Genomic DNA, 736,212 nt, shown 5'->3' on the forward strand with positions numbered 1-736,212 from the left:
GGCGACCGTGGCGGCCAGGTGGTGCTGCAGGCGATTGCGGCCCCCGACCACGAATTCGCCTCCCCACTGGCGGTCTTCCAATCGGCGCTTCATCATGAGCAGGTGGTCACCCGCTCGATCAACGCCCTCTACGCCCTGGCCGTCGTGGAGAATGACTACCCGGCCCAGGTGATGCTGCAGTGGTTCATCAATGAGCAGGTCGAGGAAGAGAAGAACGCGATGACCGCGATCGATCAGCTCAAGATGGCAGCCGGCAATCCGTCGGCGATTCTGATGCTGGACCAACTCTTTGGCGCGCGGACGGCGGAGCCGGCCGGCGGGGAGACGACCTGATGATCAAGTGGATTCTGGGCATTCTGGCGTTGATCATTCTCGCGGTGGCCGGCACCTGCTTCTACGGCTACAAGCAACTCACCGGCGGCGGGAACAGTGCCACGGTCACGATGGCGGGGACGCCGGAGCGGATCTTCGCCGCGCTGGCAACCGCCGATTCGATGGCGCTCTGGATGAGCGACTCGAAGATCGAAGGTCCCTTCGGCAAGGGGCTGCTCGCCGTCGGTGACACGTTGCGGAGCCGCAGCGCCGCCAAGCCGGACAGTGCCACCGCGGTCAGCAGTTCGTTCGATGGCGACTGGATTGTCCGCGAGGTGAATGCCCCCACCCTCCTGGTCATGGAGATGGTCTCCGACTCGGCCGGCGTCCGAAAGGTCGTTCTCGTCCGGCGCGATTCGCTCGCCGCGATGGGCGACTCGACCACCGTCGTCACGACCTTCTCATCGCCGTTGTTCGACTCGCTCGCCACCACCGTGCGCGACAGCAGCAAGGCCGGGTCGTCCATGCTCTCCGGCGCCAACAAGATCATGCTCGGCGCCATGCGGATGGGGACGCAGGGAGAGTTGGAAGTGTTGAAGAAGCGGGTGGAGGGGAAGTAGGGGCTAGGTCGTAGGTCGTAAGTCGTAGGTCATAGGTCGTAAGTCGTATACGGCCGTCATCCCGAGCAGCGCGAGGGATCTGCGTGACAGCGTGCACGCAGGTCCCTCACTCCGTTCGGGATGACGTATGACCTACGACTTACGACCTATGACCTTTGACCTATGACCTATGACTTACTGCACCGCCACCACCGAAAACGGCATATCCGCCGCCACCCCGGCGACGGTCGAGCATCCCACGCGCACCGTGCCGGTGCCGCCGGCGGTCGACGAGTAATCCCAATACTCGATCCAGCAACGGCCGGCAGTCGTCCCGACCGGCGACACGATGAAGCTCTCCTTCAGCGTCCCGCTCCGGGCGAAGCCGGTGAAGGCGACGTCCCAGACACCGACGGAGGCGCGAGTGATCAGGACGGAGCCAGTGCCGCGCACCGCGGAGTTGGCCGGGGTATAGGTTGCGGCGGTTGGCTGGTCGGCCAGCGCGAAGCCGAGGGACGCACCAACCCGCGCGCGGTCGGCCAGGAGGATGGTGTACCGGCTGTCGACCGGAGCACCGGTGGCATCAAAGCACCGGACGGCCACTTCCAGCGCGGTGGTGGTGCTGGTCGGTGCGCTCGACTGGCAGACGGCTGCGGTCGGTCCGTACGCCGTGACCACGACGCCTTCACGATCACTCGCGCTGGCGCGCTGCAGCCCGGCGAAGCGGACAACATAGCTGCCGGTGGCCAGATGTTCGGAGAAGATCGAGCGGCCGAGCGGGTGATGGCGCCAGGTACCGGAGGCTTCGGCGCTGGTCGTCGGCGAGTCGACCCAGGCGAACGCTGAGCGTCCGGCGAGCGTCCCCGAGCCGATGACCACGGTCGTGGAGGACTGGTCGGCGAGGACGCCGGCGCTGTCATAGCAGCGGAAGATCAACTGCGAGCCACCCCAGTTGTCATCCATGCAGAAGCCGCCATTGCTCGGGCTGTAGGCGGTCACGAACTGCGCGTTGATCGCCCCGCTGGGCACCGTCAACCCGGTCCAGCCGACCGTATAGAGGCCGGGCCCGGTGCGATTCATCGTGTTTGCGGCGCCGGTCGGGTTGTAGCTGTACTCGGGCTCTGGCGTCGAGGCACCGGCCGTCGACGCGTTGTCGTTCCAGGCAAAGGCGATCTGGCCATCGACGACGGTGACCTCGCTGCTGTCCTTGATCGTTTCCGACTCCGCGACGACCCAGCTGGTCCCCGGCGCGCCCGCGGTGACGACGCCACTCGCCGAGACGGTCGCGGTCGCTGGCGTGCGCGACGTCCAGGTGATCGTGCGCCCGGTCAGCACGTTGCCCCCGGCGTCCTTCGGCGTCGCCGCGAGGGTGGTGGTGAGGCCGGTGCCGACGACGACGGCGGGCGTCGACATCGCCAGGGTGGCAACGGGCCCGGACGGAATGGGGTCGGGGCCGGTCGTATCGGCGCCGCAGGCGGTCAGCGTGGCCAGCAAGATGATGGGGAGCGCCGCAGGGGACGTTTGCATGGTGATTGCCTCGGGGGGATGAAGATCCCGGGAGGTATCGACCGATGCGGTACCGGAGTGAAGGGCGGTGGGCGGCCTAGAACATCCTCCCCCCGAGCGGCACCCCGTGCGTCGGTTCGAGCAGCACGACCGCGCCCTCGGCGTCCGGAACACCGAGCACCAGCACCTCGCTCTTGACGCCGGCGATGCGTTTCGGCGCGAAGTTCACGACCGCCACGACGAGTCGCCCCACCAGTTGCTCCGGCGTGTAGTGCACGGTGAGCTGGGCGCTGGAGCTCTTGATGCCGAGCTCGGCACCGAAGTCGATGGTGAGGACGTACGCCGGCTTCAGCGCCTTGGCATTCAGTGCGGCGGTGAGGATGCGGCCGACCCGGATGTCGACCGCGAGGAAGTCGTCGAAGGAGAGCGCATCTGCCATACGAGGTTATCTCTGGTATCGATCATCGATCATCGATGATCGATGGTCGATGATCGATTCAGCCCGCCACCACAAACGACAGCATCCGCCCCGGCACCCAGATCACCTTCTTGATTTCGCCGGCGAGGTACTTCGCCACCGCCGGATCGGCCTCGGCGGCCGCGCGCACCGCCGCCTCGTCGGCACCGCGCGCGATCGTCACGCTGCCGCGCGTCTTGCCGTTCACCTGCACGGCGACGGTGATGGTGTCTTCAATCGTCAGCGCCGGGTCGTAGTTCGGCCAGGTCGAGTCGAAGATCGTGGTCTTGTGGCCGAGGCGTTCCCAGCACTCTTCGGCGAAGTGCGGCGCGAACGGCGCGGTCATCTGCACCAATTCGCTCACCAGGGTGCGCTCGGCGCAGTTCTGGTCGCGAAGGACGTTCACCAGTTCCATCAGCGCCGCGATCGCGGTGTTGTAGCGAAGCTGCTCGATCTCCTCGGCCACGCGCTGCTTGACCTGGTGCCACTTGATCAGGACCTCGCGGCGAATCTCGGCGTCCTTGCAGTCCGGATCGGTCGCCAGCGTGACCAGGTCCCAGACCTTGTCGAGGAAACGGCGCGGCCCCGAGATGCCGGCGTCGCGGAAGTCGCCGCCTTCCTGGAAGGGGCCGAGGAACATCAGGTAGGTACGGAAGGTGTCCGCACCCCACTTGTCGATGTACTGGTCGGGGACGACGACGTTGCCCCGTGACTTCGACATCTTGGCGCCGTCCTTCACGATCAGGCCGTGCGCGCGGAACTTCCGGAACGGCTCCTCGAAGTCGAGCATTCCGGCGTCGTGCAGCACCATGGTGATGAAGCGCGAGTAGAGCAGGTGGAGCACGGCATGCTCGTTCCCGCCGATGTAGCTCGCGACCGGCAACCACTTCTTCGTGCGCTCCAGGTCGAACGGCCGATCGGTCAGCTCGCTGCTCGGGTAGCGCAGGAAATACCACGCCGAGTCGAGGAAGGTGTCGGAGACGTCCGTCTCCCGTCGCCCCTGCTTGCCGCAGGTGGGGCAGGGGACGAAGTACCACTCGGCATGGCGCGCCAGCGGCGACACCCCCGAGTCATCGGGACGGAAGTCGTCGATCGCCGGCAACACCACCGGCAGGTCGGCCTCGGGCACCGGCACCGGGCCGCAGTCGTCGCAGTAGATGATCGGGATCGGCGGGCCCCAATACCGCTGGCGCGAGATGCACCAATCGTAGAGGCGATACTGCACCGTCTCCTTCCCACTGCCGCGCGACGCGAGCCACGAGGTGATCGCCGCCTTGGTGTCCATCGGCGTGCGCCCGTCGAACTCGCGCGAATTCACCATCCGGCTGTCGGCATCAACGCCGGTATACGCGGCCTCGAGCGGCGTCCCGGCATCGTCGCCAGGGCCGGCGATGACGCGGACAATCGGCAGCGCGAACTTGGTGGCGAACGCAAAGTCGCGCTCGTCGTGCCCGGGGACCGCCATGATGGCGCCCGTGCCGTAGTCCATCAACACGTAGTCGGCGATCCACACCTGGACCTGCGCGCCGGTCGCCGGGTTCAGCGCAGTGCTGCCGGTGAAGACCCCGGTCTTCTCCTTGTCGCCGACCTTCCGCGTCACCACATCCTGCGCCGCCGCCTGGGCCCGATACGCCTCGACCGCGCCGCGCTGCGCGTCGGTGGTGAGTGCGTCGACCAACGGATGCTCGGGAGCGAGCACGAGGAAGGTCGCACCGAAGAGCGTGTCGGGGCGCGTGGTGTAGACGGTGATCCCCGAGCTCGACGGATCGCTGGCGCGGAAGGTGACCTCGGCGCCGTGCGAGCGGCCGAGCCAGTTCTTCTGCGCCATGACCGTGGTGTCCGACCAATCCATCTTGGTCGGATCATCGAGGTTGTTCAGCAACCGCTCGGCGTAGTCGGTGATCCGGAAGTACCACTGTTCCAGGACGCGCTGTTCCACGATGGTGCCGCAACGCTCGCAGGCCCCGGCAATCACCTGCTCGTTGGAGAGCACCGTCTTGCAGCTCGGGCACCAGTTGACCGCGCCGTTCTTCTTGTAGGCGAGCCCCTGCTTGTAGAGCTGCAGGAAGACCCACTGGGTCCACTTGTAGTAGGACGGCTCGGTGGTCGACAGGACGTTCCGCCACGGGAACATCCCCCCCATCCGCGTCAGCTGGCGGGTGAAGTTGGCGATGTTGCGCGGAATCAACTCGGCCGGGTGCACCCCAACCTTGATGGCGAAGTTCTCGGAATGGATCCCGAAGGCGTCGAAGCCGATCGGCTCGAACACCTGGTAGCCCTGCATCCGCTTGAACCGGCCGAAGACATCGGCGCCCGTGAACGCGAAGAGATTCCCCACGTGCAGCCCTTCGGCCGACGGATAGGGGAACATCATCAGATTGTAGAAGGGCCGCTCGGCGCGGTCGAGATCCGGCTCATTGGTGCGCTCAGCCGCCCACCGCTCACGCCACTTGGTCTCGATCGCTTCGGGCAGGTACTTGTCGGGCTCGGACATCCTGGGACTTTCCGGGGTTCAGGTAGAGCCCGGAAAGCTAATGGTGGGGGGGGGAGGGGGGTAAACGGTGGACGGGGCCGGTGAGGGGTGAGGGGGCGTTGTCATCCTGAGCGAAGTCCGCGAAGCGGACGAAGTCGAAGGACCTCTCCCCGCGCGCACCGGAAAGAGGTCCTTCGACTCCGCGACGGGTTCCCCGTCGCTTCGCTCAGGATGACAACGTCCAGCCACCCCTCACCGCTCACCCAGCGCGGCTGGAGGCCGCGCCCCGTTCACCGTTCACCGTTCACCCGCTGTTTTCAGCCGTTCGGCCGCCGCTGCGCCGTCCGGTTGCCGAGGTTCAGTGTGAACGCCTCGCCATTGACCGTGGCCGTCGGCGTCGCGGTGCCGTTGAAGGTGATGATCACGGTGCGAGTGACCGGCGTGCCGCCCTCGGGGGTCACGGTGATCACCCGCGTCACGGTGCCCGACGTCGGCCACGGGGCAACGCCCTCGGCGCGCACCGGCACGACGACGTCGACGAAGGTCGCCGTCTCCGCCATGTCGTACGAGCGGTTGTTGCCGGCCTCATTGATCCGCGACCGCGAGGCGGCGCCCGTCGCCGTGCCGTTGGTGGTGCGGCTGGTCTCGGTGCCGAGGAGGCCGGTGTGGACGAAGTTGCGGGTGCGGCTGATGGTCGCGGTCCAGGGGCCGCGGGTCACGTCACCCTGCAGCGTGGCGGCGACTTCGATCTTGGCCGTGAGCAGCGCGTCGTAGGCCTGCTGCACCGCATTCTGGCCGTCGTAGAAGGCCACCGTCCGCGTGATGGTCAGGCCGTTGGCGCTGTTCGGGGGGCAGGAGAAGCGCCCGCCGCCGAAGCCGCAGCCCGTGACGTTGCCCGGACCGATCGGCGGAGTCATCCCGTCCAACAGGTTCACGGTGAAGTTGCCATTCAAGCCGTTGAGCCCGGCCATGACGTCGACGTCCTCCGCCGTCGCGTCGGCCGAGACCGTGGCGACGTCACTGGAGATGCGCGAGGCGAGGATCCCGGTGTCGTCCGTGCCGGTCGGGGAATCACTGCAGGCGGCCAGGGCCAGGAGGGCGGTGCAGGCAAAGAGCGTGGAGCGCATGGCGGTCATCCTTGTTGAGGCTGTGAAAGCTGTGACGTTCCAAGTATCGGGGGTCACACCGGATGACGGAGGGGAACGTGGGGTGTTAACTGCCTCATCGCAGCGGGACTCGGACGACCCGGATCGGGTCGAGTATCTCCCCAGGACGGACGGTCCCGTCCGGCAGAAAGCGCCGGGACTGGGTGTTCACGATGTACAGGAGCGACATGCCATCCAGGGCCGCAGTGGTCATCCCCGCAAACTGCGGATGATAGCGTTCTATCAACTCGGCGCTGGTGATCTTCGCCCCGCTCTGGTCGAGCCTCAGCCGGACCACTCTCCCTGGGTGGAGGCCATTCTGGATCCCCACCAATCCCCCGTCATACCAATACAATCCATCGAAGGAGGCGGTGACGACTGGCACGGCGCTGGTGAGCGGCCGGACCCGACCGTCGCCTGTGCTCACGACCTGGATGTCGTGCCAGCTCCCGACGTACAGCTGGCGCCCGGTCGGGTCGACCGCGATCCCATTTGCCTCTGGCACGGACCCTGGTGCCGTGAACCGGCGCAGCGATCGGTCGCTGGAGGGGATCACCCACACGGCTCCCTCGGTCGTGTTGGTGGCGAACACATCGCCGTTCGGGGCAACGACCAGATCATTGAACGCCCCCGTCACCGGGCCGTGGACTGCCAGAAGGCGTCCGGACACGATGTCATACTGATGAATCGAGCCGCCATGAACGGTGGGGTCACCAAGGGCTTTGGGGTCGTCTACGGTGGCCCAGAGATGCCGGCGGCCCGAATCCACGCGAATCCCGACCACGACTCGCGCCGAAGCATCTGGCGGAATCCGCATGAAATCGCTCGCCGCGCCGAGCGAGTCGACGCGCACGATCTTGCCCTTGAAGGAGCCGACGAAGGTGGCACGGCTTATCGGGTCGAAGGCGATCCCTTCGGGGTGCAGGTCGCGTTCAGGGATTTCGAACGCGAGGGCGCTCCGTACCAGCGGTGGCTGCGCCGCGCGAATGCGCGTCACAATCTCCTCGTACCGCGCGTCGCCGTGCAGTGACCAGAAGCCGCGATAGAAGCTCGGATCGAGATCGCCCGGAGCACGACTCACGGCGTCGAGGTAGCGCAAGGCGCCGTCTGCCCGTCCCTCACTCGCCTCAAGCGCTGCAAGCCGGAAGAGAACAACCGCATCATTGGGGCGCTCGCGCAGCCTCGCTTCCAAGTCGCCACGCGACGGCGACTGCGCGGCAACCCGCTGTGCTGGGCAGCACAGCGACACGAGCAATGCGATGGGGAGGAGGGAGCGCACGACGACTCCTGGACAGAAGAATCCTACCGACGGAGTCAAGGTACCAGTGCGCGCGCGTGCCGACTCCACTCGCGTGGCATCCTTACGACGCCCTGACGTCTCCGGGCGCGTCTGCCTCAGCGGACCAATGTTGCCGGGTGCGCGTCGGTCTGGGATCCGCCACCAGTGACGCCGCCGGACACGATGAAGCTCATCACGTCGGAGGAGTCGCCTTCGATCGTCACGACCCGATCGGCAGGGACGAGGACGAGGTTGCCCGCGATGTTATAGGACTGCGGGAGGTAAACGGCCACGTGGCCGGGCAAGCCCAGCCGCGCCACGTCGTCGGCGGTGACGAAGCCGAGGAACCAGAGGTCGAGCTTCGGGTCGGGTTGGACCCGCACCGCCTTGTTGAAGCGACGCTTGTTGCCGACAAAGGCGCCCATCAGGTCCTTCGCCGCGGAGTAGAGCAGGCGGAAGAGCGGTAGCCGCTCGAAAAGCTGGTCGAGGGTCGCGAGCGCGGCGCGGGTGACGACGTTGGTCGCCAGAGCACCGATGATGGTGATCATCGCCATCACCACCAGCAGCCCGACACCAGGAATGGCGAGGCCGAGCCAGCCATCGACCCACGATACCGCCTGCCAGGCCACATAGACCGTCAGCACCACCGGCAGGGTGATCGCCACGCCGCGCACAAAGTTGCGCGCGACAAAGCGAAGCATGGGCTTGATACCTTCACTGTCCATGGGTCAGAGCCTCGGCTCGAGAACGGCAAGGAGGGCGTCAAGCTCCGCGAGGGTGCGGTCGCCCATGTGTCCGATGCGGATGACGGTGTCGCGCTCCTCGCCCTTCCCGGTGGCGATTTGCCAGCCCAGCCCATCCAGGGTGCGGACCAGGTCGTCGGCGCTCCTTCCCTGGCGGAGGCGGAGCGCGGAGACGGTGTCGGCGCGTCGTCCGGGTGGGGCCATGAAGTGGCAGCGACCATGGCCGGCCACCCACTCCTCGACGCGCGCACGCATCGCCTGATGGCGCCCGTATCGTGCCGCGAGACCTTCGACGGCGATACGCGCCAGCTGCGCATCCAGTGCGTGGACGACCGGCAGCGACGGCGTCTGGGGAAAGCGCCCGGCCACCGCGTCCGCATGCAACGACACCGGATCAAGATAGAGGCCGCGTCCCTCCACGGCGTCGGCGCGTCGCAGGAAGCGCTCCGAGGCCACCGCGAAGGCCACACCGGTCGGGACGCCGAGGGCCTTCTGGGTGGTGCCGAGGAAGAAGTCGGCGCCCCAGCGGTCGGGATCGACCACCATGCCGCCCACCGACGAGACGCCGTCGACGATGGTGACGATGTTGCCGAGCGTCCGCAACAGTCGCAGCAGCTCGCTGACCGGCTGCACCACACCGGTCGACGTCTCCACGTGGACGAGCGACACGGCGTCGACCGGCGGCCCGTCGAGTGCGAGGGCAAGGAGTTCCGGCTCGAGCGCCTCGCCATGGGGCACATGCAGCCTGATCACCTCTTTGTCACAGCGCTCCGCGATCCGCGCGAAGCGCTCCGAGAAGTGGCCGGTGATGACGCAGAGGATCCGCTCCTCGACTCCGGCGCGGATGGCGGCTTCCATCATCGCGGTCGCCGAGCCGGTCACCGTCATCACCGGCCGCCGGCTCTGCAGGATGTCGCCAAGCCCGTGCTGCACGCGCGCCAGCATCGCCTCGGCGGCCGCCGAACGGTGCCCGATCGCGGGGTGCACCATCGCCTGCGCGACGTCCGGATGGACCTCGACCGGTCCGGGTAGGAAGAAGCGCCCGGTGGTGGTCACGCCAGCAGTTGCTCGCAGGTCATGACCTGGATGCCGCGGGTCGCCCATTCCGACAGCAACGCGCGACCGTGCCCCGCATCCAGCGCCGCGACGGCGTCCCTCACCACGATCAGGTCGGCATCGGGGGCGAGTCGTCGGAGTCCATCGACGGCCGCGACGACGCAGACGTCCGTCGCCACGCCGTACACCACGATGCGAGTCGGCGCCAACGCGGCGAGCACCGTCGCGGCGTTCGGATTCCAGCGGAAGACATCGGTGCCCGGCTTGAGGATCAGGATGTCGCCCTCGTGCGCGCGGACTGCCGCCGCCAGCGCGTCGGCGTCATGCGGCACGGCATGCACGCTGAGCGGCGCGCGGAGCGTGGTCTCCACCACCTTCAATTGCCCGGCGGTGCCGCGCATGCAGTGCGGTGGGTAGGTCGTCTTCCAGTCCGGGACGCGGCTGATCTCGGCATGCCCCAGGTCGTGGTCATCGGCGGTGGCCACGATGCGGATCCCGTGGGCGTGCGCGTGCTGCGTCAGCCGCGCGAGGACCGGCAACACCGACTCCGCTCCGGGGACGGCGAGGAGACCGTCGGCGGCAATGAAGTCGTGTTGGGTGTCGACGTCCCAGTAGATCTCGGTCATGTCGGGGTCCTGGGGGCTAGAGGTCGTAGGTCATAGGTCGTAGGTCATAGGTCGACCGAGTCCGGATTCCTTACACGACTTACGACTTACGACCTACGACTTACGACTTTCACTCCACCACCGACAACCGCGGATTCTCCCGCCACTCCCGCCCCACCTTCGCGCACGGCGTGCCATCCACTCGCACCACATCGGCGGTGAAGTCGAAGCGCCCCTGGAAGAGCGACGAGCCGACGCCGTAGCTGTCGACGGGGACGCCGAGCTGCTCGAACTCACGGATCTTCTCGACCGTGAAGCCGCCGGAGACGATGATGCGCACGTGCTGGTGGCCGGCCGCATCGAGGGCATCCCGGACGTTGTGCACCAGCTGCGGGGTGACTCCGGTCGGCTTGACGCGTCCCATCTGCGGAATCATGGAGCGATCGACCAGCATCTCGCTGGTGTCGAGCCGGACGCCGAAGAGGCTGGAGCCGAGGGCGTTGGCGAGGGCGAGCGAGGTACCGACGCAGTCGTTCTCGAAATCGACCAGGGAGACGAGGCGGATGTCGTCACTCATGTGCTCGAGGAACTTCCGCGCGGCGAGGACCGTGTCGCCGCCGTACGCCGCGATCAATCCGTGCGGGACGGTGCCGACTCCCTCGCTGCCCCACCACGACGCCTGGGCATCGGTCGAGACCCCGATGGCGCCGGCGATATGCGCCGCGTAGCCGTCACCGGTCTGCACCAGCCAGTGGTCGTGGCGCGCCGGGAAGAACATCACGTCCTTGGGGTGGGCGGCCTCGACCACCCGGCGCGTGTTGGTGCCGACGCGGGTGCGTCGTGCGAGCACGCCGAGGTAGAGCGTCTCAAGGTGAGCGAAGTCGGCGTACGCGCCCTCGATCTCGAGCACCACTTCCCAGGGGACGATGGCATCGCCGTCATGCAGGGCGCGCACCGTCATCCCCTGCCAGTTGTCGCTGCAGAGCTTGAGGATGGCGATCGCCTCGTCGATCCCGCCGAGAAACGCTTCGCTCTTGCCGAAGACCTGGACGGTCACGCGGGGGGAGTAGTCGTCGTTCAGCAGGATGTCGCGCGCGCGAACGAAGTATTTGTCGGAGTAGTAGCCGGCCCGCATCTTCTCGACCGGGAGATTGAAGATCGCCGGGTCGAGGCGGGGGCGGTGAGGAGGGGTCATGGTTGAAATCTGGCGGCAGGGGGGGGAACGTGAAAGGTGAACGGGGCGGAGTAACCCGTGACCCGTGACCCGTGACCCGTGGTCACAGGTGACGGGTCACTGGTCGCCCAGTCTGCCGTTCACCCCTCCCCCTCTTATCATTGAAGTCTCACCTCCACTGGAGCTCCCCGCATGTCCGATACCCCGCTCTCCCGCCGCACCTTCCTCGGCACCGCTGGCGCCGTGGTCGCCGGGACGGCCCTGACGCCGAAGCAGGTCGTGGCCGCGCCGGCGATTCTGCGGAGCCGCTTCGCTGCTCCGGTCGCGATTGCGTCGTCCAACGGATTGCGCGGGGTGGCGCGTGCGGTCGAATTGGTGCTGAAGGGGACCGACACGCTTGATGCCGGCATCGAAGGGGTGAAGATCCAGGAGCTCGATCCTTCGGACCAGTCGGTGGGCTACGGCGGATTGCCCAACGAGGAGGGCGTGGTGCAGCTCGATGCCTCGTGCATGCATGGCCCCACCAAGCGTGCGGGGGCCGTGGGCGCGCTCGAGGGGATCAAGACGCCGAGCGAGATCGCGCGACTGGTGATGAAGTACACGCCGCACATCCTGCTCGTCGGCAAGGACGCGCAGCGCTTTGCCCAGTCGTTCGGCTATCAGATCGAGGATCTCCTCACGCCGCAATCGCGTGAGGCGTGGTTGCGGTGGCGCGCCTCGCGCGGGACGAGCGACAACTGGCTCGACCCGAAGCCCGGCGAGAAGATGGCGCACACCACCGGGACGATCAACATGAATGTCGTGAATGCCGCGGGAGACATCTCGTCGGTCACCACCACGAGCGGCCTGTCGTGGAAGGTGCCGGGTCGCTGTGGCGACTCGCCGATCGTCGGTGCCGGGCAGTACACCGACAACGCCATCGGCGCCGCCGGCAGCACCGGCCTCGGCGAGATGAACATCATGACCTGCGGCGGTTTCCTGACGGTCGAGTTCATGCGTCAGGGGATGAGCCCGACCGATGCGGCGCTCGCCACCCTCAAGCGCGTCGTCGCGATGACGCCGCCGAGCCTCCTCGACGAGCGCGGCCGCCCGAAGTACCAGATCCAGTTCTACGCCGTGAACAAGAAGGGGCAGTACGGCGCCGCCGCGATGACGGCGTCGCCGTTTGCGGTCTGTGACGAGAAGGGGGCGCGGATCGAGCAGTGCGCCACGCTCTACTCATGAGTCGCGGTGCGCTGCTCGCCCTCGGGTTGCTCGTCGGCCCGCTCGCCGCGCAGGAACCGGAGCCGGAGCCGGAGGCGATGCCGCCCCGCGTCTCCTATTTCCCGTACCTGACCTCGACGCCGAACGACGGCGTCTTCGGCGTGGCGCGGATCATCCGCTTTCGCCAGGCGCCTTGGGATGCACGCGTCACCAACCTGCGCGAGCACAGCCTCGACCTCGGCTTCTCGACGCGGTCCTCCTACCTGGTGCGCGGCGACTACAAGCGGCTCTGGCTCGACGAGGGGTGGCGGGCCCGGCTCCGCGTCGAGGCGACGCGGGAGTCGCATTTCGGGGCCGGCAGTGACGATGGCTTTCCCGATAGCGACGTGAACCCGATGCGTCGCACCCGACAGGATGGCTGGCTCGACGTCACCCGCCGGTTGCGCGGGCCGCTGCAGCTGGCGCTCCGTGGCGCGATCGACCGCCAGGAACTCTCCGGGCCCCCGACCGCGTTGATTGTCCGCTACCCGTCGGCGTCGCTCGACGACGGCCGGATCCCGTGCGTTACCGGGCCGTGCCCGGCCGTGTATATCCCTGCCACCATCACGCAGACCGACGCGCAACTGCGCGCCGCGCTGGTGCTCGACACGCGGGACAACGAGTACAATCCGAATCGCGGGCTGTTGCTCGAGGCCGGCGCCTTCACCGGCAGCGCTGGCGATGGCTACACCGGCGGCTACGGCATCGCGCGCGGCTGGATCTCGCCGCACCGCGGCACCCGCCTCACGGCACGCTACGCCTTCCGTGCCGTCTCGCGCACCACCGGCGTCGGCATCCAGCACGAGATCCCGGGATGGGAATCGCCGGTGACCACCTTCGGTGGCGGCACCTCGCACCGTGCGTTGCCCGTCGGCGTGCTGGTCGGCCGCGGCCTCCTCCTCGGCGGCGTCGAACTGCGCCACGAGCTGCTCGACTTCGGCGGTCTCGGCGCCATCACCATCCTCGGCTTCGTCGATGGTGGCCGCGCCTTCCAGGACCCATCGCCACTGGCCATTCCGGCGCCCGGGTCGCCCGTGCCGAGCGGCAAGCTCTCCTTCACGTTCAAGGACTGGACCTGGGGCGCCGGTGGCGGCATCGGCATCCGTGTCCTCCGGGCCGCGCAGCTGAACATCACCGCCGCCAAGGCGAATGGCGAGACGCGGTGGTATGTCGGGAGTGGGTGGAGCTGGTAACAGCGATGATCGATGGTCGATGATCGATGGTCGATGACTCCCCGCAGCGTCGCCTGCCTTTGCGTCGTCGGGAGCCAATCGATCATCGATGATCGATCATCGATCATCCGGCAATTTCACGACTCCGTAATCACCACCCCACGCGCCGCCAGTCCGCTGACGTAGCGATCATACGGCATCCCTTCATCCGGCGTCGTCACGCCCGCGCGGATCACCTGGTGGCGCACCTGGGTGAGCCCGGTGAGTGAGAGCGAGTAGCCGGTGCAGCGCATCATCGCCGAGATATGGTGGACTTCGTCGAAGTAATCGATGAGGTCGAACGTGGTGCTGTGCGGTGCGCCATTCTTCTCGCCCGAGACCACGACGCGGAGTGCCACGAGGTCGCGGCCGTTCGGCTTGGTCAGCTTCGGCGTGACGGCGGCGATGAAGGCATCGCGGGGGACGACGTCCTTCCCCTTGACCTTGATCGGCGTGAGGTCGAGGAGGCCGAGCTCGCGGATCGCCTTCATCAGGGTCGCGTGGCCGGGGTACCGGAGGGTCTTGTACTCCATCTCCTGGACCTTTCCCTCGAAGGAGAAGGCCATGGTGGAGAGGCCACCCGCGGTGTGGAACGCCTCGAGCGTCCCGATCGGCTCGGCGAAGGGGACCGGCTCGATCTCGCTCAGCGCCTCGATCGTGGTGCTCTTCCCGTCGCGGAGGATCCAGGAGGGGGTGGTGTAGTAGTCGAGCGCCCCCTCCAGCGAGTAGACGATCTGGTAGTTGAGCGGCGGTTCCGGGTGCTGCGGGAGTCCGCCGACGTAGATTCGTACCCGGTCGGTGCGATCGAGGCGCCGGATCCCCTCGGCGGCGAGGATGTTGACCATCCCCGGCGCGAGGCCGCAATCGGGCATGATCGACAGCCCCTTGGCATGGGCCTCGGCTTCGAGCTTCTTCTGCTCCATGACGATCTCGGTGTTTCCGCCGAGATCGGCGAAATGGCAGCCGCACTCGACCGCGAGCGACGCCATCGGACCGTTGAAGTAGTAGGGGATCGCGCTGAGGACGGCGTCCTGGCCCTGCATCACCGCCCGGACGGCGGCGTGGTCGGTGACGTCGAGCGTGACCAGATGGAGCCGACGATCGTCCAGCTTCGTGAGGAAGCGGGCAGCCCGCTCCGGCTGGAGGTCCGCCAGGGTCACCGCGGTGACGTCGGGGTCCTGAAGCAGATCGAAGGCGCAGGCACAGCCCTGCAGGCCGGCGCCGAGAACGAGCATCTTCATTGGGTAGTCCTCTGATTCGGGTCGAGCATTTGCCGAGCCCGAAGATAATCCGCCCCGGCACGGGGCGTTCGTCCAGCCGAGGAGCATGATGGCCGACAATGCGCCGACCACCCGCGATCGCCTGCTCGAGGCGGCTCGGGAGCTCTTCACGACCCTGGGCTACCACGCCACGACCACCCCGATCCTTGCCAAGCGGGCCGGGGTGGCCGAGGGGACCATTTACCGGCATTTCCCGTCGAAGCAGGCCCTCCTGAATGCCGCATACCAGGAGAGCCAGCGCTGGGGTGTCGCGGCCATCCGTGACGCCGTCCAGGCCGGGGGGAAGACGGCTGGCGAGCGGCTCGGGACGCTGGGCCGGACCTGGCTGGCCAACGCCGAGAGCGATCCGGCGCGGGTCCGTCTGCTGCTGAATTGGCGGCTGACCGGTGAACTCGACGACGCCTCGCGCCTGGCCGCCAACGACTTGCGGCTCGGCCTCGAGCAACTGGTGGCCGCCGGCAAGCAGGAGGGGAGCGTCCGGGCGGGGGTGGTCGAATTGTGGACCTCGGTCTGGCTCGCCCTGGTCGGCTTTGCGGCCGAGAAGATCGCGACCAAGGAGTGGTCGGCGACCCATCCGCACGCCCTCGCCACGCTCGATGCCGCCTGGGAAGCGATCGCCTGGCGTCCCATCACCACAGCGCCGCCCTCGGCCGAGAGCTGATGCATGGGTGATGGGCACGTCTTCTTGCCGACCTTCGCGCTGGTGCTCTGCACCGCCGCGATCACCACCGTCGTCTTTCAGCGGCTGAAGCAGCCAGTCATTCTCGGCTATCTGCTCGCCGGCGTGATGGTGGGACCGTACGTCACGCTGGTGCCGGTCACCGCCGATCGGGTGACCACCGAGACCCTCGCCGAGCTCGGCGTCATCCTGCTGCTCTTCTCGATCGGCCTCGAGTTCTCGATCCGCCGCCTGCTGCGCGTCGGGCCCAGCGTCGCCGTCACGGCGCTCTTCGACGTGACGATGATGGCCTTCCTCGGCCTCACGGCGGCGTATCTCCTCGGCTGGACCCCGCGCGAGGCGCTCTATACCGGCGCCCTGGTGGCGATCTCCAGCACCACGATCATCGCGAAGACCTTCGAGGATCACGGCGTCGGCCGGAAGTTGCGCGACCTCGTCTTCGGCGTGCTCATCGTCGAGGACCTCGCCGCCGTCCTCTTCATGGCCGGTCTCGCGACGCTCGGCGCGAGTGGCGGCACTAGTGGGGCAGGGCTGCTGGGCACCGCCATGCGGCTCTTCATCCTGCTGATGGTGTGGGTGGTTGGCGGGCTGCTCGTCGTGCCGAGGCTGATGCGCTTCATCGTCCGCCTCAAGCGGCCGGAGACGACCTTGGTCGCTTCCCTGGGCATCTGCTTCGCCTTCGCGCTGCTGGCCCAGTATCTGGGCTACTCCGTGGCCCTCGGCGCCTTCATCGCCGGGTCGCTGATCAGCGAATCCGGGAAGGGCCACGCCGTGATGGAACTGGTGCGCCCGGTCCGCGATGTCTTCGCCGCGGTGTTCTTCGTCTCGGTCGGCATGCTGATCCAGCCGGCACTGCTCATGGAGTATCGTGTCGCGATCCTCCTCCTCGTGGTGGTCGTCGTCGTCGGCAAGTTGGTCTCGGTGTCACTGGGCGCCTTCCTCGCGGGGCAGGGGACGCAGGGCGCGATTCAGGCCGGGATGAGCATGGCGCAGATCGGCGAATTCTCCTTCATCATCGCCTCGCTCGGTCTCGCGACCGGCGCCGTTGGGGATTTTCTCTATCCGGTGGCCGTGGCGGTCTCGGCCATCACCACGCTGCTCACCCCGTTCATGGTGCGCCAGGCACCGGCGGCGGCGAGCTATGTCGATCGGAAGCTGCCGAGGGCGCTGCAGACCTACGCCGCGCTCTACGCCACGTGGGTCGAGGAGATGCGGCGCGCCCCGGCCCGCCGCACCGCAGGCGATCGGGTCAAGGCGATGATCCGCTGGCTGCTGGTGGACACCGCCTGCGTGATCGCGGTGATCGTCGGCATGGCGATCTTCGGTGTCCGGCTCGAGGAGGAGTTCATCGCCCGGCTTGGCATCTCGGCGTCGCTGGCCCGGATCGGACTCTACGTGACTGCCGCTGCGGGATGCGCACCGTTCCTGCTTGGCATCTTCCGGATGGCCCGCGGGCTTGCGCAGCTGCTGGCCAATCTTGCCCTCCCGCGGACCACCGGCTTTGATCGAGCGGCTGCACCCAGGCGGTCGATGGTCGCGACACTCGAGATCACCATCGTCTTCCTGCTCGGCCTGCCGGTCCTGCTGGCCACCCAGCCCTTCATCTCCTCGTTCCGGGGCGTGGTTGTCTTCGGCGTGATCCTGCTGCTGATGGGGTTCGGCGCCTGGCGGAGTGCCACCAATCTGCAGGGGCATGTCGCGGCCGGTGCAGAGGTCCTGATCGAGGCGCTCCGCTCCTCGTTGCCGCCGGAGCAGGCCACGGTCGAGATGCCGACGACCGGATTGACCGGGCTCTATCCGGTCGATCCGGGTGCCGTGGATCGTCTCACGACCGCGACGCACATGCTCCCGGGAATCGGCGCGCCGACGCCGTTCCGGATGGAGCCGCACTACGCGGCGGCGGGGAAGACGCTGGCCGAAGTCGGACTGCGAGGACGGACCGGAGCGACGGTCCTGGCGATCAGTCGCGGCGGCGTCGGGATCCCGGCGCCGAGCAAGATCGAGCGCCTCGAGCCGGGGGACACGCTGGTGCTGGTCGGCACCAAAGAGGCGCTCAGGGACGCCCGGCGCATCCTGATCGGTTCGGCCTCGCAACCCGCGGTGGGGTGACAAGCCCCCACCCACCCCTCTAACATTCTTTACATGCGAAGCTTAGTGCTCGGCTCGGGTGTTCCCCTGATGATGGCCTCGGTCTGCTTCTTCACGCTGGGTTACCTGGCGTGGCTCAGGCGCGAGCGCTTCCTCATCTGGTGGCTCTTTGCGTGGGGCTTCCTCCTCACCCGACTGTCGTGGCACTTCCTCCTCCCGGCATCGGCCCCGACCGAAGGCACGGTCTTTTTCGCCGGCATGCTCCGGGTCGCCTTTGCAGGGTCCTTGCTGTCGGGCGCCCTCGAACTCCGCGGACGCCACGCGACCTGGTGGTACGTGCCGATCGCCGCGCTCTCAGTCCCCACGCTGATTCTCGGGATCACTCGCCTCGGCCTCTTGCCCGGTGTGCCGTTCAGCCTCGTGGTCATGACCAGTATCGTGCTCGCGGCCGCCTGGCAGGTGGCGAACGCGGTCCGGTTGCCGAGCCAGGAGCGATATGTCACCGCGGCGGCGATCGCCATCCATGGACTCGCCGCGGGATTGTCGCCGCGCCTCGACGACGCCGGCGTCCTCTTTTCGACGGTTACGCTGGTGGGCTGGACGGCGCAGCTGATGGTCGGATTCGGGATGCTCGCCGCCTTCTTCCGCATCGGCAACGAGCGGGACATCGCCGAGGCACGCGCGATCGGTGCCTCGCTCACGGCAGCACTTGGCAGCTTCGTCGCGGTCTGCATGCACTGCAAGTCGGTGCGGGATGATTCGCACGCGTGGCAGCAGCTGGAGTACTTTGCCGCGAAGAAGTCGGGGACCGCGATCTCGCACGGACTCTGCCCGCGCTGTGAGGAGCAGCACTACCCGGAATATCGATGATCGATGGTCGATGATCGATCATCCATCATCGTCTCCCTCCTCGCACCGCCTCCGCCGCTGCCGTTCGCATCACCGCCATCTCGTCATCCTTGATCGTCCCCTTGAAAAGATTCGGCATCGTCGCCGGATCGACGTCGAAGATCACGCCGGTGAGGACCATCGCCGCGAGCATGGCGCCGTGTTCTGAAGGGTGGAAACCATCCGGTCCGTACAGCGGCAGGGCAGGCCTGCTCGCCCACGCCGCCTGCCATGCCGCCGAGACGGGATAGAACGCCGTGCCCGCGGCGTCGGCCGCCGTCTTGTAGTTGGCCAGCGAGGCCCCCATGCCACCGCTCGCCGGCGCCCACACGGCGTAGAGTCCGGGGCGCGTGCCGTGCTTCACCGCCTCCGCAGCGAGCACGGCGCTCCAGCGGCCGAGATCGGCGCCGCTCGCCGCCATCGTCGAGGGCCCCTGCTGCATGATCAGCACGTCGTAGTGCCCCTGCTTGAGCGCCTTGGCGACCCACCCATCCTTCCAGTGATCCTCAAGCCCGACGTTGGGGAAGGCGCGCATCTCCACGCTCGGCGTTGGCCGTCCGGCGGCCTTGGCGAGTCGCTTCACGAGGTCGGGGACGTTGTGGGTGTAGGTCAGTGAATTGCCGACGAAGAGGAGCTTGAGCCCCTCCGCTGCCGGCGCCCTGGGCGTCGCGGTGCCGATCGGACCCACCAAGGCGACCAGGGCGAGCAGCCACGGTGCATGCATCAGCGCCGTCCGTAGGCGCGAACGGCCTGATCGGCGGCCTGACGCAGCTGCACGAGCTGGAGCTCGGTGATAATCGTCGGAAAGAGGTTCGGCATGGTCGATGGATCGATGTCGAAGACGAGGGCGGCAATCACCATGGCGTTGAGGGTCGCACCGTGTCGCGAGGGATGGAAGCCATCCCCGCCATACAGCGGCATCGCCTCGTCGAGACTCCATGCTTCGAGCCACGCCTGCGACGTCGGATAGAAGGCGGTCGACGACACATCGGCGGCCGTCCGGTAATGCTCGACTCCCGCCTCGTAGTTTGCTCCGACGGGTGCCGAGATGGCATAGACCCCGACACGCGTGTTGACGGCGGCCGCGGCGGTGGCGAAGGTCCGCACCCACTGGGTGAGGTGCTCGCCGCTGGCGGTCAACGTGGATGGTCCCTGTTGCAGGATCATCACGTTGTATTGGCCATCGCGCAGGTCGCGCTGTACCTGACCCTCATTCCAGTGGTCCTCCAGGGCATAGTCCCCGGCCGTCCGCGAGGTGATGATCGGGGTCGGCTTGCCCGCGGCCACGGCCAATTGCCGGACCAGCTGTGGCACGTTGTAGGTGTAGGTGAGCGAGTTGCCGACGAAGAGGACGCGCATCCCTCCGCCGACGACAGGCGGTGGCGGCGGGATCGTGGGGTTGGGCACATCGACGATGACGGGGGACGTGCACGCGAGGCTGAGCAGGGCAAGCATGTACCAAGGGGATCGCATGAGCAGCTCCACAAGAGGTTCGTGGAGCGAAATCTCTGCGGCGGGACGGCCGCGGACGAGGCGACCTGGTCAGCGTCCGGTAAGTGGGCGCTGCTCCTCGGGTTCAGGGTTCGGGGCTGCGCGCCTCCACGACCCGCAATCCACCATGCTGCCCGCGCAGCAACAGGTACTCGCCGTCGCGATCGAGCAGGACCTCGGCTTCAGGCAGGGCAATCGTGAATCGCAGTTGGCCATCGCGATCGAAGGCACGCCAGGTCGTGGCATCGCCGACCCAGGAAAAGCCGCGGGCGTCGTGCGCTGCGGCGATCGGGGCCACGAGCACGGCTCCCTCCCATCGTGCGGTCAGTACCGGCCCGCTGCCTGCACGCCGTTCCAATTGCCGGCCTCCGGCCGGAGCACGCAGCAGTGAACCGTCGCGTCCGATGGCGATCGCGCCATCCCATCCGGCTGCGGCGCGCACCGTGTCGGTCACGCTCCCGTCGCGGGCATGGTGCAACCAGGCCGCAGTTCCTGCTCCCTGCGCGAACCAGCCACCACTACGGTCGGCCGTAGCAGTCGTCGCGCCGGCGAGCCACGGCATCATGAGGGTGTCGACGACGGCGCCGAGCGAGTCGTAGCGCATGCCGCGCCCGGTGGTCTGTTCGATGGCCACCAGACCGCCATCGGCGAGTGCCGCCAGCAGCAACGGCCCGGTGAACTCGTTGGCCGCCGCTCCCTGCAAGGCGATGGCCCGGTGCTCGCCGTTCTTGTGGTCGCGGTACAGCGCGGCGTGGTCGGTCCCGCCCGAGGCGGCATACCAGACCGCGCCATCAGCGCCCAGGGCCGCTGCCCCGATGGTGCCGATCCGTGCGGTGTCGGGCGTCAACAGCCAGCGCTCGGTCAGCGCCACGGCGCCGTCGAGTCCGGGTTCGGCCGTCGTCACGAAGGTCGTGTCCGCGACGCGCGTGATGATCGGCGCCGCCGACGGTGCCGCGGAGCGTTCGCCGCAGGCCGTGAGGAGGAGCAGCGAGACAAGACGGTGGTGGCGAGAGGGCATGGCGAAGTGTAAGGGGTGAACGGTGGTACGAGTAACCAGTAACCAGTGACCAGTGACCGGTGACCAGTGACCAGCGAGGCTGATCCCCGAAGCCGGATCACTGGTTACTGGTTACTGGTCACTTCTCATTTCTCACAAACCCCACCCCCAACGCTCGATCAATGGACACTCGCGCCACGACAGGCTTCGCCCTGCCGCGCCGGACGAAGGCGATGCTGACCGGGCCGACGGTGAACGAGTCGGCGGCGACGGCACGGAGGGCGAAGCGATCCCCCGCAGTGCGCCGGAGGATGAGCGAGTCGTGCTCAACGGTGATACGCCAGCGTGCGTCGGCATCGGCGGAGGTCCAGGTGCCGACATAGTCGGTGAGCGGCCCGCGCGGCACCGGCCGGCTGGTTGCCGGCGCAGCCACCTGGCGGGTCGTGGCCGGCGGCAGCGGGGCGAGTGGCAGCAGCGTCGTGACGCTTTGGCGGACCAGCGCGGTGGCGTCAGCGTCCCCGGCGTTGCAGAGCAGTACCGCCGAAAGCTGCTGCTCCGGCCAGCGCGCCAGATAGGCGCGGTAGCCGGCCGTCGCGCCGGAATGTGCGATCTGGGTCACACCGCGCCAACGATCCATCACCAGGCCACCGCCGTAGGTGATCGGCGTGCCATCACGCAAGACACCCGGCACCTCCATCGCGGCGCTGACATCGGGCGACCCGAGACGGCGCGCCGTGAGCGCCGCATTCCACCGGAGCAGGTCATCCACGGTGGTGAGCAACCCGCCGTGCCCATGCGGATTCTCGAACGGCATGTCGAGCCGCCACTGCCCGCCGACCTTGGCGTACGCCTGCGCCCGATCCATCACGATGCGGGCATAGTCATCGCGCCAACTGGTGCGCGTCATCCCCAACGGACGGAAGAACTCGCGCGCCGAGAATTCGGCGAGTGGCGTCCCGCTGATACGCTCCACCAGCATTGCCAGCAGGGAATAGCCACTGTTGGTGTAGGAGTACTTGGCGTCCACCGGATGATTGAGCCCGTGCTGCCGTGCCAGGATGGCGAGCACATGGCCGTGATTGATGGTCCGCGTGCCACGCGGCCACCCCTCGAGCTCGGCGATCGCGCCCCAGTCGCGCAGCCCGCTGGTGTGCTGCAGCAGGTCGGTGATGGTGATGGGGGTGCCGAGGTCGGGGAGCTCCGGGAAGTACCGGCGGATGTCGTCGGAGAGGGCGAGCTGTCCGCGGGCGGCGAGCAGGTGGATCGAGGCCGCGGTGACCTGCTTCGAGACCGACCCGGCCTCGAAGATGGTCTCAACGCGGTTCGGCACGCGCTGCTCGATGGTCGCCTGCCCCCAGGCGCGACGCACCAGCGCGGCGCCACCCTGGTCGATGCCAAGGACGCAGCCGGGGGCGTCGCCCTGGTACCTGACGAAGATCGAGTCGAGGCGGGGCGCGAGGGATTGGGCGGGGAGGAAGATCGGAAATAGCAGGGCCCAGAGGGCGACGTGACCCGTGACTCGTGACCGGTGACGTGTGCGTGTCTTGCGCGATCGCTTCATCTGTGCCTCCGCTGGAGCTCGCGGCTAAAGCCGCGGCTCGGCTGATGTCGCTGAAGCGACTTGATCTCCGTGCCCGCGTGGGATTGGGTGTCGCTTCAGCGACATCAGCCGAGCCGTCGCTTTAGCGACGAGCTCCTACGTGTCGCGCGACCACACCCCGCGGCGATCATCGCGTGTCGTGCTACCTCAACTCCCCGACCGCCTTCTCCACCGCCGCCCGCAGCTTCCCGCTCGTGATGAGCAGCCGCACCGCCGCGAGGTCGCCGGTCATGATCCGATCGGCGTCGAGCGGCGGGACCACCGAGCGGATCAGCGCGACGGCGGCGCCGACACCTGGCCCGGGGACGAGTGGTGCGTGAAAGTCGAGCGCCTGCGTGGCGTTGAGCAGTTCGACGGCGATCACCCAGCGACTGTTCTCGAGAATCATTGCGCACTGCCGGGCCGCCGTGGTCCCCATCGAGACGTGGTCTTCCTGGTTGGCCGATGTCGGGATCGAGTCCACGGACGCCGGGTGTGCCAGGACCTTGTTCTCGCTGACCAGTGACGCTGCGGTGTACTGCGAGATCATCAACCCTGAATGCAGCCCGCCCTGCCGCGCCAGGAACGCCGGCAACCCGCTGACGGCCGGATCGAGCATGTGTTCCACTCGCCGCTCGGCGATGTTGGCGAGCTCGGCGATCGCGATCTTGGCGTAGTCCATCACCAATGCCACCGGCTGGCCGTGGAAGTTGCCGGCCGAGATCACCAGGTCATCCTTGGCGAAGACCAGCGGATTGTCGGTGACCGCGTTCACCTCGCGCGTGACCACCTCGGCGGCGTGTCGCAGGCCATCGCGCGAGGCACCGTGCACCTGGGGGATGCAGCGCAGTGAATAGGCGTCCTGGATCTTGTCGCAGTCGGCATGCGAGGCGTGCACCGGGGAGTTCGCGGAGATGGCGAGCACGTTCGCGGCCGTCTCGGCGGCGCCCGGATGCGGGCGCACCGCGGTGACCCGGAGGTCGAATGGCGCGCGTGATCCCTTCAGCGCCTCGAGCGACATCGCCGCCGCAATGTCGCAGGCGGTGGCGAGTTGCTGACCGTCGTACACCGTCAACGCGCCGATCGCGGTCATCGCCTGGGTGCCGTTGATGAGCGCGAGTCCTTCCTTGGCCTGGAGCGTCACCGGCGCGAGGCCGGCGGCAGCGAGTGCCTCGGCGGCCGGTCGGCGCGTGCCCTGATACTCCGCCTCACCCTCGCCGATCAGCGTCAGCGCCATGTGGGCCAGCGGGGCCAGGTCGCCACTCGCACCGACCGACCCCTGCGACGGGATCACCGGATGCACGCCGCGGTTGAGCAGCGCCAGCAGCAACTCGACGACCTCGATCCGGATTCCGCTGAATCCCTGTGCCAGCGATTGGGCGCGCAGCAGGAGCATCGCGCGGACTACTTCGGTCGAGAGCGGATCGCCCACGCCCATGGCGTGCGAGACGATCAGGTTGCGCTGCAGCTGCTGCACGTCTTCCGGTGCGATGCGCACATTGGCGAGCTTGCCGAAGCCGGTCGTGACGCCATAGACGACGCGTCCCTCGGCCACGATCCGTTCGATGAAGGCGCGGCTGGTCGCCATGCGGGCACGGGCATCGTCACAGAGCGTCACCGGCGTGCCGTGGCGCGCCACGGCGACGACATCGCTGATGGCGAGTGGCCGGCCGACGAAGAGGGGAGCAGTGGTCACGCGTGGAACTCCCGGCCGCCGAGAATCATCCGTTCGATGGGCGAACCGCCGAGGGTGTAGGGAAGGTCGCGCCAATCGGCGGAGCCGACGACGAGGAAGTCGGCGCACATTCCGACCCGGAGCCGGCCGACGCCCTCACGCTGCAACGCGGCCGCGCCGTTGGCGGTGCAGGCCGTCAGTGCCTCGGCGGGAGTCAGACCGTTGAGCCGCACGGCCAGCGCCATCGCCAGCTGCGGCGAGAAGAGCGGCGACGACCCCGGATTGCAGTCGGTCCCGACGGCGACGGCGGCACCGGCATCGATCAGTGCGCGGCCCGGCGCGGCGGGAATCCCGAGGTGCAGCGTCACCCCCGGGAGGAGGACGCCGATGGTCGGGGCGAGACCGAGGGCCATGATCTGGGGCTTGCCCGATGCTTCCAGGTGATCGACCGAGATGGCGCCATGCTCGATCGCGAGCTCGACGCCGCCGATGGCATGGAACTGGTCGACATGCGCCTTCACGGCGAGGCCGTGATCGCGGGCGCAGGAAAAGACGCGGCGCGCGTCCTCGAGCGTGAACGCCTCGCGCTCGATGAAGATGTCGACGGCCCGCGCAAGGCGCCGCTTGATCGCTTCGGGGATCAGCGTCTGCGTCACCATCTCGAGGTAGCCCGGCCGCTCCGATTCGTCGCGCGGCGGGATGTGGATCAGCAGCGTGGGGACGATGTGGGCTGGGCAATGATCATGGAGGAGGCGGATCGCCTCGAGCGAGGTGAGTTCCGCCTCGAGCGTGTAGCCGTAGCCACTCTTCACCTCGATGGTACCCGCGCCACCGTGGATCAGCGCCGCCGCGCGGGGCGCGGCGAGTGCCTCCAGGTGCGCGACCGAGGCCTCGGCTGTCCGCTGCACCGTGTGACGAATGCCACCCCCCGCTGCGAGGATCTGCTCATAGGGGATCTTCGCCGCTCGCGCCTCGAAGTCGGCGAGGCGGTCACCGGCCCAGACGATGTGCGTGTGCGAGTCGACCAGGGCGGGGACGACGGCGCGCCCACCAAGATCGGTCGTCGGCGTGGTGGCATCGTCCCATGCGCTCGCCGGGCCGATCCAGGAGATCTTCCCGTCGGTCGCCGCGATCGCCACATCGCGCTGAATCTCGAGGTCGGACATCGCGGGGCCGCGCAGCGCACCACGCCCGCCGGCCGAGACAAGCTGGGAAATGCCCGTGAAGAGATGGTCAGCGGTCATCGCTGGAATCTACCCGGCTGTTCGCTCACCGGTCGAGCGACGGCATGTCGACGCCCCGCGTGCGCGCCACGCCCTTGGCGAGCTCATAGCCGGCATCGGCGTGCCGGATCACGCCCATCGCCGGGTCGTTGGTGAGGCAGAGCCGGAGCCGCTGCTCGGCCTCGTCGCTGCCGTCGGCCACGGCCACCAACCCGCTGTGCTGCGAATAGCCCATCCCGACTCCGCCGCCGTGGTGGAACGACATCCAGCCGGCCCCGGAGGCGATCCCGGTCGCGAAGTTCAACAGCGGCCAGTCGCTGACGGCATCGGAGCCATCGAGCATCGCCTCGGTTTCGCGATAGGGTGAGGCCACGGAACCGGCGTCGAGGTGGTCGCGACCGATGACGATCGGCGCACTCACGCGGCCATCGCGCACCATCTGATTGAAGAGCAGCCCGGCCTTGTCGCGCTCGCGGTAGCCGAGCCAGCAGATGCGAGCCGGGAGCCCCTGGAAGGCGATCTTCTCGCCGGCCCAGCCGAGCCACTTCTGCAGCCGCTCGTCGTCGGGAAAGAGTTCGAGCAGCGCCTGGTCGGTTGCGGCGATGTCGGCAGGGTCGCCCGAGAGCGCGACCCAGCGGAAGGGCCCGCGCCCCTCGCAGAAGGAATCGCGGATGAACGCCGGCACGAAGCCCGGATACGCCGTCGTCGCGCCGGCGAGTCCGCCGAGCTCGGCCTGCGCGCGGAGGTTGTTGCCGTAGTCGAAGGCGATCGCGCCGCGTTCCTGCATGGTGATGATCGCCTGGACGTGCGCCACCATCGCCGCCCGCGCCCGCGCGAGGTACTCGGCCGGTTGCTTGCTGCGGAGCTCCGTCAGGTCCTCATCGGCACGCACCGGGGGCAAGTAGCCCCACATCGGATCGTGCGCCGAGGTCTGGTCAGTGACGAGGTCGGGAGTGAACCCCATCCGCACCATCTCCGGCACCACCTCCGCAGCGTTCCCCAGCAGCCCGATGGAGAGCGCTCGCTTCTCGCTTCTCGCTTCTCGCGCCATGCGCAACGCTTCGTCGAGCGATGCGGCGGTAACGTCGAGGTACCTCGTCTCCAACCGCCGCTCAATCCGGCTCTGGTCCACCTCGATGCAGATCGCCACGCCGCCCGCCAGCGTCACCGCGAGCGGCTGCGCGCCGCCCATCCCGCCGAGGCCGGCGGTGACGGTAATGGTGCCGGCGAGCGAACCGCCGAAGTGCTTGGCACCCGCCGAAGCGAAGGTCTCGTAGGTCCCCTGCAGGATGCCCTGGGTGCCGATGTAGATCCACGAACCGGCCGTCATCTGGCCGTACATCATCAGGCCGAGCTGATCGAGTCGGTCGAACTCCTCCCAGGTGGCCCACTTCGGCACGAGGTTCGAATTGGCGAGCAGGACGCGCGGCGCCATCGCGTGGGTCTTGAGCACCGCCACGGGCTTGCCGCTCTGGATCAGCAGCGTCTCGTCGTTCTCGAGCCGATCGAGCGTCGCGATGATGTCGTGGTACGCCTGCCAGTTGCGCGCCGCCTTGCCGCGGCCGCCGTAGACCACCAGCGACTCGGGATGCTCCGCCACCTCGGGATCGAGGTTGTTCATCAGCATCCGCTTGGCGGCTTCCTGGATCCAGCCTTTGGCGGTGCGATGGGGGCCGCGGGGGGCACGGAGTGGGGTGTAGGTCATCTCAGTAGCCGTAACGGAGTGAGGGGGGGGGCCCCGGGGAGTGCTCGGACCACCTGGGCTGAGTCCCCGCCGGGGGGAGGGCGTGCTCGGTACCGCTTTCTGAGCCAGAGGATCCGGCTCTCGCCCACGGACCCCGCCGTCTGGCATACCGCATTTCGCTAACCCGACGAGCGGGCGGCTGCTGCGCCGGCGGCGCCGCGGGGGGGCGCGGGGGGGCGTTAGGAGCGAGTTCAGAAACATTCCACGTCACCCGGGCGGGTAGCCCGCCATCGCGGGGGGGGACCGAGACACCGGCCTGCCGGGGCGGGGAAAACATCACATCTTCCCCCGAACCACCGCCAGCGTCTCATCCTCCAGCTGCTGCGCGCGCTGCGCCATCCCGGCGCCCTTCGCCACCAGCTCGGCGGCCTCGGCGTTGCCCTTGAGTGACGCCGCGTTGATCTGGACGTTGAGGTAGGCACCCATCACGGCGGCACGGGCACAGAGCGCGCCGACGCCGGCATCCGACACTGAACTCGGCTGTCCCTGCTCGGCCATCAGCTTGATGAGCGGCATCACGCCGAGGACGGTCTCCATCACGCGGAAGGGGATGCGCGTCGCTTCCAGCGTGGCAGTGTCGATCGCGAGGCGGCGGGCGGCCTTCTCCTCGTCGGTGCCGCGAGGCATGCCGAATCCGGCCATCACGCGGTCAAACGCGCGGGTGTCCTCGTCGACCAGGAAGAGCAGTTCCTGCACGGCACGTTGCCCCTGCTCGGCGTGATCGGAGAACTCCTGCCAGCGATGATCCCAGCCGCGCTTGTGCGACGACAGATTGGCGACCATGGTGCCGAGCGCCGCGCCAAAGGCGCCGACCGCAGCCGACACCGAACCGCCGCCCGGGGCCGCGCTCTCCGCCGCCGTCTCCGAGGCGAACTGCGCGACCGTCATCGCCACAAGGCGCGTGGCGGAAGGATCGCGGAGCAGGTACTCGATCACCCGCTCTTCGGGGTGGAACGGCGTGAGTTCGTCGAGGCCGAGGGAGCGGACGGCGATCTTCACCAGCTCCGCTTCCGAGACACCGACGGAGCGCTGCTGCTTGGCGAGGAAGTGGCGGCCCGCGTCGAGCAGACACTGTAGCGGCACCAGCCCCACCAGCTCCGAGCCGGTCACGCGCACCCCGCGTTCGGCTGCGGCGCGGCACACCTCATCAAAGGCGACGTGCACCGGGGTCACGGCGATGTCGGTGAGATTCATCGACACCTGCGCCACGCCATACTCGGCGATGTACCAGCCGATCGCCTTCACTGCCTTGAGCGTTCCGGGCTGCTGCAGCTCGCTGCCGTCGGGCTGCTTCACCGTGCGGCCGGCCTCGCGGACGTCGAACGCGACGGCATAGGCGCGGCGCGTCGAGGTGGTGTTCAGGTTCACGTTGTAGGCGACGAGGAAGTCGCGCGCGCCGATCACGGTGGCGCCGCGCTGGGCATCGAATGCCGCCGGGCCGAAGTCGGGCTTCCACTCCGGCTGGAGGATCTTCCGGGCCATCCCCTCGTACTCGCCCGCGCGGATCACGGCGAGGTTCTTCCGCTCCGGATTCGGCTGGGCTGCCTCATAGAGATAGACCGGGAGATTGAGCTCACGGCCGACGCGTTCGCCGAGCTTTCTGGCGTACTCCGCTGCTTCCGCCATCGTGATGCCACTGATCGGGACCAGCGGGCAGACATCGGTCGCGCCCATCCGCGGATGCTCGCCATGATGCTGCCGCATGTCGATCAGCTCACCGGCGATCTTGATGGCCTGGAAGGCGGCCTCAGCCACCGCGTCGGGCTCCCCGACAAAGGTCACCACGGTCCGGTTGGTCGCCTTGCCGGGGTCGACATTGAGGAGGCGGACCCCCTCGACCGCGGCGATCCGATCGGTGATCTGCTGGATGACGCGAGGGTCGCGTCCTTCGGAGAAGTTCGGAACGCACTCGAGGAGGCGGGTCATGGCCTGGGCGGGTCGGGGGAGTGCCTCAGCGGCCACCCGGGCCGCGCGAACGGGGTCAAATCTAGTCGCTGGTGAGGGGCGGGAGCGGGGACCCTCTGGCACCTTCGGCCGGATCGGGGTACTATGGAATTCTCCCTTCCAACCGGACCCAGACCATGATCACCGTACGCGAGATGCTCGCCGCCAAGCGGAACAACCTCACTCAGCGGGTGTCCCCGACCACCACGGTCCGTGACGCCGCGCAGATCATGAACGAGGCTGGGACGGGCAGCGTGCTGGTGGAAGTCGGGGGGAAGGTGGTGGGGATCTTCACCGAGCGTGACTTGATGCGTCGCGTCGTCGCCGCCGACAAGCTCCCGGGTGCCACGACGGTAGGCGATGTGATGACGACGGCGCTGGTGACCGCACGGCCCGATGCGACGCTTGCCGACTGTGGCCAGCTGATGAGCGAGCGCCGGATCCGCCACCTGCCGGTCTTCGACGGCGAAGAAGTGATCGGGATCGTGACCACCGGCGACCTGCTCGCCCACGAACTCGCCGAGAAGAGCGCCAAGATCCAGCACCTCGAGGACTTCGTCTTCTACACCCGCAGCTAGGGCGTCGTCGCCGGCTTCACGCCCTTGGCGTAGGCACCGTCCCGCGGGTGTTTCGGCGGTTGCGACCAGGTCATCCGCCTCGGGCTGCCGGGCCCGAGCGAGCGGATCATCAGCACGTCACCATCAAACCATGCCACCGAATCGGTGCCCCAGCGGAGCGGATCGTGCCCCGTCGGGGTCAGTCGCGCCGTATCGCCTCGTGCCGTGATGGCACAGATCGCGGAATCGCAGCGAACCGCGCGGGCAAAGCGTGGCGTGCCGAGCCACAGGGTGAGGGCGGTGTCGGCCGCGGCATCGCCAACCGCGACGGCGCGGGCGTCGGGCGCGGCCGGAGGCGCGGGCACAGCCCAGACGCCGCGGTCGGTCCGCACATAGAGCGTGGTCTCGTCGTCGCTCCACCCCACCTGCGCGGCCTGGCCAGCATCGGCAGGGAGCGGCAGCGAGCGTTCGCCGCCGCTCACGAGATTCATCACCACCACCTCGTGCGGGGTGGTGGCGAGGGTATCGCGCATGCGAATGAAGGCGAGCACGCCGCCATCCCTCGTGAGCCGAGGGCCGATCTCGATCGGCACGGTGAAGGTCAGCTGGGTCACCAGTCCCCCGCCGGCCGACACTGCGAAGAGATCGGTCCGGCCATCAGGTCCCTCGCCGACCACGACCGCGAACGGCTCCTCGCCCACGGTGATCCGATTCATCAGCGGGGAAAACTTGCATCCGCCGACGAGCACCAGGGCGAGCAGGGCCGCGTGCTTCACTTCCCCTCGAGCCGCTTCATGAAGAAGGCGTCGATGTCGGCCTGCGCCTTGGCGGCGGCGGGCGTCCCGCTGCCGGTACGGCCCGGCTTCATGAAGCCGTGGCCGGTGCCGGGGTAGGAATCGGCAACGAACGACTTGCCGAGCGCCTGCATCGTGGTGGCGATCGTCGGCAACGAGTTGTTGACGCGACCGTCCTTCTCGCCATACACGCCGAGGACCGGCGCCTTCACCGTGCGCAACATCATCGTGTCGGCGAGCGGGCCGTAGCAGACCACCGCCGCCTTCAGGTTGGGGTTGCTCGAGGCGTAGCTCCACACGGTGCCGCCGCCCCAGCAGAAGCCGATCACGCCGACCCGGTCCTTGTTGGTGGCGGCCTGCGCGGTGATCCACTTGTACGTGGCATCGAGGTCGGCGATGACATCCTCACGCTTGAGGGTCCCGATCATCCGGGTCACCGAGTCGCCGAGCGACTTGGCCGAGCCGTAGCGCGACGAGAGCAGGTCCGGCGCGATCGCGACGTAGCCCTTCTTGGCGTAGTCGTCGGCAACGGTCGGCTCCCAGTCGGTGAGGCCGCGATTTTCATGGATCACGATGATGGCCGGGGCCCTTCCCTGTCGCTCGGGGTACGCGACGTAGGCGCGCACCGAGTCGCCCTTGGCATTCGCGAACGCGACAAATTCGCCATGGGTAGTGACGCCGGTCGGCGCCGGGGAGGGCGCATCGCGGCGGGCGACCAGGACGCCGGTCCCGAGACCGGTGAGGAGCATGAGGGCAGGGAGGATGCGCATGGGGGGCCTCGTCAATCTTTGGGGGGTGAACTCGGGCGCGGCAGGCCGCGCCCGTACACAGGTGGTAGGGGCGCAGCATGCTGCGCCCCTACGTTAGTCGCGATATCGGTTCCGCCCCGCCTGCTTCGCCTTGTAGAGATTTTCGTCGGCGAGCTTGAGCAGGCCACCGGCATCCGCGGCGCGTTCGTCCGGGAAGGTCGCGAGGCCGGCGCTGACCGTGACGGCGATCGGCGCGGCGGTGGTGCCGAACTGGTGATTCGCCACCCGGCGGAGAATCCGGTCGACGAAGATCCGCGCACCCGTGGTGCCGGTCTCCGGCAGCAGGATGACGAACTCCTCGCCGCCGTAGCGCGCCAGGAAGTCCATGGTGCGCAGCTCCCGGCGCAGCAGCGAGACGAGGTCGACCAGCACCCGATCGCCGACGGGGTGACCACGCGAGTCGTTGATGCGCTTGAAGTCGTCGACGTCGAGGACCACGGCCGTGACCACCTGGTCGTAGCGTCGCGCGCGTTCGAGTTCGTCGCCGAGGCGCTCCTCGAGGACGCGGCGGTTGCCGCAGCCGGTGAGCGGGTCGGTGTCGGCGAGCTCGCGCAGCTGGGCCGCCCCGTCATGCGCCTGCTCGAGGTCGTACGCCTTCTCGAGCGCCGTCACTGCCGCCTCGATCACCTGCTCGGCGAAGCCGAGGTCGAGGCGATTGAGCGGCGGGTCATCGGCGGTGGTGCGGAGAAAGAAGACGCCGGCGGTCCGTCCCTTGAGCGAGAAGGGGAGGGCGATCACCGAACGCGTCCGCGCATCGGGGGCGGCGACGCCCCAGGTCGAGCGGACTTCCTGATAGAGCGGATCGGCCTCGACGTCGGCGACCAGCACCGTTTCGCCAGTCTGCAGCGCACGGCGGATCTCCGGGTACTTGTCGAGGCGGACGCGGAGGTCGCGCAGCGTCGGATTCTCGAAGGCGGCGACGACGGTGCCTTCGACCAGATCGGCGTCGGAGAGCACCACCGAGCAGCGGGCAATCCGGAGGCCGGTGGCCACGCGGCGCACGAGGATCTGGTAGATCTCCTCCGGATTGAGCGAGGCAGTGACTTCGCGCAGGATCGCGACCAACTCGTTCCGCGACCGCGCCTCGGCACGCGCCTTGTTCAACTCGCGACCAACACGCAGGTGCGCCTTGATCCGCGCCAGCAATTCGCGCACGCGGTAGGGGCGCTGCACCACGTCGGCGGCACCGAGCGTCTGCGACACCAGGCGCGCCGGGTCGAAGGTCGGGTCGGTCAGGACGAGCATCGGCACGTCGCGGTGCCGGAGATCCTCGCGCACGCGGCTCAGACGGTCGAGTGTGCCCCCGTCGGCGCCGGCGATGTCGAGGATCATCAGGTCGTACTCTTCCTGCTCCAGTCGCTCCAGCAGCTGCGGCCCGCCGAGGGCGGTCACCACGTCGTAGCCGTTCTCCTTCAGCACCCACGAGAGCGTCCGCGCGAGGGCGTTGTCCTCGGTCGCGAGCAGCACGCGCGGGTTGAGCGAGAGCATCAGCCCACCAACGCCTGGTACCGGGCGGGATCGACATTGCCGCCGGTGGCGACGAGGGCGACGGCATCGGTTCCCGAGACGCGCCCGGCGAGCCAGGCCGCCGTCGTGACGGCGCCCGACGGTTCCACCTTGAATCCTTGGCCCGCCAGGTAGCGCATGGCGGTCTGGATTTCATCGTCGGTCACGGCGGCCACCTCACGAACGGTCTGGGCGATGATCGGCCAGGTGAGCGTGCCCACCGAGCGAGTCAACAATCCGTCGGCCAGACTCGTGCCACCGGCGAGGTCGACGGGGTGCCCGGCCATCCTTGCGGCGGAGAGCTTCGGAACCCCGTGCGGTTCGACGGCGATGACGCGGACGTCCGGGCGGAATGCCTGCACCGCGGCGCAGATTCCGGCGAGCAAGCCGCCGCCGCCGACCGGGACCACGAGGGTGCCCACCTCGGGCCAATCCTCGAGGATCTCCAGGCCACACGTGCCTTGTCCGGTGATGACGTCCAGGTGGTCGTAGGGCGGAATGAAGGTGAGCCCGCGCTCGACGACCAGTTGCTCCGCACGTGAAGTTTGTTCCGGGCCGCGGGTTGCCCCGACCAGCATCACCTCGCCCCCGAGCTCGCGCACCCCGGCGACCTTCACCGCGGGCGCCGACTCCGGCATCACCACGACACAGGGGATGCCATGGCGTTGTGCGGCATAGGCCACGCCGAGCCCGTGGTTGCCACTCGACGAGGTGACGACGCCACGGGCCCGATCAGCGTCCGGGAGCCGGGACACTGCGGTCCAGGCGCCACGGATCTTGAAGGCGCCGATCGGCTGGCGCCACTCGGCCTTGAGCCGCACCGCGCGCTCCCCCGGGAGGGGGAGGAGCGGTGTGCGGTCGGCCACGCCCACCAGTCCGGCGTGGGCTTCCCGCAGCGACGTCAGCGTCGGTCCGCTCACGCCTCGGTCGTGTCCTCGGTGCCCTCGTCGGCCAACGGCTCCGCCCCTTCGACGTCGTCCTCGTCCTCCTTCTGGACGCGGGCCACGTCGACGATGCGGTCGTCGGTGTCGAGGTTCATGAGCTTGACGCCCTGGGTGTTGCGGCCGCTGACGCGGATCCCCTGCACCGGGCAGCGGATGATGATGCCGCCCTTGGTGATCATCATCAGCTCGTCCTCGGGGAGGACGTCCTTCAGTGCGATCAACCGGCCGGTCTTCGGCGTCTGCTGCATCGTGATGATGCCCTTGCCGCCGCGCTTCTGCACGCGGTAGTCGCCGATCAGCGACCGCTTGCCGATGCCCTTCTCGGACACGACCAGCAGTTCGGCGCGCTCGCGCACCACGACCATGCCGATCACGCGGTCCTCGGCGCCGAGCTCGATGCCCTTCACGCCGCCGGTGGCGCGTCCCATCTCGCGCACGTCGCTCTCGTGGAAGCGGATCGACATGCCGGACGAAGTCGCAAGGACGATGTCGTCGTTGCCGCGGGTCTTCTGCACGTCGATGAGTTCATCGCCGGGCTCGATGTTGATCGCGTTGATGCCGACCGTGCGGACATTCCCGTACGCCGACATCACCGTCTTCTTCACGGTGCCGTTGCGGGTGGCGAACATCAGCCACTCGTCGTCGCCGAAGGTGCGCACCGGCACCAGGGCCGCGATCCGTTCGCCCTCGCGGATGTTGATGCAGTTGACCACCGGCTTGCCGCGCGCCGCGCGACCGCCCTGCGGGATCTCGTGCACCTTGAGCCAGTAGACCGTGCCGGCGTCGGAGAAGAACATCAGGTAGTCGTGGGTGGACGCGATGAAGAGCGTCTCGACCCAGTCGAGTTCCTTGGTCTCCATCCCTGTCAGCCCGCGGCCGCCGCGGCGCTGCTTCCGGTAGGTGCTCACCGGAATGCGCTTGATGTAGCCGGTGTGGGAGATGGTGATGACCATGTCCTCTTCGGCGATCAGGTCCTCGACCGAGAATTCGCCCTGGTCGCGGAGGATCTCGGTGCGGCGGGCATCACCGTAGGTGGTCGCGACCTCCTCGACCTCCGCCAGCAGGATCCCCATCCGCTTCTCGCGGCTCGCCAGGATGCTCTCCAGTTCGGCGATCGTCGCGCGCACTTCGGCCAGTTCCGCCTCGAGCTTGTCGATCTCGAGCCCGGTGAGCTTGGCGAGGCGCATGTTGAGGATCGCGTCGGCCTGCGGCTCGGAGAGCCCGAAGCGCTCGCGCAGCCGGCGATCGGCCGTCGGCGTGTCGGACGAGCCGCGGATGATCGCGATCACTTCGTCGATGTTGTCGACGGCGATCTTGAGCCCTTCGAGGATATGGGCCCGCTTGGTCGCCTCGGCGAGGTCGAACTCGGTCCGCCGGACGATCACCGAATGGCGGTGCTCGACGAAGTGGCCGAGAATTTCCTTGAGCGACATCACCTTCGGCGCGCCGTTGACCAGCGCGAGGTTGATGACGCCGAAGGTCGACTGCATCGCGGTGTGCTTGTAGAGCTGGTTCAGCACCACCTGGGCGATCGCGTCGCGCTTGAGCTCGACGACGAGGCGCATGCCCTCGCGGTCGGATTCGTCGCGCACGCCGCTGATCCCCTCGATCTTCTTCTCGGAGGCGAGTTCGGCGATGGCCATCGTGAGGTTGGCCTTGTTCACCTGGTACGGCAGCTCGGTGATGATCAGCGCGTTGCGGCCGGTGCGCTCGTTCTCCTCGATCTGCACCCGGGCGCGCATGATCACGCGGCCACGGCCGGTCTCGTACGCCTCGCGGATCCCGGCTTCGCCGTAGATGTAGCCGCCGGTCGGGAAGTCGGGCCCCTTCACATGCCTGAGGAGGTCGTCGACCGTGCACTCCGGATTCTTCAGCAGCTCGCCGATCGCCTTGGCGACCTCGCGCAGGTTGTGCGGCGGCATGTTCGTCGCCATGCCGACGGCGATGCCGCTCGAGCCGTTGATGAGCAGGCTGGGGATCTTCGACGGCAGGACCGTCGGCTCCTCGCGCTGGTCGTCGAAGTTCGGCTGGAAGTCGACGGTGTTCTTGTCGATGTCCTCGAGCATCTCGAGGGCGATCCGGGTCATCCGCGCTTCGGTGTACCGATAGGCGGCGGCCGGGTCGCCGTCGACCGAGCCGAAGTTGCCCTGGCCGTCGACCATCGGATAGCGGAGCGAGAACTCCTGCACCATGCGCACCATCGCCTCGTACACCGACGAGTCGCCGTGCGGGTGGTACTTGCCGAGCACGTCGCCCACCACCGTCGCCGACTTCTTGTAGGCGCGGGTGGGGATCAGGCCGAGCTCGTTCATCGCGTAGAGAATGCGGCGGTGGACCGGCTTGAGCCCGTCGCGCACGTCGGGCAGCGCTCGGGAAACGATGACGCTCATCGAGTAGTTGATGAACGACTGTTGGAGCTCATCCTCGATCAGGCGCGGCAGGATGCGTTCGCGCGAATTCGGTGCGGTCATGGGTCCAGGAGACGGAGGGGAGGCCAACGCCCGACGCGGTCGGACGGAAACAGCGAAATATACCCTCCCCGGGCCTCGGAACCAAGCGTGGCGGTCATTCCTAAGTGGTTGTGGGAGATAGGTTTAGTGAACGGTGACCAGTAACCAGTAACCGGTGACCAGGAATTCGCTCCCGGTCACCGGTCACTGGTCACTTCGGTTCCCCCACCAGCCGCTTCAGCCAGAGATAGTGGATCGCCATATCCACCGACGCCGTCGGCGCCACCGCCCCCGGCGGGAAGGGGACCGGCGCGCCGGCATCGGGCATCCGCCAGCTCAGCGGCAACTGGAAGGCGACCCCCGGCGCCATCTCCGTGGCGGGTCGATCGGCGACCACAACGACCCGAAGGCCGGCGGCGTTGAAGGTGCTAGCCACCTCGATGTTGGGGCAGTCGTACCCCCCATAACCAAACCAGAGCATCCCATCACCAGCGCCACCGCCTCGGGCGCGCAGCTTTCCCGCCACATCCCAGCGCCAGTCGAGGGGTCGGAACGGCGAGCCGAGGGTATCGCCCTGCATCGACTCCTGGAGATAGTGCCCGCAGCTCGCGACGAAGAGGGTGCCGCCCTCGCGGCGACGGGCGCGCAACGAATCGGCCGCCTGGGCAACCAGCTTCTGGTGGGCCGCTGCGCCGGCCCTGGCCAGGAGTGAGTCCACCGCATCGAGGTAGGCTGCCCCGAGGGTACCCGCTGCCACCACCGTCGGCGGCGGCGTGGGCATCCGGAACTTCACCATGGCGTTGTGTTGGGTGGCCCCCGGTTGCAGCACCGTGAAGTAGGTCCCGGTCCACCAGCCGTCGCGCGTCGCCGCCGACACCACCTCGGCGTACCACGTCCACGCCACGATCATGTTGGCGATGCCGTTGATCCCCTCGTGCGCGCGATCACCGGTCGGCGCCCCGTTGTCGAGGAAGCGGCGACCCACCGGGATGGACGGTCGGTCCGCGACCGAGCCGATGGCGATCGCCGGACGCCCCTGTTCCTGGTACTGTTGCGCCAACATCGCGATGCCCAGCCCGGATCCCTCCCAGTGCCGGATCGGGAGGAGCACGACCCCGCGGAGCGATGCGTTGTCGGCGTTGCCGCTCTCTGGTGGCCCCCCGGCCCGGAAATAGAACTCGAGGCCGAGGCCGGGGTCGAGCTTCCTGGAGACGAGAATCCGCTTGGCCGAGTCGCCCTTGAAGTGGCCGGCCGCGTATTCCGCGGCTTCGGTGATCGCGGGCAGCTGGGCGCGGATGACGCCGATCCGCCGTCGCAACTCGGCGACTTCACGTGCGTCGTCCTGGGCGGCGAGCGCCATCGGAAGCACGACGAGGCCGGCCAAGGTGAGCGCCAGACCGTGGAAACGGCAGGGCATGCGGCGGTCCTGGATGGTGGGGATGCGGGGAAGCTAACGGCGGGGAGGGGTGGAGGGGTGAGGGGGAACGGTTAACGGTGAACGGGTCATGTCATCCCGAGCGAAGCGAGGGACCTGCGTGGTGGCAGCTACGCAGATCCCTCACGTTGTTCGGGATGACGGCTCCCGTTCACCGTTCACCGTTTACCGCGGCTGAAGGCCGCGGCTCGGCTTCCGCTTCCGCGCCTTCCATCCCACCAGGAACGCCGGCATCAGGAGCATTGCGCCGATGGTGCCGGCCACGGTGCCACCGGCGGTCGCCAGTGCGATCGCGCCGAAGAGCGTCGTGGAGGCCGCGCCCCACGCCATCGGGATCAGCGAGGCGAGTGTGGTGAACGTCACGAGGATGATCATCCCGGCGCGGTCGAGCGCGGCGCGCATCACGTCCGCACCGGTGGCCGGCGTCTCGCCGTGGCGTCGCTTGGCGGCCAGCACCGCGTCGATCAGGAGGATCGACTGGTTAACCGCGAGGCCGACCACCAGAATGACGCCGACCGCCGCCTCGCGGGTGAAGGCCGAGTTGGTGGCCCAGAACGCTGCCACCACCCCACCCAGCGCGATCGGCAGCGAGAGGAAGACCATCCACGCCGCCCAGACCGAGTCGAAGACCAGCGCCACCGACAAGAGCACCAGCACCACGCCGATGCCGAAGACGTACCAGAGCCCCTTGGCGCTCTCGTCCTCGCCCCAGTTGCCGGTCTCGTCCTCGACCACGTAGCCCGGCGGGACCGAGATGGTGCTCATGAAGACCTTGTGGGTCCGGTCGGCGAGCTTCTGCGGGCCGCGGAAGTCGTACGACAGGATCCGGATGTACTGCTGGTCCTCGCGACGGATCTCAGCGAGCCCCTCCATCTCGGAGACCGTCGAGACGTCGTTGATGCGGACCGGCGCGCCGTTCTTGTTGGAGACCAGCCCCTCGCCAAGTTGCGTCATGGTGCGCTCCTGCGTCCCGACCGAGCGCACCGCCACGTCGACCGTTTCGTCGCCGATCTCGAGCGAGGTGTTGCCACTGGCACCGCGCACCTGCCGCGCCACCGAGCCGGCGTAGTCCTGCGCCGTCGCCCCGATCCGTCCGAGCGCCCCGCGATCCGGTGCCATCGCGATCGCGATCGACTTGTCGCCGCCCCAACCGAGGGCCGCGTTGACGTTGATCTCGTCCTTCCGGACCCGCGGGAAGTTCATCAGGTTGCGCTTCAGGTTGAGCGCCAACTGCAGCACACCATCGAACGAATAGCCGAGGAGGCGAACGCGCCGCGTCGCGCTCATGCTACCCGACGAGTTGTAATACCCTTGCATCCCCTTCGGCGCGTCGACGCTGACGGATTTTGTTCCACCGATCATGACCGCCCGCTGTGTGAGCTCCTCATAGACGACGTACGGCGCGTCGGTGAGCGACCCCTTCGGCGAGAACTCGACCACGACCTGCCCGCCGCTGGGACTGACATTCGCGGTCACCAGCGCGACACCCTCATGGCCAAGCGCCACGCGCTCCAGTTCACCCACGAGCCGCGCCACTTCGGCCGGGTCGGAGCCGCCGGGAAAGGAGACCCCCGCCGAGATCGAGGTGCGCTCGCTGCCGCCCCAGCCGCCCCAGCTGTTGCGCGGCACCTTGGTGATGAAGCCCCAGGTGAGCACGCCGACCATCACCACCGTGAAGGCGATCGTTGCCCAACGCCAGCGCAGCAACCGGTTGACGACGCGCTCATAGATCCGCATCACCCGCGGCCACCCGTGCGCCCGCCGGTCGCCACCCTGACCAACCGCTGGCACGAGCACCAGCGCCGTCCCGACGGACCAGAACAGCGCCAAGAGGAACGCCGCCGCAAACGGCACGAATGCCGCCCGCGTGTTCCCTTGCAGGTAGAGGAAGGGGAAGAGCACCACCGCCGTGGTCAGCGTCGAGCCGAGCACCGACGGCGCGATCGCCTTCCCCGCCTCGGCGCGCGCATCGGCCGTGTTCGGCACGTGGCGCAGTCGCTCCACCACCACGAGGCCGTTCTGCACCAGAATGCCGATTCCCATCGCCAATCCGGCGAGGGTCAGCATGTTCGCTGGAATCTTGAAGAGGTAGAGCCCCAACGCCGTGCCGGCGATTGCCACCGCCGCGCTCCCCAGGACGAGCGAGGCGCCAGGCAGCGAGCGCATCGTCACGATCAGCACGAGGAAGACCGCCCCGAAGGCGATCGCCCCGCGCAGCAACAAGTCGTTGAGCTGCTTGGCGAGGTCCTCGCTTTCGTCACGCGCAATCGTAAGGCGGACGCCCGGGGGAAGTGTCGGTGCCAGCGAGGAGATGACGGCGCGTGCCGCGGCCGCGGTCTTGATGGCATCAGCACCGGCTTCGCGCTGCAGCGAGATGCCCACCGCCGTCTTGCCATTCAACCGGAAGGCGCGTCCCTCGTTGTCCTCTTCCGGCGTGATGAACGCCAGCTGGCCGAGCGGGTAGACGATGCCGCCGCGGCCGCGAATCGGCAGCCGGCCGAGATCCTCGATCGCCTTCGGCTGATCGCGGACCGAGACGCTCAGCACCGACGGCCCGCTGGTGATCTCGCCCACCGCCTGCGAAATGCGGGCGTTGCTGACCGCCGAGGTGAGCAGCGCGGGGTCGATGCCCAGCTGCTGCAATCGGTCGGCGTCGTAGGCGACCACGACGCCGTTGCGCGCGCCACCATTGACGGAGACCGAGGAAATTCCCGCAAGCGAGCCGAGGTAGGGGACCACACGATCCCGCGCGATCTTCTCCAAGGCCCCCGGCGTGTAGTTGCCGACGACATTGAGGAGAATCAGCGGCTGTTCGCTCAGGTCTTCGGGGACCCAGTTCCCGACACTCACCGAATTCCGGGCATTGGACGGCAGCTCGTTCCGAAGCGTCTCCATCCGCTCGAGGATCGCGAGCCGCGCAATGGCGACGTCGGTGTTCGGGTCGAGCTCCACGGTGATGCTGGCGCTTCCTTCGCGGGAGCTCGACTCGGTGCGCCGCACGCCGCGCACGCCCTGGATTGCGGACTCGATCGGCGAGGTGAGGTACATCTCGACCAGTTCCGGTGAAGCACCACCCCAGCGTGCACCAACGGAGAGTCGTGGCAGCTCCACCGTGGTCTTGGTGGCGAGCGGCAGCTTGGTGAACGCCACGCCGCCGGAAATCAGCAGTCCGGCGGCGAAGGCCCACACGACCGAGGGGCGGGTGGCAGCCCAGCGAATCATGCGATCGCCTCGCGCGCGGCCCGCGCCGCCGCCTTCCGCTCGGCGCGCCGTTCCACGAGCGCGTAGCAGGAGGGCAACAGGAAGAAGGTCACCAGCAGCGCCGACACCGAGCCGCCGATGATGCCGGAGGCGAGCGGCTGATACAGCGCGCCGCCGCTGCCCCAGTTGAAGACCAGCGGCAGGACGCCGGTGATCGTGGTGAGCAGCGTCATCGCGATGGCGCGGAGCCGCTGCAGACCACCCTTGATCACCGCGTCGTTGATCGAATACCCCTGCTCGCGGAAGCGGCGAATGGCATCGAGCTTGACCACCGCTTCGTTGTCGGCCATGCCGATCATCACCACGATGCCGATCAGCGACACCGCGTTGATCGACTGCCCCATGATCCAGAGCGCGATGATGCCGCCGGCGCCGGCGAGCGGCACCGTGGTGAGCACCAGCAGCGGCGTCGTGAAGGAGGCGAACTCACCGGCCAGTACCAGGAACATCAGCGCCACGGCGAGCACGGCGACCAGTCCGAGCTCGCGCGAGGTCCGCTGCTGCTCCTCGTCCGCGCCGGTGATCTGCCAGCTGGCCCCCGGCGTGAGCGTCAGCGCAGAGACCGCTTCGCGAACGTCTTCCGTTGCCCGGGCGGTGCCGCCCTTCTCCACGACCGCCTCGACCACCGAGACCGGACGCTGGTTGGCGCGCACCACCTCGACCGGCGCGCGCACCTCGTTGACGGTGACGAATTGCGAGACCGGGTAGCCGCCGATCGTCGAGGCGAGTGCCGTCTCGAGGTTCTCGTTGGCGATTCCGGCGTAACGGACCTGAATCGGGGTGCGGCGGTCCGTCTCCCGCAGGTCGCTGGCCTCGACGCCGCCGAGCGCGCCGCGGAGAGCGTTGATCACCGGCTGGATCTGCAGGCCGCGCTGCGCGATCTGGTCGCGCCGCAGCGTGATCTCGACCACCGGCTGCGTCCCGGAGAAGCCATCGCGCACGTCGGCGAGTGTGGTCAGGCCGGTAAGCGCCGCGCGCACCTGATCCGCCGAACGCGCCGCATCACTCGGACGTGGTGCCGAGACCTCGACCCGCACGGTCCGGCCCTCGCGGCCGATCAGCGAGCCGAACTCCGATTGCCCGGCGAGGTCGATCGCCAGCGAGCCCGCCGCGAGGTCCGGCACGGCCTTGCGCAGTGAGTCGGCAAAGACGGCGGCAGCCATCTTCGGCGGCACCGGAATCACGAAGACGGCCGTGCCGGGTGTGCCCGGCTCCGAGCCCGAGAGGATCTCCTCGTCGGTCGCCACGCCGATCCGTTCATAGACGCCGACGCTGCCGAGGCGCTTGGCAGCGTCCTCGATGCGTGCCGCCTGACGGACCGTCTCCTCGATCGCGGTCCCCGGCGGGAGCCGAAGCTCGGCGACCGCGGTCCCTTCGTCGACCTGCGGCAGGACTTCTCGCGGAAGCGTCGAGGCCAGCCAGATGGTGAAGACGGTGATCACCGCCGCGATGCCGATGACCTTGCCGGAGTTCGCGAGCGACCAGAGCATCCCGTGCTCGTACCAGGCGGTGAACTTCCCGCCCCACTGGGCGAGCCGGTCATTCGCCGCGCGCGGCACCACGGCGACGACGCCCTTCTTCTTCCCCCAGGTGAGCATCACCGGCATCAGCGTGAGCGCCATCACCAGCGAGGCGAGCAGCGAGGTCACGACCGAGAGGGAGAGGTCACGGAAGAGGGCCGCCGAGAGGCCCTGCACGAAGACAATCGGCCCGAAGACCAGCACCGTCGTGAGCGTCCCGGCCACCAGCGGCGCCGAGACTTCCTCGGCCGCCTGCTTCGCCGAGTCCCAGCCGTCGAGCCCTTCTTCGCGGAGTCGTCCCGTCGCCTCGGCAACGACGATCGCGTTGTCGACGAGAAGGCCGACCGCCAGCGCCAGGCCGCCGAGCGAGAGGATGTTGATGGTGACGTCGAGCAACTGCAGCAGCGTCAGCGAGACCAGCACCGAGAGCGGCACCATCACGCCGATCGCCACCGACATCCGCCAGTCGCGGAGGAAGACCAGGATCAGCAGGATCGAGAGGAGGCCACCGGCAATGATCTCCTGCGTGAGGTTCGAGAGCGCGTCCTCGACGAACTGGGCCTGCGCCGCCACGAGGTGAATCCGCACCGTCGGGAAGTCGGCGCGCAACCGGTCGAGCGTCTTCATGAGCTCGCGAGTCACCGAGACGGTGTTCGATCCGCCGTCCTTGTAAACCACCAGGCCAACGGCCGCGCCACCATCGAGCCGCACCAGCGTGCGCGGATCGGCCGAGGCCGGGGTGACGGTCGCGATCTGGCCGAGGGTGATGCCGGCGCCGGCCGGGCCGACCGGGATGGAGCGGATCTGGTCGGGGTCCTTGAGCTCCGTCAGTGTGCGGACCGAGAAGCGGAACTGACCGCGCTTGATGGTGCCACCGGTCGCGGCCGGGTTGGCCGTCTTGATGGCGGAGGCAACGTCATCCGGCGTGATGCCGAGGGCGCGGACGCGCTCGGGGTCGATATCGACGCGGATCTCGTCGTCGGGGTCGCCAACGACGGCCACGGAGGCCACGCCGGCAATCTGCTCGAGCTGCCGCGAGTGCACGTCGTTGGCGGTCCGCGCAATCGCGCGCAGGTCGCCCGGACCGGTCAGGCCGAGGATGGCGATCGGCCGTTCGCCCGGGTCCGAGGTCAGCAGGGTGGGGCGCGCCGCCGTGCTCGGTAGCGCGCCTCGCATGTTGTCGAGCTTCTCGCGCACCGCCAGCACCGTCTTCTGCATGTCGGTGCCCCACGCGAATCGCAGCGTGGTGCTTCCCTCACCGTTGCGGCTGACCGACCGCATGTCGACGAGGCCGGGGGTATTGCCGACTCCTTCCTCGATCTTCTCGGCCACGAAGCGCGAGACTTCCTCGGCGGCCGCGCCTGGGAACGCCGTGCGCACCGTGAGGACCGGCAAGGTCACATCCGGGAGCAGCGACACCGGCATCTGCTTCAGCGAGACCGCGCCCAGGAGGACAAGCGCGAGGATCGCCGAGAAGGTGGAGACTGGGCGGCGCAGGGCCGCAGCGCTCAACGACACGACGGCCGCCCGTTCAGTTCTGGTCGCCGTCACGCTTCGCCACGAGGCGCACGCGCGCCTGGTGGGTCAGCGTGAGGTGGCCTTCGACGAGGACCACGTCGCCCTTCTTGACCGGAATGAGTCCACTTGTCGTGTCGGGCAGCACTTCCATCTCGCGGCCGTTGCTCTCGCCCCGCTGGATGTACTCCCACATCGCGACGCCGTCGCGGACCACGAAGACGAGCGGGCGGCCTTCGCGCTCGATCACGGCCCGCTGCGGCACGATGGTGCGGTTGGTCAGGCGGTTCGCCTCGAGCCGCAGCGAGGCGTACATCCCCGGCCGCAGCATTCCGTCGCCGCGGACGCGGATGACCGCCTTGCCGGCGCGCGTCACGCTGTCGACCATCGGCAGGATCGCGGCGATGGTGCCGCGGATCGGCTTGTCACTGGTGGCGGCCACCGTGATGAAGGCATCGCCACCGACACGCAGCTTGGAGAGGTCCTGTTCCTGCACCTGCGCTTCGACGCGGAGGTTCATCAGGTCCACCACGACGGCGACTTCGGCGCCGGCACCGATCCGCTCACCGAGCGAGATCGAGACCCGCTCGACCATGCCGTCGAACGGTGCGAGGACCACCGCGCGCTCACGCTCGAGCTTGGCCTTCTCGAGGCCGACCAGCGCGCCGTCGATGCCGGCCTTGGAGCGCATGTACGCACGGCGTTCGGGACGAACCGATCCCTCGACCGTCGAGTCCGCGATGATCTCGGACCGATAGGTGATCTCCGCCTGCCCGAGCCGCGCCTCCGCTTCCTGCACCGCGAGGTCGAGCGGCTTCGGGTCGAGGCGAGCCAGCACCTGGCCCTTCTTGACCCGATCGCCCGCGCGCACCGTCACCGCCTCGACCGTGCCACCCGTCTCCGCCTTGATCGTCGCCGACGCATCGGTGCGCACCAGCCCGGTGGCGCTCACGGTAAGGATCAGGTCGCCGACCCGCACTTCCTCGCCGACCACCGGCAGTGTCAGCGTCGAGGCCGACTGCTCGGGGTCCTGCGGAATCGAATCGGTCGACTTGACGTCACCGTCTTTCTTCCCGCACGCACCGAGGACGAGGGCGGCGAGGAGGAAGCGGGCGGGACGGGCATGGCGCATGACGAGCCTCAGGGTGCTGGTTCGGTGGCGTGAAGGTGCCGGCGCTGGGATGATGCATGGGGGAACGGAAGGGACGCAGTCCTAACGGTAACGTCGGAAGGGAAGATTCGGTGGGTGGCGGCAGGTATCGATGATCGATCATCGATGATCGATCATCGATTAAGAGGTCAGCGGCCGGCGGTACCCGTCGTGTCAATTCGAAACACGCGGATCCTCGGCAGCCCCTCGGCGTTCTCGTCCTTCAGGTAGACGCGGCTCGAAGTCCAGAATCCCTCCAGGATCTTCGGGTCCGGGGCGGGGACGCTGCCGAGGAGGATGCCGTCGGAGGTGAAGACGTCGAGCACCGAGGCGGCGCCCTTGGCGCCGGGCCGGGCGACCCAGATCCGCGAGGCGCGATCGACCGCGATCCCGCTCCACTTCGGCCAGGTGGTCGGCAGCTGGCTCGGCTTGGCGATCTCGCGCACCGACTTCTCCCACTGCTCGCCGACCCCAGCCACCTCCGCCTCGAAGATCGAGTCGCGCTGCGCCTCGGTGATCGAGACCGTCGGGGCCGGCGCGGAGAAGCGGCGGACGGTGTCGTCCTTGGTGGTGAGGACCGAGAGGGTGTAGTCGGCAGTGCTGCCGGTCACCTTGTGGCGGTCCGGGAGCCAGGCGCTCTCGTGAGCGGGACGGAGCGGGATGCCCATGCTCATCATCGAGGTGTTGTCGCCCTGCTTCCGGGTGATGACCCAGTTGTCGTTCGGATCGGGCGGGGTGCTCTTGAGTCGGATGGTGTCGATGACGCTGCCGTCCATGCGGGTGATGTAGTACGCGCCGCCACCGCCGTCGCTCCCCTTGGTGGTGTCCGGAAGCTGGCCGATGATGCCGACGGTGCCGTCGCCGAAGACCGGGAAGCGCGACGTCCACCAGCAGCACTGCGACCCCTTCGTGGTGATGAAGGTGCCGTTGGTCGTGAAGGTGGTGAAGCGGGCGTTGTTGGGGTCCTGAACAAACAGCGTGTCGCGCGCGATGCCGAACATCCCGTCGCGGAATTCGCCCGGTCCGTTGCCTTCGCGACCGATGTTGCGCAGCCACTGCCCGTCAGCACCGTACACCTTGATCATCGTCGGCGCCTGCTGGAGCAGGTAGATGGTGCCGTCCTCACCGGCCACGACCGTGCGCGGATTGCCGATTTCGCCCGGCGACCCTTCCTCGGGGACGATCTCGCGCTCGAGCACCAGCCGCCACCCTGACGTGTCGGCCCACTTGGTTGGGCCGCTGTTGGTGACCTGGATGATGCCACCCGGCAGCGTGTCGATCTTCGCGGTGGCGAGGGCGGCGTCCTTGGCCGAGAGGGAGCAGCCGGCGAGCAGGACGGCGAGGGCGAGGGCAGGGGCGTGTGTGGTCATGAGGGGGTAGATGCCCTAAGCTGGAGGAACGTTGCCCGACGGAACGGTGATCACCGTTGAATGATACGATACACCTTGATCGCCGGCCGCCCCTCCTCGTCCATGATCAGCACCGCGACCCGCTCCTTCGCCCAGAAGACCGGCTGCCACCACTGCCGGTTCCACCCCGATTGTGGCACGCTGACCACGTCGAGCCAGCGGCCATCCTTGTCGAAGAGGTCGAACCGGACGGTGGTGGTGTCGCTGCTCGAGAGCCGAACCCAACGCCGCCCGCTGCGGTCCACCGCGATCTGTTCGAAGGCCGGCCGCTCATCGGGAATCGCGGAGGCGAGTAGCGAGGCGCGCAGCACCGCTTCCGGCGTGTACTGCTTGTTGCTGGTGATACGGTCCTCGACGATCGCCTGCTTCTCGGCGGCCGAAATGGCGCCGCTGGGCCTGGGGCGCGAGAAGAGCAGGGTCGTGTCCTGGCCGTTTCGCGTGGCGCGCAGCAGGTACTCGCCGCTCCATCCAAGCACGAAACCGCCGATGGGGTCGGCCACACTCAGGTCCTGCGGCTGCATCGGCACCTGCATCTCCATCCGCACCACGCTTCCCTCGCGCACCAGCCAGCGCTTGTCGCTCTTCGGGTGTTCGGGAAGGAAGGCGGTGTCGAGCGTGGCGCCGTCGAGCGAAAAACGAATGAAGCCGCGCCGCGGGGGCTTGGTGGAGTCTGGCGGCAGCATCACCGGTACGACGGCGCGTCCGCTCCCGTCGAGTCCGATTCGCGAGAAGTAGCGCGGCGTCGTGGGGCGCTGGAGGAGCGGTGCGCTGGTAGAGATCAGGAAGGTGCCGGCGCGAGCTGCTGCGGGGTCGTGGACCACGAGCGTGTCGCCGCGGTAGGCGAGCCAGGCCGAGCGGAACTCCCCCGGCCCCCCGCCTTCGCGGCCGACGGTCCCGACGTAGCGGCCGGTCGGGTCGAAGCGCATCACCTCGACCGGCTTCTCATCGGCGACGAAGAGGGTGCCATCGTCGAGGAGGATCAGGTCGGCGGGGTCGCGGAGGGCGCCGGCGCTGTCGTCGGCGGGCTGGACGGTCCGTTCCAGGACCAACGACCACTTGCCGCTGTCAGCGGGGGAGTGGTTGGTGACCCGGACGATCCCTCCGGCGAGGGTATCGATCGTCGCACCGGCCTGCTCGGCGTCCCGGGTCGAGGCGCCACAGGCGGCGGTCAGCATGAGCAAGGCGGCGAGGGGTCGCGGGAGAGTCGGCATGGGTGGGTAGATGTCCGCCACCCCGGAATGGTTGTGGGCCGACCGCTCTCCGCTCGCTGTTCGCCACTCGCCGCGCCCCCTTGCGCGCTCCGGTTCCGCGCCTTAACCTACAACCATATGGTTGCATGTCTCCCCAGCCGCACTCGGCTCGCCGATGACCACCTCGATCGCCTTTTCCGGGCGCTCGCCGACCGCACCCGGCGCGACATCGTCGCCCGCGTGCTCAGTGGCGAAGAGGCGTCCGTGTCGAACCTCGCCGCGCGCTATGCGATGTCGTTCGCGGCGGTGCAGAAGCACGTCGCCGTCCTCGCCGGTGCGGGATTGGTGACCAAGCGCACCCAGGGCCGCGAGCGGCTGGTGCGCGGCAACCCGAAGGAGCTCGCCCGCGCGCGGGCACTGCTCACCCAGCTCGAACAGCTCTGGACGTCCCGTTTCAGTCAGCTCGACGCGATCCTCGCCGAGCCCTTCCCCCCGACGGAGTAGCCATGCCGATCACGTCTGTTACCTCTGATGCCGCCGCCCTGACCCTCACCGTCGTGGCCGATTATCCCGTTCCGGTCGGGCGCCTCTGGGCGGCGTATGTCGATCCGCGGCAGCTTGAGCGCTTCTGGGGGCCGGTCGAGTGGCCGGCGACCTTCACGCGGCACGACATGGCCGTCGGCGGCCGGTCGCACTACTACATGACCGGTCCCGACGGCACCAAGGCGCATGGCTGGTTCCGCTACCTCGCCATCGAGCCGCTGTCGCGGATCGAGGTGGAAGACGGTTTCGCGGACGAGCACGATGTCCCGAATCCTGACATGCCCACCATGCGCATGGTCTTCTCCTTCCACGAAACGCCGAACGGATCACGCTTCCAGTGCGTGACGACCTTCACCAGCACCGAGGCGATGGAATCACTCGTGGCGATGGGGATGGTCGAAGGGATGAGCTCGGCGATGGGCCAGATCGATGCGGTGCTGCAGGACCTCGCCTCGTTCGCGGCCACGCGAGGCACCGAGGCGCAGCTCCTCTCGGACACCACGGTGCGGATCTCGCGCGTCATCCGCGGCTCGGTCGAGCAGGTCTGGCGCGCCCATCACGACCCCGCCCTGATGCAGCGCTGGCTCCTCGGCCCCGACGGCTGGACGATGCCCGTGTGCCAGGTCGCCACGCAGGTCGGCGAACGCTACCGCTACGAATGGGAATCGGTGGACGGGGCGCAGCGCTTCGGCTTCGAGGGCGAGCTGCTCGAGTCCGCGCCGCCGTACCGCGCCGTCACCACTGAACAGATGATCGGCATGGACGGCCCGGGGACGCGCAACGAGCTGACGCTGGTGCAGACACCCGCGGGGACGCTGCTCTCGATCGTGATCACCTATCCGAGCCAGGAGTTGCGCGACATGATCCTCGGCAGCGGGATGACCACGGGGATGGAGACGAGCTACGCCCGCCTCGAGCGCGAGGTGCTCGCCGGCTAGCGCCAAATCCGCCACCCCTCCCGATCCGCACCACGCATGGTTTCCTTCCGGGGCCCCTCCTCATCCGACGGAGTCCCGGAATCATGCTTGCTGATCGCCACAGCATCGACCTTGCCACCGCCATCGACCTCACCACCCGCTGGCGCAAGCACCACCCGGAGGCCCTCAAGGGGGTGATGTTTCCGCGCGCCTCCTTCGAACGACTCCTCCGCGACCCCGAAACCGCAGGCATCCGGCTCTACCAGGCCGAGAAGGCAGATGGCAGCTGGACCATCGTGATGGTCGCGACGTCCAAGGACGGCAAGGACATCGTCCGGAAGGAAGGGGCTCGGAGCGCTGAGGAGAATGGTACTGGGTACGAGGAGGAAGGATGGCCGTGCCCCTCCAGTTGTGACTGCGAGAGCCCACTCAACGGGGAGTGTCCACCCCCGTGACGCTTTCCCATACTCTGATCAGTTTCGGGGTGGGCGTGACCATCGCCACAGCCGGCATCAGCGTCGGCTATCGCCGCGTCCTCGATCGCCCCGGTCGCTGGCTGGTCGCCTGGCTGGTCGTCGACGCGATCGCGAGCGTGGCGAGCACGATCGGTACGATCGAGTTTCGGAACGCCCAGTACGCCGCGCAGGTGTGGTATCCGATCAGCTCGGCGTTGGCGCTCTGCCTGCTCGCGAGCACCCTTGCCGCTGCCAAGGCGCGGCGAGCAGTCTTTGGTGCCGCGGGCGTGGTCGCGCTCACCATCATCGGGCTGACGATCTGGTACGAGAAGTTCGGCAGTTTCGCCAAGGTCACTGGTGTTATTCACGGTATGACCTTGCTGCTGGTCGGGTCGGCCCTCGTGCTCCAACGTGCCCGAAAGGCGCGTGGCGACATGTTTGCCGACCGGAACTTTCTTCTCGGGGCCGCCTTCGTCATCATGGGGGCACCGAGTCCGTTACTCGCCCTGGCTGTGCGCTATTTCGGACCCACGGGACAGGATCGGTATACCTTAGTCTTCACGCTCAAGAATCTTCTCGCGATCGGTTCCTACGTCTTTATGGTGATGGCCATTCATCGGGCGGCGGAGCAGGCCCGTCTGCGCCCGACGAGGCCCGCGGCGTGAGTGTCATCGTCACCCTCGCGCTGGTCCTCACTATCCTGATCGGGACTATCATCAGTGCTGTCGTCATCCAGCAGCGCCGGTTGCTGCGCGCCCACTCCTCCTTCGCCGGGCGGCTGATCGCGGCACAGGATCGGGATCGTGCACGGATCGCCCGCGAGCTGCACGACGAGCTCGTGATGCGGCTCAACACCGCGACGCACACGTTGCGGCTGCAGAACGGCCGGATCACCGAGACGCAGGCGCTCGAGATGGATCAGATCGCCGAGGACATTCGCCTGGTGGCCCGCGACCTGCACCCGACCGCAGTGGATTATCAGGGGCTGGAGCCGGCGATGCGCACCATGATCGAGACGAAGGCGCGTACCCACGCCGTCACGATCGATGCCAGCTTCAGTGGGTCGTTCGCCGACCTCGATGGTCGGCGTCGGCTGACGATCTACCGTGTCGCCCAGGAGGCGCTCGCCAACGCGATTCACCATTCCGGTGGAACGGAATTCTCGCTGACACTGACGGCACATCCTGGTGGCGTGCGCCTGGTCGTGCGCGACACCGGGAAGGGGTTCGACCTCGGCACCGTCACCACGCGCCACGGGCTGGGGCTCACGTCGATGGAAGAGCGGGTGAAGTTGCTCGACGGGCAGATCGAGATCGTCTCGAGTCGCGGTCACGGTACCGAGGTACGGGTGGAGATTCCTGTCCCATCGACAGTATCGTCGTGACGCTTCCCCGGGTCCTGATCGCCGAGGACTTCGAGCCGATGGCGGATGCGCTCGCCAGCTGGCTCTCGCCGTGGTTCGAGATCGTCGGCAAGGTGTCGCGGCTGGAGATGCTGGCCGGCGCCATCCGGCAGACCGGCCCGGACGCGGTGTTGCTCGACCTCGCCTTCAAGGAACGCAGCGCGCTGCACGAACTGCCGACGCTGCGACAACTACCGCATGCGCCACGCGTCGTGATCCTCACCGCGTATCGCGACTATGGCCTGATGATGGGCGCGATTGACGCGGGTGCCTCAGGGTACGTCGTGAAGACGTCCGACTTCACCGAGGTGAAGATCGCACTGGACGAGGTCCTTGCCGGGCGCCTCTATCTCTCGCCCAACGTTCGCCCCGAGGGGCCACCACGACGCAAGATCGTGCCACGCGTCGATGATGGCACCTGGCACCCGATGGCCTTCGAGATCGACTTGACGGCGCGCCAACTCGGCATCCTTACGCAGTTGTACGCCGGCCGTTCCGCGCGGCAGGTCGCGACGGTCCTCGAGATCCATCACTCTACCGTGGGAAAGGAACTGCAGCGCCTCGGCGAACGCATCGAGTGGGCAGGGGACACGGACTATCTGCTGCGGTGGTTTCAGGCGTATCGAAGGCGGTGCGATGGCTGATGGGTACCGCCGCGTTCGGTTCCCCCTACCGTTCCCCACGCACGATCACGAGCCGTCGACGATCCGCATTGAAGGTGATGAGGACCACCCGAGCTCGGGCGAAACTGACGACGGTGTCAAGCGCCAGGCTGGGCGGTATGGCCGCCAGCGTTCGGCGGCTTCGCTCGGCTGCTTCGCGCGTGGCTCGGCCCGCGTAGAGACCCGTGTCGGGCTCGGCGCCCACTGCCAGGGAGGTGTCCATCGCCGTCGGGGTCTCACGCCGCCGCAGCGTCACGTGAATGCGATGCGCTCCCTGACGCACCGGGAATTCGCGGAACAGCGAAAGCGGCCTATCGTGCCGCAGGCCACCGCCGCGGACGATCTCCTCGGTGAGCACGCTGTCGTCGACCGCCACACGCAGGGTGTAACTCGCTTCCACCCCAGTACAGATGACGCGTTGCCGCATGTGTTCCGCGACCTCGGCGAGCTCCGCGGCAGACGGTCGACGGCATTGTTCGATCCGCTCCGGGCGCGCACGCCAGGAGAGCCGCAACTGGGCATCGCCCATCCGAGCGTGAGGGACGGCAGGTCCCGACGTCGCAACCAGCAGCGCCAGCGGGATGATGGTTCCCGCGATCGCACCAAGCCGACGCGACGCGGTCACGCTGCATCCTCGTCAAGTGGCACCGACTCACAGAGGAGCTCGAGGGACAGGTCGTCCACCGCCTCGGCCGGTGGCGGCGCCAACGTGGCGAGATGCTGCGTGAACGCATCGTAGGCCGCGAGCGTTTCCGCCAGGGCACCCGGCGCCAGTGTCGTGACGCGCAGGCGTCGCCGATCAACCCGTGGCTGCAACTCGGCCTCGCGGTCGTTGAAGAGCCTTTCGTTGAGCCACTTCGGCCCCTCGCGCCCGCTACAATCGCGCGGGGGCAGCCGGCGACCAGGACCCCTGATGCCCCGCCGCGAATCAGGATTTCCACCACGGACGAGTGGAGATTGCCCACGCAGGGGACAAGGTGCAGCGTAGCGCCGCGCGACTCCAGGGCCGCGCGGTGGGCTAGCGGTGACTGAGCGCAGCAGATGGCGATCGTGCCAGCGCCACCCGGCGTCGCCGAGGCCATGCGCGGCAGGAGCCCGCTCCTGAGCGCGACGAGCTGATCGCGACCGGTGTGGCCCGGCGGGCCGACGCCCATCGGGGCACACGAGCCGGCGCAGATGCCACAGCTCACACACCGGGACGGGTCCACCTGCGCCACGAGGGTCGGCCGATCGTCGGTGCGCGCAACCATGGTGATCGCTTCCCAGGGGCAATCCTGCGGACACTGATTGCACCCAGTGCAATGCCGGGGGTCAACATGGCTCGGTGCCCACGCCCCCTCGCGCGGTTGCCGCGTGAAGCGCGGAATCAGGACGGCAATCCCCACCATCACGAGTGCGCCAAGCCACGGCACCAGGGGCGGAAGTTGTTCCGAGAATGGCAGCCACCACGCCGTGACGAGGTTGAGGGGCGTCGTCGCCGGCAGGGCGAGCGGATCCGCGGCGGGGCCAAGCGGTGCGGGCCAGACGATCGCGGCAAGGAGCAACGCCGCGATCAAGCCCCACAGGAGAGGGCGCGGTGGCAACAGGGTGGGGCGGGCGAGACGTGAGATGTGCAGCCAGAGGCCTGCGCCCATCGCGAGCGGAATGGCGATGTGGAGGAAGAGGTTGACGAAGAAGAAGGCGCTCGGAACCGGGCCCTCGCCCGCGAAGATCCTGCCGACGGGTTCCGAGAGGATGGGGAGGGCGTCGAGCAGGCGGGCCCCCTCCAGCGCCAGCCTCTGCCCGAACGAGTCCCATGCCATCACGAATCCTGTCCAGGCGCAGAGCAGGCCGATGCCGAGCAGGAAGACGCCGGAGAGCCACGCCGCCGTGCGGGGTCCCCAACTGCGTAGCTGAAGCATCATGCGGAACGCGTGGATCACCGCCGCGATGACGAAGAGGTCCGAGGCGTAGCGATGGAGCGACCGAATCCATGAGCCGAGCAACGGGTCGGCGGCGAGGCGCGCGACCGATGCGGCGGGTGCGCCCACCCGATAGAGGAAGACGAGGTAGAGGCCCGTGGTCAACATCACCAGGAGCATGGCCACCGCGACGGTCCCCGGCTGGTGCAGGGGATTCCACACCACGCCGTAGAGCCGGGTGAAGCCGGCGTCCAGGGTAGCGACCAGTCGGCGGAGGGGTCGATGCAGTCTGGGCATGTTGACGTTCCCGGTAATTAATCATATCATCATGATGTTAGCAATTATCTCCCATTCCGGTCCGTATCATGTGGCTCAGTGGCACCGCACAGAATGCGCTGCAGGCCGTGCTCTATCTGGCAGAGCATGGCGACCCCCTCCCGGTCAGGGTGGGTGACGTCGCGGCCGCCCTCGGCGTGCCCAAGAACTATCTCTCGAAGACGATGCACATTCTCGCGCGGGAGGGCATCCTCGTCTCCACCCGCGGTCCACGCGGCGGTTTCGCCCTCGCCTACCCGCCCGAACTGCTTGTCCTGGCGCATGTGGTCCGACCCTTCGTTGCCACCGGCGCACGGCGCTGCCTGGTCGGTCGGGCCACGTGCAATGATGCCACCCCGTGCGCGGCGCACCACCAGTGGTCCCGGGTGGCGGCATCGGTCGAGACCTTTTTCGGACAGACCACGATTGCGGACCTGTTGCGGTCCGCCCCCAGCCCCCAACCCGCCTGAGTTCCACCGCCACCACCCGAGGAGCGCCCACCATGACCTCACCGCCAGACCTCGCCGCGCAGGACACGGAGCCGATCCCACTCGGCCAACGGCTCTACGACAATGTCTTCCTGCTGCTCGCCGTCGGCTTGGTCGTGATGTTCGTGCTGTTCACCGGCTGGGGGATGTGGGAGATCCTCACGTTGCCGGCGGGCACCCTTCCTTAGTTCTGAGAGGTCTCGATGCTGACCAAGGTACATACCGGGCTTGAACCGGTGCCGGGCATCTGGTGGCGACCAGCCCACAAGGCGGAGAAGGTCTGGGTGGGAATCGCCTTTGCCTGGTGCATGGTGCTCTTCGCCATGATGCCGTTGTGGCACTACCGCGGCGGGCAGAACCCGGCAGGTGTCCGCACGCGGGTCGATCCCAAAGCCTTCTACGCCCGGACGGTGGAGTTCGCGAATCAGTACAAGGTCGGGGAGGATCGCGGCTTTCCGATCGTCCAGCCGCCCCCGGGCGCCGACGTCTATCTCGTAGGCACGACCTTCTCATGGTACCCGATCCTGCAGCTCCAGGCCGGCAAGGAGTACGTGCTGCACCTCTCCTCGGCCGACGTGAATCACGGCTTCTCGCTGTTCCCCATCAACATCAACTTCCAGGTCGTGCCGGGCTATGACTACGCCCTGCGGGTCACGCCGACCACGGCGGGAGATTTCCGCATCGTGTGCAATGAATTCTGTGGCATCGGGCATCACACCATGGTCGGTCGTGTGATCGTGGTGGATGCGTCCGGGTCGACCGTGGCCGACAATGCGAAGGCGACGTTGCAGAACGGCGGTGCCCCATGAGCACCCCGACCATGCCCGCGGTTCGAATCTGTCCCGCGACCGGCCGCACGATCCACCGTCAGGCCGAGCTGCTGGTGCGCTTCAACGCCGTGGTGGCGGTCGTTGCCCTCCTGATCGGCGCCATCGCCGCGCTGTTGCTCGTGCTGACGAGATGGCAGGCCGTGCACCTGCTGCCGGCGGTCTGGTACTACCGCCTGCTCGGCGTGCATGGCATGAACATGCTGATCTTCTTCATTATCTTCTTCGAAATGGCGGTGCTCTGGTTCGCCGCCACGGTGCTCCTCAACGCGCGACCGGCCGCGCCGCGCTTCGGTTGGGTCAATTTCGGCCTGATGGTCGTCGGCGCACTGATCGTCGAATGGGCCCAATGGACCGGCCGAGCGGACGTCCTCTTCACTTCCTATCCGCCCCTCAAGGCCCACCCGCTGTACTACCTGGGCATCATCCTCTTCGCCGTGGGCGCACTGCTGGTCACGGCGCAATTCTTCGCCACGCTGGTGATTGCCAAGCGGGAAAAGACCTATGAGGGATCGATGCCGCTGGTGGTCTACGGCGCGGTGACTGCGGCGATCATTGCCGTCATCACGTTGGTCCACGGTGCGATGGTCTACATCCCCACCTTCCTCTGGTCGATCGGTGTGATCAAGTCGGTGGACCCTGAGATCTACCGGATGCTCTGGTGGGCACTCGGACACTCGTCGCAGCAGATCAACGTGGCCGCGATGGTCGCGATCTGGTACATGCTCGGCGCGCTCACCGTCGGGTCCGTCGTGTTGAACGAGAAGGTGAGCCGCTCGGCCTTTGTGCTCTATATCATGTTCATTTCGATGGCCTCGGCGCACCACCTGCTGGTGGACCCGGGCTTCAGCCCGGCGTGGAAGATCGTCAACACGTCCTACTTCATGTACATGGCGGTGTTGGCGTCCATGGTCCACGGCTTCACGGTGCCCGCCGGCATGGAACTCGGCATGCGCTTGCGCGGCTTCAACGACGGTCTCTTCGGATGGCTGCGCCGCGCGCCATGGGGTGATCCCGGTTTCTCCTCGCTGGTGTTCTCCGTCGTGGTCTTCGGTTTCGTGGGCGGCATCACTGGCGTGACGCTCGGCACCGAGCAGATCAACATCATCGCGCACAACACCATGCGGATCCCCGGCCACTTCCACTCCACGGTCGTCAGCGGCACGGCGCTCGCCTTCATGGGCGCGACGTACTACCTGCTTCCGCTGATCTTTCGCCGGAAGGTGGCCTTCTGGAAGCTGGCCAAGGTGCAACCCTACCTCTTCGCGGGCGGACTGTTGCTGCTGGTCATGGGGATGACGTTCGCAGGGAGCTTTGGCGTGCCGCGTCGTCACTGGGACATCTCGTTCTCCCAGGCGCCATTCGACGTGCCCTTCAATCCGGCAGTGGACATCTTCCTCGCGATCATGGGGATCGGCGGCATCATCGCGGTGACCGGGGCACTGACATTCATTCTGATCGCGGTCACGTCGGTCTTCTTCGGCGAGACGGTGACCGAGATCCCGCGCGGCGCCGAGATTCGCGGGATTCCGCAGGGCCTCACCAATCCGCCGGTTCATCCGGCGAATGTCGATGAGCTGAACGCCGCACTGCATGCGCCCGAACGGGGATTCGCTGGGGCAACTCCGGGCACCCTGGTGCTGGTGGGCGTCTTTCTCCTCGCCTTCATTCTCTACTACTTCACCAATTGGAAGCTGCTGTCGTTCCTCTGGAAGATCGGATGACCTCGTCGCGGGTCGTCCGGCCGGGCACGGCCTTCACTGCGCTGCTGCTGATCCTGCTGATCACGGCCGCATGGTGGGCGCTGGCGCTCTGGCCGGTCGGCTCAGTCGAGCCGGAGTGGTTGCTGCGCACCCGCGCCGCCTGCTTCGGCTCGGCGCCCGGTGGCCTGCCCGATGCGGGGGGATGGATCCTCCTCGTCGGGCAACCGCTTGGGATGCTCGGGGTGCTGCTCGCCGTATGGGGCACGGCACTCCGCGCCGACCTCCGCCGGTTGCGGAGCAATCCTTGGTGGCAGGGGGCGTTGATTGTGGGCCCTGCCGTGCTGTTGATGGCCGTCAGCTTGACCGGCCGCCGAGTCGCGGTGGCTGCTGGCGCTGGGGCGGCGCCGTCGATCGCCCCGGCCGGGGCGCTGACGCGCACGGATCTCAACGTGGCCGCACTTGAGTTGCAGGACCAGCATGGCCGCCGCCGTTCGCTTGCCGAGGTGGGCGATGGCCCGACGCTGCTCACCTTTGCATTCGGTCACTGCACGACCGTCTGTCCGACGATCGTACAGGACTTGCGGCGGGCGAGAGCCACCGCAGCTCGGCCTGATGTCCCGGTGGTGGTCATCACGCTCGATCCGTGGCGTGACACGCCGGGTCGGCTGGCGACCCTCGCCGCCCAGTGGCAGTTGCCACCGACCGATCTGGTACTGTCGGGGAGCGTGGCTGAGGTGGAGCATGCCCTCGATGTGTTGGGCGTGTCTCGACGCCGGGACGAGGCGACGGGTGACATCGCTCATGTCGGCATGGTGGCCGTGTTACATGGTGGCCGTGTGCGCGCGCGCGTGGAAGGCGGTTGGGGGCAGGCCGCGCAGCTGCTGGCGGCCCTTCCCCCGCGGCGGCGCTAGAACCGAATCGCCAATCCCAGCGAAATCACCGGATACACCTTCAGGTACTTGTCGACGTCGGCCTGGATCTTGAGCCGCTCATCCTCGATGTCTTGCGCCAGCGCCGAGCCCGGCGTCGCGGCCGACGCGCTGAGGCCGACCGTCGGCTTGCCGATCCCGACGCCGAGGTCCAGCAGCATGGTGATCCCGCCCTTCTTCGACGCCGGCGTTCCCCAGCCAAGGCCGGCGTAGGGCATCGTCTTCGGCCAGCGGCCGGTTCCCGTCACCGTCCCGACCTGCGCCGCGGTGTAGTCGGTGCCGTCGAAGGTGTAGGTGCCGCCGGTCGGCTTGCCGGTGGCGTCGATTTCCGCGGGCGTGCTCATGATCCCACCGGTGAAGTGGAATGACCCCCGCGGTGAGAGGTAGAGGTCCACCAGGCCGGTCATCCCCTTGAACTTGAGGTCGGCGTCAAAGTCGACATCGGACTGGCTGCGGCTGATCGTGTGCGAGAAGCGATACGCCCCGCCACGAATCCCGATGTTCGGGGTGATCAGCTTGGCCACCTCGATCCCGAGGCCGAGCGAGCCGGCCCGGCCCGCGATGAAGAAGTCCGCTTGGGCGGTGAGCGGCAGGGCCAGCAGGGTCATTCCGAGCAACGGCAGCAGGATGGGACGACGCATAGGACGATAGCTCCGATGGGGAGGGGGTGGCTCCCAGTAATATCGACGGGGGGACGGAACTATGGAGGGTTTTGGAGTCTGAGATCGATGGTCGATGATCGATCATCGATGGACGATCATCGATCATCGGGAGTTCGATTATCTTAGAGTTCTGACCCATTCCCGGACCGTTTCCGTGCTCAAGACTGCGCTCCTCGACCGTCATATCGCCCTCGGTGCCCGGATGGTCCCCTTTGCTGGCTGGGAGATGCCCGTCCAGTACCAGGGGCTGGTCGAAGAGCACAAGGCGGTCCGCAGCGCGGCTGGCCTCTTCGACCTCTCCCACATGGGCGAGCTCTGGATCAAGGGGCCCGAGGCCGATCGGGCCCTCGACTATGCCCTGGTCACGCAGCCCTCGAAGCTCGCCGTCGGCAAGGCCCACTACTCGATGATCTGCGCCGCCGACGGCTCGGTGATGGACGACCTGATCGTCTACCGCCTCGGCGAGACGCGCTACCTGGTGGTCGCCAACGGCGCCAACGCCGATGTGGTCTCGGCGGCGCTCCGCGAGCGGCTCGATGGCTTCGATGCCTCGCTCGACGACGCCTCGATGCGCACCTCGCTGGTAGCGATCCAGGGGCCGAAGGCCGCCGAGATCCTTCAGCCGTTCATCGATGTCGACCTGAGCACGGTCAAGTATTACAGCGGTCGTGAGGCCACGGCGTTCGGTCTGCCGGTGCTGCTGGCCCGCACCGGCTATACCGGCGAGGATGGCTTCGAGCTCTTCACGCTGTGGGACGATGCCATCGCCGTCTGGGACGGCCTCCTCGCGGCCGGGAAGGATGCCGGCTTGGTGCCGGTGGGCCTCGGCGCCCGCGACACCCTCCGCCTCGAGGCGGGGATGCCGCTCTACGGCCAGGAGCTCGACCGCGCCACCACGCCGTTCGAGGCCAACCTCGGCCGGGTGGTCAAGTTCGAGAAGGAGGGGGACTTCGTCGGCCGCGCCGCACTGGCCGCCGCCAAGGATCACCCCACCAAGACGCTGGTCGCCCTCAAGCTGACCGGACGCGGCATCGCCCGGACGGGGTACCCCGTCTATCTTCCCGCCGCGGCAGAACCGGTGGGGATTGTTACCAGCGGGACCGCCTCACCCACCCTCGGCTACGCGATCGCCATGGCCTACCTCCCCGTCGCCAACGCGGCACTCGGGACGACGGTCGAGATCGGGGTTCGCAGCCAGCGGGTGACTGCCGAAGTGATCGCCCTGCCGTTCTATCGTCGTTCGACCTGAGCCCTGGAGTCAGCCGTGGAGTATCCGGACAACCTCAAGTATTCGGTTGAGCACGAGTGGCTCGCCGCTGATGGCACCGTCGGCATCACTGCCTTTGCCGTCGAGCAGATCGGCGACATCGTCTTCGTCGAGCTCCCGGCGGTCGGGACGGTGGTGAGCGCCGGCAAGCCGTTCGGCGTGATCGAGTCGGTCAAGGCGGTGAGCGAGCTCTTCGCCCCCGCATCGGGCAAGATCGTTGCGATCAACGACTCGCTCGGCGATGCGCCCGAGACGGTGGCGAGCGACTGCTACGGCGCCGGTTGGCTGGTGAAGATCGAGCCGAGCAATCCCGACGAGGTGCTCGGACTCCGCAACTCCGCGGACTATCAGACGATGATCGCCGCGAGCTGACACCTGAATGCATCCGACAGGGCCCGACCGGGCCCTGTCGCTTTTTCAACACGAGAGCATGCCTCTGATGACGACCGCATCCGCACCCCGTGAAGTCCGCAGCGCCCGTGGTGGCGAGTCTGCGCCGCATTCGTCGTGCCTCGCCCCGAACGAGTTCTCGACCCGGCACGTCGGCCCTCGCCCCGATGAAATCCAGGCAATGCTCGGCGTGCTCGGCTACGACTCCCTCGACGCCTTCATCGACGACGTCGTCCCGGAGACGATTCGCCTCCGCCGCCCGTTGGCGCTGGCGCCGGGGCTCGACGAGCGCGCGGTGCTCACCACCGCCCAGCAGCTCGCCGAACGGAACCAGGTGTTCCGCTCCTACCTCGGCATGGGCTACCACGGCACCTTCACGCCGCCGGTGATTCAGCGGAACATCCTCGAGAATCCGGGCTGGTACACGGCCTACACGCCGTACCAGGCCGAGATTGCCCAGGGCCGCCTCGAGGCGCTGTTGAACTTCCAGACGGTGGTGAGCGACCTCACCGGCCTCGAGATCGCCAACGCGTCGCTGCTCGACGAAGGCACCGCGGCCGCCGAGGCGATGGCCATGACGATCGCGGTCGTCAAGCACGAGGGGACGCCGGTCTTCCTGGTTGACGCAGCCTGCCATCCGCAGACGATCGCGGTGGTGGAGACGCGGGCCGAAGCGCGCGGAGTGAAGGTGATCGTGGCTGAGCCGAGCGCCTTCGTGTTTGGGGTGAGGAGTGAGGGGGCCGTCGTGGGGTGCCTGCTCCAGTACCCCGCCACCGACGGTGTCATCCGCGACTTCCGCTCGGTCGCCGACGCGGCGCATGCCGCTGGCGCCTTGGTGACGGTCGCGACCGACTTGCTCGCGCTGGCGCTGTTGGCGCCGCCGGGGGAGTGGGGCGCCGACGTGGCAGTCGGCAACACGCAGCGCTTCGGGGTGCCGATGGGCTACGGCGGCCCGCACGCGGCCTTCTACGCCACGCGCGACGCCTACAAGCGCCACATCCCGGGGCGGATCATCGGGCTCTCGAAGGACAGCCGCGGTGAACCGGCGCTCCGCATGGCGCTGCAGACGCGCGAGCAGCACATCCGCCGCGACAAGGCGACGAGCAACGTCTGCACGGCGCAGGTGCTGTTGGCGGTGATGGCGTCGATGTACGCGGTCTATCATGGTCCCGAGGGGATTCGCCGGATCGCGACGCAGGTGCACAGCCGCGCGCTGCTGCTGGCGCACGCGCTGCATCGCCTGGGCTATGCCGTCGAGCACCAGCACTTCTTCGACACCGTCTCGGTCAAGGTCGAAAGCTGGAAGCAGGATCGGATCATCGAGGCCGCCGCGGCTCGCCGCATCAACTTGCGCCGGATCGGGACGCATCGCGTGGTGGTCTCGCTCGATGAGACGGTGACGCTCGCCGACTTGGGCGACCTGATCTCCTGCTTCGCGCTCGACGGCGCGCTGCCGTTCATGCTCGACGCGGCGATGGTCTCCGATGAGGCGATCCCGGCCACGCTCAAGCGGAGCAGCGGCTACCTGACGCATCCGGTCTTCCATCGGCATCGCTCGGAGACGGAGATGCTGCGCTACATGCGTGGCCTCGAGGCGAAGGACCTGTCGCTCACCGCGGCGATGATCCCGCTCGGCTCGTGCACGATGAAGCTCAACGCCACCAGCGAGATGATGCCGGTGTCGTTTCCGGGCTTCGGCGCACTGCACCCGTTCGCCCCGCGCGAGCAGGCGCAGGGGTATACGGAGATGTTCCGGCAGCTTGAGGCGCAGCTCGCCGAGATCACCGGATTCGCGCGTGTCTCGCTGCAGCCGAATGCCGGATCGCAGGGCGAGTTCGCCGGCTTGATGGTCATCCGCGCCTACCACCATGCGCGCGGCGATCACCACCGCGACGTCTGCCTCATTCCGACCTCGGCGCACGGCACCAATCCGGCGAGTGCGGTGATGGCGGGGATGAAGGTCGTGGTGGTCGCGGCCGACAGTCACGGCAACATCGACGTCGCCGACCTCAAGGCGAAGGCCGCCGAGCATGCCGCCAACCTCGCGGCACTGATGGTGACCTATCCGTCGACGCACGGCGTGTTTGAATCGTCGATCAAGGAAATCTGCGAGGTCATCCACTCGCACGGTGGCCAGGTCTACATGGACGGCGCCAACATGAATGCGCAGGTCGGCCTCTGCCGCCCGGGCGACATCGGTGCCGACGTCTGCCACCTGAACCTGCACAAGACCTTCTGCATCCCGCACGGCGGGGGCGGCCCCCGGCATGGGCCCGATCGGCGTGGCGCCGCAACTGGCGCCGTTCCTTCCGGGGCACCCGGTGATCGATCTGGGGCACGCGCATCCGGCCGGTACGATCTCGGCCGGGCCGTGGGGCTCCCCGAGCATCCTGCCGATCTCCTGGACCTACATCCAGTTGATGGGGTCGGAAGGCCTTGCCTACGCGACCAAGGTGGCGATCCTCTCGGCCAACTACATCGCCAAGCGGCTCGAGGGGGCGTTCGACCTGCTGTACGCGGCGAAGAATGGCCTGGTCGCGCACGAGTGCATCATCGACATGCGCCCGTTCAAGGCGACGGCGGCGATCGAGGTCGAGGACATCGCCAAGCGGATCATCGACTTCGGCTTCCACCCGCCGACGGTCTCCTTCCCGGTGGCCGGCACGCTGATGATCGAGCCGACCGAGTCGGAACCGAAGAGCGAACTCGACCGATTTGTCGACGCTTTGCTTGCCATCCGCGAGGAGATCCGCGAGATCGAGCAGGGCACCGCGAGCCGCGAGGTGAACGTGCTCAAGGGGTCGCCGCACACCCTGAGCGAAGTCACGGCGAACGAGTGGAACCGGCCCTACAGCCGCGAGCAGGCCGCCTTCCCGGTGGCGGCGCTTCGCGAGCGGAAGTTGTGGCCGACGGTCGGGCGGATCGACTCGGCGTATGGCGACCGGAACCTGGTGTGCACCTGCCCGCCTGTTGAGGACTACGTGTAGCGGGCATACGTAGGGGCGACGCATGCGTCGCCCTTACACACGGGGAGATGGGTGCGCGGCGTGGTGGTTCCGGAGGTGGTAGGGGCGACGGCAACGTCGCCCCTTTCGCGTTTCGGGACCGGCCGTAGGTTATCGGGACGGGGTTCCCCCGAGTTCCCTTTGCCCTGTATCTGGAGGTTCCCATGGACCATGGGTTCACGCCCGGGACGCCACGTCGTGGTTTCCTGGGCCAAGTCGCGGCCGCCGCCGTTGGCGTCGGCGCCGCCTCGCTGTTGCCGATGACCGCGCACGCCGCCGCCATGACCCCGACCGCCGTCGATCCGAAGTTGGAAGCGTGGTTCGGCAAGCTCACCGGCAAGCACAAGACCGTCTTCGACGCGACCGAGCCGAACGACGGGATGCCGGCGATCTGGCCGCGGATCTATCTGAACACCACCGAGGCCACATACCCGGGAGAAAAGGCGTCGGCGATGGTGATCCTCCGCCACGGCGGCCTCGGCATGGGATTCAATGATGCCGTGTGGGCCAAGTACGACATGGGCGAGATGTTCAAGGTGATGGTCGACGGCAAGCCGGCCACCAAGAACCCGTATGCCACCATCACCGGCCTGCCGATCCCGGGCCTCGGCATCGCCGAGCTGCTCAAGGGCGGCGTGCTGGTTGGGGCATGCGACGTGGCGCTCACGGTGTACAGCAGCAAGGCGGCGACCAAGATGAAGCTCGACCCCGCCACGGTCAGGAAGGAGTGGGTCGCGGGGCTCTTCCCCGGGATCCAGATCGTGCCGTCGGGCGTCTTTGCGGTGGCACGGGCGCAGGAGTTCGGGGCGAATTACATCTTCGCCGGGTGAGGTCTCCGAGCGAGCACGGCGGGACCGACGGGCGCAGCATGCTGCGCCCGTACCGGCGGCTCCGGCGCTATCCTTGAGGATGCATCCCATCCGCCTGCTCCCGCTCCTGCTCCTCCCCGCCGCGCTCCCGGCGCAGCGCCCCGTCCCGTTCACGCCCGGGATGACGATTACCGCCTCGACGCGCATCGCGCCGGGGCGGTATCGCATTCCAGCCACCGATTCGGTCGGCATCATCGTCCGGGGCCGCGGCATCACGCTCGATCTCCGCGGCGTGGAGCTGGTGGGCGACACGATGCGGAGCCAACCCGACCGCTTCACCGGCGACGGCATCATCATCGACGGCGGCGCCGACATCACGGTGCGCGGGGTGACGGTGCGTGGCGTGAAGCATGGCCTCGTCGCACTCGGCACGCGCGGGCTCCGGCTCTTCGACAGCGACTTCTCCCACAACCAGAAGCCGCAGCTCTATTCCGGTATCGAGAAGGAGTCGCTGGTCGACTGGCTCTCGTTCCACCAGAACGAGAAGCGGGAGTGGCTACGCCACGGCGCCGGCGTCTATCTCGAGGGCGTGGTCGGCGGCGAGATCCGCAACGTGACGGTGCGGCAGGGGATGAACGGGCTGATGCTGACCCGCACCGACTCGCTGCTGATCTGGAACAACGACTTCTCCTACAACTCCGGCCTCGGCATCGGGATGTATCGCTCGTCGTACAACCGGATCCTCCACAACCGGATTGACTACGACGTGCGCGGCTACTCCCACCGCTTCTACAATCGCGGCCAGGACTCGGCTGGCCTCCTGATGTACGAGCAGAGCTGCTTCAACGTGGTGGCCCACAATTCGGTCACGCACGGTGGCGACGGCCTCTTCCTCTGGGCCGGGCAGTCCACCATGGACACGGGGAAGGGCGGGGCCAACGACAATCTCTTCTATGCCAATGACTTCTCGCACGCGCCGACCAACGGCATCGAGGCGACCTTCTCGCGCAACGCCTTCGTGGCCAACCGCGTCGAGGAGAACTGGCATGGTGTCTGGGGCGGCTACTCGTATCAGTCGGTGATCCTTGGCAACACCTTCCGCCGCAACGTCGAGGCGATCGCGATCGAGCACGGCCAGGACATCCGGATCGTCGGCAATCGCTTCGAGGGCGACACCGCCGCGATCCGTCTCTGGTGGAACAAGATCGAGCCGAGCGACTGGGGTTACCCGAAGTACCGCGATACGCGGTCGCAGGACTACACCGTGCTGGGCAACACCTTCGACGGCACGCGGTTGGCGATGCGCGTCGAGAACACCCAGCGCTTCCGGGCCGACGGCAACAGCTTCATCAAGGTCGATTCCCTCCTGCGCGTGAGTGGCGACACCACCGGATGGTCGATGGTGCAGCGCCCGGGCGAGGCGACGGCGGTGCCGATTCCGGCGCGGTATGTCGTGCCGAAGCTGCCGGGCGGGCGCGATGCCTTGATTCCGGCCGGTGGCCGTCGTGGCCGCGCGACGATCATCGTCGATGAATGGGGCCCGTACGACTACCTGAGCCCGAAGCTCTGGCCGGTCGGTCGTAGCGATGCCACGCCGCAGAAGCTCCGCGTGCTCGGACCGGCCGGCAGCTGGCGCGTGGTGGCAAAGGAAGGCGTCGCGACCCTCTCTGCCGAAGCAGGGCGCGTCGGCGACACGCTGATCGTGACGCCAGCGGCCGGCCGCGAAGGCGACTACCGCGTCGAGTTGGAGTATCGCGGCGCCGCGGTGACCTCACCGTTCGGCGTGCGGACCGCAGCCGGCGTGCCGGTTCGCTTTGCGTGGGTGCGCTACCTCCTCCCGGTGAAGTGGGCGGTCACCTTTGCCCTTACCGATTCGACAGGGAACGCGCCGGCGACCACGTCCGCCGCCTCGCTGCAGGGAGTGATTGCGCAGCGCGACACCACGCGCCTCGACTTCACCTGGTACGGCCCGCCGAAGGGGATTCCGTCGAAGTGGCTGCTGACCCGGGCCGAGGCGTCGACCACCCTCACCCCGGGGCGGTACCGTATCCGCACCATCGCCGACGATGCCGTCCGCATCTATCTCGACGGCAAGCTCCTCCTCGACGACTGGGTGCCGGGCGAGTCGCACGTGAAGGAAGCGGAGTTCACGGCGACCGGCACGCATCAGCTGGTGGTGCTGCATTGGCAGAAGGATGGCTGGTATGAGTTGCGGGTGGATGTGGAACGGGTACTTCGGGGGGGGGGGGGGGGGGGGGGGGGGGGGGGGGGGGGGGGGGGGGGGGGGGGGGGGGGGGGGGGGGGGGGGGGGGGGGGGGGGGGGGGGGGGGGGGGGGGGGGGGGGGGGGGGGGGGGGGGGGGGGGGGGGGGGGGGGGGGGGGGGGGGGGGGGGGGGGGGGGGGGGGGGGGGGGGGGGGGGGGGGGTAGACCTCACGGCCACGTCGGCATCGCGTAGCGACGGATGCGCACGATGTCGTCACGGTCCGTTTCGCTGACGTAGACACCGCCCGCGCCGAAGCCCACGACCGCGCTTCCCTTCGGCAGCGTGACTTGCCCTCGCACCCGCGTCAGGTCGACGATGTCGTAGTGCTGGGCCGAGCTGCTCGGGTCGAGGCGGGGAATCCAGAAGGTGCCGTCGGGTGCTGCCCGGATCGGGGTATCGCTGAACGCCTCGAAGGCCGGCAGCTTGGAGGGAAACGCCCGCTCCGGTCGCTTCGGCGCGGCCCCGCCGCCGGTTCCCATCCCGCGGACCGGCTGCGCCTCCAGCTCGGCCCGTTTCGCGGCGATCTCCACGTTGCTCGGTGCCCGATTCGGCCACGGAAAGGCCACCGGCGCACTCCACCGGCCCGACTGCCAGCTCCGCACCTGATAGGGCGCGCTGCCGATGACGACGAGACGACCGTCGCCAAGGACGAACCAACGGGCGGTTGGTCCCCACACTCGCATCGGACCACCCGCAGAGACCATGTCCGAGCGGTTGGCATCGAAGGTCAATAGCGTGTCGATCCGCTCCGCCTTCGGGTCCCATCGCACCACGGAAATGGAGTCGCTGAGTTCCCGGGCGGCGCTGAACCGCATGACCTCGCCGTACAGGCGGCCACTCGAGTCGCGTTGCTGCAGCATCAACCTCGCCGGGTAGCCGACGGCATCGCCGACACTGCCGTCCGCATGCACGGGGAGCAATCGGCGCTGGGCAAAATCAATGACGAAGGCGCCCCCCTCGTGGCGCGGCAACACATACTCGCTGACGGTTCGATACTCCCGCGGCCCGGCGCCGGTCCGGGCGATGGGCCGCGATGTGCCGGTGGCAAGGTCGAGCGTGGCGATCTGCTGATTCTCCGCGTCGCCGACCAGCAACTGTCCGGGTCGCAGTTCGACCACCCACGAAACGACCGAGAACTCCGCGCCTGGGGTGTGGGTCGGGCGGCCGAGGGCCCGCGGAACCACGGCTTGCCCGGAGAGACCGGACGTCGAGAGCACCAGGGCAGCAACCACGGAACAGGTCGCGAATCGGGATTTCAAGGGAATCACCTGGGAGGGATGTGGGATCTAGCCTAGACGCTCGAGCCCCCCTCGGCGTCGCGCCTAGCTACGCCCCTTACCCGAGGCTGACATCCATCGGAGGAGATATCTTTGACTGGTCACTGGTCACTGGTCACTGGTCACCGTTCACTGGTCACCGTTCACCCCACCTCCGGAGCCCCTCGTGCCTGACGCAGCCGCCTCGCCCCCGCCCCCTGATCATCGGCGTCGTCGGCGGCTCCGGCTCCGGGAAGACCACCGTGGCACGGGCGATCCACGAGGCGACCGGGATCGATGCCGCGTTCGTCGACCAGGACGCCTACTACAAGGACCTCGGCCATCTCTCGATGGACGATCGGCGACGGGTCAACTTCGACCACCCCGACGCGCTCGACAACGACCTGATGGTCGAGCAACTCGAGGCGCTCGCCGCATGGCGACCGATCCAGAAGCCGACCTACGACTACGCCGCCCACACCCGCGCGGCCGCTGTCGTCACGGTGCAGCCGAGTCCGATCGTGATCGTCGATGGCATCCTGCTCTTCACCGACGCGCGGCTGCGGAAGCACTTCGACATCAAGCTCTACGTCGACGTGGCAGACGATATCCGCTTCATCCGCCGGTTGCAGCGTGATGTCGAGGAACGCGGCCGCACCATGGGCGACGTGATCCGCCAGTACCTCACCACCGTGCGGCCGATGCACATGGAGTTCGTCGAGCCATCCAAGCGGTATGCCGACGTGATCCTCCCCGAGGGTGGCCACAACAAGATCGGCGTCGAGATGGTGATTGCGCGGGTGATCCTCGAGCTGCAGCGCCGCGTCGCGTGAGGCTCGCGCTCGTCGCAGTCTTGCTCGGCGCCGCGCCGTTGCAGGGGCAGGGGACCTTCACGCTCGACCGCTTCCTCGAGCTCGAGCGGGTCGCCTCGCCGGCCATCAGCCCCGACGGCAAGTCGATCGTCTACACCCGCATCCAGGTCAACCGGATCGCCGACCGCTACGAGTCGATGCTCTGGCAGGTCGACGACAACGGTACGAACCCGAGGCAGGTCGCCCCCGGGCACCACGCCGCATGGTCACCTGACGGGAAGCGGCTCGCGTGGTTGGCCGACGTGGATGGCACCACACAGCTCATCGTCCGTACCATTGGCGATGGTGATGTGACGCTCACGACCGGCCCCACGCCACCGCTCGCCTTCCGCTGGTCGCCGGATGGCCAGCAGATCGCGTTCACCCGGCTGGTGCCGTTCGCCCCACCCATTCGTGTCACCTCGCCGATCCCCGCCGAGGGCGGCAACTGGGCCGCAGACCCCAGCATCACGACGCGGCTGCGGTCGGCCGAGGGGTGGGTGCAGCTCTTCGTCGTGAGCGCCACCGGCGGCGAGGCTCGGCAGGTGACCGCCGGCGGCTTCGACGTCGGCGCGCGCGACACCGGCGTGCACGGGGCCATCCCCTTCGACTGGTTGCTCGACGGGACGGCGATCGTCTTCGACGGCCTGATCGAGCCCGACGCCGAGCGGCGCTATCAGCAGTCGCAGCTGTACGTGGTGCAGGTGGCGAGTGGCGAACTGCGCCGCCTGACCGGTACCGACGGCTTCTGGCACACGCCGGTCGTCTCCCCAGACGGGAAGTGGATCGCCTTCAGCGGCTTCGGCGAAGGTGGGGCGAGCTACCGCACGCAGCCGCTGCACGTCATCCGCCCCGATGGCGGCGCGTTCCGCACCCTGACCGCCGGCCTCGACCGCGACGCGGTAGGTGCCGCGTGGGACTCGGACGGCCAGACGCTCTGGTTCGGCGCCGAAGATCGTGGCGCGATCAACAGCTACTCGGTGTCGCTCAAGGACGGCAAGGTGAAGCCGGGGTCGAACGGGCTGCACCGGATGGAACTCGCGGCGATCGCCCGGAAGGGCGGCTACGGCCTCGCCATCCGGAGCACCGCCTCGCTCCCGTGGGAGCTGGTGCGCTTCCCGCTCAAGAAGCCGTGGGAGATCCAGCCGGTCACCCACCTCAACGAGGCCATCGCCAAGTCAATGCGCTTCGGCGAAATCGAGGAAGTCGAGTATCACTCCGGTGACGCGCTGGTGCAGGGATGGCTGGTGAAGCCGCCCGACTTCACCGTCGGCAGCAAGCGGCCGTTGCACGTGGAGCTCCACGGCGGTCCCCACGCCATGCACCACCTCGGCTTCTCGCCGACGGCGCAGCAGATGGCCGCGGCCGGCTACCTGGTGCTGTTGCTCAATCCGCGCGGCTCCACTGGCTACGGCAGCGACTTCGGTGCGGCCCTGGGAACGCGCTACCCTGGTGTCGATCTCGACGACGTGATCGCTGGCGTGGACGAGGTGATCGGTCGGGGATGGGTCGACACCACCAAGGTCTTCGTGGGTGGCTGCGGTGGTGGCGGAATGCTCGCCTCCTGGGTCGTCGGGCGGAGTACGCGCTTCGCCGCCGCGTCGGTGCGCTGCCCGGGCAACGACTGGCTCGCCGGGCTCCCTGGCCCGCTCGGTGCCGAGGAGGAGCCGTTCTTCTCACGGCCGTGGCGACAGGACAAACTCGACTGGAGCGAGCGGTCGCCACTGCACGTCGTCGGCGCGGTCCGCGCCCCCGTGCTCGTCGTGGCGGGCGACTGCCGCCGCGCCGTGCCGATCGACGAGGGCGGCGAGTGGTTCACGGCGCTGCAACTCCGGGGCGTGCCATCGGCGCTCGTCCGACTCAATGATGAGTGCGGTGCCGCCACGCGCCATCCCTCGAACTGGCTGCGCACCCGGCAGCTCATCCTCGACTGGTATACCCACGCAATCTCAGGAACTCGATGACGCTCAGGACCGCCATTCTCGGCGCTGCCACGCCGCTCGGTGCCACGCTCGTCCGGATCGCGGCCGATCGCGGCGATCGCCTCGCGGTGGTCGCCGCACAGCCCGGTCGCATTCCGCTCTTCGCCGATCTCGCACGCGAGCATCCCGACCAGGTCGTGCTGGTGGGCGATTCGCGCCGCACGCCGGAGGAGGTCGCGCAGGCGGTGACCGAGGCGCTCGGCGGGGCGGTAGATCGATTGATCCTGGCCGGGTGGCAGGAGCACGCCGGGCCGACCCTTCCCGATCAGCAGGCCAACATCACGCTGCCGAAACTCGACCCGGCACTCGTGCTGGCGCACGTCGACCAGAATGCCGTGCTGCCGTTGGCGCTCGCGCGCGCCTTCCGGCTGCCGCTGCGGAGCGGCGTGGCACCGGCGATCCTCGCGATCACATCGTGGCTTGGCTCGTTCACCGATCGGACGGATGGCGGGCATTACGGCCAGGCGGTCAGCGCCGCCGCGCTGCAAATGGCGATGCGTACCCTCGCGCTCGACCTCGAGCCCGACTCGATTCGCGTCATCATTGGCAACCCGGGCCTCTACCGCACCGCGCTTCACGGACCGGCGGTGCAGCCCTCCGCCGACGAGGTCGCCGCGGGATTGCTCGCGACGCTCGAAGCGGCCGATGAGAGTGTGAATGGAAGGATGGTGGATTGGCGGGGGAGGGCGCTGGCGTGGTGAGGTAATACGATGATGGATGATGGATGATGGATGATGGATTGTGTCATCCTGAGCGGAGCCCGCGTAGCGGGCGGCGAAGTCGAAGGACCTCTTCCCGATGCGCTGGGATAGAGGTCCTTCGACTACGCAGCCCCTTGGGCTGCTCCGCTCAGGATGACACGATCGATCATCGATCATCATCATCATCCATCATCCTACCTGAATCTCACCCCCACCCGATGCGTCGCCCCCGCCCCTTTCAGCTGCTGGAACGCATAGTCCAGGCTCAACCGATCGGCATTGATGCTGCCGCCGAGCGTCAGCGCTGACGCACCGTCGTGTTCGGGCTGGATCGCGGCCTGTGCACCGACGCGGCCGGTGAAGCTCCAGCCGCTGACCGGGACGTAGCTGAGCTCGATGCCACCATTCGGCACGAGCCGACCGCGCTTGTCCGTCATCACCGACGCCGCGATCCCACCATCGAACCAGGTCCCGACCGGGAGCCCGGTCGCCATGGCGCCCAGCGTCACCTTGGTGGGGAGGCGGAGTGCCGGGGTGGAATTGTTGTCGAAGACGCCCTCAGGGTCGGCCAGGACGAGGCCGATCGTGACGAACGAGACGTCCTTGGCGAAGCCGATGTCGAACGACGGCGTGCTCTGCCGGCCGAGGGCGACCTGCTGCGCGAGGTACTTCGCCGTGACGCCCACGCGGAAGCCATTCTGCTGCTTCGAGAAGCTCATCAGGCCGAGGACGCTCGACGCGGCAAAGTCGCCGCCCTGCGCCAGCTTGCCGATGGTCGTGGCGCCGTCCTCACGCTCGGCGCCGTACTCGATGTACTGCACCCCGAAGCCCACGGTCCAGCCGAGCGCCGTGGTGTTGGTGGCGAGTGACGCCAACGAGGCATGCGAGCCGAAGCGCTGGTGCGAGACCACCGTACCGCGGGAATCGCCGACCTGGGCGGGGTTGTAGAAGATCACGTCGGGGGTGTCGCCCGCGACGTAGGCGTTGCCGAGCGCCATGCCGCGGGTCGAGCCGGGGAGGAGGAGGAGCGGCGGCGGCTGCGTCGGCGACTGGGCCGCAGCGGTGCCGGCGAGCAGCGTGATCAGCGCGAGGGGGAGCAGCGGCTTCATGGAGCCCGTCCAACGAAGAAGGTCGGGGAGATGTTGGAGAGTCCGATGTCCGTGAGGATCACCGTCCCGGCCGTGGTCTTGTCGAACACCCAGCGGAGCGACGTGAGCTGCGACGGGTCGAAGCGCGGGTCCTTGTCACGGAAGTCGGTCAGTCGGATCACGTACGTTTGCGGCACCAGCTCGGCGAGCGAGCCGAAGCTGGTCTTGTCGGAGCCGGCACGTCGATAGACCGTCACCTCGAGCGGTCGCCGCGCCACACCGTACTTCGAGAGCGGCAGGGAGACCCGATTGCCGGCGGCATCCATCGCCTCGATCGAGAGCTCGATCGGCGTGGAGTCCTTCACCTCCTTCTTCGGCTTCTCCTTCTTCTCCTTCTCCTTCTCGGCCTTGGCCTTGGCCTTCTCTTCCTTCGCCTTGGCCGCCTTCTCGGCCTTCTCCTTGGCGAGTTGCTCCTTGCTCTTCGGCGGCGCCTTCGCGGTCGAGTCGGCCTTTCCCTTGGTCGAATCGGCCTTCGCCTTGGTGCTGTCCTTCGCGAGGGCGCGCGGCCCCGGCTTCTCGTCGGTCACCGCCAGCGAGAATTCGAGCGCGCTCGCGCTGCCCACCGACCATGCCTTCCGGATCGAGTCGGTGACCGTCACGGTGTAGGCCGCCGGCGGCCCCATCTTGGTGGTGTCCTTCCCGGCGAGGCGGTTGTTCCAGCCAAGCCAGACGGCGAAGCGGCCGACCTGGCCGCCGCGCGAACGGAGCGGCATGACCGATTCCTTCCACGTCGCGAGCGAGTCGCCGGTGATCGTTACGCCCGGCGCGCTGCCGGTGGTCACATCGACGTCCTCGTCGAAGTTGGCGAGCGCGCGGTAGCCGGCGTCCTGGAAGCGGGTCGCGTACATCGTCTTCGGCAGCCACGTCCCCATCACGCGGTGGTCGCGGAAGATCGGGAGGTACTCGCTCTTGCCCCGCAGCGACGCGTCGAGGAAGGCCGAGAGATACAGCTGCGCCATCGCCCGCTGCTCCTCGGGCGGCAGCAGGCCGCGGAGGTCGAGGAAGCGCTCGCCGCGCGGGCCGGCGTCGCTGCTCCCCCACTCGGTGTTCCACTGGCCGTGGTTGGCGCGGTACATCCACACCGCGGCCTTGAAGTGCGGCTGGCCGTCGGTGAAGCGGATGCGCGAGTACTGGCGCAGCCCCATGAACGACGAGACGTCGCCGTCATGCGAGCCGTGGATGACCAGGTAGTTGATGTTGTCGAGGGGAGTGGGCTTGCTGGAGGGTTGGTACTGGCCATCCACCGGGGCAATCGCGGCGATGGCCTTGATATTGAAGTTGAAGTCGAACGTCAGCGCCGCGTTGTCGGGGTAGCGCTTCAGCGTGTTGAAGGCGGCGGCAATCGCGACCGCCTCGCCGCCGCGGGAGTGCCCCATCAGCGCGATGTTGTTCATGTCGACCCGGCGGTGGAACGGGCTGCCGACCGAGTCGTTGAAGGTCTTCCACGCCTTCAGGTGCTGCAGCAGCATCCAGCCGCGCGCGTCGTTCTCGCCACCGATCCCGCCATTCAGGAAGTTCTCGTCGACCGAGACCAGGATGTAGCCTCGGCTCGCGAGCAGCTGGCCCAGATAGGCATAGCCCGGGTCGGAATAGTCTTCCATGCTGTGATTGCCGTGGACGATCAATACCAGCGGAAACGGCCCCGCCCCTTCCGGATACCAGATGCGGCCGTTGACCGGCATCGAGTCGAAGCCGAAGCCCCAATACTTCTTTCGTTCCGGCGTGGCGGTGGCCAGCTTGGTCCCGTCGACCGGCTTCGTCTTGAAGGTCACCGAGTCGCGGTACTCGGCGCGGTGCTTGTCGGTGCCGCTGCCGTAGTACATCGTGTGGACCGGATAGCTGCCTGGGAGCGCGGGGCTTGGCGCCATCACCTCCTGATGCGCGAGGACTGTCGGCGCATCATTGCGCGCCAGGCGCAGAGGCTGGACGCAGGCAGTGCCGAGCAGGGGCACGAGCAGGAGCAATCGACGCATGGTCGCTCTTCAAGATGGGGGAAGGACGGCGTGATCCGGGATGGTGCAGCGGACAAATAAAACACGATGCCCCACCTCCGGGGGGGAAGGCGGGGCATCGTCCCACGCGTGCAACGTCGGCCGCTGCTAGCGCGCGTACTTCTCGAGGTAACGGAGGTCGTCTTCCGGATCCTGCCGCGCCACATACACCACACCGGCGCCGAAGCCGACCACCGCGGAATTCGGCTTCAACGTCGCCTTCCCGGTGAGCTGGCCGGCGCTGTTGAAAATGTCGTACGTCGGCACCTTGTCACTCGCCGGCCGGGTGCGGAGCACCCAGATCTCGCCGTCGGGAGAGATGAGCACCGCGCCCTGCCCCGAGAAGGGCGGCATCACGGCGGGGAATTCCTCGTCGGGGATTTCCCGCTGCGGCGGCCCCTGGGAGGTGGTCGAGACGTTGGTGCCGGCCGTCCCACTGCCGCTGGTCCGCGTGATGCCAATCGGAGAAGAACTCTTCAGGGCGGCGCGATAGGCGTTCCGCTCGGCGGCGGTCATCTTGATCGGCGTGTAGGCCTGCGTCGGGCCGTGCGTGACCGACTTGTTGAGGCCCAGCACATCAACCCGGTACGGTGATGGCTGGACGATGACGACGCGGCCGTCCGGAAGGGCGGTCCAGACTGGCACCGCCGCGAGCGGCTTGCTCGAGATCATCACGCGCATGTTGTTGCCCGACGAACCGCTGGTGTTGACGCTCATCCCCGACGGGACCTTGCCGAGGGTGTCAATCCTCTTGGCGATCCGGTCCCACCGCACGATCGCCATCGAATCGACATTCGGGGTCTTGCCCGGCTCGGCTCGGGGGAAGGCCTGGTAGTAGAGCCGTCCGGTCGCATCGACGGCGCGCGGCACGAGGAGGGACATCCCGCCCTCTCCTTCGGGCGGGAGGATCCCATCCACGACCTTCCCGTCGGCCTTCACGACGTGGATCTTCCCTGCCTGCGGGTCGCCAACCCAGGTGTCGGTTCCCGGGCCGGCGAAGAGGCTCACCGGATAGGTGTACTCGCCCGGCCCACTGCCGTTGCGACCGATCGGGGTGACGGCACCAGTGACGAAATTGGCCATCATCACCTTCTTCTCCTGACGATCGACGACGACGGCCTTGTTCCCCGGCAGTTCGCGGACGCCACCGATCACCGTGAACGGCTCGGTGATCGCCTTGATCGGTGCGCCGGTCAGGTTGATGTTCCGCATCTGCGCCGGCGCGGGCAGTGCGAGCGTGATCGCCATTCCAGCCACCATCCAGGACGCATGCGACACGGACCTACCCCCGGTGAGTTGAGTTCACTCCTGCGACGCCTCAAAGATGCCCGGGCGGGGGGAAGCGTCGCGGCCGGACTTCCCGACGGGGAGCTGGTGACCCGATTCGCGCCCTCCCCGACCGGGGAGCTGCATCTGGGCCATGTGCTGCACGCGGCCTGGGTCTGGGGCATTGCTGAGGCCACCGGGGCCAGGGTTGTGGTGAGAATGGAGGATCACGACCGCAGCCGCTGCACGCCGGGTTTCGAACGCAGCATCCTCGAGGATCTCGCCTGGCTCGGCTATACCACCGCCGACCCGTCACTCGGCTCGCTGGCCTGCGGCCCTCGCCGTATCGCCAAAGCGATGTCCCCCACCGCTATCAGGCCGCCTTCGACCAGCTCGCCGCGCGCGGCCTCCTCTACGGCTGCACCTGCACCCGCGCCGACCTCGGCGCGCCGGGGCCCGACGGTGAACGCCACTATCCCGGCACCTGCCGCGGCCAGCCGATCGATCGCCCCGGGCGCACCGCCGTCCGCGTCGTCCTTCCCGACGAGGAGACCACCGTCACCGATCTTCGCCTCGGCGTCATCCAGCAGCATCCTGCACGCGAGCACGGCGATCCCGTTCTCCGCGATGCGCAGGGCCAGTGGACCTACCAGTTCTGCGTGGTGGTGGACGACCTGCGTCACGGCGTGAACCTGATCGTGCGCGGCGAAGATCTCATCACTTCGACAGGCCGCCAGCTGTTGCTTGGTCAGCTGCTCGGCCGCACCGCACCTTTCGTCACCCTGCATCACCCGCTGCTCTATGCCGCCGACGGCAAGAAGCTCAGCAAGCGCGACCGGAGCGAGACGGTGCGCGCGATGCGCGCTGAGGGCCGGACACAGGAGGACGTGCTCGAGCGTGCCCTGCGGGGAGTTTGATGCAGTGGTGCGAGACGAGATTGCGCGCTGCCACGAGGTCAGCGACGAAACCTTGCGTCGTGATCAGGCGTCGTGGCCGCGGTCACGACGTTGCGCTCCCCCTTCTCGCTGGCGGTCCTCGATGATGTCGCGCTCCACATCGCTTCTTGCTTCGGGCGTGCTCTGGCTGCTTGCCTGCGGCGGCGAGGCGCCGCGCGACGGCGAGCCTGACGCCGCGGCGGCCCAGTCATCGACGCCAACATCGGCCATGGGTCCGCAGGTGGACACGCTTCCCGGCGGTGTCATCCGAGTGACCAACCGCTCCCCGGTCGACAGTGGCAAGTGGTCGCTCGTGCTCGATCGCACCATCCAGCCGCCCGACGACGACCCGGGCGAGTTGCGGACGCCGACGGGGATGGTCCTGCTCGACGATGGCTCGCTGATCGTCGCCGACCAGAACCCCGCCCAGATCCGCCGCTATGACAGCCAAGGCCGCTTTGCCGGGGCGATCGGGCGGGACGGCGAGGGCCCGGGCGAGTATCGGTCGCCCATGCTGGGGATGCGCGGTGACACGCTCGTCGTGCACGATCCGTCCCTGTCGCGGACCAACCTCTTCTCGCTGTCGACGGGAAAGCTCCTCGCGATCTATCGCGGCACGCCGCGGAGCTCATCGCCGATCGGAATCGATGGCAGCGGCCGCATCGTGATGCCGATTCCGCTCAGCTGGCCTACCGCCCCGGGCGCCACGATGCAGAACGGCTTCGTCCGCCTGACGCTGGATGGTCGCCGCACCGACACGCTCAAGTTGCCGGCGTACCTCGCGCGCAACCGCATGTGGCACGTCGATGTGGGGGGACGGACTCGTGTCGGGTTGCATGTGCCGCTGCAGCCAGATCAACTGGACATCGCCGACTTGGCGGGTGGCTTCCTCATCGGGTCGACCGCCAGCGCGACCGTGGTGGCGAGTCGAAACGGCCGCGACACCACGATGCTCTTCTCGCGTCCGCAGGATGCCCGACCGGTCACACGCGCCGAGAAGGAGCGGATCCTCGATCGGATCGTCGAGCAGTTTGCACGGCATACCGAGCGAAACCCGGGGTCCCCGCTGGACGTCCCGGAGTCCGCGCTTCGCAGCGCGTTCCGGCTCTCCGACATGCCCGACGCACGCCCGGTCTACGATGAGCTGTCGGTCGACGGCCGCGGACGACGCTGGCTTCGTCGCGACGAGATGGACCCCACGACCATCCGGTTCGACCTCTTCGACCGCGACGGCCGCTGGCTCGACATCGTCAGCATTCCTGCCGAGCGATGGATCCCCCGCGAGCGGGCGATGAACGACCCCTACGTGCGGCTGCCGGCCTGGGCGTCCGACAGAGTCGCCATTCCGGTGGAAGACGCCGAGGGCGCGATGGCGATCCAGATCTACCGGATTGTGCGCGCGGGGGGAAGACGGCGGAAGAAGTGCGGGGGGAACAACGGTGACGAGTGACCTGTAACCCGGTCACTGGTCACTGGTCACTGGTCACTGGTTACCGTTCACCCCTCACCTCCCATAAATCATCCGATACATCGCCAGATTCCTCACCACCGCCCGCACATACCCGCGCGTCTCGTCGTAGGGAATCCGTTCGACAAAGATCTCGGCGTCGGCAATCGGTGCGCGAAGCTGGTCTCTCGCGATCATGCCGCGCAGGGTCGCCTGGCTCCAACGATCGACGCGCGTGCCACCCGCGTTGTAGGCGGCGAGCGCGCGCTCCGGTTCGGGGTAGCGGCCGAGTGCCCCGGCAAAGTGGCGCATCCCGAAGGCGAGATTCACGTCGGGCACCCAGAGCAGGGCGGCATCGAACTCCGGAAAGCCGAGCGCGCGGCCAAGGGACGGCCCATTGGCGGGCATCATCTGCATCAGGCCGCGCGCGCCCGCGCCAGAGGTGGCGCGGGGCTCGAAGCCGCTCTCCTGCCTGATCACCGACGCCGCCAGCAGCGGGTCGACCCGCTCGCTCATCGCGGTTTCGCGGAGCCGTGTCTCGTACGGGAGCGGATAGATGAGTTGCCAGAGCGTGCCGTCACGCGGGGCACCGGCGGCGAGTGCACGCGAGGCGAGCTGCGCGGCGCGCTGCGCATAGCCATACTCGGCAAATGCTTCGGCCGCGCGCAGCAGCCCGTCCGCGCCGCTCGCGTTCGCGGCGAGCCGATCGAGTTCGAAGCCCGCCTCGGCACCCATGGCGAGGGTGTCCAGCAGCGCCGCGCGTTCGAAGGCGGCGCGCATCGCCGAGTCCACCGGTGCCGGGTCGTGCGTTGGCGCCTCCCAGGGGAGCGTGTCGAGCCGGGCCGCCGCACGAACCGCGTAGTAACTCTCTGGGCCGCGATCGAGCAGCTCGCGCAGGGCCGCCTTGCCGCCATTCGCATCACCCGCCAGCAGCAGCGCGCGGCCGCGCCAGTACCGCAGCGCGTCGCCGTTGACGCCGGTCGGGTTCCGCTCGGCGAGGCCGATCTCGAGATCGTGCACGGCGGTGGCCGGATCGCCGGCTTCGATCGCGATCAGCGAGGCCAGGATGAGTGAGCGGGTGTACTGCGCACTCGATGGATAGCGCGTGACCAACCGCCGGAAGAGGGTCCGGGCCGAGTCGATCGCACCGCGATCAAGTGCGAGGTCGCCGAGCAGGTAGAGGGCGTTGCTTGCCGCGAGGGTGTCGCGCGGAAAGTTGCGAATGGTACGCTCGAGCGCCGGTGTGGCATTGCGGTCGTTGCTGCGAAGCAGCGCACGGGCGCCGTAGTAGGCGGCGTGGCCCGCCAGCGCCGGATCGGTGACGCCTCGAAACTGCGCGGCGGCCTCGGGCCAGCGTCCGATGTCGCCCAGGGCGGTACCGAAACGGAGGCGATCTGACGAGGCGAGCGCACCTTCCTTGGCCGCCGCCGCATAATGCGTCACCGCCTGTGCGGCCCGGCCGAGCGACGCCGCGCGCCGGGCGGCAAGCAGTCGCTGACCGCGATCGAGCGGTGGCTTCAGGAGATCGAGGAGATCGAGCGCCTCTCGGCTGGTCGCCGTGGTGGCATCGCCGGCCAACATCGCGAGCAGTTCGTCGCGCACGGCGAGCTTCGCGGACATATCGCGGGCGCTCTGCCAGCGAAGTCGCAGTGCGGTGCCGCGCGCGCCGAGCCTGGTGTAGGCCGTGATCGCCGCCGCGGTGTCGCCGCTGCGTTCCCGTGCCGTGGCCTCGACGCGTGGCACCCGTCCAGTGGCGCCTGGCAATGTGACCGAGGCGTAGAGCCGCTTGCGATCGGTCGAGTCGGCCGTCGTCGCCGCGGCACGCAACGCCAGCCACTCGCGCAGCGTGGGGAACCGTTGCGCCGCCTCGAGGTAGCTCGCCGCGGCCGAATCGAGGACGTTCAATCGATCATAGCCGCGCGCAAGGAGGAGGAGTCGTCGCCCCTGCTCGTCGCTGGATCGCTGGTTGGAGTTGCCGGCGGCTGCGACGGTCGCGTGGTTCACCGCGTCGCGCGCCCGACCCTCGCCAACTGCGGCCTCGGCCAACAATCGTCGACCGAGTCGATCATACCGGGCATCGAGCCATGGCTCACGCCCCAGCAGTTTGGTGACGGTGCCCCAGCCCTGCCACGCGGCCGCCGCCCGGGCGGCGAGAATCACCGCATCGGGCGTTCGCGTCGTTGAATTGGCCAGCAGCGGAGCGAGCAGCTGCGTTGTCCGCCAGGGCCGGCCCGCGCGCAACGCCGCCTCCGCATCACTCAGTGGTGACTGCGCGGAGGCGGAGGTTGCGAGCAGAAACGTCAGCAGGAAGCGATGCATCCTCTAAGATACGATGATCGATGATCGTCCATCGATGATCGATCATCGACCATCGATCATCGCTCCTTCTCGGCCATCCCCTTCAAGGCCTCGCGAATCCGCGGCTCATCGAGCCGCCCCAGCATCGAGATCACGCGGCGTCGCCGCGCCACCGGTTCGGTCTGCGATTCGGCGACGCTGAGCAGCCAGCTGACATTCTCGCGCCCGCCCGCGTTGCCGAGGGCGTTGATGAGCGCATCGCGTTCGCGGTCGCTGCTGAGCGACGGATAGAGTTCGCGGAGCAGCCGGTAATCGGCGCCCGTCGCGTAATCCCCGCCGAGGCCCTGGATCGCGAGGACGCGAAGTTCGTCGGTGAGCTCCGCTCGCCGCACGGCCTCGCGGGTGAACTGCCGGGCACGGGGGTCGCCCGACCGCGTCAACGACGCAAACGACTGCCGGGCGAGCCAGGGATCGCTCTCACGCGAGAAGGCGATCAGCGTCGTGACCCCTTCGCCCCGGTCCATCGCGGAGAGTGAGGAGAGCGCCGAGGTGCGCAGCGATTCATTCTCGCTTCGGTTGCGCACGACCTCCTCGAGGAGCCGCGTCGTCGCCGCCGCACCGATGCCGCCCGCCTCGTCGCGCCGGCGACTCAGCCAGGAGAGGGCGCTGCGGCGCAGATCACGAGACCGCTCGGTGTCGCGCACGATGGCCGCGAGGGCGGGGGTGACGACGCTGCTGTCGGCGATCATCGCCGGGAGGAGGGCGTCGCGTGCCGGCCGGCCCTCGAGTGACGTGGCCAACGACAGGAGCCACTTGCTGGCCTCTCCGCTGCCGACCGCGCCAAGGTTGGTGCCGTCCCCGGCCTCGGGCGTCAACGGCCCGGCGTGGGTCTCGATCTTGACGATCTCCTTGCCGATGCGTGCAACCACGACACGCACCGGGCCGGCCGCGCACTGGTCGCGGTTCATGTCATTGCCGGAGGAGTAGAAGTAGCCGCCGCCATCGTCGACCCGCAGCAGGGTGGTGCCGTTGCCGCAGACGCCCGGCCGAGCGGCGAAATGGAACTGCACGTTGCCGTCCGGGGCGCCCGCGACACGGCGGTCGAGCGCCTGCCCCGCCAGCGGGGTCGCCGCGGCCGTCAGTGCCAGGATAAGTCCCTCGACGCGGCGGCTCACTTGTCCACCAACTCGAGCAGCAGCTTGGTGGCGCGCGGATCCTTGCTGCTCGACAGCTCGGAGATGGCCTGGCGGCGGGCACTCGGGTCCGTGCCGGTCCGGGCAATGTCGATCAGTTTGTCGAGCGCCGCCGATTCCTTCCGGTCGCCAAGGGCGCTGATCAACGTACCGCGGATGCGCTGATGGGTGGCGGCATCGTAGAGGCGGATCAGCGTGGCCACGTCGGCCGTGCTGCTGATGCTGCGCATGGCGGCGAGCCGCGAATCGAGCGGCTCGTCCTCGTTGCGGGCCAGGGCGGTGAGCCACTGGACATTCGCCTCGCCGCCGACGCGGGCGATTGCCGAGGCAATGCGCGATTGCACCCGTGCCGAGGTGGTCTTGGCATAGACGGCGCGCAACCAGGCGGCGTCATCGGCGCTCGTCCGCTCGCCGGAGAGCGCCTCGACCAGCGAGACGCGCAGCGACTCATCGGCGTCATTCCGTTCGATCACGGCACGCACGGCAGTTCTGGCACGCGGCGACGGGTTGGCCGCGAGCGCGCGGGCCGCGGCGCGCTGCACCGAGGCGTCGCTGCTGCGGGTCAGCTCCTCGAGCGTCGCAACGGCGTCGTCGCCGGGCATCGAGCCGAGCCAGTCAATCGCCTGCAGCCGCATCGAAGTCGACGGATCATTCCGGGCCACGCTGATGAGCGTGCTGGTGGCGGCCGGGTCCTTCTTGCCGGCCAGCACGAAGAGCGCCGTCCGTCGGAGCGGCACCGAGCAGTCGTCCTTCCGCGCCAGGGTCCGCGTGGCCACGCTGCGCGCCGTTTCCGGGTCGCTCTGGAGGAGCGCGTTCAGCGCCTCGCTGCGCACGGCCTGCTCTTCCTGATCGCAGGCGTCGGCGCCGCGGGCCGTGAGCGCGCGCTTCACCAGCGGGTCGTTGGACATGCCACGCGACGAGAGGACGCCGGCAATCCGGGCGGCCAGCGCGTCCCCATCGGGACGGTTGCCACTGCTGGCCCAGGTGATGCCGTTGCCGCTGGTGGTGAAGAGCTTGGTGGCTTCGGCATCACGGGGCGTCAGGACCGTGGTGCCATTGCGGAAAGTCGCACCCGGCGAGCTCGCGGCCGCGCCGCCCTTCGGCGCCTCCGGGGCGGGCTGGGCCGCGCGCCACCGTTCGAGAATGCCGAGCGCTTCCTGCAGTTCCGTTGTGCCGCCGATGCGGTAGAGCGCGAACGATTGCCAGTAGGGGACGTCGCGCGAATAGACCGAGGTCGGGAAGCGCTTGGTGATGTCACCAAAGAGCGACGCGGCCCGGCGATAGTCGCCGCGGTTCAGCGTCTCGCGCGCCAAGCGGTACAGCGAGTCGGCCGGGTCGTCGTGGGCCCACGCCGACGGCGGCTGGTGGCCGAACACCGAGCCATTGATCGCCGTGAACCCGTCGAACGCCGAGCTGAACCGATCGACGCTGAGGGCATACCGATCCAGCGCGTCGGTGTAGTGGAGTTGCGCGTCGCCGAAGTGATCGAGGCTGTAGACCGAGCTGATCGGGTCGAGGCTGATGCTCGGCGCAAGCCGGGAGTACGATCCGAAGGGCGCGGACGGCACAGTCGTCATGATCGGCGCGGGAGTCCGCGGGGTGACCGGTGCGGTGGCCACCTGGGCCGCCGCCGCCACCGGGACGACGAGCAGCGCGAAGAGGGTACGAAGGCGCATGGAGTCTCTCAATTCAGCTGGAGGGAATGGGCCACGACGGCCGACCGGAGGCGCGGCAACAGGTCGCGCTGGTGGACGGCATCGCGGATCAAGGTCAGTTCATCGGCTCGGCGCGGCTCAAGCCCAGCCACCTGCACCAGCACGAGTTCAAGGTCTTCGAGGAGGGCGCGCATCCGCGCATCGCTCGCCACGGGGGAGTCGAGCAGGAGCCTCGTGCTCCGGAGCAACTCGACCCCCTGCGTCACCAGTTGGGCATTCGTCGCGGCCGGCGCGCCCTGTTCCGGCAACGCGACCAGCAGCACTGCGGTCTGGCCCAGGAGTTCTTCCGTGGCGCGCTGATACGGATCGTGGGTCGCACCGGCAACCGTGGCTGGTGCCGGGGGGACCGTCGACGGCTGCGTGCCGAGCCGGCCCAAGGCCACTCCGAGCAACAGCGCCGCGGCCACCGCTCCCGACAGCAGCCCCCATCCCGGCGCGCGGCGAGGCCGCACCGAGATGGTCGGGGCGTCGAGCTCGGCGGTCACTGCCGCCCAGATCGCGTCACGCGGCGCCTCACCCGGTGCCCGCCACTGGCTGGCGGCATCGCGCAACAGGGTGTCGAGCGGATCGTGTTGATTCATCGTCGGTCCTCCAAATGCGGGGCCAGCATCGCCCGCAGTCGTGCCCGGGCCTCTGAGACCCTGGCCTTGCTGGTGCCTTCCGCAATCCCCAGCGCCGAGCCGATCTCGGCGTGGGTGTAGCCTTCCATCGTGTACATGATCAGTGCGATCCGCAGGTTCGGCGGCAGCGCATCGATGGCACTCGTCAGCGCATCGTGCAGGTCCGGACTGAGGCCGCCGTCCATCGCCGGTAGCTGGTGGTACTCCTCGAGGTCGTACTCCCGCTGCCGGAACCGCTTCACCCGCCGCATCGCATTCAGGCAGGTCGTGGTGGCCACCTTGTGCAGCCAGGTGGCAAACGATGACTCACCGCGGAACTGCCCGATCACCCGGAAGAGCTGGACGAAGACATCCTGGGTGAGCTCGCTGGCCAGATGCCGGTCGCCGGCAATCCGGTACGCGAGACGATAGACCCGGTTCACGTGCGCCTCGTACAGGCGACGCGCCGCCTCCCGGTCGCCCGAAACTGCCTGGGCCACCAGCCACCGCTCCTCCTCGCCGGTCCCCGGCGCCGGGGCGGCATGCAGTGCGTCAGTCATCGTCAGGGGGTTGGACACCGGGTGGCGGGAAAGCGTTGGGGGCAACCATCCTTGGTGTCGGGACATCCATTGCTCGTCCCCCCACCAGTGCCGGAGTGCCCATGCTCATCCTCGTCTGTTCGCTTGGCGCCTTGATGATGCCGCCTCGGCTGCCCCCCGTCGATACGGTGCGGGCCCGGGTGGTGGCGACGATCGGCGAGGATGCCCCGCGGACGCCCTTCATGTTGGGAGAGGTCAGCGGTCTTGCCTTTGATGCCTCGGCACGGCTCTACGTCGCGGACTTTCAGGATCCGCGCGTGGTCATCTTCGACTCGACCGGGCGCCATCTGGGCACGATCGGACGGAAGGGAGAGGGGCCGGGCGAGTTCACCGCGCCGACCGGGCCGGTCATCGCCGCGGATGGCAGCCTGTACGTGCGGAACATGAGCCGTGTGCAGCACTTCGTGAAAGATCCCAGGAGTGGGCTTCCCACCAAGTACGATCGTCAATTCGACGGGCCGCTCTACGCGCCGTGGCGCTCGAAGCTCCCCTCGCAGGTCGATGCGCAGGGGCGATTCCACTTTCCGCTCGAGGCGACCCCATCGGCCGACATGCGGACACGATACGCCTATCAGCGCTACCGGCTCGACGGCTCGGCCCTCGATTCGCTCGGGGTGCCGGTGCATCCCACGCTTCGGGCGAGCTGGGCCTCCGTGCAGACGGCGCCCGGTTCCGGGCGGATGGTGCCCGGCCTCAATGTCGTCCCCTTCCATCCGAGTCCGGTCTGGGCCGTCTCGACCACCGGCACCATCCTGAGCAGTCCCGGGGATCGCTACCTGATCGCCGAGACCGACGTCGCGGGGCGCGTGGTGCGGCAGATCACCCGTCCGGACACGCCGCACGCGATTCCGGCTGCGGAGCGGGCCGAGAGCACGCGAGCCCTCTCCCGGCGGATCGACACGTTGAAGGTGCCGCTCAGTCAGGTGAACGGGGCCAGCGAGGAAGTGCGCGCGCGCCGCCTGCCGCTGGTCTATCCGACGATCGTCGGGCTGGTGGCGGCGCCGGACGGCGCGCTCTGGGTGCGGCGGTGGGCGGCGCCGACCAGTGTGGCAGCGACGGTGTTCGATGTCTTCGGGGCCGACGGCCGCTACCGCGAGACGGTGCGGCTCCCGATGCGATGCGCCCCGCAGCCGAGTGTGATCGTCCGCGGGGCGCTGGTCGCGTGCGTGGTGCTCGACCCCGCGAGCGGGGCCGAGCAGGTGGTGGTCTTCAGCTCTCGGCGGGCTTGAACTCCCCTTCCCAGCGCGCCATGACCACCGACGCGAGGCAGTTGCCGAGCAGGTTCACCGACGTCCGCATCATGTCCATGATCGCATCGACGCCGAGGATCACCGCGACGCCCTCGAGCGGGAGGCCGAAGGACGTCAGCGTGCCCGAGAGGATCACCAGCGAGGCGCGCGGCACCGCGGCCACGCCCTTCGACGTGAGCATCAGCGTCAGCATCATCAGCAGCTGGGTGCCGAGCGTGAGCTCGATGCCGGCGGCCTGGGACACGAACACCGACGCGACCGCGAGGTAGAGCGTCGACCCGTCGAGGTTGAACGAGTAGCCGGTGGGCAGCACGAAGGCGACGATCCGCTTCGGCACGCCCATCTTCTCGAGATTCTCCATCGCCAGCGGCAGCGCCGCTTCCGAGGAGGCGGTGGAGAAGGCGATCAGGTACGGCTGCTTGACGTACTTCCAGAAGAGACGCAGCGGCACCTTCGCGATCAGCGCGATCGGCAGCAGGATCACCAGCACGAAGACGATCAGGGCACCGGCCAGCGTGAGCACCAGCGCCGCGAGGTTGCCGAGGACGCCGAGGCCGCTGTTGCCGATGGTGACGGCAATCGCCGCGGCGATGCCGATCGGCGCGAAGAGCATCACGATGCCGGTGAACTTGAACATCACCTCGGTGAGCGACTCGCAGAACGCCAGCATCGTCTCCTTGGCCTTCCCCTTGACCTGCGCCAGCCCGATCCCGAAGAGCAACGAGAAGAAGACGATCTGCAGCACCTCGTTGTCGGCGGCGGCCTTGAAGAAGGAGGCCGGGACGGTGTGGTCGAGGACGCCGGCGAAGGTGGTCTTCGTCTCCGCGAGCTTGGCGCCCTGCTCCGCGCTGGCCGTCAGCTGCACGCCGTCGCCGGGCCGAATGAGGTTGACGGCGCCGAGGCCGATGAAGAGCGCCGCGGTCGTGGCGATCTCGAAGTAGATGATGCTGCGGAGCGCCAGGCGGCCGACCTGCTTCAGGTCATCGCCGTGGCCCGCGATCCCCACGACCAGCGAGCCGAAGATCAGCGGCACGACGATCGACTTGATCATCTTGATGAAGATCGACGAGAACGGCTGCAGGTAGGGCGTCAACGACACGCTCGTCCACACCGCATTGTCGAGGTAGCCGATCAGGATTCCGACGACCATCGAGATGCCGATCCACCAGGTGAGGGGGATCTTGCGCAGGGCAGCGAACATCGGGACTCCGGGGGAGGAGAAGGGTCAGCCGGCCACAGGTCGGTCGGAGAGCGTACCGGCCTTCTGTTCGACGCGGTCCAGCAACTGCTGCCAACTCTCGGCAAACTTCGCCACACCATCGGCTTCGAGGAACGCGGTGCGCTCCGCGAGCGATCCGACACCGAGCGCATCATACGCGATCAGCGTGCGGGCCGCCTCCGCCTCGGCCGCCGGCGTGATCCGCACGTGCGGATCGCCGTGGTCGGCGTAGGCGCGGAACGTCTCTGGCGGCAGCGTGTTCACGGTGTCCGGGGCGATCAGCGCCTCGACATAGAGGACGTCCGACAACGACGGATCCTTGGTGCTGGTCGAGGCCCACAGGGTCCGCTGCGCCTTGGCGCCCTTGGCGGCGAGCGCCTGCCAGCGCGGGGTGAGCAGCGTCTCGCCGAAGGCCGCATAGGCGGCGACGGCGTTGGCGATCGCGACCTGGTCCTTGAGCCCGGCGCCGGCAGCGCCGGCCTTGGCGATCGCGGCGTTGGCCTGGCCGTCGACGCGGCTGACGAAGAACGACGCCACCGAGTGGATGGTGTCGATCGGCAATCCGGCCGCCGCGCGCTGCTCGAGGCCGCGGCAGAAGGCATCGACGACCTCGCGGTAGCGCACCACCGAGAAGAGCAGCGTCACGTTGATGTTGATCCCCTTGGCGAGGCAGTGCGTGATCGCCGGCAAGCCCTCGCGCGTGCCGGGGATCTTGATCATCGCATTCGGTCGATCGACGCGCGCCCAGAGGCGCTCCGCCTGCACGATCGTCCCTTCGGTGTCGTGCGCGAGCGTCGGCGCCACCTCGAGCGAGACGGTGCCGTCGCCGTGGCCGCTGGCATCGTAGACCGGCCGGAAGACGTCGCACGCCGCCTGCACGTCGGCGACCATCAGCGACTCGACGATCTCCGCCGCGGTCGCGCCGCGCGCCGCGAGCACGCTGATGTCGGCGTCGTAGTCACTGCTCCCCGTGATCGCCTTCTCGAAGATCGTCGGGTTGGAGGTCATGCCGAGGAGTCCGTCCTCGCGAATCAACCGGGCAAGTTCACCGGAGCGGACGAGGTCGCGCGTGATGAAGTCGTACCACGGACTCTGCCCGAGGGCGCCGAGCCGAACGAGGGGATGGGTCACGACGTGCTCGCGGTGAGAATGGAACGGACGGCGGCGACGACATGCGCCGGCGTGAAGCCGAATTCCTGGAAGAGGCGTTCGCCCGGGGCGGACGCGCCGAAGTGATCGAGCCCGAGGGAGCGACCGCGGTCGCCGACCCAGCGGGACCAGCCGAAGGTGAGTCCCGCCTCGATCGACACCCGTGCCGTGATCGCCCTCGGCAGCACGCGCTCCTTCCACGCCGGGTCCTGCGCCGCGAAGAGTTCCCACGACGGCATCGACACGACCCGCGTCGGCGTCCCCTCGGCCTCGAGGGTCGCGGCCGCCGCCATCGCGACGTTCACCTCGGACCCCGTCGACAGAATGATCGCCACGGGGGCGGTCGCCGGTTCATGCAGGATGTACCCGCCGCGCGCCGTGTCGGCCGACATGTCGGCGCGCCGCACGAGCGCCGGGAGCTTCTGTCGGGTGAGGATCAGCGCCGTCGGGCCGGTGCTGCGGCCGATCGCCGTCCGCCACGCCGCCACCGTCTCGGCGGCGTCGGCGGGGCGCAGCGTCACCAGGTTCGGGATGCCGCGAAGCATCGCAAGGTGCTCGATCGGCTGGTGCGTCGGACCATCTTCCCCGACGCCGATCGAATCGTGCGTGAAGATGTAGATCACCGGCAGACCCATCAGGCCGGCGAGTCGGATCGATGGCTTGCAGTAGTCGGCGAAGACCAGGAAGGTCGCGCCGTAGGGCCGCACGCCACCGTGGCATGCCATCCCGTTCAGCGTGGCCGCCATCCCGTGCTCGCGGATGCCCCAGTGGAAGCGCGGGCCGGTGCTCGTGGCGGAGAAGACATCGCCGAACGTGATGTTGGTGCCGTTGCTGCCACCGAGGTCGGCCGAGCCGCCGGCCAAACCGGGAATCACGGGTGCCAGTGCCGCGAGGGCCTTCTGCGAGGCCTGCCGCGAGGCGACCGACTCGTCGCTCAGGTCGGGAAGGTGGCTCGCCCAATCATCGGGGAGCGTGCCGGCGAGCTGTGCGCGGTAGGCGGCGGCCTTCGGGCTCGCTGCCATGCGCCCTTCCCACGCCTGCACCAGCTCGCGGCCGCGCTCGGCGAGCGGTGCCATCTCCGCGTACGCCTCGGGCGCGACATGGAAGGGCTCGGTCGGCCAATCGAGGAGCGCCTTGGTGCGGGTGATCTCGTCGGCGCCGAGCGGCTCGCCGTGGGCCTTGGACGAATCGCGCTTGGTCGGGGCCGGGTCGCCGATGATCGTGCGCAACACGATCAGCGTCGGCGCATCGGCATGGGCGGCGGCCTGGGTCAGGGCCGTGTCGATGTCGTCGAGGTCGTTGCCATCGCGGACGTGGAGCACGTGCCAGCCATAGGCAGCGAAACGGGCGCCGACATCTTCCGAGAAGCAGAGGTCCGTGCGCCCGTCGATGGTGATCTTGTTGTCGTCCCAGATGACCGTGAGGCGGTCGAGCTTGAGGTGGCCCGCCAGCGACGCTGCCTCGCTCGCCACGCCTTCCATCAGGTCGCCGTCGGAGCAGAGCACCCAGGTGCGGTGATCGCAGAGTTCCGCGCCGTACTGCTCGCGCAGCATCCGCTCCGCAATCGCCATCCCGACGCCGTTGCCGATCCCCTGGCCCAGCGGGCCGGTGGTGGTCTCGACCCCGACGGTGTGCCCGCGCTCCGGGTGACCCGGCGTCTTCGAGCCCCACTGCCGGAAGCGCTTGATCTCCTCCAGCGGCAGGTCGTAGCCGCTGAGGTGCAGCGCGCCGTAGAGCAACATCGACGCGTGCCCGCAGGAGAGGACGAAGCGATCGCGGTCGGCCCACTCCGGGGCGTGCGGGGCGTGCTTCAGGTGACGGCGGTACAGGACGTACGCCACCGGGGCGAGCGCCATCGGCGTCCCGGGGTGCCCCGAGTTGGCCTGCTGTACGGCATCCATGGCCAGGACGCGGAGTGAATTGATGGTCTTCCAGGCGGCGTCAGTGGCCAAGGTTGCGTCGGTCACGGCGTGTCGAGCTCACAGGTCTGGGGAACGGGGGGGGACAACAGCAAAGATAACGTCCCCACGCCCGTGGCTGAGCCTCCCCGACCGCGACTACTTCTTCCGGCGTGCCCGGGCCACCCCGACCCCGGCCGCGACCACCGCGGCCGCGCCCAGCACTGCGGCCGCGACCTTCTTCCGCTTGGCCACCTTTGCCTCCTTGCCGGAGACCTTGTCGGCCAGCTTCTGGACCGCCGCCTTCGCCGCCGCCCCCGACTTCGCGACGTCCTTCTTCGCCTCGGCCACCGCGTTCTTCACAGCCTTGGATGCCGCCTTCTTGGTCGCCTTCGAGATCGCCATGGTCCACTCCGATGGATGAGATGTACAGGGGGAACGCATCAGTGAAGGGGACGACTAAGCCGCACCCCCTGACACTACGACCATCGATCATCGATCATCGATGATCGATGATCGATAACGGCTCCATCGCGGTTCGGCATGCCGGCAATTCCCGACCAAGGATCTCCCCAAGGCGATCGACCGCTTCCTCGGCCATCGCCCGATGCGTCGTCAGCTTGCCGCCGGCGATCGTCAGGATCTGGTCCTCGCGCAGGATCAGGTGTTCCCGGCTGCGCGCGCTCGCCGCGCCCTGTTGCCGGAGCAGCGGCCGGACCCCGGCCCAGCGGTCCTGAATGTCGGCCGCCGTCAGCTGCAGGGTGGGGAAGAGGTGCTGCACCGCGCGCAGCAGGTAGGCCACGTCGTCGTCGCCCACGGTCAGCGCGTCGGGCGATTCGGTCGTCTCGGTATCGGTCGTCCCGACCACCACGCGACGATGCTCCGGCTCCGGAATGCAGAACATCACCCGCTGGTCATCGGGGTGTCGCAGCGCCAGCGCCTGCGTCAGCGGCAGGCGCGCCGTGGGGAACGTGACATGAATGCCCTTTGTCCCGCCGACCAGACCGCGTTCAGGCAGGCCGATGCTCGCTCGGACTGCGTCAGTCCACGGCCCTGCCGCGATCACCAGCGTGCGCGCCGCGACGCGCTCGCCACCGGGGAGCGTGGCGACGATGCCCTGCGCACCGACGCGGATGGCGGCCTCGCATTCCTCGACGATCCGCGCCCCACGAGACTGGGCGTCGGAAATCGTTGCCCAGACCAAGCCGATGTCGTCGCACCGCGCGTCTTGATAGACCGCGCCGCCGAGGAGCGGGGCGTTGGCCAGCAGTGGTTCGTGGCGGAGGAGGGCCGCCCGGGAGAGCGGATGATGCGGCCCCAAGGCGTGCTTCGCCGCCAACAACCGGTACAGCACGACCCCAACGCCGATGCGGCACCATTCCCACCAGGCCCCCCGCTCCAACACGAAATAGAAGGGGATCGGGTGGACCAGCGTCGGGGCGATCGCCAGCAGCGTGGCCCGCTCCGCCAGCGCCTCGTGGACGAGGTGAATGTCGCCCATCTCGAGGTAGCGGATGCCACCGTGGATCAGCCGGCTGGAGCGGGACGAGGTCCCCCAGCCGACGGTCCGCCGCTCCAGCAGGGTCACGGAGAGCCCGCGCATCACCGCGTCGCGGGCCACTGCCGCGCCCACGATGCCACCGCCAATGATGAGCAGGTCCTGCATTCGGGAGCCTCCCAGGATCGATGATCGATGGTCGATCATCGATGGTCGATCATCGATCATCGGCACTCGGGGACCCCTCCCCGCGCTTCGGGGTAACTTATCCCAACACCGTCCGCCCCGGGGTCCCGTGAATCCAGAGTTCCGCACCTATGAAATCCAGGAAGTGTCCGGGCTGACCGGGCTCTCTCGGGATCGACTGCGGGCCTGGGAGCGGCGCTACGAGGCGGTCCGGCCGGTCCGACAGGCCAACGGGTACCGCGCCTACACCGCCGATCAGGTCGCCCTCCTTCGCGCCTACGGCCGATTGGTGACCCAGGGGGCCAGGATCGGGTCGCTGGTCGGGCTTCCCGCGGCCGAGGTGATTGAGACTGCCTGGCGGGAGTCGCCGGACGGCACCCCCCTTGGGGCGCTGTTGGGCGCCATTCGCCGACTCGATCGCGAAGGGCTGGAGCGCGAGGTGGCCGAGCAGCTGGCCATTCGCGGCCTGACCCGTTTTGCCGACGAGATCGCCATGCCGCTGGCGACGCTGATCGGTGACCTCTGGTCCGTCGGCGACCTTCCGATCGCGGCGGAGCATCTCGCCAGCGAAGTGGTGATCCATGCCCTCAAGGAGGGCCTCCGCACCCAGCAGCTTCCGGGGCCGTTGGCGCTGGCCGCCTGCCTGCCCGGCGAACGGCATGAGTGGGGGTTCCTCACCACGCTCTGCCATCTGCAGGAGTGGGGCTGGGAGATCCGCTACCTCGGCGCCGACCTTCCGCTGGACGAGGTGGTCGAATCGGCGTGGCAGGTGAACCCCGCCGCGGTCGCACTGTCGGTGAGTGACCCCGAAACCTGTGCCTACGTGCTGGATGAGCTGCTCGCGCTGCCGGCACGCCTCCCGAGTCGATGCTTCGTCTCGATCGGTGGGGCGGGGATCGAGGGTCGGCAGGCCACCTTGGCCGGGGCAGGATTCCAGATCGGTGCGGAGCCCTTTGCCCTCGCGCCGCGTTAAATTTCCGCGCCCCCATTTTGCCCCAGACACGACACTCATGACTCTCGATCCGGCCACCCTCACCGCGCCGCCGTCCAGCACCGACGACCTCGCGGCTGTTGTCACCGCCCCAGTGGGACCTGCCGTCACGGGCACGAGTGCCGTGATTGTGGGTGCGGGTATCGGCGGCCTGGCCAGCGCCATCCATCTGGCGCACGCCGGCTATCGCGTCACGGTGCTCGAGCGGCACGCCGGCCCGGGCGGCCGCAACGGACGCTGGGAGTCCGAGGGATTCACCTTCGACACCGGGCCGTCGTTGCTGTTGATGCTGGAGTACTGGCACAAGCTGTTCGCGATGGTCGGCCGGAAGGTCGAGGACTACCTGGACGTCGTGCAGGTGCTCCCGAACTACAACGTGCACTTCGCCGACGGCACCGTGCTGGAGATGACGCCCCAGCTCAACGTCCTCCTCGAGGGGATGGAGAAGATCGAGCCGGGGTGCGGACCGCGGGTGCTCGAGTATCTCGCCCGCACCAAGCGGATGTATGACTCGGGGCTCGAGTTCATCTCGAAGAACATGACATCGCCGCTCGACATGATCTCGCCCAGTCGCCTCGGCTCGCTCGCCAACCTCGGTGCACTCGGTGACCTGCAGAAGCTGATCGCCAAGTACGTCAAGGACGAGCGGCTGCAGCAGGCGCTCTCGTTCCAGGCGCTGTACCTCGGCCTCTCGCCGTACGATGCGCTGGCGATTTATGCGCTGCTGCCCTACACCGAGATCGGCGGCGGAGTGCACTACCCCATGGGCGGGATGTACGAGTTGCCGCTCGCCCTCGAGAAGCTCGGTCGCGAGCTGGGCGTGCAGTACCGCTACGGCGCCAAGGTCACCGAACTCGAGAAGCGCGGCGACACGGTGACGGCGGTGCAGCTCGAGGACGGCTCGCGGGTGGCCGGCGACGTCGTGCTCGTGAATGCCGACCTGCCCTACGCCTATCAGTCGCTGCTCAAGGAGCCGTATCCGAAGATCGAGCAGAAGCGCTTCTCCTGCTCCGTGGTGCTGATGTACCTCGGCGTGAAGAAGGAGTACGCCAACCTCGAGCATCACAACTTCATCGTCGCCAAGGACATGCGCGAGGCGTGCCGCCAGCTCTTCGAGGAGCACGCGATGCCGGAGGATCCGCCGTATTACGTCGTGGCGAGCACGCGCACCGACAAGGGCAGCGCCCCCGACGGCTGCGAGAACATCTTCGTGCTGGTGCTCGCGCCGTCGCAGCACCCCGATCCCGCGCGCCGCATCGACTGGGCGGTCGAGGGGCCGAAGGTCGAGGCGCGCATGCTCGAGAAGCTCGAGCAGTGGGCGATGCCCGGCCTGCGCGAGAACCTCGTCACCAAGCGGCTGGTCACCCCGACCGACTTCACGATCGACTACGGCAATCTGCGCGGCGAGGCGTTCGGCCTGTCGCACAACCTGATGCAGATCGGCGCATTCCGGCCGCAGAATCGTCATCCGAAGTACGGCAACCTCTTCTTCGTCGGCCAGAGCACGCACCCCGGGTGCGGCCTGCCGATGGCGCTGATCTCGGCGGAGTGCGTCACGGAGCGAATCGTCGCGGAGCGACCGGTCACCGGATGACGCGCCTCGTCGAGCAGGGCTACGCGCGCGCCGAGGGCATCACGGCGGATTGGGCGAAGTCGTTCTACTTCGCCTCGCGCTTCCTGCCGCTCGCGAAGAAGCGGGCGATCTTCGCGCTCTACGAGTACTGCCGTCACGCCGACAACCTCGTCGACGATCGGGGGGATCGGCCGATCGCCGAGGTGCGCGCCGAGATCGCCGCCCTGGACGCCGACCTCCGTCGCATCCATGCGGGCGAGGATCCGGTCGACCCGCGCTGGCTGGCGCTGCGCGACACGATGCGGCGCTTCCCGATTCCGCTCGAACCGCTCACCGATCTGCTGGTCGGCGTCGCGATCGATCTGGAGCCGGTGGAATTCGAGGACTTCGCCACCTTGCACCGCTACTGCTATCTGGTGGCCGGCGGCGTCGGGCTGATGCTCGGTCCGGTGCTCGGGGCGCCACCGCAGGCGTTTCGCGAGCCCGGCGTCGGACTCGGCGTCGCGATGCAGCTGACCAACGTCCTGCGCGACATCGGCGAGGATCTCGATCGCGGCCGAGTCTATCTCCCCCGCGAAGAGCTCGAGCGATTCGGACTGACCCGCGCCGATCTCGAGGCCCGCAAGGTCACGCCCGATTTCGTGCGGATGATGCAGTGGCAGGTGGCACGCGCGCGCCGCTACTTCGAGGATGCCGACGTCGTGATCGGTCTCTTCCCCCGTGATGGCTCGCGCCTCACGGTGCGGTTGCTGCAGCAGACCTACGCCGGCATTCTCGACGTGATCGAGGCGAATCAGTACAACGTCTTCACCCGGCGCGCCTTCACGACGATGCCGAAGAAGCTCTCGATCCTCGCCCGCGCGCTGTGGGATGAACGTTTCCTCCCCGGCGCCGTCCCGGGCGAACAGTCCGCATGACCGATCGCGGCGCCCTGCCCGCACCGCTTCCCCCGCCCGGGCCGTTCGCGGTCCGGGCGTTTCAGCGCTATGTGGCGCGCCTCGCGCGCAAGAGCCTTGCGTCGGTGCGCTGGCACGCGCTCGACGACTGGCAGGCGTGGCCGCCGTTGCCCACCCTCGTGGTGGCGAATCACACGAACTGGTGGGACGGCTTCCTGTCGAGTCCGCTCTCCACCGCGATGGGCCATCATTTCCGGATCTTGATGGAGGCGCGCAACCTCGCCCGCTACAAGATCTTTCTGCGGGTCGGTGCGCTCCCCATCGAACGACGGTCACCCACGCAGGCGATGCGCGATCTCGCGCGGGCGACCGCCTGCCTGGCGCCGGGGACGATGGTGTGGATCTATCCGCAGGGGCAGCGCAGTCCGGCCGCGGCGCCGATTGCCGACCTCGAACGAGGCGCTGCCTGGATGATCGAGCGGCACGGCGGACCGATCCGCGTCCTCCCGGTCGCCTTCCGCTACCCCTTCCTCGGGGAGCAACAGCCGGAGTGCTTCATCCTGGCTGGTCAGTCGTGGGTGGAGTCCCCGGGTGCGAGCATGCAGCGCGCGGCCGTGCACGGACGCCTGACCGAGGGCTTGCGGGCGACCATCGCCACGCTCGATGCGCGGCTCGTGTCGGAGTCCCTCGACGATTTCGCCATGCTCATCGCCGGGCGTCCGTCGATCAACACCCGACTGGACGCGGTCCGACATCGCCTCGGCCTGCTCGATGACTACGATCGTCGGAACGGCTGACCGGAAATGCAATGCGCGGGTGCGGCCAGAGGCCGCACCCGCGCATTGCGTCAGGCTGGTGAACGCCTAGAGCTTGGTCGCCTGCTGCTTCCGCCGACGGCGGCTGGCGGCCGCCATGCCGGCAAGGCCAGTGGCGAGCAGCGTCATGGTGGCCGGCTCGGGCACGACTTCCTGCGGCGGCGACGGCTGGCGATACAGGAATTCCTGTGCGCCGCAATTCGGGTTCCGCGCCAGGTCGCAGGTGATCAGCGCCCAGTCGGAGTACGTCGTCAGCGCCGGCGACGAGTTGTAGAAGCCGGTGGTCAGGCCGAGAAACGCGCCGTAGTTGGTCACGAGGTTGTTGAGTCGGGTGGTGGTGTTGTTCCCGTACCCGAGCAGCGCCCACATCGCATCCTGGATCGCGCCATCGCGCGCCTTGGTCGCGTTGGTCGGCGCGACCTGATCCTGCCAGAGCATCTGGTCGGCGAGGTATGCCGCCCAGCGATAGGCATCCGGGGACGAGCCGCCGGTCGCCCCGTTCCGGGCGTGCGAGAAGTCGCTCCCATCCAGCGGGGTGATCCACGCGTTGTACGTCTGCCCGCCACTGATCCAGTGGTTGTAGTCGACGCACCAGACATAGAAGGGGGAGCCGTAGACGCTCGGTGCCGTGTCGAACTGGCCGAGGTACGGACCACCGACCACATTGCCGATCACGGGAGCGCCGGCGATCGAGCCGGCAAACCGGAATCCATCCTGATATGGGGTCTGAGCCTGCAACGGCGCGGCGATCAGCGCGGTGGCCGACAGGATCTGGAGGAGGCGAGCGTTCATGGTGATTCTCGGCAACGGGGAATCGGAGCAACCAGGGTACGGCCTCCTTCTATGGCAACGGTGGGGCCACGAGCGATCCACCGGGTCGTGGCAATCCGGTTGCGTCTCGCTAAGTGATTGATGGTATTGAAGTTGCAGTGATTTCACCCGGCAACGTCAGCGTGTCGCCGGTCCGGCAGGTGCCGCGGAGGCACTACGGCTGCGCCTCGTTTTGTGGCGGCGGTCCATCAAGAACGACGAAAGGTGTGGTATCAGGCCCACGGGGCTGGGGGGCGTTCTGCAGTACTTGACGTGGAAGGCGCTGCACGTGATTGGCGCCGTGCTCATGGTGGGGAATGTGACCGTCACCGGCGTCTGGACGATCCTGCTCTGGCGGGATCGTGCCGAGCGGACGCCCAGGCACATCGCCAGGGGCATCCTCTGGACCGACCTGCTCTTTACCTTCCTCGGCGGTGCCCTGATGACGATCGCCGGCATCATGATGGTCCGTCAGGGCTATCCCACCGGGGCGTGGCGGCAGGTCCCCTGGCTCGTGCAGGGGATCGAGATGCTCGGCATCTCCACCGCGATCTGGCTGGCCCTGCTGATTCCCGATCAAGTCCGGATGGAGCGCTGCCCCGACAATCAACTCCCGCGCTTCCGCAAACTTTACCTGCGCTGGAGTCTCATTGGCTGGGTCGCCACGGCGTTCCTCTTTCGGGGCATTTGGGTGATGACCACCAAGCCGACATGACCGACTCGCTGACTCTTCGCCTTCGGCTCGCCGTCGCCTCCGCGGCGGAGTTGGGCGAGGAAGAAGCCGCGACTGGTGGTCGCCGAGTCTTCCTGGCACGGGCGCGTACTGATACCCCGGAGGCTGCTCCCTCCCGCCGCGTGGTGCTGCATCCGGCGGCGCCGGACGGCCCGACCCGCGAGGCGCTCGTCCGCCGCACCGATCAACTGCTGGTGCTCACCCATCCAGCCATCGCGGCCCCGATCGCAACCGGGGAACTCGAGGGGCGGGCCTGGATCATCGATCCCATCCCACCCGGCATTCCGGTGCTGCAGCGGCTCGCCGATCGCGGCACCCTGCCCCTGCGCGAGGCGATCACCATCCTCCGCGATGTCGCCCGAGCCCTCGCCGCGCTTCACCGGCGGGAGCTGACCCACGGCCGGCTCTGGGCCGGCACGGTGATGCTCGATCGCCGCGGGACCGTGCTCACCTCGTTCGGGCTCGTGGCCGACGCCACCCCAAAGGACGACCTCCATGCCCTCGGGGCGCTCGCCTGGGAGATGCTGGTCGGCTTGCCGCCCCAGGCGGCCGGGAGCTGGCCGCTCCGCACGTATCGCCCTTCCGCCCCGGCGGACCTCGAGCGGCTGGTCGGCGGGCTGCTCTCGCGGGATGGGGAGCCGCGTCCGGGTCGGGCGGAGGAAGTGCTCGATGTCCTCGACCACTTCCCCCCGCTCACCCCGGAACCGATCGCCGATTTCCTCGATGGCGTCGCCGCAGGCGGGGGACGTCGGAGCCGCCGCCGCCGCGGACTCATGGTGACCCTCGGGTCACTCCTGGGGCGACTTCGGGGCAGCTGAGGGCCGGCTCACTTTCCCGTCCATCCACACTCGGCTATTTTACGGGGATGTTCATAAACGATTCTCAGAAGGAAGCAGATTAGTGGCACGCACCAGACGTCGCGGTGGCACCAACGTCGCACCACCGTCCGAAGCAGCGGTTCTCCCAGGTCCCGCCGGCACCACCGTTTCTCGCCCCGCTGGACGCACGTACGGCTCCCATCGTGAATGGCTCCTGGCCAGGCACGGTTCGGTCTGCGCGTACTGTGGCGCCAAGGTTCCGCCCGAAACCATCACGCTCGACCACGTCCGGCCGCGTCGCGGCCAGTCGGCCTACGACCGGCCCGACAACCTGGTCCTCGCCTGCCGCCCCTGCAACGCCGCCAAAGCCGACATGCCGCTGCTGGCGTTCCTGATGGCGCGCCGCGCGCGTGGCGTCTTCCTGCTGCACTACGGCGATCACCTCTCCGATCCGCTGAAGGAATTGGTGCGGAAGTCGAGTGAGCGGCCGTTGTTGCCGCCGGAGAGTCGGTGAGGGGAAGGTCGTAAGTCGTAGGTCGTAGGTCGTAGGTCCAACGAAGGCCGGCTTCCCATGAGGAGGCCGGCCTTCATCACTTACGACTTACGACTTACGACTTACGACCCATACACCCTTACGACTTCCCAACCACCACACCCTTCCCCCCCAACGCCTCTCCCACAATCCGCGCCTGTTCCGCCTTGTGCGCCGAGAGATAGCCTTCGGCCGGCGAGGCACGCTCCGGGCGGCCGATGTAGCGCATCGTCACCCCGGCCGGGAGGATGGTGCGCATCCGCGGCTCGATGAACGACCAGGCGCCCATGTTGCGCGGCTCTTCCTGGACCCACGCCACGTCGGTCAGCGACGGATAGCGCGACAGCAGTTCCTTCACCTCACGCTCGGGGAAGGGATAGAGCTGCTCGATCCGGGCGATCGGCGGGCGATCATCGCCGAGCTTGGCCGCCTCTTCGACGAGGTCGTAGTAGACCTTGCCGGTGCAGAGCAGCAGCGTGCGCGCCGCGGCGCGGCGACCGTTGGTGGCCGGATCGTCGAGCACCGTCTCGAAGCGGCCCGCGGAGAGATCGGCCAGCGAACAGCTCGCGGCCGTCGCGCGGAGCAGCGACTTCGGCGTCATCACGACCAACGGACGGCGGATAGCCCACTTCGCCTGACGGCGCAGGACGTGGAAGTACTGCCCCGACGTGGAGCAGTTGACCACGCGGATGTTGCCTTCGGCCGCCGACTGCAGGAATCGCTCGACGCGACCGCTGGAATGCTCCGGCCCCTGACCCTCGTACCCGTGTGGCAGCAGCAGCGTGAGCCGCGACGTGACGCCCCACTTCGAGAGACTCGACGCGAGGAACTGGTCGAGCATCACCTGTGCGCCGTTGACGAAGTCGCCGAACTGCGCCTCCCACACCACCAGCGCCTCGGGCGCCGCCGTGGCATAGCCGTACTCGAACCCGATCGTCGCCAATTCCGAAAGCGGCGAGTTGTGCACTTCGAGCGGCGCCGAGGCGCCTGGCAGCGCCTGCACCGGCGCGAAGACGTCGCCATTCACGGCGTCGTGCAGCACCAGGTGACGATGCGAGAAGGTGCCGCGCCCCACATCCTGCCCCGTGAGCCGGATCGGCGTTCCCTCGACGAGCAGCGAGGCAAACGCCAGCGCTTCGGCGTGCCCCCAGTCGATGCCGTGCGGTTCGATCAGCGCGCTGCGACGCTTCTCGAGCTGCTTGACCAGCTTCGGGTGCACGGTGAAGCCGGCCGGCCACGAGAGCAGCTGCTCGTTGAGCGACGAGATCATCTCGGCCGGAAGCGCCGTCTCGAGTTCGCCGGCCACGCCCGCATCGCGCACCGGCTCCGCCGACGGCGCCGGGCGGCCGAGCGACGACTTGAAGGACGTCTGGATTTCGACGAAGCGGTCGTACGTCCTGGTGACCAGCGCCTCGGCATCGGCGGCCGAGAGCACGCCGGCACTCGCCAACTGCTCGGCGTAGCGCGCACGCACCGTCGGCATCTCCTTGATCCGCGCGTACATCACCGGCTGCGTGTAGCCCGGCTCGTCCGTCTCGTTGTGCCCGTGGCGGCGATATCCCACCAGATCGATGAGCACGTCGTCTTCGAACTTGACCCGGTACGCCATCGCCAGACGGACGGCCGCGAGGCAGGCCTCCGGATCGTCGGCGTTGACGTGGATGATCGGGATGTCGAAGCCCTTGGCGAGGTCCGACGCCCAGCGGGTCGAGCGACCATCGCGCGGGTCGGTGGTGAAGCCGACCTGGTTGTTCGCGATCAGGTGGACCGAGCCGCCGGTGTGATAGCCCGCGAGGTCGCCGAGATTCAACGTCTCGGCCACGACGCCCTGCCCCGGGAAGGCGGCGTCACCATGGATGATCACGGGCAGGGCGGCCGTGGTGTCGACCACGGCCTCGCGGCCGCGTCGATTGGTCTGCGCGGCACGCGCCCGGCCATCGACGACCGGCCCGATGAACTCGAGGTGACTCGGGTTCGAGAGCAGCGCCACCGTGATGGCCTTGCCACCCTTGGTGACAAAGGCCCCCTCGGCCCCGTGATGGTATTTCACGTCGCCGGTGCCACCATCGGGCGTCATCCCGCCGGTCAACTGCTTGGCGCCCTCGAATTCCGCGAAGAGTGCCTCATACGGGCGGCCGACGGTGTGCACCAGCACATTCAGGCGGCCGCGGTGCGCCATGCCCAGCACCACGTCGCGCGCACCGGCCTCGGCCGCGAGCTCGATGGTGAGGTCGAGCATCGGGACCATGATGTCGAGCCCCTCGATCGAGAAGCGCTTGGCACCGAGATACGCCTTGCCGAGGAAACGCTCGAGCCCCTCGACCTGCGTGAGCCGCTCGAGGAGGGCATGCTGCGCCTCCGCCGTGATCGGCTGGCGATGGGCGCCCGATTCGATCTGCTGCCGCAGCCAGACGCGCTGCTCGTGCGAGGCGATGTGCTCGACTTCGTAGGCGATCGTGCCGCAATAGGTGGCCTGCAGGTGCGGCAGTGCCTCGGCGAGCGTCTTCCCCGGGACGGCGATGCGCAGCACGTCGGTCGGGATGGTCGCCATGGTGGCCTCGTCGAGGCCGACCGTCGCCGGGACGAGCGCCGGGTCGCCGACCGGCGGCGTCCCGAGCGGATCGAGCTGTGCCGCCAGGTGGCCATGGGTGCGGAACGCCTTGATCAGCGCCATCCCGGCCGCGACGTGTTGCAGCTGGGCTGGCGACGTGGTCGTGGCGGCACTGGCGATCGGCATCATGCCGGTCCAGCCGGCGGACGCCGGGGTCGCGGTGACCGGCGCCGCGGGTGCGGAGGCGGAGGCGGTGAGCGGCGCCGGGTGCGGCCAGCGCAAAGGCCGCGAAGATCCCTTCGTAGAAGCCGTGCTCGCCCTGGAGGAACTGGTCCACCAGCTTGAGGAAATTCCCCGACTCCGCGCCCTGGATCACGCGGTGGTCATACGTCGAGGTGATCATCATCACCTTGGCGATGCCGAGTGTGGCGATCTGCTCCTTCGACATCCCGCTGAATTCCGGCGGATAGGCGATCGCGCCGGTGGCGAAGATCGTCCCCTGGCCGGGCATCAGGCGCGGCACCGACGCCACCGTCCCGATGCCGCCCGGGTTGGTGAGCGTCATGGTGGCGCCAGCGAAATCGTCGGGCATCAGCTTGTTGGTGCGCGCCTTCTCGACCAGCCCCTCGTAGGTCGTCAGGAACTCGGCGAAGCTCATCGTATCGGCACGCTTGAGCACCGGCACCATCAGGCCGCGACTGCCGTCCTTCCGCTCCACGTCGACGGCGAGGCCGAGCTGGACGTGCTCCGGCACCAGCTTGTAGGCGTCGGCGCCGCTCTTGAGGACGCCGGTCCCCATCACCGGGAACTGCTTGGCCCCCTGCACCAACGCCCAGGCGATCAGGTGCGTGAACGAGAGCTTCTCGTTGCGCCCGGCCGCCTTGAGCTGGCTGTTGAGCTCGGCACGCCGCGCCTCGAGGACCCGAACCGGGAGCTCGCGGAAGGTCGTCGCGGTCGGAATCGCGAGGGAGGCGTCCATGTTGCGGGCCAACGCCGCCGCCGGCCCCTTCAACTGGACGGCATGGGCGGGCACGGGGACGTCAGGGGCCGCGGCGGGGGTCGCCGCTGGGGCCGTCGCGCTCGGGGCGACCAGGGGCCGCTCGAACGGGACGGGGGTCTGTTCCTCGAGCAGGGCCTCGAAAATGGCCTCGGCCGGAAGGCCGACTTCGGGCTGCTCGGAATCGTTCGGATGCACGGCATCTCCGGCTTGGAGTCAACCTGACAAGATAATCGAGGAAAGCGGGTGAACGGTGACCAGTGACCCGTAACCAGTAACCAGTAACCTGTAACCCGGGTCACAGGTCACAGGTCACTGGTCACTGGTCACCGTTCACCCCAACCACCCTCCGGCTAGATTTCAATTCATGCTCCCCCCCTCTCCAGGCCGCCGAGCCGTCGTCATCGCCGGACTCCGGACCCCGTTCGCCAAGTCGGGGACCGTGTTGCAGGACGTGACCGCCGCCGACCTCGCCCGCCATTGCACCCGTGAACTGCTCTACCGCACCGAACTCCCCGGCGACGAGGTCGACGAGGTGATCTACGGGCAGGTGGTGCCGTCGCCGTTGCTGCCGAATGTCGGGCGCGAGGTGTCGTTGCTGCCGCAGCTGCCGAGGACGGTGCCGGCATACACGCTGAACCGCGCCTGTGCGTCTGGCGCGCAGGCGATCTGCAACGCCACCGATCAGATCATGGCGGGGCATGCCGACGTCATCCTCGCGGGCGGGGTCGAAACGCTCTCCGACGTGCCCATCCTGCACACCCGCAAATTCTCCCAGATCCTCGTCTCCGCCTCCAAGGCGCGGTCGCTGGGCGATCGGCTCGGCCTCTTCGCGCAGGTGCGCGGACGCGATCTGGTGCCGGTATCCCCGGCGATCGCCGAGCCGAGCACCGGGCAGAGCATGGGGCAGTCGGCCGAGAAGATGGCGAAGGAGAATCGGATCTCCCGCGAGGCGCAGGACGAACTCGCGGTGATGAGCCATCAGCGGGCGGCGGCGGCCACGGCCGATGGACGCCTCGCAATGGAAATTGCGCCGTGGTTCGGTGGGCGCGGGATGGACCAGGTCATCGACAGCGACAACCTGATTCGCCCCGAGACCTCGCTCGACGCGCTCGCCAAGCTCAAGCCGGTCTTCGACCGCACCTACGGCTCCGTCACTGCGGGGAATGCCTCGGCGCTCACCGATGGTGCGGCCACCACGCTGCTCATGAGCGAAGAGAAGGCGCACGCGCTCGGCTATCGGCCGCTCACCGCAATCCGCGCCTACGCCGTCGCGGCGGTCGATCCGGGATGGCAGTTGCTGATGGGCCCTGCCTACGCGGTGCCGATCGCCCTCAAGCGCGCCGGGATTTCGTGGAACGATCTCGGATTGGTCGAGATCCACGAGGCATTCGCCTCGCAGGTGCTTTCCAACGTGCAGGCGTGGGGCTCCGCCGATTGGGCGCGTCGTCTCGGCCTCCCCGGTGTCGTTGGCGAGGTCGACTGGAGTCGCACCAACGTGATGGGTGGGTCGCTCGCGATCGGCCATCCGTTCGCTGCGACTGGCGCACGACTGGTGACCTCGCTCTCGAACGAGATGGCGCGACGCGATGTGCAGTTCGGTCTCATCTCCATCTGCGCGCAGGGCGGGATGGGCTTTGCCATGGTCCTGGAGCGGGTCGGATGAGCGCCTTTTCCGTGGAACGGCGCGGCGGGGTGGCGATCGTCACCTTCGACACGCCCAACGAGACCGTCAACAAGATCAGCAAGGCGGTGGGCTGGGAATTCGAGGATCTGCTCGGTCGGCTCGCGACGGATGAACCGGTCAAGGCGATCGTGCTCCGCTCGGGCAAACCCGACACCTTCATTGCCGGCGCCGACATCGAGGAATTCGTTGCGCTGCGCAGCGTCGAGGAGGCGCAGCGACTCTCGCGCGATGGCCAGTTGTTGATGCAGAAGGTCGCCGAGTCACCGAAGCCGATCGTCGCGGCAATCCACGGCGCCTGCGTCGGTGGCGGGATGGAGCTGGTGCTGGCGTGCCGCTATCGCGTGGCGTCCGACCATCCCAAGACGATGCTCGGCCTCCCAGAAGTGCAGCTCGGCCTGCTGCCGGGCGCGGGCGGCTCGAACCGGTTGCCGCGCCTGATCGGTGTGCGCGCCGCGCTCGACATCATTCTCGCCGGCAAGAACGAACGCGCCAAGAAGGCGTTCACCCTCGGCATCGTCGACGAGCTCGTGCCCGAGTCGATCCTCCTCGACACCGCGATCGCGGCGGCGGAACGGCTCGCGCGCGGGTGGAAGCCATCGCGGAAGGGGCGCGGCCTCGGCGGCGCGCTGCTCGATGGCACGCCGATCGGTCGGCTCGTGGTGTATGGCAAGGCGAAGGAAGCGGTCACCAAGAAGACCGGCGGCAACTACCCGGCGCCACTGCGTGCGCTGGAGGTGGTGCGGACCTCGATGGAGCAGGGGATGACGCGCGGTCTCGAGGCCGAGGCGCAGGCGTTCGGCGAACTGGCGATGTCCGATGTGTCGCGACGCCTGGTCGAGATCTTCTTCGCGACCACCGCCATCAAGAAGGATGATGGTGTCCCGGCCGGTGCGGGACGAGCCACGAAGGTGCGCCGCATCGGCGTCGTCGGCAGCGGCTTCATGGGCGCGGGGATCGCCGGCACGGCCGCGCTCGCGGCCAATGTCGAGGCGCGGATGACCGACGCCGAATTGTCGCGCGTGGGGAAGGGCATCAAGGCCGCGACGGACTTGATGACGGCGCGGCTCAAGAAGCGGCGGATGACGCCGCACGAGTATCAGCGGACGCGCGCGCTCCTCAGCGGCACCGGTGACTTCTCCGGTTTCGGTGGCGCGCAGATCGTGATCGAGGCGGTCTACGAAGACCTCGGCGTCAAGCGCCAGGTGATCGCCGACGTCGAGGCGGCGGTGCCCCCACACGTGATCATCGCGACCAACACGTCGACCATTCCGATCCAGGATATCGCCGCGGGCGCGCAGTATCCGGAGCGGATCCTTGGCATGCACTTCTTCTCGCCGGTCGAGAAGATGCCGCTGCTCGAGGTCATCCCCACCGCGGTGACTTCGGCGGATGCCATCGTCACGGCGGTGCAGTTCGGCCGGGCGATGGGGAAGACGGTGATCGTCGTCGCGGATTCGCCCGGCTTCTGGGTCAACCGCATTCTCTCGCCGTATCTCAACGAGGCCGGCTTCCTGCTCGAGGAAGGGGTCCCCATCGAGACCATCGACGCGGCAATGACGTCGTGGGGTTTCCCGGTCGGACCGGTCGCGTTGCTCGACGAAGTCGGCCTCGATGTCGGCGAGAAGGCGGGGAAGGTGATGTACCAGGCGTTCGGCGAGCGACTCACGCCATCGAAGGTGATCGCGGCGATGCGCGGCGATGATCGGCTCGGTCGCAAGAATGGCCGCGGTTTCTACTTCTACAAGGATGGGCACAAGACCGGCGCCGACGGCTCGGTCTTCCAGTTGCTTGGCGTGCGCCCGGCGAGTGAAGTCGACATCGAGCGCGTGCAGGAACGGCTGGTGTACGCCATGCTCAACGAAGCCGCGATGGCGATGAGCGAGGGCGTGGTGCGCGTCCCGCGCGACGCCGACATCGGGGCCATCTTCGGTATCGGCTTCCCGCCGTTCCGGGGTGGGCCGTTGCGCACGCTTGACGCGATTGGCGCCGCCGAGGTGGTGGCCAAGCTCGAACGGTTGGAAGCCACGCACGGTCCGCGCTTTCGCGCGGCACCCGTGCTCGAGGAGATGGCCCGCATCGGCGGCCGCTGGTATCCGGCCGACGGCCGCTGACCCCGCTCCGCCGCCGCGCCGTGCTCGCCCTGGTCGCGGCGGGTGCCATCGTCTGGCTGCTCGCACGCCAGGAGAGTCAGTTCTCGATTGTCGGCATGGACGGGCCGGCCTCCTCGGCCCTGGGGTCGTTGCTCCCGGCCGTCTCGGCCGGCCTCACGATCGCGATGTCCCTCGTCATCGTTGATGTCGTCGGCGGTCCGGTCGTCGCCGTCCTCGCGGCCATCTGCGTCCTCCTCCTCCCCGATTTTCTGCCGCTCCACCGCAGCTCGCTGATCGGTCCGCCGCTCCTCGCCACGACGATCGGGATGCTCGCGGTCATGCTCGCGGCACCGCGCTTTTCGCTGGCCTACGGTGCCGTGGCTGCAGTCGGGGTAGTCTGGGTGTCGCCACAGGCGATCGGATTGGTCCCGGCCGCGGTGGCGTGGGCCCTCCTGCAACCCAACGGACAGCGCGGGCGCGTGCCGCGCGCCGCGCTCTCCCTGCTGCCGCTCGGCATCGCCGTGCTCCTCACCACCCTGGTCGGCAGTGCCTGGCCCGCGCCGGTGCATTTCGGCTGGCGCGGCGGCCTCGACGCGGCGCTTGGCGCCATCGGCCACGTCCTCGCCGCCCAACAGGTGCCCGCCATCACGTCGCCGTCGCTGCGCTGGGTGATGGTCGCCGACACCACGCTGATCCTCCTGGCCCTCACCGTGATGGCCTGGCGAGGTGCGAGCGCGGCGTCCACGCCTGATCGTCCCCGTCGCTTCTATCCGGCAGTCTGCGTCCTCGCGACCAGTGTCTCGGTGGGACTCCTCGCGCATGCCATGCTGCTCCCAGCCGCGCCGCTGCCCAGCATCGAAACGGCGATGTCGCTTGCGGTGCTGGCCACACTCACGATTGCTGTCTCCGTCTCGGTGCTCTGGCCCCGCTGGCGCTGGTGGGGGAAGGGAATCGCGGTCGTGCTGCTCGCCGGATGGCTCGGCGCGGCTGTCATCGGCTAGAATCCAGCATGACTCCAGCTACGCTTCGCCCCGCGACCGCCGCCGATGTGCCGCTGATCCTCGACCTGATCCGCGGGCTGGCCGAGTATGAACGGCTGCCCCACGCGGTCGTCGCCACCGAGGAGGGGCTGCGGGCGTCGCTCTTCGGCCCGATCGCCGCCGCCGAGGTGGTGATTGCCGAGGTTGACGGCGCGTCGGCCGGCTTCGCGCTCTTCTGCCACAACTACTCGACCTTCCTCGGTCGGCGCGGGCTCTGGCTCGAGGATCTCTTCGTGCGCCCGGCGTTCCGCGGTCAGGGGATCGGCCGCGCGCTGCTGGTCCACCTCGCCGAAGTGGCGGTGGCACGTGGCTGCGGACGGCTCGAGTGGTCGGTGCTCGACTGGAATGAATCGGCGATCGGCTTCTATCGGTCGCTGGGTGCGGTGCCGATGGATGAATGGACCACCTTCCGCGTCACGGTGACGGTGAAGCGCTGAGCAACCTCCCGCGGTGGGACGATGGCACCTGGCCCGGACTGCCACGACTCGACGGCCCAGTCGCCGCCGACGTCTGCGTAATCGGCCTCGGGGGCAGCGGCCTCACGGCGGTGCACGAGCTCCTCGACCTCGGCCAGCGCGTCGTCGCGGTGGACGCCGGCATCGTGGCCGGCGGCGCGGCCGGACGCAACGGCGGCTTCCTCCTCGCCGGTCCGGCCGACTTTCACCACGATGCGGTCGCGACGCACGGGCGCGAGCGGGCCACGGCACTCTATCGGCGCACCCTCACCGAGATGGACCGCATGACAGCCGAGACGCCCGGGGCGATTCGGCGCGAGGGGTCGCTGCGGATCGCCGAGAGCCCCGAGGAGCTGGATGACTGCCGCGCCCAGCTCGCCGCGATGCACGCGGACGGTCTCCCGGCAGCGTGGCATCGTGGTCCGGACGGCGAGGGACTGTTGATCCCGACGGACGGCGTCTTCCACCCGCTCCAGCGCTGCCGTGCCCTCGCGGAAGGGGCCGTGGCGCGGGGCGCGCGGCTCTATGAACAGTCGGCGGCCATCGAGATCACCGGACAGGGTGTGCTCACGGTCGAGGGCAGCGTGCTTTGCAATGCGGTGATCGTCGCCGTGGACGGCCGCCTCGAGTCGGTGCTCCCCGAATTGGCCGGACGCGTGCGCACCGCCCGGCTCCAGATGATCGCCACGACACCCACTGACGAGATTCGTACCCGGTTCGCCGTCTATTCGCGCTACGGTTACGAGTATTGGCAGCAGCTGGATGACGGATCCGTGCTCCTCGGCGGCATGCGCGATCGCGGTGGGGAGGGCGAATGGACGGACATCGCCGAGCCGGCCGAACCGGTGCAATCGCTGCTGGACACGCACCTCCGCGAACGGTTGCGGGTGACCGCCTCGATCACCCATCGCTGGGCCGGGGCGGTCGGCTACACGCCGGACGGCCTGCCGATCTTCGAGGAAGTGCGGCCTCGCGTCTGGGCCATCGGTGGCTACTCGGGCACGGGCAATGTGGTCGGTGCCATCTGCGGGCGGGCCGTGGCACAGATGGTCGTGCAGGGGAGTGCGCCTGATGCGGCGCTCTTCCGCGCATGAGGAAGCGCACCGGCGGACTCGTCTACTCCACGGATACCGGCCGCACCTGCCCGACCTGTCGGCGCGGGGTCGGCGACTGCCGCTGCCGCGAAAGTGGCCCGCCGCCGAAGCGCGATGGCGTGGTGCGCGTCGGCCGCGAGACCAAGGGACGCAAGGGCGCCGGCGTGACGCTGGTGACCGGCGTGCCCTTGGAGGGCGAGGCCCTCGATGCCCTCGCCAAGGCCCTGAAACAACGGGTCGGCTCCGGCGGTACGGTCAAGGATGGCGTGATCGAGCTGCAGGGTGACCATCGGGACGTGGTCGTCGCGGAACTCGCCAAGAAGGGTTGGACCGTCAAACGCGTCGGTGGCTGACGCTTGTCCCCCGAGCAATCCGGCATCATTCTCTCGCATCCCCCACTCAGGAGTATCCCCATGTTGAAGCGTCTGATCGCACCCCTCGCCTTGCTGGCGATGCTGGCGACGCCCGTCGTCGCGCAGGACAAGATGAACCACACCGAGCCGCCCAGTGACCTGATGCCGTTGCTCCATCAGTATCTCGATTGGTTCGTGAAGGGCGCCGAGCAGATGCCGGAAGCGAACTACAGCTTCAAGCCGACGCCGGAAATCCGCTCCTTCGGCGAGTTGGTCGGGCACATGGCCAACAGCAACTTCATGATCTGCGCCGGCATTCGCGGCGAAAAGAGCCCCAGCACGACCGACTTCGAGAAGGTGACCGGCAAGGCGGCCCTGGTGAAGGGTGTGAAGGATGCGCTGACCTACTGCCACACGGTCCAGGTCTGGGCCAATGCGCACGGGCACGATCAGGTCGACCTCTTCGGGATGAAGGGGAGCGTGACGTGGGCGCTCGCGTTCAACATCGCCCACAACGCCGAACACTACGGCAACATGGTGACGTACATGCGAATGAAGGGGATGACCCCGCCGTCAAGCCAGGGGAACTGAGCTGGCTTCGCTGCGACTGCCCCATCCGCTGGTGCTGATGCTGGGGGGCGTGGCCATCGCGGCCGCGCTCACCTGGCTGGTGCCGGCCGGCGAGTATGAACGGGTGGTGGACGCTGCCACCGGGCGCACCATCGCCGTCGCCGGCACCTACCACGCGGTGCCTGACGCGCCAGTCGGGCCCTTCGCCGCCGTGATGGCGGTGCCTCGCGGCATCGCCGAGGGGATCGAGGTGATCCTCACCATCTTCCTCGTCGGCGGGGCCTGGTACCTGGTCGACAAGATCGGGACCCTCGGGCGCGCGGTGAACGCCCTCGCCTCGCGCTTTCGTGAAGGAAGCCTCCTCGCCCTCCCCCTCCTGATTCTCTTCTTCTCGATGATGGGTGCCGCCGAGAACATGCAGGAGGAGATCATCGCGCTGATCCCGGTGCTGCTCGTGCTCGGGAGTCGACTCGGCGTCGACGCCGTCACGACGGTCGCGGCGAGTGCCGGTGCGGCGATGATCGGCAGTGCCTTCGGCCCGACCAATCCGTTCCAGGCGGGCATCGCGATGAAGCTCGCCGAGCTGCCGACCCTCTCCGGCGGCGCACTGCGCACGGCGATGTGGCTCGCGGGGACGGCGCTCTGGGCCGCCTGGACGCTGCGGTGGGCCTCGCAGCACCGCGTGCCGGTGGCGAGCGAGCAGGTCAGCCACGCGCCGCTGAGCGCGCGCGACGGGCTGATTCTCGCCTGCGTCACGGTGCCGCTCGCGATCTACATCTACGGCGCCCTCAAGCTCGACTGGGGCTTCAACGAGCTTTCCGCGGCGTACTTCATCGGCGCCATCCTCGCCGGGGTGATCGCCCGCCTCAAGCTCGATGACACCATCATCAGCTACCTCGAGGGGATGCAGTTGCTGCTCCCCGCCGCCCTCCTCGTCGGCGTCGCCCGAAGCATCACCCTCGTGCTGCAGGATGGGCACATCATCGACACCATCCTCTACAGCATGGCCACGCCGCTCGCCAATGTCTCGACGACGGCCGCCGCCCTGCTGATGGTGCCGCTCCACGCGCTGCTGCACGTTCCCGTCTCGAGCGTGAGCGGGCAGGCCGCGCTGACGATGCCGATCATGGTGCCGCTCTCGGACCTGCTCGGCGTCTCGCGTCAGGCCACGGTCCTCGCCTATCAGGTCGGCGCCGGCCTTTGCGAGCTCCTGACGCCGACCAACGGGGCACTCATGGCCATCCTCCTCGCCGCCAAGGTCCCCTTCGGCGAGTGGCTCCGCTTCGCGACCCGGGGCTACGCGCTGATGCTGGTGATCGGCGTCGTCGGAATATTGGTGGCAGTGGGATGATCGATGATCGATGGTCGATGATCGATTTACCCGCGATGCAGTATCGATCATCGATGGTCGATCATCGATCATCGACTACTCCGAGTTCAACGCCATGACCTTCTCTTTCAATCGCGACATCCGCTTCGCCCAGACCCTCCCCTCCCGCCTCTACGTCGACCCGACGTATCTGGCGCTCGAGGAGGAGAAGATCTTCGGGCGCACCTGGCAGCTGGTCGGGCGGGTGGCCGACCTGGCCGAATCGGGGAGCTTCATCACCGCCCAGATCGGTGACGAGGCGATCGTCATCGTGCAGGACCGGGGCACGCTGCGCGGCTTCCACAACATCTGCCTGCATCGGGCGGGCCCGGTGGCGTCGGGGTGCGGCACACGGCAGACGCTGCAGTGCCGCTATCACGGCTGGACCTACCGGCTCGATGGGACGCTGCTGCGCGCCCCCGAGATGGAGGGCACCGAGGGCTTCGACCCGGAGTCGATGCGGCTGCTGCCGGTGCAGGTGGCCACGTGGGGACCACTGGTCTTCGCGAACCTCGATCTCAAGGCGCCGCCGCTCGAGCATTTCCTGGAGGGGATCGGCGAGCGGACGGCGCGCTTCCATCCCGAGGCGATGCGCTTCGTGATGCAGAAGCGCTGGACCGTCGAGTGCAACTGGAAGGTGTACGTCGACAACTACCTCGAGGGATACCACCTCCCGGCGGTGCATCCCGGGCTCTACAAGGAGCTCGACTACGATGCCTATCGGGTCGAGCCGCACCGTTACTGGTCGCTGCAGCACGCGCCGCTCCGGGCCGGACATGGTCCGGAGCGCATCTACGTGCCCAATGGCGAGGGCGACGACGCCCAGTACTACTGGTGCTTCCCCAACGTGATGCTCAACATCTACCAGGGGCAGATGCAGACGAACGTGGTGCTCCCCTGTGGGCCCGACCGCTGCGAGGTCGTCTTCGAGTGGTATGCCGTCGATCCGCCGGCCGATGCGGCCACCGACCCGAAATGGACCTCGCTGATCGCCTTCAGCGACGAGATCCAGGACGAAGACATTGAAATTTGCGAACGGGTCCAGCAAAATCTCCGCTCGCGCGTGTATGACCGCGGCCGCTATTCCGCCCTGCGCGAGAACGGCGTCCACCACTTCCATGCCTTGCTGCACGAGTTCCTGACATGAGCCGACTGACCCGCTCGACCGTTGCCCTCGCCGCCCTCGTTGTCGCCTCGACCGGCTGCGCCCGGCAGGGCGCCATCAGTCCCGATCCGGCCGCCCCCGATTCCTTCGACGTGGCGATGGAGACGAGTGTCGGCACGATCACGCTGCGTAGCCGCCGTGCCTGGGCGCCGCACGGCGTCGACCGCTTCCATCGGTTGGTGAGCGAGGGCTTCTACAACGACGTCCGATTCTTCCGGGTGGTACCCGGCTTCATCATCCAGTTCGGCCTCTCGGGCGACCCGAAGGCCACTGCCAAGTGGGAAGCCGCTCCGATCGTCGACGACACCGTCAAGGTCACCAACAAGCGCGGCACGGTGGTCTTTGCCCGCGCCGGCCAGAACAGCCGGACCTCGCAGCTCTTCTTCAACACCGTCGACAACGGCCTGATGCTCGATGCGGCCGACGGCTTCGGCTTCCCGCCGTTCGCCGAGATCACCAGTGGCGTCGAGGTGCTGGACAAGATCTTCCAGGGGTACGGCGAGGCCCCTGACCAGGGGAGGATCATGAGTGCGGGGAATGCCTACCTGCAGGAGAACTTTCCGAAGCTCGACTACATCAAGTCGGCCAAGGTCACCAGCCACTGGCCGTAGGGGAGGGAGGGGTGTCGGGATGGCCTGGTTCGGCGAAGAGTGCTAAGCACTCGCCCGGTACTTGCGGTTTTTTTTTCTCGCAGGTAACTCTTTAGAGGCGTTGTGACGGGCTAGTCGCGTGCGGGCGTCGATGATCGCTCCGATCCGCTCCCGTTTCAGTGTCGTCCTTTCTCTCCCCATCCTGCGAGGCACCAGATGCTGTCCCAACTTCTTCGGGTTACCCGCGTGGTTTCCGTGGTCGCGATACTGGTGGTCGCCGCTAACCGTCAGGTCGTCGGAGCGCTGTCTGCGACCGAGTCGGAGTCCAAGTGTGTCAGTGGCGGAACGGATTCTTGCATGGAGAATTCAAGCCCGATCCTTGTCAACCCCAATAGCCACTGTACTGTCAAGGACGCCTGCGCAACCTGCCACTCTTCCACCGGAACTTGCTGGAGCAAGTCCAACTACGTTGAGATTCCGGTCGGCCAGTGAGCGAAGGCCGACGAACCCCGAAGAGTGGGGCTCTCGCCGTGGAACCAGTGCCTCGCCTCCACCCAGTGATTGCGGTGGTATTTGCGGCGCTGTCCATCGCCTGTGGAACGCCCCCGGCTGATTCGAGCCAACTCGCTTATCTCCGCGAGGGTGTTCCCGCTGAGGACAGTCTCCGAAGTGAGCAAATAGGTCCCACCGATCTCATCGCCAGCGCGTGGATGATCGGGGGAAACGAACGCATCATTGTCATCTCGGACCTCAAGCCGCCCTATCTGCACGTGCTTGATGCAAGCACAGGACGGCACATCAAGTCCCTCGGAGCCCATGGCGAGGGTCCGGGGGACTTTTCTGATGCGCCGTCCTTGATGCGGGCCAGCTTCGCCGGCGATACCCTATGGATGCTGGACGGGCCCCGGAGGCGAGTTACTGGATTTGCACTCGCAGCGCTTGCTTCGGACACTATCGCTCCACGTGCTGCCACTGTCCAGATCGACAGTGTACTCCCGTACACCGCTGACGGACCAAGTAGTACAGGGTTGATTGTGGCGATGGCGCAAGATCGCAAGGACGGACTGTTCCCGCTACGAATCCATAGGGGTGGGCAGAAGACTGATGTAGGGCGCCCCAGAGAATTCGCAGACAGTCGTTTGACGCCGCGATACATGGGAAACGCCTACCTAGGTCGTCTGTGCTACTCCCCCGATCGTCGCGTGACCGTGCAGACATTCACTTTCGCAGGAAGGATCGATCTTCTCGATTCGATCGGTACGATGGTGGGCAGTATGGAGGTGCCGTATCCGTTTCGTCCGGACCCGTACATGGATACGACGAGTGGGAAGCAGATTGATTTCAACCCAATCCTTCCGCGGGTCCGTTGGGGATACTATGACTGTGCGGTAACGGACGGATTTCTGTACGCGCTCTATGACGGGCGACTGAACGGTGCGAATCCACCCAACCCGGTGCCCCGATCCGAAGTCCACATCTTCGACTGGACTGGTCGTCGAGTCCGCACAGTGGTACTGGACCATTCGACCACCGGGATCAGCGTGCCTCCGGGCGACAGCGTGCTTTACTCGTTTGCGGAGGACTCGGGTCGCTTTGCGGTCCGCCGAACTCGCCTCCGACAAAGGTAGCCCCCCCAAGGCCTGGTGGGGCGATCGCCTATCACCCTCTCGGAGGTATTGATTGGAGCACCGAACTGAGCTTGCCGTTACGGTGGGACTGGCCGTGGTGGCCCTGGCTGTCGTTTTCCGCGGCTCCGGCGACACCCAACCGCCAGTCGTTCGACCTACCTCGAACGCAGACGATGCGAGGTTGTCCGAGGGTGGGCGGAACAGCGACCTCCCGGATGAAGCGACCTTGGCGGAATGGTACTCGATCGGTCATTTGATCGGCCCGGAGAGCGCGCCGATTCGGATTGTCGAGTTTGGGACCTTCACCTGCACGTTTTGCCGCACATTCGCTGCATCGATTGACACTATCCAACGCCGATACCCCGGCCTCGTGTCGGTCAGGTGGTTGCACTATTCGCTTCCAGATTCAGTTAAGTCGGGGAGCACAGACTTCCTGGCGGAGGCCTCCGAGTGCATGCCTGGAAGTTTGGAATTTGAGCAATTCTACCGCATCGTTCTCCTTGAGGGTCGACCCCTGGACTCCCGTGGCGCGCTCTTGGTCGCTGCGCCCAAACTCGGGGTGCGGGATCCGCTTCGCCTCATGGCCTGCCTTGATTCGGAGTCGAGCCGGGCCCGGCTCGACCAGCACACCCGCGCAACGGCGTGGATCGGCCCCGTCGGCACTCCCGCCTGGTACCTCAACGGACGCCTTTTCGTCGGTGCCGTTTCGACGTTCCAGCTTGACAGCCTCGTTCGCCGCGAGCTGCGGAGGGAGTAGGAATAATCGGGGAGGGGGGGCGGCGGGCGGGAGATATCGCCACCGCCACCGTTGCGCCCCCCGGCCCCACCCCGCTAGACCTTCAGTGCCGCCCAGTGGCTGGGCGGCACCACCACCGCGAGGGAACGATGAAGGACAAGCAGCTCGACAAGCTCGTCAAGAAGGTGACCGGCGTGGCGCGGACCGAGAAGGACAAGAACAAGCGCTTCGTGGACCCCACCCTGGAGGCCACGAAGCGCCCGGAAGAAGCGGCCGATTCCGACCGCCAGTTCCTCTTCAAGGAAATGAAGAAGCGGGAGTTCTAGATCCCCCGCTGCAACAGCTCGCGGACCACCTCGATCTGCTTGTTCGTCGGGAGGTCGGCGGTCGCCTGACGCAGCGCGTGGGCGCGCTCCAGTGACTTCGGATCGAGCAGCAGCTCTTCGCGGCGCGTCCCGCTCGCGGCCACATCGATCGCCGGAAAGATCCGCCGTTCCGCCAGTTCGCGGCTGAGCACGATCTCGGCGTTGCCCGTCCCCTTGAACTCCTCGAAGATCACTTCATCGGCCTTCGACCCGGTGTCGATCAGCGCCGTGGCGATGATCGTCAGCGATCCCTTGCCCACGCGCGGGTCCACCGCGCGCGCACTGCCGAAGAAGCGCTTCGGGCGCTCCATCGCCTCGGCCCCGATGCCACCCGACAACGTCCGACCCGACCCACGGTCGATGTTGTTGTACGCGCGCGCGAGCCGCGTGAGCGAATCGAGGATGATCACCACGTCCTCGCCCAGTTCCACCCGCCGCCGCGCCCGCTCCAGCGTCATCTCGGCGACCGCGACGTGGCGCGCGGCACCGTGGTCGAACGACGAGGCGATCACCTCGCCGGCGTTCGCCATCTCCATCTCGGTCACTTCCTCCGGCCGTTCGTCGGCCAGGAGGATGTACACGGTGGCGTCCGGCTGATTGGTGATGATGCCGCGCGCGATCGCGGTCAGCAGCGTCGTCTTGCCGGCCTTCGCCGGCGCGACCACCAGGGCGCGCTGGCCCTTGCCGAGCGGGCACAGGAGGTCGACCATCGCGGCGGTGATGTCGGCACCGCGGCCGACAGGGCCGAGCGCGGAAAGGCGGAGCCGCTCCTTCGGATGCGAGGCGGTCAGCCGGTTGAAATCGGGCCGGCTCAGGCACTCCGCCGGGTCGCGGCCGAAGAGCGAGGCGACCTTCTCGAGGGCTGGTCCCTTCCCGTTCCGCTGGGCGATTGCATCGCCGGCGATTTCATCGCCCGGCCGCAGCTTGTGCTTGGCGATCAGCGATTGCGGGACAAAGACATCCTGCCCGGTCGGGAGGTAGCTCGATGCCCGCGAGCGGAGGAAGCCGCCACCCCGCTCGGTCAGTTCGAGGACACCCTCGACCTGCCGCGTCCCGCTCCCGCCGACGGGTGCTTCCTCGAGCGCCGTACCGCCCTCGCCCTCACCCGGTCCCTCAAGCCGCGGCGCGCCGCCCCCGCTGCCACCTGGCCGACGCCCCCGCCCACGTCCACCCCGTCGCCGCGGCTTGCCACCCTGCCCACCCCCATTGCCCCCGCGCGGATCGCTCACGAGGCACTCCGGCCGAGGGCTGCGCGCACCAGCGCGGCTCCGTCATCAAAGCCGTTCCCCTCGGCAATCGCCAGCGGGGTGTAGCCGGCGCACTCGAGCGTCGGGTCGGCGCCGGCGTCGAGCAGGAGCGCAACGAGGGGAAGTCGCTTGGCAGCGAGCGCAGCGTGGAGCGGGGTGTTGGTCATCGCATTCTGGGAAAGGGGGTGAAGACTGGCGCCGTGCGCCAGCAGGATCGTCGCGGCGCGCGGGGCACCGAAGAAGGCAGCAAGGTGTAGCGGGGTCCAGCCATCGACCGAGTAGGTATCGGCCAGCGTTGCGTCGTCGTCCAGCAGCGCCTCGAGCCGTGCCACATCGTCAACAGCCGCCGCCTCGTGGATGCTGCGTGGCCAGGATTGACCCGTCAGCCAGCACGCCACCTCGCCCGCGCGATGGTACAGCGCAGCCAGGAGGGGCGTTTCACCAGTGGGGGCCCGCTGCGAGAGCAGGGCGGGGTCGGCCTGAACGAGCGAGCGAACCTGCTCGAGGTCGTTCCGCCGACAGGCATCGAACAACGTGTCGGTCACGTACCCTGGGGGTGTGGGCGGCGGGAGGCGCGCCCTCGGGCGCAGCCAGCCCGACAAATCACGCACCAGCGCCGCGATTTCGCCAGTCCCCGCCAGCTACTCCGCGAAGATGCTCCCGTGGGCCGGGGCCAACCGGGCCGAGAAATGCCGCAGGGCGGGCGGTTGGGAAGTGATGCGCATCCCCCGGATCCGGTCCCGGCGCTCCCCGACGTAGCTCAGCACCTCGGCCAGGTAGTCCACGTGGCTCTGGGTGTAGACGCGCCGTGGGAAGGCCAGCCGCACAAGCTCCATCGCCGACGGCTGCTCGGTCCCGTCCGGTTGCTGGCCGAACATCACCGAGCCGATCTCGACGGACCGGATACCGCCGACCAGATAGAGCACGCAGGAGAGCGCCCACGCCGGGTACTCGGTTTGCGGAATGTGCGGCAGCATCGCCTTGGCATCGATGTAGAGCGCGTGGCCGCCCGGCGGCGTCACCATCGGGATCCCCGCCGCCGTCATCCGATCGGCGAGGTACGCCACCGACCGCACGCGATAGCGGAGATAGTCCTCGTTGAGCGCCTCGTCGAGGCCGATCGCGATCGCCTCGAGGTCGTACCCCGCGAGCCCGCCATAGGTGGGGAACCCCTCGGTCAGGATCAGGTTGTCCCGGCAGCGGCGCGCGAGGTCGTCGTCGTTCACGGCCAGGAAGCCGCCGATGTTCGCCATGCCATCCTTCTTGGCACTCATCGTCGCGCCGTCGACCTCGGCGAACATCGCCTGCGCAATCTGCGTCGGCGTCTCGTGCTCGTGGCCCGGCTCACGCTCCTTGATGAACCAGGCGTTCTCGGCGAAGCGACAGGCGTCGAGGAAGAGCGGCACGCCATGGCGATTGCAGGTGGCGCGCACGGCGCGGAGGTTCTCGAGCGACGCGGGCTGGCCACCGCCGGAATTGTTCGTGACCGTGTACATCACCAGCGGGACCTTCCCCGCCTGCTCCGTCAGCACCCGGTCGAGCGCCTCGACATCCATGTTCCCCTTGAAGGGGTGCCACACCGACGGCTGTCGTCCCTCGGCGATCGGCAGGTCGAGTGCCGTGGCACCGCGCGCCTCGATGTTGGCGCGCGTCGTGTCGAAGTGGGTGTTGTTCGGCACGATCTGCCCGGCGTGCACCACCGTGCCGAAGAGGATCCGCTCGGCGGCGCGCCCCTGGTGGGTCGGGATCACATGTCGCAATCCGGTGATCCGCTGCACCGCGGCCTCGAAGCGATAGAACGAGTCGGCGCCCGCGTACGACTCGTCGCCGATCATCATCCCGGCCCACTGCCGCGACGACATCGCGCCGGTGCCGGAATCGGTGAGCAGGTCGATCAGCACGTCGCGCGCGCGCAGCAGGAAGAGATTGTGGTGCGCGGCATCCAGCGCCACGCGCCGTTCCTCCGCCGTGGTCTGGCGAATCGGTTCGACGCTCTTGATGCGGAACGGTTCGATGATGGTGCGGGGTGCGAAGGTCATGTGGTGGCGGCGCGCTGGCGCCAGTAGAGGAAGACGGGGATGCCGAGCAGCAGCAAACCGCCGCCGCGGAGGGCATTGCCCGGATTGGAGGCCAGGGAACCGAGCACCACATACGCCGCGGCGGCGACGAAGGCCAACGTGGTCCACGGATGCAGCGGCACGAGGAATGGCACGACCCGATCGCCGTCGGCGCGGCGCAGCGCAAAGAGCGTCGCCGCGGTCAGACCGAAGAAGATCCAGTCGGCGAAGACGACATAGTCGAGCAGTGCGCCGTACGTTCCCGAGAAGAGCAGGAGGATTGCCCAGGCGCCCTGCACCACGATCGCGGCCACCGGCGTGCGCCAGGTCGGATGCAGCGTCGCGAACGACTTGAAGAAGAGCCCATCGCGCGCCATCGCCTGGTAGACCCGCGGCGAGACGAGAATCACCAGATTCAGGAAGCCGAACGTCGACGCCACGATCCCTGCGGCGATCAGCCGACGTCCGCTCTCGCCCGCGATCCCCGCCATCGTTTCGGCCGCGGGCGCGTGGCTCGCGGCCAATCCGGCCGGCCCCAGCACGCGCAGGTACGCCACGTTCACCAGCAGATATGCCACCACCACGCCGATCACGCCGAGGATCAGCGCACGCGGGAGATCGCGCTCCGGATCGCGCAGCTCCTCGGCGATGAAGTTGGTCTGCTGCCATCCGCCAAAGGCGAAGAGCACCGGCACCAGTGCCGCACCGACCTTGAGCAGCGTCGACCCCGCCTCGATCGGCGCCTCGGCCTGGTTCACCGCGGCCGGGGCCGAGAACGCCGCGATCACCAGCACCGCAATGGCCAGGAGCTTGAGCAGCGTGAAGACGTTCTGGGTCCACGCCGCCGGCTTGACGCCGATCACGTTGATGCCGGTCAGCAGGAGGATCGCCCCGGCCGCCAGCATCGGCTGCTGCCCGGCGGGGAGGCCAAAGAGATCGGTGGCGTACCCGGCGAATGTCATCGCCACCGCCGCGATCGCCCCGGTCGCCATGATGAGCAGCAGGGCCCAGCCGTAGAGGAAGCCGGCGAGCGGCCCGAACGCCTCCCGCAGGTAGGCGTAGCCGCCGCCGGCGAGCGGTCGGCGTCGCCCCAGCTCGGCGAAGACAAAGGCCCCCAGCAGCGCGATCACCGCGCCCAGCACCCAGACCAGGAGGGTGCCGTTGCGGCTGCCCATCCGGGAGGCGACCACCGACGGATTGAGGAAGATCCCCGAGCCGATGATGCCGCCGATGACCATCATGGTGGCGGAGAACAGCCCCAGGGTGCGGGCGTAGCCGACGGGTGGCGGGGTCGTCACGGTCGAGGGGGGCTCCCGGCGCGCAGGTGAATGTGAGGCGTGAGGGGTGAGGTGGGAGAGCATAGGAGCATCGCGGATTGGCGCCCCCGGCACAAGGCGACCCCCTCCGGCTACTTTTCCGCCGCTCGCGGTCGCTTCCGACCCCCCTGTACCCGATTCGAGGCCCGCCCCTGCAATGATGCGTTCCGGCCTGCTCTGGCTCTCCGAGCGGAAGTCCATCTTCAACTTCGTCCGCAGCAACGGGCTGGCGAAGAAGTTTGCCTCGCGATTCGTCGCCGGCGAGACCCTCGCCACCGGCGAAGCTGCCGCCAAGGAGCTCCAGGCCAAGGGGATCACCTCATCCCTCGATCTCCTCGGCGAGAGTGTCCATGCCGAGGCCGAGGCCAACGCTGCGCGCGACGCCTACATCGCCATTCTCCGCGGGATGAAGGCGGCCGGTCTCGAGGTGAATGCCTCGCTCAAGCCAACCCAGATGGGGCTCGACATCGACGAGGGCCTCGCGGTACGCAACATCACCGCCATCCTCGAGGTCGCCAAGGAGACCGGCGCCTTCGTCCGGATGGACATGGAAGGGTCGGCCTACACCCAGCGCACCATCGACTTCTACGAGAAGCAGGTCCCCGAGGCGCTCCGCAGCCACACCGGCCTGGTGATCCAGGCGGCGCTGCGTCGTTCCACCGAGGACATCGAGCACCTGATTCGCATCGGCGCGCGCGTCCGCCTCTGCAAGGGCGCCTACATGGAGCCGGCCGAGGTGGCCTACCCGGTCAAGGCCGACGTCGACGCGCATTATGTGCGGCTGATGCATCGCCTGCTGACGGACGGCAACTACCCCGGGATCGCCACGCATGACGAGGCGATGCTGACCGAGGCGAAGCGCTTCGTCGCCGAGAAGGGTATCGCCCGCGACCGCTTCGAGTTCCAGATGCTCTACGGCGTGCGGCGCGACCTGCAGGAACAGTTGGTGCGCGAGGGCTACCGGATCCGCGTCTACATCCCGTTCGGCACGCAGTGGTATCCGTACCTGATGCGCCGGCTCGCCGAGCGCCCCGCCAACATCGCGTTCATTCTCGGCAACGTCGTCAAGGAGGGGTTGGGGCGCTCGTGACGGAGTTCACCCTCTGGGGCTACATGGCCGCGCACGATCGCGCGGCGGCGTTCACCGGCAGCGACGAACGCGCCTATTCGGTGGCCCTCTGGGTGGACGATGATCCCGACGCACGCGGCCGCTTTGGCGGCGCCCTGCTCTTTGTCCGCTGGGCACCCGGTGGCGACGCGCCCGACGGCCACCTGGAGTCCGACTACCTCGTCTGGGGCGACACCCCCGACGACGCCCGCACCCGCCTTGGTGCCCTCTCCCTGTACGATGTGAAGGCCACCCTGGACGAACTCATCGCCGCCGGCCGGCCGGAAGAATTTTGACTGCGCCGGTCGGGACCGTCCTCGCCCGGGAAGGTGGCAGCTATCGTCTCCTCCTCGATGGCCGCGAATACGTCGCCATCCTCCGCGGCAAGGCGAAGCGCGCCGAGGATCGGGCCATCGCCGGTGACATCGTCACGATCGACCCGGCCACGCTCACCGAAGAGACGCTCGCGATCACTGGCGTCGAGCCGCGGCGCTCGTTGCTTGCGCGTCGCGTGCCGGATGGACGCGGGACGCGGCCGGTCGCGGCGAACGTCGATCAAGTGGTCGTGGTCATCGCCGCCGCCGACCCCGATCCGATTCCGCAGTTGATGGATCGCCTGCTGGTGGTGGCCGAGGCCAATGAGATCCCCTGCTGGGTCGTCGTCAACAAGACCGATCTCGGATCGGCTGCCCCGATCGAGGCGCACCTGCGGGCGTCGGGCTATCGTGTGCTGCCCACGGCGGCGCGCGCCGGCGAAGGGGTGGAAGCACTGCGCACGGCGCTCTTCGGCGCGACCTCGGTGCTTACCGGGCCCAGTGGTGCAGGGAAGTCGTCGTTGCTGAATGCCCTTGAGCCGGGGCTCGGCCTGCGCGTCGGGGCCGTCTCGGCCAAGGTCGGTCGCGGGACCCACACCACCGTCACGGCAACGATGATCCCGATGGCCGGGGGCGGCTTCGTGGTCGACACGCCGGGCTTCAGTGAAGTGGGAGTGTGGGACCTGGCGCGCGGGGAACTCGATTCCTGCTTTCCGGAGTTCCGCGAGTTCGTTGGCAGCTGCAAGTACGGCGATTGCCTCCATCGCATCGAACCCGGCTGCGCCATCCGTGCCGCCGTGGCGCGCGGCGACATTCCTGCCGCCCGCCACGATTCCTACCTCGCCATCCTTGCCGAACTCGAGGGACTCCCCGAGTCCTGGGAGTAGCAGCTACTTCGGCGGGAGCGCCGCGCCGCGGCGGCAGTTGTCGACGCCATCCAGCCCCGCCTCCGAACAGAGTACCTCGCGCCGCGGCACATCAGTCGGATACAGCACGACGATCTGCTCCCCCACCGCGACGAAGCACTGCTCCCGGTTCTTCCCCGGGGGCACATCCTGGCAGAAGGCGATGCCATCCGCCGGCTTCGCCGTGACGTCGATGTAATTCTTGACCACGCCGACGAAGCAATACGGCTGGTAGGCCGGGTCGCCATTGGTGCAGTATTCGATCGCCTTGTCGTTGTTCTGCACGGACATGCCGCTCGCATTGGTGCCGAGGCTCTGATAGCAGAGCGGACGCCACTGCGTGCCAACCTTGTCGCACGCGGCGGTCGCGAGCCCGAAGCGCCCGCCGGTGCTGGCCAGGATGATGCCGCCCTGCAGCTGATAGCAGGCGCTGCGGTACTTCGGCTCGGTCGCCGAGCAGGGATAGAGCGCGTCGGTGGAATCGCGCATCTTGAAGGTGATCGCGCCAAGCGCCGGGGCGTGGTTCATCCCCGCCATCCCGCCATGGGCCGAGTGGTCCGCCGCGGCGTTCGCTGCACTCGACTTCTCCAGCGCACGCACCGAGACGTGGTGGCCACCGGCCATCGACGCGATGGCGTTCTCCATGAAGGCTCCGCCGTAGCACGCCTCGCGGTCCCAGCCATTCGCCAACCAGTCGCAGCGGGTCAGCGCCGCCGGCAAGTCCCAGTTGAGCGCCATCTCGAAGCCGTGCCCGAGGCCGTGGACGCACTGGAAGCGAAGCCAGAGCTCCTTCACGTCCGACGCCACGGCGTCACACAACGTCACCGCGCGCGTCGAGTCGAGTGTCCCCTCGGCCGTCAGGTAGGACTGGATGACGCCGTGATAGCAGCCGGATTGATAGAGGCCGTTGCAGCCGCGGAAGACGGTCGACACGTCGTCGCCCGGCTTCCACGCGCGAATGCCGATCACGTGCGTGTAGCCGTGTCCCTCGCGTTCGACATCCTCATGCGCCTTCCCGAGTTGCGCGAGCGCGCCCAGCGCCATGCCGGTGCGGCCATTGGCCGCCAGCCCGACGAAGAAGTCTTCCAGGCAGGTGCGGCGCACTTCCGTCGAATCCGATCGGCACTGCCGATGGGCGAGCGTTGCGAGGCCGGCACTGTCGCCGCGGGTCGCAAGGGTGTCGATGGTGGCGCTGAGCGCCGTCGGCGTCAACGGCGTCTGGGCGGCACAGGCCGCGCCCACGAGGCAGGTGACGACCGCGACCCCTACCGTCCACGCCGCTCGCTTCTCGCTTCTCGCTTCTCGCTTCACGCCGTCTGCTCCCCGTTGGTCTTCTTTGTCCACCGATCCGCATCCCGCGTCTCCACCTTCGCCATCATCGCGTCGAACGCCACCTGCAGATCGATCCCCTCGCGGTTCGCCATGCAGATCAGCACGAAGAGGATGTCGGCCATCTCCATGCCCATACTGCCCTCCGCCTCATCCCGCTTCTTGGTCTTCTGGCCGAAGCGGTGATTCACCTCGCGCGCCAGCTCACCCACCTCTTCGCTGAGGCGCGTCATGTTGGTCAGCGGATGGAAGTAGCCTTCCTCGAATTGGGCGATCCAGGCGTCAACCCGGCGCTGGGAATCGGTCAGGGACATGGATGGAGGGGGGTGAGGGAGGACGGCGAACAGCGAACGGCGGGAACGGAACGGTGAACGTGAACGGAACGGGAAACGTACCCGTGAGGATGCGAAACGCGTTGCGTCCCATCCCCCGTTCACCGTTCACCGTTCACCGGTCACTGGTCACTGGTCCCTCACCCCCACCTATACTTCCTCCCCAAACCAACCTGCCGCCCCAAACGGAGACCCTTGATGCGCTCTCGGGACCGAATTCTCAATAACCTCGATCAGATCTACCGCGAATCGTACGACCTCGCCAAGGGCGCCGAGGCGACCACCCGGATGGCCGACCTGGACAACGCCTACATGCGCGACCAGCTGATGCTCGAGATCCTCCTCGACATCCGTGACCTCTTCGCCGTGACCCCCGCCGCCCCGGCCTCCTCTGGGCAGACGGCGCTGGAGAAGCTGGCGGCGTTGAAGCGGCTGGCGGGGAGGTAGGCGGCGGGGCGATCTTTCCCCCCCATGGCTACTCGAACCCCTGCGCGCTCGCGGTCCGCCACCAAGCTCGACAAGGCCGACCTGCTTGAGTTCTACCGGTTGATGCTCCTCTCCCGGCGCCTCGACGACAAGGAAATCCAGCTCAAGCGCCAGAATCGGATCTTCTTCCAGATCTCCGGCGCCGGGCACGAAGCGGTCCTGGTGGCTGCGGCGAAGGTGTTCCGCGCCGCCCACGACTGGTTCTACCTCTACTACCGCGACCGCGCCTTCTGCCTCGGCCTCGGCATGACCGCCACCGAGCAGCTCCTCTCGGCCGTGGCGGCCGCGGAGGATCCGAACTCCGGTGGGCGCCAGATGCCGTCGCACTGGGGGCACAAGGAGCTCAACATCGTCTCGACCTCCTCGCCGACCGGGACCCAGTTCCTGCAGGCGGTGGGCGCGGCCGAGACGTGGCTGCGCGCGTCCGCCGATGAGCGGCTGAGCGAGCTGACCCGCGGCGACGAAGTGATCCTCTGCACCACCGGCGACGGCACCACCAGCGAGGGCGAGTTCTGGGAGGCGATGAACTCCGCCTGCAATCTCAAGCTGCCGGTGGTCTTCCTGGTCGAGGACAACGGCTATGCGATCTCCGTCCCGGTGCAGGTGCAGACCGCCGGCGGCTCGATCTCGAAGTTGCTGGGTTCCTTCCCGAACCTGCTGATCATTGAAGTCGATGGCTGCGATCCGGTGGCCTCCCACGAGGCGATGCAGCGGGCGCACGACTACTGCCGCCAGCGGAAGGGGCCGGCGCTTGTCCATGCCCACGTCATCCGCCCCTACTCGCACTCGCTCTCGGACGACGAGGTCCACTACCGGACCACCGCCGAGCGCGAGGCCGACGCCCTCCGCGATCCGGTGACGGTCTTCCCGCGGCAGTTGGTCGAGCAGGGCGTGGCGACGGAAGCGGAGTTGGCGCTGATTCAGCAGCAAATCGAGGAAGAGGTCACCATCGCGACCGACATCGCGCTGGCCGCGCCGCAGCCGGCGTTGAACACCATCTATGACTACGTCTATTCGCCCGACGTCGATCCGACCGCGGAGCAGTTCGACACCGAGGACGATCCGCAGACCAGCGGCGACCCGACCACGATGGTGGACCTGCTCAACAGCTGCCTCAAGGACGAGATGACCCGCGATCCGCGGATCGTCATCTTCGGTGAGGATGTCGCCGATGCCTCGAAGCCCGAGGCCTTGGGCGACGTGAAGGGGAAGGGCGGCGTCTTCAAGGTGACGTGGGGGCTGCAGAAGCTCTTCGGCTCGGACCGGGTCTACAACTCACCACTCGCCGAGGCCAACATCGTCGGCCGCGCGATCGGCCTGGCCACGCGCGGGATGAAGCCGGTGGTCGAGATCCAGTTCTTCGACTACATCTGGCCCGCCTACATGCAGATCCGCGACGAACTCGCGCTGATGCGCTGGCGCTCCAACAACGCCTTCGCGTCGCCCGTGGTCATCCGCGTGACGTATGGCGGCTATCTGAAGGGCGGGGCGGTGTACCACTCGCAGACCGGCGCGGCGATCTTCACCGGCGTCCCCGGCCTCCGCGTGATCTGCCCGAGCACCGCACTCGATGCCAATGGCCTCCTCCGGACGGCGATCCGTTGCGAAGATCCGGTGATCTTCCTCGAGCACAAGCACCTCTACCGCCAGGCCTACAACAAGGGCGCCTACCCGGGCCCGAACTTCATGATTCCGTTCGGCAAGGCGAACGTGGTCAAGGAAGGCAGCGACGCCACGCTGATCACCTACGGCGCCGTGGTCCAGCGCGCGGTGCAGGCCGCCAAGGACCTCGAGGAGGCCACCGGGCAGCGCGTCGAGGTGATCGACCTCCGCTCGCTCAATCCGGTCGACTGGGACACCATCGCCGCCTCGGTCAAGAAGACCTCGCGCGTGATCGTCGCCTACGAGGACTCGCTCTCGTGGGGCTATGGCTCGGAGATCGCCGCGAAGATCGCCGACGAGATGTTCGAGTGGCTCGATGCCCCGGTGCGCCGCATTGCCGCCACCGACACCTTCGTGGCCTACGCGCCGGAGCTCGAGGACGTGATTCTGCCACAGGTGGAGAGTCTGGGGAAGGCGATGCGGGAGATTCTGGCCTACTGAACAACGTCGTAGGTCGTAAGTCCTAAGTCGTAGGTCAAGAACGGTGAAGGCCGGCCTCCTCGTTGGGATGCCGGCCTTCATGACTTACGACCTACGACCTACGACCTACGACCCCCTACAGCCCCTTCACCTCTGCCGCCGCGCTGATCGCATTGTCGATATCCCGCGTGATCGCGCGGGCCTGCTGCGTCGCCAGGGCGAGGTTGTCGCTCATGGCGCCGACGCCGCGTTCCTTGATGCGCAGCAATTCCAGCCGAAGCCCCTGCATCATCAGCACGCTGCTCTCCAGCTTGTCGGTGATCTCGGTGCGTCGGTTCTGCAGGTCGAGACACGCCTTGAGCTGACGGTCGAGCATCGCCTGCTGGCGGTCGCGCTCCTCGCTCTCCGGCCGCGACTTGAGCTCGGCCAGCCGCGCCTCGATCGTCACGACGTCCTGCACCCCGACCCGATCCATGTCGTTGAGGGTGCGCGCCAGCTGCCCGGCGCGATCGTGGAGACCATCGATGGTCTGGATCATCTCGGGGAACATCGAGCGGTCGGTGTCGGTCAGCGAGCCCCAGAGCGAGATGATCGCGCTGCGGTCGCCATAGACCTGCTGCATCTTCGGCAGCCACGGCCCATACTCCTCGGGCTTCGGCGCGGCGACCTGCCTGATGCCCTTGAGCGCCTTCGTCTGGCTCGCCGGAATGGCGTCGGGGGCATCGGGGCGATTGAGCACGTCGCGCCACGAGTACCCCGCCTGCCACAGCTCGGAGTAACGCTTGAAGAGGCCGATCGACATGCCGCCGGCCACAAAGAGGAACCACGGCCCGTCGAGGCCGGTGGCCACGTTGATCATGAAGCAGCCACCGACCACCGCGGCGAACTTGGCGAACTCCGCCCGCGCCTGGCGCACCAACTTCGGCTCGCCCGTTTCGGGAAGCGCCGGCTCGTTGTTCTTGAGGCCGCGGCGCACCGCGCGCCCCTGCTCACGCGCCACCCGCCCGGCGTCGCGGAGACCACCGACGTCCCGCGCGGCCGGACGGCCGGGGAGGTTGTTCCGATTGCCGGCGGCGTCGCCCAGCGGGGCACGGGTCGGGCGCGCCGTCCCGCGATCACCCAGCGGCGGACGCGCCAGCGGGCGCGGCGAGGGGCGGGTCGGATTGCCTGCGCGGTTGGGTGAGGCAGTCCGATTCGGCGCCGCGGCACGCTCGGCGGCGCGCATGCCCAGCCCGGTCGGGCGATAGCCAGCCACCGACCGGCTCTCGAGGGCCCGGCGAAGCGCCTCGGCCGACGCCCAGCGGTTCTCGGGGTCCTTCTCGAGGCAACGCGCCACCGCCAACGAGAGGTCCTCCGGGATGTCCGGATACTTCTCGTGCAGCAGCGGTGCGACCTCCGTGATGTGCTTCATCAGGATACCAGCCACCGTCGGGGCGTTGAACGGCAGCTCCCCCGACAACATCTGATAGGCAACGACGCCGACCGAATAGAGGTCGCTGCGGCCGTCGATCTCGCGCTCGCCGGCGGCCTGCTCCGGGCTCATGTACGACGGCGTACCGATCGCCATCCCCGCGGAGGTCAGCGTGGCGCTGCTGGTCGACGACATCGCCTTGGCGATGCCGAAGTCCGTCACCATCACGCGGCCGCGAGTCCCCTCGAGGAGGATGTTGTCCGGCTTGATGTCCCGATGGATGATCGACAGCGCGTGTGCGGCCGAGAGTGCGTCGGCCGTCTCACGCATGATCCTGCGCGTCTCCTCGGCCGGGACGCGGCCACGGCGACGAATGCGCGCGGCGAGCGACTCGCCCTCGATCAGCCCCATCACGAAATAGACGATGCCTTTCCCCTGGCCGACGTCGTGAATGGGCACGATGTGCGGATGGGCCAGCTTGGCGGCCGTCTGCGCCTCGCGCGTGAACCGCTCGCGGATCTCGCTCGAGAACGCCAGCTCCGGCGGGAGCGCCTTGATCGCCACCCGTCGTTGCAGTCGCTCGTCCCGCGCGCGGTACACCACCCCCATGCCGCCGCGACCGATCTCTCCCTCGATCGTATAAGCATCGCCAAGCGCCTCTTTGAGGAGGGCCGGCAGAGGATGCGGTGTGGGATCGGTCATTCAGGATCCGGGCGGCGGGACAATGACAGTCGCGATACGGGACGCTAACCCCGGAATTTGTACCGAGATGCACCTGCGAGCAACGTGCCGAGCCGCACCTGCCGTCGCGACAGGAAGTGAAGTTTCCTCCCTGAAACGTTTGTGCCCCTCTGGCGGACCCTCCGCGGACCTATCGGCCACCCCGGCAGGTATCTTGGGAGCAGGGCTGGCACGGCGGATGCCCCTTGCCTCCCCATCGCGCCGTGGACCGGTGCACCGCCCCCCTGCGGTCCCCGTCCAGGCGCTGTGTCTCAAGGAGAACCTCGTGACTGAACGTCTGACCCTTCCCGTCCTCCCCCTGCGCGACGTGGTGCTCTTCCCGGGCGTCACGGCTCCGATCGGGGCAGGCCGTCCCATGACCCTCAAGGCGATCGAAGCTGCCCTCGCCTCGCCCGACAAGCTCGTCTTCGCGGTGGCCCAGAAGGAAAACATCGAAGCCGTCTCCGCGGACGGGCTCCACCTTATCGGCACCATCGCCAAGATCGGCCAGCTGCAGCGCGGCATGTCGGGGATGCAGTTGCTCCTGCACGGCGAGCGCCGCGCGATGGCGTTGCAGGTGATCGAGGAGAACGGCCATCTCGTCGCCGTGGTGCGCGACATGGACGACCTCCCGCCGGTGGATGATTCGGATCCGGGCTTCGTTGCCCTGCATCGCGAACTGCGCGCCCGCGCCGCCGAGTTGGGCCAGAAGTCCGGACTCCCCGACGAAGTGGTGCAGCAGGTGCTCAACGGCGTCGACGAGCCGGGGCGCTTCGCCGACCTCGTCGCCGGCTATCTCGATCTCGACGCTGCCGGCCGCCAGGGCCTGCTCGAGACGCTCGCCGTCGACGAGCGGCTCCGCCGCGTCCTCGTGCACGTGCAGCGGCAGATTGCCGTGCTCGATGCCCAGGAGGACATCAAGTCGCAGGTGCAGGAAGAGCTCGGCGACCGGCAGCGCGAGATCTATCTCCGCGAACAGTTGAAGACCATTCGGCGCGAGCTCGGCGACGAAGACGATGGCACCGAGGTCGATGAGCTCGAGCTGCGCCTCGAAGGGCTCGATCTGCCCGAGGAGGCACGCAAGGAAGTCGATCGCGAGCTCGGCCGGTTGCGCCGGATCGGCCGCGAGACGATGGAGTCCCAGGTCATCCGGACCTTTCTCGAGCATGTCGCCGAGCTGCCGTGGAACGAGACCACTGAGGAACACCTGGAGATCGCCGAGGCCTCGAAGATCCTCGACGCCGACCACTATGCCCTGGGCGACGTGAAGGACCGCGTGCTGGAGTTCCTCGCCGTGCGCGCCATGCGCGCCAAGCGCGATGCTGCGCCCGCCACGCCCTCGGACGACGCGGAGCCCACCGAGGCGTCGACGCCTGTCGATGCGGTGCGTCCGTCACCCTCGGGCGACGGCGCCAAGGATGACGAGACCACCAAGCGGTCGCCGATCCTCCTCTTCGTCGGCCCTCCGGGCGTCGGCAAGACCTCGGTGGCCAAGAGCATCGCCCGCGCGATGGGGCGGAAGTACGTCCGCATCTCGCTCGGCGGCGCGCGGGACGAAGCGGACATCCGCGGTCACCGCCGCACCTATGTGGGCGCCATGCCGGGCCGCATCATCCAGGGGATGAAGCAGGCCGGCACCCGCAACCCGGTCTTCCTGCTCGACGAGATCGACAAGCTGGGCGTCTCCTTCCAGGGCGACCCGGCCTCGGCGCTGCTCGAAGTGCTCGACCCGGCGCAGAATGACTCCTTCACCGATCACTACCTCGGGATGCCGTTCGACCTGAGCGAAGTGATGTTCATCGCGACCGCCAACGTCCTCCAGAACATTCCTGGGCCGTTGCTCGACCGGATGGAAATCGTGGAGTTCTCGGGGTACATCGAGGCGGAGAAGGTTGCCATCGCCGAGCAGTACCTGGTGCCGCGGCAGATCGAGGCCAACGGCCTCACCGCTGAGCAGATCACCTTCGCCGGTCCGGCGTTGCTGGAACTGGTGCAGCGCTACACTCGCGAGTCGGGCGTCCGGCAGCTGGAGCGCGAGGTCGGCCGCGTGGCGCGGAAGGCCGCGCGGAAGATCGCCGCAAGTGAGGTGGACCGGATGGACGTCACCGCCGCGGTGGTGCGCGATCTGCTCGGCCGGCCCAAGCTGCATCCCGAGGAGAAGGCCGCCGTCGACCAGGTTGGCACGGCGACCGGGATGTACTACACGCCGCAGGGTGGCGACATCATGTTTGTCGAGGCGTCGACCATGCGCGGCAAGGGCGAACTCGTCCTGACCGGCCAGCTGGGCGATGTGATGAAGGAGTCGGCACGTGCCGCGTGGACCTACGCGCGCTCGCATGCCGCGGGGCTGCACATCAAGGAAGAGATGTTCGACCGCGACGTGCACATCCACGTCCCGGCCGGCGCCGTCCCCAAGGACGGTCCCTCGGCGGGCATCACCATGGCCACGGCGCTGGTCTCCGCGCTGTCCGGGCGCGAAGTGCGCCACGACATCGCCATGACCGGCGAAGTCACCCTGCGCGGCCGAGTCCTCCCGATCGGTGGCGTCAAGGAGAAGCTGCTCGGGGCGCTGCGCGCGGGGATCACCACGATCATCATCCCGAAGGCGAACGAGCCCGACCTCGACGACCTCCCCGAGGAGGCACGCAAGCGGATGGACATCCACCCGGTCGAGGAACTCGGCGAGGTCCTCGCCATCGCCCTCCGCGATGTCCGCTACACCGAAGGGAAGCTGCTCTTCGGCGACGAGAATCCGCGGGATGTGGTGGCGTTGCAGAGTCCGTTCCGGCACTAGGCGATGATCGATGATCGATGATCGATGATCGAGAGGGTATGAATGCGAGAGGGCCGGTCCTCACACCGAGGCGCCGGCCCTCCTGCTGTATCGATCATCGATCATCGAGCATCGATCATCCTGCTGTTCACCCCATCTCCACCCTGTTCCGCCCCGAACTCTTCGCCCGATACAGCGCCTGATCGGCGGCTTCGGCGACCTGGGTGGCCGTCGTGCCCGAGCCGGGAAAGGCGCCGACCCCGGCGGAGACGTGCAGCGGGATCGGGTCGCAGCCGGGGAGGATGATCGGCGTCTCGGCGAGCGCCTGCCGCAGCTTCTCGGCAGCGGCACGGCCATTCGCGGGCGGGCACTTGCGGAGGATGATGCCGAATTCTTCGCCACCATAGCGGCCGAGGAGGTCGGAGCCTCGGATTGCCTTCCGGAAGACCCGGGCGACGTGCACCAGCACCTGGTCGCCGACGAGGTGGCCGTAGGTGTCGTTGATCCGCTTGAAGTGGTCGAGGTCGAGCATCAGGAAGCAGAGCGGCTCGCCGTGACGCTGCGCAAAGGCCACCGCATACTCGAGCTCCGCCATCAACGTCGCGTGGTTCAGGATCCCGGTGAGGCCGTCGCGGTGCACCAGTTCGCGGATCCGCCGGCCACGCTCCGTGCGCGTGAGGACCAGCTGCAGCAGGTGGCTCCGCTCGACCGGCTTCGCGAGGAAGTCGTCACCACCGGCCCGCAACCCTTCCATCTGATCGGCGAGTGAATCGCGCGCGGTCAGAAAGACGATCGGCACCAGCGCGAGTCGCGGATCCTGCCGCATCAGTCGCGAGAGCGCGTAGCCGTCGACATCGGGCAAGTCGACATCAAGCAGCACGAGGTCCGGGGTCTCATGGGCCAATGCGTCGCGGGCCACCTGGGCCGATGCCGCCGTCGTGACGCGCGCGTTCATCTGGCCGAGCCAGGTGGCGACGAGCTGGGATTGCGCCGGATCGTCTTCGACCACGAGAATGTTGGCCGGCGGCGCGCCGATCTGGGCCAGGGCCCGCGCGTACTGCGCCAACCCCCTCGGCAAGGCATTGGAGCCGAAGACGGCGTCGAGCCCGGCCGCCGCCGTGCGCAGGCGGTCGAACTGATCAGTCGGGTCGGCAAGGACCACCGCGCGCGGACGATCGTTGGTCGCAGCGGACCAGTAGCGGGCCAGCGAGAGCGGGTCGGTCTCGGCGTCGGTGCCGATGACCACCAGGTCAGGCCGCTCCGCCGGCGGCACGTCGAACGGATCGACTTCGCCGGTCCGGACCGTGACCATGAAGCCCACCTCTTCGAGCGATCGCACCAGGGCATCGCGAGCGGTCGAGGGATTCATCATCAACAGCGTGCGCCACCCGAACCCGGGAATCTTGCCGAGCACGGCAGGCAGCCCGACGTCGGTCGCCGCGTTGTTGAAGGCGTCCTCGAGATCGCGGATCGCGTGCGAAAAAATGTCGGCTTCGCGGATCGTCGGCGCCGGCGGGGTGAGGATGCGATGCTCCATGGCGCGTGACACGTCGGTCACCCGCTGGAAGCCATACGATCCGCCCGAACCGGCCAGGCGATGAAAGCGTTGCCGAAGCGATTCCAATGCGTCAGGCTCGCCGGCCCGAAAGGCGGCCACATCCTTGCGGAGCTCCGCCAGTCGCGCCGGAGCCTCGCGGATGTACTCGTGCTGCAGTTCGAGCATCGGGTCGTCAGCGTCCAGCGGCAGTTCGTCGGTCATCGGCCCTCCCGCAATGCGGCGAGGGTGGTGCGCGCCGCCGCGACAAATGCCGCGCCGCTGCCCCAATGCCCCGAGAAGCGCTCGCCATCGCGAGCTCCGACCAGGGCCGCACGATCATCGACGACGAGGAGCACCGGTTCGCCGGGCCACGCCGCAGGGGGAATCACTGTCATCGGAATGGCGCCGAGCGGCACCTCGGTGGTCGAGGCCACGTCGAGGGTGACCCCGGACGCGGCGGCCCGACGGAGATGCGGCGCCAAGGTGAGGCAGCCATCGGGGGGCGCCAACAGCTCCACCGAGCGCTCCGCCCTGGCGATCTCATGCCCCATCAGCTGCACCGCGCCGCGCGACGAGGCGAGTTCAACCAACGTCGGCGTCGCCGGCACGGCGAGCGCCGCGAGTGCCTCACCCAGCCGATCCATCGCCTCGCCCTGCCGGTCACTCAACCGCGCCAGCAGGGTACTGGGAGGCTCCGGACGGAACTGCCGAGGCCGTCCCTCTTCCACGCGCGCCGCCCCCTTGGCCACCAACCCCTCCAGCGCGGCGTAGACGTTGGCGCGCGCCAACCCCGCAGCGCGGGCAATGGTGTAGCCCGTGCCGGGGCCGCCGGTCAGCAGGACCTCGTAGATGAGGCCCTCCGTCGGGGTGAAGCCAAACGGTGTCAGGTCGAGCCGACCCGCCATCTCAGGAATACTCGAGGTGCCAGCCCAACCGCTTCGCGATCTTCGCCAAGCGGAAGGTGATGTCGGCCTGACGCGAGGTCATCCCGCCATCGTCCGGCGAAAGCGGCCAGCAATGGTAGGTCACCGGTGTGCCCGCCTTCGGCTGCGATCGCAGATTCTTCGGATGCCACACGCCATCGGCGTCGACATCCTCGAGCAAGCGGACAAAGACGGTGGTGGCGCTGGCCGATGACGCCAGCTGCCCCATCCCGGCCAGCAGTTCGATGTAGTGAAGGGCCAGCGGCACGTCCTTCACCAATCCCTTTGGATCCATCTCGATCGGATCGCCGAGCAGGACATGCAACGGCTTCATCGTCCGACTGCCGATCGGGATCATGTAGGACTTGTCCGGCGTCGGCTGGGCAAGGTATTGGCCGAGTCGGTCAAGGAAGCCGCCGCGCTCACGCTGCAGCGAGGGCATCGAGGAGATCATCGCCAGCGACCACCAACTCGGCGGGGTGGCCTCGGGATGCAACTGCCATCCGCCGCCGCGCTTGATGAACGGATCCTCGGACATCGGCGAGCGGAGGAAGGCCGAGACCGACGACACGACCTTGTGGGCCGCGCCGCGAAGCCGCGGGTCATCCTCGCGACCCGCCTCGGCCAGCGCCGCGCACACGCCATCGCGGATCAGGTTGCGGTACGTCTCGGCCGTGGCCGGCTCGTCCTCGGACGGGTCGGCAAACTCCCCGTAGAGCAGCAGGTCGTCGTCGCGCGACAGCGTCCGGTAGAGCAACCGATCTGCCAGGCGGAACGGGCGCGTCGTCGTCGGGACTCCCAACTGGAGGAGTCGGCGATACTGCGCCACCGTCCCAACCTCGAGCGTCCCTTCCTTCTCGGACGGGGTATACGCGAGGTAATTGGCGCCCCAGAGGCCGGTCTCCTGCTGACGGGTCGTGACCGCCGAGACCTGCTCGGACAGCACCACCACGCGCAACGATTCCTGCAAGGTGGCCGGGGCAATGCTCCCGGCCGGGGCCAGTTCGGACTGGGTCCGGAACCGGATGGAAGGCCCGCCGTGCTCAGCCAGCCACGTCAGCGGGATTCGATGGGTCGTAGGCAGATCCAGGGGACGACTCCTCGCGGGGGACCTGATCGGAGGGCGGAAAGACGGGGCGGAATATAGTAGTAGTGGGGAGTGAATGCTAGCTTGACGATAGGGTGTAGCTCATGAGACTACTATCGGATCAATCGGAGGGATGGTCGATGATCGATGATCGATGATCGATTGTGAGGGACGGTGATCGCAGCAAGGCACTCTTGTCATTCCGGATGGCAATCGATCATCGACCATCGACCATCGATCATCGTAGTTCTATACGCTACAACGCACCACAAACACCGTCCCACTCTTCATCAACCCGCGTTCACTGGTCAGCACCAGGGTCGTGGGGCTGAGCCAGCTGATTCCTTCGCCGAGCGGCTCTTTGCCGAGGATGTCGCAGGCGGTGGGCTTCCCCTTGGGGGTCACCTTGCCGGTGGGGAGGACGCGGAAGGGGAAGAGATCGCGGTAGGTCCGGACCATCAGCTCGTTGCCATCGGCGGAGAGGGCGGCGCCGGTCACCAAGCGTCCCATGCCGGCGTTCGGGGTGATCGCCAGCGAGTCGACCCGCTCGGCGGTCGCGACGCGCTTCCCCCAGGCCCCCGACGCGACCCGGAAGAGGAGCACGCCGTCGCTGCGACCCTTGGTGACCAGGAGGACATCGCCGGCGGCGTTGACGACCATCGCCTCGACGTCGTGGGCACCGTCCGGGTACCGGAAAGTCAGCATCTCGGCGGGGCGGGGTGGTCGGTCCCCTTGGAAGGCGGCGTCGAGGGTCGGCTCGGTCAGCCGGATCATGGTGACGGCGTCCCGCCGTTCGAGGTTGTCCCCGGTGTCGGCGATGTAGACGCAGCGGCCGGTTGGGCAAGGCCCGAGGGCAACGTCCTCCCAGTCGGTGTTGCTGACACCGGTCAGCGGGAGGGTGGCGAGGAGGGTCCCGCTGGTATCGATCAGCAGGAGGTCGGGCGGATTCCCCGAGTCGTTGATTGTCCAGAGAAGCCCGGCGCGCTGGCTGGTGACGGCCGCGCCGCTCGCTTCTGCCAACCGCGGGTGGGCGAGGGTGCCGCTCTGGCGGATGGTTGTCGGGGGGACCATGACCCAGCCGGCGTCGACCCGCGGGACTTCGGCGGCGGGCGCGGGCTCGGGTCGGCAGCCAGTCGTCGGGCCGAGGAGTGCGCCGAGGGCGAGCAGTCCCCGCCAACTCGGCGTCACTTGACTGGCTTCTTCCGCGCCAGCTCCACGACGTAGGCGGCGACGGCCTCGACCTCGCGATCGGTGATCCGCGAGCCGCCGCGTGCCGGCATGACGACGCCGCTCTTCGAGGTCTTCGCGTCGAAGCCGGTCTTGATGATGGTCACCAGCTCAGGCTGAGTCCCCTTGCTGTGCAGCCACTTCCCGTCGGCCAGCACCGTGTTCTTGCTGACGGCTGGCATCCCCTCACCGGCCTTGCCGTGGCAACTGAAGCAGAGGCCTCGGCCCTCGAAGGTCCGCTTGCCGAGAGCGAGCATCGCGGCCGTCGAATCGGTCGCCTGCGCCGTCAGGGCGGTCGGGGAGGCCAGGCAGAGGGAGAGCAGCAGAGCGGGCAAGCGCATCGCGAGCGACTTCCTATTGGTACTGGATGTAGAGTGGAATGGGCTGCATCGCCAGCACCTGGGCCAGCGTCAGCATCGGCTTGTCGTTCTTGTAGAACAGCTTCAGGCCGGCGAACTGTACCGGTCGCCGGGTCACGACGAGCCCAAAAATATTCTGTTTCAGGGCCGGGGCGCCAAAGCCGTCGGCATCGATCACCACCTGGACCCTCGGGTCGAGCGTGACGTCGCGCTCCCGGGTCAGCATCCCCTCGGTGAAGCGGTGGACGACCAGGATCTTGGGCGGGATCCCGGCCTCGTCGACCAGCTTCGCGAGCAAGGCCTGCACCTGGTTGACGTCGCTGGCGTCGAGCGTGCCGATCCGCTTCCCCGGCACCTTTCCCGGTTGCATCGCAAACTCCGGATCGATGCCGAGGTGCACATTGGGGCGGCGGAGCCACGGGAGCAGCCTGGGAATTTCGGCGGCGATCGGGCTGCGGCCTGCCTGCACGTCGAGGAAGAGCAACCAGCCTCGGGAGTCCGCCCAGGCCGCCACCTTCCCGATCAGGGCATCGCCATGCTGCAACCGATAGAGCCCACGCTCCCCCGGGTGCGCCTGCGCCACGGTGACGATCAGGTGCAGTGCCCGGAGCACGGGGCGGGAGGTGTCGGCCGCTTCCCAGCGCTTGGCGGTCTCCTCGAGGCGGGCCATCATCTGCTCGGGGGGGATCTCGCCCAGGATCCCCATCCGCGTCGAGAGCGGGTTCCCGTAAAAGGCGATGATCCGGTGCTTCGGGAGGAGGGCGTCCCGCCTGGCGACGATCTGGCGGGAGGCCAGCGGGGGGCGCACCGTGTCGACGGCCACTTCCGGGCGCCGGATCGGGGGGCCGGGGAGCTGGGCGGTGAGGGGCAAGGCAACGGCGAATAGGACGGCAGCGATCAAGGGGGGTCGCATCATGGGGAAGGATACACTCCCCGATGCTCCCCTTGGACCACCTCGCGCGGACCACTACGATTCAATGCGCACCAACGACCTGAAGGATCGCACATTCCGGAGCAGTGACCCCCTGTGAAGATTGCCATCTCGACCGGCGGCGGCGACGCTCCCGGCCTCAATGCCGTCATTCGTGCCGCCGTGCTCACCGCCCATGATCGCGGCTGGGAAACCGTCGGCATCCGCCGTGGCTTCCACGGCCTCCTCGACGGCAGCGGTGTGGTCCCCCTCGGCGCCGCGGAAGTCAGCGGCATCACGCACCTGGGCGGCACCATTCTCGGCAGCACCAACCGCGGCAACCCGCTGCGCTGGCCGAAGCTGCAACCCGATGGCCGGGTGGTGGAGATCGATCGCGGCGACGAACTCGTCGACGCCTTCCGCCGCGAGGGGATCGACGCCCTGATCTCGATTGGTGGCGACGGCTCGCTGGCCATTGCGGGGGTCTTGTGGGAGCGTGGCCTCAAGGTGGTCGGCGTGCCGAAGACGATCGACAACGATGTCGTCGGGACCGACACAACCTTCGGCTTCGACACCGCCGTCTCCACGGCGACCGATGCGCTCGACAAGCTGCACACCACCGCCGAGTCGCATGACCGCGTGATGGTGGTCGAGTTGATGGGGCGCGAGGCAGGGTGGATCGCGTTGCACAGCGGCATCTCCGGGACGGCCGACGTCATCCTGATTCCGGAAATTCCCTTCTCGCTCGAGAAGGTCTGCGAGAAGATTCGCGAGCGCGAACGGCACGGGCGACACTTCTCGATCGTCGTCGTTGCTGAAGGAGCGCAGACCGTCGATGGCGGCCCCGTCTTCCGCGAGCGGCGGAGCGCCGGCACAGTGGATCGACTCGGCGGCATCGGCGAACAGGTGGCCCACGGCATCGCGCAGGTCACCGGGAAGGAGACGCGATCGCTGGTCCTTGGCCACCTGCAGCGCGGCGGCTCGCCGACCACGTTCGACCGGTTGCTGGCGCTGCGCTTCGGTTCCGCCGCCGTCCGCGCCATTGCCGATGAAGACTTTGGCACCATGGTGGCCTACACGCCGCCGGTGATCTCGCGCGTGCCGATCGCCGACGTGGTGGGCCGGATGAAGACGGTGCCGCTCGATTCAGGGATCATCCTGACCGCGCGGCACCTGGGGATTTCGTTCGGCGACTGAATCGAGAGTAACCTGTGACCTGTGACCTGTAACCCGGTTGATCCATCCTGGTCACTGGTCACTGGTCACTGGTCACTGCGTTACGCCGGCATCTCATACGTGATGACGTAAAACATCACGCCCTGTGGCGACGCGATCCCTGCCATCCGGCCCACCGTCTGGATATCGACCGGCGGCATGAAGACGCTGCCGCCGTTCGCGGTGACCTTCGCCGCGGCGGCGTCGACATCGTCGACCGTCATGTAGACCGCCCAGTGCGACGGGAAGCTGCCCATCTCGGGCGTGATCGCCATCATCCCGCCCACCATCCGGTCGCCGGCATGGAAGACCGAGTAGTCCATCCCCGGCATGCTCATCTTCTCGATTCGCCAGCCGAAGAGCGCGCTCCAGAAGGCGCCGGCCTTCTCGGTCTCGTAGGTCGCGAGCTCGATCCAGCTCGGCGTGCCGTGATGCATCGAATCGGCCGTCATCCCCGGTGATGCCCCGGCCTGCCAGACATCCATCTCCGCCTTGAACGGATCGAAGGTCTCCGCCATCCGCCCCGTCGGTCCGACGTCGAACGCCGGCTTCCCCAGCCCGCCCAGTTCGTTGGCCTTGGCAGACACCGCGTCGGCGCTCTCGACCCGGATCATCAGGCCGATGCCGGGTGGCGTGCTCGGGGGCATGTTGGGACCGGTGGTATCCCACATTCCGCCGACTTCCTCGCCGCCGACCTTGATCAGGTGGCCGCCCATCTCGGGGGGCAGCGCCGTGTACTCCCACCCGAGGACGGCGGTGAAGAAGGCCTGCGCATCCGACGCGGCAGGCGTAAGCACGTTGATCCAGCAGAATTCGCCAATCCGACGCGGACCTGAGAGCATGAGGGGACTCGGAGAAGAGGGTTGTTCAGTCGCGCATGTCAATGCGCGGCGCCGGCAAGTCCGGCGTGTGATGCACGGCGGTGAACGGTGAACGGTGAACGGTTAAAAGTGATCTGTGACCGGTGACCAGTGATCAGGAACTGGTAAGGGGTGAGGGGGCGCCCATTCGGACGGATGTTCGCGTCCTCCCGTTTCACCTGCCAGCCGTAACACGTTGGTCACAGGTCACAGGTCACTGGTCACCGTTCACCCAAGAAGCTCCGCACCATCTCGAGTCCCTCCGTCGTCAGCACCGACTCCGGATGGAACTGCACCCCCTCGACCGGGTGCAGACGATGACGAACTCCCATGATCTCGCCGTCGTCGTCGGCGCGCGCGGTGAGCAGCAGCTCCGGCGGCAACGTCGCCTCGACCACCGCGAGGGAGTGGTACCGGGTCGCCTCGAGTGGCGACGGCAGGCCAGCGAAGACACCGAGGCCGTCGTGGCTGATCGGCGAGGTGCGGCCGTGCCGCGGATGCGCCGCACGCGCGACGGTCGCACCGTAGGCGGTGGCAATCACCTGATGGCCGAGGCAGACGCCGAGGATCGGCGTGATGGGCCCGAGCGTGCGCACGACGTCGAGCGCGAGTGCGCATTCCTCCGGCCGCCCCGGCCCCGGCGAGAGGATGATGTGCGTCGGCGCCAGCGCGCGAACCTCCTCCAGGGTGAGCGCGTCGTCGCGGCAGACCATCGGCGCCTCGCCGAGTTCCTCGACGTAGCGCGCGAGCGTGAAGACGAACGAATCCTCATGATCGAGCAGGAGAATCATCCGCCCTCCGCGAGCGCCGCCATCAGTGCCGCCGCCTTGTCGAGCGTCTCCTGGTATTCGGCCTCGGGGTCCGATAGTGCCGTGATGCCGCCGCCCGCGTGCAGCGAGGCGATCCCCCGCGCGACGGTGACGGTGCGAATGGCGATGGAGAAGGAGCAGCCGCCATCGAGCCCCAACCAGCCGATCGCCCCGCAGTAGGCGCCGCGCGTCACCGGCTCGAGCGCAGCAATCACGGCCATCGCGCGCAGCTTCGGGGCACCGGTGACCGAGCCGCCGGGGAAGGTCGCGGCAAGCAGGTCGAGCACGTCGCGCCCCTCGCGCAGCGTGCCGGTCACCGTCGAGACGAGGTGATGCACCGTCGGATGCGACTCCAGCGCACAGAGCGTCGGCACGTCGACGCTCCCTGGCGCACAGACCCGCGCGAGGTCGTTCCGCAACAAGTCGACGATCATCACGTTCTCGGCGCGGTCCTTCTCGCTCGACACGAGATCGGCAGCGAAGGCGGCATCACTGGTCAGCTCCTGCCCCCGCGGCCGTGTCCCCTTGATGGGGCGCGCCTCGACCGCGCCGGTCGCGGCGTCGAGGCGCACGAAGCGCTCCGGCGACGCGCTGAGCAATTGCACGTCGCCATGGTCAAGGTAGGCAGCGAGCGGCGCAGCACTGCGCGCGCGAATCCGCCGGTAGAGGGCCAGCGCGCTCCCGTCGAACGGCGCGCTGAATCGCTGGGCAAGGTTGGCCTGGAAGATGTCGCCGGCGAGCACATGCTCGATCACCGTCGCGACCGCGTGCCGGTATGCATCGGCCGAAAAATCGGCGGTCGCGGTCGTCGGGGAGAACGTCCCGCGCGCCGGGTTCGGGCGGTTCGCCAACTGCGCCAGCACGGCGTCGGCTCGATGCTGCGCTCGCGCCGGGTCGGGCACGCCGTCCGCATCGATGCCGCTGCTCACGAGCCACGCGGCGCCGCTGGCATGATCCCACGCGATGACCCAGTCATACAGCGCCAGCGACAGGTCGGGGAGGTCGAGTGGATCGTGCGCGGCGCGCGGCATCCGGTCGAAGGCGGCGCCGAGCTCGTAGCCGAGCCAACCGATCCAGCCTCCCTGGAAGGGCGGCAAGGCGGCGTCAATCGGCGCATCGGACCGAAGGGTGCCTCGGAGCCGGTCGCGCAGTGCGGGCCAGTCCGCGGCCCAGCCGCGGAGCGTCGCGATCGGATCGGCGGTGAAGTAGCTGTAGCGGCCGAGGTCGTGGTGGTCCGCGGCGCCGTCGAGCAACACGGGAAAGGGGAGATGCGCAAACCGCTCGAGGAGCTCGAGCGGTTCGGGGGGCGGATCGAGCGGGATGATGACCGGCCTCATCACCGGAGCGGCGGTCACCCCGTGATCCACCCGTCGGATTGGCCTTCGAGACCCGGGAAGCCGCCCTTCGGTTGCCACTGGACGGTGGCCTCGATGCGCTCCGCCATCTGGAGGTCCTTCTCCGTGATGCCGCCCGCGGAGTGCGTCTGCATCATCACCACGACCCGTCCCCAGTGGACTTCCAGGTCGGGGTGGTGATTGCCGGCCTCGGCCACGAAGGCGATCGCATTGACCGCGAGCATGGTGCTGCGCCAGCCGTCGGTCGTGTACTCGCGCCGGAGCCAACCGTTGGACGCCCTCCATCCGGGCAGCACGGCGAGGCGTGCAGCGAGCTCGGGGCCGTCGAACAGCGGTTCGTTGCTCTTCATGGCGTCAATCCAGTCGTTGCGAGTAGGTGGCCGACTGTCCGACCGACTCCTCGACCTCGATTTCGAGGAAGGTGAGGTTCGCCCCTTCGGCCGCGAGATCCTCACGCACCTTCACCGCGACCCATTCCGCGATCATCTCGGCGGTGGTGTTGGCGATCGGCAGCATGGCGCAGTCCTTGGTGGGGAACTGGTAGGTCTGCTCGCCGAAGTACTCGACGAAGGTCATCGCGCCGTCGGTACGGAACGCGAGCTTCGGATTGTTGGTCGGGAGCAGGACCCGGTGGTCCATGATGTCGACGTAGCGCCGGACGATCCGCTTGAGGATCGCGAAGTCGACCACGAAGAGACACTCGCTGTCGATCGGCCCTTCGACGGCCACGCTGATCCGGTAGTTGTGACCGTGCAGCGACTCGCAGGTGTGCCCGCGGAAGGTGATGAAGTGCGCCGACGAGAAGACCAGGTAGTCCTTGCTGACCGTAACGCGAAATGTGCCCACAGCATGCTCCAGAATCGTTGCCGCGCGGACGAGAGGTGCCGCCGCGGCACCAAGTTACCACGACATGCGCCGACTCACCATCGGACAGGTGTCCACGAATCAGGACACTCCTCCGCTCTGGGCAGCGACGTAACTCCTTGTGGGGCATGGGATTTCGGTGTGGCACGGCGCTGGCACCTCCAGGAATCGCCGAGGCCCCCGACGGGCCTTCGATCGATCATCGATCATCGATCATCGATCCACACGATTTCAGACTCTGCTGGAGGCTCTCATGCGCACCGCATCGTTCGTCTTCACCCCGATGGCCGCCCTGGCCCTTGCCATCACTCCGCTCTCGGCCCAGGTCCGCGCCAACGTGCACATCGACATTCCGATTCTTGGCACGCACCGCCCCGTCATCGTGGACCGCGATGACCGCTACGACGACCGCCGCTACATCGTCGAGGTGCGCGACTACTCGTCGCGCAACTACGGCCAGTGGAAGAAGGAGTACCGGAACTGGCGCCCCGTGACCCTCTACGTGGTCAATGGCCGCTACTACGAGCGTCCGGTCCGCGGTGCCCGCCCGGTCTCGGTCTACTACTACCGGAACCAGTACTTCTTCGAGCCGCGCGATCGCGACTTCTACCGGTACCGCGACGATCACCGCAACGATCGCTACGACAACCGCGATGACCGGCGCGATGACCGCCGCGATGACCGATACGACAATCGCGACGATCGGAACGACCGTCGCGATCCCCCGCGCCCGAACACCCGGTACGAAGACCGGTCCCGGCCCCGCCAGTAACCGGCGGGGCAGTTCCCGAGGCTAGTGGGCGATGTGCTCGCCGGTGATCTCCACGGCGGGCAGTTGCCCGGTCAGCCGCAGCGAGACGTTCCAGAGCCGCGCCCCGACCACCGCGTCATGCGAAAGCAGCGATGAGGTGGCGGGGCGCGAACGCTTGAAGTACTTCCCCGAAACCCCCTCGACATCCCGCGATGCCGCCAGGTACAGCAGGGAGGTCGCCGCGTCTTCCGGCGAGATCGTGAAGCGCTTGGCGAACGGCCAGAGCCAGTGCGACCACCAGCGACGGTATCCGGACTCGAGCAATTCCGTCCCCACCACGCCGGGGTGGCAGGCATTGATCGTCACGCCACTGCCTTCGAGACGGTGCGCGAGGTCGTAGCAGAACATCACGTTCGCCAGCTTCGAGCGGCCATAAGCGGTGATGCCGTTGTAGCGCTTGGTGCTCTCCCAGTCTTCGGGGTCGGTCGCCCGCTGGTGGGCCTCCGAAGCGACCATGATCACCCGCGCCGGGGCACTGGCCTCGAGCAGCTCAAGGAGGCCGGTCGTGAGGAGGAACGGTGCGAGGTGGTTCGTGGCGAAGGTCGCCTCGACCCGATCCACCGTCTCCCGGCGCTGCATCTCAAACGTCCCGGCATTGTTGATCAGGACATCCAGCCGAGGCGTCGCGGCCTTGACCTCCTGCACCAGGCGGCGAACTTCGGCCTGGCTCGAGAGATCGGCCACCAGCAGCGTGATCCGCGCATTACCGGTGGCGGCGATGATCTCGCGCCGTGCCGCCTCACCGGCTTCGCGGTTGCGACAGGACATCAGGATCGTCGCGCCGAGGCGCGCGAGCCCCTCGACCGTGGCGCGGCCAATGCCGCGACTCGCTCCCGTGACCAGGCAAACCTTCCCGTCCATCACTCCTCCCGCCGGTGTTCCCGGCACAATCCCGAACCTGCCAGCCCCAATTATAGCCGCGGGGGATGTACTTTTCCCCTGTGGACCTCAAGCGCGACCATTTTCTCCCGCCCGACCCAGATGCCTACCACCGGGCCGACCATCCCCGCGGTCGGGTCATCGTCATCGCGCCCACCCGGGCGTCATGCGAGACCATCGAGCTTGCCCTCCATGCGCGGGTCGAGACGCTGCTGCAGCGGAAGCATGGCGCCGAGCTGATCGAGTGGGCGGGGGCCGGCAAGGGCTTCGGCATTGTCGCCGGGACCGGGACCGGGAAGACGCTGGGCACCCGGTTGATTGCGGAAGCGATCCTGCGCGAGCCTCTGCGCATCGGCGTCGTCAACCGCGAGCGCGAGGCAACACCGGACACGCCTTCGTGGAATGTCATCGTGGTCACCACGGGCATCGCCCGCCGCTGGCTGACCGACGGCTTCGTGACCCCCCGCGACACGCTGATCGTCGACGAGATCCACCAGACCTCCGCCGAGCTCGAACTCTGCCTCGCCCTCGGGAAACGAACCGGGTGCCGGTTCATCTGGCTCTCCGCCACCGTCGATCCGACCTTCTATCGCGAGTACCTCAGCAGCGACGAGATGCTGGAGACCTCGGCGTTCGACCCGGCGCTCCGTGCGCACGTCACGGTCGAACCGAAGCAGCCGGAAGCGTATCTCGACGATGCCACCATCCGGCGCTTCGTGCGTGAGAACCGAGGCGTCGCGGTCTTCCTCCCAACGCGCGCCGAAGTGGAGCGGCTGGGCGAGGGACTCGCGGCGCGCTTCCCCAAGCTCAACGCCGCCTTCTACCACGGGGGCGAGCCAATCAGGATCATTCGCCCCTTCCTCGAGGGCGAGGTCAAGAAGCCGTATCTGCTGGCGATGACGGCGGCCGGACAGTCGGCGCTCAACCTCCCCGGCCTCGACACCGTGATCATTTACGACGCCCGCTACGGCAACGTCGTCGATCGCGGCAAGAACGTCCTGCATCGCCTCTATCTCGGTGCCAACGAGATTCTCCAGATGGCTGGCCGCGTGCATGGGCGCGTCGCCAATGGTCAGGTGGTGATCCTCTCCGATCGGCCGCTCGACTTCGCCACGCTCAAGCCCGCGCCGCCGGAGTTCCAGCTGGCCGGCGATGCGGAGCGTGTCGCGCTGACCTGTGCGGCGATCGGCGTCGACGCCAGCGGCCTCGAGTTGCCGGTGCCGCTCGATCGCACGGCGTACCGCGAGGCGATGGCGCGGCTCACCTCGCGCGGATTGATCGAGAACGGCCGACTCACCCGGTACGGCCGCGATGTCGAGGCACTACCGGTCGAGCGGCCGTGGGCGGAACTGCTGGTCCATGCCGACGAGACGCTGTTGCCGCTGGTCGCCGGCGCGAGCGGCATCGACTCGCTGCACCGGATGACCCGCGAGGAGCGCGATCTCCACGGGGCCCTCGTCCCGGGCAGCGATCACCTGACCGCCTACAACCTGCTGGTCGAAGCGGTGAACCAGTGCAGCACGCTGGGCGAGGTGCACGGACTGCGTCGCCACGTCTTCGACGAGAAGGCCCTCGGCCTCTGGGCCGAGAAGCGGGGCGTGCTGCAGAAGGCAATCGAAGACGGAGCGCTGGCGATGGCCTCCGTCTATCGCGCGCTCGATCTCGAGTTGCCGGCGACGATCCCGTACGCCGATCGCGATCGGCGCGCCGCATTCATCGACCTGCTGGCGCGGATCGCGCCGTTCGAGCTCGTGCTCGACGAGCGGACCGTGGACGGACAGGACGCCCGCATCTCGAAGACCTCGGTGGCCGGGAGCTGGGGCGCGGTCGCCGGCAACCTGCGGTACTTCGCCGACCGCTTCGGCACCGCGCGCGCGAGCATCGAGGGGACGACGATCCCCTTCGACCTGGTGCGCCGCTATGCCAGCTATGGCGCACCGCAGGTGGTGCTCGCCGGGCACAAGCATCGGCAGGGGCTCGGCATCTCGCGCCGGCTCGCCTACTTCGGCTTCGAGCTCGAACACGATCTCAGTCACATCGAGGGCGAGATCCCCGACGCGCTGCAGGCCGAGGCTCGGGAGCTGCTCACGGAAGGGTTGCTCGATGGCTCGGTCGAGCATCCCGACCGCGGCCGCATCGTGCGCATCGTGCGCGACCTCGACGAATACTGGCGGCGTAGCGGCGGCGCCTTGCAGGGGGTCGATCCCGCCACCATCCGTGCGCTGATCCGGGCGCAGCTCGAGGATGTCACCAGCTGGGCCGGCTTCCAGAAGACGCCGATCACGCTCGATGCCGAGGCGATGATTCCGCTCGACGCGCGGCGCCATCTCGACGCCTTGCCCACCTCGGTGCGCATCCATGGCGACGCGTCGCCGATCGGCTACGAGGTGCGCAACAACCTGCCGATCGCACGGCTCTATCTGCGCGAAGGGCAGGCCCGACGGTTCGTGGCGGAGGACATTCCGGTGCTCGACCGGCCGGTCGTCTTTGCCGTGAAGCGCGCGGATGACCTCCTGCAGGCCGAGGATCTGGCCGGGCTGCAGGCGATTCTCGCGCGCCCGCTGCCGCGACGCATGGATCCCCCGGGTCGGCGTGGCGCCGGCCACGGACCACAGGATCGCGAGCGCAATGCCCGGGGCCGGGGTGGTCAGGGTGGTGGTCGCGGTCGAGGCCGTGACGACCGTCGCGGTGGTGGTGGAGGAGGCGGTGGTGGAGGGCGTGGCGGCAAGGGCGGCGGCAAAGGCGGACGCGGCGGAGGAAAGCGGCGGTGAGCCTCGGCGTCATCCTGGCGCTGGTGATGGTGCAGGTGCTGTTCGCGTCGCTCGCCATCACCGGCAAGTTCGTGCTGCCGTTCGTTCCTGCGTTTGCGCTGGTCGCCTTCCGGCTCGCCGGTGGCGCCATCGTCTTCGATCTCGTGCGTCGTCGCCAGACGGCCGTGGTCATTCCGTCGGGCGATCGCTGGCGACTCATCGGGCTCGGGCTGCTCGGCCTCGCGCTCAACCAGACGCTCTTCCTCTTCGGACTGCGCCACAGCACCGCGATCAATGCGACGATTCTCGTCGCCACCATTCCGGTGCTCACGGCCATCATCGGCGTCGTCACCGGGCGCGAACGTCCCGCGCCCCTCAAACTTGCCGGGATGGCGATTGCGATCGCCGGCACCGTCTGGCTGATCGGCCCCGATCGCATCGCCTTTGATCATGACACGGCGCTCGGCAACCTGGCGATCGAAGTCGGCATGGTGGCCTACGCGCTCTACCTGGTCTACTCACGGGCACTGGTGCGTCGGCACGGCTCGATTCCCTCGGTCGCCCTGATCTTCACCTCCGCCGCGATCGGCTACTTCCCGATCGGCGCGTGGGCGCTCTGGCATCTTGATTGGACCACGGTCCCGGTCTCGGCGTGGTGGTGGACGCTCTGGATCGTGTTGGGGCCGACGGTGGGGACCTACTTCCTCAATCTCTGGGCGCTCAAACGCACGTCGTCGAACGTCGTGGCCGGCTTCGTCTACCTGCAACCGATGCTGACGGCGGTGGTCGCACCGCTGGTGCTCGCGGGCGAGCAATTGACGCCGCGGGCGATCGGCGCCGGGCTCGCGATCTTCGTGGGGTTGGGGTGCATCCTCCGCGCCGAGCAGGTGGCGCTCGAGGCCTCGGCGGCGGGCGCGGAGAGCTAGCGGGCCGCGGGTCGGGCCCGGCCACGTCCCGCGCGCACCAACCGTTCGAGCCGTTCGCCGAGGCGGTCCACCGCGTCGCGGTGCGCGGCGAGCGCCGTGGCCAACTGCGCACGTTCTGCCATGAACGACTCCATCGTGGCGGTCAGGTGAGCATCGCGCGCGCTGCGTCGCGCCGCCACCATGTTCGCCTCCTCAATCGCGGGCCAGAGCGCACGGGCCGAACTCTCGAGGCCGCCGGCGAGCTCGGTGATGCGGCGGGCCGTCACCTCGCTCGCCTCCGCCTCCCGAATCGCTTCGGTCAACGCATGACGGAGCGTCTCGAGCTCCGATTGCAGCGCGGTCCCGTCGCTGGCGAGGGTCGCCGTCTGCGCCGCGATCGCGCTCGACGCCTCGGTCGTGGCATCCGCCAGGCGCCGGATCTCCTCGGCGAGGACGGTGAAGGTCCGCCCCGCGGCGCCGGCGCGGCTCGCCTCGAGCGCTGCCGTGTTCGCCAGCAAATTGGTGCGGAAGGCGACGCCGCTCACGGTGTCGTTGCTCGCCGCGATCGCTTCGCTGTGCCGATCAATCGCGGACAAGTCCACGCTCAGCGCGGCAAGCCCGTCAACGGCGCGCGCGATGGCATCGGTGGCGGCGCGGGTGTGCGCGCGCGCCTCCACGACCGCCGTCTCGAGGCCGTCACTCCGCGCGCCGATCGCCTTGCTGCCATCACTCAACTGGGTGAGCACCTCGCTGGCATCGACGGGCAACGGCAGCCCGCGGCCGTCGTCGGTCACCAACTCCGGCAACAATCCGGTGGCATGCGCCAACCCGCGACTCACTTCGCCGGCATCGTGGGCAAAGCCGCTGAGTTGCATCTCACGCTCGGCTTCGCGTCGCCGAACCCGAATCGTCGAGGAGATCGGCCCGAGGAAGGCGAGCAGCCATTCCCGCTCGCGGCGCCCGAATGCCCCCGGAAAGCGCCCCTCGAGGTACACCTCGCCGAGCGGATCACCGCTGCGTCCAATGGGCGCCACGACCGATCGCCGCTCCTCGAACGTCTCGGCGTCCGGCACGAACGTCCCCTCGGGGCGTGCGCGCCGGGGCGTACCGACCGTGACTTCGAGCTCCGGCGTCCCGATGCGGATCACGACCGCTTCGGCCTCGAAGAGCTTCCGCAACTCTTCGGCGCTCTCGCGAATGCCGGCCTGGAGGTCGGCGTCGTCCAGGAGGCGCTGGGCCAGCCGATAGGCCGCCAGGTCACGCTTCCGAGGATTGACCATCGGCAGGGCGAGAATCCCGCCCAAGCCGAAGAGGGCCAATAGCGGAAGCGTCGTGAAGACAGGGAGGAGGGGCAACCCCACCGAACCCAGTAGTTCGGGCACCAGCGAGCTCACCACCGCTGGGACCAGTCCGAAGAGGACCGCTGCCAGGGTCCAGCTCACGGCCTGGCGCTGGGAGGCCCGGCGATTGGACGAGGCCAACGAGAGGAGGAGCGCGCCGACCGCCAGGGTGGCCCCGACCGGTTCGAAGGTCTGCCGCAGGAAGAAACCGTCGACCACCCGAAGGAGTGGGGCCTCCCCAAAGGCGATCCCCCCGGCGGTGGCCACAAAAAGGGCGCCGTGGAGGGCGTACCAGCCGGTCACGATCCCGAACCAGAAGCGCTGCTGATGGTTCCAGGCGACCGCGAGTGCGAAGTGGACCACGACGGGCGTCAACAGGTAACGCCACGGGCCGATGATCAGGAAGAGCCCGAGCGGGGTCGTCTTGCTGACCGGCGCGTCAATGCTCAGCAGGGCGGTCAGGACGGCCGCAGCCGAGACGAGCCCGAGGAACGGGGCGGTCGGGGGGGCATCCGGCGTCTGGATGAGCGCCAGGACGCCCAGTCCGAGCAGGAGCAGGGCAACCAGGCCGGAGACGGCGACCACGGTCGAGTCCGGCGCTGGTGAGATGAGGAGGGGGCCGACGACCAGCCCCGCACTGATGCAGGCGACCGCCGCAATGAGCGGCCAGCTCCCGAGAGGGCGGCGGAGTGACACGGAGGCGGTCGTTTGGGCATCAGTCATGGATGAGGGAAGAATATGGCCCGTCGGAGCGGGGAGAGGAAACCGCCCCACGTCACCAACTGAAACCAAGAGGCCCCCTTGGGCGTATCACCTGACATGACCCAGCCGATGATGACCCCGACCCTTCCGTCGGTCTTCTCGCCGCTCGCGAAGGCGCTCCTCGATTCGTTCAACGAGGGCGTCATTGTGTTCGACAAGGACGGGCGGATTCTGTACCTCAACGCCTCCGGGCGTGATTCCCTCGCCGAGGCCGGGCTTGACCCCGCCGGTGAGAAGGACGACCTCCTCCCTGAGCTCGCTGGGATGGGTGGTCGGCTTGCCCCGATCCGGGTTGGTTCGCTTGAGCTCGGTGAGGCGATCTTCCTCCCCCGTCGGGAGGGTCCGACCACCTTGGCGGAGCGGGAAAAGGACGCCATCGTCCGCTCGCTTGAGGCCCACAACTGGCGCCTCGCGGAAACGGCGAAGACCCTCGGCATCTCGCGCACCACGCTCTGGCGTCGCCTGCGTGCCTATGGCCTCCACCGGGACGGGCGCACCAAGTGGGATCAGGCGTCGTAGCGCTGTTGGCCTTTGCCCTGATCGGGCAACAGGCCGCCGACACCACCACGTACGCCGACCGAGCCACCAGAGACCTGGTGGCTCGTGCGGTTGCGCGTCATGCCTCCGCCGATACCACCGTCCGCGATTACCAAGCCCACCTCCGCTATCGCGTGTCGTTCGGGATCGGCCAACGGCGCTGGGCAAATGTGCCGACCGCGGCCGTCGAAGAGCAGGACGGCACCGTCCACTGGTCGCTGCCGAACGATCTGCGCGTCGACATCCTCGGCCGTCGCGAGGCGTCCCGTCTCGATGGCGTGAACCTGATATCGTCGTTCGACCGGCCCTGGTTCGTCCCGCGCACCCTCGGCGACTCGATCCGCGTGCTGGGTGGCGATGCCTCGTCGCGCGCCGCGCCGCATCCGCTCTCGAAGGGCGCCGAGGCGATCTACCGCTACGCCGCGGGCGACTCGCTGGTGATCGGCATGCAGGGCCGCCGCTTCGCCATCCGCTCGATCACGATCACGCCGCGGGAGAACGCGGCGATCGCCGTGGCGGGCCGGCTCTGGGTCGACACCGAGAGCGGCGATGTGGTGCGCTTCACCTTCCGCTTTGTCGGACGGGAACTCTGGACCGATCTCGATGACGAGATGTCGGGCGATTCGGTCGGCGCCCGGCGTGCAGGTCGCATTGTGCAGCAGCTCATCCAGCTCGATGCCGACCTGGAATATTCGCTGCAAGAGAACAAGTACTGGTTGCCGGCACGGCAGGTCCTCTCGGGGCGTGTGACGGTGCCGCTCGGCGGCGGCCTGACCGTGCCCTTTGAGGCGACGACGACCTTCGATGACTACGAGGTCAACACCGGCAAGGGCGTCGTCTTCACGGCGCCATTCCGCGATTCGACGTCCCGGCTCAGTCGTGAGGAGCGCGTGGCCCAGCGCGATTCGCTGCGGGCGGCCCGGCGTGACAACGTCATTCCCGATTCCCTCCGCGCCCGCGACAACACCGGCTACCTCGCCCGGGGTGGTCGGTATCAGGTCCATCGTCCGCCGGTTGATTCGCTGCGGCAGTACGCGGCGTGGAGCGATTCCCTTGTTCTCGAACAGGATCCGGTCGAGCGGGCCCGCCTGCGCGAGGCGATGGCCGACGTCGCCGGCATCGTCGAGGACTTGCCGCCGGGGTTGAGCGGCAAGCCGGGATTCGGCTTCGCCTGGGAAAAGCTCCCGGAGTTGATTCGCTTCAACCGGGTGCAGGGGACGACCTTCTCGTACGGCCAGCGCTTCGGGACACCGTGGGGATTCACGACGGCGTTCGCCACGGCGCGCTATGGCCTCGCCGATCATCGGGTCATGGCAAGCGGCATGATCGTGCGCGACGCGCCGAGCGGGCGCTTCACGATCGCCGGTGGGCGCGACCTGGCCGACATCGATCCCTGGGCACGCGGCCTGACCTTCGGCAATTCGCTCCGCGGCATGCTGGTCGGCCGCGACGAGGGAGCCTATCTCCTCTCGCAGGGCGTGCGCCTGCAGCTCGAGCGGAGCACGGGATTGGGTCGGGAACTGCTCCTCGCCGGCTATGTCGCCGACCAGCAGAGCGTGGTGACTGAGTCGAACGGTGGCCTGCCGCACACGTTCGACAAGTCGTGGTCCTTCCCCGGCAATCCCTCGGTCCGCGAAGGTCTCGCGACCGGTGGGCAGCTGCGCTACACCGCGCAGCAGTATGGGCACGCGTTCGGGCTGTCGGTGGAAGGTGTCGCGGTGGATGGGGAGGTCGCGGGGCGGCTGACTGCCGATTGGCGGCAGACGTGGTGGCGCGGCGCGGTAACGTTGCGGCTCAAGGGTGGACTCGCCCAGGGCAGCGACATGGTGCCGCAGATGGCGCTGCGTGCCGGCGGATTGAACACCGTGCGCGGCTACGACTTCGGCGTGGCCAGCGGCGACGCCCTCTGGTCGGCCCAGCTCGACCTGATGCGTGCCGGTCGAGGCGCCGTGAAGACGGTGCTCTTCGCCGATGCCGGCCAGGCCGGGCGTCGAGACGCCTTCGGCGACGCCCCGTTCCTCTCTGGCGCCGGCGTTGGGGTCACCGTGCTCGGCGGAATCATCCGCGCCGAACTGAGCCATCCGATCACCGAGCGCGCGGGCCGCGGACTCCGCTTCGACCTGATCTTCGGCGGCACGCGGTGACCCGAGGCCGACTGATGGTCGGGGTGGGCCTGCTGCTGGTGGCCGCCGGGGCGGGGTTCTGGTGGTGGCGTGGGCGCGACGGCGCGCTGCCGCTGGGCGGCGTGCCGGCGAATGCCATCGCCCTCAGTTGGAAGGGGAAGTTCAAGGGCAGTGCCACGCTCCCGGCGACGGTGAATTGGTGCCCCGGGAGTCGCGTTGCCATCGTCGAAGGGCTCTCCAACGACACCGGTTTCGTCATGGTCGTCCATGCGGCCGACACCCTCGCCAAGGGGACGATGTCGGTGCTGCCCGCCGAGTTCATCGCGGCGGCAGGCGGCCCGCGCCCAGCGGCCTCGAGTGCCCTGCGGTGGCCTGCCGACACCGCGATCCTCGCGGGGTATCGCGGTCAGAATGGGCTGGTGGAGCTGGTGCCCCAGGGTGGCCTCCTCTCCGCCACCTTCACCATCCGGATGCAGCCGCCGATGTCCTCCGACACGATCAGTGTCACCGGGGCATTCCGGAACCTGAAGGTGGAGTCGCGGGCGGTGGGCTGCCCCTGACGGCCGATGATCGATGATCGATCATCGATGATCGATCATCCTCCTCTCCGAACCCCGCCTTGACGAGTATCTTCCCCTCATGGAATCCACCTACTTCCGCCGCGGCTTCGGCCTCAAGGGCGAGATCGAGGCGCAGCGTTCGGCGGACTACGCCAGCGGGATCGTCGAGACCGTCCGCGCCAACGGGAATCGGCTGCAGGTCGGCCCGCTGACCTTCCGGCTCGCCAAGGAATTCGGCTTCTGCTACGGCGTTGATCGCGCCGTCGACTATGCCTACGAGACCCGCCGCAAGTTCCCCGATCGTCGGTTGCTGCTGGTCGGCGAGATCATTCACAATCCGCACGTGAATGAGAAGCTCGCGGCGATGGGGATCATCTTCCTCGAGCACAACCCCGGCGCGGACTTCGACTTCACCGACATCACTCCCGAGGACGTGGTCATCATCCCGGCCTTCGGCGTGACGATGAAGGACTTCCAGCGGCTGCGCGCCATTGGCTGCGTCCTGGTCGACACCACCTGCGGCTCGGTGCTCAACGTCTGGAAGCGGGTCGACAGCTACGCCCGCGATGGCTACACGGCGGTGATTCACGGCAAGCACTACCACGAGGAGACGCAGGCCACGGCGTCGCAAGCGACCAAGCACGAGGGCGGGAAGTACCTGGTCGTCTTCGACATGGCCGAGGCGCGGATGGTCTGCGACGTGATCGAGGGGAAGGGCGATACGACGGCGCTGGCGGCGCGATTCGCCAAGGCGTGTTCGCCCGGCTTCGACTTCACGGCCGACCTGCGGCGGATCGGGGTCGCCAACCAGACCACGATGCTCTCGGGCGAGTCGCTGGCGATTGCCGCCGAGCTCCGGAAGTCGCTGATCGTTGCCTATGGCGAGGCGACGATCGCGGACCACTTCCGGTCGTTCGACACCATCTGTTCGGCCACCCAGGAGCGCCAGGATGCCGTCGTCGAGTTGCTCGAGGATCCGCTCGACCTGATGCTGGTGGTGGGGGGGTACAACTCGTCCAACACCTGCGCCCTCGCCGCCTTGGCCGAGAGCAAGGGCGTCCGGACGTACCATATCGAGGATGCGGAAGGGGTGGATCCGGAGGCCGGGACGCTGCGGCACCAGCCGGTTCGCACCAAGCGGGAAGAGATCCTCGCCGACTGGTTGGGTGACGCGAAGATCATCGGCATCACAGCCGGCGCCTCGACGCCCAACAACAAGATCGGCGAGACCATCGCGCGGGTGGGGTCGATGATTGGGGTCGAGGTCGGGTAAAGGCGAGAAGCGAGAGGCGAGAAGCGAGAAGCGTGGCTTGGCGGGAGGATCTCTCCGCTGGGCCACGCTTCTCGCTTCTCTCGCTTCTCGCTTCTCGCTTCTCGCTTCTCGCTTCTCGCCTTGACAATAAACCAGTCATACGACTGCTTTATGTATGCCAAAGTCGCCAGTAACGGCCGCCATCCACGACCCGATCTCCGCCATTCTGGGGACCCGCGGAAAAGTGGCGGTGATGCGAGTGCTCGCTTCGGCCGCAAACCCGCTCCAGCAGCGAGAAGTTGCTCGGCGGACCGGCATGGCGCTCCGGACCGTCGAGCTGGCGCTCGACGACCTGCTCGCCTCCGGGATCGTCGAACGGGTGGTGGGAGGACGCGAGCGCCTGGTGCAGGTGCGCTCAGCCCACCGGCTCACCCCCTCGATCCTCGCCGTCCTCCGCGCCGGCGCCGACCACTGGCCAGCCCTCCGCTCCGAGCTCCGGGCCGCCGCCACGACCCCGAATGACCCCACCCTCCTCGCCGTCGCCGTCGTCGGACGGGTCGCCACCCGCTCCGAACGGATCGGCGACCCCCTCGACCTGCTCCTGCTCACCGCCGACGACGCCACCGCAGCCCGCTGGGTCGAACGCTTCGCGTCCCTGGGCGACGGCGTGGCCGCCAGATTCGGTGTCACGCTCCGCCCGATCGGCTACGGGCTGGACGCCGCTCGAGAAATGTGGGCAGCGCGTACATCAGCGGCAGAGCAGACCGTCCGCCAGGCGGAGCGGGTTCACGGGGCAGAGCTCCTGGTGCTGCTCAGCGGCGGCTAAGGGTCGATACTCGCCGGGCCGAAAACCACGGTTCCGACTTCACACCAAAGAACCGTTCGACCAACCGCGCCCCTGCTCACACTGCGTCTCTGCGGGATACAGCCAGTGCCATCGGAAATCTTCACCACATGTACGCAATGCACACATTTGCGATTCCAAGGCCGAAGTGTACATTGATCACATATGCCTAACTCGTTGCACGACAACGCCAAGCCGAAGTCGGGCTATCATCACGGCGATCTCCGCGCCGAGTTGATTCGCGAGGGAATCCGTCAGCTGGAGCGGGGTGGGATCGCCGACCTCTCGTTGCGGCAACTCGCCAAGAGCGTCGGCGTGACGGGGTCAGCCCCGTACCGGCACTTCCCTGACCGCCGGGCGTTGCTGGAGGCGATCGCGGCCGAGGGGTACCGGAGGGTAGCGGCGACGCTGGCGCCGAGCGGGGTCAGGGCGGCGGAAGGGGCAAGGCGGATGGTGCTCTTTGCCGATGAGCACCCGGCCTGGTGGGAGCTGATGGCGGGGTGCGGAGGGGCAATCGGCCCCGATCTCGAGGAGGCCCGAGGGACCTTTCTGGCGGAACTGGTCGGCGTGGTGGAACGGTCGATCGGTGGCGGGGCGCCCGAGGAGGCGATTCGTCTCGCCGTCGCGGTCTGGTCCGCACTCCTCGGCCTGGTACAGTTGCGGGCCGGCGGCGGGGTGGCGCTGCTCGACGCCACCATGGTGCCGGAACCGGCGGCGTTGGCCGAGTCGATCGTTACCGGCCGACCGATGCCACCAGCTGGCGGGCGACCGCGGTGATCGTGAGCGGCGCCGATCCCTCGGCGCGATTGTTCACGATCAGGTAGGCCGGGACCCGGAGCTCGAGGGCCGCCTTGGCGAGCGCGGCCAGGTCACCCCGCAGCTCGCTGTTCTCATCCTGGACCCGATCGTACGGCGAGAAGGCATCCACCGCCGTCGAATAGGTGCGTCCGGGCCGGAGCAGTGCGCGGGCGATCAGGAAGTCGGCCGTGATGGCATCGTGGAGCAGGAACTGCTCGCCGATCGATGGCATGCGCGTCCAGCTGTTGAAGAGGTGCGCCACGCCGTGGGTCCGCAGCACCGCAAAGTACTCCGGGCTCAGGTACTCCTGGTTGCGGAGCTCGACGGCGTAGGGGATGCCGCGCGGGAGCTTCCCGAAGAAGGCATCGAGCCGCGTCGCGAAGTCGGCAGCGCTGATCTTGGCGGTACGCGCAATCGTCTGGAACTCGAAGACGAACGGCCCGATATGCTCGGCAAAATGCGCCTGCATCGGCCCGAGGACTTCGCTGGTGAAGAGGTCGGCGTTGAGCCAGTCAGGGTTCAGTTGCCCGAAGTGGGCCCGCTCCTTCGGATTCGCAAAGGTGTGCGCGGTGATCCGATCCCAGACCTTGCTGACACAGCGGAAGTCGGCGGGGAGCGCCGCAGCATAGCTCGCCAGCGTCCGCTCGGAGGGCGGCGTGTAGAAGAAGGAGTCGATCCCCACCGTGCGGAAGAGCGGCCAGCGCGCATACTCCGCCAGCATCTTCGCACCAGCCCCGGTTGCCGGATACGGCTTCTCGTAGATCAGCCCCGTCCACCCCGGATACGTCCAGGAGGAACAGCCAAAGCGGATCAGCGGGGAGAGCTGATCCGCGAGGGCGGCGACTTCGGCGGGGAGGGGCCAGGAGGGATGCACCCCGAAACTATACTACCAAATCGATCATCGATCATCGATCATCGATGATCGATTACTTCCCGTCCTTCACGAAGTTGAAATCCAGCTCCAGCTGAATCGGATCGTCCACGCGCGCCACCACCGGCACGCGGGGCACCGCGATGCCGAACTCGGAGAAGGTGAACTTCGTCTTGGCAGTCCCGGTGAGGCCGGTCGGGCTGGCGGTGGCGGTGACCGTCCAAGTCGTCGGCTTGGTGACCCCCTTGAGGGTCAGGTCGCCCACCAAGGTGAAGCTCAGCGCGCCGGTGGTCGGCATCTTCGCCGGGAGGCCGGTGATCTCCTTGACGACGAGCACGGCGTTCGGGTGGGTCGCCGTCTCGAGGGTATTGCGCTGCACGTAGCCGTCGCGGCGATCGCGATCGGTCTTCAGCAGGGTGAGGTCGATGGTGATCTTGGAGCCGGAGGAGACCACCTTGCCCGCCTTGTCGAGGGCGATCCCGCCGGTCACGCCGGCCGTCTTGCCGACGACGTCGTTCTCGATGGTGTTGGCGGCGAGCAGCTCCCGCACCTGATAGCGCGCCTCGGTGCCGGTCGGATTCAGCGTGTAGTGGCTCTGGGCAGCCAACGGGGCGGCGGTCAGGCTCAGAACTGCAAGGGTCGTGGCAATGCGGGTCATCGGGTCTGGGACTCCAGTTTGGGTGCTTCGCAGGTGACGAATCAATACGGGGCGGGGGCACGGGGGGTTGGACCGCGATCGATGATCGATCATCGATGATCGATCATCGATGCCTCCGAACTGCCCGGTGGGCGGGGTCCCATTCTGGCCAGCATCCGCTCCAACCGCTCCAGATGGCTGATCGTCACGGTCAGCGCCCCGAACGATTCCTCCACCACGCCGCGGAAAATAAAGGGCCCCTGGTCGAAGAGGACGTGGGCGCGTTCCCGGTAGACGGCGGGGAAGAGGACGCACTCGATCAATCCGTCGCCGTCGTCGAAGGTGACGAACTGCATCGGTTCGTGGGTGGCCGTGTGCACCGGCTTGCCGGTGGTGTACATCCCCGCCATCAGCACCCGCTTGCCGACGTGCCGGTGCAGGTCGCTGCTCTTCACCAGGCGGAAGCGGGTGAGTTCCTCGGCGTGCAACGCCATCGGATGCGCGTCGAGGCAGAAGCCGAGCAGGGCCCAGGCATCGCGTCGTTTGCGTTCGGTGTCGTAATCGCGGAGCGCGGGGACGGGTGGTGGCGTCGTGAGGAGCCCCCCCGCTCCAGGTGCCAGCTCGCGGTCGGTCGTATCGCCCACCCACAACAGTTGCGGCCGAGTCATCCCACCCGCGATCCCATCGAGCGCACCCACCTTCACGAGGAGGCGGAGGTCATCGGGCGGCAGGGCGGTGCGGGCGCGCAGCTCCGCCAGCGAGGTGAAGGGACCGCAGGCGTCGCGTGCCGCGAGCAGCTGGTCGGCGCCATCCCGCGACAATCCCTTCACGAACATCAGTCCGACGCGCATCCCGTCGGGGTGGCCGGTGCAGCGCCAGGCGCTGGCGTTCACGCAGGGGGGCAGAATGGCGACGCCCATCCGCCGCGCCTCGGCGACATAGGCAAAGCTGCGGTAGAAGCCGCCCTCGTTGGAGAGCACCGCGGCGATGAATTCCGCCGGATGATTGGCGCGCAGGTAGGCGCTCTGCTGCGCCACCTGGATGTAGGAGCAGGAGTGGCCCTTGCAGAAGGAGTAGCCGGAGAAGGAGAGCACCATCTCCCAGACGGTGATGATGCTGGCCTCGTCCCGCCCGCGCGTCCGCGCGCCGCGCACGAACTCCTCGAAGTAGGCGGCAAGCTGTTTCCCCGGGCGCTTCTTCGCGAGCGCCTTGCGCAGGCCGTCCGCCGCGGACCAGTCGAGTCCGGCGAAGGCATGCGCGACGTTGACCACGTCCTCCTGGTAGACCATCACGCCGAACGTCTCGGCGAGGGTGTCGCGCAGCGAGGGATGCAGCGGCTCGTACTCCATTCCGTGCAACCGTTCGAGGTACTGCTGGATGAAGCGATTGGCGGCGGGGCGGATGATGCTGGTGTTGAGCACCAGCAGTTCGAACGATTCGGCCTGGCTCTTCAGGTTGAGCATGCGGCTCGCGGGCGACTCGGTGTAGAAGACGCCGAGCGTGTCGCCGGTGCGGAAGAGGGCGCGCGTTGCGGGGTCGTTGCCGGCCTGCTGCGAGGTGTAGTCGAGTTGCACGCCGGTGTTGACGTGGACCATGGCGATCGCATCGCGGATCACCGCGAGCGAGCGGTTGCCGAGGAGGTCGATCTTCACGAGCCCGGCGTCTTCGGCGCCGTCCTTCTCGAACTGGATCACCGGCACGGTCAGGTCCGGCGCATCGGCGAGCCGCTTCGCGGCGGGCTCGAGCGGCACCACGTCGGTGAGCGCGCCGGGGACGATCACCACGCCGCCCGGATGCAGCGAGAGATGCCGCGGCGTGCCGACCAGGCTGTCCGCCAGCGTGGTGATCCGGTCCCATCCCTGCGGCAGTCGCATGCCACGGAAGTTGGGATGCGAGGCGAGCAGCTCCTCGACCGGTTCACCGCTGCCGAAATGGGGGATGCGCCGGGTGATGTCGCGGATCTCGGCGGCCGGACGGCCGAACACCTTGGCGACTTCGCGCAGTGCGCCGGCGAGGCGGAGGCAGTTGTGGTTGGCGACCATCGCCGCGCGCGGCCGCGGATGCTTGCGGAAGACCCACGCGAGGATCCGGTCGCGCTCGTCCCAGGGGAAGTCGAGGTCGATGTCGGGCGGATCGCGCCGCGCCGGATTGAGAAAGCGCTCGAACAACAGCCCCGCGCCGAGCGGCTCGACGTGGGTGATGCCGAGGCAGTAGGAGACGATCGAGTTCGCGACCGAGCCGCGGCCGCAGTGGGTCGGGCCGTGGAGGACGATGTCGCGCACCACCAGGAAATAGTCGGCGAAGCCCTTCATCCCGATGATCGCGAGCTCGTGCTCGAGTCGATCGCGTGTCACCGGCGCGATGGTGCCGTAGCGACGCAGGGCGCCCTCGTAGGCCAGTGACCGCAGCTGCTGCAGCGCATCGCTCGCCTCGGCGTGGCGCGGTGCAATCGTGCGACCGATCGGGATGCGATACTGGCAGCGCTCGGCGATCACGGCCGCCGCGGCGAAGGCGTCGGGGACGTCGGGAAAGTGGCGTTCGAGATCGGCGGCGGGGCGGAGCCCAGGCGTCGCGAGGGCGGGCGACCGCGAGAGGCGCGCCGTGCATTCCTGGGCCCGGCGGCTGCTGCGCCCGTCGCTGTTCGCCATCACCCGAGAGCGTGCCGTTGCCGTGGATGGCGTGGATCAGCCGGTGCCGGTTCCAGTCCTCCGCGTGTGCCATCACCACGCCCCCGGTGACGACGGCGGGGATGCCGAGGCGGCGGGCGGCGGCGAGCACGGCGTGGCGATCGGGGCCCGGACGCAGCTCGGCGCAGAGGCCGGCGGGACCAGAGAGCTTTACCAGTCGTTCGAGCAGGGCCACGTCCTGCGTGATGACGGTGAGGCCTTCGCGATCGACGGCGAGCTGGGCCGAGAGCGCAAGGTCGGGCTCCCAGTGCACCGCGCTCACGGCGCGGCCCAGCGTGCCCCAGCCGCGGGCGTCTTCGGCGAGGATCACCGCGTCCTGGCCGTTGGCCACGAGGTGGGCGCCGAGAATCGGGCGGATGCCGGCGGCCTCGCACGCCTTCTGGAACTCCACGGCGCCGTAGACGCCGTTGGTGTCGGTCAGCGCGAGGGTGCGGTACCCTCGGCGTGCGGCGGCCTCGACCAGGACCTCCGGCGAAGAGACGCCGAGGCCGAAGGAGAACCAGGAGTGGACGTGCAGGTGGGTGAACATCGTCGATGATCGTAAGTCGATGGTCGATGATCTATGACTTATGATCGACTACCCAGCTCTCCTCCCCCCGATGGGACACTCCTCCACGTGCGCCCCCGGCAGTCGCCCGATGCTCATCAGGAACTCGCCGACGATCTCGCCGCCCATGAACTTGAACTCGCGCTTCATGAGCTTGACCCACTGCGGCTTGTCGAGAGGACCCTGCGCGTCGAGCCACGCCGCGAAGGAACCATGCTCGGCGATGAGGGCCACCACGCGCTGCGCGTTGTGGATGGCGGCGTCGACCTTGAGGCGATTGCGGATGATGCCGGCGTCGGCGAGGAGACGGTTGCGATCGACCTCGCCGTAGCCGGCGACGACGTGCGGGTCGAAACCGTCGTAGGCGCGCCGGAAACCCTCGCGCTTCTTCAGGATGGTCTCCCACGACAGCCCGGCCTGATTGATTTCGAGGATGAGGCGCTCGAAGAGCCCGGCGTCGTCGCGGAGTGGGAAGCCATATTCGGTGTCGTGGTACGAGCCGTGGACCGGGTGGCCTGGCGCGATGGTGCAGTAGGACATGGGGCCTTCCGGAGCGCGTCGATCGATCATCGATGATCGATCATCGATGATCGATGATCGATGGGGTTGACCCGAATATACACCGAAGCTAGGATTCAGCCAGATGCCCTCCGTCGCCTTCCTCCGCGCCATCAACGTCGGCGGCCGCCAGGTCGCCATGGCCCCGCTGCGTGCCCTCTTCGAGTCCCTCGGCTTCAGCGAGGTCTCGACCTACATCGCCAGCGGCAACGTCCGCTTTGGTGGGCGGGGGCGCGGAGCGGCGCTCGAAGCGAGGATCGAGGCGGCCCTCGAGGAGGAATTCGGGTTCGTGGTGGAGACCTTCGTCCGAAGCGAAGCGGAACTGCAGGCAGTCCTCGACAGCGTGCCGTTCTCGGAAGCCGAGGTGGCCGAAGCCCATGCGCTGATGGTGGCCTTCCTGAAGGGGCCGGTGAGTCCGGAGGTCGCCCAGGCGGTGGCAGCGCTGAGCACACCGGTCCAGCGCTTCCGCGTGATCGGACGAGAGTTGTACTGGTTGCGGGTCACCCGCGAGAGCGAGCCGAAGGTCGAGCGGGCGGTGGACAAGCTCCTCAAGCCGATGACCGGGCGCAACGTGCGGACCATCGCGGCGCTGGCCACTTAACGAAGCGCCGCGGCTGCCGTCCTTGCGGCATGCCCACCACATCCATCGTTCGAGCGGCGCGCGGCGCCTCGTGCTGGTCGTTGCTCCTCGTCATCCTGACGGGATGCGGCAGCGACGGCACCCCCACCATCCCCGAATCGCCGGTCGTGGTCGTCACTCCACCGCCAGCTCCGACGCCGGTCACGTTCGCGGGGGTGACCGCCGCATTGACGATCAATCCGGCACAACTCCCCAACTACGCGGCGCCGGCACTCCCGCCACACTATGCCGGGCTGATCGGGAGCAACACGGACAATGGCCGCAACGCGCCGGTGACCGATGCGGGCGCCACGCTCGGCCGGGTGCTGTTCTATGACCGGCAACTGAGCCTCAACAACACCAAGTCGTGCGCGTCGTGCCATGCGCAAGCGAGCGGCTTCAGCGACGAGGCCCAATTGTCGGTGGGCTTCGAGGGCGGACTCACCGGTGCCCATTCAATGCGGCTGGTGAATGCCCGCTTCTACGGCCCGGGCAACTTCTTCTGGGATCGTCGCGCGGCGACCCTCGAGGCACAGACGATCGAGCCGATCCAGAACGCCGTCGAGATGGGCTTCGATGCCGCCCATGGCGGCCTCGCCGCAGTGAACGTGCGGCTGCAGGGACTCGCGTACTATCGCGAGCTGTTCGCCCTCGTCTACGGCGACTCCACCGTGACCACCGATCGGATGCAGCGGGCGATGGCGCAGTACGTGCGCAGCATCCTCTCGACGTCGAGCCGGTGGGACACGGGATACGCGCAGGTCTTCAATCCCGGCCTGCCGGATCGCGGCGTCAACACGCCGATCCCGACCTTCACGGCGCAGGAGAACCGCGGGCGCGAGCTCTTCTTCACCGCACCGCCCCAGGGCGGCGCCGGGTGCGCCGCCTGCCATGTCGCGCCGACCTTCGCGCTCGCCGGCAACTCGTTGAGCAACGGCCTCGACGCCGGCGAAACCCGGATCTTCAAGTCGCCATCGCTCAAGAGCAGTGGCGTGCCGGGCCGCTTCATGCACGACGGACGCTTCAGCACGCTCGATCAGGTGGTGGCGCACTACAACAACGGGGTGCAGGACGGACCGGCGCTCGACCAGCGCCTCCGTGGCCCCGGCGGAACGCCGCTGCGGCTCAACCTGAATGCCGGCGATCGCGCCGCGCTGGTCGCCTTCCTGCAGACGCTGACGGATACGCAGCTGGCGGGTGATGCGAAGTTTGGGGATCCATTCAAGCGGTAGGGCGAGAAGCGAGAAGCGAGAAGCGAGAAGCGTGGTGTCGCGGAGAGATCTTCCCGCAGCACCACGCTTCTCGCTTCTCCCTTCTCGCTTCTCGATTACGGCTTCGCCACCTCGTTCTGCTTCTGCAGCCCCGCGTCGATCGCCTGATTCGGCGTGCGCAGGCCGCGATGGCACGTCATGCAGGTCACCTGCGCCGCGCCCGACATCTGCATCTTCGGGATGTGGTCGGCGTTGATGGCGTTCACCATCGTCTGCATGATCCGCGCACGCGACTTGTTCTGGCGCGACTCGTCGGCCCAGCTGCCGGCGACATGACAGGTGGTGCATTGCGCCGTCAGGGCGTTGGAGTAGCTCTCCATCGTGGTGAGCACCTCGGCCGCGGTCTTCCCCTTCAGTACCTGAATGTTCTTGAAGACCACCTCGGCGGGCTCGTTCTCGCGGCCGGCGATCGACGCGGCGACCGTCTTCAGCACGCCCGCGCGGAGCTTGATCAGCGAGTCAGGTGAGGGGCGCGGACCGCCGCGACCGCCGCCGGGCTGACCAGGCTGGCCGGGAGTGTTCGGGGCACCTGCTGCTGGCGGCGCCGGGCGCGCGGGAGCCGGCGCTGCAGGTGCCGGCGTCGCGGCCGGGGTCTGGTGGCAGGCCACGAGGAGTGCGGCGGAGGCGAGTCCGAGGAGCGTCGTGCGCGAAGAGACCATGGAATGGCTCCGAGAGGGGTGAGCAGGGGTTTCGAGGGAGAGACGACCGAAAATGTACCGTGTCGATCGAGGGAGGTACGCCGGGAGCGGCCCCGCCGTTGTGTCGTGGCCGACTTCCGAAGCCCCCCGGCGTCGCACTAGCCTTGAGGATGACCAGTACCCCGATCGCACGTCGAGCTACCCCGGCGGACCTGCCCGAGATCCGCCGCGTCGTGAACCTCGCCTATCAGGTCGAGGCCTTCTTCATCGAGGGCGACCGCATCACGCCAGCGGAACTGCTGGAGCGCTTCTCGCGCACCGGGGCCGAATTCCTGGTCGTGGACCGGGCCGACGCCGACGGCCTCGTTGCGGTGGTGCACTTCGAGAACCGCGGCGATCATGGCTGGTTCGGGCTCCTCGCCGTCGACCCCGCCGGCCAAGGGGCGGGCCATGCGCGCACCCTGATCGACGCCATGGAGGCCCGCTGCCTCCAGCTCGGCCTCCCCAGGCTCCAGCTCGAGATGGTCGACCTGCGCCTGGAATTGCCGGCCTTCTATGCGAAGTTCGGCTTCGCCGAGGTGGCGCGGAAGCCGTTCCCGAACGGCGAGAAGCTGAAGATGGCTGCGGAGATGATTGTGTTGGGGAAGTTCGTGAGTCGTAACCAGTAACCTGTAACCCGTGACCTGTAACCAGATGAGGTACCATCACTGGTCACTGGTCACTGGTCACTGGTCACTGGTCACTCGTCACTCGTCACTTTTCTGTTACACCCTGAAACCCACCCCCCGTCCCCTCCGTACTTCCCCGCATGACTCGGTTGCCCCTGAACGTCCGTTACCTGCTGCAGTTCGCCGCCCTCTCCTTTCTCTGTCTGGGGGCGCATGAACTCATCCACCACCTCACGGTGCGGCTGACGTGCGGCACGTGGGGAACGATGAGCTTCTGGCAGTTCCAACGGCCGACCGGGTGCAGCGCCGATGGACTCTCCGTCGTGGCGACGCTCGCCGGGCCGCTGCTGACCTGGCTGCTGATCTGGGGCGGCCGCGCGATGATCCATCATGGCGAGGCGCGCGCGGGTGTCACGCTGATCCTGGCCAACCTGCCGCTGGCGCGTGTCGTGACGGTGCTGATTCGCGGCGGCGATGAAATGGTGGTCGCTCGCGCCTTTGCCCCCGGCAATGTCCTCTGGTTGCCGATGCTGGCGTTGACCCTGCTGCTCTTCTGGTCGCCCGTCCTCACGGCCTATCGTGCGCTGCAACACAGCAACCGACTGCAGCTGCTCGCGGCGTTTCTGGTGCTGCCCCTGTTCTGGGACATGCTGCTCAAGCGCGTCTGGTTGAGCGCGGTCTTCGCGAGTCACCCCGACACCATTGCCGGGATCCCCGAGGTCTTCCTTGCCGCCACGGGGGTGGCGATGCTGCTCCTGGTGCTGCTTCGGCGACCGGCGCCCGCACCGCAACTCGCCCGCGCCATGATTTCGCAGGAGACCTTCGCCATCTCGGGGGCGTGGAAGGTGAAGTAGCTTCCCTCCATGCGCGTTCTCCTGCTTCCCGACCTTGCCCTCGTCGAGCGCCCCGCACCGCGCCCCGGCGAGGGCGAGTTGCTGGTGTCCGTGCGCGCGGTCGGGCTCAATCGTGCCGACCTGTTGCAACGCCTCGGCCGCTATCCGGCACCGCCGGGGTGGCCGACGGACGTGCCCGGGCTCGAATACGCCGGCGTCGTCACGGCGATCGGCGAGGGTGTCACCCGCTTTGCCATTGGTGATCGGGTGATGGGGCTCGTCGGTGGCGGCGCGATGGTGGAGCAACTCGTCATCCACGAAGCGGAGGCGATCCGGGTCCCCGATCGACTCGGCGACATCGAGGCGGCCGCCGTCCCCGAGGCCTTCCTCACGGCGTGGGATGCGTTGGTGATTCGTGGCCGCGCGGTGGCCGGTGACCGCGTGCTCTTCCATGCCATCGGCAGCGGCGTCGGCACCGCCGCCCTGCAGTTCGCGCCACTGCTCGGCGTGACGATGATCGGCACGTCGCGCACCGCCGGCAAACTCGAACGCTGTCGCGCGCTCGGGTTGCACCACGGCGTGCTCACCACCGACGATGACTGGCCCACGGCTGTCGACGCGCCGGTGCAGCTGATCATCGACACCCTTGGCGCGAAGGCCCTCACCGCCAACCTCGGCCTGCTCGCCCCACTCGGCCGGTTGGTGGTGCTCGGCACGATGACGGGAAGCGAGACGACCATCGACCTCGGTGTCGTGTTGCGGAAACGCCTCTCGATCATCGGGACGGCAATGCGCAATCGCGGAGCAGCGGAACGGCGGGCCCTCATGGCGCGCTTCGACGCCGAGGTGTTGCCGCACTTCGCCAGCGGCGCACTGACGCCCCTGGTCGAGGCCGTGGTGCCGATGACCGAGGCCGTTCGCGGCTACGATCTGTTGGCTGGGAACACGACGTTCGGCAAGGTGGTGTTGGCCTGGTGACCAGTGACCAGTGACCAGTGACCAGTGGCCGGGGCGCGGCCGCTGGCCGCGCGGGTGAGGAGTGAGGGGGGACCTACGACCTACGACTACGACCTACCCCCCGTTGACACCCTCCGTCCCACCCGCCAAATTTCCCGAAGAAACACCGAATCTCCACCTCCCTATTCCGCTCCGGAGTCTGCCATGCTCGCCCCAGGTCTCGTTGCCCAGCTGGAGTCCACCCGCAAGTTCTTCGGCACCACCACCTCGATCTTCGAGGAAGCCGATGCCGGCTATTCGCCGACCGCCGAGATGTACACGGTGGCCGGGCAGGTGGCGCACGCCGCCGACACGCTGGACTGGTTCGTCGACGGGGCGTTGGGGAAGGGATGGGACATGGACTTCGAGGCGTCGATCGCCCGCGCCAAGACGCCGCGCACGCTGGCCGAGGCGCGGGAGATGCTCGACCGCGCCTTCTCGCGTGCCATTTCCGTCGTCGGTGCGGCCTCCGACGAGACGCTGCTCGAGCCGATCCCCAACGACATGATTCTCGACGGCGCACCACGGATGGCGGTGATCAGCGCGATCGTCGATCACACGGCGCATCATCGTGGCTCGTTGGCGGTGTATGCGCGGTTGCTGGGGAAGGTGCCGCCGATGCCGTACGCCTGACAGCGAACGGCGAACGGCGAACGGGGCGGGCGTAACCAGTAACCAGTGACCCGTCACCAGGGCCCACTGGTCACTGGTCACTGGTCACTCGTTTCATTCGGTCCAGCGCCCGCTGCAACGCCACCGCCTTCGGCGCGGCACAGAGTTCCTCGCTCGGCCACAGTTCGAATTGTCCGCCGCCGTCGTGCAGGCTGGTCGCCGTGAGGACCAGGCTGCGCACGGCGATGCGCCGGGTGAGGGCGGCATCGAGGGCGCGGCAGGCGGCGCGCCAGAGGTCGCTGTCGAGCGGTGAGGCACCGACACCGATGGCACGTTCGGCGATGGTGTCGTCGGCGTGACGGACCGTGACCACCAGGCGTCCGGCCATCAACCGGCGGGTGCGCAACCGCCGACCGATCTCCTCGGCGAGTGGCCGGAGGATGGCCGCGAGTGCCTGGCGGTCGTTGGTGTCGGTGGCGAGTTCGTGGGTGAGTCGGAGCTCGGCCTGCACCTCGGGTGAGAGCACCGGGCGCGGGTCGATGCCGTGCGCGTGCCGATGCAGTGTCCCGCCCGCCGCCCCGAAGGCCACGCGCAGTGGCGTCTCGCCGAGCGCCGCGACCTCACCGATCCGCTCGAGGTGATAGTCGTCGAGCCGACGACGCACCAGCTCCGGCACGTCCGGCAGCAGCTGGACAGCCTCCGGGGCGAGGAAGGCGGCCTCATAGCCCGCGGCCACGGCCCAGATGTCGGCACCGGCCTCGCGCTTCACCACCGTCGCCGCACTCTCGCTCACCAACTTGTTGATCGCCACGCCCACGGCCAGCGGCAGTGAGAGGCGCTCGCGCACCGTCCGCTCGAGCCGACGCGCCACCTCGACGGCCGGACCGAAGAGCCGCTCGGTGCCGGTGAGGTCGAGGTAGGCATGCCCCCATCCGCGCGGCTCGATCACCGGCGCCACTTCGGCCAGGATGGTGTGCAGTGCGGCGTGCGCCTTGGCATAGCGGCCCGGGCTGGGCGGCCGGACGATCAGGTCGGGGCAGATGCGCCTGGCCAGCGCCACCGCCATTCCCCGCGCCACCCCCGCCAGCCGCGCCTCCGCGCTCACCGCCAGCACCACCGCCCGATCGGCCGCCAGCGGGGCGATGGCCATGGGCCGCCGCCGCAACTGCGGGTCGCGGAGCACCTCGAGGGTGGTGCAGAAGGCGGGCGGATCGACGAAGAGGATGGTGCGCATGGCGGATACCCGAATATACACCGAAAGTCGATGATCGATGGTCGATGAGCGATGGTCGATGCCTCCAATGTCGGGGATGTAGCTTGACCGTGCGCCAAGGATCGATCGAGTCATGGACCATCGATCATCGATCTCACGACTTACGACTTACGACCGGACTCCGCATCCCAATCCTCGCCCCCCTCCTCGTCACCACCTTCTACCGCCTGCAGATCGCCGGCGGCACGGTCCCTCGCCAGGGGCCGGTGCTGCTGGTGGCCAATCACCCCAATTCGCTGCTCGATCCGATGGTGGTGCTGACGGCGGCGCGGCGGCCGGTGCGCTTCCTCGCGAAGGCACCGCTGTGGGATGACCCGAAGACGTCGTGGCTGGTGAAGCTCGGGCGGGCCATTCCGGTCTACCGCGCCAGCGATGATCCGAGCAAGCTGGCGCGCAACGCGACGATGTTCGACGCGGTGCACGCGGCACTCGCGGCGGGCGATGCGGTCGGGCTCTTTCCCGAGGGGATCTCGCACAGCGAGCCGTCGATCACGCCGCTCAAGACCGGTGCGGCGCGCATTGCGCTCGGCGCGGCCCCGCTGGTTGGCGGTGCCTTCCCGATCATCGCAGTCGGCCTGGTCTTCCGCGAGAAGGAGATCTTCCGCTCCGAGGGGTTCGCGCTGGTCGGGGAGCCGATTGCGTGGGACGACCTCGCGGCACGCGGCGCACGCGACGGCGACGCCGTCCGCGAGCTGACCGATCGCATCGACGCAGCGATCCGGCAGCAGACGCTCAACCTGGCGCAGTGGGAGGACGCGCCGCTGGTCGACGGCGCGATGGAGATCTGGGAGGCGGAGCAGCGTGCGGCGCCGGAACCGGCGGAGCGCATCGCCCGACTCGCCGCGACGACGCGGATCCTCGCGGAGGTGCGCGCCGAGCCGGATGCGACGACCGAGGCACTCGCGCGCGAGGTGACCGCGCACGTGCGCCGGCTCACGCGCCTCGGATTGCGGCCGGCCGATCTCGGGCTCGACACGACGGGGCGGACGGCGGTGGGATGGGCCACGCTGCGCATTCCGCTGCTGTTGCCGCCGTGGATCGCGGTGGCCGTCGTCGGCTGGCTGCTCTTCGTGGTGCCGTACCAGCTCACCGGCGTGGTGGTCGATCGCTTCACGCTGGAGCGCGACACCCGCTCGAGTTGGAAGTTGTTGATCGGCGCGGCGCTCTATGCCGTGTGGGTGGTGGCGCTGGCGATCGCGGCGGGGCTCTGGCTCGGCTGGTGGTTCGCTGCCGTGACAATCCTGCTGGTGCCGGTGATCGGCCTGGCCGGGCTGCTGGTGCGGGAGCGGTGGCACGGCGCCTGGGCCGATGTCCGCCGGTGGGCGTTGCTCCGGTCCCGCCGTAGATTGGTGGAGACGCTCCGCCAGACGCAGCACGATCTCGGTCGCCGCCTCGACCAACTCTTCACGCAACATCCCCCGCGAGGTTCCCGATGACCGCAGCCACGGTGGCCACGCCGGACGGCCAGGATTCGCCCAAGGTCATCTGGTCGTGGGCGCTCTATGACTGGGCCAACTCGGCGTTCACCACACTGGTGGTGACCTTCATCTACGCCACGTATTTCACCAAGGCGATGGCGCCCGACGAGGTCACCGGCACGGCGTGGTGGTCGCGCGGCGTGGCGATCAGTGCGTTGCTGACGGCGTTGATCTCGCCGCTGCTCGGGGCCGCCGCCGATCGGAGCGGGGCACGCAAGCGCTTTCTCGCGCTCGCCACGGCCATCTGCATCGCCGCGACGGTGGCACTCGCCTTCGTTGCACCGGGGATGACGAACGCCGGGATGATCGCGCTGACGCTGTTCATCATCGCGGAAGTGGCCTTCGAGTCGGGCAATGTCTTCTACAACGCCTTCCTGCCGACGATCGCCTCGTCGGAGCGGATCGGTCGCGTCTCCGGCTACGGCTGGGGCCTCGGCTATGTCGGCGGGCTGGTCTGTCTCGCCATCGCGCTCGTCGGCTTCGTGCAGCCCGAGGTGCCGTGGTTCGGGATGAGCAAGGAGGCCGGGTGGAATATCCGCGCCACCTGCCTCCTCGCCGCCGGCTGGTTCCTCGTCTTCTCCATTCCGATCTTCCTCAATGTGCCCGAGAAGCGGATTCCCAACGCGACGATCTCGCTGCGCGCGGCGATCGCCGAGCTCGGGCGGACGGCCCGCGACATCGCACGGTACCGGGAGATCCTCCGCTTCCTCGTGGCGCGGCTGATCTTCAACGACGGCCTGGTGACGGTGTTCGCCTTCGGGGGCATCTACGCGGCCGGCACGTTCGGGATGACCTTCGCCGACGTGATCCTCTTCGGCGTGGCGCTCAATGTTGCCTCCGGGCTGGGCGCCTTCCTCTTCGGCTTCGTCGACGACAAGATCGGTGGCAAGAAGACGGTGCTCTGGTCGCTGGCGGCGCTCACGCTGGCGACGGCGATGGCGGTGTGGGCGCCGACGCGGAATTGGTTCTGGGTTGCCGGCATCCTGATCGGGATCTTCGTGGGACCGAACCAGTCGGCGTCGCGGTCGCTGATGGCGCGATTCGTCCCCAGCAAGCATCAGTCGGAGTTCTTCGGCTTCTTCGCCTTCTCGGGAAAGGCGACGGCGTTCATGGGGCCGCTCCTGCTCGGCCTGGCCACCACCCAGTTCGGTTCACAGCGGGCCGGCGTGGCGACGGTCATCCTCTTCTTCGTGATCGGCGGGGTGATCCTCGCCTCGGTCAACGAGGCGAAGGGGATCGCGGCGGCGCGGGAGAGCGACGCGGTCAACGCCGGTTGATTCTCCGCCGTATCATTAGGTAGTACCCCTGCAGATGATTCCCCGTTCTCACTGGAGCACTCGCGTGTCCATTACACGTTGGTCGGCGCCTTCGTTGGCGCTCCTGCTCGTTCCCGCTGCGCTTTCCGCGCAAGCCAAAGTCAACCAGTATGGCTACCCTGAGAAGCACGCTCCGCAGCCGACGGCTGCGGCGATCTCGGTCGCCGACCTGATGACCCGCCTCTACATCTTCGCCGACGACTCGATGATGGGTCGCCAGGTCGGACGCCCGGGCAACATGCAGGGCACCAACTACATCGCGGGCGAGCTGCAGCGTCTCGGCATCAAGGCCGCGGGCGAGAACGGCAGCTACTTCCAGGTGCTGCCCTACATGCAGCGGAAGTTCACCGCGCAGTCGGCGATGACGGTCGGCGGCCAGATGCTGCGCTTCGGCGTCGACTTCGCCCCGGTCCCGGGGGCGCGCGCGCCGAAGGCGATCGACAACGCGGCGGTGATCTACGGCGGCGTCGCCGGCGACACCACGCAGCAGATCAGCGCGGCACAGGCGGCCGGCAAGGTGGTCGTCCTGGCAGCGGCGCGTCCACTCGCGGCGTCGCCGATTGGCGGCGGCCCCGGTGGTGGTGGCGCCGGCGGGCGCGGTGGCTTCGGCGGCGGTGCGGCGGGCGGGAACGCGCGCTTCGCTGGTGCCGTGGCGGTGATCACGGCCGACCTCGATCCGCTCTCCCCGGCTGCGCGCGCCATGATCAACGAGCCCCCCGCCGCGTATTCGGCGGCTGATGCCAAGACCACCGTCGTGGCGGGCGATGTGATCGTCAACACCAAGGGCCAGCTCGGCGTGGTGCGTGGCGACAAGGTGATCGGCGGCACGCTGCCGGCCGGGATGACCCCGGCGACGATCCGCGCCTGGAATGACTCGGTTGCGCGCGCGGACTCGATCGCACGTGCCGGTCGCGCGGGCGCCGGTGGGGCGGCGGGTGGCCGTGGCGCGGCGGGTGGCCGTGGTGGTGCGGGTGGTGCGCCGGCTGCCAGCACGGAAGCTCCGGCCGCCAACATTCGCGTCACGATCGCCACCGCCGAGAAGTTGCTCGGTGGCAAGGTGCTCGCGGGCCTGCCGCTCGGCAGCGCCGGCGCGACCGTGTCGGCCAAGCTCGACTTCTCCGAGAAGTGGACCGACTACGGCCGCAATGTCGTCGCCATCGTCCCGGGCTCCGACCCGAAGCTCAAGAACCAGTATGTCGTGATCGGCGCGCACAACGACCATGTCGGCTATCGCCAGGGTGGCGTGGACCATGACTCGTTGCGTGTCGCGGCCCAGATCCGTCTGCGCGCCTCGATGGCGAGCGGCGACCTGCTGCCGTTGACGCCTGATCAGGCGTCGTCGCTTCCGAAGGTCAACGTCGATTCGCTCCGGAAGGTTCGCCCGGCGCGCCCCGACTCGATCAACAACGGCGCCGATGACGACGGCTCGGGCTCGATGGCCCTGCTCGAGATCGCCGAGAATATCCAGGCGATGAAGGTGAAGCCGAAGCGGTCGATGGTCTTCGTCTGGCACGCCGCGGAAGAAGCGGGGATGTTCGGCTCGCGCGCGTTCTCGTCGAATCCGACGGTGCCGGTCGACTCGATTGCCGCGCACATCAACATCGACATGATCGGTCGCGGTCGGGCCGAAGACGTGATCGGTGGTGGCGATGCCTACACCGGCATCCTCGGGGCCTACCGCCTCTCGAAGGAGTTCGGTGACCTGGTCTACAGCACCAACAAGACCAGCACCAGCAAGCTGACCCTCGACGACCGCTTCGACGACCCGACCCTCGGCACGCTGGTCAACGGCGTCACCAAGTGGCCCGGGTACAACAACCTCTACGGCCGCAGCGACCATGCGCGCTACGCCGAGAAGTGCATCCCGATCGTCTTCTTCTTCACGGGCCTGCACGGCGACTACCACCAGGTCACCGATGAACCGCAGTACATCGACTATCCGCACTATTCGCGGATTGCCAACCTGATCCGCGATGTCGCGGTGGCGGCGGGCAATGTGAGCAAGCGGCCGTCGTTGGATGGGATCTGCGTACGGAGATAGTGGATGATGGATGATGGATGATGGATGATCGATGATCGATGATGGAAACGTGAGAGGTGAAACGTGCCCCGAGGTGGGGAACCGTTTCACCTTTCACGTTTCTACTGGTCACTGGTCACTGGTCACTGGTTACCCCTCACCCCTCACCCCTCACCCCTCAAACAGCGCGAGCTGTCCCGCTCCGGGGCTTGGCGTCCGCAACTCCTCCTCGCGCCGCATTCCTTCGCGCGGGTCGAATCCGAGCCGGTCCATCAGCGTGCGCAAGCGGTCGTCGAGTGCATCGGCATACGCCTTGGTGACACCGCGGCGGTCGCCATAGTGCTCGCGATAGCGGCGTGCCAGGAGGGGCCGGTGCTGCAGCAACCAGGGAAAGAGCGTGTGGCGGGTGGCGGGCCCGAGCCGCAGGGGGCCACCACCCGCCCACCGCGCACCGGCGTGGCGGGCGGCCGCGAGCAGGGTCTCGAGCGTGACGGTGTCGTCGGTGAGTCCCGGCAGGATGGGCGCGATCAGCAACCCGACCGGCACGCCAGCCTCGGCAAGCCGTTGCATGGCGGCAAGCCGCGCCTTCGGGGTGGGTGTCCGCGGTTCGAGTTGCCGGAGCAGCGCGGCGTCGAGGGCGGCCAGCGAGATGTGCACCGAGACCCGGTGCTGCGTGGCCAGCTCGGCGAGGAGGGTCGCATCGCGCGCCACCAGCGCCGACTTGGTGATGATGGCGAGATGCAGGCCGCGGTGTTCGGTGAAGACTTCCAGCAGCGCGCGCGTCAGCTTGAAGCGGCGCTCGGCAGGCTGGTAGGGATCGGTCGCGGAGCCAATCACGATCGGGAGGCTGTCGACTCGTGCGGGGTCGAGGTCGCGCCGGAGCAATGCGGCGGCGTCCTCCTTGACCAGGATCCGTCGCTCAAAGGCCTGCGCCGAGGGGAGCATGGCGGCCTCACGCGCGGTCGGCAGTGGTGGGCGCTGGTTCGCGGCGCGGTCGATGGTCCAGCGGTGCGTCTCGCGGGCGTAGCAGTAGGCACAGCCGAACTCACAGCCGACATAGGGGTTCAATGACCAGAACCGCATCCCGGTGGCGGCAGGGGGATTGAGGATGCCGCGCGCGTCGAGCGAGAGGAAGCGGGTGGAGGGACCGCGAGTGCCGAGAGGGGTGAAGTGAGTGGGCATGGGGAGAAGTCGTAAGTCGTAGGTCGTAGGTCGTAAGTCGGCAGTTTCTTGGCGTGATGGACGCACCCCGCCGAGCGTGACCTACGACTTACGACCTACGACCTACGACCCCAATTCAGACGCACCGACTCCAGCCGCAGGCCACGCAGGTCTGACACCGGGCGCTTCGGGCGATCGGTCCCTGACATTCTGGGCAGCGGGCTGGAAGCGTCGAGTCGGCCCGCGTCGTCTCGGCGGCGGGGAGCGGCTGGAAGGTGGTGGGCGCGAGGGCGCCTCGAGCGACGGTGGCGAGGGGAACGGCGGAATTCATGGCGACCTCAGCTTCGGCGTTTATTCGGCTTGGTGTACCGAATATACGCCGAAGAGAGAATTCGTCAAATGGGGAGCTAATATGTCGGTTTAAAGGCGCGAATGGGGAGCTTTTAATTCCCAGTTCTCATCATCAATCATCCAACCGTACATTGGAAAACGACCTGTCTCCAACCGACCCACCCTCTCGCGATGCTCGGGGGGCGAGGTCTGGTGTTTCCATCTTCTCGTTGAGGTGTCCGGATGGACCAGTCCAGTCGATATGCCGATCTCAGCCTTCGCGAGGCCGACCTTGTCGCCGGCGGGCAGCACATCCTCGTGGCGTACAAGATGAAGCCGAAGGCAGGGCACCCCTATCTCGCCGCGGCCGCCCACTTTGCCGCGGAGTCGTCGACCGGCACCAACGTCGACGTGGCCACCACCGATGACTTCACCCGCGGCGTCGACGCGCTGGTGTACTACATCGATGAAGCGACCGAGGAGATGCGGATCGCCTATCCGCTGGCGCTCTTCGACCGCAACATCACCGACGGCCGGATGATGCTGGTCTCGTTCCTGACCCTGGCGATCGGCAACAACCAGGGGATGGGCGACATCGAGTACGGCAAGATTTACGACTTCTACGTGCCCGAACGCGCGATCCAGCTCTTCGACGGTCCCTCGAAGGACATCTCCGACCTCTGGCGCATTCTCGGGCGGCCGATCAAGGACGGCGGCTTCATCGTCGGCACGATCATCAAGCCGAAACTCGGCCTCCGGCCGCAGCCGTTCGCGACAGCGGCCTACGAGTTCTGGCTCGGTGGCGACTTCATCAAGAACGACGAGCCGCAGGGGAACCAGGTCTTCTCGCCGATCCGGCAGACGATCCCGCTGGTGGCCGACGCGATGCGCCGGGCGATGGACGAGACCGGTCAGCCGAAGATCTTCTCCGCCAACATCACCGCCGACGATCACTACGAGATGTGCGCGCGGGCCGACTTCATTCTTGAGACCTTCGGGCCCGACGCCGACAAGGTGGCCTTCCTGGTCGACGGGTTCGTCGGCGGCCCCGGGATGATCACCACGGCTCGTCGCCAGTATCCGAATCAGTATCTGCATTACCACCGCGCCGGACATGGCATGGTGACCTCGCCGCAGTCGAAGCGCGGGTACGACTCCTACGTCCTGGCCAAGATGAGCCGGCTTCAGGGGGCGTCGGGCGTGCACGTCGGCACGATGTCCTTCGGCAAGATGGAAGGCACCGCGGACGATCGGGACATCGCCTACATCATCGAGCGCGACGAATTTCAGGGGCCGGCCTATCACCAGCGCTGGTACGGCATGAAGCCCACGACGCCGATCATCTCAGGCGGCATGAACGCGGTGCGCATGGCCGGCTTCTTCGAGAACCTCGGCCACGGCAACGTGATCACGACGGCGGGTGGCGGCTCATACGGACACATCGACTCGCCGGCGGCCGGGGCACGCTCGATGCGCCAGGCGTATGACGCCTGGAAGGCAGGCGTCTCGCTGCTCGAGTACGCCAAGTCGCATCACGAACTCGCCCGCGCCTTCGCGTCGTTCCCCGGCGACGCCGACCGGCTCTTTCCGACCTGGCGCCAGACGCTCGGCGTGGGGCGCTGAGCCGTGCCGACCGGCGGCAAGTCGACGCTCACCAAGTTCCTCATCGAGGCACGCCGTCGCGTGCCCGGCGCCACCGGTGAGCTGAATGCCCTGATTACCGACGTCTCGCTGGCCTGCAAGGCCATCGCCAAGAAGGTGGCGTACGGTTCGTTGGGGGAGTTGCTCGCCACGCCGGCACCAAGCGGCGCCCCGCTGCAGACCGCCTGCCACGAACTCTTCGTCCGGGCCACGAACTGGGGCGGCCAGTCCGCAGGGATCGTGAGCGGCGCGGAGGACGGTGTGTACCTCCTCCCCACCGGCACCCCGCGCGGGAAGTACCTGCTGCTGTTCAATCCGCTTGAAGGGGCAGCGAACGCGCGGGTCAACGTGCCGGTCGGATCCATCTTCTCGATTCTGCGCGCGCCGCGACCGAAGGAGGATCCGGTCGCGGAGGACTTCCTGCAGCCGGGCGAACGCCAGGTCTGTTCGGGGTATGCGATTTACGGCCCGGCCACGATGCTGGTGCTGACGCTCGGCCATGGCACGCACGGCTTCACGCTTGACCCGCAGCTTGGGGAGTGGGTGCTGTCGCACCCCGAGATCACGATCCCGGACGTGACCAGCGACTTCGCGATCGATCCGGGGCAGAGTCGGCACTGGGGTGTCCCGGTCAAGCGCTATGTCGATGAGTGCCTCGCCGGCCACGCCGGCCCACGTGGCGCAGACTTTCGGGTGCGCTGGATCGCCTCGCTCGTCACCGAGGCGCACCGGATCCTGATGCGCGGCGGTGTCTTCCTCTCGCCCGGGGGGAATGGTGATTCCACCACGGCAACCTCACCACGACTGCTCGACGAGGCCAATCCGATTGCGTACCTGATTGAGCAGGCGGGTGGGTGCGCCAATACCGGCCATGGCCGGGTGGCCGATGTGGTGCCCGCCGCCTTGCGGCAGACGACGCCGCTCTATTGCGGGTCGCGCCTCGAGGTCGAGCGCATCGCCCGCTACCACGCTGTTCCCGCGGGGGACTCGTACAACTCGTCGCTCTTCGCCCACCGCGGCCTCTTCTCCTCTCCAGGCTGAGATTCCATGTCTGCCAGGCACCCGATCATCGCCATCACCGGCAGCAGCGGCGCCGGCACCACCTCCGTCACGCGCACCTTCGAGAACATCTTCCGGCGTGAGAAGGTGCACGCCGCGGTCGTCGAAGGCGACGCGTTCCATCGCTATGACCGCATCGAGATGAAGGCGAAGATGGCCGAGGCGGAGGCGCAGGGGATCCGCCACTTCTCGCACTTCGGCGAGGAGGCCAACCTCTTTGCCGAACTCGAGCGGCTCTTTCACGATTATGCCAACACGGGAACGGGAACCGCGCGGAAGTACCTGCACTCACCGGAGGAGGCCGCGCCGTATCAGCAGGCACCGGGCACCTTCACCGCCTGGGAGCCGCTGCCGGAGAGCGAGCTGCTCTTCTACGAGGGGCTGCATGGGGCGGTGGTCACGCCGACCGTCAATATCGCCCGCCACGCCGACCTGCTGATCGGGGTCGTGCCGGTCGTCAATCTCGAGTGGATCCAGAAGATTCACCGCGACAAGAACACCCGCGGCTACTCGACCGAGGCCGTGACCGACGTGATCTTGCGCCGGATGCATGACTACGTGCACTACATCGTGCCCCAGTTCACCCATACGCACATCAACTTCCAGCGCGTGCCGGTGGTGGATACCTCGAATCCGTTCATCGCCCGGACGATCCCGACGGCAGACGAGTCGCTGGTGGTGATCCGGTTCGCGAACCCGCGGGGCATCGACTTCCCCTACCTCCTCAGCATGCTGCACGATTCCTTCATGTCGCGCGCCAACACGCTGGTGGTGCCGGGCGGCAAGATGGAGCTGGCAATGCAATTGATCTTCACCCCGATGGTGATGCGGTTTGTGGAGCGGCGGCGGACGTTGCAGGGAGGGTGAACGGCGAAGGGTGACCTGTGACCGGTGACCAGTGACCAGTGACCCGTGAGACGTAAGAGGTGAAACGTGCCCGTGTGTACGGTTCACGTCTTACGTCTCACGTCTCACGTCTTACGACCTACGACCTACGACCTACGACTCACGACTCAGGACGCTCCCATGCCCCCAATCGCGTACCTCGGCACCGGTCTCCTCGGCAGTGGCTTCGTCGAGGCGGCCTTGGCGCGTGGCGACCAGGTGACCGTCTGGAACCGGACCGTGGCAAAGGCCGAGGCGCTGGTGGCCTTCGGCGCGGTGGTCGCAGCGACGCCCGCCGAGGCAGTGCGTGGTGTCGAGCGGGTGCATCTCGTGTTGCCGGATGATGCGGTGGTCGAGTCCGTAATCGCCGCCTTGCGGCCCGGCCTTTCACCAACGGCCATCATCATCGACCACTCGACGACACTCCCGGTCAAGACGGCCGAGCGCTCGGGGCGGCTGAACGCGGAGGGGGTGCACTACCTCCACTGTCCGGTCTTCATCGGACCGGCCGCGGCGCGGCAAGGCACCGGCACCATCATGGTGTCGGGGCCGCAGGCGCTCTACGAGACGGTGGCCCCGGCGCTCGCTGTGCAGGCGACGAAGGTGGATTACTTCGGTGAACGGCCCGACCTCGCGGCGGTCTACAAGCTCTGCGGCAATGCCCTCATCCTCGGGATCACCGCGTTGATGGCCGACACCTACACGGTGGCGCGCGGTGGTGACGTGGCGCCGACCGATGTGCTCGCGAAGCTGCAGGAGTATTTCAACGCCGCCAACATCGTGGCGGGCCGGGGCAAGTCGATGGCCGAGGCGAAATACGCACCGGGCTTCGAGTTGACGATGGCGCGGAAGGACATGCAGCTGATGCTGGAGACGGCAGGCGACGCGCCGCTCACCTCGTTGCCGGGGATCGCGGCGCGCATGGATGTCCTGATTGCCCAGGGATACGGGCACGAAGATCTCGCGGCACTTGGCCGCGACGCGATCATCCCCCGGACATCGCCCCCACGATGAGGAAGGGCTCGCTTCCCGACGCGACGGCGTCGGGGAGCGGGGTGTCGGGGAGCTCGTTCGAGAGGTCCCGTTCGCAGGCATGGAAGCGGATGAACGGCCGGCGACGCTGCGTCGCATGGTCGCGCATCGTGCCGCGCAACATCGGATAGCGCGCCTCCACGGCGTCGAGCACCCGGCGCTGCGTGACGGGCGCCTCGATCGGAAAGGCGAGCTCTCCGTCGATGCGCGCCAGCGCCAGCAGCGGGGCGGGAAGAATCACGCGAATCATGGCAGCGTCTGCACCTCGACCGAGAGCACGGCCGGGAGGTCACGCACGATCGCCTCCCAGCTGTCGCCACCGTTGGTCGAGGCATAGACCTGGCCACCGGTGGTGCCGAAGTACACTCCGCAATCGTCCAGCGTGTCCACCGCCATCGCATCGCGGAGGACGTTGACGTAGCAATCCTGCTGCGGCAGCCCCTTGGTGAGCGCTTCCCATTCGTTGCCACCGGTGCGGCTGCGATAGACGCGGAGCTTACCTTCGAGCGGGTAGTGCTCGCCATCGCTCTTGATCGGGACGACGTAGATCGTCTCGGGCTCGTGGGCGTGCACGTCGATCGGGAAGCCGAAGTCGGTGGGGAGGTTGCCGCTGATCTTGTGCCAGTTCTCGCCGGCGTCATCGCTGCGCATCACATCCCAGTGCTTCTGCATGAAGAGCGTGTCGGGGCGCGACGGGTGCAGGGCGATCCGGTGTACGCAGTGGCCGACTTCGGCCGTTGGATCGGGGATGTACTTCGAACTCAATCCGCGATTGATCGGCTTCCAGGTCGTCCCGCCGTCGTCGGTCCGAAAGGCGCCTGCCGCGGAGATCGCCACGAAGATCCGCTTGGGGTCGGTCGGGTGGATCAGGATCGTGTGCAGCCCCATCCCGCCGGCGCCCGGAGCCCACTGCTCTCCCGAGCCGCAGCCACGCAGCCCCGCCAACTCATGCCACGTCGTGCCGCCATCGGTCGAGCGGAACATCGCGGCATCCTCGGCCCCGGCATAGACGGTGTCGGCCTCGGTGAGCGACGGCTCGAGGTGCCAGATCCGCTTGAACTCCCACGGATGCGGCGTGCCGTCGTACCACTGGTGCGTCCCCGTCACCCCGGCGTAGGCGAACTCATTGCCCACCGGATTCCACGTCACGCCGCCGTCGTCCGACCGCTGAATCAGTTGACCGAACCAGCCACTGCTCTGCGAGGCGTAGATGCGGTCGGGATTCAGCGGTGACCCCTTCAAGTGGTAGAGCTCCCAACCCGGGAAGTGCGGTTGCGAGACCTCCCAGCGCTTGCGCGCGCCATCGGAGTTGAGGATGAAGGCACCCTTCTTGGTGCCGACCAGCACGCGCACGCGGCTCATGGGGAGTTGTCCGGGAGGGGGGGTCAGCCGCGGCCGTCAGGCCGCGGCGGTGAACGGTGGTGAACGGTGAACGGTTTCGTAATGGGTGAAACGTGAGACGTGATTCGGGAATCTGGAAGGGGTGCCGGGGTCACGTCTCCCGTCTGACGTCTCACGTCTCACGCCTGTCCTACGTTTCAAATGTTTCAACCCGAAACTTCCAGCCTATCGCTCGCGTCGGGCCATTGTCGTTTTCCCCCGAGTCCTCAAATGACCAGGCAGGAGTTCGTCCAGCGGCTCCGTGATCGCGCCCTCGCCCTTCGTCCGTACCTCACGGTCCGACGAATCGGGGCGACGGTGGCGGTCGGCATGGCGGTTGGCACCCTCTTTCTCGGCACCGAGGCGATGGTGCGAGCGCGTCTCGGCCGCCCGGAGAGTCGGTTGCCGACGGCGCTCTACTCCCGTCCAGTCCCGTGGGGCGTCGAGGAGGCGTCGGAGTCCTCGCCGTCGCCGATCGCGCCGCTGGAAGGCACCGCCCTCGAGGCCCGGCTTCCGGTGCGTCTTGCCTCGGTCCCCCCGGCACTGGTCCAGGCGGTGCTCGCCGTCGAGGATCAGCGCTTCTACGATCACGACGGGGTCGACCTGCGGCGCATCGGTGGCGCCTTCCTCGCCAACGTGAAGGCGGGCGGGATCGCGCAGGGCGGCAGCACCATCACCCAGCAGCTGGCCAAGAATCTCTTCCTCTCGGCCAATCGCACCCCTGGGCGCAAGCTGCGCGAGCTGGCGTTCGCGACCGTGCTGGAGTTCCGCTACGACAAGGCGACCATCCTCGAGGCGTACCTCAACGAGATCTACCTCGGGCAGGATGGCAGCCGGGCGATCCATGGCGTCGGCGCCGCGGCGCGCGCCTACTTCGGCAAGGACGTTCGGAAGCTCTCGCTCGCGGAATCGGCGCTGCTGGCCGGGATGATCCACGCCCCGAATCGCCATACGCCGACGCGGCACGCCGACGCGGCGCGCGATCGGCGCAATCTCGTGCTCGGATTGATGGCGGAGCAGGGACGCATCTCGGAGGCTGCCAAGGAGCGGGCACAGGGGAGCCGCATCATCACCCGGCCATCCTCGGTGAGCCAGATGGTCGATGGTCGCTACTTCCGCGACGCGGCGATCGCCTCGTTGCCGACGTCGCTGCCGCCACGTGGCGGGGCGGTCTACACCACCCTCGACGCCCGACTGCAACAGGCGGCGCAACGGGCCGTGCGGCGCGGCGTGTCGCGGCTCCCGCTGCCCGGGGTCGAGGCGGCGCTGGTGGCGATCGATCCGCGGAGCGGTGAAGTGCTCGCACTGGTCGGCGGCCGAGACTACGCGTTGTCGCAGTACAATCGGGCCACGGACGCGCGCCGCCAGCCAGGGAGCGCCTTCAAGCCGATCGTGGCGCTGGCCGCCCTGGGGCGGCGCGGCGACGACGCGCCGGCCTTCACCCTCGCCTCGCTCGTCGACGACACTCCGCTCTCGCTGAAGACGCCGCGCGGCATGTGGCAGCCCAGCAACTACGACGGCGACTTTCGCGGCCCGGTGACGGTGCGCACGGCGATGGAGCAGTCACTGAATGTCCCGTTCGTGCGCATCGGGCTGGAAGTGGGACCGGCGAAGATTGCCGCGACGGCGAAGCAACTCGGCATCACCTCGCCAATGCCGTTGGTGCCGAGTCTCGCGCTCGGCAGTGCGGAGGTGTCACTGCTGGAATTGGTTCGTGCGTATGGCGTCCTTGCCAACAGCGGTTCGCTGGCCGCGACGCGGATGGTGCTGAGTACGACGAAGCGTGGCGATGCACCGCCGTCGGCGAATGCCGCGTCCGTGACGAACGTGGCCGATCCGGCCACGGCATGGCTGGTGACGTCCGCATTGCAGGGCGTGGTGGATCACGGGACCGGCGCGGGTTTGCAGGAGCGGATCAACACCAGCGGGCTCGCCGGCAAGACCGGCACCTCGAGCGATTGGAAGGACGCCTGGTTTGTCGCCTACGCGCCGAATCTCGTCGTCGGCGTCTGGGTCGGCTACGACGACGGTCGGTCGCTGCACACGACCGGCGCTGGCGCCGCGCTGCCGATTGCGGGCGACTTTCTCGAGGCGGCCTTCTCGGAGAGCGACCCCGACGAGTTCGAGCGGCCGGAGGGAATCACTGAAGGGCATGCAGGCGCGGCCCCCGGCGAATGGAGCGACGGCTGCGGCACCACCGAGTATTTCCTCGAAGGGACGGAGCCGAGCGAGCACGACTGCCTCTACATCGACGTCCCGGAGATGCCGGGGCTGGACGAGGTGCGCGGCGCCTTGCAACGCCGCGCCGAACGGTTGCTCGGAGCGTTGATCGCACGGGGCTTCGAGCAGCGGCGCGGTCGGCGGTGAACGCGGCCGCGCTGCGGTCGGTCTATTTCGCCTTGAAGGCCCGTTCCAGTGCCTTCTTGCCGCCGACCACCGGAATCGTCACGCTGGTGTGATCGAGGTCGACGGTGAGCTCGGTGCCCGCCGCCGGCCAGAGCGTGAAGTCGCGGTCGCTAGACATGATCATCACCGCGATCCGCTTGCCGGCCGGGATGATCTGGTCGTCCGGTTCGAGGTCGAAGGTCAGGTCGACGAACTGACCGGGCACCGGCGGAGTGCCGCGGTCGAGCGAGTGATAGTCGCCGCCCGTCGTCAACTGCTTCCAATTCTGCGGATCGGCCCAGCCGCGCGTGATCAGGGACGTGAGAGCGTTCGGCGCCTCCGTCCACGGCAACGACACCATCCACACCGAGAGATTGCCGGCGGGCTTGTTCAGCGCCATCCGAATGCGCACCTGCGTCGTCCCCGAGAGGTGCACCGCTTCGCTCAGGATCGGCGTGGCATAGATCAACCGATTGGGCGAATCTGCCGCCTTGGCCAACACCCCACCACTGAACTCCACGTTGTCGACCAGCGTCTCGCGGCCTTGCCCGCCGCCGGGCTGCAGGGCGAGCGTGCCGGCCGTCTTGCCGCCCCGCCCGAGCCCCAGCGTCACCGCCTTGGCGTCGGGATTCGGGAAGTCGCGGTACGGTGTCGGCGCCTGCATCGACGCGCCTTCGCGCACGATGAACGCCTTCGGGTCGCGCTCCACGCCGTTCTCGATGCCGAAGAGATAGCGCGTGAACCAGCGGTTCATCAGCACCATCGGCGGTTCGCCGCCGTGGCCGCCCTGATGGTAGTACTGCTGCACCGGCACCTTGTTCTGCTTGAGCACCTCGACGATGCGCTGGCTGTGCTCCGGCACGACGTTCCAGTCGTTGAAGGCGTGCGCCATCAGCGTCGCCGCGCGGATCTTGCCGGCCTTGGTCCGCAGGTCGCGATTGGCCCAGAAGGCGTTGTAGTCGCCCGTGGTGCGATCACGGCCGGTGGCCATCATGCCGTCACGGTAGGTGGCGTTGCAGTACGCGCGCGTCGCCGGGTTGCCGCTGTTGACGAAGTCGTAGAGGAAGTCGATGTCCTCGCCGAGCCAGCCGCCGGGATGGCGCACCAGGCCGTGCGAGCGGTAGTAGTGCCAATAGGAGGTGTTCGGCGCAACCGGGATGATCGCCTCGAGTCCCTCGACACCGGTCGTCGCCGCCGCCACGGGGATGGTGCCGTTGTACGACGTGCCGGTCATCCCGACCTTGCCGGTGGTCCAGGTGGCGCGGACCTCCTCGGTGCCGGTTGGCGTGGTGTAGCCCTTGGCGCGGCCGTTGAGCCAATCGATCACCGCCTTCGGTGCCAGTTCCTCAGGCGGCCCGCCGACGGTGACGCACCCTTGCGAGAGGCCGGTCCCCGGCGCCTCGGAGTGGACCACCGCGAAGCCGCGTGGGACCCACGTGCGCACGAACGACGGCGAGATCATCGCCTTGCTCGGCACGTACTCGATCTGGGGCTGCGAGGTCCGCCTCGGCGGCGTCGCACCGACTTCCTGCTTCACGTCCCAGAGAAACTGCCGCGCTCCCGACGTGCGCGAGTAGTAGGGCGACGACTCGTAGATCACCGGGACCTTGAGCCCTTCCGTCTCGGTCTGCCGCTGGCGCGTCACGTCGACGAACATCCGGTCGCGCTTGCCGTCGCCGTCCGAGTCGAACTCGGTCTCGACCCAGAGGGTCTGGCGAATCCACTGCGTGGTGTCAGCAAAGCCGGGGACAATCTGCGCCTGCCCCCCGATGAAGACCGGGACGGTCTTTGCCTGCTGGGCAGGGAGGCTTGATGCGAGGGCGAGCGTCGCGGCGAGGAGCGCGGCGGCGCGGCAGCGTGCGGGGCGAGGGGACATGGGCGTCACCGGGCGAAACGTGGGCCGAACGGGATTCTTACGGCGAGAGGTCCGACGGAGATAAGATAGGGGAGATTTTGCTGATGTCACCCGGAGCCTGGGAGGGTCGCTGATGCTGCAGTTGTTGATCTGGGCCGGTCTCAGCGGGCTGATCACCGTGGGCGTCGGCGCGGCCATCGTCGTGGTGAACCGCCGTCGCGAGCGCGAGGCGCTGGAACTCGCGATCCTGGAGGATGTGGCCGATCGGGTGGATGCGCTCGATGGCGTCGAGGATCGGCTGGCGCGCCTGAGCGATCGGCTGGATGCGGCCGAGCAGACGATGTTGCCCCCACCGGAGCGCTGATGCCTCGCCCTCGCACTGCCATGCTCGCCGCGTTGCTCCTGGTGACCGCCTGCAGCGACACCGGCACCAGTGCCACCTACCAGGTCGCCGACAGCTACGAATCGGTGCAGGTCGGCCCGGTGCGCCGCTGGTATCGGCTGCACATCCCCGACCATCCGGCGAAGGGGCCGAAGGCGCCGCTGATCCTCGCCTTCCACGGCTACGGCCAGACCGCCGAGGCGTTGGAGCGGGTCACCGGCCTCAGCACCGCCGCCGATGCGGCCGGCGCGATCGTGGTGTACCCGGAGTCCTACTACAGCAGCTGGGACGTGACCGGCGAGGCCGAGGAGCTCTTTCAGGTGCGCGATCTCGACTACGTCCGCGCCGTCATTGCGCAGGTGACGGCCGATCACGTCGTCGATCGAACCAAGATCGTCGCGGTCGGCATGTCGAACGGCGCGATGTTCGTGCAGCGACTCGCCTGCGAGGCCTCCGACGCAATCGTCGGCTTCGTCGCCGTGGCGGGGATGTTGCTCCGCCCCATGGCCGCGACCTGCGATCCGCCGAGTCGCGTGTCGGCGATGTACATCCTCGGTGGCGACGACGCGGACTTCCCTTCGGCCGGAAACGCGGCGCTGCTGTCGCTCGACAGCGGACTGGCGTTCTGGGCAGGGCGGAATGGGTGCGGCGGCGTGCAGACGTCCGTCCTCCCGGACACCGCCCAGGACAGCACGCGCGCCACGCGGCGCAGCTACTCGGGCTGCGACGCGGGCACGTCGGTGTCACGGGTGTTGATCAGCGGGGCGGGCCATTCATGGCCGGGGCAGAGCAGCCCGCCGAATCCGGATGGGTGGGGGCGCACGTCGCGCAACTTCAATGCGACGCGCGCCGTGCTCGACTTCGCGAAGAGCGTGCGTCGCTAGCGTCCGCCGGCCAGGTCGCGGCGCACCGTCAGCTTCTTCCCCTTGATGGTGCTGGCGCGGAGCGCGGCAATCACGTCGATGATGCGCTCCTCCGGCACCTCCACCAGCGAGAAGCGATCGGTGATTTCGATCGCACCGATCTCGGCAGCCGGCATCTTCGCCTCGTTCACGATCGCGCCGACCAGGTCGGCGGGGCGCAGGTTCTGCTTCCGTCCGGCGCCGATGTAGATCCGCGACATCCCGGCCGCCTTCGCGCGCTTCTCGCGCGGCATCCCCTTCGGCGCCGGCGGCGGCGTGAGGTCCATCGCCTGGTCTTCCTTCGACCCCGCGCCGGGTCCGCGCTCGTGCGCCAGTTGGATCGCCGCCATCGCGATCTCCATCAGGTCGTGATTTTCGCTCAGGCTCTCCACCACCACGCGATACGGCTCGCTCTCGCCGGCAACGATCGCCTCGCTGATCGAGGTGGCCGTCAGCCCGATCCGCTTCGCCTGCACATCGAGGAAGGTCGGCAGCTGCGCCATCGTGACGCGCTGCCGCGTCGATGCTTCGATGTTGCGGAGGAGACGATGCTCGCGCGGCTCGACCAGCGTGATCGCCACGCCCTCGCGACCGGCGCGACCGGTCCGGCCGATCCGGTGCACGTACGCCGCCGGCGACTCGGGGACATTGAAGTTGACGACGTGCGAGAGCTGGTCGATGTCGAGGCCGCGTGCGGCGACGTCGGTCGCGACGAGCAGGTCCACCGCGCCGCTGCGCGTCCGCTTCATCACGCGGTCGCGCGCTTCCTGCGTCATGCCGCCGTGCAGCGCCTCGGCGCGGTAGCCGTGGCCGCCGAGCGTTTCGTGCAGCGAGTCGACCTCGGTGCGCGTGCGGCAGAACACCAGCGCGAGCGTCGGCGCCTCGAGGTCGAGGATGCGCCCCAGCGCGGCGATCTTCTGCGGCCGTGCCACCAGGTACGCGGTCTGCCGGACCTTCGGAGCTTCACCGGCCAACGGCTCGGTGCGGGCGACGTTCACCCGCAGCGGATTGTTGAGATGGCGCTCGGCGATCTTTGCGATGCGCGGCGGCAGCGTGGCCGAGAAGAGTGCGGTCTGCCGCACCGAGGGTGCGGCGTCGAGGATCGCCTCGAGTTCGTCGGCGAAACCCATGTCGAGCATCTCGTCCGCTTCGTCGAGCACCACGGCCGTCAACCCGCCCAGGTCGAGGGTGCCGCGACGGATATGGTCGAGTGCGCGGCCAGGCGTCGCAGCGACGACGTGCACGCCGCGGCGGAGGATGCGGATCTGCTGGTCGAAGGCTTGACCGCCATAGATCGGCACCACCGACGTACCGAGCGCCTTGCCGTAGCGGTGGAACGCTTCGGCGACCTGCATGGCCAGCTCGCGCGTCGGCACCAGCACCAGCAGCGCCGGACGGTTGGCGACCGGCGGGGTGCTGGCGAGCCGCTGCAGCAGCGGGAGGGCGAAGGCGGCGGTCTTGCCGGTGCCCGTCGCCGCCTGGCCGAGGAGGTCGCGGCCCTCAAGCAGGGCGGGGATCGATTCTGCCTGAATCGGCGTCGGCTCTTCGTAGCCGAGGGTGGTCAGTGCCTCGACCAGCGAAGCGGAGAGGCCGAGGTCCTTGAAAGTCGTCATCGCCAAAGATAGTCCCCGGGACCGTGGGCGCCGTGGGTGGACCTGCGCCGGCCGATCCGGCATTCTTCGGCGTCTGTCATCCCGCCTCGTGGAGTCCCGTATGACGCGATCCATCCGACTGGCAGTGCTGGTTGTGCTCCTGGCGCAGCCACTCACCGCCCAGACCCTGCCGAAGCCGGCCGCCGTGCGCCGGATTGCCGATTCGCTGGCGGCGGCGTTCGTGACGTCGGGCGGGGCGCCGAGCGTCGCCGTCGCGATGGTGCGCGGCACCGATACCCTCGCCTTCGGGGCCTGGGGGAAGGCCGATCTGGAGAACAGCGTCGCGGCGACGACACGATCGGTCTACCGGATTGGTTCGGTCACCAAGCAATTCACCGCCGCGGCCGTGATGCAGCTGGTGGAACAGGGGAGGATCGCCGTCGATGACTCGATCGGGGCGCAGCTGCCGACGCTCCCGGCGGCGTGGCGCGGCGTCACGATTCGACAGCTTCTCAACCACACGTCCGGCATCCCGTCCTACACCGATCTCGGGCAGCCGTGGTTCCGGCGCTTCGCGGAGGAGATGACTCCCGACACGCTGGTGGCGCTCACGGCGGCCAAGCCGCTCGACTTTGCGCCGGGCACCAAGTGGAAATACAACAACACCGGCTACGTCGTCCTCGGGATGCTGATCGAGAAGCTCACCGGGCATGCATGGGCCGCAGACATGCGTGAGCGCTTCGCCGTGCCGTACGGGCTCGACGACACGCAGGCCTGCCTCACCGCGCCGGTCATCTTCCGCCGTGTGCATGGCTACGAGCGCGAGAAGACCGCGTGGATCAACACCGTCTTCCTGCACATGTCGCAGCCATACGCGGCCGGCTCGATGTGCTCGACGATCGGCGACCTGACCAAGTGGAATGCGGCATTGCATGGTGGCAAGGTCGTGTCGGCGGCGTCGTATGAGATGATGACGACACCGAGCGGCGCCGCCGCGACCGGTGCGCTCCCCTACGGCTTCGGGCTGGGCCGAGCGATGATGGGGGAACGGGTGGTGATCACGCACGGGGGCGGCATTCCGGGCTTCATCACCTCCAATGCCTGGATCCCGTCGCTGCAGCTCTCGATCACGGTGCTCACGAATTCCGGGTCGGCGAAGCCGGACGACTTGATGCGCATGCTGGCCCGCGCCGCCGTGGGGGCGCCGTTGGTGATGACGCCGCCCGCGCCGGCCCCGAAGAAGCCATGAGGCGGTGGTGCCTGCTGGCGCTGGTCTGTCCCGTTGCGGCTGTCGGGGCGCAGGGTGCAGCGCCGGCGCTGGCCCCCGAGATGCGCCTGCCGCCTCGCATCGAGGCGCGACTGCCGTTGCGGATGGCGGGTGCCGGCTTGCCGGAAGAATTGGCGCCGATCCTCGGCGTGCGCGAGGACTCGCTGCGACGCACGCCGCGCGGGGTGTTCTATGACGAAGTGGTGGTCGGGGGTGGCGAGGAAGTGCGTCGGGGCGACAGCGTGGCGGTCCACTTCGTCGGCTATCTGGCGAATGGGACACCCGTGACGCAGTCGCCGAAGGAGCCGTTCCGCTTTCGGTTGGGCACCGGGCGGGTGGTCGACGGTTGGGAGGACGGGCTGGTGGGAATGCGGGTCGGCGGGCGACGGATGCTGGTGATCCCTGCCGCCCTTGGCTATGGGGCCAAGGGGAGTGGGCCGATCCCGCCCAATGCGACGCTGGTGTTTGACGTGATGGTGGTGGAACGGAAGTGATCGCGCCAGGCCACGCCGGAGTTACTCCGGCGTGACCATCGCGTGAATCGTCACCAGTTCGAGGACGCGGAGCGACCGGCGCATGGTGGGCAGCTGCAGGGTCACTTCCTCGCCGACTTCACGGTCCTTGAGGGCCCGGCCGAGGGGTGAGGCCAGCGAGATATGCCCGGCGTCGATGTCCATCATCTCGGCGAGGACCAGGGTGTATTCCTCGATCTCACCGCTGCCGACGTCCTCGACCTTCACCTTGGAGCCAAGGCCGACCTTGTTCAGCGGGGCTTCGGTGTCGGCCAGCTGGGACAGCTGGTTGAGGCGCTGGTGGAGCTGGCCGAGCCGCGCCTGCACGAACTGCTGCCGTTCGAGAGCCGACTTGTACTCGGAGTTCTCGCGGAGATCGCCCATTTCGACGGCCGTGGCGATGGCCTGCGGCAGGGTCACGGCGAGCTCATGGCTCAGTTCCGTGATCTCCTTGCCGAGCTTCTCCCGCATTTCACGAATCATTCGGACGTCCGGGCAGCAGTAGAACAGGCGGCCCACCCAGCGCGGAGCGCCAGGTGGACCGGAAAGACATCCCGAAATGTAGCCCCCTCCTCACCAAAGGGTAAGAACGGAGGAGCGCTCCCACCGACCGAGGTCACTGATGCGTGTTGTGGCACTTTTGCTGGCGCTCGCGGCGTGCGCCCATGCGGCTCCTCAGGCCACCCAGCCCAATACGGCAGCCCAGGTGATCGCGGCCGACTCGGTGGCGCGGCGCCAGCTGGCGGCCGTCGCCCAGGTGGCCCCCAGCATCCGCCAGGAGGTGCGCTACGCGACCCGAAACAACTTCACCGGTGAAGTATTGCCGGGATATGGCGTCGCGGTGGTCCTGCTCCGGCGAGAGGCCGCCGAGGCGCTCGGCCGGGTGCAGGCCCGGCTCGCCGCGAAAGGGATGGGGCTCAAGATCTGGGACGGCTACCGACCGGTCCGGGCGACCTTGGCCATGGTGGCGTGGTGTGAACGGACCGGGCAGACGAAGCTGCTGGACGATGGTTACATCGCGAGACGTTCCCGGCACAATCAGGGGGTCGCCGTGGACCTGACCCTCGTGGAACTGGGCTCGGGGCGCGAATTCGATATGGGAACACCATTTGATGAGTTCTCTGCCCGATCGCACACCGCCAACGCGACGGGCGTGGTGGCGGCCAACCGGCAGTTGCTGGTGCAGGCGATGGCGGCCGAAGGATTCACGAATTACGTCGACGAATGGTGGCATTTCTCGTTCGCCGTGCCCGACGCGGTCCCCTACGACCTGCCACTGGAGCGGTGGTAGCGGTCGGAATTCCTTGATTCCGACCTACCCCGTAGGTATTCTGTCCCCGCTCAGAATGCCATCGTGCCCGTGTTCATTTGCTGGTTGGACCCGTAGCCAGGATGCACCCTTGATCCGACACCTGCGCATTTCGTCGCGGCGTCACCTCCCCCTGCTCCTCCTCGGCCTCGTCGCCGTCACCCTGACTGGGTGCCTCGACGCCAGCCAATATCCCCAGTCGACGCTGACGCCGAAGGGCGACTACGCGGAGATGGTGGACAAACTCTTCCGAACAACGCTCTGGCTTGCGACGCTGGTTTTCATCGTCGTCGAGGCGGGATTGCTGTGGGCGATCTTCAAGTTTCGCGGCAAGCCCGATGACGCCGAGCCGAAGCAGGTGCACGGCAGCACGACGGTGGAGATCATCTGGACGGTGATCCCGGCGCTGGTGCTGGCGGTGGTCGCCGTGCCGACGGTGCAGACGATCTTCGAGACGGCGAAGGTGCCGGCCGCTTCGCCGGACGGGCAGGCGCCGCTCCGGGTTGACGTGGTGGGCCACCAGTGGTGGTGGGAGTTCCGCTACCCGGAGCTCGGCATCACCACGGCCAACCAGCTGCATGTGCCGGTGGGGCGTACGGTGGATCTCCGGATGAAGACGGTGGACGTGCTGCACTCCTTCTGGATTCCGCAGTTCGCCGGCAAGCGCGACGTCTTCCCGAATCGCGAGACGCGGCTCTGGTTCACGGCGAAGGAGACGGGGGCATTCCCCGGCGCCTGCGCCGAGTTCTGCGGCATCCAACACGGCCGGATGGACTTCTACGTGATGGTCAACACGCCCGAGGAATTCGCCGGGTGGGTTGCCACGCGCCAGACCGACTCGTTGCTCGGGCCGACCGGGTTGCCGAAGCCGCCCGCTGCGCCGGTCGTCGACACGACCGCGAAGGCCGGCAAGGGTGACGTGGTGGTGGCTACCGCGCCGGCGATGCCGGTGGCGCCCGCCGCGATGGCGGATCCGAAGGTCGCCGAGGGCGAGAAGTACTTCGCCTCAAAGGGTTGCATCGGCTGTCACTCGCTCAATTCCGTCGGCGCGCCGAAGGGGATGATCGGCCCGAATCTGGGCGGGATCGGCGTCCGGAAGATGATCGCCGGCGGTTGGCTGCCGAACACTGACGAGAACTTGCATCGCTGGATCAAGACCCCGCAGCTGGTGAAGACCGGGGTGCTGATGCAGGTGCCCGAGATGACCGACGCCGAGGTGGACGCGCTCGTCGCGTACCTCCGCACCAAGCAGTAGGAGGAGACCATCATGGCCACATCCGTTCTCGAGCAGACCCACGTCGCCAAGCGCAGCACGCTGGTCGAGTGGCTCACGACCGTCGACCACAAGAAGATCGGCATCCTCTACGGGGCGTCGGCGTTCCTCTTCTTCCTGATCGGCGGTATCGAAGCGCTGATCATCCGCGCCCAGCTGGCCCGGCCGGACGCGACGCTCGTCTCGCCGGAGTTCTACAACCAGCTGTTCACGATGCACGGCACCACGATGATCTTCCTCGGGGTGATGCCGCTCAGCGCGATGTTCTTCAACTTCTTCATCCCGCTGCTGATCGGCGCGCGGGACGTCGCCTTCCCGCGCCTCAACGCGATGTCGCTCTGGGTCTTCATCCTGGGCGGCCTCTTCATGAACTTCTCGTTCCTGATGAACGCGGCGCCGAACGGCGGCTGGTTCGGCTACGCGCCACTCTCGTCCCGGCAGTACTCGCCGGGATTGAACATGGACTTCTGGGTCATCGGCCTGCAGATCCTCGGCATCGCCTCGCTGGCGGCCGGCGTGAACTTCTTCACGACCATCCTGAACATGCGCGCGCGCGGCATGACGCTGATGCGGATGCCGATGTTCGTGTGGACGACGCTGATCACCCAGATCCTGGTGCTGCTGTCGTTCCCGGTGATCACGGTGGCGCTGATCCTGTTGATGGTCGACCGCACCTTCGGCGCCTCGTTCTTCTCGGTGGGCGGCGGCGGCGACCCGATGCTCTGGCAGCACCTCTTCTGGGTGTTCGGCCATCCCGAGGTCTACATCCTGATCCTGCCGGCGTTCGGCATCATCTCCGAGATCCTGCCGGTCTTCTCGCGCAAGCCGCTCTTCGGCTACAGCGCGATGGTCTTCTCGAGCGCGTTCATCGCCTTCCTCGGCTTCGGGGTGTGGTCGCACCACATGTTCTCCACCGGGATGGGGCCGCTCGCGGACACCTTCTTCTCGCTGGCGACGATGCTGATCGCGATCCCGACCGGCGTGAAGATCTTCAACTGGATCGGCACGCTCTGGGGCGGCTCGCTCCAGTTCAAGACGCCGATGCTGTTCGCCCTCGGCTTCATCGCGATGTTCATCACCGGCGGGCTGTCCGGCGTGATGCACTCGGTGGCGCCGGCCGACTTGCAGCAGACCGACACCTACTTCGTCGTGGCCCACTTCCACTACGTGCTCTTCGGCGGCTCGATCTTCGCGCTGACGGCCGGGGCGTACTACTGGTGGCCGAAGATGTTCGGCACGATGCTGAACGAGACGATCGGCAAGTGGCATTTCTGGCTGATGCTGGCCGGCTTCAACCTGACGTTCTTCCCGATGCACTTCGCCGGGCTCCTGGGGATGCCGCGCCGGATCTACACCTACCCGGCCGGGCTCGGCTTCGAGCTCTTCAACATGATGGCGACCGTCGGCGCGTTCCTGCTGGCGTTCTCGATCCTGGTCTTCATGTACAACATGTGGGTCACCGTTCGCCGCAACGTGCCGGCGCCGGCCGATCCGTGGGGCGGCGCCACCCTCGAGTGGACCATCCCGTCGCCGCCGCAGGAATGGAACTTCACGGTGGAGCCGGTGGTCGCCGAGCGCGACCCCGTCTGGGCGATGAAGCGCGCGGCTGGCGTGCGGACCTTGCCGGAGCCGACCCTCGACAGCGGCAAGGGGATCCACCTGCCGGGGCCGTCGTGGTGGCCGCTGGTGGTGGCCGTCGGCATCCTGGTCTTCTTCATCGGCTTCATGGTCAAGCACAGCTACGCGTTCCCGTTCGGGCCGATCACGATCGTCGGCTTCCTGCTCACCGCCGTCGGCATCTTCAAGTGGGCGTACGAAGCCCCTGATGCCAACGCCCCCAAGCACTGAGGACGTGTCCACGATGAGCAGCGCGACGCTTGCCCACGACGAGACGCACGACGCCCATGAGGCGCACCACACGTCGTTTCCGATCGACAATCGGAAGCTGGCGATCTGGAGCTTCATCGGGTCGGAATGCCTCTTCTTCGCGACCCTGATCTCGACGTTCCTGATCTACAAGGACAACCACCCGAAGGGGCCGGGGCCGAAGGACATCTTCGAGGTGGGCCTGGTCACCGGCGGCACCGCGGTCCTCCTCTTCTCGTCGTTCTTCGTCGTGATGGCGCTGAACGGCGCGCAGGAAGGGAACCGGAAGAAGATGCTCGGCTGGCTGGCGGCCACGATCGGCTGCGGGCTCTTCTTCATGGGGATGCAGGTCTACGAGTTCTCGCACTTCTACCATCAGGGGCTGGGGTACACCACCAACCTCTTCGGCACCTCGTTCTACACGCTGACCGGCTTCCACGGCACCCACGTCGCGATCGGCACGTTGTGGCTGATCACGGTCTTCAAGGACGCGGTGAAGGGGAACCTCCCGCCGGCGAAGGCGCTCAACCTCGAGTTGGCCGCCCTCTACTGGCACTTCGTCGACGTCGTCTGGATCATCATCTTCCCGGTGGTCTACCTCATGAACATGCGGGGTTGAGCGATGGCTTCCCACGCCACTGCAGCCCATGACGGGCACACGCCGACCAGCTCGGCCAAGTACGTCCAGATCGCCGTGGTCCTGTTCGCCCTGACCGCGCTCGAGGTGCTGTTGTTCGAGGTCTCGGACGGGCACCTCAAGGAGTCGATGCCGGGGATCTCCGCGATGGTCTCGCCGCTCTTCGTCGAGATCCTCCTTGGCCTCTCGGCGCTGAAGTTCTGGTTCGTCGCGATGTTCTACATGCACCTGAAGCAGGACACCAAGGTGCTCCAGGTGGTCTTCGGCTTCTCGCTGGTGATCGCCGTCGTGGTGATCGGGGCGATGATCGTGCTCTTCGGCTACAACCGCGGCCTCTGGTGGTTCAATACGCCGTGGTAACGTGACGGCGAACGGCGAACGGCGAACGGCGAACGGTCGGCTCCTTGATGGGGCCGACCGTTCTTTTTGTGCTACAGTGTCGTGGAAATCCCACAACACATTGCACTGCGTTTTGAACTGTTGCATCGGCGATGCAAACCGTTGGAGCGAGTCCCCATCTTTGGGAGGATGTCGCCGAGGGCGAAAATTCTATCTTGTTCACTGGTAATAAGTTATGGCGTGATCATTTCTTGGCATCAGTCCTGCTTCCGTGGGCGGCACGAAGCACCATCCTCCCCCCCTCTGCTGCGGCAGGAGAATCCGACATGCGCTTGAACTCTTTGTATGCCCTCGCGGCCACCGCGGCGTTGGTTTCGCCGTTGTCGGCCCAGACGATCATCAAGGACAATTCGTCGCCGGTGTCCGTGACGTCCATCTCGGACTACACGACCGAGTTCGACAAGATCGGCGGGATGAAGGTGTCGTGGACGCTCAGCCCGAGCGGCGGGTCGTCGGCGATCTGGGGCGATATCTCCGCTGCGTCCGGCATCGGCGGCGCCTGGGGCATCTGGACCAACAACCTCAAGATCTGGGGCGACGCCTCCACCGATACCTTCGGCGACAACGTCTGGAACTTCTGGGGCAACGGCATCACCTCGGTGACGATGGAAGCGCTCCTCGGCAACGGCGTCTTCGACGTGCTGACCTGCAGCAACTCGCCGTGCAGCACCGAGAACAGCGCCTCGGGGAAGGAGTTCAACTGGAACGGCAGCGGACCGTCGTCGCGGGTGACCTTCTCGAATCCGATCGCGGTCTCCCCGAACGCGTACGTCGGCGATCTCTACGGCACGCTGAAGATCGAGTTCGGTTCGACCTCGAGCTGTCCCGCCGGCTACTCGTCATCGAACAACCAGTGCAAGATGCGGACTGGCTATTCGTGCAGCGTTGGCTATGGACTCTTCAACACCGATCAGTGCAAGGAGCTCATCCCGACGCAGTGCAACAGCTATGGGTACAACTACCATGCGGCGAGCGGCAAGTGCAAGCGACAGGGTCGTTCGGACCAGAATCCGACCTATGACATCACCTCTGCCACCAGTGTGTACGACTACCAGCCCAAGGGCCAGTACTGGATCCCGGCGACCTTCGGCGATGGCAAGTGCGACGGGAGCAAGAATCCCCTCGTCAACCAGTCGGGCAGCGGCGACAACACCAAGTGTCTCGAGCAGTTCTCGCAGGACATGGACAACCTCAGCATTGATCAGCCGGGCGGCCCGCAGGATGTCGTGCCGGAGCCGGCCACGATGACGCTCCTCGCCACCGGCCTGGTCGGCATGGCGGCGGCCCGTCGTCGGAAGCAGGCCGCGAAGTAACCCTTCGCCGTCGCTGGACAACAGAAGAGGCCGACTCCCGCAGGAGTCGGCCTCTTCTGTGCATGGCCCAGGTGCCGCGGCTGGACTACATCCGCCCCGCTACCCCTGCCACCGTCGTCGCGACCCACCCGGCCTCAGCGGCCGTGAGGTCGAACTCCTCGACCATCTCCTCGAAGCGGCGCAGGTCGAATGGCACGGGCGGCAGCGTGGCGTACACCGGAAAGTCGCCCTGGATCGGACAGACGTTCTCCAGCACTTCGTCGTCACGCGTCAGGATCGCAAGGCCCGTCATCCGGCAGGTCGCGGGGCGGTGCGCGTAGATGAGGCAGCCGCCCTCCGGCCCGAGCGCGGGACAGGGGAGGTTGCGGAGCGACTCACAGAGGGCATCGAACGACACCTCGTCCACTCCGTCGACGTCCCACGGCGGCCCCCACCCCTCGATCAGCTCGCGGTACCTCGACAGCTGCGCCGCGGCACGCTCCGCGACCTCTGCCTGAGTTTCGGGCGGCAGCGCCGCGAGCCCTTCCGCCACGAGCGCCGCATCGGCGGGCGAGATGTCGAAGGGCCCATGGCAGCAAGCGGTGCAGCCGCTGCGGCAGGGGACCACGCTGGGCCCTGCGGCGGCGACGCCGCGTGCAAACCATTGATCGAGGACGGGGAGGAGCGCGCGGTACTGGGACGGGATCATCGTCGCGCTCCGTCGGGCGAGGGGGTGGTGCCTAGCTGCGCGAGGCGGCCCGGGTGAGGAGAAGCCAGCCCGCCAGAAAGGCGACGCCGCCGAGCGGCGTGACCGCGCCGAGCCAGCGCTGGCCGGTGGCGACCATCACGTAGAGTGACCCGGAGAACAGCGCCACCCCAACCAGGAAGCTCCACGCCGCCGCGCCGGCGCCGGGCGCCGATCGGGAGATCAGCCACGCCACCGCGAGAAGGGCGAGGCCGTGATACATCTGGTAGCGGACGGCCGTCTCGAAGATCTCGAGGTCGCGAGGTTCGAGCCGCGATCGGAGCGCATGCGCCCCGAAGGCACCGAGGGCCACCGCCACTCCGGCCAGGATGGCGCCGAGCGTGGCCGCGAGTCGGGAGGTCAACCCGGGTCGTCCGCGTCGGGGGTCAGCTGCGGCATTCCCATCGCGTGGTAGCCGTTGTCGACGTAGATCACCGTGCCGGTGATCCCCGTCCCCAGCGACGACGCCAGGAAGGCGGCGACGTGCCCCACGTCCTCGGCGTCGAGGTCGCGCACGATCGCCGAGTTCTCCCGGTAGTAGCGGAGCATGGTGCGGATGTAGCCGATCGCGGTGGCGGCGCGCGAGGCGTACGGTCCAGCCGAGATGGTGTTGACCCGCACCCCATGACGCCGCCCTGCCTCGAACGCGAGCGTCCGCGTGTCGGACTCGAGTGCCGCCTTGGCCGTGGACATCCCGCCGCCATACCCTGGCACCACGCGCTGGCCCGCGAGGTAGCTGAGCGAGACGAACGACCCACCGGGCCGCATCAGCGGGCCGAGCTCGCGCACGAAGGCGACGTGGCTGTACGCCGAGATCGAGATGGCATCGAGGTAGCCGCGACGCGACGTGTCCATCAGCTGCTTCCGGACCTCGGGGCCGTTGGCGAGCGAGTGCACGACGATGTCGAGGGGCTGCTCGCCAAAATCCTTGCGGAGCGACGCGACCACCCCGGCGATGGTGAAGTCCCCGCGGTCGCGGTAGCGCTTGCTCTCCTTCACCTCGGCGGGGACGTCGTCCATCGTGTCGTAGGCGGCATCGAGCGGGTAGATCTTCTCGAAGACCATCGGACTGCCATCACGAAGCGTCAGCGACTCCGCGATCTTGCCGCGCTCGATCAGCGCCTCGAAGATCCCCAGTGCGGGGGGCCAGGTGCCGATGCAGACGGTGGCACCCGCCTCGGCCAGGGCCTTGGCAATGGCAAAGCCGAAGCCGCCATCATCGGCGACGCCGGCAACAAAGGCGCGTTTGCCACGGAGATCGATCGGAAGCATCTGGCGGAGGACTCCAGTTGAGTTGGGGCAAAGATAATGGCCCAAGAGGGGTGGGTGAACCGGAGCCGCCACCACGTGAAAAGTGACCAGTAACCTGTGACCAGGGGAGCAGGCTGGTGCCCGTCCGCAAGGTCGCTGGTTACTGGTCACTCGTCACTGGTCACTGCTGTCCGGCGGCCAGGCCGCCGGTCAGCTACTTCCGCGGTTCGAGAATCTCCTTGATCCGCGCTGCCGCATCGGCGTAGTGCGCCCGCGTGATGGCGTCACCCTTGCCAGCCGCCGCCGCGAGCTGGCCACGGACCGTGGCGAGTTCGACCCGAGCCAGCGCCTGGAGGTCGGACTGGGAGACATTCGGGCCAGCCGCAGCGGCCGGAAGCCCGGCCGGCGGGGCCGGTGGGGCCATCAGCGCCCCGAGACGGTCGATCCAGGCCCGCTGGAGGGTGCGGCGATAGGCATCCGGCGCCTTGCCGCTGCTCAGCTCCGTCCAGACGCCGGTCCGCACGTCGGCCATGAGCTCCGCCGGCGTGTAGGTGCCGGTGCCGAGCGTCTGCAACTCGGCCAGGCGGTTCAGGCGGCCGGCCTGGAGCAGCTGGCCCATGACACCAGTCATGTACCCCTTGATCCGGTCGGTCGCGCCGAGGACACCGACGCGATCGAAGATCGCCTCGTCAATCATCCACGTCGGCGTCTGCAGCGCCTCGGCCGTCAGGAAGCGGACGGCCTCCCGCTGGCGCGCCTCGGTGATCGCCGTGTACTGCCCGCCGACCTGGTCCATGTTCTTGCGGGTGTAGTCCACGCCGCCGACGATGGTGAGGACGTGGCCCATGTAGCGCTGCCACTGGGCGCCGACCTGACCGTACATCTCGTTCAGCTGGGTGTAGTCGGCGCCCTTCTCGTAGCTCCACTCCATCAGCTTCGGCATGATGCGCTTCAGGTTCATGATGCCGTAGCGGCCGGCCTTCACGCCGTCGTCGCCGAGGTCTTCGGTCTGCGAGCCCGGGTCGGTGCCCGACGGGTCGCCGAAGCGGTACATCGGGTCGTTCTCGTGGAGCTTGATCCACTGGTCGAGCGTCGCCTTTTCCTCATCGGGGCTCTTGGCGCCGATGATCGGGCGATAGCCCCACGAGATCGAATACTTGTCGTAGACGCCGATCCGCGGATTCATCGCGACCGCGCCGTCGCCCGGCTGGGCCACGTAGTTGAAGCGGGCATAGTCCATGATCGACGGGGCGGTCGCGTACTTCGCCGTGAACGTCGGCGAGCGGAGCGAGTCCACCGGGTACGACGACGACGCCTTCATGTTGTGCGGCAGGCCGAGGGTGTGGCCGACCTCGTGCGAGGAGACGAAGCGGATCAGCTCGCCCATCACCTTGTCGTCGAAGTCCACCATCCGCGCGTTCGGGTTGATCGCCGCGGTCTGGATGAGGTACCAGTTCCGCAGGAGATTCATGACGTTGTGGTACCACTGGATGTGCGACTCCAGGATCTCGCCGCTGCGCGGATCCGGGACATGCGGCCCGCTCGCGTTCTCGATGTCGGAGGCGAGGTAACGGATCACGGCGTAGCGCGCGTCGTCGACCGAGAACTCCGGATCTTCGGCCGGCGTCGGGGCGCGCTTGGCGACGATGGCGTTCTTGAAGCCGGCGGCTTCGAAGGCGGCCTGCCAGTCGTTGACGCCCTGGATCAGGTACGGGACCCACTTCTCGGGGGTCGCCGGGTCGATGTAGTAGACAATCTGCTTGACCGGCTCGACCAGCTCGCCACGCAGGAAGGCGGCGGTGTCCTTCGGCTCGAGGCGCCAGCGCGAGATGAAGCGGCGGCGGATCACCCGATCCTCCTCGCGGCCGTAGTCGGTCTGCTGCACGCCGAAGTAGCCGACCCTGCTGTCCATGAGCCGCGCCATCATCGGCTTCTCGGGCAGCAGCAGCATCGAGTGGTTCATCACGATGGTGATGGACCCGGCCGACGGATTCGACGGCGCCGCGCCCGCATCATACGTCATCACGACGCGCGTCTCGATGTTCTTCGGGAAGGAGCGCATCGACTCCAGATAGGTCCGCGCCGGGTCGAGGCGACGGATCTGGTACTGGGTCTTCATGAACGACGGCAGGCCCAGCATCGCCACGTCGGTGGTGTAGAGCGGCGTCACGTCGACGACGAGGGTCGAGTCGGCGCCGTAGGAGGCGACATCGAAGCCGGCGATGATCGGCTCGACATTGGAATTGCGGACCGCCATGGCGATCGGCTTCGTGCTGTCGGCCACCGTGCTGAAGGAGACCTGGCGGAGGTAGACCTTGTCGCCGTTCCGGACCCAACGCACGACGTTGCTGCCGTTCATCGTGCCGCCGTAGCCGATCCCGGATGCCGTCTCCGCGATGCGGGAGACGACGATGAACTCCCGGCCGAGCATGGCGCGCGGGATCTCGTAGTACCACTTGTCAGCGACCTGATGGACCGTGAAGGCGCCAGGGTCGCTCTTCGCCTTGGCGGTGATCACATCCTTGTACGGCTTCGGGCCGGTGCGGGCGGCGGCCGGTCCGGCACCGGGTGCGCCGCCCGGACGCGCGCCGGAATCAGCGGGGGTGGTCGGCGCGCCGGCCGGCCGGGCCGCCGGCGTGGGCGCGGCCTTCGGCGCCGACTTGGCGCAGCCCGTCACGAGGACGAGCAGGGCACCGAGAGTGGCAACGGATGAACGATGATGCATCAGTGGAGATCCTCTGCTGCAGGGGTGGCACGCGCCCTATTCGGCACGCAAGACCTCGAGCGGCGGGCGCTCGAGTACATCGAGGGAATTCCAGAGCCCGACCAGCGTGGTCAGGCCGACCAATCCTGCCGCGAGGCCGAGCATCGGCCAGAGCGGCAGCGTGAAGCGTGACTCGAACACGAAGCGGGAGAGTGCCCAGCCGGCGCCTCCTGCCAATACCGCAGCGACGATCGCCGCCCCGAGCCCGAGTGCCGCATACTCGACGCTCAGGATCCGGAGCACCTGCCCGCGCGTGGCGCCGAGCGTCCGGAGCAGCGTCCCCTCGCGCACGCGCTGCCAGCGCGACGTGGCGATGGCGCCGACGAGCACCACGGTGCCGGTGGCCAGCGAGAAGAGCGCCATGAAGCGAATTGCCAGAATGATCCGGTCCACCACCGACTCCAGGGCGCGTTGCACTTCGCCCAGGTCCACCGTCGTCACATTCGGCGCGCCCTCGGCCAGTCGCCGCTGAATGCGGCCGCGAGCCGCGGCATCGGGGACGCGCGCCAGCGTCACCAGCGAATGGGGAGCGCGCTCAAGCGCGCCCGGGGCGAAGACGACGAAGAAGTTGGGTTCGAATCGGGCCCAGTTCACCGCACGGAGCGAGGTGATCACGCTGTAGACCGGCACCCCCTGCACGTCCCAGGTGATCCGGTCGCCGAGCGTCACCCCCATCTCTTCGGCGAGATCCTCTTCCATCGAGATCGCGACGGCGTTGCTGTCGGCCGTGCCGCGCTTGGTGGAATCGGTGCCGAACCAGTTGCCGGAGGTGACCCGCTCTGCCGGACCCAAGACCGAACGATACGTCGAGCGGTACTCCCGGCGAAATGCCCACGCCCCGCCGCCGGCCCCCCCGCGCCGTCCCCCCGGTCCCCGGCGACCCTGTTCGCGGCTCTGGGCCGCGCTGTCCGGGCCGCTGGTGTCGGCCGCGACGCCCTCGGCACCACCCAGGAGGGCGGTGACCGGTTTCCCCTTGACCGAGGTGATCCGCATCGGGACGATCGGCTCGAAACGGTCGCCCGGCAGCCCCTCCGAGGCCAGCGCCGCATTGACCGCCGCTCGCTGGTCGGGCTGGATGTCGAAGAGGACCAGATTGGGCCGCCCCGACTTGCCCCCACCGTCGAGCTTCAGGTCCTGCAGGAGGTTGTGCTGCGCGGTGAACAGCGTCGTCAGGAGAAAGGCCCCGAAACCGAGTGCCAGCACGACTGTGACGGTCTGATTGGCCGGACGATGCAGATTGGCCAACCCCTGGCGCCAGAGGTAGGGCCAGCTGGCCGGCGTGAATCGACGCGCGGCCCACATCAGTGCCAACGAGGCCAGCCAGAGCACCAGGAGGGCGCCGCCGACGGCGGCGGCGAACCAGGCACCCTGCACCAGGGAGCCGACCTGCACGGCGGCGAGGCCCACGACGCTCGCGACCAGCGCCACCACGGCCAGCGCGCGGTAGAGGTCCCAGCGAATGCGGAGCGGCGTCACGCTGCGCCGGAGTGTCGCCAGCGGCGAGATCTCGCGGATTCCGAGGAGCGGCAGCAAGGCAAACACCGCCGATGTCCAGATCCCGAGGCTCATGCCGATGGCAATGGCACGCGGCGAGGGGAGGACGCGGACGTCGACCGGGATGAAGTCGGCGAGCACCATGGGCATGACCTGCTGCAGCCCCACGCCGAAGAGCGCACCCAGCGCGGAGCCGAGCAGCCCCATCCCGACGGCCTGCATCAGGTACACGGCAAAGATCTGGCCCGAGGTGGCACCGAGGCAGCGGAGCACCGCGATGCTGTCGAGGCGTTGCCGGATGAAGACGTGCACCGCGCTGGCGACGCCGAGTCCGCCGAGCAACAACGCGGCAAGCGCGACGAGCCCGAGGTAGTTGCCGAGCCTGGTGAGGGCGTTGGTGAGGTTGTCGCGATCATCCGCAACGGTGCGCACCCCGACGCGGTCCCCGCGGAGTTGTGGGCGGGCCGCCTTGGCAATCGCCTGGGCGTCGCGGCCCGGCGCGAGCTGCACGAAGTCTTCGTGCTGCACCCGCGCACCGAAGCCGAGCAGCTTGGTCGAGGCGAGTTGCGACGTGGCAATGAAGACGCGGGCGCCGAACGCCATCTGGAGTCCCACGTCGCCGGGGACGTTTACGACCGTGCCGATGATGTGGAAGCGTCCCTCACCCACCGAGAGCGTATCGCCCACCTTGGCGCCCAACGCCGGCAGCAGCGAGGGATCGACCAGCGCGTCGCCAGCCTGCAGTCGCGGCCAACTCCCCGCGGGCGCGGTCTCGACGGCGCCGTAGAACGGCCAGCCGGGATCGACGGTGCGCAACTGCACCAGGCGGGCATTGCCGCTGGTCTGCAAATAGGCCATCGCGGCGAGCGAGACCGACCGCGCGACCTTGGTGCCCGGCAGTTTCGCGAGGGAATCGATCCACTTCGTCGCCGCAGGAATCTCGGCGAGCGGCTTGCGGCCCGTGAAGGCGAGGTCCGCACCGAGCAGTGCCTGTGCCTGCTCGGCCACCGACACAGTGAGATTGTCGGTGAAGGAGTTGACCGCGACGAGGGCGCCGACGCCGGCCGTGACGGAGGCCGTGAGGAGGAGCAGGCGCTTGCGCGCCGCCCGCGCCTCGCGCGAGGCGAGGCGCAGCACGAAGCCGAGCGAGGTCATCGGGTGGTGTCCGAGACGATCGCGCCGTCGGCGAGTCGGATGGTCCGTCGCGCGAGGGCGGCCAATTCGAGATCGTGCGTCACCAGCACCAGCGTCGTGCCGAATTCGGCGTTGAGCGCCGTCATCAACTCGACCACGGTCGCCCCGTTCGCGGCGTCGAGATTGCCGGTCGGCTCATCGGCGAAGAGAATCTTCGGGCGGGTCGAGAAGGCCCGCGCCACCGCGACGCGCTGTTGCTCGCCGCCGGAGAGTTGTCCGGGGTAGTGATGCGCGCGCGCGCCAAGGCCGACGCGCGCCAGCAGCGCATCGGCGCGGGCGACGGCATCGTCGGCACCGGCCAGCTCGAGTGGCACCTGCACATTCTCGCGGGCGGTGAGCGTCGGAATCAATTGGAACGACTGGAAGATGAAGCCGACCTTCTCGCGGCGAAGTCGTGCGCGGGCATCCTCGTCGAGCGTCCCCAGATCCACGCCGTCGAGCAGGACGCGTCCACGTGACGGACGGTCGAGCCCGGCGAGCAGGCCAAGCAGCGTGGTCTTGCCGCTGCCCGAGGGACCGACGATGGCGAGGAAGTCGCCGGCATCGAGGTGGAAGTTGATATCCTTCAGGACATCGAGCGACTCGCCACCCGAGGGGTACTCGTGGCCGAGGGCTTCACAGGTCAGCATGAACGAACTCCGAAGGGGGCAAGGCCGGGTGCGGACAACGTCGACGTCTCTGGGCTGGTACCGGCTCTGGTGGCTGGCAGGTTCCCTGGCCGCATGCAGCGGGAGCGCCGCTGAACGCCCGGACTCCACAACCCCGAAGGATAGTGGCGTCGTCGCGGCCCCGGTGGCCCCGCCGCGGGCCACGGTGCTGCTGGTGGGCACCTCGCTGACGGCCGGCTACGGGCTGGACCCGTCGCAGGCATGGGCCACGCTGCTGCAGGCCAGGGTGGATTCGGCCGGGCTCCCCTTTCTGGTGGTCAACGCCGGCGTGAGCGGCGAAACGTCGGCGGGGGCGCTCCGTCGCACCGATTGGCTCTTCGGCCAGGGGCCGATCCGTGTCCTGGTCGTGGAGACCGGCGCGAACGACGGGCTCCGGGGGCAGCCGGTTGACTCGCTGCGCGCCAACCTCGACCTGATCCTCACCAAGGCCGCCGCCCTGACGCCGAAGCCGATCCTCGTGGTGGCCGGGATGGAGGCGCCACCGAATCTTGGCCGTCGCTACGCTGAGGAGTTTCGCGCGGTCTTCCCCGCCGCGGCCAGGACCCATGGCGCGGTCTTTCTCCCCTTCCTGCTCGACGGCGTCGCCGGGGTGGAGGCGCTCAACCAGCCCGACGGCATCCACCCCAACCCGCAGGGCGCCCGGCGGGTGCTGGACAACGTCTGGAAGACACTGCGCCCCATCCTCGACAGCCTGAGCCGCCAACCGTAGCTGCGGTCGTTCGGCGATCGAGGCTACTCGTGCCGAATGGCGTCGATGGGGGAGAGGCGAGCGGCCCGGAGCGCGGGATAGAGTCCGAAGACGAGGCCGACGAGGATCGCCGAGCCGGCCGCGACGGCCAAGGTGTCGCCGGTCACGGCCGCATACACTTCCGCCTGCGTTCGAGCGCGCATGAAGGAGGCCACGCCGAAGGCCGTCGCGAGTCCGAGCGCCACACCGACCGCCGACCCGCTCGCGGTAATCGCAACCGACTCCGCAAGGAACTGCACCACGATGTCCCGCCGCCTTGCCCCGGTCGCTCGTCGGACACCGATCTCGCGGGTGCGCTCAAAGACCGAGGCCAGCAGGACGTTCATGATGCCGATGCCGCCGACCAAGAGGGAGATGCCGGTGATCGATCCCATCAGGAGTTTGAACACCAGCATGCTCTGCTGCGCCTGCCGCAGTCGGTCGCTGCGGTTGGCCAGCGCCAGCCGGTCCGCATCTCCGGGAGGGAGGGCGCGCATCCAGGCGGTTGCCCGCGAGACGACCTCGGCGGTGGATTCAAGGGTGGATCCCCCGAGCAGGAGCGAGGGGAGGGCACCGCGAAAGGGCGGTGCCACCAGTCCAGCGAAGCGTGTCTGCGGAACCCACGCGATCATCTGGGAGTTGTCCGGCTTGGCCGTCACGCCGACGATCTCCACCGACGTGCCTTCCAACGTGATCCGACGGCCCAGCGCACGCGTGTAGTCCGTGCTGCGGGTCAGTCGGCCAGCCAGGGCCATGCTGATCACGCCGACGGCACTGCTATCCCGGACCTCCTCAATCGAGAGCCATCGTCCCGCGAGGAGCGCGTTCTCCTCCACGATTGGCGGTCCGGCCTCGAGTGAGATCACTTCTGTCCCACGCGCGGAGTCGTCGGGAAAGCCTCCCAGCGTCGCACCGCCGGAGAACCGGAGGGTGGCCGAGCCGATGCCACCCAGCGCGGCGCGGAGCGTCGCCAAGTGGGTTTCGGTGAGCCGAAGGGTGTCCGGACGGGGCAGCGTGAGTCCGTCGAGGGTACGGTTGGTTCGCGAGGAAATATGAACCAGCTGCAGGTCGGTCGTCGCCGCAATCTGCTGCCGAGCATAGGCTTCCACGCCATCCGCAACGGCAAGGACAGCGACCAGCGCCCCGGTGCCGACGATGACGCCCAAGGCCGCGAGGGCGGTCCGAAGGGGGTTGGCGGATAACGCACGGGCGCCGATGAGAAGGGAGTGCCATGACATGGCCCCTTGAACGGGAGTAAGCTCCGTTTGGTTTCATTTTGAACCGACCGCCGAGGACGGGACGGGAGATGCCGTCCGGCGGATCCGCCGCGTCGCTGGAGGAATCGACCCACACCCGATAGCCTTCGTCCCATGAGCGTCTTCGATACCAATCATCAGCGTGCCGCCTGGCTGGTCGCCCTGCTCGGCGTCGGCATCTTCATCGCCCTGGTCCCCTATGCCTCGGGATTGCTGGGCGCCCCGATCCTGTTCGTGGTCTTCGGCGGAGTCCACGAGTGGTTGGTGCCGCGGGTGCGGAGCCGAGCGTTGGCGAGTTCGCTGGTGATCGTGCTGGCGATCGTGCTGATCGTGGTGCCGCTGGTATGGATGGTGTCGCTTCTGGTCGGGCAAGCGCAGAGCGCCGTCCAAGGCGTCATCAATTCGCCCGTCCTCGATCGGATCTCGACCTTCGAGATCGCGGGTTATCCGATCGGCCCCGACCTGAAGGCCGCTGGCGCCAAGGCCGCGACGTTCGTCGGTGGCGGCGCCATCTCGTTCCTCGGCACGGCGACGCGGCTGACGCTGAACCTGCTCTTCACCTTCTTCGGACTCTACTACCTGTTGCAGGATCCGAAGGGGGCGTGGCGCGGGCTCCGCCCGTACATCCCGTTCTCCGACGAGAACGTCGCGATCCTGCAGGATCGTTTTGTCGCGGTGACCAAGAGCACGATCGTCGGCACTGGCGTCTCCTCGGTCGCGCAGGGGATCCTGATCGCAGCCGCCTTCACCGTCAGCGGGCTGGGCAACGGTGTCTTCTGGGGCGTCGTGACCGTGGTCTTCTCGATTCTCCCCGTCGTCGGTGGCGGGCTGATCTGGGGGCCGGGCGCGCTCTACCTCTACACCACCGGGCGACCCGGCGCGGCGATCGGCCTCGTCCTCTTTGGCGGCATCGTGGTCGGCAACATCGACAACCTGATCCGCCCGATGATCTCGAATCGCTATGCGCAGATCCACCCGCTGATCACGCTGGTCGGCGCGATCGCCGGGGTGAGCTACATCGGGCTGCTCGGTTTGCTGGTCGGTCCGTTGGCGTTGTCGTATTTCTTCGAGCTGCTGACGATGTATCGGCGGGAGTATTTGAGGCCGGTGGTGAGTGCGTCGTAGGTCGTAGTCGTAGGTCGTAGGTCATCCCGAGCAACGCGAGGGATCTGCGTGATGGCGAATACGCAGGTCCCTCACTGCGTTCGGGATGACCTACGACCTACGACTTACGACCTACGACAGCAAAGCAAACGGGCCCGGGGAGAATCCCCGGGCCCGTTTGCTTTGCCTGCGTCGTGCTTAGTTGCCGCCCTTGATCTCGACTCGGCGGTTCTTCGCACGTCCGGCCGCGTCCTTGTTGTCCGCGATCGGCTCCTCCTCGCCACGCCACTTGACCGCGATCCGGTCGGCAGCGACACCCTGCGAGATGAGGTACTTCTTGACGGTCTCGGCACGCGCCTGCGACAGCTTCATGTTGTAGGCGTTGGTGCTGATCCAGTCGGTGTGGCCGACCACGTCGACGTTGACCTCAGCATGCTCCTTGAGGGTGGTCGCGACGGTGTTCAGCGTGTCCATGCCGCCCTTCGTCAGGTCCGAGCGATCGAACTTGAAGTGGACCGACTGCAGCGCGAACGCGTACGCCGGCTTGGCCGGCGGGGCCGGCGGCGGCGGGGTCGGACGAACGACCGGGGCCGGCGGCGGCGGAGCCGGCGCGCGGACGGTGACGTTCGCGGTCGACATCAGCTTGCCCTTCTTGCTGTACGCCATGACCTGCGCGGTGCCCTCGCCAGCGGCGGTGTACATGCCGGTGAGCGAGTCGACCTTGCCCGGGCCGCTGAGGCGATAGACCACGGCGTCCGGCTTGCCGCAGTAGGTCGCGTCGGCGGTGAACTGCTGGGTGCCGTTCGGCAGCAGCGTGGCGCTCATCGGCGTGATGCCGATCATGTCCTTGGCGTGATCGCAGCCACCGTTGCCGAACAACAGCGAGACGCCGGCCTGGTGACCCAGGTAGGTGTTCGAGTTGTCACCGAAGCCGCTCGGGATGTAATCCGCGAGGGTCTCGAGGCGCAGGTTCAGCCAGCTGGTCGGCTTGACGCGGAGGCCGACCATGCCGCCGACGCCCATGTAGCCTTCGTCGATGCCCTTGGTGAGCTTGGTGTAGCTCGGGCCCGCGCCGACCATCAGCGAGAACAAGCCGCTGAGGGGGGCGTTGTAGACGAGGTGGGCGCTGATCGGCGTCGCGCGCAACGGACGCGAGATCGCGCCGATGGTCGACGGCACATTGGCCTGGTTGCCGCGGAGGTCGGTCGGGTTCAGTGACCCGGTCAGCTCCAGCGCGAGGTTGTTGCCGACGAAGTAACCGATCCGCCCGCCGCCGCCGATCCGATTGTCGTCCGGACCACGGATGAGGTAGGCGTTGGTGTAATCGGTGTACCGACCGAAACCGCCGATTTCAAAGGTTCCCTTCGATTGGGCGGCCAGCGGAGCCACCGCGAGCAGCGCGATGGCCGCAACGTACCCTGTGAGACGCATTTCCTTCCTCCTGGTTGACAACCTGCCACGGGGTGGACCCCACCCGGAAAACTTCGTAACTACTGACTCACCAACGGTGTAGCACCTGCAATGTCCTGTACACTAACGAAACATCGGGTCCGGACTGGCGCAAGAGTGGCGCCACCGCTCGACACCCCCGCGAAGGGTGGAGAAATCGGGCTGAGCCACCCTTTCCCGTGCCATGTGACCCCGGCCAATCATTAGGGATCCGGCCCCATTCGCCACGAGTCCTGCAAGCTCCCCCGCCACGGGACTATTTTCCGGCTGCCCCTTTCTCTGACCCACCGGTTTCCCGTCGATGCCTGCTTGCTCCCTGATCCGCCGCTGCCTGCTGCTCCTCGCCATCCTCGCACTGCGCACCGCGCCGGCGGCAGCCCAATGGCGCGTCGAGGCCTGGTTTGGTGACGCCTGGAATGCCCGGGCCCCAATCACCTTTACCCAAGACGGCCAACCCGACATCAAGCTCACACCCAACTGGAGCACCCGGCCTTGGCGACCGACCTGGTACTACTCCGGCCGGGTTGCCAAATGGTCAGACGATCGAGGGTGGGCCTTCCACTACATGCACCACAAGATCTACCTCGACAACCCGCCGGCGGAGATCACGGCGTTTCGGATCACCAACGGTATTAACATGTTGCTGGTAGAGAAGTTATGGCGCACCAAGGGGTGGGAACTCGCCCTCGGCGCCGGCCCCACGCTCATCGTGCCGTTCAGCACGATTCGCGGGAAGACCTATGGCCGGACGGAGGGGATCTTCGGGTCGCGGTACGATCTGGGGGCCGCCTCCCTCGAGGCCGGGGTGGCAAGGCGGCTGAAGCTCCTGCCGTACACCTACGGCTCGCTGACCGCCGCGGTCACCGCAACGACCATCAGCGCCAAGATCGCGGACGGTCGAGCGAAGACGATGAACTACGCCCTGCATTTGCAGTACGGCCTCTCGCTGCAGAGCAAGCCGTGAGGATTCCGGACGCGGTGTCCTGATCCGAGGACACCGTCACGGGGCCCCGGGTCTGGGCAAGTTGTACAAGTCTTTGTGGGAAAATGATTTGGCCGCTCATCGTCGAGCGGCCTTTCCTTTGCCCCGGTGAGGGTGTCCCCTTCCGGAGCCGAGTCGATGCTGTTGCTGCCAGCCCTTCTGGGGATCGCGTTCGCGGTCCCAACGACCGTAGTCCACCTGTCCCATCCGAAGCCGACCACCTCCGCCGCAGCCGCGGACAGCAGTGCGGTGCTCTTTTCGAGGGCGCGCGAGCTGGCCCGTGCTGGCCACCCCAGCGAGGCGCTCGCCGCGTACCACGCCGCCGCGGTGCGCGCCGACAGCCCCGATGACTGGGCCCGCTTCCGTCGCGACATCGCCTGGATCGCCACGCCGAAGGAACTGACGGTCTGGGATGCGACCGCCACGACGGACCGTCCGGCCCAGCTCCTGGCCTTCTGGAACGAGCGTGACGTTCGGGATGGCCTCGCGACGGGCGGCCGCCTCGCCGAGCATGTCCGCCGGCTCGATGTGGCGCTGGCGGAGTATCGCATCCGGCCGAAGCGTGGTCGGTCACCGATCATCCGGACGGCATCGACTGCCCCCTCCGACATGTATGAGCGCGAGGTCGGCATCGGCTCTCCGCTGCGCGACTACCTCCCGGGTCAGGGAGAACTGGATGACCGCGGCGTCATCTTCGTTCGGCAGGGCGAGCCGGTCGCGCGCCGGTACACCTCCGACTCGCGCGTCGAGGGGTGGGTCTACGCCCGCGAGGGGAAGACCGTGGCGGTCTTCTTTACCGAGGCACTCTTTGACGGGTCGTCGGGGAACACGATGCTCGTCGCGTCGCCACCGTCCAGCGCGTTCTTCGTGGTGTGCGACTTTGATCGCACCTTCTGCGGGAACTCGGGGGCGATCGAGCAGCGTGAAAAGCTTCGCCAGCGAACCATTGGCGCCATTCGCGCGCTGACCACGACCGATACGGCGAAGCCAGCGGAGCCGTGAGCTGATTGCAACCTGGAGCACGACGGTGACGTACCTTTCGGTACGTTGCCGTCGTGTCGCGTTTCCGCTGATCGTCCATCGTTCCGTCGAGGCTCCCATCCGTCACTTTCCGTTCGGTCGTGTCGCCTGCGCGCTCCTGCTGGTTGCCTCTCCGCTGCGCGCGCAGGAGGCGAAGGACCGCCCGCTGATCGATTCGCTGTTCGCCGCGATGGCGCAAGCCGATGCCGCCAAGGACCTCCCCGACCTCTCTCGCTGCAGCGTGACGCCGGGGTCCTTCGCGCGGATGTGCGAGGGATTGCTGCTGACGCGCCGGGCGGAGTTGGCCGGCCAGTCCGATGATGCCAATCGCGCGGAGGCGCTGCTCCGGCGCACCGTCGAAGAGAAGCCCGAGTGGGCGGTGGCGTGGTACGGACTGGGCGTGGCGCGCTTTGAGTTGGCGCGCTTCAAGGTGTTGGCTCGCGAAGGTCCGCGGCAGGGCGCTGGCGTGAGTTGGGTGGCCGGTGGCACGGCGGCGTTGGTGCGCGCCCTCGAACTCGAACCCACCCTGCTCGGTGCCGGCGAGGCCCTCGCTCGCGCGCCGATGCCGCGCGAAGGGGTGTCGCGCGTCGCCGAGCGGTTGGCGATCCTCAAGCGGTTGCGTGGCTCGCTGACGATGACGCCGGCCTCACGCCTGGCGCTCGGCCAGCTGGAACGCGAGGCCGGCAACGCCGACACCGCGACCGTCCTGCTCGGCGAGGCGATGGCCGCTGGCGCCGACAGCGGCGTCGCGATGCTGGAGATGGCGCGCGCGCTGCACAAGGCGGGGCGTCCGGTCGAGGGGCGCGGGCTGCTCTTCGCCGGCGCCGAACGCACCACGACACCGGAGTCGAAGCGTCGTTACCGGGAAGAGCTGAGCTGGGTCGCCACGCCCCAGGAGATGGCGTCGTGGGACTCGGCGGCCGCGCCGCAGCGCAAGGCATGGCTCGAGAACTTCTGGGGCGGGCGCGATGTCCGCGAAGGGCGCGCCGAGGGTGAGCGGTTGATCGAGCACTACGTGCGCATGGACTACGCCTCCAAGAATTTCAAGATCACCATCCCGCAAGTTGGCCGGCAGAAGACGCGGAGCGTCGCCGTGGCGACGGATGTGGATTGGATTCCGACCACCACGGTGGTGAGCAGCGACGCCCCCACGCCCACCGCCGAGCAGGTCGATGCCGAAGCCGATCTGGCGTCGGACAACAACTACTCCGCCCTGGTCGGCGTCAAGGTGCCGTTCCGCGTCTTCAGCGTCACGCAGGACCTGATCGATGACCGCGGCATCGTCTGGATCCGGCACGGCAAGCCGGACCTCAAGACGGTGACCGTGGGGGGCACCGCCGGGGAAGCGTGGCTCTACCGACGCTCGGGCGAGCCGGCGCTGGTGCTCTTCTTTGCGGAGGCGGACTTCGATGGCAGCACCGGCGCGAGCGTGCTCGTTCCGACGCCCGCCGGAGGCCTCCCGGAAGCGATCAACCAGCTCTGCGGTGGCGGGATGGGGATGTGCGATGGGCTGCAGGGCAACGCCGTCAGCGCCGGCCGTGGTAGCAACACGGACGGCTCCCCGCGCCGGATCGGTGCGTCCGAAGTTCGCGCCTCGCCGGACCAGATTCGCAACCAGCGCAATGCCGGCATCGCGCAGATCAAGCGTGCGGTGACCAGTGACGCCTTTCCGCGCACCTTCGAGGCACCGCTCGACCCGATCGCCCAGATCTACGGGCTCGATCGCGCGTCGGGCGGCTCGCCGCGGTTGGTCGTGGCCTTCGCGCTCCCGGGTGAGAAGCTCACCTACACGACACCGCCGGAGGCGGGCGGCCGCGCGATTTACCCGGTGCGGGTGCGCCTCCTCTCGATCGATCAGGCGACGGGTGCGCGCTACGAGCTCGACTCGTTGCGTCAGTTCGCGGCCGCCACGCCACTCAAGGAAGGGCAGTACCTGACGGGCGTTGCCGAGATGAAGGTGCCCGCCGGGCGGTACACCACGACGCTGGTGCTGACGCAGGATGGCGGGAAGGGGGCGTTGGCGCGGCTTGCGGCCGTCGAGGCACCGACCAACACGGGGCTCCGAGTGAGCGACGTGGTGTTGGGCCGCGAGGGGAGTGGGGTGACGTGGAATTCCGGCAGCACGCGCGTGGCGATGAACCCGCTCAACGCCTACGCCAAGGGGGCGACGGCCGAGCTCTACTATCAGCTCAGCGGATTGAAGGTCGGGCAGAGCTACGCGACCAAGCTCGAGTTCCTCCCCTCCTCGGAGAAAGAGACCAAGCCGAAGCTGTCGCTGAGCTTCTCCGCCAGCGCCGACGCCGACCGCGTCGAGGTGGCGCGGTCAATCGGCCTCGAGAATCTCGAGCCCGGGAGCTACCGCCTCCGGGTGACGGTGTCCGGGGCGGGGGCCACCTCGACGGCGACGGCCTGGCTGGTGATCGCGAAGAAGTAGCTGCGCCCCTTGCGGGCGCCGGGCCGTGGCTGCATACTTATGCACTATGCAGAAACCGACCCTGGCGCTCGCCTTCTCCGGCGGCCTCGATACATCCTACTGCGTCCCCCGGCTGACAGAGCGGGGGTTCTCAGTCCATACGGTCTTCGTCAACACCGGCGGCACCACCCCCGAGCAGTGCGCGGCGATCCGCGCGCAGGCGATGGCGGTGGGTGCGGTGGACCACCACGAGGTGGACGCCCGTGACCTGGTGTTCAACCGCTTCGTCCGCTTCCTGATCCAGGCCAATGTCCTCCGCGGCGAGGTGTATCCGCTCTCCGTGGCGGCCGAGCGCACCCAGCAGGCGATCTCGGTCGTGGCCGTGGCGCGGGAGATCGGGGCGGTCGCGGTGGCGCACGGCTCGACCGGCGCCGGCAACGACCAGATCCGCTTCGACATCGCGCTCCGCGTGCTCGCGCCCGAGCTCGAGATCGTCACGCCGATCCGCGAGGAGAATCTCTCGCGCGAGGCATCGATCGCCTACCTCGAGGCGCGCGGCTTGCCCGTGCCGCCCAAGTCGGGCGCCTTCTCGATCAATCGCGGCCTCTGGGGCACCACCTGGGGCGGCGGCTGGACGCATGACACTTGGGCCTCGCCGCCGGAGGAGCTGCTCGCCCCGCCGGCCGATGCGCCGGCGCCGCGCGACATCGTCATCTCCTGGGTGAACGGTGTGCCGGTGCTGGTCGACGGCAAATCGGGACCCGGGCACGTCCTGGTCGACATGCTGAGCGAGCTTGCCGCGAGCTACGGCATTGGCCATGGCATTCACGTTGGCGAGACCGCCCTTGGCATCAAGGGGCGGATCGGCTTCGAGGCCGGCAGCGCGCTGATCCTCATCAACGCGCACCGCGAGCTCGAGAAGCTGGTGCTGACCAAGTGGCAGTCGTTCTGGAAGGATCAGCTCGGCAAGTTCTACGGCGACCGCCTGCACGAAGGCCACTACTTCGATCCCGCCCTCCGCGACATCGAGGCGATGGTCGAGTCGTCGCAGCAGAAGGTGACCGGCGAGACCCGCGTCCGGCTCTCGCCGGGACGCTTCCTCGTCACCGGCGCGCGCTCGCCGTGGTCGATGATGGACCGTGCCGTGGCGACCTACGGCGAAGAAAACGTCCTGTGGACCGGCGACGAGGCCAAGGCCTTTGCCCGCGTCGGTGCCATTCCCGAGTTGCTGGCCATGCGGGCCGATGCACGTGCCCGCGGAGAGGAGTGAGATGGTGGTGACCACACGGGTCCGGCTCGACCGGATTGCCTCGTCGACGCGCAATGCGGCGTTGACGACTGAAGTGATCCTGGGCGACGAGATTGTCGCGGCCGAGGGCTACGTGCTCGCGGTGCGCATCCTCACCGACAAGAGCAGCTACAACACGGTCGAGGATCTCGGCGGCCGGATGGTGTCGCTCCGCTCCGGTGACGTCCTCGCCGGCACGCTCGGCGTGCGGCGTGCGCTGCGTGGCTACGCGGGCGAAGTGCCCAAGACGATCGCGGTGGGCGACACGATCGAGGTGCTCAATCTCGGCGGCATCCTGGGGCGCTGCACCTCGGCGAATCCGGATATCGGCCCGCCGTTCATGGCCGAGGTGCTTGGCGCGGTCCTGTCATTCCCCGAGCTGGGCGACCGGATCGGTCGTCCGGCGCACATCCGTGACCGCGCGGTGCCACCCGCCGAGACGCTCTCCTGCGACATCCCGGTGGTCTTCATCGCGGGCACCTGCATGAACGCGGGGAAGACGGTGGCCGCGACCGAGCTGGTGCGCGGCCTGGCGCGTGGCGGGCTGCGGGTCGCCGCGACCAAGCTCACCGGCGTGTCGCTGATGCGCGATGCCCTCTCGATGCAGGACGCGGGCGCCGTGGCGGCGCTGACGTTCAACGATGCCGGCGCGGCGAGCACACACGCCGGGATGACGGTGCCGATCGCGCGAGGGATCTTCAACCGCCTGGCCGATCCGCGCGGGCCGCGGCCCGACGTGATCGTCGCCGAATTGGGCGACGGCATCCTCGGCGAGTACGGCGTGCAGGACATCCTGCGCGCCAAGGACTTGATGGCGCTCGGCGCCGCCTACGTGATGGCCGCGCCCGATCCGGTCGGCTGCTGGGGCGCGCGCGAGATCATGCGCGACGAGTTCAACCTGCCGATCACCGCCATCACCGGTCCGGCGACCGACAACGCCGTCGGCCGCGACTACATCACCGCGTCGCTCGGCTTGCCGGCGTTCAATTCACGCCGCGATCCCGAGGGACTGGTGGCCGCCGTGCGCGTCGCGTTGGAGCAGTGGCACGCCGCGAACGGAGTCCGCGCGTGAAGGTGGCCGTGCTCGGTGCTGCCGGATATGTCGGCGGGGAACTGCTGCGGCTGGTGCTGCAGCACCCCGACATCACCGAGGTCGTCGCCACGTCACGGTCGCAGGCCGGCAAGCCGATCGCCGATCTGCATCCGGCGTTGGCGCTGCTGACCGACGCGCGCTTCGCGGCGCACGCGCCGGGCGAGGTCGCGCGCGGCAAGGACGTGGTCTTTCTGGCGCTGGAGCACGGCGACTCGACCAAGTTCATGGGCGAGATCATCGATGCGGGGCCGGGATTGATCGTCGACCTCGCCGCCGATTTCCGGATTCAGGATGGGTCGCTGCACGCGCGGCACTACGGTGCACACGCAGCGCCGGCGCTGGTCCACCACTTTCGCTACGGCCTCGCCGACGTGCTGGGGACATCGCTGCGTGGTGCCCGCGCGATCGCGGCGCCCGGTTGTTTCGCGACGGCGGCGCAGTTGGCGCTGTATGCCATCGCGGACCTGCCATTGGCCGCGCCGCCGGTGATCTTCGCCGTGACCGGGTCGAGTGGTGGCGGGCAGTCGCTCAAGGCCACTGCCCATCATCCGACCCGTGCGCACAACCTCTTCGCGTATGGCGCGATGTCGCACCGGCACGAGGGGGAGATCCTCGAGCAGTGGCGTGGCTGGCGCGGCGACGCGGCAGCGCATGCTCGGCTGGTGCCGCACTCGGGGCCGTTCGTGCGGGGGATTTATGCGACGCTGCATGCGACGATCGACGTGGGCGCGGCGGGGACCGCGGCGGGTCCGGCACGGGCGCGGCAGGCCGCGCCCCTACACGTCCCGACGGATATCACGAGCCACGTCCGCACACGATACGCGGGCCGCCCGTTTGTGCGGGTGGGCGATGCCCCGCCCGAACTCACCCATGCGGTGGGCACCAACCTCGCGTTGCTGCACGCGGTCGTGTCTCCCGACGGGCGGGAGGTGCAGGTGGAGTGCGCGATCGACAATCTGATCAAGGGCGCCGGTGGCCAGGCGATCCAGGCGATGAACCTTGCCCTCGGGCTTGATGAACGGGCCGGCCTGCTGGCCCCGGGACCCTTTCCATGCTGAATCGCGACGATGGGCCGGCGCTGCTGCCGGTGTACGCCACCTTCCCGCTGCGTGCCGTCTCCGGCCATGGTTCCTGGCTGGTCGACGAACAGGGCGAGGAATGGCTCGATGCCTATGGCGGCCATGCCGTGGCCACCTGCGGTCACTCGCACCCCGACGTGGTCGCCGCGATTGCCGATCAGGCGGCGCGGCTGATCTTCTATTCGACCGCCGTGCCGCACGCCGGCCGTGAGCACCTCGCCGAGATCCTCGCGCGACTCGCCCCCGGCGGACTCGGCAAGGTGTTCTTCTGCAACTCGGGCGCCGAGGCGAACGAGAACCTGCTCGGGATGGCACGACGCAAGACGGGCCGCACGACGATCGTCACCATGCTCGGTGGATGGCATGGGCGGACGGCGGCGACGCTCGCCTGCACCGATGGCGCGCGGTACGAGGCGGGGGCGCGCCGGGCCGGCGTGCCGCTCTCGCGGAAGGTGCCGTTCAACGATCTCGCGGCGCTGACGGCGGCGATGGACGAGACGGTGGCCGCCGTGCTGCTCGAACCGGTGCAGGGATTCAGCGGCGCGCGGACCGCGACGGTCGAGTTCCTCGAGGGAGCCCGGGCCCTGTGCGACAAGTTTGGCGCGAAGCTGCTCTTCGATGAGGTGCAGTGCGGCACCGGGCGGCTGGGAACGTTCACGGCAGCCGAGAGCTTCGGCGTGATGCCCGACGCGCTCTCGCTTGCCAAGGGTCTGGCCGCGGGCCTCCCCATTGGGGCAGTCGTGGCGCACCCGTCGCTGGTCGACGACATCGCCATCGGCGACCTCGGGTCGACGTTCGGCGGGGGGCCGGTGCCGTGCGCCGCGGCACTGGCCAACATCGCGGTGATCGAGCGCGAGGGGCTGCTCGAGAATGTGCGCCGGGTGAGCGCGCAGATCCGGAGCGTGGCCGAGTCGCTGCCGCATGTGCTGACCGTGCACGGGCGCGGCTTCCTGCTGGGTCTCGAGCTCGACATCCCGGCGGCCGATGTGCAGCGGGCGCTCTGGGCCAAGCGGATCCTCACGGGAACGTCCACCGATCCGAAGACGCTGCGGCTCTTGCCACCGCTCTCCTTCAGCAGTGATGAGGCCGCCCTGCTGCTGGCTGGGCTCCGCGAGGTGCTGGCGTGAGCGGACGCGACTTCCTTGCGATGGAAGAGTGGGAACCCGAGGCGATCGACGCGCTGCTCGACCTGGCGGGTCGCTGCAAGCGCGGCGAGATCACCGACGGGCTGACCCGCAAGGTGCTCGCGATGGTCTTCATGGACCCGTCGCTCCGGACGCGCTCCTCCATGGAGACGGCGATGTTCCTGCATGGCGGCCATGCGCTCGCACTGGAGCCGGGGAAGGGAAGCTGGGCGTTGGAGACCGAACTCGACGTGGTGATGGACGGCACGACGGTCGAGCACATCATCGAGGCGGCGCGGGTGTTGTCGCGGTATGCCGATGCGCTGGCGGTGCGGTCCTTTCCGAAAGGGAATGACTGGGCCACGGAACGGCTCGACCCGACGATCCGCAACTTCGCCCGCTTTGCGGAGAAGCCGGTGATCAACCTCGAGTCGGCGCGACGCCATCCCTGCCAGGGGCTCGCCGACGCCATGACGATGCGCGAGCATCTCGGCGAGACGGTCGGCAAGCGCTTCGTGCTGATGTGGGCATGGCACCCCAAGGCGCTGCCGACCGCGGTGCCCGCCAGCGCGGCGATCGCGGCCGCGCACCTCGGCATGGAGGTGACGATCGTGCGCCCTGCCGGCTACGACCTCGACCCCGACGATTACGTGGCGATCGAGACGCTGGCCGGGAAGCGCGGCGGCTCGCTGAAGCTCACGGAGGAACTCGACGGCGCGATCGAGGGGGCGCACGTGGTCTACCCCAAGTCGTGGGGCTCGCTGGCCCACTTCGGGAATCCCGAGGCGGAGCGTGCCGGCCGCGAAGGGAAGCGCGATTGGCGCCTCACCCAGGCGCGGATGCGCGCGACCGCGGCCGGGAAGGGAATCGCGATGCACTGCCTGCCGGTGCGCCGCAACGTCGAGATGGACGGCGACGTCCTCGACGGGCCGAACAGCGCCGTGATCGACCAGGCGGAGAACCGGCTGCATGCGCAGCGGGCGCTTCTCCTCGAAGTTATCGGGACAGCACGATGATCGATGATCGATCATCGACCATCGATCATCGAATTCAGATCTTGACCACTAAGTGGAGCTCCTGCGCATGACCATTGATCCATCCCAGGGCATCGTCGGCCTCAAGGGCGCCCTGCGCTATGTCCGCGCCTACCGCGATCACGTCTTCGTCGTGAAGCTTGGCGGGGATGTGCTGTCGGACAAGCACAACCTCGACACCGTGGCGGGGCAGCTGGCGCTCTTGTCCTCGCTTTCGATTCGTCTGGTCGTGGTGCACGGCGGCGGCACGCAGGCGAGTGCCCTGGCGCGCCGGCTCGGCCAGGAACCCGAGATGGTCGCCGGGCGGCGCGTGACCGACGATGGCGCGCTCGAGGTGACCAAGATGGTCTACCGCGGCCTGCTGAACACCGATCTGGTGGCGGCGTTGCGGCGCCATGGGGTCCAGGCGACCGGCCTCTCCGGCGTTGATGCCGACCTGATCACCGCGCATCGTCGGCTGCCGCTGCGGGTGGTGGACGACGCCGGCGTCGAGCGGACGGTGGACTACGGCCATGTCGGCGACATCGACAAGGTCGACCCGCGGGTGCTCGAGACGCTGATGAACGCGCGCTTTGTGCCCGTGGTGTCGTCGCTGGCGGGTGACGCCGAGGGCAATGTCTACAACGTCAACGCCGACACGGTGGCGGAGTCGCTGGCGATCGCGCTCAAGGCACAGAAGCTGATCTTCATGACCGGCGCGCCCGGCGTGCTGCGCGACCGGAACGATCCGTCGACGCTGGTCACCTTCGCCGACCCGGATGATCTCGCCGAGTTGATGGCGAGCGGCGCGCTCGCCGGCGGGATGCGCCCGAAGGTCGAGGCGTGCATTCGCGCGGCGACCGGGGGCGTCGAGCGGACGCACATCATCGATGGGCGTGCACCGGATGCCCTCCTGCTCGAGGCGTTCACCGGCTCGGGCTGCGGCACCATGATCGTGGGTCGAAAGGAGAAGGCTACCTATCTTGGCGTCGACCTGGCCGACTGAAGTCACCACGCTCCGCGAGCTGGTGGCCATTCCCTCGATCAGCGGGAATGAGCTGCCGGCCGCGGAGTATGTGGAGCATGTGGCCCGAGGCCTCGGCCTCGACGTGGTGCGCGACGACACCTCCGTCCGCGTCAGCGTCGGCGACGAATCTGCCGGGCCGACGCTCGCGCTGGCCTCGCATCTCGACGTCGTCCCGCCGGGCGAGGGATGGAGCCGCGATCCGTTCACGCCGGTGATCGAGGGCGACCTCCTCTACGGTCGTGGCTCGGGCGATGCCAAGGCATCGGTCGTGTCGATGCTGCATGCCCTCGGCGATGTGGCGGCCTCGGGGCGTGCGCTGCGCGGCCGCGCCCTCGGGATCTTCTCGTACGGCGAGGAGACCCGCAACGCGACGATGCCGATGGCGGTCGAGCGCGCCGGGCGGCTCGATGCTGCGCTCGTGGGCGAGCCGACCAACCTCGAGTTCTCGGTGGCGCAGCGCGGGCTGATGATGGTGGATCTGGTGGCACACGGCGACCAGCGCCACGCCGGGTACGCGGCCACCGAGGGATTCACCAATGCCATCACGGTGCTGGCCCGCAATCTGGCGCGGCTCGACGGCATCGCCAGCGCGAGGGTGCATCCCGTGCTCGGCGTCACCACCGTGACGCCGACGATGCTCGAGGCTGGCGTCTCACGGAACGTCACGCCCCCCACCGCGCGCGCGGTCCTCGATATCCGCTCCACGCCGGACTGGACACACGACGAGCTCGCGGTTCTCCTTCGGGAGCAGCTCGACTGCGAAGTGGTGGTCACTTCGACGCGGCTGGTGCCGTGCGAGACGCCGGCGGGGTCCGCCCTCCTGGCGGCAGCGCGGCGCGCCCGCCCCGAGTCGACGTCCTATGGGTCGCCGACCTGCTCCGACTGGTGCTTCCTGCGGCATCTCGATGCCATCAAGGTCGGTCCAGGCACGTCGCGCCGCTCGCACACCCCGGATGAATCGGTCAACCTCTCCGAAGTGATCGCCGCGCGGGCCTTCTACGCCCGGGTGATCGAGGAGTACCTGGCATGAGTCGCAGTGAAACGCTCTGGTCACCAGGCGCTGCCCCCGATGCCCAGATGCTGGCCTACACGGTCGCCGACGATCGCACGGTCGACGCCCGGTTGCTGCGCTGGGATGTCCTCGGCTCGCTCGGCCATGCGGCCTCGCTCAAGGCCGGGAAGGTCATCTCCCCGCGCGAGTATGCCACGATGCGCCGGGCCTTGCTCGCCGCGCTCCGGGCCATCGATGCGGGTGAACTGCAGATCGGGCCCGAGCATGAGGATGGCCACAGCGCGGTGGAGCTCTGGCTCACCAAGCGCTTCGGCGATATCGGTGAGCGGCTCCACACCGGCCGCTCGCGCAACGATCAGGTCGCCACCGACCTGCGCCTCTTCCTGAAGGACGAGGTGCTGGCGCTCCACGGGCAGATGACCGATCTCGCGGAAGCGCTCCTCGCCTTCGCGACGACGCACCGGCGCGTGCTGTGGCCGGGCTACACGCACCAGCGGATCGCGATGCCGTCGTCGGCCGGACTCTGGGCCGCCGCGTATGCCGAGGGACTTCTCGACGCCGCAGACGCGGTGCACGGCTTCTGGCAACGCCTCGATCGCTCCCCGCTCGGCAGCGCCGCAGGCTATGGTGTGCCCCTGCCATTGGTGCGCGAAGCCTCCGCCAAGGCGCTCGGCTTCGGCGGCATCGATCAGGTGGTCACCTCGGTCCAGGGCAGCCGCGGGATGCTCGAGGCAGCGGCGCTCTTCTGGTGTGGCGAGGCGGCGCATCACCTGGCGAAGCTGTCGGCCGACGTGATCCTCTTCTCGGCCGACGAGTTCGGCTGGCTGACGCTGCCGACGGAGCTGTCGACGGGGTCGTCGATCATGCCGCAGAAGCGCAACCCCGATCTCTTCGAGTTGACCCGTGCACGTGCGGCATCGCTTGAGGGCGACTTGGCCACGGTGCTGGCGCTCAAGGGGCGGTTGGCGGGCGGGTATCATCGCGACTTCCAATTCCTGAAGGCGCCGCTGTTCCGCGGGCTGGACCGGATGCGCGAGATGCTGGCGATGCTGACCACTGCGATCCCTCGACTCGGGGTGAATGCCGATCGTGGACGGGCGGCACTCTCGGGCGAGGTGCTCGCGACCGATGAAGTGATGCGGCGAGTGCGCGAGGGTCAGACGTTTCGGAAGGCGTATCGCGAGGTGGCCGCCGAGGTCAAGCGAGGGATCGCAATGCCGGCGATCAGCAGTGCGTCGCTGATTGCGGCGCGGCAGAGCACCGGTGGCATCGGCAACCTGCCGATTGTCGCATTGCGGAAGCGCCTCCGGACGTCGCGGCGGTGGCAGGTGGCCGAGCGTCGCCGCTTTGCACGCGCACTCGCAGCGCTGACGGCGCGGAGGGGACGATGAGCCTGGAGCGCCGCAAGCGACACCTGAAGATTCTCGAGCTGGTGGCCACGCGCCCGATGCGGACGCAAGACGAGCTCGCCGAAGCGCTCTCGCAGGAGGGATGGGAGGTCACGCAGAGCTCCGTCTCGCGCGACATCTCGACGCTCGGCCTGATCAAGGTGGAGGGGATCTACCAGCGAGCGGCCGCGTCGCGGCTGCGCGAGATTGCCGACCCGAATGAACGGCGGCTGGCGGAATCCCTGTTGGCGGTCGATCCGGCGGGCGATGCCCTGCTGGTGCTCCACACGCCGCCCGGCGAGGCGCAGCGCGTCGGCAGTGCGCTCGACCTGCTCGGCTGGCCCGAGGTGGTCGGGACGCTTGCGGGCGACGACACGATCTTCGTGGCCACACGCAACGCGGCCTCGCAGGGGACGATCCAGCGTCGCCTGAACGCCTTGATGGACGGACGCAGCTGAGCGCCCCGCGCGCGGTTCGCGGGGCGTTCGCGGCGCTCGCCCTCCTCGGCGCCGGGTGCCGTACCCAGGCGACCCAGGAACGCGAGCGAATCGCCGACTCGGTCGTCGCGGCGGAGCAGGCGGCGGCTCCGAGCGCCGCCGCCGCCATCCAGTGGGCGCGCGTCGACGAGGTGCCGCACCTCCGGCTCGAAGGTGCCACCGCGGTGGTGCGCGACACGGTCTATCTCATCGGTGGCGTCGGTGCCGACGACACCCTCTCGGCCATTCGCACGGTCGATCGCCTCGATCAGGTTGGCCGAAACTGGTCCCTTGGTCCCGAGCTGCCGAGTGCCGTGTCGCACGTCCAGGCGGCGGTGATTGGCGACAGCACGATCTGGATTGCCGGCGGCTTTCTCGGTCGGCACGGCGGGCCGCCCACCGCCGAGGTCTGGCGGCTCGATCGACGACTCGGACGCTGGGTGCCAGGTCCGTCGCTTCCCGAGGCGCGCGGCGGCGGGGCGCTGGTCGCGCTCGGCGATACCCTCTACTACGCTGGTGGCTGGGGAACCGATCGGGTCATCGATCGGGGCGAGGTGTGGCAGCTGTTGCCGCGGGCAACGGCGTGGCGGTCCCGTACTGCGATGCCGATTCCTCGTGGCGATGCGGCCGCAGTGGCGCATGACGGTCGACTGATCCTCCTCGGTGGGCAGCAGAGCCACGACCGCACGCCAGTCGATCTGGCCGACACGTGGGCCTACGACCCGCGCACCGATCGGTGGAGCGAACTCGCCGCGATGCCCACGACGAGATCGCACATGACCTCGGCCACCGTCCGGTGGGGCGGCTGGGTGCTCCTCCCCGGCGGCGGCGACATCGGCGCGGGGCGGCGCTTCTCCGACGACCTCCTCGGCTATGACACGCAGCGCAACGTCTGGCGGCGCCTGCCGGCGCTGCCGGTGCGTCTGCGCGGCGCCAACGGCTGGTTACGCGGGGACACGCTGCAGCTGGCGGGCGGCGCCGAAGTGAACAACGCGCCGTCGAATCGGCATCGCTGGATGCGGTCCCTGCGCGGTGTCTGGATGCAGCTGCCGGGGCAGGGACCTTCCGCCATTGATGAACGCCTCACCGTGGCCGGCGATGAGCTCGTGGTCTTCGGCAACAAGAGCCGATCGACCTGGCACTACCACTTGCCGAGCGGGCGTTGGGCCGCGGAAGATGACTGGCCCTACCGACCGCGGCAGGGCGAAGTCGTCGCGGCCGTCTCCGATGGCCACGGCGTCGACCTGCTTGGCGGCACCGCATTGGGCGACTCGACCCTCATCCTGCAGTCGTTCGAGGTGGCACGTCGACGGTGGTCGGTCGGGCGCGCGATCCCGGACAGCGTGCGCAATCCAATGCTCGTCAGCGCGGCGGGCGCAACTTGGCTGATCGGGACTCCGAGGTGGCGCCGCCGGCCGGAGCCCCGGCAGGTTGCTGCCGGTGTGGTCTACCGCCTCGGGTTCGGCGGTGTGTGGGACTCGGTCTCCGTTGTGCCCGAACCGCGGTTCAATCCTGATGCGGCGGGGGATGCGCAGCACATCTGCGTGTTGGGTGGTGACAACGCCACGGGGAATTGGTCACGCGGCATCCAGTGCATGGACCTCGCCACCTCGAGATGGCGCTCGACTGACGCGGGTGACTTCGACTCGGTCCCGGGCTACGTCGGCCGGCTGCGCAACGCCGTTGCGGTGAACGGCCAATTCTTCATTTTCGGGTGGTCGGGCTACGCCTTCGACCCGGCACGCAACGTCTGGGACTCGGTGCCGCGGTTGCCGATGGAGGCTCGCGTCGGCACGATCGTCGCCGACGGCGATCGCCTGCTGCACTACTCGCCGAAAACCGGCGGTCTGTGGATGATGTGGCCGTGACCTTTCATTGGCCGTCGCCGTTGGGATTCCTCTTCCTCGGCTACGTCCTCTTCGGGTTGCCGTGGCTGGCGCATCGCAGCGGACAGCGCATGGCCGGCCAGAGCCCGGGGCAGTCGGTGCCGACCCGACAGCAGGTCTGGCAGTCGGTCGTGGTGATGCAGTTGATCATGCTTGCGTTCGCCTGGCTGACGGGCCGCGAGTTCGGCTATCCCTTCCTGGCATGGGAGGGCGTCTCGATCCGCGCCGTGCTCGTGACGATCGCGGCGCTCGCCGGATTGCTCGTGCTCCGGGTGGTGGTGCGGCGCACCCGTACCGATGCGGAGCGGCGCGAACTCGCCGTCTTCAAGTTTGCGCCGCGGACGCCCCCGGAGTGGCGGGCCACGGTGCTGATGATCGGGGTGACGGCGGTGAGCGAGGAGGTCGCGTATCGTGGCGTGGGCCACGCGCTGCTCTGGTGGATGTTCGGGAATGGCTACCTGGCGGCAGGCCTGGCAGCGGCCGCTTTTGCCGGCGCCCACGCGGTCCAGGGGCGCAAGAGCATGGCGATGATCTTCGTCACGGCGCTGGTGATGCATGCGCTCGTCGCAGTGACGGGGACCCTCCTCCTCGCGATCGTGGTGCACGCCGCCTTCGACCTCTACGCCGGGTGGCGGATCGCGGTCGAGGCGCGGACCCTGCTGCCGCAGGAGAGCTGAGGGCCCCTACAGCCCCAGCAATGCGAGGAGATCGGCAGGGGCGCTGCAATAGAAATCGGGTGCCGATTCCTCGAGATGCGTACGGTCGAACGGCCCCCACGTCACGCCGACAGTCTCGACACCGGCCGCGCGCCCGCTGTAGACGTCGTGGTGCGAATCCCCCACAAAGAGGCACCCCGCCGTCGGCATGCCCAGCCGCGCCAGCGCCTGCTCCACCGGCTCGGCGTGCGGCTTGGGGTGGGTCACGTCATCGGCCCCGACGATCAACTCGATTGCCTCCATCAGGCCGACCAACGACAGCCCCCGCTCGGCACCGTAGCGGTTCTTGCTGGTCACCAGCGCCGTGCGATACCCCGCCGCCCGAATCTGTCGAACCATGTCGACCACGCCGGGATACGCCGTCACCCGGCTGTCGTGGTTGTCGAGGTTGTACTCGCGATAGGTGGCGATCCAACGCTCCATCGTCGCGGGGTCGCTGGTCCACGCCCCGAAGATGCTGCGGAGCGGCCGCCCCATCCCCGCAAGAATCTCCTGACGGGTGACCGCCGGCAGGTCGTGCACCGCAATGGTGTGCAGGTAGCTGTCGACGATCAGGTCGACGGAATCAATCAACGTCCCGTCGAGGTCGAATAGAATGGTCTGGTAGGTCCGCATCCGGGCAACGTAGTGGCCGACCGCCGGAACGGAAGAGGACGACGCCGACCGCGCGCGCCACATAGGGACCGACCGGTGTCGCGGGGGGTGCCTCGTGATGGATGAGCACGGTGTCATCGGCCGTGGCGAGCGCTTCGATCCGCAGTCGGTCTCCCAGCGTTGGCGCTGCCGTGCACCACCGGAGGGTCGCCTCGAGACGGGCGATCGTGGCGGCATCGCGATGCCAGGCCGCGATCCGCGCGAGGCGATGGATGCGGGCCACCAATCGCGGGGGCCCCCAGCTGGCCCGACGATGCGCCTCCCGCACGGCCCAGCGCATCGCCGAGTCGACGATCTCGTGCACCATGACGTCGGTCATCGCAGCTGCGCCATCCTCCGTGCATCGCCCGGTGTCCGGCATCCCCTCCGGGTGCGCCGTCCAGTGGCCGTGTCCCGAGCGCAACAACGTCAACACGCCGCGTCGCCCATTGCCGAGGTCGTTAACCTCGACGACCACCAGGTCCGACGCGAGCGCGGCGGCCGGAGGATGGACGATGGCGCAGGGGATGCCGGGCGCCGATTGCCCTCGAGAGGGTGCCGCCACCGTGAGCGAGTCCAGCCAGCGTGCCGCCAGCGCGCCCTTGCGAGCGACCCGAACGAGATTCGCCAGCTCCGCCTCGATGGGAGGCGTCGGCAGGCGGAGCACCAGGGCCACCTCGGCGTGCTGCTGCCCGAGCCGCAGCAGCCGCCCCTCGCGTTGGGCCATCCGAGTCGCCGTCCAGGGGAGGTCGACATGCACCAGCCGACCGGCAGCCTGCAGGTCGAGCCCCTCGGCCGCGACATCGGTGGTGACCAACTGGGTGGGCGTGGTTCGAAGGAGCTGCCAACTGTTCCGCTCCGGTCCAAACGCTGCCAACACGGTGTCGCGCCGCATCCGATGCGGACCGATCCCGGCTGCATCACCCGTCACCCAGGCGGTGCCCTCTCCCCATGCCGTTCTGAGCAGTGCCGCCGTGGCCCGATGGCGCGTGAACCAGACCGTGGGGACGCCGGTGGCGTGGAGGCGAAGTGGCTCCAGCCACGCTGCGTCGGCCGGGGCGAAGGCCGCGAGGATCGCGTCGAGTCGCGGAAGGTCCTCCACCGGGAGCGGGACGGGATCACTCGGCGCACCAACCAGGTCCCACCAGACAAGCTGGTCGAGGGCCTCGCCTGCAAAGCGGCGCAGCGTTACCCGATCGCCACCCCCGGCATCGCGTGCCTGCGCCAGCAAGGCACGGTATCGGCGCAATGCTTCGCGGAAGGCCAGGTCACTCGACGCCGCGGCATCGAGCAACACGACGGCCAGCAGTCGGCTCCACGCCGACCGATGGCGCTGGGTGAGGCGGCGGACGATCGCGACTGCACGCTCGCCGCGCGCCACCTCCGCGGCGCTGGCCTCGGTCTGCTCGGCACGCGCCGGGTGTGCCACGCTGGCACTCGCCTCGGTGCGAATGACAACGCGCTGCAGGGCCACGGGCGCATCGACCAATGTGCAGAGCGCGCCGAGGGACGGGATGCCGTCGAGTCGTAGCCCGTCCTCGGCGAGGAAGAGGCGCAGCAAGGTCACCAGATCGTCGAGCCGGTTGACGATCGGTGTGGCGGTGAGCAGCAGCAGCCGACGACCGCGAAGCCAGGGCGCCAGCGTCGTGACGCGACGGGTGGCGGGTTCGCGCAGACGATGCGCCTCGTCGACGATCACCAGCTTCGCGTCGACCGAAGGCAATCGACCGCGCGAGAGTCGTTCATGCGACCACCAGTTGATCGCGACCCCGCTGCGGGCAGCCGCCGTGCGCCATTGTCCTTCGAGGATGGCCGGGCCGATCACGACGGTCGGCCGTCGCTCCATTTGCGCGACCGCGAGCGCGATCCACGTCTTGCCGGCACCGACCGGCTCCGCCAGGACGGCGCCGTGCCACTCTGCCAACGCGGTGTGGGTGCGCTGAAAGGCCGCATGCTGTTGCGGCAGCAGAAACGCCGGCACGGCCGCGCCCGCCGCGGTCGGGCGCGAGGCCTCGCGCCACGCGCGTTCGACCTCGCCGCAAGCCGCTGTGCGCGTCGTGATCGGCGCCATCGCCAGCGGCCGGGAGAGCTCCGCGAGCGCCTCAGCGACGACGCGTGGCCAGCGGGGCGAGTGCGGTGCGGTCATGGTGATTGAGTCCCAGCAGATCGGCGACGACGTCATCGATCGCGGCGAATGCGCCGGCATCGGTGAGTGGGTGCCGCAGCAGCGGATGGTGTGCGGCCGCCGCGACCCAGGGCACCTGGCCGACGGTGCGGGCGCCGAACCGTGCGGCGCCACCGGCGGCCGGCTCGGCGGACAACCTGGCCATCGCGCGAATGGGTGCGCTGTTGAGCCAGGCCGCGACGGCGTGGGAGGTGGCGGCATCGGGCAAGGCCAGGACATAGCAACTGTTGAGTGGAATGGCGGCGGGGTCGAGGAGCGTGGCCGCCTCGAGGCATGGCGCGAGATCTCCCCAGACGACTCGGTGCGCCGCCGTCGCAGCGCGTACGCGGAAGAGGCGCCACCAGGGGCCGTCACGAAAGTCACTGCGGCGCCTGAGTCGGTCGCTGAACGGGTGCAGGTGTTCGGCGACAGGGAGTGGCAGCCGCGCCCACGGCTCGCCGCGGGCATCGGCCGGCCAGAGCAGCCGTTGGGTCGGACGCGCAGCGAAGGCCCGGACATCACGCCCACGAACCGCAGCACGACACCACTCGGCGAGCGCGATCGGCGGATCGACGAAGGCGGCGTTGACGCCCGTCTTGACGCCGAGCTGCGGGGGAAACACCGAGGCCAGGACGTCGTGACGCTGGGCCAGTTGGCGCGCCACCGCGTGCGCATCGGGCGTGGTCAGCAGCCAGGGGCCGTCGGTGGCCCACGATGCCTGCGCGTGTTGGTCGGCGGCCACATCGAGACCGAGCCGCACCTGCTGGGTCGGAGGCGCGACGGCCTTCGATGCGATCAACGCCAGCGGATAGGTGGTGGCATCGAAGCCGGCGCGCGGGTCGTCGCCGAGGTCCGCCACGACGTGCAGCGTGTGACGCTGGCCAAGCGCCGCGCGCGCTGCGGTCGCGTAGGTTGCCGTCGAGAGTTTCGCCGGCACGAGCAGCGCCAGAGTCCCCTCCGGGGCGAGCAGCGACATTGCCCGTTCGACGAAGGCAACCGAGAGATCCGGTGCGTGCGCGTACCCCGCGGTGCGCGTCGTCCGCCACCAGCGATAGCGCGCGGCGAGCGCTCGCCGCGTGTCGGCCGGGATCCGTTCGGCCCGCACCCACGGCGGGTTGCCGACGACCAGGTCGAAGCCGCCGCGCACCGAAAGCACCGGCGCGAAGGCGGTCGTCAGCGCGAAGGGGAGCGCGGCCGTGCCCGAGGCGACCCGCCGAAGTTCCCGCCGGACGGCGCGGTGCGCGTCATGCAATGCCGTGAGTTGCCGTCGGTCGGCGGCGCGCACCGGCGTGACATCGCCGAAGAGGCTCGGTGCGCGTTGCGCAAAGACGAGATCACGAATCGCGCGATCAAGCGACGCTTCCCGTTCTCCCAACGCCTCCACCAAGGCGGCGGCCTCGGCGCGCTGCAGTGCCCGCAGCCGCGCGCGCTTCTCGTTGCCATGCGCACCCGCCACGCGGAGCTGCGCCACTCGGAGTCGCTGCACCAGCCTGGTGCCGAGCGGCGGCAACTCGGGGTCAAGCAGCGCATCGCCGGCACGAATAGCGGCGTCGAGGTTCGGAAGGGGCCGCACCCGGTCGGTCGCCGAGCCTCGCGTGGCCCGCAGCACCTCGAGCCAGAGGCGCATCTCGGTCAGCCGGACGGCGGCAGGATTCCGGTCGACGCCGAAGAGTCGACGGGTGACCAGGCGATGCACGAGGCGACGGTCCCGTGGCCCCGGACCATGCAGGAGATCGAGAGCCCCCACGAGGAAAGCGCCGGAGCCGACGGCGGGGTCGAGGACCGTGGTGTTGTGCAGGGCGGATTGGAGGGCCGGGTCGGGCGCGTCGAGGGCGTCGCCGATGTCCGATTCGCGGCGGGCCAGGCGGTTGGCGAGGTGCGGGATCAACGCCTCGCGCAGCAGGGCACGCACCAGGGTCGGCGGCGTGAAGAACGTCCCGTCGCGCTTGCGCTCCTCCGGGGCCATGACGCCTTCGAAGACGCGGCCGAGCATCTCCGGCGTGATGCGCCCATCGAGCTCGTCGTGGTCGAGGGTGACTTCGGTCCGGAGCACCAGCTGCTCCACGGCACGCCGCCAGAACTCGACGGGAAGGTGCATTGCCAGGCGCTTCTCGAGTGGATGCGGTTCGAACAGTCCGCCATTCAGGAACGGAATGCGGCCGAAGCTCCGTGCGAGGCGGGAGCGCGCGGCGACCGGCCGGTTCAGCGTCCCGAAGAAGAGCGGCGCCAGCAACTGGCGCTGGGGATCGCGACTGTGCGCCAGGCAGTCCTCGAAACGATGCGCGAGGAAATCGAGATCGCCGTCGAGCCATCCCTCGCTCTCGACGAAGCGCAGGAAGAGAAGTCGGGTGAGCTGGAGGAGCGCCCAGGCGTGGCGCGACTCTGCCGCGACCCGCGCCGGAAGCCGTGCGATGGCATCGTCGAGCAGGTCGCGCATCGCGGCGAAGGTCCGTCGCCCGGCGGCATCGACGTCGAGCGCCTCGGCACAGCGGAGCGCCGTGTCGAGCGCCCCTCCCTCACCACGCGCCACCAACCTCGCGAGGCGGCGCAGCGGCAGCGGATCGTCGTCGCGTGGTGCAATCGCGATGACGCGCACCGGCTCGATGGTGACCGTGATGAAGCTGGCGCTGCTGGCCGGATGGTCGGTGAAGAGGAGGCCGAGCGCGCCGCGTCGGGCGAGCAGTCGCGCCAGTCGCCGGCTCTCGGCGCCATCGGCGGTGCCACTCCAGCAGGGCAGGCCGGCGAACGCGCCGACTTCGAGCAACGCCTCGTGGGAGGCGGGAACCGGGAGGACGCAGGCCGCGCCACCAAGTCGGTGGACGAGCGCCGTGTGTCGGGCAGTGGGGGAGAAGGCGGACATGCGGCGATGATGGCGGCTGCCTACCTCGCCACGCGGCATGCCTGAGCGCAGCGCCGACCCCGGAAACGCAAACCGCCGCCAAGCAGGGCTCGGCGGCGGTCGGTGGGGCGTGTCGTTGGTTCAGGGGATCGGATTGATTGAGATCTTTGTCGTGCCCTTGATCGTCATCTGCATTGTCCCCATCGCCATGACCATGTCCGTGATGGTGTCGGAGTTCATCCGAACGAGCGGGCCCCGCGACCGGGTGACCAGATGCTGCGTGCCGCTCGTGGTGCCGGACATCTTCCCCATCGGGGTCTCGACCTCCATGAGGCCGGTTTGGTCGGCGTCGAGGACTCGGCCGCCGGCCTCCATGCTGCTCACCTTCCATTTGGAAATCGTCGTGACCTTGCTGCTGCCCGCCGCCAACGCGGTGTCGACCACCGTCGTGTCCGTCCAGCTGTCGCCGACCTTCGCGGTCGGCTTCGGCACGGTGAAGAGCGCCGCGATCGCGCCGGCGAGGCTGAGGACGGGAACCGAGCTGGCCGACGGGGTCATGTCGCTCGCCGGCTTGCCGTCCTTCACGAAGAAGTGAAAGAAGACGCCAGCCGGGACTTCGGTCATCTCGGGGCCAAGCATCGCCATCGCCTCGCCGCCATCCATGCCGGCCGAGTCAACGGTGATGTGGGCCACCTGGCCACCGGCACTGTCGGTGAGCCGGAGGGTGATCAGCGCGGTAGTGGTGATCGTCACCGTCTGACTCGGCTGGCCCAGGGCGGAGGCGTCCACTTCCTGATTGGAGATGGACACGATCCGGTAGCGGAACGAGTCTGCCGGGGCGATCGTCGCCGGTGGGGCAGTGAACAGCGTGAACAGCATCGGGAGCAGCATCGGCATCCTCGGAGCAGGGCGGATCTGGGACAGGGTCACCGGAAGGGTACCCCGGCGCGGGTCCGGGGGCCACTTGGTGGCGGCTACAGCGGCTCGCCCACCTGATAGGTCCGCCCGCGCCATTCCACCCGTCTTGCGCCACGTCCGATCGAACGCAGGGTGATTCCAATCGCCATGAGCGCGCCCAGCGGGTAGCCGAGCGCGTAGCGGATGGGGATCTGCATGCCGAAGGCGATCATCGCCCAGAACAGCAGCGAGATGCCGATCGCCACCTTGGCCGCCTCGGGCGCCACGCCGGTGGCCAGGGCGAGGAATGGCAGCAACCAGAAGAGCAGTGCAAGCACCAGTGACCACGGCGCGAAGGCGCGCAGCAGCGGTCGGTTGCCCGCCGATTGTCTGGTGCCGAGGTAGAGGTTCTTCGACCATCCCTCGACCAGCTCGCCGAGGGTGCGGTACATCCGCGTCGCGATGAGGGTGTCGCCGAACATCAATCGGAGCCGCTTGCCGGCGCGGAGGAAGGTCTGCGCCAACGCGAGGTCCTCGACCACCTCGCCCTGCACCGCGGCGTGGCCACCGATCTCGTCGTACGCGGTCCGGCGCACCAGAATGAACTGGCCGTTCGCGACCAGCTGATGCGGCTTGGTGGCGCGGTTGACGCGCGACGGCGGATAGCGGAAGCCGAGCGGCACCCAGATCTGGGGCATGATGATCCGCTCCCAGAAGGTGACGCAGCGCTGGTGTGTGATCAGTGTGAGCAGGTCGGGCGCGTCCCGCTCCATCGCCCCGATGGCGTGACCGAGCAGCGCCGGAGCATGTTCGGTGTCGGCATCGGTGAAGAGGAGATACTGGCCGGTGGCGGCGGCCGCCCCCTGATGACACGCCCACGGTTTGCCCAGCCATCCGGCGGGCAACTCGGCGCCATCGATCAGGCGGAGTCGCGGCTCGGTGGCCGCGATCGCCGCGACCTTCGCCGCGGTGTCATCGGTCGAGCGATCGTCGACGACCAGCAATTCGAAGGAGGTGTACTGGCTCGCGAGGATCGAGCGCACCACCGTTTCGATGATGGCCGATTCGTTGCGCGCGGGGATGATGATCGACACCGGGATGCCGTCGACCGACGGGGCGAGTGCCAGGTCGGGCGATCGCTTGGCAAGCGGCACGACCCCGGCGAAGGGAAGGGCCCAGGCCAGGCCGGGCCACCACTCGGCGATCATCGCGATCGCCTAGCGGCGCGTGGTGATGCCGGCCAGTTCGAGTTCGAGGGCCTCGAGCTGCCGTGCGCTGTCGTCACCGTTGGTCTCGGTGAGCGGTTGGGTGTTGCGATCGGTCATGAGGAGCGATGCGACGAGGGCGTCGGTGTAGCCGACGACGGCCTGCGCGATCCCGCGATCGATGATGGCGCTGAGTCGCAGGAAGACGGCCACGGCCCGCCGCGGGCGCAACGCCGCGACCAGGGCGCCGATGTGCTTGATCAGGAGGAGTCGCAGCTGCTGCAGTTCCTCCACGACTTCGCCAGCCGCCAACCCGCGCGCCGCCGCGATCCGGCCGTAGTGCTCGGTCACATGCTGCCACACCGGCTTGGCTTCCCGGCGCAGGGGGCCTAGCATTGCAATCAGGGTGTCGAGGATCAGACGCGCCTGCCGTTCGACCACGGGACGCGGAATGTTCGTGGAACCGGGGCGCTCGGTGAGCCAGTCGGCCCACTCGGGGATCATCGCATCCCGGGCGTCAAGAATCGCTTTTGCAGCGGCCAGCTGGGTCGGGTGGGACGAACGCAGGCGTCGTCTCCTCTAAAGGGTGCCCCAATCGTAATCGGAGCAGCAATGCAACAACAGCCGATCCTCCCGCCGCGCCTCGGTCCCGGGGCCCGCATTGCCCTGGTGGCGCCTTCGGGTCCGTTACTGGAGCGTGACGACCGCACCCGTGCCGAGTCGCTCTGCCACGCGCTCGGCTTCGAGCCCGTCGTGCTGCCGCATGCGGAACGCGCCTACGGCTACCTCGCCGGGACGGACGAGGAGCGATTGGCCGACCTGAACGCCGCACTGACGAGTCCGCAGTACGATGCCGTCTGGTGCCTTCGGGGCGGCGACGGGATGAATCGCATCGTGGCGGGCGTCGACTTCGCCGGCTTCGCGCGCGCGCCAAAGCCGGTGATCGGATTCTCGGACATCACGGTGTTGCTGTTGGCCCTCTGGCGCGAGACCGGCGTCGTCTCCTTCCATGGTCCCGTGGCGCGGGAGCCGATGCCGGGACTTGCGCGGCGCAGCTTTGAGGCCGTGCTCACGCGGGCCACGCCCGCTGGTGCCCTCGAATTGCCCGCGCCGCCCGCCGATGTGTTGCTCCCGCAGGAAGGGCGCGTGGTCACACTCGCGTCAGGCCGCGCAGAGGGCCGCCTGGTTGGCGGCAACCTCACACTGCTGCAGTCGCTCATTGGCACGCGCTTCGCAGCCGATCTCCGCGGCGCCATTCTCTTCCTCGAGGATGTCAACGAGGATCTCTATCGCATCGACCGGATGTTGGCGCATCTCCGTCTCGCCGGAGTGTTCGACGGCGTCGCCGGAGTGGCCATCGGCCAGTTCACTGATTGTCGCCGGGCAACGCCCGATGGCGGGCTCGGGCTCGATGCCGTCCTCAGCACCTACTTCGCGTCTCTCGGTGTGCCGGTCGTCATGGGGCTGCCGATCGGCCACATCGCCGCGCAGTGGACCATTCCGGTCGGCGTGCGCGCGTCACTCGATGCGGACAGCGGCGCACTCGCGCTGCTCGAGGCCGCGGTTCGTTGATGGCGACTCCGACCCTGACACGGCATCAGCTGGACGGCGCGCTCGGCGAGATCCTCGTTGACGTACGCGCCGCTTCACGCACCACGGCACAACCGGCGGTGCTGCTGTTGCACGGCTTCAAGGGGTTCAAGGACTACGCCTTTCTCCCGGTCTTCGCCGAGCGACTGGCGCGGGCGGGATTCGTGGCCATCACCGCCTCGGTGAGCGGGGCGGGCGTCGATGCGGCGGGTGACTTTACGCGGCTCGAGCGGTTCGCCTCCAACACCTATTCGAAGGAACTCGACGACCTCGAACGCGTCGTCGGCGCGCTGCACCGCGGCGAGCTGCAGGTCGCGCCACCGACATCGATTGGTGTCGTGGGCCACTCGCGCGGTGGCGGGATGGCATTGCTGCTGGCCCGCGAGACACCGGCGGTGGCTGCGGTCGTCACCTGGGCCGGAATCGGCAAGGTCCGCCGCCACACCGACGCCGAGCTGGAGGCATGGCAACGCCTCGGCACCATCACCATCCTGCATCAACGGCTTCGCATTCGCTTGCCGCTGCACTACGACGTGGTGGCCGATTGCCTGGCGCACGAGGATGGCCGACTGAGCATTCCCGAGGCGGCGCGCACGCTCGGTCGGCCCTGGCTGCAGGTGCACGGCACCGCCGACACGACGGTGACGCTGGCCGAGGCGAATGCGCTGGCGGAACATGCCGGCGACGCGTTGACGGAGCGGCTCATCCTCGAGGATGCCGATCACACCTTCGGCACCAAACATCCGTGGGGCGGTGCGTCGCCGGCGATGGACGAGGTGTTTGACGCGACCACCCGTTTCCTTGCGCGGCACCTCCGCTAGTGTCGGCGTTGCTCGATCGCCTCTTCGCCGAGTTGTCGCAGCAGGCACCGGTCCGGGTCGATCTCCCCGATCATCCGCACGCGGCGGTCGCACTGCTGCTGGCGCCGGATCCTGATCGGCTGCTGCTGATTCGCCGCGCGGACCGCGCCGGTGATCCGTGGTCGGGGCAACTCGCATTGCCGGGTGGACGGCGCGAGCCGCACGACGTCGACTTGCTGCACACGGCGATTCGAGAGACTGCAGAAGAGACCGGATTGCACCTCGATCGGCAGTGGCATCGCGCCGATCTCGACGACCTCGCCCCGATGACACCGGTGCTTCCGCCGATCGTGGTGCGCCCCTTCGCATTTCAGCTCGCAGAGGCCCTCGCGGCGGGGCTCAGCGCAGAGGTCGCGGGCGTGGCCTGGGTACCGCTGGCGACGCTGGCGGCCCCTGAGGTCTATCGCGAGGCCGAGATCGAGGTACGCGGCGTGCCGCGAACGGTCCGAGGCTATCACCTCGAGGGCGGGTTGCTCTGGGGGATGACCGAGCGGATCGTGACCCCGATCGTTGCGCGCTGGCGGGCCATCAGCGGACGGTAAGGATCGGTCACGGCAGCAACCCTTCCCCAGTCATGCGCATCCAACGTCAGATCCCCCTCTCACGTGGAGTGCGCCGTGTCGCTTCGTCCTGCCCTGATGGCTGCCGTTGTGCTCCTTGCTGCGTGTGGGGGAGATGGGGCAAAGGGATCGGTTGATCCCGCCGGCCTCGTCACCGTCATCGACTCGACCGCCGACACCGTCTCCGCCAGCACGGCGGGTGATGTGCCGGTCGCCGCTGTTCGCACGCTCGTCCAGGAGATGGCGATCGCACCGGGGCTCGACGATACCACACTCTTCACCGACGTCCGTGAACTGAAGGTTGATGGCCAGGGGCGGATGTGGGTCTACGACCCCGGGCCCAAGCAGATCCTGCTCTTCGGTTCGACGGGGTCGCTGCTTAAGCGGATCGGCCGGAGCGGTGCCGGCCCCGGCGAGTTCGCGAGCGATGGCGGGATGGCGGTCCTTGGCGACAGCGGACTGGCGATCTGGGATTCCCAGAATGCGCGGATCACCTTCATCGACAGCAGCGGCAGCTACACCCATTCCTGGCCGACCCCCGGCGGCTTCAACACCTTCGCCGGGTTGATCACCGACCGCACCGGTGCCCTCTTCATGAAGCGGCCGGTGACGCCACCGCGCGAGGGGGAGATCCTCGGGCGGATGGGGCTGGTGCGCCTCAAGGACGGTGGTGCGTTCGCCGACTCGAGCGCCGCCCCCGACCTGATCGTGCCGCGCGAGAGCTACGTCGCGAGCAGCAAGGGCAACACGTCATCGACCTCATCCAATTACGCGCCGCAGTACTACTGGGCGTGGCACCCGCAGGGCTACTTCCTCGCGGCCGACGGCGGGAAGTACGAGATCATCGTTGCGCGCAACAACGCGAAGCCACTGGTGATCCGCCGCAGCCCCGGCCCTGTGCCGGTGGCGGAGGAGGAGCGCGACATCGAGAAGGCCGGGATCACCCACAACATGCGCAATGTCGAGCCGGGGTGGAGCTGGCGCGGGCCGGCCCTGCCGAGCAACAAGGCGCCGATGATGGGGCTCAGCGTCGCGCGCGATGGCCGGATCTGGGTCAAGGTGGCGGTCGCCTCGGAGGAGATCCCCGAGGCGGAGCGGTCCACGCCCGATGATTCGCTGGCACCGGTGACCAAGCACCGAACCCCGTCGGTTTACGAGGTCTTCGAACCCACCGGTCGCTTCCTCGGCCGCGTCGCCTTCCCGCCGAGGGCCCGCTTCGCCGAGGCCGAGGGGGACCTGGTCTGGGCGATCGTCCGGGATGCGGATGATGTGCCGGCGGTGGTGCGGTTCAAGGTGGGGCCGGGGTTCAAGTGACGTGACCAGTGACCAGTGACCAGTGACCAGTGACCAGTGACCAGTGACCAGTGACCAGTGACACCCTGGTGACTGGTTACAGGTTACGGGTTACTCCGGCAGGCCTCGCCCCTACTTGACATTCGTCTGCCCAATACCGAAAGTTAGGCATGACGAAATTCAATCCTCGGGACCTCACAATTTCTGGTGAGGACTACCTCAAGGCCATTTACCAGCTCTCCGAGGCCGGTTCCCCGGCCACCACGACCGGCATCGCCGAGGCGTTGGCGCTGACGGCACCCTCGGTGAGCGGGATGGTCAAGCGGTTGGCCGACGCCGGGTTGTTGGAGCACCTCCCCTACAAGGGCGTGACCCTGACGGCGGCCGGGCGGCAGGCCGCCCTCCGGATGTTGCGCCGGCACCGGTTGATCGAGGCCTATCTGGTCTCCTTCCTCGGCTACGGCTGGGACACCGTCCACGACGAGGCGGAACGGCTTGAGCATGCCGTCTCCGATGATCTCGTGAACCGGATGGCCGAAGCACTCGGGCACCCCACCGTCGATCCGCATGGCGATCCGATCCCCTCGGCGGACGGCCTGGTCGTCGAAGTCTCGTCGATGCCACTCCCCGAGGTGCCCGTCGGCGCGACCGTGGTGATTGCCCGGGTCGATTCCGGATCGGCCGAGCGACTCCGCTGGTTGGCGGAGGCCGGGCTGGTCCCTGGGGCGACGATCACCGTGATGGCACAGCAGCCTTTCAGCGGCCCGATCACGCTGCAACTCGGTGATGCCGACCGGATCGTCGGGCACGACCTCGCGGGGCACCTGCTCTGCACCGCGGCGGAGGACGCCCGATGAGCAGCATTCCTGCACCCTCGGCGCCCACCATGCCCGGGCCCGATGATGGCTGGCGCCTCACGCGCACCACGCGCTCGCTCCCGGAGTCGCACCACACCGTCACCGTCCCCGAGGGCGCCCCGTGGTGGCGCAAGGCACTGGCCTTCGCGGGGCCGGGGTACATGGTGGCCGTTGGCTACATGGACCCGGGCAACTGGGCCACCGACCTCGCCGGTGGCGCGCGCTTCGGCTACACGCTGCTCAGCGTCATCCTGATGTCGAACCTGATGGCGATGCTGCTGCAGACCTTCGCGGTCAAGCTCGGGATCGTGACCGGACGCGACCTGGCGCAGGCGTGTCGCGATCACTTCTCGCGCCCCGTCTCCTTCATGCTCTGGGTCCTTTGCGAGATCGCAATTGCCGCTTGCGACCTTGCCGAGGTGATCGGTTCCGCGATCGCGCTGAACCTGCTCTTTGGAATTCCGCTCGTGTACGGCGTGGTTCTCACCGCGCTCGATGTCCTCCTGATCCTGATGCTGCAGCAGAAGGGCTTCCGCTGGCTGGAGGCCTTCGTGATCGCGATGGTCGCCACGGTCGGCATCTGCTTCGCCGCCGAGATGTGGTTCTCGCGGCCGGAAATGGCGGGCATCCTGAAGGGGCTCGTCCCGACCACGCAGATCGTCACCAACCCGGCGATGCTCTACATCGCGATGGGGATCCTCGGCGCGACGGTGATGCCGCACAACCTCTACCTGCACTCCGCCATCGTCCAGACGCGGAAGGTGGCGAACAGCCCGGAGGCGAAGCGCGAGGCGATCAAGTGGGGCACCATCGACTCGACCGTCGCGCTCTTCCTGGCCTTCCTGATCAACGCGGCAATCCTGATCCTCTCGGCGGCCACATTCCACGGCACCCCCCACGAGGGGGTCGCCGACATCGGTGACGCCCACGCGCTGCTGTCGCCACTGCTCGGCACCACGCTCGCCTCGACGCTCTTTGCCGTGGCACTGCTGGCGTCGGGCCAGAACTCCACCGTGACCGGGACGCTCGCCGGGCAGATCGTGATGGAAGGCTTCCTCGACATCCGCCTCCCGGCGTGGTTGCGCCGACTGATCACCCGCCTGATCGCCATCGTGCCGGCCGTGATCGTCACGGCGATGTACGGCGAGCACGGCGCGGGGAGCCTGTTGATCCTGTCGCAGGTGATTCTCTCGCTGCAGCTCTCTTTTGCGGTGATCCCGCTGGTCTGGTTCACCTCGTCAAAGGCCAAGATGGGCGGCTTCGTGAATCGACCGCTCACGATCGCGGTGGGTTGGACGGTGGCGATCGTGATTGCCGTGCTCAACGTCTGGCTCCTGATCGGAACGGTGCGCGAATGGGCGGCGTAACCCGTCGGGTGCTCGGTGCACTGTTGCTCGGTGCGGCCCCGCTCACCGCGCAGGCGCGCGCGCCGATCGAAACCGACCGGCCGGACTTTACCGAGTCGAGTGCCACGATTCCGAAGGGGCGCTGGCAGCTCGAGACCGGCTACACGGTCCAGCGTGCGCAGGGAACGAGTCATTCGCTGCCCGAGTCGCTGCTGCGTGCCGGAATCAGTTCGCGTGTGGAGCTCCGCCTCTCGCAGAATCTCTCGGCGACCGGCGGGGCGCTCTCCTTCGAGGATCTCACGGTTGGCGCCAAGCTCTCGCTCGGGGGCCAGCAGGGCGCGCGCCCCGAACTCGCCCTGCTGGTCCAGACCACCGTCCCCACGGGCGGCTCGCGGGTGACCGCCACCACGATGCTGCCCAGCGCCGTGCTCCTCGCAGGGTGGGAACTGGGTGGCCGATGGTCGGTGGGCGGGAGTGCGATCGCCGGTCGCGAGGTCGACAATCACCTTGAGTTGGCGGGGTCGGCGGTCGTGGGCTACACCCTGACTGATCGGTGGCGCAGCTACGCCGAGGTCTTCACGATCCAGCCCGTGTCGGGCAATGGCGGCGAGCGGGGCGAGTCGTACCTGAATGGCGGTCTGGCGCACCTCGTCACGCCGATGGTGCAGGTGGACGTACGCTTCGGGGCAGGAATCGGAGGTGGAGCCGCGCGCTATTTTGGCGGGGTGGGGCTCTCGCTCGGCTGGTAACGGTCTGAACTCTGCCGCGCCGAGCGGGTACCTTGCCATCATGCTCCGCCGCGCTGCCTCCTGCCTCATCCTGCTGACGGTCCTCTGGACCGGTCGTGCCACGGCGCAACGGATCGGGATCGCCATCGAACAGCGCCTGGCTGAGGCGAGTGGTCTCTCGGTGGGCGACACCCTCTCGGTCTCGAGTCCGAACGGCGGCGCGCGCCGTCCTGCCGTGGTCGCCGCGATTGTCGAGCCGCGCGCCGATCCGGCCACGATCCTTCGCAAAGAGTATCGCGTCCGTTTCCATCTGGCCGACCTCGCCGAGCTGCTCGGTCAGCCGGACCGGATCGACCGCGCCGCCATCCTGCTGCAACCGGGCGTCGATCCGAATAGCGCCCGCGCATTGCTGGGTCGGACCGCCTTCGGCTACGAGCTGCACGGGACCGCCGCTCTCGCGTCGAGTTCCTCGACGACCTTCCTCGTCGTCTCGCGCTTTCACCGTGCCATCGCGATCATCTCGGTGCTCGCGTCGGCGATCTTCCTCCTCTGCCTGATGTTGCTCAAGGTCGATGCGCGCCGGCAGGATGTGGCGATGCTCCGCTTCATCGGCATCTCGCGCCGCACGGTGTTCATCGCCCTGCTCCTCGAGGCGGGGGTCATCGCCGCCGTCGGCGGCGTACTTGGCATCGGCATCGCGGCCATCGCGAGCGCGGCGGTGAACGCCTTCTACCAGCAGACCTTTGCCACCACGCTGATCTTCTCGCTGCTCACCTGGCGGACGATCCTCGAGGCCGCGTCGCTCGGGTTGGTGCTCGGCCTCGGTGCCGGTGCACTCGCCGCGTGGCGTCTGGTGCGCCTCCCGCCGCTGGTGTTGTGGGGGCGCGCCGGATGATGACCTGGCGGTGGGCCATCCGTGATCTGCTGCGCCATCCGACCCGCAGTGCCCTCTCGCTGCTCGGCGTGGCGGTGGCGGCCGCATTGCTGCTCGACATGGTGATGCTCAGTGGCGGGATCGAACGGTCCTTCGGCGAATTGCTGCGGAGCCGGGGCTACCAGCTGCGGATCTCGCCGCTCGGCACGCTGCCGTTCGACACCGAGGCGACCCTTGGTGACGTCACCACCCTCACGGCCGCACTGCGCCGCGACACCACCGTCCGGGAAGTCGCGCCGGTCCTGGGCACGACGATGCAGGGGAGTCATGATGAATCCTCGGCATCGCTGGTGACCTACGGCATCACGCCGACGTCGCAAGGCATCTACGCGCTCGAGTCCGGCGAGGACCTCGGGGTCGATGATTCCCTCGGCATCCTCCTGGGCGCACCTGCCGCGGCACGCCTTGGCGCGATCGTCGGCGATACCATCGTCATGCGCGGGCGCCTCGACCCGCAGATGGCGAATGCCGGCGCCGAGCGTCGGTTCGTGGTCCGAGGGATGGTGCGCTTTCTCTACGACGCGCGCGATCAGCCGTCGGTGGCCGTTGCGCTGGCCGCGGCGCAACGCCTGGGCGGTCCCGAGATCACCGATCGTGCCTCGGTGTTGATGGTGCGTGTCGATGAGGCGAGTGACCTCACCCTCGTCACCGCACGGCTCCGCGTGGCGCACGTCGAAGTCGCGGTCAACAGCATCGATGACCTCGTGGCGCAGTTCCGCCTGCGGCTGACCTACTTCCGGCAGCTGTCCTTGATCCTCGGCTCGATCTCGCTGGTGGTGACCGTGCTGCTGGTGGGGACGCTGCTGGCGATCACGGTGAACGAGCGCAGCGGCGAGATCGCCACCCTCCGTGCCATCGGCGTGGCGCGCGAGCATGTCGCGTTGCAGGTGGTGGTGCAGGGGTTGCTGCTGACCGTGCTCGGCGGTGCCGCAGGGATGGTGCTCGGCCTCGGCACCGCCCGCTGGCTCGATGCCATCCTGACCTCGTTCCCCGGCCTCCCCGCGGCGATCTCCTTCTTCGTGGCCGAGCCCGCACCGCTGGCGATTGCGGCGGCCACCCTCCTGGTGACCGGTGTGCTGGCCGGATTGCCCTCGGCGTGGCGCGCCGCGTCGACCCCGATCGCCGCCGCCCTTCGGAGTGACGCTCCATGACCACCGTGCTGGATGCTCGCGACCTTGTACGCCGTCACGCGCTGGAGGGTGGCGAGGTCACCGCCCTCCGCGGCGTCTCGCTGCAGGTGCAGGCGGGTGAGTACGTCGCCATCGTCGGTCCCTCCGGGAGCGGCAAGTCGACGCTGCTCACGCTCCTGGGTGGGCTGGATCTCCCCACCAGCGGCACGGTGGCAATTCTCGGCACTTCGCTCAGCGCCTTGCCAGACCGGGCGCTCACCCGGCTGCGGCTGGAACGGATCGGCTTCGTCTTCCAGCGATTCCATCTGCTGCCGGTACTGACCGCCCGCGAGAACGTCGAACTCCCGATGGCCGAGATGGGCGTGACGCCTGCCTCGCGACGGGCACGTGCCGAGGAATTGCTGGCGTATGTCGGACTGGCCGAGCGAGCGAGGCATCGACCGACGCAACTCTCCGGCGGCGAGATGCAGCGCGTCGCGATCGCGCGGGCCCTCGCGAACCGACCGGCGATCCTCCTCGCCGACGAGCCCACCGGGGAGCTTGATGCCGCCACGGGTCGCGAGATTCTGGCGCTCTTTCGCCGCCTGCACGCCGACGGGACCACGTTGGTGGTGGTGACCCACGACGAGCGGGTGACCAGCGAAGCGAGTCGAGTGGTGCGGATGCTCGACGGGCGGATCGTCGACTGATGCGCTGGACGCTGGCCCTCCGCCACCTGCTGGTGCGCCCCGGCCGTGCCGTGGTGCTGCTCGGCGGCTACGCCATTGGCGTGGCGGTGATGATCGTGCTGCTGTCGGTCGGGACGGCGATGCTGGAGCAGTCGCGCGACGTCGCACTGGTCGGTGGTGGCGACCTGACGGTGCTGCCGGAGGGGCTCGACCTCGAGGCGATGCGGACCGGCGGGATGACGGGGCTCTTCTTCGGCATCGACCGGGCCCGCTTCGTCACGCGCGAATTGCTCGGTGGCGAGCGCCATCGGGCGACCGTCGCCGCCGTGGCCCCGGTGCTCGAGCGGAAGTGGGTCCTACTGCATATCGGCGACTCGACCTGGACGGTGCGGGCGGGCGGCGAGCTGCCGGAGGCGATGCGAAAGGTCGGTGGTGCCGACGCGGTCGTGGCCGGGGCATGGCAGGATGCGCCGCGGGACTCGGCGTGGCTGCGCCCGACGGCGCAGGGCTACTTCGATGAGCTCGACCACTTTCATCGACCCATCGAGCGCGATTCGACCTGGGCCGAGTGGCATTACGTGAATCTGGTGGTGAGTCCCGAGGAGTGGTGGTACATCACCTTTCTCGTCGGCGGCGACGTGAACGGTACGCGCTGGGGCGGGCAGTTGCTCGTGACGAGGCGCCGCCCCGATGGCGTGCACGAGCGTTTCGTGAGCGAAGTGCCGGGGAGCGCGGTCCGCTTCGACACGACGCGCGCCGATGTGACGATCGGGGCGAATACCATCACGCAACGTGACGGCGTCTACGAACTGCGCGGGAGCGCCGGGGCCACGCGCTTTCGGATCGTGCTGCGACCCGACCGGCACCGGCAGTTCCCCGCCGTCGAGCTGAGCGGTGGTGAGTTCCGCTCTGGCTACGTGGTGCCGGCGGTGACCGCGCGCGCCGACGGCGAGCTCTGCACGTCGGCGGGCTGCCGAGTGGTGCGCGACATCGCGGCCTACCATGATCACAATTGGGGCAGCTGGCGCGAGGTCACCTGGGAATGGGGCACTGCGCGTGGGGCGACCCACGCGCTCCTCTACGGCGGGGTGCGGCAGGGCGCCGCGCCGGCGGCTCGCGGCAGTGCTCCGTACTTCCTGGCACTGCTCGACACGCTCGGCGTGGCGCAGGTCTACCGCTTTCGCGACGTCCGCGGCTTCGGTGCCCGGCCGGTCGCGACGTATCCCGGGGTGACGTCGCCGGACTCGCTGCTGATCGTCGCCACGCGGCGCGACGACACCCTGCAGGTGCGCGTGCGCATTCTCGACGTGCACGCCACGCGGCCCCCGAATGGCGGGGGCCGCGTCTTCCTGCAGATGCGTGGTGCGTGGTCGGTGGTGGGGCGGGCGGCCGGCGTCGTCGTGGCCGACAGCGGCCTGGGCTTCTTCGAGCGGTGGGTGGCGGCGCCCTAGACCTCGATCTGCGGCAGGTGGCGATCAACATGTGTCGCCGCGAGCAGGAACCACTGGCCGATGTCGAGCGGGCCGAGGATCGGGTGTGTCATGTGATGGGCGTCCCATGGCACGTCGAGCGTGCGCGCCAGGTTGATCGTCGTGATGCGGCGCTCGCGAAAGAGCACCAGCGCCTCGTGGACCGAGTGGAAGCGACCAGTGGGTGCGACGACATCCGGTGCAACCAGGGCGCGTGTCACGGTACCGGCACCGGCGATGACGCTGTCCATCTGACGGGTGCGCAGGTCGGTCGCCGCCGCGCCGCTGGCGGCCGTCACCGACTTGTGGATCCCGCGCTCGACCACGACGAGATGCTCCAAGGTATCCATCGGCGACCACCGCTCCGGCGTCGGGCGAACGGTTGCCTTGGCCTCGTCGAGCCGGGACACCACCCGCTCCAGGTGACGGAGGCTGGCCTCCAGGGCGGCCACCACGGCGGTGCGATCCATCGGGTCCACGGCACGACTCCTTGATTCTGGTCTGACGGAATCTAGTTGCTGACGACGGGTGTAGCTTTCCGAGATGTCCGACATCACACCGAACGAGCCGGCCGATTTCCGCGCGATTGGCCGCAGCCTGACCGACACGCTTGCGAAGGGATGGGAGAAGGGTCGGATCGACCTGATCATGACCGTCTTCAACGACGAGGCGGTCTTCGTCGAAACCCCCTTTTCCCAACCGCTCAGGGGTGTGGTCGCCATTCGGCAGTGGATGAGCGACATCCCCTACGCCCAATCCGAGACCACCTTTCAGACCGGCGAGATCTATACCGCCGGACCGTGGTTTTCGACCGAGTTCACCCTGCGCTTCCGCCGTCGCAAGACCGGCCAGTGGGTCGAGGCGCGCGGCGCCTTCTTCGCCGAGACGGACGGGGAATTGATCACCGAGCTGCGGATGTTCTGGCACCGGTGGAATGGTGGGCAGGAGACGTCGCTGCCGTAGCAGGCGTCCCGAGTTCCGGCGAGCTGTCCCGGGAAACGGACACTCGCCCCAGTCCAATTCTCCTAAGTTGTTGTCTCACAACGAGCTGGCTGTGGCACGGATCTGGTAAGGTATGGGCAGGGTCCAGTTGGTTACTGCTCGCCGTTTGTCAGGAGGTCCCATGCTTGCGCTCTTCGCTGTCGCCGCCCTCATCGCTCCTCCGGGAAGTCTCCCGGTCGTGGCCGCGCCGACGGTTTCCGTTGCCCCCTCACTCCAGGCACCACTTCGCATCACGCTCAACAACGGCGGGGATTTCACCCCCGGCGATCGCGTGCGGGTGCAGGTCGAGTCCGCCGAAGACGGCTACCTGATCGTCTTCCGAGTGGACGGCGACGGCCGGGTGCGGGTCCTCTTCCCGATCGATCCCGATCTTGATCCCTTCATCCGCGGTGGCCGGCGCTACGAGCTCCGCGGCCGCGCCGAGCGGGAGACCTTCCTCGCCGATGATCGCACCGGCAACGGTTTGGTCTATGCGGCGCTGGCGCAGGAGCCGTTCGACTTCCGCCGCTACGCCAGCGACGATCACTGGGACTACAACGCCATTCGCCTGAGCGCCTGGGATGCCGATGCCGAGCCTGAGCTGACCGACCTGGTCAAGCGGATGGCGGGCAGCGGTCGCTTCACCTACGACGTGCTCGGCTATCGTGTCCACGGCGGGGCCTACATCTCTGGCGGCGGCGGCATCGTCTCGCCGGCCGGCTACGGTAGCCCGTTCTACGATCCCTACTGGTCCTGCCTCGCCTGCGGCTACGGCGTCCGGCAGAGTGGCGTGAACATCCGGGTCGGGATCGGCGGCGGCTGGGACCTCTACGATCCTTGGGGCCGGTACGACCCCTGGTACTACGATCCCTATCGGTACAGCCGCTACGGATACGGCTATGGCTACGGCTATGGCGGTTACTACGATCCGTGGGATTGGCGCTACCCGGGGCAGTATCGGCCGATCACGGTGATCAACTTGCCGCGGCCGCAGATCCCGAACACGGCCTACGGCTACCGGGCGCGCCCGCGTGGAACGGAGGCTGGTGGATTGGCGCCGGACCTGACGCGGGTCGTCCGCGGCAACACTCGCCCCGACGCAACGCCGCCCTCGAACGGGGGTCGGGCCCGGGGCCGCGACGACCAGCCGACGCGCGTGACTCCGCGGCCGAACGAGCCGCAGCGCCAGGATCGGACTCAGGGGAGCACGGGGTCGCAGCCGGATCGCGGCACCTCGCGCCCGCCGGCAAGCAGTCCTCCGGCGAGCAGCCCTCCGCCGGCCTCGTCTGGCGGGACTCGGGCTCGCCCCCGCCCAGGTGGCGGGGATGAGCTGGTCACGGCGCCGACGCAGTCGATGGCGCCGCAGATGGATCGTCGTGGCGACGTGCGGCCGGTCGTGGCGCCGGTGGTTGAACAGAGCCGCCGCGCCTCGGAGGAGCCGACGCCGGTCTTCCGCGAGCCGTTCCGCGCGCGACCCGATGTGAATGCGAGCCGGGGCGAGGCGTCCCGCGCCGAGCCGCAGCGGACTGAGCCGAGCCGCAGTCAGCCGGTGTATCGTGAGCCGCCCCGCGCCGAGCCTTCTCGCTCGGAGCCGGCGCGGGCAGAGCGGTCTCGCGCGGAGCCTTCTCGCGCAGAGCCGCAGCGGGTGGAGCGTCAGGCGCCGCCCCAGCGCGCCGAGCCGCAGCGGGTGGAGCGGCAGGCGCCCCCGCGGAGTGAACCAGTGAGTCGCGCGGCACCGCCGTCGTCACCCCCGCCGGCGGCTCCGCCGGCCTCGACCTCGGGTCGGTCTCGCCCCAGGCCGTAGCGAGTTGCCGCTCGTGAAAACAATCAACCTCGGGTCGCCGTGCTGGCTGCCCGAGGTTGCTTCGTTCTGTCCGTCGCCCGCTTCAGCTCAACTGTGCGCGCGGGCGTAGGCGAGGCCCCACTCCATCAGCTCGGCGCTGCGCAGCCCGACGGCCATCGCCGCATCGATGGCTGCCTGCTCGTCCATCCCCTTGTCGATGATGAAGTAGGGAATCAGCGCGCCACCGACGCGGTTGGCCGAGGCGCAGTGGAGGATCGTCGGCGTGTCGGCATGGGCACGGACGGCGGCCAGGATGCGCTCGAGGAGTTCCGTGCTCAGCGCCCCGGAGTTGACCGGGATGTTGATGTACTCGATCCCCAGGTCGGCGAGGGTCGCGGCTTCATCGAAGGGACGCGGCTCCATCGGATCGCGCAGGTCGATGACGGCGGTGACACCGGAGGCCTTGGCGGCGGCGAAGTGTTCGGCGGAGGGCTGACCGGCCGTCGCCAACCAGGGGAGGGGCAGGGCGGCGTTGGTGGCACCCTGGATTGATTCCAGCATCGACATCGGTCTCGCTCCATCTTCAGGGGAGTCGAAGGTGCCCGGGAATATACCAAGCCGTCGGGGCGCCCCCGGGCTCGGTGGCGCTAGATTTCGGCATGTCCGCGATCACCGTCGCCCTGGCTCAGTTTCGCCCCACGAAGGGCGCCCCCGGTCCCAACCTCGACCGGATCGAGGCGCTCTTTCGCACGCTGGCGACCTCCCCGGAGCCGCCCAGCGTCCTGATCCTCCCCGAGGGGACGCTCACCGGGTACTTCCTTGAGGGGGGCGTCCACGAGCACGCCCTGACGGCCGACGTCCTGTTCACGATGCTGCAGGAACGGCACGCACGCTCCGGCGCCCCCCCGATGGAGGTCTGCCTCGGCTTCTACGAGCGCGGCATTGATCGGCTCTACAACTCGGCGATCTGGGCCGCCCTCGGTGGTGACGACGCCGGCATTCGTCACGTCCATCGCAAGATCTTCCTCCCGACGTACGGCGTGTTCGACGAGGAGCGCTTCCTCGACGCGGGGCGCGATGTGCAGGCATTCGAGGCGCGCATCGGCCGGGTGGCGATGCTGGTCTGCGAGGATGCCTGGCACTCCATCACGCCGACCATCGCGGCAGTCGATGGCGCGCAGTTCCTCGCCATCGTGGCGGCGAGCCCGGCGCGCGGCCTCGAACCCGATCCGGTGCACCCGGGCACGCCCAGTTCGATGGGGCGGTGGGAGCGGCTGGCGCGCGACATCGCCGGCGAGCACGGGATCTACGTGGCGCTGGCGCAGCTGGTCGGCTTCGAGGGCGGGAAGGCGTTTCCGGGCGGATCGCTGCTGACGGCGCCAAGCGGCGACGTGCTGGTGCGCGCGCCGCTCTTCGAGGATGCCACGATCCAGGTGACGCTTCCGCTCGACGAGATTGCGCGGGTGCGTTCCGGCGCACCGCTCCTGGCTGACCTGGAAGCACGTTTGCCGCACCTGATCGAGTCGCTGCAGCGGGCACGTGGTCGCGGCGGCGAGGGCTTCGTCCGCACGGCACCCTCGAGATCGACCCGGTCCTGACCACCACGTGGCTGGTCGAGTTCCTTCGGGATGAAGTCCAGCGGCGGCGAGGCTTTGCCAAGGTGGTGCTCGGCCTCTCGGGTGGCGTCGATTCGGCGGTGGTGGCATACCTCGCCGCCGCGGCCTTCGGGCCGGAACAGGTCACGGCCGTCCGGATGCCGTATCGGACCTCGAGCAGCGAATCGCTCGACCATGCGCGTCTGGTGGTCGACGCCCTCGGCATCCGCGAGCAGACCATCGACATCTCCGCGGCCGTGGATGGCTACGCCGCCGCGAGCGGCGACACGCCGACCGCCGCGCGCCTCGGCAACGTGATGGCGCGGACGCGAATGCTGGCGCTGTTCGATCGCTCGGCCGCGCTGAACGCGTTGCCGCTGGGCACCGGCAACAAGAGCGAACGCCTGCTCGGCTACTTCACCTGGCATGCCGACGACGCGCCACCGGTGAACCCCATCGGCGACCTCTTCAAGTCGCAGGTCTGGGCGCTCGCTCGTCACCTTGGCGTGCCCGACGCGATCGTGAACAAGCCGGCCTCGGCGGACTTGATTGTCGGGCAGACCGACGAGGCCGACTTCGGCATCCGCTACGATCGCGCGGATGGCATCCTCGACCTGCTCCTGCATGGCCACCTCGATGCCACGGTCGCCGCCGCCGGATATTCCCTCGAGGAGATCGCGCTGGTGCGCAAGCGGCTCGACGCGACCCACTGGAAGCGCAAGCTGCCGAGCGTGGCGATGCTGAGCCAGACGGCGATTGGGGAGTACTACCTGCGTCCTGTAGACTACTGACATCGATCATCGATGATCGATGATCGATCATCGATTGCCACGAGGACCAGACCCGTGAGTATTCCTGACTTTCGACCCATGTCCCACTCCCGCGGCGAGATCTCGACGCTGGTGATGCCGCACATGGCCAACATCCTCGGCGATCTCTTCGGCGGGAACCTGATGGCGATGGTCGATCAGGCGGCGGCGATTGCCGCGATCCGGCATGCGGGTGGTGCGGCGGTGACGGCGTCGATCCACCGTGTCGACTTCCGCGAACGGATCCCGATGGGGTCACTGGTGACCTGCCATGCCACGGTGGATTTCGTCGGCAACTCGTCGATGGACATCACGGTCGAGGTGTTTTCAGAGAAGCCGAGCACCGGCGAGAAGCGCAACACGCACACGGCGCACGTGGTCTTTGTGGCGATCGATGATTACGGCCGGCCGAAGCGGGTGCCGCGGCTCGTCGCCGAAAGCCCGGAAGAGCAGGCGCGCTACGCGGCGGCCGACGCGTACCGCCGGGAACACGGCACCAAGTGAGTCGGCGCCGTGCAGTGGTGGTGCTGAGCGGCGGCGGCGCCAAGGGCGCGGCGCACATCGGCGCGGCTCGTGCCCTGGCGGAGCACGACATCGAGGTGGTGCACTGGATCGGGACCTCGATGGGCGCCGTGATCGCGGCCGCGCTCGCGTCGGGGACACCGCACCAGGTGATCCTCGAGCGCTTCCTGGCCGTCAAGCGCGAGGACGTCCTCGCCCCGGACCGTGTGGCGCTCTTCCGCGGCATCTGGGCCAAGGCGCTGCTCAAGCCGGAGCCGTTCCGTCGGGCGATCGCCGAGTTCATGCCGGTGCAGACGTTCGCGGAGCTGGTGACGCCGTGCACGATCACCGCGGTCGACGTGGTCACCGGCAAGGAAGTGGCATTCGGCACCGGCGGGATCGACGCGCCGCTCGTCGATGCCGTGGTGGCGTCGTGTGCGCTGCCGCCGTGGTTTCCGCCCGCGATGGTGCACGGCCGCGGCTACTACGATGGCGGCCTGCGGGCGGTGATGCCGTTGCCGTTTGCCGCGGGGATCGAATGCGACCTCGTGGTGGCCATTCATACCGGTCCGGGCTTCGACGAACAGGGCGAGGTGGTCTCCGTGCCGCCGCCGTTCGTGGCGGCGACCGATACTGCCATTGGCTGGCTGATGGCGAGCAACACCGAGTTGATGCGCGACCAGTGGCTCGCGACCCCGGGCGCACCCCCGCTGGTCTGGGTGCGGCCGACGTCGGACCGGGGGGCCACCTTCGCGATGGAGCGAATCCCGAAGTACGCCGAGCTCGGGTATGTGACGACCACGCAGGCGCTCGACGCGCTGTGAGCAGGTACGAAGTTCACGCAGGCTCCCCCTACTGGCTGATGGAGTTGCAATGACCGGATTCTGGCGCCTGGCGCATTTCGTGTCGTTCGTGATGTGGATCGGCGGGGCGATGGGGGTAATGGTGGCCGGCGCCGTGATGAAGCGGCTCGAGCGGTCGCTCTGGGGCGGTGTGGCCGATGTGCAGGCGGGGATCTACCGCTACCTCATCGGCCCCGGCTCGATCATCGCCGTGGTGTCAGGGCTGATTCTCACGTTGCGGATGTACAACGGCATGTCGGTCCAGGTCGGTCCTTGGCTCGGGATGATGCAGGGCTTCGGGCTGCTCGGCGCGCTGGTGACCCTGCTCGGTGCGATGCCGGCGGCCGCCAAGCTCACGCGACTCGAGGCCGTCGGCGAGACGGCACCCGCGTTTGATGCCGCGCGGAAGCGGATGGTCCTCGCCGGCATGATCGGCGGTACGATGTCGGCGTTGGCGCTGATCGCGGGCGCGCTCTACAAGCTCGGATGACGATCACCCGGCGCGACCTGCTGGCGCTCGCCACGGCGATGCCCGCCTTTGGCGGGCTCGCGCAGGCGCGCCTGCCGCGCCGTTCACATCGCGCGTTGCCGCACGATGCCGCACCGGATGACGAGGCGGCGTGGGAGCGGATCGGCCAGGAGTTCGTGATCGAGGGGACGCACCTCAACACCGGCACGATCGGCTCGTCGCCGCTGCCGGTCATCGAGGCAACCATCCACCATCTCCGCGCCTTCGAGCGGATGATCGGGCAGGAGGCGGTCGATGGTGTCGCCCTGCACGCCGAGCTCGAGGCCTTTCTTGGGGCGTGGCCGGGGTCGGTGGCGATCGTGCGCAACACCACCGAGGCGATGAGCATCGTTGCGGCCGGCATCGACCTGCAGCCGGGCGACGAAGTCGTCTCGACGACGCACGAGCACATCGGCGGGCGCTGTTGCTGGGAACTGCTCGCGAAGCGACGGGGTGTGACCTACAAGACGTTCACGCCGCCACTCAATCCTATGAGCGAGGCGGAGCTGGCGGCGGCGTGGATGGCGCAGGTAACGCCGCGCACCAGAGTATTTTCCATCTCGCACGTGCTCTTCTCCACCGGCATGATCCAGCCGGTGCGGGCGCTGGTGCGGATGGCGCGTGACCGGGGCATCATCACGGTGATCGACGGGGCGCACCCGCCTGGCTTGCTCGAGCTCAACCTGCGCGACCTCGACGCGGACTTCTACGCGTCGTCGCCGCACAAGTGGCTGCTGGCGCCGAAGGGGACCGGGCTGCTGATTGTCCGTCCGGATCGGATGGAGTCGACGTGGCCGTTGGTCGGCTCCGGCGACTGGGCCGCCACCGACATCAAGCGCTTCGAGCATGTCGGGACGAGCAACGATTCGCTGCTGGCCGGACTTCGCGCCGCGGTGCAGTTTCAGCAGGCGATCGGCCGGCGGGCAGTCGAGCTCCGCGCGCGCGGGCTCGCGACGCAGTTGCACACGATGCTCGCCAAGCTGCCGCGGGTCGAGATCGTGTCACCGACGCGACCGGAGTTCCGGGCCGGGATGGTGGCGTTTCGGATGGCGGGGACGACCGCGCAGGCGTTGCAGGGGTATCTGGGCGCGCAGCGGATCAGGACACGACGGATCGCCGAGGCGAACCTCGAGTATCTCCGGTTGAGCACCCACATCTACACCTTCCCGCGCGACCTCGAGCGGACGGTGGCCTTGCTCAAGGATGCGCCGCGCGGCTGAGCGGAGCCGGTGAGGCAGTTGCTGCGCACGGGGCAGATCTCGCAGCGGGCCACGCGGGCCGTGCAGATGAGCGCGCCGAGTTCCATCAGGGCCTGATTGGTGGCCCAGGCTGAGGGGCCGCGGCGCGGGACGAGTGCCTTGGCGGTGTCCCAGAGGATGTGCTCGCCGGCGGCGCCCTTCGGCAGCTCGGGATGGAAGACGCGGCGCAGCACCCGGGCCACGTTGGTGTCGACGGCCGGTTCGGCGGACTCCCAGGCGAATGACGCCACCGCACCGGCGGTGTAGCGACCGACACCTGGCAGGGCGCGCAACGCTTCGGCCTCCTGTGGCAAATTGCCGTCGTGATCCGTCACCACGGTGCGAGCAAGAGCGTGCAGGTTCGCCGCGCGCCGATAATAGCCGAGACCGGCCCACGCTTCGCGGACCCGTTTCGGGCGTGCAGCGGCCAGATGCTGGATGGTGGGGAAGCGGTCGAGGAAGCGGTGCCAGTAGCCTTCGACCCGTGAGACCTGGGTCTGTTGCAGCATCACTTCGGAGACGAGCACCTGGTACGGATCGCGGGTGCGGCGCCACGGCAGGTCCCGGCCATGCTGGCGGAACCACGCCACGAGACGGCGCTTGAAGCGGAGGCGGTGCGTCCGCGCATCGGGGATGGACTTGGGGCTCACCGTCGGACAAGATAAGGGGGACGATGTCGAGACAGCCTGAGGGGAGGAGCCGTTGAGCGGAGTCGTCGCGCAGGTCCAGCACCGCGCCGGGCGGATCGTGCTTGACACGCTCTCGGCGGTCGGTCGCTTTGCGCAACTCGTCGCCGAAATGGGGCGCGGGCTGGCCGAGTGGCGGATCTGGCTGCCCCGCACCCGGGACGAGTGCTGGAGCATCGGCGTCGGCTCGCTCTTCATCGTGCTGCTGATCTCTTCGTTCGCCGGCGCGGTGACCGCCCTGCAGGCCGGCTATCAGTTCACCGGCAACATCCCCATCTACGTGGTCGGGTCATTGGTCACGGAGTCGATTGTGCTGGAACTCGGGCCGGTGCTCGTGGGACTGGTCCTGGCCGGACGCATCGGCGCCCGGTATGCCGCCGAACTCGGGACGATGCGGGTGACCGAGCAGATCGACGCGCTCGAATCGCTCGGACGCGCACCCTCGTCGCACTTGCTCGTGCCGCGCGTGATGGCGTGCCTGATCATGATCCCGATGCTGGTCATCATCGCCGACGTGGTCGGTGTGGCAGCGGGGTGGCTCGCGGCGAAGCAGGCCCTGCCGATTTCCGATCAGGATTTCACCTACGGCGCGCGCGTCTACTGGCGGCCGTTCGATGCCTACTATTCGATCATCAAGGCCTTCTTCTTCGCGGGCGCCATCGGGCTGATCTCCTGCTACCGCGGCTTCACGACCCAGCAAGGGGCCGAGGGCGTCGGCCGCGCCACCACGGGCGCGGTCGTCACCATCTCGGTGGTGATCCTGTTGCTCGACACGCTCCTCGCCAAGCTGTTGCTGAACTAGATGATCGAGATCAAGAACCTCGCGAAGCGCTTCGGCGCCCAGGTGATCCTCGACGGCGTGAATCTCGTCGTGCAGGAAGGGGAGACCATGGCGCTGCTCGGTCCCTCCGGGACCGGCAAGAGCGTCCTGCTCAAGCACATCATCGGCCTGATCCGGCCCGACGACGGCGAAGTGATCGTCGATGGACAGAACGTGGCCCTGCTGGGGCGCAAGGAACTCTCGGCGCTGCGTGGCACCATCGGGTACGTCTTCCAGAACGGGGCACTGTTCGACTCGATGAACGTGTACGAGAACATCCGCCTCGGCCTCACCAAGCCGGAAGAGTTCGGCAACAAGGAAATTGCCGAGGCGCGGGTGGCCGAGTGCCTGCGGCTGGTGAACCTGGTGCCTGAGACGCTCAAGAAGATGCCGGCCGAATTGTCGGGCGGGATGAAGAAGCGGGTCGGCATTGCCCGGGCGATCGCCGGGCGGCCAAAGTACCTGCTGTACGACGAGCCGACGTCGGGGCTGGATCCGGTCAACTCCGACATCATCGACGCGCTGATCAAGCGCCTCGACACCGAGCTCGGCGTCACCTCGATCATGGTGACCCACGACGTGCGCGGCGCGTTCCGCACCGCCGACCGGATTGCCCTGCTCACGGCCGGGAAGGTCGTGGCGGTGGGCACGCCGGCCGAGTTCCGCGAATCGACCGTACCCGAGGTGCGCGCCTTCCTGGAGCGCGACTTCGACAACGAGCCTCTCTGACCATGAGCAACTGATGCACTCCTATCACAAGGAAGCCACCGTCGGCGCCGTCGTCATCGTGGCCATCGCTGCGTTCATTGGCGGAACCCTCTGGCTGCGCGGGAAGTCGATCGGCACGCCCGAGCTGAACGTGGTCTTCGCCGACATCGGCAACCTCAAGGAGGGGGCGCCGGTGCGCATCTCCGGGGCCCCGGTGGGCCGCGTCGAGGAGATCGTGTTCGAAGGCGTCGGCAAGGTGCGCGTCGGCGTGGTCTTCTCGGTCGACAACATCACGCCGGCCGCGACGGCGCGCGCCTCGATCGGCTCGATCGGGATGCTCGGCGACGCGGTGATCAACCTCGACCCGGGGCAGGGCGCCCCGCTGGCCCGTGGTGCCACGATTCAGGGGACGACCGAGGTGGGCCTGTTCGACAAGGGCGCCGTGCTGGCCGATCAGGCCACGATCGCCATGACGTCGCTGAACAAGATGCTCGACACTGCGCTGGTGGTGGAGCTGCGGCAGACGCTCGCCGCGAGCCAGCGCTTGCTGAGCTACTACGGCGACTCAAAGAACGGTCCGACCGCCGAAGTGAACGCCACGATGCGGGCGTTGCGGACGACCTCCGCCCGGCTCGACTCGACGCTCGCCGGCGTCGACGCCCCGGCGCTCCAGGCGCGGCTCGACACCACCATGCGGTCGGCGGGGAACCTCTCCGACCGGCTGGCGGCCACCAGTACCCGGGTCGATGCCATGCTGGCCCGGATCGAGCGCGGGGAAGGGACCCTCGGGAAGCTCGCCAGCGATACCCTGCTCTACAGCGACCTTCGGCGCACGATGAAGGCAACGGCCGACCTGATCGACGAGATCAAGAAGAACCCCGGCAAGCTGGGCATCACCATCCGGGTCTTCTAGGGAACCTGCCCCCGGTCGGTGGCGTATCCGAGGTTAGACTTTGGGGCGGCCCATCCGGTCGCCCCGTTCGTTGCGCGCCAATTCCCGGGAGTTCCCGTGTCCGACATGCAGCAGCACATCCGCGGCATCCTCCTCGCCCTGGGCGAGGACCCCGACCGTGACGGCCTTCAGAAGACGCCGGAGCGGGTCGAGAAGGCGATGCAGTTCCTCACCCAGGGGTACCAGCAGAGCGCCGAGAAGGTGATCGGCGACGCGCTGTTCGAGGAGACGCACCACAACATGGTGCTGGTCCGCGACATCGAGTTCTACTCGATGTGCGAGCACCACATGCTGCCGTTCTTCGGGAAGGCGCACGTCGCCTACATCCCGGGGGGGAAGATCGTCGGGCTGTCGAAGATGGCGCGGGTGGTGGACGTGTTCGCGCGTCGCCTGCAGGTGCAGGAGCGGATGACGGACCAGATCGCCGACGCACTCGGCCAGCAATTGCAGCCGCGGGGCGTCGGCGTGGTGATCGAGGCGCAGCACCTCTGCATGATGATGCGCGGCGTGCAGAAGCAGGACAGCAGCACGATCACCTCGGCGATGCGCGGCGCCTTCCTCGACGACGCCGCGACGCGTGAGGAATTCCTCCGACTGGTGCACAGCCGCTCGCGATGATCCAGATCACCTTCCTTGGCACCAGTGCCGCGGTCCCGACGGTGGATCGCAACGTCGCCGCCCTGATGATCCAGCGGGCCGGCGAGTCGCTGCTGTTCGATTGCGGCGAGGGAACGCAGCGGCAGATGATGCGCTACGGCACCGGCTTTCTGGTGAACGAGATCTTCCTCACGCACTACCACACCGACCATACCCTCGGCATCCCGGGCCTGCTGCGCGGGATGTCGATGCAGGCGCGCACCGCACCGCTCCGCTTCTACGGCCCGCGAGGCGCCGAACGGACGATCGGTCAGCTGGTGGCGCTCGGGATGGATCGGACGAAGTTCGAGGTCGAGATCACCGAACTGAAGCCGGGCGACGTGCTGTCGCGCGGCGACTACGACCTGGTGGTCGGCGAGGCGGCGCACCGTGGCGAATGCCTGGCGTATGCGCTGGCTGAGCATGAGCGGCTCGGGCGATTCGATCCCGACTTGGCGCGGTCGCTTGGCATCCCCGAGGGACCGCTCTGGGGGAAGCTGCATCGTGGCGAGGCGGTGCCGGATGGCACCGGCCGGATGGTGACGTCGGAGACGCTGGTCGGTCCGTCGCGCCGCGGTCGCAAGGTGGTGTACACGGGCGACACGGTGCCCTGCGAGAGCGTGCGCACCCTGGCTCAGGGCGCGGACCTGCTGATCCACGAAGCGACGTTCGGCGAGGACGAAAAGGAGCGCGCCCTCGAGACGCGGCACAGCCTGGCGCGCGAGGCGGCGATGGTGGCCCGCGACGCAGGCGTCCGCCAGCTCTACCTCACCCACATCTCGGCGCGGTACAGCCGCGAGGCTCCCGAGCTTGCGGCGCAGGCGCGCGCGGTGTTTCCCGATACCACGATTGCACGGGACGGGATGATCGTCGAGGTCGGGTTCGGGGACGACGCGAAGTTGTCCTGAGCGATGCGCGCCAGCCGCGCGCAGTCGGCCCTGGCGCCCGCAGGGCGGCGGGGCCTCCGAAGCCGCGGTACTCGGTACTCCCGGCGGGCGGGCCCGACCTGGGGGCTCCGGTCTCGCGTGTTCCAAGCGTCTTCGCCGCGGCGCCCTTTCGGGCGCGGCAGGCCGCGCCCCGGGGGCGCCGCAATCGGCACGTCCGGCGGAGGGGAGGGCTCGACGACACGGAACCCGCTCGTCCGGCCCCCCAGCGCCGGGCCCGCCGAGGATCTGTTGTGATGTTGGGGGGCGCGCGGAGTCGGGGTCGTTGACGCGAGGACCGTCCAGTCGCTCGCCGGGTGACCATCGGTCAATCGGGCCGGCGCCCGGCCGGCGTGCGACGTCGGACCGCAGCGTCAGCGAGCCCCGAGCCGTGCGCCCCGAACGGCGTGAAAGTCACCCCATGCTTCGGACATACCGCTCCACGTCGAACTTGCCGGACGCCGCCTTGAGGGACATGTAGCGCACGGTGCCGAAGACCGGCCGACGGTAGAATGGACGGTCGAACTTCCCGAAGCACCAGAGGATGCCACCGTAGCTGTTCGGGTCGCGGCCATCGAGTGAGTACTTGTTGTTGAGGTGTTCCAGGAGCCGCATCGCGCGCTCCGGGTTTTCGGTCCAGCCGATAATGCTCTTCCCCCACAACATCCGCATGTAGTTGTGCATCCAGCCGTCGCGCAGGTAGGAGCGCTGCGCGGCGTTCCAGAGATCGTTGTCGGTCCGCGCAAACTCCAGCTCGTCGTCGCGGTAGAGGGTTCGCGGGTCATCGCTGTGGTCCGACAGCTCCTTCTGGGCCCACTCCGGCACGGCGGCCATGGTGCGGTGCCTCGGCTCGAAGCGGCAGAGGTTGAACGCGAGCTCGCGCCAGGTGAGGGTCTCGTCGAGAAACTTGTCGTACTGCTCTGACGGCCCCTCCGCCTTGGCGGTGAGCAGCATCTCGTGCACCGAGACGTGCCCGAAGTGGAGCCACGGCGACAGCTTCGAGGTGGCATCGACATTCGGGTCGTTGCGCTCGAGGTAGCGCGGCAGGCCGTGTTCCGCGAACCAGTCGAGCCGAGTGCGCGCGGCCACGCTGCCACCGCGCCAACCGCGCGCCGGTGCCACCGAATGGTCAATCGGACAGCCCGCGACCAGCGCCGCGATCCGTTCCTCAGTCACGACCGTCGGCTCGAACGGCAGTGACACTGGGGTGGTGTGGCGCGGCGTGCTGTTCGGCACCGGCTGCAGCCAGCTGTCGAGGTCCTTCATCAGCACCGGGCGAATGTGCCGAGCACCACTGAACGCCTTCTCCAACGACTGGGCCGGCACCACGGTCGCGGAATCGACCGCCACCACCGGCGCATCGATCGCCTCGCGCAACTGCTTGAGCTGCCGCGGCATGATGAAGGTCGGGAACCAGTCGGTCACCACCAGCGAGGCACGGGCGGCCAATGCCTTCAGGTTGGCGTGATGATCGACGCCCTTGCCCTGCACCCGCTGGTCGAGGAAGTGGGCGAACTGGATCCCTTTCTTGGCGAACCCCGCCGCCATGTCGATCACCCCTTCGAGCATGAAGGTGTGGAATCGGTCACTCGCCCATGGGTAATCCGGCCGCAATGAGAAGTAGGCGAGCACCGGCACGCCGAGTTCATCCGCCTGCTCGATGGCATACTCGAGGGCGAAGTTGTCGTGCGCGCGCTGCGTGACCTGGATCCAGTACAGGACGAATTCGCCCCCCGCGCGGGGGCGGAGGTGGGAGGCGCCGGCGGGGAGCCAGAGACGGGAGTCGGCTAACGGTGCGGAGGTGGGCATTGTGAGTGTGACCAGTGACCTGTGACCTGTGACCTGTGACCTGTGATGCGGTGATTCGTGCCGCTGCGCGGCCAGGTGCGCCGCTGGCATGTGGGTACCCCGGAGAGCCTTCAGGGATGCGTGATCACCGATCCCTCAAGGCGTGGGAGCATGCTCGGGTGCTGAGCCAGGCAGCCCACCAGTTCTCGGTTCGGGTTTGGCACCCGACTCTCGGGCCGGCGTTGGATCAACTCCGGCGCTCTTCCCTGTCCGTTCGGTTGAATCTCGTGGAAGGGTACTCATGGCGGCCGAGCCCTCGCTGGCTACATCACCTGAGAATCGCGATGGGTTCGGCGGTCGAAACGACCGAGTGCCTCCGCTTCCTTGAGGAGGTTGGCGCTCTCTCGGCGCAGGAGGCGATGCTACTGCTCGGGGAGGCGCGCGTTGTGGAGCGGCTGATTTGGGGGCTCCTCCAGCGCGAGCGCGGCCCACAAGGACCCCGCTAGGACCCAAACCCTGGTCACAGGTCACTGGTTACAGGTCACCGGGCAAGGCGCCCAGACTTGCTCCAGCCCCCCTGCCTCTCATATCTTGTCGGCCCCAACAGGGGGCTGTAGCTCAGCTGGGAGAGCGCTGCATTCGCATTGCAGAGGTCAGGGGTTCGAACCCCCTCAGCTCCATCTGCCCGATCCGGTCCGCCGGTTCGGGCATTGTTTTTGCCCCCCAGCTGGGCATGTCGCCCAAGCTCCTCGCCCTGACCACAACTGCCTCCGCCCTGAATCGACCCGTCGAGCCCCGACCGGTCGAGCCGTCGGCGCCCGCTGTCTCCCGGATTGCCTCGTCTCTGGACGGGGTGGCCGGGGGGCAGGCGGGTGCCACCCCCCTTCAGGTCCTGCCCAATTCCCGGGCGACCAAGGGGACGTCCATTCGGGCGCTTCGCGAGGATCCGTCCCCCGAGGGGGTCCGGCTGTCAGAAGTTGTAGGGGCGCTCTCCTTTGCCCTGGACCTCACCGAGGGCCAGCCGTTGGGGCACGCGGTCCGTACCACCCTTATTGGGATGCGGATCGCGGACCACCTCGGCCTCGCCGATGAACAGCGTTCGGCCCTCTTCTATACCCTCCTCCTCAAGGACCTCGGCTGCTCGTCCAATGCCGCCCGGCTCTCCTCCCTCTTCGGGGCGGACGATCGCCTGGTCAAGCATGCCTACAAGCTGACCGACTGGACCTCGACCTCCGACACCGCCAAGTACGTCTTCAAGTACTCGATGCCGGGGAAGTCGAAGGTCGCAAAGGCGTGGCGCACGCTGATGATCGGGCTCCGGAAGGAAGAGACCGAGGCCGAGGTGATCCAGACGCGCTGCGAGCGCGGCGCCGAGATCGCGCGGATGCTGCACCTGCCGCGTGGGGTGGCCGAGGGGATTCATTCACTTGACGAACATTGGGACGGCAACGGCAAGCCGTTCGGGACGCGCGGCTCGGGGATCCCGATGCTGTCGCGGATCGCCTGCCTGGCGCAGACCATGGAAGTCTTCGTCTCCTCGTTCGATGTCCGCACCGCGTACGAGATGGCGCATGCACGGCGTGGTCGCTGGTTTGACCCGGTGCTCGTCGATTGCCTCGACGCCTTCCAGATGGACAGCGAGTTCTGGGGCGGCCTGCAGCATGCCGACTCGCTCGCGGCGTTGCACGCCAAGGAGCCCGAGGATCAGGTGATCCGGCTCGACGACGCACAGCTTGACACCGTGGCTGAGGCGTTCGCGCGGGTGATCGACGCGAAGTCGCCGTTCACCGCCACGCATTCGCAGAACGTCGCCATCCTCTCGGTGCGAACCGGTGAGGCGATGGGTCTCGACGCGCGCGAGCTGCGCACGCTCAAGCGCGCCGCGCTGCTGCACGACATCGGCAAGCTCGGCGTGAGCAACACGATCCTCGACAAGCCGGCCGCCCTCGACGACATCGAGTTCGAGTCGATGCGGCAGCACACCCGCTTCTCGCTCGAGATCCTCAAGCGCGTCTCCCGCTTCCGGCAGTTTGCCGCGACGGCGGCGGCGCACCACGAGCGGCTCGACGGCACCGGCTATCACCTGGGGCTGAAGGGCGACGAGATCGGCAAGCTGGCGCGGATTATCGCTGTCGCCGACGTGACCGAGGCGATCTCGGCTGACCGGCCGTATCGCTCGGGGATGCCGTTGCCGCAGGCGATCGGCGTGCTCGACGCGCTGGTGGCGAAGCAGCACCTCGACCCCGCCGCAACGGAAGCGCTCAAGGGGTGGTTCACCTGCCTCCCGGGGGCGCTCCCCCGGCAGGAGACCATGGCCGCCTAGGCCGTTCCGCCCCGACGCGCTGGCCTCCGGGCAGCGGGAGCCTTCCATCCCCTGATCGGTTCACCGTTGCGAGGGCCCCATGGCGGCGAATCGTGCTGGCTGTGCTCTTCGTGTCGATCGCTGCGTGCAGCAAGCCCGCCGACGACGCGAGCAAGGACGCCGCTGCCGTGCCACCTGCCGCGAACGCAGCGGCCGACCGCGTCGCGCCGGTCGACTTCGGGCACGAGGAGCTCGAGGCATACGAGAAGGGGATCATCGCCGAGACGGAGCTGGCGGTCGCCGCCGAAGCGAAGGCCGCGAGTGCCGCGACCCCGGAGGCCCGGGCGGACGCCGGGCAGGCGAAGTGGGAGTCGGCGACGATCCCCGAGGCGGCCAAGGTGGTCGGGTTGAGCGAGGGGCGCTACCGCGAGGTCCGCGGCGCGATCAACCGGGCGTTCGAGAACCTCGACTACCAGGGGAAGATCGACGGGCCGATGGCGATGGACACTATTCTGGCGTCGCCCCCGCTCAAGGCGCGGCTGACGGCCGATCCGTTTGGGCACCTCACGCCAACGGCGGCGGCGGGGCTCAAGGGGCGGCTGGACCGGCTGACGCCCCTCTGGATCAAGTACGTGCGGCTCACGGCGGCGTCGCAGTAGCGACTAGGGCTTGGCGCCCGCGCTCACGAGCGGGTAGGTGGTGAGATAGGTCGCCATGTCGTCGTCGAAGCGGCGCATGATGATCGAGTTGCTGCCGAAGGCGATCACTTCCATCGAGTACTTGCCGCGCGGCGGGAGCACGAGCCGGGCGACGACCTTGCCCGCGCCATCGAGCGCCGTCCATACCGAGGCCGCCTTGTAGTCGCGTTGGTGGTGCATGATCCAGAGCCGGCCGAGCGGGTCCACATGCATTCGCCCGAAGAGGGGCCACTGTGTCGGCGACTCCATGGCCCGCATCCGTTCCATACGCTGCGTGACCTCCGCCGACGGGGTGTTGCGCGGGATGGTGTTCTTCATCGCGGTCTCGGCTTCATCGTCGGTGATCGGCGTCCGCGCGTCGCTGAATCGGATTGACTGCAGCGGCTTCCCGTTCACGTCGATGGTGCTGATCTGCGCGGTGCTCGGATTCCCCACCACGAGGCGCGACCCCGTCGCGATCGAGGTGAGTTCGGTCTGGGTCACGAAGCTGAAGGGCGGCCCTGCCCACTCGCCGAGCAGATTCAGGACTGTCCCATCGGTGTTGAGCCGGGTCAGTTTCGACGACGATGGTTTGCCCTGGCCGCCGAAAGCCGTCGCGGTGAGGGTGAACGTGCCATCGGCGAAGCAGGCGTCGAAGGGGAGGCTGCCGTTCCGCTCCTTCGGGATCGTGCGCACGACCTTGCCGGTCGCGTCGAGAATCGCGATGCGCGCATTGTGGCTGTCATAGGCCACCACGGTGTCACCGCGGGTGGCGCACACCGACGTGAGGTAGCGGAACTCTTCCGGGCCTGCCCCTGATCGGCCCACGATCTTGATCAGCTTCCCCGCCTTGTCGAAGTAGTGGACCCGGACCACGTCGATCACGGCCATCCCGCCGGTCGAGAGGAGTGCGGCGCGGAGATAGCCCTGCTTGTGGTCGAACTCCTTTGCCGGGTCCTCGTTGAGGCCGCCGACTTCACTGAGTGGCTTGCCGAGGACGAGGTTGGCGGGGGCCGTGGCGAACAGCGGGGTGGTGATGATCCGGACGCCGGCGCTGTCACGGGTGGAGCGCGCCTGGCCGCTGGCGGAGGAGACGGCAAGCAGGGTGAGGCCGAGGAGGAGCGGGCGGGAGGAGTGCATGCCTGGGTCCGGAGTTGGGGGCGGGCCGCGGTGATGTGGGGAGACTCCTGAGATATCCGTCCCATCTGGCAGGAGGGCAAGGGGTGGCGGTTCCGGCCCTAGGTGCCCTCCGGGAATTGCGCCTCCGGGCCGGTTCCGCTAATTTCGCCGGTCCAGACCACTGCCCCTTGGTGTAACTGGCAACACGTCTGACTCTGGATCAGAAGAGTCCTGGTTCGATCCCAGGAGGGGCAATACCGAAGGCCGGTCTCCGCAGTGCGGGGGCCGGCTTTTTGGTCGTCTCCTCCCGAGTCGCCTCCTGAAGTTCCCCGATGAAACGCCGTATACGCCAGCCTACGCTTCGCCCATTCCAAGGGTAAAATCCGTTCGGGACCGTTGTCGCCCCAGCCCCTTCCTTGAGTTCCCCCCATGCTCCTGCGGCTCGCCCTCGCCATCGGATACCTCCTTCCTGCGTTGCTGCCAGCGCAGGCATCGACGGTCCGTGGGCGCGTGATCGATGGCAGCCGCAGCGCACCGCTCGATGGTGCGGTCGTCGAGCTGCAGGATGCCGGTGGCAAGCGGATCGGCAGGGTGGTCACGTCACCCTCCGGGCTCTTTCTCCTCACCGCGCCCGCTGCCGGGCGGTACCAGGTCAGGGCGCTGGCGATCGGCTACGCCGGTGGCCTCGCGCGCGCCGTGGAGGTGCCAACTAGTGGCGTCTCGCTGGGCGACCTGACACTGATGCCCGCGGTGCGGCTGCTCCCTGACGTCCACCTGGTGGGAAATCGGAAGCTGTGCGGCGCCGAAGTCGGAAAGGATCCGTTCGTGGCGAAGTTGCTCGAGGCGGCGAAGACGTCGTTCGAGGTCGCCGACGCCACGATCGCCTCGGGCCGTCGCTTTACCGTTGAACTCGTCTCGGTGCGTCAGGTGACCACCGGTCGACGGGTCGCGACGCGCACGGACACGACGCGCGAGTCGCTCGCGCGGTGGCCGGTCGAATCGGTCGAGCCGGATTCGCTCCGCATTCGCGGATTCGTGCGACCGCTCGCGCCAATCGAGGCAAGGCAAGGCCTCACCTACCACGGCCCCGATGCCGAGGTGCTTTTCTCGCCCTGGTTCCTGGAGAGTCACTGCTTTCAGTCCCTTGTGTTGACATCGCCGCCCTATCTGAATGCGATCGACTTTTTGCGCTGTAGCAAATTTTCGCTCGTCTGGATGGGGTATGATGTCGCCGCAGTGCGCAAGATCAGGGGAGTGAGTATCGACGCGGAGGCGGCATCTGAAGAGGCGACAAACTCGCCGGGTGTCAGGGCCACAATCGGACGGTTGCGACTGAGCCCGACCCTGTCAAATCGCAACCGCGAACTCTTGGCCCGCTAAGTATTGGACACGGGGAGAGCCTTGGCGCAGGTCTATCGGGTGTTGAGGCCAGGAGCCCGCGCTGTCTATGTCGTGGGCGACTCAGCGATCAGGGGAACGTTCATCCGCAACTCGTCTATCGTTGCGATGGTGGCTGAGCAGGGCGGACCTCCACTGGTATCGCGTCGTACACGGGCTCTCCCAGCCAATCGTCGATACCTCCCACCCCCCACAGACTCAGCCCGACCAGCGGGGTTGGACGCCCGAATGCGTTGTGAAGTTGTGCTCGCCTTCAAGAAGTAACGACCGCTTGTCAATATTTCGAAACGCCGACAGCCCGAGTTGTGTCGGAGGTGTGGGGCGGTCCAGCACGCGGCTGTTGCCTGGGGCCAGCACGTCAGATTGCGGCCGTGAGTTCGGGGTCCATTGAGTCGTCTAACACAGATCGGTCCGCTGGCAAGAGGACGGTCCCGCCACGCGTTCACGGTCAGGTATGGAGGCCTTCAGGCTCGCAGCCCAACCTCTTGGACTTGCGAAGATGGCGTCGCGTTGGCCTTTCGAGCATGGCCGACGCAGCTCCAAGGCTATTTAGGCTTCGATTTCTGAATCTGCGACACGTTTGGAAGGGGCCTTGAATTCCGAGTCTTGTCGCGTGTGGATGTCGATTGTGCCTACAATCGCGCCAAGAGGTTCCTGGGGGCTCGCCCGAAGCTGATGCCAAAGGATCCGATGCCCGTGCGATTGATCCGGAGCGTGTGCAGCAATCTCCCAGGACTGAATTGGCTACTTGTGACAAGTTGCCCTCACAATTGCCCGTCAACCACAAGCAGTCTTCCGGTGTCGTCTCGGCGGATGCCATCGCCAATAGCCGAGGCGGCTTTGCGCTTGGCGACCATGCCGGGGAACCCCCGAGTGGACCGGCGCCCCCGCCCGCTCTCGCGGCGACAAGGCATTTCGGCTTGCCTAGCTAATTCAATCGCTATGTCCGGCGGGAAAAGGCTGCTGTCGCTGATTGACCAGAGGATACCCCCGTATCCGATGCCAGCGGCAACTAGCGACTGCGATCGGCCTTTTCTGAATCCAATCTCGACTGGAGTCGGTGTGCTTGCTCAGGCGGGATGGGCTCGTTCAAGACCACTTGACCAGTCCGTAGGTCAACGACCTGTATTGCGCTCCGCTGAGCGTTAACTCGTACCTGAGAGTGCTCGCGAACCACCTTGAAGAGCGCACCGTCCGAGCCATCTTCGAGTGAGAGGGCCGCGGCTTCGACGTCAAGCTCAAGTGTTTCGTTATAGTATTGATGTGAGGCAGAATTGAGCCAATCCCAGCAGGTGTACGTGACGCAGGTATTCAAATGAGCAAAGCCCTTTAGGTCGCCGCCTGGCTGCGGTTGGATCTGGTCCCTGTGTTCGTCCTGGTAGCACCCCATGTCGCCGGTTTGCCCAGTGTAACAATGGAAACAACTGGCCTCAGTCCCGCCGCTTTCCGCGCCTTGGGTCTTCTGCGCTTGCACTGCTGTGCCCGGGACGACAATGACAAGTAGCACCAGGGCCAATCCCTTCCATAGGAATGCATTTGCTGTCGACACAGTACCTCCTCTAACTAGCGTTTGAGTGTGAGTTGCCAGATATCGACTACGGGGGTTCCATCCGAGGACTCTCGATAGCTCGCGAGATATCCATTTCGCAAGACCCAGAGCGTTGCAAACCGAACGCGGGTGGAGGTGATTACGGTTGCGGTAGCAGGGTCAATGACCTCAATCGCGGTTTGAAGGACCTCGTTTAGCGGAGTATCAAACGGTTGTCCGGGGCGCCCGTTCAAAGGCGTCGGCTTCCACTGCGGACTCTGGAGCGTGGCAACGACCCACACAAGCCCGTTAGCATCTTGCCAGATTCCCTTTATTTCTGGTGTGGGGGGTTGATCTAGTCGTCCGCCCTGCGGGAAGGCGTTCCTTGCCAGTGTCGGGAACCAATCGGCCCGTCGGATGAGATCAAGGCTCACCCTGCGTTGCGAGTCGTATAGCTGGAGCCGGTACTCGTAGAGTTTGGCACTCCAGAAGGAATTGTTCGGAGCAGCACCTAGACGCCGAATCGATTCGAATGGGCGATCCGCTCGATAGGAGCCGTCGCCCCCAAACTGGCGGAGCAGCTTGCCTGCCTGGTCGACCTCCTGAAAAAGGTATCCGACATCCGATTCGTGCGTGAGTGAACGGTTCGTGATAAAATGCCCATTCGGGAGCGCTACAGCCCCCCCGAGCGCACCTCCCACACCATAGAGCGGCACGCTCCGAATGAAGTGCCCGTCGGACTGTAGGATCGAGCGCCGATTGAGGGCTTGGTCCAGTACATGCATAAGGCTGTCTGGCCCGGGGACAATATTGCCAACCTGTTCGTACTCCCCCGGGCCGCCGCCGCTGCGCCCCACATCGCGCAAGAACCGTCCTCTGCTGTTGAAGACGGTAGGGGTCGCCTTTCCTTGCTCAAGCACCCAAACGGTGCCATCCATCGCACGGGTCACCCCAAATGGGCGAAGCGACAACTCGTAACCCCCGGCCTCTCCAATTGATGCCGTCTTAGTAGCCTGGATCGCGCAGGTGCGGCACTCGGCCACTTGGAGCAGTTGGGGTGACTGCGACTGTCCACTCATCGCCGAGCCAACGAGGAAAAGACAAGCGAGGTAACCGGAGCGCATCGCAAGGCTCTGCCGTAGGTCGCGGTGAGGCATGTGTCGAATCTCCTTGGGAGTAAGCATGAGCGCACGGAGGTCATGCCCTTGGGTGACTAGTGCTGTTTCGCCGGGCGGGCAGTCGGCAACAGCTGCTCACTCGAGAGAGTGTGCAAGAAGGCAACCAGGTCGCGCTGTTCCTCGGCTGACATTGTTCGCTGAACAATCGTGGCGTCCAGCATGGGATTGGCAGTGCCGCCACGAACGTAGAAGGCGACCACCTCTTCGAGTGAGGCTAGGCTGCCGTCATGCATATACGGCGCAGTCAAGCCAACATTTCTCAGGCTAGGCGTCTTGAAGGCCCCCCAATCGCGTCGCTGCCTCGAAACAGCATACCGCCCCTTGTCGGACATCCATCCGGACTGGAAGCCGATGCCCAGGTTGTGGAAGCCCTGATCTGAGAACAATGCGATCGGTGTGCCGTCCGACATGTATGCAAGTACATGGTGGCAGCCCGCGCAGTTGGCCCGTGTTCTGAAGAGTGCCCATCCCCGGAGCTCTGCCGCTGAGAGGGCAGCGGTGTCGCCGCCGAAGTAGAACCGATCAAAGCGTGAATCGTTGAATACCAGCGTGCGCTGATAGGCCGCAAGCGCCCTCCTCAAAGTTCCGGTGGTGGGGGTGTGGCCGTAGGCGAGTACGAAGGCTGCCCGGTATGTCGGCTCGCTGACAAGTGCCTTCAGTGCCGATCCGATTGAATGGCCCATGTCGCCGCCAGCTGAGAATACGCCGTCCAGTTGCTCCTCCAAGGAGCCCGCGCGGCCGTCCCAATCCATCGATCTTTGAAAGGTCACGCCAACCAGACTGGGCGCATTCCTTCGACGCGCGTAGTTGCCTAGGCCTTCACTTATGGCCCGGCCCTCAGTAAACGCGCGCCGCGGCGAATGACACGTCGCACAGCTCACCCTTCGGTTTCGTGACAAACGGGTCTCAGAGAATAGGCGGCGCCCTAGTTCAATCTGTGCGGTGGTGCTTCTGGTCGTGTCCCAACTGGACCGCGCAGGGGTGTCCGGCTTCTGCAAATGTTGGCGCCCGTTGCCGAAGTGCAGCACATACAGAACTCCAAGAGTCTGGACGAGACACCACTTAATCGATGGCCACCTCACTTTGCAAACCTCAGGCGCAGAAGCAGTCCATCTGGTGCGTCACTGGAGAAAACCGGTGGAAGCAGTTCAGTCCATGCTTGGCGATCCTTCACCCCAGCTGGTAGTCGGGAGAGCAGCCGCCCAGCCTCTGACGAAACGTGCCACGGCTCGCCACGGCCGCCTCGTTCTTGGCGGTCAAGCTCTAGGAACGACCAGATGAGGTAATCGCCATGTGGGCCCCGCGGGCTGCCGACGGCGAGCAAACGGGCAGCTTGGCGTGGGGTGGTATAAGCGCTAGTGGTGAGTGGTGGGGCGGTGGCGATGTTGCCTGCGAGGTCCTTAACCACCAGCCTGATAGATGTGCCGTCTTCATGCGCTGAAGTTGACAGGAGTAGCTCCACCAGTGTTGGCCTTCCAAGCATAAGTGAACGGCAGTGAGCCCTCCCCTCATGCACCACGTCACTGGCGGGGCGGACAAGAAATCCTCGCACAGACGCGCAATTGACGCTTGATGCCTCATCATCAACTGCCAGTTCGACTGCAACCTTACCGTCGGGAATCAGTAGGACACGGATCTCCGTTACAACAGGCGGGATGGTATCGAATATCGGATACCACTCACTCTGGTCTAGGACGGCACCAGTGTGCGCGTCGACAATGGAGATCAACAGCGCCCAAGATTCTCCTCGCGCGACGCGGCGTGGCAGCATTACTGTAACGCCCCCGCCAACGACTTCCCCCGGGCGCCAGATGAATGGTTGAGTGGTGTTGGGAAGCCCAGTAGCGGACCACCCGAAAGGAAGTGTGCTGCCGCTTATATGCCATCGAACTAGTAGAGGTCGAGTCGCTCGATTCTCAAAAGCATAGGGCAGCGTTGACGGTCCGCCAGGGTGAACCGCTGAGCCTCCAAGGGAATAGGTGCTCGATGTGTTGTTTGTTAGGTCGCTGTCGCGTGCGGTTGTAACCACTCGGCCCCGCAGCGTATATCCCCGACCAAGTGACGTAAGACTGTCGACCACTTGCTCCATTCGAGCGGAATAGGGCACGGTGAACTCCTCGCCCTCCGATCCTCCGTGTTCCGCCGCGGGGACAGATCGCGGACCACTCAGTCTCACCGACACGAGCGGTTGATGCGAGTCCGTCCCGAGCACATCCAAGATCACGGTTAACGGACCCGCTCGTCCGCCAACGTTCTGAACCAGGACTCGTTCTAGGTCAATGGCGGCTCGGCCATTTGGCAACCGGCCGATCCTCAAGTCGGCCAGCGCCGCACTGCTCATTGGCGTGCCATGACCTGTCCTGGCCCAACTCGAATTATTAAATGCAGTCCAGAGCGCCAACAGGAAAAGGGCGGGATACATCTGGCTCCTCCTAGACGCGATCCAGCCGGGTCACAGTTCAGTGGGGTGGAGGATGCCTGGTTGAGTTGACGCCCAAGAAATCGTTTGGGGGTCATGCCGCCGCCGGGCCCGCATCACACTGGAGGGAGTGCCCACGATCGTTTGCGGGCCTCCACGCGAAGGCGGAGGATGTTGGACTCGCAAAACGGGTATGGCTGAGGGCGATCCGGTCAGTTGGAATGGTAGAAGAGGCTGGCTCGATCGTTCGCACGGAACCGTGCGCAATCACGATGCCGATCCGCTTTCTCTAAATTGTGGACACCTTCGAATTTGTCAACTAGGAAGAATCCTATTTGTGAATGACGAAAGTCCGGGACGCGACATCTCTCCGGCGCTGTGGGCCACCTGGAAGTGGGGGATCCCTGCCTGCGCCGGCAGGGGGGACCGGTCAAGGGGGCGGGGCTCGCCGGTTGGCCAATTCGCCTCGAAGGTCGTTGTGCGAACCTTTGCCTCCGCCGCTACCTCCACCCAACCGTGCGGAGCCTAGGGCAACCCTCCGGGGCCGGACCGACTAGCGTTATATACAGCTTCGTCCTGGAATGGAGGGGCGTTTGGGTCGCATGGCACCTCGCGTCGGCTGTGCACCTCCATTCCTTTACCGCCCCGAAAAGCGATTCGAGCGTAGCATGGAGGGGGACTGGGTTGCAGCGGTGTGGACACCGTCTGGAGCTCCACACCAAGACGCGCCGGCGATGCCCCTCCCGCAGAGGTCTCACGGGTGTGTCCCCCGAGCGACCGATGTTGCTGAGAGCCCAATTGTATGGTCTGCCCTAGCAGATCGGCTAGAGGAGTTGCGTAGACGGTTGCCGATGCATCGGGCTGAACGGATAGAGGTGACGCAACGTGTCTGGCGACGCGGCCCCCGATGCACTCTCATGCTGCCTCGCCCCTGCTCCTGCCTCGCTTGGAAGTGCGGAAATGTCTGGCGGGGACCACACAATCCCCTCAGTGTCGCTTCGTGCTCAACCTGCAACCCTCCAGCTCGGAAAATCGGGTGTCTATCGTCCCAATCCCCATTTCAAGTGCGCCAGTCCGGGAAGTACCGAAAGCTTGCTCCCCCTGAGCGGGGAGCCCGCTTGGTGCTCACTCGCAGGCAATCGCTGCTGGGTCAACTCCGATCGATCCATGGTGCAATGTGCGACGTCGCATCTCCGCCCCGACTGGCCGCCACCCTCCCACTTCTGATAGCTCCCGGTACAATCCGCTCCGAGACATGCTGCATCCGAGGGTCTTCTGCTGCCGAGGGAGTGCAAGTGAATAGTCATCGGATGACCCAGGTCGTGCTGCTCGCCGCGCTAGCGCTCCCCGTCCGGGCGCGAGCCTTAATCGAGGCGTCGGCAGACACCACAACCCTCCGCGCGCGCCCGGGAGGCACCTGGCGCACCCCGCGCACGGCAGCTGAACTGCTGGTGGTCGAGGGGACAGCCCCTGGTCGCGAGTTCGGTGAGCTGATGGATGTACTGGCGCTCTCGGACGGGCGGGTCGCCGTCTTCGATGGTCGTGGGGTGAGCGGGCCTGAACTGCTGCTGCTCAACGCCGAGGGTGAGCGGATGCGCCAGCTCGGCCGTGTTGGGACGGGGCCCGGAGATTACGGCCCGTCCGTCACGCCAGGCTCGATCGCCGAGGGGCCAGACGGGGAGATCTGGGTGTGGGACCGTCGGAGCCAGCGCATTGTGCGCTGGGCGCGTGACGGGGGGGTCCTGCCAGCCGTGGCGTTGACGGTCTCGATCGAACCGAGCAATGACGCACCACTGCTTGCCGGTCCGTCGCAGTCGATCTTCGCGCCTGCCGCGGGTGGAGATGGCTCGTCGCAGTGGCAGGGCTACCTGCGCATCGCGCTGTCGGGGCAGCTGCTCGATTCGCTCGTGACGCCGATCATCAGCGGGAATCCTCAACTGCCATCGCCGTTCTGGCCGCAGTGGCTGATGCATCCGATGCGGGATGGTCGCGCGAGCCTCGCGCGGAGCGATGGGGCCGCGTTGCTGCTCTCCGATAGACGAACCGGACGCGTGGTTCGGATCGAGGTGCCGGTCCGCGGGACGCCGTTCCTGCCGCGCGAGCGAGCGGAGTGGCAGGCGCTGTTCGAGTTCGAGGCGACGAAGATGAGTCTGCCCGTGCCACGCCTTCCGGCGGCGAAGCCGATCTTCGCGCGCATCCAGGTCGACGCCAGCGGGGCGCTGCTCTGGCTCCAGCGACCGGTGCAGGGTCGGCCCGCGCCACCGGAGCAGCGACTCTCGCTCGGCGACGGCGCGCCGGTGCTCTCGTATGCTGAACCGTTGGCGTTCAGCGGGGTCGGCGTCGATGGCACCTACCTCGGCGAGCTCGCCTTCGAGCGCCTCGCCATCGGCCGCATCTCGTTCGCCGGCGACGCCGCGTGGGGAATTGCGCGCGGGAAAAGTGGCGCGAGCGTGCTGGTGAAGTGGGGATTGCCGGGGCAGTGACAGCAACGCATGTGATCAGCGAGGCCGGCCTGCCCGCGAAAAGTCGTCCCGCCACCGCCACGGACCTGCCTAGGATCGCTGTGATCTACAACGAGGGGATTGCTGAACGCTCGGCAACCTTCGAGACCACGCCGCGTGGCGTCGACGATATCGCTGATTGGCTCGATGGCCCGTTCCCCTGCATGGTGGCCGAGCAGGGAGGCTCAATTGTCGGATGGATCCACGCCTCGCGCTATCGGGCTCGCGAGTGTTACGCCGGCATCGGCGACTTTTCGATCTGTCTGACACGGCGGGCCAGAGGGCAGGGAATCGGCGATGCATTGATGGGAGCGTTTCTCCCGGCGTGCGCCGAAGCGGGCTCTTGGAAGCTTGTCGCGCGCATCTTTCCCGAGAATGCTGCCTCGCGAGCCCTTTGTGTCAGACACGGATTCCGTGAGGTAGGCACCTACGAACGTCACGGACAGCTCGATGGCCTGTGGCGTGATGTGGTGATCGTGGAGTGGCTGGTCTAAGGTGAGGCGCTCTCGTCCAATCGGAGTCCGAGCGCCCGAATGGGGGGTCCTCCTCCTCACAGCCTGCCACTCATCCCCGCCGCTCGCCCCGGCGCCGGCGCGCGCGCCTGCGCAGCTGATCGGCGCGTTCGTCGATGACTACGGCACCCGCCACCCCATCGGCGACACGCTTTGGCAGCACGGCAGTCGCAATCGCTATCACATCGTCCGCTGGGATGCTGTGGGGCAGTATCTGATCGCCCAGAACGACTCGTCCAATTCCGCCGAGAAGGGGCGCTGGAGCAGGATCGACTGGATGCCGCTCACGGGGATGCCGCCGTACGCCTGGGGGTGGTGCCTGACCGCCTACGACGCGCCGACCCGCGCCGCCGTCGAAGCGACGCCGCCCGCGAACCGCGCCACGCCGAAGATGGGGTGCGGGGGGTATCCGTTTACGAGGATGACGGGCATTACAGCCGCGCATGTCAGTGCCCTTCGGTCAACGAGGCGGGGCCGTTGGCCCCACAGGTTGAGGGGTGAGGGGTGAAACGAATAGTCTATCCGCAGCGAGGGCGCGAGTCTGATTCTCCGCAATAATCACCGGGCTCATCTTCCTCCGCACGCCAAAATCCGCCACCACTCCCGATTCGATCCTGCCCGTGGTACGCTCCAAGTGGCACCACCACCGCCACCCCCTGACGGAGTGTGACCACGATGCTTGCTACTCTTTTCCTTTCGACCCGACGCCCGACGCCCGACCCCCGACGAGTAGCGACCGCGCCGCGTTGGACCCCGCAGGTGTAGGCTCATGACGGTCCTGCTTCTCCGCCCGGGCGAACTGTCGCTCGTCCCGTTCGTTCCGAGCGTGGCAGCGGAGTATCCGCTCGACAGCATCCTCGTCGTACCGTACTGCCCTGACCAGCTACAGCACGTCGCGGTGGCGATCGATCATGCCATCCGGTTTCCCTGGCTCCCCGCGCTGATCGGCACCTCGACTGCGGGACTGCTCCCCGCTCGACTCGACGGCCTCGCGAACGGATTGCATCTGGCGACGCTGCCACTGAGCATGGGGGCAAGGATGGATGCAGGGGAGATCCGTGGGGCGATCCGGGCTCGGGGGGCGCCGGTCATCAGCCACTTCACAAATTGTTGTGGGCGCCGATGCGGTCGCGGGCTTGAACCTCTGTTCGTTAAGGTGCTTCGGCGTGCTCCACTTTCCCGGATAGAAAGCCGGGAACTTGGCAAGCTTGGGCGGTTGGGCACGGTCCAGTGGCGGAGGTTGTTTCTCCTTTGCCAGCTGCACGCAGATGTCTGGGCTAACCGCGTGACGTTGGGTCAGGCGGCGCACCTTCGTGGGACGACAAGAAAGTCTGCGTGGGAGTGGTCGACGAAATACCTGGGCATGTCCTGGGAGGAGCTCAAAGCGACTGCATCCTGGGAGGCTATTTCGGAACGGGCCATACGCTGGAACGGCTCGCAACATTCCCTTTCACCGTAGGACCGCGTCGAAGCTAAGGACAAGATTGGTAACATCGTTACGGATCTCGTTCGAAAGCGGCGAATTATCGGATGGCAAAAGCCAACGCGATTCTTCATCTTCGGTCATGTACCGTCGAACTGCTGCACAGGTCCCATCGCTGTTGCAGTCGCTTTCCTGCCAGAAACCTCCCATTGTCGGATCCTGTATGAAGCGACTTGAGTCAATCCTGACCATTGTGATGGTTTGCTGCGCGCTGGTTGCGGTCGGATTCTATGTTCGCCAGGAATTGGGATACGGCAGTCCGCAGGCGGGACAATCAAAGCCCCGTCGATTTGATGATTGGGAACGAGTGCAAGTCGGTGGGCTGACGCGGGGGCCTGTCGGAGCGAAGGTCATTGTCGTCGTATTCTCCGACTTTCAGTGCCCGTTTTGCCGCACCTTTGCCAAGGTCCTTACACAGCTTGAGGAGCGACATTCGGGTGATGTGAAATTGGTTTTCCACAACTTTCCCGTGAGTCAAACTCATCCGCATGCGTTTTCCGCTGCTTTGGGTGCTGTGTGCGCGTACAATGCAGGTCGTTTTTCCGGATACCACGATGCCGTGTTCGAGCGTCAGGATTCGATTGGAATACTCCCTTGGAGTGCGATCGCCAACCGCTCTGGTATCGCTGATTCACTCGCATTTCTTCGCTGTATGGACTCCGAGAGCCCCCGTCGGCGTGTAGTGGCTGATTCCACTCTCGGTGCCTCTATCGGGCTCAGCTGGACACCGACCGTAATCGTGAATGGTTGGGCCTTTTCGGGGACACCAACCGTTGAGCAGATCGAAAAGGTGCTGAAGTAGCACCCTGCAGCCACCGTGGATTCACCACGGCTGTTCCACTCCACGATACGGAGGTTGTATGTTCTCGAGTCGCAGGATCCTGCTTTGTGCGTCCGTTGTCCTGACCCTTAGCCTTGTCGGACTGAAGCCTGCACAGGCCGAATCGGGAGGCGAGAATGGTTGCGACGGCGGTGGACTGAACGCTGTGTGCTCCATCGGGCCGGACGGCTGCGACGTCACCTGGGAGGAACTCAACGAGTGCCCGACCCCCAAGACGTCATGCTGCAAGTGGACACCGAGGTACTGCGGGTGCTGGCCAGCCTGAGGTGGTAGCTACAGCGTGGCGTGCATCTGCCGCATCGGGTGTGCGCCGCGCCTACCCGCCCTTCATCGATTCGGACTTGGGCCAGATGATCCGTCAATGTGTCTATTCCCTGAGACTCCTCGCGCTACTGCCCGCTCCCGTGTTGGGACAAGCCGTGGGGTCGGGCAGCCTGCGGGGCAGCATCGAACTTTCCATTGGTGGTCCTGCTGAATCACGCCCAGACTACTTGTTTGAGGCCGTAAGCGGGTTGTACCTCGCTTCTGACGGAAGGCTGTTTGCCGCTGAGCCGAAGGCGGATCGTGTTCGCGTGTATGACGCTGCAGGCCGACTGCTGCAAGCATTTGGGAGGTCCGGCGAGGGCCCGGGTGATTTCCGATTCCCCTGTTGCCTGTCGCTTGATGCGGTCGGTCAACTGTGGGTTCGCGACGCCGGGCTTTCCCGCTATTCCGTGTACTCACTGACTGGGCCCGCCCAGCTATCGCGCACCATCAAGATGCCCGAGGTGTCTCAGACGCCGACGAGCCGCCCGCATTGGGGGCCGTCCGGCCAGTTGATCCACGTCTGGCAATCACGCTCGAGGCCCGGTTCAGTTGATCTCACCATCGCCGATATGGATGCCGATGGGAAGACCTCAAACGCGGTAGTCGTTCCTCCGGTGGCCCGTGTTCCAAAGACAGTGAGAGTGGCTTCGAAGGAGAAGGCCGGGGCATTCACCGAACTGGTTGAGCCGTTTTCCGGAGTGCCACTTCGCAAGGTGGGTCTGGGTGGTGAGTTCGTCGTTGCATACTCCGGTGAGTATCGCATCGATTGGTATGACCGGGGCGGCAAGCTCATGAGGACGATCCGGCGTGACGTCCGAGGGCCTGCGATTGGTCGCGTTGAGCGCGATTCCGCCGAGAATGCCATCGCCGATCAGGCACGGAGGCTTGGTGTCCGCCGATCGTCGATCGACCTCCGGGTACCGCAGGCGAAGCCTCCCATCATGGACATCGGCTTTGACTTGGAGGGCCGCCTCTGGGTCCAACTCGCGTCTACTCAGGCACAGGACAACGTCGCAGACTTGTATGATCGGACAGGCCGCCAGATAGCTGTGGTTCGCTGGCCGACCAATGTCCAGTTCTACCAATGGTCAATCCGTGGCAGCAGCGGCCTCGGGGTCGCCTTTGACGCAGACGGCACGCAAAGCATTGTGCGCGTTGCCTTCAAGCCCGATAGAGCCTCCGCATCGACTAAGTGACGGGGTGGAAGTCCGCCGCCTGGCCGTGAGCTCTCCGCGTCACTGGGCGCACCGCCTAGATTGCCGTGATGCCTGTTCAACGCGCGACACTCCTGCTGCTCCTCCTCACCGCCTGCCACTCATCCCCGCCACTCGCCCCGGCGCCGGCGCGCGTGCCCGCGCTGCTTGTCGGTGCCTTCGTCGACGACTACGGCACCCGCCACGTCATCGGCGACACGCTCTGGCAGCACGGCAGCCGCAATCGCTATCATATCGCGCGCTGGGATGCGGCCGGGCAGTACCTGATCGCCCAGAACGACTCGTCCAATTCCGCCGAGAAGGGGCGGTGGAGCCGGATCGACTGGATGCCGCTCACGGGGATGCCCCCCTACTTCTGGGCGTGGTGCCTGACCGCCTATGACGCGCCGACCCGCGCCGCCGCCGAGGCGACGCCGCCCGCGAACCGCGCCGCGCCGAGGACGGGGTGCGGGGGGTATCCGTTTACGAGGATGACGGGCCTTTCAGCCGCGCATGTCAATGCGCGGCCGTGAATGGGGTGATGTGGGGATTACCAGGCGCGCATGTCAATGCGCGGCCCGAATGAAACGAATTTCAACGATCAATCGTCACAATGCGGAATCGGCAACGTCGTTCATCGGAGATGCCGCGCATTGACCCTTCGCTCTGCTCAGGGCAGGCATGCGCGGCTGAAAAGACCCACCGCGACGGACGCTGGCCCATTCGCGCCGCGCATTGACATGCGCGGCTGAAAAGGACATCCCCGCCATCGGACCCCCCCCATGCGCCTCCCCCTCGCCCTCGCGCTCCTGATCGTCCCCGCCGTCGGGGCATCGGCCCAGTCTCTCGTCATCACCAACAAGAACGAGAGCACCGCCTCGATCATCACGCTGGCCGACGGGAAGACGGTGGCGACGCTGCCGACCGGCAACGCCCCCACGAGGTGGCAGTGTCGCGCGACGGGAAGTGGGCGGTGGCGACGGACTACGGCGCCGCGGGGCCTGGCGGCACGACGCTGACGGTGATCGACGTGGCCGCGCGGAAGGTGGCACGGACGATCACCTTCGGGACGCATGTGCGGCCGCATGGCGCGGCGTTCCTGCCGGACCATCGCACCCTGGTGGTGACGGCCGAGCGAAGTGGCGCGCTGGTGCTGGTCGACGTGGTGGCTGGCACCATCGTCCGCGAGGAGCCAACCGGGCAGACGATGGGGCACATGGTGGCGCTCTCGCCCGACAGCAAGACCGCCTATGTGGCCAACATCACGCCGGGGACGCTGTCGATCGTCGACCTCGCCGGGGACACGCCGCCCGCCGTGGTGAAGGTCGGCACGCAGACCGAGGCGATCGCCGCATCGCCCGACGGCAAGATGGTCTGGATGGGGAGCAACAACACCGGCAAGGTGTTCGTGGTGGACCTCGCCAAGCGCGCCGTGGTCGATTCGGTGCAGACCTCAGGCTTCCCGTACCGCATCGGCTTCACGCCCGATTCCCGGACCGCGATCGTCAACAACCCGATGAGCAACGAGATCTGGATCTTCGATGCCCAGACGCGGGCCGTGAAGGCCAAGATCGCGGTGACCGACCCCGACGGCGGCAACGCCGCACCCTTCGGCCTGATCGTCTCGCCCAAGGGGGGGAAGGCCTGGATCACCATGAACGGCGTCGCCAAGGTGGCCGAACTCGACATCGCGACCGCCACCCTGACCCGCTGGATGGCGACCGGGGCGGGCCCCGACGGGATCGGCCTGGTCCCCTGACCCCCGGGCGGTTGCCCCGGTACGGCGTTCGGCGCGACCTTTGGCGGTCCCGCTCGCCCTTCCGATGGAGCACCCGCATGGATCCCAAGGTTCTCGACGCCGCCCGGGCCGCCTTCCCGACGACCGGCCCGACCATCACCCTCGGCGCCGTCCTCCACGAAGGGGAATGCCACGCCGAACCGCTGGTGACCGTCCCGCTGCCGATGATGAATCGGCACGGGCTGATCGCCGGCGCCACCGGCACCGGCAAGACCAAGACCTTGCAGCTCATGGCCGAGCAGCTCAGCGGCCGGCGTCCCGGTCTTCCTCGCCGACATCAAGGGCGACGTCTCCGGCGTCGCGATGCCCGGCGAGGCGAGCTCTCGCGTCACCCAGCGCGCCACCGACACCGGCTTTGGCTGGAAGGCGAGCGGCTTCCCGGTCGAGTTTCTCTCGCTCACCGGCGCCCACGGCGCCCAGCTCCGCGCCACCGTCTCGTCGTTCGGCCCGCTGCTGCTCGCCAAGGTGCTCGGCCTCAACGAGACCCAGAGTTCGGTGCTCTCGCTGGTTTTCAAGTACTGCGACGACAAGCAGCTCCTGCTGCTCGACTTCACCGACCTCCGCGCGGTGCTGCAGTACCTGACCGGCGACGGCGCCAAGGAACTCGCCGATTACGGCGGGATGTCGAAGCAGACGGTCGGCGTGCTGCTCCGCGAGATGGTGGAGCTGGAGCAGCAGGGGGCCGAGGCGTTCTTTGGCGAGCCGGAGTTCGACCTGCAGGACCTGCTCTCGGTGGAATCGGATGGCCGCGGCCTGGTGAGCATCCTCGAGCTGCAGGACGTGCAGCAGAAGCCGGCGCTCTTCTCGACCTTCATGATGTGGATGCTGGCGCGCCTCTATGCCACGCTCCCCGAAGTGGGCGACATCGACAAGCCGAAGCTGGTCTTCTTCTTCGACGAAGCGCACCTGCTCTTCGATGGCGCGAGCAAGGCGTTCACCGACCAGGTGGAGCAGGTCGTGCGGCTGGTGCGCTCCAAGGGCGTCGGTGTCTTCTTCGTGACCCAGAGCCCGAAGGACGTCCCCGCCGACATCCTCGCCCAGCTCGGCAACCGGGTGCAGCACGCGCTGCGTGCCTTCACCCCCGACGACGAGAAGGCACTCCGCGCGGCGGCCCGCACCTTCCCGAAGACCGACTTCTACGACGTGCAGGCGACGCTCACCACGCTCGGCACCGGCGAGGCGCTGATCACCACGCTGACGACGCGCGGCGCCCCGACGCCGCCGTTCGCGACGCGGCTGATCCCGCCCGCCGCCCGGATGGCGCCGCTCACGCCGGACGAGATGGCCGCGCGTCTGGCCGGATCGAAGCAGGTGCGCCACTACGCCAAAGCGATTGACCGTGAGAGCGCTCGCGAACTGCTCGCGGAGCGGGCGGCCGATGTGGCGCGCGAGGCGGCCGAGGCGGCGGCGAATGCGCCGATCCCGGTGCCGACACGGAGCGGGCGCCCCCCGAAGGAGCCGCCGACGATGGCGGAGCAGGTGCTCAAGTCGCCGCTGACGAGGACCGTGGTCGGGACGATTACGCGGACGTTGATGGGGGCGTTGTTTGGAGCGCCGCGCAGGAGACGGTGACCAGTGACCAGTGACCAGTGAACGGTGAACGGTGAACGGTGAACGGTGAACGGGTGCTTTCGCACCACTCTCTCGTGAGGTTTGTCTTGCGCGCTGCCCAGGCAGGATCCCTGTTGTTGCTGTTGACTGTGTCCCTCCCACTCTCCGCCCAACGTCCCGCGACGCCGAAGGCGAAGGCCGAAAGCGTCAAGTCGGCCAAGCCCGACACCACCAAGGGGGCGAAGGCCGACACCGCCGCCACCAAGCCGCATCCGTTTGCGGCGGCGCTGGGGTCGATCCTCAAGCCGCGGCTGATCGGCCCGGCGTTCGTCGGCGGCCGCGTGAGCAGCATCGTGGTGCATCCGAAGAACCCGGCGATCTGGTACATCGGCGCCTCCTCGGGCAACGTCTGGAAGACCGAGAACGGCGGCGCGACCTTCTCGCCGATCTTCGATCGCTACGGCTCCTACTCGATCGGCACCGTGGTGCTCGACCCGCGCAACCCGGAAGTGGTCTGGGTCGGCACCGGCGAGAGCCAGTCGCAGCGCAGCGTGAGCTACGGCGACGGCGTCTACCGGTCGGAAGACGGCGGCAAGTCGTTCAAGCGGATGGGGCTCGAGAAGTCGGAGCACATCGGCAAGATCGTCGTGGACCCGCGCAACTCGGATGTGGTCTACGTCGCGGCGCAGGGGCCGCTCTGGGCCGATGGCGGCGACCGCGGCCTCTTCAAGACCACCGACGGCGGGAAGACGTGGGCGTCGATCATCACGGTGAGCCCGCAGACCGGCGTCACCGACGTGGTGTTCGACCCTCGCAACCCCGACGTCCTGATTGCCGCGACGTGGCAGCGGCGTCGGCACTACTGGACGCTGATCAACGGCGGCCCGGAGAGCTCGATCCAGCGCTCGACCGATGGCGGCAAGACGTGGCGCAAGATCTCCAGCGGCATCCCCGGTGGAAACCTGGGCAAGATCGGCCTCGCCGTCTCGCCGGTGAACCCCGACGTGGTCTATGCCACCGTCGAGGCCGGCGACAACGGCAATGGCATCTTCCGCTCGCAGGACGGCGGCCTCACCTGGGAACGCCGCAGCACCTACACGGCGCAGCCGATGTACTACGCCGTGCTGGTGGCCGATCCGCACAAGGTCGATCGCGTCTATTCGATGGACGTCGGCACGCAGGTGTCGGATGACGGCGGCGCCACCTGGCGCGGCGTCGGCGAGAAGTCGAAGCACGTCGACAACCACGCGCTCTGGATCGACCCGGCCAACGGCGAGCACCTGCTGAACGGCAACGATGGCGGGCTCTACGAGAGCCGCGACGGCGGCGAGAACTGGACCTTCTTCGGCAACCTGCCGATCGCGCAGATGTACGACATCGACGTCGACAACTCGACGCCGTTCCGCGTCTGCGGCGGGACGCAGGACAACGCCTCCTTCTGCGCGCCGACGTCGACGAAGAGCAACCACGGCATCATGCATTCGGACTGGTTCATCACCACCGGCGGCGACGGCTTCGTCTCGCGCATTGATCCGACCGATCCGAACATCATCTACTCCGAGTCGCAGAACGGCGGGATGGTGCGCTACGACCACCGCACCGGCGAGGCAGTCGGCATCCGCCCGCGCGAGCTGCGGGGCGAGGCGCCGTCGCGCTGGAACTGGGACACGCCGATCATCATCTCGCCGTTCAAGAGCAGCCGACTCTATACCGCGTCGCAGCGGCTCTACAAGAGCGACGACCGGGGCGACAGCTGGACGGCAGTCTCGGGCGACCTCACGCGCCAGGTCAACCGCGACGCCCTCCCGGTGATGGGGAAGGTCTGGGGACCGGAAGCGGTCGCGAAGCACCAGAGCACCGCCTTCTACAGCAACATCTCCCAGGTGGCCGAGTCGCCGAAGCAGGAAGGGCTCCTGTATGTCGGCAGCGACGATGGCTTGATCCAGGTCTCGGAGAACGGCGGGGCCGCATGGCGGAAGGTCGACTCGATTTCGGGCGTGCCGAGCAATGGGTACGTGCAGCGGCTCATTGCGTCGGTGCATGACGCCGGAACCGCCTTCGCCGCGATCGACAACCACCAGAACGGCGACTTTGCGCCGTACCTGGTGCGCACGACTGACGCCGGGAAGACGTGGACCTCGATCGCCGGCGACCTGCCGAAGCGCGGTGGGGTCTATGCCATCGCCGAGGATCACGTCAACCCGAAGATCCTCTTCGCGGGGACCGAGTTCGGCGCCTACGTCACCTTCGACGGCGGGCAGAAGTGGCTCAAGGTGCCCGGGCTGCCGACGATCATGGTGCGCGACATCGCGATCCAGCGGCGTGACAACGCCGTGGTGTTCGGGACGTTCGGCCGCTCCATCTACGTCGTCGATGACTACTCGCTGCTCCGGACGCTCGACCCGGCGTTGCTCGACAAGCCGGTGCATGTCTTCCCGGTGGCCGATGCCGCGGCGATCCAGCGGCGCGGCCAGTTTGGCGGTGGGGCCAAGGCGTCGATGGGCGAGTCCTTCTATGGTGCGGCCAATCCGGAGCTCGGCGCAACCGTGGTGTACACGTTGAAGGAGCAGGTCTGGAAGTCGCTTAAGGACAAGCGCATCGAGGCGCAGAAGGCGGCCGAGAAGGCCAACAAGCCGATCGTCTACCCGACGCCGGCCGACTTCCTCGCCGAGGCGGCGGAGGAGCCGATCACGATGGCGGCGCAGGTCACCGACGCGAAGGGCCGCGTCTGGCGCCTCGCGAACATCGGCGGTGCCAAGGGGATGCAGCGTTGGACGTGGGACCTGCGCGGCTCGCTCGAGACGCCGGCCGATCCGGCGCCGGCGCCGGCGGGAGCTGGTGGCGGCGCAGCGGCAGGCGGTGGTCGAGGTGGCGGTGGTGGTGCGGCGGGGCTCGCGGCCGTTCCGCCGGGGAGCTACACGGTGGTGATCGGCAAGCGCGAGCGCGGCGTCTTCGCGCCGAGCTCGACGCCGGTCACCTTCAATGTCGTCGCGGACCCGGCCTCGACGCTGACGCTGGCCGATCGTGATGCGAACCTCGCCTTCCGGACTAAGGCGTCACAGCTCTCGAGTGACATCGGCCAGGCGTCGGAGGCGGCCACGACGGCGCGCACCAAGCTCGCGGCGATCGTCCGCGTGCTCGACCAGATGCCCTCGGCGCCGGCCGCGCTGCGCACCCGGGTGCGCGCGCTCGACACGCAGCTGCTTGGCATCCTGCGCGAGATCAACGGCGACGACGTCAACTCGGCGCGCGGCGAGCAGGTGCCGGTCTCGATTCGCACCCACGCAGGTGGTGCCTTCCCCAGCGGGTCGCAGCGGCCGACGGGGAGCAACATCCAGCAGTACGACATTGCCTCGGCGGCGTTTGCGATCGAGTATGCCAAGCTGAAGCCGATACTGGTCACGGAACTGCCGGCGGTGGATGCGGAGCTGGACAGGATCGGCGCGCCGGCGACGCCTGGTAGGTTGCCGAAGTAGTCGTAGGTCGTAGGTCCCCAAGAGTTGTCATCCTGAGCGAAGTCCGCGCAGCGGACGAAGTCGAAGGACCTTTGGACGGAGAGAGGTCCTTCGACTGCGCGGCCCGATGGGCCGCTTCGCTCAGGATGACAGTCCGGGGAATCATCCAATCATTCTTCACCATCTCACGGAGCCCCCCATGCCCTTCTCCCGTCGCGACTTCCTCTCCAGCCTCGGCGTCGGCGCGGTCGCGGCGGCGAACGGCGTTCCACTCCATGGTGCGGTGACCCCGCCCGAGCATCTGGTCCCCATCGCCGGGGACTGGGATGTCTCCTGGGTGGACCGCGTGAAGGGAAAGGCAAAGGCCGTCTTCGATTCGCCGGACATTCATGACGGGGCGGGGATGTTCCGCGCCATCATCTGGCGCGAGAACTACAAGACCATCTACGGCACGCCGATCGACGAGTTGTCGTCGGTACTGGTCATCCGACACTCCGCGATCCCGATGGTCATGAGCGATGCCTTCTGGGCGGAGTACAAGCTCGGCAAGGTGGAGAAGATCAAGGACCAGCAGACCAAGAAGTGGACCGAGGTCAATCCGTTCCGCGTGGCGCCGGCCGGGACGCCGCCGCAGTGGGCGGGGTACACGCTCGAGGCCTTCCTCAAGAGCGGCGGGATCATCCTCGCCTGCAACATGGCGTTCGGGCAGATGGTCGGGATGGTGGCGGAGAAGCACAAGCTGAAGCAGGACGAGGCGCGCACCAAGGCGCTCGAGGGGCTGATCCCCGGCGTGATCCTGCAGCCGTCTGGCGTCTTCGGGGTGATGCGTGCGCAGCAGGCGGGATGCAGCTACATGGTCGCGAGCTGAATCGACCGTGGGTCGATGGATACAAGAAGGCCCCCAGCATCAGATGCTGGGGGCCTTCCGGTGTCGTGGCTCGAAAGCCCCGACGCTTGGCCTTAGCGGCCGAGCTTCACGACGTTCTCAGCCGCCGGGCCCTTCTGGCCCTGCACGATGTCGAACTCGACGCGCTCGCCTTCGGCGAGCGACTTGAAGCCCTGGGCCTGGATGGCCGAGTGATGGACGAAGCAATCCTTTTCGCCATTCTCGGGGGTGATGAACCCGAAGCCCTTCGCGTCGTTGAACCACTTCACGGTGCCGGTGACACGCATTGCCCTACTCCTGGATGGTGTAATCGGAGTCCGGGCTATGCCGTGCTGACCGACTACAGGTTCGCGATCATCCCCTCGCGGCGGGGTCGGTCTCCGGAAAGAGCGGCACTCGCCGTCCGATCCGTGTGGCCCGGAGCCATTTGGCCCCGCGAGACCTGTCCTTTCCCAGCGGGAACGGAGGCCAACGGAGGAAATGAACTGCCCGGGAGCCGTTTGCGCAATAGGGGGGCCTGAAGCCAGTCGGGGTAGGGGAATGGTTTACTGGTGAAGGATGTAGCTTTCCGGAGGTGAACGGTGACCAGTGACCAGTGACCTGTGACCTGTGACCAGGCCCTAGCGACCTACCCCTGGTTACTGGTCACTGGTCACTGGTCACTGGCTATTGGTTACCCGCGCGGAGGCTCGCATGGCAGTAGATCCCGGCTTCGGAGCATTCATTCTGGAACAGCTGGGCCGCGTGGCCCCGTCCGTCCGCTCGCGGGCGATGTTCGGGGGGCTCTCGTTCCGGACCGCCGAGGGGACCTTTGCCCTGCTCGACGACGAGCAACTCTACCTGAAGGGGGACAAGCTCTCGGTGGCCCGGTACGAGGCGGCCGGCTGGCCGCCGTTCCGCCCCTTCGGCGAGGACGGCGCGGCGATGAACTACTTTGCCGTCCCCGGGGAGTTGCTTGAGGATCTCGATGGGCTGCGGCCGTGGGTCGACCTCGCGCGCGAGGCGGCGGCACGGGCTCCGAAGAAAAAGAAGTAGCCACGGGGAACCTTCCCCCCGAGCGGCGGCGTACAGGATCGCAAGGAGGTAGTTCATGCGACTCGATGGCATCCATCACATCTCGTGCATCACCGGTGATGCACCGACCAATCTCGATTTCTACACGCGCGTGCTGGGGATGCGCCTGGTTGCCAAGTCGGTGAACCAGGACGACCCGTACGTCTATCACCTCTTCTACGCCGACCACGTCGGGTCGCCGGGCTCGGACCTGACCTTCTTCGAATACCCGGGTGCGCTGCCCGGCCGCGCCGGCGCGGGGATGGTGTACCTGATCGTTTTCCGCGTCGGCTCGGCCGCGGCGATCGACTTCTGGGCCGCACGACTCGGCGCCGAGGGGATCGCGATTGCCCGCGAGGGCGACGTGCTCGACTTCGCCGATCCGGAAGGGCTGCGCCTGCAGCTGGTGGTCACCAGCGTTCCCGATGCACCACTGGTCGCGAACCATCCCGAGATTCCGGCGGCAATGGCGCTGCAGGGCTTCGATGGCGTGCGGGCCTACGGCGGCCGCGTGGCGGGAAGCCGGCGCGTCCTCGAGGCGGTGATGGGAGCTGAGCCGGTCGGCGAGCAGGAGTGGCGCATCACGGGGCCGTCGCGCACCGGCTGGATCACCTTCGAGAATCCGCCGATGCAGGCGAGCCGCCCTGGTGCCGGCACCGTGCACCATGTGGCCTGGTCGACCGAACCGGCCGAGCATGAGCTCTGGGTCGAGCGGCTCGCCATGGGAGGGGTGTCCTCGACGCCGGTGATTGATCGTCATTACTTCCGGTCGATCTACTTCCGCGAGCCGAGTGGCGTGCTGTACGAGCTTGCGACGAAGGGACCCGGCTTCACGGTCGATGGCCCGCTCGAGGAGTTGGGGCACCACCTGATCCTGCCGCCGTTCTTCGAGTCGCGCCGTGCCGAGATCGAGTCGCGCCTCACGCCGTTGCCCGACATGGCCCGCTGACTGCGGGCCACTTCCTCACTTCACCGAGTTCCCCCATGGCTGATGCGCTGCACCTCGTGGCCCTCTGTGGCTCCCTTCGCAAAGGGTCCTTCAATCGCTCCCTCCTGTCCGCGCTGCCGCCGCTCGCACCGGAGGGGATGGTGATCGAGGTGCTGGAGTGGGGGCATCTCCCCGTGTTGAACACCGACCTCGAGGTCGACGGCGTGCCGCCGGCCGAGGTGCGGGCGCTGCAGCAGCGGATCCGCGCGGCTGACGGCCTGCTGATTTGCACGCCGGAATACAACCACTCGATTCCGGGCGGCCTCAAGAACGCGATCGACTGGCTCTCGCGCGGACCGATGCCGCACGGCCTCTTCGAGGTCCCCACCGCGATCCTCGGCGCCTCCGACGGCACCATCGGCACCACGCGCGCCCAGGCGATCCTGCGCCAGACGCTCGCGACGCTGAACGCGCCAACGATGCCGTTCCCGCAGGTGCTGGTGGCGACGGCGCAGAAGAAGTTCGACGCCGAGGGGAAGCTCACCGACGACAACACGCGCGAGTTCCTGCGCACCTACCTGGTGGCGGTGGCGCGCTGGATGCGGCGCTTTCCGAAGGCTGAACGTGGCTGAATCGCCTGAAATGGAAGTGCAGCGGCCCGCGCACACGCCGTCGGAGCCGTTCACGCGCGCCTCGCTCTACCTCGGTCCGCTCTTCGAGGCGCACGGCTTCCGCTGCATGGCGCGCGAATACTCCGAGGGGAGCGAGGCGAGCGCCTCGGCGGAGTACGGCCTCGGCGACGTGCGCCTGCGGCTGGTCTGGGAAGGCGAGGAGCGGGTGCTCTTCATCGAGTGCGCGCGGGCGTCGGGTGCCTCGCTGATCTCGCGGTGGACCGACATCGAATGGGCTGTCGCCGGTGAGCGGCTCGATGTCGATCGCGACCTGACCGATGCGCGGCTCGAGCGGCTCGCCGCGGCCCTTGTTGCATTCCTCGCGCGGGGCCGCCCCGACGAGGCGTAGCCGCAACCGTTCCGAGGTTCGGGGCATCCACTCGATGATCCCCCTATTCGGAGTCCTCGTGATCCATTCCCGCCCCGCGGCGCTTGCCGCGCTGGTCCTCCTTGCTGCCTGCGGTGGCACGGCGACTGCGCCCTCGCTCTCGACGACCACTGACTCCGCCGGCGTCGCGATCGTGACCGGTCCGGCGGTCGACAGCGCCCTCCCCTGGAGTTTCACCGAAGTCCATCGCATCGGCGGCGCCGACAGCGGCGTGGCGTCGTTCACGCGCGCCTCGAGCGGGGTGGTCGCGACCGATCGCCGCGCCACGATCGCGGTGCTCGATTGGGAGAGCACCAACCGGATCCAGCTCTTCGATTCGAGCGGCACCTGGCTGCGCTCGGTCGGGGCGAAGGGCGGTGGGCCTGGCGAGATCCAGGCGCCCTCGGGGATCACGATGGATGGCAGTGGCCGGTTGCTCGCCTTCGACTACGAAAAGATGGCGCTGGTGCATTGGGGACCCGACGGTGCGCCGCTGCCCGAGACGAAGTGGAGTGCCGAGCATGGCTTCCCATGGGGCGTGCCGCAGATGACAGGCGACACGACCATCGCGCTGGTGCAGGTGAGTGACTCGATCCATCGCACCACGCGCCTTGAGGTGCGGACGCCCCGGGGGACGGTGTCGATCGACTCGACCATCGGACCGGCGCCGAAGATGGTGATGCTCTCGTGCGTGGGGCTGTCGATCCCCCCGCTCTTCACGGGGCAACTGGCGTGGGGCATGGGAAATGGGCAGTTGGCCACGACGCCGCAGACGACTTACGTGGTGAACGTGCGTGAGGGGACGCGTCTCGTGCGCAGCGTGCGCCGCGCTATCACCCCGGCGCCGGCCACCGCGGCCGATGCCGCGCGTCTCTACCCTGAGGGCATGAAGGTGATGTTCGGCGGCGGACGGTCGTGCGTGACCCCGAGCACCGAGGTCGCCGAGAAGTTGGGGATTGCGCCGACGATTCCGCTGGTGAAATACGTCGTGGTAGCACCGGACGGCGGGCTCTGGGTGCAACGCTACACCTTCGAGGGGGAGACGCCGGCGGTCGACGTCTTCGATGCCGAGGGCCGTTACCTGGGCACGGTCACCGGACGGCCCGCGCCTCTCGGCTTTCTCGGCAACGAGCTGGTCCTCTTCCCGATTGACAATGCCGACGATGGCACCAGCATCGTCGGCATCTATCGCATCACGAGGCGCTGAACCCGCGAGCGCTCAGTGGGTGTGGGCGCCGCCCTCGCCCTTGGCAATCTGCAGGTGATGTTCGACGTGATGATTGCCGAGGGTGAGCAGGCCGGCGAAGCCGAGGCCGCGGATACGCGCTACGGTGCGGGCATCGTCGTTGCGCTCGGCCGTGACGACGAGCCGGACGCCGCCGGGGATCACCGTCGTGGTGGCGGCCAGGTCAGGCATCGCGTCGACCATCTTGCCGTGGTTCACGACCATCCGCTGGATCGACTGCGCCGTCGCGGCATCACCCGTCACGTCCATGCTCAACCCGCCCGCGACCTGGGTGCGCTGCACCGACGACTTGAGCGTCACCACATTCATGTCGATCAGGTGCCGGCGGAGCGCCTCGAGGTCGACCTTCGACCAATCGGTCATCGGGTCGGCATCGAGCAGCTTGACGACCTCGGCGATCGCGGCGAAGGCGTCCTGCCCGGCCTCGGTCGGCAGCACCGTGCCCGGGTGCGTCATCCCGGGGGTGTGCTGGTGCCCGGCCGGCATGCTGGTGGTCTGCGCGGCGAGCGGTGCGGCAAGGAGCGAGGCCACGAGGACGGCGGGGATGAGGAGGGCGGACATGGGAACGATCCTGGTGAACGGTGAACGGTGAACGGGAGAAGGGTGACCTGTGACCAGTGACCAGTGACCAGTGACCAGGGACCCGCACCACCCAGACCTACGACCTACGACGTACGACCTACGACCTACGACCTACGACTTACGACTTACGACTTCCGACCCCCTAAAGGTAGCATTCCTGCATGAATCCCATCGACCCACGCGTCTCAATTGGTCACGTCCACCTCAAGGTGGCGGATATCGAGCGCGCGCTTGGCTTCTGGCGCGACGTCCTCGGCTTCGAAGTCCAGCAGCGGATGGGGCAGTCGGCCGTCTTCCTCTCGGCCGGCGGCTACCACCATCACCTGGGCCTCAACACCTGGGAAAGCCGAGGCGGCTCGCCGCCGAGCCCGCGCAGCACCGGGCTCTATCACGTGGCGATCCTCTATCCCGATCGCGCCACCCTCGCCGATGCGCTCCGCCGCGTGATGGCGGCCGGGATCCCGCTCGAGGGGGCGTCGGATCATGGTGTGAGCGAGGCGATCTATCTCCGTGATCCGGATGGCAATGGCGTCGAACTCTATCGCGATCGGCCGATGGCGGAATGGCCGCGCGACGAGCAGGGCGAACTCGCGATGACACTCGACCCCTTTGACCTGCAGGCACTGCTGGCCGAGGCACCGTGACAGGGAACCGCCGGAGTCTTGCTGGCGTACTGTTCACGTTGCTGCTGGCGCCGATGGCGTTGGCGGCGCAGGGCATCCCGTCGCTGGTGCTCCATCACCTCCGGGTTGGTCTCGATTCGGCCACCTGGAAGGACGTGCATGGTTCGCCGTTCCTGCGCGAGCAGTTCTCCGCGTTCGACTCGGTCCGCGTCGACGGTGGTGGCACGACCACGCTGCGCCATCTCTTCACCGGCCGTCGCAACTGGCTCGAAGTGGTGCGCGGGGTCGGTCCGGCGTCGATCGAATTGGGGCTGACGAACGACGATGCGAGCAGTGTCGCACGGGTCGTCGCCGGGTGGCGGCGCGATGGGGTTGTGTTTGACAGCGGTGCGGTGGGGCGGCCCGATGGGCAGCACGCCGCGCCGTGGTACCTCCGTTGGGCGGTGCGTGGCGCCACGGATGCGATGTTCGGTGTGGAGCTCGATGCCTACCACCCGCTGCTCTACCGACGGCTGGCGGAATGGGATTCGTTGCCGGTCGACCATCAGGATCGTGTGCGCGCCTTGCGGCCACACTTCGCGACGGAGCGGCTCTTCTCCGAGATCACCGGCGCGACGCTGGCGATTCCGGTCGAGGAAATCCGGCGGCTGCGGAACGCGCTGCGTGGTGGTGGGCTGCAGGTCGTCGACGAGGGCGAGGGTTTGGTGGTGCTGCTGGCCGATGGGGTGCGGCTGCGATTCGTGCCGGCGTGGAATCAGCCGGGGCTGCGCCGGCTGGAGTTCTACCTGACGCGCGCGGTGCCGGCCAATCCGATCTATCGGTTGGGGCAGCATTCGCGGTTGCGGTTCGGACCGGGGCGCGTGGCGGCCTGGGATTTTGATTTGCCGTGATGCACGGCGAGGAGTGGCAGATGGCGTTGGCGACGTTGGGTGGCGGCTGCTTCTGGTGCCTGGAGGCGGTGTTTGAGCGGGTGGCGGGCGTGACGGCGGTGGTGTCGGGGTACGCGGGCGGGCATGTGCCGTCGCCGTCCTACGAGGCGGTGTGCGCTGGCATCACCGGACACGCAGAGGTCGTGCAAGTCGAGTTCGATCCGGCGGTGATCAGTTACCACGACCTGCTCGAGATCTTCTTCACGATCCATGACCCGACGATGCTGAACCGCCAGGGACACGATAGCGGGACGCAATACCGGTCGGCGATCTACACCCACGACGCGGGGCAAGCCGACGTGGCGCCAGCGCTGGTGGCCTCGTTGGAGGCGGACGCGGTCTTTCCGCGCCCGATCGTCACCGAGGTGACCCCGCTCGACACGTTCTGGCCGGCGGAGGCCCACCATCAGCAGTACTTCCGGCGGCACCCGGCGCAGCCCTACTGCGCCGCGGTGATCGCCCCGAAGGTGGCGAAGCTCCGGGCCAAGTGGGCGTCGCGGCTGCGAAACGCCTCGGGCGAGATGACCTCCGCCCCTTGAGCCTGACGCACGACCGGGGCATCCTCCACCATGGGTGGCGCGGATGCGCCGGGGCAGATCAGGCACGAGGGAGGGGTCGTGGCGAAAGGCGGGGCGGGGAAGTCACTGCTGGACTGGATCAAGGCGGCGGCATGGGCGTTCGGCATCTGGCTGGTGCTGAGCACCTTCGTCGTGCAGGCCTATTTCATCCCGTCGCCGAGCATGGAGACGACGCTGATGGTCGGCGACGTGCTCTTCGTCAACAAGTTCCTCTTCGGCGCCAAGATTCCGCTGATCGACGTCCGGACGCCGGCGGTGCGCGAACCGAAGGCCGGCAACATCGTCGTCTTCATGTCGCCGATCGAGGACTCGATCCTCGTGAAGCGACTGATCGGCGTTGGCGGCGACACGCTGCAGATGAAGCAGGGTGTCCTCTACCGCAACGGCCAGGCGCTGGAGGAGCCCTACATCCAGCAGACCAACCCGACGTGGACGCTCGACCCGCGCACGCGGCAGGAGATGCGCGACCTGCAGCTGTCGCACTACATCGGTGCCGAGCCGGACAAGTATCTCCCGGACATTCACGACTGGGGCCCGCTGCTGGTGCCGAAGGATTCGCTCTGGATGATGGGCGACAACCGCGACGGCTCGCGCGACTCGCGCTTCTGGGGCTTTGTCCCGCGCAAGAATGTGCGGGGCACGCCGGCGATCATCTACTACTCGTGGGATGGCACGAGCTACCGGCCGTTCCCGTTCTTCACGGCGACCAGGTGGAATCGGATCTTTCGGGTGCCGAGATAGTTATGAACGGTGAACGGTGAACAGTGAACGGTGAACGGTGAACGGTGGCGGTGGTGAGGGGTGAGGGGTGAGGGGGCCCGCGTCGTGTCATCCTGAGCGGAGCGACGGCGGAGCCGGCGCGCAGTCGAAGGACCTCTTTCCCGGCGCTCGGAGAGAGGTCCTTCGACTTCGTCCGCTTCGCGGACTTCGCTCAGGATGACAATCCCCGGAGCCACCCCGTTCACCGTTCACCTCCCTCACCCCCTCCCCATGTCGCCCCCCGCCCATGCCCTGCGCATCTCCTCCCAGACACCATCGGGGAGCAGCGCATGCAGTCCTTCGAATCCATCATCCGCGTGGCCCGGTCCTTTGACCACGCGGCCGATCCGCCGGGGCGGGCGGCCGTCGGGGGTGTCCCTTGATGGGCAGCCCGGGGGGGTCCGGCGTGAAGGGGGGGGCCGCGGGCGCGACGTGCTCTACGCCACTGCGCGGGTGCGGTAACCGATGTCCGTCGACGCAGGGTCATCGCTCGGGGCCGCCATCGCCCCGCTCACCTTGGTGACCGAGGACGGCTATCCGCTCGCGGCCACGCGGTATCGGGCGCGCGCCCCGCTGCGTGGGGTGGTGGTGATCGCACCGGCCACCGGGGTGCGGATGCGCTACTACGCAGCGTTCGCCGAGTTCCTGGCGGGCGCGGGATTCGAGGTGCTCACCTGGGATTGGCGCGGCATTGGCGATTCGCGCCACGAGGCACGCTGGCGCGACCGTCGTCTGACGATGCGTGCCTGGGGCGAGCGGGACCTCACCGCCGCGATCTGCTGGGCAGCGCGCCGCGACCACGGCGCCCCCGTATTCGTTGTCGGGCACTCGTTCGGTGGCCAGGCGCTCGGACTTGCCGCGAACACCGATCGGGTCTCCCGTGCCGTGCTGGTCGCGGCGCAGCACGGCTGGGCAGGCCACTGGTCCCTGCGCGGCCAACTGCTGTTGCGACCGCTCTGGCATCTGGCCATGCCCCTGCTCGCGACGGTGCTCGGGCGCTTCCCGTCATCGTGGTTCGGGCTTGGCGAGGACCTGCCGTGCGGCGTGGCACGCGACTGGGCCGCGTGGGGGCGTCGTCGTGCACGCTTCGGACCATGGGCGGGCCACGCCGCGGTTCGATCGCCGTTGCTGGTCTACTCGGTCAGCGACGACCGCTTCGCGCCACCACGCGCGGTCGAGGCCCTGATCGGGGCCTATGCCGGGGCGAAGGTCCGGCACCGGCGGCTGCGGCCCGAGGAGTTCGGGGTCGCCACCTTGGGCCACTGGGCCTTCTTTCGCGAGGGCGTGATGCCGTCGGTCTGGGCTGACGTGGCGGAGTTTCTTGGGGGGGGAGATGCAAGCTGACACCGCACCGAAGATCGGGCGGTATATTTCCGCGACTCGATTCTCTGGCGGAGCATCCGCGATGACCGGCCCCCCCACCGGCGACAGCGATCTTTTCATGCGCCTCTACGCGGAGCTCCGTGTGGTGGCAGATCGCTTGCTGCGACGCGAGGCACCTGGTCACACGCTCCAGCCCACCGCGCTGGTCCATGAAGCGTGGTTCAAGCTGGCCGGCACCGCCGCTCCGGTGGTTGTTGATCGTGCCCACTACCTCGCCCTCGCGGCCCGCGCAATGCGCCAGGTCCTCGTCGATCATGCCCGGCGTCGACGGGCCGCGAAGCGTGGCGTGGCGCCGGTCGACATCACGATCGCCGACGACCGTCTCGGCTTTGCCCTGCCCCTCGACGACTTGATCGCGGTCGACGAGGCGCTCACGCGACTGGCCGAGAAGGACGAGCGTCTCGCGCGGGTGGTGGAGTTGCGGTTCTTCGCCGGTCTTGGTGAGGCGGAGGTCGCCAGCGCGCTGGGGGTCACCACGCGGACCGTGCAGCGCGATTGGCTGAAGGCCCGCGCGTGGCTGCACCTGCAACTCGCCGATGGTGGTGCCACCGCGTGACCATTCCGAACGACCGCTGGCCGCGACTTTCGGCGTTGTTCGACGAAGCGCTGGACCTGCCCGAGTCGGCGCGTGCCGCCTGGCTCGCGGAGGCCGCGCCGGACGACCCGACGCTCCGCCAGGAGCTCGTGCGCATGCTGGCTGCGCACGCACGGACCGGCCCGCTTGATCGCAACCTGGCCCCGCTGGCCGAGGCCGATTTCCACGGCCGACTCGATGCGGCGCTCGGCGATCGATACGCGCTTGGCAAGACCCTGGGCGTCGGTGGCACCGCCGCCGTCTTTCTGGCCCACGAGAGCAAGCACGACCGCCACGTGGTGCTCAAGGTGCTGCAGCCAGGGCTGGCGGCGGCGATCGGACCGACGCGCTTCCTCGAGGAAGTGCGCATCACGGCGCGGCTCTCGCATCCGCACATCCTGCCGCTGCTCGATTCGGGGGAGGTCGACGGGCTCCTCTTTTACGTCATGCCGTACCTCGGTGGCGAGACGTTGCGTGAGCGGCTCGCGCGCGACGGCGCCTTGCCGCTCACCGAGGCGGTCGGGTTGTTGCGCGACATCGCCGGCGCGTTGGCGCATGCGCACGCCGCCGGGGTCATCCACCGTGACCTCAAGCCGGAGAATGTGCTCTCGGTGGGGGCGCACGCGTACCTGCTCGATTTCGGGATCGCCAAGCTCGAAGCCGATGTCGAGAGTGCCAGCGTGACGCATCCGGGCTTCGCGATCGGGACGCCCGGGTACATGGCGCCGGAGCAAGCGGCGGGGCAGGCGGTCGATCACCGCGCCGACCTCTACAGCTGGGGGTTGCTGGCGCGCGAGATCCTCACCGGCGCGCGGTCGGCACTGCCCCTTGGCGAGCAGCGCCCCGATCTGCCGCGCTCCCTGGTGGCGCTGGTCGAGGCGTGCCTCGCGATCGATCCGGCGGAACGTCCGGCGACGGCGAGTTCGCTGGTGGCGGCACTCGACGGATTGGTCGCGCCAGTGCAGGAGCGCCCATGGTCTCGCCTGCTCCTGCCAATCCTGGCCGTCGCGGCGGTGGTGGCCGCCATGTTGATGATGCGCGGTGAGGCGCCGGCCGCGGCACCCATCGCCGGACCGATTGCCGTAACGCCGCTTCGCAACGAGACGGGAGACAGCGCGCTGGCAGGTTGGGGACGGTTGGCAGGTGACTGGGTCACTCAGGGGCTGCACGAGGCCGGGCTCCTGACCGTGGTGCCGTGGCCCAGCATTCTGCTGGCCGCGGAACAGCACGCCAAGAGTGGTGCAGCCGATCTGGCGGCCACGGTTCGCGAGGAGACCGGCGCCGCGCTGGTCGTGAGCGGGGGCTATTACCGCACCGGCGATTCGTTGCGCTTTCAGGTCAGCATCACCGACATGCGCGATGGTCGGCTGGTGGCGGCGATTCCCCCGGTGGTCGTGGTCAAGGACTCCGCCGCCTCGGCGGTGCGTGAGTTGCGCGATCGGGTGATGGGCGCGTTGGCGGTGGCACTCGACGAGCGGATGCCGCCCGAAGTCGACCTGGCTGCGCATCCGCCGACGTGGGAGGCGTACCGCGCGTTCGATCGCGGGATGGCCGAGTTCAATCGCTACGACTATGCCAAGGCCGACACGTCGTTGCGCGAGGCGTGGGCACTCGATTCGACCTTCGTGCCGGCCCTCCTCTATGCCACCTTCGCGGTGGTGAACGATGGTGATGCCGTGCGCGGCGATTCCCTGTTGGCGCAAGTCATGCTGCGCCAGCGCCACTTGAGCGGCTACCACGCCGCGCTGGCGGGGTATCTCGAGGCGTATCTCGCCGGCGACCGGAGCCAGGCGCTGCCGAAGATTCTGCTGGCGGCCGGACTGGCGCCCTCCTCGCGCGCCGGGTACAACGCCGCGTTCGTCCTGCTGCAGTTGAACCGGCCGCGTGAAGCCGATTCGATTCTCGGCTCGCTCAATCCGGATCGTGGCCCGATGCGAGACTGGCCGACCTACTGGAGCCAGCGCGCGTACGCCGCTCACCTGCTCGGTGACCACGACCGTGAGCGCAGCTATGCGCGGACCATGCGCGCGCGCCACCCCGATCAGCGCGTGAGCTGGGTCATCGAGGCCCGCGCCCTCGCGGCGATGGGTCGCGAGCAGGCCCTCGATTCGCTCTTCGTGGCGGCGGCGACGCTTGACCCCGACGTCTATTGGTCCCAGGGCGCGATGTATGTCGTGGCGGGCGAGGAACTCGCGGCACATCAGCGCGGCGATTCGCTGGTGCGCTTCCGGCAGGCAGTGACGTGGTTCGAGGAACGACTGCGCAACGATCCGGCCAACCGTGCCCACCAGACCTGGCTGGCGCAAGCCTACCTCGGACTCGGCGACTGGAAGGCCGCCGAGCGATGGCTCTCGATCGTCGATGCCAAGGGCCCGCCGCGCCTCTTTATCCGCGGACTACTCGCGACCCTCGCCGCTCGGCGCGGCGACTCGGCCGGGGCCGTTCGCCTCCTCGGGCCCGGCCCGACGGCGGGACACGTCGACGGCGAGTTCCTGGTCTACGAGGCCAGGCTGGCCGCGCTCCGTGGTGACCGCGAGGAGGCGATCGCCAAGTTGAGCACCGCACTGCGTCTCGGCGTGAACAATTTTCATTGGGTGCAGCATGCGGTGCGGCAGGACTTCGCGGCGATGGCGGGGGATGCGAGGTATCGGAAGTTGATGGGATTGGAGGGGGGAAGGTGAACGGTGAACGGTGCGCCGGGATGAGGTCCGAGTGCGCCGGCTCGCGTCGCTTCGCTCAGGATGACAATTCCGGACGGCACCCCGTTCACCGTTCACCGTTCACCCCTTACCTTCCAACCATCCCCCAACCGAGATCCCAACCCATGCGCTGGTCCGCCTCCGGTCGTTCGCAGAACCTTGAAGATCGTCGCGGCGGTGGCGGCGGCGGGATGATTCCCGGTGGCATCGGCGGCCTGGGGATCGGCGGCGTGGTGCTCGTCGTCATCTTCTCGCTGATCACCAAGCAGAATCCGCTCGCCGTCATCGGAGCCCTCGACGGCGGCACCGCCGCGCCCGGCGTCGAGGCGCCGATCACCGACCCGGCCGAGGAAGAGAAGGTGCTCTTCATCGGTGCGGCGCTCGACAGCACGCAGGCGCTCTGGGCGCGGTTGCTGCCGACGATGGGCGCCGAGTATCGCGACGCGAAGCTGGTGCTTTTCCGCGACCGGACCACTTCCCCCTGCGGCGCGGCGCAGTCGGCCACGGGTCCCTTCTACTGCCCGGGCGACGAGAAGGTCTACATCGATCTCGGCTTCTATCAGGAACTGGCGACGCGCTTCGGCGCACCCGGCGACTTCGCCGAGGTGTATGTCCTCGCGCATGAGATCGGCCACCATGTGCAGAAGCTGCTCGGCACGGAGGAGGCGATGCGTCGCGCGCAGGAGCAGCGGCCGGACCAGGCGAACGCGCTCTCGGTGAAGCTGGAACTGCAGGCCGACTGCTACGCCGGTGTCTGGGCGCACACGGCGGCCCAGCAGGGGCGGCTCGAGCGCGGCGATGTCGAAGAAGGGCTCGGCGCGGCGTCAGCGGTCGGCGACGACCGGATCCAGCGGATGGGCGGCGGCAGCGTGAATCAGGAGAGCTGGACCCACGGATCGTCCGAGCAGCGGATGACGTGGTTCAAGCGTGGGTTCGAGAGTGGCGATCCGAAGATGTGCGAGACGTTTCGATAGACGGTGAACGGTGAACGGTGAACGGGGTGTGTTCCCGGACCTGTCATCCTGAGCGAAGTCCGCGAAGCGGACGGAGTCGAAGGACCTCTTTCCCAGCGCAGGGATAGAGGTCCTTCGACTACGCGCCGGCTGCGCCGTCGCTTCGCTCAGGATGACAACCTGTAGGGTCAGCCCGTTCACCGTTCACCGTTCACCTCAACCCCCACAATCCCCAATGGCACCATCCGCCAGTTGCTCCACTGGCGCAGCGTCGTGCTGCTCTCGCGGAGCGCGAGCTGGCTGGAGAGGCCACCGTCGAGGCCGACGGCGCGAGTGGCCCCGAGGCGGCGCATGAGGGTGGCCAACTCCGGGATGGTCGGGCCGAAGGGGAGGGTGGCGCCGGCGGAGCCCGCGCCACGGAACCGCGTCAACACCAGTAGAACGCGCCCCTCGGCGTCGGTGCCGATGGCGAGCCGCGTGTCGCGATGCTCCAGGTCGACGCCGCGCCCCGGGGCGCGCAGCGGTGGCGGCATTACGCCCTCGACCAGCAGCATCGGGTACGATTGAATCGCGGCGCGCACGGTGCCGCGCGCCGCCGGGATCTCCTCGGGCGTGAGCAACCGCACGGCGCCCGCATCGAACACCACCGCCATCGCCACGCTGCCGGTACCCGGCGCCTGCCGCTCTACACCATCCTGCACCAGCCATCCCCACGGTGTCCCCTCGCGGAATTGCCCCGCGTTGAGGGCGAGGACCGCCTCGGCCGGCATCGAGTCGACCGTCCAGGCGCCACGCAATCCGGCGTAACGCGTGCGTGCCATCAGGTCGAGGTGGATGCGCGCGGGGTCGATCCGCAACGCGATCACCTGCACCGCCTGCAACACGCCGCGTTCCGCCATTGCGAACTCGGTGCGCTCGATGCCGTCACGTGCGGCGGCCCAGGTGATGCCGGGCGACGCCGCGCGCGGGCCGAGCGGCAGCGCGAGCAGGGTGAGGGCGAGGCGCAGCGTGCCGGCGTGCATCAGGAAACGGCCTTCATCCCGGCGAGCAGCTGGCCGCACCGCGGCGTGAGCAGCGCCGCCTCGTTTGCCTCGTAGACGAAGTACACCCCGGTGCCGATCCCCGGCACGCGCACATCACCGTTCCCGCGCGCGGCCGCGTCGAAGTTGCAGAACGGCGTGATCCGCTCCTTCAGCAGCGCGTACCGCTTCTGGTCCATGCCCACCAGCTTCGCCGCCTCGTGCTCGGAGGGGTGATAGAGCGCCGACGGCCCCGGCTCGGGCGGATACAGGCTCGGATCGAAGCCGCACTTTCCCTGCACGATGCGGTCCTGCTGGGCCTTCATCGCCATGGCAATCTTCGTCATGTACTCGGCGCTGCCATCGTTGTCCTTCGAGGCCATCGCATCGAGGTAGTCCTGCATCATCTTCTTGGCCTCCGGCGTCGTCGGCGCCAGGGCCACCTCGGAACAACGACGATACTCCTCAGGGGACTTGAGCGTGGTCCGAATCCGGGCCCGCTCCTCCAGCCAGTTCTTCTCCGCCGTCAATGCCCTGGCGAAGAGGTCGAGTGACGGGCCATCGATCCGGTCGGCCGGCTTGACCTTCACGGGCCCCACCGGTGCCGACTCGACCTTGGCCACGGCAGCCGGCTTGTCGACGCCGGCAGCGGCCTTGGCCTTCTTCATGAGGCCACCCAGTTGGGCGTGGCCGGGGACGGCGAAGGTGGCGGCCATGGCCGCGGCGAGGGTCAGGGAGAGGGTCCGCATCGAAGGCTCCAGTTGGGGGTGGCAGTGATCCCTTTTGGAACGTTGACGGGGGGACGTTGCAGATTGTTTCAAGGGCCGGCCGATGATCGATGATCGATGATCGATGGAGCCTTGGCGAGCTCGGCCGCCCGGGGGGATATTGGGGGCCTTCCACGATACCGATCGATCATCGATCATCGATGATCGATCATCGTCCGCCTCCCGGAGCCCCCATGTCCACCTCCCCCCTCGTCGGGATGCTCTCGCCTGCGGAGGAGCGTTTCGAGGCGTGGCGGGGGCGGGTTGGATTCGTGTTGGCCCCGGCGGCGGCCCTCGGGATCGCCCTCCTTGAGCTGCCCTCGCTGACCCCGGAGGCGCATCGGCTTGCCTCGGTGATGGTCGCGGTCGTGGTGCTCTGGATCACCGAGTCGCTGCCGATGCCGGTGACGGCGTTGCTCGGCGCGTCCGCCTGCGTCATCCTCGGGGTGGCGCCGGCGAAGGTGGTGTTCGCCCCGTTTGCCGACCCGCTGATGTTCCTCTTCATCGGGTCGTTCATTCTCTCGCAGGGGATCTTCCATCACGGGCTCGATCGGCGCGTGGCGTTCACGGTGCTCTCGCGCCCCTGGGTCGGCGCGAGTCCGTCGCGCCTCCTGCTCTCGTTCGGCCTGATCACCGCGGTCATTTCGGGATGGATCTCGAACACCGCCACCACGGCGATGATGTTCGGCATCGGGATGTCGATCCTGCGCGTGCTCTACCTGCGGCAGCAATCCGGCGAACTCGCGCTCGATCCGCGCTGGGCCAGCGGCCTGATGTTGATGACCTCGTTCGCCGCGTCGATCGGCGGTCTGATGACGCCCGTCGGCACGCCACCGAACGTGATCGGGCTCGGCTTCATCCGCAGTGAATTGGGCGTGCAGATCCCGTTCTTCTCGTGGATGCTGCTTGGCGTGCCGACGGTGGCGATCCTCTTCGTGGTGCTGTTCTTCACGCTTCGCGCACTCTCGCCGGCCGGGGTGGCCGTCCTGCCCGGTGGCGCGAGCGTCGCGCGGGACGGACTCGCGGGACTCGGCGCGTGGCGTCGCGGCGAACGCTCCGTGCTCTGGGCCTTCCTCGTCACGGTGGTGCTCTGGATCACCCCTGGCGTCCTCGCCGTGGTGCTGGGAGAACGCGCACCGCTGACGCTCGCGGTGCAGACCGCGCTCCCCGAGGGGGTGGCCGCGCTGCTCGGCGCCACGCTGCTCTTCCTCCTCCCGGGCGAGCCGGGGCAGCGGGCACTCACCTGGCCCGAAGCAGCCAAGATCGACTGGGGTGTCGTGCTGCTGTACGGCGGTGGCTTCGCGCTGGGCACGCTCGCGTTCCAGTCGGGGCTCGCCGAGGCGGTCGGGCGCGGGGTCACCGGCTGGATCCCCAATTCGGGGGAATTGGGACTGCTGGTGATGGGGACGATCGTGGCGACGCTGCTCTCGGAGACGACCTCGAACACCGCCGCCGCGAACATGGTCGTGCCGGTCATCATCGCGATCGCGACGGCATCCGGCGTCGACCCGCTGCTCCCCGCACTCGGGGCGACGATGGGCTCGTCCCTCGGCTTCATGCTGCCAGTCTCGACCCCCTGCAACGCCATCGTGTACGGCAGCGGGATGATCCCCCTCTCGCGGATGATGCGGGCAGGGCTCATCCTCGATCTGGTCGGGATCGTGGTCGTGATCGGGGTGGTCTCGCTGCTTGGTCCGCTCCTCCGATAGGCGCCGGGACCTTCAGGCGGCAGGGACAACGGCCGATACCTCGGAGTCTCGCCTCTTTCGGAGTTCGCATGTCCCCCAAGTCCGGAAGCCCTGTGAGCGCGATCATCTGTTCCATCGTGGTCGCCGGCGCTATCGCGTATCTGGTTGAAACGCTCTCGCACCAAGTCATGCCTTACACCTCCGGGCTCGACGCCACCGATCCGGCGCAACTGAAGCTGGCGCTCGAGGCGGGGGAACTCCCGCTCCTCGGCATGGTGCTGGTGCTCGGTGGCTGGTTGCTGGGCGCCTATGCCGGCGGCCGAGTCGCCATCAGCATCGGCAAGCAGGAGTGGGTCGTGATGACCTTCGCGGTGCTCTTCACCGTCGGGATCGTGATGAACCTGCTGGTGGTGCCGAGCCCGACCTGGATGTGGATCGGGGGGGCCGGCGCCACGCCGCTCTTTGCGCTGGGAGCAGGCAGCGGGCGCAGCTGACCACGGGGTCGGGGAGATCAGGGGGCGGTCCTTCGCGGGGCCGCCCTCGTTTTACGTGCCGGCGGGGTGCATTTTTGTCGGCGACCCCTTCCTCCCGGTATCGACGGCTCGATGCGACATCTTCGTGTGATCTTCATCGCCTGGCTTATCACCTCCCTCGGCGCAGCGGCGGGGTGGTTTCTGGGTGGCCTCGCCGACCGCAAGGTGGCGTTCTTCGCGGCCACAGTGGTGGGCACGCTGTCGCTGCTCTACGCGATGTCGTTTCTGATTGATCGCCACTGGTTCATGGAGGAGCGTCGCCGCGGCGGCACGATCGGCGGGTTGGTCGGTCTCTGCATTGCTGCACCGCTCGTGTTGATGTCGACGGCCACGCCAATCCTGGGCGTCACCGCGCTCGTCAGCGTGGGGATCGGCGTGTTGGTCGGTGCCGGTGGCGGCGCGCTGGAATGAGGGCCCTGCTCCTGGTGGCGCTGCTCCCCGCGGTGCTCGTGGCGCAGGAGCCCGCGCGGCCGAGGGCCAGAGATCTGGGCATTGCCCCGGGGATCTTTCGACCCGGTCCGCTGAACGGGATCACCGACGTGGCCGGCGTGCTCGTCGGGCAGACCACGGTGCAGGAGGGTGATTCAGTCCGCACCGGCGTGACGGCGATTCTTCCGCATGGTGGCGATCTCTTCCGTGATCGCGTCCCCGCAGGGCTTCATGTTGGCAACGGCTTCGGCAAGATGCTGGGCGTGACCCAGCTGCGCGAACTTGGCGAACTGGAAACCCCCATCCTCCTCACCTGCACGCTCTGTGTCTGGCAGGCTGCCGACGCGATGGTGGCGTGGCAGCTCGCGCGGCCCGGGATGGCCTCGGTGCGCTCGATCAATCCGGTGGTGGCCGAGACCAATGATGGCGGCCTCAATGCGATCCGCAGTCGACCGATTCGTCCCTCCCATGTGGTGTCGGCGCTCGAGGGCGCCTCGGCCGGTGCGGTTGCCGAGGGCAGCGTCGGTGCGGGGACCGGGACGGTCGCCTTCGGCTGGAAGGGCGGCATCGGGACCTCGTCGCGCAAGCTGCCGGCGTCGCTCGGCGGCTTCACGGTCGGCGTGCTGGTGCAGACCAACTTCGGTGGCGTGTTGCAGATCCTTGGCGCGCCAGTCGGCAAGGCGCTCGGGCGCTATTCCTATCGGACGCAGACCATCTCCGAGCGCGGCGATGGCTCGATCATCATCGTGGTCGCGACCGACGCGCCGCTCTCGGAACGGCAGTTGGAGCGACTCGCGGCGCGGGCAATGTTCGGGCTGGCACGGACCGGCTCCGATGCCTCGAACGGCTCCGGTGACTACGCCATCGCCTTCTCGACCGCTGCCGAGGTGCGCCGTCGCCCCACCGAGTCGGCACCGCGGAGCCTGCGCGCCCTGCAGGATGATGCCGTCTCTCCGCTCTTCGAGGCGGTGATCGAGGCGACCGAAGAGGCGATCTACAATTCGCTGCTCCGCGCCACGTCGGTCACGTCGAAGGGGCGCACCATCGACGCGATTCCGATCGATTCCGTGCGAGCCATTCTGACGCGCTTCCGCGCGGCGGAGCGATGATGCAGCCGGTGGCGACCAGCGGCGCGCCGACTCCGGCCGGGCACTATGCGCAGGGCATGGTGCATGGTGGCGTGGTGTATGTCTCGGGACAGCTGCCGATCGATCCCGCGTCCGGTGCGGTGGTCGAGGGCGACACGACGGTGCAGGCGGAGCGGACGCTGCAGAATGTCGCCGCCGTGCTGGAGGCGGCGGGCAGCGGGCTGGACCGCGTGCTCATGCTGACGATCTTCGTCACCTCGCGCGAGGACTGGCCGGCCGTGAACGCGGTGTGCGCGAGGATGTTCGGTGCGCATCGTCCAGCTCGCGCGATCGTCGGTGGGGCGGATTTGAAGCCGGGGTGTCGGATCGAGATCACCGCCGTCGGGATGATCAGTGCACGATGATCGATGGTCGATGATCGATGGTGGATGTTCGATGCGAGAGAGTAGGTGGGGTGAGGGGTGGGAGGCGGCGGAGTTATCGATCATCGATCATCGATGATCGATCATCGAATTCTCGGAGAAGAGTCATGCGACGTATGATGTTGGCGGTGCTACTACTTCTTTCGGCGACCTCGCTCTCCGCGCAAGCGAAGGCAAGTCGCGCGGATCGGGTCAACGTCGAGCGCATCCTGCGCACGTTGGCGCACGACTCGATGGAAGGGCGCGGGACCGCGACGCCGGGGGAGGAACGTGCTGCCCGCTTCATTGCCTCGGAGATGAAGAAGATCGGCCTCAAGCCGATGGGCGATGACGGCTTCTTCCAGCGGGTGCCGATGGCGATGCTGGCCGCGAACCGCCCGGGTGGCGTCCGTCCGCCGACTGGCTGCCAGGCCGGGACGTTCAAGGTGAATGGCGATTCGGTCGCGACTCCGCTCTGGAAGTGCGTCGGCGCCGCGGCGCCTGCGCCCGGTGCGCCGGCACCTGCGGCGGGCACGCCCCCGACCCAGGTGACGACCTATCGCGTGCCGACCAATCCCGCTGCCGCGGTGCCGCGCCTGACCATGCTGCCCTCGATGGCGGTGTGGGACACGATGCCGGCCGCGACGCGGCGCACGGGGCGCAACGTCGTCGGGGTGATCCCGGGCAGCGATCCGAAGCTCAAGAACGAAGTGATCCTGGTGATGGCGCACTTCGACCACCTCGGTGTTCGCGGCCCCGGCGTCAATGGAGACTCGATCTACAATGGCGCGGATGATGACGCGTCGGGCACCACCGCCGTCCTCGAGATCGCCCGCGCCCTGAAGCAGGGGAAGGCGCCGAAGCGGACCGTCGTCTTCGCGACCATGACCGGCGAGGAGATGGGGCTGCTCGGGACCCGGTATTTCATCGCCAATCCGCCGTTCCCGCTGAAGACGATGGTGGCGGGATTCGAGATCGAGATGATCGGTCGCCCCGACTCGCTCGCGGGTGGGCCAGGGAAGGCGTGGCTCACCGGCTACGAGCGCTCGACGATGGGTGACATGCTCAAGGCGAACGGGATCGCGATCGTGCCGGACCCGCGGCCGAGCCAGAATTTCTTCCGGAGAAGCGACAACTACGCCTTTGCGGAAATGGGGATCGTCGCGCACACGCTCTCGACGTTCAATCTCCACACCGACTATCACCGGCCGTCGGACGACGCGGACAAGTTCGACTTTGACCACATGACCGCGGTCATCAAGGCCGGCGCGCAGGCGGTGCGGCATCTCGCCGATGGGGCGACGCCGGCGTGGCATGAGGGTGGCAAGCCGGCGGCGCCGGCGCCACGCCCGCCCGCGCCGTGATTGCTGCGCTCCTCCTTGCCCTGGCCGCGCTGGCCTACAGCGCGGTGGGGCATGCGGGCGCATCGGGATACCTCGCCGTCATGGCGCTGATGGGGACGCCGGCCGCAACGATGCGGCCGACGGCCCTGCTCCTCAACCTCGTCGTCGCCACGATCGGGACGATCCAGTTCACCCGCGCCGGCCACTTCCGCTGGTCGCTATTCTGGCCCTTCGCCATCACCTCAATTCCGATGGCCCTGATCGGTGGCCGATTGACGCTGCCCGAATCGGTGTATGGCCTGATCGTCGGTGGCGTGTTGCTGCTTTCGGCGCTTCGACTCGTGGTGACGCGCGCGGCCCCCGACCAGGTCACCTCGCCACCGCGGCCGTGGATCGCCATGCTCGCCGGCGCCGTGCTGGGGTTGCTCTCGGGCCTTACGGGCGTCGGCGGCGGGATCTTCCTGTCACCGCTGCTGCTCTTCTGTGGTTGGGCAGACATGCGGACGACCGCGGCCACTTCGGTCGCCTTCATCCTGGTCAACTCGGCGGCCGGATTGCTGGGGCAGTTGCCGCTCGGCGACGTGCTGCCAGCCGCGCTGCCGCTCTGGATCGTCGCGGTGGTGGTTGGAGGCGGGATCGGCGCCACGCTCGGCAGTCGAAAGCTGCCGATGCCGGTGCTGCGAGTCGTGCTCGCGCTCGTCCTGGTGGTCGCTGGGGGCAAGATGCTGGCAGGGGTCCTCGGCCGATGAGGGCCGGCACCGCCGCGGCGTCACCCCGGGGGCGTCAACTGGTCGGCGGGGCGCTCGCCATCGCCACGCTCTACATGGTCGCGACGGCCGAGCAGTGGCATTTCCTCGACAACGTGAACCTGCCGATCCACGAGACCGGGCATCTGGTCTTTGCCTGGGGTGGGGAGGTGCTGACGGCGCTCGGTGGAACGTTGTTCCAGCTGATCGTCCCGGCCCTCTTCGCCCTCTCGTTCCACCGCCGCGGCGATCCGATGGGAGTCGGCGCGGGAATTTGGTGGGTCGGCCAGAATTGCCTCTACATCGCGCGGTACCTCGCCGATGCGCCGGTCCAGGAGCTGCCGCTAGTGGGTGGTGGGGAGCACGATTGGGCTTTTCTGCTCGCCGAGTGGAATCTGCTGCACCGGGCCGACGCGATCGCGAGGGCGATCCGGCTCGCCGGCGTCGTCGGGATGGCGGTCGGGGCGGTGATCGCCTGGCAGGGGCGCCGCCCCGCAGGTGCCACCCCGCGACTGACGGGCGGGCAGACGGAGGATTAGACTTCATCGGCTTGCCAGCCCAACAGGAGCCAGCGATGGACGACCGCAGTGGAAGCCCGCGGGATGCCGGACGCGACCTCGAGATCGTGCGTGACCTGCTCGTCCAGGTGACGCCCGCACCCGGTGCCCTGCTCCCGCTTCTGCACGAGGTGCAAGGGTGCCTCGGCTACATCCCCAAGGATGCCATCCGCCTGATTGCGCACGCGCTCAATCTGTCGCGTGCCGAGGTGCAGGGCGTGGTCTCGTTCTATCATGACTTCCATGAGGAGCCGACCGCGGACCACGTGGTCCAGCTCTGCATGGCCGAGGCCTGTCAGGCGGTGGGATGCCGAGCGCTGGCGGACCATGCGAAGTCGCAGTGCGGTGTCGAATTTCATGACGCGACCCCTGATGGCCGGCTCCAGTTGGAGCCGGCCTATTGTTTTGGAAACTGTGCGGCCGGTCCGACCATCCGTGTCGATGACCGGGTGTATGGTCGGGTCACGGCGGCGCGATTCGATGCGCTGACCGCCGTCCTCCGGGCGGAGGCCATCTCGTGACGACACGCGTCTTCGTGCCGGGCGACACGACCGCGTGGTCGCTGGGTGCCGACGAAGTGGCTGATGCCATCGCGGCCGAGATCGCCACGCGCGGACTCGATGCCACGGTCGTGCGGACGGGCTCGCGCGGGCTGTACTGGCTCGAACCGTTGGTGGAGGTCGACACACCGACGGGTCGCCTGGGATTCGGACCGATCGCGGTCGATGACGTCGCCTCGCTCTTCGCGGGTGGCGGGCTCCCGACGGCCGCTCATCCCGCGTCCGTCGGCCTGGTGGAGGCGATTCCGTTCCTCGCCGATCAGCAGCGCATGACCTTCGCGCGGGCCGGCGTGATCGATCCTCGCTCCCTGGCCGAGTATCGCGCGCATGGCGGAGGCACTGGCCTCGCGAAGGCGCTGGTGATGACGCCGCGGCAGATCATCGAGGAGATCACGGCCTCGGGGCTGCGGGGCCGCGGTGGTGCCGCCTTCCCGGCAGGGATCAAGTGGCAGACGGTGCACGACAGCTCGGGCGAGCGGAAGCACATCGTCTGCAACGCGGACGAGGGCGACTCAGGCACCTTCGCCGACCGGCTGCTGATGGAGGCCGATCCCTTCCAGCTCATCGAGGGGATGGCGATCGCCGCGCTCGCGGTGGGTGCCTCCGACGGCGTGATCTACCTGCGGTCGGAATATCCGCGCACGCATGCCCTGCTGGACGAAGTGTTGCAGACGGCGCGCGAGGATGGCATGCTCGGCCCGAACGCCTTCGGCCCCGGGCGATCGTTCGACATCCAGCTCTTCCTCGGCGCCGGGGCCTACATCTGTGGCGAGGAGACGGCGCTGCTCGAGAGCCTCGAGGGAAAGCGCGGCACGGTCCGACCGAAGCCGCCGCTCCCCGCGATTCGCGGGCTCTTCGCCGACCCGACGCTGGTGCACAACGTGCTCACGCTCGCCGCCGCCACGACGATCCTCGCCGAGGGCGGCAATCGATACGCCGCCTTCGGGCGCGATCGCTCGACCGGGACGATGCCGTTCCAGTTGGGCGGCAACGTGGCACGCGGCGGGCTGGTGGAACTGCCCTTCGGCGTCTCGCTCGCGACGGTGCTTCACCAGTTCGGGGGCGGGTCGCTGAGCGGGCGGCCGCTGAAGGCGGTGCAGGTGGGCGGTCCGCTCGGCGCCTACCTCCCTGCCGCGCAGTGGGACGTGCCCCTGGCGTACGAGTCCTACGCCGCCGTTGGCGCGATGCTGGGCCATGGCGGGATCGTCGCCTTCGACGACACGGTGGACATGGCGGAACAGGCCGAGTTCGCGATGCAGTTCTGCGCCGATGAGTCGTGCGGCAAGTGCACGCCATGCCGGATCGGCTCAACCCGCGGCGTCGAAGTGATCCAGCGGCTGCGTCGCGGCGAACAGCCTGCGCGGCAGCTCGCCGTGCTGCATGACCTGTGCGAGGCGCTCGAACTCGGCTCGCTCTGTGCCCTTGGTGGTCTCACCCCCATGCCGGTTCGCAGTGCGCTCACGCACTTCGCCAGTGACTTCCCGCTCGCGGCCGAGGCGCTTCCCCGATGATCGCTTCCACTCCTGCTCGGCCAGATCTCGGGACGCCGCCCGCCGAAGGCACGGCGCGCGTCCGGCTCACCATCGACGGTATCGCGGTCGAGGCGGCGGTCGGGACGTCGATCATGCGGGCCGCCCGCGAAGCCGGGGTGGCAGTGCCCAAGCTCTGCGCCACCGACTCGCTGGAGGCGTTCGGTTCCTGCCGGCTCTGCCTGGTGCAGGTGGAGGGCCGACGCGGGCTCCCCGCCTCGTGCACCACGCCGGTGGCCGAGGGCATGGTGGTGCACACGCAAACGGAGCAGGTGGCCCGGGTCCGTCGCAGCGTGATGGAACTCTACATCTCCGATCACCCGCTGGACTGCCTGACGTGCGCGGCCAACGGCGATTGCGAACTGCAGGACATGGCGGGGGCGGTTGGTTTGCGTGAGGTGCGCTACGGAACAGCGGGCGCGAATCACCTCGGCGCGACCCCCGACAACTCCAATCCCTACTTCTCGTTCGATCCGGCCAAGTGCATCGTCTGCTCGCGCTGTGTCCGTGCGTGTGAGGAGATCCAGGGGACGTTCGCCCTGACGATCGACGGCCGCGGCTTCGGGTCGACGGTGAGCGCCGGCATGAACGAGTCATTCCTCGCTTCGGAGTGCGTGTCGTGCGGCGCCTGCGTGCAGGCCTGCCCGACGGCCACGCTGATCGAGAAGACGGTGATCGAGCATGGGCAGCCGGAGCGCACGGTGAAGACCACCTGCGCCTACTGCGGCGTCGGCTGCTCGTTCAACGCGGAGATGAAGGGGAACGACGTCGTGCGGATGGTGCCCGACATGGACGGTGGCGCCAACGAGGGGCACTCCTGCGTCAAGGGACGTTTTGCCTGGGGCTACGCCACGCACAGCGATCGCGTCACCACCCCGCTGATCCGCGAGCACACCAGCGACCCGTGGCGGGTTGCGTCGTTCGACGAGGCGATCGCCTTTGCGGCGTCGCGCTTCCGGGCGATCCAGGCCGAGCACGGACGCGGCGCCATTGGTGGCATCTCGTCGTCGCGCTGCACCAACGAGGAAGTCTACGTGGTGCAGAAGCTGGTGCGCGCCGCATTCGCCAACAACAACATCGATACCTGCGCGCGCGTCTGTCATTCGCCGACCGGCTACGGCCTGAAGCAGACCTTCGGCACGTCGGCGGGGACGCAGGATTTCCGCTCGGTCGAGTCGGCCGACGTGATCCTGGTGATCGGTGCCAACCCGACCGACGCCCACCCGGTCTTCGGTTCGCGGATGAAGAAGCGGTTGCGCGAGGGGGCGAAGCTGATCGTTGCCGATCCGCGGCGCATCGACCTGGTCCGGAGTCCGCACGTCGCGGCCACCCATCACCTCCAGTTGCGCCCCGGGACGAACGTCGCGCTCATCAATGCGCTGGCGCACGTGGTGGTGACGGAGGGACTCGTCAACGAGGCGTTCGTCGCTGAGCGGTGTGACCCGACGTCATTCGTGCAATGGCGGGGCTTCATCGCCGGGGATGCGCAGTCACCGGAAGCAACCGAGTCGATCACCGGCGTGCCGGCGGCCGAGGTGCGTGCCGCCGCCCGCCTCTACGCGACGGCGCCGAACGGCGCGATCTACTATGGGCTCGGCGTCACCGAGCACAGCCAGGGCAGCACGATGGTCATGGGGATCGCCAACCTCGCGATGGCGTGCGGACAGATCGGGCGCGAGGGCGTCGGGGTGAATCCGCTTCGGGGCCAGAACAACGTCCAGGGCGCCTGCGACATGGGGTCCTTCCCGCATGAGCTGCCCGGCTATCGCCACATTTCCGATTCGACGGTCCGGGGCAGTTTCGAGGCGGCGTGGGACGTGCCACTCGACCCCGAACCGGGATTCCGCATTCCGAACATGCTGGCGGCCGCGGTCAGCGGACAGTTCCGCGGTCTCTTCGTGCAAGGCGAAGACATTGCCCAGTCCGATCCCGACATCACCCATGTCACGGCGGCCCTCGGCTCGCTCGACTGCCTGGTCGTGCAGGATCTCTTCCTGAACGAGACGGCCAAGTTCGCGCACGTCTTCCTGCCGGGCACGGCGTTCCTCGAGAAGGACGGCACCTTCACGAATGCCGAACGTCGCATCAATCGCGTCCGACCGGCGATGCCGCCGAAGCCGGGGTTGTTCGAGTGGGAGGCGGTCTGCCGCCTCGCGACGGCGATGGGGTACCCGATGCACTACGACTCGGCGGCGCAGATCATGGATGAAATCGCCGCCCTGACGCCCGCCTTCGCCGGGGTGTCCTTTGCCTACCTCGACGAGGTCGGCAGCGTGCAGTGGCCCTGCACGGTGGCGACGCCGCTGGGGACGCCGGTCATGCACGCCGACCGATTTGTGCGCGGGAGTGGTCGATTCCTGATCACCCAGTTCGTGCCGACGGAAGAACGCACCACGCGACGCTTCCCGCTGCTGCTCACCACCGGCCGCGTCCTCTCGCAGTACAACGTGGGGACCGCGACCCGACGGACCAGCAACGTCGTGTGGCATCCGCGCGATGTCCTGGAGATTCATCCGGCCGATGCCGAGATGCGCGGCATCATGGATCACGACACGGTCGAATTGACGAGCCGGATGGGCGAGATCCTGCTGCAGGCGCACGTGACGGACCGCGTGCCACCGGGGGTGGTGTACACCACGTTCCACTACCCCGAGCTCGCGGCGAACGTCATCACGACCGAGTACTCCGATTGGGCGACCAACTGCCCGGAGTACAAGGTCACGGCGGTCGAGGTCCACCCGATCGGCGTGCAGTCGCTGGCACGGCCCGCCACCGAGGCGTTGACGTGACCGAGACGCTGGTGCCTGCCTTCGAACACTGGCCGATTCACGTGGCGGGTTCGCCGGCGGCGGAGCCCTGGGGGATCGCGGTCGAGACGCCGATCGAGCTGCGACTGAATGGCGCGCCGTGGACCGTGATGCTTGCCTCGCCAACCGACCTCGACGATTTCGCCGTCGGGCTCGCGCTGACGGAACGACTGGTGGCCGACGCGGCGGGGGTCGCCGGGTTGCGCATCGCGCAGCAGGAGGGCGACTGGACGGTGGACCTCGACGTGCCGGTGCCATTGCGCCCGACACGCGCCCGCAGCGTCGCGGGCGCCACCGGCTGCGGCATTTGCGGCCTGGAATCGCTGGGCGATTTTCGGAGCGGGCTCGCTGGTGTCGTGCCGGTCGTGGCCACGCAGGTGGTCACGGATGCGGCCGTCCTCGCGGCGTGGGCGGCGCTGCCCGACCTGCAGCCGGTGAACGCGGTCACCCGGTCGGTGCATGCCGCGGCGTGGTGCGGTCCGGATGGCGCGGTCCTCCTGGTGCGCGAGGATGTCGGTCGCCACAATGCGCTCGACAAACTGGTGGGCGCGCTGGCGCGACAGGGCCGTCTCGGTGAACCCGGATTCGTCGCGATGACGTCACGCTGCAGCGTGGAGCTGGTGGCGAAGGCGGCCGTTGCCCGGGCCTTGCTCCTGGCCACGATTTCCGCGCCGACGACGCTCGCCTTGGCGGCCTCCGCGGCGCTCGGCGTCCCGCTGGCCTGCGCCGGCCCCGGCCGGCAGGTGGTCCGCTTTCCGAGGGAGTTCCCCGATGCAGTCGGCTGACCTGGTCCGCATGTCCACGCAGATTGCCCAGTTCTTCGAACCGTATCCGGCCGAGGACGCGATCAACGGGGTGGCCGAGCACCTGCAAGGATTCTGGACGCCGTCGATGCGGATCGAATTGCTTGCGATCCTCGCCGCCGGGACGCCGCCGCTGCATCCGCTCGTGGCCGAAGCGGCCAAGCGACTGACGGCTGGTCGTGTGGCGTGATTCCCGTCGAGGAGATCACCGGAATCATCGTGGCCGGGGGCGATGGGCAGAGGATGGGGGGCGTCACCAAGTCGCTGTTGGTGGCTGCCGGCGCACCGCTGATTGCGCATGTTCGCGCCCGCCTCGCCCCGCAGGTCGGGGCCGTGCTGATCAGCGCCAACGACGACGTCGCCGCCCACGGTGCCTGGGGGGACGCGGTCATCGCCGATAACGTGCCCGGGATGGGACCACTTGGCGGGCTGCTCTCCGCGCTCGAACGTGTCTCGACCCCGTACACGTTCTGTTGCCCAGCAGATGCGCCGCTGCTGGACACGGGCCTCGTCGTGCGGCTTGGGCTCGCGTTGCAGCGGGCTTCGGCGGATATCGCGCTCCCGCACGACGGGCACCAACTGCAGCAGCTGTTTCTCCTCTTCCCCACGAACCTGCGCAGTGCACTGCGCCGCTACCTCGCCGACGGGGGTCGCTCGGTGCACGGCTGGACCGCCGCGCTGAACAGCGTGATCGTCGACTGCGCGCAGCAACCCGATGCCTTCCTCAACATCAACACCGCCGCCGACCTGCAGCGGGCCGACCAGGTGTTGAGCCCGATCACGGTGACGCCATGAAACTGCGCCTCCGCGATTCGTCGATCCGACTCCGGCTCACGCGCCCGGAAGTGCAGGCCATCGGGCAGGGCCAGCGGATCGAGGCGCGCGCCGAGCTCCCTGATGGCAGCGCCTTTCGCTATGCCCTCGTGGTGGCCATCGGTGGTCCCGTGACGGCGACGTTTGCCGAGGGCTGCCTGGAGGTCGTGGTGCCGAAGACCGAGGCGATGCAGTGGGCGGAGAGCGATGCGGTGTCGATCGAGTCGATCCAGCCCACTCCCGCCGGCACGTGCCACCTCTTGATCGAAAAGGACTTTGCCTGCCTCCATCCCCGCGCCGAGGATCACGGTGCGGAGACGTTTCCCAATCCCAATCCCACCTCACCGAGAGATCGCCCGTGACCGTCCAGGTCGTACCGTCGGACATCGAGATTGCCCAGAGCGCCACGCTCCGTCCCATCACCGCCATCGCGGCCGATCTCGGCCTCTCCCCAGACGACATCGATCAATACGGCAAGTACAAGGCGAAGCTCCCGCTCGAGCTCGCCAGCCGACCCGCCCGCGGGAAGTTGGTGCTCGTGACGGCCATTTCGCCGACGCCCAGCGGTGAAGGAAAGAGCACCGTGAGCGTTGGCCTGGCGCAGGCGTTCCGGCGCCTCGGGACCAACGCCGTCCTGGCCATCCGGGAGCCGAGCCTCGGTCCGGTATTCGGCGTGAAGGGCGGTGCGGCCGGCGGCGGCTACTCGCAGGTGTTGCCGATGGAAGACATCAACCTGCACTTCACCGGTGACTTCCACGCGATCTCGAGCGCGCATGCGCTGCTCTCGGCGATGATGGACAACTCGCTGCAGCAGGGCAATCCGACCGGACTCGATCCGCGCCGCATCACCTGGCCGCGCACCATCGACATGAATGACCGTGCCCTGCGCCGGGCCATCATCGGCCTCGGCGGGCCGGCCGAGGGCGTCGTGCGCGAGGAGCGCTGGGTCATCATTCCCGCCAGCGAGATCATGGCGATCGTCGCCCTCGCGAGCGGACTCGAGGATCTGCAGGAGCGGCTCGGGCGCATCATCGTGGGATCGACCGCCGGCACCGCACGCACCCCGGTGCGCGCGCGCGACCTCAAAGCCGTCGGCGCGATGACGCTGCTCCTCAAGGATGCCATGCGCCCCAACCTGGTCCAGACACTGGAGGGTGGCCCCGCACTGGTGCATGCCGGCCCGTTCGGCAACATCGCCCACGGCTGCAACAGTCTCGTGGCCACGCGCTCGGCGCTGGCGCTCGGCGACATCGTCGTCACCGAGGCCGGCTTCGGCTCGGACCTGGGGGCGGAGAAGTTCTTCGACATCAAGTGCCGCGCGGGTGGCCTGAAGCCGGAAGCGGCGGTGCTGGTGGCGACCATCCGCTCGCTGAAGATGCAGGGCGGCGTACCGAAGACGGCGCTCGGCGTCGAGAACCTCGAGGCCCTCGAGCGCGGGCTGCCGCATCTGGCCCACCACGTCGGCAACGTCCGCCAGTTCGGCGTGCCGGTCGTGGTCGCCATCAACCGCCATCTCAGCGACACGCCCGCCGAGATGGCCATGGTCACGAAGTACGCCGAAGGGCTTGGCGTGCCGGTGGCGCTCTGCGATGTCTGGGCGAGTGGCGGCGCGGGTGGCGAGGCGCTCGCACGCGAGGTGCAGAAGCTCCTCGATGGGGGCACGGCGAACTTCCAGCCGATCTACGACACCGCCCTGCCGATCCGCACCAAGGCCGAGACGATCGCGCAGAAGGTCTACGGCGCGGATGGCGTCGACTTCACCCCGGCTGCCTCGCGCCAGATCGACTATCTCGAATCGATCGGCATGGCCGACACGCCAGTGTGCATGGCGAAGACGCAGTACTCACTCACCGACGACGCCACCCGACTCGGCACGCCGAAGGGTTTCCGGATCACGGTCAACGAGGTCTGGGGATCGGCGGGCGCGGGCTTCGTGGTCTGCAAGACGGGCGACATCATGACGATGCCCGGGCTGTCGAAGGTGCCGGCCGCCGAGGGGATGCGGGTGGCGGCGGATGGCCGAATTGAAGGGCTTTCGTGACGGTTGTGACAGGATGATCGATCATCGATGATCGATCATCGATCATCGATCATCGATCATCCTGCTTCCAGCTCCAGCAACCGCTTCTTTCGCCACAGACCGCCGCCGTAGCCGCCGAGTTTGCCGTCGGCGTTCACCACGCGATGGCAGGGGATCACGATGGCGAGGCGGTTGCGTCCGTTGGCGCTGCCGACGGCGCGGCTGGCGTTGGGCGAGCCGATCCGCTCGGCGACATCGGCGTAGGAGCAGGTGCCGCCGTAGGGGATCTGCCGGAGCGCGGCCCAGACGCGTTCTTCGAAGGGCGTGCCGCGCACCACGAGCGGCACGGTGAAGTCGCGCCGCGTCCCGGCGAAGTACTCGGTGAGTTCCTCGCCGAGTTGGCTGAGGTGCGGGTGCTCACCGACGATCAGTGGCCCGACGAAGCGGCGCCGCAGCCGGGTGGCCTGCTCTTCGAGTCGGGCGAGGTCGCCGAATTCGAGCAGCATCACCCCGTCCTCAGTCGCTGCGGCGACCAGCGGTCCGACCGGCGAATCGAAGGTGGTGGCGACCATCGCTTCGCCACCTCGCGCCCGACCGGGCGGCATGCCGACGATGCGCGCGAAGGCGTCGCGGAAGCCGCTGTGCGAGGCGTAGCCTGAGGTCAGGATCACGTGATCGAGCATGTCGCCCTCGCGAAGTCGGTGTTGCGCCTTGGCGACGCGCTGTGCGCGGGCCCAGGCCTGGAAGGTCATGCCGTGGGTGCGCCGAAAATGGCGTCGAATCACGACGGGGTCGAGATCGAGTTGCTGCAGCGCCTGGTCGGAGAGTCGCTCCGCTCCTGCCGTGGCGAGTGCCGATTCGAGCCTTCCCCACCAGGTCGGGAGGGGCGCTGGCCGCCCGGGGTGGCAGCGACGGCAGGCGCGATAGCCAGCGGCTTCCGCGGCCGCGAGCGTCGGGAAGAACTCGCGGTTTTCGGGCAGCGCCGGACGCGACGGGCAGACCGGTCGGCAGGCGATCCGGGTGGTGCGCACCGCGACGATGAAGAGGCCGTCCCACGCCGGGTCGCGGCTGGTGACGGCGCGCATCATGGTGCGACGGGCAGGCAGTGGGGAGAGGCGCGTCATGGCTGCCAGTTTACCGCCATCCCCCGGCGGGCGCCACCGGAAATTGGACGGTCAATTTCGAGGGACCTTGCCTCTGGCGCGGCGTCGCGCGCTACATTCCATGGCATCCCCGACCCCCCGGAGGCGGTATGAGTCGTGACCGGCTGCAGGTGTACGAAAGCGGTGACGTCCGCGTGACGTTCAACCCCCAGGTCTGTCAGCACTCCGGGGTCTGTCTGCGCACCTTGCCGGCGGTGTTCGACGTCTCCCGCGCGCGCTGGGTTCAGCCCGATGCGGCCAGCGCCCAGCAGGTCATTGCAGCGGTGGCCAAGTGCCCATCGGGGGCCTTGCAGGCGCACCTGATCACCTCCGTGCATCCTGCCATGCCGCCGATCGCCCCGGACTGAGCTGCCAGCACGCTTCGGATGCACAACGGGCCGCCCCTTTTGGGGCGGCCCGTTGCGTTGCAGGATGCTGCGCGTGCAAGACTATTCGATCTCGAGGGGCTTCAGGCCCTGCGAGACGCCATCGAGCAGGATCTCGATCTGGTACGCTCCCTTCGGCCAAGGCTTGCTGTTCTGGAAGCGGATCGGCACCGTGGCAACGCCGGTGCTCGTGTCGGGGTCGCCGACGATGCCATTGTCGCTGGCCACCTTGGTCGTGCCCTGGAGCAGGACCGCCTCGAGCTTGGCGCCGGGGGCGACGTACTGCGTGCGCACCGAGACGAAGATGGTGTCGCCGCTGTTGAAGCGCGATGCGACGCCACCGACGATCGCGCCGGTCGAGTCGAGCGCGTGGCCCGCGTCGAACGCCATCACGTGCGGCATCTTGATTTCCGGTGCGGCGGCCGTGGTCGAGTCGTTCGTCTCGGACGACGGCTCCGGCGACTTGTCACCACAGGCCACCAGGGCCACGGCAAGGAGCGGAAGGGCAAGGATCGATCGCATGGTTCAGGCTCGGTCGAGAAGGTGATGGTCCCGCGCGCCCCAGATGAGCGGCGCCCACTGCAAACTAGTACCCGACGGCGACCGGGCCAATCGCCCGGCCGCCCGCGGGTCAGCCGGCGTCGCCGAAGATGCTCCGGATCCGGTCCACCCCGTCGATCCGGGTGGCGAGCTCCTTGAGCAGCCCGGTGCGGATGTCGTAGACCACCCCGTGGAGGATCGGGCGGCGCCCACGAGCCCAGGCGTCCCGGATCACCGGCGTCGCGGCGAGGTTGTGCACCTGCTCGAGCACGTTGAGTTCGGCCAGCCGGTCGAGGCGGGCCTCGCCCTCACCGCAGGCATCCAGCTCGTCCTTGTGCAGCCGCTTGATAGTCCGGAGCTGCGAGAGCCAGTGGTCGGTCAGGCCGTGGGTCGGCGACTCCGCCGCAGCGGCCGCGCGTACCCCGCCGCAACCGTAGTGACCGCAGACGATGATGTGCTTCACATCGAGGACGTCAACGGCGTAGTCCACCGCCGACAACACATTCAGGTCCGACCCGTAGACCTGATTGGCGATGTTGCGGTGGACGAACATCTCGCCATGCTCGGTGCCCGTCAGCGTGTTGGTCTGGACGCGCGAATCCGAGCAGCCGATGAAGAGGGTGTGTGGCGTCTGCCCCGCGGCGTGACGGGTGAAATAGCCACTGTCCTTGGCCACCATCTCCGCCGCCCAGTGACGGTTGAACTCCAGCATCTTGTCGAACGCTTCCATGGTCGCTGCTCCTGAGGTCAGTGCGAGTGGGCGGGTGTGCTGCGGACTTCCGGCAACCCGACCAGGCGATAGTCGATGCCCTGGGCCGCGGCCGTCGCGTGGAAGTCCTGCAACAGCTCGGCGATGTCGTAGTCCACGCGCTGCGCGCGACGGCCGTCGATTTCCAGACGACTCCCCGGCGGCACGCGCTGGAGGAATTCCGAGAGGCTGGCCTTGGCGAGGAAGGTCACCTGATCCGGGAGCACATACCGCGTCAGCACCGCGCCATCGATCGAGATCTGGCGAAGCGCCGGCGCCTTGGCATGCGCGCGCAGGATGAAGAAGGCACCCACCGCCAGGCCGATGGCGATCCCCACCAGCAAGTCGGTGAAGAGAATCGCGATCACCGTGACCGCCAGCGGAATGAAGTGCTCACGGCCCGTCGCCCACGCCGCGCGGAAGAGCCGCGGGTGCGCCAGCTTGTAGCCGGTGTAGACGAGAATGGTTGCGAGCGCCGCCAACGGAATGCGGCTCAGCAACCCCGGGATCGCCATCACGGCGATCAGCAGCAGCATCGAGTGCGCAATCGCCGAACGCTTTGTCTTGCCGCCGGCGTCGATGTTTGCCGAGGAGCGCACGATGACGCCGGTGACCGGCAGCCCACCGAGCAGCCCGCTGAGCGTATTGCCGACGCCCTGAGCAATGAGCTCCTTGTTCGGCGGGGACTGCCGCTTCAACGGGTCGATCTTGTCGGTTGCTTCCATCGAGAGCAGCGTCTCGAGCGACGCCACGATGGCGATGGTCACTGCCACCCGCCAGATCGCCGGATTGCTGATCGCGGCCCACTGCGGGAAGCTGAATTGTCCGGCGAGTTCACCGAACGACGGCAGCTGTACCAGGTGCGACGCCCCCAGCACGAGGGGCGAGCCGAGCATCCCGAGCAGGGTGTTGATGCCGAGGCCCGCGAGGACGACCGCCAACGGGCCGGGGAAGAAGGTCCACGCCTTCAGCGCGGGGCGCTCCCAGAGCAGCAGCAGGGCGAGCGAAACGACGGCGATGAGCACCGCCCCCCATTCCAGCAGCTGAGGAATTTCAAGCAGCGCACTCAGCGTCGTCTGGTTATTGGCCTGCCGGAAGCTCTCGTCACCCATGGCATCGGCATCGTAGCCGACGGCGTGCGGCACCTGCTTCAGGATCAGGATGATGCCGATCGCCGCCAGCATCCCCTTGATGACCGAGGAGGGGAAGTAGTAGGAGATCACTCCAGCCCCGATCAGGCCGAGTCCGACCTGAATGGCGCCGGCGATCACCACGGCGAGCAGGAAGGGCTCGAAGCCGCCGAGGGTGCCGATGGCCGAGAGGACGATCGCGGTGAGGCCGGCGGCTGGCCCGCTGACCATCAGCTGGGACCCGGAGAGCGGGGCCACCACCAGGCCGCCGAGGACACCGGCGATGATGCCGGCGAAGAGCGGGGCCCCGGATGCCAGGGCGACGCCGAGGCAGAGCGGGAGGGCCACCAGGAAGACGACGACGGCGGCGCCGAGGTCGTCCTTGAGCCAATTCGGATGGGGTGGGGGGGAGGCGACTGCATCGGAGGCAGTCGCGGCGGCGGTCGTGGCGTGAGGAGGCGTCATGATCGTCGTCCTGAAATGCGGGTCGGTCAGTGTCTGAGCGAACCCTCCATGCTAATCACGATTGTTTTCCTCGGAAATCGGGGAAACTACGGGGACGGGGCGCCCCGAAGTGGCGAGCGCCTGACGCAGGAGAAACTCGATCTGTCCATTGAGCGAGCGCAGGTCGTCCGCGGCCCACCGCTGGAGGGCGGCGTGCAGGCTCGGGTCGAGCCGGACGAGGAATGACTTGCGCTCGCTCATGGAGAGGCGGCCTAGTAGAGCGAGCCGGTGTTGACCACGGGGTGCATCGGCTGTTCGGCGCAGAGCGTCACCAGGAGGTTCGACACCATCGCCGCCTTCCGCTCCGGATCGAGCGTCACGACCGAGCGCTCCTCGAGGAGGCGAAGCGCCATGTCCACCATCGAGACGGCGCCTTCGACAATCTTCTCGCGCGCCGCGATGACGGCACTCGCCTGCTGGCGGCGCAGCATCGCGCCGGCAATCTCCGGGGCGTAGGCGAGGTGCGTCAGGCGTGCCTCGAGCACCTTCATCCCCGCCTTGGCGAGCCGATTCTGGACCTCCGCCGCCAGCTGCTCGGCGATGTCCGCCGCGTTGTGGCTCAGCGAGATCGTGTCGGGCTTGTGGGCATCGTACGGGTACTGCGTCGCCAGCGTTCGCACGGCCGACTCGCTTTGCACCCGGACATAGTCTTCGTAGTTCTCGACCTCAAAGAGCGCCTCGGCCGTGTCCACGACCTGCCAGACCACCACCGCGCCGATCTCGATCGGATTCGAGTCGAGGTCGTTCACCTTGAGCTTCGCCGTCTCGAAATTATGGATCCGCAGCGAGATCGCCTTCTTCCCCATGAAGGGGTTCACCCACCAGAGACCGGGCGCCTTGATGGTCCCCTTGTAGTCGCCGAAGAGGGTGAGGACGCGGCCCTGGTTGGGCTGGACCGAGAGGAGGCCGCACCAGAGGACCAGCATGACCACCAGCCCTGCGGCGCCGAGGAGCGCCAGCGGGGCGTCTTCCTGTCGGGCACCGGAGATCACGAGGGCGCCGGCGGCGAAGCTGCCGGCCGTCAGGAGGAGGAGAGCGAGGATGCCGTTCAGGGCCTTGCGCGGAATTTCACGAATCATGGAGCCATCCAGTTAGGGTGACACCAATATGATATCACATTGATTTCGCGTTCCGCAAGGGGGCGCGTTGCTCCCCCCTCCCGACCCGCCGATATTCCCGGCTTGTCGCACCCCTCCGTCGCCACCGGCCGCCGTCTTGGCGGGCTCTTCCTCGGTTACCTCGCCGTGGTGGTCGCCGTGATCACGCTGGCGCCGTTTCAGTTCGCCGTGCCGGCGCACTTCACCGCCGCGCTGATCGTGACCGATGGCGGGTGGGCCACGGACGTCATCCTGAACATCGTGCTCTTCGTCCCGCTCGGGGTGCTCTGGCACCGTTCCCGGGGCGGATCGGCGGGCGCGGCCCTGCTGTTCGGACTGGCGTTGGGCGCTGCCATCGAGACGGCCCAGCTCTTCCTCGCGCCCCGCTACACCACCCTGAGCGACCTGCTCGCGAACGGCGGCGGAGCCGGGATCGGCGCGGCGATTTCCGCCGCCCTGTCGCGCCGCGTCGCCAGCACCACGCTGGTGACCCGGCTCTGGCTGGATCAGCCGATGATGGGGCTGGTCTACCTGCTCTGGCCGCTGGCGTGGCTTATCGGCCTGAGCAGCGGCAGCGCCCCCGACCGACTCTGGATGCTGGCTCCGATCGGCGCGGCCGGTGCGCTCGCCATCACGGCCGTGGCCACCGTGGGCCGAGACGCCCGCGCCAACGCCGCGCTGCCGGTCCTCATGACGACCATCTGGATGATGGTTGCCGCCGTCCCCGCGGTCCGCGTTGCGCCACGGCTCGCCGGCCTCGGCATCGGGGTGGCACTCGCGGTCGCCCTGCTCGGTGGACCACTCTGGAATGCGGCACTCCGGCGGGAACGGCGCCTCGAGCCGCAGGTCGTGCGCGCGCTCCTGCCACTCCTCGCCGTGCTGCTCGTCGGGGTCTCGCTGCACGCCGGATCGGTCGCGGTCACTGGCGGCGGTGAAGCCGCCCGCGAGTCACTGCTGCGTGTCATTGCGCAGGCCGCGGCGTTCACGCTGCTCGGCTATCTCGTCGCGGAATCGCGTGGTCGTCGCCGGGAGCCGTTGCGGCGGTTGATCGCGTGGCCCCTCGTTGCCGCCATCATCATGGCGGTGGTGCTTGAGTTTGCCGTCACGCCCTGGCACTCGTTGGTCCGCGTCGGCGCCGTGATCCTCGCGACCGCCGTCGGGGCAACGCTCTACGACGCCCAACGCGCCCACATCCTCACGCTGCTCGGGCTCCGCTGAATGCGCGCTCCATCGGGGTTGGCGCTCGTCGCGCTGCTTCTCCTTGGTGGGTGCCTCGCTGAGCCGACCCTGCCGACGGGCGGTGCCGGACCGACTGTCGCCATCGATGTCGTGGCGCGCGGCGAGACCAACACGAGCTTCCTCTCCGCGTGGGCCGCGACACCAAGCCGGGCCTGGTTTGGCGGGCAGGGCGGGGTCGTCCTTGGGTGGGACGGCCAGCGCTATCAGGCGGAGACTGTCGGGGTCACCGAGACGATCGCCGGGCTGTGGGGGGCCGACGTCGATCACCTCCTTGCCGTCGGCGATGGTGGCTCGGTGCTTCGCCGGGAGAACGGTGCGTGGTCGGTCGACACGACCATCGCGGGCGTCCAGTTGTTGGGCCTGTGGGGCCTCGATCGCACTCGTTACTGGATCGTCGGGACTGGCGGCTACATCGCGCGGCACACCGCGACCGGGTGGCAGCAGATGGCGGCCCCCACGAGCACCGAACTCTGGAGCATCTGGGGGCGCACTGACGAGTCGTTGGTGGCGGTGGGCAACAACGGCACCATTGTCGAGTGCTGCATCAACGGCGCGTGGCAGCAGGTGGCGACCCCGACCTCGCAGCCGCTCTTCGGCGTCGCGGGGGATGGTGCGGGGCGAATGGTGGCGGTGGGCGCGTCGGGGACCATTCTCCTGCGCGATGGCACGGGTGTCTGGCGGCAGGTGGCGTCGCCGACGCCGGTGACCCTCTTCAGGGTGCAGGCGATCGGGAATGCCGATTTCACGATTGTCGGGGACGGCGGCCGCATCCTTCGCGGCAACGGGGAGCAGTGGTCGCTCGCGTCGGTGAGCGGGCCGGGAGAAAATTTGCGTGCGGTCGCGACGGCGGGCGGGCGGCAATTCGCGGCGGGCTGGTTTGGTGAGGTGCTGGATGACCGCGACGGGTGGCAGCTGCAACACACCGGCGCCGTGCTCTTCGGGGTCCATGTCGCGGCGGACGGCCGCGGCCTGGCGGTCGGCCTCGGTGGATTGGCCTACGCCCGCGAGGCCGGCGCGTGGCAGCGCATCACGCTGCCCACGGCGACGTCGCTCTACGGTGTCGACGGACCGAACGCGTCGCAGCTGCTGGTGGTCGGCGACAGTGGGACGATTCTCCGTCGAGACGGCGCGACGTGGCAGCGGGAGTCGTCACCGTTCGGCGGCCTGTTGCGGAGTGTCTGGTGGGGTCCGGGTGGGCGCGCGATGATCGTTGGTGCGCAGGGGACCGCGCTGGCGTCTGATGGCGCGGGATGGCGGTCCACCACGACCGGTACGTCGGGTTTCCTGCGCCACGTCTGGGGTCGCGAGTGGGTGGATCTCTGGGCCGTGGGTGACAGTGGCACGGTGTTGCGCTGGAATGGCTCCCAATGGCATCGCCTCGAGACGCCGGTGCGCAGCCTGTTGCGCGGCGTCTGGGGGCGCACGTCACGCGACGTCTGGGTGGCGGGTGAGGAAGGCGTGGTCCTTCATTGGAATGGATCGCGCTGGGCGCAGTTGCCAGCGCCGACGCCCGGTGCGTTGCGCGCCATCCGCGGTGATGATGCCGACATCTGGGTCGTCGGTGAGGCGGGCGGGGCGTGGCGTTGGGATGGGCAGCGGTGGAGCGCCTTCTCGGTTGGGATCCCGGGGCTGCTCATCGGTATCGGCGGGGGTGATGGCCGACCGTTGGTCGCCGTCGGGGAGCTTGCGGTGATCGCCGAAGGGCGACGTTAGCGACGCACCACCACGGTGCCGCCGAGTCGGCGGGCAAGCGCGCGGCCGTGGGTGGGGCCGAGCACGGTGATGGTGGTCGACAGGGCATCGGCGGTGGCGGGATCGGGGTGCAGCACGGTGGTCTCGAATGCTGTCGTGAGTGGTCGGCCACTGCGGGGGTCGATCACATGCGAATACGTCACGCCGTCGATCACCACGTGCTGTGCGGATGGTCCCGAGGTGGCAATGGCGACGTCGTGGAGGACGAGCGTCGAGTCGCCATGCGGCGTGGACACGGCAACCTCCCATCCCTCGCGGCCGGGCGGTGCCGCGCCGAGCAGCAGATCGCCGCCGGCCTCGAGGAGCATCGCGTGGACACCGTGCGCACGGAGAATGGTGCGCGCTTCGCCGAGGATCCACCCCTTGGCAATCCCGCCGAGATCGATGCGCATGCCGGGGCGACCGATGCGGACCCGGCGGTGCACTGAGTCGAGCGCGATCAGTCGCCAGCCAGTGGCGCGTCGGGCGCGGCGGACCGCGGAGTCGAGTGGCGCGACGCCGGTGCGACGGGCCTCGCGCCAGAGTGTCACCAGCGGCCCGACGGTTGGGTCGAAGGCGCCGCCGCTCGCGCGGCTCATGGCGATGGCCCGGGCCAGGACCTCGAGCAGCTCGGCCGACACTGGCCGCCACGCGCCCGGGTGGTCGGTCAGCTGGCGGACTTCGCTGGTCGGGCGCCAGTCGCTGAGGATCTGCTCCAGGGCCGCGATGCGGCCGAAGGCGGCGCGGGCTGCGGTATCGGCTGTGGCCTGGTCGGCATGGAGGACCAGGCGGACCTCCATCCCGAGATGCAATTGGCGATACTCGTGGCCTCCCCCCTGTGCAACGGCGGGCGCCCCGTGCAATTTCAAGATCGCGGTCAGGATGATCGCCATCCCGACTCTCCCTCGCATCCTCGCGTGCATATCTGATGAAGCTACCATCGTTCGTGGCATGCGGCGCGTGCGTCCTGCTGGCCGCACTGCCCGTGGCGGCACAGGCGCCACTCCGTCCGTACACCGATTCCATTCCCGGTTCGCTGGTCACTTTCGAGATGGTCCCGGTGAGTGGCGGTGAGGTGCTCGTGCCCGGCCCGAACGGTCCGCAGAAGGTGACGGTGCCCGCGTTCTGGATCGGGCGCACCGAAGTGACCTGGGATGCGTTCGACATCTTCGCCTTCCGCCTCGACATCGCGCGCGCCGAACGGAACAACATCGATGCCACTACGCGGCCGTCACGGCCCTACGGGGCGCCCGACCACGGCTTCGGCCATGCCGGGTACGCCGCGCTGTCGATGACCTATTTCACGGCGGTCCGTTACACCGAGTGGTTGAGCCAGAAGACCGGCCACCGCTACGCGCTGGCGACCGACGCCCAGTGGCTGCGTGCCGCGGAGCTCGCGCTCGGCAAGGGGCCACTGACCCCGGCCCGGGTGCAGCAACTCGCGTGGGTGGCCGAGAACGCCGATGCCGGGACGCATCCGGTGGCCACGCGTGCCGCCGATGCGCTCGGGCTCTATGACCTGCTCGGCAACGCCGGTGAATGGGTCACCGGCGCGGACGGCACCCCGGTCTTGCGCGGCGGCACCTGGCGCCAAGCCGCGAGCGTGGTGCTCGGTCGGCCGCGCGACCTGCAGGCCCCCAGCTGGAACTCGACCGATCCGCAGATTCCCAAGAGTCGTTGGTGGTTGTCCGATGGCACCTTTGTAGGCTTCCGCATCGTGAGGATCCCGTGAGCATTGACCGTCGTCATTTCGTTGCTTCTGCCGCCGCGGCTGCCGCGGGGGCGCTTGCGTTGCCGCGCCGCAGCTTCGCCATTGGCGTGCCCGACGCCGACCCCATTCGCATCGGCGTGATCGGCTGCGGCGGCCGGGGCACCGGCGCCGTCCGCGATGCCCTCACCGCGAGCGAGAACGTCACGCTCGTCGCGATGGGCGACATCTTCCCCGATCGCCTCGCCTCCGCGCGCGAGCAATTCGCGAAGGTGGCCGCAGAGAATCCCGGCTTCGCCGCGAAGTACAAGGTCACGCCGGAGAAGACCTTCACCGGCATCGATGCCTACCAGAAGGTGCTGGCGGCCGACGTCGACCTGGTGATTCTCGCGACGCCACCGGCGTTCCGTCCGATGCACCTCGAGGCGGCCATCAACGCCGGCAAGCATGTCTTCATGGAGAAGCCGGTCTGCGTTGACGTGACCGGCGCGCTGTCGGTCATCAAGTCGTCGGAGGCCGCGGCCTCGAAGCATCTGGCGATCGTCTGCGGGACGCAGCGTCGCCACGATCCGCGGTACATCGAGACGATCAAGCGCATTCACGACGGCGCCATCGGCGAAATCGTCGCGGCGCAGGTGTACTGGAACCAGGGGTCGCTCTGGAACTTCGCCCGCAAGCCGGAGTGGAGTGACACCGAGTGGCAGCTGCGCAACTGGCTCTACTTCACCTGGCTCTCGGGTGACCACATCGTCGAGCAGCACGTGCACAATCTCGACGTCGCCAACTGGGTCATCGGTGCGTTGCCGATCAAGGCCACGGCGATGGGCGGCCGGCAGGCGCGGACCGGGGCGGAGTATGGGCACATCTTCGACCACTTCGCGGTGGAGTACGAGTATCCGAATGGTGTCCGCCTGATGTCGATGTGTCGGCAGCAGGATGGGACCTCGTCGCAGGTTGGCGAGCGCATCCTCGGCACCAAGGGCAATTCCAACGCCTACAACAAGATCACCGCGGGTGGCAGCACCTGGTCGCATCCCGCTGTCGTCGAGGGGCTGAACCCGTACGTCGAGGAGCACCGCGACCTGGTGGCCTCGATTCGTGCCGGGACGCCGCTCAACGAGGGGCGCCGCATCGCCGAGAGCACGCTCACGGCCATCATGGGGCGCGAAGCGGCCTACACGGGCAAGGACGTCTCCTGGACGCAGCTCATGGCGGCCAAGCTCGACCTGATGCCGAAGCCGTTTGCGCTTGGCTCGCTGGTGGTGCCGCCCGTGCCGATGCCGGGGCAGACCGTGCTTTCGCGGACCTTCAACGAGGGGTGGTGAGATGGAACGTCGAAGCTTCGTCGCCGCCGGCGTCGCGGCAGGGGCCGCGGCGCTGACCGTGGGGCAGCCCCTCGCGGCGAGCATTCGGGGAGCCGATCCGGTGTTCTCGGTGAAGTTCGCGCCGCACTTCGGGATGTTCGCCGGCAATGCCGGCGACGACGTGGTCGCTCAGTTGCGCTGGATGCACGAGCGCGGCTTCCGGGCGCTGGAGGACAACGGGATGCGCGGCCGCCCCGTCGAGGAGCAGGAGCGGATCGGTCGCGAAATGGCGAAGCTCGGGATGACGATGGGGGTATTCGTCCTCAATCCGGGCACCGCCTTCGGCAAGATCACCTTCGCCGGCGGCGATGAGGGATTCACCGAATCCTTCCTCGCCGATGTGCGCGCCTCGATCGAGGTCGCGAAGCGCGTCAACGCCAAGTGGATCACGGTGGTGATGGGCGAGGTGGCCCCGCGGCTGGAGTTCGAATACCAGACGGCCAATGGCGTCGAGGTCCTCCGGAAGGCGGCGGCATTGCTTGAACCGCACGGCCTGATCATGGTGCTCGAGCCGCTCAACCGGCGCGACCATCCGTCGCTCTTCCTGACGCGGGTCCCGCAGGCGTACCAGATCTGCCGCGCGGTGAACTCGCCGTCCTGCAAGATCCTCTTCGACATCTACCATCAGCAGATCACCGAGGGAAACCTGATTCCCAACTTCGATCGCGCCTGGTCCGAGGTGGCCTACGTGCAAATCGGTGACAACCCCGGCCGGCGCGAACCCGGCACGGGAGAGATCAACTATGCGCGGATCTTTGCCCACCTGAAGGCCAAGGGCTACACCGGTGTGCTCGGCATGGAGCACGGGAATGCCAAGCCGGGGAAGGAAGGGGAGCTGGCGGTGGTTGAGGCGTACCGGAAGGTGGAGCCTAAGTAAGCGAGTAGCGAACGGCGATCGGCGAACAGCGATTGCCGTTCGCTGATCGCTGATCGCCGTTCGACCATCACCCCAGCAGCTTCCGCTTCGGACTCACGATCTGCGCGATCAAGATGCCGGAGACGAGTGACACGGCGATCAGGATCATTCGGAAGGCCCCTTCGACGCCGACAATCACGTCCTTGTCGAGCAGGGAGGTCAGCGACCGGAGGCCGATGCTCCCGGGCACCAGCATGAGCAGGCCGGGGACGAGGACGATCTGCGACGAGCGGTTCGTGATGCGGGCGTACCAGTTGGCGCCGATGCCGACCGCGAGGGCGCCGACGAAGGCCCCGAGCTCCGGGCCGAGGGTGTCGCCGCCGAAGCGTGACCCGATGATGGCAAGGGCGCCGGCGGGGATGATCCAGGGGGCGTCGCGTCCCTCGGCCTTGAGCAGGACGATGAAGGCGAGCGCGGAGACGAACACCGCAATGAAGAGGGTCCACTCGGGCAGCGGCGTGATTCGGGTCGAGACGATCTTGCCGAGCACCAGCACGCCGAGCTTGCTGCCGAGCGCGATCCCGAAGGTGATGCCGAGGAGCAGCACGATCGCACCCATCAGGCGGGCCGTGCCTGCCGCCAGGTGACGGGTGGAGATCTCGGTCATGGCGGTGGTGAGCGTGAGCCCCGGGATCAGGACGATCACGCCGGCCAGCGTGGCGATGAAGACCGAGATCGGGAAGCCGGCCCACGCCACGCCGGCCGCCAGGAGCGAGGCGGTCAGCGCGGCGACCGGTTCGAATACGCGATTGAGGCCGGCGATGCGCGTGGTGACGAGTGAGAGCAAGCCGATCGCGAGCCCGATCCCAAGGCCGGCGACCATCTCGTGCCAACCACCGCCGAGGAAGCGCGCCGAACTGCCCGACGCGATCGCGAAGGCGGCGGTCGTCAACCAGACGGGGTAGGGCGGTGGCGCGAGCTCGATGGCCTCGAGCCGACGCGATCCCTCGAGGGGCGTCAACTGCCCACTGAGGACCTCGCGGGTGACCTCATCCGTCTGGGCGAGCTTGCCGAGATTGGACTCTCCCGGCTCGACGCGGATCAGGAAGGTCCGTTGGTCGTCCTGCGGCCCGAAGGAGACCATGATCGAGGTCGGCATCGAGAAGATCTGCGCCTGCAGCCCGAGTCGATCGCAGGTCAGTTCGAGCGCCTCTTCGAGGCGGTGGGCCGCGTAGCCGGAGGTGTGCAACGACCGGCCGAGTCGCAGCACGAACGACACGCGATCATCGGGGCCGGGGCCACCGGGCAGGGGGAAGCCCTGCGCCGGGGTCCAGCCGGTCCAAGCGGTTCGTGTGATATCCTTGTTGGTCGTCGTCATCTGGCGTGAATGATACGTCCCCGACTCCCCGAGGAGCGAATGCCCCGGACACCCCTGATACTCGCCGTCCTGCTGCTTGCCGGATGCGCCACCAATCCCGTCACTGGCAAGCGCCAGCTCTCGCTCGTCTCCGAAGCGCAGGAGATCGAGATGGGGAAGGGCGAGGTTGCCCGGGCCCGCGCCGAGACCGGCTTCTACCCTGATACGGCGCTCGAGGCCTACGTTGCCCGGATCGGGAAGGCGATGGCCGCTGCCAGCGAGCGACCGGCACTCCCGTGGGAATTCCACCTCATCGACGATCCGATGGTGAACGCCTTCGCTGCGCCGGGCGGCTTCATCTTCATCACGCGCGGCATCCTCGCGTACCTCAACAGCGAGGCCGAACTGGCGGGGGTGGTCGGCCATGAGATCGGCCACGTCACCGCCAAGCACACCGTCGCGGCGATCTCGCGGCAACAGGTCGGCACCATCGGCATTCTCGGTGCCGCGATTCTCGCCAAGGACGAGCGGATCGCGCAGGCGGGCAGCACCGGACTCGGGATCCTCTTCCTGAAGTTCGGGCGTGATCAAGAGAGCCAGTCCGATGGGCTCGGACATCGGTACTCGCTCTCCCAGGGTTACGACGTGCGCGAAATGCCGAAGACCTTCATGACACTGCAGCGCGTCGGCGACGCCAGCGGCAACGCGGGCCGGATTCCCGGCTTCCTCTCGACACACCCGGACCCGGGCAATCGCGTGGCGGCGACGCAGGGGTGGGCCGACACCGTCAGCAACTACGCCAAGTTGGTGACCGGCCGCGACCGCTTCCTCGACCGCCTCGATCACCTCGTCTACGGGCAGGATCCGCGGCAGGGCTATTTCCAGGGCGTGCGCTTTCTGCATCCTGGCCTGCAGCTCCAGTTCGACTTGCCGGCGGGGTGGCAGGGGATCAATCAGGCCACGCAGGTGATCGGCGCCGAGCCGAACGGTGCCGGACAGCTGCAACTGAGTCAGGCGTCGCAGGCGACGATTGCCGCCGCGATGCAGGCGTGGCAGGCGCAGCAGGGCGTCACCACGACCGCGGTGCAGCAGGGGCAGATCGGCGGTTCGCCGGCACAGTGGGCCGACTTCTCGGCGGTGACCCAGGACGGCCAACAGCTGCTCGGCCGGGTCGCCTACATCAGCTACCGCAACGCCGTGTGGCAGTTCATCGGGATGTCGGTCGCGGCGTCGTGGCCGCAGCTGGGCGGCGCGATCAAGAATTCGATCGGCTCGTTTGCGGCGACGCCCGCCAACCAGGTCTTCACGCGGGTGCGCGAACTGCGCGTCATCACCCTGCCGCGGGCCATGACGATGTCGGCGCTGGCGGCAGAGAGTGGTGGGGCGACGACGGCGGCGGAGTTGGCGTTGCTCAACAGCGTCGAGGAAGGCGCGATGCAGCCGGCGGGGAAGAAGCTCAAGACGGTGCGCTTCCGCTGAGGCTCAGCCGACGCGGCGCGTCTTCCCCTTGAGGAAGTCCATCAGCAGAAACTGGCCCAGCGTCATCGGCGAGGCGAAGTAGGCCTTGCCTCGGCAGATCCGCGACACCTGCTTCACGAATTCGACCAGGTAGTGGTCGCGGGCGAGCATGAAGGTGTTGATCATGATGTTGCTGCGACGGCACGCGGAGACCTCCGCGTAGGTCGCCTTCAAGATGGACGGATCGAGGCCGCCGGAGTTGACGTAGACCCGTCCATCGGGCAGCGTCATCGCCGACGGCTTGCCGTCGGTGATCATCACGATCTGCTTCATCTCCTGACGCTGGCCAGCGAGAATGCGCCGTGCGAGCTGCAACCCGGCCGCCGTGTTGGTGTGATACGGCCCGACCTTCACGCTGGCGAGCGCGCCCGGCGGGATCTCCTCGGCCGTGTCATGAAAGAGCACCACCTTGATCACGTCGCCCGGAAACTGGTGACGAATCAGGTGGGTCAGTGCGAGCGCCACCTTCTTCGCCGGCGTGAAGCGATCCTCGCCGTAGAGCACCATCGAATGCGAACAGTCAAGCATCAGCACCGTGGCGGCCGATGAGCGGTACTCGGCCTGCGTCACGTGCAGGTCGGCGTAGTCGAGCTCGAGCGGCATGGTCAGGCCGTGGCGAGCGATCGCCGACGTCAGGGTTGCCGCGGCGTCGAGATTCATCACGTCGCCGAACTCGTAGACCTTGCTCGCCGATTCGCTCTCCACGGACGTGGCGAGGTGGGGCGTTTCGTGCGCACCGATCGCCGAGCGACCGAGGGCACCGAGCAGGGCGCGCAGGGTACGGTAGCCGAGAAAGTCGGCGCCCTTCTCCTTGAGGTCGAACTTGACGGTGCGCGCCGCGGCACGGGCCTCGCCGCCGGGGAGCTGATCAGGGGGGATGGCTTGGCCGGCCTGATTGGTCAGGTTGAGGTATCCCTCTTCGGCGAGACGCTGGACGATCCGATCGAGGAGGGTCGCCAACTCGGCCTGCACCTCCTGGTCCCGGGCCGCGTCGCCGGTGGTGCCATCCTTGAGCAGCTTCAGCATGTCGGGGGTGAGCTGGCCCGATTCGATCAACGCCTTCAGGATCGCGTTGCGGAGGTCGTCGAGGGTGCGCTCCCCCTCGTCGTCGCCCGGCTCCCCCCACCAGGGGGTGCCCGCGAAGCCGGACTCGAGGAGGAAATCCCCGAGTTGGTCCAGGAGCGCCTGCAGATTCACCTGCTCGGCGAGCCCGGCGACGTACTTGGTGTAGGTGGTGTAGCGCATCTCGGAGTATACCCGGAGATCGGTCGAGGGTGCCGGCTGGGTGCCGTCCCGCGGCCGGAGTGGCGAGCGCTACCTTTCAGCGGACACCGTCCCGGTCCGACACTTCCAAGAGGGCGTCCGTAGACGCCCAGCTTCCCTGACATCCCTCGCGCCGAGCATCATGCCCCGTTCGTGCCGTCTCCTGCTTGCTGCCGGCTTGCTGTCACTCGCGTGGCACGGGCCGGTCGCGGCCCAGAGCGCCACTGCGACCGGGACACTGATGGTGCAGTGGGGTGACGCGGACCGCGGGGCGCGGCCCCCCCGGATGGCCTGGACGCTGACCGGTGATCGCGGGGAGGTCTGGGACGTCGAGCTGACGGAGGCCCAGGTGCGCGTCGCGGGCGGAGTGCGCGCCCTGAACCGCAGCCGGGTGACGGTGGTCGGGACCGCCACCCCGGCCATATCCAGGGCCCGCGGCGCGCCACTCGCGCCCCGTCTGCGCGCCGGCTCGATTGCCTCCACCGACGGCGGCCGGACGGCCTCCCTGATGGCCCAACCTCCGCAGAGCGGTGCCAAGCCGTACGCGCTGCTGCTGTGCAAGTTCGCCGACGTGGCGAGCGAACCCCGGCCGCTCGCCGATTTCACCGCGCTCCTCTCCAACAGCTCCCCGAATCTTGACCACTACTATCGCGAACTCTCCGCGGGACAGATGAACCTCGGCGGCAGTCAGGCCGTTGGCTGGTTCACGCTGCCACAACCGAGAGCCGCCTATCTGCCCGGTGGGCAGCTGGCGTTCTCGGCGCTGGCTGCCGACTGCACGGCCGCGGCGGATGCGAGCGTGAATTTCGCCAACTTCTCCGGCATCCTGATTCAGGTCAACGCCGATCTCGATGGCTACGCATGGGGCGGTTCCAGCTTCCTGTCGCTCGACGGTGTGACGCGGTCGTGGCCGATGACCTGGATGCCGCTATGGGCGACCCAATCGTCGATGCATGGCGCCTATGCGCACGAGGTGGGTCACTCGCTCGGGTTGCCGCATTCCTCGGGGCCCTACTCGGCGACGTATGACTCGCGCTGGGATGTGATGAGCAATTCGTATCTCATCTTCAACGGCGCCACCAGCAGCTATCTCGCCGGGCACACGATCATCTACCACAAGGATCTGCTCGGCTGGATTCCCGCGGCGCGCAAGGTGACGCCGACCGCGGGAACGCAGACGATCCTGCTGGAACAGGCGGAATTTCCGACGGCGGGCACCACGCCCCTCGAGATCGTCATCCCCATCGAGGGGACGTCGCAATTCTACACCGTCGAGGCGCGCCGCTTCCTCGGCTACGATGCGCCGCTGCCTGGCGAGGCGGTGGTGATTCACCTGATCACCCCGGGCACGAGTGTTCCGGCCAAGGTCGTTGACCCGGACAACAACGGCAATCCCAACGATGCCGGAGCGATGTGGCTTCCGGGCGAGACCTTCCAAGGTGTCAACGGGATTCGCGTGCAGGTCAATGCGCGCACGGCCGAGGGATGGAGCGTCACGGTGACGATGCCATTGCCCGATGTGCAATTGAGCGTGGCCGGGGCGGGGAGTGGCAACGGCATGGTGACATCCTCGCCCGGCGGAATCGCCTGCACCAGTACCGCCGGCAGCAGCAGCGGCACTTGCAGCGCCCCCTTTCCCGGCGGGACCGTCGTCACGCTCACCCCGACGGTCACGTCCGGGAGTCTCGTCGGTTGGAGCGGGGCGTGCGTCGGTTCCGGAAACTGCCAGGTCACCCTGGACCAGGCACGCAGCGTGACGGCCACTTTTCAGCTCGGCAATCAGACCCTCGCCGTCACGGCCGATGGCAATGGCAGTGGCGTGGTGCGCTCGAGTCTCGAGGGGATCAATTGCGTGAGCACTGCCGGCACGTTGAGTGGCGCCTGCGTGGCAGCGTATCCGCAGGGCACGATGGTCACGTTGACGGCGGATGCGACGGTCGGAACGTTCATGGGATGGAGCGGGGCGTGCAGCGGGACGGCGACTTGTACGCTGGCCCTGACCCAGGTCCGCAATGTCGGCGCCACCTTCGTCGTGGCCAATCGACAACTGGCCACGGAGCTGACCGGGACCGGGAGCGGCAGCGTGACGAGTACGCCGGCGGGGATTGCTTGCGTGAGCACGCGCGGCGCCGTGGCTGGGGGCTGTGCCGCCGAATTTGCCGAGGGAACGGTGGTGACCCTCGAGGCCGTGGCGAGCGGCGGGAGTTTCGCAGGCTGGGGCGGCGCGTGCAGCGGGGTGGGGGCGTGCGTCGTGACGCTCTCCGAGGTCCGGACGGTCAGTGCACAGTTTGATCCGCCGACCTTCGCGGTGACGCTCACGGCCGCGGGTGGCGGGAGCGGCGCGATCACCAGTCAGGCCGGGCTCGCACCTGCGCTCGCGTGCCTCAGCACGGCGGGGAGCGTCACTGGGGCGTGCAGCGCCACGTATGTCGAGGGCGCGATCGTGACGCTGACACCGACGGCGACGGCGGGTGCGTTCGGTGGATGGAGCGGAGCGTGCACCGGCTTTGGCCCGTGCCAGGTCGAGGTCACGCAGGCGCGCGCGGTCACGGCGACTTTCCTTGCGCCGCAATTGCTGATCGACACCTTCGCACGGGCGCTGCTCGGCGAGGGATCGATCGCCCCCGAGATTGCGGCGCAGCTCGATGCGGCCGGCAATCGGAATGGCATCCGCGACCTCGGGGACCTGGTGGCGTTGATGGATCATTCGCCCGAAGCGCGGTTCTCCGCCGTGGTGATGCGGGTTCTGCAGCGTCGTGGAGGTGCCAATGCGATTCGTCCGTAGCGCGGCCCGCGCCTGGTTGGCGACGGCCACGGTGCTGCTGCTCTCGTCGTGCGGCGGCGAACCGACGACGCCGAAGCTCCCCTCCGAGCTCTACCGCATGCGGGTGCAGTCGACGGCAGGGGCCGTTGGTGCGCTGCTCGTGTCGGTCGAGGGTGGCAGCGGCACGCCGCTCCTCCTCGCTGCCGCGCCGGTGACCGCAAGCATGTCGGACGGCACCTCGCCGTCCCGTGTGCTGCTGGTGGGGCCGCTCGGTGGGGTCGACCTGCTCGAAGTGCGGGCCACGACCCCCGGCGTGCCCCCGACGGTGACGGTCCTGGAGGCATCGGCAGGGGCAAGCGGCGGATATGCGGCGATTTCCCCAGGCAGCGTCACGGTCACATGGACCGGCGTGGAGCGATAAGCACAAGCGTTACTTTCCCTCGCATGCCCCTCGCGCTTCGCAGCCGTCTCCGGGACCTCGGCGCCGTCCTCTTCATGGGGCCGTTCCGTGCGGTGCGACATCCGGATTTCCGCCGCTTCCTGACCGGCCAGGGGATCTCGTTGGTCGGCACCTGGATGCAGTCGATCGCCCAGGGGTGGCTGGTCCTCGAACTGACCCGCTCGGCGTTCGCTGTCGGACTGACCTCCACGCTCGCCACGCTGCCGATTCTCTTCTTCACGCTCTACGGCGGCGTCGTCGCCGACCGGGTCGACAAGCGGCGCTTCATCATGGCGTTGCAGGCGGTGATGCTGGTCGAGGCCGCCGTGCTGGCGGCGCTGACCCTCACCAACCAGGTCACGGTTGAATGGATCTGGGCGCTGGCGGTGCTCTTCGGGCTGGCCACCGCCTTTGAAGTGCCGGCGCGCCAGGCGTTCCTGGTGGAGCTCGTCCCCGCCGAGGACCTGGTCTCGGCGGCGGCCGTCAATTCCACGACGTACAACCTCGCGCGCGTCATCGGCCCCGCGATCGCGGGGATCGTCGTCGCGATCGCCGGGCCCGGGGCCGCGTTCGCACTCAACGCGTTGAGCTACGTCGCGGTGCTGGTCGGACTGTCTCGGATCCGCGCGCCACACATCCCCAAGCCGCCATCGGCTCGGCCCTCGGTCTTCACCGGGGTTCGGTTCATCCGGTCGCGTCCGGTGCTCGCGGCGCTTTCGTGGCAGATGGTGCTGCTGACGGTGCTGAGTGGGTCCTTCATTCCGATCCTCGCGGTGTATGCCCGAGAAGTCCTCCACGTCGGCGCGCGCGGCTACGGGGCGCTGACCGCGGCGGTCGGCGTCGGGGCGGTGGCGGGCGCGGTGCTGATCGGTGGCGTGGGGACCCGGCTTCCCCGACCGCGCGCGGCGGTGATCGGGGCCGCGACGCTCAGTGTGGCGGTGGTGTTGCTCGCGTTCAGCCGCGAGGCGTTCCTGTCGCTTGTCCTGCTCGCGCTGGCGGGGGCCGCGATGGCCACGCAGGGCATCGCGACGGCCACGTCGCTACAACTCGCCGCCCCGAACGAACTGCGCGGACGGGTGATGGCGGTGTATTCCTTCGTGGTGCTCGGGCTGGCTCCGCTCGGCGCCTTTCAGGCGGGGTGGGTCGCGGAGCACCTGGGCGCCGCGTGGAGCATTGGCTTGAGTGGAGGCGCGGCGCTGCTCGGCACCGCATGGCTGTCACGCCGTCTCTGGGACGGCACGGAGGAAACATGCTGATCACCATCTCGCGGGAGTACGGCGCGGGGGGATCGTCCGTGGCGCAACGCGTCGCGGTCGAGCTCGACTGGCGGCTGGTCGACAACCAACTCGTCGAGGAAGTGGCGGCGCGCGCCGGCATGAGTCCGGATGAGGTCAGCGAGAAGGAGGAGCGCGGCCCGACCTTCGTCGAGCGACTGGCGCGCGTCCTGACCGTCGCCACGCCGGAGGTGCTCGGGCCGTCGACTGCCGAGCTGCCCGAGCAGGAGGAGGCGCGGCTGATGCGCCTGACGGAACAGGTGGTGGCCGAAGCGGCCCAGGACCACGCCGTGCTGGTGGGACGTGCGGCGGGCGCGGTGATCGGCCAGAAGGAGAAGGCACTCCACGTCCGCCTGGTTGCCTCGGCCGGGTACCGCGCCGCGGTGATCGCGAAGCGGCTCGACGTTCCACTCGACGAGGCCCAGAAGCGCGTGCGCGACGTTGACGCGCATCGCGCACGCTATCACAAGCAGTACTACAACCGCGACTGGGCCGACCCGCACCACTACCATCTGACCATCAATACCGAATTGATCGGGATCGAGGGGAGTGCGGCGTTGATTGTGGCGGCGGTGAAGCGAGAAAGCCGATGATCGACCATCGATGATCGATCATCGATCATCGGTCACGCCAATCCATCCATCCCGTGCTGCCCGCCCTTCCGCCGGCTCGGCCGCACCCGCTGCCAGCCATGTTCCTCGCTCCGGGCGATGCGCTGGTGCGCGGCGAGCGCTTCCAGCACCAACTCGCAGGCGGCGACTGCGGTTTCCTGGTCGGCCGGGGAGGCGAATCCGGTCTCGTAGACCAGCGGGAGGAGCCCCTCGACCAGCCCGAAGGCGGCAAAGCAGGTTGCGGTGGGCTCGTCGACGCCGATCTTGAGCGCGCCACCCTGCTCGAACCAGGCGACGATGGGCTCGACATCGGCCTCGAAGGCATGTTCGGTGAAGACCAGGCCGGCGGCGCGCCGAATCAGCTCTCGTGCCACCGACTCCGCTCCCTGCATTTCCCCCTCGTACTCCAGCTCGACCTTCCCCGAAATCGCCGGAATGCCGGCATAGATGTCGCTCATCCGGGTCACGGCCCGTGCCGCGCCGGTGGCAATCGCGCGGCGCTCCGCGTTGCTGACCACCACTTCCAGCAAGGAGATCGGGAGCCGCTGCGACACGCCGGAGCGGCGGTCGACGCGCGGATCTTCGCGGGCGGCGAAGGCGACCTGTTCGACCGCTTCGGCGATGAACGACGGCACGGTCACGCGTCCGTCGGCGCGCGCGAGCCAGGCTTCCTGTGCGGTGATGGCCATCCCCTGCTCGACGGCGCGAGGATAGTGCGTACGGATCTCCGAGCCGATGCGGTCCTTGAGCGGCGTGATGATCTTGCCGCGCGCGGTGTAGTCCTCCGGATTGGCGGTGAACGCCATCACCACGTCGAGCGAGAGTCGCACCGGGTACCCTTTGATCTGGACGTCGCCTTCCTGCATGATGTTGAAGAGGCCGACCTGGATCTTGCCGGAGAGGTCGGGCAGCTCATTGATCGCGAAGAGTCCGCGATTGGCGCGGGGCAGCAAGCCGAAGTGCATGGTGATCTCGTCGCCCAGCAAGTGCCCGCCCCGCGCGGCTTTGATCGGATCAAGGTCGCCGATGATGTCGGCGATCGTCACGTCGGGGGTGGCCAGCTTCTCGACGTAGCGCTGGTCGCGCGGCAGCCACCCGATCGGGGTCGCGTCACCGCGCTCGGCGATGAGGTCGCGGGCGTACTTCGAGATCGGCGCAAACGGGTCGTCATTCACCTCACTGCCCGCCACGACCGGCACCACCTCGTCGAGGAACTGGACCAATGCGCGCAACAGCCGCGTCTTCGCCTGACCGCGCGTCCCGAGCAGGATGAAGTCGTGCCGCGCGAGGAGGGCATTCACCAACTGCGGCACGATGGTGTCGTCGTAGCCGACGATGCCCGGGAAGAGGGGGCCACCCCGCGCGAGGGCCGCGAGCAGATTGGTGCGCAGTTCGTCGCGCACCGAGCGGCCGCGGAGCGGCGCCTCGGCCCACGGGCTCGAGCGCAACTCGCCCAGGGTGGTCGGCAGCGGGGTCATCATGGCTCCAGGGGCGGGGAGGGAACGTCTCTGCGTAGTACGGCGGACAGGGCGGAAGGATCCCTGGTCCGGGGGGGAGGACCCCCCTCGGGGGGGCGGAATATCGGGAAGTTTCTACCCTGCCGGAAGTTAGGCTGTCTTGACACTTGACGGACGGCCCCTAACTTGTTGCACGGTGCATCGGGGGAAGCGGCCGATTCTCGGAACCGGCCTCGGTGACCACTTTCAACTCACAAGGAGAAGCAATGCGGAAGTTCGTGATGGCGGCTGCGGTGATCGCTTTGGTGGCGTGCGGCGACAAGGCGGCGGAGCAGGCGGCGGCGGATTCGGCGCGCGTGGCCGACAGCGTCCGCGTGGCGGACAGCACGGCGGCCGCGGCTGCGGCTGAGGCGGCTCGGGTTGCGGACAGCGTTCGTGTGGCCGACAGCGTTCGCGTTGCGGACAGCACGGCTGCTGCCATGAAGAAGGGCGGCAAGTAAGCTGGTCTCCGACCGATGCACCCACGACGCCCCGGGCTTCTGCCCGGGGCGTTGTGCTTTCTAGCCTGCTCGGAGCGCCAGCCCCCACTCCGGGAGCTCGATCACCGATGCCGGTAGGCCCCCGGCATTCACCACGCTGCCTGGTTCCACTTCCCGCCGAATGACCGCCAGGGCGAGCGCCCGCTGCCCAAACCGCCCCAATGTCCGGATCGTGCCGACCGAGCGCTCCGCGGTCGCGACCTCGGTCGTCTCGGGTTCTCCATCGCCCTCCCAGAGCAGCCCACGCAGGACGCGGTTCGCATGGCCACGAAAGTGGAGGCGGGCGACCGTTTCCTGACCGGTGTAACACCCCTTGTCGTACCGCACCCCGCCGAGTTCGTCGAAGCGGACCTCCTGCGGCAGCGTTTTGTCGTCGATCTCGCGGCCGAGGGCGGGCCAGCCGACGAGGAGCCTCGCGGCCGCGCTCCATGCCGGCGGGGCCGCGTGCCATCCCGCGGCCTCGAGCCGGCTGTCGATCATCGCTGCCGGTTCCGGGCTCATGACGAGCCCCCGAAACGGTGCGACGCCTGTGGGCCGAACCAGGCCAATTCCGTCTGGGATGGCTGACTCCGCGCCGACCAGCCACCGCAACGTCATGGCGTCGGTGACCTCGGTCACCTTCGCGAGCCGGGGCGGGATGGTCCGCGCCAAGAGGCCTCGCATCTCCTGCGCCGCCTGTGCCGGTACGATCAACCACGCCGCCGCGCCGTCACGCCGGATCCACGCGTCGGTGATGATCATCCCTTTCGGCGTGAGGAAGGCGCCCCAGATCAAGCCATCGGCCGGCATCTTGGCGACGTCGTTGGTCACCAGCCCCTGCAGGCAGCTGATGGCACCGAGGCCCTCCAGGCGGAACACGGCCTGGGCCACCGTGATGGCGTGATGCCCCTCGACCAGGGCGCGGGCCTCCTCGGTGCTCAGCTCGACGTCAAAGACCATGGCAACTCCATCGGGTGGTGCCCTACAAAATCCGTCCAGATACACGCCGGCTCTTCCGCCTCAAGCGCCTCGCGCGGATGCGACGTCGTCAGCATGGCGACGGGCATTCCGGCAGCGCGTCCGGCGCGGAGCCCGGGAATCGAATCCTCGATGACCACACAGGCTCTCGCCGGAAGCCCCAACAGCGCCAATCCCTTGCGATATCCCTCGGGATTCGGCTTGGTGGTGGCAACGTCTTCGGCGGCGACGATCCCGACGAAGCACTCGTCGAGGTCAGCCACCCGCAGCACGTGGGTGATTTCATCGCGGCGCGCAGCCGACACGACCACCAATCGGACGCCGGCCGCATGCAAGGCCCGCACAAAGGGGGCAGCGCCGGGCACAAGCGTGAGATCCGCGCTGATGAGGCGCTGGTAGATCACTCCCTTGGCGGCGACGAGGTGGTCGAGCATCCGGGTGTCGAGCGTCCGGTTGGCGGCGCTCCATGCGTGGACAAAGCAGCCACGGTCATCGTAGCCGAGGTACTCGCGATAGTACGTCGCCTCGTCGACGTCGAGCCCCCACTCGGCGAGCACTTCCAGCAGCGCGCTGCAATGATGCCGCTCGTCATCGACGATGACGCCATTGAAGTCGAAGCAGACGCCCTTCACGAGGCCGCCTCGCCGGTGATGCCGGTCACGAAGATGTGCCGCGGGTCGTGGCGCTCGCGCAGGCGATCGATCGGGCCACCGATGCCCTCGCGATACGCGCCGAAGTGTCCGACGGTGCGACGGAGCGCCCAGGACGCGCGCTCAAGCGTCAGCGGTACTTCGCGCGCCGCGAAGTGGCTCCGCACGGCGCGCAGCTGCTCCGCGGTGGTATGCCCACTCCAGCGGATGCTGCCGGCGAGCGCGCCGGCACTCAACATCCCCTCGCCCAACAGCGACACCACCGCGTCGATCGCCTCATCGATCCCCTCCGGGAGCACGCCGAGGCGGAAGGTGACCGGCACACTCGAGATCCCGCGTGAGGAACCGTTCCAGAGCAGCACGCGCCGCTCCGGTGGCAACTCGTGCCAGTGCAGGTGCGCCACCCGGCTCAGTCGCTGCCCCTCCGCGAGCACCTCGTCACGACTCCCCATCAGCCGCACCGCGAGCAGCCAATCCGGCTCGGACGCCAGGGCGGGGGAGATGAGCTCCGCCGCAGCGGCGGCGATTCGATGCTCGCCGAGTCCGCGGGCGGCGGCACTCAGCCGATCGCGGCTCCCGAGCGCGACCCAGGTCAGGTCCGCCTCGGCGAGGGGACGGACCCGAAGAGTGGCGTCGGTGATCACGCCGAAGCCGCCAAAGCCGCCGAGGTGGAGCCGCATGGCCGGCGTCACCGTGGTGCTTCCCTCGTCACGCGCGAGGCGGACCACGCGTCCGTCGCCGGTCGCGATGGTGAGTGCGAGCACCTGATCGCGGACCGGACCGAAGCCGGCACGAAGGGGTCCGGCGGTTGCGGTCGCCAGAATGGAGCCGATGGTCCGGTCGGTCCGGCCGGGGGGATCGAGCGCCACCCAGCCATGCTCGTCGCGCAGGGTATGTCGAAGGAGGTCGAGGGAGACGCCCGCCGGCGCGGTGACCGTCTCGTCAGTGTGCTCAATGCCGAGGCGGTCGTCGAGACCGCGGGTGGAGAGCGTCAAGTCGGCGGGAGGGGCATCGACGCGCCACGAGCCGCCACCCTCGATGGCGACCTGCCATCGCTCGTCGTGCGCCAGGCCGAGCACGCCGGCCATTGCCTCGGTCGAGGTGGGCGTGACGACGAGTCGGCCGTCGCCGGTGGCGCGCACGGCGTCGGCACCGATGGTGGCGGCGATTCGATCCAGTCGGGTGCTGCTCATGCGGACTCCCGGCGCGTATTGGCGGGAGGTTGGTCAGGGCGGGACGTCATCCCCGGAAGATAGACGGGGCGGGGCGCGGCTCAGGCGGCGCGAAATTCTCCCAGATGCCGCACCTCCGGACATTCCCGCAGCTTCGCGAAGGCGCGCTCACGCAATTGGCGGATCCGTTCCCGGGTCACGCCGAGGGCGGCGCCGATCTCTTCGAGGGTGCGGGCTTCTTCGGTGGGGTCGAGGCCGTAGTAGAGCGAGAGGATGCGGCGTTCGCGGGGGGTGAGGTAGCGGCGGAAGATCCGGTCGATGAAGTCGCGACGAAGGATCTCGTCCGTCCGCGTCTCGATCTCGCCGTTTTCTCCGAGCGGAAGTCGCTCGCCCAGGGTGGCCGCGCGGGAGTCGCCGCTCTCGACCGGCGCATCGAGCGACACCTCGGTCACAAAGAGACGGCGGGCATCGCGCACGTCATCGAGTGGCATCATGAGCGCGGTCGAGAGCTCCTCGTCGGTCGGTGTCCGCCCGAGCTCCTGCGCCAGCAGCCCCTGCGCCTTGGCGAAGCGCACCACGGCGGTGTTCTGGTTCAGCGGGAAGCGCACCGAGCGCGTCTGCTCCGCGAGCGCCTTGAGCACGGCCTGACGCACCCACCACACGGCGTACGAAATGAACTTGACGCCGCGATCCGGATCGAACTTGCGCACCGCGCGGAGCAACCCCTCGTTGCCGATCGCCACCAGGTCGCCGAGCTCGAGGCCGTGACCCTGATAGCGCTTCACGAAGGCGATCACGAAGCGAAGATTCGCCGTGACCAGTCGCTCGATCGCGATGTCGTCGCCCTCGCGTGCCTTCCTCGCCAACGCCCGCTCCTCCTGAATGTCGGTGATCATCGGGAGGTCCTTGATGTCCCGCAGATACTGCTCGAAGGACTCGGCCGCGCTGAGCGGAACGCGGGCACGGGATGGCGCAGGGGCGGCACGACGCGGCATGGGAGACCCAATCGGCGAGGGACGAACTGTCAAATTTTCTCGGGAGGTGTTCGAAAGGTACGCAGTCAAGATGGGGTGTTCCACAACCGTGTCAAGAGCCTGTAAATATAGACATTGCAACAACTTACAGAGATTGCAGTTGCGCGATTCGTGCACATTCTCCACAGCGCGGTCTTCCACACGCGTGTGCAGGAACGGGGGAAGTCGTTGGAATGAAAGGGGCTGCGGAGTGGGGTGGGGTGGGGGGATTGTGGGTAAACGGTGGACGGGCGGGCGAGGCAGGCCTCGCCCGTACATGAATGCGCGTTGGTGTAGGGGCGAGGCCTGCCTCGCCCCATGGATTCAATGCAGCAGATTCGCCAGCAGCGCCAAGTCCAGCGCCTGCGTCCATTCGCCGCCCACCACCGCCATGCGGCCCGGCTCGGCGAGCAGCGCGGCGTGCACGGCTCCGCGACGGTTCTTCTTGTCGCCCTGCATTGCCGTCATGATCGCCTCGCGGGAGAGCCCGGGCGGCGGGGCGACCGGCAATCCCACGGCGCGCAGCCAGGCGGCCGCACGGTCCGACGTCCCCGGCGCGGTGATGCCCATCGCCTCGCCGAGCCGGCTCTCGAGCACCAGGCCGATCGCGACGGCTTCGCCGTGGGGCAGGGCGTAGTGGCTCACCTGTTCCAGCGCATGCGCAATGGTGTGCCCGGCGTTGAGCGAGGCGCGGCGGCCCTGCTCGTGCTCGTCCTCCATCACGACTTCCGCCTTGATGGCGACGCTGCGGTCGATCAGCGTGGTCAGCGCCTCGAGGTCGCGACGCGCGATCGCGTCGCGGTGCGCCTCGATCCATTGGCCGTAGGACGCATCGGTGATCAACGCGTGCTTGACCGCTTCGGCGAGTCCCTCGCGGAACGGCCGGTCCGGCAGCGTGCGCAACAGGGTGGGGTCACAGCAGACGGCGAGCGGCGGATGGAAGGCGCCGACGAGGTTCTTCCCCGCCGATGTGTCGACGCCGGTCTTGCCGCCGACCGACGCATCGATCATCGCCAGTGTGCTGGTCGCCACGGCGAGCCACGGCACCCCGCGCAGATAGGTGGCCGCGACGAAGCCGACGAGGTCGGAGGTGACACCGCCACCGAAGGAGACCAGGACGGTGTCGCGGCCGAGGTGGCGCGACAGCAGTTCATCGGTGAGCCGCGCCCACTCTGTTCGGCTCTTCGAGGCTTCGCCGCTCGGGAAGGTGAGTTGCAGCGCCCCCGGAAGTGGCGACGGGAGCAGGCCGGCCACCGTGGCGTCGGCGATGACGACGGCGTGGTGCCCGGGATGGGTCGCGTCGAGCAGCGCACGGACCTGTCCGAAGGCGCCCGCGCCCACCAGCACGGGGTAACTCCCCGCGGCGTGCTCGACCGTGGTGACCTTTACCAGGTCACATCTCCGATGCCCGCCTGATGATTCGCCTGGCGCGCCATGGTGAAGAGGAGATCGGAGAGGCGATTGAGGTAGATCACGAAGAGTTCGGGGACGTCGGCGGTGGTGCCGAGGTGGACGACACTGCGCTCGGCGCGTCGGCAGATCGTCCGCGCCATGTGCAGCGTCGCGGCCTTCGGCGAGCCGGCGGGAAGCACGAAGGCGGTGAGCGCGGGGAGCTCCTGGTCGGCGGCATCCATCGCCTGCTCGAACAGGTCCACCCGGGACGGCGAGAGCTCCGCTTTCTCAAGCGCCTTCCGCACCCGCTCCGGATCGGGGGTGGCGAGATGGCCACCGATCGCGAAGAGGTCGCGCTGGACGGTCTCGAGCAGCGCATCGTGGAAGTCGAGCGGCGCGGTGCAGCGCACCATGCCGATCGCGGAGTTCAGTTCGTCGACATCGCCGTATGCGCAGACGCGAGGGTGGTCCTTGAGGACCCGACCGCCACCGAAGAGGCCCGTTTCGCCGGAGTCACCCGTGCGGGTGTAGATCTTGAGAGTCATGGCGGATTATACCCCGATGACGGCCAACATTTCCTCGACCGACACGAGCTTCTCTCGCGGGCGCCCGGCCGGCGCGCCGCGCGCCTGCTCTTCCGCGTCGAGCCGCTGCCAGTCCGCCCAGCTCGTGACGCGCACGCCGCGGCTGGCCAGTAGGGCGTCCACCTGCTCGGCATGGCCGCCCCGGCGCGCCACCGCCCCGGATTCCAGGTCCGCCAGAAGCTGGGCGACGGTCTCCGCGGCGCACGACTTGTTGGTGCCAATGACCCCCTGGGGCCCGCGCTTGATCCACCCCGCGACGTAGAGCCCGGGCACGACCTGGCTCGAGCCTGCCTCCCGTCGTGACGCGACCACCCTGGTTCGGGATGATCCCGCGGCGGTCGTCGAATGGGAAGCCCTCGAGGGCGACTCCGCGATAGCCGACCGAGCGAAAGACCAAGCCGATGTCGAGCGTCTGCTGCTCGCCGGTCGGCAAGGCGCGAACGCCGCCCTGCCCATCGGACTCGAGGCGATTCCGTTCAACCACCATTCCCCGGAGACGCTGTTCGCCCAGGAGGGCTACCGGCGAGGTCAGGAAATGGAAATGGATCTGGATCGGGGCGCCGGTCGGGGTACGCTCGGCCCACTCGCGCAGCACGGCCAGGTTCTTCTCGGCCGTGCGGTCTTCGGCGGCCGCGAGCACGGCCGCGCTCGCCTCGTCGAGCTGGAGATACTCGCGGGGACGAAGACATCGACTCCCTCGAGCTCGCCCAACTCACGCAGCTCCGGTGTGGTGCACGCGGCCTGGGCGGCACCGCGCCGCGCGATCACGTGAATGGTGCGAATGCTGGAGCCGCGGAGCGCCTGGAGGGCGTGCGCGGCGAGGTCCGTCGTGGCCAGCACATCCGGCGACTTGGCGAGGATGCGCGTCACGTCCATGGCGACGTTGCCGATGCCGATCACCGCGGCCGCCGACTGGCTGAGGTCGAACGGCAACTCCGCGTAGTCGGGGTGGCCGTTGTACCACCCCACCAGTTCGGTGGCTGCGTGCGACCCCGCGAGATGCTCGCCCGGGATCCCCAGCGGCCGATCGGTACGCGCCCCGAACGTGGCGATCACCGCGTCGTACTGTTCGCGAAGTTCGGCCACCGTCAGGTCGCTGCCAATCTCGACATGGCCGAGGAAACGGAAGCCAGGCTGGCTGGCGATCCGCTCGAACACCTTGGTGACCGACTTGATCTTGGGATGATCCGGCGCGACGCCTCCGCGCACCAACCCAAACGGCGTGGGGAGGCGGTCGAAGAGGTCGATGGCGATGCCGGGATGGGCCTTCTGGAGTGCCTCGGCGGCGTAGAAGCCTGACGGGCCGGCGCCGATGATGGCAACGCGGGGCAGCAAGGGTGTGGACATGCGCGAACGATAATCGGGTCGCTCGCGCCGTCCCTCCGGACCCCCTGGCCTACTTGCCGATCGGCTTGCCGAGCTCCACGACGATGCTGTCGATGGCGGCAATCATCCGGGTGCTTCCCAGCGTGTGATGATTGGCCTGGATCGAAAAGACCAGGACGCGGCCATCGCTCCGTTCGACGTACCCGCTCAGCGAATTGACCCGCGAGATGGTGCCGCTCTTGGCTCGAACCCGCCCCTCGATCGGTGTCCCGATGAAGCGGCGGCGCAGGGATCCGGTCGCCCCACTCTGCGGCAGCGCGGCCGCGATCACGTCGTAGCGCGGATGTTTCCTGATGTAGCTGAGCATGGTGGTGAAGGCCCGCGGCGCGATCAGGTTGTTGGCCGCGAGTCCCGAGCCATCCTCCACGGCGATCTCCGTCGAGTCGACCTTCATCGAGTCGATCAAGAAGCGTCGCGTGACACGGCGACCCTCCTGCCACGATCCGGCGTTGCCGAACTGTTTGCCCACCTGCTTGAGCAGCGTTTCGGCGAACCAGTTCTGCGACGAATTCAGGATCGGAAAGATCCAGTCGGCCACCGGCCGTGAGCGCACCTCGGCGAGTGCGGGCGCGCCGCGGGCGTGGCGATAGGCGAGCGAGTCCGTGGTGGACCGCGTGGCGCCGCGGACGACGATCCCCTCTGCGGCCAGTTCTCGGCGCAGGGCCAGCGCCGCATAGCGATTGGGGTCTTCCACGGCGGAGTTCTCGGTGCGGGCGGCGGTGCCGGCCGGGAGCGATCCGGAGGCCACCCAGCCGCTGCCGTCAGCGCTTCGGAGGATGTCGAACGTGCTCCGGCTCCCCTTGGGACCGGTCTCCGCGCGGAGCTCGAGGCGACCGGCCCCGACTTCCGGACTCATGGTGATCCGGGGCGGGATGCCGGCACTGTCGCCCGCCGTGATCCGGAAATCGACGCTGTTGTCGTTGAAGCCGAGTCCGGAGACCGGTGCGGCGTACCACCAATTCAGGTCGTACGCTTCCCACGACGGGTGGATCAGCGTCGGCTCGAAGTAGGATCCGTCACCGATGAGATCCCCTGCGATGCTGCGCACGCCGCGGGCGCGCAGCTGCCGCGCGAGCTCGACCAACCTGGCGGCGGGGTCGGTATCGCAGGCGCCGACAACGGTCTCGTCGACGTCGTAGCAGCGCCGCGAGAAGGTCGGATCGCCCCGACCGTAGAACACCAGGTCGCCCTGCAGCACGCCGTCGACGATCGGGCCGGTTCCGTAGAGCGAGGTCGTGACCGTGAACCCCGGATCGAAGAGTGCGGCCGCCACGGTTGCCACGACGAGCTTGGTGTTGCTCGCGGGGATGAAGAGGCGGTCAGCGTTGCGACCGTAGAGCAGGTGGCCGTCGAGGTCGGTCACCGCGACGCCCCAGAGGAGCCGGTCGAGTCCGGGTCCATCGAGTCGGGCATCGAGTCGCTTGGTCAGCGACTGCGCGGTGAGCGGGGATGCGGCCACGAACAACGCGGCGAGCAGGAGGCGACTACGAGCGATCATGGGCGACTCGGGGGTCGGCGGCGGCGTAGCAGAGGTCGGTGATCAGGTTGACCAGGACAAAGACCAGCGAAAGAAAAAGTATCCCACCCTGAATGGCCGGGAGGTCGCGCTTGTCGATGGCGGTGAGGATATACCGCCCCACACCGGGCCAGGAGAAGATCGTCTCCGTGAGGATCGACCCGGTGAGGTACGATCCGAAGTCGAGGCCCACGACCGTGATGATCGGCAGCAGGGCATTGCCGAGCGCGTGACGAAGGATCACGGTGCGCGCCGGCAGTCCCTTGGCGCGTGCGGTGCGGACCAGTTCGGAGGTCAGCACCTCCCGCATCGCCGAGCGCGTCATCCGGGCCAGGAAGGCGATCGACCGCATCCCGAGCGTGACGGCGGGGAGGACCAGGAAGAGCAGCCCGCCGTACCCCGATGGGGGAAACCAGCGCAGCGTCACGGCGAAGCCGAGGATCAGGAGCAGGCCAACCCAGTAGACCGGGAAGGAGATGCCGAGATAGGCGCCCAAGGTCGCGATGCGGTCGCCCCACGACCCTGGACGGACCGCCCCCCAGATGCCCACCGCGAGGCCGAGGGTGACGGCGATCAGCATCGCGGCGCAGGCGAGCTTCAGCGTGGCCGGGAAGCGCTGACGGAGTTCACGCACAATGGGACGCCGGGTGATGTAGCTGCGGCCGAGGTCGCCGCGGGCCACGCCGGCCACGTAGCGGCCGAAGCGGACCGCGATCGGGTCGTCGAGTCGGAGATCCGCGCGTGCGCGGGCCACGGCAGCCGCATCGGCGCGCTCGCCGACGATCGCCGCGACCGGGTCGCCCGGTGCGAGATAGAGCAGCGCGAACGTCACCGCCAGCACACCGAGGAGCGTCGGCACGAGCAGCGCCAGCCGGAGCAGGATGTAGCGGATCACCGAACTTCTCGGACGGTGGACCAGCGCTGGCCGGTGAAGACCACCGGATAGCTCCAACCGGTGATCGACGGCTGGCGGGCCCAGAGGTCGGTCGGGAACCAGCAGAAGATCCAGGGGGCGTCGTCGAAGACGGCCTGGTCGATCCGGCGGAGGAGTGCCGCCTTGGCAGTCGAGTCGGGCGTACCGCGCGCCGTCACGAGCATCGAGTCCAGACCCGGTCGCTTCAGGAAGGCGTAGTTCCCACCGGTACCGGCGTTGCTGGAGTGGAAGAGCGGAAAGGTGAAGTTCTCGCCGTCGGGGTAGTCCGCCCACCAATCGGAGAGAAAGAGATCGGCGTCGCCCTTGCGGGCCGCGGCGCGCGCGGTGGACGCGTCACGTTCGACGATCTCGACCTTCACGCCGACGCGACCGAGGTCGGCCTGCACGGCCTGGGCAATGCGCGCGAACTCGGCGCGCGGTGAGCGCCAGAGCTGCAGCGTCATTCCGGTGGCGAAGCCCGCCTCGGCCAGCAGCGCACGCGCCTTGGCCTGGTCGAACGCGTAGCGGGTTCGGGTGCTGTCGTAGCCGTCGAGCCCCGGCGGGATACTGCCTGCCGCGAGGACGCCGCGGTGGTGCATGACGCGGTCGAGGATCGCGGGGATGTTGACCGCGTGATTGAGGGCGCGGCGGACGCGAACGTCGGCGAGCGGGCCGCGAGTGGTGTTGATGGCGATATAGACGGCGCGCATGGCGGCGCGGCGTTGCAGCACCCGATCGGTGGCGGCCTCCCAGACTGCGGTCTCGCTGACGGGGATCTCGACGACCGAGAGTCGTTTCGATTCGAACTCGGCACCTTGGGTGAACGTCTCGGGAATGATCCGAACACGCAGCGTGTCGCTCGCGGCGGGGCCGCCCCACCATTCCTCATTGCGGGCAAAGACCAGGAGATCGTCGTGCGACCAGCTCACGAAGCGCCAGGGACCGCTACCGACCGGCGCCTCGCCGAACTCCTCGGGGGTCGGCGTCGGCACGATGGCGGCGACCGGCATCGCGAGCAGTTTGGGGAAGATGTTCAGCGGTTCGGCGAGCGTGAACGCGATCGTGGAATCGTCGATGGTGGTCAGGCCGACCAGTGTGGCCGCGCCCGAATCGGCCACGGCGGCGGCGCCGAGGATCGGCAGCAGCGGCCAGATGCGGCCGCCCTCCTTTCGCATCCGCAGGGCACGATGGAAGGAGGCGACGATGGCCGCCCGATCCACCGCCCGCCCGTCGTGGAAGCGCACGCCCGACCGGAGGCGGAAGGTCCAGGTCGTGCCATCGGGCGACGGCCACCAGGCCGTGGCCAGCCCGGGCACCAGCCGGCCATCGGGATCGAACTGGGTCAGGTTGTCGAACAGGAGCGCGACGGCTTCGCCGGTCGGCACGTCGGTCGAGAGCGCCGGGTCGAGCGAGCGCGGGTCGGCGGTCCAGTAGTAGGTCAGCCCGGGGGGGATGCCGCTGCCACAGGACGCCAGCAACAGGGCAAGGAGCGGGGCGATGGCGCGGGGCATCAGGCTCCGATCTGCGGCGGGGACGTTGGCGTAACCCCTTCAACTAACCAGATTTAGGAAATGCGGTCAATGCTGCGTTCTGATGGTCCTCGCACCCTCGCCTTCGGGCGGTGGGCGCTGGCGCTTGCGCTGGCCCTCCTGCCGGTCGCCGGCGGCCTCGCGGCGCAGGAAGAAGCGCTCATCGTCCGCCAACTGGACTTCTCGGGCAACAAGGCGCTCGACGACGTCACGCTGGCCGCGGCCATCAGCACCACGAACTCGTCGTTCTTCGCCACCAACTGGTCGGCGCGCTGGACTGGCCTGGGCACCAAGCGCACGTTCAACGAGCAGGAATTCCGTCGCGACGTCGAGCGGCTGCAGGCGCTCTACCGGCGCGCCGGCTATCGCGAGGTGGCGGTGGACACGGTGGTGCGGCGCACCGCGGTGGACGTGTACATCAGCATCACGATCAAGGAAGGCGAGCCACTCCGGCTGACGTCACTCGCCCTGCTTGGCCTCGACAGCGTCCCCGAGCGCGAACAGCTGGTGCGCGACCTGCCGATCGCGGTGGGCGACGTCTTCTCGCGATTCACCCTGGCCGCGGCACGCGACACGATTCTCGCGCGGCTCCAGGACCTCGGCTACCCAAGTTCGTCGGCACTCCCCGGCCGATTCGGCGAGGACGTGGACGGTCACGTGGCGCAGGCCACCCTCGAGTTTCACACCGGACCACCGGCGGTGTTCGGCCCGGTCACGGTGACGGGCCAGACGCGCGTCGATTCCGGCTTCATCGCCTCGCTCGTGTCGGCCCGCCCCGGCGCGCGCTACCGCTACAACGACCTCTTCCGTTCGCAGCGCGCGCTCTACGCCTCGGAGCTGTTCCGGGTGGCGGATGTCGTCATCGACACGGCGCAGTTCAGCATTGGCGACACGATCGTCCCGCTGCTGGTGACGGTCGCGGAGGGCCGCGCCCATCGGGCCCGCGCCGCCGTCGGCTTCGCCACCAACGACTGCTTCCGCGTCGGGCTCGGCTGGACGGCGCGGAATTTTCTGGGCGGCGGCAAGCTGCTCGACATCAGTACCCGGCTCTCCAAGATCGGCGTCGGCGATCCGCTCGACTTCGGGGCGCGCAACTCGATCTGTTCGCCCCTCCGCGACGACTCGGTCGGATCGCGGCTGGCGAATTACGGCCTCGACGTCTCGCTGCGACGGAACGGCTTCCTCTCACCCGACAACACGCTGACGACGTCGCTCTTTGCCGAGCGGCGCAGCGAGTACAAGGTCTTCCTGCGCGAGGAAGTCGGCGCGGGGGTGTCGATGACCCGGGAGACGGCGGCGCGCATTCCGATCACGCTCTCGTACCGCCTCTCCTACGGCTTCACCAACGCGAACCCTGCCTCCTTCTGCGCCTTCTTCAACGCGTGCGCGGCTGCTGACATCGCGCAGTTGCAGCAACGTCGCGTCCTCGCCACGGTCGGCCTCTCCGCCGAGCGGGTGCGGGTGAACAACCTCCTTGATCCGACGCGCGGCAGCATCCTGACGGCGGAGGCGACCGTCTCCTCCAAGCTGCTCGGCTCCTCTGCCCAGCAGCAATTCACCCGGGTCGTCGGCGACGCCTCGGGCTTCGTGCCGCTGACGCGGAGCGTCACACTGGCCGGACACCTGCGCGTCGGGGCGGTCTTCTCGCCCAAGTCTGATTTCAGCACGGGTAGCGGCAACTTCGTCCCCCCGGAGCAGCGGTTTTACGCCGGCGGGCCGAACGATGTGCGCGGCTATGATCGCAACGAGCTCGGGCCGGTGGTGTACGTCGTGCCTGCTGATTCGGTGCGGGCGGACGACACCTTTCCGGCCTCGGAGGCCAGGATCTCGGCGACCGGCGGCAGCCGCGTGGTCGTGGCGAACCTGGAGCTGCGGCTCCCCTCGCCGATCTTTTCCCCGCGGATGCGATTCGCCGTCTTCACGGACGTGGGCGCGCTCTGGGATCAGGGCGGCACCGCCCGCTGGCGGATGACGCCCGGCGTGGGACTTCGCTTCGCCTCGCCGCTCGGCCCGATCCGGCTCGACATGGGGTTCAACCGGTACGAGCTGGAATCGGGCACGGTGTACACCACGACCGCCGCGGGCGACCTTCGGGTGATCGACACGGGGTTCGTGCGGAAGCGCACGCGCGACTACACCATCCACTTCTCGGTGGGACAGGCGTTCTGATGCGTCGGGTGCGCCTCTTCCTGACCGCCGGTTTCGTCTGGCCCCTGCTGGTGCTGTTCGGCGGCCTGCTCGGAACGGCCGCGGCCGTGCTCTGGTCGCCGCCGGGGCAGCGGTTGCTGGCCCGGGTGGTGACCACGATGATCTCGGGACGGGTGGCGGGGCGCGTCGAGATTGGTGGCATCCGCGGGTCGTTGCTCGGACACGCGGTGCTGGAGCGGGTCGCCGTCCGCGATTCGCTCGGTGGTCTGGTGCTGACCGCCGAGCGGCTCGAGGTGCGCTACACGTTGCCCGAGCTGCTGGCGGGACGGCTGGTGTTTCACGAAGTCCGCGTCGAGCGTCCGGTGATCCACCTGATCCGGCTGCGGCGCTCGCGATGGAACTACGAGGAGGTCTTCCGCAGCAAGCCGGGTACTCCGGGTGGTTCATCGGCGCTGGTGGAGCTGCATGACCTGGTGATTCGCGGCGGCACCATTCGGGTCGACGTGGCGACGACGCCGCACGCGCCGAAGGTGCCGACATCACGCAACGGCGCGGCCCCGGCCCAGCCGCGCATCGAGGCGAGTCCGGATGGTCCGGTCCGTGTCTACGGCCTCAGCGAGTTGGATGCTCGCATCCCGCTGGTGCGCATCTCGACGCCGGCGCGCGATCCGATCCTGGTGCGCATCGCCGAACTGCGGGGCACGCTCGCCGATCCTGCCTTGACGATCACCGCGCTGCAGGCCGAGATCATCACGGCGGGTGATTCGTTGCGGTTCACGCTGGACCGCGCCGCGATGCCGGGGACCATCGTGCAGGGGGGCGGCGCGGTGCGCTGGCCGCAGGACACCGTCCTCTTCGATTGGGCGCTGAGCGCCGACACGGTCGATCTCGATGACCTCCGGTGGATCTCGCCCGACTTTCCGTCGTGGCAGGGCCGCGGCGAGGTGGTCGCCCGTTCCAACAGCAACACCCAGACCGAGTACCGACTGGAGAAGCTCACGCTCGGGCACGGCGTGACGCGCGCGGTGGGCCGCATGGTGGCGATCGTCGACACCAAGCGCGGGCTCGGCTTTCGCGACCTCGACCTGATGCTGACCCAGACACCGCTCGCCGTGATGCGCCCGTACCTGGACACGCTGCCGTTCGCGGGGATGCTTGAGGGGCGCCTCCGCCTCGATGGCTTCCTCGATGCCATGCGCGTCGCCGGCGACCTGCGGCTCGCCGATGCGCTGGTGCCTGGGCAGCCGATCTCGACCTTCCGCACCGACGGCGTGATTCATTTCGGCGGGGACGAGGGCGCCGTCTTCGATGGCTTCCAGCTGCTCGACGCGTCGGTCGCGCTCGGCACGGTGCGCCGGGTCGTGCCGGCGATGCTGCTCCCGGGGCAGTTGCATCTGGTCGGCCGCCTCAACGGCCCGTGGCAGAACGCGCGGTTCGACGGGTTGGCCGAGCACATGGCGCCGAACCAGGCGATGTCACGGCTGCTCGGGGCGGTGCGCCTCGACACCCGGCGCGAGGTGCTCGGCGTCGAGATGGATGCCACCTTCGACCGGCTGTCGTTCGATGCCTTGCGATCCGGCTATCCCTCGTTGACTCCCCACGGCGGGCTCACGGGACGGATCGTCACCCGCGGCTCGCTCGAGTCCCTTTGGCTCGACGCCGATGTGACCGGGGACCTCGGGACGATCCGCGCGTTGGGGACCATCACCGCCATGGATCCGCGCTGGGCGGCCGATTCGCTCGACCTGACCTTCAGTCGCGTCGACCTCGACGCCTTGCTTGGCAAGGGTGGTTCCACCGCGCTCAACGGCCGGATGCGGCTGCACGGTGCGATCGACTCGCTGGTACCGCCCGACGGGTCGGTCGTGATGGACCTCGATCGATCCCGCGTGGGCGGGCTCACGTTCGATCAGGCGACGCTGCGCCTCGGTGCCGCGGCGGGCATGCTGCAGGTGGATAGCGCCGAGGTTCGTTGGCCCGAGGGTCAGATCGTGGGCCGCGGCGCGATCGGCTGGGCCGTCCCCGATTCGGGCTCGCTGCACCTCGAGGCGTGGGCCGCCTCACTGCAGCCCTTCGACTCGCTGCTGCGCGCGGCGACCGGCATCGTGCGCGACACGCTGGCGCCACGGACGCTTGATGGTCTGGCACGGTTGGCGATCGACCTGCACGGCTCGCTCGACCGCGCGGCGGTCGTGGCGCGGCTCGATGCCGAAGATGTGGTGCTCGATCAGTGGCGGGTCGGCGTGCTCGGCGCGGATGTCACGGCCGATTCGCTCGGAGCCAAGGGGCTGACGCTGGCGCTGACGGCCGATTCGCTCGGCAACGCGACGCTCCTGGGTCGGGCCGTGGCCGTGCAGCTTCGCGGCCGCGCGGACTCGCTGGCGTTCACCGGCGAAGGGCAGCTCAACGGACTGCAACTCGCGACCGCCGGCACGTGGCAGGGAGACTCGACCAAGCAGCGGATCGCGCTCGACTCGCTGGCGCTGGCCTTCCCGCGGCAGCAATGGCGGCTCGAGCGGCCGACGCAGTTCCGGCTCGCCGATGGCCTGGCCACGCTCGACGACACCCTGGCACTCCGCACCCGTGACGGCAGCGGAGCGATCACCCTCTTCGGCAGTTTCCCTGGTGATGTCCCCGGCACGATGACCGCGAGTGCGGTGGGCCTCGACCTCGCCGACCTCGTGGGCCTGATGCAGGGCGACACCAGTGCCGTGGCGGGCCTCGCGGCGCTCGACCTGCGCCTGGGGGGCACCCGCGAGGCGCCGACGATCCGCGGGAGCGCGGCCGTGACCGGCCCGGTGCTCGGATCGGTGCGGGCCCCCATGGTGCGCGCGGCCTTCGACTACGAGTCGCGGATGCTCCGGTCGCACCTCACGTTCTGGCGAACGGGCGATGCGATGCTTGACGTCGATCTCGCGCTGCCGTTCGACCTCGCCCTGGCCGCCCGCAGCGACCGCAAGCTGCCGGGCCCGATCGCCATCACTGCGCGGGCAGACTCGGTCGACCTCGCCGTCTTCGAAGCCTTCACGCCCAACATCCGGAACGCCAGCGGGATCGTCCAGCTGGACCTGCATGGCAGCGGCTCCTGGGCGGCGCCGCGCCTCGGTGGGTCGCTCTCCGTTCGCAACGGCCGCATGCGGCTCCCGTCGCTCGGCGCGACCTACGACCAGGTGGACGGCTGGGCGCGCTTCAGCGGCGACTCGCTGCTGCTCGACTCGCTCTCGATGAATGGCGATGGCGGGACGCTGCGCACCACCGGCAGCGTCCGCTTCGACCAGCTGACGATGCCGGTGCTCGACCTCACCTTCGACGCGCGCGGCTTCCTGGCGATGAACGTGCCGAACTACCTGAAGCTGCGGGCCGAGCAACTGAACGTCACCTTGCGCGGTCCAGTGGCGCATCCGGTGCTGCGTGGCAGCGGCACCCTCTCCGGCAGCGTGCTCTACTTCGCCGACCTGGTGACCAAGGACATCATCGACCTCGAAGACCCGGCCTACCTCGACCTGGTCGACACCCTCGCACTCCGGCGCCGGCGGCTCGGCGCGGCGTTCCAGAACCGCTTCCTCGATTCGCTCCGGATCGAGGGGCTGCGCTTCCGCCTCGGCACCGAGGTCTGGCTCCGCTCGAGCGAGGCGAATGTGCAGCTCGAGGGCTCGGTCACGATCGACAAGGTGCGCAAGCAGTACCGGCTCGCCGGCACCTTCACCGCGCCGCGCGGCACCTACACGCTGAAGATTCCCTACCTGCCGGCGCGCGACTTCACGGTCGAGAGCGGAACGGTCAGTTACTTCGGATCGCCCGACCTCAACGCCGAACTCGACCTGCAGGCCCGACACATCGTGCACACCTCGGATGGCGAGGACGTGCCGATCGTGGCGCACATCGAGGGGAGCATCCAGGTGCCGCGACTGACGCTGTCGAGCCCTGGGCGCAACCTGCCCGATCGCGACCTGATTTCCTTCCTGATGTTCGGAATCCCGCAGGGGCAGCTCGGCGGGAGTCAGCGAGCCCAGGTCACCTCGACGGCGCAGTCACTCCTCGCCGGCGCCTTCACCGGCGAGCTGTCGCGACTGGCGACGGACGCCGGCTTCGACCTCTTCGAACTGCGCTCGGGGATCCTGGAGCAGCGGCAGCAGCAGGGGCCGAGCCTGACGCAATTGCTCGCCGGCTTCCAGCTCTCGCGCCGATTCTTCGCGACCTTCAATGCCGGCTTCTGCACGGGGGGCGGGTCGAACAGCCCGGTCTTCTCGCGCAACAACCTCGGGGCGTCGCTCGAGTATCGCCTCTCCCGCGAGTTCCGCCTGAAGGCCTCGGCCGAACCGGTCGGCACCTGCCAGGCCAACACCGCCAGCACGCTGCTACCACGGCGCTACCAGTTCGGTACCGACCTGCTCTGGGAACGGGAATACTGATCGTGACGACGTCCATCCTGATTGCCAATCCGAATGCAGCCCGCACGGCGGCGGCGACCGTGCGCCTGATCGAAAAGGTGATGACCGGTGCGGGGTGGTCGGTCGAGGTGCTGGCCACGGGCGGGCCGGGCGATGCGCGTCGGCTCGCCGAGTACGGCGTGGCGCAGGGTGTCGATGTCGTGGCCGTCTTCGGCGGCGACGGCACCACGATGCAGGCCGCGGCCGCCCTGGTGGGCACCGACGTGGCGCTCGGCCTGCTGCCGGGCGGCACCGGCAACCTGCTGGCGGGCAACCTGCGGCTGCCGAGCAACCCGGTGAAGGCCGCGGAGTTGATGGTGCGCGGCGTGCCGACGCGGCTCGACCTCGGGCGGATGGAGCGGCCCGATGGCGTGCACTATTTCGCGGTGGCGTGCGGGGCCGGCGTCGATGCGCGCGTGATGGTCGAGACCGAATCGGCGATGAAGCACAAGTGGGGGATGATGGCGTACGTCGCCACCACGTTGCGCATCATTCCGGAGATCCGGAGCGTCCCGTTCCTCGTCACCGTCGATGGGGTCGAGCAGCAACTCGACGCGGCGATGCTGATGGTGGCCAACTGCGGCGAAGTGATCCCCCCGCTCGTGAAGCTGGGCGCGGGGATCTCGCCCCACGACGGCTTGCTCGACCTGGTGGTCTTCCAGGCCAACAAGTTCGGGGGCTCGGTTCGGGCGGTGTGGGACCTCCTGCGCGACGCGGAGGGGACCTTCGGGAAGGATGTCTTCGTGGGGTATGCCCGCGGCAAGGAAATCTCGGTGCGGGCCCTGGATGGCGAGCAGCCGGTCCAGATGGATGGCGAGGGCGGCGGCGAGACCCCGTTCACGGCCACGGTGGTGCCGGGCGCGATCGCGGTCATGTTGCCAGCAGAATTGCGGGCGGGGTGATATTGTCAGTAGCAGGGCGGGGCCATCGATGATCGATCATCGATGATCGATCATCGGGTCCGCTCAGGTTCACCATGCCCGGAAGGCTCTGGATGCCCAACTCGATTCTGCTCATCGATGACGACCTCGCCATCCTCCGCTCGATCGGGGCCCTCTTCGAGCAGCGGGGATGGGACGTGTATCGTGAGCTGACCGGGGAGGCGGGGCTGGCGACATTTGCGCGCTCGCTCCCGGACGTCGTGCTCCTCGATCTGAACCTGCCGGGGATGGACGGGCTCGAGGTGCTGGAACAGTTGCGCGGGCGCGACACGGCGGTGGTGCTGCTCACCGGCGACAACGATGTGGCCGCCGCGGTGTCGGCGATGCGAAGCGGGGCCGAGAACTTTCTGGTGAAGCCGGCCGAGGCCGAGCACCTGCTCGCGACCTGCGAGCGGGCGGCCGAGAAGGGGCGACTGCGCCGGGTCAATCGGAGCCTGATCGGGCGCGGCGCGCCGGTCGAGGGCTTCGACGGACTCGGTGTGTCGCCGATGATGAAGGAGGTCGCACGGCAGCTCACGCTGCTCGCCCGGAGCGACGGCACGCCGGTGCTGATCCAGGGCGAACCCGGGACGGAGAAGGTGGAGATTGCCCGCCTGCTCCACGACGCGTCGCCTCGCGCCACGGCGCCCTTCATCGAACTCGCCGATGGTGCTGGTGATCCGGAGTGGCTCGAGACGCTGTTGGTGGGGCGGGAGGGCGGCGACCCGACGTCGGGCGCCGGCGAGCGGCGTCAGGGCATGCTCGAGATCGCTGATGGCGGCACGCTCTTCCTGACGGAAGTCGGTGACCTGCCGGGGCCGCTGCAGGCGACGCTGGTCGGGGTCCTCGAGCAGCACGCCTTCCGCCGGGTCGGGGGTTCCCGCGAAATTCCGGTGGACGTTCGGGTGGTGGCGGCCACCGCGCACTCCGCGTCGGCGCTCCTGAGCTCCGGCCGCCTGCGCGAAGATCTCTACTATCGGTTGAACGTGATGCCGTTGGTGGTGCCGCCGCTTCGCGAGCGCACCCGGGAGGATCTGCTCGGGTTGATTCGTCGGGATCTCCGCGACCTCAGTCGCGCCGCTCCCGGGTCGCCGACGCGGCTGACCGACGACGCGCTGGATCGGCTGCTGGGGTACGGCTGGCCGGGCAACGCGCAGGAGCTGCGCAACGTCATCGAGCGCGCGATGCTGCTCGCGCGCGGTGTCGAGGCCATAGGCGCCGAGCACCTGCCCGGGGAGTTCCGGGCCAAGGGAGGACCGTTCGATCGGCGGCACAATCCGCTGACGATGGAGGAGGTGGAACGGATGCACATCGATCGCACGCTCAAGCACCACGGCGGAAACCGCACGCGCGCGGCCGCCGAACTCGGCATCTCTCGCGCCACGCTGATCGCCAAGATCAAGCGGTACGCGATCCCGCATTGATGGCCACCACGCAGCCTCGGCCCGCCCTGCGCGAGCGGGATGCGATGCTCTGCCGCGCCTGCGGCCGCGAAGAGCGCGCCTCCGAAGGCTACCCGTGCGAGTCCTGCGGCACCTTCGTCTGCCTGGTCTGCACCATTCGCGGCGTAACGCTGTGTCGCGAGTGCGTGGCGAAGGCGAAGGCCTCGTGAACGCGCTGCTCGCCACGGCCGCGGTGGTGCCGGTGCTCGCAACCCACTCACTCGCCGCAGAACAGGTGACCCAGCTCGTCCTCGGTGAGGGCGCGGAAGTGGTCGACCATCATGGCGCGATGCTGCGCATCCGGACCATCCTCGACGATTACGCGGGATGGGTGCACGAGGGCTATGTCCGCCGGCTGCATCTCGGCGACGTCGAGGCATGGCTCTCCACAGCGGCATGGTCCGAGGGGGCACTGCTCCGCGACAGCACCGGGATGGCGATCCGGGCGCCGCATCGCGCCCGGCTGCTGCTGGAGGGGAGCTCGCGCACCCGGCTCCCCGACGGCGACGTGGCCGAGATCCTCGGTGGCTCGGTGCGCCCGTACGGTGACGTGATCCTCGGCAGCCTCGCGCAGGCGCCGTCGACCTGGGCGTGGCGCGAATTTGCCGGTGCGCCGTACCTCTGGGGCGGCGTGACCGCCTCGGGCATCGATTGCTCCGGCCTGGTGCAGACGACCTTTCTCGCGCGCGGCGTGCCGCTCCCGCGAGACGCCCGGCAACAGGTCGACATGGGGCAGCGGATCGAACTCGACGATCGCCGTCCCGACGACCTGCTCTTCTTTCGGGGGGCGGACAGCGATGGCATCACCCACGTCGCCATCCAGGCAGGCGACGACGGCATCGTGCACAGCACGGTGGCGACCGGTCGCGTCACACGCGAAGCGTGCACCGAGGGGAGCCGCGCGGCGCCGCTCCTGGAACGGCTCGTTGCCGTGCGTCGCCTGACCTGATGCGCCGCCTGGTCCTCTTCGACATCGACGGCACCTTGCTGTTGAGTGCCTCGGCCGGTCGGCATGCCATTCAGGCCGCCTTTGCCGAGGAATTCGCCGACCTCTCCTTTTTCGAGTCGGTTCGCTTCGACGGAAAGACCGATCCGCAGATCGTCGGGGAGCTGTACGCGGCCGCCGGCGCGCCGGAGCGGGCCACGCCCGAGCGCACGCTCGAGATCCTCGATCGCTACGTGAGCCACCTCGAGCGAGAGGTGTCGCTGCGCGCCGATCGGGTGCAGCCGCTTCCCGGGATCGTTCCGCTGCTCGATGCCTTGGCCGAGCGTCCGGCGGCCGTCGTCGGACTGCTGACGGGCAACATCGTGCGCGGCGCAGCGCTGAAGCTCGGCGCAGCGGGGCTGGCGCTCGAACGCTTCACGCTCGGCGCCTACGGCTCCGACAGCGGACATCGCCCCGACTTGCCACCGATCGCCGCAGAACGGGCGGCGGCCCACTTTGGCCGAGTGCCGTCCGGCGCCGAGGTCGTGATCCTCGGCGACACGCCGGCTGATGTCACCTGCGGCAATTCGATCGGGGCACGGGCCATCGGTGTCGCGACCGGAGCGTATTCGCGCGAGGAGTTGCTCGCGGCCGGGGCGTACGCCGCGTTCGACACCCTGGCCGACACCGAGGCGGTGTTGCAGGCCATCTTCTGACGGCGCCCCTTTCGGCGGACCTCGGTCGACTGGCACTTCCCGCCGCGGCGGCCCCTTTCGACGGCGTGCGGTTGGCTCTGCTCGATCGGCTGGTGAGCGTGGCCGCGGCCGAGCGCCTCGACCATGCGGCGTGGGAAGCGGCCTTCGCCGAGGCGGCCGGGGCCCTCCGCGATCGGGTGATGGCCCAGGCGGCGGAACTGGTTGAAGGCGCGGCGCGCGAGGCGCGCCTCCCTGCCGCTCGACTGCGCGCACAGTTGCCCGACGCGGAGCGTGGTGAGGCGCTCCTGAATCGGCTGCTGGCGTGCGCCATGCCGCTGGAGCGGCTCGCGGGCGAGGGCAGCGGCCTGCTGAGTCGTCGTGCCCGCGGGGCGGCCCTGGAGGCCGCCTGGGAGGCTGCGGTGGCGGTCGCCGTGAGTGAGCTCCGCAGCTGGCGCCAGCGGGCTGCCGTGGTCGCGGCATGGCGTCGCCCGCTCGCCCGGGTGGTGGCATCGGTCGGCGGGCTCGCGGTCGTGTTGACCGTCGTCTCTGCCTGGTTGGGCGGCCAGCTCACCCCCCCGGAATGGTTCAGGCCAGTCCATGCCGCCTTCTGGAGTCTGCCATGGCCGTGATCGGGCTGGGCCTCGACGTCGTCGAATTGCCCCGGGCCCGGGCGCTGCTCGCGCGGCACGGCGAACGCATTCTGGCGCGCACGTTGACCGCTGAGGAGCGTCGCTACCTCGACAGCCTCGGTGACCCCGCCCCCGCCTTCGCCGCCCGTCTGGCGGCCAAGGAGGCGGTCTACAAGGCGCTCCAGGTCCTCCCCGGCGCCCGCGCGGTGGGCTGGCGCGAAATCGGCGTGCGCCGCCTTCCCGACGGACGGCCCGAGGCCGTGCTGACCGGCCGCGCCGCGGACCTGATCGCCCCGCATCAGGTCACCGTGCACCTCTCCCTCAGTCATAGCCGCGACGTCGCGGCGGCGGTCGCGATCCTCGAGGGATGATCGATCGTCGATGATCGATCATCGATCATCGATGGTTGTCCCTTCCCATTCCGACTGCCGCACTCTACTTTCTTGCGTCTCCTTCAAAGCGTTTGAGAATGAATCTCATCTATGCGGTCCTCCTGTTGGCTTCTCCGACGGCTCCGGCCACCGACTCTGCGGTCGTCGCCCGGCGTGTGGCCGCGTCGGCCCAGTTGGCGGCCCAGGAGTACCGGATCGGGGTTGTGGGCGGGAAGATCGTGGCGGCGGCAGAGGTCGAGGAGGCTCGGCTCTTCCTGAACGAAGCGATCCGCTCCGCGAAGCTGCTCCCCGCCATCGCCGCCGGACCGACCGTCGCTGGCCTCGAGCGGGCCCTGGGCTTCGTCGAGCGGACCGGCGCACCGGACTCCGTCGACCTTGCCGTCCGGCAGCTGACCGACGCGCTTGCCAGCAGCCTGCAGGTGGTGCTGGTCGAGATGCCGGAACGGACACCGTCGTTGGCGCGAGGCCGCGAGTTGTTTCAGCGCGAGTGTACGGCGTGCCACGGCGAGTTGGGCAAGGGCGACGGGGCCGCGGGCCGGGCGCTCAAGCCGCCGCCGCCGAGTCTGGCGGACCCCGCGGGCCTGATGGCCGCCACACCACTGAGCTACTACCAGCGCATCACGATGGGCGTCAACGGCACGGCGATGCCGGCCTTCGAGAGCCGCCTCCCGCTCGAGGATCGCTGGGCGCTGGCCGCCTACGCGTCGACGCTCCGCCAGGCCGCGCCGAGCGGCGTCGTGCCGGAACGGATGCAGACGTTCGCCGCCGTTGCGAAGCTGACCGACAGCGAGATTCTCGCGGCGCTCGGCGCTGGCGCCACACGCGGGGAACTCGCGGCCGTCCGGACCTTCCAGACGACCGACGACGAGACGGCGGTGATCGCCGGCGTCTTCGCGACGGTGCGGGGCAAGGTGTCGGAGTCCACCACCCTCGCAGGTCAGGGTCGTCACACCGAGGCCGTGGCCGCGGCGTTCGATGCCTACCTCGCCTTCGAGAAGGTCGAGCGGGCGGTTCGCACTCGCGAGCCCGCACTCGCCACCCGGCTCGAGACGTCGTTCGCCACGTTGCGCGCCCGCGCCGGCGGCGGGGCCACCGTGGCGGAACTCGATGGTCTCGCACGCAGTCTCGCCGCCGAGCTGGAGCAGGCGGAACGCACCGTGAGCGACCAGGTCTCGCCGACCAACCTCTTTGTGCAGTCGTTGATGATCATGCTGCGCGAAGGGCTCGAGGCGATCCTGATCATCGGGGCGCTGATGGCCTTCCTGACACGCGTCGGGGCGGGGCATCGTCGCCGCGACATTCACATCGGCGTCGGCGCCGCGGTGGCCCTCTCGCTGCTCACGGCCGTGCTCCTCGAGACGGTGTTCGCACTTTCGCCGAGCAACCAGGAGACGATGGAAGGCTTCACGATGGTCGCGGCGGTCGGTGTGCTCTTCTACGTGAGCTACTGGCTGTTGTCGAAGATGGAACTGCAGAAGTGGAACGCCTTCGTCAAGGACAAGATGCAGGAGGCCGTCTCGGGCGGTTCCGTCTTCGCGCTCGCCTCGGCGGCGTTCCTGGCGGTCTATCGTGAAGGCTTCGAGACGGTGCTCTTCTACAAGGCGCTCTTCCTCTCCGGCGGGACCGGCTCGTTCGCGCCGGTGGTGCTGGGCATCGGTGTCGGCAGCGTCGTGCTGGCGATCGTGTACGTCGCGATCAATCGGTACGGCGTGCGGCTCCCGCTGAAGCCCTTCTTCGCGGTGACGTCGGCGTTCCTCTACTACACCGCGTTCGTCTTTGCCGGCAAGGCCGTTGCCGAGTTGCAGGCCGGCGACACGCTCCCGACCACCATGCTGATCGGCTGGCCGCGGTTGCCGGCGCTTGGGATCTACCCGACGGTGGAATCGATGCTGGCGCAGGGCGCGCTGGCACTGCTCGCCGTCGTCGCGCTCGGCTGGGTGTTCCTGGTACAGCGCCCGCGCGATGCCAGGCGCTACGCTGCGGCCGCCGAGGCACCGCCCGAGCCGCAGCCCGATCCGATGCGCGGCTCGGTGGCGGATGGGCCCGGTGTCGAGAAGGCCGTGCTGCGGTCGCTGGAGCGGATGGAAGGGGACCTGGCGGCGATTCGCGGCGAGGTGGAGCGGTTGAAGCAGACGGTGGTCGATGCGGCCGTTGAAAAGTCGTAGGTCGTAAGTCGTAGGTCGTAGGTCGCATTGATCTACGACCTATCACCTATGACGTCCAAACAAAATCGCCCGGCCAACTCGGCCGGGCGATTCTGTTTGGGAGGTCCTAGAGCGCCCCCTGAGTTTACGAAGACGAACAGATGTGTTCGCTTCACCCTTCTTCGCCCTAGGACTTTCTCGTTGTGACGTCACCAGCAACGCCATCGTGGACACACGTTACGCATCTTCGGGAAAGCTGTCAATAGTGCGGGAATCACGTGTTTTGAGATCCCTTTTCCAACCAAATTCCGGGTGAAATTGTCCCCTTTTTGCTCAACATCGCGATGAGTGCGCCACCACTGATGATCAGCACGATCGACGTCAACTGCGCGAGGGTGAAGACACCGAAGATGCGATCATCCTTCGCGCGAAGAATTTCGACGATGAAGCGCTCGACGCCCGCGAAGACGAGATACGCCCCGAAGAGCCACCCGGTCCCGCGCGGCGACAACCGCCACCGCCAGAGCACCGCGAAGGCGATCAACATCAACGTCACTTCGTAGAGCTGGGTGGGGTGGACGGCGAGGATCGCGTCCGGCGCGGTGCCTGCCGGGAGCGTCACGCCGAACTGCGCTGCGAGGGTCGAGGCGCGCGTGGCGGGCTCTCCGTCCGGGAAGGCGACCGCCCACGGCAGCGTCGTGGGGCGGCCGTAGTCATCGCCCACGACGTAGCAGCCGACGCGGCCGACGGCATAGCCCGCCGCCAAGGCGGGCGCGACGAGGTGCATCGTCCAGCGGATCGGCACCTTGCGCCACCATCCCATGAAGATCACGCCCAGGGTGCCGCCGACGAAGCCGCCATACCACACGAGCCCGCCACGCGAGAGGAGGGCGTCCGCCCCGAACAGTGCCACGTACCAGAGCTTCGCGCCGATGATCCCGCCGATCACGGCGCCCATGACGATGTCGCCGGCGTAGTCCGGCTTGAATCCGAGTCGCCGCCCCTCCTGGTCGGCGATCCACGCCGCGGTCAGGAAGGCAAGCATCATCAACAGGCCGAAGCCGGTGATCTCGAACGGCCCTCGGCCGAAGAGCGGACCGACAGAAAACTTGAGCGGATAGGCGTTGGTCATGGTGTGGTTCCGGCCGGGGGGATGAGTCCCGGGAGGGGGAAGGTGTCGCGTGCCTCAAGGTCGTAGAGGTGCCGTTCGCCGGCGACCAGGCGCCACGCACCGGCCGCTCCGATCATCGCGGCGTTGTCGGTGTTGAGCCGGGGCGAGGCCACCGACACATGGGCGATGCCTTCGGTCGCGCGGCGCAGGGCGTCGGCCAGCGTGCGATTGCAGGCCACGCCCCCACCGAGCACGATCAGCTCGCGCCCGAATTCCTTGGCGGCCGCGACCGTCTTGCTCACCATCACCTCGATGGCGGCGTCCTGGAAGCCGCGCGCGATGTGCGCGCGATCGGCCTCGAGGTCGGGGCTCTGCTGCACTGCGCGCAGCACGGCCGTCTTGAGGCCGCTGAAGGAAAAGGCAAAGCGATCGGCGTGGGCGACGCCCTTGAGGAGCGGGCGTGGGAAGCGGAAGCGCGTCGGATCGCCCGTGGCGGCGAGCTTCTCGATCGCGGCGCCCGCCGGGTAGTCCAGCCCGAGAAGGGCGCCCACCTTGTCGAACGCCTCGCCGGCCGCATCGTCGCGCGTCTCGCCGATCTGGTGATACTCGCCCCAGGCGGGCACATCGAGCAGCAGGGTGTGCCCGCCACTGACGAGGAGCGCCGTGAAGGGCGGTGCGGCCATCGGGTCCTCAAGCGTCGGCGCAAAGAGATGGCCCTCGAGGTGATGCACGCCGACGAGTGGCAGCTGTTCATGCCAGGCCACCGTCTTGGCCCACGTGACGCCGACGAGCAGCGCGCCGAGGAGTCCCGGCCCTGACGTGACGGCGATCCCGTCGATCTCCTGCAGCGTGATCCCCGCCTCGGCAAGCGCCTGCTCCACCACCGGGCCGAGCATCGAAAGGTGCGCGCGCGACGCGAGCTCCGGCACCACGCCGCCGAAGATGCGGTGGACATCCTGCGAGAGGATCGCCAGCCCGGCCAGCGTGGTCACTCCGCCTTCACGCTGCACGACGGCGGCGGAGGTTTCGTCACACGAGGTCTCCAGGGCCAGGACGCGCAACCTACTCCCCCTCGTCGAGGAGGGCCTCGATCCGCGCGCGATTCTCCGCGGACATCCACTCCTCCGCGCCGAGCGCCACCCACTTGACCCGGCCGTCACGGCCGATGAGGACGCTGTGCGGCAGCCCGATGGCCTGGAAGATCTCCTGACTCCGATTGCTACGGTCTTGCAGCAGATCAAAAGTGAGACCGAGCTCGGTGGCGAAGGTCCGGAGCGGTGCAGCATCGCCCTCGTCGAGGGAGACCGCGGCCACCCGAAATCCACGGGCCGCATAGGTGCTATACGCCGCCTGCATCGACGGCATCTCCTTGCGGCAGGGGCCGCACCATGTGGCCCAGAGATTCACCAGCACGACCTTGCCGGCGTACGCCGTGCGGAGGCCGATGGAATCGCCCTGCGTGACGCGCTCGACACGGAAGTCGGGCGCGCGGTCCCCAACGTGGGCACCTTCGGGTGGTGTGGCATAGCGCGTCAGGGCCCACGCGCCGAGTCCGAGGCCGCCGGCGACCAGCAGCACCGCGGCCCAGGTGGAGGACGGCGATCGGCTCACTCCGAGCCGCTCGTCGGCTCGCTGAGGAGCTGCTCGATGATCTTCCGGTTGCCCGGCGAGGCCCACGGGTGCGAACCGTACACGATGCGCACGAAGCGGCCGTCGCGCGCGATCAGGTAGCTCTGCGGCACCTTCGGCGACTGGTACAACTCCTGGATGGTGCCTTCGGGATCCTGCAGAATGTCGAACGTCACATGGAACTCATCCATGAACTTCATGACATCGGCTGCGGCGCCCTTGTCCACCGACACCGCCGCGATCCGGAGCCCCCTCGGCTGCAGCGCCCGGTAGAGCGAGTCGAGCGCGGGGATCTCCTCGCGACACGGGCCGCACCAGGTGGCCCAGATGTTCACCAGCGTGACCTTCCCGCGGTACTCGGCGTGGAGCGACACCGGCGTGTTGGTCGCCAGGTTCGTCACCGTGAAGTCCGGCGCGGTCGCGCCCACCTCGATGCGGGGCGGTGCGTTGCGCACCATGAGCGTGGTGCCGATGCCGATGGCGGCCACCACGCCGATCACCACGAACCATTGCCGATTCATGACCCCTCCGTGCCGTCGGCGGCTCGGTGCAGTGCCCGCACGGCCCCCGCAATGTCGGGTTGCCCGAAGACGGCCGTGCCGGCCACGAAGGTGTCGGCGCCCGCCTGGACGGCCGCGCGGATCGTCTTGGTCGTGATGCCGCCATCCACCTCGAGGATCACGTCCTGGCGGCCATGGCGATCGAGCAGTTCCCGCACGCGGCGGATCTTCCCTGTGGACGCCGGCAGGTAGCCCTGCCCGCCGAAGCCGGGGTTCACCGACATGATCAGCACGAGGTCGAGGTCGTCGATGACTTCCTCGAGGCACGACACGGAGGTCGACGGGTTGAGCACCAGCCCCGCCTTCATGCCGCGCTCGCGTGCCGCGGCCAGGTGACGCTGCACGTGGATCGTCGACTCCGGATGGAAGGCGAAGACCGCGGCGCCCAGCTCGGCGTACTCGGCGAGGTACTGTTCCGGCTTCTCGACCATGAGGTGCACGTCGATCGGCAGGGTGCTGAGCTTGCGCAGGGCGCGGATCATCGGCGCGCCGAAGGTCAGGTTCGGGACGAAGTGGCCGTCCATCACGTCGACGTGCAACCAGGCTGCGCCGCCCACCTCGGCCTCGGCGATCTGCTCGCGCAGGCGACCCAGGTCGCAGCTCAGCACACTCGGGGCAATTTGAATGTTCACTCCATCGCTCCACTCACGGACAGCGCGATCGGCTGTCCTTTGGTGACTAGTGTACCAACGGCTGGTGTCTGTGCGACCACCGTGCCCGGCGCTCCCTCGAACCGCTGCGTCAGGGTGCCAACCGTCAAGCCGACAGCGGCGAGCCGATCGCGTGCACCATCCAGCGTCAGCCCCACGACATTCGGCACGGCGATGATCGGGGCTCCGCGGCTCACGCTCAGCGTCACCGACTGGCCGAGTCGTGCGGCGACGCCGCTCCCCGGGGTGGTGCCGACGACGGTGCCCACCTCGGCGCTGCTCGGCACCGTGTCCAGCGCGCCGGGTGTCAATCCCGCTGCGCGCAGCACGGCGGTCGCGAGGGCGAGGTCATACCCTTCCAGGTCGGGAATCGCGATCGGCGGCGCGCCACCGCTCAGTGCCAATCGAACCAGCGCTCCTTGCGGCAGGATGGTGCCCGGCGCCGGCGACTGCCACGCGACGCTGCCGTTCGGCGCCTCACCATCAGCCACGGTATCCACCACTCGGCCGCGCAGCGATTGCGCCGTGAGTCTGGCCATCGCCTCGGCGAGCTCGAGGCCGCGCAGCGCGGGGACTTCCTCCCGCTCCGGCACCAGACGCGCAGGGTACAACACGCAGGTCGACCAATATCCCGCCACCGCGGCCACGAAGAGGATCAGGCCGAGGCCGAACGTGGGGCGTCGTCGCCAGCCGTCGTTCATGCCGTGCGCACCATCCTCGCGGCGAAGGCGCCGTCCATGCCGTGGCGCTGTGGCAGGAGCAGCAGGTCACCAGCCGGGGTGAGCAGGTCGGCCGCAAATCCCGGTGGTGGCTGCCGCCGGAACTCCGGGTGCCGCCCCAGGAAGGCGTCAATCTGCAGCTCGTCCTCCTCAGGCTCGAGCGAGCACGTAGCGTAAGCTAGCACCCCGCCAACGGCCACCCGATCGGCGGCGGCATCAAGCAGCTGCCGCTGTTCGGCGGCCAGGCGTTCCAGGGCGCCCTCGCGGACCCGGAGCCGGGCGTCGGGGTGCCGGGCAAAGGTCCCGGTCCCCAAACAGGGCGCGTCCAGCAGGTAGGCCATGACCGGTCGGATCGGCGGATGGAGGGCGTCTGCCATGATCACGTATTCGTGGCCAAGCCCGGCGCGGAGGAGGTTTTCCCGCAGGCGCGGGACCCGACGGCGCCCGAGATCGGCGGCGATCACCCGCGCCGCGTGCCGCGTGAGCCCGAGGGTCTTGCCGCCGGGGGCCGCACAGGCGTCGAAGATCGCCGCCCCCTCGCCGAAGGCGCAGAAGCGGACCACCAGTGCCTGAGCCGGGTCCTGGACGAAGAAATCGCCCGCGTCATAGCCCGGCAGCTGGGTTGGCCGCGTCTCGTCCACCACCAGGCCGGCTTCGAACGGCGCGGGGAAGGAGGCGATTCCGGCGTCGGCAAAGAGCCGCGCCAGGTCGCCCTGCGTCACGCGGGCGGCCTGGACCACCAGCGGCGGATGGCTGTTGTTCCACTCGAGGAGCCCCTCGGTGTCGTCCACCCCGAAGCGGGCAATCCACCGGGCCACCAACCACGCCGGATGCGACCACGCCTCGGAGAGCCGGCCGACGTCATCGCGAATCGGGTCGGCGGTGACCTCGCGCCCCACGGCGGCGACCTTCCGGAGAATCGCGTTGACGAAGCCGCGGAGTCGCTCGCCGGCGACTTCCCCCGCGAGGTCCACCGAGGTCGCGACCGCCGCGTGCGGCGGGACGCGGTCGAGGTGGCGCAGTTGATAGGCGCCGAGTCGCAGCACCTCGAGGCTGGGGCCGTCGACCGAGTTGAGGCCGCGCTTGATGAAGGTCGCGAGCAGCGCGTCGAGGGAGGCGGCCTGCCGGAGCACCCCGGCGGCGAGCTCGTGGGCGAGTCGGCGATCGACTTCGGGCAGGGTGCCGAGGCCGCGCGTGAGGGCGGTGTCGAATGGCACGCCGCGCCGCACCGCGGCGAGGATGCCGAGTGCAGCGCGACGAGGAGCGAGGCCGCGGTCGGTCAGTCGAGCATCCCGGTCGTCGGCGACGATGGAATGGCGACTTCACGGCGGGGCATCCGGCCCGAGAGATACGCCGCACGGCCGGCGTCGACCGCCAGCCGCATTGCGTGCGACATGCCGACCGGATCGGTGGCCTCGGCGAGGGCGGTGTTCATGAGGATGCCATCGACGCCCTGTTCCATCACCAGGCAGGCATCGGAGGCCGTGCCGACGCCGGCGTCAACGATGATCGGCACCGAGAGCCGCGACTTGATGGTGCGAATGAAGTAGGGATTGAGCAGGCCGAGCCCCGAGCCGATCGGCGAGGCGAGCGGCATCACGGCGACGGCGCCGGCTTCTTCGAGGCGCAACGCGGTGATCAGGTCGTCGTTGGTGTAGGCGAGAACCTTGAAGCCTTCCTTCGCGAGCACCTTGGTGGCCTCGAGCAGCCCGGCGGTATCGGGCAACAGCGTGGCCTGATCGCCGATCACTTCGAGCTTCACGAAGTCATTGAACCCGGCCTCGCGTCCGAGGCGCGCGTACCGGATGGCCTCGTCGGCGCTGTAGCAGCCTGCCGTGTTCGACAACAGGAAGAAGCGTTCGGGGGAGAGGTGATGCAGGATCCCCTCCTCGGCATTGCGATCGAGATTCACGCGACGCACGGCGACGGTGACCACCTCGGCCCCCGACGCGGTGATGGCGTCAATCATCTCCTGATTGGTGCGGTACTTCCCGGTGCCCACCATGAGACGGGACCGAAAGGTGACGCCGGCAATCTCCAGCATTCAACCACCTCCGACGAAATGAACGATCTCCACCACATCCCCGTCCGCGAGCGGCGTGCTCGCGAGCGCGGGACGGCGGATGATGACGCGATTGTGTTCGACGACCACCGCGCGCTGGTCAAGCCCCAGCTCGGCGAGGAGTTCCTCGACCGTGCGGGACTTCACGATGTCGCGGCGGTCGCCGTTGATGACTAGCTCCATGCGTGCTCCGGCATCCGTGTTGCACGGTGATCGGTGACCGGTGGCCGGTGACCAGTGGCGCTCAACGCCGCCTCATAGCTATCGTCCGCATCCCACACCGCCCCGATCGCGGCGACGCCCCAGGCGCCGGCGTCTCGCGCCTCGCGCGCGCGTGCGCTGGTGACGCCGCCGATCGCGTAAACCGGACATCCGAGCCGTGCGGTGGCCTCGATCAGGCCGAGGCCGACGCCCGGTCGCCCGGGATGCGACGCGCTTTCCCAGATGGTCCCGACGATCAGTGCGTCAGCCTCTTCGGCGACGGCGGCTTCGGCCTCGGCGAGGGAATGCACCGACCGCAGATGAAGGTAGTCCGGTCCACCGGTGATCCGGCGCAGGTCGGCCAGGGGGAGATCGCTCGCGCGGGCGATCACGCCGTGTGCGCCGCTCGCGCGGGCAATGTCCGCGCGCCCCGTGACGAGGACGCTGGCCATCGGGGGGAGGGCGAGAGCGACGAATCGGACGGCCAGCGCGGTCAGCGCCTCGCCCGACCCGCCGGGCAGTCTCGCGACGAGGGCGACCGTCGGCCCGACGGCCGCGATGGCGGCAGCCCGGATGCCCAGGTCGTCCCGAGCCGCGATGCGCGCGTCGGCCATGGCGAGGAGGCGCGGGAGCGGCCTCACTGGAAGTGCGCGCCCTCTCTCGTCTGGAGGCCGGTCGCCCACGCGGTGGCGGTCATTCGTCGGCGCCCGGCGGCCTGCACGTCGCCGAGGAGGAGCCACCCCTCGCCGCAGACGACGGCTGGCCCTTCCGGAAGGAAGTGCAGGGTGCCGGGCGTTTCGGGTGCCGTCGAGGGCGGCGCAGGCAACGGAGTGCCGCCGAAGAGCTTCACGTCGGCGCCGTGGAAGGTGGTCCAGGCACCGGGCGCCGGATCCATGGCGCGAATCTGATGCGAGACCGCGACGGCGTTCGCATCCCAGCGGAGCCGCGCGGTGGCGCGGTCAATCTTCGGCGCGTGGGTCACGCCGTCGGCAGCTTGCGGCGTTGGGGTCTCGCCGGCCGCGATCGGCGGCAACGCCTCCACGAGGGCCTTCGCGCCGAGATCGGCGAGGCGCTCGAAGAGGATGCCGGTCGTGTCGGTGGGAAGGATCGGTGTGCGGCGCTGCAACCAGACCGCGCCGGTGTCGAGCCCTTGCTCCATCCGCATGATCGCGACCCCCGTCTCGGGGTCGCCGCTCAGGACCGCCCAGTGGATCGGGGCCGCACCGCGCCAGCGCGGCAGCAGCGAGGCATGCACGTTGACGAAGCCGAGGGGGAGCAGTGCCAGCAGGTCGGGGCGCAGGAGGTGGCCATAGGCGACCACCACGCCGATGTCCGCCTTCAGGTCGCGCAGCTGCGCGAGGAACTCGTCGCCGCGCGGGCGCTCGGGCTGCAGGACGGGGATGCCGGCCGTGAGGGCGCGGGTCTTGATGGGGGGACGGATCGGCGGGCCAGGTTGGCGATCGGGGCCAACATCGCGGTACCGATCGGGTTGGGTCACGACCGCCACCACATCGTGGCCGGCGGCCATCAGCGCATCGAGGCTCGGGACGGCGAACTGCGGCGTCCCGAAGAAGATGATCCGCATCAACCCGCCTTTTCCGACTCCTCTTCCGGGCGCGGGGTGCGGGTGAGCTCGCCCCCATTCTCCTTCTTCCAGCGCTTCACGAGCATCTGCCGCTTGAGCGGCGAGAGATGGTCGATGAACAGGATCCCGTCGAGGTGGTCGATCTCATGTTGAATGGCGCGGGCCACCAGACCCGTCGCCTCGAGCCGGAACGGCTCGCCCTTCTCGTTGAGGGCTTCGAGGATCACGCTGTCCGGCCGAACGACCTCGGCGTACACCTCGGGGATCGAGAGGCAGCCTTCTTCCTTGCTCTCCTTGCCGGTGGCACTCACGATCCGCGGATTGATCATCGCAAAGGTCTGTCCTTCCGCATCGATGATCGCCACGCGCTGGGTGCTGCCGACCTGGTTGGCCGCGAGGCCCACGCCGCAGGCGATGTTCATCGTCTCGAACATGTCGTCGATGAAGGCGCGCAGGGCATCATCCACGACGGCAATCTCGACCGCGCGTTCGCGCAGGACCGGAGAGCCGAGCAGGTGGATGTCGAGAACCGCCATTACGCCACCGTGCCCGGGGCGGTCTGGTTGCCGACGCGGATCACGCGGGCGCGCTCGATCACCAGCGTCGAGGTGCCGCTCTCGATGGTCAGGAGCGTGTCCTTGACGTCCTTGACCTTGCCGACGATGCCGCCCGCCGTGGTGACCTCGTCGCCCTTCTTGATCTGTGCGAGCATGGCGGCCGCCTGCTTCCGCGCCTGGCTCTGCGGACGGAGGATCAGGAAGTAGAAGACCAGTCCGATCAGCGCGAACTGGAGCAGGAGCATGTTGATGCCACCGGTCATGACGTCTCGCCTTTCGCGAAGTACCGCGACCGCCATGCGGCGGCCCAGGAATCAAAGGTGCCGTCCAGGATCCGGGCGCGTGCCGTCTCGGCAAGGCGGATCAGGAATCGGATGTTGTGTATCGACACCAGCCGCTGCCCGAGTTGTTCCTCGGCGACGAAGAGGTGCCGCAGGTACGCCCGCGAAAAGCGGGTACACGCCGCGCAGTCGCACTCCGCATCGAGCGGTCCGGGATCGAGCCGCAGCGTCGCGCCTCGCACGCTGACCTTGCCGTCCGCGGTCCACGCCGACCCGTGGCGTCCGTTCCGCGTGGCGGCCACGCAATCGAAGAGGTCCACCCCGCGGGCGATCCCCTCGATCAGGTCGTCGGGAAAACCGACCCCCATAAGATAACGGGGGCGATCCACCGGCAGATGGGGGTTCAACCCCTCGAGCACCCGGTGCATCGCGGGCTTCGGCTCGCCCACGGAGAGGCCGCCGATGGCGACCCCGGTCCACGGCCCGCGCTCGAGGATTCCCATGAGCGACTCGTGCCGGAGCTCGGCGTGGGTGCCGCCCTGGACGATCGGCCAGAGGGTCTGTCGGGTCGGATCGTCGGCGGTCAGCTCGCCGTGCCGATGGCGACAGCGGTCGAGCCATCGCAGCGTGCGCTGCATGGCGTCGTGGGCATCGTCGGCACTCGACTGTCCCGGGAGGAGATGATCGAAGGCCATGATCACGTCGGCGCCGAGCGCCCACTGGATCTCCATTGACTTCTCGGGCGAGATGAAGCGCTTGGAGCCGTCGATGTGGGAGACGAACTCCACGCCCTGCTCGTCGAGCTTCCGCATGGCGCTGAGCGAGAAGACCTGGAAGCCGCCCGAGTCGGTGAGCATCGGCTTCGACCAGGTCGAGAAGCGATGCAGCCCACCCAAGCCGGCGACGACATCCTCACCTGGTCGAAGGTGCAGGTGATAGGTGTTCCCCAGGATGATCTGTGCACCCGCGGCCGCCACCTCCTCAGGGTGCAGCCCACGCACGGCACCGTGGGTCCCGACCGGCATGAAGCAGGGCGTCTGCACCACGCCATGCGGTAGCGCCAGGGTGCCGGCGCGCGCGGCGCCTGCCGTGCCATCCAACCGAAATTCGAACACTCAGCCCAGCCCGGCGAGGATGCGCTCGACCTGTCGGCGGTGCCGCAGGTCATGTCCGGCCGCCAACCGTCGCAGCGTGTCGAAGCTCTGCGGCCCGCGTTCGCTGTGCTGCCCCACCCGTGCCAGATCCTCCGAGGTCACGCGCTCCCACACGGGGAGGTTCCACGACCGAAGCGTGCCGAACGCGAGCATCGCCTCCATCGGGTCGGTGTTGGCGCCATCGAATCGCACCATCCACGCCGCCTCGTCGAAGCCGTGCAGCGGCGCGGCGTCCTGTGTGAGCAGGAGGCGCGCGCGCCATCCCATCGCGATCTCGGTGTCGGCGAGGTGCGCGAGCACCTGCGTCAACGACCACTGCCCCGGACCTTCCGGGGCACGGAGCACCTCGATATCGAGCGAGCCGAGGCGCTCAAGCAACCACGAGGGCGTTTCGGCGAGGATCTCGATCGGGTCGCGGTCGCCGAGGAGCGCCACCGTCTCGGCCACGTAGGCCTGGGAGGCTGCTGAGGGAATGATCGGGGTCGTCATCGGGAATCTCCCACGACGCACATCGCGTCGCCGTAGCTGTAGAAGCGATAGCCGGTGGCCACCGCGTGCCGATAGGCGGTCATGGTAGTGGGGTAGCCCGCGAACGCCGCCACGAGCATCAGCAGCGTCGAGCGCGGGAGATGGAAATTGGTGATCAGCCGATCCACCACCCGAAAGGTGAAGCCCGGCGTGATCATGATGGCAGTGTCGGCGGCACCGGCGCTCACGGTGCCATCGTCCTGCGCCGCACTCTCGAGGGCACGCACCACGGTGGTCCCGACGGCCCACACCTTGTTCCCGCGTGCGCGACACGACGCAATTGCCTCGGCGGTCGCGACCGGAATCTCGAAATGCTCGCTGTGCATGGTGTGCGCGCTGATGACCTCGGCCTCGACCGGCTTGAACGTCCCGGGGCCGACCTCGAGATCCAGGTCAGTGGTCAGGACGCCCTTGGCGTGGAGTGCGGCCAACAGCGACGGCGTGAAGTGGAGGCCGGCCGTCGGCGCCGCGACGCTCCCTTCCTTGGCCGCGTACACCGTCTGGTACCGATCCTCGTCGTCGGCGGTGGGGTCGCGACTGATGTAGGGCGGCAAGGGGAGGCGGCCGTACTTCGCGATCGCCTCCTCGGCGCGCAAGCCGATGAAGCGCACGCGTCGAAAGGCGTCGGGCGTTTCTTCCAGGGTTTCAATCGCGGCGTCGTCGCCGAGGCGGATCTGCTTTCCCGGCCGCATGGCGCTGCCGGGCTTTCCCATCGCGATCCAGCTGTCGTCCGGCGCGGGATGGATCAGCAACACCTCGGCGACGCCTTGGCCCGAGGGGCGCGTCCCGAGGAAGCGCGCGTGGCGGACCTTCGTGGAGTTCCGCACCAGCAGGTCGCCGGCGGGGATCAGCGCGAGGAGATCGGAAAACCGGGAATCGCGGATACCCGCGGGCGCGTCGGGGCGGGGATTTTGTAGGGGCGACGCATGCGTCGCCCCAACCCAATCGGCGGTTCGTGTCGCGTCGCCCGGTATCGCGTCGACGCCCGCCCCGCGATCCACCACCAACAACCGCGACGCCCCCCGCTCGGCGCTCGGGTGCTGGGCGATCTGCGCGTCGGGAAGGTCGAAGGCGAAGTCGGCGGTGGTCCAGCCCTGCTCAGCCATCGAGCAGCGAGGGCTGAGCGTCGCCCGGTCGGGTCGGGGGCGTGAGGCCGAGGCGACGGTAGGCGTGCGCGGTGGCGACGCGACCCCGTGGCGTGCGTTCGAGGAAGCCCTGTTGCAGCAGGTATGGCTCGTACACCTCTTCCACCGTGGCGGTGTCTTCACCAACGGAGGCGGCGATGGTCGCGAGCCCGACCGGGCCGCCGCCGAACTTCTCGATGATGGCGGCGAGGATGCGCGCGTCCATGTCGTCGAGGCCGAACTGGTCGACGTTCAACCGGGCGAGCGCTTCCGCCGCGATCTCCGCCGTGATGCGCCCGTCGGCGCGGACTTCGGCGTAGTCGCGCACGCGCCGGAGCAGGCGATTCGCCACGCGCGGGGTGCCACGGGAACGACGCGCAATTTCGGCGGCGCCGGTGGCGTCCATCGTCACGCCGAGCACGGTGGCCGAGCGCGCCACGATCGTGGTGAGGTCTTCGACGGCATAGAAGTGCAACCGTTCGACCAGGCCGAAGCGCGCGCGCATCGGTGGCGTGAGCAGACCGAAGCGGGTCGTCGCGCCGACCAACGTGAACTTCTCGATGCTCATCGGCAGTGTCTGGCCGTGCGGCCCATCGCTCAGGCGGACGTCGACATGAAAGTCCTCCATCGCCGGATAGAGAAACTCCTCGAGCTGCGGACGCAGTCGGTGGATCTCGTCGATGAAGAGGATGTCGCCGGGGCCGAGCCCCGTCAGCAGGCCGACGAGATCGCCCGGCTTCTCCAGCACCGGTCCGGAGGTCGTGCGGCACTGCACGCCCATCTCGCGCGCCATCAGCATCGCGAGGGTGGTCTTGCCGAGCCCCGGCGGGCCGAAGAAGAGGACGTGGTCGAGTGCCTCGCCGCGCTTGCGCGCCGCGTCGATGGCGATCTGCAACGAGGTCCGCACCTGCGGCTGCCCGACGAACTCGTCGAGCCGCGACGGTCGCAGGGCCTGCTCGGCGCTCCCCTCCTCGGGGAGTGCGGCGGGCGTGGTGACCTCCAGGCGATCGCTCATCGGCTCAGGCGGCCCGCGCTTGCCAACGTGTCGGCGTCTCGCCGGGCACCACGGTGTGCTTGAGGCCGCAGTGCATGCAGCGGTCCGTCGTCTCGCGTGTGGAGGGCGGCAGCAACTTGCGATTGGTGACGCCGCAACTGGTGCAGAGCCATTCGGCGGTGATGGCGGGGCGCGAGGTGGACCACATCAGGTCACTTCCGGGTCAGGTCGGTAAGGGCGCGGCGCACCAGCGCCGCCGTCTCGAGGGTGCCACTGCTGTCGGCGGCGGCGCGCACGGCGGCGTCCGCTTGCGCCGCCGGGTAGCCCAACGCCATCAGCGCCCGCACGGCATCGGCCGCCGGGGAGGCCACCGGCGCGGCGGCCGGCAGGTCGTCCATCCGGTCGCCGAGCTCCAGCACGATGCGCTCCGCCTTCTTGCGACCGATGCCCGAGACGGAGGCAAGCACGGCGAGGTCCTTGTCGCGGACCGCGCGGACGGTGCGTTCGGCGCCGAGGGTCGAGAGAATCGCCAACGCCAATCGTGCCCCCACGCCGGCGGCGCCCATGAGGCGGCGGAAGACGGCCCGCTCCACGGCGCCATCGAAGCCGAAGAGCATCCAGGCGTCCTCGCGCACGACGAGTTCGGTGAGCAGGCGCACCTCGCTCCCGACCGCGGGCAGTCGCTCGAAGGTGCCGAGCGGCACCTCGACCAGGTAGCCGACGCCCCCGGAGGTTTCGACCACGATCCCCGAGGGGTCTCGCACGGCCAGCGTCCCACGCAACGAGGCGATCATCGGGCTCCTCCGGCAAAGCGCGCCCGCGGCGCCAGTCGCATCAAGTGGGTCAGGGCGATCGCGACCCCGTCGGCGGCATCGGCTGGCTTTGGCGCCTCGACCAGGCGGAGGAGTCTCGTCACCATCGCCGCCACCTGCGGCTTCGTGGCCGCGCCAGTGCCGGTGGTGGCCCGCTTGACTTCGGCAGGAGAAATCTCGGCAACGGCGAGGCCCGCTTGGGCCGCGGCCAGCAGGACGACCCCGCGCGCATGACCAAGAATCAGTGCGCTGCGGGCGTTCTTCCCGTGGAAGATCCCCTCCACCGCGAGGGCGTCGGGCTGGTGTCGCGCGATCAAGCCGGTCACCGCGTCGAAGATGGTGGTCAGCCGGTCCGGCAGCGCATCGGCGGCCTTGGTCCGCACGACGCCACACTCGAGCAGGCGCGTGGTACCCAGACCGCCGGAGACCACACCATAACCGAGGGTCGCAGTACCCGGGTCGATGCCGAGCACGGTCAGCGACCGGGCCGGGGTCAGGCCCCGGCCTCCTCGAGGTCCAGTGCGTCGAGATCGAGCGTCGTGAACACCTTCGAGACGTCGTCGAGCTCCTCGAGCAACTCGACCAGCTTCAGCACCTTCTGGGCTTCGACCATCTCGAGCTTGACCAGGTTCTTCGGCACCATCGCGAGGTCGGAGGATTCCGCGACGTACTTCTTCGCGGCGAGCGCCTCGGTCACGGCGTGGAAGTCATGCGGGTCGGTGCTGATGACGTAGTACTCGCCGTCGGCCTCGAAATCGCTGGCCCCCGCGTCGAGGGCATCCTCCATCACCTTCTCTTCGGCGCCTGCGGTGATCGGGAGGAAGATCTGGCCCTTCTTCTCGAACATCCACGAGACCGAGTTGCTGGTGCCGAGGTTGCCGCTGTTGCGGGAAAAGGCATGGCGAATGTCGGCCACGGTGCGATTGGCGTTGTCGGTCGAGCCCTCGATCAGGATCGCGACGCCGCCGGCACCGTAGCCCTCGTAGGTGACTTCCTCGTAGGACACGCCCTCGAGCTCGCCGGTGCCCTTCTTGACGGCGCGCTCGATGTTGTCGCCCGGCATGTTGGCGGCCTTCGCGTCATCGATCGCCTTGCGCAGGCGGGCGTTGCTGCCCGGGTCGCCACCACCGGCCTTGGCGGCCACGGTGATTTCACGGATCAGCTTGGTCCAGGACGAGGCGCGCCGGGAATCGGTGATCGCCTTCTTCCGCTTGATCGTTTTCCATTTGCTGTGTCCAGCCATCGGGCATTCCTCCTGAGCGAACGGGAGAATAGCCGACGGCGCTGCGGGCGGCAACGCGGCACCCCGCTTGCCCTCGCCCGATGCCGGCGCTAGGGTTCCCGGATGCGCACACTTCCCGCCATCGCCCTGCTCCTGACCGTCGCCCAGTTGGGAGCCTGCCAGTCCGCCAAGCCCGTCGAGGAGGCCCCCAAGCAGGCCGGCCTCGAGGTACTCCCCAACCTCCCCTTGCCGCCGGACGGGACGCTCCTGACGACGCAGTCGAGCCCGGAAGCGATGTCGGTGGTGTCGGTGACCGAGGTCAGCGTCGACTCGGTGTTGGCGTACTACCGCGTGATACTGGGGAAGGAGCCGTTTCGGCTGATCAACGAGACGACGACGACGGACAGCATCACGTCGTTCTACGTCGAGCAGGCGGGGCCCTCGCTCTGGATCACCGTCCAGCGGAACGGCCCCAAGGGGTCGATGGTCGTGATTGCCGGGGCGGCCGCGGACACGTCGGCGGCGGGCAAGGCGAAGGCCGCGGCGGCGGCCAAGGAGCCTCTCCCCGACGCCGTCCCGACCGGCGGCACGAAGCCGCGCCCCTAGTCCTCGCCGAGGTCCTCGAATCGGAGCCACCGGGGGGTGAAGAAGAGGTCGATCGTCCCCCCGGCGCCGTGCCGGTCCTTGAGCACCCGGACCTCCGCCGCCCCGGCGATCCCCAGGTCTGCGTCGTACAACTCCTCCCGATACAACCCCAAGATCAGGTCGGCATGCTGGCGGAGCGCCGCCGAGGCCGTGAAGTCGCCAATCGCCGGACGTCGGTCCGCCCGCGATGCCGGTGAATCGCTGCTGTGCACCACCAGCAGGACGGCGGCCTCGCGACCGATGGCGAGCCGCTTCAGGGCGGCGACGCGGAGTGCGGCGGCGTCGCTCGGCGCCCGGCCGTCGACTTCCAGTCCTTCCAGGCAGTCCACGACCAGCAGGTCCCAGTGGTCGACGGCCGCGCGCAGGTCGATCGGCCATCCCTCGACCGGCTGTGATTGAAACGAGATCGGCAGCTCGCGCAGCCGCAGGGCGACGGTCGCAATCTCCGCCCGACGGTGGTCGAGGAGTGCGTCGCCGGCGAGCTCGTCGAGCGTCGCCTTGGCCGAGAGCGCCAGCGCCCGTTCTGCGATGCGGGTGGCGCTCATTTCGGTGCTGAGCACGGCCACCGTGTGACCAGCCGTCGCGGCTCGCACGGCGATTCCCAAGGCCAGCGCGCTGCAGCCGCTGCCGGAGTCGCCACCCAGGACGACGAGGTCCTCGCGTCGCACGCCGCCACCAAGGAGTTGGTCGAGGGCGGGGAAGCCGGTCGGAATACGGCGGCTCATCGGCCAGCCACTTCGTGGAGGATGGCGCGCAGTCGCGCGAAGTGGTGCTCGGCGTCGTGATTCCTCACGATGATCTCGCGGGCCCGGCCGCCCAATTCCGCACGGGCCTCGGGAGAGAGCGCCAGGAATCGTTCGATTCCCTCGACCAGGGCGGGAACGGAATCGGTCGCGCTCACCCGGATCCCGTTGACGCCGTCCTCGATCACGTTGGGGACCAGCCCGACCGGCGTGGCGATGACCGGGGTGCCACACGCCATCGCCTCGAGCATGGTGTAGGGTCCACCCTCGAAGCGGCTGGCGACGAGGAGGACGTCGAAGGACGCATACAGGGCGGGGAGGTCAGCCGGCGCGACCAGCTCGATCAGCGTGAGCCAGGGGGTGGTGCCCACGGAGTCTGCCAGCGCGGCGATTGTGGGGCGATTTGGCGGTGCAACCGGCATCACGAGCTCCAGCTTGGCTTGGAGCGCTGCGGGCAGTGCGCCGATGGCGGCGAACGCCAAGTCGAGGCCTTTCATCGGGACGTCGGCTCGACCGACGAGCCCGATGCGGCAGGCGCCCGATCGTCTCGGCAGGAGCGGTGCCGTCCGGCTGAAGCGCGTGAGGTCCACCCCGAGTGGCACGATTTCGTCGACTCTGCCGCCGTAGAACCGCCGCTGCTTCTCCCGGGTCGATTCGCTGTTCGTGACGACCCGGGCGGCGAGGCGATGCTGCCCCCGGAGGAGCATTCGGGCACCGCCGTCGTGCGCCCAGCGGGGCGGCCCCCAGCGGCGCCATCGCGGAGCGTACGGGTCTGGTGGTGCGTCGTGTTCGAAGATCACGAGCGGGGCAGCGACTGCACAGCCGAGTACCCCGAGCAGGGTGGCCTCGTGCGGGTTCCCCTTGCTCAAATAGGTCGCATCCGGTTGGGTGTGGCGAACCGCCCAGCCGACGCGTCGACTGCGCGCGATGGTGGTTCCCCCACCCACGCGGGGCAGCACACGAACTGCGGGGTGGCTCGGGAGATGGCACTCGTCACGACCAAGACCGCGTTCGCTGGCAGCGAAGACGAACTGGACCTCGTCGCCCCGATTGGCCAGGTAATCGGCCAAGGCTGCCGAGTGGACGCCGGCGCCGCCAAAGGGGTTCGCTGAGGCGATCGTCACCCGCAATGGATGGCGGCTCATGGAATCCCGGCGCCGAGTCGCGCCGGTTGCAGCTGGGAGAGCGCCAGTGCCACCGCCTCGGCCGCCTCGGTCCCCAGCGCGTCACGTGCAGGGGCAACCAATTGGGCCAGGGCGACCCGTGCGGCCGCCGGGGTGGCGTCCTCCAAGTGGCCCAGCGCGGCGGCAAGTCCGCGGGCCAGCGGCCTGGGAACGGTCAATGGTGCCAAGCGTTGCGCCAGGAGGACGACCCGCCGGCGGGCCCCCTTGTCGGGCATCGTCGCGCTGTGGCCGAGGTCCAGCGCCACCCTGGCGGTGAGCCAGAGCGCGAACGCTCCCTCCCGTTTTGGCCCGCGCTCGAGGCGTTGCTGCAGCTCGAGAAGGGCCAGCAGTGACGGCGTCCAGTCGCTCACTTGGGGAGCGCCACCAACGCCCGCTCCACCACCTCGGGCTGGATGTCGACCAGGCAGCGATGGTGGCCGAGCGGGCAGACCGGCCCGCCATGCGGGGTACAGGGTCGGCAGGGGAGGTCGCGCTGAAGCACCGTCGCCCGAGCGCGATACGGGAAGAAGCCGAAGGCTTCGACGCCGGGGCCGTAGAGGGCCACCACCGGAGTGCCGACCGCCGTCGCGAGATGGGTCACGCCGGTATCTCCCCCGACCATCGCTCGGGCCTGCTTGAGCAGCGCGGCCGTGCCGGAGAGGGAAAATCGGCCCGCCGCACTCACCGCCCCGGGGCCGCCAGCCTCGGCGATCGCGGCGGCCGCCTCGCGATCACCCGGACCACCCAGCACCACCAGGTCACACGTGGCCCGCAGCCGCCGCGCGAGTGCCTCCCAGTGCTCGACGGGCCACCGCTTCGTGGCGTGCGCCGCGCCAGGGGCGAGCGCGATCATGGTGCGCGCCCCTCCCACGCCGTTTTCGGTCAGGAATTCCGCGGCTTCCCGCTGGGCCTCCGCCGTGACGAAGAACTCGGCCGGCCCCCCATCCGGGACCACATCGAGCCCGACCGCTGCCTCGAAGTAGCGCTCCGCCACCGGGCCGAGCAGGCCGCCACGGGCCCCGCCGCTGCGAATCAGCAGGGTCCGGCGCACCCGATGCTTCGAATAGCCGCTCCAGCGGCCGCCCACCAGCTGCCGCAAGGCCAGTGTGCGCAGCGAGCCATGCAGGTCGAGCCGGTGGGTCCACTCCGTCCGGCGCAGGGTCGCAGCCAGGGCGCCAAGGGGGGAACCGCGCTTCCAGGTGATCACCTCGTTGAGCCGCGGATTGTGGCGCACCGTCTCCGCCATGTCCTCGCGGACCACCATGCTGATGCGAGCGGTCGGATGTCGGGTTCGCAACGCCCGAATCAGCGGGGTCGTCAGGAGCAGGTCGCCGATCGACGAGAAGCGCACCAGGAGGATCCGGGGGGCAGGCATGGGGGAATGGTAATTGCTATTTCCGTGCCTCGACCGCGTACCATCCCTCGCGCGGCCGGTTGCCGGGTTCGCAGCGCCCGGATCAGCGGGGTCGTCAGCAGCAGGTCGCCGATCGACGAGAGGCGCATCTGGAGGATCCGGGGGGCAGGCATCGAGGAATGGTAATAGTTTTCACCATGCCTCGACCCCGCACCATCCTTTGGATTGACGACGAGATCGAGACGCTCGACTCGCAGGTGTTGTTCCTCGAACAACAGGGCTTCACCGTCGAGCGGGCCGCCAATGGCGACGATGCGCTCGCGCTGCTTCGTCGGCAGCCCTACGGCGTGATTCTGCTCGACGAGCAGATGCCGGGGCTCCGCGGACTCGAGCTGGTGCCGTTGCTCCGGGCCATCGACGGCTCGATTCCGGTGGTGATGGTCACCAAGTCGGAGGAACCGGAAACGTTGCGCGATGCGATCGGTGCCGAGATCGCCGACTACCTCATCAAGCCGGTCTCGCCGCGTCAGGTGTTGTCGGTGATCACGCGCCTGCTCGAGGGAGATCGCATTCGGCAGCAGCGATTGTCCCGCGACTTCGTGACGCGCTTTCGCGAGCTCGAGGGTCGCCGCGGTGAGCATCTGGCCTGGCGGGAGTGGGTCGAGTTCGTCGCCGAACTCGCCGAGTGGGAGGTCAAGCTCGGGCAGGCGGATGAGCCGGGGCTGCAGGAGGCGCTGCGCAATCTGCAGGAGAGCGTGCGGATGGACTTCGCGCGGTTCATCGAGGCCAACTATCCGGGGTGGCTCGCCAAGCGCGGGACCGACCGGCCACCGCTGTCGGTCGACGTCGTCTCCGAGTTCCTCCGCCCGACGTTCGAGGTGCACGGGCGGGTGATGCTGGTGGTGGTCGACTGCCTCCGCCTCGATCAGTGGGCGATGATCCGCCCCATCGTCGAGCGGTACTTCGACGTCGAGGTCGATCACTATTTCTCGATCGTTCCGACGGCCACGCCCTACAGTCGCAACGCGATCTTCTCGGGACTCTATCCCTCGGAGTTCTTCGCGCGCCATCCGGCCTGGTGGGACGAGCGCGAGGAGACGTCGCTCAACGCCCACGAGTCGGAGCTGCTGGTCGAGCAGTTGCGCGAGCTGATGGGCCGCGACGTGCCGGTGCACTACGAGAAGATCTTTTCGACGCCCGACGGCGAGGCGATGCTGCGCCGCCTCTCGGGGCACCTCGCGCGCGATGGCGTCACGGCGCTGGTCTTCAACTTCATCGATCAGCTGACACACGGCCGCACCGAGAACGAGGCGCTGTTCGAGGTGGCACGCGACACCACCGCGCTCCGCGCCCTGACCCGCACCTGGTTCGAGCGCTCGCCGCTCGTCGAGGCGCTGAAGGAAGCGGAACGCCGCGGGGTGCCGGTGATCCTGACGACCGACCACGGTTCCATCCACTGCCACACCCCGGCCACCGTCTTCGCCCGGCGCGACGCCTCGGCGAACCTCCGCTTCAAGTTCGGCGAGGACATTCGCGTGGAAGATCCGTCGGCCGCCATTCTGGTCGAGGACCTCGCGGCGTGGGGGATTCCCGAGCGCCAGATCGGGGCGCGCCTGCTGCTTGCTACCGGCGACCGCTTCTTCGTCTATCCCACCAAGCTCCGTGAGTATCAGGCGCGCTATCGCGGCGCGTTCCTCCATGGCGGCGTCTCCCCCGAGGAAGTGATTCTCCCGGTGGCGTTGCTGTTGCCGAGGCGCACCTGAGCCGTCCGCGCGTGCGGGCCCGCCTCTTCGGGCTGCTCCGGCCGTTCCGGGGAACGCTCGCCGTGGGGTTCGGCGCGGCACTCTTCGGCGGCGTCTTCGATGCCATCGCGCTCGTCACCCTGCAGCCGCTCTTCGGAGCGCTCTTCCCGAGCGGCAGCGACGCTCTCCCGGTCGGCACCGCGCAGCTCCAGGTCTGGCTCACGCGCGTGCTCGCCCCCGTGGTCGACGGTCAGGCGGCGTCGGTGGTCGTGCAGCGGCTGGTCGTGATCTTCATCGGCGCGCTCGTCCTCAAGAACTTCTGCAACTACGTCTCGGCGTACCTCTCGGTGAAGGTGCAGGAAGGGATGGTGCGCGATCTGCGCGCGCGGCTCTTTGCACACCTCCTGCGCCTCGACCTCGGCGTCTTCCAGCGGACGCGCGGCGGGCAGCTCACCACCGGGCTGATCAACGACGCCGATCAGGTGAAGATGCTGGTCGTCGCCGTCCTCGCCGCGTTCTTCCAGAACCTCGTCAACATCGTCGCCATGCTCGTCTTGATGCTCGGCACCTCCGTGCGCCTGACGGCGATGGTGCTGGTCCTCGCGCCGATTCTGGTGATCGGAGTGCAGCTGCTGCTCGGCTCGCTCAAGCGGCACGCCCGCACCTTCGCGCATGAGCGGGGTGAACTCACCGCCACCATCAGCGAGCGGCTCGGCGCCATGAAGCTGATCCGCGCCTTCGCGGCGGAGTCGAGCGAGGCCGAGCTGTTTGCGCGGCAGGCGGACCGCTACCGGAAGGGTGCCATCCGCACCCAGCGGTTTGCGCTGCTCACCTCGCCGGTCAGCGAAGTCTTCGGCGGAGCCGTGGTGTTGTTGATCCTGTGGGCGGCGTCGAACCCGGCGATCTCCGGCGTCGAGCTCGCCGCGAAGGACGTGGTCCTCTTCCTCGGCGCGGCACTCCGGGTCCTCTCGCCGATCAAGGCGATCACCAACGTCCCCACGCAACTCGCCACCGCCGAGGCGAGCGGCGAGCGCGTCTTCGCGATCCTCGACCTCCCGGCCACCGAGCAGGATCCACCGGAGGCGGTCCCCGCCAGCTTCACCACCGATCTGGTCTTCGATGCCGTGACCTTCGGCTACGATCCCGCGCAGCCGGTGCTGCGGGACGTCTCGCTCCGCGTGGGGAAGGGCGAGGTGGTGGCGCTGGTGGGGCCGAGCGGGGCGGGGAAGACCACCTTGCTCGAACTGGTGCCGCGCTTCCATGATCCCCAGCAGGGTGAACTGCGGCTCGACGGCGTGCCCGTGCCCCGGTTGCAGCGCGCTTCGTTGCGGTCATTGATCGCCGTGGTGAGCCAGGATACCGTGCTGCTGCACGACACCGTCCGCGCCAACATTGCGTACGGCCAGCCCGGGGCGACGGACGAGGACGTCGAGGCGGCGGCGCGCGCGGCGAACGCCCACGAGTTCATTGCGGGGCTGCCCGACCGATACCAGACGGTGCTGGGCGAGCGCGGGACGCGACTCTCCGGCGGGCAGCGGCAGCGGATCGCGATCGCGCGGGCGCTGCTTCGCGATGCCCCGATCCTGATCCTCGATGAAGCCACCTCGGCGCTCGACACCGAATCCGAGCGGCTGGTGCAGGAGGCGATCGAGCGGTTGATGGGAGGGCGCACGGTGCTGGTCATTGCGCATCGCCTGGCGACTGTGCGCGGTGCCGACCGGATCGTCGTCCTCGATGGCGGTCGGGTGGTCGAATCGGGAACCCACGCCGAGCTCTTTGCGCAGTCCGGGCTCTATCGCCGGTTGCATGACCTCCAGTTCTCTGTGGCCGAGGTGACATCGTGAGCAACGAGCGCAGCGTCCTGCTGCTCGCCGATTTCGATGACGGTCCCAATGCCCACGCGGCCCAGCGCCGTCGTGCGCTCGAGCGGCTCGGGTTGCGCGTCACCACATTCGATCTCTCGGCCAAGCCGTCGATCTTCGAGCGGATGCGGGTGGGCGACCTGCCGCGCCGGCTCGAACGGGCGCTCGACGACTCGGCCCCCGATCTGGTGCTCACCTTTGGCTCGCCGCTCCTGGACGAGCCGTTGGTCGATCGCCTCCGCGGTCGGAGCCGTGCCCGGTGGGTCACCTGGATGCCGGATGACCTGCGCACCGCGTGGGAAGCCTCGGTGCTCGCGCGGCCCTACGACCAGATCTACGCCGTCGGCACCGACGTCGCCGCCGAGGTGGCCGATCGCCTTGGCCGCACCGTCGATGTCCTGTCGGTCGGCGCCGACCCGTCGGTCTACCGCCCGATCCGCACCAAGGACCAGTACCGCGCCAACGTGGTGTTCGCGGGGGCCGCCACGCCGCGGCGCGAACGACTCCTCGGCGAACTGGTGGAGTTTGGCCTGGCGTTGTGGGGACCGGGCTGGCGGCAGACCTCGCTGCGCGACTATTGCCGCGGCGAGGCCACCAGCACCGGCGAATACGTGCGGGCCTATGCCGGGGCCACGGTGGCCGTCAACATCCACCACGTGGCGGTCGAGGGTGACCCGCGCGAGGCGGCCTGCAACCAGCGGCTCTTCGAGTTGGCGGCGATGGGCGCCGCGCAGGTGGTCGACGAACGCGGCGACCTCGCGCGCTCCTTCGAGGCGGGCGAGGAAGTGCTGGCGTTCCGCGACGCCGCCGAATTGCGCAGTTACGTGCGTGAGCTGATCGAGAATCCGTCCGAAGCAGAACGGCTCGGCCAGGCGGCTCGCGCCCGGCTGCTGCGGGACCACACCTACATGCACCGGATGCGCCGACTGCTGCTCGATCAACCCCGCCCGATGCTGGCCGAGTAGATCGCTTCGTAGCGCGCGGCCATGGTGCGGTAGGTGAAGTGGTCGAGCACATGTTGGCGAATCGCCGCCGGGTCCAGCGCGTCGAGCGTTGAGCGGAGTGCCGCCAGTTCGTCCACGCTGCTGCCCATCGCGCCGCTCTCGGGGGAGATGACCTCCGGGAGCGCGCCGCGACGAGTCCCGAGCACCGGCGTTCCACTCACCATCGCCTCGATCGTCGTCAGCCCGAAGGGCTCGTCCCACTGTGCCGGCACCCAGAGACAGGCCGATTCCGCCAGCAACTGCATCTTCTCCTCCCCCCCGACTTGCCCGACGAAGCGAAGGCCGGGGCGGATGGATGGCCGCCACCCTCCCGCCACGACCAGCGGCCTGCCCGCCAGGCGCGCGCCGCGCACGGCCCAGTCCCATCCCTTCACGGTGTGGAGACGGCCGAGGAAGAGATCGCGCGGCAGCTTCGTCGCGCTGAAGCGGTATTCATCGGGATCGAGCCCGTTGTGGACCCACATCTTCAGGCCATGGCGAGCAGCGTGGTCCGCCGAGAGTCCGATGGTGTTCGGTGTGAAGACCCGCCCTGGCGCGCCATTCCCATGAAAGGTCCAGACGAACGGCACCCCCTCGGGTGGCCGCTTGAGCGGCGAATGGGCGTGGACGATGTCGGTGCCAGGGGGTAGCAGCGGCGTGAGGTCCGGACCGCCGTCTTGCAGGGCGAGCTTGTTGGGAATCGGGATCACGGTCGCCGACGGCAGCTTGGTGCCGGGGAGCGCAATCACGGTGACGCGGTGGCCTCGCTCGGCCAACCCGCGCGCAAGCCACACGACCACTCGCTCCGTCCCGCCGTACTCTCGGACCGGGAGTCGGGCGGGGCAGTAGAGCACGATGTTCATGGTGCTTGCCATACGACTCCGAAGTGGGGAACTTGGGACCTGTGGCTATCAGAATCGCGGGCTTCACGATCGTCCGGAATGCGACCCTTCTCGATTTCCCGCTCGAGGCGAGCATCCGTTCGCTGCTCCCGGTCGTAGACGAATTTGTCGTCAACGTCGGCACGTCGGATGATGACACCCTCGATCGCGTCCGCGCCATCGACAGTGCGAAGATCCGCATCATCGAGACCACCTGGGACCGGTCGCGCGGCCACGCCATGCTGGCCGACGAGACCGAGCGGGCCAAGCAGGCGTGCAACGCCGCCTGGGGACTGTACGTCCAGGCCGACGAGGTCTTCACCGAGGCCGGCGCCGAGCGCCTGGTCCACGAGGCGCGCCGGCACCATGCCGATCCGCGCATCGAAGGGCTCCTGGTGGACTACCGCCACTTCTACGGCGGCTTTGATCTGATCGCCACCAATCGTTCCTGGTATCGACGCGAGTGTCGCGCCGTCCGCCTCGATCCTGCCTGCGCCATCCACTCCTTTCGTGATGCGCAGGGTTTTCGTGTCGGCCCTGACGATCGCCGCATCCGCTGCGCCCGCACCGGCGCCGTGGTCCACCACTACGGCTGGGCCCGGCCGGCGTGGGCACTCGCCGCCAAGCGGGCGCAGGACCGCAGCATCTACGAATGGCGTCAGGGGCAGGATCCCGACCGGCCGCTGCTGCCGTGGATCCCCGGCATCACGCCGTTTCGCGGTGCGCATCCCGCCGTCGTGGCCGACTGGATCGCCCAGCGCCGCAGCGACGAGCAGCTGATCGCTCCGCGGCGCTGGGAGGGTCACCATCTCGGGCTGACGGCGTCGCTCCTGATCGAACGTGCCACCGGCTGGCGACCCTTCGAATACCGCAACTACGTGACGATCGGCGGGGCGAACGGCATTTCCTGATCGGCGAGCAGCAGTCGCAACCGGTCATCATAGGTATGATGCGCCAGTGCGTGTGCGCGTCCACGCGCCGCCATCGCCACCCGCTCCTCCGGATCGGCCAGCAGGGCCTGCACCTCCATCACACATTCCTCGATGGTCCGATACCAGCGGCAGTGCACGCGGTGCTCGGCCATCGTCTCGATCCCTGCCACCCACGGCCCGACGTACGCGCCGCCGCAACCGAAGATCTTCCACATTCGGTCCGAGGCGGAGGCGTATTCACTGTCCTGCGCCGGGACGGCGTTCGCGCCCAGCGACACCGCGGACGCGCCGACCACCTCGGCGAAGCGCGGTCCCACCACCGGTCCTCCGGCAATTCGCAGCGTGGCGGGAGCACCGTCCCAATGTGCCCCCCAGATGCGCAGGTCGCACATCTTCGCGACCGCCGTCAGCATCGGCCACCGATGCGGGTACTGCCCCGAGCCGATGAAGCTGGCATCACAGCGGTCCTCGGCGCGCAGCTGCGTCGCCGGTGTTTCGAGGTCGGGGTCGAGGGCCTGCGGCAGCCAGCGCACCAGCGGAACGCCCCTGGATTGCCAGAGCCCGCGCTGATTGGCGTAGGTGGTGTACATCACGTCGCACAGTTGCCCCAGCTCGAGGACGCCCTCATGCGAGATGGCATCGAAGAACCAGAAGGCCGAGCGGCGGCCGCGGAGCAGCTGCGCCAGTCGAGGGAGACCGAGGCGCCAGGCGTGCCGGGTGCAGAGGATAAAGTCGGGGGCGAAGCGCTCGATGCGGCGCTGGAGGAGGGGGCCGGCGAAGGGGCCGAGCCGCCGATGCGTGCGAAGCACGTCGAAGGTCGTGGCCTCGAGACCGAGCCGCCGGGCGGCCCTGGCGATGGCATCCTCGGAGCGATGCGGCGCGTGCGCGCCGAGGATCGCGAGCCGCTTGACGGAGAGGGCGGGAGGCAGCAGCTCAGGGATCGGCAGGGGCTGGGTGCTCCGCGGGAAGGGCCGTGGCGGCGCAGGCATATGCCGGCCGCCTCGTCGCGAAAGATAGCCGCCGACGGGGGATGCAGCGTCCCGTCGGGTCGTCCCCGTCGTGCCGACTATCTTTGGGCTCCCCAACCCACCGGCCTGTGCGACGTCCTTCCGCGACTCACGACCTCCTGCTGGCGTACGACTTCCCGCCCCTCGGCGGGGGCATCGCGCGCTGGATGGACGAACTGGCACGGGGCTATCCGGCGGGTGCCCTGACCGTGTCGACGGGCGTCGTCGCCGGCTCCGATACGATCGACGCGGCGCTGCCCAATCCGGTCGACCGCGTCGGCGTGCCGGTGCACCGGTTGCGCACGGCACCGGGGCTGATGCGCTGGGCGCACCGGGTCGCCCGACTTGGTCGTGCGCCCGCGACGCGTTTCGCATGGGTCGGCAACATTCGTCCGGCCGCCTTCCCGGCACGGTGGGCCTGGGAGCGCACCGGACTCCCGTACGGCATCCTCGTCTACGGCGGCGACCTGCTGTCGCTTGGACCGAAGTTGGCGCGCTCGCGCCTCAAGCGGCAGTTGTATCGCCCGATCCTGGCACAGGCCTCGGTGTACGTCGCCATCTCGGAGTGGACGGCCCAGCTCTGCCGCACGCTGCTGGAGAGTCTCGACCTGCCGACCGAAGGGCGGATTCGCGTCCTCCCGCTCGGCACCGACCCCGCGCGCTGGCGGCCGGACCCCGAAGCGGGGCGCGCCTTCCGGGCGCGTCGCGGTCTGCCGGAGGGCCGCTGGCTGGTGACGGTGGCCCGGCTGGTGCCGCACAAGGGCATCGACACCGCGATCGAATTGCTCGCTCGTCTGGCGCCGACACATCCTGATTTGCACTATCTGGTCGTCGGCCGTGGCGGGTACGAGGCGACGCTGCGCAAGTTCGCCGACACGCTCGGCGTCGCTGACCGCTTCCATCTCTGCACCGATGTCGACGACGAGGAACTGCCGGCGGCCTACGCGGCCGGCGAGATCTATCTGGGGCTGTCCCGGCAGGAAGGCCTCGACGTCGAGGGCTTCGGACTTTCGCTGCTCGAGGCGTCGGCCACCGAACTCCCCGTCATCGCGGGGCGGAGTGGCGGCATCGCGGATGCGGTGGCCGAAGGGGAGAGCGGCGTGCTCGTCGACCCCACCGATCCGGAGCAGGCGACCGACATGGTGGCGCACCTGCTGGGCGACCGCGCGCTCGGCGCCAAGCTCGGGCAGGCGGGACGGGCCCGAGTGATCCGCGGCTTCACCTGGCCGCGGGTGATCGGCGACATGCGCGCGATGTCCGCGGAGTTCGGGCGCCGATGAGCGCGCAACCGACGCAGGAGCTGCTCCTCGACCGGTGGCGGCGCGACCCGCTCTTCAAGCTCGGTGTCGTCCTCGTCGCCGCAGTGCTGGTGGCGGCCGCGGCCGCGCCGTGGCTCGCCCCGCATGATCCACTCCTCGGCGATCTGGCCAACGACTCGCTCGCGCCGCCGGGGGGGAAGTTCCTCTTTGGTGCCGATGCGCAGGGCCGGGACGTCTTTTCTCGCGTGCTCTACGGTGCACGCATCTCGCTCATGGTCGGTTTGATCTCGCAGGCGGTGGCGGTGGCGCTCGGCCTGACGCTCGGGCTGCTCGCGGGGTACTATCGTCGTTGGGTCGACCTGCTCATCATGCGCCTGGCCGACATCACGCTGGCGTTTCCGTCGTTGCTGCTGCTGATCGCGGTCGCGGCCGCGGTGAAGCCCTCGTTGCCGGTGATCTTCCTGGTGGTGGGCGCGGTGGGGTGGGCCGGGATGGCTCGGCTGGTTCGCGGGCAGGTGCTACTGCTGGCGCGGAGCGACTATGTGCTCGCGGCGAAGGCGCTCGGGGCCGGCGATCGGTGGATTCTCTGGCGCCACCTGGCGCCGAACGTCCGCGCGCCGGTGATCATCTCGGCGACGCTCGGCATCGCGGGGGCGATCATGGCGGAGGCGGCGCTCTCGTTCGTCGGACTCGGGGCACAGCCGCCGACACCCAGCTGGGGGGCGATGGTCTCTGAGGGGCGCGATCTCATCCGGGTGGCGCCGTGGGTTTCGGTGGTGCCGGGGTTGGCGGTGGGTGTGGCGGTGCTGGGTTTCAATCTCGTGGGCGATGGCCTGCGCGAGGCGCTGGATCCGACGATGCGGAGGGGGCGGTGAGTCGATTCGAGGAGTTGCGTCACGCGGAATTCGCGGCGCTGGATGGTCAGGGGATCTACCTCAACAGCGCCTCGATCGGCCCCATGCCGTCCCGCAGCGTGGCGGTGCTGGCGGCGTGCAACCGCGATCGCGCCAAACCCGGCCTCTGGTCCGTGGATCGACTGAACGCGGTCCTCTCGGAATCGCGGTGGCTCTCGGCGCGACTGATCAACGCGGCCGAGGATGAGATCGCGTTGATGCCGAACACCACCACCGGCCTGAATGTGGCGGCACGCGCCCTGCCCCTCGGTGCCGGTGATGTCGTGCTCACCTTCGATGGAGAATTCCCGTCGAACATCTATCCGTACCTGGTACGGGGAGGCGAGGGGATCGTGCTGGAGCGGATCCCGCGCACCGTCGAAGGATGGCCGGACGAAGCGCGCTTGCACGAGCGGCTCGCCGACCCGGCGGTGAAGGCGGTGGCGGTGTCGCTCACCCAGTTCAGCAATGGCTATACGCTCGACCTCGCGGCCCTCTCCCGTGCCACGCGCGCGCTGGGAAAGTGGTTGGTGGTCGATGCCATTCAGGCGGTCGGGCAGGTGCCGATTGATGTGCAGGCGACGCCGGTGGACTTCCTGGCGTGCGGGGCGCAGAAGTGGCTGCTCTCACCGTGGGGGACGGGGTTTCTCTACGTGCGCCGTGCACTGATCGGGACCATCACCCCGACCTTCGCCGGTTGGGCCGCGTTCCAGGGGACCGACGACTATTCGCAACTCACCGCCTACAACCCCGAGCCGTGGCCCGATGCGCGCCGATTCGAGCTGATCACGCTGCCGGTGCAGGACTTCGCGGCGATGAATGCGTCCGTCGGGTTGCTGCTCGAGGTGGGGGTCAGCGCGATCGCGGCACATCTCCGCAGCCTGCACGCCCCGATCATCGCGTGGGCGGAGGCGAACGGCGCGACCATCACGTCCGCCCCCGGAGCCCGTGGGTGCGGGATTCTCTGTCTACGGCCGCGCGGCGACGTCCCGGCCGCCTACCAGCGGCTGCAGGGTCACGGGGTGATGTGCTCGCTGCGCGAGGGATCCGTGCGCCTCAGCCCGCACCTCTTCACCCTGCCGCACGAAGCCAGCGCGGTGGTCGAGATGCTTGATCGTTGATCGCAGGCCGCGCGCGACCGGGAGAGGCCACGCCCGGTCCTGCGCGGCCTGCGATCAGTCGCGTCGGAAGGCGATCGCGTTATAGGCGGTCCCCACGACGCGCCCGATGGCATAGCCGAGGACAAACGCGTAGACGAAGCCGATGCAGGCCCCCAGCCACGTCACGCGATAGCCCGGGAAGTAGACGGCCAGGAGCCCGAGGTGCTCACCGACATTTACGCCGCCCCTCATGACGAGCACCGCAGTCGCGATAAAGAGCCCGACACCGAGGATCATGCCGAATGAGGTGCCCCATGCCTGGGCGTTCAGCTTGAGGATCACTCGGCGAACTTCGCGCGCTTCATCCGTGGTCAGCTGCTGCATGAACGTGGTCTCCGGGGGGCGGGCGGTCAGATGTGGTCCATGAAGTCGCGCGTCTGGGCAAACTCGGCTCGCGCCGTCAGCACCAAAAGCTTGAATGCCATCAGGGCGTTGTGAAGGAAGGCAAGAAACCACCCCATCACGAATCCGGTGAACGCGGCCCAGGCGGCTCCGATCACGGCTCCGCCCCACGTCACCTCATAGCCGGTGAAGTAGTTGGCGAGCAGCCCCAGCTGCAGCTCGGGCGGATGCCCGCGCAGCAGCGGGACAGCCGTCAGCAGGAAGCAGCAGGCCGCGGCGGCAAGGCCGACCGCCACGCCCATGGCGGACTTGTGGGCAGGCGCGAAGGCCAGCGCGATCGGGTCGTCGGGATAGGCCGAATGCGTGCTCATCGCGACGCTCCAGGGTGACGGGGGTCAACAGTTGCCGTCTGCGACCGCACAAGGCGAGAGCGAAAAGCGGCGACCAAGGCGGTGCTGTCGACGGGAATATTACACCCGGCACTGCAAGCGGGATACGCTTTCCACCGCGGGCGCGCGCCGCGAACCGCACCCGGTAGCCGCCTCGAGGCAGAGACCCAGCATCCGCTCACCCGCGCTGACCTGCTGTCGGCCGACTGGTGGCGAGGTGTTGCACGATCCCGGCGACTGCCGCCAGGGCATTGCTGGCGTAATACGCCAGGTGCAGCGGGACGACGCGGAAAGCGAAGGCGAGGCCGCGCTGGCTGGCGAACCACCGATAGGTGTCGGCATTGGCCACGGCCAGCACCAGCCACATGCACGCACTCGCCCAGGCGAGGGCCGGTTCCCTGAGCAGCAAACTTCCGACGAGGGTCACCATGCCCAACCCGGCGAGCCCAACCCGGAGCTGCTCCGCCCGTCCGGTGTTGAGCGTCGGCGCGGTCCGGCCCCGGCGCTCCAGCAGCAATCGCATCCAGGGAATGCCACGATCGCGGAAGTCCGTACGCACCATCGGCCAGAGGTGCCACCGCTTGAGGTGCGTCGCCTGAATCGTCGGGTCGAGGCGAATGCGCCCCCCGCGATCGCGCAGGCGATAGCCGAGCTCAATGTCCTCGATCTGGGGACGGGGGAAGCGCGCCGTGTCGAAGCCACCCACCGCTTCGAATGCATCCCGGCGGATGGCGCCGCATCCCGCCCAGAAGGTCTCCGCTTCGCCGGCGCCCCGCAGGTGGACGTACCGATGCAACAGGTTGCGGTACTCGCTCAGGAGCCCGCGCGCGGCCGGCGTATCGTCGTAGCTCCCGAAGACGCCTACCAACATCGGGTCGGCCGCCACCGTGTCGGCGAAACGCTGCAGGGTGGTCGGGTGCACCCGCACGTCGGCATCAATGAAGATCAACCAGGTGCCCTGGGCGCGTGCGGCGGCGGCGTTGCGCGCCCCGCCGGGGCCGCGTGGGGGGCCGTCGAGTTTGATCACGGCATCGGCCCATTGGGCGGCCACCTCGGCGGTCTCGTCGGTGCTCGCGTCGTCGACGACCAGCAGCTCCCACCGCTCGCGCGGAAGGGTACTCCGGCTCAGCGCGGCGAGCGTGTCCGGCAGCAATCGCGCGGCTTGGTGCGCCGGCATGATCACGGAGAAGTCCCGCGCGGAGCGGTCGGTGGTGGAGCTCATGCCCACATCCGTCGAGCCTGGCGCAGGGTGTGGCGCCACGCGACCGCTCGTCGGAAGCGGGGCGTGCCCCAGCCTCGGAAGGGCTCGCGGCCACGGAAATACCAGGCGTCGAGTCGCGGCACGTCCAGTGGATCCGTCGTGCTGGTGACGGGACGATAGCTTGTCGAGCAGGCCACGCTGTAGTGGCGGGCAACCGCGGCGCGCACGCGCGGCGACGTATCGCCATACGGGTAGGCGAATGTCCGGGGCCGGGTTCCCATGCGCTCGGCAATCGTGGCGGCAGAGCCGGCCAGTTCGTCCTCGAGCTCGGCCTCGGCGCATGTGGAGAGCCGGGGATGGTGCTCGGTGTGTGACCCGATGGTCCACCCCGACTCGGCCAGGGTGCCCAGCGCATCCCAGTCGAGAATCGGTGCGGTGGGGACCAGGTCGCTCGCCTTGCCGCCCCAGCGATTGTCGCCGCCGGCATGCTGACTCACCACGAAGACGGTGGCCGCCAAGCCGTGGTCGGCGAGGCGGGGTGCCGCTTCGGTGGCGACCGACGCCAAGGCGTCATCGAAGGTGATGGCGACCGCATTCGTGTCCTCGGGCAATGTCAGCAGTTCCTCCACCGAGGTCACCTGCACCGCGCCGGAGGCCGCCCACGCGACGTGCGTGGCGAAGTCCTCCGGGGTCACCGAGATGACTGAACCGGTGCGATCGATCGAGTGATAGGTGAGGATGGCACGCATCAGGCCGCCTCGGCCTCGGCCTCGGCGATCGGTGCCTCGAGACGCTGCTCTTCGTGGTACTCGAAGTCGGTGTTCACGGCCCAGATGTCGTGGGCAGCGCCCTGCATGTTCCACACGGCCATCATCGCCGTGAGCATCGAGTGGTCCTGATTGTTGTACTTGTGCATCCCGTTGCGGCCGACCGTGTGCAGGTTGGGGATCGGGTCGATCCAGTCCCGCACGTTGTCGAGGTGCTCCCGATACTCGGCGTCGTAGATCGGGTACGCCTTCGGCATCCGGATGACCGTGCCATCCCGCACCAGCCCGGCAGGGGAGAGCCCAAGCTGCTCGAACTCGCGGGTTGCCAGGGCAACCAGCTCGGCGTCGCTGGATTCCCAGAGGCCGTCACCCTGGAAGCAGAAGTATTCCATGCCGAGGCAGGTGCGCCCCGGCTCCGGCACCATCGCGGCGCTCCAGTTGTTGAAGTTCTGGATGCGCCCGACCTGCACGCCCGGCGTGTGGATGTAGATCCAGTTGTCGGGAAAGAGCTTCTCCGTCTCGAGAATCAGCGCCACCACCAGGAAGTCGCGGTACCGAAGCCCTTCGGCGGCTCGGCGCACGGGGGCGGGAACCGGCGGCTCCATCGCGCGCACGAGCGATCGGACATCGGTCGTCGAGATGACGTGGTCGGCTGGGAAGTGCCGTTCGCCCTCGGGGGTGTTGACCCGCACACCGGTCACCTTGCCGTGGGCGCAGTCGATCGTGGTGACGAAGTGCTCCATCAGCACGCGGCTTCCCATCTCGCGCAGCCGGTCGCGGCACGCCTCCCACATCTGGCCGGGGCCGAGGCGGGGATAGCGAAATTCGTTGATCAGGCTCTTGATCGCGGTGCTGCGACGCTGCAGCGAGGTGGCGTTGAGGATCGCGCGGGCGAGCGAGAGGCCCTGAATGCGTTGCGCGGCCCACTCGGCACGGATCTCGGTGCACGGGATGCCCCACACTTTTTCGGTGTAGGTCTTGAAGAAGATCTCATAGAGCCGCTTGCCGAAGCGGTTGCTGACCCACTGCTCGAAGTTTTCCTCGACGGGCGAGGGCCAGATGCGCGCGTGCAGGTAGCTCAGCATGATCCGAACGGCGTTGATCAGCCCCAGGCCACTGAGCGCATTGAAGGCCTTGAGCGGGTAGTCGAAGTACTTGCCGTCGTAGTGAATGCGCGACATCCGCGGCACGCTGATGAAGTCGTCGCCGAGGATCTCCTCCCAGAGCGCCTGCACCGGCTCGATCTTGGTGAAGAAGCGATGGCCGCCGATGTCGAAACGAAAGCCGCGATACTGAGCGGTTCGGGAGATGCCGCCGACCAGGGTGTCACCTTCCAGCACGGTGACCACATGGCCCGCTTTGGCGAGGAGGTAGGCCGCCGTCAGGCCGGCCGGACCCGCTCCGATGACGACGACACGGTCGCCCCGACGGATCGGGGTCACAGTACGCATGGTAGGTGCCGCAGCTTCCATCAGGGGGCCTGTCCTTGTGGGTCACCACCTTGGCCATGAACAACTCGGCCTTTCAGCCATTGGCGCCATCACACATCTGAGCAAGGCGCGTGCCCGGGGCCATAAGCCTCTGGAGCGAGTGCAGCGGGCAGAGGATCAGCCGAGGGAACTAGGATTGCGGTTCCCACTCGGTTGAACGAGGCTTACATGTGGCGTAGATGCAACATGTTGACGTCGAACTGTTGCGGCGCGTTCGGGGGAATTTGCGTTATCCCAATCCGCGCGGCCCTGCCTCGATCCCTACTGCCGCCAGTGTCTGTGTCCTTTTGACATGGTCTTTCAGGGGCTCGCAAGTGTTGCGTCCGGCGCCAACCTCGACTCCGCGTGCGCCGATCAGCTGGGCCCACGGGCAGATCCGCTGGCACCCTTTAGTGAGTCGGGGCAGCTTCCTCGGCCGGAACCCGAGCCACCAACTGTCCCAACGCGGCACACGCATTTCGAGTGGGTCTCTCCCCCGTCGCAATCGGCCGAACCAGCACAGCACCAACCGGGAACTGCTTCGTCAACTCGACTGTCCCGCACCGCGCGAGCAAGGCGCGTCCGTGTAGATCAGCTTCCCCCGCAAGGAGCCGAGTCAGCAGGACGTACGTTGCGATGGTGGTCGTCTGCCGTTCAGGGTTTGTGTTCCGTAGGGAGGTCTCGAGAAGCAGGCTTGGGTGCCCGCTGGCGAGGAAGATGTAGGCCGGTTTGGAGGTCGCGATGACGGCTTCACGTGGCAAGCTGTCGCGAATGAAAACAGCCGCAGCCCTGAATCCGTTGTGTCCCTCCACATCGCATCGAGGGTTGCCTGCAGGCGAGGAGACGCGGCAGTGCCAGGCCTCCTGGGCCGTTGTGGCGGTGGCAGAGAGCCCGACGCCCGCTAGAAAGAGACCCAAGGCACCCGCCACCAGGTCAGGACGGCCGATTCGGGCCCGTCTTGCAAACCAATGGACGCCCACAAGTATGAAAATTGTGATGACGGGCACGAGTGGAGTGAGGAAACGAGTCTGGTGCCAGGGATAGACCATCAGGATCGCCGCGGAGAATCCGATGTACGCAACCGCTGCTGGCCATTGCTTTCTCAGCGCCCACATCCCGAGTCCAGCGAAGACCAAAAAGAGGACGCCTGAAATGGCATTATCCACCGGCTGGTGGTTAATGTCGGGAATGCCAAACTGACCCGCTCCGACATTCGCAAGGTGCGCTTTTGCTTTCTCGACCGCTTCGCTCACGAAGTTGGTTGGATTCTTTGGTGACCCAATGAGGACAAGGTCGATAGCATAGGTCTGCCCTTGGGTGTGGAGCGCAACCCGACGGGCGTAGCCGAACCACCCCAGTACCACGAGCGTGCTCAGTGCCCCGCCGACCAAGAAGGTTTTCCAGCGGCGACCGAGTGCCAGCGGCACCAAGACCGCGGGGATCGTCGCGAGTCCGATACTGCGGGTCAGGAATGACAGCACGGCAACTGCCACAGCGAGCGTCGGGTGACCAACGCGCAGCGTCGACCCATTGGCAAGCGTGAGCCAGAGGGCCAGCATGGAAAGCGTTGCAAAGAGGGTCTCCGGCGCAACTGCCCCGGCGAGGTAATGCAGCGCGGGATTGACCAGTACAATCGACCCGGCCAGAACGCCGAGCCATGGCGCCCCAAGCCGGCGGAGAATGTCAGCCGTCAAGTAGGCCAAGAGCAGCAACAACAGGAAATTTGCCACCAGCGCCGCGTCGAGATGGCCGCCTGCCAGCGTCTGAGTGAGGAGTAGCCAGGCTGGGAGCCCAGGCGGGTACTTCGCGTGGGGCGGGGGCGTCGGCCGGAACTCATCGCGATAGTGCCCGGCGGCGAGCGAGTGCGAAAGGGTGAGGTAATCCGCGGAATCGGTCGGGGCGAGACTGGCGCGCCGTCCGATCCAACCGAGTGTGAGGCCGATGGCAGCAATCAGACAAAGCGAAATGAGCATTCTCCCAGACCAACGCGGCGTTGGCCGGGACAATGTCAGATCCGTCGCTTCACCTGAGACGCTTTGCATTGCTGGTCCTTCGTGGAATGGAGGCACAAGCTGTCACGAGCGACCCTGTGCCCGGCGCGGTGAGGTGGACGAAGTGGGACGGCGGCCATGCTGCGTGAAGTAACTGCGAGGAGACCAGGACGACCCTATGCCACTGCCGAATTCGATCGATCGCGACCGGGAGTTGGTCTCCCGACCACAGCACGATCTGTACCGAGAACAGGGTCCACGGGCAGGGCACTGAGTGCAAAGACACTCGCGGGCGACCACCCCGGCGTCGTGGCGCGGTCGGAGACGGAACCGTTGCGGTTGCAGTCGCCCCACGATCGGTCGTCCTGGAATGACGGTCAGGTCGAGGCGCTGGGGGGGGGCTCCTCCCGGACCTCGACCGTGTCGCGTTGGGGGCGGAGGAGTCGGAGCCAATTGTTGGCCACCGCCGTGGCGACCAGCCAGCAGAGGAAGCCGCCACCCGACACGAGGACGGTGACCACCGGGCCAAAATCGCCGAGCCAGAGGAGGAACGGCATCGGCGCCGCCCAAAGCACTGCGCGCAGGAGCTGGCGCAGGCGCTGCGGCTCCCAGACGACCGCGAAGGGACCGAGGCTGGCGCGGACACTGATGACATTCACCACCAGCGCGCCCAGCAGCCGGGCGAGCGGTGCCCCGGCGACGCCGACCAGCCAAGGGAGGACAGCCATCGACGCGGCGGTCACCATCTGGCCGCGCTGGGCCGTGGCGGCCACGAACTCAAGGCGGCGAAATGCGATGAACCCTTCGCTCAGCATCGCGTTGACGGCGTTCACCGGCAACGCAAAGAGCGCGACCGCCAGGGCGATGCCGCCCGGTTCATAGGCCCGGCCGAAGACCACCGTCACGGCGGCCGTCGACCCCATCATGGCCATGATGCTCCCCCACCAGCAGGGCCGTCAGGAGCGGGTGCATGATGCGAGCGACCACCTCGCCGATCCGGGTGGCGTCGCCGCGCAGCCGCATCAGTGTCGGGAGCGCCGCCGTGGTGACATTGTCGATCACTAAGCCAAGGCGCTCAGCCAGTGACATGCTGGCCGCGAAGATGCCGGCAATCTTTTCGCCGAAGAGCCACCCGATCAAGGGAGTCTCGATCCGATTGATTGCCTGCCCGGTCAGCGACACCTTGAAGAAGCCGAAGGAGCGCGCGGTGAGCACGCGCCACTGCTTCGGCCGCCAGCGCAACCGGATCGGGCCGTAGAATTCCCGCGCACGGTGCGACAGCATCATCACCTTGATGAACGGACCGACCAGATAGGACGCGGCCAGCATCTCGCCCGTCGGGCGCAGGGCCACCGCGACGACCGAGGCGATCGTGAGCAGCGCCCCGCTCCAGAACGTGGCCGCGCTAGTGGCTCGCGCCTGGTCGCGGGCCATCAACCCGTCGGTGAACACTCCGACCATCGCGGTCGGGACGATCCCCAGGGAGCTGACGAGCAGCACCGGCGGCAGCCTGGAACCGGTCGACAGTGCGGCGATCGTCGCCGCCATGACCCATGCCATGACCGTGGCGACGGCGGCGGTGATCAGCCGCACCGACATCAGGTCGTGGAGTCCGCGGCGTGCCCCGGGTCCGCTCCGGGCCAGATTGCGGACCGCGAGTGAACGGAGTCCGAGGTCGGTGATGGTGACGGTGAGGCCGGTGAGCGCGAGGGCAATGCTGAATTGACCGAAACCGGCCGGTCCCACCCGTCTGGTGATGTATCCGGTGCTGAAGAGGGCCACGATGTTCAACAGGACGGGGACCACGCCGAGCCAGCTGGCGTTTTTCCAGATCATCCCGACGTCGGCGCTATCCTGCTGTCGCGCTTGGCTCACACCACCCGCCCTGAGTGGCAGTGGAGCTGGGTCCGACGGCCTGCGAGGCGCCCAACGGAAGGCAGCATGGTACTCCCTGAGGGTGGTGATGGCCGGCGCAGGGGCCAACGACTGGGGCCTGACTCAGCCCCGCCGGGGGACGATATCATTGTTTAGGAAATCGGCCATCCTGCTTGTGATCCTCGACCATCAGGTCAATGCCGGGTTGCTAAAGCCACCAACGCGTCTCCGCCTGGGGGCGCAACTGCTCGTCGCGTCGTCTCGGCGGCTCGAGTCTGCGCGGCGCGCCTCGTGAGCCACTTGCCCCGGGTGTCCGTGGTGATCGCGGCCTACAACGCTGCGGCATTCATTGACGAAGCCTTGGCCGGCGTTGTTGCGCAGACGCGTCCGGCACATGAGGTCATCGTGGTGGACGACGGGTCGACCGACGACACCGGCGCGCGGGTGCGAGCGTGGGAAGGTCGGACGGGCACCACGCGGTTGATCCTGCTCGACGGCCCCAACCGCGGCCTGAGCGTCAGCCGGAATCGCGGCATTCTCAAGGCGTCTGGCGAAGCTCGTGGCCTTGCTCGATGGCGATGACTGCTTCCTGCCGCGGCACCTCGAGCTGCTCGTGCCGGCATTCGAGCGGGCGCCGGATGGTGCTCGCGTTCGGCGACATGATGCGGTTCGACCACGGCGGCGAGGATCGTGGCAGCGTGCTCGGCGCGCTCCGTGAGAGATCGCCCCCATCTCCACCCACTCGGTGATGGCGGGTTGTTCGTGGCGGCCCGGCGCTCCGCCGGTTCTATCTCCTGCGTTCAGCAATCGTACCAAGTGCGTGCCTCGTCTCCCGCGAGGCGATGGCGGTCTCCGGCCTCTTTGACAAGACGCTCGCCTATGGTGAGGATGTCGACTTCCTGTGGCGGTTGCTGGGAGTTGGACGCGCTGCATGGCTGAACCAGATGGTCGGGCGCAAGCGTGTCCACGGAGGAAACGCTTCGGGCCCGGCGCGCGCCGAGTGGTCGGAGCGTCAGTTGTTGCGCACGGTGGCGCAGTTGCTCCGTTTCGGGTCGGATCATGCGCCGGAGGAGGTTGCGGCGCTCAAGCGTCAGTTGGGCCTCACCCTGTGGGAAACGGGATGGCTCGCCTCTGGTCAGGGGTGGCGAGCGTATCACCAGTGGCGAAAGGAAGTGCGGCAGTGGACGGGAAGGCGTGCACCTGTTCAGGCGCGACACCTACTCCGTGTGCTGCGCTCGCACCTGCGTCGCTCGCTGACGGGGGGCTGACGAAGCAGGCCCTCACGGCGTGACCACCCCCACCATTCGAACCACCTCGAAATCCCCCACCCGGACGGCCTTGAGGGTGTTGTTGACCGCGTCGTTCCACCGGGCATCCGCCGTCCCGGAGAGGAAGAAGTCGCTGCCGTTGTCGGCCACGATCATTCCGTAGCGTTTGAGGGCGCGAAGGACGACCCTGGGCATGCGGCGGAAAGCCAGAGATGTCGTAGCTCGCCTTGAGGCGCACCCGCATGCCCATCGGCGCGCGCACCGAACTGGTGCTGCTCGAGGCCCAATGCCGGGCCGGGGCCACGTAGGCCCGCCGGGTCAGCGCCACCGTGAAGCGAAGGCGTGCTCGATGACGCCCTGCTCGACGACCTCGTCGTACCGGACCAGCCCGGGGAGGATCGGCAGCCCCGCCGCATCGGCCGAGGTCCACCCGGCCGGGCGCGTGGTGCCGTTGGTCAGGTCCCAGATCGCCCCCGATCCGGCGCTCCACGCCCCCGCGCTGCCGTTCATGGCGAAGAGCTCGTAGAGGCGGAATTCGTCCTGGGTGACCATGAGCAGGTGACGATCCCCACCAGGCTCGATCGGCGGATTCGCCGGAATCGGATACGGCCCGGTGTCGCTCTCACCGGCATACTCGAATCGGAGTGTGCTCCGAGGGGTCGCATCGGCCACCACGACATAGGGAATCCCGAACGGCCCCCCGTTGTAGCTCGCTCCGAAGTCCGGGTGCAGCCCCTTGGTGAGGCCGATGGCCCCGAGGATTGCTGCGGAGTTGGGGTCGACCTGGGCGGTGTCGACAGGTCGGTTCCAGAGATCATCGGCCGGAAGCAGTCGCCGTCCGTGGAATGAACCATTCAGTCCGAGATCCGGACGGACGCCAGCCGGTGCGGCGGCGGCGGCGGTGGCGGCGGCGGCGGTGGCGGTGGCGGCGGCGGTGGCGGTGGTGGTGGTGGTGGCGGTGGTGGCGGTGGCGGTGGCGGTACTGCCACGACGATAAGGCTGTCCAGGGAGCAACAGCGGCGACCCCGCGGTCGACGTGACCGTGATCGTGTCGACCCGGGTGCCGACCGCGGGCAACGGCGCGGTGCGCGTCCAGCGAATCACGGCGCTGCCAACCCCGCTGGTCGCCGCCACGTGGGTCCACGCACGACGCGAGGTGAGCTGCCACGCGACCGCTTCGGCGCCCGTTCCCGCGATCGCCAGGAGGGCGGAGTCACCGGGGGCGGCCTCGCCTTCGGTGATGGTGGCCCGGCGTGAGGTCGGAGTCAGCGTGATCGAGAGCGGCACCGGCGCGGCCGTCACCAGGACGGTGTCATGGACGAGCACGGTCCGACTGCCGTCGGCGGTCTGCACCTGGATCGTGTCGACCCAGAGCCCCGCGGTCAGCGCGGCGGTCTGTCGCTGCCACTGCAGCAGCCCGGAGCCGGCACCGCCGCTACCCTCCAGCACGGTGCGCGCAGCGCGCGCCACGGCGGTCCACTGCGCGGTGGCCGCACCGTCGCCGGCGAGGGTGATGCTGACGGCGCCCGGGGCCGCGGTCCCGCCGGCTTGCACGGTCGTGCGTTGCCCGATCGGCGACACGCTCATCGTCAACGGCACGGCGGGTGGCGGGGGCGTGACGATCGGCGTGCCGCCGTCGTCGGCGCCACCCCCGGCACAGGACGCGGCGATGAGACACCATCCCATCGCCGCGCCAGCCCACCGTCGTCCAGCCGTCATGGTCACCCCTCCAATCGCATTGCCGCCCAGCTGCGCTTCCCCTTGCGGAGGAAAATCACGCCGCCTGCCAGTGCATCGGCGTCGGTGACGACGCGGGTGTGATCGGTGACCACACCGTTGATCGAAAAGCCACCGGCTTCGAGTCCTCGTCGTGCCTCGCCCTTCGACGCGGCCAGTCCGCATCCCACCAGGGCGTCTGCCACCGGCACGCCTGCCGCGAGCGTCGCGTGCGTCACGGTCGTCCCGGGGACCGCACTGGCCACCATCGCCAGCGTCTCGGCATCGGCCGACGCAAGGTCGCCGCCGCCAAAGAGGATCGCGGCCGCCGCCGTCACCCGGGCGACACTCTCACTGCCATGGATCCTCGCCGTCACGTCGTCGGCGAGTCGGCGCTGCGCCACCCGTTTACCCGGCTCCGACAGCTGGTGCGCCGCTGAGCTCGGCGATCTCGTCGAGTGGCAGGAAGGTGAAGAACCGCAGCAATCGCTCGACGTCGGCGTCCTCGACCTGCAGCCAGAACTGATGGAAGGCGTACGGGGAGGTCTTTGCCGGGTCGAGCCAGACATTGCCCGCCTCGCTCTTCCCGAACTTGGCCCCGCTGGCGGTGGTCAGCAGCGGCAACGTCAACCCGTGCAGCTTCTGACCGTCGCGCCGTCCCCCCAGCTCGATCCCTGCCGTGATGTTGCCCCACTGGTCGCTGCCACCGAGTTGGAGCTCACACCCTTCGGTGCGCGCCAGGTGGGCGAAATCGTAGGCCTGCACCAGCATGTAAGTGAACTCGGTGAACGAGATCCCGCTCTCCATCCGGCTCTTCACGCTGTCCTTCTGCAGCATGTAGCTGACGGTGAAGTGCTTGCCGGCGTCGCGCAGGAACTCGAGCAGACCGAGGGGCCGAAGCCAGTCGGCGTTGTTGCGCATCCGAGCGTCGGTCGGGCCGTCGCCGAAGGCAAGGAACTGCGCCAGTTGCGTCCGAATCGCCGCGGCGTTGCTCGCCGTCTGCTCTTCACTGAGCATCGGCCGTTCGGCCCGCTTCCCGGAGGGGTCCCCGACCAGTCCCGTGCCGCCGCCGACCAGCACGACCGGGCGCCCGCCGAGCCGCTGCAGCCAGGCCAGGGCCATCACCGGGACCAGGTTGCCGACGTGCAGGGAGTCGGCGGTCGGATCGAAGCCGACGTAGCCGGCTATCGGACCCTGCGCGAGGCGATGGGCGAGGTCCGGCGTGGCGTCGTGCACCATGCCGCGGGCGGTGAGGGTCGTGAGGATGTCGGACATGGGCGCAAAATGGACCATTGCGTTGTGGGGGTCAAACCACGTCGTCCCGGAGATGCGGCCACCCTCCGACCCGGATACCTTCCACACCATGGCCAAATCTCCCGGACCCGTCCGCCGCTGGTGGCGACAGGCCTCGCTCAAGCGCCGCCTGCTGGCCATCGTCCTGGTCGGCGCCGTCTTCGGGATGGCCGCGCTGGTCGGTGCCTGGACCCGCGCCTGCGCCAACGACGCCTGCCCCGACATCAACACCCTCGAAGCGTACGACGCCGACCAGACCTCCAAGGTCTACGCCGCCGACGGCCGGCTGATCACGGAGCTCGGCACCCAGCGCCGCACGGTGGTCTCGCTCAAGCAGATGGCGCCGATCATTCCCGAGGCGTTCCTGGCCGTCGAGGACAAGCGCTTCTACCAGCACCACGGCATCGACTGGCTGCGCTTCTTCGGGGCCCTGAAGACCAACATCCTCCACGCCAAGGTGGCCGCGGGCTTCTCGACCATCACCATGCAGCTGGTCGGCAATCTCTGGCCGGAGGACGTCGATCGACGTCAGCGGCGCGGTGTGGCCGGCGTGGTGCGGAAGATCCGCGAGGCGAAGCTCGCCCTCGCGATCGAGTCGCGCTACTCGAAGGAGAAGATCCTCGAGCTGTACCTCAACCAGATCAATCTCGGGTCGCGCTCGGCCGGCGTGCAGGCCGCCTCGCAACGCTACTTCGGCAAGTCGGCGTCGGAGCTGAACGTGGCCGAGGCCGCCATGCTGGCCGCCTTGCCCAAGGCCCCGGATGGCTACAATCCGCGCAAGTATCCGAAGGCGGCGGTGGGGCGGCGCAATACCATCATCCAGCTGCTGCAGGACGAGGGGAAGCTCTCCGCCGAAGAGGCGGAGAGCTGGAAGTCGTATCCGCTCGCCCTTTCGGCGCGCCCCGACAATTCGATCTTTGCCGAGTACTTCGTCGACTACGTCCGGCAGCAGCTGCTCGCGAAGTTCGGTGAGGAGATCTACACGCGCGGATACGAGATCTACACGACGCTCGATCTGAACGCGCAGATGGCCGCCGAGCAGGCGCTCGAGACCCAGATGCAGCGGATCGAGGCCGAGCAGTTCGGCAAGTTCCCGCACAAGAGCTACCGCGAGTTCCATGACGCCCGTGCCGCCGACGCGCCGGAGCTCCGCAGCACGCCGTACCTGCAGGGCGGCGCGCTGGTGCTCGAGGCGCAGACCGGCAACATCCTGGCGATGGTCGGCGGCCGCGATTTCAATGACTCCAAGTTCAACCGGATGGTGCAGGCGGAACGGCAGCCAGGCTCGACCTTCAAGCCGATCGTCTACGCCGCGGCGCTCGAGGCCGGACTGACGCTCGAGGACAGCGAGCTCGATGCGCCGATCTCCGTGCCCATTCCGGACCAGCCGAACTGGGAGCCGAAGAACTACGACGGCAAGTTCAGCAACACCAACATGACGCTGCGCCAGGCGATCTGGCAGTCGACCAACAGCATCGCGGTGAAGGTCGGGCTGAAGGTCGGCGTGAATGCCATCTATGACGAGGCCCGCCGGTTCGGCATCACCGGCCGCGTGGCGCGCGTGCCGGCCATGGTGCTCGGCTCGGCCGACGTGCGCCCCATCGAGATGATCTCCGCGTACACCACCTTTGCCAATCTTGGCGACCGCGTCACGCCGATCGCGATCCTCCGCGTGGAGGACAAGCGCGGCAAGATTCTCTACCAGGAAAAGACCAAGCGGACCACCGTGCTCGACGAGGGCACGGCCTTCACCCTCGCCACCGCCCTGCGCGGTGTCGTGACCAACGGCACCGCGAACGCCTCGGTGTATCGCGCCGGATTCACGATCCCCTCGGGTGGCAAGACGGGCACCACGAACGACTATCGTGACGTCTGGTACATCGGCTTCACCAAGGATCTGGTGGCTGGTGTCTGGATGGGCTTCGACTCGCCGCAGTGGATCATGCCAGGTGCGCAGGGCGGCAAGCTCGCCGCGCCGGCGTGGACGCAGATGATGCTGGAGATCTATCAGCGCCGGAAGGCGCCGGGCGATTGGACTGCACCCGAGGTGCGCACGGTGACGATGGAGATCGACAAGACCAACGGACTCCGCGCCACGCCGTTCTGTCCGGACGACGTGCGCGAGGTGCGCACCTATCCGCAGGGCCAGGAACCGAAGGAGTTCTGTCCGCTTCATTCGCCATTCCGGCCGGGCGGCGGCGAGCACTGATGCTGCGGATTGCTGCACCGTGGCTGCTGCCGATCGACGGCCCTCCCGTGCCGGACGGCGCCGTGCTGGTGGACGAGGCGGGGAAGATCGTCGCCGTGGGCCCGGCAACAATGGTCCCTGTGCCGGAGCGCGCGCGGCAGCTGACGCTCTCCGACGCCGCGCTGATGCCGGGGCTGGTCAACACCCACACCCACCTTGAGCTCACCGGCTTTGCCGGGATGGTCGAGGAGGCGGACTTCTGGGAGTGGATCCTCCACGTCATCAAGATCAAGGCGGCCCGGCTGGAGGAGGAATTCTTCCTCCAGGCGCAAGCCGGAATCCGCGCGTCGTGGGCCGCGGGCGTCACCACGGTCTGTGACACCGGGTCGACGGGGCAGGTGATCGCCGCGCTGAAGGAGCTCGGCGCCAGCGGCATTGCGCACCACGAGGTCTTCGGCGCGCATCCCGACGAATGCGCCGGCGCGATGAAGGCCTTCTCCCGCGATCTTGATCGCCTGGCGCATCAGGCCACCGGCCGTGTCCACCTCGGCGTCTCACCGCACGCCCCCTACACCGTGAGCGGCCCGCTCTACCGCGCCTCCTGCGATCTGGCCCGTGCCCACGGCGTGCCGATCGCCGTGCATACCGCCGAGCCGCCGGGCGAGAGCAGTCTGCTCGGCGATTTCACCGGCATCTTTGCCGACGCCTTCGTGGCGCGTGGCGTGCCGCGCCCCACGCTCGAGGCGATCTCGCCGGTGGCGTGGATGGCGACCCATGGCGTCTGGTCCGACCGGACGCTGTGCATCCACGCCATCAACGTCGACGATGCCGACGCCGATATCCTCCAGCGCCATGGCAGCGCGGTGGCGACCTGCCCACGCTCGAACCGCCGCCACCATCACGCCGACCCGCCGCTTCGGCGCTACGCCGACCGCAAGCTGCGGATGGGGATCGGGACGGATTCGGAGGTGAGTGTGGCGCCGCTCGACCTGCTGGCCGAGGCGCGCGAGGCGGGCCGCCTGGCGGGGTGGACGGTGCGCGAGACGCTGCGCGCGGTGACGCTGGGCGGGGCGGACGCGATTGGTCTGGCGGCTGACACCGGTTCGCTCACGGTGGGGAAGTGGGCCGACGTGGTGGCGGTGCGGGTGCCTCCCGACGGAGACGTCGAGCACGCGGTGCTGCAGAGCGGACCGGCGGATGTCCTCGGCACCTGGCTCGGCGGCCGGGCCGTGCACGGGGTCGGCCGCGCCGCCCCTTGAACTCCATGCCGGAACCGGGTATCCGTACCTGTCGCCTTCAGCGGAGCCGGATCGGTGCGCTGTCTCGCCCTCAATGCCTCTTTTGAACCGCTCACGATGGTTCCCACCCGTCGGGCGCTTCGGCTTGTCATCGAGGGAAAGGCCGAGATCGTGGAGGCCGATGGCGACGAGCTGATACGAAGTGCGCGGCTCCAAATGCCGCGCCCGGCCATCATCCGCCTCGTCCGCTTCGTGCACGTCCCCCGCCGTTTCCGTCGCCAAGTCACCAACACCTTCCTCTTCGCCCGCGACCACTACACGTGCCAGTACTGCGCGCGCACGCAGCATCAGCTGCGCACCCGCGAGTGCCTGACGCGTGACCATGTGGTGCCGCAGTCGCGCGGCGGGACGAATGCCTGGGACAACGTGGTGACGGCCTGCAGCAGCTGCAACACCAAGAAGGGGAGCCATCTGCCGGCCGAGATCGGGATGGTGCCGCTCCACCCGCCGACCGAACCGCATTTCGTCCATCTCTCGTGGGCGATCCGTCGGCTCACCAGCAAGCAGATGAAGTACATCCGGCTCTTCTACGGTGATCAGGCGCTCGCCGCGATCCTGCCGCGTCCCTGATCGGTGAGCCGTGCGCGGGCTACCGCCCGCCGATCTGGAATCGCTGCGTCTCCGCCACCACTGACTCCTTCGGCAGCGCCCAGCGCAACAGGGTGGAGGCGATGCCGCCGCCGCCCCCCCCGCCCGAACTTCCCTGCAGGTAGTGCTGGAAATCGTTGAACTCGTTCGCGCTGAGCGTCGAGATGCCGAGCTTGATCGAGTACCAGAATGTCCCCGTGCGGGTCGGCCCGACGCCGGAGATCGGCACCGGGAGCTCGACCCGCATCCGCAAGTCATCGAGCGAGGCGAAGCGCTCGATGCGCGGCTCCTGGCCGGGCACGACGGTGGTCAGCGTGTAGACGTCGAGGACCGCCTGCCGTGAGATGACGAAGGCCCACTTCCTGGTGATCAGGTTCTCGGCGAACCACCCCTTTTGCGCCCGCCAGAGATCGAGCTGGAAGTTGAGTCGGATCGGGTAGGACGCAGCGATCGCCTCCTTCCACTGTTCGTCGTCGAAGAGGTTGAAGACGCGGACGCGGGGCTTGTTGGTCGACGCTTCGAGCGTGGCCTCCACGCGCACGCTCTGCGCCGGTGCCGCCGAAGCGGCACCGAGCAACAGCACGGCGAGCAGGAGGATCCGACGCACGGACACGCTCAGAAGCGGCGCGAGAATCGGATGCCGAAGCGAATCGGCTCGTTGTCCGGGAGCGCCCTGGCCAGGTAGAGCCCGAAGCTTCCGGCATCCATGCCGATCCCGACATCGGATCGCCACTCCGCGATCGACTGAATCCGCCCGCTCGGGACCCGGCCCGCCCCCGGGCCGGCCAACCAGGCCGATCCCGCGTCGCCGAAGATCACGAGGTCGGGGCGCTGGAGGCCGATGGTGGTGTTGCCGAGTCGAGTGCTGAGATCGATGTCGAGGGTGCGGCGGTACTCAACCTGAACGGCCAGTTGGCGGTCGCAGAGTGCCGGGAGCGCCGGGTCGGGGCGTCGGCGTCGGTCGCAGTTCACCGCCCGAAAGCCGTAGCCGGCGAGTGGGTCGGCGCCGTTCATGGCGCGCCGCCGTTGAATGGTGAGGCGGTTGCCGGCGAGCCAGCCGCCGCCGGTCAGCCGCATGTGCACGCTCTGCGTCGGCCCCAGGCGCTGGTATCGACGGACGTCCAGGTCCATCTCGAGGGCGTCGTAATTCGACGTCGGCATCGCGGTCCGGATCTCGACCGGGAGGGACACCGGCGTGAGCTCGCCACTGGTGACATAGCGGAGGTCGCTGCGGACGTACCACCCCGAGGTCGGGCGACGGCGATCGTCACGGGTGTCGTACGTCACGCCCCCGGCGAAGGTGCGGTACCTGCCATCGTCGATCAGCGGATTCGGTCGCCACTCCTCACCGCTGCGCAATATCGAGAACGCATCGACGGCCGACACACTCCGCTCGCGGCTGACATCAATGGAGGCGCTGGCGAGCACGGTCGGGCGCAGCTGCATCTCGGCGAAGACACCGATCGACCGCTGCGCATACCAGTCGCGGAAGTCGCGACGGAGGAAGAAGGCACCGAGCCCCGTCTCCAGCGTCTGGTATGGTCGGTCGGCGACCGGCGCGACCACGGCGCCACCGCGGAGTCCGAAGGTGAGTGGGTGGGCGCCGGCGCGCTTCACCGCCAGCGAACCGCGCCATCCCAGAGTGCTGCGGCTGTCGGTCGGATCCGAGGCGGTGCGAAGAATGCCGGTGAGGTCGAACTTCAGCTGCGTCAGATCATCGCGGTCCCAAATGACCGAGGGGCCGAATTCCACGGGGAATCCCTCGACGCGGTTATAGCTGCCGGGGTTCGCGCGGAGGGTCGTCTGGAAGTTGCGCCACGTAAAGGTGGTCGAGGCCGAGGTGTAGTCGCTCAGTGCGCGGCGACCGGCCTGACGCATCAATCGACCGTCGACGGTGAGCGTCAGCCGAGCGGTGGTCGGATACTCCAGCTGGGCCCCGCCCACCGAACCTCCGGCATCGACAAGGAGCCGGCCACCGAGCACGGTGACGCTGCCCGTGACGACACCGCTCGCCGTGATGCGCATGTCGCCATTCACGACCAGCACGTCACCCTCGACCCGGCCATCGATCCGGAACTGCCCGCGATAGAGCGCTTGCGGGCCACGCCAGACATTGCCGGCCGGCAGCTCGACCGTGCCGCTGATGCGCGTGGTCCCGGCCGCGTTGTACCACGCCACGGCGCGGTCCAGCACCGAATCAGGGATCTCGCGCACCTTGGCATCGCTGGCGGCGGGTCGGGAGAAGTCGATGCCGACCGGGTCCTGCGCGGCGAGGGGAGCGGCGAGCAGCAGCGCGCCCAGAGTCACCAGACGAGTGGGGGTCATCCGTCGTTCCCTCCGCGGATGCCCAGTCGGCGCATCCGGCGATACAGGTTGCCTCGGTCCGTCTTCAGCAGGCGGGCAGCTTCGGCGATGTTGCCGGTGCCACTCGTGAGCGCTGCGCTGATCAGGTCGCGTTCGAAATCGTCAAGTCGATCGGTGAGCCCGCGTCCGTCGTCCACCAGGCGCATCGCCGGTTCGCCGGGTGCAGGACTCGCGATCGGGGCGGTGACCCGGAGCGCGCGCGGCACCATCTCCGCGGTCACTTCGTCGCCACCGATGATCGTCAACCGCTCGACAATGTTCGCCAGTTCGCGGATGTTGCCGGGCCAGGCGTGGGCACCGAGCGCCGCGATCACCTCGGGCGAGAATCGCGGCGGGCGGCGCGGGCGGAGGCGGGCGGCGAGATGCTCCACGAGAGCGGCGAGGTCGCCGAGGCGTTCGCGCAGCGGGGGGAGCTCGATCGGGAAGACGTTCAGCCGAAAGTAGAGGTCCTCCCGGAACGTTCCGGCAGCCACCGACTCCTCCAGGTGACGATTGGTCGCGGCCACGACCCGGATGTCGACCTTCAACGTCTTCTCGCCGCCGATGCGCTGGATCTCGCCGCTCTCGAGGACGCGCAGGAGCTTGGCCTGCGCCTCGAGCTGGAGGTCGCCGACCTCGTCGAGGAAGAGCGTCCCGCCATCGGCCAGCTCGAAGCGGCCAATGCGCCGGTCGGTCGCGCCGGTGAAGGCGCCGCGCTCGTGCCCGAACATCTCGCTCTCGACCAGGTCGCGCGGGATCGCAGCACAGTTGACCGAGATGAACGGTCCGCGCGCGCGGGGCGAATGGCGATGAATGGCGTTGGCCACCAACTCCTTGCCGGTCCCCGATTCCCCGAGCACGAGCACGCGCGCCTCGGTGGGTGCGACCTGCATGATCAACTCGCGCACGTGCGCGATCTCGGGGGAGTCGCCCACCAGCGTCGGTTGCGGACCGAGCGCCGCACGCAGCGCGCGATTCTCGGCCTGCGTCCGCATCAGCGCCTCGGCGGAACGCACCGCGACCAGCAGCGACTCCGGGGCCAGCGGCTTCTCGAGGAACTGGAAGGCGCCCATCTGCACGGCGCGCACCGCGTCGGCGAGCTGCGCCTTGCCGCTCATCATGATCACCGGAATGTCGGCGTCGGTGGTGCGGATCTGCTCGAGGGTCGCCAGCCCATCGGGCCCCGGCGGCATCATGAGGTCGAGCAGGATCAGGTCCGGCTTCACCTCGGGCAACGCCAGCAGTCCGGCGTTCCCGTTGGGGGCGTCGGCGACCTCGAAGCCTTCGGACTTGAGCAGGGCACCAACCATCCGGCGGATGTTGGTCTCGTCATCGATGATCAGGACGCGTGTCGTCATGAGGCAAACCGGATGAGGAAGGTGGCGCCGCCGCCCGGCGTGTTGGCCACCGTGATGGTGCCGTGATGCTGTTCGATCGTCTGCCGCACGATGGCCAGGCCGAGACCGGTGCCATCACCCTTGTCGGTGTAGTAGGGCTGGAAGATCAGTTCGCGCTTCTCTTCCGGGACCCCCGGTCCGGTGTCGCGCAGCAACACCTCGAGCGCCCCATCGGCGGCACGTCGCAGGGAGACGGTGACCTTCCCGTGGCCACCACACGCCTCGACGGCGTTGCGCAACAGGTTGGCAAACGCCCGCCGCAACGGATCGTAGTAGCCCTCGATCGGGCGCAATTCGCCGGTGACATCGAGTTGCCGGTCCATCGCGATCGGCAGCGTGCTGCGCATCAGGTCGTCGAGCAACTCGTGGAGGTCCACCGGCGCCGAGACACCTTCCGGCAGTCGGCCGAGTTCGGCGAATTCTCTGGCCATTGCCTCGAGGCGCGCCGATTCGGCCGCGATCACCTCGAGTGACTCGTGCATTTCGGGCGGTGCGGTCCGACGCATCTGCGCGACGGCGAGGCGGATCGGCGTGAGCGGGTTCTTCATCTCATGCGCGACGCGACGCGCGACCTCGCCGAAGGCGCGCAGTCGCTCCGCCTCGAGTTCGGCGACGCGCGCCTGGTCCAGCCCTTGAGCCAGGTCGCGGAGCGCGCCGCGGAGCACGGCGAACTCGGGGATGCCGCTGTCGCTGCGATCGGCCGGCAGGGGCTGTCGGCGACGAATACGGCCGGTCCAGTCGACGATCTCGTCGAGCGGGCCGGCCAGCTGGCGGGAGAGGGTCCGCACGAAGCCGGCGGCCAGGGCGAGCAGGCCCAGTGCGCCCAGGATGAGTGCCCCGCGCAGCCAGGTCGGAAAGAGTCGACCGAGGCCTCCCATCTGCCGAGTCTTGGTGACGAGGGAATCGACGACCAGAAGGTGACTCTCGACGGCGGCGCGCGTCTCCGAAGGGACGCCGACGCCGCGCATGTTGTCGAAGGCCGTGTACATCGCCCGGGCAGAACGCCCGACCGACTCGACCGCCTCGCCGCCCACGGTGTTGGAGACCGCCTCCAACGCGACGACGACCCCGACGGTCATGACCGCGACGGGGAGAGCGCTCACCACCAACAGGGCGATGAAGAGGCGGGCACGGAAGGAGAGGCGGGACACGGTGTGTCATAATGTACACGGACGGCGAACGGCGAACAGCGAACGGCGAACGGCCGTGGGTGAAGGGCAAACGGGTCACGGAGCACCTTGGCACCGCTCCTGCACTCGCTGGGCGGGTTGGCTGGGCGCTCCTCGCCCCGCCGTTCCTCCTTCCCGCACCGGGATGACCATGACCCTGTCCCTCCGATGGATGCGCCGCGCCGGCCTTGGATCGGCCCTGACGGCCGTCTTTGCCCTATCCGCGCCGCTTCCCGCCGCCGCCCAATCGCTGACGGCGGGATCGTTGCGAGCCACCGTCCTCGACCCCCAGGGCGCCCCGATCCGCGAGACGTTGGTGACGCTGGAGCGGCTGGGTGTCGCGTTCCGCACCGCCGAGGCGAATCGTGCGGGGGGCGTCAGCTTCGAGGCCCTTCCTCCCGGGCAGTACACCCTCCTGGTCGAACAGCTCGGTTACCAGCCGGTGCGCCTTCGTGGCTTCTCGATCTTCGCCGGCAACGCCTCCGAGGTGACGGTCCGACTGGTCCGCCGTCCGCCGCCCATTGCCTCGGTCGATGAGCAAGTGGCCCAGGTGACCTTCCGCGGGGCGGCTCCCGGTCGGGTATTCGCTGGCGACCAGCTCACGCGCCTCGACCGTGAACGCTCGATCGTCGACCTCCGACGCGACCTCAGCCAGCTGCCGACCCGGCTCTTCGTCGACGGCCTCGAAGAGACGTTGCTCCGCCACCCTGGCCGCCCGAGTGAGCTGGCCTCTGCCCCGATCTTCACACGCGATGGCATCAGCAGCGTCACGATGGCAATGCTCGGCCGCGACGGCGAATGGCGTGGTGCGCCCGGGCCGTTCCTCTCGGCGCAGAGCATGCGCGGCGGCCGCCGTGTGCAGGTGACGCCATGGGCGACCTTCTCGGGGGCATCGCTTGGCGGCCGCGCGGTAGACAATCCCGCCGATTCGGCGGGCTCGTCACTTCAGGCCGGCGTCGCACTCGGTGGACCGATCAAGGGCGACACCTCGTCCTGGTTCCTCCGGGTCGACTATCAGCAGCTGCGCACGCCAAGCGCTGCGCCCTTCGAGAATGCCGATGCCACCTCCGCCTTCACCAGCGTTGCCGGGACTCGAGCGGGGGAGATCGCCCGCTGGCTCTCGCCGACCGTGCGGAGCTGGCAGGGCCTCACCGGACAGGGCCGCGTGGATTGGCAATTTGGCTCCAACACCGCACTGATGGTCCGCGCCGGAATGGCCTCGTGGAGCGAGGACAACCCGACCGCCGGGATCGAGATGACCAATGGTGCCGGCGATCGACTCGATGCGAGCGATCTCTCCCTCGCGGCCTCGCTGACGACGCAGCGCGATGGGTGGTTGAGTGAGACTCGCCTCGGCATGCGCAGCAGCAGTCGCGAGTGGACCGGGACGGGCGCCGCCCTGAGCACGCTACTCGCGAGCGGGAGCAGTGTCGGGACCCCGTTCGCCGGCGGCGGCGTCTTCGATGAAAGCGCGTTCGAGGTGGTGCAATCGGCGAGCTATCGCACTGGCCGCCACACCCTCAAGGCCGGCCTCTCCGCGCAACGTCGCACGGTGACCTACAGCTGGATCCCTGGCGCCTCCGGCCGCTACGCCTTCGGGACCGTCGACGCCGTCGGTGGCGGAACCGGGACGTACCAGCAGATGGTTGGGGGCTCGCCGGCGCCGGATATTGCTTCAACCGAGGCCGGCATCTTCCTGCAGGACGCCTACCAACTCTCGCCGGCCCTCGAGCTGTTCGGCGGGCTCCGGCTCGAGACGCAACGCCTCCCCACCGATCTCTATCAGGCCAATGTGGCGTGGGGGCTCGCCAGCGGGTTCACCACCGCGACGCCCCTCATGGAATCGGGTGGCGATCGCTTTGCGCCGCGCGTGGGCTTCACCTACAACGCGGCGGGGGAGGGACGCACGGTGCTGCGCGGCACCATCGGCCGCCTCGCGGGCCGCTACGACCTCGCCGCGGTGTCCGAGGTGGCGCAATTCAACGGCGACATCGCGGTGCACCGCGCCGAGGGGACGCTCGCGTTTCCGACGCCGGGGACGCTGAGTGGCGCGACGGTGGTCGGTCCGTCGCTCACCTTCTTCGGCCCCGAGGTCCGGAAGCCGCGCGCGTTCGAAGGCGAGCTCTCGTGGCAGCAGCAACTGGCGTCGGGCACCACGCTGACGATCACCGGGGGCTACCGGCACGCCGACTTCCTGCTTCGGCGCGACGACCTGAATCGTCCCGTGGCGCCACTCGCCACCGCAGTCGATGGCCGGGAGATCTGGGGCACGCTGGTCCAGTATGGCGAGCTGATCGCTCCCGCGATCGGGAGCAATCGACGCTTCAGCGGATTCGATGCCGCGTACGGGCTCACGTCGACGGGCTACAGCGACAGCTATGACGCCACCGTCCGCCTGGAACGTCCGATCGGTGCAGGAGCGACCTTCGCCGCGAGTTACACCTTCTCGCGCACGGAAGACAATCTCGTGGGCCAGTTGAGTGGCGATCCGGCAGATCGGCTCTCGCCGCTCTCGGCGGCCTCGACGTGGGATGTGGGTCGCTCCGACCTCGACATTCCGCATCGGCTCGCGGCCACCGTGACCCTGCGCCCAGGGGTCGATGGCCCACTCTCGCTGGCCGCGCGCGCGCGCTACCGTTCGGGGCTGCCGTTCACGCCGGGGTACCGACAGGGCGTGGACATCAACGGCGACGGCTCCGGCGGCAACGACCCGGTGGCGCTCACCGGCGCGCCGGCGGGACTGGCCGCCGTCCTTGCCAATGCCCATTGCAGCACGGGAGGGAGCGGGGTCGCCGAGCGCAACAGCTGCCGCGAGGATGCCGTGGCGTCGCTGGACCTCTCGCTGGCGCTCCGACTCGGCGCCGGCGGTCGGCGGATTGCCCTGACCCTCGATGCGTTCAACGTCGTCGGCTCGGCCACCGGAGTGGTGGATCGCGCGGCGCTGCTCGTCGATCCGACCGGCACGATCACCACCTCCGCTGCCGGACGCACGGTGGTGCCCATGGTCGTCAACGACAACTTCGGCACGCTGTTGAGTCGGCGGGGTGAACCCCGCACGCTTCGCATCGGCCTGCGCGTGGAGAACTGAGCATGCGGACGATGACGATGCTTCGACGCGCGACCTTCGCGCTCCTGCTCGCCGGCTGCGGCAACGCCGGCGAGTCCCTGACCTTCCCGACGCTTCCGGAGGGTGGCATTGCGGTCTCCTTCTATCTGGACCGCGATGCGACCGGGACCTACTCCACCAATGACACCACCATGGCCGGCGTGCGCGTGGCGCTCCTCGCGGCCAATGGCGTCGACACCATCCAGACCGTGTTGAGCAGCGCCACCGGCGTCGCGATCTTCGGCCCGGTCCCGATCGGTCGCTACCGCGTGGTGGTCGACCGCGCGGCGCTCGGCGATTCGATTGGCGTCGTCGTCGGCGACACGGGGACGATCACGATCCTCGCGCGGGCCGACTCCAACACCGCCAATCGCCTCGTCCGTCTCGGCTATAAGGAGGTCTCTGTCACGGGCGTCAAGGCGCTGCCGGCCGGGCGCCGCGTCATCGTGCGGGGCATCGTCGTCTCGCCGATGCAGGCCTTTTCGGATTCCTCGATGTTCCTCCAGGACGCGACCGGCGCCCTGCGGGTCACGTCGGCCCGGCATTGGCCGGGACGAAACGGGAACAACATCGGCGACTCGGTCGCGGTGCTCGGAACGACGGGGGCCTCGCTGGGTCGGCCGGTCCTGCTCGCGGGGCGGGTCAGTTCGTTGGGGCTTGGGTCCGCGCCGGCGCCGCAGTTGGTCACCGTGGCGGAAGTCCGGACGGCGAAAGGCGGGACGCTCGACGCCGCCCTGGTCCAGGTCACCAACGCAAAGGTGGTGGACACCGCCAAGGTTGCGCTCGACCTGCGCGTGACCTTCAGCGAGGCGGCGGACGACGCCGATCGCGCGACGGCGCTGTTCGATCAACTGCTCCAGGCACCGGCCACGATCTTCACCGCGGGCCGCACCATCACCGTGCGCGGCGTACTGGTGCCTCGCGGCGACGGGACCTGGTCGGTCAAGCCGAGGAATGCGACGGACTTGACGCTGGGGCCCTGAGCGAGGCGCGGGGGCATCCGGGCGGCGATTCGTGATCTACCGCCCGGTGGCCTCTCGCGTCTCGCGTGTCGCGCGTCGCGCCCACGCCGCCACCACCACCCCAACGCCAATCCACGACGCCAATAGCGCCAGCTCCCACGCGCGGATCGGCAGGCCGCTCACCAGGGACGCGCCCGCATAGCCCCCGAGCGCCGCAGCCGCCCACCAAGTCGCCTCGCGTCGCCCCAGCATGCCAAGGCACCATCCCGGCGGGAGCCCCCAGAGGGCCAGCCAGAGAACCGTCCACCGATAGTCCAGTGGTGGTCCGATCGGTGCGGCAAATGGATGGACAAACGCCCAACCGAGGCCGACCGACAGCGGAATGGTGCGCGTGGTCCGCGCATCGCTTCCCACCGGGCCGCTCATCAGCAGGATGCGGTCCGGCAACCAGTGCCACGCCAGCTGCCAAGGCACGTTCGTCGGGACTGCCATCGCGTCGTCGAATCGCCAGACCGGGGTGCGCACGCGCCACCGGGACGCACGCGCGCGGACGCTTACCAGCAACTCCTCGCCACGTTGCGTCACCGAGGCCTGTGCGTGGCGCGTGGCGTCGACGATCCGGAGTAGCGAGACGGGACGACGCGGCGTGGTCGCATCGTTCCGGGTGAGGGCGATCCTGAGCACGAGCGAGTCGCTCAGGTCGGGGGTGGAGGGGAGCGGCTCATTCGGGACGTCGATTCCGTTCAGCGTGACCCGTTGCAGGGTGCCGGGAAACGGGTCGTGTCCACGCCAGTGGTGCAGCGGCTGTCCCACCCACGGCGTGTCTGGCAATCCGTCGGGGTGGAGTCCCCAGCCCGTGACGAGCCACGTCAACGTCCCCAGCAGGATGAAGAGGGCCGCGCCGCGTCGCGCGTCGGCGACGGTGGGGCGCACCGATCGCGCCAGGCGTGGCCACGCCCACCAGCCGATTGCTCCGCCGAGGCTGTTGGCCAGCACGTCGCTGAGCGACGCATCGCGGCCGGCCAGCAGCACGGCTTGCGTCGCTTCGATGCCGAGGGTGAGGAGACACATCGCGAGGACGGCACGGCGCCCACTCCATCCCAGCCATCGCAGGCCCACGCCAAGTGGGGCAAAGAGCAGGAGATTGAGCAGGACGTCGGTGGTGCCGGCGTCGCCACAGACGAGACAGCTCCACGTGGTCTCTGCCACGCGGTCGAGTTGCGCGGGATTGGAACCGAGCGTGGTCAAGGCGATCACCGCGAGCGAGATGAGCGCCAGAACCCCGGCGCTGGCGCGACCGGCATGCCTCACGCGATGTCCCCAAGGCCACTGGACGCGATCGCGATGCGCGGCGGTGTCGTCACACGGATGGCCGCGGAGCGAGCGGGAGGAAGGACGCCAGTCGGCGCAACTGCCCCCCCAGTCCGATTGGACCGCGCCGTGCCGCCTCGCCGAGATAGTGGCGTGCGGCCGCCAGGTCGCGCACGTAAAACAGTTCCAATCCGTACTCAAGATAGAGCGTGTGTTCCTTTCGGCTGAGCTGTTCCGCCGTCAGGCTCAGTCGCTCGGCCGTGCGCCGCGCGTTGGTCAATTCGGCCGCGGCGAAGCGCCGTGTCTGCGCCGTGAGTGACGCCGGCGTGGGCCGGTAGTCGACCAGGACCTCGTCGACGCGCGCGAAGCCCCAGCCGGCATGCGCGAGCCGCAGCCAGAGGTTGTAATCCTCGACGCCGATCAGGTCCCTCGCCTCGTCGAAGCCGCCCATCCCATCCCACGCCGAGCGCCGGAGAAGCACGGTCGAGGTCGGAATCCAGTTCCGTGCCCAGAGGACGTCGAAGTCGATCCGGGCCGGCGGGGTTCGCGGCACCGTTCCCCCGACCTGGTGCGCCGCGAAGACCACGGCGACGGCCGGGTCGGCCAGGCGCTCGGCCTGCCTCGCGAGGCGCGTCGGCCGCGCGATGTCGTCGGCGTCGAGCAGCGCGACCCACTCGGTCGTCGCGGCCCGAATGCCGGTGTTGCGCGCGGCGGCCGGCCCGCCGTTCGCCTGGCGAATCACCCGGGCGCCAGCCTGCTCGGCGACCGCCGCCGTGTCGTCCGTCGAGCCGTCGTCGACGACAATGACCTCTACCGGCGGCGCCGTCTGGCCCAGGAGCGACCTCACGGCCTCCGCGACAAATGCCGCCGCGTGGTACGCCGGCATCACCGCCGTTATCGCAGGTCCCGACACGCTGCCTCCACGCCGTTGGCCAGCCCCGTGGTGCGGCGATCCTGCTCGGGGCGGGATTTCAATGTCAAATATTTAAACATTAATCGTCTGAATATTGGTCATGCCGTCATCGATTGAATTGGCTAAGTCGTTGTAAATCATCCAATTGCCGTACAACAACCGGGCCAGAAATTGTGGTCCACCTATTGCTAGGTATTTCAACAGCACATTCGATGTGCCGATACTGCTTGCCGACGCTGCTCAGAGCACACCCGGGGAAATCCGGGGTCGCAGAGCCAGGGAGCTACCGCACCACGATCCGTCGGTGCCATGCCCGCCCAGCCGCCAGCGAGACCGCTACCGCTCCCGGAATCGGGAGGACCCCCGTGAGGGGTGCACTTACCAGGGCTCTCGCCATGACGTACACGTTCAAGCTCGCTCGACGGATGGCCAGCAACCACGTACGCCCCCGGACGCTCGCCGCGGTCGCGGCGCTCCTCCTTGCGGCCTGTGGTGGTGCGAGCCCGACTGGGCCGACCACGCCGATCACGCCGCCCGCCCAGGCTGTCGCCGGGGTGTTGACCCTCGAATTGACGACTCCGAATGCCAACGATGGCGCCGTGCAGTTCGCCATCAGCGGCCCCGCCATCGACAGCGTGCAGGCGCTGGGCTATGACGGACTCACCAGCGCCCTCCCCGGTCAAGCCCAGGCCCAGGTCATCGTGACCGGCGCCGTGACCACCGGGACGGTCGCTCGAGTCTTCGTCCACGATATCGCCAAGGCCGCCGAGTATCGGGCCTGGGTGGTCGCCGCCGCCGCGCGCAGCAGCTACCAGCTCCTGGACGTCGCGAGCTACCGGGCCGCGCTGGTCCGCTGAGCCTTCGGCAGCGAGAGTTCGGCCGAGACGGGGCGGTGATCCGACCCGACGTCTCGGCCGATACGCGCGTGATGGGTCACGAATTCGTCGGTGGTGAGGATGTGATCGATCCGGATGCCCCAGCGCCGCGTGCGCTTGGTATTGCCAATGCCGACGCCGCCGCGAGAGAAGGCATTCCGCAGCCCTGACCAGTGCCGCCGATAGATCGCGCTTTCGATCGGCAGGTTGAAGTCCCCCGCCACGATCGTCGGCAACGCCTCCCCCCGAAAAATCCACTCGCGTGCGACGCGCGACTCGAGTTCGCGTTGCTCGGTATTCTGGCGCGTCAGCGGACCGAGCGTCGGGATCGTGGAGAGGTCGCCGAAGTTGTCGAGGGCATCGCGCGGCGTCTCGAGGTGGACCACCCCGACGCGCACCACTCCGGCTGGCGTCGCGAGCGTGGCTCGCGCGATTGCCCCTGAGCCGCTCTGCTTCCAGAAATCCATCGGGTCGCGCGCTTCCCAGCTGAGCACCGGGAAATGGCTCGCGATGCAGACCGAGCTCACGCCACGGCGAACGTCCCAGGCGGCGCTGGCCGCGATGCCATCGGACAGTGCCGCGCTGCACTCGGCCACGACCACGATGTCGGCCTCGACACGCGTGGCCTCGTCGAGGATCGATGTGGCGGTGGGATGGAGCGTGGGGCTGCCGGAGCCGGCATTGATCTCCAGGACACGAAGGACGACGGCTTCGGCTGGCTCGAGGCGTCCGAGGCCGAGGCGCACGTCGAGCAGGCCGAACGCGAAGATCACCGCCATGAGCAGCCCGGCGACCAGCGCGGTGCGCCGCGCCACGAGGAGCGCGGGCAGGAGACCGACGAAGAGGACCCCCGCCGCCCACCTCGGGCCGTACAGGAATGGCAGCGCCCACCAGACCCGATCGCCGAGCCCGCCCACCAGCAGCCACGCACCACACATCGCCGTCGCGCTGGCCCAGGCCAGCCCCTGTGCGATCCGCCGGCCGCCTGGCTCAGTCATGACGCCTGAAGGGCCAGACCAGGCAGCCGAACAGGAAGCCGCTCCCCCAGCTGCAGTGGATGGTGAGGAAGATCAGCGGGAGCACAGGGAAATACTGCCAGCCCGCCTGCGCGGCGGTCGCGGCGCTGGCGGCGAGGTTGGCCGCCAGATACAGCGCGAGATGGGCGGCGCCCAGCGGCCCGAAACGTCCCACCGTCAGCGGCGTGAGCAGCAATGAGATCACGAAGGCCGGCGCGACGAGTTGCCGCCAGCGCAGCGATCCGGGGTGCTTCACCAGCGTCCGGACCTTCCAGTACCCGTAGCGGAGATACTGCCGCACCAGCTTGGGAAGCGATGACCGCACGAAATAGGTCGAGCGGATCGTGGGCGAGAGATAGATCCGGGCGCCGGTGGCGCGCAGCCGGACATTCATCTCGTAGTCCTCGTTCACCGCCCAGTCCTCGCGCATCCCGCCCAGGGCACGCAGCGTCTCGGTGCGCCACGCGCCGAGGTACACCGTGTCGGTCCACTGCGCCGTGGTCGCGTTGCGATAGGCCGCGTCGCCGGCGGCGAACCGTGAGGAGACGGCCGCTGCGACGGCGCGCGCGAACCAGTTCGTACCGGTGGCGCGCTGCACGCCGCCGACATTCCCCGCGCCCGTCTCCTCCAACAACCGGACCGACTCGGCGAGGTAGTCCGGGTCGTAGACGGAGTGGGCGTCCAGGCGTACCAGATAGCGGCCCCGCGCGGCGGCGAGCCCGAGGTTGAACGCCGGGGCCTGCAGGCGTTTCGGGTTGGCGATTCGGCGGACCCGGGGGTCGCGCTCGGCCATCGCGTCGACGATGGCAGCCGAGCCGTCGCTGCTGTCCCCATCGAGCACCAGCAGCTCCCACGCCGCATCCCCAGGCAGGCGATTCGCGAGCACCGACTCCAGGCAGGCCGCGATGCCGCGGGCCTCGTTGCGCATGGGGATGACGACGGTCACCAGGGGGCTGTCGGGAAGGGGGGCGGCCACAGGCTCGGGGGCTGGAGGGTCAGGTCGCACAAGGGTTCGAGGGGCGCTCCCGGCAATCTACCCGGCGCACGCGCCCGGGTGTATGGCGGCCGCCTGCCGGGGGAGGGCGGCGCGGGCGACACCTGATGCCCTGAGTGCCGCGCCGGCCGGTCAAAAATTGTCAACTTTATGTACAGTACTGACTGACTTCTGACCTCCTAACCCTTGTCATTGCTGGATTTCAGTTGGCAGCAATCTTGCCCGATACTTGGTCACTGAGAAAGCGGTCCCCTTGTCGTCCCCAGGGCCCGTGCTGGGGGTTTCCCCCGTCGGATCCAGGCTGGAGTGAACTTGACCATGATTCGCCCAACACACGTCCTGCGCCTCGCGCCACTCTTGCTGGTTCTGGCCATCACGGCCTTGCCCGGACAGGGGACGCCGCGTCGCGTCATCATCACGCTGCGCCCCGCGTCGGGGGAGGCCGCGCTGCGGGCGCCGGGTTCGCCGCCAGTCAGCTCCACCGAACTCTCCCAGATTTCGGCGCGCCTCGACCGCGACCTGCCGAGCCTCCGGGAGACCGGGCGAGCGCCGTTTGCGGGGATGCTGTTTGCCGAGGTGAGCGCGGCCGAAGCGACCCGGCTCGCGAGCGATCCGAACGTGGCGATGGTCGAGGAGGACCGGCTCTGGAGCCCGGCCGACGCGGCCACCGCGCTCTCGTCGGGCGACCGGTGGGCCGCGCTCCGGGCGTCGCCGCGCCGGGGCGCCGATGCGATTCCGTGGGGCGTCTCGCGCGTGACGGGTCCGGAAGTCTGGGCCGCGGGGAACACCGGCGCCGGGGTGAAGGTCGCCGTGATGGACTCCGGCATCGACACCGGGCACTCCGACCTCACCGTGGTCGGCGGCTACAATGCGGTGACCCGCGTGGCAAGCGATTACAGCGACAATCTTGGCATCTGCAACGGCCACGGGACCCACATCGCCGGCACGATCGCGGCACGCAACAACGGCGCGGGCGTGGTGGGCGTGGCGCCGGATGCGCAGCTCTACGCGATCAAGGTGTTCCAGGATGTCAACGGGTCGTGTCTGGCCTACACGTCCAACCAGATCGCCGGGCTGAACTGGGCGGTGGCACAGGGCATCCGCCTCGTGAACGTCTCGATCGGCGGGTCGAGCTCGGGCTCGTACAACGCCGCCATCGCCGCGGCGGCCGACCAGGGGACATTCCTGATCGCGGCGGCGGGCAACAACGGTGGCGCGGTGCTCTATCCGGCCGCGGCTCCCAGCGCGATTGCGGTGGCGGCCCTCGATGCCCAAAACCTCCGCGCGTCGTGGTCGTCGTTCGGCCCCGAAGTCGGCTTCGCCGCACCGGGTGTGAGCATCAATTCGACGATGCCCGGCGGCGGCTATGGCACGAAGAGCGGCACGTCGATGGCCGCGCCGCATGTCGCCGGCGTCGCGGCCCTCCTCCTCGCCGCGCAGCCGGGATTGACGCTCGACGGGCTGCGGCAGAAGCTGCGGGACGGCACGCTCGATGTCGACGCAGGCGGGTTCGACAACAACACCGGCTACGGTCTGGTGCGGGCGCAGAATTCCCTCGGTGGCGGGTCGCCCCCACCGCCGGTGCCACTGAGCATGGCGGTGTCGCCGCTGTTCCGGAGCACGACGGCGACGGCGGGCGGCGCGGCGACGGGGAGCAGTGCCGCGATCACCCTGAGTGGTGACAACTCGTCGACCACCGGCTGGACCGCGACGAAGCGGAAGAGCTGGACGACGCTGACCACGGGCAGCGGCACCGGCAGCGGGACCGTGGCCTGGAATCGCAGCACCACCGGGCTCGCGGCCGGCACCTATGTCGACACCATCACGGTGGCGGCGGCCGGCGTGGCCTCGCAGAGCATCATCGACACCTTGCGGATCACGGCGGCGCCAGTCCCACTCACGATGACCGTGTCGCCGCTCTTCCGGAGCACGACCGCCACCGCCGGTACCGCCGCGACTGGAAGCAGCGCGACGATCACCCTGAGCGGTGACAACTCCTCCACCACGGCGTGGACGGCGACGAAGCGGAAGAGCTGGACGACGCTGACCACCGGCAGTGGCACCGGCAGCGGGACCGTGGCCTGGAATCGCAGCACCACCGGCCTCGCCGCCGGCACCTACGTCGACACCATCACGGTGGCCGCCACCGGCGTGGCCTCGCGGAGCATCATCGACACGCTGCGGATCACCGCGGCGCCGGTGCCGCTGGTGCTGTCGGTGAGCCCGGCCTCGCGCAATGTCACGGCCCAGGTCGGCACCGCCGCGCCCAACGGCAACGCCGCCGTCACCCTCACCGGTGACAACGCCGGCACCACCGGCTGGACCGCGACGAAGCGGAAAAGCTGGACGACACTGACCACGGGCAGCGGCACCGGCAGCGGGACGGTTGCCTGGAATCGCAGCACCACCGGCCTCGCCGCCGGCACCTACGTCGACACCATCACGGTGGCAGCTGCCGGGGCTGGCCTCGCGCAGCATCATCGACACCCTGCGGATCACCGCGGCGCCGGTGCCGCTGGCGCTGTCGGTCAGCCCGGCCTCGCGCAACGCGTCGGCCCAGGTCGGCACCGCGGCGCCCGGCGACAACGCCACCGTCACCCTCACCGGTGACAACGCCGGCACCACTCCGTGGAGCGCGACGAAGCGGAAGAGCTGGACGACGCTCACCACCATGAATGGGACCGGGAGCGGGACCGCCGCCTGGAGCCGCAGCACCACCGGCCTCGCCGCCGGCACCTACGTCGACACCATCACCGTCACGGTCGCGGGGCTCGCGCCGCAGAACATTATCGACACCCTGCGGATCACCGCAGCGCCGGTGCCGCTGGCGCTGTCGGTGAGCCCGGCCTCGCGCAACGCGTCGGCCCAGGTCGGCACCTCCGCGCCGAGTGACAACGCCACCGTCACCCTCACCGGTGACAACGCCGGCACCACGCCCTGGAGCGCGACGAAGCGGAAGAGCTGGACGACACTCACCACGGGCAGCGGCACCGGCAGCGGGACCGCCGCCTGGAGCCGCAGCACCAGCGGCCTCGCCGCCGGCACCTACGTCGACACCATCACCGTCACGGTCGCGGGGCTCGCGCCGCAGAGCGTGATCGACACGCTGCGCATCACGGCGGCGCCGGTCGCACTGGCGCTGTCGGTGAGCCCGGCCTCGCGCAATGCGGCGGCCCAGGTCGGCACCGCGGCGCCCGGCGACAACGCCACCGTCACCCTCACCGGTGACAACGCCGGCACCACGCCCTGGAGCGCGACGAAGCGGAAGAGCTGGACAACACTCACCACGGCCAGCGGCACCGGCAGCGGGACCGCCGCCTGGAGCCGCAGCACCAGCGGCCTCGCCGCCGGCACCTACGTCGACACCATCACCGTCACGGTCGCGGGGCTCGCGCCGCAGAGCGTGATCGACACGCTGCGCATCACCGCGGCGCCGGTGGCACTCGCGCTCACCGTGAGCCCGGCCTCGCGCCGGACGTCGGTGACCGCGGGGGCGTCGGCGGGCGGCGACAACGCGGCGGTGACGCTGAGCGGGGACAACGCCACTGCCACCACCTGGTCGGCGACGAAGCGGAAGAGCTGGACGACGCTCACCACCGCGGGCGGGACTGGCAGCGGGAGCGTGGCGTGGAGCCGGAACAGCGCCGGACTCGTCGCCGGTACCTACGTCGACACCATCACCGTCACGGTCGCGGGGCTCGCCCCGCAGCGCGTGATTGACACCCTCGAGATCGCGGCCGCCCCGGTGCCGGTGACCGTCGCGCTCTCGCCAGCCAGCCGCCGCGTCACGGTCACGCGCGGCAACACCGCCGCGAGCGGCACTGCCAGCGTCACGCTCAGCGGGACCAACGCCGCCTCGACGACCTGGGAGGCGACCAAGCGGCGGAGCTATACCGCGTTCACCACGAGGAGCGGCACGGGCAATGGCACGCTGGCGTGGAATCGCAACACCGGTTCCCTCGCCGCCGGCACCTACGTCGACACCATCACGGTGACGGCAGGTTCGGCCACGGCACGGCTGATCGACACCGTCGTCGTGACGGCGCCGACTGCCTCATCGATCGCGGTGCGGCCGCAGGGGAAGCGGTCGCGCTACCTCGCACAGGCCGGTCGCGCGAGCGCCTTCGCCTCGACGCGGGACTCGGCGCTGGTGGAGGGCGAGGTGGTCGAGGGGCAGAGCGATCAGTGGACCGCGGTGATCGGTGGCACCGGCCTCGCCGTGCTGTCGCCGGTCGGTCGACTCGGCGACTACGTCTACTGGGAACGCCGGAGTGCCGGCCCCGGTCCGGGCATCACCGTCGACTCCGTCCGGGTGCAACTGGTCGGTTCGCCTGGGCTGGAAGCCGTCTTCGTCGACTCGCTCGAAGTGGTCACGGTCGAACTGCCGGCCGTCGGACTCGCGGTGGATGAGCTGGTGCGCGGCGGGCAGATGCATGCCGACCAGCGGCAGCTGCTCGACGGGGAAGGGAACCGTAACGGCTACTTCGACCTCGGCGACTTCCTCGCGTGGGTCGATCGCGATCGCATCCGGCTCTCGCCCGCGATGGTGGCGAAGCTGCAGTCGGTGCCGGTTGTCCCGGTGCGACCAAGACCGTAGCACGGGGCGATACGCCGCGCAGTAGATCGGGCCGCCCCAGCTGCTGCTGGGGCGGCCCGATCGCATGCGTCGAGTGTTCGCGACCTGATTGGCGCTACCGAGACCCGGCCAAGGCGGGGAGCCACTCCGGCATGCCATCGGGAGCGCAGCGACCGGCGGAAAGATCTTCGATCAACCGGGTGACTTCCCATGCCGTGAGGTACCCGACACGGTAGCCACGCTCTTCGCACGCGGTTCTGGTCATCTCCAGGCATCGTTGGAGGCCGCCCCCCTCAAGGAGTGGGGCGCCATTGCGTTCCTGCGCTCCATGCCCGAACAGCTTGAGGAAGATGTGGTTGCCAATGCGTGGCGCCGCGCGCAACCAGGATCTTGCCCGCGCCATGGTAGGGAGGGCGTAGCCCGCAAGTTCACCGACCTCAAGGGTGGGGAGCACGCGATATCGCTCGTGCTGGCGGACCGTGAGCGGCCCCTGGACCATCAGGAGCGCATCCGGTGGCGGCGCAACCCCGGCACGAACGAGGGTTCCCCGGTCGTGGGACTTTGGCTTGGTCGGATCGTCTTCCGCCCAATAGATGGCGTTCACCAGCGACGTCTGGCAGCCACTCGGTGCGGATGGCAGGGTGAAGTCGGCACGACAGCCCAACTCCCGGAGCAGGGTGAGCTCATTGTTCAGCCCGCACCAGCGCCCCTCGGGATGGCTGTTGTCGAGTGCCCAGTTGCCATGGATGAAGCACCACTCGATCGCGCCGGCCTCGTTGACGCGAAGGAGCCCATGCTCCTCCCGGAGCCTGCGCACGAAGGTGCCCACGACCGTGCGGAAGTTCGCGTCAGTATCCTGATCGTGGTGGTAGTGCACCTCGATGTCGCCGACCCCTTGACGAACGATGGATGCAATGCGCTCGACAACCTCCGGCTCATCTTCTTCGGCAGGATAGAAGAAGGTGAACTGGGCGGATCGTCCAAACGAGTCAGGAACGGATTGCGCGATTCGGGGCCAGTGTCGCTCCCAGCGCGAGACGCGTTCAAGTGCCTGCGCCTGAGTCGCTCCGCCGCCGAGCGGTTCGAAATGGTCGGTGAAATGGAGCCACACGGTCGGCTGACTTCCGGGGGACGCGCGCCACCCGGAGTCTCGCAGCCAGCTCCCGACGAGCCCGGGGACCCAGCGGTCGGCGCCACGCGGAAGCCGGATCATTCGGGCGCCTCGAGTCGCAGGTGATGTGCGACATGCCGGGCCCCCGCCAGAATGTCGAACTGGCCGTTCGCGGGCAGGCGATGATCGGCGGCCGTAAGCACCGTCGTGATTGCTGCCGTCCTTGCCTCCAGGTCGCCTTCGGGCACCGCCGCGGAGCATCCGAAGGGAAGCAGATCCGGGATCCCGCCAACCCGGCTGGCGACGAACGGGAGCCCCGATGCCATCGCCTCGACCAGGACGTTGGGGATGCCTTCGGATCGTGAGGGAAGCACGAAGACGTTCGCTGCCCGATACCATCGTGCCAGCTCGCTCTCCCCGAGAGAGCCCGGGAAGAGGATGCGTTCTCCCAACGCCCCGGATTCGAGGGCCATCCGCTGCAGCGATTGCCGGAGCGGGCCACCGCCGATCATCGCCAAATGAATTCCAGGGAAGGATTGTTCCAATGCTCGCGTCACCCCAATCACTCTTTCCGGTGCCTTGACGTGCACCATGTTCCCCACCCAGAGGAGCAAGGGCGCATCGGTAGAGAGACCCAGGCTGCGTCGGGCTTCCGTCCGGTCACCTGGCGAAAAATGGCGGAGATCAACGCCCCGCAGGGCTATCGAAACCCGTGAGGGCGCTACCCCGAGATCCGTCACGCGCCGACCGATCTCGGAGCCGATGGCGAACACGTGAGCCGCATCGCGAAGCGTGGCACCAATAATCGGTCTGCGGGCAGGGTCGTTGGCCAGCAGCATCACGTCGGAGCCTCCCGCGATGATCCCCACCGGGATCCCGTGTCGCTTCCCGACGTCGATCGCTGTGGTCCCGTCAGGGTGCGTCCAGAACGCGAGGATTGCGGAGACGGGCGGTCCACTGGTGATCGCGCGCTCCACGGCCCTGCCGACCGACCAGCGCATCCAATCGTGATAGCGATGTCTCCAGATGCCAGGCGGATACCAGAACACCGGATACTCGGCACCGCGTTCTCTGGGCAAGCGGTTCCCGGGACGCCACTTGACCCATGGCACCGGGGCGATCACCGACACCGAATATCCCAGTCGACGCATGGCGCCGATCAGGCGAGCATTCGCCGGGCCCTTGTGTGGCTCCCACGGCGTCGGGTACACGGTCGACACGAAGAGCAGCCGCTTCGTCATGCCGGCACCGCGGCGGCGCGAGGCGCGGAGAGGCCGTAACACGCCGTATATGCCGCGACCGTGTTGTCGAGGGAAAAGGCCGCCGCGACCCTCGATCGGGCGGCGCGTCCCTCCCTGGCCAGCAGGTCGCGATCGGCGCTGAACGTCAGGATCGCCTCGGCAAGCGCGTCGGGGCGTTCCGGCTCGACGAGGAGGCCGCCACTCCCAGGGCCCATGACTTCGGGGGTTCCGCCAACCCGAGTGGCAACGACCGGAAGTCCTGCGGCCATCGCCTCGAGCAACGCGACCGAGATCCCCTCGGACCGCGACGGCAGGACGAACAGGTCCGCCGCTTCCAGAAAGGGGCGAACATCCTGTTGCGCGCCGGCGAACTGGATGCGACCGGCGATCCCCAGCGTGGCACACTGCGCCTCGAGGGCGGCCCGCGTGGGTCCCGCACCGACCAGGACCAAGGCAAGTGTCGGATCGGCCTTGAGGGCAGTGGCCATCGCGTCAACCAAAACGTCCTGCCCCTTGACGTGACTGAGTCGGCCGACCGACACGAGCCGGAGCGGGTCGCCCGGCGCGCGGGCGCTGCGTGGCGGAAAGCGCGCGGGATCCACGCCGTTCAGGACCACATGGTGACGGTCGGCACGCCCGATCCGGAGGAGCCTGAGCTGCGCGTCGACGTCCTTCGACACGCCGATGACCGCGTCGAACGCTCGACCCAGCCAGCGACGAAGCATCAGCAGCGACCGCCGAGCATCGGAGAGCTTGCCATGCTCGGTGTAGACCAACCGCACCCGGTTCGCGCTCCACGGCATCAATTTCCGGCTGAGGGCGACCGCGACCTGCGCGGAAACATTGTGCGCGTGCACGATCTGGGGCGCGAGCGATCGGAGTGCCTTGGCAAGCGCCCAGGCGGTGGGGAGCACGCCTCGGGGACTTCCGGCGAGGACCTCGACGGGGATGCCCTGTGCCGCGAAGAGGGGCGCGAGGGCTCCGGCGGTTCGGAGGCAGACGACGCTCGGCTGCATCCCGGCGCGTTGCTGCGCACCGGCCAAGTCAAGCACGACGCGCTCGGCTCCGCCGTGTTCGACGGAGATGACCACGTGGACAACGCGCGCCCCGGGGTAATCGGATGGGGAGCCGGCGGTTGACGGCGGATCGTGGGGACGGGGTGGCATCGGCACCTAATGGGTGTGTGGCGATGCCGCTGGGACGAAGACTCGCCGCCGGCGTCCCGTCCCGCCGGGTGGCGATGCTCGAGAGGCGTTCGAGTTCGCCGCAGACGGTGGCGCGACCGCGAATGGCGATCCGAGGAGCGTGGCCGCACACATCCCGAGCGCCATGTACATCAGCGGATTGTAGGCGTTTGAGAGAAAGGTGCCGGTCATGAGGACGCCGGCCAGCATCGCCAACATGTGACCGGCCTGAATCTCCAGCGACTCGGCCGCCGGATCGAGATCCCGCGCTGCCACCGCTGCTCGTCGCATGGCGCGGAGGCCAGTCACCAAGGTATGGCAGAGCAGTGCGAAGGTGGCAAGGCCGATCACGCCGAGCTCCATACCATACTGCACCCAGCTGGAGTGGGCGGCACGCTCGGGGCCATTCATGATCCCGAAGTAGGTCGGAAAATTGTCAATCCCGAATCCCCATGGCCGTTTGATCATCCAGACCATGCCCTGCTTCCAGAAGTAGATTCGTCCTTCGTTGGTGAGGTTGTAATCAGTACCGGAGAAATCGCCGAAACGATCACCGGCACCGCTCCTGATCGCCATATACAGGAACCCGGCGATACCCGTGCCGACCAGCAGCACGGTCAGGGCTCGTCGCCACCCACGCGCCCCCGTACCAATGACGACCGTCGCGCCAGCCAGCATGCCCAGCATCGAGCCTCGCGATTGCGTCGGGATGATGGCCATCACCATGATCCCGGCGGCACCGGTCCAGAGCAATCGACGGCCGACCGAGCCCACCGAGAGCCAGAGGGCAAGGGGGAAGGCGGTCGCGAGGATGGCTCCGAAGTCGTTGCTGTCGAGTCCCACACCCACCACGCGGAGTCGCCGGAGTTCGGGACGCATCGCCACGATGGCGGGATCGATCGGCTCGCCGTATTCGTCGAAGACCACCGCATTCGGATTGTAGGTGGCGAGGACCTCAGCCGAGACGGCGGTGACCGACAGCACGAAGACGACGGCAGCAATCCGCAACGCCCGTCGATCACGCAAGAAGACCAAACAGGTGAGGAAAATCACCACAGAGATGATGTAGCGGCCCTGCAGGAATGCCAGTGAGCCCGACGGCCAGATCCCCAGTGGAACCGTGACCATCACGATTCCCAGGATGAGCGTCACGAGGCGAATCGGTTTGGAGCGCTCCCAGATCAATCGCCACGCGTCGCTCGGAATGACCACGGCCAGCAGCACCACGAAGAGCAGCATGGCGATCATCGGCCCTCTGGGGACCGCGAGCTGCGCAAAGACCTCCGGAAGCCGAACCACGGCATAGCCGAGGTACAGTCCGATCAGCGGCGCCAGCACCAGTTCGCCGCGGGAGCCACTCGTGAGGGAAAAACCGGTCGGTCGCTGGCGGGTCGAGGGCGCCGTCATGGCTGCTCGGACGGCCTCGACTGCGCTGCGACCTTCGGCAGGGTTGGTCATGACGCCGAGCCCGATTCACGCCGTTGCCGATCGGCGCCGGCCGTGCGCCGAGGCCACGCCTGCAGGGCGAGACCCGGCGGGGTTGGTTCCATATTCACTTTGCTCCAATGGCGTAGCGCCGAGCCGAGGTTGCCGCACGGGACCGGTTCATTCCCAGCCCTTCCTGTGGGTTCCCGTATTCGGCGAAACATGTCCTGAAGATCGACCGGACTTCGGTGCGCCAATCGGCTCGTCTCGGCCTGCACAGGGAGCAAGTTGTGAGCCACCCATGCCTCCCCCAACGGCGGGCAGGCCCGGGGGGTCCGGCCCATGAATTGCGCTGACCCGCCCCACGGCCCGATCGACAGGCACAAACGTGGGGTCGGAATATATTCTGCTCCTTGAACCGCCGAGGATGTCGCATGATGCGTGTCCCTACGCCGCTCTCCGCTCGCTCCCAGTTCGTGGTCTCCGCGGCGCTCGCGGTATTGACGCTTGCCGCCTGCTCCCCGCTGGCCGATGTCATGGTCCAGGGGCTGCCACTGGCCACTGGTGAGGTGCGCTGGCGATTCCAGACCTTTGGGACGCTCCTCGCAGCGCTGCCGCAGCTTGCCCTGATTCTGGCAACGGTCGCCGGGATCGGGAGTTTGGCCGGCCATCGCGTCGCGGTTCGCGGCGCCTCGGTTGCCGCGTTGGTGCTCGCGACGGTGGCGATCGCCCTGCTCCCCTTCTTCGCGCTGGACTTCGTCGAGATGCGTCGGCTGGTACCGATGGATCGGAAGCCGACCTTCGATCGGGCGACGATGAAGACTGGGCTCTTCGGCGGGCTCTTCGTCCTGGTGCTGGCTTATCTGGGCTGGATGGGGTGGCAGGCGAGCACGAAGGAGAAGATCACGCAGCGGAAGGAAGGGCAGGGGTTGGTCGTCGGTCAGGGCTGACCGACCGGTGGGGCAGCGATTACGGGGCGGCGTCGATCGACGCCGCCCCGTCCTGTGTTCGGAGGATGCGGGCAGGCACGCCACCCACCGTGACCCCTGACGGGACATCTCGCACGACCACCGCGTTGGCGCCGACACGGACATCGCTGCCGATCGTGACCGCCCCGACGATTTTCGCGCCCGCCCCGAGGAAGATCCGGTCGCCAAGCACCGGCGACTGGTCCTTTTCCGCACCGATGGTGACTTGGTGTTCGACAAAGACCCGACTGCCACCCCGCACGGCGCCGTTGATCACGACGCCTTGGGAGTGAATGAGGACGAACCCCGGGCCGAACGTGGCGCCCCGCCCGATGATGCACTGGCCCAGCACCGCGTTGACCTTGTTGGCGATCATCGTCAATGGGACCAAGTGGTGGCGGTGCGACCATGCCATCAGCCGATAGCAGGCCATGGCGAAGGTCCCATCCGTAAGACACGCCTTGAGGAGGTTCGTCGGCCGAGCGTCGCCGTAGCACCACTCGGCTTTGCAGCGGAGATCCTCGAGGAAGATCACAGCGGCGGGAGGATCCGGTTGACGTCCGCGACCAACAGGAGCGCCGCGTCGCGCGCGACGGCGTCGGCGGCGTCCACATCCTTCCCATCGATCTGTACGAAGATGCGCACGAGGGCTTCTTCGGTTCGGCCATGGATGGCGGCGTCGCGGAGGAGGTCGAACTTCACGCGGAACTCGTCGTGCTCGACCCGCCCCCGGCCCTGGTACCAGTAGTAGACGATGGCCGTCTTCCCCTCGCGGACCAGACGCCACCGGTTGACGGTCACCGGCCCCGCGGTCGTCTCCAGGACCACCGGCTTCGAATCGACCGGCTCCCACCCTGCGCCGGGGAGGCAGTTCTTCGGGGAGTGGATGCTCTTGCCCTGGCGCTGTTCGTCATAATACGAGACGAAGATGGAATACGGCGGGCGACCGGGCGGCTCGTATCCCCGCAGGATGAAGGCGGTCATCCCGGCCACCCGCTGTTCTTCCGGGCTGATCGCGATGTCGGTGCCGGGGACGCCCAACGAGGTCACGGCCACCGACGCGATCGGCGCGATCAGCGGCGTCGACGTCGCCCGGCGGGCGAGCAGGGTCGCATTCAGCAGGCAGCCAGCGGCCAGCAGGCCACCGGGGAGCCAGCGATGCCATTCACGCATGACGCACCCCCATCCGGCCCTGGATGAACCGCTCCGCCACCCCGATCAGCGCGCCGAGTGTCCCGATCACCGCAAACGAGACGACAAAGAGCGCCCACCCCTGGCTCTCGTGCATGAAGCCTCGCCCCAGATCGGGGTCGACGAAGTACATCAGGAATGCCGTGAGGAAGATTCGCACCGCGTTGACGGCCACGGCGATCGGGACCGAGAGCAGCAGCAGGACGGCGCGTCCCGTGATCGAGCGGAGGTACATCCCGCCGATCATCACGCCAAGCGCCAGCAACGCCGTGAGCGAACGCAATCCGCTGCACGCCTCCGCCACGAAAAGCTGGAAGATCTGACCGGGCTCCTGGCCTGCGATGACGATGACGTTGCCTTGCTGGCGGACAGGAATGTGTCGCCACTCGATCAGGGCGTAGCCGTACTTCGACGCGCGGAACTGGAGCGGGATCGCGAGCTTGTTGGTGATCAGCGCCGGAAGCGGGATCGAGAGCAGGAGGAGGGAGAACGGCAACCACCAGTGCCGCACCTGACGCCACCCGAAGGCGAAGACGGTGATCCCCACCAGCGCGAGCCAAATTGAGAACCGCTGCGTGAAAAACTCGGCCGCGAGCGAGCCGAGTGCGCGGAGCAGGACGGCGCCAAGGATCAGGGTGCTGCCCCAGAGCGGCGACGGCGTCGCATCGCAGCGGAGTCCTGCCTTCCAGGCAAGCCAGAGGGCAACGGGGGCGAGCAGGAGGCCATGGCCGGCATCCGGGTCGTTCCACCAGTCACGCGCCAACCCCTTCGCGGGGTCGGCGAAGAGGACCACGAATGCCAGAATGGCGAGGCCCCACGGAAGGGCTCGCCGGACGGTCCATTCGCCACGCGCCACGTCGGCGAATGGCCGAACCGCGACGCTGAGGGCGGGTGCTACCATCCGCCCTTCCGGAACAGCATGACCGGGATCGTCTTGAGCATGATCATGAGGTCCTGCCAGACGCTCCGCGTCGCGATGTACTCGAGGTCGTGTTCGACCTTCCGCTTGACGTCCTCGACCGAGGTGTCGTACTGCAGGTGCACCTGGGCATGCCCGGTGATGCCTGGCCGGACGCGTTGGCGATGGTGATAGTTGGGGATCTGCTCCCGCAATTCGGAAAAGAGCTGCGGCCGCTCGGGACGCGGCCCGACCAGATTCATGTCGCCCTTGATGACGTTCAGCAACTGCGGCAATTCGTCGAGGCGGCAGGAACGCAGGAAGCCGCCGACGGCCGTCACCCGCTGGTCGTTGGCTTGGGCCCAGACGGCCCGGCCATGCTGCTCGGCATCCACGGTCATCGTGCGGAATTTCCAGATCGTGAACGGCCGCCCACCGATGTCTTCACGGCGGCGTGAGTCGTGGCGATGCGGGCGGAGGGCGCGGGCGTCGAGCCCGACCCGGGTCTGGCTGTAGAAGATCGGGCCGCGCGACGTGAGGCGGATGATCAGACCAATCAGCAGCCACAACGGCAACGTGACGATCAAGCCCACCGTCGCGACGACGACGTTGAGGGCGCGGATCAACCGCTCATCGCGCCAGAGCGACGCGTCCGCCAGCGCGGGGCTGGCGTCGACGTCGTCGCTGGTCTGGTCGAGGCGCGGGTCGTCCACGTGTGTCATCGAAGAAGAGAGGGCTGGAGACATGACGACTAGTTTGAGATCCGAGTGATGAGCCAGATGATGGAGGCTACCCCGCCAACGGCGCCGATCACTCGCGTCAGGGTGCCCCCTGCCGGCTTCGTGGCCACATCGATCACGTCGCCGGCCTGCAGGTTCAGCTGGTCGATGGTGGTGGCGGTGTTGACGGCGTCACGAAATTCCGGCCCGTCCACCACCACCTTGTCGCCGCGCATGATCTTCGACTTCTCCCAGCGCACGTTGTTGGACGGCCCGCCCGCGAACTGCTGAATGACGTCGCTCAACAGGGTCGTGGCCGGCGGCGTGACGAAGCCCGGCTTGCCCACCGCACCGAAGACCGAGATGCGAATGGTGGGGACGACGCGCACCGTCGGGTCGCGGACCAGCTTCTTCAGCTGGGTCGTCAGATAATCCTGGAGTTCGGAGCGCAGGAGGCCGGCGACGGAGATTTCGATCGCGCCCGGCAGGCTGATGGTGCGCGTGGACGAGACCTGGTAGAGGTTCGAGATCGAGGACACCTCCACCACGTCGAGGCGGATCAGGTCGCCGACCCGGAGGTCGCCCTGGGACAGCCGTTCACGAATGGCGTCGGCCTGCGCCTTCTTCGCGGTCCGGAGGGCGGCACTGTATCCGCTCCCCGCCAAGTTCTGCTCGATCTCCTTCAGTGCGCTCTCCAACTCGCTGCGCGTGACCATCGCTCGCTCGGCATTCACCATCACCGGCACGGTCGTCTGTTGGGCCCGAGCCGGGGAGGTGACGAGGGCTGCGATCAGCGCCGCGCCGAGAAGTTCACGAATTGTGGTCCACTTGCGCACAGTGCGCTCCGTTGGGTTGTGGTCGGGCGAGCCTGCCGAAGGCGGCAGCACAACAGACTGGTCCTAGCAGTCGGGGTGACGCCCCAACCGGTCGCAGAAGGACAGAGCAAGTTCCCGGCCAAGGCGTCGCCGCGCGTTCGACCTCCCCGATCCGCTGTGGGAAGCCCACCACGCCCCCAACTGCGCTCCAAAGGTACCCGAGGCCTTCGGCAAAGACATTGCAGAAGCAAGGCTGGGATTCTGCCCTCAGGCGGGGCATTGACGCTGTGCGATTATTCTAAGTTATTGAAAGACAATGAGTTATCCATGCGTTGCCGGCCGAGGCGGTTCGGCTGGTCGATCGTAGAATCGTGACGGATTGCCACGTATTGTTGCATGTTCGCAACAATCGGCCACTCCAATGGTCCTTACCACGGAAGCGCCCCTTGAGCCTTGATCGTGCGCCGATTGCGAAGCACTCGCCTGTTGTGCTGATCGCGAACGACCAGGAATGGACCGCCCGGGCCGTCGAGAGCATTCTGGTGGCCAACGGCTACCGGACCCATCGGGCCCACACCGCCGCCGAGACGCTGGCGATGGCCGATCGGCTCGATCCTGACCTCGTCATCCTCGACCAGCAGCTCCCCGACTTCCCCGGCACCGAGGTCTGCCGTCGGCTCCGCGCCGACCAGGCGTTCGGCCCGGCGCTCCCGATCATGATCACCACCGCCGGTCCGTCCGGCCGCCAACAGCGGATGGCGGCCTACGAGGCCGGGGCGTGGGAGTTCTACGGCCAGCCCCTCGACGCCGAGGCGCTGCTCCAGAAGCTCGCCGTCTATTGCGCGGCCTACGGCGAGGTGCGCCAGCTGCGGAGTGACGCGCTGATCGATGCGGAATCGGGGCTCTACACCCGTCCCGGGCTGACCCGTCGCGCCACCGAGTTGCTCGGCGAGGCGCGGCGGCACCAGCGCGACGTCAGCTGCGTCGTCTGGGAATTTCCCCGGCGTCTCGATCCCATCCAGGCCTCGAATCTCGGCTCCGGACTCCGTCGACAGGCACGCGCCGCCGATGCCTTTGGACGGATTGCCCACGATCGCTTTGCGGTGGTCGCGCCCGGTGCCTCGCAGCAGGGCGTCGAGCGGCTGGTCGAACGCTTCGCGGGCGTCTTCCGCGAATCACTCGCCGACGGCACCCTTGAGGTGCCGGCGACCGTCATCACGACCAGCCACGAATCGCTGCCGAGCGACGGCGTCGCCCTGCTCGAGCTGCTGAGTCCGGCGATGGCGGCGTAGAAGGGTCGTAAGTCCTAAGTCGTAAGTCGTAAGTCTTAGGTCGTAAGTCGCAAACAACGAAGGCCGGCTTCCCCACTGGGGTGCCGGCCTTCGTGACTTATGACATACGACTTACGACTTACGACTAGCTCGTCGTCGCCGGCAACTTCCCCACATCCTCGCCTTCGTCCGTCGCGCCGTAGCCGTAGCTGTACGAGTAGTACTTGTACTCCGAGGCGCTGGAGCGCACGTCATTCAGCACCGCGCCAATGAGGCGGATCGGCAGCTGATCGACGATCTGCAGCTTGGCCTCGGCGAGGTCGCGTTCCGTCGCGCCCGAGCGCATCACCAGGATCATGTTGCCGGTGAGCGTACCGAGGACGAAGGGATCGATACCGGCGCCGAGCGGCGGGGAGTCGACGACGACGACGTCATACGCCTCGCGCATCGAGCTGATCAGCTCGCGCATCAGGACGCCGCCGAGCAGTTCGGGGCCGTTGCGCTTCCGGCTGCCTGCAGTGATCAGCGTCAGCATCGGATGCGACGTCTTCCGGGGCAGTTGCGCCAGGTCGAGCTCGCCCGTCAGGTGGTCGAGCAACCCCGGGCGGCGTTCCTGCCCGAAGGTCCGGTGCAACTCGCCGCGACGGGTGTCGCCATCGATCAGCAGCGTGCGGTAGCCCGACTCGGCGAACGAGAGTGCCAGATTCGAGGCCACCAGCGACTTGCCGTCACCAGGCGACGGCGAGGAAATGGTGAGCACGCCGCGGCCCTCGCCCATGGTATGGGAGAGATTGAGGCGAATGGTGCGGAAGGCCTCGATGACCTGCGCCGCTTCCTCCGCCGACGGCGTCTCGCCCTTGGCCCGACGAATCTCCGGCACGACGCCGAGGATCGTGAGGCCGAGGCCTGAGGTGATCTGGTCGGCGTAGCGGACGCGCTTGTCGGTCAGGTCGAGCAGAAACGCCAGGCCGAGCCCGCCGACCAGGCCACCGAGGAGGCCCATCGCGATGATGACGGACTTCCGATTCTTCTTCGGCAGCAGCGGCGCGACCGCCGGGTCGTAGATGGACAAGTCGCTCAGGGCGCTGGCCTCGCGGAGCCGGGCATTTTCGGAGCGACCCGTGAGCGACTTGTACGTCTCGTCGGCGAGCGCGAGCTCGCGCTTCAGCCGGTTCTCCTCGATCGTCGTGCTGGGGATCGCCTGCAGCTGCTTGCCCGCGTTGGCCACTTCGCCGTCGAGCCGGGCGATTTCGTTATCGAGGCGGCGGAGGACGGCCTGGGCGTACGCCGGGAGCGTCTGGGAGCGGATCTCGCGAATCCGCAGGAGCAGCTCCGGGAGATTGTAGATGGTCCCGCCGGTGACACCGCAGGCGCGGCAGTCGTCGGAGTAGCCCTGTGCGCGGGCCGTGCGCAGCTGCGTCTCGGTGGAGACGAGGTCGCCGAGCACCTGCTTCAGCTCGGTGCTCGAGCCGACCGACGGAATGGTCAGGAAGAGGTCGACGGCAATCTCGCCGCTCTGGGCCTTGGCAAGCGCCTCCTGGAGATCGCGACGATCGCGGCGCAGCCCTTCGGCCGCCTCGCGCTTCGCGATGAAGGCGGAATAGCCCTGCGGCGAGGTGCTCTGCAGCCCCGGCGTCACCGGCAGCTCCATGCGCGGCTTGGTGATCGAGCCGGTCTGGAACGCCAGCAGCGCTTGTTCCGCGCCGACCAATCGATCATACGCGCCGCGCAGCTGCGTGTCGACCACACCCGCCTCGGCCGTCAGGTTGACCCGCTTCATGACGGCAGCCGTCGTCTCATACTCCTTGAGCAGGGCATTCAACGTCGCCGCCGTCTTCTCGGATTCCTGTCCGGCGAGGGTCAACTTCACGAATCGCGCGCCGCGGAAGTCGATGTCGACGCCAAGCCGACTGTTGATGTCTTCGGCCGCCTCGCGGAGGGTGATCGCATCAAAGTCGAACGTCTCTCCGAACCAGCGGGATTCGACCTTCGGGCTCCACGCGAATCCGAAATCCTTGCCGATCGAGTCCCCCACCGTGCCGCGGCTCTTCCGCGACGTCTTGAGTTGGGTCAACTCCCATGACTTGCCGTCGCTGCTGAACTTGATCGAGTACTCGCCGGGGGTGTAGGCCGGCCCGATTTCGAGCCCGTTCAGCAGGGCGGCATCAGGCCCACTCGGTCCGTGCGGAAGCGTCGGGCCACCGAGCCGCTTCGGCCCGATCAGGTAGAGGCGATGCGCCCGCGCCACCGGCTCGAGCGACTTGTAGGAGCGCATGAACTTCTGCCACTGATCACCGCCGAGGACCGCACCAGCCGCGATCGGCCCGTCGTCGCCCACCGGCATCGCCAGCAGCATCGAGGCCTGGACGACATAGGTTTCCGGCCGCATCCGGGAGACGAGAAAGCCGGCCCCGAGACCGATGAGCGTCATCAGGACAACCAGCCACTTGAAGCGGCGGATCGTCGAGAGGAACCGGGTGATCGGGGAGGTCCGGGGTCCGCCGCTGCTTCCCGTCAATGGCGAACCGGCGCCCAAGGCACCGCCGCCAGCAGGGAAGCTCGGCAAGTTGCCGGAGAGTGGGGTCAGCTGAGTGTTCATAACGCCCGCAGAAAAGAGGGTCCAGCCACGTCGTGCGCCTAGTCGGGACCGCTGCGTTGCAACTGCCATACCGCGCCGCGGGGTGGGGTGTGGGGTTGGTGACGCGACAATGTGTGGCGCCGACGCAACGGTATAGTGGTGCACTCGCGAAACAGGTGATACGTTCAAACCACGGAATTGCCCAATGGGTGCCTGCGACGATGTACCGGTCCAACAGTCACGGCACGCTTTCTGCCCGGGTGGTTGGGGAGTTCATCCTACGATTGCCTGAATGAGGAGTGTACCATGACTGCCGTCACCGGGGCCGGGTTCGGTCCCCCGGAAGGCACGGGAAGCCGCGATCTGCTTGCACTTCCTGCCGACGTGAAGGCCTCGATCCGGATCCTGATCGTCGACGACGAACGGACCCTCCGGGAGAGCTGCGCGTCGGTCCTGCGCGGCGAAGGCTACACCGTCACCCTCGCGGGACGCGGCGAGGAGGCGATGGAGTTCGTGCGCCGGCGGCAGTTCGATCTGGTGCTGGTGGACCTCTTCATGTCGCAGGTCTCGGGGTTGGAGATTCTCAACGCCGCCCTCGAGGCGCACCGGGACACCCTGGTGGTCGTGATGACCGGCAATCCCACGGTGTCGAGCAGCATCGAGGCGCTCCGGATGGGCGCCTGGGACTACCTCCCCAAGCCGTTCTCCGCCACCCACTTGCAGGTCCTGATCGGCCGCGCGTCGCACGCCATCCTGAAGGGGCGCGAGGCCAACGACCTTCGTCAGCAGGTGATGCGGCAGCACTCGCATTCCGACACGCAGGCGCTGATCGGCATCGCTCCCTCGTTCCGGAAGGCCGTCGAGCTGGCCCGCAAGGTCGCGCCCACCGACGCCTCGGTCTTCATCAGTGGTGAGAGCGGCACCGGCAAGGAAGTGATCGCCCAGTTCATTCACCAGCACTCGCGGCGCGCCAAGAAGACGTTGGTGCCGATCAACTGCGCTGCCTTGCCCGAGCCGTTGCTGGAGTCCGAGATGTTCGGCCACCGCAAGGGCGCCTTCACCGGCGCCGATCGCGACAAGCCGGGTCTGCTGGAGACCGCCGACGGCGGGACGCTCTTCCTCGACGAACTCACGGAGATGTCGCTGCCGCTGCAGGCCAAGCTGCTGCGCGTCATCCAGGATGGCATCGTGCGTCGCGTTGGCGCCGAGACCGCGGGTGATCCGGTGGACGTCCGTTTCATCTCGGCGACGAATCGCGATCCGCAGGACGCGGTCGAGCGCGGCGTGCTGCGCGGCGACCTCTTCTACCGTCTCCGCGTGGTGCCGATCGTCTTGCCGCCGCTGCGGTCGCGCCCGGAAGACATCCAGCTGCTGGCCAATCACTTCCTCGGCATCTTCTGGCATCGTCACCGCCAGATGACCGATCGGGCGCCGCGCCTCAGCGACTCGGCGATCGAGTTCCTGCGTACCCGCGCCTGGCGCGGCAACGTGCGTGAATTGCAGAACGTGATCGAGCACGTCGCGGTGCTGGTCGAGCCCGATCAGCTGATCGAGCCGACCGACATTCCGATGTACGAGGATTCCGAGGCGGCACCGGAGCGGATGCCCGCGGCCCAACTCGACGGGCCGTTCCACGACGTGAAGGATCGGGTGATTGCCCAGTTCGAGCGCGACTATCTCGCGCGGCTGGTTGGTCGCGCCGGTGGCAACATGTCGAAGGCGGCGCGGCAGGCCAACGTCGACCGCACGACGCTCTACCGCCTGATGGAGAAGCACGGATTGCAGCGTGACGATCGTGGCGAGTAGCCTGACCCCGTTGGCCCCCGATGCTTACCGCTGGCTGGACGAGGCGGCCGAGGCGCTGGTCGAGGAGTGGCGCGGCTTTGCCGTCGACGCGATTTCGCAGGGTGAAGTGGCCGCGGCCGTCGCCGGCGTCGTCGCGCAGATTGTCGAGGCCGCCGCCGGCCGACCGCGCGCCCCCGAGCCCTCATCGCCGCTCGATCGCCGCGTGGTGGCGCTGCTTCGGCGCTATCTGCTCGAACACGACGAAGCGGTGCCGCCCGGCGGACTCCGTCCCGTACTGCGGGCCCTGGAACAGGTCGCGGCGTCGATGGAGCCGCGCTGGACCGAGCGCTTTCAGGAACGGATGACCGGCCCCAGCGGCCTCGACCTGGTGGTCGAAGTGGCGCACGACCTGCGCTCCCCACTCACCTCGATTCTCTTCCTCGCCGAGATCATGCTCCGCGGCCGCAGCGGCCCGCTGACACCGCTGCAGGAACGTCAGCTCGGCCTGGTCTATTCGGCGGCATTCGGATTGAACGCGGTCGCCAGCGACGTGATCGAACTGGTGCGCGGCGGCGATCGCCTGGTCGGGCGGGAACCGCAGCCGTTCTCGGTCGCGGAAGTGCTCGAGTCGGTGCGCGACATCGTCCGTCCGATCGCCGAAGAGAAAGGGTTGGAATTGCACTTCGAAGGGCCGGGGCGCGACCGTCGGGTCGGGCACCCCGGCGCCTTGAACCGCGTCCTGCTCAATCTCACAACCAACGCGCTGAAGTTTTCTTCGGTCGGCCACGTCGAAGTGACGCTGACCGACGGCGCCGGGCTGGCGCTGGATTGCACCGTCCGCGACACCGGCCGGGGGATTCCCGAGGCCGCGATGGAAACACTCTTCGAACCGTTCCGTCGTCGGCAGCAGCCGGGTGACTATGCCTTCTCCGGTTCGGGGCTTGGCCTCTCGATCTGTCGCAAGCTGGTCGAGGCGATGGGGTCGACGCTTGAAGTCTCCGCCGTCGCGGGCGAAGGGACCTGCTTTCGCTTCACGCTCCAGCTGCCCGAGGCCGATCCCAACATGCTGATCGGCTGATCTAACGCCATGGGAGTCGCATGAGCAAGACCGTCGTGCTGGGTGCCGATTCAATTGTCGCGTTCGCGAACGATTGGGCCACGGATCCAACGAGCAAGCACCACCTGATGGGCCGCCTGAGCAAGGAAATCGACCTTCTCTGGGTGGAATCGAGCGGCATGAGAACCCCGTCGGCACGCAGCGGGCGAGACCTTCGGCGCATCGGTGCCAAGGTGCGACGGATCCTGGGTGGTGGCGGGTTGCGGCTGGAACGGCCCGGCCTCTCCGTCTTGAGTCCTCCCGCATTGCCGTTTCCCACGAATGCACTTGCCCGGGCGATCAACGCCAGGCTGTACGGCCGGGCCGTGCGTCGAGCGCTTCGTGCGTCTGGGCATTCGACTCCTCCGCTGCTTTGGGTGTACACACCGACCGTCGCTCGGTATCTCGACCACATTCCCCATTCAGGTCTCGTGTACCACTGCGTTGACCGGTGGTGGGCCTTCGATGACTATGATCCTGCCGAGATGCGGGCGTGTCACGAAATTCTCTGCCGGAGAGCCGACCACGTGTTCGCGTCGGCGCTTGAGCTTGAGGCCGACTGCCTGGCGTTCACGAACGCCGTCTCGTACGTACCGCATGGTGTGGACTGGGCGCATTTTCGAACGGCGGTCGAGGCGGATCTTCCGCGGCCCGCTGATCTCCCAACCGATGGACACCCGATCGTCGGCTTCATCGGACTGATCGACCACTGGATCGACCTGCCGCTGCTGCAGGCACTGGCCCGTCGCATCGCACCGGCGCACCTGGTCATGGTGGGGCAGACGAGAGTGGATGTGAGCGCGCTGGCCGCCGAGCCGAATGTCCACATGCTCGGCCGCAAGTCCTTTGCGGACCTGCCCGCCTACTGCCGCGCGTTCGACGTTGCCCTCGTGCCGTTTCTTGTCAACGACCTCACCAGGGCAGTCAACCCGATCAAGCTCCGGGAGTACCTGTCGGCCGGTCTGCCGGTGGTCAGCACCCCGCTCCCGGAAATCCTGCCGTTCGCCGATCGACCGGGAACCACGATCCATGAGGATCACGACCAGTTCATCGAGGCAGTACGACTGGAACTCCGCGCCGGCCGAGCCATCGAGCAACGGCGAGCGTTGAGCGACGCCATGCGGGAGGAGTCCTGGGAAGGACGGCTGGCAGCGATGCTCTCTGTCCTGAAGGCCACTCAATCTCCGGAGGCCGCGTGAAGGCCGTTGTCGTCGTGGGTGCCCGCCCCAATTTCATGAAGGTCGCCCCCATTCTTGACGCACTGGCGCGCCGTGGTCACGAGTCGATCCTGGTGCATACAGGCCAGCACTACGACGCCGCGATGTCGGACGCCTTCTTTGCTGATCTTGGGATGCGGGCGCCGGACCACCATCTCGGGGTTGGGGCGGGTTCCCATGCGGAGCAGACGGCCAGGGTCATGGAGCGCTTCGATCCGGTGCTTCTGGCGGAGCGCCCGGACTGGTTGATCGTCGTGGGGGACGTGAATTCCACGTTGGCGACATCGCTCGTGGCGGCGAAGCGGCGGCCGGAAATCGGGGTACGTATCGCGCACGTCGAGGCCGGGCTGCGCAGCGGGGATTGGTCGATGCCGGAAGAGGTCAACCGGGTCCTGACCGACCAACTTGCCGACCTGCTGCTGACGCATTCGCCCGAGGCCGAGGCGTATCTGCTCGGCGAGGGCATTGCGCCCGCTCGGATCGACTTCGTGGGCAACGTCATGATGGACGCCCTCTTTGCCATCCGCGAACGTGCGGCCGATGATGTACCCTGGCAACGGCATGGGCTGGAACGGGGCCGTTACGGCTTGGTGACGCTGCATCGCCCCTCCAATGTGGATGATCCGGTCCGGCTCCAGGCGCTCCTCGCGGGATTGCAGTTGGTCGCGCGCGACCTTCCACTGCTGTGGCCGGTGCACCCCCGCACGCGTCGGACGCTTGACCAGCTGAGTGATCAGGATCTCACGCGGATCATGCTGATCGAGCCGGCAGGATACCGTGACATGACCGGCCTCCTCGATGGGTGCGCGGTCGTGGTGACAGACAGCGGCGGGTTGCAGGAAGAGAGCACGGCGCTTGGCGTCCCGTGCGTGACGGTTCGGGAGAGCACCGAACGACCAGTCACCGTCACGGAGGGGACCAACCTCATGGTTCCTTGGCCGCCAACCGCGGCAGGCATCCACGACACCACGCTCGCGGCGTTGGCGCGAGGCAGGGGGGTGGGTAGCCGAGGAGGGGTCCCTCGTGGCTGGGATGGGCGGGCAGCAGAGCGGATTGTCATCGCGCTGGAAGCCGCACCACGCTCGGCGGCCCGCTCGCCTCTGCCAGACGCTCCCAAGATGTCGTAGCTTACGGGCCTTGTCCCGACACACCGAGACGGCCCGTGATCACCACGCACCTCGCCCATCAGTTCGGCGCTCGCGCCGCCAGCCATCCCACGCGACCCTTCCTCATCGAGGGGGAGGACCGTCACAGCTGGGGCGAGATCGCGCTCCGCAGTGATGCGCTCGCGCGCGCCTTTCGCGGGCAGGGGCTCGCCGCCGGCGATCGGATCGGGATCGACCTGCCCACCGGGACAGAGTGGGTGGTGGCGATGTTGGCCGCGGCCCAGGCCGGACTCACCATCGTGCCGCTCGATCCCGAGCTCGGCTATCACGAACTGAAGTACCAGTTGCGGCATGCGGAAGTCTCGGCCGTCGTGATCCCCGAGGCGCCGACCCCCGTCGACTATCTCGAGCTCTTCGACGAGATCCTCCCCGAGTTGCCGTCGCTGCACCTGATCGTCTATGCCGGGCCGGGGACACGCTGGTTCGACGATCGTGCCGTCCCCTTCGGCGAGATGCTGGCGCGCGGCGAACGACTGCCCGCGCTTGAGGCGGGTGACGACGCGGATGCCGCGTTGGCGCTGGTCTACACCTCCGGCACGATGGGGAAGCCGAAGGGCGTGCTGCTCTCGCATCGCGCGATGGTCGCCTCCGCCATGGGCACCGCGAGTGCGCTCGGCCTCGCCGACGATGATTGCATCCTGCAGGCGCTCCCGCTCTTCCACGTCTTCGGCCTGTCGGTGCTGCTCACCGCGATCAGTGCGGGCGCAACGGTCGTGCTGATGCCGCGCTTCGACGCCGCGGGCGCCCTCGCGCTGATTGCCAACGCCGGTGTCACCCACTTGCCCGGTGTGCCGACGATGTTCGAGTTGCTGATGCGCGACCCGGCGTTCGGTACCACGCCGCTTGGTCGGCTGCGCGGCGGCGTGGTCGCGGGGAGCATGGTGCTCCCGCCGCTGGTGGATCGGATTCGCCAATGGTGCGACGTGGAGATTGCGTACGGGCTCACCGAGGCGGGACCGACGGTCACCGCCACCCGGCGGAGCGATCCCCTCGAGAAGCGGCGCACGACGGTCGGGCGTCCGATCGACGGCGTCGAGGTGCGCGTGGTCGATGTGCGGAGTGGCGTGCTGCACGGGGCCGAGGCGGTGGGTGAACTGGTCGTGAAGGGCACCACGCTGATGGATGGCTACCACCGGATGCCGAACGAGACCGCGCGGACGCTCACCCCGGAAGGGTATCTGCTGACGGGGGACCTTGCCCTGCTCGATGAGGACGGCTTCGTCACCATCGTCGCGCGCCGCAAGGAAGTGATCGTGCGGGCGGGACAGACCGTGACGCCGCGGGAGTTGGAGGACGTGATCCGCACCCACCCGGGCGTCGAGGAGGTCTGTGTCGTCGGCATCCCCCACGACGTGCTGGGCGAGCTGATCTGCGCCTGCGTGGTGCTGCTGGAGGGCGCCGTGGTCACCGGCCCCGATCTGCGCCGCTTCTGCCAGGACCTCCTCTCCGCCACCAAGGTCCCCGACCTGGTCCGCTTCTTCGACGGCCTCCCGATGACGGCCAGCGGGAAGGTCAAGCGCCAGGAGTTGGCGCGGGTGGTCGCGCTCGGCTAGCTTTGAGGGTCCGACGCGCGGGCGCCATTGGGGCGCCGCACGGACCGCACGCCGTCTCGATCGTTGCCTGCCCCGACCCCACGATGTCCGCCACTCGGCGTGACGGGGTCGGGAGGACAAGACCGGGGACGGCCACACACACAGGACCGTCGTGACTTCGCTCCCCGCTTTTCGGGCCGGACGGCATATGGCCGTACCCGCCCTGCACGCGCCCAATGCGGCGCTGCTGATCGACTTCGACAATGTGACCCTTGGCGTTCGTTCCGACCTCACCAAGGAACTCCGCACCCTCCTCAACTCCGACATCATCAAGGGCAAGGTCGCCGTTCAGCGCGCCTATGCCGACTGGCGCCGCTACCCGCAGTACATCGTGCCGCTGTCGGAATCCTCGATCGACCTGATTTTCGCCCCCGCCTTCGGCACCAACAAGAAGAACGCCACCGACATCCGGCTCGCCGTCGATGCGGTGGAGCTCGTCTTCACGCGTCCCGAGATCGGCACCTTCATCCTGCTCTCGGGTGACAGCGATTTCTCGTCGCTCGTGCTCAAGCTGAAGGAGTACGGCAAGTACGTCATCGGGGTCGGTATCCGTGAGTCGGCGTCCGACATCCTGATCCAGAATTGCGACGAGTACTTCTCGTACTCCGACCTCGCGGGCCTGACCAAGGAGAGCGACGCCCCGTCGGCGCAGCGCGATCCGTGGGAGCTCGTGGTCGAGGCCGTGCAGAAGATGGCGGCGCAGGGCGACGTCATGCGTTCCGATCGCCTGAAGCAGGTCATGCAGCAGCTCGACCCGAACTTCGACGAGAGCAACGCCGGCTTCAATCGCTTCTCGAAGTTCGTCACCGAGGCGGGTGCGCGCGGCCTGATCCAGGTGATCAAGCAGGAGAACGGTCAGTACGACGTCGCGCCGGGCAAGGGTGTGCCGGGTCGCGCCGGTGAAGGAGAGCCGCCCGCCGCGCGGTCGCGGCGGACGTGGTCCGGCGACGGCAGCGGTCGTTACGCCGGCGCCTGCGGTACGCGCCGTCGAGGCCGCACCGGCCGATGGCAAGTCCGCCGAAGAGCGGGCTGGGCGTCGTCGCGGTCGGGGTCGTGGACGCGGGCGCGGGAAGGGTGAGGAGGGCGCCACTCCGTCGATCGCCGCGCCGAGTGCCGCGGCACCGTCGGCGCCGTATGTCGCCGAGCCGAGTGGGCTGACCCTTGCCGAGTCGTTCCATCTCCTCGGTCGTGCGCTTGGCGAATTGCCGACGCCGGCCGGTCACGAGGTGGTGCGGGCCCGCATGGCCGCCCTGCACGGCACCGAGGATGTGTTGCTCGAAGTGCCGCGCTTCTTCAAGCTGCTGCGCCAGGCCAACGACGCCGAAGTCGCCGATGTCCGCCTGCTCGGCGACGATCAGTACGAGGTGTCGCCGCACCGGATGGAGTTGGCGATGCAGCGTCGGTCGGCGCCCGAAGCGAACGCGGCCCCGGTGCTCGACGCCGATGGCAATGCGGCACCGCGTCCGGGGATCCGTTTCCGTGGCGGTGCGCGCACCCCGGCATCCTCCGGGATGCCGATGGTCGGTGTGATCAACCTCACGCCGGTTGGTGCAGTGACGCTCGAGGCGCCGGCGGCGAAGCCGGCGGCCGAGGCCGCCACCAAGGCGACCAAGCCGGCCAAGGGTCCCAAGCCCGAGGCGAAGCCCGCCGCGAAGGCCGCCAAGGCAGCTGCCCCGGCGAAGCAGGCCAAGACGGCGAAGGCCGCCGCCAAGCCCGCGCCGAAGGCCAAGGCGGCCGTGAAGAAGGCGGCGCCCAAAAAGAAGTCGTAAGTCGTAGGTCGTAGGTCGTAGGAAGTGATCAAACGCGAAACGTGGCCCGGCGGGAGGGATCTCCGCCGGGCCTCGCCGTTGCCGTTCGCCGTCTACTTACGGCCCAACACCGCCCGCCCCCTTCGACGTTAGTAGCCGCCCGCCTTCACCCCTTCCTTGGCACTCCCCAGCCCGATCCGGATGCCGCCGTGGAACGAGTAGCTCGCGCCGCGGATCAGCTTGTCATCGCCGGGGGCGGTGTGGATCTGCGCCTGGGCGAATGCGGTGAAGCGATTCCAGCGGCCCTGCACGCCGGCGAGGCCGGTCATGAAGGCGTACGCCGAGGCGTCCTGCGCAGAGCTGAGGAGATCGGCGCGGGTGAAGGGATCCTGCACGACGGGATCGACCCGCGGCGAGATCACCTGCATGATGCCGCCGCCGACGCCGAAGTACGGCTCGAGCGGGGCCTTCACCGGGAACGCCATCAAGACGGCCTGATAGCGACGGACGTCGTTGAAGAGGATCAGCCCCGACTGCTCGTCGGACCCGAGTCCCTCGTCGACGCCGACCATCAGCCCGCCGCGGCGGCCCATGATCAGGATGTGGGCACCGGCCGAGGGCAGGATCTTCGTGTCCTGGGTCCGGGTCTGGATCATCATGGAGCCGGCCTGCAACCCGAGCTTCCAGGTGTAGGAGTCGTCCCGCTGGGCGGTAGCGCGGCCCGGGGTGACCGCGGCCAGGGCCAGGGCGACGAGACAGGCGCCGAACGCCCGCTGGATCTGCGACATCAGAATGCCTCCGGTAGGGAATCGACGGTGCAATCAGCAAGGAACAGGCCGATGTGGCTCATACCAGCCCCAACTGCCGTCCCACCCGCTCGAACGCGGCCAGGGCAGCGTCCAGATCCTCCCGGGTGTGATCCGCCGACAGCTGGCAGCGCACCCGGGCGGCCCCCTGAGGCACCACCGGAAAACCGAAGCCGGTGACGAAGATGCCTTCATCCAGCAGGAGCTCGCTCATCCGGATGGCGGCGGCGGTTTCGCCGAGAATCACGGGGACAATGGGAGTATCGCCCGGAAGTGGCTGGAAGTGGAGGTCCTGCAGCCGCTGCCGGAAATAGCGGGCATTCTCCCGCAGCCGGGTGACCCGTTCGGGCTCCGCCTCGAGGACCTGGATGGCGGCCAGGGCCGACGCCGCCACGGTGGCCGGAAGGGCATTGGTGAAGAGCTGCGGCCGAGCGCGTTGCGTGAGGTAATCGCAGAGCGCGGCAGAGCCGGCGACGAAGCCGCCCGCCGCCCCGCCGAGCGCCTTGCCGAGGGTCGAGGTGATGATGTCGATCTCGCCGACGAGGCCGAAATGTTCGGCGGTCCCGCGGCCGGTGGCGCCCAGGACTCCGGTCGCGTGGGAGTCGTCGATCCAGAGCACCGCGCCATGCTTGCGGCAGACCGCGAGCAGGGCGGGGAGGTCGACGATCGACCCTTCCATGGAGAAGACGCCGTCGGAGACGACCATCTTGACCTGCTTGTCGGCCGCGGCCGTCAGCTTGGCGTCGAGGTCCGCGAAGTCGCCGTGCTTGTAGACGCCGGTCTCGCACTTGGTGATCGACTTCGCCAGCCGCAGCCCGTCGATGATCGAGGCGTGGTTGAGCTGGTCGGAGAGGATGATGTCGTCGGCGGTCAGCACCGTGGCCGGGAGCGCCTCGTTGGCATTCCAGCAGCTCACGAACGAAAGCGCGGCCTCGGTGCCGACCAGCCGGGCACAGGCGGCCTCGAGGTCACGGTGAATGGTGAAGGTGCCGCAGATGAAGCGCACCGAGCCGGTTCCCGCGCCGAAGTGGTCGATCCCGGCCTTGCCGGCGGCCATCACGGTGGGATGCGCGGCGAGGCCGAGATAGTTGTTGGACGAGAGGATCAGCACCTCGCCACGCCCCTCCATCTGTACCCGGGCAGCCTGCGGCGAGGCGATGTGATTGAGCGTCTTGTACACGCCGTCCCGGCGGAACTGTGCCAGCGCGGCGGTGAGGCGCGTGTCGAGCGCGGTCGGGGTACTCATGCGCCGATCTCCAGGATGACCTTCCCCGCCTGACCCGCCTTGATGACCGCGATGGCGTCGGCGATCTGCTCGAGCGGGAAGCGGTGGGTGATGACGGGGCGAGGGTCGAGTTGGCCGGCGCGGAGAAACCGGAACATCTCGATCCAGGTGCGATACATCCGTCGGCCGGTGACGCCGTAGAGGGTCAATCCCTTGAAGATGATGTCGCGGGCGAACTCCACTTCGGTCGTCTTGCTCGGTGTGCCGAGGAGGTTCACGCGGCCCCCGGGACGGGCCGCGGCGAACGCCTGCGCATGTCCCGCCGGATGCCCGCTCATCTCGCACACCAGGTCGACGCCGATCCCGCCGGTGAGCTCGCGACACCGCGCGACGACGTCGTCGCTGGCCGGGTCGAAGGTGTGGTGGGCCCCCATCTGCTCGGCGAGTTGCCGGCGGAAGGGGTTGAAGTCGGAGGCCAGGACCAGGGAGGCGCCGGCCGCCCGGAGGACCCCCACGGCGAAGCAGCCGATCGGGCCGCAACCCAGGACCAGCACGGTCGAGCCCGGGACCGCCCCCCCCTCAAGGGCGGTGTGGACCCCGTTCCCGATCGGGTCCATGATGGCGCCGATATCGGTCGGAATCCCGTCCAGCTTCATCACGTTGTCGGCGGGCATCGCGATGAAATCGGCGAAGGCGCCGTCGCGGTCGACGCCGATGATCCGGGTCCGCGCGCAGAGGTGTGCGTTGCCGGTGCGGCAGGGGATGCAGTGGCCACAGACGATGTGTCCCTCCGCGGTCACCAGGTCGCCGATGTGAAAAAGTCCCTCGCGTTCCGTCTCTGCTCCGAGCGCGACGATCTCGCCGGCGAACTCGTGGCCGATCACCACCGGTGGCTTCAGTCGGGCCGACGCCCACGCGTCCCACTCCCAGATGTGCAGGTCGGTGCCGCAGACGCCGGCGTGGTGCACCTTGATGAGGACGTCGCGTGAACCGACGTCGGGGACCGGTCGTTCGACGACGTCCATCCCGACGCCAGGAGCTGCCTTCACGACTGCACGCATGATGAATCCGGTGGTGAGGAAGCGCCAAATATGGGTGACCGACCGGAGCAACCCAAGGTCCCCCCGCCGATGCCGCCAGAAAGATTTTGACCGTTCGTGGCCATTTTCGGGGGAGCGGCGGACCGGGCGCGCGGAGGGGAAAAATCCCCCGCTCGTGGCCGGTTGGAGGATCTCGTCGCGTGCGCGGCGCGCACCGCGCGGCATCGGCGCGTTCGTGACGCGCTGCACGGGATGGTGCGTGTCGTGCGCTCACGCGTATCGTGGAAAGCCGCATTTCACAAGGCTTTGCGGCCGACGCGCGCACAGTGCGACATCGCGACGCGCCGGTGCGCGCGATGCAACACACGCCGCGCGCGCATCATGATGCCGCCCCGTGGCGCCGTATTCTCGGTGCCAAATTCATGTGGACGATCGGTGGAAGCCGATGCCCCGGTGAGGGTTCCGGGTTGCGGGGGGTATTGCGCCCGGAAGGAAAATTTTGATCTTGTATATGCCGACGCTACTCCGCCGACAGGAGCGGGTCGTCGCCGTGAGTACCGCACGTACGTCGAGTGCTCACGAATTTTTTAATCCTCAGGGAGGCTCCATGGCTACCAAGAAGGCTGCGAAGAAGGCCGCGAAGCGGCCGGCGAAGAAGGCCGCGAAGAAGGCTGCCAAGCGTCCGGCGAAGAAGGCCGCGAAGAAGGGCGCGAAGAAGGCTGCCAAGCGTCCGGCGAAGAAGGCTGCCAAGAAGGCCGCCAAGCGTCCGGCGAAGAAGGCCGCCAAGAAGGCCGCGAAGAAGGCTGCGTAAGCAGTCGCTCTCGCGGCCTTCGCCGTGAGAGGCAGCTAAGTAAAAAGGGCCGGCACGTTGCCGGCCCTATGCTTTTCCCCCCACCGCCAAATCAGGCTCGGGCGTTGTGTCGCCCGGTCACCGTCTGTTCGGCCGCCGGCTTGCAGAAGAGCGCGCCGCGCGACGCCATCCCGCGCGTCCGACGTCCGGTCGGCGGCAGGGTTTCCCGCAGCCAACTGGTGTAGTGTCCGGCAAAGCCCTCCGGCCCGGCCCCCTGGCCGTCCGGCACCAGGGCGTGCAGCCCGCCGGGGGCGGTCAATCCCTGGAGTTCGGTCAGCAGGACCTGGCGCTCACCCGGCGAGAGGGAGGAGAGGGTGCCCGCGTCGAGCACCACCAGCGCGAAGCCCCCCGGAATGCAGGGGAGCCACTGGCCGAACTGGACGCAGATCGCATCGAAGGTCGACGACAGCGATTCATCGGCGACCCGACCCTCGGCCCGCTCGACGACGGTGAAGTCCCGGTCGAGGAAGGTCACGTCGGCATCATGGGCAGCGAGGAGGTAGGCGCACTGCTCGGCGCCGACGCCGACCACGAGCGCCTGGTCGCCCGGCTCGATCCGCGGTGCCAGCCCCGCCACCAGATGGGTGTCGTCGAGGTTCCAGTGGATCGGTTCGCGCTGCGCCGCCCGACGCTTCGGGTAGGACTTCCGCCACGCCTCGAAGCCGCGGATCCCGAGCATCTGGATGATCAGCGCGTCGACCGCTTCCTGCGCGAGGACTTCGGTGAGGAGGAACTGGTCGGCGTCCGAGCGGCGCACTTCGCAAACGGCCTTGTCCGCGAGGCGCATCAGCTCCTCGCGGGAGATCCGGTTCTTGTACTGCTCGACCCGGTCCATGATGTAGAGATCGTATTGCTGGCGCAGCGAGCGGAGGGGACGCCGCCGGGGGGCGGTCGCGAGAAGCTGCTGCTGGGAAAGCATCCCACAACTTTGCGAAATTGCGCCCCCGCGTCAATCCGCTCGGAGGATGGCCCCCTTCAAATAGCCGGTTTCCGGGATGGTGATGACCTCCGGATGGTCGACGCCCTGGCCCAGCACACTGTGCAGCGTCAGCCGGCGGCCACTGTCGGCGGCGGCCCCGGCGAGCATCGCGAGGAATTCCGGTCGCCGCACGTGGAAGGAACAGGAGGCGCTGACGAGCCAGCCCCCCGGGGCCAGCAGGCGCATCGCCCGGCGATTGACCTCATGGTAGCCGCGGAGCGCGGCGGGGACGCTGGCCTTGCTCTTCGCGAAGGCCGGCGGGTCGACCACGACGACATCGAAGCGGCGGCCCTCGCGCCCCCAGGCCGGGAGGACGTCGAAGGCGTCGCCGGTCACGAACTCGATCTGGCCGAAGCCGTTGAGCGCCGCGTGCTCTGCCCCACGGGCGAGCGCGTCCGCCGAGACGTCGAGCGCCGTCACGGCGGAGGCGCGCTGCGCGAGGTGGAGCGCAAAGGAGCCATGGTAGGAGAAGCAGTCGAGCGCGGTGCCGCCCTCCGGGACGAGGGCGCCGGCGAGTTGGCGGTTCTCCCGCTGGTCGAGAAAGGCGCCGGTCTTCTGTCCGGTCCACGGCGCGGCGTACCAGCGCACCGACCCCTCGCGCACCTCGACCTGTTCCGGCACCGTCCCCATCGCGAGCTCGACGCGATCGTCGAGCCCCTCGAGCCGGCGGGTGGGGACGTCGTGTCGGAGGAGAATCCCCTCGGGCTGGAACACCTCGCGAAGCGCCTCGACAATCATCGCCCGCTGCGTCTCAAGACCGGCCGAGAGCAGCTGCACCACGAGCCATCGGTCGTAGCGGTCGACGATCAATGCCGGGAGCCCGTCGCCCTCGGCGTGCACCGCGCGCCACGCCGAGGCATCGAGACCGAGCCGCCGGTCGCGGCATTCAGTGAGCCGCTCGCGCCACCAGCCACCATCGATCGGGACGTCGCGCCGCTCGAGCAGGCGCAGGCGGATCTCCGAGCTCGGCGAGCAGAGTGCCCGCCCGAGAAAGCGGCCGCGTCCGTCGCGCACCGCGACCACGCCAGCTTCCGGCGGGTGCTCGCGCACGTCGCTTCGGTAAATCCACGGGTGGCCCGTGGTCCATCGCTTGGCCCCGCGATCGCTCACGATGGCGTCGGTCATCGGTCCCTCCGGCTGGCGTTGCCGGGGCGACCCCCGCTGATTTCGTTCCGCATGCGCGAGAATCTAGCCGCCACCCTCCGTCTCCTGCTCGTGACCGACGACGCCCTGCTGGGCGCGCGCGACCCGATCGCCGTGGCGCGCGCCGCCGTCGCGGGAGGCGTCACCGCCATTCAGCTCCGGCTCAAGCACGCCACCGATCGCGACCTTCTCGCGCTGGCCCGCCACCTCGTGGCGCTCCTGCCGGTCCCGATCTTCGTCAACGACCGGCTCGACATCGCCATCGCCGCCGGCGCGGCGGGCGTCCATCTCGGCGCCGACGACCTCCCGCCAGCCCGGGCCCGGCGAATCGTCCCCGCGGGATTCCTCCTGGGTGCGTCGGTGGGCAGTCACGCCGAAATCGAGCGCGGGCTCGCCGCCGACTATTGGGGCATCGGGCCGCTGCATGGCACCCGCACCAAGGATGATGCCGGCCTGGCCCTCGGACGCGATGGGGCCGCGATGCTGCTGGCGGCGGCGGGCACTCGTCCATGCGTGGTCATCGGTGGCGTACAGCCGGAGGATGTCGCGCCGGCGCTCGCCGCAGGCTTTGCGGGCGTCGCCGTGGCGAGCGGGATTCTGGGGGGGGAGGATGTGGAGGGGGGGGCGAGGAAGTACCGGATGATGGATGATGGATGATGGATAATTGCAGAATGCTGTCATCCTGAGCGGAGCAGCCCGCAGGGCTGCGCAGTCGAAGGACCTCTTCCCCGAAGCGCTCGGAGAGGGGTCCTTCGACTTCGCGACGGCTACGCCGCCGCTTCGCTCAGGATGACAATTCCATCACCCATCATCCATCATCCATCGTCCCTATCGGCCTCGCACCTGCTTGATATTCCGCAAATGCTGCGAGTACTCCACCGCAAAGAGATGCGTCCCGTCGCCCACGGCGACGAAGTAGAGCTCGCGCCCCGGGGCGGGGGAGAGCACCGCCTCGATCGCGGCATCGCTCGGGTTGCCGATCGGTGTCGGTGGCAGGCCGGTGTGGAGATAGCTGTTGTAGGGTGACGGGTAGGCGTAATCCTTGTTGTAGAGCCGCGGCTTCCGCGCGCCCGAATCGACCAGGTAGGCGTACTGGATTGTCGGGTCGGCCTGGAGGGGCATGCCCAGGCGGAGCCGGTTCCGATAGACGGCCGCGATCCGCGGCAGCTCGACGGCGCGCATCGCCTCGGCCTCGATGATCGAAGCGAGGGAGATCACGTCGGCCTGGTCGAGGTCGGCGGCGTCGGCACGTGCCTTCCAATCAGCCGGCCAATGCGAACGGCGGGCGTCGAGGAACGCCTCGAGCACCTCCTTCGCTCCGCCGAGACCGGTGAAGGTGAAGGTGACCGGACGGAGCCACCCTTCGACGGTGGCACCCGGGATCCCGAATTCCCGGCGCAGGGCGCTGTCGCGGGCCGCGCGGAGCAAGGTGTCGGCGGGAATCGCCAGCACACTCTCGGCCCGGCGGGCGAGGTCGAAGAGCGTGGCGCCTTCGGGGAGCGTGATCTTGAATCGGACGGCATCGCCGCTCGCCAGCCGGTCGAGCAGTGCGGCGGTCGAACTGCCGGGGACGAATTCGTAGACGCCGGGCTTGAGCCGCCGATCGACACCCTGCATCCGCCCACGCAGCCGGAACCAGCGCGCGTTGGCGATGATGCCACGCGCCACGAGCGAGTCGCCGATGCTGGCCAGCGTGCTCCCCTTGGGGACGCCCACGCGGACCGCCGGACCGTCGCCTCCGCCACACGCGGTGAGGAGAGCGAGCGCCACGAACGCCACGCGCCGGCGGCTCATTTCCGCCTCGCGTCGAGCCAACGCTCCAGCACGATCGCGGCGGCCATCGCATCGATGTCGGCCTTCCGCTGGCGCGGGGCGATGCCGCGCTCGGTCAGCCGCTCGAGCGTTTCGGCGGTCGTGAAGCTCTCATCGATCCACGCGATCGGCAGCGATGCGCGGGCTGCGAACTGCTCCCCCATGGCGCGTGCTGCCAGCGCGGACTCTCCTTCGGCCCCCTCGTCATCGAGGGGGAGCCCGACCACCAGGCCGACCGGATGCTCGCGCTCGACCAGATCGAGAAACTGCCCCAACGGCAAGCGTTTCCCCGCCCGGCGCGTGAGCGTGCCGAGCGGGGAGGCGAGAAGCTGCGTCTCATCGGTGATCGCGACGCCGATGCGGGCGTGGCCCCAGTCGAGGGCCAGGACGCGGCCAGTGTGGATGGTCGTGGAGGCGGTGTAGGTCGATGAGTCGTAGTCGATCGAGGGGGGGTCATCGATCATCGATTCCGAACCTCATTGGGCCATGGAGGCGAAGAACTCCTTGTTCGTCTTGGTCCGCTTCATCCGCTCGAGGAGGAACTCCATCGCCTCGACCACCGGCATGTCCGCCAGGAAGTTGCGGAGCAGGTAGACGCGGTTGAGCTCGTCCTTGTCGAGGAGGAGCTCCTCCTTCCGGGTGCCCGACTTGTTGATGTCGATGGCGGGGTAGATCCGGCGATCGGCGAGGCGGCGGTCGAGGACGAGCTCGGCGTTGCCGGTGCCCTTGAATTCCTCGAAGATCACTTCGTCCATCCGCGAGCCGGTGTCGATCAAGGCCGTGGCGATAATCGTGAGCGAGCCGCCGCCTTCGATGTTGCGCGCGGCGCCGAAGAACCGCTTCGGCTTCTGCAGCGCGTTCGCGTCGACACCACCGGAGAGGATCTTCCCCGAGTGCGGCACGACGACGTTGTGGGCGCGTGCCAGACGGGTGATCGAGTCGAGGAGGATGATCACGTCGCGGCCGTGCTCGACCAGGCGCTTCGCCTTTTCGATCACCATGTCGGCGACCTGCACGTGGCGGTCGGCCGGTTCGTCGAAGGTCGAGGCAATCACCTCGGCCTGGACGTTCTCCTGCATGTCCGTCACCTCCTCGGGGCGCTCGTCGATGAGCAGCACGATGAGGTAGCTCTCGGGGTGGTTCTCGGTGATCGCGTTGGCGAGCTTCTGGAGCAGGATCGTCTTGCCGGCCTTCGGCGGCGCCACGATCAGCCCGCGCTGGCCCTTGCCGATCGGCGACATCAGGTCGACGACGCGCATCGAGAGATCGTTCTTGCTCCCCTCGAGGCGGATCCGCTCGTCAGGATAGCGCGGCTTCAGGTTGTCGAACGCGATCCGCGTCTTGGTCTTGTCCGGCTCCTCGAAGTTGACGCTCTCGACCTTGAGCAGGGCGAGGTAGCGTTCCCCCTCCTTCGGGGGTCGGACCTGGCCCTGCACCGTGTCGCCGGTGCGCAGGTCAAAGCGCTTGATCTGGCTCGGGGAGACATAGATGTCGTCGGGCCCGTACAGGTAGTTCCAATCCTGCGACCGGAGGAAGCCATATCCTTCCGGCAGGATTTCGAGCACACCTTCGCCGCGGATGACCGTGTCCTTGTCGAGCAGCGACTGCTCGATGCGGAAGATCAGGTCCTGCTTGCGGAGGCCCGAATAGTTGGTGATGTTGAGTTCGGCGGCGAGCACATGGAGCTCGGCGACGGATTTCTGCTTCAGTTCTGCTATATCCACGGATATCTCCGGGTGGCGTCGCCAACCCCGCCGGCCAACGCGGCACGACAGGATGGAGCGGGCTTTGGGCGTTCGGTCTGGTTGCTGGGCGTATGGGGCTCGCGCGAAGGCGCGAAGATGACCATCGGAAGGGACGCGGGGGTTCCTGCAATTGCCCAATCATATGGGGCGTTTGGCGCCCCGTCAACACCAGCGATGACCGACCCGCGCGCGTTCTTCTCCGTCTGGCGGTCCCAGCCGCTGGCCGGGACCCGCGAGGTGCTGGATGGCGTGGTCGCCCCGGAACACCGGGGTCCCTCGCCTGCGCTCTCGGCGCTCCTGGCCTCGTGGCCGGGGGCGTGGTATTGGGCCGACGACGCGAAGTCCCGACTGGTCCTTATCCAAGGGACGGTCCCGGCCCGCCCCGAACGCTGGTTGTGGCACGGCGCGCTCTTGGCGCTGACGGTCCTCTGCACGCTCGGCGCGGGCGCCGTGCTGCAGAGCCGCTGGGTGCCGACCGTTCATCCCGGGTTCTGGGGCGCGGTGCGTTCCGTGGTCGAATTCGCGGAATTTGCGCTCCAGGGTGGCTGGCGGACCTTGCTGCCGGGGTGGGAGTTCGCCGCGCCGCTGCTCTCCATCCTCCTCGTCCACGAACTGGGCCATTACTGGACCGCGCGGCGCTATGCCATCGATGTCTCGCCGCCCTACTTCCTGCCGGTGCCCCCAAACCTCTCGCCGATCGGTGGACTCGGGGCGTACATCCGCCTCCGGTCACCGATCTATGATCGGCGGCAGCTGCTCGATGTCGGCGCCGCGGGGCCGCTGGCGGGGTTCGTGGTGGCTATTGGCGTGATGATCTGGGGCTACCAGCTCTCGCATCGCATGGAGCTCCCGCTGGCCGGATCTGCGTCCTTCGTGCTGTTTGCCGGGAAGCCGGCGTTCCTGGGTGACTCGTTTCTGACCCATCAGCTGAGGGAGTGGCTCCTGCCGGGCACTGGGGCAGTGCTCCTCTCGCCGCAGGCCTTTGCCGGTTGGGTCGGTCTCTTCATTACGGGGCTCAACCTGCTGCCCCTGTCGCAGTTGGACGGCGGGCATGTCCTCTACGGCTTGGTCGGCCGCCGGCAGAAGACGATCGGGCTGCTCTGTGTCGGCGCCTTGCTCCTCCTCGCGCCGCGGGCACCGATGTGGTATCTCTGGGTTGTCCTGACCTTCGCCATTGGTGGCGGACGCTGGACCCACCCGGAAGTGGTGTTGCCTGAACGTCCGGTGCTCGCGGCCGGACGCTGGACCGGCTTCTTCTGCATCGTCGTCTTCCTGCTGACCTTCGTGCCAGTCCCCTTCCTTCGCTGACGAGGTCCCGCATGGCCGAGCCCGATCCGATTGCCAAGTTGCGCCACGACCTCGCCAATCCGCTGGCCGCCATTCTCGCCGAGACGCAACTGCTGCTGATCGGCGACGAGGAGATGTCGGCCGATGTGAAGCAGGCGCTGAAGGAGATCGAGAAGCTGGCGATCCGGATGCGCGCGATCCTGCGCGGCACCCAGGAAGCCCCGGGCGCCTAGCCGACGCTACTCCTCGCGCCGTGCCCGGTCGCCGGCAACGAGGTCGTCGAGGCCGGGCTGGAAGTCAGGCGAAGCAGTCCGCGATCCGCGGCCGCCACCGCGACGAGAGAGCGCTGCGAGCCACGGCGGTGTCACGACCGTGGTGCCGATGACCATCAGCATCACCGCCCCGAAATGCTCGGACGTGAGCGCACCGGTCGCCAGCCCCATCTGGGCAAAGATCAATCCGACCTCGCCGCGCGGCACCATCGCGGCGCCGATCAGCGCGTGCCGAACCGGCAGCCAGAACGGGGCATAGCCCGCGACGAACTTCCCCACGATCCCGATCACCAGGAGCAGGCCGCCGAGCTGCAGCGCCGCCGGCTGCATCATCGCCGCGACGTCCACCGACGCGCCGACGGAGGCGAAGAAGATCGGCACGAAGAAGTGCCCCAGTCCGGTCGTGGCCTCTTCGATCGTGTGACGCTGCTTCGTCTCGTGCAGGATCAGCCCCGCGGCGAAGGCGCCGATGATCATCGCCGACCCGGCCAGGCCGGCGGCCGCCGCAAGGGCGAGCGCGAACGCGAGGGCGAGCGCGCCGGTGGCACCGCTGACGTGCAGGCGTGAGATCGTGGCGAAGAGTCGCGGCGCGACGAGTCGGCCGGCGAGCAACGCGACGACCAGGAAGCCGACGGCCACACCGCCGGTCTTCAGGGCGCTCGCGGTGGTGACCACGCCCCCCTCGGCGAGCGTGGCGACGATCGCAAGGATGACCAGCCCGACAACGTCATCAAGCACGGCGGCGCCGAGGACGGTCTTCCCCTCCGTGGTCTCGAGCTCGCCAAGGTCACCAAGAATGCGCGCCGAAATCCCGATCGAGGTGGCGGTGAGCGCTGCGGCACAGACGACCGAGGGCAGCATCGGCAGTCCGAGGGCCGTGGTCACGAGGTAGCCCGCAGCGAAGGGGAGCACGACGCCGATGGTCCCGACCGATGCTGCGGCCGGCCCCACCTTGAGCAGCGAGGCGAGATCGGTATGCAGCCCGATCTGGAAGAGGAGGATGACGACACCGAATTCGGCGATCATCGCCAGCATCGGATCGCCAGGGGTCACCAGGCCAAGCAGCGACGGCCCGACGAGGATGCCGGCCAGGAGTTCGCCGAGGACGGCTGGTTGGCCGACGCGCATCGCGACCCAGCCCCCGAGGCGCGCCACCGTGACCAGGGCGGCGAGGACCAGGAAGAGTCCGGTCACGGCATGTCCATCGGCGGATGGAGCCGTCGAGAAGAGTCCGAGTACGATCATACCCCCAAGGTACACTCCCGAATGGAACCCTTGCACCATGGCATTACACTTCGAAACGCGCCACGCGGTGCGTCGAGGAGATTGCGATGAGCAGGGATCAGAGTTGGTTGGAACGGACCTTGTACGGGACCGGCACGCCGTCGCCCTTGGCGCGGCTGCTCGCGAAGCACGAGGGGCTCGCCTGGGCCAGCGTCGCGGGGCTGCTGCTCTTCACCAGCTGGATCGTCGAGCGGACCGCGATCTTCGCGCCGTGGGTCGCCCTCGTCGGGTACGGCCTCGTCGGCGTGATTGGCGGCCGCCAGCCGGTGCTGCACTTGGTGCGCGCGCTGCGTCGCGGCGCCTTCCACCTCGACATCGACTTCCTGATGGTCGTCGCCGCGATCGGGGCGGCCAGCGTCGGCGCGTGGGCGGAAGGTGCCTTCCTGCTCTTTCTCTTTGCGCTGGCGAATGCGCTGGAGGAATACGCCCTCGACCGCGCACGGTCGGCGATCCGCAATCTGGCCGATCTGGCACCGGCGCAGGCGCGCCTGCTGCGCGACGGGGTCGAAGTGGAGATCCCGGTCGAGCAGGTGCGCATCGGCGATGTGCTGGTCGTTCGTCCCGCCGAGCGGCTCCCGGCGGACGGCACGGTACGGACCGGCCGATCGGCCATCAACCAGGCGCCGATCACCGGCGAATCGGTGCCGGTGGAGAAGGAGCCCGGCGATGAGGTGTTTGCCGGCACGGTGAATGGTGACGGTGCGCTCGAGATCACCGCGACGCGCGCGGTCGGTGACCGGACACTCGACCGCGTCATCCGACTGGTCGAGGAAGCGCAGGCGGCGAAGGCACCGGTCCAGCGGATCACCGAACGGTTCGAACGGATCTTCGTGCCTGGCGTCGTGGTCGCCGACATCCTGCTGATCGTGGTGCCCGGACTGATGGGGTGGATGCCGTGGGGCGAGAGCCTCTATCGCGGCATGACGGTGCTGGTCGCCGCCTCGCCCTGCGCGATCGCCCTCGGCGCGCCGGCGGCGATGCTCGCCGGCATCGCGCAGGCGGCAAAGCACGGCATCCTGCTGAAGGGCGGCGCCTCGCTTGAGGCACTCGCCACCGTCCGCGCCGTCGCCTTCGACAAGACGGGCACGCTCACCATCGGGCGCCCCGAGGTGACCGACGTGACCCCGATGCCCGGCGTCACCGTCCCGGAGCTCCTCGGCATTGCAGCGGCGGTCGAAGCGCGGTCACAGCATCCGCTGGCCCAGGCGGTGGTGCGACGTGCGGCGGCGGACGGCGTGACGCTGCCCGCCGCCGGCGAGTTGCAGAGCATGACGGCGCGGGGTGTGCGCGCCGACGTCGCCGGCCTGCCCGTGCTGATCGGCAGTGCGCGGCTCTGGACGGACGACGGCGTCGCCTTCCCGGCCGAGATCACGGCGGCGTTGGCGGAGATGAGTGCCCGCGGCCGCAGCATGATGATCGTCCGCCACGGCGACCGCTGGCTCGGCGTGCTGGGGCTCCTCGATCCGCCGCGGCCGTCGGTCCACGCCACGCTGGAGCGACTGCGGGCGTTGCACCTCAAGCCGTTGGTGATGCTTACCGGCGACCACCGGGGTGTCGGCGAGGCGATCGGGCGGGAAGTGGGCGTCGACGAGGTGCGCGCCGACCTCCTTCCCGAGGACAAGGTCACCGCCATCCACGAGCTGATGGCCGCGCATGGCACAATGGTGATGGTGGGCGACGGCGTGAATGACGCGCCGGCACTCGCTGCGTCGACGGTGGGGATCGCGATGGGCGGCGCCGGCACCGCGGCCGCGCTCGAGACTGCCGACGCCGCCCTCATGGGTGACGATCTGGCCCGCCTCCCCTGGGCAATCGGTTTGGCCAGGGCCACGCGACGGATCGTCTTCCAGAATCTGGCGATCGCCGGCGGCGTCATGCTCGTCCTGCTGATCCTCGCGGCCAGCGGCATCCTCACCATTGGCCCCGCCGTGATCGGCCATGAGGGGAGCACGTTGGTGGTGATCGCGAATGCGCTGCGGTTGCTGGCGCATAGAGTAGCGAAGGGAAGATCGAACAGGGGATCGATGATCCCATCGCGTCACCCCTACCCCAGCCGCCCGCCGTCGACTCCACGCCCTCGTCGCCGCCTGGAAATTCGCCGCAACTGCCATGGCCGGTCCGCCACACGGTCCCGGCACGGCGGGAGGACGAGCCCGTGACGCTTCGAGTCGGGCGGCCGCGCGCAGCACTGCGACGGCGGAATCGGGGAGGCCACTCCCCTGCAGGAAGAGGGCGCGCGCCTGCGGCTCGATCAACTGGAGTTCGACCGACTGCGGGTTGGCCTTTCGAAGGGCGGCGAGTGCTCGGCTTCCTTCCGGACTTCGACGGTGAAGCCATGATTCCACGCGTCGACCGCCCACGCCAGCAGGGTCAAGGGATGCGAGGTCATTTCCGCCGTGCGTTCGCCCCACGGGACTTGGTCGAAGAGCCCGACGGTGAACTGCCAGTCGAGTTCGATCTCCTTCTTCCGGCGCCGCTGCTCCAGCGATGCGTCGGCGGGCAGGAGTCGAGTCTGCTGCTGCAACCAGCGGATGGACTCCTTCCACTGGCCCTGCTGCACGCGGGCGTACTGCTCCGTGACCCCATCCTGGGCAGTCGCGGGAGCGGCGAGGAGCAGCAGGATACGGAAGTGCCCCGAGGAGGGGCCAGCGGGGTGATCGCATCCGGAATCCAGGGCAGGGGGTTCCGGAATATCGGCCTTGGTACCGATCGCCGCTACGCTTCCCCTCGCCCCCCTCCCCGGCGATCCTTCCTGCATCCCGTTCCGTGCGAGGCCCGCATGCCCCAGTTGGGCGAGACCATTCGTGCCGCAGTCATCGACTCCCCCAATGCGCCGGTCCGCGTCGTCAACTTCGGCGCGCCGACATTGGCACCGGGGTCGGCGCTCTTGCGCACCTCCTACTCGGAAGTGTGCGGCACCGATGTGCACATCTGGCGGGGCCGCATGCCGGGGGTGCCGTTCCCGATCATTCCCGGGCACGTCAGCGTCGGCGTCCTCGCCGCGGTGAGTGGCAAGCTGCTCGACATCCACGGCGCGCGCTTCAAGGAAGGCGACCTGGTCACCTTTCTCGACGTCCATGGGACCTGCGGCAACTGCTGGTATTGCCTCGTCGCGAAGCAGACCACGCGCTGCCCGCATCGGCGCGTCTACGGCATCACCTACGGCGTCGACGACGGCCTGCTCGGCGGATGGTCCGAGGCGATCTGGATGAAGCCCGGCCTCAAGATGATTCGCATCCCGACCGGCCTCCGGCCGGAGACCTTCATCGGGGGCGGCTGCGGCCTGGTGACCGCAGTGCACGTGATGGACCGCGCTGATGTGCAGCTCGGGCAGACGGTCGTGGTGCTTGGCGTCGGTCCGGTGGGGCAGTCGATCATCGCCCTGTCGGCACAGGCCGGCGCCGGGCAGGTGATCGGCATCGGTGAACCGGTCGATCGGCTGGCCTACGCCAAGCGGATGGGGGCGACGCATGTGATCGGACTCGACTTGCCGCCCGCCGATCGGGTGGCCGAAGTTCGCCGGATGACCCAAGGCCGCGGCGCGGACATCGTGATCGAGGCGACCGGTGCGCCGGCGGCAGTCACGCAGGCACTCGACCTGGTGCGCGATGGCGGCCGCGTGGTGGTCTGTGGCCAGTATTCCGACCACGGCGACACCCCGATCAATCCGCATCGGCAGATCAATCGCACCCACGTGGAGATCCGCGGGGTCTGGGGTTCCGACTACTCGCATTTCCATCGGGCCGTCGAATTCGCCACGCACTGGGGTGACCGCATCCCCTGGGCCGAACAGGTCTCGGGCCGCTATCCGCTCGAGCGGGTGCAGGAGGCACTCGAAGCGGTCGAACAGCGCCGCGTGCTCAAGGCACTGGTGGTGCCGGGCGCCTCGGCGTGACCTCAGCTGACCATTCCCGCCCTGCCACCGAAGCGCTCGCGGCATGGTTCCTCGGACCCGGCGGCGAGAACGCTGCGGAGCTCGAACAGCTGGCCGCCGAGGCCATCCGCGACCACGTCGACTGGCGGCGTGCGTTCCACCCGGAAGACGGTGCCGTCCTCTCGCCCGAGCGAATCGCCGCGCCAGGCGCTGAAGCCGCGCGCACCCTCTTGGCCCGTGAGTTCCGCTCGCTGCTGGTCGCACTCAAGCGCGATGTCCCCTTCTACAGCGGGCGCTACCTCGGGCACATGCTCGGTGAGCAGACGCTGGCCGCGCAGCTGGGCTATCTCGCGGCGATGCTCTACAACCCGAACAACGTCGCGGCCGAAGTGTCGCCAGTCACCACGCGGCTGGAAGTGGAGGTGGCCGAACAGCTCGCGGCGATGATTGGCTATCCCGCCGGCGCGTCGTGGGGCCACCTCACCTCCGGCGGGACGATCGCGAACTTCGAGGCGCTGTGGATCGCGCGGAGCATCCGCTATCACGGCGTGGCGCTGGCGCTGGCTGCGGCCGGCGCCGCCGTTTCGCTGATGGTTCGCCTGCCGGACGGCACGCGTCGCGACCTGCGGGACCTTTCGCTCTGGCAGCTGCTCAATCTCGAACCGACCGAAACGCTCGATGCCGACCGTGAACTGCATCGGCTGCTTCCACCGGCCGAGGCGCGTGCGGCGCTCGACGCGCATTCGCTCGCCACGATCGGCTATCAGGACTACGCGCGCCAGCTCTCGAGTGCGTACGGCGATGCCCTGGCGCCAGGTGTCGTGCTGGTGGCCTCGACGGCGCACTACTCCTGGGAGAAGATCACCCGGGCGCTTGGCATCGGCGGGCACTGCATGCTGGCGGTGCCGGTTGATGCGCACGCGCGGATGGACCCGGCCGCGCTTTGGAGCATCCTGCAGGAGTGCGCGGCCACGCGAACGCCGGTGCTGGCGCTCGTGAGTGTCTGCGGCAGCACGGAGGAAGGGGCGGTCGACCAGCTCGACCAGATCGCCGAGGTGCGTGCTCGCGCCGCCCACGACCTGGGCCTCACCTTTCACTGGCACGCCGACGCCTGCTTCGGAGGCTACGCCGCCTCGGTGACGCGCGCGGCCGATGGCACGCGGCGGAGCGGCACAACGATCCGCGCTGCGACCGGGATCTCATGGCCCTCGGATGCCTGGGTCGCCGCGATGACGGCGCTCGAACAGACCGACTCGGTCACCATCGATCCGCACAAGCTCGGCTACATCCCCTATCCGGCCGGGGCGTTCCTCCTCCGCGATCGACGCGCGCGCGCCCTCGTCGCGATCGACCCGCCCTACCTCTCCCAACCGACCCACGACGCGCGCGACGACGAGCGATTCCTCGGTCGCTGGATACTCGAGGGGTCAAAGCCGGGGGCGGCGGCGGCTGCGGTGTGGCTGTCCCATCGTGTGGTGCCACTCGACGAGCGGGGGTATGGCACCATCATCGCACGCGCCGTCGCCGGCGCACACCGATTGCACGAGGCGCTCGAGGTGCCCGGCGCCGTGCGACTGTCCGTGCCCGACCTTTCGGTGGTCAACTGGGTGATGACGAGCCCAGTGGTGCACGGCATCGAGGCGCTCAACGCGATGAACGAATCGGTCTACCGCCAGCTGTCGCCGGGTGACGAGACGCCGAACTACTACATCACGCGGACGCGGCTCGCCTCACCCTCGGCCGACGGGATTGTCCTGCCGTTGCTGGGGGCGCTGGGCGTGTCGGACGCCGAGTGGCGACGCCACGGCCTGGTCGTGCTGCGAGCGGTGGTGATGACGCCGTACCTCGTCGATCCGCCGGGAACGGCCGATCACTGCGCCGGGCTGGTCGCCGCGCTGCGGGCAGCCACCCTGCGCGCGGCGGCCGAAGTCAGCTGAAGAGCGGGCGCGGCTCGCTGGGCCCGACGCCGAGCCAGGCGCAGATGACCGGGTAAAGGTCAACGGTGCGGAGTGGACCGGACGGGAGCGGCCGGTTCGACCACGCCGGGGTCAGCATGTGGCCGGCGATCAACGAGCCGTGCCCGGATTTGTGCTCCGGATATTCCCATGCCTCGCGGAAGTCCCACCCCTCGGCGGCTGCGATCACGAGGTCGCCGGTGCGCGGCGCCTGGAATTGATCGAGCAGCGAGACCGGCCCATCGGGAAAGGGGCCGTCGATCGTGCGCGCCAACCACTCGCGATGATCATGCGTCGCATCGGCGCCGATCACCAGGGGATCACCGCTCTCGCGCGTGTAATGAATCGCCTCGCCGTCGCGGCGGAGCGTCGCCTCGCCAGCCGCCGAGGCCACCCGTACGCCACCGCCCGGTTCCGCACCCGCCACCAGTGCAATCCCCGCCTCGGCAGTGAGTGACGCGACCGCGTCGCCGGCGATGCCGAGGGCGCCCGGGGTGCGGAGCATCGAGAGTGGATGCCGTGCCGCGCGTGGGACGTTGGGTGTGGCGTAGACGGCGGCCTGCGCGTTGCCCGCCACCATCACCGCGACCTGCGGGTCCCGAGTCCAGAGGACCGGATGCGCCAGCGTCCGCGCGCCACGCTTCCGGAACCAGGTGGCAAGGTCGAGGTGGTGGTGCACCGGGGCCGCGCCGTGGTCGCTCACGATCATGATCAGCGTGTCGTCGAGCCGGCCGAGGGCACGCAGCCGCTCGGTGAGCGCGCCGATGGTGGCGTCGACCTTTCGGAGCGAGTCGAGCACGCGGGGCGCGTCGGGGGTGGCGGCGTGGGTGTGGCCATCGACGGCGGGGAACTGCGCAAAGCAGAACCGCCAATCGCCGCCCGCCTGTGCCAGCAATTCGGCGGCGACCGCGTCGTCGCCCGGCTGGTGGTTCTCGGTGTAGTGCGAGATGGTCCCCCAGAACTTCCGAGCGCCCTGGATCCTGTCGGCCTCCGTCGGGAGGCCGCGGGTGATCATCGAGAAGATCGCGATGCTCTCCGGCACCAGCTCGAAGATCGTGGCCACGTCGGGCGCGATGTCGCGATTCAGGTGCCCCGCCTGCCAGCCGCAGTAGCTGCGCACCGCGTCGCGGTCGGCCCACCAGCGGCCGGTATAGGCCTCGCGATCGAGCCAGCGAATGGACGGGACGTTGCAGCGCCCGGGCAACGCGCCGGTCAGGAAGGGGAGATAGGCCACGCTGGTCGTGGATGGGAAAGCCGTGGCCGCACGCGACCGCGTGCCACCCGCCGTCAGGGCGGCAAGGTGCGGCAGGTGGCCCGCGGCGAGTTCGCGCTCGGCGACATCGGCCCGGAGGCCATCGATCAGGAGGAGGAGGACGCGTTTCACGGCGGGCATTTTAACGCGAGAAGCGAGCAGCGAGAAGCGAGAGCGGAGTCGTAAGTCGGTCGTAGGTCGAGGGGCAGGGGCCGGGCCCGGGTATACTCCAGCACCCCCCTGACACAGGATGTTGCATGGCGCCTGACCCCCCGATCGTGGAACGTCCGACCGACTCGGCGCGATGGGTCCGTGGCGGCCCCCGCGCCGTGCGTCGGTTCTGGCACTCCCTCGGGCCGGGGCTGGTGACGGGCGCGGCCGACGACGATCCGTCGGGGATCGCCACCTACTCCATCGCCGGCGCCCGCTACGGCACCTCGCTGCTCTGGATGTCGCTGCTCACCTGGCCGCTGATGGCAGCCGTGCAGACGATGTGCGCGCGGATCGGCATGGTGACCGGGCACGGACTGGCGGCGGCCCTGCAGCAGAAGTTCTCCCGCTCGGTGCTGCTGGTGATGTGCGTCGGGTTGATGATCGCCAACACCATCAACATCGGCGCCGATCTCGCCGGGATGGCCGACGCCGCCGAGCTGATCACCGGGGTCAATTCCCACCTGATGGTGGTCGTCTTCGGCGGCCTGATTGCCTGGGCAACGGTGCAACTGCGGTACGCGGTCTTCGCGCGCGTGCTCAAGTGGCTCGCCCTGGTGCTCGGCGTCTACATCATCGCCGCGATCGATCTCAAGCCGGTCTGGAGCTCCGTGCTCCACGACACCTTCTTCCCCTCCGGCCTGCGCTCGCGCGAGGCCTGGTCGACGGTCGTCGCGATCCTCGGCACCACGATCTCCCCCTACCTCTTCTTCTGGCAGGCCAGTCAGGAGGTCGAGGAGGAAAAGGCCGCGGGCAAGGTGACGGAAGAAGCCCGGCGGGGCGCGACCGAGGCGCAACTCCACGCCCGGAAGCTCGACGTCGGCTTCGGCACCTTCTTCTCGAACCTCGCGATGTTCTTCATCATCCTGACGACGGCACTGACGCTGCACAAGGCGGGCATCACCGAACTGGCGACCGGTGCCGAAGTGGCGAAGGCGCTCGAGCCACTCGCCGGGCGCTTCTCGTCCTGGCTGTACGCCATCGGCGTGATCGGCACCGGCGCCTTGGCGATTCCCACACTGGCCGGCTCGGCGGCGTATGCCTTCGCCGAGACGCTTGGCTGGCAGCAGGGAATGGACGAACAGTTCAAACGCGCCAAGCCGTTCTACGCCGTGATCGTCGTCTCGCTCCTGATCGGGGTACTGCTCGACTTCGCCGACATCTCGCCCGTCAAGGCGCTGTACTGGACCGCCGTCCTCAACGGGGTGCTGGCGCCCTTTCTCCTCACGGCGATCCTCATGGTCGCGGGCAACAAGGCCATCATGCAGGGGCAGCCGTCGTCGCGGCTCGGGATGGTGACGGTGGGCGTGACGACGGTGGTGATGTTCGGGGCGGCGATTGCGATGTTTGCGACGGGATAGTCGATGATCGATGATCGATGATCGATGATCGATGGTCGAGTGGCGGGAACGGGGAGAGAGTGTTCGGTAACGAACCGTGGCTGATCGATCATCGATCATCGCCCATCGATCATCGAGAACCAGGAGAGTAGATTTCCGCATGCGCTCTCTTTGGTCCGACTCCGACGCCGCTCGCTGCCAGACGCCGCTCGATTTCCGGGTCCATTCCTCCCGATTGCTGGGGCAGGATCCCGCCCTGGTGCTGCACGGCGGCGGCAACACCTCCGTGAAGGACACGGTCCCCGATCTCTTCGGCGACGAGGTCCCGGTCCTCCATATCAAGGGGAGTGGCTGGGACCTCGCGACCATCGAGGCCGCCGGCTTCGCGCCGGTGCGTCTCGACGTGCTGCAGCGGATGGCGGACCTTCCCGTTCTCTCCGATACCGACATGGTGCGTGCGCAGCGCGCGGCGATGCTCGACCCGGGCGCACCGACGCCCTCGGTCGAGGCGATTCTCCACGCCATCATCCCCTTCACGTACGTCGACCACACCCACGCCGACGCGGTGGTGGCGGTGAGCAACTCACCGGGCGGCGAGGCCGCGATCCGCGCCATCTATGGTCCTCGCGTGCTGGTGGTGCCGTACGTGATGCCGGGCTTCGTGCTCGCGCGCGCCGTGCGGGAGATGACCAAGGTGACTGACTGGAGCGCGGTCGACGGGATCGTCCTCCTCAACCACGGCGTCTTCTCCTTCGGCGATGACGCCAAGAGCAGCTATGAGCGGATGATCGGGCTGGTCACCCGCGCGGAGGAGTACCTCGCGTCGAAGGGTGCGTCGCTGGCACCGCCGAGCACGGCGCAGGGGGCCGCGCCAGGTCACGACGAGATGCTGCGCCTTGCCGCGCTGCGGCGCGCGGTTGGCCTCGCCAAGGGCACGCCGGTGATCGCCGCGCTCGACCGCGCCGACGATTCCGTCGCCTTCGCGTCACGGCCGGACGCGGCCCAGGTCGCCACGCGCGGCCCGCTCACGCCGGACCACGTCATTCGCACCAAGCCGCTGGCGCTGGTGGCGAGTGGCGACTGGGAGACGGCACTCGCCGAATACGCCGAGTGGTACCGCGCCTACTTTGGCCGCCATGCGACGCCGGAGCTCACGTGCCTCGATCCGGCGCCGCGCTGGATCCTCTGGCCCGGCGTCGGTTTCGTGGCCATCGGCGCCTCGGTGAAGGACGCCGCGATCGTGACTGACCTCGCCAGGCACACCGCCCGCGCCATCACTTGGGGTGAGCAGCTGGGCGGCTGGACGCCACTCCCCGAGGCCGACCTCTTCGCCGTCGAGTACTGGGAGCTCGAACAGGCCAAGCTGCGGCAGGGTGGCGCGCCGCCGTCGATGCAGGGGAAGGTGGCGCTGGTGACCGGAGCGGCGAGCGGGATCGGGCGCGCCGTGGCGCTGGCGCTGCACGCGCAGGGGGCGGCGGTGCTGGCGACCGACATCAATCCCGAGGTGACGGCGCTCTCGCGCGGCGGATCACTGGTGGGGTGGGTGGCCGATGCGACCGACGCGGCCGCGATGGCAAGTGCGATCGCGGAATGTGTCCGCCGCTTCGGCGGCCTCGACCACGTGGTGAGCAACGCGGGGGTCTTTGCGGCGGGGGCGCGGATCGAGCAGCTCGACGACGCGCGCTGGGCCGAGAGTCTGCAGCTCAACCTGACCAGCCACATGACGCTGCTCCGGAGCGCCGTGCCGTTCCTGCGTCATGGCTTCGATCCGAGCGTGGTGATCGTCGGGTCGAAGAATGTCCCCGCGCCCGGCCCTGGCGCGGCGGCCTATTCCGTGGCCAAGGCCGGGCTCGCCCAGCTGGCGCGGGTTGCCGCCCTCGAGCTGGGCACGGACGGCATCCGCATCAACACCGTGCACCCGCATCTGGTGGTCGACACCGCGCTTTGGACCCCCGAGGTGCTGGCGGCGCGGGCAGAGTCCTACGGCCTCACCACCGAGGACTACATCCGCAACAACCTCCTCGGCGTCGAGATCACCACGCGCGACGTCTCGAACGCGGTGTTGGCGCTCCTCGGGCCGACCTTCGCGAAGACGACCGGCGCACAGATTCCGATTGACGGCGGCAGCGATCGCGTGGTGTAGTCAGGCGCGCTCTGGAAAGAGCCCCAGCAACCCGGCTTCCGACGCGGGGCAGACGCCGCGTTCGGTGATCAGCGCGGTGACGAGGCGGGCCGGCGTGACGTCGAAGCCGGGGTTGTGCGCCGCCACACCGGGGAGGGAATGCACCTCGCCCGGGTCGCGTTCCTCGATCACGATGCGCATCCCGTCCCGGGTCTCCCAATCGATGCTCGACGACGGTGCCGCCACGTAGAACGGGATGCCGTTGTCGTGTGCCGCGAGCGCCTTCAGGTAGGTCCCGATCTTGTTGGCGACGTCACCGGTGCGCGTGGTGCGGTCGGTCCCCACGATGCAGGCGTCGACCTTCCCCTTGCCGCATCAGCAATCCGCCGGCGTTGTCGACGATCACCGTGTGCGGCATGCCGTGCTGCCCCAGCTCCCACGCCGTCAGGTAGCCCTGATTGCGCGGGCGGGTCTCGTCGACCCAGACATGGAGCGGAATGCCGGCGTCGTGGGCGCGGTAGATCGGGCCGAGGGCGGTGCCCCAATCGATGGTGGCGAGCCAGCCGGCGTTGCAGTGGGTGAGGAGTTGCAGCGGCCGTTCGGGATGCTGCGCCCAGAGGGCACGGAGCAGCGGCTCGCCGTGCGCCGCCATCGCCGCACACGCCGCCACGTCGTCGTCCGCCATCTGGGCTGCCGCCTGATAGGCCGCCTCGACGCGCTCGGCAGGGGCGAGGGGGCGCAGCAGTGCCACCATCCGGTCGAGCGCCCAGCGGAGGTTCACCGCGGTGGGGCGGGTGGCGAGCAGCGTGGTGGCCGCGGCGTCGAGGGCAGCATCGGACGGATCGGCGTGCATCGCCAGCGCGATGCCGTACGCGCCGGCCACACCGATCAATGGCGCGCCGCGGAGCTGCATGCTCCGGATCGCGTGGGCCATTGCGTCCAGTGTGTCGAGGCGGAGCACGACGAAGTCGTGCGGGAGGCGCGTCTGGTCGATGATCTCGACCCCGCGTCCATCGGGGGCAATCCAGAGGGTGCGGGTCGGTTGGCCTGCGACGTTCACGGACGGCTCCGGGGCGGGGCGGGGTGCCGGAGAATAACCCCGGCATTCCGTGGCCGCCGTCGCGCGCTATACTCCACTCCATCCCCGCCTCGTGGAGCCTGCCATGTCACCACTCTCCTTCGCCGGTCGTTCAGCCGCCATACTGCTGATGGTCGGCTGTGCCTCGCCCGAAGCCGAAGCCGGCGTCGACAGCGCCGCCGCGGCCGCGGCGCATGCCGACTCCCTCGCAAAGGTCGCTGTGGTCGAGGCGGCGGCGCTGCGCGACTCCGCCCAGGCCACACTCGCCACGCTGCTGAAGAACCCGGCGACCGCCGTCTTCGACAGCGTAGTGGTGATGCAGCCGCCGGCCGTCGGCGACCGTCTCCCGCCGATGGTGGTCTGCGGTCAGATCAACGGGAAGCCCGGGATCGGCGGCCGTTCCACGCCGACCCGCTTCGTCTATCAGACCAAGTTCGCGCTCTTCGTGGAAGAGGCGGCGAACCGGCAGGCGTTCGCGGACCTCGTCGGGCGGACCTGCGGCGCAACCGGCGCGCGTGTCGTGGTGCCGTAACCGCTGTCATCTGGCACTCCCTACCTCGATCCCCGGGGCCGCAAAGGGTCGAGATGATAGTCTACGGCGGATCTGGCGGTGGTTGCTGCGTCCCTCGCCATCCCCGGGGCGCCGCTCGCGGCCCAGACCACCATGTCCGCGGGGGCGTTGCAGCTCTCCGTGAACCGCCAGGGAACCCTCACCGCGCTCCGCAACAACGCAACCAAGACCGACTACCTGGCGCCATCCCAGCCGGCGCCGTTGCTGACGCTGGTGAGCGGCGGCCGCCGCCTCCTCCCGACCGCGATGTCGGTGTCTCAGAGCCGCACCGGCAAGCTGCTCACCCTCCAGTACGCCACGACCGGCGTGCGGATCGTGGTACGCGCCAGGGAGACGCCGACCCACCTCGCGCTCGACATTGTCAGTGCGCTGCCCGCCGCAAAGGTGGACGCCGTCGTCTGGGGGCCGTACCCCACCACGATCACCAAGACTGTCGGCGAGGTGATCGGCGTGGTGCGCGACGGCTCGGTCGCCGTCGGCCTGCAGGTGCTGAACGCGAAGACCCTCGGCGGCGACCTCCCCAACAACGAAGGGAGCACCTGGGCGCGCGGCATTGCCGCGACTGCGTACCCGTGGGGGAGCACCATCCAGGCATACGCGATCAACCGCGCCCGCGAGCGCCGGGTCGATGCCTGGGGTGGCACGCGCAAGAACATGCCGGTCCCCCCGATTCCTGGCGAGACGGTGGTCGGCAGCAGCATCGCGCTCTTCACGGCGGCCGAGTCGGAGACGCTCGATCGGCTGGAGCGGATTGGAGTGGCGGAGGGGCTGCCGCATCCCACGATTGACGGCGTGTGGTTCCCGAAGTCGGCGCTGTTCGGGCGGTCGTACCTGATCTCGTCCTTCGGCGAGGGTGAGGTCGACGAAATGCTCGGCTACACCAAGCGCGCGGGGCTCTATTCGCTCTACCACGAGGGCCCCTTCAAGAGCTGGGGGCACTTCGTGTTGTCGGAGAGCCAGTTTCCGAATGGCCGAGCCGGGATGCGGGTCGCGGCCGAGAAGGCGCACGCGGCCGGACTGCACCTCGGGGTGCACACGCTGACCAACTTCATCAACACCAACGACCCGTACGTGACGCCGGTGCCTGACGACCGGCTCTCGCTCACCGGATCGTCGAAGCTCGTGCAGGCGGTGGATGCCGTGCAGCGCGAGATCGAGGTCGCCTCGCCGGAGTATTTCAACGAGGAGAAGGAGAATCATCTCCACACCGTCAAGATCGGGCACGAGCTGATCAGGTACCGCACCGTCACCGCCGCGGCACCGTACCGCCTGCTCGACGCCCAACGGGGTGCGTTCGGCACCACGGCCTCGGCGCACGCAGCGGGCGAGTCAGTCGGCAAGCTCTTCGATCACAGCTACAACGTCTTCTTCCCGAACTTCGCCATGCAGCGCGAGGTGGCCAGCAACCTCGCCGACTTCCTCAACGAGACCGGCGTCGATCACATTGACTTCGACGGACACGAGGGTGGCCTCGCCTCGGGGCAGGGGGACTACGCGGTCGGGCTCTTCGCCGAGGATGTTCTCAAGCAGGTCAAGCACGACCTGATCAACGGCACCAGCATCAGCAAGACCTTCTACTGGCGCATCGGGTCGTACTACAACTGGGGTGAGCCGTGGTACGGCGGGTTCAAGGAGAGCATGCAGCAGTACCGCATCGACAACCAGGGGTTGTTCGACCGGAACTACATGCCGCACATGCTCGGCTGGTACCTCCTGACCGACAAGACGACGTTGCCGGAGATGGAGTGGATGCTCGCTCGGGCGGCCGGGTACAGCGCGGGCTTCGCGATGGTGGCGCGGCCGCCGGCGTTGCGTGCCAACGCGCTCACGCCGGTCCTGCTCGACGCCATCCGCGAATGGGAGGCGGCCAGGACCAGCGGGGCGTTCGACAGCGCGCAGCGGGAGCGGCTCAAGGATCCGAAGAACGAGTTCCACCTGGAGCGGACCGCCCCGGGGGCATGGACCGTGGCGCAGTATCTCGTGTCGCCGCTCTTCGTGCGCACCAAGGTGGAGCGGCAGCCGGGCGAGCCGACGCAGACGACGTGGGACGTGTCGCAGCCGTGGGGGGAGCAGCGGTTGCAGTTCCGCCTCTCACTGGCAGGCAAGACGGCGACGGCGAAGAACTTCCGGTTGCAGATCGACCGCGCCGTCGAGGTGGTGATCCCGGTGGAGCTGCAGGGCGGCGAGAGCCTGGTCTGTGATGGCTCGACGACGATCCGGGTGTATGACGCTGGTGGCCGGCCGAAGACGACGTTCACGTTGGCGGCACTCCCACCGATGGTGGCTCAGGGGGCGCACACGGTGACGCTCGATTCGGACTTCGGTGGCGACGAGCCGCCGAGAATCGAGGTGCAGTTCAAGGGGCTGGGGAAGGAGGAGGCGATCCGGGCGAGACGGTAGTTGGGGACCGCCTGTCGATCGGGGCTCGGCGAGCGCCGGTCAGGGACCGGCCACGCCCGCCGTCGTGAGCGTCCACGCCTGCCCGCCCACGGTGATCGTGTCCCCACTCCGAGTCACGGGAAGCGGTGGCCCGATCTGGACCACCGACCACAGGACGGGTGCGGCGGTGTTGGCCCGGGTCTGCCACCCGACTTCACTTGCGCGGATGGCGGGGCAAGGGCTGCCCCAGAGCGTGGCCTCGTCATACGTCGCCGTCTGGATCGGTTGGTCTGGCAACAACTCCACCTGCACGGCCTGCCCTCCCACGGTCGCCCACGTCAGCAGGTTCCCGTGCACATTCGGCGGCACCGGCGAGTGCCAAATCGTCCACGGCAAGCCGTTGGCGTCGTTGATCCATGCCTGGTGCGGAGACGAGCTGTGCGTGGTCGGGCGGTAGCGATCAAAACGTGGAAGGGTTCTCGGATCATCCATGTCCACCGTGTCGCGGGTAATGACCACGGTCGTCGCGCCGACTGTCCCTGCCACAGAGGTGCGCCCCGCGTACCGAATGAACGGCGGTGGAGGCAGGTAGTAGTTGGACGCGTACGGTGACCCACCGGTCACGCCAGCGATGGCAATCCATCCGGAGCCACTCGTGGTCCACGTCATCCGGCGATTGAACATCGCCCCGAGCCCGGCCAGCGAGAGTCCATTTGATGTGGTGACGCGGGCGACTTCCACGCCGTAGCCGAGCGGGTGTGTCAGCGCCCACTCGCCATTCTTGTACACCTGCGCGTCAAAGAGATGGTCGTACTGGTGATCCTCAAACGTGTTGTTGAACGCGGCGAGCCAGAGTGTCTGCGTTGGCTGCCTGGAGTAGATCATCCCGTGCCCGTTCGCCACCCAATCCCCAAACAGCGGGGACGCCACCGGGGCGTAGGGATCGAAGAAAAGGAGCGCCCGCGCCCACGGTTCCGCCGACCCGTTGCCCGTCCAGCCGTATTTGGCGGCGAGGTCGCGGATCAGCGAGTGCAGGAAGGGATCTTTCGTGACCCCTTGCACACCGAGATACAGCGTCATGCGCTTGAACAGTCGCCCCGTTTGGTCGCGGGGGTCCTGTTCGTCGCCGTGCTGAACCCACTGTCTCAGGTCGCCGGTCGTGGACGCGATGTGGTAGCGCGCAAGGTCCGCCACGGGGAACTCGGGGAAGTGATTGACCCCGGTTGCGGACTTGACCACCTCGACGCCGATCAGCGCGAGCATCGCGGTCCCCATGTCGTAGGCGAAGGACTCCCCAAGCGCCCCGCCTTCCATGGCGTCGAAGTACCCGCCAATCGTGTTGCGGTAGGTGCTACGATCGAAACCCGTGCGGACCAGGCCACCCGCCACCATGACATCGGCACTGTCGCCCGTCGCATAGGCATAGGCCACGCGCCCGAAGTAGCACCCGATCGCCTGGTCGCCGTCCTCCATCCGGACTGTCCGGCAGACACTCTTCCACGAGTCAAGCCGGGATCGCATCGTGGCGCATTGACTGGGCGTCGCCACGCCACCCGCACAGAGCCAGTCGTACGTGACGGCTTTCTCGACGAAGTCCTCGCGGATCGCGTTGAGTGATACGCCTGATGTCGTCGCGAGCCATGTCCCCACGGCCTTCCTGCCCGCCACGCTATCGCGAGTGGCCATGAACCACCAGGCACACCAGAGGCCACCGTCCCCATAGCGATTTGCCTGGCAGTTGGCATCGGCAAGTCTCGCCAGTGGGTGGCCCTCCGCCACCATCCGTTGCCACGTCGCCAGACGCGCGGGGGTCACGAGCAGGCGCGCCGACATGACCGGCGGCGGCACAACGATCGTATCCATCGCGGGGACCACCACCGCCGTATCCACCACCGCCGAATCCACCGGAGGCTGGTCAACCAGGGTATCGATCGGTTGGGGTGGAATGACCGAATCCACCACCGCCGGCGCCGGGTTGGGTGTCATCGTTGGGGTCGCATCGCAACCGACCAGCCCGGTCGGGGTCGCGATGGCAACGATGAGGGCGAATCTGAGACAGGCCACACTCGGCAAGTGATGCTCCACAGGCAGCGGCGAGTTCAAGACGAAATCAAGCACCCGAAACCTAGTGCACGTCCGCCCCATTACAGCGAATCCCGCCAGATCAACGAGCAACGACGACCAGAGGGGCCTGCGTCCACTCAGTAGTATCGGTCGGGTTGCTCGGCGGCGGACCTGCCAGCGGGATGTCGGAGGCTTGCGTTCCAGAGTTGTACGCCGCTTCGGCGCACCTGATTCTGCACTCCTCAACGATTCCGAACGAAAACCAGAATCCCCGCCAGACGAAAGTCGTGGCGGGGATTCGTGTTATCTCATGGGCCCGGCGCGATTCGAACGCGCGACCTCTTGCTCCGGAGGCAAGCGCTCTATCCAGCTGAGCTACGGACCCCTTTGTTCTAGTCGGGGCGAGAGGATTTGAACCTCCGGCCTCCTGCTCCCGAAGCAGGCGCGCTAACCGGGCTGCGCTACGCCCCGAATACTCTGTTGGTGCCGACGGACGGCACCGCACTGCATGGGCCCAAAGGGAGTCGAACCCCTAACCTTCTGATCCGTAGTCAGATGCTCTATCCAGTTGAGCTATGGACCCCTACCCCTGCAACTGCAACTCGAATCCATGGGCGGTACAAGACTCGAACTTGTGACCTCCACGATGTCAACGTGGCGCTCTAACCAACTGAGCTAACCGCCCGATCACAACAACGGGCAGACGACCCTGGGGCCGACTGCCCGTCGCCGTCCTGCATGGCGGGGGTGGGATTTGAACCCACGACCTCCGGGTTATGAGCCCGGCGAGCTACCAGACTGCTCCACCCCGCGACGTTTTCTCTGCTCAGAGCGGGAAACGGGACTCGAACCCGCGACCCCAACCTTGGCAAGGTTGTGCTCTACCAACTGAGCTATTCCCGCAACTTCCCGATCAAGGGAGGCCCAACCTACCCGGCCCCTCGACTCTACGCAACCGGTCGACCTTCCAACCGGTCGTGGGAGTGGAGGCGAGGGGAATCGAACCCCTGACCTCTACAATGCCATTGTAGCGCTCTCCCAACTGAGCTACGCCCCCCATTACCTTTGCGCCCCGGTTCACCATCCCGACGGGCCCTCGGTAGCACGAGAAGCTATCCGGCGCCGACGGGAGTGTCAAGGAAACCCGGGGCGTTCATACAGTCCCGCCACAGCGAGTTATCGTTCCTGCGCCATGCTGAGCAGCCCCCTTCCCCCCGATCCCGACGACGCCCTCCCCGACGCCCCACTCGTCCCGCGCCCCGCGCTGGCCGAGCTGCCGTCGCTGTCGGAGATCCTGGCCACGGGTGCTCCGACCCTCCGCACCCGCCGCAAGCGCGAGACCGCCCGCTCCCTCGGCGTCTTCGACGGCGATCGTGACATTCTCGACCAGTACCTCCACGAGGTGTCGCGCACGCCCCTGTTGACGCAGGCGCAGGAGATCGCGATCGCGCGCCGCGTGCAGGCCGGCGACGAGGAGTCGATGCAGGAACTGGTGAAGCGCAATCTCCGCTTCGTCATCTCCGTCGCCAAGAAATATCAGAACCGCGGCCTCGCCCTCACCGACCTCATCGGCGAAGGCAACATCGGCCTGATGACCGCCGCCCGAAAGTTCGATCCCGATCAGGGCGTGAAGTTCATCTCGTACGCGGTGTGGTGGATCCGGCAGTCGATCCTCGCCGCGCTCGCGCGCCACGGCCGCACCGTGCGCGTCCCGCTCAATCGCACCGCCGATCTCTCGCGGATCATCAAGAGCACCGAGACCCTGCGCCAGGAACTGCGGCGCGAACCGACCCCCGAGGAAGTCGCCAAGGCGACCAACCTCACGGTCGAGGTGGTGCAGGCCCTCGCCGCGCTCAACACCGCCGAGGTCCGCCTCGATGCGCCACTCGACATGGACGGCGATCGCACGCTGATCGATCGCTTCCTCGCCGACGGCCCGGGCAACACCGAGCAGGAAGTGATGGACCGCTTCCTCACCGAGGAAGTCGAGCGCGCGCTCCGCTCCTTGCCGCCGCGCGACTCCAAGGTGCTCCGGCTCTACTTCGGTCTCGATGGCGGGCGCGAACACACCCTCGAAGAGATCGGCGGCATGCTCGGCGTCACCCGCGAACGGGTCCGCCAGCTCCGCGACCGCGCGCTCAAGCGGCTCAAGGAAGGTGACGTCGGCCGCGCCCTCGCGTCGTTCGCCGCATGATAGCTGCGCTCGGCGTCGCCACCCGACGCACCGCGCGTGCACTCAGTGAGCGCGACGTCTGGGGTCCGCTCCTCCTCCCGCAGATGCGCCGCCTCGGCGTCGATTCCATTCCGATCGCCCTCTTCATCGCCACCTTCACCGGCATCGTCCTCGCCCTCCTTGCCTCGTACATCTTCACCGGCACGGTGCCGGTGTATTTCGTCGGCGCACTGGTCGGCAAGACGATCATGATGGAGCTCGGGCCGGTGCTCACCGGGATGGCACTCGCCGGCCGCGTCGGCGCGTCGATCGCCGCCGAACTCGGCACCATGAAGGTGACCGAACAGGTCGACGCGTTGGAGACGTTGGCGTACAGTCCCGACAGCTACCTCGTCGTGCCGCGCGTCCTCGCCGCGACCCTGATGTTCCCCGTGGTCACCGCCTTCGCGATTGCGCTCGGCGTCATCGCGGGATGGGTCACCGCGATCAACCTCCTCGACCTCACCACGCTCGAGTTCACCAAGGGGCTGCGCGCGTTCTACGAGTTCAAGGATGTCTGGTTCGGGTTGCTGAAGGCGGCGTCGTTCGGCGGCGCGGTGGCGCTGATGGGCTGCCTCCGCGGATTGCGCGCCGGTGGCGGAGCGGAAGGCGTCGGTCGCGAGACGACGCGCGCCGTCGTGCTCGGCTGCGAGGCGATCCTGGTGCTCGACGCCTTCTGGGCGGTGGTGCTGCTGTGATCCGCTTCGTCGACGTCCACAAGCGTTTCGGCGACCGCGTGGTGCTCGACGGTTTTTCGCTCGACGTCCCCGATGGCCAGACCACCGTCCTCCTCGGCGCCTCGGGCGCCGGGAAGAGCGTGACGCTCAAGCACGTCGTCGGCCTGATCACCCCAGATGCCGGCCACGTGGAGGTCGACGGCCAGCGCGTCGACACGCTCGACCCGGCCGGGTTGGCCGCCCTGCGCCGGACGATCGGCTACGTCTTCCAGTTCGCCGCCCTCTTCGATTCGCTGACGATCGCCGACAACCTCCGCTTGGGGCTGGTCCGTCAGGCGCTGGGTGCGGACGAGATCGCCCATCGGGTGCAGGAGGCGCTGGCGCATGTCGGGCTCGCCGATTCGGCCGAGCGCTTTCCGGCGGAGCTGTCGGGGGGGATGCGGAAGCGGGCGGGGATCGCCCGCGCCATCGCGCTGCGCCCGCGTTACATTCTCTGGGATGAGCCGACCACCGGCCTCGACCCCGTGACAGCTGCCACCATGGATCGCCTGATGCGGCGCACGGCCGAGGAACTCGGGGTCACCAGCGTGGTCGTGACCCACGACATGCGCTCTGCCTTCACCGTCGGCGACCGGATCGCGATGCTACATCACGGCACGCTGCGCACTGTCGGGACCGTTGCCGAAATCAAGGCGACGACGGATCCGGTGGTCCGCCAATTCATCGAAGGGCTGCCCGAATGAGTCGCCGGAGCGACTTCTCGGTCGGCCTCGCCGTCGTCGGCGCCCTCGCGGTGGTGATCGTGGCGGCCCTTTGGCTCGGCGACCTCGGCCCGCGCGGTCCCAAGTCGCTGCACACGGCACGCTTCCGCACGGTCGGCGGCGTGAAGGTCGGCGACCCGGTCGTGCTGCGCGGCGTGAAGGTCGGTCGGGTCGAGGCGATTCGCCTGGCCGCCGATGACTGGGTCGAGACCGATCTCCGGATGAGCGCGCCAGAGGAAGTCCCCGAGCGCGCGGTGGCGATTGCGGTGTCGGCGTCGCTCTTCGGCGAGTGGCAGATCGCCGTGATGGACTCGGCGCGTGCCCCGGCCGACCCCGACGTGCAGAAGGCGCTCACCGAGGCGCGCAGCGGGCGGGGACGTCGTGGCCGGGCGCCACGCTGCCGGACATCGGCCAGCTCACCGCGCAGGCCTCGCGCATTGCCGGCGACATCGCCGCGGTGACGGCGCGCGTGCAGGACGCCGTCGACTCGCAGGCGATCGGTGACATCCGCGGGTCGGTGCGCGACCTCCGCCGAATGGCCGATCAGCTGCTCTCGTTCACGCAGCGCCAGACGGCCTCGATGGACAAGGTCGTCGGCAACGCTGCCAACTCGTCGGATGACATCGCCAAGGCGTCGAAGCATCTCGACGCGACCCTCTCGCGCATCGATTCGTCGACGTCCTCGGGCGAGCTCTCCGCCCTGGTGGCCGACGCGCGCAGCGCCACCGGTGAGCTGAAGGCCGCCAGCGGCGACCTGCGCCTCTTGACCACCGCCGCCGCCCAGCAGCGCGACAAGATGGTGCACATCCTCACCGCGACCGACGACGTGCTCACCCGGTTGCAGCAGGGCCAAGGCACCCTCGGCCTGCTCACCTCCGACTCGACGCTCTATCGCGAGACCACCAAGACCGTGGTGCAACTGCGCACGCTGCTGGCGGATATCCAGGCCAACCCGCGGCGGTATTTCAGGTTCTCCGTCTTCTAGGCAGTCGTTAGTCGTTGGTCGTTAGTCATAGGGGCTCCGGCCCGTGAGATCATCGATGGCGCGCCCCAACGACTAACGACTAACGACCAACGACTTCGAGCCCCATGGCCTCCAAAAAGCGCGCCGAACGTGAAGTCTCTGCCGGTGGCATCGTCTTTCGACGAGATGCCGACGGGACACCGCGCTTTCTCCTCATTCGCGACAGCTATCAGCACTGGGGCTTCCCGAAGGGCCACCTCGAGGACGAGGAGAGCCCGGCCTCGGCGGCGATGCGCGAGACGCGGGAAGAGACCGGCCTCGAGCAGCTGGTGATGGTCGGGCCGATTCGATTGATCGATTGGCACTTCCGCTTCCGTGGTCGCTACATCCACAAGTTCTGCCACTTCTTCCTCTTCGAGTCGGCAGCGGGCGAGGCCGTGCCCCAGGTCGAAGAGGGGATCACGGCGGTGCGCTGGGAGCTGCTCGACAAGGCGCTCGAGGTGCTCAGCTACGACAATGCGCGTGGCGTGTTGCGTCGTGGCGCCGAGATGGCGCGCGCGCTGGTCGCGGTCGGCGCCGGGCGTCCGCCGCGCCCTCGTCCCGCCCCGCTCCCGATCCCGCCGGCCGGGGAGTAGCGGCGATGGCACTCGCCGTCGCCGCGCTCCTCGAGCGACGGCCGGCGGCGCTGGCGGCGCGCCGAGCGCTCTCCGCCGCCGGGATCCACCTCACCGTCGCCCGATCACCTGCCCACCTCGCCACCCTGCTCGGCCGCGAACTCCTCGATGCCGTCCTGATCGGCCTGGACGCCGCCCGCGGCCCGGCCCTCGACGCGCTTCGCGCCGATTACCCCGCCATCCCGTTGCTGCTCTTCGCGCCCGTGCGTGCCGAGGACGCTGGCGTCCTGCTCCGGGCGGCGCGGGAGCGCGTGGCGGCGCTGGCGGTCGAGGGGCTCGACGAGCCGGTCCTGGCCCGACTGGTCCACCGGCATGGGGTGGCGGCCCGGCGCCGGGATGCCCTCCTGCCCCTCGCCCCGGCCCTCGGGCTCACCGACGACCTGCAACAGAAGGCGTGGGCGCTGGTGGTCAGCGAGGCCCCATTGGGGCTGACCACCGCCGCCTTGGCCAAGCGGCTCAGGGTGTCCCGCGAGACCCTCTCCCGGCGCTTCGCGGCCGGCGGGGCACCATCGCTCAAGCAGGCGATCGACGGCGTCCGCCTGGTGGCGGCCTCGCAGCTGTTGGGCAACCCCGCCTACCGGGTCGACGACGTCGCCCGGCTGCTCGGATTTACCTCCTCCTCGCTGCTCCACCGGACCGCGCGGCGGGCCTTCGGGGTCCCCCTCCGGGAGGTCGCCCATCTGGACGGGATGCCGCTGGCAGAGCGGCTCCGCGGGGCACCGGCCGGGTGGCGCTGAGTCCCGAGTGAGGTAGTCGGCTTCCCTTGTCCCGTTGGGCTTTGTGACTATTTTCACAAGCTGTCTTCGGGACCCTGTATTTCCACCTCTTTGCGACTGAGTGCCATGGCCACGGATTCGATGCTGCGCCCCGGCGAGCTGAAGGACATTCTCCTCAAGGAGATCGAGGCAGCTGACCTCGGCTCCATGGACGTGAACGATGTCGGTACCGTCCTCGAAGTGAAGGACGGGGTCGCGCTGATCTACGGGCTCCGCCGGGCAATCGCCGGCGAGATGCTCGAGTTCACGGCGCGCGAGACCGGCGAGACGATCACCGGCCTGGTGCTCAACCTGGAACAGGATTCGGTCGGCGCCGCGATCATGGGCGACTACCTGAAGCTCAAGGAAGGCGACGAGGTGCGCTGCACCGGCCGCCTCCTCGACGTGCAGGTCGGTCCGGCCATCCTCGGTCGCGTCGTGGACGGCCTCGGCCGCCCGGTCGACGGCCTCGGCGCGATCGAGACGATCAATGCCCGACCGGTCGAGATGATCGCCCCGGGCATCATCGTCCGGCAGCCGGTCACCGAGCCGATGCAGACGGGCATCAAGGCGATCGACGCCATGATCCCGATCGGCCGCGGCCAGCGCGAACTGATCATCGGCGACCGTGGCACCGGCAAGACCGCCATCGCGATCGACACGATCATCAACCAGAAGGGCACCGGCGTCGTCTGCGTCTACGTCGCCATCGGGCAGAAGCGCTCGACGGTCGCGACGGTCGTGGAGAAGCTCAAGGAAGCCGGCGCGATGGAGTACACCGTCGTCGTCGTCGCCTCGGCCTCGGACCCGGCGCCGCTGCAGTTCATCGCCCCGTACGTCGGTTGCGCCATCGCCGAGTATTTCATGTACGAAGAGGGGAAGGCGACCCTCTGCGTGTACGACGACCTCTCCAAGCAGGCCGCCGCGTACCGGCAGATGTCGCTGATTCTCCGCCGTCCCCCGGGCCGCGAAGCGTATCCGGGCGACATCTTCTATCTCCACTCGCGCCTCCTCGAGCGCGCCGCGAAGATCAGCACCGATCCGGAGCTGACCAAGAACGACCCGCGCATCAAGGTGCCGGGCGGTTCGCTCACGGCGCTGCCGATCATCGAGACGCAGGCCGGCGACGTCTCGGCCTACATCCCGACCAACGTGATCTCGATCACGGACGGGCAGATCTTCCTGCAGACCGACCTCTTCTACGCCAACGTCCGTCCGGCCGTCGACGTCGGCATCTCGGTGTCGCGCGTCGGTGGCAATGCGCAGATCAAGGCGATGAAGCAGGTCGCCGGTCCGCTCCGCCTCTCGCTGGCGCAGTACCGTGAGCTCGAGGCGTTCGCGCAGTTCGGCTCCGACCTCGACGCCGCCACGCAGCGTCAGCTGGCGCGTGGCGCCCGCATGGTCGAGATCCTCAAGCAGCCGCAGTACGCCCCGGTCCCGGTCGAAGAGCAGATCGTCGCGCTCTACGCGGTGACCAACGGCTTCCTCGACGGCGTCGATGTCAAGGCGATCCGGAAGTGGGAAGCGGACTTCCTCGCCTGGGCGCGCGTGTCGCGGCCGCAGGTGTTGCAGCTGGTGCGCGAGAAGAAGGCGCTCACCGACGAAGTCACCGGCGAGCTGCGGGCGGCGATCGACGCGTTCACCCCGATGTTCGCGCCGGCCTGAGATGGCGACCAATCGCGCGCTCAAGGGACGGATTCGTTCCGTCACCAACACGCGGAAGATCACGCGGACGATGGAGCTCGTCTCCACGTCCAAGCTGAAGCGCGCCCAGGACCGCGTGGTCGCCGCCCGGCCGTACGCCGAGGCGCTGCGCCAGGTCATTGCCGACCTGGTGACGCCGGAACTGGCGGAGCGCTTTCCGCTGCTGCGGAGTCCGCAGTCCCCGGCGAAGGGCGGGCCGTCGCGTGCGGTGATCATCCTCGTCACGTCGAATCGCGGGCTGGCGGGTGGCTTCAATGCCAACCTGATCAAGGAAGCCCGTCGTCGGATCGACGCGCTCGAGGCCGAGGGCTATCAGGTCGAGCTCGTCGGGGTCGGCAAGAAGGGTATCGGCTTCTTCAAGTATCTCGGCCGCGCCTTCCGGAGCGAGCGCCCCGACATCGGCGACCGCCCGACGGCGGAGCATGCCGTCTCGCTGGTGCAGGACCTGATGGATGGCTTCGCCGACGGCAGCATCGGCGTCGTCGAACTGGTGCAGTCGCGCTTCATCTCGGTGCTGAACTCGCCGCCGGCCACCATCCGCATCCTGCCGATCACGCCGCCCGAGCAGCAGGCCGGTGGCGTGCGTCCGGACTACATCCTGTCGCCCGATCCCGAGACGCTGCTGGAGCAGGTGCTCCCGCTCTACGTCCGGAACATGATGTACCGCGGCCTGGTCGAGACCGTGGCCGCAGAGCATGCGGCGCGCCGCACCGCGATGAAGAACGCCACCGACAACGCCGGCGACCTCATCGATGCGCTGAAGCGGACGTACAACCGCCAGCGTCAGGCGCAGATCACGCAGGAAATCGCCGAGCTGGTCGGCGGCGCTGCCGCACTTTAATCGATGATCGATCATCGATGATCGATCATCGATGACTGAACGCACAACGGAAGAGACGGAAATGACCGCTACCGCCACCACGCCGACCACCGGCACCATCGTCCAGATCATCGGACCGGTGCTCGACATCGAGTTTCCGCCGGAGCAGTTGCCGGAGATCTACAACGCGCTGACCGTCGAGGATTCGAGCGGGCCGGTGCCGGTGCGGCTGACCGCCGAGGTGCAGCAGCACATCGGTCGCAATCAGGTCCGCGCGGTCGCGATGAGCTCCACCGACGGCGTGACGCGCGGCATGATCGCCGTCGACACCGGCTCGGCCGTGACGGTGCCGATCGGTGACGCCGCGCTCGGCCGGATCCTCAACGTCCTCGGCGAGCCGGTGGACGGTGGCCCGGCGATCCCGGCCTCGGTCGAGCGGTGGGCGATCCACCGCCCGTCGCCGGCGTTCACGGCGCTGGAGCCGAAGACCGAGATCCTCGAGACCGGCATCAAGGTCATCGACCTGATCGCCCCGTTCGTGAAGGGCGGCAAGATCGGCCTCTTCGGCGGCGCCGGCGTCGGCAAGACGGTCGTCATTCAGGAGCTGATCAACAACGTCCAGAAGGGACACGGCGGCAAGTCGGTCTTCTGCGGCGTCGGTGAGCGCACCCGCGAAGGGAACGACCTCTACCTCGAGTTCAAGGAAGCCGGCATTCTCGGTTCCGTGGCGCTGATGTACGGCCAGATGAACGAGCCGCCGGGCGCGCGTCTCCGCGTCGGCCTCTCGGGCCTCACGATCGCCGAGTACTTCCGCGACGTCGAAGGCCAGGACGTGCTGCTCTTCGTCGACAACATCTTCCGCTTCACGCAGGCCGGCGCCGAAGTGTCGGCCTTGCTCGGCCGCATGCCGTCGGCCGCCGGCTATCAGCCGACGCTGGCCACCGAGATGGGCGACTTGCAGGAGCGGATCACCTCGACCCGCAACGGCTCGATCACCTCGGTGCAGGCCATCTACGTCCCGGCCGACGACCTCACGGACCCGGCGCCGGCGACGGCGTTCGCCCACCTCGACGCGACGACGGTGCTGTCGCGCGCCATCTCCGAGCTCGGAATTTACCCGGCCGTCGATCCGCTCGACTCGACGTCCCGCATCCTGGCGCCGCAGTTCATCGGCGAGCGCCACTACAACGTCGCGATCGGCCTGCAGCCCACCCTGCAGCGGTACAAGGCGCTCCAGGACATCATCGCGATTCTCGGCATGGACGAGCTCTCGGAAGAGGACAAGCTGATCGTCGGCCGTGCACGCCGGCTCCAGCGCTTCCTGTCGCAGCCGTTCGCCGTCGCCGAGCAGTTCACCGGCCTCCCGGGCAAGTACGTCAAGCTGGAGGAGACGGTCGCCTCGTTCGAGCGCGTCCTCTCCGGTGAGTTCGACCACCTTCCCGAGCAGGCGTTCTACATGCAGGGCGGCATTGACGACGTGATCGCCAAGGCCAAGGAGCTGCAGGGCTGATGCGCGTCACCGTCATCTCCCCCGAGCGCGCGGTCTTCGATGGCCAGGCCGAGGCGGTCAGCGCCACGGCCTTCGACGGCGAGATCGGCATCCTGCCGAATCACGCGCCGCTGATGACCGTGCTCGGGACCGGCCCCCTCCGCATCCGCACCGCGGGCGGGGCCAGGACCTTCCATGTGCAAGGCGGGTTCCTGCAGGTCGTCTCCAACACGGTCCGCATTCTCGCGGAACAGATTTCAGGAGATGCCGATGCGTAACACGACCCTGCTGGTCCTTGCCACGCTCGCCTCGGCGCCGCTTGCGGCGCCGTCACTGCTTTCAGCCCAGTCCACCGGGACGCCGGTCTATGCCGCGCCGTATCGCGCCTTCGGCCAGAACGAGATCGGCCTCTCGCTCTCCGATCCGGGCAACGGCTTCGCGCTCGAGGGCTCGTACCGCACCGCCTTCAACCGCACCGTCGACATCGGCTTCCGCGGTGGTCTCGCCGACGGCGGGCGCGGCAACAACAGCGCCCTCCTCCTCGGTTCCGATCTCCGCGCGCGTGTGCTCGACCACAACCAGTCCTTCCCGCTCGACGGCTCGTTCACGCTCGGCGTCGGCGTGGCCTCGGGCGACGGCTACACCGTCGGCTATCTGCCGCTCGGCTTCACGATGGGTCGGCGTGTCCTGATTGAGGGGTCGTCGGCGTCGTTGGTGCCGTACGTGCATCCGGTGCTGATGCCGAAGTTCGGCGACGGCAGCGGGACCGATTTCTCGATCGGCTTCGGGCTCGACGCCAAGCTGAACAACCGCCTCGACGTCCGCTTCTCGGCGGCGCTGGGTGATCGTGACGGCATCGCCTTCACGGTCGCATGGGTGCGCTGATCTCCCCCCTCGTCTCTTCGCGGAGTCGTCCGATGCGGTCCATCACCACGCTTGCCATCCTGGCCACCATGGCCGCAGCTCCCCTCGCGGCGCAGGTGCGCGGCCTGCCGGTCGTGAACAACGGCGTCCCGACCGGCATCGGGCTGGCGGCGGATGTCGGCTTTGCCAATCAGGACTTCGGCAAGGCGACGACGTTCGGCGTCTCGGCGGCGGTCGGGCTCGGTTTCGTCGGGATCGGTGGCGCCGTGTCGCGCACCGAGCCGGACAATGGGCCGTCCGGCTATTCGCAGGCGGTCTCGGCGTCGCTCAACATTCTGGGCGGTCCGCTGGTGCCGATTCGCGTCACGGTGCTGGCAGGCGTGGGGCAGTGGAAGGCCGGCTCGGAGACGGTGCGGCACATCCCGGTCTCGCTCGGCCTCTCGGCCACGATCCCGATCCCGGCGCTGTCGATCAAGCCGTGGATTGCGCCGCGCTTCGACCGGGTCAGCGTGTCGAACGGTGGCAGCGACAACCGCTTCGGCATTGCGGGGGGGATCGAGTTGGCGATGCTCAACGGGCTCTCGTTGCGGGCGTCGTACGATCGCCTCTTCGTCAGCAATCTCAAGCCGGGGATCTTCTCCATCGGCGTCGGATTCGCGCCGTGAGCTGAGGCGTCCTTCAGCCGAGCAGCCGCACCAACATCGACGCACTTCGTTCCGCCGCGCCGCGCTCTCCCTCGAGCGCGGCGCGATTGCGTTTCCCATCGGCGGCGGTCGCGTCGGGATGGTCGAGCATCGCCTCCCAGCGCTGGAGCAGGGCGTCGATGGCGGAGTCGCGCGGCAACACGTCGATCTGCCCGGCCGCACGCAGCAACTCCACATCACGCGAACCACGGTCGGCCGGGCCGATCACGATGGCCCGGCCCCACGCGGCGGGCTCGAGCACGGAGTGAATGCCTGACGTGCCGAAGCCGCCGCCGACGTAGGCGATGCGGCCATTGGCGTAGAGCCGCGCGAGGATGCCGACGCGATCGCCCACCACGATGGCCGGTGTGCTCCCCGGGGCGAGCTGGCCGAGCCGGACCGGGGCGGGCAGGCCGAGCCGTGCGGCATCGCCATCAATCCGGTCGAGGTGTTCCGCCGTGGGCTCGTGCGGAACCAGCACGAGGCGCGCGGCGGGATGCCGGGTGCGCAATTGCGCGAAGGCAGGCAACAGCACCGCCTCGTCGGCGGGCCAGGTACTGCCGGCGACCATGGTCTGCGCCGGGTCGGCGAGTCCGAGCAGCGGATCGTCGGGATCGACCGCGGCCACCACGGCGAGGACCGAATCGATGCGCGGGTCACCGGTCACCTCGATGCACTCGCGGCGCGCGCCGAGGGCGGCCATGCGGCCACCGTCGGCGGCGGTGATTGCCCCCACGGCATCGAGCACCTGGTAGCCACTCCGCGTCGCCTCGACGGCCGGCCACCGCAACCGACTGCTCACCGGGGACACCGTGGCGGCCACCATCGCGACCGGAATGCGCCGCGCCGCGGCCTGGGTCGCCAGCTCGGGCCAGAGGTCGAGCTTGGTGAAGACCAGCAGCGAGGGGCGGACGGCGTCGAGGGCAGCCCGCACGTCGCCGGCGAGGTCATAGGGGAGGTAGCTGGTGCCGTCGACCGCGAGCGAGGCCGCGAAGCGCTCCGCGGACGGTGAGAAGTGGGTGTACAGCAACTGCATGTCGGGGCGCCTCGCCCTCAGGGCCTCGAACACCGCCCTGGCCTGCAGCCCCTCGCCGACGGACGGGGCGTGGAACCAGGCGAGCGGGCGGGTGGCGTCGCGGTGGAGGCGTGCCCAGGCCGACAGCGCCGCGGGTGCCCCCCGGCGGCCTGCGTGGGCGCGCTGCTGGCGGTCATCCCGCAGGAGCATCGGGACGAGCGGGACGGCAGCGCGCACCAGGGCGCGGTAGAGCGGGGAGGTGGCCACGTCGGAACGATGCGGGGGAAGGGAAGGCGGGGCAAGCCGTCCTGGTTGTTTCGGGATTGAAACACCCCGGATGCCCCCCAGTGTAGCTTCAATCATGGCTGCCTCGCGCTACGTCACGGATAGTCGCGCCCCGCGCTACTCGCTCCTCTTCGCATTGCCACTCCTGCTGGCATATGAGGGGCTGGCCTGGTTTCTGAGTGACCCGACGGCCGGTGGCGTCCGCAACGGCGCCGACGTGATCCTCAAGGGGCTCTTCGCCGCTGCGGGTGGGGCGCGCGGCGTCCTCGCCTTCGAGGTGGGGCTGGGGCTCCTCGGCGTCTGGCTGATCGGGCGTGACTGGCGCCGCCATCCTGGGCCCCTCCGCGCGTCCTACTTCGGCGGGATGCTGCTGGAGTCCTCGGTGCTGGCGGTGCTGGTGGGGCTGATCGTGGGCCGGGCCACGAACTCGCTGCTGCACATTCTCGCGATCGGCCAGACCGGCGCGTCGATCGACCTGCCGACGCAGCTGATGATCTCCCTCGGCGCGGGGATCTACGAAGAACTCCTCTTTCGTGTGGTGCTGGTGGGGTCGCTGGCCTGGGCCGGGGCGCGCCTCTTCGGCTGGGCGCCGCGCACCGCGGGGATCGTCGCCGCGGTGGCGGGGGCCCTGCTCTTTTCGGCCTTTCACTACATCGGCGCCTACGGCGATCCGCTCGAACTGCCGTCGTTCCTGTTCCGCTTCCTCGCCGGGCTGGTCTTCAGCGGCATCTACCTGCTCCGCGGCTTCGGCATCGCCGCGTGGACGCACGCGCTCTACGACGTCTTCGTCACCCTCGGCTGACGCGCCATGCGCAGACTACTTGCCGGCCTTCGCCGGCTTGGCCGTCTTCACGGTCACGACGCTGTCGAGCACATGACGGAAGGCCTCGATCGGATAGGCGCCTTCCATGATGCCCCCTTCGATGAAGAAGGTCGGCGTGCTTTTCGCACCCGCGCGGATCGCACCGGCGGCGTCGCTGCGCACGATGCGCGCGGCATCGGGGCTCGCGAGGCAGGCGTTCAGGGCGGGCCGCTGCAGGCCGAGTCCGCCGGCCAGCGAGAGGAAGAAGGCCGCGGGATCGGCGAGCTTCTCCCACTTCTCCTGTTGCGCGTAGAGGGCGTCGTGGGTCGGCCAGAACTTCCCCTGCTTCATGGCGCAGGTGGCGAAGATCGCGGCGGCCGCGGCGTTCTGGTGGATCTGCGTGAGCGGAAAGTGCACATAGACCCAGCGCACCTTGCCGGTCTTGATGTACTCCTTCTCGATCGTCGGGAAGGTCTCGGTCGCGAAGCGCCGGCAGTACGGGCACTGCAGATCGGACATCTCGTAGACGGTCACCGGCGCCGTGGCGGACCCCTTGGCGCGGGGGGCAATCAGCGTGTCCTGCTGAGCGGCGGCGGCTGCCGGGGCGAGCAGAAGGAACAACGGGAGCAGGCGGCGCACCATGGCAGTTCCGGTCGGGTAGGTGAAGGCCGAGTATCTTTCGGCATGTGGCAGAAAGGTATCGGCGCGTTGATGGTGCTCCAACTGGGTCTCCTGAACGGGGTCGCGGCGCAGGGTGGGGTGGCAACACTCTTCCCGGCACAACCGACCGGGATGGTCACCGATGTCGCCAAGGTGCTGGACGCGGCCAGCCTGGCCCGCATTGAGTCGCGCCTCACGCTGCTGCGCCAGCAGACCGGTGCCGAGGTGGCGGTGGTCACCCTGCCGACGCTGGGGGGGCGGGAGCCGGCCGAAGTGGCGCTCGCCATCGGACGTGCCTGGGGCGTCGGGGCGAAGGCCGCGGTCGGCGATCAGACGCGCAACGCCGGCGCCGTCTTCCTGCTGGTGCCACGGTCCGGCGACCAGCGGGGCGAGATTCGGCTCGAGGTCGGCAACGGCCTCGAAGGGATCCTCACCGACGCGCGCACGGGGCAGCTCCTCGACGCGCTGATCCCCCAGCTCCGTGAGCAGCAGTACGGTGCGGCGCTCGATGCCGGGACCGTCGCCATCGCCGATCTGGTGGCGCGGACGATGGGCATCAGCGACACGTCGCTGGTGCAGCCCCGAGCGCCGCCGCGACGCGGCTTCCCCCGCGGCCTCCTGACGCTGCTCATCATCGTGTTGTGGCTGGTCATCAACACGCGAGGCGGCGGGCGCGGCGGCAGGTATCGCCGAGGCGGGATGGGGCCGTTCATCATCGGCGGTGGCGGCTTCGGCGGCGGTGGCTTCGGGGGTGGCGGCTTTGGTGGTGGTGGCTTTGGCGGCTTCGGTGGCGGCGGGGGTTTCAGCGGCGGCGGCGGCGGGAGGAGCTTCTGATGGATCGTGGCCAACTTGATGCGGATATTGCGCGCCTTGTGACGCGCCTGCAGGCGGACGATGCGCCGGCAGGCAGCGCGCTGCTCTACGGTTCGGTGGTGCGGGGCGACTGGATCGCCACGCGCTCCGACGTGAACCTCCTCTTGGTGATGGACGATGCGTCGCCGACTGGACTGCGCCGGCTCGCCGGGGCGGTGTCGGAGTGGCATCGGGCCGGTCACACGGCGCCGTTGATCATCGGTCGCGAGGAATGGCAGCGCTCCGTCGATGTCTTTCCGATCGAGATGACCGACATGCAGCTTGCCTACCGCGTGCTGCACGGCACCGACCCGCTCGCGGGCGTCCGCGTGGCACCGTCGGACCTGCGTCGTGCGCTGGAGTCGGAGCTGCGCGGCAAGCTGGTGCGCTTGCGCCAGGCCTATGTCCGCTTCGGCGAGTCGATGGTGACGCTGGGTGGTTTTGCCACCGCCTCCGTCGGCCAGCTGCTGGTGCTGTTTCGGTGCACCGGTGCACTGCTCGGGCGTCCCCTGAGCGCGACGGCCGCCGAAACCATCGCTGGTCTCTCCGACGTACTCGGCGAGGATGCGGCGGTGATCACCGAGATCGCGGGGCACCGGGCCGAACCCGAGTGGCACTGCCCCCCCGCCACGTTCGCCCGGTATCTTGAGGTGGTCCACCGGGCGGTTGAGTTCATTGACCACTACCCACAGGGAGATGCTTGATGCGCCGCATGCTTCGTAGTGCCTCGTTCCTCGTCGCCGTGACGGTCCTCGCCAGCGGCTGCGGGTACAACTCGCTGCAGGGGCTCGATGAGCAGGTGAACAAGGCCAAGGGACAGATCGAGGTGCAGTTGCAGCGCCGTGCCGACCTGATCCCGAACCTGGTGGCCACCGTGAAGGGGGTCGCCGCGCAGGAGACGACGGTGTTCATCGCCGTCGCCGAGGCGCGCGCCAAGCTCTCCGGCGCGGTGCAGGGCGGCAATCTCGGCGAGATGGCCAATGCCAACCAGGCACTGACCGCGCCGCTCGGGCGCTTGATTGCCATCTCGGAGGCGTATCCGGAACTCAAGAGCAACGCGAACTTCCTGCAGTTGCAGGATCAGCTCGAGGGGACGGAGAACCGGATCGCGGTCGCGCGGACGGACTACAACACCGCCGTGGAGCAGTTCAACACCACGACGCGGAAGTTTCCGACCAACCTGACGGCGAAGATGTTCGGCTTGGGGAAGGCGCGCGAGTACTTCGAGGTCACGACGCCGGGTGCGAAGGATGCGCCGGCGGTGAAGTTCTGAAGGGGTCGTAAGTCGTAGGTCGTAAGTCGTAGGTCAGTCGCCACAGGACCTACGACCTATGACATATGACTTACGACTTTCTCTGAAAGAGATTTTCCGGCTTCCGCACCGACGCCCCGCCCATCGCGGGGCGTTTGGCGTTTGCCCAGGCGGCGTCAGGCGTGCCGTCCTGGCCGAGTGCCGTCCAGAGGGCGGTGGCCTTCTCGGGCATGAAGGGGAACAGCATCACGGAGAGACGATAGAGACACGACACGAGCTCGCAGAGGGCCGTGTCGAGCTCGGCGTCCTTCCCCTCCTTGGCGAGCGTCCATGGTGCGTGGACCACGATGTACCGATTGCCCTCGCTCACGAGTTCGTTGATCGCCTCGGCCGCCCCCTTGAGTCCCTGCGCCTCCATTGCCGTCTCGTAGCGCGCGAGTGCCTCGCTGCCTGCCTCTGCGAGAGTTGCTGGCTCCGCCGACGGGACGACGCCATCCCGGTACTTCTCGACCATCGCGAGCACGCGTGAGGCCAGGTTGCCGAGGCCATTGGCGAGCTCGCTCTCGTAGACGGCGTCGAACCGCTCGAACGTGAAGTCGCCGTCGTGCTCGAAGCCGACCTCGCGCAGCAGGAACCAGCGGAGCGCGTCGGCGCCGTGCCGCTCGGCCGCTTCCGCGATCGTCACCGAACTCCCCTCCGACTTGCTCACCTTGGCGCCGCCCCACTGCACGTAGCCGTGGGCCCAGATCGCCGTCGGCAGCGGCAGGTCGGCGGCCAGCAGCATCGCCGGCCAGATGATGCAGTGGAAGCGGGTGATCCCCTTGCAGACGACGTGGAGATCGGCCGGCCAGATGGCGTCCCAGCCGTCGTTCGGATAGCCCGTCGCGCTCAGGTAGTTGATGAGCGCGTCGAACCAGACGTAGACGGTCTCGTCGTCGGTGCCGGGGAACGGAATGCCCCATGGCAACCGCGCGCGCGAGATCGAGATGTCCTGCAATCCCTCGCGCAGCGTGCTGAGGATTTCGTTGCGACGGATCTGCGGCTCGACCCGAAAGGCCTCGTTGGCCTCGACGAGCGCGAGGACGCGGTCGCGATACGCCGAGAGGCGGAAGAAGGTGTTCTTCTCCTTGGTGCGCACGAGGTCGCGCGACGGATGCTCGGGACACCGACCGTCGACGAGTTGCCCTTCCTGCTTGAACTCCTCGCAGCCGACGCAATACAGCCCCTCGTACTCACCGACGAAGAGATCCTCCGGGTGCCGCTCGCGGATCCGTTCGAGCAGTGCCTGCACCCCGGCGGCGTGGCGCGGCTCGGTGGTACGCATCCAGTCGTCGTGGGCGCAGTGGAGGCTGAGCCAGGTCTGCTCGAAGTGCCTCGAGATGCCGTCAACCCAGGCCTGTGGAGACATCCCCGCGGCCTGCGCCGACTGAAAGACTTTCTGGCCGTGCTCGTCCATCCCCATCAGGAAACGCACCGGCTGCCCCTGCAGGCGATGCCAGCGGGCAATGGCGTCGGCGCCGATCTTCTCGAGGGCGTGGCCCAGATGCGGGTCGCCGTTGGCGTAGTCGATGGCGGTGGTGATGTACCAGGGCTTCACGCCGAACTCCCGTCGGGGGGGCCGCCGCGTTGCGGGCGGCGGGGTGCGCCAGGCGGGCGGCGGGTCGGCGGTGCGGCGGCTTCGGGGGCCGGCGTCGGCGCGGTGGTTGCCGCCGGGGCCTGCTCGACCTCATCGCGCAACTCGAGCAGGCCGATCACGCGCGGGCCATGCTCGTCACTGCGCAGGAAGACCCGCTCACGGAGGATGTCGACCGCCACCACCTTTTCTGCCCCGCGCGATGTCTGAATCAGCTTCCCTTCCTTCGGGAAGCGCTTCCGCGCGGTCAGATAGAACTCATGCTCGTACTTGAGGCAGCAAAGCAGTCGCCCGCAACCACCGGAGATCTGCGCGGGGTTGAGCGAGAGTCGCTGATCCTTTGCCAGGGCGAGATTCACCGGGCCCGGCTCGGTCAACCAGGTGCTGCAGCAGAGCTCGCGTCCGCAGCGACCGACGCCGCCGAGGCGCGCCGCCTCCTCGCGCACGCCGATCTGTCGCAGGTCAATCCGGGTCCGGAAGCTGGTGGCGAGCTCGCGGACCAGGGTCCGGAAGTCCACCCGCTTGTCGGCCGTGAAGTAGATGGTGAGCCGATTCCGGTCCCACTGCCACTCGGTGTCGGAGATCCGCATCGGGAGGTCGTGAGCGGCGGCGCGCGCGATCACGGCACGCCGTGCCTCTTCCTCGCCTCGTCGCAACTCCTCGTGCTGCAGTACGTCGGCGGGGGACGCACGCCGCACGACCGCCGCACGGACGCCCGGCGCGGCCGCCACCGGCTCCGCAGCAGCATCGCTTGGTGCGGCGATCGCATCGGGGGCCGGGGCGTCGGTGCCGCAGCTGGTGCAACCGCCGCACTTGGCCAGCGCCGCCTCTCCGACGGTGTTGACGCGGCCCAGGTCGAAGCCGCGCTCCACCGCCACCACAACCGGTTCGTTGAGCCGCAGTGGCGCGGCGTCATCGGACCAGTCAAAGAAGTCGCGGCGGTTGCCCTTGAAGCGGACTTCGACAGTTTGCGGCATCAGGCGTCCGCGTACGCCCCCATCGCCGCGAACTTGTCGTGGCGACGCTTGATGAGCTTGTCGGCCTTCAGCTTGCGCAGCTCGGTCATCTGGCGGATCAACGCCGCGCGCAGCGATTCACCGGCCGCGTCGGGATCGAAGTGCGCCCCGCCCACCGGCTCGGGGATGATCTCGTCGACCAGGCCAAGGCGGAGCAAGTCGTCCGACGTGAGCTTGAGCGCCTCGGCGGCGCGCTCGCGCTGCGAGGCATCCTTCCAGAGGATCGCCGCGCAGCCCTCGGGAGAGATCACCGAGTAGACGGAGTTCTCGAACATCAGGATCCGATCGGCGACGCCCAGCGCCAGCGCACCACCCGACCCGCCCTCGCCGATGACCACCGTGATGATCGGCGTCGGCAGGATCGACATCTCGAGGATGTTGCGCGCAAGCGCCTCGGACTGGCCGCGCTCTTCCGCGCCCAGACCGGGGTAGGCCCCCGGCGTGTCGATCAGCGTGATGACCGGCGCATGGAAGCGTGCAGCGATCTGCATCAGCCGCAGCGCCTTCCGGTAGCCCTCGGGATGCGGCATCCCGAAGTTGCGCTTGATGTTCTCCTTGGTGTCGCGTCCCTTCTGGTGGCCGATCACCATCACCGACTGGCCGGCGAGCCGGGCCCAGCCGCCGACGATCGCAGGATCGTCGCGGAAGAGCCGGTCGCCGTGGAGCTCGATGAAGTCGGTGAAGATCGACGAGAGGTAGTCGAGGGTATACGGCCGCCGGGCATGCCGTGCCACCAGCACGCGCTGCATCGGCGTGAGGCCGGCATAGATCTCGGCGCGCTTCGCGTCGAGCTTCTCCTCGAGCGTCGTGAGCTCGCCGAGGACGTCGATTTCGCGCTCGCTGCCCACGCGCTTCAGCTCGTCGATCTGCTTCTCGAGCTCCGCGAGGGGCTTCTCGAATTCGAGGGTGTAGCTGGTCGCCATCCTGCCTTACCCCGCGCGGATGAAGGAAACGGCGTCGCCGCCAAAGAGGTCCCGCAGGTCGCGCAGAGTCTCCTCGCGCGGTTCCACCCGCAGGCGTCGGGAGCGGAGGCGCGCGGCCGTACCGTTCCCGTCGGACCATTGAATATAGAGCGGCGCCGGCCCAGGGTGGGCCATGCAGAGGCGGGCCAGGGTCCGGATCGTCTCGGGGGCGGGGGCATCCGGGGCGGCCCACTGGATCGCGATCCCGAGCAACCCGGCGCTCTCGAGTTCCGCCAGCGGCCGGGCCCCCTCCACGATGAAGGGGACCTGGTCCTCGCCTCGGTCACGGGCCGAATAGCCGCCGCTGAGCAGCATCGCCTCGTCGACCCGGATCACCTGGTTGAGCTTGGCCCAGGCATCGGGGAAGACGATCGCCTCGGCGGTGCCGTGGAAGTCCTCGACCGTCACCCGGGCGTACTCCTTCCCGGTCTTCTTGGAAATCTGCCGCTTGACCGCCGTGAGCACCCCCGCGACCGCGACCTGGTGCTCGCTCCAGCTCCCCATCGTGGCGGTCGTCCGCGTGCCGAACAGCTCCACCAACGGACGGTAGCGCTCGAGCGGATGCCCGGAGATGAAGAAGCCGAGGATCTCCTTCTCCTTCGCGAGGCGGTCCGCCTCGGTCCACAGCGGCACGTCGGGGAGCGTCGGCTCGACCGGGGTCGTCTTGACGACTTCGCCGAAGAGCGATTCCTGCCCCGCCTCGAGTTCCTGCGCGAGCAGCTGCGCCTCGCCGATCGCCTGGTCCACCGCTGCGACGAGTTGGGCGCGATGCCCACCGAGCGAGTCGCAGGCCCCGGCCGCGATCAGCGATTCGAAGACCCGCTTGTTGCAGAGTCGCGCGTCGATGCGTCGGGCAAAATTCGCGAGGGACGTGAAGCGGCCCTGCTGGCGCGCGGCGATGATCGACTCGATCGCCCCCGCGCCAACGTTGCGCACGGCCCCGAGCCCGAAGCGGATGCGACGATCGCCGATGACCGTGAACTTGAAGCCCGACTCGTGCACGTCGGGCGGCAGCACTTCGATGCCGAGCTCGCGGGCCTCGTTGATGTACTGGACGACCTTGTCGGTGCTGCCGATTTCACTCGAGAGCAGCGCCGCCATGAACTCGGCAGGATGGTGCGTCTTGAGCCAGGCGGTCTGGTAGGAGAGGACCGAGTAGGCGACCGAGTGCGACTTGTTGAAGCCGTACCGGCCGAAGGTCTCGATCTGCGCCGCGAGTTCGTCGAGCAGGCCGCGCTCGTGGCCGAGGGCCGTGCCGCGCGTGATGAACTTCCCCAGCTCCTTCTTGATCAGCTCCGCGTCCTTCTTGCCGACGGCCTTCCGGAGGACGTCGGCTTCGGCCAGCGTGAATCCGGCGATCACGTTGGCGATCCGCATCACCTGTTCCTGATAGGTGATGACGCCGTAGGTCGGCTCCAGCACCTCGACCAGCGAGGGATGCGGGTAGGTGACCGGCTCGTGGCCCAGCTTCCGCTTGATGAAGACGGTGTGCATGCCGGCGTCGAGCGGACCCGGGCGCAGCAAGGCGTTCGAGGCGACGAGGTCGTCGAAGCGGTCGCACTTCATGCTGCGCAGCGTGTCCGTCGCGAGGGCCGATTCGAACTGGAAGACGCCCGCCGTGCGTCCCCGACGCAGCAGCGCATAGACCTCGGGGTCGTCGTACGGGAGCGCGTCGATGTCGAGCGGCGTGCCGGTCTTCGCCACGATCATCTGCACTGCGTCGTGAATCACCGTCAGCGTCTTGAGGCCGAGGATGTCCATCTTGAGCATCCCGACCTTTTCGAGCGCGCCCATCTCGTACTGGCAGATGATCGAGTCTTCGCCGTTCGCGGCGGCACCGGCACCCTTGGTCGGCGCCGTGCAGACCGGCACATAGTCGGCGAGCGGCCCCGGGGCGATCACCACGCCGGCGGCGTGCACCGAGGCGTGGCGACTGAGCCCCTCGATCCGCGAGGCGTAGGTGAAGACGCGGCGGTAGGCCTCGCTCTCCTTCAGCATCGCCTTCAGCTCGTCGATCTTCTCGCCGGCTTCCGCCACCGTCATCGAGAAGGCCGGCCCCGAGGGGATCAGCTTGGTGAGCTTGTCGGCCTCGCCCGGCGGGATCTTCAGGGTCCGCGCGACGTCCTTCACCGCGGCCCGCGCCTTCATCGTCCCGAAGGTGATGATCTGCCCCACCGAATCGCGCCCATAGCGCTCGCGCACGTACTCGATCACCTCGCCACGCCGCTCGAAACAGAAGTCGACGTCGATGTCGGGCATCGACACGCGCTCCGGATTGAGGAAGCGCTCGAACAGCAGGTCGAAGCGGAGCGGGTCGACGTTGGTGATGCCGAGGCCATAGGCGACGATCGAGCCCGCGGCCGACCCGCGGCCGGGACCGACGGGAATGCCCCGCGCCCGCGCGGCGTTGATGAAGTCCTGCGTGATCAGGAAGTAGCCGGCGTAGCCCGCCGTGTTGATCACGCCGAGCTCGAAGTCGAGTCGCTGCTGCACCGCGTCAGGCAGCGGCTTGGCGTAGCGCGCTTCAAGGCCCGTGGTGGCGAGTGTGGCGAGCAGCGTCTCGTCGGAGGTGACGCCCTCGGGCAGCGGATACTTCGGCACGAAGTAGCGCTTCTCGAAGTCGAACTCGCAGAGGTTGGCGACGTCCTGCGTCCGCTCGATGGCGTCGATCTGGTCGGGGAAGAGCGTCCGCATCTCGGCTTCGCTCTTGACGTACGACTCGCTGCCGGTGAAGCGGAAGCGCTTCGGGTCGTCGAGATCGGCGCCGGTGCCGATGGCCAGCAGGACGTCGTGCGCCTCGGCATCGTCCCGCGTGAGATAGTGGGCGTCGTTGGTCGCCACGACCGGGAGGCCCAGCTCCTTGCCGAGGGCGATCATCCCCTTGGCGACCTCGAGTTCCTCCGGGATGCCGTGATCCTGGATCTCGAGATAGAAGCCATCCTTGCCGAAGGTCTCCGCCATCCAGACCGCCGACTCGCGCGCCTTGTCGAAGCGTCCCTGGCGCAGGTACAGCGCGACTTCACCCGAGAGGCACGCCGCGAGGCAGACGATTCCCTCGCTGTGTGACGCGAGGATCTCCTTGTCGATGCGGGGACGCCGATAGAAGCCCTCGGTGTAACCGATCGAGGAGAGCTTGATCAGGTTCTTGTAGCCGACGGCGTTGCGGGCGAGGAGGACGAGGTGCGAGTACTGCGCCGGGGCCCACGAGGGCTTCTCGCGCGCCTGTCGCGGACCGAAGGCGAGATAGGCCTCGAAGCCGAGAATTGGCCGGATCCCCTGCTTCTTCGCCTGGTCGTAGAAGCTCCACGCCGCGTGCAGGTTGCCGTGGTCGGTGACGGCGAGCGAGTCCATCCCCAACTTCTTGACGTGACTCACCAGCTCGGGGATGCGATTGGCACCGTCGAGCAGCGAGTATTCGCTGTGGGTATGGAGGTGGACGAAGGCCATCAGCGCACCCGCTGGCTGAGTTCGGCCAACACGGCCCCGAAGGGCACGCCACGCGCCTGCAGCAGGACCATGAGGTGGAAGAGCAGGTCAGCCGATTCACTGGCGAGCCGCTCATCGCTTTCGGACAACGCCGCAATGACCGTCTCGACCCCTTCCTCGCCGACCTTCTGGGCGATCTTGGGGAGCCCGCGTTCGAAGAGCGTGGCGGTGTACGATTCCGGTGGCCGGGTGGCGTGGCGATCGGCGATCATTCGCGCCAGGCGGGTCAACAAATGACCCCCCTGATCGTCCTCATCGACGAGCTGCCCGTCCGTCGTGATCCGCCGGAAGAAGCAAGTCGGACGCTCGGTATGGCAGGCGGGACCCTTTTGTGTGACGCGGTAGAGAATGGCGTCCGCGTCGCAGTCCAGACGCACCTCGACCACCTGCTGGGTGTGACCGGACTGTTCGCCCTTCTTCCAGAGCGCCTGACGCGAGCGGCTCCAGTAGTGGGCATGACCCGTCGACAGCGTCGCCTCGAGGGCGGCGCGATCGGCCCAGGCGAGCATCAGGAGGTTGCCGGAAAGGGCATCCTGCGCCACCACGGGCACCAAGCCGGCGGTATCAAACCGGACGGCATCGAGGGCCGGAGCGTCTGTCACCCGGGAATCGTATCCCGACACCGCCCGATTGTCAAAAGTCATTGTCCTGCTTACGCTTAGGTCAGTTTTCCTGCGCCCACGGAGCCAACCGCGCATGCCCGCTTCCCGCACGATGTGGCCGTCCACGCTCACCCTGCTCGCGCTGGCCGCGTGTGGTGGGTCCGGCACCGGCCCAGGCCCGGTAACGGTCACCTGCACCACCCCGACGCCGGTGGTCCTTGAGCCGGGCGCCCAGGTGCTCATCGATGCGGCACGGACCAGCAACTGCCTCTCCCTCCCCGGTGGCGGCGAGGCCCGCGAGTACCTCGTGGTGGCCTATTCTGGGGCCGGCACCGAAACCACCAGTGGCATCTCGACCAGTTATGCCCTCGCGTCAGGCGCCACCGGCGGCGGGAGCGCCCTGCTGGACGGCCTGCCCGCCCCGGTGGCCTCCTTCGGGCGCTCGGCCGAGGGAGCCGACGCCTTCCACCGGAACCTCCGCCGCGCAGAGGCCCGGATCGCGGCCGACCCGGCCACCCGGCTCGGGAATTCGTGGGGCGGGAGCCCCCCGATGGCCTCGATCCCGATCGTCGGGCAACGCGATTCGTTCTACGTCTGCCGGACCAGCAGCTGTGCCGCGTTCGATCGGGTCGGCGCCACGGTGCGCTTCGTGGGTCGTCAGGGCGCCATCTACACCGACGATGCCAATCCGGTCACGGCCGAGTCGCTGACCGAGTCGGACATCACCCAGCTCGGCACGCTCTTCGACGATTACCTCTTTCCGATTGATACCACCGCCTTCGGTCGCGAGTCGGACATCGATGGCGACCAGCGCGTGGCGATCCTGATCTCGGCCGCCGTCAACGACCTCACGAGCGACTGCGCGAATGGGCGGATCATCGGCTACTTCTATGGTGCCGACCTGATTGCGTCGCTCGCCGGCAGCAATCGCCGCGAGGTCTTTTACGCCTTCGCACCGAAGGCGGCGACGACGAGCTGTCCTGCCGTCACCCGCAGCATTGCGCTGCGCGCCTTGCCACCGGTGCTCATTCACGAACTGCAGCACATGATCTCGTTCAACCAGCGGGTCCTCGTGCGCGGCGCGGGCCAGGAGGATCTCTGGCTGAACGAGGGGCTCTCCCACTTCGCCGAGGAGCTCGGCTATCGTGGCGTGCCCGACGCGCGCTGCCCGAATTCGGCGAGCTGCTTTGCCCAGTTCTCCTCGGGCGACATCGACAACGCGTACAGCTATCTGTCGGACCCCGAGGCGACCGCGCTCGTGACCCCGGGCAACAACAGCGGCCCGCTGGCGTATCGCGGTGCCTCGTGGCTCTTCGTGCGCTGGTTGGCCGACCACTTCAGCAGCGACACGTTGCTCGGGACGCAGGTGACGCGGGGGCTGGTGCAGTCCACGCGAGATGGCGCCACCAACGTCAGCGCCGTGGCTGGCGTCGACTTTCCGACCCTGGTCGGCGAGTGGCAACTGGCCAACTATCTCGAGAATCTCCCGGGCTTCGCGCAGGTCGGGCGGCTACGCTACCGCACCTGGAATTTCCGGTCTCTCTATCAGGCCAATTTCCCGACGCTCTTCGCCAAGCCGTACCCGCTGACACCCGACTCCACGGCCGGGAGCTACAGCCGCACCGGGACACTGCGGGGCGGCAGCGGGCGTCACGTCCGGTACCGGTTGGCGGCGGGGGCGGCCGGTGTGACCGTGCAGCTCACCGGCAGCAACGGCAATGGCGCCCCGTCGAGTACGGCCGAACCGCGCTTCGCGGTGGTGCGCATCCGGTGAGGCGCACGGTGGGGCAGCTCGTGCTCGCGCTCGCGCCGACGCTGCTGGCAGCTCAGCTGCCGCCGCGTCCGGCGCTGCCCGATCTGGCCGCCTCCGTCCGGGTGGCCGGGCTCGCCGGGGCCGGGGTGGCGATGCCCGGCTACGCCGCCGGCGTCTTCGACAATCCGGCCAACATCGGACCGATCAAGGTGCTCTCGCTCGAGGCCGCCTACGCCAAGTTGCCCGATCAATCCACCTACACGACCGGTGCCGCGGCCGTTCGGGCGGGTGACTTCAACTTCGGCGGCGGACTCCGCTACCTGCGCTACCAGGGCGACCGTCCCGTGGTCGACAACCTCTCCTGGGTGGCGGCGGCGGTCTACCGCGTGAAGGGCATCGCGCTCGGTACGTCGGCGAAGTACGTCTCCGTCGAGGATTCCACTGGAACCATCTTCCGCACGCTGACGTCGGATGCCGGAGTGACGCTTGCCTTCTTCGACATCGCGGCGCTGGCCGTTTCGTTCCACAACCTCGGCCGCTACGCGCTGAGCGGTGAGCGGCTGGAACTTCCTGCGAGCACGCATCTTGGCTTTTCGATGAACTTGATCGACACCTACTCCAACGGCCGACTCCTGGCGACCATCGAGAGCGACTGGACGGCCGGGACCCCGCGTCGCACCGTGATCGGCCTCGAAGCGGGCGTGGTCGTTCGCGGCATCGGGCTGATCGGGCGAATCGGCAACGGCGGGCAGCCGACCGGCAGCGGCGTGGGCAAGACGTCCTACGGCGGGTCCGTTGTCCTCTCCCGCGCCAGACTCGACTATGCCTATCAGCGGCGCAGCGCCATCGGCCGCAGCGTGCACCTCGTCGGCGCGCGGTGGACCCCATGACGGGAAGGAGACGCTTCAGGATGGGATTGCTCATCACGGCGGCCGCACTGCTCTTCGGCTTCGGCACGGCCTATGTCGCGTCCGAGGAGGTGCGCTACCTCAGCCGCGCCGGGATCGAGGAGACCCGCATCCTGGTGTCGCGGGTGCCGATCATCAAACTGGCCAAGGACCCGCAGGTCCCCGATTCGCTGCGCGAGATGGCGGGCCTCGTCATCGAGGTGCGCAACTATGCCCGCGCGCTGGGGTTGGATGCGAAGGAGACCTACACGACCTACGCCGACGTCGGCCGCGACACGCTGTTGCTGGTGCTGACCGCGTCACCCAAGGACTGTCTCTGTCCGGTCACGTGGCGCTATCCGGTGGCGGGGCGGGTGCCGTACAAGGGCTTCTTCGATTTCGCGGCCGCGCGCAAGGCGGCCAAGGGCTTCGCGGATCAGGGACACGACGTCTACCTGCGCCCCTCCGCGGCCTTCTCGACACTCGGCTGGTTCAACGATCCGCTCCTGTCGACGGCGCTCAGCCGCGATTCCGTCGAACTGGCCTCGCTGGTCTTTCATGAGATCGCGCACAACTCGTTGTGGGTGAAGGGAAACACGGCCTTCAACGAGAGCTTCGCCCAGTGGGTCGGATACGCCGCCGCCCAGCGCTTCTTCCTGTCGCGGGCCGATACCCTGTCGGCGCTGCGCGCGGCGGATCGTTGGCACGACGAGAAGGCGCTGGGCGAGTACTACACCGTCCTGCTCGCCAAGCTCGATTCATTGTACGCCAAGAAGTTGCCGCGCGAGGCCAACGACAGTGGTCGCACCGCCGTGGCGCAGTGGGCACGCGACACGATGGCCGGCCCGTTCGGCAGTTCCTTCCGGACCTTCGCCGTCGATCGCCTCGCCGAGCGCCCGATCAACAATGCGGCCCTCCTCGGCACGCGCCTGTATCGCTCCGACCTGCACCTTTTCGACGATTGGCTGGAGTCCCAGGGCGGCGACCTGACGCGAGCCGTGCTGGGCCTCGAGCGGCTGCTTGAGGACTCCGAAGGTGATCAGGCCTTCCAGCGGCTCAAGCGCCTGATCCAGGCGCAACGCGGTGCGCGGGCACCCTTGCCGCCACTGGTGCCCGATTCGACCGCGAGCCAGCCGCCACCGTCGGCACCGTCTCGCTAACTTCACGAACCACCCTGCTGGAGCCGTCCCGATGGATCACGATTTCGTCCGCCGCGAAGAGCCTCGTCTGCTCGCCGAGCTCACCGAGTTCCTTGCCATTCCAAGTATCAGCACCGGGACGGCGCACGTTGCCGATTGTCGCCGCGCCGCCCAGTGGCTGGTGGACCAACTCTTCCGCCTCGGCTGTCCGACGGTGCAGTTGATCGAGGGCGACGGTCACCCGGTGGTCTGGGGTGAGAGCCCCAAGGTCGAGGGCGCGCCGACCCTGCTGATCTACGGCCACTATGACGTGCAGCCCCCCGATCCCCTCGACGAATGGCACACGCCGCCGTTCGTGCCGTCCATCCGGGATGGCCGGCTCTACGCGCGTGGCGCGATCGACGACAAGGGCCAGGTCTTCTGCCTGCTGAAGGCATACGAAGCGGTCCGCGATGCCGATGGCAATCCACCGCTCAATGTCCACTTCCTGTTCGAGGGCGAGGAGGAGTGCGGGGGACGAGTCGTCTTCGATCTCCTCAAGGCCGAGCCGGAGCGGACGAAGGTCGATGCGGTGCTGGTGTGCGACATGTCCTACTATGCCAAGGGCTGGCCGGCCGTCTACACCGCCTTGCGCGGCCTCTGCTACGCCGAGCTGGAGGTGCGCACGCTGCAGCGGGACCTGCACTCCGGCTCGTATGGCGGCGTGGCGCCCAATGCGATCGAGACGCTCTGCCGGATCCTCACCGACCTGAAGTCGGCCTCCGGGAAGATTCACATTCCCAAGCTCTACAAGCAGGTGATTCCACCAACCAAGGCGGAACGTCGTGGCTGGAATTCCCTGCCGTTCGACGAGGCGGCGTATCTCGCGGACGAGGTGACAGCGAAGTCCCTGACGGGGCTCGAGGACTGCTCGGTCTTCGAGCGGACCTGGGCACTGCCGACGTTCGAGATCCACGGCATTCGTGGCGGGTTTGTGGGCGAGGGGGCGAAGACGGTGATCCCCGCCGCTGCCACTGCAAAGATCTCGCTGCGCCTGGTGCCCGGGCTGTCGGTGGAGTGGGTGCAGCAGCAGTTGCAGAAGGCGATCGCGAAGGTGGCGCCCGACTACGCCGAATGGACCCTGCGACTTCACCACGGTGGCGACCCGGTGCAGGTGGACGTCTCCCACGCGGCGTTCCGGACGCTCGACCGCGCCTTCGAGGAAGTCGTCGGACGGCCGACCGTCGCGGTGCGGGCGGGCGGGTCGATTCCGATCGTGCCGGAGCTCGCGGCGGGGGGCGCCCCGGTGCTGCTCACCGGCATCGGTCTGCCCGACGACGGCCTGCACTCGCCGAACGAGAAGGTGGACCTGCAACAGCTGTGGGAGGGGATTCAGGTGTTCGGGCGCTTCTTCGAATTGATGGGGGCGGAACGCGGGTAAGCGTTCCGGCCTTCGTGGCTCCTCGGCGGTGAAATGGCGGGCGTCAGCGGGCTGAGATGGCCGCCCTGGGGGGGGGGGCGATCGCCGGACGGGCCCCGGTTCCGCGGAGTGCAGGTAGGGGCTACGGGGGGGGGGGGGGGGGGGGGGGGGGGGGGGGGGGGGGGGGGCCGGGGCGCGCCGCCCGCTGGGGCTGCGATCCGGCCGGATCAACGGCGACAGTCGTGTCGCGGGTGGGGCGCGCACGGGGGCGTGGCGGGCGCCGGGGGGGGGGGGGGGGGGGTTTTTGGCCGCGGGCGGGGCGCGCGGGATCTCCCACGACCCCGAGCGGGTCACGCACCCTCGGGAAAAGGGTCCCCTTCAGGGGCGGCGACCAGGGGGGGGGGGGGGGGGGGGGGGGGGGGGGGGGGGGGGGGGGGGGGGGGGGGGGGGGGGGGGGGGGGGCGCCGGCGGGCGGGGTGCCGGGGGCGACTCGCGCGGCCGCCGTGGCCGGTCCGATCATCCGGGGCAGCTGGGCTCGAGCGCGGGGGTGGCTCAGTCGTCGCGCTTCACCGGCGGCCGACCCTGGCCGGCGTACTGCGCCTCGATCCGCGCGTGCAAATCGTCGGCGCCGATGATCCCCTTCACGGATGCAATGATCCCGGCGACGACATCGTCGGCCCAATACTGGTCGGGGCGTTCCTCGGCCGGGATCGCACGACAGGCGCGATCGAGATACTCGATCGCCCGCTCGACCCATTCGGTCTGCGCGCTCGCCACCAGCGACCACGAGCCGGTGGCCCGCAGCTCCAGTTCAGCCAGTGCATCGAGGTGGGTCCGCAGCTCCTGGGCGACCGGCCCGCGACGGAGCTGCTCGGCGACCAGGGTCAGCACGGCGCGGCGCTCGGACTCCTGGGGTTCCGGCAACGGGGCGAGGTAGTGGCGCTGATCGGCCACCATCTCCGCTAGACGGATGCAGACGGCCTTGATCGCCGGGGTCAGCGCCGGGGGTGCCTCGGTCGCCCACGAGCTCGCGGCGCGAAGAATCGCGGCGATCCGTTCGTCGGCCGTGGCGGCAATGCGAGTCGAGTCCATCGGGTCAGCCATGGCTGAAGGGAAGCCCGTCGTGGCCCCGATTTCAACCCCGCACCTCAGGCTCGGACTACCCCGGCGGGAGCAAATCGGCAAGGGGCCGGGGCCTCGCGCGCAGGCCGAACGCCGTCGCCATGGAGGCCACGACCACCGCGCGGACCTCGGCCGCGAGCGTCGGCGATGCCCCGCCGATTTCCTTCGCCACGGAGGTCATGGTGACCCCCGGCAGGCCGCACGGGACGATCGCGTCGAACCACGCCAATTCGGGGTCGACGTTCAGCGCAAAGCCATGCAGCGTCACCCATTGCTTCACGTGAATCCCCAGGCTCGCGATCTTGCGACCGCGGGTCCAGACCCCGGTCTTCCCCGCGACTCGCTCGGCCGGAATCTCGAACTGCGCCAGCGCTTCGATCAGGGCGCCCTCGAGGGTCCGCAGGTACCAATGGAGGTCTTCGCGGTGGGCCGAGAGGTGGAGGATCGGGTAGCCGACGAGCTGGCCGGGGCCGTGCCAGGTGACGTCGCCGCCACGTTCGACCTCCACCACGGTGGCGCCCCGAGCCTCCAGCGCGGACAACGGGAGGGGGAGCGAGGTGGCCTCGGTGCCGCGGCCCAGCGTGTAGACCGGGTCGTGTTCCACGAGGAGCAGGATGTCGTGGGGAAGTGACCCGTCGACTCGGCGCAACCGGAGGGCGCGCTGGAGTTCGAGGGTGTCGAGGTAGGGACGGCGGCCGAGGTCGACGACCTCGAGCGGGGGCGTGCTCATGCCGCCCGGCGCGCACGGCCTCCGAGCCGGAGCGCCACCACCAGGGCCAGGACCGCCAGCGCTGCCAGCGCCCCGCTGCCGAGTGCGGCGTGGGCGGTGAAGGTCAGCATCATCGCGAGGCAGGTCCCCGCGAGGGCACCGACGATGGCGAGCCCACCCCGACGGAAGTTGGAATGGATGGGGGCCATCAACATCCATCCCACCAGGCCGGCGACCAGCAGGCCGATCGGAATCCCGACGAGAAAGAGGTTCACGTAGCCTGCGTTCGGGTCGACCGTGGCGGCACTGGTGACGGTCGGATCGCGCATCCGGGCGACGAGGAAGGTCAGGACGGCAAACCAGGCCACCGCCGCGGCCGCAGCCGCACCGACCGCCGCCATCGCGAGGCCGACACGATCCTCGGTCGGCGCGTCGGCGCCGAAGGGATTGGGAGAGGCGGGAGGAAGATTTCCCATACGGTCGCCCAGACGCGACCGATGATCGATCATCGATGATCGATCATCGATCATCGGGCCTAGATGTGCACCGCCCGACCCAGCGAGTCGAGCGCCGCTTCGGCGATCGCTTCGGAGAGCGTCGGATGCGCGTGGATGGCGAGGTCGACCTCTTCCACCGTGTACTCGTTGGTGCGGGCCAGGATCAGCTCGTGGATCATCTCCGAGGCGTGGCCACTGACGATGTGCGCGCCGATGATCTCGCCGTACTTCTTGCCGCGGATGATCTTGACGAAACCGTCCGTCTCGTTCGAGGCGCGGGCGCGGCCGTTGGCCGAGAACGGGAAGCGGCCGACCTGGTAGTCGAGCTTCTGTTCCTTGGCCTGCTCCTCGGTGAGCCCGATCGAGGCCACTTCCGGATGGCAGTAGGTCACGCTCGGCACGTTGCTGTAGTCGATCGCCTTCGGGTGGTGTCCGGCGATCACCTCGGCGACATGAATCCCCTCGCGCGTCCCCTTGTGGGCCAGCATCGGCGGGCCCGCCACGTCACCGATCGAGTAGACACCCTTCACGGTGGTCTCGAGGGTGGCCGGGTTCACCTGGATGAAGCCGCGGTCGGTCAGCTTCACGCCGACGGCCTCCAGTCCGATCGCCTCGGTGTTCACCGCGCGGCCGGCGGCCATCAGCACCTTGTCGGCGGTGATCGTCTCCTGCTTCCCGCCGACTTCGACGGTGATGCTCACCTCGGCGGCCTTCACGTCGGCCTTCACGACCTTCACGCCGGCGAGCACGTTGATGCCGCGCTTCTTGTACGCCTTGGCGATCACGTCCGAGCACTCGGCGTCCTCGATCGGGAGGATGCGCGGCAACGCTTCGATCAGCGTCACTTCCGATCCGAAGGCGTTGAAGATGTCGGCAAACTCGCAGCCGACGGCGCCGGCGCCGACGATCGCCAGTCGCTTGGGGGCGCTCTCGAGGAAGAGCGCCTCGTCCGAGGTGATCACCGTGGTCCCGTTGATGGCGAGGCCGACCGGCGGAATCCCCTTGGTGCGCGAGCCGGTCGCCAGCACGATCCCCTTCTTGGCGGTGAGCACGTCGTCGCCGACCTTCACCGTCGTCGCTGAGGCGAGCACGCCGGTCCCCTTGATGACCGTCACCTTGTTCTTCTTCATCAGGAACTCGGCGCCCTTCGAGTTCTGCTCGGCGACCTTTCGCGACCGCTTCATCGCCACGCCGTAGTCAGTCTTCACTTCGCCGACCTCGATGCCCAGCTCCTTCGCTTCCTTCCGGATGCTGTTCGCCATCGCGGCCGAGTGCAGCAGCGCCTTGGTCGGGATGCAGCCGATGTTCACGCAGACGCCACCGAGCTTGTCGCGCTCGACGACGCATGCCGTGAGCCCAAGCTGCGAGGCGCGAATGGCCGCCGGATACCCGGCAGGACCGCCGCCGATGATGATGACGTCAAAGGACTGATTGGCCACGGGAGTGGAGCTCCGCGTTAAGGTCGAAATTAGTGGTGGATGATCGATGATCGATGATCGATCATCGATGGACGATCATCGATCATCGAGTTACCAGACCATCGCCAGCGGATTCTCCAGCATCCCCACCAGCGTCTTCAGGAACGCCGCCCCGGTGGCGCCGTCGATCACGCGGTGGTCACAGGAGAGGGTGATCCGCATCCGGCGGCGCACCACCAGCTCGCCGTCGACGACGGCGGGCTTCTGTTCCAGGCGGCCCACGGCGAGGATCGCCGCTTCGGGCGGATTGATCACCGCGGTGAATTCGTCGATGCCGAACATGCCGAGGTTCGAGATCGAGAAGGTCGCGCCGGTGTACTCCTCGGGCTTCAGGCGCTTCTCGCGGGCGCGTCCGGCCATCTCGCGGACCTCGCCGCCGATCTCGCGCAGCGTCTTCCGGTCGGCATGGCGGACGATCGGCGTGATGAGTCCGTCCTCGACCGCGACGGCGACGCCGATGTGCACGTCGTGCCACTGCCGGATGTGATCGTCGGACCACCAGGCGTTCACCCACGGATGCTGCCGCAGGGCCGACGCGGTGGCGCGGATGATCAGGTCGTTGAAGGAGAACTTCCCGCCTTTCGGGTCGGCGGCGAGCAGCGCCTCGCGCATCTCGTGCGCCCGCTCCATGTCCACCTCGGCCGTGAGGTAGAAGGTCGGAATCGGGCCGATCGACTGCACCAGTCGCTTGGCGATCGCCTTGCGCATCTGCGTGAGCGGCACGTCCGTGTACACCGACGCCGCGAAGCCTGTCGCGGCAGCCGCCGGTGCGAGCGCCACGCCGTCGAGGTCGCGCACCACGATCCGTCCCTCGGGTCCGCTCCCGGCAATCGCGCCGAGGTCGAGCCCGCGCTCGGCAGCGACGCGCTTCGCCAACGGGGAGGCCTTCACGCGCCCACCGGCGGCCGGCGTGGGGGTGCCCGCGGCGGGCGCCGGCGCGGAGGGGGGTGCCGCGGGCGCCGCAGGCGGCGCCCCTGCGGCGGGGGTTCCGCCCGCGTCGCCGGGAATGGTTTCCCCCGCCGCCCCGATCCAGGCCACGACCGACGCCACCGGCGCCGTGGTGCCGACCGGGATGACCTGCTTGAGCAGGACCCCGGCACCGCGGGCGACCAGCTCCATCACCGCCTTGTCGGTTTCCACCTCGGCGAGCACGTCACCCACGGCGACCGCATCGCCCTCGTTCTTCTTCCACTCGACGAGGCGTCCCTCTTCCATCGTCGGCGACAGCGCTTCCATCACGACCTTGGTGGCCATTCGATCAATCCTTGTAGCAGACGCGGCGAACCGCCGCCGCGATCTTGGTCGCGTCGGCCTTGGCCGCCTTCTCGAGATACTTGTTGTACGGCATCGGGACGTCGGCCTGGTGCACCCGCAGCACCGGGGCGTCGAGGTCGTCGAACGCCTCGCGCTGGATCAGGTCGACGATCTGCGCCCCGACGCCGGCGAAGTACCACCCTTCTTCAGCCACGACGACGCGGTGGGTCTTGGCCACCGAGCGGAGGATCGCCTCCTCGTCGAGCGGCCGGATGCTGCGCAGGTCGAGCACCTCGGCGTCGATCCCCTCCTCGGAGAGCGCCTTGGCCGCGTTCAACGCCGGCGCGACGGTCTTCGAGTGACAGACGATCGTGACGTCGTTGCCGGCGCGCTTCACGTCGGCCACGCCGATCGGGACCAGGTGCTCGCCCTCGGGGACTTCGCCCTTGAGGTTGTAGAGCATCTCGCCCTCGATGAAGACCACCGGGTCGTTGTCGCGGATGGCGCTCTTGAGCAGCCCCTTCGCGTCGGCCGGCGTGGCGGGCATCACGACCTTGAGGCCGGGGATGTGCGCGTACCAGCTCTCGAAGGCCTGCGAGTGCTGCGCCCCGAGCTGGAGCGCCGCGCCGCCCGGGCCGCGGAAGACGATCGGACAGCCGATCTGGCCACCGCTCATGTAGCGGATCTTCGCGGCGACGTTGACGATCTGGTCGATCGCCAGCAGCGCGAAGTTCCAGGTCATCATCTCGATCACGGGGCGGAGGCCCGTCATCGCGGACCCGACGCCGATCCCGGCGAAGCCAAGCTCGGCGATCGGCGTGTCGACGACGCGCATCGGCCCGAACTCCTCGAGCAGGCCGCGGCTGACCTTGTAGGCGCCGTTGTACTCGGCCACTTCCTCACCCATGAGGTAGACGTCGCCATCGCGTTGCATCTCTTCGCGCAGCGCTTCGTTCAGGGCGTCGCGATAGGTCAGGACGGCCATCAGTTGTCCTCCCCGTGCGGCGCCAGCACTTCGGTGTACAGCTCGCCAGCGTCGGGCTCGGGGGATTCCTCGGCGAACGTCACCGAGTCGGCCACCTCTGCGGCGACCGAGGCCTCGATCGCCGCGAGTCCCGCGTCGTCGAGCATGCCGGCATCGCGCATCCGCGCCTCGAGCAACGCGATCGGGTCACGCTGCCGCGAGGCGTCGAGCTCTTCCTTGCTGCGATACGTGCCGCTCGCCGCGTCGGACATCGAGTGCCCGACGTAGCGGAAGGTGCGGATGTCGAGCAGCGTCGGGCCTTCGCCGGCGCGGGCGCGGGCATACGCGGTCTCGGCCGCCTCGCGCACCGCGATGATGTCCTGGCCGTCGACTTCGACCCCGGGCATCCCGTAGCTCGCCGCGCGGAGGTGCAGGTCGGTGATCGCCGCCGCACGCTTCACCGCCGTGCCCATCCCGTAGCCGTTGTTCTCGATCACGAAGATCGCCGGCAGCTTCCAGAGCCCCGCCATGTTCAACGCTTCGTGGAACGACCCGATGTTGGCCGCGGCCTCGCCGAAGAAGGTGAGCGAGACCTGCTCGGTCTTCCGGTACTTTGCCGCCCAGGCGAAACCGGCGCCGAGCGGGATCTGGCCGCCGACGATGCCGTGGCCGCCCATGAAGCCCTTCGCGAGATCGAAGAGGTGCATCGAGCCGCCCTTCCCCTTCGAGCAGCCGGTCGCCTTGCCGAAGAGCTCCGCCATGATCGAGCGCGAGGACATGCCGCGCGCCAGCGCCTGGCCATGCTCGCGGTAGGCGGAGATCACGTAGTCGTCCGGACGGAGCGCCGAGATCAGGCCCACGGCCACCGCTTCCTGGCCGATGTAGAGGTGGCAGAAGCCGCCGATCTGGCCGATCGAGTACGCCTCGCCGGCGCGCTCCTCGAAGCGGCGGATCAACAGCATCATGCGCAACCAGTCCTGATACTGGTCGGCGTAGGGGGCGTCGGTCCCGCGGCGGCGTGCCTTGGGGGCGTCGCTGGTGCTTACGGCCATTTAGAAACTCTCCGGGGCGGCGGTGGCCGCCATGCCGGTGGGGAGGGATCCCTCGCTGCGCGCGGGACCCGGTCGTGCCGACCGGGCCTGATCCCAGGCGTGATAGGACGAGCGCGTCAGCGGCGAGCTCTCGACGTGCGAGAAGCCCATCCGGAGCCCGATCTCGCGGAGCTCGGCGAATTCGTCCGGCGTGTAGTAGCGCACCACCGGGAGGTGACCATCCGATGGCCGGAGGTACTGCCCGAGGGTGACAATGTTGACGTCGCTGCGGCGCAGGTCGCGCAGGCAGGTGATCACCTCATCCCACTCCTCGCCCATGCCGAGGATGATCCCCGACTTGGTGAGGGCGGTGGCATCCATGGCGCGCGCGTTCGCCAGCACACGGAGGGCACGGTCATACCGGCCGCCCGGACGGGCCAGTCGATAGAGCCGCTCGGCCGTCTCAAGATTGTGATTGAGGATGTCCGGCTTCGCCTCCATCACGATCCGCAGCGCCTGCTCCGATCCCTTGAAGTCGGGGATCAGCACTTCGACCGATGTCTCCGGCAGGCGAGCCTTGATCTCCGTGATGCAACCCGCGAACGCCTCGGCACCGCCGTTCGGCAGGTCGTCGCGGTCCACCGAGGTGATCACGACGTGCTCCAGCCCCATCCGCGCCACGGCCTCGGCCAGTTTGACCGGCTCGGCGGCGTCGAACGCCTTCGGGGTGCCGTGCGACACCGCACAGTAGGTGCAGTTCCGCGTGCAGACGTCACCCAGGATCATGAAGGTGGCGGCCTTGTGTTCCCAGCATTCGCCGATGTTCGGGCAGCGGGCCTCTTCACACACCGTGTGAAGGCCCAGCTCGCGCATCATTGCCTGGATCTTGATATAGGATTGCCCACCGGGCGCCTTCACCTTCAGCCAACTCGGCTTTCGGGCGGGGGCGATGGGAACCATCCCCCCCGAGGCATCAGGGGTGGGCTGGCGGGTCAGTTGGACAAGCGGCACGGCCACGCGGACTCCTTCCGTCTCGCCGAGGTCGCGCGCCAGCCGGAACTGGCGCAGGAGCAACAAAATAGCCCACCCGGGGGGGTGGGCCAAGCCGAGCGAGCAGGGGGGGAGCGGGGGGCGCCGGCCGGCCGTGCCCACGTCCGGGACTGTGCCTGCGCCCGGGCTCCCCGCCGCGCACCTACCGCGTCATGGCAAGGGGAAGCGTTGCAGGTGGACGAGATCGTCCCCGTCCGTCCGCACCGCGTAGGCGCTGGTGCGATCGAAGCCGATCAGGCGGGAGCCCGCCGGAAGGGCGAAGCGACTGATCACCGCGCCCGTTCGATCGACGACATCGAGCAGTGATGTGGTCGCGCCGGCCGGTTGACTGCGCTCAACCCAGAGTCGACCCTGCTCGTCGATCAGCGCGACACGCCCGGTGACTGGCGGCTTCGTATCGGCAAAATCGGGCTCTGCCACCGGTGGGCGGACCGCCTTGCCGTTGATCATCGCCGCCGGACCGCCAGAAGACATCATCCGCGCCGTCTCCTCACGCACCGTCTTCTTGTCCTGCTCGGTGACGGGGAGCGGCTCGTACGCGAGCGCTGGGCCCTTCACGACCTGGCCAGTGGGGGGGTACCACTCGACGCGGTATGGCGACGCGCGAATGACTGCGACCCACCCGTCTGCGGCCACCGCCCAGTAGTCACGAGGCGAGAAGGAGACCGCACGGGTCATCGAAATTCCTTGCCCACCCTCGAATCGGCGACTCTCCGGGAGCCGCAGTTCCGTGAGTGTCGTCCGCCCACTCGCGCCTTCACGAATGATCGCGCGTGTTGCGCGCGGCGATGCCGGCGTGCCGCCTTCGGTCGTGAAGGTGTTGCCGATCGTGTCCATGGTGTACATGTCGGGACCATCGCCCATGACCAAGGTCATCGCCTTTGGCGCGTGAGGGATTGCCTTCACATCCTGCACTGCGCCGTTCGCCGTCACGGGAAGGAATCGCTTCTGCTGCGGGTCATAGACGACCACGCCGCCTCCCTTGTCGCGCTGCACCGTGCCAACTGCCTTGTACTCCTGGGGTCCCTCGCCGAGGCGCGCCAACGTCTTCGAGGTCCCTTTCGCGAAGTCGAGGAGCCGGATCTGCTTCTCCTTGTTGTCGGTGACGACCAGCCGACCGTCGGGGAGCGCGCGCAAACCTCGGATGCTCGAGAACTCACCGGCGAATTCGCTCGCCGCACTGAGGAGCCGTGCCTGCTGACCGGCGGCGGGCTGGGAGTCCACGGCTAGCGTGACGGCCAATGCTGCGAACCAGGGTCGCTTCATGGGGGTACTCTCCGAGTGCAGTGAGGGTGGGTGGGGAGGGGATACCAGCGTGGTGATGCGACGCGGCGTGCCGGGGTTGCGTCCGGCATTCAGGCCTAACCGGATTCGTACCGGCTCGGGAGTCCCCTTCCGTGCGCCGCCGGGGGGCGTCGCCCTTTCCCCGGTGGCCGGGCGCCATCACTTTCCACCACCTCCAACCCGGCCGGCCTTTTCTCGTGACAGCCATCCTCGAGACCCGCGAGCTCACCGTCCGGTACCCGACCTTCACCCTCGGCCCCTTGGGGTTCGCGATCGAGGGCGGGGAGACGGTCGCGCTGCTCGGGGCGAACGCCGCCGGGAAGACCACCCTCCTCCGGGCCGTGACCGGGCGGCTGCTGGACCGTCGCGGAGTGGTCGAGGTGGCGGGGCGGGACCCGCAGGCCGCCCCCGACGCCTGGCGCGCCAAGATCGGCTTTGCGGGCGAGAAGCCCCCGGCCGACGCCGCCTTGCGGGTGCGGGAATGGTACGCCTTCCTGCGCGACTGCTACCCCACCTGGGACGACGCCTACCAGCGCGACCTCTCCGCCCGACTCGGCCTCGACACCGGGGAGCGGATTGCGGCGCTGTCCCGCGGCACGGCCGTCAAGGCGGCCTACATTGGCGCCGAGGCGTATCGACCCGAGTTGCTCGTCCTCGACGAACCGACCAACGGCCTCGACCCGGTGGTGCGCCTCGAACTGCTGGCGCTGCTCCGCGAGTGCTTCGCCGCGTCGCCGGGGCGAGCGCTGCTCTTCTCGTCGCACCTCCTGGAGGACGTCGAGTCGCTCTGTGATCGCGCGCTGCTGCTCCGTCGCGGGCAGTTGGTGGGCGAACTCGCCGGTGACGCGCTCACGGAGGCCCGGGCCTCCGGTCAACTCACGGCGCTGGTGGCCGACGTGCTCCGCGACCGGCCGTGAGCCGTCGCGCCTTTGTCGCCGTGGTGCGACTCGAACTCTGGCGTGGTCGGTCGGCCATGCTGTGGATCGGCGGGCTCGCGGCGGCCGCGATCGTGGCGACGCTCGTGCTTCCGCCCACCGGTGCACTCGTGGTCGGGATGCTCGCCTTGCCGGTGGTGATGGTCGCGGGCCTCGGGCCGCTCGGCAGCCTCGCCACCGACAAGATGCACGGCCACCTCGAGTTCGATCGCACCCTTCCGATTCCTTTGCGCACCATCGCTGCCGGTCGCCTCCTCGGCGCAGCGATCCGTACGGCACCGATGCTGATCGCGTTGATCGCCGTCGGGATCGGTATCGCACGGGAAGCGGAGGCGCCGGCCCTCGTCGCGGCACCGGTGATCGTCATCGCCGCCGGCACGCTGCAAGTGCTCTGGTGGTGCTTCCTCTGGCTCATGCTCGGCCTGAACGCCCGCTTTTCGCTGCGTCGACTGTGGTGGTTGCCGATGACGATCTGGCTCCTGCCGTCGCTGTTGCCCGCGTCGGCGAAGTCGATGATCGAGACGACCGTGGAAGCGGCGGCCGCCGAGGTGATGACCTGGATGGATGCCCCATGGCGGGTCGGGCTCCTGCTGCTCGCCGGCTTGGCGCTGCCTGTCGTTACGGCCTTCGTCGGGGGCGTCGCGCTCTTCGCACAGGGGCTGGCACGCTTCCGCCCCGACCCGGCCGCGTTTGGCGTGCGACTCGGCGCCGCCCCGAAGCGGGAACTCGCCGCGCTCGGCCGCGGGCCGCTGCTCGCCGTCGCACGCCTCCGGCTGCGACTGGCGTTCGAGCAGTTCCGCCGCGAGCTCGTCATCGCGGCGGTGCTCGTGGCCGTGGTCGTGGCCGACATCGGTGAACTCGCCAACTTTGCGCGTGGCTATCTCCCGATCCTCGCCGCCCTCGTCCCTGGCGGGATTGCGCTGCAATTGCTCACCGCCCGGGGCACCGGTGCCCTCGAAGGGCTGCAACATCTGCCGCATCCGCGCCGCCTCGTCGCACTCGGCCACCTGCTGGCGGTGATGGTCCTCGCCGTCCCCGGGGCCGCGCTGATGGCACTTTCACGCGCGGCCAACGGCAACGCCGTGACGGCGACGATGGTCGGCATGAGCTGGCTCTGGTTTCTCGCCATGGGGGCAATCGGCGCGGCGCTGGCCGTCTGGAGTACCAAGCGGCGGCTCTTCCGGGTGGCGCTGGTCATCGGCGCGCTTCTAGTCGCGGTCTGGTTCCTGACGCCGGAGGAGGCCGCCGCCAGCGACATCGAGGATCTCTTCCTGCGCTGGCGGGCAATGCGCCTCGCGGCAGGTCCCGCACTGCCGCTTGGCGCGGCACTGCTGGCCCTGGTCGTCGGTACCGAACTGTTTGCGCGTGGGTTGGCGAGCTACGACGGGCGGAAAGCCTAGCTCGCGTCGACGGGTGGGGAGTCGCGACGCCTACCAGTTCCAGAAGCGATTGGCGCGCACCGCATGCATCTCGTCGCTCCACGGTTCGCCACGGATGGAAGCCGCGATCAATTCGCCGGTCACGCCCGCAAGCAGAATTCCGTTGCGGCCATGCCCCGCGGCATACCAGAGCCCGGGCAGCCGTGGCTCGGGGCCGATGATTGGCCGTCCGTCCGGCGTGCCGGGTCGGAGGCCGGCCCAGCTCCGGAGCGGCGCCATGGTCGCGAGGGGCGGATAGAGCGCGGATGCCCGTGCGAAGAGATCGGCGAGGCCGTCTGCCGTGGTGGTGACCTCGAATCCGGCGTGCTCCATCGTTGCGCCGACGAGCATCTCGTCGCCGCGGCGGAGCAAATAACAACGCGTCCCGTAGACCACCGCCTGTCCGATCCCCTCAGGCCACGGAAACGCCGCCATCTGGCCACGCACCGGTTCCACGGAGACGGGCCGTGGCAGGTGCTCGATCCGTCCGGCCCACGCCCCCCCAGCCAACACGACATGCCCAGCGGCGTAACGGCCGGCCTCGCCAATCACGCCGAGCAGGGTGTCCCCATTCCGGTCGAGCCCGGTCGCGGTGTCCTCGATGATGGAAGCGCCGAGCCGAACGGCGTCGGCGCGGAACGCCCGCACCGTCGCGGCCGGGTCGAGCGAGCCGTCCTCCGGCGACCAGAACGCGCCGAGCCCGGGCGCGAGCCAGGGCCACCCTTCCTCGACCTCCTGGGGGTCGAGCCAATCCGCACGGTGGGCCTGCTGCCGTTGCCAGGCGACCTTCGTCCGGTACGAGGCGGCATCCGCTTCGCTCCGGGCGACCTGCAGGATGCCCGTCAGCTGGAGGCCGATGTCGATCCCGGTCGTTTCGCGAAGGCTGTCGGCATGCCGCCGATAGAAGGCCCGGCCAGCCAGGGCCAGATTCAGCAGCGGGTCGTCGGTCGTCCCCTCGATCTGGGCCGCGAGCATCCCGGCCGCGGCACGCCACCCCTCACCCGGGGTTTCGGGCCGCTGCAACAGGATCACCTTGGCGCCGGCCACGGCGAGGGCACGGGCCGTGGCCGACCCGACCGCCCCGCCTCCGATCACCACCACGTCTGCCGTCTTGGTTGTCACGATGCGAGTTGAAACCTCAGCTAAAGACTTCGCGTAGATTCCACCGACGGGTTCGCATGGTGCGCCCGTACCCTCGCTGGGGAGTCTAACATGGTCCGGAACATCTCGGGGTTTGCCGTCTTCGCCTTTCTGGCCCTGATGGCGTTCAAGCTCCTTACCGCAGTCTTTGGGGCGCTGATCGGTCTCGTGCTGACGATTCTCTGGTGGGGTTTCGTCGGATTCGTGATCTACACGATTCTGAAGATGGTGTCGCCGAGCACGGCGCAGAAGGTCCGCGAAACGATTCGCGGCAATTCCGCCCCGACCGCCTGACCCTGCGGTATCGAAACGCCGGCGTCATCCCCATGGGATGGCGCCGGCGTTCTCGTATCTGGTGGCCTGGGTTGCCGCGCTACTCGGCGCGGCGTCCTGGCGCGAGCGTCATCCGGTCGAGGATCAGGGTGACGTCGCCGAAGTTGTAGGTCGAGCGAATCTGCACCGGAATCCGTCGGGCGTCATCCGTCAACCAGAGCCGGGCGTTCGAGGTCTTCGAGAACATGCCGTTCTTCTCGTCGACGATCGGATAGAGCACCAGGCAGTTCACCTTCGAGCCGTCGGGCAACTCCATGACCTCGCGCTTCAGCACCTGCACGCGCACCGGGTTCTGACTCTTCCGCCAATAGTTGTGGTACTCGTACGTCCGCCCCACCTCGAGCGGAACCCGCCGGATGTAGTAGAAGAACGCGACGTCGTCGAGGGGCACCGTCGAGGTGGCCTTCGTGGCGGTGTCGACGTTGCGGCGATAGAAGCCGGAGTCGGGATAGATCTTGAAGTCCTGCCGCGGCGGCCTGGTGTCCGACATCACCTTGAGGAAGCGGCGCGAGATGAAGTCGTCGACACCGGTCCACGACGTGAGCTGACTCTCGCTCGTGAAGATGCCGAGGATCGAGATCTTCGAGTTGAACGAGAAGCGGTAGCTCGGCACGCCGCGCACGGTGTCGATGGCCTCGACCGAGAGCGTGGCGCAGCAGGGGCGGAAGAGGTTGAACTTCCCCTTGAAGACCAGTGTCTCGCCTACGCCGAACGGCGCCGGTGCGAGGACGGGCGTTGCGGGGGGAGGTGTTGTCGTCTGCAACAGCAGCGACAGTCCGGCGAACAGCAAGCTCACGCGGTATCCCGGGTCGTGGTCGCGCGGGGCGACCGGTCCTTGCGCCCCGCCTCCGGGTTGGAGGGCGGAGCAACCAGCTGGCGACGGGCCGCCCACAATGCCTTGGCCCGATCCCACGCCGCATGACGTGATTCACGCTGCTGACGTTCCACGCGCTCGGTGATCGCCACCGATTCCACCTGTCGTGCGCCGGCGGCGGCCCAACTCAACAACTCCGCATTGGCGGCCCACCCTTCCGTCTCGAGCCAGCGGTCAGGTCGATCCTTGAAGGCCGCCCGCAGGGTGACCAGACGGAACGCGGCCACTCCGGAGACGATGTCCCGGACACCGGCCACACGCACATGCCGGCCGAGGAGCCGCGGCGCCCAGCGTCGGACCCGCCGCCGCCACTTGTCCGCTTCGTCAACCTGGGTGGCCTCGCCAATTACCAGGTCGGCACCGCTGTCGATCCGCTTGAGGAATTCGGAGAGTTCGGCAGGATCGAAGGTGAAGTCGGCCGGCAGGAGGATCGCGGCGTCGCGCTTGTGTCGATCGGAGCGGCGGAGCGCTTCCTTCAGCAGCCGCTCGACGGTGGCGGCGTAGCCGAGATGCTTCTCGGAGCGAAGCACCGAGAGCGGCAGCACCTTGGCGTAGGGCGCGAGGATCTCGGTGGTCGCATCGGTGGAGGCGTCGTCGCCGACCAGCAACTGATATTCCCGCGCCGATTCCTCGAGCACGCGTCGGATCTTCCACAGCAGCAGCCCGACGGTCGGGGCTTCGTCGTGGGTCGGAATACAGAAGTAGAGCATCAGTCGCCAGGGTGAAGGTCGAGCGAACGATACACGGCGAGCGTCCGCTCGACCAATCGGTCCACGCCGAAGCCCGCGGCGGCCGCACGCCCTGCGGCACCGAGCGCGGTGCGCCGCGGGGCATCGTCCAACAGGCTCGAGACCCCGTCCGCGAGGGCCACCGGATCCCCTGAGGCGACCAGGAGCCCGCCGCCGGCCGCCAACGCGTCGGGCAGTCCCCCGACGGCCGTCGCGACCACGGGGATCCCGAGGGCAAGGGCGTCGAGCACGCTGGAGCCAAACCCCTCACTGCGGGAGGGTTGCACGGCGAGCGTGGCACCGACCAGCGCGCCTTCGGGGCCGAGCAGATGGCCGGGCATCTGCACCACCTCGTCCAGGCCGAGGGCGTGCCGTCGGGCCTCCAGGGCAGCACGCTCGTCGCCCTCACCGAGGACGAGCCAGCGCAGCTCCGGGCGCGCTGGCGCGATGATCGCCGCGGCCTCGAGGAGGAGGTCGATCCCCTTCTCGGCGGTGAGGGCGGCGATCACCGTGATCCACGGCGTGGTGGCGCCGGGGTGGGGCACGCCAGCGGGCCAGGCCGGTGATTGCCCCAGCTGCGCGAGGTCGACGGCCGGCGGCACGTGATGAATGCGGTGGGGCGACACGCCGGCCAATGCCAGCTGCACCGCGATCGCCTCGGAGAGCGCGATGACGGCAGCCGCGCGCCGGTAGCGGCGCGGTGACGTGATGGCGGTGCTGATCCGCCGCGTGACCACGACGCGTGCCCCGGTGATCTGGGCGGCGGCATCGGCGAGCGCATGCGCGTGTCCGTCATGCGCGTGCAGCAGTGTGTCACGAGTGGTCAGTCGTACGACGCGGGCGAGGGCGCGCGGGTCGAGTCCCATGCGCCACGGCGTCTCGTGCAACGAGACCCCTGCGGCGGCGAGTTCCTCGGCGAGGCGGGTGCCGCGACCCGTCACCACCTGCGAGCTGACGGTGGCGACGGAGGCGAGTCCGCGTGCCAGCAGGAGGACCTGCCGCTGCCCCCCGCGCCACTCGCGGCCGCTGGCGACGTGCAGCACGCGAGCGGTGGTCATCGTGGCGCCGAGCTCAGTGGGTCGAGTCCGGGAAGAGTGGGCACTTCGGATCCTCGATCTGGCGCCGATCGACGCGCACCCCGAGGAGCGGGACGATGGTGTCACGGAGGGTGAGGTCGCCCAGGATCGGCGCGCCCGGAATCGAGACGCCTTCGTAGACCAGCGCCCCGAGTGTCACGCCCTGGCGATCGACGAGCAACACGCCGAAGCCGACCGGAGTTCCGTCGGCGATCGTGTCGGGGGAGGAGAGGTGCCAGCCCAGCGAATCGGCACTGGTCACGTGGCCGCGGAGCGCCTGACCTGCCACGATCCGGAGCGGCACCGATGCCGGGATGGAATCGGGCGGCGCCACCAGCGAATTCCCCTTCGCGAAGGCTTCCTTGGCCACGAGCGGTCCGGTCAGGGAGGCGATCCCGCAGGAGACGGAGCCGCCTCCGCCGCCACCGCTGCAGGCCGCAAGTGCGAGAACGAACGTGGTGGTGGCGACGGAACGGAGCGACATCGAAACCTCGTGGGGCCGGAGACGTCGGAATCTACATCCCCAGCGGTTGCTTGACCGCCGCGCGTCGCGGCGGGTACCATTCGCCCCGTTTCCCACACCCAGCAGGCCATGGACTTCGACGACCTCAAGGCTCATCTCGACCGCCTCTTTGCCCCGCGCGCGGGAGCCAGTGCCCGTGACCAGGCCGCCGGCCTCCGCGAGGCGCTGGTCGAATTCAAGATCGGCATCGGGCACCTCCGCGAGGCGCTCGGGCGCACCGAGGCGGAACTGACGCAGGCGCGCCGCGAGGCCGAAGACTATGCCCGCCGTGGTCGGATGGCGGCCGAGATCGGCGACACCGAAACCGCCACGCTGGCCGATGAGTTCACCGCGAAGGCCGCCGCTCGCGTGGACTTGCTCGAGCGCAAGGTGCTGGTGCAGCGCGACGAGCTCGGGTTGGCCGAAGAGGACTACGAGGGCACCAAGCGTCGCTATCAGGCCGCGTCACGCGGCATTCCCGGAGATGGCGCGGCCCCGCTCGGCGCGACCGCCGAACCGGGCAGCACGCTCGACGATTCGCCCTTCGAGAGCTACGCGCTGGAGCAGCGCGCCCGCGAGGCGGCGGTCGAGGCACAGTTGGCGCACCTGAAGAAGCAGCTCGGCGAACGGCCCCAGCCCGACGCCTGATCCATCCTGCAGGCCCTCCTCATCATGCGGGGATACACGTGAGCCAGGCACCCAGCACCGGCTTCTTCGGTCATCCGGTCGGACTCCGGACCCTCTTCCTCACCGAGATGTGGGAGCGCTTCAGCTACTACGGCCTGCGGCCGTTGCTGGTGCTCTTCATGTCGGCCGCGCTCCTCGACGGCGGATTCGGCCTCGATCGGGGACAGGCCTCCGCCATCGTCGGGATCTATGCGGCCTGCGTCTATCTCGCCTCCCTGCCGGGCGGGTGGATTGCCGACCGATGGCTCGGGCTGCGGCGGTCGATCTACTACGGGGCGATCCTGATTACTCTGGGCCACCTTTCGATCGGCCTCTCCGGCCTCGCAGGGCAGGGGACCACGGGGAAGCTCGCCTTCTTCGCCGGATTGGTCCTGATCGTGATGGGCACCGGGCTCCTCAAGCCGAACATCTCCGCCATCGTGGGCGATCTCTACCCCGAGGGTGGCGCGCGGCGGGACGCCGGCTTCTCGATCTTCTACATGGGCATCAACACCGGCGCCTTCGTCGGCCAGCTGGTCACCGGCTTCCTCGGTGAGAGCATCGGCTGGCACTGGGGCTTTGGTGCTGCCGGCGTCGGCATGTTCTTCGGCCTGGTCTCCTTCAAGCTCTTCGCACCGAGCACGCTCGGCGACCTTGGCACCGAGATCGTGCGGCATCCGGATGCGGCGGTGCAGGCCAGGCAGGAACGCTCGGTGAAGATGGTCGTCGGCGTCATCCTGGCGTCGATCGTGGCGCTCTTCGCCCTGGTCGCGAGTGGCGTGGTGACCCTCGATCCGCAAGCGATCGGCCTCAACATGGTGTACGTGCTCGTCGGGTTCGGCGCGCTCTTCTTCGGCTTCGTTTTCCTCGACAGTTCGCTCACGCGGCAGGAGAAGAAGCAGGCCGTCGTGATCCTCGTGCTCTTCATCTTCGCCGCCCTCTTCTGGGCAGCGTTCGAACAGGCCCCGACCTCGCTCAATCTCTTCGCGCGGGACTTCACCGACCGCGTCGTCGGCGGCTTCGAAATCCCGGCCACCTGGTTCCAGTCGGTCAACTCCGCCTGGATCATCATCTTCGCGCCCGTGGCGGCCGCGGTGTGGGTCGGACTCTCCAAGCGTGGCGGTGACCTGTCGGCGCCGGCGAAGTTCGCGCTCGGCCTGGCGTTCGCCGGCGTCGGCTTCGGCCTGATGGTGATCGTCGCGAAGGATGTCGTCGCCAGTGGCGGCACGCTCAAGGTGTCGCCGATGTGGTTGGTCTGGAGCTACCTCTTCCAGACGCTCGGCGAACTCTGCCTGTCGCCGGTGGGGCTGTCGTCGATGACGAAGCTGGCGCCACGGAAGTATGTCGGTCAGATGATGGGGATCTGGTTCCTCGCCGCGTCGGTGGGCAACCTGATCGCCGGGCTCGTCGGCGGTCGCGTCGATCCGGAGAAGCTCGAGCAGATGCCCGAGCTCTTCCTCTGGACCGCAGTGGCCCTCTTCATCACCGCCGCGATCCTCGGGCTGATGATCAAGCCGATCAAGCGGATGATCGAAGCCAACTAGCAACCACGATGATCGATGATCGATGATCGATCATCGATGGACGATCATCGGCTTTTCTCGGCTCTTCCGAAGATCGCGAAGAGGTAAGCCAGCGCCGGCAGCAGGATCACCGCCCCGGCTGCGAGCGCACCCACCAACAGGGTGAGCGTCGCAGTCGGGGCGGCGGCGTCGTAGACGCTCATCGTCGGCGGAAGGATGTAGGGCCATTGGGCCATCGCCCAGCCGACCACGATCAGCGCGGCTTGCACGGCCGCTGCCGTGCGAGCCACTCGGTAGTGCCTGCGCCAGAGTGCGCCGAGGGCGCAGACCGCGGCGCTGCCGGTGAGGAGGTGGAGGACCGGGGCCCACGAGGCACTGGTCAGTTCGTCGAACACCCACGGCGCCTCGGTGCGCGCGAGATAGAGCGCGACCCCCGCGCCGGGGAGGAGCAGGAGCCCCGCGACCAGTCCGCGCGCGCGGAAATCGCCGGTGAGCATCGGATCTTTGGCCTCGACCGTCAGGTAGACGGCCGCGAGGAAGGCGAACAGCAACAGCGTCAGGACGCCGATGGCGATCGGGAATGGTGCCAACCACGGTGCGACGTACGCCGCCGTGAAACTGCGCGCGCCTGGCGGGGTGACGCCGCCCGCGGCGACCGCACCGGCGGCGACGCCGAGGAGCAGCGGGGTGATCAGCGAGGCGACGGCGAAGACCAGTCCCCAGCGGCGTTGCACGTCGTCATCGCGACGGTCGTAGCTCCGGAAGGTGAAGGCGGAGCCGCGCAGCACCACACCGATCAGCATCAAGGTGAGCGGGATGTGGAGCGACACCGACAGGCGGGCGTAGGCGACGGGAAAGCCGGTGAAGAGGATCACCACCACCAGGATCAGCCAGACGTGGTTGGCCTCCCAGATCGGGCCGATCGTGTCGGCGATGAGCGCGCGCTGGCGCCGGGCACGTGGGCCGGTCGCGAAGAGATCCCACACTCCGCCACCGAAGTCGGCGCCTGCGAAGAGCACATACGCCGTGATCGCCGCGAGACAGGCGGCGGCCGTCAGTTCGACCAGTGGCCACTCAGCCATGGGTGGTGGGCTGGGTCGTGGGTTCGTGGCGTCGGCGCCATTCCGTGTCGTTCGGCGCCCCGAGAATCTGTCGACGGAGCAACCAGACCACGGCGACGGCGAGCAGCAGGTAGAGCACCGTGAAGCCAAGGAACGGGACGATCAATCCGGGCATTGGCGTCACGGCATCCGCGGTACGCAGGACCCCCTGGATCACCCACGGCTGACGGCCGACCTCGGTCACCACCCACCCTGCCTCGGTGGCGACGAAGCCCAGCGGTGCCGCGACCACCAACAGCCGCAGGAGCCGGCGATGTTCGGCGAGGTCATCGCGCTGGGCCAGGGCGCGCCAGCCGAGCAGGCCGGCGGCAAGCATCACCACGCCGCACGCCACCATCACCTGGAACGCGACGTGGGTGACGCGCACGTTGGGCCAATCCTCGCGCGGCACCTGGTCGAGGCCGGGGACCGTGGCTCCGAAGTCGTTGGTCGCGAGGAAGGAGAGCGCGCCAGGAATCTCCACGCCGTAGCGCACCTCGCGGCGTGTCGGATCGGGCCAGCCACCGATCAGCAGCGGGGCGGCGGCCTGCGTCTCGAACAGCGATTCCATCGCGGCGAACTTGGCAGGTTGGGTCGCGGCGACGAAGCCGGCGGAATGGTGGCCGGAGAGTGGCTGCAGCAAGGCGGCAGGGATGGCCATCAACAAGGCGATCCGCAGGCCACGCTGGTGGAAGGCGTTCGCCGGCTGTCGGAGCAGCATCGCCGCGTGGATGCCGGCGGCGCCGAAGCCGGTGGCGGCGTAGGCGGCGAGCGTCATGTGGAGCGCTTGCGGGAACGCCGCCGGGGTCTGGAGCGCCTGCAGCGGGTCGATGCCCGTGGCGACGCCGTTCACCACCGTGAAGCCGGTCGGCGCATTCATCCACGCATTGGCAATTACCACGAAGACGCCCGAGAGCGCACCGCTCACCGCGACCAATACCCCGGCCCAGAGGTGGGCGCGCTCGCTGATGCGATCCCAGCCGTAGAGGTAGATCCCGAGGAAGATCGCCTCCATGAAGAAGGCGAACCCTTCGAGAGAGAACGGCATCCCGATGATCGGGCCGGCGAACTCCATGAAGCCCGGCCAGAGGAGCCCCAACTCGAACGACAGTACCGTCCCCGACACCGCGCCCACGGCGAAGAGGATCGCCGTCCCCTTGGCCCATCGGCGCGCCAGTTCCAGATAGTGCGGGTCGCGCGTCACCAGCCACCGGCGCTCCGCGATGACCATCAGCACGGGCATGCCGATGCCGATCACCGCGAAGACGATGTGGAAGGCGAGGGAGACCGCCATCTGGGAGCGGGCGGCGAGGAGGTCGGACATGGCCATCCGGCGGTCGAGGGTCTTGTGAAAAATTTCACAAGGGTACCCAGATAGGCAAGGTGAGTTCCGATGTCGGGAATCAGTGGTGCAATGTGAAACCCGGGGAATCGACGTCCCGTATCGGAACGTGACCCTGAACGGAGACCCCTGCGATGCGATTCCTCAAGCGAGCCCTGACCGCCGTCACCCTCCTCCTGCTGGTGGCCTTTGGCACGATCTACGGTCTGGCCCAGCGCGAGCTCGGCCGGACCTACGCGGTGGCCCGCAAGGCCCCGCCACGTGCCACCGACTCGCTCGCCGTGACGCGCGGCGAACATCTCGCGACCTCGATCAGCAAGTGCGCTGATTGTCACGGCGCAGACTTCGGGGGCCAGCTGGTCATCGACGACGCCGCGCTCGGGCGGGTCGGAGCGCCGAACCTGACCGGTGGACGCGGGGGAGTGGGTTCTGTCCGGACCGACGCCGACTTCGCCGCCGCGATTCGGCATGGCGTCGGTCCAGCCGGGAAGCCCCTCCTGATCATGCCGGCGCACGACTACACCTACCTGTCGGAAGCGGACCTTCAGGCACTCATCGCCTTCCTGCGCAGCCGCCCGAACGTGGACCGCGAGATCCCGGCGCGCCGCCTTGGTCCGGTCGGGTTGGCACTGATTGCCAGCAAGAAGCTGCCGCTCTCGGCCGCACTCATCGATCACGCCGTGGTGCAACCCGACAGCGTCCCCCAGGGGCCCACGGCGGAGTATGGTCGCTATCTCGCGAACGTCGGCGGATGCACGGGCTGCCACAACCCGTCACTCTCGGGAGGCGAGATCATCGGTGCGCCTCCGGGGACGCCGCAGGCCGCCAACCTGACGCCGGGAGGACGGTCGTGGACGCTGGAGCTCTTCCGCACCACGCTGCGTACCGGACAGCGTCCCGGCGGTGGCGGCGAGCTCAACGACTTCATGCCGATCCGGTTCACGAAGCTGATGACGGATGAGGAAATCGAAGCGGTGTGGCGCTATGTGGTGAGTGTGCCGCCCAAGGCGCTCGGCGAACAGTGACGGTTCGCCGAGGTGGCGAGGGTCAAGGCGACTTGGCCTTCGCTGCCTTGGTGGGATAGGCCACGTCCGGCGGCGCATCGCCGCGGGGCCAGTCATCGGCGCTCGCGGCGAACGGTGGCCGGGGCTTGGTCGTGATGTAGGTCGCGACGTCCTGCGCATCCTGGTCGTTGAGAGTCCCGGCGCGATCGAACGGCATGTTGTGCTTCGCGAACGCGGCGAGGGTGCGCAGTCGGGCCATCCCGGCGCCGATGGTGAAGCTGCCCGGCCCCCAGAGCGGCGGGAAGGCGGCCATCCCCTCGCCGTTGACGCCGTGGCATCGCGCGCATTGCGCCGCGAAGACCACTGCGCCGTGCACCGTGTCGCCACGCTCCGGTGACCCGAGCGGCAACCCCTGACCCGGGACGGTGCTCCCCTGGGCCACCCCTGTCGACAGCCACGCCATGTAGGCGACCATGTCGCGCATCGCCGGGTCGTCCCACGCGAGTGCGGTGCCCGCCAGCGAACGCTCGAAGCAATCGTTGATCCGATCCTCAAGCCGCTGCACCGAGGCCGAGCGTGATCGATATTGCGGGAAGCGCGCCGTCACGCCGACCCAGGGCATGGCATTCGGGCGTCGCCCCTCGTCGAGGTGACACGACGTGCACCGCAGGGCGTTGCCGACGTGATTCGGCAGCGAGTCGCGCGTCGCACTGAGGATCGCGCGCCCGCGCAGCACGGCGACACCGAGGTCGCCCTTCGGCAACGGCGGCAACGGGGCCAGAGAGGCCACGACCGCGGCCGACGAGTCGGCAGGCGGGGGCACCGGCGGTCGCGGGGTGCAGCCTGCCAGGAGGAGCGTCGCGAGTCCGACGGCGACTCGATGGCTCATGCGATCAGCTCATAGGCGCAGCCATGCTCCTGCGCCATCGCGATGCCTGCCACCACCGCCGGGACGAGCACGACGCCCGGCAGGAACGAGGCGATCAGGTCGGCGCGGACCACCTCCGGCGTCTCGTTGCGACGGCGTGCCAGCGAGGCGGTCAGGTTGCGCAGGACATTGTTGCAGAACAGGAATGTGGCGCCGCGGCGTTGCAGCGACGGCACCGCGACGGCGGGGAAGGGATCGGCCGGCGCCTCGGAGGCATAGAGGTTTCGGAGACTCGGCTTCCCGGTCTTGGGATCGTTCAGTCGGGCGCGCTCCCCGAAGGCGTACTTCTCCCAGGCGGCGTCGTTGAAGGCGACGACCATCGGCGCCGCGTGCAGCGCGATCACAATCTGCGCCTCACCCGGCTTGTCGCCGTAGGCGTCGCGGCAGGCATTCAGGAAGTTGTTGGCGCGCACCAGCGGCACCGCTTCACCGAGCACATGGGCGTCGAACACGACGCGGTGCTTCGCGGTCAGGGTCGCGAGCCACCGGTGGTCGAAGTCCTCGGGGCCGGGTACCATCAGCTGCCCACGATGTAGGAGGCACCCTTCGTCTGCGCGAGCGCCATGGCCGCGACCATGGCCGGCACCAGCGTCACGCCGGGCAGGATCGCCCGCCGCAATTCGGCGTAGGTCGCGTCCGCCGTGGCCCCCTCGCGCTTGGCGGCCAGTTCACGCGAGACCCGCATCAGCGTGTTGTTGCAGAGCAGGATGCTCGCGCCGCGCTTCTGCCAACTGGCCAGCGAGGTCTGCGCGTAGGGCGCGCCCGCCTCGTCGCTTCGGGTCAGGTTCCGCGTCGCCCGAGTCTGGCTGCCGGGCTCGTTCATCGACACCACTTCGCCGAGGGCCCAGGCTGCCCAGGCGGCGTCCGCCAGCGCGAGCGGCCACGCCGTGCCATGCAGCCCGATCACCACCTGAATGTCGGCCGGCTTGGCGCCGTAGCCATCCAGCATCGCGTCGTAATAGCGCTTCGGGTAACCGTAGGCCTCGCCGCCGCCCCAGGTCTTGGTATCGAAGATGACGCGATGCTTCCTGGTGAGACCGTCGAGCCAGCGATTGTCCCATTCGTCCGGCGCCGGCTCGGCGTGCACCAAGGGCGGGGCGGCGAGGACGGCGCCGGTCAGCGCGACGCGGCCGAGGAAATCGCGGCGGGGGATACCAGCGGGGCGGTCAGGCACGGGCGACTCCGGGTGATCAGAAAGGGTGGTACCTTTGGAACCGCGAGGCGCCGCGTGTCGCGCCGTCCCCGCACTCCCACGTCAGAATATGGACGGCCCAGCATGAAGGTTCCAGCGTCGCTCGCCCTGCTGCTCCCGATGGTCGCGTGTACCCCGGCGAAGACGCCGGCGGTCACCCAGGCCCGGGTCTTCTTTGTGGCCCCGGCGGAAGGGATGCTGGCCGGCGACACGGTGCATATCCAGCTAGGTGCCGAAGGGGTGAAGATCGTCGCTGCCACCGGCAAGCGTGTCGACGGCGAGGCGCACCATCACCTCTTCATCGACACCGACCCGACCGCCGACACGGTGATGATCCCGAAGAACGACGCCATTCGTCACCTTGGCACCGGGGCCGACACCATCTCGCTGGTCCTGGCACCGGGCACGCACCGGATCATTGCCGTGGCAGCCTGGGGCGATCACGTCCCGGTCGCCGGCGCGGTGCGCGACACGGTGACGATCGAGGTACCCGCGCCCGTCAAGCCCTAAGCCTTGAACCACATCCGGACCGCCATCACCATGAGAAAGACGGCGAACCCCCGCTGCAGCATGGCGGGGGCGATGCCCTGCGCGTAGCGGGCACCCGCCCACACGCCGAGGGAGAGGCCCGCCGCGATGAGCAACGCGGCGCGGACGTCCACGTGCCCCACCTTGTAGTACTCGCGGGCGCCCAGCAACCCCACTGGCAGCAGGAGCGCGGCGAGTGACGTGCCGGTGGCTTGGTGGATCGGCATCTTGAAGTAGCTCACCAGCACCACCACGATCACGATCCCGCCGCCGATCCCGAAGAGCCCCGACAGGATACCCGCAGCACCGCCGACCAGCAGATAGAGGACGGTGTTCAAAAGAGCACCTCCACCCCGAAGCGGATCAGCCGCGGGGCGCCGTAGACGAAGAGCGGCTGCGTGAAGTCGCGTGCGGCCGACTCGTAGAGTGGGTACAACTCGCTGCGTCCGCTCACGACACCATCGCCGTTGGTGTCGGCGGCACGACGGTAGCGTGGCGACTCGAACGGAATCGCCTGGGGATTGGCGGTGTAGGCCGCCTCCGCCAGCGCGGCGATGGTGTTGTTCGATGCGTTGGGCGTGCCGGTCTCGCGGCGGACCGCGAGCTGGTTGCGCTTGTTCGTGGCGTTGCGGAGGTCAAGATAGACACCGCCTGCCATCCCGCCGAAGCGCACCGGCCGGCGGAAGAGCAGGTCGAGGGTGAACTGGTTCGGCAGGCGTGACCCGTTGATGTCGCCAATGATCGAGTCGCCCGTCACGTTGGTGCGCGTGTAGGGCAAGCCGCTGCCGAAGCGGACGACCGCCGCAGCGCTCATCCGCCCGAAGGGGCGGACGCCGAGGATGCGCGGCCCGGCCTCGGGATGGGTCTCGCCGTCGAGTGTCCCGATGAAGGAGAGCAGGCGGTCGTAGTCGAGCGGCCACTGGTTCTGCGACGCCCAGATGGTGTCGTGGGTCACGGGGTCGATGGTGGTGAGCCGGCGCAACTGGAAGGCGTCGGTCACGGTGGCCTGGGCACGCTGCACCACGGCCGCGAGGCGCATTCCCCAGCCGTTTCGGCGCTCGCGCTCGAGGATGAACTCCCCCCCGATGACGTTGCCGACGTCGGCGTTGACGAAGATGCTCGAGTCGGGATTCACCTGGAGCGGCGTGGAGGAGACCAGGCCGTCGAGGCGCTTGTCGAAGACGTTGACCCGCAGCGAGACGGCGTCGCGCAGGCGCATCCGCATACTCATCTCGAACTGGGTTGACTGCTCGAAGCCGAGATCGGGATTGCCCTGCCGGAAGCGGCCGGTGCGCGTGGTGTCGTCGAAGGCCGCGTCGACCAGGTACTGCAGGTCGGGCGGCTGCGAGAAGCGGCCCACGCTCGCCACGAAGGTGGCGCCCTTCAGCGTGGTGGCGATCGCGATGCGCGGGTTGAACGAGGACCGCGCGGCAAGCGTGCTGTTCGAGAGGTCGCCGCCCGGGCTGAAGGCGTCGTAGCGGACGCCCGCCGTGATGGCGATGTCACTCGCCCGCACCTGGGTCTCGAGATAGGCCGCGCTGATCGTCGGCGAGAACGCCGAGGCCGTGGCGGGCGGCACCGCCCCGCCGACGGGCAGGTTCGCCAGGACGCGCTGGAAGGTCTTCACGTCCTGTGCGGCGTGGAGGCCGCCGAAGCCGATGTCGGTGTTGTTGCCGAGCGTCGCGGTGAAATCGAGCTGGCCGCGCACTTCGGTGAAGCGGTTCCACGCGACGTCGCCCTGCGTGGCGCCGCCGAGAAAGAAGGCGGGGACGCCGTACGGCGTGGCGATCGAATAGATCGGGGTGCCGAAGCCGGCGAGTGCCGCGCGGGTGCCGATGGTGTCCTGCCGCCGGGCAATCTCCTCGCCGAGGATGCCGAGCTTGGAGCCCGTGAAGGCGCCGAACTTGAAGTCGGGGGCGTCGACGGTCCCGCGGACGAAGTCCTTCGAGAAATAGCCGAGGCGCACGTCGCCGCCGAAGGGACGGTTGCTCCCCTCGGTCGGCGCCAGCTGCACGTGCGCGCTGAGCAGCTTGCCGTCGACGCGACGGCCCGGCCCGAGCGTCGGCTCGTACTTGTAGCGCTGGTCGAAGAGGTAGCGCTGTTCGCGCGTGCCGAGGCCGAAGAGTCTGGTCGTGATCCGCGTGCTCATCGGGATGGTGAGCTTGCCGCCGGCGGTGAGAATCTCGCCGCTGTTGTGCGGCAGCGGGCCCGGCGTGTCATGGCGCGGGTCGCGCGCATCCGTCGCGGCCGGCGCGTTCACCGGTTCCGCGTCGAGCCGACCCGAGAGATCGAGGATGGCGAGCGCCGTCACCTTGCCGGCGAGGGGGCCGTCGCCCTGCAACACCAGGCGGTCGAGGCCGAGGTCCGCCCCACCGCTCATCGGGCGGTCGGTCTCGTAGGCCATGCGCCCGCGCCAGCGGTCGCCACCGTCGCGGGTCGAGACGCTGATCAACCCCGACAACGCCTGCCCGTAGCGTGCCGAGAAGCCATTGGTGACCAGCGAGGCTTCGGCAATCAGATCCGGCGGGATCCGCAGTCCGGAACCGCCGGTCGAGGCGTCGAGCTGATTCTTGACGCCGAGGCCGTCGAGGATGAACGCCTGCTGCCCGATCCGTCCGCCGCGGTAGCTCTCGCCGACGACGCCCGCCTGCAGCGACAGCGCGTCTTCGAGCGATGAGACGGGAAGGCGCCGCAGATCCTCGGCGCTGATCCGCTGCGCGGTGGACGTCGCGAGCGGGTCGAGCACCGGGTCCTGCACGCCGACGGCCTGCAGTGTGGCCAACTCGACCGCGACCGGTGCCATGCGCACATCCGCGCGCGTGATGACGTCGGCCCGGATGACGACGCCTTCGCGCCGCGACTGCCGATAGCCGATGTAGGTGACCGTGACGGTGTGGAGACCGGGCGAGATCGCCCGGATCCGATACTCACCCGCGGTGTCGGTTGTGGCGACACGCGCTCCGGCATCGATGCGCACCTGCGCGCCGCGCAGCGCCGTGCCGGTGGCGGCGTCGACGACCTTGCCGACGAGGCCACCGGTGCCCTGGGCCGAGAGTGGCGCGGCGCCGAGCGCCAGCAGGAGGAACAAGGAGCGAGTGCGCGTCATGGCAGGAGCCCCTTGAAGAGGTAGAGGTCGCGGGCGGTGCCTGAGGAGAGTTGCAGGACGGCATCGCCGCCGGTGGCGAGCAGCACGGGGCCCGTCCACAGCCCGGTTTCGAGCCGGAGCGAGGTGACGGTGTTGGTGGTCAGGTTCACGCGATAGAACCAGGTGTCGAGGCCCGAGGCAGGGAGCGGCCGGTTGACGTATTGGGTCACCAGACACTCCGTGCCGCGGCAACTCAGGCCGGAGATCGTCCCGGCGCGCGGCAAGGTGGCGATGGGCGTCGAGGTCCCGCCAGCGATCGGCAGTCGCTCCAGCGCGGCCGAGTTCCGCACCACGACGAAGGAAGTGCCGTTCTCGGCGAACGCATGTCGGGTGATGTCCAACGTACCCGGAATCACCGCGAGCGTGACGCCGGTCGCCGTGATGGTGCCGCGCATCAGGGCGACCCCGGCGAGCAGCGTGTCGGCGGGGCAGGCACCGCACGCGGCGTCGAAGGTCAGCTGCCCCGTCCGCGCAATGAATTCGTCGTGGCCAACCCAGACGGCGTCGGTGAACCAGGAGATGGCGCGTCCACCAACGTTCGCCGGCAGCGTCAGCAGCGCGCGGCGCGTGAACGGCGTGGCGCTGTCGGCGAGCCAGAGGACGGTTGCCTCGGGATTGGTCCGGCCCCGGCGCGACAGCGCTTCCTGGTAGAGCAAGCGGCCATCCGTCCCGAGGGCCGGCGCCGAGAAGCTCTTGACGGAATCCACGCGGTCGGCGCGCGTGTCGCAGAGTTGCCAGCGGCCGGTGCCGCCGCCGGGCGGAATGAGCCCGACACAGCGATCGCCGTTGCTCCCGCCGGTGTAGAGGTAGAGGAGCCCGTTGCCGTCTTCGGTCAGCGAGGCGGCCGAATCGGCGAAGCTGTTGTAGGTCAGTCGTGCCGGTGCGGCCGAGCTGAACGGGCCCTCCGATCCGGACGGCACACTGCCGAACGGTTCGGAGTGGCCACACGCGGCGGCAAGGAGCAGCAGGGCGGGAGCGAGCCGCATCATCACCTCAGCGTCCAAAGGAAGGGAACTGCACCACGGATTCGTGCCCACCAGATCCAACGGCGGCCACGCCAAAGAGAAAGTCGTCGATGATGATGTTCTCGAGGGTGACCTGGGTCGAACCGGCCGGCACCCAGCGCCAGTAGGTCCACTGCGGTGCCGTCGTGTCGCGCCAGTACACCTTGTAGCCCAGGGGTGGCGCACCCGGGGCCGCCGTCCACGAGACCGTGGTTGAGGCCGATACCGCGCCACGGAGCCGCACGGCCGTGGGGGGCGCCGGGGCCCAGGCGAGCGCCGCGAGCACGACGGCGTTGACGCCGGTCATCCTCGCCACGTAGGGGAAGTTCACGCCGGCGATGACGTCGCCATACACGCGGCCGTTCTCCGTCCGCAGGTCCTGATGCTGCCGGTCGTAGTGCTCGTGGCTTTCCATGATCCGCACGCCGGGCATCCCGAGGTCGTTGAACGGACGATGGTGGCCGCCGCGCGAGAATCGATCAAGTCGATAGATGAGCCGCGGCTGCATCTCCGGCATTGTGGCACGCACCACGCGTTCGACATAGCGCGCCAGTTGCCTCGAGATCCCGTCGACTTCGCCCCCACTCGTCCGACGCGCCCTCCGCTCGGCCTCCGTCTCCGTCGGCGGCGTCGGCTCCGAGAAGATCCGGAAGGAGCGGTTGTCGATCTCGCCGTTGATCCCCTCGATGTTGCCGATCATGTCGTTGTTGAGGACGGCCTCGACGGTCCAGGCCGAATCGACGAATTCCTTGGCGAGCTGCTGACCACCCCACAGCCCCTGTTCCTCACCGCTGAGGCCGGCGTAGATGATCGTCTTGCCGAAGCGATGGCGCGTGAGCACGCGGGCGGCCTCGACGGTGCCGGCGAGCCCGCTGGCATTGTCGTTCGCGCCTGGCGCGTCCTTGACACCGTCGCTGCCATTGCTGTTCCGCGAGTCGATGTCGCCCGACATCATCACGACGCGGCCGGGGGTGGTGGTGCCGCGCTGGATCGCGATGACATTCACCACGTCGACATCCGGCGTGGCGCGCGCCCCCGTCCCGCTCCCCTTCACGGTGCTGCGCGTGTAGCGGACCTCGAGGCACCCTCCGCACGCCTTGCTGATCTGCTGGAATTCGGCATACAGCCACCGCCGCGCGGCGCCGATCCCGCGTGTCGTCGAGGTGGTGTCGCTGAAAGTGCTGCGCGTGCCGAAGCCGGCGAGGCGCCGCACGTCGGCCTCGATGCGGCTCACCGAGGGGGAGCGAGCGATCGAGTCGAGACGAGGATCAAATGAGGGGGGAACCGCTTGCGCGGCGACCGGCGTGCTCGCCACCTGTGCCGCAAACGCGACGCCGAGCAGGACAACACGGGACATGTCGGGGGTCCGTCGAGTGGAGGGATTGAAGACGGAAGGTAACTCCCCGGGGCGGTGGCCGTGAGTTGGCGCGTTTCACGGCGTTTCACCGCGTGTGGTGACCTCGCGGTCGCGCGTCTCCTCGGCATGACGCCACCGATGTGCTCAACCCGGCCCGCTGCGGTTTCCGTCGGAGGGATGGCCCCATGAGCCGCCCGACGCATCGGATCATTGTGCCTGAGCCGAAGGTGCCCCAGGGGACACGGCGCCGAGGGCCGCTGGAACCTGGCCCGGACGGTGGCGCATCTGACCTGACCCTGTATTCCTCACCCAGCTCGACCCAGCCGGGACCACGGTATTTCGGACCGACGGGCCAGCAAGGTCGGCTGGCCCGGTGGTGGCATCGCCTCTTGGCCCCGTTGCGGGGCCGACGCTAACTGAAGAGTCCGAGTCTGCCGCTCGGCACAAAGTCCGGGAATACCGAGGCAAGGTCGGTGGTACCGAGGTGCCCGCTGAGCACTTCGCCGAAGAGCGCGCGGAAATCGGTCGTGACGGCCAGGTCGCGCCCCTCGTGACGCGCCTCGGGCGCGAGCCCCGGCCACCGCCCGAGGACCTGCTTCCCGCGGACCCCGCCGCCGATCACCATCATCGCCGTCCCGTGCCCGTGGTCGGTGCCACCAGTGCCGTTCTCCTTCACTGTACGGCCGAACTCGCTCATCGTCAGCACCACGACGTCACGCATACGGTCGCCGAGATCGGTGGTGAACGCGGCGAGCGCCCCGCCGAATTCGTCGAGTCGGGTGGCCAGCTGGCCCTGCCCGCTCCCCTGATTCACATGGGTATCCCACCCGCCGACATCCACGAACGCAATCTGCATCCCGAGGTCGGCACGGATCAGCTGCGCCACCTGCTGCAGCGCGGTCGCCAGCTTCCCGCGGCCGTACACCGCACCATTGGCCGGTGGCAGCGCCGTCGGGTTGGCGCTCTTGAGCATCTTGATCGCCTCGAATCCTTCGGCCGACGACGACGCGACCAGACCGGTCGCGGCGCCGTCGTACAGCGACTCGAATGCCCGAGTCAGCCGCTCGTTGCCCTCGCTTCGTGCGGTGCGCACCCCGAAGGCGCGCAGGTCGTCAATGGCCAGGGCAGGGGCGCTGCCCGCCAGCATCCGGGGCAGCTGCGGGCCGAAGGCCACGGCCCGGAACGGTGTCTCGGCGTGCTCCCGGGCATGCGCGCAGTAGCGATTGGCCCATCCGGAGGTCGTCGACTTCCGGTCGGGGGTGCCGCTCTCCATGTAGTCCTGGGCGTCGAAGTGCGACCGCGTGGTGGACGGCGAGCCGACGGCGTGCACGATCGCCATCGACCCCTGGTCCCATAGCGGCTTGAGGGGCGCCAGTCGCGGATGGAGCGCAAACATGCCGTCGAGTGTCACCAGCTCCGACTTTGGCAGCGCAATCCGCTCACGTTCGCGCCAGTACCAGGGGTCACCGGCCGGGACGATCATCGAGAGGCCATCAACCGCCCCACGTTGGAAGAGGCAGACCAGCGTCTTCCCGCTCGGCACGCCGCCAAGTTGTTGGCGCAGCGCATAGGCGGCCCGATCGACGAAGAGCGGGTCGGCGCCGAGCGACACCAGGGCGAGGCCGCCCGCCTTCATGAACGCGCGTCGAGAGATCGTCATCATTGCCTCTGGAATTCGGGGCCACCCAACGCGAGGCCGACGGCCATCGCGCGCGCGGCACGCGGATCGGTGATGTCGGCAAGCTCGCGACGGATCGCACTCCGGGTGCGCTCGGACATGGCACCGCCGAGGATGGCGCGGTTGACGGCGTTCAGCAGTGCCTCATGATCGGCCGTGACGGGCACCAACTGATCGAGCTGGACCGTCACACCGGGGAGTCGGTTCGAGGCCAGCGCCACCGCGGCGTTCATCCGCGCGAGCAGGGCACCGCTGTTCACCCAGTCCGCCGAAGTCTCAGGGTAGCCGTTCGGAGTGACCATGTTGAAGAGCGGCTGGCCGAGGCGTTGCAGTTGCGACGACAGCCGCGGGGTGGCGTCGGGCGCGCCGCCGACGGCACGCACCGCGCTCGCCACGAATTCCAGCGGCGTCTTCGTCTTCGATTGCACGTTGGCCAGCGCCCAGAAATCCGGCGAGTGGACGATCGCGCGCATCACCGTGCGGATGTCACCGTCGCTCTGTCGCCAGGCGCGCACCGCGTCATCGATGCAGCCATCGGGCGGCAGGTCGGCGACAAAGCGCGCACAGAGTTTGGCACTCAGGTGATGCATCGTGGCCGGATGGGTGGCCAGCATGGCCAGCAGGGCGCGCCCTTCGTCTTCGCCGTGACCCGCGGGGAAGGTGCGCCCGAGGACGACCTTCTCCCCGCGATCGTGCGCCTGCGCGAGAAACTGGAAGCGGTGGTCCCCTCGGCGGTCGATCGTCCATCCGGTCAGGATGCGCGCAACGTTGATCACATCCTGCTGGGTGTAGCCGCCATCGACGCCGAGGGTGTGCAGCTCGAGCAGTTCGCGGGCGTAGTTCTCGTTGAGCCCCCGCGGCATCCGGGCCTTGAGTTGTTCGGCCATCGCCGGGTCCATGCCCTGCGCGCGCGCGCCGGGGCGTGCGGCGGTCCGCCGGGGCGGTTGCCCCGGACGCTGCGGCTGACGGGCGGCACGGGTGGCCGTCGTCGCGACCGCGGAATTGTCCGCGACGCTCTGCACGTTGTCGAGGTAGAAGAGCATCGCTGGTGAGGTGGCCGTCGCCACCAGCAACTCCTCGAATCGTCCGAGGGCGTGTCCGCGGATGGTCCGTTCGAGGTAATCGGCGAAGTACGCGCGGTCGAAGCCCTTGGCGATGTAGACATTGAAGTGATTGAGCCAGAAGTCGGCAAGGACCTCGGCGAGCTGCCGATCCGAGACGACGGCGCGCACCAACGTCACGCTCTGCAACTCCCCCAGCAGCTCCCTGAGGTCGCGCTTCCCGCCGTCGGCCTGCCGCTTCTGCGCCTGCAGGGCGCGGAGCGTGGCGGAATCCGCCCCCTGCGCTTGCGCCTTGAGCGCCTTGGTCACCTGGTCGGTGTGCATCGCGACCATCGCCGACATCGGGGTCCGCAGGACCTCGTAGGGGCGCTCCCAGGCCTCGAGGGCAGGGTCTCGAAGGTCGCGGACCGCCAGCTGCCGGTCGACCCAACGCAGGACCCCTTCCTGGACCACTGCTTCAACTTGGCCGGGGGTCGGGCCGTATCCGAGACGATTCAAGGCGTGTCGCGCCGAGTCGGCGGGGGTCAGCTGACTTTGGGCACCGATGGGCGTCGCGGCAAGCAGGGCGACGAGGCAGAGAGCGGATTGAGTTCGCATAGGTGGTGGACTCTCCTTCGCGGTGACTGTTAACACCCGGGTGGCCTCCGGTGCTCCATCGGTCCAGATTACCCGCCCGCACGGGCTCCGGCCCCCACCTGATTCTGGAGAGACCCCGCATTGGCTCGTGCCTTCCCCCGTGGTCCTCGTCGTGTCGTGATGCCGCTCCTCTTCGCCGTGCTCGGCGGATGCAGTCGGATCGGGTTGAACCTCCCTTCCGACGCCCCTGACCCGATTGCCGCTGGTCGCTCGGTCAAGCCGGCCTTCGGCTGGATCACCACCCGCGTCGGGCCCGGTGCCGAGCGCGCCCCCGACGGCTCGATCGCGCTCGAGGCGATCCGGTACGAGGGCCGGGCAGCGTGGCAGCAGGTGCGCCGCTGGAACGAGCCGACTGGCGAGCACGCGGACTCGATCATCCTCGAGCGGTCCACGCTCCGGCCGATCGTCACCACCCGGATGACGCCCAAGGGGACCTGGACGGCACGCTACAACCTGCGTTCCGTCGAGCGGCGTTTCACTCCCGCCAAGGGTCGCGGCGGGTGGCGTCAGTCAGAAATCGTGGAGAATGCGCCCTATGCGGCCCTCGGCATCGAACTGGTGATTGCCGCCTTGCCGCTGACCGAAGGGTGGAAGGGGATTCTCCCGGTCGCCGTGGACACCGTCGACCATGGCTGGAGCTGGCTCCGCTTCGAGGTGATGCGGGAGATGAGCCTGACCGAGAAGCCGAACTGGGTCACCAAGAGTTCCTGGGTCGTCGACTACACCCTCAACGGCGAACAGACCCGCCTGTGGATCGCACAGGAGGGTCGGTCGGTTCGACGGATCGAGAAGATCGGTCCGGACAATGTGGTCCTGCACTCGATGCGCCGCGTGCTGCTCGGGCAGTAGCCCCACCACGCAGCACGCGGCGCATCGCGGTCACGGCACCTGACCGGCCTTCGTCGGCCGACGCGCCTTCAGGTGCTCCTCCATCGCCAGCCGCGGGACGCCGTTCACGTACCAGTCCGGCGGCGTCTTCCCCATCAGCTTCGCATCGAAGAACTCGTCCATCCGGCGGGCGTAATCCTTCATGTTCGCCGGCTTGGCGAGGCCATGGTTCTCGCCGGGATAGGAGAGCATGAGCACTTCCTTGCCGAGCTCCCGCAGCGTGTTGTAGTAGGTCACGCCCTGGTTGAAGTCGACGGCACCATCCTTGTCGTTGTGCAGGATGATCAGCGGCGTCTTCACCTTGTCGGCGAAGCGATTCGGCGAGTTGCGGACGTAGGCATCCATGTTCTCGAGGAAGTTCCCCTTGAAGCGGCCCTGGCTGCTCTCGAAGATCGGCTGATTCGCGCTGCCGGAATTCCAGTACACCGAGCTGTACATCGAGATCATGTCGGTCAGCGGCGCGCCGGCGATGGCCGCCTTGAAGAGGTCGGTCTGGGTGACGAGGAACGCCGTCTGGTAGCCGCCCCACGAGTGCCCCTGCAGCCCGACCTTGTCGATGTCCACGATGCCGGTGGCCGCCGCGGCCTTCACGGCCGGGATCACCGACCAGACGGCGCTCATCCCGGGATTGTTGATCTCGTAGGTGATGTCCGGCATCAGCACCGCGTAGCCGCGCGAGGTGTAGTTCGACGGATTCAGTGCCCGCGTCTCATTGGGGGCGGAGTACTGGTGCAGCCCCTGTGACAGCTTCTCGTAGATGTAGACCAGCGTCGGATACTTCTTGCCAGGCTCGTAGCCGGCGGGCAGGAAGAGCGCGGCCTGCAGCTTGACGCCGTGGTCGGAGACGTAATCGACCAGTCGCGAACCCGCACTCCAGGCGTACTCCTTCTGTTGCGGATTGAGGTCGGTCACGCGCTTCGGCGCGACGAACGTCGGGCCGGCGAGATACCAGTCGGGGAAGTCGCGGAAGGTGCCCTTCGAGAAGGCAAACATGTCGGCGTCACGCGCGCGGGTGACGCGGACCGCCGCGTCTTCCCACAGGAGCGGGGTGGCACCCGGCTTGGCCGGGTCGACCTTCGTCAGGCCTTCCTTCTTGGTCCACTCGCCATAGGTGCCGATCAGCATCGGCTTCGTGAGGTCGAAGCCGCGCTGCCGCGGATTGCTCACCAGCACCTGGCGGTAGCGGATTCCATCCTTCTTGCCATTGCCGGTCAGGTTGGTCGCGGCCCCGCCGCGCACCGGGAAACGCCAGATATCCCAGCCGTCGGTGAGCAGCAGCGTCAGGCCGTCGACCGACCATCCCACCGGGAAGCGCGGCGGCTTGATGACGTTGTGGTCGTCCTCGTCGTTCCAGAAGGTCGTGGCGACGCCGGCCGTCAGGTTGCGGCTCGCCCCGCCGGCGAATTCCTGCACGAAGTAGTGCCCGTCGTCCATGTACGCGAAGCGCTGGCCGTCGGGCGAGGACGTCAGGGACGCCGTGCTCGCCGTGGTCACCTTGCGGCGTGCGCCGGTGGCGAGGTCGATCACGTAGGCGTCGCGCTTCCGCACGCCCGACAGGTTGGCCTCGAGTTCGTACGCGCGGTCGGCGTAACCGACCGCCCACTTATCCATCGGCGCGGCCGTCACCGTCTTCATGTCGTCGGTCGCGAGTTGCAGGAAGCGCTGGTCGGTCATCCGATACAGCGAGAGGTAGGTGAACGACTTGTCGGCGCTCTCCTGCACCTTCTGTTGCGGCTGCAGGCGTGCGTCCTTGCCGTGCCAGATCTCCAGGTTCGGCTTCTCGTCCTCTTCCCAGTCGGCGCCCTTCGCCTTGGGCGGATTCACCGCGCGAATCCCGAGGTAGACGCCATCGAACGCCTGCGTCCAGCGCGGCGCACGATCACCGGCGATCTTCATCTTGGCGGGAAAGCCGGTCGCGGCACTCGGCTCGTAGACCGTGCGCGTCGGACCCGTCGCGGTGAAGTTCTTCCACGCGACCACCGCAAACAGCGTGTCGGTCGCGGCGCTGTCGGGCATGCCGCGCAGCACGGCGAGCGCCAGGCCGCTGTCGGCCCACGTCAACCGACGATACAGTCCCTTGCTGTTGTCGGCGGCGCGCACCACCTCGGTCTTCATGTTGCGGAGCTGCACGCCGTTCCCGACGCGGCTCGGCGTCTCGACCGTGTACGCCAACCACTCGCCACTCCAGTCGAAGCCGAATTCGCCGACATCGGCCACGGTCAGCGACGTGTTGTGGAGGAGGTCGTGGAGGATCACCGCGGTGGCCGCACTCGGCGGTGCGGCGGCGGGCGGCGCACCGGGGGGAGCGGCTGCCGGCGCCGGCGCATCGCTCGCGGTCTGAAGCGCCACCCACGACGGCTTTTCCCCGGCGAAGACGATCCGGCGGACCTTCTCCACTTCGCGCTTCTCGCCGGTGGCCAGATTCAGCAGCACCGCCGTCGCCTGCACCGGCTTGCGCTCCTTCTTCAACTTCTTGCTGTCCTTGAAGGACGGCCACGACAGCCAGGCGGCCCACTTCGCGTCACCCGACAGCGTCAGTTGGCTGGACTGCGACCCGTCGCCGACCGGGAAGCGGTATTCCTGGGTGGTCCCCGTCGAGCGGATGACGACCTCGGCGTCGCCCTCGGCGGGCGCGACGGTGTACGCGAACCAGGTGCCGTCGTTGGAGAGCGCGCTGCCGCGCATCGACTTCCACCCGTTCATCGCCTCGGTGGTGAGTGGCTTCAGGGCGGTCGACGCAGCGACCTGTTGCGCGCTGAGCGCCGCGCTCGGGAGCAACGCCAGGGCGGCAACGAACCGGACAAAACGAGGCAACATCACGGACCTCCGGGGGGGGGGGGGGGAGAGGGGAGAAAGAAGAAGGGAGAAAGAAAAAAGGAAGAGGAGAGAAAAAAGAAAGAAAGGAGGGGGGGGGGGGGGGAGAAGCGAGAAGCGAGAAGCGAGAAGCGAGAAGCGAGAAGCGAGAAGCACCGGTCACTGGTTACGGGTTACTGGTCACTCGACTCCGCATGGTGGCACGCCACCTCCCGATCCCCGATCACCCGGAGCATCGGTCGTTCGGCGGTGCAGCGCGCGTCCCGCTGCGGATGAAAGCAGCGAGGCGCGAAGGGGCATCCGGGCGGCGGCGCAGAGGGCGATGGCGGTTCGCCCTCGAGGACGATGCGCTGACGCGCCACGGTCGGGTCGGGATCTGGGACGGCGGAGACCAGCGCTTGCGTGTACGGATGGCAGGGCGCCCCGATGACGGCGCGCGATGGACCAATCTCGACGATCGTGCCGAGATACATCACCGCGACGCGATGGGCGACCTGCCGCACCACGGCCAGATCGTGCGCGATGAAGAGGTAGGCGAGGCCGCGACGCTCGCGCAGTTCGAGCAGCAGGTTGATCACCTGCGCCTGGACCGAGACGTCGAGCGCGGAGACCGGTTCGTCGCAGACGATGAAACGCGGCTCGACGGCGAGCGCCCGCGCGATCCCGATGCGCTGGCGTTGCCCGCCGGAAAATTCGTGCGGGTAGCGGTCGGCGTACGAGCGATCGAGGCCGACTTCGGCCAGGAGGTCGGCCACGCGGCCCGCCATCGCTGCCGGCGGCACCAGCCGATGGATGATCATCCCCTCGGCGATCGAGTCGCCGATGGTGCGCCGCGGATTCAGCGAGCCGAAGGGGTCCTGAAAGACGATCTGCATCCGTTGGCGCAAGGCGCGGAGGGCGGAGGCATCCAGCCCCGCGAGGTCGGCGCCGTCGAAGCGGACGGTGCCAGCGGTCGGTGGCTCGAGCCGAAGCACCGCCCGGCCGACCGTGCTCTTGCCGCTGCCGGATTCACCAACCAATCCGAGGGTCTCGCCGGCGGCGATCGTGAACGAGACGCCGTCGACGGCTTGCACCGGGGGGCGTGCGGCCGAGAAGAATCCACCGCCGCCCGGGTAGTGCTTGACGAGCTGCTGCACCTCGACGAGCGGGGCCGTCATGGCGTCGCACCCTGCGCGACCCAGCAGGCCGCGAGATGGCGGTCGCCGATGGGCGCCAGTGGCGGCCGTTCCGCGGCGCATCGGGCGATCGCGACGGGGCAGCGGGGATGGAAGCGGCAACCCTCGGGCCACTGGTCCGGCGGGGGAACCGTCCCGGCGATCGGCACCAGGCGCTCGCCGTCGCCGGTGAGCCGCGGGATCGACGCGAACAACCCGCGCGTGTAGGGGTGCGCCGGTGCGGCGAAGAGGGGCGCGGTATCGGCGGCCTCGACAATCCTGCCGCCGTACATCACCAGGACGCGGTCGGCGCGGCCGGCCACAATGCCGAGGTCGTGCGTGATGAGCAGCACGGCGAGCCCGCGTTCACGGCGCAGCCGGTCGAGCAATTCGAGAATCTGGGCCTGGACCGTCACGTCGAGCGCGGTGGTCGGTTCATCGGCGATCAGCAGCGATGGCTCGCCCGCGAGGGCCATGGCAATCATCACCCGCTGTCGCATGCCGCCGCTCAACTGATGGGGATACGCGTCGACGCGTTCGTCCGGATCGGCGATGCCGACCTCGGTGAGCAGCGCAATCGCCCGACGGCGGACCTCGGCAGCGGGGACCGCATGGTGGGCGGTGATCGCCTCGCCGATCTGTGCGCCGACCCGCATCACCGGATTGAGCGACGCCATCGGGTCCTGGAAGACCATCGCGATCCGACGGCCGCGCCAAGGGCGCATCGCCGATTCGCTGAGCGTGGCGAGCTGTTCGCCGTCCATCCGCAACGATGTTCGGGCGCCGAGTCTGGCGTTCTCGGGCAGCAGTCGTGGAATCGCGAGTCCGGTCAGGCTCTTGCCGCAGCCCGACTCGCCGACGAGTGCCACGAGCTCGCCCCGGTGCACGTCGAACGAGACATCATCCACCGGAACGAGCGGCGTGGCGCCGTCCCGCGGAAAGGCAATCCGGAGGTCGCGGACCTCGAGAAGCGGAGTCATCGTTGATCGGGATGGAGTGAGTGGCGCAGCGCGTCACCGAGCAATGTGGCGGTGACGGTGGCAAGGACCAAGGCGAGCCCCGGGGCGAGCAGGAGCCAGGGGGCGGTGCCGAGGTAGTCCCGCGCCTCGAGCAGCATCCCGCCCCAGGATGGTGCCGGCGGCTGAATGCCGAGCCCGAGGAAGGAGAGGCCCGCCTCGAGCAGGATGACATCTGCCGTCCCGAGGGTGGCCGCCACGAGAAGCGGGGGGATCGCGCCAGGCAGGATCTCGCGCAGGGCGACGCGCCAGGGTTCGGCCCCCAGCGCGCGGGCGGCCTCGACGTACGGGGCGTGCCGCAGTCGCAGCGTCTCGCCGCGCACCAGTCGCGCCAGCGCGGGCCATCCCGTGAGTCCGAGCACGAGGGCGAAGAGGGGCAGCGGCAACGTCCCGGCCGTGGCCAGGAGGACCAGCAACACGACCACGCGGGGCAAGGCGAGCGCGATGTCGATCGCGCGTCGCAGCACGCCACCAAGCAGCGGCCCGGCCACGCCGGCGATCAGGCCGATCACCATGCCCAGGATGGCCGCGACGCTCACGGCGATGGCGGCCACGGTCAGCGAGGCGCGCGCGCCGTGCGCCAACCGTGCGAAGACGTCGCGTGAGTACTGATCGGTCCCGAGCCAGTGGGCCGCGGACGGCGCCGCAAGCGAGCCGGTGGCGAGCGCCGGTTGGACATTGGGATCGGGGGCGACCAGCGGGCCGAAGAGCGCGAGCGCGACCAGCGCCGCGAGCAGGCCGAGCCCGACCCGGCGTGATCGCATCATGGCTGGCGCTGCACCGGGTTGACGACGCGATACAGGACGTCGGCGAGCAGCGAACCGAGCTGGACCAGCACCACCAGGAGGCTGCCGACGCCGATCACCACGGGGAGGTCGCGTTGGGAGGTGCTGGTGGCGATCAGTGAGCCCAGTCCCGGCCAGCCGAAGAGCGCCTCCACGAAGACGGCGCCGGCCACCAGCATCGGCAGCCAGAGACCCACCAGCGTGACAACCGGTGTCAGCGCGGGTCGCCAGACATGGTGGAACGCGAGCAGTGCCGCCGACACGCCGCGTGCACGTGCAGCGAGCACCCACGGCTGGCGCACGCTCGCCTCCGCCGCCGCGCGCTGTTGCCGAAGCGGGACCGCGACCGTGGCGAGCACCATGGTCAGCAGCGGCAACGCCAGGTGTCGCAGGCGGTCCAGCATGATGGTGCCTGCGCTCGCATCGATCGCGAGCAGCGGATCGGCGAAGCCGGCCGGGGGCAGCAACCCGCCGCGAATCGCGACGCCCCACACCAGCAGCATGCCAATCACGAAGCTCGGCAACGCGTACCCGACCAGCGTGACGCCGCCAACAATGCGGGCGCGACGCGTGGTGGGATGTAGCGCGCTCCAGAGTCCGAGCGACAGCCCGATCGTGAAGGTGGCGAGCAGGGTGAGCGCGCCGAGCAGCAGGGTCGGCCCCAGGCGTTCGGCCAGCATCGCCGTCACAGGGCGTTGCGTCGCCAGGGAGATGCCGAGATCGCCACGGAGCAGGTGCGTGAGGGTGGTACCGATGGCCTCAAGCGGGGGGCGGTTGGTCCCCCACGTGGCCTCGAGTGCGGCACGCTGCGCGGCATCGATGGGATGATCGCCGATGACGGCGCCGAGCGGATCCCCGGGCAGCAGCTGGACCAGGGCAACAAGGGCGACGACGGCGAGGAGCGTCGTCAGCAGCGCATCGAGGCAGCGGCGGAACAGCCAGCCGGTCACGTCAGCGATCGCGCGCCAGCGCGGCCTCGGGACGCACGCGCCACTGCCAGAGCGAGAGCCAGCTCTTCGCCGGCCAGATCTGGACGTTCGCGTAGCGACGATGCACCGCGACCTGGTTGAGCGGCGCAGCGAGCACGATGGCGGGGACCTCGCGCGCCATCCGCGCGAGCGCGGTGCGGTAGGCCGCGACGGGATTGGCGGCGGTTTCCGCACTGGCCAGGAGTCGGTCGAAGGTCGGGTCGCACCAGCGCAGCGTGTTGAGCGAGGCCGAGTCGCTCGCCGCGGCGCACGACCAGCGCTGGGTCAGCGAGGAGGGCGTGACGTCCTGGTTGCCACCGTCGACCACGAGATCGAATCGACCGGCGGACAATCGCTCGCTGAAGACCTCGCGTTCGAGCCGTTCGAGCTGCACGTCGATTCCCGCCTCGCGCCACATCGCCTGCGACTGCAGGGCGAGGCGTGCGCGCCGGGCACTCTGTTCGGGTAGATCATCGGCGAAGCGCAACGGGCGCCGCTGCGGTCGAGGATCCCGTCGCCGTTCGCGTCGCGCCACCCCGCCTCGGCCAGCAGTGCGCGCGCCTTCGACAGGTCGCGCGGCGACCCCTGCATCACGCCACCGGTGACCCAGGCCCACAGTTGGGACTGCGCCGCGTCAGGGGTGCCGGTCCCGGGGCCGAAGACGGCCTCGGCCATCGTCCTCCGATCGAGCGCCGCCCGGAGCGCCTCCCGGACGCGACGATCGCCGAGGACGGGGTGGGCCGGCCCACCGCCAAAGGCGCGTTGGTTGACGCCGACCCAGAACAGGAGGTTGTGCGAGATGTTCACGAGCGCGAGCGAGGGCAGCGCCCGGATCTTCGATGCGTCGGGGGCCTGCACGTCACCCATCACGTCAGTTTCGCCCGCGAGCAGGAGGTTGGTGCGCGCGGTGGCGTCAGCCGTGACGCGCAGCACCACGCGCGCCATCGTGGGCGTGCCGAGAAAGAACGTCGGGTTGGCGCGCAGCTCCACGAACTGTCCCGGGACGCGGCGCAGGTAGCGATAGGGGCCGTTGCCGATCGGGCCGGCCGCGAAGTCGCTCCGCGCAATCGCGGTGGGTGCGATCCCGGCGAGCAGGTGCGCCGGTAGCGGCTGCATGTTGAAGCTGAAGAGATACAGCTGCTCGGCGAACGGCCGCTTGAAGCGGACCCGCACGGTGCCGGTCCCCACCGCTTCCACCGAGGCGACCGGCTCCATCACGATCCGTCCCTTGCCGACGACCGGGTCCATCATCAACTGCCAGGTGAAGACGATATCGCGCGCGGTGACCGGGGTGCCATCCTGCCACCGAGCGCGGGGGTCGAGCTCGAAGAGCAGCGTGCGCGGGTCGACGCGCTGCCACCGTCGGGCGAGCATCGGGGTCATCGCGTTGTCGCCGGCGGTCCGGAAGGTCGGGCCGAGGATGGCGAGTCGCAGGAAGAGCTGGTCGGCGAGGTCGGTGTTGGCGGTGCGGTCGGTCAGGGCGGGGAGGGGGAGCGTCGGGTCCTCGCCGACGGCGAAGACGACGGTGCCCGGCACCTGGGACGAGAGTGGCGCGCGCCCGAGCGCGCCGAGGAGCAGCAGCAGGTGGAGCACGGTGCGACGACGCATCGGCAGGACCTCGTGTCGGGCGGGCGGGGCAGGGGTCAGCGGCGCCACGTCCAGGCTGGACTGCGGTACCGCAGATGCTTCACGGTGGCCTCTTCGGCCCACGCCGTCAACTCATCCGGCGCGTGCTCGGCCCCGTCGTCGACCCAGTCGCGCAGCAGGGCCATCGCCAGAATCTGCACTGGCGGGAGGTCCGCGACCGGCGCCTTCGCTGGCTCCGAGCGGTTGCTGATTCGGTAGCGCTCCAGCAACGGCAGGCGGTCGGCCCGGGCGACGGCGCCGTGCTGGAGCAGCGCCATGCCCTGCACGACCTGGGCCGAACCCACGACCTTCCGCTCGCCACTGAGGATTTCGCCCCCGACGGCGACATCAAAACAGGCGCCGGCCTCGAGGCCGGGGATCGAACTCGGTGCTGGCGCCAGGGTCGCGTCGAGGCCGATGCCGGAGAGCCGCGCCGCGAATCGCTCGTGGATCGACTGATACGCGGCCTTGAGGCCGCCGAAGTCGGCCAGCCGGCCGGTCACGGCGTAGGTCAGGTCGTCGGGGGCGTGCCAGACTGCCCGCCCGCCGGTTGGCCGCCGGACGCAGGGGACGGCGTCGCGCTCGAGTCGGTCCCGGTCCCAACTCCGGGTCGCCGCCTCGTTGGCGCCGAAGGAGATGCTGGGGAGGTCCCACCGATAGAGGCGGAGCACGGTGGTTCCATCGCGTTCCGCCCGGTCGAGCAGGGCATGGTCCAGGGCCATCTGCTGCCAGGCGGGGCGGGGGGTCAGGTCGGACCAGACAAAACGCGTCATGACGTCACGGCATCCCAGACGGCTCGAGTCCGCGCCACCAGCGTGGCCCGGTCGGCGTCGTTATCGATGATCCAGGTGGCGAGCGCCCGTTTGGCAGCGGCGGGCATCTGCGCGGCGATGAGGCGGTCGGCGTCGAGTGGCGAGAGCCGCCGCGCGTTGATGAGCCGCCGCCGACGTTCCCCGGCCGGGGCATCGACGAGGATCACCCCGTCGTAGGCGCTCGGATCAGCCGACTCGAAGAGCAGCGGGATGTCCGCGACGAACACCGCCGCCCCCGCCGCGGCCGCGGCCTCCTGCGCCGCGATGCGCCGCGCGTCCACGGCGGGATGCACGATCGCCTCGAGCGCCGCGCGTTCGGCCGGATCCGCGAGGATGCGGTCGCGCAACGCCACGCGATCGAGGCCGCCGTCGGCCCGGACCACGCCGCCGCCGAAGTGCGCGACGATCGCGGCGAAGACGCCGCTGCCGGGACGCTGCAGCACGCGGACCGCCTCGTCCGCATCGAAGAGGACGGCCCCCCAACTGCGAAGCAGCTGGGCGACGGTGGACTTGCCGGCGGCGATGTTGCCCGTGAGGGCGATGCGGCGCATCACAGCAACGGCACCTGATCCTCGTCGCGCCGGGGGACCTGGAAACAGCGACGGCACCGCGCCTCGTAACTGTCGGCCCCACCCACCATCACGATCGGCGAGTTCCAGCTGGCCGGACGGCCGTTCACGAGCCGTTGGTTCCGGCAGGCCAGGTCGCCGCAGACGACGCAAATGGCCTGCAACTTGGTGACATCCTCGGCGATGGCCATCAGGTGGCCCATCATCCCGAAGGGCTCGCCGCGGAAGTCGGTGTCGGTCCCGGCGAGGATCACCTGCACCCCCCGCTCGGCCAGATGGGTGGCGACTTCCACGATCCCGGCATCGAGGAATTGCGCCTCGTCGACGGCCACGACGTCGACCTCGGCGGGATCGCCGGTCAACCGGAGGATCTCGTCGGAACGGTCTATTGGCGCGGCTTCGCAGGTGATGCCGGTATGGGATGACACCTTGAACAACCCCTCGTAACGCTGATCGAGATGGGACTTGAAGACGCGGACACGGCGCCGGGCGATGAGGGCCCGGCGGACCCGCCGGATGAGCTCTTCGCTCTTGCCGCTGAACATGACGCCGGCAACGACTTCGAGGCGTCCGGACCGATGGTGGAGAGTCATGGGCGGTTCGTCAAGGGGGTGAGTCCGGCAAATCCTTTGCCGGTGCGGGATCTGGCGGGAAGGACCCGGGAAGGCCGCGCATCTTGCGGAGTTTCGCGCACGGCTCCCATATTCTCGCCCGTCGGGCCACTCCGGCCCGCGGCAGGATCCCATCCGTTTCCACTCTGCAAGGAGTCTTCTATGAACAAGATGGAGCTCATCGAGGCGGTCGCGAAGGCCCTCGACACCTCGAAGGCGCACGCTGGCGAAATCGTCGACCTCTTCTTCTCGACCGAAGGGCTGATCGCGAAGGAACTGAAGAAGGGCGGCGCCGTGGCGCTGACCGGCTTCGGCAGCTTCGAAGTTCGCAAGCGGGCCGCGCGTGAAGGCCGCAATCCGCAGACTGGCGCCACGATCAAGATCAAGGCCTCGAAGGTTCCGGCGTTCCGTCCGGGCAAGGGCCTCAAGGATCTCGTCAACAAGGCCAAGTAAGCACGCAGCACGGTTCGTCGCTGTGACGTCGGACTACGGGCCGCCCCGCTGGGCGGCCCGTCGCCGTTTCAGCTCCTCGGCTTGAACGGCGGGCGGCCGCCGCCACTGCCGCCGCGCGGCCCGCCGAAGCCCCCACCACCGCCGCCGCGCGCGCCACCGGTCGGTGCCGACGGTCCCCGATCAACTCTCGCCGACAGCTTCCGCTTCCGCACCGTCAGCCCGACCAGCTTGAGCGCAACTCGCTCCGCCTCCGACTGCGGCACTTCGACCAAGGTGAACGCATCGCGCAGGTCGACGCGGCCGATCAGCGACCGATCGAGTCCGACTTCCCGCGCCAGGACGGCGACAATGTCCCCGACGGTGGCCTCGTCCTTCTTGCCGACGCCAATCCAGACCCGCGTCGTGTGGACCCCACCGACCGCCGTCTGGGTCGACACCGGCGCGGCGTCCGCCGGGCGCTTGGCCCGCACATCGTCCTGCCAGAGACGGAAGAGCGCCGCCGCGACATGCTGCGGCTCGTGACGCTCGAAGAGCGGGCCGAGGGCGTAGAGCGCGGCGGCATCGACCCCGTCGGCAATCCGCGCCACGATATCGGAGCGGAGTGCCGCGTCCCGCTGCAGCAGGGACGTGGTCGCGGACTCGGTGATGACCGGGCGGCGGGTCGCCGCGAGGCGCGCCGTGTGGACCTCGGTGCCCGGCGGCACCAGGAGCGTCACTTCGCCGGCCGTCGCCAGGGTGCGCAGCTCCACCAGTGTCGGCGGGTCGTAGCAGATCACGCTGCCGCTCTCCGGCATGCTGCGGGCACAAAGGGAGACATCGTCGGCCAACCCACCCAGCGCTGCTGTCAGCAGGGCGTGGTCGCGGCGATCGACGGTCCAGATGCTGACCCGGTGGGGGTCAGTCGCTTCGAGCAATGCCGCGACGGCCGCGGCACGACCCGCCCACGGCGTGGGCAGCGTGCGCACGGCAGCCACCGGGGTCTGGTCGGCCTCTTCGGCCGGCACGCCGAAGACGGCGGCGCGGCGCGCATAGCGCTCGACCAGGTCGGCGCTGCGTCCCGCATCCGCCGTCAAGACGATCCGCTGGGCATCCTTGGGGAGGTCCTGCAGCAACACCAGCAGCGCCTCGTCGGAGTCCCATCCCTCGGGCCACGCGAGCACGACCGCAGAAATCCGATCGGTGACGAGCGCCGAGCGGGTATGCAGGGCGAGTGCGGTCTCGGGTGAGGCGATCAGCACGTCGAGGGCATCGGCCTTGAGCCGCCGGGCGGCGCGGGCGGGCCCGCGAGCCGCCTCGATGCGGACGCCGGCCCCGCCAGCCACCGCCGAGAAGGTCGCACCCCATTCGGCCACCAAGGCCGGCGCCGTCAGCACGAGCACCCGCCCGCCCTGCTCCTGCGCCGCGCTCGCGAGGGCGGCCGCCACAGGGGCAGCCCAGGCCGGAGAGGGCGGCAGGACCGCCACCACGCTCGTTCCCCGAAGGATCGGGGGCATCAGCTCCCGCACCGACGCGTCGTCGGCCTGCCAGCCCAATTGCTCCATGCCAGCCGCCACGGCCGACGCCACCTGCCACTCCGCCAAATCCGTCACCGGTCCCTCGATTGTCAATCGTCCCATGCTGCGCCATCCGAACGTGTCGAAGGTAGTCCGGCCCCCGCGAGTGGCCAAGCCGCCGCCCCCGCTGGTGGGGGGGCGCGGCGGGCGGGTAACTTACCGATTCCCCGCACCCGAACTCCTCGACCCGGACCCGTTGATGCGCTTCGTGCCCTCCGCCAATCTCGCCCACCTGAAGGCCTCCGAGACCGTTGCCATCAGCAACGAAGCGAAGCGCCGGAAGGCTGCGGGCGAGGACGTCCTCGACCTGGGGGTGGGCGAACCGGACTTCAACACGCCGGCGCTGGTCGCCCAGGCGGGGATTGACGCGATCCAGGCGGGGAAGACGCGATATCCCCCGAACGTCGGCACGATCGAGCTGCGCCGGGCCATCGCCGGGGCGCTCTCCACGATGAGCGCCGGTCGCGCGGTCGACCCCGAGCGGCTGGTGGTCAGCAACGGCTCCAAGCAGTCGCTTTTCAATACCTGCTTCAGCCTCTTCGGTCCTGGCGACGAGGTGATGATCCCGTCGCCGGCGTGGGTGTCGTATCCGCAGATCGTGCACCTCTGTCGCGCGACTCCGGTGATGATCCCCGGCGATCCCGAGTGGGGTCTCAAGGTCGCCGTGTCGGACCTTGAGAAATTCCGCACACCGAAGACGCGCGGCCTGATCATCTGCTCGCCGTGCAACCCGACCGGCGCGGTCTACACCGGGGCAGAGTTGCGGGCGATCGCGGCCTGGGCCGGCGAGCACAACATCTGGTTGATCAGCGACGAGATCTACCGGCGCATCAACTATGGCGTCGGGCCCGCCGCCTCGCTCTTCGACCTTGACGATGCCACGCTCGATCGCGCGATCGTGATCTACGGCGCCTCGAAGGCCTACGCGATGACCGGTTGGCGCATCGGCGCGGCGTACGCGCCGGTCGAGGTCGCCAAGGCGATGGCCGCACTGCAGACGCACATGACCACCGGCGCCAATCATCCCGCGATGTGGGCGGCGACCACCGCCTTCGCCTCGCCCGAGGTGGACAAGGAAGTCGATCGGATGGTCGCGGCCTTCCGCCGTCGGCGGGACTACCTCGTGGCACGCTTCAGCGACCGACTCCCGGGGGTCGAATTCGTCGAGCCGCATGGGGCGTTCTACCTCTTCTTTCGGGTCGACGGTCTCGCTCCCGGCCTGACCGGGACGCGCTTCTGCGAGCGCGTCATGCAGGAGGAAGGTGTGGCGCTGGTGCCGGGCGCCGCCTTCGGTGACGATCGCTGGGCCCGCCTCTCGTATTCCGTCTCCGATGCCGAACTCGAGAGCGCCTGCGATCGCATCGAGCGGCTCGTCGCGAAGCTGGCGGCCGAGCAACCGGCGATCGCCTGATGGCACTCGAGGTGCACGTCCTCACGCTCCCCGCGGAGCTTCCCTCCCTCGAGTGGCATTGGGAGACCGAGACCGACATCCTCGGGGGCGCCTTCGTGGTGCCCGGGTCGGGGGGCGGCTACACCGGCACCGTCGAGTTGAACGATGAAGACGGCTCCATCGTCGTGATCGATGTGGCCGGCGGCGTGGTCTGCGGGATGGATGTCGTGGTGTGGCCGGAGATCACCAACCTCCCGGGACTCGCGGCGCCGGTCGAGGCACGACTCGGCCAGGTGGTGATCCCCTCGCGCGCCGCGCGTCGAGGCGCCGCCGCCCTCGAGTTCGACACCACGATTTCGGTCTCCGCCGATCCGGCGGAGTGCACCTTTCACATCCGCATCGGCACACGGCGACCGGTTGAACCGATCCGCATCGCCGATGCCTTTGTGATCGAGGTGGACGCGGCACAACGGCTCGCTGGTTTCTGGCTCGAGGCTGTTCCCCCGCTGCCCGACTCCGCCTGAGCGCGCGTCGTCGCGCTGACCGATGCCCGGAAGTCCCTTCACGCCGCTCCGCCGACGACTTGCCCTGGCCGGAGGTCGCCCCGCCGACCTCCCCGCCGAGGCGGCACAAGGGCGCCGCGACCAGGCCGGCTATCGACCGAGCCGTCTCCTCGACGGGACTCTGGCGCACCACTCGATCGGCGAGCCGGTTCCGTGGCAGGAGCCGGTGGCCTTTCTCGATGGCACCCAGCATGTCGAGCTGCTCGGCTACGTCGGCACGATGCCGATCGTCGCGGCGGTGGTCCGTGCCGCGGTGCGCCATCGCGAGGCGCGCCGAACCCACCTCGCCGTGCAATCTGTTCGGCGGATTGTCATCGGTCGAGCCGAGGCGTTTGCAACACTGGGCGATGCACTGGCCGGGCACGAGGTGCTCACACTCGAGGGAGAGGAGTCGCCGCATCCGATCCGTGACCTGGAGCGCGCGCATGCCGTGGTGGACCGCACCCGCGGGGCGCTGGAGCTGTCCGTGGCGCGCGCCTTCCGCGCGATCGCCGCGGAGACCTGGTTGCTCGTCGATGGCACGCTCACCGTCAGTCCGGAGTGGAGCAGTGATCCCCGGATGCTCGGCATCGTGAAGAGCCACGCCGTGCTCCCCTTCGAGGGGGAGGCGCTCGAGCAGTATCTCACGCTGCCGGTGGGGCACCGGACATCGCTCTTCCAGCCCGGCTCCCGTGACGTGGCGCCGGTGTACGCCTGGGGTCTCCGGCTGCACGCCTTTGCCGGGCGCGATCTCTTTCACGGACTGGTGCGCATCGAGGCGGCAGCGACCGAGACGACTCGGCAGACGGTCGATACACTCTCCCGCCACCTGCTCGCCGAGCGGGCGCCGCTGGCGGCCGATCCGCGTGCCGATCGGCTGCTCTACGGGATTCACGACGTCGAGCGCTTCCTCCGCGCCCAGGGTGGCTGAGATGACACTGCTTGGCCGAGTGGTCGCGACCGAACTGCGGCCCAGCACCCCGCATCAATTTCATTTCTGGACCGCGGCCGACGCGGTGCTCGGCATCGGTGCGATCGTCCGGGTCGAGGGCGAAGGGCGCGTGGTCTTCGGCGTGGTGACCGAGGGCTTCGCCTACGCCGACCTGGCCCGCCCGCTCGACGCGGTGATCGGCGCCGACGGCGATCCGGCGCAGGCGGGTCGGGAGCCCACGCTCCGCGCGGAGATCCGCCTCTGGAGTGCCGCGGTGCTGCGCCAGCTCCCCGAGGAGCCGATGCAACCGGTGCCGTTCGGCGCCGTCACCGCCGCGAGCGATGCCGATGTCCAGGTGGCGCTCCGCATGGACGCGTACGTCCGCCCCGGCGCGTCGACCGGCATTCCGATCGGGGTGTACACGGGCGGTGGACTCTCCGCGCCAGTCTTCCTCGATGCCGACTTCCTGCTCGGGCCGGAGGCGGCGCACCTCAACATCACCGGCGTCTCCGGCCTCGCGACCAAGACGAGCGCCGTCAACTTCCTGCTGACCTCGCTCTTCGAGACCTTCCCGACCAGCAAGGGGAGCGTCGCGGCGATCTGCTTCAACGTGAAGGGGCCAGACCTCTGTTTCCTCGATCAGGCCGCGCCGCTCGGCGAGGCGGACCTCGCGCTCTATCATCGCCTCGGTCTGCACCCCGCGCCATTCACGGACGTGACGGTCTTCGCCCCGTACAAGGCCGACGGCGTCAACCTCAACACGCTGCGCAGCAACCCGGCGATCACCGATCGGGTCGAGCCACTGGTCTGGGGGCTGCGCGAGGTGCTCGACTACGCCGAGGTGCTGCTCAACCGCGATGATGTCGATGCGAAGGCAGGTGCCTTCATCGATTTCCTCGCCGAGCGGGTCGTCGGGCGGAAGTTCGAGGCGGAGGAGCTGCGCGGTGCACCGTTCGAGGTGATGACCTTCGCAGACCTCGACGAGTTCTTCCGCGCGATCTTCGACTACCTCGAGGTGAAGTCACGCGGCAGCGAGGTCTGGCGCACGCACCACGCGGCCACCATCCGCAAGGTGCGCAACCGCCTCGGCAACATTGCCACGCGCTCGAAAGGGCTCGTCACCGACGACGGCCCCGCGAATGACCTGCCGTGGGGCGCCTTCCGCGATCGCTCGGTGACGGTCGTCGACGTGGCGGGTGTCGATCCGCTCGCCCAGGATCTCGTCTTCGCGCGGGTCATCTCGAAGCTGCGCGAACACCTCGAGCGCCGCGATCTCGGTGTCGATCATGTCGTGGTCTTCGTCGACGAGCTCAACAAGTACGCACCGATCGACGGCCCCGAGACGTACGTCAAGAAGATGTTGCTGGACCTCTCCGAACGCGGCCGGTACCTTGGTCTGGTGCTCTTCTCGGCGCAGCAGTTCCGTTCGCAGGTGTTGCGTCGCGTCACCGGCAACGCGGGGACCACCGTCTATGGACGGATGGACAGCGATGAACTGGCGCTCCCGGGCTATGCCACCTTCTCGCCGGCCGTGAAGGCCAAGCTCGCCGCCCTCTCGAAGGGTGAATTGCTGGTGCGTCATCCGCACTTCACCCAGCCGGTCTTCGTGCGCTTTCCGCGCCCGGCGTCTTTGTCGGGGCGTGAAGGAATCGAACGATTCCCGCCAGCGGCGGACCTCCCCTTCGCCGATGCCGTGATCCAGCGACTGCGGGCGCTCGACCCCGTGATCGGCGGCGACGCCGTCCGCGCGGCGATCGAGGGCCGTCCGGAACACGAAGTGCGCCGCGCCCTCGGCGCGACCACGCAGCGCCGACCGGACGACGTCATCGCGTTCTTCCGTGGTTGCCTGCGCCGCAGCATCGCGTCCGAGTCGACCGCGCCTCCGCGTGGCGTCACCCCACTGGCGCGTGACGACGCCGATCCCTTCTCTCCGTACTAGTCGATGCGGATCGCCCACGTCGCGGACCTCCACCTCGGTGCCCGGCAATACCACCGGCTGACGGCGCGCGGCCGCAATCAGCGCGAGGTCGATGTCGGCACGGCGTTCGTGCGGGCGGTGGACGCGATCCTCGCCGAACGACCTGACGTGGTCCTGGTCGCGGGCGATCTCTTCCACGCGGTCCGACCGAGCAATTCCGCGATCCTGCTCGCCTATCAGCAGTTTGCCCGGCTGCGGCGCGGCCTCCCGGAGGCGCCGGTCATCGTCATCGCCGGGAACCACGACACGCCACGGTCTTCCGACACCGTCTCGATCTTCGGGTTGCTTCACGAGTTGGGCGTCCACGTGGCACACGACTCGGCCCGCCGCTTCGACTTCCCGGCACTCGACCTCTCGGTGCTGGCAGTGCCCCACGCGGCACTCTTCGAGGTGCCGCGCCCCGCGCTCGAGCCGGCCGGTGACGCACGCCATCAGGTGTTGATGACCCACGGCGAAGTCCCGGGGCTCTTCGGAACGCTCGATCGCTCGATGGCCGAGGCCGGCGGAGCACATCTGGACGACGCTGACCTGACGCGCAGCGGCTGGTCGTACGTGGCGCTGGGCCACTACCACGTCCAGCACGAGGTGCATCCGCGCGTCTGGTACAGCGGCTCGCTCGACTACGTGTCGCCCAATCCGTGGGGGGAACTCCGCGTCGAGGCGGAAGAGAAGATCAGCGGCAAGGGCTGGCTGCTGGTGGATCTTGCGAAGGGCACCGTGGCGCGGCGGCCGATCGAGGCGCCCCGGCGCATTCTCGACCTGCGCGCCATCGAGGCGAAGGACCGCACCGCCGCGGAGGTCGACGCGATGATTGCGGCGGCGGTTGCGGCGATCCCGGGCGGTCTCGCCGATGCCGTGGTGCGTCTGGTCGTGCGGGACGTCGAGCGGGTCGTGGCGCGCGAACTCGATCATGCGCCGATCCGGGGGTGGAAGGCGGCCGCGTTGCATTTCCAACTCGACCTGCGGCGGCCGCTCCCGGCCGACCGGCGCGAGGAGTCAGGAGCGCCGGGTCGGCGGCAGACGCTTCCCGAACTACTTGAGTCGTATCTGGCGCACCGGCCACTCCCGGCCAGCGTCGATCGGTCAAGGTTTGTCGCTGAAGGACTCGCCCTTCTCGAGGCTGCCGAACAGGCAGCGGTGGAGGGCTGAGATGCAATTGCATCGGCTGCGGCTGGTGAATTTCCGGCAGCATGAGCTGACCGAGATCGCCTTTGCGCGCGGCCTCACGGGGATCATCGGCGCCAACGGCGCCGGCAAGACGACGCTCCTGGAAGGGATCGCCTATGCGCTCTACGGTGTCGGGGCTGCTCGTGGCACCCGCGACACGCTCAAGCGCCGGGGCGCGCCGCCGCGCTCCCGCTTCGAGGTGGAACTCGAGTTCACGCTCGGACTGCACCGCTTCCGGATCACCCGCGGCCTGACTGCCGCGGAGCTCCACCAGGACGGCGCGGTCATCGCCAACAGCACCGTCGCCGTGACCGAGCGGGTGCAGGCACTGCTGGGGATGTCGCGCGACGAATTCTTCAACACCTACTTCACCGGCCAGAAGGAACTGGCGGTGATGGCGGCGATGGGTCCGACCGAGCGTGCGCAGTTCCTCTCGCGCGTGCTCGGCTACGAGCGATTGCGCGATGCGCAGGATCGCCTGCGGGAACGACGCGCGGCGTTGCGCGCCGAACTCACCGGGATCGAGCAAGGACTCGTGGATCCGCAAGCGCTGGCCACCGAGGTCGCCGCCGCCGTCCTGGCGGTGACCACCGCCCAGGCCGCGCGTGAGCAGGCGTTGGCGGCCGAACAGGCCGCCACGCAACGTCTGGCGGTCGTCGCACCGGATTGGACGGTGACCGAGGCGAAGCGGCAGGCATGGCAGCGCATCGACGGTGAGCGTCGCGTGGCCGAGGGAAAGGTGGCTGCAGGTCGGGCGCGCTTCGAGGCGCTCGACCGGGAGTTGGTGACCGCGCTGCGCGCCCAGACGCGCCTGGCGGAGCTGGCTCCGGTCCTCACCGAGTGGCAGCGACTGACCGAGGAGCGAACCGGACTCGAGCAGGCCGCGCTGGCCTACACGGCACGGTCGCGGGCGGCCGCACAGCGGGACCAGGGTCGGCAGCGCATGGCCCAGGTGGCCGCGCAGCTCCTGTTGCTCCCGACCGACGAGGCTATCACGGCGCTGGCGGCCGCGCGGGCCGAGATCCTCAATTCCCTGGAGCAGGGCGACAAGCAGCTCGAGGAGCGACGGACGCGGTGGACGCAGGATGTCCAGGAAGCGCGGACCAAGCTCGAGGGCTATCGCGATCGCTACCGAGATTTGAAGGACCAGCGGACGGCCGTCGAGGAGCGCGGACCGGACGGGCCATGCCCCACCTGCGGGCGCGCGCTCGGCAAGGACTTCGCCGGGCTGCTGGAGCTGCTCGGACGGCAGATGGAAGAGGTTGAAACCGACGGCCAGTATTTTCGGAAGAAGGCCGATCAGCTCGCGGAAGAGCCGACCGAGGTCAAGGAGCTTGAGGAGCAGCGCGCGCGACTCGAGGGTGAATTCCGCGCGCGCACCGAAGCGCTCGGGCAGCTCCGCGAGGGGCTGAAGCAGCGTACCGCCCTGGAGCGTGAACAGGCGACCCTCACCATCGACCTCGCGCGATGGGACGCAGAGCTCGCCGGGCCGGCGGCCGAATACGATCTCGCGCGCCACGACGCGGTGCGATCGCGCCTCGCCGACCTCGAGCCGCTGCGGAAGGAGGCCGATTTGCTGGCCGGTTCGGCCGCGCGCGCCGAGACGCTGGTCCATGACGCCGCCGTGGCGGAACAGCAGGCCACCGGGGCAGAGAACGAACTCGCCACACTCGATCAGCTGCTGGTGGAGCTCGCGTGGGATCCCGAGAGTCACGCCCAACTGGCGGAGCGCGTGCGCGAGGGCGAGGCAGCACTTCAGGGGGCCCGTGTCTCGGTGGCTCGTGCCACGGCGGATCTGGCCGGCGCGGAGCGGATGCGCGATAGCGGACTGCAGCGGCAGGCCGATCGGGCAGTCAAGGCCGAGACGGCGCAACGCCTCGGGGTCGAGGTCACGATGCTGCAGGAGCTCGACCGGGCGTTCGGCGATCTCCGCACCGAACTGAACCTGCAGATGCGCCCCGAACTTTCCGACCGGGCTTCCACGCTGCTCCGTGACCTCACCGCGGGTCGCTACGCCGACCTCGAGCTTGATGAGAGCTATGTGGCCACGATCGTCGAGGACGGCGAGGCCAAGCCGGTCATCTCGGGCGGCGAGGAAGACGTCGTCAACCTCGCCCTGCGACTCGCCCTCTCGCAGATGATCGCTGAGCGTGCCGGTCAGCCGCTCTCGCTGCTGGTCCTCGACGAGGTCTTCTCGTCGCTCGACGAGGAACGCCGCGCGAGCGTGCTCGACTTGTTGCGTGCGTTGGCGGATCGCTTCCCGCAGGTCATTCTCATCACTCACCTCGAGGGAATGCGTGATGCCTTCGATCAGGTCATCCGGATGAGCTACGATGTCGAGCGACGCGTGAGTACGGCGCGCGAGGAAGTCCTGGAGGCGGGCGATGTGGCGGCCTGACCGGACGGTGCGTGGGCCGGAGCGAGCCACCCTCGCCGACATCGAGGAGCTCAATCGGCTCTTCTCGGACGCCTTCACCGAGCGCTATCGCCGCGACGGCCTCTCGGGGGTGCGCGTCCCGTATCTCAATCCGGTGATCTGGGAATACGCCATCGAGGATGCCGCCGACGGCGCGCTGGTCTGGCGCGATGGCCGCAGCGAGCTCATCGCCTTCGCCATGGTGCATCGCTCCGGGAGCGAGGGGTGGATGGGGCCGCTGGCCGTGCGCCCGGATCGTCAGGGGCAGGGGCTTGGGCGGCAGGTGGTGCGATCGGGCGTGGAGTGGTTGCAAGCACAGGGGGTGCGGACGATCGGCCTCGAGACGATGCCCCGGACGATCGAGAACATCGGCTTTTACGCCGGGCTCGGCTTCCTCCCCGGCCACTTGACCATCACACTGCAGCGTCGCGATCCCCGCCGGCGCGGTCCATTGACGACGCGACTCGGCGAGGTGGAATCGGCCAGGCGCACGGCAGTCCTCGCCGAGTGCCGCGCGCTCTCGTCACAGGTCGCCGCCGGCGTCGACTTCACTCGAGAGATGGTGCTGACCATCGACCTGCGACTCGGCGACGCCACCCTCCTGCGGAGCACCGATGGCACGCTGCGCGCCTTTGCACTCTGGCACACCGCGCCACTGGCGCAGGGCCGGCCACCGGAGGAAGTGCGGGTGCTCAAATTGGTGGCGCCGGACACCGAGACGGCGGGGGAATTGCTCGCCGCCGTGGAACGGGAGGCGGCAGCAATCGGCCTGCCGGTCGTGTCGGTCCGCTGCCAAGGCGCGCAACAGTCGCTCTTCGCGTTGCTGGTGGCCGAGGAGTACCGCGTGCACTGGACTGACTTGCGATTGACCTACACCGGGCATGCGGAGCCGCCGGTGCAGGGGGTGTTGCTCTCGAATTGGGAGATCTGAACGACCCCTCAGGTGATGACGCTCGGCGCCGGGCGACCAGTGTGCGTCGCGATGTTGGTCACCGTCAACGCCACCGCAATCACCGATGCCAACTGGCTTTGCACGTCGTCCGTGACCCGCGGTGTCCCGCTGCCAACCTGCTCGAGATAGAGCCGGATGGTCGCGCCTCGCGTGCCCGTGCCGGAGAGCCGGACCACGATGCGGGCATCGCCGTCGAGCAGCAATCGAATGCCCTGGGCGGTCGCCGTCGAACCGTCGACCGGGTCGGTGAAGGCGAAGTCGTCCGCGGCGAGAATGGTGCGGCCGGCCACGACCGTCCCGGGAAGCGTCGCCAACCGCTCCCGCAGCGATCCCATCACCGCGTCACCCGACGCGGTGCTGACATCCTCGTAGTCATGGCGTGAGTAGTAATCCCGGCCGAAGCGCTGCCAATGCCCTTCGAGGAGTTCGCGCACCGATTGCCCGGTCGCGGCGAGGATGTTGAGCCAGCACAGCACCGCCCAGAGGCCGTCCTTCTCGCGGACGTGGGAGGAACCGGTGCCGAAGCTCTCCTCGCCGCACAGCGTGATGCGCCCGGCGTCGAGCAGCGAGCAGAAGAACTTCCACCCGGTTGGCGTCTCGTAGCAAGGAATCGCGAGGGCGGCGGCCACCCGGTCGACGGCCCGTGACGTGGGCATCGAGCGGGCGACGCCGGCGAGTCCGGCGGCGTAACCCGGGAGGAGCGGGAGCTGCGCCGCCAGCACGGCGAGTGAGTCCGATGGGGCCACATACGTCCCGCGGCCAACGATCATGTTGCGGTCGCCGTCGCCGTCCGAGGCGGCGCCGAAATCGTACTCGCCCCGGTGCATCACCGCCTCAACCAGCTCGGCAGCATGGACCAGATTGGGATCCGGGTGCTCGCCGCCGAAATCGGGCAGCGGGGTCCCGCGCACCACGCTCCCGGCTGGCGCGCCCAGGCGCCGCTCGAGCAGCTCGACGGCGTAGGGTCCGGTCACGGCGTGCATGGCATCGAACTGCATCGTGAAGCCGCGGGCGAAGAGCGCGCGAATCGCCGCGACATCGACCAGCGATTCCATGAGGGTGGCATAGTCCGCGACGGGGTCGACGACCTCGACGACCATCGGGCCGAGGTGCTGCTCGCCGAGGCGGTCGATGGCAATGTCGTCGTGCTCCACCATGGTGTATTCCCGCAGCGCCGTGGCGCGATCGGCGATGGCGTCGGTGATCGCCGGCGGGGCAGGGCCGCCGTTCTCCCCGTTGTACTTGATGCCGAAGTCGCCGTCGGGGCCGCCGGGGTTGTGGGAGGCCGAGAGGATGATCCCGCCAACGGCGCCGCGCAGGCGAATGAGGTGCGACGCGGCCGGTGTGGAGAGCAATCCACCCTGGCCGACGATGGCGCGCTCGACGCCCCATGCCGCGGCGAGCTTGAGGATTTGCTGGACCGCATCGCCGACGAAGGTGCGGCCATCGCCGCCGAGGACGATCGTGGCCCCGTGTCGGGGCACCGCTTCGGCCAGGATGGCTGCGGCAAACGAGGCGAGATAGTGGGGCTGGCGAAATTCGGCCGTCGGCCGCCGGAGTCCCGAGGTACCGGGCGAGCGCCGACCGAAGTCCGGGGCGACGTGGGTCACGAAGCGGGGGGCGAGCATCGGCGGTCCGGGTTGGGGGATTCCACCACCAATGAATAACCACCCCTTGACGCCGCGGCGGCCGGGTGGGTAACGTGGGACATGACTCGCGCCGCGATGTTTTACGCCTTTGCCTTTACCGCCTACCTCACCGAGGGGGCCGGGCACCGGCGTTTGCGCTAGGACGACGCGCAGCACGAGTGATCCGGCGGCCCCCTCGGAATCCGAGGGGGCCGCTTCGTTTGTGTCCCAGTCTCAGGAGCCACGCATGACCCGCATTGCCTACCAGGGCGCCCCCGGTGCCTACAGCGAACTCGCCGCTCGCACCCTGTATCCCAAGGCTCGCCTGGTGCCGACCGCCGACTTTGCCGGGGTGGTGCGCGCGGTGGCGAGCGGCGCCGTGGATCTCGCGATTCTCCCCGTCCGGAACAGCGTGATCGGGCGTGTCGTCGAGGCGCAGGACGCCCTCGGCGCCGTGTCGGGTCTCACCGTGGTCAATCAGCTGACCTTGCCGGTGCGGCACTGCCTGATGGCGCTCCCCGGGGCCGACCTCGCGACGCTTCGCTGGGTGGAGAGTCATCCAGCGGCGCTGGCGCAGTGTGCGCGCTGGCTGTCGTCGCAACGCCTCACGCCGCGTGCCGTGGCCGACACCGCGGGGGCGGCCCAGGCGATCGCCACCGACCGGGACTACAGCCGCGCGGCGATCGCCGGTGTGGAGGCCGCGTCGCACTACGGCCTCGCGATCATCGCCGAAGGGATCGCCGACGCAGCCGACAATCGCACCGATTTCGTGGTCGTCGCGGTCGCGGCGCGGGCGGCCGCATGACGCTCCGACGGCTGATGGCACGGGCCCTCGGGTTCCCCGCGGTGCGGGCCATCCGCGGCGCGATCACCGTACCGACGGACGACGCCGACGCGATTCGCGAGGCGGTGATCGAGTTGCTCGACGCGGTGCGGCGCGAGAACGCCCTCGCCGACCACGAGGTGATCAGCGCGATCTTCACCGCGACGGCCGACCTCTCCGCCGCGTTCCCCGCCGAGACGGCGCGCGCCGCCGGATGGCATCGCGTGCCGCTGCTGTGCACCTCGGAAATCGCGGTGCCGGGATCGATGCCGCGCTGCCTGCGGCTGCTGGTGCATGTGGAGCGAGTCTGGGGGCGGCGCGAGGTGCGCCATGTCTATCTGCGGGAGGCGACGCGGCTGCGGCCCGATCTGGTCGAGCCGGCCCTCGCGGTGCTCAGCGCTTGACCGGGGTTCCCGGCGAGAGGCGCACGATCCCGCGAATGATGCTGATGACGCCCGCGGCGAGCGCCAGATGAATCAGCCCCGTGGTGGGCTGCACGACGAACTGCAGGAAGCCCCAGAACGCGATGAGCAGCAGGCCGGCAGCGAGTTCGAACACGGGGGTGTCTCGGGGGTATGGGATTGTTGACGCCCTTCCGGCGCCATCGTATTATAACCGGTGGCCGGACGGTGGCGGGGAGCCAACGTTTCGAGCCAACAGGTCCGAGGATGGGCCCACATTCCAGGTCCGACGCCACGCCCCTTGGGGGAAGACGGACGACAGGGAGAGGGCGCCAAAAGTGTCTCCACGGGCTTCGAAATTCTCTATCCCCGCCATCGTTCGACCATCCGGCGCCGCCTCCCCGAGGTAGCGCCGTTCGCATTTCCTCCCATGGACGCCCCATGCCGCACGCCACCGTGGTTCGCCGCGCGCACTTCAACGCCGCCCACCGGCTGCACAACCCGGCCCGCTCCGACGAGTGGAACCGGGCCACCTTCGGGCCGTGCAACAACCCGAACTACCACGGCCACAATTACGAAGTGGAGCTCTGCGTCGCGGGGCCGATCGATGCCGACACCGGGTACGTGGTCGACGTGGGCCATCTGACCACGCTCTTCGACGAGCACGTGCACGCGCACTTGGACCACCGCAACCTCAACCTCGATGTCCCGTGGTTCGCCGAGCGGCTCGCGTCGGCCGAGAACATCGCGGTCTACATCTGGGAGCAACTCGCGCCGCGCATTCCTGCCGGCCGCCTCGTGCGCGTCCGACTCTGGGAGACGCCACGCAACTATGTCGAGTACGAGGGGCCCAACGCATGACTGACGCTGCGACCCGACCGCTGGCGCTGGTGACCGGCGCCTCGCGCGGCATCGGTGCGGCCACCGCGACGGCCCTTGTCGGGGCGGGCTATCGGGTGATTCGCATGGCCCGGTCGCCGATGCCTCCGCTGGCACACTGCCACGATGTCGCCGCCGACCTCGCCGACCACGCCACACGCTCGGCCGCGCTGACAACGCTCGTGCACGACCTCGGCATTCCCGACGTGGTGGTGAACAACGCCGGCTCCTTTCTCCTCGCGCCACTCGAGGAGAGCAGTGACGCGCTGCTCCGGGAGCAGCTCGCCATCAACCTCGAGGCGCCGTTCGCCGTGGCGCGCGCCTTCCTCCCCGCGATGCGGTTGCGCGGCCACGGGACCCACGTCCTCGTCGGCAGCATCGCCGACTGGCGGGCGTTCCCCGAGAACGCCGCCTACTCGGCGTCGAAGTTCGGTGCTCGAGGACTGCACGAGGTCCTGCTGGAGGAGATGCGCGGGAGCGGCGTCCGCTGCACCCTCGTCTCGCCCGGACCGACCGACACCTCGATCTGGGACCCGATGGACCCCGACGTCCGCACCGACCTGCCCAGCCGCGCCGAGATGCTCCGTCCGTCCGACGTCGCGGATGCGATCCTCTTTGCGGTCGCCGCGCCGAGGCATGTGCAGATTGAAGTGATCAGGTTGGGGGCAAGCTAGGTGACCAGTAACCAGTAACCAGTAACCAGTAACCAGTAACCAGTAACCAGTAACCAGTAACCAGTGACCAGTGACCAGGCATGACACGGTCACACGTCACAGATCACAGGTCACAGGTCACAGGTCACGGGTTACTGGTCACGCTTCACCGTTCACCGTTCACCGTTCACCGTTCACCCAACTCCCATGCACATCGAACTCACCGACCATCTCCGCTGCCCCGAACCGCACGACGAGGCCTTCCTCGTGCTGCTGCCTGGCCGCATGGATGGACGTCGCGTGATGGCCGGCGAGCTCGGCTGCCCGATCTGCCAGTGGAGCACCACGTGGGACGACGGCGTGCCCGACTTCGGCGGTGGCGTGGTCGCGGCCGGCGATCCGCCCTGCGATGCGTCTGCCCTGGTGGCCATGCTGGGTATCGAAGGCGCAGGAGGGTGGCTGGCGCTGGCCGGGACGATGGCCGGACTGGCGGCCGAGGTGGGTGCACTGCTCCCCGGGGTCGGTGTAGTGGCGATCAATCCACCGGAGGGGCTGCGGCCGGAGGGTGGTGTGCAGCTGCTGCGCAGCGGACGATGGCCCCTCAAGCGGCATGCGTTGCGCGGCGTGGCGCTTGGGGGAGGGGAGATGCCGTGGGTGGAACAGGCGATCGGCTCGGTCCTGCCCGGACTGCGTGCGGTGGGGTCGGGTCCCAGGCCCGCGGAGGAGCCGAGTCGGGAACTGCTCGCCGAGTCGGATGCGCTCTGGGTCCTGCGCTGCCGGTAGCGATCCACACGGATGCAGAAAGAAGGGCGCCGCGATTGTGCGGCGCCCTTCTTCAGTAAAAGTTCTCCTTTACCGCACCAACCTAGGCGACCGAGTTCTTCCGACGCCGACGGGCCGCCGCCATTCCGACGAGGCCGGTAGCAAGCAGCGTCATCGTTGCAGGCTCGGGAACAACTTCGTTCGGCGTCGAGGTCTGGTCCCACGCCAGCCACATCCCGTCCGTCTGCCCATCACCCCAGAGTTCGAATTGCATCCAGGTCGCGCCTGAAGCGACCGGTACGCTGAAGTCCGCGGTGCAGGTCCCGTTACCAGAATTCCAGATGCCGTCGCCAGTGCGGCAGAACCCGAAATAGTTGTTGACCGAGTTGTTGGTCGCGCTCTGGTTGTACAGGCTGACCGGGGCAAGCGTGCCACCGTTGCTGAACTGGAAGCTCTTCAGGATGTTGTCCCAGCCCATGGAGAACGCCATGGAGCCAGCACCCAACGCGGCACCGAAATCATACCGAAAGAGGTACTGGTAGCGGTTGTTGGCGTCAGTCAGGTGGTTGTAGTCGCCCTGCCCACCGGGGCCGCTGAAGTTGGTCCACGCGCTGATCGTCTGCGTCGAGGGATCGTTCGGCTGCCACACGGACGGTTGGCCACCAGGCGCATACACGCCTTGAAAGCCCGACCATGAGGCGGTGTTGGTGTTGTAGATGTTCACCGACCAGCCGCTGCCGCCAGTATTGTTCTGGGCCGCCGCGGGCGACGCGATCGCCAATGCAGAGAGGGTGAGGAACAGTCGTGACACTCGCATTGGAGCTCCGCCAGGGAAGGGTTGCCTTGACCCTGTGCACACCGTATGCCGACCGCTCGTGCGAGTGTAAAGCGTTGACTGGAAGGGACTTGTCGGCACTGACAAGCCGAAGCGCCGTGCTGACCGTTCGCCATGGTGTGGCACGTCCACTACACAAACGGGGCGTCTAGTCGTCGTCGCGGTACAGCGCCTCGATCTGCTCCTTGTTGTGCTCCTCGACCACGCGGCGCCGGATGGACTGCTTCGGCGTGAGTTCGCCCGCCTCGATGGTGAAGTCCTCGGCCAGGATGAGGAACTTCTTCGGGGTCTCGAACTGCGCCAGGTCGCGGAGACTCTTGCGCGCCTCGCGCGCCAGCTTGTCCTGCACCTCCGGCATGGTGACCAACTTCTCGGGAGGGAGCTTCGGCAGTCCCTTCACCGTGAGCCACGCGCCGAGCACGGAGAAGTTGGGGACCAGCAGCATGATCGGGAACTTCCGCTTGTCGCCCAGCATCACGGCGTTGGTGAAGAATTTGTTGGTCTTCAGCAACCCTTCGATCGGCTGGGGCGCGATGTTCTTGCCCCCGGCGGTGACGATCAAGTCCTTCTTGCGATCGGTGATGCGCAGGCAGCCCTCGCTGTCGATCTCGCCGATGTCGCCGGTGTGGAACCAGCGGTCCGCATCGATCGCTTCATCGGTCGCCCCGGGGAGGTTGTAATACCCCTGCATGACATGCGGCCCGCGGGTGAGGATCTCGCCATCGCCCGCGATCTTGATTTCGACGCCCGGGATCGGTCGCCCGACGGTGCCCGGCTTGTGCAGCGCCGGCGTGTTCACGGTGATCACCGGTGAGGTTTCGGTCAGGCCGTACCCCTCGTAGATCACCAGCTTTGCGGCGATGAAGAAGCGGCAGATCTCCGGATTGAGCGGCGCGCCTCCGGAGACCATCATCCGGATCCGGCCCCCGGTGCGGGCGCGCAGCTTCGAGAAGACCAGGGCGTCGGCGATCTTCATCCCGAACACGAGGCCCAGGGGGACGCGGCGCCGCGCGAGCGTGTAGTCGAGGTATTTCTCGCCCGTGGCGCGCGCCCACTCGAAGATGGCGCGCTTCGGCCCGCCGGCCGACATCGCGCCCTCGACCGCCCGGGCATAGATCTTCTCGTACAGGCGCGGCACGGACGCCAGCACGGTGGGCCGGACTTCGACCAGCTCCGCGGCGACGGTCTCATTCGACGTCGCATAGCTGATCTGCACGCCGGCGTACACCATCACGTAGTGCCCGACCATCCGCTCGAAGATGTGCGACAGCGGCAGGAAGGAGAGGCACTCGTCATCCGCACGGATGTCGAGCACGGACAACGACGACACGACGTTGCTGGTGATGTTGCCGTGCGAGAGCATCACCCCCTTCGGGTTGCCCGTCGTGCCGGAGGTGTAGATCAACGTGGCGAGGTCGCCCGGCGTGGCCAGGCGGGCCTCCGCCTCCCAGTCGGGGTATCGGGCCTCGGCGGCCGCGCCACGGGCGAGGAATTCGGTGAACGACTCCACGCCCTCGGGCCGCGGCGCTTCGTCGAAGAGCACGACCTTCGTGAGCGCCGGCAACTCCGCCCGGATCTCCAGGATCTTGGCGAGTTGCACCAGCGACGACACGAAGAGGACCCGGACCCCGGCGTCGTGCAGGATGTACTGCATCTGGCGGGCGGGGAGGGTCGGGTAGATCGGCACGTCGACGAGGCGGGCGGCGAGGCAGCCGAAATCGGTGATCGCCCATTCGGGGCGATTCTCCGACAGGATGCCGATCCGCTCGCCGGGGGCGAGCCCCAGCTCGCGGAGCGCGGCGTGTGCCGCCCGCACCTTGCCGTGCAGCGTCGGCCAGCTGATCGACTGCCATTGCCCGTCACGCTTGATCCGCATGACCACCGGTCGCTGTCCGAACCGCCGGGCGGCCTCGAAGAAGAGGTCGTTCAGCGTCGCCGGGGTCATGGGGTCGGCCCGGCGGAGCCGGTCACGGCCGGCAACAAGGTGATGCTGATCGGATCGGAACGGAGCGTGCCGACGGCGGCCTGCACGCGCGCGCTGCCGGTGGCCGCGCGTCCTGAAAGGATGCCCGTCGTCGAGTCGAGAACAACCAACGCCGTGTCGGTCGTGTACCAGCGAATCACCGAGGGCACCGAGTCGCCCTGCTGATTCAGCGCCCGCGCCCGGAGCGTGACCTCCTGGCCAAGGCGCAACGACACCGGGCTCTGGGTGCGCACCTCGATCGCGACGACGCCGTCGCTGTCGGCGGGCAGCGCCGAGCACGCGGCGAGCCCCGCACCAAGCAGCAGGAGGACGGGCGCTCTCACGCCGTCACCTCGCCGCCCTCGCCACCGTCGATCTCGGCGAGCGCGACGCGCGCATGATCGACCCATCGGGCCATCTCCGGGTCGCGTGGCGGGCGCGAGAGGAATGCGCGCAGGTGTTCGGCGGCACGCTCGAGGTCACCCCGACGCCGCAACAGAAACGCGAGGCCATAGTGGGCACCCGCGAGATCAGGCTGCAGTTCGAGGGCCCGGCGGTAATGGCGGATGGCTTCTTCCTGACGCCCCGTGCGCGAGAGGGCAATCGCGATGTACTGGAGGACCTTCACGTTGGCCGGTTCGTCCCGCAACGCCAGCTGGTACGAGGTGATGGCACCCTCGAAGTCGCCGTGGCGCTCGAGCGCGAGTCCCTCGTTCAGGTAATCGAGGCGTTGGGGCTTGATCGACCCGCCGTCGCCGGCCAGGATCTTCTTCCACCAACTCACCGCGGGGGCCGCTTCGCAAGGGAAGGCATCCCGGTAACTTAGGCCGCGCCGACGGCCGGGGCAACGCACGTCCCCGGCGCCCCGCGACCGGTGTTAGCTTGGCCAGAGCGGTGTGCCTGCCGCGACACCCCAGGAGGATCCCGTGCCTCGTCCCCGTCCCACCCCTGCCCGCGAGATCCTGGAAGTCGATTGGCCGTTCTTCGGGGAGCTCTGCCGCGCCTTGGCCCTGAAGGTCGCCCGCGCCTATCAACCCGAGGTCGTCCTCGGCATCGCGAAGGCCGGCGTGATCCCCGCCGCAATTGTCGCGACGATCCTGCAGTGCGATTACGCCAGCATCACCATCGCGCGCGCCACCCTGGACGCCGAGCCGGAGTTGATGATCGGCCCGCCCCCCTCGATCCGTGGCAAACGCGTGCTGCTGGTGGATGAAACCTGCGACAGCGGCGACACGATGAAGCTCGCGCTCCACGCGGTTCGGGCGTCGAGGCCCGCCGAGGTGCGTACCGCCGTCTCGTTCAGCACGGGGCGATGGGCCACGGACTTTCACGCCTTCGCGACGACGAAGGCGATCGTGCTGCCATGGGATCGAGAGGTGGTCGACGAGGGCGAGCTGGTGATGCGCCCCGATCTGCGAAGCTATCTGGAGGGCTGAGCGTCAGGTCGCGTGCAGGGCCGCCGGAAGTTCCTCGGCGCTGAAGGCCTCATGCCACGGCCGACCGGCGGCCAGCAGGTCGTAGACCGACGCCAGCGTGGCGGCCGACCCGGCGAGAAAGCGACAGGCCTCCGCACCATGCGACCGGCATTCCACCTCGAGGACGGCGATCGGCGCGCCGCCCTGCGCGGTCAGGAAGGCAGCGAAACAGCCGCATGAGAAGTGGCAGGACGGTCGATCCGCCGTGCCGGGCTCCGCCTCCGCCCAGTCTCCCGCCTCGAGCAGCAGCGCGCGATCACCGAGTGCCGTCGTCGAGAGCGACCCCCAGCCCAGGCCCACACAGAGCTCGTCGAGCAGCGGCCCGAACCAGCGCAGGTCGAGCCGGCGCGCGTCGTCGAGCCCGGTGCGTTCGGCCACCCGATTGCGCCAGCGCTCGGCGAGCGCATCGCCGGAGGCAAAGCCCGCATCCTGGAGCATGTCCGCGGCGGCGGCCGGCACGGCATCGTGCAGGCGGCGACGCAGACGGTGGAGCGAGGCGGGGGCGATGGTGAAGAGCGACATGGCGAGGCGAAGCTACGCGTCGGGGGTGAGCCGCCGCAAGAGCTCGGCTTCATCGATGATGGTGATGCCGAGCTGCTGGGCCTTCGCCTGCTTCTCGCCGGCATCGGCGCCCGCCACCACCAGATCGGTCTTCTTGGAGACGCTGGAGGTCACGGTGCCGCCGGCCGCCTCGATTCGCGACGTCGCCTCCCCCCGCGAGAGGGTCGGCAGCGCGCCCGTCAGGACCACGCGCAGGCCGGCGAGCGGTCGTGGTCCATCCGGCCCGTCCGACGCCTCGTGGAGGGCCACCGCGGCCGCCTCGAGCCGATCGAGCAGCGCGGCGCTCGTCGCGTCGGCCAGGAATGCGGCGACTGAGTTGGCGATGGTCGGGCCGATTCCCTCGATCGCCTCGAGGCGTGCGGCGTCGCTCTGGCGCAGCGCTGCGAGCGAGCCGAAGGCACGGGCGATGCTCTTCGCCGCCGCCGTCCCGACGTGCCGAATTCCCAACGCGACGAGCAGCGCGCGGAGCGGACGGCCCTTCGAGGCCGCGATGGCGTCGACGAGGGAGCGCGCCGACTGCTCGGCGAAGCCGTCGAGTTGGAGCAGTGCGTCCGCGGTGAGGGTGTAGAGGTCGGCGGCGTCCGCCACCAACCCCGCCTCCAGCAACTGGCGCAGTCGTTCAGGGCCGAGGCCGGTGACGTCCATCGCCCCGCGGGAGACAAAGTGCACCAGCCCTTCGTACGCGCGACCCGGGCACCGGCTGTTCGGACAGTAGCGATTGACCTCGCCTTCCGGCTTCACCAGCGCGGTATGGCAGATCGGGCAATGCGTCGGGGCGAGCCACTCGACTTCGGCGCCGGTGCGCTTGCTGCGATCCGGTCCGAGGACCTTCGGAATCACCTCACCCGAACGGATCACCTCGACGATGTCGCCGATGCGCACGTCGCGCTGCGCGATGATCTCCTCGTTGTGGAGCGTCGCGCGGGACACGGTCGCACCGCCCACCCGCACCGGCTCGAGGATCGCCGTCGGCGCGAGGGCACCGGTCCGACCGATGTTCACCTCGATCGCGAGCAGCCGCGTGAAGGCGCTCTCGGCCGGGAACTTTCGCGCGATCGCCCAGCGCGGCACGCGGCCACCAATCACGCCCAACTCCTCCTGCAGGCGCAACGCGTCGACCTTGATCACCAGGCCGTCGGCATCGAAGGGCAATGCCCGAATCCGCTCGCTCCAGTCGGCGACGGTGGCCTGGACCGCTGCGAGGTCCGGGTGGACGCTCCACCCCGGCGCCACCGGGAAGCCCCACGCGGCCAGCTGCTCGAGCGCCTCATGGTGATGCGCGACGTGCCATCCCGTCGAGAGCGGGACCACCTGATAGCCGAAGAAGCGGAGCCGCCGTCGCCGAGCCTCGGCGGGGTCGAGCTGGCGGAGCGCGCCAGCCGCGGCGTTGCGTGGGTTCTGCAGCAGCTCCTGGCCGGCAGCTTCGCGGAGCCGGTTCACGGCGGCGAAGCCGCGGCGATCGATGTAGACCTCGCCGCGCACTTCCATGCGAGCCGGCCAGCCGCTCCCCGCGAGCTGGAGCGGGATGTCGGCGATCGCGCGGACGTTGCCGGTGATCTCCTCGCCCTCACTGCCGTCGCCGCGCGTGACACCGCGCACCAGCACCCCATCCTCGTACGTGAGCGAGAGCGCGGCCCCATCGATCTTTACCTCGACGAGGATCGCCGCGGTCTGCACCCGCGAGTCCACCTTGGCAATCTTCTCGAACCACGCGGCGAGTTCGTCGTCGGAAAAGGCGTTGTCGAGCGAGAGCATCGGGACGGCATGCTGCGCCTTCGGGAGAAAGGCCGCGACCTGCCCCCCGACGCGCCGCGTCGGCGAGTCTGCGCTCAGGAGCTCCGGATGCTCGGTCTCGAGGGCTTGCAGGCGCCGGAAGAGGACGTCGTATTCCGCATCGCTGATCTCGGGCGCATCGAGGTCGTAGTACGCACGACTGGCCCGCTGCAGCTCGTCACGCAGTCGGGCCGCCTCGTCGGCGGGGCGGAGTGCGGTCACGGCTTCAGGTGGGTGGCGACCCGCGTGGCGAGGGCGAGCGCCTGTCGCTTGTAGGTCGCGTCCATCGGTTCGAGGGGAGGGAGCTGGGCGATCACGTCGAGTTGCGCCTTCGCCTCGCTCCACTTCTGGCGGTCGGCCAGGATCAGCGCGAGGTCGAGTCGGTGATACACCCACTGCGGCCGCAAGTCGACGGCGACGCGCAGCAGCCGTTCCGCCTCGTCCCACGAGGCCTCGTTGAAGATCGCCGCGCCCATGAAGTTCTTGGCGAAGAACCGCTCCAGCGCGGAGAGGCGCTGAATCTCGGCATGCCAACGACCCAGCACGTGGTAGGCACCGTCGTGCTTCGGGTCGATTTCGATGGCACGGAGCGCCTCGGCACGGATCTCGGCGGCCCGCTGGATCCGCTCCTTCTTGCTCTTGGTCAGCGAGGTGCGCCCGATGGCATTGGCGAGGATGAAATGCCCGTCGGCCCCATCGGGCTTCGCGGCGGTGGCCCGACGTGCGTAGCTTTCCGCCACGACGTAGAGGGAATCCCGGGCCGGGTCCCGCCGTTCCTCCGGGACCTGCTTCCCGATGTCGAGCAGGACGGCCGCCAATCGCCAATTGGCTTCATAGGAGGCCGGCTCAAGCCGAGTGGCCTCCTCGAGGTGGCGGCGCGCCGTCTGGAAGTCGTGACCCTCCATCGCGCGCGTCCCGAGCATCAAGGCATCCTGCGCCACCAGGGTGGCGGGCACGCCGAGGCAGAGAAGACCGACAAGACGGGCGATGTGGTGGTATCCCTGCATGACTCGGTTCCTCACATGTCGACATGGGGCCTGACGGCCCGAGGCAGAATGGTCGTTCCACGCCTGATCGAACGCAAGCGAGACGGGGGTGCGCTGACCGGAGACGAGTGGCGCGAACTGATCGCCCACTACGCCACCGGCGACGTGCCGGACTACCAGATGTCCGCCCTCGCCATGGCGGTGGTGTTCCGCGGCCTCACGCCCGAGGAACTGGATGCCCTGACGCAGGCGATGCTCAACTCGGGGGAGCGTCTGGCCCGGTCGGGCGATGGCCGCCCCAGGATCGACAAGCACTCCACCGGTGGCGTCGGGGACAAGACCTCGCTGATCCTCGCCCCCCTGCTGGCCGCCTGCGGCGTCGCGGTGCCGATGATGTCCGGCCGGGGACTCGGGCACACCGGTGGTACCCTCGACAAGCTCGAAGCGATCCCCGGCTTCACCACCCGGATGCCGTTGCGCGAGGCGGTCCGCCAACTCGACGCGATCGGCGTGGTGATGTTCGGACAGACGGAGGAGATCGTCCCGGCCGACCGCCGGCTCTACGCGCTCCGCGATGTCAGCGGGACGGTCGAATCGATCCCGCTGATCACCGCGAGCATCATGTCGAAGAAACTGGCCGAGCAGCTCGACGGCCTGGTGCTCGACGTGAAGGTCGGCAGCGGGGCCTTCATGCCGAAGCTCGAGGATGCCCGCACGCTGGCACGCACCATGGTCGGCGTCGGCGAACAAGCGGGCTGCCGCACCGTGGCGCTGCTCACCGCCATGGATCGGCCCCTCGGCCGGACGGCCGGAAATGCCATCGAGGTCGTCGAGTCGATCGCGGCGCTCCGCGGCGAGGAGCACGGCGAATTGATGGAGGTGACTCTGGCCCTGGGCGCAGAGATGTTGCTCGTCGCGGGGAAGGCGACGACTCGCGTGGACGCGATCCGGACGCTGCAGGCGGCGATCGATTCCGGGGCGGCACTCGATCGCTTCCGCGAGGTGATCCGCTGGCAGGGGGGTGACCCGGCAGTGGTCGATGCGCCGGCGCTGCTCCCCCAAGCCCCGGTGATCCGTCACCTGGCCGTCGGCCGCAGTGGCCGGATGCCACCACTGCCGCCCCGCATCCTCGGCGAGGCGATCGTCGCGATGGGCGGGGGCCGCCGCACGGCGGCCGATCCCGTCGATCCCGCGGTCGGACTGGAACTGCTCTGTCCCGCCGGACAGGCGATGCAGGCGACCGATCCGTTCGCCGTCGTCCACGCCCGGACCGACGCCGATGCCGACCTCGCCGAAGCCGCCCTGCGCCGGGCGCTGGACGCCGCCTGGGCCACGGGGGCGGAGCCGTTGCCGTTGATCATCGAGCGCATCACGCTGGATCACACCGAACCGTATGGAGACGCCTGATGGGCGCACTGATCGGCCTCGCGGCACTCGCCGCCCTCTTCGCCTGGTTGATGGGCTTCGGCTCCCACCGTCCGCCGGCGGCGCCCGAGGACGATGTCGAGACGCCGGTCGACGTCGACGAATTGGAGCAGGCGGAGCTCGAGATGCGCGACGATCGCTCGGCGCGCGCCATCGGCGACGCCCTCGCCGGCGAAGTCACCGAAGACGGCGAGGAAGAGGAGGACTGGGGACCGGGCTCGCCGGGGCACGGGGGATTGCCGGGGATCAGCTGAACGCGAGAAGCGAGAAGCGAGAAGCGAGAAGCGTGGTGTCACGGAGAGATTTCCCCGTCGCACCACGCTTCTCGCTTCTCGCTTCTCGAGCTCCGCTACACGTCCAAGACGCTCACATACTTCGCATTCGCCTCGATGAACTGCCGGCGCGGTTCGACGTTGTCGCCCATCAGTTCATCGAAGAGCTTCGAGGCCTCGACGGCATCCTGCAGGGTGACGCGGAGGACCGTGCGAGTGACCGGATCCATCGTGGTCTTCCAGAGCTGCTCGGGGTTCATTTCGCCGAGGCCCTTGTAGCGCTGGACGCCGACGTTCCCCTTGCCGCCTTCGGCGAGGCGACGCTGGAACTCGCTGCGCTCCTCTTCCGTGTAGGCGTAGTACTCCTCGCGGCCGCGGGCGACGCGATAGAGGGGCGGCTGGGCGATGAAGATGTAGCCGGCCTCGATCAGCTCCGGCATCTGCCGGAAGAAGAAGGTCAGCAGCAGCGTCCGGATGTGCGCGCCGTCGACGTCGGCGTCGGTCATCAGGATGATCTTCTGGTAGCGCACCTTCGCGATGTCGAAGTCCTCGCGGACGCCGGCGCCGATGGCGGTGATCATCGAGCGGATTTCCTCGTTGCCGAGGATCCGGTCGATGCGCGCGCGCTCGACGTTGAGGATCTTGCCGCGCAGCGGGAGGATCGCCTGGAAGGAGCGGTTGCGCCCCTGCTTGGCCGAGCCGCCGGCCGAGTCGCCCTCGACCAGGTAGATCTCGCAGAGCGCCGGGTCGTCGCTGGAGCAGTCCGCGAGCTTGCCCGGGAGCACCGCGTTCTCGAGGCCGGTCTTCTTGCGGACCAGTTCGCGCGCCTTCCGCGCCGCTTCGCGGGCGCGTGCGGCCGAGACCGCCTTGTCGATGATGGCGCGGCCGACCGACGGGTTCTCGTCGAGGAACTGCGCCAGATGCTCGTTGACGATGGCGCGGACGATCCCCTCGACCTCGCCGTTGCCGAGCTTGGTCTTGGTCTGCCCTTCGAACTGCGGCTCGCGCACCTTGACGTGCAGCACACAGGTGAGCCCCTCGCGGGCGTCCTCGCCGCTCAGCGTGAAGCCTTCCTTCTTGAGCGCGTTCGACTTCTTCACCACCTCGTTGACGGTCCGCGTGAGCGCCGAGCGGAAGCCGGTGAGGTGGGTGCCGCCCTCGTGGGTGTTGATGTTGTTCACGAAGGTGAAGGTGTTCTCGTTGTAGCCGTCCTCGTACTGCAGCGCGCAGTCGACATCGACGTCGTCGCGGGTCGCCGAGAAGTGGACCGGCTTCGGGTGGAGCACCTTCTTGGAGCGGTTGAGCCACGTGACGAACTCGACCAGGCCGCCCTTGTAGAGGAAGGTCTCGCTCCGCGGGGTCTCGTCGCGCTCGTCCGTCAGCGTGATGCCGATGCCGCCGTTGAGGAAGGCGAGCTGCCGCAACCGGTCCTCGAGCGTGCGCCACGAATACTCGAGCACCGAAAAGATCTCGGGGTCCGGCTTGAAGTGCACGGTGGTCCCGGTACCCGGGGCCATGCCGATCACGCTGAGCTTCTGCTTCGTCTGGCCGCGCACGAACGACATCTGGTGCCGCGCGCCGCCGCGATCGACCGTGACGACGAGCGATTCCGAGAGGGCGTTGACGACCGACACGCCGACGCCGTGCAGGCCGCCCGAGACCTTGTAGGAATTCTTGTCGAACTTGCCGCCGGCATGCAGCACCGTCAGCGCGAGCTCAACGCCCGGGATCCCCTCGGTGGGGTGAATGTCCACCGGGATGCCGCGACCATTGTCGGCGACGGTGATCGAATTGTCCCGATGGATGGTGACATCGATCTTGTCGCAGTACCCCGCCAGCGCCTCGTCGATCGAGTTGTCCACGACTTCGTAGACGAGGTGGTGCAACCCGTTCTCGCCGGTGGAGCCGATGTACATGCCCGGCCGCTTGCGTACCGCCTCCAGCCCCTTGAGGACCGTGATGCTGTCGGCGGCGTAACCCTTCTTGTCCGGGTCGTTCGTGTCGTTGTTGGCCATGCGTCCTCGCGCTCGAGAGCGATCAGGGCCGGTCCAGGGGACCGACCATCCAGCGAATGTGTTGCACGCGGCCGCTGCGCGAGCCATTCAGGCGCGCCAGGATCCGCGGTGTCATCAGGCCCAGCTCGGTCGCCCACGCCGGCGTGGCGACTCGTACCATCAGCGTCCCGTCGGGGGTGACCGAGACCGCTTGCGTGACCGCCGCGATCTGCGGGCCGACCCGCTCCGGCCAGTCATCGACCGCGGTGGCCAGGTCGAGACGTTTTCCCAGTCCCGACCCCGCGAGCCACTGCTCAAGCGCCTTCGCGAACGGCGTCGGTGCCTTCGGTCGATTCACGCCGGGCGCTCCAGCGGCGTCACTACGCCATCGGTCACCTGCCAGCGGGGCAACGCCAGTTGCCGCGGCAATTCCTCGAGGCGCGGGGCGGTCACGATCCGCTGCCCGGGGCGGTGCACCAGCCGTTCTGCCAGACGCCGCTGCCGATCATCGTCGAGCTCCGCGAAGACATCGTCCACCAGCAGGGCGGGGCGCACCCCGCGTCGGGCGGCCAGCGTTTCCTGCTCGAGAAAGCGCAGGGCGATCGCGGCGGAGCGCTGCTGGCCGGTCGAGCCGTAGTCACGCAGCGCGTGCCCGCCGAGCGAGAAGACGAGATCGTCACGATGCGGCCCGACGTGGCTCTGGCCTCGTGCCAGGTCCCGCGTGCGCGAGGCCGCCAGTCGCGTGGGCCACGCATCGGCCTCGGCCAGCGCGTGATCCGTCCGATATCGCAGCGCCACCGGGGCCGCCTCGCCGAGCGCGGCGAGCTCCTCGGCCCACGGCTCCGCCGCCTCGTCGCTCCACGCCAGCCGGGCCGCGATCACGGCAGCACCTTCGCGGGCCAGCGCGCCATCGAAGGCCCCCGCCGAGGTGGCATCGCCCTGGCGCAATGCTGCGTTCCGTTGGGCCAACGCGGCACGGTAGCGCAACAGCGACTCAAGATACGGTCGCGACGCGAGCGAGAGCATCCGATCCAGCCAGCGCCGGCGTTCGCCCGCACCACCCTGCACCAACGCGAGATCGGTCGGCAGAAACGCCACGGCCAGCCAGCGCCCGAGCGCGGCAGCGCGCCCTGCCATCTCCTCGCCATCGATCGTGATTCGCTTCCGACGCGTCGCCGTGGCCCACGTCGTCGCGATCACCGGCCCGTCCGACAGCGCCACCGTCACGTGGAAGCCGGGGCCACCGAACTGCGCCAACTCGCGATCGGCTGCGCCGCGGATCGAGCGGAAGAGGACCGGATAGGCCAACGCTTCAAGCAGGTTGGTCTTCCCGTGGCCATTCGGCCCGACCAGCGCGACCCCCTCGGCGGGGAGCGTCAACTCGGCATCCGCCAGGTTGCGGAAGCTCCGCACCAGCAGCGTGGCCGCGCGCATGCCTACTGGCCGCGAAACTGCGCCGGCCGCTTCTCCAGAAACGCCGTCGTCCCCTCGCGCTTCTCGTCGCTGCCGCATGCCACGCCGAACTGCACCGCCTCGTGGGCGAGGGCCGCGTCGAGGGGCAGGTCGAGCGCCGCGTCCACCGATTCCAGCACGAGGCGCACTGCCATCGGCCCCATCTGCAGGATGGTGCGCGCGAGGGCCTTGGCATCCTCCACGAGCGACTCCAGCGGCACCACCTTGTTCACCAAGCCGATGCGATGCGCCTCGGCGGCGTCGATCATGGCGCTGCTCAGGAGGAGCTCAAGCGCGCGCCCCCGCCCCACGAGACGCGGCAGCCGCACGGTGCCGCCATAGCCGGGGATCAACCCCAGCTTCACTTCCGGCTGGCCGAACTTCGCGTTCGGCGACGCGTAGCGGATGTGGCACGCCATGGCGAGTTCGCACCCGCCGCCAAGGGCGAAGCCGTTGATCGCCGCGATCACCGGCTTGCCGAGTGTTTCGAGCGCCCGGAACGCCGCATGGCCCTTCGCCGAGAGTCGCTCGCCCGAGGCCGCATCGGTCTGGGCGATCTCGGCGATATCCGCCCCCGCAACAAACGCCTTTTCGCCAGCACCCGTCAGCACCACGGCGCGCACGGCATCGTCGGCACGTGCCCACGTCGCCAGCGCCGCCAGATCGGTGATCACGGCGTCATTCAGGGCGTTGAGCTTGTCGGGGCGATTGATGGTGGCAACGACGATTCCGTCGGCGTCCTGGGCGGTCAGGAGGGTGGTGTAAGGCATCGCGGAAAGATAAGGGGGGAGGGGGTTGGGGGTGAGGGGTCGCGTGGTATCGCGTGACCTGTGACCGGTGACCAGTAACCCGGGGGTTTCCAGTAACTCCATTCTCCGCTTGGTTTAGCCGTAACCCGTCCCAATAACCGGTCACTGGTCACAGGTCACTGGTCACCAGACTCGTGATCCTCCGACTCCCGGAGCGCCCATCCCGTTCATCCTCGCCCTCGACCAAGGCACCACCAGCTCCACCGCGCTCGTGGTGGGTCCGGATGGCCGCATTCTGGGCCGGGCGACCCGGGAGATCCCTCAGCACTTTCCGGCCCCAGGGAAGTCGAGCACGACCCCACGCTGCTCTTCCACGCGACCGTGGCGGCTGGGCGCGAGGCGCTGTCCATCGCCGGGGTCGCGGTCGACGCGATTGGCATCACCAACCAACGCGAGACACTCGTCCTCTGGGACCACGCGACGCTCGAGCCGATCGGCCGGGCCATCGTCTGGCAGGATCGACGCACGGCCGCACGCTGCGCCGAGCTTCGGGCGGCGGGGCACGAAGCCGAGATCCGCGCCCGCACCGGACTGGTGCTCGATCCCTACTTCTCGGCGACCAAGCTGGAGTGGCTCCTGCGTGACCCTGCGCTGCGCGCGCGTGCCGAGGAGGGAGCCTTCGGGTCGGGACCGTCGAGAGCTGGTTGGTCGTGCGACTCACGGGGGGCGTGCACGTCTCCGATCCGACCAACAGTTCGCGGACCATGCTGGCGTCGCTCGCGACCGGCGAGTGGGACACCACCCTCCTCGACCTCTTCGGCGTCCCCGTCGGGATCTTGCCCACCATCGTGCCATCGTCTGGCGTCGTGGGGATGGCGCAGGCGGAGTGGTTCGGGCGCGAGCTGCCCATCGCCGGATTGGCGGGCGATCAACAGGCGGCCCTCTTTGGCCAGGGGTGCGTCACCGCCGGCAGCGCGAAGATCACCTACGGCACCGGGGCCTTCCTGCTCCGCTTCGTCGGGACCGACGGCGCCCAGCCGCCTGCGCCCGGGGTGCTCGCGACCATCGCGGTGGGTGCCGCCGGCGAGCGCGCCTGGGCGCTCGAGGGGAGCGTCTTTGTCGCGGGCGCGGCGGTGCAGTGGCTGCGGGATGGCCTGGGGCTCCTCGGCAAGCCAAGCGAATCGGCTGCCTTGGCGGCGACTGTGACCGATACTGGAGGAGTGGTGGTGGTCCCTGCCTTCACTGGCCTCGGCGCCCCGTACTGGAACGCCGACGCGCGGGGGATGGTGACCGGGCTGACCCGCGGGACGACCAAGGCCCACCTGGTCCGCGCCACCCTCGAGTCGGTGGCGCACCAGACGGTCGACCTGGTCGAGGCGATGGGCGGGGTCAGCGCGTTGCGGGTCGATGGCGGCGCGGCGGCCAACGACTGGCTGATGCAGGTGCAGGCCGACCTGCTCGGCGTCCCGATCGAGCGGCCAGCGGCCGTCGAACTCACCGCCTACGGCGCGGCTCGGCTGGCGGCGCAGGGCATTGGGGGCTCGCTCCCCTCGGCTGCCGAGCTGGGCGGGGGGACAATCTTCGAACCCCGGGCGACAGGCCATTGGCGGGCGGAGCGGCGGGCGGAGTGGCGACGGGCGGTCGGGGCGGTCCTCCACTGGGCCCAGGATCGATGATCGAGGTCCGATGATCGATGGTCGATCATCGATCATCCCCGTTCCAGCTCGGCGGACCCCTTTTCATCTATTCCGGGGTATATTTGCCCATCTCCTTGGGGAGCGTCACACCATGAAGCCCAGCACCAAGTTCGCACTCGGCAGCGTTGCCATCGTCGCCGTCGTTTCGCTCCTGATGATCGAAGGCGTGAAGCAGACGGGGACCTACTTCCTCACGCCGTCGCAGCTGGTCGCGAAGGCGGCGGAGGATCCCTCGCTGCACGACGTCGGCGTCAAGGTGAGTGCGAAGGTGGTGCAGGGATCGATCAAGCGCGATCCCGCGGCACAACGGGTCGACTTCACGATCAGCGACGGGACGCAGTCGTTCCCGGTGACCTACACCGGCCTGGTGCCGGATACCTTCACCGACAAGAACGAAATCGAGGTCGTCGCCGAGGGAAAGTTCGGACGCGACGGCACCTTCCACGCGACCGTCCTCGTTGCCAAGTGCGGGTCCCGCTACGAAGCGCAGTGGGACGAGATGGCGAAGAACAAAACCACCTGAGCGGGGCCAGATGACCTACCTGGGACAGTTCGCACTCTGGGCCGCCGTACTGGTGGGTGCCTGGGGTGCGGCTTTGGCGTTTTTCGGCAAGTGGGAAGATCGGCCGGCGCTCGCGACCGCCATCACGCGCAGCAGTTACGCCCTCTGTGCCGCCCTCCTCGTCGCGGCCGTCGCGCTGTGGAAGGGGATCTTCACGCACGACTTCAACATCGAGTACGTCGCCGCCTACACGTCGCGGAACCTCCCCGAGTACTACCTCATCTCGGCGTTCTGGGCAGGGCAGAAGGGATCGCTCCTCTTCTGGGCGGTGGTGCTGTCGGTCTTCGGCGCGCTGGCGCAGGCGCTCACGTCGCAACGCTTCAAGGCGATGCTGCCGTACGTCGCGGGCATCGCGAACATCACCACGGTGTTTTTCGTGCTGGTGATGCTCTTTGGCGGCGCCAATCCGTTCGAGCGGCTTGCCTTCACGCCGCCTGACGGCCGTGGCCTCAACCCGCAGCTGCAAAACCCGGGGATGATCATCCATCCCCCGATGCTCTACCTCGGCTACATCTCGCTCACGATTCCGTTCGCCTTCGCGATGGCCGCCCTGCTCGCGAAGCAGCTCGATGCCGGCTGGATCGTGGCGATGCGGAAGTGGGCCCTCACCTCGTGGCTCTTCCTGTCGGTCGGCATCACCATCGGCATGTGGTGGGCGTACGTCGAACTCGGCTGGGGCGGCGTCTGGGCGTGGGATCCGGTCGAGAACGCCTCGCTGTTGCCGTGGCTGACCCTCACCGCGTTCCTGCACTCGGTGATGATCCAGGAAAAGCGCGGCATGCTCAAGCGCTGGAACATGGGGCTGATCGTCGGCACGTTTCTGCTGACGATCTTCGGCACCTTCATCACCCGCTCGGGGGTGATCGCGTCGGTGCACTCCTTCACCCAGTCCGCCGTGGGCTACTTCTTCCTCGGCTTCCTGATGGTGGCGGCGATCCTCTCGTTCACGCTGCTCTACACCCGCTGGCCGTTGCTGCACCCCGAGGCGCAACTCGAGTCGATGGTCAGCCGCGAAGGCGCCTTCCTCTACAACAACCTCGCGCTGGTCGGGATCGCGTTCTCGGTGCTCTGGGGCACGCTCTTCACGATTCTCTCCGAGGCGGTGCGCGGGACGAAGATCACCGTCGGTCCGCCCTTCTTCAATCGCGTGAACATCCCGCTCGGGATCTTCCTGCTCTTCCTCACCGGCGTCGGACCGTTGATCGCCTGGCGCAAGGCCTCGACGGCCAACCTCCGTCGGCAGTTCATCGCGCCGATGCTCGGCGGGATCATCGCCCTCGGGGCGCTGCTGGCGGGCGGGCTCCGCTCGCCCTGGGCGCTGATGTCGCTCTCGGTCTCCGCCTTCGCCCTGGTGACGGTCATCCAGGAATTCGGTCGCGGCATCCGTGCGCGGATGACGATGCACGCCGAGGGCGCTCCGGTCGCGCTGATGCGGCTGGTGGCCCGCAACCGGCGCCGGTACGGCGGCTACGTTGTCCACGTGGCGATCATGGTCTACTTCGTCGCCTTCACCGGTCTCGCCTTTGCGACCAAGACCACGGTCGACCTGCAGCCGGGCCAGAAGGCCACGCTCAAGTCGGCGTACGGCCACACCTGGACCTTCACCCACCTCGGCGTCTCACAGTACGAGGCGCTGAACCGACGGGTCTCCGCGGCGACACTCGAGGTCGCCAAGGACGGCGTGCGGATGGGGACGATCAAGTCCGAAAAGCGTCAGCATGTCGACTCGTTCGGCAATCCGACCTTCGAACCCTCGACCGAGGTCGGCATCCGCTCCGACCTGCTCGAAGATGTCTACGTGGTCTACGCCGGATCGCCGGATGGGACCGAGCGCGCCTCCTTCTCGCTGCTGATCAATCCGCTGGTGAGCTGGTTCTGGATCGGCGGCGGGATCCTGGTGTTCGGCGGTCTGCTCACGATGTGGCCGGGTGGTCCGCAGGTGAAGACGGCGCGTCAACGCGCGTCGATCCAGGCAGGCTACACCGTGCCGCTCGCCGGAGTCGCGGAATGAGCAGTTCGCGGCGGCACTTCCTCGGCATCGCCGTGGTCTCGGTGGGGAGCGCGGTGCTCCGACCGCTCGCCGCGCAGGACACGAGTCGCGTGGCCCCGCAGGATACCGGCACCGTGCGGGGCGACCTGCTCCGCGATCCGGACGGTGTCGGCCAGCGTCGCGACACGGTGACCGCGATCGACAACGATGCCGGGATCATCGCGATCGAGCGGCAGCTCAAGTGCACCTGCGGCTGCACCCTCGACATCTACACCTGCCGCACGACCGACTTCACCTGCACCTATTCCCCGGCGCTGCACAAGGAAGTGGTGGCGTTGGTGCAGGAAGGGAAGACGCCGGAAGAAGTCGTTCGCTTCTTCATCGACCGGGAAGGGGAGAAGATGCTGATGGCGCCGGCCGCCCAAGGCTTCAACCTCGCCGGTTACCTCGTGCCCGGTCTGGGGATGCTGGCCGCTGGCCTCGCTCTGGCTGCGTACCTCTCGCGGCGACGCGAGGTCGTCGCCGTGGCCGCCGCGGGGGGCGCGTCCCCGATGGCTCCGGATGCGGACGCCCTGGCCCGACTGAAGCGCGCGCTCGACGAGGTGGATTCGTGAATCAGGACACGGTGGCCCAATTGGTGGCGATGGTGCTCGTCGGCTTCGCCCTCTTCTGGCTGGTGGCGCAACCGCTGATCGCCCCCGGCGTGGAGACGGCGCCCATCCTGGAGCCGATCGATCCGGAAGAAACGCCGCGCGGTCAGGCGCTCCTGGCGTTGAAGGAGATCGAGTTCGACCGCGCCACCGGGAAGCTGTCGGATGAGGATTACGCCGAACTGCACGCGCGCTACTCCAGCCGGGCGCTTGAGCTCCTCGATGGCCCGTCCACGGTGGTCAGTGCACCCAGCCATGCCGACCCGGTCGAGGCACTGCTCACGCAGCGCATCGTGACGCAGGGCGGATTCTGTGGCAGCTGCGGCGCCCGCCGGGTGCCCGGCGGGCGCTTCTGCGGCAGTTGCGGTGCCCCGCAGGCGGTCTAGCGCCTAGGGGCGGTAGGCGGTCCCGAACCAGCCATAGGTTCGGGTGCCGTCCGACTTGAGCACCCAGTTGGCTCCACCAGGCACCCACCCCGCCACCGACGTCTCGACCGCGTTGCCGATCAGGTCGTCGCCCGTCGTGATGACGTTGCGGACCGCGCTGTAGAGGTTGAAGAGCGACGGCGCCGCGCGGACTCCCTTCACATACCACGGCTCCACCTTCCCGCTCGTCACGCTCTTGTAGGCGGCATCGACCGCCGAGAGCAGTTGCGTGACGCGATTGCCATCGATCCGTGGCACGCACGCCTCGTCGTCGTCCTCGTAGGCGACGATGCGAATCGGCGCGCCCGGATGCGCCGCCGCGTAGCGCTGCCGTTCCTGCTCGGAGAGCAGCATCGCGGAGCCGCTCCAGTCCGGGCCATTCTGGTCGAACGTCGAATAGCCCCCGGCATGCTCCCCGGTGCACGACAACTGTTCCGCCTCGCTCCCCGCCACCAGTCCGTAGACGTGATACTCGTACTCGGGCTTTCCCTTCAGCCAGCTTTCGAACGAATCCTCGAAGTGCGACGTCGTGAGATAGAGGCCAGCGGTCGACGAGAGGTTGCTCGTTGCGCCGGTGCTCGTCGAGCCACAGAGGTCGTAGCACGAAGCCGCCATGAGGGGGCGTCCCCCGGTGAAGTCGGTCTCCTGCGGGACGAGCGCGAGGACCGGGACCGAGGGCGGCGTGTCGGCGCTCAAGACCCGACGATGGCCCGCGAGATCGTAGGCGACCGGTGCCTCACCGTCCCGGCCGATGGTGGCGACCAGCAAGGTGGCCTCGCCCTGCCAGGCACGGCGGTGGGACTCGACCGGCAGGTACACCTCAAGGGGCCGTGCCGCATCGAGGTCACCGAGCAGGTCGGCAACCGAGGTGGCGTTGCCCCGCGCGAGCGAGGCGAGCAGGAGCCCCTGATCGGCGCGGGCGAGTGCCTGGAACTGGAGCTTCCCCTCGGGCGCGTGCGAGGCGTCGAGCTTCCGCTTGAGCGCTGCACGGGTGGCGGGGTCGTTGAGCGCGACGGCGAGACGCAGCGCGAGACGTTCGCGCGGCGAGGCCTCGACCGCTGCGGTGGTCGGCGCGGACGCGACGCCAGTGGGGGAGGGGGCCTCCTCCCCGTGGCAGGCGGCCAGGCCGACGAGGAAGGCGGTGCAGCAGAGCAGACGACGTGACATCGGGTCCTCCTGGGACCAAAGGACAGACCGCGATCCGGCGGAGTGCCGAATCGCGGTCGTCACGATCGTGGAGGGAGGCCGCGTGCCGAGTGGCCGAACGGTGCGAGACGGGGCGGCTTCGTGCGATCAGACCTCGAGCTGTTCGAGCCGCCGCAGGGCGAGTCGCATCGGGAGCCAGCCGGCGACGACGCAGCACGCGGCGGCGGCGGCGAATGCCAGCCACCCACCCGCGCTCACGCCGGTCTCCTCCCCGGCGGCCGCGGCGCGGAGTTGCTCCACCACCGGAATCGCCTCCAGCGTGATCACCACCCCCAACAACGCCACGGCGAGGAGCATGAACACCAGTCCGCCGAAGGACGTCGGAATCTGCGCGGCGTTCTCCGTGTCGTACTGCGGAAAGAGCGTGCCGACACCCAGGGCGAGTCCGCCGATGGCGAGCGTGTACCCGACCACCGTGGCCACCGAGACCAGCATCATGAAGGGGGAGGCCCGGAGCAGCGTGTTGGTCGAGAGCGTCAGCCCCACCGCCAGCACCAGCAGTGGGACCACGCCGACGAAGTACTTGCTGCGCAGCATCGCGAGCGGATCCAGGGGCGAGGAACGCAGCAGCCACATCTGCCGCCCCTCGAGCGAGACGGCGGGGAAGATGAAGCGCGCCGCGATGGCCGCAATGACGAAGCCAGCCAGCCCCTGATTGAGAAACGCGATGAGCGTTACCAGCAACACCGGCACCTTTTCGCCGGTGAAGAGCGGCAGTGCCTGGATGTTGAAGAGGTAGACCAGGACCAGCACGCCGAGCAGGATCAGCTGGCTCCACTGCGTCGAGTCGCGGAAGAAGGTGCGCAGGTCCTTGAGGATGAACTCCCGTCGCATCGGCGGCAGGCCGACAAAGAGGCGCCGCAGAACGCCGTCCCAGCGGTTGCCCCGGACAAACTGGTCGGCGCCTTCCTGTGCCCGCGCGAAGCCCTGCACGTACAGGCGACGATGCAGTGCCGCCCCCATCACCACGAACGCCCCCGCGGTCGTCCACAGCAGCAGGATCGGCAGCGGATCACTGACCCGCGTCAGCCAGTTCATCACCATGCCGCTCGCCCAGCCGCTCGGCAGCAGCGGATGCGAAGGCGAGCGCAGCACCGCGAGGAAGTCGACCAGATTCTGGAAGCCCTCGGGGCGCGCCAGTTGCTCGGGACGCATGACGCGGAGCATCACCACCAGCGCGCCGGCCGTCAGCAGCGAGACCAGGCCGAGGATGTCGCGCGCGCGGCGCGCCGGAAAGATGTTGACCAGGAGCAGGGTCGTGGCGGCCCCGATGACACCGGGGATCACCAGGAGCGGCACCAGCGCCGCGATCGCGACCAGCGGAAAGAGCAGCCCGCCGTCCCAGACGACGGCGTACGCGGCCAGCAGCGGCACCGCCAGCAGCACCACCATCCACGACGAATGCACCACCGTCTCGCCCAGTTTGGCGAGGTAGAAGCGCCCCCAGTCGAGCGGTGCGGCGACGAGCATGTCGAGGTCGCGCGCCAGGAAGAAGGTCGACAACGCGGAGACGAGGTTCGAGAGCAGCAGGATCGAGAGGAAGGCCAGGAACGCCATCCCGAGCAACTTGCCGGCGAGCAGCGGCCCGATCTCCGGCACATCCTTGAAGTACTTCACGGCGCGATACGAGATCCCGTACGCCACCGCAAGGAAGAGCACGCCGGCAATCGCCAGCAGCACACCGCGCCACCGGCTGACGCCCTCGGGCCGGGTGCGCATCCGCGCCAGCGCGCTCCGCCACTTGGGTGACGTGAGCGTGACGAGGCCGGGCTGGGGCCCGGTCGGCTTAGGTGAGGAGCGCGTCAAGGTCGTGGTCCACATGTTCGCCGGTCAGCCGCAGGAAGAGTTCCTCCATCCCGGCGCCGTCGGAGGCGGCCTCCCGCCGAAGCTCCTCGACCGTCCCGCACGCCACCAGCTTGCCCGCCGAGATGATCCCGACCCGATCGCAGAGCCCTTCGATGATCTCCATCGTGTGCGTGCTCATGAGCACGGTGCCGCCCAGGTCGGTGTAGCGGCGGAAGAGCGTCTTCAGCAGCTTCGCGCTCTTCGGGTCGAGGCCGATCATCGGCTCGTCGACCACGATGACCTCGGGACGGTGCACCAGCGCGCTGGCGATGATCAGCTTCTGTCGCATCCCGTGGCTGTACGACTCGGTCAGTTCGTGCTTCCACGGGGTCAGGTCGAAGATGCCCAGGAGCTCGTCGATCCGTCCCTCGAGCTCGGCGCCATCCTGGCCGAAGAGCGCGGCCGTGAAGCGAAGGAACTCCGCGCCGGTCAACTTGTCGTAGACGAACGGTCGATCCGGGATGAAGCCGAGCTTCGCCTTGGCCCGCATCGGGTGGCGGAGGATGTCCTCGCCGCCCACCTCGATGGTGCCGCCGGTCGGCGCCAGGATGCCCGCGATCATTCGCATCGTCGTCGTCTTGCCCGCGCCGTTCGGGCCCAGGAGGCCGAAGAGCTCGCCGCGCTCGATGTCGAGATCGATGCCGCGCACGGCCTCGAAGCTGCCGTAGCGCTTGGTCACGCCGCGCAGACGAATCACGGAACCTCCTGGGAGTCGGGAACCACGGTGATGCGAAGCTGGAGCACACGGATCAGCAGCTGCCACGGCTCCGTCGACCCGCTGCTGCCCAGGCGGATGAGCGAGGAGCCGGCGTGGCGGCGCCCGAACGCCGGATCGACGGCGGTCCAGCTGCCCTGGTCGCGAACCTCGGCCCAGGCATGCGAGGCGAAGCCGTCCGCGTCGGGCCGGAATCCGATCGCGAGTCGGGCCTCGAGTCCGGCAGCCGTGGCCGCGGCCACGAAGAGCCGTGCCATCCCCTCGGCCTGCGCACGGCGGGTCGCGAGGGCGGCACCAGCGTCCACGGCGGCGGTCGTCGAGGTGTCCAGAGTGACGCGCGCGGTAATCGCCGCCACGAGCCGACCGATGCGCAGTTCGCGATCCACCAGCGGCGTGGGGCCCAGCGCTCGGGAGACGAAGTCGCGGACCGCCGGCAGCGAGTCGAGGGCGAGCGGATCGCGCGGCAGCACCTCGCCGCGCGTGCCGACCGGGGCGGTCCATTCGGTCATGACCGAGAGGGTGTCGCCGGTGAGCTGCTGGCGGCCACTCGAGAGCGGCAGGAGCAACGCGGGGTCGAGCCGCCGGCCATCGCGCCGCGACAGGACGTAGCGCCTCGGTGCCGCTCCTGTGTCGGGTGCCGCCAACCGGGAGACCCGCGGGAGGAGCGCCTGCAGGCGAACGGCTCGCGACGCACTGCGATTGCGCAAGGCACTCGCCGCCAGATCGAAGTCGGTGCGGCGCCACGAGAGCCCGAAGGCGGTCTCAATTCCCGCCACGGCCGCGCGTGTCGATCCACCACCGCTCGGCCGGGCCGTCGGCCCGGATGAGGACGGCGCGGACGCGCGCGGAATCTCGGTGGGCCTCCACCAGCTGGCCGGATGCGGGGTCGAGTACGGCGCTGTCCGCGAAGACGGCCATCGAGTCGCGCCCGGTCGTCATCTCGATCGGCATCAGGGAACCTGGCCAGCCGACATACCCTGGCAAGGTCCGGTGCCGTTCCGGGGCCAGGCCGCCGGTCAGTGCCAGGCGGTAGGGCAGAATGGAGGTCGTCGTCGGCGCCACCGCGATGGCCAGCCCGCCGTCGGCGGCGAGTGTCCCCTCCCGCGCCACACTGAACCGGCCGTCGCCCACCGCCGCCGCCCATGCCGACCGCACGCCCTCGCGGGCCGTCCGCGAGACGACCGAGAGCACTCCCAGCGCCGGTGAGACTTTGGTCATCCGGTACAGCGTGGCTCGCAAGACGCCAGAATCGGCCGGCGTTTCGATCGCGAACGTTTCAAGGATCTGATAGCCCGGCGAGAGGGTATCCACCGTGATACCCGCCTGCCCGATCTGGGTGTCGCCGCTATAGAGAGCGAACCAGGTCGCCCCTGGGGCCAGTCGCAGCGCCGCCTCGGTGCTGAGGACGGAGGCTTCGGTCTGGGTGAGTCGGCGCGCCCCCATCCACGCCAAGGCGCCTCCCCAGGCGACGAGGATGGCGATGGCGGCCCAGGCGCGGGGAGAGGGGCGATACAGTTGCATTCGGGGAATATGGGGCAAGCCGTGGGCCACCGCCCCGGAGGCGCGCGTTGCTCCTCCTTCCCGTTCCACCTTATGGTTCCGGGCTATGGCTGAAGAGTTCCTGATCGTTCGCGGGGCACGAGAGCACAATCTGAAGAACGTCACGGTCCGCATTCCGCGGAACGCGCTGACGGTCATCACCGGCCTGTCGGGGTCGGGGAAGTCATCGCTGGCCTTCGACACCATCTATGCCGAGGGGCAGCGTCGCTACGTCGAATCGCTGTCGGCGTACGCGCGCCAGTTCCTCGGGCTCATGGAGAAGCCGGACGTCGACGCCATCGAAGGGCTCTCGCCGGCCATCTCGATCGAGCAGAAGACCACCGGGCAGAATCCGCGCTCGACTGTCGGCACCGTCACCGAAGTGTACGACTACATGCGGCTGCTCTGGGCGCGTGCCGGTGTGCCGCATTGTCCGAACGACGGCACCCCGATCACGCGCTCCTCGGCGGGCCAGATCGGCGACACGATTCTCGGCTGGCCCGAGGGGACGCGGATCGAAGTGCTCGGCCCCATGGTGCGTGGGCGCAAGGGCGAATTCCGCGACCTGATCGAGGACCTGCAGAAGCAGGGCTATGCGCGCGTGCGCGTCGACGGCGAGACGTACGATCTCACGGCGGTACCCACGCTCAATCGGCGGCAGAACCACGACATCGCCGTCGTCGTCGATCGGCTGGTGGTCCGCGAGAGCGATCGCTCGCGGCTGGTCGACTCGATCGAGACGGCGCTCCGCGTGGCGGATGGCGTGGTCGAAATCGTGCGACACAGCACCAAGCCGACGGCGCAGGAGTCGCGGCTCTTCAGTGAACGCTTCGCCTGCCCGACGTGCGGCCTCTCGCTGCCGGAGCTCGAGCCGCGGCAGTTCTCGTTCAATTCGCCCTTCGGCGCGTGCGCCGAGTGTCACGGCGTGGGGACCTCGCGCGTGCCGAACGCCGAACTGGTGCTCGGCGACGCCAGCATCTCGATCCTCGAGGGCGTCGTGCTCCCGTGGGGCGAACCGACCGGCTATCTCCGCAAGGTGGTGCTGCCGACGCTCGCCCGGGTCTACAAGTTCGATCTGAACAGCGCGTGGGGAGATCTCTCGGCTGCCGTCCGCAAGGTCCTGCTCGAGGGCGCGCCGGGGAAGAAGATCACCTGGGTGGCGGACGGCGGGCGCAGCAAGGAGACCGAGGGCGAGTGGGAGGGCATCCTCGCCAATGTCGGCCGCCGCTGGCGCGAGTCCTCCAGCGACTCGGTGCGGACCGACCTCGAGGGCTACATGGTGGAGCGGCCCTGCATCGTCTGCGGGGGGAAGCGACTCAAGGCGGAGTCGCTCGCCGTCCTCGTGGGTGGGCAGGGCATTGGCGACGTCGTGGCGCTTTCGGTCGACGGAGCGATCGCCTTCTTCGAAGGGATCCCCGTGGGCCGCGGCAAGGCGGGGGCCGTCGATCCCGACATCGCCGGCCCGATCCTCAAGGAAGTCATCGAGCGCCTCCGCTTCCTCGCCGACGTCGGCCTCGAGTATCTCACGCTCGGCCGTTCCGCCGGCTCCCTCTCGGGCGGCGAGGCACAGCGCATCCGGCTCGCCACGCAGATCGGCTCGCGGCTCGTCGGCGTCCTCTACATCCTCGACGAGCCGAGCATCGGGCTGCATCAGCGCGACAACGAGCGACTGCTCGACACGCTGCGCGGCCTGCGCGACCTCGGCAACACCGTGCTGGTCGTGGAGCACGACGAGGACACCATCCGCGCGGCGGACCATGTCATCGACCTCGGGCCCCGCGCCGGTCGGTTCGGCGGCGAAGTCGTGGCCGAAGGCACCATCGAGGAGATCCTCGCGCACCCCGATTCGCTCACTGCGCGCTACCTCCGCAACGAGCTTCGCATCCCGGTGCCGGCGGTGCGGCGGCCGCGTGATCCCGCGCGACGCCTGAAGATCACCAATGCCCGCGAGAACAACCTGCGCGGGCTCACCGTCGAGATCCCGCTCGGCTGCTTCGTCTCGATCACCGGCGTCTCCGGCTCCGGCAAGTCGACGCTGGTGACCGACATCCTCTACCAGACGCTGGCGCGCCACTTCTATCGCGCCAAGGTGTTGCCCGGCGCGCATGATCGCATCGAGGGGCTCGATCAACTCGACAAGGTGATCGACATCGACCAGTCGCCGATCGGGCGCACGCCGCGGTCGAACCCGGCGACGTACTCGGGGCTCTTCACGCCGATCCGCGAGCTCTTCACCCAGCTGCCCGAGGCGAAGATGCGCGGCTACGGCCCCGGGCGCTTCTCCTTCAACGTGAAGGGCGGTCGCTGCGAGGCGTGCCAGGGCGACGGCCTCGTCAAGATCGAGATGCACTTCCTGCCGGACGTCTACGTCCCCTGCGAGGTCTGCAAGGGGCGGCGGTACAATCGCGAGACGCTCGAGGTCCGCTACAAGGGGAAGAGCATCGCCGACGTCCTCGAGCTCACCGTGGCCGACGCGATGGACTTCTTCTCGGCGCAGACCCGCATCGCCGAGAAGCTCTCGCTGCTCAACGACGTGGGGCTCGGCTACCTCCATCTCGGCCAGGCGGCGACCACTCTGTCCGGCGGCGAGGCGCAGCGCGTCAAGCTGGCGACGGAACTGGCGAAGCGGGACACGGGTCGTACCCTCTATATCCTCGACGAGCCGACCACCGGCCTGCACTTCGAGGACGTGCGCCTGCTGCTCGAGGTATTGCACCGGCTGGTCGACAAGGGGAACAGCGTCGTCGTGATCGAGCACAATCTCGACGTGATCAAGACCTCGGATTGGGTCGTCGATCTCGGCCCGGAGGGCGGTGTGCGCGGCGGGACCATCGTGGCGACCGGGACGCCCGAGGAGGTGGCACGCGTGCCGGGTTCCCACACCGGCCGCTTCCTGGCGAGGACGCTGGGCATCAGCTGAGCCGGACCGAACACCCTGCGAAACCCCCGCGACGCGCTCTCCGTTCAGGGGGCACGCGGGCGATGCGACCCTTCTCTCCCCTGGAGCGGCCGTGACCGAGTTGACGCTTGACGAGCTTCGCCCACGGTTCGCCGCCCAGTACGCGCTCGAGCGCGAGCTCGGGCGGGGCGGCATGGGCATCGTCTTTCTCGCCCGCGAGCTGTCGCTCGACCGGATGGTCGCGATCAAGCTGCTGCCGCCGCAGCTCGCCAAGGACCCCGCCATCCGCGAGCGCTTCCTCCGGGAGGCACGGACGGCCGCCCAGCTCTCTCATCCCAACATCGTCCCGATCTATCGTGCCGACACCGCCGACGAGCTGGTGTACTTCGCCATGGGATTTGTCGACGGCGAGACCCTCGCCGAGCGCCTCGCCGCGCGCGGGCCGCTGCCGCCCGCCGAGGCGGTGCGCGTCCTGCGCGAGGCGGCCTGGGCGCTCGCCTACGCGCACGCGCGCGGCGTGGTCCATCGCGATGTGAAGCCGGAGAACATCATGCTGGAGCGGGGCACCGGGCGGGTCACGGTGACCGACTTCGGCATCGCACGGGACGTGCGGGCGTCCGCGCTCACGGCGGACGGCATGGTGATGGGGTCGGTGCACTACATGAGCCCCGAGCAGGTGGCCGGCACCGAAATCGATGGACGCAGCGATCTGTACGCGCTTGGTGTCGTCGCCTTCCAGCTCCTGAGTGGCCGGCTGCCGTTCGACGCGCCGCAGGCCTCGGCTGTGCTGCTGATGCAGGCGACCCGCGCGGCGCCGGCGCTGTCGGAGATGGCGCCCGGCGTGCCGGGCCCGCTCGCGCTCGTCGTCGATCGCTGCCTGCGGAAGGACCCGGCCGAGCGTTACGCCACCGGTGAGGCGCTCGCCGAGGCGCTGACCCAGGCGCTCCAGCAGGCGCAGAGCGGGCCCAGCGCGGTGCCCGACGAGGTCCTGACCGAGGAGGCCGCGAAGTCGATCTGGTTGCGCGCCGCGCAGTTGCAGGCCGATGCCGCACGCCGCGTCCAGGCCCGCTCGGCACAGGCCGAGGCCTTCGCGACCGGCGTGCAGTCCTCCGCGCCGACCAGCGGCTATCGGCGGGTGGACGTCGAGGCCGCCGCGGTCGAGGCCGGGATCGGCTCCGAGTTCGTCCAGTTGGCCCTCGCCGAGTTGCCGGGGGACGCCGCGGGGAGTGCGCTTCCGATCGTGGCCAGCGAGGGGCGCGACCGCTTCGCGACCTTCATCGTCGGGACGAGCGATCGTTCGATGCAGGTCACCAGCACCATGCACGCGACCCCGGTGCAGACGCTCGAGGCAATCGGCAAGATCTTTCCGGCGCATCCCTGGGAGCTGCTCTTCCGCGACACGGTCGGTGGGCATCCGCTCGATGGCGGGGTGCTGACATTCGGCGTGCGCGCGCTCTCGTCAGGCGATTATGTCGGCGGAACCCGCCTCTCCATGTTGCGCTACTATCTCTCCGTCATCGACGCCTACCAATTGCGCGTGACGCTGCATGCGCATCCAACGGACCCGCGGCGCTGCGAAGTCACCATCACGACTGACCTGCGAAGCGGCGTCGCCAAGAATGCCAAGGTGGGGTTCTGGCTCGGCGCAGGCCTTGGCGGCGGGGGCGGCGCGGTCGGGGTCGGCCTGGCCGCGGCCAAGGGCGCGTTCCTGCTGGCGGCGCCGATCGGGCTCGCGGCGTTTGCCGTCATCGGGGGTGCCATGGTCGGGCTGTATCGCGTCTCCTTCCGATACGGACTCAATCGGGCGCGGAAGGAACTGGAGGCGATGCTCGAGGCCGTCCAGGGCTCCATCCGGTCGCAGGATATCTTCGGGGCGCCGCGGCCGGCAACACCGCAGTTGCCCCGCGCGGGCGACGGAGGCCCATCGGGTGATCCGCGCGGCGCCTGACCCGATCGGTCGCGTCCGGCGCTAGATTCCGGGAACCCGCCTTCACGGAGGCAGTCATGGATATCGACGCGATTATCGAGGTGTTGCGCTGGGCCAATGGGCAGGGTCTGTCCGTCCGCCTCGTGCTGCGTGACGAGCGTGAGGTGCACGGTGTGCCGACGAGTGTCGACCTGCATCCCACCGCCCACGAGGTCTTTCTGCGCCCCGAGCACAATGACGACACCGAGATCGGCATTTCCCTCGGTGACATTCTCTCTGCCGAGTTGGTCTGAACTGCATGGTCTCACTGCTCGACATCATCGGTCCCGTCATGGTCGGTCCCTCGTCGTCGCACACGGCGGGGGCCTGCCGCATCGGCCTGATCGCCCGTGCGCTCGTCGGCGGCACGCCCGACCAAGCGCTGGTTGAACTGCATGGCTCGTTTGCCCGCACCGGGGTCGGACATGGCACTGATCGCGCCATCGCCGGCGGCCTGTTGGGCTACCAGCCCGATGACGAGCGGTTGCGCGAATCTCTCGACGCCGCCAAAGCCGTGGGGCTCATCGTCGAGTTCAAGAACACCACGCTCCGCGGCGACCATCATCCCAACACCACCCGCATCCATGTCACCCGCGGCGAGCGCTCGGCCGTCCTGACCGGTTCGTCGCTCGGCGCCGGCCGCATCATGATCACCGCGATCGACGGCTTTCCCGTCGAGGTGTCCGGCGCCTATACGACGCTCGTGGCCGTGGCGAAGGACGTGCCGGGCAGCGTTGCCAGCGTCGCCAACGCGCTGGCTGAGGACGCCGTGAACGTGGCGACGATGCGCGTCTTCCGCCGCCAGCGCGGTGGCGATGCCATTCACATCTACGAACTCGACCACGCCCCCTCCGCCCAGGCGTTGGCCAGGATTCAGGCGCTCACGGCGCTGAAGACCGTGCGCATCATCGAGCGGGTGGCCTGATGTACGACGTGTTGCTGGAGGCGGTCGACGCCGCCGAACAACAGGGGATTTCGCTCGGCGAACTCGCCCTCCGCACCGAAGCGGAAACCGGGCTGCGGACACGCGAGGAAGTCGAGGCCGGGCTGCGCCGTGCATTGCATGTGATGCAGCACGCCGTGGAACGCGGCCTGGTCGGCGACCTCCACTCGGTCAGCGGACTCGTCGGCGGCGATGCCCACCGCCTCGCCAACGCGCGGGGCCCGCTCGCCAACACGATCTTCACCGACGCCCTGGCGGCCGCGCTCGCGGTGCAGGAAGTCAACGCGGCGATGGGCGTCATCGTGGCCGCGCCGACCGCCGGCGGGGCCGGGGTGCTGCCGGGGACGTTGCTGGGAATCGCGCGCCGCCATCCGGTCTCCGAGGAGGCGATGGTCCGTGCGCTCGCCACGGCCGGGTTGATCGGGGCGGTGGTTGCCGTGCGGGCGTCGCTCAGTGGCGCCGAGGGAGGGTGTCAGGCCGAGACGGGCGCCGCCGCCGGGATGGCTGCAGGCGCGGGCGTCGAGTTGCTCGGCGGTACCCCCAGGCAGGCGATGCACGCCGTCGCCCTCACGATGCAGGGGACCCTCGGCCTGGTCTGTGATCCACTCGGCGGACTGGTCGAAGTCCCCTGCGTCTACCGGAACGCCACGGGCGCCGCGATGGCCCTGGCCGGGATCGAAATGGCCCTCGCCGGCGTCGAGTTCCCGATCCCGGTGGATGAGGTCATCGACACCATGGGGCAGATTGGCCGTGAAATGGACGTGCGGTACCGCGAGACGGCCGGCGGCGGCTTGGCGGCGACGCCGACCGGGAGGCGCCTGGCCAAGGCGCGGCTGGTGCAGCTCAAGCCAAAGAAAGGCTCGACCAGCTGACCGGGGTGGCTGTTTCCGGCTGAAACATTCCCGCACGCCCCCCCGTACAAGGGGGCGTTCCCTTTCTCGATGAGGCTGGCCGTGGAAGACATTATTGCGATCCTCTGCATCTTCGGCGGCGGCACCATGATCGTGCTCTCCTTTTCACCGGTCGGGAAGGCCTTCGCGGACCGGCTCCGCCACGGTGCCCAGCCGCTCCCCGCTCTCGAGCCGGACCCCGCCGTGTATGATGAGCTGGACCGGCTGCGTCTTGAGGTGAACGAGCTGCACGAGCGGGTGGAATTCACCGAGCGCCTCCTCGCCAAGGGCGATCGCCCCGACGCGGCGAGCGGAGGCCAGTGATGTTCATGCCCCAGGTTCCGACGCCGCCCACGCCGCCGCCCTTTCCTGATGGCCAGGTCATCATCGCGGGTGGCGGTCCACCCGAGTGGATCGCCCCGGTGGCCGTCCTGACCTTGCTGATCATTGTTGGCGGCATCGTCTTCTACCCGCTGGTCCGCGCCTGGGCTCGGCGGATCGAACAACGCGGCCAGGATCCGATGCTGCTCGACGAAGTGCAGGCGTTGCGTGATCGGGTCGTGGACCTGGAGCAGTCGGTGGCGCGGATGCACGAGATCGAGGACCGAATGGATTTCGCCGAACGGATGCTGACGCAGCGCAGTGAGGCCGCCCGGCTGCCTGAACAGGGTGGTCGCTGATGGGCGATGGCATCGGCGCTTTTTCCTTTTGGCTGGCCATGGGTGGCATCGGATGCACCGCCATGTGGGCGATCTCGCCAGTGCTGAAGGCGGTCGCCGACCGGATCAGCGGCGGCAATGCGGATCGGATCGCCGAACTGGAGTCACGGATCGTCCATCTCGAGGAACGTGGACTCACCAGCGGCGAGGTCGAGGCCGCCTACGGCCGCCTCGCCGAGATGGAGGAGCGGGTGGAATTCACCGAGCGGATGCTCGCGCAGCACGCGGACCAGCCGCGACTCGAAGGGGGAAGCTGATGAATCGATTCTCGCGTCTGGCGGCGATGGCGATGGTCCTCTTTCTCGCCGGCAGCAGCATGCTCTTCATGGCCTACCTGATCGACGAGGCCGCGCGGAAGGGGTTCGAATTCCTCGTCGTGGGGTTGTTCGGCCTGGTCGGCATGGGCTTCCTGCTCTTCCAGGGGCCGGTCGGCAAGGCGATCGCCTCCATGCTGGAAGGGAACAGCCTCGACGGCGCGACCGCAAACCGCCTGGCCGAGCTGGAGTCGCGGCTCGCCGAGGTCGAGCATCGCGGCCTCACGAGTGGCGAGGTCGAGCAGGCGTACGCACGGATCGCCGAGGTCGAGGAGCGGATGGAATTCACGGAGCGGTTGTTGGCACAGCCGCGGATCGGTGAGGCGCGTCATGGGGCGTGATCCGCAGCGCAGGGGTGGCGGCAGCGGGGGGTGGATTGCGCTCGCCGCGTTGGCGGTCTTCGGTGGCTTGATGAAGGCCACCATGGTGCTCGGTCCGGTGTCGGTCCCGATCTGGTTCGCCGTGATCGGCGGCGGGGCCTTCGTGCTCCGCGGCCCGCTCGGCAAGGCGCTGGCGGCGCGCATTTCCGGCGAACTGCCGGACGCCACCGGCCCGGCGGAATTGCCGGAAGAGCTCTACGCCGAACTGGATGAACTGCGGACCCGGGTGGCAGAGCTGGAGGAGCGGCAGGACTTCTCGGAGCGGCTGTTGGCGCGCCGCGAGGAACCACCGGCGACGGTGTGAGGTGGCGGCGGGGTGATTGGCGGGTCATTTGGGCCCGCACTACGTTTCAGACGTTGCCCGGCGTGTCCGGGCTGGAGGAGTCGCCGATGACCAATCGTGATGATGTGCAGGCCTATCTCGATCGACTCGACTTGCCGGTCGAGTCGGTCGCCGAGGATATGTGGCTGGTCCGCACGGCCGAGGATGCCGAGCTGATCGTCCACTACGCGCCGCCGGTGCTGGTGCTGCGCGTCCGCGTGATGCAGTTGCCGAGCGATTCGGTCCGGGCCGGCGAGCTCTGCCGTCGCCTGCTCGAGTTCAATGCGCGGGAGCTGGTGCACGGTTCGTATGGCGTCGAGGGCGATCATGTCGTCCTGACCGATGCCTTGTTGCTGTCCGATCTCGACTTCAGCGAGTTCGAGGCGAGCGTCGATTCGCTCGCGCTTGCCCTCGCGTCGCATGTGGGCGCCCTCGCGGCGTTCGGGGAGAGGTAATCGCCATGGGGATCTTCGACCGTTTCGCCACGATGCTCCGCTCCAACCTCAACGACCTCATCTCCCGGGCCGAAAATCCCGAGAAGATGCTGAATCAGTTGATCGTGGACATGCGCAGCCAGCTCGACAAGGCACGGCAGCAGGTGGCCCAGGCGATCGCCGACGAGAAGAAGCTTGAGGCCGATTCGATCGCGATGAAGAAGCAGGCCGAGGACTGGGAGCGTCGCGCGATGCTCGCGGTGCAGGAAGGCCGCGACGACCTCGCCAAGCAGGCCCTGATGCGCTACAACGAGGCGTTGCAGGGTGCCCAGCAGTTGCACGAGACCTGGGCCAAGAGCAAGCAGGAGACCGACTCGCTCAAGGGCTCGCTCCGGCAGCTCAACGAGAAGATCGAGGAAGCGAAGCGGAAGAAGAACATCCTGGTGGCCCGCGCCCGGCGCGCCGAGGCCCAGCAGCGCATCCAGGACACGCTCTCCGGCATGGGCGACAAGAGCGCATTCGAGTCGTTCGAGCGGATGCAGGAGAAGATCGAGAACAACGAGCGCAAGGCGCTCGCGGCCGCGGAGCTCCAGGAAGAGTTCACCGGCGACAAGCTGGCGAAGGAATTCGAGCAGCTCGAGTATCACGGTTCGTCCGACCAGCAGTTGCTTGAGCTGAAGGCGAAGATGGGGATGCTCTCGGCCCCGAAGGCCGAGGCACCGAAGCAACTCGGCCAGGGTGGCGAAACCATCATCACGGAGTCCAGCGGATCGTGAGTGAACTGCGTCACCTGATCCTGGCTGATGGCGATTTCGGACCGTTGACGTCGAAGACGGCCAACTCCATCATCCGCTTCCAACCCGATCGGGTGGTCGCGGTGCTCGACCGGCAGCACGCCGGCAAGACGTCACAGGACATCCTCGGTGCGGGTGGCGACATTCCGGTGATCGCCACCATGCGCGAAGGACTCGCCCTCGGCGCGAACTCGATCCTGATCGGGATCGCGCCGGTGGGTGGCCGCCTCCCGGAGGAGTGGCGCGCGTGGCTGCGCGAGGCGCTCGAAGGCGGCTGCAACATTGTCAGCGGGCTCCACACCTTCCTCGGCGACGACCCGCTCCTCGCCGAGGCGGCTCGGACCCACGGTCGTCGTATCGAAGATCTGCGGCGCCCGCCCGCCGACCTCCCGGTCGCGTCGGGCCGGGCCAAGGCGACCGAGGCGATCCGGATCCTCACCGTCGGCACCGACTGCAACGTCGGCAAGATGACCGCGCAGCTGCGCCTGGTGGACGGGCTCAAGGCCCAGGGCCTCCGTACCAACTTCGTCGCCACCGGGCAGACTGGGATCATGATCGAGGGGTGGGGGATCGCGGTCGACGCCGTCGTCGCCGACTTCATCGCCGGTGCCGCCGAGCGGATCACCCTCCAGGGGGCCGAGGGCGCCGATGTGGTCCTGGTGGAGGGGCAGGGGAGCATCAACCACCCCGGCTACTCGGGGGTGACCCTCGGGCTGCTCCACGGCAGCTGCCCGGACGCAATGATCCTCTGCCATCAGGCCAGCCGGAAGTTCATCGGCGACTACCGGCCCCAGGCGTGGCTGGCCATCCCCCCGCTCAGCGAGTACGTCCGGCTGTACGAGACGATGGCGAGCTCCGTGCATCCCTCGCGCGTCATCGGGATCGCCATGAATACCTACGACCTCGACGACGAGGCGGCGCGCCGGGCCTGCGAGGAGGCGGCCCGGGAAACGGGGCTCCCGTGCACCGATCCGGTCCGTTTCGATGCCACCCCCTTGGTGGCCGCGATTGCCGGGGTTCGGCGATAGCCGATCGGCTGTCTCAGGTAACTGCCGATCGGCCGCGACAGTTGGTGTTGCGCGATCGCCACATTGCTCGGGCGGGCCAGGTCCTTGATTATGGTAAGTCGTTGATAGTAAAAGCTTTATGTGTACACCGCCGGGCCATCTCTACTGGCATGGAAGGTGCTCCTAGGCTGGGCAACCCACACCGGAGTTCTGTTTGAAGATGAAGAACCTTGTTTTCGCTCTCTCGGCCGCTGCGCTCGTCAGCGCTGCGCCATTGCAGGCCCAGGCGTTCAGTACCTTCACGGCGAACAACGACGGCGTCGAGTTCTGGGATAACCTCTCGGACGACAACGCCACGTGCAACTCGGGCTACGTCGTGACCGGCGTCGCCCCGATCACCTGCATCAATCAGCGGCCGAACACCTGGCTGCCGTACACCGGGCTTCCCGCGACGACCTACCTGAACAATGGTGGGAACTGGACGGCGGTCTACTTCTCGGGTGGCGACTACAGCCTTGATTACCTCGGCGGCACCCCGAGCCGGCGCTGCGTCGCTCCGTGCGTCGGAGGTGACATCGCCGGCGCCAACCTGGGCTGGGGCATCTTCGATCTCGGCAATCGGACCACCAACTTCACGAATTTCAACACCGGCTCGCCGCTTCCGTTCTCGGGAGTGATCAACTGGTCGTACTGGGGGCTCTACGTCGACCTCCTGGGCGGTGGCCGCGCGTACTCGGATGTTGATCCCCAGTTCGCCTTGTTCGGCTTCGGCCGTACCGATCCGAACACCTGGATCGCGGGCATCGAAGACAACAACGGCCAGCGTAGCGACTGGGACTATCAGGACATGATGTTCCGCATCACGGCGAACGATGGTGGCACGCCGCAGGAAGTCGTGCCGGAGCCGGCGACGATGACGCTGCTCGCGACGGGCCTGGCTGGTATGGCCGCCGCCAAGCGCCGCCGCAACCGGAAGTAACTCCGCACCGTTCTCTGGTAGAGGGTGTCGCAGCGGGTCCGGAATCTTGATTCCGGACCCGCTGCTTCGTTCGGCCCCCCCAACCGACTGGCGCCCGGCCCCCGGACGCCGTACTCTCCCTGAGCGCCTCACGCGCCAGCCACCATCCCTACAATCGCTGCTCCGCCCGCCGTCACCCCACCCGTCTGGAGTGTTGCCATGCGTCGCTTCGTCTGGTCCAGTCCGCTGCTCGCCGTCGCCCTCGCCATCGCACCGCTGGCGGCCCAGGGTGGAGGCGCTGGCGCGCCACCCACCGGACCGATCACCGCCATCCGGGCCGGTCGCCTGATCGATCCGGAGAACGGCAGCGTCACCCGGAACGCGGTGATCCTGGTGCAGGGCGGACGCTTCACGGCGGTCGGCACCGACGTCGCCGTGCCGAGTGGCGCCAAGGTGATCGACCTCTCGAGGCTCACCGTGATGCCGGGGCTGGTCGACTCCCACAACCACCTCGCGCTGACCTACAAGGAAGACCCCGAGCGCAACGACTACTACATCACCTACATCAAGGAGTCGTCCGAGTTGCGGGCGATCCAGGCGGCGTCCAACGGGCTCCAGATGCTGAGCGGTGGATTCACCATCGTCCGCGACCTGGGCAACAACGCCAACTACGCCGACGTCGCGCTGCGACAGGCGATCGAGGCGGGGTGGCTGCCGGGTCCGACGATGGTGACGTCGGGGCTGATCATCGGCGGCATGGGCGGGCAGTTCTCGCCGACGCCGACGATGGCGCTCGACCACAACATCGTCTATCCCGAGTATCTCGAAGCCGACACCCACGACGAGATCATCAAGGCGGTGCGCCAGAACGCCCTCTTCGGTGCCCGGGTCATCAAGATCTGTGTCGACTGCAAGCGCTGGGGATACAGCACCGAGGAGATTCAGCTCTTCATCAGCGAGGCCGCCAAGGCCGGGTTGAAGGTGGCGGGGCACGTGCAGACCGCAGCCGGTGCGCAGCGCGCCATCGACGCCGGCATCTGGTCGATCGAACACGCCTCGGCGCTCAACGACACACTCCACAAGAAGATGGCCGCCAAGGGGATCTGGCGCGTCGGGACCGAGACCCCCATCACGCTCGTGGGGCACACCAGTGCCGCGGCCTATCAGCGCACGGTCGCCGGGCTGAAGAACGCCTACGAGAACAAGGTGCCGCTCACCTACTCCACCGACGCCGACTATTTCGTGCCGGGGAAGACCCGCGGCGAGGTGGCCATCGAATTCATCAAGACCTGGCAGGATGCCGGCGTGCCGAACGCCGAGGTGTTGAAGGCGCTGACCATCAACGGGTACAAGGTCAGCGAATTGGAGGCGCGCCGTGGGCCGATCAAGCCGGGGATGGCCGCCGACCTGATCGCGCTGTCGGAGAATCCGCTCGAGTCACTCGACGCGCTGCGCGACGTGCAGTTCGTCCTGAAGGATGGGCTCGTGTACAAGCAGGGCGGAGTGATTCTGGTGGGGGAGTTCCTGCATGGCGGGCCGCAGAACATCCGCCGCGCGGCCGTGCCGCCGCCGGCGGCCGTACCGGCCGCCCCAGCGCCGCGCCGGACGGGCGGACTCTAGCGCGCCGTCGACACGCCGCGCGCCGGCCGGCGCTTACCCCATCGCCTGGAGCCGAGCAATGCGCTCGGCCATCGGCGGATGACTGGCCATGAGGTTGCCGAGCGCGCCCCGCAGACGCTGCACCCGCTGGTCACCTGGGTCGACGATGCAGAGGTGGGTGGCCGCACGCCCGATGCGATGCGTCGGTGCGCTCGCGTCGTCGAGCTTGGCGAGCGCGGAGGCAAGGGCGCCAGGGTTCCTGGTGTACTGTGCCGCCGTGGCGTCGGCGAGGAATTCCCGCTTGCGCGAGATGGCCATCGCCACCAGGCGTGAGACGAGCGGGGCGATCAGCAGCGTCAGCACCCACACCACCACCAGCACCACGGCAACGCCGGCGTTGCGGCCCCCGCTCCGTCGAGCGGCGACGCCACCCATCGAGCGCGCGACCGTGTTGCCACTCCGCCCTGAATGCCAGAGGAAGCGCCCGAGGCCGTCGCTCAGGAGCGCAATGGCCCCGACCATCGCCGCGACCAGCGTCATCAGGCGCGTGTCGTACCGCGCCACGTGGGCCATCTCGTGCGCCACGACGGCCTGCAGTTCGTCGCGGTCGAGCCGGGTAAGCAGCCCCTCGGTCACGGCGATCGAGGCGTGCGCCGGATCGCGCCCGGTCGCGAAGGCGTTCGGGTCGTCGTCCGGGACGATCCACAGTTTCGGGCGCGGGAGGCCGCTGGCGATCGACATTTCGTCGACCACATTCGCGAGGCGCTGCTGCTCGGGGGTGACGGCGTTGATCAACTCCATCGCCCGAGTGGACCAGAGGATCTGCCTGTCGCCGTTGCGCCAAGCCGACCACGCCACGCCGGCCGCCACCAGCGTGATCCCGATCCCGATCACGGGCACTCGGTGCTGATACCCGTTGGTGGCATCGGCGGTGGAGAGCATCAGCGCGACATCGCCGCCGAAGCCGAGCCACGCGAAGAAGCCGATGAAGCCGATCAGCAGCCACGACGATTTCCGCCGGTTCTCTTCCTGCTGGCTGAAGAGATCCCGGCGAACGCGCCCACTGCTGACTGCGGGAATCACCGGAGAGAGATGTCGACCTTGGGCACCGCGCGCTCGCCGGGATCGGTGATCTCCCACAGCTCGACGATGGAGGCCTTGGCGAGACTTGCCACCAGCGACGTCGGGAACTGCTGTTGCGCGACGTTGTAGGTCGTGGCCACGTCATTGTAGTGCTGACGCGAGAAGGCGATCCGATTCTCGGTCGAGGTCAATTCCTCCTGCAGCTGACTGACGTTGGCCAGCGCCTTGAGGTCGGGGTAGGCCTCGGCCACCGCGAAGAGCCGACCGAGGGCCTGCGTCAGTTCCCCTTCCGCCTGCGCCACGTCCTTCACGCCCGTTGCACTCACCGCGCGGCTCCGTGCCGTGATGACGGCGTCGAGCGTCTCACGCTCGAATTGCAGCGCCCCCTTCACGGTGTCCACCAGATTCGGAATGAGGTCGTGACGGCGCTTGAGCTGAACGTCGATCTGTTTCCAGCCGTTCTGCACCTGGCCCTTGAGCGCAACCAGGCGATTGAACGCCGTGATGAGCCAGAGAAAGAAGGCGGCGATCAGACCGAAGAAGATCACGGTTCCCATCGGTGCTCCCGGGGCCAAGGTGGTTGCTGCGTGACCGCTCCAAGAGTATCGGCGTGGCGAGGGGTTGCGCCAGCAGGGGGTAGCCCCGGGGCAGCCGCTATCTCCCCCCGTACGGCCGGGGCGGCAGCGACTTGAAGTACGCAAAGAGGGCGGCGATCTCGTCGTCGGTGAATTCGCGGCTGATCTTGATCGGCATCGCCACCGAGTCCATCACGACGCCTTCGGGGAGCTGCCCAATCCGCATGGCGGCACGGAAGTCACTCAGCGACCAGCGACCGATCCCGCTGGCGCTGTCTGGCGTGAGGTTGCGGGACGGCGCCATCGCGACGCCTCCGGGGATCTCGCCACCGGAGAACGTCTCGCCATGGCAGCCGCGGCAGCCGCCCGCCAGGTATGCACCGTACGCCACCGTCGGCCCGATCGGCACCGAGGCCGGCCGCGGCGCGGTGTGGTCGATCCGCTCCGCCGTCACCAGCGGCAGGCTCCCCATCATGAGCATCACCCGACCCAGCAGCCCGACGGTGGTCGCGGGGAACTCCGCATCGATCTGTGGCCGGGACTTGAGCCAGGCGATCAGCGCGCCGAGGTCGCGATCGTTGAGGCGCTGATAGTTCTGCGACGGCATGAAGAGGAGGCCACGACCGTCCGGGGCCACCGCGTGACGAATCGCGCGGACCCAGTCGGCGTCGCCGTAGCGCGCCCCGGCGCCACCTGCGCCCGGCGTGAGGTTACGGGCGTAGAGCCGCACGACGCCGGGCGCGTCCATGAAGAGCCGGCCCGCGAGGTCCGGGCCGTGGCACCCGTCGCAGCCCTGCAGCGCGGCGACGTGACCACCATATGCGATCGAGAGGGAATCGGTGGGGACCGCGACCACGTCAGCGGGGAAGGTCCAGCGGCGGTCGAGGCGCGCGTTGCTGCTGTAGTAGGTGTAGCCGAGCGCGATCGCCGCGACGGCCAGCAGGACGAGGAAGAAACCGATGATCCAGCGGGCAATCCGCTCGAGCGTCACTTGCCCGGGATCAGGGTCGCCGGGATCGTGGCGAGGAAGCCGAGGAACTGCCCGCCGAGCTTCATCGCGATGCCAATCACCGGGGTGCCGACGGCCGCGAAGATCAGCGCGGCATCGGTCATCACCAACGGCTTCGTCCAGCGATCGACGAAGCGGCGATCACGGGTGCGCCAGAGCGCGATGATGAACGTCGCATTCACGACCACGAAGAGGGTCAGGGCGATCGAGGCGATGGTGCCGAGGGCGGCATCGATCCAAGGCATGGCGGGAGTCTCCGCTGGGGCAGGGAGCGCAGCATTGGGTGGCGAGGGGGAAGGCGTTTCACGAGTGAAACACCTTCCCACAAGCTAGCCTCCGGCCCATTGGATGCAAGGTGGCGTTGGCCCCTGGGCTCAGGGCCGAGCGGGCGCCGCAGGAGCGAGGTGGAAATCCTGGAGAATCGTTTCACCCTGGCGCAATCGGAGCCCTTCCACCATGGTGGGAGCGTACCCCGCCCGAGTCACGCGGAGCGCCAGCACTCCGGACGGAACCAGTGGCAGGACGTAGCGACCCGTGCTGTCGGTCCGCGCCGATTCCATCGTGCCGACGACCGCGACCACCGCGTCGACCACGGCGCGGTTGGCGGCGTCGCGCACGATGCCTTCGAGCCGGCCGGGGTTGGGGTACGGCGCCTGCCCGCCATTCGGAATTCCATCGACGTACGTGACCTCGGGGCGCGTGCCGCTCGTCCGATTCATGCTGTTCTCGCCCTCCGGCTGGGATGCGAGGACGAAGTCCTGCGTGACGTGTTCGCCCGGCCGGATCCTCAGCCCCGCGACCGTCGCCGATTTCGAGGCGATCGCCATGGCCTGGACGGTGATGACGCCGGCGGGGACGGCCTCGAATCGATAGCGGCCGCTACTGTCGGTGGTCACGCTCGCGCGGGACCCAACGATGAAGACGCGTGCCCCCCAGAGCGGCTGGCGACCTTCCGCCATGACGGTTCCCTCGAGGCGGCCGGGGCTGGGGATGATCGTGCCGGGAGCCACGCCAGTGGATACCCGCGAGACGTTGTCGACCGGGAGCTTGTCGACATAGCTCCCGGGGTCCGTATCCTTCCTCCGGAGGGGATCGGGCAGGTGCGCTCCGAGACCGTTGGCTTCGCTGGCTGCGGTCGCGCGGCATTGCCGACCATCCCCGGTGGTGGCGCCCCCCCGGTCTCCGAGATGGTCACCTTCGACTCCTCGAGGGTGAAGTCCTGTAGCACAGTTCGGGCGCCCGACAATTGCAGCCCCGTGACCATGCCACTCTTGTAGCCGATGTAGGTGACCCGCACGCTGACCGTGTCCGGCCGGAGCTCGGGGAAGGCGAAGCGCCCCTCGATATCGGTCGCCACCGCGGCCCCGGTGTTGAGCAGGAGGACCCGCGCGCCCAGGAGCGGCGACCCGGCCGCCCCGTACACCCGCCCCTGCAGGCAGGCGGTCCCTCCCTGTGCCGCGACCGGCACGGCAATCAGCGTGGCAAGCAACGACAACAGACGAGTCTGGGACATGGCAGCCCTCCTGGGGGTGGGGACGCGCGGTAAGGGGGATCCCAAGGTGACGCCTCCCCGGGCGCGGGCTGCACGCCGGGGAGCCGCCGTCCGGTCAGTAGTACTCGCCGCTGCCGCCGAGTCGCGGATTCACGATGTTGTTGAGCACCGAGCCAAAGGTGTAGGTCAGGCCGAAGTACGCGGAGTAGCGGTAGTTGGTCCTGAGCCGCTTGAGGCGCAACAGGATCTCTTCGTCACTGGCCCCGTCGCGTGGCAGGGTGATCTGGTCGCGGACGCGGGCGTAGCTGCCGCCGTAGTTGATCCCCATCCCCTTGAAGACGCGCACATTGGCCGACGCGCCGACGGTCACCCGATTCTGCCGCAGGTTGGCGAGATACTGCGACGCGCTGACGCTCATGCTGGCACTGCCCCAGGTCGTCCGCGTGACGTAGGAGGCGCCGAGCGATTGATTGACGAGCGTTTCCTCGTCGCGGTCGAAGATGGTGGTCTCGGTGTACTCGTAGCGGTTGAAGCCGACGCTGTATTGCAGGGTGAGCCGACGCTTGGTGTAGTCGGCGTAGTCGAACACCGAGTACTCGAGCGTCGGAGCCACGCGCAGGTTCAGGTCGATGTTCTCTTGCGTCGAGGACGTGCCGCTGAAGAGGGCGCCGGCCGAGAGGTGGTGGCCCAGACTGCGCACCAGCAGCCCGCTGCCGTAGTAGCTGTGCACCTTGGAGCGGTAGGTGCTGCCATCGCCGAGGTCGAAGCTGTTCTCGCTCTTGTTGCCCGAGATGTAGGCCTGGAACTTCCAATCGGCCGTGGTGCGACCCGCCGAAAAGCTGCCGCCGAGATCGCTCGACTTCGAACTCGATTCGCCGCTGAGGTAGCCGTTCATCCCGGCCGAGAACACCCAGAGCTTCCACGGGTCGGCCGCGGGGACGGCCGCCGCGGCCTTGGTCGGCGCCGTGAAGGTGACCGCGAGGTTGCGACCTTGCGGCAGGCGCGCGGCGTAGCGGGCCAGGCCCAGCGCGAGGAAGCGGCCCAACTCGATCCGTCGCTCGTCCGACGTGGCGCCCTGCGCCGCCGAGTAGCGGATCTCGTCATCGACGCCGAGGAACCGGTCGCGCCCGGCAAAACGGAGGGTCACCTCGCTGCCGCCCCCGCCGGCGCCCACGGACACCACGAGCACATGCACGTCCGCGGCGGTGCGGTCCCGCACGTAGTCCACCCAGGTGATCTTGGTCCGGAAGTAGTCGAAGTCGCACCCCGACGTCTCGCAGTCGAGGAAGAGCCGCAGCGTGCCCGGCCCGTCCGGCCTGGCGGTGGGCGCGGGTCCCTGGGCCGCCACGTGGGCGGGGAGGAGCAGCGAGATCAGCGTGATCAGCAGCCGGGAAGAGCGGGGCATCGGTGCTCCGTCGAGGGGGTCGCCATGGGCCTCCTCGGAAGCTACCCAAGACCCCGCCGTGCGGTGGCGCCACCACCCTGATAGAATCCACGGTGGGTGCCTCCCCCGGCTGCCCGCCAGGAGCGCTGCATGCGCCGCATGACCCTCGCTGACCGGCTCCGGGGACTTCGTGTCCTCGTCGGCAACACCCCGCTCCTCACGATCGAGTTCTCGGTCGACGGCGGCCCCCCGCGCCTGATCCACGCCAAGGCAGAGAGCCTCAACCTCACCGGCAGCATCAAGGACCGGATGGCGCTCCACATCCTGCGCCACGCGCGGGAAAGCGGCGAGCTGCAGCCGGGCGGGATGATCGTCGAGGCCACCAGTGGCAACACCGGCATCTCCTTCGCCGCCATCGGGCGCGCACTGGGACACCCGGTCACGATCTTCATGCCCGACTGGATGAGTGCCGAGCGGATCGCGCTGATCCGCTCGTTCGGCGCCACCATTCGCCTCGTGTCCAAGGAAGAGGGCGGCTTCCTCGGTTCGATCGCGCTCGCCGAGGCGCTCGCGAAGGCGAGGCCCGGGGCGTTCCTCCCGCGTCAGTTCGCCAACGAACTGAATTGCGACGCGCACATGCGCACCACCGGTCCCGAGATCTGGGCACAACTGCGCAACCTGGGGCTCACCCCAGCCGCATTCGTGGCCGGCGTGGGCACGGGCGGCACCATCATGGGGACCGGCCGCTATCTCCGGAGCGTGCAGCCGTCGATCAAGTTGCATCCGGTCGAGCCCGCGAACTCCCCGACCCTCACGACCGGGCACAAGGTCGGCAAGCATCGCATCCAGGGGATCAGCGACGAGTTCATCCCGGCCATCGTGCAACTCGACGAACTCGACGCGGTGCTCGCGGTCGACGATGGCGATGCGATCCTGATGGCGCAGGCGCTCGCGCAGGAACTCGGCCTCGCCGTCGGCATCTCCAGCGGGGCGAACTTCCTCGCCGCGGTCGCTGCGCAGGACGCGCTCGGCGCCGACGCCGTGGTGGCCACGATCTTCTGCGATTCCAACAAGAAGTACCTGAGCACCGACCTGTTGCGTGAGGAGCCGGTGTTGCCGAACCATCGGGCGCCGCATATCCAGCTGCACGCGGTCACGGCGATGAATCGCGTCTGCGGTTCCTGCGTCGATCCGGACGATCCGGGCAACGCTCCCGCCGGCTTCTACGAGCTCACGCGTTCGCGATGAGCGACCTCGTCGACGCCATTCCGCCCCGCGAGATCGCGCGCAAGGCCGAACAGGTCGGCGTCGCGAAGGCCAACACCGATGGCCTGACGTTGCTGGTGCTCGCCATTCTCGCGGGGGCGTTCATTGCGCTCGCCGCGCTGCTCTTCACGGTGGTCGTCACCGACCCGAGGCTTGGCTTCGGCGTCACTCGCTTGATCGGCGGGCTGAGCTTCTGCCTCGGCCTGGTCCTGGTCATCGTCGCGGGGGCGGAGCTCTTCACTGGCAACAACCTGCTGGCGATGGCATGGGCGAGTGGCCTGATCGACACGCGCGCGGTCCTCCGCAACTGGGCCATCGTCTATGTGGGCAACGTGGTCGGCAGCCTTGCGACCGTGCTGCTGGCGTGGTGGGGCAACATCGCCGCACTCGGCGACGGAGCGGTCGGGGCGACGGCGGTGCAGGTCGCCACGCTCAAGGGCGGGCTCACCGTCGGCGAGGCGCTCGCACGCGGCATCCTCTGCAACGCCCTCGTCTGCCTCGCCGTCTGGCTCGCGATGGGGGGACGGAGCGTCGCGGACAAGGTGCTCGCGATCCTCTTTCCGGTCACGGCATTCGTGGCGATCGGTTTCGAGCACTCGATCGCGAACTGGTTCTTCCTTCCCTTCGGCATGCTGCTCGACAGCGCCGGTGCGGTGACGATCGCTGCCGCGGCGCGCAACCTGGCCGCGGTCACCCTGGGGAACATCATCGGCGGGACGTTGCTGGTGGCCGGGGTGTACTGGGTAGCCTACCTCCGTGGTGGACAGCCGGCCCGACATCCGTAGCGCCGCGCGACCGCCTCAGGCCGGCGAAGGCCTGTCGCGCCGGCGCCCAAGGAACGATGCCAGCCGCCCGATCGCCTCGCGCAGCACGGGTTCCTCAGGCAGGAACACCAGCCGGAAGTGGTCGTTCGCGATCCAGTTGAAGCCCGTGCCCTGCACGATCAGCAGCCGCTCCTCGGCCAGCAGGTCGTAGGCAAACTGCTGGTCGTCCGCGATCCGATAGATCGCCGGGTCGAGGCGCGGAAAGAGGTAGAGCGCGGCCTTCGGCTTCACCGCACTCACGCCTGGAATCTCCGAGAGCAGCGCGTGCGCGAGGTCACGCTGGCGGTGCAGGCGGCCCCCTGGCGCGACCAGCGGCGCAATCGAACAGTCGCCTGCCAGGGCGGCCTGAATGGCGATCTGCCCCGGCGTATTCGAGCAGAGGCGCAGCGAGGCGAGCATCGTCAGGCCCTCGACGTAGTCACGCGCGTCGTCGCGATCGCCCGAGACGATCATCCAGCCGGCGCGGAAACCGCACGCGCGATAGTTCTTCGACAGCCCGTTGAAGGTGAGCACCAGGACGTCGTCGGCGAGCGACGCGACGCTGGTGTGGACGTGCCCGTCATACAGCGTCTGGTCGTAGATCTCGTCGGCGAGCACGACCAGGCGATGAGCCCGCGCGACTTCGAGCAGGTCGCGCAGGATCGGCTCGGGGTAGAGGGCGCCGGTCGGATTGTTCGGATTGCAGACGAAGATCGCGCGCGTGCGCGGGCCGACCTTGTCGCGAATGTCCTCGAGGTCCGGCAGCCAGCCGGCCGCTTCGTCACAGCGATAGTGGACCGGCACGCCGCCGGCGAGGCCCACCAACGCGGTGTAGAGCGGATAGTCGGGCGTCGGAATCAGGACTTCGTCGCCGTCGTTCAGCAGGGCGTTGATGGCCACCTGGATCAGCTCCGAGACACCGTTGCCGAGGTAGACATCGTCGGGAGTCACGCCGGCGATCCCCTTCGACGCCGCGTAGCGCGCCACCGCCTCTCGTGGTGCCACCAGCCCCTTGCTGTCGGTGTAGCCGGCCTCCTGCGGGATGCGCGCGAGCATCGCCGTCAGCATCGCCTCGGGCGGCTGCAGGCCGAAGGCGGCCACGTTGCCGATGTTCAGCTGGATGATCGATTCCCCGGCCTCCTGCATCCGACGGGCCTTGTCGAGCACCGGCCCGCGAATGTCGTAGGCGACGTTGGCGAGCTTGGCGGATTTGCGGTGGGACGTCACAGGGCGGGGCTCCGGGGAGAGGAGGACGGCGTGGAAGATGGGCCCGGACCGGCGACGTTGCGAGTGGAGACAGGTGGCGGGGCAATCGCCGCCCGGGGCGGTACCTTTCGGATGTTCAGTCCACCCACCGTGAGCCCCATTCCGATGCGCCTCTTCCGATTGCTCGCCCTGCTAACCCTCGGTCTGCCGTCGCTCGGCCACGCGCAGGCGATTCGCGGTCGCGTCGTCGACGCAGCGCAGGGGCTCCCGATCGCCGGCGCCCTCGTCGAATTGCAGGACAGCGCCGGACGGGTGCTGCGGCGCACGATCGCGTCCCCGACCGGGGCCTACCAGCTCGTGGTGCCGCGACCCGCCGCCTATCGCGTGCGGGTCGCCGCGATCGGCTTCACGATCCATCCGGTCGTGGTGGCGCGGATCGGCGCGGCGAGCATCGCGCTCCCCGATTTCCGCCTCGAGCCGGCGGTGACGATCCTTCCCGACGTGGTGGCCGCCGGGAAGCGTCGTGCCTGCGGGCCGGACATCATGGCGGATCCCCTCCTCGGACGCCTCCTCGAGGCCGGAAAGAACGCGCTCACGCAGATCGAGGCAACGCTCGAGGTCGGGACCGAGTTTCCGTTTCAGGAGGTGGCGACCCGGACGGTCGTGACCGCAACGGTTGACTCGGTGCGTGCCGATACGACGACGGGCATCCTCACCGGCTGGCCACTACAAAGCATCGATCCCGAGACGCTGCGCCGCGTCGGTTTCTCGCGCGTGCTCGCGCCGGAGGAGGGGATCGGCCGGGTGTACTACGGTCCTGACCTGCGCGTGCTCTTCGCCGACTGGTTCCTGGACGGCCACTGCTTCTCCTTCTCGCAGGATGTGCGGGATGCAGCCGCGGGGGTGATCCGCGTCCGCTACGAACCGCGCGCCCGGACCGGGCTGGTCGACATCTCGGGCGAACTCGTGCTCGATGTCTCCTCCCTGGCGTTGCGCGAACTGATCTTCGCGCATGAGCACCTCCCCACCTTCATGCCGAAGGGGAGCGCCGGCGGCAGGATCGCGTTCGCCCTGCAGGAGGGTGATGGCTGGCTGCCGGTGCGCTGGGAGATCTACGCGCCCATGGAAATGGCAACGGTCGGGATGAGCACGCAGCGTGACCTGGTCGTGGCGAGTCGCGCCCCCGCCATGACGATTCATGGCGAGGTCCGGGGGCGCGTGGTCCTGGTCGGGACCATCGTCCCGCCGCCCCCACCATGAGATCACGCCTGATGCGGCGGCTCCGACTGCTGGTACTGCTTGTGCTCGGCCTGCCGTCGCTCGGACATGCGCAGGCCATCCGCGGTCGCGTCGTCGACGCCGTCCAGGGGTTGCCGGTGGCCGGTGCGCTCGTCGAGTTGCAGGACAGCACGGGCCGGGCCCTGCAGCGGGGACTCGCCTCCCCGACCGGCGGCTATCGCTTCGTCGTTCCAGGACCCGCGGCGTACCGCATCCGGATCACCGCGATCGGCTTCACGCTGCGTCCGGTGGAAATGGTGCGGGTGAGCGATGCCGACGTGGTGGTTCCGGACCTCCGGCTCGAGCCTGCCGCCACGATCCTGCCGGACGTGGTGGCCGCGGGCAAGCGCCGCGCCTGCGGCCGCGAGATCCTCGACGATCCGCTCCTCGGCCGGCTGCTCGAGGGCGGACGCGCCTCCCTGACACTGATCGAGGCGACCCTCGGCCTCGGGACGCGCTTCACGGTCCAGGAAGTGGTGTCGCGGACGATGGACCTCTCCCGCGGCAAGACGGTGCGTGCCGACACCAGTCGTCGGGAGCTCGCGGCCTGGCCGCTCCAGAGCGTGGATCCCGAGATCCTCCGCCACGAAGGCTTCTCCCGTCCGCTGACCCCCGAGGAGGGGCGCGGGCGTGTGTACCATGGCCCGGACTTGCGCGTCCTGTTTGCCGACTGGTTCCTCGATGCCCACTGCTATTCCTTCAACCTGAACGACAAGGACGAGGCGGCCGGGATCATCCGGGTCAAGTACGAGCCGAAGGGAAAGTCCAAGCTGGTCGACGTCTCCGGCGAGCTGGTGCTCGACGCCACCAACATGGCCCTCCGAGAATTCACCTTCGTCCATCGCAACCTTCCGAGCCACATCAAGGAAGGCAAGGCCGGTGGGATGATCGCGTTTGCCCGGCTGGAAAGCGGCGCGTGGCTGCCGGTCCGCTGGGAGATCTTCGCCCCGATCGAGTCGAATTTCGTGACCTTCCAGGGTGGCCGAAGCATTACCATCGGTGGCAATCGCGCGCCGCCTCCGCGCCCGATCGGCCGTCCGATCGTCAATGGCAGCGTGCGACTCACCGGTGCCCTCCTCGACGCACGAGGCAATTGAGTGCTGCTCCCCCTGGCCCTTGGTGTCCTGCTGCAGGCCGCGCCGTTCGCGCCAATGGAGTACCCCGGCGCCGACCCCGCACTCGGCGAGCGGATCCGCACCCTCTGCCCGCTGCCGACCACGCTCAATCGCGCGGCGCTGGTCGCCAACGAGGAACGCCTCGCGGCACGGGTGCGCGACGCCCGGCGGTCGGTGACCGGTGTGCAGTGGCGCGAGCTCGCCTGCGGCCGCGCCCTGCTGCAGATCATCGACGCCCCATCGGCACGGGGCAGTCACCTGATGAGTCCCGGCACGTCGTGGGGCGCCGGGGCGATTGACGGCGCCCTGCGCGCGCTGGCCCTCGCGCCGGCTGACCGTCCCGCAGGCGAACTCCTGGCGTTGCTGACGACAGCGGACGCCGAGCCGGAGGACTTGCCCCGGTTGGCCGCGCTGATGCGGGCGGCGGTGGACTCGGGGGTGCGTGCGCCCGTGGTGCTGCGCGCCTGCAGCGACTTCGCCGTCCGGAGCGGTGATGCGGCCAGTACGCATGCCTGTGCCGACACCGCGCTCGCCGCGGGGCTCGACTCGACCTGGCACCTGCTGCGCCTGACGCGGCAGGCCTTCCGGGAGGGTGACTCGCTCGGCGGGGTGGCGCACTTCATCGACGGCGCGGGCGCGGCCCACGACACCCTGGCACAGCTCGACGTCGACTGGCACCTGCAGTGGTTCGTCTCGCCGGCGGAGCGCGCAGCGTGGAGCGAGGTGGACGACTCCAGCCGAGGCACCTGGGTCCGCGATCGGTTGATCGAGCGCGACGTGCGCGATGGCCGGCCGCCGGGCAGTCGATTGGCGGAACACTTTGCACGACTCGAACATGTCGAGAAGAATTTTCGGCTATCGATTCCCTCCGAGTCGCGTTCAGCCTCACGGTCCAAGGCCGGGGTCTTCCAGGGCGTCACCGAGACGGGCGAGAGCACCAATGGGACGACCTGGAACGAATACCGCCGGTGGCAGGTGGACTTCGACGATCGCGGCGTGATCTACATGCGCTTCGGGGCGCCGGACAAGATCGCGGTGAACACGCCGGCGGCCGGTGCCAGGGCCTACATGACCTGGCGCTATGACATTGATGGCACGCCGATGTTTGTCACGTTTGGCGAAGTCGATTATGACGGGAGCGCCGGGACGACGACACTCATGACCGGGATCGTCGGCACGTGGCAGTGCGGCCTCGACCAGTGGCGCTGCAGCATGGCCGAACGTGGAGCGATTCCCCAAGAGCAGGTGCAGCGGCTGCGCGAGGCGGATCGCGAATACATCGGCATTGCCACCACGAAGGACGACAACTCGCCGCCGAGTCAGCGGCCGATCCATGCGGTGGCGCAGCTGGCACAGCTCTGGGATCCGGTGAGCGAGGAACCACTGGCGGTGATCGCTTACGGCCTGCGCCTGGGCGACCTCAACGTGGTGAAGGACAGCGCAGGAAGGGAATCTGCTCGCGTCCTCCTCGCCCTGGCGAGGTGGCATCCGCTCACGGCGGAGTGGAAGGAGGACTCGCTCACGCGCGAGTTCCTCGTGCCGAAGGCGCGGAGCAGCGAGACGCACCTCACCGGTTTCGCGACGCTGGCCGGCGTCGGTGGCGTCGGAAGCTGGGGGCTGACGGCCGCCCAGCCGGATCGTCGCTGGGGGCGCGCGTACGGGACCGCCGTTCCGAATCGGGGGGATGCGGTCGCGCTCTCGTCGCTCATCGTCGCGCCGGAGTCGCGCGGACTCTCTTGGGTGCTCCGGTCGGAACGGATCTATCTCTCGCCCGGCGGCACGATCAAGCGGGGAGAACCGCTGCACCTCTTCTATCAAGTCCGTGCGCAGGGCGCAATCGCCGCGGCCGGCACCACGATCGAGGTGCGCAGCGTTGCCGAGGGGGCGGAACAGCCGGCGGCGATTCAGGTCTCGTTCACCGGCGAGCTGCCCGATGGCGTGACCGGCGTCAATCGCATCCTCGACCTCTCGCAACTGAAGCCTGGCCGGTATTCGATGGAAGTGCGAGTCGGCGACAAGACCGGCGCGTTGCTCGCCCGTCGGACGGTGATCCTCGACCTGGAGTAGCGCCCATGCCCCGCGCCACGTCGTTCCGCCTCGTCACTGCACTCACCGCGGCCCTGGTCACTGGCGCGTCGGCGCAGCGCCTCGACGCGCCACGCCTCCTCGGCTGGGACTCCATGCTGATCGCCTCCTCGGCTGTCGCCTCGCTGCCTGCGGTGGGCACGGCATTGGCGGCGGGTGGGGCGACCGCTGACGTCGCCGAGACGCTGTGGCGAGTGCGGCGCGGCGAGTTGTCGGGCGATCGACGGGAACTCTCGCTGGCGTTGCGACGCACCACGCTCACCGAGAAGCAGCAGCGCGACGCACCATGGGGCTATTACCTCTCGGCCCGTGCGCTGCTCGCCCTCTGGCGCGCCGGCGCGCCCCCCGCAGTCAATGAGGGGCAGTTCGAGGGCGAGGCCTACCCCGATGCCATCTGGCGCCATCTGCACGACGCCCTCGAGCGGGCGCCCGATTTTGCTCCCGCGCGGCGCATGGCGCTCGACCTCCTGCTCGCCGGTGGCGATCGGAGCCTCGGGCGCGATCAACGCAAGGCGCTCGCGGTGCTCACGCAGGCCGCCCCGCGCGATCCCGACGTCCTCCTGATCTGGGGCCGGGAGCTGCGCCGGAAGGGGCAGCTCGACAGCGCCCTGGTGCGGTTCAGCGAGGCCGAACGCTTCGGCGGTGATGTCGGACGAGCCCAACTCGAGCGCGCGCGCACGCTCATGGCCCTCGGCCGGCCCTCCGAGGCGGGGGCCGCCTACTGGGCCGGCGTTCAGCGCGTCACGCCGGCCACCCGCGAGGCCTACCGCTTTGACCTGGCGTGGATCCTCGTCGGCGACACCCTCGCGACCTTCGATGCCGTCCCCGAGGGCGCCGTGGCCCCGTGGCTTCGGCGCTTCTGGGCCGAACGCGATGCCGCCGCCGCGAATCTCCCCGGCGAGCGCCTCGAGGAACATCTCCGCCGCTGGGTCAAGGCGTTCCGCGATTATCGCGTCTTCATCCCCGAGCGTCGCACGCAGTTTCGCCGCGTCGAGTACCTCTTCGAGGGCCTCGATCAGTGCATCGGCAGTGACGCCGCGCTGTACGAAACGTTGGCGCGTATGCAACCGACGCTCTCCGGCGACGTGCGCGCGCTCGAGCCGCTGCTCGATCATCGCGGCCTGATCTACCTGCGCCACGGCGAACCGATGCGGCGCATTGTCGGCGGCCTTGGGGGAACCGGCGACTCGATCATGCCGCTCGACAGCACCAACTCGTTCTCCTCCTCGAGCCTCTTCCGCGAACGGCGGCTCAGTACGCGCGCCGAGCTGGAGGACGAGACACGGCTCAAGATGCGACAGAACGAATCGTGGCTCTACTGGTTCGAGGGGGGCTGGCGGCTGCTGCACTTTCGCGGCAGTGACGCGCTCGGCTCGATGGCGCCGACGACGTTGTCGGGGTACTTGCCGGTCAACGGCTACTTCGGGGAATGGCAGCGGCGTGGCACGTTGTTGCCCGAGTACGCCGCCGCCGCGGCGCGCATGGCGATCGAGCGCACGATCGTGGAGAAGAGCTGCATCCAGGCCGTCACGCTGGCCATCAAGAAGAGTCGGGACGATGCCCACACCGGCACGAGCAGCGATTCCGACACGCCGCTGATCCGTGAGCCGTGGAACGCCGTCCTGCAGAGCTTTGCGGTCGGCACCACCCGCGACGGCACGGCGCGCGCGCTGGTCACCTTCGCGATTCCACGCGCGCCGCTCGTGGTCGAAACCGCTGCGGATGGCCGGCAGGTCACGCCGGTGCAGTTCCGGGTCGTGGCGTACGAAGCACAGAGTGGTGCGACGGTCGTGCTGGACACGCTGCGCCAGTTCGTCGCGCCCAGCGGCGCGGCGGCGAAGGAGAACATCAGCGGGTGGCTCGAACTCCCGCTGACCGCCGGGACGTGGCAGGTGGCCGTGCGGCTCTCGCAGCACGGCGACACCGTCGGGGCCTTCGGCCTGCAGCGCGGCCTGGTCGTGCCGGAGGCGACGCTCGCGATCAGCGACATCCTCACCGGCGTCGCGAACTCGCCGACCCGCTGGCCCGGCGACGGCGTCGGCTTCCCCCTGAACACCCTGGGCGTCTGGCCGAAGGGTGGCACCGTCGAGCTGTACTACCAGGTGCACGGGTTGCCGGACGGGACCCCATATCGGACGACGCTGGAGGTTCGCCCGATGTCCGGTCGGACGGATCGGATGGTCCGACTGGTGAGCACCGAGCGCGCCACCGGACCGCTGACGCCGATCCGCCGCAGCCTGGCGCTGGACAAGCTCCCGGCCGGCCGCCACTGGCTCACGGTGACGGTCGAGGAAGGCGGTCGGACGGTCAGCGTGCGCCGGGCGATCGTGGTGATCGAGCCGTGACGGCCGCCCGCCGTTGACCCGCCCCCGTCGGGTGGACAAGTTGCCGGGATGAATCGGCTCGTCCCCACTGTCCTCTTCGACCTGATGGCCTCGGTCGAGAGCATGCTGTCGCTCTTCGGCATCAAGCTGGAGGAGTTCCGCGCCGCTGGCGTGAAAGTACTGCTCCTCTGGGTGGCGGCCTTCGTCGCGTGGCGCGTCGTGCTCGTCGTCGCCGACCGCATCGTCCTCGCGGCCGACGATGGCGACGACACCCGCCTGTCGTCACACGAGAAGCGCGCGCAGACGATCGCCGAACTGTTGCGAGGCGTGGGCAAGATCGTGATCGTCCTCTTCACGATCGTGCTGACGCTGAACCAGTTTGTCGACATCACGCCGCTGTTGGGCGGCGCCGGCATCCTCGCCCTCGCCGTCTCCTTCGGGTCGCAGTCGTTGGTGAAGGACGTGATCAGCGGCTTCTTCATCCTCGTCGAGAATCAGTTCGCCGTCGGCGACGTGATCGAAATCGCCGGGAAGACCGGCAGCGTCGAGAAGATGACCTTGCGCGTCGTGATGCTGCGCGACCTCGAGGGCGTCCTGCACATCGTGCCGAATGGCCAGATCCTGACGGTCAGCAACAAGACCCGCGGTTGGTCGCGCGCCGTGGTCGACATCGGTGTCGCCTATGACGCGGATGTCGATGCGGTGCTCGCGATCCTTCGTGATGAGGCGAAGCAGTTCGGCGAGGCCGATGCCTGGGTGCCGAAGCTCGACGGGATGCCCGAGGTGGTGGGCGTGCAGTCGCTGGGCGACAACGCCGTGACGATTCGCGTCCTGCTGCGCACCCAGCCCGGCAACCAGTGGGAGGCGGGGCGGGAATTCCGCCGCCTCGCGAAGATCCGGCTCGACCGCGAGGGGGTGGAGATCCCGTTCCCGCAGCGGACCGTCCATGTTCGCCATCATGGCGCGGCGCCGGATGATCCGGCGACCCGCGCCGCGATCACCGATGCCGCCGCGGGGGGCGCGTGACACTCCGGCTCTACAACACGATGACGCGGTCCGTCGAGGACTTCGTTCCCCTCAAGGCCCCCCACGTCTCGCTCTACACCTGCGGGCCGACGGTCTACAACTACGCGCACATCGGCAACTTCCGCACCTTCCTCTTCGAAGATGTGCTGCGCCGGTGGCTCGAGGCCAGCGGCTACGATGTCTTCCACGTGATGAACCTCACCGACGTCGACGACAAGACGATCCGCGGCGCGGCCGCGGCGGGCGCGTCGCTGGCCGACCATGTGGTCCGCTTCATCGACGCCTTCCGCGAGGACAGCGGCTACCTGCGCCTCCTGCCGGCGCACGTCTATCCGCGCGCCACCGAATACGTCGCGCCGATGATCGCGTTGGTGGAGTCGCTGCTTGCCAAGGGCGTCGCCTACAAGGGTGACGACGGCTCGGTGTATTTCGCGATCGGCCGCTATCCCGCCTACGGCAAGCTCTCGCGGCTCGACACGCGCGAACTGCAGGCCGGCGCCGGTGGTCGCACGCTCGCCGACGAATACGCCAAGGAGGACGCGCGCGACTTCGTCCTCTGGAAGGCGGCGCGCGACGAAGATGAAGCGGTCGGCGCCGCGTGGGATGCGCCGTTCGGACGCGGTCGTCCGGGCTGGCACCTCGAGTGCTCCGCCATGGCGCTCGACCTGATCGGGAAGCAGCTCGGCACCGATGTGCTCGACATCCACGCAGGCGGCATCGACCTCGTCTTCCCGCACCACGAGGATGAGATCGCGCAGAGCTGCGCCCACACGGGGAAGGCGGACTTTGCGCGTGTCTGGATGCATGGCGAGTTCCTGACGATGGCCGGCACCAAGATGTCGAAGCGCTTCGGCAACATCCTCACGGCCCGCGACCTGCGCGAGGAGAAGGTCGACGCCGGGACCGTGCGCCTGCTGCTGGCCACGACCCAGTACCGCGCGCCGCTCGACTTCACCGACCAGGCGCTGGATTCGGCGCGCGAGGGGTCGCGACGCCTCGGCGCACTCGCTGCGCGCATCGCCCAGATTTCGGAGACGGACGGCAGCCCGGCATTCGAGGCGGTCGGCACCACCCTCGCCGCCGACTTCGCGACGGCCATGAACGACGATCTCAACACCCCGCGGGCGCTGGCTGCGCTGTTCGAGGCTGCTCGGGAAGGGAATCGCCTCCTCGACGCCGGCGAGCAGCCCGGGCCGGCCTTCCGTGCGGCGTGGGCCAAGGCGACGGACGTGCTGCAGGTGCTTCCGACGCCGGCGGCGGGCTTCCAGCTCCCGGCGACGGGAGCGACCAGTGCGGAGGACCTCGACGAGGCGGCGCCGGCGGAACCGGCCGCTCAACAGGCATGGGCTTTGGGCTGGGCAGGGCGTCGACTGGTGGCCAAGCAAACCCGAAACTTTGCCGAAGCCGATCGGATTCGCGGGCTCCTGGCGGAGGCGGGGTGGGATGTCCGCGACAACCGGGACGGGACCGCCGAGGTACAGCGCCGATAAGGCCCCGTTGACGTTGCTTTCCGAGGCAGGTAAGTTGAGGGTCTGTCGGTCGAACGGCCTTTTTTTGTAGGCTGACGTAGCTCAGTTGGTAGAGCACCCGATTTGTAATCGGGCGGTCGTGGGTTCGATCCCCTCCGTCAGCTCCAGCGGCGAGGGTAGGGCAGGAGACGGTGGGGTGGCCGAGTGGCTAATGGCAGCAGACTGTAAATCTGCCGGGCTACGCCCTACGTAGGTTCGAATCCTACCCCCACCATGTGGTACCGAAGTTGGCGTACGGACACGGCCCGATGCGGGTGTAGCTCAGTTGGTAGAGCATCAGCCTTCCAAGCTGAGGGTCGCGGGTTCGAGTCCCGTCGCCCGCTTGCTCACGTAGCTCAGTCGGTAGAGCACATCCTTGGTAAGGATGAGGTCACCGGTTCGATCCCGGTCGTGAGCTCTGAGGGACCGTCGAGCCCGCGAGGGCTCGGTCGGACAACACGGCAGGACGGGGCGTGCCAAGTGGACGCCCAAGGCACGCCGGGCAGGCGGGGCGAGGTTCCCGCGCCCGGCGCGTCGTGTCAGGGAAAACGGTCATAGGTCGTAGGTCATAGGTCGTAGGCAACTCCGACCGGACACGACCTACGACCTACGACATACGACTTACGACCGTAGCACTGAACCAGAACTTTCGAGGATCGGGACATGGCCAAGGCAAAGTTTGACCGCAGCAAGCCGCACGTGAACGTCGGGACGATCGGTCACGTCGACCACGGCAAGACGACGACGACGGCCGCGCTGACGAAGGTCTCGGCCGACAAGGGCTTCGGGACGAAGTACGTGGCGTACGACGAAGTGGCGAAGGCGTCGGAATCGCAGGGGCGTCGTGACTCGACGAAGATCCTGACGATCGCGACCTCGCACGTCGAGTACGAGACGGCGAACCGCCACTACGCGCACGTCGACTGCCCGGGCCACGCCGACTACGTGAAGAACATGATCACGGGTGCCGCGCAGATGGACGGCGCGATCCTCGTGGTGTCGGCCGTGGACGGCCCGATGCCGCAGACCCGCGAGCACATCCTCCTGGCGCGCCAGGTGAACGTGCCGAAGGTCGTGGTCTTCCTGAACAAGTGCGACCTGGTCGACGACGCGGAACTGCTCGACCTGGTCGAGCTCGAGGTCCGCGAGCTGTTGACGCAGTACCAGTTCGACGGCGACAACGCGCCGGTGATCCGGGGGCTCGGCGATCAAGGCGATCGAGGGCGATCCGGTGTGGGTCGAGAAGATCCAGGAGCTGTACGACGCGCTGGACACGTACATCCCGGAGCCGATCCGCGAGACCGACAAGCCGTTCCTGATGCCGGTCGAGGACGTGTTCTCGATCACCGGCCGCGGCACGGTGGCGACGGGCCGGATCGAGCGCGGCCAGGTCAAGGTGCAGGAAGAGGTCCAGCTGGTGGGCTTCGGGGGCGGAGAAGAAGGCGATCGTGACGGGCGTCGAGATGTTCCGCAAGCTGCTGGACTCGGGCATGGCGGGCGACAACGTCGGGTTGCTGCTCCGGGGCGTGGACAAGAACGAAATCGAGCGCGGGATGGTGCTGGCGAAGCCGGGGTCGGTGAAGCCGCACACGGAGTTCGAGGCCGAGGTCTACGTGCTGGGCAAGGATGAAGGGGGCCGTCACACGCCGTTCTTCAAGGGCTACCGGCCGCAGTTCTACTTCCGCACGACGGACGTGACGGGGAGCTGCGAGTTGCCGGCGGGCGTGGAGATGGTGATGCCGGGCGACAACATCCAGATGACGATCACGCTGATCACGCCGGTGGCGATGGACGAGGGGCTGCGCTTCGCGATCCGCGAGGGTGGCCGCACGGTCGGCGCCGGGGTCGTGACCAAGATCTTGAAGTAGCTCCGCCCACGCGGGCGGATGATCGGTAGGGGCGACGCATGCGTCGCCCGTACGGATGTCCGGGCTGACGGGAATCGATGGAGGGGCGCAGCATACGGCGCCCGCGAGCAGGCCCAGGCACGGAGTGGACATGACGGATCAGGACACGCAGGTCGCGACGGTCTCGACGGGGAAGCTGGCCTCGGCACAGGGCTTCCTCCTCGACACCCGCGCCGAGATGGACAAGGTCAGCTGGCCACCGAAGGACGAGCTCGTCAAGGCGACGCGCGCCGTCCTCATCGGTGCCGCCATCTTCGGCGTCGTGCTCGGTCTGGTGGACTGGCTGCTCCAGAAGGTGCTCGTCGACGGCGTTGCCGCGCTGGCCCGATGAGCGACACCGAAGTGACGTATCGCTGGTACGCGATCCAGACGACCGCGGGCCACGAGAACAAGGTCCGCATGCTGCTCGAGCAGCGCATCAAGGATGACCCGCGGCCCGAAGGGCAGAAGCTGGTCGCCCGGGCGCTGGTGCCGACGCAGGAAGTGGTCGAGATCAAGAACGGCAAGAAGGTCACGGTCGAGCGGAAGCTCTATCCGGGCTATGTGATCGTGCAGATGGGGCTGAGCCAGGAAGCGCAGCACGTCGTGAACTCGATCCAGGGCGTGATCAAGTTCGTCGGGACCGGCAAGGCGCCGTTGGCGCTCCGCGATGACGAAGTGAAGCGGCTCCTCGGCATGGCCGAGCCGGAAGCCGAGTCCGCCCCGAAGGAGGAGATTCCGTTCCTCGTCGGCCAGGCGGTCGAGATCACCGAAGGACCGTTCTCGGACTTCTCCGGCGTCGTCGAGGATGTGCTCGCCGACAAGGGGAAGGTCAAGGTGTCGGTGTCGCTCTTCGGGCGGCCGACGACGGTGGAGCTGGACTACTTGCAGCTTCGGGGTCACTAGGAATTATCGATCATCGATGATCGATCATCGATCATCGATATGGTGATGCAGGACCGGAGAGATCCTTCTCCCCCGGCGACCGCCCCGGGTCAATCGGCGGCAGGTCCAGCGATGACCGCTGGTCCGTCATTCGGTGTCCCGCGCAGCCAGCGGGCACCGTTACAGGAGTAACATGGCCAAGAAGATCACAGCCATGGTGAAGCTGCAGTGTCCGGCTGGCGCGGCGAATCCCGCACCCCCGGTCGGCACGGCGCTTGGCCCGCACGGGGTCAACATCATGGAATTCTGCAAGCAGTTCAACGCGCGCACCCAGGCGCAGTCGGGAATGGTGATTCCCGTGGTCGTGACGATCTTCGGTGATCGCACGTTCACGTTCATCACCAAGACCCCGCCTGCGCCGAACCTCCTGCTGAAGGAAGCCGGAGTGGAGAAGGGCAGCGCCGCGCCGAACCGCACCAAGATCGGGAAGGTGACCTCCGCGCAGGTGCGGAAGATCGCCGAGATCAAGATGGTCGACCTGAACGCCTCCGACATCGATTCCGCGATGCGCATGATCGCCGGGACCGCACGGTCGATGGGGCTGGAGGTCATCGACTGATGGCGACCCAGGGCAAGAAGTATCGCGCTGCGGCGGCCAAGGTCGACACCACCCGGATGCATTCGACGTCCGAGGCGGTGGACCTCGTCAAGCAGACCACGTACGCCAAGATCGACGCGACGGTGGACGTCGCCGTCCGTCTCGGGGTGGATCCGCGTCACGCTGACCAGGTGGTCCGCGGCACGGTGATCCTCCCGCACGGCACCGGCAAGACGGTCCGCGTGCTCGTCGTCGCCCAGGGCGACCGGGCCAAGGACGCCGAGGCGGCGGGTGCCGACTTCGTCGGGCTCGAGTATCTGGCCAAGCTGAAGGAAGGCTGGCTGGAGTGCGACGTCATCGTCGCCACGCCGGACGTCATGGGGCAGCTGGGCGCGCTCGGCCGGATCCTCGGTCCGCGCGGCCTGATGCCGAATCCGAAGGCGGGCACCGTCACGATGGATGTGGCGAAGGCCGTCAAGGAGATCAAGGCGGGCAAGATCGAGTTCCGCGTCGACAAGACGGGGAACGTCCATGCTCCGATCGGCAAGGTCTCGTTCTCCGGCGAACAGCTGGCGGCGAACCTCGACGCATTCATGGAGACCATCGTGAAGGCCAAGCCGTCGGCCGCCAAGGGGACCTACGTCCGCTCGGCGACCGTCAGCGCGACGATGGGCCCCGGCATCAAGCTCGACACCGCGGGGTACCGATGAGCAAGATTGAACGGCATGCGGAAGTCGCCATGCTGACCGAGGCCATCAAGGCCTCCCCGACGCTCTTCGTCACCGACTTCAGCGGCCTCAACGTGCTGAAGATGACGGAGTTCCGCCGGCGCCTCCGGGCGGCGGGTGGACAGTACGTCGTGGTCAAGAACACGCTGGCCCAGCGGGCGCTGGCCGCGAACAGCATCGCGGATCTCGACAGTCACCTGACCGGCAACACCGGCCTCGTCTTCGCAGGCGGGGACCCGATGGCGGCGGCCAAGGTGATCGGCGAGTTCGCCAAGGAACACGAGAAGCCGACCGTGAAGGCCGGGTGGGTCGACGGCAAGGCCGTTGCCCCGGCGTACGTGAAGCGTCTCGGCGAGATCCCCCCGCGGGAGGTGCTGCTCGGCCAGTTTGCCGGCGCGCTCAACGGAGTCCTCTATCAGGTGGTCGGTGCGCTCGAGGCGCTCCGCGAACAGCGTTCGGCCAGCTCGGCCGCGTAACATACGGGAGATACAATCATGGCGACTATGCTCAGCAACGACGAAATCATCGACGCGATCGGCAACAAGACCGTGCTCGAACTGGCCGACTTGATCGAGGCCTTCACCACGAAGTTCAACGTCTCCATCGCGGCCGCTCCGGCGGCGGGTGGCGGCGGCGCGGCCGCGGCCGTGGTCGAGGAGCAGACGGAGTTCGCCGTCATCCTCAAGGCGGGTGGCGAGAAGAAGATCAACGTGATCAAGGTCGTCCGCGAGATCACCTCGCTCGGCCTGAAGGAAGCCAAGGACCTGGTCGATGGCGCGCCGAGCACCGTGAAGGACGGCGTCTCCAAGGCCGAGGCCGAGGAAATGAAGAAGCGGCTTGAGGAGCAGGGCGCGAGCGTCGAGCTGAAGTGACCCCCGAAGGGGGTCATCCCGAACCGGTAGCGACTGCTGCCGGTGAGGGATCTCTCCCCTTTGTCACGGTCACTCTCAGTGAGACGCGATGCCGACTGAACGCGAACTCGAGTTCTGCATGACGACAGTGCCAGCCCCCGCCCAGCGCGGGGGCTTCGGCACTGCCGTGGCCATTTGCACGGGATGGGGCGATGCCTGATACGCTGCCGGTGATTCAATTCTCTTCGATGCAGGGCGGCATGCAGATGCCCCACCTGCTCGACATTCAGACCAGGGCCTTTGAGTCCCTGCTCGTGCCCGATGACGTCGACGGCGATCGCCAGGACGTCTCCCTGGAGCGCGTCTTCCGCGACCTCTTCCCGATCGCCGACGTGAACGGGAAGTACTCGCTCGAGTTCGTCAGCTACGCGCTGGGCGAGCCGAAGTACACGGTCGAGGAGTGCATCGAGCGGGACATGACCTATGCGGCCCCGCTCCGCACCAAGCTCCGCCTCGACGTGTTCGAGGAAGTGGACGGGCAGCGGCGTCTGAAGAACGCCATCGAGAAGGAGGTCTATCTCGGCGAATTGCCGTGCATGACCCCCCTGGGCACCTTCGTGATCAACGGCGCCGAGCGCGTCGTCGTCTCGCAGCTGCACCGGTCGCCGGGCGTCGTCTTCGAAGAGGACACCCACCCGAACGGGCAGCGCCTCTTCTCGGCGCGGATCATCCCGTTCCGCGGCTCGTGGGTCGAGTTCACGATCGACATCCACGACGTGATCTACGTCCACATCGACAAGAAGAAGAAGTTCCCGGCGACGGCGCTGTTGCGCGCCTTCGGCCACGGCCACAATGCCGACATCCTCCGGCTGTTCTTCGCCGAGAAGATGCTCGACATCACCGGCCGCGCCGACTCGCGCCAGGAACGCCGGGAAATCGTCGGGGCGATGCTCGCCGCCGACGTCCCGAACCCCGAAGAGAAGGGCGGCGCCCCGCTCGGCAAGACCGGCGAGGAGCTGACCCCGGAACGCCTCCAGGCGATGCGCCACGTGGGCGTCAAGCAGGTGCGCGTCTTCGCCGGCTACACCATCCTCGATCTGCGCGAGGATGAAGTGCCGACGTCGAACCGCGACCGCAGCGCGCACGTGCTCGCCTTCGCGGTGGCCGAGCCGGACACCGGCGAAGTCCTCGCCGAGGCCGGCACGGACCTGACCGACAAGCTCCGCGCCAAGCTCCTCAAGGCCGGCGTGCAGAAGGTCGAGATCCTCCTCCCGGCCGGGAAGGGGGAGTCGCCGCTCATCCGCAACACCCTCTCGAAGGACCCGACGCACTCGGAGCAGGAGGCGCTGGAGCAGATCTACGCCCTCCTCCGGCCGGGCGATGCGCCGAACCTCGAGACGGCCCGGCAGCAGATCCAGAAGCTCTTCTTCAACCCGAAGCGCTACGACCTCGGGCGCGTGGGCCGGTACAAGATCAACCAGCGGCTCCGGCTGAAGGTCGATCCGAACCACACGGTCCTCACCGAAGAGGACTTCATCGCGATCGTCCGCTACCTGATCGACCTGCATGACGGTCGCGGCAACACCGACGACATCGACCACCTCGGCAACCGCCGGATCCGGTCGGTCGGCGAGCTGATCGCCAACCAGTTCTCGGTCGGCCTCTCGCGGATGGCGCGCCTGGTCAAGGAGCGGATGAGCATCAACTCCGATCCGGAGAAGATCTCGCTCGACGACCTGGTCAACGCCCGCACCGTCTCGGCGGTCATCCAGGCGTTCTTCGGCAGCTCGCAGCTGTCGCAGTTCATGGACCAGACCAATCCGCTGGCGGAGCTGACCAACAAGCGCCGGCTCTCGGCCCTCGGGCCGGGCGGCCTGACCCGCGAGCGCGCCGGCTTCGAAGTCCGCGACGTGCACTATTCGCAGTACGGCCGGATGTGCCCGATCGAGACGCCGGAAGGCCCGAACATCGGCCTCATCACGTCGCTCGCGACCTTCGCGCGGATCAACGAGCTCGGCTTCATCGAGACGCCGTATCGCGTCGTGAAGCAGGGCAAGGTCACCGACGAGCTGCACTGGCTCTCGGCCAGCGATGAAGAAGAGTTTGCGGTGGCGCAGGCGAACGCGCCGCTGACCGAGCAGGGCACCTTCGTCGACTCGATGGTGCTGACGCGGCGCGGCGACGACTATCCGCTGATGCCGCCGGCCCGGATCGACTACATGGACGTGGCGCCGGAGCAGCTCGTCTCCATCGCCGCCGCGCTGATTCCGTTCCTCGAGCACGACGACGCGAACCGCGCGCTGATGGGCTCGAACATGCAGCGTCAGTCGGTGCCGCTCCTCTTCCCGCAGTCGCCCGTCGTGGGCACCGGGCTCGAGGGGAAGGTCGCCTCGGACTCGGGCGCGGTGATCATCGCCAAGCGCGCCGGCACCGTCACCCGCGTCACCGCCGACGAGATCATCGTCGATGCGGGCGTCGAGGCGACGGACCGCGCCGTTCCGCTCGGCCGCCTCGCGCGGATCGACCGGTACCGGGTCAAGAAGTTCTGGCGCACCAACCAGGACACCGCGATCAACCAGCGGCCGCTCGTCCATCAGGGCGAGCAGGTCGCGGCCGGGCAGATCATCGCCGACGGCGCCGCGACCGAGGCCGGTGAGCTCGCGCTCGGCAGCAACGTGCTGGTCGCGTTCATGCCGTGGTACGGCCACAACTTCGAGGACGCGATCGTCCTCTCCGAGCGCCTGGTCAAGGACGACGTCTACTCGTCGATCCACATCCAGGAACTCGAGCTCCACGTCCGCGACACCAAGCGCGGCCAGGAAGAGATCACCCGGGAAATCCCGAATGTCTCGGACGAGGCCCTCGTGGACCTCGACGAGCGCGGGATCATCCGGATCGGCGCGCACGTCAAGCCGGGCGACATCCTCGTCGGCAAGATCACGCCGAAGGGCGAGACCGAGCTGTCGCCGGAAGAGAAGCTGCTGACGGCGATCTTCGGCGAGAAGGCGAAGGACGTGAAGGACTCGTCGCTGAAGGTGCCGCCGGGCATGAAGGGCACCGTCATCGACGTGAAGATCTTCTCGCGCGTCGAAGGGCCGGTGGTCGACAAGGACCGCGGCGAGCGGATCGGCGACGTGCGCCGCCGCGAGACCGAGGAGAAGGCCCGCATCACCCAGGCGATGTTCGAGGAAGCGCTCGAACTGCTCGACGGCCAGACCGTCGGCCTGATGCTGCGCGCCGGGAGTGTCGAGGAGTTGCAGGCGCAGGGCACCAAGCTGACCAAGGCGCTGCTCAAGACGATCGACCTCACCGAGGTGGATCTCAAGACGCTGCGCGTGGTCGACAAGGCCGCCAACGAGCGCCTTCGTGCCACCCTCGACGCCGCCACGTCGGAGCGGGCCAAGGTCGAAGAGAAGGCCGAGGACCAGATCGACAAGATTCTCCAGCCGGATGAACTGCCCCCGGGCGTCATCCAGCTGGTCAAGGTCTACTGCGCCGAGAAGCGGAAGATCTCCGTCGGCGACAAGATGGCCGGCCGCCACGGCAACAAGGGCGTCGTTTCCCGCATCGTGCCGGAAGAGGACATGCCGTTCCTGCCGGATGGCACTCCGGTCGACATCGTGCTCAATCCGCTCGGCGTGCCGAGCCGGATGAACGTCGGCCAGATTCTCGAGACCCACCTCGGCTGGTGCGGCCGGATCCTCGGCTTCAAGGCGAAGACCCCGGTCTTCCGCGGCGCCGAAGAGTCCGAGATCGGCGTGCTGCTGCGCCTGGCCGGGCTCGGCTGGGCCGGACAGTCGCTGGCGTTGGCGCATGCCGCGCCGTCGCCCGATGCGGCAACGGTCGAGGCCCTGGTGCGCGACCTGAAGGGCGCCAAGTCCCTGGTCGGCGCGACGCTCGATGCGACCGGTGTCGAGGCGCTGTCGATCAAGGGCGCGTCGAAGGTCACGGTCGGGTTGGCGAAGGCCGTCGAAGCGTTCCTCACGGCGTCGGCGGCGGAACTCGCCGGACGGCTCCGGGCGCAGCGGCAGACCGAGCTCACCGTGCACGGCGCGCTCCTCGCGGAGTCGACCGGTGCGGCGAAGGCCGAGTTCGAGGCCGCGAAGAAGATCATCACCACGGCGGCGAAGGCCGACGATGCCAAGCTGCTCGAGGCCGTCGGCCTCGGCTCGCTGGCGCTGGTGGCGGCGGGCAAGGCGACGCCCGAGCAGATCGGCGAAGCGGCCGACGCGCTCATCCGGCATGCCGGCCTCACGCCGGCCGGCAAGGCGCGGCTCCGTGACGGCCGCTCGGGCGTCGAGTTCACCGGCGACGTGACGGTGGGCACGATCTACATGCTCAAGCTGAGCCACCTGGTCGACGACAAGATCCACGCCCGTTCGATCGGGCCGTACTCGCTCGTGACGCAGCAGCCGCTCGCCGGCAAGGCGCAGTTCGGCGGCCAGCGCTTCGGCGAAATGGAAGTCTGGGCGCTGGAGGCCTACGGCGCCGCGCACGTGCTGCAGGAGATGCTGACCGTCAAGTCCGACGACGTCAACGGCCGCAGCCGCGTGTACGAGGCCATCGTGAAGGGGCAGAACCTGCCGGAACCCGGCATCCAGGAGTCGTTCAACGTGCTCGTCAAGGAACTGCAGGCCCTCGGGCTCAAGGTCACCCTGGGCACCACGGCCGAAGGGGAGGAGTAACCAATGATCGACTTCCGCAGCGGACGCGAGCCCAAGAGCTCGAGCTTCGACTACATCAGCATCCGGATCGCGAGCCCCGAGGAAATCCGGGGCCCGCGCGATCCCAAGGAGCGCGAGCGCCTGGAACTCCAGGGGTCGCGCTACTGGTGGTCGTGGGGCGAGGTCACCAAGCCCGAGACCATCAACTACCGCTCGTTCAAGCCGGAAAAGGACGGCCTGTTCTGCGAGCGCATCTTCGGCCCGGTCAAGGACTGGGAATGCCATTGCGGCAAGTACAAGCGGATCCGCTATCGCGGCGTGATCTGCGACCGCTGCGGCGTCGAGGTGACGCTGTCGAAGGTGCGCCGGGAGCGGATGGGCCACATCGAGCTCTCCGTGCCGGTCGCGCACATCTGGTTCTTCAAGACGCTGCCGTCGCCGATGGGCAACCTGATCGACATCACGCTCAAGGAGCTCGAGCGCGTCCTGTACTATTCGAGCTACATCGTCCTCGATCCGGGCAAGCAGGAAGTCGAGGAGAAGCAGCTGCTCGACGAGGACGAGTACCTCGCGCTGCGCATGAAGGCGCGCGACGAGAATGACGCGGCCTTCCGCGCCGAGATCGGCGCGCCGGCCGTGCGCGAGCTCCTCCGTCGCCTCGACATCAAGCTGGTCGCGGAGCAGCTCCGCGCCTCGGTCTCCACCGAGACGTCGCAGCACCGCAAGAAGCAGATGCTCAAGCGCCTGAAGATCGTCGACGCCTTCCTGGGGTCGGGCGACAACGGCGAGGATCCGAACGATCCGACGTGGATGATCATGGACGTCATCCCGGTGATTCCGCCCGACCTGCGGCCGCTGGTGCCGCTTGACGGCGGGCGCTTCGCCACGTCCGACCTGAACGACCTGTACCGGCGCGTGATCAACCGGAACAACCGCCTGCAGAAGCTGATCCAGCACAAGGCGCCGGAAGTCATCCTCCGGAACGAGAAGCGCATGCTGCAGGAGGCCGTCGACGCGCTGTTCGACAACGGCCGCCGCAGCAAGGCGATCCGCGGCCGCGGCAAGCGCCCGCTGAAGTCGCTGTCCGACATGCTCAAGGGCAAGCAGGGCCGCTTCCGGCAGAACCTGCTCGGCAAGCGCGTCGACTACTCCGGCCGGTCGGTCATCGTCGTCGGTCCGGAACTCCGCCTGCACCAGTGCGGCCTCCCGAAGACGATGGCCGTGGAACTCTTCAAGCCCTTCATCATCCACAAGTTGGTGGAGAAGGGGATTGCGGAGACGGTGAAGCGCGCCAAGAAGATCGTCGAGCGTGAGAGCCCCGAGGTGTACGAGATCCTCGAGGAGATCATTCAGGACCATCCGGTGCTGCTCAACCGCGCCCCGACGCTGCACCGCCTCGGCATCCAGGCGTTCGAGCCGAAGCTGGTCGAGGGCAAGGCGATCCGGATTCACCCGCTCGTCTGCGCGGCGTTCAACGCCGACTTCGACGGCGACCAGATGGCCGTGCACGTGCCGCTCTCGTTCGAGGCGCAGCTCGAGGCACGCCTCCTGATGGTGTCGTCGAACAACATCCTGAAGCCGTCCGACGGCCGCCCGGTGGCGGAACCGTCGCAGGACATGGTGCTGGGGTCGTACTTCCTCACCAAGCTCCCGCCGCACTTCGAGGAGAAGATGCGGGTGCCCGCCAGCAAGCTCGACGCCGTCAAGGCCGAGCTCTGGAAGGACGCGCCGTACTACGCCGCCATCGCGGAACTCGAGATGGCGCTGCTGCACGGCACCATCCGGCACCAGACGGCGATCTACTACTGGTTCATCCCGCCGGCCGAGTCCGAGGATGCACGGCCGCGCTGGGTCAAGACGACCGCGGGCCGGGTGCTGTTCAACAACATCCTGCCGCGTCGCGTGGTGGCCGAGCTCGGCTTCCGTGACGAGCTGATGAAGAAGAAGCAGCTCTCCGAGATGGTGCTGCAGAGCTACCGGCGTGCCGGGCTCCGCGAGACGGTGGACTTCCTCGACCGCCTCAAGCGGTTCGGGTTCGAGTTCGCCACGGGCGGCGGCATCTCCATCGGCATCGAGGACCTCGAGATCCCGGGCGAGAAGCAGGAGCTGCTCGCCGAGGCGCAGAAGCGCGTCGAGCGGTTCCAGAAGGCGTACAACACGGGCCAGATCACCTTCGGCGAGCGCTACAACAAGGTCATCGACGCCTGGACGCACGCCAACAACGACGTCGCCGAGGCGATGCTCACCGCGATGCGGAAGTCGCGCGGCGGGTACAACCCGGTGTACATGATGTACGACTCCGGCTCCCGCGGATCGCGCGACCAGATCCGGCAGCTGGCCGGCATGCGCGGCCTGATGGCGAAGCCGCAGAAGAAGCTGACCGGCGGCATCGGCGAAATCATCGAATCGCCGATCAAGTCGAACTTCCGCGAAGGCCTCACGGTGCTCGAGTACTTCATCTCGACCCACGGCGCGCGGAAGGGTCTGGCCGACACCGCCCTGAAGACGGCCGACGCCGGCTACCTGACCCGCCGCCTCTGCGACGTGGCGCAGGACGTCACGATCACCGAAGAGGATTGCGGCACGGTGATGGGGCTGGAGATGTCGCCGCTCAAGGAAGGCGAGGACATCATCGAGCCGTTGCGTGACCGGATTCTCGGCACGGTCGCGGCCGACGACGTCACCGATCCGCACGTGCTCGACGAGTTCGGCGATGCCCGTCTCCTGGTCCAGGCCGGCGAGCTCATCGACGAGGAGATCGCGCAGCAGATCGACGACTCCGGGATCGAGAAGGTCAAGATCCGCTCCGTGCTCACCTGCGAGTCGAAGCGCGGCGTCTGCCGGATGTGCTACGGCCGCAACCTGGCCACCATGGAAATGGTGGACCTGGGCGAGGCGGTCGGCATTCTCGCGGCGCAGTCCATCGGCGAGCCGGGCACGCAGCTGACCCTGCGGACGTTCCACATCGGCGGCACCTCGTCGCGCATCGCCGAAGAGGCGGAGCGTCGCGCGCGGACCGACGGCCTGGTCACCTACACGGACGACCTCGAGTGGGCGGACGTGCCGGTCGAGTACGAGGATGGCATCCGGACCACGGTCCGCATCGCCCTCACGCGCGAGACCGAGTCGGCCACGGAAGAGACCAAGGCGGGCATCGTCCTGGTCGATCCGAAGGATCCGAAGCGCGCGCTCAATCGCTACCCGGTGCCCGAAGGCGCCTTCCTGCAGATCAAGGAAGGGGACCTGGCATCGAAGGGCGACAACGACAAGCGGGCGTCGATCCTGTACACGTGGGACCCGTACAACGACCCGAGCATCATCAAGGTCGACGGCGAGCTCCGGTGGAAGGACCTGGTGCCGGGCGTCACGCTCCGCGAGGAGCTGGACGAAGGCACCGGCCTGCGCTCGATCGTCGTCGTGACCGATCCGGATCGCGAGCTCCATCCGTCCGTCCTGGTGTACCAGGTCAACCGGAAGGACCCGCAGGAATACACCCTGGCCGAAGGGTCGCGCATCATCCTCGGCTCGCCGACGGACCCGGTCACCCGGGCCCTCGACCTGCCGCCGGAAGCGAACCCGTGGTCGGAGCACTTCAAGGTCACCGAGCACCCGATCAACGTCGCGTGGCCGAGCAAGTCGAAGAAGGAGAGCAAGGACAAGACGGTCTTCCTCTCCGAGCCGGTGAAGATCAGCAAGGGTGTCACGATCACCAAGATTCCGCGTCAGGCCTACAAGACGCGCGACATCACCGGTGGTCTGCCGCGGATCGCCGAGCTCTTCGAGGCGCGTCGTCCGAAGGATCCGGCGACGATGGCCGAGATCGACGGCATGGTGAAGTTCGGCGAGATCAAGCGCGGCAAGCGCGAGATCTACGTCTATCCGCTGGCGCCGGACGGGACGATTCCGGAAGCGGCCGAGGCGCGTCTGTACGAAGTGCCGGCCGGCAAGCACCTCCGGGTGCACGAGGGCGACCGCGTGCGCGCGGGTGACCGCCTGACCGAGGGCCCGGTGTCGCCGCACGAGATCCTGCAGATCAAGGGTCCGCGCGCGGTGCAGGAATACCTGTTGAACGAGGTCCAGGAGGTCTACCGACTCCAGGGCGTGCGAATCAACGACAAGCACATCGGCGTCATCGTCCGGCAGATGCTGCAGAAGGTGCGCGTCACCGATCCGGGCGAGACCTCGTTCCTCGACGGCGAGACGGTGGATCGTCTCACCTACCGCGACGAGAACGAGCGGGTGATGAAGAAGAAGGGCGACCCGGCGAACGCCGAGCCGGTCCTGCTCGGCATCACCAAGGCCTCGCTGACCACGCAGTCGTTCATCTCGGCGGCCTCCTTCCAGGAGACCACCCGGATCCTGACCGACGCGGCGATCCGCGGCGCCAAGGACGACCTGAAGGGGCTGAAGGAGAACATCATCATCGGCCACCTGATTCCGGCCGGCACCGGTCACTACCGGTACGTCGACCTGGAAATCCAGCCGCCGGCGGGCTTCGAGCCGCCGCCGCCGGTTGAGGTCGTGGAGGAGGCGCCGGTGCCCGATGTCGCCCTGCTGATCGGGGATGAGATCGAGGTCTGAACGGCTGGTGACCAGTAACCGGTGACGAGTAACCAGTGAGCGGCGATCGGGAGAACCCCGGTCGCCGTTTCATTATGGGACAACCGAAGGCCGAGGTTCCCTGGTTACGGGTGACTGGTCACCGGTCACTCCGTATCCCGCTCCCTTGACCGGGTTGCGGTTCCCCCGTATCTTGTGGATCTGTCGCCCAAAAGGGGTCTTTTCTCCTTTTCGGCCAAACGATGAACGCACGACCGGAATCCGATGCCGACGATCAATCAGCTGCTCCGCCATGGTCGCCAGGAGCCCATCTACAAGGGCAAGGCGCCGCACCTTCAGGGAAACCCGCAGAAGCGCGGGGTTTGCACGCGCGTCTACACCACCACCCCGAAGAAGCCGAACTCGGCGCTCCGGAAGGTGGCCAAGGTGCGCCTGGTGAACGGCATCGAAGTGATCGCGTACATCCCGGGCGAAGGCCACAACCTGCAGGAACACTCGATCGTCCTGATCCGGGGCGGCCGTGTGAAGGACTTGCCGGGTGTGCGCTACCACATTCTCCGCGGCACCCTTGACGCCGCCGGCGTCAATGACCGCCGTCAGAGCCGTTCGAAGTACGGCGCCAAGCGGCCGAAGGCCGGCGCAGTGGCAGCCAAGGGCAAGGGAGGTAAGAAGTGAGTCGTCGCACCAAGGCCGTGAAGCGCGTCGTCCCGCCGGATCCGCGGTACGATTCCCAGACGGTATCGAAGTTCGTCAGCAACCTGATGTTCGACGGGAAGAAGTCGCTGGCCGAGAGCATTTTCTACGGCGCGATGGACATGATCGAAGAGCGCACCGGGCAGCCGGGCGTGGCCGTGTTCAAGCAGGCCGTGAACAACGCCAAGCCGGCCGTCGAAGTGAAGAGCCGCCGCGTTGGCGGTGCCTCGCTCCAGGTCCCTGTCGAAGTGCGGCCGGAGCGTCGGACCGCGTTGGCGATGCGCTGGTTGATCTCGTATGCCCGCGCCCGTGGTGAGAAGACGATGGCGGAGCGGCTTGCCGCCGAGCTGATCCTCGCCTCGAAGGGCGAAGGCAACACGATCAAGAAGAAGGACGATACGCACCGCATGGCGGAAGCGAACCGGGCCTTCGCGCACTATCGCTGGTAGTAGGGGCGAGGCATGCCTCGCCCGTATCGGGTGAGGCGGCAGGGCTGATTTTGAGATCATCAGGTCAACGTGAGCGGGGAGTCACCCCACCCACCTCTGGACCTTCGAAATGACGCCGGGACTCCCTTTGGGGGTTCCTGTCTCGGGTGAAAGCCCGGACGTGGCGCGGAGCGATACCGCGGACCCTCGGGTCCGGTCCGGTCGCCCCGCTTTTTCGCTGGGAGTTGGAGAGCATGGCGCGACATACACCGATCCAGTTCTATCGCAACATCGGCATCATGGCCCATATCGACGCCGGGAAGACGACGACGACTGAGCGCATCCTCTATTACACGGGGAAGAGCCACAAGATCGGCGAAGTCCACGATGGCGCCGCGACGATGGACTGGATGGAGCAGGAGCAGGAGCGCGGGATCACGATCACGTCGGCCGCGACCACGTGTTTCTGGACGCGCCATGGCGAGAGCGACTCGACCGGGACGGGCGAGGAGCACCGCATCAACATCATCGACACGCCGGGCCACGTCGACTTCACCGTCGAAGTGGAGCGCTCGCTGCGCGTCCTCGATGGCTGCGTCGCGCTGCTCGACTCGGTCGCCGGTGTCGAGCCGCAGACCGAGACGGTGTGGAAGCAGGCCGACCGCTATCGCGTGCCGCGGATGATCTTCGCGAACAAGATGGACCGCGTCGGCGCGAACTTCGACCGCTGCCTGGCGATGATCAAGGACCGCCTGAGCCGCCGTGCGTTCGCCCTGCAGATCCCGGTCGGGTCGGGTGAGACGTTCACCGGCCACATCGACGTGATCACGCGCCGCCAGTACATCTTCGACGACTCGACGATGGGCAAGAAGTTCCAGGTCGTCGACTGTCCCGCCGAGTACCTCGAGGTCGTCAACGCGGCGCGGCATGCCGCGATCGAAGCGGCCGTCGAGTACGATGACGCGGTGATGGAGAAGTACCTGGGCGGCGAGGAGTTGACGGTCGACGAGATCCACAACGCGATCCGCAAGGCGACGATCGCGATGGAGTTCGTCCCGGTGCTCTGCGGCGCCTCGTTCAAGAACAAGGGCGTCCAGGCGCTGCTCGACTGCGTCATCGACTACCTGCCGAGCCCGGTCGACGTGCCGCCGATCGAAGGCCATGCCCCGGGCGACGAAGAGAAGAAGCTCGCCCGCCCGGCGACCGACGACGCGCCGTTCGCGGCGCTGGCGTTCAAGATCGCGACCGACCCGTTCGTCGGCCGCTTGACGTTCTTCCGCGTCTACTCGGGCAAGCTCGAGGCCGGCAGCTACGTCTACAACGCCACCAAGGACAAGCGGGAGCGGACGTCGCGCCTGCTGCAGATGCACGCCAACAAGCGTGAAGAAATTTCCGAGGTGCTGGCCGGCGACATCGGCGCGGCGATCGGCCTCAAGGACACCCGGACGGGCGACACGCTCTGCGATGCCGACAATCCGGTCATCCTCGAGTCGATGAAGTTCCCGGAGCCGGTCATCGACGTGGCGATCGAGCCGAAGTCGAAGGCCGACCAGGACAAGCTCGCGATCGCGATGCAGAAGCTGGCCGAGGAGGATCCGACGTTCCGCGTGCGGACCGACCCGGAGACCTCGCAGACGATCATCGCCGGCATGGGCGAGCTCCACCTGGAAATCCTGGTGGACCGCATGCGCCGCGAGTTCAAGGTCGAGGCCAACGTCGGCCGTCCGCAGGTGGCCTTCCGCGAGACGATCACCAAGGCCGTGCAGAACGTCGAAGGGAAGTTCGTCCGGCAGTCGGGCGGCAAGGGCCAGTTCGGCCACGTCGTCATCAACTGCGAGCCGGGTGACCAGGGCACCGGCTTCACCTTCGTCGACAAGATTGTCGGCGGCGTGGTGCCGCGCGAGTTCATCAAGCCGGCCGAAGCGGGCATGCGCGAGGCCCTCGAGAACGGCGTCCTCGCCGGCTACCCGATGGTCGACGTGAAGGCGACGCTGGTGTTCGGCTCGTACCACGACGTCGACTCGAGCGAAATGGCGTTCAAGATCGCCGGCTCGATGGCGATCAAGGAAGCGGTCCGCATGGCCGGCCCGATCATCCTCGAGCCGATCATGGAAGTCGAAGTGGTCTGCCCCGAGGACTTCCTCGGCGCGGTCATCGGCGACCTCTCGTCGCGGCGCGGCAAGATCGGCGGCATGACGCAGCGCGGCGAGTCGCAGGTCGTCGCCGGCCACGTCCCGCTCGCCGAGATGTTCGGCTACTCGACCACGTTGCGCAGCGCGACGCAGGGCCGGGCGGTCTACACGATGCAGTTCGCGCACTACGAGGAAGTCCCGAAGGCGGTGGCCGAGCAGATCATCGCGAAGAACGCCGGCCGGGACGTGGTGCGGTCGTAACGTAGGGGTCGTAGGGGCGCGGCCTGCCGCGCCCCCCGACAAGCGGTACGAAGGACGGGTTGTAGGGGCGCAGCATGCTGCGCCCATACTGGCGAAGACCACAACGCTGTAGCGGAGATCGGGACATGGCCAAGGCAAAGTTTGACCGCAGCAAGCCGCACGTGAACGTCGGGACGATCGGTCACGTCGACCACGGCAAGACGACGACGACGGCCGCGCTGACGAAGGTCTCGGCCGACAAGGGCTTCGGGACGAAGTACGTGGCGTACGACGAAGTGGCGAAGGCGTCGGAATCGCAGGGGCGTCGTGACTCGACGAAGATCCTGACGATCGCGACCTCGCACGTCGAGTACGAGACGGCGAACCGCCACTACGCGCACGTCGACTGCCCGGGCCACGCGGACTACGTGAAGAACATGATCACGGGTGCGGCGCAGATGGACGGCGCGATCCTCGTGGTGTCGGCCGTGGACGGCCCGATGCCGCAGACCCGCGAGCACATCCTCCTGGCGCGCCAGGTGAACGTGCCGAAGGTCGTGGTCTTCCTGAACAAGTGCGACCTGGTCGACGACGCGGAACTGCTCGACCTGGTCGAGCTCGAGGTCCGCGAGCTGTTGACGCAGTACCAGTTCGACGGCGACAACGCGCCGGTGATCCGGGGCTCGGCGATCAAGGCGATCGAGGGCGATCCGGTGTGGGTCGAGAAGATCCAGGAGCTGTACGACGCGCTGGACACGTACATCCCGGAGCCGATCCGCGAGACCGACAAGCCGTTCCTGATGCCGGTCGAGGACGTGTTCTCGATCACCGGCCGCGGCACGGTGGCGACGGGCCGGATCGAGCGCGGCCAGGTCAAGGTGCAGGAAGAGGTCCAGCTGGTGGGCTTCGGGGCGGAGAAGAAGGCGATCGTGACGGGCGTCGAGATGTTCCGCAAGCTGCTGGACTCGGGCATGGCGGGCGACAACGTCGGGTTGCTGCTCCGGGGCGTGGACAAGAACGAAATCGAGCGCGGGATGGTGCTGGCGAAGCCGGGGTCGGTGAAGCCGCACACGGAGTTCGAGGCCGAGGTCTACGTGCTGGGCAAGGATGAAGGGGGCCGTCACACGCCGTTCTTCAAGGGCTACCGGCCGCAGTTCTACTTCCGCACGACGGACGTGACGGGGAGCTGCGAGTTGCCGGCGGGCGTGGAGATGGTGATGCCGGGCGACAACATCCAGATGACGATCACGTTGATCACGCCGGTGGCGATGGACGAGGGGCTGCGCTTCGCGATCCGCGAGGGTGGCCGCACGGTCGGCGCCGGGGTCGTGACGAAGATCCTGAAGTAAGGCACGATCGATCATCGATCATCGATGATCGATGATCGCGGTGGAAGGCAGGGGGGCAATGTCGCCCCACAGCGGCAGTGACGCGGGACAATCCCGCGCCATGATGAGCATCAGAGAGGACTCACGATGGCTGGAAAGATCCGGATCCGCCTCAAGGCGTTCGACCACGTGGTGCTGGACCAGGCCGCGGCGGATATCGTACGCACTGCGGAAAAGACCGGTGCGCAAGTGTCGGGACCGATTCCCCTGCCGGTGAAGACCGAGCGGTGGACGGTGCTGCGCTCGCCGCACGTCGACAAGAAGAGCCGTGAACAGTTCGAGCTGCGGACGCACAAGCGCCTGCTCGACATCCACGACTCCAGGCCCCAGACGATGGACGCGCTGACGAAGCTGGATCTTCCGGCCGGCGTGGACGTCGAGATCAAGGTCGAGTAGTCCATGGCCATCATTGGACGCAAGCTCGGCATGACGCGTGTGTTTGCCGCGGACGGCACGGCAGTGCCGGTGACGGTGATCGAGGCTGGGCCCTGCCCGGTGCTCCAGGTCAACGAGGCGCAGGCGCAGCTCGGCTACGGCCGGCGCAAGGCGCAGCGCACGACCGGCGCCGCCCTCGGCCACGCCAAGAAGGCTGGCTTCGACTACGCCCCGCAGGTGATCCGCTCGTTCCAGGTTCCTGGGATGGAGCTGACCGCCGGCTCGATGGTGACGGTCGACATCTTCGCCGACGGCGACCTGGTCAAGGTCACCGGGACGACGAAGGGTCGCGGTTTCCAGGGTGTCGTCCACCGGCACGGCTTCCACGGCGGCCCCGCCTCGCACGGCAACACCCGTCACCGGAAGCCCGGCTCGATCGGCCCCGGCACGGACCCGTCGCGCGTGATCAAGGGGAAGAAGATGCCCGGCCACCACGGTGCCGAGCGTCACACCGAAATGGGCCTGACGATTGTCCGGGTCGACGCCGAGCGGAACCTGCTGTTCGTGCGCGGGGCAGTCCCCGGCTCGAAGAACGGCATCGTGACGGTCGCGAAGCAGGGAGGAAAGAGCCGCCATGATTAACGCGCCGCATTATTCCGCCAAGGGCGTGAAGCGCGCCGAGGCGTATGCGCTCCCGGCCGAGCTGTTCGACGGCACGGTGAACGAGGACGTGCTCCACCAGGCGGTGAAGTCGTTCCTCGGCAACCAGCGCCAGGGCACGCACAAGGTGAAGACCCGCGCCGAAGTCTCCGGCGGTGGTCGCAAGCCGTACAAGCAGAAGGGCACCGGCCGCGCCCGTCAGGGCTCGAACCGCGCGCCGCATTGGCGTGGCGGCGGTGTCGCCTTCGGTCCGAGCCCGCGCTCGTACCGGACCGAGTTGCCGAAGAAGGTCCGTCAGCTCGCCCGCCGCTCGGCGCTCAATGCCCGGGCCCGCGAGGGAATGCTGCACGTGATCGAGACGGTTGCCTTCCAGGCGCCGAAGACCCAGGAGCTGCTCGGCCTGCTGGCCAAGCTGTCGCTCGAGGGCGTGAAGACGCTGATCCTGACCGACGGCAGCAAGCCGGCGGTGTACCTGAGCGCCCGCAACGTGCCGCACCTCACGGTGTTGCCGTTTGCCGACGCCTCGGCGTATGACATCCTGCGCGCGGACGCGCTGGTGATCGAGGGGACGGCGTTCGGCGGCGAGGCCGAGGTCGAGGAGACCGAGGCGGCCCCGAAGGCGAAGAAGTCGGCTGCCAAGAAGAAGGCCGCCCCCACGACGGAGAGTGAGTGATGGCGGACCTGCACGGCATCCTGGTGCGTCCGATGATCACCGAGAAGAGCTCGGCCGCGTGGCAGGATCGCGGCGAGTACGTCTTCGAGGTGCATCCGGAGGCGACCAAGGACCAGATCAAGGCGGCGCTGAAGCAGTTCTTCGGCGTGAATGCCACCAAAGTTCGCACCATGCAGATGCGCCGCAACGCGATCGCCCGGGGCAAGACCCGTGGCGTGACGCCGCGTTGGAAGAAGGCCATCGTGACCCTGAAGGACGGCGAATCATTGGCCGTGTTCGAGGGCTAAATGAGTATTCGTCAGTTCCGCCCGATCACTGCGGGCACGCGCTTCCGTTCGGTCTCGGGTTTCGACGAGATCACCCGGGGCACCCCTGAGAAGTCGTTGCTCGAGCCCCTGACGTCGTCGGGCGGCCGCAACAACCAGGGCCACGTCACCTCGCGGCATCGCGGCGGTGGCCACAAGCAGATGTACCGTCGCGTCGACTTCAAGCGCGACAAGTTCGGGATCCCGGCGCGCGTGGCCGAGATCGAGTACGATCCGAACCGCACGGCCCGGATTGCACTGCTCTTCTACGCCGACGGCGAGAAGCGCTACATCCTGCATCCGGCCGGCCTGAAGCAGGGCGACATGGTGATGAGCGGCCCGGGGAGCGACATCCGCGTGGGCAACGCGGTGCCGCTGGCCGAGGTGCCGCTGGGTACCATGGTGCACAACATCGAGCTGAAGATCGGCAAGGGCGGCCAGATGGCCCGCTCGGCCGGTCAGGGCGCCCAGGTGCTGGCCCGCGAGGGCGAGTACGTGACGCTGCGGATGAAGTCGTCGGAAATGCGGCTGGTGCATGGCCGCTGCCTGGCGACGATTGGCGAGGTCGGCAACTCGGAACACGAGCTGCTCTCGGTCGGCAAGGCCGGCAAGAGCCGGTGGCAGGGCAAGCGGCCGCACGTGCGCGGCGTTGCCATGAACCCGGTGGACCACCCGCTCGGCGGCGGCGAAGGCAAGACCTCGGGCGGACGTCCGCCGGTCTCGCCTTGGGGCAAGCCTGAGGGGACGAAGACGCGGAAGCGGAAGAAGGCATCGAACCGACTCATCGTGCGCGGGCGCAAGCGCGGGAAGGCGACCAAGTAATGGCACGCAGCATCCGGAAGGGCCCCTTCGTTCAGCAGGCGCTGGCCGACAAGGTCGTCGCCCTGAACAGCAAGAACGAGAAGAAGGTCGTCAAGACCTGGAGCCGGGCGAGCACCATTCTCCCCGAGTTCGTCGGTCACACCTTCGCCGTGCACAACGGGAACAAGTTCGTCCCGGTGTACGTCTCCGAGAACATGGTCGGCCACAAGCTGGGCGAGTTCGCGCCGACCCGACTGTTCCGCGGCCACAGCGGCAAGCTGGTCGCGGACAAGAAGGCGAAGGCCTGATATGCATGGCTATGCGATTCAGCGCTCGGTTCGGCAGTCCCCGCGCAAGATGCGCCTGGTGATGGACCTGATCCGTGGCAAGAATGTCAATGAGGCCTACGCGCTCCTCATGTTCAACAAGAAGCTGGCGGCGAAGCAGATCGCGAAGACGCTGAAGTCGGCGGTCGCGAATGCGGAGCAGAAGGCCCTCCTGGCCAACGAGGCGTTCGACGTCGACCTGCTGGTCGTCTCGGATGCGCAGGTGGACATGGGCTCGCCGCTCAAGCGGTTCGCCGCCGCGGCACAGGGCCGGGCGACGCCGATCCGGAAGCCGACCAGTCACGTCAAGATTGCCGTGACGACGAAGGGGGCGAAGTAATGGGTCAGAAGACGCATCCAGTCGGATTCCGGCTCGGGATCACCAAGCAGCCGCTGTCGCGGTGGTATGCGGCGGCGAAGGACATGCCGGCGCTGCTGGCCGAGGACCGCCTGATCCGTGACTACATCCAGCGCCGTCTCGGGCACGCGGCGATCGCCGAAGTGCACATCGAGCGGAAGCCGGGCAAGGTGACGGTCACGATTCACACCGGGCGACCGGGCGTGGTGATCGGCAAGCGCGGCGCCGAAGTGGACAAGCTCCGCGAGGAGCTGGCCATGGTGCTCGAGCGCCAGTTGAAGGTGAACAAGGATGTCGCGGTGAACGTCGAGGAGATCAAGCGGCCGGAGCTCTCGGCCAAGCTGGTCGCCGACAACATCGCCGCGCAGCTGGAGCAGCGCATCTCGTTCCGCCGGGCGCTCAAGCGCGCCGTGCAGAGCGCGATGCGGATGGGCGCCCAGGGCATCCGCGTGCGGGCGGCGGGTCGCCTCGGCGGCGCCGAAATCGCGCGGACGGAAGGCTACCGCGAAGGGCGGGTGCCGCTCCACACGCTGCGCGCCGACATCGACTACGCGACGGGCACGGCGAAGACGACCTACGGCGCCATCGGCATCAAGGTCTGGATCTTCAAGGGCGAGGTCGTGGACGACATGAGCGGCCGCACCTACAGCACGGGGGCCTGACACCATGTTGGCACCGAAGCGGATCAAGTTCCGCAAGACGTTCAAGGGGCGCACGAAGGGCGTGGCCACCCGCGGGAATTCCGTGGCGTTCGGCGAGTGGGCGATCACCTCGCTCGAGCCGGGGTGGATCACCAACCGCCAGATCGAGGCGGCCCGCGTGGCGATGACCCGTGAGATGAAGCGTGGCGGCAAGGTGTGGATCCGGATCTTCCCGGACAAGCCGATCACGAAGAAGCCGGCCGAAACCCGCATGGGCAAGGGCAAGGGCAATCCGGAAGGGTGGGTGGCCGTGATCAAGCCGGGCCGCGTGCTCTTCGAAGTGGATGGCGTGACGGAAGAGTTGGCTCGTGCCGCGTTGGCGCTGGCCCAGGCGAAGCTGCCGGTCCGGACCCGCGTCCTCAAGCGCGAGGAGATCTGAGGCATGACGAATAGCGTGGACCTGCGGGCGCTCTCGGTCGAGGAGCTCGAGGCAAAATTGGCCGAGCTGCGGGAGGAGCGCTTCCGCCTGCGCTTCCGCGCCGCGACGGAGACGATTGAAAATCCGATGCGGTTCCGGACCATCCGACGCGATGTGGCGCGGGTGTTGACGATCCTGGGCGAGAAGCGCCGCGAGGCGTGAGGAGATGGCGATGACTGAGAAGACGACTGCCGCCGAACGCCTCGCCCGGAAGATCCGTACGGGCGTCGTGACGAGCGACAAGATGCAGAAGACGGTGACCGTCGTGCTGGAGCGCCGCCTGGCGCATCCGAAGTACGGGAAGCAGGTCACCCGCAGCAAGAAGGTGAAGGTTCGCAACGACCATGACGCCAAGGCGGGCGACACGGTGAAGATCATGGAGACGCGCAAGCTGGCGAAGACGGTCCATTGGCGGACTGTTGAGCTGGTTCTGCGGGCTCGCTAGGCCGGGGAGACGAGACGATGGTACAGCAGGAGAGCATCCTGAAGATCGCGGACAACTCGGGGGCCCGTAAGGCGCTCGTGATCCGGGTCCTCGGCGGGTCGCGGCGGCGCTACGCCTCCCTGGGCGACCGGGTGGTGGTGGCGATCAAGGACGCCATTCCGACCGGCCAGGTGAAGAAGGGCGACGTGGCGAAGGCCGTGATCGTGCGGACCGCGAAGGAAGTGCGCCGGAAGGACGGGTCGTACATCCGCTTCGACGAGAACGCGGCGGTCATCATCGATGACAAGGGCGAACCGAAGGCGACCCGCATCTTCGGGCCGGTGGCCCGCGAGCTGCGCGAGAAGCGCTACATGAAGATCGTCTCGCTGGCGCCGGAGGTGCTCTGACATGAAGCAGCTCGTCTACAAGAAGGCGAAGCGCGTCCGTCACAAGGCGCCCGTGTCGGTCCGGATGCACATCACCAAGGGTGACACCATCCAGGTGATCTCGGGCGACGACAAGGGGAAGCGCGGCACCGTCCTTCGGGTCTACCCGAAGACCGGCCGCGTGACCGTGGATGGCGTGAACCTGGCGAAGCGGCACCGCCGCCCGACCCAGACGACGGAGGGGGGCATCTTCACGTTCGCCGCTCCGCTCCACCACTCGAAGGTGATGCTGATCGACCCGACGACGGGCGCACCGACCCGGATCCGGCGGCAGAAGGATGCTGACGGGACCGTGGAGCGGATCGCCATCAAGTCCGGGGCAGCAATTCCGAGGACCCGGTAATGGCGAAGACTCCGACGAAGGGCGGCAAGGACGGCGCGAAGGCGCCGGCCAAGGGTGGCGGCGGCGCGAAGGGTGGCGGCGCGGCGAGCGGCAAGAAGGCGAGCTCGGGCGGCGCCAAGGGCGCGGTCTCGACCCTGCCGGTCGACGCCGCCCCCAAGGCACGCGTGGGCAAGCCCCGCATGCAGCTCCACTACGAAGAGGTCGTGCGCGCGCGGCTGGTGAAGCAGTTCGGCCTCACCAACCCGAACGCCGTGCCGAAGCTCGTGAAGATCGTGCTCAACGTCGGCCTGGGTGAGGGCGCCAAGACGCCGCGCCTGGTCGACGTCGCGGTCGAGGAGTTGGCGATGGTCACCGGGCAGAAGGCCGTGGTGACCAAGGCGAAGAAGGCGATCGCGAATTTCGGCCTCCGGGCCGGGATGCCGGTCGGCTGCGCGGTGACCCTGCGCGGCGCCCGGATGTACGAGTTCCTCGACCGCTTCATCACGCTCTCGGTGCCGCGCATGCGCGACTTCCGCGGGCTGCCGACGAAGAGCTTCGACGGTCGCGGCAACTACACCTTCGGGATCAAGGAACAGATGGTCTTCCCGGAGATCGACTACGACAAGGTCGAGAATGTCCACGGGATGGACATCACGCTGGTGACCACGGCGGGTCGCGATGATCTCGCGATGGCGCTGCTGCGCGAGTTTGGCTGGCCCTTCCGCGGGGAGACGCCGACGTCTCTCCGAGTGGCCTGAGGGAGCGCGATGATGATGACGAACGGGACCAAGAGGGACGGCAACGCATGAGCATGACAGATCCAGTCGCGGACATGCTGACTCGCATCCGCAACGCCTGCTCGGCGGGGCACAAGCGCGTGGACATGCCCGCGTCGAAGCTCAAGAGCGAGCTCGCGCGCCTGCTGCGCGACAATCACTACATCGCGGACTTCAAGGTGCTGGAGGACGGCCCTGCGGGGACGCTCCGCCTGTACCTGAAGTACCACAACGAAATGCCGGTGATTCGCGAGCTGCAGCGCGTCTCCTCGCCGGGGCTCCGTCGGTACGTCAAGTGCCGCGACCTCCCGCGCGTGAAGAACGGGCTCGGCATCGCGATCGTCTCGACCCCGAAGGGGTTGATGACGGACCGCGACGCGCGCACGGCCAACCTGGGCGGCGAACTTCTCGCCGTCGTCTGGTAGGAGGCGGCCATGTCACGCATTGGCAAGAAGGCGATTCCGTTGCCGGCCGGCGTCACGGCGAGCATCGAGGGGACCACGGTGACGGTGAAGGGGCCGAAGGGCTCGCTCACCCGCACCCTGCCCCAGGACATCACGCTGCGGATGGAAGGCGGCGAGATCCTGGTCGAGCGCCCGAGTGAGGCGACCCGGCACAAGGCGCTCCACGGCCTCTCGCGCACCCTCGTGGCCAACATGGTCGAGGGCGTGTCGAAGGGCTACGTGAAGGCGCTCGAGCTGCAGGGCGTCGGCTACAAGGCCGAAGCGAAGCCCTACGGCGTCAACCTCGTCGTCGGCCTCTCCCACCAGGTGCCCATCAAGGCGCCGGACGGGATCAAGCTGATCTGCGAGACCCCGACGCTGCTCAAGGTGGAGGGGATCAACAAGGAACTGGTCGGCCAGGTGGCCGCCGAGATTCGCAGCGTGCGCCCGCCCGAGCCGTACAAGGGGAAGGGCATTCGTTACCAGGGTGAGCAGGTCCGCCGCAAGGCGGGCAAGACGGGAGCCAAGTAATGCGGGCTATTCATTCACCGAAGCGCCGGGAAGACCGCCGCTATCGTCGTCACCTCCGCGTCCGCCTTCGGGTGGCCGGCACCGCCGAGCGTCCGCGCCTCGTGGTGTACCGTTCGCTGAAGCACATCTACGCCCAGCTCGTCAACGACGACCTTGGCGTGGCCCTGCTCGGTGTCTCGGATACCTCCGAGGGCATCGCCCTCAAGGGTGAAGGGAAGACTGCGAAGGCTGCCGCCGTCGGCCAGTTGCTGGCCGAGAAGGCGAAGGCCGCCGGGATCACCAAGGTGGTGTTCGACCGGGCTGGCTACCAGTATCACGGCCGTGTGAAGGCCGTGGCCGAGGGCGCCCGCGAGGGCGGATTGGAGTTCTAATGAGCGACGAGACGAAGGCGCCGGAAACGGCGAGCGCCCCCGAAGCCCCGCGGCCGAGCAACAACAGCGGCGGGCAGCAGGGTGGCATGGGTGGCGGTGGCGGCACCGGCACGCACGGCAACCGCGGGCGTGGCCCCGGTCGCGGGGGCGGGCAGGGTGGCGGCGGCCGTGGTCCGGGCGGCGGCGGGCGGGGTGGTCCGCGTCGTGACGACCGCAACGAGGCGGAGAAGGAATTCGTCGAGAACGTCGTGTCGATCAATCGCGTCGCCAAGGTCGTGAAGGGCGGTCGCCGCTTCTCGTTCAACGCCCTCGTGGCGATTGGCGACGGGAAGGGGAAGATCGGCATCGCGACGGGCAAGGCGAACGAAGTCTCCGAGGCGGTGCGCAAGGCGGTCGAGGCGGCCAAGCGGGCGATGGTCGTCATCCCCCGGACGGGCACCACGATTCCGCACGAGATCATCGGCGAGCACGGCGCGGGTCGCGTCCTGCTGCGGCCGGCGGCGAGCGGTACCGGCGTCATCGCCGGTGGCCCCGTCCGCATGGTGCTCGAGTGTGCCGGGATCACCGACATCCTCACCAAGAGCCTTGGCTCGAACAATCCGCACAACATGGTGCGGGCCACGGTCCAGGGGCTGCAGTCGCTGGTGTCGGTCGCGCAGATCGCGCGCGAGCGCGGCGTCGAAGTGGACCAGATCGGCTATCGCGCCCGTCAGGAGGCCTGAGTCATGGGACGGAATCCAGTTGTTGGTCGCCAGGGACCGGCGCATCATGCCGCCGTCATCCCCAGCGAGGCTGAGGCGACGCGCCTCCGGGTCAAGCAGATCCGGTCGGGCATCGGCCACGCCGAGACGATGAATCGGACGCTCAAGTCGATCGGGCTGCGCCACCACCAGGCCGTGATCGAAGTCGACAATACCGCGACGATGCGCGGGATGCTGTTCAAGGTGCGCCACCTCGTCGAGGTGTCGCCGGCCGGGAGCAAGTAAGCATGGCAGACAAGACCAAGGGCGTCGAGCAGATCACGCTGTCGAACCTGCGTCCGGCCCCGGGCTCGCACCGGAACCGGAAGCGGATCGGGCGGGGTCCGGGCTCGGGCACCGGCAAGACCTCCGGCAAGGGCCACAAGGGTTCGAAGGCCCGCTCCGGCGGCGCCACGAACCCGGGCTTCGAAGGCGGCCAGATGCCGATGTACCGCCGCCTCCCGAAGCGCGGCTTCACGAACCCGTTCAAGGTGACCTTCCTCGCCGTGAACCTCCGCCACCTGGCGAAGGTGACCGACGCGGAGATCTCGCCGGCCACGCTGTTCGCCGCCGGCATTCTCAAGAACGTCGATGAGCCGGTGAAGCTGCTCGGCCACGGCGAGATCACTCGCGCCGTCACCGTCCGCGGCATGCCGGTCTCCGCGGCGGCGAAGGTGAAGGTCGAGGCGGCAGGCGGCCGGGTCGAGGACTGATGACCGCGCCCACCACGCCGGGCCTCAACATCGATGACGAGCTGAGCAAGAAGCTCAAGTTCGTCCTGATGGCCGTGCTGATCTACCGGGTCGGTGCCCACATCGCGGCGCCGATGGTGGATGTCGTGGCCCTCTCGACCGCGATCCAGAGTTCGGCCTCGGCCGGGCTCTTCCAGTTGTATGACGCCCTGGGCGGCAACCTGCAGAAGGCGGCGATCTTCGCCCTCGGCATCATGCCGTACATCTCCGCGTCCATCGTCTTCCAGCTGGGCGCCGGCGTCGTGCCGACCCTCAGCAAGATGCAGAAGGACGAGGAAGGCCGGAAGCAGATCACCCAGTGGACCCGCTACCTCACGGTGGCGATCGCCCTGGCGCAGGCCTACACCTTCACGCTCTTCGTCGAGTCGATTCCGGGCGCCGTGCCCGAGATCGGGATGCTCTCGCGCTTCGTGATGGTGGCGACGCTGACCACCGGCGCGATCTTCGTGATGTGGCTTGGCGAGCAGATCACCGAGCGCGGCATCGGCAACGGGATGAGCCTGCTCATCGCGGTCTCGATCCTCGAGCGCCTCTGGCCCTCGCTGCTCCAGCTCGTCGGCTTCGTGAAGGACGGCGTGGTGTCGTTCCTGGGCGCCTCGACCTTCCTCGTCGTCCTGGTCGCCATGGTGGCCGGCGTCGTGGCGATGACGCTCGCCTCGCGGAAGATTCCGATCCAGATCCCGCGCAAGGTGATGGGCCGCGGCCGGATCCGCGAAGGCCAGAAGACCTTCATCCCGATCCGGCTGATCACCGCCGGCGTGATGCCGATCATCTTCGCCCAGACGGTCATCCTGGTGCCGACCACGGCCGCGCGCTTCTCGAGCTCGGAGATGATGACCGAGTTCGCGAACTTCCTGGCGCCCGACACCACCGCGTACTCGCTCATCTTCGCGCTGCTGATCGTGGTGTTCTCGTACTTCTACACCTCGATCATCTTCAACTCGGTCGAGCTGGCCGAGAACCTGAAGAAGCAGGGCGCCTTCATTCCGGGCGTCAAGCCGGGCTCCGCGACTGCCGACTACATCGACGGCGTCCTCGGCCGGATCACGCTTCCGGGCTCGCTCTTTCTCGCCTTCATCGCCATCGTGCCGATCATCGTGGCCGGGGCGCTCGGCGTGTCGCAGTTCTCGCTCGGCGGCACCTCGATCCTGATCGTGGTCGGCGTCATGCTCGACACGATCGCCCAGATCGAGCAGCACCGCACGCTGCGCAAGTACGACGGCTTCATGAAGTCGGGTCGCATCAAGTATCGCGGCCGTTCGAGCCGCTTCGGGATGTAGGCCGGACGACCGCACGGCACTATTGTGAACGGTGAACGGTGAACGGGATGGCCTTCCGACCCGTTCACCGTTTACCGTTTAGCGATCACCCCCTGATTTTCTCGCACGCACGGAGTTCGCTCGTGGACATCCTGCTTCTTGGCCCGCCGGGCGCCGGCAAGGGCACTCAGGGCGCACTGCTCGCCGAGTCCCTCGGCCTGCCGAAGTTTGCCACCGGGGACCTCCTGCGCGACGCGGTCAAGCGCGGCACGCCGCTCGGGCTGCAGGCGCGCGCCCTCATGGAGGCCGGTCACCTGGTGGGGGATGACCTGATCCTCGGAGTCATCCGCGCCGAGTTGGCCAAGCCGGAGGCCGCGCAGGGCGTGATCTTCGACGGCGTGGTGCGCACCATCCCGCAGGCGGAGGGGATGGCCGCCCTGCTCGCCGATGCGAAGCGGAAGATGACCCACGTCCTCTTCTTCGAGATTGCCGATGAGGTGATTCTCGGTCGCCTGGTCAAGCGTCGCGAGATCGAGGGGCGCGCCGACGACGATCCGGCCGCGGTCGCCACCCGCCTCGAGGCCTATCGTCGGCAGACGGCGCCGGTGCTCGCCTGGTATGAGGCGCACTGTGGCGTGACGATCATCGACGCGGTCGGGAGCGTCGACGAGGTTGCCGCGCGCGTGCGTGCGGCGGTGTCGACGGCGTGATCACCATCAAGTCGGCGCGGGAGCTGGACACCATGGCCCGCGCCGGACGGATCCTGCACGCCACGCTGCAACGGATGCGAGAGATCATCCGCCCCGGGATGTCGACCGAGGATCTCGATGCGGAGGCCGAACGCTTCATCCGGTCGCACCCCGGCGCACTCCCCTCGTTCAAGGGCCTCTACGGCTTCCCGAAGACGCTCTGCATTTCCATCGACGAGGAGATCGTCCACGGCATCCCCTCGCCCCGGCGCATCCTCGCCGAGGGGTCGATCGTCTCCGTGGATTGCGGCGTCTGCATCGAGGGACTGCACGCCGACTCGGCCACGACCATGCCCGTCGGGGAGATCACGGCCGAAGCGCAGCGACTCCTCGACGTGACGCAGGAGTCCCTCGTCGCCGGGATCGCCGCCTGCACGGTCGGGCACCAGGTCGGTGACATCGGCCACGCCGTGCAGACCGTGGCCGAGGCGGCCGGCTTTGGCGTGGTGCGCGAACTCGTGGGCCACGGCATCGGCACCCGGTTCCATGAGGAGCCGCAGGTTCCCAACTTCGGCAAGCCGGGACGCGGCGCGGCGCTTCGCGCCGGCATGACCCTCGCCATCGAGCCGATGATCACGCTGGGCAAGCCCGCGACCAAGACGCTCAAGGACAAGTGGACCGTGGTCACGGCAGACGGATCACTCGCTGCCCACTTCGAGCACACGGTGGCGATTCTGGAGAGTGGGCCGAGGGTGCTCACAGACGGGTCGTAAGTAAGGTCATAGGTCGTAGGTCGTAGCTCACGACTTACGACTTACGACTTACGACTTACGACGCCCCGCAACCACCCCGCCATCTCCGCACTCCCCGCCACTACCCCGCTGTGCTCCACGCCGATGTCCCGACCGTCGAAATCGGTGACCACCCCTCCCGCTTCGCGCACCAGCACGATCCCCGCCGCCATGTCCCATGGTGCCAGCATCAGTTCCCAGAACCCCTCGAAGCGCCCCAGCGCCACATCGACCAGGTCGAGCGCCGCGGAACCACCGCGCCGGACGCCCGCGGTCGCGGAGAGCACGGCGGCCATCTGGGGGAGGTAGGTCGGAATCATGTCGGGGTGCTTGAACGGGAAACCTGTCCCGATCAGCGCCTGGCCGGGCTCCCGAATGGTGGAGACCCGCATCCGTTCCCCGTTGGCCCAGGCCCCGCCACCCTGCCAGGCGGTATAGCGTCGGTGCATCGTGGCGTGGAAGACGGTCCCGGCCACGAGCTGGCCGTCGATCGCCGCGCCGATCGAGACGCACCACGTTGGGTGGCCGTGGAGGAAGTTGGTGGTGCCGTCGAGCGGGTCCACCACCCAGACCAGGCCGTCCATCGCCATCGCATCGGGCGACATCTCTTCGCCCAGGACCCGGCTGGACGGCTCGGCCCGCAACAGCGTCTCGCGTATCCGCTCCTCCGCCCCCTGATCGATCGCGGTGACGTAGTCGTGGTGGCCCTTGGCGGTCCACTCGGCAGGGTCCGGCCGGCGGGCGTTCAGGAGGAAGGTGGCGGCACGGGCGGCGGCCCGTTCGGCCAGTCGCGCCAGGGCGGCGGCGTCCCGGCTCATGTTGCCGCCCCCCTGCGCTGGCGGTAGTTTGCCGCCATGGCACGCATCTTCTCGGGCATCCAGCCCTCCGGTGAAATGCACATTGGCAACTGGCTCGGGGCGATCCAGAACTACGTCGCCCTCCAGGATGGCAACGATTGTCTCTACTGCGTCGTCGATCAGCATGCGATCACCGGCAGCTACGACGTCGCGACACTGGCGGACCGCACGCGGGAGATGGCGATCTCGCTCCTGGCCGCCGGCGTCGACCCGTCGCGCGCCGTGCTCTTCGTACAAAGTCACGTGCCGCAACACGCCACGCTCGCCTGGCTGCTGGCCACGATCGCACCGCTCGGTGAACTCGAGCGCATGACCCAGTACAAGGATAAGTCGCAGCGGTTCGAATCGGTGCCGACCGGCTTGCTCACCTATCCGGTGCTGATGGCGGCCGACATCCTCCTCTATCGTGCGGAGTCGGTGCCGGTCGGCGAAGATCAGGTGCAGCACCTCGAGCTCGCGCGCGAACTGGCCCGGCGCTGGAACGCCGCCTTTGCGAAGGAGACGCCGTTCTTTCCGGAACCGAAGCCGATCCTCTCGCCGGCGAAACGAATCATCGGCCTCGACGGGCAGGCGAAGATGTCGAAGTCGCTCGGCAACACGATCGGGGTCACCGAGTCGCCCGAGTCGATCTGGCAGAAGCTGCGGCCGGCGATGACCGATCCGGCGCGGAAGCTGAAGACGGACCCGGGCACGCCGGAGATCTGCAACATCTACGCGCTCCACCGCCACTTCTCCCCCGAGGCCACGGTGGTCGAGGTGGCCGCCAACTGTCGCAGTGCCGGGTGGGGCTGCATCGATTGCAAGAAGGTGCTGGCGGCGAACCTGACGGCACGACTGGCCCCGATGCGCGAGCGCTCGCTCGAACTACGCGCGCAGCCCGGGGTGGTGCGCCAGGTGCTCGGTGATGGTGCCGCCACCGCCCGTCGTCTGGCGGCCGAAACGATGACCGATGTGACCGACCGGATGGGCTTTCTCGTGGAGGGAGCATGACCACCACTTCGCCGATGCTGGCGCGAGTCCTCAAGGCCGCGGTGCTGCGCGATGCCTCCGACGTCCACGCCAAGGCCGGGGACGTCTTCCGGGCGCGGGTCGGCGGCGTGCTGGTGCCGTTGACCAAGCAGCGCCTGACGCCGGCGCAGACGCGCGCACTGGCCGCGACCTTCGCCGGCATCGAACTCGACGACCCTCGCCTCGACACGCTGCGCGACTTCGATTGCTCGTGGGGGGTGCCCGGGATCGGCCGCTTCCGCGTCAATGTCTCCCGGCAGCGATCGTCGTTCATGGTGGTGCTGCGGGTCATCCAGTTCTCGGTGCCCACGCCCGAGGGGCTGCGGCTGCCCGAGTTCGTCGCGCGCTTCGCCGAGGCCGAGGACGGACTGGTGATCGTGGCGGGCCCGAGTGGCTCGGGGAAGACCTCGACCATTGCCGCGATGGTGCATCACATCAACCGTTCACGGGAGCGGCACGTCGTGACGCTCGAGGATCCGATCGAGTTCCTCCACCGTGATCTCGCCAGCTCGATCACCCAGCGCGAGATCGGCACCGACACGGCGGATGTGGCCGGCGGCATTCACGCCGCGCTCCGGCAGGACGCCGACGTCATCGTCATCGGGGATCTCCGCGACTCGCTCGCCGTGGATCGCGCCATCCGCGCCGCAGAGTCGGGCTGCCTGGTGCTGGCGGCGGTCAGCGCCAGCGACGCCACCTCGGCGCTGATGCAGCTGGTGGCGACGTTGCCCGCCGGGGAACGCGACGTCGGACGGATGCGGCTCGCCGTGGTGCTGCGTGCCGTGGTGGCCCAGCGCCTGGTCGCCAACCCGGAGGGTGAGGGGCGGCTGCCGATCCTCGAGTGGATGGAACCGATTCCGGCCCTGCGGGACGCGCTGGCCGGCGGGGGCGAGGCCGCGGCCCTCCAGAAGGCGCTCGACCGCGCCACCAAGGAGGGAAAGGGGGAGACCTTCGCGAGGGCGATGGCCGAGGCGGGCATCGCCGCTGAATTGACCCCCCGGCCCCGGACGCACTAGCTTTCGGGGAAGTCGTTCAACGGCCTCGCGAGGGGCCGTTTTCTTGTGCCGGAAGGGTGAGCCATGTTCGACCGGAAGCACAGCTGCATCGTGGTGGTCGGCGCCCAGTGGGGCGACGAAGGGAAGGGGAAGCTCGTCGACGTCCTCGCGGAGCAGGCGAACGTCGTCGTCCGCTATCAGGGCGGCGCCAATGCCGGCCACACCGTGGTCGTCGGCGATCGGCAATTCGTCCTGCACCAGATCCCCTCGGGGATCCTCCACGCCGGGGCGAAGTGCGTCGTGGGCAACGGCGTCGTGCTCGATCCCGAGACCTTCTTCGCCGAGCTCGACGAATTGGCCACGCAGGGGATCGATGTCGGCGGACGGCTGTTCATCTCCGACCGCGCCCACGTCGTCCTGCCGTACCACAAGCTGCTGGACGCGGCGAGCGAGAAGCAGCAGCAGATCGGGACGACGGGGCGGGGCATCGGCCCGACGTACGAAGACAAGATCGGCCGCCGCGGTGTCCGCGTCGCCGACCTGATCCGCGCCACCGTGTCGCGGGAGATGGTGGCGGAGCGCATCGAGCGAGCCAATGCGCTCCTCGCGATGATGGGGTCGACGATGCGCGCCGACCTGGACGAGCATCTCGCCTTGATGGCACGCCTGGGTGCCCGTCTGCGGCCCTTGGCGACGGACACGGGATTGATGGTCCACCAGGCGCTCCGCGGGGGCCAGCGCGTCCTTCTTGAGGGCGCACAGGGCGCCCTGCTCGACGTGGACCACGGCACCTACCCGTTCGTGACCTCGTCCAACACCACGGCCGGTGGCGCGGCGATCGGCGCCGGCATCGGTCCGACCGAGATCGACGGCGTCCTCGGCGTGGTCAAGGCCTACACGACCCGCGTCGGCAACGGCCCGCTGCCGACCGAAGCGGGCGGGGACCTCGAGGAGCGGCTGCGCACCCTTGGGGGCGAGTTCGGCGCCACCACCGGCCGGCCACGTCGCTGCGGCTGGTTTGATGCGACCGTCGTCCGCTATTCCGTCCGGGTCAACGGCCTGACCGGGCTGGCGGTCACCAAGCTCGACGTCCTCGACTCGTTCGCCGAGATCCCGGTCTGCACCGCCTACCGCCTCGACGGCGACGTCTGCGGCGAAGTGCCGAGCGATGTCGAACGACTCGGCCGCGTGGAGCCCGTGTACGAGACGCTCCCGGGGTGGCAGCAACCCACCGACGGCGCGCGCAAGCTGGCCGACCTGCCGCCGGCGGCGCGGGCCTATCTCGACCGGCTGCAGGACCTCTCCGGCGCACCCATCCGGTATGTGAGCGTGGGGACGCGAAGGGATCAGATCATCGAGTGTTAGGCGTGGGTCGTTAGTCATAGGTCGTAAGTCGTAGGTCGTAGGTCGACGAAGGCCGGCATCCCAAGAGGATGCCGGCCTTCGCGTTGTACGACTTACGACTTACGACTTATGACCCCTCACTGCGCCCGCAAATCCGCGAAGTAGGCCGCCAATCCCTTCTGGGCCAACCACACCGGGTCGAGTTCGTAGTAGCGCGACTCGATGAAGCGACCGGTGGTCGGGAAGTAGGGCGGCGGATTGATCGCGCCGCAGGGATCGTACGCGTGCGCCTCGGCGTAGCCGTAGGAGGACGAGCTGTTATACGCACTGTAGGTGTAGTAATCGACCCGACCCATCGCGATGCCGCCGCTGACCCGCACGCATCCGGCCGGCGCGCCGCCACACCGCTCGGCGGTGGCCGTCGCGTCGAACGTCCCCGTGAGGTAGTAGGGGGCGGTCGGACCCGGCACGCCGTTCAGGCCGGTCGCGTAGAAGTTGCCACTCGTCCCGCTCCCGCTGCCTGCCGCGAGGATGAACATGTTGAACTGCTCATCCGCCGGCGTGTCGTCGAAGCCGCCGAACATGCGCGCCGCGACGCGGAACGGCGTCTGCACGTTGTTGTCGGCGATGATCGCGTCGAGCGTCGCGATGCTCCCCATGATGTCGCCTTCTGCGTCGCACTTGGTGCCCGGCGCGTTGTGATACAGCACATCGTCGGCAAGGATGATGTTGCCGGTGGCGAAGACCGAGACGCGGCCGCGGAGCTTGCCGCTGACCGCGACGTCGCCCTGCACGAAGACCACGCCCTTGAAGTTGACGTTCGCGCCGAGCGGAATGAGGTACGCCGCATCGGAGCGAACGGCACTCAGGCCTGTCATCGCGCCGGCGCGACGCTTCTTCCAGAAGCCCATCGGATACACGGCCGCGTCGGTGACCGTCGAGTCCGGCGTGATCACGCTGGAGCCGGTCGTGGAAAAGAGCTCAGGCGCGCCACCCAGCAGGCACTTGCGGGTGCCCGCGGGCGATGGCGAGGCGGCCATGGAGGCCGGGCGGGTCCCCTGGGTGCCGCCGGAGAGAACGTACTGCACGGCGGCGCGCTTCACGGAGGCCGCACCCGCGACGTTGTCGTAGACGCTCTTGGCGGAGTAGAACTCCTGGTTGCCGTTGAGGTTGACGACCGCACCGCAGTTCAGCGAATACATGTTGGGGTCGTCGTTGTACGTCGTGCCGGCCGGAACGCGTGGCCACCGGCGGCCGGTGGCATAGGCCAACACGGAGTCCGAGGTGTTTTTCGCGACCCAGACCCGCATGAAGCCCTCATTCCACTCGATCGTGCCGTTGCTGTTCACGTCGACGGTGAGGAATTCGATGCGCATCCCCGGCGTGTGCGACCCGGTGGTGGGCGCGGTCAGGTCGTAGTCGCCATTGGCCGCATCGGCATCCTGGGCGTACTGCCGCATCAGGTTGATGCGTGCCGGTGTCGGCCAGGGCACCGCCGAGGCGCTGACCTTGATCCCCTTGCGATAGTCGCCGGAGCTCTGATTCGTCACCGACCCGACGACCGTCACCGGGCCGGCGAACACGATCTTCGGCGAGGTGCACCCCGACTGCAACTTGAGGGCATTGTTGGAGTGGAACGGCCCCGTGATCGACTCGCCGCAGCCATACGCCGCCGAGCCGGCCCAGTTGTTGACCGCCACCGCGAACTTGGCCCACGACTCCTGGGTCAGCAGCAGCCGCCGCGCCGCGACGGCGCCGCGTCCGTCACGGATCACGGAGAGTGCGCTGGCGAAGTTGCTGCCGTACTGCCCGGCCGTGGCCGAGCCGCCGGTGCGCCCGCCGGTCCGTCCCACGTAGAGGGAGCGGGAGATGTTCGGCACCGTGCCGCCCAGGGCGTCGAGCACCGGGGCGTTGCTGGCCATCGTCGTGAAGCCATTGAACGGCAGTAGCGAATCGAAGATGCCGCGGTTGAGCGAGTCGCGGATGATCTCGAGGCCGCCGTTCGCCGCCGATTGCAGTGCGGCTTCCTTCGCCGTGAACTTGGTGGTCTCCTGGGCGGCACCGCTCATCAGGATCGCGCCCATGGCCATCGCCGCGATGGCGATCGAAATCAGCAGCGTGAGGATCAGGGCGGCACCGCGCCGATTGTGGCGCGACGCTCGGAGGCGAGGCAACAGGCTGGTCATGGCGCGGCGCTCGTGGTGATGGCGGTGGTCCGGATCGTGGACTGCGACGGCGTGCAGTCCTGGGCGGCGATGCCGAAGGTGTAGCCGGTCGAGAAGGCGTGGCCGGTGATGTCAGTCGTGTAACTCGTCTGGCCAGCCTCGGACCGGACGACGAGCAACGGCTCCGCCCAGACGGTGGCCGAAGAGAGTCGCCGCCAGATGATGTACTGCGTGACGTCCTGCTCACCCGCCTCCTGGTCCGGCGACGCCGTCCACGCGATCCGGATCACTCCGTCGCCGGGATTCGGCTCGGTGGCCGTGAGGGCGCCCGGTTCGAGCGGGACGCGCCCGCAGACGGTCGGCAGCGGGATGCCGTTGTTCGGCACTTCGATGGTCGTCGAGAGGTCGCGGAATCGTTCGGCCGTGCCGCTCTCGCCGTTGGTCAATCGGAAGTGCATCCGCACGGCGCGGATCGAGTCGGGCCGGACATAGTTCGCCGAGTCGGTGGCGGAAAGGCCGGCGACCAGCGGGCGACGGATCAGCGGGAGCACCCCGGCCGGCGCGATCTGGAGCGTGTCGCCCGTCGAGAGTTGCCGCTGCATCAGATACTGGAAGAACGGCTGGCCATTCGGATGCGCCAGGATGTTGCGCGCAACGATTTCCGGCGTCCCGGCGTTGACGCGTTGCCAGAGCACATAGTCATCGCTGCGCGTGGTGCCTGCATCCAGCGAGAAGTAGAGGATGTACGTCTCGGCCGCCGACGGGGAGCCGTTGCCGAGCTGGTAGGTCTCCGGCGGATAGGTGTAGGATGGCGACGAGTTCGGAATGGCGGCCTGTGCGGCCTGGGTCCAGGCCGTGGTCTCTTCGAGCGGGGTGTCGACGTTGAAGTACGTGGCCCAGCGCATGTCGACGGTGTCCTGTTCGACATAGTCGGTGTTGAAGGCCAGCACGCCGTTGGCCCCGTAGACCAGCACGGGCTGGTTGTTGGGGGTGCCGGCGCCCATGGTCCGGATGATCCGTTCGGCCGCCTCGATGGCGCCGCGAGCGTTTTCGATCAGGTCGTAGCGGGCCGTGTTGTTCTTGAAGTTCTGGCTCTGCGACCGGAACAGCGCATAGGTGGCTCCCGTGACGAACGTCAGCACGGTGACCGCGAGCAGCAGCTCCATCAGCGAGAAGCCGGCTCGGCGCAGCATGGGGGGCGTCGGTTGGGTCATGTCAGGGGCTCGCGATGACGGCGGTGACGGCGACGGTGTCTTTCAGGCCCGGGTCGATCACCCGGACGGTCACCGTGGTGCGGTCCCGGGCAGGGGACCCGGACTGGTCGCGGACGATCGTGGTGATCCGGCGCATCCGCGGAAAGCCGGAGAAGCCGGTGGTATCGGCGCCGGACCCGCTGGCGTAGAGGGTCGCGAGCCGGGTATACCGGGGGTCGGCTCGGACGAGCTCCAGTCGGTCCTGGGCGACCCCGGCCGACACGACGCGGATCGACGATCCGGTCATTCCCTTGGTGAATTCGGTCGAAAATCGGGCGAAGGTGGTGGTGATCAGGACTAGGATCACCACCGCCAGCAGGACCTCGACCAGGGTGAAACCGCGTCGGTCGTGGTTCAATTGGCCCTCCGCCAGGTGCCGGTGCTCAGGGAGTACAGGGTGGGCCGCCCGGTGGCCCGGACGACCGAGATCGCTCGGCAACGCTTGCAGGATGCGTCAGGCAGTGCCGAGGTGAGATAGATCGTACCCCCCCGGGAGGCGGAGCCGTCGCGTCGGAAGACGATGGTGGCAATCTCGGTCGGGTCCGAGGGACCCGGGACGTCGGCTGACGTCCCCTTGGTCAGCCGGCCCGGCTCGTCCAGGACCACGGTCCGGACCCGTTCCCCGGTTCCGACGGCGCCATTGTTGTCCACGTCCTCGTGAATCTGGATCCGCTGGGGGTCGACCACCACGAACCGGACATTGGCCTGCAGGGTGACGGCAAGTCGCTGCGCCTTGCTCACTTCCGTGATCACTTCGCGGGCGATGGCATCGGTCCGATAGCGCTGCCAATCGAGCCGGGAGGCGGCGATCCCCGAGAGAATACCGATCATCACGATGACGATCAGGAGCTCGATAAGGGTCACGCCATGGCGCCCCCACCGGGCCACCGGGCCCGAGGGAGGGAGTCGACGTTTCATGATGCATCGAGCAATGATGGCCAATTGTCCTGCCTCTGGATGGAGCCGACTGCCGGGAGCCGTTACCTTCCCGCTCGCGAACACGGGCTACCCTCCTCCACTTCTGCTAGTTTCGGACCATGGCTGATCTGACTTTAATGGACAAGCTGGTCTCCCTGGCCAAGCGCCGGGGCTTCGTCTTCCAATCCTCGGAAGTCTACGGCGGGCTGGGCTCGGTCTGGGACTACGGCCCGCTCGGCGTGGAGCTGAAGCGTAACGTCAAGGACCGCTGGTGGCGTTCCCTGGTGCACGCCCGGGACGACATCGAGGGGCTCGATGCCGCCATCCTGATGCACCCCAAGGTCTGGGAGGCCTCCGGCCATGTGGCCGGCTTCACCGACCCGATGGTCGATTGCCGGACCTGCAAGGGCCGGTTTCGGGCCGACAAGCTGGCCGACGCCCGCTGCCCCCAGAAGCCGAGCAAGGTCCCCGGGGAGCACACGGCGTGCGACCTGACCGAGCCCCGGCTCTTCAACCTCATGTTCAAGACGTTCATGGGGCCGGTGGAGGACACGGCGGCGGTGGTCTACCTCCGGCCGGAGACGGCTCAGGGAATCTACGTCAACTACCTGAACGTCCTGAACAGTTCGCGGCAGAAGATCCCGTTCGGGATTGCCCAGGTCGGCAAGGCGTTCCGCAACGAGATCACGCCCGGGAATTTCATCTTCCGGACCCGCGAGTTCGAGCAGATGGAGATGCAGTTCTTCGTCCGGCCCGGCAGCGACATGGAGTGGTTCGAGCAGTGGCGTGCCATCCGCATGCAGTGGCATCACGACCTCGGCCTCACGCCGAGCAAGCTGCGTTGGCACGAGCATGGCCGGGGGAGCTCGCCCACTATGCCAAGGCGGCCTACGACATCGAGTACGAGTTTCCCTTTGGCTGGCAGGAAATCGAGGGCATCCACAATCGTGGCAATTTCGATCTCGGGCGGCACCAGGAGCACTCCGGCAAGAAGCTCGAGTACTTCGATCCGCAGGCGAATGAGCGCTTCCTCCCGTACATCGTCGAAACCTCGGCGGGCGCCGACCGCGTCACGCTGACGGTGATGGCCGATGCCTATCGCGAGGAAGAGGTCGAGGGTGAAGTGCGCGTGGTGCTCGGCTTCCACCCGCGCATTGCGCCGATCAAGGCCGCCGTGCTGCCGTTGACCAAGAAGGATGGACTGCCGGAGGTCGCCGACGCGCTCTACCACGATGTCAAGCGTCGCTTCCCTTCGTTCTACGATGATGGTGGTGCGATCGGTCGGCGCTATCGGCGTCAGGATGAGGTCGGCACGCCGTGGTGCTTCACGATCGACCACGACACCCTGACGGACCGCACCGTGACCGTGCGTCACCGTGACTCGATGCAGCAGGAGCGTATCGGCCTCGACCAGGTGGTTGCCTGGGTGGCCGCCAAGCTGGAGGAGTAACCATGGCGAAACACGCGGCACATCGGGCCATCGGGGCGCATCGATTGCGCCCCGAGAGCCTGATGATGGGGTATGGCTACGATCCGACGCTGTCCGAGGGTGCCATCAAGTGCCCGATCTTCCAGACGTCGACATTTGTCTTCGAGAGCGCCGAGGCCGGCAAGGCCTTCTTCGAGGTGGCGTACGGGCTGCGTGAGGCGAGCCCCGGCGAGGTGCCGGGGCTCATCTATTCCCGGCTGAACAATCCGGACCTCGAGGTGCTCGAGGATCGCCTCTGCCTCTGGGACGAGGCCGAGAGCTGTGCGGTCTTCAGCAGCGGGATGGCGGCGACGACGACCGCGCTGATGGCCTACCTCCGCCCCGGTGACGTCGTGATCTACAGTGCGCCGATCTACGGCGGGTCGGATCACTTCCTCCACCACGTGCTGCCGACCTGGGGCGTGACGGCCATCGCCCTGCCTGCGGGTGAGCCGGCCGCTGCGCACGAATCACGGCTGCGCGAGGAGCTGGCCGGCCGGCCGCTCGGCGCCGTCCTGCTCGAGACGCCGGCGAATCCGACCAACGGGCTGATCGACATCGCCGCGGTGGTCGCGATGACCCGGCGGCTCGAGACCCCGGGTCGCCATGCCCCGGTGCTCGTCGACAACACCTTCCTCGGCCCGCTCTGGCAGCAGCCGCTGCGCCACGGCGCCGACATCGTCCTCTACTCGGCCACGAAGTTCATTGGGGGCCACAGCGACGTGATTGCGGGGGCCGCCCTCGGCAGCAAGGCGATGATGGCGCCGGTGCGCGGTCTGCGCACGTTCCTCGGATCGATGCTGTCGCCGATGGATGGCTGGCTCCTGATGCGCTCGCTCGAGACGCTCAAGATGCGAATGACGGCCGCGATGAAGAACGCGCGGCATGTGGCCCGGTTCCTCAAGTCCCATCCGAAGGTTGCCGCATTGCACTACCTCGGTGAGATGAGCGCCGACCATCCGATGCTCGACGTCTATGAGCGTCAGTGCACCGGCCCCGGGTCGTTGATCGCCTTCGAGGTGCGTGGCGGCGAGGCTGCCGCGTTTCGTGTCCTCAACGCGATGCAGCTCGCGAAGTTGGCCGTCTCGCTGGGGGGCACCGAGTCGTTGGTGGAGCACCCAGCCTCGATGACGCATGCCGATGTCTCCAAGGCGGATCAGGCGCGCTATGGCATCACCCCGGGGCTGATCCGGCTCTCGGTCGGTGTCGAGCACTACGAGGACCTGATCGCCGACCTGGCGCAGGCCCTCGACCATGCCTGAGCGGTCGTGATACTCGCGGAGTTCGAGCGGATGATCCGCCGGATGAGTGCCGAGGTGCCGAGTGAGTACTTCGATGGCGTCACCGAGGTGGTGGTGTCGCCGCGGGCGGTGCCGCATCCGACGCGCGCCGAGATCTACACCCTGGGCGAGTGCATCCCGCTGCCGCTTGAGCAGGAGGCCCCCGAGGCGGTCCAGAGCCGGGTCGTGCTCTATCACGGCTCTTTCCTGGCGCTGGCCCAACTCGACGCGACCTTCGATTGGGAGCAGGAGGGGTGGGAGACGCTGACGCACGAGCTGCGGCACCACGTCGAATGGCGCGCCCGGGGCGATGACCTCGAAGCGCTCGACCGCGCGGCCGAAGCCAACTATGCGCGCCAGGACGGTGACCCGTTCGATCCCCTCTTCTTCCTGGATGGCGACGCGCCGGTGGCGGATGTCTACCAGGTCGAGGACGACTGGTTTCTTGACCTGGTGGTGCGGCAGGTGCCATCGGCGGTACGCTTCAATTGGCACGGCAAGCGCTATGTGGCCGAAGTGCCGCCGCAGACGTCACTGCCCGCCTATCTTCTGGTGGATGGCGTGGATGAGCCGCCCCCCGGCGACTTGATCCTCGTGCTGCGGGTGAAGCCCCGGTTGTTCGACCTCTTTCGTTCCCGTCCCCTGCATCAGGGTGCGGTGCAGGCGGTCTCCGACACGCGCGATGAGGTGCCCTGATGGTATTCAACGTGACGACCTCGCTCGACCCCGGCGCCGTGATCACCAGCGCCAAGCGCTTCTTTGCCGAACGGGTGCCGCATCACGCGGCATTTCCGGAGAAGGAAGGCGACAGCTGGTTGGTGCTGCGCGGACAGGGCGGCGAGGAGATCGCGCTCGCGACCTCGGTGGTGGATGGGTCGACCCGCGTGCGTGCCAGCACGCTGCTCTTTGATCACGCAGTGGATCGATTCCTGAGCACCCTGCCTCCCGCCGCGGAGCCGACATGACCGCCGCCGAGTTGCCGATTCGGGTGATGGTGCACGAGGTCTGGGACGACATCCCACTCGTGGTGACGCCGACCACCACGGTGCGCGAGATCAAGCAGCGCGCACTGGCGGCTGCCCGTGTCGTCGAGTCCGCTGACGCCTTCCTCGTCAAGTTTCGCGGGGCGGAGTTGGCCGATGAAGCGCAAACGGTTGCCCAGAGCGGCATGCCGGCCGGTGCGCCGCTGATCGTGTTGCGCCGGTCGCGCCGCCCAGTCCACTGAACGGGACGGACACGATGCTTGTCGTGACGGCAGCGGCGTGCCTGACGCACGACCCTGGCAGCGGCATGCCGGAACAGCCGGCGCGTCTGCGCACGGTGTTGCAGCGACTCGCCACGGCGGGTGTCCCCGTCGCCGATGCCGCACCATCGCCGCCCGAGTGGTTGGCCACGCTCCACGATCCCGCCTATCTCCAGGACCTCGAGGCGATGAGCCGCCGTGGCACCGGGGACTATGGCCCGGATTGCCCCGTCGGGCCGGCGACCTGGCGTGCCACGCTGGCGGCGGCTGGGGCCGCCCGCGCCGCGCTCGCCCACGCCCTCGACGGACAGGGGAACGCCTTCGCGGCCATCCGCCCGCCGGGGCACCACGCCCTGCGGCATGGCGCGATGGGCTTCTGCTACGCCAACCACATCGCCTTGCTCGCCACCGAGGCTCGACGCGCCGGTCGCGATCGGGTGCTGATCGTCGACTGGGATGTGCACCACGGCAATGGCACGCAGGCCCTCGTCGAGCATGACCCGACGATCCGCTTCATCTCGATGCATCAATCGCCGTGGTGGCCTGGGTCCGGTGCCGCCGACGAACGCGGCGTGGGCAACATCTTCAACGTGCCGATGCCACCGCAGCTCGCCGCCGCACGCTACGTCGAGGCGCTGTGGGATGCGGTGACGGTGGCCACCGCCGAATGGCGACCCGACGTGGTGCTGGTGTCCGCCGGCTACGACGGGATGGACGGCGATCCGCTGGGCGGCTTCACCCTGGAGCCGCCCCATTTTGCCGACTGGGTGGGGCGGCTCCGCACCGCTTTCCCCTCGGCCCCGATCGTGGCCTTGATGGAAGGCGGCTACCTCCCGGCGCGACTCGCCAACGGGGTGCTGGCGACCGTCGAGGCGCTCGCCTAAGCTTCCCCCATGACCCTTCGCCTCAGCACCGAGCTGCTCGCCCTCCGCACCCGCCATCCGTTCATCATCGCACGCGGCGGCCAGAGCGACTATCGCACCGTGATGGTCAAGATCACCGACGACGACGGCGTCGAGGGGTGGGGCGAGGCCGCGGCGACGCGCTTCTACGGCGAGACGCTGGAGACGGTGCAGGCGGCGCTCGCGACCTACGGCACGCTCCTCGGTGATGACCCGCACCAGCTCGACGCGATCGAGCGGCGGCTCGAGCTCACCTTGCGGCGGAACGCGGCTGCGCGCGTGGCGATCTCCGCCGCGCTGCACGACCTCGTCGGGAAGCGTCTCGGCGTCCCGCTCTGGCGCTACTGGGGGCTCGACCGCGCCGCGGCCCCGCGGTCGACCTTCACCATCGGGATGGACACGCCGGAGATGATTCGCCTGAAGGTTGGCGAGGCGGCCGAGTATCCGATCCTCAAGATCAAGCTGGGCGGCCCCGACGATCTCACGCTGTTGCGCACGATTCGCGACGCGACGGACAAGGAGCTGCGCGTCGATGCCAACTGCGGCTGGACCGCCGTGCACACCGTCCGGATGTTGCCGGTGCTGGAAGAGTTCGGCGTCACGGTGCTGGAGCAGCCGGTTGCGCCCGATGACCTCGATGGCCTCGCGCACATCCACCGACACGCGCGGATTCCGCTGATCGCCGACGAGAGCTGCGTCACGTCGGGGGACATCGCGCGGCTGGTCGGTCGGGTGGACGGCATCAACATCAAGCTCGCCAAGTGCGGCTCGTTGCGTGAGGCGTTGCGGATGATCGCCATTGCCCGCACGCACCAGATGACCGTCATGGTCGGCTGCATGATCGAGTCGTCGCTCGGTATCACGGCCGCGGCACACTTCACGCCGCTGGTCGACATCGTCGATCTCGATGGTGCCGCGCTGCTCTCGCAGGATCCCTTCGTCGGGGCCGGCATCGCCGGCGGGCAGGTCACGCTGCCGGATGCCCCCGGGTTGGGCGTGACACGACGATGACCGACCGGTACGCGCAGGTCGCCCTGCCGCTGCCACTCGCCGAACCGTATCGCTACCGGATCCCGGCCACCCTCGCCGATCGCGCGCTCCCCGGGGCGCGCGTCGTCGTTCCGGTCCGCCGAGAGGAGCTGATCGGCATCGTCACGGCGGTCGATGTCGCGCCACCGCCCACGGCGGCACGCGACATCCTCGCCGCGCCGGATGACGAGGTGGCCCTGCCGGCGCCGCTCCTCGCCCTGGCCGCGCGCGCGGCGCGCTACTACGGCGCGCCGCCCGGGCTGATGCTGCGCGCCATGCTGCCGGCCGCCCTCTGGGGGCAATCGACGGTGATGCTGCACCTCGAGGCCGCCGCACGCGCCGTGGTCGGCGGGACGGCGGGCGATCTGGTGGAGTGGCTGCAGCGGCGCGGCGGGAGCGGCACCATCCAGGCCGCCAGTCGCGCCCTCAAGAAGCCGCTCTGGGAGGCCGCCGACCGGCTCCAGCGTGTCGGAGCGCTCTCGCTGGAGGTGGTGCCACCGAACACCGATGGTGCCGCCGCGACGACCCGCACGGCCGCGATCGTTGGCGAGGTCCTCCCGCTGCTGGCGCGCGATCAGCACTTTGCCCGGAAGCCGGCGCAGCGAAAGCTCTACGAGGTGCTCGAGGGTCGCGGCGGGCGAATGGCGGTGCGCGCATTGCTTGAAGCGGCAGGCGCCACCATCGGCCCGCTGCAGCAATTGGCGGCGTCGGGTGTGATCGTCCTGCTCGATGACGAGACCTCGCGCGACCCCTTTGCCGACCTCCCGTCGAGCCCGCCACCACCGCATCTCACCGCCGATCAGACCCGCGCCCTCGCGACGCTCCGGCAGATTGCGCCCGGCGAGACCTCGCTGCTCTTCGGGGTGACGGGTTCAGGCAAGACCCTCGTCTATCTCGAGCGCATCCGCGAACTGCTCGCCGAGAATCGCGGGGCGATCGTCCTGGTGCCGGAGATCGCGCTCACGCCACAGACGGTCGCGCGACTCCGCGGCGCCTTCGGTGATGACGTCGCGGTGCTGCACAGTGGCCTCAGCGATGGCGAACGCGCCGACGCGTGGCGGGCGCTCCGTCGTGGCGAGCGACGCGTCGCCGTCGGCGCGCGGTCGGCAATCTTCGCCCCGGTGCGCAACCTCGGCCTGATCGTGATCGACGAGGAGCACGAGTCCAGCTACAAGAACGGCGAGACGCCCCGCTACCACGCGCGCGAAATCGCCGCCTGGCGCGCCCGCCTCGAAGGCGCTGCCATCATCCTCGGATCGGCCACGCCCGCACCCGAGAGCTGGGCGCGTCTCGCACCGGATCATGTCGTGCGGCTCCCGGCGCGCATCGGCGAACGGCCGATGCCGCCGGTCCAGTTGGTGGATCTGCGCACCACGCCGATGGTGGCGCATCCCACGGGCGTCCCGTGGAGCACCGTCCTCGACGATGCAGTGACGGCCGCGTTGGCGAAGCAGGAACAGGTGCTCCTGCTGCTCAATCGCCGCGGCTGGGCGGCCTTCGTGCAGTGCACCGCCTGCGGCGAAGTAGTGCAGTGCCCGAATTGCAGCATCTCGCTGACCGTGCACCGCAACCCCGACGAACTCCGCTGCCACTATTGCGACTACCGCACGCCGATTCCCGGTGCCTGCCCCGCCTGCCAGGGGACCACGACCAGGCACCTCGGTGCCGGCACGCAGCAGGTGGAGCGCCTGGTCGCGGAGCGCTTCCCGACGGCACGCGTCGCCCGGATGGACCTCGACACCACGGCGAGCAAGTGGGGCCATCATCGCATTCTGGAGCGCGTCGGGACGGGCGACGTCGACGTGCTCATCGGCACCCAGATGATCGCCAAGGGGATCGACTTCCCGAACGTGACGCTGGTCGGCGTGGTCGACGCCGACACCGCGCTGCACCTCCCCGATTTCCGGTCGGCCGAGCGCACGTTCCAGCTGATTGCGCAGGTGGCCGGGCGCGCGGGCCGCGGTCCGAAGGGTGGCCGGGTCCTGGTCCAGACGCGGCAGCCGGAACACCCGGCGCTCGGCTTCGCGGCCCAGCACGACGCGGAGGGGTTCCTCACGGCGGAGCTCGAAGGGCGCCGCTCGCCGCCGTATCCGCCGACGACCTCGCTGGTGCGGATCGTCGCGAGTGGCGAGGACGGCGGCGCCGTGGCCGAGCGGATCACCGCGCTGGCGCGCTGGTGTGACGCGTTGATCACGCGACTCGACCTGCCTCTGACACTGCTGGGGCCGGCTCCCTGTCCGATCGAACGGATCACCAATCGCTGGCGGCATCACCTGCTGCTCAAGGGCGACGCCGCCGTGCTCGGCGGGGTGGTTCGGGCGCTTGCGCCGAAACTTGGCGCGATGCGCGGCGATGTTCGGCTGGCGCTGGATCGGGATCCGGTGTCGTTGTTGTAGAGTCGTTGGTCGTCGGTAGTCGGTAGATGTCGTAGGTCGTAGGTCGTAAGTCTGGTCACTGGTCACTGGTCACTGGTCACTCGCTACCCCTCACCACCTAGAGGCGGAAGCTCGCGCCACCACTGATGAAGCGGCCGGCGGCCGGCTCGAAGACTCGCCCAAAGGTGCCGTTCACCGTCACCGATCCGATCACCCGTCGATTGAAGAGGTTCTGCACCGAGACGAACGGCGCGAGCGCGTGCCGGCCCCGGGGGATCCACCGGAGACGGAGGCCGGTGATGCCGGCGCCCCACCCTGCGGCCTCGAGCGTGTTGGCGTCATCGGCGTGCTGCGCACTGGCGAAGGCGTGGTCGGCGTCGAGCGCAAGGCGACCGATCGCCCCACGGATGCCGAGCCGCGCGACGGTGCGCGGAATCCCTGCGACGCGGCGGCCGGCAAGCTGGACACCGTTCACGACATAGTCGCGGAAGGTGGCATCGGTCACCGTGACGGTTGCCAGCGCCACGATGCCGGGGTGGAGCGTTGCCTGCGCCGCGGCTTCAACGCCGCGCGTGCGCGTGCGACCCGCGTTGGTGTAGTACGAGCGGCCGCCGATCTCCTGGAACGGCGTGATCGCATCGCGCGTCGAGGTGTTCCAGGCGGCCGCTTCGATCTGGCCGAACGCCACCGGACTGCGAAGTCCGACTTCGAGTGAGACGCTGCGCTGCGGATCGAGCACCCGATTGAGGCCGGTGCGGCCGTCGGGCTGGTTGGCGAGCTCCGTCGTGGTGGGGGTCTCGAACGCGGTCGACACCGAGGCCCAGCTCGTTGCCGGACCCATGGCGCGCGTGATCGAGGCGCTCCCGCTGACCGCGGCCATGGTGCGCTGCCCGCTGCCGCTGCCGAGTGCATCCGTGACATCGAATGAGGTGTTGTCCCATCGCATCCCGCTTCGCACCTGCCACGCGCCACGGACGATGGTTGCCTGCGCGAACAGGCCGACCTCGCCCACGGTCTCGCGTTGGTCCAGCAGCAGCGGGCCAAATGGCGTTCCCTGACGATGACGACGATTGGTGCGATCATCGCGACTCGATTGCAGATCGATCCCAGCGGTGAGGTGGTGCACTCCCAGACGCCGGGTGGTGCTCGCCCGCAGGCCGGTGCCGAGCCGGTCGAGGCCGACCCAGAGTCCCTCGTCGGCGGGGTTCGGTGCCGGGGCTGGTGCCGCCAGCGGATTCACCAGCGCGCGGGTGAGCAACCAGAGTCGCACCTCGGTCGTCCATTCACCACGCGCGTCGTCGAGCCCGAGCGAGAACTGCTTCTGGCGCACCGCCTTGCCGGCATTCCGCAGCAGGTTGTTTGGCGCGCTCACCGATGGCGTGGCCGCGGACTCGGTGGCCGTGAGCGCGCCCGGGTTGTCGGCGAACGGATCGTTGGCCCAGGCCGCCCGCGCAATGATGGTTGTCGACGGGCGCCACTGGTAGGCAAGCGCATACTGTGCGCGACGCTGTTCGGTCGCGGAGTGATCGCGGTAGCCGTCGTTCTTCGTGAGGGAACTCTGGACGGTCACTCTGGCGCGCCCGATGGCGAGAGAGCCATGACTCTCCAAGCGGCTGCCCTGATCATCGAGGCGTTCGATCCCGATGTGGATTCTCGGGGTCGAGTCCCTGTCCGTTCGCGACATGAACGCGATCACCCCGCCGGCGGCGTTGCCATAGAGCGACGATGCCGCCCCACGCAGCACTTCGACCCGTTCGATGCCGCCGAGGTCGAGGTTCGTCAGTTGGCTCTGTCCGTCGGGGAGGGTCTGCGGGATGCCATCGACGAGGATCTTGATGCCGCGCACGCCGAAGGCGGCGCGTGCCCCGAAGCCGCGGATGATGAGCCGCTGGTCGACCGACGGATTCCCTCGGCTCGCGGCGATCACGCCAGGGACGAAGGCGAGGGCCTCGTCGAGCCCTCCAGCGAGCCTCCCCCGGCGGAGTGCCAGGGAGTCGACCACCGTCACCGACGCGCCCAGGCGGGCCAGCGAGTCCGGGGCGCGGGTCACGCTCACGCGGATCGGGGGGAGTGCGGTCGCGGAATCGGGCCGCTGCGCCGTCAGGGGGAGAGCGTGACCAATGGCGATCAAGAGCGCGGCGGAGAGGCAGGGGCGGGGGTCCATGGCCGAAACGTGCCTTGCTCCGGCCGGGGCGGCAACGGCGCGGCAGCGGGGAGGGGCCCTTATCTTTGAGCCAATGCCTTGGTTCCCCGATCTCGACGTCCCGCCCTTCGCGGACGCGCCGGTGGCGACGTTCCGCCCGGCGCCCGCCGACGGCGTGGTGCCTGACGGCTTCTTCTCGACGTCGAACCTGCCGACCTACGTCCGACTGACCTCCGGATGGGCCGCCCCGACGCGTCCGCGGATGGATTGTGTCCTGGTCCTGCGCGGCGGAGTCGTGGAAACGGTCGAGCCGCGTCGCGTGCTGGCTGGCGAACCGGTGGTGGTCGGCCTCGACGAGCAGGGCGCCGATGGGGTGGTGGTGTACGCCGAGGGGTTTCTCCGCGGCGCGCGGCGAGGGAACGAGTTCTCCTTCATGAGCACCGAGGTCTCCCGCGAGCGACCGGTCAACTACGAGGACCTCGCCGCCCAGTTGATCGCGCAGCGTGCCCGCGGCGGCTATCTCGTCTGGGTCGCCGGGCCGGCGCTGGTGCACTCGCGCGCGCGCGCGGACTTCGCCTGGTTCGTCGAGCAGGGCTTCGTGCAGGCGATGCTGGCCGGCAACGCCGTCGCCGTCCACGACATGGAAGCCGCGATCTACGGTACCACCCTCGGCATGGACCACGAGGGCCGCCCCACCGCCGGCGGGCACGGGCTCCACATGCGCGCGATCAACGCCGTGCGGGCCGCCGGATCGATCGAGGCTGCGGTCGCCTCGGGGTTGGTGTCCGACGGGATCATGCACACGCTGGTGACCCGCGGGGTTCCTTACGTGCTGGCCGGGTCGATCCGCGACGATGGGCCGCTCCCCGGCGTCTTCACCGACGCGACCGCCGCGCAGGATGCCATGCGTGAACATGCCGTGCGCGCCACGGGCGCGGTGTTCATCGCCACCGCCCTGCATGCGATTGCCGTCGGCAACATGCTGCCGTCGTTCCACACACAGAACCCGGAAGAGCGGCCAGAACCGCTGATGACGATCTGCGTTGACCAGACGGAGTTCGTCGTGAACAAGTTGAAGGACCGCGGGACGCATCAGGCGTTCGGCGTCGTCACCAATGCCCAGGACTTCCTCACCGTGCTTCGCACCTACGTTGAACGATGCTTGCCAGTCTGACGCCGCGTGGTCCGGGCGAAGGCCCGCACTGGGAGCGCCTCGCGCTCTGGCTCCAGGACCAGATCCCGACGGCCGACGTCGATGGCGTCTGGGTCTTCCGCGTCCTCCGGCGTGACCTCGCCGAGTACGGGACGGCGGTGATCTCGCGGATCGACGGCGATCGTCGGCGCATCTACACCGCGCGGTATACTGCGCTGATCAAGGGGAAGAAGCGCGGCGGTTTTGAGGCGGTGATGGACGAGGTCGGCAGTGGTCCGCTCGAGGCGTTGCACGAGTTGCTGGCCCTCGTCCCGGTGCGTGCCGACGACGAGGAGCCGCCGGTCCCGATCGAGGTGTCGCTCTGGTTCCCGCCGGTCGTGGTGCAGGAGGAGTTGCCGCTCGAGAGCGTGGCCGAGGAGGCCGTCGAAGCCGACGACACCGACGACGCCGAGCTCGCCGCCGCCGACATCGGTGATGGCGACGACTGACGCGGAGGCGGGTCGCGACCTCGGCGAGCGCTTCCGGCGCTGGCTCCGGGAGCGCCATTTGCCGGTGACCCGCCAGCGCGACCTCGTCGCGCTGGCGGTCTTCACGGGCGGGCGCCACCTCTCGGTTGACGCGATCGAGCGACAGCTCCGGGACCAGGGCCACAAGATCGGCCTCGCCACCATCTACCGTTCGCTCGAGGTATTGGTGGAGAGCGGACTGGTACGGCAGCTCGACTTCGGAGAGGGCTTCAAGCGCTGGGAGGCGAAGCGGCAGGGGTCACCCCACGGTCACCTCGTCTGCGCACGATGCAGCGTCGTCACCGAATTCTCGACCGATCGTTTCGAGCGCATCCTGCCGCTCGTTGCCGACGAACACGGGTTCCTCCTGCAGCGGCACCGCGTGGAGATCCACGGGCTCTGTCGCGCATGCCGTGACGCCGAAGTCGGTGTGCTCGCGCGCGCCGGGCGGCAGGGCGGATGACCGAGGGCGCCTTCGGGCCGTTGGTCGCCTTCACTGGCGGCCTCCTCTCCTTCCTGTCACCGTGCGTCTTGCCCTTGGTGCCGAGCTACCTCGGCTTCCTCACCGGGATGACGCTCGACGAGATGACCGATCGTCGCCACCATGCGGTGCTGCACGCGATTCTCTTCGTCTCCGGCTTCACCCTGGTCTTCGTCCTGCTCGGCGCAGGCGCGACCGCCCTCGGCGCGGCGCTGGCGTACAACAAGCTGCGCCTCGCGCGGATCGGCGGGGTGCTGATCATCGCCTTCGGGTTGTACATGATGGGGGCGGTCAAGATCAACGCCTTCGACCGAGACCAACGGGTCCACCTCGACCGGAAGCCGATCGGCTACCTCGGCTCGGTGCTGGTGGGGATGGCGTTCGCCGCGGGATGGACGCCCTGCATCGGGCCGATCCTCGGCGCGATTCTCGGCATGGCAGGCACCAGTGGCGACGTGACCCACGGGGTGCTGCTGCTGCTGGCCTACTCGGCGGGGCTCGCGGTGCCCTTTCTGGTGGCCGCGTTCGCCGTCGATTCGTTCCGCGCCTGGTTCACGCGCTTCCGCCGCTGGATGCCGTGGCTCCAGCGCTTCAGCGGGCTCGTCATGGTGGTGGTGGGGATCCTGCTGGTCACGGGGGAATTCACGCGCCTCGCCGGAATGCTGAGCGCCATGACGCCGGACTGGCTGGCGCGACGGTTGTAGCCGCTACGCCAGGCTCTCCTCGAGCTCCTGCCGGCTCAGCAACGCCACATAGCGCCCGCCCCTCGCCAGCAACGCCTGATGCGTGCCGCGCTCCGCGATCGTCGCGTCGTCGAGCACGATGATTTCATCGGCGTCGCGAACCGCGGAGAAGCGGTGCGAGATGATCAGGCAGGTGCGCCCCACCATCGCGCCGCGCAGTGCCGCGAGAATGTCCTCTTCCGTCTGCGCATCCACGGCACTCAGCGCATCATCGAGCACCAGCACGGGCGGCTGCCGCACCAGCGCCCGAGCAATCGCCGCGCGCTGCCGCTGACCACCGGAGAGGTTGATGCCGCGCTCGCCGAGCATCGTGTCCCACCCCTGCGGCAAGTCGGGGAGTGCCTGATCGAGGCGAGCGACGCGCGCGGCGTCGTCGAGTCGGCCATCATCAGGGGAGCCGAGCAGCACATTCTCGCGCAGCGTATCGGAGAAGAGGAACGTCTCCTGCGGCACCATGCCGACGGCCGCGCGGAGATCGGCCAGCCCCAGCGTCCGAATGTCGACCCCGTCGAGGAGAATGCGGCCCTGGTCGGGGTCGTACGTCCGCACCACCAGTTCGGCGATGGTCGTCTTGCCGCTGCCCGTGGCGCCGACGATGCCGAGCACCTTGCCGGCCTCCACGGTGAAGGAGACGTCCCGCAGGACCCAATCCCGTTCGGCGCCGGGGTAGCGGAACCACACCCCCTCAAAAGCCAGGCGGCGTGCGCCCTCCACCGCGGGGAGGGCCGCCGGGTGTGCTGGGTCGATGATGTCGGGCGTCTCCTCCAACAGTGCCTGCACACGGTCCGAGGCGGCATCACCGCGTTGGAGTAGCGAGATTGCCCACCCGAGGGCGATCATCGGCCAGACGAGCGTGGCGAGGTAGACTCCGAACGCCACGAAGCCGCCAATGGTCATGGCGCCGGTGAGGACCAGTCGGCCGCCGAAGATCATGGCGATGACGGCGCCGAGCCCGCCGAGGAAGGTCAGCAGCGGATGGAAGATCCCCTGACCGCGGGCGAGGGCGAGATTGCTGGCCACGTAGCCGCGATCGAGCCCGTGGAAGAGGGCGGTCTCGGCCGATTCCTGCGCGTAGGCGCGGACAATGCGGACGCCGGCCAGATGCTCCTGCACGAACGAGGAGATGTCGCCGAACTGGTTCTGCACCGCGAGCGCTCGACGATGGACTTCGCCGCCGATGATGACCATCACGAGCGGCAGGCCGAGCGTCGGGAGCAGGGCCCAGAGCGTGAGGGACGGAGAGAGGGCCAGCATCATCGGCACGATCATGATGGTGCGTACGGTGGTGTCGACGAGGTACATGATGGCCGGGCCGGCGACCATGCGCAGGGCGAGCAGGTCGTTCGTGGCACGGGCCATCAGGTCGCCGACCGGGAAGCGCTGGTGGAACGGCGCGGAGAGCCCCATCAGTCGGCGGAAGAGGTCGTTGCGCAGGTCGGTTTCGACCTCGCGGGACGCCCCATTGAGTCGGTGTCGCATGCCGAAGCGCAGGACGCCGCTGGCCAACGCCAAAGCGGCGACCCAGAGGGCGGCGGTGGCGACACCCCTGGCAGCGCCAGGGCCAGCGGTCGCCAGAATGTCGATTCCGCGCTGGAGATAGCGCGGACCGAGGGTAGCGAAGAAATTGGATGCCAGCAGGGAAAGGAAGCCGACCCAGTAGGCTGCCGCATGACGGCGGAGATAGGGCAGGAGTCGGCGTAGCGCGCGCATCGGGGAAAGGTATCCCCGATCCGATCACGGATCACCCAGGAGTCTCGAATGAACGACCGCCGGATTGTCCTTGCCACTGTCCTTGCCTTGGCCCTCGCGGCCTGCGGCGAAAAGACCGCCGACGGTGGAAATGCCCTCGGCACTGATTCCCTGGTGCCGATTGCCGATGCACCGGCCCTTGACACCAGCAAGCCGGCTCCGCCGCCGGAGACGGTCTTCGTGAAGACGCCGCCGCCGCCGCGGGCGACCGCCACTCGGCCGGTCACGACCCGTCCGAGCCCGGCGCCGGTATCGCCCGCCCCGGCTCCGACCGTCCAGGAACACCGCCACCGTGACGCTGGTGAGCGGCACCACGCTCTCGACGGTGACGCTCGACTCGATCCACTCGGAGTACACGCGCGTTGGCGACCCGATCCGCGTCCGCGTCAGCAGTGACGTGAGCAGCTCGACCGGCCGGGTGATCATCCCCGCCGGTTCGGTGATCACGCTGGCCGTCACGGCGATCGGTCAGGCCAACAACCGCGGCGAGAAGGGGACGTTGTCGCTCGCCGGTCGGTCGGTGGAGATCAACGGGCAGAGCTACCCGATCACCGCGGCTGCGACCGACTACGAGTATGAAATGAAGGCTCGTGGTGTCGGCGCGACGGACGTGGCACGCACCGGCGCCGGTGCGGCGGCCGGCGCGATCATCGGCCGCGTCATCGGCGGCAAGACGGGCACCATCGTCGGCGCCGTCGGCGGTGGTGCGGCGGGTGCCGCGGTGGCCGCCAAGTCGGCCAACCGCGACATCATCGTGCACGCCGGCAAGGCGATGACCATCACCCTGCGCGACGACTTCGCGAAGTAACGACCGCTAGTACCCCGAGGGGCCCCCGCCAAGGCGGGGGTCACTCACCCCCTGCCAGCCGCCCTTGATGCGGGCGATCGCCTGCACATCCCCCATCCCACCACTGTTCTGAACCGTGTGGCCCATCGCCTTGAGCCAGGCGATCGCCGCCGGCGCAAAGCCGCCCGGCCCTTCCATCCGCATCTGGTCCGGGAGTCCCTGTTCGTGCATCCGCGGCGCTTCGACCGCGTCTCGCAGTGACATCCCGTGGTCGATCACGTTGCTGATGACGTGGTAGACCTGGGTGATGATCGTCGGACCGCCGGGCGTCCCCACGACCAGTCGCAGCGCGCCTGACGGATCGACGACAATGCTCGGCGTCATCGCCGAGAGCATCCGCTTGCCGGGCTTGATCGCGTTGACCTCGCCCTGCACCAGGCCATACATGTTGGCCGTGCCCGGGGCGGCCGCGAAGTCATCCATTTCGTCGTTCAGGAGGAATCCCGCGCCGGCGACGGTGACGTGCGAGCCGTACGAATTGTTCAGCGTCGTGGTGGTCGAGACGACGTTGCCGTCAGCGTCGGCCACCGAGTAGTGCGTGGTGCTGTTGCCGTCGCGCAGGCGGCTGTCGAAGGCCGGCGTCGGGGTGTGCCTCGCAAGGTTGATCCGACTCCGCAGGGTGGCCGCATGCTCCTTCGAGAGGAGCCTCGCCATCGGCACCGATTCGAAGTCCGTGTCGGCGAGGAGCGAGTTCCGCTCGGTGAACGCCGCCCGCATCGCTTCCGATTCGCGATGCAATAGCGAGACGGATCCGAACGCCGGCATCTTGCCCCACCCTTCGAGGATGTTGAGCATCATGGCGAGGGTGGTCCCACCCGACGAGGCGGGCGGCATCGAATAGATCGTCCAGCCGCGATAGTTGATGGCAATCGGGGTCCGCCACTTCGGCTGATAGGCCGCAAGGTCGGCGTGGGAGATGATGCCGCCGCCGCGCGCCATCTCGGCCACGATGGCATCGGCAACCCACCCCTTGTAGAAGCCGTCGCGGCCGCGGGCGCTGATCGCTGCCAGCGTCTTGGCGAGTTCCGGCTGCTTGAACAGCGTCCCCGGCATCGGCTCCTTGCCGTTGATGACGAACTGTGCCGCCGAGGCGGGATACTCCTTCAGCCGGGCGACGTGACCGCGCAATGATCGAGACCGCGACGAGTCGATCAGGAAGCCGTCGCGCGCGAGGGCAATCGCCGGCGCGATCAACCGCTTGAGTGGCAGCTTGCCGTACTTCCGGTGTGCCTCCAGCATCCCGGCGACCGAGCCCGGCACGCCGGAGGCGAGATGGCCGTACACGCTCTTGTCCGTCAACTTGCCGTTGGCATCGAGGTACATGTCGCGGGACGCCTTGCCGGGCGCCGTCTCCCGGTAGTCGAGCGAGGCCACGGTGCCATCCTTGAGACGGATCATCATGAAGCCGCCGCCGCCGATGTTGCCCGCTTCGGGGTGGGTCACCGCGAGGGCGAATCCGACGGCCACCGCAGCGTCGACGGCATTGCCGCCGGCGCATGATGTCGCGGCCGACGTCGCTCGCGATCGGACTGCCCGAGGCGGCCATCGCGGAGGGTGCCTCGAGGACCCGGGCCTTGCCGGTGTAGCGGAAGCCGGCGGGCAGGGTCGTGGCCTGCTGGGCGGCGAGAGCGGCGAACGGCAGCAGGAGGGCCAGCGCGGCGGAACGCCAGGCACGGCGCGTCGATCGGATCACGGCTTCCTCGGGGATCGGGCGATTGGCGGAGTTGTAGCCCTTTCGGGCCAGTCGTAACTTAAAGCGCCGCACCTGCCCTCGCACCCATGCCGGTTGCCCCATGACCTCCCCGCTGCGCAGCACCGAGCGTCGCAACCCCCGCTCGACCGACCTCGACCTGCTCGAGCCGTCGGCGCTGGTCGCGCTCTTCGTCGCCGAGGAGGCCCGCATCCCCGTCGCGATCGAGGCCGCGCAGGCGTCGATCGCCGCCGCCATGACGCTGATCGAGGCCGCCTTCCGCCGTGGTGGCCGCCTGACCTACGTCGGCGCCGGTACCTCCGGACGGCTTGGCGTGCTCGACGCCTCGGAATGCCCACCGACCTTCGGCACGCCGCCGGCGATGGTGCAGGGCATCATCGCCGGCGGCCCGGATGCGCTGGTGCGTTCCGTCGAGGGGGCTGAGGATGATCCGGCGGCCGGGGCGGCCGCCGTCGACGCGCGCGCCGTCGGCGCAGACGATGTCGTCGTCGGCATCGCAGCGAGCGGCACCACGCCGTTCGTCCACGGGGCGCTGCAACGCGCCGCCGCGCGCGGCGCGCGCACCGTCTTCTTCAGCTGCGCCGAGCCGCCCGCCGCGATGGTGGGCCTGGTTGATGTCGTCATCCACGTCGATGTCGGCCCGGAACTGGTCACGGGGTCGACCCGGCTCAAGGCCGGCACCGCCACCAAGCTGGTGCTGAACATGCTCACGACCGGCGCGATGGTCCGGATCGGCAAGACGTGGGGCAACCTGATGGTCGACGTGCAGGTGACCAACGCGAAGCTCGAGGATCGCGGCGAGCGTATCGTGATGGAGGCGACCGGTGCACCACGTGCGGCGGCGCGCACGGCGATTCGTGCTGCAGGCGGGCGCGTCCGCACCGCGATCGTGATGCTGCACGAGGGCATCGATGCCGTGGCGGCCGAAGCACGACTCGTCGCCGTCGATCGCCGGTTGCGCGCCATCGTTGGCGATCCGCCACCGATCGCGGAGCCGGCATGACGCAGGCGCCGATGCTGCTGGTCGGACTGATGTCGGGGACGTCGCTCGATGGCGTCGATGCGGCCTTGGTGAAGATCGCCGGTCCGACACGCGTTGATCTCCTCGGCTTCGTGCATCGTGCCTACTCGTCAGCAGAGCGTGCGCAGATCGAGGGAGTCCTCGCCGGGGCGTCGATCGCCGAGACGGCGCACCTGCATGTTGCCTTGGCCGAGTGGGCCGCCGAGGCCATCGACACCCTGCTCGAGTCAACGCACACCCGCGCTGACGCCCTCGCGGCCATCACCTTCCCCGGCCAGACCATGTGGCATGAGCCGCCGCGCGTCACGCTGCAGCTCGGCGAGCCCGCCGTGCTGGCGGAACGGTTCGGCGTGCGCATCGTCTCGAACCTGCGGGCCCGCGACGTGGCGGCCGGAGGCCAGGGCGCGCCGCTGGTCCCAATGGTCGATGCACTGCTGTTCGGCGCGGCAGACCACGCTCGCGTGCTGCTCAACATCGGTGGCATGGCGAACGTGACCTGGGTGCCGCCCCATGGCGGGCTCGACGGTGTCGTGGGGGCCGATACCGGACCGGGGATGGCGATCATCGACGAACTGGCGCGCCGCACGGTGCCTGGGTTGCCCTTCGACACCGACGGGGCGGTGGCGCGATCGGGCCGCGTGCAGGAGGATCTGCTGGCGGAGTTGCTGGCCGATCCCTTCTTTGCCGCGCCGCCGCCGCGCAGTACCGGGCGGGAACGCTTCGGCCGCGACTACGCCGCGGCGATCGCGGCGCGCTGTCCGGGACCCGACGGCGTGCGGACCGCGGTCGCGTTGACGGTTGAGGGGATTGCTCGATTCGCGACCGACTTCCTGCCCCCGTTCACGGAACTGCTGGTGGCGGGTGGTGGCAGTCGGCATCCGGTGGTCATGGAGGAGTTGGCCCAACGGTTCGCCACGCGCGGCGTGACGGTCGGCACGTTCGACGAATTGTTCTTTGCGGCCGAGGCGAAGGAGGCGGTGGCGTTTGCGATGCTGGGATGGTTGACGCTGCACGGACAGCCGGGGAATCTGCCGGCGGTCACTGGCGCGGCCGGGCCGCGGGTGCTCGGGTGCATCACCCCGCCGTGAGGCGGGGCGTCAGCTGAGGAGAAGGGCGATCGCCAGAACGGCCATGGCGACGGCGATCGCCACCAACGTCAGGCCGGTGGGTGATCCGCTCCGTGGCGCGGGCGTTGGCACGACCGCGGGGCGCGGCGGGGCAGGGAAGGCGGCCGTCGGCTGCAGGCCGGGGCGCTCGTCGGTGGTGAGGAACTCGTGGTAGCCCGGCTCGATGTCGCTCGCCGACGGCAGGCCGTCGCCGTCGAAGCGCACCGCCACCACGGTGATGTTGTCCGGGCCGCCCCGTTCATTGGCGAGGGCGACCAGGCGCGAGCAGAGCCGCTCGATGTTCTGCTCCTTGGCGAACCGCTTCGGCAATCTCGTCGCGGCGGACGACGGTCGAGAGCCCATCGCTGCAGATGATCAGCACGTCGCCCTGTTGCAGCGACTGCCACGAGAGGTCCACCCGCACGTCGGAGTCGGGGCCGAGGGCCTGCAGGATGATGTTGCGCCGCTCGCTCGCCTCGGCTTCTTCCTCGGTGAGTTCGCCGACCTCGACGAGGCGCTGGGTCAGCGATTGATCGCGGGTCAGCTGGCGGGCGATGTCGCCGCGGACGAGATACCCCCGCGAGTCACCGATCTGCGCGATGTACAGCCGGTCGCCGTGTACGCCGGCCACCGTGGCCGTCGTCCCCATGCCGCGGACCTCGTGATGCTCGCCGGCGTAGGCATGGAGGATTTCGTTCGCGCGTTCGACCGCCTGCACCAGGTGATGCGCGAAGCGGTCCTCGGAGTGGTCGGCGTCTTCGCGCCACGCGCTGGCCATGTGCTCGTGGATGGCCACGGCGGCCATCTCGCTGGCGATCTCGCCGGCGGCGGCGCCACCCATGCCATCGGCGACCAGGTAGAGCGCGCCACGCTCGCCGACGGTGTGCGCTTCCGGACGCGATTCACGGATCGGCTCGCCGGTCGCCAGGTCCGCCACGAGGAAGGTGTCCTCGTTGTGGTCCCGCGTACGGCCCCGATCCGTGACAGCGTACAAGGAAGCGCGAACGTTCGACGTAGGCATGGCTCCAGTTCTGATGAGCGCGTGATCCGGCTGGTGGAAGATAGGGCGCTCCCCCAAAGCACGTCAACGCGAAACTCTGCTAAGTGACGGTCCGAATGTGTTTTACGATGATGCTCCGAGCCCTTCCCCTGCTGGGACTCGTCCTGGCGGCCCGCCTCGAGGCCCAGCGTCCGTTGCCACCGATCCCCGCTGTCCACGGGGAATTGCGGCTCGATGTCCGCTATCCCAAAGCAGGAAGCGTGCTCGATATCGCCGACTCGACGTTTCTCATGGGAAACGTCGGTGATGGCGCCGCAACCCTGACCGTGAACGGCCTGGCGGTCCCCGTGGCCCCCAACGGCGCATGGCTCGCCTGGATCGCCGTCCCCCAGGATTCCGCCGTGGTGATCCGCCTCGAGGCGCGACTCGGGAGTCGAGTGGTACGGAGCGAGCTGCCCCTCCGCCGCGCCGGGTGGGTGCGCCGCACCGGCGCGTGGGTGGTGCCCGGCTCGAACCAACCGCGATCCCAATTCTGGCTCCCCGTCGATGAGGCGCTCACCCTCAGGGTGCGCGCGGCGCCGGGGGCGTCGGTGCGCCTGCTGCTGCCTGACGGCCGTGCGCTGCCATTCGCCGCCGCCGCAGTGGCCGACCCACCCGCGGCGAGTGTCCTCGCCTTCGAGCGGGACGAGCGTCGACTCGACCGCAGTTCGATCGCGACCACCTACCTCGCGCGACTCGATGGCGAGACCGCGTCGGGCAGCGACGACTGGCTGCGTGTCGCCATGCCGCCAGCCGGCGCCATCCCGCAACTCGAAGTCGTGGTGGGGGCCGATACAACCCGACTCCCCTGGCCGCTGACCGTGCGTCGTCAGGGGGTGCGTCCGGCCGTCGTCCGGCTGGATGAGCCGGCCAGGCTAGGTGCCGAGCGCGATGGCGTCGTCATTGGCCGCAATCTCCCTGGCGGGACCTACCACTGGTTCTTTCCGGTTGGCACCGTCGCCACGGCGGAAGCGCGTCAGGATGACCTGGTTCGGTTGCGGCTTGCCTCGGGTGCCACCGCGTGGGTGCCGATCGCCGAGGTGGCGCCGCAACGCGGGATGGCGCTGCCCGGCCTCGCCGTCATGGGGTCGTTGACGCTGTCCGCTACGCCGAGCGGCGCACGGCTCCGCATTCCCCTGAGCGCGCCGGTCGCGCATCAGGTGCGTGCCACCCCGGCTGGTCTCACCATCACCCTCTTCGGCGTCGCGGGCGACGCCGACTGGACGCGGTACCCGGTGACCGGGCGATTCGTGCGGTGGCTTGGCTGGCATCAGGTGGCGACGGATCGGGTCGAGATGGAGTTGTCGTTCGCCCAGCCGCTCTGGGGATGGCGCGTGCGCGTCGATCGTGGCGATCTGCTCTTCGAGTTCCGGCAGCCGCCGACGGTCGATCGCGTCAATCCACTGAAGGGCCGGCGCATCGTGCTCGACCCGGGGCATCCACCCGTGGGCGCCTGTGGCCCGACTGGGCTCTGCGAGCCGGAGGCAACGCTGGCGGTGGCACGCATCGCCGCGGACCGACTCCGCGCACTGGGGGCCGTCGTCTCCCTGACGCGGCGGGACGCCGGGCCAGTGGAACTCTGGCAGCGCGTCGCCATCGCCGACTCCCTCGATGCCGACGTGCTGGTGTCGATTCATCTCAACGCGCTGCCCGACGGGATCAACCCCTTCACCAACAACGGCAGCAGCACTTTCTTCCAGCATCCGCAATCGATCGAGCTCGCCCAGGCCATTCAGGAGGAGCTCGTGCGTCGGCTCGGACTGCGCAACCTCGGCGTCGCGCGCGGCGACCTCGCGATGGTCCGCCCGACGTGGTACCCAGCGGTACTCGCCGAGGGGTTGTTCCTCATGATCCCGCTGCAGGAGGCCGCGATGCGGACGGCTGAGGGTCAGCAACGGTACGCCGACGCGATCGTCGCCGGACTGCGTACCTTTCTGGGCCACGCCACACTGTCCACGAACGACCCGGCCAGGCGTCCCCAATCCGCAGCCTCCCCCAACCGCCCCGAGTGACCATGGCCCGCCCCTGCCGCTGCGCGACCCTGCTCCCCCTGTTGTTCCTGCTGCTGACGGGACAATCGGCGGCACAGGGTCCGGCGGCGCGTCGCGAGCTCGCGGCGCTGCGCGATTCGCTCGCGCGGGTCACCGATTCCGTCCCGCTCCTCGCCTTGGAAAAACAGTGGATGGGCCAGGCGCGTCGGGATCGCGACAGCGCGATGGTACATCTCCGGCTCGGCTTCGTGGCGGTTCGACTCGGAGAGGTCGGCGGGAAGAAGCACTACGATGACGCCGCGTCGGAATTCCAGTGGGCCACGACGCTGCAACCGACCTGGCCGTACGGCTGGTTCGGACTCGGTCTGGCCGAGCTCGGCGTCGGCGATTCCGACTTCTCGCCCGTGGCCGGCCTCAAGACGATGTTGGGCAAGGATGCGCTGACCCGGTCAGCCAATGCCTTCGCGCGCAGCGCCGAGGTCGACCCGTCGTTCGTCATCGGGCTGGTCGAGTTGAGCAACACCGCCCTGCGACAGATCGTGAACGCCCGAATGGATGTGGCGCTCGCGGCGTTGCGTCGCGCATCCCGCACGCCGGCCGCGCGCCACCCCGACGTGCTGTTGGCGCGCGCGCGGGTCGAGCGCGAAGTGGGCAGCGCCGACTCCGCCCTGGCGGCGGCCGACGCGCTGCTCGCCCTCGACCGGATCAATGTCGAGGGGCTGCTGGAGCAGGCGCGGGCGCGTTTCGCCCTTGGCCGGCTCGATGGCGGCGAGCCGTGGTATCGCGGGCTCGGGCTGGCCGAGGGGGCGGTCCTCGCGATGTACCGTCGGGACCTTGCCGTGCTGATGCCCGCGACCACGCTCGCCTCGTTTGATGCCGCCGCGCCGACCGCGCGGGTCACGCTGGTGCGGACGTTCTTCGAGCGACGCGATCACGACGAGCTGCAGCGCACCGGTGGGCGCCTCCGCGAACATTACGCCCGGCTCGATCATGCTCAGCGGAACTTCCGCCTCGTGTCACGGCGGCGGCAATACGACATCCAGGAACGCTACCGCTCCACGCAGGACGACTTCGACGATCGTGGCGTGATCTACGTGCGCCACGGGGCACCGGACCAGCGCGTGCAGTACAACGTGCCCGGGATCGAGCCGAACGAGTCGTGGCGCTACCAGCGGACGACCGGCGACCTCGTCTTCCATTTCGTCGCGCGTCAGGACGTGCAGGATTTCCGACTCGTCGAGAGCGTGCTCGACATTCTCGGCTTCGTGGGGGCGATGCAGGCGCGCGACTCGGGGCAATTGTCATCGTCCGGTCAGGCGGAGGCACTGGTGCGTTCCCGTGAACCGCTCGGCCAACTTTATTCCCGGATGCTGGGGGCCGCGCGAGGAGGGGGCACGATGCTGCAAACCGAGGAGCGGGCAGTTGGCCGGAAGAGCATTGCCATCGGGACGCGCACCGACAGTTGGCCGCTGCGCTTTCGGCGCGCGCTCGACGCGACGATTTTTGTCGCGGCAGCCGGAGCCGACAGCGCCGGCGCGCAGCTGCAGATCGCGTTCGCCATGCCCACCAAGGGGCTCAACCTCGAGACCGGTCCTGGTGGTGACATCGCCGAGGTCCGCCTTCGGGCCACCATCCTCGATCTCGACGGTGCGCTCGTCGCCACGCTCGACACCGTCCGACGCTTCCTCGTGAAGGAGCCGGCGGCCGCCACCGAGCAACTGCTCGGACGCCAGGCCCTCCGAGTGCCGGCCGGCCGGCTCACCGTGCGTGCGTCGCTCGAACAAGGTCCGGCCGGCATCGGCAGTCGGCGGGACACGGTGGTGGTGACGTCACCGACAGGCCCGGCGCTTGGTCTCTCGGACCTCGTCGTCGGCACGCGGTCCGTGCGGCTCTTCTGGGTTCCCTCACCTGGCGATACGACGTGGCTCAACCCGCTTGCCAGCTTCCGGCGCAGTGAGGCGATGCAGTTGACCTTTGAGGTGAGCGGCGTCCTCGCGGGCAGCGCCTATCGCACGGAGGTGCGCATCGTGCGGCCGGGTGGGTCGGCACTCTCGCGACTCTTCGGGGGCGGGGCGGCGTTGCGCGTGGCCGCCGACGGTGTGCATCCGGGAGGTCTGCTTGTGGTGCATCGGGAACTTGCCCTCGACGAAGTCCGTCCCGGGACGTATCTCGTGGAAGTGACGGTCTCGACCCCCGCGGGGGAGAAGGTGACTCGCCAGCAGGAAATCACGGTCGTCAAATGACTGGACTGCACGCCCTCCGATCCCTCCCGTTCCTTGCCCTCCTGGTTGCCGCGCCACTGGCCGCGCAGGGGGGCGGGCCACCGGCGTTGCGCGACCTTCGGCAAACCGTCGGCCTGGTGGGGAGTGCCGATTCCCTCCGCCGGTTGGAGCAGCTCGCGATCGCCGTGGTGCGCACCCAGCGCGACGACCCGTCGCTCCACCTGCAACTCGGCTTGATCGCGCTGCGCTTGGGCGAGGTGACCGGCGAGATGCGGCACTACGAGGATGCCTACGACGAATTCGGCACCACCGTCACCCTCAAGCCGGGATGGTGGATCGCCTGGTACGGGCAGGCACTCGCGCAGCTGGGGGCGCAGGCGGCCGATATCGGGGTCCTCGCCGCCTTCCGCAAGCTGACCGGCGTCGACCCGGAGCTCGAGGCCGCCACGAAACTCGCCACCTCGGCCGGGCTCGACTCGCTCCGCGCCGAAGGGTTGGTGCAATTCGGTCGCGAGGCCTTGGCGAAGGGCGAGGCGCGGCTGGTGGCGGTGGCACGGGAAGCGCTACGGCAATCTGCTGGCGGGCCGGCCGGTGGACTGCGCGACGTGCAGTTGCTGCGCGCAGTGATCGAGCGGCAATCAGGCCGAGGCGATGTCGCGTTGGCATTGTTGGAACCACTGGCGCGTCGCGAAACGACCGACGCCGAGGTGCAGCTCGAGTTGGCCCAGACGCGATTCACCTCCGGCCAACTCGGCGGGCTGGCGCCCTGGTACGCGGCACTTGGCGGTGCCGAGGCGCGGTCCTCGCGCGGTTGCACGATGACCTCGTCCTGGTGATGCCGGATTCGACCTTGCAGGCGATGATGGACGCCACCGGGGCCGCCCGGGTCGCGATCGCGCGCCGCTTCTGGGACGTGCAGGAAGTCAGCGGGCTCCCCGTCACGGCGGAGCGGCTGCGGGACCATTACCTCCGCCTCGAGATTGCGCGCTCCAACTACCGGCGCGTCGATTCCACGCCGCCACCAATCACGCTGCGCGGCATGCGCGACGGCAGCCGCGAATTCGACGCGCGCGGCGTGGTGGTCGTGTTGCACGGCGCGCCGATCGGGCGCACGACATTGAATTTGCCGGGGATGCTGGAGAACGAATCGTGGTCGTACCCGGGCCGGGTCGATGGCGACACGCTGCTCTTCCACTTCGTGGTCCCGAAGGGACGCAAGGATGCTGTGTCGGTCGAGAGTGTCGTCGACCTGTTCGCGCTGAGCGGGCAGGCGCGCCTGATGGCCACACCCAAGGACACGGCCAGCAACGGTCGACCGCTGATCGAGACGTACGGTGCCTCCCTGACGGCGCAGACGATGCAGGAGCTCTTTCTGTCGCGCGAAACGATCGCGCCCATCTACACCAGGTTGTTCAATGAAGGGCGCGATGGCGCCGCCGCGCTGCAGCCGGTGGAGCGGGCGGTCGGGGCGCGCAGTATCGCGTCCGGGACCACGTGGGTCCTCAACTTTGAATTGCCGCTGGAGGCCTCGGTGGACGTGGTCGCGGTCGGCGAGGCTCCGACGGGCCGGATGCTGCAATTGGCGTTTGCGATTCCCGGACGGGCGCTGACGCCAACAGTCACTGTCCAGGGCGCCCTGTACCGCGTGCGGCTGCGCGGGGCGGTGCGCGACGCTCGTGGCGAGGTGGTTGCGACGGTCGACACGGTGCGAACCTTCCGGACGCGGGGGGCGCTCGCCCCGGGCGAGTACCTGCTCGGGCGCACTCCGGTGGCCGTGCCGCCTGGCGACTACACGGTGCAGCTGGCGGTCGAGACGGATCATCGCGGGATCGTGACGCCCCCCCATGCGGTGCGCGTCGTGCCGGCGAGCGGTACCACACTGGTGCTCTCCGACCTGGTGCTCGGCTCGCGCACCGTGCCATTGGCGGTGCCGACGATCACGGGTGACACCGCCTGGGTCAATCCGATGCGCCGCTTCTCGCGCGCCTCGCCGATGCAACTCTACTTCGAACTCGCCGGCCTCAAGGCCGGGACGCCATATCAGGTGAAGCTCGCCGTGATCCGCGCGGCCACCTCCGGCCTCTTCGGCACGCGGGAAAAGGCCGCCCTCAGCCTCAGCTTCAGCGGTGAGACGCGCGGGGGTGTGGCCGCGATCGACCGCGAGTTCAACGTCAGCCGCCTCGAGCCCGGTGACTACCGACTCGAAGTCACCGTGACCGCCCCAGGGCACGCTCCGGTCGTCCGGCATCGGGAGTTCGCCGTCGTCAAATGAGGGTCCGTCTGGTCGGACTCGCGGTGTCGTTGCTCGTCGCCTTGGTCGCGGCGCCGTCGGCGCGCGCGCAAAGCCCGCAGCAACGCGATGCGCTCACCAGGCTGCGCGATTCGCTCACCTATGCTCGTGACACGGTCGCCCTCCGGACCCTCGAGTCACGGGAGATCGACCACGCCCGGACCCGGCGCGATGATCCGATGGTGCATTTGCGCCTCGGGCTGATTGCCCTGCGGCTCGCTGATCAGCTCGGGGGACGGCACTGGGACGACGCGTACTCCGAGTTCGAGTGGGCGGCGGAGTTGGCGCCAACCTGGCCGTGGCCATGGTTCGGAATCGGCCTCACCGCTTCCGCCGCACCGGACCGGGCCGAAGGATTCGCGGGTGGCCTCTACGCGATGATCGGCGCCGATCGGCATCGCATGGCCGGCACCGCGTTCGCCAAGGCCGTGAGCCTCGACCCGAGCTTCACCGACGGGCTGGTGGAGTTCGCCATCACGGCGCGCGATACCCGCATCGACGCGCCCCTCGGCGGGGCCTTGGCGGCGCTTCGGGTCGGCATGGCCTCACCGGTGAGCTGGACGGGCGAACTGTTGCTGGAGCGTGGACGACTCGAGCGCCTCGCGGGCTCGCCAGACTCAGCCGTGCTGGCCTTTCGTCGCGCGCTGCAGGTCGGTTTCCGATCGAGCATGGCCTGGCTTGAACTCGCACGCACGCTACCGTTGCTCCCGGGCGAGCCGACCACGCGCACGCTCGGTGGGGAGCGCGAATTCTCGGCGGCCTACTTCGCAGGGGCGGGCGGAGACGACCACGAGGTGGTGACCATGTATCGCCGCGACCTCGAGCCGATCGTCGACGATACCGTGCTGGTCGCGTTCGACTCGCTGAGCGGCCCGGCGCGGGTCACCTGGCTGCGGGAGTTCTGGCACAATCGTGACGCCCTCGACCTCCGCCCAGCCGGCGCCAGACTTGGCGAGCACTATCGACGGTGGCAGGTCGCGCTGAAGCAGTTTCGGTTGCCTCCCTTCCGACGACGCTATCGATTCGGTCTCGAAATCTTTCGCAGCACCGATCAGGAGCTCGACGATCGTGGCATCGTCTACCTGCGCCAGGGCGAGCCCGCGCGCCGGATCGTCTGGGCACCCGACCGCCGGCGCAACACCACCGACGCACTCGAGCGGACCTACGGCAGCGAGACCTGGCTGTACCGGCGCCCCGACGGCGATTTGGTGCTCCACTTTCTGGCCCGCGAGGATCAGGCGGACTTCCGTGCCGTGCCGAGCATCTTTGATCTCGACATCGCGCAGACGGAGCTGGAGGTGCGCTCGCGGGAGGTGCCGGGGTTGACGCGCCTGCTCTTCGCTGGCGAGTACACGCGCGACATGTTGCGGCAGGAGGAGCAGGTGCGGTCGCGCCGGAGTCTCGCGATCGCGACGCAATCGGATGGCTGGGAGCGGCAGTACGACGTGGCACTGCCTGGGCGCGTGCAGTGGTACGCGGTCGGCTCGCGCGATGGGCTTCCCCTGGTCCACATGGTGTACGCCGTCGACGCCGAGGCGCTCCGGGCGCAACCGGGGACGGGACCGGTGTCGGTGGCGTTGCGCGGCGGCTTCTTCACGCGGACCGGGCAGGCGGTGGCATCGCTCGACACGGTGCAGCTGGTGCGTCGCCCGGTGGCCGGGGTTCGCCAGGTGGCGTTGCGGGCGGAAGTGGTGGTGCCGCCCGGCGATCACAAGGTTCGTGTCGGGGTGCAAATCTCGCCGCGGACCGGTTCGATCTTCCCCGGTGACTCGCTCCGCGTCCCTGCGGTGCTCGGCGATAGCCTGGAGCTCTCGGCACTCTTGATCGGTCAACCGACCCGCGGCCTCTCCTGGGCCGTGACCGAGGCCGACACGGCATGGCTCGACCCCGTGCCGGTGTACTCGGCGAACGACACGGTGACCGTCTATGCCGAGACGTATGGCGCGCAACTGGGCACGGAGTACCAGGTCAGGATCACCGTGACTCGGCAACGGAGTGGCCTCGCGAAACTGCTCGGGGGCGGCCGCGATGCCATCGCGCTGAGCGAACGGACGCCCCTCGACGGGGAGCGCTCGCGGCTTCGTCGGGCGCTGGCGTTGGGTGGGTTGGAGGCAGGCAACTACATTCTCGAACTGGTGGTCGAAGGGGGAGGCAGTCGAACCAGTCGTCGTCGAGGGCTGACCATCCGTGACTGAATCAGGGAGCGAGTTCGGGCAGCCCACGATCGATCCGGGGGCGTGGGTCGCTCCTGGGGCCACCGTCGTGGGTGATGTCGAGATCGGCGCGGACAGCTCCATCTGGTACGGCTGCGTGCTGCGGGGCGACAACGACCGGATTGTCATCGGCCGTGCGACCAATATCCAGGACCTGACCATGGTCCATGTCGATGCCGGCGTCCCCTGCCGGATTGGCGACCGGGTGAGCGTCGGGCATCGGGCCATCCTCCATGGTTGCACGGTGATGGACGGGGCGCTGATCGGGATGGGGGCCATCCTGCTGAACGGGGCGGTGGTCGAGGCCGGGGCGATTGTGGCCGCGGGCGCGCTGGTCCCCGAAGGGCGGGTCATCCCCGCCGGGATGCTGGCGGTGGGGAGCCCCGCCCGCGCCACGCGGCCGGTCGACGAGCTGCTCGCCGGCCGGCGGGAGGGGACCTGGTCGCACTATGTGGAACAGGCGCGTCGGCACGCCCGAATGTGGAAAAACATTCATAGTGGTTGATTTGTGATGTGAATTCTCCTGAGCCAGATTCTACCTCGCCTTTTTGGTGCATTGCCCCCCCGTCGCCTGACCCGTAGTTTGCTCTCCCTTGGCACGCGTGCCGAGCCGGATCTCTTCCGAAGTCCGGCCTCGGTCGTGCCCCCGGGATTGGGGTGCCCGTTAGCGGGTGACTGGCACGCCCTGCATGACTTCGTCGATCACCATCTGCCACATTTTGAGAGGTCCCATGGATTCGTCTCCAGACCGGAGCGCAGTTGAACTGTCGCCCAACGCGATCACGGTGCTCGAGAAGCGCTACCTGCTGAAGGACGAGACCGGCGCTCCGGTGGAGCAGTCCGAGGATCTCTTCTGGCGGGTGGCCACCACGATCGCGGCTCCGGATGCGACGTATGGGGCCTCGGCGGGCGCCGTGGACGCGCTCGCCGAAGCGTTCTACGAGGTGATGGCGAAGCGGCTGTTCATGCCGAACTCGCCGACCCTCATGAACGCCGGCCGCCCCCTGGGGCAGCTCTCCGCGTGCTTCGTCCTCCCGGTCGACGACACCCTCTCGAATGGCGAAAGCGGCATCTACGACACCCTCCGGGCCATGGCGCTGGTGCACCAGTCCGGCGGCGGCACCGGCTTCTCGTTCTCGCGCATCCGGCCGCGGAACGACATCGTCCGCTCGACGATGGGCGTCGCGTCGGGGCCGATTTCGTTCATGTCGTTGTATGACGCATCAACCGACGTCGTGAAGCAGGGTGGGACGCGTCGTGGCGCCAACATGGGAATTCTCCGGGTCGACCATCCGGACGTCCTCGACTTCATCGCCTGCAAGTCCGACATCACCAAGATCACCAACTTCAACATCTCGGTCGGCATCACCGATGCCTTCATGACCGCGCTGGAGAAGGGGGAGTCGTACAACCTGGTTGACCCCCGCACCAAGCACGTCGTCGGCGAACTGCAGGCGTCCGAAGTCTGGTCGCGCATCGTCCACGGCGCCTGGAAGACCGGCGAGCCGGGGGTGTTCTTCATCGACCGCGCCAACCACTACAACCCGGTGCCGCACCTCGGCGCGTACGAAGCCACCAATCCGTGTGGTGAGCAGCCGCTGCTGCCGTACGACGTCTGCAATCTCGGCTCGATCAACCTGGCCGAGTTCGTGGTCGACGGCGCGATTGACTGGGAGGGGCTGCGCCGGGTCGTGCACCTGACGACGCATTTCCTCGAAAACGTCATCGACGCAAACGCGTATCCGCTCCCCGAGATCACCGACCTCGCCAACCGGATCCGTCGGATCGGTCTCGGCGTCATGGGCCTCGCCGACCTCTTCATTCGCATGGGCGTTCCGTACGACTCGACCGAAGCGGTCGAACTGGGTCGGAAGCTGCAGGCGTTCGTCGACGACGAAGCGAAGGTGGAGTCGGAGCGGCTCGCGAGCATCCGTGGCGTCTTCCCCGAGTGGGAGAAGAGCATCTGGGGGCCGGACAAGAGCTGCGCCCGCGATGCCAATGGCAAGCGCATTCGCCCGATGAAGAAGCTGCGCAACTGCAACGTCACCACGGTCGCACCGACCGGGACGATCTCGATCATCGCCGGCTGTTCGTCCGGGATCGAGCCGCTCTTCGCCGTGGCGTTCATGCGCAACCAGGCCGGCGTGCTGATGCCGGACGTGAACGAGGACTTCCTCGCCGTCGCCAAGCGGGAGGGGTGGCACAGCGAGGAGTTGATGCGTCGCATCGCCGCCGAGGGGCACATCAACTTCCCCGAGGTGCCGGTGAAGTGGCAGCGCGTCTTCGTGACCGCCAACCACATCGCGCCCGAGTGGCACATCCAGATGCAGGCGGCGTTCCAGGAGCACAACGACTCCGCCATCTCCAAGACCTGCAACTTCGCGCATGATGCGACGGAGGAGTACGTCGAGGAGATCTACCGGATGGCCTACAAGCTCGGGTGCAAGGGCGTCACGGTGTACCGTGATGGCTCGCGCGACATGCAGGTGCTCTCGACGGGCACCACGGCCAAGAAGGTGGCAGAGCAGGCCACCGCCGAAGGGAAGGCCTCGGCGCGCGCCGACCTCGACATGTCGGGCAGCGAAGAGGGGATGACCACGCGCGAAGTCGCCGCGGAGCGCGCTGGTGCGCTCGCCGAGGCCGATGCCGAAATCGCCCGGCTGCGCCAGGTCGTCCACGAGCTCGAGAGCGAGAACCTGCAGCGCCGGCAGAAGCGTTCGCGCCCGGAGCTCCTGAAGGGCGCGGTGCGCCGGCTGCAGACGCCGCTCGGCGATCTCTATGTCACCATCACCGAGGACGAGAAGGGTCAGCCCTTCGAGGTCTTCATGTCGCTCGGCAAGGCCGGCGGCGCGCTGATGGCTGACGTCGAGGCCATCGGCCGTCTCGTTTCCCTCGCGCTCCGCTCGGGCATCCCGATCAAGGAGGTCTACCGCCAGCTCCGCGGCATCTCCTCCGACCGTGCCATCGGGGTCGGCCCGAACAAGGTCCTCTCCGTGCCGGATGCCGTCGGCATCGCGCTGGAGCGGTACATGTCGGACAAGCAGGGCGTCCAGGTGGACCTGCTGACCACCACGGCCGAGACCGCCGTGCCGAGCCAGCCCATCGCCGTCATCCAGGATGGCCAGCAGATGATGCTCGGCGGCGGGATGCCGGAGACCCTCACCGGCGCGTGCCCGGACTGCGGCTCGCAGCTGGAGTTCGCCGAGGGGTGCATGAAGTGCCATGTCTGCGGATTTTCGGAGTGTGGCTGAGATCGGCGTAGCGGGCGCGGCAGGCCGCGCCCTTACACCGTAGCTCCACAGCGCATACCCAGCCGCCGCCGTCAGGCTGCGGCCCCGAAGGGGGACCACGTCTCGCGGCGCGGCCCCCCTTCGTCTTGGCCTCTCCCCGCGTAGATTCTCCTCCGTGCCCTCCCCCGATGCCACCCCCGCGCCCCCGAAACAGCGCGCCTTCGACCGCTCCATCGTGGAAGGTCCGCTGCAGGCCGCCGTCTGGAAGCTCGCGTGGCCCGCCATGCTCACCAACATCATTGGAGGTCTGCAGGGCCTCGTCGACCACGTCATGGTGGGCCACTATGTCGGCTTCACCGGCAACGCCGCCATCGGCGTGGCGAACCAGATCTTCATCGTCGTCATCGTCTTCATCATGTCGCTCTTCACCGGGATGAGCATCCTCGTGGCGCGCCACGTTGGTGCGCGTGACGCCCTGGGTGCGGACCGGGTCGTCTATCAGGCCTTCATCACGGCGATCGCGCTGTCATTGGGTGTGCTGGCACCCATCGGGTACTTCACGGCGCCAGCGTTGCTGCGCTTCGTGAATGCGACGGCGGCGGTGCAGGCCGAGGCGTTGCCGTACTTGCGAATCTCCTGCCTCTTCTCGGTGGGAATGTTGATCTTCTTCATGCTGAGTGGCGCGCTGCGGTCCGCGGGCGACGCGCGAACGCCGATGCGGTTGGGCGTCGCGATGACACTCCTCAACGTGACCTTCAATTCGATCCTGATCCGCGGCCTCGGTCCCATTCCCGCGTATGGCACCGCTGGTGCGGCGATGGGGACGGTCCTCGCCTCGGCCATTGTTGGTGGATACGGCCTCTGGCGACTCTGGCATGGCGGGTGGGTCGTGGCCTTCCCGAAGGGGATGGGGTATCGCCTCGACTTCACCATCATCCGCTCGCTCTTTCGCTTCGGCTTGCCGACCGGGATCCAGGGGATCGCGATGAACGTCGGTGGCGTGCTCCTGTTGTCCGTGATCGGGTCGCTGGCGGCGAGCGCGCCAGCGCAGGCGGCCTATGCGGTCTCGTACGGGCAGCTCTTCTCGTTCATCACCTGGACGTCCGTCGGCCTGATGGGCGCTGCCGCCACGGTGGTCGGGCAGAACATCGGGGCGGGGCAACCGGAACGCGCCGATGCCGGTGTCAAGGTCGCCGCCCGATTCGCCGCGCTCGGCGCCTCGGCAGTGGGGCTGCTGTTCCTCTTCTTCCCGGCGCAGTTGCTCGCGGTCTTCGGGATGCGCGATGCCGAGGCCGTGGTGCTTGGCGTGCAGCTGTTGCGCGTCCTGTCGGTGTCCGGCGTCTTCATCGCGACGGCGCTCGCCTTCACCGGTGGGTTGCAGGGCGCGGGTGACACCAAGAGCCCGCTCTTCATCTCGATTGTCTCCCAGGTGGTCGTGCCGCTCGGGATCTGCTGGTCGATTCGCAGCGTGACCACGCTCGAGCCGCTCCACGTCTGGGGCGCGATCCTCGCGGGGCATGCCACCCGTTGCACCCTGAGCATCCTCCGCTTCCGCCAGGGGAAGTGGCGCGGCATTCTCGGGGGAGCCAGCCCGACCGCGTCTTGATCTTTTCTTGACCCTCCGCTCTCCACTTCATACGACGCACTGATCGATTGCTCGGTAACATCCCATCGTCCTCTTCCGGATGGTGTGATGCCCGATCTCGTGATGTGCCTGGTTGCCGCGATGCTGGTCGCCCTGGGTCTGGGCGCCATCACCCTTGCCCGGCGGCTCGGATGAGCGCCGCCCTCGTCGTCGGGGCCGTCGCCGCCGCCGCCCTGGCGGTGTACCTCGTCGCGGCCCTCCTCAAGCCGGAGTGGTTCCAATGACCCCCAACGGTTGGTTGCAGGTCGGCATCTTTGCCGTCCTGGTGATTGGCGGTGGCGCCCTGCTTGGCAGGCACCTCGCCCGGGTGCTCGATGGGTCGCGCACCATCTTCTCCCGTCTGCTCGATCCGGTAGAGCGCGCCCTCCTGCGTCTCGCGGGCACCGGCCGCGACGACGAGATGACCTGGCGCCGCTACGCGACCGCCCTCGTCCTCTTTTCGGCGGCGGGCTTTGCCGTCGTGTACCTGCTGCAGCGCCTCCAGGGCGCGCTTCCACTGAACCCCGCTGGTCTCGGGGCGGTCGACCCGGATCTCGCCTTCAACACGGCGTGGTCGTTCGTCAGCAACACCAACTGGCAGGCGTACGGCGGCGAGGTCACCCTCTCCCACCTCACGCAGATGCTTGGCCTCACGGCACAGAACTTCGTCTCGGCGGCGTCGGGGATCGCGGTGCTCGCCGCGTTGACGCGAGGATTCGTTCGGCGGGAGACCGCCACGATCGGCAACTTCTGGGTCGACCTGACCCGCGTCACGCTGCACCTCTTGCTGCCGCTCGCCACGGTGGTCGCCCTGCTGCTCGCCTCGCAGGGTGTCGTCCAGACGCTGGACGCTCGGCTCACGGTCACGCCCCTCGACCAGGCCACCGCGACCACCCAGGTGATTCCCGTCGGGCCTGCCGCCTCGCAAGTCGCGATCAAGCAGCTCGGCACGAACGGCGGCGGCTTCTTCAACGTCAACTCGGCCCATCCGCTCGAGAATCCGACACCGTTCAGCAACCTGGTCCAGCTCGTCTCGATCCTGCTGATTCCGGCCGCCTGCGTCTTCGCCTTCGGCACCCTTCTGCGCGACAAGCGGCAGGGGTGGGCCTTGCTGGCCGCGATGTCGATCATCTTCGCGGGCGCCTTGGCGGTGACCTGGCCGGCGGAACAGGCCGGGACACCGGCGCTCGCGTCGGCCGGTGCGGCGCTCGGGGGCTCCGAGCTCACGCCGGGTGGCAACATGGAAGGGAAGGAGGTCCGCTTCGGGATCACCAACTCGGCACTCTGGGCGGTGACCACCACCGCGGCGTCCAACGGCTCGGTGAACGCGATGCACGATTCGTTCACGCCGCTGGGCGGGATGGCGCCGATGGTCCTGATGCAGCTTGGCGAGGTGGTCTTCGGCGGCGTGGGCTCGGGCCTCTACGGCATGCTCCTCTTCGCGCTGGTGGCGGTGTTCGTCTCGGGCCTGATGGTCGGTCGGACGCCGGAGTATCTCGGCAAGAAGATCGAGGCCTTCGAGATGAAGATGGCGATGGTCGGCATCCTCGTCCCCTGCCTGATGGTGCTGGTGGGGACGGCGCTCGCCGTCGCGACGGCGCTCGGACGCGCTGGTGTGTTCAACCCCGGCGCGCACGGCTTCAGTGAGGTGCTCTACGCGCTCTCGTCGGCGGCGAACAACAACGGTTCTGCCTTCGGCGGCCTGGGCGCGGACACGCCGTTCTACAACTCGATGCTCGGCATCGCGATGTTCGCGGGCCGCTTCTTCATCGCGATTCCCGTGCTGGCCCTCGCCGGGGCGCTCGCCGCCAAGAAGTCGGTGCCGCCCTCCTCGGGGACGTTGCCCACCCACACTCCGCTCTTCGTGGGCTTGCTGGTCGGGACGGTGCTGCTGGTTGGGGCGCTGACCTTCGTCCCCGCCCTGGCCCTCGGGCCGATCGTTGAACAGCTGCAGATGGTTGCGGCAGGAGTGGCACCGTGAGTCACCACGAGACGCAGTCATCGCTCTTCGATCCGGCGCTGGTGCGCACGGCGCTGCTCGACGCGGTGCGCAAGCTGCACCCGCGCCACCAGGCCAGAAATCCGGTGATGTTCACCGTCTGGGTCGGGTCACTCTTCGTCACCGGCCTCGCGGTGCTGGCGTTGGCAGGGAGCGCAGATGCGCCGGCTGGCTTCATCATCACGATCGCCGCCTGGCTCTGGTTCACGCTGCTCTTCGCCAACTTCGCCGAGGCGATGGCCGAGGGGCGGGGTCGTGCGCAGGCGGCGTCGCTGCGGCGCACCCGCTCCGAGACGCTGGCGCGGGTGCTGCCCGACCCCACCGATCGCTTCACGCTGGTGGCCAAGTCCGCCGGTGAGCTGCGCCGAGGTGACGTGGTGATCGTGGCCGCCGGCGAGTTGATCCCCGGCGATGGCGAAGTCATCGAAGGGGTGGCCTCCGTCGACGAGAGCGCCGTCACCGGCGAGAGCGCCCCGGTCATCCGCGAATCGGGCGGCGATCGCAGCGCGGTCACCAGCGGCACCACAGTGCTCTCCGACTGGCTCATCATCCGCATCAGCGTCGATCCCGGCGAGTCGTTCCTCGACCGGATGATCGGGCTCATCGAAGCGGCCAAGCGGCAGAAGACGCCGAACGAAATTGCGCTCGACATTCTCCTCGCGGCGTTGACGCTCGTTTTCCTGGTGGTGACGGTGACCCTGCGCCCCTACTCGGCGTTCGCGGTCGCCGGGGCCGGGGCCGGATCGGTGGTCTCGCTCACGGTGCTGGTTGCCCTGCTCGTCTGCCTCATTCCGACCACGATCGGCGGGCTCCTCTCGGCCATCGGCATCGCCGGCATGGACCGGATGCTCCGCAAGAACGTGGTGGCGCGCTCAGGCCGCGCCGTCGAGGCGGCGGGCGATGTCGACGTGCTGCTGCTCGACAAGACGGGGACGATCACGCTGGGGAATCGCCAGGCGACGGCGTTCCTTCCGGCCCCCGGCGTGACGGAACAGGAACTCGCGCTGGCGGCCGCCCTCGCCTCCGGCAGTGACGAAACCCCCGAAGGACGCAGCATCGTCGCGCTGGCCGGCGAGCGGTACGCCGTGCCTCCGGTGTCTGACGGCGCCGTGGCGGTGCCGTTTTCCGCCACCACGCGAATGAGCGGCATCGATGTCGACGGCCGGATGCTTCGGAAGGGAGCCAGTGACGCGATCAACCGGCATGTGCAACGAGGGGGCGGGGCGATGCCCGCTGCCGTCCTCGCGACGATCGAGGAGATCGGTCGCGCCGGCGGCACACCGCTCGTGGTGTCCGAAGGCGCCCGCATCCTCGGTGTGGTCCGGCTGAAGGACATCGTGAAGGGCGGCATGCGGGAGCGCTTCGACGAGCTGCGTCGCATGGGGATCCGGACCGTGATGATCACCGGCGACAATCCGCTGACCGCGGCCGCCATCGCCGCCGAGGCTGGGGTCGACGACTTCCTGGCCGAAGCGACGCCGGAGGCGAAGCTCGCGCTGATCCGTGAGTACCAACAGGGCGGGCGCCTGGTCGCGATGACCGGCGATGGCACCAACGATGCGCCCGCGCTGGCCCAGGCCGACGTCGCCCTCGCGATGCAATCGGGCACGCAGGCGGCGCGCGAGGCCGGCAACCTGATCGACCTCGACAGCAACCCGACCAAGCTCATCGAAGTGGTCGAGACGGGGAAGCAGATGCTGATGACGCGCGGCGCGTTGACCACCTTCTCGCTGGCGAACGATGTGGCGAAGTACTTCGCCATCATTCCGGCCGCGTTTGCCACGACGTATCCGGTGCTGAACACCCTGAACGTGATGCATCTCGGTTCACCCACGAGCGCGGTGCTCTCCGCGGTGATCTTCAACGCGCTCATCATCGTGGCACTCATTCCGCTCGCGCTGCGCGGTGTGGCGTATCGAGCACTCGGCGCGGCGGCGTTGCTCCGGCGCAACCTCCTGGTGTACGGGCTCGGTGGCATCGTGGCACCGTTCGTCGGGATCAAGCTGATCGACATGGCGCTGACCGCGCTGGGGGTCTCATGACCGACCACACCGTGCGGCACGAGCTGCGTCCGGCGCTCGTGCTGCTTGCTGCCTTCACCGTGCTGACCGGGGTGCTCTATCCGTTGGCCGTGACCGGCGCGGCTTCGGCCCTCTTTCCCAATGCCGCGGCGGGCTCCCCGGTGACGCGCGGCAACGTCGTCATCGGCTCGGCGCTGATCGGGCAGGACTTCCAGGGGCCGTCGTGGTTCCATGGCCGCCCCTCGGCGGCAGCCGATGGCCGCTATCAGCCGCGCCTCTCGGCCGGTTCCAACCTCGGCCCGATCCATCCGGCCCTGATCGACTCGGTGCGGGCGCGCGCCGCGGCTCTTCGTGTGGAAGGGAGTCAGACCGAAGCGCTGCCGGTTGATCTCCTGACCTCGAGCGGCAGCGGTCTCGACCCCCACATCACGCCCGCGGCGGCACGCTGGCAGGAAGCGCGCGTGGCGGCCGCACGCGGGCTCCCCGTGTCCACCGTGCAGGCCCTCGTCACCGCGCACATCAAAGGACGGCAGTTCGGCATCCTCGGCGAGCCGCGGGTCAATGTCCTCCAACTCAATCTCGCGCTCGACTCACTCCGAGGCCCCCGATGATCCGCCCCGTCTTCATGCTCGCGACCATTGCGCTGGTCGCACCGGTCGCCGCGCAGACGCCGGTGCCCACGGTTCGCCTCGGCGCCTTCGCCGACGCCTACTACGCCTGGGATGTCGGCCGCCCCTCGTCGCACGACCGCGCCTTTGCGACCCAGGCGGTGCGGCACGACGAGTTCAACATCAACCTGGCCCACATCGAGGCGACGGTCTCCGGGGATCGGGTCCGCGGGCGCTTTGCCCTCCAGGCCGGCACGTCCGTGCAGGCCAACTACGCTGGCGAACCTGCCATCGGCTCCAACAGCGGTCCCTCACTCTCGCGGAGCATTCAGGAGGCCGTTGTCGGGGTGCGCGTGCGCCCCGGCCTCTGGGTCGACGGCGGTGTCTTCTTCTCGCACATCGGGCAGGAGAGCTGGATCTCGCGCGACAACCCGACCTACACCCGCTCCTTCACCGCCGAGTACACGCCGTACTACAGCAGCGGGGTGAAGGTGACCTGGGCCGCGAGCCCGAAGGTCACTGCGCAGGTGCACCTGCTCAACGGGTGGCAGAACATCTCCGAGAACAACGAGCGCAAGGCCGTCGGTGCACGCGTCGATTGGAATCCGCGCGCGGGCATCGCGCTGGGGTGGGCCGGCTTTCGGGGTGACGAACAGCCAGAGGCCGGTGTCCGGCGCACGCGCAATTTTCACCAGCTCTTTGCCCGGCTCGAGCCCGCGACCGACCTGACGGTGTGGTTGACCGCCGACCGCGGATGGGAGCGCCCTGAGAGCGGCTCGACGGCGACGTGGGGGAGTCTCACCGCGATTGCCGAACGCCGACTGTCGCCGACCCTCGCCCTGGCCGCGCGCGTCGAGCGGTACGTGGATCGCGAGGGTGTGCTCATTCCGGTCCCCGATCCTGCCGGTTTCGACGTGACCTCGGCGTCGGTTGGCCTCAACCTCCGGTTGCCCGAGGGAATCCAGTGGCGCACGGAAGCGCGCGGCTACTGGAGCGACGGCGCGGTCTGGCCGGACCGGATGAGCAGCCGGCGCCACACCACCGCACTGGTGTCGTCCATCTCGCTCACCTTCGCGGCGGCGCCGTGACGCGGGGTTAGCTTGTGGGAATGAGCGAACCAGCCCGCCCCGATCCGGATGCGTTGCTCGCCCGCGTGCAGCAGGACGCGGTGCGGGCAGGGCGGGGCCGACTCAAGATCTTCCTCGGCGCCTCCCCCGGCGTCGGGAAGACCTTCGCGATGCTGGAAGCGGCGCAGGCCGCGCACGCGGCCGGCATCGACGTGATCGTCGGCGTCGTCGAAACGCATGGCCGCCGCGAGACGGCGGAACGTCTCGAGGGGCTGCCGATGCTGTCCCGTCATCCGGTGGCACATCGTGGCGTCGTGCTCGAGGAGTTCGATCTCGACGCTGCGATCGCCCGCCGCCCGGCGGTGCTGCTCCTCGACGAACTTGCCCACACGAACGCCCCCGGTTCGCGACATGCCAAGCGGTGGCAGGACGTGCGCGAACTCCTCGCCGTCGGCATCGACGTCCACACCACGCTCAACATTCAGCACATCGAGAGCCTCAACGACATCGTCGCCCAGATCACCGGGGTGACGGTCCGCGAGACGGTGCCGGACTCGCTGCTCGACGACGCCGCCGAGCTGGAGCTCGTCGACGTCTCCCCGGATGTGTTGCAGGCACGCCTGCGTGAGGGGAAGGTCTATCTCCCCACGCAGGCGGAGCGAGCGCTCGACCGCTTCTTCTCGCGCGGCAACCTGATCGCCCTGCGCGAACTCGCCTTGCGACAGACGGCCGATCGGATGGACGCCGAGATGCGGGATTGGCGGAGCGGCGCCGGCATCCAGGGGCCGTGGGCCGCCGGCGAGCGCGTGCTCGTGGCGGTCGCGCCGACCGGCGAGGCACCGCGGCTGGTGCGCGCGGGGTGGCGGCTGGCGGCGGCGCTGCGGGCCGAATGCGTGGTGCTTCACGTGGAGACGGCCGACGTGCGGCACAGCGCGCCGGCGCTCCGCGAATCCGTGCAGGAAGCGATGCGGCTCGCCCAGGAGCTGGGTGCGCGCGTCGTGACGGTGGCCGCCGACGATGTCGGCACCGAATTGCTGGCGTGGGCGCGCCGCGAGAACGTGACGCGGATCGTGGTGGGACGCTCGCGGCGCAGCAGCTGGCTGCAGCGGTTGCGACGCTCGCCTGTCGACCGGCTGCTGAGTGGGCACGACGGGCTCGACGTCCATGTGCTGGCCCCGCGCGGTGCCGAGTCGGTGCCTGGTCGCGGCGTCGCCGAGCCGACCGGCGAGCGGGCGGCGTGGCAGGATCATCTGCGGGCCGTCAGCTGGGTTGGTGGAGCGGCGATCCTGGGCCTCGTGGTCCGTGGCCTGCTGTCGACCACCGACATCGCGATGCTCTTCCTGTTGGCGATTGCCTTGGCCGGCGTGAAGGCGCCTCGTGCGGCAGCCGTCGTGGCGGCCGTGGTCGGCATCGGGCTCTTTGACCTGCTCTTCGTCCCGCCCTACGGCACCTTCGCGGTGACCGATGCGAGGTACCTGCTCACCTTCGTGGTCATGCTGGGCATTGCGCTGGCGATGACCCAGGTGACAGGCGGCATTCGTGAACGGGCCGACGCGGCGCGCGCCCGGGAGCGACGGACCGCCGCGCTGCTCGAACTGGCCCAGGAACTTGCGCTGGCAGGGACGGAACAGGTCGTGGGCGCGGCGGTGCAGCGCCGGCTGGCGGACTCGATCGGGGCGGAGGCCACCGTGCTGATCGGCGACCGCGACGGTGCATTGCAGGCCTTGGTGGCGAGCGGCATTCCACTCGATGACCGGGAACTGGCCGTCGCGCGCTGGGCCGTGAATCGTCGCGAGCCCGCCGGCCTTGGCACGGCGACACTCCCGACCGCCGCCGCGCGGTGGGTGCCGCTGGTGGTCGGCGACCAGACCATCGGGGCAATGGGGATCCGCATGCTGGATGGCGACCCGCTCCGGGCCCCGGAGCGGAGGATCTTTCTCGAAGCGGTCGCCGGACAGGTCGCGGTGGCGCTGGAGCGATTGCGCCTGGCGGATCGCACCCAGCGTGACCGGGTGGAGATCGAGGCCGAGCGACTGCGCACCGCGCTGCTCTCGTCGCTCTCGCATGACCTGCGCACGCCGCTGGCCGCCGTCGAAGGGGCCGCCACCACCCTGTTGCGGGAGTCGATGGTCACCGATCAGGTGATGCGGCACGACCTCCTCGAGACCGTGCGCGACGAGGCACGCCGGATGGGGCGCCTCGTCACCAACCTGCTCGAGATGGTACGGGTCGAGTCCGGGTCGTTGCAGGTGCAACACGAATGGCAATCGGTGGAGGAAATCGTCGGCGTCGCCCTGATGCGGTGCGAGCCGCTGCTCGGCACGCTCGCCGTCACGACGAGCGTACCGGACGACCTCCCGCTGTTGCGTGTCGATGGGCTGCTGCTCGAACAGGTCTTCGTGAACCTGCTGGAGAATGCGGCCCGGTACGCGGCGCCGGGCGGCGAGGTGCGCATCACCGCGCGGACGGTCGGTCGCGATATCGAGATCGTCGTGGAAGATCGGGGGCCGGGGGTGCCGGCAGGCGAGGAGGAGGCGATCTTCGAGAAGTTCGCCCGGGGTGGCAACGCGGCCGGCGGGGGCGTCGGGCTCGGGCTCGCCATCTGCCGAGGCATCGTGATGGCGCACGGCGGGCGCATTCACGCCGAGCGCCGCGAGGGCGGGGGATTGCGCATGGTGATCACTCTGCCACTGCCGGATGAGCAACCCACCATGCCGCCGGAAGCGCTCGAATGAACGCGCCGATCACCATCGTGCTGATCGAGGACGAATCGCCGATGCGCCGCTTCTTGCGCGCCGCCTTCGGCACGCAAGCGATGACGCTCATCGAGGCGCCCACCGCGCGCGAGGGGCTGGCCCAGGTCGCCGGCCGTCGCCCCGACCTGGTGCTGCTCGACCTCGGATTGCCGGACATGGATGGGCTCGATGTGGTGCGCCGCATTCGCGAGTGGAGCACCGTGCCGATCATCGTGCTCTCGGCGCGTGGTCGAGAAGACGACAAGGTGGCGGCACTCGATGCCGGCGCGGATGACTACCTCACCAAGCCCTTCGGCGTCGACGAGCTGCTCGCGCGCATCCGCGTGGCGCTGCGGCACGCGGTGCAGCAGGCCTCACCGGAGCCGGTGGTCACTGTCGGCCCGTTGCGGATCGACTTCGGTGCGCACACGGTCCACCGCGACGGCGCCGAACTGCGCCTGACGCCGACCGAATACCGACTGCTGGCCGTGTTGGCCCAGCACGCCGGGAAGGTGATCACCCATCGCCAGCTGCTCCGCGAGGTGTGGGGCCTCCACACCGATGACCAGGTGCATTACCTCCGGGTCTACGCGGCGCAGCTGCGGCGCAAGCTCGAGCTCGACCCCTCCCGCCCCCGCTGGCTCGTGACGGAACCCGGCGTCGGCTATCGCCTCCGCGCCGAGTAGGGCGGGGAAACATCCACCCCGGCGGTGCCGTATCACCGGCATCACTCACCTTGGAGTCCTGCATGACCAGTCGCCTCGCCCTTGCTGCTCTCCTGATCCTCGCCGTGCCCGGTTCCGCCAGCGCCCAGCAACCGGCGGCGTCCGCCGGCGCCCGCGATTCCGCCCTCGCGGTCGTGAAGGGGCTCTTCGACGGGATGCGCGCCCGCGACACCGCGCTCATCCGCCGCAGCTTCGCGGTCGGCACGATGCTCGGTGGTGTCCCGGCGGCCGGGAAGCCGGCGGAGTTCCTCTCGCTCGACGCCTTCATCGGCTCCATTGCGAAGGCACCCGCGGCGATGCTGCTCGACGAGCGGATCTACGACCCGGAGATTCGCGTGGATGGCGGGTTGGCGACGGTCTGGACCTTCTATGCCTTTTATGCCGGTGAGCGGCTGTCGCACTGCGGAGTGGACGCCTTCCAGCTGGCACGGACCAGCGAGGGGTGGAAGATCATCGCCTTGGCCGACACGCGGCAGATGACAGGCTGCAGCGTGGCGGGGAAGAAGCCGGCCTGAGACCGGGAGCCGAGCGGCCGTGGATGCGCCCGGCCGCTCGCTTCTCGCTTCTCGCTTCTCGGACACCGATGTTACCTTTTCGGCGTTCCCACATTCCATTGAGGAGTCCCGATGTCCGACGCCCCCCTCGCCTCGATCGCTCCAGCGCGCGCGGCTCAGGAACTGGCCAAGCTCTCCGCCGCCCACAAGAGCGGTGAGTTGAAGGCCGACGAATACGAACACCGCTTCTCGCGCATGATCCAGGAGTTGCGGGATCGCCAGATTTCCGGGACGCGTGCCGAGATCATGGCCGCCCTCGAGCCGCTCCGCCTCGACGGCACCGTGACGCCGAGCGAGTGGCACCGCTTCGTGTCGCAGCTCGGACTCGCCTGAGCAGGAGCTCCGCATGGCTGTCGTGACGCGCCGCCAGACTCGCACCGTGCGGGTCGGCGGCGTTCCCGTGGGATCGGCGCACCCCATTGTGGTGCAGTCGATGACCAACACCGATACCGCCGACATCCCGGCCACCATCCACCAGGTGGCCGCGCTGGCGCGCGCCGGCAGCGAGATCGTGCGCGTCACCGTGAACAACGAGGACGCGGCCGCCGCCGTGCCGCACATCGTCGCCGGTCTCGCCAAGGTGGGCATCACCGTGCCGATCGTCGGCGACTTCCACTACAACGGCCACCTGCTCCTCACCAAGCATCCCGAGTGCGCGCGGGCCCTGGCAAAGTACCGGATCAATCCGGGCAACGTCGGCGGCAAGCGCCACGACGAGCACTTCCGCGCGATCGTCGAGGTGGCGATCGCGAACGAGAAGCCGGTGCGCATCGGCGTCAACTGGGGCTCGCTCGACCAGGCGCTGCTCACCACCATGATGGACGCCAACGCACTCCTCCCCGCGCCGCGCGACGCGCGCGACGTGATGATGGATGCGATGGTCGAGTCCGCGATCCGGTCGGCGACGTTCGCCGAGGAGATCGGGCTCCCCAGTGACCGCATCATTCTCTCGGCCAAGGTCTCTGGCGTGCAGGATCTGGTCGACGTCTACCGGATGCTCGCCGAGCGAGGGCCGTACCCGCTCCACCTCGGGTTGACCGAGGCGGGGATGGGCGTCAAGGGAGTCGTCGCGTCGGCGGCCGGACTGTCCATCCTGCTGCAAGAGGGGATCGGCGACACCATCCGCGTCTCGCTCACGCCGCAGCCGGGTGGCGACCGCGCCGAGGAAGTGCGGGTCGCCCAGCAGATCCTCCAGTCCCTCGAGATCCGGCATTTCACTCCGCAGGTGACCTCCTGCCCGGGATGTGGCCGGACGACGTCGACCTTCTTCCAGGAGATGGCGCAGGAGATCCAGGGCTACCTGCGGGAGCAGATGCCGATCTGGCGCTCGCAGTATCCCGGGGTGGAAGAGATGAAGGTCGCCGTCATGGGGTGCGTCGTGAATGGTCCGGGCGAATCGAAGCATGCCGATCTGGGCATCTCGCTGCCGGGGACCTTCGAAGAGCCCGTGGCGCCGGTCTTCCGGGACGGAAAGCTCGTCACTACGCTCAGAGGGGATGCGATCGTTCGGGAATTCCTGGGGATGCTCGACGAGTACGTCGTGGCGCGCTGGGGTGGCTGATGGCCAATGTGCGGCGCGGGCATTGCTCTTGCTACTGGGGGCAATAGCTCCATTATTCACCCAAAGCTGGTTCCGTTCTCCAATCCCAGAGGTTGACGATGCGTTCCCCTGTTCGGACCGTGGCGGCCTTGTGCGCCGCGTCGCTGCTCGGTCTGTCGGCTTGCAGCAGCGCGCCTGAGACGCCGGTCGCGGCGAACCTTTCCGAAGGCTCGCTCACCTACGCGATCACGCCGGCGCAGCTCCAGTGGACGCGCGTTCCGAACGGCCCGATGCCGAAGGATTCGCTCATCACGCTGATCAGCGGTCTCATCGCGGTGGGGGGCTACCCACAGTTCGGCGCCATTCAGTACAGCGGCGGGCCCGCGCAGGGGCAGCCGACCTCGGGTGCCGGCGCCTACGGCGACTGGCTCGACATGAGCAAGACGCCGAACCTCTCGCGCTCGCCGCTCGGCTGGCGCTTCGTCTTCAAGCTGAAGCCGAATGCCGCGAACTTCCCGCTCGGCCGCTACGTCGCGACGATCCCGGTCACCGTCGGCGGCGCGAGCAACAACCCGCAGAGCATCGTGGTGGTCTTCAACCACTGCGACAACTGCCTGTACGTCGGGGACGAGCGGTTGGCGGCGCTTTCACCACCGACTTGGTCGGGACACTGGCACAACCCGTACTACAGCGCGACGTTCAACAACGATCCGGGCGCCTAATATCGTTTGACGACTGGCGCGTCTTCGTGCCGCCCTTCACGACCGTCCAGATCGACATGTACGGCGAGTGCGACGCGTCGCGCCCGGACGTGAATATCGACGACGTCTGGTTGACCGCCTGGACGACGCCGACCTCACCGGGCCAGGCGGGGTGGACTCGGATGACGACGCCGGCGCCTGCAACAACTCGATCATCTACCTCGAATGGCGGCCCGACCCAGCAGGAATTCCTGGTCCGGGCGAGCACCTGCTGCAGCACGCCGACCGGGCCGTACCGGATCCGGGTCTCGCTCTTCGGCGGGGGCGGCTACGGGCTCCGCGCCTGGGAACCGGGCGATCTCCCCCTCAAGGAGAAGCTGGCCGCCCTGAAGTCGCGCGCCTCGACTCCCTGAGTCCTCGCGCTCCCTCCCGCGCGCCCCGGCGGCCCCTCGTGGGCCCCGGGGCGCGTCGGGTTTCGGGGGGAGATTGTCCACCCCCTCTTGCCAGACGGGCCGGGTGGACCAATACTTCAGGCTAGCACTCCCCTAGCCAACCCACCCGCGAGGTCGATTTCTGATGCGTTCCTATGTTCGGTATGCTGCGGCCGCCTGTGCCGCGTCGATGCTCGTCCTGGCCGGGTGCGGCAGCGAGCCAGCGGCGCCGGCGTCGCCCAACCTCGCCGAAGGGTCGCTCACCTACGCCATCACGCCGGCGCAGCTCCAGTGGACGCGCGTTCCCAACGGCCCGATGCCGAAGGACTCGCTGATTGCGCTCATCAGCGGCCTGATCGCGGTGGGTGGCTACCCGCAATTCGGCGCCATTCAGTACAGCGGCGGCCCCAATGCCGGGCAGCCCAACACCGGGGCCGGCTCCTACGGCGACTGGCTCGACATGAGCAAGGCGCCGAACCTCTCGCGCTCGCCGCTCGGCTGGCGCTTCGTCTTCAAGCTGAAGCCGAACGCCGCGAACTTCCCCCTCGGCCGCTACGTCGCGACCATCCCGGTGACGGTCGGTGGCGCCAGCAACAACCCGCAGAGCATTGTGGTGGTCTTCAACCACTGCGACAACTGCCTCTACGTCGGTGACTTCCGCACGTCGAGCTACGGCGCTGGCGACGGCACCTGGAATCGTGGTAGCGCCCTGAACGAGAGCGGCGGCTTCTACTACGAAGACTGGCGTGTCTTCGTCCCGCCCTTCACGACCGTGCAGGTTGACCTGTATGGTGGCAGCTGCGGCGGCTACAACGCCGGCGACGTCTACCTCTACGCGTTCGGTCCGAGTCCGGCGACGACCTTCGTCACGTCGAACGACGACGGCGGCTGCGGCGTCGATGCGCTCTTCTACCTGACGAACTCGACGGGCACCCAGCAGGAGTACCAGGTTCGCTCGACCACGTTCTCCGGCGGGGCGTCCGGCACCTACGGGATCCAGGTCAGTCTCTTCGGCGGTGGCGGGTACACCCTCCGCGCGTGGGAGCCGGGTGACAAGGAGACGTTCGAGTTGACCGGCGGCAAGTAACCGGTCACGTCACGTCGCTTCATCGCCGCGCCCCGATGTCCACCACGGACATCGGGGCGCGGTGCGTTCCGGGGTCGTGTAGATTCCAGCCGTGTTTGATCCTGCGCTTGCCGAGTCGCTCCAACAACGCCCGCTGGTCGCGATTCCGCTGCTCTTCGCGGCGGGACTCGCGACCTCGCTCACGCCATGCATCTATCCGATGATCCCGATCACTGCCGGGATCCTCGGCGGCGCCGGCGCCGCGGGTCGCTCGCGGCGTCGCACCCTGCAGCTCACGCTCGTCTACGTGCTCGGCCTGGCGTTGGTCTATGCCTCGCTCGGGCTGATTGCCGGGATGACCGGGACCCTCTTCGGCACGATCTCCGCGAATCGATGGGCCTACTTTGCGTTCGGGAACCTGCTCCTGCTCGCCGCGCTGGCGATGCTCGATGTCATCTCCCTTGCTGCCCCGCAACGCCTCGTCGCGTGGGCGGCACGCCTCGGCGGCGACTCGGTGCTCGGCGCCTTCCTCCTCGGTGCCACCTCCGGCCTGGTCGCCGCGCCGTGCGGCGCCCCGGCCTTCGCCGCCGTCTTGACCTGGGTCGCCGCCAGCCAGAGTGCCGTGTGGGGGTTCGTCTACCTGTTCGTCTTCTCGCTCGGGATGACGGCCGTGCTGATCCTCGTGGGTCTCTCGGCGGGCTCCCTGGCCGCGCTGCCGCGCGCGGGACAGTGGATGGTGGTGGTGAAGCGCGTCGCCGCCGTGGTGATGCTGGCCATGGCCGAGTACTACTTCGTTCGGATGGGGATGGTCTGGTGATGCCACGATTCACACAGTGCAGTTGGTTGGGGCTTCTGCTCCTCGGTGCAGCGCCGGGCATGCTCCCGGCGCAGGCCCCGGTGGGGACGCGTGCGCCCGTCGTCGAGGTCACCGATCTCGACGGAACCCTGGTGAAGCTGCCCGCCGGTCGACCGGCGTTGATCGAGTTCTGGGCCACCTGGTGCGAGGTCTGCGAGCAACTCTTCCCGCGGGTGGTGGCGGCGAAGAAGGCCTACGGCGATCGCGTCGATTTCTACGGCGTGAATGTTACCGTCAACGAATCGAAGTCGCGCGTCAAGCGCTGGGTCACCGAGCACGCCCCGCCGTTCCGCGTGCTCTACGACGAGCGCGGGCTCGCCGTGCGCGCCTATGGTGCCCCGGCGACCTCGTACGTGGTGATTGTCGATGCCAAGGGCGTCGTCCGCTACACCGGCAGCGGCGGCACGCAGGCGCTGTCGGCTGAGCTTGCCAAGGTGGTCGCACCATGAGCCGGTTGCTCGGGATCGGCGCCCTGCTGCTGACCCTCGCGATGCCGGCCGCGGCGCAGGACGGCGACCAGCCGGTCCGGTTGCGGCTGTTGCTCGACGACGCGCCGAGCGTCGGGCGGAAGGCGCCGGCCATTGTCCTCCCCTACGCCACGCGGAGCGGTGTCGGGCCAGCCGACCAACCGTTCACCCTGGCCCGCGAGATCGGACGCGTGGTGGTGCTGGTGTTCTATCCGGGCAACTTCACCGCGGCCTCGACCGCCGAGTGGCAGGCGCTGCGGGAGCGGTCGGCTACGCTTGCCCCGGAGGGTGTCGTGCTGGTCGGGATCTCAACCGATTCCCTGGTCTCGCACGTACGATTCGCATCCGACCTCGACTTGCCCTTCAAGTTGCTCAGCGACGCGGATCGCGCCATCATCCAGCGGTACGGTGTTGCGGATGGCCCGCGCGCCCGGCGCGCCGTGGTGGTGGTGGGGGCGGACGGTACCGTGCGCTACCTTGATCCAGCTTTTGCGGTGCTCGACCCCGAGAGCTACGTCCACCTCGCCGCCGCAATCCGGGCGGCCAAGGAGAACCGATGATCCGACGGACCCTGCTGGCGGTCGTGCTGCTGCTCCTGCCGGCCGTGGTGCACGCCCAGGTGGCGGGCGAGGCCAGCGCATCGAAGTGGTTGCTGGAGGATGCGCGCGGGAGCTTCTGCGTCTGGTACCTCGCCGATCCCGCCATCGCGCCGAAGCTGGCGCCCAAGGGAACGGCCTTGACGCCGGCGGGAACGGGCGCCGGCCTCCCGCCGGCGGTCGTTCGGGTCATCCGCGACGAGCCCCAGTTCGCGAGCTGGATCCCGGCGGTCATTTGCGTCGGTCGGTATGGGGCGGTCACGGTGGACGGGGAGACGGCGGGGCGGGCGCGGGACGACCGCAGCATCCTGCTGATGACCCATGCCATCGCCGCCGCCGCGCCGCGAGGGCAGAGCGGCGCTGCCTACTACCTGCTTGAGCTCTCGACCGACAACGGGAACGTCGCCCGACTGGCCGAGGCGGCCGGGATCCGGATCGAACGGCGGGAACTGGACGTCATCCCGGCTCGGGAAGGGCGGGACGACGTCCTGACGATCCGGGTGGAGAAGGCGAAGCTGATCTGGAGCGGGCATGCGACGGGCGAATCCCGTGTCGAAGCGACACAGCCGATGTCATTCGGACTCGCTGGAATGAGGACCAGCAACTGGCGCCTGGACGCCTCCTTCGCGCCGGACACCAGCCGGTTGGTGGTGGGGCAGCTCCGGGTGGAGGGGAAGGATGACCTCGCCAAGGCGCTCAAAGCCTCACCAATTCGGTGGGTTGGGCCGATACTGGCTGGCGGCCGAGGCGAATGGCTGTTCACCCGGGGTGGTGGTCGCTAGGCTGGTCATTTTGAGCACGGAGCTTGCATTAGCGGCCCTCGGCATCGTGCGTCCGGCTCCGGCAACACTAGGGAGCTCGGGACTCGACGCCGGGGGTCGAGTGGTTACAAGTGAATACGGGGCAAGCAGTTGACCCCGGTTCCAGGGCTCGATACCTTTGCAGTGCTGGCCCGGATCCTTCCGTTCGCGCATGGCGTGTCGGATGGATGGCGGTGTCGGAGTGACGCAGGTCTCGGGGTCTGCGTCGTGAGCAACGCTCGTCACCCCGACGACGCCCGTGCGATGGATGCTCGGGCCACGCAGTCGAGTCATGCAGGACCATTGTTCCGAATTGCAGCACAGCAGGACCCATAACAATCCTCAGGGGGAGTAATGCACAAGTTTATGCGCAACTGTCTGACGGCTTCCGTCCTTGCCATCGGCCTCGCGGCCTGCGGCGATGACGTGACCGTCACGCAGCCGCCGGCGCCGCCGGCTGTGCCGAACATCACGTCGTTCTCGGTGGCTCCGGCCGCCGTGACGCTGGTGCCCGGCCAGACCGTCCAGACGTCGTACAATCTGCAGCTTGCGCCGAGCCTTACGGGCACGGTCGCGTACGTCTCGTCGGCGACCACGGTCGCGACGATCAGCGGCAGCGGCTTGATCACCGCCGTCGCCGCGGGTTCGACGGTCATCACCGCGACGGCGACGTCGGGTGGCCAGACCTCGGTCGCGACGATCGGCGTCACGGTGAACCCGGTGACCCCGGCCTCGATCTCGATCGCGTCGGTCACGCAGGGCCTGTTGACCCTTCCGGTCAACCTGTCCAACGTGAACGGCCAGATTGAAATCAACGTGAACTTCAACCCGGGTGGCCAGCTGATCGACTCTGTCGTCAGCTACATCGGGTCGAAGCGCGCGGCCGTCCAGTCGTTCTCGGTCAACGCGATCCCGGCGGCCGGCACGATCTCGATGTCGGTGAACACGGCGAACTTCCGGAAGAACTTCAACCAGGCTGGCGTTGCCACCACGGGCGCGACCCAGGTTGACTTCCTGAACGGGCCGACGACGATCAACGCGATCGTCTACCCGAAGGCGACCACCGGCCAGTCGGCTGGTAACTGCACGAACGCCCCTCCGGGCGTCGCGGCGGTTTGCTCGTCCAACACGTTCAGCATCATCCTGAACAACATGGACAGCTGGGCTGCTGACATGACCAAGCCGACGGCGACGGCGACGTCTGCCGCGTTGTTGACGTACTGGGGCGGCCCGACCGCTGCCGGCAACGTCTCGGCGACGCTGTACCCGGTTGTCTACACCCCGGGCCGTTCGGTCACCAACGTGACCTGGACGATCGGCGGCTGCTCGACGATCAACCAGACCGCCTTGCCGTTCACCCGCACGTTCGGCTACACCGCCGTGCCGGCCTCGGCCCAGACGGCCTGCGGCTATGAGTGGACCGGTGGCATCCGCGACAACGTCCTCGTTGCCGCCGCCATCGACAACGGTGCCAACCCGTACGCGTTCGCGGGCCTGATTCCGAACACGGTCGTCTTCAACTCGACCCCGGACTCGATCCGCCTCGACTACGTGGCGCCGTCGGTGAACACCCCGAGCATCACCCGCACTGCTCCGGCCGTCACCGGCTGGGTCAACGCGGCGTTCAACTTCGTCAACTTCTCGTCGTCTGACGCAGGCGTTGGCATTCGTGCGACCCGCGATCGCGCGGTCACCTACAGCGTCGTCAACTGCCCCGCCGCTGGCGCGCAGAACGTCGCCATGGGCACCGGCACGGGCGCGGACATTCCGGAGTGCGCCACGAACTTGATCGGTGGCACCCCGGGTCTGGCTGGCACGGCGCCGTACACGGCCGCCGGCACCGAGTCGGACCGTTTGGGCAACATCGGCACCTCGTCGCCGACCGCGACGTTCGGCGTCGACAAGACCACCCCGGCGATCCGTTGGGGCTTGGCCGGCGTGAGCACCGGTGGCGCGTACCTCGCGTCGCTGACGATCGCCGACTCGACCTTCCGCGCGTCCAAGCCGATTCCGGCCTCTGGTGTGCCGAGCGGGTCTGCCGCTGGCAACTACTGGCGTGCTGAGTTCATCGACGAGCGTTCGGGCTTCTACAACAACGGCATCCCCGACGGGTCGCCGGTGTCTGCCCAGCGTCACTCGCTCTCGACCGCTGGCCACTTCAACAACGCTGGTCTCTGCGTCGTTGGCGCGGGCCCGATCGGCGCGACCTTCGTCACGGCGCCGGCCTGCTCCCTCGTGAACGTTGCGACGGGCACGGGTGGGTTCCTGCGGAACGACGGCTGGATGGGCGGCGCGCAGGTTGACGTGCCGGTCAACGAAGGCTACTACGTCTACCGCAGCAACGTGATCGACCAGGCCGGCAACACGTCGTCGACCACCATGTTGAACCGCACCTTGGTCAACACGGTCTCGCCGTTCTCGACCGGTCTCGGCATCCTCGGCACCATCACCTCGGCAGGCTTCAACATCGGCGCGACCTTCGCCGACTCGGCCGAGATCACCCGGGCCTCGATGCAGCTGCGTTACCCGGCGCTTGCCAGCCTGACCGCCGCCGGCGACCAGGACTCGGCTCGCTATACCCGCACTGCGGTCGGCACGGCGTTCGACGACGTGATCACGTCGCCCTTCACGGGCACGTTGAACCCGTCGACCGGCGCCCCGTATGTCCGCCACATGGAGGCCGTCACGGCCGCCGCGTGGGACGGCCTTGCGGACCCGGCTCCGTTGAACGTGCAGGCTGCGCCGGTCGGCACCAAGCCGACGGCTACCACGGCGTGGGCTTGGAACCACGGCTCGACCCTCACCGGCGGTCCGGCTGCAACGCCGTCGCTTGAGATCGCGCTTCCGGCGCTGAACGTCCAGAACGGCGTCACGTTCAACACGTTCAACACGGGCAATGTCACGAACCCGCTCCGCCACTTCCGGGTCATCCCGACCTTGGCCGCGACGGATCAGTTCGGCTCGACCACCCCGCTGCGCGCCCAGGCCGTCTCGGGCAACAGCAACCCGAACGCGCCGTTTGTCCGGGTCGACTTCTACCGCTACAACGCCGCCGGGCTCTTCTGGAGCTACCTCGGCAGCGCGACGACTCCGGTCGTCCGCGACCAGGGCACCAACCGCTCGTACGTGTGGTCGCTCCCGACCGCGTCGTTCGTGGCTGATTGGGCCGGCGCGGCGCAGGGTGCCATTGCCTCGACCAACAAGATCGCGGTTGTGGGCGTCACGGCTGCCGGCGACGGCATCGTGGCTGGCATCATCATGCCGTAATCAGCCTCGGCTGATTGCAGGTTAGCTGGAAACGGACGGCCCCGCGAAAGCGGGGTCGTTCGATTTTAGAAGCACGATGATCGATGATCGATGGTCGATGATCGATCTGCGCGAAGGGGGGCCACGCTGCGTTCCGGTGTGGTCCCCCTTCGTCGCGTGCGTCGCGTTCATTTGGGATGCCTTCCTATCGCGACCTGAAAGCTTGGCAGCTGGCACGTGAAAACGCGCTGGAGATCTATCGGTACGTTGATCGCTGCTGGACGCCACAAAGAGCGGCGCCGCTCGACCAGTTACGTCGGGCGGCGCTGTCGGTGCAATTGAACATTGCGGAAGGTCAGGCGTCTGGACCTGGGCTCCGCTGCCGATTCCATCTGCGAGTCGCCCATGCGTCAGCGGTGGAGACCCACGACCTGCTCAGTTTCCTGGCGGATCTCGGGGCGGAGCTCACCCCGATGCTCGAACGGTCGGTCAGGGTCCAACAGTTGACGTATCGACTGTGGAAAGCGAGCTAGATGCGATGATCGATCATCGATCATCGATGATCGATCATCGACTATTTGCCCATGGCCTTGTTCGTCAGCACCTTGCCGAGCTCCACTCCAGGCTGATCGAAAGGATCGATCCCGTACCACACACCGGCATAGCCCGTCGCCAGCTGAAAGAACATCACCAAGCGGCCGAAGGCGCGAGTGTCAAGCGAATCCATTTCAATAGTTGCGCTCATCCTGCCCTGCGACCGCAACGCCTCGCGGGTCGCGAGAAACTCCTCGTCGAGCAATTTCCCCAAGGTTTGCCCGCGCAGATATCCAACGGCCTTCCCGAACGCGCCGGCATCATCGATCATCGATGATCGATCATCGATCATCGTCCCCCCGTCCGGGATCTTCAGCAGATCACGCGTATCTCCAACACGAACAAATGTGATCGTCTTGTCGAACGGCCCCTCCATGAACAGCTGCACCTGCGAATGCTGGTCCGTCGCGCCGACGGCGCCGACCGGGGTCGGGCCGCGGAAGACCTCGGCGCCGTGCCGGTCGAGGCGCTTGCCGAGACTTTCTGCCCAGAGCTGCCGGTACCACTCGGCGAACTCGCGGAGCCGGTCGGAGTAGGGCATCAGGACGTGGATGTTGGCGGCGCGGCTCGCCTGCGCCTGCCACTGGAGCGCAGCCCAGCGGGCGGCAGGATTGGTGGCCAGGTCGTCCGACTCCGCCTCGTCGAGTGCGTCCTGCGCGCCACCGAGGAGTTCGGTGAGGTCGATGCCGAGGAGTGCGGCGGGGACGAGCCCCACGGCGGTGAGCACCGAGAAGCGGCCACCGACCGCCGACGGGACCTCGAACGACGCCAACCCCTCCTCCCGCACCAGGGCACGGAGCGGCCCCTTCTCCGGGTCGGTGGTGACGACGATGTGGTCCTTGGCCGTCGCTCCCAGCGCCCGGTCCAGCCACTCGCGCACGATCAGATACTGCGCCAGCGTCTCGGCGGTGCCGCCGGACTTGGAGATCACGTTGACGAGGGTCTTCCGCGGGTCGAGGCGGTCGAGCGCGCCGAGCACGGTGTAGGGGTCGACGTTGTCGAGCACCGTGAGCGTCGGCCAGCCGTCTCGGCCATCGGGGCCCCACTCATTCCACGCCGCCGGCTTGAGTGCGCTGAGCATCGCCTTGGCGCCGAGCGCCGAGCCGCCGATGCCGAGGATCAGCAGGTGCGCGTAGCGGCCACGCCGCTCGGCCGCCCACGTCTCGATCGCTGCGGCAACCGCCTGCTGCTGCCCCAGCCCCATGAAGCCGTACCCGCCGGCGGCGCGCCGTTCGCGCACCTCGGCCTGCACGGCCGGGAAACGAGCCGCCAGCGTCGCGGCCACGGCCGGATCGAGGCCGTGGACGCCGTCGAGGGCGTCGCGGAACATCAATGACGTATCTAGGCGCATTCGGGGGACTCCGCGGGAAGAACGATGATCGATGATCGATGATCGATAACAGCGATGCGGCGGTAGTTGCTGGGTGCTCGTCCTGGGACTCGATCATCGATCATCGATCATCGATCATCCCTATCAGATCTCGACCTGCATCCCATCATACCCCGGCGCGATCCCCGGCGGCAGGCGGTCGAGCAGCTCCTGATGCCCGGTCTCATGCGTCAGGTGCGTCAGCAGGGTCTGTTCGGCGCCGATGTCCTGCGCGACCTCGATCGCATCCTCGATCGACAGGTGCGTCGGATGCTCGCGCCACCAGAGCGCATTGAGCACCAGGACCCGGACGCCGCGCAGCAGTGCCCTGGCCTCGGGCGGGACGCGCTTCACATCGGTCAGATAGGCCACCGGACCGACCCGGTAGCCGTACACCTGGGAGTGCCCGTGCTCGAAGGCGATCGGCCGCACCTCGACCCCAGCGATCGAAAGCGGAGAGTCGGCGCCGATCGGCTCGACCGTCAGCCGTGGCTTCGACGTGCCGTCCAGCGGGACGACGGTATCGTCGAAGATGTAGCGGAAGGTCCGTTGCAGGTACCTCGCCGTCGCGGGTGGGGCATACAGTGGGATCGGATGACGCTGGAGCAGGGAAAAGGAGCGCAGGTCGTCGATGCCGTGGACGTGGTCGGCGTGCTCGTGGGTGTACAGGACCGCGTCGAGATGGCTCGTCCCGGCCTGCAGGAGCTGCAGGCGGAGTTCCGGTGGGGTGTCGATCAGGATGTTCGTGCCGGCGACCTCCAGCAGGGCGCTGGTGCGGCTGCGGCGATCGCGCGGATCGCCGGAGCGGCAGACTGCACAGTGGCAGCCGATCTGGGGGACCCCCATCGAGGTCCCCGTCCCGAGCAGGGTCAGGCGCATCGCGCTAGACGGTCTCGACCTTGAGCAGGTTGGTGGTTCCCGGCACGTCGAAGGGGACGCCGCAGGTCACCACGACCCGGGAACCCACCGTGGCCAGCCCGCGCGCCAGCAGTTCGGCGCGGGCCGCCTGCCACATCGGATCATAGTTCTTCAGGTGGTCCATCATCGACGGGACCACGCCCCAGACCAGGCCGAGCTGGTGATAGGTCTCCGCCTCGGCGGTGAGTGCCAGGATCGGCACCTTCGGGCGGTAAGACGACACCGTCCGCGCCGTGAAGCCGCTGGACGTGAAGCAGACGATCGCGGAGGCCTGCAGCAGGTCCGAGGCGGCGGCGACGGCGACGGCAATCGCGTCCTCGGTCGGCATCAGGCCGTCGTCGGTGCGGCCCACGTGCGGGGCAGGGAGGGCCCAGCGACGACGCTCGCCCTCGGGCGGCCGATTCCGATGGGCCTCGACCTCCCGTGCGATCCGATCCATCGCCAGCACCGCCTCGAGGCCGTAGCTGCCGACCGCCGTTTCGGCCGAGAGCATCACGGCATCGGTGCCGTCGATGATCGCGTTGGCCACGTCCGACGCCTCGGCCCGGGTCGGGCGGGGGTTGTTGATCATCGACTCCAGCATCTGGGTCGCGGTGATCACCGGCTTGCCATGACGATTGGCGCGCTGGATGATCCGCTTCTGCACCAGCGGCACCTGTTCGAACGGCAGCTCGACGCCGAGGTCGCCACGGGCGACCATGACGCCGTCGGAGGCCTCGAGGATCGCGTTCAGGTTGTTGACCGCGGTGTCCTTCTCGATCTTGGCAATCAGCCGGGTCGCCTTGGGGATGATCGCCCGGAGCTCCTGCACGTCCTCGGGGCGGCGCACGAAGGAGACGCCGATGTATTCGATCCCCAGGGCGACCGCATGGAGCGCGTCCTGACGGTCGTGGTCCGTCACGGCCGGGGCGGAGACGTCGACCCCCGGGAGGTTCATCCCCTTGTTGGCCTTCAGGAGGCCGCCATACTGGACCCGACCAACCACCCGGTCGCCATGGACCCGGGTCACATCGACGGCCAGCAGGCCGTCGTCAAGGAGGATCCGCGACCCCACCGTCACGTCTCCTGCCAGCTCGGGGTAGGTCGTCGGGATCTCGTCCTCCTGCGCCACCGCCTCGGGGGCGAAGGTGACCATCTGCCCCGGCGTCAGCGTCAGCGGCTCGGCAAGCTTTCCGACCCGGATCCGGGGGCCGTGCAGGTCCATCAGGATCCCGATCGGGGCATTGCGCTCTGCACGGACCGCCTGGACCCGACGGATCCACTCTTCGCGTATCGCCGGGGTGCCATGGGAGGCGTTGATCCGGACGATGTTGACCCCAGCATCGAAGAGGGCATGCATCCGCTCCACCGAGTCCCAGGCCGGACCCAGGGTGGCAACGATCTTGGTGCGACGAATGGAGGAATCGGTGAACATCGGGGCGGGGGACTCCAGTAGGGGCTCAGACAGCGAAGGGTGGCAAGATAGCCGTTTTGGCCGGTACCCGACACCCATTGATGGAGTTTCTCGTGCAACAACCGCACATCGAGCGTGGATTGTGGAAAAGCGGTTTTCCACAGCGTCAGCGGCTGCAAATGCCGGGGAGATCACCCAGACAAGTGAGCGGTTGCCCACTTCGACACATCCGATCCCCAGAGCCATCGTCGTGACCAAATCGTCAAAAACCAATTCCACACATCTGTGGATTGGATAACTTTCCCACAGTGGATTCTGGGGAGAACCGTCGGCGCGCCCACGTAAGTGCTGTGGTGGCAATCGCCTCCACCCGACCGTTCTTTTCCACTTGGCGCGGAAATCGTAACTCCATGTTCAACAATGGATTCACAGACGAAATTGATGTGGAAACTCAGCAGTGAAACGTCGTTCTCATCGGCCAAATCCATCGCAGGAGCGAGCAGGTAACCCGATGATTGCGCGTGAGTTTGCCCCGCCAACGGTCGCACCATAGATTGCCTGCTCCCGATCATTCATCTCTGGAGCGAACGTCATGGGGCTGGACCTGGCAGCGGCAGCGGGTGTCTTTGGTGGTGCGGTGACGGTGACCGGCGGGCGTGTGGATATCTCGAATCCGGCATCGCTCCAGTCTGAGGCGATGGACCAGGTGGTCTGGGCGGCCGTCTTCGGAGAGGGGACGGCGAAGGAGTCGGCGCGCGCCCTCCTCTGGGAACTTGGTCAGGCGACGGGTGCCCGTCCCGCCTCCATTCATGACCTCTACATCGCCCGGGGTCGTGGGGAGTGCAGCGGCTTCACGGTACCCGCCATCAACATCCGGATGCTCGCCTACGACACCGCCCGGGCCGTCTTCCGCGCAGCCAAGGCGTGCGACGGTGCCGCCATCCTGATCGAGATTGCCCGCTCCGAAATTGCCTATACCGACCAGCGTCCGGCGGAGTACGTCGCGGTGATCATCGCGGCCGCCCTCCGGGAGGGGTACCATCACCCGCTCTTCATCCAGGGCGACCACTGTCAGGTCAACGCGACCAAGTACAACGCCAACGCCGCGGTCGAGGTCGACGAGGTCAAGAAGCTGATCGGCGAGGAGATCGCCGCCGGCTTTTTCAACATCGACGTCGATACCTCGACCCTGGTGGACCTCTCCTTCCCGACCCTCGAGGAGCAGCAGCGGACCAACTTCGAGCGCGCCGCCGAGATCACCAAGTTCATCCGGGATCACGAGCCGGCGGGGATCACCGTCTCGGTGGGTGCCGAGATCGGGGAAGTCGGCCACAAGAACTCGACGGTCGAGGAACTGCACGCCTTCATGCAGGGCTACGTGAAGACGCTCAAGGGGCTGGGCGACTACGAGGGGATCGCCAAGATCTCGGTCCAGACGGGCACCTCGCACGGCGGCGTCGTCCTGCCGGACGGCAGCATCGCCGACGTCAAGCTCGACATCGACGCCCTGGAGGCGCTGTCGAAGGCCGCCCGTGAGGACTACGGCATGGGCGGGGCGGTCCAGCACGGCGCCTCCACGCTCCCGGGCAACGCCTTCGGCAACTTCCCCCGGGTCGAGACCGCCGAGATCCACCTCGCGACCAACTTCCAGACGATCGTCTGGGATCACCCGGCCCTTCCGGCCGAGTTGCGCCAGCGGGCCTACCGCTGGCTGGACGAGAATGCCCAGTCGGAGAAGAAGAGCGGCGATTCGGCCGAGCAGTTCTATTACAAGGCGCGGAAGCGGGCGATCGGGCCGTTCAAGCAGGAGATGTGGTCGTTGCCGGCGGCGATTCGTCAGCAGATCAGTGCGGACCTCGAGAAGACCTTTGCCTTTCTCTTCGAGCAGCTGCACGTGACCGGGACGGCCGATCTGGTCCGTCGCTTCGTCGCCGCCCCCGCGCTCGCGTATGGGGCGCTTACCCACTCCGGGGCCCTCGCTGAGGATGACCCCGACGCTGGCGAATGAGCCGGCGGGAGGCCTGTGATGCGGAACGATGATCGCGACGTGACCTACGTCGAACAGGACGGCGGCTCGACCGCCAAGTGGTTTCTCTTCGGTGCCCTCGTCGGCGCCGGCCTTGGCCTCCTCTTCGCCCCGCAGTCGGGCGAGCGGACTCGGCGGGACATCACCCGGCGGGCGAACAAACTGCGCCGCGACGCCGAGGACCGCTTCGAAGAGGTCGTGGACGAGGTCGAGACGCGTGGCCGCAAGGCGAAGGAGCGCGTCGAGGAGTGGGCCGAGGACGTGGCCGACGAAGTGCGCGAGGGTCGGCGCACCATCGAGCGGACCGCCAACTCGGCACGCGACGAGTTGGAGCGCCGGCTGGCCGATGCCCGGGCACGTCGCCGGGCCGCGGTGGATGCCGTGGTCGGCGATGACGGCGGCACTGCCTGACGGTGCGTGACACCGAGCCGGCACCACTGCTCGAAAGCCCGCCGACCAGCGGGCTTTCTGCCGTGGCGCCCCGCGGGACCTTCCTCGGCGAACTGCTCACCACGCTCGACCGCTCCAACATCCCGCTGCTCGCGTCGGCGCTGACCTTCGACGCCATCCTCGCGTTGATCCCGTTTTCCATACTGCTCGTCGCCGGCCTCGGCCTGTTGCTGACGCGCACCGAGTATTTCGGGATGCTCGACCCCGGTGCCTTGATCGGCAACTTCCTTCCGGCGCACGAGCACCAGGCCGTCGGCGATCCGATGGCGTTGGTCGAGGGGATGCTGGTCAAGATCCGCGGTTTCCGCAGCACCTTCACCTGGGTGGCCGTGCCGGCGTTTCTCTGGTTCTCCACCCGGATGTTCGGCGCGGTACGCGTCTGCCTCTCGAATGTGTTCCATGCGCAGGCCAAGACGATGCCCGGGAGCTACGTCATCTCGTACCTGATCGGCTACGCCGTCGGGAAGGGGCGGGACCTGCTGATGGTCCTCGTGGTGCTGGCCCTCGCGCTGGTGAATACGCTCCTGTCGGGAGCGATCTCGGTGCTCACCGGCGAAGGGATCTACCTCGAGCCGCCGTGGACCTTCTTCGTCAGTGGCCTGGGCGTCATCCTCGGCGAATTCGTCGCCATCTCCTCCGGCGTGGCGCTCTTCGTGGCGCTCTACCGCTACGCCTCGCCCAGGCGGCTCTCGTGGCGTGGCTCCCTCATCGCCGCCGCCGTCAGCACCGTCGGCTTCGAGCTTGCCAAGCGCCTCTTCGGCCTGTACCTGGGGCACGCGGCGCGAGGCGGGCAGTTCGCCGTCGACGTCAACATCGGTGCCGCCACGCTCCTGATTCTGTGGATCTGGTACATGGCGCTGGTGTTCCTGCTGGGGGCGGCGGTGGCGCATGTGTGGGAGGGGCGGCGGACGTAGGCGAGAAGCGAGAAGCGAGAAGCGTGGCCCACCGGAGAGATCTCCCCGCCGGGCCACGCTTCTCGCTTCTCGCTTCTCGTCCTACTGCGTGAACAAGTCAAACGCCGGCCACGTGGAGATCGATCCGAAGACGCTCCGGATGGCCGCCTCCGCCGTGCCGCCACCGTTCCCTTGGCCGCGCGTGAGATTGAATTGCACCGCGATCCCGGCGCCATTCGGGAAGAGCGAGATCCATGAATCACCGCCGTCCTGACCCCCGGGGTGTTCGCGGGCAAATCCGCCGGTGACGGCGGTGTTCTCCCAACCCAGCGAGTAGTAGTTGCCGGACCCAGGGAAGAGCACCGCGGAGCGCGTCCACATCGTGCTGAGCGAGCCGGCCGAGAGCAAGTCGGGGCGGGTGGCGTTGCCGTCGAGCGCGGCGAGGACCCGCGCCAGGTCCATCGACGATCCGATCCACTGTCCCGCAGCTTCAGCGTATTCCTGGGCCGCGCCGACATTCGGCCAACTGCCTACGCCATAGAAACCAACGGTCGAGGCACGGCGATCATAGGGCACGACCTCAAGCGGATCGCGCTGCGCGATCGGGGTGACGCCGAGCTTCATCCCACCGATCCCGACTGGCGCGAGGACATTCGCTTGCATCCACGCCTGGTAATTCTGCCCCGTCACCTGTTCGATGATCCGGCCCAGCAGCAGGTAGGCATAGTTGGTGTAGGCATGGACGGTTCCCGGGTCGTTCACGAGCGGGACACCGCGACCGACGCGCGACAACTGGATCGGGTCCACAGTGGCGGCGGTGTAGAGGTACGCAAAGACCGAGTCGTCGACGTTGCGATTGGGGTTCCAGCCGGCCGAGTGGTTCAGCAGTTGGCGGATCGTGATGTTGGCGAATCGCGGGTCCTGCGTCTTGCCCGGGAGGACCGGTACGGCTCCGAGACGCGCTGCCGCGGGCTCGTCGAGGGTGAGCTGACCGTTCTGCACCAACTTCATGATGCCGAGGGCGGTGAGCGGCTTGGTGGCTGAGCCGATGCGCCACTTGTCGAACTGGGTCGGGATGCGCTTCGCCGCGCTGTCGGCGTAGCCGTAGGTTCGCGAGAAGACCAGCCGACCATCCTTCACGACCGCGACGGCGCCGCCCGGTTCGCCGAGTCGAATCATCTCGCTGATCACCACGCTGTCGAGCCGCGAGAGCATCGGCACGCGCACGCCTGCTCCAGGGAAGACCGTGATGGCCGCCGTGGTGGACAGCGCGCCGGACGTGGCACGCACCGTGGCCTGCCCGGGCGTGAGGCCGGTGAGTGTGGCCCCTGCGAGTCCCGCGATCGCCGGCTGCTCGACCGTCAACGTCACGGTGGCGCCGGGGATCACCTGCCCCGTGGTCGAGAGCACCTGACCGGTCAGTTGGAGCGTGTCGCCGGTGAGAATGAAGGAGGAGCTCCGGCCGATCAGCACCGAGGCCGGGATGAGGGCTACAGTGATGTCGACCGAGGCACTCTGCCCTTCGCTGGTGGCGCTGATTGTGGTGACGCCGACGCCAACCGCGGTGACGGTCCCGCCGCTGACGGTGGCGACGGTCGGTGCTGTCGAGCTCCAGGCAATCGTGCGGCCACTCAGGGCATTGCTCGCAGCATCCCGAAGCACGGCGGTGAGGGTCGCGGTCGCCCCGGGGGCGAGTGGGCCCGCGGGTGCCCCGCTGAGCGTCACCGTCGCGACGGCCACCGGCGGTGGGGCGGGGGGATTTGGCGTGGTCGGGCCGCTGCTGCCGCAAGCCGTCAGCAGGAGGGCAAGGCCGAGGGTCGAACGGATCATCGTCGCGTGCATCGGGCGCCTCGTGGAGGTGGGGTTACCTCGTCATGCGCGCGGCCCGGGGAAAACGGCTCATCGAGAATCGATCATCGATGATCGATCATCGTTTCTCAGGTATATTCCCATCTCCACCTCCATCCGAGCCTCCCGCATGCGTCTTCCGCTCCTCCTCGTGGCGTCCCTTGTCGCGGCACCGCTCTCCGCCCAGGGCCGCTATCCAGCCTATGACTTCGCCGCGTTCCCGCCGTACCGCGCGGCGGTGCCGAATCCGGAGCGGTTGCTCGGGCATCCGATCGGGTCGCGCCACACGATGTACCACGAGCAGCGGGCGGTGCTCGATGCGATGATTGCGGCGGCAGGTGATCGGGTGCGGACCGAGGTGACGGGGCGGACAGCCGAGGGGAAGGAGATGCGGGTGCTGATCATCTCCTCGCCGGCCAACATCGCGCGGCTCGACGCCATCCGTGCCGATCTGGCGCGGCTTGCCGATCCCCGTGCGCTGACCAAGGCGCAGGCCGCCGACCTGGCCAAGACCACGCCGGCGCTGTCGATCCTCTCGCACTCGATCCACGGCAACGAGCCGGCGGGCTTCGAGACGTCGATGATGACGGCCTACACGCTGCTCGCCTCCGAGTCGCCGCAGGTGAAGGCGATCCTCGACAACACCATCACCATCATCAATCCGTCACAGAACCCCGATGGCCACGAGCGCTTCGCGGCGTGGAGCAATTCGGTCGCGGTCGGCAGCGACGAACCGGCCGCGCTCGAGGGTGGCGAGCCGTGGAGCATCGCGGGGCGTTTCAACCACTATCGCTTCGACATGAATCGCGACCTGATCGCGCTGTCGCAAGCCGAGACAAAGGCGACCGCCGGTGCCGTGCGACGCTGGCATCCGCAGGTCTTTGTCGACCTGCACAGCACCACCGCGCAGTACTTCTTCCCGCCCGCGGCCGCGCCGATCAACCAGCTGGTGCCGCTCGCGTCGGTGAAGTGGCTCGAGGCGTTCGGCAAGGGCAACGCCGATGCCTTCGATCGACAGAACTGGCCCTATTTCGTGCGCGATGTCTTCGACCTCCACTACGCCGGTTACTGGGACTCGTGGCCCTCGCTCCTCGGCGCCACCGGGATGACGTTCGAAACCGACGGTGGCCCGAAGCTCGCCCTCCGGAAAGACGACGGCACCATCACCACATTCCGCGACGGCATCGCGCACCACTTCGTCGCCTCGATGGCGACCCTCGGCACGCTGGCCGCCAATCGCGAGGCCCGGCTCAACGACTTCTACGACTTCCACGCCTCGGCGCTGGCCATCACCACCGGCGTGCGCCGAGTCGTGATCGAGGCGGGCCGCGATCCGGACCGCACCCGCGAGGTGATCGACCTGCTCGCCTTCCAGGGCGTCGAGGTGCAGCGCCTGACCGCGCCGTGGACCGCGCTCCGCGCCAACGACTATCTCGGCGGCGCCGCCGCCAAGCGCACCTTCGCCGCCGGCAGCTGGGTGATCGACCTGGCGCAGCCGCAAGGACGCCTGGCGCGCGCGCTGCTCGAGCCCAAGGCCGCGGTCGACTCGGCCTTTGCGCGCCGGCAGATCGAGCGCTTCGAACGGAATCGTCGCCGTGGTGAGAACGCGCCCCGCGAAGGCTACGAGTTCTACGACGTCACCGCGTGGTCGATCCCGCTGGTGCATGGGCTCAGCGCCGCATGGAGCGATGAAGCGACACCCATGAGCGCCGTGGCACTCTCCGAGATCGGCGAGGCGCAGGTGTTGCCGGCCGCACCGGCCCGGGCGCAGGCCGCGTATCTGATTCTCCCGGGGACGCGCGGTGCCCAGCAGCTCGGCCTCGCCTTGCTGCGCGAACAGTTCATCGTGAACGTCGCCAGCGAAGCGATGCGCGCCGACGGCAAGGAGTATCCGGCCGGGACGATGGTGGTGCGTGTCGCGCGCAATCCCGCAACGCTGCACGAGCGAATCGCGCGGCTGGCGCCTGACCACAAGGTGTCGGTGGTCTCGATCCAGTCGGGCTTCCCCGATAGCGGCTCGGTCGGCATCGGCAGTGGTTCCGTCTCCGTGGTGCGCACGCCGAAGGTGCTGGTCGCATCGGGCGACGGGGTCTCGCAGACGTCGTTCGGTGATGTCTGGTGGTATCTCGAGAAGGAGTTGCTGCAGCCCTTCGTGCCGGTCGAAGTGCGTCGTCTCGGCTCGATGGCGCTGGAGCAGTACAACGTGATCATCCTTCCCGAAGGGAGCTATGCCGGTACCCTCGGCACCGCCGGGATGAACCGGCTGCGCGACTGGGTGCGCGGCGGTGGGGCACTGATCACGATGGGGTCGTCGGTCTCGCTGCTCGAGAACAAGGAGATGGGACTCCGCGCGGTGCCAGAACCGGACAAGAAGGATGCGCCGAAGCTCACCGCGGAGGACACCACGCTCACGGGTGGTGGCACCTTCCCGTTCGTCTCGCCGAGCGCCAAGGGGAACCAGACGGCCGAAGGGGTGCCGGGGGCTATTGCCCGCGCCACGATCGACCGCACCATCTGGCTGGCCTGGGGCTACGAGCGGGACCAGCTGGCCGTGCCGGTGCCGGGCGACTTCCTCAAGCCGTCCAAGGGCGGTGACAACGTGGTCGTCTTCAACGAGAAGACGCCGGTCCTCTCCGGCTTCACCTGGCCGGGCAACACCGACAAGTTCCTGACCGGCTCGGTCTGGGCCTCGGTGGAGCGGGCGGGGCGGGGGAACGTGGTGGCGTTCGCCGAGAATCCGCTGTTCCGGGGCTTCTGGCGGGGGACGGCGATGCTGTTTGCGAATGCGGTGCTGTTTGGGGCGGGGCGGCCGTAGGGGCGAGAAGCGAGAAGCGAGAAGCGAGAAGGGTGGCCATCGGTCAGAGCCCGGTCAGGGATGTTGCGAATCGAATCCTCACCGGATCGCTGGCGTAGTTCGGGGCGCTCCTGCACTCAGGCGGGGGCGCCCGTGCCGCATGGGCCCACCCCGTGACGTCCGTCCTGGAGTTCTCCCTGCACAGCCACGCCCTGCTCCTCGCCCTGCTCGGTGGCCCGAGCTCCCCGACAACGATGGCACCGACCTGCGGAGAACTCCTGGCGGGGCTCCGTGCGAAGACCGAAGCGAACTATGCCGGCTTTCGCCTGGAGGTCCGCGGTGCCCGCCAAAAGGCCTACCTGACCATGCTCGCACCGCTCGAGCGCCGCGCGGCCACCCTGGCCGAAGCGGCGTGCTTCCCGGTTCTGTTTGCCTATCTCGATTGGTTCAAGGATCCCCACCTCTTCGTGTACCAGAGTCCGCGACTCGACAGCGCCGAAACGCGCCGTGTGATGCCGGCCGTTCCGCGCATCGCCGTGGACGTCGAGGCGATGCGTCGGTCCATCGGGGCACGTGGCGCGAAGGTCGATCCGATCGAGGGGCTTTGGTATGACGGCGCGATGGAGATCGCAGTCATTCCTGATCCAGCCGGCAAGGCCGGGCGATTCGTGGGCGTGGTGGTGACGAGCGATACCGTGACGCTTCCGATCGGGAGCGTGCGCGCCGTCTTTGACCGCACCGCCGCGGGCAGCTACACCGCGTCGCTGCGCTGGCGCTCGCTGGCTGTGACGATCCCGCCCGTGTCGTTGCATCGAGGTGGCACGGTGCTCCGCCTCTCCCCCGGGATCTGGGGAAAGCGCTTTCCTGGGGCGGCGGTCGAGCGCGCGCTCCTGGATTCGGTTGATGTGCATCGCCCCACGTTCACGTGGCGCGCCAACGTCGGAATCATCTCCGTGCTCTCGCACGATGGACAGTATCGACGCCTGATCGACTCCATGGTGGCGGCGAATGCAGCACGACTCGCGACCTCTGAGGCCTTCCTGATTGATTTCCGAGGCAACGAAGGAGGGGGCTCCCAGACCACCGCGGCACTCACCCCCTACGTGATGGCGGCGACGGCTCCGGCGGCAGCGGAGGATTTCGGCGAAGCGGTCATGCTCTCGTCCCCCGACCAGATCAGCTATGCCACGCGCGCGTTCGGTGCACCGACGTCCGCCTTTGTCACTCGCCTGGTCGCCGCGCTTGAGGCGGCGCCAGGAGAACTGGTTCCGCTCGAGGCGCCAGGGTCACCGGCACCGCCCCGCGTGCAGCCGCGATCGGCGCCGCGCGTCGCGGTCCTGGTTGATCGCGGGACCGTCAGCGCATCGGAGGTGCTGACACTTACCGCGAAGCGCGAGGGCCGGGCGCGCGTCATCGGGCAGCCGACGGCCGGAGCACTCGACTACCAGAGCACCTCGGTGGTCCGGATCCATCCCGAGCATTCGCGCTGGTACCTGGGCTACCCGACGATCACGGCGCATCGGCGCCTCCCCGAGGGCGGGATGCGCGGGAAGGGGATCGCCCCGGATATTCGGCTCGAATGGGAGGGGGTGGCCGATCCGGTGGCGGCCGTATTGGCGAAGCTCCCGCCCCCCTGATATCTTCGGGGTGCCCCAGGTCCGTAGGGTATCAGCGTGCGAACCGCGTCAGGGCCTAGCGGCAGCAGCGCTAAGCAATGTCTGATATCGCTTCGGGTCGCCTGGGGCACTTTGCATTTCCCTCCCTGCGGGACCGCCTGATGTCCATCGCCCTCGCCCGCCGTTATCGCCCCCGTCGATTCGCCGACCTCCTTGTCCAGGACCACGTCGCGTCCGCCCTGCGCGGCGCCGTGGCCAAGAATCGTGTCGGCCATGGCTACCTGCTCACCGGGCCGCGTGGCGTCGGCAAGACGACCGCCGCTCGCATCCTGGCGATGGCGCTCAACTGCGAGCGCCGCGACCTGGAGCACCCGACCGGCGAGCCGTGCGGCGAGTGCGCCTCCTGCGAGCGGATCTGGAACGGGCAGGCGAACCTCGACGTGGTCGAGATCGACGCGGCGTCGAACCGCGGCGTTGACGATGCGCGCGACCTGCGCGAGCGCGCGATGTACGCCGCCTCCCAGGATGGGCACCACAAGGTGTACATCGTGGACGAGGCGCACATGCTCACGCGCGAGGCGTGGAATGCGCTGCTGAAGATTCTTGAAGAGCCGCCTCCGGGCGTCGTCTTCGTCTTCGCGACCACCGAGCCGCAGAAGATCTTCAACACCGCCGCGCCGGTGATGTCGCGACTGCAGCGCTTCGACTTCCGCCGCATCGGCCCCGCCGCCATCCAGTCGCGCCTGCGCGAGGTGCTGCGCACCGAGGGGCTCGACGCCGAGGACGACGCGCTGCTGCTGATCGGGCGCCACGCCGACGGCGGCATGCGCGACGCGCTCTCCGTGCTCGACCAGTGCCTCTCGTTCGGCGAAGGGCCGCTTACCGCCGCTCGTGTGCGCGACGTCCTCGGCCTCGTCAACGACGAGTCGTACGGTGCGGTCCTCTCGCTGGTGGCCGATCGAAATCCGGGTGCGGTCTTTGGTGTCCTCGACCAGCTGATGGACAGCGGCGCCGACCTGGCGGAGTTCGCGGGCGGCCTCTCCGAAGTGCTCCGCGCGCTGGTGATGCACCACTACGGCGTGACCCCCGAGGACCTGCCGGAATCGACGCTCGCGTTGATCGCGGGTGTCGCACCGCGGCTCGCCCCCGAGGATGCGGTGCGGATGCTCAAGCTGCTGGCCGACGCCGAGAACTCGGTCCGCCGGAGCGCCCACCCGCGCTTGGTGCTTGAGACGCTGCTGCTCCGCTGGGCAATGCTCGACCGCGTGGTCGACCTCAAGGCGTTGCTCGCGGGACAGGCGCCGCCGGCGTGGCAGGGCTCCCCGACGCCAGCCGCACAGCCGATACCTCAGGGTCGATCGGCCGCGGCCCCGGCGCCGGCAGCGGCCGCACCGAAACCCCCGGCGCCGAAGTCCTCGCTCGCCGAGGAGGCACCACCCCCGCCCGCTCCGCGGAATCGCGAGACGGGAGGGCCGCCGGAGGGGGCTACGGCCCCGTCGCCCGTCTTCTCCGTCCCGGCCAATACCGACGGGATCCGGGCGATCTGGGGCGAGGTGGTCGCGACGGCGTCGCGGCAGAGCATGCTCCTGAGCCAGGCGCTCGACCACGCCACCCCGCGGATGGATGCCCCGGGGAAGGCGGTCCTCGCCTTCGGCCCCGAGGAAGGGGTCTTCCGGGAGGGGGCCGAGCGGCTCCTGAGCAGCATCGAGACCATCCTTTCTGCGCGGATGGGGAGCCCGGTGACGGTGGTGCTGGAGTCCGGGATCGCCACCCCGGCCCCGGCTGCGCGGAAGGGCGGCCGGATGACCGACGAGACGATCCGGGCCGACCGGCTGGGCGAGCTCCGGCGGAAGGATCCGACCCTCGATGCGGCCGCCGACGCGTTAGATTTGGAGCTCGTGGACGAGGGATGAACCTTCGTCCCGGTGAGACCCTGGACGATGGACGGACGTTGGCAGATTCCTCGAAGAACGCACCCTCACGCGGCCGGTCCGACCGGGCCCGCACCACGCGCGACGCCGAACTGGCGAAGCGTGCGGTCGAGGCGCGTGCAGGCGGCGGATTGGTGCAGGTGGAAGTCGATGGCCATCTGGCGCTGCGGCGCCTGGTGATCGCCCCCGAGTTGCTCGAGGGGCGCGATGCCGATTTGCTGGCCGACTTGATCATGTCGGCGATCGCCGAGGCGCAGCGCCGCGCGGACGCCCTGGCGGCGACCGACCCGGACCCGACTCCCGCGTGATGCCGTGAGCGCCCTCGAGACGCTCATCGGCGAGTTGGCGCGACTTCCCGGCATCGGCCGGAAGACCGCCCAGCGCCTCGCCTACCACCTCCTCGGCCAGCCGCGCGAGCGGATGGATGCGCTGGCCGCCGCGTTGCAGGTGGTCTCCGAGCGAGTGCACCCCTGCACCGAGTGCGGCCAGCCGACCGAGGATGGTGTCTGCCCCATCTGTCGCGATCCGCGGCGTGATCCGACGCTCCTCTGCATCGTCGAGGAGGCATCGGCACTCGCCATCCTCGAGAAGGCCGTGGCGTTCCGCGGGCGCTATGTGGTCCTCGGCGGCCGGCTCTCACCGCTCGACGGGATCGGCCCGGAAGCCCTGCGCATCGGGCTCCTGGAGCGTCGGCTCGAGGCCGGAGATGTCCGCGAGGTGATCCTCGCCACCAACTCCTCGCTGGAGGGGGAGGCGACCGCGACCTACCTCCATCAGCTGCTGGCCGCTCGCCCCGGGGTGAAGGTCTCCCGGCTGGCACGTGGCCTGCCAGTTGGAG

662 protein-coding genes, 13 tRNA genes, 1 other RNA gene, 10 pseudogenes and 1 riboswitch (1 of these 687 only partly in view) are annotated in these 736,212 nt (G+C 68.4%); of the genes and pseudogenes, 403 read left to right on the top strand and 283 right to left on the bottom strand.

Going from position 1 to position 736,212, the window contains the following annotated elements:
• Both IPG05_00335 and IPG05_00340 read left to right on the top strand, forming a co-directional pair.
• On the top strand, positions 1-333 hold the 3' portion of the coding sequence (locus IPG05_00335) for a ferritin (GenBank protein ID MBK6493546.1). The gene continues 183 nt to the left of window position 1, outside the view; only the last 333 of its 516 coding nucleotides appear in the window; the start codon falls outside the window, past its left edge; the stop codon is at positions 331-333.
• Entirely contained in the window at positions 333-932 is a 600-nt protein-coding gene (locus tag IPG05_00340) for a hypothetical protein (protein MBK6493547.1), read from the top strand. Before IPG05_00335 ends, IPG05_00340 begins: the two co-directional genes overlap by 1 nt.
• A 174-nt stretch (positions 933-1,106) precedes the next feature.
• Here IPG05_00340 and IPG05_00345 read toward each other — a convergent pair whose 3' ends face one another.
• The 9 genes from IPG05_00345 to IPG05_00385 form a co-directional block, all read right to left on the bottom strand.
• Positions 1,107-2,438: a hypothetical protein gene (locus IPG05_00345; protein ID MBK6493548.1), complete on the bottom strand. Its 1,332-nt coding sequence runs from the start codon at positions 2,436-2,438 to the stop codon at positions 1,107-1,109.
• Between the two features lie 76 nt (positions 2,439-2,514).
• A complete protein-coding gene (locus IPG05_00350; GenBank protein MBK6493549.1) occupies positions 2,515-2,856 on the bottom strand; it encodes a tRNA-binding protein in 342 nt (113 codons plus the stop codon).
• 58 nt (positions 2,857-2,914) lie between these two features.
• A complete protein-coding gene (locus IPG05_00355; GenBank protein ID MBK6493550.1) occupies positions 2,915-5,368 on the bottom strand; it encodes a leucine--tRNA ligase in 2,454 nt (817 codons plus the stop codon).
• Between the two features lie 296 nt (positions 5,369-5,664).
• The gene (locus IPG05_00360) at positions 5,665-6,474 is read right to left on the bottom strand and encodes a hypothetical protein (protein ID MBK6493551.1); all 810 of its coding nucleotides are present in this window, start codon (positions 6,472-6,474) and stop codon (positions 5,665-5,667) included.
• Between the two features lie 94 nt (positions 6,475-6,568).
• Positions 6,569-7,771, bottom strand: a complete 1,203-nt coding sequence (locus IPG05_00365; protein ID MBK6493552.1) for a hypothetical protein — start codon at positions 7,769-7,771, stop codon at positions 6,569-6,571.
• Positions 7,772-7,887: 116 nt separating this feature from the next.
• Positions 7,888-8,472 carry a DUF502 domain-containing protein gene (locus IPG05_00370; GenBank protein MBK6493553.1) on the bottom strand — a complete coding sequence of 195 codons (585 nt, stop codon included), beginning with the start codon at positions 8,470-8,472 and terminating at the stop codon, positions 7,888-7,890.
• A 27-nt stretch (positions 8,473-8,499) separates the two neighbouring features.
• Positions 8,500-9,570, bottom strand: a complete 1,071-nt coding sequence (locus IPG05_00375) for an alanine--glyoxylate aminotransferase family protein (GenBank protein MBK6493554.1) — start codon at positions 9,568-9,570, stop codon at positions 8,500-8,502.
• Positions 9,567-10,196: a cysteine hydrolase gene (locus tag IPG05_00380; GenBank protein MBK6493555.1), complete on the bottom strand. Its 630-nt coding sequence runs from the start codon at positions 10,194-10,196 to the stop codon at positions 9,567-9,569. The genes IPG05_00375 and IPG05_00380 overlap by 4 nt, the downstream gene beginning before the upstream one ends.
• A gap of 109 nt (positions 10,197-10,305) precedes the next feature.
• Positions 10,306-11,370 (bottom strand): quinolinate phosphoribosyl transferase, encoded by a 1,065-nt coding sequence (locus IPG05_00385; protein MBK6493556.1) that lies wholly within the window; start codon positions 11,368-11,370, stop codon positions 10,306-10,308.
• A gap of 171 nt (positions 11,371-11,541) precedes the next feature.
• On the opposite strand from IPG05_00385, the gene IPG05_00390 reads away from it, so the two are divergent.
• Both IPG05_00390 and IPG05_00395 read left to right on the top strand, forming a co-directional pair.
• On the top strand, positions 11,542-12,573 hold the full coding sequence (locus IPG05_00390; GenBank protein ID MBK6493557.1) for a N(4)-(beta-N-acetylglucosaminyl)-L-asparaginase: 1,032 nt from the start codon (positions 11,542-11,544) through the stop codon (positions 12,571-12,573).
• The gene (locus tag IPG05_00395; GenBank protein ID MBK6493558.1) at positions 12,570-13,784 is read left to right on the top strand and encodes a hypothetical protein; all 1,215 of its coding nucleotides are present in this window, start codon (positions 12,570-12,572) and stop codon (positions 13,782-13,784) included. The genes IPG05_00390 and IPG05_00395 overlap by 4 nt, the downstream gene beginning before the upstream one ends.
• Before the next feature lie 116 nt (positions 13,785-13,900).
• Here IPG05_00395 and IPG05_00400 read toward each other — a convergent pair whose 3' ends face one another.
• Complete coding sequence (locus tag IPG05_00400) at positions 13,901-15,043, bottom strand: saccharopine dehydrogenase NADP-binding domain-containing protein (protein ID MBK6493559.1); 1,143 nt, start codon at positions 15,041-15,043, stop codon at positions 13,901-13,903.
• An 85-nt stretch (positions 15,044-15,128) separates the two neighbouring features.
• Here IPG05_00400 and IPG05_00405 point away from each other — a divergent pair, with 85 nt between their 5' ends.
• The 3 genes from IPG05_00405 to IPG05_00415 all read left to right on the top strand — a co-directional run bounded on the left by IPG05_00405 (position 15,129) and on the right by IPG05_00415 (position 18,719).
• The gene (locus tag IPG05_00405) at positions 15,129-15,743 is read left to right on the top strand and encodes a TetR/AcrR family transcriptional regulator (GenBank protein ID MBK6493560.1); all 615 of its coding nucleotides are present in this window, start codon (positions 15,129-15,131) and stop codon (positions 15,741-15,743) included.
• Positions 15,744-15,746: 3 nt separating this feature from the next.
• On the top strand, positions 15,747-17,870 hold the full coding sequence (locus IPG05_00410; protein MBK6493561.1) for a cation:proton antiporter: 2,124 nt from the start codon (positions 15,747-15,749) through the stop codon (positions 17,868-17,870).
• A 69-nt stretch (positions 17,871-17,939) separates the two neighbouring features.
• Positions 17,940-18,719: a hypothetical protein gene (locus IPG05_00415; GenBank protein MBK6493562.1), complete on the top strand. Its 780-nt coding sequence runs from the start codon at positions 17,940-17,942 to the stop codon at positions 18,717-18,719.
• A gap of 25 nt (positions 18,720-18,744) precedes the next feature.
• Here the strand turns inward: IPG05_00415 and IPG05_00420 are convergent, their stop codons facing one another.
• From IPG05_00420 to ftcD, 8 genes are all read right to left on the bottom strand, one after another.
• A complete protein-coding gene (locus IPG05_00420) occupies positions 18,745-19,461 on the bottom strand; it encodes a hypothetical protein (GenBank protein ID MBK6493563.1) in 717 nt (238 codons plus the stop codon).
• Positions 19,461-20,210: a hypothetical protein gene (locus IPG05_00425; protein ID MBK6493564.1), complete on the bottom strand. Its 750-nt coding sequence runs from the start codon at positions 20,208-20,210 to the stop codon at positions 19,461-19,463. Before IPG05_00425 ends, IPG05_00420 begins: the two co-directional genes overlap by 1 nt.
• Before the next feature lie 103 nt (positions 20,211-20,313).
• Positions 20,314-21,246 carry a hypothetical protein gene (locus IPG05_00430; GenBank protein ID MBK6493565.1) on the bottom strand — a complete coding sequence of 311 codons (933 nt, stop codon included), beginning with the start codon at positions 21,244-21,246 and terminating at the stop codon, positions 20,314-20,316.
• A 118-nt stretch (positions 21,247-21,364) separates the two neighbouring features.
• Entirely contained in the window at positions 21,365-22,786 is a 1,422-nt protein-coding gene (locus IPG05_00435; protein MBK6493566.1) for a beta-lactamase family protein, read from the bottom strand.
• 181 nt (positions 22,787-22,967) lie between these two features.
• On the bottom strand, positions 22,968-24,500 hold the full coding sequence (hutH, locus tag IPG05_00440; GenBank protein ID MBK6493567.1) for a histidine ammonia-lyase: 1,533 nt from the start codon (positions 24,498-24,500) through the stop codon (positions 22,968-22,970).
• Positions 24,497-25,723: an imidazolonepropionase gene (locus IPG05_00445; protein ID MBK6493568.1), complete on the bottom strand. Its 1,227-nt coding sequence runs from the start codon at positions 25,721-25,723 to the stop codon at positions 24,497-24,499. The genes hutH and IPG05_00445 overlap by 4 nt, the downstream gene beginning before the upstream one ends.
• Positions 25,724-25,748: 25 nt before the next feature.
• A complete protein-coding gene (hutU, locus tag IPG05_00450; GenBank protein MBK6493569.1) occupies positions 25,749-27,407 on the bottom strand; it encodes a urocanate hydratase in 1,659 nt (552 codons plus the stop codon).
• A gap of 315 nt (positions 27,408-27,722) precedes the next feature.
• Entirely contained in the window at positions 27,723-29,372 is a 1,650-nt protein-coding gene (gene ftcD, locus IPG05_00455) for a glutamate formimidoyltransferase (GenBank protein ID MBK6493570.1), read from the bottom strand.
• 155 nt (positions 29,373-29,527) lie between these two features.
• Between ftcD and IPG05_00460 the strand changes: the two genes are divergently transcribed.
• A complete protein-coding gene (locus IPG05_00460) occupies positions 29,528-29,968 on the top strand; it encodes a CBS domain-containing protein (GenBank protein ID MBK6493571.1) in 441 nt (146 codons plus the stop codon).
• On the opposite strand, the gene IPG05_00465 is transcribed toward IPG05_00460, so the two are convergent.
• The 11 genes from IPG05_00465 to IPG05_00515 form a co-directional block, all read right to left on the bottom strand.
• Entirely contained in the window at positions 29,965-30,723 is a 759-nt protein-coding gene (locus IPG05_00465) for a hypothetical protein (GenBank protein ID MBK6493572.1), read from the bottom strand. The two genes, IPG05_00460 and IPG05_00465, sit on opposite strands and share 4 nt — an antisense overlap.
• A complete protein-coding gene (locus IPG05_00470) occupies positions 30,720-31,511 on the bottom strand; it encodes a dienelactone hydrolase family protein (GenBank protein ID MBK6493573.1) in 792 nt (263 codons plus the stop codon). Before IPG05_00470 ends, IPG05_00465 begins: the two co-directional genes overlap by 4 nt.
• A gap of 93 nt (positions 31,512-31,604) precedes the next feature.
• Positions 31,605-33,038 carry a diguanylate cyclase gene (locus IPG05_00475; GenBank protein ID MBK6493574.1) on the bottom strand — a complete coding sequence of 478 codons (1,434 nt, stop codon included), beginning with the start codon at positions 33,036-33,038 and terminating at the stop codon, positions 31,605-31,607.
• Complete coding sequence (locus IPG05_00480; protein MBK6493575.1) at positions 33,038-33,976, bottom strand: threonine/serine dehydratase; 939 nt, start codon at positions 33,974-33,976, stop codon at positions 33,038-33,040. The genes IPG05_00475 and IPG05_00480 overlap by 1 nt, the downstream gene beginning before the upstream one ends.
• Positions 33,973-36,471 carry a DNA gyrase subunit A gene (gene gyrA / locus IPG05_00485; GenBank protein ID MBK6493576.1) on the bottom strand — a complete coding sequence of 833 codons (2,499 nt, stop codon included), beginning with the start codon at positions 36,469-36,471 and terminating at the stop codon, positions 33,973-33,975. Before gyrA ends, IPG05_00480 begins: the two co-directional genes overlap by 4 nt.
• Before the next feature lie 190 nt (positions 36,472-36,661).
• The gene (locus IPG05_00490; protein MBK6493577.1) at positions 36,662-37,867 is read right to left on the bottom strand and encodes a hypothetical protein; all 1,206 of its coding nucleotides are present in this window, start codon (positions 37,865-37,867) and stop codon (positions 36,662-36,664) included.
• Between the two features lie 183 nt (positions 37,868-38,050).
• The gene (locus IPG05_00495) at positions 38,051-41,107 is read right to left on the bottom strand and encodes an efflux RND transporter permease subunit (GenBank protein ID MBK6493578.1); all 3,057 of its coding nucleotides are present in this window, start codon (positions 41,105-41,107) and stop codon (positions 38,051-38,053) included.
• Positions 41,104-44,217, bottom strand: a complete 3,114-nt coding sequence (locus IPG05_00500; protein MBK6493579.1) for an efflux RND transporter permease subunit — start codon at positions 44,215-44,217, stop codon at positions 41,104-41,106. The genes IPG05_00495 and IPG05_00500 overlap by 4 nt, the downstream gene beginning before the upstream one ends.
• On the bottom strand, positions 44,198-45,313 hold the full coding sequence (locus tag IPG05_00505; GenBank protein ID MBK6493580.1) for an efflux RND transporter periplasmic adaptor subunit: 1,116 nt from the start codon (positions 45,311-45,313) through the stop codon (positions 44,198-44,200). Before IPG05_00505 ends, IPG05_00500 begins: the two co-directional genes overlap by 20 nt.
• A gap of 167 nt (positions 45,314-45,480) precedes the next feature.
• Complete coding sequence (locus IPG05_00510; protein ID MBK6493581.1) at positions 45,481-46,701, bottom strand: hypothetical protein; 1,221 nt, start codon at positions 46,699-46,701, stop codon at positions 45,481-45,483.
• A 50-nt stretch (positions 46,702-46,751) separates the two neighbouring features.
• A complete protein-coding gene (locus IPG05_00515) occupies positions 46,752-47,951 on the bottom strand; it encodes a hypothetical protein (protein ID MBK6493582.1) in 1,200 nt (399 codons plus the stop codon).
• A 117-nt stretch (positions 47,952-48,068) separates the two neighbouring features.
• Between IPG05_00515 and IPG05_00520 the strand changes: the two genes are divergently transcribed.
• From IPG05_00520 to IPG05_00545, 6 genes are all read left to right on the top strand, one after another.
• Positions 48,069-48,434, top strand: coding sequence for a helix-turn-helix transcriptional regulator (locus tag IPG05_00520; protein MBK6493583.1), 366 nt, complete (start codon positions 48,069-48,071; stop codon positions 48,432-48,434).
• Positions 48,435-48,436: 2 nt separating this feature from the next.
• Positions 48,437-49,411 (top strand): SRPBCC domain-containing protein, encoded by a 975-nt coding sequence (locus IPG05_00525; GenBank protein MBK6493584.1) that lies wholly within the window; start codon positions 48,437-48,439, stop codon positions 49,409-49,411.
• Between the two features lie 83 nt (positions 49,412-49,494).
• Positions 49,495-49,845, top strand: a complete 351-nt coding sequence (locus IPG05_00530) for a hypothetical protein (protein MBK6493585.1) — start codon at positions 49,495-49,497, stop codon at positions 49,843-49,845.
• Complete coding sequence (locus IPG05_00535) at positions 49,830-50,510, top strand: hypothetical protein (protein MBK6493586.1); 681 nt, start codon at positions 49,830-49,832, stop codon at positions 50,508-50,510. Before IPG05_00530 ends, IPG05_00535 begins: the two co-directional genes overlap by 16 nt.
• Complete coding sequence (locus IPG05_00540; GenBank protein ID MBK6493587.1) at positions 50,507-51,229, top strand: hypothetical protein; 723 nt, start codon at positions 50,507-50,509, stop codon at positions 51,227-51,229. Before IPG05_00535 ends, IPG05_00540 begins: the two co-directional genes overlap by 4 nt.
• Positions 51,226-51,891 (top strand): response regulator transcription factor, encoded by a 666-nt coding sequence (locus tag IPG05_00545; protein ID MBK6493588.1) that lies wholly within the window; start codon positions 51,226-51,228, stop codon positions 51,889-51,891. Before IPG05_00540 ends, IPG05_00545 begins: the two co-directional genes overlap by 4 nt.
• A gap of 25 nt (positions 51,892-51,916) precedes the next feature.
• Here IPG05_00545 and IPG05_00550 read toward each other — a convergent pair whose 3' ends face one another.
• On the bottom strand, positions 51,917-52,285 hold the full coding sequence (locus tag IPG05_00550) for a hypothetical protein (GenBank protein MBK6493589.1): 369 nt from the start codon (positions 52,283-52,285) through the stop codon (positions 51,917-51,919).
• Complete coding sequence (locus tag IPG05_00555; protein ID MBK6493590.1) at positions 52,221-54,107, bottom strand: cytochrome b N-terminal domain-containing protein; 1,887 nt, start codon at positions 54,105-54,107, stop codon at positions 52,221-52,223. Before IPG05_00555 ends, IPG05_00550 begins: the two co-directional genes overlap by 65 nt.
• Positions 54,108-54,175: 68 nt before the next feature.
• Here IPG05_00555 and IPG05_00560 point away from each other — a divergent pair, with 68 nt between their 5' ends.
• The 5 genes from IPG05_00560 to IPG05_00580 are packed head-to-tail and all read left to right on the top strand — an operon-like array spanning position 54,176 to position 58,054.
• Positions 54,176-54,595, top strand: a complete 420-nt coding sequence (locus IPG05_00560) for an Rrf2 family transcriptional regulator (GenBank protein ID MBK6493591.1) — start codon at positions 54,176-54,178, stop codon at positions 54,593-54,595.
• A gap of 32 nt (positions 54,596-54,627) precedes the next feature.
• The gene (locus tag IPG05_00565; GenBank protein ID MBK6493592.1) at positions 54,628-54,801 is read left to right on the top strand and encodes a hypothetical protein; all 174 of its coding nucleotides are present in this window, start codon (positions 54,628-54,630) and stop codon (positions 54,799-54,801) included.
• A 15-nt stretch (positions 54,802-54,816) separates the two neighbouring features.
• Complete coding sequence (locus IPG05_00570; protein ID MBK6493593.1) at positions 54,817-55,422, top strand: cytochrome C oxidase subunit II; 606 nt, start codon at positions 54,817-54,819, stop codon at positions 55,420-55,422.
• An 11-nt stretch (positions 55,423-55,433) separates the two neighbouring features.
• Positions 55,434-57,164 carry a cbb3-type cytochrome c oxidase subunit I gene (locus tag IPG05_00575; GenBank protein ID MBK6493594.1) on the top strand — a complete coding sequence of 577 codons (1,731 nt, stop codon included), beginning with the start codon at positions 55,434-55,436 and terminating at the stop codon, positions 57,162-57,164.
• Positions 57,161-58,054, top strand: coding sequence for an SCO family protein (locus IPG05_00580; protein ID MBK6493595.1), 894 nt, complete (start codon positions 57,161-57,163; stop codon positions 58,052-58,054). Before IPG05_00575 ends, IPG05_00580 begins: the two co-directional genes overlap by 4 nt.
• Here the strand turns inward: IPG05_00580 and IPG05_00585 are convergent.
• Complete coding sequence (locus IPG05_00585) at positions 58,051-58,713, bottom strand: hypothetical protein (protein MBK6493596.1); 663 nt, start codon at positions 58,711-58,713, stop codon at positions 58,051-58,053. The two genes, IPG05_00580 and IPG05_00585, sit on opposite strands and share 4 nt — an antisense overlap.
• Before the next feature lie 94 nt (positions 58,714-58,807).
• Between IPG05_00585 and gcvT the strand changes: the two genes are divergently transcribed.
• The 5 genes and pseudogenes from gcvT (at position 58,808) to IPG05_00610 (ending at position 66,660) form a co-directional block, all read left to right on the top strand.
• Positions 58,808-59,983, top strand: a complete 1,176-nt coding sequence (gcvT, locus tag IPG05_00590) for a glycine cleavage system aminomethyltransferase GcvT (GenBank protein MBK6493597.1) — start codon at positions 58,808-58,810, stop codon at positions 59,981-59,983.
• 15 nt (positions 59,984-59,998) lie between these two features.
• Positions 59,999-60,373, top strand: coding sequence for a glycine cleavage system protein GcvH (gene gcvH, locus IPG05_00595; protein MBK6493598.1), 375 nt, complete (start codon positions 59,999-60,001; stop codon positions 60,371-60,373).
• Positions 60,374-60,440: 67 nt separating this feature from the next.
• A pseudogene (gene gcvP / locus IPG05_00600) lies at positions 60,441-63,378 on the top strand (aminomethyl-transferring glycine dehydrogenase).
• Between the two features lie 182 nt (positions 63,379-63,560).
• On the top strand, positions 63,561-64,226 hold the full coding sequence (locus IPG05_00605; GenBank protein ID MBK6493599.1) for a hypothetical protein: 666 nt from the start codon (positions 63,561-63,563) through the stop codon (positions 64,224-64,226).
• A gap of 79 nt (positions 64,227-64,305) precedes the next feature.
• A complete protein-coding gene (locus IPG05_00610; protein MBK6493600.1) occupies positions 64,306-66,660 on the top strand; it encodes a right-handed parallel beta-helix repeat-containing protein in 2,355 nt (784 codons plus the stop codon).
• Here the strand turns inward: IPG05_00610 and IPG05_00615 are convergent.
• Positions 66,636-67,586: a hypothetical protein gene (locus IPG05_00615; GenBank protein MBK6493601.1), complete on the bottom strand. Its 951-nt coding sequence runs from the start codon at positions 67,584-67,586 to the stop codon at positions 66,636-66,638. The two genes, IPG05_00610 and IPG05_00615, sit on opposite strands and share 25 nt — an antisense overlap.
• On the opposite strand from IPG05_00615, the gene udk reads away from it, so the two are divergent.
• Genes udk through IPG05_00630 form a run of 3 tightly spaced genes read left to right on the top strand, consistent with a single transcriptional unit; the run spans position 67,502 to position 71,258 of the window.
• Positions 67,502-68,557 (top strand): uridine kinase, encoded by a 1,056-nt coding sequence (gene udk, locus IPG05_00620; GenBank protein MBK6493602.1) that lies wholly within the window; start codon positions 67,502-67,504, stop codon positions 68,555-68,557. The genes IPG05_00615 and udk overlap by 85 nt on opposite strands.
• Positions 68,554-70,539 carry a S9 family peptidase gene (locus IPG05_00625; protein ID MBK6493603.1) on the top strand — a complete coding sequence of 662 codons (1,986 nt, stop codon included), beginning with the start codon at positions 68,554-68,556 and terminating at the stop codon, positions 70,537-70,539. Before udk ends, IPG05_00625 begins: the two co-directional genes overlap by 4 nt.
• Positions 70,536-71,258 (top strand): SDR family NAD(P)-dependent oxidoreductase, encoded by a 723-nt coding sequence (locus IPG05_00630; protein ID MBK6493604.1) that lies wholly within the window; start codon positions 70,536-70,538, stop codon positions 71,256-71,258. The genes IPG05_00625 and IPG05_00630 overlap by 4 nt, the downstream gene beginning before the upstream one ends.
• A 194-nt stretch (positions 71,259-71,452) precedes the next feature.
• On the opposite strand, the gene IPG05_00635 is transcribed toward IPG05_00630, so the two are convergent.
• The 3 genes from IPG05_00635 to IPG05_00645 all read right to left on the bottom strand — a co-directional run bounded on the left by IPG05_00635 (position 71,453) and on the right by IPG05_00645 (position 75,645).
• Positions 71,453-72,367 (bottom strand): hypothetical protein, encoded by a 915-nt coding sequence (locus tag IPG05_00635; protein ID MBK6493605.1) that lies wholly within the window; start codon positions 72,365-72,367, stop codon positions 71,453-71,455.
• On the bottom strand, positions 72,364-74,379 hold the full coding sequence (locus tag IPG05_00640) for a hypothetical protein (GenBank protein ID MBK6493606.1): 2,016 nt from the start codon (positions 74,377-74,379) through the stop codon (positions 72,364-72,366). The genes IPG05_00635 and IPG05_00640 overlap by 4 nt, the downstream gene beginning before the upstream one ends.
• 126 nt (positions 74,380-74,505) lie before the next feature.
• A complete protein-coding gene (locus tag IPG05_00645) occupies positions 74,506-75,645 on the bottom strand; it encodes a hypothetical protein (protein ID MBK6493607.1) in 1,140 nt (379 codons plus the stop codon).
• Positions 75,646-75,771: 126 nt separating this feature from the next.
• Here IPG05_00645 and IPG05_00650 point away from each other — a divergent pair, with 126 nt between their 5' ends.
• The 3 genes from IPG05_00650 (at position 75,772) to IPG05_00660 (ending at position 78,048) form a co-directional block, all read left to right on the top strand.
• Positions 75,772-76,353, top strand: coding sequence for a hypothetical protein (locus tag IPG05_00650; protein MBK6493608.1), 582 nt, complete (start codon positions 75,772-75,774; stop codon positions 76,351-76,353).
• Complete coding sequence (locus IPG05_00655; GenBank protein MBK6493609.1) at positions 76,329-76,580, top strand: hypothetical protein; 252 nt, start codon at positions 76,329-76,331, stop codon at positions 76,578-76,580. Before IPG05_00650 ends, IPG05_00655 begins: the two co-directional genes overlap by 25 nt.
• Before the next feature lie 121 nt (positions 76,581-76,701).
• A complete protein-coding gene (locus IPG05_00660) occupies positions 76,702-78,048 on the top strand; it encodes a hypothetical protein (GenBank protein ID MBK6493610.1) in 1,347 nt (448 codons plus the stop codon).
• Positions 78,049-78,102: 54 nt separating this feature from the next.
• Here IPG05_00660 and IPG05_00665 read toward each other — a convergent pair whose 3' ends face one another.
• Genes IPG05_00665 through IPG05_00685 form a run of 5 tightly spaced genes read right to left on the bottom strand, consistent with a single transcriptional unit; the run spans position 78,103 to position 84,410 of the window.
• On the bottom strand, positions 78,103-80,364 hold the full coding sequence (locus IPG05_00665) for a transglycosylase SLT domain-containing protein (GenBank protein ID MBK6493611.1): 2,262 nt from the start codon (positions 80,362-80,364) through the stop codon (positions 78,103-78,105).
• Positions 80,365-80,420: 56 nt separating this feature from the next.
• Positions 80,421-81,518: a hypothetical protein gene (locus IPG05_00670; GenBank protein MBK6493612.1), complete on the bottom strand. Its 1,098-nt coding sequence runs from the start codon at positions 81,516-81,518 to the stop codon at positions 80,421-80,423.
• A complete protein-coding gene (locus tag IPG05_00675; protein ID MBK6493613.1) occupies positions 81,515-83,212 on the bottom strand; it encodes a HEAT repeat domain-containing protein in 1,698 nt (565 codons plus the stop codon). The genes IPG05_00670 and IPG05_00675 overlap by 4 nt, the downstream gene beginning before the upstream one ends.
• A gap of 8 nt (positions 83,213-83,220) precedes the next feature.
• Positions 83,221-83,832 (bottom strand): hypothetical protein, encoded by a 612-nt coding sequence (locus IPG05_00680; protein MBK6493614.1) that lies wholly within the window; start codon positions 83,830-83,832, stop codon positions 83,221-83,223.
• Positions 83,829-84,410 (bottom strand): RNA polymerase sigma factor, encoded by a 582-nt coding sequence (locus tag IPG05_00685; protein ID MBK6493615.1) that lies wholly within the window; start codon positions 84,408-84,410, stop codon positions 83,829-83,831. Before IPG05_00685 ends, IPG05_00680 begins: the two co-directional genes overlap by 4 nt.
• A 101-nt stretch (positions 84,411-84,511) precedes the next feature.
• Between IPG05_00685 and IPG05_00690 the strand changes: the two genes are divergently transcribed.
• Positions 84,512-85,678 (top strand): 6-bladed beta-propeller, encoded by a 1,167-nt coding sequence (locus tag IPG05_00690; protein MBK6493616.1) that lies wholly within the window; start codon positions 84,512-84,514, stop codon positions 85,676-85,678.
• Here the strand turns inward: IPG05_00690 and IPG05_00695 are convergent.
• From IPG05_00695 to IPG05_00715, 5 genes are all read right to left on the bottom strand, one after another.
• Positions 85,659-86,900 carry a dicarboxylate/amino acid:cation symporter gene (locus IPG05_00695; GenBank protein MBK6493617.1) on the bottom strand — a complete coding sequence of 414 codons (1,242 nt, stop codon included), beginning with the start codon at positions 86,898-86,900 and terminating at the stop codon, positions 85,659-85,661. The genes IPG05_00690 and IPG05_00695 overlap by 20 nt on opposite strands.
• Positions 86,901-86,924: 24 nt before the next feature.
• Positions 86,925-88,049 (bottom strand): transaldolase, encoded by a 1,125-nt coding sequence (gene tal / locus IPG05_00700; protein ID MBK6493618.1) that lies wholly within the window; start codon positions 88,047-88,049, stop codon positions 86,925-86,927.
• Positions 88,046-89,968: a transketolase gene (gene tkt, locus IPG05_00705; protein MBK6493619.1), complete on the bottom strand. Its 1,923-nt coding sequence runs from the start codon at positions 89,966-89,968 to the stop codon at positions 88,046-88,048. Before tkt ends, tal begins: the two co-directional genes overlap by 4 nt.
• Before the next feature lie 156 nt (positions 89,969-90,124).
• Entirely contained in the window at positions 90,125-90,370 is a 246-nt protein-coding gene (locus IPG05_00710; protein MBK6493620.1) for a hypothetical protein, read from the bottom strand.
• Positions 90,371-90,464: 94 nt separating this feature from the next.
• A complete protein-coding gene (locus IPG05_00715; protein MBK6493621.1) occupies positions 90,465-91,631 on the bottom strand; it encodes a glycerol-3-phosphate dehydrogenase/oxidase in 1,167 nt (388 codons plus the stop codon).
• A gap of 127 nt (positions 91,632-91,758) precedes the next feature.
• Here IPG05_00715 and IPG05_00720 point away from each other — a divergent pair, with 127 nt between their 5' ends.
• Genes IPG05_00720 through IPG05_00735 form a run of 4 tightly spaced genes read left to right on the top strand, consistent with a single transcriptional unit; the run spans position 91,759 to position 95,906 of the window.
• Positions 91,759-92,622: a MerR family transcriptional regulator gene (locus tag IPG05_00720; protein ID MBK6493622.1), complete on the top strand. Its 864-nt coding sequence runs from the start codon at positions 91,759-91,761 to the stop codon at positions 92,620-92,622.
• Between the two features lie 37 nt (positions 92,623-92,659).
• Positions 92,660-94,234 (top strand): phytoene desaturase, encoded by a 1,575-nt coding sequence (gene crtI, locus IPG05_00725; protein MBK6493623.1) that lies wholly within the window; start codon positions 92,660-92,662, stop codon positions 94,232-94,234.
• Entirely contained in the window at positions 94,231-95,130 is a 900-nt protein-coding gene (locus IPG05_00730; GenBank protein MBK6493624.1) for a squalene/phytoene synthase family protein, read from the top strand. The genes crtI and IPG05_00730 overlap by 4 nt, the downstream gene beginning before the upstream one ends.
• Positions 95,127-95,906 (top strand): lysophospholipid acyltransferase family protein, encoded by a 780-nt coding sequence (locus IPG05_00735; protein MBK6493625.1) that lies wholly within the window; start codon positions 95,127-95,129, stop codon positions 95,904-95,906. Before IPG05_00730 ends, IPG05_00735 begins: the two co-directional genes overlap by 4 nt.
• A 66-nt stretch (positions 95,907-95,972) precedes the next feature.
• Here IPG05_00735 and IPG05_00740 read toward each other — a convergent pair whose 3' ends face one another.
• Positions 95,973-96,716: a PEP-CTERM sorting domain-containing protein gene (locus IPG05_00740; protein ID MBK6493626.1), complete on the bottom strand. Its 744-nt coding sequence runs from the start codon at positions 96,714-96,716 to the stop codon at positions 95,973-95,975.
• A gap of 286 nt (positions 96,717-97,002) precedes the next feature.
• Here IPG05_00740 and IPG05_00745 point away from each other — a divergent pair, with 286 nt between their 5' ends.
• Genes IPG05_00745 through IPG05_00755 form a run of 3 tightly spaced genes read left to right on the top strand, consistent with a single transcriptional unit; the run spans position 97,003 to position 98,799 of the window.
• The gene (locus tag IPG05_00745; protein MBK6493627.1) at positions 97,003-97,449 is read left to right on the top strand and encodes a DUF2269 family protein; all 447 of its coding nucleotides are present in this window, start codon (positions 97,003-97,005) and stop codon (positions 97,447-97,449) included.
• A complete protein-coding gene (locus IPG05_00750) occupies positions 97,446-98,285 on the top strand; it encodes a hypothetical protein (protein MBK6493628.1) in 840 nt (279 codons plus the stop codon). Before IPG05_00745 ends, IPG05_00750 begins: the two co-directional genes overlap by 4 nt.
• Before the next feature lie 22 nt (positions 98,286-98,307).
• A complete protein-coding gene (locus IPG05_00755; GenBank protein ID MBK6493629.1) occupies positions 98,308-98,799 on the top strand; it encodes an HNH endonuclease in 492 nt (163 codons plus the stop codon).
• 118 nt (positions 98,800-98,917) lie between these two features.
• On the opposite strand, the gene IPG05_00760 is transcribed toward IPG05_00755, so the two are convergent.
• The gene (locus IPG05_00760; GenBank protein ID MBK6493630.1) at positions 98,918-101,554 is read right to left on the bottom strand and encodes a 2-oxoglutarate dehydrogenase E1 component; all 2,637 of its coding nucleotides are present in this window, start codon (positions 101,552-101,554) and stop codon (positions 98,918-98,920) included.
• Here IPG05_00760 and IPG05_00765 point away from each other — a divergent pair.
• The 14 genes from IPG05_00765 (at position 101,532) to IPG05_00830 (ending at position 115,468) form a co-directional block, all read left to right on the top strand.
• Positions 101,532-102,590 (top strand): hypothetical protein, encoded by a 1,059-nt coding sequence (locus IPG05_00765; GenBank protein ID MBK6493631.1) that lies wholly within the window; start codon positions 101,532-101,534, stop codon positions 102,588-102,590. The genes IPG05_00760 and IPG05_00765 overlap by 23 nt on opposite strands.
• 142 nt (positions 102,591-102,732) lie before the next feature.
• A complete protein-coding gene (locus IPG05_00770; GenBank protein ID MBK6493632.1) occupies positions 102,733-104,031 on the top strand; it encodes an acetyl-CoA C-acyltransferase in 1,299 nt (432 codons plus the stop codon).
• Positions 104,028-106,163: a fatty acid oxidation complex subunit alpha FadJ gene (gene fadJ, locus IPG05_00775; GenBank protein MBK6493633.1), complete on the top strand. Its 2,136-nt coding sequence runs from the start codon at positions 104,028-104,030 to the stop codon at positions 106,161-106,163. Before IPG05_00770 ends, fadJ begins: the two co-directional genes overlap by 4 nt.
• A 20-nt stretch (positions 106,164-106,183) precedes the next feature.
• Positions 106,184-107,143: a hypothetical protein gene (locus IPG05_00780; protein ID MBK6493634.1), complete on the top strand. Its 960-nt coding sequence runs from the start codon at positions 106,184-106,186 to the stop codon at positions 107,141-107,143.
• Positions 107,144-107,151: 8 nt separating this feature from the next.
• Complete coding sequence (locus IPG05_00785) at positions 107,152-107,619, top strand: GNAT family N-acetyltransferase (GenBank protein MBK6493635.1); 468 nt, start codon at positions 107,152-107,154, stop codon at positions 107,617-107,619.
• On the top strand, positions 107,580-108,731 hold the full coding sequence (locus IPG05_00790) for an FAD-binding oxidoreductase (GenBank protein MBK6493636.1): 1,152 nt from the start codon (positions 107,580-107,582) through the stop codon (positions 108,729-108,731). Before IPG05_00785 ends, IPG05_00790 begins: the two co-directional genes overlap by 40 nt.
• Positions 108,728-109,084, top strand: coding sequence for a translation initiation factor Sui1 (locus IPG05_00795; protein ID MBK6493637.1), 357 nt, complete (start codon positions 108,728-108,730; stop codon positions 109,082-109,084). The genes IPG05_00790 and IPG05_00795 overlap by 4 nt, the downstream gene beginning before the upstream one ends.
• Positions 109,085-109,144: 60 nt before the next feature.
• A complete protein-coding gene (locus tag IPG05_00800; protein MBK6493638.1) occupies positions 109,145-109,675 on the top strand; it encodes a DinB family protein in 531 nt (176 codons plus the stop codon).
• A 31-nt stretch (positions 109,676-109,706) separates the two neighbouring features.
• Positions 109,707-111,005, top strand: coding sequence for a YfcC family protein (locus IPG05_00805; GenBank protein ID MBK6493639.1), 1,299 nt, complete (start codon positions 109,707-109,709; stop codon positions 111,003-111,005).
• 94 nt (positions 111,006-111,099) lie between these two features.
• The gene (locus IPG05_00810; GenBank protein ID MBK6493640.1) at positions 111,100-112,170 is read left to right on the top strand and encodes a Rieske 2Fe-2S domain-containing protein; all 1,071 of its coding nucleotides are present in this window, start codon (positions 111,100-111,102) and stop codon (positions 112,168-112,170) included.
• The gene (locus IPG05_00815; GenBank protein ID MBK6493641.1) at positions 112,167-112,799 is read left to right on the top strand and encodes a peptidylprolyl isomerase; all 633 of its coding nucleotides are present in this window, start codon (positions 112,167-112,169) and stop codon (positions 112,797-112,799) included. Before IPG05_00810 ends, IPG05_00815 begins: the two co-directional genes overlap by 4 nt.
• A gap of 536 nt (positions 112,800-113,335) precedes the next feature.
• On the top strand, positions 113,336-114,406 hold the full coding sequence (locus tag IPG05_00820) for a hypothetical protein (GenBank protein ID MBK6493642.1): 1,071 nt from the start codon (positions 113,336-113,338) through the stop codon (positions 114,404-114,406).
• Positions 114,407-114,488: 82 nt separating this feature from the next.
• Positions 114,489-115,163: a DsbA family protein gene (locus IPG05_00825; GenBank protein ID MBK6493643.1), complete on the top strand. Its 675-nt coding sequence runs from the start codon at positions 114,489-114,491 to the stop codon at positions 115,161-115,163.
• Positions 115,164-115,291: 128 nt separating this feature from the next.
• Positions 115,292-115,468 carry a hypothetical protein gene (locus IPG05_00830; protein MBK6493644.1) on the top strand — a complete coding sequence of 59 codons (177 nt, stop codon included), beginning with the start codon at positions 115,292-115,294 and terminating at the stop codon, positions 115,466-115,468.
• Here the strand turns inward: IPG05_00830 and rho (IPG05_00835) are convergent.
• From rho (IPG05_00835) to IPG05_00850, 4 genes are all read right to left on the bottom strand, one after another.
• Entirely contained in the window at positions 115,465-116,736 is a 1,272-nt protein-coding gene (gene rho, locus IPG05_00835) for a transcription termination factor Rho (protein MBK6493645.1), read from the bottom strand. The genes IPG05_00830 and rho (IPG05_00835) overlap by 4 nt on opposite strands.
• Positions 116,733-117,299, bottom strand: a complete 567-nt coding sequence (locus IPG05_00840) for an ankyrin repeat domain-containing protein (GenBank protein MBK6493646.1) — start codon at positions 117,297-117,299, stop codon at positions 116,733-116,735. Before IPG05_00840 ends, rho (IPG05_00835) begins: the two co-directional genes overlap by 4 nt.
• Positions 117,300-117,395: 96 nt before the next feature.
• Positions 117,396-118,793: a tryptophanase gene (locus IPG05_00845; GenBank protein MBK6493647.1), complete on the bottom strand. Its 1,398-nt coding sequence runs from the start codon at positions 118,791-118,793 to the stop codon at positions 117,396-117,398.
• A complete protein-coding gene (locus IPG05_00850) occupies positions 118,790-120,172 on the bottom strand; it encodes an amino acid permease (protein ID MBK6493648.1) in 1,383 nt (460 codons plus the stop codon). Before IPG05_00850 ends, IPG05_00845 begins: the two co-directional genes overlap by 4 nt.
• Before the next feature lie 112 nt (positions 120,173-120,284).
• Between IPG05_00850 and IPG05_00855 the strand changes: the two genes are divergently transcribed.
• Genes IPG05_00855 through rsgA form a run of 3 tightly spaced genes read left to right on the top strand, consistent with a single transcriptional unit; the run spans position 120,285 to position 122,436 of the window.
• Positions 120,285-121,217: a proline dehydrogenase family protein gene (locus tag IPG05_00855; protein MBK6493649.1), complete on the top strand. Its 933-nt coding sequence runs from the start codon at positions 120,285-120,287 to the stop codon at positions 121,215-121,217.
• Complete coding sequence (locus IPG05_00860) at positions 121,214-121,531, top strand: hypothetical protein (protein ID MBK6493650.1); 318 nt, start codon at positions 121,214-121,216, stop codon at positions 121,529-121,531. The genes IPG05_00855 and IPG05_00860 overlap by 4 nt, the downstream gene beginning before the upstream one ends.
• Positions 121,528-122,436: a ribosome small subunit-dependent GTPase A gene (rsgA, locus tag IPG05_00865; GenBank protein ID MBK6493651.1), complete on the top strand. Its 909-nt coding sequence runs from the start codon at positions 121,528-121,530 to the stop codon at positions 122,434-122,436. Before IPG05_00860 ends, rsgA begins: the two co-directional genes overlap by 4 nt.
• Before the next feature lie 3 nt (positions 122,437-122,439).
• Here the strand turns inward: rsgA and IPG05_00870 are convergent, their stop codons facing one another.
• The gene (locus IPG05_00870; GenBank protein MBK6493652.1) at positions 122,440-123,765 is read right to left on the bottom strand and encodes a hypothetical protein; all 1,326 of its coding nucleotides are present in this window, start codon (positions 123,763-123,765) and stop codon (positions 122,440-122,442) included.
• Positions 123,762-124,097: a nucleotide pyrophosphohydrolase gene (locus tag IPG05_00875; protein MBK6493653.1), complete on the bottom strand. Its 336-nt coding sequence runs from the start codon at positions 124,095-124,097 to the stop codon at positions 123,762-123,764. The genes IPG05_00870 and IPG05_00875 overlap by 4 nt, the downstream gene beginning before the upstream one ends.
• A 216-nt stretch (positions 124,098-124,313) precedes the next feature.
• Between IPG05_00875 and IPG05_00880 the strand changes: the two genes are divergently transcribed.
• Together IPG05_00880 and IPG05_00885 are read left to right on the top strand one after the other, a co-directional pair.
• The gene (locus IPG05_00880) at positions 124,314-124,562 is read left to right on the top strand and encodes a hypothetical protein (GenBank protein ID MBK6493654.1); all 249 of its coding nucleotides are present in this window, start codon (positions 124,314-124,316) and stop codon (positions 124,560-124,562) included.
• A gap of 24 nt (positions 124,563-124,586) precedes the next feature.
• The gene (locus IPG05_00885) at positions 124,587-126,704 is read left to right on the top strand and encodes a dehydrogenase E1 component subunit alpha/beta (protein ID MBK6493655.1); all 2,118 of its coding nucleotides are present in this window, start codon (positions 124,587-124,589) and stop codon (positions 126,702-126,704) included.
• A gap of 115 nt (positions 126,705-126,819) precedes the next feature.
• Here IPG05_00885 and IPG05_00890 read toward each other — a convergent pair whose 3' ends face one another.
• On the bottom strand, positions 126,820-128,796 hold the full coding sequence (locus tag IPG05_00890) for a protein kinase (GenBank protein MBK6493656.1): 1,977 nt from the start codon (positions 128,794-128,796) through the stop codon (positions 126,820-126,822).
• 217 nt (positions 128,797-129,013) lie between these two features.
• Here IPG05_00890 and lon point away from each other — a divergent pair, with 217 nt between their 5' ends.
• Positions 129,014-131,608: an endopeptidase La gene (gene lon / locus IPG05_00895; GenBank protein ID MBK6493657.1), complete on the top strand. Its 2,595-nt coding sequence runs from the start codon at positions 129,014-129,016 to the stop codon at positions 131,606-131,608.
• 127 nt (positions 131,609-131,735) lie between these two features.
• Here the strand turns inward: lon and IPG05_00900 are convergent, their stop codons facing one another.
• The 6 genes from IPG05_00900 to IPG05_00925 form a co-directional block, all read right to left on the bottom strand.
• Positions 131,736-133,346: a diguanylate cyclase gene (locus IPG05_00900; GenBank protein MBK6493658.1), complete on the bottom strand. Its 1,611-nt coding sequence runs from the start codon at positions 133,344-133,346 to the stop codon at positions 131,736-131,738.
• Entirely contained in the window at positions 133,343-134,029 is a 687-nt protein-coding gene (locus IPG05_00905) for a TrmB family transcriptional regulator (protein MBK6493659.1), read from the bottom strand. The genes IPG05_00900 and IPG05_00905 overlap by 4 nt, the downstream gene beginning before the upstream one ends.
• 1 nt (position 134,030) lies before the next feature.
• A complete protein-coding gene (locus tag IPG05_00910) occupies positions 134,031-134,999 on the bottom strand; it encodes a hypothetical protein (GenBank protein MBK6493660.1) in 969 nt (322 codons plus the stop codon).
• A 384-nt stretch (positions 135,000-135,383) separates the two neighbouring features.
• Positions 135,384-136,322, bottom strand: a complete 939-nt coding sequence (locus IPG05_00915) for a hypothetical protein (protein MBK6493661.1) — start codon at positions 136,320-136,322, stop codon at positions 135,384-135,386.
• On the bottom strand, positions 136,319-136,702 hold the full coding sequence (locus tag IPG05_00920) for a c-type cytochrome (protein MBK6493662.1): 384 nt from the start codon (positions 136,700-136,702) through the stop codon (positions 136,319-136,321). Before IPG05_00920 ends, IPG05_00915 begins: the two co-directional genes overlap by 4 nt.
• A 13-nt stretch (positions 136,703-136,715) precedes the next feature.
• Complete coding sequence (locus IPG05_00925; protein ID MBK6493663.1) at positions 136,716-137,636, bottom strand: hypothetical protein; 921 nt, start codon at positions 137,634-137,636, stop codon at positions 136,716-136,718.
• A gap of 111 nt (positions 137,637-137,747) precedes the next feature.
• Between IPG05_00925 and IPG05_00930 the strand changes: the two genes are divergently transcribed.
• Positions 137,748-138,827: an ATP-dependent 6-phosphofructokinase gene (locus IPG05_00930; protein MBK6493664.1), complete on the top strand. Its 1,080-nt coding sequence runs from the start codon at positions 137,748-137,750 to the stop codon at positions 138,825-138,827.
• An 80-nt stretch (positions 138,828-138,907) separates the two neighbouring features.
• Here IPG05_00930 and IPG05_00935 read toward each other — a convergent pair whose 3' ends face one another.
• The 5 genes from IPG05_00935 to IPG05_00955 all read right to left on the bottom strand — a co-directional run bounded on the left by IPG05_00935 (position 138,908) and on the right by IPG05_00955 (position 142,715).
• A complete protein-coding gene (locus IPG05_00935) occupies positions 138,908-139,687 on the bottom strand; it encodes a VOC family protein (GenBank protein MBK6493665.1) in 780 nt (259 codons plus the stop codon).
• Between the two features lie 239 nt (positions 139,688-139,926).
• Positions 139,927-140,496: an aminodeoxychorismate/anthranilate synthase component II gene (locus tag IPG05_00940; protein MBK6493666.1), complete on the bottom strand. Its 570-nt coding sequence runs from the start codon at positions 140,494-140,496 to the stop codon at positions 139,927-139,929.
• Positions 140,493-141,869: an aminodeoxychorismate synthase component I gene (pabB, locus tag IPG05_00945; protein ID MBK6493667.1), complete on the bottom strand. Its 1,377-nt coding sequence runs from the start codon at positions 141,867-141,869 to the stop codon at positions 140,493-140,495. Before pabB ends, IPG05_00940 begins: the two co-directional genes overlap by 4 nt.
• Positions 141,866-142,219, bottom strand: coding sequence for a 4a-hydroxytetrahydrobiopterin dehydratase (locus tag IPG05_00950; GenBank protein MBK6493668.1), 354 nt, complete (start codon positions 142,217-142,219; stop codon positions 141,866-141,868). The genes pabB and IPG05_00950 overlap by 4 nt, the downstream gene beginning before the upstream one ends.
• Before the next feature lie 4 nt (positions 142,220-142,223).
• Positions 142,224-142,715, bottom strand: coding sequence for a 6-pyruvoyl tetrahydropterin synthase family protein (locus tag IPG05_00955; GenBank protein ID MBK6493669.1), 492 nt, complete (start codon positions 142,713-142,715; stop codon positions 142,224-142,226).
• Between the two features lie 271 nt (positions 142,716-142,986).
• On the opposite strand from IPG05_00955, the gene IPG05_00960 reads away from it, so the two are divergent.
• Entirely contained in the window at positions 142,987-143,505 is a 519-nt protein-coding gene (locus tag IPG05_00960) for a hypothetical protein (GenBank protein ID MBK6493670.1), read from the top strand.
• A 21-nt stretch (positions 143,506-143,526) separates the two neighbouring features.
• Here the strand turns inward: IPG05_00960 and IPG05_00965 are convergent, their stop codons facing one another.
• Complete coding sequence (locus IPG05_00965; protein ID MBK6493671.1) at positions 143,527-144,405, bottom strand: SDR family oxidoreductase; 879 nt, start codon at positions 144,403-144,405, stop codon at positions 143,527-143,529.
• Positions 144,406-144,563: 158 nt separating this feature from the next.
• Between IPG05_00965 and IPG05_00970 the strand changes: the two genes are divergently transcribed.
• Positions 144,564-147,194, top strand: a complete 2,631-nt coding sequence (locus IPG05_00970) for a DEAD/DEAH box helicase (protein MBK6493672.1) — start codon at positions 144,564-144,566, stop codon at positions 147,192-147,194.
• The gene (locus tag IPG05_00975; protein MBK6493673.1) at positions 147,191-148,099 is read left to right on the top strand and encodes a DMT family transporter; all 909 of its coding nucleotides are present in this window, start codon (positions 147,191-147,193) and stop codon (positions 148,097-148,099) included. Before IPG05_00970 ends, IPG05_00975 begins: the two co-directional genes overlap by 4 nt.
• Here IPG05_00975 and IPG05_00980 read toward each other — a convergent pair.
• On the bottom strand, positions 148,096-150,141 hold the full coding sequence (locus IPG05_00980; GenBank protein ID MBK6493674.1) for a hypothetical protein: 2,046 nt from the start codon (positions 150,139-150,141) through the stop codon (positions 148,096-148,098). The two genes, IPG05_00975 and IPG05_00980, sit on opposite strands and share 4 nt — an antisense overlap.
• A 96-nt stretch (positions 150,142-150,237) precedes the next feature.
• On the opposite strand from IPG05_00980, the gene IPG05_00985 reads away from it, so the two are divergent.
• The 6 genes from IPG05_00985 to IPG05_01010 all read left to right on the top strand — a co-directional run bounded on the left by IPG05_00985 (position 150,238) and on the right by IPG05_01010 (position 156,273).
• The gene (locus tag IPG05_00985; GenBank protein MBK6493675.1) at positions 150,238-150,699 is read left to right on the top strand and encodes a hypothetical protein; all 462 of its coding nucleotides are present in this window, start codon (positions 150,238-150,240) and stop codon (positions 150,697-150,699) included.
• A gap of 5 nt (positions 150,700-150,704) precedes the next feature.
• The gene (locus IPG05_00990; protein MBK6493676.1) at positions 150,705-152,861 is read left to right on the top strand and encodes a hypothetical protein; all 2,157 of its coding nucleotides are present in this window, start codon (positions 150,705-150,707) and stop codon (positions 152,859-152,861) included.
• Between the two features lie 14 nt (positions 152,862-152,875).
• Entirely contained in the window at positions 152,876-153,400 is a 525-nt protein-coding gene (locus IPG05_00995) for a hypothetical protein (protein ID MBK6493677.1), read from the top strand.
• A gap of 79 nt (positions 153,401-153,479) precedes the next feature.
• Positions 153,480-154,673, top strand: a complete 1,194-nt coding sequence (locus tag IPG05_01000; GenBank protein MBK6493678.1) for a 4-hydroxy-3-methylbut-2-enyl diphosphate reductase — start codon at positions 153,480-153,482, stop codon at positions 154,671-154,673.
• Between the two features lie 154 nt (positions 154,674-154,827).
• Positions 154,828-155,478 (top strand): hypothetical protein, encoded by a 651-nt coding sequence (locus IPG05_01005; GenBank protein ID MBK6493679.1) that lies wholly within the window; start codon positions 154,828-154,830, stop codon positions 155,476-155,478.
• 183 nt (positions 155,479-155,661) lie between these two features.
• On the top strand, positions 155,662-156,273 hold the full coding sequence (locus tag IPG05_01010) for a TetR/AcrR family transcriptional regulator (protein ID MBK6493680.1): 612 nt from the start codon (positions 155,662-155,664) through the stop codon (positions 156,271-156,273).
• Here IPG05_01010 and IPG05_01015 read toward each other — a convergent pair.
• From IPG05_01015 to IPG05_01035, 5 genes and pseudogenes are all read right to left on the bottom strand, one after another.
• Positions 156,230-157,168 carry a DUF72 domain-containing protein gene (locus IPG05_01015; GenBank protein MBK6493681.1) on the bottom strand — a complete coding sequence of 313 codons (939 nt, stop codon included), beginning with the start codon at positions 157,166-157,168 and terminating at the stop codon, positions 156,230-156,232. The genes IPG05_01010 and IPG05_01015 overlap by 44 nt on opposite strands.
• A gap of 52 nt (positions 157,169-157,220) precedes the next feature.
• On the bottom strand, positions 157,221-157,823 hold the full coding sequence (locus tag IPG05_01020) for a YceI family protein (protein ID MBK6493682.1): 603 nt from the start codon (positions 157,821-157,823) through the stop codon (positions 157,221-157,223).
• A gap of 89 nt (positions 157,824-157,912) precedes the next feature.
• Complete coding sequence (locus IPG05_01025) at positions 157,913-160,450, bottom strand: DNA polymerase III subunit alpha (GenBank protein ID MBK6493683.1); 2,538 nt, start codon at positions 160,448-160,450, stop codon at positions 157,913-157,915.
• Positions 160,451-160,862: 412 nt separating this feature from the next.
• Positions 160,863-161,018, bottom strand: a pseudogene (locus IPG05_01030) (PHP domain-containing protein).
• A gap of 48 nt (positions 161,019-161,066) precedes the next feature.
• Positions 161,067-161,576 (bottom strand): DNA-3-methyladenine glycosylase I, encoded by a 510-nt coding sequence (locus IPG05_01035; protein ID MBK6493684.1) that lies wholly within the window; start codon positions 161,574-161,576, stop codon positions 161,067-161,069.
• Positions 161,577-161,679: 103 nt separating this feature from the next.
• Here IPG05_01035 and IPG05_01040 point away from each other — a divergent pair, with 103 nt between their 5' ends.
• Positions 161,680-162,195, top strand: coding sequence for a DUF1697 domain-containing protein (locus tag IPG05_01040; protein ID MBK6493685.1), 516 nt, complete (start codon positions 161,680-161,682; stop codon positions 162,193-162,195).
• A gap of 29 nt (positions 162,196-162,224) precedes the next feature.
• Positions 162,225-163,445, top strand: coding sequence for a cytochrome-c peroxidase (locus tag IPG05_01045; protein MBK6493686.1), 1,221 nt, complete (start codon positions 162,225-162,227; stop codon positions 163,443-163,445).
• Positions 163,446-163,540: 95 nt separating this feature from the next.
• On the opposite strand, the gene IPG05_01050 is transcribed toward IPG05_01045, so the two are convergent.
• Positions 163,541-164,143, bottom strand: a complete 603-nt coding sequence (locus IPG05_01050; GenBank protein ID MBK6493687.1) for a photosynthetic reaction center cytochrome c subunit — start codon at positions 164,141-164,143, stop codon at positions 163,541-163,543.
• Between the two features lie 149 nt (positions 164,144-164,292).
• Between IPG05_01050 and IPG05_01055 the strand changes: the two genes are divergently transcribed.
• The 4 genes from IPG05_01055 to IPG05_01070 all read left to right on the top strand — a co-directional run bounded on the left by IPG05_01055 (position 164,293) and on the right by IPG05_01070 (position 167,252).
• Positions 164,293-164,790: a GNAT family N-acetyltransferase gene (locus IPG05_01055; protein ID MBK6493688.1), complete on the top strand. Its 498-nt coding sequence runs from the start codon at positions 164,293-164,295 to the stop codon at positions 164,788-164,790.
• Positions 164,791-164,930: 140 nt separating this feature from the next.
• A complete protein-coding gene (locus IPG05_01060; protein MBK6493689.1) occupies positions 164,931-165,644 on the top strand; it encodes a hypothetical protein in 714 nt (237 codons plus the stop codon).
• A gap of 9 nt (positions 165,645-165,653) precedes the next feature.
• On the top strand, positions 165,654-166,601 hold the full coding sequence (locus IPG05_01065) for an NAD(P)H-quinone oxidoreductase (protein MBK6493690.1): 948 nt from the start codon (positions 165,654-165,656) through the stop codon (positions 166,599-166,601).
• Between the two features lie 183 nt (positions 166,602-166,784).
• Positions 166,785-167,252, top strand: coding sequence for a DinB family protein (locus tag IPG05_01070; GenBank protein MBK6493691.1), 468 nt, complete (start codon positions 166,785-166,787; stop codon positions 167,250-167,252).
• A gap of 70 nt (positions 167,253-167,322) precedes the next feature.
• On the opposite strand, the gene IPG05_01075 is transcribed toward IPG05_01070, so the two are convergent.
• On the bottom strand, positions 167,323-168,465 hold the full coding sequence (locus IPG05_01075; protein ID MBK6493692.1) for a hypothetical protein: 1,143 nt from the start codon (positions 168,463-168,465) through the stop codon (positions 167,323-167,325).
• Between the two features lie 89 nt (positions 168,466-168,554).
• Between IPG05_01075 and IPG05_01080 the strand changes: the two genes are divergently transcribed.
• The 3 genes from IPG05_01080 (at position 168,555) to IPG05_01090 (ending at position 173,339) form a co-directional block, all read left to right on the top strand.
• Entirely contained in the window at positions 168,555-169,940 is a 1,386-nt protein-coding gene (locus IPG05_01080) for a 1-acyl-sn-glycerol-3-phosphate acyltransferase (GenBank protein ID MBK6493693.1), read from the top strand.
• A complete protein-coding gene (locus IPG05_01085; GenBank protein MBK6493694.1) occupies positions 169,937-171,259 on the top strand; it encodes an MFS transporter in 1,323 nt (440 codons plus the stop codon). The genes IPG05_01080 and IPG05_01085 overlap by 4 nt, the downstream gene beginning before the upstream one ends.
• Positions 171,260-171,323: 64 nt before the next feature.
• Positions 171,324-173,339 (top strand): M20/M25/M40 family metallo-hydrolase, encoded by a 2,016-nt coding sequence (locus tag IPG05_01090; protein MBK6493695.1) that lies wholly within the window; start codon positions 171,324-171,326, stop codon positions 173,337-173,339.
• A 150-nt stretch (positions 173,340-173,489) separates the two neighbouring features.
• Here IPG05_01090 and IPG05_01095 read toward each other — a convergent pair whose 3' ends face one another.
• Positions 173,490-174,500 carry a radical SAM protein gene (locus tag IPG05_01095; GenBank protein ID MBK6493696.1) on the bottom strand — a complete coding sequence of 337 codons (1,011 nt, stop codon included), beginning with the start codon at positions 174,498-174,500 and terminating at the stop codon, positions 173,490-173,492.
• A 552-nt stretch (positions 174,501-175,052) separates the two neighbouring features.
• Between IPG05_01095 and IPG05_01100 the strand changes: the two genes are divergently transcribed.
• The 4 genes from IPG05_01100 to IPG05_01115 all read left to right on the top strand — a co-directional run bounded on the left by IPG05_01100 (position 175,053) and on the right by IPG05_01115 (position 179,408).
• Positions 175,053-176,432 (top strand): ribulose-bisphosphate carboxylase, encoded by a 1,380-nt coding sequence (locus IPG05_01100; GenBank protein ID MBK6493697.1) that lies wholly within the window; start codon positions 175,053-175,055, stop codon positions 176,430-176,432.
• 3 nt (positions 176,433-176,435) lie between these two features.
• The gene (locus tag IPG05_01105) at positions 176,436-177,491 is read left to right on the top strand and encodes a fructose-1,6-bisphosphatase (GenBank protein MBK6493698.1); all 1,056 of its coding nucleotides are present in this window, start codon (positions 176,436-176,438) and stop codon (positions 177,489-177,491) included.
• A 6-nt stretch (positions 177,492-177,497) separates the two neighbouring features.
• On the top strand, positions 177,498-178,376 hold the full coding sequence (locus IPG05_01110) for a phosphoribulokinase (GenBank protein MBK6493699.1): 879 nt from the start codon (positions 177,498-177,500) through the stop codon (positions 178,374-178,376).
• 159 nt (positions 178,377-178,535) lie between these two features.
• Positions 178,536-179,408 (top strand): NAD(P)-dependent oxidoreductase, encoded by an 873-nt coding sequence (locus tag IPG05_01115; protein MBK6493700.1) that lies wholly within the window; start codon positions 178,536-178,538, stop codon positions 179,406-179,408.
• On the opposite strand, the gene IPG05_01120 is transcribed toward IPG05_01115, so the two are convergent.
• Entirely contained in the window at positions 179,380-179,676 is a 297-nt protein-coding gene (locus IPG05_01120; protein ID MBK6493701.1) for a MoaD/ThiS family protein, read from the bottom strand. The two genes, IPG05_01115 and IPG05_01120, sit on opposite strands and share 29 nt — an antisense overlap.
• Positions 179,673-180,788, bottom strand: a complete 1,116-nt coding sequence (locus tag IPG05_01125) for an exo-alpha-sialidase (protein ID MBK6493702.1) — start codon at positions 180,786-180,788, stop codon at positions 179,673-179,675. Before IPG05_01125 ends, IPG05_01120 begins: the two co-directional genes overlap by 4 nt.
• A 249-nt stretch (positions 180,789-181,037) precedes the next feature.
• Here IPG05_01125 and IPG05_01130 point away from each other — a divergent pair, with 249 nt between their 5' ends.
• Positions 181,038-183,173 (top strand): PBP1A family penicillin-binding protein, encoded by a 2,136-nt coding sequence (locus IPG05_01130; protein MBK6493703.1) that lies wholly within the window; start codon positions 181,038-181,040, stop codon positions 183,171-183,173.
• A gap of 22 nt (positions 183,174-183,195) precedes the next feature.
• Here the strand turns inward: IPG05_01130 and IPG05_01135 are convergent, their stop codons facing one another.
• Positions 183,196-185,067: a Xaa-Pro dipeptidyl-peptidase gene (locus IPG05_01135; GenBank protein MBK6493704.1), complete on the bottom strand. Its 1,872-nt coding sequence runs from the start codon at positions 185,065-185,067 to the stop codon at positions 183,196-183,198.
• A gap of 112 nt (positions 185,068-185,179) precedes the next feature.
• Between IPG05_01135 and IPG05_01140 the strand changes: the two genes are divergently transcribed.
• Both IPG05_01140 and IPG05_01145 read left to right on the top strand, forming a co-directional pair.
• Positions 185,180-185,410, top strand: a complete 231-nt coding sequence (locus tag IPG05_01140) for a hypothetical protein (GenBank protein ID MBK6493705.1) — start codon at positions 185,180-185,182, stop codon at positions 185,408-185,410.
• Entirely contained in the window at positions 185,410-186,312 is a 903-nt protein-coding gene (locus IPG05_01145) for a hypothetical protein (GenBank protein MBK6493706.1), read from the top strand. Before IPG05_01140 ends, IPG05_01145 begins: the two co-directional genes overlap by 1 nt.
• Here the strand turns inward: IPG05_01145 and IPG05_01150 are convergent.
• Complete coding sequence (locus IPG05_01150; protein ID MBK6493707.1) at positions 186,309-187,943, bottom strand: DEAD/DEAH box helicase; 1,635 nt, start codon at positions 187,941-187,943, stop codon at positions 186,309-186,311. The two genes, IPG05_01145 and IPG05_01150, sit on opposite strands and share 4 nt — an antisense overlap.
• Positions 187,944-188,043: 100 nt before the next feature.
• On the opposite strand from IPG05_01150, the gene IPG05_01155 reads away from it, so the two are divergent.
• Both IPG05_01155 and IPG05_01160 read left to right on the top strand, forming a co-directional pair.
• Positions 188,044-189,171 (top strand): beta-lactamase family protein, encoded by a 1,128-nt coding sequence (locus IPG05_01155; protein ID MBK6493708.1) that lies wholly within the window; start codon positions 188,044-188,046, stop codon positions 189,169-189,171.
• A 122-nt stretch (positions 189,172-189,293) separates the two neighbouring features.
• Positions 189,294-189,683, top strand: coding sequence for an FKBP-type peptidyl-prolyl cis-trans isomerase (locus IPG05_01160; GenBank protein MBK6493709.1), 390 nt, complete (start codon positions 189,294-189,296; stop codon positions 189,681-189,683).
• 21 nt (positions 189,684-189,704) lie between these two features.
• Here the strand turns inward: IPG05_01160 and IPG05_01165 are convergent, their stop codons facing one another.
• On the bottom strand, positions 189,705-190,184 hold the full coding sequence (locus IPG05_01165) for a GreA/GreB family elongation factor (protein MBK6493710.1): 480 nt from the start codon (positions 190,182-190,184) through the stop codon (positions 189,705-189,707).
• 139 nt (positions 190,185-190,323) lie between these two features.
• On the opposite strand from IPG05_01165, the gene IPG05_01170 reads away from it, so the two are divergent.
• The 6 genes from IPG05_01170 (at position 190,324) to IPG05_01195 (ending at position 196,498) form a co-directional block, all read left to right on the top strand.
• On the top strand, positions 190,324-190,992 hold the full coding sequence (locus IPG05_01170; GenBank protein ID MBK6493711.1) for a D-alanyl-D-alanine carboxypeptidase family protein: 669 nt from the start codon (positions 190,324-190,326) through the stop codon (positions 190,990-190,992).
• A gap of 109 nt (positions 190,993-191,101) precedes the next feature.
• The gene (gene coxB, locus IPG05_01175; GenBank protein ID MBK6493712.1) at positions 191,102-192,265 is read left to right on the top strand and encodes a cytochrome c oxidase subunit II; all 1,164 of its coding nucleotides are present in this window, start codon (positions 191,102-191,104) and stop codon (positions 192,263-192,265) included.
• Between the two features lie 12 nt (positions 192,266-192,277).
• Positions 192,278-194,131, top strand: a complete 1,854-nt coding sequence (gene ctaD / locus IPG05_01180) for a cytochrome c oxidase subunit I (protein MBK6493713.1) — start codon at positions 192,278-192,280, stop codon at positions 194,129-194,131.
• Between the two features lie 13 nt (positions 194,132-194,144).
• Positions 194,145-194,768, top strand: a complete 624-nt coding sequence (locus tag IPG05_01185; protein ID MBK6493714.1) for a cytochrome c oxidase subunit 3 — start codon at positions 194,145-194,147, stop codon at positions 194,766-194,768.
• Positions 194,769-194,771: 3 nt separating this feature from the next.
• Positions 194,772-195,146: a cytochrome C oxidase subunit IV family protein gene (locus IPG05_01190; GenBank protein ID MBK6493715.1), complete on the top strand. Its 375-nt coding sequence runs from the start codon at positions 194,772-194,774 to the stop codon at positions 195,144-195,146.
• Positions 195,147-195,451: 305 nt separating this feature from the next.
• A complete protein-coding gene (locus IPG05_01195; protein ID MBK6493716.1) occupies positions 195,452-196,498 on the top strand; it encodes a PEP-CTERM sorting domain-containing protein in 1,047 nt (348 codons plus the stop codon).
• A gap of 85 nt (positions 196,499-196,583) precedes the next feature.
• On the opposite strand, the gene IPG05_01200 is transcribed toward IPG05_01195, so the two are convergent.
• The 6 genes from IPG05_01200 to IPG05_01225 all read right to left on the bottom strand — a co-directional run bounded on the left by IPG05_01200 (position 196,584) and on the right by IPG05_01225 (position 204,554).
• A complete protein-coding gene (locus IPG05_01200; GenBank protein MBK6493717.1) occupies positions 196,584-197,186 on the bottom strand; it encodes a YkgJ family cysteine cluster protein in 603 nt (200 codons plus the stop codon).
• 31 nt (positions 197,187-197,217) lie between these two features.
• Positions 197,218-197,586, bottom strand: coding sequence for a DUF423 domain-containing protein (locus IPG05_01205; GenBank protein MBK6493718.1), 369 nt, complete (start codon positions 197,584-197,586; stop codon positions 197,218-197,220).
• The gene (locus IPG05_01210; GenBank protein ID MBK6493719.1) at positions 197,583-198,494 is read right to left on the bottom strand and encodes an enoyl-[acyl-carrier-protein] reductase; all 912 of its coding nucleotides are present in this window, start codon (positions 198,492-198,494) and stop codon (positions 197,583-197,585) included. Before IPG05_01210 ends, IPG05_01205 begins: the two co-directional genes overlap by 4 nt.
• 193 nt (positions 198,495-198,687) lie before the next feature.
• On the bottom strand, positions 198,688-201,198 hold the full coding sequence (locus IPG05_01215; protein ID MBK6493720.1) for a zinc-dependent metalloprotease: 2,511 nt from the start codon (positions 201,196-201,198) through the stop codon (positions 198,688-198,690).
• Positions 201,199-201,234: 36 nt separating this feature from the next.
• Positions 201,235-203,886 carry an FtsX-like permease family protein gene (locus IPG05_01220; protein MBK6493721.1) on the bottom strand — a complete coding sequence of 884 codons (2,652 nt, stop codon included), beginning with the start codon at positions 203,884-203,886 and terminating at the stop codon, positions 201,235-201,237.
• Positions 203,883-204,554: an ABC transporter ATP-binding protein gene (locus IPG05_01225; GenBank protein ID MBK6493722.1), complete on the bottom strand. Its 672-nt coding sequence runs from the start codon at positions 204,552-204,554 to the stop codon at positions 203,883-203,885. The genes IPG05_01220 and IPG05_01225 overlap by 4 nt, the downstream gene beginning before the upstream one ends.
• 163 nt (positions 204,555-204,717) lie before the next feature.
• On the opposite strand from IPG05_01225, the gene IPG05_01230 reads away from it, so the two are divergent.
• Positions 204,718-205,302, top strand: a complete 585-nt coding sequence (locus IPG05_01230) for an arylesterase (protein ID MBK6493723.1) — start codon at positions 204,718-204,720, stop codon at positions 205,300-205,302.
• Positions 205,303-205,325: 23 nt separating this feature from the next.
• Here IPG05_01230 and IPG05_01235 read toward each other — a convergent pair whose 3' ends face one another.
• Positions 205,326-206,558 (bottom strand): ABC transporter permease, encoded by a 1,233-nt coding sequence (locus tag IPG05_01235; GenBank protein MBK6493724.1) that lies wholly within the window; start codon positions 206,556-206,558, stop codon positions 205,326-205,328.
• Between the two features lie 132 nt (positions 206,559-206,690).
• On the opposite strand from IPG05_01235, the gene IPG05_01240 reads away from it, so the two are divergent.
• Complete coding sequence (locus tag IPG05_01240) at positions 206,691-207,701, top strand: AI-2E family transporter (GenBank protein ID MBK6493725.1); 1,011 nt, start codon at positions 206,691-206,693, stop codon at positions 207,699-207,701.
• Between the two features lie 177 nt (positions 207,702-207,878).
• Here IPG05_01240 and IPG05_01245 read toward each other — a convergent pair whose 3' ends face one another.
• Positions 207,879-209,111, bottom strand: coding sequence for an OmpA family protein (locus IPG05_01245; GenBank protein MBK6493726.1), 1,233 nt, complete (start codon positions 209,109-209,111; stop codon positions 207,879-207,881).
• A gap of 319 nt (positions 209,112-209,430) precedes the next feature.
• On the opposite strand from IPG05_01245, the gene IPG05_01250 reads away from it, so the two are divergent.
• The 14 genes from IPG05_01250 to IPG05_01315 all read left to right on the top strand — a co-directional run bounded on the left by IPG05_01250 (position 209,431) and on the right by IPG05_01315 (position 225,607).
• Positions 209,431-210,093, top strand: coding sequence for a hypothetical protein (locus IPG05_01250; GenBank protein ID MBK6493727.1), 663 nt, complete (start codon positions 209,431-209,433; stop codon positions 210,091-210,093).
• A 156-nt stretch (positions 210,094-210,249) separates the two neighbouring features.
• Positions 210,250-211,113 (top strand): hypothetical protein, encoded by an 864-nt coding sequence (locus IPG05_01255; GenBank protein MBK6493728.1) that lies wholly within the window; start codon positions 210,250-210,252, stop codon positions 211,111-211,113.
• A 25-nt stretch (positions 211,114-211,138) separates the two neighbouring features.
• Positions 211,139-213,565, top strand: coding sequence for a GWxTD domain-containing protein (locus IPG05_01260; protein MBK6493729.1), 2,427 nt, complete (start codon positions 211,139-211,141; stop codon positions 213,563-213,565).
• Positions 213,566-213,611: 46 nt separating this feature from the next.
• Complete coding sequence (locus tag IPG05_01265) at positions 213,612-214,814, top strand: argininosuccinate synthase (GenBank protein ID MBK6493730.1); 1,203 nt, start codon at positions 213,612-213,614, stop codon at positions 214,812-214,814.
• A 1-nt stretch (position 214,815) separates the two neighbouring features.
• The gene (locus IPG05_01270) at positions 214,816-215,904 is read left to right on the top strand and encodes a hypothetical protein (GenBank protein MBK6493731.1); all 1,089 of its coding nucleotides are present in this window, start codon (positions 214,816-214,818) and stop codon (positions 215,902-215,904) included.
• Positions 215,901-216,983, top strand: coding sequence for an N-acetyl-gamma-glutamyl-phosphate reductase (gene argC / locus IPG05_01275; GenBank protein MBK6493732.1), 1,083 nt, complete (start codon positions 215,901-215,903; stop codon positions 216,981-216,983). The genes IPG05_01270 and argC overlap by 4 nt, the downstream gene beginning before the upstream one ends.
• Positions 216,977-218,131: an aminotransferase class III-fold pyridoxal phosphate-dependent enzyme gene (locus IPG05_01280; protein ID MBK6493733.1), complete on the top strand. Its 1,155-nt coding sequence runs from the start codon at positions 216,977-216,979 to the stop codon at positions 218,129-218,131. The genes argC and IPG05_01280 overlap by 7 nt, the downstream gene beginning before the upstream one ends.
• Complete coding sequence (locus IPG05_01285) at positions 218,128-219,144, top strand: N-acetylornithine carbamoyltransferase (GenBank protein MBK6493734.1); 1,017 nt, start codon at positions 218,128-218,130, stop codon at positions 219,142-219,144. Before IPG05_01280 ends, IPG05_01285 begins: the two co-directional genes overlap by 4 nt.
• A 67-nt stretch (positions 219,145-219,211) precedes the next feature.
• Complete coding sequence (gene argB, locus IPG05_01290; protein MBK6493735.1) at positions 219,212-220,147, top strand: acetylglutamate kinase; 936 nt, start codon at positions 219,212-219,214, stop codon at positions 220,145-220,147.
• Positions 220,125-221,198 carry a M20/M25/M40 family metallo-hydrolase gene (locus tag IPG05_01295; GenBank protein ID MBK6493736.1) on the top strand — a complete coding sequence of 358 codons (1,074 nt, stop codon included), beginning with the start codon at positions 220,125-220,127 and terminating at the stop codon, positions 221,196-221,198. Before argB ends, IPG05_01295 begins: the two co-directional genes overlap by 23 nt.
• Positions 221,195-222,571, top strand: a complete 1,377-nt coding sequence (gene argH / locus IPG05_01300; protein MBK6493737.1) for an argininosuccinate lyase — start codon at positions 221,195-221,197, stop codon at positions 222,569-222,571. The genes IPG05_01295 and argH overlap by 4 nt, the downstream gene beginning before the upstream one ends.
• The gene (locus IPG05_01305) at positions 222,568-223,026 is read left to right on the top strand and encodes an arginine repressor (protein MBK6493738.1); all 459 of its coding nucleotides are present in this window, start codon (positions 222,568-222,570) and stop codon (positions 223,024-223,026) included. The genes argH and IPG05_01305 overlap by 4 nt, the downstream gene beginning before the upstream one ends.
• 170 nt (positions 223,027-223,196) lie before the next feature.
• Entirely contained in the window at positions 223,197-224,912 is a 1,716-nt protein-coding gene (locus tag IPG05_01310; protein MBK6493739.1) for a hypothetical protein, read from the top strand.
• A complete protein-coding gene (locus IPG05_01315) occupies positions 224,909-225,607 on the top strand; it encodes a CPBP family intramembrane metalloprotease (protein MBK6493740.1) in 699 nt (232 codons plus the stop codon). Before IPG05_01310 ends, IPG05_01315 begins: the two co-directional genes overlap by 4 nt.
• 6 nt (positions 225,608-225,613) lie before the next feature.
• Here the strand turns inward: IPG05_01315 and IPG05_01320 are convergent, their stop codons facing one another.
• The 6 genes from IPG05_01320 to IPG05_01345 form a co-directional block, all read right to left on the bottom strand.
• Entirely contained in the window at positions 225,614-226,261 is a 648-nt protein-coding gene (locus IPG05_01320; protein MBK6493741.1) for an HAD-IA family hydrolase, read from the bottom strand.
• Positions 226,212-228,425 carry a DEAD/DEAH box helicase gene (locus IPG05_01325; GenBank protein ID MBK6493742.1) on the bottom strand — a complete coding sequence of 738 codons (2,214 nt, stop codon included), beginning with the start codon at positions 228,423-228,425 and terminating at the stop codon, positions 226,212-226,214. The genes IPG05_01320 and IPG05_01325 overlap by 50 nt, the downstream gene beginning before the upstream one ends.
• Positions 228,382-231,303, bottom strand: a complete 2,922-nt coding sequence (locus IPG05_01330; GenBank protein MBK6493743.1) for an N-6 DNA methylase — start codon at positions 231,301-231,303, stop codon at positions 228,382-228,384. Before IPG05_01330 ends, IPG05_01325 begins: the two co-directional genes overlap by 44 nt.
• Before the next feature lie 120 nt (positions 231,304-231,423).
• Positions 231,424-232,173 (bottom strand): hypothetical protein, encoded by a 750-nt coding sequence (locus IPG05_01335; protein MBK6493744.1) that lies wholly within the window; start codon positions 232,171-232,173, stop codon positions 231,424-231,426.
• A gap of 83 nt (positions 232,174-232,256) precedes the next feature.
• Positions 232,257-233,387, bottom strand: coding sequence for a glycosyltransferase (locus tag IPG05_01340; protein MBK6493745.1), 1,131 nt, complete (start codon positions 233,385-233,387; stop codon positions 232,257-232,259).
• Positions 233,388-233,396: 9 nt separating this feature from the next.
• On the bottom strand, positions 233,397-233,888 hold the full coding sequence (locus IPG05_01345; GenBank protein MBK6493746.1) for a hypothetical protein: 492 nt from the start codon (positions 233,886-233,888) through the stop codon (positions 233,397-233,399).
• Between the two features lie 108 nt (positions 233,889-233,996).
• On the opposite strand from IPG05_01345, the gene IPG05_01350 reads away from it, so the two are divergent.
• The 11 genes from IPG05_01350 (at position 233,997) to IPG05_01400 (ending at position 244,801) form a co-directional block, all read left to right on the top strand.
• Positions 233,997-234,956, top strand: coding sequence for an LD-carboxypeptidase (locus tag IPG05_01350; protein MBK6493747.1), 960 nt, complete (start codon positions 233,997-233,999; stop codon positions 234,954-234,956).
• Positions 234,956-235,795 carry a dienelactone hydrolase family protein gene (locus IPG05_01355; GenBank protein MBK6493748.1) on the top strand — a complete coding sequence of 280 codons (840 nt, stop codon included), beginning with the start codon at positions 234,956-234,958 and terminating at the stop codon, positions 235,793-235,795. Before IPG05_01350 ends, IPG05_01355 begins: the two co-directional genes overlap by 1 nt.
• Positions 235,795-236,376: a CoA pyrophosphatase gene (locus IPG05_01360; protein MBK6493749.1), complete on the top strand. Its 582-nt coding sequence runs from the start codon at positions 235,795-235,797 to the stop codon at positions 236,374-236,376. The genes IPG05_01355 and IPG05_01360 overlap by 1 nt, the downstream gene beginning before the upstream one ends.
• 75 nt (positions 236,377-236,451) lie before the next feature.
• Complete coding sequence (locus IPG05_01365; protein MBK6493750.1) at positions 236,452-237,708, top strand: hypothetical protein; 1,257 nt, start codon at positions 236,452-236,454, stop codon at positions 237,706-237,708.
• Positions 237,709-237,857: 149 nt separating this feature from the next.
• Positions 237,858-238,544, top strand: coding sequence for a metal-dependent transcriptional regulator (locus IPG05_01370; GenBank protein MBK6493751.1), 687 nt, complete (start codon positions 237,858-237,860; stop codon positions 238,542-238,544).
• Between the two features lie 29 nt (positions 238,545-238,573).
• Entirely contained in the window at positions 238,574-239,911 is a 1,338-nt protein-coding gene (locus IPG05_01375) for an Nramp family divalent metal transporter (GenBank protein ID MBK6493752.1), read from the top strand.
• Positions 239,899-240,639, top strand: coding sequence for a transporter (locus tag IPG05_01380; protein ID MBK6493753.1), 741 nt, complete (start codon positions 239,899-239,901; stop codon positions 240,637-240,639). Before IPG05_01375 ends, IPG05_01380 begins: the two co-directional genes overlap by 13 nt.
• A gap of 40 nt (positions 240,640-240,679) precedes the next feature.
• A complete protein-coding gene (locus tag IPG05_01385; GenBank protein ID MBK6493754.1) occupies positions 240,680-241,513 on the top strand; it encodes an FtsX-like permease family protein in 834 nt (277 codons plus the stop codon).
• Positions 241,510-242,703, top strand: a complete 1,194-nt coding sequence (locus IPG05_01390) for an ABC transporter permease (GenBank protein MBK6493755.1) — start codon at positions 241,510-241,512, stop codon at positions 242,701-242,703. The genes IPG05_01385 and IPG05_01390 overlap by 4 nt, the downstream gene beginning before the upstream one ends.
• Positions 242,700-243,371 (top strand): ABC transporter ATP-binding protein, encoded by a 672-nt coding sequence (locus IPG05_01395; protein MBK6493756.1) that lies wholly within the window; start codon positions 242,700-242,702, stop codon positions 243,369-243,371. The genes IPG05_01390 and IPG05_01395 overlap by 4 nt, the downstream gene beginning before the upstream one ends.
• A complete protein-coding gene (locus IPG05_01400) occupies positions 243,371-244,801 on the top strand; it encodes a hypothetical protein (protein ID MBK6493757.1) in 1,431 nt (476 codons plus the stop codon). The genes IPG05_01395 and IPG05_01400 overlap by 1 nt, the downstream gene beginning before the upstream one ends.
• On the opposite strand, the gene IPG05_01405 is transcribed toward IPG05_01400, so the two are convergent.
• The gene (locus tag IPG05_01405; GenBank protein ID MBK6493758.1) at positions 244,798-245,298 is read right to left on the bottom strand and encodes a DinB family protein; all 501 of its coding nucleotides are present in this window, start codon (positions 245,296-245,298) and stop codon (positions 244,798-244,800) included. The two genes, IPG05_01400 and IPG05_01405, sit on opposite strands and share 4 nt — an antisense overlap.
• Positions 245,299-245,362: 64 nt before the next feature.
• Here IPG05_01405 and IPG05_01410 point away from each other — a divergent pair, with 64 nt between their 5' ends.
• Complete coding sequence (locus IPG05_01410; protein MBK6493759.1) at positions 245,363-245,782, top strand: nuclear transport factor 2 family protein; 420 nt, start codon at positions 245,363-245,365, stop codon at positions 245,780-245,782.
• 160 nt (positions 245,783-245,942) lie between these two features.
• On the top strand, positions 245,943-247,604 hold the full coding sequence (locus IPG05_01415) for a DUF4384 domain-containing protein (protein MBK6493760.1): 1,662 nt from the start codon (positions 245,943-245,945) through the stop codon (positions 247,602-247,604).
• An 87-nt stretch (positions 247,605-247,691) separates the two neighbouring features.
• On the opposite strand, the gene IPG05_01420 is transcribed toward IPG05_01415, so the two are convergent.
• Complete coding sequence (locus tag IPG05_01420) at positions 247,692-248,150, bottom strand: hypothetical protein (GenBank protein MBK6493761.1); 459 nt, start codon at positions 248,148-248,150, stop codon at positions 247,692-247,694.
• A 92-nt stretch (positions 248,151-248,242) separates the two neighbouring features.
• On the opposite strand from IPG05_01420, the gene IPG05_01425 reads away from it, so the two are divergent.
• The 6 genes from IPG05_01425 to IPG05_01450 are packed head-to-tail and all read left to right on the top strand — an operon-like array spanning position 248,243 to position 253,058.
• Positions 248,243-249,181 carry a beta-ureidopropionase gene (locus tag IPG05_01425; GenBank protein ID MBK6493762.1) on the top strand — a complete coding sequence of 313 codons (939 nt, stop codon included), beginning with the start codon at positions 248,243-248,245 and terminating at the stop codon, positions 249,179-249,181.
• Positions 249,166-249,969, top strand: a complete 804-nt coding sequence (locus IPG05_01430; protein MBK6493763.1) for an NAD+ synthase — start codon at positions 249,166-249,168, stop codon at positions 249,967-249,969. Before IPG05_01425 ends, IPG05_01430 begins: the two co-directional genes overlap by 16 nt.
• Positions 249,970-249,981: 12 nt before the next feature.
• A complete protein-coding gene (locus tag IPG05_01435; protein MBK6493764.1) occupies positions 249,982-250,491 on the top strand; it encodes an acyl-CoA thioesterase in 510 nt (169 codons plus the stop codon).
• A complete protein-coding gene (locus tag IPG05_01440) occupies positions 250,488-251,312 on the top strand; it encodes a patatin-like phospholipase family protein (GenBank protein ID MBK6493765.1) in 825 nt (274 codons plus the stop codon). The genes IPG05_01435 and IPG05_01440 overlap by 4 nt, the downstream gene beginning before the upstream one ends.
• A gap of 49 nt (positions 251,313-251,361) precedes the next feature.
• Positions 251,362-251,820 (top strand): hypothetical protein, encoded by a 459-nt coding sequence (locus tag IPG05_01445; protein ID MBK6493766.1) that lies wholly within the window; start codon positions 251,362-251,364, stop codon positions 251,818-251,820.
• Positions 251,817-253,058, top strand: a complete 1,242-nt coding sequence (locus tag IPG05_01450) for an aminotransferase class V-fold PLP-dependent enzyme (GenBank protein MBK6493767.1) — start codon at positions 251,817-251,819, stop codon at positions 253,056-253,058. Before IPG05_01445 ends, IPG05_01450 begins: the two co-directional genes overlap by 4 nt.
• Here the strand turns inward: IPG05_01450 and IPG05_01455 are convergent.
• Positions 252,995-253,939 (bottom strand): A/G-specific adenine glycosylase, encoded by a 945-nt coding sequence (locus IPG05_01455; GenBank protein MBK6493768.1) that lies wholly within the window; start codon positions 253,937-253,939, stop codon positions 252,995-252,997. The two genes, IPG05_01450 and IPG05_01455, sit on opposite strands and share 64 nt — an antisense overlap.
• Positions 253,940-253,961: 22 nt before the next feature.
• Here IPG05_01455 and IPG05_01460 point away from each other — a divergent pair, with 22 nt between their 5' ends.
• From IPG05_01460 to rnz, 5 genes are all read left to right on the top strand, one after another.
• Positions 253,962-254,564 (top strand): ABC transporter permease, encoded by a 603-nt coding sequence (locus IPG05_01460; protein ID MBK6493769.1) that lies wholly within the window; start codon positions 253,962-253,964, stop codon positions 254,562-254,564.
• Positions 254,565-255,311: an ATP-binding cassette domain-containing protein gene (locus IPG05_01465; protein ID MBK6493770.1), complete on the top strand. Its 747-nt coding sequence runs from the start codon at positions 254,565-254,567 to the stop codon at positions 255,309-255,311. It abuts the gene before it with no gap.
• 13 nt (positions 255,312-255,324) lie between these two features.
• Positions 255,325-256,203, top strand: coding sequence for an MCE family protein (locus IPG05_01470; protein ID MBK6493771.1), 879 nt, complete (start codon positions 255,325-255,327; stop codon positions 256,201-256,203).
• Between the two features lie 105 nt (positions 256,204-256,308).
• Complete coding sequence (gene folE / locus IPG05_01475) at positions 256,309-256,860, top strand: GTP cyclohydrolase I FolE (protein MBK6493772.1); 552 nt, start codon at positions 256,309-256,311, stop codon at positions 256,858-256,860.
• Entirely contained in the window at positions 256,857-257,786 is a 930-nt protein-coding gene (gene rnz, locus IPG05_01480; GenBank protein MBK6493773.1) for a ribonuclease Z, read from the top strand. Before folE ends, rnz begins: the two co-directional genes overlap by 4 nt.
• Positions 257,787-258,215: 429 nt before the next feature.
• Here rnz and IPG05_01485 read toward each other — a convergent pair whose 3' ends face one another.
• Positions 258,216-259,610, bottom strand: coding sequence for a deoxyribodipyrimidine photo-lyase (locus IPG05_01485; protein MBK6493774.1), 1,395 nt, complete (start codon positions 259,608-259,610; stop codon positions 258,216-258,218).
• Between the two features lie 116 nt (positions 259,611-259,726).
• Between IPG05_01485 and IPG05_01490 the strand changes: the two genes are divergently transcribed.
• The 4 genes from IPG05_01490 to IPG05_01505 all read left to right on the top strand — a co-directional run bounded on the left by IPG05_01490 (position 259,727) and on the right by IPG05_01505 (position 262,550).
• Positions 259,727-260,095 (top strand): four helix bundle protein, encoded by a 369-nt coding sequence (locus tag IPG05_01490; GenBank protein ID MBK6493775.1) that lies wholly within the window; start codon positions 259,727-259,729, stop codon positions 260,093-260,095.
• Between the two features lie 101 nt (positions 260,096-260,196).
• Positions 260,197-260,269, top strand: a tRNA-Ala gene (locus IPG05_01495).
• A gap of 377 nt (positions 260,270-260,646) precedes the next feature.
• Complete coding sequence (locus IPG05_01500; protein ID MBK6493776.1) at positions 260,647-261,912, top strand: HD domain-containing protein; 1,266 nt, start codon at positions 260,647-260,649, stop codon at positions 261,910-261,912.
• Positions 261,913-262,004: 92 nt separating this feature from the next.
• Positions 262,005-262,550 (top strand): hypothetical protein, encoded by a 546-nt coding sequence (locus IPG05_01505; protein MBK6493777.1) that lies wholly within the window; start codon positions 262,005-262,007, stop codon positions 262,548-262,550.
• Positions 262,551-262,553: 3 nt separating this feature from the next.
• Here the strand turns inward: IPG05_01505 and IPG05_01510 are convergent, their stop codons facing one another.
• Positions 262,554-263,708, bottom strand: coding sequence for a hypothetical protein (locus IPG05_01510; protein ID MBK6493778.1), 1,155 nt, complete (start codon positions 263,706-263,708; stop codon positions 262,554-262,556).
• 161 nt (positions 263,709-263,869) lie between these two features.
• Here IPG05_01510 and IPG05_01515 point away from each other — a divergent pair.
• Positions 263,870-263,942, top strand: a tRNA-Gln gene (locus IPG05_01515).
• 174 nt (positions 263,943-264,116) lie between these two features.
• Positions 264,117-265,067 carry a carboxypeptidase regulatory-like domain-containing protein gene (locus IPG05_01520; GenBank protein MBK6493779.1) on the top strand — a complete coding sequence of 317 codons (951 nt, stop codon included), beginning with the start codon at positions 264,117-264,119 and terminating at the stop codon, positions 265,065-265,067.
• 2,759 nt (positions 265,068-267,826) lie between these two features.
• Here the strand turns inward: IPG05_01520 and IPG05_01525 are convergent.
• Positions 267,827-268,819: a c-type cytochrome gene (locus IPG05_01525; protein MBK6493780.1), complete on the bottom strand. Its 993-nt coding sequence runs from the start codon at positions 268,817-268,819 to the stop codon at positions 267,827-267,829.
• Positions 268,820-271,520: 2,701 nt separating this feature from the next.
• On the opposite strand from IPG05_01525, the gene IPG05_01530 reads away from it, so the two are divergent.
• The 10 genes and pseudogenes from IPG05_01530 to IPG05_01575 all read left to right on the top strand — a co-directional run bounded on the left by IPG05_01530 (position 271,521) and on the right by IPG05_01575 (position 284,718).
• Positions 271,521-272,693 (top strand): hypothetical protein, encoded by a 1,173-nt coding sequence (locus IPG05_01530; GenBank protein ID MBK6493781.1) that lies wholly within the window; start codon positions 271,521-271,523, stop codon positions 272,691-272,693.
• A gap of 29 nt (positions 272,694-272,722) precedes the next feature.
• The gene (locus IPG05_01535) at positions 272,723-273,205 is read left to right on the top strand and encodes an N-acetyltransferase (GenBank protein ID MBK6493782.1); all 483 of its coding nucleotides are present in this window, start codon (positions 272,723-272,725) and stop codon (positions 273,203-273,205) included.
• A gap of 1,664 nt (positions 273,206-274,869) precedes the next feature.
• Positions 274,870-275,508, top strand: a complete 639-nt coding sequence (locus IPG05_01540; protein ID MBK6493783.1) for a thioredoxin domain-containing protein — start codon at positions 274,870-274,872, stop codon at positions 275,506-275,508.
• Between the two features lie 344 nt (positions 275,509-275,852).
• Entirely contained in the window at positions 275,853-277,049 is a 1,197-nt protein-coding gene (locus IPG05_01545; GenBank protein ID MBK6493784.1) for a hypothetical protein, read from the top strand.
• A gap of 68 nt (positions 277,050-277,117) precedes the next feature.
• Positions 277,118-277,579 (top strand): hypothetical protein, encoded by a 462-nt coding sequence (locus IPG05_01550; protein ID MBK6493785.1) that lies wholly within the window; start codon positions 277,118-277,120, stop codon positions 277,577-277,579.
• Between the two features lie 249 nt (positions 277,580-277,828).
• On the top strand, positions 277,829-278,065 hold the full coding sequence (locus IPG05_01555; protein MBK6493786.1) for a hypothetical protein: 237 nt from the start codon (positions 277,829-277,831) through the stop codon (positions 278,063-278,065).
• Positions 277,996-278,805 (top strand): SMP-30/gluconolactonase/LRE family protein, encoded by an 810-nt coding sequence (locus IPG05_01560; GenBank protein ID MBK6493787.1) that lies wholly within the window; start codon positions 277,996-277,998, stop codon positions 278,803-278,805. Before IPG05_01555 ends, IPG05_01560 begins: the two co-directional genes overlap by 70 nt.
• Positions 278,806-278,882: 77 nt before the next feature.
• A pseudogene (locus IPG05_01565) lies at positions 278,883-280,416 on the top strand (DUF853 family protein).
• Between the two features lie 122 nt (positions 280,417-280,538).
• On the top strand, positions 280,539-283,871 hold the full coding sequence (locus IPG05_01570; protein ID MBK6493788.1) for a glycosyl hydrolase: 3,333 nt from the start codon (positions 280,539-280,541) through the stop codon (positions 283,869-283,871).
• A gap of 178 nt (positions 283,872-284,049) precedes the next feature.
• Positions 284,050-284,718: a hypothetical protein gene (locus IPG05_01575; protein MBK6493789.1), complete on the top strand. Its 669-nt coding sequence runs from the start codon at positions 284,050-284,052 to the stop codon at positions 284,716-284,718.
• A 92-nt stretch (positions 284,719-284,810) separates the two neighbouring features.
• On the opposite strand, the gene IPG05_01580 is transcribed toward IPG05_01575, so the two are convergent.
• Positions 284,811-285,023, bottom strand: a complete 213-nt coding sequence (locus tag IPG05_01580; protein MBK6493790.1) for a cold-shock protein — start codon at positions 285,021-285,023, stop codon at positions 284,811-284,813.
• Positions 285,024-285,429: 406 nt separating this feature from the next.
• Between IPG05_01580 and IPG05_01585 the strand changes: the two genes are divergently transcribed.
• The 5 genes from IPG05_01585 to IPG05_01605 are packed head-to-tail and all read left to right on the top strand — an operon-like array spanning position 285,430 to position 288,962.
• Positions 285,430-285,771: a TfoX/Sxy family protein gene (locus IPG05_01585; GenBank protein MBK6493791.1), complete on the top strand. Its 342-nt coding sequence runs from the start codon at positions 285,430-285,432 to the stop codon at positions 285,769-285,771.
• A 55-nt stretch (positions 285,772-285,826) separates the two neighbouring features.
• The gene (locus IPG05_01590; GenBank protein ID MBK6493792.1) at positions 285,827-286,738 is read left to right on the top strand and encodes a VOC family protein; all 912 of its coding nucleotides are present in this window, start codon (positions 285,827-285,829) and stop codon (positions 286,736-286,738) included.
• Positions 286,739-286,773: 35 nt separating this feature from the next.
• Positions 286,774-287,349, top strand: coding sequence for an NAD(P)H-dependent oxidoreductase (locus IPG05_01595; GenBank protein ID MBK6493793.1), 576 nt, complete (start codon positions 286,774-286,776; stop codon positions 287,347-287,349).
• Positions 287,342-287,737 carry a hypothetical protein gene (locus IPG05_01600; GenBank protein ID MBK6493794.1) on the top strand — a complete coding sequence of 132 codons (396 nt, stop codon included), beginning with the start codon at positions 287,342-287,344 and terminating at the stop codon, positions 287,735-287,737. The genes IPG05_01595 and IPG05_01600 overlap by 8 nt, the downstream gene beginning before the upstream one ends.
• 58 nt (positions 287,738-287,795) lie before the next feature.
• Positions 287,796-288,962 carry a hypothetical protein gene (locus IPG05_01605; protein ID MBK6493795.1) on the top strand — a complete coding sequence of 389 codons (1,167 nt, stop codon included), beginning with the start codon at positions 287,796-287,798 and terminating at the stop codon, positions 288,960-288,962.
• A gap of 12 nt (positions 288,963-288,974) precedes the next feature.
• On the opposite strand, the gene IPG05_01610 is transcribed toward IPG05_01605, so the two are convergent.
• Positions 288,975-289,562 (bottom strand): hypothetical protein, encoded by a 588-nt coding sequence (locus tag IPG05_01610; GenBank protein MBK6493796.1) that lies wholly within the window; start codon positions 289,560-289,562, stop codon positions 288,975-288,977.
• Between the two features lie 182 nt (positions 289,563-289,744).
• Here IPG05_01610 and IPG05_01615 point away from each other — a divergent pair, with 182 nt between their 5' ends.
• From IPG05_01615 to IPG05_01650, 8 genes are all read left to right on the top strand, one after another.
• Complete coding sequence (locus tag IPG05_01615; GenBank protein ID MBK6493797.1) at positions 289,745-290,227, top strand: VOC family protein; 483 nt, start codon at positions 289,745-289,747, stop codon at positions 290,225-290,227.
• Positions 290,224-291,096 (top strand): hypothetical protein, encoded by an 873-nt coding sequence (locus IPG05_01620; protein MBK6493798.1) that lies wholly within the window; start codon positions 290,224-290,226, stop codon positions 291,094-291,096. The genes IPG05_01615 and IPG05_01620 overlap by 4 nt, the downstream gene beginning before the upstream one ends.
• Positions 291,097-291,116: 20 nt before the next feature.
• On the top strand, positions 291,117-291,674 hold the full coding sequence (msrA, locus tag IPG05_01625; protein MBK6493799.1) for a peptide-methionine (S)-S-oxide reductase MsrA: 558 nt from the start codon (positions 291,117-291,119) through the stop codon (positions 291,672-291,674).
• A gap of 30 nt (positions 291,675-291,704) precedes the next feature.
• Positions 291,705-292,454 (top strand): signal peptidase I, encoded by a 750-nt coding sequence (gene lepB / locus IPG05_01630; protein MBK6493800.1) that lies wholly within the window; start codon positions 291,705-291,707, stop codon positions 292,452-292,454.
• 483 nt (positions 292,455-292,937) lie between these two features.
• Positions 292,938-293,816, top strand: coding sequence for an alpha/beta fold hydrolase (locus tag IPG05_01635; GenBank protein MBK6493801.1), 879 nt, complete (start codon positions 292,938-292,940; stop codon positions 293,814-293,816).
• A 61-nt stretch (positions 293,817-293,877) separates the two neighbouring features.
• Complete coding sequence (locus tag IPG05_01640; GenBank protein ID MBK6493802.1) at positions 293,878-294,411, top strand: sigma-70 family RNA polymerase sigma factor; 534 nt, start codon at positions 293,878-293,880, stop codon at positions 294,409-294,411.
• Positions 294,408-297,110: a protein kinase gene (locus IPG05_01645; protein MBK6493803.1), complete on the top strand. Its 2,703-nt coding sequence runs from the start codon at positions 294,408-294,410 to the stop codon at positions 297,108-297,110. Before IPG05_01640 ends, IPG05_01645 begins: the two co-directional genes overlap by 4 nt.
• A gap of 143 nt (positions 297,111-297,253) precedes the next feature.
• Positions 297,254-298,102 carry a neutral zinc metallopeptidase gene (locus IPG05_01650; protein MBK6493804.1) on the top strand — a complete coding sequence of 283 codons (849 nt, stop codon included), beginning with the start codon at positions 297,254-297,256 and terminating at the stop codon, positions 298,100-298,102.
• 176 nt (positions 298,103-298,278) lie between these two features.
• Here IPG05_01650 and IPG05_01655 read toward each other — a convergent pair whose 3' ends face one another.
• Both IPG05_01655 and IPG05_01660 read right to left on the bottom strand, forming a co-directional pair.
• A complete protein-coding gene (locus tag IPG05_01655; GenBank protein MBK6493805.1) occupies positions 298,279-299,103 on the bottom strand; it encodes a phosphodiester glycosidase family protein in 825 nt (274 codons plus the stop codon).
• A complete protein-coding gene (locus tag IPG05_01660) occupies positions 299,103-299,849 on the bottom strand; it encodes a hypothetical protein (GenBank protein ID MBK6493806.1) in 747 nt (248 codons plus the stop codon). Before IPG05_01660 ends, IPG05_01655 begins: the two co-directional genes overlap by 1 nt.
• 212 nt (positions 299,850-300,061) lie before the next feature.
• Between IPG05_01660 and IPG05_01665 the strand changes: the two genes are divergently transcribed.
• From IPG05_01665 to IPG05_01740, 16 genes are all read left to right on the top strand, one after another.
• On the top strand, positions 300,062-301,576 hold the full coding sequence (locus tag IPG05_01665) for a DASS family sodium-coupled anion symporter (GenBank protein MBK6493807.1): 1,515 nt from the start codon (positions 300,062-300,064) through the stop codon (positions 301,574-301,576).
• A 167-nt stretch (positions 301,577-301,743) separates the two neighbouring features.
• Complete coding sequence (locus IPG05_01670) at positions 301,744-302,049, top strand: hypothetical protein (GenBank protein MBK6493808.1); 306 nt, start codon at positions 301,744-301,746, stop codon at positions 302,047-302,049.
• Positions 302,050-302,160: 111 nt separating this feature from the next.
• Complete coding sequence (locus IPG05_01675; GenBank protein MBK6493809.1) at positions 302,161-302,499, top strand: hypothetical protein; 339 nt, start codon at positions 302,161-302,163, stop codon at positions 302,497-302,499.
• The gene (locus IPG05_01680; GenBank protein MBK6493810.1) at positions 302,496-303,626 is read left to right on the top strand and encodes a P1 family peptidase; all 1,131 of its coding nucleotides are present in this window, start codon (positions 302,496-302,498) and stop codon (positions 303,624-303,626) included. Before IPG05_01675 ends, IPG05_01680 begins: the two co-directional genes overlap by 4 nt.
• Entirely contained in the window at positions 303,626-304,009 is a 384-nt protein-coding gene (locus IPG05_01685; GenBank protein ID MBK6493811.1) for a RidA family protein, read from the top strand. The genes IPG05_01680 and IPG05_01685 overlap by 1 nt, the downstream gene beginning before the upstream one ends.
• Positions 304,010-304,134: 125 nt before the next feature.
• On the top strand, positions 304,135-305,370 hold the full coding sequence (locus tag IPG05_01690) for a M20/M25/M40 family metallo-hydrolase (protein MBK6493812.1): 1,236 nt from the start codon (positions 304,135-304,137) through the stop codon (positions 305,368-305,370).
• Complete coding sequence (locus IPG05_01695) at positions 305,370-306,098, top strand: sulfite exporter TauE/SafE family protein (GenBank protein MBK6493813.1); 729 nt, start codon at positions 305,370-305,372, stop codon at positions 306,096-306,098. The genes IPG05_01690 and IPG05_01695 overlap by 1 nt, the downstream gene beginning before the upstream one ends.
• The gene (locus tag IPG05_01700; GenBank protein ID MBK6493814.1) at positions 306,095-306,634 is read left to right on the top strand and encodes a hypothetical protein; all 540 of its coding nucleotides are present in this window, start codon (positions 306,095-306,097) and stop codon (positions 306,632-306,634) included. The genes IPG05_01695 and IPG05_01700 overlap by 4 nt, the downstream gene beginning before the upstream one ends.
• Positions 306,635-306,669: 35 nt before the next feature.
• A complete protein-coding gene (locus tag IPG05_01705; protein MBK6493815.1) occupies positions 306,670-307,173 on the top strand; it encodes a formate dehydrogenase subunit gamma in 504 nt (167 codons plus the stop codon).
• A complete protein-coding gene (locus IPG05_01710; GenBank protein MBK6493816.1) occupies positions 307,170-308,723 on the top strand; it encodes a formate dehydrogenase in 1,554 nt (517 codons plus the stop codon). Before IPG05_01705 ends, IPG05_01710 begins: the two co-directional genes overlap by 4 nt.
• A complete protein-coding gene (gene fdhF / locus IPG05_01715; GenBank protein ID MBK6493817.1) occupies positions 308,720-311,530 on the top strand; it encodes a formate dehydrogenase subunit alpha in 2,811 nt (936 codons plus the stop codon). Before IPG05_01710 ends, fdhF begins: the two co-directional genes overlap by 4 nt.
• Before the next feature lie 35 nt (positions 311,531-311,565).
• Complete coding sequence (locus IPG05_01720; protein MBK6493818.1) at positions 311,566-312,333, top strand: formate dehydrogenase accessory sulfurtransferase FdhD; 768 nt, start codon at positions 311,566-311,568, stop codon at positions 312,331-312,333.
• Positions 312,320-312,541 (top strand): formate dehydrogenase subunit delta, encoded by a 222-nt coding sequence (locus IPG05_01725; protein MBK6493819.1) that lies wholly within the window; start codon positions 312,320-312,322, stop codon positions 312,539-312,541. The genes IPG05_01720 and IPG05_01725 overlap by 14 nt, the downstream gene beginning before the upstream one ends.
• Positions 312,538-313,146, top strand: a complete 609-nt coding sequence (gene mobA / locus IPG05_01730) for a molybdenum cofactor guanylyltransferase (protein ID MBK6493820.1) — start codon at positions 312,538-312,540, stop codon at positions 313,144-313,146. Before IPG05_01725 ends, mobA begins: the two co-directional genes overlap by 4 nt.
• Positions 313,143-313,526, top strand: coding sequence for a hypothetical protein (locus IPG05_01735; protein MBK6493821.1), 384 nt, complete (start codon positions 313,143-313,145; stop codon positions 313,524-313,526). Before mobA ends, IPG05_01735 begins: the two co-directional genes overlap by 4 nt.
• The gene (locus tag IPG05_01740) at positions 313,523-315,205 is read left to right on the top strand and encodes a formate--tetrahydrofolate ligase (protein MBK6493822.1); all 1,683 of its coding nucleotides are present in this window, start codon (positions 313,523-313,525) and stop codon (positions 315,203-315,205) included. Before IPG05_01735 ends, IPG05_01740 begins: the two co-directional genes overlap by 4 nt.
• Before the next feature lie 56 nt (positions 315,206-315,261).
• Here the strand turns inward: IPG05_01740 and IPG05_01745 are convergent, their stop codons facing one another.
• On the bottom strand, positions 315,262-316,308 hold the full coding sequence (locus IPG05_01745; GenBank protein ID MBK6493823.1) for a methylated-DNA--[protein]-cysteine S-methyltransferase: 1,047 nt from the start codon (positions 316,306-316,308) through the stop codon (positions 315,262-315,264).
• Positions 316,309-316,436: 128 nt separating this feature from the next.
• Here IPG05_01745 and IPG05_01750 point away from each other — a divergent pair, with 128 nt between their 5' ends.
• The gene (locus tag IPG05_01750) at positions 316,437-316,694 is read left to right on the top strand and encodes a (4Fe-4S)-binding protein (GenBank protein ID MBK6493824.1); all 258 of its coding nucleotides are present in this window, start codon (positions 316,437-316,439) and stop codon (positions 316,692-316,694) included.
• A gap of 81 nt (positions 316,695-316,775) precedes the next feature.
• Here IPG05_01750 and IPG05_01755 read toward each other — a convergent pair whose 3' ends face one another.
• From IPG05_01755 to IPG05_01775, 5 genes are all read right to left on the bottom strand, one after another.
• Positions 316,776-317,234, bottom strand: coding sequence for a hypothetical protein (locus tag IPG05_01755; GenBank protein ID MBK6493825.1), 459 nt, complete (start codon positions 317,232-317,234; stop codon positions 316,776-316,778).
• Between the two features lie 109 nt (positions 317,235-317,343).
• Positions 317,344-317,982 (bottom strand): carbonic anhydrase, encoded by a 639-nt coding sequence (locus IPG05_01760; GenBank protein ID MBK6493826.1) that lies wholly within the window; start codon positions 317,980-317,982, stop codon positions 317,344-317,346.
• Positions 317,983-317,999: 17 nt separating this feature from the next.
• Positions 318,000-319,595, bottom strand: coding sequence for a SulP family inorganic anion transporter (locus IPG05_01765; GenBank protein ID MBK6493827.1), 1,596 nt, complete (start codon positions 319,593-319,595; stop codon positions 318,000-318,002).
• A gap of 51 nt (positions 319,596-319,646) precedes the next feature.
• The gene (locus IPG05_01770; protein ID MBK6493828.1) at positions 319,647-319,835 is read right to left on the bottom strand and encodes a toxin-antitoxin system HicB family antitoxin; all 189 of its coding nucleotides are present in this window, start codon (positions 319,833-319,835) and stop codon (positions 319,647-319,649) included.
• A gap of 11 nt (positions 319,836-319,846) precedes the next feature.
• A complete protein-coding gene (locus tag IPG05_01775; GenBank protein MBK6493829.1) occupies positions 319,847-320,713 on the bottom strand; it encodes an SPFH domain-containing protein in 867 nt (288 codons plus the stop codon).
• 102 nt (positions 320,714-320,815) lie between these two features.
• Here IPG05_01775 and IPG05_01780 point away from each other — a divergent pair, with 102 nt between their 5' ends.
• Positions 320,816-321,949 carry a VanZ family protein gene (locus IPG05_01780; GenBank protein MBK6493830.1) on the top strand — a complete coding sequence of 378 codons (1,134 nt, stop codon included), beginning with the start codon at positions 320,816-320,818 and terminating at the stop codon, positions 321,947-321,949.
• The gene (locus IPG05_01785) at positions 321,950-323,683 is read left to right on the top strand and encodes a hypothetical protein (GenBank protein ID MBK6493831.1); all 1,734 of its coding nucleotides are present in this window, start codon (positions 321,950-321,952) and stop codon (positions 323,681-323,683) included.
• Here IPG05_01785 and IPG05_01790 read toward each other — a convergent pair.
• Positions 323,680-324,594, bottom strand: a complete 915-nt coding sequence (locus tag IPG05_01790; protein MBK6493832.1) for an FAD:protein FMN transferase — start codon at positions 324,592-324,594, stop codon at positions 323,680-323,682. The genes IPG05_01785 and IPG05_01790 overlap by 4 nt on opposite strands.
• Before the next feature lie 646 nt (positions 324,595-325,240).
• Here IPG05_01790 and IPG05_01795 point away from each other — a divergent pair.
• Positions 325,241-326,734 (top strand): Gfo/Idh/MocA family oxidoreductase, encoded by a 1,494-nt coding sequence (locus IPG05_01795; protein ID MBK6493833.1) that lies wholly within the window; start codon positions 325,241-325,243, stop codon positions 326,732-326,734.
• A gap of 1 nt (position 326,735) precedes the next feature.
• Entirely contained in the window at positions 326,736-327,650 is a 915-nt protein-coding gene (locus tag IPG05_01800; GenBank protein ID MBK6493834.1) for a TIM barrel protein, read from the top strand.
• Between the two features lie 67 nt (positions 327,651-327,717).
• Here IPG05_01800 and IPG05_01805 read toward each other — a convergent pair whose 3' ends face one another.
• Entirely contained in the window at positions 327,718-329,007 is a 1,290-nt protein-coding gene (locus IPG05_01805; GenBank protein ID MBK6493835.1) for a threonine/serine exporter family protein, read from the bottom strand.
• A 39-nt stretch (positions 329,008-329,046) separates the two neighbouring features.
• Here IPG05_01805 and IPG05_01810 point away from each other — a divergent pair, with 39 nt between their 5' ends.
• Positions 329,047-330,465: a M48 family metalloprotease gene (locus tag IPG05_01810; protein MBK6493836.1), complete on the top strand. Its 1,419-nt coding sequence runs from the start codon at positions 329,047-329,049 to the stop codon at positions 330,463-330,465.
• A gap of 3 nt (positions 330,466-330,468) precedes the next feature.
• Here IPG05_01810 and IPG05_01815 read toward each other — a convergent pair whose 3' ends face one another.
• Positions 330,469-331,749 carry a VWA domain-containing protein gene (locus tag IPG05_01815; protein MBK6493837.1) on the bottom strand — a complete coding sequence of 427 codons (1,281 nt, stop codon included), beginning with the start codon at positions 331,747-331,749 and terminating at the stop codon, positions 330,469-330,471.
• 160 nt (positions 331,750-331,909) lie between these two features.
• Between IPG05_01815 and IPG05_01820 the strand changes: the two genes are divergently transcribed.
• The 4 genes from IPG05_01820 to IPG05_01835 are packed head-to-tail and all read left to right on the top strand — an operon-like array spanning position 331,910 to position 336,837.
• A complete protein-coding gene (locus IPG05_01820; GenBank protein MBK6493838.1) occupies positions 331,910-334,552 on the top strand; it encodes a hypothetical protein in 2,643 nt (880 codons plus the stop codon).
• Positions 334,536-334,952 carry a hypothetical protein gene (locus IPG05_01825; GenBank protein ID MBK6493839.1) on the top strand — a complete coding sequence of 139 codons (417 nt, stop codon included), beginning with the start codon at positions 334,536-334,538 and terminating at the stop codon, positions 334,950-334,952. Before IPG05_01820 ends, IPG05_01825 begins: the two co-directional genes overlap by 17 nt.
• Positions 334,953-334,975: 23 nt before the next feature.
• Positions 334,976-336,226: an MFS transporter gene (locus IPG05_01830; protein ID MBK6493840.1), complete on the top strand. Its 1,251-nt coding sequence runs from the start codon at positions 334,976-334,978 to the stop codon at positions 336,224-336,226.
• Positions 336,220-336,837, top strand: a complete 618-nt coding sequence (locus IPG05_01835; GenBank protein MBK6493841.1) for a cytidylate kinase-like family protein — start codon at positions 336,220-336,222, stop codon at positions 336,835-336,837. The genes IPG05_01830 and IPG05_01835 overlap by 7 nt, the downstream gene beginning before the upstream one ends.
• Positions 336,838-336,869: 32 nt before the next feature.
• Here the strand turns inward: IPG05_01835 and IPG05_01840 are convergent, their stop codons facing one another.
• Positions 336,870-338,336 carry a magnesium chelatase gene (locus IPG05_01840; protein ID MBK6493842.1) on the bottom strand — a complete coding sequence of 489 codons (1,467 nt, stop codon included), beginning with the start codon at positions 338,334-338,336 and terminating at the stop codon, positions 336,870-336,872.
• A gap of 242 nt (positions 338,337-338,578) precedes the next feature.
• On the opposite strand from IPG05_01840, the gene IPG05_01845 reads away from it, so the two are divergent.
• Positions 338,579-338,812, top strand: a complete 234-nt coding sequence (locus tag IPG05_01845) for a hypothetical protein (GenBank protein MBK6493843.1) — start codon at positions 338,579-338,581, stop codon at positions 338,810-338,812.
• Positions 338,813-338,872: 60 nt separating this feature from the next.
• Here IPG05_01845 and IPG05_01850 read toward each other — a convergent pair whose 3' ends face one another.
• From IPG05_01850 to IPG05_01895, 10 genes and pseudogenes are all read right to left on the bottom strand, one after another.
• A complete protein-coding gene (locus IPG05_01850; protein ID MBK6493844.1) occupies positions 338,873-339,790 on the bottom strand; it encodes a hypothetical protein in 918 nt (305 codons plus the stop codon).
• Positions 339,769-340,440 (bottom strand): HAD family phosphatase, encoded by a 672-nt coding sequence (locus tag IPG05_01855; protein ID MBK6493845.1) that lies wholly within the window; start codon positions 340,438-340,440, stop codon positions 339,769-339,771. The genes IPG05_01850 and IPG05_01855 overlap by 22 nt, the downstream gene beginning before the upstream one ends.
• A complete protein-coding gene (locus IPG05_01860; GenBank protein ID MBK6493846.1) occupies positions 340,437-341,651 on the bottom strand; it encodes an FAD-binding oxidoreductase in 1,215 nt (404 codons plus the stop codon). The genes IPG05_01855 and IPG05_01860 overlap by 4 nt, the downstream gene beginning before the upstream one ends.
• Positions 341,652-341,731: 80 nt before the next feature.
• On the bottom strand, positions 341,732-342,625 hold the full coding sequence (locus IPG05_01865) for an RNA polymerase sigma factor RpoD/SigA (protein MBK6493847.1): 894 nt from the start codon (positions 342,623-342,625) through the stop codon (positions 341,732-341,734).
• A 342-nt stretch (positions 342,626-342,967) separates the two neighbouring features.
• Complete coding sequence (aroB, locus tag IPG05_01870; protein ID MBK6493848.1) at positions 342,968-343,990, bottom strand: 3-dehydroquinate synthase; 1,023 nt, start codon at positions 343,988-343,990, stop codon at positions 342,968-342,970.
• Between the two features lie 38 nt (positions 343,991-344,028).
• Positions 344,029-344,580, bottom strand: coding sequence for a cob(I)yrinic acid a,c-diamide adenosyltransferase (locus IPG05_01875; GenBank protein ID MBK6493849.1), 552 nt, complete (start codon positions 344,578-344,580; stop codon positions 344,029-344,031).
• A 6-nt stretch (positions 344,581-344,586) separates the two neighbouring features.
• A pseudogene (locus IPG05_01880) lies at positions 344,587-345,966 on the bottom strand (FAD-dependent oxidoreductase).
• 49 nt (positions 345,967-346,015) lie between these two features.
• Positions 346,016-347,503: a D-alanyl-D-alanine carboxypeptidase/D-alanyl-D-alanine-endopeptidase gene (gene dacB / locus IPG05_01885; protein MBK6493850.1), complete on the bottom strand. Its 1,488-nt coding sequence runs from the start codon at positions 347,501-347,503 to the stop codon at positions 346,016-346,018.
• Entirely contained in the window at positions 347,490-348,416 is a 927-nt protein-coding gene (locus tag IPG05_01890; GenBank protein ID MBK6493851.1) for an ABC transporter permease, read from the bottom strand. The genes dacB and IPG05_01890 overlap by 14 nt, the downstream gene beginning before the upstream one ends.
• Positions 348,413-349,945: an ABC transporter substrate-binding protein gene (locus IPG05_01895; GenBank protein ID MBK6493852.1), complete on the bottom strand. Its 1,533-nt coding sequence runs from the start codon at positions 349,943-349,945 to the stop codon at positions 348,413-348,415. The genes IPG05_01890 and IPG05_01895 overlap by 4 nt, the downstream gene beginning before the upstream one ends.
• 69 nt (positions 349,946-350,014) lie before the next feature.
• Here IPG05_01895 and IPG05_01900 point away from each other — a divergent pair, with 69 nt between their 5' ends.
• From IPG05_01900 to IPG05_01945, 10 genes are all read left to right on the top strand, one after another.
• Positions 350,015-352,132, top strand: a complete 2,118-nt coding sequence (locus IPG05_01900; GenBank protein ID MBK6493853.1) for a BamA/TamA family outer membrane protein — start codon at positions 350,015-350,017, stop codon at positions 352,130-352,132.
• Entirely contained in the window at positions 352,132-356,523 is a 4,392-nt protein-coding gene (locus IPG05_01905; GenBank protein MBK6493854.1) for a translocation/assembly module TamB domain-containing protein, read from the top strand. Before IPG05_01900 ends, IPG05_01905 begins: the two co-directional genes overlap by 1 nt.
• 2 nt (positions 356,524-356,525) lie before the next feature.
• A complete protein-coding gene (locus tag IPG05_01910; protein ID MBK6493855.1) occupies positions 356,526-357,443 on the top strand; it encodes a diacylglycerol kinase family lipid kinase in 918 nt (305 codons plus the stop codon).
• 92 nt (positions 357,444-357,535) lie between these two features.
• Complete coding sequence (locus IPG05_01915) at positions 357,536-358,885, top strand: sigma-54-dependent Fis family transcriptional regulator (GenBank protein ID MBK6493856.1); 1,350 nt, start codon at positions 357,536-357,538, stop codon at positions 358,883-358,885.
• The gene (locus IPG05_01920; GenBank protein ID MBK6493857.1) at positions 358,885-359,073 is read left to right on the top strand and encodes a hypothetical protein; all 189 of its coding nucleotides are present in this window, start codon (positions 358,885-358,887) and stop codon (positions 359,071-359,073) included. Before IPG05_01915 ends, IPG05_01920 begins: the two co-directional genes overlap by 1 nt.
• The gene (locus IPG05_01925; GenBank protein ID MBK6493858.1) at positions 359,070-359,852 is read left to right on the top strand and encodes a C40 family peptidase; all 783 of its coding nucleotides are present in this window, start codon (positions 359,070-359,072) and stop codon (positions 359,850-359,852) included. Before IPG05_01920 ends, IPG05_01925 begins: the two co-directional genes overlap by 4 nt.
• Positions 359,852-360,544, top strand: coding sequence for an HAD hydrolase-like protein (locus IPG05_01930; GenBank protein MBK6493859.1), 693 nt, complete (start codon positions 359,852-359,854; stop codon positions 360,542-360,544). Before IPG05_01925 ends, IPG05_01930 begins: the two co-directional genes overlap by 1 nt.
• Before the next feature lie 65 nt (positions 360,545-360,609).
• Complete coding sequence (locus IPG05_01935; GenBank protein ID MBK6493860.1) at positions 360,610-361,152, top strand: hypothetical protein; 543 nt, start codon at positions 360,610-360,612, stop codon at positions 361,150-361,152.
• Entirely contained in the window at positions 361,143-361,523 is a 381-nt protein-coding gene (acpS, locus tag IPG05_01940) for a holo-ACP synthase (protein MBK6493861.1), read from the top strand. The genes IPG05_01935 and acpS overlap by 10 nt, the downstream gene beginning before the upstream one ends.
• A 98-nt stretch (positions 361,524-361,621) precedes the next feature.
• Complete coding sequence (locus IPG05_01945) at positions 361,622-363,709, top strand: FTR1 family protein (protein MBK6493862.1); 2,088 nt, start codon at positions 361,622-361,624, stop codon at positions 363,707-363,709.
• 253 nt (positions 363,710-363,962) lie between these two features.
• Here the strand turns inward: IPG05_01945 and IPG05_01950 are convergent, their stop codons facing one another.
• The 20 genes and pseudogenes from IPG05_01950 to IPG05_02045 form a co-directional block, all read right to left on the bottom strand.
• Positions 363,963-364,820, bottom strand: coding sequence for a prolipoprotein diacylglyceryl transferase (locus tag IPG05_01950; protein MBK6493863.1), 858 nt, complete (start codon positions 364,818-364,820; stop codon positions 363,963-363,965).
• Complete coding sequence (gene tsaD, locus IPG05_01955; protein MBK6493864.1) at positions 364,817-365,860, bottom strand: tRNA (adenosine(37)-N6)-threonylcarbamoyltransferase complex transferase subunit TsaD; 1,044 nt, start codon at positions 365,858-365,860, stop codon at positions 364,817-364,819. Before tsaD ends, IPG05_01950 begins: the two co-directional genes overlap by 4 nt.
• Before the next feature lies 1 nt (position 365,861).
• Positions 365,862-366,410, bottom strand: coding sequence for a TlpA family protein disulfide reductase (locus IPG05_01960; protein ID MBK6493865.1), 549 nt, complete (start codon positions 366,408-366,410; stop codon positions 365,862-365,864).
• Complete coding sequence (locus IPG05_01965) at positions 366,407-366,949, bottom strand: TlpA family protein disulfide reductase (GenBank protein ID MBK6493866.1); 543 nt, start codon at positions 366,947-366,949, stop codon at positions 366,407-366,409. Before IPG05_01965 ends, IPG05_01960 begins: the two co-directional genes overlap by 4 nt.
• On the bottom strand, positions 366,946-367,620 hold the full coding sequence (gene rpe / locus IPG05_01970; GenBank protein ID MBK6493867.1) for a ribulose-phosphate 3-epimerase: 675 nt from the start codon (positions 367,618-367,620) through the stop codon (positions 366,946-366,948). Before rpe ends, IPG05_01965 begins: the two co-directional genes overlap by 4 nt.
• Entirely contained in the window at positions 367,617-368,339 is a 723-nt protein-coding gene (locus IPG05_01975; protein ID MBK6493868.1) for a PASTA domain-containing protein, read from the bottom strand. The genes rpe and IPG05_01975 overlap by 4 nt, the downstream gene beginning before the upstream one ends.
• Complete coding sequence (locus IPG05_01980) at positions 368,336-369,574, bottom strand: hypothetical protein (GenBank protein MBK6493869.1); 1,239 nt, start codon at positions 369,572-369,574, stop codon at positions 368,336-368,338. The genes IPG05_01975 and IPG05_01980 overlap by 4 nt, the downstream gene beginning before the upstream one ends.
• A 62-nt stretch (positions 369,575-369,636) precedes the next feature.
• Positions 369,637-370,602: pseudogene (gene thiS / locus IPG05_01985) on the bottom strand (sulfur carrier protein ThiS).
• Positions 370,593-371,234, bottom strand: a complete 642-nt coding sequence (locus IPG05_01990) for a thiamine phosphate synthase (protein MBK6493870.1) — start codon at positions 371,232-371,234, stop codon at positions 370,593-370,595. The pseudogene thiS and the gene IPG05_01990 overlap by 10 nt, the downstream one beginning before the upstream one ends.
• Before the next feature lie 23 nt (positions 371,235-371,257).
• A complete protein-coding gene (locus IPG05_01995) occupies positions 371,258-372,205 on the bottom strand; it encodes a methionyl-tRNA formyltransferase (protein ID MBK6493871.1) in 948 nt (315 codons plus the stop codon).
• On the bottom strand, positions 372,205-372,741 hold the full coding sequence (gene def / locus IPG05_02000; protein ID MBK6493872.1) for a peptide deformylase: 537 nt from the start codon (positions 372,739-372,741) through the stop codon (positions 372,205-372,207). The genes IPG05_01995 and def overlap by 1 nt, the downstream gene beginning before the upstream one ends.
• Entirely contained in the window at positions 372,741-373,025 is a 285-nt protein-coding gene (gene yajC, locus IPG05_02005) for a preprotein translocase subunit YajC (GenBank protein ID MBK6493873.1), read from the bottom strand. The genes def and yajC overlap by 1 nt, the downstream gene beginning before the upstream one ends.
• Positions 373,022-374,158, bottom strand: a complete 1,137-nt coding sequence (gene tgt, locus IPG05_02010) for a tRNA guanosine(34) transglycosylase Tgt (protein ID MBK6493874.1) — start codon at positions 374,156-374,158, stop codon at positions 373,022-373,024. The genes yajC and tgt overlap by 4 nt, the downstream gene beginning before the upstream one ends.
• Positions 374,159-374,686 (bottom strand): DinB family protein, encoded by a 528-nt coding sequence (locus tag IPG05_02015; protein ID MBK6493875.1) that lies wholly within the window; start codon positions 374,684-374,686, stop codon positions 374,159-374,161.
• Positions 374,683-375,831, bottom strand: a complete 1,149-nt coding sequence (gene queA, locus IPG05_02020; GenBank protein MBK6493876.1) for a tRNA preQ1(34) S-adenosylmethionine ribosyltransferase-isomerase QueA — start codon at positions 375,829-375,831, stop codon at positions 374,683-374,685. The genes IPG05_02015 and queA overlap by 4 nt, the downstream gene beginning before the upstream one ends.
• The gene (gene ruvB / locus IPG05_02025) at positions 375,824-376,864 is read right to left on the bottom strand and encodes a Holliday junction branch migration DNA helicase RuvB (GenBank protein ID MBK6493877.1); all 1,041 of its coding nucleotides are present in this window, start codon (positions 376,862-376,864) and stop codon (positions 375,824-375,826) included. Before ruvB ends, queA begins: the two co-directional genes overlap by 8 nt.
• Positions 376,865-376,868: 4 nt before the next feature.
• Positions 376,869-377,051, bottom strand: coding sequence for a hypothetical protein (locus IPG05_02030; protein MBK6493878.1), 183 nt, complete (start codon positions 377,049-377,051; stop codon positions 376,869-376,871).
• A gap of 4 nt (positions 377,052-377,055) precedes the next feature.
• Positions 377,056-377,637, bottom strand: coding sequence for a Holliday junction branch migration protein RuvA (gene ruvA / locus IPG05_02035; protein ID MBK6493879.1), 582 nt, complete (start codon positions 377,635-377,637; stop codon positions 377,056-377,058).
• On the bottom strand, positions 377,634-378,134 hold the full coding sequence (gene ruvC / locus IPG05_02040; protein MBK6493880.1) for a crossover junction endodeoxyribonuclease RuvC: 501 nt from the start codon (positions 378,132-378,134) through the stop codon (positions 377,634-377,636). Before ruvC ends, ruvA begins: the two co-directional genes overlap by 4 nt.
• Before the next feature lie 14 nt (positions 378,135-378,148).
• Positions 378,149-378,898, bottom strand: coding sequence for a YebC/PmpR family DNA-binding transcriptional regulator (locus tag IPG05_02045; GenBank protein ID MBK6493881.1), 750 nt, complete (start codon positions 378,896-378,898; stop codon positions 378,149-378,151).
• A 102-nt stretch (positions 378,899-379,000) separates the two neighbouring features.
• Between IPG05_02045 and IPG05_02050 the strand changes: the two genes are divergently transcribed.
• Positions 379,001-379,483 (top strand): hypothetical protein, encoded by a 483-nt coding sequence (locus IPG05_02050; GenBank protein MBK6493882.1) that lies wholly within the window; start codon positions 379,001-379,003, stop codon positions 379,481-379,483.
• Here the strand turns inward: IPG05_02050 and IPG05_02055 are convergent.
• Genes IPG05_02055 through IPG05_02070 form a run of 4 tightly spaced genes read right to left on the bottom strand, consistent with a single transcriptional unit; the run spans position 379,480 to position 382,803 of the window.
• Complete coding sequence (locus IPG05_02055) at positions 379,480-380,247, bottom strand: DnaB-like helicase C-terminal domain-containing protein (protein ID MBK6493883.1); 768 nt, start codon at positions 380,245-380,247, stop codon at positions 379,480-379,482. The genes IPG05_02050 and IPG05_02055 overlap by 4 nt on opposite strands.
• The gene (locus IPG05_02060) at positions 380,244-381,410 is read right to left on the bottom strand and encodes a glycosyltransferase family 4 protein (protein MBK6493884.1); all 1,167 of its coding nucleotides are present in this window, start codon (positions 381,408-381,410) and stop codon (positions 380,244-380,246) included. Before IPG05_02060 ends, IPG05_02055 begins: the two co-directional genes overlap by 4 nt.
• Positions 381,407-381,799, bottom strand: a complete 393-nt coding sequence (locus IPG05_02065; GenBank protein MBK6493885.1) for a hypothetical protein — start codon at positions 381,797-381,799, stop codon at positions 381,407-381,409. Before IPG05_02065 ends, IPG05_02060 begins: the two co-directional genes overlap by 4 nt.
• Positions 381,796-382,803, bottom strand: coding sequence for a glycosyltransferase family 9 protein (locus tag IPG05_02070; GenBank protein MBK6493886.1), 1,008 nt, complete (start codon positions 382,801-382,803; stop codon positions 381,796-381,798). The genes IPG05_02065 and IPG05_02070 overlap by 4 nt, the downstream gene beginning before the upstream one ends.
• Before the next feature lie 176 nt (positions 382,804-382,979).
• Here IPG05_02070 and IPG05_02075 point away from each other — a divergent pair, with 176 nt between their 5' ends.
• From IPG05_02075 to IPG05_02085, 3 genes are read left to right on the top strand one after another with little or no spacing between them, the layout of a single operon-like run.
• Complete coding sequence (locus IPG05_02075) at positions 382,980-384,545, top strand: PglZ domain-containing protein (GenBank protein MBK6493887.1); 1,566 nt, start codon at positions 382,980-382,982, stop codon at positions 384,543-384,545.
• An 11-nt stretch (positions 384,546-384,556) separates the two neighbouring features.
• Positions 384,557-386,368, top strand: a complete 1,812-nt coding sequence (locus tag IPG05_02080) for an ABC transporter ATP-binding protein (protein ID MBK6493888.1) — start codon at positions 384,557-384,559, stop codon at positions 386,366-386,368.
• Positions 386,365-387,351, top strand: coding sequence for a glycosyltransferase (locus IPG05_02085; protein MBK6493889.1), 987 nt, complete (start codon positions 386,365-386,367; stop codon positions 387,349-387,351). Before IPG05_02080 ends, IPG05_02085 begins: the two co-directional genes overlap by 4 nt.
• On the opposite strand, the gene IPG05_02090 is transcribed toward IPG05_02085, so the two are convergent.
• Positions 387,324-388,244 carry a glycosyltransferase gene (locus tag IPG05_02090; protein ID MBK6493890.1) on the bottom strand — a complete coding sequence of 307 codons (921 nt, stop codon included), beginning with the start codon at positions 388,242-388,244 and terminating at the stop codon, positions 387,324-387,326. The genes IPG05_02085 and IPG05_02090 overlap by 28 nt on opposite strands.
• 29 nt (positions 388,245-388,273) lie before the next feature.
• Between IPG05_02090 and IPG05_02095 the strand changes: the two genes are divergently transcribed.
• Complete coding sequence (locus IPG05_02095; GenBank protein ID MBK6493891.1) at positions 388,274-389,161, top strand: hypothetical protein; 888 nt, start codon at positions 388,274-388,276, stop codon at positions 389,159-389,161.
• Here the strand turns inward: IPG05_02095 and IPG05_02100 are convergent.
• The gene (locus tag IPG05_02100; protein ID MBK6493892.1) at positions 389,125-390,171 is read right to left on the bottom strand and encodes a glycosyltransferase; all 1,047 of its coding nucleotides are present in this window, start codon (positions 390,169-390,171) and stop codon (positions 389,125-389,127) included. The two genes, IPG05_02095 and IPG05_02100, sit on opposite strands and share 37 nt — an antisense overlap.
• 107 nt (positions 390,172-390,278) lie before the next feature.
• Here IPG05_02100 and IPG05_02105 point away from each other — a divergent pair, with 107 nt between their 5' ends.
• From IPG05_02105 to IPG05_02115, 3 genes are read left to right on the top strand one after another with little or no spacing between them, the layout of a single operon-like run.
• Positions 390,279-391,469, top strand: a complete 1,191-nt coding sequence (locus IPG05_02105) for a glycosyltransferase family 4 protein (protein ID MBK6493893.1) — start codon at positions 390,279-390,281, stop codon at positions 391,467-391,469.
• The gene (locus IPG05_02110) at positions 391,466-392,323 is read left to right on the top strand and encodes an ABC transporter permease (protein ID MBK6493894.1); all 858 of its coding nucleotides are present in this window, start codon (positions 391,466-391,468) and stop codon (positions 392,321-392,323) included. The genes IPG05_02105 and IPG05_02110 overlap by 4 nt, the downstream gene beginning before the upstream one ends.
• Positions 392,320-393,462: an aminotransferase class V-fold PLP-dependent enzyme gene (locus IPG05_02115; GenBank protein MBK6493895.1), complete on the top strand. Its 1,143-nt coding sequence runs from the start codon at positions 392,320-392,322 to the stop codon at positions 393,460-393,462. Before IPG05_02110 ends, IPG05_02115 begins: the two co-directional genes overlap by 4 nt.
• 54 nt (positions 393,463-393,516) lie before the next feature.
• Here the strand turns inward: IPG05_02115 and IPG05_02120 are convergent, their stop codons facing one another.
• From IPG05_02120 to IPG05_02155, 8 genes are all read right to left on the bottom strand, one after another.
• On the bottom strand, positions 393,517-393,825 hold the full coding sequence (locus IPG05_02120; GenBank protein ID MBK6493896.1) for a hypothetical protein: 309 nt from the start codon (positions 393,823-393,825) through the stop codon (positions 393,517-393,519).
• A gap of 26 nt (positions 393,826-393,851) precedes the next feature.
• Entirely contained in the window at positions 393,852-394,214 is a 363-nt protein-coding gene (locus IPG05_02125) for a hypothetical protein (GenBank protein MBK6493897.1), read from the bottom strand.
• Between the two features lie 196 nt (positions 394,215-394,410).
• The gene (locus IPG05_02130; protein ID MBK6493898.1) at positions 394,411-395,454 is read right to left on the bottom strand and encodes a glycosyltransferase; all 1,044 of its coding nucleotides are present in this window, start codon (positions 395,452-395,454) and stop codon (positions 394,411-394,413) included.
• Positions 395,451-396,182, bottom strand: a complete 732-nt coding sequence (locus tag IPG05_02135) for a polysaccharide deacetylase family protein (GenBank protein ID MBK6493899.1) — start codon at positions 396,180-396,182, stop codon at positions 395,451-395,453. The genes IPG05_02130 and IPG05_02135 overlap by 4 nt, the downstream gene beginning before the upstream one ends.
• Positions 396,182-397,672 (bottom strand): NAD(P)/FAD-dependent oxidoreductase, encoded by a 1,491-nt coding sequence (locus tag IPG05_02140; GenBank protein MBK6493900.1) that lies wholly within the window; start codon positions 397,670-397,672, stop codon positions 396,182-396,184. Before IPG05_02140 ends, IPG05_02135 begins: the two co-directional genes overlap by 1 nt.
• Before the next feature lie 407 nt (positions 397,673-398,079).
• Positions 398,080-399,642 (bottom strand): hypothetical protein, encoded by a 1,563-nt coding sequence (locus IPG05_02145; protein MBK6493901.1) that lies wholly within the window; start codon positions 399,640-399,642, stop codon positions 398,080-398,082.
• A gap of 395 nt (positions 399,643-400,037) precedes the next feature.
• On the bottom strand, positions 400,038-400,586 hold the full coding sequence (locus IPG05_02150; GenBank protein MBK6493902.1) for a hypothetical protein: 549 nt from the start codon (positions 400,584-400,586) through the stop codon (positions 400,038-400,040).
• Complete coding sequence (locus IPG05_02155) at positions 400,537-401,535, bottom strand: oligosaccharide flippase family protein (GenBank protein ID MBK6493903.1); 999 nt, start codon at positions 401,533-401,535, stop codon at positions 400,537-400,539. Before IPG05_02155 ends, IPG05_02150 begins: the two co-directional genes overlap by 50 nt.
• 309 nt (positions 401,536-401,844) lie before the next feature.
• Here IPG05_02155 and IPG05_02160 point away from each other — a divergent pair, with 309 nt between their 5' ends.
• Positions 401,845-402,117, top strand: a complete 273-nt coding sequence (locus IPG05_02160) for a glycosyltransferase family 2 protein (GenBank protein ID MBK6493904.1) — start codon at positions 401,845-401,847, stop codon at positions 402,115-402,117.
• 260 nt (positions 402,118-402,377) lie between these two features.
• Complete coding sequence (locus IPG05_02165) at positions 402,378-402,803, top strand: hypothetical protein (protein MBK6493905.1); 426 nt, start codon at positions 402,378-402,380, stop codon at positions 402,801-402,803.
• A 12-nt stretch (positions 402,804-402,815) separates the two neighbouring features.
• Here the strand turns inward: IPG05_02165 and IPG05_02170 are convergent, their stop codons facing one another.
• From IPG05_02170 to IPG05_02180, 3 genes and pseudogenes are all read right to left on the bottom strand, one after another.
• Positions 402,816-402,998, bottom strand: coding sequence for a hypothetical protein (locus tag IPG05_02170; GenBank protein MBK6493906.1), 183 nt, complete (start codon positions 402,996-402,998; stop codon positions 402,816-402,818).
• 123 nt (positions 402,999-403,121) lie between these two features.
• Complete coding sequence (locus tag IPG05_02175) at positions 403,122-404,522, bottom strand: hypothetical protein (GenBank protein MBK6493907.1); 1,401 nt, start codon at positions 404,520-404,522, stop codon at positions 403,122-403,124.
• Between the two features lie 2 nt (positions 404,523-404,524).
• Positions 404,525-405,794: pseudogene (locus IPG05_02180) on the bottom strand (tyrosine--tRNA ligase).
• Between the two features lie 88 nt (positions 405,795-405,882).
• Between IPG05_02180 and IPG05_02185 the strand changes: the two are divergent.
• From IPG05_02185 to IPG05_02195, 3 genes are all read left to right on the top strand, one after another.
• Positions 405,883-408,021 (top strand): PBP1A family penicillin-binding protein, encoded by a 2,139-nt coding sequence (locus IPG05_02185; protein ID MBK6493908.1) that lies wholly within the window; start codon positions 405,883-405,885, stop codon positions 408,019-408,021.
• Entirely contained in the window at positions 408,021-409,259 is a 1,239-nt protein-coding gene (locus IPG05_02190; GenBank protein ID MBK6493909.1) for an amidohydrolase family protein, read from the top strand. Before IPG05_02185 ends, IPG05_02190 begins: the two co-directional genes overlap by 1 nt.
• 96 nt (positions 409,260-409,355) lie before the next feature.
• Positions 409,356-409,868 carry an HNH endonuclease gene (locus tag IPG05_02195; protein ID MBK6493910.1) on the top strand — a complete coding sequence of 171 codons (513 nt, stop codon included), beginning with the start codon at positions 409,356-409,358 and terminating at the stop codon, positions 409,866-409,868.
• A gap of 19 nt (positions 409,869-409,887) precedes the next feature.
• On the opposite strand, the gene IPG05_02200 is transcribed toward IPG05_02195, so the two are convergent.
• The 4 genes from IPG05_02200 to IPG05_02215 are packed head-to-tail and all read right to left on the bottom strand — an operon-like array spanning position 409,888 to position 414,777.
• Positions 409,888-410,493 (bottom strand): hypothetical protein, encoded by a 606-nt coding sequence (locus tag IPG05_02200; protein MBK6493911.1) that lies wholly within the window; start codon positions 410,491-410,493, stop codon positions 409,888-409,890.
• A gap of 8 nt (positions 410,494-410,501) precedes the next feature.
• Positions 410,502-412,211 (bottom strand): BamA/TamA family outer membrane protein, encoded by a 1,710-nt coding sequence (locus IPG05_02205; protein ID MBK6493912.1) that lies wholly within the window; start codon positions 412,209-412,211, stop codon positions 410,502-410,504.
• Complete coding sequence (locus IPG05_02210; GenBank protein ID MBK6493913.1) at positions 412,208-413,587, bottom strand: sigma-54-dependent Fis family transcriptional regulator; 1,380 nt, start codon at positions 413,585-413,587, stop codon at positions 412,208-412,210. Before IPG05_02210 ends, IPG05_02205 begins: the two co-directional genes overlap by 4 nt.
• Positions 413,584-414,777 carry a HAMP domain-containing histidine kinase gene (locus tag IPG05_02215; protein MBK6493914.1) on the bottom strand — a complete coding sequence of 398 codons (1,194 nt, stop codon included), beginning with the start codon at positions 414,775-414,777 and terminating at the stop codon, positions 413,584-413,586. The genes IPG05_02210 and IPG05_02215 overlap by 4 nt, the downstream gene beginning before the upstream one ends.
• Positions 414,778-414,946: 169 nt before the next feature.
• On the opposite strand from IPG05_02215, the gene IPG05_02220 reads away from it, so the two are divergent.
• Together IPG05_02220 and IPG05_02225 are read left to right on the top strand one after the other, a co-directional pair.
• Positions 414,947-417,883, top strand: coding sequence for a TonB-dependent receptor (locus tag IPG05_02220; GenBank protein MBK6493915.1), 2,937 nt, complete (start codon positions 414,947-414,949; stop codon positions 417,881-417,883).
• Positions 417,884-417,894: 11 nt separating this feature from the next.
• Entirely contained in the window at positions 417,895-418,884 is a 990-nt protein-coding gene (locus tag IPG05_02225) for a hypothetical protein (protein ID MBK6493916.1), read from the top strand.
• Positions 418,885-418,920: 36 nt separating this feature from the next.
• Here IPG05_02225 and IPG05_02230 read toward each other — a convergent pair whose 3' ends face one another.
• Entirely contained in the window at positions 418,921-420,174 is a 1,254-nt protein-coding gene (locus tag IPG05_02230; protein MBK6493917.1) for a VanZ family protein, read from the bottom strand.
• Positions 420,175-420,223: 49 nt separating this feature from the next.
• Positions 420,224-421,087 (bottom strand): glycosyltransferase family 2 protein, encoded by an 864-nt coding sequence (locus IPG05_02235; GenBank protein MBK6493918.1) that lies wholly within the window; start codon positions 421,085-421,087, stop codon positions 420,224-420,226.
• A gap of 234 nt (positions 421,088-421,321) precedes the next feature.
• Positions 421,322-421,416: riboswitch (cyclic di-GMP riboswitch) on the top strand.
• Positions 421,417-421,482: 66 nt separating this feature from the next.
• Here IPG05_02235 and IPG05_02240 point away from each other — a divergent pair.
• Positions 421,483-421,944: a hypothetical protein gene (locus IPG05_02240; GenBank protein MBK6493919.1), complete on the top strand. Its 462-nt coding sequence runs from the start codon at positions 421,483-421,485 to the stop codon at positions 421,942-421,944.
• On the opposite strand, the gene IPG05_02245 is transcribed toward IPG05_02240, so the two are convergent.
• Both IPG05_02245 and IPG05_02250 read right to left on the bottom strand, forming a co-directional pair.
• Positions 421,920-422,960, bottom strand: a complete 1,041-nt coding sequence (locus IPG05_02245; GenBank protein ID MBK6493920.1) for an endonuclease/exonuclease/phosphatase family protein — start codon at positions 422,958-422,960, stop codon at positions 421,920-421,922. The two genes, IPG05_02240 and IPG05_02245, sit on opposite strands and share 25 nt — an antisense overlap.
• Entirely contained in the window at positions 422,953-423,924 is a 972-nt protein-coding gene (locus tag IPG05_02250; protein MBK6493921.1) for a glycosyltransferase family 2 protein, read from the bottom strand. The genes IPG05_02245 and IPG05_02250 overlap by 8 nt, the downstream gene beginning before the upstream one ends.
• Positions 423,925-424,290: 366 nt before the next feature.
• Here IPG05_02250 and IPG05_02255 point away from each other — a divergent pair, with 366 nt between their 5' ends.
• Positions 424,291-426,582, top strand: coding sequence for a S8 family serine peptidase (locus IPG05_02255; protein MBK6493922.1), 2,292 nt, complete (start codon positions 424,291-424,293; stop codon positions 426,580-426,582).
• Positions 426,482-428,569: a hypothetical protein gene (locus tag IPG05_02260; GenBank protein MBK6493923.1), complete on the top strand. Its 2,088-nt coding sequence runs from the start codon at positions 426,482-426,484 to the stop codon at positions 428,567-428,569. Before IPG05_02255 ends, IPG05_02260 begins: the two co-directional genes overlap by 101 nt.
• 94 nt (positions 428,570-428,663) lie before the next feature.
• Here IPG05_02260 and IPG05_02265 read toward each other — a convergent pair whose 3' ends face one another.
• The 4 genes from IPG05_02265 to IPG05_02280 all read right to left on the bottom strand — a co-directional run bounded on the left by IPG05_02265 (position 428,664) and on the right by IPG05_02280 (position 433,491).
• Complete coding sequence (locus IPG05_02265; GenBank protein MBK6493924.1) at positions 428,664-429,761, bottom strand: hypothetical protein; 1,098 nt, start codon at positions 429,759-429,761, stop codon at positions 428,664-428,666.
• Positions 429,758-430,501 carry a glycosyltransferase gene (locus IPG05_02270; GenBank protein MBK6493925.1) on the bottom strand — a complete coding sequence of 248 codons (744 nt, stop codon included), beginning with the start codon at positions 430,499-430,501 and terminating at the stop codon, positions 429,758-429,760. Before IPG05_02270 ends, IPG05_02265 begins: the two co-directional genes overlap by 4 nt.
• A 395-nt stretch (positions 430,502-430,896) precedes the next feature.
• Entirely contained in the window at positions 430,897-431,952 is a 1,056-nt protein-coding gene (locus tag IPG05_02275) for a glycosyltransferase (protein ID MBK6493926.1), read from the bottom strand.
• 120 nt (positions 431,953-432,072) lie between these two features.
• Complete coding sequence (locus tag IPG05_02280) at positions 432,073-433,491, bottom strand: O-antigen ligase family protein (GenBank protein ID MBK6493927.1); 1,419 nt, start codon at positions 433,489-433,491, stop codon at positions 432,073-432,075.
• Between the two features lie 452 nt (positions 433,492-433,943).
• Between IPG05_02280 and IPG05_02285 the strand changes: the two genes are divergently transcribed.
• Complete coding sequence (locus IPG05_02285; GenBank protein MBK6493928.1) at positions 433,944-434,459, top strand: hypothetical protein; 516 nt, start codon at positions 433,944-433,946, stop codon at positions 434,457-434,459.
• Between the two features lie 19 nt (positions 434,460-434,478).
• Here the strand turns inward: IPG05_02285 and IPG05_02290 are convergent, their stop codons facing one another.
• The 5 genes from IPG05_02290 to IPG05_02310 all read right to left on the bottom strand — a co-directional run bounded on the left by IPG05_02290 (position 434,479) and on the right by IPG05_02310 (position 438,121).
• Positions 434,479-434,910 carry a serine acetyltransferase gene (locus IPG05_02290; GenBank protein MBK6493929.1) on the bottom strand — a complete coding sequence of 144 codons (432 nt, stop codon included), beginning with the start codon at positions 434,908-434,910 and terminating at the stop codon, positions 434,479-434,481.
• Between the two features lie 98 nt (positions 434,911-435,008).
• On the bottom strand, positions 435,009-435,650 hold the full coding sequence (epsI, locus tag IPG05_02295; GenBank protein ID MBK6493930.1) for an EpsI family protein: 642 nt from the start codon (positions 435,648-435,650) through the stop codon (positions 435,009-435,011).
• A complete protein-coding gene (locus IPG05_02300; GenBank protein ID MBK6493931.1) occupies positions 435,643-436,569 on the bottom strand; it encodes an exosortase/archaeosortase family protein in 927 nt (308 codons plus the stop codon). The genes epsI and IPG05_02300 overlap by 8 nt, the downstream gene beginning before the upstream one ends.
• Positions 436,563-437,288 carry a sugar transferase gene (locus IPG05_02305; GenBank protein MBK6493932.1) on the bottom strand — a complete coding sequence of 242 codons (726 nt, stop codon included), beginning with the start codon at positions 437,286-437,288 and terminating at the stop codon, positions 436,563-436,565. The genes IPG05_02300 and IPG05_02305 overlap by 7 nt, the downstream gene beginning before the upstream one ends.
• A gap of 29 nt (positions 437,289-437,317) precedes the next feature.
• Positions 437,318-438,121, bottom strand: coding sequence for a polysaccharide biosynthesis/export family protein (locus IPG05_02310; GenBank protein ID MBK6493933.1), 804 nt, complete (start codon positions 438,119-438,121; stop codon positions 437,318-437,320).
• A 425-nt stretch (positions 438,122-438,546) separates the two neighbouring features.
• On the opposite strand from IPG05_02310, the gene IPG05_02315 reads away from it, so the two are divergent.
• Positions 438,547-439,392: a response regulator gene (locus IPG05_02315; GenBank protein MBK6493934.1), complete on the top strand. Its 846-nt coding sequence runs from the start codon at positions 438,547-438,549 to the stop codon at positions 439,390-439,392.
• Positions 439,393-439,516: 124 nt separating this feature from the next.
• Here the strand turns inward: IPG05_02315 and IPG05_02320 are convergent, their stop codons facing one another.
• The gene (locus tag IPG05_02320) at positions 439,517-441,970 is read right to left on the bottom strand and encodes a polysaccharide biosynthesis tyrosine autokinase (GenBank protein ID MBK6493935.1); all 2,454 of its coding nucleotides are present in this window, start codon (positions 441,968-441,970) and stop codon (positions 439,517-439,519) included.
• A gap of 285 nt (positions 441,971-442,255) precedes the next feature.
• Here IPG05_02320 and IPG05_02325 point away from each other — a divergent pair, with 285 nt between their 5' ends.
• The 7 genes from IPG05_02325 to IPG05_02355 all read left to right on the top strand — a co-directional run bounded on the left by IPG05_02325 (position 442,256) and on the right by IPG05_02355 (position 450,574).
• Positions 442,256-443,755, top strand: coding sequence for a sigma-54-dependent Fis family transcriptional regulator (locus IPG05_02325; protein ID MBK6493936.1), 1,500 nt, complete (start codon positions 442,256-442,258; stop codon positions 443,753-443,755).
• Positions 443,736-444,812, top strand: a complete 1,077-nt coding sequence (locus tag IPG05_02330) for a HAMP domain-containing histidine kinase (protein MBK6493937.1) — start codon at positions 443,736-443,738, stop codon at positions 444,810-444,812. Before IPG05_02325 ends, IPG05_02330 begins: the two co-directional genes overlap by 20 nt.
• A 545-nt stretch (positions 444,813-445,357) precedes the next feature.
• Entirely contained in the window at positions 445,358-446,029 is a 672-nt protein-coding gene (locus IPG05_02335) for a glycosyltransferase (GenBank protein ID MBK6493938.1), read from the top strand.
• Positions 446,026-447,174, top strand: coding sequence for a UDP-N-acetylglucosamine 2-epimerase (non-hydrolyzing) (gene wecB, locus IPG05_02340; protein MBK6493939.1), 1,149 nt, complete (start codon positions 446,026-446,028; stop codon positions 447,172-447,174). The genes IPG05_02335 and wecB overlap by 4 nt, the downstream gene beginning before the upstream one ends.
• 35 nt (positions 447,175-447,209) lie before the next feature.
• Positions 447,210-448,766, top strand: coding sequence for an acyl--CoA ligase (locus tag IPG05_02345; protein MBK6493940.1), 1,557 nt, complete (start codon positions 447,210-447,212; stop codon positions 448,764-448,766).
• A 187-nt stretch (positions 448,767-448,953) separates the two neighbouring features.
• Positions 448,954-449,883 (top strand): NYN domain-containing protein, encoded by a 930-nt coding sequence (locus IPG05_02350; protein ID MBK6493941.1) that lies wholly within the window; start codon positions 448,954-448,956, stop codon positions 449,881-449,883.
• A gap of 124 nt (positions 449,884-450,007) precedes the next feature.
• Positions 450,008-450,574 (top strand): hypothetical protein, encoded by a 567-nt coding sequence (locus IPG05_02355; GenBank protein MBK6493942.1) that lies wholly within the window; start codon positions 450,008-450,010, stop codon positions 450,572-450,574.
• A 128-nt stretch (positions 450,575-450,702) separates the two neighbouring features.
• On the opposite strand, the gene IPG05_02360 is transcribed toward IPG05_02355, so the two are convergent.
• Genes IPG05_02360 through tdh form a run of 3 tightly spaced genes read right to left on the bottom strand, consistent with a single transcriptional unit; the run spans position 450,703 to position 453,645 of the window.
• On the bottom strand, positions 450,703-451,341 hold the full coding sequence (locus IPG05_02360) for a hypothetical protein (GenBank protein ID MBK6493943.1): 639 nt from the start codon (positions 451,339-451,341) through the stop codon (positions 450,703-450,705).
• 58 nt (positions 451,342-451,399) lie between these two features.
• Positions 451,400-452,605 (bottom strand): glycine C-acetyltransferase, encoded by a 1,206-nt coding sequence (locus IPG05_02365; protein MBK6493944.1) that lies wholly within the window; start codon positions 452,603-452,605, stop codon positions 451,400-451,402.
• Complete coding sequence (gene tdh, locus IPG05_02370) at positions 452,602-453,645, bottom strand: L-threonine 3-dehydrogenase (GenBank protein ID MBK6493945.1); 1,044 nt, start codon at positions 453,643-453,645, stop codon at positions 452,602-452,604. Before tdh ends, IPG05_02365 begins: the two co-directional genes overlap by 4 nt.
• Positions 453,646-454,231: 586 nt before the next feature.
• Between tdh and IPG05_02375 the strand changes: the two genes are divergently transcribed.
• The gene (locus tag IPG05_02375; GenBank protein MBK6493946.1) at positions 454,232-454,435 is read left to right on the top strand and encodes a hypothetical protein; all 204 of its coding nucleotides are present in this window, start codon (positions 454,232-454,234) and stop codon (positions 454,433-454,435) included.
• 91 nt (positions 454,436-454,526) lie between these two features.
• Here the strand turns inward: IPG05_02375 and IPG05_02380 are convergent, their stop codons facing one another.
• Together IPG05_02380 and IPG05_02385 are read right to left on the bottom strand one after the other, a co-directional pair.
• Positions 454,527-455,393 (bottom strand): hypothetical protein, encoded by an 867-nt coding sequence (locus IPG05_02380; GenBank protein MBK6493947.1) that lies wholly within the window; start codon positions 455,391-455,393, stop codon positions 454,527-454,529.
• A 30-nt stretch (positions 455,394-455,423) separates the two neighbouring features.
• Positions 455,424-456,578, bottom strand: coding sequence for a class I SAM-dependent rRNA methyltransferase (locus IPG05_02385; protein MBK6493948.1), 1,155 nt, complete (start codon positions 456,576-456,578; stop codon positions 455,424-455,426).
• A gap of 51 nt (positions 456,579-456,629) precedes the next feature.
• On the opposite strand from IPG05_02385, the gene IPG05_02390 reads away from it, so the two are divergent.
• Positions 456,630-457,253 carry a thiamine phosphate synthase gene (locus IPG05_02390; GenBank protein MBK6493949.1) on the top strand — a complete coding sequence of 208 codons (624 nt, stop codon included), beginning with the start codon at positions 456,630-456,632 and terminating at the stop codon, positions 457,251-457,253.
• A gap of 171 nt (positions 457,254-457,424) precedes the next feature.
• Here IPG05_02390 and mltG read toward each other — a convergent pair whose 3' ends face one another.
• From mltG to rho (IPG05_02405), 3 genes are read right to left on the bottom strand one after another with little or no spacing between them, the layout of a single operon-like run.
• Positions 457,425-458,390: an endolytic transglycosylase MltG gene (gene mltG, locus IPG05_02395; GenBank protein MBK6493950.1), complete on the bottom strand. Its 966-nt coding sequence runs from the start codon at positions 458,388-458,390 to the stop codon at positions 457,425-457,427.
• Positions 458,387-458,872 carry a Holliday junction resolvase RuvX gene (gene ruvX / locus IPG05_02400; GenBank protein MBK6493951.1) on the bottom strand — a complete coding sequence of 162 codons (486 nt, stop codon included), beginning with the start codon at positions 458,870-458,872 and terminating at the stop codon, positions 458,387-458,389. The genes mltG and ruvX overlap by 4 nt, the downstream gene beginning before the upstream one ends.
• Positions 458,873-458,884: 12 nt before the next feature.
• Positions 458,885-460,132, bottom strand: a complete 1,248-nt coding sequence (gene rho, locus IPG05_02405; GenBank protein ID MBK6493952.1) for a transcription termination factor Rho — start codon at positions 460,130-460,132, stop codon at positions 458,885-458,887.
• Between the two features lie 195 nt (positions 460,133-460,327).
• On the opposite strand from rho (IPG05_02405), the gene IPG05_02410 reads away from it, so the two are divergent.
• Both IPG05_02410 and IPG05_02415 read left to right on the top strand, forming a co-directional pair.
• A complete protein-coding gene (locus IPG05_02410; protein MBK6493953.1) occupies positions 460,328-461,461 on the top strand; it encodes a site-2 protease family protein in 1,134 nt (377 codons plus the stop codon).
• A gap of 11 nt (positions 461,462-461,472) precedes the next feature.
• A complete protein-coding gene (locus IPG05_02415; protein ID MBK6493954.1) occupies positions 461,473-461,673 on the top strand; it encodes a hypothetical protein in 201 nt (66 codons plus the stop codon).
• Positions 461,674-461,679: 6 nt separating this feature from the next.
• Here the strand turns inward: IPG05_02415 and IPG05_02420 are convergent, their stop codons facing one another.
• On the bottom strand, positions 461,680-462,957 hold the full coding sequence (locus tag IPG05_02420; GenBank protein MBK6493955.1) for a cation:proton antiporter: 1,278 nt from the start codon (positions 462,955-462,957) through the stop codon (positions 461,680-461,682).
• On the opposite strand from IPG05_02420, the gene cadA reads away from it, so the two are divergent.
• The gene (gene cadA / locus IPG05_02425) at positions 462,924-465,155 is read left to right on the top strand and encodes a cadmium-translocating P-type ATPase (protein ID MBK6493956.1); all 2,232 of its coding nucleotides are present in this window, start codon (positions 462,924-462,926) and stop codon (positions 465,153-465,155) included. The two genes, IPG05_02420 and cadA, sit on opposite strands and share 34 nt — an antisense overlap.
• A 92-nt stretch (positions 465,156-465,247) precedes the next feature.
• Here cadA and IPG05_02430 read toward each other — a convergent pair whose 3' ends face one another.
• Positions 465,248-465,556 carry a hypothetical protein gene (locus IPG05_02430; protein ID MBK6493957.1) on the bottom strand — a complete coding sequence of 103 codons (309 nt, stop codon included), beginning with the start codon at positions 465,554-465,556 and terminating at the stop codon, positions 465,248-465,250.
• A 219-nt stretch (positions 465,557-465,775) separates the two neighbouring features.
• Between IPG05_02430 and IPG05_02435 the strand changes: the two genes are divergently transcribed.
• Complete coding sequence (locus IPG05_02435; protein ID MBK6493958.1) at positions 465,776-466,891, top strand: zinc-binding dehydrogenase; 1,116 nt, start codon at positions 465,776-465,778, stop codon at positions 466,889-466,891.
• A complete protein-coding gene (locus tag IPG05_02440; protein MBK6493959.1) occupies positions 466,888-468,807 on the top strand; it encodes a hypothetical protein in 1,920 nt (639 codons plus the stop codon). Before IPG05_02435 ends, IPG05_02440 begins: the two co-directional genes overlap by 4 nt.
• On the opposite strand, the gene IPG05_02445 is transcribed toward IPG05_02440, so the two are convergent.
• Positions 468,800-470,218 carry an alkaline phosphatase family protein gene (locus tag IPG05_02445; GenBank protein ID MBK6493960.1) on the bottom strand — a complete coding sequence of 473 codons (1,419 nt, stop codon included), beginning with the start codon at positions 470,216-470,218 and terminating at the stop codon, positions 468,800-468,802. The genes IPG05_02440 and IPG05_02445 overlap by 8 nt on opposite strands.
• A gap of 116 nt (positions 470,219-470,334) precedes the next feature.
• On the opposite strand from IPG05_02445, the gene IPG05_02450 reads away from it, so the two are divergent.
• Together IPG05_02450 and IPG05_02455 are read left to right on the top strand one after the other, a co-directional pair.
• The gene (locus tag IPG05_02450) at positions 470,335-471,648 is read left to right on the top strand and encodes a divalent metal cation transporter (protein MBK6493961.1); all 1,314 of its coding nucleotides are present in this window, start codon (positions 470,335-470,337) and stop codon (positions 471,646-471,648) included.
• Between the two features lie 139 nt (positions 471,649-471,787).
• Positions 471,788-473,770, top strand: coding sequence for a bifunctional aldolase/short-chain dehydrogenase (locus IPG05_02455; GenBank protein MBK6493962.1), 1,983 nt, complete (start codon positions 471,788-471,790; stop codon positions 473,768-473,770).
• Here the strand turns inward: IPG05_02455 and mtnA are convergent.
• Positions 473,771-474,809, bottom strand: a pseudogene (mtnA, locus tag IPG05_02460) (S-methyl-5-thioribose-1-phosphate isomerase). It lies immediately after the preceding gene.
• 103 nt (positions 474,810-474,912) lie between these two features.
• On the opposite strand from mtnA, the gene IPG05_02465 reads away from it, so the two are divergent.
• Together IPG05_02465 and IPG05_02470 are read left to right on the top strand one after the other, a co-directional pair.
• Positions 474,913-475,359 (top strand): hypothetical protein, encoded by a 447-nt coding sequence (locus IPG05_02465; protein ID MBK6493963.1) that lies wholly within the window; start codon positions 474,913-474,915, stop codon positions 475,357-475,359.
• A gap of 78 nt (positions 475,360-475,437) precedes the next feature.
• Entirely contained in the window at positions 475,438-477,798 is a 2,361-nt protein-coding gene (locus tag IPG05_02470; protein ID MBK6493964.1) for a hypothetical protein, read from the top strand.
• A 39-nt stretch (positions 477,799-477,837) separates the two neighbouring features.
• Here the strand turns inward: IPG05_02470 and IPG05_02475 are convergent, their stop codons facing one another.
• From IPG05_02475 to IPG05_02510, 8 genes are all read right to left on the bottom strand, one after another.
• Complete coding sequence (locus IPG05_02475; GenBank protein MBK6493965.1) at positions 477,838-479,763, bottom strand: hypothetical protein; 1,926 nt, start codon at positions 479,761-479,763, stop codon at positions 477,838-477,840.
• A gap of 389 nt (positions 479,764-480,152) precedes the next feature.
• A tRNA-Arg gene (locus IPG05_02480) sits at positions 480,153-480,226 on the bottom strand.
• 11 nt (positions 480,227-480,237) lie between these two features.
• Positions 480,238-480,312, bottom strand: a tRNA-Pro gene (locus tag IPG05_02485).
• Between the two features lie 38 nt (positions 480,313-480,350).
• Positions 480,351-480,424: transfer RNA gene (locus IPG05_02490), tRNA-Arg, on the bottom strand.
• A 28-nt stretch (positions 480,425-480,452) separates the two neighbouring features.
• Positions 480,453-480,526: transfer RNA gene (locus tag IPG05_02495), tRNA-Val, on the bottom strand.
• A gap of 54 nt (positions 480,527-480,580) precedes the next feature.
• Positions 480,581-480,654: transfer RNA gene (locus tag IPG05_02500), tRNA-Met, on the bottom strand.
• Between the two features lie 17 nt (positions 480,655-480,671).
• Positions 480,672-480,744 (bottom strand) — tRNA-Gly (locus IPG05_02505).
• An 81-nt stretch (positions 480,745-480,825) separates the two neighbouring features.
• Positions 480,826-480,898 (bottom strand) — tRNA-Ala (locus tag IPG05_02510).
• A gap of 237 nt (positions 480,899-481,135) precedes the next feature.
• Between IPG05_02510 and IPG05_02515 the strand changes: the two genes are divergently transcribed.
• The 13 genes from IPG05_02515 to IPG05_02575 all read left to right on the top strand — a co-directional run bounded on the left by IPG05_02515 (position 481,136) and on the right by IPG05_02575 (position 491,426).
• Positions 481,136-482,035, top strand: coding sequence for an RNA polymerase sigma factor RpoD/SigA (locus IPG05_02515; protein ID MBK6493966.1), 900 nt, complete (start codon positions 481,136-481,138; stop codon positions 482,033-482,035).
• Entirely contained in the window at positions 482,032-482,751 is a 720-nt protein-coding gene (locus tag IPG05_02520) for an ABC transporter permease (GenBank protein ID MBK6493967.1), read from the top strand. Before IPG05_02515 ends, IPG05_02520 begins: the two co-directional genes overlap by 4 nt.
• Positions 482,748-483,473: an ATP-binding cassette domain-containing protein gene (locus IPG05_02525; protein ID MBK6493968.1), complete on the top strand. Its 726-nt coding sequence runs from the start codon at positions 482,748-482,750 to the stop codon at positions 483,471-483,473. Before IPG05_02520 ends, IPG05_02525 begins: the two co-directional genes overlap by 4 nt.
• Complete coding sequence (locus IPG05_02530; GenBank protein ID MBK6493969.1) at positions 483,470-483,952, top strand: MCE family protein; 483 nt, start codon at positions 483,470-483,472, stop codon at positions 483,950-483,952. The genes IPG05_02525 and IPG05_02530 overlap by 4 nt, the downstream gene beginning before the upstream one ends.
• On the top strand, positions 483,949-484,476 hold the full coding sequence (locus tag IPG05_02535) for a hypothetical protein (protein MBK6493970.1): 528 nt from the start codon (positions 483,949-483,951) through the stop codon (positions 484,474-484,476). The genes IPG05_02530 and IPG05_02535 overlap by 4 nt, the downstream gene beginning before the upstream one ends.
• Before the next feature lie 104 nt (positions 484,477-484,580).
• A complete protein-coding gene (locus tag IPG05_02540; GenBank protein ID MBK6493971.1) occupies positions 484,581-485,090 on the top strand; it encodes an NUDIX domain-containing protein in 510 nt (169 codons plus the stop codon).
• A 5-nt stretch (positions 485,091-485,095) separates the two neighbouring features.
• Positions 485,096-485,866, top strand: coding sequence for a helix-turn-helix domain-containing protein (locus IPG05_02545; protein ID MBK6493972.1), 771 nt, complete (start codon positions 485,096-485,098; stop codon positions 485,864-485,866).
• A 105-nt stretch (positions 485,867-485,971) separates the two neighbouring features.
• Positions 485,972-487,549, top strand: coding sequence for a F0F1 ATP synthase subunit alpha (locus tag IPG05_02550; GenBank protein MBK6493973.1), 1,578 nt, complete (start codon positions 485,972-485,974; stop codon positions 487,547-487,549).
• A gap of 1 nt (position 487,550) precedes the next feature.
• Positions 487,551-488,429: an ATP synthase F1 subunit gamma gene (gene atpG / locus IPG05_02555; GenBank protein ID MBK6493974.1), complete on the top strand. Its 879-nt coding sequence runs from the start codon at positions 487,551-487,553 to the stop codon at positions 488,427-488,429.
• 61 nt (positions 488,430-488,490) lie between these two features.
• The gene (gene atpD, locus IPG05_02560) at positions 488,491-489,918 is read left to right on the top strand and encodes a F0F1 ATP synthase subunit beta (GenBank protein ID MBK6493975.1); all 1,428 of its coding nucleotides are present in this window, start codon (positions 488,491-488,493) and stop codon (positions 489,916-489,918) included.
• A complete protein-coding gene (atpC, locus tag IPG05_02565; protein ID MBK6493976.1) occupies positions 489,918-490,175 on the top strand; it encodes an ATP synthase F1 subunit epsilon in 258 nt (85 codons plus the stop codon). The genes atpD and atpC overlap by 1 nt, the downstream gene beginning before the upstream one ends.
• Entirely contained in the window at positions 490,168-490,782 is a 615-nt protein-coding gene (locus IPG05_02570) for a hypothetical protein (GenBank protein MBK6493977.1), read from the top strand. Before atpC ends, IPG05_02570 begins: the two co-directional genes overlap by 8 nt.
• A gap of 32 nt (positions 490,783-490,814) precedes the next feature.
• Positions 490,815-491,426: an outer membrane beta-barrel protein gene (locus IPG05_02575; GenBank protein ID MBK6493978.1), complete on the top strand. Its 612-nt coding sequence runs from the start codon at positions 490,815-490,817 to the stop codon at positions 491,424-491,426.
• A gap of 13 nt (positions 491,427-491,439) precedes the next feature.
• On the opposite strand, the gene IPG05_02580 is transcribed toward IPG05_02575, so the two are convergent.
• On the bottom strand, positions 491,440-492,726 hold the full coding sequence (locus tag IPG05_02580) for a hypothetical protein (protein MBK6493979.1): 1,287 nt from the start codon (positions 492,724-492,726) through the stop codon (positions 491,440-491,442).
• 94 nt (positions 492,727-492,820) lie between these two features.
• Here IPG05_02580 and IPG05_02585 point away from each other — a divergent pair, with 94 nt between their 5' ends.
• Positions 492,821-493,546, top strand: coding sequence for a CPBP family intramembrane metalloprotease (locus IPG05_02585; GenBank protein MBK6493980.1), 726 nt, complete (start codon positions 492,821-492,823; stop codon positions 493,544-493,546).
• A gap of 15 nt (positions 493,547-493,561) precedes the next feature.
• Here IPG05_02585 and IPG05_02590 read toward each other — a convergent pair whose 3' ends face one another.
• Positions 493,562-494,188 (bottom strand): thioredoxin domain-containing protein, encoded by a 627-nt coding sequence (locus IPG05_02590; GenBank protein ID MBK6493981.1) that lies wholly within the window; start codon positions 494,186-494,188, stop codon positions 493,562-493,564.
• A gap of 42 nt (positions 494,189-494,230) precedes the next feature.
• Here IPG05_02590 and IPG05_02595 point away from each other — a divergent pair, with 42 nt between their 5' ends.
• From IPG05_02595 to IPG05_02605, 3 genes are read left to right on the top strand one after another with little or no spacing between them, the layout of a single operon-like run.
• Entirely contained in the window at positions 494,231-495,040 is an 810-nt protein-coding gene (locus IPG05_02595; protein ID MBK6493982.1) for a TPM domain-containing protein, read from the top strand.
• Entirely contained in the window at positions 495,040-495,762 is a 723-nt protein-coding gene (locus tag IPG05_02600) for a nucleotidyltransferase domain-containing protein (protein ID MBK6493983.1), read from the top strand. Before IPG05_02595 ends, IPG05_02600 begins: the two co-directional genes overlap by 1 nt.
• Positions 495,762-496,331 (top strand): LemA family protein, encoded by a 570-nt coding sequence (locus tag IPG05_02605; protein ID MBK6493984.1) that lies wholly within the window; start codon positions 495,762-495,764, stop codon positions 496,329-496,331. The genes IPG05_02600 and IPG05_02605 overlap by 1 nt, the downstream gene beginning before the upstream one ends.
• Before the next feature lie 70 nt (positions 496,332-496,401).
• Here the strand turns inward: IPG05_02605 and IPG05_02610 are convergent, their stop codons facing one another.
• From IPG05_02610 to IPG05_02630, 5 genes are read right to left on the bottom strand one after another with little or no spacing between them, the layout of a single operon-like run.
• Positions 496,402-497,907, bottom strand: a complete 1,506-nt coding sequence (locus IPG05_02610) for a methionine--tRNA ligase (GenBank protein MBK6493985.1) — start codon at positions 497,905-497,907, stop codon at positions 496,402-496,404.
• Positions 497,904-498,920, bottom strand: a complete 1,017-nt coding sequence (locus IPG05_02615; GenBank protein ID MBK6493986.1) for a hypothetical protein — start codon at positions 498,918-498,920, stop codon at positions 497,904-497,906. Before IPG05_02615 ends, IPG05_02610 begins: the two co-directional genes overlap by 4 nt.
• On the bottom strand, positions 498,920-499,882 hold the full coding sequence (locus IPG05_02620) for an acetyl-CoA carboxylase carboxyltransferase subunit alpha (protein ID MBK6493987.1): 963 nt from the start codon (positions 499,880-499,882) through the stop codon (positions 498,920-498,922). The genes IPG05_02615 and IPG05_02620 overlap by 1 nt, the downstream gene beginning before the upstream one ends.
• A gap of 6 nt (positions 499,883-499,888) precedes the next feature.
• Positions 499,889-503,368, bottom strand: a complete 3,480-nt coding sequence (gene dnaE / locus IPG05_02625; GenBank protein ID MBK6493988.1) for a DNA polymerase III subunit alpha — start codon at positions 503,366-503,368, stop codon at positions 499,889-499,891.
• A complete protein-coding gene (locus IPG05_02630; protein ID MBK6493989.1) occupies positions 503,368-504,051 on the bottom strand; it encodes a bifunctional phosphoribosyl-AMP cyclohydrolase/phosphoribosyl-ATP diphosphatase HisIE in 684 nt (227 codons plus the stop codon). The genes dnaE and IPG05_02630 overlap by 1 nt, the downstream gene beginning before the upstream one ends.
• Before the next feature lie 52 nt (positions 504,052-504,103).
• Here IPG05_02630 and IPG05_02635 point away from each other — a divergent pair, with 52 nt between their 5' ends.
• Genes IPG05_02635 through IPG05_02650 form a run of 4 tightly spaced genes read left to right on the top strand, consistent with a single transcriptional unit; the run spans position 504,104 to position 509,208 of the window.
• The gene (locus tag IPG05_02635; protein ID MBK6493990.1) at positions 504,104-505,783 is read left to right on the top strand and encodes a hypothetical protein; all 1,680 of its coding nucleotides are present in this window, start codon (positions 504,104-504,106) and stop codon (positions 505,781-505,783) included.
• On the top strand, positions 505,780-506,652 hold the full coding sequence (locus IPG05_02640; GenBank protein MBK6493991.1) for a hypothetical protein: 873 nt from the start codon (positions 505,780-505,782) through the stop codon (positions 506,650-506,652). Before IPG05_02635 ends, IPG05_02640 begins: the two co-directional genes overlap by 4 nt.
• Positions 506,653-506,672: 20 nt before the next feature.
• On the top strand, positions 506,673-507,809 hold the full coding sequence (locus IPG05_02645) for an aminopeptidase (GenBank protein ID MBK6493992.1): 1,137 nt from the start codon (positions 506,673-506,675) through the stop codon (positions 507,807-507,809).
• A 31-nt stretch (positions 507,810-507,840) separates the two neighbouring features.
• A complete protein-coding gene (locus IPG05_02650; protein ID MBK6493993.1) occupies positions 507,841-509,208 on the top strand; it encodes a M20/M25/M40 family metallo-hydrolase in 1,368 nt (455 codons plus the stop codon).
• Between the two features lie 531 nt (positions 509,209-509,739).
• Here the strand turns inward: IPG05_02650 and IPG05_02655 are convergent.
• From IPG05_02655 to IPG05_02695, 9 genes are all read right to left on the bottom strand, one after another.
• Entirely contained in the window at positions 509,740-510,291 is a 552-nt protein-coding gene (locus IPG05_02655; protein ID MBK6493994.1) for a hypothetical protein, read from the bottom strand.
• A 55-nt stretch (positions 510,292-510,346) separates the two neighbouring features.
• A complete protein-coding gene (lipB, locus tag IPG05_02660) occupies positions 510,347-511,039 on the bottom strand; it encodes a lipoyl(octanoyl) transferase LipB (protein ID MBK6493995.1) in 693 nt (230 codons plus the stop codon).
• Positions 511,036-511,527 carry a hypothetical protein gene (locus IPG05_02665; protein MBK6493996.1) on the bottom strand — a complete coding sequence of 164 codons (492 nt, stop codon included), beginning with the start codon at positions 511,525-511,527 and terminating at the stop codon, positions 511,036-511,038. Before IPG05_02665 ends, lipB begins: the two co-directional genes overlap by 4 nt.
• 26 nt (positions 511,528-511,553) lie before the next feature.
• Positions 511,554-512,954: a dihydrolipoyl dehydrogenase gene (gene lpdA / locus IPG05_02670; protein MBK6493997.1), complete on the bottom strand. Its 1,401-nt coding sequence runs from the start codon at positions 512,952-512,954 to the stop codon at positions 511,554-511,556.
• 90 nt (positions 512,955-513,044) lie between these two features.
• Complete coding sequence (locus IPG05_02675) at positions 513,045-514,247, bottom strand: 2-oxo acid dehydrogenase subunit E2 (GenBank protein MBK6493998.1); 1,203 nt, start codon at positions 514,245-514,247, stop codon at positions 513,045-513,047.
• Between the two features lie 4 nt (positions 514,248-514,251).
• Positions 514,252-515,232 (bottom strand): pyruvate dehydrogenase complex E1 component subunit beta, encoded by a 981-nt coding sequence (locus IPG05_02680; GenBank protein ID MBK6493999.1) that lies wholly within the window; start codon positions 515,230-515,232, stop codon positions 514,252-514,254.
• On the bottom strand, positions 515,232-516,263 hold the full coding sequence (pdhA, locus tag IPG05_02685) for a pyruvate dehydrogenase (acetyl-transferring) E1 component subunit alpha (protein ID MBK6494000.1): 1,032 nt from the start codon (positions 516,261-516,263) through the stop codon (positions 515,232-515,234). The genes IPG05_02680 and pdhA overlap by 1 nt, the downstream gene beginning before the upstream one ends.
• Complete coding sequence (gene lipA / locus IPG05_02690) at positions 516,264-517,202, bottom strand: lipoyl synthase (protein ID MBK6494001.1); 939 nt, start codon at positions 517,200-517,202, stop codon at positions 516,264-516,266.
• Between the two features lie 240 nt (positions 517,203-517,442).
• The gene (locus tag IPG05_02695; GenBank protein ID MBK6494002.1) at positions 517,443-518,558 is read right to left on the bottom strand and encodes a hypothetical protein; all 1,116 of its coding nucleotides are present in this window, start codon (positions 518,556-518,558) and stop codon (positions 517,443-517,445) included.
• Positions 518,559-518,773: 215 nt separating this feature from the next.
• On the opposite strand from IPG05_02695, the gene IPG05_02700 reads away from it, so the two are divergent.
• Complete coding sequence (locus IPG05_02700) at positions 518,774-519,493, top strand: ABC transporter ATP-binding protein (GenBank protein MBK6494003.1); 720 nt, start codon at positions 518,774-518,776, stop codon at positions 519,491-519,493.
• Complete coding sequence (locus IPG05_02705; protein MBK6494004.1) at positions 519,490-520,911, top strand: hypothetical protein; 1,422 nt, start codon at positions 519,490-519,492, stop codon at positions 520,909-520,911. Before IPG05_02700 ends, IPG05_02705 begins: the two co-directional genes overlap by 4 nt.
• A 30-nt stretch (positions 520,912-520,941) precedes the next feature.
• Here IPG05_02705 and thiO read toward each other — a convergent pair whose 3' ends face one another.
• On the bottom strand, positions 520,942-522,051 hold the full coding sequence (gene thiO, locus IPG05_02710) for a glycine oxidase ThiO (protein MBK6494005.1): 1,110 nt from the start codon (positions 522,049-522,051) through the stop codon (positions 520,942-520,944).
• Between the two features lie 90 nt (positions 522,052-522,141).
• On the opposite strand from thiO, the gene IPG05_02715 reads away from it, so the two are divergent.
• Positions 522,142-522,363: a hypothetical protein gene (locus IPG05_02715; GenBank protein MBK6494006.1), complete on the top strand. Its 222-nt coding sequence runs from the start codon at positions 522,142-522,144 to the stop codon at positions 522,361-522,363.
• 79 nt (positions 522,364-522,442) lie between these two features.
• Here IPG05_02715 and IPG05_02720 read toward each other — a convergent pair whose 3' ends face one another.
• Genes IPG05_02720 through IPG05_02735 form a run of 4 tightly spaced genes read right to left on the bottom strand, consistent with a single transcriptional unit; the run spans position 522,443 to position 525,564 of the window.
• Positions 522,443-523,198: a DUF3108 domain-containing protein gene (locus IPG05_02720; GenBank protein ID MBK6494007.1), complete on the bottom strand. Its 756-nt coding sequence runs from the start codon at positions 523,196-523,198 to the stop codon at positions 522,443-522,445.
• Positions 523,195-523,986: a glycosyltransferase gene (locus IPG05_02725; protein ID MBK6494008.1), complete on the bottom strand. Its 792-nt coding sequence runs from the start codon at positions 523,984-523,986 to the stop codon at positions 523,195-523,197. The genes IPG05_02720 and IPG05_02725 overlap by 4 nt, the downstream gene beginning before the upstream one ends.
• Positions 523,986-525,062: a glycosyltransferase gene (locus tag IPG05_02730; protein ID MBK6494009.1), complete on the bottom strand. Its 1,077-nt coding sequence runs from the start codon at positions 525,060-525,062 to the stop codon at positions 523,986-523,988. The genes IPG05_02725 and IPG05_02730 overlap by 1 nt, the downstream gene beginning before the upstream one ends.
• Positions 525,063-525,075: 13 nt before the next feature.
• Positions 525,076-525,564 carry a hypothetical protein gene (locus tag IPG05_02735; GenBank protein MBK6494010.1) on the bottom strand — a complete coding sequence of 163 codons (489 nt, stop codon included), beginning with the start codon at positions 525,562-525,564 and terminating at the stop codon, positions 525,076-525,078.
• Between the two features lie 108 nt (positions 525,565-525,672).
• Between IPG05_02735 and IPG05_02740 the strand changes: the two genes are divergently transcribed.
• Complete coding sequence (locus IPG05_02740; protein MBK6494011.1) at positions 525,673-526,230, top strand: hypothetical protein; 558 nt, start codon at positions 525,673-525,675, stop codon at positions 526,228-526,230.
• A 32-nt stretch (positions 526,231-526,262) separates the two neighbouring features.
• Entirely contained in the window at positions 526,263-527,792 is a 1,530-nt protein-coding gene (locus IPG05_02745) for a peptide MFS transporter (GenBank protein ID MBK6494012.1), read from the top strand.
• Positions 527,793-527,836: 44 nt separating this feature from the next.
• Here IPG05_02745 and IPG05_02750 read toward each other — a convergent pair whose 3' ends face one another.
• Positions 527,837-528,853, bottom strand: coding sequence for a cytochrome d ubiquinol oxidase subunit II (locus IPG05_02750; protein MBK6494013.1), 1,017 nt, complete (start codon positions 528,851-528,853; stop codon positions 527,837-527,839).
• The gene (locus IPG05_02755; protein ID MBK6494014.1) at positions 528,846-530,195 is read right to left on the bottom strand and encodes a cytochrome ubiquinol oxidase subunit I; all 1,350 of its coding nucleotides are present in this window, start codon (positions 530,193-530,195) and stop codon (positions 528,846-528,848) included. Before IPG05_02755 ends, IPG05_02750 begins: the two co-directional genes overlap by 8 nt.
• Before the next feature lie 152 nt (positions 530,196-530,347).
• On the opposite strand from IPG05_02755, the gene IPG05_02760 reads away from it, so the two are divergent.
• Complete coding sequence (locus IPG05_02760; protein MBK6494015.1) at positions 530,348-531,238, top strand: c-type cytochrome; 891 nt, start codon at positions 530,348-530,350, stop codon at positions 531,236-531,238.
• 22 nt (positions 531,239-531,260) lie between these two features.
• On the opposite strand, the gene IPG05_02765 is transcribed toward IPG05_02760, so the two are convergent.
• Genes IPG05_02765 through IPG05_02775 form a run of 3 tightly spaced genes read right to left on the bottom strand, consistent with a single transcriptional unit; the run spans position 531,261 to position 533,319 of the window.
• The gene (locus IPG05_02765) at positions 531,261-532,106 is read right to left on the bottom strand and encodes a c-type cytochrome (GenBank protein MBK6494016.1); all 846 of its coding nucleotides are present in this window, start codon (positions 532,104-532,106) and stop codon (positions 531,261-531,263) included.
• Positions 532,103-532,663 carry a hypothetical protein gene (locus IPG05_02770; protein ID MBK6494017.1) on the bottom strand — a complete coding sequence of 187 codons (561 nt, stop codon included), beginning with the start codon at positions 532,661-532,663 and terminating at the stop codon, positions 532,103-532,105. The genes IPG05_02765 and IPG05_02770 overlap by 4 nt, the downstream gene beginning before the upstream one ends.
• Positions 532,663-533,319 (bottom strand): twin-arginine translocation signal domain-containing protein, encoded by a 657-nt coding sequence (locus IPG05_02775; protein MBK6494018.1) that lies wholly within the window; start codon positions 533,317-533,319, stop codon positions 532,663-532,665. The genes IPG05_02770 and IPG05_02775 overlap by 1 nt, the downstream gene beginning before the upstream one ends.
• A 102-nt stretch (positions 533,320-533,421) precedes the next feature.
• Between IPG05_02775 and IPG05_02780 the strand changes: the two genes are divergently transcribed.
• Complete coding sequence (locus tag IPG05_02780; GenBank protein ID MBK6494019.1) at positions 533,422-533,847, top strand: DUF4399 domain-containing protein; 426 nt, start codon at positions 533,422-533,424, stop codon at positions 533,845-533,847.
• Here the strand turns inward: IPG05_02780 and IPG05_02785 are convergent.
• The 6 genes from IPG05_02785 to IPG05_02810 all read right to left on the bottom strand — a co-directional run bounded on the left by IPG05_02785 (position 533,844) and on the right by IPG05_02810 (position 542,608).
• The gene (locus IPG05_02785) at positions 533,844-534,203 is read right to left on the bottom strand and encodes a sulfite exporter TauE/SafE family protein (protein ID MBK6494020.1); all 360 of its coding nucleotides are present in this window, start codon (positions 534,201-534,203) and stop codon (positions 533,844-533,846) included. The two genes, IPG05_02780 and IPG05_02785, sit on opposite strands and share 4 nt — an antisense overlap.
• Positions 534,200-536,971 (bottom strand): TonB-dependent receptor, encoded by a 2,772-nt coding sequence (locus IPG05_02790; protein ID MBK6494021.1) that lies wholly within the window; start codon positions 536,969-536,971, stop codon positions 534,200-534,202. The genes IPG05_02785 and IPG05_02790 overlap by 4 nt, the downstream gene beginning before the upstream one ends.
• The gene (locus tag IPG05_02795; protein MBK6494022.1) at positions 536,968-537,999 is read right to left on the bottom strand and encodes a hypothetical protein; all 1,032 of its coding nucleotides are present in this window, start codon (positions 537,997-537,999) and stop codon (positions 536,968-536,970) included. The genes IPG05_02790 and IPG05_02795 overlap by 4 nt, the downstream gene beginning before the upstream one ends.
• Before the next feature lie 4 nt (positions 538,000-538,003).
• On the bottom strand, positions 538,004-539,371 hold the full coding sequence (locus tag IPG05_02800; protein MBK6494023.1) for a M28 family metallopeptidase: 1,368 nt from the start codon (positions 539,369-539,371) through the stop codon (positions 538,004-538,006).
• 412 nt (positions 539,372-539,783) lie between these two features.
• Positions 539,784-541,031 (bottom strand): DUF1501 domain-containing protein, encoded by a 1,248-nt coding sequence (locus IPG05_02805; GenBank protein MBK6494024.1) that lies wholly within the window; start codon positions 541,029-541,031, stop codon positions 539,784-539,786.
• Positions 541,031-542,608 carry a DUF1800 domain-containing protein gene (locus IPG05_02810; protein MBK6494025.1) on the bottom strand — a complete coding sequence of 526 codons (1,578 nt, stop codon included), beginning with the start codon at positions 542,606-542,608 and terminating at the stop codon, positions 541,031-541,033. The genes IPG05_02805 and IPG05_02810 overlap by 1 nt, the downstream gene beginning before the upstream one ends.
• 255 nt (positions 542,609-542,863) lie before the next feature.
• On the opposite strand from IPG05_02810, the gene IPG05_02815 reads away from it, so the two are divergent.
• Entirely contained in the window at positions 542,864-543,595 is a 732-nt protein-coding gene (locus IPG05_02815; GenBank protein MBK6494026.1) for a hypothetical protein, read from the top strand.
• Positions 543,596-543,625: 30 nt separating this feature from the next.
• On the opposite strand, the gene IPG05_02820 is transcribed toward IPG05_02815, so the two are convergent.
• The 10 genes from IPG05_02820 to IPG05_02865 all read right to left on the bottom strand — a co-directional run bounded on the left by IPG05_02820 (position 543,626) and on the right by IPG05_02865 (position 553,971).
• Positions 543,626-546,451 (bottom strand): S9 family peptidase, encoded by a 2,826-nt coding sequence (locus tag IPG05_02820; protein ID MBK6494027.1) that lies wholly within the window; start codon positions 546,449-546,451, stop codon positions 543,626-543,628.
• Between the two features lie 170 nt (positions 546,452-546,621).
• Positions 546,622-547,605 (bottom strand): ATP-binding cassette domain-containing protein, encoded by a 984-nt coding sequence (locus IPG05_02825; protein MBK6494028.1) that lies wholly within the window; start codon positions 547,603-547,605, stop codon positions 546,622-546,624.
• Entirely contained in the window at positions 547,602-548,582 is a 981-nt protein-coding gene (locus IPG05_02830; protein MBK6494029.1) for an ABC transporter ATP-binding protein, read from the bottom strand. The genes IPG05_02825 and IPG05_02830 overlap by 4 nt, the downstream gene beginning before the upstream one ends.
• Entirely contained in the window at positions 548,579-549,385 is an 807-nt protein-coding gene (locus tag IPG05_02835; protein MBK6494030.1) for an ABC transporter permease, read from the bottom strand. The genes IPG05_02830 and IPG05_02835 overlap by 4 nt, the downstream gene beginning before the upstream one ends.
• A complete protein-coding gene (locus tag IPG05_02840; protein ID MBK6494031.1) occupies positions 549,382-550,353 on the bottom strand; it encodes an ABC transporter permease in 972 nt (323 codons plus the stop codon). The genes IPG05_02835 and IPG05_02840 overlap by 4 nt, the downstream gene beginning before the upstream one ends.
• A gap of 1 nt (position 550,354) precedes the next feature.
• Positions 550,355-550,699, bottom strand: coding sequence for a hypothetical protein (locus tag IPG05_02845; GenBank protein MBK6494032.1), 345 nt, complete (start codon positions 550,697-550,699; stop codon positions 550,355-550,357).
• On the bottom strand, positions 550,657-551,979 hold the full coding sequence (locus IPG05_02850; protein ID MBK6494033.1) for a hypothetical protein: 1,323 nt from the start codon (positions 551,977-551,979) through the stop codon (positions 550,657-550,659). The genes IPG05_02845 and IPG05_02850 overlap by 43 nt, the downstream gene beginning before the upstream one ends.
• 35 nt (positions 551,980-552,014) lie before the next feature.
• On the bottom strand, positions 552,015-552,770 hold the full coding sequence (locus tag IPG05_02855) for a lipoate--protein ligase family protein (GenBank protein ID MBK6494034.1): 756 nt from the start codon (positions 552,768-552,770) through the stop codon (positions 552,015-552,017).
• Positions 552,767-553,351: a dephospho-CoA kinase gene (locus tag IPG05_02860; protein ID MBK6494035.1), complete on the bottom strand. Its 585-nt coding sequence runs from the start codon at positions 553,349-553,351 to the stop codon at positions 552,767-552,769. Before IPG05_02860 ends, IPG05_02855 begins: the two co-directional genes overlap by 4 nt.
• 8 nt (positions 553,352-553,359) lie before the next feature.
• Positions 553,360-553,971 carry a thymidine kinase gene (locus IPG05_02865; protein ID MBK6494036.1) on the bottom strand — a complete coding sequence of 204 codons (612 nt, stop codon included), beginning with the start codon at positions 553,969-553,971 and terminating at the stop codon, positions 553,360-553,362.
• A gap of 180 nt (positions 553,972-554,151) precedes the next feature.
• Between IPG05_02865 and IPG05_02870 the strand changes: the two genes are divergently transcribed.
• Positions 554,152-554,442, top strand: a complete 291-nt coding sequence (locus IPG05_02870) for an HU family DNA-binding protein (protein ID MBK6494037.1) — start codon at positions 554,152-554,154, stop codon at positions 554,440-554,442.
• 68 nt (positions 554,443-554,510) lie between these two features.
• On the opposite strand, the gene IPG05_02875 is transcribed toward IPG05_02870, so the two are convergent.
• Positions 554,511-556,058 carry a DbpA RNA binding domain-containing protein gene (locus tag IPG05_02875; protein MBK6494038.1) on the bottom strand — a complete coding sequence of 516 codons (1,548 nt, stop codon included), beginning with the start codon at positions 556,056-556,058 and terminating at the stop codon, positions 554,511-554,513.
• 136 nt (positions 556,059-556,194) lie between these two features.
• Here IPG05_02875 and IPG05_02880 point away from each other — a divergent pair, with 136 nt between their 5' ends.
• Genes IPG05_02880 through IPG05_02910 form a run of 7 tightly spaced genes read left to right on the top strand, consistent with a single transcriptional unit; the run spans position 556,195 to position 565,350 of the window.
• Positions 556,195-557,406 (top strand): pyridoxal phosphate-dependent aminotransferase, encoded by a 1,212-nt coding sequence (locus IPG05_02880; GenBank protein ID MBK6494039.1) that lies wholly within the window; start codon positions 556,195-556,197, stop codon positions 557,404-557,406.
• Positions 557,406-557,909 (top strand): hypothetical protein, encoded by a 504-nt coding sequence (locus IPG05_02885; protein MBK6494040.1) that lies wholly within the window; start codon positions 557,406-557,408, stop codon positions 557,907-557,909. Before IPG05_02880 ends, IPG05_02885 begins: the two co-directional genes overlap by 1 nt.
• 22 nt (positions 557,910-557,931) lie before the next feature.
• Complete coding sequence (locus tag IPG05_02890; protein MBK6494041.1) at positions 557,932-558,858, top strand: hypothetical protein; 927 nt, start codon at positions 557,932-557,934, stop codon at positions 558,856-558,858.
• Position 558,859: 1 nt separating this feature from the next.
• Complete coding sequence (locus IPG05_02895; protein MBK6494042.1) at positions 558,860-560,797, top strand: ATP-binding protein; 1,938 nt, start codon at positions 558,860-558,862, stop codon at positions 560,795-560,797.
• Between the two features lie 3 nt (positions 560,798-560,800).
• On the top strand, positions 560,801-561,985 hold the full coding sequence (locus tag IPG05_02900) for an exonuclease SbcCD subunit D (GenBank protein ID MBK6494043.1): 1,185 nt from the start codon (positions 560,801-560,803) through the stop codon (positions 561,983-561,985).
• A 1-nt stretch (position 561,986) separates the two neighbouring features.
• A complete protein-coding gene (locus IPG05_02905; protein ID MBK6494044.1) occupies positions 561,987-564,401 on the top strand; it encodes an SMC family ATPase in 2,415 nt (804 codons plus the stop codon).
• On the top strand, positions 564,388-565,350 hold the full coding sequence (locus IPG05_02910; GenBank protein ID MBK6494045.1) for a GNAT family N-acetyltransferase: 963 nt from the start codon (positions 564,388-564,390) through the stop codon (positions 565,348-565,350). Before IPG05_02905 ends, IPG05_02910 begins: the two co-directional genes overlap by 14 nt.
• An 8-nt stretch (positions 565,351-565,358) precedes the next feature.
• Here IPG05_02910 and IPG05_02915 read toward each other — a convergent pair whose 3' ends face one another.
• The gene (locus tag IPG05_02915; GenBank protein MBK6494046.1) at positions 565,359-566,999 is read right to left on the bottom strand and encodes an alpha-D-glucose phosphate-specific phosphoglucomutase; all 1,641 of its coding nucleotides are present in this window, start codon (positions 566,997-566,999) and stop codon (positions 565,359-565,361) included.
• 247 nt (positions 567,000-567,246) lie between these two features.
• Here IPG05_02915 and IPG05_02920 point away from each other — a divergent pair, with 247 nt between their 5' ends.
• Both IPG05_02920 and aroH read left to right on the top strand, forming a co-directional pair.
• Complete coding sequence (locus IPG05_02920) at positions 567,247-567,804, top strand: prephenate dehydratase (GenBank protein MBK6494047.1); 558 nt, start codon at positions 567,247-567,249, stop codon at positions 567,802-567,804.
• A gap of 14 nt (positions 567,805-567,818) precedes the next feature.
• Positions 567,819-568,226 (top strand): chorismate mutase, encoded by a 408-nt coding sequence (aroH, locus tag IPG05_02925; protein MBK6494048.1) that lies wholly within the window; start codon positions 567,819-567,821, stop codon positions 568,224-568,226.
• Here the strand turns inward: aroH and IPG05_02930 are convergent.
• Positions 568,216-568,380, bottom strand: coding sequence for a hypothetical protein (locus tag IPG05_02930; protein ID MBK6494049.1), 165 nt, complete (start codon positions 568,378-568,380; stop codon positions 568,216-568,218). The two genes, aroH and IPG05_02930, sit on opposite strands and share 11 nt — an antisense overlap.
• 284 nt (positions 568,381-568,664) lie before the next feature.
• Here IPG05_02930 and IPG05_02935 point away from each other — a divergent pair, with 284 nt between their 5' ends.
• The 3 genes from IPG05_02935 (at position 568,665) to IPG05_02945 (ending at position 570,538) form a co-directional block, all read left to right on the top strand.
• A complete protein-coding gene (locus tag IPG05_02935; protein MBK6494050.1) occupies positions 568,665-569,084 on the top strand; it encodes a 6-carboxytetrahydropterin synthase in 420 nt (139 codons plus the stop codon).
• Positions 569,081-569,776: an SDR family oxidoreductase gene (locus IPG05_02940; GenBank protein ID MBK6494051.1), complete on the top strand. Its 696-nt coding sequence runs from the start codon at positions 569,081-569,083 to the stop codon at positions 569,774-569,776. The genes IPG05_02935 and IPG05_02940 overlap by 4 nt, the downstream gene beginning before the upstream one ends.
• 186 nt (positions 569,777-569,962) lie before the next feature.
• Positions 569,963-570,538 (top strand): hypothetical protein, encoded by a 576-nt coding sequence (locus IPG05_02945; protein MBK6494052.1) that lies wholly within the window; start codon positions 569,963-569,965, stop codon positions 570,536-570,538.
• 82 nt (positions 570,539-570,620) lie between these two features.
• On the opposite strand, the gene IPG05_02950 is transcribed toward IPG05_02945, so the two are convergent.
• From IPG05_02950 to IPG05_02965, 4 genes are all read right to left on the bottom strand, one after another.
• A complete protein-coding gene (locus tag IPG05_02950) occupies positions 570,621-571,328 on the bottom strand; it encodes a PEP-CTERM sorting domain-containing protein (GenBank protein MBK6494053.1) in 708 nt (235 codons plus the stop codon).
• A gap of 172 nt (positions 571,329-571,500) precedes the next feature.
• Positions 571,501-573,297, bottom strand: a complete 1,797-nt coding sequence (locus tag IPG05_02955) for a long-chain fatty acid--CoA ligase (protein ID MBK6494054.1) — start codon at positions 573,295-573,297, stop codon at positions 571,501-571,503.
• On the bottom strand, positions 573,294-573,659 hold the full coding sequence (locus IPG05_02960; protein ID MBK6494055.1) for a hypothetical protein: 366 nt from the start codon (positions 573,657-573,659) through the stop codon (positions 573,294-573,296). Before IPG05_02960 ends, IPG05_02955 begins: the two co-directional genes overlap by 4 nt.
• On the bottom strand, positions 573,656-574,099 hold the full coding sequence (locus IPG05_02965) for a tetratricopeptide repeat protein (protein MBK6494056.1): 444 nt from the start codon (positions 574,097-574,099) through the stop codon (positions 573,656-573,658). Before IPG05_02965 ends, IPG05_02960 begins: the two co-directional genes overlap by 4 nt.
• A gap of 142 nt (positions 574,100-574,241) precedes the next feature.
• On the opposite strand from IPG05_02965, the gene IPG05_02970 reads away from it, so the two are divergent.
• Positions 574,242-574,751, top strand: a complete 510-nt coding sequence (locus IPG05_02970; GenBank protein ID MBK6494057.1) for a hypothetical protein — start codon at positions 574,242-574,244, stop codon at positions 574,749-574,751.
• 3 nt (positions 574,752-574,754) lie between these two features.
• Here IPG05_02970 and IPG05_02975 read toward each other — a convergent pair whose 3' ends face one another.
• Genes IPG05_02975 through IPG05_02985 form a run of 3 tightly spaced genes read right to left on the bottom strand, consistent with a single transcriptional unit; the run spans position 574,755 to position 578,080 of the window.
• Complete coding sequence (locus IPG05_02975; GenBank protein MBK6494058.1) at positions 574,755-575,312, bottom strand: hypothetical protein; 558 nt, start codon at positions 575,310-575,312, stop codon at positions 574,755-574,757.
• A 12-nt stretch (positions 575,313-575,324) separates the two neighbouring features.
• The gene (gene ligA / locus IPG05_02980; GenBank protein MBK6494059.1) at positions 575,325-577,346 is read right to left on the bottom strand and encodes an NAD-dependent DNA ligase LigA; all 2,022 of its coding nucleotides are present in this window, start codon (positions 577,344-577,346) and stop codon (positions 575,325-575,327) included.
• Positions 577,343-578,080 carry a hypothetical protein gene (locus IPG05_02985; protein MBK6494060.1) on the bottom strand — a complete coding sequence of 246 codons (738 nt, stop codon included), beginning with the start codon at positions 578,078-578,080 and terminating at the stop codon, positions 577,343-577,345. The genes ligA and IPG05_02985 overlap by 4 nt, the downstream gene beginning before the upstream one ends.
• 99 nt (positions 578,081-578,179) lie before the next feature.
• Here IPG05_02985 and IPG05_02990 point away from each other — a divergent pair, with 99 nt between their 5' ends.
• Together IPG05_02990 and IPG05_02995 are read left to right on the top strand one after the other, a co-directional pair.
• Positions 578,180-579,517 carry a thymidine phosphorylase gene (locus IPG05_02990; protein MBK6494061.1) on the top strand — a complete coding sequence of 446 codons (1,338 nt, stop codon included), beginning with the start codon at positions 578,180-578,182 and terminating at the stop codon, positions 579,515-579,517.
• On the top strand, positions 579,517-579,789 hold the full coding sequence (locus IPG05_02995) for a hypothetical protein (protein MBK6494062.1): 273 nt from the start codon (positions 579,517-579,519) through the stop codon (positions 579,787-579,789). The genes IPG05_02990 and IPG05_02995 overlap by 1 nt, the downstream gene beginning before the upstream one ends.
• Before the next feature lie 95 nt (positions 579,790-579,884).
• Here the strand turns inward: IPG05_02995 and gyrB are convergent, their stop codons facing one another.
• The 4 genes from gyrB to IPG05_03015 are packed head-to-tail and all read right to left on the bottom strand — an operon-like array spanning position 579,885 to position 584,023.
• On the bottom strand, positions 579,885-581,822 hold the full coding sequence (gene gyrB / locus IPG05_03000; GenBank protein MBK6494063.1) for a DNA topoisomerase (ATP-hydrolyzing) subunit B: 1,938 nt from the start codon (positions 581,820-581,822) through the stop codon (positions 579,885-579,887).
• A 22-nt stretch (positions 581,823-581,844) separates the two neighbouring features.
• Positions 581,845-582,159 (bottom strand): DUF721 domain-containing protein, encoded by a 315-nt coding sequence (locus IPG05_03005; GenBank protein MBK6494064.1) that lies wholly within the window; start codon positions 582,157-582,159, stop codon positions 581,845-581,847.
• Positions 582,156-583,235 (bottom strand): DNA replication and repair protein RecF, encoded by a 1,080-nt coding sequence (gene recF, locus IPG05_03010; protein MBK6494065.1) that lies wholly within the window; start codon positions 583,233-583,235, stop codon positions 582,156-582,158. The genes IPG05_03005 and recF overlap by 4 nt, the downstream gene beginning before the upstream one ends.
• Positions 583,236-583,237: 2 nt before the next feature.
• A complete protein-coding gene (locus IPG05_03015) occupies positions 583,238-584,023 on the bottom strand; it encodes an enoyl-CoA hydratase/isomerase family protein (protein ID MBK6494066.1) in 786 nt (261 codons plus the stop codon).
• A 199-nt stretch (positions 584,024-584,222) separates the two neighbouring features.
• On the opposite strand from IPG05_03015, the pseudogene glpK reads away from it, so the two are divergent.
• From glpK to IPG05_03040, 5 genes and pseudogenes are all read left to right on the top strand, one after another.
• Positions 584,223-585,678: pseudogene (glpK, locus tag IPG05_03020) on the top strand (glycerol kinase GlpK).
• Between the two features lie 112 nt (positions 585,679-585,790).
• Positions 585,791-586,222, top strand: coding sequence for a cytochrome c maturation protein CcmE (locus IPG05_03025; GenBank protein MBK6494067.1), 432 nt, complete (start codon positions 585,791-585,793; stop codon positions 586,220-586,222).
• Between the two features lie 10 nt (positions 586,223-586,232).
• Positions 586,233-588,272: a heme lyase CcmF/NrfE family subunit gene (locus IPG05_03030; protein MBK6494068.1), complete on the top strand. Its 2,040-nt coding sequence runs from the start codon at positions 586,233-586,235 to the stop codon at positions 588,270-588,272.
• Positions 588,269-588,865 carry a cytochrome c-type biogenesis protein CcmH gene (locus tag IPG05_03035; protein MBK6494069.1) on the top strand — a complete coding sequence of 199 codons (597 nt, stop codon included), beginning with the start codon at positions 588,269-588,271 and terminating at the stop codon, positions 588,863-588,865. Before IPG05_03030 ends, IPG05_03035 begins: the two co-directional genes overlap by 4 nt.
• A complete protein-coding gene (locus IPG05_03040) occupies positions 588,862-589,287 on the top strand; it encodes a zinc ribbon domain-containing protein (protein MBK6494070.1) in 426 nt (141 codons plus the stop codon). Before IPG05_03035 ends, IPG05_03040 begins: the two co-directional genes overlap by 4 nt.
• Before the next feature lie 3 nt (positions 589,288-589,290).
• On the opposite strand, the gene IPG05_03045 is transcribed toward IPG05_03040, so the two are convergent.
• From IPG05_03045 to IPG05_03065, 5 genes are all read right to left on the bottom strand, one after another.
• Positions 589,291-590,493 (bottom strand): hypothetical protein, encoded by a 1,203-nt coding sequence (locus IPG05_03045; GenBank protein MBK6494071.1) that lies wholly within the window; start codon positions 590,491-590,493, stop codon positions 589,291-589,293.
• 126 nt (positions 590,494-590,619) lie between these two features.
• Positions 590,620-592,353, bottom strand: coding sequence for a hypothetical protein (locus IPG05_03050; protein ID MBK6494072.1), 1,734 nt, complete (start codon positions 592,351-592,353; stop codon positions 590,620-590,622).
• Positions 592,319-593,074 carry an ABC transporter ATP-binding protein gene (locus IPG05_03055; GenBank protein ID MBK6494073.1) on the bottom strand — a complete coding sequence of 252 codons (756 nt, stop codon included), beginning with the start codon at positions 593,072-593,074 and terminating at the stop codon, positions 592,319-592,321. Before IPG05_03055 ends, IPG05_03050 begins: the two co-directional genes overlap by 35 nt.
• The gene (locus IPG05_03060; GenBank protein ID MBK6494074.1) at positions 593,071-593,601 is read right to left on the bottom strand and encodes a transglutaminase domain-containing protein; all 531 of its coding nucleotides are present in this window, start codon (positions 593,599-593,601) and stop codon (positions 593,071-593,073) included. The genes IPG05_03055 and IPG05_03060 overlap by 4 nt, the downstream gene beginning before the upstream one ends.
• A 253-nt stretch (positions 593,602-593,854) precedes the next feature.
• Positions 593,855-594,613: a hypothetical protein gene (locus IPG05_03065; protein ID MBK6494075.1), complete on the bottom strand. Its 759-nt coding sequence runs from the start codon at positions 594,611-594,613 to the stop codon at positions 593,855-593,857.
• Positions 594,614-594,698: 85 nt separating this feature from the next.
• Here IPG05_03065 and uvrA point away from each other — a divergent pair, with 85 nt between their 5' ends.
• The 15 genes from uvrA to IPG05_03140 all read left to right on the top strand — a co-directional run bounded on the left by uvrA (position 594,699) and on the right by IPG05_03140 (position 607,877).
• Positions 594,699-597,551, top strand: a complete 2,853-nt coding sequence (gene uvrA / locus IPG05_03070; GenBank protein ID MBK6494076.1) for an excinuclease ABC subunit UvrA — start codon at positions 594,699-594,701, stop codon at positions 597,549-597,551.
• A 91-nt stretch (positions 597,552-597,642) separates the two neighbouring features.
• Positions 597,643-599,478 carry a serine/threonine protein kinase gene (locus IPG05_03075; GenBank protein MBK6494077.1) on the top strand — a complete coding sequence of 612 codons (1,836 nt, stop codon included), beginning with the start codon at positions 597,643-597,645 and terminating at the stop codon, positions 599,476-599,478.
• 56 nt (positions 599,479-599,534) lie between these two features.
• Entirely contained in the window at positions 599,535-599,750 is a 216-nt protein-coding gene (locus IPG05_03080) for a hypothetical protein (GenBank protein ID MBK6494078.1), read from the top strand.
• Positions 599,751-599,755: 5 nt separating this feature from the next.
• On the top strand, positions 599,756-600,421 hold the full coding sequence (sdaAB, locus tag IPG05_03085; protein MBK6494079.1) for an L-serine ammonia-lyase, iron-sulfur-dependent, subunit beta: 666 nt from the start codon (positions 599,756-599,758) through the stop codon (positions 600,419-600,421).
• Entirely contained in the window at positions 600,421-601,311 is an 891-nt protein-coding gene (sdaAA, locus tag IPG05_03090; GenBank protein ID MBK6494080.1) for an L-serine ammonia-lyase, iron-sulfur-dependent, subunit alpha, read from the top strand. Before sdaAB ends, sdaAA begins: the two co-directional genes overlap by 1 nt.
• A gap of 69 nt (positions 601,312-601,380) precedes the next feature.
• Positions 601,381-601,653, top strand: a complete 273-nt coding sequence (locus IPG05_03095) for a hypothetical protein (protein MBK6494081.1) — start codon at positions 601,381-601,383, stop codon at positions 601,651-601,653.
• Entirely contained in the window at positions 601,653-602,009 is a 357-nt protein-coding gene (locus IPG05_03100; protein ID MBK6494082.1) for a hypothetical protein, read from the top strand. The genes IPG05_03095 and IPG05_03100 overlap by 1 nt, the downstream gene beginning before the upstream one ends.
• Entirely contained in the window at positions 602,009-602,305 is a 297-nt protein-coding gene (locus IPG05_03105) for a hypothetical protein (protein ID MBK6494083.1), read from the top strand. The genes IPG05_03100 and IPG05_03105 overlap by 1 nt, the downstream gene beginning before the upstream one ends.
• On the top strand, positions 602,305-602,703 hold the full coding sequence (locus tag IPG05_03110) for a hypothetical protein (GenBank protein MBK6494084.1): 399 nt from the start codon (positions 602,305-602,307) through the stop codon (positions 602,701-602,703). The genes IPG05_03105 and IPG05_03110 overlap by 1 nt, the downstream gene beginning before the upstream one ends.
• Positions 602,693-603,046 (top strand): hypothetical protein, encoded by a 354-nt coding sequence (locus IPG05_03115; GenBank protein MBK6494085.1) that lies wholly within the window; start codon positions 602,693-602,695, stop codon positions 603,044-603,046. The genes IPG05_03110 and IPG05_03115 overlap by 11 nt, the downstream gene beginning before the upstream one ends.
• An 86-nt stretch (positions 603,047-603,132) precedes the next feature.
• A complete protein-coding gene (locus IPG05_03120) occupies positions 603,133-603,519 on the top strand; it encodes a hypothetical protein (GenBank protein MBK6494086.1) in 387 nt (128 codons plus the stop codon).
• Between the two features lie 5 nt (positions 603,520-603,524).
• Positions 603,525-604,274, top strand: coding sequence for a PspA/IM30 family protein (locus IPG05_03125; GenBank protein MBK6494087.1), 750 nt, complete (start codon positions 603,525-603,527; stop codon positions 604,272-604,274).
• The gene (locus tag IPG05_03130) at positions 604,268-605,320 is read left to right on the top strand and encodes a DUF1611 domain-containing protein (GenBank protein ID MBK6494088.1); all 1,053 of its coding nucleotides are present in this window, start codon (positions 604,268-604,270) and stop codon (positions 605,318-605,320) included. Before IPG05_03125 ends, IPG05_03130 begins: the two co-directional genes overlap by 7 nt.
• 199 nt (positions 605,321-605,519) lie before the next feature.
• A complete protein-coding gene (locus IPG05_03135) occupies positions 605,520-606,278 on the top strand; it encodes a PEP-CTERM sorting domain-containing protein (GenBank protein MBK6494089.1) in 759 nt (252 codons plus the stop codon).
• Positions 606,279-606,476: 198 nt separating this feature from the next.
• Entirely contained in the window at positions 606,477-607,877 is a 1,401-nt protein-coding gene (locus IPG05_03140; GenBank protein ID MBK6494090.1) for an amidohydrolase family protein, read from the top strand.
• 33 nt (positions 607,878-607,910) lie between these two features.
• On the opposite strand, the gene IPG05_03145 is transcribed toward IPG05_03140, so the two are convergent.
• The 7 genes from IPG05_03145 to IPG05_03175 form a co-directional block, all read right to left on the bottom strand.
• Positions 607,911-608,939 (bottom strand): M48 family metallopeptidase, encoded by a 1,029-nt coding sequence (locus IPG05_03145; GenBank protein ID MBK6494091.1) that lies wholly within the window; start codon positions 608,937-608,939, stop codon positions 607,911-607,913.
• The gene (locus IPG05_03150; protein ID MBK6494092.1) at positions 608,936-609,496 is read right to left on the bottom strand and encodes a LemA family protein; all 561 of its coding nucleotides are present in this window, start codon (positions 609,494-609,496) and stop codon (positions 608,936-608,938) included. The genes IPG05_03145 and IPG05_03150 overlap by 4 nt, the downstream gene beginning before the upstream one ends.
• Before the next feature lie 97 nt (positions 609,497-609,593).
• Complete coding sequence (locus IPG05_03155; protein MBK6494093.1) at positions 609,594-610,505, bottom strand: c-type cytochrome; 912 nt, start codon at positions 610,503-610,505, stop codon at positions 609,594-609,596.
• Positions 610,502-610,768 carry a hypothetical protein gene (locus IPG05_03160; GenBank protein ID MBK6494094.1) on the bottom strand — a complete coding sequence of 89 codons (267 nt, stop codon included), beginning with the start codon at positions 610,766-610,768 and terminating at the stop codon, positions 610,502-610,504. The genes IPG05_03155 and IPG05_03160 overlap by 4 nt, the downstream gene beginning before the upstream one ends.
• Positions 610,769-610,897: 129 nt before the next feature.
• Positions 610,898-611,482 carry a carboxypeptidase regulatory-like domain-containing protein gene (locus tag IPG05_03165; protein ID MBK6494095.1) on the bottom strand — a complete coding sequence of 195 codons (585 nt, stop codon included), beginning with the start codon at positions 611,480-611,482 and terminating at the stop codon, positions 610,898-610,900.
• Positions 611,416-612,036, bottom strand: a complete 621-nt coding sequence (locus IPG05_03170) for a carboxypeptidase regulatory-like domain-containing protein (protein MBK6494096.1) — start codon at positions 612,034-612,036, stop codon at positions 611,416-611,418. The genes IPG05_03165 and IPG05_03170 overlap by 67 nt, the downstream gene beginning before the upstream one ends.
• A 94-nt stretch (positions 612,037-612,130) precedes the next feature.
• On the bottom strand, positions 612,131-613,420 hold the full coding sequence (locus tag IPG05_03175) for a hypothetical protein (protein ID MBK6494097.1): 1,290 nt from the start codon (positions 613,418-613,420) through the stop codon (positions 612,131-612,133).
• Between the two features lie 129 nt (positions 613,421-613,549).
• Between IPG05_03175 and IPG05_03180 the strand changes: the two genes are divergently transcribed.
• Both IPG05_03180 and IPG05_03185 read left to right on the top strand, forming a co-directional pair.
• A complete protein-coding gene (locus IPG05_03180) occupies positions 613,550-614,647 on the top strand; it encodes a cysteine synthase family protein (protein MBK6494098.1) in 1,098 nt (365 codons plus the stop codon).
• Positions 614,644-615,450 carry a formate/nitrite transporter family protein gene (locus IPG05_03185; GenBank protein ID MBK6494099.1) on the top strand — a complete coding sequence of 269 codons (807 nt, stop codon included), beginning with the start codon at positions 614,644-614,646 and terminating at the stop codon, positions 615,448-615,450. The genes IPG05_03180 and IPG05_03185 overlap by 4 nt, the downstream gene beginning before the upstream one ends.
• A gap of 15 nt (positions 615,451-615,465) precedes the next feature.
• Here the strand turns inward: IPG05_03185 and IPG05_03190 are convergent, their stop codons facing one another.
• A complete protein-coding gene (locus tag IPG05_03190; protein ID MBK6494100.1) occupies positions 615,466-616,614 on the bottom strand; it encodes a pyridoxal phosphate-dependent aminotransferase in 1,149 nt (382 codons plus the stop codon).
• Between the two features lie 192 nt (positions 616,615-616,806).
• Here IPG05_03190 and IPG05_03195 point away from each other — a divergent pair, with 192 nt between their 5' ends.
• The 46 genes and pseudogenes from IPG05_03195 (at position 616,807) to map (ending at position 657,206) form a co-directional block, all read left to right on the top strand.
• Entirely contained in the window at positions 616,807-617,934 is a 1,128-nt protein-coding gene (locus IPG05_03195) for a carboxypeptidase regulatory-like domain-containing protein (GenBank protein ID MBK6494101.1), read from the top strand.
• Between the two features lie 11 nt (positions 617,935-617,945).
• Positions 617,946-619,049, top strand: a complete 1,104-nt coding sequence (locus IPG05_03200; GenBank protein MBK6494102.1) for a carboxypeptidase regulatory-like domain-containing protein — start codon at positions 617,946-617,948, stop codon at positions 619,047-619,049.
• On the top strand, positions 619,050-621,134 hold the full coding sequence (locus tag IPG05_03205) for a hypothetical protein (protein ID MBK6494103.1): 2,085 nt from the start codon (positions 619,050-619,052) through the stop codon (positions 621,132-621,134).
• A gap of 5 nt (positions 621,135-621,139) precedes the next feature.
• Positions 621,140-623,497 carry a hypothetical protein gene (locus IPG05_03210; protein MBK6494104.1) on the top strand — a complete coding sequence of 786 codons (2,358 nt, stop codon included), beginning with the start codon at positions 621,140-621,142 and terminating at the stop codon, positions 623,495-623,497.
• Between the two features lie 48 nt (positions 623,498-623,545).
• Positions 623,546-624,502, top strand: coding sequence for a mechanosensitive ion channel family protein (locus IPG05_03215; GenBank protein MBK6494105.1), 957 nt, complete (start codon positions 623,546-623,548; stop codon positions 624,500-624,502).
• Positions 624,499-625,992 carry a cysteine--tRNA ligase gene (locus IPG05_03220; protein ID MBK6494106.1) on the top strand — a complete coding sequence of 498 codons (1,494 nt, stop codon included), beginning with the start codon at positions 624,499-624,501 and terminating at the stop codon, positions 625,990-625,992. The genes IPG05_03215 and IPG05_03220 overlap by 4 nt, the downstream gene beginning before the upstream one ends.
• Positions 625,993-626,062: 70 nt before the next feature.
• A tRNA-Thr gene (locus tag IPG05_03225) sits at positions 626,063-626,138 on the top strand.
• 23 nt (positions 626,139-626,161) lie between these two features.
• A tRNA-Tyr gene (locus IPG05_03230) sits at positions 626,162-626,245 on the top strand.
• A 36-nt stretch (positions 626,246-626,281) separates the two neighbouring features.
• A tRNA-Gly gene (locus IPG05_03235) sits at positions 626,282-626,354 on the top strand.
• Position 626,355: 1 nt separating this feature from the next.
• A tRNA-Thr gene (locus IPG05_03240) sits at positions 626,356-626,428 on the top strand.
• Positions 626,429-626,673: 245 nt separating this feature from the next.
• Positions 626,674-627,878 (top strand): annotated as a pseudogene (tuf, locus tag IPG05_03245) (elongation factor Tu).
• A 130-nt stretch (positions 627,879-628,008) separates the two neighbouring features.
• Positions 628,009-628,248: a preprotein translocase subunit SecE gene (gene secE, locus IPG05_03250; protein ID MBK6494107.1), complete on the top strand. Its 240-nt coding sequence runs from the start codon at positions 628,009-628,011 to the stop codon at positions 628,246-628,248.
• Positions 628,245-628,802: a transcription termination/antitermination factor NusG gene (gene nusG / locus IPG05_03255; GenBank protein ID MBK6494108.1), complete on the top strand. Its 558-nt coding sequence runs from the start codon at positions 628,245-628,247 to the stop codon at positions 628,800-628,802. The genes secE and nusG overlap by 4 nt, the downstream gene beginning before the upstream one ends.
• A 172-nt stretch (positions 628,803-628,974) precedes the next feature.
• Positions 628,975-629,400 (top strand): 50S ribosomal protein L11, encoded by a 426-nt coding sequence (gene rplK, locus IPG05_03260; GenBank protein MBK6494109.1) that lies wholly within the window; start codon positions 628,975-628,977, stop codon positions 629,398-629,400.
• Positions 629,400-630,089, top strand: a complete 690-nt coding sequence (locus tag IPG05_03265; protein MBK6494110.1) for a 50S ribosomal protein L1 — start codon at positions 629,400-629,402, stop codon at positions 630,087-630,089. The genes rplK and IPG05_03265 overlap by 1 nt, the downstream gene beginning before the upstream one ends.
• A complete protein-coding gene (locus tag IPG05_03270) occupies positions 630,086-630,583 on the top strand; it encodes a 50S ribosomal protein L10 (GenBank protein MBK6494111.1) in 498 nt (165 codons plus the stop codon). The genes IPG05_03265 and IPG05_03270 overlap by 4 nt, the downstream gene beginning before the upstream one ends.
• A gap of 18 nt (positions 630,584-630,601) precedes the next feature.
• Positions 630,602-630,979: a 50S ribosomal protein L7/L12 gene (rplL, locus tag IPG05_03275; GenBank protein MBK6494112.1), complete on the top strand. Its 378-nt coding sequence runs from the start codon at positions 630,602-630,604 to the stop codon at positions 630,977-630,979.
• Positions 630,980-631,206: 227 nt separating this feature from the next.
• Positions 631,207-635,643 carry a DNA-directed RNA polymerase subunit beta gene (rpoB, locus tag IPG05_03280; GenBank protein ID MBK6494113.1) on the top strand — a complete coding sequence of 1,479 codons (4,437 nt, stop codon included), beginning with the start codon at positions 631,207-631,209 and terminating at the stop codon, positions 635,641-635,643.
• A gap of 3 nt (positions 635,644-635,646) precedes the next feature.
• Positions 635,647-640,203: a DNA-directed RNA polymerase subunit beta' gene (gene rpoC / locus IPG05_03285; protein MBK6494114.1), complete on the top strand. Its 4,557-nt coding sequence runs from the start codon at positions 635,647-635,649 to the stop codon at positions 640,201-640,203.
• Between the two features lie 243 nt (positions 640,204-640,446).
• Complete coding sequence (locus IPG05_03290) at positions 640,447-640,857, top strand: 30S ribosomal protein S12 (protein MBK6494115.1); 411 nt, start codon at positions 640,447-640,449, stop codon at positions 640,855-640,857.
• On the top strand, positions 640,854-641,324 hold the full coding sequence (rpsG, locus tag IPG05_03295; GenBank protein ID MBK6494116.1) for a 30S ribosomal protein S7: 471 nt from the start codon (positions 640,854-640,856) through the stop codon (positions 641,322-641,324). The genes IPG05_03290 and rpsG overlap by 4 nt, the downstream gene beginning before the upstream one ends.
• A gap of 233 nt (positions 641,325-641,557) precedes the next feature.
• A complete protein-coding gene (fusA, locus tag IPG05_03300; protein ID MBK6494117.1) occupies positions 641,558-643,696 on the top strand; it encodes an elongation factor G in 2,139 nt (712 codons plus the stop codon).
• 125 nt (positions 643,697-643,821) lie between these two features.
• Positions 643,822-645,024: an elongation factor Tu gene (gene tuf / locus IPG05_03305; GenBank protein ID MBK6494118.1), complete on the top strand. Its 1,203-nt coding sequence runs from the start codon at positions 643,822-643,824 to the stop codon at positions 645,022-645,024.
• A 126-nt stretch (positions 645,025-645,150) separates the two neighbouring features.
• A complete protein-coding gene (gene rpsJ, locus IPG05_03310; protein MBK6494119.1) occupies positions 645,151-645,459 on the top strand; it encodes a 30S ribosomal protein S10 in 309 nt (102 codons plus the stop codon).
• 3 nt (positions 645,460-645,462) lie between these two features.
• A complete protein-coding gene (gene rplC, locus IPG05_03315) occupies positions 645,463-646,080 on the top strand; it encodes a 50S ribosomal protein L3 (GenBank protein MBK6494120.1) in 618 nt (205 codons plus the stop codon).
• Positions 646,073-646,771 (top strand): 50S ribosomal protein L4, encoded by a 699-nt coding sequence (gene rplD, locus IPG05_03320; protein ID MBK6494121.1) that lies wholly within the window; start codon positions 646,073-646,075, stop codon positions 646,769-646,771. Before rplC ends, rplD begins: the two co-directional genes overlap by 8 nt.
• Positions 646,771-647,058: a 50S ribosomal protein L23 gene (rplW, locus tag IPG05_03325; GenBank protein MBK6494122.1), complete on the top strand. Its 288-nt coding sequence runs from the start codon at positions 646,771-646,773 to the stop codon at positions 647,056-647,058. The genes rplD and rplW overlap by 1 nt, the downstream gene beginning before the upstream one ends.
• On the top strand, positions 647,059-647,898 hold the full coding sequence (gene rplB / locus IPG05_03330) for a 50S ribosomal protein L2 (GenBank protein ID MBK6494123.1): 840 nt from the start codon (positions 647,059-647,061) through the stop codon (positions 647,896-647,898).
• Positions 647,898-648,185, top strand: coding sequence for a 30S ribosomal protein S19 (rpsS, locus tag IPG05_03335; GenBank protein MBK6494124.1), 288 nt, complete (start codon positions 647,898-647,900; stop codon positions 648,183-648,185). The genes rplB and rpsS overlap by 1 nt, the downstream gene beginning before the upstream one ends.
• Position 648,186: 1 nt before the next feature.
• Positions 648,187-648,543, top strand: coding sequence for a 50S ribosomal protein L22 (gene rplV, locus IPG05_03340; protein ID MBK6494125.1), 357 nt, complete (start codon positions 648,187-648,189; stop codon positions 648,541-648,543).
• Positions 648,543-649,223, top strand: coding sequence for a 30S ribosomal protein S3 (gene rpsC / locus IPG05_03345; GenBank protein ID MBK6494126.1), 681 nt, complete (start codon positions 648,543-648,545; stop codon positions 649,221-649,223). Before rplV ends, rpsC begins: the two co-directional genes overlap by 1 nt.
• Positions 649,224-649,227: 4 nt before the next feature.
• The gene (rplP, locus tag IPG05_03350) at positions 649,228-649,641 is read left to right on the top strand and encodes a 50S ribosomal protein L16 (GenBank protein MBK6494127.1); all 414 of its coding nucleotides are present in this window, start codon (positions 649,228-649,230) and stop codon (positions 649,639-649,641) included.
• A gap of 3 nt (positions 649,642-649,644) precedes the next feature.
• A complete protein-coding gene (gene rpmC, locus IPG05_03355; GenBank protein ID MBK6494128.1) occupies positions 649,645-649,842 on the top strand; it encodes a 50S ribosomal protein L29 in 198 nt (65 codons plus the stop codon).
• A gap of 10 nt (positions 649,843-649,852) precedes the next feature.
• Positions 649,853-650,125 carry a 30S ribosomal protein S17 gene (gene rpsQ, locus IPG05_03360; GenBank protein MBK6494129.1) on the top strand — a complete coding sequence of 91 codons (273 nt, stop codon included), beginning with the start codon at positions 649,853-649,855 and terminating at the stop codon, positions 650,123-650,125.
• Positions 650,126-650,142: 17 nt separating this feature from the next.
• Positions 650,143-650,511: a 50S ribosomal protein L14 gene (gene rplN / locus IPG05_03365; GenBank protein ID MBK6494130.1), complete on the top strand. Its 369-nt coding sequence runs from the start codon at positions 650,143-650,145 to the stop codon at positions 650,509-650,511.
• Positions 650,512-650,575: 64 nt separating this feature from the next.
• Positions 650,576-650,893, top strand: a complete 318-nt coding sequence (rplX, locus tag IPG05_03370; protein ID MBK6494131.1) for a 50S ribosomal protein L24 — start codon at positions 650,576-650,578, stop codon at positions 650,891-650,893.
• Positions 650,893-651,630 carry a 50S ribosomal protein L5 gene (rplE, locus tag IPG05_03375; GenBank protein ID MBK6494132.1) on the top strand — a complete coding sequence of 246 codons (738 nt, stop codon included), beginning with the start codon at positions 650,893-650,895 and terminating at the stop codon, positions 651,628-651,630. Before rplX ends, rplE begins: the two co-directional genes overlap by 1 nt.
• 47 nt (positions 651,631-651,677) lie before the next feature.
• Positions 651,678-652,073 carry a 30S ribosomal protein S8 gene (rpsH, locus tag IPG05_03380; GenBank protein ID MBK6494133.1) on the top strand — a complete coding sequence of 132 codons (396 nt, stop codon included), beginning with the start codon at positions 651,678-651,680 and terminating at the stop codon, positions 652,071-652,073.
• A gap of 9 nt (positions 652,074-652,082) precedes the next feature.
• Entirely contained in the window at positions 652,083-652,622 is a 540-nt protein-coding gene (rplF, locus tag IPG05_03385; GenBank protein MBK6494134.1) for a 50S ribosomal protein L6, read from the top strand.
• Positions 652,622-652,993, top strand: coding sequence for a 50S ribosomal protein L18 (gene rplR, locus IPG05_03390; GenBank protein MBK6494135.1), 372 nt, complete (start codon positions 652,622-652,624; stop codon positions 652,991-652,993). The genes rplF and rplR overlap by 1 nt, the downstream gene beginning before the upstream one ends.
• A gap of 86 nt (positions 652,994-653,079) precedes the next feature.
• The gene (rpsE, locus tag IPG05_03395; protein MBK6494136.1) at positions 653,080-653,715 is read left to right on the top strand and encodes a 30S ribosomal protein S5; all 636 of its coding nucleotides are present in this window, start codon (positions 653,080-653,082) and stop codon (positions 653,713-653,715) included.
• A 3-nt stretch (positions 653,716-653,718) separates the two neighbouring features.
• Positions 653,719-653,979, top strand: coding sequence for a 50S ribosomal protein L30 (rpmD, locus tag IPG05_03400; GenBank protein MBK6494137.1), 261 nt, complete (start codon positions 653,719-653,721; stop codon positions 653,977-653,979).
• 32 nt (positions 653,980-654,011) lie between these two features.
• Complete coding sequence (rplO, locus tag IPG05_03405) at positions 654,012-654,446, top strand: 50S ribosomal protein L15 (GenBank protein MBK6494138.1); 435 nt, start codon at positions 654,012-654,014, stop codon at positions 654,444-654,446.
• The gene (gene secY / locus IPG05_03410; GenBank protein MBK6494139.1) at positions 654,446-655,765 is read left to right on the top strand and encodes a preprotein translocase subunit SecY; all 1,320 of its coding nucleotides are present in this window, start codon (positions 654,446-654,448) and stop codon (positions 655,763-655,765) included. Before rplO ends, secY begins: the two co-directional genes overlap by 1 nt.
• Before the next feature lie 47 nt (positions 655,766-655,812).
• Positions 655,813-656,454, top strand: a complete 642-nt coding sequence (locus tag IPG05_03415; GenBank protein ID MBK6494140.1) for an adenylate kinase — start codon at positions 655,813-655,815, stop codon at positions 656,452-656,454.
• Entirely contained in the window at positions 656,451-657,206 is a 756-nt protein-coding gene (gene map, locus IPG05_03420; protein MBK6494141.1) for a type I methionyl aminopeptidase, read from the top strand. The genes IPG05_03415 and map overlap by 4 nt, the downstream gene beginning before the upstream one ends.
• A gap of 41 nt (positions 657,207-657,247) precedes the next feature.
• Here the strand turns inward: map and IPG05_03425 are convergent, their stop codons facing one another.
• A complete protein-coding gene (locus tag IPG05_03425; protein ID MBK6494142.1) occupies positions 657,248-658,042 on the bottom strand; it encodes an inositol monophosphatase in 795 nt (264 codons plus the stop codon).
• 36 nt (positions 658,043-658,078) lie between these two features.
• On the opposite strand from IPG05_03425, the gene trpS reads away from it, so the two are divergent.
• The 3 genes from trpS (at position 658,079) to IPG05_03440 (ending at position 661,449) form a co-directional block, all read left to right on the top strand.
• Positions 658,079-659,071 (top strand): tryptophan--tRNA ligase, encoded by a 993-nt coding sequence (gene trpS, locus IPG05_03430; GenBank protein ID MBK6494143.1) that lies wholly within the window; start codon positions 658,079-658,081, stop codon positions 659,069-659,071.
• Entirely contained in the window at positions 659,068-660,105 is a 1,038-nt protein-coding gene (gene tadA, locus IPG05_03435) for a Flp pilus assembly complex ATPase component TadA (protein MBK6494144.1), read from the top strand. The genes trpS and tadA overlap by 4 nt, the downstream gene beginning before the upstream one ends.
• A gap of 63 nt (positions 660,106-660,168) precedes the next feature.
• On the top strand, positions 660,169-661,449 hold the full coding sequence (locus IPG05_03440; GenBank protein MBK6494145.1) for an adenylosuccinate synthase: 1,281 nt from the start codon (positions 660,169-660,171) through the stop codon (positions 661,447-661,449).
• A gap of 116 nt (positions 661,450-661,565) precedes the next feature.
• Here IPG05_03440 and IPG05_03445 read toward each other — a convergent pair whose 3' ends face one another.
• The 4 genes from IPG05_03445 to IPG05_03460 are packed head-to-tail and all read right to left on the bottom strand — an operon-like array spanning position 661,566 to position 665,710.
• The gene (locus IPG05_03445; GenBank protein MBK6494146.1) at positions 661,566-663,614 is read right to left on the bottom strand and encodes a hypothetical protein; all 2,049 of its coding nucleotides are present in this window, start codon (positions 663,612-663,614) and stop codon (positions 661,566-661,568) included.
• A complete protein-coding gene (locus IPG05_03450) occupies positions 663,611-664,807 on the bottom strand; it encodes a hypothetical protein (protein MBK6494147.1) in 1,197 nt (398 codons plus the stop codon). Before IPG05_03450 ends, IPG05_03445 begins: the two co-directional genes overlap by 4 nt.
• 1 nt (position 664,808) lies before the next feature.
• Positions 664,809-665,204, bottom strand: a complete 396-nt coding sequence (locus tag IPG05_03455) for a prepilin-type N-terminal cleavage/methylation domain-containing protein (GenBank protein ID MBK6494148.1) — start codon at positions 665,202-665,204, stop codon at positions 664,809-664,811.
• Entirely contained in the window at positions 665,201-665,710 is a 510-nt protein-coding gene (locus tag IPG05_03460; protein MBK6494149.1) for a type II secretion system protein, read from the bottom strand. The genes IPG05_03455 and IPG05_03460 overlap by 4 nt, the downstream gene beginning before the upstream one ends.
• 191 nt (positions 665,711-665,901) lie before the next feature.
• Here IPG05_03460 and IPG05_03465 point away from each other — a divergent pair.
• The 8 genes and pseudogenes from IPG05_03465 (at position 665,902) to priA (ending at position 674,082) form a co-directional block, all read left to right on the top strand.
• Positions 665,902-667,214 (top strand): annotated as a pseudogene (locus IPG05_03465) (glycine--tRNA ligase).
• Between the two features lie 2 nt (positions 667,215-667,216).
• Positions 667,217-668,494, top strand: coding sequence for a cystathionine gamma-synthase family protein (locus tag IPG05_03470; GenBank protein MBK6494150.1), 1,278 nt, complete (start codon positions 667,217-667,219; stop codon positions 668,492-668,494).
• A 30-nt stretch (positions 668,495-668,524) separates the two neighbouring features.
• The gene (locus IPG05_03475; protein MBK6494151.1) at positions 668,525-669,208 is read left to right on the top strand and encodes a metallopeptidase family protein; all 684 of its coding nucleotides are present in this window, start codon (positions 668,525-668,527) and stop codon (positions 669,206-669,208) included.
• On the top strand, positions 669,208-669,477 hold the full coding sequence (locus IPG05_03480; protein MBK6494152.1) for a hypothetical protein: 270 nt from the start codon (positions 669,208-669,210) through the stop codon (positions 669,475-669,477). Before IPG05_03475 ends, IPG05_03480 begins: the two co-directional genes overlap by 1 nt.
• Positions 669,474-669,737, top strand: a complete 264-nt coding sequence (locus IPG05_03485; protein MBK6494153.1) for a hypothetical protein — start codon at positions 669,474-669,476, stop codon at positions 669,735-669,737. The genes IPG05_03480 and IPG05_03485 overlap by 4 nt, the downstream gene beginning before the upstream one ends.
• A gap of 14 nt (positions 669,738-669,751) precedes the next feature.
• A complete protein-coding gene (locus tag IPG05_03490; GenBank protein MBK6494154.1) occupies positions 669,752-670,639 on the top strand; it encodes a histone deacetylase in 888 nt (295 codons plus the stop codon).
• Between the two features lie 9 nt (positions 670,640-670,648).
• The gene (locus IPG05_03495) at positions 670,649-671,668 is read left to right on the top strand and encodes a dipeptide epimerase (protein MBK6494155.1); all 1,020 of its coding nucleotides are present in this window, start codon (positions 670,649-670,651) and stop codon (positions 671,666-671,668) included.
• Positions 671,665-674,082, top strand: a complete 2,418-nt coding sequence (priA, locus tag IPG05_03500) for a primosomal protein N' (protein MBK6494156.1) — start codon at positions 671,665-671,667, stop codon at positions 674,080-674,082. The genes IPG05_03495 and priA overlap by 4 nt, the downstream gene beginning before the upstream one ends.
• Before the next feature lie 97 nt (positions 674,083-674,179).
• Here priA and IPG05_03505 read toward each other — a convergent pair whose 3' ends face one another.
• Positions 674,180-676,225: a TonB-dependent receptor gene (locus IPG05_03505; GenBank protein MBK6494157.1), complete on the bottom strand. Its 2,046-nt coding sequence runs from the start codon at positions 676,223-676,225 to the stop codon at positions 674,180-674,182.
• 73 nt (positions 676,226-676,298) lie between these two features.
• Here IPG05_03505 and IPG05_03510 point away from each other — a divergent pair, with 73 nt between their 5' ends.
• Genes IPG05_03510 through IPG05_03525 form a run of 4 tightly spaced genes read left to right on the top strand, consistent with a single transcriptional unit; the run spans position 676,299 to position 679,048 of the window.
• Positions 676,299-677,378: a hypothetical protein gene (locus IPG05_03510; GenBank protein ID MBK6494158.1), complete on the top strand. Its 1,080-nt coding sequence runs from the start codon at positions 676,299-676,301 to the stop codon at positions 677,376-677,378.
• Positions 677,363-677,845, top strand: a complete 483-nt coding sequence (locus IPG05_03515; GenBank protein MBK6494159.1) for a hypothetical protein — start codon at positions 677,363-677,365, stop codon at positions 677,843-677,845. Before IPG05_03510 ends, IPG05_03515 begins: the two co-directional genes overlap by 16 nt.
• Positions 677,832-678,326 (top strand): transcriptional repressor, encoded by a 495-nt coding sequence (locus IPG05_03520; GenBank protein MBK6494160.1) that lies wholly within the window; start codon positions 677,832-677,834, stop codon positions 678,324-678,326. Before IPG05_03515 ends, IPG05_03520 begins: the two co-directional genes overlap by 14 nt.
• A complete protein-coding gene (locus tag IPG05_03525) occupies positions 678,323-679,048 on the top strand; it encodes a cytochrome c biogenesis protein CcdA (GenBank protein MBK6494161.1) in 726 nt (241 codons plus the stop codon). Before IPG05_03520 ends, IPG05_03525 begins: the two co-directional genes overlap by 4 nt.
• Positions 679,049-679,051: 3 nt before the next feature.
• Here the strand turns inward: IPG05_03525 and IPG05_03530 are convergent, their stop codons facing one another.
• Positions 679,052-680,797: an ABC transporter ATP-binding protein gene (locus IPG05_03530; protein MBK6494162.1), complete on the bottom strand. Its 1,746-nt coding sequence runs from the start codon at positions 680,795-680,797 to the stop codon at positions 679,052-679,054.
• Positions 680,798-681,137: 340 nt separating this feature from the next.
• Here IPG05_03530 and IPG05_03535 point away from each other — a divergent pair, with 340 nt between their 5' ends.
• Positions 681,138-681,644, top strand: coding sequence for a hypothetical protein (locus IPG05_03535; GenBank protein ID MBK6494163.1), 507 nt, complete (start codon positions 681,138-681,140; stop codon positions 681,642-681,644).
• Positions 681,645-681,650: 6 nt separating this feature from the next.
• Here IPG05_03535 and ggt read toward each other — a convergent pair whose 3' ends face one another.
• The gene (gene ggt, locus IPG05_03540; GenBank protein MBK6494164.1) at positions 681,651-683,150 is read right to left on the bottom strand and encodes a gamma-glutamyltransferase; all 1,500 of its coding nucleotides are present in this window, start codon (positions 683,148-683,150) and stop codon (positions 681,651-681,653) included.
• A gap of 326 nt (positions 683,151-683,476) precedes the next feature.
• On the opposite strand from ggt, the gene murQ reads away from it, so the two are divergent.
• Together murQ and IPG05_03550 are read left to right on the top strand one after the other, a co-directional pair.
• Positions 683,477-684,397 carry an N-acetylmuramic acid 6-phosphate etherase gene (murQ, locus tag IPG05_03545; GenBank protein ID MBK6494165.1) on the top strand — a complete coding sequence of 307 codons (921 nt, stop codon included), beginning with the start codon at positions 683,477-683,479 and terminating at the stop codon, positions 684,395-684,397.
• Complete coding sequence (locus tag IPG05_03550) at positions 684,394-685,503, top strand: anhydro-N-acetylmuramic acid kinase (protein ID MBK6494166.1); 1,110 nt, start codon at positions 684,394-684,396, stop codon at positions 685,501-685,503. The genes murQ and IPG05_03550 overlap by 4 nt, the downstream gene beginning before the upstream one ends.
• 9 nt (positions 685,504-685,512) lie before the next feature.
• Here IPG05_03550 and IPG05_03555 read toward each other — a convergent pair whose 3' ends face one another.
• Both IPG05_03555 and IPG05_03560 read right to left on the bottom strand, forming a co-directional pair.
• A complete protein-coding gene (locus tag IPG05_03555; GenBank protein ID MBK6494167.1) occupies positions 685,513-685,851 on the bottom strand; it encodes a hypothetical protein in 339 nt (112 codons plus the stop codon).
• Complete coding sequence (locus tag IPG05_03560) at positions 685,781-686,515, bottom strand: serine/threonine-protein phosphatase (protein MBK6494168.1); 735 nt, start codon at positions 686,513-686,515, stop codon at positions 685,781-685,783. Before IPG05_03560 ends, IPG05_03555 begins: the two co-directional genes overlap by 71 nt.
• A gap of 134 nt (positions 686,516-686,649) precedes the next feature.
• Here IPG05_03560 and IPG05_03565 point away from each other — a divergent pair, with 134 nt between their 5' ends.
• From IPG05_03565 to IPG05_03695, 27 genes are all read left to right on the top strand, one after another.
• Positions 686,650-688,572, top strand: a complete 1,923-nt coding sequence (locus IPG05_03565) for an N-acetylmuramoyl-L-alanine amidase (GenBank protein ID MBK6494169.1) — start codon at positions 686,650-686,652, stop codon at positions 688,570-688,572.
• 2 nt (positions 688,573-688,574) lie between these two features.
• The gene (locus tag IPG05_03570) at positions 688,575-690,794 is read left to right on the top strand and encodes a GWxTD domain-containing protein (protein MBK6494170.1); all 2,220 of its coding nucleotides are present in this window, start codon (positions 688,575-688,577) and stop codon (positions 690,792-690,794) included.
• Positions 690,791-691,609, top strand: coding sequence for a hypothetical protein (locus IPG05_03575; GenBank protein ID MBK6494171.1), 819 nt, complete (start codon positions 690,791-690,793; stop codon positions 691,607-691,609). Before IPG05_03570 ends, IPG05_03575 begins: the two co-directional genes overlap by 4 nt.
• Positions 691,609-693,045: a hypothetical protein gene (locus IPG05_03580; protein MBK6494172.1), complete on the top strand. Its 1,437-nt coding sequence runs from the start codon at positions 691,609-691,611 to the stop codon at positions 693,043-693,045. The genes IPG05_03575 and IPG05_03580 overlap by 1 nt, the downstream gene beginning before the upstream one ends.
• Positions 693,042-695,258, top strand: a complete 2,217-nt coding sequence (locus IPG05_03585) for a hypothetical protein (GenBank protein ID MBK6494173.1) — start codon at positions 693,042-693,044, stop codon at positions 695,256-695,258. Before IPG05_03580 ends, IPG05_03585 begins: the two co-directional genes overlap by 4 nt.
• Positions 695,251-695,781, top strand: a complete 531-nt coding sequence (locus IPG05_03590) for a gamma carbonic anhydrase family protein (GenBank protein MBK6494174.1) — start codon at positions 695,251-695,253, stop codon at positions 695,779-695,781. Before IPG05_03585 ends, IPG05_03590 begins: the two co-directional genes overlap by 8 nt.
• A gap of 226 nt (positions 695,782-696,007) precedes the next feature.
• Positions 696,008-698,527, top strand: a complete 2,520-nt coding sequence (locus IPG05_03595; protein ID MBK6494175.1) for a vitamin B12-dependent ribonucleotide reductase — start codon at positions 696,008-696,010, stop codon at positions 698,525-698,527.
• A 154-nt stretch (positions 698,528-698,681) separates the two neighbouring features.
• A complete protein-coding gene (locus tag IPG05_03600; GenBank protein ID MBK6494176.1) occupies positions 698,682-700,112 on the top strand; it encodes an MATE family efflux transporter in 1,431 nt (476 codons plus the stop codon).
• Between the two features lie 170 nt (positions 700,113-700,282).
• Entirely contained in the window at positions 700,283-700,375 is a 93-nt protein-coding gene (kdpF, locus tag IPG05_03605) for a K(+)-transporting ATPase subunit F (GenBank protein MBK6494177.1), read from the top strand.
• Entirely contained in the window at positions 700,372-702,111 is a 1,740-nt protein-coding gene (gene kdpA, locus IPG05_03610) for a potassium-transporting ATPase subunit KdpA (GenBank protein ID MBK6494178.1), read from the top strand. The genes kdpF and kdpA overlap by 4 nt, the downstream gene beginning before the upstream one ends.
• Complete coding sequence (kdpB, locus tag IPG05_03615) at positions 702,108-704,171, top strand: potassium-transporting ATPase subunit KdpB (GenBank protein MBK6494179.1); 2,064 nt, start codon at positions 702,108-702,110, stop codon at positions 704,169-704,171. The genes kdpA and kdpB overlap by 4 nt, the downstream gene beginning before the upstream one ends.
• Positions 704,172-704,182: 11 nt before the next feature.
• Positions 704,183-704,761, top strand: a complete 579-nt coding sequence (kdpC, locus tag IPG05_03620) for a potassium-transporting ATPase subunit KdpC (GenBank protein MBK6494180.1) — start codon at positions 704,183-704,185, stop codon at positions 704,759-704,761.
• On the top strand, positions 704,758-705,846 hold the full coding sequence (locus IPG05_03625; GenBank protein MBK6494181.1) for a porin: 1,089 nt from the start codon (positions 704,758-704,760) through the stop codon (positions 705,844-705,846). The genes kdpC and IPG05_03625 overlap by 4 nt, the downstream gene beginning before the upstream one ends.
• Positions 705,847-705,866: 20 nt before the next feature.
• Complete coding sequence (locus IPG05_03630; protein MBK6494182.1) at positions 705,867-708,560, top strand: sensor histidine kinase KdpD; 2,694 nt, start codon at positions 705,867-705,869, stop codon at positions 708,558-708,560.
• Between the two features lie 8 nt (positions 708,561-708,568).
• A complete protein-coding gene (locus IPG05_03635; GenBank protein ID MBK6494183.1) occupies positions 708,569-709,246 on the top strand; it encodes a response regulator in 678 nt (225 codons plus the stop codon).
• 62 nt (positions 709,247-709,308) lie between these two features.
• Positions 709,309-709,800, top strand: a complete 492-nt coding sequence (locus IPG05_03640) for a nuclear transport factor 2 family protein (GenBank protein ID MBK6494184.1) — start codon at positions 709,309-709,311, stop codon at positions 709,798-709,800.
• A gap of 111 nt (positions 709,801-709,911) precedes the next feature.
• Positions 709,912-710,172, top strand: coding sequence for a hypothetical protein (locus IPG05_03645; GenBank protein MBK6494185.1), 261 nt, complete (start codon positions 709,912-709,914; stop codon positions 710,170-710,172).
• A gap of 13 nt (positions 710,173-710,185) precedes the next feature.
• Complete coding sequence (gene ispG, locus IPG05_03650) at positions 710,186-711,400, top strand: flavodoxin-dependent (E)-4-hydroxy-3-methylbut-2-enyl-diphosphate synthase (protein MBK6494186.1); 1,215 nt, start codon at positions 710,186-710,188, stop codon at positions 711,398-711,400.
• A gap of 119 nt (positions 711,401-711,519) precedes the next feature.
• Positions 711,520-712,101, top strand: coding sequence for a hypothetical protein (locus IPG05_03655; protein MBK6494187.1), 582 nt, complete (start codon positions 711,520-711,522; stop codon positions 712,099-712,101).
• Between the two features lie 26 nt (positions 712,102-712,127).
• A complete protein-coding gene (locus tag IPG05_03660; protein MBK6494188.1) occupies positions 712,128-712,493 on the top strand; it encodes a hypothetical protein in 366 nt (121 codons plus the stop codon).
• Positions 712,494-712,656: 163 nt separating this feature from the next.
• Complete coding sequence (locus IPG05_03665; protein MBK6494189.1) at positions 712,657-713,598, top strand: hypothetical protein; 942 nt, start codon at positions 712,657-712,659, stop codon at positions 713,596-713,598.
• Positions 713,599-713,689: 91 nt separating this feature from the next.
• Positions 713,690-714,394, top strand: coding sequence for a sulfite exporter TauE/SafE family protein (locus IPG05_03670; protein ID MBK6494190.1), 705 nt, complete (start codon positions 713,690-713,692; stop codon positions 714,392-714,394).
• Positions 714,394-714,882 (top strand): TlpA family protein disulfide reductase, encoded by a 489-nt coding sequence (locus tag IPG05_03675; protein MBK6494191.1) that lies wholly within the window; start codon positions 714,394-714,396, stop codon positions 714,880-714,882. Before IPG05_03670 ends, IPG05_03675 begins: the two co-directional genes overlap by 1 nt.
• Positions 714,879-715,460, top strand: a complete 582-nt coding sequence (locus IPG05_03680) for a redoxin domain-containing protein (GenBank protein ID MBK6494192.1) — start codon at positions 714,879-714,881, stop codon at positions 715,458-715,460. The genes IPG05_03675 and IPG05_03680 overlap by 4 nt, the downstream gene beginning before the upstream one ends.
• Positions 715,457-716,278 carry a hypothetical protein gene (locus tag IPG05_03685; protein ID MBK6494193.1) on the top strand — a complete coding sequence of 274 codons (822 nt, stop codon included), beginning with the start codon at positions 715,457-715,459 and terminating at the stop codon, positions 716,276-716,278. The genes IPG05_03680 and IPG05_03685 overlap by 4 nt, the downstream gene beginning before the upstream one ends.
• A gap of 384 nt (positions 716,279-716,662) precedes the next feature.
• A complete protein-coding gene (locus IPG05_03690; GenBank protein ID MBK6494194.1) occupies positions 716,663-719,563 on the top strand; it encodes an Ig-like domain-containing protein in 2,901 nt (966 codons plus the stop codon).
• A 176-nt stretch (positions 719,564-719,739) separates the two neighbouring features.
• Complete coding sequence (locus tag IPG05_03695) at positions 719,740-720,075, top strand: four helix bundle protein (protein MBK6494195.1); 336 nt, start codon at positions 719,740-719,742, stop codon at positions 720,073-720,075.
• A 41-nt stretch (positions 720,076-720,116) separates the two neighbouring features.
• On the opposite strand, the gene IPG05_03700 is transcribed toward IPG05_03695, so the two are convergent.
• The 3 genes from IPG05_03700 to pyk form a co-directional block, all read right to left on the bottom strand.
• Positions 720,117-721,487, bottom strand: coding sequence for a glucose-6-phosphate isomerase (locus IPG05_03700; protein MBK6494196.1), 1,371 nt, complete (start codon positions 721,485-721,487; stop codon positions 720,117-720,119).
• 123 nt (positions 721,488-721,610) lie between these two features.
• Positions 721,611-722,384 (bottom strand): MBL fold metallo-hydrolase, encoded by a 774-nt coding sequence (locus IPG05_03705; protein MBK6494197.1) that lies wholly within the window; start codon positions 722,382-722,384, stop codon positions 721,611-721,613.
• 4 nt (positions 722,385-722,388) lie between these two features.
• On the bottom strand, positions 722,389-723,837 hold the full coding sequence (gene pyk, locus IPG05_03710; protein MBK6494198.1) for a pyruvate kinase: 1,449 nt from the start codon (positions 723,835-723,837) through the stop codon (positions 722,389-722,391).
• A 571-nt stretch (positions 723,838-724,408) separates the two neighbouring features.
• Between pyk and IPG05_03715 the strand changes: the two genes are divergently transcribed.
• Genes IPG05_03715 through IPG05_03725 form a run of 3 tightly spaced genes read left to right on the top strand, consistent with a single transcriptional unit; the run spans position 724,409 to position 727,206 of the window.
• Positions 724,409-725,824 (top strand): class II fructose-bisphosphate aldolase, encoded by a 1,416-nt coding sequence (locus tag IPG05_03715; GenBank protein ID MBK6494199.1) that lies wholly within the window; start codon positions 724,409-724,411, stop codon positions 725,822-725,824.
• A gap of 18 nt (positions 725,825-725,842) precedes the next feature.
• On the top strand, positions 725,843-726,253 hold the full coding sequence (locus IPG05_03720; GenBank protein MBK6494200.1) for a YtxH domain-containing protein: 411 nt from the start codon (positions 725,843-725,845) through the stop codon (positions 726,251-726,253).
• Positions 726,254-726,255: 2 nt separating this feature from the next.
• The gene (locus IPG05_03725; GenBank protein MBK6494201.1) at positions 726,256-727,206 is read left to right on the top strand and encodes a YihY/virulence factor BrkB family protein; all 951 of its coding nucleotides are present in this window, start codon (positions 726,256-726,258) and stop codon (positions 727,204-727,206) included.
• An 81-nt stretch (positions 727,207-727,287) separates the two neighbouring features.
• Here the strand turns inward: IPG05_03725 and IPG05_03730 are convergent, their stop codons facing one another.
• Complete coding sequence (locus tag IPG05_03730) at positions 727,288-729,015, bottom strand: serine hydrolase (protein ID MBK6494202.1); 1,728 nt, start codon at positions 729,013-729,015, stop codon at positions 727,288-727,290.
• A gap of 148 nt (positions 729,016-729,163) precedes the next feature.
• Here IPG05_03730 and IPG05_03735 point away from each other — a divergent pair, with 148 nt between their 5' ends.
• The 6 genes from IPG05_03735 to recR all read left to right on the top strand — a co-directional run.
• Positions 729,164-731,848 (top strand): hypothetical protein, encoded by a 2,685-nt coding sequence (locus IPG05_03735; protein ID MBK6494203.1) that lies wholly within the window; start codon positions 729,164-729,166, stop codon positions 731,846-731,848.
• Positions 731,849-732,000: 152 nt separating this feature from the next.
• Positions 732,001-733,464, top strand: a complete 1,464-nt coding sequence (locus IPG05_03740; GenBank protein MBK6494204.1) for a hypothetical protein — start codon at positions 732,001-732,003, stop codon at positions 733,462-733,464.
• Between the two features lie 12 nt (positions 733,465-733,476).
• Positions 733,477-733,575, top strand: an RNA gene (gene ffs / locus IPG05_03745) — signal recognition particle sRNA small type.
• A 29-nt stretch (positions 733,576-733,604) separates the two neighbouring features.
• The gene (gene dnaX / locus IPG05_03750; protein ID MBK6494205.1) at positions 733,605-735,356 is read left to right on the top strand and encodes a DNA polymerase III subunit gamma/tau; all 1,752 of its coding nucleotides are present in this window, start codon (positions 733,605-733,607) and stop codon (positions 735,354-735,356) included.
• On the top strand, positions 735,353-735,682 hold the full coding sequence (locus IPG05_03755) for a YbaB/EbfC family nucleoid-associated protein (GenBank protein ID MBK6494206.1): 330 nt from the start codon (positions 735,353-735,355) through the stop codon (positions 735,680-735,682). The genes dnaX and IPG05_03755 overlap by 4 nt, the downstream gene beginning before the upstream one ends.
• Before the next feature lie 4 nt (positions 735,683-735,686).
• Positions 735,687-736,212 (top strand): recombination protein RecR (gene recR / locus IPG05_03760; GenBank protein ID MBK6494207.1); only part of this gene is annotated, 526 nt, incomplete at its 3' end.

Source organism: Gemmatimonadota bacterium (assembly GCA_016704275.1).
In the GTDB taxonomy this organism is placed as follows: Bacteria; Gemmatimonadota; Gemmatimonadetes; order Gemmatimonadales; family GWC2-71-9; genus Palsa-1233.

Bases quoted from the DNA above. Each gene is read 5' to 3' on its own strand.
- nusG (MBK6494108.1), top strand. From the start codon at position 628,245: ATGAGCGACACCGAAGTGACGTATCGCTGGTACGCGATCCAGACGACC.
- dnaE (MBK6493988.1), bottom strand. From the start codon at position 503,368: ATGGCCTTCGTCCACCTCCATACCCACAGCGAATACTCGCTGCTCGAC.
- murQ (MBK6494165.1), top strand. From the start codon at position 683,477: ATGACCTCCCCGCTGCGCAGCACCGAGCGTCGCAACCCCCGCTCGACC.
- IPG05_02885 (MBK6494040.1), top strand. From the start codon at position 557,406: ATGGCACTCGAGGTGCACGTCCTCACGCTCCCCGCGGAGCTTCCCTCC.
- IPG05_01575 (MBK6493789.1), top strand. From the start codon at position 284,050: ATGCCCTTCTCCCGTCGCGACTTCCTCTCCAGCCTCGGCGTCGGCGCG.
- IPG05_02475 (MBK6493965.1), bottom strand. From the start codon at position 479,763: ATGACACCCAACCCGGCGCCGGCGGTGGTGGATTCGGTCATTCCACCC.
- IPG05_00370 (MBK6493553.1), bottom strand. From the start codon at position 8,472: ATGCTTCGCTTTGTCGCGCGCAACTTTGTGCGCGGCGTGGCGATCACC.
- gcvT (MBK6493597.1), top strand. From the start codon at position 58,808: ATGATCGATCATCGATGGACGATCATCGATCATCGGGAGTTCGATTAT.
- rplR (MBK6494135.1), top strand. From the start codon at position 652,622: ATGCGGGCTATTCATTCACCGAAGCGCCGGGAAGACCGCCGCTATCGT.
- IPG05_00875 (MBK6493653.1), bottom strand. From the start codon at position 124,097: ATGTCCCTGACCGATTCCCAGCGCCGGGTTGACGCCTGGATCGCCCAA.
- IPG05_02820 (MBK6494027.1), bottom strand. From the start codon at position 546,451: ATGTTGCCTCGTTTTGTCCGGTTCGTTGCCGCCCTGGCGTTGCTCCCG.
- IPG05_03080 (MBK6494078.1), top strand. From the start codon at position 599,535: ATGGATATCGACGCGATTATCGAGGTGTTGCGCTGGGCCAATGGGCAG.
- rplC (MBK6494120.1), top strand. From the start codon at position 645,463: ATGGCCATCATTGGACGCAAGCTCGGCATGACGCGTGTGTTTGCCGCG.
- IPG05_01050 (MBK6493687.1), bottom strand. From the start codon at position 164,143: ATGGTCTCTTCGCGCACGACGCTCCTCGGACTCGCCTCCGCCGCACTC.
- ctaD (MBK6493713.1), top strand. From the start codon at position 192,278: ATGGCCACATCCGTTCTCGAGCAGACCCACGTCGCCAAGCGCAGCACG.
- IPG05_02585 (MBK6493980.1), top strand. From the start codon at position 492,821: ATGGCTGCCTCGCGCTACGTCACGGATAGTCGCGCCCCGCGCTACTCG.
- IPG05_01240 (MBK6493725.1), top strand. From the start codon at position 206,691: ATGAGCGTCTTCGATACCAATCATCAGCGTGCCGCCTGGCTGGTCGCC.
- IPG05_00350 (MBK6493549.1), bottom strand. From the start codon at position 2,856: ATGGCAGATGCGCTCTCCTTCGACGACTTCCTCGCGGTCGACATCCGG.
- IPG05_02910 (MBK6494045.1), top strand. From the start codon at position 564,388: ATGTGGCGGCCTGACCGGACGGTGCGTGGGCCGGAGCGAGCCACCCTC.
- IPG05_01845 (MBK6493843.1), top strand. From the start codon at position 338,579: ATGCGGAAGTTCGTGATGGCGGCTGCGGTGATCGCTTTGGTGGCGTGC.
- rplX (MBK6494131.1), top strand. From the start codon at position 650,576: ATGCACATCACCAAGGGTGACACCATCCAGGTGATCTCGGGCGACGAC.
- IPG05_00800 (MBK6493638.1), top strand. From the start codon at position 109,145: ATGTTGAAGCGTCTGATCGCACCCCTCGCCTTGCTGGCGATGCTGGCG.
- IPG05_03640 (MBK6494184.1), top strand. From the start codon at position 709,309: ATGACCAGTCGCCTCGCCCTTGCTGCTCTCCTGATCCTCGCCGTGCCC.
- IPG05_00565 (MBK6493592.1), top strand. From the start codon at position 54,628: ATGACCTCACCGCCAGACCTCGCCGCGCAGGACACGGAGCCGATCCCA.
- IPG05_01410 (MBK6493759.1), top strand. From the start codon at position 245,363: ATGTCCGACATCACACCGAACGAGCCGGCCGATTTCCGCGCGATTGGC.
- IPG05_00750 (MBK6493628.1), top strand. From the start codon at position 97,446: ATGACCGACTCGCTGACTCTTCGCCTTCGGCTCGCCGTCGCCTCCGCG.
- IPG05_01420 (MBK6493761.1), bottom strand. From the start codon at position 248,150: ATGTCGATGCTGGAATCAATCCAGGGTGCCACCAACGCCGCCCTGCCC.
- IPG05_02715 (MBK6494006.1), top strand. From the start codon at position 522,142: ATGGTCCGGAACATCTCGGGGTTTGCCGTCTTCGCCTTTCTGGCCCTG.
- IPG05_02245 (MBK6493920.1), bottom strand. From the start codon at position 422,960: ATGACTGAGCCAGGCGGCCGGCGGATCGCACAGGGGCTGGCCTGGGCC.
- ruvX (MBK6493951.1), bottom strand. From the start codon at position 458,872: ATGATCGATGACCCCCCCTCGATCGACTACGACTCATCGACCTACACC.
- udk (MBK6493602.1), top strand. From the start codon at position 67,502: ATGTGCCGGTGGCAAGGTCGAGCGTGGCGATCTGCTGATTCTCCGCGT.
- IPG05_01830 (MBK6493840.1), top strand. From the start codon at position 334,976: ATGCCCCTCGCGCTTCGCAGCCGTCTCCGGGACCTCGGCGCCGTCCTC.
- IPG05_01055 (MBK6493688.1), top strand. From the start codon at position 164,293: ATGACCAGTACCCCGATCGCACGTCGAGCTACCCCGGCGGACCTGCCC.
- IPG05_01850 (MBK6493844.1), bottom strand. From the start codon at position 339,790: ATGGTCTTTGACGTCGAGCTGAGCACCGAGGAGGCCCGCGCCCTGGTC.
- IPG05_01005 (MBK6493679.1), top strand. From the start codon at position 154,828: ATGCCAAAGTCGCCAGTAACGGCCGCCATCCACGACCCGATCTCCGCC.
- IPG05_02410 (MBK6493953.1), top strand. From the start codon at position 460,328: ATGACCGACCCGCGCGCGTTCTTCTCCGTCTGGCGGTCCCAGCCGCTG.
- IPG05_00790 (MBK6493636.1), top strand. From the start codon at position 107,580: ATGGACCACCTTCCGCGTCACGGTGACGGTGAAGCGCTGAGCAACCTC.
- IPG05_01540 (MBK6493783.1), top strand. From the start codon at position 274,870: ATGAAGCGACTTGAGTCAATCCTGACCATTGTGATGGTTTGCTGCGCG.
- IPG05_03580 (MBK6494172.1), top strand. From the start codon at position 691,609: ATGCCGGATTCGACCTTGCAGGCGATGATGGACGCCACCGGGGCCGCC.
- IPG05_02900 (MBK6494043.1), top strand. From the start codon at position 560,801: ATGCGGATCGCCCACGTCGCGGACCTCCACCTCGGTGCCCGGCAATAC.
- IPG05_00715 (MBK6493621.1), bottom strand. From the start codon at position 91,631: ATGCAGGACCTGCTCATCATTGGCGGTGGCATCGTGGGCGCGGCAGTG.
- IPG05_02150 (MBK6493902.1), bottom strand. From the start codon at position 400,586: ATGATGGGGTCGACGGCCGCCGTGACGGTGGTCTTCGGCCGGGCCTAT.
- IPG05_00890 (MBK6493656.1), bottom strand. From the start codon at position 128,796: ATGACCGATCCCACACCGCATCCTCTGCCGGCCCTCCTCAAAGAGGCG.
- IPG05_02450 (MBK6493961.1), top strand. From the start codon at position 470,335: ATGGCGCCTGACCCCCCGATCGTGGAACGTCCGACCGACTCGGCGCGA.
- cadA (MBK6493956.1), top strand. From the start codon at position 462,924: ATGGAGCCGTCGAGAAGAGTCCGAGTACGATCATACCCCCAAGGTACA.
- msrA (MBK6493799.1), top strand. From the start codon at position 291,117: ATGGCGTTGGCGACGTTGGGTGGCGGCTGCTTCTGGTGCCTGGAGGCG.
- IPG05_00920 (MBK6493662.1), bottom strand. From the start codon at position 136,702: ATGCGCTTGCCCGCTCTGCTGCTCTCCCTCTGCCTGGCCTCCCCGACC.
- IPG05_03755 (MBK6494206.1), top strand. From the start codon at position 735,353: ATGAACCTTCGTCCCGGTGAGACCCTGGACGATGGACGGACGTTGGCA.
- IPG05_02380 (MBK6493947.1), bottom strand. From the start codon at position 455,393: ATGCTTTCCCAGCAGCAGCTTCTCGCGACCGCCCCCCGGCGGCGTCCC.
- IPG05_03510 (MBK6494158.1), top strand. From the start codon at position 676,299: ATGCCTTGGTTCCCCGATCTCGACGTCCCGCCCTTCGCGGACGCGCCG.
- IPG05_01350 (MBK6493747.1), top strand. From the start codon at position 233,997: ATGCAACAACAGCCGATCCTCCCGCCGCGCCTCGGTCCCGGGGCCCGC.
- IPG05_01685 (MBK6493811.1), top strand. From the start codon at position 303,626: ATGCAGCCGGTGGCGACCAGCGGCGCGCCGACTCCGGCCGGGCACTAT.
- IPG05_00340 (MBK6493547.1), top strand. From the start codon at position 333: ATGATCAAGTGGATTCTGGGCATTCTGGCGTTGATCATTCTCGCGGTG.
- IPG05_03735 (MBK6494203.1), top strand. From the start codon at position 729,164: ATGCGTCTTCCGCTCCTCCTCGTGGCGTCCCTTGTCGCGGCACCGCTC.
- IPG05_02615 (MBK6493986.1), bottom strand. From the start codon at position 498,920: ATGCCGCAAACTGTCGAAGTCCGCTTCAAGGGCAACCGCCGCGACTTC.
- fdhF (MBK6493817.1), top strand. From the start codon at position 308,720: ATGATCGCTTCCACTCCTGCTCGGCCAGATCTCGGGACGCCGCCCGCC.
- IPG05_01255 (MBK6493728.1), top strand. From the start codon at position 210,250: ATGCTGTTGCTGCCAGCCCTTCTGGGGATCGCGTTCGCGGTCCCAACG.
- IPG05_01435 (MBK6493764.1), top strand. From the start codon at position 249,982: ATGATCGATGATCGATCATCGATTGCCACGAGGACCAGACCCGTGAGT.
- IPG05_01045 (MBK6493686.1), top strand. From the start codon at position 162,225: ATGCCCACCACATCCATCGTTCGAGCGGCGCGCGGCGCCTCGTGCTGG.
- IPG05_01655 (MBK6493805.1), bottom strand. From the start codon at position 299,103: ATGCACGCCGGCACGCTGCGCCTCGCCCTCACCCTGCTCGCGCTGCCG.
- IPG05_02940 (MBK6494051.1), top strand. From the start codon at position 569,081: ATGACTGACGCTGCGACCCGACCGCTGGCGCTGGTGACCGGCGCCTCG.
- IPG05_01390 (MBK6493755.1), top strand. From the start codon at position 241,510: ATGATGACCTGGCGGTGGGCCATCCGTGATCTGCTGCGCCATCCGACC.
- IPG05_02060 (MBK6493884.1), bottom strand. From the start codon at position 381,410: ATGAGCCGCCATCCATTGCGGGTGACGATCGCCTCAGCGAACCCCTTT.
- IPG05_01650 (MBK6493804.1), top strand. From the start codon at position 297,254: ATGCGCTGGTCCGCCTCCGGTCGTTCGCAGAACCTTGAAGATCGTCGC.
- IPG05_00415 (MBK6493562.1), top strand. From the start codon at position 17,940: ATGATGGCCTCGGTCTGCTTCTTCACGCTGGGTTACCTGGCGTGGCTC.
- IPG05_00640 (MBK6493606.1), bottom strand. From the start codon at position 74,379: ATGCGTCGATTGCTCCTGCTCGTGCCCCTGCTCGGCACTGCCTGCGTC.
- IPG05_02665 (MBK6493996.1), bottom strand. From the start codon at position 511,527: ATGATCGATCATCGGTCGCGTCTGGGCGACCGTATGGGAAATCTTCCT.
- IPG05_02195 (MBK6493910.1), top strand. From the start codon at position 409,356: ATGGTTCCCACCCGTCGGGCGCTTCGGCTTGTCATCGAGGGAAAGGCC.
- priA (MBK6494156.1), top strand. From the start codon at position 671,665: ATGACCGACCGGTACGCGCAGGTCGCCCTGCCGCTGCCACTCGCCGAA.
- IPG05_03495 (MBK6494155.1), top strand. From the start codon at position 670,649: ATGACCCTTCGCCTCAGCACCGAGCTGCTCGCCCTCCGCACCCGCCAT.
- IPG05_00460 (MBK6493571.1), top strand. From the start codon at position 29,528: ATGATCACCGTACGCGAGATGCTCGCCGCCAAGCGGAACAACCTCACT.
- rplV (MBK6494125.1), top strand. From the start codon at position 648,187: ATGCATGGCTATGCGATTCAGCGCTCGGTTCGGCAGTCCCCGCGCAAG.
- IPG05_01215 (MBK6493720.1), bottom strand. From the start codon at position 201,198: ATGCATCATCGTTCATCCGTTGCCACTCTCGGTGCCCTGCTCGTCCTC.
- IPG05_02915 (MBK6494046.1), bottom strand. From the start codon at position 566,999: ATGCTCGCCCCCCGCTTCGTGACCCACGTCGCCCCGGACTTCGGTCGG.
- IPG05_00760 (MBK6493630.1), bottom strand. From the start codon at position 101,554: ATGCCGATCGCCAGTGCCGCCACGACCACGTCGCCAGCCCAGCTGCAA.
- IPG05_01915 (MBK6493856.1), top strand. From the start codon at position 357,536: ATGCCCAACTCGATTCTGCTCATCGATGACGACCTCGCCATCCTCCGC.
- IPG05_03150 (MBK6494092.1), bottom strand. From the start codon at position 609,496: ATGGGAACCGTGATCTTCTTCGGTCTGATCGCCGCCTTCTTTCTCTGG.
- IPG05_03060 (MBK6494074.1), bottom strand. From the start codon at position 593,601: ATGACCGAATGGACCGCCCCGGTCGGCACGCGCGGCGAGGTGCTGCCG.
- IPG05_01490 (MBK6493775.1), top strand. From the start codon at position 259,727: ATGCGTGATCACCGATCCCTCAAGGCGTGGGAGCATGCTCGGGTGCTG.
- IPG05_03695 (MBK6494195.1), top strand. From the start codon at position 719,740: ATGCCTTCCTATCGCGACCTGAAAGCTTGGCAGCTGGCACGTGAAAAC.
- IPG05_01010 (MBK6493680.1), top strand. From the start codon at position 155,662: ATGCCTAACTCGTTGCACGACAACGCCAAGCCGAAGTCGGGCTATCAT.
- IPG05_02420 (MBK6493955.1), bottom strand. From the start codon at position 462,957: ATGATCGTACTCGGACTCTTCTCGACGGCTCCATCCGCCGATGGACAT.
- IPG05_03100 (MBK6494082.1), top strand. From the start codon at position 601,653: ATGTTCATGCCCCAGGTTCCGACGCCGCCCACGCCGCCGCCCTTTCCT.
- IPG05_00435 (MBK6493566.1), bottom strand. From the start codon at position 22,786: ATGAAGCGATCGCGCAAGACACGCACACGTCACCGGTCACGAGTCACG.
- IPG05_03705 (MBK6494197.1), bottom strand. From the start codon at position 722,384: ATGCGCCTGACCCTGCTCGGGACGGGGACCTCGATGGGGGTCCCCCAG.
- argH (MBK6493737.1), top strand. From the start codon at position 221,195: ATGAGTCGCAGTGAAACGCTCTGGTCACCAGGCGCTGCCCCCGATGCC.
- rpsE (MBK6494136.1), top strand. From the start codon at position 653,080: ATGGGTGGCGGTGGCGGCACCGGCACGCACGGCAACCGCGGGCGTGGC.
- IPG05_01445 (MBK6493766.1), top strand. From the start codon at position 251,362: ATGACCGGATTCTGGCGCCTGGCGCATTTCGTGTCGTTCGTGATGTGG.
- IPG05_00560 (MBK6493591.1), top strand. From the start codon at position 54,176: ATGTGGCTCAGTGGCACCGCACAGAATGCGCTGCAGGCCGTGCTCTAT.
- IPG05_02140 (MBK6493900.1), bottom strand. From the start codon at position 397,672: ATGGAAGCTGCGGCACCTACCATGCGTACTGTGACCCCGATCCGTCGG.
- IPG05_02635 (MBK6493990.1), top strand. From the start codon at position 504,104: ATGCCCGCTTCCCGCACGATGTGGCCGTCCACGCTCACCCTGCTCGCG.
- IPG05_00575 (MBK6493594.1), top strand. From the start codon at position 55,434: ATGCCCGCGGTTCGAATCTGTCCCGCGACCGGCCGCACGATCCACCGT.
- IPG05_02855 (MBK6494034.1), bottom strand. From the start codon at position 552,770: ATGACGCGTTTTGTCTGGTCCGACCTGACCCCCCGCCCCGCCTGGCAG.
- IPG05_00690 (MBK6493616.1), top strand. From the start codon at position 84,512: ATGCTCATCCTCGTCTGTTCGCTTGGCGCCTTGATGATGCCGCCTCGG.
- IPG05_01160 (MBK6493709.1), top strand. From the start codon at position 189,294: ATGGCGGGTGCCGGCTTGCCGGAAGAATTGGCGCCGATCCTCGGCGTG.
- IPG05_03115 (MBK6494085.1), top strand. From the start codon at position 602,693: ATGGGGCGTGATCCGCAGCGCAGGGGTGGCGGCAGCGGGGGGTGGATT.
- IPG05_01585 (MBK6493791.1), top strand. From the start codon at position 285,430: ATGGCAGTAGATCCCGGCTTCGGAGCATTCATTCTGGAACAGCTGGGC.
- IPG05_03095 (MBK6494081.1), top strand. From the start codon at position 601,381: ATGAGGCTGGCCGTGGAAGACATTATTGCGATCCTCTGCATCTTCGGC.
- IPG05_02605 (MBK6493984.1), top strand. From the start codon at position 495,762: ATGCGCCGCATGCTTCGTAGTGCCTCGTTCCTCGTCGCCGTGACGGTC.
- atpG (MBK6493974.1), top strand. From the start codon at position 487,551: ATGGCGACCAATCGCGCGCTCAAGGGACGGATTCGTTCCGTCACCAAC.
- IPG05_02850 (MBK6494033.1), bottom strand. From the start codon at position 551,979: ATGCGTCGTCGCACCGTGCTCCACCTGCTGCTGCTCCTCGGCGCGCTC.
- IPG05_02695 (MBK6494002.1), bottom strand. From the start codon at position 518,558: ATGAAGCGACCCTGGTTCGCAGCATTGGCCGTCACGCTAGCCGTGGAC.
- IPG05_03720 (MBK6494200.1), top strand. From the start codon at position 725,843: ATGCGGAACGATGATCGCGACGTGACCTACGTCGAACAGGACGGCGGC.
- rplL (MBK6494112.1), top strand. From the start codon at position 630,602: ATGGCGACTATGCTCAGCAACGACGAAATCATCGACGCGATCGGCAAC.
- IPG05_00730 (MBK6493624.1), top strand. From the start codon at position 94,231: ATGACGCGCCTCGTCGAGCAGGGCTACGCGCGCGCCGAGGGCATCACG.
- IPG05_02935 (MBK6494050.1), top strand. From the start codon at position 568,665: ATGCCGCACGCCACCGTGGTTCGCCGCGCGCACTTCAACGCCGCCCAC.
- IPG05_01995 (MBK6493871.1), bottom strand. From the start codon at position 372,205: ATGCGGATCATCTTCTTCGGGACGCCGCAGTTCGCCGTCCCGAGCCTC.
- IPG05_00390 (MBK6493557.1), top strand. From the start codon at position 11,542: ATGTCCGATACCCCGCTCTCCCGCCGCACCTTCCTCGGCACCGCTGGC.
- rplE (MBK6494132.1), top strand. From the start codon at position 650,893: ATGGCGAAGACTCCGACGAAGGGCGGCAAGGACGGCGCGAAGGCGCCG.
- IPG05_03645 (MBK6494185.1), top strand. From the start codon at position 709,912: ATGTCCGACGCCCCCCTCGCCTCGATCGCTCCAGCGCGCGCGGCTCAG.
- IPG05_02300 (MBK6493931.1), bottom strand. From the start codon at position 436,569: ATGGTAGCACCCGCCCTCAGCGTCGCGGTTCGGCCATTCGCCGACGTG.
- IPG05_01680 (MBK6493810.1), top strand. From the start codon at position 302,496: ATGAGGGCCCTGCTCCTGGTGGCGCTGCTCCCCGCGGTGCTCGTGGCG.
- IPG05_00980 (MBK6493674.1), bottom strand. From the start codon at position 150,141: ATGACTGATGCCCAAACGACCGCCTCCGTGTCACTCCGCCGCCCTCTC.
- IPG05_02655 (MBK6493994.1), bottom strand. From the start codon at position 510,291: ATGGCTGACCCGATGGACTCGACTCGCATTGCCGCCACGGCCGACGAA.
- rpoB (MBK6494113.1), top strand. From the start codon at position 631,207: ATGCAGGGCGGCATGCAGATGCCCCACCTGCTCGACATTCAGACCAGG.
- IPG05_01675 (MBK6493809.1), top strand. From the start codon at position 302,161: ATGCGACATCTTCGTGTGATCTTCATCGCCTGGCTTATCACCTCCCTC.
- IPG05_01355 (MBK6493748.1), top strand. From the start codon at position 234,956: ATGGCGACTCCGACCCTGACACGGCATCAGCTGGACGGCGCGCTCGGC.
- IPG05_01930 (MBK6493859.1), top strand. From the start codon at position 359,852: ATGCGCCGCCTGGTCCTCTTCGACATCGACGGCACCTTGCTGTTGAGT.
- IPG05_01190 (MBK6493715.1), top strand. From the start codon at position 194,772: ATGGCTTCCCACGCCACTGCAGCCCATGACGGGCACACGCCGACCAGC.
- IPG05_02995 (MBK6494062.1), top strand. From the start codon at position 579,517: ATGGGCGCACTGATCGGCCTCGCGGCACTCGCCGCCCTCTTCGCCTGG.
- IPG05_02575 (MBK6493978.1), top strand. From the start codon at position 490,815: ATGCGGTCCATCACCACGCTTGCCATCCTGGCCACCATGGCCGCAGCT.
- IPG05_01555 (MBK6493786.1), top strand. From the start codon at position 277,829: ATGCGCCTCCCCCTCGCCCTCGCGCTCCTGATCGTCCCCGCCGTCGGG.
- IPG05_00900 (MBK6493658.1), bottom strand. From the start codon at position 133,346: ATGACCGACGAACTGCCGCTGGACGCTGACGACCCGATGCTCGAACTG.
- IPG05_01370 (MBK6493751.1), top strand. From the start codon at position 237,858: ATGACGAAATTCAATCCTCGGGACCTCACAATTTCTGGTGAGGACTAC.
- IPG05_01835 (MBK6493841.1), top strand. From the start codon at position 336,220: ATGCTGATCACCATCTCGCGGGAGTACGGCGCGGGGGGATCGTCCGTG.
- IPG05_00885 (MBK6493655.1), top strand. From the start codon at position 124,587: ATGGCTACTCGAACCCCTGCGCGCTCGCGGTCCGCCACCAAGCTCGAC.
- IPG05_00630 (MBK6493604.1), top strand. From the start codon at position 70,536: ATGACGCTCAGGACCGCCATTCTCGGCGCTGCCACGCCGCTCGGTGCC.
- IPG05_00345 (MBK6493548.1), bottom strand. From the start codon at position 2,438: ATGCAAACGTCCCCTGCGGCGCTCCCCATCATCTTGCTGGCCACGCTG.
- IPG05_01615 (MBK6493797.1), top strand. From the start codon at position 289,745: ATGAATCCCATCGACCCACGCGTCTCAATTGGTCACGTCCACCTCAAG.
- IPG05_01825 (MBK6493839.1), top strand. From the start codon at position 334,536: ATGCGATTCGTCCGTAGCGCGGCCCGCGCCTGGTTGGCGACGGCCACG.
- IPG05_00555 (MBK6493590.1), bottom strand. From the start codon at position 54,107: ATGCCCAGACTGCATCGACCCCTCCGCCGACTGGTCGCTACCCTGGAC.
- IPG05_03505 (MBK6494157.1), bottom strand. From the start codon at position 676,225: ATGGACCCCCGCCCCTGCCTCTCCGCCGCGCTCTTGATCGCCATTGGT.
- IPG05_02540 (MBK6493971.1), top strand. From the start codon at position 484,581: ATGGCCTCCAAAAAGCGCGCCGAACGTGAAGTCTCTGCCGGTGGCATC.
- IPG05_02975 (MBK6494058.1), bottom strand. From the start codon at position 575,312: ATGTCGCTCTTCACCATCGCCCCCGCCTCGCTCCACCGTCTGCGTCGC.
- IPG05_00510 (MBK6493581.1), bottom strand. From the start codon at position 46,701: ATGACCACACACGCCCCTGCCCTCGCCCTCGCCGTCCTGCTCGCCGGC.
- IPG05_02360 (MBK6493943.1), bottom strand. From the start codon at position 451,341: ATGTCGCAGATCCAGCGGGCGTTCGGCGCCTGTCTCGTCGCCCTGGCC.
- IPG05_02125 (MBK6493897.1), bottom strand. From the start codon at position 394,214: ATGAGCACGCATTCGGCCTATCCCGACGACCCGATCGCGCTGGCCTTC.
- yajC (MBK6493873.1), bottom strand. From the start codon at position 373,025: ATGACCGGTGGCATCAACATGCTCCTGCTCCAGTTCGCGCTGATCGGA.
- IPG05_00810 (MBK6493640.1), top strand. From the start codon at position 111,100: ATGACCTTCTCTTTCAATCGCGACATCCGCTTCGCCCAGACCCTCCCC.
- rplF (MBK6494134.1), top strand. From the start codon at position 652,083: ATGTCACGCATTGGCAAGAAGGCGATTCCGTTGCCGGCCGGCGTCACG.
- IPG05_00960 (MBK6493670.1), top strand. From the start codon at position 142,987: ATGCGCACCGCATCGTTCGTCTTCACCCCGATGGCCGCCCTGGCCCTT.
- IPG05_01070 (MBK6493691.1), top strand. From the start codon at position 166,785: ATGCTCGCCCCAGGTCTCGTTGCCCAGCTGGAGTCCACCCGCAAGTTC.
- mltG (MBK6493950.1), bottom strand. From the start codon at position 458,390: ATGAGCCGCCGGCGCGTGGCGTTCGTGGCGCTCGCTCTCCTCACCGCG.
- IPG05_01465 (MBK6493770.1), top strand. From the start codon at position 254,565: ATGATCGAGATCAAGAACCTCGCGAAGCGCTTCGGCGCCCAGGTGATC.
- IPG05_01100 (MBK6493697.1), top strand. From the start codon at position 175,053: ATGGACCAGTCCAGTCGATATGCCGATCTCAGCCTTCGCGAGGCCGAC.
- IPG05_03685 (MBK6494193.1), top strand. From the start codon at position 715,457: ATGATCCGACGGACCCTGCTGGCGGTCGTGCTGCTGCTCCTGCCGGCC.
- IPG05_01755 (MBK6493825.1), bottom strand. From the start codon at position 317,234: ATGCGATCGATCCTTGCCCTTCCGCTCCTTGCCGTGGCCCTGGTGGCC.
- IPG05_02795 (MBK6494022.1), bottom strand. From the start codon at position 537,999: ATGATGCGGCTCGCTCCCGCCCTGCTGCTCCTTGCCGCCGCGTGTGGC.
- IPG05_00965 (MBK6493671.1), bottom strand. From the start codon at position 144,405: ATGGACGGGAAGGTTTGCCTGGTCACGGGAGCGAGTCGCGGCATTGGC.
- IPG05_03015 (MBK6494066.1), bottom strand. From the start codon at position 584,023: ATGCCTTACACCACCCTCCTGACCGCCCAGGACGCCGACGGAATCGTC.
- IPG05_02445 (MBK6493960.1), bottom strand. From the start codon at position 470,218: ATGCCCGCCGTGAAACGCGTCCTCCTCCTCCTGATCGATGGCCTCCGG.
- IPG05_01450 (MBK6493767.1), top strand. From the start codon at position 251,817: ATGACGATCACCCGGCGCGACCTGCTGGCGCTCGCCACGGCGATGCCC.
- IPG05_03515 (MBK6494159.1), top strand. From the start codon at position 677,363: ATGCTTGCCAGTCTGACGCCGCGTGGTCCGGGCGAAGGCCCGCACTGG.
- IPG05_00395 (MBK6493558.1), top strand. From the start codon at position 12,570: ATGAGTCGCGGTGCGCTGCTCGCCCTCGGGTTGCTCGTCGGCCCGCTC.
- IPG05_02740 (MBK6494011.1), top strand. From the start codon at position 525,673: ATGGACTTCGACGACCTCAAGGCTCATCTCGACCGCCTCTTTGCCCCG.
- IPG05_01305 (MBK6493738.1), top strand. From the start codon at position 222,568: ATGAGCCTGGAGCGCCGCAAGCGACACCTGAAGATTCTCGAGCTGGTG.
- IPG05_01270 (MBK6493731.1), top strand. From the start codon at position 214,816: ATGGTGGTGACCACACGGGTCCGGCTCGACCGGATTGCCTCGTCGACG.
- IPG05_01550 (MBK6493785.1), top strand. From the start codon at position 277,118: ATGCCTGTTCAACGCGCGACACTCCTGCTGCTCCTCCTCACCGCCTGC.
- IPG05_01235 (MBK6493724.1), bottom strand. From the start codon at position 206,558: ATGTCATGGCACTCCCTTCTCATCGGCGCCCGTGCGTTATCCGCCAAC.
- IPG05_01795 (MBK6493833.1), top strand. From the start codon at position 325,241: ATGGGTCACCGGCGCGGACGGCACCCCGGTCTTGCGCGGCGGCACCTG.
- tdh (MBK6493945.1), bottom strand. From the start codon at position 453,645: ATGCGTGCAGTCGTGAAGGCAGCTCCTGGCGTCGGGATGGACGTCGTC.
- IPG05_03185 (MBK6494099.1), top strand. From the start codon at position 614,644: ATGAGCGACCTCGTCGACGCCATTCCGCCCCGCGAGATCGCGCGCAAG.
- IPG05_01990 (MBK6493870.1), bottom strand. From the start codon at position 371,234: ATGGCCGACGCGCGCATCGCGGCTCGGGACGACCTGGGCATCCGGGCT.
- IPG05_01500 (MBK6493776.1), top strand. From the start codon at position 260,647: ATGCGGATCGCGGACCACCTCGGCCTCGCCGATGAACAGCGTTCGGCC.
- IPG05_03170 (MBK6494096.1), bottom strand. From the start codon at position 612,036: ATGTCCCAGACTCGTCTGTTGTCGTTGCTTGCCACGCTGATTGCCGTG.
- acpS (MBK6493861.1), top strand. From the start codon at position 361,143: ATGGCCGTGATCGGGCTGGGCCTCGACGTCGTCGAATTGCCCCGGGCC.
- IPG05_03715 (MBK6494199.1), top strand. From the start codon at position 724,409: ATGGGGCTGGACCTGGCAGCGGCAGCGGGTGTCTTTGGTGGTGCGGTG.
- IPG05_02895 (MBK6494042.1), top strand. From the start codon at position 558,860: ATGACACTGCTTGGCCGAGTGGTCGCGACCGAACTGCGGCCCAGCACC.
- IPG05_03200 (MBK6494102.1), top strand. From the start codon at position 617,946: ATGCGGCGGCTCCGACTGCTGGTACTGCTTGTGCTCGGCCTGCCGTCG.
- IPG05_02595 (MBK6493982.1), top strand. From the start codon at position 494,231: ATGTGGCAGAAAGGTATCGGCGCGTTGATGGTGCTCCAACTGGGTCTC.
- IPG05_03025 (MBK6494067.1), top strand. From the start codon at position 585,791: ATGAAGCCCAGCACCAAGTTCGCACTCGGCAGCGTTGCCATCGTCGCC.
- IPG05_00675 (MBK6493613.1), bottom strand. From the start codon at position 83,212: ATGCGCCTTCGTACCCTCTTCGCGCTGCTCGTCGTCCCGGTGGCGGCG.
- IPG05_00355 (MBK6493550.1), bottom strand. From the start codon at position 5,368: ATGTCCGAGCCCGACAAGTACCTGCCCGAAGCGATCGAGACCAAGTGG.
- IPG05_01665 (MBK6493807.1), top strand. From the start codon at position 300,062: ATGTCCACCTCCCCCCTCGTCGGGATGCTCTCGCCTGCGGAGGAGCGT.
- IPG05_01225 (MBK6493722.1), bottom strand. From the start codon at position 204,554: ATGCTGACCTGTGAAGCCCTCGGCCACGAGTACCCCTCGGGTGGCGAG.
- IPG05_02320 (MBK6493935.1), bottom strand. From the start codon at position 441,970: ATGAACACTCAGCTGACCCCACTCTCCGGCAACTTGCCGAGCTTCCCT.
- IPG05_03050 (MBK6494072.1), bottom strand. From the start codon at position 592,353: ATGTGGACCACGACCTTGACGCGCTCCTCACCTAAGCCGACCGGGCCC.
- IPG05_01155 (MBK6493708.1), top strand. From the start codon at position 188,044: ATGACGCGATCCATCCGACTGGCAGTGCTGGTTGTGCTCCTGGCGCAG.
- IPG05_01700 (MBK6493814.1), top strand. From the start codon at position 306,095: ATGAGGGCCGGCACCGCCGCGGCGTCACCCCGGGGGCGTCAACTGGTC.
- IPG05_01950 (MBK6493863.1), bottom strand. From the start codon at position 364,820: ATGACCAACGCCTATCCGCTCAAGTTTTCTGTCGGTCCGCTCTTCGGC.
- IPG05_02165 (MBK6493905.1), top strand. From the start codon at position 402,378: ATGGCGGTCTCCGGCCTCTTTGACAAGACGCTCGCCTATGGTGAGGAT.
- IPG05_02800 (MBK6494023.1), bottom strand. From the start codon at position 539,371: ATGTCCCGTGTTGTCCTGCTCGGCGTCGCGTTTGCGGCACAGGTGGCG.
- IPG05_00470 (MBK6493573.1), bottom strand. From the start codon at position 31,511: ATGCGCATCCTCCCTGCCCTCATGCTCCTCACCGGTCTCGGGACCGGC.
- rplW (MBK6494122.1), top strand. From the start codon at position 646,771: ATGGCGGACCTGCACGGCATCCTGGTGCGTCCGATGATCACCGAGAAG.
- IPG05_01875 (MBK6493849.1), bottom strand. From the start codon at position 344,580: ATGACTCTCAAGATCTACACCCGCACGGGTGACTCCGGCGAAACGGGC.
- IPG05_02730 (MBK6494009.1), bottom strand. From the start codon at position 525,062: ATGACCACCGCTCGCGTGCTGCACGTCGCCAGCGGCCGCGAGTGGCGC.
- epsI (MBK6493930.1), bottom strand. From the start codon at position 435,650: ATGCGTGAATGGCATCGCTGGCTCCCCGGTGGCCTGCTGGCCGCTGGC.
- lon (MBK6493657.1), top strand. From the start codon at position 129,014: ATGCCCCTTGCCTCCCCATCGCGCCGTGGACCGGTGCACCGCCCCCCT.
- IPG05_00695 (MBK6493617.1), bottom strand. From the start codon at position 86,900: ATGTTCGCTGCCCTGCGCAAGATCCCCCTCACCTGGTGGATCGGCATC.
- IPG05_00645 (MBK6493607.1), bottom strand. From the start codon at position 75,645: ATGGCGATCACGCTCGCACTGCCCGCGCCGGCGCAGATGCGGAACATC.
- rplB (MBK6494123.1), top strand. From the start codon at position 647,059: ATGAGTATTCGTCAGTTCCGCCCGATCACTGCGGGCACGCGCTTCCGT.
- IPG05_02570 (MBK6493977.1), top strand. From the start codon at position 490,168: ATGCGTAACACGACCCTGCTGGTCCTTGCCACGCTCGCCTCGGCGCCG.
- IPG05_01145 (MBK6493706.1), top strand. From the start codon at position 185,410: ATGCCTCGCCCTCGCACTGCCATGCTCGCCGCGTTGCTCCTGGTGACC.
- IPG05_00520 (MBK6493583.1), top strand. From the start codon at position 48,069: ATGGTTGCATGTCTCCCCAGCCGCACTCGGCTCGCCGATGACCACCTC.
- IPG05_02170 (MBK6493906.1), bottom strand. From the start codon at position 402,998: ATGCCCAGGGTCGTCCTTCGCGCCCTCAAACGCTACGGAATGATCGTG.
- IPG05_03180 (MBK6494098.1), top strand. From the start codon at position 613,550: ATGCGCCGCATGACCCTCGCTGACCGGCTCCGGGGACTTCGTGTCCTC.
- IPG05_02890 (MBK6494041.1), top strand. From the start codon at position 557,932: ATGCCCGGAAGTCCCTTCACGCCGCTCCGCCGACGACTTGCCCTGGCC.
- IPG05_01900 (MBK6493853.1), top strand. From the start codon at position 350,015: ATGCTGCGTTCTGATGGTCCTCGCACCCTCGCCTTCGGGCGGTGGGCG.
- IPG05_01975 (MBK6493868.1), bottom strand. From the start codon at position 368,339: ATGAACGACGGCTGGCGACGACGCCCCACGTTCGGCCTCGGCCTGATC.
- IPG05_03700 (MBK6494196.1), bottom strand. From the start codon at position 721,487: ATGCGCCTAGATACGTCATTGATGTTCCGCGACGCCCTCGACGGCGTC.
- tkt (MBK6493619.1), bottom strand. From the start codon at position 89,968: ATGGATGCCGTACAGCAGGCCAACTCGGGGCACCCCGGGACGCCGATG.
- IPG05_02675 (MBK6493998.1), bottom strand. From the start codon at position 514,247: ATGGCCACCAAGGTCGTGATGGAAGCGCTGTCGCCGACGATGGAAGAG.
- IPG05_01815 (MBK6493837.1), bottom strand. From the start codon at position 331,749: ATGCGCTACACCACCTACACCAAGTACGTCGCCGGGCTCGCCGAGCAG.
- IPG05_00795 (MBK6493637.1), top strand. From the start codon at position 108,728: ATGAGGAAGCGCACCGGCGGACTCGTCTACTCCACGGATACCGGCCGC.
- IPG05_03120 (MBK6494086.1), top strand. From the start codon at position 603,133: ATGACCAATCGTGATGATGTGCAGGCCTATCTCGATCGACTCGACTTG.
- IPG05_01280 (MBK6493733.1), top strand. From the start codon at position 216,977: ATGCTGAATCGCGACGATGGGCCGGCGCTGCTGCCGGTGTACGCCACC.
- IPG05_03440 (MBK6494145.1), top strand. From the start codon at position 660,169: ATGTTCGACCGGAAGCACAGCTGCATCGTGGTGGTCGGCGCCCAGTGG.
- IPG05_02755 (MBK6494014.1), bottom strand. From the start codon at position 530,195: ATGTCCGACCTCCTCGCCGCCCGCTCCCAGATGGCGGTCTCCCTCGCC.
- pdhA (MBK6494000.1), bottom strand. From the start codon at position 516,263: ATGGCCGTAAGCACCAGCGACGCCCCCAAGGCACGCCGCCGCGGGACC.
- IPG05_01455 (MBK6493768.1), bottom strand. From the start codon at position 253,939: ATGCTCCAGCACTCGTCCCGGGTGCGGGGCAGCCAGATCCGCCACTCG.
- IPG05_01085 (MBK6493694.1), top strand. From the start codon at position 169,937: ATGACCGCAGCCACGGTGGCCACGCCGGACGGCCAGGATTCGCCCAAG.
- IPG05_03165 (MBK6494095.1), bottom strand. From the start codon at position 611,482: ATGGCGGAAGGTCGCCAGCCGCTCTGGGGGGCACGCGTCTTCATCGTT.
- IPG05_01610 (MBK6493796.1), bottom strand. From the start codon at position 289,562: ATGTCCGCCCTCCTCATCCCCGCCGTCCTCGTGGCCTCGCTCCTTGCC.
- IPG05_02070 (MBK6493886.1), bottom strand. From the start codon at position 382,803: ATGCCTGCCCCCCGGATCCTCCTGGTGCGCTTCTCGTCGATCGGCGAC.
- IPG05_01140 (MBK6493705.1), top strand. From the start codon at position 185,180: ATGCTGCAGTTGTTGATCTGGGCCGGTCTCAGCGGGCTGATCACCGTG.
- IPG05_03530 (MBK6494162.1), bottom strand. From the start codon at position 680,797: ATGCGCGCGCTACGCCGACTCCTGCCCTATCTCCGCCGTCATGCGGCA.
- IPG05_03690 (MBK6494194.1), top strand. From the start codon at position 716,663: ATGCGCAACTGTCTGACGGCTTCCGTCCTTGCCATCGGCCTCGCGGCC.
- IPG05_02780 (MBK6494019.1), top strand. From the start codon at position 533,422: ATGAAGGTTCCAGCGTCGCTCGCCCTGCTGCTCCCGATGGTCGCGTGT.
- IPG05_00525 (MBK6493584.1), top strand. From the start codon at position 48,437: ATGCCGATCACGTCTGTTACCTCTGATGCCGCCGCCCTGACCCTCACC.
- IPG05_00680 (MBK6493614.1), bottom strand. From the start codon at position 83,832: ATGAATCAACACGATCCGCTCGACACCCTGTTGCGCGATGCCGCCAGC.
- IPG05_01860 (MBK6493846.1), bottom strand. From the start codon at position 341,651: ATGAGCAGCACCCGACTGGATCGAATCGCCGCCACCATCGGTGCCGAC.
- IPG05_00905 (MBK6493659.1), bottom strand. From the start codon at position 134,029: ATGGCGGGTCGGCTCGACCTGACACCGTTTGGCTTCACCCCGACGGAG.
- IPG05_01115 (MBK6493700.1), top strand. From the start codon at position 178,536: ATGCCCCCAATCGCGTACCTCGGCACCGGTCTCCTCGGCAGTGGCTTC.
- IPG05_01040 (MBK6493685.1), top strand. From the start codon at position 161,680: ATGCCCTCCGTCGCCTTCCTCCGCGCCATCAACGTCGGCGGCCGCCAG.
- IPG05_01800 (MBK6493834.1), top strand. From the start codon at position 326,736: ATGGAACGTCGAAGCTTCGTCGCCGCCGGCGTCGCGGCAGGGGCCGCG.
- IPG05_02825 (MBK6494028.1), bottom strand. From the start codon at position 547,605: ATGACGGCCCCGCTCGTCGAGGTGCAGCAGCTCGTCAAGCACTACCCG.
- rpsJ (MBK6494119.1), top strand. From the start codon at position 645,151: ATGGCTGGAAAGATCCGGATCCGCCTCAAGGCGTTCGACCACGTGGTG.
- IPG05_01840 (MBK6493842.1), bottom strand. From the start codon at position 338,336: ATGATGACCCCGCTGCCGACCACCCTGGGCGAGTTGCGCTCGAGCCCG.
- IPG05_01790 (MBK6493832.1), bottom strand. From the start codon at position 324,594: ATGGCGATCATCCTGACCGCGATCTTGAAATTGCACGGGGCGCCCGCC.
- IPG05_01065 (MBK6493690.1), top strand. From the start codon at position 165,654: ATGCGCGTTCTCCTGCTTCCCGACCTTGCCCTCGTCGAGCGCCCCGCA.
- IPG05_03565 (MBK6494169.1), top strand. From the start codon at position 686,650: ATGATGCTCCGAGCCCTTCCCCTGCTGGGACTCGTCCTGGCGGCCCGC.
- IPG05_03630 (MBK6494182.1), top strand. From the start codon at position 705,867: ATGAGCGAACCAGCCCGCCCCGATCCGGATGCGTTGCTCGCCCGCGTG.
- IPG05_03035 (MBK6494069.1), top strand. From the start codon at position 588,269: ATGAGCAGTTCGCGGCGGCACTTCCTCGGCATCGCCGTGGTCTCGGTG.
- IPG05_02735 (MBK6494010.1), bottom strand. From the start codon at position 525,564: ATGTCGCTCCGTTCCGTCGCCACCACCACGTTCGTTCTCGCACTTGCG.
- IPG05_01805 (MBK6493835.1), bottom strand. From the start codon at position 329,007: ATGACGACGACCAACAAGGATATCACACGAACCGCTTGGACCGGCTGG.
- IPG05_01670 (MBK6493808.1), top strand. From the start codon at position 301,744: ATGCCTTACACCTCCGGGCTCGACGCCACCGATCCGGCGCAACTGAAG.
- IPG05_01375 (MBK6493752.1), top strand. From the start codon at position 238,574: ATGCCCGGGCCCGATGATGGCTGGCGCCTCACGCGCACCACGCGCTCG.
- IPG05_00845 (MBK6493647.1), bottom strand. From the start codon at position 118,793: ATGACCTTCGCACCCCGCACCATCATCGAACCGTTCCGCATCAAGAGC.
- IPG05_03445 (MBK6494146.1), bottom strand. From the start codon at position 663,614: ATGACCAGCCTGTTGCCTCGCCTCCGAGCGTCGCGCCACAATCGGCGC.
- IPG05_02645 (MBK6493992.1), top strand. From the start codon at position 506,673: ATGGGATTGCTCATCACGGCGGCCGCACTGCTCTTCGGCTTCGGCACG.
- IPG05_03450 (MBK6494147.1), bottom strand. From the start codon at position 664,807: ATGACCCAACCGACGCCCCCCATGCTGCGCCGAGCCGGCTTCTCGCTG.
- recF (MBK6494065.1), bottom strand. From the start codon at position 583,235: ATGCGCGCGGCCACGCTGCTGGTGCGGAGCTTCCGCAACCTGGCGGAT.
- IPG05_00770 (MBK6493632.1), top strand. From the start codon at position 102,733: ATGCTCCCCCCCTCTCCAGGCCGCCGAGCCGTCGTCATCGCCGGACTC.
- pyk (MBK6494198.1), bottom strand. From the start codon at position 723,837: ATGTTCACCGATTCCTCCATTCGTCGCACCAAGATCGTTGCCACCCTG.
- IPG05_03665 (MBK6494189.1), top strand. From the start codon at position 712,657: ATGCGTTCCTATGTTCGGTATGCTGCGGCCGCCTGTGCCGCGTCGATG.
- queA (MBK6493876.1), bottom strand. From the start codon at position 375,831: ATGGCTGAGCAGGGCTGGACCACCGCCGACTTCGCCTTCGACCTTCCC.
- IPG05_03105 (MBK6494083.1), top strand. From the start codon at position 602,009: ATGGGCGATGGCATCGGCGCTTTTTCCTTTTGGCTGGCCATGGGTGGC.
- IPG05_00685 (MBK6493615.1), bottom strand. From the start codon at position 84,410: ATGACTGACGCACTGCATGCCGCCCCGGCGCCGGGGACCGGCGAGGAG.
- rplN (MBK6494130.1), top strand. From the start codon at position 650,143: ATGGTACAGCAGGAGAGCATCCTGAAGATCGCGGACAACTCGGGGGCC.
- IPG05_03730 (MBK6494202.1), bottom strand. From the start codon at position 729,015: ATGATCCGTTCGACCCTCGGCCTTGCCCTCCTGCTGACGGCTTGCGGC.
- secE (MBK6494107.1), top strand. From the start codon at position 628,009: ATGACGGATCAGGACACGCAGGTCGCGACGGTCTCGACGGGGAAGCTG.
- IPG05_01110 (MBK6493699.1), top strand. From the start codon at position 177,498: ATGTCTGCCAGGCACCCGATCATCGCCATCACCGGCAGCAGCGGCGCC.
- rplK (MBK6494109.1), top strand. From the start codon at position 628,975: ATGGCCAAGAAGATCACAGCCATGGTGAAGCTGCAGTGTCCGGCTGGC.
- argB (MBK6493735.1), top strand. From the start codon at position 219,212: ATGACCATTGATCCATCCCAGGGCATCGTCGGCCTCAAGGGCGCCCTG.
- IPG05_00515 (MBK6493582.1), bottom strand. From the start codon at position 47,951: ATGCCGACTCTCCCGCGACCCCTCGCCGCCTTGCTCATGCTGACCGCC.
- IPG05_02620 (MBK6493987.1), bottom strand. From the start codon at position 499,882: ATGGCGACCAGCTACACCCTCGAATTCGAGAAGCCCCTCGCGGAGCTC.
- IPG05_03525 (MBK6494161.1), top strand. From the start codon at position 678,323: ATGACCGAGGGCGCCTTCGGGCCGTTGGTCGCCTTCACTGGCGGCCTC.
- ispG (MBK6494186.1), top strand. From the start codon at position 710,186: ATGGCTGTCGTGACGCGCCGCCAGACTCGCACCGTGCGGGTCGGCGGC.
- IPG05_01340 (MBK6493745.1), bottom strand. From the start codon at position 233,387: ATGATCGCCGAGTGGTGGCCCGGCCTGGCCTGGGCCCTTCCCTTCGCC.
- IPG05_02265 (MBK6493924.1), bottom strand. From the start codon at position 429,761: ATGATCCGGCTTCCGCGTGGCGCCGACCGCTGGGTCCCCGGGCTCGTC.
- IPG05_01335 (MBK6493744.1), bottom strand. From the start codon at position 232,173: ATGCTGCTCCCGATGCTGTTCACGCTGTTCACTGCCCCACCGGCGACG.
- IPG05_02135 (MBK6493899.1), bottom strand. From the start codon at position 396,182: ATGCGTGCCATCCTCACCTATCACTCGATCGATCGCACCGGTTCAGTC.
- IPG05_00995 (MBK6493677.1), top strand. From the start codon at position 152,876: ATGGTCGGGGTGGGCCTGCTGCTGGTGGCCGCCGGGGCGGGGTTCTGG.
- IPG05_02130 (MBK6493898.1), bottom strand. From the start codon at position 395,454: ATGAGCTCCACCACCGACCGCTCCGCGCGGGACTTCTCCGTGATCATG.
- kdpA (MBK6494178.1), top strand. From the start codon at position 700,372: ATGACCCCCAACGGTTGGTTGCAGGTCGGCATCTTTGCCGTCCTGGTG.
- IPG05_00785 (MBK6493635.1), top strand. From the start codon at position 107,152: ATGACTCCAGCTACGCTTCGCCCCGCGACCGCCGCCGATGTGCCGCTG.
- fadJ (MBK6493633.1), top strand. From the start codon at position 104,028: ATGAGCGCCTTTTCCGTGGAACGGCGCGGCGGGGTGGCGATCGTCACC.
- tadA (MBK6494144.1), top strand. From the start codon at position 659,068: ATGACCACCACTTCGCCGATGCTGGCGCGAGTCCTCAAGGCCGCGGTG.
- IPG05_01810 (MBK6493836.1), top strand. From the start codon at position 329,047: ATGCCCCGGACACCCCTGATACTCGCCGTCCTGCTGCTTGCCGGATGC.
- IPG05_01705 (MBK6493815.1), top strand. From the start codon at position 306,670: ATGGACGACCGCAGTGGAAGCCCGCGGGATGCCGGACGCGACCTCGAG.
- IPG05_00740 (MBK6493626.1), bottom strand. From the start codon at position 96,716: ATGAACGCTCGCCTCCTCCAGATCCTGTCGGCCACCGCGCTGATCGCC.
- IPG05_02630 (MBK6493989.1), bottom strand. From the start codon at position 504,051: ATGACTTTTGACAATCGGGCGGTGTCGGGATACGATTCCCGGGTGACA.
- IPG05_00850 (MBK6493648.1), bottom strand. From the start codon at position 120,172: ATGCTCTCCCACCTCACCCCTCACGCCTCACATTCACCTGCGCGCCGG.
- IPG05_02280 (MBK6493927.1), bottom strand. From the start codon at position 433,491: ATGACGGCGCCCTCGACCCGCCAGCGACCGACCGGTTTTTCCCTCACG.
- IPG05_00605 (MBK6493599.1), top strand. From the start codon at position 63,561: ATGGACCATGGGTTCACGCCCGGGACGCCACGTCGTGGTTTCCTGGGC.
- uvrA (MBK6494076.1), top strand. From the start codon at position 594,699: ATGGCTGAAGAGTTCCTGATCGTTCGCGGGGCACGAGAGCACAATCTG.
- IPG05_01000 (MBK6493678.1), top strand. From the start codon at position 153,480: ATGGAATCCACCTACTTCCGCCGCGGCTTCGGCCTCAAGGGCGAGATC.
- IPG05_01895 (MBK6493852.1), bottom strand. From the start codon at position 349,945: ATGCCCCGCGCCATCGCCCCGCTCCTTGCCCTGTTGCTGGCGTCCTGT.
- IPG05_02875 (MBK6494038.1), bottom strand. From the start codon at position 556,058: ATGGGACGATTGACAATCGAGGGACCGGTGACGGATTTGGCGGAGTGG.
- IPG05_01195 (MBK6493716.1), top strand. From the start codon at position 195,452: ATGCGCTTGAACTCTTTGTATGCCCTCGCGGCCACCGCGGCGTTGGTT.
- sdaAA (MBK6494080.1), top strand. From the start codon at position 600,421: ATGTACGACGTGTTGCTGGAGGCGGTCGACGCCGCCGAACAACAGGGG.
- dacB (MBK6493850.1), bottom strand. From the start codon at position 347,503: ATGATCGCTCGTAGTCGCCTCCTGCTCGCCGCGTTGTTCGTGGCCGCA.
- secY (MBK6494139.1), top strand. From the start codon at position 654,446: ATGACCGCGCCCACCACGCCGGGCCTCAACATCGATGACGAGCTGAGC.
- IPG05_02205 (MBK6493912.1), bottom strand. From the start codon at position 412,211: ATGACCCCCACTCGTCTGGTGACTCTGGGCGCGCTGCTGCTCGCCGCT.
- IPG05_01330 (MBK6493743.1), bottom strand. From the start codon at position 231,303: ATGTCCGCCTTCTCCCCCACTGCCCGACACACGGCGCTCGTCCACCGA.
- IPG05_01325 (MBK6493742.1), bottom strand. From the start codon at position 228,425: ATGACCGCACCGCACTCGCCCCGCTGGCCACGCGTCGTCGCTGAGGCG.
- IPG05_01035 (MBK6493684.1), bottom strand. From the start codon at position 161,576: ATGTCCTACTGCACCATCGCGCCAGGCCACCCGGTCCACGGCTCGTAC.
- IPG05_02305 (MBK6493932.1), bottom strand. From the start codon at position 437,288: ATGACACACGTGGACGACCCGCGCCTCGACCAGACCAGCGACGACGTC.
- IPG05_02590 (MBK6493981.1), bottom strand. From the start codon at position 494,188: ATGGTGCGCCGCCTGCTCCCGTTGTTCCTTCTGCTCGCCCCGGCAGCC.
- rpsS (MBK6494124.1), top strand. From the start codon at position 647,898: ATGGCACGCAGCATCCGGAAGGGCCCCTTCGTTCAGCAGGCGCTGGCC.
- IPG05_02945 (MBK6494052.1), top strand. From the start codon at position 569,963: ATGCACATCGAACTCACCGACCATCTCCGCTGCCCCGAACCGCACGAC.
- IPG05_01200 (MBK6493717.1), bottom strand. From the start codon at position 197,186: ATGATCCCGTCCCAGTACCGCGCGCTCCTCCCCGTCCTCGATCAATGG.
- IPG05_03475 (MBK6494151.1), top strand. From the start codon at position 668,525: ATGATCCGCCGGATGAGTGCCGAGGTGCCGAGTGAGTACTTCGATGGC.
- IPG05_01965 (MBK6493866.1), bottom strand. From the start codon at position 366,949: ATGAATCGGCAATGGTTCGTGGTGATCGGCGTGGTGGCCGCCATCGGC.
- IPG05_03110 (MBK6494084.1), top strand. From the start codon at position 602,305: ATGAATCGATTCTCGCGTCTGGCGGCGATGGCGATGGTCCTCTTTCTC.
- IPG05_02255 (MBK6493922.1), top strand. From the start codon at position 424,291: ATGATTCGCCCAACACACGTCCTGCGCCTCGCGCCACTCTTGCTGGTT.
- IPG05_02175 (MBK6493907.1), bottom strand. From the start codon at position 404,522: ATGACGGCTGGACGACGGTGGGCTGGCGCGGCGATGGGATGGTGTCTC.
- IPG05_02120 (MBK6493896.1), bottom strand. From the start codon at position 393,825: ATGCAGCAGCTGACCACGGATGAAGCGCGCGAAGTTCGCCGAGTGATC.
- IPG05_02530 (MBK6493969.1), top strand. From the start codon at position 483,470: ATGAGTCGCCGGAGCGACTTCTCGGTCGGCCTCGCCGTCGTCGGCGCC.
- IPG05_01415 (MBK6493760.1), top strand. From the start codon at position 245,943: ATGCTTGCGCTCTTCGCTGTCGCCGCCCTCATCGCTCCTCCGGGAAGT.
- IPG05_01595 (MBK6493793.1), top strand. From the start codon at position 286,774: ATGGCTGATGCGCTGCACCTCGTGGCCCTCTGTGGCTCCCTTCGCAAA.
- aroH (MBK6494048.1), top strand. From the start codon at position 567,819: ATGGCACGGGCCCTCGGGTTCCCCGCGGTGCGGGCCATCCGCGGCGCG.
- IPG05_01185 (MBK6493714.1), top strand. From the start codon at position 194,145: ATGAGCAGCGCGACGCTTGCCCACGACGAGACGCACGACGCCCATGAG.
- IPG05_00660 (MBK6493610.1), top strand. From the start codon at position 76,702: ATGATGTCGCGCTCCACATCGCTTCTTGCTTCGGGCGTGCTCTGGCTG.
- ftcD (MBK6493570.1), bottom strand. From the start codon at position 29,372: ATGACCCGCCTCCTCGAGTGCGTTCCGAACTTCTCCGAAGGACGCGAC.
- IPG05_00635 (MBK6493605.1), bottom strand. From the start codon at position 72,367: ATGAAGCCGCTGCTCCCCCTCGCGCTGATCACGCTGCTCGCCGGCACC.
- IPG05_02385 (MBK6493948.1), bottom strand. From the start codon at position 456,578: ATGACCGACGCCATCGTGAGCGATCGCGGGGCCAAGCGATGGACCACG.
- IPG05_01245 (MBK6493726.1), bottom strand. From the start codon at position 209,111: ATGCGTCTCACAGGGTACGTTGCGGCCATCGCGCTGCTCGCGGTGGCT.
- IPG05_01775 (MBK6493829.1), bottom strand. From the start codon at position 320,713: ATGATTCGTGAAATTCCGCGCAAGGCCCTGAACGGCATCCTCGCTCTC.
- IPG05_01165 (MBK6493710.1), bottom strand. From the start codon at position 190,184: ATGATTCGTGAAATGCGGGAGAAGCTCGGCAAGGAGATCACGGAACTG.
- IPG05_02520 (MBK6493967.1), top strand. From the start codon at position 482,032: ATGATAGCTGCGCTCGGCGTCGCCACCCGACGCACCGCGCGTGCACTC.
- IPG05_03480 (MBK6494152.1), top strand. From the start codon at position 669,208: ATGGTATTCAACGTGACGACCTCGCTCGACCCCGGCGCCGTGATCACC.
- trpS (MBK6494143.1), top strand. From the start codon at position 658,079: ATGGCACGCATCTTCTCGGGCATCCAGCCCTCCGGTGAAATGCACATT.
- IPG05_02880 (MBK6494039.1), top strand. From the start codon at position 556,195: ATGCGCTTCGTGCCCTCCGCCAATCTCGCCCACCTGAAGGCCTCCGAG.
- IPG05_01660 (MBK6493806.1), bottom strand. From the start codon at position 299,849: ATGCGGACCCTCTCCCTGACCCTCGCCGCGGCCATGGCCGCCACCTTC.
- IPG05_02075 (MBK6493887.1), top strand. From the start codon at position 382,980: ATGCCTCGACCCCGCACCATCCTTTGGATTGACGACGAGATCGAGACG.
- atpD (MBK6493975.1), top strand. From the start codon at position 488,491: ATGACCGCTACCGCCACCACGCCGACCACCGGCACCATCGTCCAGATC.
- IPG05_03550 (MBK6494166.1), top strand. From the start codon at position 684,394: ATGACGCAGGCGCCGATGCTGCTGGTCGGACTGATGTCGGGGACGTCG.
- IPG05_01385 (MBK6493754.1), top strand. From the start codon at position 240,680: ATGCTCCGCCGCGCTGCCTCCTGCCTCATCCTGCTGACGGTCCTCTGG.
- IPG05_02055 (MBK6493883.1), bottom strand. From the start codon at position 380,247: ATGAGCCGCCGTATTCCGACCGGCTTCCCCGCCCTCGACCAACTCCTT.
- IPG05_01170 (MBK6493711.1), top strand. From the start codon at position 190,324: ATGCGTGTTGTGGCACTTTTGCTGGCGCTCGCGGCGTGCGCCCATGCG.
- IPG05_02955 (MBK6494054.1), bottom strand. From the start codon at position 573,297: ATGACCCCGGCGACGCTGAACGACCTCTTCTTCGAGGCCGCCCGGCGG.
- IPG05_03135 (MBK6494089.1), top strand. From the start codon at position 605,520: ATGAAGAACCTTGTTTTCGCTCTCTCGGCCGCTGCGCTCGTCAGCGCT.
- IPG05_01220 (MBK6493721.1), bottom strand. From the start codon at position 203,886: ATGACCTCGCTCGGCTTCGTGCTGCGCCTCGCCTCGCGCGAGGCGCGG.
- rpmC (MBK6494128.1), top strand. From the start codon at position 649,645: ATGACGAATAGCGTGGACCTGCGGGCGCTCTCGGTCGAGGAGCTCGAG.
- IPG05_02750 (MBK6494013.1), bottom strand. From the start codon at position 528,853: ATGGCTGAGTGGCCACTGGTCGAACTGACGGCCGCCGCCTGTCTCGCG.
- IPG05_03470 (MBK6494150.1), top strand. From the start codon at position 667,217: ATGGCGAAACACGCGGCACATCGGGCCATCGGGGCGCATCGATTGCGC.
- IPG05_00490 (MBK6493577.1), bottom strand. From the start codon at position 37,867: ATGCCCTGCCGTTTCCACGGTCTGGCGCTCACCTTGGCCGGCCTCGTC.
- IPG05_01635 (MBK6493801.1), top strand. From the start codon at position 292,938: ATGTCCGTCGACGCAGGGTCATCGCTCGGGGCCGCCATCGCCCCGCTC.
- IPG05_02050 (MBK6493882.1), top strand. From the start codon at position 379,001: ATGCGCACACTTCCCGCCATCGCCCTGCTCCTGACCGTCGCCCAGTTG.
- IPG05_01760 (MBK6493826.1), bottom strand. From the start codon at position 317,982: ATGGAAGCGTTCGACAAGATGCTGGAGTTCAACCGTCACTGGGCGGCG.
- IPG05_03585 (MBK6494173.1), top strand. From the start codon at position 693,042: ATGAGGGTCCGTCTGGTCGGACTCGCGGTGTCGTTGCTCGTCGCCTTG.
- IPG05_01750 (MBK6493824.1), top strand. From the start codon at position 316,437: ATGAGTCGTGACCGGCTGCAGGTGTACGAAAGCGGTGACGTCCGCGTG.
- IPG05_02365 (MBK6493944.1), bottom strand. From the start codon at position 452,605: ATGAGTACCCCGACCGCGCTCGACACGCGCCTCACCGCCGCGCTGGCA.
- IPG05_01210 (MBK6493719.1), bottom strand. From the start codon at position 198,494: ATGCTTCCGATCGATCTCCGTGGCAAACGCGCCTTTGTTGCCGGCGTC.
- IPG05_01470 (MBK6493771.1), top strand. From the start codon at position 255,325: ATGCACTCCTATCACAAGGAAGCCACCGTCGGCGCCGTCGTCATCGTG.
- IPG05_02550 (MBK6493973.1), top strand. From the start codon at position 485,972: ATGGCCACGGATTCGATGCTGCGCCCCGGCGAGCTGAAGGACATTCTC.
- fusA (MBK6494117.1), top strand. From the start codon at position 641,558: ATGGCGCGACATACACCGATCCAGTTCTATCGCAACATCGGCATCATG.
- IPG05_02760 (MBK6494015.1), top strand. From the start codon at position 530,348: ATGCGATTCCTCAAGCGAGCCCTGACCGCCGTCACCCTCCTCCTGCTG.
- gyrB (MBK6494063.1), bottom strand. From the start codon at position 581,822: ATGGCCAACAACGACACGAACGACCCGGACAAGAAGGGTTACGCCGCC.
- IPG05_03045 (MBK6494071.1), bottom strand. From the start codon at position 590,493: ATGTCACGTCGTCTGCTCTGCTGCACCGCCTTCCTCGTCGGCCTGGCC.
- sdaAB (MBK6494079.1), top strand. From the start codon at position 599,756: ATGGTCTCACTGCTCGACATCATCGGTCCCGTCATGGTCGGTCCCTCG.
- IPG05_01095 (MBK6493696.1), bottom strand. From the start codon at position 174,500: ATGCCCACTCACTTCACCCCTCTCGGCACTCGCGGTCCCTCCACCCGC.
- IPG05_03485 (MBK6494153.1), top strand. From the start codon at position 669,474: ATGACCGCCGCCGAGTTGCCGATTCGGGTGATGGTGCACGAGGTCTGG.
- IPG05_02185 (MBK6493908.1), top strand. From the start codon at position 405,883: ATGGCCAAATCTCCCGGACCCGTCCGCCGCTGGTGGCGACAGGCCTCG.
- IPG05_03175 (MBK6494097.1), bottom strand. From the start codon at position 613,420: ATGCCCCGCTCTTCCCGGCTGCTGATCACGCTGATCTCGCTGCTCCTC.
- IPG05_00735 (MBK6493625.1), top strand. From the start codon at position 95,127: ATGACCGATCGCGGCGCCCTGCCCGCACCGCTTCCCCCGCCCGGGCCG.
- IPG05_00425 (MBK6493564.1), bottom strand. From the start codon at position 20,210: ATGCGATCCCCTTGGTACATGCTTGCCCTGCTCAGCCTCGCGTGCACG.
- IPG05_00400 (MBK6493559.1), bottom strand. From the start codon at position 15,043: ATGAAGATGCTCGTTCTCGGCGCCGGCCTGCAGGGCTGTGCCTGCGCC.
- rpmD (MBK6494137.1), top strand. From the start codon at position 653,719: ATGGGACGGAATCCAGTTGTTGGTCGCCAGGGACCGGCGCATCATGCC.
- IPG05_01060 (MBK6493689.1), top strand. From the start codon at position 164,931: ATGACTCGGTTGCCCCTGAACGTCCGTTACCTGCTGCAGTTCGCCGCC.
- IPG05_00405 (MBK6493560.1), top strand. From the start codon at position 15,129: ATGATGGCCGACAATGCGCCGACCACCCGCGATCGCCTGCTCGAGGCG.
- folE (MBK6493772.1), top strand. From the start codon at position 256,309: ATGCAGCAGCACATCCGCGGCATCCTCCTCGCCCTGGGCGAGGACCCC.
- IPG05_02765 (MBK6494016.1), bottom strand. From the start codon at position 532,106: ATGAGCCATCGAGTCGCCGTCGGACTCGCGACGCTCCTCCTGGCAGGC.
- IPG05_00420 (MBK6493563.1), bottom strand. From the start codon at position 19,461: ATGCATGCACCGTGGCTGCTCGCCCTGGTCGCCTTGGTGGGTCCGATC.
- IPG05_00495 (MBK6493578.1), bottom strand. From the start codon at position 41,107: ATGATTCGCTGGGCTGCCACCCGCCCCTCGGTCGTGTGGGCCTTCGCC.
- IPG05_02240 (MBK6493919.1), top strand. From the start codon at position 421,483: ATGACGTACACGTTCAAGCTCGCTCGACGGATGGCCAGCAACCACGTA.
- IPG05_00950 (MBK6493668.1), bottom strand. From the start codon at position 142,219: ATGAAGAGCAACGAACCGCTGTTCGACGGCCCCGAGCTCGCTGCACGC.
- ruvB (MBK6493877.1), bottom strand. From the start codon at position 376,864: ATGAGCGATCGCCTGGAGGTCACCACGCCCGCCGCACTCCCCGAGGAG.
- IPG05_03065 (MBK6494075.1), bottom strand. From the start codon at position 594,613: ATGCAACTGTATCGCCCCTCTCCCCGCGCCTGGGCCGCCATCGCCATC.
- IPG05_02920 (MBK6494047.1), top strand. From the start codon at position 567,247: ATGACCCGCATTGCCTACCAGGGCGCCCCCGGTGCCTACAGCGAACTC.
- IPG05_01920 (MBK6493857.1), top strand. From the start codon at position 358,885: ATGGCCACCACGCAGCCTCGGCCCGCCCTGCGCGAGCGGGATGCGATG.
- IPG05_03270 (MBK6494111.1), top strand. From the start codon at position 630,086: ATGAGCAAGATTGAACGGCATGCGGAAGTCGCCATGCTGACCGAGGCC.
- IPG05_03680 (MBK6494192.1), top strand. From the start codon at position 714,879: ATGAGCCGGTTGCTCGGGATCGGCGCCCTGCTGCTGACCCTCGCGATG.
- IPG05_01120 (MBK6493701.1), bottom strand. From the start codon at position 179,676: ATGATTCGCGTGATTCTTCCCGCCCCGCTGCTGGCGCTGGCGCGCATC.
- IPG05_02600 (MBK6493983.1), top strand. From the start codon at position 495,040: ATGGATCGTGGCCAACTTGATGCGGATATTGCGCGCCTTGTGACGCGC.
- IPG05_02680 (MBK6493999.1), bottom strand. From the start codon at position 515,232: ATGGCCGTCCTGACCTATCGCGACGCCCTGAACGAAGCGCTGCGCGAA.
- IPG05_03595 (MBK6494175.1), top strand. From the start codon at position 696,008: ATGGATTCGTCTCCAGACCGGAGCGCAGTTGAACTGTCGCCCAACGCG.
- IPG05_02455 (MBK6493962.1), top strand. From the start codon at position 471,788: ATGCGCTCTCTTTGGTCCGACTCCGACGCCGCTCGCTGCCAGACGCCG.
- IPG05_02465 (MBK6493963.1), top strand. From the start codon at position 474,913: ATGTCACCACTCTCCTTCGCCGGTCGTTCAGCCGCCATACTGCTGATG.
- crtI (MBK6493623.1), top strand. From the start codon at position 92,660: ATGACTCTCGATCCGGCCACCCTCACCGCGCCGCCGTCCAGCACCGAC.
- atpC (MBK6493976.1), top strand. From the start codon at position 489,918: ATGCGCGTCACCGTCATCTCCCCCGAGCGCGCGGTCTTCGATGGCCAG.
- IPG05_03210 (MBK6494104.1), top strand. From the start codon at position 621,140: ATGCCCCGCGCCACGTCGTTCCGCCTCGTCACTGCACTCACCGCGGCC.
- IPG05_01765 (MBK6493827.1), bottom strand. From the start codon at position 319,595: ATGACGCCTCCTCACGCCACGACCGCCGCCGCGACTGCCTCCGATGCA.
- IPG05_00815 (MBK6493641.1), top strand. From the start codon at position 112,167: ATGAGCCGACTGACCCGCTCGACCGTTGCCCTCGCCGCCCTCGTTGTC.
- IPG05_03190 (MBK6494100.1), bottom strand. From the start codon at position 616,614: ATGCAGGAGGCCGGGGAATCGATCATCCAGCTGAACATCGGCAACGTG.
- IPG05_01580 (MBK6493790.1), bottom strand. From the start codon at position 285,023: ATGCGTGTCACCGGCACCGTGAAGTGGTTCAACGACGCGAAGGGCTTC.
- IPG05_00610 (MBK6493600.1), top strand. From the start codon at position 64,306: ATGCATCCCATCCGCCTGCTCCCGCTCCTGCTCCTCCCCGCCGCGCTC.
- IPG05_01865 (MBK6493847.1), bottom strand. From the start codon at position 342,625: ATGCCGCGTCGTGCCGCCCCTGCGCCATCCCGTGCCCGCGTTCCGCTC.
- IPG05_02830 (MBK6494029.1), bottom strand. From the start codon at position 548,582: ATGACTCCGCTTCTCGAGGTCCGCGACCTCCGGATTGCCTTTCCGCGG.
- IPG05_01640 (MBK6493802.1), top strand. From the start codon at position 293,878: ATGACCGGCCCCCCCACCGGCGACAGCGATCTTTTCATGCGCCTCTAC.
- lipB (MBK6493995.1), bottom strand. From the start codon at position 511,039: ATGAGCACGCCCCCGCTCGAGGTCGTCGACCTCGGCCGCCGTCCCTAC.
- IPG05_02650 (MBK6493993.1), top strand. From the start codon at position 507,841: ATGGATCACGATTTCGTCCGCCGCGAAGAGCCTCGTCTGCTCGCCGAG.
- IPG05_00880 (MBK6493654.1), top strand. From the start codon at position 124,314: ATGCGCTCTCGGGACCGAATTCTCAATAACCTCGATCAGATCTACCGC.
- IPG05_01590 (MBK6493792.1), top strand. From the start codon at position 285,827: ATGCGACTCGATGGCATCCATCACATCTCGTGCATCACCGGTGATGCA.
- IPG05_02325 (MBK6493936.1), top strand. From the start codon at position 442,256: ATGACTGCCGTCACCGGGGCCGGGTTCGGTCCCCCGGAAGGCACGGGA.
- IPG05_03215 (MBK6494105.1), top strand. From the start codon at position 623,546: ATGAATCGGCTCGTCCCCACTGTCCTCTTCGACCTGATGGCCTCGGTC.
- IPG05_02865 (MBK6494036.1), bottom strand. From the start codon at position 553,971: ATGACTCTCCACCATCGGTCCGGACGCCTCGAAGTCGTTGCCGGCGTC.
- IPG05_01135 (MBK6493704.1), bottom strand. From the start codon at position 185,067: ATGTCCCCTCGCCCCGCACGCTGCCGCGCCGCCGCGCTCCTCGCCGCG.
- ruvA (MBK6493879.1), bottom strand. From the start codon at position 377,637: ATGATCGCCTCGTTGCGTGGGACGCTGGCCGTGCGAGACCCCTCGGGG.
- hutU (MBK6493569.1), bottom strand. From the start codon at position 27,407: ATGACCTACACCCCACTCCGTGCCCCCCGCGGCCCCCATCGCACCGCC.
- rplP (MBK6494127.1), top strand. From the start codon at position 649,228: ATGTTGGCACCGAAGCGGATCAAGTTCCGCAAGACGTTCAAGGGGCGC.
- IPG05_02905 (MBK6494044.1), top strand. From the start codon at position 561,987: ATGCAATTGCATCGGCTGCGGCTGGTGAATTTCCGGCAGCATGAGCTG.
- def (MBK6493872.1), bottom strand. From the start codon at position 372,741: ATGGCGGTTCTCGACATCCACCTGCTCGGCTCTCCGGTCCTGCGCGAA.
- IPG05_00430 (MBK6493565.1), bottom strand. From the start codon at position 21,246: ATGCCCTCTCGCCACCACCGTCTTGTCTCGCTGCTCCTCCTCACGGCC.
- IPG05_00935 (MBK6493665.1), bottom strand. From the start codon at position 139,687: ATGCTCTCAGGTCCGCGTCGGATTGGCGAATTCTGCTGGATCAACGTG.
- IPG05_00380 (MBK6493555.1), bottom strand. From the start codon at position 10,196: ATGACCGAGATCTACTGGGACGTCGACACCCAACACGACTTCATTGCC.
- IPG05_00940 (MBK6493666.1), bottom strand. From the start codon at position 140,496: ATGATTCTCCTGCTCGATCATGAGGATTCGTTCGTCTTCACGCTCGCG.
- IPG05_03415 (MBK6494140.1), top strand. From the start codon at position 655,813: ATGGCCTTCCGACCCGTTCACCGTTTACCGTTTAGCGATCACCCCCTG.
- IPG05_00530 (MBK6493585.1), top strand. From the start codon at position 49,495: ATGCTTGCTGATCGCCACAGCATCGACCTTGCCACCGCCATCGACCTC.
- IPG05_02545 (MBK6493972.1), top strand. From the start codon at position 485,096: ATGGCACTCGCCGTCGCCGCGCTCCTCGAGCGACGGCCGGCGGCGCTG.
- IPG05_02990 (MBK6494061.1), top strand. From the start codon at position 578,180: ATGGTCGTTCCACGCCTGATCGAACGCAAGCGAGACGGGGGTGCGCTG.
- IPG05_01820 (MBK6493838.1), top strand. From the start codon at position 331,910: ATGCCCCGTTCGTGCCGTCTCCTGCTTGCTGCCGGCTTGCTGTCACTC.
- IPG05_02290 (MBK6493929.1), bottom strand. From the start codon at position 434,910: ATGGCCTGCTATCGGCTGATGGCATGGTCGCACCGCCACCACTTGGTC.
- IPG05_02285 (MBK6493928.1), top strand. From the start codon at position 433,944: ATGATGCGTGTCCCTACGCCGCTCTCCGCTCGCTCCCAGTTCGTGGTC.
- IPG05_02145 (MBK6493901.1), bottom strand. From the start codon at position 399,642: ATGCTCATTTCGCTTTGTCTGATTGCTGCCATCGGCCTCACACTCGGT.
- IPG05_03030 (MBK6494068.1), top strand. From the start codon at position 586,233: ATGACCTACCTGGGACAGTTCGCACTCTGGGCCGCCGTACTGGTGGGT.
- IPG05_02805 (MBK6494024.1), bottom strand. From the start codon at position 541,031: ATGACGATCTCTCGACGCGCGTTCATGAAGGCGGGCGGCCTCGCCCTG.
- IPG05_03160 (MBK6494094.1), bottom strand. From the start codon at position 610,768: ATGCCTTGGATCGATGCCGCCCTCGGCACCATCGCCTCGATCGCCCTG.
- IPG05_01250 (MBK6493727.1), top strand. From the start codon at position 209,431: ATGCCTGCTTGCTCCCTGATCCGCCGCTGCCTGCTGCTCCTCGCCATC.
- IPG05_00580 (MBK6493595.1), top strand. From the start codon at position 57,161: ATGACCTCGTCGCGGGTCGTCCGGCCGGGCACGGCCTTCACTGCGCTG.
- IPG05_01025 (MBK6493683.1), bottom strand. From the start codon at position 160,450: ATGGCGAACAGCGACGGGCGCAGCAGCCGCCGGGCCCAGGAATGCACG.
- IPG05_02415 (MBK6493954.1), top strand. From the start codon at position 461,473: ATGGCCGAGCCCGATCCGATTGCCAAGTTGCGCCACGACCTCGCCAAT.
- IPG05_00385 (MBK6493556.1), bottom strand. From the start codon at position 11,370: ATGACCCCTCCTCACCGCCCCCGCCTCGACCCGGCGATCTTCAATCTC.
- IPG05_01320 (MBK6493741.1), bottom strand. From the start codon at position 226,261: ATGCGGACCTACCAGACCATTCTATTCGACCTCGACGGGACGTTGATT.
- IPG05_03490 (MBK6494154.1), top strand. From the start codon at position 669,752: ATGCTTGTCGTGACGGCAGCGGCGTGCCTGACGCACGACCCTGGCAGC.
- IPG05_01380 (MBK6493753.1), top strand. From the start codon at position 239,899: ATGGGCGGCGTAACCCGTCGGGTGCTCGGTGCACTGTTGCTCGGTGCG.
- IPG05_01785 (MBK6493831.1), top strand. From the start codon at position 321,950: ATGCGCGCTCCATCGGGGTTGGCGCTCGTCGCGCTGCTTCTCCTTGGT.
- IPG05_01905 (MBK6493854.1), top strand. From the start codon at position 352,132: ATGCGTCGGGTGCGCCTCTTCCTGACCGCCGGTTTCGTCTGGCCCCTG.
- IPG05_02110 (MBK6493894.1), top strand. From the start codon at position 391,466: ATGAGCGCGCAACCGACGCAGGAGCTGCTCCTCGACCGGTGGCGGCGC.
- IPG05_03520 (MBK6494160.1), top strand. From the start codon at position 677,832: ATGGCGACGACTGACGCGGAGGCGGGTCGCGACCTCGGCGAGCGCTTC.
- IPG05_00985 (MBK6493675.1), top strand. From the start codon at position 150,238: ATGACCCAGCCGATGATGACCCCGACCCTTCCGTCGGTCTTCTCGCCG.
- IPG05_02090 (MBK6493890.1), bottom strand. From the start codon at position 388,244: ATGGCAAGCACCATGAACATCGTGCTCTACTGCCCCGCCCGACTCCCG.
- IPG05_03140 (MBK6494090.1), top strand. From the start codon at position 606,477: ATGCGTCGCTTCGTCTGGTCCAGTCCGCTGCTCGCCGTCGCCCTCGCC.
- rplD (MBK6494121.1), top strand. From the start codon at position 646,073: ATGATTAACGCGCCGCATTATTCCGCCAAGGGCGTGAAGCGCGCCGAG.
- IPG05_00855 (MBK6493649.1), top strand. From the start codon at position 120,285: ATGATGCGTTCCGGCCTGCTCTGGCTCTCCGAGCGGAAGTCCATCTTC.
- IPG05_00585 (MBK6493596.1), bottom strand. From the start codon at position 58,713: ATGCGTCGTCCCATCCTGCTGCCGTTGCTCGGAATGACCCTGCTGGCC.
- lepB (MBK6493800.1), top strand. From the start codon at position 291,705: ATGGGTGGCGCGGATGCGCCGGGGCAGATCAGGCACGAGGGAGGGGTC.
- IPG05_02210 (MBK6493913.1), bottom strand. From the start codon at position 413,587: ATGACGACACGCGTCCTGATCATCGATGACGAGACCAACATCCGCCGG.
- IPG05_02390 (MBK6493949.1), top strand. From the start codon at position 456,630: ATGCGCGAGAATCTAGCCGCCACCCTCCGTCTCCTGCTCGTGACCGAC.
- IPG05_02190 (MBK6493909.1), top strand. From the start codon at position 408,021: ATGCTGCGGATTGCTGCACCGTGGCTGCTGCCGATCGACGGCCCTCCC.
- tuf (MBK6494118.1), top strand. From the start codon at position 643,822: ATGGCCAAGGCAAAGTTTGACCGCAGCAAGCCGCACGTGAACGTCGGG.
- IPG05_01485 (MBK6493774.1), bottom strand. From the start codon at position 259,610: ATGCCCACCTCCGCACCGTTAGCCGACTCCCGTCTCTGGCTCCCCGCC.
- IPG05_02435 (MBK6493958.1), top strand. From the start codon at position 465,776: ATGCCCCAGTTGGGCGAGACCATTCGTGCCGCAGTCATCGACTCCCCC.
- IPG05_01770 (MBK6493828.1), bottom strand. From the start codon at position 319,835: ATGAGCGAGCGCAAGTCATTCCTCGTCCGGCTCGACCCGAGCCTGCAC.
- IPG05_02835 (MBK6494030.1), bottom strand. From the start codon at position 549,385: ATGATGCGATCACGCCGGGTCGGGCTCGGCCTGCTCGCGGCGCTGGTC.
- dnaX (MBK6494205.1), top strand. From the start codon at position 733,605: ATGTCCATCGCCCTCGCCCGCCGTTATCGCCCCCGTCGATTCGCCGAC.
- IPG05_01345 (MBK6493746.1), bottom strand. From the start codon at position 233,888: ATGATCCCCGAGTGGGCCGACTGGCTCACCGAGCGCCCCGGTTCCACG.
- IPG05_03575 (MBK6494171.1), top strand. From the start codon at position 690,791: ATGACTGGACTGCACGCCCTCCGATCCCTCCCGTTCCTTGCCCTCCTG.
- IPG05_01690 (MBK6493812.1), top strand. From the start codon at position 304,135: ATGCGACGTATGATGTTGGCGGTGCTACTACTTCTTTCGGCGACCTCG.
- IPG05_03195 (MBK6494101.1), top strand. From the start codon at position 616,807: ATGTTCAGTCCACCCACCGTGAGCCCCATTCCGATGCGCCTCTTCCGA.
- IPG05_02045 (MBK6493881.1), bottom strand. From the start codon at position 378,898: ATGGCTGGACACAGCAAATGGAAAACGATCAAGCGGAAGAAGGCGATC.
- IPG05_00665 (MBK6493611.1), bottom strand. From the start codon at position 80,364: ATGCATCGCTTCCTGCTGACGTTTCTGCTCGCAACCTCCGCCTCCGCG.
- IPG05_02030 (MBK6493878.1), bottom strand. From the start codon at position 377,051: ATGTGGTCCACCTCGCGCCCCGCCATCACCGCCGAATGGCTCTGCACC.
- IPG05_01520 (MBK6493779.1), top strand. From the start codon at position 264,117: ATGCTCCTGCGGCTCGCCCTCGCCATCGGATACCTCCTTCCTGCGTTG.
- IPG05_02790 (MBK6494021.1), bottom strand. From the start codon at position 536,971: ATGACGCGCACTCGCTCCTTGTTCCTCCTGCTGGCGCTCGGCGCCGCG.
- IPG05_02015 (MBK6493875.1), bottom strand. From the start codon at position 374,686: ATGACGACCCCGATCATTCCCTCAGCAGCCTCCCAGGCCTACGTGGCC.
- IPG05_02870 (MBK6494037.1), top strand. From the start codon at position 554,152: ATGAACAAGATGGAGCTCATCGAGGCGGTCGCGAAGGCCCTCGACACC.
- IPG05_03290 (MBK6494115.1), top strand. From the start codon at position 640,447: ATGCCGACGATCAATCAGCTGCTCCGCCATGGTCGCCAGGAGCCCATC.
- IPG05_03265 (MBK6494110.1), top strand. From the start codon at position 629,400: ATGGCGACCCAGGGCAAGAAGTATCGCGCTGCGGCGGCCAAGGTCGAC.
- rnz (MBK6493773.1), top strand. From the start codon at position 256,857: ATGATCCAGATCACCTTCCTTGGCACCAGTGCCGCGGTCCCGACGGTG.
- IPG05_00925 (MBK6493663.1), bottom strand. From the start codon at position 137,636: ATGATGCGACCCCCCTTGATCGCTGCCGTCCTATTCGCCGTTGCCTTG.
- IPG05_01400 (MBK6493757.1), top strand. From the start codon at position 243,371: ATGCGCTGGACGCTGGCCCTCCGCCACCTGCTGGTGCGCCCCGGCCGT.
- IPG05_00445 (MBK6493568.1), bottom strand. From the start codon at position 25,723: ATGACCGCTGACCATCTCTTCACGGGCATTTCCCAGCTTGTCTCGGCC.
- IPG05_03425 (MBK6494142.1), bottom strand. From the start codon at position 658,042: ATGAGCCGGGACGCCGCCGCCCTGGCGCGACTGGCCGAACGGGCCGCC.
- lipA (MBK6494001.1), bottom strand. From the start codon at position 517,202: ATGGTTCCCATCGCCCCCGCCCGAAAGCCGAGTTGGCTGAAGGTGAAG.
- gyrA (MBK6493576.1), bottom strand. From the start codon at position 36,471: ATGACCGCACCGAATTCGCGCGAACGCATCCTGCCGCGCCTGATCGAG.
- rpsC (MBK6494126.1), top strand. From the start codon at position 648,543: ATGGGTCAGAAGACGCATCCAGTCGGATTCCGGCTCGGGATCACCAAG.
- IPG05_01945 (MBK6493862.1), top strand. From the start codon at position 361,622: ATGAATCTCATCTATGCGGTCCTCCTGTTGGCTTCTCCGACGGCTCCG.
- rpoC (MBK6494114.1), top strand. From the start codon at position 635,647: ATGATCGACTTCCGCAGCGGACGCGAGCCCAAGAGCTCGAGCTTCGAC.
- rpsH (MBK6494133.1), top strand. From the start codon at position 651,678: ATGAGCATGACAGATCCAGTCGCGGACATGCTGACTCGCATCCGCAAC.
- IPG05_01395 (MBK6493756.1), top strand. From the start codon at position 242,700: ATGACCACCGTGCTGGATGCTCGCGACCTTGTACGCCGTCACGCGCTG.
- IPG05_01735 (MBK6493821.1), top strand. From the start codon at position 313,143: ATGAAACTGCGCCTCCGCGATTCGTCGATCCGACTCCGGCTCACGCGC.
- IPG05_00830 (MBK6493644.1), top strand. From the start codon at position 115,292: ATGAAGGACAAGCAGCTCGACAAGCTCGTCAAGAAGGTGACCGGCGTG.
- IPG05_00570 (MBK6493593.1), top strand. From the start codon at position 54,817: ATGCTGACCAAGGTACATACCGGGCTTGAACCGGTGCCGGGCATCTGG.
- IPG05_00475 (MBK6493574.1), bottom strand. From the start codon at position 33,038: ATGCTCTCGCTCAACCCGCGCGTGCTGCTCGCGACCGAGGACAACGCC.
- IPG05_02225 (MBK6493916.1), top strand. From the start codon at position 417,895: ATGACGATGCTTCGACGCGCGACCTTCGCGCTCCTGCTCGCCGGCTGC.
- IPG05_01020 (MBK6493682.1), bottom strand. From the start codon at position 157,823: ATGACCCGCATTGCCACGACCCTTGCAGTTCTGAGCCTGACCGCCGCC.
- IPG05_02375 (MBK6493946.1), top strand. From the start codon at position 454,232: ATGGCTACCAAGAAGGCTGCGAAGAAGGCCGCGAAGCGGCCGGCGAAG.
- IPG05_03570 (MBK6494170.1), top strand. From the start codon at position 688,575: ATGGCCCGCCCCTGCCGCTGCGCGACCCTGCTCCCCCTGTTGTTCCTG.
- IPG05_02770 (MBK6494017.1), bottom strand. From the start codon at position 532,663: ATGGTACCCGGCCCCGAGGACTTCGACCACCGGTGGCTCGCGACCCTG.
- IPG05_00410 (MBK6493561.1), top strand. From the start codon at position 15,747: ATGGGTGATGGGCACGTCTTCTTGCCGACCTTCGCGCTGGTGCTCTGC.
- IPG05_01725 (MBK6493819.1), top strand. From the start codon at position 312,320: ATGCAGTCGGCTGACCTGGTCCGCATGTCCACGCAGATTGCCCAGTTC.
- IPG05_02350 (MBK6493941.1), top strand. From the start codon at position 448,954: ATGGCCGTACCCGCCCTGCACGCGCCCAATGCGGCGCTGCTGATCGAC.
- IPG05_01125 (MBK6493702.1), bottom strand. From the start codon at position 180,788: ATGAGCCGCGTGCGCGTGCTGGTCGGCACCAAGAAGGGTGCCTTCATC.
- IPG05_01075 (MBK6493692.1), bottom strand. From the start codon at position 168,465: ATGCGCACCATCCTCTTCGTCGATCCGCCCGCCTTCTGCACCACCCTC.
- IPG05_01510 (MBK6493778.1), bottom strand. From the start codon at position 263,708: ATGCACTCCTCCCGCCCGCTCCTCCTCGGCCTCACCCTGCTTGCCGTC.
- IPG05_01130 (MBK6493703.1), top strand. From the start codon at position 181,038: ATGACCAGGCAGGAGTTCGTCCAGCGGCTCCGTGATCGCGCCCTCGCC.
- IPG05_03125 (MBK6494087.1), top strand. From the start codon at position 603,525: ATGGGGATCTTCGACCGTTTCGCCACGATGCTCCGCTCCAACCTCAAC.
- IPG05_03625 (MBK6494181.1), top strand. From the start codon at position 704,758: ATGATCCGCCCCGTCTTCATGCTCGCGACCATTGCGCTGGTCGCACCG.
- IPG05_00360 (MBK6493551.1), bottom strand. From the start codon at position 6,474: ATGCGCTCCACGCTCTTTGCCTGCACCGCCCTCCTGGCCCTGGCCGCC.
- IPG05_01745 (MBK6493823.1), bottom strand. From the start codon at position 316,308: ATGACGCGCCTCTCCCCACTGCCTGCCCGTCGCACCATGATGCGCGCC.
- IPG05_00505 (MBK6493580.1), bottom strand. From the start codon at position 45,313: ATGCGCCATGCCCGTCCCGCCCGCTTCCTCCTCGCCGCCCTCGTCCTC.
- IPG05_02725 (MBK6494008.1), bottom strand. From the start codon at position 523,986: ATGCTCTACTTCTGTATTCCGACCCACGACGAAGCCCCGACCGTCGGG.
- kdpF (MBK6494177.1), top strand. From the start codon at position 700,283: ATGAGCGCCGCCCTCGTCGTCGGGGCCGTCGCCGCCGCCGCCCTGGCG.
- IPG05_02220 (MBK6493915.1), top strand. From the start codon at position 414,947: ATGACCCTGTCCCTCCGATGGATGCGCCGCGCCGGCCTTGGATCGGCC.
- IPG05_02100 (MBK6493892.1), bottom strand. From the start codon at position 390,171: ATGCCTGCGCCGCCACGGCCCTTCCCGCGGAGCACCCAGCCCCTGCCG.
- IPG05_01265 (MBK6493730.1), top strand. From the start codon at position 213,612: ATGCAGAAACCGACCCTGGCGCTCGCCTTCTCCGGCGGCCTCGATACA.
- IPG05_00710 (MBK6493620.1), bottom strand. From the start codon at position 90,370: ATGGCGATCTCGAAGGCGACCAAGAAGGCGGCATCCAAGGCTGTGAAG.
- IPG05_01425 (MBK6493762.1), top strand. From the start codon at position 248,243: ATGTCCGCGATCACCGTCGCCCTGGCTCAGTTTCGCCCCACGAAGGGC.
- IPG05_01150 (MBK6493707.1), bottom strand. From the start codon at position 187,943: ATGACGACTTTCAAGGACCTCGGCCTCTCCGCTTCGCTGGTCGAGGCA.
- rpsQ (MBK6494129.1), top strand. From the start codon at position 649,853: ATGACTGAGAAGACGACTGCCGCCGAACGCCTCGCCCGGAAGATCCGT.
- IPG05_03675 (MBK6494191.1), top strand. From the start codon at position 714,394: ATGCCACGATTCACACAGTGCAGTTGGTTGGGGCTTCTGCTCCTCGGT.
- IPG05_01530 (MBK6493781.1), top strand. From the start codon at position 271,521: ATGACCCAGGTCGTGCTGCTCGCCGCGCTAGCGCTCCCCGTCCGGGCG.